This window comes from Thermomonospora echinospora (assembly GCF_900108175.1).
GTDB lineage: Bacteria > Actinomycetota > Actinomycetes > Streptosporangiales > Streptosporangiaceae > Thermomonospora > Thermomonospora echinospora.
The window spans coordinates 1,051-740,376 of the sequence record NZ_FNVO01000002.1 but is presented as its reverse complement, the minus strand read 5'-3'; the positions used below and the strand labels follow the sequence as shown (position 1 = coordinate 740,376).

The 739,326-nt window shown below is 72.4% G+C and carries 685 protein-coding genes, 6 tRNA genes, 1 other RNA gene, 5 pseudogenes, 1 CRISPR repeat array and 2 riboswitches; of the genes and pseudogenes, 404 read left to right on the top strand and 293 right to left on the bottom strand.

All coding sequences use genetic code 11. The features are described from left to right. The 3 genes from C4U03_RS07635 to C4U03_RS07625 form a co-directional block, all read right to left on the bottom strand. On the bottom strand, positions 1-349 hold a 349-nt coding region (locus C4U03_RS07635; protein WP_160146922.1), incomplete at its 3' end, for a cytidylyltransferase domain-containing protein. Between the two features lie 111 nt (positions 350-460). After that, on the bottom strand, positions 461-1,585 hold the full coding sequence (locus tag C4U03_RS07630; RefSeq protein ID WP_103936912.1) for an acyltransferase family protein: 1,125 nt from the start codon (positions 1,583-1,585) through the stop codon (positions 461-463). Positions 1,586-1,603: 18 nt separating this feature from the next. After that, complete coding sequence (locus tag C4U03_RS07625; RefSeq protein ID WP_103936911.1) at positions 1,604-2,002, bottom strand: phosphomannose isomerase type II C-terminal cupin domain; 399 nt, start codon at positions 2,000-2,002, stop codon at positions 1,604-1,606. A 363-nt stretch (positions 2,003-2,365) separates the two neighbouring features. Here C4U03_RS07625 and C4U03_RS07620 point away from each other — a divergent pair, with 363 nt between their 5' ends. Next, complete coding sequence (locus C4U03_RS07620; protein WP_146087280.1) at positions 2,366-4,048, top strand: hypothetical protein; 1,683 nt, start codon at positions 2,366-2,368, stop codon at positions 4,046-4,048. A gap of 356 nt (positions 4,049-4,404) precedes the next feature. On the opposite strand, the gene C4U03_RS07610 is transcribed toward C4U03_RS07620, so the two are convergent. The 5 genes from C4U03_RS07610 to C4U03_RS07590 all read right to left on the bottom strand — a co-directional run bounded on the left by C4U03_RS07610 (position 4,405) and on the right by C4U03_RS07590 (position 12,769). Continuing rightward, positions 4,405-5,385, bottom strand: coding sequence for a CDP-alcohol phosphatidyltransferase family protein (locus tag C4U03_RS07610; protein ID WP_103936909.1), 981 nt, complete (start codon positions 5,383-5,385; stop codon positions 4,405-4,407). A gap of 188 nt (positions 5,386-5,573) precedes the next feature. Continuing rightward, positions 5,574-9,002, bottom strand: coding sequence for a bifunctional glycosyltransferase/CDP-glycerol:glycerophosphate glycerophosphotransferase (locus C4U03_RS07605; RefSeq protein WP_235017704.1), 3,429 nt, complete (start codon positions 9,000-9,002; stop codon positions 5,574-5,576). A gap of 187 nt (positions 9,003-9,189) precedes the next feature. Continuing rightward, positions 9,190-10,314 (bottom strand): acyltransferase family protein, encoded by a 1,125-nt coding sequence (locus C4U03_RS07600; RefSeq protein ID WP_103936907.1) that lies wholly within the window; start codon positions 10,312-10,314, stop codon positions 9,190-9,192. Between the two features lie 99 nt (positions 10,315-10,413). Further along, positions 10,414-11,826, bottom strand: a complete 1,413-nt coding sequence (locus tag C4U03_RS07595) for an LCP family protein (protein WP_103936906.1) — start codon at positions 11,824-11,826, stop codon at positions 10,414-10,416. 58 nt (positions 11,827-11,884) lie between these two features. After that, a complete protein-coding gene (locus tag C4U03_RS07590) occupies positions 11,885-12,769 on the bottom strand; it encodes a TIGR03089 family protein (protein ID WP_103936905.1) in 885 nt (294 codons plus the stop codon). Positions 12,770-12,825: 56 nt separating this feature from the next. Between C4U03_RS07590 and C4U03_RS07585 the strand changes: the two genes are divergently transcribed. From C4U03_RS07585 to C4U03_RS07575, 3 genes are read left to right on the top strand one after another with little or no spacing between them, the layout of a single operon-like run. Then, positions 12,826-15,003, top strand: coding sequence for a hypothetical protein (locus C4U03_RS07585; protein ID WP_235017691.1), 2,178 nt, complete (start codon positions 12,826-12,828; stop codon positions 15,001-15,003). 47 nt (positions 15,004-15,050) lie between these two features. Further along, complete coding sequence (locus tag C4U03_RS07580; RefSeq protein ID WP_200827092.1) at positions 15,051-15,968, top strand: glycosyltransferase family 2 protein; 918 nt, start codon at positions 15,051-15,053, stop codon at positions 15,966-15,968. Then, positions 15,965-17,041, top strand: coding sequence for a glycosyltransferase family 4 protein (locus C4U03_RS07575; RefSeq protein WP_103936902.1), 1,077 nt, complete (start codon positions 15,965-15,967; stop codon positions 17,039-17,041). The genes C4U03_RS07580 and C4U03_RS07575 overlap by 4 nt, the downstream gene beginning before the upstream one ends. Before the next feature lie 138 nt (positions 17,042-17,179). Here C4U03_RS07575 and C4U03_RS07570 read toward each other — a convergent pair whose 3' ends face one another. From C4U03_RS07570 to C4U03_RS07545, 6 genes are all read right to left on the bottom strand, one after another. Further along, entirely contained in the window at positions 17,180-17,974 is a 795-nt protein-coding gene (locus tag C4U03_RS07570) for an alpha/beta fold hydrolase (protein WP_200827091.1), read from the bottom strand. A gap of 410 nt (positions 17,975-18,384) precedes the next feature. Continuing rightward, positions 18,385-19,590: an RCC1-like domain-containing protein gene (locus C4U03_RS07565; protein ID WP_235017703.1), complete on the bottom strand. Its 1,206-nt coding sequence runs from the start codon at positions 19,588-19,590 to the stop codon at positions 18,385-18,387. A gap of 166 nt (positions 19,591-19,756) precedes the next feature. After that, positions 19,757-20,173, bottom strand: coding sequence for a hypothetical protein (locus tag C4U03_RS07560; RefSeq protein WP_103936899.1), 417 nt, complete (start codon positions 20,171-20,173; stop codon positions 19,757-19,759). A gap of 277 nt (positions 20,174-20,450) precedes the next feature. Beyond that, the gene (locus C4U03_RS07555) at positions 20,451-20,873 is read right to left on the bottom strand and encodes a hypothetical protein (RefSeq protein WP_103936898.1); all 423 of its coding nucleotides are present in this window, start codon (positions 20,871-20,873) and stop codon (positions 20,451-20,453) included. Positions 20,874-21,258: 385 nt separating this feature from the next. Then, positions 21,259-21,582, bottom strand: a complete 324-nt coding sequence (gene trxA, locus C4U03_RS07550; RefSeq protein ID WP_103936897.1) for a thioredoxin — start codon at positions 21,580-21,582, stop codon at positions 21,259-21,261. Positions 21,583-21,592: 10 nt separating this feature from the next. After that, on the bottom strand, positions 21,593-22,522 hold the full coding sequence (locus C4U03_RS07545) for a lysylphosphatidylglycerol synthase domain-containing protein (RefSeq protein ID WP_103936896.1): 930 nt from the start codon (positions 22,520-22,522) through the stop codon (positions 21,593-21,595). A gap of 244 nt (positions 22,523-22,766) precedes the next feature. Here C4U03_RS07545 and C4U03_RS07540 point away from each other — a divergent pair, with 244 nt between their 5' ends. From C4U03_RS07540 to C4U03_RS07510, 7 genes are all read left to right on the top strand, one after another. Continuing rightward, a complete protein-coding gene (locus tag C4U03_RS07540) occupies positions 22,767-23,474 on the top strand; it encodes a class I SAM-dependent methyltransferase (protein WP_103936895.1) in 708 nt (235 codons plus the stop codon). Positions 23,475-23,583: 109 nt separating this feature from the next. Further along, on the top strand, positions 23,584-24,726 hold the full coding sequence (locus tag C4U03_RS07535) for a glycosyltransferase family 4 protein (RefSeq protein ID WP_103936894.1): 1,143 nt from the start codon (positions 23,584-23,586) through the stop codon (positions 24,724-24,726). 107 nt (positions 24,727-24,833) lie between these two features. Then, positions 24,834-25,904 (top strand): mannose-1-phosphate guanylyltransferase, encoded by a 1,071-nt coding sequence (gene manB, locus C4U03_RS07530; RefSeq protein WP_103936893.1) that lies wholly within the window; start codon positions 24,834-24,836, stop codon positions 25,902-25,904. A 57-nt stretch (positions 25,905-25,961) separates the two neighbouring features. After that, positions 25,962-26,858 (top strand): DNA-3-methyladenine glycosylase family protein, encoded by an 897-nt coding sequence (locus C4U03_RS07525; RefSeq protein WP_103936892.1) that lies wholly within the window; start codon positions 25,962-25,964, stop codon positions 26,856-26,858. Between the two features lie 323 nt (positions 26,859-27,181). After that, positions 27,182-28,165 carry a LysR family transcriptional regulator gene (locus C4U03_RS07520; RefSeq protein ID WP_103936891.1) on the top strand — a complete coding sequence of 328 codons (984 nt, stop codon included), beginning with the start codon at positions 27,182-27,184 and terminating at the stop codon, positions 28,163-28,165. A gap of 81 nt (positions 28,166-28,246) precedes the next feature. Next, positions 28,247-30,832 (top strand): bifunctional FO biosynthesis protein CofGH, encoded by a 2,586-nt coding sequence (locus C4U03_RS07515; RefSeq protein ID WP_103936890.1) that lies wholly within the window; start codon positions 28,247-28,249, stop codon positions 30,830-30,832. Positions 30,833-30,997: 165 nt separating this feature from the next. Beyond that, positions 30,998-32,035, top strand: coding sequence for a substrate-binding domain-containing protein (locus C4U03_RS07510; protein WP_103936889.1), 1,038 nt, complete (start codon positions 30,998-31,000; stop codon positions 32,033-32,035). Between the two features lie 9 nt (positions 32,036-32,044). On the opposite strand, the gene C4U03_RS07505 is transcribed toward C4U03_RS07510, so the two are convergent. Both C4U03_RS07505 and cofD read right to left on the bottom strand, forming a co-directional pair. Further along, on the bottom strand, positions 32,045-33,340 hold the full coding sequence (locus C4U03_RS07505) for a coenzyme F420-0:L-glutamate ligase (RefSeq protein ID WP_103936888.1): 1,296 nt from the start codon (positions 33,338-33,340) through the stop codon (positions 32,045-32,047). A 70-nt stretch (positions 33,341-33,410) separates the two neighbouring features. After that, positions 33,411-34,355, bottom strand: a complete 945-nt coding sequence (cofD, locus tag C4U03_RS07500; protein WP_103936887.1) for a 2-phospho-L-lactate transferase — start codon at positions 34,353-34,355, stop codon at positions 33,411-33,413. A 140-nt stretch (positions 34,356-34,495) separates the two neighbouring features. Here cofD and C4U03_RS41665 point away from each other — a divergent pair, with 140 nt between their 5' ends. From C4U03_RS41665 to C4U03_RS07480, 4 genes are all read left to right on the top strand, one after another. Beyond that, the gene (locus C4U03_RS41665) at positions 34,496-35,407 is read left to right on the top strand and encodes a hypothetical protein (RefSeq protein ID WP_103936886.1); all 912 of its coding nucleotides are present in this window, start codon (positions 34,496-34,498) and stop codon (positions 35,405-35,407) included. Positions 35,408-35,588: 181 nt separating this feature from the next. Next, complete coding sequence (locus C4U03_RS07490) at positions 35,589-35,852, top strand: WhiB family transcriptional regulator (protein WP_103936885.1); 264 nt, start codon at positions 35,589-35,591, stop codon at positions 35,850-35,852. A gap of 234 nt (positions 35,853-36,086) precedes the next feature. After that, positions 36,087-39,341 (top strand): glycosyltransferase family 2 protein, encoded by a 3,255-nt coding sequence (locus C4U03_RS42405; RefSeq protein ID WP_103936884.1) that lies wholly within the window; start codon positions 36,087-36,089, stop codon positions 39,339-39,341. Beyond that, positions 39,338-41,227, top strand: a complete 1,890-nt coding sequence (locus C4U03_RS07480) for a DUF5719 family protein (protein ID WP_103936883.1) — start codon at positions 39,338-39,340, stop codon at positions 41,225-41,227. The genes C4U03_RS42405 and C4U03_RS07480 overlap by 4 nt, the downstream gene beginning before the upstream one ends. Positions 41,228-41,242: 15 nt before the next feature. On the opposite strand, the gene C4U03_RS07475 is transcribed toward C4U03_RS07480, so the two are convergent. Next, on the bottom strand, positions 41,243-41,719 hold the full coding sequence (locus C4U03_RS07475; RefSeq protein ID WP_103936882.1) for a metallopeptidase family protein: 477 nt from the start codon (positions 41,717-41,719) through the stop codon (positions 41,243-41,245). Positions 41,720-41,930: 211 nt separating this feature from the next. On the opposite strand from C4U03_RS07475, the gene C4U03_RS07470 reads away from it, so the two are divergent. From C4U03_RS07470 to C4U03_RS07440, 7 genes are all read left to right on the top strand, one after another. Further along, positions 41,931-42,317, top strand: a complete 387-nt coding sequence (locus tag C4U03_RS07470) for a DUF3499 domain-containing protein (protein ID WP_103936881.1) — start codon at positions 41,931-41,933, stop codon at positions 42,315-42,317. 94 nt (positions 42,318-42,411) lie between these two features. Further along, positions 42,412-43,797, top strand: coding sequence for a phosphomannomutase/phosphoglucomutase (locus C4U03_RS07465; RefSeq protein ID WP_103936880.1), 1,386 nt, complete (start codon positions 42,412-42,414; stop codon positions 43,795-43,797). Continuing rightward, on the top strand, positions 43,797-43,973 hold the full coding sequence (locus C4U03_RS07460; protein ID WP_103936879.1) for a Trm112 family protein: 177 nt from the start codon (positions 43,797-43,799) through the stop codon (positions 43,971-43,973). Before C4U03_RS07465 ends, C4U03_RS07460 begins: the two co-directional genes overlap by 1 nt. Next, complete coding sequence (locus C4U03_RS07455; RefSeq protein WP_200827090.1) at positions 43,970-45,109, top strand: bifunctional phosphoglucose/phosphomannose isomerase; 1,140 nt, start codon at positions 43,970-43,972, stop codon at positions 45,107-45,109. Before C4U03_RS07460 ends, C4U03_RS07455 begins: the two co-directional genes overlap by 4 nt. Next, on the top strand, positions 45,110-46,066 hold the full coding sequence (locus C4U03_RS07450) for a cation diffusion facilitator family transporter (RefSeq protein WP_103936878.1): 957 nt from the start codon (positions 45,110-45,112) through the stop codon (positions 46,064-46,066). 474 nt (positions 46,067-46,540) lie between these two features. After that, entirely contained in the window at positions 46,541-48,115 is a 1,575-nt protein-coding gene (locus tag C4U03_RS07445; protein ID WP_103936877.1) for a sensor histidine kinase, read from the top strand. A 15-nt stretch (positions 48,116-48,130) separates the two neighbouring features. Next, positions 48,131-48,805 carry a response regulator gene (locus tag C4U03_RS07440; RefSeq protein ID WP_103936876.1) on the top strand — a complete coding sequence of 225 codons (675 nt, stop codon included), beginning with the start codon at positions 48,131-48,133 and terminating at the stop codon, positions 48,803-48,805. Between the two features lie 52 nt (positions 48,806-48,857). Here C4U03_RS07440 and C4U03_RS07435 read toward each other — a convergent pair whose 3' ends face one another. Continuing rightward, positions 48,858-49,220: a MerR family transcriptional regulator gene (locus C4U03_RS07435; protein ID WP_103936875.1), complete on the bottom strand. Its 363-nt coding sequence runs from the start codon at positions 49,218-49,220 to the stop codon at positions 48,858-48,860. A gap of 109 nt (positions 49,221-49,329) precedes the next feature. Between C4U03_RS07435 and ahcY (C4U03_RS07430) the strand changes: the two genes are divergently transcribed. The 3 genes from ahcY (C4U03_RS07430) (at position 49,330) to C4U03_RS07420 (ending at position 52,728) form a co-directional block, all read left to right on the top strand. After that, complete coding sequence (gene ahcY, locus C4U03_RS07430) at positions 49,330-50,760, top strand: adenosylhomocysteinase (protein ID WP_103936874.1); 1,431 nt, start codon at positions 49,330-49,332, stop codon at positions 50,758-50,760. A gap of 100 nt (positions 50,761-50,860) precedes the next feature. Then, a complete protein-coding gene (gene ahcY / locus C4U03_RS07425; protein ID WP_103936873.1) occupies positions 50,861-52,123 on the top strand; it encodes an adenosylhomocysteinase in 1,263 nt (420 codons plus the stop codon). A gap of 8 nt (positions 52,124-52,131) precedes the next feature. Further along, positions 52,132-52,728 carry a hypothetical protein gene (locus C4U03_RS07420; RefSeq protein WP_103936872.1) on the top strand — a complete coding sequence of 199 codons (597 nt, stop codon included), beginning with the start codon at positions 52,132-52,134 and terminating at the stop codon, positions 52,726-52,728. A 16-nt stretch (positions 52,729-52,744) separates the two neighbouring features. Here C4U03_RS07420 and C4U03_RS07415 read toward each other — a convergent pair whose 3' ends face one another. Further along, positions 52,745-53,356, bottom strand: a complete 612-nt coding sequence (locus tag C4U03_RS07415) for a TetR/AcrR family transcriptional regulator (protein WP_103936871.1) — start codon at positions 53,354-53,356, stop codon at positions 52,745-52,747. Positions 53,357-53,441: 85 nt separating this feature from the next. On the opposite strand from C4U03_RS07415, the gene C4U03_RS07410 reads away from it, so the two are divergent. Continuing rightward, entirely contained in the window at positions 53,442-54,500 is a 1,059-nt protein-coding gene (locus C4U03_RS07410; protein ID WP_103936870.1) for an aldo/keto reductase, read from the top strand. A 31-nt stretch (positions 54,501-54,531) separates the two neighbouring features. On the opposite strand, the gene C4U03_RS07405 is transcribed toward C4U03_RS07410, so the two are convergent. The 3 genes from C4U03_RS07405 to C4U03_RS42400 are packed head-to-tail and all read right to left on the bottom strand — an operon-like array spanning position 54,532 to position 56,559. Beyond that, positions 54,532-54,891, bottom strand: a complete 360-nt coding sequence (locus tag C4U03_RS07405) for a hypothetical protein (protein WP_103936869.1) — start codon at positions 54,889-54,891, stop codon at positions 54,532-54,534. A gap of 15 nt (positions 54,892-54,906) precedes the next feature. Further along, on the bottom strand, positions 54,907-55,482 hold the full coding sequence (locus C4U03_RS07400; protein ID WP_103936868.1) for a TetR/AcrR family transcriptional regulator: 576 nt from the start codon (positions 55,480-55,482) through the stop codon (positions 54,907-54,909). Between the two features lie 33 nt (positions 55,483-55,515). Beyond that, a complete protein-coding gene (locus C4U03_RS42400) occupies positions 55,516-56,559 on the bottom strand; it encodes an RDD family protein (protein WP_103936867.1) in 1,044 nt (347 codons plus the stop codon). Positions 56,560-56,694: 135 nt separating this feature from the next. Here C4U03_RS42400 and C4U03_RS07390 point away from each other — a divergent pair, with 135 nt between their 5' ends. Then, a complete protein-coding gene (locus C4U03_RS07390) occupies positions 56,695-57,690 on the top strand; it encodes a stage II sporulation protein M (protein WP_103936866.1) in 996 nt (331 codons plus the stop codon). A gap of 55 nt (positions 57,691-57,745) precedes the next feature. Here the strand turns inward: C4U03_RS07390 and C4U03_RS07385 are convergent, their stop codons facing one another. From C4U03_RS07385 to C4U03_RS07365, 5 genes are all read right to left on the bottom strand, one after another. Next, the gene (locus C4U03_RS07385) at positions 57,746-59,038 is read right to left on the bottom strand and encodes a DUF58 domain-containing protein (RefSeq protein WP_103936865.1); all 1,293 of its coding nucleotides are present in this window, start codon (positions 59,036-59,038) and stop codon (positions 57,746-57,748) included. A gap of 85 nt (positions 59,039-59,123) precedes the next feature. Further along, the gene (locus C4U03_RS07380) at positions 59,124-60,089 is read right to left on the bottom strand and encodes an AAA family ATPase (protein WP_200827119.1); all 966 of its coding nucleotides are present in this window, start codon (positions 60,087-60,089) and stop codon (positions 59,124-59,126) included. A gap of 47 nt (positions 60,090-60,136) precedes the next feature. Further along, complete coding sequence (locus C4U03_RS07375) at positions 60,137-61,336, bottom strand: DUF4350 domain-containing protein (RefSeq protein WP_200827088.1); 1,200 nt, start codon at positions 61,334-61,336, stop codon at positions 60,137-60,139. Beyond that, positions 61,333-61,986, bottom strand: coding sequence for a DUF4129 domain-containing protein (locus C4U03_RS07370; RefSeq protein ID WP_103936863.1), 654 nt, complete (start codon positions 61,984-61,986; stop codon positions 61,333-61,335). Before C4U03_RS07370 ends, C4U03_RS07375 begins: the two co-directional genes overlap by 4 nt. A 36-nt stretch (positions 61,987-62,022) precedes the next feature. After that, positions 62,023-63,492, bottom strand: a complete 1,470-nt coding sequence (locus C4U03_RS07365) for a glycerophosphoryl diester phosphodiesterase membrane domain-containing protein (protein ID WP_103936862.1) — start codon at positions 63,490-63,492, stop codon at positions 62,023-62,025. A 702-nt stretch (positions 63,493-64,194) separates the two neighbouring features. Between C4U03_RS07365 and mtrA the strand changes: the two genes are divergently transcribed. The 7 genes from mtrA to C4U03_RS07330 all read left to right on the top strand — a co-directional run bounded on the left by mtrA (position 64,195) and on the right by C4U03_RS07330 (position 73,541). Next, positions 64,195-64,872: an MtrAB system response regulator MtrA gene (gene mtrA / locus C4U03_RS07360; RefSeq protein WP_103936861.1), complete on the top strand. Its 678-nt coding sequence runs from the start codon at positions 64,195-64,197 to the stop codon at positions 64,870-64,872. A 258-nt stretch (positions 64,873-65,130) separates the two neighbouring features. After that, entirely contained in the window at positions 65,131-66,918 is a 1,788-nt protein-coding gene (gene mtrB, locus C4U03_RS07355) for an MtrAB system histidine kinase MtrB (protein ID WP_235017702.1), read from the top strand. Continuing rightward, complete coding sequence (locus C4U03_RS07350; protein WP_103936860.1) at positions 66,915-68,711, top strand: LpqB family beta-propeller domain-containing protein; 1,797 nt, start codon at positions 66,915-66,917, stop codon at positions 68,709-68,711. The genes mtrB and C4U03_RS07350 overlap by 4 nt, the downstream gene beginning before the upstream one ends. A 734-nt stretch (positions 68,712-69,445) precedes the next feature. Beyond that, on the top strand, positions 69,446-69,820 hold the full coding sequence (locus tag C4U03_RS41050; protein WP_200827087.1) for a phosphoribosyltransferase family protein: 375 nt from the start codon (positions 69,446-69,448) through the stop codon (positions 69,818-69,820). Positions 69,821-70,631: 811 nt separating this feature from the next. Further along, the gene (hpf, locus tag C4U03_RS07340; RefSeq protein WP_103936859.1) at positions 70,632-71,291 is read left to right on the top strand and encodes a ribosome hibernation-promoting factor, HPF/YfiA family; all 660 of its coding nucleotides are present in this window, start codon (positions 70,632-70,634) and stop codon (positions 71,289-71,291) included. Between the two features lie 210 nt (positions 71,292-71,501). After that, positions 71,502-72,266: a response regulator gene (locus tag C4U03_RS07335; protein ID WP_103936858.1), complete on the top strand. Its 765-nt coding sequence runs from the start codon at positions 71,502-71,504 to the stop codon at positions 72,264-72,266. A gap of 72 nt (positions 72,267-72,338) precedes the next feature. Further along, positions 72,339-73,541 carry a winged helix-turn-helix domain-containing protein gene (locus C4U03_RS07330; protein WP_103936857.1) on the top strand — a complete coding sequence of 401 codons (1,203 nt, stop codon included), beginning with the start codon at positions 72,339-72,341 and terminating at the stop codon, positions 73,539-73,541. A 197-nt stretch (positions 73,542-73,738) separates the two neighbouring features. Here the strand turns inward: C4U03_RS07330 and C4U03_RS07325 are convergent, their stop codons facing one another. Continuing rightward, positions 73,739-74,065, bottom strand: a complete 327-nt coding sequence (locus C4U03_RS07325) for an HGxxPAAW family protein (protein ID WP_103936856.1) — start codon at positions 74,063-74,065, stop codon at positions 73,739-73,741. A 292-nt stretch (positions 74,066-74,357) separates the two neighbouring features. Here C4U03_RS07325 and secA point away from each other — a divergent pair, with 292 nt between their 5' ends. Beyond that, on the top strand, positions 74,358-77,198 hold the full coding sequence (secA, locus tag C4U03_RS07320; RefSeq protein ID WP_103936855.1) for a preprotein translocase subunit SecA: 2,841 nt from the start codon (positions 74,358-74,360) through the stop codon (positions 77,196-77,198). Between the two features lie 216 nt (positions 77,199-77,414). On the opposite strand, the gene C4U03_RS07315 is transcribed toward secA, so the two are convergent. From C4U03_RS07315 to C4U03_RS07305, 3 genes are all read right to left on the bottom strand, one after another. Further along, positions 77,415-77,759, bottom strand: a complete 345-nt coding sequence (locus C4U03_RS07315) for an Rv3235 family protein (protein ID WP_103936854.1) — start codon at positions 77,757-77,759, stop codon at positions 77,415-77,417. Positions 77,760-78,317: 558 nt separating this feature from the next. After that, entirely contained in the window at positions 78,318-79,736 is a 1,419-nt protein-coding gene (locus tag C4U03_RS07310) for a PTS transporter subunit EIIC (protein WP_103936853.1), read from the bottom strand. A 34-nt stretch (positions 79,737-79,770) separates the two neighbouring features. Then, positions 79,771-80,511, bottom strand: a complete 741-nt coding sequence (locus C4U03_RS07305; RefSeq protein ID WP_200827086.1) for a GntR family transcriptional regulator — start codon at positions 80,509-80,511, stop codon at positions 79,771-79,773. A 306-nt stretch (positions 80,512-80,817) separates the two neighbouring features. Between C4U03_RS07305 and nagA the strand changes: the two genes are divergently transcribed. The 8 genes from nagA to C4U03_RS07265 all read left to right on the top strand — a co-directional run bounded on the left by nagA (position 80,818) and on the right by C4U03_RS07265 (position 88,758). Then, complete coding sequence (nagA, locus tag C4U03_RS07300; RefSeq protein WP_235017690.1) at positions 80,818-82,179, top strand: N-acetylglucosamine-6-phosphate deacetylase; 1,362 nt, start codon at positions 80,818-80,820, stop codon at positions 82,177-82,179. Next, positions 82,176-83,231 (top strand): SIS domain-containing protein, encoded by a 1,056-nt coding sequence (locus tag C4U03_RS07295; protein ID WP_407701409.1) that lies wholly within the window; start codon positions 82,176-82,178, stop codon positions 83,229-83,231. The genes nagA and C4U03_RS07295 overlap by 4 nt, the downstream gene beginning before the upstream one ends. Positions 83,232-83,258: 27 nt before the next feature. Further along, complete coding sequence (locus C4U03_RS07290) at positions 83,259-83,492, top strand: glucose PTS transporter subunit EIIB (RefSeq protein WP_103936851.1); 234 nt, start codon at positions 83,259-83,261, stop codon at positions 83,490-83,492. A gap of 25 nt (positions 83,493-83,517) precedes the next feature. Further along, positions 83,518-83,967, top strand: coding sequence for a PTS sugar transporter subunit IIA (locus C4U03_RS07285; RefSeq protein WP_103936850.1), 450 nt, complete (start codon positions 83,518-83,520; stop codon positions 83,965-83,967). After that, positions 83,958-84,611 (top strand): HAD family hydrolase, encoded by a 654-nt coding sequence (locus C4U03_RS07280; RefSeq protein WP_103936849.1) that lies wholly within the window; start codon positions 83,958-83,960, stop codon positions 84,609-84,611. Before C4U03_RS07285 ends, C4U03_RS07280 begins: the two co-directional genes overlap by 10 nt. A gap of 47 nt (positions 84,612-84,658) precedes the next feature. Continuing rightward, the gene (locus C4U03_RS07275) at positions 84,659-84,928 is read left to right on the top strand and encodes an HPr family phosphocarrier protein (protein WP_103936848.1); all 270 of its coding nucleotides are present in this window, start codon (positions 84,659-84,661) and stop codon (positions 84,926-84,928) included. Next, on the top strand, positions 84,921-86,684 hold the full coding sequence (ptsP, locus tag C4U03_RS07270) for a phosphoenolpyruvate--protein phosphotransferase (RefSeq protein ID WP_103936847.1): 1,764 nt from the start codon (positions 84,921-84,923) through the stop codon (positions 86,682-86,684). Before C4U03_RS07275 ends, ptsP begins: the two co-directional genes overlap by 8 nt. A gap of 526 nt (positions 86,685-87,210) precedes the next feature. Then, complete coding sequence (locus tag C4U03_RS07265; protein WP_235017689.1) at positions 87,211-88,758, top strand: glycoside hydrolase family 3 protein; 1,548 nt, start codon at positions 87,211-87,213, stop codon at positions 88,756-88,758. Between the two features lie 252 nt (positions 88,759-89,010). Here the strand turns inward: C4U03_RS07265 and C4U03_RS07260 are convergent, their stop codons facing one another. Then, positions 89,011-90,216, bottom strand: a complete 1,206-nt coding sequence (locus C4U03_RS07260; protein WP_235017688.1) for an N-acetylglucosamine kinase — start codon at positions 90,214-90,216, stop codon at positions 89,011-89,013. 61 nt (positions 90,217-90,277) lie between these two features. On the opposite strand from C4U03_RS07260, the gene C4U03_RS07255 reads away from it, so the two are divergent. Together C4U03_RS07255 and C4U03_RS07250 are read left to right on the top strand one after the other, a co-directional pair. Continuing rightward, on the top strand, positions 90,278-91,240 hold the full coding sequence (locus C4U03_RS07255) for a MurR/RpiR family transcriptional regulator (RefSeq protein WP_103936844.1): 963 nt from the start codon (positions 90,278-90,280) through the stop codon (positions 91,238-91,240). Next, on the top strand, positions 91,237-92,133 hold the full coding sequence (locus C4U03_RS07250) for an N-acetylmuramic acid 6-phosphate etherase (protein ID WP_103936843.1): 897 nt from the start codon (positions 91,237-91,239) through the stop codon (positions 92,131-92,133). The genes C4U03_RS07255 and C4U03_RS07250 overlap by 4 nt, the downstream gene beginning before the upstream one ends. Positions 92,134-92,189: 56 nt before the next feature. Here the strand turns inward: C4U03_RS07250 and C4U03_RS07245 are convergent, their stop codons facing one another. Next, positions 92,190-93,398, bottom strand: a complete 1,209-nt coding sequence (locus C4U03_RS07245; RefSeq protein ID WP_103936842.1) for an acyl-CoA dehydrogenase family protein — start codon at positions 93,396-93,398, stop codon at positions 92,190-92,192. Between the two features lie 61 nt (positions 93,399-93,459). Here C4U03_RS07245 and C4U03_RS07240 point away from each other — a divergent pair, with 61 nt between their 5' ends. Both C4U03_RS07240 and C4U03_RS07235 read left to right on the top strand, forming a co-directional pair. Beyond that, positions 93,460-94,113: an HAD family hydrolase gene (locus tag C4U03_RS07240; protein WP_235017687.1), complete on the top strand. Its 654-nt coding sequence runs from the start codon at positions 93,460-93,462 to the stop codon at positions 94,111-94,113. A 5-nt stretch (positions 94,114-94,118) separates the two neighbouring features. Next, positions 94,119-94,619, top strand: coding sequence for a DUF6912 family protein (locus C4U03_RS07235; RefSeq protein WP_103936840.1), 501 nt, complete (start codon positions 94,119-94,121; stop codon positions 94,617-94,619). 51 nt (positions 94,620-94,670) lie between these two features. Here C4U03_RS07235 and C4U03_RS41045 read toward each other — a convergent pair whose 3' ends face one another. Beyond that, positions 94,671-94,820, bottom strand: coding sequence for a hypothetical protein (locus C4U03_RS41045; RefSeq protein WP_200827084.1), 150 nt, complete (start codon positions 94,818-94,820; stop codon positions 94,671-94,673). Positions 94,821-94,982: 162 nt separating this feature from the next. Between C4U03_RS41045 and pruA the strand changes: the two genes are divergently transcribed. The 3 genes from pruA (at position 94,983) to C4U03_RS07220 (ending at position 99,750) form a co-directional block, all read left to right on the top strand. Beyond that, a complete protein-coding gene (gene pruA / locus C4U03_RS07230; RefSeq protein WP_103936839.1) occupies positions 94,983-96,614 on the top strand; it encodes an L-glutamate gamma-semialdehyde dehydrogenase in 1,632 nt (543 codons plus the stop codon). Positions 96,615-96,764: 150 nt separating this feature from the next. Further along, positions 96,765-97,514 (top strand): HAD family hydrolase, encoded by a 750-nt coding sequence (locus tag C4U03_RS07225; protein ID WP_103936838.1) that lies wholly within the window; start codon positions 96,765-96,767, stop codon positions 97,512-97,514. A gap of 241 nt (positions 97,515-97,755) precedes the next feature. Next, positions 97,756-99,750, top strand: coding sequence for an acetoacetate--CoA ligase (locus tag C4U03_RS07220; protein WP_103936837.1), 1,995 nt, complete (start codon positions 97,756-97,758; stop codon positions 99,748-99,750). Positions 99,751-99,816: 66 nt separating this feature from the next. Here C4U03_RS07220 and C4U03_RS07215 read toward each other — a convergent pair whose 3' ends face one another. Then, positions 99,817-100,308, bottom strand: a complete 492-nt coding sequence (locus C4U03_RS07215) for a C40 family peptidase (protein ID WP_235017686.1) — start codon at positions 100,306-100,308, stop codon at positions 99,817-99,819. A 486-nt stretch (positions 100,309-100,794) separates the two neighbouring features. Here C4U03_RS07215 and C4U03_RS07210 point away from each other — a divergent pair, with 486 nt between their 5' ends. Beyond that, positions 100,795-102,408, top strand: coding sequence for a serine/threonine-protein kinase (locus C4U03_RS07210; RefSeq protein ID WP_327372392.1), 1,614 nt, complete (start codon positions 100,795-100,797; stop codon positions 102,406-102,408). Positions 102,409-102,647: 239 nt separating this feature from the next. After that, a complete protein-coding gene (locus C4U03_RS07205) occupies positions 102,648-107,510 on the top strand; it encodes an NAD-glutamate dehydrogenase (RefSeq protein ID WP_103936834.1) in 4,863 nt (1,620 codons plus the stop codon). A 56-nt stretch (positions 107,511-107,566) separates the two neighbouring features. Here the strand turns inward: C4U03_RS07205 and C4U03_RS07200 are convergent, their stop codons facing one another. Continuing rightward, positions 107,567-108,505, bottom strand: a complete 939-nt coding sequence (locus C4U03_RS07200; protein WP_103936833.1) for a hypothetical protein — start codon at positions 108,503-108,505, stop codon at positions 107,567-107,569. A 231-nt stretch (positions 108,506-108,736) separates the two neighbouring features. After that, a complete protein-coding gene (prfB, locus tag C4U03_RS07195) occupies positions 108,737-109,852 on the bottom strand; it encodes a peptide chain release factor 2 (protein ID WP_103936832.1) in 1,116 nt (371 codons plus the stop codon). 164 nt (positions 109,853-110,016) lie between these two features. Between prfB and C4U03_RS07190 the strand changes: the two genes are divergently transcribed. Further along, positions 110,017-111,081 (top strand): hypothetical protein, encoded by a 1,065-nt coding sequence (locus tag C4U03_RS07190; RefSeq protein ID WP_103936831.1) that lies wholly within the window; start codon positions 110,017-110,019, stop codon positions 111,079-111,081. Positions 111,082-111,326: 245 nt separating this feature from the next. On the opposite strand, the gene C4U03_RS07185 is transcribed toward C4U03_RS07190, so the two are convergent. Continuing rightward, complete coding sequence (locus C4U03_RS07185) at positions 111,327-111,509, bottom strand: hypothetical protein (protein ID WP_103936830.1); 183 nt, start codon at positions 111,507-111,509, stop codon at positions 111,327-111,329. Positions 111,510-111,768: 259 nt separating this feature from the next. Here C4U03_RS07185 and ftsE point away from each other — a divergent pair, with 259 nt between their 5' ends. The 6 genes from ftsE (at position 111,769) to ssrA (ending at position 118,010) form a co-directional block, all read left to right on the top strand. Then, positions 111,769-112,458 (top strand): cell division ATP-binding protein FtsE, encoded by a 690-nt coding sequence (ftsE, locus tag C4U03_RS07180; protein ID WP_103936829.1) that lies wholly within the window; start codon positions 111,769-111,771, stop codon positions 112,456-112,458. 63 nt (positions 112,459-112,521) lie between these two features. Then, positions 112,522-113,427, top strand: a complete 906-nt coding sequence (gene ftsX, locus C4U03_RS07175) for a permease-like cell division protein FtsX (RefSeq protein WP_103936828.1) — start codon at positions 112,522-112,524, stop codon at positions 113,425-113,427. 27 nt (positions 113,428-113,454) lie between these two features. Then, positions 113,455-114,666, top strand: coding sequence for a S41 family peptidase (locus tag C4U03_RS07170; RefSeq protein ID WP_103936827.1), 1,212 nt, complete (start codon positions 113,455-113,457; stop codon positions 114,664-114,666). A gap of 36 nt (positions 114,667-114,702) precedes the next feature. After that, complete coding sequence (gene smpB, locus C4U03_RS07165; protein ID WP_103936826.1) at positions 114,703-115,191, top strand: SsrA-binding protein SmpB; 489 nt, start codon at positions 114,703-114,705, stop codon at positions 115,189-115,191. Between the two features lie 2 nt (positions 115,192-115,193). After that, positions 115,194-117,110, top strand: a complete 1,917-nt coding sequence (locus C4U03_RS07160; protein WP_103936825.1) for a penicillin-binding transpeptidase domain-containing protein — start codon at positions 115,194-115,196, stop codon at positions 117,108-117,110. 528 nt (positions 117,111-117,638) lie between these two features. Further along, positions 117,639-118,010: a transfer-messenger RNA gene (gene ssrA, locus C4U03_RS07155) on the top strand. Between the two features lie 58 nt (positions 118,011-118,068). On the opposite strand, the gene C4U03_RS07150 is transcribed toward ssrA, so the two are convergent. Both C4U03_RS07150 and C4U03_RS07140 read right to left on the bottom strand, forming a co-directional pair. Beyond that, positions 118,069-118,530, bottom strand: a complete 462-nt coding sequence (locus C4U03_RS07150; protein WP_103936824.1) for an alpha/beta fold hydrolase — start codon at positions 118,528-118,530, stop codon at positions 118,069-118,071. Positions 118,531-118,724: 194 nt separating this feature from the next. Further along, positions 118,725-119,234 (bottom strand): S26 family signal peptidase, encoded by a 510-nt coding sequence (locus C4U03_RS07140; RefSeq protein ID WP_103936822.1) that lies wholly within the window; start codon positions 119,232-119,234, stop codon positions 118,725-118,727. A 475-nt stretch (positions 119,235-119,709) separates the two neighbouring features. Here C4U03_RS07140 and C4U03_RS07135 point away from each other — a divergent pair, with 475 nt between their 5' ends. The 5 genes from C4U03_RS07135 (at position 119,710) to C4U03_RS07115 (ending at position 125,259) form a co-directional block, all read left to right on the top strand. Further along, positions 119,710-120,213, top strand: a complete 504-nt coding sequence (locus C4U03_RS07135) for a MauE/DoxX family redox-associated membrane protein (RefSeq protein ID WP_160146920.1) — start codon at positions 119,710-119,712, stop codon at positions 120,211-120,213. Positions 120,214-120,240: 27 nt separating this feature from the next. Next, the gene (locus tag C4U03_RS07130) at positions 120,241-120,789 is read left to right on the top strand and encodes a TlpA family protein disulfide reductase (protein ID WP_103936820.1); all 549 of its coding nucleotides are present in this window, start codon (positions 120,241-120,243) and stop codon (positions 120,787-120,789) included. Positions 120,790-120,827: 38 nt separating this feature from the next. Continuing rightward, on the top strand, positions 120,828-122,639 hold the full coding sequence (locus tag C4U03_RS07125; RefSeq protein WP_235017685.1) for an ABC transporter ATP-binding protein: 1,812 nt from the start codon (positions 120,828-120,830) through the stop codon (positions 122,637-122,639). Between the two features lie 136 nt (positions 122,640-122,775). Further along, a complete protein-coding gene (locus C4U03_RS07120; RefSeq protein ID WP_200827083.1) occupies positions 122,776-123,582 on the top strand; it encodes an EI24 domain-containing protein in 807 nt (268 codons plus the stop codon). Between the two features lie 75 nt (positions 123,583-123,657). Further along, entirely contained in the window at positions 123,658-125,259 is a 1,602-nt protein-coding gene (locus C4U03_RS07115; RefSeq protein ID WP_103936818.1) for a hypothetical protein, read from the top strand. 171 nt (positions 125,260-125,430) lie between these two features. Here the strand turns inward: C4U03_RS07115 and C4U03_RS07110 are convergent, their stop codons facing one another. After that, entirely contained in the window at positions 125,431-126,402 is a 972-nt protein-coding gene (locus C4U03_RS07110; RefSeq protein WP_160146919.1) for an alpha/beta hydrolase, read from the bottom strand. Positions 126,403-126,571: 169 nt separating this feature from the next. Here C4U03_RS07110 and C4U03_RS07105 point away from each other — a divergent pair, with 169 nt between their 5' ends. From C4U03_RS07105 to C4U03_RS07090, 5 genes are all read left to right on the top strand, one after another. After that, a complete protein-coding gene (locus tag C4U03_RS07105) occupies positions 126,572-128,317 on the top strand; it encodes a hypothetical protein (protein ID WP_103936816.1) in 1,746 nt (581 codons plus the stop codon). Next, complete coding sequence (locus C4U03_RS42395) at positions 128,314-128,448, top strand: hypothetical protein (RefSeq protein ID WP_268817493.1); 135 nt, start codon at positions 128,314-128,316, stop codon at positions 128,446-128,448. Before C4U03_RS07105 ends, C4U03_RS42395 begins: the two co-directional genes overlap by 4 nt. Before the next feature lie 13 nt (positions 128,449-128,461). Then, positions 128,462-129,265: a glycosyltransferase gene (locus tag C4U03_RS07100; protein ID WP_103936815.1), complete on the top strand. Its 804-nt coding sequence runs from the start codon at positions 128,462-128,464 to the stop codon at positions 129,263-129,265. Continuing rightward, entirely contained in the window at positions 129,262-130,443 is a 1,182-nt protein-coding gene (locus C4U03_RS07095) for a glycosyltransferase family 4 protein (RefSeq protein WP_103936814.1), read from the top strand. Before C4U03_RS07100 ends, C4U03_RS07095 begins: the two co-directional genes overlap by 4 nt. A 164-nt stretch (positions 130,444-130,607) precedes the next feature. After that, the gene (locus tag C4U03_RS07090; RefSeq protein ID WP_103936813.1) at positions 130,608-134,876 is read left to right on the top strand and encodes an alpha-(1->3)-arabinofuranosyltransferase domain-containing protein; all 4,269 of its coding nucleotides are present in this window, start codon (positions 130,608-130,610) and stop codon (positions 134,874-134,876) included. Between the two features lie 36 nt (positions 134,877-134,912). Here the strand turns inward: C4U03_RS07090 and C4U03_RS07085 are convergent, their stop codons facing one another. After that, the gene (locus tag C4U03_RS07085) at positions 134,913-136,136 is read right to left on the bottom strand and encodes an acyltransferase family protein (protein WP_160146918.1); all 1,224 of its coding nucleotides are present in this window, start codon (positions 136,134-136,136) and stop codon (positions 134,913-134,915) included. Further along, a complete protein-coding gene (locus tag C4U03_RS07080; protein ID WP_103936811.1) occupies positions 136,133-136,879 on the bottom strand; it encodes a class I SAM-dependent methyltransferase in 747 nt (248 codons plus the stop codon). The genes C4U03_RS07085 and C4U03_RS07080 overlap by 4 nt, the downstream gene beginning before the upstream one ends. A gap of 217 nt (positions 136,880-137,096) precedes the next feature. Between C4U03_RS07080 and C4U03_RS07075 the strand changes: the two genes are divergently transcribed. Both C4U03_RS07075 and C4U03_RS07070 read left to right on the top strand, forming a co-directional pair. Further along, positions 137,097-138,275, top strand: coding sequence for a DUF3068 domain-containing protein (locus tag C4U03_RS07075; protein WP_103936810.1), 1,179 nt, complete (start codon positions 137,097-137,099; stop codon positions 138,273-138,275). 187 nt (positions 138,276-138,462) lie between these two features. After that, positions 138,463-139,572 (top strand): NAD(P)H-dependent flavin oxidoreductase, encoded by a 1,110-nt coding sequence (locus C4U03_RS07070; RefSeq protein WP_103936809.1) that lies wholly within the window; start codon positions 138,463-138,465, stop codon positions 139,570-139,572. Between the two features lie 174 nt (positions 139,573-139,746). On the opposite strand, the gene C4U03_RS07065 is transcribed toward C4U03_RS07070, so the two are convergent. From C4U03_RS07065 to C4U03_RS07055, 3 genes are all read right to left on the bottom strand, one after another. Continuing rightward, entirely contained in the window at positions 139,747-140,577 is an 831-nt protein-coding gene (locus C4U03_RS07065) for an NmrA family NAD(P)-binding protein (RefSeq protein ID WP_103936808.1), read from the bottom strand. Positions 140,578-140,729: 152 nt separating this feature from the next. Next, positions 140,730-141,650 (bottom strand): hypothetical protein, encoded by a 921-nt coding sequence (locus C4U03_RS07060; protein WP_103936807.1) that lies wholly within the window; start codon positions 141,648-141,650, stop codon positions 140,730-140,732. Beyond that, positions 141,647-142,159: a SigE family RNA polymerase sigma factor gene (locus C4U03_RS07055; protein ID WP_103936806.1), complete on the bottom strand. Its 513-nt coding sequence runs from the start codon at positions 142,157-142,159 to the stop codon at positions 141,647-141,649. Before C4U03_RS07055 ends, C4U03_RS07060 begins: the two co-directional genes overlap by 4 nt. Before the next feature lie 171 nt (positions 142,160-142,330). Here C4U03_RS07055 and C4U03_RS07050 point away from each other — a divergent pair, with 171 nt between their 5' ends. After that, positions 142,331-142,570 (top strand): hypothetical protein, encoded by a 240-nt coding sequence (locus tag C4U03_RS07050; protein ID WP_146087277.1) that lies wholly within the window; start codon positions 142,331-142,333, stop codon positions 142,568-142,570. A gap of 170 nt (positions 142,571-142,740) precedes the next feature. On the opposite strand, the gene C4U03_RS07045 is transcribed toward C4U03_RS07050, so the two are convergent. Continuing rightward, positions 142,741-143,196 carry a hypothetical protein gene (locus C4U03_RS07045; protein ID WP_103936804.1) on the bottom strand — a complete coding sequence of 152 codons (456 nt, stop codon included), beginning with the start codon at positions 143,194-143,196 and terminating at the stop codon, positions 142,741-142,743. Positions 143,197-143,392: 196 nt separating this feature from the next. Beyond that, positions 143,393-144,202: a crotonase/enoyl-CoA hydratase family protein gene (locus C4U03_RS07040; RefSeq protein WP_103936803.1), complete on the bottom strand. Its 810-nt coding sequence runs from the start codon at positions 144,200-144,202 to the stop codon at positions 143,393-143,395. 133 nt (positions 144,203-144,335) lie between these two features. Between C4U03_RS07040 and C4U03_RS07035 the strand changes: the two genes are divergently transcribed. From C4U03_RS07035 to C4U03_RS40295, 7 genes are all read left to right on the top strand, one after another. Then, positions 144,336-145,901, top strand: coding sequence for an acyl-CoA synthetase (locus tag C4U03_RS07035; protein WP_103936802.1), 1,566 nt, complete (start codon positions 144,336-144,338; stop codon positions 145,899-145,901). Continuing rightward, the gene (locus C4U03_RS07030) at positions 145,891-146,820 is read left to right on the top strand and encodes a Zn-ribbon domain-containing OB-fold protein (protein ID WP_103936801.1); all 930 of its coding nucleotides are present in this window, start codon (positions 145,891-145,893) and stop codon (positions 146,818-146,820) included. The genes C4U03_RS07035 and C4U03_RS07030 overlap by 11 nt, the downstream gene beginning before the upstream one ends. Further along, complete coding sequence (locus C4U03_RS07025) at positions 146,817-147,860, top strand: thiolase domain-containing protein (protein ID WP_103936800.1); 1,044 nt, start codon at positions 146,817-146,819, stop codon at positions 147,858-147,860. Before C4U03_RS07030 ends, C4U03_RS07025 begins: the two co-directional genes overlap by 4 nt. Then, a complete protein-coding gene (locus tag C4U03_RS07020) occupies positions 147,853-149,010 on the top strand; it encodes a thiolase domain-containing protein (RefSeq protein WP_103936799.1) in 1,158 nt (385 codons plus the stop codon). Before C4U03_RS07025 ends, C4U03_RS07020 begins: the two co-directional genes overlap by 8 nt. A 55-nt stretch (positions 149,011-149,065) precedes the next feature. Then, positions 149,066-150,640 carry an acyl-CoA synthetase gene (locus tag C4U03_RS07015; RefSeq protein WP_103936798.1) on the top strand — a complete coding sequence of 525 codons (1,575 nt, stop codon included), beginning with the start codon at positions 149,066-149,068 and terminating at the stop codon, positions 150,638-150,640. Positions 150,641-150,736: 96 nt separating this feature from the next. After that, positions 150,737-151,231 (top strand): MarR family winged helix-turn-helix transcriptional regulator, encoded by a 495-nt coding sequence (locus C4U03_RS07010; RefSeq protein ID WP_200827082.1) that lies wholly within the window; start codon positions 150,737-150,739, stop codon positions 151,229-151,231. Positions 151,232-151,289: 58 nt separating this feature from the next. Next, the gene (locus C4U03_RS40295; protein WP_160146917.1) at positions 151,290-151,454 is read left to right on the top strand and encodes a hypothetical protein; all 165 of its coding nucleotides are present in this window, start codon (positions 151,290-151,292) and stop codon (positions 151,452-151,454) included. Between the two features lie 38 nt (positions 151,455-151,492). On the opposite strand, the gene C4U03_RS07005 is transcribed toward C4U03_RS40295, so the two are convergent. From C4U03_RS07005 to C4U03_RS41040, 3 genes and pseudogenes are all read right to left on the bottom strand, one after another. After that, entirely contained in the window at positions 151,493-152,206 is a 714-nt protein-coding gene (locus C4U03_RS07005) for a TetR/AcrR family transcriptional regulator (RefSeq protein WP_103936797.1), read from the bottom strand. A 90-nt stretch (positions 152,207-152,296) separates the two neighbouring features. Next, positions 152,297-153,454: a lipid-transfer protein gene (locus C4U03_RS07000; RefSeq protein ID WP_200827116.1), complete on the bottom strand. Its 1,158-nt coding sequence runs from the start codon at positions 153,452-153,454 to the stop codon at positions 152,297-152,299. A gap of 246 nt (positions 153,455-153,700) precedes the next feature. Beyond that, positions 153,701-154,066, bottom strand: a pseudogene (locus tag C4U03_RS41040) (Zn-ribbon domain-containing OB-fold protein); the annotation flags it as partial. Positions 154,067-154,205: 139 nt separating this feature from the next. On the opposite strand from C4U03_RS41040, the gene C4U03_RS06995 reads away from it, so the two are divergent. From C4U03_RS06995 to C4U03_RS06985, 3 genes are all read left to right on the top strand, one after another. Continuing rightward, on the top strand, positions 154,206-154,973 hold the full coding sequence (locus tag C4U03_RS06995; RefSeq protein ID WP_103936795.1) for an SDR family oxidoreductase: 768 nt from the start codon (positions 154,206-154,208) through the stop codon (positions 154,971-154,973). 13 nt (positions 154,974-154,986) lie between these two features. Continuing rightward, on the top strand, positions 154,987-155,943 hold the full coding sequence (locus C4U03_RS06990) for an LLM class F420-dependent oxidoreductase (RefSeq protein ID WP_103936794.1): 957 nt from the start codon (positions 154,987-154,989) through the stop codon (positions 155,941-155,943). Between the two features lie 405 nt (positions 155,944-156,348). Further along, complete coding sequence (locus C4U03_RS06985; protein WP_103936793.1) at positions 156,349-156,645, top strand: Fe-S cluster assembly protein HesB; 297 nt, start codon at positions 156,349-156,351, stop codon at positions 156,643-156,645. Between the two features lie 89 nt (positions 156,646-156,734). Here C4U03_RS06985 and C4U03_RS41035 read toward each other — a convergent pair whose 3' ends face one another. The 4 genes and pseudogenes from C4U03_RS41035 to C4U03_RS06970 all read right to left on the bottom strand — a co-directional run bounded on the left by C4U03_RS41035 (position 156,735) and on the right by C4U03_RS06970 (position 160,253). After that, the gene (locus C4U03_RS41035) at positions 156,735-157,043 is read right to left on the bottom strand and encodes an amidase family protein (protein ID WP_200827115.1); all 309 of its coding nucleotides are present in this window, start codon (positions 157,041-157,043) and stop codon (positions 156,735-156,737) included. Between the two features lie 172 nt (positions 157,044-157,215). Then, a pseudogene (locus C4U03_RS41645) lies at positions 157,216-158,073 on the bottom strand (amidase); the annotation flags it as partial. Positions 158,074-158,118: 45 nt separating this feature from the next. After that, the gene (locus tag C4U03_RS06975) at positions 158,119-159,204 is read right to left on the bottom strand and encodes a hypothetical protein (protein ID WP_200827081.1); all 1,086 of its coding nucleotides are present in this window, start codon (positions 159,202-159,204) and stop codon (positions 158,119-158,121) included. Next, on the bottom strand, positions 159,201-160,253 hold the full coding sequence (locus C4U03_RS06970) for a phosphotransferase family protein (RefSeq protein WP_103936792.1): 1,053 nt from the start codon (positions 160,251-160,253) through the stop codon (positions 159,201-159,203). The genes C4U03_RS06975 and C4U03_RS06970 overlap by 4 nt, the downstream gene beginning before the upstream one ends. A 138-nt stretch (positions 160,254-160,391) precedes the next feature. Here C4U03_RS06970 and C4U03_RS06965 point away from each other — a divergent pair, with 138 nt between their 5' ends. From C4U03_RS06965 to C4U03_RS06950, 4 genes are all read left to right on the top strand, one after another. Next, positions 160,392-161,036 carry an MBL fold metallo-hydrolase gene (locus C4U03_RS06965; protein WP_103936791.1) on the top strand — a complete coding sequence of 215 codons (645 nt, stop codon included), beginning with the start codon at positions 160,392-160,394 and terminating at the stop codon, positions 161,034-161,036. After that, positions 161,033-161,737: an HAD family hydrolase gene (locus C4U03_RS06960; protein WP_103936790.1), complete on the top strand. Its 705-nt coding sequence runs from the start codon at positions 161,033-161,035 to the stop codon at positions 161,735-161,737. Before C4U03_RS06965 ends, C4U03_RS06960 begins: the two co-directional genes overlap by 4 nt. 124 nt (positions 161,738-161,861) lie before the next feature. Next, positions 161,862-162,068, top strand: a complete 207-nt coding sequence (locus C4U03_RS06955; RefSeq protein ID WP_103936789.1) for a PspC domain-containing protein — start codon at positions 161,862-161,864, stop codon at positions 162,066-162,068. A gap of 23 nt (positions 162,069-162,091) precedes the next feature. After that, positions 162,092-162,445, top strand: a complete 354-nt coding sequence (locus C4U03_RS06950) for a VOC family protein (RefSeq protein ID WP_103936788.1) — start codon at positions 162,092-162,094, stop codon at positions 162,443-162,445. 15 nt (positions 162,446-162,460) lie between these two features. Here C4U03_RS06950 and lysX read toward each other — a convergent pair whose 3' ends face one another. Then, on the bottom strand, positions 162,461-165,790 hold the full coding sequence (gene lysX, locus C4U03_RS06945; RefSeq protein WP_103936787.1) for a bifunctional lysylphosphatidylglycerol synthetase/lysine--tRNA ligase LysX: 3,330 nt from the start codon (positions 165,788-165,790) through the stop codon (positions 162,461-162,463). 181 nt (positions 165,791-165,971) lie between these two features. On the opposite strand from lysX, the gene C4U03_RS06940 reads away from it, so the two are divergent. The 9 genes from C4U03_RS06940 (at position 165,972) to C4U03_RS06905 (ending at position 178,455) form a co-directional block, all read left to right on the top strand. Further along, complete coding sequence (locus C4U03_RS06940) at positions 165,972-167,834, top strand: serine/threonine-protein kinase (RefSeq protein WP_235017684.1); 1,863 nt, start codon at positions 165,972-165,974, stop codon at positions 167,832-167,834. Between the two features lie 42 nt (positions 167,835-167,876). Then, complete coding sequence (locus tag C4U03_RS06935; RefSeq protein ID WP_103936785.1) at positions 167,877-169,532, top strand: serine/threonine-protein kinase; 1,656 nt, start codon at positions 167,877-167,879, stop codon at positions 169,530-169,532. 57 nt (positions 169,533-169,589) lie between these two features. Further along, complete coding sequence (locus C4U03_RS06930) at positions 169,590-170,999, top strand: serine/threonine-protein kinase (protein ID WP_103936784.1); 1,410 nt, start codon at positions 169,590-169,592, stop codon at positions 170,997-170,999. Positions 171,000-171,362: 363 nt separating this feature from the next. Beyond that, entirely contained in the window at positions 171,363-173,153 is a 1,791-nt protein-coding gene (locus C4U03_RS06925; protein ID WP_103936783.1) for a thiamine pyrophosphate-requiring protein, read from the top strand. Between the two features lie 107 nt (positions 173,154-173,260). Further along, entirely contained in the window at positions 173,261-173,884 is a 624-nt protein-coding gene (locus C4U03_RS06920) for a TetR/AcrR family transcriptional regulator (RefSeq protein WP_103936782.1), read from the top strand. Between the two features lie 261 nt (positions 173,885-174,145). Then, entirely contained in the window at positions 174,146-175,429 is a 1,284-nt protein-coding gene (locus tag C4U03_RS06915; RefSeq protein WP_103936781.1) for a helix-turn-helix domain-containing protein, read from the top strand. Positions 175,430-175,485: 56 nt separating this feature from the next. Continuing rightward, entirely contained in the window at positions 175,486-175,629 is a 144-nt protein-coding gene (locus C4U03_RS40290; protein ID WP_160146916.1) for a hypothetical protein, read from the top strand. Then, entirely contained in the window at positions 175,626-177,011 is a 1,386-nt protein-coding gene (locus C4U03_RS06910; protein ID WP_235017683.1) for an MFS transporter, read from the top strand. Before C4U03_RS40290 ends, C4U03_RS06910 begins: the two co-directional genes overlap by 4 nt. Further along, positions 177,001-178,455, top strand: coding sequence for a pyridoxal phosphate-dependent decarboxylase family protein (locus tag C4U03_RS06905; RefSeq protein ID WP_103936780.1), 1,455 nt, complete (start codon positions 177,001-177,003; stop codon positions 178,453-178,455). The genes C4U03_RS06910 and C4U03_RS06905 overlap by 11 nt, the downstream gene beginning before the upstream one ends. Here C4U03_RS06905 and C4U03_RS42390 read toward each other — a convergent pair. Both C4U03_RS42390 and C4U03_RS06890 read right to left on the bottom strand, forming a co-directional pair. Next, complete coding sequence (locus C4U03_RS42390; protein ID WP_268817492.1) at positions 178,430-181,570, bottom strand: D-alanyl-D-alanine carboxypeptidase; 3,141 nt, start codon at positions 181,568-181,570, stop codon at positions 178,430-178,432. The genes C4U03_RS06905 and C4U03_RS42390 overlap by 26 nt on opposite strands. 270 nt (positions 181,571-181,840) lie before the next feature. After that, complete coding sequence (locus tag C4U03_RS06890; RefSeq protein WP_103936778.1) at positions 181,841-182,041, bottom strand: FitA-like ribbon-helix-helix domain-containing protein; 201 nt, start codon at positions 182,039-182,041, stop codon at positions 181,841-181,843. A gap of 17 nt (positions 182,042-182,058) precedes the next feature. Between C4U03_RS06890 and C4U03_RS06885 the strand changes: the two are divergent. Continuing rightward, positions 182,059-182,970: pseudogene (locus C4U03_RS06885) on the top strand (RNA-guided endonuclease InsQ/TnpB family protein); the annotation flags it as partial. A gap of 421 nt (positions 182,971-183,391) precedes the next feature. On the opposite strand, the gene C4U03_RS06880 reads toward C4U03_RS06885, so the two are convergent. Then, positions 183,392-184,735 (bottom strand): cytochrome P450, encoded by a 1,344-nt coding sequence (locus tag C4U03_RS06880; protein ID WP_235017682.1) that lies wholly within the window; start codon positions 184,733-184,735, stop codon positions 183,392-183,394. Between the two features lie 208 nt (positions 184,736-184,943). On the opposite strand from C4U03_RS06880, the gene C4U03_RS06875 reads away from it, so the two are divergent. Both C4U03_RS06875 and C4U03_RS06870 read left to right on the top strand, forming a co-directional pair. Further along, positions 184,944-185,699 carry a Mut7-C RNAse domain-containing protein gene (locus C4U03_RS06875; protein WP_268817491.1) on the top strand — a complete coding sequence of 252 codons (756 nt, stop codon included), beginning with the start codon at positions 184,944-184,946 and terminating at the stop codon, positions 185,697-185,699. 170 nt (positions 185,700-185,869) lie between these two features. Beyond that, positions 185,870-186,316 (top strand): nitroreductase/quinone reductase family protein, encoded by a 447-nt coding sequence (locus tag C4U03_RS06870; protein ID WP_103936775.1) that lies wholly within the window; start codon positions 185,870-185,872, stop codon positions 186,314-186,316. 94 nt (positions 186,317-186,410) lie between these two features. On the opposite strand, the gene argS is transcribed toward C4U03_RS06870, so the two are convergent. Then, positions 186,411-188,135, bottom strand: coding sequence for an arginine--tRNA ligase (argS, locus tag C4U03_RS06865; RefSeq protein WP_103936774.1), 1,725 nt, complete (start codon positions 188,133-188,135; stop codon positions 186,411-186,413). 1,006 nt (positions 188,136-189,141) lie between these two features. Here argS and C4U03_RS40285 point away from each other — a divergent pair. Beyond that, positions 189,142-189,318: a hypothetical protein gene (locus C4U03_RS40285; protein ID WP_160146915.1), complete on the top strand. Its 177-nt coding sequence runs from the start codon at positions 189,142-189,144 to the stop codon at positions 189,316-189,318. Between the two features lie 710 nt (positions 189,319-190,028). Here the strand turns inward: C4U03_RS40285 and C4U03_RS06860 are convergent. From C4U03_RS06860 to C4U03_RS06850, 3 genes are all read right to left on the bottom strand, one after another. Next, entirely contained in the window at positions 190,029-190,739 is a 711-nt protein-coding gene (locus C4U03_RS06860) for a histidine phosphatase family protein (RefSeq protein WP_103936773.1), read from the bottom strand. Between the two features lie 144 nt (positions 190,740-190,883). Further along, positions 190,884-191,660, bottom strand: a complete 777-nt coding sequence (gene aroD / locus C4U03_RS06855) for a type I 3-dehydroquinate dehydratase (protein ID WP_103936772.1) — start codon at positions 191,658-191,660, stop codon at positions 190,884-190,886. Positions 191,661-191,800: 140 nt separating this feature from the next. Beyond that, positions 191,801-192,208: a YchJ family protein gene (locus C4U03_RS06850; RefSeq protein ID WP_103936771.1), complete on the bottom strand. Its 408-nt coding sequence runs from the start codon at positions 192,206-192,208 to the stop codon at positions 191,801-191,803. A 176-nt stretch (positions 192,209-192,384) separates the two neighbouring features. On the opposite strand from C4U03_RS06850, the gene C4U03_RS06845 reads away from it, so the two are divergent. From C4U03_RS06845 to C4U03_RS06835, 3 genes are all read left to right on the top strand, one after another. After that, a complete protein-coding gene (locus C4U03_RS06845; RefSeq protein WP_103936770.1) occupies positions 192,385-192,723 on the top strand; it encodes a DUF6191 domain-containing protein in 339 nt (112 codons plus the stop codon). A gap of 347 nt (positions 192,724-193,070) precedes the next feature. Beyond that, complete coding sequence (locus C4U03_RS06840; RefSeq protein WP_146087275.1) at positions 193,071-193,271, top strand: hypothetical protein; 201 nt, start codon at positions 193,071-193,073, stop codon at positions 193,269-193,271. Positions 193,272-193,277: 6 nt separating this feature from the next. Next, positions 193,278-193,679 (top strand): type II toxin-antitoxin system VapC family toxin, encoded by a 402-nt coding sequence (locus C4U03_RS06835; protein ID WP_103936768.1) that lies wholly within the window; start codon positions 193,278-193,280, stop codon positions 193,677-193,679. A 382-nt stretch (positions 193,680-194,061) separates the two neighbouring features. On the opposite strand, the gene C4U03_RS42930 is transcribed toward C4U03_RS06835, so the two are convergent. After that, positions 194,062-194,442, bottom strand: coding sequence for a GIY-YIG nuclease family protein (locus tag C4U03_RS42930; RefSeq protein WP_407701415.1), 381 nt, complete (start codon positions 194,440-194,442; stop codon positions 194,062-194,064). Between the two features lie 121 nt (positions 194,443-194,563). Between C4U03_RS42930 and C4U03_RS39795 the strand changes: the two genes are divergently transcribed. The 3 genes from C4U03_RS39795 to C4U03_RS06825 all read left to right on the top strand — a co-directional run bounded on the left by C4U03_RS39795 (position 194,564) and on the right by C4U03_RS06825 (position 197,213). Continuing rightward, positions 194,564-195,367 carry a hypothetical protein gene (locus tag C4U03_RS39795; RefSeq protein WP_146087274.1) on the top strand — a complete coding sequence of 268 codons (804 nt, stop codon included), beginning with the start codon at positions 194,564-194,566 and terminating at the stop codon, positions 195,365-195,367. A gap of 32 nt (positions 195,368-195,399) precedes the next feature. Then, complete coding sequence (locus C4U03_RS39790) at positions 195,400-196,020, top strand: hypothetical protein (RefSeq protein ID WP_146087273.1); 621 nt, start codon at positions 195,400-195,402, stop codon at positions 196,018-196,020. A gap of 533 nt (positions 196,021-196,553) precedes the next feature. Further along, complete coding sequence (locus tag C4U03_RS06825) at positions 196,554-197,213, top strand: HAD family hydrolase (RefSeq protein WP_103936767.1); 660 nt, start codon at positions 196,554-196,556, stop codon at positions 197,211-197,213. Here the strand turns inward: C4U03_RS06825 and C4U03_RS06820 are convergent. Beyond that, positions 197,194-198,462, bottom strand: a complete 1,269-nt coding sequence (locus C4U03_RS06820) for a serine/threonine-protein kinase (protein WP_103936766.1) — start codon at positions 198,460-198,462, stop codon at positions 197,194-197,196. The two genes, C4U03_RS06825 and C4U03_RS06820, sit on opposite strands and share 20 nt — an antisense overlap. 505 nt (positions 198,463-198,967) lie before the next feature. On the opposite strand from C4U03_RS06820, the gene C4U03_RS06815 reads away from it, so the two are divergent. From C4U03_RS06815 to C4U03_RS06770, 11 genes are all read left to right on the top strand, one after another. Then, on the top strand, positions 198,968-199,294 hold the full coding sequence (locus tag C4U03_RS06815; RefSeq protein WP_103936765.1) for a hypothetical protein: 327 nt from the start codon (positions 198,968-198,970) through the stop codon (positions 199,292-199,294). Between the two features lie 26 nt (positions 199,295-199,320). Next, positions 199,321-199,500, top strand: a complete 180-nt coding sequence (locus C4U03_RS06810; protein WP_146087272.1) for a hypothetical protein — start codon at positions 199,321-199,323, stop codon at positions 199,498-199,500. A 50-nt stretch (positions 199,501-199,550) separates the two neighbouring features. After that, positions 199,551-199,925, top strand: coding sequence for a hypothetical protein (locus C4U03_RS06805; RefSeq protein WP_146087271.1), 375 nt, complete (start codon positions 199,551-199,553; stop codon positions 199,923-199,925). Between the two features lie 95 nt (positions 199,926-200,020). Further along, positions 200,021-200,749 carry a GntR family transcriptional regulator gene (locus tag C4U03_RS06800; RefSeq protein ID WP_103936762.1) on the top strand — a complete coding sequence of 243 codons (729 nt, stop codon included), beginning with the start codon at positions 200,021-200,023 and terminating at the stop codon, positions 200,747-200,749. A 106-nt stretch (positions 200,750-200,855) separates the two neighbouring features. Further along, on the top strand, positions 200,856-201,203 hold the full coding sequence (locus C4U03_RS06795; RefSeq protein ID WP_327372391.1) for a hypothetical protein: 348 nt from the start codon (positions 200,856-200,858) through the stop codon (positions 201,201-201,203). Further along, positions 201,154-201,303 (top strand): hypothetical protein, encoded by a 150-nt coding sequence (locus C4U03_RS42785; protein WP_327372389.1) that lies wholly within the window; start codon positions 201,154-201,156, stop codon positions 201,301-201,303. The genes C4U03_RS06795 and C4U03_RS42785 overlap by 50 nt, the downstream gene beginning before the upstream one ends. Next, positions 201,303-201,620, top strand: coding sequence for a hypothetical protein (locus tag C4U03_RS06790; protein ID WP_103936761.1), 318 nt, complete (start codon positions 201,303-201,305; stop codon positions 201,618-201,620). The genes C4U03_RS42785 and C4U03_RS06790 overlap by 1 nt, the downstream gene beginning before the upstream one ends. A gap of 87 nt (positions 201,621-201,707) precedes the next feature. Next, positions 201,708-203,174: an FtsK/SpoIIIE domain-containing protein gene (locus tag C4U03_RS06785; protein ID WP_235017680.1), complete on the top strand. Its 1,467-nt coding sequence runs from the start codon at positions 201,708-201,710 to the stop codon at positions 203,172-203,174. Continuing rightward, a complete protein-coding gene (locus tag C4U03_RS06780; protein ID WP_103936760.1) occupies positions 203,171-204,835 on the top strand; it encodes a replication initiator in 1,665 nt (554 codons plus the stop codon). Before C4U03_RS06785 ends, C4U03_RS06780 begins: the two co-directional genes overlap by 4 nt. Then, the gene (locus tag C4U03_RS06775) at positions 204,832-205,029 is read left to right on the top strand and encodes a helix-turn-helix transcriptional regulator (RefSeq protein WP_235017679.1); all 198 of its coding nucleotides are present in this window, start codon (positions 204,832-204,834) and stop codon (positions 205,027-205,029) included. The genes C4U03_RS06780 and C4U03_RS06775 overlap by 4 nt, the downstream gene beginning before the upstream one ends. Beyond that, positions 205,026-206,405 carry a tyrosine-type recombinase/integrase gene (locus tag C4U03_RS06770; protein ID WP_200827080.1) on the top strand — a complete coding sequence of 460 codons (1,380 nt, stop codon included), beginning with the start codon at positions 205,026-205,028 and terminating at the stop codon, positions 206,403-206,405. The genes C4U03_RS06775 and C4U03_RS06770 overlap by 4 nt, the downstream gene beginning before the upstream one ends. Positions 206,406-206,598: 193 nt before the next feature. On the opposite strand, the gene C4U03_RS06765 is transcribed toward C4U03_RS06770, so the two are convergent. Further along, positions 206,599-206,670, bottom strand: a tRNA-Arg gene (locus tag C4U03_RS06765). A gap of 162 nt (positions 206,671-206,832) precedes the next feature. Here C4U03_RS06765 and C4U03_RS06760 point away from each other — a divergent pair. The 27 genes from C4U03_RS06760 to C4U03_RS06630 all read left to right on the top strand — a co-directional run bounded on the left by C4U03_RS06760 (position 206,833) and on the right by C4U03_RS06630 (position 234,424). Continuing rightward, positions 206,833-207,204 carry a response regulator transcription factor gene (locus tag C4U03_RS06760; RefSeq protein WP_103936979.1) on the top strand — a complete coding sequence of 124 codons (372 nt, stop codon included), beginning with the start codon at positions 206,833-206,835 and terminating at the stop codon, positions 207,202-207,204. A gap of 21 nt (positions 207,205-207,225) precedes the next feature. After that, entirely contained in the window at positions 207,226-207,981 is a 756-nt protein-coding gene (locus C4U03_RS06755) for a DALR anticodon-binding domain-containing protein (RefSeq protein WP_103936758.1), read from the top strand. A gap of 22 nt (positions 207,982-208,003) precedes the next feature. Beyond that, positions 208,004-209,389 (top strand): diaminopimelate decarboxylase, encoded by a 1,386-nt coding sequence (lysA, locus tag C4U03_RS06750; RefSeq protein WP_103936757.1) that lies wholly within the window; start codon positions 208,004-208,006, stop codon positions 209,387-209,389. Between the two features lie 3 nt (positions 209,390-209,392). Continuing rightward, complete coding sequence (locus C4U03_RS06745; RefSeq protein ID WP_103936756.1) at positions 209,393-210,703, top strand: homoserine dehydrogenase; 1,311 nt, start codon at positions 209,393-209,395, stop codon at positions 210,701-210,703. Between the two features lie 73 nt (positions 210,704-210,776). After that, positions 210,777-211,835: a threonine synthase gene (thrC, locus tag C4U03_RS06740; RefSeq protein ID WP_103936755.1), complete on the top strand. Its 1,059-nt coding sequence runs from the start codon at positions 210,777-210,779 to the stop codon at positions 211,833-211,835. Positions 211,836-211,948: 113 nt separating this feature from the next. Continuing rightward, complete coding sequence (gene thrB, locus C4U03_RS06735) at positions 211,949-212,878, top strand: homoserine kinase (RefSeq protein ID WP_103936754.1); 930 nt, start codon at positions 211,949-211,951, stop codon at positions 212,876-212,878. 379 nt (positions 212,879-213,257) lie between these two features. Beyond that, complete coding sequence (rho, locus tag C4U03_RS06730) at positions 213,258-215,345, top strand: transcription termination factor Rho (protein ID WP_103936753.1); 2,088 nt, start codon at positions 213,258-213,260, stop codon at positions 215,343-215,345. A 198-nt stretch (positions 215,346-215,543) separates the two neighbouring features. Then, positions 215,544-216,875: a sensor histidine kinase gene (locus tag C4U03_RS06725; RefSeq protein WP_235017678.1), complete on the top strand. Its 1,332-nt coding sequence runs from the start codon at positions 215,544-215,546 to the stop codon at positions 216,873-216,875. 91 nt (positions 216,876-216,966) lie between these two features. Beyond that, the gene (locus C4U03_RS06720) at positions 216,967-217,614 is read left to right on the top strand and encodes a response regulator transcription factor (RefSeq protein ID WP_103936752.1); all 648 of its coding nucleotides are present in this window, start codon (positions 216,967-216,969) and stop codon (positions 217,612-217,614) included. Positions 217,615-217,785: 171 nt separating this feature from the next. Beyond that, positions 217,786-218,007: a 50S ribosomal protein L31 gene (gene rpmE, locus C4U03_RS06715; RefSeq protein WP_103936751.1), complete on the top strand. Its 222-nt coding sequence runs from the start codon at positions 217,786-217,788 to the stop codon at positions 218,005-218,007. Positions 218,008-218,115: 108 nt separating this feature from the next. Then, complete coding sequence (gene prfA / locus C4U03_RS06710) at positions 218,116-219,186, top strand: peptide chain release factor 1 (protein ID WP_103936750.1); 1,071 nt, start codon at positions 218,116-218,118, stop codon at positions 219,184-219,186. Then, the gene (gene prmC / locus C4U03_RS06705) at positions 219,183-220,043 is read left to right on the top strand and encodes a peptide chain release factor N(5)-glutamine methyltransferase (protein WP_103936749.1); all 861 of its coding nucleotides are present in this window, start codon (positions 219,183-219,185) and stop codon (positions 220,041-220,043) included. Before prfA ends, prmC begins: the two co-directional genes overlap by 4 nt. A 69-nt stretch (positions 220,044-220,112) precedes the next feature. Beyond that, complete coding sequence (locus C4U03_RS06700; protein ID WP_103936977.1) at positions 220,113-221,048, top strand: L-threonylcarbamoyladenylate synthase; 936 nt, start codon at positions 220,113-220,115, stop codon at positions 221,046-221,048. A 192-nt stretch (positions 221,049-221,240) separates the two neighbouring features. Continuing rightward, on the top strand, positions 221,241-222,449 hold the full coding sequence (locus C4U03_RS06695) for a DUF2207 domain-containing protein (RefSeq protein ID WP_103936748.1): 1,209 nt from the start codon (positions 221,241-221,243) through the stop codon (positions 222,447-222,449). A 157-nt stretch (positions 222,450-222,606) separates the two neighbouring features. Beyond that, positions 222,607-223,755, top strand: a complete 1,149-nt coding sequence (locus tag C4U03_RS06690) for an MraY family glycosyltransferase (protein ID WP_103936747.1) — start codon at positions 222,607-222,609, stop codon at positions 223,753-223,755. A gap of 464 nt (positions 223,756-224,219) precedes the next feature. Continuing rightward, positions 224,220-224,678: a hypothetical protein gene (locus tag C4U03_RS06685; protein WP_103936746.1), complete on the top strand. Its 459-nt coding sequence runs from the start codon at positions 224,220-224,222 to the stop codon at positions 224,676-224,678. A gap of 96 nt (positions 224,679-224,774) precedes the next feature. Beyond that, positions 224,775-225,017 (top strand): AtpZ/AtpI family protein, encoded by a 243-nt coding sequence (locus C4U03_RS06680; protein ID WP_235017677.1) that lies wholly within the window; start codon positions 224,775-224,777, stop codon positions 225,015-225,017. A 106-nt stretch (positions 225,018-225,123) separates the two neighbouring features. Beyond that, entirely contained in the window at positions 225,124-225,927 is an 804-nt protein-coding gene (gene atpB / locus C4U03_RS06675) for a F0F1 ATP synthase subunit A (RefSeq protein WP_103936744.1), read from the top strand. Positions 225,928-225,999: 72 nt separating this feature from the next. After that, positions 226,000-226,221: an ATP synthase F0 subunit C gene (atpE, locus tag C4U03_RS06670; RefSeq protein ID WP_103936743.1), complete on the top strand. Its 222-nt coding sequence runs from the start codon at positions 226,000-226,002 to the stop codon at positions 226,219-226,221. A gap of 48 nt (positions 226,222-226,269) precedes the next feature. Then, on the top strand, positions 226,270-226,806 hold the full coding sequence (locus C4U03_RS06665) for a F0F1 ATP synthase subunit B (RefSeq protein ID WP_407701414.1): 537 nt from the start codon (positions 226,270-226,272) through the stop codon (positions 226,804-226,806). Continuing rightward, positions 226,803-227,630 carry a F0F1 ATP synthase subunit delta gene (locus C4U03_RS06660; RefSeq protein WP_103936741.1) on the top strand — a complete coding sequence of 276 codons (828 nt, stop codon included), beginning with the start codon at positions 226,803-226,805 and terminating at the stop codon, positions 227,628-227,630. The genes C4U03_RS06665 and C4U03_RS06660 overlap by 4 nt, the downstream gene beginning before the upstream one ends. Before the next feature lie 183 nt (positions 227,631-227,813). Next, the gene (gene atpA / locus C4U03_RS06655) at positions 227,814-229,454 is read left to right on the top strand and encodes a F0F1 ATP synthase subunit alpha (protein ID WP_103936740.1); all 1,641 of its coding nucleotides are present in this window, start codon (positions 227,814-227,816) and stop codon (positions 229,452-229,454) included. A gap of 6 nt (positions 229,455-229,460) precedes the next feature. After that, the gene (locus C4U03_RS06650) at positions 229,461-230,363 is read left to right on the top strand and encodes a F0F1 ATP synthase subunit gamma (protein ID WP_103936739.1); all 903 of its coding nucleotides are present in this window, start codon (positions 229,461-229,463) and stop codon (positions 230,361-230,363) included. Further along, the gene (atpD, locus tag C4U03_RS06645; RefSeq protein WP_103936738.1) at positions 230,363-231,793 is read left to right on the top strand and encodes a F0F1 ATP synthase subunit beta; all 1,431 of its coding nucleotides are present in this window, start codon (positions 230,363-230,365) and stop codon (positions 231,791-231,793) included. The genes C4U03_RS06650 and atpD overlap by 1 nt, the downstream gene beginning before the upstream one ends. 74 nt (positions 231,794-231,867) lie before the next feature. Then, positions 231,868-232,263 (top strand): F0F1 ATP synthase subunit epsilon, encoded by a 396-nt coding sequence (locus C4U03_RS06640; RefSeq protein WP_103936737.1) that lies wholly within the window; start codon positions 231,868-231,870, stop codon positions 232,261-232,263. A 27-nt stretch (positions 232,264-232,290) separates the two neighbouring features. After that, the gene (locus C4U03_RS06635) at positions 232,291-232,743 is read left to right on the top strand and encodes a DUF2550 domain-containing protein (protein ID WP_103936736.1); all 453 of its coding nucleotides are present in this window, start codon (positions 232,291-232,293) and stop codon (positions 232,741-232,743) included. Positions 232,744-232,894: 151 nt separating this feature from the next. Next, the gene (locus C4U03_RS06630; RefSeq protein WP_103936976.1) at positions 232,895-234,424 is read left to right on the top strand and encodes a M28 family peptidase; all 1,530 of its coding nucleotides are present in this window, start codon (positions 232,895-232,897) and stop codon (positions 234,422-234,424) included. A 193-nt stretch (positions 234,425-234,617) separates the two neighbouring features. Here the strand turns inward: C4U03_RS06630 and C4U03_RS06625 are convergent, their stop codons facing one another. The 12 genes from C4U03_RS06625 to nucS form a co-directional block, all read right to left on the bottom strand. Then, positions 234,618-235,484, bottom strand: coding sequence for a DUF4097 family beta strand repeat-containing protein (locus tag C4U03_RS06625; RefSeq protein WP_103936735.1), 867 nt, complete (start codon positions 235,482-235,484; stop codon positions 234,618-234,620). Between the two features lie 138 nt (positions 235,485-235,622). Beyond that, entirely contained in the window at positions 235,623-236,234 is a 612-nt protein-coding gene (locus C4U03_RS06620) for a cob(I)yrinic acid a,c-diamide adenosyltransferase (RefSeq protein WP_103936734.1), read from the bottom strand. Positions 236,235-236,786: 552 nt separating this feature from the next. Next, positions 236,787-238,283 (bottom strand): aldehyde dehydrogenase family protein, encoded by a 1,497-nt coding sequence (locus tag C4U03_RS06615; RefSeq protein ID WP_103936733.1) that lies wholly within the window; start codon positions 238,281-238,283, stop codon positions 236,787-236,789. A 61-nt stretch (positions 238,284-238,344) separates the two neighbouring features. Beyond that, positions 238,345-238,974 (bottom strand): response regulator, encoded by a 630-nt coding sequence (locus tag C4U03_RS06610; protein WP_103936975.1) that lies wholly within the window; start codon positions 238,972-238,974, stop codon positions 238,345-238,347. Positions 238,975-239,008: 34 nt separating this feature from the next. Continuing rightward, the gene (locus C4U03_RS06605; RefSeq protein ID WP_200827079.1) at positions 239,009-240,205 is read right to left on the bottom strand and encodes a sensor histidine kinase; all 1,197 of its coding nucleotides are present in this window, start codon (positions 240,203-240,205) and stop codon (positions 239,009-239,011) included. Then, a complete protein-coding gene (locus C4U03_RS06600; RefSeq protein ID WP_103936732.1) occupies positions 240,202-241,020 on the bottom strand; it encodes an ABC transporter permease in 819 nt (272 codons plus the stop codon). The genes C4U03_RS06605 and C4U03_RS06600 overlap by 4 nt, the downstream gene beginning before the upstream one ends. Further along, complete coding sequence (locus tag C4U03_RS06595; protein WP_103936731.1) at positions 241,017-241,862, bottom strand: ABC transporter ATP-binding protein; 846 nt, start codon at positions 241,860-241,862, stop codon at positions 241,017-241,019. The genes C4U03_RS06600 and C4U03_RS06595 overlap by 4 nt, the downstream gene beginning before the upstream one ends. 175 nt (positions 241,863-242,037) lie before the next feature. Beyond that, positions 242,038-242,994 (bottom strand): peptidoglycan recognition protein family protein, encoded by a 957-nt coding sequence (locus C4U03_RS06590; protein WP_103936730.1) that lies wholly within the window; start codon positions 242,992-242,994, stop codon positions 242,038-242,040. A gap of 354 nt (positions 242,995-243,348) precedes the next feature. Continuing rightward, positions 243,349-244,125, bottom strand: a complete 777-nt coding sequence (locus C4U03_RS06585; protein ID WP_235017676.1) for a site-2 protease family protein — start codon at positions 244,123-244,125, stop codon at positions 243,349-243,351. Positions 244,126-244,195: 70 nt separating this feature from the next. Next, the gene (locus C4U03_RS06580) at positions 244,196-244,780 is read right to left on the bottom strand and encodes a TetR/AcrR family transcriptional regulator (protein ID WP_103936728.1); all 585 of its coding nucleotides are present in this window, start codon (positions 244,778-244,780) and stop codon (positions 244,196-244,198) included. 124 nt (positions 244,781-244,904) lie between these two features. Then, the gene (locus tag C4U03_RS06575; protein WP_235017675.1) at positions 244,905-245,303 is read right to left on the bottom strand and encodes a DUF3224 domain-containing protein; all 399 of its coding nucleotides are present in this window, start codon (positions 245,301-245,303) and stop codon (positions 244,905-244,907) included. A gap of 57 nt (positions 245,304-245,360) precedes the next feature. Next, entirely contained in the window at positions 245,361-246,050 is a 690-nt protein-coding gene (gene nucS, locus C4U03_RS06570; protein WP_103936727.1) for an endonuclease NucS, read from the bottom strand. 144 nt (positions 246,051-246,194) lie between these two features. On the opposite strand from nucS, the gene C4U03_RS06565 reads away from it, so the two are divergent. Further along, entirely contained in the window at positions 246,195-246,680 is a 486-nt protein-coding gene (locus C4U03_RS06565) for a GNAT family N-acetyltransferase (RefSeq protein ID WP_103936726.1), read from the top strand. Positions 246,681-246,739: 59 nt separating this feature from the next. On the opposite strand, the gene C4U03_RS06560 is transcribed toward C4U03_RS06565, so the two are convergent. Together C4U03_RS06560 and C4U03_RS06555 are read right to left on the bottom strand one after the other, a co-directional pair. Continuing rightward, positions 246,740-247,144, bottom strand: a complete 405-nt coding sequence (locus C4U03_RS06560; RefSeq protein WP_103936725.1) for a RidA family protein — start codon at positions 247,142-247,144, stop codon at positions 246,740-246,742. A gap of 279 nt (positions 247,145-247,423) precedes the next feature. After that, the gene (locus C4U03_RS06555; RefSeq protein ID WP_103936724.1) at positions 247,424-248,647 is read right to left on the bottom strand and encodes a HEAT repeat domain-containing protein; all 1,224 of its coding nucleotides are present in this window, start codon (positions 248,645-248,647) and stop codon (positions 247,424-247,426) included. Positions 248,648-248,823: 176 nt separating this feature from the next. Between C4U03_RS06555 and C4U03_RS06550 the strand changes: the two genes are divergently transcribed. Continuing rightward, complete coding sequence (locus C4U03_RS06550; RefSeq protein WP_103936723.1) at positions 248,824-249,210, top strand: SCO5389 family protein; 387 nt, start codon at positions 248,824-248,826, stop codon at positions 249,208-249,210. A 175-nt stretch (positions 249,211-249,385) separates the two neighbouring features. Here the strand turns inward: C4U03_RS06550 and C4U03_RS06545 are convergent, their stop codons facing one another. Beyond that, complete coding sequence (locus C4U03_RS06545; protein ID WP_103936722.1) at positions 249,386-250,372, bottom strand: LLM class flavin-dependent oxidoreductase; 987 nt, start codon at positions 250,370-250,372, stop codon at positions 249,386-249,388. A 55-nt stretch (positions 250,373-250,427) separates the two neighbouring features. Between C4U03_RS06545 and C4U03_RS06540 the strand changes: the two genes are divergently transcribed. The 3 genes from C4U03_RS06540 to C4U03_RS06530 all read left to right on the top strand — a co-directional run bounded on the left by C4U03_RS06540 (position 250,428) and on the right by C4U03_RS06530 (position 253,860). Beyond that, positions 250,428-252,110, top strand: a complete 1,683-nt coding sequence (locus C4U03_RS06540; protein ID WP_103936721.1) for a 3-hydroxyacyl-CoA dehydrogenase family protein — start codon at positions 250,428-250,430, stop codon at positions 252,108-252,110. Between the two features lie 187 nt (positions 252,111-252,297). Further along, positions 252,298-253,143 carry a hypothetical protein gene (locus C4U03_RS06535; protein WP_103936720.1) on the top strand — a complete coding sequence of 282 codons (846 nt, stop codon included), beginning with the start codon at positions 252,298-252,300 and terminating at the stop codon, positions 253,141-253,143. Between the two features lie 393 nt (positions 253,144-253,536). After that, the gene (locus C4U03_RS06530) at positions 253,537-253,860 is read left to right on the top strand and encodes an ATP/GTP-binding protein (RefSeq protein WP_103936972.1); all 324 of its coding nucleotides are present in this window, start codon (positions 253,537-253,539) and stop codon (positions 253,858-253,860) included. A 98-nt stretch (positions 253,861-253,958) separates the two neighbouring features. On the opposite strand, the gene C4U03_RS06525 is transcribed toward C4U03_RS06530, so the two are convergent. Beyond that, on the bottom strand, positions 253,959-254,447 hold the full coding sequence (locus C4U03_RS06525; RefSeq protein WP_200827078.1) for a GNAT family N-acetyltransferase: 489 nt from the start codon (positions 254,445-254,447) through the stop codon (positions 253,959-253,961). A gap of 397 nt (positions 254,448-254,844) precedes the next feature. On the opposite strand from C4U03_RS06525, the gene C4U03_RS06520 reads away from it, so the two are divergent. Together C4U03_RS06520 and C4U03_RS06515 are read left to right on the top strand one after the other, a co-directional pair. Further along, positions 254,845-255,561 (top strand): alpha/beta hydrolase, encoded by a 717-nt coding sequence (locus C4U03_RS06520; protein WP_103936719.1) that lies wholly within the window; start codon positions 254,845-254,847, stop codon positions 255,559-255,561. A 151-nt stretch (positions 255,562-255,712) separates the two neighbouring features. Next, positions 255,713-256,504 carry an alpha/beta fold hydrolase gene (locus tag C4U03_RS06515; protein ID WP_103936718.1) on the top strand — a complete coding sequence of 264 codons (792 nt, stop codon included), beginning with the start codon at positions 255,713-255,715 and terminating at the stop codon, positions 256,502-256,504. Between the two features lie 60 nt (positions 256,505-256,564). Here the strand turns inward: C4U03_RS06515 and C4U03_RS06510 are convergent, their stop codons facing one another. Continuing rightward, entirely contained in the window at positions 256,565-258,103 is a 1,539-nt protein-coding gene (locus tag C4U03_RS06510; protein WP_235017674.1) for an AI-2E family transporter, read from the bottom strand. A gap of 154 nt (positions 258,104-258,257) precedes the next feature. Beyond that, positions 258,258-259,559 (bottom strand): DivIVA domain-containing protein, encoded by a 1,302-nt coding sequence (locus C4U03_RS06505; RefSeq protein ID WP_103936717.1) that lies wholly within the window; start codon positions 259,557-259,559, stop codon positions 258,258-258,260. Positions 259,560-259,978: 419 nt separating this feature from the next. Between C4U03_RS06505 and C4U03_RS06500 the strand changes: the two genes are divergently transcribed. Both C4U03_RS06500 and C4U03_RS06495 read left to right on the top strand, forming a co-directional pair. Next, positions 259,979-260,521, top strand: coding sequence for a hypothetical protein (locus tag C4U03_RS06500; RefSeq protein ID WP_103936716.1), 543 nt, complete (start codon positions 259,979-259,981; stop codon positions 260,519-260,521). Then, the gene (locus tag C4U03_RS06495; RefSeq protein WP_103936715.1) at positions 260,521-261,609 is read left to right on the top strand and encodes an OmpA family protein; all 1,089 of its coding nucleotides are present in this window, start codon (positions 260,521-260,523) and stop codon (positions 261,607-261,609) included. The genes C4U03_RS06500 and C4U03_RS06495 overlap by 1 nt, the downstream gene beginning before the upstream one ends. Before the next feature lie 154 nt (positions 261,610-261,763). Here C4U03_RS06495 and mce read toward each other — a convergent pair whose 3' ends face one another. Next, the gene (mce, locus tag C4U03_RS06490; RefSeq protein WP_103936714.1) at positions 261,764-262,201 is read right to left on the bottom strand and encodes a methylmalonyl-CoA epimerase; all 438 of its coding nucleotides are present in this window, start codon (positions 262,199-262,201) and stop codon (positions 261,764-261,766) included. A 123-nt stretch (positions 262,202-262,324) separates the two neighbouring features. Between mce and C4U03_RS06485 the strand changes: the two genes are divergently transcribed. Beyond that, a complete protein-coding gene (locus C4U03_RS06485; RefSeq protein WP_200827077.1) occupies positions 262,325-263,515 on the top strand; it encodes an acetyl-CoA C-acetyltransferase in 1,191 nt (396 codons plus the stop codon). 3 nt (positions 263,516-263,518) lie between these two features. Further along, on the top strand, positions 263,519-263,926 hold the full coding sequence (locus C4U03_RS06480; protein WP_103936713.1) for a hypothetical protein: 408 nt from the start codon (positions 263,519-263,521) through the stop codon (positions 263,924-263,926). A gap of 223 nt (positions 263,927-264,149) precedes the next feature. Here the strand turns inward: C4U03_RS06480 and C4U03_RS06475 are convergent, their stop codons facing one another. Beyond that, positions 264,150-264,869 (bottom strand): DUF4230 domain-containing protein, encoded by a 720-nt coding sequence (locus C4U03_RS06475; protein ID WP_103936712.1) that lies wholly within the window; start codon positions 264,867-264,869, stop codon positions 264,150-264,152. Positions 264,870-265,029: 160 nt separating this feature from the next. On the opposite strand from C4U03_RS06475, the gene C4U03_RS06470 reads away from it, so the two are divergent. Next, complete coding sequence (locus C4U03_RS06470; protein WP_235017673.1) at positions 265,030-265,329, top strand: DUF3817 domain-containing protein; 300 nt, start codon at positions 265,030-265,032, stop codon at positions 265,327-265,329. 22 nt (positions 265,330-265,351) lie between these two features. Here the strand turns inward: C4U03_RS06470 and C4U03_RS06465 are convergent, their stop codons facing one another. Next, positions 265,352-266,680 (bottom strand): hypothetical protein, encoded by a 1,329-nt coding sequence (locus C4U03_RS06465; RefSeq protein WP_103936710.1) that lies wholly within the window; start codon positions 266,678-266,680, stop codon positions 265,352-265,354. Then, entirely contained in the window at positions 266,673-267,458 is a 786-nt protein-coding gene (locus C4U03_RS06460) for an ATP-binding cassette domain-containing protein (protein WP_103936709.1), read from the bottom strand. Before C4U03_RS06460 ends, C4U03_RS06465 begins: the two co-directional genes overlap by 8 nt. A gap of 518 nt (positions 267,459-267,976) precedes the next feature. Here C4U03_RS06460 and C4U03_RS06455 point away from each other — a divergent pair. The 3 genes from C4U03_RS06455 (at position 267,977) to C4U03_RS06445 (ending at position 271,410) form a co-directional block, all read left to right on the top strand. Continuing rightward, positions 267,977-268,936: a tetratricopeptide repeat protein gene (locus C4U03_RS06455; protein ID WP_103936708.1), complete on the top strand. Its 960-nt coding sequence runs from the start codon at positions 267,977-267,979 to the stop codon at positions 268,934-268,936. Positions 268,937-268,990: 54 nt separating this feature from the next. Then, a complete protein-coding gene (locus tag C4U03_RS06450; RefSeq protein WP_103936707.1) occupies positions 268,991-269,662 on the top strand; it encodes a cytidylate kinase-like family protein in 672 nt (223 codons plus the stop codon). 344 nt (positions 269,663-270,006) lie between these two features. Next, positions 270,007-271,410 (top strand): NAD-dependent malic enzyme, encoded by a 1,404-nt coding sequence (locus tag C4U03_RS06445; protein ID WP_103936706.1) that lies wholly within the window; start codon positions 270,007-270,009, stop codon positions 271,408-271,410. A 289-nt stretch (positions 271,411-271,699) separates the two neighbouring features. On the opposite strand, the gene C4U03_RS06440 is transcribed toward C4U03_RS06445, so the two are convergent. Next, positions 271,700-272,083 carry a hypothetical protein gene (locus C4U03_RS06440; RefSeq protein ID WP_103936705.1) on the bottom strand — a complete coding sequence of 128 codons (384 nt, stop codon included), beginning with the start codon at positions 272,081-272,083 and terminating at the stop codon, positions 271,700-271,702. Between C4U03_RS06440 and C4U03_RS06435 the strand changes: the two genes are divergently transcribed. The 5 genes from C4U03_RS06435 (at position 272,067) to C4U03_RS06415 (ending at position 276,463) form a co-directional block, all read left to right on the top strand. After that, a complete protein-coding gene (locus tag C4U03_RS06435; protein ID WP_146087270.1) occupies positions 272,067-272,465 on the top strand; it encodes a hypothetical protein in 399 nt (132 codons plus the stop codon). The genes C4U03_RS06440 and C4U03_RS06435 overlap by 17 nt on opposite strands. 113 nt (positions 272,466-272,578) lie before the next feature. Then, entirely contained in the window at positions 272,579-273,154 is a 576-nt protein-coding gene (locus C4U03_RS06430) for a YqgE/AlgH family protein (protein ID WP_103936703.1), read from the top strand. A 10-nt stretch (positions 273,155-273,164) separates the two neighbouring features. Continuing rightward, complete coding sequence (locus C4U03_RS06425) at positions 273,165-273,416, top strand: DUF3039 domain-containing protein (RefSeq protein ID WP_103936702.1); 252 nt, start codon at positions 273,165-273,167, stop codon at positions 273,414-273,416. Positions 273,417-273,599: 183 nt separating this feature from the next. Beyond that, positions 273,600-274,628 (top strand): zinc metalloprotease, encoded by a 1,029-nt coding sequence (locus C4U03_RS06420; RefSeq protein ID WP_103936701.1) that lies wholly within the window; start codon positions 273,600-273,602, stop codon positions 274,626-274,628. Between the two features lie 83 nt (positions 274,629-274,711). Further along, complete coding sequence (locus C4U03_RS06415; protein WP_103936700.1) at positions 274,712-276,463, top strand: DEAD/DEAH box helicase; 1,752 nt, start codon at positions 274,712-274,714, stop codon at positions 276,461-276,463. 201 nt (positions 276,464-276,664) lie between these two features. Here the strand turns inward: C4U03_RS06415 and C4U03_RS06410 are convergent, their stop codons facing one another. From C4U03_RS06410 to C4U03_RS06400, 3 genes are all read right to left on the bottom strand, one after another. Next, on the bottom strand, positions 276,665-277,192 hold the full coding sequence (locus C4U03_RS06410; RefSeq protein ID WP_103936699.1) for a gluconokinase: 528 nt from the start codon (positions 277,190-277,192) through the stop codon (positions 276,665-276,667). Between the two features lie 7 nt (positions 277,193-277,199). Next, complete coding sequence (locus C4U03_RS06405) at positions 277,200-277,778, bottom strand: isochorismatase family protein (RefSeq protein WP_103936698.1); 579 nt, start codon at positions 277,776-277,778, stop codon at positions 277,200-277,202. A gap of 80 nt (positions 277,779-277,858) precedes the next feature. Continuing rightward, positions 277,859-279,232, bottom strand: a complete 1,374-nt coding sequence (locus C4U03_RS06400) for a nicotinate phosphoribosyltransferase (RefSeq protein WP_103936697.1) — start codon at positions 279,230-279,232, stop codon at positions 277,859-277,861. Between the two features lie 71 nt (positions 279,233-279,303). Between C4U03_RS06400 and clpS the strand changes: the two genes are divergently transcribed. From clpS to C4U03_RS06355, 8 genes are all read left to right on the top strand, one after another. Beyond that, the gene (gene clpS, locus C4U03_RS06395) at positions 279,304-279,597 is read left to right on the top strand and encodes an ATP-dependent Clp protease adapter ClpS (protein ID WP_103936696.1); all 294 of its coding nucleotides are present in this window, start codon (positions 279,304-279,306) and stop codon (positions 279,595-279,597) included. Positions 279,598-279,630: 33 nt separating this feature from the next. Further along, positions 279,631-280,167, top strand: a complete 537-nt coding sequence (locus tag C4U03_RS06390; RefSeq protein WP_103936695.1) for a DUF2017 domain-containing protein — start codon at positions 279,631-279,633, stop codon at positions 280,165-280,167. Positions 280,168-280,260: 93 nt separating this feature from the next. Then, complete coding sequence (locus C4U03_RS06380; protein WP_160146914.1) at positions 280,261-281,358, top strand: MEDS domain-containing protein; 1,098 nt, start codon at positions 280,261-280,263, stop codon at positions 281,356-281,358. Continuing rightward, positions 281,355-282,320 (top strand): sensor histidine kinase, encoded by a 966-nt coding sequence (locus C4U03_RS06375; RefSeq protein ID WP_103936692.1) that lies wholly within the window; start codon positions 281,355-281,357, stop codon positions 282,318-282,320. The genes C4U03_RS06380 and C4U03_RS06375 overlap by 4 nt, the downstream gene beginning before the upstream one ends. A 45-nt stretch (positions 282,321-282,365) precedes the next feature. Continuing rightward, positions 282,366-282,770 (top strand): Mov34/MPN/PAD-1 family protein, encoded by a 405-nt coding sequence (locus C4U03_RS06370; protein ID WP_103936691.1) that lies wholly within the window; start codon positions 282,366-282,368, stop codon positions 282,768-282,770. Between the two features lie 216 nt (positions 282,771-282,986). Continuing rightward, complete coding sequence (locus C4U03_RS06365; RefSeq protein WP_103936690.1) at positions 282,987-283,286, top strand: MoaD/ThiS family protein; 300 nt, start codon at positions 282,987-282,989, stop codon at positions 283,284-283,286. Then, on the top strand, positions 283,286-284,233 hold the full coding sequence (locus C4U03_RS06360; protein WP_103936689.1) for a PLP-dependent cysteine synthase family protein: 948 nt from the start codon (positions 283,286-283,288) through the stop codon (positions 284,231-284,233). The genes C4U03_RS06365 and C4U03_RS06360 overlap by 1 nt, the downstream gene beginning before the upstream one ends. A gap of 107 nt (positions 284,234-284,340) precedes the next feature. Beyond that, positions 284,341-285,027, top strand: coding sequence for a nucleotidyl transferase AbiEii/AbiGii toxin family protein (locus C4U03_RS06355; protein WP_103936688.1), 687 nt, complete (start codon positions 284,341-284,343; stop codon positions 285,025-285,027). Between the two features lie 13 nt (positions 285,028-285,040). Here the strand turns inward: C4U03_RS06355 and C4U03_RS06350 are convergent, their stop codons facing one another. Beyond that, a complete protein-coding gene (locus tag C4U03_RS06350; protein ID WP_103936687.1) occupies positions 285,041-286,444 on the bottom strand; it encodes a DUF3825 domain-containing protein in 1,404 nt (467 codons plus the stop codon). A gap of 134 nt (positions 286,445-286,578) precedes the next feature. On the opposite strand from C4U03_RS06350, the gene C4U03_RS06345 reads away from it, so the two are divergent. From C4U03_RS06345 to C4U03_RS06320, 6 genes are all read left to right on the top strand, one after another. Then, on the top strand, positions 286,579-287,379 hold the full coding sequence (locus C4U03_RS06345) for a thioesterase family protein (protein ID WP_103936686.1): 801 nt from the start codon (positions 286,579-286,581) through the stop codon (positions 287,377-287,379). 85 nt (positions 287,380-287,464) lie between these two features. After that, complete coding sequence (gene murI, locus C4U03_RS06340; RefSeq protein WP_103936685.1) at positions 287,465-288,277, top strand: glutamate racemase; 813 nt, start codon at positions 287,465-287,467, stop codon at positions 288,275-288,277. A 29-nt stretch (positions 288,278-288,306) separates the two neighbouring features. Further along, on the top strand, positions 288,307-289,056 hold the full coding sequence (locus C4U03_RS06335) for an MBL fold metallo-hydrolase (RefSeq protein ID WP_103936684.1): 750 nt from the start codon (positions 288,307-288,309) through the stop codon (positions 289,054-289,056). A gap of 63 nt (positions 289,057-289,119) precedes the next feature. Next, positions 289,120-289,839, top strand: coding sequence for a ribonuclease PH (gene rph / locus C4U03_RS06330; protein ID WP_103936683.1), 720 nt, complete (start codon positions 289,120-289,122; stop codon positions 289,837-289,839). Continuing rightward, a complete protein-coding gene (rdgB, locus tag C4U03_RS06325) occupies positions 289,836-290,453 on the top strand; it encodes an RdgB/HAM1 family non-canonical purine NTP pyrophosphatase (protein ID WP_103936682.1) in 618 nt (205 codons plus the stop codon). The genes rph and rdgB overlap by 4 nt, the downstream gene beginning before the upstream one ends. Before the next feature lie 49 nt (positions 290,454-290,502). Continuing rightward, positions 290,503-290,946, top strand: coding sequence for a ribosomal protein L7/L12 (locus C4U03_RS06320; RefSeq protein WP_103936968.1), 444 nt, complete (start codon positions 290,503-290,505; stop codon positions 290,944-290,946). Between the two features lie 8 nt (positions 290,947-290,954). Here C4U03_RS06320 and C4U03_RS06315 read toward each other — a convergent pair whose 3' ends face one another. The 3 genes from C4U03_RS06315 to C4U03_RS06305 form a co-directional block, all read right to left on the bottom strand. Next, complete coding sequence (locus tag C4U03_RS06315; protein ID WP_235017672.1) at positions 290,955-291,794, bottom strand: MEDS domain-containing protein; 840 nt, start codon at positions 291,792-291,794, stop codon at positions 290,955-290,957. A gap of 131 nt (positions 291,795-291,925) precedes the next feature. Next, positions 291,926-292,855, bottom strand: coding sequence for a sensor histidine kinase (locus C4U03_RS06310; protein WP_103936680.1), 930 nt, complete (start codon positions 292,853-292,855; stop codon positions 291,926-291,928). Then, on the bottom strand, positions 292,852-293,700 hold the full coding sequence (locus tag C4U03_RS06305; protein ID WP_235017671.1) for an MEDS domain-containing protein: 849 nt from the start codon (positions 293,698-293,700) through the stop codon (positions 292,852-292,854). The genes C4U03_RS06310 and C4U03_RS06305 overlap by 4 nt, the downstream gene beginning before the upstream one ends. A gap of 327 nt (positions 293,701-294,027) precedes the next feature. Here C4U03_RS06305 and C4U03_RS06300 point away from each other — a divergent pair. Further along, positions 294,028-294,111, top strand: a tRNA-Leu gene (locus C4U03_RS06300). Between the two features lie 105 nt (positions 294,112-294,216). Here C4U03_RS06300 and bcp read toward each other — a convergent pair. After that, positions 294,217-294,684: a thioredoxin-dependent thiol peroxidase gene (gene bcp / locus C4U03_RS06295; protein ID WP_103936678.1), complete on the bottom strand. Its 468-nt coding sequence runs from the start codon at positions 294,682-294,684 to the stop codon at positions 294,217-294,219. Between the two features lie 223 nt (positions 294,685-294,907). Between bcp and C4U03_RS06290 the strand changes: the two genes are divergently transcribed. Further along, entirely contained in the window at positions 294,908-295,210 is a 303-nt protein-coding gene (locus C4U03_RS06290) for a DUF3618 domain-containing protein (RefSeq protein WP_103936677.1), read from the top strand. A gap of 52 nt (positions 295,211-295,262) precedes the next feature. On the opposite strand, the gene C4U03_RS06285 is transcribed toward C4U03_RS06290, so the two are convergent. The 7 genes from C4U03_RS06285 to C4U03_RS06255 form a co-directional block, all read right to left on the bottom strand. Beyond that, positions 295,263-295,919, bottom strand: a complete 657-nt coding sequence (locus C4U03_RS06285; protein ID WP_103936676.1) for an anti-sigma factor — start codon at positions 295,917-295,919, stop codon at positions 295,263-295,265. Beyond that, the gene (locus tag C4U03_RS06280; RefSeq protein WP_200827076.1) at positions 295,916-296,422 is read right to left on the bottom strand and encodes a sigma factor; all 507 of its coding nucleotides are present in this window, start codon (positions 296,420-296,422) and stop codon (positions 295,916-295,918) included. The genes C4U03_RS06285 and C4U03_RS06280 overlap by 4 nt, the downstream gene beginning before the upstream one ends. A 214-nt stretch (positions 296,423-296,636) precedes the next feature. Next, the gene (locus C4U03_RS06275; RefSeq protein ID WP_235017670.1) at positions 296,637-297,920 is read right to left on the bottom strand and encodes a family 4 glycosyl hydrolase; all 1,284 of its coding nucleotides are present in this window, start codon (positions 297,918-297,920) and stop codon (positions 296,637-296,639) included. Positions 297,921-298,122: 202 nt separating this feature from the next. Further along, positions 298,123-299,256, bottom strand: coding sequence for a carbohydrate kinase family protein (locus C4U03_RS06270; protein WP_103936966.1), 1,134 nt, complete (start codon positions 299,254-299,256; stop codon positions 298,123-298,125). A 192-nt stretch (positions 299,257-299,448) separates the two neighbouring features. Then, the gene (locus C4U03_RS06265; RefSeq protein ID WP_103936674.1) at positions 299,449-300,114 is read right to left on the bottom strand and encodes an SIMPL domain-containing protein; all 666 of its coding nucleotides are present in this window, start codon (positions 300,112-300,114) and stop codon (positions 299,449-299,451) included. A 69-nt stretch (positions 300,115-300,183) separates the two neighbouring features. Next, the gene (locus C4U03_RS06260) at positions 300,184-301,380 is read right to left on the bottom strand and encodes an amino acid deaminase/aldolase (protein ID WP_103936673.1); all 1,197 of its coding nucleotides are present in this window, start codon (positions 301,378-301,380) and stop codon (positions 300,184-300,186) included. Positions 301,381-301,421: 41 nt separating this feature from the next. Next, on the bottom strand, positions 301,422-302,357 hold the full coding sequence (locus C4U03_RS06255; RefSeq protein WP_103936672.1) for an alpha/beta hydrolase family esterase: 936 nt from the start codon (positions 302,355-302,357) through the stop codon (positions 301,422-301,424). A gap of 170 nt (positions 302,358-302,527) precedes the next feature. Between C4U03_RS06255 and purU the strand changes: the two genes are divergently transcribed. The 12 genes from purU to C4U03_RS06190 all read left to right on the top strand — a co-directional run bounded on the left by purU (position 302,528) and on the right by C4U03_RS06190 (position 309,061). After that, entirely contained in the window at positions 302,528-303,379 is an 852-nt protein-coding gene (gene purU / locus C4U03_RS06250; protein ID WP_103936965.1) for a formyltetrahydrofolate deformylase, read from the top strand. Between the two features lie 102 nt (positions 303,380-303,481). Next, positions 303,482-303,835, top strand: coding sequence for a hypothetical protein (locus C4U03_RS06245; protein ID WP_103936671.1), 354 nt, complete (start codon positions 303,482-303,484; stop codon positions 303,833-303,835). Positions 303,836-303,897: 62 nt separating this feature from the next. After that, positions 303,898-304,095: a hypothetical protein gene (locus C4U03_RS06240; RefSeq protein ID WP_103936670.1), complete on the top strand. Its 198-nt coding sequence runs from the start codon at positions 303,898-303,900 to the stop codon at positions 304,093-304,095. A gap of 172 nt (positions 304,096-304,267) precedes the next feature. Beyond that, entirely contained in the window at positions 304,268-304,840 is a 573-nt protein-coding gene (locus C4U03_RS06235; RefSeq protein ID WP_103936669.1) for an Asp23/Gls24 family envelope stress response protein, read from the top strand. 212 nt (positions 304,841-305,052) lie between these two features. Then, a complete protein-coding gene (locus C4U03_RS06225) occupies positions 305,053-305,370 on the top strand; it encodes a hypothetical protein (protein WP_103936667.1) in 318 nt (105 codons plus the stop codon). Then, a complete protein-coding gene (locus C4U03_RS06220; protein ID WP_103936666.1) occupies positions 305,367-305,612 on the top strand; it encodes a hypothetical protein in 246 nt (81 codons plus the stop codon). Before C4U03_RS06225 ends, C4U03_RS06220 begins: the two co-directional genes overlap by 4 nt. Before the next feature lie 14 nt (positions 305,613-305,626). Beyond that, positions 305,627-305,836, top strand: coding sequence for a hypothetical protein (locus C4U03_RS06215; protein ID WP_407701408.1), 210 nt, complete (start codon positions 305,627-305,629; stop codon positions 305,834-305,836). Next, the gene (locus C4U03_RS06210; protein WP_103936665.1) at positions 305,833-306,201 is read left to right on the top strand and encodes an Asp23/Gls24 family envelope stress response protein; all 369 of its coding nucleotides are present in this window, start codon (positions 305,833-305,835) and stop codon (positions 306,199-306,201) included. Before C4U03_RS06215 ends, C4U03_RS06210 begins: the two co-directional genes overlap by 4 nt. Next, entirely contained in the window at positions 306,198-306,824 is a 627-nt protein-coding gene (locus tag C4U03_RS06205) for a DUF6286 domain-containing protein (RefSeq protein WP_103936664.1), read from the top strand. Before C4U03_RS06210 ends, C4U03_RS06205 begins: the two co-directional genes overlap by 4 nt. A 4-nt stretch (positions 306,825-306,828) precedes the next feature. Then, positions 306,829-307,416, top strand: a complete 588-nt coding sequence (locus tag C4U03_RS06200) for an alkaline shock response membrane anchor protein AmaP (protein ID WP_103936663.1) — start codon at positions 306,829-306,831, stop codon at positions 307,414-307,416. Positions 307,417-307,501: 85 nt separating this feature from the next. Next, on the top strand, positions 307,502-308,218 hold the full coding sequence (gene pgeF, locus C4U03_RS06195) for a peptidoglycan editing factor PgeF (protein ID WP_103936662.1): 717 nt from the start codon (positions 307,502-307,504) through the stop codon (positions 308,216-308,218). Positions 308,219-308,257: 39 nt separating this feature from the next. Further along, entirely contained in the window at positions 308,258-309,061 is an 804-nt protein-coding gene (locus C4U03_RS06190) for a maleylpyruvate isomerase family mycothiol-dependent enzyme (protein WP_103936661.1), read from the top strand. An 87-nt stretch (positions 309,062-309,148) separates the two neighbouring features. Here the strand turns inward: C4U03_RS06190 and C4U03_RS06185 are convergent, their stop codons facing one another. The 5 genes from C4U03_RS06185 to C4U03_RS06165 all read right to left on the bottom strand — a co-directional run bounded on the left by C4U03_RS06185 (position 309,149) and on the right by C4U03_RS06165 (position 314,332). After that, on the bottom strand, positions 309,149-310,522 hold the full coding sequence (locus tag C4U03_RS06185; RefSeq protein WP_103936660.1) for an L-serine ammonia-lyase: 1,374 nt from the start codon (positions 310,520-310,522) through the stop codon (positions 309,149-309,151). Positions 310,523-310,746: 224 nt separating this feature from the next. Beyond that, positions 310,747-312,009, bottom strand: coding sequence for a serine hydroxymethyltransferase (locus C4U03_RS06180; RefSeq protein ID WP_103936659.1), 1,263 nt, complete (start codon positions 312,007-312,009; stop codon positions 310,747-310,749). Continuing rightward, complete coding sequence (gcvH, locus tag C4U03_RS06175; protein WP_103936658.1) at positions 312,009-312,398, bottom strand: glycine cleavage system protein GcvH; 390 nt, start codon at positions 312,396-312,398, stop codon at positions 312,009-312,011. Before gcvH ends, C4U03_RS06180 begins: the two co-directional genes overlap by 1 nt. A 38-nt stretch (positions 312,399-312,436) precedes the next feature. Beyond that, entirely contained in the window at positions 312,437-313,537 is a 1,101-nt protein-coding gene (gcvT, locus tag C4U03_RS06170; RefSeq protein WP_103936657.1) for a glycine cleavage system aminomethyltransferase GcvT, read from the bottom strand. A 69-nt stretch (positions 313,538-313,606) separates the two neighbouring features. Next, positions 313,607-313,696, bottom strand: a riboswitch (glycine riboswitch). A 4-nt stretch (positions 313,697-313,700) separates the two neighbouring features. Then, a riboswitch (glycine riboswitch) is annotated at positions 313,701-313,797 on the bottom strand. A gap of 16 nt (positions 313,798-313,813) precedes the next feature. Then, a complete protein-coding gene (locus C4U03_RS06165; RefSeq protein WP_103936963.1) occupies positions 313,814-314,332 on the bottom strand; it encodes a TIGR00725 family protein in 519 nt (172 codons plus the stop codon). A gap of 119 nt (positions 314,333-314,451) precedes the next feature. On the opposite strand from C4U03_RS06165, the gene C4U03_RS06160 reads away from it, so the two are divergent. The 3 genes from C4U03_RS06160 to C4U03_RS06150 all read left to right on the top strand — a co-directional run bounded on the left by C4U03_RS06160 (position 314,452) and on the right by C4U03_RS06150 (position 317,339). Beyond that, on the top strand, positions 314,452-315,216 hold the full coding sequence (locus tag C4U03_RS06160; RefSeq protein WP_103936656.1) for a FadR/GntR family transcriptional regulator: 765 nt from the start codon (positions 314,452-314,454) through the stop codon (positions 315,214-315,216). 119 nt (positions 315,217-315,335) lie between these two features. Next, positions 315,336-316,655 (top strand): M50 family metallopeptidase, encoded by a 1,320-nt coding sequence (locus tag C4U03_RS06155; RefSeq protein WP_103936655.1) that lies wholly within the window; start codon positions 315,336-315,338, stop codon positions 316,653-316,655. A gap of 126 nt (positions 316,656-316,781) precedes the next feature. Beyond that, a complete protein-coding gene (locus C4U03_RS06150; RefSeq protein WP_160146913.1) occupies positions 316,782-317,339 on the top strand; it encodes a Uma2 family endonuclease in 558 nt (185 codons plus the stop codon). A gap of 9 nt (positions 317,340-317,348) precedes the next feature. On the opposite strand, the gene C4U03_RS06145 is transcribed toward C4U03_RS06150, so the two are convergent. Then, positions 317,349-318,893, bottom strand: coding sequence for an ATP-dependent DNA ligase (locus tag C4U03_RS06145; protein ID WP_103936653.1), 1,545 nt, complete (start codon positions 318,891-318,893; stop codon positions 317,349-317,351). Positions 318,894-319,004: 111 nt separating this feature from the next. Between C4U03_RS06145 and C4U03_RS06140 the strand changes: the two genes are divergently transcribed. Beyond that, on the top strand, positions 319,005-319,760 hold the full coding sequence (locus C4U03_RS06140; RefSeq protein ID WP_103936652.1) for a hypothetical protein: 756 nt from the start codon (positions 319,005-319,007) through the stop codon (positions 319,758-319,760). Between the two features lie 414 nt (positions 319,761-320,174). On the opposite strand, the gene C4U03_RS06135 is transcribed toward C4U03_RS06140, so the two are convergent. Next, positions 320,175-321,701, bottom strand: a complete 1,527-nt coding sequence (locus C4U03_RS06135) for an AMP-binding protein (RefSeq protein WP_103936651.1) — start codon at positions 321,699-321,701, stop codon at positions 320,175-320,177. A gap of 121 nt (positions 321,702-321,822) precedes the next feature. Here C4U03_RS06135 and C4U03_RS06130 point away from each other — a divergent pair, with 121 nt between their 5' ends. Then, positions 321,823-322,515: a 4'-phosphopantetheinyl transferase family protein gene (locus C4U03_RS06130; RefSeq protein ID WP_235017669.1), complete on the top strand. Its 693-nt coding sequence runs from the start codon at positions 321,823-321,825 to the stop codon at positions 322,513-322,515. On the opposite strand, the gene C4U03_RS06125 is transcribed toward C4U03_RS06130, so the two are convergent. Both C4U03_RS06125 and C4U03_RS06120 read right to left on the bottom strand, forming a co-directional pair. Beyond that, positions 322,508-323,374 carry an SDR family NAD(P)-dependent oxidoreductase gene (locus tag C4U03_RS06125; protein WP_103936649.1) on the bottom strand — a complete coding sequence of 289 codons (867 nt, stop codon included), beginning with the start codon at positions 323,372-323,374 and terminating at the stop codon, positions 322,508-322,510. The two genes, C4U03_RS06130 and C4U03_RS06125, sit on opposite strands and share 8 nt — an antisense overlap. Further along, entirely contained in the window at positions 323,374-324,072 is a 699-nt protein-coding gene (locus C4U03_RS06120) for a TetR/AcrR family transcriptional regulator (protein ID WP_235017668.1), read from the bottom strand. Before C4U03_RS06120 ends, C4U03_RS06125 begins: the two co-directional genes overlap by 1 nt. 85 nt (positions 324,073-324,157) lie before the next feature. Between C4U03_RS06120 and C4U03_RS06115 the strand changes: the two genes are divergently transcribed. After that, entirely contained in the window at positions 324,158-325,615 is a 1,458-nt protein-coding gene (locus tag C4U03_RS06115; RefSeq protein WP_103936647.1) for a flavin-containing monooxygenase, read from the top strand. 17 nt (positions 325,616-325,632) lie between these two features. On the opposite strand, the gene C4U03_RS06110 is transcribed toward C4U03_RS06115, so the two are convergent. From C4U03_RS06110 to C4U03_RS06090, 5 genes are all read right to left on the bottom strand, one after another. Next, entirely contained in the window at positions 325,633-326,283 is a 651-nt protein-coding gene (locus C4U03_RS06110) for a TetR/AcrR family transcriptional regulator (protein ID WP_103936646.1), read from the bottom strand. 91 nt (positions 326,284-326,374) lie between these two features. Continuing rightward, the gene (locus tag C4U03_RS06105; RefSeq protein WP_103936645.1) at positions 326,375-327,784 is read right to left on the bottom strand and encodes an MFS transporter; all 1,410 of its coding nucleotides are present in this window, start codon (positions 327,782-327,784) and stop codon (positions 326,375-326,377) included. 126 nt (positions 327,785-327,910) lie between these two features. Beyond that, positions 327,911-328,549: a TetR/AcrR family transcriptional regulator gene (locus tag C4U03_RS06100; RefSeq protein WP_235017667.1), complete on the bottom strand. Its 639-nt coding sequence runs from the start codon at positions 328,547-328,549 to the stop codon at positions 327,911-327,913. Between the two features lie 10 nt (positions 328,550-328,559). Beyond that, entirely contained in the window at positions 328,560-329,195 is a 636-nt protein-coding gene (locus tag C4U03_RS06095; protein ID WP_103936643.1) for an aggregation-promoting factor C-terminal-like domain-containing protein, read from the bottom strand. Between the two features lie 342 nt (positions 329,196-329,537). After that, complete coding sequence (locus tag C4U03_RS06090; protein ID WP_235017666.1) at positions 329,538-330,059, bottom strand: MarR family winged helix-turn-helix transcriptional regulator; 522 nt, start codon at positions 330,057-330,059, stop codon at positions 329,538-329,540. Positions 330,060-330,328: 269 nt separating this feature from the next. On the opposite strand from C4U03_RS06090, the gene C4U03_RS06085 reads away from it, so the two are divergent. The 10 genes from C4U03_RS06085 to C4U03_RS06040 all read left to right on the top strand — a co-directional run bounded on the left by C4U03_RS06085 (position 330,329) and on the right by C4U03_RS06040 (position 340,935). Then, on the top strand, positions 330,329-331,132 hold the full coding sequence (locus tag C4U03_RS06085; protein WP_103936641.1) for an MlaE family ABC transporter permease: 804 nt from the start codon (positions 330,329-330,331) through the stop codon (positions 331,130-331,132). Further along, positions 331,133-331,999, top strand: a complete 867-nt coding sequence (locus tag C4U03_RS06080; RefSeq protein WP_103936640.1) for an MlaE family ABC transporter permease — start codon at positions 331,133-331,135, stop codon at positions 331,997-331,999. Continuing rightward, positions 331,996-333,054, top strand: a complete 1,059-nt coding sequence (locus C4U03_RS06075; protein ID WP_103936639.1) for an MCE family protein — start codon at positions 331,996-331,998, stop codon at positions 333,052-333,054. Before C4U03_RS06080 ends, C4U03_RS06075 begins: the two co-directional genes overlap by 4 nt. Beyond that, on the top strand, positions 333,051-334,127 hold the full coding sequence (locus tag C4U03_RS06070; protein WP_103936638.1) for an MCE family protein: 1,077 nt from the start codon (positions 333,051-333,053) through the stop codon (positions 334,125-334,127). The genes C4U03_RS06075 and C4U03_RS06070 overlap by 4 nt, the downstream gene beginning before the upstream one ends. Continuing rightward, the gene (locus C4U03_RS06065; protein WP_103936637.1) at positions 334,127-335,152 is read left to right on the top strand and encodes an MlaD family protein; all 1,026 of its coding nucleotides are present in this window, start codon (positions 334,127-334,129) and stop codon (positions 335,150-335,152) included. Before C4U03_RS06070 ends, C4U03_RS06065 begins: the two co-directional genes overlap by 1 nt. Next, positions 335,152-336,174, top strand: a complete 1,023-nt coding sequence (locus C4U03_RS06060; protein ID WP_103936636.1) for an MCE family protein — start codon at positions 335,152-335,154, stop codon at positions 336,172-336,174. Before C4U03_RS06065 ends, C4U03_RS06060 begins: the two co-directional genes overlap by 1 nt. Further along, a complete protein-coding gene (locus C4U03_RS06055) occupies positions 336,174-337,250 on the top strand; it encodes an MlaD family protein (RefSeq protein ID WP_103936635.1) in 1,077 nt (358 codons plus the stop codon). The genes C4U03_RS06060 and C4U03_RS06055 overlap by 1 nt, the downstream gene beginning before the upstream one ends. Continuing rightward, positions 337,247-338,539 carry an MCE family protein gene (locus C4U03_RS06050; RefSeq protein WP_103936634.1) on the top strand — a complete coding sequence of 431 codons (1,293 nt, stop codon included), beginning with the start codon at positions 337,247-337,249 and terminating at the stop codon, positions 338,537-338,539. Before C4U03_RS06055 ends, C4U03_RS06050 begins: the two co-directional genes overlap by 4 nt. A 22-nt stretch (positions 338,540-338,561) precedes the next feature. Further along, positions 338,562-339,602, top strand: a complete 1,041-nt coding sequence (locus C4U03_RS06045) for a hypothetical protein (RefSeq protein WP_103936633.1) — start codon at positions 338,562-338,564, stop codon at positions 339,600-339,602. 556 nt (positions 339,603-340,158) lie between these two features. Further along, positions 340,159-340,935: a hypothetical protein gene (locus C4U03_RS06040; protein ID WP_103936632.1), complete on the top strand. Its 777-nt coding sequence runs from the start codon at positions 340,159-340,161 to the stop codon at positions 340,933-340,935. Between the two features lie 146 nt (positions 340,936-341,081). Here C4U03_RS06040 and C4U03_RS06035 read toward each other — a convergent pair whose 3' ends face one another. The 4 genes from C4U03_RS06035 to C4U03_RS06020 form a co-directional block, all read right to left on the bottom strand. Then, positions 341,082-342,302, bottom strand: a complete 1,221-nt coding sequence (locus tag C4U03_RS06035) for a trans-sulfuration enzyme family protein (protein WP_103936631.1) — start codon at positions 342,300-342,302, stop codon at positions 341,082-341,084. A 205-nt stretch (positions 342,303-342,507) separates the two neighbouring features. Then, on the bottom strand, positions 342,508-343,665 hold the full coding sequence (locus C4U03_RS06030) for a DUF5925 domain-containing protein (protein ID WP_327372385.1): 1,158 nt from the start codon (positions 343,663-343,665) through the stop codon (positions 342,508-342,510). A 67-nt stretch (positions 343,666-343,732) separates the two neighbouring features. Next, a complete protein-coding gene (locus C4U03_RS06025) occupies positions 343,733-344,482 on the bottom strand; it encodes a lysophospholipid acyltransferase family protein (RefSeq protein ID WP_103936630.1) in 750 nt (249 codons plus the stop codon). A gap of 64 nt (positions 344,483-344,546) precedes the next feature. Beyond that, positions 344,547-345,224 carry a uracil-DNA glycosylase gene (locus tag C4U03_RS06020; RefSeq protein WP_103936629.1) on the bottom strand — a complete coding sequence of 226 codons (678 nt, stop codon included), beginning with the start codon at positions 345,222-345,224 and terminating at the stop codon, positions 344,547-344,549. Between the two features lie 238 nt (positions 345,225-345,462). Here C4U03_RS06020 and C4U03_RS06015 point away from each other — a divergent pair, with 238 nt between their 5' ends. Further along, positions 345,463-346,911 (top strand): WS/DGAT/MGAT family O-acyltransferase, encoded by a 1,449-nt coding sequence (locus C4U03_RS06015; RefSeq protein ID WP_103936628.1) that lies wholly within the window; start codon positions 345,463-345,465, stop codon positions 346,909-346,911. A gap of 40 nt (positions 346,912-346,951) precedes the next feature. Here the strand turns inward: C4U03_RS06015 and C4U03_RS06010 are convergent, their stop codons facing one another. The 4 genes from C4U03_RS06010 to ddaH all read right to left on the bottom strand — a co-directional run bounded on the left by C4U03_RS06010 (position 346,952) and on the right by ddaH (position 352,719). After that, entirely contained in the window at positions 346,952-348,010 is a 1,059-nt protein-coding gene (locus C4U03_RS06010) for a transcriptional regulator (protein ID WP_103936627.1), read from the bottom strand. Between the two features lie 15 nt (positions 348,011-348,025). Continuing rightward, a complete protein-coding gene (locus C4U03_RS06005; RefSeq protein ID WP_146087267.1) occupies positions 348,026-350,218 on the bottom strand; it encodes a cytochrome c oxidase assembly protein in 2,193 nt (730 codons plus the stop codon). Between the two features lie 118 nt (positions 350,219-350,336). Then, entirely contained in the window at positions 350,337-351,743 is a 1,407-nt protein-coding gene (gene lpdA, locus C4U03_RS06000) for a dihydrolipoyl dehydrogenase (protein WP_103936625.1), read from the bottom strand. Between the two features lie 67 nt (positions 351,744-351,810). Further along, positions 351,811-352,719, bottom strand: a complete 909-nt coding sequence (gene ddaH / locus C4U03_RS05995; protein ID WP_407701407.1) for a dimethylargininase — start codon at positions 352,717-352,719, stop codon at positions 351,811-351,813. A gap of 325 nt (positions 352,720-353,044) precedes the next feature. Between ddaH and C4U03_RS05990 the strand changes: the two genes are divergently transcribed. Then, positions 353,045-353,413, top strand: coding sequence for a hypothetical protein (locus C4U03_RS05990; protein ID WP_103936624.1), 369 nt, complete (start codon positions 353,045-353,047; stop codon positions 353,411-353,413). Between the two features lie 117 nt (positions 353,414-353,530). Further along, entirely contained in the window at positions 353,531-353,971 is a 441-nt protein-coding gene (locus tag C4U03_RS05985; RefSeq protein WP_103936623.1) for a universal stress protein, read from the top strand. A gap of 28 nt (positions 353,972-353,999) precedes the next feature. On the opposite strand, the gene C4U03_RS05980 is transcribed toward C4U03_RS05985, so the two are convergent. The 5 genes from C4U03_RS05980 to C4U03_RS05960 all read right to left on the bottom strand — a co-directional run bounded on the left by C4U03_RS05980 (position 354,000) and on the right by C4U03_RS05960 (position 357,739). Then, positions 354,000-354,560 carry a GTP-binding protein gene (locus tag C4U03_RS05980; RefSeq protein ID WP_103936960.1) on the bottom strand — a complete coding sequence of 187 codons (561 nt, stop codon included), beginning with the start codon at positions 354,558-354,560 and terminating at the stop codon, positions 354,000-354,002. 13 nt (positions 354,561-354,573) lie between these two features. Next, complete coding sequence (locus C4U03_RS05975; RefSeq protein WP_103936622.1) at positions 354,574-354,960, bottom strand: DUF742 domain-containing protein; 387 nt, start codon at positions 354,958-354,960, stop codon at positions 354,574-354,576. After that, positions 354,957-355,370 (bottom strand): roadblock/LC7 domain-containing protein, encoded by a 414-nt coding sequence (locus tag C4U03_RS05970; protein ID WP_200827075.1) that lies wholly within the window; start codon positions 355,368-355,370, stop codon positions 354,957-354,959. The genes C4U03_RS05975 and C4U03_RS05970 overlap by 4 nt, the downstream gene beginning before the upstream one ends. Before the next feature lie 55 nt (positions 355,371-355,425). Next, complete coding sequence (locus C4U03_RS05965; protein ID WP_103936620.1) at positions 355,426-355,692, bottom strand: hypothetical protein; 267 nt, start codon at positions 355,690-355,692, stop codon at positions 355,426-355,428. Between the two features lie 385 nt (positions 355,693-356,077). Next, positions 356,078-357,739 carry a prenyltransferase/squalene oxidase repeat-containing protein gene (locus tag C4U03_RS05960; protein ID WP_200827074.1) on the bottom strand — a complete coding sequence of 554 codons (1,662 nt, stop codon included), beginning with the start codon at positions 357,737-357,739 and terminating at the stop codon, positions 356,078-356,080. A gap of 356 nt (positions 357,740-358,095) precedes the next feature. On the opposite strand from C4U03_RS05960, the gene C4U03_RS05955 reads away from it, so the two are divergent. From C4U03_RS05955 to C4U03_RS05930, 6 genes are all read left to right on the top strand, one after another. Beyond that, positions 358,096-359,478: a cytochrome P450 gene (locus tag C4U03_RS05955; protein ID WP_103936619.1), complete on the top strand. Its 1,383-nt coding sequence runs from the start codon at positions 358,096-358,098 to the stop codon at positions 359,476-359,478. Beyond that, positions 359,475-360,425 carry a terpene synthase family protein gene (locus C4U03_RS05950; RefSeq protein WP_103936618.1) on the top strand — a complete coding sequence of 317 codons (951 nt, stop codon included), beginning with the start codon at positions 359,475-359,477 and terminating at the stop codon, positions 360,423-360,425. Before C4U03_RS05955 ends, C4U03_RS05950 begins: the two co-directional genes overlap by 4 nt. Before the next feature lie 254 nt (positions 360,426-360,679). Next, on the top strand, positions 360,680-363,241 hold the full coding sequence (locus C4U03_RS05945; protein WP_103936617.1) for a sensor histidine kinase: 2,562 nt from the start codon (positions 360,680-360,682) through the stop codon (positions 363,239-363,241). A 48-nt stretch (positions 363,242-363,289) separates the two neighbouring features. After that, positions 363,290-363,718, top strand: coding sequence for a roadblock/LC7 domain-containing protein (locus C4U03_RS05940; protein WP_103936616.1), 429 nt, complete (start codon positions 363,290-363,292; stop codon positions 363,716-363,718). Continuing rightward, complete coding sequence (locus C4U03_RS05935; RefSeq protein ID WP_103936615.1) at positions 363,715-364,128, top strand: DUF742 domain-containing protein; 414 nt, start codon at positions 363,715-363,717, stop codon at positions 364,126-364,128. Before C4U03_RS05940 ends, C4U03_RS05935 begins: the two co-directional genes overlap by 4 nt. Further along, on the top strand, positions 364,109-364,711 hold the full coding sequence (locus C4U03_RS05930) for a GTP-binding protein (protein ID WP_103936614.1): 603 nt from the start codon (positions 364,109-364,111) through the stop codon (positions 364,709-364,711). Before C4U03_RS05935 ends, C4U03_RS05930 begins: the two co-directional genes overlap by 20 nt. 100 nt (positions 364,712-364,811) lie before the next feature. On the opposite strand, the gene C4U03_RS05925 is transcribed toward C4U03_RS05930, so the two are convergent. Then, a complete protein-coding gene (locus tag C4U03_RS05925) occupies positions 364,812-365,687 on the bottom strand; it encodes a hypothetical protein (protein WP_103936613.1) in 876 nt (291 codons plus the stop codon). A gap of 390 nt (positions 365,688-366,077) precedes the next feature. On the opposite strand from C4U03_RS05925, the gene C4U03_RS05920 reads away from it, so the two are divergent. The 3 genes from C4U03_RS05920 to C4U03_RS05910 all read left to right on the top strand — a co-directional run bounded on the left by C4U03_RS05920 (position 366,078) and on the right by C4U03_RS05910 (position 369,139). Further along, entirely contained in the window at positions 366,078-367,478 is a 1,401-nt protein-coding gene (locus C4U03_RS05920) for an SPFH domain-containing protein (RefSeq protein WP_103936612.1), read from the top strand. A 104-nt stretch (positions 367,479-367,582) separates the two neighbouring features. Beyond that, positions 367,583-368,413 carry an SAM-dependent methyltransferase gene (locus tag C4U03_RS05915; protein WP_235017665.1) on the top strand — a complete coding sequence of 277 codons (831 nt, stop codon included), beginning with the start codon at positions 367,583-367,585 and terminating at the stop codon, positions 368,411-368,413. 81 nt (positions 368,414-368,494) lie between these two features. Further along, the gene (locus C4U03_RS05910; protein WP_235017664.1) at positions 368,495-369,139 is read left to right on the top strand and encodes a maleylpyruvate isomerase N-terminal domain-containing protein; all 645 of its coding nucleotides are present in this window, start codon (positions 368,495-368,497) and stop codon (positions 369,137-369,139) included. A gap of 277 nt (positions 369,140-369,416) precedes the next feature. Here the strand turns inward: C4U03_RS05910 and C4U03_RS05905 are convergent, their stop codons facing one another. Then, the gene (locus tag C4U03_RS05905) at positions 369,417-369,992 is read right to left on the bottom strand and encodes a TerD family protein (RefSeq protein WP_103936611.1); all 576 of its coding nucleotides are present in this window, start codon (positions 369,990-369,992) and stop codon (positions 369,417-369,419) included. 68 nt (positions 369,993-370,060) lie between these two features. Beyond that, the gene (locus tag C4U03_RS05900) at positions 370,061-370,885 is read right to left on the bottom strand and encodes a DUF4253 domain-containing protein (protein WP_103936610.1); all 825 of its coding nucleotides are present in this window, start codon (positions 370,883-370,885) and stop codon (positions 370,061-370,063) included. Between the two features lie 213 nt (positions 370,886-371,098). Here C4U03_RS05900 and C4U03_RS05895 point away from each other — a divergent pair, with 213 nt between their 5' ends. From C4U03_RS05895 to C4U03_RS05880, 4 genes are all read left to right on the top strand, one after another. Then, positions 371,099-371,656 (top strand): ArsR/SmtB family transcription factor, encoded by a 558-nt coding sequence (locus tag C4U03_RS05895; RefSeq protein ID WP_103936609.1) that lies wholly within the window; start codon positions 371,099-371,101, stop codon positions 371,654-371,656. Continuing rightward, complete coding sequence (locus tag C4U03_RS05890; protein WP_103936608.1) at positions 371,649-372,503, top strand: SRPBCC family protein; 855 nt, start codon at positions 371,649-371,651, stop codon at positions 372,501-372,503. The genes C4U03_RS05895 and C4U03_RS05890 overlap by 8 nt, the downstream gene beginning before the upstream one ends. Positions 372,504-372,654: 151 nt before the next feature. Then, positions 372,655-373,062 (top strand): DUF4259 domain-containing protein, encoded by a 408-nt coding sequence (locus C4U03_RS05885; RefSeq protein ID WP_103936607.1) that lies wholly within the window; start codon positions 372,655-372,657, stop codon positions 373,060-373,062. A gap of 63 nt (positions 373,063-373,125) precedes the next feature. Next, complete coding sequence (locus C4U03_RS05880; protein ID WP_103936606.1) at positions 373,126-374,037, top strand: LLM class flavin-dependent oxidoreductase; 912 nt, start codon at positions 373,126-373,128, stop codon at positions 374,035-374,037. Here C4U03_RS05880 and C4U03_RS05875 read toward each other — a convergent pair. The 4 genes from C4U03_RS05875 to C4U03_RS05860 all read right to left on the bottom strand — a co-directional run bounded on the left by C4U03_RS05875 (position 374,024) and on the right by C4U03_RS05860 (position 378,081). After that, positions 374,024-374,728, bottom strand: coding sequence for a CPBP family intramembrane glutamic endopeptidase (locus tag C4U03_RS05875; protein WP_103936605.1), 705 nt, complete (start codon positions 374,726-374,728; stop codon positions 374,024-374,026). The genes C4U03_RS05880 and C4U03_RS05875 overlap by 14 nt on opposite strands. 181 nt (positions 374,729-374,909) lie before the next feature. Then, positions 374,910-376,172, bottom strand: coding sequence for an RNA polymerase sigma factor (locus C4U03_RS05870; protein ID WP_103936604.1), 1,263 nt, complete (start codon positions 376,170-376,172; stop codon positions 374,910-374,912). A 5-nt stretch (positions 376,173-376,177) separates the two neighbouring features. Then, a complete protein-coding gene (locus C4U03_RS05865) occupies positions 376,178-376,519 on the bottom strand; it encodes a YciI family protein (protein WP_235017696.1) in 342 nt (113 codons plus the stop codon). Positions 376,520-377,064: 545 nt separating this feature from the next. Then, positions 377,065-378,081 (bottom strand): hypothetical protein, encoded by a 1,017-nt coding sequence (locus C4U03_RS05860; RefSeq protein WP_146087266.1) that lies wholly within the window; start codon positions 378,079-378,081, stop codon positions 377,065-377,067. A gap of 512 nt (positions 378,082-378,593) precedes the next feature. On the opposite strand from C4U03_RS05860, the gene C4U03_RS05855 reads away from it, so the two are divergent. Next, a complete protein-coding gene (locus tag C4U03_RS05855) occupies positions 378,594-380,069 on the top strand; it encodes a phytoene desaturase family protein (protein WP_103936601.1) in 1,476 nt (491 codons plus the stop codon). Between the two features lie 217 nt (positions 380,070-380,286). Here C4U03_RS05855 and C4U03_RS05850 read toward each other — a convergent pair whose 3' ends face one another. Further along, a complete protein-coding gene (locus C4U03_RS05850) occupies positions 380,287-381,498 on the bottom strand; it encodes a helix-turn-helix domain-containing protein (RefSeq protein WP_103936600.1) in 1,212 nt (403 codons plus the stop codon). A 280-nt stretch (positions 381,499-381,778) separates the two neighbouring features. Here C4U03_RS05850 and C4U03_RS05845 point away from each other — a divergent pair, with 280 nt between their 5' ends. Next, a complete protein-coding gene (locus C4U03_RS05845; RefSeq protein WP_103936599.1) occupies positions 381,779-382,222 on the top strand; it encodes a helix-hairpin-helix domain-containing protein in 444 nt (147 codons plus the stop codon). Between the two features lie 93 nt (positions 382,223-382,315). On the opposite strand, the gene atpB (C4U03_RS05840) is transcribed toward C4U03_RS05845, so the two are convergent. Continuing rightward, positions 382,316-383,116, bottom strand: coding sequence for a F0F1 ATP synthase subunit A (gene atpB / locus C4U03_RS05840; RefSeq protein ID WP_103936598.1), 801 nt, complete (start codon positions 383,114-383,116; stop codon positions 382,316-382,318). 10 nt (positions 383,117-383,126) lie between these two features. Next, a complete protein-coding gene (locus C4U03_RS05835; RefSeq protein WP_103936597.1) occupies positions 383,127-383,879 on the bottom strand; it encodes a maleylpyruvate isomerase family mycothiol-dependent enzyme in 753 nt (250 codons plus the stop codon). A 65-nt stretch (positions 383,880-383,944) separates the two neighbouring features. Here C4U03_RS05835 and C4U03_RS05830 point away from each other — a divergent pair, with 65 nt between their 5' ends. From C4U03_RS05830 to C4U03_RS05820, 3 genes are all read left to right on the top strand, one after another. Further along, positions 383,945-384,868, top strand: a complete 924-nt coding sequence (locus C4U03_RS05830) for a MerR family transcriptional regulator (protein ID WP_200827073.1) — start codon at positions 383,945-383,947, stop codon at positions 384,866-384,868. A gap of 248 nt (positions 384,869-385,116) precedes the next feature. Continuing rightward, positions 385,117-386,115: a sigma-70 family RNA polymerase sigma factor gene (locus tag C4U03_RS05825; protein WP_200827072.1), complete on the top strand. Its 999-nt coding sequence runs from the start codon at positions 385,117-385,119 to the stop codon at positions 386,113-386,115. Continuing rightward, the gene (locus C4U03_RS05820) at positions 386,112-386,681 is read left to right on the top strand and encodes a TIGR03086 family metal-binding protein (RefSeq protein WP_103936596.1); all 570 of its coding nucleotides are present in this window, start codon (positions 386,112-386,114) and stop codon (positions 386,679-386,681) included. The genes C4U03_RS05825 and C4U03_RS05820 overlap by 4 nt, the downstream gene beginning before the upstream one ends. A gap of 87 nt (positions 386,682-386,768) precedes the next feature. Here C4U03_RS05820 and nrfD read toward each other — a convergent pair whose 3' ends face one another. From nrfD to fdh, 3 genes are read right to left on the bottom strand one after another with little or no spacing between them, the layout of a single operon-like run. Then, on the bottom strand, positions 386,769-387,788 hold the full coding sequence (gene nrfD / locus C4U03_RS05815) for an NrfD/PsrC family molybdoenzyme membrane anchor subunit (RefSeq protein WP_103936595.1): 1,020 nt from the start codon (positions 387,786-387,788) through the stop codon (positions 386,769-386,771). Then, positions 387,785-388,657, bottom strand: a complete 873-nt coding sequence (locus C4U03_RS05810; RefSeq protein WP_103936954.1) for a 4Fe-4S dicluster domain-containing protein — start codon at positions 388,655-388,657, stop codon at positions 387,785-387,787. Before C4U03_RS05810 ends, nrfD begins: the two co-directional genes overlap by 4 nt. 44 nt (positions 388,658-388,701) lie before the next feature. Beyond that, positions 388,702-392,028 carry a formate dehydrogenase gene (gene fdh, locus C4U03_RS05805; RefSeq protein WP_235017663.1) on the bottom strand — a complete coding sequence of 1,109 codons (3,327 nt, stop codon included), beginning with the start codon at positions 392,026-392,028 and terminating at the stop codon, positions 388,702-388,704. A gap of 280 nt (positions 392,029-392,308) precedes the next feature. Here fdh and C4U03_RS05795 point away from each other — a divergent pair, with 280 nt between their 5' ends. Together C4U03_RS05795 and C4U03_RS05790 are read left to right on the top strand one after the other, a co-directional pair. Continuing rightward, entirely contained in the window at positions 392,309-392,728 is a 420-nt protein-coding gene (locus C4U03_RS05795) for a CBS domain-containing protein (protein ID WP_103936592.1), read from the top strand. A gap of 81 nt (positions 392,729-392,809) precedes the next feature. Next, positions 392,810-394,525, top strand: a complete 1,716-nt coding sequence (locus tag C4U03_RS05790; protein ID WP_103936591.1) for a proline--tRNA ligase — start codon at positions 392,810-392,812, stop codon at positions 394,523-394,525. A gap of 93 nt (positions 394,526-394,618) precedes the next feature. Here the strand turns inward: C4U03_RS05790 and C4U03_RS05785 are convergent, their stop codons facing one another. Both C4U03_RS05785 and C4U03_RS05780 read right to left on the bottom strand, forming a co-directional pair. Next, positions 394,619-394,936, bottom strand: a complete 318-nt coding sequence (locus C4U03_RS05785) for a hypothetical protein (protein WP_103936590.1) — start codon at positions 394,934-394,936, stop codon at positions 394,619-394,621. Continuing rightward, the gene (locus C4U03_RS05780) at positions 394,926-395,363 is read right to left on the bottom strand and encodes an ATP-binding protein (protein WP_103936589.1); all 438 of its coding nucleotides are present in this window, start codon (positions 395,361-395,363) and stop codon (positions 394,926-394,928) included. The genes C4U03_RS05785 and C4U03_RS05780 overlap by 11 nt, the downstream gene beginning before the upstream one ends. A 134-nt stretch (positions 395,364-395,497) precedes the next feature. Here C4U03_RS05780 and C4U03_RS05775 point away from each other — a divergent pair, with 134 nt between their 5' ends. From C4U03_RS05775 to C4U03_RS05765, 3 genes are all read left to right on the top strand, one after another. Then, positions 395,498-396,313, top strand: a complete 816-nt coding sequence (locus C4U03_RS05775; RefSeq protein WP_103936588.1) for a helix-turn-helix domain-containing protein — start codon at positions 395,498-395,500, stop codon at positions 396,311-396,313. Continuing rightward, positions 396,310-396,510: a DUF397 domain-containing protein gene (locus C4U03_RS05770; protein WP_103936587.1), complete on the top strand. Its 201-nt coding sequence runs from the start codon at positions 396,310-396,312 to the stop codon at positions 396,508-396,510. Before C4U03_RS05775 ends, C4U03_RS05770 begins: the two co-directional genes overlap by 4 nt. A 164-nt stretch (positions 396,511-396,674) precedes the next feature. After that, complete coding sequence (locus C4U03_RS05765; RefSeq protein WP_103936586.1) at positions 396,675-397,037, top strand: DUF397 domain-containing protein; 363 nt, start codon at positions 396,675-396,677, stop codon at positions 397,035-397,037. A gap of 48 nt (positions 397,038-397,085) precedes the next feature. Here the strand turns inward: C4U03_RS05765 and C4U03_RS39785 are convergent, their stop codons facing one another. From C4U03_RS39785 to C4U03_RS05755, 3 genes are all read right to left on the bottom strand, one after another. Continuing rightward, positions 397,086-397,289: a hypothetical protein gene (locus C4U03_RS39785; RefSeq protein WP_160146912.1), complete on the bottom strand. Its 204-nt coding sequence runs from the start codon at positions 397,287-397,289 to the stop codon at positions 397,086-397,088. A gap of 684 nt (positions 397,290-397,973) precedes the next feature. Continuing rightward, entirely contained in the window at positions 397,974-398,231 is a 258-nt protein-coding gene (locus tag C4U03_RS05760; RefSeq protein ID WP_103936585.1) for a DUF397 domain-containing protein, read from the bottom strand. 99 nt (positions 398,232-398,330) lie between these two features. Then, a complete protein-coding gene (locus tag C4U03_RS05755) occupies positions 398,331-400,478 on the bottom strand; it encodes an MMPL family transporter (RefSeq protein WP_103936584.1) in 2,148 nt (715 codons plus the stop codon). Positions 400,479-400,640: 162 nt separating this feature from the next. Between C4U03_RS05755 and C4U03_RS05750 the strand changes: the two genes are divergently transcribed. Further along, positions 400,641-401,435, top strand: a complete 795-nt coding sequence (locus tag C4U03_RS05750) for a TetR/AcrR family transcriptional regulator (RefSeq protein ID WP_103936583.1) — start codon at positions 400,641-400,643, stop codon at positions 401,433-401,435. Here C4U03_RS05750 and C4U03_RS05745 read toward each other — a convergent pair. Further along, positions 401,426-402,979 (bottom strand): ArnT family glycosyltransferase, encoded by a 1,554-nt coding sequence (locus tag C4U03_RS05745; RefSeq protein ID WP_146087264.1) that lies wholly within the window; start codon positions 402,977-402,979, stop codon positions 401,426-401,428. The two genes, C4U03_RS05750 and C4U03_RS05745, sit on opposite strands and share 10 nt — an antisense overlap. A 184-nt stretch (positions 402,980-403,163) precedes the next feature. Here C4U03_RS05745 and C4U03_RS05740 point away from each other — a divergent pair, with 184 nt between their 5' ends. Both C4U03_RS05740 and C4U03_RS05735 read left to right on the top strand, forming a co-directional pair. Next, on the top strand, positions 403,164-403,916 hold the full coding sequence (locus C4U03_RS05740; protein ID WP_103936581.1) for a polyprenol monophosphomannose synthase: 753 nt from the start codon (positions 403,164-403,166) through the stop codon (positions 403,914-403,916). Beyond that, on the top strand, positions 403,913-404,392 hold the full coding sequence (locus C4U03_RS05735) for a GtrA family protein (RefSeq protein WP_103936580.1): 480 nt from the start codon (positions 403,913-403,915) through the stop codon (positions 404,390-404,392). Before C4U03_RS05740 ends, C4U03_RS05735 begins: the two co-directional genes overlap by 4 nt. A gap of 59 nt (positions 404,393-404,451) precedes the next feature. Here the strand turns inward: C4U03_RS05735 and C4U03_RS41030 are convergent, their stop codons facing one another. From C4U03_RS41030 to C4U03_RS05670, 14 genes are all read right to left on the bottom strand, one after another. Beyond that, entirely contained in the window at positions 404,452-405,069 is a 618-nt protein-coding gene (locus C4U03_RS41030) for a helix-turn-helix transcriptional regulator (RefSeq protein ID WP_200827071.1), read from the bottom strand. Beyond that, positions 405,060-405,185 carry a hypothetical protein gene (locus C4U03_RS42385; RefSeq protein ID WP_268817489.1) on the bottom strand — a complete coding sequence of 42 codons (126 nt, stop codon included), beginning with the start codon at positions 405,183-405,185 and terminating at the stop codon, positions 405,060-405,062. The genes C4U03_RS41030 and C4U03_RS42385 overlap by 10 nt, the downstream gene beginning before the upstream one ends. Further along, positions 405,182-405,820, bottom strand: coding sequence for a 2-hydroxychromene-2-carboxylate isomerase (locus tag C4U03_RS05725; protein WP_103936579.1), 639 nt, complete (start codon positions 405,818-405,820; stop codon positions 405,182-405,184). The genes C4U03_RS42385 and C4U03_RS05725 overlap by 4 nt, the downstream gene beginning before the upstream one ends. Beyond that, positions 405,817-407,010 carry a beta-ketoacyl synthase N-terminal-like domain-containing protein gene (locus tag C4U03_RS05720; RefSeq protein ID WP_103936578.1) on the bottom strand — a complete coding sequence of 398 codons (1,194 nt, stop codon included), beginning with the start codon at positions 407,008-407,010 and terminating at the stop codon, positions 405,817-405,819. The genes C4U03_RS05725 and C4U03_RS05720 overlap by 4 nt, the downstream gene beginning before the upstream one ends. Further along, positions 407,007-408,227 (bottom strand): beta-ketoacyl-[acyl-carrier-protein] synthase family protein, encoded by a 1,221-nt coding sequence (locus tag C4U03_RS05715; protein ID WP_103936577.1) that lies wholly within the window; start codon positions 408,225-408,227, stop codon positions 407,007-407,009. Before C4U03_RS05715 ends, C4U03_RS05720 begins: the two co-directional genes overlap by 4 nt. 2 nt (positions 408,228-408,229) lie before the next feature. Next, on the bottom strand, positions 408,230-408,487 hold the full coding sequence (locus C4U03_RS05710; protein WP_200827070.1) for an acyl carrier protein: 258 nt from the start codon (positions 408,485-408,487) through the stop codon (positions 408,230-408,232). A gap of 29 nt (positions 408,488-408,516) precedes the next feature. Further along, positions 408,517-409,257: a 3-oxoacyl-[acyl-carrier-protein] reductase gene (gene fabG / locus C4U03_RS05705; protein WP_103936576.1), complete on the bottom strand. Its 741-nt coding sequence runs from the start codon at positions 409,255-409,257 to the stop codon at positions 408,517-408,519. 100 nt (positions 409,258-409,357) lie between these two features. Next, positions 409,358-410,797 (bottom strand): MFS transporter, encoded by a 1,440-nt coding sequence (locus C4U03_RS05700; protein ID WP_200827069.1) that lies wholly within the window; start codon positions 410,795-410,797, stop codon positions 409,358-409,360. Further along, the gene (locus C4U03_RS05695) at positions 410,794-411,591 is read right to left on the bottom strand and encodes a thioesterase II family protein (protein ID WP_160146911.1); all 798 of its coding nucleotides are present in this window, start codon (positions 411,589-411,591) and stop codon (positions 410,794-410,796) included. The genes C4U03_RS05700 and C4U03_RS05695 overlap by 4 nt, the downstream gene beginning before the upstream one ends. Before the next feature lie 5 nt (positions 411,592-411,596). After that, the gene (locus C4U03_RS05690; protein ID WP_103936574.1) at positions 411,597-412,052 is read right to left on the bottom strand and encodes a MaoC/PaaZ C-terminal domain-containing protein; all 456 of its coding nucleotides are present in this window, start codon (positions 412,050-412,052) and stop codon (positions 411,597-411,599) included. Continuing rightward, positions 412,049-412,513 carry a MaoC family dehydratase N-terminal domain-containing protein gene (locus tag C4U03_RS05685; protein ID WP_103936573.1) on the bottom strand — a complete coding sequence of 155 codons (465 nt, stop codon included), beginning with the start codon at positions 412,511-412,513 and terminating at the stop codon, positions 412,049-412,051. Before C4U03_RS05685 ends, C4U03_RS05690 begins: the two co-directional genes overlap by 4 nt. Continuing rightward, positions 412,510-413,631, bottom strand: a complete 1,122-nt coding sequence (locus C4U03_RS05680; RefSeq protein WP_103936572.1) for a beta-ketoacyl synthase N-terminal-like domain-containing protein — start codon at positions 413,629-413,631, stop codon at positions 412,510-412,512. The genes C4U03_RS05685 and C4U03_RS05680 overlap by 4 nt, the downstream gene beginning before the upstream one ends. After that, a complete protein-coding gene (locus C4U03_RS05675; protein WP_103936571.1) occupies positions 413,628-414,848 on the bottom strand; it encodes a beta-ketoacyl-[acyl-carrier-protein] synthase family protein in 1,221 nt (406 codons plus the stop codon). The genes C4U03_RS05680 and C4U03_RS05675 overlap by 4 nt, the downstream gene beginning before the upstream one ends. Continuing rightward, entirely contained in the window at positions 414,841-415,131 is a 291-nt protein-coding gene (locus C4U03_RS05670) for an acyl carrier protein (protein ID WP_200827068.1), read from the bottom strand. Before C4U03_RS05670 ends, C4U03_RS05675 begins: the two co-directional genes overlap by 8 nt. Positions 415,132-415,363: 232 nt before the next feature. Between C4U03_RS05670 and C4U03_RS05665 the strand changes: the two genes are divergently transcribed. From C4U03_RS05665 to C4U03_RS05640, 6 genes are read left to right on the top strand one after another with little or no spacing between them, the layout of a single operon-like run. Next, entirely contained in the window at positions 415,364-416,419 is a 1,056-nt protein-coding gene (locus C4U03_RS05665; RefSeq protein WP_103936570.1) for an AfsA-related hotdog domain-containing protein, read from the top strand. Further along, entirely contained in the window at positions 416,416-417,072 is a 657-nt protein-coding gene (locus C4U03_RS05660; RefSeq protein ID WP_235017662.1) for an HAD family hydrolase, read from the top strand. The genes C4U03_RS05665 and C4U03_RS05660 overlap by 4 nt, the downstream gene beginning before the upstream one ends. A 26-nt stretch (positions 417,073-417,098) precedes the next feature. Further along, the gene (locus C4U03_RS05655; RefSeq protein ID WP_235017661.1) at positions 417,099-417,560 is read left to right on the top strand and encodes an ester cyclase; all 462 of its coding nucleotides are present in this window, start codon (positions 417,099-417,101) and stop codon (positions 417,558-417,560) included. Between the two features lie 9 nt (positions 417,561-417,569). Continuing rightward, positions 417,570-418,547, top strand: a complete 978-nt coding sequence (locus C4U03_RS05650; protein WP_103936569.1) for an ACP S-malonyltransferase — start codon at positions 417,570-417,572, stop codon at positions 418,545-418,547. A gap of 19 nt (positions 418,548-418,566) precedes the next feature. Beyond that, positions 418,567-419,619: a hypothetical protein gene (locus C4U03_RS05645; protein WP_103936568.1), complete on the top strand. Its 1,053-nt coding sequence runs from the start codon at positions 418,567-418,569 to the stop codon at positions 419,617-419,619. A 19-nt stretch (positions 419,620-419,638) separates the two neighbouring features. Beyond that, positions 419,639-420,832: a lactonase family protein gene (locus tag C4U03_RS05640; protein WP_103936567.1), complete on the top strand. Its 1,194-nt coding sequence runs from the start codon at positions 419,639-419,641 to the stop codon at positions 420,830-420,832. Positions 420,833-420,913: 81 nt separating this feature from the next. Here the strand turns inward: C4U03_RS05640 and C4U03_RS05635 are convergent, their stop codons facing one another. The 4 genes from C4U03_RS05635 to C4U03_RS05620 form a co-directional block, all read right to left on the bottom strand. After that, positions 420,914-421,555 (bottom strand): MerR family transcriptional regulator, encoded by a 642-nt coding sequence (locus C4U03_RS05635; RefSeq protein WP_103936566.1) that lies wholly within the window; start codon positions 421,553-421,555, stop codon positions 420,914-420,916. A gap of 4 nt (positions 421,556-421,559) precedes the next feature. Continuing rightward, on the bottom strand, positions 421,560-422,231 hold the full coding sequence (locus tag C4U03_RS05630) for a 4'-phosphopantetheinyl transferase family protein (protein WP_103936565.1): 672 nt from the start codon (positions 422,229-422,231) through the stop codon (positions 421,560-421,562). 153 nt (positions 422,232-422,384) lie between these two features. After that, complete coding sequence (locus tag C4U03_RS05625) at positions 422,385-423,008, bottom strand: TetR/AcrR family transcriptional regulator (protein WP_103936564.1); 624 nt, start codon at positions 423,006-423,008, stop codon at positions 422,385-422,387. A 52-nt stretch (positions 423,009-423,060) separates the two neighbouring features. Further along, positions 423,061-424,575, bottom strand: coding sequence for an MFS transporter (locus tag C4U03_RS05620; RefSeq protein WP_200827067.1), 1,515 nt, complete (start codon positions 424,573-424,575; stop codon positions 423,061-423,063). Positions 424,576-424,658: 83 nt separating this feature from the next. Here C4U03_RS05620 and C4U03_RS05615 point away from each other — a divergent pair, with 83 nt between their 5' ends. Continuing rightward, the gene (locus C4U03_RS05615; protein ID WP_103936563.1) at positions 424,659-425,111 is read left to right on the top strand and encodes a hypothetical protein; all 453 of its coding nucleotides are present in this window, start codon (positions 424,659-424,661) and stop codon (positions 425,109-425,111) included. A gap of 28 nt (positions 425,112-425,139) precedes the next feature. Here C4U03_RS05615 and C4U03_RS39780 read toward each other — a convergent pair whose 3' ends face one another. From C4U03_RS39780 to C4U03_RS05575, 9 genes are read right to left on the bottom strand one after another with little or no spacing between them, the layout of a single operon-like run. After that, positions 425,140-425,841: an SDR family NAD(P)-dependent oxidoreductase gene (locus C4U03_RS39780; protein ID WP_235017660.1), complete on the bottom strand. Its 702-nt coding sequence runs from the start codon at positions 425,839-425,841 to the stop codon at positions 425,140-425,142. Next, on the bottom strand, positions 425,819-427,408 hold the full coding sequence (locus C4U03_RS05610) for an FAD-dependent monooxygenase (RefSeq protein WP_235017659.1): 1,590 nt from the start codon (positions 427,406-427,408) through the stop codon (positions 425,819-425,821). The genes C4U03_RS39780 and C4U03_RS05610 overlap by 23 nt, the downstream gene beginning before the upstream one ends. Next, positions 427,401-428,345: an aromatase/cyclase gene (locus C4U03_RS05605; protein WP_103936562.1), complete on the bottom strand. Its 945-nt coding sequence runs from the start codon at positions 428,343-428,345 to the stop codon at positions 427,401-427,403. Before C4U03_RS05605 ends, C4U03_RS05610 begins: the two co-directional genes overlap by 8 nt. Before the next feature lie 29 nt (positions 428,346-428,374). Beyond that, complete coding sequence (gene fabG, locus C4U03_RS05600; RefSeq protein ID WP_103936561.1) at positions 428,375-429,157, bottom strand: 3-oxoacyl-ACP reductase FabG; 783 nt, start codon at positions 429,155-429,157, stop codon at positions 428,375-428,377. Positions 429,158-429,177: 20 nt separating this feature from the next. Then, entirely contained in the window at positions 429,178-429,450 is a 273-nt protein-coding gene (locus tag C4U03_RS05595) for an acyl carrier protein (RefSeq protein ID WP_103936560.1), read from the bottom strand. 21 nt (positions 429,451-429,471) lie between these two features. Next, on the bottom strand, positions 429,472-430,689 hold the full coding sequence (locus C4U03_RS05590; protein WP_103936559.1) for a ketosynthase chain-length factor: 1,218 nt from the start codon (positions 430,687-430,689) through the stop codon (positions 429,472-429,474). Then, positions 430,686-431,957 carry a beta-ketoacyl-[acyl-carrier-protein] synthase family protein gene (locus C4U03_RS05585; protein ID WP_407701413.1) on the bottom strand — a complete coding sequence of 424 codons (1,272 nt, stop codon included), beginning with the start codon at positions 431,955-431,957 and terminating at the stop codon, positions 430,686-430,688. The genes C4U03_RS05590 and C4U03_RS05585 overlap by 4 nt, the downstream gene beginning before the upstream one ends. Next, complete coding sequence (locus C4U03_RS05580) at positions 431,957-432,283, bottom strand: TcmI family type II polyketide cyclase (RefSeq protein WP_103936557.1); 327 nt, start codon at positions 432,281-432,283, stop codon at positions 431,957-431,959. Before C4U03_RS05580 ends, C4U03_RS05585 begins: the two co-directional genes overlap by 1 nt. A gap of 32 nt (positions 432,284-432,315) precedes the next feature. Further along, complete coding sequence (locus tag C4U03_RS05575) at positions 432,316-433,776, bottom strand: FAD-dependent monooxygenase (protein ID WP_103936556.1); 1,461 nt, start codon at positions 433,774-433,776, stop codon at positions 432,316-432,318. A gap of 146 nt (positions 433,777-433,922) precedes the next feature. On the opposite strand from C4U03_RS05575, the gene C4U03_RS05570 reads away from it, so the two are divergent. The 3 genes from C4U03_RS05570 (at position 433,923) to C4U03_RS05560 (ending at position 437,808) form a co-directional block, all read left to right on the top strand. Further along, the gene (locus tag C4U03_RS05570; protein ID WP_103936555.1) at positions 433,923-435,542 is read left to right on the top strand and encodes an acyl-CoA carboxylase subunit beta; all 1,620 of its coding nucleotides are present in this window, start codon (positions 433,923-433,925) and stop codon (positions 435,540-435,542) included. Then, positions 435,542-435,817: an acyl-CoA carboxylase epsilon subunit gene (locus C4U03_RS05565; protein WP_103936554.1), complete on the top strand. Its 276-nt coding sequence runs from the start codon at positions 435,542-435,544 to the stop codon at positions 435,815-435,817. The genes C4U03_RS05570 and C4U03_RS05565 overlap by 1 nt, the downstream gene beginning before the upstream one ends. 188 nt (positions 435,818-436,005) lie before the next feature. Further along, positions 436,006-437,808 (top strand): acetyl/propionyl/methylcrotonyl-CoA carboxylase subunit alpha, encoded by a 1,803-nt coding sequence (locus C4U03_RS05560; RefSeq protein ID WP_103936946.1) that lies wholly within the window; start codon positions 436,006-436,008, stop codon positions 437,806-437,808. On the opposite strand, the gene C4U03_RS05555 is transcribed toward C4U03_RS05560, so the two are convergent. Then, positions 437,765-438,574 carry an AfsR/SARP family transcriptional regulator gene (locus tag C4U03_RS05555; RefSeq protein WP_103936945.1) on the bottom strand — a complete coding sequence of 270 codons (810 nt, stop codon included), beginning with the start codon at positions 438,572-438,574 and terminating at the stop codon, positions 437,765-437,767. The genes C4U03_RS05560 and C4U03_RS05555 overlap by 44 nt on opposite strands. A gap of 510 nt (positions 438,575-439,084) precedes the next feature. On the opposite strand from C4U03_RS05555, the gene C4U03_RS05550 reads away from it, so the two are divergent. Both C4U03_RS05550 and C4U03_RS05545 read left to right on the top strand, forming a co-directional pair. Next, a complete protein-coding gene (locus tag C4U03_RS05550) occupies positions 439,085-440,242 on the top strand; it encodes a sensor histidine kinase (protein WP_103936553.1) in 1,158 nt (385 codons plus the stop codon). A 9-nt stretch (positions 440,243-440,251) separates the two neighbouring features. Further along, positions 440,252-440,992 carry a response regulator gene (locus C4U03_RS05545; protein WP_103936552.1) on the top strand — a complete coding sequence of 247 codons (741 nt, stop codon included), beginning with the start codon at positions 440,252-440,254 and terminating at the stop codon, positions 440,990-440,992. Here C4U03_RS05545 and C4U03_RS05540 read toward each other — a convergent pair. Genes C4U03_RS05540 through C4U03_RS05530 form a run of 3 tightly spaced genes read right to left on the bottom strand, consistent with a single transcriptional unit; the run spans position 440,965 to position 444,103 of the window. Further along, positions 440,965-441,420 carry a hypothetical protein gene (locus C4U03_RS05540; protein WP_103936551.1) on the bottom strand — a complete coding sequence of 152 codons (456 nt, stop codon included), beginning with the start codon at positions 441,418-441,420 and terminating at the stop codon, positions 440,965-440,967. The two genes, C4U03_RS05545 and C4U03_RS05540, sit on opposite strands and share 28 nt — an antisense overlap. Then, positions 441,417-443,645, bottom strand: coding sequence for an MMPL family transporter (locus tag C4U03_RS05535; protein WP_103936550.1), 2,229 nt, complete (start codon positions 443,643-443,645; stop codon positions 441,417-441,419). The genes C4U03_RS05540 and C4U03_RS05535 overlap by 4 nt, the downstream gene beginning before the upstream one ends. Positions 443,646-443,692: 47 nt before the next feature. Continuing rightward, on the bottom strand, positions 443,693-444,103 hold the full coding sequence (locus tag C4U03_RS05530; RefSeq protein WP_103936549.1) for a hypothetical protein: 411 nt from the start codon (positions 444,101-444,103) through the stop codon (positions 443,693-443,695). A gap of 157 nt (positions 444,104-444,260) precedes the next feature. Here C4U03_RS05530 and C4U03_RS05525 point away from each other — a divergent pair, with 157 nt between their 5' ends. Continuing rightward, a complete protein-coding gene (locus C4U03_RS05525; RefSeq protein ID WP_200827064.1) occupies positions 444,261-445,601 on the top strand; it encodes a sensor histidine kinase in 1,341 nt (446 codons plus the stop codon). Continuing rightward, positions 445,598-446,254 (top strand): response regulator transcription factor, encoded by a 657-nt coding sequence (locus C4U03_RS05520; protein WP_103936548.1) that lies wholly within the window; start codon positions 445,598-445,600, stop codon positions 446,252-446,254. The genes C4U03_RS05525 and C4U03_RS05520 overlap by 4 nt, the downstream gene beginning before the upstream one ends. Before the next feature lie 91 nt (positions 446,255-446,345). On the opposite strand, the gene moeZ is transcribed toward C4U03_RS05520, so the two are convergent. Beyond that, on the bottom strand, positions 446,346-447,527 hold the full coding sequence (gene moeZ / locus C4U03_RS05515) for an adenylyltransferase/sulfurtransferase MoeZ (protein WP_103936547.1): 1,182 nt from the start codon (positions 447,525-447,527) through the stop codon (positions 446,346-446,348). Positions 447,528-447,696: 169 nt separating this feature from the next. Between moeZ and C4U03_RS05510 the strand changes: the two genes are divergently transcribed. From C4U03_RS05510 to C4U03_RS05495, 4 genes are all read left to right on the top strand, one after another. Next, positions 447,697-447,879, top strand: coding sequence for a hypothetical protein (locus C4U03_RS05510; protein ID WP_103936546.1), 183 nt, complete (start codon positions 447,697-447,699; stop codon positions 447,877-447,879). 49 nt (positions 447,880-447,928) lie between these two features. Next, positions 447,929-448,123 (top strand): CsbD family protein, encoded by a 195-nt coding sequence (locus C4U03_RS05505; protein ID WP_103936545.1) that lies wholly within the window; start codon positions 447,929-447,931, stop codon positions 448,121-448,123. A gap of 101 nt (positions 448,124-448,224) precedes the next feature. Continuing rightward, a complete protein-coding gene (locus C4U03_RS05500) occupies positions 448,225-449,010 on the top strand; it encodes a sensor domain-containing protein (RefSeq protein WP_146087262.1) in 786 nt (261 codons plus the stop codon). Between the two features lie 20 nt (positions 449,011-449,030). Then, positions 449,031-450,797 carry a S8 family serine peptidase gene (locus C4U03_RS05495; protein WP_200827063.1) on the top strand — a complete coding sequence of 589 codons (1,767 nt, stop codon included), beginning with the start codon at positions 449,031-449,033 and terminating at the stop codon, positions 450,795-450,797. Between the two features lie 202 nt (positions 450,798-450,999). On the opposite strand, the gene C4U03_RS05490 is transcribed toward C4U03_RS05495, so the two are convergent. After that, positions 451,000-451,929 carry an ROK family protein gene (locus tag C4U03_RS05490; RefSeq protein WP_103936543.1) on the bottom strand — a complete coding sequence of 310 codons (930 nt, stop codon included), beginning with the start codon at positions 451,927-451,929 and terminating at the stop codon, positions 451,000-451,002. A 138-nt stretch (positions 451,930-452,067) separates the two neighbouring features. Between C4U03_RS05490 and C4U03_RS05485 the strand changes: the two genes are divergently transcribed. The 3 genes from C4U03_RS05485 to C4U03_RS05475 all read left to right on the top strand — a co-directional run bounded on the left by C4U03_RS05485 (position 452,068) and on the right by C4U03_RS05475 (position 459,238). Then, positions 452,068-452,388 (top strand): MGMT family protein, encoded by a 321-nt coding sequence (locus C4U03_RS05485; protein ID WP_235017658.1) that lies wholly within the window; start codon positions 452,068-452,070, stop codon positions 452,386-452,388. A gap of 323 nt (positions 452,389-452,711) precedes the next feature. Next, entirely contained in the window at positions 452,712-455,894 is a 3,183-nt protein-coding gene (locus C4U03_RS05480) for an ATP-dependent helicase (RefSeq protein ID WP_103936542.1), read from the top strand. After that, the gene (locus tag C4U03_RS05475) at positions 455,891-459,238 is read left to right on the top strand and encodes an ATP-dependent DNA helicase (protein ID WP_103936541.1); all 3,348 of its coding nucleotides are present in this window, start codon (positions 455,891-455,893) and stop codon (positions 459,236-459,238) included. Before C4U03_RS05480 ends, C4U03_RS05475 begins: the two co-directional genes overlap by 4 nt. A 62-nt stretch (positions 459,239-459,300) precedes the next feature. On the opposite strand, the gene C4U03_RS05470 is transcribed toward C4U03_RS05475, so the two are convergent. Next, a complete protein-coding gene (locus C4U03_RS05470; RefSeq protein ID WP_146087261.1) occupies positions 459,301-460,065 on the bottom strand; it encodes a hypothetical protein in 765 nt (254 codons plus the stop codon). Positions 460,066-460,490: 425 nt separating this feature from the next. On the opposite strand from C4U03_RS05470, the gene C4U03_RS05465 reads away from it, so the two are divergent. Next, complete coding sequence (locus tag C4U03_RS05465) at positions 460,491-461,270, top strand: class I SAM-dependent methyltransferase (protein WP_103936942.1); 780 nt, start codon at positions 460,491-460,493, stop codon at positions 461,268-461,270. Positions 461,271-461,395: 125 nt separating this feature from the next. Next, positions 461,396-461,707, top strand: coding sequence for a hypothetical protein (locus C4U03_RS05460; RefSeq protein ID WP_103936941.1), 312 nt, complete (start codon positions 461,396-461,398; stop codon positions 461,705-461,707). Between the two features lie 13 nt (positions 461,708-461,720). Here C4U03_RS05460 and C4U03_RS05455 read toward each other — a convergent pair whose 3' ends face one another. The 4 genes from C4U03_RS05455 to C4U03_RS05440 all read right to left on the bottom strand — a co-directional run bounded on the left by C4U03_RS05455 (position 461,721) and on the right by C4U03_RS05440 (position 468,127). After that, positions 461,721-463,307, bottom strand: coding sequence for an AMP-binding protein (locus C4U03_RS05455; RefSeq protein ID WP_103936539.1), 1,587 nt, complete (start codon positions 463,305-463,307; stop codon positions 461,721-461,723). Between the two features lie 63 nt (positions 463,308-463,370). After that, the gene (locus tag C4U03_RS05450) at positions 463,371-465,161 is read right to left on the bottom strand and encodes an IucA/IucC family protein (protein WP_103936538.1); all 1,791 of its coding nucleotides are present in this window, start codon (positions 465,159-465,161) and stop codon (positions 463,371-463,373) included. Between the two features lie 3 nt (positions 465,162-465,164). Then, positions 465,165-466,967, bottom strand: coding sequence for an IucA/IucC family protein (locus C4U03_RS05445; RefSeq protein ID WP_235017657.1), 1,803 nt, complete (start codon positions 466,965-466,967; stop codon positions 465,165-465,167). After that, a complete protein-coding gene (locus C4U03_RS05440) occupies positions 466,964-468,127 on the bottom strand; it encodes an ATP-grasp domain-containing protein (protein ID WP_103936537.1) in 1,164 nt (387 codons plus the stop codon). The genes C4U03_RS05445 and C4U03_RS05440 overlap by 4 nt, the downstream gene beginning before the upstream one ends. 339 nt (positions 468,128-468,466) lie before the next feature. On the opposite strand from C4U03_RS05440, the gene C4U03_RS05435 reads away from it, so the two are divergent. Then, positions 468,467-469,108, top strand: a complete 642-nt coding sequence (locus C4U03_RS05435; RefSeq protein ID WP_103936536.1) for an HD domain-containing protein — start codon at positions 468,467-468,469, stop codon at positions 469,106-469,108. A gap of 34 nt (positions 469,109-469,142) precedes the next feature. Here the strand turns inward: C4U03_RS05435 and C4U03_RS05430 are convergent, their stop codons facing one another. Continuing rightward, entirely contained in the window at positions 469,143-469,448 is a 306-nt protein-coding gene (locus tag C4U03_RS05430) for a DUF4031 domain-containing protein (protein WP_103936535.1), read from the bottom strand. Between the two features lie 71 nt (positions 469,449-469,519). Between C4U03_RS05430 and C4U03_RS05425 the strand changes: the two genes are divergently transcribed. Continuing rightward, positions 469,520-470,902, top strand: coding sequence for a dipeptidase (locus C4U03_RS05425; protein WP_103936534.1), 1,383 nt, complete (start codon positions 469,520-469,522; stop codon positions 470,900-470,902). Between the two features lie 29 nt (positions 470,903-470,931). Next, positions 470,932-471,849, top strand: a complete 918-nt coding sequence (gene nudC, locus C4U03_RS05420) for an NAD(+) diphosphatase (RefSeq protein WP_103936533.1) — start codon at positions 470,932-470,934, stop codon at positions 471,847-471,849. A gap of 72 nt (positions 471,850-471,921) precedes the next feature. Here nudC and C4U03_RS05415 read toward each other — a convergent pair whose 3' ends face one another. After that, a complete protein-coding gene (locus C4U03_RS05415; protein WP_103936532.1) occupies positions 471,922-472,203 on the bottom strand; it encodes a mycoredoxin in 282 nt (93 codons plus the stop codon). 168 nt (positions 472,204-472,371) lie between these two features. Here C4U03_RS05415 and C4U03_RS05410 point away from each other — a divergent pair, with 168 nt between their 5' ends. The 5 genes from C4U03_RS05410 to C4U03_RS05390 all read left to right on the top strand — a co-directional run bounded on the left by C4U03_RS05410 (position 472,372) and on the right by C4U03_RS05390 (position 476,779). Then, positions 472,372-474,480, top strand: coding sequence for an ATP-dependent DNA helicase UvrD2 (locus tag C4U03_RS05410; protein WP_103936531.1), 2,109 nt, complete (start codon positions 472,372-472,374; stop codon positions 474,478-474,480). Positions 474,481-474,485: 5 nt separating this feature from the next. Then, on the top strand, positions 474,486-475,370 hold the full coding sequence (gene tesB / locus C4U03_RS05405; RefSeq protein WP_103936530.1) for an acyl-CoA thioesterase II: 885 nt from the start codon (positions 474,486-474,488) through the stop codon (positions 475,368-475,370). Between the two features lie 136 nt (positions 475,371-475,506). Continuing rightward, complete coding sequence (locus C4U03_RS05400) at positions 475,507-475,845, top strand: hypothetical protein (RefSeq protein WP_103936529.1); 339 nt, start codon at positions 475,507-475,509, stop codon at positions 475,843-475,845. 120 nt (positions 475,846-475,965) lie between these two features. Continuing rightward, a complete protein-coding gene (locus C4U03_RS05395) occupies positions 475,966-476,235 on the top strand; it encodes a WhiB family transcriptional regulator (RefSeq protein ID WP_200827101.1) in 270 nt (89 codons plus the stop codon). Positions 476,236-476,590: 355 nt separating this feature from the next. Next, the gene (locus C4U03_RS05390; RefSeq protein ID WP_103936527.1) at positions 476,591-476,779 is read left to right on the top strand and encodes a hypothetical protein; all 189 of its coding nucleotides are present in this window, start codon (positions 476,591-476,593) and stop codon (positions 476,777-476,779) included. Between the two features lie 204 nt (positions 476,780-476,983). Here the strand turns inward: C4U03_RS05390 and C4U03_RS05385 are convergent, their stop codons facing one another. Both C4U03_RS05385 and C4U03_RS05380 read right to left on the bottom strand, forming a co-directional pair. Then, positions 476,984-478,354, bottom strand: a complete 1,371-nt coding sequence (locus C4U03_RS05385) for an ABC1 kinase family protein (protein ID WP_103936526.1) — start codon at positions 478,352-478,354, stop codon at positions 476,984-476,986. 207 nt (positions 478,355-478,561) lie between these two features. Continuing rightward, entirely contained in the window at positions 478,562-478,933 is a 372-nt protein-coding gene (locus C4U03_RS05380) for a hypothetical protein (RefSeq protein ID WP_103936525.1), read from the bottom strand. 381 nt (positions 478,934-479,314) lie between these two features. On the opposite strand from C4U03_RS05380, the gene C4U03_RS05375 reads away from it, so the two are divergent. Both C4U03_RS05375 and C4U03_RS05370 read left to right on the top strand, forming a co-directional pair. Continuing rightward, a complete protein-coding gene (locus C4U03_RS05375) occupies positions 479,315-479,848 on the top strand; it encodes a M48 metallopeptidase family protein (protein ID WP_200827061.1) in 534 nt (177 codons plus the stop codon). Continuing rightward, a complete protein-coding gene (locus C4U03_RS05370; RefSeq protein WP_235017656.1) occupies positions 479,845-480,483 on the top strand; it encodes a glycosyltransferase family protein in 639 nt (212 codons plus the stop codon). The genes C4U03_RS05375 and C4U03_RS05370 overlap by 4 nt, the downstream gene beginning before the upstream one ends. A gap of 184 nt (positions 480,484-480,667) precedes the next feature. Here C4U03_RS05370 and C4U03_RS05365 read toward each other — a convergent pair whose 3' ends face one another. Genes C4U03_RS05365 through C4U03_RS05355 form a run of 3 tightly spaced genes read right to left on the bottom strand, consistent with a single transcriptional unit; the run spans position 480,668 to position 482,897 of the window. Further along, a complete protein-coding gene (locus C4U03_RS05365) occupies positions 480,668-481,222 on the bottom strand; it encodes an NUDIX hydrolase (protein ID WP_103936523.1) in 555 nt (184 codons plus the stop codon). Next, on the bottom strand, positions 481,219-481,497 hold the full coding sequence (locus tag C4U03_RS05360; protein WP_103936522.1) for a hypothetical protein: 279 nt from the start codon (positions 481,495-481,497) through the stop codon (positions 481,219-481,221). Before C4U03_RS05360 ends, C4U03_RS05365 begins: the two co-directional genes overlap by 4 nt. After that, positions 481,494-482,897 carry a zinc-dependent metalloprotease gene (locus C4U03_RS05355; RefSeq protein WP_103936521.1) on the bottom strand — a complete coding sequence of 468 codons (1,404 nt, stop codon included), beginning with the start codon at positions 482,895-482,897 and terminating at the stop codon, positions 481,494-481,496. Before C4U03_RS05355 ends, C4U03_RS05360 begins: the two co-directional genes overlap by 4 nt. 88 nt (positions 482,898-482,985) lie before the next feature. On the opposite strand from C4U03_RS05355, the gene C4U03_RS05350 reads away from it, so the two are divergent. After that, the gene (locus C4U03_RS05350) at positions 482,986-484,122 is read left to right on the top strand and encodes an NAD-dependent epimerase/dehydratase family protein (RefSeq protein ID WP_103936520.1); all 1,137 of its coding nucleotides are present in this window, start codon (positions 482,986-482,988) and stop codon (positions 484,120-484,122) included. A 251-nt stretch (positions 484,123-484,373) separates the two neighbouring features. Here the strand turns inward: C4U03_RS05350 and C4U03_RS05345 are convergent, their stop codons facing one another. Continuing rightward, positions 484,374-487,298 carry a UPF0182 family membrane protein gene (locus C4U03_RS05345; RefSeq protein ID WP_103936519.1) on the bottom strand — a complete coding sequence of 975 codons (2,925 nt, stop codon included), beginning with the start codon at positions 487,296-487,298 and terminating at the stop codon, positions 484,374-484,376. Positions 487,299-487,427: 129 nt separating this feature from the next. Between C4U03_RS05345 and C4U03_RS05340 the strand changes: the two genes are divergently transcribed. The 4 genes from C4U03_RS05340 to C4U03_RS05325 all read left to right on the top strand — a co-directional run bounded on the left by C4U03_RS05340 (position 487,428) and on the right by C4U03_RS05325 (position 489,657). Next, positions 487,428-487,982 carry a PPA1309 family protein gene (locus C4U03_RS05340; protein WP_103936518.1) on the top strand — a complete coding sequence of 185 codons (555 nt, stop codon included), beginning with the start codon at positions 487,428-487,430 and terminating at the stop codon, positions 487,980-487,982. Positions 487,983-487,992: 10 nt separating this feature from the next. Further along, the gene (locus C4U03_RS05335; RefSeq protein ID WP_103936517.1) at positions 487,993-488,415 is read left to right on the top strand and encodes a molybdenum cofactor biosynthesis protein MoaE; all 423 of its coding nucleotides are present in this window, start codon (positions 487,993-487,995) and stop codon (positions 488,413-488,415) included. Between the two features lie 61 nt (positions 488,416-488,476). Then, the gene (locus tag C4U03_RS05330; RefSeq protein ID WP_103936516.1) at positions 488,477-489,529 is read left to right on the top strand and encodes a YlbL family protein; all 1,053 of its coding nucleotides are present in this window, start codon (positions 488,477-488,479) and stop codon (positions 489,527-489,529) included. A 51-nt stretch (positions 489,530-489,580) separates the two neighbouring features. Continuing rightward, a tRNA-Met gene (locus C4U03_RS05325) sits at positions 489,581-489,657 on the top strand. Positions 489,658-489,845: 188 nt separating this feature from the next. On the opposite strand, the gene C4U03_RS05320 is transcribed toward C4U03_RS05325, so the two are convergent. Both C4U03_RS05320 and C4U03_RS41635 read right to left on the bottom strand, forming a co-directional pair. Further along, positions 489,846-490,154: a YajG family lipoprotein gene (locus C4U03_RS05320; protein WP_146087260.1), complete on the bottom strand. Its 309-nt coding sequence runs from the start codon at positions 490,152-490,154 to the stop codon at positions 489,846-489,848. Positions 490,155-490,261: 107 nt separating this feature from the next. Beyond that, complete coding sequence (locus C4U03_RS41635; protein ID WP_103936514.1) at positions 490,262-491,182, bottom strand: GNAT family N-acetyltransferase; 921 nt, start codon at positions 491,180-491,182, stop codon at positions 490,262-490,264. Between the two features lie 268 nt (positions 491,183-491,450). On the opposite strand from C4U03_RS41635, the gene C4U03_RS05310 reads away from it, so the two are divergent. The 6 genes from C4U03_RS05310 (at position 491,451) to C4U03_RS05285 (ending at position 497,198) form a co-directional block, all read left to right on the top strand. Beyond that, positions 491,451-491,527: transfer RNA gene (locus tag C4U03_RS05310), tRNA-Met, on the top strand. Positions 491,528-491,640: 113 nt separating this feature from the next. Then, positions 491,641-492,042: a DUF3054 domain-containing protein gene (locus C4U03_RS05305; RefSeq protein WP_103936513.1), complete on the top strand. Its 402-nt coding sequence runs from the start codon at positions 491,641-491,643 to the stop codon at positions 492,040-492,042. Between the two features lie 464 nt (positions 492,043-492,506). Further along, positions 492,507-494,156: an AMP-binding protein gene (locus C4U03_RS05300; RefSeq protein WP_103936512.1), complete on the top strand. Its 1,650-nt coding sequence runs from the start codon at positions 492,507-492,509 to the stop codon at positions 494,154-494,156. Positions 494,157-494,345: 189 nt separating this feature from the next. Further along, positions 494,346-495,695: a cytochrome P450 gene (locus tag C4U03_RS05295; RefSeq protein WP_103936511.1), complete on the top strand. Its 1,350-nt coding sequence runs from the start codon at positions 494,346-494,348 to the stop codon at positions 495,693-495,695. 100 nt (positions 495,696-495,795) lie between these two features. Next, positions 495,796-496,599 (top strand): SDR family oxidoreductase, encoded by an 804-nt coding sequence (locus C4U03_RS05290; protein ID WP_103936510.1) that lies wholly within the window; start codon positions 495,796-495,798, stop codon positions 496,597-496,599. After that, the gene (locus tag C4U03_RS05285; protein WP_103936509.1) at positions 496,599-497,198 is read left to right on the top strand and encodes a TetR/AcrR family transcriptional regulator; all 600 of its coding nucleotides are present in this window, start codon (positions 496,599-496,601) and stop codon (positions 497,196-497,198) included. Before C4U03_RS05290 ends, C4U03_RS05285 begins: the two co-directional genes overlap by 1 nt. An 85-nt stretch (positions 497,199-497,283) precedes the next feature. Here C4U03_RS05285 and lhgO read toward each other — a convergent pair whose 3' ends face one another. The 3 genes from lhgO to hisN form a co-directional block, all read right to left on the bottom strand. Beyond that, positions 497,284-498,468: an L-2-hydroxyglutarate oxidase gene (gene lhgO / locus C4U03_RS05280; protein WP_407701412.1), complete on the bottom strand. Its 1,185-nt coding sequence runs from the start codon at positions 498,466-498,468 to the stop codon at positions 497,284-497,286. 33 nt (positions 498,469-498,501) lie between these two features. After that, complete coding sequence (locus tag C4U03_RS05275; RefSeq protein WP_103936508.1) at positions 498,502-498,693, bottom strand: hypothetical protein; 192 nt, start codon at positions 498,691-498,693, stop codon at positions 498,502-498,504. A 127-nt stretch (positions 498,694-498,820) separates the two neighbouring features. Further along, positions 498,821-499,624 (bottom strand): histidinol-phosphatase, encoded by an 804-nt coding sequence (hisN, locus tag C4U03_RS05270; RefSeq protein WP_103936937.1) that lies wholly within the window; start codon positions 499,622-499,624, stop codon positions 498,821-498,823. A gap of 144 nt (positions 499,625-499,768) precedes the next feature. On the opposite strand from hisN, the gene C4U03_RS05265 reads away from it, so the two are divergent. The 4 genes from C4U03_RS05265 (at position 499,769) to C4U03_RS05250 (ending at position 503,314) form a co-directional block, all read left to right on the top strand. After that, positions 499,769-500,932 (top strand): thiolase family protein, encoded by a 1,164-nt coding sequence (locus tag C4U03_RS05265; protein WP_103936507.1) that lies wholly within the window; start codon positions 499,769-499,771, stop codon positions 500,930-500,932. 18 nt (positions 500,933-500,950) lie between these two features. After that, positions 500,951-501,391 (top strand): winged helix-turn-helix transcriptional regulator, encoded by a 441-nt coding sequence (locus C4U03_RS05260; protein WP_103936936.1) that lies wholly within the window; start codon positions 500,951-500,953, stop codon positions 501,389-501,391. Between the two features lie 57 nt (positions 501,392-501,448). Further along, positions 501,449-502,321: a hypothetical protein gene (locus C4U03_RS05255; RefSeq protein WP_146087259.1), complete on the top strand. Its 873-nt coding sequence runs from the start codon at positions 501,449-501,451 to the stop codon at positions 502,319-502,321. A gap of 99 nt (positions 502,322-502,420) precedes the next feature. After that, on the top strand, positions 502,421-503,314 hold the full coding sequence (locus C4U03_RS05250; RefSeq protein WP_103936505.1) for a phenylalanine 4-monooxygenase: 894 nt from the start codon (positions 502,421-502,423) through the stop codon (positions 503,312-503,314). Here C4U03_RS05250 and C4U03_RS05245 read toward each other — a convergent pair. From C4U03_RS05245 to C4U03_RS05225, 5 genes are all read right to left on the bottom strand, one after another. Beyond that, positions 503,289-504,797, bottom strand: a complete 1,509-nt coding sequence (locus tag C4U03_RS05245; RefSeq protein WP_103936504.1) for an FAD-binding oxidoreductase — start codon at positions 504,795-504,797, stop codon at positions 503,289-503,291. The genes C4U03_RS05250 and C4U03_RS05245 overlap by 26 nt on opposite strands. 26 nt (positions 504,798-504,823) lie before the next feature. Next, positions 504,824-505,819: a ribosome small subunit-dependent GTPase A gene (rsgA, locus tag C4U03_RS05240; protein WP_235017655.1), complete on the bottom strand. Its 996-nt coding sequence runs from the start codon at positions 505,817-505,819 to the stop codon at positions 504,824-504,826. Then, on the bottom strand, positions 505,816-507,093 hold the full coding sequence (gene aroA / locus C4U03_RS05235; RefSeq protein ID WP_103936503.1) for a 3-phosphoshikimate 1-carboxyvinyltransferase: 1,278 nt from the start codon (positions 507,091-507,093) through the stop codon (positions 505,816-505,818). Before aroA ends, rsgA begins: the two co-directional genes overlap by 4 nt. A 9-nt stretch (positions 507,094-507,102) precedes the next feature. Next, complete coding sequence (locus tag C4U03_RS05230) at positions 507,103-507,303, bottom strand: zf-HC2 domain-containing protein (RefSeq protein ID WP_103936934.1); 201 nt, start codon at positions 507,301-507,303, stop codon at positions 507,103-507,105. A 67-nt stretch (positions 507,304-507,370) separates the two neighbouring features. Continuing rightward, positions 507,371-507,976 (bottom strand): DoxX family membrane protein, encoded by a 606-nt coding sequence (locus C4U03_RS05225; RefSeq protein WP_103936502.1) that lies wholly within the window; start codon positions 507,974-507,976, stop codon positions 507,371-507,373. A gap of 104 nt (positions 507,977-508,080) precedes the next feature. Between C4U03_RS05225 and C4U03_RS05220 the strand changes: the two genes are divergently transcribed. Together C4U03_RS05220 and C4U03_RS05215 are read left to right on the top strand one after the other, a co-directional pair. Continuing rightward, the gene (locus C4U03_RS05220; protein ID WP_103936501.1) at positions 508,081-508,866 is read left to right on the top strand and encodes an SOS response-associated peptidase; all 786 of its coding nucleotides are present in this window, start codon (positions 508,081-508,083) and stop codon (positions 508,864-508,866) included. A 65-nt stretch (positions 508,867-508,931) separates the two neighbouring features. Then, positions 508,932-509,297: a TraR/DksA family transcriptional regulator gene (locus tag C4U03_RS05215; protein WP_103936500.1), complete on the top strand. Its 366-nt coding sequence runs from the start codon at positions 508,932-508,934 to the stop codon at positions 509,295-509,297. Between the two features lie 11 nt (positions 509,298-509,308). On the opposite strand, the gene C4U03_RS05210 is transcribed toward C4U03_RS05215, so the two are convergent. Continuing rightward, positions 509,309-510,157 (bottom strand): class I SAM-dependent methyltransferase, encoded by an 849-nt coding sequence (locus C4U03_RS05210; RefSeq protein ID WP_103936499.1) that lies wholly within the window; start codon positions 510,155-510,157, stop codon positions 509,309-509,311. Positions 510,158-510,400: 243 nt separating this feature from the next. Here C4U03_RS05210 and C4U03_RS05205 point away from each other — a divergent pair, with 243 nt between their 5' ends. The 8 genes from C4U03_RS05205 to bsaP all read left to right on the top strand — a co-directional run bounded on the left by C4U03_RS05205 (position 510,401) and on the right by bsaP (position 517,392). After that, positions 510,401-511,111 (top strand): sigma-70 family RNA polymerase sigma factor, encoded by a 711-nt coding sequence (locus C4U03_RS05205; protein ID WP_407701406.1) that lies wholly within the window; start codon positions 510,401-510,403, stop codon positions 511,109-511,111. Between the two features lie 67 nt (positions 511,112-511,178). Further along, the gene (rsrA, locus tag C4U03_RS05200; protein ID WP_103936497.1) at positions 511,179-511,484 is read left to right on the top strand and encodes a mycothiol system anti-sigma-R factor; all 306 of its coding nucleotides are present in this window, start codon (positions 511,179-511,181) and stop codon (positions 511,482-511,484) included. Between the two features lie 105 nt (positions 511,485-511,589). Beyond that, entirely contained in the window at positions 511,590-512,501 is a 912-nt protein-coding gene (locus C4U03_RS05195; protein ID WP_103936496.1) for an NAD-dependent epimerase/dehydratase family protein, read from the top strand. A gap of 273 nt (positions 512,502-512,774) precedes the next feature. Next, positions 512,775-514,109: an HD-GYP domain-containing protein gene (locus C4U03_RS05190; RefSeq protein WP_103936495.1), complete on the top strand. Its 1,335-nt coding sequence runs from the start codon at positions 512,775-512,777 to the stop codon at positions 514,107-514,109. Continuing rightward, positions 514,106-515,428 (top strand): HD-GYP domain-containing protein, encoded by a 1,323-nt coding sequence (locus C4U03_RS05185; RefSeq protein ID WP_103936494.1) that lies wholly within the window; start codon positions 514,106-514,108, stop codon positions 515,426-515,428. The genes C4U03_RS05190 and C4U03_RS05185 overlap by 4 nt, the downstream gene beginning before the upstream one ends. 135 nt (positions 515,429-515,563) lie before the next feature. Continuing rightward, on the top strand, positions 515,564-516,898 hold the full coding sequence (locus tag C4U03_RS05180; protein ID WP_103936493.1) for an acetyl-CoA carboxylase biotin carboxylase subunit: 1,335 nt from the start codon (positions 515,564-515,566) through the stop codon (positions 516,896-516,898). Positions 516,899-516,951: 53 nt separating this feature from the next. Further along, entirely contained in the window at positions 516,952-517,164 is a 213-nt protein-coding gene (locus tag C4U03_RS05175) for a biotin/lipoyl-binding carrier protein (RefSeq protein ID WP_103936492.1), read from the top strand. Between the two features lie 36 nt (positions 517,165-517,200). Next, positions 517,201-517,392 carry a biotin synthase auxiliary protein BsaP gene (bsaP, locus tag C4U03_RS05170; RefSeq protein ID WP_103936491.1) on the top strand — a complete coding sequence of 64 codons (192 nt, stop codon included), beginning with the start codon at positions 517,201-517,203 and terminating at the stop codon, positions 517,390-517,392. A gap of 49 nt (positions 517,393-517,441) precedes the next feature. Here the strand turns inward: bsaP and C4U03_RS05165 are convergent, their stop codons facing one another. Continuing rightward, a complete protein-coding gene (locus C4U03_RS05165; RefSeq protein ID WP_103936490.1) occupies positions 517,442-518,260 on the bottom strand; it encodes a hypothetical protein in 819 nt (272 codons plus the stop codon). A gap of 150 nt (positions 518,261-518,410) precedes the next feature. On the opposite strand from C4U03_RS05165, the gene bioD reads away from it, so the two are divergent. Then, a complete protein-coding gene (bioD, locus tag C4U03_RS05160; protein ID WP_235017654.1) occupies positions 518,411-519,130 on the top strand; it encodes a dethiobiotin synthase in 720 nt (239 codons plus the stop codon). A gap of 10 nt (positions 519,131-519,140) precedes the next feature. Beyond that, positions 519,141-520,136 (top strand): biotin synthase BioB, encoded by a 996-nt coding sequence (gene bioB, locus C4U03_RS05155; protein ID WP_200827060.1) that lies wholly within the window; start codon positions 519,141-519,143, stop codon positions 520,134-520,136. Positions 520,137-520,170: 34 nt separating this feature from the next. Here the strand turns inward: bioB and C4U03_RS05150 are convergent, their stop codons facing one another. Together C4U03_RS05150 and C4U03_RS05145 are read right to left on the bottom strand one after the other, a co-directional pair. Further along, entirely contained in the window at positions 520,171-520,926 is a 756-nt protein-coding gene (locus C4U03_RS05150; RefSeq protein WP_103936487.1) for a GntR family transcriptional regulator, read from the bottom strand. A 98-nt stretch (positions 520,927-521,024) separates the two neighbouring features. After that, complete coding sequence (locus tag C4U03_RS05145; protein ID WP_103936486.1) at positions 521,025-522,185, bottom strand: 8-amino-7-oxononanoate synthase; 1,161 nt, start codon at positions 522,183-522,185, stop codon at positions 521,025-521,027. Positions 522,186-522,271: 86 nt separating this feature from the next. On the opposite strand from C4U03_RS05145, the gene C4U03_RS05140 reads away from it, so the two are divergent. Next, positions 522,272-523,783: a PAS domain-containing sensor histidine kinase gene (locus C4U03_RS05140; protein WP_103936485.1), complete on the top strand. Its 1,512-nt coding sequence runs from the start codon at positions 522,272-522,274 to the stop codon at positions 523,781-523,783. Between the two features lie 311 nt (positions 523,784-524,094). On the opposite strand, the gene C4U03_RS05135 is transcribed toward C4U03_RS05140, so the two are convergent. Next, positions 524,095-524,346 (bottom strand): WhiB family transcriptional regulator, encoded by a 252-nt coding sequence (locus C4U03_RS05135; RefSeq protein ID WP_103936484.1) that lies wholly within the window; start codon positions 524,344-524,346, stop codon positions 524,095-524,097. A gap of 291 nt (positions 524,347-524,637) precedes the next feature. Beyond that, entirely contained in the window at positions 524,638-525,555 is a 918-nt protein-coding gene (locus C4U03_RS05130; protein ID WP_327372393.1) for a diacylglycerol/lipid kinase family protein, read from the bottom strand. A gap of 116 nt (positions 525,556-525,671) precedes the next feature. On the opposite strand from C4U03_RS05130, the gene C4U03_RS05125 reads away from it, so the two are divergent. After that, a complete protein-coding gene (locus C4U03_RS05125; RefSeq protein WP_200827058.1) occupies positions 525,672-526,154 on the top strand; it encodes a hypothetical protein in 483 nt (160 codons plus the stop codon). Positions 526,155-526,171: 17 nt separating this feature from the next. On the opposite strand, the gene C4U03_RS05120 is transcribed toward C4U03_RS05125, so the two are convergent. The 5 genes from C4U03_RS05120 to sodN all read right to left on the bottom strand — a co-directional run bounded on the left by C4U03_RS05120 (position 526,172) and on the right by sodN (position 529,197). After that, positions 526,172-526,966: an RNA polymerase sigma factor SigF gene (locus C4U03_RS05120; RefSeq protein ID WP_103936932.1), complete on the bottom strand. Its 795-nt coding sequence runs from the start codon at positions 526,964-526,966 to the stop codon at positions 526,172-526,174. A gap of 97 nt (positions 526,967-527,063) precedes the next feature. Then, entirely contained in the window at positions 527,064-527,504 is a 441-nt protein-coding gene (locus C4U03_RS05115; protein ID WP_407701405.1) for an ATP-binding protein, read from the bottom strand. A 194-nt stretch (positions 527,505-527,698) separates the two neighbouring features. Beyond that, positions 527,699-528,169, bottom strand: a complete 471-nt coding sequence (locus C4U03_RS05110; protein ID WP_103936482.1) for a GNAT family N-acetyltransferase — start codon at positions 528,167-528,169, stop codon at positions 527,699-527,701. Positions 528,170-528,243: 74 nt separating this feature from the next. After that, positions 528,244-528,534 (bottom strand): hypothetical protein, encoded by a 291-nt coding sequence (locus C4U03_RS05105; RefSeq protein ID WP_103936481.1) that lies wholly within the window; start codon positions 528,532-528,534, stop codon positions 528,244-528,246. Positions 528,535-528,795: 261 nt separating this feature from the next. Then, the gene (sodN, locus tag C4U03_RS05100; RefSeq protein WP_200827099.1) at positions 528,796-529,197 is read right to left on the bottom strand and encodes a superoxide dismutase, Ni; all 402 of its coding nucleotides are present in this window, start codon (positions 529,195-529,197) and stop codon (positions 528,796-528,798) included. Positions 529,198-529,308: 111 nt separating this feature from the next. Here sodN and sodX point away from each other — a divergent pair, with 111 nt between their 5' ends. Next, a complete protein-coding gene (sodX, locus tag C4U03_RS05095; RefSeq protein ID WP_103936479.1) occupies positions 529,309-529,647 on the top strand; it encodes a nickel-type superoxide dismutase maturation protease in 339 nt (112 codons plus the stop codon). Here sodX and C4U03_RS05090 read toward each other — a convergent pair. Together C4U03_RS05090 and C4U03_RS05085 are read right to left on the bottom strand one after the other, a co-directional pair. Then, on the bottom strand, positions 529,590-530,153 hold the full coding sequence (locus tag C4U03_RS05090; protein ID WP_103936478.1) for a CGNR zinc finger domain-containing protein: 564 nt from the start codon (positions 530,151-530,153) through the stop codon (positions 529,590-529,592). The two genes, sodX and C4U03_RS05090, sit on opposite strands and share 58 nt — an antisense overlap. A gap of 236 nt (positions 530,154-530,389) precedes the next feature. Continuing rightward, positions 530,390-531,589, bottom strand: a complete 1,200-nt coding sequence (locus tag C4U03_RS05085; protein ID WP_103936477.1) for an NAD(P)-dependent malic enzyme — start codon at positions 531,587-531,589, stop codon at positions 530,390-530,392. A gap of 416 nt (positions 531,590-532,005) precedes the next feature. Here C4U03_RS05085 and C4U03_RS05080 point away from each other — a divergent pair, with 416 nt between their 5' ends. The 4 genes from C4U03_RS05080 to C4U03_RS05065 all read left to right on the top strand — a co-directional run bounded on the left by C4U03_RS05080 (position 532,006) and on the right by C4U03_RS05065 (position 535,507). Beyond that, a complete protein-coding gene (locus C4U03_RS05080) occupies positions 532,006-532,857 on the top strand; it encodes an ABC transporter substrate-binding protein (RefSeq protein ID WP_200827057.1) in 852 nt (283 codons plus the stop codon). Between the two features lie 13 nt (positions 532,858-532,870). Beyond that, positions 532,871-533,719, top strand: a complete 849-nt coding sequence (locus tag C4U03_RS05075) for an amino acid ABC transporter permease (RefSeq protein WP_103936476.1) — start codon at positions 532,871-532,873, stop codon at positions 533,717-533,719. Positions 533,720-533,723: 4 nt separating this feature from the next. Beyond that, positions 533,724-534,470, top strand: coding sequence for an amino acid ABC transporter ATP-binding protein (locus tag C4U03_RS05070; RefSeq protein ID WP_103936475.1), 747 nt, complete (start codon positions 533,724-533,726; stop codon positions 534,468-534,470). 68 nt (positions 534,471-534,538) lie between these two features. After that, positions 534,539-535,507, top strand: coding sequence for a zinc-binding dehydrogenase (locus C4U03_RS05065; RefSeq protein WP_103936474.1), 969 nt, complete (start codon positions 534,539-534,541; stop codon positions 535,505-535,507). Positions 535,508-535,626: 119 nt separating this feature from the next. Here C4U03_RS05065 and C4U03_RS05060 read toward each other — a convergent pair whose 3' ends face one another. The 7 genes from C4U03_RS05060 to C4U03_RS05025 all read right to left on the bottom strand — a co-directional run bounded on the left by C4U03_RS05060 (position 535,627) and on the right by C4U03_RS05025 (position 544,531). Then, complete coding sequence (locus C4U03_RS05060) at positions 535,627-536,355, bottom strand: PadR family transcriptional regulator (protein ID WP_103936473.1); 729 nt, start codon at positions 536,353-536,355, stop codon at positions 535,627-535,629. Then, complete coding sequence (locus C4U03_RS05055; RefSeq protein ID WP_103936472.1) at positions 536,352-537,179, bottom strand: DUF4097 family beta strand repeat-containing protein; 828 nt, start codon at positions 537,177-537,179, stop codon at positions 536,352-536,354. The genes C4U03_RS05060 and C4U03_RS05055 overlap by 4 nt, the downstream gene beginning before the upstream one ends. Before the next feature lie 129 nt (positions 537,180-537,308). Then, entirely contained in the window at positions 537,309-537,488 is a 180-nt protein-coding gene (locus tag C4U03_RS05050) for a DUF6104 family protein (protein WP_103936471.1), read from the bottom strand. 148 nt (positions 537,489-537,636) lie between these two features. Further along, entirely contained in the window at positions 537,637-541,371 is a 3,735-nt protein-coding gene (locus C4U03_RS05045) for a multifunctional oxoglutarate decarboxylase/oxoglutarate dehydrogenase thiamine pyrophosphate-binding subunit/dihydrolipoyllysine-residue succinyltransferase subunit (protein WP_103936470.1), read from the bottom strand. A 376-nt stretch (positions 541,372-541,747) separates the two neighbouring features. Continuing rightward, positions 541,748-542,416 carry an AIM24 family protein gene (locus C4U03_RS05035; RefSeq protein WP_103936468.1) on the bottom strand — a complete coding sequence of 223 codons (669 nt, stop codon included), beginning with the start codon at positions 542,414-542,416 and terminating at the stop codon, positions 541,748-541,750. An 85-nt stretch (positions 542,417-542,501) separates the two neighbouring features. Continuing rightward, positions 542,502-543,410, bottom strand: a complete 909-nt coding sequence (locus tag C4U03_RS05030; RefSeq protein WP_103936930.1) for a glutathione S-transferase family protein — start codon at positions 543,408-543,410, stop codon at positions 542,502-542,504. Between the two features lie 68 nt (positions 543,411-543,478). Then, positions 543,479-544,531, bottom strand: coding sequence for an NAD(P)H-dependent amine dehydrogenase family protein (locus tag C4U03_RS05025; RefSeq protein WP_103936467.1), 1,053 nt, complete (start codon positions 544,529-544,531; stop codon positions 543,479-543,481). A 281-nt stretch (positions 544,532-544,812) separates the two neighbouring features. Here C4U03_RS05025 and C4U03_RS05020 point away from each other — a divergent pair, with 281 nt between their 5' ends. From C4U03_RS05020 to C4U03_RS04990, 8 genes are all read left to right on the top strand, one after another. Continuing rightward, positions 544,813-545,712, top strand: a complete 900-nt coding sequence (locus C4U03_RS05020; protein WP_103936466.1) for an SDR family oxidoreductase — start codon at positions 544,813-544,815, stop codon at positions 545,710-545,712. Positions 545,713-545,717: 5 nt separating this feature from the next. Continuing rightward, positions 545,718-546,530, top strand: coding sequence for an enoyl-CoA hydratase/isomerase family protein (locus C4U03_RS05015; protein ID WP_103936465.1), 813 nt, complete (start codon positions 545,718-545,720; stop codon positions 546,528-546,530). 85 nt (positions 546,531-546,615) lie between these two features. After that, positions 546,616-547,341 (top strand): tyrosine-protein phosphatase, encoded by a 726-nt coding sequence (locus C4U03_RS05010; protein WP_160146910.1) that lies wholly within the window; start codon positions 546,616-546,618, stop codon positions 547,339-547,341. A 179-nt stretch (positions 547,342-547,520) separates the two neighbouring features. After that, positions 547,521-548,708 carry an ROK family transcriptional regulator gene (locus C4U03_RS05005; protein WP_200827056.1) on the top strand — a complete coding sequence of 396 codons (1,188 nt, stop codon included), beginning with the start codon at positions 547,521-547,523 and terminating at the stop codon, positions 548,706-548,708. 64 nt (positions 548,709-548,772) lie between these two features. After that, positions 548,773-548,919 carry a hypothetical protein gene (locus tag C4U03_RS40280; RefSeq protein WP_160146909.1) on the top strand — a complete coding sequence of 49 codons (147 nt, stop codon included), beginning with the start codon at positions 548,773-548,775 and terminating at the stop codon, positions 548,917-548,919. Then, positions 548,916-549,953 carry an ABC transporter permease gene (locus tag C4U03_RS05000; RefSeq protein WP_235017653.1) on the top strand — a complete coding sequence of 346 codons (1,038 nt, stop codon included), beginning with the start codon at positions 548,916-548,918 and terminating at the stop codon, positions 549,951-549,953. Before C4U03_RS40280 ends, C4U03_RS05000 begins: the two co-directional genes overlap by 4 nt. Before the next feature lie 91 nt (positions 549,954-550,044). Beyond that, entirely contained in the window at positions 550,045-551,091 is a 1,047-nt protein-coding gene (locus C4U03_RS04995) for an ABC transporter substrate-binding protein (RefSeq protein WP_103936463.1), read from the top strand. After that, positions 551,088-552,287, top strand: a complete 1,200-nt coding sequence (locus tag C4U03_RS04990) for a Gfo/Idh/MocA family protein (protein ID WP_235017652.1) — start codon at positions 551,088-551,090, stop codon at positions 552,285-552,287. Before C4U03_RS04995 ends, C4U03_RS04990 begins: the two co-directional genes overlap by 4 nt. A 317-nt stretch (positions 552,288-552,604) precedes the next feature. On the opposite strand, the gene C4U03_RS39775 is transcribed toward C4U03_RS04990, so the two are convergent. Next, positions 552,605-553,561 carry a sirohydrochlorin chelatase gene (locus C4U03_RS39775; protein WP_235017651.1) on the bottom strand — a complete coding sequence of 319 codons (957 nt, stop codon included), beginning with the start codon at positions 553,559-553,561 and terminating at the stop codon, positions 552,605-552,607. 325 nt (positions 553,562-553,886) lie between these two features. Between C4U03_RS39775 and C4U03_RS04985 the strand changes: the two genes are divergently transcribed. From C4U03_RS04985 to C4U03_RS04970, 4 genes are read left to right on the top strand one after another with little or no spacing between them, the layout of a single operon-like run. Next, positions 553,887-556,313 (top strand): sensor histidine kinase, encoded by a 2,427-nt coding sequence (locus C4U03_RS04985; RefSeq protein WP_160146908.1) that lies wholly within the window; start codon positions 553,887-553,889, stop codon positions 556,311-556,313. Beyond that, entirely contained in the window at positions 556,310-556,729 is a 420-nt protein-coding gene (locus C4U03_RS04980; RefSeq protein WP_103936460.1) for a roadblock/LC7 domain-containing protein, read from the top strand. The genes C4U03_RS04985 and C4U03_RS04980 overlap by 4 nt, the downstream gene beginning before the upstream one ends. A 43-nt stretch (positions 556,730-556,772) precedes the next feature. Beyond that, a complete protein-coding gene (locus C4U03_RS04975; protein WP_235017650.1) occupies positions 556,773-557,159 on the top strand; it encodes a DUF742 domain-containing protein in 387 nt (128 codons plus the stop codon). Beyond that, positions 557,140-557,757, top strand: a complete 618-nt coding sequence (locus C4U03_RS04970; RefSeq protein WP_235017649.1) for a GTP-binding protein — start codon at positions 557,140-557,142, stop codon at positions 557,755-557,757. Before C4U03_RS04975 ends, C4U03_RS04970 begins: the two co-directional genes overlap by 20 nt. A gap of 18 nt (positions 557,758-557,775) precedes the next feature. Here C4U03_RS04970 and C4U03_RS04965 read toward each other — a convergent pair whose 3' ends face one another. Next, positions 557,776-558,477, bottom strand: a complete 702-nt coding sequence (locus C4U03_RS04965) for a cupin domain-containing protein (protein ID WP_327372380.1) — start codon at positions 558,475-558,477, stop codon at positions 557,776-557,778. A gap of 164 nt (positions 558,478-558,641) precedes the next feature. Between C4U03_RS04965 and C4U03_RS04960 the strand changes: the two genes are divergently transcribed. Both C4U03_RS04960 and C4U03_RS04955 read left to right on the top strand, forming a co-directional pair. Then, a complete protein-coding gene (locus C4U03_RS04960; RefSeq protein WP_146087256.1) occupies positions 558,642-561,413 on the top strand; it encodes a hypothetical protein in 2,772 nt (923 codons plus the stop codon). 11 nt (positions 561,414-561,424) lie between these two features. After that, positions 561,425-562,480: a D-cysteine desulfhydrase family protein gene (locus tag C4U03_RS04955; RefSeq protein WP_103936457.1), complete on the top strand. Its 1,056-nt coding sequence runs from the start codon at positions 561,425-561,427 to the stop codon at positions 562,478-562,480. Between the two features lie 361 nt (positions 562,481-562,841). Here the strand turns inward: C4U03_RS04955 and C4U03_RS04950 are convergent, their stop codons facing one another. The 4 genes from C4U03_RS04950 to C4U03_RS04935 all read right to left on the bottom strand — a co-directional run bounded on the left by C4U03_RS04950 (position 562,842) and on the right by C4U03_RS04935 (position 565,796). Further along, a complete protein-coding gene (locus C4U03_RS04950) occupies positions 562,842-563,030 on the bottom strand; it encodes a hypothetical protein (RefSeq protein WP_103936456.1) in 189 nt (62 codons plus the stop codon). 122 nt (positions 563,031-563,152) lie between these two features. Next, positions 563,153-564,991 carry an endonuclease/exonuclease/phosphatase gene (locus C4U03_RS04945; RefSeq protein WP_235017648.1) on the bottom strand — a complete coding sequence of 613 codons (1,839 nt, stop codon included), beginning with the start codon at positions 564,989-564,991 and terminating at the stop codon, positions 563,153-563,155. Positions 564,992-565,150: 159 nt separating this feature from the next. Further along, positions 565,151-565,342, bottom strand: a complete 192-nt coding sequence (locus tag C4U03_RS04940; RefSeq protein ID WP_103936455.1) for a ferredoxin — start codon at positions 565,340-565,342, stop codon at positions 565,151-565,153. 19 nt (positions 565,343-565,361) lie between these two features. Continuing rightward, a complete protein-coding gene (locus C4U03_RS04935; RefSeq protein ID WP_103936454.1) occupies positions 565,362-565,796 on the bottom strand; it encodes a pyridoxamine 5'-phosphate oxidase family protein in 435 nt (144 codons plus the stop codon). Between the two features lie 228 nt (positions 565,797-566,024). Here C4U03_RS04935 and C4U03_RS04930 point away from each other — a divergent pair, with 228 nt between their 5' ends. Continuing rightward, positions 566,025-566,714: a class I SAM-dependent methyltransferase gene (locus tag C4U03_RS04930; protein ID WP_103936453.1), complete on the top strand. Its 690-nt coding sequence runs from the start codon at positions 566,025-566,027 to the stop codon at positions 566,712-566,714. 319 nt (positions 566,715-567,033) lie between these two features. Here C4U03_RS04930 and C4U03_RS04925 read toward each other — a convergent pair whose 3' ends face one another. The 9 genes from C4U03_RS04925 to C4U03_RS04885 form a co-directional block, all read right to left on the bottom strand. Further along, positions 567,034-568,179, bottom strand: a complete 1,146-nt coding sequence (locus tag C4U03_RS04925; RefSeq protein WP_103936452.1) for a prenyltransferase/squalene oxidase repeat-containing protein — start codon at positions 568,177-568,179, stop codon at positions 567,034-567,036. After that, on the bottom strand, positions 568,169-568,873 hold the full coding sequence (locus C4U03_RS04920) for a class I SAM-dependent methyltransferase (protein WP_235017647.1): 705 nt from the start codon (positions 568,871-568,873) through the stop codon (positions 568,169-568,171). Before C4U03_RS04920 ends, C4U03_RS04925 begins: the two co-directional genes overlap by 11 nt. 43 nt (positions 568,874-568,916) lie before the next feature. Beyond that, positions 568,917-570,290, bottom strand: a complete 1,374-nt coding sequence (locus C4U03_RS04915) for a glycosyltransferase family 4 protein (protein WP_235017646.1) — start codon at positions 570,288-570,290, stop codon at positions 568,917-568,919. A 47-nt stretch (positions 570,291-570,337) separates the two neighbouring features. Beyond that, positions 570,338-571,600: a cytochrome P450 gene (locus C4U03_RS04910; protein WP_103936449.1), complete on the bottom strand. Its 1,263-nt coding sequence runs from the start codon at positions 571,598-571,600 to the stop codon at positions 570,338-570,340. A 118-nt stretch (positions 571,601-571,718) separates the two neighbouring features. Beyond that, positions 571,719-572,966, bottom strand: coding sequence for a cytochrome P450 (locus C4U03_RS04905; RefSeq protein ID WP_103936448.1), 1,248 nt, complete (start codon positions 572,964-572,966; stop codon positions 571,719-571,721). Positions 572,967-573,273: 307 nt separating this feature from the next. Then, the gene (locus C4U03_RS04900) at positions 573,274-574,275 is read right to left on the bottom strand and encodes an MBL fold metallo-hydrolase (protein WP_103936447.1); all 1,002 of its coding nucleotides are present in this window, start codon (positions 574,273-574,275) and stop codon (positions 573,274-573,276) included. A 37-nt stretch (positions 574,276-574,312) separates the two neighbouring features. After that, complete coding sequence (locus tag C4U03_RS04895; RefSeq protein ID WP_103936446.1) at positions 574,313-575,473, bottom strand: steroid 3-ketoacyl-CoA thiolase; 1,161 nt, start codon at positions 575,471-575,473, stop codon at positions 574,313-574,315. 168 nt (positions 575,474-575,641) lie between these two features. Further along, positions 575,642-577,207, bottom strand: a complete 1,566-nt coding sequence (locus C4U03_RS42780; protein ID WP_103936445.1) for a sensor histidine kinase — start codon at positions 577,205-577,207, stop codon at positions 575,642-575,644. A gap of 1 nt (position 577,208) precedes the next feature. Further along, positions 577,209-577,892 carry a response regulator transcription factor gene (locus C4U03_RS04885; RefSeq protein WP_103936444.1) on the bottom strand — a complete coding sequence of 228 codons (684 nt, stop codon included), beginning with the start codon at positions 577,890-577,892 and terminating at the stop codon, positions 577,209-577,211. 114 nt (positions 577,893-578,006) lie between these two features. On the opposite strand from C4U03_RS04885, the gene C4U03_RS04880 reads away from it, so the two are divergent. Further along, positions 578,007-578,426 (top strand): PepSY domain-containing protein, encoded by a 420-nt coding sequence (locus tag C4U03_RS04880; protein WP_160146907.1) that lies wholly within the window; start codon positions 578,007-578,009, stop codon positions 578,424-578,426. 50 nt (positions 578,427-578,476) lie between these two features. On the opposite strand, the gene C4U03_RS04875 is transcribed toward C4U03_RS04880, so the two are convergent. Continuing rightward, positions 578,477-579,655 (bottom strand): cytochrome P450, encoded by a 1,179-nt coding sequence (locus tag C4U03_RS04875; protein WP_235017693.1) that lies wholly within the window; start codon positions 579,653-579,655, stop codon positions 578,477-578,479. Positions 579,656-579,791: 136 nt separating this feature from the next. Here C4U03_RS04875 and C4U03_RS04870 point away from each other — a divergent pair, with 136 nt between their 5' ends. From C4U03_RS04870 to C4U03_RS04840, 7 genes are all read left to right on the top strand, one after another. Next, entirely contained in the window at positions 579,792-580,544 is a 753-nt protein-coding gene (locus C4U03_RS04870) for a glycosyltransferase family 2 protein (RefSeq protein WP_200827054.1), read from the top strand. After that, positions 580,541-581,713 (top strand): cytochrome P450, encoded by a 1,173-nt coding sequence (locus tag C4U03_RS04865; protein ID WP_103936440.1) that lies wholly within the window; start codon positions 580,541-580,543, stop codon positions 581,711-581,713. Before C4U03_RS04870 ends, C4U03_RS04865 begins: the two co-directional genes overlap by 4 nt. Continuing rightward, positions 581,710-582,657, top strand: a complete 948-nt coding sequence (locus tag C4U03_RS04860; RefSeq protein ID WP_235017645.1) for an NAD-dependent epimerase/dehydratase family protein — start codon at positions 581,710-581,712, stop codon at positions 582,655-582,657. The genes C4U03_RS04865 and C4U03_RS04860 overlap by 4 nt, the downstream gene beginning before the upstream one ends. Before the next feature lie 138 nt (positions 582,658-582,795). Next, entirely contained in the window at positions 582,796-583,671 is an 876-nt protein-coding gene (locus C4U03_RS04855) for an FAD binding domain-containing protein (protein ID WP_103936438.1), read from the top strand. Further along, entirely contained in the window at positions 583,671-584,144 is a 474-nt protein-coding gene (locus C4U03_RS04850; RefSeq protein WP_103936437.1) for a (2Fe-2S)-binding protein, read from the top strand. Before C4U03_RS04855 ends, C4U03_RS04850 begins: the two co-directional genes overlap by 1 nt. Next, on the top strand, positions 584,141-585,505 hold the full coding sequence (locus C4U03_RS04845) for an 8-oxoguanine deaminase (protein ID WP_103936436.1): 1,365 nt from the start codon (positions 584,141-584,143) through the stop codon (positions 585,503-585,505). The genes C4U03_RS04850 and C4U03_RS04845 overlap by 4 nt, the downstream gene beginning before the upstream one ends. Before the next feature lie 67 nt (positions 585,506-585,572). Further along, complete coding sequence (locus C4U03_RS04840; protein WP_103936924.1) at positions 585,573-586,538, top strand: helix-turn-helix transcriptional regulator; 966 nt, start codon at positions 585,573-585,575, stop codon at positions 586,536-586,538. Between the two features lie 50 nt (positions 586,539-586,588). Here C4U03_RS04840 and C4U03_RS04835 read toward each other — a convergent pair whose 3' ends face one another. Next, entirely contained in the window at positions 586,589-587,503 is a 915-nt protein-coding gene (locus tag C4U03_RS04835) for an SDR family oxidoreductase (RefSeq protein WP_103936435.1), read from the bottom strand. 148 nt (positions 587,504-587,651) lie between these two features. On the opposite strand from C4U03_RS04835, the gene alc reads away from it, so the two are divergent. Further along, positions 587,652-588,674, top strand: a complete 1,023-nt coding sequence (gene alc, locus C4U03_RS04830; RefSeq protein ID WP_235017644.1) for an allantoicase — start codon at positions 587,652-587,654, stop codon at positions 588,672-588,674. A 12-nt stretch (positions 588,675-588,686) separates the two neighbouring features. Here the strand turns inward: alc and C4U03_RS04825 are convergent, their stop codons facing one another. Further along, positions 588,687-589,271: a TetR family transcriptional regulator gene (locus C4U03_RS04825; protein WP_200827053.1), complete on the bottom strand. Its 585-nt coding sequence runs from the start codon at positions 589,269-589,271 to the stop codon at positions 588,687-588,689. Between the two features lie 291 nt (positions 589,272-589,562). Here C4U03_RS04825 and C4U03_RS04820 point away from each other — a divergent pair, with 291 nt between their 5' ends. Both C4U03_RS04820 and C4U03_RS04815 read left to right on the top strand, forming a co-directional pair. After that, positions 589,563-590,669, top strand: coding sequence for an acyl-CoA dehydrogenase family protein (locus tag C4U03_RS04820; protein WP_103936432.1), 1,107 nt, complete (start codon positions 589,563-589,565; stop codon positions 590,667-590,669). A gap of 10 nt (positions 590,670-590,679) precedes the next feature. Next, positions 590,680-591,852: an acyl-CoA dehydrogenase family protein gene (locus C4U03_RS04815; protein ID WP_103936431.1), complete on the top strand. Its 1,173-nt coding sequence runs from the start codon at positions 590,680-590,682 to the stop codon at positions 591,850-591,852. A 37-nt stretch (positions 591,853-591,889) separates the two neighbouring features. On the opposite strand, the gene C4U03_RS04810 is transcribed toward C4U03_RS04815, so the two are convergent. Continuing rightward, entirely contained in the window at positions 591,890-593,110 is a 1,221-nt protein-coding gene (locus C4U03_RS04810; protein WP_103936430.1) for an RNA polymerase sigma factor, read from the bottom strand. 226 nt (positions 593,111-593,336) lie between these two features. On the opposite strand from C4U03_RS04810, the gene egtA reads away from it, so the two are divergent. From egtA to egtD, 4 genes are read left to right on the top strand one after another with little or no spacing between them, the layout of a single operon-like run. Next, positions 593,337-594,590, top strand: coding sequence for an ergothioneine biosynthesis glutamate--cysteine ligase EgtA (gene egtA / locus C4U03_RS04805; protein WP_103936429.1), 1,254 nt, complete (start codon positions 593,337-593,339; stop codon positions 594,588-594,590). Further along, the gene (gene egtB / locus C4U03_RS04800; RefSeq protein ID WP_103936428.1) at positions 594,559-595,902 is read left to right on the top strand and encodes an ergothioneine biosynthesis protein EgtB; all 1,344 of its coding nucleotides are present in this window, start codon (positions 594,559-594,561) and stop codon (positions 595,900-595,902) included. The genes egtA and egtB overlap by 32 nt, the downstream gene beginning before the upstream one ends. After that, a complete protein-coding gene (egtC, locus tag C4U03_RS04795) occupies positions 595,902-596,633 on the top strand; it encodes an ergothioneine biosynthesis protein EgtC (RefSeq protein WP_103936427.1) in 732 nt (243 codons plus the stop codon). The genes egtB and egtC overlap by 1 nt, the downstream gene beginning before the upstream one ends. A gap of 48 nt (positions 596,634-596,681) precedes the next feature. After that, positions 596,682-597,638, top strand: a complete 957-nt coding sequence (gene egtD, locus C4U03_RS04790; protein WP_103936426.1) for an L-histidine N(alpha)-methyltransferase — start codon at positions 596,682-596,684, stop codon at positions 597,636-597,638. A 75-nt stretch (positions 597,639-597,713) separates the two neighbouring features. Here egtD and C4U03_RS04785 read toward each other — a convergent pair whose 3' ends face one another. Next, entirely contained in the window at positions 597,714-598,211 is a 498-nt protein-coding gene (locus tag C4U03_RS04785; protein WP_103936425.1) for a cysteine dioxygenase, read from the bottom strand. Beyond that, complete coding sequence (locus C4U03_RS04780; RefSeq protein WP_103936424.1) at positions 598,189-599,109, bottom strand: amidohydrolase family protein; 921 nt, start codon at positions 599,107-599,109, stop codon at positions 598,189-598,191. Before C4U03_RS04780 ends, C4U03_RS04785 begins: the two co-directional genes overlap by 23 nt. 130 nt (positions 599,110-599,239) lie before the next feature. Here C4U03_RS04780 and C4U03_RS04775 point away from each other — a divergent pair, with 130 nt between their 5' ends. Next, the gene (locus C4U03_RS04775) at positions 599,240-600,247 is read left to right on the top strand and encodes a LacI family DNA-binding transcriptional regulator (RefSeq protein WP_103936423.1); all 1,008 of its coding nucleotides are present in this window, start codon (positions 599,240-599,242) and stop codon (positions 600,245-600,247) included. An 82-nt stretch (positions 600,248-600,329) separates the two neighbouring features. On the opposite strand, the gene C4U03_RS04770 is transcribed toward C4U03_RS04775, so the two are convergent. Beyond that, positions 600,330-601,811, bottom strand: a complete 1,482-nt coding sequence (locus C4U03_RS04770; RefSeq protein WP_103936422.1) for an aromatic amino acid ammonia-lyase — start codon at positions 601,809-601,811, stop codon at positions 600,330-600,332. Positions 601,812-602,114: 303 nt separating this feature from the next. On the opposite strand from C4U03_RS04770, the pseudogene C4U03_RS04765 reads away from it, so the two are divergent. The 4 genes and pseudogenes from C4U03_RS04765 to C4U03_RS04750 form a co-directional block, all read left to right on the top strand. Then, a pseudogene (locus C4U03_RS04765) lies at positions 602,115-602,861 on the top strand (ABC transporter ATP-binding protein); the annotation flags it as partial. 71 nt (positions 602,862-602,932) lie between these two features. Continuing rightward, complete coding sequence (locus C4U03_RS04760) at positions 602,933-603,667, top strand: ABC transporter permease (protein WP_103936923.1); 735 nt, start codon at positions 602,933-602,935, stop codon at positions 603,665-603,667. Next, positions 603,664-604,353 carry an ABC transporter permease gene (locus C4U03_RS04755; protein WP_103936420.1) on the top strand — a complete coding sequence of 230 codons (690 nt, stop codon included), beginning with the start codon at positions 603,664-603,666 and terminating at the stop codon, positions 604,351-604,353. Before C4U03_RS04760 ends, C4U03_RS04755 begins: the two co-directional genes overlap by 4 nt. 83 nt (positions 604,354-604,436) lie before the next feature. Then, the gene (locus C4U03_RS04750; RefSeq protein ID WP_103936419.1) at positions 604,437-605,357 is read left to right on the top strand and encodes an ABC transporter substrate-binding protein; all 921 of its coding nucleotides are present in this window, start codon (positions 604,437-604,439) and stop codon (positions 605,355-605,357) included. A 98-nt stretch (positions 605,358-605,455) separates the two neighbouring features. Here the strand turns inward: C4U03_RS04750 and C4U03_RS04745 are convergent, their stop codons facing one another. Further along, complete coding sequence (locus tag C4U03_RS04745; protein WP_103936418.1) at positions 605,456-606,223, bottom strand: IclR family transcriptional regulator; 768 nt, start codon at positions 606,221-606,223, stop codon at positions 605,456-605,458. A 92-nt stretch (positions 606,224-606,315) separates the two neighbouring features. Here C4U03_RS04745 and hutH point away from each other — a divergent pair, with 92 nt between their 5' ends. The 7 genes and pseudogenes from hutH to C4U03_RS04710 all read left to right on the top strand — a co-directional run. Next, on the top strand, positions 606,316-607,860 hold the full coding sequence (hutH, locus tag C4U03_RS04740) for a histidine ammonia-lyase (protein WP_103936417.1): 1,545 nt from the start codon (positions 606,316-606,318) through the stop codon (positions 607,858-607,860). 28 nt (positions 607,861-607,888) lie between these two features. Beyond that, positions 607,889-609,544, top strand: coding sequence for a urocanate hydratase (gene hutU / locus C4U03_RS04735; RefSeq protein WP_103936416.1), 1,656 nt, complete (start codon positions 607,889-607,891; stop codon positions 609,542-609,544). Further along, the gene (locus C4U03_RS04730; protein ID WP_200827052.1) at positions 609,541-610,752 is read left to right on the top strand and encodes an allantoate amidohydrolase; all 1,212 of its coding nucleotides are present in this window, start codon (positions 609,541-609,543) and stop codon (positions 610,750-610,752) included. Before hutU ends, C4U03_RS04730 begins: the two co-directional genes overlap by 4 nt. A 10-nt stretch (positions 610,753-610,762) precedes the next feature. Then, a complete protein-coding gene (locus tag C4U03_RS04725; protein WP_103936414.1) occupies positions 610,763-612,121 on the top strand; it encodes a formimidoylglutamate deiminase in 1,359 nt (452 codons plus the stop codon). A 121-nt stretch (positions 612,122-612,242) separates the two neighbouring features. Then, positions 612,243-613,424, top strand: a complete 1,182-nt coding sequence (gene hutI / locus C4U03_RS04720; protein WP_103936413.1) for an imidazolonepropionase — start codon at positions 612,243-612,245, stop codon at positions 613,422-613,424. A gap of 35 nt (positions 613,425-613,459) precedes the next feature. Next, entirely contained in the window at positions 613,460-614,011 is a 552-nt protein-coding gene (locus tag C4U03_RS04715) for a ferritin-like domain-containing protein (RefSeq protein ID WP_103936412.1), read from the top strand. 346 nt (positions 614,012-614,357) lie between these two features. Then, positions 614,358-614,882 (top strand): annotated as a pseudogene (locus C4U03_RS04710) (response regulator transcription factor); the annotation flags it as partial. Here C4U03_RS04710 and C4U03_RS04705 read toward each other — a convergent pair. The 9 genes from C4U03_RS04705 to C4U03_RS04665 form a co-directional block, all read right to left on the bottom strand. Then, positions 614,802-617,024, bottom strand: a complete 2,223-nt coding sequence (locus tag C4U03_RS04705; protein ID WP_235017643.1) for an ATP-binding cassette domain-containing protein — start codon at positions 617,022-617,024, stop codon at positions 614,802-614,804. The pseudogene C4U03_RS04710 and the gene C4U03_RS04705 sit on opposite strands and share 81 nt — an antisense overlap. 233 nt (positions 617,025-617,257) lie before the next feature. Beyond that, on the bottom strand, positions 617,258-618,931 hold the full coding sequence (locus C4U03_RS04700) for an ATP-binding cassette domain-containing protein (RefSeq protein ID WP_103936410.1): 1,674 nt from the start codon (positions 618,929-618,931) through the stop codon (positions 617,258-617,260). Positions 618,932-619,027: 96 nt separating this feature from the next. Further along, positions 619,028-619,144 (bottom strand): SapB/AmfS family lanthipeptide, encoded by a 117-nt coding sequence (locus C4U03_RS04695; RefSeq protein WP_103936409.1) that lies wholly within the window; start codon positions 619,142-619,144, stop codon positions 619,028-619,030. Positions 619,145-619,149: 5 nt separating this feature from the next. Continuing rightward, the gene (gene lanKC, locus C4U03_RS04690; RefSeq protein WP_103936408.1) at positions 619,150-621,747 is read right to left on the bottom strand and encodes a class III lanthionine synthetase LanKC; all 2,598 of its coding nucleotides are present in this window, start codon (positions 621,745-621,747) and stop codon (positions 619,150-619,152) included. A gap of 126 nt (positions 621,748-621,873) precedes the next feature. Further along, positions 621,874-622,386 carry a flavin reductase family protein gene (locus tag C4U03_RS04685; RefSeq protein ID WP_235017642.1) on the bottom strand — a complete coding sequence of 171 codons (513 nt, stop codon included), beginning with the start codon at positions 622,384-622,386 and terminating at the stop codon, positions 621,874-621,876. Beyond that, positions 622,371-624,086 (bottom strand): signal peptide peptidase SppA, encoded by a 1,716-nt coding sequence (sppA, locus tag C4U03_RS04680; RefSeq protein ID WP_103936407.1) that lies wholly within the window; start codon positions 624,084-624,086, stop codon positions 622,371-622,373. The genes C4U03_RS04685 and sppA overlap by 16 nt, the downstream gene beginning before the upstream one ends. Before the next feature lie 48 nt (positions 624,087-624,134). Next, a complete protein-coding gene (locus tag C4U03_RS04675) occupies positions 624,135-624,602 on the bottom strand; it encodes a PaaI family thioesterase (protein WP_103936920.1) in 468 nt (155 codons plus the stop codon). A 159-nt stretch (positions 624,603-624,761) separates the two neighbouring features. Further along, on the bottom strand, positions 624,762-626,333 hold the full coding sequence (locus tag C4U03_RS04670; RefSeq protein WP_103936406.1) for a serine/threonine-protein kinase: 1,572 nt from the start codon (positions 626,331-626,333) through the stop codon (positions 624,762-624,764). A gap of 98 nt (positions 626,334-626,431) precedes the next feature. Beyond that, on the bottom strand, positions 626,432-627,910 hold the full coding sequence (locus C4U03_RS04665) for a serine/threonine protein kinase (protein ID WP_103936405.1): 1,479 nt from the start codon (positions 627,908-627,910) through the stop codon (positions 626,432-626,434). 84 nt (positions 627,911-627,994) lie between these two features. Between C4U03_RS04665 and C4U03_RS04660 the strand changes: the two genes are divergently transcribed. Next, complete coding sequence (locus C4U03_RS04660) at positions 627,995-628,864, top strand: NUDIX hydrolase (RefSeq protein WP_103936404.1); 870 nt, start codon at positions 627,995-627,997, stop codon at positions 628,862-628,864. Here the strand turns inward: C4U03_RS04660 and glgB are convergent. The 5 genes from glgB to C4U03_RS04635 form a co-directional block, all read right to left on the bottom strand. Next, the gene (gene glgB, locus C4U03_RS04655) at positions 628,861-631,047 is read right to left on the bottom strand and encodes a 1,4-alpha-glucan branching protein GlgB (protein ID WP_103936403.1); all 2,187 of its coding nucleotides are present in this window, start codon (positions 631,045-631,047) and stop codon (positions 628,861-628,863) included. The genes C4U03_RS04660 and glgB overlap by 4 nt on opposite strands. 129 nt (positions 631,048-631,176) lie before the next feature. Beyond that, positions 631,177-632,280, bottom strand: a complete 1,104-nt coding sequence (locus C4U03_RS04650) for a GNAT family N-acetyltransferase (protein WP_103936402.1) — start codon at positions 632,278-632,280, stop codon at positions 631,177-631,179. Positions 632,281-632,290: 10 nt separating this feature from the next. Next, the gene (locus C4U03_RS04645; protein WP_103936401.1) at positions 632,291-633,673 is read right to left on the bottom strand and encodes a GH39 family glycosyl hydrolase; all 1,383 of its coding nucleotides are present in this window, start codon (positions 633,671-633,673) and stop codon (positions 632,291-632,293) included. A gap of 8 nt (positions 633,674-633,681) precedes the next feature. Beyond that, positions 633,682-634,908, bottom strand: coding sequence for a cytochrome P450 (locus C4U03_RS04640; protein WP_407701411.1), 1,227 nt, complete (start codon positions 634,906-634,908; stop codon positions 633,682-633,684). Between the two features lie 419 nt (positions 634,909-635,327). Beyond that, entirely contained in the window at positions 635,328-635,546 is a 219-nt protein-coding gene (locus C4U03_RS04635; RefSeq protein ID WP_103936399.1) for a hypothetical protein, read from the bottom strand. A gap of 125 nt (positions 635,547-635,671) precedes the next feature. Here C4U03_RS04635 and C4U03_RS04630 point away from each other — a divergent pair, with 125 nt between their 5' ends. The 3 genes from C4U03_RS04630 to C4U03_RS04620 all read left to right on the top strand — a co-directional run bounded on the left by C4U03_RS04630 (position 635,672) and on the right by C4U03_RS04620 (position 637,289). After that, on the top strand, positions 635,672-636,427 hold the full coding sequence (locus tag C4U03_RS04630; protein ID WP_103936398.1) for a GntR family transcriptional regulator: 756 nt from the start codon (positions 635,672-635,674) through the stop codon (positions 636,425-636,427). A gap of 129 nt (positions 636,428-636,556) precedes the next feature. Further along, on the top strand, positions 636,557-636,826 hold the full coding sequence (locus C4U03_RS04625) for a type II toxin-antitoxin system Phd/YefM family antitoxin (RefSeq protein WP_103936397.1): 270 nt from the start codon (positions 636,557-636,559) through the stop codon (positions 636,824-636,826). Further along, a complete protein-coding gene (locus C4U03_RS04620; RefSeq protein ID WP_103936396.1) occupies positions 636,816-637,289 on the top strand; it encodes a type II toxin-antitoxin system VapC family toxin in 474 nt (157 codons plus the stop codon). The genes C4U03_RS04625 and C4U03_RS04620 overlap by 11 nt, the downstream gene beginning before the upstream one ends. 11 nt (positions 637,290-637,300) lie before the next feature. Here C4U03_RS04620 and C4U03_RS04615 read toward each other — a convergent pair whose 3' ends face one another. The 10 genes from C4U03_RS04615 to C4U03_RS04570 all read right to left on the bottom strand — a co-directional run bounded on the left by C4U03_RS04615 (position 637,301) and on the right by C4U03_RS04570 (position 650,363). After that, positions 637,301-637,690, bottom strand: a complete 390-nt coding sequence (locus tag C4U03_RS04615; protein ID WP_103936395.1) for a hypothetical protein — start codon at positions 637,688-637,690, stop codon at positions 637,301-637,303. Further along, entirely contained in the window at positions 637,690-639,798 is a 2,109-nt protein-coding gene (locus C4U03_RS04610) for a hypothetical protein (RefSeq protein WP_103936394.1), read from the bottom strand. The genes C4U03_RS04615 and C4U03_RS04610 overlap by 1 nt, the downstream gene beginning before the upstream one ends. Then, positions 639,798-641,102 carry a polysaccharide biosynthesis protein gene (locus tag C4U03_RS04605; RefSeq protein ID WP_146087255.1) on the bottom strand — a complete coding sequence of 435 codons (1,305 nt, stop codon included), beginning with the start codon at positions 641,100-641,102 and terminating at the stop codon, positions 639,798-639,800. The genes C4U03_RS04610 and C4U03_RS04605 overlap by 1 nt, the downstream gene beginning before the upstream one ends. Positions 641,103-641,152: 50 nt before the next feature. Beyond that, entirely contained in the window at positions 641,153-641,938 is a 786-nt protein-coding gene (locus C4U03_RS04600; protein ID WP_103936392.1) for a polysaccharide deacetylase family protein, read from the bottom strand. Further along, positions 641,935-642,954, bottom strand: a complete 1,020-nt coding sequence (locus C4U03_RS04595) for a glycosyltransferase family 2 protein (protein WP_103936391.1) — start codon at positions 642,952-642,954, stop codon at positions 641,935-641,937. Before C4U03_RS04595 ends, C4U03_RS04600 begins: the two co-directional genes overlap by 4 nt. After that, on the bottom strand, positions 642,951-644,042 hold the full coding sequence (locus tag C4U03_RS04590; protein WP_103936390.1) for a GNAT family N-acetyltransferase: 1,092 nt from the start codon (positions 644,040-644,042) through the stop codon (positions 642,951-642,953). The genes C4U03_RS04595 and C4U03_RS04590 overlap by 4 nt, the downstream gene beginning before the upstream one ends. Positions 644,043-644,053: 11 nt before the next feature. Further along, positions 644,054-644,767: a glycosyltransferase family 2 protein gene (locus C4U03_RS04585; RefSeq protein ID WP_235017640.1), complete on the bottom strand. Its 714-nt coding sequence runs from the start codon at positions 644,765-644,767 to the stop codon at positions 644,054-644,056. A 293-nt stretch (positions 644,768-645,060) separates the two neighbouring features. Next, a complete protein-coding gene (locus C4U03_RS04580; protein ID WP_103936388.1) occupies positions 645,061-646,479 on the bottom strand; it encodes a maltokinase N-terminal cap-like domain-containing protein in 1,419 nt (472 codons plus the stop codon). Positions 646,480-646,482: 3 nt separating this feature from the next. Further along, positions 646,483-648,369 carry a maltose alpha-D-glucosyltransferase gene (gene treS / locus C4U03_RS04575; RefSeq protein ID WP_407701410.1) on the bottom strand — a complete coding sequence of 629 codons (1,887 nt, stop codon included), beginning with the start codon at positions 648,367-648,369 and terminating at the stop codon, positions 646,483-646,485. A gap of 23 nt (positions 648,370-648,392) precedes the next feature. Continuing rightward, positions 648,393-650,363 (bottom strand): alpha-1,4-glucan--maltose-1-phosphate maltosyltransferase, encoded by a 1,971-nt coding sequence (locus tag C4U03_RS04570; protein ID WP_200827094.1) that lies wholly within the window; start codon positions 650,361-650,363, stop codon positions 648,393-648,395. Between the two features lie 439 nt (positions 650,364-650,802). On the opposite strand from C4U03_RS04570, the gene glgP reads away from it, so the two are divergent. Further along, positions 650,803-653,403 (top strand): alpha-glucan family phosphorylase, encoded by a 2,601-nt coding sequence (gene glgP, locus C4U03_RS04565; protein ID WP_103936387.1) that lies wholly within the window; start codon positions 650,803-650,805, stop codon positions 653,401-653,403. 260 nt (positions 653,404-653,663) lie between these two features. Here the strand turns inward: glgP and C4U03_RS04560 are convergent, their stop codons facing one another. The 4 genes from C4U03_RS04560 to C4U03_RS04545 all read right to left on the bottom strand — a co-directional run bounded on the left by C4U03_RS04560 (position 653,664) and on the right by C4U03_RS04545 (position 658,571). After that, positions 653,664-654,200: a hypothetical protein gene (locus tag C4U03_RS04560; protein ID WP_103936386.1), complete on the bottom strand. Its 537-nt coding sequence runs from the start codon at positions 654,198-654,200 to the stop codon at positions 653,664-653,666. A gap of 1 nt (position 654,201) precedes the next feature. Beyond that, positions 654,202-654,702, bottom strand: coding sequence for a SigE family RNA polymerase sigma factor (locus C4U03_RS04555; RefSeq protein ID WP_103936385.1), 501 nt, complete (start codon positions 654,700-654,702; stop codon positions 654,202-654,204). An 81-nt stretch (positions 654,703-654,783) separates the two neighbouring features. Then, a complete protein-coding gene (locus C4U03_RS04550; protein ID WP_103936384.1) occupies positions 654,784-655,587 on the bottom strand; it encodes an SWIM zinc finger family protein in 804 nt (267 codons plus the stop codon). Continuing rightward, positions 655,587-658,571, bottom strand: a complete 2,985-nt coding sequence (locus C4U03_RS04545) for a DEAD/DEAH box helicase (protein WP_103936383.1) — start codon at positions 658,569-658,571, stop codon at positions 655,587-655,589. Before C4U03_RS04545 ends, C4U03_RS04550 begins: the two co-directional genes overlap by 1 nt. 85 nt (positions 658,572-658,656) lie before the next feature. Between C4U03_RS04545 and C4U03_RS04540 the strand changes: the two genes are divergently transcribed. The 9 genes from C4U03_RS04540 to C4U03_RS04500 all read left to right on the top strand — a co-directional run bounded on the left by C4U03_RS04540 (position 658,657) and on the right by C4U03_RS04500 (position 670,731). Next, positions 658,657-659,433, top strand: a complete 777-nt coding sequence (locus C4U03_RS04540; RefSeq protein WP_103936382.1) for an SDR family NAD(P)-dependent oxidoreductase — start codon at positions 658,657-658,659, stop codon at positions 659,431-659,433. A gap of 100 nt (positions 659,434-659,533) precedes the next feature. Further along, complete coding sequence (locus tag C4U03_RS04535; protein ID WP_103936381.1) at positions 659,534-660,484, top strand: acyl-ACP desaturase; 951 nt, start codon at positions 659,534-659,536, stop codon at positions 660,482-660,484. Between the two features lie 235 nt (positions 660,485-660,719). After that, positions 660,720-662,672, top strand: a complete 1,953-nt coding sequence (locus C4U03_RS04530) for a serine/threonine-protein kinase (protein ID WP_103936380.1) — start codon at positions 660,720-660,722, stop codon at positions 662,670-662,672. Positions 662,673-662,777: 105 nt separating this feature from the next. Beyond that, positions 662,778-664,313 carry a serine/threonine-protein kinase gene (locus C4U03_RS04525; RefSeq protein ID WP_103936379.1) on the top strand — a complete coding sequence of 512 codons (1,536 nt, stop codon included), beginning with the start codon at positions 662,778-662,780 and terminating at the stop codon, positions 664,311-664,313. Between the two features lie 289 nt (positions 664,314-664,602). Further along, positions 664,603-665,382, top strand: coding sequence for an electron transfer flavoprotein subunit beta/FixA family protein (locus C4U03_RS04520; protein WP_103936378.1), 780 nt, complete (start codon positions 664,603-664,605; stop codon positions 665,380-665,382). A gap of 23 nt (positions 665,383-665,405) precedes the next feature. Further along, on the top strand, positions 665,406-666,356 hold the full coding sequence (locus C4U03_RS04515; RefSeq protein WP_103936377.1) for an electron transfer flavoprotein subunit alpha/FixB family protein: 951 nt from the start codon (positions 665,406-665,408) through the stop codon (positions 666,354-666,356). A gap of 209 nt (positions 666,357-666,565) precedes the next feature. Continuing rightward, positions 666,566-667,594 carry an AAA family ATPase gene (locus C4U03_RS04510; RefSeq protein WP_103936376.1) on the top strand — a complete coding sequence of 343 codons (1,029 nt, stop codon included), beginning with the start codon at positions 666,566-666,568 and terminating at the stop codon, positions 667,592-667,594. A gap of 19 nt (positions 667,595-667,613) precedes the next feature. Next, positions 667,614-668,558, top strand: coding sequence for a DUF58 domain-containing protein (locus tag C4U03_RS04505; RefSeq protein ID WP_103936375.1), 945 nt, complete (start codon positions 667,614-667,616; stop codon positions 668,556-668,558). Positions 668,559-668,664: 106 nt separating this feature from the next. After that, on the top strand, positions 668,665-670,731 hold the full coding sequence (locus C4U03_RS04500) for a transglutaminase-like domain-containing protein (protein WP_146087254.1): 2,067 nt from the start codon (positions 668,665-668,667) through the stop codon (positions 670,729-670,731). Positions 670,732-670,869: 138 nt separating this feature from the next. Here the strand turns inward: C4U03_RS04500 and C4U03_RS04495 are convergent, their stop codons facing one another. Together C4U03_RS04495 and C4U03_RS04490 are read right to left on the bottom strand one after the other, a co-directional pair. Then, positions 670,870-672,087 carry an MFS transporter gene (locus C4U03_RS04495; protein WP_103936373.1) on the bottom strand — a complete coding sequence of 406 codons (1,218 nt, stop codon included), beginning with the start codon at positions 672,085-672,087 and terminating at the stop codon, positions 670,870-670,872. A gap of 170 nt (positions 672,088-672,257) precedes the next feature. Continuing rightward, the gene (locus C4U03_RS04490) at positions 672,258-672,785 is read right to left on the bottom strand and encodes a TetR/AcrR family transcriptional regulator (protein WP_103936372.1); all 528 of its coding nucleotides are present in this window, start codon (positions 672,783-672,785) and stop codon (positions 672,258-672,260) included. A gap of 85 nt (positions 672,786-672,870) precedes the next feature. Here C4U03_RS04490 and C4U03_RS04485 point away from each other — a divergent pair, with 85 nt between their 5' ends. After that, entirely contained in the window at positions 672,871-674,037 is a 1,167-nt protein-coding gene (locus C4U03_RS04485) for a cysteine desulfurase family protein (RefSeq protein WP_103936918.1), read from the top strand. 82 nt (positions 674,038-674,119) lie between these two features. Further along, on the top strand, positions 674,120-674,971 hold the full coding sequence (locus C4U03_RS04480; RefSeq protein WP_103936371.1) for a DUF1206 domain-containing protein: 852 nt from the start codon (positions 674,120-674,122) through the stop codon (positions 674,969-674,971). Positions 674,972-674,978: 7 nt separating this feature from the next. Here the strand turns inward: C4U03_RS04480 and C4U03_RS04475 are convergent, their stop codons facing one another. Then, entirely contained in the window at positions 674,979-676,016 is a 1,038-nt protein-coding gene (locus tag C4U03_RS04475; protein WP_103936370.1) for a DUF695 domain-containing protein, read from the bottom strand. A gap of 112 nt (positions 676,017-676,128) precedes the next feature. Between C4U03_RS04475 and mnmA the strand changes: the two genes are divergently transcribed. The 5 genes from mnmA (at position 676,129) to C4U03_RS04450 (ending at position 683,528) form a co-directional block, all read left to right on the top strand. Beyond that, positions 676,129-677,205: a tRNA 2-thiouridine(34) synthase MnmA gene (gene mnmA / locus C4U03_RS04470; protein WP_103936369.1), complete on the top strand. Its 1,077-nt coding sequence runs from the start codon at positions 676,129-676,131 to the stop codon at positions 677,203-677,205. Between the two features lie 22 nt (positions 677,206-677,227). Then, complete coding sequence (locus C4U03_RS04465; protein WP_103936368.1) at positions 677,228-678,052, top strand: LLM class F420-dependent oxidoreductase; 825 nt, start codon at positions 677,228-677,230, stop codon at positions 678,050-678,052. Between the two features lie 11 nt (positions 678,053-678,063). Beyond that, positions 678,064-679,074 (top strand): methionine synthase, encoded by a 1,011-nt coding sequence (locus C4U03_RS04460; RefSeq protein ID WP_103936367.1) that lies wholly within the window; start codon positions 678,064-678,066, stop codon positions 679,072-679,074. Positions 679,075-679,124: 50 nt separating this feature from the next. Next, the gene (gene ligA / locus C4U03_RS04455; protein WP_103936366.1) at positions 679,125-681,293 is read left to right on the top strand and encodes an NAD-dependent DNA ligase LigA; all 2,169 of its coding nucleotides are present in this window, start codon (positions 679,125-679,127) and stop codon (positions 681,291-681,293) included. 186 nt (positions 681,294-681,479) lie between these two features. Then, the gene (locus tag C4U03_RS04450; RefSeq protein WP_103936365.1) at positions 681,480-683,528 is read left to right on the top strand and encodes a putative bifunctional diguanylate cyclase/phosphodiesterase; all 2,049 of its coding nucleotides are present in this window, start codon (positions 681,480-681,482) and stop codon (positions 683,526-683,528) included. A 189-nt stretch (positions 683,529-683,717) separates the two neighbouring features. Here the strand turns inward: C4U03_RS04450 and C4U03_RS04445 are convergent, their stop codons facing one another. Then, positions 683,718-683,981 (bottom strand): DUF6458 family protein, encoded by a 264-nt coding sequence (locus C4U03_RS04445; protein ID WP_103936364.1) that lies wholly within the window; start codon positions 683,979-683,981, stop codon positions 683,718-683,720. Between the two features lie 191 nt (positions 683,982-684,172). Between C4U03_RS04445 and gatC the strand changes: the two genes are divergently transcribed. From gatC to gatB, 3 genes are read left to right on the top strand one after another with little or no spacing between them, the layout of a single operon-like run. Further along, a complete protein-coding gene (gatC, locus tag C4U03_RS04440; RefSeq protein WP_103936363.1) occupies positions 684,173-684,523 on the top strand; it encodes an Asp-tRNA(Asn)/Glu-tRNA(Gln) amidotransferase subunit GatC in 351 nt (116 codons plus the stop codon). Positions 684,524-684,525: 2 nt separating this feature from the next. After that, positions 684,526-686,034: an Asp-tRNA(Asn)/Glu-tRNA(Gln) amidotransferase subunit GatA gene (gatA, locus tag C4U03_RS04435; protein ID WP_103936362.1), complete on the top strand. Its 1,509-nt coding sequence runs from the start codon at positions 684,526-684,528 to the stop codon at positions 686,032-686,034. Beyond that, positions 686,031-687,536 (top strand): Asp-tRNA(Asn)/Glu-tRNA(Gln) amidotransferase subunit GatB, encoded by a 1,506-nt coding sequence (gene gatB / locus C4U03_RS04430; protein WP_200827051.1) that lies wholly within the window; start codon positions 686,031-686,033, stop codon positions 687,534-687,536. Before gatA ends, gatB begins: the two co-directional genes overlap by 4 nt. A gap of 201 nt (positions 687,537-687,737) precedes the next feature. Here gatB and C4U03_RS04425 read toward each other — a convergent pair whose 3' ends face one another. Beyond that, on the bottom strand, positions 687,738-688,862 hold the full coding sequence (locus tag C4U03_RS04425; protein ID WP_103936361.1) for a PQQ-dependent sugar dehydrogenase: 1,125 nt from the start codon (positions 688,860-688,862) through the stop codon (positions 687,738-687,740). An 82-nt stretch (positions 688,863-688,944) separates the two neighbouring features. Between C4U03_RS04425 and C4U03_RS04420 the strand changes: the two genes are divergently transcribed. From C4U03_RS04420 to ilvC, 5 genes are all read left to right on the top strand, one after another. Further along, positions 688,945-689,850, top strand: coding sequence for a 2-hydroxyacid dehydrogenase (locus tag C4U03_RS04420; protein WP_200827050.1), 906 nt, complete (start codon positions 688,945-688,947; stop codon positions 689,848-689,850). Between the two features lie 410 nt (positions 689,851-690,260). Beyond that, on the top strand, positions 690,261-693,305 hold the full coding sequence (locus C4U03_RS04415; protein ID WP_235017639.1) for a putative bifunctional diguanylate cyclase/phosphodiesterase: 3,045 nt from the start codon (positions 690,261-690,263) through the stop codon (positions 693,303-693,305). A gap of 214 nt (positions 693,306-693,519) precedes the next feature. Next, positions 693,520-695,265 carry an acetolactate synthase large subunit gene (locus C4U03_RS04410; protein WP_103936360.1) on the top strand — a complete coding sequence of 582 codons (1,746 nt, stop codon included), beginning with the start codon at positions 693,520-693,522 and terminating at the stop codon, positions 695,263-695,265. 51 nt (positions 695,266-695,316) lie between these two features. Then, positions 695,317-695,841 carry an acetolactate synthase small subunit gene (gene ilvN / locus C4U03_RS04405; RefSeq protein ID WP_103936359.1) on the top strand — a complete coding sequence of 175 codons (525 nt, stop codon included), beginning with the start codon at positions 695,317-695,319 and terminating at the stop codon, positions 695,839-695,841. A gap of 123 nt (positions 695,842-695,964) precedes the next feature. After that, positions 695,965-696,948, top strand: coding sequence for a ketol-acid reductoisomerase (gene ilvC / locus C4U03_RS04400; protein ID WP_103936915.1), 984 nt, complete (start codon positions 695,965-695,967; stop codon positions 696,946-696,948). A gap of 77 nt (positions 696,949-697,025) precedes the next feature. Here ilvC and C4U03_RS04395 read toward each other — a convergent pair whose 3' ends face one another. Next, positions 697,026-697,814 (bottom strand): hypothetical protein, encoded by a 789-nt coding sequence (locus tag C4U03_RS04395; protein ID WP_235017638.1) that lies wholly within the window; start codon positions 697,812-697,814, stop codon positions 697,026-697,028. Positions 697,815-698,276: 462 nt separating this feature from the next. Here C4U03_RS04395 and C4U03_RS04390 point away from each other — a divergent pair, with 462 nt between their 5' ends. From C4U03_RS04390 to C4U03_RS04360, 7 genes are all read left to right on the top strand, one after another. After that, a complete protein-coding gene (locus tag C4U03_RS04390; protein ID WP_103936357.1) occupies positions 698,277-699,746 on the top strand; it encodes a glycosyltransferase family protein in 1,470 nt (489 codons plus the stop codon). A gap of 182 nt (positions 699,747-699,928) precedes the next feature. Further along, a complete protein-coding gene (serA, locus tag C4U03_RS04385; RefSeq protein ID WP_103936356.1) occupies positions 699,929-701,518 on the top strand; it encodes a phosphoglycerate dehydrogenase in 1,590 nt (529 codons plus the stop codon). Between the two features lie 492 nt (positions 701,519-702,010). Then, on the top strand, positions 702,011-702,601 hold the full coding sequence (locus C4U03_RS04380) for a GNAT family N-acetyltransferase (RefSeq protein ID WP_103936355.1): 591 nt from the start codon (positions 702,011-702,013) through the stop codon (positions 702,599-702,601). A gap of 60 nt (positions 702,602-702,661) precedes the next feature. Further along, entirely contained in the window at positions 702,662-703,723 is a 1,062-nt protein-coding gene (locus tag C4U03_RS04375) for a 3-isopropylmalate dehydrogenase (protein WP_103936354.1), read from the top strand. A 167-nt stretch (positions 703,724-703,890) separates the two neighbouring features. Next, entirely contained in the window at positions 703,891-704,994 is a 1,104-nt protein-coding gene (locus tag C4U03_RS04370; protein ID WP_103936353.1) for a branched-chain amino acid aminotransferase, read from the top strand. Between the two features lie 283 nt (positions 704,995-705,277). Next, complete coding sequence (cimA, locus tag C4U03_RS04365; protein WP_103936352.1) at positions 705,278-706,864, top strand: citramalate synthase; 1,587 nt, start codon at positions 705,278-705,280, stop codon at positions 706,862-706,864. Between the two features lie 28 nt (positions 706,865-706,892). After that, positions 706,893-707,177 carry a GNAT family N-acetyltransferase gene (locus C4U03_RS04360; RefSeq protein WP_103936351.1) on the top strand — a complete coding sequence of 95 codons (285 nt, stop codon included), beginning with the start codon at positions 706,893-706,895 and terminating at the stop codon, positions 707,175-707,177. 76 nt (positions 707,178-707,253) lie between these two features. Here the strand turns inward: C4U03_RS04360 and C4U03_RS04355 are convergent, their stop codons facing one another. Then, positions 707,254-707,616, bottom strand: coding sequence for an antibiotic biosynthesis monooxygenase family protein (locus C4U03_RS04355; RefSeq protein WP_103936914.1), 363 nt, complete (start codon positions 707,614-707,616; stop codon positions 707,254-707,256). Positions 707,617-708,028: 412 nt separating this feature from the next. Between C4U03_RS04355 and C4U03_RS04350 the strand changes: the two genes are divergently transcribed. The 6 genes from C4U03_RS04350 (at position 708,029) to C4U03_RS04325 (ending at position 711,976) form a co-directional block, all read left to right on the top strand. Next, positions 708,029-708,493 (top strand): hypothetical protein, encoded by a 465-nt coding sequence (locus C4U03_RS04350; protein WP_103936350.1) that lies wholly within the window; start codon positions 708,029-708,031, stop codon positions 708,491-708,493. A gap of 101 nt (positions 708,494-708,594) precedes the next feature. Then, on the top strand, positions 708,595-709,956 hold the full coding sequence (locus C4U03_RS04345) for a cellulose binding domain-containing protein (RefSeq protein ID WP_103936349.1): 1,362 nt from the start codon (positions 708,595-708,597) through the stop codon (positions 709,954-709,956). Between the two features lie 160 nt (positions 709,957-710,116). Next, the gene (locus C4U03_RS04340; protein ID WP_103936348.1) at positions 710,117-710,881 is read left to right on the top strand and encodes a fumarylacetoacetate hydrolase family protein; all 765 of its coding nucleotides are present in this window, start codon (positions 710,117-710,119) and stop codon (positions 710,879-710,881) included. Between the two features lie 74 nt (positions 710,882-710,955). Continuing rightward, on the top strand, positions 710,956-711,594 hold the full coding sequence (locus C4U03_RS04335; RefSeq protein ID WP_103936347.1) for a DUF2461 domain-containing protein: 639 nt from the start codon (positions 710,956-710,958) through the stop codon (positions 711,592-711,594). A 95-nt stretch (positions 711,595-711,689) separates the two neighbouring features. After that, positions 711,690-711,761: transfer RNA gene (locus C4U03_RS04330), tRNA-Gln, on the top strand. 142 nt (positions 711,762-711,903) lie between these two features. Beyond that, positions 711,904-711,976 (top strand) — tRNA-Glu (locus tag C4U03_RS04325). 368 nt (positions 711,977-712,344) lie between these two features. On the opposite strand, the gene C4U03_RS04320 is transcribed toward C4U03_RS04325, so the two are convergent. The 3 genes from C4U03_RS04320 to C4U03_RS04310 all read right to left on the bottom strand — a co-directional run bounded on the left by C4U03_RS04320 (position 712,345) and on the right by C4U03_RS04310 (position 714,596). Further along, the gene (locus tag C4U03_RS04320) at positions 712,345-712,572 is read right to left on the bottom strand and encodes a helix-turn-helix transcriptional regulator (RefSeq protein WP_103936346.1); all 228 of its coding nucleotides are present in this window, start codon (positions 712,570-712,572) and stop codon (positions 712,345-712,347) included. 290 nt (positions 712,573-712,862) lie between these two features. Next, positions 712,863-713,837 (bottom strand): C40 family peptidase, encoded by a 975-nt coding sequence (locus C4U03_RS41620; protein WP_103936345.1) that lies wholly within the window; start codon positions 713,835-713,837, stop codon positions 712,863-712,865. A gap of 408 nt (positions 713,838-714,245) precedes the next feature. Next, the gene (locus C4U03_RS04310) at positions 714,246-714,596 is read right to left on the bottom strand and encodes a helix-turn-helix domain-containing protein (protein WP_160146906.1); all 351 of its coding nucleotides are present in this window, start codon (positions 714,594-714,596) and stop codon (positions 714,246-714,248) included. Between the two features lie 179 nt (positions 714,597-714,775). On the opposite strand from C4U03_RS04310, the gene C4U03_RS04305 reads away from it, so the two are divergent. From C4U03_RS04305 to C4U03_RS04255, 11 genes are all read left to right on the top strand, one after another. Then, on the top strand, positions 714,776-715,285 hold the full coding sequence (locus C4U03_RS04305) for a hypothetical protein (protein ID WP_146087253.1): 510 nt from the start codon (positions 714,776-714,778) through the stop codon (positions 715,283-715,285). Between the two features lie 138 nt (positions 715,286-715,423). Beyond that, complete coding sequence (locus C4U03_RS04300; RefSeq protein WP_200827049.1) at positions 715,424-715,780, top strand: hypothetical protein; 357 nt, start codon at positions 715,424-715,426, stop codon at positions 715,778-715,780. Positions 715,781-716,466: 686 nt separating this feature from the next. Further along, complete coding sequence (locus C4U03_RS04295) at positions 716,467-717,738, top strand: hypothetical protein (protein ID WP_103936342.1); 1,272 nt, start codon at positions 716,467-716,469, stop codon at positions 717,736-717,738. A gap of 413 nt (positions 717,739-718,151) precedes the next feature. Further along, on the top strand, positions 718,152-719,627 hold the full coding sequence (locus C4U03_RS04290; protein ID WP_235017637.1) for an SCO6880 family protein: 1,476 nt from the start codon (positions 718,152-718,154) through the stop codon (positions 719,625-719,627). A gap of 243 nt (positions 719,628-719,870) precedes the next feature. Continuing rightward, positions 719,871-721,334, top strand: a complete 1,464-nt coding sequence (locus tag C4U03_RS04285; RefSeq protein WP_103936340.1) for a hypothetical protein — start codon at positions 719,871-719,873, stop codon at positions 721,332-721,334. Continuing rightward, the gene (locus C4U03_RS04280; protein WP_103936339.1) at positions 721,331-723,163 is read left to right on the top strand and encodes a type IV secretory system conjugative DNA transfer family protein; all 1,833 of its coding nucleotides are present in this window, start codon (positions 721,331-721,333) and stop codon (positions 723,161-723,163) included. The genes C4U03_RS04285 and C4U03_RS04280 overlap by 4 nt, the downstream gene beginning before the upstream one ends. Positions 723,164-723,481: 318 nt before the next feature. Next, the gene (locus C4U03_RS04275) at positions 723,482-723,880 is read left to right on the top strand and encodes a DUF4913 domain-containing protein (RefSeq protein WP_200827048.1); all 399 of its coding nucleotides are present in this window, start codon (positions 723,482-723,484) and stop codon (positions 723,878-723,880) included. 183 nt (positions 723,881-724,063) lie between these two features. After that, positions 724,064-724,834, top strand: a complete 771-nt coding sequence (locus tag C4U03_RS04270) for a hypothetical protein (RefSeq protein ID WP_103936337.1) — start codon at positions 724,064-724,066, stop codon at positions 724,832-724,834. Between the two features lie 605 nt (positions 724,835-725,439). Then, positions 725,440-725,904 carry a hypothetical protein gene (locus C4U03_RS04265; RefSeq protein ID WP_103936336.1) on the top strand — a complete coding sequence of 155 codons (465 nt, stop codon included), beginning with the start codon at positions 725,440-725,442 and terminating at the stop codon, positions 725,902-725,904. Between the two features lie 50 nt (positions 725,905-725,954). Then, on the top strand, positions 725,955-726,335 hold the full coding sequence (locus C4U03_RS04260) for a hypothetical protein (RefSeq protein WP_103936335.1): 381 nt from the start codon (positions 725,955-725,957) through the stop codon (positions 726,333-726,335). Positions 726,336-726,341: 6 nt separating this feature from the next. Further along, the gene (locus C4U03_RS04255; protein ID WP_103936334.1) at positions 726,342-727,856 is read left to right on the top strand and encodes a hypothetical protein; all 1,515 of its coding nucleotides are present in this window, start codon (positions 726,342-726,344) and stop codon (positions 727,854-727,856) included. 126 nt (positions 727,857-727,982) lie between these two features. Here the strand turns inward: C4U03_RS04255 and C4U03_RS04250 are convergent, their stop codons facing one another. Next, on the bottom strand, positions 727,983-728,462 hold the full coding sequence (locus tag C4U03_RS04250; RefSeq protein WP_103936333.1) for a transcriptional regulator: 480 nt from the start codon (positions 728,460-728,462) through the stop codon (positions 727,983-727,985). 153 nt (positions 728,463-728,615) lie between these two features. Here C4U03_RS04250 and C4U03_RS04245 point away from each other — a divergent pair, with 153 nt between their 5' ends. From C4U03_RS04245 to C4U03_RS39765, 5 genes are read left to right on the top strand one after another with little or no spacing between them, the layout of a single operon-like run. Next, positions 728,616-728,903, top strand: a complete 288-nt coding sequence (locus C4U03_RS04245; RefSeq protein WP_146087252.1) for a hypothetical protein — start codon at positions 728,616-728,618, stop codon at positions 728,901-728,903. Next, positions 728,900-729,922, top strand: coding sequence for a DUF2637 domain-containing protein (locus C4U03_RS04240; protein ID WP_160146905.1), 1,023 nt, complete (start codon positions 728,900-728,902; stop codon positions 729,920-729,922). The genes C4U03_RS04245 and C4U03_RS04240 overlap by 4 nt, the downstream gene beginning before the upstream one ends. Positions 729,923-729,980: 58 nt before the next feature. After that, entirely contained in the window at positions 729,981-732,023 is a 2,043-nt protein-coding gene (locus tag C4U03_RS04235; protein WP_103936330.1) for a toprim domain-containing protein, read from the top strand. A gap of 13 nt (positions 732,024-732,036) precedes the next feature. Next, positions 732,037-733,005: a hypothetical protein gene (locus tag C4U03_RS39770; protein ID WP_146087251.1), complete on the top strand. Its 969-nt coding sequence runs from the start codon at positions 732,037-732,039 to the stop codon at positions 733,003-733,005. 14 nt (positions 733,006-733,019) lie between these two features. After that, entirely contained in the window at positions 733,020-733,271 is a 252-nt protein-coding gene (locus tag C4U03_RS39765) for a superinfection immunity protein (protein WP_146087250.1), read from the top strand. A gap of 230 nt (positions 733,272-733,501) precedes the next feature. Then, a CRISPR array of direct repeats spans positions 733,502-733,955; the repeat unit is 28 nt; unit sequence GGACCATCCCCGCGTGCGCGGGGAGCAG. Positions 733,956-734,003: 48 nt separating this feature from the next. Here the strand turns inward: C4U03_RS39765 and C4U03_RS41010 are convergent. The 3 genes from C4U03_RS41010 to C4U03_RS04220 form a co-directional block, all read right to left on the bottom strand. Continuing rightward, on the bottom strand, positions 734,004-735,074 hold the full coding sequence (locus C4U03_RS41010) for a transposase (protein ID WP_268817494.1): 1,071 nt from the start codon (positions 735,072-735,074) through the stop codon (positions 734,004-734,006). A 43-nt stretch (positions 735,075-735,117) separates the two neighbouring features. Then, a protein-coding gene (locus tag C4U03_RS04225) for an IS3 family transposase (protein ID WP_103936329.1) occupies positions 735,118-736,331 on the bottom strand; the annotation gives its coding sequence in 2 pieces (ribosomal slippage) (positions 735,118-736,019 and positions 736,019-736,331; 1,215 coding nt in all). A gap of 54 nt (positions 736,332-736,385) precedes the next feature. Next, positions 736,386-736,763 carry a hypothetical protein gene (locus C4U03_RS04220; protein ID WP_103936328.1) on the bottom strand — a complete coding sequence of 126 codons (378 nt, stop codon included), beginning with the start codon at positions 736,761-736,763 and terminating at the stop codon, positions 736,386-736,388. Positions 736,764-736,918: 155 nt separating this feature from the next. On the opposite strand from C4U03_RS04220, the gene C4U03_RS42375 reads away from it, so the two are divergent. Next, positions 736,919-737,053, top strand: coding sequence for a hypothetical protein (locus C4U03_RS42375; RefSeq protein ID WP_268817487.1), 135 nt, complete (start codon positions 736,919-736,921; stop codon positions 737,051-737,053). Between the two features lie 24 nt (positions 737,054-737,077). Here C4U03_RS42375 and istB read toward each other — a convergent pair whose 3' ends face one another. Next, positions 737,078-737,869, bottom strand: coding sequence for an IS21-like element helper ATPase IstB (istB, locus tag C4U03_RS04215; RefSeq protein ID WP_103936327.1), 792 nt, complete (start codon positions 737,867-737,869; stop codon positions 737,078-737,080). After that, positions 737,869-739,113, bottom strand: coding sequence for an IS21 family transposase (gene istA / locus C4U03_RS04210; protein ID WP_103936326.1), 1,245 nt, complete (start codon positions 739,111-739,113; stop codon positions 737,869-737,871). The genes istB and istA overlap by 1 nt, the downstream gene beginning before the upstream one ends. Positions 739,114-739,326 lie beyond the last annotated feature (213 nt).

Genomic DNA, 739,326 nt, shown 5'->3' with positions numbered 1-739,326 from the left:
TGGTGCACTGCACCATCACCGTCACCTCAGGCCCACCGCCAAGCCCGCCACCAAGCTCGCCACCAAGCCCACCGCCGAGCTCATCCAGCGCATGCAACAACGCCGACTCCGACGAGGCGGTATCACCGCTGAGATCCGCCGGACGGGTCACGATCCGCGCGCCCGCAGCCGCCGCCACCCCGGCGATCTCCGCATCATCGGTGCTCACCACCACCACGTCCACGTGCGGCGCCGCCACAGCGGCATCCACCGCCCGCACCACCAACGGACGACCACCGACCGGAGCAAGATTCTTACGAGGAATACCTTTGGAACCGCCCCTGGCTGGAATGACGCAGACGACGCGCACGTGCCTCCTGACCTGGAATTCGAAGGGGGGATAAACCGCAGAGGAAACCGACGGTAGGGACCGATATGTCCGTGGCAGTGACCCGAGAGTTAACGGAGGCTGTCCGAAGCTCTAATGTTCGGTTCCCGCCCGCGGCCGCATCGCAGGCCCGTGCCCCGCCGAAGGCGGCGGAAAGATCCAGGGAATGCGCGGCTCGACCAGCCAACGGGTCGCCCGGACGACGGGCCCGCTGCACAGCAACGTGCCGGCGACGGCCGCCCCGGCCGCGAGCACGACCGCGCCGGGCACGGTGTGCAGCCACTCGACGTCGTACACGCCCAGGGCCTTGAGCCCCTGCACGCCGAAGCCGTGCAGCAGATAGGCGTACAGGGTCGCCGAGCCGAGCGCGGTGAACCAGGTGCGCCGGGCGGGCACCACGGCCAGGAAGGCCGCCACCAGCACCATCGCGGCCACCAGCATCGCCGCCCGCATCAGCGTGCCGGACACGTTGTCCAGGCCGAGCGCCTCATGACCGTGGTTCCAGTAGACCCACTTGTGCGGCAGGTCTCGCCCGACCGTGGCCGCTCCCGCGAACGCGACCAGCAGCGTGACCGCGCCCAGCACCCGCGCGCGGGGCCGCTTCAGCGGTGCGAAGTGCTCCGGCCGCAACATCAGGCCCAGCACGTAGAAGGGCAGCAGCCCCAGCGTCCGCTGCAGGGTCAGCTCCGGCGGCAGCTCCGTCATGAACGACAGCAGCGAGATGCCCACGGCGAAGCCCAGCGGCCAGCGGATCTGCTGCCACAGCGGGGTTGACAGGCGCCACAGGAACAGCGCCATGAGGAACCACATCAGATAGGACGACCGCAGCAGGCTGATGTCCAGCGGCTTGCCGCCCGACCGCGACCAGAAGTAGACCGAGTAGCCGATCTCGAAGATCACGTACGGCACCACCAGGGTGGTGACCAGCTTGCGGGTGCGTCCCGGCGAGAACGTGAACCGTTGGGACAGGTAGCCGGTGAGCACGATGAACACCGGCATGTGGAACATGTAGACGAACACGTAGGCCGCCCGGACGGCGGGCACGTCGCGCAGCCCCTCGACGGCGTGGAACACCACCACCAGGACGATCGCCAGGAACTTGGCGTTGTCGAAGAACGGGTCCCGGGCGGGCCGGGCGGCCGTCTTCGCCGGGGCGCGGGCGGGCTCGGCCGTGGACTCGGCCGCGTGCTCGGTTGCGTGCTCGGTTGCGATGGCCATCGCAGGACCGGGGGCGGGTCAGGCGCGTCCGTAGGCGTCTTCGAGGCGCTCGATGTCGTCCTCGTCGAAGTCGCCGAACGCGATCTCCAGCACCCGCACCGCCGGGCCCGCGCTGCCGAGCCGGTGCGTGTCCCCGGCCCGGACCAGCACCCGCTGGCCCACCTCGGGCTCGATCCGGCGGCCGGCCACCTCGAAGACCGCGCCGGGGTCGAGCGCCACCCACAGCTCGTCGCGGTGCCGGTGCCGCTGCAGGCTGAGCCGCTGCCCGGGCGCCACATGGATGATCTTGACCGTGGACGGCTCGTTCCAGGTGAACCGTTCGAAGCCGCCCCAGGGCCGCTGCTCGGTCAGGATCTCCCGCTCCCGGGCGGCGGGGCCGGTCGAGGTGGACGACGGGGTGGACGACAGGGGGGACAAGGCTCATCTCCATGGGGACGCCGGACGATCCGACGATGCAAGCGCGGCTGGCTGAACTCCGTCCGCCGGCAGCCTGACCGGAAGCTGAACGTCCCGCGTCATCGGTGCGGGCCGGGGGCGCGGCGGTGTTTGCGCCGGGCGGGCGTCTGCCGAGATGATCTACATCCTGAGGTGGGCGACCGCGGCTCCGGCGCGGGCGGTGCCCGCGCGGCCGTCCCGGCGTGCCCGCGGACACGGGCCCGCCCCTGTACACCGGCCGCGCTCCCCACCCGTCAGCTGAGGGGCCGGTCGGCGGCCGGGCACCGTTCCGGACTGCGCGACGAGTCATGCTGTGGGCTGGAAAGGGCCGACGTGGGGAACGTGGTGGACACTGCGCGGCCGGGCGGACCGGCCTTGCGGGCGGCCGGCCGGGCGATCCGTTCGGCCGTGGCGGGACTGGGCCGGCTCGTCGTGGCGCACGGCCTGTTCGCGCTGGTCCTGGCCGTGGCGGTGGCGTTGCGGTGGATCGCCGTGCTGGGTTACCCGACGGCGCTGTGGTTCGGCGACTCGCACACCTATCTGGAGTCGACGCTGCGGTTCGAGCCGTCCGACCTGCGGCCCAGCGGCTACTCGCTGTTCCTGTGGATGCTGCAGCCCCGGCACAGCCTGCTGTGGGTCGTCGGCGTACAGCACGCGCTGGGCGTGGCGATCGGGATGCTGGTCTACGCGCTGGTGTGGCGGGCGGCGCGGGCCGCCTGGCCGCGCCAGCGGTGGCTGCCCGGCCTGGTGGCGGTCCCGTTCAGCGCGCCGGTGCTGCTGGACGCCTTCCAGATCCAGCTCGAACACCTGCTGATGTCGGACCTGCTGTTCACCTTCCTGCTGACGGCGGCGGTGACGGTGGCGGTGTGGCGGGCGCGGCCCCCATGGTGGGCCGGCGCCCTGGCCGGGCTGCTGATGGCGTGCGCCGCGCTGACCCGCTCGGTCGGACTGCCGCTGCTGCTGGTGCTGGTGGTGTGCATGCTGGTCCGCCGCGCCGGGTGGCGGGCGATCGCGGCGGCGCTGGTCGCCTGCGCGATCCCGATGCTGGGCTACATGTCCTGGTACGACTCGGTGCACGGCAGGTTCGCGCTCAGCAACTCCGACCAGATCTGGCTGTACGGGCGCACCGTGGACTTCGCCGACTGCTCGGTGATCAAGCCCCGGCCGGAGGTGGCGATCCTGTGCCGTGAGGGCGTGCCGCGCAACCCGCGGATCGCGCCGGCCTTCGCGGCGATGTGGGAGCCCGGCTCCGGGTTCGACAAGCTGCCCGGCGGCATCCGCGACCCGAAGGCCAACGAACTGGCCGGGGAGTTCGCCTGGGCGGCCATCAAGAAGCAGCCCGGCGACTACGCCGCGGTCGTCCTCCGGGACACCCTGCGGGCCTTCGAGTGGGAACGTGAGGCCTACCCGACGCCCTGGACGGAGGGCAAGTACCACTTCCGGGAAGGGGCGATCCTCAGCGAACGGGACGCCGCCTACGGGTACGCCTACGGCGGTGACACGGCGCGGGCGCGGGTCGTGGAGCCCTATGGCAAGTGGATCCGCGACTACCAGTCCTGGGCGTACGTGCGCGGCCCCTTCCTCGGCGCGTTCCTGCTGGTGGGGCTCGTCGGCATGCTGGTCCGGATCCGGCGCCTCGGCGGGCGGGTGTTGCTGCCCTGGTCGGTGTCCCTGGCCCTGCTGGTGGTGCCCGCCGCGACCGCGGACTTCGACTACCGCTACGTGCTGCCGGCCATCCCGTTCGCGCTCCTGTCCGTCGCTTTCGCGCTGATCCCAGAGTCACGCCGGACGCCCCCCGAACCCGCTGACGTCGAGCCCGCGAACGCCGCGTCCGCTGACGTCGAGCCCGCAAACGTCGAGCCCGCTGACGTCGAGCCTGCGGATGTCGAGCCCGTCGAGGCGATGGCACAGGAACCCACGGACGCGGTGCGTGCCGAGTCGGAGCCCGTGACCGCGGTCGAGTCCGGGCCGCGGCTCGCGGACGCGGCGGTACCTGAGCCCGCGGACACGACGCGCGCCGAGCCGTAGCCAGCGGACGCGGTGGGTTGTGGGTCGCAACCTGATGCAAGTGAGGCCTGGCCGTGGCCGGTGAACGCGGCGGAGACCGACCGGCCTTCTCGCCGCCGTGCTGGCGAAGAGGCGAAACGCCTATGGAGACGGTGTAAGACCCCAAAGGGAGTCCTCCCGGACGGGGCGACCGGCGGTGAAGCAGGAAACCCAGCGGGCGACCGCTGGAATCCCCGGCCTTGAGGCGGGGGAGGAAGCCAAAACGACGACCGGCCGCAGGCCGCCGAAGTGGCGGAACCTGCGGCCGGCGGTGAAGACCAAGGCTGGTGGCCGGGCCGGTGGTGCCCCACCGTGGCCCGGCCATGGGATCTGAAAGGTCAGGCGGTGTGGCCCACGGCGGGTCGGATGGGCTGTTCGGCCTGCTCGGGCTCGGGGGGCAGCAGCGCCTCGTACTCGGTGATCTTGGCCTCCAGCTCAGTGGAGATCCGCGCGAAGTCCCGGCTGGACAGGTAGAACTTGTAGATGATCACCAGCTCGAAGAACAGCAGGCCCGCCCCGGCCAGCGCGGTGGTCCAGATGATGGCGTGCGAGGTCAGCACGGCCAGCAGTGGGGCCACGATGAACACCGCCATCTGGAACTCGATGCCGCTGATCAGGTGCGGGCGGATCCGGCCGCGCATCAGCCCGTTGCGCACCCGGGCGTACCAGGGGAACCGCTGGTTGAAGCCCTGCTGCATCAGCACGTGCGGCTGGACCGACTCCTCGACCACCTTGCCGGTGGCGCTCTCCAGCATGGAGTCGACCTCGTCGGGCACCGTGCGGGTGGCCAGTTCCAACTCCGCGACCCGCTGCTGCGTCTTGACCAGCCGCGAGCGCATCTGCGAACGGACCTTGTAGATCTCCAGCGCGTCCAGGTAGCGCAGCATGTCCAGGAAGACCACGGCCAGGGCGGTCCACACGAAGGCGACGTTGCCGGTGGCCGCGTACTGGCCGCCCATCAGCGCGATCGCGCAGGCCAGCACCCGCACCCGGTCGAAGATGTAGTCCAGCCAGGCGCCGAACACCGAGCCGGTGCCCTTCAGCCGGGCGACCTTGCCGTCCATGCAGTCGAGCACGAACGAGAAGTGGTACAGCAGTGCGCCGACCAGCAGCCAGGTGGTCTCGGCGGTGGCGAAGCAGGCCGCCGCGCCCAGTCCCAGGAACAACGCCCCGGTGGTGAGCTGGTTGGGCGTCACCCCGGTCCGGTTCGCGGTGAACTTCACCAGCCGGGAGGCCAGCGGGTCGACGAGCAGCACCGTCCACCATGCGTCACGCGCCTTGTACGTCCTCGAACGAACGTCCTCGAGCGTGAATGCCATCGAGCACATTCCTTTCATAGGGGGGTCCCGGAGGCCGCCGTCGGGGAAAACGGCGCGCAGGCCTCGGGCTCTGGGGGGGAACGACCGGTGTACCGGGCCGTGGGCGGCTGGCTCGGGGCCGGAAGACACCAGGCTACCCGTATGACGCTTTTCGGTCTGGAAAAGTTGGTTGGTTCGCAATCACCCGTTCAACCCAGCAGGCGGTCGAGCACCCGCGCCGCGGCATGGCCGTCGTCGTGCGGGCAGTACCGCGCCGCGAACGCCGCGTACGCGTCGGCGTAGGTGGCCGGGAGCCGGTCCAGGTCCCGCAGCGCGTCGATGACCTCGTCGGACGTGCGCAGCAGGGGACCGGGGGCCTCGGCCTCGAAGTCGAAGTAGAAGCCCCGGACGTGGTCGCGGTAGCGCTCCAGGTCATAGGTGAAGAAGACCATCGGCCGGCCGGTGACCGCGAAGTCGAACATGGCCGAGGAGTAGTCGGTCACCAGCACGTCGGTGATCAGGTACAGCTCGGCGATGTCGGGATAGTTGGCCACGTCCACCACGAAACCGCCGGTCTTGGACTTGGGCCGGTCGGTCACCAGGTAGTGGGTGCGCAGCAGCAGCACGTGGTCCTCGCCGAGCGCCGCCTCCGCCGCGGCCATGTCCAGCTTGAGCTGGAACGCGTGGGCGCCCAGGTCCACGTTCAGGTCGTCGCGCCAGGTGGGCGCGTACATGATGACCCGCTTGCCCTCCGGGATGCCCAGCCGGCGGCGCACCCGCGCGGCGAGCTCCTCCTGGCCGGGGCGGCGCAGCAGGTCGTTACGGGGATAGCCGCTCTCGAACACCTCGCCCTCGTAGCGGAACGCGCGGCGGAACAGCGGCACCGAGAAGGCGTTCTGCGACAGCAGCAAGTCCCACTGGGGGACGTCGTGCTCCATCCAGATCAGGCCCTGGTTGCGCTTGTACGGCATGTCGTGCACGTCGTAGCCGAGCTTCTTCAGCGGCGTCCCGTGCCAGCACTGCACGTACGTTTGCCCGGGGCGCTTCTCGTACCAGGGGCGCAGCGACCAGTTGGCGAAGACGAACCGGGCGCGGGCCATCGCCTCGTAGTGCTCACGGCTGTCGGTCAGCACGGTGCGGGCGCCCTCGGGCGGCGTGAACTGGCCGTCCCGGCTGACCCATACGCACTCGATGCCGGTGTCGCGGCGGCGCAGTTCTTCGAAGATGCCGCGCGGGTTGCACGAGTACTGCCGGGCCCGGTAGGCGTCGAACACCGCCAGCTCCCGCACCGGCTCCCGCCGCTGGCGCGGGTAGAAGTCGTTGCGCAGCCGCGCCTGGGCGTACGGGCCCTGGGCATCCTCGCCCAGCGGGACCCGGACCTGCAGGCGCAGCGCGTCGGTGGCGTAGGTGAGCACGTTGATCTCGTGCACCCCGACCAGGTGCGGGTCGGGCAGGGTGCGCAACTTAGCCCGTTCCACCAGCACCGGCCGGTCGCCGTCCACGGACGGCGCCAGCAGGTCCCAGCGGCCCTTGCCGAGCGGGCGCTCCAGGCCGAGCGAGGGCATCCGGGTGGGCCGGAACGAGGCGGTGAAGCGGTCACCGTCCCAGGTGAGCGGCAGCGGGTGGGTGTCGGAGAAGCGCTGGTGGTGCAGCAGCAGCCGGTCGGGCCGGTCGGAGCCGGCATAGGTGCCCGACACGGTCAGCTCGTCGCCGGACCAGCCGATCCGGGTGACCACCGGGGTCGGCGTCCGCAGCATGGCGCGCAGGTTGCCGAAGCGGCTGCGCAGCAGGGCCAGCTCCAGTGGGGTCTCCCCATCCCGGACCAGGTACCGGGCCTCCGCCGGGTCCTCGCCGAACAGCACCTTGTGCTCGTCGCCGAGGGAGATGTCCCAGCCGCCCTTGTCCAGGTCGGCCAGGAGCTCGGCCAGCGGCAGCCGGGCGCGGAAGGCGGAGCGGCCGTCCGACCCGGGCTCCAGCGCGACCTTGGCCCGGATCCGGCGCCCGCTCTGCTCAGCGGTGGCGACCAGCTCTTTCGGGGCGGCGGCCGTCGTCCAGCCCCGCAGTTCGAGCGCGTCGTCGTCCACGCGGTGGCCGGTGAGCTGCGCGGTGACCTGCCTGACCCGCATCGCCGTGCTGCGTCCCACCTCCAGGACCTGCACGTGCACGCCCGGGGCGACCTCCATGTCCTGGGGCCACCGCCGGTTGGCCGCGGTCGGCGCGCCCAGGGTCCGGCGGCGGCGCAGCCCCTGGCAGGCGACCTCCACGCCCAGCTTCCAGTCGCCGGTCCGCCACTTGCCGAGCACCTTGAACGAGGAGGGGTCGATCTCGGCGACGAACCCGGCCCCGTCGTGGGAGACGACGGACTGGCCGCTGGCCGCGGTCACGTCGGGGCGGTGCACCCGCCGCTGCACCGACAGCGGGATCCGCATCAGCCGGTGCGGGCCGCGCAGCCAGAGCCGGATGCGCGCCTCGTCGGGGGTGGCCGCCTCCAGCCGCGGGATGTAGGCGTGCCCCTCGACGCGCAGCCGGCCGTCGACCCAGGTGGCCCGGTCGAGCCGGGCGACCGGCAGCAGTTCGTCGGTGACGTCGTAGACATCGAGGGGGATCTGCTGCCCGGGGTCCTCGAAGTAGGGGTAGGCGGCGTACCAGGTGCGCTTGCGGCCCCGGCGGACCACGGGGGTCTCCTTCAGCCCGCCGACGGTGACGAACCGCAGCACCTCCAGCAGCTCGGGGAGCTTGCGGCGGCCCAGCAGGTGCAGTTGCAGCCGGGTGATGGCCGCGGTCGCCCGCAGGGTCTGCGCGGCGAGGGGCTCGGCCAGCTCGGCGCCGAGCGCGGTCAGCATCTCCTGGTGGGTGTCCGCGACCCGCGGCAGGGCCGTCAGCAGTGCCTGCAGCTCGATGCCGACCAGCACCTCGGCGTCGTAGGCCGCGAGCAGCTGCGGCGCGTAGCCGGCCAGCTCGCCGCGCACGTCGCGGGCGGCCCGCAGCCGCTCGGCCAGGGCCGGGCCGTCGATGTGCTCGCCGATAACCGCGTCGGTGCCGCGCCACAGGTAGACGGTGTCCTTGAGCAGGTCGATCGACGAGGCCAGCGCGTAGGCCTTGACGGTGACCGGGGCGCTCTCGTGCGGGCCGGACGGGAACCGCAGCCGGTGCCGGTCCCAGAACTCGCGGCGGTAGACCTTGTTCCCGCAGGCCCGGTCGCGCAGCAGCTCGGGACGCTGGGCCACCTTCAGGCCCTCGGCCGCCTTGCCGAACAGGCCCCGGTGCGTCTCGGACTGCGCGGTCTCGGTGCCGTTCAGCCGGTGCACGTTGCCGCACGCCAGGTCCGAGCCGGTGCTCTCCAGCGAGCCGACCAGCCGCTTGTAGGCGTGCCGCGGCACCACGTCGTCGCCGTCGGCGAAGGCCAGGTACTTACCCGTGGCATGGCCGACGCCCAGGTCGCGGGCCGTCCCCACTCCCTGGTTCTCCTGCTGGAGCAGCCGGAACCGCGGATCCCGCTCGGCGAACTCCTTGGCGACGGCGGCGCCGCCGTCGGCGGAGCCGTCGTCGACCATGAGCACCTCAAGGTCGCGCAGGCTCTGGCGCTCTAGTGACTCAAGGCATGCGTGCAGAAACGGTTCGGCGTTGTAAAACGGCACAACGACGCTGAGCAGCGGGGACACAATCCTCCCGGGTCGCGGCGGCGCGGGGGTGCAGGCGCGCGGTTGCAAAACCCATCACCGGGGCGGCGGCTTCGGGTGAATGCCTGGTATGGGGAAGGTTAACGGACTCGGCGGGATGTGGTGCGGTCGGTGAGGATCGTCGCACCGGCCCGTTCCGGTGTGTTCAGCGGCGTGCGCCCCGGTCCGGCCGGGCCGGCTGGGGCCGGCGCAGCCCGGTGAACGCCCAGCCGATCTTCGGCTCCAGCAGCCACTTCATGGACTTCACCACCGGCGGGGTGCACAGCAGGGTGCCCACGACGACCGCGACCGCGGCCATGGTCAGCACGCCCGGCACGGTGTGCCAGAACTCCAGGTCGTCGAAGGAGGTGAACTTCATCAACCGGGTGAGGAACCCGTGCAGCAGGTAGGCGTACAGCGTCATGGCGCCCAGGTTGGTGAACCAGGTGCGGCGGCGCGGCACCAGGGACAGGAACGCGGCGATGAGGACCACCGCGGCGAGCATCATGGCCAGCCGCATCGCGGTGCCGGTCAGGTTGTCCACGCCGAGTTTGTCGTGGCCGTGCTTCCAGTACACCCAGTCGATGTTCATGCGCCCGGCGGCCACGAACGCCACCGCCAGGGCGCCCCCCAGCGTCACCAGCCCGAAGATCCGCGCGGCGGGCTTCTTGACGATCTCGAAGTGCTCGGGCCGCAGCAGCAGGCCCAGCACGTAGAACGGCAGCAGCCCGAGGGTGCGGTGCAGTTCCAGGTCGCCGCCCAGGTCGTCCATGTACGACAGCAGCGAGATGCCCACCGCGATGGCCAGCGGCCAGCGGATCTGCTGCCAGACCGGGGTGGACAGTCGCCACAGGAACAGCGCCATCAGGAACCACGTCAGGTAGTACGGGTCCAGCAGCGTGATCTCCAGGTCGTTGCGGCCGACCTGCCAGTCGTAGATCGAGTAGGCGAACTCGAACACCAGGTAGGGCACGCCGAGCTGGACGATCAGCTTGCGGGCCTTGCCGGACCCGAAGGTGAAGTTCCGCGACAGATAGCCGGTGACCACGATGAACAGCGGCATGTGGAACATGTAGATCGCCAGGTACGCCGCCTTGGCCAGCGGTACGTCCCGCAGTCCCACGATGGAGTGCCCGACCACCACCAGCAGGATGGCCAGGAACTTGGCGTTGTCGAAGAACGGGTCGCGTTCCTTGCGCGGTGCGGGCGCGGGGGCGGCCTGCGGGGCGCTCGCGGCGGCGCCGCCGGTGCCGTCGGACCGGTGGGAACGGGGCGGGAGGATCTGAGTCATGGGTCCAGACGTGCGTGGTGGGGAGTCGTTCGCCGTCCGACGGTACCCGAGGCCGGAAGATCGGAACGGGCAAACCGGACGACCGGGCCGAGGGGTCCGTCAGGTCTTGCAGACGTCGTCGGTCGCCCGGACCTCGTCCTGCTGGCGGGGGATGCCGGTCTTGCGGGGCTTGAGGGCGGTCCAGTCCGGGCCCACCACCAGGTCCACGATGCCGGGGCTGCCGTTGGCGCGGGCGGCGGGCCGGTCGGCGCCGGAGACCACCTCGGCCAGCGCCTGGGCCTGGTGCTCGGCGCCCGGCCCGTACAGCACCCGGGTGTTGCGCCGGCTGCTCAGGTTGCCCACCCCGGCGACCTGGTAGCCCTGCTCCTCAAGCTGGTCGGCGACCCGGCGGGCCTGGCCGTCGATGCCGCTGGCGTTGTAGACCCGCACCCGCACCTGCCTGGGCGAGATCTTGGACGACGAGCCGGCGGCGGGCCGCTCCTCGGCGATGCCGGTGTCGCTGCGGATCGCGGAGAAGAACCGGTCGGCGTCGGGCTGGCGCAGCGCCACCCGGTTGGGGTCGGGCGCGTAGGCCCCCCACGGCACGGTGACGAAGCGCAGCTTGCCGGCGGTCAACCCCTGCATCCCGCGGGCGATCTTGGTCATCGCCCCGATGTTCAGCTCCTCGTCGGTGGTCAGCGACTTGGTGGACGCGCTGAGCAGGGCGTTCAGCTTGACCGGGTTGCTGAGCACCCCGGCGCTCATCGCCTTGTTGGCCAGCGAGGCCAGGAACTGCTGCTGGCGCTTGATGCGGTCGGTGTCGGAGCCGTTGCCCAGCCCCTTGCGCACCCGCACGTAGGCCAGCGCGGTCTCGCCCTCGATGGTGTGCCGGCCCTTGCTGAGCCGCAGCCTGGCCTGCGGGTCGTTGACGTCCTTGGGCAGGCAGACCTCCACGCCGCCGACGGCGGAGGTGATGCTCTTGAAGCCCACGAAGTCGACCTGGAGGAAGTGGTCGATCTTGATGTTGGTCAGGTGCTCGATGGTCTTGACCGTGCAGGCGGCCCCGCCCCGGGTGAACGACTCGTTGATCATCGCGAGGCTGGAGGCGGGCACCGTGCCGCCCTCGCGGCTGCGGCAGGAGGGGATCGGCACCATCAGGTCGCGGGGGAAGCTGATGCCGATGGCCTGCTCGCCGCCCGGCGACAGGTGCAGCAGGATCATCGTGTCCGACCGCGGCGGGTCGTTCTTCATGCTCTTGCCGTACTTGGCGTTGGCGCCGGTACGGGTGTCGGAGCCGAGCACCAGGATGTTGAGGGCGTCGTTGAGCTTCTCCGGCCGGGGCCCGTAGTTGATGTTCTCCCGGGCGATGTTGCCGTTCAGCTTCCGGTAGTAGCCGTAGACGCCGAGGCTGGAGCTGACCAGCGTGACCGACAGTCCGATGGCGACCCAGCCGAGGACGCGCCAGCCGCGGCGTCTTTCGGGCGCCGGGTCTGCGTCGTCGACGTACTCCATGTACATCGGGTTGCTGTTCATGGGCTCCTGCAGTCGGGCACGGGCCCCCGGCTCGGGGGTCGGTCGGACTCGGTCGCGGCTAGGTCGTCAGCCGGCGGACGGACCCGGACGCATCGTCCCATCCATGCACACCGGCCACCGCTGTCACATGCTCCAGAGAGATTCGTCGATTGAGGACGGCTTCGTCGAGATTTCGTTGAATTATGACGGACGACCCCGCGGCGAGGGGGGCCACCAGCCCGACGAGCAGTCCGCCGAGGGTGGTGAACGGCAGGTCGGTCAGCACCCGGCTGCGGGCGTCCAGCCCCCAGTCATGGGCGGCGGCGGCGGATCGGGAGGTCAGTTCGCCGGCGGTCAGTGTGGCAAATGTCACGTTTGTCGCTGGTGTCTCCTCCGCCACGCGGAGCACGGGAGCCGTCACATCCACCGGAGCGTAGGACACGAACCGGTCGCCGTACCCCCGAACCTCCACCGCGTAGTCCAGTATCTCCGCAGGGTGATCGCCCAGCGGGCCGCCGAGCGCATGCAGCGACAGGCCGACGACCTCCTCGGCGTCGGCGGCGTGCGCGTCGTACCAGCCGGGCAACGACAGCACCTCCTCGGCGGCCACCAGGAGGTACGGGCCGCGACCGCCGTCCGGTTCGACCCCGTCCACGACCCCGTTCACGAGTTCGCCCACCCGGTCCGGCTCGACCGGCTCGGCGACCAGCCCGGCCGACCAGCAGGCCATCAGCCACACCGCGGTCTGCCAGTGCGGCGGCAACACCAGCACCGCCCGGTCGCCCGGCTGCGCACCCAGCCCGTCCACCAGCAGGTTGGCGGTCTTGGCCACCCAGTTGGCGAACGTCCTGCCCGACAGCTCGACGCGCTCGCCGGTGGCGTCGTCGTAGAAGGTCACCAGGGGGCGCGACGGGTCCTCGGCCAGCCGCCCAGCCAGTAGTTCCGCAAGTCCGTTGTCAGCCATGTCGCCGAGCGTACGGCTCCACCCGGCGGCGGGCGGCCCGCTACCCTGCGCTTGCAGTGGACGAATCACAGCAGCTGAGCGCACAGCGGTCGGCGGAACCGGGCGAGCGCGCACCCTCCGGACGTAGGGCCGCGCGGCTGCGGCTGCCGATGCCGTTCTCCAACGGCCCGGACGTGCGGGGCAACTCCACCCGCGCCGGACGGGTGCTGACCCGCCTCACCGTGGCGCCCGCGCTGCTGATCGTGGCCTGGTTGGCGGTGTCGCTGCCGTTGTTCATGGCGGGCTGGTACCGCCTGGGCCCGGCGCTTGCGCTGTTCGTACCGGTGGCGTTCCTGGTCCTGAAGGCGGGCTTCTGGGACCGTACGCGCCTGGAGCTGACCGCCGGGCTGCGCGGGCCGGTCTCGTGGTGGGTGACCGGCGGGGTGGTGGCCGTGGCCGTCGCTTTCTTCGCCCTGGAACTGGCCATGTCCGCCGAGCAGGTCGTGGTGCGCCGCGACCCGGCCTCCTACGTACAGTTCGCGACCTGGCTGAACGACCACGGCGCACTGCCGATCGACCCGATGCGCTGGGCGTTCGGCGGCGGCGACCCGGTGCTGCGCTACGACAGCCCGGCCTTCTACGAGCTCGGCGATGGCCAGGTCGTCCCGCAGTTCATGGCCGGGCTGCCGCTGGTGCTGGCGCTGGGCGGCTGGCTCGGCGGCACGGACGCGATGCTGGCGATGGCGCCGCTGCTGGGCGCCTGCGCGGTGCTGTCGTTCGGCGGGCTGACCGCGCGGCTGGTCGGCCCCCGCTGGGCTCCGGTGGGGGCGTTGGCGTTGGCGCTGACGCTGCCCATGCAGTGGCTGGCGCGCTCGACTTACAGCGAGCTGCCCGCGCTGGTGCTGCTGCTGGGCGGGCTGAGCCTGCTGCAGGACGTGCGGGAGCTGGAGTCGGGGGCGGCGCGGGTCCGCGCGTTTCTGGGCGGGCTGGCACTGGGGCTGATCGTGCTGGTACGCATCGACGGCATCCGCGACCTGCTGCCGGTCGTGGTGTTCGCCGGGCTGATGGCCGCCCGCCGCCGTCCGACCTGGCCGCCGCTGGTCGCCGGGCTGGCCCTGGGCGCCGGCGCCGGGCTGCTGGAGGGGTACGTCGAGTCCCGGCCCTACCTGGACTACCTGAGCGACTCGCTGCGCCCGGCGCTGCTGCTGGCCGCCGGTGTGATCGCCGGCACGGTGCTGATGGTGGCGGCGCTGCGGTGGCCGCCGACCGGCGTCCGGCTGCGCCGGCTCGGCGTGGCCGCCTCCGCCGGGCGGCTGCCCGATGTGGCGGCGGTCTGCGTGCTGCTGGTGGTCGCCGGCTTCGCGGTCCGGCCCTACGTGCAGACGGTCCGGCGCGCCCCGCGCACCGAGGACGACCGGATCAACGTCGAGTTCCTCGAAGAGGTCCAGCGGATCAACCACGTGGCGGTGGACGGGTGGCGGCAGTACAGCGAGCTGTCGCTGCACTGGGTGGCGTGGTACGTCGGGGTGCCGGTGCTGCTGCTGGCGGCCCTGGGCGCGCCACTGCTGGCCCGGCGGCTGCTGCGGCGGTCCAACGGCGAGTGGGTGCTGCCGTTCATGATGATCGCCTGGACCGCGGTGACCACCCTGTACCGGCCCGGCATCACCCCCGACCATCCCTGGGCCTCCCGCCGCCTGATCTCCCTCGTCATCCCGGGGTTCCTGTTGCTGGCGCTGTGGGGGCTGGCGTGGTGCGTCCGGTACGTCCGGCGGACCGGGCGGTGGCGGTGGGCCGTCATGCCGGTCGCGCTGGCGGGCGTGGCAGCTGTGCTCGTGCCGATCGCGGTCACGTCCCGGCCGCTGATGCTCACCCCCACCGAGCAGGGCGAGGTCGCGCAGGTGCGGGCGATGTGCCGGGAGATCGGCCCCGGCCGCTCGGTCGTCATCGTGGAACCCGTCACCGCCGACCGCTTCGTCCAGGTCATCCGCGGCATGTGCGGCATCCCGGCGGCCCGGCTGGCGCCCGGCGCGGGCCGCGGCGACGTGCAGCGCGTCATCGACGGCATCCGGGACGCCGGGCGGCGCCCGGCCGTGCTGGGCGCCGACCCGGCCCAGGTGTCCGGGTACGGCGCCGCCGAGCAGATCTTCCGGCTGCGCACCAGGCAGGACGAACGTTCCCTGGTGAAGCCGCCTGATGGCACCTGGCCGCTGGCCATCGATGTGTGGATGGCCGAGCCGCCCCCTGACGGGCTTTGACACGAAGATTGGGCAGGTACTCAGTAGCGTCGGTATTCTCGGCCCGCGTGAGCACCGACCCCGAGACCCCGGCCGACCCTGTCCACGTGACGATCGTCCTGCCCTGCTACAACGAGCAGGACCATGTCATCGATGAGGTCGAGCGCATCTGCAAGGCGATGGACGCCGCCGGCAAGACCTACGAACTGCTGGCCGTCGACGACTGCTCCACCGACGCCACCCTGGAGCGGCTGCGGGAGGCGGCGCCCCGCTTCCCCAACATGCGGATCATGGCGTTCCAGCACAACAGCGGCTCGGGGACGGTCCGGCGGATCGGCACCCAGCAGGCGCGCGGCGACATCGTGGTGTGGACCGACGCCGACATGACCTACCCCAACGAGCGGATCCCCGAACTGGTGGAGATCCTGGACACCGACCCGGCGGTGGACCAGGTGGTGGGCGCCCGGCTGACCGAGGCCGGCACCCACAAGGTGCTGCGGGTGCCCGCCAAGTGGTTTATCCGCAAGGTCGCCGAGCGGCTCACCAACACCAAGATCCCGGACCTGAACTCCGGGCTGCGCGCGTTCCGCCGCGAGGTGTCGCTGCCCTACCTGCGGCTGCTGCCGCCCGGGTTCTCCTGCGTCACCACGATCACCATCGCGTTCCTGTCCAACCAGCACCCGGTGCACTACCTGCCGATCGACTACTACAAGCGGGCCGGCACGTCGAAGTTCCACTTCACCAAGGACGCCTACCGCTACATCCTGCAGGTGCTGCGGATGGTGATGTACTTCAACCCGCTCAAGGTGCTGATGCCGCCGGCGCTGTGGCTGCTGGGCATCGGCATCGCCAAGGGCGTGTTCGACATGGTGGTGCACTTCGGCTACTTCGCCAACAACACCGTGATGATCTTCATCACCGGGTTGCTGATCGCCTCGCTGGCGCTGCTGGCCGACCTGATCGTGCGCTCGCGGGGTGACACATGAGGATCGGGATCGTCGGCCCGGCGTTCCCCTACAAGGGCGGCGGCGCGCACCACACCACCGAACTGGCGCACCGCCTGGCGGCGGCCGGCCACGATGTGGTGATCGAGTCGTGGAAGGCCCAGTACCCGGGCTTCCTGTACCCGGGGCAGCAGACGATTGACGCACCCGAGGGCGAGCCGTTCCCCGGCACCCGCCGCGAGCTGGCGTGGTACCGGCCGGACGGCTGGCTGCGCACCGGCCGCGCGCTGCGCTCGGCCGACCTGGTGGTCGTGGCGGTGCTCACCCCGATCCAGGTCCCGTCCTACCTGGGCATCCTGCGGGGCCTGCGCGGCCGGGCGAGGACGGTGGCGCTGTGCCACAACGTGCTGCCGCACGAGCGCAAGCCCTACGACGTGCCGCTGATGAAGGCGCTGCTGCGCCGAGTCGACGGCGTCCTGGTCCACTCCGAGCAGCAGGCGGAGCTGGCCCGCACGCTGACGAGCCGCCCGGTGACCGTCGCCGAGATGCCCCCGCACCTGCCGGCGCGTCCTTCCGGGAGCCTCTCCGGTGAGGGCGTCCGCAACCGGCTGCTGTTCTTCGGCATCGTCCGCCCCTACAAGGGCCTGGACGTGCTGCTGCGCGCTCTGGCCGCGGGACCGCCCGAGGTGAACCTGACCGTGGCGGGCGAGTTCTGGGGCGGAGTGGACGAGACCCGCGCGCTCATCGCCTCCCTTGGCCTGACCGAGCGGGTCGAACTGCGCTCCGGCTACGTTCCCGCCGCCGACGTCCCCGGCCTGTTCGCCGACGCCGACGCCCTGGTCCTGCCCTACCGCTCCGCGACGGCCTCCCAGAACGTCTGGATGGCCTTCGAACACGGAGTCCCGGTCATCGCCACCCGCGTCGGCGGCTTCCCCGACCAGATCCGCGACGGCGTGGACGGCCTGATCTGCGAGCCGGACGACGAGGGTTCGCTCACCGACGCCCTCAAGCGCTTCTACGCCCCCGGCGAGCCGGAACGCCTGCGCGCCTCCGTCCGCCCCGTCGACGACGCCCCGCTGTGGTCCGCCTACCTGGACCGACTGCTGTCCGGCTGACCGCTCTGGAGGACGTGGTCGCGTACGTGTGCGTCAGACGGCGAGGGGCGTTGCGGACAAGCGGCTGCACACTATCGACCCCCAAGGACACCGGCGGTGGCCTGCCATGGGCGGCCGTCTGGGCCGTGGGCGGCCCGGTCACAGTGGGGTGAGGAAGTCCCGTACCGCCGAGGCGAAACCGGGCAGGTCGTCATCGTGTACCCAGTGCCCGCAGCCGGGGAACTCCCGCAGCGTGGTCCCGGGGCGCCGTTGCGCCATCTCCCGCGCCATCGAGGTCGGCAGCACGAAGCTGTCCAGGCCGTGGATCAGCAGGGCCGGGCAGGTGGAGGCCAGCCAGTCCGGCCACCAGTCGCCGATCAGCGCCTCCTGCGACCGCATCATGTCGTCGTAGTCGAACAGGAATCCCCAGCCGTCCGGCCGTTCGACGGCGCTCTCCAGGAAGTAGCCCGCGTCCGGGATCCCCTCTTCCTCGACCCGGCGCTTCAGCTCGCCCAGCGTCGGGGCGCGTTGTGGCCAGTCCCGTACGTCCAGCACCGGGTGGGGGATCTCGGGTCGCCGGTTGCAGGCGCCGCCCTCCTCGACGACCAGTGCCCGGACCAGTTCGGGGTGCCGCGCCGCCAGCCGGAACGCCACCACCCCGCCCATCGAGTGGCCGAGCACCACGAGCGGTCCCAGATCCAGAGAGCGCGCGAAGGCGGCGGCGTCGGCCACGTAGGCGTCCGGTGAGAAGTCGCCGTCACGCTCGCTGTGCCCGTGCCCCCGCTGCTCCAGCGCGATCAGGCGGTACTCCGGCGCCAGCGCGGCGGCCGCCCCGGCGAACGACCGGGCCCGCCCGAAGTGCCCGTGCAGTGCCAACACGGGCACCCCCGCACCACCGAAGTCCACGAAGGACAGCCGCATCCCCCGGACGGTCGTCGTCCTCGCGGTGGTCATCGTCATTCCCTCCGATGTCGAAGAGGGGTTGCCCGGCGCATGAATCGTTCGCTCCCGGAGTACCTGTCCCGGCCGCTTCCCGGACAGATGGAGGGCGCCCGTCACCGCCGCGCATGATCTCCGGGGAGCCGACAGGCCACTCTAGGGCGTTCTGGTTCACGATCGCAGCCCGTGATCCTGCATCCGGCATCCTCTGCGGCCCCGACGACACCGCCTCCCTCACCGAAGCCCTCATACGCTTCTACGCCCCGGGTGAGCCCGAACGCCTGCGCGCCGCCTGGACGACCGGAGGATGCGGTTCCAGCGACGTGGTGTTGGACGCTCTGCGGGGCCAGGTCGCCGACCGGCGCTGGAACAGTCGCCTCGCTGCCAGGGGACGGTTCGTGTTCGTCGGCGAGCGAGTGTCCGTGTCAGGGGCCGGTCCACCAGGGAGTGACCTGGATCGCCAAGGCGTGCCTGGACGACGACCCGGCGAAGACCCCTGCCACGCGGAGCGGAGGCTCATCTCTCGTACGGTGAACCAGCTCTGGTTGTGCGTTGACGGACGCGGTGCTGCCGGTGCCGAGCTGGCCGATGTGGTTGCGGCCCCAGGCGTAGATGGAGTACCTGGGGAAGGCCGGATCAGGAGGCGTCTGGGCCAGGCTGAAGTCCACGCCCGCCGATACGTTGTGGATGGCGCTGAGCGACGGGATCAAGGTAGGGGTGGTGCGATTGACCAGGTCACCGAACCCGAGTTGCCCGTAGGAGTTGTCGCCGAAGGCGTAGATCTGATAACTCGTCGTCAACGCCAGGCTGTGATGGCCGCCCGCCGCGACGTTCTGCACCCGTGCCGGGATGGGCACCTGCACCGGCGTCAGCTGGTCCTGATAGGACGAGCCGGTGCCGAGTTGGCCACTGGCGTTGCGGCCCCAGGCGAACAGCTTGTCGTCGTTGCGCACCGCCAGGTTGTGGTGGATGCCGGCGGCCACCGCACGCACATTGTTCAGCCCGTACACCGGTACCGGAGCGGGTCGCGGTGACGCGGTCCCGTCACCGGCCTCCCCGTCGTCGTTGAGCCCCCAGGCGTAGACCAGCCCGTCCCAGGTGAGCGCCAGCGCGTGGTCATAGCCGGCGGTGATCTGGATGATCCCCTCCAGCCCGGGGACCAGGGCCGGGGAGCGTATCGGCCCGCTGGTCGTGCCCAGGCCGAGCTGCCCCTTGTCGTTGCAGCCCCACGCGTAGACCCGGCCCGTGCCCGTCAACGCCAAACTGAAATCACGGCCGGCGGCGACCCCGTACATGTTCGACGGTGCTCCACGGACCGGCTCCGGAACGTTCCGCGAACCCCCGGCGGTGCCCAGTTGACCGCAGGAGTTGCTTCCCCACGACTGCAGGACCCGGTTCGGCCCGATGCCCAGGCTGTGCGTCTCGCCGGTGGCGACCTGGCTGTACCTGGACTGCGGCCACCCGGCGACCTCCACCGGCGTTCTGTGCTGTGCCTGGACGATCCCACTGCCGGCCTGGCCGTACGCGTTCGAACCCCAGCCCACCGTCCGGTTGATCGGCGTTCCTGTACCGTCGTCGGCCGCGGCTGTACCCGACGGTGCGATGACCGTGGCGATGACCACCGCGGCCATCGTCACCGTCCTTCTCCTCAGCGTTTCTCTCATGCTCATGACCTCGCTTCATCAGGATGGGGAGTGCACGCCTCGGCGCTCGCGAGGCTGCGATCGTCTGCCGGCGGAGGGCGGCCCGCAGCATCCCGGCCGCCGCCTGCCGGCCTTCCCGGAGAACTCGGGGATGTCAGGTCGGGACGAACTCCTTGCGGACTTCGTTCGACTTGACGATGTAGTAGGTGCCGTTCGTCCGCACGAACCGGTTCTCCGTGTAGACCTCATCGCGGCTGATCGAGTCCTCGTTCAGGGAAACCCGGTGCACGGTGAACGTGTCCCAGAGCGAGGGGTAGCGGCGGTCGAGCAGATAGTCGTCGTTGTCCGGCCAGTCGGCCCCCCAGTAGATGGTCTGCGTGATCTTGTCGGTGCTCCGCTCGGGGACGCACCTGTTCGAGACGTGCAGGTAGGAGATGTTGCCCCGCACCGGGGTGATGGAGAGGACGCAGCCTGCGGCGGCCGCCTGTGCGGGGCCCGTGACGGACACCGCCCCGACGGTCGCCAGCGCCGCCGCCGCGAGCGCCCCCGCGGCCTTCTTGTGGATCCTCATGTTCGCCGTTCCGTTCCTGTCGTCCGGTGCGCGCCGGTGCGCCGCACCTGTTCGCCGCAGTTGATGAGCACGGCCGCGGCCTGGTTCGCCGCACCGGTTGCCGCCCGGTTGCCGCCCTGCTCACCGCTCGGCAAGCGGGTCTGTGCGGCGCTCGACGTCTGACGCCCCGTCCGATGGCAGAAGGTCGGCCCATGCGGGCCGGGATCACTGCCGTCTGAAGGAACGTGCGACGGGCGCCCTTCCCCGCGGAGGGGAGAGGCGCCCGGAGGAGGCGAGGTCAGCTCCACCAGCCGTGGACGGTGTTGGAACGGACGGAGTAGAGCCCGCCGGTGGACTTCTGGAAGCGAACCTTGACGTAGATGTCGTCCTTGTCGCCATAGTCCTCGTTGAGGACGGAGCCATGGACGTAAAGGCTCGCGGGATAGTAGTTCGGCGGGTACACCGTCGCGAGGTAGTCGTCGCTCCAGGTGTCCTCTCCCCAGATCTGGACGTCGTAGATGAAGTCCGGCGGGGAGATCGAGCCCTCCTTGCAGGTGACGTTGACGTACTTGTAGCCGGCGGTGGAGGCGTTGGTGACGGAGTCGATGGTGCACGTGACGCTGGCCGCGGAGGCCGCCGGCGCGGTCACCACGCCGACGCCTCCGGCCACCACCGCGGTGGCGACGGCCAGTTGCGCGAGACGATTGTTCGTCCTGCCCATGTGAGCGGATCCTTTCTGACGCTGTTCCCACGGTCCGGACGTGAGCACGAGGCGAGTTCCGGGCTGCTTCACCCGGCCTCGCCGTGCCGTTCCGGGGATGTGCTCTCCGGTCTCAGGGTCCAGCGCGGCTGTTGCCGCTCGGTTGTCGTGGAACACGACGGGCCCTCGCCCGGCGGTGAGGGCCGTTTCTCGGCCGCGGCCCGTGGCCCGGCCGGCGTTCCCAGCCGGCGGATCACCTTGGCCGGGGGAGCGGCCCGTAGGGCGCACCGGCAGGATGCGCGACCTCGCCGGGAACCGCGGCGTGATACGCGTCAGGGGCGCACCGCGGTGTCGCGGGCGCCCCTGACGGAGTGTCGTACCGGCTTACCGGCTTACCGGCCCTGGCTCACAGGTGCGGGTCGATGGCGGCCAGCAGGGCGCGCTTGGGCTTGGCGCCCACGATCTGCTGGACGACCTCGCCGCCCACGTAGAGGTTGAGGGTCGGCAGGCCCATCACGCCGGCCTTGGCCTGGGTGGCCGGGTTCTCGTCGGCGTTGAGCTTGGCGATCGTGAGCCGGCCGTCGTACTCGGCGGCGATCTCGTCCAGGATCGGCGCGATCATCCGGCACGGCCCGCACCACTCGGCCCAGAAGTCCACCAGCACGGGCTTGTCGCTCTTGAGCACCAGCTCGTCGAACGTCTCGTCGGTCACCTTGATCGGTGCGCTCACGATCTCTCCTTCATCGACTGCCTATCGGTGTCAAGTCTGTCGGCGGCCGGTTCATTCCCGCCCTGCGGCCCATCGCGAAGGCCGCCGCCGCGCAGGTCAGATCGGCCAGGGACAGCAGCACCCGGGACACCAGCGCCACCACCAGCGGGGCGCCGGCCGGCAGCACCGGCGACAGCGTGATGACGATCACCGCCTCCCGGGCGCCGAGCCCGTTGGGCGCGATGAAGACCAGAAAACCGGCCGTGAACGCCAGCGCGTACGCGCCGGTCGCCAGGAACGGCAGGCCCCGGCCGTCCCCGCCGGCCGCGTTGGCGATCAGCCAGGTGTGCACGCCGAACAGCGCCCAGCCCACCACCGTCCACGCCACCGCCCGCAGCGTCACCGCCAGGCTCACCGGATGCTCCAGCGGGGGCCGCCGCACCAGCCGGAGCAGCAGGTCGATGCCCCAGGTGACGATGCGGGGATGCAGGCAGGCCATCAGCACCGGCGCCAGCAGGAACAGCCACCAGTAGTCCTCGGTGGCCGCGGGCGAGGTCAGCGGCAGCGTCACCGCCGCCACCGCCAGCCCGGACGCCGTCGTCGACGCGATCGCCAGCAGCGAGGAGCTGACGTTGCGGATGCGGGGGATGTCGTACTGGCGGCCCAGCTCCATCTGGGTGACCAGCGCCCACACCTTGCCCGGCACGTACTTGCCGAGCCCGGAGATGAACGACAGCCGTGAGGCGGCGGTCAGCGGCAGCGGCGAGCCCAGCCCGGCCAGGAAGACCCGCCAGCCCAGCATCCACGCGACCAGCCCGCCGACCCCGGCCAGGAAGGCGCCGACGATGGCCGCCCACGACATCCGCGCGAACGCCTCGCGGGTCTCCTCCCACTGAGACACCAGGCTGTAGGCGCAGAAGGCCACGGCGAGCAGCACCAACAGGGCCCGCGCCGCGCTCATGACCCGCTGCTTGGAAAACACCCGCCATAGCCTAGGCGAGCCGCCCGGCACCCCGCCCCGGACCGTACGACACCGTACGACACGGATCGGGAGAGCGGCCGCCGGCGCGCCATCCCCGGAACAGCCCTGAGACGGCCGGGCGCCTCCGGGACAGCCCTGAGACGGCCGGGCGCCTCCGGAACAGCCCCGCGGATGGCCGGATGGGGACCGCCGGAGGCGGTGAGGCAATAGGCTGGCCTGCGCTATGAAGCTTGCTGATGCGGTCGCCTTCGTCGGCCACCAGGTGCACATTTGTCGGTTCCGCGAGGCCGGGACGCTGCTGCGATGGATGGGCGGCGACCTGCGCGGCAAAAAGGTGCTCGACGTCGCGGGCGGCGACGGGTACTGGGCCGGGCAGGCCCGCAGGCGCGGAGCGCACGCGGTGTCGATCGACATCGCCCGCGGCAAGATGGAGTACGGCAAGACCCTGGCGCACTCCCCGGCGCTGATCGAGGGTGACGCCCTGGCGCTGCCGTTCGCCGACGGTGCCTTCGACGCCGTCCTGTCGGTCTGCGCGATCGAGCACTTCGACGACGGCGGGCGGTCGCTGGCGGAGATGGCGCGGGTGCTGCGTCCCGGCGGGGAGATCTTCATGTCCGCCGACGTGCTGAGCCGCGCCGACGCCTGGCCCAAGCTGCGCGACGCCCACAAGGCCAAGTACCACGTCCAGCACACCTACACCCACGAGTCGCTGGGCGGGCTGATGGACGAGCACGGCCTGGACGTCGTGGGGTACTCCTACCAGTTCCGCACCGCGGCGGCCGAGCGGCTGTACCTGTCGCTGTCGGCCTACGGCGGCAGGGTGGGCTTCAACGCCGCCGCCCCGCTGGCCCCGCTGGTGGCGCTGGCCGACCGGCGCGCCCCCAACGACCGGGGCAGCATCGTGCTCGTCCGGGCGCGCAAACGGGCCTGAACCGCCGCCTCCAGGGACGACCCTGGACGGATACCCGCCAGGACCCACGGGATCGGCGTACCCTCTCAAACGGGACGTGATCCCCGACACGACGATCCTAGGGAGGACCGTGGCGCCTCGGATTCTCGTCGACGCCACCGCCGTACCCGCCGACCGTGGTGCGCTGGGCCGATATGTGGACGGACTGCTGGGCGCCCTGCACGAGCTGGGCGCGGACCTGGTGGTCGCCTGCCAGCGCTCCGACGAGGCCCGGTACGGCGCACTGGCCCCCCGGGCACGGATCGTGGCGGGACCGGTGACGCTGGTCCACCGGTCCGCGCGGCTGGCGTGGGAGCAGAACGGGCTGCCGCTGGTCGCCAGGCAGACCGGCGCGGATGTCATCCACCAGCCGTACTACATGGTGCCGTTGCAGGCCGGCTGCCCGACCGTGGTGACCGTGCACGACGTGACGCACTTCAGCGAGCCGGAGGAGCACGACCCGGTCCGCTCCGGCTACCTGCGCTCGGCCACCCGCACGGCGGCCCGCCGCGCCACCCGGCTGATCGTGCCGTCCAACGCGACCCGGGACGAGCTGGTGCGGCTGCTGGCCGCGGACCCGGCCCGGATCGACGTGGCCTACCACGGCGTCGACCACCGGGTCTTCCGCCCGCCCGCCGCCGACGAGGTCAAGCGGGTGTCCGACCGGCTCGGCCTGCACGGCCATCCCTACATCGCGTACCTGGGCGCGCTGGAGCCCCGTAAGAACGTGCCCAACCTGATCCGCGGCTGGGTGCGGGCCGTCGCCGAGATGCACGAGCCGCCCGCCCTGGTGCTGGCCGGCGGCCCCGGGGGCTGGGACGACGAGGTGGACGCCGCGCTGGCGACCGTGCCGGTGCACCTGCGGGTAATCCGGCCTGGCTATCTGAGCCAGGCGTCGCTGCCGGGCCTGCTCGGCGGCGCGCTGGCGGTGACGCTGCCGAGCCGGGGCGAGGGCTTCGGCCTGCCGGTGCTGGAGGCGATGGCCTGCGGCGCCCCGGTGCTGACCACCCGCCGCTCATCCCTGCCCGAGGTCGGCGGGGACGCGGTCGCCTACACCGAGCCGGACGCCGACGCCATCGCCGCCGCGCTGCGCGAGCTGATCAGCGACCCGGGCCGGCGGACCGCGCTGGCCGAGGCCGCGGTCCGCCGGTCCGAGCGGTTCAGCTGGACCGTCTCGGCCGAGGCGCACCTGAGGTCCTACCGGCACGCGGCGGGCCTGCTCGCGGGCCAGTGAACCTTTCCGGCCCGCGTACCGTTCCGGGAGTCGGGCGCGGCGATCATGAGGGGAAAGTTGACTAGGCTCGGTGCCCCGAGGGTCGCGTCGATGTCGAAGGGGAGCGCGTGGAGGCAATTCTTCTGGTGGGCGGGCAGGGCACCCGGCTGCGGCCGCTGACGCTTTCCACCCCCAAGCCGCTGCTTCCCATGGCCGGCGTCCCGCTGCTGGAGCACCAGCTCACCCGGGCCCGGGAGGCGGGGGTGCGGCGCATCGTGTTCGCCACCTCCTACCGCGCCTCGATGTTCGGCGAGGCGTTCGGGGACGGCTCCCGGCTGGGCCTGGAGATCGTGTACGTCACCGAGGACGAGCCGCTGGGCACCGCGGGCGCCATCCGCAACGCTTCGGAGGCGCTGACCGGCGGCTCCGCCGACCCGGTGGTGGTGCTCAACGGCGACATCCTGTCCAGCCATGATCTGAGCGCCCAGCTCGCCGCGCACCGCAAGGCCGACGCGGCGGTCACCCTCCACCTGACGCTGGTGGAGGACGCGCGGCGGTACGGGGCGGTGCCGACCTCCCCGGACGGCCGGGTGCTGGCGTTCGTGGAGAAGTCCCCCAACCCGCCGACCAACCAGGTCAACGCGGGCTGCTACATCTTCCGCCGGTCGGTGATCGACGAGATCCCGCCGGGCCGGGTGGTGTCGGCCGAGTACGAGGTCTTCCCCGGTCTGCTGGCCGGCGGCGCGGCGATCATCGGCTATGTGGAGGCGGCGTACTGGCTGGACGTGGGCACTCCGGCGGCGTTTGTGCGCGGCGCGTCCGACCTGGTCACGGGGGCGATGACCTCGCCGGTGGTGTCGGGCGCCGAGCACGGCGTGCTGAGCCTGGACGGCGCGTTCATCGCGCCCAGCGCCCAGGTCGGCGGTGGCACCACGGTCGGTGAGGGCGCCCGGGTGGGGCCGAAGGCGCGGGTCGAGTCCAGCGTGCTGTTCGACGGCGCGGTGGTGGAGTCGGCCGCCCGGGTGGTGCGCTCGGTGATCGGCCGGGGCGCCCGGATCTGCACCGGCGCGGTGCTGGAGGACGTGGTGATCGGGGACGGGGCGTGCGTCGGCCCCGGCAACGAGCTGTTGAACGGGCTGCGGGTGTGGCCGGGCGTCGAGCTGCCCCCGATGGCCGTCCGGTTCTCCCACGACGCCTGACATCAAGAGGAACATCCCGTTCCTCACGAGGCCGAGGCGGTCGTCTACCCTGCCGGCATGACCGTGGTGTGCCGTACCCGGACGTGGCGGCCGCCGTGGCCGCTGGACGTGGCCGGGACGCTGGAGCCGCACTGCCGTGGCCGCCACGACCCGGCGTACCGGGTGACGGCCGACGGGGCGGTCTGGCGCGCCTCGTTCACTCCCGACGGGCCCGGCACGCTGCGCGTCCGGGAACGGGCCGACCTTGGCGTGGTGGAGGCGTCCGCGTGGGGGCCTGGGGCGGGCTGGTTGCTGGACGGGCTGCCGGAACTGCTGGGCGCCGAGGACGAGCCGGGGTCGCTGGAGCCGGTGCACGCGGTGGTCAAGGAGGGGCTGGCCCGGTGGCGGGGGCTACGCGTCGGCCGGAGCAATCGGGTCTTCGAGGCGCTGGTGCCGGCCGTGCTGGAGCAGAAGGTGGTCACCACCGAGGCTTGGCGGGCCTGGGGGTACCTGTTGCGGCGGTTCGGGGAGCCGGCCCCCGGCGCCCCGGAGATGCGGGTGCCCCCGCCGCCCGCCGTGTGGGCGCGCATTCCCTCATGGGAGTGGCACCGGGCGGGTGCGGAGGCGGTCCGGGCGCGCACCATCGTGAACGCCGCCCGGGCGGCGTCCCGGCTGGAGGAGGACGCCGCCGAGCGGCGGCTGCGGTCGCTGCCCGGGATCGGGGTGTGGACGGCCGCCGAGATCCGGCAGCGCGCGGTCGGGGATCCCGACGCCGTCTCGGTGGGCGACTACCATCTGCCCGCCCTGGTGGGCTGGGCGCTGGCGGGCCGCAGGGTCGACGACGCCGGGATGCTGGAACTGCTGGAGCCCTATGCGGGGCATCGGTACCGGGTCACCCGGCTGCTGGAGCGGTCCGGCCCCCGTCCCGCACGGCGCGGGCCGCGGATGCCTGTGCGCGACTATCGGTCCTGGTGAACCTCGGCCGGCCGTGCGAACGGCGGCCACGGCCGTCCGACCTGCGGCGCAGCCAGAAGTTGCCGGGGGCCCAGTCGAGGCCGTCACGGGTGTCGGCGCCGAACAGGGGGCCGAGGACGGCCAGGGTGATGAGCATGCCGATGACGAAGTACATGGGGGTCTTCCTTCGATGCAGAGCCCGGAAGGGCGTGAACGGTGGGCTCCCGCGCGGGTCGCGATCGGCCGGCGGGGTCGCCGTCCGCCGTCGCCCCTCCAGTCTGACCCCGGCGATTGTTCAGGTCCAGCGACGATTTCTGTACGAAGCATGTAAGAATCACTGAACTATGCTGGATCTGACCCGGGTGCGGATTCTGCGCGAACTCAAGCTGCGCGGCACGGTCGGCGCGGTGGCCCAGGCCCTGGGCTACAGCCCCTCGGCGGTCTCCCAGCAGCTCGCGCAACTCCAGCGAGAGGTGGGCGTCCCGCTGGTGGAGCGCGCGGGACGGCGCCTGCGGCTCACCGAGGCCGGCGAGGTGCTGGCCGGTCACGCCGAGGCGCTGCTGGCCCGCGCGCAGCAGGCCGAGGAGGAGACCGTGGCCGCCTCCGGCCGGGTGGTGGGGGCGGTGCGCGTGGTGGGGTACCAGACCGCGCTGATCAACCTGCTGGCCCCGGTGCTGCCCGGGCTGGCCGAGCGGCATCCGGAGCTGACCGTCGAGGTGATCGACGAGGAGTTCGCCCGGGTGCTGCAGGCGCTGGTGCTGCAGGAGGTGGACATCGTGATCACCGACGAGTACTCGGCGCTGCCCCGGCCCCGCCGCCCGGAACTGACGGCCCAGCACCTGATCACCGAGCCGATGCGGCTGGCGCTGCCGCGCGACCATCCGGCGGCGGCCGGCGACGGCCCGGTGCGGCTGGCGGACCTGGCCGGCGACGCCTGGGTGACCGGTCACCCAGGCACCAACCACGCCGAACTGCTGGAGCGGGCCTGCGTGGACCTGGCCGGGTACCGCCCGCACATCCGGCACCGCACCAACGACGTCCACGTGATGATGGCGCTGGTCGGGCAGGCGTCGGCGTCCTGCCTGTTCCCGGACGTGGGGCAGGCCGAGCGGTTCCCCGGCGTCGTGGTGCGCGACCTGGCCGACGCCGAACTGCGCCGCCACATCGTGGTCTGGACGCGGATCGGCGCCGAGGTGCGGCCGTCGGTGCGAGTGGTTCTGGAGGCGCTGCGGGCCTCCGCCGCCGACCTGACCGGGCGCTTCCCCAGCCTGACCCTGATGCGGCCCCGAGGGGAACGCGACGCCGGAACGGGCCGAGAACGGGAATAGACCCGGTCCGCACCTTGCTGACCGGTTTGCGAGCAGGGTCGGTCGGTGGCCGAATATGACGATTGGCATAGAGTGCGGGGCATGGACGCTGCCAGCACGGTGACCGAGTCGGCACTACGGCGGGCGCTGGCCCGCGCACGCGACGGCAAGACCCTCGACCATGCCGAGGCCACCACCCTGCTCCACGCCCGCGGCCCGCACCTCGACCGGCTGCTGGAGTACGCCTCCCGGACCCGTGACGCGGGCCTGGAGGCGGCCGGCCGGCCCGGGGTCGTCACCTACAGCCGCAAGGTGTTCATCCCACTCACCCGGCTGTGCCGGGACCGCTGCGGATACTGCACGTTCGCGACCGTCCCGCACCGGCTCGACGCCCCCTACCTCAGCCCCGACGAGGTACTGGAGATCGCCCGGCAGGGCGCGGCGCTGGGCTGCAAGGAGGCCCTGTTCACGCTGGGCGACCGGCCCGAGGACCGCTGGCGCCAGGCCCGCGAGTGGCTCGACGCGCACGGCTACGACGACACCCTCTCCTACGTGCGCGCCATGGCGGTGCGGGTGCTGGAGGAGACCGGGCTGCTGCCGCACCTCAACCCCGGCGTGCTGACCTGGCGCGACTTCCAGCGGCTCAAGCCCGTCGCCCCCTCGATGGGGATGATGCTGGAGACCACCGCGACCCGGCTGTTCAGCGAGCGCGGCGGCCCGCACTTCGGCTCCCCCGACAAGGACCCGGCGGTGCGGCTGCGGGTGCTGGAGGACGCCGGCCGCACCAACGTCCCGTTCACCACCGGCATCCTCATCGGCATCGGCGAGACCGTCGCCGAGCGCGCCGACGCCCTCTTCGCCATCCGCCGGACCATGCGCGAGTACGGCGCGATCCAAGAGGTCATCGTCCAGAACTTCCGCGCCAAGCCCGACACCAAGATGCGCGACACCCCCGACGCCGAACTGGCCGAACTGGCCGCCACCATCGCGGTGGCCCGGCTGGTGCTCGGCCCCAGGGCGCGGATCCAGGCCCCGCCCAACCTGGTGGACGACCAGTACGCGCTGATGCTGCGGGCGGGCATCGACGACTGGGGCGGCGTCTCGCCGCTGACCCCCGACCACGTCAACCCCGAACGGCCCTGGCCGCAGCTCGACGAGCTGGCCGCCAGGACCGCCGAGCAGGGCTTCACGCTGCGCGAACGGCTGACCATCTACCCCGAGTACGTCATGCGCGGCGAGCCCTGGCTGGACCCGCGGCTGTCGGCGCACGTCGCCGCGCTGGCCGACCCCGCCACCGGCCTGGCCCGCGAGGACGCCGTGCTCCAGGGACGCCCCTGGCAGGAGCCCGACGGCGGGTTCCCGCAGTCCGCCGGCCGTACCGACCTCCATGTCGAGATCGACACCACCGGCCGCACCACGGACCGCCGCGACGACTTCGACGAGGTCTACGGCGACTGGGACGCCCTACGCGACCGCGTACGGGGACCGCGCCGCTTCGACGCCGACGTCAAGGCCGCCCTCGCCCACGCCGAACGCGACCCCGCCGGCCTGTCCGACGACGAGGCCCTCGCCCTGCTGCACGCCGACGGCCCCGAGCTGGAGGCCCTGGCCCGGCTCGCCGACGACCTGCGCAGGGAGACGGCCGGCGACGACGTGACCTACGTCGTCACCCGCAACATCAACTTCACCAACGTCTGCTACACCGGCTGCCGGTTCTGTGCGTTCGCCCAGCGCCGCACCGACGCCGACGCCTACACGCTGTCGCTCGCGCAGGTCGGCGACCGGGTGGACCAGGCGTGGCAGGCCGGGGCCACCGAGATCTGCATGCAGGGCGGCATCCACCCGGACCTGCCCGGCACCGCCTACTTCGACCTGGCCCGCGAGGTCAAGCGCCGCGCCCCGGGCATCCACCTGCACTCCTACAGCCCGATGGAGGTCGTCAACGGCGCCAGCCGCACCGACATGTCCATCCGGGACTGGCTGCAGGCCGCCAAGGAGGCCGGGGTCGACTCGCTGCCGGGCACCGCCGCCGAGATCCTCGACGACGACGTGCGGTGGGTGCTCACCAAGGGCAAGCTGCCCGCCTCCGCCTGGGTCGAGGTGGTCACCACCGCGCACGAGCTGGGCATCCCGACGACGTCCACGATGATGTACGGGCACGTCGACACCCCGGCGCACTGGGTGGCGCACCTGCGGCTGCTGCGCTCCATCCAGGAGCGGACCGGCGGCTTCACCGAGTTCGTGCTGCTGCCGTTCGTCCACCACAACTCACCGATCTACCTGGCCGGGCTCGCCCGCCCCGGGCCCACCGCGCGCGAGAACCGGGCCGTGCACGCGCTCGCCCGGATCCTGCTGCACGGGGCGATCGACAACATCCAGTGCTCGTGGGTCAAGCTGGGCGACGAGCTGTGCGCCCAGGTGCTGCGGGGCGGGGTCAACGACCTCGGCGGCACGCTGATGGAGGAGACCATCAGCCGGATGGCCGGCTCCGACAACGGCTCGTTCAAGACGATCACCTCGCTGGAGGAGATCGCCACCCGCGCTGGCCGCCGCGCCGTCCAGCGCACCACCCTGTATGAGACGCCCTCGCAGGAACGGCAGGAGGCCGCCCGCCGCACCGACGGGGTGGGCCACTTCGCCCTTGGCGCCCCCGGGCGTGGCAGACTCGACCTCCCCCTGGTCACCTGATCCGCCCTCGCGGGGACCCCGCGGCGCCGGCCGGTCGGCCCTCGCTACGCTGCGGTCGCCTGACACGCCGTCCCGGGAGACGACCCCCCGGACCCCCGAGGCGCCGGTCGGGCGACCCCTGCTCCGCCGGCGCCCCGCCGCGGTCGCCCCACTGGAGGAACGCGCGTGGACGAAAGCCCCCCGCCGTCGAAGCCGGCGCCGTGGAAGCGGCCACGGGTGCTCGCGGCGGCCGTCGTCCTGCTACTGGCCGGACTGGGCGGCGGCGCCTGGGCGTACGGGACGCTGACCGAGCCGTGCACCGGGGCGCCGCTGCCGGTCACCGTCGTGGCGCAACCGGAGATCGCCCCGGCGCTGCGCGACATCGCCGACCGGTTCGGCACCCAGCGGCACCGCGTGGCCGGCCGGTGCGTCGAGGTGCAGATCACCGCCGAGAACTCCGCCAGGATCGCCGCCGACCTGGGCGGCGGCCGGGCGACCGCCGACGCCTGGGTGGCCGAGTCGGCGGTCTGGTTCACCGTGGCCCGCCAGGCGGGGGCCGACGAGTCGGTGATCCCGCCGCTGGCCGCGCCGCTGGCCGGGTCCCCGGTGGTGCTGGCCACCACCCGGCCGGCCGGCGAGGAGCTGAAGGCCGCCGGGGTCGAGCCGAGCTGGCGGCTGCTGCGCTCGGCCGACGCCGAGGGGGTCGGGCTGGCCCGCCGCATGCTGGACCCGGCCGACCACACCACCGGCACCTTCGCCATGATCGCCCTGGACCAGGTGGCCGGCGCCCGCGGCCGCTTCCTGGACGACCTGAAGCGCGCCGCCCCCAAGAGCATGCCGTCGCTGCTGGACGACCTGACCGCGCTCGAACGCTTCGACCGCCCCCTGGTGGTGACCAGCGAGCAGGCCGTGGTCGCCTACAACGAGACGCACCGGCCCAACCCCGCCGTCGTGCTGACACCGCGCGAGGGCACGCTGATGCTCGACTACCCGTTCGCGAACATCGCCAAGGACCCGCAGCGACGTGAGGCCGTCGAGGCGTTCGCCTCCGCCCTGCGGTCCCGGTCGACCCGCGAGACGCTGCAACGTTTCGGCTTCCGCGCCCCGGACGGCACCCTCAACGGCACCTACGCCCGCCGCCACGGCCTGGACGGCGATCCGCCCAGGCCGCTGAAGCTGCCGACCCCACGCCAGCTCGACCGCGCCTTCCGCGCCTGGAAATAGGGGCAGTGGTCAGCGGGTCTCGATGAAGGCGTCGGGCACCCTGGGCGGCCGTTCCCGGGGCGGCGCGGCGGCGTGACCGACGCCCACGGCGCCCATCGGGTCCCAGTCCCCGGGCAGGTCCAGCACCTCGCGGACGACGTCCCGGCAGAACATCGTGCTGGACACCCAGCACGACCCGAGCCCCTCCACGGCCAGCCCCACCAGCAGGTTCTGCACGCCCGCGCCCATCGCCACCAGGAACATCTCCCGCTCGGCCCGCGACCGGCGCGGGTCGGGATAGTCGTGCGAGCCGTCCATCACCAGGCACGGCACGATCAGGTAAGGGGCACGGCGCAGCACTTCGCCGCGCCGCAGCCGCTTGGCGATCGACTCCTCGGTGAAGCCGTCCCCGCGCAGGTCGGCCTCCCAGGCGTCGCGCATCGCGTCCAGCAGCCGGGTCCGTGCGTCCGCTGACTCCAGCAGCACGAACCGCCACGGCGTGGTGTGGTGGGGGGCCGGCGCGGTGATCGCCGCCGCCACCGCCCGCCGCACCGCCGCCGGATCGACCGGCTCCGCGGTGAACTCCCGGACGGTGCGCCGCGCGTACAGCACCTCCGCGGACCCGTACCGGAACATGTCCTCGGCGGCCGGGCGGATCAGGGCGCGCGCCCCCGGCCCGTCGGCGTCGGTGACCAGGCGGCCCAGCCCGCGCACCACCGCGACCGGCACCCCCGACAGCTTGCCCTTGACCAGTTCGGCGGCCGAGGCGATCTCGTCGGCCACGGCTGTCACGGTGGCGTCCAGCCGGTTGCCGTAGGAGTCGCTGCGGCCCCGCAGGTCCGCGAGCGGCGCCAGCCCGGCCGCCCCGATCGCCGCGTCCACCAGCCCCGTCCGCCAGGGCCGGCCCAGGGTGTCGGTGACCAGCACGGCGACGTTCGCCCCGGTCCGCTCGCGCAGCCCGGCGCGGATCCGGCGGGCCGAAGCGTCGGGGTCCTCCGGCAGTAGCAGCACGGTGCCGGGCGCGGTGTTGGAGGCGTCCACCCCGGCCGCGGCCAGCACCAGCCCCTGCCGGGTCTCCACGATCCGGGTCTCGCCGCCCGGATGCGCCCGCCGCGCCACCACCCGCACGGTCTCGGCGTCGATCGCCTTGCTCCGGTCGGTGGCGGCCAGCACCCGGCCCTCCGCCTTGCTGACGATCTTGGACGTCACCACCAGCACGTCCCCGTCGGCGGGCGCGCACGCCCCGGCGATCAGGGCGGCCAGGTCGTCGCCCTCGCGTACCTCGGGCAGCCCGGGCACCCCGAAGATCTCGATCGCGCCGCTCATCGCACCCCCTCCAGCGCCGCGCGGGCGCCGGTCGTCGGCGACGGGCGGGTCCGTACCGCGACGAAGCCGCTCATCGCACCTCCTCGGCCAGGTCCAGCGCCGCACGGGCGATGCCGGCGGCGGCGTCGACGTCGGTCATCAGCAGCGGGCGGGCCCGTACCGCGATGCCCTCGACGCCCTCCTCGGCCACCGCGGCGTCGGCGTCGTCGACCAGCCAGCCGTCCAGCAGGCCCGGCCCGTAGTGCTCGGCGACCGCGCGGGCCGTGGTCTCCACCCCGATCGCGGTCAGGCAGGCGTCGGCCATGCCCCGCACCGGCGCCCCGCCGATGATGGGGGAGACGCCCACCACCGTCCGGGCCGCCACCGCCTCGCGGATGCCCGGCACCGCCAGGATGGTGCCCACGCTGACCACCGGATTGGACGGCGGCAGCAGCACCACGTCGGCGCGCTCGATCGCGTCCAGCACCCCCGGCGCCGGCTTGGCCTCGTCGGCGCCGATCGGCGTGATCGCCTCGGCCGGCACCGAGGCCCGCAGCCGTACCCACCACTCCTGGAAGTGGATCGCCCGCCGGCCCTGCTCGTCGCTGATCACCACATGGGTCTCGACCCGGTCGTCGGTCATCGGGATCAGCCGCACCCCCGGCCGCCAGCGGTGGCACAGCGCCTCGGTGACGGCCGACAGCGGGTACCCCGCGTCCAGCATCTGGGTGCGCACGATGTGGGTGGCGAAGTCACGGTCGCCCAGGCCGAACCAGGTCGGCTCCACCTCGTAGGCGGCCAGCTCCTCCTTGACGTGGAACGTCTCGTCGGCGCGCCCCCAGCCCTGCTCCTCGTTGATTCCGCCGCCGAGGGTGTACATCACCGTGTCCAGATCGGGGCATACCTTCAGTCCGAACAGGAAGATGTCGTCGCCGGTGTTGCCGATGACGGTGATCTCGGCGTCGGGCGCGGTCTTCCTGAGCCCGCGCAGGAAGCGGGCGCCACCGATCCCGCCCGCGAGCACCACGATCCTCATGGCCGTCAAGCCTATGGGGGGCCGCGAGCGGCCTGGCGGGCGCGGTGGGCGGATGATCGCCTACCGGACGGCGGGGCACGCGGTGTGCAAAGCTTTGCTGGTCGGTCATAGCCGTTATCGGAACCAATCTGGAGACTGTCGTGAACAAGGAAGCGGTCCAGCGGCTGCGCGAGCCGGCCGCCTGGGTGCTGTCCATAGCGGCCGCCCTGCACGTGCTGGCCGGCCTGGTCATGTTGTTCATGGGCAAGCTGGTGGGCGGTGAGAAGTTCACCGGCCGGGCCATGAGCGAGACACTCCAGTGGGGGATGGTCTCGGGCATCACCGTGCCCGCGCTGCTGGTCGTCGCGGTGCTGCTGGTCACCTGGGGCGGCACGCCCACCCGGCAGGCGCGCACCATCGTGATGACGGCGCTGGGCGTGTCCGGGGCGGCCCTGCTGTTCGGGGTGATCGCCTGGCTGGCCGGCCTGGTCGCCGACACCGGCGGTGCGGAGGGCGCCGCGGCCGTCAAGCTCGCGGCCTTCCTCTTCGGCGCGGCCAAGCTCGCCGTCCTGGGCGTCGGCGCGTGGTTCACCTTCACCGTCTTCCAGTCGCTGCAGCCCGCCCGTCCCGCCCAGCCGATGCAGCAGGGCTACCCCGACTACGGCTACCAGCAGGGTCAGCAGCCCTACCAGGGCGGCTACCAGCAGCCGGTCGAGGGCCAGCACTCCCAGCAGCAGTACCAGCAGCCCCAGTACGACCCGCAGCAGTACCAGCAGTCCTCCCAGGGCGGCTACCAGCAGCCTCAGCAGAGCGGCGGTTACCAGCAGCCTCAGCAGGGTGGCTACCAGCAGCCCCAGCAGGGTGGTTACCAGCAACCCCAGCAGCCCCAGCAGCCCCAGCAGCAGGGTGGCCAGTCGCTGGAGGAGGAGAGCGCCGGCGAGTGGACCCGCGCGTACGGCGGCGGCGGACAGCAGGAGCAGCAGGGGTACGGGCAGCAGGGACACGGCCGGCCGGAGCAGCCGGGGCCCGAAAACGGTGGCGAGTGGTACCGCGATAGTCGCCCCTCGCAGTAATAACCAGGCCAACGCGGAGGTGCTTCGCGCCGAAACAACCGCTATGTGCTCGCCCGAACTCGTTCCGCTTGACGGAGCAGGCGCTACACACGTGTAATTTCGTAGGTGTAGTTCTTCTTCTCGGGGGGACAGAGGCTCGAGGGAAGGCGTGATCGGGGGCTCCACGGGCTAGGAGGTGCGCGTGAGCGAGGTCGTGATCCCGCTGGCGCACGGCACATTCGGTGAAGAGTTGGGCTGGCAGGAGCGTGCCTTGTGCGCGCAGACGGATCCGGAGGCGTTCTTTCCGGAGAAGGGCGGCTCGACCCGCGAGGCGAAGAAAGTGTGCCGGGCTTGCGAAGTACGGGCCGAGTGCCTGGAGTACGCGCTACAGCACGACGAACGTTTCGGTATCTGGGGCGGGCTGTCGGAGCGCGAGCGCCGCAAGCTCAAGCGGCAGGCGGTCTGAGCGGACGGGTGGGCCGGACGGGTCCGAAAGGGCCCGTCACGGTGTGTTTCCGGGGGATACCCGGCGCGAGCCGTACGCCTGCGCGTATGGTGAGTGCGCCGTGTCCGCCTCGCGGCCGTCCCCCGGGTCGGCCGGGGTCGGCGCGGCCGGCCCGGCCCGCCCCGCGGGCGGCCGACCCGTCCCCCCACCGCGGGGGACGGGCGGAACAACCGTCGACTCAGATCGAGGGGACCCTTGCCGCCCGCTCTCGATCGCCACGTCGTCACGGCCGTCCTGGTCGCCCATGAAGGGGCGCGCTGGCTGCCGGAGACGCTGAAGGCGCTGCTGACGCAGACCCGTCCGGTGCAACGCTTCGTCGCCGTGGACACCGGCAGCACCGACCGCGGCCCCGCCGTGCTCACCGAGGTCGTCGGCGAGGGCAACCTGCTGCGGCTGCCGTCCGCCACCGGCTACGGCGAGGCCGTGGCGCGGGCGCTGCGGCACCGCGCCGCCTCGCTGCCGGTGCCCGACGACGGTCCCGGCCGTCCCCGCAGCGAGTGGATCTGGCTGCTGCACGACGACTCCGCCCCGGCCGCCGACGCGCTGGAACGGCTGCTGCGGGCCGCCGACGCGGACCCGGGCGCCGCCGTCCTGGGGCCCAAGCTGCGCGACTGGGAGGACCGGCGGCTGCTGCTGGAACTCGGCGTGACCATCGACGGGGCCGGGCGCCGGGAGACCGGCGTGGAGCGCCTGGAGTTCGACCAGGGGCAGCACGACGGCGTCCGCGCCGTCCTGGCCGTCAGCACCGCCGGGATGCTGGTGCGCCGCGACGTGTGGGAGCGGCTCGGCGGGCTCGACGCCGCCTTCGGGCTCTTCCGCGACGATGTCGACTTCGGCTGGCGGGCGCACGCCGCCGGACACCGGGTGCTCGCGGTCGGCGACGCGGTGGTCTACCACGCCGAGGCGTCCGCGCGGGGACTGCGTGAGAGCGGCCTGCCCGCCGTTTCCCCGCGCCGCCGCGACCGCCGCAACGCGCTGTACGTCCTGCTGGCCAACCTGCCTCTTGGGCCGGCGGTGCGGGCGCTGGCCCGCAATCTGCTGGGCACCGCACTGCGCACCCTCTACCTGCTGGCCGTCAAACGGCAGACGGCGGCACGCGACGAGCTGGCCGCGTTCGGTGACGTGCTGCGCGCCCCGGGCAGGCTCCGCCGCGCCAGGGCGGCGCGGGCCGAGGGCAGGCGCGGGAGCGGCCGCCAGGTCCACCGCACCGTCCGGCGGTTCCAGCCGCGCCGGGTCGCGCTGCGCCGCCTGGTCGAACGGACCGCCGCGGCGCTCTCTGCCGAGGGCCGTCACCGCGGCGAACGTGACGACGCCCCGCCGGAGGGCCCCGGGCTGCTGCGGCGCGTGCTCGGCCACCCCAGCGCGGTCGTTGCGCTGAGCCTGGGCGTGGTCACGCTCGCCGCCGAGCGGACGGTGATCGCCGCGGGCAGCAGGCTCGGCGGCGGCGCGCTGGTGCCCGCCTGGGGCGGGGCGAGCGACCTGTGGGAGCAGTACGCGGCGGGCTGGCATCCGGTCGGCCTGGGCTCGGCCGAGCAGGCGCCACCGTCCGTCGGCGTGCTGGCCGCGCTGTCCACCCTGGCGTTCGGCAAACCCTGGCTGGCGGTGTCGGTCCTGCTGCTGGGCAGCGTCCCGCTCGCCGGGCTCACCGCCTACGCCGCCGCCCGCGCCCTGGTGGCGGAGCCGCCCAGGACCGGCCGCCGAGCGCTGCGGCAGGGCACCGGGCGCCGCATCCCGCTGCCGGCCGTGCGGGTCTGGATCGCGGTGACGTACGCGCTGCTGCCGGTGGCCACCGGCGCCATCGCGGGCGGCCGGCTCGGCACCGCCGTGGTGCTGGTGCTGCTGCCGCTGATCGTCTGGCAGGCCGCCCGGATGTACGCGCTGCCCCGCTGGCGGCCGGTACCGCGCAAACAGCGGCGCCGGGCCGCCTGGGCGGTGGCGCTGCTGCTGTCGGTCGCGATGGCGTTCGTCCCGCTGGTCTGGCTGCTGGCGCTGCCGGCCGGCGTGCTGCTGTGGGCGGCCTTCGGCTCCTCCCGGACCCGGCGCGTGGACCGCAAGCTGCTGGTCGCGCTGGGGGTCCCGCCGCTGTTGCTGCTGCCGTGGACGCTGGGGCTGCTGCGGCATCCCGCCCGGCTGCTGCTGGAGACGGGGCTGCACCCGGCCACCGGTCCGGCGCCCGGCGCGGTGTCGCTGCTGGCCCTCAACCCGGGCGGCCCGGGCACCCCGCCGCCGTGGGTGTTGTACGGGCTGCTGCTGATCGCGGTGCTGGCGCTGCCGCTGCGTAGCCGCCGCCCGGTGGTGCTCATCGGCTGGATGCTCGCGCTGTCCGGCCTGCTGGCGGCCGTCGGCGTCAGTGCCGTCACGGTGACCAAGGGCGCCGAGCGGGCTGCCGGCTGGCCGGGGGTGGCGCTGCTGGTGGCGGCGGCCGGGATCCTGCTGGCGGCCACCGCCGCCGTGCTGCGCTCCGTGGACACCCTCGCCGGCCGGGACTTGCCGTACCGGCTGGGCGGCGGGCTGGTGGTGCTGGCCGCGCTGACCGCGCCCGTGCTGGCCGGGCTGGCCTGGATCGCCGGGGGTGCCCGCGACCCACTCCGGGAGGTACCGGCCGGGGCCGTCCCCGGCTTTGTCGGTGGCCCCGCCGGGCCTCGCACCCTCGTGCTGAGCCGCGGCGACCGGGGCCGGGTCTCCTACACCGTGCTGCGGGGCGCCGAGCCGAGGTTGGGCGACACCGAGACACCGGCCGCCGAACCGGCGCGCCGCCGCATGGACGCTCTCGTCGCGGCGCTGGCCGCCGGGCACGGCGACGGCCCGGCGCTCACCCGGATGGGCGTGCAGTACGTGCTGGTGCCCCGGCCCGCCCAGGACCCGACGACGGCCGTGCTGGACGCCTCGCCGGCGCTGACCCGACTCAGCCGCACCGACGAGTTCGGCATCTGGCGGCTGCCGGCTCCCTCCGGCCGCCTGCTGCTGGTCCAGGGCACCACCGTCACCCCGCTGCCCGCAGGCCGGGTGGCGGCCTCGGTACGCATCCCGCCGGGCACCGGCACCCGCACCCTCCTGCTCGCCGAGCCCGCCGACGGCGGCTGGCGGGCCACACTGGACGGCACTCAGATCCCCGGACGCCGCGTGGACGACTGGGCCCAGGCGTACGACGTCCCCGCGGGCGGCGGCCACTTCGAGTTGCACCGAAGCATGCGCCTGCGCCACATCTGGGTCACCGTCCAGGGCGCGGCGTTCCTGGTCGTCGCGGTCCTGGCGCTGCCGGGGGCGCGGGCGGGCGCCATCACCGTCCCGGGCCGCACCCGTCGCCGCCCGGGCGCCCGCCGCGCCCGCCGCGCCGCCAAGCCCTCCGAGCCCCGCCGCGACCCCTCCGCCTCCCAGCCCACCCCGACCGCCGAACCGCCCGCCACCCGCGAGCGAGAATCCCCGGTCACCGCCGGAGAACATCCATGACCAAGCCCCCCGATCCCCCCACCCCCGACAACGACCCGACCGAGCCCCGCGAAACCCCCGAAGAACACGAACCCCGCCCCCGAGAAGAAGCCCAGCCCCCAGCCGAGACCACCCCGCGGCCCGAGACCACCCCGCAGGCCGAGACCACCCCGCGGGGTGAAGCCGTTCCACGGCGCGAGGCCGATCTGCGGGATGAGGCCGGTTCGCGGGGCGAGGCCGGTTCGCGGGGCGAGGCCGGTCTGCGGGGCGAGGCCGGTTCGCGGGGCGAGGCCGGTCTGCGGGGCGAGGCCGGTTCGCGGGGCGAGGCCGGTCTGCGGGATGAGGCCGGTCTGCGGGGCGAGGCCGAGCCGGGGAGTGAGTCGAAGGCGGAAGAGGAAGAGGAGGCCGGGGCGGCCGGGGGCGGGGTGGCGGATCGGTCGCTGAGGGAACGGGCGGAGGTGTGGGGGCGGCGGCTGGTGGCCCTGGCCGTGCGCGTGCTCCGGTACCGATATCTCACGGCGGCGCTTTTTCTGCTGGCGGCGCTGGCCCTGTACGGGGTGGCGGCGCTGTCCCGCCCGTCGGGGGAGCCGGCCGTTGCCGGGACGCGGGTCCCCGTCACCACGGCCGTGCTGGCCTGCCCCGCGCCCGGGGACGGCAGGGTCAGCGTCCTCACCCCGCCCGGATCGGCAGGAGGTGGCCGGGCCGAGGTCTCCGCCATGGCGGACGGTGCGGCCGTCGCGTCCATCACCAGACCTGGAACGCCCTGGAGCCAGGACCTGGAGAAGGGCCCCGGCGCCTACGCGGTCAGGGGGCAGGGGGCCCTTGCCGCGGGCCTACAGGCCGAGCGGACCACCTACGACGGCAAGGGCGATGACCGCGGCCTGGCGGCCACCCGCTGTGCCGCGCCCGGCACGGACCTGTGGCTCGTGGGCCCCGGGCCACTGGACGCCGAGCGGATCGACCTTCACCTGACCAACGTCGACGCCCAGCCTGCCACGGTCGACCTGACCGCGCTGTCCGGGGAAGGGCCGCTGGACACCGCCGACGGCCGCGGCACCCCGGTCGACCCGAACACCACCAAGGTCGTCCGGCTCGGGGACGGCCCCGAGGGACTCGGCGAGATCGTGAAAACCGCGCAGGTGGTGGCCCTGCGCGTGCGGGCCACCACCGGACGGGTCGCCGCGGCGGTACGCGTCCGGATGGCCGACGGGAAGGGGGAGGACTGGCTCCCCGTGGCGGGCGCGCCGGCCACATCGCTGGCGGTGCCCGGAGTCCCCGGCGGGCCGGGCGGCCGCCGCCTGCTGGTCGCGGTGCCGGGCCAGGACGACGCCCGCATCAAAGTGCAGGTGCTCACCGCCGCCGGGGCGTTCGCCCCCGAAGGCCAGGACACCCTGGACGCCCCCGCCGGAACCGTCACCCCGCTGGTCCTGGAACGCGCGCTGTCCGGCAAGGCCGCGGCGGTGCGGCTGGTCTCCACCAGGCCGATCGTCGCCGGGTTCACGGCCGAACGCGGCGACGACGTCGGCTACGGCGCGGCCACCCCGCCGCTGGCGGACGCGGGCGGGGTCGTCGCCGACAACAGGTTCGAGTCCTCGGTGCTGCTGACCGCGCCGGAAGGGGCCGCGGCCGTACGCGTCACCACGGTCGGCGGACGGGGTGCGGCCGGCAGCCCGCGGCAGGTGCGGATCGCCGCGGGCCGGACCGTCGAGGTCGAGCCCGCCGCGGCCGGCGACGAGGGCTTCGGCGTACTGATCGTTCCGCTGCCCGGCTCCGGGCCGGTGCACGCCGCCCGGGTGATGGAGACCGGACGGGACGGGAGGCTGTTCACGGTGCTGCCGGTCGTGCCCGCCGTCACCACGCTGCTGCTGCCGCCGGTGGCCGACTCCCAGCGCGCCCTCATCCCCTGAGCCGGGGGCGGGGGCTCAGTCGTCGGGGGAGTCGTAGCTGGGGTCGACCGACTCCGGGGACAGCCCCAGCAGGTCGGCGACCTCCTCCACCAGCACGTCGCGGACCAGCCTGGTCAGTTCGCGCTCGTCGATCCCGGAGCCGCCGGTGTCGGCCAGCCCGGCCCGCGCCTCCAGCGGCCGCCGGAACACCACGATGCGGGGCGGGCGGCCGTTGGCGGCAGGATGGGTCTGGCTGAGCGGCACCGGGTCGCCGACGTCCAGCACACCGGCCAGGGGCTCGATCCGGGGAACGTCCTCGACCGCGAACTCCACCTGGGCCAGCTCGCGGCCCCAGCGCCGGCCGAGCCGGTTCACCTCGTCGCGCACCAGCCCGTCGAACCGTTCCGCCCGGGTCAGCGCGAACGGCGCCTCGGGCGGCATCAGCGGGCCGCGCACCCCGCGGCCGTGCCGGTCGCGGCGCCGGATCCGCGCGCCGGGGGCCTTCTCGCTCATCGGCCGTCAGGCTCTTGTCCGGGGACCGAGACCTCGGTCAGGGATCGCACACTACGAGCTTAACCTCCCGCACCCGCCGCCCGCGATGTCCCCGATCCGAGCCTGCGGCACGGTGGGTGTTGGGGTGGTTACCACTGAATTGGGGTGGTAATGGCGACACGGCCGCGGTGGTGGTGGCGTATCCGCCGGTTCGGGGGTACGGTCGGCCATCGTGAGCCCCGCCCGAATCTGCTCCCGCACCGCGTGCAAGGAGCCAGCAGTCTTCACGCTCACGTACGTCTACCGCGACTCCACCGCGGTCCTGGGCCCGCTCGCCACGTACGCCGAGCCGCACTGCTATGACCTGTGCGCGGAGCACTCCGAGCGGCTGACCGCTCCGATGGGCTGGGAACTGGTGCGGCTGCCGGTCGAGGACGGCCGGCCCAGCGTCGATGACCTGGAGGCCCTCGCCGACGCGGTGCGCGAGGCCGCCAAGCCCCCCGCCGCCGGCCAGGAGCCTGTCGGCCAGGGGGTCGAGGTCGGCCGCCGCGGCCATCTGCGGGTGCTCCGCTCGGGCACCAACCCGCCCCCCGCCTCGGCCGAGCAGGGCTCGGACTGAGCGCGTCGTCGATACCGGTCACCGCTCCGCCTCCCGGTAGGCTCGTGCTGCCGTACGCCAACCGGCGGCGTACGACGACCGACAGGGAGCGGCATTGGGCGACGTCGCCAAGATCTTCAAGGCGTACGACATCCGCGGTGTGGTGCCGGAGGAGTTCGACGAGGGCATCGCCGAGGCGGTGGGCGCGGCGTTCGTCCGGGTGACCGGGGCGGCGCGGGTGGTGACCGCGCACGACATGCGCCCGTCCTCGGAGCCGCTGGCGGCGGCGTTCGCCCGGGGCGCCACCGGCCAGGGCGCCGACGTGGTCGAGGCCGGGCTGGGCTCCACCGACCTGCTCTACTACGCCAGCGGCAGCCTGGACCTGCCCGGCGTGATGTTCACCGCCAGCCACAACCCGGCCCGCTACAACGGCATGAAGATGTGCCGGGCGGGCGCCCGCCCCATCGGCCGTGACACCGGCCTCACCGAGATCCGCGAGCTGGTCGAGGCGGGCGTGCCCGCCTACGACGGCCCCCGGGGGACGGTGACGCGCCGTGACGTGCTGGCCGGCTACGCCGAGCACCTGCACCGCCTGGTCGACCTGCGCGGCATCCGCCCGCTCAAGGTCGCGGTGGACGCCGGGAACGGCATGGCCGGGCACACCGTTCCGGCGGTGTTCGACCGGCGCCCCGGCTCCGCTCAGGACGACGGCCCGCCGATCGAGCTGGTCCCGCTGTACTTCGAGCTGGACGGCACCTTCCCCAACCACGAGGCCAACCCGATCGAGCCGGAGAACCTGCGCGACCTGCAGGCCGCGGTGCGTGACAGCGGAGCCGACCTCGGGCTGGCCTTCGACGGCGACGCCGACCGCTGCTTCGTGGTGGACGAGCGGGGCGAGATCGTCTCCCCGTCGGCGATCACCGCGCTGGTGGCCGCCCGGGAGCTGGCCAAGTACCCCGGGGCCGCCGTCGTGCACAACCTGATCACCTCGCGGGCCGTCCCGGAGATCATTGCCGAGCACGGCGGCACCCCGGTGCGCACCCGGGTCGGCCACTCGTTCATCAAGCAGACGATGGCCGAGACCGGCGCGGTGTTCGGCGGCGAGCACTCGGCGCACTTCTACTTCCGCGACTTCTGGTTCGCCGACTCCGGGATGCTGGCCGCGCTGCACGTGCTGGCCGCGCTCGGCGAGCAGGACGAGCCGCTGTCGAAGCTGCTGCGCGACTACGACCGCTACCCCGCCTCCGGCGAGATCAACAGCGAGCTGGCCGACGCCGCGGAGCAGGCCGCCGCGACCGAACGGGTCCGCGCGGCGTTCGCCGACCGGCCGGGCGTTACCATCGACGGGCTCGACGGGCTGACGGTCGGCACCGCCGACTGGTGGTTCAACCTGCGCCCGTCCAACACCGAGCCGCTGCTGCGCCTCAACGCGGAGGCCACCGACGAGGAGACGATGGCCGCCGTCCGTGACGAGGTTCTGGCCATCGTGAGGGAGAAGTGATGAAGCTCGACTCCTGGCTGCTGGAGATCCTGGCCTGCCCGAACTGCCAGGGCGCGCTGCGGGCCGACGAGAGCGCCGACGAGCTGGTGTGCACGGGCGAGTGCGGCTACGCCTACCCGGTGCGCGACGACATCCCGGTCCTGCTGGTCGACGAGGCCCGGACGCCGGCGCAGTGAGCGAGGTCGCCGAGTCCTGGCGGCTGGACGACCCGCGGGCGCTGACCGCCGCCGACCCCGGCGACATGCTGCGCCAGGTGGCCTCCTCGGCGGCGCAGATCCGGCAGGCCCGGCTGGCGGCCGAGGAGGCGGGGCTGGCTCGGCTGGCCGAGGACGGCCGGCCCCGGGCGATCGTGGTCACCGGGATGGGCGGCTCGGGGATCTCCGGCGAGGTGCTGGCCGCGGTCTGCGGCGTCGGCTGCCCCGTCCCCGTGCTGACCGTCCGCGGCTACCGGCTGCCGGGCTGGGTGGGCGCCGCCGACCTGGTGATCGCGGTGTCGTGCTCGGGCACCACGGAGGAGACGCTGGCGGTGGCGGCCGAGGCGGTGCGGCGCGGCTGCCGGATGCTGCTGGTGGGCGGCGCCGGCTCGCCGCTGGCCGACCTGGCCGCCCAGGCGCGGGCGCCGTTCGTGCCGGTGCACTCGGCCGGGATGCCGCGCTCCACCCTGTGGGGCCTGTCGATCCCGCTGGTGCTGGCCGCCCGCGCTCTCGGGCTGGCCAACGCCCCCGACGAGGTGCTGGAGGCCACCGCCCGGCGGCTGGAGGACCTGGCGCACCGCTGCCGTCCCTCCAGCGAGTCGTTCGTCAACCCGGCCAAGCGGATCGCCCTGGACCTGGCCGGTGAGCTGCCGATGGTGTGGGGCTCGTCGGACCTGGCCGCCACCGCCGCCTACCGGATGTGCTGCCAGCTCAACGAGAACGCCAAGTACCCGGGGGTGTACGGCGGGCTGCCGGAGACCGACCACAACCAGGTGGTGACCTTCGACGGGTTCTTCGCCGGCGCGGCGCCGGTGGACGCCGACGACTTCTTCCGCGACCGGGTGGACGACCCGGAGGGCACCCGGCTGCGCCTGGTCGTGCTGCGCGACACCGACGAGCATCCGCAGGTGCGCAAGCGCCGAGAGGTCTCCGTGGAGCTGGCCCAGGCCAGGGGCGTCGCGGTGACCGAGATCACGGCCGAGGGCGAGCACCCGCTGGAACGGATCGCCAGTTTGATCGCGATGAGCGACTACGTCACGGTTTACTTGGCTATCGCACTGGGCGTCGACCCCACGCCCGTGTCTGCCATTCAAGAGCTCAAAGCGAGGATTGCGTAGATGAGTGCTGAGGGCGGGACCAAGGCGATCGTCGCCGCGCTGGCCGCCAACCTCGGGATCGCGGTCTCGAAGTTCGTGGCGTTCGTGTTCACCGGCTCGTCGTCGATGCTGGCCGAGTCCATCCACTCGGTGGCCGACTCCGGCAACCAGGGGCTGCTGCTGCTGGGCCGTAAGCGCTCCCAGCGCGCCCGCACTCCGCAGCATCCGTTCGGGTACGGCCGAGAGCGCTACTTCTACGCCTTCGTCGTGGCGGTGGTGCTGTTCACGGTGGGCGCCGCCTTCTCCCTCTACGAGGGCATCCACAAGATCGCCGACCCGCACAAGGTGGAGTCCCCGGCCTGGGCCTTCGGCGTGCTGATCGCGGCGATCATCATGGAGACGTTCTCGTTCCGCACCGCGATCGTGGAGTCCAACCACGTCCGCGGCGACAAGTCCTGGGTGCAGTTCGTCCGCCGGGCCAAGGCCCCCGAACTGCCGGTGGTGCTGCTGGAGGACCTCGGCGCGCTGGTCGGCCTGATCCTGGCGCTGTTCGGCGTCACCATGGCCGTCGTCACCGGCGACGGCGTGTGGGACGGCGTCGGCACGGTGTGCATCGGCGTGCTGCTGGCCGTCATCGCGATCATCCTGGCCATCGAGACCAAGAGCCTGCTGATCGGCGAGGGCGCGGGCCCGGAGGTCGAGCAGCAGATCATCGACGCGCTGGAGTCGGTGGCGGAGGTGGACCGCGTCATCCACCTCCGCACCCAGTACGTCGGCCCGGAGGAGATGCTGGTCGCCGCCAAGATCGCCGTGCACCACGACGACACCGCCGCCCAGATCGCCCAGGGCATCGACGCCGCCGAGGCCAAGGTGCGCGCCCAGATCCCCGACGCCCGCCTGATCTACCTGGAGCCGGCCATCTACGAGATCTCCGCCAAGGGGGACCAGGAGTCCACCTCCGAGCCCGCCACCCCCTGACCCTGCTCCGGGGGGCCGGACCCGTCCCCGGACGGGACGTCTCGCGAAGAGGCCCTGCGGATCGCGAACCGGTGGCTTGACCACCCGCTTCGTCCGCAGGGCCTCGTGCACTCCGAGCCGGGGCTTCAGACAGGCAGGTCCTCGCCGGCCGGCCGAAACCGGTCGTCCAACCCCAGCCCAGGCGAGACCGGCCGTCTCTCCGCAGAGACACGCGCTCGGCCAGGCCGGCGAGGATGCCTTCCAGGCGCGCCCGGACCCCTGACCGGGCGGTCTGTGGTGTGACCGCGGCGGCTCCGGAACCCCCTGTGTCCGGAAGTGCGCCACCTGGTCACAGTAGAAAGACTAGGTCCGGGGGCGGCGTTTTCTCGTCCGCCGCAAGGATGGAACCGGGGTCGTCCTGTAGGGGGAGCCGACCCCCGCAGGTAGCACCGCGCGGTGAGGCGAATTCGGCCGCCCAGCGGTCAAGATGGACGGGTGACCAGCGACAATTCGGACTCGCGCCCCCCGTTCGGCCAGGAGATCGCCCAGTACGCCTGGCGGCTGTCGGGCCGCCTGGTCGCCGGGCTCGGCCAGTTGCTGCTGTGGATCATCACCGGGCTCGGGCGGCTGCTCAGACCGCTGGTGCTGCGGGCCGGTGCCGGGCTGTTCGGCATGTTCCGGCGCGGCACCGGGCGGCAGGCCCCGGCGCCCGGCCACCCCGGCATGCCGTATCCGGGGCCGGGCAGTGACGGCCGCACCAGGATCGTCCCTGGCGGACCTGCCGCCATGGCGCAGACTGCCCCCATGCCCCGCTGGGTCGGCTTCTGGCGGGAGTTCGCCGGGTCCTGGTACTACGCGCCGCTGACCGGGGCGGCCCTGGTCGTTGCGGCACTGGCGGAGCTGGCGCCGCAGGGCGTCCCGCCGGTCAGCGTGGCGGGCGGGTTCGCGGTGGCGGCCACGCTGCCGCTGGTGTGGCGGCGGGAGTTCCTGCGCCCGGTCGCCGCCGTGGTGCTCAGCGCGTTCGCCGCCGGGCTGCTGTCCGGGCAGCCGTTGCTGTTCACCACCGCCTTTGCGGCCCTGTACACGCTGTACGAGCTGGGCCGCCACCTGCCCCGGCAGAGCGCGGGCGCGCTGGCCGTGGGCGCCTCGGCCACCGTCGGCGTGGTCTACCTGGCCGCCGAGACCCTGGACGACATACCGTGGCCGGCCGCGCTGGTGGCGGTGCTGGCCGCGATCGGGCTCGGCGACGCCCGCCGGGTGGTGGAGAGCGCCGAGCGCACCGAGGCCGAGGCCGCCGAACGCACCAGCGAGACCCTCACCCGGCTCACCGCCGTACAGCGGGAGCAGGCGGTGATGCGCGAGCGCGCCCGGATCGCCCGGGAGCTGCACGACGTGGTCGCCCACTCCGTCTCCATGATCGCGGTCCAGGCCGAGACCGCCCCCTACACTATGGACGACCTGTCCCCGCAGGCCCGCGAGGGCTACCTGGAGATCGCCCGGACCGCCCGCGAGGCGCTGGTGGAGATGCGGCGGCTGCTGGGGGTGCTGCGCGCGGACGCCGGGACCGGGCCGCCGGAGTCGGCTCCGCAGCCCCGGCTGGACCGGCTGCCGGAGCTGATCGAGCAGCACCGCGGCGCGGGCGGCCAGGCCGAGCTGCAGGTCCGGGGCGATCCCCGGGCGCTGTCGACGACCGTGGAGCTGTCGGCGTACCGCATCGTCCAGGAGGCGCTGACGAACGCGCGGCGGCACGCGCCGGGCGCCGAGGTCCAGGTGGAGCTGGCCTATCTGAACGACCGGCTGGCGGTCCGGGTGCGCGACACCGGCGCCAACGCCCCCACGATGGTGCTGGACCCGTCCGAGGCCGGCGGACACGGTCTCGTCGGCATGCGGGAGCGTGCGACGATGCTGGGCGGACGGTTCTCCGCCGGGCCGGCGAGCGAGGGCGGCTTCATGGTGGAGGCCGAGTTGCCGTTCGCGAGGGAGGAGACGCCGCGCAGTGACGCCCATCCCGCCCATCCCGCCCGGTCCGCCCGGTCCGCCCGGTCCCCGGGCCGTCACGACCGCCGCTGACCGAGGGGCGACCCGGTGATCAAGGTGCTGATCGTCGACGACCAGACGATCGTGCGCGCCGGGTTCGCCGCGCTGCTGAACGCCCAGCCCGACATCACCGTGGTGGGGGAGGCCGGGGACGGCCGCGAGGCGGTGCGGCTGGCCGAGCGCGCCCACCCGGACGTGGTGGTGATGGACATCCGGATGCCCGGCATGGACGGCATCGAGGCGACCCGGCGGATCCTGGGCCGGCCCGGCCACGACGGCCTGCGGGTGCTCGTGCTGACCACCTTCGACGTGGACGAGTACGTCTACGACGCGTTGTCGGTGGGCGCCAGCGGCTTCCTGCTCAAGGACGCCACCGCCGAGGAGCTGGTCTCGGCCGTCCGGGTGGTGGCCCGCGGCGACTCCCTGCTGGCTCCCCAGGTCACCGGCCGCCTGATCCGCGAGTTCACCCGGCAGCGCCGCAACCGTCCGCAGGCCCCCGCCGAGCTGTCCACCCTCACCGCCCGCGAGCGGGAGGTGCTGATCCTGATCGCCGGCGGCCTGTCCAACGGGGAGATCGCCGAACACCTGGTTCTCAGCGAGCACACCGTCAAGACCCATGTCGCCCGCGTCTTCACCAAGCTCAGCCTGCGCGACCGCGCCCAGGCGGTGATGCTCGCCTACGAGTCCGGCCTGGTCACTCCGGGAGGCGACCGGGAGGACTGAGCCCGGCGATGACGCCGGGCACCTGGCGGGACCGGTTTCCCGGGCCCGCCGCCTAGCGCCGGTTCACGGGTGACGGCGGCGGCTGGCGGCGCAGCAGGCGCAGCGCCTTCTCCTTCTCGAAGTCCAGGGCGCGGGCGGGCGGGGCCGACAGCCGGCCGATGCGCTCGCCGAGTTCGCGCACCCTGGCCTGGACCTCCGGCTCGGCCAGCACCCGCAGGCCGAAGGCCAGCTCGGCCGGGCTGATGTCGTACCGCTTCTCCAGGGCGAGCGCGTACGCGACGGCCCGCAGCTCCGCCTCGCCGAACCGGCGGTGGCCGCTGCGCTCGCGGGTGGGGGGAAGCAGGCCCAGCGCCTCGCGGTAGCGGAGCATTCTGGGCGAGGTGCCGAGCCGCCGGGCGGCCTCCGTGATACGCATAACGCCAATTCTGACAAATGAGTGTCAGGAAGTCGCGTCCGGCCGTGCCTTGCGGTCGCCGGCGGGCCTAGACTCGCAGCCGTACGCGACGCTGAGGAGCTTTCGAACCATGGACTACAAGGTCGCCGACCTTTCGCTGGCCGAGTTCGGCCGCAAGGAGATCAGGCTCGCCGAGCACGAGATGCCCGGCCTGATGGCGGTACGGCGCGAGTACGCCGACGCGCAGCCGCTGCGCGGGGCCAAGATCATGGGCTCGCTGCACATGACGATCCAGACCGCCGTCCTCATCGAGACGCTGGTCGCCCTCGGCGCCGACGTCCGCTGGGTGAGCTGCAACATCTTCTCCACCCAGGACCACGCCGCCGCCGCGGTCGTGGTGGGCCCCGAGGGCACCGTCGAGGACCCCAAGGGCGTGCCGGTGTTCGCCTGGAAGGGCGAGACGCTGGAGGAGTACTGGTGGTGCACCGACCAGGCGCTGTCCTGGCCCGACGGCACCCCGCCGAACATGATCCTCGACGATGGCGGCGACGCCACCCTGCTGGTCCACAAGGGCGCCGAGTACGAGGCGGCGGGCGCGGTGCCGACCGCCGGTGAGGGCGACCCGGAGGAGTGGGGGATCATCCTGGAGACCCTGCGCCGCACCATCGCCGAGCGTCCGGGCCGCTGGACCGAGACCGCCGCCGCGATCAAGGGCGTCACCGAGGAGACCACCACCGGCGTCCACCGGCTGTACGAGATGGCCAAGAACGGCACGCTGAAGTTCCCGGCCATCAACGTCAACGACTCGGTCACCAAGTCCAAGTTCGACAACAAGTACGGCTGCCGGCACTCGGTCATCGACGGCCTCAACCGCGCCACCGACGTGCTGATCGGCGGCAAGGTCGCGGTGGTGTGCGGCTACGGCGACGTGGGCAAGGGCTGCGCCGACGCGCTGCGCGGCCAGGGCGCCCGGGTCATCGTCACCGAGATCGACCCGATCTGCGCGCTGCAGGCGGCCATGGACGGCTTCCAGGTCACCACGCTGGAGGACGTCGTCGACATCGCCGACATCTTCGTCACCACCACCGGCAACTTCAACATCATCACCGCCGAGCACATGGGGCGGATGAAGCACCAGGCGATCGTGTCCAACATCGGCCACTTCGACAACGAGATCGACATGGCCGGCCTGGCGCGCATCCCGGGCATCGAGAAGATCGAGATCAAGCCGCAGGTGCACGAGTGGCGCTTCCCCGACGGGCACTCCATCATCGTGCTCGCCGAGGGCCGGCTGATGAACCTGGGCTGCGCCACCGGCCACCCCTCGTTCGTGATGTCCAACTCCTTCACCAACCAGGTGATCGCGCAGATCGAGCTGTTCACCAAGACCGACCAGTACCCGGTCGGCGTCTACGTGCTGCCCAAGCACCTGGACGAGAAGGTGGCCCGCCTGCACCTGGACGCGCTGGGCGTCAAGCTCACCAAGCTGACCAAGGAGCAGGCCGCGTACATCGGCGTCGACGTCGAGGGCCCCTACAAGCCCGACCACTACCGCTACTGAGCCTCCGCAAGGACAGGAACGGTAGACCTCCGTGGCCGTGGGGATCTCAGGACCCCCACGGCCACGGCCCTGAAGACCACCCGCGAGCGGAGCGAGCGCCATAAACGAGCACGACATCGCGGACCCGACGCTGGCGTACGGCGGGGTGAAGCGGATCGAGTGGGCCGACCGGTCCATGCCGGTGCTGCGGCAGATCCGGGAGCGGTTCACCGCCGAGCGCCCGCTGGCGGGGCTGCGGATCGCGGCCTGCATGCACGTCACCACCGAGACCGCCAACCTGATCCGCACACTGCAGGCGGGCGGGGCGAGTGTGGCGCTGGCCGCCTCCAACCCGCTATCCACCCAGGACGACACCGCCGCCGCGCTGGTCGCCGAGTACGGGGCGCAGGTCTTCGCCCGCGCGGGGATCGACCGCGAGGGCTACTACCGGCACATCCACCAGGCCCTCGACACCCGGCCCGACCTCGTTCTGGACGACGGCTGCGACCTGGTCAACATCCTGCACACCGAACGCACCGAACTGGCCGACGGCGTGCGGGGCGGCTGTGAGGAGACCACCACCGGGGTCATCCGGCTGCACCAGATGGCCCGCGAGGGGGTGCTGCGCTTCCCCATGGTGGCGGTCAACGACACCGCCACCAAGCACATGTTCGACAACCGGTACGGCACCGGCCAGTCCACGCTGGACGGCATCGTCCGGGCCACCAACACCCTGCTCGCCGGCAAGACCATCGTGGTCGCCGGGTTCGGCTACTGCGGCCGCGGGCTGGCCGAGCGCGCCCGGGGCCTGGGCGCCCGGGTGGTGGTCACCGAGATCGACGCGGTCAAGGCGCTGGACGCGGTGCTGCAGGGCTTCGCGGTCGCGCCGATGGCCGAGGCCGCCGCGGCCGGCGACGTCTTCATCACCGCCACCGGCAACCGCGACGTGATCGCCGCCGAGCACTTCGCCGTCATGAAGGACGGCGCGATCTTGGCCAACTCCGGTCACTTCGACGTGGAGGTCGATGTCCGCGCGCTGGCCGAGCTCGCCGTCGAGGTCCACCGGGGCGTACGCCCGCAGGCCGACGAGTACGTGCTGGCCGACGGCCGCCGGCTGGTGCTGCTGGCCGAGGGGCGGCTGGTCAACCTGGCCGCCGCCGAGGGGCATCCGGCCGCCGTGATGGACATGTCGTTCGCCGACCAGGCCCTCACCTGCGCGTGGCTGGCCGGGGAGCACGAGCGGCTGAGCCCGGCCGTCTACGAGGTGCCCGCCGACATCGACATGGAGGTGGCCCGCCTCAAACTGGACTCCATGTCGGTGCGGATCGACACCCTCACCCCCGACCAGCGGGACTACCTGAGCTCCTGGCAGCACGGCTCGTAGGCCCGCCGATGCCCCGCGGAACCTACCTCCACCTCGCCGAGGACGAGCCCGTCGAGGAGCGTTTCCAGTGCGCCCCCGGTCCGGGCGGCTGGCGCTACGTGGGCGAACGCTCCGACGGCGGCCGGGTGGACCTGACGGTGGACGGCCGCTGGCGGCAGATCCGGGTCGAGCTGACCACCGTGTCCTGGCTGATCCGGGGCGGCCTGGCAGGGCACGACCTGCTGTGGGTGCGTCATCCGGCCGGTCCCGCTCCGGCGGCCCCCGCCGAGCATGGGGTGCGCGCCGCCGGTTTCCTGGGGGACTCGGCGGGCTTCCTGGTGGCGGTCGCCCGCTGGCTGCGCCTGGAGCCGGGGGAGGACGCCCCGGTGCGCCTGGTCCGGGTCCAGGGGCCGTCCCTGGCCACCCTCACCGTCGATCAGCACTGGCGGCTGGCGGAGATCGAGACGTACGAGACCGAGACCGCCCCGCTGCCGGTCGAACGCTACGAGGTCACCGACCTGGCCACCGGCGAGGTCCACACCGTCCACCTGGCGGGCGACGTGGTCTTGCAGGCCCCGAACCTCGAACTGACCGACCTGCAGTCCCCACCGTCCCTGCCCTCCTGACCCGGTCCGGGGCCGTTCATCTGACGTAGACGCCCGCGCGTGCGGCGGCTGCGGCGGCCTGGGCGGCCCGGTCCGCAGCGGCTTCGTCGAGGGGGCCGCCACCGGCCAGCAGGCTGTAGTAGAGCGGGGCGGAAACCGCGCGGACGACCTCGTGGGCGTCGGTACCCCGGGGGAGTTCGCCCCGGTCGACGGCCTGCTGCACGCAGGGCGCCCATTCCCTGATGCGGGTGTCGTAGAAGCGGTGCAGGGCTTCGGCCGTCCTCGGGTCGCAGGTGGCGGCCGCGATGATCGCCTTGAACAGCGCTCCCTGGCGGGGGTCGCTCAGCGTGCGCTGGACGAGCCGGGCGTTGGCCTTCAGGTCGCCGAGCAGGGAGCCCGTCTCGGTGCGCGGCAGCGACTGCTCGGCCATGTCCACCAGGAGGTCGGCGACCAGGCCGGTCACCGTTCCCCAGCGGCGGTACACGGTGGTCTTACCGACGCCGGCGCGGTGGGCGACGTCGGCGAGATCCAGGTGGGCGAACCCCCGTTCGGCCAGGGTGTCCCCGGCCGCCCGCAGGACGGCCGTCCGGACTCGTGCGGTGCGCCCACCGGGCCGGACGGTTCCGGGTTCGGGGGCCTCAGGACTCATAACGGGACTCCTGTTCCGTTAGGGGTGCTCTCATGTTACGGTGATCCCACCTTAAAGGAACTGAGGAACCGTTAGTGAGGATGGCATGGAGTACAGACGACTGGGCGCATCCGGACTCGAGGTCCCCGCGCTGAGCTTCGGTGCCGGGACCTTCGGCGGGCGGGGACCCCTGTTCGGCGCCTGGGGTGACACGGACGCGCGGGAGGCGCGCCGGCTCGTGGACATCTGCCTGGAAGCGGGCGTCACCATGTTCGACACCGCCGACGTCTACTCCGACGGCGCGTCGGAGGAGGTGCTCGGTCAGGCGATCAGCGGCCGCCGTGACCAGGTGATCGTGTCCACCAAGACCGGCCTGCCGACGGGGGACGGCCCCGGTGCGGCGGGCACCTCCCGTGCGCGGCTGGTCAGGGCGTGCGAGGACGCGCTGCGCCGGCTCGGCACCGACCGCATCGACCTGCTGCAACTGCACGCCTTCGACGCCGGAACGCCGATCGAGGAGGTGCTGTCCGCGCTGGACGACCTGGTCCGGGCGGGCAAGGTCCGCTACGTCGGCGTCTCCAACTTCTCGGGCTGGCAACTGATGAAGTCGCTGGCGATCGCGGACCGGTACGGCCGCCCCCGATACGTCGCGCACCAGGTCTACTACTCACTGGCCGGCCGCGACTACGAGTGGGAACTGATGCCCCTCGGGGCCGACCAAGGCGTCGGCGCGCTGGTCTGGAGCCCGCTCGGCTGGGGCCGGCTCACCGGCAAGGTTCGCCGCGGCCGTCCGCTGCCCGTCCAAAGCCGGCTGCACCGGACCGCCGACTACGGACCCCCGGTGGACGACGAACTGCTCTTCCGGGTGGTCGACGCCCTCGACGAGATCGCGGAGGAGACCGGCCGGACCGTTCCGCAGATCGCCATCAACTGGCTGCTGCAACGGCCGACGGTCTGCTCGGTCATCATCGGTGCCCGCACCGAGGAGCAGCTTCGCCAGAACCTCGGTGCCGTCGGCTGGACGCTCGCCCCCGAGCACCTGGCCAAGCTCGACGCGGCCAGCACGGTGACCGCGCCCTATCCCTACTTCCCCTACCGCCGCCAGGAGGGCTTCGCCCGCCTCAACCCGCCTCTGGAGACCCGCATGTCGTCCCCGGCCGCATGAGACCGTCCGGGGTCTCGGTTGAAGTGCTCGGTCAGGCCGGCGGCTGCTTGGCGTGCTCGATCAGGTTGACGGTGGCGCGGGGGTCGTCCACCTGGAGGATCAGCCGGGCGTAGCGCTCGTCGGCCAGTTCGATCACCACGGCCTTGTTCGGGTCCCGGACGTCCCAGAACACCCGCTGCCCGTTGATGTGGAACGTTCCCGCCACCAGCACGCCGGGCAGGTGGGTGCCCGGAGCCCTGATCCCCTTGGGCTCCCTGACGATGCCGGGGTCGATGGTGGCGCCCCGCACGTTCTCCAGCGGGATCTCCAGCCGGCTCTTGAGCGCCCAGAGTTTGTCGAGCCCCTCCATCTCCACGACGAGGGTGCCGCCGTCGACGTTCACGCGTGCCATGTCTTCTCCTTCGTCTCAGTGCCGGTCGAGCCGGCCGGCCAGGGCGGCGACGGCCTCGGCGGCCGGTGCGCCGACCCTGCCGCGCAGGTGCAGGCCGAGCACCGTGGCGGTGAGCGCGGGGGCCAGGGCCTCGGCGGGCGGGGGCCGGTCGCCGGCCGGGGCCTGCGGCGAGGGCGGCGGGCTTCCGCCGGTCAGGGCCTGGGTGATCGCCTGGTCGAAGTCGGCCAGGGCCCGCTCCACCTCGGCGGCCACGTCGGGGTCCGACGGAGCCCGGTCGGCGACGGCCATGAGCAGCAGCCCGATGTCGGCCCCGGCGGCCTGTGCGTCCAGGGAGCGGTGCAGCGCGGTGGCCGCGTCGGGGGCCTGCCGGATGGCGTCGAGCAAGGGGGCCACCTGGTGCTCCAGGTGCCAGCGCAGGGCGCGCAGGTACAGCCCTCGCTTGCTGCCGAACGTCTTGTAGAGGCTGTTGCGGTGCACGCCGAGATGGCTCACCAGGTCGTCGACCGAAATGCCGTCATAGCCGCGGCGGGCGAACAGCGTCGCCGCGGACCGGACCGCCTCGGCCTCGTCGAATCCGCGTGGTCTGCCCATGCGGATCATCGTAGTTGATTTAGGAACGTTCAGTCAAGAACGATCGTTCCTCAATGGTGGCGCGCCGGATCCCGGAGCCCGCATGTCGGGCGCGTAGGGCTGCGGGCCGGTCGCGGGTGGTGCCAGGACCTGCGCGTAGGGGCCCGAGCCGTACTCCGTCGGCGGCAGGAAGGCCGGCCGGCCGGGGACCGGTGGGCTGAACGGCGGCGGCATCGGCGGTCCCTGCGGTCCGGCGGGGACGGGCGGGGGACCGGCGACATGCATCGCGGCGGGCGACGCGGGAACGGGCCGCCCGGGGCCCCACCACATCCGCATCCGGCGTTGCCGGCGCTGCTCCAGGCGCCACTCCTCGCGGTGCCGCCGCTCGGCGAAGACGGCCGACAGCAGGATCTCCGGGCGCACCCCGGGCGGCGGGGGCGGGCTGGTCACCGCCAGTACCTGGTCGGCGATGCGCTGGCCCATCGCGTCCCGCACCTCGGGCAGCAGCTCCCAGAAGCGGGCCAGGTACTGCCGGGCGGTCAGCGCCAGATCGTCGGGGATCTGCGACAGCTCCAGCGACCGGGCCCAGCCCGCGAGCTGCGGCGGCATCACCGCCACCGGGCCGAAGATGGCCGTGGCGGGCACCCGCTCCTGGATGACGACGGTGCCCGCGAACACGTCGCCGAGCCGCTTGCCGCGCCGGTTGAACAGTGAGGTGATCAGCGCGGGCGCCCCGGACAGCAGCCAGATCTCCACCACGCCGGCCAAGCCCCGCACGAACGCCTGCCGGAAGCGCACCGGCCCCCCGTCGTCGGCCACCACCCGCAGCCCCAGCGCCAGCTTGCCCAGCGTCCGACCGCGCGACAGCGTCTCGAACACGCAGGGATAGCCCACCAGCACACCGGCCGTCGCCACGATGCCCAGCCCGACGCCCCACGCGTCGTCGGCGATCGCCTCGGTCGCCGCGGCCAGGTAGAGCACGATGTTGAGCATCATGATCTGGAAGATCAGATCGAGCAGCAGGGCACAGGCCCGGCTGGCCAGGCGGGCCACCCGGATATCCAGCGCCACGGCCTCGCCGGTGACGAGTTCGGCCATCCAGCACGTCCCCTCGCGATCGGTGCGCGGCGCCTGTCGGAGCCCTCCGTCTAGTCTGCCGGTTCCGGGGCCGCGGCGCGTACCGCGTCAGCCGGCCCGCAGCGCAACGACGGCCCCACCGGCTAGTCTCCACGGGTGGACGTCGATGCCTATGTGGCCGCCCATCACGCCGAATGGTCCCGCCTGGAGTGGCTGATCAACCACAGCAGGCGGCTGGACGGCGCGCAGATCGACGAACTGGTGGAGCTGTACCAGCGGGCCGCCACCCACCTGTCGGTGGTGCGCTCCAGCTCGCCCGACCCGGTGCTGGTCGGCCGGCTGTCGTCGCTGGTCGCGCGGGGACGGGCGGCCGTGGCGGGCGCCCAGGCGCCGCTGTGGCGCGACACCACCCGCTTCCTGACCAGGTCGTTCCCTGCCGCCGCCTACCGGATGCGGTGGTGGTGGCTGGGCGTGGCCGTGCTGGGCAACCTGTTCTCGCTGGTGTACGCGGTGTGGCTGGTGCGCAATCCCGAGGTGCAGGCGACCCTGGCCACTCCGTACGAGGTTCGCCAGCTGGTGGAGCACGACTTCGCCAACTACTACACCGAGCACTCGGCCCAGTCGTTCGCCTTCATGGTGTGGGTCAACAACGCCTGGGTCTCCGCGACGGCGCTGATCTTCGGGATCCTGCTCGGCATCCCGACGCTGTACGTGCTGTTCGCCAACCAGCTCAACCTCGCCCAGGTCGGCGGGTTCATGTTCGCCCACGGCAAGGGCGACGTCTTCTTCGGGCTGATCCTGCCGCACGGGCTGCTGGAGCTGACCGCGGTCTACCTGGCCTGCGCGGCGGGCCTGAAACTGGGCTGGACGATCATCGACCCGGGACCGCGGACCCGGGGCCGGGCGCTGGCCGAGGAGGGCCGGGCCACGGTCGCCATCGCGCTCGGCCTGGTACTGGTGCTGCTGGTGTCGGGCCTGATCGAGGGCTTCGTGACCGGCTGGGTGCATCTCACCTGGCTGCGCATCGGCATCGGCGTCGTCGCCGAGCTGGCCTTCCTGGCCTACGTGGTCGCCCTGGGCCGCCCCGCCGCCCGGCAGGGCGAGACCGGCGACTCCGACCTGCGCCCCGACCTGGCCCCCACCACCGGCTGATCACCCCGGCACGGCCGGACCGCTCTCCACCGGAGGTGCCGAAGGAGGGGCGGCGTCACAGGCGGCCGGCGGCCTTCAGCGCGAGGTAGGCGTCGGCGAGGGCCGGGGCCAGGTCGTCGGGGGCGGCGTCCACGACCTCCACCCCGTACCGGCGCAGCTCGGCGGTGAGGCGTCTACGGTCGGCGCGGGCCCGTTCCGCGGCGGCGGCGTCGTAGACGGCCGCCAGGTCACCGCGGGCCCGCGCCATCTCGGCGACCCGCGGGTCGGCGACCGCGGCGACCATGACCAGGTGACGGGCGGTCAGCTGTGGCAGCAGCGGCAGCAGGCCCTCCTCGATCGCGGCCGGGTTGAGCTCGGTGAGCAGGACCACCAGGCAGCGCTGCCGCACCCGGGACATGATCGTGGAGACCATCCCGGCGGCGTCCGACTCGATCAGCTCCGGCTCCAGCGGCGCCATCGCCTGCACCATCGCCGACAGGATGCCGCGCCCGCCGACCCCCTCGACCCGGGCCCGCACCCGCCGATCGTAGGCCAGCAGGTCGACCCGGTCGCCGGCGCGCGAGGCCAGCGCGCCCAGCAGTAGCGCCGCGTCCATGGAGCAGTCCAGTCGGGGGATGTCGCCGACCCGCCCCGCCGACGTGCGCCCGGTGTCGAGCACCAGGTAGATCCGGCGGTCGCGCTCGGGCCGCCAGGTCCGCACCACCACGTCGGCGCGGCGGGCGGTGGCCCGCCAGTCGATGGAGCGCACGTCGTCGCCGTCCACGTACTCGCGCAGCGAGTCGAACTCGGTGCCCTGGCCGCGGATCAGCGCCACGTGCCGGCCGGTCAGCTCCCGCAGCTTGGCCAGCTTGCCCGGCAGATGGCGGCGGGACGGAAAGCCCGGCAGCACCCGCAGCGTCCACGGCGCGGGCCGGTTCAGCTGGCGGGCGGCCAGCCCCAGCGGCCCCACCGAACGGATCGTCACGGTGACCGCCCGGCGGTCGCCCCGCCGGGTCGGCGTCAGCGTCGTCACGACCCGCTGCCGCTCACCCGCGGCCACGTCGATCCGGGTGACGCGGGGCGCGGCGGCCGCACTGGGCGGCCAGGCGTCCCGCAGACGGGCCCGCACCCGGCGCCGGCCGAGGTTCTCCACGACGAGCGAGACCGTGGCGGTCTCGCCCAGCCGCACGTTGGTGTCGCCCGCCCGGTGCAGCGCGAGCCTGCGCACGTTCCCGGCCAGCGCGAGGTCGACCGCCACGCCGAGCAGCAGCACACCCCAGACCACCAGCAGCGTGCCCCAGCCCGGTAGCAGCAGCGGGACGAACGCGCCCAGCAGCGCCAGCAACCCCAGCCGCCCGGTCAGCGCCATGACCCGCCCCCATGAGCGCCCAGGGGCGCCTGGACGGCCGTACGGGAGGCCGGCTGCGCGAGGTCGTGGCGGTCCATCGGAACGATCAACGCGGCACCGGGACGGTGTTGAGGATGCCTTCGAGGACGCCGTCCGGGGTGGCCCCCTCCAGTTCGGCCTCCGGGCGCAACTGCACGCGGTGGCGCAGCGTCGGCCGGGCCAGCGCCTTGGCGTCGTCCGGGGTGACGTAGTCGCGTCCCGACAGCCATGCCCACGCCCGCGCCGTCGCCAGCAGCGCCGTCGCGCCCCGCGGCGACACCCCCAGGTGCAGCGACGGGGACTGCCGGGTGGCCCGGCACAGGTCGACCACGTACCCGGTGACCTTCGGATCCACATGGATCGCACGGACCGCCTGCCGCCCGGCCGCCAGATCCCCGGCCCCGGCCACCGCCCTCACCTGCGACAGGTCGCGCGGGTCGAAGCCCTCGGCGTGCCGTTGCAGCACCGCGATCTCGTCCTCGCGCGAGGGCACCGGCACGGTCAGCTTCAGCAGGAACCGGTCGAGCTGGGCCTCCGGCAGCGGATAGGTGCCCTCGTACTCGATGGGGTTCTGGGTCGCGCACACCACGAACGGGTCGGGCAGCGGACGCGGGACGCCCTCGACCGACACCTGCCGCTCCTCCATCGCCTCCAGCAGAGACGCCTGGGTCTTGGGCGGGGTCCGGTTGATTTCGTCGGCGAGCAGCAGGTTGGTGAACACCGGCCCCTCGCGGAACTCGAACTCGGCCGTCCGGTTGTCGTAGACCAGCGAGCCGGTCACGTCGCCGGGCATCAGGTCGGGGGTGAACTGCACCCGCTTGAAGTCCAGGTCCAGCGTCCGCGACAGGGTCCGTACCAGCAGCGTCTTGGCGGTCCCCGGCACGCCCTCCAGCAGCACGTGACCCCGGCACAGCAGCGCGATCACCAGCCCGGTGACCACCGCGTCCTGGCCGACGACGGCCTTGGCGACCTCGCCGCGCAGCGCCGTCAGCGCCTGCCGGGCGTCCCTGGCCTCCGCGGTGTCCGCCGGCAACGGGGCGGCGCCCCCCGGCTCCTCCTTGTGGAGCTCGACGGGATTGTTCACGACTGGCGTACCTGCCTTTCGAGGTCGTCGAGGAAGTCGGTCAGCCCGACGAGCTGGACGTCGTCCACGGGCTCAGGACCGTACAGGGCGCCGCCGATCACCCGCTCGTCCCACTGCGTCCGCCGCGCGACGGCGGACACGATCTCCTGCGCCATGGACGGATCCTGCGCGGCGCCGCGCGGCAGTCCCAGCAGCGGGACCAGGCGGTCGCGAGCCCCCGCGCGCAGCGCCTCGGCGGCGCTACCCCGCGCCCGGTGCGCCCGGTACAGCCGGGCACGTCCCTCCACGGTTTCCGCGGAGCGTACGACCACCGGCAGCGCCTCCGCCACCACGGGCCCCATTCGCCGCATCCGCCACAGCGCCACCAGCACCACCGCGACGGCCAGTTGCAGCACGAACAGCCACACCCCCAGGGGGACGAGGTCCTGCCATGAGCGGGCCCTCGTGCTGCCGGGCTCGGGCAGGTCGGGGATCAGCCACACCACCGAGGACCTCGCCCCCGCCAGGTTCATGGCCAGCGCGGCGTTGCCCTGCTCGTCCAGACGGTCGTTGGTGAGGGGGTTGCCGGAACCCAGGACGGTGACCGTACGGCCGCCGACCGGGAGCTGGACCAGCCGGGGCAGTCCCTCGGAGGGGTAGCACCGGGTGGCGCCGGGCGGGGTCAGGTAAAGCTGCGACAGCTCGAAGCGGACCTCTCCCGCCCGGACGGCGGCGTCCAGCGCGCAGTCCGGACCGGCGACCTCCTGGAAGCTGCCGGTGGCCGGCCGCACCCCGGGGGCGAGGGCCGCCAGGGCGGGCTGGGTCGGATCGACCAGCAGCAGGTCGCCGGGGGCGGCGCGCAGGGCGTTCAGCTCCTCGTCGGTCAGCCGCTCCGTCCGGACGATCACCAGTACGGTGTCGGGACGCGCGGCCGACAGCGCCTCGCGGGCGTCGCGCACCGTCCGCACCGGGACGCCCCGCTGGCCGAGGATCTGGGCCAGCGCCCGGGAACCGCCCTGGCTCGGCGACTCGGGGTCGAGGTAGCGCGGACCGACGGACGGCTGCATCGAGGCGAGGGCCACGGCGAGCACCACCAGCGCCAGCACGGTGAGCACGACGCCCCGGGACGCCCGCCAGCGCCGCCCGGCCACCTGCCCGGCGGTCGGCACGCCCGCGTCCGGCGTGCTGATGCTGGTGCTCGTGGCGGGGGCGGTCATGCGGAGACCCCGGCCGGCTCGCCGGACTCGATCGCCTTGGGCTTGGCGGCGCGCAGCCGCTCGTCGAGGGCCACCAGGGCCGCGTAACCCTCCCGGGTGCCGGGACGGTCCCCGTACCAGACGTCGTCGAAGATCCGTACCCCCGTCCGGAGACCCTCGGCGTGGTCCGGCAGCGCCGCGCCGGCCTCGGCCGCCAGCTCGTCGGCGGTACGGCCGGGCCTGGGGTCGAGGATCACCCGTTCCTCCAGGTCTCGGGCGATGGCGCGGAGCCGTTCCCGGATCGCCTCCGCCCACTGCCCGGCCTCGGCCAGCCGCTCGGCGGCGGACCGGTGGTCCTTGGCGGTGGACGGCTGGTCCGCCAGCAGGGACTCCCGGGCGGAGCGGACGTTGAACCGCCCGCGCATCAGCCAGCCCACCAGCGCCACGGTGGCGGCCAGCAGCACGAGGATGATCAACAGGGACAGCCAGCCGCCGCCGTTGCCCGGCGCGGTCGGCTCGGCGGCCCTGTTGAACAGTTCGTTCAGCCAGTCGTTGAAGTTGTTCCAGGCCCGTTCCAGCCAGGACGGCTCGTCGCGACGGTAGATCCCCTTCTCCAGCTCCCGCCGCGCCAGCTCCCGCGCCTCGTCGCGGCCGATCGGATCAATCCTCATCCGTATCCTCGATCCGGCTAGCTTCCGGCACGCGCCTCACCACGTTCGCCCGTCTCCGGCCGGCGGATGGGGCGGCTGCGGCATTCCGGGCCAGGCCGCGAAGCCTCCCGGCGCCGTCTGTCCCGGCGAAGCTGTCTGGCCTGGCGGAGCCGTCTGGCCTGGCGGCGCGGTCTGGCCCAGCGGTGTCGCCTGTCCCGATGACGCGGTCTGTCCTGGCGGAGCCGTCTGCGGCCAGGCGGGACGTCCCTGGGGCTGTGGCCCGTGGGCAGGCGGGGGAGGGACGGGCGGCGGGAAGGACGGTGGCGGAAATCCGCTGACCGGCGGGAACTCCACGGGCCGCCAGATGTCCAGCGGATGGTCGGGGTCCCCGCCCGGGGAGACGCCCGCGGCGCCCGGCCGGCCCCGGGTCTGCACGTCCAGGTCGAAGCCCTCGCGGCGCATCCGGCGGTCGACGTACAGCAGCGCGATGACGCCCGCGTCGAACGGGGTCATCAGTGACCAGCTCACGATGCGTCCCAGCGTGTCCATCGCCAGGGAGCCCAGCAGGGCGCCGCTGCCCCCCTCCCCGGAGAACAGCAGCAGTTGCAGGAACAGGAAGGGCAGCCGCAGCGCCAGGAACCCCATGAAGATGGTGATCAGCAGCGCCAGCAACAGCGTGCCGCAGGTGCGCCACCAGCCCCTGCGGGACAGCTGGTACGCCCGGCGCAGGGCGCCCGCGACCGTCCGCCGTTCCAGCACCACGGCCGGCAGGGCCAGCACCCACAGCACGTACAGCCAGACCATCAGCACCAGGGCCACCGGGAAGCCGAACAGGGCCGCCAGCACCCCGGCGGCCGGCGGCCCGTCCCCGGCCAGCAACAGGACGAACGGCAGCAGCGGCAGCACCGCGCCCAGCATCGACAGCACCAGGGCCACGGCGGCGGTGCCCAGCAGCCGGACGAACGCCGGACGGGTGTCCCGCCAGACCTGACGCAGGGACGCGGGCAGGCCGAACAGCGTCCGGCTCACCACGGGACCGAGCAGCCCGGCCAGCAGCAGCGTGCCGTAGGCCGACATCAGCAGGCTCATCAGCCCCAGCGTGAACTGCGCCCCGACAGAGCGCATGAGCGGCTCCGGGGTCAGCTCCTCCTGAGCCCGGTCACCGAGCAGCAGATAGCCGGCCACGGTGTTGAGCACCTGGACGATGCCGGTGATCAGCACCGACAGGCCCAGCACGGCCCGCGGGTTGCGGCGGATGCAGGCGATCGAGGCGTCGAGGATCTCCGCGACGCCCAGCGGCCGGAAGGGGATCTCGCCACCGAGCAGTTCGGCCCGGTCGGCGGCCGGCGTCCCGGACCCGCCGGGCGCCGGGGCCGTCCCCGGGCCGCCCTCCCCGGCGGCCGGGACGGCCCCGGACGCGCCGCCGGGCGATGTCCCGTGGTCCGGCGCCCCCACACCGGCCCGTTCGGACGACCCTCCGGAGGGCACGGCCGAGCCGGGCGCCGTCCAAGCCTGCGGACCCGACATCTCCAAGCTCCCCGTCACACGGGGCCCGCTCTGCCCGGACCCCCGCCGATGACCTCGTGGGGTCATCCTGTCACGGCCGGGCCGCCGGGTTTGCCCGCTCGATCCCCCGGTGCGCCGTCGTTACCTCATATCCATGAAATCCCCATCTCAGCCTCCCCCCTCACGATCCCCCCACTCCGACCGCCGAACCGACCCGCCGCCGACGCGGGGCCGGACCCCGGGACGAACTCGGCGAACATCGCATCATGCGCTCGAACTGCCACGCAGGGTACTCCCCGGGCGGCCCGCGTCGCCTCGCATTCGGCGGTATTAGGTCGAGCCGCCCGGCCGGTGCGCCCTCCCGGACGCGTCCCGGGCACGCCCCGGCCATCATGCCCCGGCTCGCCGTCGGCCAGTCTCGGCCATGAGGAGGCCGACGGCCAATGATCGGGCGGTGTGTTTCACGAAAGTCCGGTCAACCGTCGGCGCGGTCCAGGAGTCCTGTCTACGCGGTACCAGGCGCGTGCGGCCCCTCCGGCGGCGACAGGGATATATGCGGGAGGGGGCGTGCAGGAGGTGAACGCAGGTAGCCTAGCTGCCCAAGAACCGCCGAAACGCGGCCATCGGAGGACGGACGGGGGCACCGCCGGCCAGACGGGCCGGTTTTCCACAGATCGCGTTCGTCGGCGGATGACCTCCTGACTACATGTAACGATGAGGGCCATGAGAGGACGCGTACTGGTCGTCGACGACGATCTCGCTCTCGCCGAGATGCTCGGCATCGTCCTGCGGGGCGAGGGCTTCGAGCCGTCGTTCGTCCACGACGGCGACAAGGCGCTCGAGGCGTTCCGGGAAACCCGGCCCGATCTCGTGCTGCTCGACCTGATGCTGCCCGGGGCCGACGGCATCGACGTGTGCCGGCAGATCCGCGCCGAGTCGGGCGTCCCGATCGTCATGCTCACCGCCAAGAGCGACACCGTCGACGTGGTGCTGGGCCTGGAGTCGGGGGCCGACGACTACATCGTCAAGCCGTTCAAGCCCAAGGAGCTGGTCGCCCGGGTGCGCGCGCGGCTGCGCCGCACCGACGAGCCCGCGCCCGAGACGCTGCAGATCGGCGACATCACCATCGACGTGGCCGGGCACTCGGTGAAGCGGGCCGACAAGCACATCCCGCTGACCCCGCTGGAGTTCGACCTGCTGGTGGCGCTGGCCCGCAAGCCGCGCCAGGTGTTCACCCGCGAGGTCCTGCTCGAGCAGGTCTGGGGTTACCGGCACGCGGCCGACACCCGGCTGGTCAACGTGCACGTGCAGCGGCTCCGGGCCAAGATCGAGAGGGATCCGGAGCATCCGGAGATCGTGGTGACGGTCCGCGGCGTCGGGTACAAGGCCGGGCCCGCCTAGCCCGGCCGCAGCGTGGATCCCCCCGTGAGCGCGAAGACTGGCCGTGACGGTGCGGCCCCCCCGCCGGCCCGGGCGCCAGCCGCCCAGGGCCCGGTGACCCGCGCCCGCGGGCGCCTGCTGCCGTCCGGCAGTCGCCGGCCGGGGGCGCGCGTCGCCGGGCCGCGCGTCGCCGCGGGCCTTCGCGCGCACCGGCTGCACCGCGCCCGCCGGTTCACCCGGCGCGGGCTGGGCGCCGGCAAGCGGTTCGTCCGCCGGTGGGTGCTGCGGTTCTACACGCGGTGGCGGCGGTCCATCCAGGTGCGCATCGTCATTTGGACGCTGCTCATCTCCGGGGTCGTCGTGGCCATCCTGGGCGTTTTCCTCATGCAGCAGATCACCAACGCCCTGCTGGAGGGCAAGGAGAAGAGCGCGCTGCTGCAACTGGACGAGGGGCTGGGCGTCCTGCGGCGGGAGCTGGCGCCCGGCAGGGTCCCCGAGGTCACGCTCAAGGACGTGACCAACCAGCTCAAGGCGCGCAGCGGCCCCTCCGGGCTCTACGAGGTGTACGTCCGCGACACCCGTGAGCAGTTCTCCGGCGGCTTCACCACCAACGAGGTACGGCACCAGAGCGTCCCGGAACGGCTGCTCGAGCAGGTCAGAGACGACCGCATCGGCACCCGGCACAGCACCTACAGCGAGATCTCTTACGTGGGCCGCGAGCCGGTGCCGGGCCTGATCGTCGGTGCCGGAGACGGCCGCTACGAGCTGTACTACCTGTTCCCGCTGACCCAGGAGCAGCACACGCTGACCACCGTGGGCAACACCCTGGTGGGTGTCAGCGCCGTGCTGGTGGTGCTGCTGGCCGGCATCGCCTCGCTGGTCACCCGCCAGGTCGTCATCCCGGTCCGGCTGGCCGCGCAGGCCGCCGAGCGGCTGGCCGCCGGCCGGCTGGGGGAGCGGATGAAGGTACGTGGCGAGGACGACCTGGCCCGCCTGGCGACCTCGTTCAACGAGATGGCCGGCAACCTCCAGGACAAGATCGTCGAGCTGCAGGAGCTGTCCCAGGTGCAGCGGCAGTTCGTCTCGGACGTCTCGCATGAGCTGCGCACCCCGCTGACCACCATCCGCATCGCCGCCGACATGCTGTACGAGCACCGCGAGCACTTCGCCGACCCGCCGGTGGGCCGCTCGGCCGAGCTGCTGCAGAGCCAGCTGGAACGATTCGAGTCGCTGCTGGCCGACCTGCTGGAGATCAGCCGGCACGACGCGGGCGCGGCCACCCTGGACGCCGAGTCCGTCGACGTGCGCGACCTGGTGCTGCGCGCGGTGGGCGACACCGAGGGGCTCGCCGAGCGCAAGGGCAGCAAGCTCGTCCTCCAACTGCCCGGCGAGCCCTGCATGGCGGAGGTCGACCGCCGCCGGGTGGAACGGATCCTGCGCAACCTCCTGGTCAACGCCGTCGAGCACGGTGAGGGGCAGGACATCGTGGTGTCGGTCGGCGCCGACCGGGACGCGGTCGCCATGGCCGTCCGCGACCACGGGGTCGGCCTCAAGCCGGGGGAGGCCCAGCTGGTCTTCGACCGCTTCTGGCGGGCCGACCCGGCGCGCGCCCGCACCACCGGCGGCACCGGCCTGGGCCTGTCCATCGCCCGGGAGGACGCCCAGTTGCACGGCGGCTGGCTGCAGGCGTGGGGCGCACCGGGCAAGGGCTCGCAGTTCCGGCTGTCCCTGCCCCGGACCGCCGGCGCCGAGCTGCGCGGCTCGCCCCTGCCGCTCGTCCCCCCGGAGACCGAGCTGCCCCGGGCTCCCTTCACCGGAGGCCTGACGTCTCCGGACGGCCCTATCTCCCTTACCGTCCCGGAGCAGCCCGGCCCCGCTCCGGAGCCGCACCCGCCCCTGCCGGGTCCACAGCACGCCTCCCCCGACGTCCGTGCCGAGGCGGGCGTGGCCGCCCGCGACACCGAGGTCATCGGCGGGCCGGTCGCCGGCGGATCCGGTTCCGGGTTGCGGCCCAGGCCGGGGACGGCCGGGCTGCGGCCGGTGTCCGAACCGGAGGAGGGCCGGTGAGAACGATCGACAGGAGCCGGATCGGCGTGCCGGCCCTGGTGATGGCGCTGGTCTGCCTGGCCGGGTGCGCGAGCGTGCCCAGCGGAGGACGGGTGGTGTCCGGTCGGTCCGCCGAGCGCGCCGAGCCGATCGCCGAGCCCTACGTGCGGCTCGTGCCGGTCCGGCCGCGCCGCGACTGGGCGCCGGAGGACATCGTCAAAGGCTTCCTCATCGCCTCGGCGGCGTTCGACGACGACCACGAGGTGGCGCGCGAGTACCTGACCCCCGCGGCCAACGCCGCCTGGCGGCCCGGGCATCGCCCCCAGGTGATCGTCCTGCAGAGCGCGCCCAGCATCTCGCCGCCGCCCGCCGTGGGCGCCGAGGCGCTGGTGGAGGTGGCCGCCGCCAGGCTCGGCCGGATCGGGTCGGACGGCCAGTACACGGCCCAGCCCGACACCTACACCACGTCCTTCGGCCTGGCACGCGACTCGGCCGGCCAGTGGCGCATCGACCGGATGCCGACCGACCTCCAGGGCGGCCTGCTGCTGGACATGAGCGATGTGGACCGCGCCTTCCGGGTGCTGAACCTGTACTTCTTCGACCCGGACGGCAAGGTGCTGGTGCCCAACGGCATCTTCCTGCCGCTGGTCAACCGGCAGGACCTGGCCAGGCAGCTGGTCGCGGCCCTGCTGGCGGGGCCCACCGGCTGGCTGCGGCCGGCGGTGCGCAGTTACTTCCCGCCGGGCACCCGGCTGGAGGGCGCCGGGGTCGCCATCGCCGACGGCGTCGCCACCGTGAACCTCAGCGCCGCGGCATACCCGGCGGACCACGCGCGCATGGCCGCCCAGCTGAGCTGGACCCTGCAGCGGCTGCCCGAGGTCAGGCGCATCAAGCTGCAGATAGCCGGGGAGACCGTCGAGCCGGCCGGGCGGGGGCCGATCCAGTCGACCGAGGACTGGGAGCAGTACAACTCCGACACCTCCCGGGGCGGCACCGAGGAGATCGTCTACCTGCGCGGCCCCGACGGCCGCCCGCACCAGCTGCTCGTCAACGACGCGACCCCGGCAGGGACGACGGGCGAGGACCATCTGCACCGGCCCGCGCTGTCCCCCGACCAGCGCATCGCCGGGCTCGACGAGGCCGGTGACACGGTGCTGAGCGGCGACCTGATGGGCGGCACCCCGGTCCGTCCCGTGCTGGAGACCGAGCACTCCGACGGCCGGTTCACCGCGCCGTCCTGGGATCCTCGGGGCACGTTGTGGAGCGTCGAGTTGTTCCGCGGCGGATCGACGCTGTGGATGCGGCCCGGCAAGGGCCAGCAGCCGGTCCAGGTGCAGCAGTGGGAGTTGGCCTCGCACAAGGTGCTGGCGCTGCGGGTGGCCCGGGACGGGGTGCGCGTGGCGGCCATCGTGGAGACCGATGACGGCAGGCAGCTGCGCCTGGGCCGGATCGTCCGGGGCCCCGGCGGGGTGGTCGGCGTCGGCGAGTTCCTGCCGATCGGCTCGGATCTGGTGGACGTCACCGACCTGGCCTGGGGCGACTCCAACTCGCTGGCCGTGCTGGGCAAGACCAAGGCGACCGCGACGCAGGTGACGCCCTACTGGGTGCCGGTCAACGGGGGTGGCATCACCCCGGTGGGCAGCGGCAGCCTGGGCGAGGCCAAGTCGATCACCGCGGCCCCGGGCTCCCGCATCGTGATCGGGGCCGAGATCAACGGCAAGAACAGCATCTGCCGGCAGAGCGATCTGCGGGACTGGCGTTTCGGCGAGTGGAAGTGCGACCCGCTGGGGTCCGAGCCGACCTACTGGAGCTAGTTGTCCACAACCCGCTCGCCTTCTGGCGCCGCCTCGCCATGCGCTGACACGGTGGGCCCATGGCGGCCTTTCTGACGGACCTCCTCGTCCACCTCCTCGACCTGCTGCTTCCGCAGCACTGCGCGGGCTGTGCCTCCGCCACCGCGAGACGTCCGGCCTTATCCCCGCACGCCGCCTCCGGCTCTCCCCGGGGGCTGCTCTGCGACGCCTGCCTGGCACGCCTGACGGGTCCGCCCAGGTGCACCTGGCCCGTCCCGGCACCCGCTGCCCTGCCTCCGCCCTGGTCCGTCGCGGCGTACCAGGGCCCGGTACGGGCGATGCTCATCGCCTACAAGGAGTCAGGCCGCATCGCCCTTGCGAAGCCCCTGGGCGCCGCCTTGGCCCGCGCCGTCCGCACCGCCCTGTCCACCCATCACCCAGACCTCCCCACCGCCCGCGCTCTTCCTCTCAAAACCCTTGCCCCCCAGCCCAAAACCGCCGTCTCCTCTGCCCGCCTGCCCGAGGTCTCGGTCCTTTCGAGGCTCTGTGCTCCTCAGCCCCATGGGGGTGCCCCGGGACCGGGTACGCCCGAGAACCGACCGTCCGCCGACCCTGTTCGTGCCGAGTTGCTTCGGGGCGGGGCTGTCCGGGCCGGGGCTGTCCGGGCCGGGGTGCCTGCTGCTCGACTTCTCGGAGATGCTGTTCGTCGTGTGGGCCGTGCGTACCCGTGGTGCGGAGGGCGTACCCGGGCGGAGGTGCTGGTCGTTCCGGTGCCGTCGGCTGCACGGGCGGTGCGGCGGCGAGGGCATGATCCGGTGCGCGGGCTCGCCGAGGTGGCCGTCCGGCGGCTGCGCGCGGAGGGGTTTCCCGTCGCCTGCGCGACTGTGCTGCGGCAGGGCAGGCCGGTGGCCGACCAGGCGGGGCTCAGCGCGGCCGCACGAGCCGCCAACCTGGCCGGCGCCCTGCGGGTCACCGCCGCACGGCGCGTCCATGGCCGCCGGGTCGTCGTGGTGGACGACGTCATCACCTCGGGAGCGACCCTCACCGAGGCGACCCGGGCCATTGAGGCCGCCGGCGCCCAGGTCATGGCCGTAGCGACGGTCGCGGCCACCCCACGCAGACACCACTGAGGCGCCATGGCCGTTCAAGGTGGTGGAGGACCGATCCTCATGGCGGACAGTGATCAGGCGGGAGGGGAGCCGTGGGGCGGGAGGGAGGAGCGGTGGATGTGGCCGGCGTTGGCCGTGAGGTGGTACGCGGGGACACGGTGAGATTGTTCACGTGTGATGGTTGACCGAAATCGACTACGGGGAGTATTCAGCGGACGAGGGCGTGGTGGGGGCCGAGGGTGATCGGTGTCATGGACATGGTCATGGGCTGTCGTGATGAACGTTGGGGTTTCCCCAACCCCTTGTCTGGCCATACTCCTATGACCTGGGGCGGTACCCGAGAGGAGGAAGACTCGTGCGGTGGGATGCGCGGCTCCAGGAGCGGTTCCGGCAGTCCCGGGGTGGGGCCGGTCGATGACGGTCGGTGAGTTTTTCCTTGCTCCACCCCCCTGACATTCGAGGCGTAAGGGGTTAGCGTTCCTGACATGGCACCCGCCCGGGTCCGTGGTTGCGTCGGACCACGGTGCTCCACTGGAGCACCGCCGGTCCGGCAAGCCGATGCCAGGCGCAGGCGAAGCGGCCCACGTAAGGCGACTTCTCGTCGACCGATCACGGTGCGCCTTAGAGGTAAGTCCTGCCTCGCCGGAGGATCAGACATCCTCCGGTCTGGGAGAAGGGCAGTAGTGGCGAGAGCGCCGCGAGACCCTCAGCAGGCGGATGTGGGGACGAAGACCAGGTCGGCCGGGCGGGTGCATCCCACCGAGCTGTGGCGACCGCCGCGGGCCGCGCGCCCGGCGGCGATCGCAGATCGCAACCGGAAGGGGGGTCCCACGTGGACATCATCGTGAAGGGCCGGCACACCGACGTCAACGAGCGGTTCCGGCAGCACGTCGACTCCAAGCTGGCCAGGATCGAGCGCCTGGACCAGAAGGTCATCAGGGTGGACGTGGAGGTGTCGGAGGAGCGCAACCCGCGCCAGGCCGACCGGCGGGAACGGGTGGAGCTGACCATCCGCTCGCGCGGCCCGGCGGTCCGCGCCGAGGCGGCGGCCGAGGACCGTTACGGAGCCCTCGACCTGGCCATCGACAAGCTGGAGTCGCGGTTGCGCCGCAGTGCCGACCGACGCAAGATCCACTACGGCAGCGGAAATCGCGCCCCGGCCAAGCTGGCCAGGATGGAACCCCTGCCCGAGCTCGCCCCGATGCCATCGTCCGCCCCGGTCGGGACCGCCGAGCCCGAGACGCCCGAGCCGGCGTCGTCCGCCGAGGCGGAGGGCAACCTGATCCCGCTGCCGGCGGACGGCGACTGCCCCGTGGTGGTCCGCGAGAAGTTCCACCAGTCCGCCCCGATGACGATCGACCAGGCCCTTTACGAGATGGAGCTGGTGGGCCACGACTTCTTCCTGTTCCGTGACAAGGAGAGCGGCCAACCCAGTGTCGTCTACCGGCGGCGCGGCTGGGACTACGGGGTCATCCGGTTGATGGAGGAGTGACGGCGTGGTGATGTGCCGCATGCGCCATGTCACCGCCCCGGGCGTGTCATGATCTACATGGTGCCATCCGGCTCCGCCTGAGAGGCAGCGGGATTGGCGGCCCGGCGACATTGACCTATCGTCCGGGCCGCCGATCCGTGCGAGCCTCCCATAGACGTGAAACCCTCCGAAAGCACAGGGTCGCCGACATTCGAAGGGAGGGGCGGCGTTGTGAGCGAGTACCCCGAGACTCCTGGCGCCGCGCCCGGGGGCGCTTCCCGGCGGCGGGCCGGTGACCCGGCCGCGGCGGCGCCGGGCGAACAGGCCGCGACGGACCCGATCCGGGTGCTGATCGTCGATGACCACGCACTGTTCCGCCGGGGCCTGGAGATGGTGCTGGCCGACGAGGACGACATCGAGGTGGTCGGCGAGGGCGGCGACGGCAACGAGGCCGTCGAGATGGCCCGCGACCTGCTGCCGGACGTCCTGCTGATGGACATCCGGATGCCCCGCCGCAGCGGCATCGAGGCGTGCCTGGCCATCAAGGAGTCGGTGCCCAGCGCCAAGATCGTGATGCTCACCATCAGCGACGAGGACAAGGACCTGTTCGAGGCGATCAAGGCGGGCGCCAGCGGTTACCTGCTCAAGGAGATCTCCATCGACGAGGTCCCCCAGGCGGTGCGCGCGGTGCACGGCGGCCAGTCGCTGATCAGCCCCTCGATGGCGTCCAAGCTGATCACCGAGTTCGCCTCGCTGGCCAAGCGCAGCGAGGAGCGCCAGCAGCAGGTGCCCGCGCCCAAGCTGACCGACCGGGAGATGGAGGTGCTGCGCCTGGTGGCGCGGGGCCTGGGCAACCGGGAGATCGCCAAGGAGCTGTTCATCTCCGAGAACACGGTGAAGAACCACGTCCGCAACATCCTGGAGAAGCTCCAACTGCACTCCCGGATGGAGGCCGTCGTCTACGCCGTCCGCGAGAAGCTCCTGGAGATCACCTGACCGTCCACCGGGACACCGGTGTCCATGGTTTGCCGGTGTTGATTTGTCGGTGCCGGTGCGTACCATCGCGACGTGACCGAACTCGAGCTGACCGCGGACGAGGCCAGGCGCATCCAGCTGCGCGCCCAGGGGCTGTTGGGGGCACAGACCCGTCCCCGGGGTGTTGCGGGCGTGCTGGAGCAGCTGGGGGCCGTTCAGCTCGACACCATCTCCGTGCTGGCGCGCTCGCACGAGCTCGTGCCGTACGCGCGGCTGGGTGCGGTCGGCAGGGAGGCGGTCGAGAACGCCTACTGGGACACCTCGACCGGCACGGGCGCCGCGTTCGAGTACTGGGCGCACGCCGCGTGCGTGCTGCCGATGGACGAGTGGCCGCTGCTGGCGTTCCGGCGCAGGGCGTTCCGGCGGCGCGGATGGCGCTGGCACAAGATCTCCCAGGAGGCGTGCGAGGTCGTCCTTAAGAGGCTGCGCGCCGACGGCCCGCTCACCATGCGCGAGCTCGGCGGCGCCAAGGCGAGCGCGGACTGGTGGGACTGGAGCGAGCAGAAGATCGCCGTCGAGTGGCTGCTGGACATCGGCGAGGTGGTGTGCGCCCGGCGGACCGGCTGGCGGCGGGTCTACGACCTGCCCGAACGCGTGGTCCCGGCGGCGCTGCTGGACCGTGAGCCCGAGGACGCCGAGTGCCTGGCCCATCTGGTGGGGCGGGCGGGCCGGGCGCTGGGCGTGGCGACCCGGGCCGACCTGGCCGACTACTACCGGATCAAGGGCGAGCAGGTCGACGCGGTCATCGAGGCCGCCGGGCTGGTGCCCGTCCGGGTGGCGGGCTGGCGGCACCGGGCCTGGGCCGATCCGCGGGCGCTGGAGGCACCGCCGCGCGGGCGGCACGCCGTCACGCTGCTGTCGCCGTTCGACTCACTGGTGTGGGACCGAGCGCGCACCCTGCGGATGTTCGGGTTCGAGCACCGGCTGGAGGCCTACGTCCCGAAGGCCAAGCGGGTGCACGGCTACTTCACGATGCCCCTGCTGGCCGGCGGGCGGCTGATCGGCCGGGTCGATCCGGCGCGCGAGAAGGGCGTGCTGGTCGCCCGGCAGGTCTCGGTCGAGCCGTGGGCGACGAGCACGCCCGCACGGGCGCGGGAGGCGGTCGCCGCGCTGAGCACCGCCCTGTGGCGGGCCGCCGGCTGGGTGGGCTGCCGGGACGTACGGGTGGAGGTCATGGATCCCCCCGAGCTGACGGCCCTGGTGGAGCGGGCGCTGCGCGAGGGCCCGGCCGGCTGACTCCGCCTCCTGGGGCGAGTCCAGGTACCACTGGTCTGCTCCTCGCCCTGCTGGGGCTGACCCCGTCGCCCTGTGACGAGTCTCCTTCTTTCCCGGATGGGTGCCGGCACCGGTAAAGGAATGCGCCGGTGCCGGCACGTGTCGGTCTCGACACGGACAAGTCCCGGCGGGGAGCGTGTCGCGCCGGGCACGGCCGCTCAGCCGTGGGGCTTGGTCTCGGGATCGCTGGTCAGCGCATGGGAGGTCCGCTCGCCGTACGGGCCGCCGCGTCGCTCGTCGGTCTGCGCCCCGAACAGCGAGTAGTTCACCACCTCGGGGAGCACCCTGGGCTCGTCCAGGACCACGTCGGAGAAGATCCCGACCACCATCCCCAGCAGGCCGCTGGCCACCACGACCGCGCCGCCGATCCAGAACAGCAGCCAGTTGGGGCCCAGGCACAGGGCCACTCCACCGATGACGAACCCGATGAACGCCAGTGCGACGACCGCCCACGAGCTCGGCCGTCCGCCATGTGATCCGGCCATCGATCCTCCCTACCCCCAGGGCGCCGCACGGCGCCCGACGTCGGGCCGAAACGTCCCGTCCACGGCGTTTCACGGCTGAACGCCTGTTCGGCGCACCCTCCGTGCGGATCGTCCGGCCCGGTTGTCAACGTCATACAGATTTTCCTCGTCAGGAGGGGGTCAAACAGTAAAGGGCATGGATTGCGTCGCCGAGTGACCTAGACCATCCTTGGTCTCGCCTACGATGGCAACGTACGTGTGGTGTGCGTGCCGCTGGTCGCGGTGACCCACGATCTGCAAGGAGCCTCAGAGAGTGCCGCCAGTCATCGACAAGATCCTTCGTGCGGGCGAAGGCAAAACTCTGCGCAAGCTCAAGAAGCTCGCGGATCACGTCAACAGCATCGAGGAGGACTTCCTCGAGATGACCGACGCCGAGCTGCGCGAGCTGACCGACAAGTACCGGGAGCGCATCGAGGAGGGGGAGTCCCTCGACGAGCTGCTGCCGGAGGCGTTCGCGACCGCACGTGAGGCGGCCAGGCGGGTGCTGGGCCAGCGCCACTTCGACGTCCAGATCATGGGCGGGGCGGCGCTGCACCTGGGCAACATCGCCGAGATGCGCACCGGTGAGGGCAAGACCCTGACCTGTGTGCTGCCCGCCTACCTCAACGCGCTGTCCGGCAAGGGCGTGCACGTCATCACGGTCAACGACTACCTGGCCAAGCGCGACGCCGAGTGGATGGGCCGCGTGCACCAGTTCCTCGGCCTGGAGGTCGGCGTCATCCTCCCGCAGATGACGCCCGAGGAGCGCCGCAAGGCCTACAACGCCGACATCACCTACGGCACCAACAACGAGTTCGGCTTCGACTACCTGCGCGACAACATGGCCTGGAGCCTGGACGAGTGCGTGCAGCGCGGCCACAACTTCGCCATCGTGGACGAGGTCGACTCGATCCTCATCGACGAGGCCCGGACCCCGCTGATCATCTCCGGCCCGGCCGAGCAGAACTCCAAGTGGTACAACGAGTTCGCCAAGATCGTGCCGCGGCTCAAGCCGGCCAGCGGCAAGGAGGAGACCGACGGCGACTACCAGGTCGACGAGAAGAAGCGCACCGTCGGCATCCTGGAGACCGGGGTGGAGAAGGTCGAGGACTGGCTCGGCATCGACAACCTCTACGACGCGACCAACACCCCGCTGGTGAGCTTCCTGAACAACGCCCTGAAGGCCAAGGAGCTCTACAAGAAGGACAAGGACTACGTCGTGATGAACGGCGAGGTCCTGATCGTGGACGAGTTCACCGGCCGCATCCTGCACGGCCGCCGCTACAACGAGGGCATGCACCAGGCCATCGAGGCCAAGGAGGGCGTGCCCATCAAGGACGAGAACCAGACGCTCGCCACGATCACCCTGCAGAACTACTTCCGGCTCTACGGCAAGCTGTCGGGGATGACCGGTACCGCCCAGACCGAGGCGGCCGAGTTCAACAAGATCTACAAGCTCGGTGTGGTCTCCATCCCCACCAACAGGCCGATGGTCCGCAAGGACGTCCCGGACGTCGTCTACAAGACCGAGCAGGCCAAGTTCGAGGCCGTGGTGGACGACATCGCCGAGCGGCACGAGAAGGGCCAGCCGGTGCTGGTCGGCACCACCTCGGTGGAGAAGTCCGAGCGGCTGAGCAAGATGCTCAAGCGGCGCGGCATCCCGCACGAGGTGCTCAACGCCAAGCACCACGAGAAGGAGAGCGCCATCATCGCCGAGGCGGGCCGCAAGGGCGCCGTCACCGTGGCGACCAACATGGCCGGCCGCGGTACCGACATCATGCTCGGCGGCAACCCCGACTTCCGCGCCGACCTGGAGTTGCACCAGCGCGGGCTGTCCCCGCTGGAGACGCCCGAGGAGTACGAGGCGGCCTGGCCGGAGGCGCTGGAGAAGGCCAAGGACGCCGTCAAGGGCGAGCACGAGGAGGTCGTCGAGGCCGGCGGCCTGTACGTGCTGGGCACCGAGCGGCACGAGTCGCGGCGCATCGACAACCAGCTGCGCGGTCGTTCCGGCCGACAGGGCGACCCGGGCGAGTCGAAGTTCTACCTCTCGCTCGAGGACGACCTGATGCGGCTGTTCAACTCCGCGCGGGTCGAGGCGATCATGACGCGGCTGAACATCCCGGACGACGTGCCGATCGAGTCCAAGATCGTCTCCAACGCGATCCGGTCCGCGCAGACCCAGGTCGAGCAGCAGAACTTCGAGATCCGCAAGAACGTCCTGAAGTACGACGAGGTGCTCAACCGGCAGCGCCAGGTCATCTACGCCGAGCGCCGCAAGGTGCTGGAGGGCGCCGACCTGGAGGAGCAGGTCCGCCGGATGATCGACGAGGTCGTCGACGGCTACGTCGCCGGGGCCACCGGCGAGGGCTTCGCCGAGGAGTGGGACCTGGACAAGCTCTGGAAGGCGTTCCGGCAGCTGTACCCGATCACCGTCTCCGTTGAGGACCTGACCGAGGAGGTCGGCGGCGACATCTCCGGGCTGGACGCCGAGACCCTCGCCGAGCGGATCCGCAAGGACGCCCAGGAGGCCTACGACAAGCGTGAGGCCGAGCTGGGCTCGGAGGTCGCCCGGGAGCTGGAGCGCCGGGTCATCCTGTCGGTGCTGGACCGCAAGTGGCGCGAGCACCTGTACGAGATGGACTACCTGCAGGAGGGCATCGGCCTGCGGGCCATGGCGCAGCGCGACCCGCTGGTGGAGTACCAGCGCGAGGGCTTCGACATGTTCAACGCGATGATGGACGGCATCAAGGAGGAGTCGGTCGGCTACCTGTTCAACCTCGAGGTCGAGGTCGAGGAGCAGCCGCCCGCCCCCACCGTCGGCGCCAAGCCCGTCGCCGTCGCCTCGACCGCCAAGGACACCGTGCCGTCCGACACGGAGGAGGCCGCCGAGGAGGCGGCCGAGGAGGCCCCGGCGATCCACGCCAAGGGCCTGGAGGAGCCCAAGCGGCCCAAGAAGCTGGACTACTCCGCGCCCACCGTCGACGGCGAGGGCGGCGTCGAGCGGCACACCGAGGAGGTCGAGGACGAGTACGCGGGCGTCGGGCGCAACGACCCCTGCCCCTGCGGCTCGGGTAAGAAGTTCAAGCGCTGCCACGGCGGCCCGCGCAAGGGCTGACCGGCACCCGTCCTCGCGGCGGCCGCCGCCCGTACCAGCGGTGCGGGTGAGCCGGCCGCCCGCGAGGACCGGCCGGTGAGCATGACCGCAAGCAACGGCCTCCCGGAGTCTCCGGGAGGCCGTTGCGGCTTTTCGCCGATGATCGTTGAGGCCGCGTCGCGGTCCTCGCCGGAGTTCACGGCGGGAACGCCGTACCCGGGCGTCCCCGCCGCCTCGTCACACCGCCACCGCTCGCCGATGCGGCGCGGTGGTCTCCAGCACGGTGCAGCGCCAGCGTCCCCGGTGGTGCTCCAGCCGCAGCGCCAGGGCCTGCACCCGCCCGGCGAGGGCGATGACGGCTCCGGCCTCGGCCGTGCCCGGCGCGGGCTCCTGGACCCAGGAGGTCAGCACCCGTGGCGGGCGGACCGGGCCACCGGGCGGTACGGCGAACGCGGCCAACTCCTCGCAGACCTGCGGAGTCGCCCGCCTGGTCAGCTGCCGTGCCGGGCGGGTCCCCGCCAGTACCTCCGCCACGAGCCGCAGGGTCGCGGCGACCACCACCTGCAGAGCCTCGTCCGGCACCTGAGCTCCCACCGCCCGCAACACCGGCCCGCCCGAGGACACCGCCCGGCCTCGCCCACGGGACATCGACCTTTCGCCCGAGCCGGACTGCCGAGCGGCAGCCGCCCCTCTGTCCGGCGACGGGCTGCCGAACGGTGGCGTCTGCCCCGGCGCGGATCGTCGGGTGAGTGGCGGGCCTTCGTCCAGTGACGGCGAGCCGTTCGGTGGCGTCCGGCTGCCGGGGGCGGGACGTTCGCCCGGTGATAGTCGTTCCCTGGCGAGGGTCTCGCCCGGTCGCCGGGACGGTGTGCCGGGGATCTGGAGGCGGGGTGCGGCGGTGTAGGGGATGACTCGTACGGCGGCGGGGGTGCGGCGGGCGGTACGGCTGGGCATGTCGGCCTCCTCATGCGGATGTCGGGAAATCCGGCAGGTGAGAAGAGGCCGCGCGAGGGCCGGTTGATACAGAACGGCCGGGTCCGGCCAGAATCCGGTGGCGGTGTAACGAAGCGGCGGCGGGGGCGCCTGGGTGTGGCGCCGCCGCCGCGGGGTCTGGTCCGTGGTGGGGACCGTAGAGCGGCCTCAGCCGTCGGAGGACTCGCTCTTGGCCTTGGCGCCGGAGGACGGCGAGGCTCCGGCCTCGGTGGACGCCGACGCCGCCGCGACCTCCGGGGCGGCGGACGGGTCGGCGGCCACCGACTCCGTGCCCTCGGGCTCGCGTCCCGGGGTCGGGATGTTCATCGCCCTGATCAGGACGGAGAACAGGAAGTAGTAGACGACCGCGTAGATCAGCCCCAGGATGATCAGCCCGAGCAGGTTCTTGGTGTTGTCCTTGCTGGCGTTGAGCACCATGTCGATGGCGCCGGCGGAGAAGCTGAAGCCCAGCTTCATGTTGAGCGCGTCGGCGAGCGCCATGGACACGCCGGTGAGCACCGCGTGCACCCCGAACAGCACCGGGGCGACGAAGATGAACGCGAACTCGATCGGCTCGGTGATGCCGGTGACGAACGCGGTCAGCGCGGCGGAGAACATGATGCCGCCGACGGCCGCGCGGCGGTGCCGGGGCGCGGCGTGCCAGATCGCCAGCGCGGCGGCCGGCAGCGCGAACATCAGGACGGGGAAGTAGCCGGCCATCGACCAGCCGGCGCCGTCGGCCCCGTTCAGGTAGCAGTTGAGGTCACCGGTGTAGGTTTTGCCGCCGACGGTGCACTCGGGGATCTGGAACCAGACCACGTTGTTGGGGATGTGGTGCAGGCCCAGCGGCAGCAGCAGCCGGTTGACCACGCCGTAGACGCCCGCCCCGAGCGTGCTGTTGCGCTCCATCCACTCGCCGAAGTTGGTCAGCCAGCCGCCGAGCAGCGGCCAGATCAGACCGAACAGCAGCCCCAGCAGGGTCGCGGTGAACGCGGTGATGATCGGCACGAACCGGCGCCCGCCGAAGAACGCCAGCCAGGCCGGCAGCTTGATCCGGTAGTAGCGCTGGTAGAGCAGCGCGGCGGTGATGCCGATGACGATGCCGCCGAGCACCTGGGTCGGGTTGCCCGCCGCCAGGTCCAGCACCTCGTTGGGCTTACCGGGGTTGTCCGGGTCGAAGAGCGCCTTGACCACCCGCGGCCGCAGCTCGTCGGAGTGGAAGAACATGTTCATGCTGACGTAGTGGAAGACCAGGTAGCCCACCACGGCCGCCAGCGCGGTCGAGCCGTCGGACTTGCGGGCGAAGCCCACCGCCACGCCCACCGCGAACAGCAGCGGCAGCCAGTTGAACAGCGCACCGCCGGCGGCGGCGAAGACCTCCGCGACCCGGTCGGAGCCGGCGAAGCTGATCCAGGCGTCGTCGTTCTCGCCCAGCACGTCCGGCTGACCGAGCCGCAGCAGCAGACCGGCGGCGGGCAGCACGGCGATCGGCAGCATCAGGCTGCGGCCGATGCGCTGGAGGACGGCGAGGACGCTGGATCCTCGTTGGGGGGCGGCGGTGCCGCCGACTGCGGTGCTGGAACTCATCAGAGGGTCGCCTCCTGCTGATGCCACGGGCCTGTCAGGTCCGCGATGGTGGGTTTCCTAGAGCCGTGTGGATCTGGTAGCGGTCGGCCCGGTAGGTCGATACGCCCAGTTCGGCGCAGACGCCGCCCATATAGGAGCGGCGCTGCAGGAGCAGCACGGCACTGCCCCGGGGTATGTGGAGGCGCTTGGCCTCGGCCGCGTCGGCCAGCCCGGCGTCGATGGTCTGGTCACCGGCGTCGAAGACGATCCCGTACACCGCCTCCAGCACGCCGTACAGCGAGCGGTCGGCCAGCCGCCGGTCCAGCAGGTCGGGCGCCAGTGAGGCCAGGATATGCGCGCGTTCGAGGGCCATCGGCTCGCCGTCGGCGGTCCGCAGCCGTTCGATCACGTGGATCCGAGTGCCCTCGGGGACCTCGAACATCCGGGCCAGCCGGGCGTCGGCGGGGATGGTGCGCCGCGACAGGTCGATGGCGCCGGGCCGCAGCCCCCGCGACAGCATGTCCTCGGAGAAGGAGACCAGCCGCAGCGGCATCTCCAGCTTCGGGCGGGCCACGAAGGTGCCCTTGCCGGGCACCCGATACAGCCGGCCCTCCGAGACCAGTTGCTCGACCCCCTGGCGCACCGTCATCCGCGACAGCCCGAACCTGGAGCACAGCTCGCGCTCGGAGGGGATCGGCGCGTCGACGGGCAGCTCCGCCCGCTCGATCAGGTCGAGCAGGATGGCGCGGAGCTGGAAGTACTTCGGTACGGGGCTGGTCGGGTCGATGGTCACCACGGTCGTCCTCGGTTTCGAAGGTCACGGGAGATCCTGCTGATCAAGGATCCCGGAACCCGCCGCTGCCTCCGGTCCGGTTCGTACTGGTCTAGGCCGGACTAGACCACAGCCTGCGAAGACGTGTCAATGCCCGGGTCGATAACGTCCCGGTCACGGCCGGGGACGTTCTGGACGACGGCGGAAAGGGCGGCCGGACCCCTACGCTCCGGCCATCGGCTGGGATATGGTGCGTACTGGTCTAGTCCGGACTAGACCAGTACTCCCAGCATTGACAACCTGCTGATCGGCACGGAGAGTGCGCTGAAGATGACCTCACTTCTCATCGCCGCCCGAGCCCTGGTGGCCGCCCCGCCGGCCGCCTCGCTCCGGGGCCCCGCTCCGTCCGACGCCCCCGTGCCCACGCCATCGGCCCCGGCCGCCGCACCCGGCGAGCCGGGCACGCCCGCCGCCGCGGGAGGGATCTCCCCGGACGCCCCGGCGGATCCGCCGGGCGACGGCCACCAGGCGTCGCGGGTGCTCTCGCCCGGCTGGCTGCGCGTCGACGGCGGCGTGATCGCGGAGGTCGGCGAGGGGCCGCCCCCGGGCCCGCCGGACATCCGGCTACAGGCGGGGACGCTGGCGCCCGGATTGGTGGATCTACAGGTCAACGGGTTCTTCGGGTACGACATGGTGGACGCCGACGAGTCCGGCTGGCAGACCGTCGTCACCCGGCTGCCCGAGACCGGGGTCACCGCGTTCCTGCCCACGTTCATCACCGCGCCGGTCCGCGTCCAGGCCGCGGCGCTGCGGCGCACCGAGGGGCTGCTGCCCCGGCTGCCCGCCGGGGCCCGGGTGCTGGGCGTCCACCTGGAGGGGCCGTTCCTGTCGGAGAAGCGGCGCGGCGCGCACAACCCGGCCTGGCTGACCGACCCCACCCCGGACGCGCTGGCCCTCCTGCTGGAGACCGGGCTGGTCAAGCTGGTGACCCTGGCGCCCGAACGGGAGGGCGGCCTCGACGCCGTCCGCACCCTCACCGAAAGCGGCGTGCTGGTCAGCGTGGGCCACAGCGACGCCACCGCCGAGCAGGTGGCGCAGGCCGCCGACGCTGGGGCGCGCAAGGTCACCCACCTGTTCAACGCCCAGTCCGGCATCCACCACCGCGCCCCCGGCGTGGCCGCCCAGGCGCTGGCCGACCCCCGGCTGCACCCCGGCCTGATTCTGGACCTGCACCATGTCGCGCCGGTCGCCGCCCGGCTGGCGTTCAACGCCGCGCCCGGCCGGATCGTGCTGGTCACCGACGCGGCGTCCGCCGCCGGTATGCCGCCCGGCCGCTACGAACTGGGCGGCGAGCCGATCGACCTGCCCGCCGACGGGCCCCCGCTGCGCGCCGACGGCGCCATCGCGGGCTCGGCGCTGCGGCTGGACGCCGCGGTCGGCAATGCGATCGCCCTCGGTGTCGGGACGGCCGCCGCCGTGGACGCCGCGACCCGCGTCCCGGCCGACCTGATCGGCCGCCCGGACCTGGGCCGCCTCGCCCCCGGTGCCGCCGCCGACCTGACCTGGCTGGCCCCCGACGGCAGCGGGGCGCTGCGCGCCCGCCGAACTTGGGTCGCCGGAGCCGAGGTCTGGAACGCCGAAACCCGGGGATCTGGAGGATCGTCCCCCCGCGACGAGAGGACGACGCGATGACCGCCGCCATGACCACCAGCAGGATGCGGGCGGAGATCGGCGAGCAGCCGCAGGCGTTGCGGCGCACGATCGACGCGCTGCTGCCCAGGATGTCCGACGTGGGGCTGCTGGCGCGCGGCACCCGGCAGGTGCTGTTCATCGCGCGCGGCTCCTCCGACAACGCCGCCGTCTACGGCCGTTACCTGGTCGAGTCGCAGGTCGGACGGCTGGCCACCCCGGCCGCCCCGTCGATCGCGACCACCTACCGCCGCAGGCTCGACCTGACCGGCGTGCTGGCGGTGGCGATCAGCCAGTCCGGCCGGACCGAGGAGATCGTCGAGACGCTGGAGTGGGCGGCCGACTGCGGCGCCCGCACCATCGCGGTCACCAACGGGCCCGGCTCCCCGCTGGCCGAGACCGCCGAGGTCGCGTTGATCACCGAGGCCGGGGACGAGGTGGCGGTGCCGGCCACCAAGACCTACACCACCCAGCTGGCGGCGCTGTCGGTGCTGGCCCTGGGCCTGGGCGCGCCGGTCGACCAGACCGAGCTGCGCCGCGTCCCCGACGAGGTGGAACGGCTGATCGCGGCCACCGAGGCGTCCCCCGCGCTGGAGGCGGTGGTGGCCGGGCTGGCCGAGGTGCCCGGCGCGGTGGTCTCCGGCCGGGGCATCGCGTTCGGCACCGCGCTGGAGCTGGCACTGAAGATCAAGGAGGCGTGCTACCTGCACGCCATGGGCCTGTCGTACGCCGACCTGCTGCACGGGCCGATCGCCGTGGTGGACTCCGCCACCCCGGCGATCCTGGTCGCCGCCGACGAGGGGCCCACCCTGCCCGGCACCGTGGCGCTGGCCCGCCGGGTCACCGGGGCGGGCGCCCATGCCTACGGGATCGGCGGGGGCGACGGCCTCGCCCGGGCCTGTTCGCACGCGCTGCCCGGACCCCGCCTGCCAGAGTGGGTGGCGCCGCTGGGCCTCATCGTCCCCGGCCAGCTCGTGGTGGAGGCGCTGGCCCGCCGGCTGGGCCACGACCCCGACGTCCCCCGTGGCCTCAACAAGGTCACCCAGACCGACTGAGATCCCCCAAGACCGCAAGGAGCCGACATGGACAAGGCCGAGGCCATCGTCGCCGCGCTGGGCGGCGCGGCCAACATCGTCGAGATCGAACCGTGCGCGACCCGGCTGCGCACCGAGGTCACCGACCCCGACCGGGTGGACGAGGCCGGGCTGAAGGCGGCCGGCGCCTACGGCGTCATGCGCAGCGGCCGGGTCGTCCAGGTGGTGGTCGGACCCGAGGCCGACACCCTGGCCACCGACATCGAAGACCTTCTCGACTGACCGCCCGCGAGCGAAGGAGCCCCCAGTGACGCGAGTTCTGGCGCCCGTCAGCGGGCAGGTTGTCGGGTTGGCCGGGGTGCCGGACCCGGTGTTCGCCCAGGCCATGGTGGGTCCGGGTACGGCGGTCGACCCCGAGCGCGGCCGCGGCGAGGCCATCGCCCCGGTGAGCGGCAAGGTCGTCAAGATGCACCCGCACGCCTACGTGGTGGTGGACGGCGAAGGGCACGGGGTACTGGTGCACCTGGGGATCGACACCGTCCAGCTCAAGGGGCGGGGCTTCGAGCTGCTGGCCACCGAGGGCGAGGAGGTGGTCGCCGGTCAGCCGCTGGTCCGCTGGAACCCCGCCGAGATCGAGGCGGGCGGCCGCTCGCCGGTGACCGCGGTGGTGGCGCTGGACGCCGCCGCCGAGGCGCTGTCGGAGGTGCGGGAGAGCGGGCGGGTCGAGAAGGGGACCGGGCTGTTCTCATGGCACTGACACGACCGGCGGCGGCGATCTTCGACCTGGACGGGACGCTCATCCACACCGAGCCGCGCAACCGCGTGCTGTGGACCCGGCTGTTCGAGCGCCACGGGGTGGCCCACGACGAGGCGCTGATCGCCTCGTTCGCCGGGCGGCGGGGCCATGAGGTGCTGGCCGAGCTGCTGCACCTGTTCCCCGGCCGGACCGTCGAGGAGCTGTTCCGGCAGGCGATCGAGTACGAGGAGCACCCGGACTGGCCGGATGCCGAGCCGGTGCCGGGCGCCGTCGAGCTGGTGCACTCGCTGCACGCCGAGGGCGTGCCGCTGGGCCTGGTCACGTCGGGGATGCGGCCCTACGCGCACGGGCTGCTGGAGGAGCTGGGCATCACCAGGCTGCTGGACGTGATCGTCACCGCCGACGACGTGCGCAACGGCAAGCCGCATCCGGAGGGTTATCTGGCCGCCTGCGCGCACCTGGCGGTGTCTCCGGCGCGGGCGGTGGCCTTCGAGGACGCGCCCGCCGGAGTGGCGGCGGCGAAGGCCGCGGGTATGGCGGTCGTGGCGGTCGCCACCACGATGCCGGCCGCGCGGCTGTCGCAGGCGGACCGGATCGTGGCCGATCTCAGGGAAGTTCGATGGCCCCGGGTGTTCGGGGGCTGAACGGGGCCGGCACAGGTCCCGTTCCGGGAGGAAATCGAGGAGTGGTTGTGGCCCAGCGTCACGTGAAGATCCGGTCGAAGGTGGGGCTGCACGCCCGTCCCGCCGCACTGTTCGTGCAGGCCGCGGCCAGGGCGCCGATGGACGTCACGGTCGCCAAGCTCGGGGGAAATCCGGTCAACGCCAAGAGCATCCTGGCGGTGCTGGGCATGGACGCCCGGCACGGGGAGGAGATCGTCATCACCGCCGAGGGCGAGTCCGCCGACCAGGTGCTGGACGAACTGGAGGCGGCGGTGAACGTGGAGGCCGGCGATGCCTGACGGTCCGCCCTCCCCGGTCGCCGACGCGGGGGGAGCGGACGCGCCGGCCTCCGGATCCGCGGGGGTGCTGACCGGAGCCGGGGTGAGTCCCGGAGTCGGAGCCGGGCCGGTCGTACGGGTGGCCGGCTCGGTGCCGGAGCCGGCCGCCGCGACCCACGGCGGGACCCCCGAGGACGTACGGGCCGAGCAGGCCGCCGCCACCGCCGCGCTGGAGGCCGTCGCCGCCGACCTGGAGGCACGCGGCGACCGGGCCGCGGCGGCGGGTAACACCGAGGCCCGCGAGGTGCTGCGGGCCCAGGCGATGATGGCCCTCGACCCCGGCCTGGCCGACGGGATCGCCGTCAGGATCGGCGAGGGGACGACGGCCGCCCGCGCGGTGTTCGAGGCGTTCGCCGTCTACCGGGAGATGCTGGCCGGGGCAGGGGAGTACCTGGCCGCCCGGGTCACCGACCTCGACGACGTCCGCGACCGCGCCGTGGCCCGGCTGCTCGGCCTGCCGGTGCCCGGGGTGCCGCGGCGCGACGATCCGTTCGTGCTGGTCGCCCGGGACCTGGCGCCCGCCGACACGGCGGTGCTGGATCCCGCCCAGGTGGTCGCGTTCGTCACCGAGGAGGGCGGGCCGACCAGCCACACCGCGATCCTGGCCCGCACCATGGGCGTGCCCGCCGTGGTGGCCTGCCCCGGTGCCGCCGACCTGGCCGAGGGCACGCCGGTGCTGGTCGACGGGGCCGCTGGGACGGTGCGGATCGACCCGGCCGAGGCGGAGATCGAGGCGGCCCTGAGCACCTCGGCCGTCCGGGCCTCCCTGACGGCCGCCTCCACCGGGCCGGGCGCCACCAAGGACGGCCACGCGGTGCCGCTGCTGGCCAACATCGGCGGTCCCAAGGACGTGCGGGCCGCCCTGGAGGCCGGGGCCGAGGGCGTCGGGCTCTACCGCACCGAGTTCCTGTTCCTCGACCGCGCCACCCCGCCGTCTGACGCCGAGCAGGAGGCCGCCTACCGCACCGTCTTGGAGGCGTTCCCCCAGGGCAAGGTGGTCGTACGGGCCCTGGACGCGGGCGCCGACAAGCCGCTGGCGTTCCTGCCGCCGCCAGGGCAGGAGCCCAATCCGGCGCTCGGCGAGCGGGGGCTGCGGATGCTGATGCGCCACCCGGAGGTGCTGTCGGCCCAGCTCGGCGCGCTCGCCCGGGCCGCCGCCGGGCTGACTGTCCGGCTGGAGGTGATGGCGCCAATGGTGACCGACGTCGCGGAGGCCCGCGCCTTCGCCGCCGCCTGCGCCGAGGCGGGCATCGATCACCCCGGGATCATGATCGAGGTCCCGGCCGCCGCGCTGCGCGCCGGCGACCTGGCCCCCGAGGTGGAGTTCTTCAGCGTCGGCACCAACGACCTCACCCAGTACGCCTGCGCCGCCGACCGGCAGATCGGCGCCCTGGCCCGGCTGCAGGACGCCTGGCAGCCCGCCGTCCTGGACCTGGTGGCGCTGACGGCCGAGGCCGCCGCCGACACCGAACGCGGCTGCGGGGTGTGCGGCGAGGCCGCCGCCGATCCGATGCTGGCCTGTGTGCTGGTCGGCCTGGGCGTGACCTCGCTGTCGATGAGCGCTCCGTCCCTGCCTCTGGTCCGCGCCGTCCTGGCCCGCCACACCCTGGCCGAGTGCCGCCGCGCCGCCGTCGCCGCGCGTTCGGCCCGCTCGGCGGACGAGGCCCGCGCCGCCGCCCGTTCCGAACTCCCCGCCCTGGCCGACCTCGGCCTGTGACCGGCCGTCGCGGCTGCGCGCACTCGGGGGTGCGCACAGCCGCGACGACCGTTCCCGCACGACCGTTCCCGCACGACCGGACGCGTGCGGGACGACCGTGCCGGAGCGCCCGTGCTCGCGAGTGTGACGACCTCGGGGTCGTTCTCCCCGGCGTCCGTGACCCGCCCGGCGTTCGCGGCCTGCCGGGCGTCCGTGACCTGCCGTGTGTCGGCGGCCTGCCCTGTGTCCGTGACCTGCCCGGCGTTCGCGGCTGGGGTACGGTCGTGGCCGCATACGCTGGGGCGATCAGGACGGAATCCGGCGGTTATCCGAGGGGACGCGCGGCCGGGTCCAGTACCGGCCATCACACCGGGCACCCGTTCGGCGTGTTAGCGTCACCAAGGCGATGGCCAGGAATTTCACGGCGACCATGTTCGGGGGGACTGGTCCGGTGCGTTGTTCACGCTTGCTCGCGGTGTGCGCGGCGGCGGTGCTGATACTGCCGTCGACCGGATGCAACGGCGACGCCGCGCAGACGGGGAGGGGCATGCCGGACGGTGACGGCGTTCGGACGCCCACCGCCACCCCGTCCAGCGACCCGGGGGCCTGGATCCCCGGCTTCGTCAAGGAGATGAGCCTGGAGCAGAAGGTGGGGCAGCTGTTCGTGCCCACCTTCGCCGACCGGGCCGCCGCCGAGCAGCTGATCAAGCGGTACCACGTCGGCGGCCTGATCTACTTCCCCGGCAACGCCCGCGATCCCGAGCAGACGGCCAGGCTGTCCAACGCCCTGCAGCGTGCCTCCAGGATCCCGCTGCTGCTGAGCGTCGACGAGGAGCAGGGCCTGGTCACGCGCCTGTCGTACGTCACCCGCCTGCCCGGCAACATGGCGCTGGGCGCCACCGCCAAGCCGGAGCTGGCCCGCAAGGCCGCCGAGGTGACCGGCGCCGAGCTGCGGGCGGTCGGGATCAACCAGAACTACGCCCCGGTCGCCGATGTCAACGTCGACCCGGCCAACCCGGTGATCGGCGTCCGCTCGTTCGGCTCGGACCCGGCGCTGGTGTCGCGGATGCTCGGCGGCGCCATCCAGGGGTACAAGGACGCCGGGGTGGCCGCGACCGCCAAACACTTCCCCGGGCACGGCGACACCGGCACCGACAGCCACACCGGGCTGCCGGTGATCGACCACTCGCGCGCCGAGTGGGAACGGGTGGACGCGCCCCCGTTCCGGGCCGCCGTCCAGAACGGCGTGGACGCCATCATGACCGCGCACATCGTGGTGCCGGGGCTGGACGACTCCGGTGACCCCGCCACCATGTCGCGGACGGTGCTGACCGGGCTGCTCCGCGACCAGCTGGGCTATCGCGGCGTGGTGGTCACCGACTCGCTGAGCATGGCGGGCGCCCGCCAGAAGTACGGGGCGCCGCAGGCGGCGGTGCGGGCCGTCCGGGCGGGCGCCGACCAGCTGCTGATGCCGCCGAACCTGGCGCAGGCCCATGCGGCGGTGCTGGCGGCGGTGCGTCAGGGCACGATCTCCCGGCAACGCCTGGACGAGTCGGTGACCCGCATCCTGCGGATGAAGGCGCAGCGCGGGCTGTTCGGGGACGTCCAGGTGGACCCCGAGCGGGCCGGGCGGACCATCCGCTCGGACGCGCACCGGAAGGTGGCCCGTCAGGTCGCCGAGCGGTCGATCACGCTGGTGCGCAACAAGGGCGGTCTGCTGCCGCTGCGCGGCAAGCGGGTGCACGTCACCGGGCCGCACGCCGAGACGCTGGCCGCGGCGCTGCGTGAGCGGGGCGTCCAGGTCGCCGCATCCCCCGGTGCCGCCGACGTCGTCGTGGTGACCACGCTCAACGCCGGAGCGGCTACCGCGGCACAGATCGGGCGGGCGGGCGGCAGGCCCGTGGTGGTGGCGGCGCTGGGACTCCCCTACGACCTGGCGTACGCGGATGCGGCTCGGGCGGCGCTGGCCACCTACTCCTCCGGCAAGGCGTCCTTGAACGCGCTCGCCCGGGTGCTGACCGGCCAGGTGAAGCCCACCGGGCGGCTTCCGGTGAAGGTGCGCGGCCACAAGGTCGGTCACGGTCTGACCTACTGATCGGTATCGGAGCGCTGCGCACCGGATGCTCCGTAAGATCACGTACAGGTCGGCGTTCGGCCGTCCGGACGTGCTCGCCCCGGGACGATCCGTGCCCCGGTGCGGGTCAGGTGACCCTTGTCTCGCGGTGATCACCTGACCCGCGTACGGGCGTGCGGCGGCATCCCGTGAGGGGTGGGTTTCGGTGATTCCGGCCGGTTCCGTCCGGCCGGGGTGCGGCGCCCGGCGCCGCTGTGGGGCCTGCGCCCCGGATCAGTCCGGCGGCCGCAGGCCGAGCCGGCGCAGTGCCATCCCGGCGGCGCCGACGGCCCCGTCGCCCGCCTGCTGCGGCTCGACGGGGAAGCGCTCGCGCAGGCCGGCCCGGACGGCGTCGGCGACCGGCCCGTCGCCGAGCACCGAACCGGCCATTACCACCGGCGAGCACGGGTCGGTGAGCGCGGGGCGCACCGCGTCCACATCACGCAGCAGCCACTGGGCCGCCTCCTCGGTGATGTGTTGCGCCACCGGGTCGCCGGCGGTGGCGGCCGCGCAGACCACCGGGCCCAGCCGGCCGAGGGCCGCCGGCGGCCGCCCGTAGACCTCCTTGATGATCGCCTGGGCCAGCGCCGGGTCGGCGGGCGGCATCCGGTCCGGCCGGTCCAGGGTCGTGGTCGGGGCCCGGCCGTCCGGTGGCGGCTCATCGTCCACCGCCGCCGGACGAGCCGGGCCGTCCGAGCCCCGGGGCATCAGGGCTCCGGAGGCCCCCGCCGTCGCGGAGGCCAGGGCGAAGGCGCGTTCGGGCGGTGTCCGGGCGCGCATCGCGCGTCCCCCGGCCGGGCCCTCGGCTACCGGGGCGGTGGGGGCCCGGGCCGAGCCGTCGGCCAGCGAGTCCACCGCGGCCGGGCCGAGCAGCGCCCGGGGCACCGACTCGGCCAGCAGGGTGGGCTCGCCCCGGCCGTCCAGGGCGGCCAGTGTGGCCAGCACCGCCTCGCGGCCCAGCCAGACCGCCGAGCCCTGGTCGCCGACCAGCCAGCCGTAACCGTCGGCGCGCTGCACGATCTTCCCGTCGTTGATCACGGCGGCCCCGGCGCCGGTGCCGGAGAACACCACGATGCCCTCCGGGGCGCCGGTGCCCGCCGCGAACGCCACCGCGATGTCGGTGACCACGGCGGGCGAGCCGTGCAGGCCGACGGCGTGCCAGGCGCGCCGGGCGGCGGCCAGGGCGGCGGGCCGCCCGGCCGAACCGGCTCCGGCAATGCCGAATACACCGTTGAGGACAAGGGAACGGTCTAGATCGCCGAGTGCGGCGCCCAGAGCCGTGGTGAGCGCACCTGCGGTGTCGCCCCCGGAGTTGGGGTTGGCGCCTGGACCGGTTCCGGAACCGGCCAGGGCCCCCCCGAGCGTTAGTACGGCTACGCGGGTTCTTGTGCCACCCGCGTCCACGCCGATCACGTAAGGACCAGCCAAATGGGTCAACACATGGTGACCGTAGACCTTAGCTCCGTTGACGCTACTTCTCAGACGTAAGAAACTTACTGACATGAGGAAAACCAACGGCCGAGATTCAGGGGGCACGGGGGAGGCCACAGCGCCCCCGGCGGCCTCGCCCTCCACCAAGGACGCGCCGCTCAGCACCGTGGTCCGGGTGCGTTCACTGCTGCCTTCGCTTCCGCCCGCCGAGCGACGCGTCGCCCAGCGGGTCATCGACGACCCCGAGGGGGTCGCCAACTCCACCATCACCGAACTCGCGCACGCCTGCGGGACGTCGGAGACCACCGTGATCCGGTTCTGCCGGGCCATCGGCTTCACCGGCTACCCGGAGCTGCGGCTGACCCTGGCCACCGAGGCCGGGCGGGCGCAGAGCGCCGCCGGGGGCCGCGTCATCGGCAGCGACATCAGCCCCGACGACTCCCTGGAACAGATCGTCGAGAAGGTCACCTTCGCCGACGCCCGCGCGGTCGAGGAGACCGCCGCGCAACTGGACATCAAGGTGCTGGAACAGGTGGTCGACGCCGTGGTCGCCGCGTCCCGGGTGGACGTCTACGGCGTCGGCGCCAGCGCGTTCGTGGCCCTGGACTTCCAGCAGAAGCTGCACCGCATCGGTCGGCACTGCTCGGCCTGGTCGGACGCGCACATCATGTTGACCAGCGCCGCCGTCCTCAGCCCGGGGGACGTGGCGATGGGCATCTCGCACACCGGCGCCACCGTGGAGACCATCGACGCGCTCAGCGTGGCCAAGGGGAGGGGCGTCATCACGGTGGCGGTCACCAACTTCCCCAAGTCGCCGATCGCCGAGGTGGCCGACCTGGTGCTGACCACCGCCGCCCGGGAGACCACCTTCCGTTCGGGGGCCACCGCCAGCCGGCTGGCCCAGCTCACGGTGATCGACTGCGTGTTCGTGGGGGTCGCGCAGCGCACCTACGGGACCACTCGCAAGGCGCTGGAGGCCACCTTCGAGGCGGTCCGCAGCCGTACGGTACGACCCGACCGGAGGCGCCGGTGATCGACTGCGATGTGCCCACCGAGGGCCGCAACCCGCGCACCGTCGACGTGGACGTGCTACCCACCATCGAGGTGCTGCGGCTGATCAACGCCGAGGACACCACGGTGCCCGCCGTGGTGGCCGCCGTGCTGCCGCAGATTGCCGAGCTGGTGGACCTGGCGGTGGAGTCGCTGCGGGCCGGTGGCCGGGTGCACTACTTCGGCGCCGGTACCTCCGGCCGGCTGGCGGTGATCGATGCCGCCGAGCTGCCGCCCACCTTCGGCCTGTGGGGGCGGGTGGTGGCCCACCACGCGGGCGGGCTGGGCGCGCTGTCCCAGGCCATCGAGGACGTCGAGGACGACGCCGACCTCGGCGCCCGGGACGCCGCCGACGTGCATCCCGGCGACATCGCCATCGGGATCGCCGCCAGCGGCCGTACCCCCTACGTCGCGGGCGCGCTGCGCGCCGCCGTGCGGACCGGTGCCCGCACGGCGCTGATCAGCGCCAACCCGCGGGCCCCGCTCGGCGAGGAGGTGGACGTCCACATCGGGCTGGCCACCGGTCCGGAGGTGATCACCGGGTCCACCCGGATGAAGGCGGGCACCGCCACCAAGCTGGTGCTCAACGCCTTCTCCACCACCTTGATGATCAGGCTGGGCCGGACTTACTCCAACCTGATGGTCAGCGTCAACGCCCTCAACGACAAGCTCCGCGCCCGGCTGGTGCGCATCCTCACCGAGGCCACCGGCATGGACGCCGGGATCTGCGAGACCGCGCTGTCGGAGGCGGGTGGCGACACCAGGGTCGCCCTGGTCTCCCTGCTGGGGGAGGTGCCGGCCGCCCGCGCCACCCTGGCCCTGCAGGAGAGCCAGGGCGGCGTCAGGGAGGCACTGCAGCGCCTGCGTACCGGCTGACCAGGCCGGCGCCTTCCCCGGCCGGGGGCCGTCGGCCGGGGAAGGCGGTCGTCCCGTCAGCTGAGGTAGGACTTGAGCTCCTGGCGGGCGACGGTGCGGACGTGCACCTCGTCGGGGCCGTCGAAGATGCGCATGGCGCGGGCCCAGGCGTACATGGCCGCCAGCGGGGTGTCGCCGCTGACGCCGGCGCCGCCGTGTACCTGGATGGCGCGGTCGATGACCTCGCCGGCGACGCGGGGGGCGATGACCTTGATGGCGGCGATCTCGGTACGGGCGCCCTTGGCGCCGTGCCGGTCGATCAGCCAGGCGGTCTTGAGGGTCAGCAGCCGGGCCTGCTCGATGGCCATCCGGGACTCGGCGATCTGCTGCTGCACGACCCCTTGCTGCGCCAGCGGCTTGCCGAAGGCGACCCGGGAGGCGGCGCGGCGGCACATCAACTCCAGGGCGCGCTCGGCCATGCCGATGGCGCGCATGCAGTGGTGGATGCGGCCGGGGCCGAGCCGGGCCTGGGCGATGGCGAACCCGTCCCCTTCCTGGCCGATGAGGTTGCCGGCCGGCACCCGCACGTCCTCGAAGACCACCTCCGGGTGGCCGTGCTGGTCGGAGTAGCCGAAGATCGTCATGTCCCGGACGACCCGCACGCCCGGGGTGTCGCGCGGCACCAGGATCTGCGACTGCTGGCGGTGTGTGGGGCCGTCCGGGTCGGTCTTGCCCATCACGATGAAGATCTTGCAGCGCTCGTCGGCGGCGCCGCTGGAGAACCACTTGCGGCCGTTGATCACGTACTCGTCGCCGTCCCGGACGATCGAGGTGGTGATGTTGGTGGCGTCGGAGGAGGCGACGGCCGGTTCGGTCATCGCGAACGCGCTGCGGATCTCCCCGTCCAGCAGCGGGCGCAGCCACCGCTCTTGCTGCTCGGGAGTGCCGAACATGTGCAGGACTTCCATATTGCCGGTGTCCGGGGCGGCGCAGTTGACCGCCTCGGGGGCCAGGTCGAGGGAACGGCCGGTGATCTCCGCCAGGGTGGCGTAGTCGACGTTCGACAGCCCCGAGATGTCCGGCAGGAACAGGTTCCACAGCCCGCGCTTGCGGGCCTCGGTCTTGAGCTCGTCGATGATCGGCGGGTGCCGGTGCGGGGTGCCGGCGGCGATCAGCTCGGCGCGCTGGGCCGCGTAGATCGGCTCGGCCGGGTAGACGTGCTGGTCCATGAACTCCTGCAGCTTCGCGGAGTACGCCTGCGCCTTGGGGCTGAGTTCGAAGTCCATACCGTCAGTCTTCCAGAACGGCATTCGGTGTTCGGGGTGGGGCATCCCTTACCATCGGGCCGTGGAAGTCAAGGCTGTGATCACCGACTGGGGCGGGGTGCTGACCTCCCCGCTGAACGACGCCATCGCGCACTGGCTGACCGCCGACGGCATCGACGAGGCCCGCTACAAGGACGTCATGCGCGCCTGGGTCAGGCAGGCCTACGATCCGGTCGCCGGCACGGTCAACCCCATCCACGGCCTGGAGGACGGGACGCTGGCGCCGGCCGAGTTCGAGCGGCTGCTGGCCGCCGAGCTGTGCACGGTGGACGGCGGGCCGGTGGCGTGCGAGGGCCTGCTGGCGCGGATGTTCGCGGCCTTCCACCCGGTCGAGCCGATGTATGCGGCGCTGCGCGCGGCCCGCACCGCCGGCGCCCGGGTCGCCCTGCTGTCCAACTCCTGGGGCAACGACTACCCCCGCGAGCTGTGGAACGAGCTGTTCGACACGGTCGTCATCTCCGCCGAGGTGGGGATGCGCAAGCCGGACGAGCGGATCTTCCGGCACGCCGTCGAACTGCTGGGCCTGGCGCCGGCCGAGTGCGCCTTCGTCGACGACATCGAGCACAACGTGCGGGCCGCCGAGTCGGTCGGCTTGGTGGGCGTCCACCACACGGACGTGGGTGCCACCATCGGACGGCTGGGGGAACTCTTGGGAGTCCGTCTGGCAGACTTCTGATCATCATGCGCGTCTACCTGCCGTCCACGCTCGCGGGGCTCGCCCGCGTCCTGTCCACCGGTGAGATCGGTCCCGCGCCGGTGTCCGGATACGCGGTGACCCCCGCGCTGCGCGAGTGGTACGCCGAGGGCGACACCGAGGAACTGGAGTATGCGGCGATGACGGCGGCGGCCCGCGCCTCGCTGCGACTGCTGGCGGAGGAGATGGCCGCCGACCCCCAGACGCCGCCGCGCCGCGTGGTGCTGGCCGTGGAGGTCCCGGAGGGGACCGTGCAGCCCGGCGGGCGGGACGACGAACGCGCGCTGGTGCAGGTGACCGCGCCGGTGCTGGTACGCGACATCGCCGCCGGGCACGTCGACGACTCCGCTGCGGCCGACGACGTCCGGGCCGCCGTGCGGGCGCTGCCCGCCGCCGACGCGGGCGACGAGGACGCGCTGTTCACCGTTGAGGGCGCCGAGGGCCACGAGCTGATGTGGTACGCCACCCAGGAACTGGGCGACCTCTGACCTGAGCCGGGCGGCCTTCGGCCGGAGCCGGGTGGATCTGGGCGCCGGGCGTCAGCCCTTCCCGCGTCCGCCGGCCTTCCTTCCGCCCGCCGAGCCGGTGCCCTTGTTGTCCTTCTGGCGCAGGCGCTTGCGCTGCCTTCCGGTCAGCTCCTTGCGGCCGCTCTGGCGTAGGTAGATCGCGGTGCGCGTCTTGCCGTTCATTGACCGATGGTCGCGCCGTCCGCGCTCGCCGTCCAGACCCGCCGAGCCGGATCCCGGAGCGCGAACGCGGGGTCCGGCCGCGTGCGTCGCGGGCGGGCGATCTGGGTACATCTGTGGCGCGTGCTTGACGACAACGATGTCGGAGTTTTCGGGAGCGAACGCATGGACGCCGTCACCAACGTGCCGGTACCGGTCAACGAGCCGGTCAGCGGCTACGCGCCGGGCAGCGCCGAACGGGCCGCGCTGGAGGACCGGATCAAGGAGCTCGGCGCCCGGCCGGTCGAGCTGACCATGACGATCGGCGGGGAGCGGCGGCCGGGCGGCGGCGAGCCGGTCGAGGTGGTCCAGCCGCACCGGCACGCCCACGTCCTCGGGCAGTTCGGCAACGCCACCGCCGACGACGTGCGCGCCGCGGTCGACGCCGCCCGGCAGGCCGCCCCCGGCTGGCGGGCGCTGAGCTTCGACGACCGGGCGGCGATCTTCCTGCGGGCCGCCGACCTGCTGGCCGGCTCCTGGCGCGCCACCCTCAACGCCGCCACGATCCTCGGCCAGTCCAAGAGCCCGCTCCAGGCGGAGATCGACGCGGCCTGCGAGCTGATCGACTTCTGGCGCTACAACGTGCACTACGCGCGGCGGCTGCTGGCCGAGCAGCCCGAGTCGGGTCCCGGGGTGTGGAACCGGATGGAGTACCGGCCGCTGGAGGGCTTCGTCCTGGCGGTCACGCCGTTCAACTTCACCTCCATCGCTGCCAACCTGGCGACCGTGCCGGCGTTGATGGGGAATGTGGTGGTGTGGAAGCCGTCGCCCACTCAGCAGTTGTCGGCGCACTTCACCATGCGGTTGCTGGAGGAGGCGGGGTTGCCGCCCGGGGTGATCAACATGGTCACCGGGGACGGTCGGGCGGTTTCGGAGGTGGCGTTGACCCATCCGGATCTGGCCGGTGTTCACTTCACCGGGAGCACCGCCACGTTCCAGCATCTGTGGCGCACGGTCGGGGAGAACATCGCCGGCTACCGCTCCTATCCGCGGCTGGTCGGTGAGACCGGCGGCAAGGACTTCATCGTCGCGCACCCGTCCGCCGACCCGGCGGTGCTGCGGACGGCGCTGGTGCGCGGCGCGTTCGAATACCAGGGGCAAAAGTGCTCGGCCGCCTCCCGCGCGTACCTGCCGCGCTCGCTGTGGGAGGGGATGCGCGACGACTTCTGCGCCGAGGTCGAGTCGCTGACCATGGGGAACGTCGCCGAGGACCTGTCGCTGTTCATGGGCGCGGTGATCGACGAGCGGGCGTTCGCCAAGCACCGGGCGGCGCTGGAACGGGCCCGTGGGCTGGACTCCATCCGGGTGCTGGCAGGCGGGCAGGCCGACGACTCCGAGGGCTATTTCGTCCGCCCGACGGTGTTGGAGACCGCCGACCCGGAGGACGAGATCTTCACCAGGGAGTACTTCGGCCCGATCCTTGGCGTGCACGTCTACGACGATGGCGACTACGACACCATGCTGCGGCAGATGGAGCGGGCCTCCCCGTACGGGCTGACCGGCTCGATCGTCGCGCGGGACCGGGCCGCCATCGCCCACGCCACCGAGGTGCTGCGGTTCGCCGCCGGCAACTTCTACATCAACGACAAGCCCACCGGCGCAGTCGTCGGCCAGCAGCCGTTCGGCGGCGGGCGCGCCTCCGGCACCAACGACAAGGCCGGTTCGATCCTCAACCTGATCCGCTGGACCAGCGCCCGCACGATCAAGGAGACGTTCGTGCCGCCGACCGACTACCGCTACCCCCACATGGGGGACTGACAGACGGTCCGCACCCGCGGGGGCGGGCAGGCACGGCGCCCGAGCAAGGCTGTCCCGGTGCGGCCGGCGAGCCGTAGGCTAGGGAGGATCGCCGGTAACGCGCCGGGGGCACGCGCCTCCGGGCGCCGTGCACGCACATGTGGGAACAGGATGTCGACGACCTATCGTCTGGTGCTGTGGAACATCGACCACACGCTGGTCGACGTCGGAAGGGTCACCCGGGACGCCTACGCCGAGGCGTTCCAGCGGGTCACCGGACGCCCGCTGGTCCGGCTGGCGCCGGTGGCCGGCCGTACCGAGTCGGAGATCATCTTCGAGACCCTGGCGTTCAACGACATCGACGTGACCGACGACCACCTGCCGGCGTTCATGACCGAGCTGGCCCGGACGTTCGCCGCCCGGCGCGACCGGCTGCGCGCCGAGGGCCGGCTGCTGCCGGGCGCCAAGGAGGCGACGGCGGCCCTGGCCCGGCGGCGCGGCACCGTCCAGTCGGTGCTGACCGGCTCGATCCGGCCCAACGCCGTGCTCAAGCTCGCCGAGTTCGGCCTCGACTCCCACCTCGACACCGAGGTCGGCGGCTACGAGGACGGCGTCTACAGCAAGGCCGCCCTGCTGGAGCTGGCTCGGCGCAAGGCGTCGCAGAAGCACGGCATCGCCTTCGACGACTCCGCCGCCTGGCAGGAGGGCGACGCCAAGGGCGCCACCGTCTACGTTGCCGACTCCACCCGGGACGTGCAGGCCGCCAAGATCGCCCGTGCCGCCGTGCTGGCGGTGGCCACCGGCAGCGCCACCGAGGCCGAGCTGCGCGCCGCCGGGGCCGACGTCGTGCTGCCGACCCTGGCCGACACCGGCACCGTCGTCCGCGCCGTCGAGCACCTCACCGCGCCGGCCGGCGCCTGACCCGCCGCGCACGGCGGCACTCCCGGCGCCGCCGATGCGGGCGCTGGCGGGGGCGCCACCTCGTGCCGGGTATGACCCGCCGTGTTCCCTGCGGCCGATACCGTCATGGTTGTCCATGCTGTCGCGCGATCGACCGTACCGGCCGGTATATGCCCCGGCTGAGAGCCGGGCGGAGGCGATTGCGAGACTCTGGGCGAAGGTCCGATGCTGGGTGCAACCCGCACCATGGGAGGTCGTCGCGATGGGGCATGACGAGGCCGCCGTGACTCAGAAGGACACGGCCGCAGGTCACGTGCTCTGGGAACCGTCCGAGGAGGTGATCGACCGCGCCCGGGTCACCCGTTACCGGCGGTGGCTGGCCGAGCGCGGTCTCCTGGCCGGGGCGGACGGGTCTTACGAGGAGCTGTGGCGCTGGTCGGTGACCGAGGTTGACGCCTTCTGGGACTCGATCTGGTCCTACTTCGACGTGGTCGGCACCCGGGGGGACGGCCCGGTGCGCGAGGGCGGGCCGATGCCGGTGGACGGGCTGCGCTGGTTCCCCGGCGCCACCGTCAACTACGCCGCCAACGCGCTGCGCAGGGCCGAGGAGCACCCCGACGAGCTGGCGGTGGTCTTCCGGTCGGAGGCCGGCGGGCACCGCCGGATGAGCCGCCGGGAACTGGCGCTCCACGTGGCGCAGGTGCGGGCGGGGCTGGCGGAGCTGGGGGTCGGCCGGGGCGACCGGGTAGTGGCCTACCTGCCGAACATCCCCGAGGCGCTGGTCTGCTTCCTGGCCACCGCGTCGCTGGGCGCGATCTGGTCGTCGTGCTCACCGGACTTCGGCTCCTCCAGCGTGATCGACCGGTTTGCGCAGATCGAGCCGAAGGTGCTGGTCGCCGTTGACGGCTACGCCTACAACGGCAGGCGGTTCGACCGCCGCGAGGCGGTCGCCGAGATCGAGGCGGCGCTGCCGTCGCTGGCCGCCACGGTGCTGATCCCGTACCTTGACCCGGCCGGGGCCCCGGACGGGCTGCGCAAGGGCATGGCCTACGCCGACCTGCCCCGGCCCGGCCACGACCTGGCCTTCGAGGACGTGCCGTTCGACCATCCGCTGTGGGTGGTCTACTCGTCCGGGACGACCGGGCTGCCCAAGCCGATCGTGCACGGACACGGCGGCGTCGTGCTGGAGCACCTCAAGGCGCTGTCGTTCCACCAGGACCTCGGCCCCGGTGACGTGTTCTTCTGGTACACCACCACCGGCTGGATGATGTGGAACTACCTGATCGGCGGGCTGCTGGTCGGGGCCACGATCGTGATGTACGACGGCGCGCCCGGCGGGGACGTGCTGTGGCGGCTGGCGGCCGAGACCGGCGTCACCTACTTCGGCGTGGGCGCCCCCTACATCATGGCGTCCCGCAAGGCGGGGATGCGGCCCGGCGCCGAGCACGACCTGTCGCGGCTGCGCGGCATCGGGTCGACCGGGTCGCCGCTGCCGCCCGAGGGGTTCGATTGGGTCTACGAGGCCGTGCGCCCGGATCTGCCGCTGGGATCGTTCTCCGGCGGCACCGACGTGTGCACCGGGTTCGTCGGGCCGTGCGTGCTGCTGCCGCTGCGGGCCGGGGTGATCCAGTGCCGCGGGCTGGGCGCGAAGGTGGAGGCCTACGACGAGTCCGGCCGGCCGGTCGTCGACGAGGTGGGCGAGCTGGTGTTGACCGAGCCGATGCCGTCCATGCCGGTGTTCTTCTGGAACGACCCGGACGGCGAGCGTTACCGCGACTCCTACTTCGACGGCTTCCCCGGCGTCTGGCGGCACGGCGACTGGCTCAAGGTCCTGCCCGACGGGGGCTGCGTGATCTACGGCCGTTCCGACTCCACCCTGAACCGGGGCGGCGTGCGGATGGGCACGGCCGACTTCTACCGGGTGGTGGAAGCGTTCGAGGAGGTCGTCGACAGCCTGGTCATCGACACCGGCCGGCTCGGCCAGGAGGGGCGCCTGCTGCTGTACGTCCAGCTCGCCCCCGGCGCCGACCTGGACGAGGAGCTGACCGGGCGGATCAGGGGGGCGCTGCGGTCGGCGCTGTCACCCCGGCACGTCCCCGACGAGATTCGGCAGGTGCCGGGGGTGCCCCGCACCCTGTCGGGCAAGAAGCTGGAGATCCCGGTCCGCAAGATCCTGCTCGGCACGCCCGTGGAGCAGGCCGCCAACCCCGGCTCGATGGCCAACCCCGAGGTGCTGGACCACTATCGGCTCTCCTGAACGCGCATGAACACCGGACGCCCCGGGCATGTGGACCATGCCCGGGGCGCCCATCGACGCGCCTGGTCAGTACGTCGGGATCCTGGGCAGCCGAGGCCAGGCCGGACGGACCGCACCGACGTATCTGCGCCCGTAGTAGCCGCGCAGCGGTTGGGTCATGATCGGCCGGCCGGCCCTCGGCGCATGGACGAAGTGGTTCCTGCCCACGTACATGCCGACGTGCCGCAGCCCGTCGAACAGCACCAGGTCACCGGGTCTCAGGCGTCTTCGGGGCACCTTCTTGCGGATGCCCCGGTACTGGTCGTACGTCACCCGTGGGATGGCGACCCCGGCCCTGCGCCAGGCCCGCTGGACAAGGCCCGAACAGTCGTAACTGAACGGCCCCGTGGCACCCCACTGGTACGGCTTGCCCTGTTGCCGCAGGGCGTAACGGACCGCCCGGTCGGCGCGGCCCTGCCACTGTGCGATCAGCCTCATCCGCCGCTGCAGGGCCAGGCGCTGGCGTGCGGCCAGCGCGTACCCCGGCAGCAGCGCACCGTTCGCGCGGCCGTACAGCACCTGCCGGAAGGCCGGACCGTTCGGTGCACCCTGCTTCCCCTCAGGGCGACCGAACCGGTGCGGCATCGCGGCGGTACCGGCCTGTCCTTCTGCGGCCTCATCCGGCCGTTGCGGAACGGCACCTGTATGGGCGGCGACCCTGGCCTCCCCTATGCCCGGCACGAGGACCAAAGCCAGTGTCGCGGCACTACAGGCGGCCTTTAACGGAATTGACATTTGCGTCGTACCTCCTCTCGAAGATCGCCATCACCGTCACTACCCGTAGCCGTTCAATTGCATTCCGTCTTTTATCAATCACTGCCGTTCCCTCTCGCCCTGATGAAGGGCGAACCCGGCCGCTCCCTTCGGCATCACAGACGTTGTGGGACCGACCGGGAAAATCACCGGACCGCGGACCCGCCCATATTCGGAACGGAAGGATCGGCCATGGTGACCTCGGGCCCACAAGTGACGGCGGCGCCATTGCGCACGGGGGATCCGCGCCGGTTGGGCCGATATGAACTCACCGGCCGGCTGGGCTCGGGAGGCCAGGGCGCGGTATATCTCGGCCTCGCCCCGGACGGTCGTCATGTCGCGGTCAAGTTGCTGCATGCCGACCAGGCCGGGGACGACCTGGCCCGGGAGCGGTTCGTCCGCGAGGCGCGGGTCGCGATGCGGGTCGCCCGGTTCTGCACCGCCCAGGTGCTGGACGCCGACGTGGACGGCGACCAGCCCTACCTGGTCAGCGAGTACGTCCCGGGCCCGTCGCTGTCCCGGCTGGTGGCCGAGCGGGGGCCGGTCACCGGCGCCGCCCTGGACCGGCTGGCCATCGGCACCGTCACCGCGCTGGCGGCCATCCACCAGGCGTCGATCGTGCACCGCGACCTCAAGCCGGGCAACGTGCTGATCGGGCCGGACGGCCCGCGGGTCATCGACTTCGGGATCGCCAAGGACGGGCTGAGCGACACGATCTCCGGCCGGATCGCCGGCACTCCCTCCTACATGGCGCCCGAGCAGTTCCAGGGGCCGCCCTTCACCCCGGCCATGGACGTGTTCTCCTGGGGCGCCACGATGGTCTACGCGGCGACCGGCCAGTCCCCCTTCGGCCAAGACACGATCCCGCAGGTCATCTCCCGCATCTTGGGCGCCGAGCCCGACCTGGGCGACCTGCCCGACCCGATGCGCTCCCTGGTCGCCGACTGTCTGGCCAAGGACCCGGCGCTGCGCCCGACCGCACGGCAGATCCTGCTGCGGCTGCTCGGCCAGGAGACGGCCCCGGCGTCCTCGGCGTCCTCGGCGTCCTCGCCGGCCGCGCCGGTCGAGGAGGGGATGCTGGCCCGGGCCGCCACCATCGCCGCCAGTGGTGTCGCGGGCGCCGCCGGGATCGCGGGCGCGGCCGCCGTCCACGAGTCCCTTCCGTCCACGGGCACCGGCAACCCTCCGCTCCCGTCCGAGGGCATGCCCCAGGGCACGCCCCTGGGCACGGGCACCGAGGCGCTCCCGTCCGTGGGCGCGGCGGCCGGAACGCTCCCGTTCACCGACGCGCCGACAGGGCCGGTGCCGCCCGGCGCAGGAACGGCGCTGACGGATCCCGTTCTGCTCCCGTCCGGGACGCCCGCCGGGCGGCCGGCCCGGACGGCGCGCGGCTCCGGCGCGCGGCGGGCGATCGCCGCCTGCACGGGGGCGCTGGTGGCGGCCATGGCGATCGGCGTGCTGGTGCTGTCGGCCCTTGACGACAACGACAAGCCGGTCAAGCCCGTCTCCGGGACGTCCAGTGCGTCCACCCCCACTGGCCAGACCGGCCCCGGCACGGTCACCGGCGAGTACACCGGCGGCGAGGACCCCCAGGGGGAGACGGGCCCGGCCCATCCGGCCACGACGTCCCCGTCCACACAGCCGACCGAAACCCCGAGCACCGGGACGACCACCCACCCGCACAATCCCCACGAGACGCCCTACGGCAGCACCAGCCCCAGCGCGAAGCCGCCGACGTATCCCACCCCGACGCCGTCCCATCCGTCCCCGGAGCCGTCCCACCCCGACTCGGGCTCCGAAGAGACCGGAGACGACGACGGCGCCGCACCCGCCGAAGACGGGGAGGCGGCGCCCATCGAGCCGTAACGCGGCCCCTCCCGGGTCGCCGTCAGGCCGCCGCCCGCCGAACCGGAGCCCACACCGTCCGGCCCGGGACCAGCGAAGACGGAACCCGGGCCACCTGGGCAGCGGATACCAGGCGACGCCGTGACCGGGATACCGGTGGGTATACCGAGCTTGGTTCGGCACAAGGGGCTTTTGGTGACTACGCTGGCGGGCATGAGCGGCGCCACAACGGTGTGGCGAAGTTTCTAGGGGAGTGTTGCATGGGCGGCAAGCTCGATCTGGCCAAGGACGACCTGCTTCGACGAGCCGCGGAGGTCTGCGCGCAAGCCCCGGGCGGGCCGGTGGGCGACCTCGACGAGATGATCGCCTATCTACGCCTGTACTACCGGCACGTGGCGCCCGAGGATCTGCTCGAACGCGACCCGACCGACGTCGTCGGCCCGGCCCTGGCGCACCTGCGGCTCGGCCGCGAGCGCCCGCAGGGTCGCGCCAAGGTGCGGGTGTTCACGCCGGTCGCGGACGAGGACGGCTGGGATCCGGGACGCACGGTGGTGCAGGTGGTCACCGACGACATGCCGTTCCTGGTCGACTCGGTGACGATGGAGCTGGCCCGGCACGATCTGGCCACCCAGTTGATCGTGCACCCGCTGCTGGGCGTGGACCGGGACGTGGCCGGGGAACTGCACGGTTTCCGTGCCCACCGGGACACTCCGCACGACATCGACGAGTCGTGGATCCACATCGAGCTCGACCGCGTCGACGACCGCGCCCTGCTGGACCAGGTGCAGCAGGATCTGCTGCGGGTGCTGCAGGACGTGCGGGCGGCCTTCGAGGACGAGGCCAAGATGCGGTCGACGGCCGGTGCCATCGCCGCGGAGATCGCCGCCAGCCCGCCGCCGCTGCCCGACAAGGAGCAGGCCGAGGGCGTCGAACTGCTGGAGTGGCTGGCTGACGGGCGGCACTTCACATTCCTGGGCTACCGCGACTACCAACTGTCCGCCGACGGCACCACTCTGACCCCGGTCACCGGCACCGGGCTGGGCATTCTGCGAGGTGACAAGCGCGAGTCGGGTAGCTTCGCGTCGCTGCCGCCCCAGGTGCGGGCCAAGGCCCGCGAGAAGAGGCTGCTGGTCCTGACCAAGGCCAACTCGCGCTCCACCGTGCACCGGCCGCACTACCTGGACTACATCGGCGTCAAGAGGTTCGACGCCCGCGGCGAGGTGGTCGGCGAACGGCGGTTCCTGGGCCTGTTCACTCACGTTGCCTACAGCGAGTCCATCGCGCACATCCCGGTCCTCAAGCGCAAGCTGGACGAGGTGATCGACCGGGCCGGATTCACCCCCGACAGCCACGACGGGCAGGACCTGGCCGAGATCCTGGAGACCTACCCGCGCGACGAGCTGTTCCAGATCTCGGTGGACGACCTGGTGCCGATCGCGCTCGGCGTGCTGCGGCTGCGCGACCGCAAGCAGCTCAGGCTGTTCCTGCGCAAGGACGTTTACGGCCGCTACATGTCCTGCCTGATCTACCTGCCGCGCGACCGCTACACCACCCGGATCCGGCTGCGCATCCAGGAGATCCTGCGGCACGCGTTCAACGGCGTGGCGGTCGACTACAGCGCCATGGTGTCGGAGTCCACCCTGGCCCGGCTGCACGTGGTCGTGCGGGGCGAGCGCGGCAGACCGCTGCCCGAGGTCGACCCCGAGGAGCTGGAGGGCCGGCTGACCGCCGCCACCCGCTCGTGGGCCGACGACCTGGCCGACGCGATCGCCGAGCAGTGCGGCGGTGCGCGCTCCAGCAGGCTGGCCAGGATGTTCGGGGACGCCTTCCCCGAGGCCTACAAGGCCGACTTCGCCGCGCCCACCGCGGTCGCCGACCTGCTACGGCTGGACGCGCTGTCCGCCGACGGCGAGATCTCCATCAACTTGTACAAACCGCGGCGGGCGACGACCGGGGAACGGCGGCTGAAGATCTACCGGCTGGGCCCGTCGATCTCGCTGTCGCACGTGCTGCCGCTGCTGCAGAACATGGGCGTCGAGGTGGTCGACGAGCGGCCGTACGAGGTCGTCACCGCCGACTCCCGGCGCTACTGGATCTACGACCTGGGGCTGCGCTACGAGCCGACCGGCGCGGTGCCCGAGGGGCAGGTCAAGGAGCTGTTCCAGGACGCCTTCGAGGCGCTGTGGCGCGGCGACATCGAGAACGACGGGTTCAACGCGCTGGTACTGCACGTCGGCCTGACCTGGTCGCAGGCCATGGTGCTGCGGGCCTACGCGCTGTACCTGCGGCAGACCGGCACCAACTTCAGCAAGCGGTACATCGAGCAGGTGCTGCTGCGCAACGCCGCGATCACCCGGCTGCTGATCCGGTTGTGGGAGTCGCGCCTGGACCCGGCGCTGGTCGGCGGGGAGGCCGAGCGCAGCGCCGGCATCGCCGAGGAGCTCGCCGGCGCCCTCGACGAGGTGGCCAGCCTGGACGAGGACCGGATCCTGCGCTCCTACCTGGCGATGATCAACGCCACCCTGCGCACCAACCACTTCCAGCACAAACCGTACCTGTCGCTGAAGTTCGATCCCGAGCGCATCCCGGACCTGCCGCAGCCCCGCCCCAAGTTCGAGATCTTCGTCTACTCGCCCCGTGTCGAGGGCGTCCACCTGCGGTTCGGCTCGGTGGCCCGGGGCGGGCTGCGCTGGTCGGACCGCCGCGAGGACTTCCGCACCGAGATCCTCGGCCTGGTCAAGGCGCAGGCGGTCAAGAACACCGTGATCGTCCCGGCCGGGGCCAAGGGCGGCTTCGTCGGCAAGCAACTGCCCGACCCCACGAGTCCGTCCGGTCGGGACGCCTTCATGGCCGCCGGCGTGGCCTGCTACAAGGAGTTCATCAGCGGGCTGTTGGACATCACCGACAACCTGGTGGGCGGCGCCGTGGTGCCGCCGCCCGACGTGGTCCGCCACGACGGCGACGACCCGTACCTGGTGGTGGCCGCCGACAAGGGCACCGCCACGTTCTCCGACATCGCCAACGAGGTCGCCGCCTCCTACGGCTTCTGGCTCGGCGACGCGTTCGCCTCCGGCGGCTCGGTCGGCTACGACCACAAGGCGATGGGCATCACCGCGCGGGGCGCGTGGGAGTCGGTCAAGTACCACTTCCGCACCCTCGGCAAGGACGTGCAGAGCGAGGACTTCACCGTCGTCGGCATCGGCGACATGTCCGGCGACGTGTTTGGCAACGGGATGCTGCTGTCGGAGCACATCAAGCTGGTGGCGGCCTTCGACCACCGGCACGTCTTCATCGACCCCGACCCCGACCCGGCCCGCTCCCACGCCGAGCGCCGCCGGCTGTTCGAGTTGCCGCGCAGCTCGTGGGCCGACTACGACCCGGCCCTGATCTCGGCGGGCGGCGGGGTGTTCCCGCGCACCGCCAAGTCGATCCGGATCACCCCGCAGATGCGTCTGGCGCTGGGCATCGCCGAGGACGTGGCCGCGATGACCCCGTTCGAGCTGATCCACGCGGTGCTGTGCGCCCCGGTCGACCTGCTGTGGAACGGCGGCATCGGCACCTACGTCAAGGCGTCCGCGGAGAACCACGCCGACGTCGGCGACAAGGCCAACGACGCGCTGCGCGCCGACGCCACCGAGCTGCGCTGCAAGGTGATCGGCGAGGGCGGCAACCTGGGCCTGACCCAGCTGGCCCGGATCGAGTACGCGCTGCACGGCGGTCCGGACGGCCGCGGCGGGCTGGTGAACACCGACTTCATCGACAACTCCGCCGGGGTGGACACCTCCGACCACGAGGTCAACATCAAGATCCTGCTGGACCAGGCGGTGCGCGACGGCGAGCTGACCCGCGACCAGCGCGACGCCCTGCTGGACGCGATGACCGACGAGGTCGCCGAGCTGGTGCTGTGGGACAACTACGCGCAGAACGTGGTGCTGGCCGCGGCCCGCCGCCAGGCCCCCTCGATGCTGCACGTGCACGGCCGCCACCTGCGCAAGCTGGAGCGCGACGGCAGCCTCAAGCGGCGGCTGGAGTTCCTGCCCGACGACAAGGCGCTGGCCGAGCGGCGGCAGGCGGGCTACGGGCTGACCGGGCCGGAGTTCGCGGTGCTGCTGGCCTACGCCAAGCTCACCTTGGGCGACGAGCTGATCGCCTCCGACCTGCCCGACGACCCGTACCTGCGGTCCTGGCTGGTCGACTACTTCCCGACCCCGCTGCGCGAGCGGTTCCGCGCCCACATGGACCGGCATCCGCTGCGCCGCGAGATCATCGCCACCCGGGTGGTCAATGACCTGGTCAACAACAGCGGCACCACGTTCACCTTCCGGATCAACGAGGAGACCGGCGCGTCCAGCCCGGACATCGCCCGCGCCTACCTGGTGGCCCGCGAGGTGTTCGACATGCCGCGCTTCTGGCGGCAGGTGGAGTCACTGTCCTACCAGGTGGACGAGTCCACGCAGGTCAAGATGCTGCTGGAGGCCCGCAAGCTGACCGAGCGGGGCACCCGCTGGCTGCTGCGCAACCGCCGCCAGCCGTTCGGCATCACCGACAACATCGAGTTCTTCGCCGGCGGGGCCCGCGCCCTGACCGGTCAGCTGCCCAAGCTGCTGGCCGGCCTGGACCTGGCCGGGTTCGAGCAGCGCCGCAACGGCTTCGCCGAACGGGGCGTGCCGGACGAGCTGGCCGAGCAGGCGGCGATGATGGTGCCCGCCTACTCCACCTTCGACCTGGTGGAGATCGCCCACGACACCGGCCGGGAGGTGGACGAGGTCGCCGAGGTCTACTTCGACCTGGCCGAACGGCTCCAGCTGGCCCGGCTGCGCGAGCGGATCATCGCGCTGCCGCGCGTGGACCGGTGGAAGACGATGGCCCGGGCGGCGCTGCGCGACGACCTGTACGTGGCGCACGCGGCGCTCACCCGGGACGTGCTGGTCTCCACCGAGCAGGGACTGCGGCCCGAGGAGCGGCTGGTCGGCTGGGCCGACAAGAACCAGAACGCGGTGACGCGCGCCCAGCACACCCTCGGGGAGATCTGGGAGAGCGACAACTTCGACCTGGCCACCCTGTCGGTCGCCCTCGGCGCCATCCGCAACCTGGTCACCGCCTCGACCCTGCCGCGCCACTGACGGCGGAGGGCGGCAGCCCGGGTCCTCCACCTGACCGGGGGCGGCGACGCCCCCGGTCAGGTGCGCACGTCGGAAAGCCGGACGCTCTCGCCGAGGACGTTGGCGGTGCCCTGGGGCGGGACGTAACCGATGGCCAGCCAGGTCCAGGTGGCCTCGATCCTGGTGGCCGACAGCCGCTGCGCCTTGGTCAGGTGGGCGCGCACGTCCGCCGGGAGCGTGTCGGGCCGGCCGCTCCCGTTCGCCTTGAACGTCCGCCGCTGCTCGACGGCGTACCAGACCAGTGAGCCTCCGTCGTCGGTGCGCAGGCCGTGCACCGGATGGCGGTCCGGGCCGAACCGGGTGGTCACCGACCAGCCGGACGGCGCGTCCGAGCGCTTGGCCTTGTCGCGGGCCTGCCGGGTGAAGCGGTCCGGCCGGAACAGGGACTGGTCCCCGGTCGACAGGTAGGCCGCGTGGCCGCTCGGCAGTGACCCGTCCGCCGCCGGGATCGCATAACCGTGGCCGTCGTAGTCCAGCTTCGGAGGAGCGCCCCGGAACACCAGCCAGTGCGCGGCCCGCCACGGTTCCTTGGCCTTCTCCTGCCGGAACAACACGAGCACCTGCTGTGCGGCACCGCCCACGTCGTCCAGCGCGGCGGCGGCGAACCACTTGGGATGGCCGTCCAGCCGGGGCACGTACAGCGCGGGGTTGCGCAGGGAGATCCGCTCCGAGTCGGGCAGCCTGCCGTAGGTGCGGGCCCGCGCGGTCATCGGGCCGCGCAGCGCCCCGGTCGTCAGGTCCCGCCAGTCGTCCTCGTCGCCCGAGGCCACCGCCTTGTTGTAGCGCTCGGCCCAGTCCCGGAGGATCCGGTACGACTCCGCCACCGACACTGCGGGCGCTCGTCCCGCCTCGTCCGAGTCCGGCCCGATGTCCGAGCCTCCGCCGGTGCAGCCACCGGTCAGGACGGCCACCAGCACGAGCGGGCCGGCGACGCCGCCCGTCACGAGTCGGCGCATGCTCCCACCTCGGAATGGTCGACCAGGGCGCGGCCAGTGTAGTGACGTGGCCGGGCCGGTGGGGCGTCGGCGGGTACCGCCGGGCGCCGGCGTGACCCGCTACAGCGGTCAGGAAGCGCGGGCGGGGCCGGCACCCGGCGGTGCACATCGAACATCATCGCAGAGTGACCACCCGTTCACTCGGCGAATGCGGAAGGTTCGGCGGCCGATACCGGCCATGGGGCCGGCGGCTCAGGCCTTCTCGCTCTCCCGCTGCCGCATCCAGCGGATCTCGGCCTCGATGAAATCGTCGATCTCGCCGTCCAGCACCGAGGCCGGGTTACCGGCCTCCACCCCGGTGCGCAGGTCCTTGACGATCTGGTACGGGTGCAGCACGTAGTTGCGGATCTGGGTGCCCCAGCTGGTGGTGCCCTCACCGCGCAGGTCGGCCATCTTGGCGGCCTCCTCCTGGCGCTTGCGCTCCAGCAGCTTGGCCTGCAGCACCGCCATCGCCGAGGCCCGGTTCTGCAGCTGGGACCGCTCGTTCTGGCAGGACACCACGATCCCGGTGGGCAGATGGGTGATGCGCACCGCCGAGTCGGTGGTGTTGACGCCCTGGCCGCCCGGGCCGGAGGAGCGGTACACGTCGATCCGCAGGTCGCTCTCGTCGATCTCCACGTGGTCGCTCTGTTCCACCACCGGCACCACGTCCAGCCCTGCGAACGAGGTCTGCCGGCGCCCCTGGTTGTCGAACGGGGAGATCCGCACCAGCCGGTGGGTGCCGTGCTCGCCGCGCAGCGTGCCGTAGGCGTAGGGGGCCTTGACCGCGAACGTGGTCGACTTGATCCCCGCCTCCTCGGCGTAGGAGGTGTCGTAGATCTCGGTCGGGTAGCCGTGCCGCTCGGCCCAGCGCAGGTACATCCGCTGCAACTGCTGCGCCCAGTCGGCCGCGTCCACCCCGCCGGCCTGGGCGTTGATGGTGACCAACGCCTCGCGGGCGTCGTACTCGCCCGACATCAGGGTGCGGACCTCCAGCTGCTGGATGTCGCGCTGCAGCGTGGCCAGCTCGCCGTCGGCCTCGGCCCGGGTGTCGGCGTCGTCCATCTCCTCGGCCAGCTCGTACAGCGTGGTGACGTCCTCCAGCCGCTGCCGCAGTGAGGTGACCCGGGTGAACTCGCTCTCCAGGTGCGACAGCCGGCGGGTCACCTGCTGGGCGCGGTCCTGGTCGTTCCACAGGTCGGGGTCGGCCGACTCCTCGCGCAGCTTGGCGATGTCGGCGCGCATGCCGTCCAGGTCCAGCACGGCCTCGATACCGGTGAGGGTCGAGCCGAGCTCCTTGAGCTGTTCTACGGGATCGATGCCTGCCACACTGACGAGTTTATCGGCGGCCCGGCACCGGTCCGGTCCCTTCGCATCCGCCCGATCGCGTTCGCCTCGGCCGGGAACCGATCCCGGCCCGCATCCGTACGATTCTTGATGGCAGAATCTCTGCTCACCAGCACGGCAAGTCGGACGAGTCGGGGGGACAGGCGGTGAAGAGGACCTCACTGGCCGTACCGGCCGTCGCGGTGCTGCTGGTGGGCGGGATCTCCGGCTGCTCGGCCGAGGAACGGCGCGCCTCGACCACACCGGTGGCGGTGGCCTCCTCGCCGGAGCCGGAGCGGCTGACCCCGCAGTCGGCCGCTCACGAGTTCCAGCGCTTCGTCAGCAACGACGACGTGGCCCGCGCCAGCGGCGACGAGCGCCTGGCGTTGCACTGGGTGGCCGACGGCCAGATGGCGCTGACCGCCGCCGAGTACCGCCGTGCGGTCTTCCACGGCGAGGCGGTGCCGCGCTACGACTACAAAGCCCCGACCCTGTACGTGCCGAAGCTGTCGGAGTCGACCTATCCGCAGTGGTTCGTGGCGGTCGCCGAGCGCACCGCCAAGCCCGCTCCGGGTGCACGGACCGACCCCGACGAGGCCCGCACCGCCGTCATGGCCTTCATCCGCCGCAGCCCCGAGAGCCAGTGGAAGCTCAGTCTGTCCACGCTGCTGCGCGACAAGGCCGAGCTGCCCGAGATCGCGGTGGACTCCGAGGGCTACGCCGGCGCGGTGCTCACCGGCGAGACCGACCTGCTGATCCCGCCCAAGAGCGTGGCCGGCATCCAGGCCGCCATCGCCGAGGAGGGCCCCGACAGCGTCCCCGCCAAGCTGATGAAGCCGGGACCGGGCACCACCGGCTACTTCAACGAGACCCGGCAGATCAAGAAGCGGGCGGGCAAGGCGGGGCTGGCCTTCGACGTGGTGTTCCCCGCCACGCTGCACCCGGTCTTCCCGCTGCGCACCGCCGACGGCGGCGCCTTTGTGCTGTACGCGCTGGGCCGCGACACCGTGACGCTGGCCAAGGACACCGAGGACCGCCCGCCGATCCCCACCGACGCCGCCCACCTGCTCGACAGCCTGATCCTCGGCAACGAACTGCACGTCTCTCAGACCCTGCAGTTCGGCGCCTACGACCCCCCCAAGGCCAAGCCCAAGAAGCCCCAACCCAAGGCCGACGTCATCGCCATCGACGGCGCCGTCGTCCGCGCCGCCTCCCCCCAGAAGGTCAACTGACCGAAGCTCGCTCCGCCGCGGTCCGTGCGCTCGCGATCGTCGACCCCGCACCCGAAGGGCTACTCACCCAGAATCCCCGTGACCGCGACCTCGCACCCCAACGGCCCTGAAGGCCACCCGCGAGCGCGCCCGCGCGGTCTGGACTGAGGAGCGGTGAAGATCGTGAGGAACGAGCGATCTTCACCGCGACGAGGGAAGACCGCGCGCCCCAAGGCGCGCTCGCCGCGCGAGCGGAGCTCGCGCAATCAGTACGCGTGGTGCAGGGCCAGCGCCAGGGCGAACAGCAGGACCAGGGCGGCCAGGATCACCGCGGGCGGCACCACCGGCCCGTGGCGGTGGAACTCGTCGCGGGCCGCCCGGCAGCTGGGGCAGCGGCCCTCGCTGACCGGGTGCGAGCAGCGAGCACAGATCAGATGATCGCAGCTCATCTCGCGACCTCCCTGGGGTAAATGGCCTCTTTCGCCAACATCCAGCCTAACTGCCTTGTATGGTCGCCATAGCCGGTCCATGAGCATCGAAACCATGGAGACGCCGCGAGTGGACCGGGACGCTTGACTGTTCCCCCTAGACTGCTCCCAGGTCAACCGGGCTGCTATCCCGGAGTGCCCGCGTCCTGAAGCGCGGAACCCCTCGGGGGTGGCCAAGGAGCCGTTCCCAGCCTCTAGACTGACGAGCCGTGATGCAGCCGTGATCCACTTCGACAACGTCACCAAGGTCTACCCGAACCAGAACCGGCCGGCCCTCCAGCACGTGAACGTCGCCATCGAGAAGGGCGAGTTCCTGTTCCTGGTCGGTCCCTCGGGTTCGGGCAAGTCGACGTTCCTGCGCCTGGTCCTCAAGGAGGAGCGGCCGTCGCAGGGGCACGTCCATGTGGCCGGCAAGGACCTCAACCGGCTCACCAACTGGAAGGTGCCGCACCTTCGCCGCCGGATCGGCTGCGTCTTCCAGGACTTCCGGTTGCTGCCCAACAAGAACGTCTTCGAGAATGTCGCCTTCGCGCTGGAGGTGATCGGCAAGCCGCGGCGGTTCATCGCCAAGGTGGTGCCGGAGGTCATCGATCTCGTGGGCCTGGAGGGCAAGGCGCACCGGATGCCCGACGAACTGTCCGGCGGCGAGCAGCAGCGTGTCGCCATCGCCCGGGCCTTCGTCAACCGACCGATGATCCTGCTCGCCGACGAGCCCACCGGGAACATCGACCCGGCCACCTCGATCGGCATCATGAAGGTGCTGGACCGCATCAACCGGACCGGCACCACCGTCGTCATGGCCACCCATGACGCCGCGATCGTCGACGCCTTCCGTAAGCGCGTCGTCGAACTGGAGGACGGCCGGGTCGTCCGGGACCAGTCACGCGGCGTGTACGGCCAGGCGTACTGACACAGCCTGCACCGAGCCCGGCCCGGATCCCCGGCAGGCGAGGTCGACCAAGGACAGCGAGGCATGCGCGCACAGTTCGTTCTCCAGGAGATCTGGATCGGTCTCCGCCGGAACCTGACGATGACCATCTCCCTGGTCATCACCGTGGCGATCGCCATGGCGCTGTTGGGCACCGGCCTGCTCATCAAGCTCCAGGTCGACAGCTCCAAGAGCTACTGGCACGACCGCATCGAGGTCTCGATCTTCTTGTGCGCGAAGACGAGCTCCAACGCCAACTGCAACAAGACCGACGTCACCGAGCAGCAGAAGCAGGAGATCCAGAACGATCTCAAGGGCCTGTCGGTGGTGAAGGAGGTCAAGTACGAGAGCAAGGAAGAGGCGTTCGAGCGGTTCAAGGAGAGCTTCTCCAACAGCCCCGGCTTCGTGAACAGCACCAAGGTCGGCGACATCCCCGACTCCTTCCGCGTCCGGCTCAAGGACCCGGAGAAGTTCGAGGAGGTCACCAAGCTGCTGGCGAACCGGGCGGGCGTGGACCAGGTGGTCAACGAGAAGGAGATCCTGGACCGCTTCTTCAAGATCCTCAACGGCCTGCAGTGGGCGGCCATCATGATCGCGGTGATCCAGGTGGTCGCGGCGGTGCTGCTGGTGGCCAACACGGTCCGGCTGTCGGCGTTCAACCGCAGACGTGAAACCGGCATCATGCGGCTGGTCGGCGCCTCCAACCTGTACATCCAGCTGCCGTTCATCCTGGAGGGTGCGATCGCCGGGCTGATCGGCGGCGGCTTCGCGGCCATCCTGCTGGTCGGCAGCAAGGTCGTGCTGATCGACCAGCTGCAGGAGTCGCTGCAGTTCACCAGCCAGCTCGGCTGGGGCTCGGTGTTCGGCGTGATCGTGTTCTCGATCTGCGTCGGCGTGCTGCTGTGCGCCGCCGCCTCCTTCCTGAGCCTGCGCCGATACCTGCGGATCTGAGTCGGGACCCGCCCTACACTCGTTGCCATGCTCCGGCTCACCGGTCGTGTACCCCGAGGCCTGACCGCCGGCGGATTGACCCGTGGCGCGGCGCTGGTCCTCGTGGTCGTGTGCGCCTACGGTGCGGGGGTGGCGACCGGTGCCGGCGCCCCGCCGTCCGCCGAGCCGTCCCGGCCGGGGCCGCTGGACGAGGCGGCCGGGCGGATCGCCCGCGAGTCCGCGCTGCCGGTCGGCCGGGCCGACCTGCAACGCGCCGCGGTGGACGGCATGCTGCGCCGGCTCGGCGACCGCTGGGCCCGCTACTACACCGCCCAGGAGTACGACGACGAGCGGGGCCGCCTGAACGGCCGCTACAGCGGCGTCGGGCTGTGGCTCGGCGTCGAGGAGGACCCGGCCGGCGGCCCCGGGCCGGTCCGGGTGGCCAGCGTGCAGCCGGGGTCGGCCGCCGAACGGGCCGGGGTCCGGGTCGGTGACGTCGTCGCCCGGGTCGGTGACCGCCCGGTCGACGGCTGGACGGTGGGCAGGGTGGCGGCCGCGCTGCGCGGCGGTCCCGGCTCCGCCGTGACGCTGACCGTCCGCAGGGGGAGCGCCGAGCACCGGTTCCGGCTGGTACGTGCCACCGTGCGGACCGGCGACGTGACCGTGCAGCAGCGGCCCGGCGACGTTCAGCTGATCCGGGTCTCGGCGTTCACCCGGGGCGTGGGGCGGCAGGTGCGCGACGCCGTCGGCCGGCAGGCCGACCGACACCGCGGTGGCCTGATACTGGATCTGCGCGGCAATCCCGGCGGGCTGCTGGACGAGGCGGTCGAGACGTCTTCGGCGCTGCTGACCGACGGGACGGTCGTCACCTATGAGCGGCGTGGCGCGCCGCCCCGCGAGCTGCAGGTCACCGCGCCGGGGGACGGGCGCACCCCGCTGGTGGTGCTGGTGGACGCCGGTACGGCCAGCGCCGCCGAGGTGGTCGCCGGATCCCTGCGCGACCGGGACCGCGCGGTGATCATAGGATCGCGTACGTATGGGAAGGGATCGGTGCAGGAACCGGTCCGGCTGCGCGACGGCTCGGTGATCGAGCTGACCGTGGGGCGCTACCGCACGCCGAGCGGCCGCGACCTCGACGGGGCCGGGATCGACCCCGACGTGACGGTCTCGGCCGACCACCCGCCGGAGGAGGCCGTCAGACGCGCGGACACGGTGCTGCGCGGACTGGTGGCCGCCGCGCCGACCAAGGACCGAGGCTGACCCGTACCGCCCGCAAGAAGAACTGAGGCTGATTTCGTGCCACGTGAGACAGGTCGCAAGCTGGTCGCCCAGAACAAGCGGGCCCGCTACGACTACCACCTCGACGACACCTGGGAGGCCGGCCTGGTGCTGACCGGCACCGAGGTCAAGGCGCTGCGCGCCGGCCGGGCCTCGCTGGCCGACGGGTACGCGCGGGTCAAGGACGGCGAGGTCTGGCTGGAGGGCGTGCACATCCCCGAGTACCTGCAGGGCACCTGGACCAACCACGCGCCGCGGCGGCCGCGCAAGCTGCTGCTGCACCGGCGGGAGATCCAGAAGATCATCGTCAAGACCAAGGAGCCCGGGGTGACGATCGTCCCGCTGTCGCTGTACTTCAGGGACGGCAAGGCCAAGGTCGAGATAGCCCTGGCCCGTGGTAAGAAGAGCTACGACAAGCGTCAGGCGATCGCGAAACGGGAAGCCGGGCGGGAGATGGAAAGAGCGCGTTCGGCCCGGCTGCGGGCCCGGACCGGCGGCAGGGGCTGAGCATGGGGCTCGCACGCACGGGGTCCGGCGGCCGTGCCCGCCGGGTGATCTCGGTGGCGGCCTGTGGAGCCCTGGTCGCCGGCACCACCTCGGCCTGCTTCGCCGAGACGTCGGCGATGCCGGCCATGCGGGACTTCCTGGTCGCCTGGCAGGTGGGCAACTACGAGGCGGCCGCCCGCAAGACGGTGGGCGCCGACCAGAAGGTGGTGGCCACCGCGCTGGCCCAGGTCCGCGACCAGCTCGACGCCGCCTCCATGAGGCTGGCCCTGGGCCTGCCCACCGCGCCCGGCGAGGACAAGCCCAAGGCCATCGTGCGCAAGGGCGACCAGGCCGAGGCCCGCTTCTCGGTCAAGATCGACCTGGGGGAGAACGGCGAGCCGTTCAGCTATCCCGGTCAGATGCACCTCAAGCGGGTCGGCGGCAAGTGGAAGGTGGTCTGGAGCCCCTCGCTGATCCACCCGAACCTGCGCGCCGGCCAGCGGCTGGCGGTGGTGACCGAGACCCAGCCACGCGGTGACGTGCAGGACACCCGCGGCACGTCGCTGCTGAGCAAGGTCCCCGCCGACCTGGTCGGCGTCTATCCGGGGCAGTTGCGCGACCCGCAGCGCACCATCACCCAGCTGGTGGAGGCCACCGCCTCCAACGGCCGCCGGCTGGACGCCGAGCGACTGCTGGGCCGGGTGCGGTCGGCCCCGCCCACCACGTTCCTGCCGCTGGTCACGCTGAACCGCGCCGAGCACGCCGGGCTGGCGTTCCGGCTGCAGCGGATCCAGGGGCTGCAGGTCAAGACGGTCACCGCGCCGATCATGCCGACCTGGGCACCGGAGCTGGTCGGCAGCCTCGGCCCGGCCACCGACGATCGCCTCCAGCGGGTCGGCGCCCCCTACCAGCCGGGCGACACCATCGGCGTCAGCGGCATCCAGCTGCTGCACCAGCGCTGGCTGGCCGGAACCCCCACGGTCAAGGTGGTGGCCGTCGACCCGAACGGCCAGCACCGCGAGGTGCTGGCCGAATGGGGCGGCCAGGCGCCGCAGACGGTCAGCACCTCGCTGGACGTCCGGCAGCAGATCCGGGCCGAGCGGGCGCTGTCCGCGCTGCCGGTGCCGGCCTCGATGGCGGTCGTCCGCGCCAAGAACGGCGAGGTGCTGGCGGTGGCCAACCACCGCACCGCCGGCCAGAACCGGGCCATGGAGGGCCGCTACCCGCCCGGCTTCACCTTCGGGATCGTGTCGGCCGAGGCGCTGCTGCAGAGCGGCATGAGCGAGAAGGACAAGACCGAGTGCCCGGCCACCGCCACGGTCGGCGGCCGGCAGTTCACCAACCGCGGCGGGGCCCGCGCCGACAACACCTTCCAGTACCACTTCGGCTACACCTGCGCGACCACGCTGGCCTCGCTGAGCACCCGCATCGACGGCGCCACCCTGGTGCGGGAGGCCGCCAGGTTCGGGTTCGGCAAGGACTGGCAGCTGTCGGTGCCCGCCTTCTCCGGCAGCGTTCCGATGCCGGCCAACGACGGGGAGAAGGCCGAGGCCGTGATCGGGCGGGGCAAGGTGCTGGCCAGCCCGCTGGGCATGGCGCTGACGGCCGGGGCGGTCAGCAGTGGTCTGTGGCGCCCCCCGCTGCTGCTGCGCGCCCCGCAGGACCGCCAGACCGTGCAGCCCCAGCCGCTGGCCGCCGTCCCCGCCGGTGACCTGGGGCTCATGATGCAGCGCGGGGTCCACTCCGGGACCGCCCGGGAGGCCAAGGTGCCCGGCGCCGTGCCGGTGCACGGTGTGGTCGACACGGTCCAGTACCAGGAGGGCGGTAGGACCCGGACGGTCTCGTGGTTCGTCGGCTTCCGCGGCGACATCGCGTTCGCCATCGCCGTCGAGGGCAACGTCTCCGCGGCGCAGGTCGCGGCCAAGTTCCTCACCGGCTAGCGGACCCTGCCCCTGATCGTTACCGCTTTGTTATCTCTTTACCTGGGGGGCGCAACCGAACGTGCCCTCCCGCTCGTCTTCATAAGTGACTGAGACACCGCTTGGGGGGTTGCGGACTCAGTCGCCGTGATGAGACCAGAGCCTCGTCTCGGGGGAGGCTCTGCCGTCCGGACCGGCCCGACCCTGCCGGTCAGCCCCGGTGGGTGCGTCTAGCGCGCCCACCGGGGCGTTTTCATGGTCGCGGCTCCGCCGCGACGGCTCGCGGGCCTTTGGTCGCGCGGTCTTCCCTCGTCGCGGTGAAGATCGCTCGTTCCTCACGATCTTCACCGCTCCTCAGTCCAGACCGCGCGGGCCCGCTCGCGGGTGGTCTTGAGCGCCGGTCGTGTCGAAGTCTGAGAAGGTGCCGTCGGGGGAGGCCCTGAGGATCGGACCCTGGGATGGGAATGCCGTTGGCATCGGCGGTGTTGTGGAGGTACGGTTTGTCATGGACGCGCGTGAGCGGGTCCGGGGTTCTTGACAAGTGCACATGGGGGTGACCGGCTTCGACTTCGGTCGATCGAGCCAGGGGAAGCGGGCCGAGGGCCGCGGTTGCGACCTCGTTAATCCTGTGACCGCGAACAAATAACTGCCAATAAGCCGCAGTCCGAGTTCGCTCTCGCCGCCTGAGCGAGTAGCGACTCTGTCAGCCCGGGAGTGTCTCCGGCCCGGGATCTGGCATCGTAAGGAGACTCCACCTGCCCACCCGGTCGCGGGGTGAGCAGGAACAACTAACAGCGACTGAGCCCGTCGGTGACACGCCTGCGTGAGCACCGGGGCTGAGAAAACGACTAGCAGGCTGCGCCCGGAGAAGCCCTGACTCATTACCGAAGGACGCGGGTTCGATTCCCGCCACCTCCACGAGCGTCAGAAGTGACGGCCCGACCGGAGTACCGGTCGGGCCGTTCTGCGTCCCCGGTGCCTACCTTGCGTTGGGGGCGCCTTGGCGGGCGCGGGCGATGGGCATGTATGTCGGTGCGGCGTCCGTTGTCAGGAACGTCCGCACCATGGTCCGAGCCGTTTCGGCGTGCTCCATCAACAGCAGGTGGCTGGGGTTCGGCAGTACGGCCAGCTCGGCGTTGGGCAGGGCCCGGTAGAGCGCCACCGTACCGCCGGCGCTGTAGCCCACCAGCCGGGCCGGGCCGCCGACCACCCCCTCCAGGAACGCGACCGTGTCCCGCGCCATGAGGTCGATGGTGATGGGGCCGGGGACGTCGGGTGTACGGCCGTGGCCGCGCCGGTCGGGCAGGTAGATCGTGAACGTGCCGGCGAGGCCGTCGAGGTTGCCGGTGAAACAGCGGCCGTCGGTCAGCCCGCCGTGTAGGAGCACCACCGGGTCGCCCGCGCCGCGCTTGTCATGCCACATGGGAACGATGTCGGTCATGCAACTACATACGGGGCGGCGGCTCCGGAGTCATCGGCAGTCGGAACAACGAGAACAGGGACGGATCGAGGTAGGTCGTCGTGCTCGCGATCAGGCCGTCGCGGAGATCCATGACGACCAGGCCGAACGCCGTCCCGTCGCGGTATTGCGCGAAGGCCGGTGCCGTGCATGGAGGTGACGCACCCGGCTCCCGATCACGGTGAAGGGGCATCGCGCCGAATCGCCTCTCGTCCGCCGCCACGCTCGTCGAACATCCTGCGGACGGCGACGCCGAACAACCGCTCGAAGGGGATCGGCCCGAAGACGCGAGAGTCGAGCCCGCCGTTGTCGCTCAGTACGATCAGCGTCTTCGGAGCCACGACTTCGGGGACCCTGGTCACAGCGGGCAGCACATCCGGTCGCCGGTCGCCGGGAACGGCGACGACCCTTTTGACAAGCCATCGGCGGTCACGGGTCCAGCGCGTGGCGGGTGGCGTGGTCCAGGAGAGATCCCGGCCCGGCGACTCGATGACGACGATGTCCCCGACCGACACCTCCGCGGCCTCGCACGGACGGACCAGTAGCCGATCCCCGTGCCGAAGTGCCGGATACATGCTTTCGCCGCGCACCTGAATGATAATTCTGCGGCGGCGTAGAAGTAGCGCCGCTCCGATGGCGGCGGCTGAGCCGGCCCCGAATCCCGCGACAATGCCGATCGTGCTCATATTGCAGCTTACCGGTGACACATGAGCAGCCGACCCCTCACCCGAGTATCGACCTTGGCGTCAAGCGCAATAGGTGTTTATGTGTCTGCACGCCGAGTCGGCCTGGCAGAAGACCGGGATTCCATTGCATCCGCCATCGCACAATTTTTGATAGGCCTTTGAATTCCGGCAATAGCACGTCCTGTACCAGCAGCCGCAGATGGGAGGGTCGCACATGGCGGCCGACGCCTCGCCGCGCGGCATGAACTGGGCGAGTGCCCAGTCGGCTAGGCGATTTAGTGGGTTGCCCATGGCGACTCCTTCGATGCGCACCGCTGTCAAGTGGCTTTTGTTTCGACGGGAAGGATGAAGCGCATACCCGCCAACGATGTACCGTAGCATCAGTGATCACCCCGGGCCACCCCTCCCGGGGAGACGCTTTTGTTATCGAGGGAATCGAAGAAGCCGTTGAGGGAGTATGGCCCCATACCTCATAATGACGCTCCGTGCCACAGTGGCGGGAACCTTCCTGATCTCGATGGTCGGCAAACTTCGCGGGCGGGAAACCCTGGCCGGTTTCGTCATGACGGTGCGGCGGATCGGCCGGGTGCCGGACCGGTTCGCGGCGCCGGTGGCGGCCGGTGTCATCGTGACGGAGGCGGGCATCGTCGTCTTGTTGGCCGTTCCAGGCGGGCAGGTGGCCGGGTTCGCGATGGCGGCCGCGGTGCTGGCCGGGTTCGCGGTGGTGCTGATGGCCGCCCTGCGCCGCGGTCTCGCTGAGCCGTGCCGGTGTTTCGGTAAAGCCGAGGAGCCGATCGGCCGACGTCATGTGGTTCGTAACGGCGTGCTTTTTGTGGCCGCGGCTGCGGGGGCGGTGTTCGCCCCCGGCGTGGAAGGTGTCCCGCTGGAGCCGGCCGCGGTTCTGCTGTGCCTGCTGGCCGCGTCGGCCTTCGTCGCTTTCGTCGTGCTGCTGGACGACCTGTTGTTCTTGTTCCGTTGAATCCGTGATGATCGAGGAGAACGAAGCGTGACTATCGTGGTCGCTGCCGTCAGTGTCCTGACCTTGCTCGTCCTGATGAACCTCATACTGACGTTCGGGGTGGTCAGGAAGTTGCGAACCTACGAGGCGGAGCGGGTCGCTGCGCGCAGGGGTGCCGACGAAGCTCCCGGATTGCCGGTGGGCACGGAGATCCCGGCGTTCACCGCTACCACGACGGCGGGGGTGGAGGTCACTGCGGAAAGCCTGGACGGGAAGCTGACCCTGGTCGGGTTCTTCAGCACCGACTGTGGAGCCTGTCTGCAAAGAGTGCCCTCCTTCATCGAGGCGATCCGTGGCCGATCCGCTGAGGGCATGCGCTCGCTGGCCGTGGTGATCGTCGGAGACAAGGGGCCGGAACCGCTGCTGGAAGCGTTGCCGGACGACATCCATCTCGTCATGGAGAAGGGCGCCGGCGACGTGGAGGTCGCTTTCCAGGCAAGCGCCTTTCCCTGGTTCTACCTGGTGGGCCCCGACAGGACGATCAGAGGGGACGGTTACGAGGTCGAGCAGTGCCTGAACGAGCTCGCCCGGACGTGAAACGGCCCGCCGCCACGTTGGGATCACGGCTCAGATCGTTGCGGGTCATCCTGGCGCTGGTCTGGCGGGCCGGGCCCGTGCTGGTGCTGTTCCAGTTCGTCGGCGCCGTCGTTTCCGGCGTTTGGCCGGTGGCCATGGCCTGGCTCACCAAGCTGCTGATCGACCGGCTGGTCACGGGCTCCGGTCCGCCGGTGATGGTCCTGGCCGTCCTGCTCGCCGTCGGCGGGGCGGTGATGGCGCTGCTGCCCCAGCTCATGGCCTTCGCCAACCGTGAACAGCAGCGCCGGATCGTCCGCCACACCAGCGACGAGCTGTTCTCCGCGGTGTGCCGTATGCAAGGACTGGCGAGGCTGGAGAACCCGGAGTTCCACGACCGGCTCCAACTCGCCCAGCATTCCGGCCAAACCGTGCCGACCACCACCATCGATTCTGTTCTCTCCCTGGTGCGCGGGGCCGTGACCGTCACCGGATTCCTCGGCGTTCTCAGTACCATCAGCCCGCTGCTCACCGCTGTCGTCGCCGCCGCAGCCCTGCCCGAACTGGTCGTCCAGCTGCGCCTCAGCCGACGCCACGCATCCGTGATGTGGGAGATCGCACCCAGCGAACGCCGGCGGATCTTCTATCAGAGGCTGGCCACCGAACATCAGGCCGCCAAGGAGATCCGGCTATTTGGAATCGCCTCGTTCCTGCGCGGCCGGATGCTCGGGGAACTCTCCACCGCCCAGCGTTCGGAACGTCGGTTGGACTTCCTCTCCATCCGCTACAACACCACCCTGACCGCCCTCAGCGCGGTCGTCGCGGGCACCGCACTGATCATGGTGGTGTCCCGGATCGCCGCGGGCCAGGCCGGCGTCGGGGACCTGGCGGTCCTCACCGCCGCCGTGGGCGGGCTCCAGTCCGCGTTGTCGTCCATCGTGCTCCAGATCGCCGGTTTCAACGAGGCGCTGGTCCTCGCCGGTCACTATGTGCATGTCGTCACCGTCGAGCCCGATCTACCCGAACCCATCGAGGGTGGCGCCGTGCATCCGCTACGGCGCGGCCTGGAACTGCGGGACGTGTGGTTCCGTTACGACGACGACCATCCCTGGGTGCTGCGTGGGGTGAACCTGACCATCCCCTACGGGAAGAGCGTGGCTCTGATCGGGCTCAACGGCGCGGGCAAGAGCACGATCGTCAAACTACTGTGCCGTTTGTACGATCCACAGCGCGGCAGCGTCCATTGGGACGGCACCGATCTGCGCGAACTGCGGATCGAGGACCTGCGCCGCCGGATCAGTACGGTCTTCCAGGACTACATGGCCTATGACCTCACCGCCGCCGAGAACATCGCGATCGGCGACATCGACGCGCTGGACGAACCCGAGCGCCTCCGTGCCGCCGCCCGGTGGGCCGGTATCGATGACACGCTGGCCGGTCTGCCCCACGGCTATGACACCCTTCTGTCCCGGTTCTTCACGGTGGGCCCCGACGAAGACCCGGAGTACGGCGTGCTCTTGTCCGGGGGGCAGTGGCAGCGCCTCGCCCTCGCCCGCGCGATTCTCCGTACCGACACCTCGGACCTGCTCATCCTCGACGAACCGAGTTCTGGCCTGGATCCCGACGCCGAACACACCGTGCACGAGAAGTTGCGCGCGCATCGTCATGGACGCACCAGCCTGCTCATCTCGCACCGCCTGAACACCATCCGCGGCGCGGACCACATCATCGTGCTGGCCGAAGGGCGGGTGGTCGAGCAGGGCTCCCACGACCGGCTCATGAAGCTCGACGGCGAGTACGCCAGGCTTTTCACCCGCCAGGCGTCCGGTTTTCAGTTGGACAAGACCGACTCTGCTTGTACATGTGGTGCGTGACCCGCGCCGCAGTCGTTTCCATGCCGCGTACCGTGCCGGGACCCTCCGGGTCGCCGGGCTCCCGGAGTTCCTGGACCGGTACGGCCACCGCGCCGTCCCGAGGGTGGGAAGGCGCGGGAACGCTACAGTTTCTGCGGTGAGCGAGCAGCGCAAATCGGGTGTCGGGGATCTTTTCATCGGGGTGGGCTACCTCCTGCGGGGGTTTGGCTGGGTGGCGCGGAGGCCCGGGCAGTGGCTGTTCGGGCTGATTCCGGCGCTGGTCGTGCTGGTGCTCTACGTGGTGGCGCTGGTCTGGCTGGCCGGGCGGGCCGACGACCTGGCCGGGTGGGTGACGCCCTTCGCCGACGGGTGGTCGCAGGGGCCGCGCCGGGCGGTGCGGGCGATCGCGGCTGTGGCGATCTTCGGCGCCGCGGCGTTCCTGGCGGTCCTGACGTTCACCGCGCTGACGCTGCTGGTGGGCGGGCCGTTCTACGAGAAGATCGCCGAGCGGGTGGAGGAGTCGCAGGGCGGGGCGCCGCCCGAGCCGGAGGTGCCGCTGCTGACACAGGTGGGCCGGGCGATCCGGGACACGCTGGTGCTGGGGGCGGTCGCGGTCGGGTTCGCGGTGATGTTCTTCGCGCTGGGCTTCGTGCCCGTGGTGGGGCAGACCGTGGTGCCGGTGGCGGCGGCCTGTGTGTCGGGCTACTTCCTGGCGGGCGAGCTGACCGCGATCGCGCTGGAGCGGCGCGGGCTGCGGCGCCGGGAGCGGTTCGCGCTGCTGCGACGCAACCGGCTGCTGGTGGTGGGCTTCGGTGCCGCCACGGTGGTCACCTTCCTGATCCCGCTGGGTGCCGTGATCGGCATGCCCGGCGCGGTGGCCGGCGGTACGCTGCTGGCCCGCGAGCGGCTGGACGAGGGGCCGCCGGTGACCGCCGGTGACAAGAGTGTTCATGGTGAATATTGAGGCGATAGGAAGATGTGTCCGGAGCGTAATTACCGCTCCAGACACATATGGTGATCTTCGCGTAACGTGTGCCGCATGTCCGATCAGGGGGAGCGCGGAGCGCGCTGGACCGAGATGAACGACGACACCACGGTGACGGACGACCCGACGGGTCCCATGCAGCAGGTCAACGGCGCCGAACAGGACGAAGGGAAGGGCGCCGGGCCGCCCTCGCGGGCCGCCGGGTCCGCTCCGGCGGGCTTCGCCGAGCTGCCCGAGGTCGAGCTGCCCGCGCCCGAGGGCCGCACCGAGTTCTCCGAACCCCCGAAATTCGGACTGACCGAAAGTGGGTCCTCCTCCGGCTCGCCCGACGACGACTGGCGGCCGGCCGACCGGCCGGTCCGTGACGAGGACGACGGCCCGGTGACCGTGCCCGCCGCCCCCGAGTCCGAGCCCATGCCGGTGAGCTCCTGGTTCGAGCGGCCGGACACGCCGGCCGCGCCGCAGGAGGAGTGGGACGGCCCGCCCGCCGGACGGGACGAGCCCGGCACCGAGCGGGCGGGGGAGGGTTCCCCCGAGCCGCTCCGCGAGGTCGCCGCCGGTTCCCGGACCGAGGCGCCCGCCGGGCCGTCCGGCGGGGAGCCCGACGACGTGCGGGTGGCGCCGGTGGTCGCGGCTGGCCCGGCCGGCCCGGACGGCAGCGGCGGTGAGCGCTCCGGCTGGGAGGGCTCGCTGTTCGACGGTCCCGGCGAGGGGGACGGCGAGGGCGTCCCCGGGTACGCGCCGGTCGACATTTCGCGTTCGAGCACCCCACCCAAGCCCGGCAAGCCCAGCAGCGGCAACTGGCAGATGCCCGACTGGATCCACGAGGAGGAGCAGCGGGCCAGGCAGGGCGGCGGCACGCCGTCCGACGCCGGTTTCGAGGAGGGGGGCCGCTCCCGGGTCGCGCTCTTCGCGGGCGTGGGCGTGCTGGTCGTCGCGCTGGCAGCTGTCGGTGGCTTCTTCTACGTCAAGCGCGGCGGCGACTCCACGACGGCTCCGGACACGCCGTCCGCGCCGCCCGCCACGCAGGGGCTGCCCGCCGAGCGTGACACCCCGCCCAAGCCCCGGGTGAACCTGCCGCCGGACAAGGCCATGCCGCGCTTCGCCGGCACTCCGAGCCGGGCGGTCGGCATGGTCGCCGACCGGCGTTCGGGGCTGGCGTACCCCCGGTTCGCCGCGCCGTGGCAACTGCCCACCAAGAAGAACAGGCTGGGCACCGCCGGCTGGTCGGGCCAGCAGGTGGCGGTGACCGAGCGGAACGGCGCGCGGGTCTGGTACGGCCAGTTGCTGACCGGCGTGCTGCAGCCGTCGCTGGCCGGGGAGTTCAAGGGCCCGCGGAGCCTGAAGCGGGTCACGGTGATGGCGCGCGACGGGTTGGTCGAGCAGTACTACGCCTTCCCGCACAAGGAGCGGCCGCTGGCCTCCCAGCCACTGAACGTCGGCGGGCGCAAGGGTTGGCTGGTCAGCTCGTACCTGACCTACCAGCGGCCGGGGATCAAGGCGACCGGCGAGGTGGTGGCGGTGGCGGTGATCGACACCGGCCGGGACGTGCCCGCGGTGGTGTTCGCGAGCATGCCCAACACCCACCGCAAGCTGTGGCCGGACGTCAACGCGTTCATCAACCGGCTCAAGCCCGCCGCCAGCCCCGCCGAATGACGTCCTCCCAGGCCGCCTGACCGGCCGGGGAGAAGAGGCGGGCCCTAGCGGTTCGGCCGGTGGCGGCACCGGCACCGGCACCGGGACCGGCCGGAGCGCGAGCGACCCCACGGACCCGCGCCGCGACCCGGCGCCATCCCCTCCCGGCGAAGGGCCGCCGCGCGGCCGTTGCTAGGAGGTGTGCGGCTGCGGGGCGGGCCGGCTGAGCGTCCGGTCGAGGAAGTCGACGGTGGCGCGCAGCCGGGCCTTGGCGTACCGGGTGCCGAGGTGGTCCATGCCCTTGACCAGGGTGAGGGTGCTCGTCCCGCCGGCGCGGCGCAGCGCGCGGTGCAGCGCCTGCGACTGCGCGGGCGGCACGGTGCAGTCGGCCGTCCCGTGCAGCAGCAAGAACGGGGGTTTGGGGCGCTTCGGGACGTGGCTCAGTAGGTTCGCCGCGCGGGCCTTGCGGCCGCCCCGGCCGACGGGCTCGCCCAGCCACGCGGATTCGGCGGAGTCCGCGGCGCCGTGCGCTGGGACGGCGGGCGGGCAGCCGGCGGCCTCGGCCTGGCGGTCCAGCGACCCGAAGTCGACCGGGGCCGACCACAGCACGGCGGCCTGCACCGCGTCGGAGGTTCGCGGGGGGTCCGCCCGGGACGTATCGAAGATCGTCCCGCGGTCGCCGGTCAGGGCGACCGCGGCGGCCAGGTAGCCCCCGGACGAGGAACCGACGACGGCGAACCGGTGCGGGTCGAGGTGGTACTCGCCGGCGTTGGCCCGCAGCCACCGCACCGCGGCCTTGGCGTCCTGTACGGCGGCGGGCCACCTGGCCTCGGCGGTGAGCCGGTAGTTGACGGACGCGACCGCGTAACCCGCCTTGAGCAGTTCCCCGCGGACGTCGCGCTCGACCTCGCTCTTGTCGCCGTCGCGCCAGTGGCCGCCATGGAGGTAGACCACCAGTGGGGACGGGGCGGTGCCGGCGGGAACGTGCAGGTCGAGCCGCTGGGCGGGGGAGCCCGGCGCGTAGTCGAGGTCGAAGCGACGGTCCTCGGCGTGCGGCACCGGCGCGGTCTCGGGCAGTGGTTCGGGATCGACCAGTTCGGTCGGCGAGCACCCGGCGAGCACGACGGCCGCCGCCGCGACCCCGCAGATCGTCGGCATGCGCATGACGGAAACGATAAGGACCCGGCCATTGGCGGCCCAGTGAGAGAGGTAATAAGCCGCCTGTGGCATTTGTCATGGCAGGCCGGGTGATAAAGCGCGGAGCGGCATTTGTCGGCAGCCGGGGAAAAGCCCGGCGTCCGGTGGCGCCGGGTTCGGGTAGCCTCATGCCGCTGTGAGGGGGCGCACGCGGCACCTGCTGGCCGCCTTGACCGGGTTCGGGCTCGGGCTGTCGGCACTGGGGCCGGGGCTCGCGTCCGGTTTCGTCCTGTCGTACGACATGGTCTTCGTCCCGGAGCCGGGCTTCACCCGCATGGCGTTCGGGCTCACCGGGACGCTGCCGCGCCATGTGCCCAGCGACGTGTTCACGGCGGTGCTGGGGGTGGTGCTGCCGGGGGATCTGGCGCAGAAGTCGATCCTGCTGGCGATCTTCGTCATGGCGTGCGTGTCGGCGGCCGCGCTGGTGCCGTCCGAGCGCATGGTGCCCCGGCTGGCGGCGGGCGTCTGCTACGCCTGGAACCCGTTCGTCGCCGAGCGGCTGCTGCTGGGCCAGTGGGCGCTGCTGCTGGGGTACGCGGCACTGCCCTGGGTGGTGGCGCGGGCGGCCCGGGCCGGTGGGCGGGACGGGGTGCGGTGGCTGGTCCTAGCGCTGCTGCCCGCCGCGATCGGGGGTTTCGCCGCGCTGGCCGTCTCGGGGCTGACGGCCGCTGTCGTGGCGCTGGCGGCGGGCTGCGAACGCGTCCGGGCGCTGGCCCGCACCTGTGCCGTGGTCCTGGTGCTCTCCCTGCCGTGGCTGGTCACCGGGTGGCTGCGGCCTGCGGGCGTCCCGGCGGACGGGGCGGCGGTGGAGGCGTTCGCCGCCCGCGCCGACACCCCGTTCGGCGCGGTGGGCAGCCTGCTGCTGCTCGGCGGCGTGTGGAACGGGGAGACGGTGCCGACCGGCTACGGGCATCCGGTCACCGCGACCGCCTGGCTACTGGTGGTGCTCGGCGCCCTCGCCGCGTACGGGCTGTGGTGGCGCGCGAGCCGTGACCGGCTGTACGCGGGGCTCGCCGCGGCGGCCCTGGCCGGGTTCGTCGTGGCGTCGCTGGGGGTGGTGGTGCCGGGGCTGCTGCGCGGGCTGGTGGAGCTGTGGCCGGGGTTCGCGGTGCTGCGGGACGGGCAGCAGTACGTCGCGCCGCTGGCCGTGCTGGTCGCGGTAGGGCTGGGGCTGGCGGCGGAGTGGACGCTGCCCCGGCTGCCGGTGTTCGTCGCCGTCTGCGTGGCGCTCGTACCGGTGGCGCTGCTGCCCTCGCTGGCCTGGGGCGCGGCCGGGCGGCTGCGGGCGGTGGAGTATCCGGGCTCCTGGGCCCGGGCTCGGCAGATCATCGCGGCCGACGCGACCCGGGGCGACGTGCTGGTACTGCCGTGGGCGGCCTACCGGAGCTATCCGTGGAACGGCCGGCGCCGGGTGCTCGACCCGCTGCCCCGCTACCTGCCCCGCCGGGTGATCTTCAACGACGCGGTACGCGTCGACGACACCACCATTCCCACCGAGGACCCCCGGGCCCGCCGGCTCGGCTCCGCGATCGAGTCGGGCGGGCCGCTCACCGACGTGCTGCGCGCCGAGGGCGTCCGTTACGTGGCCGTCGACGCCGAGACCGAAGCCTGGGAGGCGGCAGCCGACCCGCCGGGAAGCGCCGGGGCCGGGGTGCGGAACGCCGGGCGGCTGGCCGGGGCGGAGCTCCTGGTGCACGACCGGGACCTGCTGCTGTTCCAGATTCCGCGGCCGGGCAGGGCCGAGGACGCCGGGGCGCCCGCCGCCGCGGCAGGTGTCGCCTGGATCGTCACGATTGGGGTGGTTGTCTGGTCATCGTCGGCGGCAGCCACTACTCTGATCCCCCGTTCGATCTTCCCGCCCCGCCGCAGAAAGGCCCCGTGATGCGGATCGCGATCGCCGCCCTTGTCGGAGTCCTCCTGGCCAGCGGCGCCTCCTTCGGTGTCGTGCAGATGGCGAACGCCTCGCAGCAGGACCCGGTCATCGAGCCGCTGTACAACTACGGCACGAAGTGAAACCCCTCGTGTGATGGGCCGATTCCCGGACGAGGCCGGCACCGACGGTCCTGCCCGTCTGGAGATCGTCGTGCCCGCCCGCAACGAGGCCCGGCGGTTGCCGCTCGGGCTGACGCTGCTGAGCGAGCGGCTGCGGGCGCTGCCGGTCGCCGCCGAGGTGATCGTGGTCGACAACGCCAGCACCGACGGCACCGCCGAGATCGTCCGGGCCTGGCACGGCCCCGTCCCGGTCCGGCTGCTGCACTGCGCGCGGCCGGGCAAGGGCGCGGCGGTACGAGCCGGGCTGCTGGCCACCGGCGCGCCCTACGTCGGGTTCTGCGACGCCGACATGGCCACCGACCTGGCGGCGCTGGACCGGGCGCTGAACCTGCTGGCCGCCGGGCATCCGGTGGTGGTCGGCTCGCGCCGGCACCCGGGCTCGGTCGTCGAGGGCTACGGGCAGCCACTGCGCCGGCTCGGCGCGATCGCGTTCAACCTGGCGATCCGCGACCTGGCGGGCTGGATCGCCGACACCCAGTGCGGGTTCAAGTTCTTCGCCGGGCCGCTGGCCCGTGAGGTGGCCGCCGAGCTGCGCACCACCGGTTTCGCCTTCGACGTCGAACTGCTCATGCACTGCGTCCGGCGCGGCGCCCCCATCACCGACATCCCGGTGATCTGGCGGGACGTGCCCGGCAGCACGTTCTCGCTGAGCCGCCACTCCCTGGACGTGTTCGGCGAGCTGGTGCGGATCCGCCGGCTGGGCGCCGCGCCCCGGGCCGCGGCCGCCGCCCCGGTCGCGCTGGCGCTGCCCGAGACCTCGGGGTCCGGGTCCGGATGACGCGAGGCCCTGCGCACCGGGGCCGCGGGCTGCGATCGGCGATCGTCAACTGGCGGGACCCCTGGCACCCCGCCGCGGGTGGGGCCGAGCGGTACGCCTGGGAACTGGCCCGCCGCCTGGCCGCCGGTGGCGCGGACGTGCGGTACGTGACCGCGCGCGCCCCTGGGCAGCGGCGGCGCGAACGGGTGGAGGGCGTGGAACTGGTCCGGCTCGGTGGCCGGTTCACCGTCTACCCGCTGGTCCTGCTGTGGATGCTGGTGCGGCGCCGCCGCTTCGACGCGGTGGTCGACTGCCAGAACGGCATCCCCTTCTTCACCCCGTGGGTGCTGCCCCGGCGGGTGCGGGTGTTCTGCGTCGTCCACCACGTGCACTCCGAGCAGTTCGGGCTGTACTTCCCGTCCTGGCTGGCCTGGGTGGGCAGGCTGCTGGAGGGGCCGGTGGCCCGCTGGACCTACCGGCGGCACGCCTGCGTGGCCGTCTCGCCGTCCACGCGGCGGGCCATGCGGGAACGGCTGCGTTGGAAGGGCCCGATCCACCTGGTCCCCAACGGGCTGACGCTGCCGTCCGAGCCGGTGCCCCCCGCCCGCGGGATCGGGGACCCGGCGCTGGTGTGCGTGAGCCGACTCGTCCCGCACAAGCGGGTCGAGCGCCTCCTCGACCTGGCCGAACGGCTCCGCGGCCAGTGGCCCGGCCTGCGCGTCCACATCGTGGGGGACGGGCCGGAGGCCGGCGCGCTGGCCGCCGGGATCGCCGGGCGCGGCCTCGGCGCCGTGGTCACCGTGCACGGCTTCGTCTCCGAGGAGGACAAGGCCGCCCTGGTCGCGGGCGCCGTCCTGCATCTGAGCACCTCGCGCGGCGAGGGCTGGGGGCTGTCGGTGATCGAGGCGGCGGCGCTGGGCGTCCCCACCGTCGCCTACGACGTGGAGGGGCTGCGGGACGCGGTGCGCGACGGCGTCACCGGCTGGCTCGTCCGCGACGGCGAGGACCTGTCCGACGTGGTGGAACGGGCCCTCAAGGAACTGGACGACCCGCTGCGGCGGATCGAGGTGTCGGCCGCCTGCCGCGGCTGGGCGGCCGAGTTCGACTGGGCCCGCACCGCCGACCGCATGGCCGCCCTCCTGACCGCCGAAGAGGAGCGGATCGCCGGCCGCCCACCCCTGCCGGAGGGATGGTCGTGAGCGTGTACGGTGACTCGAACCTCCCGGATGGCCGAGACACCGGCCGGTGACCTCGCGCCCGGTCGTGGCCGCGCCCTCCGCGCAACGGTCGCCGGCCCGCCTGCCGTCGGGGACGGTCCACCGTTGGGGCACGGAGGGGACACGGAGGGGAGACGAGCGCGGCCGTGGCACTAGGGCAGGCCATCAGGACCGGCGTCGACGCGCTCGCCGTGCGGCTGGCCGACGCCGACCGCGAGCCCGCCGGGCCCGGCCCGAACGGTCACCGGCCCGCCGGGGGAGCCGAGGAGATCGACACCCGGCTGCGGGACCGGCTGCGGCTGCTGGCCTGCTGCCTGGCGCTGACGGTGCTGGCCACCTCCACCCGGCCGGGCCGGATCCTGGCCGACACCAAGATCGACATGGCGGTGAACCCGCTGGGGTTCCTCGGCCGCGCCCTGCACCTGTGGGACCCCGAGCAGTTCGGGCAGTTGCAGAACCAGGCCATCGGCTACTGGTTCCCGATGGGGCCGTTCTTCGCGCTCGGCGACCTGGTGGGGATGCCCGCCTGGATCACCCAGCGGCTGTGGCTGTCGCTGCTGCTGTGCCTGGCGTTCCTGGGCACCGAACGGCTGGCCCGCCGGCTGGGGATCGGCGGCCCGCTCACCCGGCTGGTGGCGGGCCTGGTGTACGCGCTGGCCCCGGGCGGGCTGGCCGTGCTGGGGCAGATCTCCTCGGAGTACCTGCCGCTGGCGATGCTGCCGTGGATCGTGCTGCCCCTGGTCACCGCCGTCGAGGGCGGCGGCCGGATCCGGGCGGCGGCCCGCTCCGGGTTCGCGGTGGCCTGCTGCGGTGGCATCAACGCCGCCGCCACCGCCGCCGTGCTGGTCGTCCCGTTCCTGTACCTGCTCACCCGGCCGCGCGGTACGCCCCGGATCCGGCTGACGGCCTGGTGGTCGGCGGCGGTCGCCATGGCCACCGCCTGGTGGCTGGTGCCGCTGCTGCTGACCGGCACCTACGGGTTCTCCTGGCTGACCTACACCGAGAAGGCCGAGACCACCACCGGCCCGACCGGGCTGGTCAACGTGCTGCGCGGCGCCGAACGCTGGGTCAACTACCTGATCATCGACGGCCAGGTCTGGTGGCCGGTCGGGCACGCGCTGTCGCTGGACACGCTGCCCGTGCTGTGCACCGGGCTGGTCGCCGCCCTCGGCCTGGCCGGGTTGCTGCGCTCCCGGCTGCCGGAGCGGACGTTTCTGCTGCTCACCCTGCTGGCCGGGCTCACGATCATGACGGCCGGGCATCTCAGCGCGCTGGAGGGCCCGCTGGCCGCGCCGCTGCGCGACCTGCTGGACGGTCCGCTGGCGCCGATCCGCAACCTGCACAAGTTCGACGGGGCGGTGCGGCTGCCGCTGGCCCTCGGCGTGGCCCACGTGCTGGCGTCGATCCCGCGCGCCCGGCACCGGCTGCGCGCCGTCGCCGTGACGTACGCGGCGCTGGCGGGCGTCGCGGTGACCGCGCTGAGCAGCGGCCTGTCCGGGCCCGGCGACTTCCGGCAGGTGCCCGGGTACTGGCGGGACGCGGCGGCCTGGCTGAACGGGCGGGCCGGGGAGCAGGCGGTGCTGGCCCTGCCGGGGGCGCCGTTCGGCCAGTACCTGTGGGGCCGGCCGATGGACGACATCATGCAGCCGCTGCTGTCGGCGCGCTGGGGCGTCCGTCAGCTCGTCCCGGCCGGGTCGCCCGGCTACACCCGCGCGCTGGACGCCATCGACCAGCGGGTGATCTCCGGCCGGGGGTCGCCGGGGCTGGCGGAGTTCCTCGGCCGGATGGGCGTGCGCTTCGTGCTCGTCCGCAACGACCTGCAGCGGGAGGGACTGCGCGGCGGCTGGCCCGCCCGGCTGCACCAGGCGCTGGACGGCTCGCCGGGACTGCGCAGGGTCGCCCAGTTCGGCCCCGCGGTCGGGCAGCCGACCTCGGACGCGATCGGCTCGACGGACCAGCGCTACCCGGCGCTGGAGGTCTATGAGGTCGACGACGCCGACGACGTGGTGAGCGTGACCGACACCGCCGACGCCATCCGGCTGTACGGCTCGCCCGAGGCGCTGCTGACCTTGGCCGACAATGGGGCGCTGCGCGGCAGGCCGGTGCTGCTCAACGACGACGCCGCCGACGTCGACGGCGCACCCGTCGTCGCCGACTCCCTGCGGCTGACCCGGCGCAACTTCGGCGAGCTGCACCAGATCTCGCCGACGCTGACCCCGGGCGAGCGCGGCCGGGCCACCGACATCCTCGACGACGGCTGGGACCGCTACGCCACCACCGCCTCCTATCGGGGCATCAGGTCGGTCACCTCCTCGGCGTCGGCGGCCGACTCCGGCACGATCCCGCAGCAGCACGATCTCGGCCGCGGCCCCTACTCGGCGCTGGACGGCGACCCCAGCACGTTCTGGCAGACCGGAGGCTGGGACGGGCCGCTCGGCCAGTGGCTGCGGGTCGACTTCACTCGGCCCACCGAGCCCGGCCGGGTCACCGCCACCTTCGTGCAGAACGCCGACCTGCTCGGCCCGTCGCCCAGCAGGATCGCGGTGGAGACCGAGACGGGCACGATCGCCCAGCCGGTGCGCGCGGTCTCCGGGCCGCAGGCCCTGCGGGTGCCGCCGGGGGCGACGCGCTGGCTGCGCGTGCGCGTCCTGGAACTGGCCGAGCCCGTGCCCGTCCCGGTGTTCGCCCGCGTCGGCATCGCCGAGCTGACCGTGCCGGGGGTGAAGCCCGAGCGGACGCTCCGCCTGCCCGCCCCGGACGCCTCCAAGACCTCCTACGCGCTGTCGCGCGGGCCCGGCCGCGCCGCCGAGTGCATGAAGGGCTCGGCCAACTGGGTGTGCTCGCCCTCGCTGGAACGGGCGGACGAGGAGGGCAACGGCTTCGACCGCACGTTCACCGCGCGGGCCTCCGCCGGCGGGGTGATCACCGGCACCGCGACCCTCATCGACAACCAGTCCATCGGCCGCTACACCACCTTCGACCCCGGTGTGCAGGTCACCGCCAGCTCCAGCCGCCCCCATCCGGCGGCCCTGGCCCGCTCGGCCTTCGACGGCGACGTCTCCACGGTGTGGATCGCCGCGGAGGACGACACCACGCCCGTCTACAAGGTGAGCTGGGGACGCCGGGTCACCCTCGACCGGATCACCGTGGCCCGCCCGCCCGGCGCCCGTGGCCCGCTGCGGGTCACGCTGCTGGCCGACGGCGGGCAGACCCGCGAGGGTCTGGTGGACGAGCGGGGCGGGCTGAGCTTCGCGCCGCTGCGGACCGGCTCGCTGACCCTGACGTTCAACGCCTCGGTGCAGCCGGCCCTGCAGATCACCGACATCACGATCCCCGGGGTGCGACCGCTGCCGCCGGTGACCTGGACGCCGCTGAACCTGCGCTGCGGCTGGGGTCCGCAGGTGCGGGTGAACGGGGTCGAGATCCCCACGAAGGTCACCGGGGCGATGGGCGACCTGCTGGAAGGGCGGCCGGTCCGGTTCGAGGCCTGCCGCAGGGCGCCGATCGCCGCCGGCGGCAACCGGCTGGCCGGCGTCCCCCTCAGCCCCTACCGGATCGAGTCGGCGGTGGTCGACACCGGTGCGCTGAAGGACCGGGGCCGGACCTCGGCGGTGACCGTCGAGCGGTGGACCGCCGAGACCCGGGTCGTCGAGGTCGACACCGCCGAGGAGTCGTTCCTGACGGTCAACGAGAACTTCAACCCCGGCTGGCGGGCCGAGGCCGACGGCACCACCCTCAGAGCGGTCCGGCTGGACGGCTGGAAGCAGGGCTGGATCGTCCCCGCAGGCACCAGCGGCCCGGTGACCCTCACCTACGTGCCCGACCGCGCCCACAAGCTTGCCGTCCTCAACGGCCTCAGCTTGATGGCCGTCCTCGCCCTGGTCGCCGCGCTGCCCGCCACCCGCCGCCGCGTGCCCGCTGGGGCACCGGACGGACTGGGGCGTTTCAGCGCCCGCGCCGCCCCGGCGGGCGACGACGGCGGCGCACGCGACAAGGCCGCACGCAAGGCCGCGCGCACGGGTGTCGTCACCGTGCTGGGCGCGTTGTGCGCGGCGGGGCTGGGCTTCTGGGCCGCCGGTTTCGTGGGTACGGCGGTCTGCGCGGCCATGGCCGTGGCGTTCGCCTGGGCTCAGGGGAGACGGGCCCGCGCCGCGCGGATCCTGTCTTCCCCGTGGCTGGTCGCGGGCCTCATGGTGGCGGGCGCCCTCTCCTGGGCGCTGGGCGACAGGCTGCGGACCACCGGCAACCCGGCGGCCCCCACCGACCTGCTGGGCGACGCGATCCCTCAGGTGCTGGGCCTGGTCATCGTGGCCCGGCTGGTCATCGGGCTGTGGCGTCCCGACCCCGGCCCGGCGGCGGGGACGGACGGCCCCCCGCGCCGCGACGACCTGCGATGGCGCCCTCCCACCGGTTGACCGGCCAGAGCGTGCCGCCGCTCCGGAGGCCGGCCCTCACCGAGGGGCGGGCGCCGTACGGCCGCCGCCGATCCGACCCAGCCGCTGCGCCGGATGCTCGACCGCGTAGTAGCTGACCGCCCCGGCCAGCACCGAGACCGCCACCAGCAGCGGCAGGTCGGTCAGCAGGCTGCCGCGGAACAGCCGGCCGGTCGCCTCGTACCAGGCCAGGATGACCGCCATCTGCCACAGGAAGACCCCGTAGGAGATCCGCCCCAGCCAGCGCATCAGCGGGTTGCCCAGCACCGCGTCCATCACCGGATGCCCGGCCGGGGCCAGCGCCACCGGGGCGACGAAGAACGCCGCGCACAGCCCGTACACCGCAATGTGCAGCAGCGACGTCCACAGGGTGGAGGCGGTGCCCAGGTCCAGCGGGCCGGTGATGGGGGAGGCGGAGATCACCAGCAGGCTGAGCGCCGCCAGCCAGCACGCCCCCCACGAGGCGGCGACGGTCCGGCAGAACCGGGCGCCGGCGCCCCACGGCTCCTCCTTCGCCCACACCGTCAGCACCGCCAGCGCCATGCCGATCGCGAACCAGGCCGTGTACCGCGGCGGCCAGATCCCCAGCGACGGGCGGTGCTCGGGCACGAACATCACGACCGTGAAGGCGAACGAGACCAGCGCGTACCCGCCCAGGGCGATCAGCAGCCGGCGCGCCCGGCCGGCGACGTCCGCGCCGCGCCGGGTGAACCGGGCCAGCAGCGCCGCCGTCGGCGGCAGCGCCACGTACCAGGCGGCCTCGACGGCCAGGCTCCACGCCTGCCCCATCTCGCGCGGGCCCAGCGGGCTGTTCCACCAGTCCTGGGGGTCGTAGATGTGCGTCAGCGTGAGCAGCCCGAGCCAGGACCGCGCGTCCCCGAGGTGCTCCCGGTAGACCACCAGCATCACGACGACCACCAGCAGCCAGTACGCGGGCAGGACCCGCAGCGCCCGCCTGAACAGGTAGCGGCCCGCGCCCGGAGCCGTCCGCCCGCCGAGCGCGGCGTGTGCCCAGGGCCGGTACAGCAGCAACCCCGACAGCGCGAAGAAGATCGCCACCCCGGCCTGGCCGCCGTTGAACACCCAGCCCGCCGTGACCTGCCGGGCGATCACTCCGGCGTTCAGCGCCACATGGAAGACCAGCACCAACAGGGCGGCGACCGCCCGGACCCCGTCCAGGCCGTCCTGGTGCCCAGAGATCTGCGGCGTGGCGGCGGCGCGTCCGGAGGCGATCCGGGTCACGGGGCGGTCTTCCGCAGCACCAGCACCAGGTTCCACGTCACGACCTCGCGGAGGCCGGGGATCCGGACCACGCCCTTGGCCCACGAGGGGTGGTAGCGCGGCAGCGCGTCCAGCACCCGCACGTCCGCGCGCCGCCTCGCCCAGGCCAGGGTGTCGCCGATCGACACCGGGTGCAGGCTCGTGCCGTAGCGGTTCTTGGGCGGGCGGCCATGCCGCCGCTCGTACCGCCGGGCGGCCCGGTGCCCGCCCAGGTAGTGCCAGGGGGACGTTTCGTGCCCGCCCCACGGCGACAGCCAGTTGGTGAACGACAGGTACACCACGCCGCCCGGCCTGGTCACCCGCACCATCTCGTCGGCCATCTGCCACGGGTCGGGAACGTGTTCCAGCACGTTGGAGGAGAAACAGACGTCGGCCGTCCCGGTGCCGAACGGCAGCCGCAGCGCGCTGCCGACCACGCAGTCGCCGCGCGGCGGGCCGTACGCGGTGATCTCCCCGGCATCCACGTCCACCCCGGCGCAGCGCGCCCCCGCCCTGGTCAGCTCCCTGGTGAAGAAGCCCGACCCGGCGCCCACGTCGATGACGGTCGCGCCGTCCAGCCCGGTGTAGGCGGCGAGCTGGGCGACCGTGTCACGCGCCATCAGCCCGTAGAAGGACTCCGGGTCGGCCTGTTCCCGGCGGAACGCGCCGAGCAGCCGGAACGAGCGGCCCAGGGTCGCCCGGTACGCGGCCTGCGGCTGCCCCATGTCGGTCCTCCCTCGCATTTCGTAACGCCGGAGCCTACCTTTCCGGCGGGCTCCGATCGCAGGCCGGACCGGGACGGGATAAGCGAACGGTTGCAATTCGGGTAGGGTTACGCGGGAGTAGAGGGCCCGCCGAACCCCCGGTATCTGCGGCCTTCCCTCACTCGTCCGGGCCCGCCGAATTCCCGTGGCCCCACCCTCGGCAGCCCAGGAGGTACAGATGCGGCGACCGCTCGGTCTGGTGCTGGTCGGCCTGGGATCGTTCCTTCTCGCGCTCGCCCCGCTGGTGCGCTTTTACGTCACCGGCCAGGTGGTGCGCGCGCCGCTGAACTTCTACCAGGCCACCGAACTGGAGGCGCGCGACGCCCAGTACTACGACCTGCTGGCGCGCAAGGTCCGCACGGGCGTGACGCTGGCGGCCGCCAACACGGTGCGCGGCGACACCCGCGCCAACCGGGGCGACGACGGCATCGCCGTCTGGGACTCCATCACCGAGATCTACGACAAGGACCGCCGCAAGCAGGTCGAGTTCCAGACCTACCGGATCGCCTTCGACCGCCGTACCTCCGAGCTGGTCAACTGCTGTGGCTCCCATGTCGGCGGGGACACCCGGGTGCGGATGTCGGGGTACGGGCTGCTGTTCCCGCTGGGCAACGTGCAGCGGCGGGACTACCCGGTGTTCGACATGTCCACCCGACGCTCGCTGCCGATGAGGTTCGACGGCGAGGAGCGGATCCACGGGCTGAACGCCTACCGGTTCGTCCAGCAGGTGCCCAACTACCGGACCGCCAAGATCGACCTGCGGCCCACCGGGGAGATGCTCGGCCTGCGCGGGGCCGCGGACCGGCGGCGGACCTTCAAGGTGGACCGTTACTTCTCGGCCACCATCACCGTCTGGGTGGATCCGCGCACCGGGATCCCGATCAAGCACGACCAGAACATCCGCAGCACCGTGGAGACCGAGGACGGCCGGGGCAAGATGGTCGTCGCCGCGGCCCGGCTGGTCACGGTCGACCGCGACCAGCGGCGCAACGTCGACACGTCCAACGGCTACGCCTTCCAGCGCAGGCTGGTCGAGTCGGTGCTGCCGATCGGCGGGCTGGCCGGCGGCCTGGTGCTGCTCGCGCTGGGGGCGTTCATCTCGATGCGCGCCCCCAAGGACGGCGGGACGCCCCGCGGCGGGGTCACCCGCAAGCCGGACGGCAGGTTCGGCGCGTCCGGCGGGCCCTCCGGCGGCCCGGCGGCCGGCGGCGGCTCATCCGGTGGCGGCTCATCCGGTGGCGGTCCGTCCGGTGGTGGTCCGGCCGGCGGTCCGGCCGCAGGAGGTCCCGCGCGGTCTTGGCGGACCCCGGCCCCGCGCCCTTCCGGTGCGGGCGCCCGGCGGTCCGGGCGTTCTTGAACCGGGCTTGATTCCGGCCCTGATCCGGGGCCGGCCTCGTCGTGATCTGGCGGCCCTGCGGGTACCCACCCGCGGGGCCGCCGACGTTCTGGTACACGTTCTATGTCATCCCTCCTGCACTCTGCTCTCCAGGAATCAGTAACTAGAACCTGTTGCAGTTAGCGGGTCCGGAGCTTAGAGTCGGGGCGTGCGGACACGAGTAACCGAACTCTTCGGCATCGAGTACCCGATCTTCGCGTTCAGCCACTGCCGCGACGTGGTCGCGGCAGTCAGCCGCGCCGGCGGCATGGGGGTCCTCGGCGCGCTCCACTTCACCCCCGAGGAGCTCGAACTCGAGCTCAAGTGGATCGACGAGCACGTCGGCGGCCGGCCCTACGGCGTGGACGTGGTGATGCCCGCCCAGTACGAGGGCGCCGACCTCGGCGACGCCGAGGAACTGGTGGCCAGACTGCAGGGCATGATCCCGGACCGGCATCGGCAGTTCGTGGAGAACCTGCTGGCCGAGCACGGCGTCGAGCCGTCCACCGAGGGCGCCGACAAGATCCTGCTCGGCTGGACCGACGCCACCGCCCGGCCCCAGGTCGAGGTCGCCCTGCGGCACCCCATCGCGCTGCTGGCCAACGCCCTCGGCCCGCCGCCCGCCGACGTGGTGGAGGAGGCCCACCGGCACGGGGTCAAGGTCGCCGGCCTGGCCAGCAACGCCCGGCACGCCCGCAAGCAGGTCGCCGTCGGCGTCGACATCATCGTCGCCCAGGGCACCGAGGCCGGCGGCCACACCGGTGACGTGTCCACCATGGTCCTCATCCCCGAGGTAGTGGACGCCGTCGGCAAGGACACCATGGTCCTGGCCGCCGGCGGCATCGGCCGGGGCCGCCAGATGGCTGCCGGCATGGCCCTGGGCGCCGACGGCGTGTGGACCGGCTCCATCTGGCTCACCGTGGACGAGGCCGACACCCCCGAGGTCGCCCGCGGCAAGCTGCTGGACGCCACCTCGCGCGACACCGTCCGCTCCCGTTCCTGGACCGGCAAGCCCGCCCGCCTGCTGCGGACCCCCTGGACCGAGGCCTGGGAGAGCGAGGAGTCGCCGGGCACCCTGCCGATGCCGATGCAGTTCATGCTGATCGCTGACGCGCTGCGCCGGATGCACCGCTCTGGCGACGGCGAGCTGGTCACCTTCCCGGTCGGCCAGATCGTCGGCTCCATGAACCAGGTCAAGCCGGCCGCCCAGGTCGTCTACGACCTCATCGAGGAGTACGTCGACGCCGTCGAGCGCCTCAACAAGCTCACCGAAGCCTGACCACGTCGCGAACGGGCCCGGCCCCGGGGCGCTTTCTGGCGGTTGTCGCAACACATCGATCTGTTGCCGGCGGTGGCCGGCCTGGCGAGGGCATGGGTTTCCGCGTCACCTCATGGTGGGGGGACGCGGAAACCCAGAGCCCGGAACCAGGGAGATCGGCCGGCGTAGGCGCGTTCAGCCGGTAGAGATCATTCCCGGCTTGAAACGGTCTGCGTGCTCCTCCGCCCACTGTGTGAACGTACGTGCCGGACGACCGATCACCCGTTCCACCGTGTCGTCCACGGTCGTGGCGGCATCATCGGGCTTGGCATACCAGCCGACGACATACTCGGCGTCCGCCCGGGACACACCGGTGGCCATCAGCCTGTCGACCGCCTGTTCGTGCGTGATCGGCTCGAAGGCGATGTCGCGGCCGATCACCCGGGACAGGATCGCGATGCGGTCACTTGGGGTCAGCAGTTCGGGCCCGGTGAGGTTGTAGGACCGCCCTGCGTGGCCGTCCTCGAGCAGTGCGACGGCTGCCACGGCCCCGATGTCGGCCTCGTGTACCAGCGCGTTGGGCAAGTCGTACGGTTCTCGGACCACTCCCTCGGCTCGGATCGATTCGGCCCAGGTCAACGTGTTGGACATGAACTCCTGTGCTTCCAGCCGTGTCCATTCCACGCCCGAGTCCGCCACCGCCTGCTCGACCGGGCCCACCCAACCGCCCCACAGCACAGTGAAGCGTTGAACGCCCGCGGCAACCGCCCGCTGGACCAACTCGGGCCCGACCTCGGCCAGTCCCGCCGTCACCGTGATATGCAGCCGGCTGACACCCTGAAGTGCGGTGTCCAGCGTTTCCGGTGTGTTGTGCGTGCCGGCCACCAGCTCCACTTCGGCCGGAAACCTTCCCGCATTTGCCGCCGGGTTTCGCGTCAGGGCCCGAACCCGCTCTCCTCGGCGAACCAGCTCTGCCACAACGTGCTGGCCGGTGTTCCCGGTGGCACCTGTCACCAAAGTCGTCACAGTCGAGTTCCTTAGGTCATCTCGTCCGGAAGGGGTCGTTGGCGAGCCTAGAAACTCAACCGACCTTGAGGTCAAGGTCCATCGCATCCCCTCAACCGGGGTGTTGCGACGATCACTAGAAGAGAAGCAGGGGGTCGGGCCCGTCGGTCTTGTCAGGACCGCTTCGGCAGCCCCACGCAGAGGGCATTCACGGGCCCCTTCGTGCCCTTCGGACAGTCCGTAGAGGAGAACCTCCGGACGCCCGCGCCGTCTCCGGTGTGGAACAGGAACACATCGTTCCCCTGCTTGTCGAACGCCCGCACCGACCGGACCCGGTCGTCTCCCGGCTCCCGCAGTTCACGGAGATCGCCGAATCCCCGGTCCTCCAGTTCGCGCCGATCGGTGATCTTCACGGCCATGCCGTCGATCCGGGCCAGGAAGAACCCGTTCCGCACCGCCGCGTCGACCTGCCGCCCCCCGTCCCAGGTCACGACCACCCTGGCGACATCCTCCTTGACCCGGCCCACGACCACATGACGGAACTCACGCGGAACCGGATCACCCCCGGTCCTGGCCATGTACTGGATGGCATCGATCCGGGCGGCGCCTTCGAACGACCAGAGCCCCCCCGCCGTATCGCCCATCCAAGCGCCCGGCAAGGGGACTTCGGTGTGACCGCCCGCCTGCGACAGGCACAGCATGAAATGGTGCCGGGTACCCACCAGGGCAACGGTTTCGCCCTCGGCTCGCACACTTGTCAGCAGACGGTAGTCGTCGGGCTTGCCGTAATAGGGTTCAGGCCGATTCGGAACCGTCCCACCGGTCGCGCACTCTCGCGCGAGCGCGCGTTCGGACGGGGTGTTGACGGGGAATCCCAGGCTCCCACGGTCATTCGCCGGGTCGGTGGCGGGCTGGCCGCCGAACAGCACGAACGGCGCGGCCACCGCGCCGGCCACCGCCACCGCCGCCGCGGCCGACAGGCGCGAGGCCCGCCTGCGGGAGGCTCGCCCCATCGCCTTCTCCGCCAGCCCCTGCACCGGCTGGGCCCGGTCGGCGATCCGCTGGAACGCCTCCTTCAACAACTGGTCGGTCATCGCGCGCCCTCCACAGTCTCCAGTCGCACGGCCAGTTCCGGCACGATCTCGCGCAGCCGCGCGATCGCCTTGTGCGACTGGCTGCGCACCGTTCCCACCGAACAACCGAGGATCTCCGCCACCTGCCCCTCGGGCAGATCCTCGAAGTAACGCAGCACCAGCACCGCCCGTTTGCGCGGCGGCAGCACCAGCAGCGCCCGGTCCAGCGCCAGCCGCAGATCGACCTCGTCGCTGCGGTCGCCGACGCTCGTCTCCGGCGGCACGGCCACCGCCGACTCGCGCCGCCGCCGTCGCCAGCGGTTGACCTGCTCGTTGTACATCGCCCTACGGACGTACGCCTCCGGGTTCTCCTGGACGTGCCGCCACCGCGCCGCCGTGCGGGCCAGCGCCGACTGCAACAGGTCCTCGGCTCCGTGCTGGTCGCCCGCCAGTACGTACGCCAGCCGCATCAGACTGTTCGACCGCTCTGCCACGAACCGTGCAAAGCTCTCCCGCGCTTCGGCATTCACTAAGCCTCCTTACGCCATCACCTCCTAGACCCGCCAAGCCCCCGCCGCTATGCCGCCCTGGAGGCCCTCATCACCGCGATCCGCGACCTGCCCGGGGAGCACGGCGCTCGTTACGCTGAGTTCGTTCGCGCCGCTCTTCCCGCGGAGGTCTGGAACGAGATGGAGAAGAACATGAAGACCGAGACCCGCGAGTTCCTGAGCGACTACACCCGCACCCAGGTCGAACAGGGTCGTGCGGAGGGCAAGGTAGAGGGCATAGCGGAGGCGATCCTCAGGCTGTTGGCCAAGCGGGGGATTGAGGTGTCCGCCGAGGTACGGGACACCGTCTCCGGCTGTACCGACATGGACCAACTGGACGCCTGGCTGCTCGCGGCCGCGAAGGTTGACCGCGCCGAGGACCTGCTGAGCTGACCGTCGCGAGGGGACGCAGTGAGGGCGTCCCCTCGTTCGCGCCGAAGGTCCGAAGGTCCGAAGATCATGACGAAGAAGTCACGAACCTGAACGCTGCCGGAGGGGCGCCGTGTGGTGGGCGTCCCTCCGGTTCGTGGGGGCCGGTGCCGGGCGGGTGGTGGGGTCCGGGGTCAGAAGCGGACGATGTGGGACAGGGTGCGGCCCAGCAGGAAGTAGACGAAGGCGGCCAGGCCCCAGTTCAGGTAGCGGTGGCGTTCGGGGTCGGGGTTGGGGAAGACGTCGTCGAAGGGGGTCGCCAGCCAGCCGGCGGTGTCGAGGGTGTGGCTCACGAAGGCGTTGGCGGGGTTGGCGCCGGTTGCGGTCAGCAGCATGCCCAGCAGCAGGATGAGGACGGCGGCCCAGGCCGTGCCCATGATCGCGTTGCTGACCGGGGTGCGGCGGCCGCGCAGGTAGCGGCCGGGCTGGGGGCGGTCGACCACGGTGGTGGTGGCGGAAGCGCCGGGCGCGGTGCCGCGCCGCGGCCAGAATCGTCGCCGTGGCCCGGTGTCCCGTTCGGGCACCTCGGCGGTGGCGGTGTCGTGCCGGTTCCGGTTCCGGTTCCGGTTCCGCAGGATGCTCACGACCATTGCCTGTTTCTCCTCCAGATGGGGCGTTCGTCCTGTCAAGACGTCCCACCGGAGCGGCGGAGAAAACGAAGGCCGGTTTTCGGCGCGGTCCCGCACCGATTAACCAGCAGGTCGATACGGCCGGGCACCCGGGTGTTCGGCCGTCACCCGGAGACGGCGGCCGGCGTACGCCAGCCGCCGTGGGGGATCCGGGCGACTACTCGCCTCGGAAGACGGCGGGGCGCTTCTCACGGAAGGCGCGGGTGCCCTCCTTGGCGTCCTCGGAGCCGAGCACCGGCCAGCCGATCTCGTCGGACACCTTGAGCGCCTCCTCCTCGGGCAGGTGGGCGGTCTCCCGGTAGACGCGCAGGATGGCCTGGACGGCCAGCGGTCCGCAGGCGGCGATCTGGTCGGCCAGTTCGCGGGCGGCGGCCAGCGCCTGCCCGTCCGGGACGATCTTGTTGATCAGCCCCATCGCCAGCGCCTCCTGCGGGGTGACCGAGCGGGCGGTCAGCAGGATGTCCATCGCGGCGGCGTACCCGATCTGGCGGGGCAGCCGGATCGCCGAGCCGCCCATGGGGAACAGCCCGCGCTTGGCCTCGAACAGCCCCAGGGTGGCGCTCTCGGCGACCACCCGCAGGTCGGTGCCCGTCAGGAGTTCGGTGCCGCCGGCCACCGCGTAGCCCTCGATGGCGCAGATGATCGGCTTGGTGGGCACGTCCTCACGCAGCAGCCCCTTCCAGTGGAAGTTGGGGATCTCGGCCATCCGCCGCCGGGTGTCCTCGTCCTCGGGCGGGGCGCCCATCGCCTTGAGGTCGGCGCCGGCGCAGAACTGCCCGCCGGCCCCGGTCAGGATGCCGACCCGCACCTCGGGGGTGGCGGAGATGTAGGCGAACGCCGAGGCCATCCCGACGAGCATGGACGAGCTGAGCGCGTTGCGGGCCTCCGGCCGGTCCATGGTCACGATCACCACGGGGCCGTCCTGCTCGACCGTGCAGTGCGCGGTGCTGATCGGCAGCCGCTGCATCCTCACGACCTCCTTGGAAGAGACAAAATAAGAACAGATTCTATGGATGATCGCTGCCAGCTACCAGGTCTTGCCGAGCAAAACGAGAACGTGATCTACTTTCCCTCCGGGACCTCGAAGCATGGAGAATCCGATGGGATCGTTGGGTTTCTGGCGGCTGGCACAGGCCGATCCCGAGTGGATCGCGGCCGTCGATCCGGACGGCACCGAGTACTCCGCCGGTGAACTGCTCGCCCGCGCCAACCGGCTCGTCCACGGGCTGCGCGCGCTGGGGCTGGAGCAGGGTGACGGCATCTGCGGGCTGGTGCCCAACGGAGTGGACGGGCTGGTGCTGTACCTGGCCGCGCTGCAGGCCGGCTGGTACTACACGCCGATCAACTGGCACCTGACCGGGCCGGAGATCGGCTACATCGTGGCCGACGCCGAGGCCAAGGCGTTCTTCGTGCACGAACGCCATGCCGCGGACGGCCTGCTCGGCGCCGAGGAAGCCAAGCTCGACCCGCACCGGCGGTTCGCGTTCGGTGAGGTCGAGGGCTTTCGTCCGGTGGCCGAACTGGTGGACGGGCAGCCCGACACCCTGCCCGGCGACCGCACCGCCGGCGCCACCATGCACTACACCTCCGGCACCACCGGCCGGCCCAAGGGCGTCCGGCGGCCGCTGAGCGGGTTCGACCCCGACGACAGCGGCGAGCTGATGACGTTCCTACTGGCCATGTTCGGCATGCCGCCGGGCCGCCCGGCCGGCCAGGAGCCGCAGGCGCACCTGATCACCTCGCCCTGCTACCACACGGCCGTCACCCAGTTCGGCGGTACGGCGCTGCAGATGGGCCACACCCTCGTCTACATAGACAAGTGGGACGCCGAGGAGACGCTGCGGCTGATCGAGAGGTACCGCATCACCAACACCCACATGGTGCCGACCCACTTCAAACGGCTGCTGTCGCTGCCGGAGGAGGTGCGCGGGCGCTATGACGTGTCGTCGATGAAGTGGGCGATCCACGCCGCCGCGCCCTGCCCCGTCCCCATCAAGCAGCAGATGCTCGACTGGTGGGGCGACTGCATCTGGGAGTACTACGCCGCCACTGAGGGCGGCGGCACCATCGCCAGTCCCCAGGACTGGCGCGCGCACCCGGGCACGGTCGGCAAGGCATGGCCGATCAGCGAGCTGCTCATCGTGGACGAGGAGGGCAACGAGGTGCCCACCGGCGCGCCCGGCACGATCTACATGAAGATGGCCGGCGTCCAGTTCGAGTACAAGGGCGACAAGGACAAGACCGAGCAGAACCGGTTGCGCGACTTCTTCACCGTCGGCGACATCGGCCACCTCACCGAGGACGGCTTCCTGTTCCTGTCCGACCGCAAGACCGACATGATCATTTCCGGCGGGGCCAACATCTACCCGGCCGAGATCGAGAACGAGATCATCCTGCACCCCAAGGTCGCCGACGTGGCGGTGTTCGGCATCCCGGACGAGGAGTGGGGCGAGCAGATCAAGGCCGTGGTCGAGCCCGCCGAGGGCGTGCCGCCCGGCCCGGAGCTGGCCGCCGAGATCCTCGCCTCCCTGGAGGGCCGGCTGGCCCGGATGAAGTGGCCGAGGTCGATCGACTTCATCGAGACGATGCCGCGCGAGCCCAACGGCAAGCTCCTCAAACGCAAGCTGCGGGACCCGTACTGGAAGGACCGCGAAGTTGCCATCTAGTCCCAACCACGTCCTGGAGTTCCCCGGCGGCTACACGCGTTCGGTCGGCCCGGTCATCGGCCGGTTCCTCAGCGAACTGCGCGACGGCCGGCTGGTGGGCGTGCGCACCGCCGGGGGGCGGGTGCTCGTCCCGCCCACCGAGTACGACCCCGACACCGGCGCGGCCGTCACCGACGAGTGGGTCGAGGTCGGCCCCGCGGGCACCGTCCAGAGCTGGTCGTGGGTGCCGAACCCGCGCCCGGACCACCCGCTGGACCGCCCCTTCGCCTGGGCCCTGATCAAGCCGGACGGCGCCGACACCGCCCTGCTGCACGCCCTGGACATGGGCGAGTTCGAGGCGGGCGCCGAACCGCCCCGCTTCCTCAAGACGGGCCTGCGGGTACGGCCGAAGTGGCGGGCCGAGCGCGGCGGCGGCATCGGCGACATCGAGTGCTTCCGCCCCGAGGTCACGATGATCAACGCGCCGACCCGGCTGGAGTACACGCTGGACCCCGGCCGCGCCCTGAGCCGCTTCCTGGAGAGCATCTCCCAGGGCCGGATCCTCGGCCACCGCTGCCCGGTGTGCGACAGCGTGATCGTCCCGATGAAGGGGATGTGCTCGCGCGACGGCGTGCCGACCACCGAGGAGGTGGAGGTCGCCGACACCGGCACCGTCACCACGTTCGCGGTCAACAACATCCCGGACCCGCGCGCCCCCGAGGTGCCATTCGTGTCGGCCTACATCCTGCTGGACGGCGCCGACCTGACCATGCTCGCCCTGGTCGCCGGCATCCCCGCCGACCAGGTCCGCATCGGCATGCGGGTCAAGGCCGCCTGGCGGCCCCGCGAGGAGTGGGGGCCGACGATGAACAACATCAGGTGGTTCGAGCCGCTCGACGAGCCCGACGTCCCGTTCGAACGCATCAAGGACTACGTGTGAACAGAGAAATCGCGGTCGTCGCGTTCGTGCAGACCCGGCATGCCGCCGACAGCGGCGGGCTGTCGGAGGTCGAGATGCTGGCGCCCGTCATCACCGAGATCAAGGAACGGACCGGCGTCCACAGGTTCGGGTTCACCTGCTCGGGCTCGTGCGACTACCTGGAGGGCAAGCCGTTCGCGTTCGTGACGGCGCTGGACGCGGTGGGCGCCTGGCCGCCGATCTCCGAGAGCCATGTGGAGATGGACGCCGCCTGGGCGCTGTACGAGGCGTACGTCAGGCTGCTGCACGGCGACGTGGACACCGCGCTGGTCTACGGCTTCGGCAAGTCGTCGCAGGCGGACGTGCGCAAGGTCATGACAGCCCAGCTCGACCCGTACTACCTGGCGCCGCTCGGCCCCGACCAGGTATCGCTGGCCGCCCTGCAGGCCCGCGCCTACCTGGAGCGGGCCGGGGCCAAGGAGGACGACCTACGCGCCGTCGCCGCCAGGTCGCGCGCCGCCGGCCGCGACAACCCGTACGCGTTGCACCTGGAGGACCCGGACGGCTCGCAGGGCTACGACGTCGCGCCGCTGCGGCCCTACGACATCGCGCCCGACACCGACGGGGCGGCGGCGATCGTGCTGGCCGCCGGGGACAAGGCCCGGGAGCTGTGCGAACGCCCGGCCTGGATCACCGGGATCGACCACCGCGCCGACGCCCACGGCCTGGGCGTGCGGGACCTGAGCCGCAGCGAGTCCGCCCGGATCGCCGGGGAACGGGCGGGCGCGGCCGGGGTCGAGGTGGCCGAGCTGCACGCCCAGTTCAGCCATGAGGAGCTGATCCTGCGCGAGGCCCTGGGGCTGGGCGATGACGTGCTGGTCAACCCGTCCGGCGGGGCGCTGTCGGCCAACCCGATCATGGCCGCCGGGCTGATCCGGATCGGCGAGGCCGCCGCCCGCGTCCAGGACGGCACGGCCGCCAAGGCGCTGGGCCACGCCTCGTCCGGGCCGTGCCTGCAGCAGAACCTCGTCTGCGTGCTGGAAGGAGAGCCACGTGGGTAACCCCTGTGCGGTCATCGGCGTCGGCCAGACGGCGTACAAGACCAAGCGGCTGGACGTGTCGATGGCCGGGCTGCTGCGGGAGGCGGCGCAGCGGGCGCTGGAGGACGCCGGGCTCGACTGGGCCGACATCGACGCGGTCGTCATCGGCAAGGCCCCCGACCTGTTCGAGGGCATGATGATGCCCGAGGCGTACCTGGCCGACGCGCTGGGCGCACGGGGCAAGCCGATGATGCGGGTGCACACCGCCGGGTCGGTCGGCGGCTCCACCGCGATCGTGGCGGCCGGGCTGATCCAGAGCGGCGTGCACGACCGGGTCCTCACCGTGGCCTGGGAGAAGCAGTCGGAGTCCAACGCCACCTGGGCGTTGACGGTCGACTCGCCGCACAGCACGTCCCTGGTGGTCGGGGCGGGCGGCTACTTCGCCCCGCACATCCGCGCCTACATGCGGCGGTCGGGAGCCCCCGACCACATCGGCACGCTGGTGGCGGTCAAGGACCGGCAGAACGCGCTGAAGAACCCCTACGCCCATCTGAAGATCCCCGGCATCTCGCGCGAGATGGTCGAGTCGACGCCCATGCTGTGGGAGCCGATCCGCTACCTGGAGACCTGCCCGTCCTCCGACGGGGCCTGTGCGATGGTGCTGGCCTCCGAGAGCGCGGCGCGCAGCGCCCCCAACCCGCCCGCGTGGGTGCAGGGCACCTCGATGCGCTCGGAGCCGATCTTCTTCGCCGGCCGGGACAACGTGCTGCCGCAGGGCGGCCGGGACGCGGCGGCCGACGTGTACCGCCAGGCCGGCATCACCGACCCGCGCCGTGAGCTCGACTGCGCCGAGGTGTACGTCCCGTTCTCCTGGTACGAGCCGATGTGGCTGGAGAACCTGGGCTTCTGCGGCGAGGGCGAGGGCTGGAAGCTCACCGAGGCCGGCGCCACCGCGCTGGACGGCGACATCCCGTGGAACCCGTCCGGCGGCGTGCTGTCGTCCAACCCGATCGGCGCGTCCGGGATGATCCGCTTCGCCGAGGCCGCGCTCCAGGTGCGCGGGATGGCGGGGGAGCACCAGGTGGACGGCGCCCGCCGGGCGCTCGGCCACGCCTATGGCGGCGGCGCCCAGTTCTTCGCCCTGTGGATCGTGGGCTCCGACAAGCCGTGACAGGGACCTGACCCTCCGAATCCACCCCTGATCCCACCCACCGGAGGTCGCCGGTATGGAGTTCAACTACGCGGATCTGTTCGAGGGAGTCGCGGACGCGGTCGGGGAGCGCGTCGCGGCCGTGTGCGGTGACCGAAGGTTCACCTACGCGGAGCTGGACGCGCAGGCCAACAGGCTGGCGCACCACCTGCGGTCGGCAGGGGTGGGGCCGGGGCAGCACGTGGCCATCCAGCTCTACAACGGGCTGGAGTACGTCACCGGGCTGCTGGCCGCGCTGAAGATCCGGGCCGTGCCGATCAACGTCAACTACCGGTACGTGGAGGGGGAGCTGGTCTACCTCTACCAGGACTCCGACAGCGTCGCGCTGATCTACGACGTGGAGTTCGACGACCGGGTGGCCGCCGCTGCGGCGCAGGCCCCGAAGCTGGGGCACTTCATCGCGGTCGGCGGTGACTCGGCCATCCCCGGCGCGGTGCGCTACGAGGACGCGCTGCGCGACCAGCCGGAGACCCGCGACTTCCCGCCCCGTTCCGGTGATGACCTCTACATCGTCTACACCGGCGGCACCACCGGCATGCCCAAGGGCGTGATGTGGCAGATGCGGCAGATGCTCCACGCGTTCTGGAACCCGACCATGCCCCGCCCGCAACGGCCTGAAGACATCATCGAGCAGGCCCGCAACGCCGGGCCGCTGGTGATGATGCCGGTCGCCCCGCTGATGCACGGCGCCGCCCAGATGGCCACCTGGATCTCCTGGTGGATAGGCGCCACGCTGGTGTACGTCCGCAAGTTCGACGCCGCCGAGGTGTGGCGGGCCGTCGAGCGGGAGAAGGTCAACTCCATCACGATCACCGGGGACGCGATCGCGATCCCGATGGCCGAGGAACTGGCCCGCGGCTCCTACGACGTGTCATCGCTGTACGCCTACGTGTCGACGGGCGCGATCCTGACCGGCACCGTGCGCGAGCGGCTGGCCGCGCTGCTGCCGAACGTGATGATCCTGGACCGGTTCGGCTCCACCGAGTCGGGCTCCACGGCCGAGGCCACCGCGGGCTCCAGCCCGGAGAAGGGCCTGCGGTTCGCGCCCGACACCGACAACGTCGTCGTTCTGGACGAGTCGCTGCGGCCCGTCGAGCCGGGCTCGGGAGTGCTCGGCCAGGTCGCCAGGACGGGTTACATCGCCAGCGGCTACTACAACGACCCGGTCAAGACGGCCAGGACGTTCCCCGAGGTGGACGGCCGGCGGTGGCTGCTGACCGGCGACATCGCCACCGTGGAGACCGACGGCTCCATCGCGGTGTACGGGCGCGGCTCGCAGGCCATCAACACCGGCGGCGAGAAGGTCTTCCCCGAGGAGGTCGAGGCCGTCCTGAAGGGGCATCCGGCCGTCTACGACGCGGTCGTCACCGGCGTCCCGGACGAGCGCTGGGGCAGCCGGGTCGCGGCGGTGGTGCAGCCGTCCGGCGAGACCCCGCCGGTGGAGGAGCTGGACGCCCACTGCCGCAAGCACCTGTCCGGCTACAAGGTGCCCCGGACCTACGCCTTCGTCGCGGAGATGCGACGCTCGCCCGCCGGTAAGGCCGACTACCGCTGGGCCAAGGAGGTCGCTCAGCGGGCGGCCACCGGCTGACCGCACGGTCCCGGCGCCCCGGCGGGCTTTTCGACCGTCTGCGGAAGGGCAATAGCATTCGGTGACGGAGTCACCCTTGAACAGGGACTCTCGACGTTGGAAGTCGCCGGGAAGAGGGTCCTGGACGTGCCGGATCGGGCCGAGCTGATCGAGGGACTGCGGCTGGCCATGCAGCGCAGCACCATGTGGACGGTTCTGCTGCACCATGCCACCGCGAGCAGGGCGGGCATCAACATGACCGACGCCCAGTGCATCAACCTGCTCGTCCTGGACGGGCCGCAGACCCCTGGCCGGCTCGCCCAGACCATGGGCATCACCACCGGTGGGGCGATCACCGCCGTCATCGACCGGCTGGAGCGGGCCGGCTACGTCAAGCGCACCCGCGACCCGCAGGACCGGCGGCGCGTCATCGTCGAGCCGGTCCCCGAGACCGTGGCCCGCCTGTCGTCCTACTTCGAGCCGGTCGCCCGGGCCGCCGGCGACCGGCTCGCCGCACTCGACGACGAGCAACTGCAGGTCCTGGCCGACTGGTTCCAGAACTGGAACGCGATGATGCCCGCCGTGATAGAGGACATCCAGCACCTCCCCTGACCGGGCCACTCCGGGCTCCGGGCCGGGCCGGGCACGGTCACCGGGCGCCCACCGCGACATGCCACCGGCCGGGTCGTGGCGTCCGCCCGCCGTACCGGCCGGGCCGCGCGTCCGGCTGCGGGCGCTCGCCCGGCGCGTCCGGCGCTGGTACGGCTGCCGTGAAGTGTCGGCCGGGCCGCGCGTCTGGCTGCGGGTGCTCGCCCGGCGCGGCGGGCTGGCGTGAAGTGTCGGTTGGGCCGTGCGTCCGGTCGTGCCGGGTGGTCAGTCGAGTGGGGCGGTGCCGGGGGCTTCGGGTTCGCGGGCGTACGGGGCGGTGGCGTCCGGGCCCCAGCGTTCGGGGTCGGGGATGGCGAAGACGTTGAGCAGGGCGGGCAGCAGGGCGGGCAGTTCGGCGATCTCGTCGCGGCGGATGCGCGTGTGGACGACCTCGTGGATCCCGCCGACGATGGTCTCGGCGGTCAGGCCCGGCTCGGGGTAGGCGGGGAAGAGCTCGCGGATGTTGTCGGCCACGAGCTGGACGAACGCCTGCTTGGCCTCGTCGCGCCTGGCCGCCGCCCGCGGGCCGGCGGCCAGGCTCTCCACGATGCAGGTGCGCGCCGCCAGCGGCTCGGCGGCCAGGAACTCCAGGAACGCCGACAGCCCGGCGCGCAGCCGGCCCAGGGCGTCCTCCTCCTGCTTGTAAGCGTCGGTGACCGAGTCCATCAGGCGGGCGGCCATCGTGTCGTAGGCCCGCAGGAAGGCGTCGTCCTTGTTGCGGAAGTGCTCGTAGAAGGTGCTGCGCGACACCCCGGCGCGGCCGATGACGGCCTCCACGGTCAGCTGCGCGTACCCGGTGGTGCCGGTCACCTCGATAACCGCCGCCAGGATCCGGGTGACCTGGTGGTTGACGACGTAATCGCGGGAGAGCCGATGCCGTCCGGAGGGCAGCTTGCCGATCGGTTCCGGTTCGGTGTGCACGGTCTCGTGTTCCCTCATGTCCGCCCGGTCGCCGCATGGCGTCCGCCAGTCCCGTAGGGCGATCGTCTCATGCCCGGCGGGATGGGGCGTAGCGGACGGTACGCGGAGTCAGCGGAGCGCGATGACGGCGGACCCGTGGCCGAACAGTCCCTGGTTGACGGCGATGCCGGCGCGGGCGCCCGCGACCTGGCGCCCCTCGGCCTGCCCGCGCAGCTGCCAGGTCAGCTCGCACAGCTGCGCGATGGCCTGGGCGGGGATCGCCTCCCCGAAGGACGCCAGCCCCCCGCTCGGGTTGACGGGGATGTCGCCGCCCAGCGCCGTCCGCCCGGACCGCAGCAGGGCCTCGGCCCCGCCGGCCTCGCACAGGCCGATGTCCTCGTACCAGTCGAGCTCCAGGGCGGTGGACAGGTCGTACACCTCGGCCAGCGACAGGTCGCCGGGCCCGATCCCGGCCTCCTCGTAGGCCGCGTGCGCGATGGCCGAGCGGAACGGGCGGTCCGGCTCGGCGACCGTCATGGCCGAGTCGGTGGCGAAGTCCGGCAGGTCGAGCACGGTCTTGGGGAACGTCGGCGTCACCGTGCTCACCGCCGCCACCCGTACCGGGTCGGCGATGCCCCGCGACCGGGCGAAGTCCATCGACGTCAGCACCACCGCCGCGCCGCCGTCGCTGGTCGCGCAGATGTCCAGCAGCCGCAGCGGGTCGGCCACCATCGCCGACTCCCGCACGTCCTCGACGCTGACCTCCTTGCGGTAGCGGGCGTAGGGGTTGGCCAGGCCGTGCCGCGCGTTCTTCACCTTGACCGCGGCGAAGTCGTCCGGCGTCGCCCCGTACAGCGCCATCCGGCGGCGGGCGTACAGGGCGAAGTAGCCGGGGTTGGTCGCGCCCAGCAGCCGGAAGCGCAGCCAGTCGGGGTCGTCCGGGCGGTCTCCGCCGACCGGTTTGAAGAAGCCCTTGGGTGCCGCGTCCGCCCCCACCACCAGGGCGACGTCGCACAGGCCGGCCAGGATCCGGGCGCGTGCGAGGTCGATGGCCTGGGCGCCGGAGGCGCAGGCGGCGTAGCAGCTGGAGACCCGCGCCCCCGACCAGCCGAGCGCCTGGGCGAACGTGGCTCCGGCGATGAAGCCCGGATAGCCGTTGCGGATGGTGTCCGCCCCGGCGACGTACTGGACGTCCTGCCAGGACAGCCCGGCGTCCGCCAGTGCGGCCCGGGCCGCCGCCAGCCCGTACTCCACGAAGTTGCGGCCCCACTTGCCCCAGGGATGCATGCCGACCCCGAGCACGGCGATCGGCTCGGTGGTCCGGCCGCCCGCGCCCACGGCGCTCGTCCCGCGCGCCGTCGTTCCGGCGGCGGGTGTCGGGTCGCCCGTGTCACCGCTTCGCGTCGCGGCTCCTCGCGCGGCCGTGTCCGCCTCGGCTCGGGGAGTCGCGGGGGCGGGCGCCACGGGCTTCCAGAGCCAGGTGAGGTATTCGGTGTCGTCGTCCTCGTAGAGGATGCCCGTGGTCAGCTCGACCTCGGCGCCGACCTGCAGATCGTCCGGGGTCAGGCCGGGGACCGTCCGGCCCAGGACGACCATGCGCTCCTCGGGCAGCTCCACGGCGGCCAGGGTGAACGGCCGGAACGGGTCGGACGGCACGTAGGGCGGGGGAGGCTGGTAGCGGGCGTCGGTGAACGACCAGATCCGGCCACGGCCGGACAGCGCGTACTCCTCCAGCTCCGAGCCGTCCTTGGGGCCGGTGCAGCCGGGGTTGCGGCAGGCGAGCGCGTTGCGCGGGAAGTACGGCGTGCCGCAGGCGGTGCAGCGGGTGCCCAGCAGCCGGGTCCGGCCGTCCTCGGTGATGAACCAGCCTTCGATGGCGGGGCGGCGCTCCTTGGCCACGCGGCGACCTCCTTAACCAAGCGGTTGCTCAAATCTATACCGGGCGAACGGCCGCCGGAAGGGGAGGGGCCGCCACATACCGACTGGTCGGTCACTGGCTACCCTGAATGCCATTCGGGCGCGAGATCGAGGAGTGCGCATGCGGACCGGACTGCAGGGCAAGACGGCGCTGATCACCGGCGCCTCGCGCGGGATCGGCAAGGCCAGCGCCATGGCGCTGGCCGCCGAGGGCGCCAACGTGGTGCTGTCGTCGCGCAAGCAGGAATCGCTGGACGAGGTGGCCGCCGAGATCCGGGCGGCCCACCCGGAGGTCGGAGTGCTGGCCAAGGCCGCGCACGTCGGCGACGCCGAGCAGGCGGCCGCCTGCGTGGACGCGGCGGTGGCCGAGTTCGGCGGGATCGACGTGCTGGTCAACAACGCCGGCACCAACCCCTACTACGGGCCGATGGTGGACCTCGACGCCGCCCGCGCGGCCAAGACCGTCGAGGTCAACCAGTTCGCCATCGTGCAGTGGACCTCGCTGGCGTGGAAGCGGTCGATGGCCGAGCGGGGCGGCGCGATCGTCAACATGGCCAGCGTCGGCGGCATGGTCACCGAGGGCGGGATCGGGTACTACAACGCCACCAAGGCCGCCGTCATCCACCTGACCCGCCAGTTCGCGGTGGAGCTGGCCCCGGCCGTACGGGTCAACGCCATCGCCCCCGGCCTGGTCAAGACCCACCTGGCCCGCGCGCTGTGGGAGCCCAACCAGGAGCGGATCAGCAAGGCGCTGCCGCTGGGCCGGCTCGGCGAGCCCGAGGACATCGCCAACGCGGTGGTCTTCCTGGCCGGCGACGCCGCCTCGTGGATGACCGGACAGACCCTGGTGGTGGACGGCGGTTCCATCGTCCGCCCCTCGATCGCCTGAAGGAGGCACCACCATGACCGCTCGCTGGGGCCTGACCATCCCGATGACCGGGGTGCCGCTCGCCGAGCACCGGGAGATCGTCGCCGGGCTCACCGACCTCGGCTACACCGACGCCTGGTCGGCGGAGACCAACGGCGCCGACGCGTTCACCCCGCTCGCCCTCGCCTCCCAGTGGGACCCCGGGCTGCGGCTCGGGACGGCGATCGTGCCCGTCTACACCCGCGGCCCGGCGCTGCTCGCCCAGCAGGCCGCCACGCTGGCCGGGCTGGCGCCCGGACGCTTCGTGCTGGGCGTCGGCACCTCCTCGGAGACCATCGTGCAGCGCTGGAACGGCATCCCGTTCACCGAGCCGTACCAGCGGGTCCGGGACACGCTGCGGTTCCTGCGCAAGGCGCTGGCCGGTGAGAAGGTGACCGACGAGGCGGTGGGCGTCAAGGGCTTCAAGCTGGACGGCGCTCCGGACGAGCCGCCGTCGATCGTGCTGGCCGCGCTGCGTCCCGGGATGCTCCGGCTGGCCGCCCGCGAGGCCGACGGCGCGATCACCAACTGGCTGTCCCCGGACGACGTCCGCACCGTCCGCGGCGTCCTCGGGGACGGGCCCGAACTGCTGGCCCGGCTGTTCGTGTGCCCCACCGACGACGCCGAGGAGGCGCGTCGCATCGGCCGCTGGATGATCGCCGCCTACATGACCGTCCCGGTCTACGCGGCGTTCCACGAGTGGCTCGGCCGCGGCGACGCCCTCAAGCCGATGAACGACGCCTGGGCGGCCGGCGACCGCAAGGGCGCCCTGGCGGCCATCCCGGACGAGGTGGTCGACGACCTCATCGTGCACGGCTCCCCGGCCGCCTGCCGCGACCGCATCCGCCAGTACGTCGACGCCGGCCTGACCACCCCGATCGTCGCGGTGGTCCCCGGCGGCGGCCTGTCCCCGGCCGAGGCGGTCCGCGCCCTGGCCCCCTCGGCGGACTGACCCGCCCGCCCCCGCCCGCCGGTGCCCACCCGGGCACCGGCGGGTACCGCGTTCACCGGCCTGGAGGACGTTCCGCGGACCTGTGGGAGCCGGTCGGTGGCCTGGCTTGTTCGCGGTTGTGGCGAGGTGGCCTCGCCGTCTGGCGGACATCGTGTTCATCGGCCCGCGGACCTGTGGGAGCCGGTCGGTGGCCTGGTTCGTTCGCGGTTGTGGCGAGGTGGCTCGCTATCTGGCGGACATCGCGTTCATCGCTCCGCGGACCTGTGGGACCCGGTCGGGGACCGGGATGTCCGCGCCGGTCGTCGGGGCGATCGTGCCGGCTCGGACGGCCGGTCCTGGGGGTTTACGCGGTGGGGGCCTGGGCAGGGCAGAGCGGGTCCGGAAACCGAATGTGAGGAGCTGATCGTGCTCACGCTGACCAGCGGTGCCGTTCAGGTGATCCGTACCGTGACCGCCAACCCGGAACTGCCGCCTGAGACCGGTATCCGCATCGCGTCGGGCGTCAACGGCTCGCAGACTCTCAGCCTGTCCGTGGCGCCCGCTCCAGAGGCGGGGGACGAGATCGTCGAGGAAGAGGGCGCCCGCGTGTACCTGGAGCCTGGGGCGGCGGAGCTACTGCAGGACAAGACCCTGGACGCCCAGGTCGACCCGCAGGGGGACGTGGCCTTCACCATTGGTGACAGCCCCGGCACCCCCGCCTGACATCTGACCGAAGACCACCCACCGGGGTGCCCGCCGCAGGTGGCGGGCACCCCGGTGCCGTTTCCACGGCCGGGGCCGGCCCCGGCCGGTCACCGTCCGGTGGCCGCGGCGAGGCGGGACGGGTTGTAGGCCGGGGCATGGCGGGACCAGGGGTGGGCGGCCTCCAGCTGGGCGGCCAGGCCCAGGAGCAGGGCCTCGTTGCCGGGGGCGGCCACGAGCTGGACGCCGATCGGCAGGCCCGCGGAGCTGACGCCCATCGGGACCGAGGCGGCCGGATAGCCCGCCAGGTTCCAGGCGCCGGTCAGCGGCGCGTAGGTCAGGGACGTGACGACGCTGCGCAGCCAGGAGCGCTCGCCGCCCGCGCGGGCGGCCGGCGCCTGGCGGGCCAGGGTCGGCATCACCAGCACGTCGCGGCGCTCGAACAGGGGCGCGACCGCGGCCCACGCGGCCCGCGCGGGCGTGCCTGCGGGTGCGGGTCTCCAGGTCGGGGTGGGCCAGGTAGGGCTCGGCGTCGGCGGCCGGGTAGGCGAGCCAGCGGCTGATCACGGCGGGACCAGCCCACAGGGGATAGTCCGGGTCGTCCCGCCGCACGTCGTGGCCGAGGCCGACCAGCTCCCGGCCTGCCGTGCGGATCGCCGCCCGCAGCTCCCGCTGGATCGTCACCCCGGGGGCCGGCGGCTTGACCGACAGGGCGATGCGCAGGCCCTCCGGGACGGGCGGGGCGGCCAGGGCGGGGTCATCGGCCATCACCGACAGGGCCAGGGCGGCGTCGGACACAGTGGTGGCCAGCGGGCCGTTCTCCGACATCCCGCCCCAGCTGTCGGAGCCGATCTCGGCGGGCACCACGCCGGGGCCGGGCTTGATGCCGAACAGTCCGCAGTTGGCCGAGGGGATGCGGATGGAGCCCGCACCATCGTTGCCATGCGCGATGGGGACCATGCCCGCGGCCACCGCCACCGCCGCGCCGCCCGATGAGCCGCCGGGGGTGCGGCGGGTGTCCCACGGGTTGCGGGCGACGCCGAACGCGTTGTCGGTGAACGGGTAGATGGCCAGCTCGGGCAGGTTGGTCAGGCCGACGACGACCGCCCCGGCGGCGCGCAGCCGGGCCACCACCGGGTGGTCGGCCCGCTGCGGGGCGGCCGGGGTGGCCAGCGAGCCGTTGCGCATCGGCTCCCCGGCGACCGGGATGTTGTCCTTGATCGCCACCGGGACCCCGGCCAGCGGCAGCCCGGCCCGGTCGGCGCGGGCGTCGACCTCGTCCGCCTCGGCCAGCGCCCGTTCACCCCGGACGCGGACGAAAGCGCCCAGCTCGCTGTCGATGGCCCGGATCCGGTCCAGATGCCGCTGCACGACCTCGCGCGCCGTGACCTGCCCTGTCTGCACCGCCGCCGCGATCTCCGTCGCGGTCCTGCCCACCCACTCGCTCATGGGTCGAGTCTGCCACCCGCCGGCCGCCGCGCAGCGGCCCGGCGCCTACTGTGGAAAACTCGGATGCGGCCCCAGCGCCCAGTATTCGAACAGGCCGTGCCCCACGTTCCCGTCGTACTCGAAGCGGCCCACGGCGTCGACCATGCCCCACATGCGGGCGGCGTCCTCCTCCTTGCGAGTGTCATAGGAGACGCCCTGCACCTTGAGGTCCGGCCCCTGGTACATGCCGTGCTTCCAGTCCGGCTCCAGCCCGTACCCGGTGCCGACCATCAGGTGGACGGGCAGCACCGGTGTGGCTTGCACGTCGAACGGCTCGCCGCCCGGAGGGGCGAACGAGATCGTCGCGGTCTCCACCTCGCGGGTGCCCTCCCGGTAGACGGGCCGGTACTCGGGGCGGCCCAGATACTCCGGCTCCCGCTCCGGGTCGGGCCAGACGCGGACCGCCTCCTCCAGCACCCGCCGCCCCTTCTCGTCCTCCTGGAGGATGCACAGGATCGAGTGGGTCTGAAACTGCATCGGCGCGTACAGCCAGTAGAAGGTCCCGGCGTTCTTGACCTGGATGCCGGGCGGCTCGGGCTCGCCGACCGGGCGGATGCCCCAGGAGCGGTCCCGGCAGCCCCACCACAGGTCGGGGGTGACCTCCAGCACCTCGCCGTCCACGGTGATCGAGCCGGTCCACTGGCCGGTCTGCGCCAGCCGCCGGGAGTCGAAGACGACCCGTTCCTGCCAGCGCACGAAGTGCGGCGGCTCCAGCTGGGCGGGGACGGCGGCATCCCAGGTCAGGTCGAACGCCAGCCCGTGCTCGTTGTCCTCCAGCACGACCCGCAGCCGCCGCAGCCCCTCGACCACCTCGACGCGCAACGGGCCGATCCGGGTGTCCATCCGGTCGGCGCCCAGCTCCCGCGACGCCCGTACGACCCGGTGCAGCGGTCCACGGCGCAGCAGCGCGAACGCGTCGGTGACACCGAGGTTGGGGTACTGGCCCAGCCCCACGATCAGCATCGCCTCGCCGGAGGTCGGAAAGCAGTTGAAGTAGTACCGGTCGTAGAAGTTGCGGTCGGAGGTGCCGGTGTGCCGCATCACCTCCGGCACCTGGTGGATCGGGTAGTCGTCGAGCGGGGAGAGCGTCACGCCAGCTCCTTGAGGACCGTGTCCAGCAGTCGGGTGGAGGTGTTGTCGTGCGGGAACGGGTCGTCGGGTGTGATCCAGCCGAAGTCGAGCATCGCCTGCCCGATCCGGGCCATGATGACGGCGAACTTGAAGCCGGACAGCACCTCGTAATAGGTCATGTCGCGCAGCGGCCGGCCGAGCAGCTCGGCATAGCGGGCGACGGTCTCCTCCGGGGAGGGGAAGCCCTCCAGCCGTGGCACGCCGACGCCCTCACAGTGGTGGCGGTCCAGGAACAGGTACCAGGCGAGGTCCTCCTCGGGCGCCCCGAGCATCGCGGTCTCCCAGTCCAGCACCGCCTGTGGAACCCCCGCGCGGTAGATGACGTTCCCGATCCGCGCGTCGCCCCACAGGACCACGGGCGGGTCAGGCTCCTCGGGAATGTTGGCCTTGAGCCATCGCAGAGCCCGTAGCGCCACCTCCTGCGGCCCCTGGTACGCCCAGCCCAGGTAGTGCTCGTAATAGCCGAGCCGCTGCCGGACCCCCGTCGGCCCCCAGTGGGGCTGGTCGAGGAACTCCAGGCCCAGCTCCGCCACGTCCAGCCGATGCAGCCTGGCGAGGATCTCCAGGGCGGACCACCACATGGCGGACCGTTCCCGCGGCGGCGCCTGCGTCACCCAGCCGTCCATGTGGTACGGCGGCATGTCGGTGGGCACGTCCCCGTCCACCCGCGCCATCACGAAGAACGGCGCGCCCAGCGGCTCGGTGGACGGCTCGTACCAGCGGATGGCCGGGACGGGGATGTCGGTGCGCTCGTCGAGGATCCGCATCAGGCGGTACTGCTCGGCGAACCGGGGCTCGGGAAAGATCTGGTAGGCCAGCGGCGCCACCCGGGCCACCAGGGACTCCCGGCGCCCGTCGCACTCCATCTCGAACATCAGGGTCTCGCTGGAGAAGCCGGTGGTCCGGGGGGTCTCCAGATGGAGGACCCGGGCGCCGGGCAGGCGCCGCGCCAGCCATCCGGCCAGCAGCCGCCGGGTCGTGTCGGGATCGCGCTGGTCGGGAACGGGCATGGCCGCCTCCTCGCACCGGTCGCGCACGGACCGTTGAGTAGAACGTGTTCTACCTAACGGCCCCGGTGCCCGTCAACGCTCCCCGGCCGTCCGGGGGCGCGCCGGCACGTGAAAGCATCGGAGCCGGAAGGAGGACCGATGAAGCTGACCAAGCTGGGACACGCCTGCGTCCGGCTGACCAAGGACGACCGCACCCTCGTCATCGACCCCGGGGGCCTGACCCCCGAGCAGGACGCGCTGGAGGGCGCCGACGCCGTGCTCATCACCCACGAGCACTTCGACCACTTCGACGAGAACCGGCTCCGCCAGGCGATGGCCGCCAACCCGCGCCTGGAGCTGTACGCCTCCCACGTGGTGGCCGACAAGCTCGCCGACCTGGGCGGGCGGGTCAGGGCCGCCGGCCACGGCGACGCCCTCACCATCGCCGGGTTCGACGTCCACGTGTACGGCGAGGACCACGAGATCCTGGACCCGGACGTACCGCCCATCCCCAACACCGGATTCCTGGTGGACGGCGAGGTCTTCCACCCGGGCGACGCCCTGACCGTGCCGTCGGAGCCGGTGCCGACCCTGTGCCTGCCCGGCACCGCGCCGTGGATGAAGGTCTCCGAGATGTACTCCTACGTCAAGGAGGTCGCCCCCGAGCGGGCGTACGTCATCCACGACGGCATCCTCAACGAGGTCGGCATCTCCGTGATGGAGACCCACGTGGGCAACGCCGCCGCCAAGGCCGGCAAGGAGTACCGGCGGCTGAAGCCGGGAGAGTCGGTGTCGCTGCCTTGACGACGACGGGCGAGGCGACCGGCGACGCGACCGGCGGGGCGGACCGGGCGCCGATCAGGGCCGTGTTCTTCGACATCGGCGAGACCCTGATCAACGAGGGCGAGATCTACGGCCGGTGGGCCGACTGGCTGGGGGTGCCCCGGCACACGTTCCTCACCAAACTGGGCGCGCTGCTGGCGACCGGCGGCACCCACCTGGACCTGCTGGAGTACTTCCGCCCCGGGTTCGACCTGGACAAGGAGGAGCGGCGCCGCGCCGAGGCCGGGGTGCCCAACGGCTTCGGCGCCGAGGACCTGTACTTCGACGCCCGCCGGTGCCTGGCCGGGCTGCGGGCGCAGGGCCTGTACGTGGGGGTCGCCGGCAACCAGCCGGTGCAGGCCGCCGAGCAGTTCGCCGCGCTCGGGCTGGAGGCGGACGTGGTGGGGATCTCCGACGTGTGGGGGGTCAGCAAGCCGTCGCCGGAGTTCTTCGCCCGCTGCGCCGCCGAGTGCGGCCTGCCGCCCGGCGACATCCTGTACGTGGGGGACCGCATCGACAACGACGTCCGCCCGGCCCTGGCGTTCGGGATGCGGGCGGCCTTCCTGCGGCGCGGGCCGTGGGGCCACATCCAGCACGACGAGCGGGCGCTGCGCCGCTGCACCTTCGTCCTGGACGACCTGGTCGACCTCCCCGCCCTGGTGGAGCGTCACAACGCCCCTTAAGGGTTGTCCCCTAATTCCTGGGTAGGGGACGCGGACCAACCCTTCGAACGATTCGGGCCCGACTGCCGGGTTTCTAACGTGGAACACGTAAGACCAGGCACAACGGCTTGAAGGAGTGGTCACCATGACCGGTCTCTACCGTCCCCGCCAGGGCAGGGTCATCGCGGGAGTGTGCGCGGCCCTGGCCCGTCGTTCCGGGCTCACGCCCTGGACGGTGCGCGCGCTCGCGCTGCTGTCCTGCCTGCTGCCCGGCCCGCAGTTCGTGGTCTACCTGGTGCTGTGGGTCATGCTGCCGAACGAGGAGAAGTACCTTGTCCACAGTGATCGCTGAGACCGAGGAGGTAGCGGCCCGGCATGGGTAGCGACTGGAGCTGGCTCGTCATCGACTGCGCCAATCCCCGGAGTCTGGCCGAGTTCTGGAGCCGGGTGCTGGACTTCAAGATCCTGGAGGAGGACGCCGAGAGCGTCGCGCTCGGCCTGGACGAGGCCGTCTCCCCCAAGATCCTCTTCCTGCGGGTGCCCGAGCCCAAGGCCGGCAAGAACCGGCTGCACCTGGACCTGACCCCCGACGACCAGGTCGCCGAGGTCGAGCGGATCCTGGCCCTCGGCGCCCGCCGCGTCGACATCGGCCAGGGCGGGCGGAGTTGGGTGGTCCTGGCCGACCCCGAGGGCAACGAGTTCTGCGTGCTGCGCGGCGAGGGCGGCTGACCCGGCCCCCGGCGGTCAGCGGGGGCGGGCCAGCGGGAAGGGGATCGTCTCGCGGATGCTCCGGCCGGTCAGGGTGATCAGCAGCCGGTCGATGCCCATCCCCATGCCCCCGGCGGGCGGCATGGCGTACTCCAGGGCCCGCAGGAAGTCCTCGTCCAGCTCCATCGCCTCAGGGTCGCCGCCGGCCGCCAGCAGCGACTGCTCGGTGAGCCGCTCGCGCTGCAGGATGGGGTCGATCAGCTCGCTGTAGGCGGTGCCCAGCTCCAGGCCGAACACGATCAGGTCCCACTTCTCGGCCAGCCGGGGGTCGGCGCGGTGCGGCCGGGTCAGCGGGGAGGTCTCGGCCGGGTAGTCGCGCACGAACGTCGGGGCCTTCAGCTCCTCCTCGACCAGGACCTCGAACAGCTCCTGCACCAGCTTGCCCTGGCCCCAGTCGACGTCGAAGCCCAGCCCGACCCGGTCGGCGTGCTTGCGCACCACCGACACCGGCGTGTCCGGGGTGATCTCCTCGCCGAGGGCCTGCGACACCGACCCGTACACGGTGACCTCCCGCCACGGCTCGGCCAGGTCGTACTCGACGCCGTCGCGGGCCACCACCGTCGTGCCGAGCGCGGCGCGGGCGGCCTCCAGCACCAGGTCGCGGGTGAGGGCGGCCATCGTGTCGTAGTCCCCGTAGGGCTCGTAGGCCTCCAGCATCGTGAACTCGGGGTTGTGCTTGGGGGAGACGCCCTCGTTGCGGAAGTTGCGGTTGAGCTCGAAGACCTTGCCGACCCCGCCCACCAGCAGCCGCTTGAGGTACAGCTCCGGCGCGATCCGCAGGTACAGCTGCATGTTGTAGGCGTTGATGCGGGTGGTGAACGGGCGGGCGGTGGCGCCGCCGTGGATGGGCTGCAGCATGGGGGTCTCGACCTCCAGGTAGCCCCGTTCGCGCAGCCGGTCGCGGACCGCCGCCACCGCGTCCCCGCGCATCCGCAGCATCCGGCGGGCCTCGTCGTTGACGATGAACTCCACGTACCGCTGCCGCACCCGGGCCTCCGGGTCCGACAGCCCGCTGCGCTTGTTGGGCAGCGGACGCAGGCACTTGGCCGTCAGCGTCCACCGCGAGGCCAGCACCGACAGCTCGCCGCGCCGGGAGGTGACCACCTCGCCCTCGACGCCGACCTGGTCGCCGAGGTCGATCATCCGCTTCCAGGCGGCCAGCGACCCCGGGCCGTCCCCGTCCGCCACCAGCTCGCCGGCCGACAGCATCACCTGGATGTCACCGGACTCGTCGCGCAACGTGACGAACACCAGCCGGCCGTGCTCGCGGGCCAGCACCACCCGCCCGGCGACCGAGACCCGCTCGCCGGTACGGGTGTCGGCGGGCAGGCCGGGGAAGCGGGCGCGGATGCCGGCGGCGTGGTCGGTGCGGTCGAACCCCAGCGGGTAGGGGTCGAGCCCGGCGGCGCGGATCTGGTCGAGCTTGGCGTGCCGTACCCGCTCCTGCTCCGACAGCCGCCGCCGGGGGGCGCGGGCGGCCTCCGCCTCGTCCTCGATGTCCCGGATCCTGCGGACGAGGTCGGGGGAGGGGGTGAGTCGGGCGGCCCGGTCGAGCTTCGGCCGGTTGATCGTCGGCAGGAACCCCTCGGCCCGTGCGAAGGCCAGGCTCAGCCGCACCAGGTCGCGGGACTGCTGGTAGCAGACGAAACGCGGCGCCCAGATCGGGTTGTACTTGGCGTTGGCCAGGTACAGCGACTCCAGCTGCCAGAACTTGGAGGCCAGCGACAGGAACCGGTACCACCCCCGGGCGACCGGGCCGGCGCCGAGCTGGGAGCCGCGCTCGAACGCCGCGCGCAGCATCGCGAAGTTCAGCGACATCCGCTGCGCGCCGATCAGCGCCGCCTGCTCGGCCACCTTCGCGACCATGTACTCGTTGAGGCCGTTCTCGGCGGTGCGGTCGCGGCGCATCAGGTCCAGCGACAGCCCGTGCCGCCCCCACGGCACGAAGCTGAGCAGCCCGCGCAGCTCCCCGCGGGCGTCGAACGCCTCGACCATCACGCAGCGGCCGTCGGTGGGGTCGCCGAGCCGGCCCAGCGCCATCGAGAACCCGCGCTCGGTCGCCCCCTCCCGCCACCGGTCGGCGCTGGCGATCAGCCGGCTCATCTCCTCGGCCGGGATCTGGGCGTGCCGGCGGATCCGCACCCGGTAGCCGGCCCGCTCGACCCGCCGGACCGCCTGGCGGACCTGGCGCATCTCGCGGCCCTCCAGCGAGAAGTCGGTCAGCTCCAGGATGGCCTCGTCGCCGAGCTCCAGCGCGTCGAACCCGTGCCGCCGGTACACGTGCGCCGCGCGCTCGCCCGCGCTGACCACGCCGGGGATCCAGGCGTGCGCGCGGCACTCGGCCAGCCACAGCTCGATCGCCTGGTCCCAGGACTCCGGGTCGCCGAGGGGGTCGCCGCTGGCCAGCGAGACCGCGCCCTCGACCCGGTAGGAGATGGCGGCCTTGCCGTTGGGGGCGACGATGACGTCCTTGTCGCGGCGCAGCGCGAAGTAGCCCAGCGAGTCCTGCTCGCCGTACTCGGCCAGCAGCCGGCGGGCCGCCAGCTCCTCGCCGGGGCTGAGCACCGCGTCGCGGCGGCCCGGCCGGAACAGCGCCCAGAAGGTGATGATCAGCAGGCCGGTGCCGAGCACGCCCAGCAGCAGGTTGACCCGGGTGGGCACGTCCACGTCGATGGGCTCGCCGGTCACCCCCGGGCCGCCGACCGTCTGCAGCGCCGCGTACAGCGCGTCGGTGACGAAGTCGCCCTGGGGGTCGCGGTTGGTCAGGGTGACCAGCCCGGTGCCCAGCAGCCCGCTGACCGCCAGCACCCCGGAGAACACCGCCAGCGCCAGCCTCCGGTTGGCACGGTCCGGCAGCGCGTTGAACTCCGACCGGGCCGCCGCCAGCAGGGTCAGCACCGCCGCGTAGGCGGCCAGCGTGAACAGCTCGCCCAGCGCGACCGACCGGTCCGGCTCCAGCGCCAGCTTGCCGACCACCAGCAGCGCGAACCCGAAGTAGACGCCGAACAGCAGCATCAGGATCCGCCAGGCGGCCTTCTTGCGCCGCCGCACCCCCATCGACAGCAGGATGAGCAGCACCCCGTAGGGCAGGCTGGCGGTGAAGCCGAGGTAGTAGATCCAGCGCAGCGCCCAGATTCCGCCCAGCCGCTGGATCAGGTCCGAGGAGACGAACGCCAGGATCGACAGTACGCCCGACAGCCGGGTGTACCAGAAGAAGACGTCCGGGGCCGACCGGGCGAGACGACCCCAGGTATCGCGCAGACCGGCGCCGGTCGCCCGGTCCGGAACCTTGCTGTCAGCCCTCATCAGGCCCCCGTGGTGGCTTGACGGTGTCTTCTCTGTTCTACCGGGTCTCACTGGCTCACACTTTTCAAGCTCGGGCGTCGCGTCGGCGAACCTCGGCGGTGCCGGCGTCGTCGTAGATACCGGGGGACGCGTTCGCGCGTCCCCTCCGAGGTTGTCAGCAATTGTCGATATGGTCGCGCATATGCCGAACGAGACCGCCGGAGAGAAGTTGCTCGCCCGGCGTTACCGCCTGGTGGCCCCGGTCGGCCATGGCGGCATGGGGACGGTCTGGCAGGCTCACGATGAGGTCCTCGGTCGTGACGTGGCGGTGAAAGAGGTCATCCTGCCGCACGGTCTCACCGACGAGGAACGCTCCGTTCAGTACAAGCGGACGTTCCGTGAGGCCCGCACCGCGGCGCGGCTCGGTCACCCGGGCGTGGTCACCGTATACGACGTCGTCGAAGAGGACGGCCGACCCTGGATCATCATGGAGCTGATCCGGGCCCGCTCGCTGGACCAGGTGATCAAACGGGAGGGCCCGCTGCCGGTGCGGCGGGCCGCCGAGATCGGCCGCCAGATGCTGGCCGCCCTGCACGCCGCGCACGAGGCCGGGGTGCTGCACCGCGACGTCAAGCCCAGCAACGTGCTGCTGGGCGACGGCGACCGGGCCGTGCTGACCGACTTCGGCATCGCCGTGGCCACCGGGGACGCCACCCTCACCCAGACCGGCCTGGTGATGGGCTCGCCCGCCTACATCGCCCCCGAGCGGGCGCGCGGCAAGACCGCCGGGCCCGCCTCCGACCTGTGGTCGCTGGGCGTCACGCTGTACGCCATGGTGGACGGCCGGTCCCCGTTCGAGCGGCCCGAGCCGATGGCCTCGCTGGTGGCGATCATCTCCGACGACCCGCCGCCGGCGCCGCACGCCGGGGCGCTGGCCCCGGTGATCGAGGGCCTGCTGCGCAAGGACCCCGACGAGCGGATGAGCGCCCCTGAAGCCGGGATGCTGCTGGACGAGATCGTCCGGGAGGAGTCGGTCGACGCCCAGTACACCCGCCCGGTGCCGCCGCCCCCCGAGGCCGGCTCGCAGGCGCCGCCCGAGGCCGACGAGCTGGACCGCTCGCATCCGGCGCAGCGCGCCCAGGAGATCGCCGCGATCGGCGACGGCGGGTCCGGCGACCCGCTGGAGACCGCGACCGACCCCGAGGAGCCCGCCGACGCCGCGCCCACCCGGGCCACCTCGCAGTCGCCGGAGCCCGCGGCCACCGTGCTGGACGAGGCCGGCCTGCGGGCCGGGCCGCCCGGCGGCGACACCCTGCCGGCCGGTGCGTCCCCCGGCACCCGTTCCAGCACCGGGGCCGGCGGCGGACGTCGCGGGCCGGGCGCGCGTGTGCTGATCGGGGTCGTCGTCGTGGTGCTGCTCCTGGCCATCAGCGTGGTGGCGGTGATGATGAACCGCGACAACGAACCCGACCGCAAGCCCGGCGGCGCGCTGAGCGTGCGGGTGACCTCCGGCCCGCCGACCGGCGGTTCGTCGGGGAGCCCGACCACGGCCCGTACGGCCAGCGCGTCGGCGTCGCCGTCGGAGGAGTCCGGCGACGACCCTCCCGAGGGCTTCCGCCGCCACCGGGACCGCACCGGTTTCTCCATCGTGGTCCCCGAGGACTGGAACGGCCCGGAGCGCGAGGGCACCAGCGTGTTCTTCCGCTCTTCCGACCGCGGCTCCTACGTGCAGGTCGACCAGACCTCCGACCCGAGCTCCAGCGCTCTGCGGGACTGGGAGGAGTTGGAGGCCGCCACCAGGGGCTCGCGGTTCCCCGGCTACGACCGCATCAAGCTCGGGCCGACCGGTGACCAGCCGCCCGTCCCCGACACCGGGGACGGCGACAAGTCGGCCGACTGGGAGTTCACCTGGCAGGGCAGCTCCGGCCGGATGCACGGGCTGAACCGGGGCTTCGTGGCCGGCGGCAACGGATACGCGATCTTCCTCGTGGCGCCCGACAGCCAGTGGGAGGAGACCCGTTCGGAGCTGGAGCCGGTCTTTCGCCACTTCGAGCCGGCCGACTGAGCCGGCATTCCCCCCTTTCCCACGTCGATAGGGCAACAGACCATGGCGGGTACGCAGCCGCAGACCGCGCAGCCAGGGCACCGGGTCGCCGGCCGCTACCGGCTGGAGGCGATGCTCGGCCGGGGCGGCATGGGCACCGTCTGGCGGGCGCGCGACGAGATGCTCGACCGCGAGGTGGCGGTCAAGGAGGTGCTGGTCCGTCAGGAGCCGGGCGAGGCCGAGCGGGCGGCGATGCGCGAACGGACGCTGCGCGAGGCGCGGGCCACCGCCCGGCTCAGCCATCCCGGCATCGTCACCGTGCACGACGTGGTGGACGAGGACGACCGGCCCTGGATCGTGATGGAGCTGGTCCGCTCCCGCTCCCTGCAGGACCTGATCGACGCGGACGGGCCGCTGCCGCCCGGCCGGGTCGCCGGCATCGGCCGGCAGATGCTCGCGGCCCTGCGCGCCGCCCACGCCGTCGGCATCCTGCACCGCGACATCAAGCCCGCCAACGTGCTGATCACCGATGAGGGACGGGCGGTGCTGACCGACTTCGGCATCGCCCGGGTGATGGGCGAGGCCACGATGACGCAGACCGGGCTGCTGGTGGGCTCGCCCGCGTACATGCCGCCCGAGCGGGCCAGGGGAGAGCCCGCCACCCCCGCCTCCGACCTGTGGGCGCTGGGCGCCACCTTGTACGCCGCCTGCGAGGGGCGCCCGCCGCACGAGCGCTCCGAGGTCATGGCGGTGCTGGCGGCGGTGCTGACGGAGGACCCGCCGCCGCCGCGCAACGCCGGCCCGCTGACCCCGGTGCTGGGCGGGCTGCTGCTGCGCGACCCGGCGCACCGGCTGACCGCGCCGCAGGCGGAGGAGATGCTGGCGCGGATCGCGGCCGACGCCCGGCCCGCCCCGGCCCCATCCACGACCGATACAGAACACATCCCTCACCCGACCGCCACACTGCCGCCGTACGTGCCGCAGGCGCCGGACGAACTCGCCACCGGCCCGGCCATTCCACCCGTTCCACCCGCCCCGCCCGCCCGCCGCTCCTCGACCAACCCGGGGATGCTGCTGCTGGTGGGCGTGCTCACCACCATCGCGCTCGTGCTGACCTTCGTCCTGGTCACGCGGCTGGGCTCCACGGGGAACGGCCGCGAGAACACGGCGGGCTCGTCCGGCTCGCCCAACCCGGCCAGCGGGCAGGCGGCCCCGCAGGTCCCGCAGACTCCGCAGGAGGACGACCCGTCACAGCCCTCCGCGCCCTCCAGCGCGTCCGTTCCCGACGTGCCCCCCGGGCTGCGGCTGGAGAACGGACCCGGCTACCGGATCGGGGTGCCGGAGGGCTGGCGCCGTTTCACGATGGGCAACAGCGTGTTCTGGCGTTCCCCGGACTCAAGCGCCTACGTCCAGGTAGACCGGACACAGTGGTCGGGCGACCCGCTCTCCCACTGGGAGCAGTGGGAGAGCGAGGTGGTCGCCGCCGGTAAGATGCGCGACTACCGGCGCATCGGCCTCGGCCGCCCGACGGGGGTCCCCTACGACGCCGCCGACCTGGAGTTCACCTGGACGAACGCGGACGGCGTGCCCATGCACGGCATCGACCGTGGGGTCGTCGTGGACGGGCGGCCGTATGCGGTGTTCATCGCGATCCCGCAAGAGCAGTGGGACGGAAACCGCGAAAAGGTGAACAATGTCCTCGACACGTTCCGGCCCTGAGCGGCCGGACGCACCACGGTAGGGACTCACGCGTCCCAGACGGGGGACCATTCAGTCATGGCGCAGGGTCAGCAGGGTCATCTGCTCGGCAACCGCTACCGTCTCGACACGGTGGTCGGCCGGGGCGGCATGGGCACCGTCTGGCAGGCCTACGACACCATGCTGGACCGCGAGGTGGCGGTCAAGGAGGTGCTGCTGCCCCCGGGGCTCAGCCCGGCCGACCGCGACGTGCTCTACGAGCGGACGTTCCGGGAGGCGCGGGCCTCGGCGCGGCTCAACCATTCCAGTGTGGTCACCGTCCACGACGTGCTGAACGAGGGCGGCCGGCCCTGGCTGGTGATGGAGTTCGTGCGGGCCCGCTCCCTGCAGGACCTGATCGACGAGGGGCCGGTGCCGCCGCGCCGGGCCGCCGAGATCGGCCGGCAGACCTTGGACGCGCTGCGCCACGCGCACGGCAAGGGCATCCTGCACCGCGACGTCAAGCCCAGCAACGTGCTGATCACCGATGAGGGGCGGGCGGTGCTGACCGACTTCGGCATCGCCCAGGTGGAGGGCGACGCCACGCTCACCCAGACCGGCCTGGTGATGGGGTCGCCCGCCTACATCCCGCCGGAGCGGGCGCAGGGCGAGCGGGCGGTGCCCGCCTCCGACCTGTGGGCGCTGGGCGCCACCCTGTACGCGGCGGTCGAGGGACGCTCCCCGTACGAGCGCTCCGACGCGATGGCGTCGCTGGCGGCCGTGCTCAGCGAGCCGGTGCCGCCGCCGCGCAACGCCGGGCCGCTGCGGGACGTGCTGATGGGGCTGCTGGCCCGCGAGCCGAGGTACCGGCTGACCGCCGACCAGGCACTGCCCCGGCTGGCTGAGGTGGCGGGCATGCCGGAGGCCCGTACCGGCACGCCCCCGCAGGTGCGCGAGTTCCGCACGGTGCTGGACGAGACCAAGCTGGACGAGCCGTTCGAGCGCCCGGCGGCCCGGCCGCTCGGCCGCTCCGCGCAGCGGCCTGCGGACCGACCGGCCGAGCGGCCGCCGAACCGACCCGCGCACCGTCCCTCGGTCGGGTACGGACCGCCGCCGCCGCTGCCTCCCCAGGCGGGGGAGACCGTGCTCGACTCCGCCGAGATGGAGACCACCACCCGGGACGACACCGGTCCGGAATCCCGCCCGCGGCACACGCCGCCGCAGCACGACGCCGAGGCGCGCACCGTCGTGCAGACGGACTGGACGCCGCCTCCGCCCTACAACCCGGCGCAGTGGCAGCAGCGGCCCCAGCAGCCCCAGCGGTCTCGGTCGCAGGACCGGTACGAGCGCGAGCGCACCAGGACCATCGTGATCGTCGCCGTCGCGGTGATCCTGGTCGTGATCGCGGTGCTGGCCGGGGCGCTCATTCTGCGCGAGCGGACCGGCGCCGCCGGACCGTCCGGCGGCGCGGGCACCGGCACCGCCGCCGTCACCGCCGGTCCGGCCTGACCAGGCCCCACCCGGAGCACCCCGGCCGGGCGCGGTCGCGGGCATCGAGCCTGACCACGGCCCGGCCGGCATGGGCCTTGGCGGCGGCCGGCTGCTCGGCCCGGACGGCAACGGCCCGATCCACACCGACCGGTCACGGGGACGCCGGTCGAGGCGCGGGAGGGGCCGGAACGGAGCGGTGCTGTTCGCCCTTGCACGGTCATCGGCGACCCGGCCGGACGGCGTCGGCCCGCGGACGCGCCCGCCGCTCCTCCCAGGGAGCACGTGCCGCCCCACGTTTCAACCGCGAGCCCGGGGAAGGGCGCAGGACGAAGCGGCCCGAAGAGGGGAGAACGGCGACGTTCCGAGCGGGAGGAGAAGCGAATGGCACGTACCGTTGGCGATTACGTGCTCGAAAGACTCCGCGAGTGGGATGTGGAGTACGTCTTCGGCTATCCGGGCGACGGCATCAACGGCATCATCGCCGCGTTCGGCCGGGCCGACGGCCCCAGGTTCGTACAGAGCCGGCACGAGGAGATGTCCGCGTTCGAGGCGGTCGGTTACGCCAAGTTCGGCGGCCGGCCGGGGGTCTGCATGGCGACCAGCGGGCCCGGCGCGATCCACCTGCTGAACGGCCTGTACGACGCCAAGCTCGACCACGTTCCGGTGGTGGCGATCGTGGGCCAGACGAACCGCAGCGCCCTGGGCGGCAACTACCAGCAGGAGGTGGACCTGCAGTCGCTGTACAAGGACGTGGCCAGTGCCTACGTGCAGATGGCCGTCGTTCCTGAGCAATTCCCCAACTTGATCGACCGGGCGATGCGGATCGCGCTGGCCGAGCGCGCCCCCACCTGCGTGATCATCCCGGCCGACCTGCAGGAGGAGGAGTACCGGCCGCCCGAGCACGCGTTCAAGCAGGTTCCCTCGTCGGCGCCCGGCTACGTCCGGCCGGTCACCCGCGCTCCCGCGGCGGAGGTGCAGCGCGCCGCCGAGGTCATCAACGCCGGCTCCAAGGTCGCGATCCTGGTCGGCCAGGGCGCCCGGGACGCCCGCGCGGAGGTCCTGGAGGTCGCCGAGATCACCGGTGCCGGGGTGGCCAAGGCGCTGCTGGGCAAGGACGTGCTGCCCGACGACCTGCCGTACGTGACCGGGGCGATCGGGCTGCTGGGCACCCGGCCCTCCTACGAGCTGATGCGCGACTGCGACACGCTGCTGATCGTCGGCTCGAACTTCCCCTACACCCAGTTCCTGCCGGAGTTCGGGTCGGCGCGGGCGGTGCAGATCGACGTGGACGGCCGGATGATCGGGATGCGGTACCCCACCGAGGTGAACCTGGTGGGCGACGCGGCCGAGACGCTGCGGGAGCTGATCCCCCGGCTGGAGCGCAAGCGCGACACCTCCTGGCGGCGGACCGTGCAGGACGGCGTGGCCCGCTGGTGGGAGGTCGCCAGACGGCAGGCGGAGGTCGAGGCCGACCCGATCAACCCGATGCGGCTGTTCTGGGAGCTGTCGACCCGGCTGCCCGACAACGCCGTCGTCACCGCCGACTCCGGCTCGGCCGCCAACTGGTACGCCCGCGACCTGCGGTTCCGCGGCGACGTGCGGGGCTCGCTGTCGGGCACGCTGGCCACCATGGGCCCGGGGGTGCCGTACGCCATCGGCGCCAAGTTCGCGCTGCCGGACCGCCCGGCGATCGCGCTGGTCGGGGACGGGGCGATGCAGATGAACGGGATGGCCGAGCTGATCACGATCCAGCGCTACCACACGCGCTGGGCCGATCCCCGGCTGATCGTGGCGGTGCTGCACAACAACGACCTCAACCAGGTGACCTGGGAGCTGCGGGCGATGGCCGGCGCCCCGAAGTTCGAGGAGTCGCAGACGCTGCCGGACGTGCCGTACGCGGCGTTCGCCCGCTCGATCGGGCTGGAGGGCATCGAGGTGGACAAGCCCGAGGCGATCGGGCCCGCCTGGGACCGGGCGCTGACCGCCGGCCGACCGGCGGTGCTGGACGTACGGGTGGATCCCGACATCCCGCCGATCCCGCCGCACGCGGAGTTCGCGCAGATCAAGGACGCGGCCGAGGCCATCATCAAGGGCGACCCCGACTCCTGGGGGGTGGTCCGCAAGGGGCTCAAGACCAAGGCGCAGGAGATGTTCACTCCCAAGGGCCCGTGACGGACGCCGCCGTGCCCGGCGGCCGGGTCCGCCCGGTCGCCGGGCACCGGCTGCAACCGGATGGTCTGGAATGCGCAAGAATGGGGGCGCATCTAGGGAGGCCCCACTTGCCCGGCGACGTGCGGATCACCGTCACCCGGAGTCTGAGCAAAGACCAGCAGGCTCGCCGGGCGCGGCTGATCGACGCCGCCCGGGAGCTGGCGCTGCAGGGCGGGTACGCCGCCGTCACCATGCACGACGTGGCCGACCGGGCCGGGGTGGCCAGGGCCACCGTGTACCGCTACTTCGCCACCAAGGACCACCTGCTCACCGAGGTCGCCGTCACCTGGGCGCACGTGGTCACCGACGGCACCGCCGCGCTGGCCGTCGGGGACACCCCGGCCGAGCGGCTGACCGGGCTGCTGGTGCGGATCGTCGAGGTGGCCGCCGCCGACCGCACCCTGACCTCGGCGGTCATCCAGGCCGTCACCTCCGACGACCCCAGCGTGGAGGACGCCCGCACCGCGCTGTTCCTGCTGGTCCGCGACCGGCTGGCGGCGGTGATCGGCGAACCGGTGCCCGACCTGGCCGACATCGAGATCGTGCTCGGCCACGTGCTGCTGGCCGCGCTGGTCTCACTGACCTCGCTGGGCCGCCCGCTGGAGGAGGTCCGCCAGATGGTCACCACCGCCGGCCGGCTCATCATGGCCGGGGTGCCGGCCCGCCGGGACGGACCGGCCGTGCCTCGCTGAGAGCCGGGCCGGAAATTGAACGGCGGTGACAGAAGACGCTGCGAGTTCATGTCGTACCGCATTGCCCGGATGCCGTGCCACCTGCCACGATGATGTCCCGGCGGTTGCGGGGGGCTGTTTCCGGTAGGGCTCTCGCGGCCGCCTTTTGTCATCCGGGTGACAATGCGGCGGGCCGAATGTGTCGCCGGCCCCGAAGTTTGCCGGATCACAGAGGAGATAACTTCCGGGAGACCGCGACTGCCGACCACGGAGGTACGACCGGTGACCACCCCCGAACAACGCACCGCCCTGCCGCCCTGGACGGGCGTCCCGTGCGAGATCGCGGACCTGTGCCGTCCCTACCTGGCGGACGTGGCCGAGGAGATGATCGAGGAGATCCAGCGCGGCGTGCCCGAGTACGCCCGTCCGCTGGACGAGGAGTACGTGCGGATGGTGCGGCTGGCGGTGGAGGGGGCACTGGGCCAGTTCGTCGATCTGATCGGAGACTCCGGGGCGTCCTGGGAGCCGGTCGCCGCCGTCTACCGGGAGATCGGCTGGGCCGAGGCCCGCGAGGGCCGCAGCCTGGACGCGCTGCAGACCGCGCTGCGGCTGGGCGCCCGGGTGGCCTGGCGGCGGCTGGCCGCCGAGGCCGAGAAGCTCAACGTCTCCCGGCGCACCCTGGGCCGGCTGGCCGAGGCGATCTTCGCCTTCCTGGACGAGATCGCCGCCGCCGCCACCCAGGGTTACCACAAGGCCCGCGCCCAGGTGGCCGGCGAACTCGAGCACCGCCGCCGGCGGCTGCTGGACCTGCTGCTGGCCGAGCCGCCCGCTGCCCCGCAGGCGATCGTCGACCTGGCCCGGGTGGCGCAGTGGCGGCTGCCGCAGACCGTCGCGGCGGTGGCGCTGGCCGAACGCGGCCCGGACCGCTACGCGCACCCCTCGCTGCCGCCGGACGTGCTGGCCGACGTCAACCGGCGCGAACCCTGCCTGGTCGTCCCCGACCCGGACGGCCCCGGCCGGCCCCGGATGCTGGAGAACGCCCTGCGCGACTGGGTGGCCGCGGTCGGCCCCACCGTCCGGGTGGAGGAGACGGCCAAGTCGCTGCGCTGGGCCCGGGAGGGGCTGGCGCTGGCCCGCCGGGGCGTGCTCCCCGCCGACCGGCCGGTGCGCTGCGTGGAGCACATGCCCACGCTGGTCATGTTCAAGGACGAGGACCTGATCCGGATCGTCGGCGAGCGGCGGCTGGCCCCGCTGCAGAAGGTGCGGGCCCGGCACCGCGAGCGGCTGGCGCGTACGCTGCTGGCCTGCCTGCAGAGCGGCTTCAACGCCACCGAGGTCGCCACCCGCCTGCACGTCCACCCGCAGACCGTGCGGTACCGGCTGCATCAGCTGGAGGAGCTGTTCGGCGACGAGCTCTACGACCCCGACATCCGGCTGGAGTTCGAGATGGTGCTGCACGTGTGGCTGTTCCAGGCGCAGGAGGCCGACGCCCCCGCCACGGTGATCTCCCTGGAGGGCGGCCGGCAGAGCGCGCTCGCCCCCACGGCCGCGGCCACCCGTTCCTGACCTGGCCCCCGAACAAGCGATTGACCAAGATGATCAGGGCGACCTAGGGTGACGGGATGCGCGCCGCCGACCGCCGTGACCACGTCCTGGCCACCGGAGACGTCCGGCGGCGTACCGGCGGCCGGCGAGCCCCGGCCCGTTCCCACACCCACCCGCACCGGTCGGACGGCGGCCTGCCGCTCCCGCGGGTCGTCCCGTGAGCGCCGGCCCGGCGCCCGGACGGGTGGACGGCGCGGTGCCGCCGCTCGGCCGCGGGCGGCTGCTGGGCTATGGCGTCGGATCGGTGGGCACCGGGGTGTTCTCCGCGGTGCCCGGGCTGCTGCTGCTCTACTACCTCACCGACGTGCTGGGCGTGTCGGCCGCGATCGCGGGCGTGGTCCTTGTCGTGCCCAAGGCGTGGGACGTGATCCTCAACCCCATCGTGGGCGCCGCCAGCGACCGTGAGGCGGTGCGAACCGGACGGCGGATCCGGCTGCTGCTGGCCGGGGCGCTCACCCTGCCGGTGCTGTTCGCGGCCATGTTCGCGGCGCCGGGCTCGTCCCCCGCCCCGGCGGCGGCGTGGGTGGCGGTCGCCTTCCTGCTGGCGGCCTCCGCGTTCGCCTGCTTCCAGGTGCCGTACGTGGCGCTGCCCGCCGAGATCTCCTCCCGGCCCGACCAGCGCAGCCGGGCGATGACCTGGCGGATCGTAGCCCTGACGCTCGGCATCCTGGTGGCCGGCGGCGCGGCTCCCGCGCTGGTGGAACTGGCCGGCGGCGGCCGGGCCGGCTACGCGCTGATGGGCGTGGTCATCGGGCTGGTGATCGCCGCGGCGCTGCTGACCTCGGTGGTCTCGACCCGGTGGATCGCCTCGCGGGCCGGGCCCCGGCCGCTGGGCCTGGTCGCCGCGCTGCGCACCGCCTGGGGCAACCGGCCGTTCTTCGTGCTGCTCGGCGCGGCCGTGATACAGACGCTGGCGGTCGCCGTCATGCTCGCCGGAGCCCCCTACGCGGCGACCTATTTGCTGGACGACTACGGCCTGACCTCGGCGATGTTCGTCTGTCTGGTCGGCCCCAGCATCCCGGCCGTCCCGCTGTGGAACCGGCTGGCCCGCCGCCACGGACCCATCCCCTGTTACGTCGTCGCGGTGGCGGTGTTCGCGGCGGGGACCGTCGCGCTGTACCCGGCGCTGGACGCGGGCGCGGCCCTGCCGGTGCTGGCGCTGTGCGGGCTGCTGGGGGTCTGCTACGCCGCGATCCAGTTGCTGTCGTTCTCGCTGCTGCCGGAGTCGGTGCACGCCGACAGCGGCCGGACGGGCCACGCCCAGGCCGGGGCGTTCACCGGGGTGTGGACGGCCGCCGAGACCGGGGCACTGGCGATCGGTCCCGGGGTGTTCGCGCTGGTGCTGGCGCTGACCTCGTACCGTGCCGCCGACTTCGACGAGCCCGTCGCCCAGCCGGGCAGCGCCCTCACCGGCCTGACGGCCGGCTTCACCCTGCTGCCCGCCGCCCTCCTCCTGCTCAGCATCCCGCTGCTGCTGTCCTATCGGAGGCTGGCCGCGCGCCAGTACGTCACGCACGACGCGGAAGGCGAACATGCTTCCTGAGAACGGCCGTCCGGCCGCCGACGTCCTGGCCGAGATCGACCGGCTGACGGAGGCGGACCTGCCCGTCCGCGGCGGCAAGGTGACCGCCTACGTGTACGACACCGGGCTGCCGGAGGTGCACGAGACGGCGGCGCGGGCCTACCTGCGGATGCTGGAGGTCAACGGCCTGGACCCCACCGCCTTCCCCAGCATTGTGGAACTGGAGCGCCAGGTGGTCGGGGCGGTGGCGCAGCGGCTCGGCGGCGACGCGGCCACCCCCGGCATCTTCACCAGCGGCGGCACCGAGTCCATCATGCTCGCGGTCAAGGCGGCCCGCGACGCCCGCCCGGTCGAGGGCGGGCGCCCGCAACTGGTCGTCCCCGTCACCGCGCATCCGGCCTTCCACAAGGCCGCGCACTACCTGGGCCTGGAGCCGGTCGCCGTCCCGGTCGACCCCGCCACCTTCCGGGCCGACCCCGCCGCCGCGGCCGCCGCGATCACTGACCGGACGGTGCTGGTCGTCGTCTCCGCCCCGTCCTACCCGCAGGGGGTGGTCGACCCGGTCGCCGAGATCGCCGCCGCCGCGGCCGCCCGCGGGGTGCCGTGCCATGTGGACGCCTGTGTCGGCGGCTGGCTGCTGCCCTGGATGCGGGAGGCGGGCGCCGCCGTCCCGCCGTTCGACCTGTCGGTGCCCGGCGTCACCTCGCTGTCCTGCGACCTGCACAAGTACGGGTACGCGCCGAAGGGCGCCTCGGTGCTGCTGTTCGCCGACGAGGCCATGCGCCGCCGCGCCTACTTCGCCTCGGCCGACTGGCCCGGCTACACCGTCATCAACGCGACCGTGCAGAGCAGCAAGGGCGCCGGGCCGCTGGGCGGGGCATGGGCCACCATGCAGGCGCTCGGGGCGTCCGGCTACCGGGCGCTGGCGGCCGACGCGCTGCGGGCGACCCGGCGGCTGATCGACGGGGTGGCGTCGATCCCGGGCCTGCGGGTGCTGGGCTCCCCGGACGCCGCGCTGGTGGCGGTGGCCGCCGAACCGCCGCTCGACGTGTTCGTGCTGTCGGACGAGGCGCGCCGGCGCGGCTGGTTCATCCAGCCCCAGCTTTCGTACGCGGGCATCCCGGCCAACGTCCACCTGACGTTGACCGGGGTGAGCCTCGCCGGGGTGGACGAACTGCTGAAGGTGCTCGCCGAGTCGGCCGGGGCCGCCCGCGCCGCCGGGGCGCCCCAGGTGCCGGACGGGCTGGTGGAGGCGCTGCTCGCCCTGGACCTCGACACCGTCGATGACGCCGGGTTCGCGGGGCTGCTCGCCTCCGTCGGGGTGTCGCTCAACGGCGGCGGCCAGCCCGACATGGCGGTGGTCAACACCGTCCTGGACGCGCTGCCGCCCCGCACCCGTGAGGCCCTGCTCGTGCGCTTCCTGTCCGTGCTCTACCGGCCTAGTTCAACCGGGTCAGCCGGGTGAGCAGGTCGGGCTCGGTCAGCGGCTGTGGCAGCCGCAGCGGGAACCGCACCTGACCCGACCCGTCGCCCACCGTGACCGCGCCGACCTCCTCGCCCTGTGCGGCCCGGCCCGGCGGCGTGCCGTCGATCCCCAGCCGTACGGTCAGTCCGGGCCAGCCGATCGCGGTGACCGGCCGGGCGGCGGCCACCGGGGTCCGCCCGCCCAGCCCGTCGTCGATCACGGCGGCGGGCTGCCCGGCCCGGGCGAGGGTGGCCATGGTCAGCGTGCTCTGCGCGGCGCCGACCAGCCGCTGGGCGGCCGACATCGCGGCGATCGCACTGGTGCCCCGCTGGCCCATCACCGCGCCGATCATCAGCGTGTCCACCCCGGACACCTGCTTGCGGGCCGCGAACACGAAGTTGCCGCCGGCCGCGTCGGTGTAGCCGGTCTTGCCGCCCACGATCCCGTACCGGCCGAGCAGGATGTTGCCCGCCGGCCGCACCGGCCCGCCGTCGTTGGGCACGTACGTGCGGTTGGCGACCACCTCGGCGAAGGCGGGCAGCTTCATCGCCGCGCGCAGCAGCTTCACCTGGTCGGCGGCGGTGCTCACGGTGCCGGAGTCATAGCCGCTGGGGTCGGTGTAGCGGGTGTTGGTCATGCCCAGCTCCTGGGCGGTGGCGTTCATCTTGGCGACGAACGCCGCCGGGTCGCCGGAGTCCCACCGGGCCAGCTCGTGCGCGATGTTGTTGGCCGACACGACCATCAGCGCCTCAAGGGCCTTGCGCTCGGTGAACGGCTGCCCGGCCCGCACGTCCACGTGCGACTCGCCGCGCTCCTTGCGGAATCTCAGCCGCGCCGCCTCCTGCGGGGAGATCGTGAAGGTGGGCCCGTCCTCCCCGGACTGCAGGGGATGACTCTTCAAGAAGACGTAGGCCGTCATCACCTTGGCCACGCTGGCCGTCGGGATCGGGGTCTCCGAACCCGCCGTGCCCATCGTGCCGACGCCCTCCACCCCGATCACGGCCTGACCCTGTACCGGCAACGGCAGCGACGGGGCGGTGCCCGGGAAGGTATGCGAGGCCGGCAGCGTCAGCAGCATCGTGGGCTCGGGCAGCGGCCTGACCAACTGGACGGCCACGATCGCCACCAGCAGCACCGCCAGCGTGGCGGCCACGATCAGCGTCCGGCGACGCCCCTTAGACCGCTTCGGCTTCTGGGAGGGCTGGTACGCGGTCTCGTCCTGGGTCGTGGGCGCCTCCCACGACGGGGCCTCCGGAGCCGCGGCCTCCCCGGCCCGCGACGCCTGGTCCTCGTACGCCTCCGGCCCATGCGTCTGAGGCGCGTATACCTGGCGCTCGTACGCCTGGCGCTCGTATGCCTGCGGCTCGTGCGTCCGGGGCTGCTCGTACCTCTCCGGAGCGTATGCCGACGGCTCACGCGTCTGAGGCTCGTACGGCGCGGGCTCGCGTGTTTGAGGCTCGTATGGCGCGGGCTCGCGTGTTTGAGGCTCGTATGGCGCGGGCTCGCGTGTTTGAGGCTCGTATGGCGCGGGCTCGCGCGTCTCCGGTGGGTACGCCCGCGATTCGTGCGTCCGGGGCTCGTGCGGCTCCGGCCGTTGCGTCTGGGGCCGGAGGGGGTGCCATTCCAGTGCCTGCGGATCAGGCGTTTGGGGAGGCGCGGGCCGAGGAGCGGGTGACGCCGGCCGGGGCGCCTGATGGGGGCGGAACTCCGGGGGCTTCCCCGTCTGCAGGGGATCCTCCGCGGGCGGCGGCACCGGCCGCGTCGGCAGTCGCCGCGGCCGCGTGGGCGGAGGCGACCAGACCTGCCCCGGCTGCTCGGCCGGGGCCTGCGGGGCCGGGTCCTCCCGGACGATCGGGTCTTCCCGGGTGACCCGTTCCTCTCGGGTGACCGAGGCTTGTGGCGCCGGCGGTGCCGGCGCCTCGGCCGCCGGGGCCGGCTCGGAAGGGGCCGGCTCGGAAGGGGCCGGCTCGGAAGGGGCCGGCTCGGAAGGGGCCGGCTCGGAAGGGGCCGGCTCGGAAGGAGCGGGTTCAGAAGGGGTGGGCTCGGCCGGACGCTCGACGGCGGGCGGCTCGGGCGCCACGACGTCCGCCGGTCGCTCCGGCGCGGGCGACGAGTCTGAGTCTGAGAGCTCGACGTACCACAGGCGGGCCGTGTCGGGCATGTGCCGTTCGCCCGCGGACACGGGCTCGCTTGTGTCCGGTTCGTCATGCTCGGGCTCGGCCTCGGGCTCCTCCGGCAGGCCGTGGGCGGGAGCCGGGCCGTCCTCTTCCGGCTCCTCCTCGCGCGCTTCGGGCCCCGGCACGTCCTCGGACGCCCGCGGCTCCTCCTCGGGCTCCTGCGGCTCCTCCTCGGGCTCCCGCAGTTCCTCCTCGGGCTCCTGCGGTTCCTGCTCGTCACCGGAGGGCTCGTCCTGGGCCGAGGCGACGGGCTCCTCCCCGGCGGCCTCCTCACCCGCCGGCTCCTCCCGGGCGGAATCCTCGGTGCCGACCGCTTCCTCCCGGCCGGTCCGCTCGTCCTCGGGCTCGGCGGACGGCGTCGCGTCGGCCTCCGGAACGTCCGGATCTGCCGTGCCGCCCGCTGGGGGAGCGTCTGGGGCCTCGTCGGCCTCCGAGGCCTTGTCGGCCTCCGAGGGCTCGCCGGCCTCCAAAGGCTCGCCGGCGTCCGAGGACTCGCCGGTCTGCTGCGCGTCCTGCGGCCGATCCGGCTCCTCACCCTCCTGCGCTCGGTCCTGCGGAGCCTCGTGCTCATGAGCTCCGTGAGCCTCGGCGGGCTCCCCAGGCTCTCCGGGGTCGGCAGCCTCCTCGACCTCGGCGGCCTCCTCGACCTCGGCGGGCTCGTCGGCGGACCCGGACGAGGGCTCGGGCTCCGACGGCGCCTCGGGCTCGGCGGCTTCGGTGGTTTCCGGCCGCTCTTCGGGTGCCTCGTCGTCCTGGGAGCCGTCTTCGGGGTCGTCCTGGGGCGGCGGTGCGGACCCGGACGGCTCGGGGAGCAGCGCACCGGGCTGGAACGCCTCGCGAGAGACCGTCCACCGCCCGGACACATGGGTGGGAGGAGCGGTGGGCTCGTCGTCCTCGGCGGGCCGCTCCCGTTCCGGCCGGGTAGAGGAATCCGACACGGCGTGACCTCCTGCTCGCAGACGGAGTCCTCGCCGACGGCCCCCGTGACCTTGAAGCGTGCGAAGTTTACCGATAGGACGGTCCTTCGGCGGGTCGGGTTGGCCTGCGGCGGATCACCGATGAATTACGACGTGGACGCCACGCCCTTCGGACCGGGAGGAAACGCGGCATCGCCTAGAGGATGCCAGTTTCCCAGGATTTCGCGGGCACGTCCGAACACGATGATCGGCGTGTCTCGTCACCGAAATCTCCGGAGGGTGCCCCGGCCTTCAGGCCGGGGAGGAATCGGGCTTCCCGCGTGGCGGGGCAGGAGAAGACGTATCGCCGCCGGGTGATTCGTCGTCGGTGGTGTTGAGGGCGGTCTCCAGCAGGTGCAGGATCTCTGAGTTCAGGGACCGCCGGTCGGCGTGCGCGCGGGCGACCAGCCGGGTGTGGAGATCGTCCGGAAGCCGCAGGGAAAGTCGGATCATGATGCCATAATGGCGTCATGACGACGCCAATAGAAGCCGAGGAAGCCGGCCACGCCCGGTACACCTACCGGCTCCGTGTGTCGTCGGCCGCGCTCGCCGCGCTCAAGTCCGAGTGGGACCGGTGCCGCTGGGTGTGGAACCAGTGCGTCGCCACCTCCCGCGCCGCGCACCAGGCCGGGGAGGAATGCGGTCCGGCCCGCCTGGACAAGATGCTGACCGGGTGGCGCGCCGAGCACGAGTGGCTGCGCGAGGGGGCGTCGGTGCCCCAGCAGCAGATCATCCGGGACTTCGCCGCCTCCCGCGCCAAGGCCCTCAAGGACATCAAGGCCCGCCTGCCGATGCGGCAGCGCGCGGGGATGCCCCGGTTCAAGAAGAAGGCCATGGCCGCTCCGACGCTCAACTACACGCGGCGCGGTTTCCGGCTCAGGGGCGGCCGCCTGCGCCTGGCCGGGGGGATCGTGCTGACGGTGGTGTGGTCGCGCGAACTGCCCGCCGAGCCCTCCTCGGTGCGGGTCTACCGCGACGGTCTCGGCCACTGGTACGCCTCCTTCGTCGTCTCCGCCCAGACCCGGCCGCTGCCCGAAACCGGGCGTGTGATCGGGATCGACTGGGGTGTGCAGGAGACCGCGACCACCACCAGCGACGACCACGACCTGCCCCACCCCGGACACGGCAGGACGTCGGCCGCGAGGCTGGCCCGCTACCAGCGGAGGATGGCCCGCCGCAGGCCGAAGTCGGGGCAGGCGGCGTCGAAGGGGTATCGCACGGCCCGGCGGCAGGCTGTGAGGCTGCACAAGAAGGTGGCCCGGCAGCGGACCGACACCGCCCGCAAGTGGGCCAAGAAGGTCGTGCGCGATCACGATGTGATCGCCGTGGAGGACTTCCGGCCGCGCTTCCTGGCCAAGACCACCATGGCCCGCAAGGCGGCCGACGCGGCGATCGCGGCCACCAAGCACGAGCTGATCCACATGGCGCGCAAGCACGGGGCGAGACATCCGCCTGGTGCATCCCGCGCACACCACCATGGACTGCGGACAGTGCGGAGCGAGAACCAAGCACGCACTGCCGCTGTCGGAACGTACCTACACCTGCACCGCGTGCGGAGCCGTCTCCCCCAGGGACAAGAACTCCGCCCGCGTGATGCTCGCCCGGGCTGGTCTGAACCCGGCTGGTGCCGATCGCGTAAGACCCGACCGTCCGCCGGACGGCCAGGCAGCGTGAGCCAGGAATCCCCCGGCCTCAGCCGTAGGAGCAGTCAAGGTTCGCAGTCGGCATCCGGCAGGCGGCATGGAACGCCGCCGAACGGCCCCGGGAACGCGGATCGTTCGCCGCGTTCCCGGGACGAGAACGTCAGGACCGCTGCCGGAGCAGCGCGCGCACGAGGCGGGACAGGGTGGACCGGGAGACGGTCCCCGCGGCCGGCCCCTCGGCCTCGGCCCTCGGCTCGTCACCCGTGGCGGGGACGGGGGCCTGTGGCGGAAACTCCCGGAGCCGGAACCGCACCGGCAGCGCGCGCAGCCCCCGCATGATCGGCGAGGCCCGCCAGGGCAGCTGGTCGGCGGGCAGCGCCAGTTCCAGCCCGGCCATCCGCTCGAACAGCCGCTCCACGGCGATCGTCACGAGCGTGGTGGCCAGCTCGTCGCCCGGACACTGGTGCGGGCCCGCGCCCCAGGCCAGATGGGCGCGGGAGCTGTGCACGGAGGAGGGATCGAGGGCCTGGGCGAAGCGGGGGTCGGCGTGCGCGGCGGCCACCGAGAGCATGACCGGGTCACCGGCCATGATGACGGTGCCGCCGAGGACGGTGTCGGCGGTCGCGAACCGCAGGGTCAGGTTGTTGTTCGCGGGATTGGCCATCGCCGCCCGGTTGACCGTCTCGCGGACCATGCCGCCGGCCAGGCTGGCCCGGGCCGCGGTGTTCCCGACGATCACCTCGACGATGGTGTTGCAGATCAGCGAGCCGGTCAGGTCGCCGACGACGCCCAGCAGCATGCCGATCTCGGCGGCGAGCTGCTCCACCGGCAGGTCGGCCCGGGCGGCCAGCATGGCGGAGGTCAGGTCGTCGCCGGGCTGCTGCCGCTTGGCGACGATGACCTCGGTGAGCATGGCGGCCAGCCGGGCCGTCGCCTCCGGGGCGTCGGGGCCGGCGTCCGTCACCCGCCACATGTCCATGAGCGCCTCTTCGGTGCCCACCCCGAAACCGATCAGCCGGTTGCACACCATGAGCATCAGCGGCCGGACGTACTGCGCCGACAGGTCGGCCCAGCCGCTCTGCCCGCTCTCGGCCAGCAGCGAGAGGAGCTCGTCGGCGTACCGGCGCACCTCCTCCTCCAGGAGGCGGGCCTGCGGCTGTGACCGGTCCTGGAACGGCCGCAGTGCCGCCGACCACATCTCACGGAATTCGGCGTGCTCCCTGCCCTCGGAGTAGGAGACGCCACGGCTCGCGTAGGTGGGCCGCAGCGGCCAGTCGGCCGGAACCTCCCCCTTGCCGAAGGCGGGCCAGTCGTCCGGATTCTTGCTCCATATCCCGCGGTCGTTGCGCAGTACCTCCAGCACCTCGGCGTAGCCGAGCACCAGCCAGACCGGTACGCCCAGCAGGTCCACCGGGGCCACCGCCCCGTACTTGCCGCGCAGCCGCTCGTACACCAGGGCGGGGCGGGAGTCGAAGTCACGGGTCAGCAGGGTTTCGGCCGTCATCGACGCGAGGGGACGGCTCGCGGGGGTGGACTCATGGGTGTGGATCTGGGGGTCCATGGCTTCTCTCGATCGTCGGCTGTCGCTCCACGGGCGGCCGGCGCGGGGGTGAGGCGGACGCGACCTGCCCGTGTCCGGAAACTGTAGAGACTCTGAACGCCGATATGTCCGAAAATGCTTTTCCTGTCTGGGACGTGGCAGGCTTACGGACGTGGAGACTCCGGATGTGACGCTGCGCCTCGACTCCCGGCTGAGCCTGTTCCTGCCCGCCGGGCGCCGCCGGGAGGCCCAGCGGGTGGCCCCCGACGGGACGTCCACGCTCGGGCATCTGGTGGAGTCGCTGGGCGTGCCGCTGCCGGAGGTCGGGCCGATGACGGTGGACGGCGCGCCGGTCGGGCCGTCCTACCAGCCCGCGGCCGGGGAGACGGTGGACGTGGCGGCCGTGCCGCGTCCGCAGCCGGTGCCGCTGGAGCCGGGGCAGCACGCGCCGCGGTTCCTGCTGGACGTGCATCTGGGCACGCTGGCCCGGCGGCTGCGGCTGCTCGGCCTGGACACCGCCTACCACAACGACATGGACGATCCGTCTCTGGTGGAGCAGGCCAACCGGGAGCGCCGCGTCCTGCTGACCCAGGACCGCGGCCTGCTGCGGCGCCGCGCGCTGTGGCTGGGCGCCTATGTGCGCGGCGCCCGGCCGGACGACCAGCTCCGCGACATCCTCGAACGCTTCGCGCCGCCGCTGCGCCCCTGGACCCGCTGCACCGCGTGCAACGGTGAGCTGGCCCCGGTCGACAAGGCCGACGTCGAGACCCTGCTGCAGGTCGGCACCCGGCGCAGCTACGACGTGTACGGCCGGTGCGTGGACTGCGGCCAGGTCTACTGGCGCGGCGCCCACGGCGACCATCTGGCGCGGATCGTCGACTCCGCCCTGGCCACGGTGACCGCCGCCCGCGGCGACTCCAGCGCCTGACGACACCCGCTGCGAGCACCCGCCGGTTTCCGTCTTCGGAGAGGGCCGGGACGCCCATGCTGGATCGCCGTTCCAAACAGAGAGCAGTGCTCTTGACGCCGCCCCCGGTCTGTTGTTCAATGCTCTCAAGAGAGAGCACTGCTCTCGCAACATCGAGCCCGGGAGTACTCATGACCGCCGGTTCCCGCTACGTCGAGGCGGGCAGGTCCGCCGCCGTCTTCAACAAGATCGCCGGCTGGCTGACCAAGCACGGGATCAGCCTGTTCGGCAGCCGCATGCTGTACGTGCGGGGCCGCAAGAGCGGGCAGTGGCGCGGCAACCCCGTCAACCCGCTCACCATGGACGATGCGCGCTACCTGGTCGCCCCGCGCGGCCACACCCACTGGGTGCGCAACCTGCGCGCCGCCGACGGCAAGGGCGAGCTGCGCCTTGGCCGCCGGGTCGAGCCCTTCACCGCCACCGAGGTCGCCGACGCCGACAAGCCCGCGATCCTGCGCGCCTACCTCAAGCGCTGGAAGTGGGAGGTCGGCGCCTTCTTCGAGGGCGTCGACGCCGACGCCTCCGACGAGGAACTGCTGCGCATCGCCCCCGGCTATCCCGTCTTCAGGCTCCGGTGACCCCGTTCCGGCAACGATGCCCTCACCAGGACATGCGACCGACCCCGGACGGGACGCGGACGGCCGGTGGTGTCCGGGGCCGCCCGCGTCGGGGTCACATCTGGTCGGGGCTCTCGATGCCGAGCAGGCCCAGGCCCAGCTCCAGCGTCCGGGCCGTCAGGTCGCACAGCACCAGCCGGCTGGTACGCACCTCGCCCTCGGCCTGCAGCACCGGGCACTTCTCGTAGAACGAGGTGAACGCGCTGGCCAGGCCGTACAGATACTGCGCCAGCCGGTGGAACTCCAGGTTCTGCGACACTTCGGCGATCAGGCCCTCGAAGCCCAGCAACTGCAGCGCCAGCGCCCGCTCGGCGGGCTCGGCGAGCACCGGCGCGCCGGCGTCCCGGGGCGGCTCGACGCCGCCCCTGCGGAAGATCGAGCAGATCCGGGCGCGGGCGTACTGCAGGTACGGCGCGGTGTTGCCGTCGAACGAGAGCATCCGGTCGTAGTCGAAGACGTAGTCCTTGACCCGGTCGGTGGACAGGTCGGCGTACTTGACCGCGCCGATGCCGACCGCCCGCGCGACGGCGGCCCGGGTGTCGGCGTCCAGGTCCGGGTTCTTCTCGGCGATGATCGCGCTGGCCCGGGACACCGCCTCGGCCAGCAGGTCGACCAGCTTCACCGAGGCGCCCGCCCGGGTCCGCAGGATCTTGCCGTCACTGCCCAGCACGGAGCCGAAGCCGATGTGCTCGGCCCGCGCCGGCGGGGCCAGCCAGCCCGCCTCCCGCGCCGTCTGGAACACCATGCCCAGGTGCATCTGCTGCGGCAGGCCCACCACGTACAGCAGCCGGGTGGCGTGCAGCTTGCGCAGCCGGTGCCGGATGGTGGCCAGGTCGGTGGCGGCGTAGCCGAAACCGCCGTCGGACTTACGGACGATCAGCGGCAGCGGGTCGCCCTCCCGGCCGGTGTACCCGGCCGGGAAGACGCACTTGGCGCCCTCGCTGTCGCGCAGCAGCCCGAGGTCGGCCAGCTCGTCGACGACCGACTCCAGCTGGTCGTTGTAGTGGCTCTCGCCGAAGAAGTCATCGGGGCCCAGCGTGGCGCCCAGCAGGTCGTAGACCGCCAGGAAGTACTTCTGCGACTCGTTGATCAGCATCTGCCACAGCCGCAGCGTGGCCTCGTCGCCGCTCTGCAGCAGCACCACCCGCCTGCGGGAGCGCTCCTGGAAGGACTCGTCGGCGTCGAACTTGCGCCGGGCGGCCTGGTAGAAGGCGTTCAGGTCGCCGACCGACAGCTCGTGGGCGGCCTCGGCCTCGCCGATGTCGAGCAGGTGCTCGACCAGCATGCCGAACGGGGTGCCCCAGTCACCCAGATGGTTCTGCCGGATCACGGTGTGACCCCGCCACTGCAGCAGACGCACCACGGCGTCGCCGATGATGGTCGAGCGCAGGTGCCCGACATGCATCTCCTTGGCGGCGTTGGGCGCGGAGTAGTCGACCGTGACGGTCTCGGCGGCCTCGACAGGGCGCACCCCGAGCCGTTCGTCGGCGGCGACCTCGGCCAACAGCCGGCCGAGCGCGTCGTCGGCGAGGGTCAGGTTGATGAACCCGGGGCCGGAGATCTCCACCTTGGCGCACAGGTCGTCCAGCTCGGCCCGCTCCACTACGCGGGCGGCGATGTCCCTGGGGTTGCCGCCGATCCGGCGGACGAGGGCCAGTGCCGCGTCGGACTGGTAGTCCGCATGCTGCGAGCGGCGGATCGCGGGATCCACCGGGTCGCCGGCCACCGCCTCGAACGCCGGCGCCAGCCGCCGGCGGAGCAACTCCTCTAGGTCTGCCACACTCGAAAACTACCGAGCGGTCCGGTCGGTGTCCAATCGGTTTGCCGGGTCTGACCAGCCAACTCGCCCGCCGGGACGGCCCCGGCGGAAGGGCCGCCGGGCGCCCGGCGGCCGGCGCGTCACCGGCGCCGGAATATCGCGTTCCCGGATCCACCGACGAACGGGTCCGATCGGGGCGCGAAAACGTGCCCGCGGGGACACCTCGGCCCCCGCCGGGACGCCCCCGCGACCTCGGTACGGCGCCGCCGGCCGGATTCTCCGAAAACCGGCGAGTAAAGGCCCGCTTCGTTTCCGCCATTGTGGAAAATCCGTCGCCCGCCGGCTCCGGAAGGCGATGTCCGCGCCGCGATGAGCCGGACGGGGGCCGCCGCCACTTCGCCGCCACGAGGGCGGGCCGTGTCCGCAGAACCCGGCCACACCGAGCAGATGCGGCGGGACGCCGCCTCGCGCCGCGTCCACGGCGGTCGATGTGTGCCGGTCATTCGCCGGGGCGCGCGGCGTACGGGTAAAGAAGCCGTTCGGGCGGCGTCACCATTTTTGCGATGTGGCGATACTGGCTACCGACTCCTCCGGGCATTGCGAGATATCCGTACAATCCGGAAGCTCCCAGGTGCCCGCCGAGCCCGGCGAGCGAGCCGCCTGCGAAGGTCACCGGCTTCGCCGACCGCCGTTATGAGCCGGCCGAGGTCACCCGGCTGCGGGAGGCGGTCCGGCTGAGCCGGGCCGAGCCAGATCCGGCGGGAGCGCGGGGCCGCCGCGCTGGTCGCCGAGGGACCGTCCGACCGCCGGATCGCCGAGCGGCTCACCAGCGCCAAGCGCACCGCCGACACCCACATCGAGCACCTCCCGGCCAAGCATGGGCCTGCCGTCGCGCTCGGATCGCCGCCTGGATCACCCGGCACCGTTCCGGGCGGGGGAGTGGGTCTCGTCGCCGCGGTTGCCCGCACCGGACCGGGACATTACTCTTCGTGTTCACAGTGTCGCTCATTGCAAGGGGGGTGCGGAGATGGAGGTCGCCGAACGGACCGGGCGGCCCGGCTGGGCCGGCAAGCCGCTGCGGCAGCTGAGCGTTGGGGAGCTCACCGAGGCGCTGGTCTACCTGGAGGAGTGCGAACCGGCCGACGACGCGCTCAGCCGCGCCCTGGCCGCCCAGCTCGCCGAGCGCACGGCCGCCGTGTGCTGACGGCCGTGCCGGTTGAGCTGGTGAGCCGGTTGGACCGGGAGGCGCCCACCGCCTGCGCGGCGGGTGCTTCGCGCAGGTCGGTGCCGGTTGATGCGTGCGGGTTGCGGACCGCGGTGACGTTTTCGGGACGCGTGACGCTGAGATAGGTGTTGGCGGGGCGCTCGCAGCGGCTCGGACCGAGCCGTTGCGAGGAGGGGAGTGGCGCCCCGCCAACCCTGCGGTCAGCGATGCGTCCATCACAGCCCGCATTGACAAGTTACTACTGCGGTTCACTTCACGGGAGCGGACCGGTGGTTTTGGTGCACCGACCACGCATATTGAACGTTGCAGTGATCCGCCCATATCGACCTGGCGCGCCCATTTCCCCTCCGGTCAACCATCGATCGGACCACGGTCAACCCGCACGGTCCGGCATCGGCGGGCAGGGGCGGCTTTTCAGCACCGGCACAAAGCCCGACCATCGGATAGGCGTGAAAGCGGTGGCCGACGTGTCCGAATGCACTGCCCGCGGCGCCGTGCGGGGGTCGCGGTTACGGCGTACCCGCACCGCGAAATGCCACCGGGGCCTGGCCATTACCGAGGAGACGGCCGATGCCGAAGCCCGCTTGCGAGATGGCCGGCGAATTCGCCGGCCATGAGCGGCGGGCGTGCCATTCGAGCCCGCCCGCCCACTCGGCCGGACGGCGGACGGCGGACGGCGGACGGCCCGGTCAGGTCAGCGGCGCCGCGGACGCTTCGAGCGCCCCGTCGATATGGGCGGTGTCGTTGTAACGCCGGACGGTCCACCGCCCGTCCAGCACGACCAGATGCGAGATCGAGGCGTTGTCGGCCCCCAGGAACGCGAACGGCCGGGACCGGGCGGCCAGCGCGAGCGCCTGGGCGATGAAGGCGCCGTGCGTGAACACCGCCAGCCGCTGCCCGGCGTGCGCCGCCGCCAGCCGGTCGATCACCTGCCGGACCCGGCGGGCGAACGCCTCGGCCTCCTCGGCCCCCGGGATGACGTCCCAGCGCTCCTCGGCGAACAGCCGCAGCGCCACCGGATCGTTCTCGGCGACCTTCACCCGGAACAGCCCGCCCTCCCAGGACCCGAGGTGCACCTCGCGCAGGTCGGGCTCGACGCGGGAGACCAGGCCGAGAGCCCGTGCCAGCGGCTCGGCGGTCTGCGAGGTACGGCGCAGCGAGCTGACGTAGACGGCGTCGATGTGCTCACCGGCCAGCCGCCGGCACACCTGGACGGCCTGCTCGCGCCCCTCCGGCGCGAGCTCCGGGTCCCCCTGCCCGTCTACCAGGGGGAACGGCTCGCCCGGCCGGAACGCCTGCGAGGCGCCGTGCCGAACGAGCAGCACCTCGGTGGCGCCGGGCGGTGGCGCGAACCGTGACTGGCGGTAGACGCGTTCTGCGGACTCGTCGGCGGGATTCACGGCTGGCAGCCTAACCACCCGCCGTCTCCGGCCGGCCCTGAGGTGCCGGTCCCCGCACAAGCCGGTCTCGCCATCCCGGCGCGACCGCTCCGTATCCACCCCGTGCCCGCCTTCTCCCAGAGCGACGACCCGGGGGAACAGGGCTCACCCCGCCTGTTCCAGCAGCCTCAGCGCGGTGTGCAGGTCGTCCACGTCGATCTGGCCCGGTGCGGAGGGCGTGCCGACCATGCCGAACGTCGCCGCCGAGCCGAAGACCCGTCCCGCCAGCCGGGACACCACGCCCAGGCCCCCCATGGACATGGTGATCAGCGGGCGGTCGGCGTGCTCCTCGTGCATGGTGCGGGTGGCGTCCAGGAGGGTCAGCACGTCGGCGGCCGAGTGCGGCATCACGGCGATCTTGCAGATATCGGCGCCCAGCCGCTGCATGGCCCGCAGCCGTCCGACGATCTCCTCCTTGGCCGGCGTCCCGGCGAAGTCGTGGTTGGAGGCGATGACGAACACCCCGCACGCATGGGCGGCGGAGAGGACCCGCTCCACCACGTCTCGCCGACGCTCGCATTCCACGTCGACCAGGCCCACCGTCCCGGACTCGGCGACGGCGATGTTGAGCTCCCCGTAGGCCTCGTCGTCGATCTCCGCCTCGCCGCCCTCGGTCGTGGTGCGGCAGGTGAACAGCAGCGGTTTCCCGCCCAGCCGCTCGGTGAGCATGCGCGCGGCGGCCACCACGGCGGCGGTGTCGGCGAGGGCCCCGAAGTGGTCGGCCCGCCACTCGACCACGTCGACGGGACGGCCGGTCAGGGCGTCCGCCTGCGCCCGCAGCCGCTCTGGCGTGTCACCGGTGATCGGCACCAGGATCTTGGGGCTGCCCTCCCCGATCACCACGCCGTCGACCACCACGGTCCTGATCGTCCTGTCGGCCATCGCGTCCTCTCCGCTCGGTGCCGTGGGACCAGCGCTCGCGCACGCGGCCGAGCGGCACGCCGTGGCCGGTGACCGGCCTGAACGAGGCGGCTCCCCGGTGATACATCATCGATGTCCCCACGGGGGCCAGGGCCCGCCGGTCAGCTCACCTCGCCGCCCAGGTAGACCCAGGCGCCCTGGTGCCTCACGAAGCGGCTGACCTCGTGCAGCTCCCCCCTGCGCCCATCCTGCGTGTAGTGGGCGCGGAACTCCACCGTCCCCTTGGTGCTGAGCGGCCCACCATCGCTGCTGTTCAGCACCTCCAGCCGTTCCCACCGAAGCCCCGGATCGAAGTCCACCCGGGCCGGCCGGGTCGCCGGATGCCAGCTCCTGATCAGGTAGCCGGCGTCCTGCACCGCGAAGGCACTGAACCGTGACCGCATGAGCTGCTCGGCGGTCGCAGCCTGCGCCTCACCCCGATGAAGCCGCCCACAACAGTCCTGGTAAGCCTCCGACGACCCACAGGGACAGGACTGCACGGACCGGGAACGAGCACGACGCTTGGCCATGACCCCATTGTGGGTCGCCCGCCCAAGGGCAGGGGCGCCGCTCCCTCATCGGTGCACTCCATCCCAAGATCATCAGGCCGTGGCCGGTGGCCGAGAGACGCCGGTGGCGTTCGGCAGAGCCCATCTGCCCGTCGCTCCGAGCGGAACGATCACTGGACCTGACATGTTGCGGAGACATGACCGTCCTCCTTGGGATCATGGGCGTCGTGTCCATACCGGGCGTGGTCCTGCTGTTGTTCGGGCTTGCCGTGATCGACCGGATCGGATCGGCGGCCAATCGGCGCCTGCGCCTGCCGTGGCGCAGATCAGAGGACGGACGGCCGTTGGCCGCTGCGGGGATCGACGAGTTGCACGCGCTCTACTACGCCGCCAAGCGCCACGAACTGGACCAGCGCCAGACCTCGTTGATGCTGCGCGAGGAGGAGGGCGACGGCGCGCCCCCCAGAAGCAAGGTCGATCTGGACACCGGCACCGCCGTTATCCGGATGCCGCCACCGGCACGTCATAACGGCTGACCACCACCGAAAACGAACAGGGCTCGGCCCAGCGCCCGGCTGTGTACACGTAAAACCCCGGTGCCAAGCGTTCCGCCTGGTCAACCGGGGTTCAGATTGATCTTGAAGGGTGCCCCCTGCAGGATTCGAACCTGCGCACACGGCTCCGGAGGGCGCTGACCCGTCCAGGGCCAGCTATAGGGCTGACCTGCATGATCTTGGCTCTGCTGATGGGAGCTCACCTCCGCTGTTCCGTACATGTTCCGGATCTTGCTATGTCCGTGTGATGGCATCGCTGGAGCGGCGATAATTGTCAGTGACGGGTCGTAGGGTGATCTCCTGACAAGCGCCAACCCATGGAGGTGACGGTGACGACGGGCAGCGCAGAGTATGCGGCCGAGCCTCCGCAGGGTGGTTCGGTGTCGCTCGATGAGCTGGCGCGTCGCAAGGGTGTGCGTCCGGTCCGGTCCGCTGATGATCTTGTGCAGGACGGTGTGTTCGACTCTGATGAGGAGTTGGACGCTTTCCTCGAACACGTCGCGGCGGAGCGCCGGGCGGATCTAGCCTGATCACTTATGGATCGGGTGGTCCTCGATACTGACGTAGCTTCGCTGAGCCTCAAGCGCCGCGTGCCCTCGCCGGTTATGACGCGCTTGATCGGCAAGCAGCCCTGCATCACGTTCATCACCCTCGGTGAGCTGACCCAGTGGGCCGAACTGCGCCAGTGGGGCCGCCGCAACCGTGAGGCTCTGGACCATTGGCTGAACGGCGTGATCGTCCTCCCGTACACCGATGACGTGGCGGTCACCTGGGGCCGTATCTCCGCCGCCGCGATCCGCCGTGGCCGCCCCCGACCGGCGAACGACTCCTGGATAGCCGCCTGCGCCCTCGCCTACGGCCTGCCGCTGGCAACCTTGAACGCCAAGGACTTCGAGGACTTTGCCGCACACGAGGGCCTGCACCTGATCACGTCCTGACCGCGCCACCGTGCACGCCCGGTCCAGAGTGCTTGGCCGCGCGAACGGCGAGACGTTGTGACAGGCAGGGCCGCGCGGCCGAGTGCTCTGGCGCGCAGGGGTCTGGGGACGGCGGAGTCCCCAGGGTCACGCTCGATGAGCCTGGCGACAATGTACGGCGTCAATGCTGCCTGCGGCCCGGCGGTTCGCCGCCCGGGGACCGGCGCCCACGCCGCACGCGCCGGGCGGCGTGGCCGGCGGGCCGCAGCGGCGGCGCGCAGCGCCGCCGCTCTTGATCCCAAAAAGCACAATTCGGCAGTAGGTCTATGGCTCCGTGAAGTAAAAGCCGCAAGCCCGCCCACCAGCACTTGGTCCAGGGCTCGGGGTACTCAATCCAGCACACCTAGGCGTTCTCTGCAATCCACGCGGTGAGAGTGGCCTCCCCGGCTTTGCCGAACGTCATTCGCTGCCCACTGCCGACACGCCGTAGCTCTAGTCCGAGCAGGCAGCCAAGGGTGAGCCGGAGTGTGGAGCCAGCAGCGTTGCCACGGAAGTGGTAGCGCACCCGCTTGCGGAGGTTCTGAGTGCTGGTCCTTGTTGCCATCCGCCGCGGAGCGATGCCGACGTACAGGAGTCGACTGGAGGACAAGCCCGCGAACGGTGCCGTCCGGAAGTGCCATCCGTACACCCCTGGCCCAGCAGGTACAGGCGAGGGGCGCACGATGACCTCCGTCGCTGACCAAAGCCGCTCCGGGCTGGTCAGCGCTGTAGCGAAGACATCCATGATCGGTTCCAGCTCGTATCGCTCGTCTGGCATGCCTGCACTGTAGGGCTTCCGGTGGTGGTCACCGCAAATTTCGTTTAAAGTGTCCTAGCTGCTGGAGTGTCCCCGGGCTGGAGCATCAATGAACCGCGCCGATTTGGCAATAGTGATATCACTTATAAGTACATCAATTACAGCAACTGGTGTTGCATGGCAACTAGTCCTGTATCGACTTTCGGGGGCTCGGCTCCAGGTTCGCCTCATTCCGGCAGCGATTGACATCCATGAGACGGTCGTCAGTGGTCCTGACAAGGGATGGTCCGACTTGCCGCTTCGGGGGCTTCAAAAATGGAAAGTTGATGTTTCCAAAATTCAAGTCACCAACATAGGAAGAACTGCGGTATCAGTCTCAGCGATGTCCCTTGACATTAAAGGGGTTTACCCTTTTCGCCGAGGGCGCTTCACTATAAGCGGACTTCCGGTTCCGGTTCGTGGTGGAAATAAGGATGAGGTGATTCGCCTGGAGGCGGGTGCTACTGCGAATATGTATTTTGATTTCTGGCCGCTCATTGAAGAGGCGAAAAAGCGTCAGGCTGACAATGGCAAATCGGGGGCTATTTATATTAGAGGTTCAGTGCTTCCTGCGGGCCGCCGGGCTTGTCGGTCCTCCTGGCGTAAGCGCTGGAAAATTCTACCCGAGCAGAGGGTATTGCGGCGTGACGAAACGGTCACAAGGGAGTTGAACGCATATCGAACTCTCTGGAGCCATCTACATCGAGACCCTGAGAAGTTCGGGCTAGTAGGTGCTGCATGGTATAGCCTGATTCCGGAACTTAAGGGAGAGATATCGCTTGCTAAAGTGAAAGAACACCTTGAGCCTTTGCTCGGGCCTACCCATCACATCATAGCTCATGATGTTTATAGCGCGCTGAGTGAACCGGAGTAAAATCGAGAGATGTAAAGTGAGGTGGGCATGAAGTGAGCGTACGACGGGAGTTGGGCGATGATCCCTATTCGAGCGTTTCAGGTGTCCAGTTTTTGGATCAGCAGCTTGATTCGCTAGATGGACGCCTAACTCGCATCAGTGCGCAGACCGACAAACTCTCATCACTACAAATTGCTGCTTGGGAGTTGATTCCTGCGTCGAGCAGTCTCGCTAAGAGTATTAGGCAGTTGATTGGGGAGGGTTATCTTCTATCTGCATCAGTGCTATTTCGGCCCCTAATTGAGCGGGTGGCCACTCTATCCTATCTAGCCCATAACCCTGCGGCATTGGTCCTTTGGAGATCCGGGTGGCCGCATGGCAAACGACCCAGCTTGCGCACGCGACTGGCAACCCTAATTCCGGGCGCGAATGACGATGTAATTAAAGAATTTGTCGCCGCGGTATCGAAATATAACAGCCTTGTTCATGGTGATCCACTCGCTGCACTGCAAAACGTCTTGAGTGTGTCAGAGGTTGGACGAGAATATGCAATCGATCGCGACTACTTGTCTCCCGGGAGGGCGCATTATATTGCCTTTGAGGCGGGACTTGCCATCGTGTTTCTGTCGGTGGAGATCGACTCCATATTTCCTGCGATTGGCGCTAAGGGTTGATTGGGGTGCAGGAAGTGTCAAGGCTGCCTTGTGCTCAAAGCTGGACGGTTTCGGACTTGCGCGGGGGCGGGGCCTCGTAGCTTGGTGTGGCGGACGGGCTGGCGCTGCCGCCTGCCCGCATTGGCCCGTCGCGAGGCTCCGCGCGGGGTCCTCACGCAAGGCGGGAGCCGGTCAGCGGCACCGACGCTCAACTCCAGGCGCTCAGCCACCCGGTGGCCGGAGCGTTACGTGCGGCTAAGAGTGGCCGGGACCGGTCTGGTCTGCGGGCGAGCCGACTGGTTTTTGCCCGGCGGCCGGTGTGCCCTCAGCTAAGCCGGTCGCCGTGGTGCCGAGTCGACCGCCCGTGCGGCCCGCTGGTCGGGCCGCCTTGAAGACGTACAAGACGTGCAGAAAGTCTGCACAACTCTGGTCCCGATTTCCGAGTGCAGTTCGAGGTCACTAAAGGGCACTCGGGCGGGTCGGCGGCAGCTCAGCCGGTGTTGACGAGTAGGGCCAGATGGTCGCTCCGGGGGCTGGCTCGTAGGCTGTCCTGCATGATCCGGGCTGTGGTGTTCGATGTGGGTGAGTGTCTGGTCAACGAGACCAGGGAGTATGGGACCTGGGCGGATTGGTTGGGGGTGCCTCGGCACACGTTCTCGGCGGTGTTCGGGGCGGTGATCGCTCGGGGGTTGGACTACCGGGAGACGTTCCAGGTGTTCGCGCCGGGGTTCGACCTGACGGAGCAGCGGGAGAAGCGGGCCGAGGTGGGGCAGGCCGAGTGGTTCGGTGAGGATGACCTGTACCCGGATGCGCGGCCGGCGCTGGCCGAGTTGCAAGAGGCCGGCCTGTGGGTGGGGATCGCGGGTAATCAGACGGTGCGGGCGGGTGGGATCCTGCGGGATCTGAAACTGCCGTGCGACATGTTGGCCACGTCCGATGACTGGGGGGTGGCCAAGCCTGATCCGGCGTTCTTCGGGGCGGTGGTCCGGGAGGCGCCGTGTGAGGCGGGCGAGATCCTGTATGTGGGGGATCGGCTGGACAACGACATCCGGCCCGCGGTGGCGGTGGGGTTGCAGACGGCGCTGATCCGCCGGGGTCCGTGGGGGATCATTCAGCAGGACGACCCGGAGGCGGACCGGTTGCCGACGATGCGGATCGATTCTCTCACGGAGCTGCCCGGCCGGATCGCGGAGTTCAACGCTTCAGAGCGCTGAGGGTGGTCTGCCACCCGTAGAGGCGGTCGTCCAGGTGGCGCACGCATTCGTGGTCGGCCCACGGTTGCAGGTCTCGCCGGACGTCGAGGATGCGGTCCATGCCGGTGGCGTACCAGGTGCGTGCCAACTGGTCGAGGGCCTCTTCCGCGCGGGCGCATGCGGCCTCGGGGTTGTTGGCTGCGACCTCGACGGCGGCCAGGTCGCCGAGGACGACGCTGCGCTGTTTGGCAGAGTCGGTGGGGAGTTCCTTTAGGACCTTGGTCAGGGTTTCGCGGGCCTGTGGGATGTGGCCGGCCTTGAGTTCGGTGTTGCCCTTGAACGCTGCGAGGCGGACGGGTGAGAACCAGTCGAACCAGTCCGGTGAGGTGTTCTCGTTGCCTGCGGTGATGACCTCTTCCCCGTGGGCGATCAGTCGCAGCGCCTCGCGGGTGTGGCCGCAACGGGTTTCGCACTCGGCCTCGACGGCGTCCAACCATGCGAGGAACTCGGCGGAGGCGGGGCCTCGGCGCACGTAGGTGCGGGCGGCGCGCATGCGTTCGGCGGCCTCTTCGCGGCGGCCCGCCCAGCCGGGGACGAACGCGGCGTGCGCGAGGATGGCGGCGCCTAGTAGTGCCTCGTCGGCTTCTCCGGCGGCCTGGAGCGCGCGGACGAACGTCTGATCGGCCTCCTCGGGCTGGCGGAGATCGAAGAACTCGATGCGTCCGGCCAGTAGCAGGGACTCGGCCAGAGCAGTGGCCAGTACCCGGCGGGCCACTCCGGTGGTCTCCGACAGCAGTTGCGTGCCCAACCGGGTGTGCTCCACCACGGCGGGGTGCATCTGTGCGGGCTGGACGCTCCAGTACAGACGCCGGTAGGCCACGGTGATGGTCGCGTAGTCGGCGCCTACCGTGTCGGGCTGGACGGCGACCGCGGCCTTGGGCAACGGTAGTGCGGCACCACTGCCGTACTGGGCCGGCTGGGGGCCTGTCGCCGGGGCTGCTCCCTGGGGCGGCATGTCCCACGGCGGGGTGAAACCAAGCTGCTCGATCGGCATTTGCAGCACGTGAACGATGAGCCGCTGGTGATCGGCTCGGGGCCACGGCGGGGAAGCCGACTCCCAGCGCCGGACCTGCCGGGCGCTGACCTCGATGTGGCCGAGTCCCAGCGTGGTCGCTGCTCGGGTGAGGGCATCGGCGAACGCCTGTTGCGAGGCGTACCCGGCGTGCTGCCGGGCGGCCTTGAGCCGCGCGTTCCCTGTCGGTCGAACCATCGGACATAACCTCCAGACGAGTAGTTAACGGCCACATCCTAACCATTGAGATGCCTCTCAGAGGACTCTCGGCTCAATCTTGCCGCATACTCGGCCTCTAAACGTCCTCTTTAAGTCCTATAAGCGGCCTTCAAGTGGCCCGGGATGGCCTCCAAGCTTGGTCCATCAACTCGGATGGGCTGACGGCACCTAGCGAGGTCGGATGAACGACAGGCAAGCCGCCACGGACTGTCCCGCCTGCCGCGGCCGTGGCTGGAAGTTGGTCTCTTCCAGTCGGGGCCTGCTGGTTCGGCGGGTGAAGGGCGATGACCCGGACCCGGGGTTCCGCCGGATGCCGTGTTCGTGGTGCGCGGGTCCGCAGCGGGCTGCGGCGGCCTGATTGGGCTGCGGGGCCGGCGGCGTGGTGGATGGTCGGCGCGGCAAGTGACTCCTTCGGTTAGCCGTACCTGGAGGGGAGGCCATCGGCTCACGTCGCCGGTCTCGCTTTGTTTGAGGGGAGTGGGCGGTGGGTTTTGATCGGGCGCGGTTGGAGGCGGCGGCCGTGCGGGCGGCGTTCGGGCCTCGCCGGTTGCATCTGGTGGCGTTGGACGGGGTGTTGTGCGGGCGGCGGGAGTTGGTGTGCGGGATCGCTGCGCGGGACGGCGGTCCGGTGCTGGATGTGGCCGTGGTGGGGGCGGCGCATCGGATGGCGGAGGTCGGTTGTGACTACCTGCGTGGGGCGTGGGTGTTCGTCTGGGCCGGCAGCTCGGAGGTGATCGGACCGGTCACCGATCTGGAGGCGGTGGCCGATCGGGTGACGGCGGTGCTGACCGGGAACGGGGCGGCCCGGTGAGTGGGCGGGACGGGGCCGGTCCGGCCGTGGGTGAGGTGGGCGTGCAGGTGCTGTATCTGCGGGCGGTGATCCGGGTGTACGGGCCGTGGACGACGTCCCAGACGATCAGTGCGGACGAGCGGGCGTTGGCGGTGCGGCGGGTGCGTTACGCCGGTGACCTGCTGGCGGACCTGGAGGCCCAACTACCGCGTAACGAGGTGAGGTGATGGGGCGGGCCAGCGCGGCACGTGATGTCCGGCGGCTGTTGGAGGCGGGTTTGCGCATCCCTTACGCCGGGCCCGAGGGCATCGGGCGCACCGAACAGGCGCTCTGGGAGGTGGAGCGGCTGGCCGCCAGGTTGTCCCGTCGGCACGGTCGATTGCGGTTCTTGGGAATGCTGGCGGTCACCGTGCAACGCGGGGTGGGGGAACTGGCGCGGTTGACCGGCCGATCACCGGAGGACATCGCCGCCGAGCACACCGGGTTCTGCCCTGATCGCGGGCTGCGGGAGTGGATGGCCGAGGTCATGTCTGCCCCGGCCGGTGCCGCATGGTCGCCGCCTCCGGCGGATGCGCCGATAGATCCGGCCATGGCGCTGGTGCATCTGCACGTGACGGTGTGCCTGGCCCTGTGCTGTGCGACGGATCGGTGATCCTTCCTGTAGGGCCTGGTTGAACGTCCTGGTCGTGGGTGTGGGCGGGTGGCTAGTGTGGGGTGGTCGTGTTGTCGAGTGGTCGGGTGGTTTCGATGGCGGCTGGTGGCGCGTTCGTGCCGAAGTATGTGCAGATCGTGGAGACGCTGCGCCGCCGGATCAAGGACGGTACCTACCCGATCGGTTCCCGGCTGCCCTCGGAGGCCGATCTGGTCCGTGAGTTCGGCGTCTCCCGCCCCACCGTGGTGCGGTCCTTGCAGGAGATGGCCCTGCTGGGTGAGATCGAACGCGAACACGGCCGCGGCTCCTTCGTCAGGGCGGTCGCCGAGAACCGCGAGGAACGGCGGCCCGCCCTGGCGGTACTGGACCGGCAGGAGACCGACGACTCGGTCAAGGTCGTCCAGGTCGGTCCGGAGGCGGCCCCGGCCCGGGTGGCGGCCCGGCTGGGGGTGGTCGAGGGGGCGCGGGTGCATCTGCGCCGCTCGGTCGGTTTCTTCGACGCGCAGATACCCAGTGAGGTGGTGTCGCTATGGGCGCCCCTCGACGTGGCACGCTCGGCGGGCCTGGAGCAGGCGGGACCGCTGACCGTACCGTTGCGGCGGCTGCTGACCGCCGGCACCGGCGAACGACTCGCCCGCGTGGTCGAGACGCTCACCGCTCGTCACCCGGTCGGCCCGGAGACAGAGCTACTCGGCATCGCCGCCGATGAGCCGGTCCTCGGCGTGCTGGCCTCGGTCGTGGATGCCACCGACCGCGTGGTCCTGGTGGTGGAGGTCGTGCTGCCCGGCTCCCTGCACGACCTCGAAGACACCTACCTACTGTGACCCAAGTCACATAAACGACATCTTTCGGCTCGGCGGATGCCGCGTACTCTAGAGGTCAACTCGACAATACGAGTAGTCGAGAAGCGATCGAGTGGAGGTGGTGCGGATGGCGATCCAGGGACGTATCCCGGTGGAGTTCGGTCAGGTGTTCCCGCACGGGGTGTTCGCGACCGACGCGGCTCAGCCGTTGGAGAACTACGACACCAAGCGGCAGGAGACCGACAAGGAGACCGGTCTGCCGGTGTGGGTGGTGAACGTCTACGACGCTGACCCGGCGGCCAAGCACAAGGCGTCGGCGATCCGGGTGCGGGTGCTGGCCAAGGTGTGCCCGGTGCTGCCGGAGCCGGTGATGGGGCCGTTCCGCCCCGTGGAGTTCACCGGTCCGCCCCGTGGAGTTCACCGGCATGACCGTCACCCCGTACGTGGAGCAGGCCGGCAAGAACCCCAAGGGTGAGCCGATCACCCGGGTGGCCTACTCCTACCGGGCCACCGGTGTGCAGGCTCCCGGCGGCGCGGGCCGGGCCGCTCGTCCGGCCGGTAAGGACGCGGCCTGATGGGACGCTCGCGCATCTCGGTGAACGTCGATCTTCCCGGCCGTGACCCCAATGCCTCGATCACGCTGCCCTTGGACGAGCGGGCCAACTGCCGGGCCTTCTGCGTGACCCATCCGGAGGGAGCGGAACCGGTGCTGGCCATCTCCCACGGCGGCGTCAACGTGATGCTCACCCCGGACAAGCCGGGTCGGGTGACCGCCGGGGACGTCGCGACGGCTCGGGCACTGCTGGAGGCGGTCACCTCCTACGTCACCGACGTCGAGCGCCTGCACGACCAGAACGCACCCTCCTCCGGCGCGGGCCGGTCGGCGGTCTGACGAGCAGGGTGGGGCGGCTGGAGCTGGCACCTCCAGCCGCCCCGGTCTCTCTCCCCAAACCACAGCTCGAAGAGAGGTGATCAGCGTATGTCGTGGGAGTTCCGCAAGGTCAAGCCGGGTGAGAACGTGGCGGTCGAGGCGCAACGCGACCCGTTCGCCGCGCCCAAGTGGGCGCCTCCGGTGTGGCGCATGCCCGAGGGCCTGGTCCTGCTCGTCGGCCTGCTGCGCCTCCTGGCCCGGCTGCTGGCCTTCTGCGTCCGGCACCCGATCGCGGTCGGGGCGGCGGCCGGGGCCGGCTGGCTGGGCGTCCGCTACGGCTGGCACGTCCCCGCCCTGCTGGCCGTCCTGGCCGGGCTCGGCCTGGCCTCGTGGGCGGTGGCGGATCGGCCGTCGTTCGTGCGCTGGGTGGTGCGTCCGGTCCGGTCGCGGTGGCGGGGCTGGTGGGTGTACCGGCGGCACTGGCAACCGGTGCTCGTCACCGCCGGGCTGACCAAGATGCACCGGGGCCGGGAGTACCTGCCGACGCTGCGTACGGTCGTGGCGGGGCCGACGTCGGACCGGGTGCTCGTGGTCATGCTCAAGGGGCAGGCTCCCGATGTCTGGGAGAGGGCGGCGGCGAACCTGGCGCACGGCTTCGGCGCCACCCTGGTGCGGGTCCGTGACGGCGATCGGCCGGGGCGGGTGTGGCTGGAGTTCGTCCGCATCGACGCCCTGGCCTCCCCGCTCCCGGCGCTGCCACTGCTGGACGCGGCGGCGGTGGATCTGCGGGCGGTGCCGGTCGGACGCCAGGAAGACGGGTCGCCGTGGCGGCTGCGGCTGCTGGGCACGCATGTCCTGATCGCGGGCGCGACCGGCTCCGGCAAGGGGTCGGTGCTGTGGTCGGCGGTGCGCGGGGTGCTGCCGCTGATGGTCGCGGGGCTGGTCGAGGTGTGGGCGATCGACCCCAAGCGGATGGAACTGTCCTACGGCCGTGTGTTGTTCGAGCGGTTCGGCCGGTACTCCTCCGACCCGTCCGGCGGCATGGTCAAGCTCTTGGAAGAGGCCGCATCGGACATGAACGCGCGGGCGGAGGAGTTCGCCGGGCTGACCCGGTCGTTCGTGCCCACGGTGGAGCATCCGTTCCGGCTGATCATTGTGGATGAGCTGGCGTTCCTGACCGCCTACAGCCCCGAACGCGACCTGCGTAAGCGGGCGGAGTCGGCGTTGGCGGTGCTGACCACGCAGGGCCGGTCGGTGGGCTACTGCGTGATCGGGGCGCAGCAGGACGCGCGCAAGGAGGTCAACAACCTGCGCAACCTGTTCCCCGACCGGATCGCGTTGCGGCTGGACGAGGACGAGCAGGTGGACATGGTCCTCGGCGACGGGGCGCGCGATCGGGGCGCGCTGGCCGATCAGATCTCCAGCGTTCCGGAGATCGGCGCGGGGGTCGGGTTCGTGCGGTTGGAGAGTTGCCCGGACCCGGTGCGGGTGCGCGCGGCGTATGTCTCCGATGCCGACATCCGCGCCATGGTCGCTTGGGCCACGGGCGGTGTGGACGCGCGGGAGGTCGCGTGACCACCCCCAACCCCGGGCCGGTGAAGGTGCGGCCCCCGCTGGCCCGGGAGGTCGTCAAGGCCGTCGCCATCGAACACGGCGTGTGCATCCGGCCGGTACCGATGCGCCGGGTCAACCTGCACACCGGCGAAACCGAACGCATCGACGTGCCCTGCGGGCACACCCTCGCCTCGGTGTGCCCGACCTGCGCCGAACGCAAGCGCAAGCTCCGCGCGGTGCAGTGCGCCCAGGGCTGGCACCTCGACAGTGAGCCGGTGATCGAGCGGGCCGACCCGGATGCCGAACAGCGCTACCTGATCGAGTTGCGCGCCAAGGCCCAGGCCCGGCGGGATCGGGTCGAGGTCCACGGGCCGGACGACGGCGGGGACCTGGCGTTCTGGGATGGCCTCCTGGTCGAACTCGATCGGGAGATCGAGCGGGCGGGGGTGGCCGGCACCCTGCGCACCGGTGACCGCTCCCCACGTCGGGTGCGCTCGACCCGGCGGCGTCAGGATGTACCCGACCTGCCCCGGCGGCCGGTGGAGAACCGCACCGTCGGCCGGACCTTCCTCGGCCGTGGCGGCAGGACGTTCCGGCCGTCGATCTTCCTGACCCTCACCCTCGACAGCTACGGCAAGGTCAAGAGCGACGGGACGCCGGTCGATCCGACGACGTACGACTATCGGCGGGCGGCGCGGGACGCTGTGCACTTCTCCAAGCTGGTGGACCGGTTCGTGCAGAACCTGCGCCGGTTCGTCGGCTTCGACGTGCAGTACTTCGCCACCGTCGAACCCCAACGCCGCCTCGCCCCCCACCTGCACATGGCGATCCGCGGCACCATCTCCCGCGCGGAACTGCGTCAGGTGGCGGCGGCCACCTACCACCAGGTGTGGTGGCCACCCACCGACCGCATCGTCCACCCCAACGGGCGACTCCCGGTCTGGGACCCGGCAGCCCGAACCGGCGAGACAGACGGCGTCGAGGAGATCGGCGGCTACATCGACCGTGATACCGGCGCGGTCCTGCCCACCTGGGACGAGGCGCTGGACGCGATCAGCCAGGACGACGCGGCCGAACCCCTGCACGTGGCCCGGTTCGGCGAACAGGTCCACGCGGAGGGCGTGCTTGCGGACACGCCCGATGCGCGGCGCTGCATCGGCTACCTGACCAAGTACCTGATCAAAAGCGTCGCCGACTGCCACACGGCCGAGACCGACGCGCAGCGGGCACACGTCGAGCGACTGGCCGACGCGCTCCGCTACGAACCGTGCTCCCCGACGTGCGCGAACTGGCTGCGCTACGGCGTCCAGCCCAAAAACCCCCGGCCCGGCCTGGTCCCCGGCTTCTGCAAGGGCAAAGCCCACCGCCGCGAACACCTCGGCTACGGAGGCCGGCGCGTCCTGGTCTCCCGCCGCTGGTCCGGCAAAACCCTCGCCGACCACAAAGCCGACCGCAAGGCGTGGGTCCTGGCCCGCCTCGCGGAGGCCGGGATTTCGGCAACCCGGCCCGAGGACCCGAACGGCGTCTACGCCTGGGAGCGCGCCGGACCCGGCGACCCCGACGTCAGACCCCTGGACGAACGGCTCCTCCACCTGATCGACGAACGCCTACAGCGACGCGCCCAACTCGACCAAGCAACCCAGACGATCACTGAACTTTCGGCAATCCCGGAGGCAGCGTGACCGCGGACGATGACGAGTACATGACCGTTACCGAGTTCTTGGCCAAGATCGGCGGTGTCTCTCGCCGGACCTTCTACCGCTGGCGCGAACTGGGCATAGCTCCGGTCTGTCATCAGCTCCCGAATCGCGAGTTGCTGATTCGCCGTGACGATTTCCGGACCTGGATGGAATCCCTTCGGGAGGATGCGGCGTGAAGTCGAACAGGATTCGGTTCTGGGAGATTCGGCCGAACTATACCGAGAAGAGCGGTAAGCGTGTCGTCCGCTCGTACACGGTGCGTTGGACGGTGGCGGGTCGCGAGAAGTCCGAAACGTTCACGCGGAAGTCTCAAGCAGATCGTTTCCGGGGCCGGCTGATGTCGGCGGCCGAGCGGGAGCCGTTCGACGTGGAGACCGGCCTGCCCGACTCGATGCGGCGTGAGCGGTCGTCCATGACCTGGTACAAGCTGGCCTGCGCGTTCATTGACGACAAGTGGCCTCGGCTGGCTGCCAAGGGTCGTGTCTCGGTCGTTGAGGGCCTGATGGCGGTGACGCCCGTCCTGGTCAAGAGCCAGCGGGGCGCACCCGACCCGAAGACCCTCCGGCTGGCGTTGCGCAATTGGGCGTTCAACCCTCCTCGGCGGGAATCCGACAAGCCGGAGGAAATCGCGGCTGCCCTGCGGTGGCTGGAAAAGGCGTCGGTGCCCGTGTCCGCGCTCGAAGAGGCAAGGACGGTCGCGAAGGCTCTGGACGCCTGCGCGATGAACCTCAACGGAAAGCCGTCGAAACCGCAGTACTACCGGCGGCGTCGGCGCGGCTTCTACGGCGCGCTGAAGTACGCCGTCCGAGAGAAGCAACTTTCGGCAAATCCGCTCGACACCCCCGACGAGGTGGATTGGAAGCCGCCGGAGGTCGTTCACGCGATCGACCGGCGAAGGGTGCCCAACCCCGACCAGGTGGCCGCGCTCCTGGAAGCCGTCCGTCAAGTCGGCAAGACCCAAGGGCCTCGACTCGTGGCGCTCTTCGGCTGCATGTATTACGCCATGCTGCGGCCGTCTGAGGCGATCAACCTCCGCAAGGACGACTGCACCTTGCCCGCTGAGGGGTGGGGCCTGCTGGAGCTGGAAGAGGTCAAGTCGGCGGCCGGTAGGCGGTGGACGGACAACGGGGAAGTTCATGAGACGCGCGGGCTCAAGGGCCGTCCCAAGGACACGGTCCGCCGCGTCCCGATCCCGCCGGAGCTGGTCGAGCTGCTCCGGGAGCACATCGACACGTACGGGGCCGGGCTTGACGGCAGGCTGTTCCGCACCTACCGGGGCGGCGTCTACCAACCTTCGACCCTGTGGCGGGTGCTGAACCTGGCCCGGCAGAAGGCGCTGACGCCGAAGCAGGTCAAGACGCCCCTTGCCGGCAAGCCGTACGACTTCCGTCACGCGGGCGTCTCGTGGCGGCTGAACGCCGGTGTCCCGGCCGTCTACGTCGCCGAGTGGGCCGGCCACAGCGTGGAGGTCCTCCAACGGATCTACGCGCATTGCCTCGACGGTGACGACGGGCGATGGTTCCAACGGATGGACGCGGCCCTTGGCCGCTAGCCTGAGAGCCCCGGTTCCGTGCCGGGGCTCTTGTCGTTGGGCTGACCTGGGTCGATGCCCTGGATCCCGTTCCGGAAATATTCCGGGAACCATGACAGATCATGGCATCCGGTGGCGCATGGCTGCACACACACGAAACCCCGGTGACCACTGTCTCAGCAGGTCAACCGGGGTTCGGGCTGATCATCTCGGGTGCCCCCTGCAGGATTCGAACCTGCGCACACGGCTCCGGAGGCCGTTGCTCTATCCCCTGAGCTAAGGGGGCGGCACGTGCACCGGCGGTGTTCGCCGGGTGCGGGAAAAGGCTACCAGGGTTGGCGGGGTGAAGCGCACCTGATTGATCCTGGTGCGCCCGGACGGGGAGTGGACTAGCCTCGCGGCCGTGAGCGAGGTGGAGGGGCGGGCCGGGGGGCGGCCGCTGGGCCGGGTGCTGGTGGTGGACGACGATGAGGTGATCAGGCAGCTCATCGCCGTGAACCTGCAACTGGAGGGGTTCGAGGTGGCCACCGCCGTGGACGGGCAGGACTGCCTGGACAAGGTGGCCGAGGTGGCGCCGGACGTGATCACGCTGGATGTGATGATGCCGCGGCTGGACGGGTGGGTGACCGCGGTCCGGCTGCGGGAGGATGTAGCGACCCGGGGGATCCGGGTGGTGATGATCACCGCGCGGGCCCAGGACCACGACATCCGCCGAGGCCACGACATCGGGGTGGACGCCTACATCACCAAGCCGTTCGACCCCGACGAGCTGATCCGGACCGTGCGGGAGCTCGTGGAATCCGGGCGATTGTCCACATAGTGGTCGGCTAGTCTCACGTAGGTGACTCCAGCCGATGTGAGCGGTGCCGTCGTGGCCGCGGTGCGGGACGCCGTGGACGCCGGTGAGCTCGCCGCCCCGGTGCCCGCCGAGGCCCCCCTGAGCGGCTTCGGCGTCGGGGAGTACGGCACGCCGGTGGCGCTGCGGCTGGCGGCGCGGGAACGGCGCCCGGCCGCCGAGGTGGCGAAGACGATCGCCGGGCGGCTGGTGGGACGGCCGGGGCTGCGGGACGTCCGGGTCACCGGGCCGGGGTTCCTGACCATCACCGTCGAGGAGCCGGGGGCGCTGGCCGCAGGCGTCATCGCCGCCGGAGCCTCCTACGGGCGGGTCGAGGGGACGGTTCTGGAAGGGGGCTGGCCCGACCGCCCCCGGACCTTCGACAACCCGGGATTCTCGGTGCGTTACGCCTACGCCAGGGCGGCGGCGGTCCAGCGGCGGGCCGAGGATCTGGGAATCCCCCTGGGCGATCCACGGTTCCTCCAAGAGCCGCGGGAGGGCGTGTTGCTGGCCCTGCTGGCGGAGCTGCCCAGCAGGGTGGAACAGGCGGTGCGGGAGCGGGACGCGGTGCCGCTGGAACGCCATCTGGAGCGCGTCGCCGACGCCTACCACCGGGTGTTCGAGCAGTGCTCGGCGCTGCCCGCCGGCGACGAGAAACCCGGGGCGGTGCACGCCGCCCGCCGCACGCTGGCGGAGGCGGTGCGCATCGCCTTGACCAACGCCCTGAACATGATCGGTGAGAGTCCTAGAGAGCGCATATGAGCATTCGACACGGAGCGGGCGGATGAGCCGGGTGCACCCGGCGGGGTCGCGGTACGCGGACGTACTGCCGGAGGACCACCCGCTGCCGCCGCCGGCGGATCCGAACCATCTGGACCCCCACGTCTGGCCCCGGTCGGCGCACCGCGAGGACGGCGCGCTGACGATCGGCGGGCTGGACGTGCGCGACCTGGCGGCCCGGTTCGGCACGCCGCTGTTCGTGTACGACGAGGAGGACGTGCGTCAGCGCGCCAGGGAGTACGCGGCGGCGTTCCACGACGGTGAGGTCCACTACGCGGGCAAGGCGTTCCTGTGCACCGCGCTGGCCAGGTGGCTGGACGAGGAGGGCCTGGGCCTGGACGTGTGCTCCGGCGGGGAGCTGGCGGTCGCGCTGGCCGCGGGGTTCCCCCCGGAGAAGATCACGATGCACGGCAGCAACAAGTCGATGGCCGAGCTCGCCAGGGGCCTGGAGGTCGGCGTGGGCCGGGTCGTGGTCGACTCCTTCGAGGAGATCGCCCGGCTGGGCTACCTGGCGCAGGAGAGGGGCGTGCGGCCCCGGGTCATGATCCGGGTGACCACCGGCGTGGAGGCGCACACCCACGAGTTCATCGCCACCGCGCACGACGACCAGAAGTTCGGCTTCTCCCGGACCAGCGGCGCGGCGCTGGAGGCCGTGCGGCGGGTGCTGGAGCTGGGGCAGCTGGAGCTGGTGGGGCTGCACTCGCACATCGGGTCGCAGATCTTCGACACCGACGGCTTCGAGGTGGCCGCGCACCGGCTGGCCGAGCTGCTGGTGGCCATCCGCGACGAGCACAGCCTGGAACTGCCCGAGCTGGACCTGGGCGGCGGCTACGGCATCGCCTACCTGCCGGGGGACGAGCCGCACGACCCGAAGGCGATCGCCGACTCGCTGCGCGCCATCGTGGCCCGCGAGTGCCGGGCCTACGGGCTGGCCATGCCACGGATCACGGTGGAGCCGGGCCGGGCGATCGTCGGGCCGGGCGGGGTTACCCTGTACGAGGTCGGCACCGTCAAGGACGTCGAGGGCCTGCGCACGTACGTCTCGGTGGACGGCGGGATGAGCGACAACCTGCGCACCGCGTTGTACGGCGCCGAGTACAGCTGCGTGCTGGCCAGCCGATCGTCGGCGGCCGAGCCCATGCTCAGCAGGCTGGTCGGCAAGCACTGTGAGAGCGGTGACATCGTCGTGCGCGACCTGTGGCTGCCGCGGGACGTGACGGCCGGTGACATCGTGGCGGTGGCGGCCACCGGTGCGTACTGTCGATCGATGGCCAGTAACTACAACTTCGTCCCGCGCCCCGCGGTGGTGGCGGTGCGGGACGGCGAGGCGCGGGTCCTGGTCCGGCGGGAGACCGAGGAAGACCTGCTCCGGCTGGATGCGGAGGTATAGAGGGTGAAACCCCTGCGGGTGGCCCTGCTGGGCTGCGGGACCGTCGGTTCCGAGGTGGTCAGGCTGCTGCGCGAGCAGGCCGCCGACCTCACGGCGCGGGTCGGCGCTCCGCTGGAGCTGGCCGGCGTCGCCGTGCGGCGGCCGGAGCGGGCGCGCGAGCACGTGGACCCCGGGCTGCTGACGACCGACGCCATGAGCCTGGTCACCCGCGACGACGTGGACATCGTGGTCGAGGTGATCGGCGGCATCGAGCCGGCCCGCTCGCTGCTGCTGGCGGCCATGAAGGCGGGCAAGTCGGTGGTCACCGCCAACAAGGCGCTGCTGGCCGAGGACGGGGAGACCGTCTTCGGGGCGGCCCGCGAGTACGGCGCCGACCTGTACTACGAGGCTGCGGTGGCCGGGGCGATCCCGCTGCTGCGCCCGCTGCGCGAGTCGCTGGTCGGCGACCATGTCAAGCGGGTGATCGGGATCGTCAACGGCACCACCAACTACATCCTCGACCAGATGGACACCTTCGGCGCCTCCTTCACCGACGCGCTGGAGGAGGCGCAGAGCCTCGGCTACGCGGAGGCCGACCCCACCGCCGACGTGGAGGGCTTCGACGCGGCGGCCAAGGCGGCGATCCTGGCCCAGCTGGCGTTCCACACCCCGGTGAGCGCCGCCGACGTGCACCGGGAGGGCATCACCGAGGTCACCGCCGCCGACGTGGCCGGGGCCAAGGCGATGAACAGCGTGGTCAAGCTGCTGGCGATCTGCGAGCGCGTGCCCGACCCGGACGGCAGCAACGGCGGGCGCGGGGTCTCGGTGCGCGTCTACCCGGCGATGATCCCGCGCTCGCACCCGCTGGCCAGCGTCCGCGAGGCCTACAACGCCGTGTTCGTGGAGGCCCAGTCGGCCGGGTCGCTGATGTTCTACGGGGCCGGCGCCGGCGGGGCGCCGACCGCCTCCGCCGTGCTCGGCGACCTGGTGGCGGTGGCCCGCAACCGGGTCGGCGGGACGCGGGGGCCAGTCGAGGTGACCTACGCCGAGCTGCCCGTGCTGCCGATGGGCGAGACCGTCACGCGCTACTACGTCCAGCTGGACGTGGCCGACCGTTCCGGCGTCCTGGCCCAGGTCGCCGAGCTGTTCGCGCGGCACGACGTGTCGATCCAGGCGGTCCGGCAGGAGGGGTACGGCAACGACGCGAAACTGGTCGTGGTCACGCACCGGGCACCGGACGCGGCGCTGGCCGCCACCGTGGAGGGGCTGCAGCGCATGGACATCGTCCGGGAGGTCGCCAGCGTGATGCGGGTCGAGGCCGACGAGGCGCCCTGACCCGTCCCGGCACATCCGGTTCGGCTCTACACTGCGGCACGACACAGCAGGTCAACACCTATGGGGAGATCTCATGAACAGGGCTTGGCGCGGCCTCATCACCGAGTACCGCGACCGGCTCCCGGTGACCGACGCGACGCCCGTCGTCACCCTGCTCGAAGGCGGCACCCCGTTGCTGCCCGCGTCACGGATCTCCCAGCTGACGGGCTGTGAGGTCTACCTGAAGGTGGAGGGCGCCAACCCCACCGGGTCGTTCAAGGACCGCGGCATGACCATGGCGATCAGCAAGGCCGCCGAGGAGGGCGCCAAGGCGGTGATCTGCGCGTCCACCGGCAACACCTCGGCGTCGGCCGCCGCCTACGCGGTCCGGGCCGGCATGACCTGCGCGGTGCTGGTGCCGCAGGGCAAGATCGCGATGGGCAAGCTGGCGCAGGCGCTGGTGCACGGGGCCCGGCTGCTGCAGGTGGACGGCAACTTCGACGACTGCCTGGAGCTGGCCCGTAAGCTGGCCGTCGACTACCCGGTCGCCCTGGTCAACTCGGTCAACAAGTACCGCCTCCAGGGGCAGAAGACCGCCGCGTTCGAGATCGTGGACGCCCTCGGCGATGCCCCGGACGTGCACTGCCTGCCCGTCGGCAACGCCGGCAACATCTCCGCCTACTGGATGGGGTACAGCGAGTACGCCGCCGACGGCGTGGCCACCAGGGCCCCGCGCATGTTGGGCTTCCAGGCCAGCGGCGCGGCCCCGTTCGTGCGGGGCGAGCCGGTCGCCAAGCCGCAGACGATCGCCACCGCGATCCGCATCGGCAACCCGGCGTCCTGGGACCTGGCCGTGGCCGCCCGCGACCGGTCCGGCGGCGCGATCGAGTCGGTCACCGACCGGCAGATCCTGGCCGCCTACCGGCTGCTGGCCCGCGAGGAGGGCGTGTTCGTCGAGCCCGCCTCCGCCGCCAGCGTCGCCGGGGTGCTGCAGGCCCGCGAGGAGGGGCTGCTGGAGGCCGGGCAGCGGGTGGTCTGCACGGTGACTGGAAACGGTCTCAAGGACCCCGACTGGGCGATCTCCGGGGCACCCGCCCCCACGACCGTCAAGGTCGACGCGCACGCCGCCGCGTCCGCGCTCGGCCTGGCGTGAGCGACCCGGAGAGCGTGCGCCCGCGGCGCGCCGGGAGCCGGTGATCGGGCGCGCGGAACGAGGAACGAGGAACGTATGTGCCACCAAGCGCCGACGGTGAGCGGGGAGCGCGTGTGAACGCCGGCTGGAACCGGCTCGCGCGGGTCCGGGTTCCCGCCACCAGCGCCAATCTCGGCCCCGGCTTCGACTCGCTGGGCCTGGCGCTCACCCTGTACGACGACGTCACGGTCGAGGTCACCAAGGGTGGGCTGTCCATCGAGGTGGACGGCGAGGGCGCCGAGGTGGCCGGCCGGGGCGAACGACACCTGATCGTCAAGGTGCTGCGCCGGACCTTCGAACTGCTCGACGAGCTGGCCGGATCCGGCCTCGGCCGGCCCCCCGGCCTCCGGCTGCACTGCGTCAACCGCATCCCGCACAGCCGCGGGCTGGGCTCGTCCTCGGCGGCGATCATCGCCGGGATCACCGCGGCCCGGGCGCTGCATCCGCACGGCGGCCTGCTGGACGACGCGGCGGCGCTGGCGCTGGCCACCGAGATCGAGGGGCACCCCGACAACGTTGCGCCGTGCCTGTACGGCGGGCTTACCATCGCCTGGAGCGGGCCGGACGGGCCGCGCACGGTACGGCTGGACCTGGCCCGCCGGGTCACCGTGTTCGTCCCTGACCGCACGCTCGCCACCGAACGGGCCCGCGGGCTGTTGCCGCAGACCGTGCCCCACGAGGACGCGGCCGCCAACGCCGGACGGGCGGCGCTGCTGATCGCCGCGCTGACCGGTGGTCTGGACGAGGGCGTGCTGCTGGCGGCCACCGAGGACCGGCTGCACCAGGGATACCGGGCTCCGGCGATGCCGGAGTCGGCGGCGCTGGTCGACCGGCTGCGGGCGGCGGGCGTGCCGGCGGTGATCTCCGGCGCCGGGCCGACTGTCCTGGCGTTCACAACCGCCTCACGGGTTGATTCGATCGGCCTGGAAGTGGGTACCGGATGGCACAAACACTCGCTGAACGTCGACCCCCATGGCGCATGCGTTCAGCCGCCCGGTCCGTGACACGCGAATGACATCGAACGCTGGGGAATAGCAGTGTGCTCGGGTGATGTTAGGCTGATTACCGCACCAGATGCCCCGCTCGGGGCCGGGTGCTCGTCAGCCACGCACCGTCAGGTCGGCCCTCGTGCCACACCTGCCCCGCGCATGTGGCTCCCCGACACCGTGACTTCCCGCTGTCCGGCATCCCGGCGAAGCTTCAGGCGTCGCGGAATCGGGGATGGCGCGAGAACCGTCCCGACCATCATCTGGCTGTGTCCAGACATCGCCGATGGCGACCCCATCGTGATCGGCAGAGCTCGATCTGGCGCCCCCGCCGGATCGCATCATCGGGTTGCCTGGCCGACGAGGGCCAACACCCGCTCCCTGGGAAGGACCCTTAGTGAGCGAATCCAGCGAACTCCTTACGGACGCTACTAGCCCCGCAGCGGCGGACACGGCGAGCCGGCCGGAGCAGGCCGCGCCCCGGCGCCGGCGCTCCGGCACCGGCCTGTCGGCCCTGGTGCTGCCCGAACTCAAGGCGCTGGCGTCCCAGCTCGGCATCACCGGCACCACCGGCATGCGCAAGAGCCAGCTCATCGCCGCCATCGAGGCCAAGCAGGGCGGCCCCGTCACGGCCGCGCCGAGCACCGCCAAGGCGGAGCCGAAGGCCGAGCGGAAGGCCGCCAAGGCCGAGGAGGCCGCTCCCCGCTCCGAGGAGCACAACGAGGTCGCCGCCACGGCCGAGAGCCGCCCCGCGCGCACCCGCCGCACCCGCGCCGTCAAGCGCGAGGAGGGCGAGCAGCTCACCGTCGCCGACGGCGTCCGGCCGGCCGACAAGTCCGACAAGGACAGGCTCGACAAGGCCGACAAGGCTGACAAGCTCGACAGGGCCGACAAGCCCGAGCGCGCCGAGAGCGCCGACAAGGGCGAGCGTGCCGACCGGAGCGAGCGCGCCGACCGTACCGACCGCGGTGAGCGCGGTGAGCGCGGTGAGCGCGGTGAGCGCGGTGAGCGCAACCGGGCCGCCTCCGCCGGCGAGGACGGTGAGAGCGGCGGCCGCGAGGGCCGCCAGCGCGGCCGCAACGGCCGTGACCGCGGCGAGCGTGGTGAGCGCAGCGACCGCGGTGACCGCAGCGACCGCGGTGACCGCAGCGACCGCGGTGACCGCAGCGACCGCGGTGATCGCGGTGACCGCGGCGAGCAGGGCGGTCAGCGCCGCAACCAGGGCGGTGGCGGCCAGCACGACGACGAGGGCGAGGGCGGCCGGGGCCGCCGGGGCCGCCGTTTCCGCGAGCGCAACCGGGGCCGGGGCGGCCGTGGCGAGCGCTACGAGGAGCCGGTGATCAACGAGGACGACGTCCTGATCCCGGTGGCCGGCATCCTGGACATCCTCGACAACTACGCGTTCGTGCGCACCACCGGCTACCTGCCCGGCCCCAACGACGTGTACGTCTCCCTGGCCCAGGTCCGCAAGAACGGCCTGCGCAAGGGCGACGTGGTCACCGGCGCCGTGCGCCAGCCGCGCGAGGGCGAGCGCCGGGAGAAGTTCAACGCGCTGGTCCGCCTGGACACCATCAACGGGATGGAGCCCGAGCAGGCCCGCGGCCGGGTGGAGTTCTCCAAGCTCACCCCGCTGTACCCGCAGGAGCGGCTGCGCCTGGAGACCGACCCCGGCGTGCTGACCACCCGGATCATCGACCTGGTCTCGCCGATCGGCAAGGGCCAGCGCGGCCTGATCGTCTCGCCGCCCAAGGCGGGCAAGACCATGGTGCTGCAGGCGATCGCCAACGCGATCACCAAGAACAACCCCGAGTGCCACCTGATGGTCGTGCTGGTGGACGAGCGGCCCGAAGAGGTCACCGACATGCAGCGGTCGGTCAAGGGCGAGGTCATCCACTCGACCTTCGACCGGCCGGCCGAGGACCACACCACGGTTGCCGAGCTGGCCATCGAGCGGGCCAAGCGGCTGGTGGAGCTGGGCCACGACGTCGTCGTGCTGCTGGACTCCATCACCCGGCTGGGCCGCGCCTACAACCTGGCGGCCCCGGCGTCCGGGCGGATCCTGTCCGGTGGTGTCGACTCCACCGCGCTGTACCCGCCCAAGCGGTTCTTCGGCGCCGCCCGCAACATCGAGAACGGCGGCTCGCTGACCATCCTCGCCACCGCCCTGGTGGAGACCGGATCTCGGATGGACGAGGTCATCTTCGAGGAGTTCAAGGGCACCGGCAACATGGAGCTCAAGCTCAACCGCCAGCTCGCCGACAAGCGGATCTTCCCCGCCGTGGACGTGGACGCCTCCGGCACCCGCAAGGAGGAGATCCTGATGGCTCCCGAGGAGCTGCGGGTCGTCTGGCAGCTGCGCCGCGTCCTGCACGCCCTGGAGACCCAGCAGGCTTTGGAACTCCTGCTGGAGAAGATGAAGGAGACCAAGTCCAACGCGGAGTTCCTGCTCCAGGTGCAGAAGACCACGGTCGCCGACCGCGACTGACCGGCACCGCACCGCCCGCGACGCCCCGGAAGGCCCCGCCTCCCGGGGCGTCGCCCGTTTCCCCCCGTTTCCGGCGGGCGGATCCGGCGGGCGGGTAGGGGTAGCCCCACCCCGGGGAGGGCGGTCCGCCGCATGGTGCGGCCGCGCCGTGTCCAGCAGGCTTGGGCCGTACCGTGAAGGCGGCATGGAGGGCGGGACGTGAGCGAGTTGACCGGCGTGGCCGCGCCCGGCGGGGCGAGGCGGATCGTGATGGCGTCATGGCGCCCGTCGGCGATGGTGCGCTCGTCGCTGACCTGGCGGGCCGCGGTGTATCTGGCGACGAGCCTGGGCTTCGGGCTCGCCTGGTTCGTGTTCCTGGTGGTGGGCCTGGCGCTGTCGGCCGGACTGCTGGTCATCTGGGTCGGGGTGCCGCTGCTGGCGGCGGTGATGCTGATCTGGCGGGGCGGGGCGATGCTGGAGCGGCGGCTGCTGCGGGCGGGGTTCGGGGTCACCGTGCCCGACCCGTACCGGCCCATGCCCCCGTCGTCCGGGCTGTTGCGCAGGTGGCGGGCGATGGCGACCGACCCGGCCACCTGGAAGGACCTGGCCTACCTGGGGCTGCGGTTCCCGATCGGGATCGCCGAGTTCGTGGTGTCGGTGGCCGTGTGGGGGATGGCGGGGAGTTTCCTGTTTCTGCCGGCGATCGTGGTGGTCAAGGACCGCGCGGTGATCAACTTCGGGGACTGGCTGTTCTACACGGCCGACGATCCGCTGACCGCCCTGCCGATGAGCGCGGTCGGCGTCGTCCTGCTGCTGGTGGCGATGTACGTGACCCGCGGCATGGCCGTGCTGCACGCCCTGTACGGGGTGTTCCTGCTGGGGGCGGGCCGGGACCAGGCCGAGCGGGTGCGGCTGCAGGCGCGCGCCGAGCACCTGCAGGCCAGCCGGGCGCGCGGGGTGGACGCCGCCGAGGCCGAGCGGCGCCGGATCGAGCGGGACCTGCACGATGGCGCCCAGCAGCGGCTGCTGGCGGTGGCGATGGACATCGGCCGGGCCCGCGCCAAGCTCGACGACGATCCCGAGGGCGCCCGAGCGCTCATCGAGCAGGCCCACGCGGGCACCAAGGAGGCCATCGCCGAGCTGCGCGACTTGGCCCGTGGGATCTACCCGGCGATCCTGACCGACCGCGGCCTGGACCCGGCGATCTCCGGCCTGGCCGCCCGCGCCCCGGTGCCGGTGCTGGTCGAGGTGGACCTGCCCGAACGGCCCCCGGCCGCGGTGGAGAGCATCGCCTACTTCATCGTCGCCGAGTCGCTGGCCAACATCGCCAAGTACGCCCGCGCCACCCGGGCGTCGGTCCGGATCACCCGCGAGACGCACTGGGTGGTCGTCGAGGTGACCGACAACGGCGTGGGCGGCGCGACGTCCACCCCCGGCGGCGGCCTGGCCGGCCTGGCCGACCGCGCCGCCACCATCGATGGCATCCTCACCGTCGACAGCCCTCCCGGCGGACCCACCGTGATCCGCGCCGACCTGCCCTGCACGTGGTGAGCGGCCGCCGCACGGCGCCCTCGCGCGGGCGGCGCCCGGCGCCGGTCGGCGGCTGAGCCGGCCGGCCGGGGCGCGGCCTAAGGTGAGGGGCATGCGGGTGGTGATCGCGGAAGACTCGGTGTTGTTGCGGGAAGGGCTGGTGCGGCTGCTGGCCGACGCCGGCATCGAGACGGTGGCCGTGGTCGGCGACGGGCCGGGGCTGCTGGAGACGGTGCAGGAGCACCGGCCGGATCTGGCGATCGTGGACGTGCGGATGCCGCCCTCGTTCACCGACGAGGGGCTGCGGGCGGCACTGCGGGTGCGGCAGAGCCGCCCCAGGCAGCCGATCCTGGTGCTGTCGCAGTACGTGGAGGAGCGCTACGCCACGGACCTGCTCGGGGGCGGCGCCCAGGGGGTCGGGTACCTGCTCAAGGAGCGGGTGTCCGACGTCGGGGAGTTCATCGACGCGGTACGGCGGATCGCGGCCGGGGGCACGATGATCGACCCGGAGGTGATCGGCCAGTTGCTGGGCCGGCGGCGCGACGGGGACCGGCTGGAGGCGCTGACGCCCCGCGAGCGGGAGGTGCTGGGGCTGATGGCCGAGGGCCGCTCGAACGCGGCCATCGCCCGGGAACTGGTGGTCACCGAGGGGGCCGTGGAAAAGCACATCTCCAACATCTTCCTCAAGCTGGACCTGCCGCCCACCCAGCACGACCACCGTCGGGTGATGGCGGTGCTGGCCTTCCTCGGGGCCGCCTGACCGGGCCGTACTCGGGGCCCGTGCCGGGGAATGCCCGGTGACCTCGGCACGTTGTCGCATCTGGCACACTTGGAGTGCAACCGCTGCGGTACCGGTTCACGCTGCCCGGCCCCGTGTCACGCGCGTGCGGCCGAGAGGCGACCCGGCGACCGCCCTATGCGAGGAGAGACCTTGAAGTCTGGCATCCACCCCGACTACGTCGTCACCACCGTGACGTGCACGTGCGGTAACACCTTCGAGACCCGCAGCACCGCCGCCAACGGCGTGATCCACGCCGACGTGTGCTCCAACTGCCACCCGTTCTACACGGGCAAGCAGAAGATCCTGGACACCGGCGGCCGGGTGGCGCGCTTCGAGAAGCGCTTCGGCAAGCGGGCCGGCGACAAGAAGTAACACCCCGACCCCAGACCTCCAGGCAATGGCACGAGCGGCCCGGGGACCGTGCGTCCCCGGGCCGCTCGGGGTCCGCCCCAGGGCGGACCTTTCTACGGGACCGACACCGTGAACCTCGACGAGCTGATCGGCGAGTACGCCGACATCGAAGGCAGGCTGGCCGACCCGGCCGTGCACGCCGACCAGAACACGGCGCGCCGGCTGGGCAAGCGCTATGCCCAGCTGCGGCCCATCGTCGAGACGGTCCGGCAGGTGCGCACCGTCACCGACGACCTGGCCACCGCGCGCGAGCTGGCGACCGAGGACGCCACGTTCGCCGCGGAGGCCACCGAGCTGGAGGGCCGCCGGGCCGAGCTGGAGGAGCGGCTGCGCAAGCTGCTCGTCCCGCGCGATCCCAACGACGACAAGGACGTCATCCTGGAGATCAAGGCGGGCGAGGGCGGCGAGGAGTCGGCGTTGTTCGCCGGCGACCTGCTGCGCATGTACCTGCGCTACGCCGAGCGCATCGGCTGGAAGACCGAGATCATCGCCTCCCAGCCGTCCGACCTGGGCGGCTACAAGGACGTCACCGTCGCGGTGAAGGCCCGTCCCGGGGCCGACGACGAGGGCGGCGCCTGGGCGCGGCTGAAGTTCGAGGGCGGCGTGCACCGGGTGCAGCGGGTGCCGGTCACCGAGTCGCAGGGCCGCATCCACACCAGCGCCGCCGGGGTGCTCGTCACCCCCGAGGCCGAGGAGGTGGACGTCCAGATCGACCCGAACGACCTGCGCATCGACGTCTACCGTTCGTCCGGGCCCGGCGGGCAGAGCGTCAACACCACCGACTCGGCGGTGCGTATCACCCACCTGCCGACCGGCGTGGTCGTCTCCTGCCAGAACGAGAAGAGCCAGCTGCAGAACAAGGAGCAGGCACTGCGCATCCTGCGCTCCCGGCTGCTGGCGATGGCGCAGGAGGAGGCCGACGCGGCCGCCGCGGCCGAGCGCAAGAGCCAGGTCCGCACGGTCGACCGCTCCGAGCGGGTGCGCACCTACAACTTCCCGGAGAACCGGATCTCCGACCACCGGGTCGGCTACAAGGCCTACAACCTCGATCAGGTGCTCGACGGCGACCTGCACAACGTGATCCAGGCGCTGGTCGACGCCGACACCGAGCGCAGACTGGCCGAAGCCCAGGGAACATGAACCTGCTGCTCGACGAGGTGGCCCGGGCGACGGCGCGGCTGGCCGACGCCGGGGTCGCCTCGCCCCGCGCCGACGCCGAGGAGCTGGCCGCCGCCGTGCACGGGGTCAAGCGGTCCGAACTGCACACCGTCCCGGACTCGGCGTTCGACGCCCGGTTCTGGGAGGGCGTGGCCCGCCGCGAGGCGGGGGAGCCGCTGCAGCACATCACCGGCCGCGCCTTCTTCCGCTTCCTGGAGCTGAAGGTGGGGCCCGGGGTGTTCGTCCCGCGTCCGGAGACCGAGGTAATGGTCGGCTGGGCGCTGGACACCCTGCGCGACATGGACGTACAGGACCCGCTGGTCGTCGACCTGGGCACCGGGTCGGGGGCCATCGCGCTGAGCATCGCCCAGGAGGCCCCCAGGGCGCGCGTGCACGCGGTGGAGAAGGACCCCAAGGCGTTCGTTCACGCCACCCGCAACGTCGAGGCACTGGACGAACGAGGGCGCGTGCGACTGCATCTGGCCGACTTCGCCGACGCCCTCGGCGAGCTGGACGGCACCGTCGACCTGGTGGTCAGCAACCCCCCGTACATCCCGATGAGCGAGTGGGAGTACGTGCCGCCGGACGTGCGCGACCACGACCCGGCGGCGGCGCTGTGGGGCGGTGGCGACGACGGGCTGGACGCCATCCGGGTGGTGGAGCGCACCGCCCGCCGGCTGCTGCGCCCCGGCGGCCATGTCGCGGTCGAGCACAGCGACCTGCAGGGCAACGCCGTCTACTGGGTGTTCGCCGAGGAGCACGGTTGGCGGGACGTCCGCAACCGCCGCGATCTGACCGACCGGGACCGCTTCGTCACCGCCCGGCTGAGCCGGGACTGAGCAGGGACTGAGCCGTCTCGGGGACCGCGATGGCGCGAGCGTCCTCCCACGAGTGCGAGAATGGCCGCCGTGAGCCGACGTTATGACTGCTCGGAGCCGATGGAGCGGACGCGCGGGATCGCCGAGACCGTCTCGGCGGTACGGCGCGGCGAGCTGATCGTGATGCCCACCGACACCGTCTACGGGATCGGCTGTGACGCCTTCACGCCGGTCGCCGTCCAGGCGCTGCTGGACGCCAAGGGCCGGGGCCGTCAGATGCCCCCGCCGGTGCTGGTCGGTTCGGTACGGGCCGCCACCGCGCTGGTGGAGGACCTGGGGACCTACGGCCAGGACCTCATCGACGAGTTCTGGCCGGGGGCGCTGACGCTGGTGTGCCGGGCCAACCGCAACCTGTCGTGGGACCTGGGCGACACCAAGGGGACGGTGGCGGTGCGGATGCCGCTGCACGACCTGGCCCTGGAACTGCTCAAGGAGACCGGGCCGCTGGCGGTCAGCAGCGCCAACCTGTCGGGCCGCCCGGCCGCCCGCGACGCCCGGGAGGCCGAGGAGCAGCTCGGCGAGTCGGTCTCGATCTACCTGGACGCCGGGCCGGCGGGCCAGGGCGAGGCGTCCACCATCGTGGACCTCACCGGGCCGGTGCCGCGGCTGCTGCGGGCGGGCGCCGTCCCCGAGGAGAAGATCCGCGCCGTCGTCGGCGTCCTGCTGACGGACGAGGACGAGCCGCGGGACGAGTCCGGGGACCAGGCACAGCCGATCTCCCTCGCCAAGGACGACCTGAACGAGAGTGCCCCGGACAAGAGCGGTCCGGACGAGAGCACCCCGAACGAGGGCAGCCCGGACAAGGGCGCCTCGGACAAGGGCGCCTCGGACAAGGGCGCCTCGGACAGGGACGGCCTTGCCGAGGGCGGCCTGGACAAGGGCGACAAGGACGCTGAGGGCGACAAGGGCGGGGACGGCTCGCAGGTCTCCTTCGACAAGGGGGCTGATCCCGGACGGGCCGGGTAGACCGGGCCGAGCGGACTTGAGCGGGGCCCGGCGGGTGACCGCCGGGCCCTCGCGCGTCGCGGACCCGCCCCCGCGGTCCGTCGGCGCGGCGCCGGTCCGGGCGTTACCGTGGGATCGGTCCACGGTGACCTCGGGGACGCGTTTCGTAACGCCGGGCCGGTCGGCGGCCGGTCGATGGGAAGAGTGCGCGGTATGCGTGACATGCTCTGGGCAATGGTGGTCGCGATCGGGGCTCCCCCGGCGGCCGCCTTCCTCGGGCCGCCCGCCTCGCTTGCCTCACCCGCCTCGGCCGCTGTGACCGCTTCGGCGACGGCGATCCCCCCGACGGCCCCGAGGATCGCCCGGGTCCCCGCCGCCCCGCAGGTCACGACGTTCCCGGCGGCCGCCGCCGGACGGGAGTCGGCCGAGGAAAGGCTGCCGGGGGAGAGCATCCCGACCTACGACGTCGTGCTCACCATCCGCCCCGACGGCGTGCTGCACGTTCGGGAGACGATCACCTACGACTTTCGGGGACGCGAGCACGGCATCGTGCGCCGCGTCCCGTACCGGGTCGACAACCGGCTGTACGACATCCGCGACGTGCGCGCCAGCAGTTCCACCGGTGCGCCGGCCCGGGTCAAGGCCACCAAGATGCTGCACGAGGTGCGGATCAGCGTGGGCGGCGGGCACCGCACGGTCAGCGGCCGCCAGGCGTACGTCATCGAGTACGACGTGACGGGCGTGCTGACGTCCCTCCCCGACGGCCACGCGGAGCTGCACTGGGACGCCATCGGGACGGGCTGGGACGTGCCGATCGGCGAGGTGTCGGTACGAGTCGAGACGCCGGTGCGTCCGCTCGGCGTCAGCTGCCGGGCGGGGGAGAAGCGGCGCGCGGGCCTGAGCGGGGACGACGCCGGGCTCACCCGTTGCGGATGGGACCGCGACGGTCTGCACGCCGTGGACTTCACCCAGGGCGGCCTGCGGCCTCACGAGAGTGTGCTGATCAAGGCCCGGTTGCCGGAGGGTGCGGTGCAGGTCCCACCCCCACGGTATGCGCGGCCTCATTTCGCGGCCTCCTGGCCCGGCTACGTGGCGCTGGGCCTGGGCCTCGCCGCCGCTCTGACGCTGTGGCTGCCACGTTCTGGGCGGCGTGCGGCGGCCCTTCTGCGATGGCGTCCCGGTGCTCGGAGTCCCCGGTGGCGGCCCGGCCGGCGAACGGGGACCGCGCTGGTGGCGGCCGGGACCGCCCTGGTGGCCCTGGACCTTGCCGACGACGTGGTGGCGCACGGTGTCTGGGCGGCCTCGATGGGCGATCCGGCCCTCGTGGGGCTGGGCCTGCTGACCCCCGGCATGATCCTTTTCTTGGCCGGACGGCGAGGCGGTGCCGCCGAACGGGAGGCATCGCAGGATCAGCGGGCATAGAGTTGGTCACACTGTCCCGCGCCCGGCGAACCGGTCGGCCGCGGGCGGCGTCTTTACACAGCGGAACGGCACGGCCCCGGGTGCGGCGTGACCGGTGGCCCGAGAGGCCGCCGGGTGGTCGGCGGGACCGAGAAGGCGGGAAGGGGGGACACCGGCCATGCGCGAGTACCTGCTCGTCATGCTCGTCGCCGCGGTGATCACCTACCTGACCACTCCCGTCGTGCGGGCCTTCTCGGTGCGGTTCGGGGCGATGACCGCCGTCCGCGACCGTGACGTGCACGCCATCCCCACCCCCCGGATGGGCGGGCTGGCGATGTTCTTCGGCATGGTCGGCGGGCTGGTGACGGCCAGCGGGCTGCCGGTGATGCGCCGGGTCTTCGAGGACAGCGACATCGACCGCGGGCTGCTGCTGGCCGCCACGTTGATCGTGCTGCTGGGCATCGCCGATGACCGGTGGGAGATCGACGCACTGACCAAGTTCGCCGGTCAGGTGGCCGCCGCTGGGCTGTTCATCATGAACGGCATCCAGCTTTTCGTGATTCCGCTGCCCAATGGCCAGCCGCTGGTGCTGCCGCCCGAATACGGGGTGCCGCTGACCGTTTTCCTGGTGGTCGCCACCATCAACGCGGTGAACTTCGTGGACGGGCTCGACGGGCTGGCCGCCGGGGTGGTCGGCATCGCCGCGATGGCGCTGTTCTCCTATGCCTCGCTGCTGTCGTTCGCCGAGCGGCTGACCCGTATCACCCCGGCCACGCTGACCGCCGCGGTGCTCGTCGGGATGTGCCTGGGATTCCTGCCGCACAATTTCAACCCGGCCCGGATCTTCATGGGCGACACCGGCTCGATGCTGATCGGGCTGCTGCTCAGCGGGGCGACGATCCTGCTGACCGGGCAGTTCGACAGCGCCGTCATCGGCCCGGTGACGCAGATCCCGGTCTTCCTGCCGGTGCTTTTGGTGGTGCTGGTGATGGCGGTTCCCTACATCGACATGCTGCTGGCGGTATGGCGCCGGACCAACCAGGGCAAGTCCCCGTTCGCGCCCGACAAACTGCACCTGCACCACCGCCTTCTGGAGCTCGGGCATTCGCACCGCAGGGCCGTTCTGGTGATGTACTTCTGGGTCGGCCTGCTGGCCTCCTGCGTGGTCGGGCTGTCCTTTATCCCGTCCGTTCTGCTGGTGCTCTCGGTGGCCGGTCTGGTGGCCGTCGCGGGAACGGTGGTCCTGATCGCCGAGCCCTGGCGGCGGCGCCGCCCCAAGGCCGCCACCGGCGCCGTCTCCCCGGCGCGCCCGCACGAGCACGTCTGACCGGACGCCTCCGACCGGGACCGCCCGGTGCGCGGGCGAGCAGCCCACGAGCCGTCCGCGAGTCATCCGCAAGCCGCCCGCGAGTCGTCCGCACGTCGCTCAGCGAGCTGATCGACCGGCCGTGAGCAGGGTGAACGCCCGGAACAGGGCGGACGTCCGCGGCCGGGCGGGCCCACCCCGGCGGGGTCCCGTCGACGCGACTCTCGCGACCCGCGCCGGTCGGATGAACAACCGGTGAACACGCGCTGAAGGCCAGGTGAACCCGCGGTGTTGGCCCCCGGAACGCGACAGGGTGCCGCAGGGGATCGGGCCCAAACCTTGAACCGGTTCGGGCGAACCTGTGACACTTGTGGCCCTTGGTGACGCTGTGCCATTACGTGATGGGTCATTGTGGGCAATCGCAACGCTTGTGATACCTTTCACGAGCAAGAGCCGAACACAGACCGTGACCAGCCGGAGTCCACATGCACTCTTCCGACGCCCGGGTCCTCCGTGGCGCCGCGATCCCGACTGGCCTGGCCGGTGCCGCCGCGATCGCGGTGGGCCTGCTGGTAGCCGGGGCTCAGGGAGCGTTCGGCGCCGCGCTCGGGACCCTCGTGGCCCTCGCCTTCTTCAGCGTCAGCGTGGTCGCGGTCAGCTATGCCTCCAAGATCTCGCCGCAGGCGATGTTCGCCGCCGCGGTGTTCAGCTACATCACCAAGATCTTCGTGATGTTCGGGCTGATCGCGGTGTTCCGGGACGCCACGGCCTGGGAGCCCAAGGTCTTCGCCTACACGGTCATCGTGCTGACGATCGTCTGGGTCGTCGCCGAGATCCGCACCACCACCCGGACCAGGACCCCCTACGTGGACGCCCCCGAAGAGCCCGCCGGGCGGGCCAGCGCCGAGGCCATGTCGGGTCCGGCGATCGACCGGAGCCCATGATGAACCGGTGCACGGCTATCCCTGTGCCGGGTCATGGGCCCAGGGACTACTTCGATATGACCATGGGGGGAGTGGCCTGCTATGGTCCGTCCTGCGATGAGCGGGGAGGGGCGTCAGCCCGACCGGCAGCCCGACGACTGGGATCACCAGACCGACCACCAGGGTTTCACCAATGCGGCCTGGTCGATCCCGAGCTACCTCCTGTCCGGAATGGCGGTGTACGGAGGGATCGGCTGGCTGCTGGATCGCTGGCTGGGCACCTCGGCTTTGCTCCCGATCGGGATCCTGGTCGGCCTCGGTCTCGCGCTCTACCTGGTCTACCACCGCTACGGCCGCTGACCCCACCGGCAGCGTCACGGCGGCGGACCACCCGATGCCCGGCACTCGCCGAGCCCTCCGGGCACGCACCTGAGCACCGCACTAGCTACGACGAAGGGACTGCCGCGTGAGCGCGCCGCACATCCTCGCCTCTCCCGGCGGTGGAGGAGAGTTTCAGGCCCCCGGGCTGGAGATCTTCCAGTTCTCGCCGCTGTGGCACGGCGCCCCGAGCTGGCTGACCAAGCCCGTGCTCATCTCCGCGCTGACCGTGATCATCGTCTGTGCGTTCTTCTGGGCCGCCTACAACAAGCCCAAGCTGGTGCCCCGGGGCGTGCAGAACGTCGGCGAGGTCGGCTACCTGTTCGTGCGCGACCAGATCGCCCGGCCGATGATCGGCAAGGACGGCGACCGGTGGATGCCGTTCCTGGTCTCCACCTTCTTCTTCATCCTGATCATGAACTGGATGGGCGTCATCCCCATCCTGTATCTGCCGATCGCCTCGCACATCGCGTTCCCGATCGTGCTCGCCGCGGTGGTCTACGTGATGATGATCTTCCTGAGCATCAAGCACCAGGGCCTGGTGGGCTACTTCAAGAACATGATGTTCCCGCCGGGACTGCCCAAGCCGCTGTACATCATCCTGGCCCCGATCGAGCTGCTGTCGAACATCATCCTGCGGCCGTTCACCCACTCGGTGCGACTGTTCGCCAACATGTTCGCCGGCCACCTGCTGCTGGCCTTCTTCGCCACGGTGGCCTACTGGTTCCTGATCGAGAAGCTGACCGGCCTCGGCGCCGGAGTCGGCGTGGTCGGGTTCCTGATGACGATCGTGATGACCGCGTTCGAGATGTTCGTCCAGGCGCTGCAGGCGTTCATCTTCACCCTGCTGGCGGCCTCCTACATCGGCGGCGCGCTGCACCCCGAACACTGACCTGAGCAACCTCCCACCAACCCGAGCTCCGGTGGGTGAATCTCCACCGGCCGACCGAGAAGGAAAAAGCGAATGTTTCTCGCCGAAGTCTCCGGCAACGTTGGTTCCATCGCCTACGGCCTGGCCGCCATCGGCCCCGGCATCGGCGTGGGCATCATCTTCGGCCAGGGCGTGCAGGCCATCGCCCGCCAGCCGGAGCTGACCAACGTCATCCGCCAGAACATGCTGCTGGGCTTCGCGCTCACCGAGGCGCTGGCGCTGATCGGTTTCGTTGTGCCCTTCGTGCACAGCTGATCCGCTGACCTTCCCACCATCTGACCGGAAGGCGGAACCCCAATGTTCATCCTGGCCGCGGAGACCGAGCACAACCCGCTGATCCCGGCCCCGGCCGAACTGATCTTCGGCACGATCTCGTTCGCGATCGTGCTGCTGCTGGTCGGCTGGAAGCTCGTTCCGCAGATCCAGAAGACGCTCGCCGAGCGGACCGACGCGATCGAGGGCGGGCTCAAGCGGGCCGAGGAGGCCCAGCGCGAGGCCCAGGCCACGCTGGCCAACTACCAGGCCCAGCTGGCCGAGGCCCGTACCGAGGCCGCCCGCCTGCGGGAGAAGGCCCGCGAGGAGGGCGCGCAGATCGTCGCCGAGATGCGCGAGCAAGCGCAGGCCGAGGCCCGGCGCATCGTGGAGGCCGCCCAGGCCACCATCGAGGCCGAGCGTCAGCAGGCGCTGCAGCAGCTGCGCACCGAGGTCGGCGCGCTGTCGGTCGAGCTGGCCGGCCGGGTGGTCGGTGAGGCGCTGACCGACCAGGCCACGCAGAGCCGGGTGGTCGACCGGTTCCTGGCCGAGCTGGAGGACCGGACCCGCGCGCAGGAGCCCGCATGAGCGCTGCCGTGATCGGAGCGGTCGCCCGCGCCTCGCTGGCCGAGGCGCGGGAGCGGCTGGAGGCCGTGCTGGCCACGGCCGACCTGGAGGTGCTCGGCGGGGAACTGTTCGCGGTGCTCCACCTGGTGGACCGCGAGCACGGGCTGCGCCGGGCGGTCTCCGACCCGTCCGCCGACCCGCAGGCCAAGGCCGCCCTGGTGGCCGGACTGCTGGACGGCAAGATCTCCGCGCCGGCCCTGTCGGTCGTGCAGGAGGTGGCACGGCTGCGCTGGACCCGTCCCGCCGAGCTGGCGGACGCGCTGGAGACCCTGGCGGTGACCGCCGAGGCGGCCCGCGCGGAGTCCGCCGGCGTGCTCGACGACCTGGAGGACGAGCTGTTCCGGTTCTCCCGGATCGTGGAGGGCGAGCCGCAGCTGCGCGCGGCGCTGACCGACCCGGGGCTGCCCGCGGACCGCAAGCAGGGTCTGCTGGCGGCACTGCTGGAGGACAGGGCCACGCCCTCGACCCAGCGGCTGGTCGCGGAACTCGTCGTGCACCCGCGAGGACGTAGCCTGGAAGGCGGGCTGGCGCACCACAGCCGGATCGTCGCACAGCGGCGCGAGCGCCTGGTGGCGCTGGTCCGCTCCGCCGTGGACCTGACCGAGCGGCAGCGCAGCCGGCTGGCGGCCGTGCTCGCCGCGGCCTACGGCCACGACGTACACCTGAACATCGAACTCGACCCCACCGTGCTGGGCGGAATCTCCATCCAGATCGGGGACGAGGTCATCGACGGCACGATCGCCGGACGGCTGGACGAGGTCCGGCGGCGGCTCGCCGGGGGCTGAGACGTGGGCGGAGCGGCCGGCGGGCAGACGAGCCGCCCGCGACGCCGGCGGACAGCCCCGTGGCGGGAGGCGCGGTTCGTGCCCGGCGACGAGTGACGAGCTGACGAGCGCGTGGCCGAGACGAGTCGGCGCGGGCTGATTGATACAGACTGAGCTGACCCTTAAGGGAGCAAGAGAGGAATCATGGCGGAGCTGACGATCCGTCCGGACGAGATCCGGAACGCGCTGGAGCGCTTCGTCCAGTCGTACGAGCCGGAGGCGGCCGCGCGCGAAGAGGTCGGCACCGTTGTCGATTCCGGCGACGGTATCGCCCACATCGAGGGACTGCCCTCGGCCATGGCGAACGAGCTCCTCGAGTTCGAGGACGGGACCCGTGGCCTGGCTCTGAACCTGGACGTCCGTGAGATCGGTGCCGTTGTCCTGGGTGACTTCAGCAAGATCGAGGAAGGCCAGAAGGTCCGCCGCACCGGCGAGGTGCTGTCGGTCCCGGTGGGCGATGCCTACCTGGGCCGCGTGGTGGACGCCCTGGGCAACCCGCTGGACGGCAAGGGCCCCCTGGAGCTGACCGAGCGCCGTGCACTGGAGCTGCAGGCGCCGACCGTCGTGCAGCGGCAGTCGGTGAGCGAGCCGCTGCAGACCGGCATCAAGGCCATCGACGCGATGACGCCGATCGGCCGCGGCCAGCGGCAGCTGATCATCGGTGACCGGCAGACCGGCAAGACCACGGTCTGCATCGACACCATCATCAACCAGAAGGAGAACTGGCTCTCGGGCGACGAGACCAAGCAGGTCCGCTGCATCTACGTCGCCATCGGCCAGAAGGGCTCGACGATCGCCAACGTGCGCCGCACCCTCGAAGAGGCCGGTGCCATGGAGTACACCACGATCGTGGCGGCGCCCGCCTCCGAGCCGTCCGGCTACAAGTACATCGCCCCCTACACCGGCTCGGCGATCGGCCAGCACTGGATGTACCAGGGCAAGCACGTGCTGATCGTCTTCGACGACCTGTCCAAGCAGGCCGAGGCCTACCGGGCCATCTCGCTGCTGCTGCGCCGTCCGCCGGGCCGTGAGGCCTACCCGGGCGACGTGTTCTACCTGCACTCGCGGCTGCTGGAGCGGTGCGCCAAGCTGTCGGACGAGCTGGGCGGCGGCTCGCTGACCGGTCTGCCGATCATCGAGACCAAGGGCAACGACGTGTCGGCGTTCATCCCGACCAACGTCATCTCCATCACCGACGGCCAGTGCTTCCTGGAGACCGACCTGTTCAACCAGGGCGTGCGGCCGGCCATCAACGTCGGTATCTCGGTCTCCCGGGTCGGCGGCTCGGCGCAGATCAAGGCGATGCGCAAGGTCGCCGGTACGCTGCGGCTGTCGCTGTCGCAGTTCCGTGACCTGGAGGCGTTCGCCGCCTTCGCCTCCGACCTGGACGCGGCCTCCCGCGCCCAGCTGGAGCGTGGCGCCCGCCTGGTCGAGCTGCTCAAGCAGCCCCAGTACAGCCCGATCCCGGCCGAGAAGCAGGTCGTGTCGGTGTGGGCCGGTACCAGCGGTGAGCTCGATGACGTGCCGGTGGAGGACATCCGCCGCTTCGAGGCCGAGTTCCTGGACCACGTCGAGCGCAACTACGGCGGCGTGCTGACCGACATCCGCGACAGCGGCCAGCTCTCCGACGACGCCCTGACCACGCTCAAGGCGGCCATCGGCGAGTTCAAGAAGGAGTTCCAGACCAGCGAGGGGACCCTGCTGGCCGCCGACGAGCCGGTCGAGCCGCTCGAGGACGAGGCCGTCGGCCAGGAGAAGGTCCAGCGCGTCGTCAAGAAGGCCTGATCCGTCATGGGTGCACAGCTTCGGCAACTGCGACGGCAGATCAGGTCGGTCAAGTCGACCGCCAAGATCACCCGTGCGCAGGAGATGATCGCCACCTCGCGGATCGTCAAGGCGCAACAGGCGGTGGAGGCGTCCAAGCCGTACGCCGACCAGATCACCCGGGCGCTGACCGCGCTGGTCAGTCACCATGTGGGGATCGACCATCCGCTGCTGAAGGAGCAGCCGGAGGACCGCCGGTCCGCGGTGCTGGTCATCACCAGTGACCGCGGCTTCTGCGGCGCCTACAACGCCAACGTGATCCGTGAGGCCGAGGCCCTGATGGCGCTGCTGCGCGAGCAGGGCCGCGAGCCGGTCCCGTACGTGATCGGCAACAAGGGCATCACCTGGTACAAGTTCCGCAACCGGGAACTGGCCGCCGAGTGGCAGGGCCTGTCGGACCGTCCCGACTTCGCCAGCGCGGAGCGGGTCGGCCGGCGGCTGACCGAGGACTTCATCAAGACGGACGCCGAGGGCGGCGTGGGCGAGATCCACGTGGTCTACACCGAGTTCGTCTCGATGCTGACCCAGCAGGTGCAGGTGCGCCGGCTGCTGCCGCTGGAGATCGAGGAGGCCACCTCCGACGTCGTGCTGCCGGCGTACGAGTTCGAGCCCTCCGCGCAGGCGGCGCTGGACCTGCTGCTGCCGAACTACGTCGAGAGCCGCATCTTCCACATGCTGCTGCAGTCGGCGGCCTCGTTCCACGCCTCGGTGCGCCGTGCCATGAAGTCCGCGACGGACAACGCGAACGAATTGATCGGGGTCTACTCGCGCATGGCCAACCAGGCGCGGCAGGCCGAGATCACCCAGGAAATCAGCGAGATCGTCGGTGGCGCCGATGCGCTCGCCGAGTCGAGCGCGGGGAGTGAATAGTGACCGCACAGGTAGAAACGGCGACGGCGGCCGGGCGCGTCGCCCGAGTCATCGGCCCGGTCGTCGACGTGGAGTTCCCCGCCGACGCCATGCCGGAGATTTACAACGCCCTCAACGTCGAGGTCACCCTCGGCGAGGAGACCAAGACCCTGACCCTGGAGGTCGCCCAGCACCTCGGCGACAACATGGTCCGGGCCATCTCGATGCAGCCCACCGACGGCATGGTGCGCGGCGCGCAGGTCACCGACTCCGGTGAGCCGATCTCGGTGCCGGTCGGCGAGGTGACCAAGGGCCACGTGTGGAACGCCCTGGGCGAGACCCTGGACGTGCCCACCGCGTCGCTGAAGGTCACCGAGCGGTGGGGCATCCACCGCAAGGCCCCGGCCTTCGACCAGCTGGAGTCCAAGACCGAGATGCTGGTCACCGGCATCAAGGTCATCGACCTGCTCACCCCGTACGTCAAGGGCGGCAAGATCGGCCTGTTCGGCGGCGCGGGCGTGGGCAAGACCGTGCTGATCCAGGAGATGATCCGCCGGGTCGCCAAGAACTTCGGTGGCACCTCCTGCTTCGCCGGCGTGGGCGAGCGCACCCGCGAGGGCAACGACCTGTGGGTGGAGATGGAGGAGGCGGACGTCCTCAAGGACACCGCCCTGGTCTTCGGCCAGATGGACGAGCCGCCGGGCACCCGGCTGCGGGTGGCGCTGTCGGCGCTGACCATGGCCGAGTACTTCCGGGACGTCGAGAAGCAGGACGTGCTGCTGTTCATCGACAACATCTTCCGGTTCACCCAGGCCGGCTCGGAGGTGTCCACCCTGCTCGGCCGGATGCCGTCCGCGGTGGGTTACCAGCCGACCCTGGCCGACGAGATGGGTGTGCTGCAGGAGCGGATCACCTCGACGCGCGGTCACTCGATCACCTCGATGCAGGCGATCTACGTGCCCGCCGACGACATCACCGACCCGGCGCCGCACACCACGTTCGCCCACCTGGACGCCACCACGGTGCTCTCGCGGGCCATCACCGAGAAGGGCATCTACCCGGCGGTGGACCCGCTGGACTCCACCTCCCGGATCGTGGACCCGCAGGTGATCGGGCGGGAGCACTACGAGGTGTCCCAGGAGGTCAAGCGGATCCTGCAGAAGTACAAGGAGCTGCAGGACATCATCGCCATCCTCGGTATCGACGAGCTGTCGGAAGAGGACAAGGTCACCGTGCAGCGGGCGCGGCGCATCGAGCGCTTCCTGTCGCACCCGATGTTCGTGGCCGAGGCGTTCACCGGCCAGCCCGGCGTGTTCGTGGAGCTGGACGAGACCATCGCCTCGTTCAAGGCGATCGCCGAGGGCAAGTACGACCACATTCCCGAGCAGGCGTTCTTCATGTGCGGTGGCATCGACGATGTCGAGAAGAAGGCCAAGGAGCTGGCGCAGTAGTCCGCGTCCGCGGGGCGTCCGCACGGGCGTCCCGCGGTACGGGCTGACGGCTCCCCGACGCACAAGGAGTGCAAGTGGCAACCCTTAGGGTGGGGCTGGTCTCACCGGAGCGGGAGATCTGGTCCGGCGAGGCCACCATGGTGGTCGCGCAGACCATCGACGGCCAGCTCGGCATCCTGCCCGGCCACGCCCCGGTGCTGGGCGTGCTGCTGGACGGCAGTGTGGTGAAGGTGCACCCGGCCGACGGTTCGCCGGAGATTGTGGCGATGGTCGGCAGCGGCTTCTTCTCGGTCGCCTCCGACGAGGTGTCGGTGCTGGCCGAGCAGGCCGAGCTGGGCGGCGAGGTGGACGTCGAGGCGGCCCAGCAGGCACTGCAGCAGGCGCTGGCCGGGGACGGCGGCGACGAGCAACCCTCGGTGGCCGAGCGGCGTGCCCGCGCCAGGCTGCGCGCCGCCGGGCTCGAGGCTTAGCGAAGCAGGACCGGGATCGGGGGGCAGTTGGCAGAGCACCTGGCATGGGATGTGGGCGGGGTGCTCGCCGTGGCGGTCCTGGCCGCCCTGCTGCTGCTCGCCGCGGTCCTGCTACGCCGCTGGATCTTCCAGCGGCGGGGCGGCACCGTTGAGTGCAGCCTGCGGACGCTGCCGCAGGACGGCGCTCCCGGGCCGTGGCGGCTGGGTCTGGCTCGCTACAAGGGCGACGAGCTGCACTGGCACCGGGTTTTCGGTCTTCGTATCAGGCCCCGGCAGGTGATTCACCGCCGGGGCCTCGTCGTGTCCAACCGGCGGGCGCCGGCCGCCGAGGAGGCCCCGGGGCTGGCCCCGGACGCCGGCATCGTCGAGGTCCGCAACGGTGAGCTGCGGGTGGAGCTGGCGATGGGCGCGGCGGCGCTGACCGGTTTCCTGGCCTGGCTGGAGGCGGCCCCGCCGGGGTTCCCGGTCGACATCTCCTGATCCTTTTCTTGGTCCTTTGCTTGTGGCGGGTCCGAAACAGTGGCCTTATTGGATCCGCTATGCAATCTTCATCCCCGGCCCTTGTGGTCATTGTGGGCGGGGTGTCAGCATCTGGCGCATTCGACTCCGTAGGAAACCCAGGGGAGTGAACGTGCGGAAGCGACATCTGGGCATCGCCCTCGCCCTCGCGGGCCTGGCCTCCGGTGTGGTGACGGCCGTCCCGGCGCAGGCCACGGTGGGGCATCCCGAGCTGGCCAAGCTGGTCAAGGTCAAGGACATCCGGGGTCACCTGGCCGCGCTGGAGAAGATCGCCAAGGCCAACGGCGGCAACCGGGCGTCCGGGCAGCCGGGTTATGACGCCTCCGTCGACTACGTCGTGAAGGTCCTCAAGAGGGCCGGGTACCGGCCGCAGGTCCTGCCGTTCGAGTTCGACTACTACGAGCAGCAGGCCCCCACCGTCTTCGAGCAGACCGCTCCCGACCCGGCGACCTACGCTGAGGACGCCGAGGGCGACTTCCTGACCCTGGAGTACTCCGCTGAGGGCGACGTGACCGCCCCGGCGGCCCCCGTGGACACCGACCAGCCCGACGGGCTGGGCAGCGGCTGCGAGGCCGACGACTTCGCCGGCTTCCCGGCCGGGTCCATCGCGCTCATCCAGCGCGGCGGCTGCAACTTCTCGGTCAAGGTGGCCAACGCCGAGGACGCCGGGGCGGTGGGCGCGGTGATCTACCAGCGTCCCGACGTCGCGGGCCCGGTGGCGGGCACGCTGAGCGGGCCGGTCGGCATCCCGGTCGTCGGCCCCACCTACGAACTGGGCATCGGGCTGGTCGGCAAGGCCAAGGCCGGCGGGGTGAGCCTGCGCATCAAGACCGACGTCTTCCACGAGCGGCGCTCGTCCAAGAACGTCATCGCCGACACCAGGCTCGGCAACCCCGGCAAGAAGGTCGTGGTCGGGGCGCACCTGGACAGCGTGGTCGAGGGGCCCGGCATCAACGACAACGGCAGCGGGACCGCCACCCTGCTGGCCATGGCCCAGCAGATCGGCAAGCTGGGCAAGAAGGGCCTGCGCAACCAGGTGCGGTTCGCCTGGTGGGGGGCCGAGGAGGGCGGCCTGATCGGGTCGAACGCCTACGTCGCCGCGCTGAGCGAGGCGGAGCTGTCCACGATCGCGCTCAACCTGAACTTCGACATGCTGGGCTCGCCCAACTTCGCCCGGTTCGTCTACGACGGTGACAACTCGCTGGGCACCCCGACCGTCCCGCCGCCCGGCTCCGCCGAGATCGAGAAGGCGTTCACCGACTACTTCGGCAAGCGCGGGCTGGCCACCGAGCCGACCGCCTTCGACGGCCGGTCGGACTACTTCGCCTTCATCAACGCGGGCATCCCGGCCGGTGGCTTGTTCAGCGGCGCCGAGGGCGTCAAGACCGCCGAGCAGGTCCCGCTCTACGGCGGCACCGCCGGTGAGGCGTACGACAAGTGCTACCACTCCGCCTGTGACGGCCTGAGCAACATCAACTGGACGGGCCTGGACCAGCTGGCCGACGGCGCGGCGCATGTCACCCAGCGCTTCGCCCGGTCCGTCGAGGAGGTGACCGGCGCCGGGTCCGCGCGGACGATGACCCTGAAGAAGGCGTCGGCCGCCGACACGGCCGACTGGCGGGGCGGCGCGCTGATCCGCTGACCCCGATCGCCGATCCCCGTGGCCGGACCAGTCCGGTCACGGGGATCGGCATGATCGTGGGGAGGTCCCTTCCCCATGGATCGAAGGGGGTCATGCCGTCACCTTCACCGGCCGCTGCCGGTGTGCCGGGGCGCTGGGCTCCCCCGGCCGGTGGCTCCCCCGGCCGTGCCGGCCGACATGGCCGGACACCGCGCTAGACGGGGGAGACGGTGACGGTGCCGGAGTCGGCGGAGACGAAGACCTTGCGGGGGGAGGCCGGGTCGATCGTCAGGTCCCCGGCGGCCGGCCGGCCCGCCGCCGGCGCCCCGGAGCCCCACCGTGGAGACCCTTCGGCGTGCTGGGTGAGGGCGTAGGAGAACCCGCCGGGCAGTCTGACGATCACGTTGCCGGAGTCGGCCCGGGCCTGCACGAGGGTCGGCGGCCGGTCCTTGACGAAGGCGATGACGACGTTGCCGGAGTCGGCGGTGGCGACGGCCCGCTCGCCGCGCAGGTCCAGCAGCTCGACATTGCCGGAGTCGGCCCGCGCCTGGACCGAGCCGGCGCCGCTGACCAGGATGTTCCCGGTGTCGGCGGTGACGTTCACCGTGGCGCCGCGCAGGTCGGTGGCCACAATGTCGCCGGTGTCGGCGTCGGCCTGGACGGCGCCCGCCAGGCCGCGGATCCGGATGCGGCCGGTGTCGGAGTGCAGCTTCACCGCCATCGCGCGGGGCACCTGGATCCGGTAGTCCACTTCACAGTTCTGGAAGCCGATGCTGAAGACGTCCGGGCACTGGTACCGCAGTCGCAGGGTGTCGCCCTCCCGCCGGTGCTCGGTCGTCGGCTTGAGCCGCTTGGACCACGACAGCCGCTCGTGGACGCTGATCCGGTCGGTGTCGGTGCCGACGATCTCCACGTCGGCGGTGTCCAGCCGCAGGTCCAGCCCCTTGAGCCCACCGGAGACCTCGTACCTGCGATCCTCGTGGTAGGTGGTGGCGCCGAGGGGGCCGCACCCGCTGAGCGCCACGGTCAGCCCGGTCAGCCCGGTGGCCAGTGCCGCCACGCCTGTGAGCCTGTTCGCCATCGTCTCCCGCCTCCGCCGCCCCGTCTGCGCTGTGACGCGTCTCGGCGCGTCCCTATTCAGCTTCGTGCCCGGACCGGCCGCGCGACAGGTGGCACGCCTGTCTGTTGGGGGTGGGGCTAACCCCACCCCGGCCACGGCTCAGCGCTCGCCGCCCGGCTTCCACAGCACGTCCCCGTGTCCGGCGTTGGCCACCCGGCACAGGATGAACAGCAGGTCCGACAGACGGTTGAGGTAGCGGGCGGTGAGCGGGTTGACGGTGCCGGACGGGGCGGCGCCGTGCTGCTCGATCGCCGTCCAGACGGAGCGTTCGGCCCGGCGGGTGACCGTACGGGCCACGTGCAGCAGCGCGGCGCCCGGCGTCCCGCCGGGCAGGATGAAGCTGCGCAGCGGCTGCAGGTCGGCGTTGTGGCGGTCGCACGCCTCCTCCAGCCAGGTCACGTACGACTCCTGGACCCGCAGCGGCGGGTACTCGGCGGCCGCGTCGTCGGTGACCGGGTTGCACAGGTCGGCGCCGACGTCGAACAGGTCGTTCTGGACGCGCACCAGCAGCGTCCGCAGGTCCTCGGGGAGTTCGCCGAGCGCGAGGGCGGCCCCGATGGCGGCGTTGGCCTCCTCGACGTCGGCGTAGGCGGCCAGGCGGGGGTCGGACTTGCGGGTCCGCGACATGTCGCCCAGGGCGGTGGTGCCGTCGTCCCCGGTCCGGGTGTAGATCCGGGACAGGACGACAGGGGTCTGCTCGTTCTTCGGCATACCGTCACCTTAGAGCCGGTCGCGTGGGCTGTTCCCGGCCGGTGACACCACCGGCCGCGCCGCCCGCGTGCGCCGGCGTCTCCGTCCGAGGCCCGTCTAAGACCCCGTCTAAGGCGTACGGCCGGGAACGCGAAGACCCCCTCACCTTCGGGGAAGATGAGGGGGTCTTGGTCCCGGAGCGGCAGCCGGGCAGCGGTGGAGGCGGCGGCTCCGTGCGGATCACCGGTTGCGGCCCTTCGCCTTGGCGGCCTTGGCGGCGGCCTTGGCCTCCTCCCGCATCCGGCGTACCCGGTCCTGCATGATGGCCCTGGAGATGTCGGGGTGCTGCATCTGCGCCTCTTCTCTGCGGCGGGCCGGCCTTCCCGGCCCGACACTTAGAGGTTCGCGCTAAGACAGCACCCCCCACATCGGGACGACGCCCTATCTGCGGGGCCTGGGAACGTCTTAGGCCGCACTGGGAGGCTTAGGACCGGACCCCTCGTCTCAGACGCCGCCGGACCCTGAAACGCCGGGCCGGGCGATCCGCTGCAGCCGCCCGGCCCGACGTCCGGATCATCGCTTGTAGTTCTTGCCGTGGAGCATGGTGACCAGTTTCAGGATCCGGGCCATGTCCTTGTCGGTGCGTGAGAAGGAGGTCAGGTTGGTCGGCAGGGCGAAGCGCTGGCGGGTGATGGCCTTGGGGCGGGCGAACTCGCGCAGCCCGTCGGCCCCGTGGATGCGGCCGAAGCCCGACTCGCCCACCCCGCCGAACGGCAGCGCCGGCACGGAGGCGAACGCGATGACCGCGTTGATCGAGGTCATTCCGGAGCGCATCCGGCGGGCCAGGTCCATCGCCCGGGACGCGCTGCCGGAGAAGATCGTCCCGGCCAGCCCGTAGGAGGTCTGGTTGGCCCTCTCCAGCGCCTCCTCGGCGTCCTTGACCCGGTGCACGGTGATGGTCGGCCCGAAGGTCTCCTCGCACACCGCCGAGGAGTCGTCGGGCACGTCGGTGAGCACCACCGGCTCCACGTACGGCTTACGCACCGACTCGGTGCCGCCGACCACCGCCCGGCCGCCCCGCTCCAGCGCGTCCTTGATGTGCCGTTCGATGACGTCGAGCTGGCCGGGCATGGTCACCGGCCCGTAGTGGGCCTCGTCGCCGAACCCGGGCCGCAGCCCCTTGGCCTTCTCGGTCAGCTTGCCGAGGAACTCCTCGTAGACGCCGTCGACCACGTAGATCCGCTCGACGCCCACACAGGTCTGCCCGGAGTTGGACATCGCGCCCCACACCGCCGCGTCCGCCGCCGCCTCCAGGTCGGCGTCGGCGTCCACGATGAAGGCGTCCTTGCCGCCGCACTCGGCGACGATCGGGGTGAGGTTCTCCGCGCAGGCCGCCATCACCTTCTTGGCGGTCGGGCCCGACCCGGTGAAGGCGATCTTGTCCACCCCGGAGCGCGCCAGCGCCGCCCCGGTGGGGCCGAGGCCGGTGACGACCTGCAGGAGCGGCTGCTCGGGCACCGCCTCGGCCAGCAGTTCGGCCAGCAGCACGCCGACCCCGGGGGTGAACTCCGAGGGCTTGAACACCACCGCGTTACCGGCGGCCAGCGCGTAGCCGATCGAGCCCATCGGGGTGAAGATCGGGTAGTTCCACGGCCCGATCACGCCCACCACCCCGAGCGGCTGGTACTCCAGAGTGCACTTGTGGTTGACGGCGGTCATCCCGGGGAACACGGTGCGCGGCCCCAGCACCTTGCGGGCGTTCCGAGCGGCCCAGTCCAGATGGGTGATCGACAGGACCACCTCCAGCTGGGCGTCCGGCAGCGGCTTGCCGGTCTCGTCGTGGATCAGCTGCGCCATCCGGTCCAGGTTGCGGGTCAGCGCGCCCTTGAAGTTCAGCAGCCGCAGCCGCCGTTCCTTCCAGTCCAGGTCCCCCCACCACCGGGCGGCCCGGCGGGCCCGTGCGACGGTCTCGGCGACCGCCGCCTCGTCGTAGATCGGATGCTCGCCGACGACCTCGCCGGTGGCCGGGTTCAGTGATGCGAAGGTGGTGCGCTCCGTCGCCACGGACATGAGACCTCCCGGGGGAGCTCGGTAAGCGGGCACTTTCAGACGTGTCGTCCAGTAAAGCACCTCAGCGGCGGTCCGGGGGAGCGAGGATCCCCCGTTCCATGGCAACGGTGACGGCCGCGGTCCGGTCGCCCACGCCCAGCTTGCCGAAGGCCCGCAGCAGATGGGTCTTGACGGTCGCCTCGCTGATGAACAGCTCCCGGCCGATCTCGGCGTTGGTGTGCCCCCGAGCCACCAGTGCCAGCACCTCGATCTCGCGCGGCGACAGGTCCACCGGCGCGCGCATCCGCGACACCAGCTTGGCCGCCACCGACGGGGCCAGCACGGTCTCGCCACGCGCCGCCGCCCGCACCGCCTGCGCCAGATCCTGCCGGGTGGCGTCCTTGAGCAGGTAGCCCGCGGCGCCCGCCTCCACCGCCCGCAGGATGTCGGCGTCGGTCTCGTACGTGGTCAGCACGACGACCCGGGTCGCCGGCCGGCGCGCCAGCACCCGGGCGGTGGCCTCCACCCCGTCCCCGCCGGGCATCCGCAGGTCCATCAGCACCACGTCCGGCTCGTGCAGGCCCACCGCCGCCACCGCCTCGGCCGCCCCGCCCGCCTCGCCGACCACCTCCAGGCCGGGCTCGGCGGTCAGCATCCCGCGCAGCCCCTCGCGCACCACCGGATGGTCGTCGACCAGCAGCACCTTGATCACGGACTTGATCACGGAATCGTCGTTCACCATGGCCTCACGAGCATGTCAGGCGGACCGCCACCGTGGTGCCGGCGCCGGGCGCACTGGCGATGTCCACCGTCCCGCCGATCTGCTCGACCCGCTGCCGCAGACCCGCCAGCCCGAACCCGCCGTCCGGCCCGGTGGTCACCGCGGCCGGATCGAACCCCCGGCCGTCGTCGCACACCGTCAACCGCACCTCGTCCCCTCCGTACGACAGCCGCAGCGCCACCGACCGCGCGGCGGCGTGCTTGCGGACGTTGGCCAGCGCCTCCTGCGCCGCGCGCAGCAGCACCACGTCCAGGCTTGGCGCCAGGGCGCGCGGCGGCCCCTCGACCTCGAACGAGGACGCGCCGCCGACCTCGCCGAACCGCTCGGCGAGCCGGCGCAGCGCCTCGGTCAGCGGCGCCTCCTCCAGCGGGGCCGGGGGCAGCGCCGCCACCAGCGCCCTGGCCTCGGCCAGGTTCTCCCGGGCGGTACGGGCCGCCAGCCCGACCGGCCGGCGGGCCGGATGCTCGGGCTCCAGCAGGGCCTCGGCGCCCTGCAACAGCATCAGGATGCTGGTGAAGCCCTGGGCGAGGGTGTCGTGGATCTCCCCGGTCAGCCGCTCCCGCTCGGCCGCCACCCCCGCCTCCCGCGACAGCCGGGCCACCTCCGCCCGGCTGGCGGTGAGCTGCTCGATCAGCTCGGCCCGCTCCCGGCTCTGCTGGATGATCCGGTCGATCCACAGCCCGAACACGGCGGAGAACGTCGTGATCATCACGGTGCCCGCCAGCAGCCCGGCGACGTCGCGTCCCCGGTCCTCGTCGCCGAGGAGCGTGGGAACCCCGGGGCCGAGGTTGAGCGCCGCCACCGCGCAGACGGCCCAGCGCGTCGGCAGCAGCATGTAGCAGTGCGGGATCAGGGTGAACGCGACACCCCAGCTCGCCGGCGCCAGCCAGGTCGCGACGCTGAACAGCGTGACCGCCGTCACGACGTACCCGACCGCGCGCCGGCCGCCCTGGGGCCCGCACCGGACCACCGGGCGGACCAGCACCACGTACAGCGGCAGGACCGTCAGCAGGAGCGAGACCGCCGCCAGCCGCCGGGCGTACGGGGCGTCGCCGAACCAGATGACGCCCATCGTGGCCAGCACGGTGACCAGGGTCAGCGCGTCCCAGATCCGCAGGCTGCGCTCCCAGGCATGGTGGGCCGGAGGAAAGGCCGTGCTCACCCGTCCTGCCGGCCCTTCCAGCGGAAGGTCAGGACGCACAGCACCAGCCCCGCCGCACACCATCCCCCCAGTATCAGGGCGATGCGCCCGTGTTCCCAGGCCCCGGCGGGCTCCATCGCCAGCATGGTGTCCGGCAGCAGCGCCGACCGCAGTCCCTGGCACATCCACTTCAGCGGGAAGATCGCCGCCACCTGCTGAAGCCATCCGGGCAGGCTGTCGAAGAGGACGAACACCCCCGAGGTGAACTGCAGCGCCAGGAACGGCAGGTTCAGCACGGCCGGCGCGCTGCGGCCCGTCCTGGGCAGGCTGCTCATCGCGATCCCCAGCAGCGAGCAGGCCGCCACGCCGAGCACGAACACCCAGCCGAGGGTGAACCAGCGGCCCGGGTCGGCCGGCGGCTCCACCCCGTACAGCGTGGCCCCGATCGCGAACAGGACCGCCGTCTCCAGCAGCGACAGCGTCAGCGCCAGCAGCGTCTTGCCGATGAAGTACGACGAGCGCGGCATCGGCGTGCCGTACAGCCGCTTGAGCGTGCCGTCGTCGCGCTCGGTGGCGATGGCCACGCCGAGGCCGACGAAGGTCACCGACATCATCCCGCTGGCGATCATCCCGGCGGTGAAGTACTGCCGGTAGTCCACCCCGGTGTCGCCCAGCTCGCCCTGGAAGATCGCCCCGAAGATCGACAGCAGCATCACCGGCATCAGGAACGTGAAGACCACCGCCTCCCGCTCCCGGAAGTACAGCCGCAACTCCAGCAGCCCCCGGCGCAGCCCGATCCGCACCGCCCCCGGCGGCCGCGACATGACGGCGGTCATTGCGTCTCTCCGATCATCCGCAGGTAGACGTCCTCCAGGGTCGGCCGCGCGACGGTCAGCCCGGGGACCTCTCCGCCGAACCGCTCGGCCAGCTCCGCCACCACCTGCGTCGGCGACGCCGCACGCAGCGTCCGGCGCCCCTCCGCGGGCTCCAGCCAGCTCACCTCGGCGACCTCAGTGGCCCGCCCGCCCAGCTCGCGCGGGGTGTCGACGGCCAGGATCCGGCCGCCTGCGATCACCGCGACCCGGTCGGCCAGGACCTCGGCCTCCTCCATGTAGTGCGTCGTCAGCACGATGGTGGTGCCGTCGTGCGCCAGCCCCCGGATCAGCTCCCAGAACGCCCGCCGCGCCTCCGGGTCGAAACCGGTCGTCGGCTCGTCCAGGAACAGCAGCTCCGGATCGCCCACGATCCCCAGCGCCACGTCCACCCGCCGCCGCTGCCCGCCCGACAGCCCCGCCAGGCGCGTGCGGGTCTTGTCCGTGAGCCCCACCGCCTCGATGACCTCGTCCGGGTCGCGCGGCCGCGGGTAGTAGCCCGCGAAGTGCCGCACCATCTCCCGGACGGTCAGCTCCGGCGCCTCCCTGGTGGTCTGCGCCACGATCCCCAGCCGCGCCCGCCACTGGCGGGTGGCCCGGCCCGGGTCGTGCCCCAGCACCTCGACCCGCCCGGCGTCCCGCCGCCGGTGCCCCTCCAGGATCTCCACCGTCGTGGACTTGCCCGCCCCGTTGGGCCCGAGGAGCGCGAAGACCTCGCCCCGCTCGATCTCCAGGTCGATTCCGTCGACCGCCCGGACCTCCCCGTACCGCTTGGCCAGCCCGCTGACCCGCACCGCACTGCTCATGTCTTCGAGCGTCTCGTGCGCGGGACCGCCGGACGATCGACCTGTCGGTCATCGCCGTGTCCACCGATCGGTGGACACGGCTTCGCGTCGTGCCGGCGACCAGGACGAGGGGCGGGCGGAAAGGAGGCGGCGCGGAGGAGCCGTGCCTCCGCGCCGCCTCCCGTGGGGCCGTCCGTCAGGCCCTGTCCTGGCGGATGGTCCAGCGGCCGGACACCGCCCGGGGGACCGGCCGCCCGTTCGCCACCCCGTCGGCGGGGAAGACCGCGATGGAGACGTAGGCGTGCTGGCCCCGCTTGAGCGACTTGGCGCAGGAGCCGGTGACGAACTGAACGCCCCTGGTGGCCGGATGGTCGGCGTGGATCTCCGTCCACGGGTCGCCGGCCGACCTGCCGTCCTTCCAGTTGTGCACCTCATAGCGCAACTGGTACTCGTCACCGGGCAGCAGGCCCTCCACCCGCACACTGGCGTGGAAGTCCGCCCAGCTCCCCTCCGGGGCCACATATCCCGGATGGTCGCCTCCGGCGTGGGCCCCCTCCGGGTCGGAGTGCTCGGTGTCCCAGGTGATGACGGTCCACTCACCCCAGGCGAGGGGCTGGGGCTTGCTCTTGCCGAGGCTGGTGCGGATCGGCACGTCGTCGTCCTCCTTCGGTGCGCCGGTGAGGCTGCCGTTCTTGACCATCGCGTACAACCTGTCGCCGGGACAGGACGTGGAGATGAAGTCCCGATGCCCGCGGATCCCCGTCCCCAGCCCGCTGCCCCGCAGCCAGGCCCGCAGCTCCTTGAACGCGTTGACCTGCGCGGTGGTCGGCGACTCCCTGGGCCCGCTCATGAACGTCACGGACGTCCACGTGGTGTTCCCCCCGGGCTGCGCCGCCTGCACCCGCCGCCACCCACGCCCCTCCAGCACGATCCCGTGCGGACAGACGGCAAAGGCATATCCGATATCAGCCCATCCGTTGGTGTTCATGTGGAATCGTCGGGTTTGTGTCCAATAGGTGCGGCACGCGGAATGCGGCTTGCCGGCCAGGCCCTGGTCGGAGCCGTCGTAGTGGACGACGAGGCCGTTATCGCAGGGAGCGTATCCGGCGGCCGTCGCGGGCCAGCCGAACACCGCGCGTTTCTCCAGTTCCATACGCCTCCTTCGGGGGGTCGCGGCGATGGCGTCGCGTACGGCGGGGAGTGTGCGGGAGCCTGCCGTCGCCGCTGCGCTGAGGCGGTTCCGCGCATGGACCGCCCGTCCGGCCGGGTTCCGCGGGCCGGTTCGGTTGTACGGCCGACGGCATGCCCGATGCGGATCAGAATAAGCCGGACACTTTATGTGATGTGGGGATATCGGCGACCATTCCGGGGGGTGACATGCGCGGACGCCGGCTCGCGTCGAGGGCGGTCGGACTTTCGCGACGGCCGCGGCGACGGCCCGCGGTGACGGCCAGTGGTGACGGCCAGTGGTGACGGCCCGCGGCGGCGGGCCGGGAGGCGGCCGGGGTCAGTCGCGCCAGAACTGGAAGAGGGCGTGGCCCAGGGCGATGGGGAACTGCTCGACGGACATCGCGTCGGTGACGTTGTAGACCAGGTCGAAGAAGGCCCGGTTGATCGGAGGGATCCACAGCAGGGCGATCAGGGCGAAGAAGGCGTAGCCGCCGACCTCGTTGGCCTTGCGGACCCAGCGGCGCGGCAGGTAGGGCTCGATGATGCCGAAGCCGTCCAGGCCCGGGATCGGCAGCAGGTTGAGCAGCGCGGCCGTGACCTGAAGGAAGATCAGGAACGCCAGGGCCGACCAGAACAGCCCGTGCTGGTCGTCCAGGAACTGCGTGTACACCACCGCCAGCACCGCCGCGAACGCCAGGTTGGACAGCGGGCCGGCCGCCGACACCAGGCTGTGCCGCAGCCTGCCGGGGATGGCGCCCCGGTCGATCCAGACCGCGCCGCCCGGCAGGCCGATCCCGCCCAGCAGGATGAACAGCACCGGGATGGCGAAGCTCAGCGTGACGTCGGCGTACTTGGCCGGGTTGAGCGTCAGGTACCCGGAGGTGGCGACGCTGTGGTCGCCCGAGCGGTACGCCAGGTAGGCGTGGCCGAACTCGTGCAGGCACAGCGACACCACCCAGGCCGCGATCACGAACCCGAAGATGGCCAGCCGTTCGGGCGTGGCCGGGTTCAGCGTGACCGGCCCGTACCGCCAGACGATCAGCCCGCACAGCACGGTCGCCCCCAGGATGGCGAGGAACACCGGGCTCGGCCTGACCGCCGAGCGTCCCCTCATGGGCCGAACGTTCCCCATCAATCCCTCCAAGCGATGAGCCCGGCTCCGGCGCCGGGTGCCGCGGGCCGCCTCATGGGCCCACGATGACCGGGACGACGTAGGAGCGCAGGAAGTTCCTGGTGGCGTCGGTGTCACGGCCCCGGTCCATGACGATCAGCGAGGCAATGATCCGGAACAGGAACTCGGTCGTGCCCTCCACCTCGATGCCGGCGCGGATCCGGCCGGCGCGCTGCGCCGCCTCGAAGTGGGGGCGGACGTGGTCGCAGCACAGGTCGAGGATCCGCTCGGCGGCGCCGGTCACCACGGCCTGAGTGTGACCGGCCGCCTCCGGCACCATGAAGTGCGCCATGTGGGGCCGGTCGCGGACGTAGGAGACCGCGTCCAGGACGCCCTCGACCACCGCGTCCGGCACCGAGTCCTCCCGGCTCAGCCGGGCCGCCAGCCGGTCCAGGAACCGGGTCAGCTCGCGCAGCATCACCGCCAGGATCAGCTCGTCGCGCCCTCCGGTGACGCTGCGGTAGACGGTGGCCCGCGACATCCCGGCCGCCGCCGCGATGTCCTCCACGGTGGTCTTGGCGACCCCGTAGCGCGCGAAGCACTCCTCGGCGGCGTCGATGATCCGCTCCCGGGTGCTGTCCGTGGTCGCCGACGCCATGCACCGAAGATTACCGTTCGTCCCTGCTGGGGCGGGATCCGCCGGACGAGCCCCCGTTCCGCCGGGATCCTCCGGCGGGCCCGTCCGGCGGGGCGTCCGCCACCTGCGGTGACGGCGTTCGAGGTCAGGGCAGGTCGTAGGCGAGGGAGTAGGAGTGGCCTCCGTTCTCGTCCACGACGATGTCGCCTCCGCCGCGCAGGCCCGCCAGCTCACCGGTGCCCGAGGTGGGCACGATCAGCCACTTGAGCCACTGGCCCTCGGCGTCACTGCCCGCGCTGTGCTGCAGGACGAAGGTGCCCTTGCGGCCGTGCAGGGCGCCCTCGAAGCGCTCGATCCCCACGTAGGCGGAGGGGCCGGAGTCCGTGGTCACGGTCTGGATCTCGGTGACGCTGGTGCCGGTGAGGTCGCCGTGGAAGGCCTTGGTCACCCGGACCCGGGCGACCACGACGCCGTCGGGCCCGGCGTCCTTGGCGTACTCGTCCCAGCCGGTGATGTCGAAAGTGCCGCTTGCGTTCTGGGTCATGACGGCCATCGTCGCGACGATGGCTGCCATCTTCTGTCAGCTACCCGCGGGCGGTCTTCAGAACAGGGTGCCCTCGTGCTCGATGCCGCGCAGGGCGTCGTAGTCAAGGGTCACGCAGTCGATGCCGCGGTCGGCGGCCAGCACCCTGGCCTGCGGCTTGATCTCCTGGGCGGCGAAGATCCCGCGGACCGGCGCCAGCAGCGGGTCGCGGTTGAGCAGCTCCAGGTAGCGGGTGAGCTGCTCGACGCCGTCGATCTCGCCGCGCCGTTTGATCTCGACCGCGACGGTGGCGTTGTCGGCGTCCCGGCACAGGATGTCCACCGGCCCGATCGCGGTCGGGTACTCCCGGCGGACCAGCGTCCAGCCGTCGCCGAGCGTGGTGATGTGCTCGGCCAGCAACTCCTGCAGGTGGGCCTCCACCCCGTCCTTGCGCAGTCCCGGGTCGATGCCGAGTTCGTGGCTGGAGTCGTGCAGGAACTCGGTGACGGTCAGGATCAGCCGCTCCCCGGACTTGCCGTGCGTGACGGTCCACCTGGCGACGGCGCCGTCCTCCTGCGGCTCCGCGAAGCGCTCCTCGCGCAGCGAGCAGGGCGGGTTCATCCAGTTCAGCGGCTTGTAGGCGCGGTCGTCGGCGTGTACGGACACCGAGCCGTCCGCCTTGACCATGATGAGCCGCGGGGCCGGCGGTAGATGGGCGGTGAGCCGTCCGACGTAGTCGACGCTGCAGTGGGCGATAACGAGACGCACGGTGCCCCAGCCTAGTGAGCCGCCGGCGGCTTCGCGCAGGTACGCGACAGTCCGACGGGCCGGCGCGCAGGTCGGTGGCCTCCGTACCGCCGTTCCCCCTACGGTGGGGTTGTTCCGGCGGTGCGGGCGGGGAACGGGGGAGCGATGGACGTCGAGATCCGGGATGCGGTGTGGGCCGACGCGGCCATGGTCGCCGAACTGGACCGGCGTACCTGGTCGCCGGACTCCGCGGTGATGCCCAGGCCGGGCCCGGACGACATGTCGTTCGACGCCGCCCATCCTCCCGAGGACTACATGGTGGCCGTCCTGGAGGACCGCATCGTGGGCTACGTCCGGCTCGTACAGCCGGTGCGGTTGCCCAGCGGAGCCCATGTACGGCAGATCCAGGGCCTTGCCGTCGATCCCGCCGAGCAGGGCCGGGGTCTGGGGCGGGTGCTGTTGGACGCCGCCTGCGAACGGGCCCGTCAGCAGGGCGCCCGCCGCATCACCCTCCGCGTGCTGTCCACCAACCCCCGTGCCATCCGGCTGTACGAACGTGCGGGCTTCACCGTGGAGGGCGTCCTGCCCGGTGAGTTCCACATCGAGGACCGCTATGTCGACGACGTCCTGATGGGGCGTTCGCTCCTGTAGTAGTCGCCGGGTCTCCGCAGGGCCGTTTGATCGGCCCTGCGGAGATCGGGTGCCGCGGGTCAGGACGAGGCGACCGCGGCGACCGCCTCGATCTCGATCAGGACGTCCGGCCGGAACAGGCCCGCCACCTGGACGAGCGAACTGGTGGGCGGCCGCTCGGTGTTGACGAACTCGTCCCGCACGGCCCGGATCGTGGCCAGCGCCGAGGTGCCGACGACGAAGAACGTGAGCTTGAAGACGTCGTCCCAGGTCGCGCCGCCCGCCTCCAGCGCGATCCCGATGTTGCGCATGGCCAGCCGGGTCTGCGCGGCCCAGTCGCCGGCGGGCGCGACCGTCCCGTCGGCGTCGATCGGCACCTGTCCCGACGTCCACACCAGCCGGCTGCCCGGCGCCACGCTCGCCACATGGCTGTAACCGGCGGTCGGCGGCAGCGCCGCCGGAGCGCTGAGATCGATGTGGGCCATGACCGCCTCCCCCTCACGTCGGGCTGGACCCCCGACCATCCCGGAACTATGCCACGCCCCGAACACCCCGACATCCGGCGGCCACGACCGGCTCACGGATGACCCTGGCTTCGGTCACCCCAGTCGCGCCAGTGCGAGCGCCGCCGCGCAGCGCAGGGCGGGGCCCTGCCCGGTGAGTTCCCCATCGAGGACCGCTATGTCGACGACGTCCTGACGGGCCGCTCCCTGCTGCCCTGACCTCGCCGCAGTGGGCGGTAACGAAACGTACGGTGCCCCGGCCTAGTGAGCCGCCGGCAGTTCCGCGTAGGTGCGCAGTTCCTCGTGGACGGCCGGCAGCCCCCACCGGCCGAGGATCTCCATGAAGTTGATCCACTGCCAGGTCTGCGGGTCCAGTTCCGCCAGGACGCGCACAGCCCGCCGCTGCGGCTCGTCCAGCTTCCCGAACGGGGGCAGCGGCTGCGGCGCCCGCTCCCCGAACACCAGCCGCAGGGCGGCGGCGGTCGGGGCGAACGAGCCCGTCTCCGAGGTCTGCGCCAGCCCGTCGAGCACGGCATCGACCGCCTCCGCGCCCACCTGCCCGTCGAGGCCGGCCAGCGTGGCCGAGGCGTATCCCCGCAGGTCGCCTTCGAAGAACACGAGCCAGTGGTCGTCCGGCGGGTTCGCGGCGGCCACGGCCAGCTCGCCGATGACCTCGGCTTCGGTCACCCCCAGCCGCGCCAGCGCGAGCGCCGCCGCGCAGCGCAAGGCGGGGTCCTGCCCGCGCAGGAACGGGCGCAGCGGGGCGACGTGGGAGGCGTCGCCGACCAGGCCCACGGCGATGACCGCGTTCGGCTCGGCCGCGGCGGCCCGCAGGAGGGCGGGCAGGCTGGTGCCGGCCTCCTCCGGAAACCAGCCGAGCACATAGGCGGCACCGGCCCGTACTCCGGGATCGGAATCCTCCAACAGCCCGCACAGCGCCGGCACGGCCGCCCGGACGGCGTCGTAGGCGGCCAGTTCCGAGACGGCCTGCCGCAGTTCGTACTCGAACGAGTGCCAGGTGCGCCAGAACTCACGGGAGCGGCGCTCGTTCTCGTCGGGCGCCTCCTCGACCCAGGCGTCCATCTTCCGCTGGGCCTCCTCGGGGCTGGTCGCCTTCGTCTCGGCGACATGGGTGCGCCACCGGACGATGTCCACGGCCTGGGGAAGCCAGCTCTCGTCATGGCCGATGGCGATCGCGCCCAGCAGCCACAGGAGGAGGTCGCGGTCCGGGGTGTCGGGGGCGACGGCCATGCCCACCAGGAAGGGCACCGCATATGACGTCGCCTCGTACCGGCTGCCCTGGTGGAAGATGTTGCCGTACAGCTTGCCGAAGGCGGTCCTGCGCGCCTCCTCGTCCGGCGAGCGCAGCGCCCGCAACTGGCCGGGCACGTCCTCGGCAGAGCCGTACGCGTGGGTGAGCTCGGCCCAGTCGATGGCGTCGAGCCCGGCGAGCGGGTCGCTCGCCCCTATCTCGTTGATCCCCATGAGGGGGGATTATCCCAGCGGCGCGGGCCGTTGCCGCATCCTCGACGTCACGGGCTCACACGGCCATTCCGGTCTTGTGTCAAGGCTGGAATTCTCCCGGATCGCTGGTTAGCGTCGCATGGGCGCGGAACTCCTCGCCTGAAGTGCTCATCAGGCTTACTGAAGGGAACCCGACCATGTCCCTCGACGTGACCCCGGAACTCCTCGAGAAGGCACGGCATGGAGAGATCGACGACGCGGCGTTCGTGGAGTGCGTCCGCACCTCGCTGCCGTACGCCTGGGAGATGATCAGCGGACTGGTGGCCCGTTACCAAGTGGATGGCGGCGACTTCGCCGACAACCAGGTCCCGCCGCCGGACGAGCAGGCCCGCGGGCAGCTCCTGCGGGTGCTCGCCAGCGACGCCATGCGGGGCGCGCTGGAACGCTACTTCGGCGTTAAGCTGGCCTTCCAGAATTGCCACCGGGTGGCGGTTTTCCCCAGCGCCGGCACCGAGGCGTACCGGCGTTTCATCACCGCCCGCGAGCAGATCCTCAACCAGTCGCCGGAACTGCGCGACTGCTGATGGCTAACCCCCGGGTGACAATTCGCGTACCACAGGAGCCTGAATTGTCACCCGGCGCGCCGGTGCGGCCTGCCGGTGGCAGGCGCTCACCGACCCGACCCGACCCGACCCGACCCGACCCGACCCGACCCGACCCGACCCGACCCGACCCGGCCCGGGACTCGGACACGGCGCGTCAGGCGGGGCAGGCCGCCCGGGCTTTGGGGAGCACCTCCTCGCCCAGCCGGGCGATGTTCTCCAGCGTCCGTTCCCGGGAGCCGGCGGCCTCGACCATGAGGACGATGTGCCGGATGCCGGTGCGCTCCACGGTGGTGACCAGCGACTCCACGCAGTCGTCGGGTGAGCCCACCGGATGCAGGTCGCACAGCCTCCGGGTGTACTCGTGGGGATCGCGGCGCTGCCGGGGCCGATTATCCACGGGCACGTAGCCGTCCAGGCCGGGCCCGAGCCAGCGCGGCATCTCCCGGGTCACCAGCCGTACCGCCTCCCGCCTGCTGTCGGCGACCTGGGCCAGGCCCGTGGAGATGTGCGCGGCCGGCGCGCCGTAACGCGCCACCGCCGCGGCCTTCTCCTCGTCGCCGACGTGCATGCCGAGCAGCATCGGCAACCCGTGCGCGGCGGCGAGCGCCTCGGTGGCGGGGGAGGTGCAGGCCACCGCGACGGGAGGCGGCTCCGCGACGCGCGGCACGACCGGCACCTCACGGAACGCGAACCGCTCGCCCGACCAGCCGACCCGTTCCGAACGCAGCCAGGTCAGCAACAGGTCCAGCGACTCGGCGAAGCCGTGCTCGTAGCGGTCCAGGCCCGTTCCGAACACCTCCAGGTCGCGCCACGGCCCGCCGCGCCCGACCCCGAGCCGGAAACGTCCTCCCGACACCGCCGCCAGCATCGCCGCCTGCTCGGCCAGGGCGACCGGATGCTGGTTGGACAGCACGCTCACCGCCGTCCCCACATGGATGCGCGAGGTGGCGCCGAGCAGGTACCCGGCGAGCGTGGCCGCCGACGGGCAGACCCCGTACGACATGAAGTGATGCTCGGCCACCCACACGTCGTCGAACCCCGCGCGCTCGGCCGCGACGGCCGCCTCGGCGGTGCGGACGAGCGCGTCGGCGTCACTGCCGCCGGGGAAGCGGGTGGCGAGCAGGAAGACTCCGAAGCGCACCCCTCAGTCCTACCCGAAGGCGGGCTCCCGGCGGCGCTCTGGGAGACTGCCGAGCATGAGTGGTGGTTCGTTCAGCAAGGTAGGGGTCGTCGGGCTGGGCACCATGGGTGCGGGCATCGCCGAGGTGCTCGCCCGGGGTGGCCTGGCCGTCGTCGGCATCGAGATCAACGACGAGGCGCTGGCCCGGGGCCGCGGCCATCTGGACGACTCCACCGGCCGCGCGGTCAAGCGCGGCAAGCTCACCGAGGAGGGGCGGCGGGAGATCCTCGACCGGATCACCCTGTCCACCGCGTTCGCCGACCTGGCCGACTGCGACCTGGTCATCGAGGCCGTGCCGGAACGGCTGGAGCTCAAGCGGCGGGTGTTCGCCGAGCTCGACAAGGTGTGCCGCGCCGACGCGGTGCTGGCCACCAACACCTCCTCGCTGTCGGTCACCGACATCGCCATCACCACCGGCCGCCCGGCCCAGGTCGTCGGCGTCCATTTCTTCAACCCCGCCCCGGTGATGCGGCTGGTCGAGGTGATCGGCACCGTCGTCACCGAGCCCGGCGCCGTCACCCGGGTCGCCGACCTGGTGCGCGGCCTCGGCAAGACCCCGGTCGTCGTCGGCGACCGCGCGGGCTTCGTCGCCAACCGGCTGTTGTTCGGCTACCTCAACCAGGCCGCCGCCATGTACGGCTCCGGGCACGCCACCCTGGAGGACATCGACACCGCCATGAAGGTGGGCGCGGGCCTGCCGATGGGCCCCTTCACCCTCATGGACCTGATCGGCCTGGACACCTGTCTGGAGGTGCTGGAGGCCATCTACCGCGAGACGCGGGACCGCCGCCACGCCCCCGCACCCGTCCTGCGAGAGCTGGTCACCGCGGGGCTGCTCGGCCGCAAGACCGGCCGCGGCTTCCACCCGTACGGCTCCGCCGCCGAGCCCGCCGCCGCTCCGTCGGCGGAGACCGCGCAGCCGCTGGTCGGTGTGGTCGGCTCCGGTCCCCTGGCCGTCGCCGTCGTCGCCCGCTGTGCCCGCGCCGGCTCGCAGGTCCGGTACGTCGCGGGGGACGCGGAGAAGGCCGAGTCCGCCGGGGCGGCGCTGGAGGAGGCCCTCACCGCCGAGGAACTGGCCCGCGTCACCGGAGGCTCGGAGCTGGACGGCCTGGCCGACTGCGACCTGGTCATCGAGGCGGTCGCCGAGGACGTCTCGATGAAGCGCTCGGTGCTGGCTGCCGTCGACGATGTGGCGCGGCCGGGCGCGGTGCTGGCCACCACCGCCTCCACCGTCCCGGTCATCGAGCTGGCGATGGCCACCGACCGCCCCGCTGATGTGGTGGGCCTGCACTTCCCCGAGGCGGACGGTCCGCTGGTCGAGGTTGTCCCCACCGTCGTCACCGATCCGCAGACTGCCGACCGGGCCACCGCCCTGGCCGCCGGGCTCGGCCTTACCGCCGTCCGCTGCCGCGACCGTGCGGGCTTCATCGTGGACGCCCTGCGCTTCCCCTACCTGAACGATGCCGTCCGGATGCTGGAGGCGGGGTACGCCGACGCCGACTCCATCGACGCCGCCATGACCCTCGGCTGCGGCTACCCGACGGGCCCGATCGCCGACCTGGACCGTCTCGGCCTGGACCGCGCCGTGGCCGTCCTGCACGCCCTCTACACCGAGAGCCGGGAGGCCGCCCTGGCTCCCGCCCCGCTCCTGGAGGAGTACGTGACCGCCGGCCACTCCTTCCGCACCCAGACCACCTGACGGAGAAGTCCCCGCTGCGGCGGACTCGAACCGGTCGCAACGCCGGCGCCCGCCAAGCCGCCCCAGCCCACGACCGGCGCCGAGGACGAGTGCGAACGGCCGGCGGCCAACCGGCTGTTGCTGTGCGTGTTTCCACAGAATCGCGTTCCACTGTTGACGGGGCCGGCCTGGGCGGAGGCTGGACGGCATGGAACGACCGTCACCTTCCGACGTCCTGACCGCCCGGGTCCGGTCCCTGGCTTCGGTCCTGCCCGCGCACGCCGTGTTCGCCGAACGCACCGCCGCCTGGCTGTGGGGCGTCGACGCGTCGTCGATGGGCGTCGGCCGGGCCGACCGCCCCATCGAGCTGGCCGTTCCGGCCGGTCGTGCGTCGCCCGATATCCCCGGCTGCCGGACGCGCGGAGGGCACCTGCCCGCCGAGGACGTCACCTACCTGGACGGCGTACGCGTCACCACACGCGAACGCACCGCGCTGGACTGTGCCCGCTGGCTTCCGCGTCTGGAGGCGATAGCCGCACTCGACCAGTTCTTACGCGCCGGCACCGATGCCGCTCTGCTCCGCAGGCGCATGCGCCTGCTGACCGGTGAGACCCACGCGCGGCGCCTGCGTGAGGTCCTCACCCTGGCCGACGCTGGAGCGATGCTCCCCGGTGAGACCTACACCAGGATCCGCGTCATGGACGCCGGGCTGCCCCGCCCCCGCACCCAGATCCCCGTGCCCTCGTCCGGCCGCCCCAGGTTCTTCCTCGACATGGGTTATGAGGACCACCTCACCGCAGTGGAGTACGACGGTGAGGAATTCCACACCGCCCGTGCCCACTGCCGCCGCGACGCCGCCCGCCGCACCTGGATCCGCGAGCACCACGGCTGGGAGATCATCGTCGTCACCAAGGAGGACGTCCTGTTCAACCCGGCACCCTTCCTGGAGACTCTGACCACCATCCTCATGCACCGAGGCTGGAGCCCCGCCCCCGCCCGGCTGGACCGCATCGCCGCCAAACTCACCCGCCTCCGCCGCCACCGGCCCCCCTGACCCCACCCGCCCACGGCAGAGCCTCCACGGGCGGGCTTATTGTGAGTGCCGATTCTCCGCGCCGGGCAGCGCTCGCCAGAGCTTCTGTGAAGGCCGGTTTGAGAGTCTGGCTCACTGAGCACGGGGAGGGCTTCCGTGGCGCCGGTTTGTGTGCGCCGGCCAGTACCCGGCAGGGCCTTCCGTGAGCATCGGTCCTGTGGGGCTCTGCGGGCCGATCGGCGTCCGGACAGGGATTCCGCGCGTCGGTTCGGTGTTGGCAATCCGGGGCGCCGGCGTGACGGACGGGTGTCGGGGCGGCCGTAGGCCGATCGGCATGAGCCCGCGCAGGTCGGTGTGTCGATCCGGGGCGCTGGCGTGACGGACGGGTGTCCGGGCGGCCGTAGGCTGATCGGCATGAGCCCGCGCAGGAACAGGCGCCCCCCAAGGCAGGACGGAAGGTCATACGGTGGCGGCGCTTGGTCGTCCGGGCTGGAGGATCGGGAGGAGGGGCCGGACGGTGAATGGATCGTCCGGACGATCGCCCCGGCGAACGCCATCAAGCCGTACCGCTGCCCGGGGTGCGACCACGAGATCGCGCCGGGCATCGGCCATGTGGTGGCCTGGCCCGCCGACCGAGGCGGCCCGGACGACCGCCGCCACTGGCACAAGCCGTGCTGGCGCGCCCGCTTCCAGCGCGGACCCAGGGTCCAGAGATCGCGCAACGCCCCCCGGTACTGAGCCTTAACGGCCCCTGCCGCTGAGCCGCATGAGAGCCGGCGGGTCTGCCACCCGGCAGGCGGAGAGCATCCGGAAACCGGTGGGACTCGCGGCGAAGGTCAGAGCCGCCGGTACATGATGTGCAGGCCGACATGGCCGTGGACCGGGTGATGGAAGCCCTCGGGGATGGTGGCCAGCACCTCGAAGCCGAGCGACCTCCACAGCGACACCGCCCGGGTGTTGGTCTCGACGACGGCGTTGAACTGCATTGCCCGGAAACCGTCCCGGCGGGCCTGTTCCAGGACGTGCTCGCCGAGCCTCCTGCCCACGCCCCGGCCGGAGTACACCGGATCGACCATGAAACTGGCGCTGGAGATGTGCGAGGCCCCGCCACGGTGGTTGCGGACGCTGTTGGCGGTACCGAGGACGGTCCCGTCCGCGTCCACGGCGACGAACGTACGACCCGGCGGGTCCGGGAACCACATCTGCCGGGCCTGGGACTCGGTGGTGTCCCGGTCCCAGGAGAACGTCTCGCCCGCCCGCACGATGCCCTCCATGAACGACCACATCGCAGGCCAGTCGTCCGCAGTCGCCGCTCTCACCAACATGACCGCCAGCATGGTCATCGCCGACACGGGCCGCAAACACTTTCACCCGACCGAGCGCCACCCGTTCGGGACGCCTGTCGTCCGTCGTACGGCTCTATCACAGGCGTGTAGCCCCTGGACGAGAGACGGACGGCTGCTCCTCACGCAGGTCCGTCCGCCGGAGGGTGCCCGACCAGTAGTGGGGCCGACCTGCCTGCTGAAACGTTCGTCGAGGTGAACCTGTGCCGCTTGGCTCCGGCCACCGAAGCCCCCACCGGTTGTCGGACATGCCCTCCGCCGAGCTTGCGTCGATGCGGCAGGCACCGTGCGCTCAGCCGGGCCGGATGGTGGTGGAGCGGGTGGGTACTCGGTGGGGGTCGATTGGGGCGTTACGGTGGGGTTCGGCTTGAGGAGGGTGATGGGGGAGATCAGGGCGAGTACGGTGCTGCCCGCGGCGCGGACGGACATCACGCTGCACACCGCGGACGGGCTGGAACTGGTCGGAGAGCTGGCGGTGCCGGTGGACCGGGACCCGGTGGCCACGCTGGTGTGCCTGCATCCGCTGCCGACGCACGGCGGGATGATGGACAGCCATGTGATCCGCAAGGCGTCGTACCGGCTGCCCGCGCTGGCGGGGCTGGCGGTGTTGCGCTTCAACACGCGGGGCACCGAGTCCGAGCGCGGGGTCAGCCAGGGCTCGTTCGGCGGCGGCGAGACGGAGAAGTACGACGTCGCCGCCGCGTTGGAGTACGCCGAGTACCACGATCTGCCCCGCCCCTGGCTGCTCGGCTGGTCGTTCGGCACGGAGCTGGCGCTCAAGTGGGGCCGGGACCCGCTGGTGCAGGGTCTGCTGCTGCTCAGCCCGCCACTGCACCGGGCGACGGACGCCGACCTGGACGCGTGGGGTGCCGACGGGCGGCCGGTGGTCGCGCTGGTGCCCGAGCACGACGACTACCTGCGTCCCCCGGAGGCGCGTGAGCGGTTCAAGCGGATCCCGCAGGCTGAGGTGGTCGGGGTCGACGGGGCCAAGCACCTGTGGGTGGGCGAGCCGTACGTGCGGATCGTGCTGAACGAGGTCGTCAAACGGGTGGCGCCCCAGGCGCATCCCCTGCCGGAGGAGTGGCCCGCGGGCTAAACTCCCGCGTCCGATCGCGGCCACCGCCTCCACCACCGGCCGATTCGGGGTGACGATTACCTAACTGTCGCGCATGTGACGGCTGCCCGGATCGCCGAGAGAGGAGGCGCACCGTGATGGACCAGTGGGTGCGCCGGACGGGAGAGGCCCGATGACCGTCCAGCTGTACGCCAGGGATGTCGGCGGGGGAACACCGCTCGTGCTGCTGCACGCGTTTCCGCTGTCGTCGGCGATGTGGCTGGCGCAGCGGGAGGGGCTCGGTGGCCGCTTCCGCGTGATCACACCCGACCTGCGCGGCTTCGGCGGCTCGGTGCTGGGCGAGGACGAGCCGTCGGTGGACGTGATGGCCGACGACGTGGCCCGGATGCTGCGCGTCAAGGGCATCGACCGCGCGGTGATCGGCGGGCTGTCCATGGGCGGCTACGTGGCGATGGCCCTGTGCCGGCGGCATCCGGACCGGGTGCTGGGGCTGGTGCTGGCCGGCACGAAGGCGAGCGCGGACACCGAGCAGGCCAGAGACGTCCGGCTGCGGCAGGCCGAGCGGCTGGAGCACGAGGGCGGCACCCGCGTGCTGGTGGACGAGGTGCTCCCGTTCCTGGTGGGTCCCACCACGATGCGGCAGCGGGCGCTGGTGTACGGGCGGGTGCGCGGGCTGGTCCAGGCGGCGCCGGCGCTCGCGGCGGCCTGGGCACAGCGGGCCATGGCCGCACGCGGGGACTCGTTCGAGACGCTGCGCGGCACGCGGGCGCCCGCTCTCGTCATGGTCGGCGACGAGGACGAGCTGTCGACGCGGACCGACGCCCGCGCCATGGCCGAGGCGCTGCCCAACGCCGAGCTGCAGGTGATCCCCCGTGCCGGCCACCTGTCCGCGGTCGAACAGCCCGACCTGTTCAACCAGGCCGTCGCCGAGTTCGTGGCCGCCCTGGCCCGTACATCGCGGTAACGGACGACCTCGGCGGGCCGGGCCGTTCTCAGGCGGGCCGGTGCGGGCGGGCCGGGAGGGTCACAGGGTGTCCTGGCGGGGGACGACGACCTCGCGGATGATCAGGGCCAGCGCGGCGGCGGCCGGGATGGCCAGCAGGGCGCCCACGATGCCGAGCAGGGTGCCGCCGATCAGGGCGGCGATGATGGTGACGGCCGGCTGCACGTCCACCGCCCGCTTCATCACCCGCGGATGGATGAGGTAGTTCTCGACCTGCTGGTAGACCAGGAAGAAGATCACGCAGGCGATGCCGGTGAACATCCCGTCGAAGAAGGCCACGGTGCAGGCCAACAGAGCGCCGATCGTCGCGCCCACCAGCGGGATCAGCGCGGTGAGGCCGACGAACAGCGCCAGCGGCAGCGCGAACGGGACGTCCATGATCGACAGGAAGACGTAGGCCATGGTGCCGGCGATGAACGCCACGGTGGCGGTGCCGGCCACGTAGCCGCCGATGCGCAGCAGGATCTCGTCGCCCAGCAGCGCCACCCGGGCGCGCCGGGACCGCGGCGCCAGCCGGTAGAAGAACGTCTTGATCGTGGGCAGCGAGCTCAGGAAGTACAGGGTGAGGATGAGCACCGTCAGGGTGTTGAGGATCCCGCCGAGCAGGACGCGGCCGACGCCCACCACGCCGTCGAGGGCGGACTGGCCGAAGTTGGGGTTGGTGACGGCCTCCTGCGCCTTCTGTAGGACCTGGTAGTCGCGGTCCAGTTCCTGGATGCGCTGGTTCTCCCCGAGCTGCTGGATGTAGGCGGGCAGATGGTCGATGAAGTTGGTGATCTGCTCGGTGAGGGGGGGTATCACCGCGAACCCGACCCCGACGAACGCCAGCACCAGACCGAAGAAGACCACCGCGACCGCCCCGCTGCGGGGCAGCCTGGCCCGCTGCAGGCGTTCCACCGCCGGGTTCAGGCCCACAGCCAGGAACATCGAGACCACGATCAGCACGATCACCTGGCGCGCGCTGATGACCGCCTGGACCAGCAGCCAGGCGCAGATCACCCCCAGCGCGGCGGTGAACCCGAACACGAACGGATGCGTCTTGCCCAGGGGCTGCCCGGGCCTGCCGAAGGGGGACAGCTTGTCGGCCCCGGCCTCCCGCTTGCGCTGCTCCATGTCGAGCAGCGGGTCGGGGGTCGGGTCGCCGCCGCCTTCCTCCAGCGCGCGCACGTGCTCGGGGACACGGGGCTCGGGACGCCGTACCGCCGCCACCGCGTCGGTGTGCGCCGTGATCGGATCGTCCCGCCCGGCCCGCGCACTCACAGCGCCCGGCCCGTCCCCGCCCGCACTGGCGCCATCCCCGCCGGACGGGTCGTGTGCGTCTTCGCCGGAGTCATCGGGCGGAGCGTGTTCGGTTGCGGGACCGCCGTGCTTCCCGCCGGGTGAGGCGTCGTCGTTTGGGGCGTCGACGACCTGGGAGGCGCCGGCAGGAGGCCGGTCGTTGGCGGAGGGCCGGTCGTCGGGAGAGGGGGTGGGGACGGGAACGCGTTCCTCGTCCTGGGGAGCGGTGGGAGAGGGAGGGGAGGTGACCGAGCGGTTCTTGCGGGGGGTGTCGTCAGGCACGCCTTCTCCTCGTCCTACCTGCTCGCGACGGTGTGCGCGGCACTCGGGGAGAGCACGCGCACACCGCCCATCATCCTCTTAGACGCCGAGAAGCCTAGAGGGGATCACCCCTCCAGGCTTCTCGGCTGCGGATGGCCGGATCAGCGTGACCGGGTCACTCCTGCCACCAGTCCTCGTCGTCGTCCTGCTTCTTGGCGGTGGCCGCCTTGGCGGGCTGCTTGGCCGCGGCGGGCTTGGGCTCGGGCGCGGACAGGGCCGGCTTCTCCGGAGCGGCGGAGACCTCCTCGGTACCGCCGAGCGGCGGCATCATCGGGGCGCCCGCCCCCCCGCCCAGCAGCTGGCGCAGCTGGTTGAGGTGGCTGGTGATGCTGTCGCGCTGACGGGTGAGCTCGTCGACCTGGCGCTGCGCGGCGGTGCGAATCCGCTCGGCCTCGGCCTTGGTCTCGGCCAGCAGCTGCTCGGCCTGCGACTTGGCCTCGGCGATGACCTGGTCGGAGTTCTTGCGGGCGTTGGCCATGAGCTGCTTGGCGTGCGAGTCGGCCTCACGCCGGGTCTGCTCGGCCTGCTGGGTGGCCTTGGCCGCCCGCTGCTCGGCAGAGGCGGCGCGCTGCTCGGCCTCGGCGACCAGCTTCTGGGTGGCGGCCTGCGCGGCGGCGTGCCGCTCGGCGTCCTGCCGGTCGGCCTCCTCCCGGCGAGCGGCCAGCTGGATCTCGAACTCGGCCTCGGCCTGGGCCCGCTGGGCCTCGCTCTCCTCCAGGATGCGCTGCGCCTGGGCGCGCATCTCGTCGGCCTGGCGCTTGGCCGTGGTGAGGATCTCGTCGCGCTCGCGCTTGGTGGACGCCCGCAGCTGGGCGACCTCCCGCTCGGTGGTGGTGCGGAGCTTGGCGATCTCCCGTTCGGCGGCGGCGCGCTTCTCGGCGACCTCGTGGTCGGCGGTGGCGCGCAGCTTGGCGACCTCGCGCTCGGTGGTGGAGGTCAGCTCGTCGGCCTCGCGGCGGGCCGAGGTGCGCACCTCCTCGGCCTCGCGCTCGGCCGCGTTGCGCATGTCGTCGCCCTCGCGCTGGGCGAGGGCACGCAGCTCGGCGGCCTCGTTCTCGGCGGTGGCGCGCAGCTCTGCGGCGTCCACCTTGGCGGCGGCCTTGATCTCGTTGGCCTCCGAGCGGGCCGCCTGGACCAGCTCGGTGGCCTGCTCCTCGGCCAGCCGCAGCAGCTGCTCGATGCGGGCGCCGAGGCCGGAGTAGGTCGGTCGCTCCTGTTCCTGGAGCTGGCGGTGGGCGTCGGACAGCTCGCGCTGCAGCGCCTGGGTCTGCTCGCGGGCCTGCCGCACCTCGTTGTCGAGCTGCTTGATGTGCTCGTCGACTTGGTGCCGGTCGTAGCCGCGGAGCACCACGTCGAACTCGCGTGGGGGCGTGTCTTCGAAGAAGTTGCTGAGCTGGGCGTCGATGTCGGACTGCATGTGGCTCAATCCTGGCTGTGACGGGGCTACGGGGTTCCGGGACCGGTTGATCGCCTGGACTTGCGGTTTCGCTTAGCGGCCCCAGACCTCTTCCGGCGAAAGGCAGCGTACTCCCGCCACTGCCGTGTTGGGGGCTCATCTGAACGCGCTGCGTGGAATGTCCGGTTTGTAACGGTGCTGGGACCGTTCCGGGAGTGCCCTCAACACGGGGGCAAAAACCTCACAGGCACCCGAACCGCCACACTGTGACCGATCACAACCACACAGTGACCCCTGTGATTCCGATCACGTCACGATTGGGTCATCGTCCGGAATCGGTCGAACCGTCGTCACATCCCAGTGATCATCGGCACACTGCCGACAGCTCCCACGGGTCCGGCATCGCCGCATCCGTTCTCCCACACTTCGGAGGTGACTCCATGCGTCGCGTTCTCGGAGCCGGCGTCCTGGCCCTCGCAGGGCTCACGGCGACCGGTTGCTCCCTCCTCGGAAGCGACGACGGCCCGTCCGCCGCGCAGGTGCCGAAGGCTGAGATCGGCACCGATTCCCACGTCAAGGGCGCCATCGCCAAGGCCGTCCAGCCCTATGCGGGCAAGGACGTCTACGTCGACATCCTGTCGCTCAAGCGCTACGACAAGGTGCTGCGGCTGGTGTACGCGGTCACTCCGCGCGCCCGAGGCAACAGCGACAAGCTGCCCAAGCAGACCTTCGGCGGCAGCTGGTCCGGCGGCGACGCGGGCCGTCCCTACCTCCTCGACACCAAGAACCTGCGGGTGTACGAGCACCTGAGCATCGGCAGCGGCGACAAGGCCTCGTGCGCGTGCTCGGTCGGCATCGAGGAGTACCCGCTCGACCAGCCCACCGTCCTCTACTCCGACTATCCGTCGCCGGACGAGTCGGTGAAGGAGTTGACCGTCGTCATGCCGGTGGTCGGCCCCATGCCGGGGGTGAAGGTCTCTTGATGCGCACCGGTACCGTCCTGACCGGGGCCGCCCTCACCGCGCTGCTGGCCGTGCCGCTCACCGGCGTGGCCGGTGCCGACCCCACACCGTCCCCGACGGCCTGGCCCCGGCCGGGCACGAACGAGAACGGCGCCAGGGCCGGGGAGAGCGAACCCAGAACGATCACCGTTCCGAACCCCGGGACGCTCCAGCAGAACCGCAAGCCCTACGCGCCGATCGAGGAGACGACGGAGAGCGGACGCAGGTCGTTCACTCTCCAGGCCGACGTGCTGTTCAAGAGCGGCAGCGCCGATCTGTCGGACGCGGCCCACAAGTACCTCACCGAGGTCGTCGCCAAGCTGAAGGACGCGGACGCCACCGGAAAGGTGCAGGTGGTCGGGCACACCGACGACGTCGGCGAGCCGCCCGACAACCTCACGCTGTCCGAGCAGCGGGCGGAGGCGGTGACCCAGGCGATGCAGCCCCAGCTCGCCAACACCGGCATCACGCTGGTCGCCGAGGGCAAGGGGGAGACCCAGCCGCGCGACAAGGGCACCTCACCGGAGGCCCGCCAGCGCAACCGGCGGGTGTCGATCCTGTACGGCGACGCATCGGACGCCCCCGCCGAACGGGACTCCCGTTACGTCACCGTGCCGGTCACCGAGACCGCCCCCAACCCGGGCCTGCGCCCGTTTCCGGGAGAGCCGGCCCCGATCGCATCCACCCAGCGGACCATCAACGACACCTGGACGGTCCGGCTGGATGTGACGGAGCTGCGCCGCCACGGCCCGTTCCTGCGGATCGGCTACCGGGTACGGCTGGTCCACCAGGAGGGGACCTCCGAGCTGCGCTACCAGACGTTGTTCGACGGCGACACGCTGCTGCCCGACGGCCACGACGTGGCGCTGATCGACAAGACGCACGCGGAGCAACTGGGTCCGGTGATCACCGGCCAGGGCTGGGTGCTGCGCGACTGGAGCGACAACGGCGAGCGCATCGGTGAGCCCAGGTACGGCTGGACGCTGTTCCCGCAGCCCAGCCAGAAGACCGACCGGCTGTCGTTCTACATCCCGGCCTTCGGCACCATCGACGACATCCCGATCAAGTAACCCGGCCGTCCACGATGTGCGAAACGCACGGGACGCCCCACCGCCAAGGCAGGGCGTCCCGTGGCCGGCGGCGCGGTGCCGTACCCCGCGAGGTCTCAGGGACCCATGCGGAGCCGTGGCCACGGTCACCGGGCCACAGGCCGTGCGGACAGGCTCAGTGCTCGGTGGTCTCGGCGGCCTGGACGAGTTCGGTCAGGACGCCGCCGCAGTCCTTGGGGTGCAGGAACGTGATGCGCGAGCCCATCGAGCCGCGGCGGGGCGCGTCGTACAGGACCCGGACGCCGTGGGAGGCGATCCCGTCGGCCTCCTCCTGGACGTCCCCGTCCGTGCCGAACGCGATGTGGTGCACGCCCTCGCCGTTCTTGGCGAGGAACTTGGCGATGGGCGAGTCGTCGCGGATCGGCTCCAGCAGCTGCAGGTAGGTCGCGCCGCCGTCACCGGCGTCGTTGATCTTGAGCATCGCCTCCCGGACGCCCTGCTCCTCATTGACCTCGGTGTGAATGTCGGTGAACCCGTAGGTGCGGCGGTAGAACTCCACGGTGGCGTCCAGGTCGCGGCAGGCGATGCCGATGTGGTCGATCCGGGTGAGCATGGGCGGTCCTCCTCGTCAGGGGCCGGTGCGGCGGTCGCCGTGGGCCGGGGCGGCCGGAACCGATCCGGCGGCTGTAGGTATCGTGACAAAGTCGCCGCCTGACCTGTTGTGGAGGCCCCCATCATGCCTGCGAACTCCGTGATCGTCGCCGGAGCCCGGACCCCGATCGGCCGCCTGCTCGGCTCGCTCAAGGACTTCACCGCCGCCGACCTAGGCGGCATCGCGATCAAGGCGGCCCTGGAGCGCGCGGGCATCACCGGCGACCAGGTGCAGTACGTGATCCTGGGGCAGGTGCTGCAGGCCGGCGCCGGGCAGATCCCGTCCCGGCAGGCGGCGGTCAAGGCCGGCATCCCGATGAACGTCCCCTCGATCACCATCAACAAGGTCTGCCTGTCCGGGCTGGACGCCATCGCGCTGGCCGACCAGCTCATCCGGGCCGGCGAGTTCGACATCGTGGTGGCCGGCGGCATGGAGTCGATGACCAACGCGCCGCACCTGCTGCCCAAGTCCCGGCAGGGCTTCAAGTACGGCTCGGTCGAGGTGCTCGACCACCTCGCCCACGACGGGCTCACCGACGTCTTCGACGACTGCTCGATGGGCGAGTCGACCGAACGGTTCAACGCCAAGCTCGGGCTGACCCGCGCCGAGCAGGACGAGTTCTCCGCCCGCTCGCACCAGCGCGCCGCCGCCGCGGTCAAGAACGGGGTGTTCGACGAGGAGATCGTGCCGGTGCCGGTGCCGCAGCGCCGGGGCGAGCCGGTGATGTTCACCACCGACGAGGGCGTGCGCGGCGACACCACCGTGGAGACCCTCGGCCGGCTGCGCCCGGCGTTCACCAAGGACGGCACCATCACCGCCGGCTCCTCCTCCCAGATCTCCGACGGCGCCTGCGCGGTCGTGGTGATGTCGGCCGCCAAGGCCGCCGAGCTCGGGCTGACCCCGCTGGCGGAGATCGGTGCGCACGGCAACGTGGCCGGCCCGGACAACTCGCTGCAGTCCCAGCCGTCCAACGCCATCAAGCACGCCCTCGCCAAGGAGGGCCTGGCGGTGGACGCGCTGGACCTGATCGAGATCAACGAGGCGTTCGCCTCGGTCGCCGTGCAGTCGATGCGTGACCTGGGCGTTGACGCCGACAAGGTCAACGTCAACGGCGGGGCCATCGCGCTCGGCCACCCGATCGGCATGTCCGGCGCCCGCATCGTGCTGCACCTGGCCCACGAGCTCAGGCGGCGCGGCGGCGGGGTCGGCGCGGCGGCGCTGTGCGGCGGCGGCGGCCAGGGCGACGCGCTCATCCTGCGCGTCCCGGGAGCCTGACCGTTGGTCACCCCGGTCGCGGTCCTCTTCCACGCCGAAGAGGTCCACGTGCCGCCCGCCGACGACGATGACGAGATCTACGTGGTGGCGTTCGGGGTGTCGCCGCAGACCGCGCCGCCGGAAGGCCTGTGCCTGCAGATCCAGCGGGACGAGGACGAGGAGGTCCGGGACGGGCCGCAGACGCTCACCGGCCCGTGCCTGGTCCTCGACCCCGGCCAGCGCTGCCACTACCAGGGCGTGACCGACGTGCGGGTCGGCCCGGGCAGTGTGCTGATCGGGTTGACCGCCGAGGCGGCGCGCACCCTGGAGGTGCCCGACGACTTCGCGATCACCTACGACCCGCGGACCGTCGACGAGGAGACGCTCAGGGCCGGCCTCGCCCGCGCCCTGGCCCCCCTCCCGATCGGCTGACGGCCCTCCCCGCTCCCGCGAGCTGTCCTTCCCGGCCGGACGGCGACACCGCCGTCCGGCCGACGGACGCACGCCGGACCGCAGCGATCTGTCCGATCACTGTGCCGCCCGCGTCCCGGCGGCGGACAGCCGCTGCCGCTGACCGGCCACCGGGCGTGGGGAGGCCCGGTGGCCCGGCCGGCCGGATCGTCGGCCGGGCCGTGGTGACGGGCGTCGGCCCGGGTCACTGGGTGTTGACGGTGGTCACGGTGACGGTCTTGAAGCCGAGGGATTTGAGCAGGCTCTCCAGCATGAGCCGGGTGTTCTGGTCGGCGCGTTCGCGCAGGCCGCTCTCGTTGGCGGCGGCCTGGATCCGCTGCGACGCCAGCACGTAAAGCTGCTGCTGGTCGCTGGGGTTGGCGCTGAACACGCTGCCGACCCGGTCGATCAGGCCGCGCTGGGTGGCGAACACGTAGCTGCGCTTGGGGTCGAGACTGGCCTGCTCCAGCTGGGCGCGCGGCAGCCGTATCGTGGCGGTGGTGCGGTCCTCGTTGACCGTGACCGCGCCCGACGCCAGCTTGGAGAAGTCCACGTAGGCGTCGACCGACCCGTTGCCGACAAACAGGGTGCGCTGCCCACGTACCGCGCTGGGCAGGAACTTGGCGTCCTTCTCCAGGTCCACGATGACCTGGAAGTTGCCGCTGGCCGCCTCGTAGCGGGAAAGGTCGCGGATCGACTTGAGCACCGCCGGTCCGGTCCGGTCCTTGGTCTGCGTGCCGAAGGGGTTGAGCCAGCCGGGGGTCAGGTCCAGCGCGCCCGCAGCCAGCACCGCCGCGACGGCCACGACCGCCACCAGCACCAGGTTGCGCAGGCCGCGCGGATCACGTCGGGGGGCGGTCTTCGCCTCGGCCGTCGGCGGCTCGGGCGCGCTCCCCTCGTCGCCGTCCGTTTTCGAGCGTGTCATGGCAAAGGCATTCCCCGCGTATGGGACACCTCACATCACGCCGAGGTCACACCTGTCGGGCGTTTACCGGTACCCCTGCACGGACCCTGCCGGTCCTGCCCATAACCTGGGACGAGAGCCAGAACCTCCCAGGAGAAAGCGCTGGATTCCCGTGGACGTCGTGCGTGCCTTCCGTGTCGTTTCGCTGCTGGAAGCGACCTCTTTCCTGCTGCTGCTCGTGGCCAGTGTGCTCAAGCGCACCGCCGACTTCCCGGAGGGCGTGACGGTGCTCGGCCCCATCCACGGGGCGCTGTTCGTGGCCTACGTGGCGGTGGCGTTCATGTCGCGTTCGCAGACCGGCTGGAGCAACGGCCGGATGGCGCTGGCCCTGGGAGCCTCGGTCCTGCCGGTGGCGCCCTTCTTCGTGGAGCGCAAGTGGCTGCGCCCGATCGAGAAGACCCCCGCCGCCCGCGGCGCCTGACCTTCCGGCCGGGCGACGCCGCTCAGCGGAAGTGCCGGGGGGCGAGACTGCAGGAGCGGTACTCCTCGTAGTGGGCGGCCAGCCAGGCTCGCCGGCGGTTCTCGTCCCATCCGGCGAAGCGCTGGGAGGCCAGTGCAAAGCCCCTGACCGCGGGCGCGCGGATGCTGGCGGCGACCGACGCCCGTTCGAGGTTGCCGGTGGCCGGTTTGGGAGAGGACGACGGGGCGGCGGGCGGGGCCTCCTCGCCGCGCAGCCACACGTCCACCATCGTCCGGTACGCCCGGCCGGAGGGATGCCGCGGGCGGGCGCACGAGCGCGGGTCCGCCACGGTCGCCTGGATCTGCCGGACGACCTGCCCCTCGAAGCCCGGAGTCAGCGAGGTGAGGTGCACGAACGCCACCCCGCCCCGGATACCGGCCGGCTCGCTGTCCGGCCGCTGCATCACCCTGGTGAAGGCGGCGGGGGTGGTGCTGAGCCGGGCGGCCAGCGGGGTGAGCGCGGTCTCCAGCACGGGCAGCGCGGCGTCCAGCGCGGGATGCACGCAGATCATCAGCGGCCACTGCCGGCACACGTGGCCGACCTGGGCCGGGACGGCGGCCCCCTGCTGCGCCGACAGGCGGTGCGTGCCGAGCGAGGTCAGGGCCAGCGCGCACACCAGCGGCACCAGCAGCGGCCGGTGCCTGGTCAGTACCAGGACATAGCCGGTGACCAGTGCCGTCGTCAGGCTCGCCGCCCACAGCAACTGGTCGGCCGGCAGCCCGGGACGCAGCGTGGTGAACGGTTCCAGCCGGTCGACCGTCGCCGGGGGCACCAGGTTCAGCCACGATCCGCCCGGCCCCCGCAGCGCCGCCCACAGCCCGGTCACCACGCCCGCCGCCGCGACGGTCAGCGTGTGCGGGGCCAGGCGCCCGGCCAGGTATCCCACCACCACGTGCAACGTCAGGGTGACCGCGCCGGCCAGTAGCCCCAGCGGATGCGCGGTGCCCGGCCGCTGGGTCAGCACCGTCTCGCCGATGACCACCATGGCCGCCATCCCGTAGGCCAGCAGCGCCGCGTGGGTGAGCAGCAGCAGGTCCAGCAGCGGCCCGGTGGCGGGCGAACGGGCGGTGAGGCCGCGCAAATAGCCGAGCCGGTGCTCGCGGACCGCCAGCCAGGCCGCCAGCGCCGCCGCCAGCGGGCCCATCCACCGCACCGACGCCATCAGCGCCACCACCGCGTTGTCCCAGCCGTCCACCCCGGGCATCATCGTCCGCCAGGCGGCGGCCACCCCCGCCACGGCCAGCGCGGGCACCGCCACCAGCGGCGCGGCGCGGCGGGCGTCCAGGCGGAGCACCCGCCCCAGCTCAGACACAGGCGCCGGTGCCCACGGCCAGCCGCGCGGACCGCTCCGTCCCGTCCGCGCCGGCCCGCGCCGGGGGCGTGACGGGGCCGGGAACGGACGGGACGGGGCCGGTGGCGAGGGGGGAGGCGACGGGCGGGGGCGCGGCGGCGGCTTCGATGAGCCGGCCGCGGCCGAGCGCGAACAGCCGGTCGCACCAGCCGGTCAGCTCCTCGATGGCGCGGGCGGTGACCACCACCGTGGGCGCCAGCGCGCCGATCAGCGTGATCAGCGCGTTCGCCTCCGGCTCGGCCAGCCCGGTGAGCGGCTCGTCCAGCAGCACCAGGTCGGGCTCGTGCACGCAGGTGGCGGCCAGCCCGGCACGCAGCCGCATGTCCGGCGGCAGCAACGCCAGCTCGGTGGCCGCGACCTCGCCGAGTTCCAGCCGTTCCAGCATCGCCGCCGCGGTGCCGGCCGGCACCCGTTTGTAATAGGCGGAATAGGCGATGAACTCCGCCACGGTGAATCCCTGGGCCCAGGAGAAACGGTCCGGAAGATAACCGATCCGAGCCCGTACGGCACGCACGCTGTGCGCATTGCCGATGTCATGTCCAAGAATTCCCAGTGCGCCGACATGGGGTCGGCGCAGCGTCGCGAACGTGGCCAGCAGGGTGGACTTCCCGGTGCCCGGCGGGCCGGCTACGCCGACTACCCCTCCGGTGACGTCGAAGTCCGCCGGGCGCAGCAGCCACCGCCCCCCGCGGCGGACGCCCATCCTACGGGCCACGATCGCGGAGTCGTCCGCGATCATTGAACCCCCCATAACGTCATGCGCTCGCGCTGGCCGCGGCCGCCCCGTACCGATTTCCACCGGTGCGGGCAAGTGGCGGACCATGGACCCTTTGCCGTCGCAACACGCATCGACCGCAGCACTATAACCGCGCTTGGTGAGCGCTGTCAGCTTCCTTTTTGGAACTGCCCGCGACCGTGTTCGTTCTTTACCTCATGGTAAATACGCGAATTCACGCGATGGGCGGATTGTTCGGGGCGCGCCGGGACACGCCGGAACGCGTCGGGACGGACCTGGCCGCCGGGTCGTCCCGGCGCGTCCCGGCCTGCCGGGCATCACCGTGGTCATCGGGCATCGGGCATCGGGCGTCGCCGTGGTCCGCCCGGCACCGTCCCGGTCCGTTCGGTGTCGCTCCGGCCCGCCCGGGGCGTTCCGGATCCGCCGCCGCGGATCCGTCCGTGGTCGGGGCGCCGGCGGGGAACGATCGCCATGGGCGGACAGGCGCACGGCGGGCCGCTCCGATGGGGCAGGATGGACCTATGGCTTCTCGGGACTTTTCGTTGCACGGGGCCGTCGACCTCGGTGCCCGCCAGGCCGCCGCCAAGCGGCAGCAGGAGCGCAGGGCGCAGGCCGGCGGGGGTGGAGCCGCCGGGGGCGGGGCCGGGGCGGCCGGGGGCGTCCATGTCGTGGACGTCACCGACCAGACCTTCAACACCGAGGTCGTCGAGCGGTCCCGGTCGGTCCCGGTGCTGGTGGACTTCTGGGCCGAGTGGTGCGGGCCCTGTAAGCAGCTCGGCCCGATCCTGGAACGGCTCGCCGAGGAGGCGGCCGGCCAGTGGGTCCTGGCCAAGGTGGACATCGACGCCAACCCGCAGCTGGCCGCCTACATGCAGCAGATGGGCGTGCGCGGGATCCCGTTCGTCGCCGTGGTGGTGGCCGGGCAGCTCATGCCGTTCCTGAACGGCGCCGCTCCCGAGCCGCAGGTGCGCCAGGCCATCGGCCAGCTCTTCGAGGCGCTGCGGCAGGAGGGCATCCTTCCTGAGGACGGCCAGGCCCCCGCCGAGGGCCCCGGCGTGATGCCCGAGGTCGACCCGGCGTACGCCGAGGCGGAGGCGGCGCTGCAGCGCGGTGACATGGACGCCGCCAAGGACGCCTTCCAGCGGATCCTCGACTCCTCGCCCCAGGACACCGAGGCCAAGCGCGGGCTGGCGCTGGTCGAGCTGAGCCGGCGGGTCGGCGGGATCGACGCCGGGCAGGCGCTGCGCGAGGCCGACGAGCAGCCCGGCGACGTGGCCCGGCAGACCCGGGCGGCCGACGTCGAGCTGCTGTCCGGCCGGATCGAGGACGCCTTCGAACGGCTGGTCGCCACCGTCCGCCGCACCTCCGGCGACGACCGCGACACCGCCCGCAAGCACCTGCTGTCGCTGTTCGAGGTGCTGCCGTCCGACGACCCCCGGGTGACCCAGGCCCGTCGGCGCCTGCAGTCGGCCCTGTTCTGACCGGGGTCCCCGGCGGGCGGGCGCCCGGCCCGTTCCGGCGGGCATGATGGTGGTGTGCCCGCCCGCGTGGTGACGCTCTCCGCCACGTTCGGCGCCGGGGGCAGCGTGATCGGACCCGCCGTCGCCGAGCGGCTCGGTGTGCCGTTCGTGGACCGGGCGGTGCCGGCGACCGTCGCGGCCGAGATCGGCTGCACCCTGGAGGAGGCGCTGGCGCACGACGACCGGGCCGAGCACGGCCTGGGCCGCATCCTGGCCGGCGCCGCCCGGGTGCCGGTCGTGGCGCTCGGCGGCATGGACGTCCACCTGTCCGACCGCGCCCTGGTCCCCGCGGAGGAGTTCGTCGCCCGTACCGAACAGGTGATCAGGCAGATCGCCGACGGCGGCGGGGTCATCCTGGGCCGGGCGGCCGCGGTGGTGCTCGGCGACCGCCTCGGCGTCCTGCACGTCCGGCTGGACGGGCCCGTCGACCGCCGTCTGGAGCGGGCGCTGCGCGACTTCGCGGACGAGCCCGGACCCGGGCCGGGCCGGGAGCGGACCGAGGCGGAGCGCAGGCGGTCCGTCCGGCGCGCCCTGGACGACAACGACCGCGCCCGCACCGCCTACGTCAGGCACTTCTACCGGGTCGATCCCGCCTCGCCCCGGCTGTACCACCTGGTGATCGACAGCACCAGACTGCCGGTGGACGCGGTGACCGAGCTGATCGTCTCGGCGGCGGACGCGGTCTGACCCGATCCGCACTGTGCCGCACCGGACCGCCGTGCCGTGCCGCGTTGCCGTGCCGGACCGTGCCACGCCGCGCCGCGCTGGACCGCACCGGACCGCCGTGGCGTGCCGTGCCCTGCCGCCCGATCGCTGTGCCGCGCTGCGCCGGACCGTGCCGTGCCGGACCGTGTCGTGGTCGGTGGTCGGGTCGATCGTGGTGGCGGTCTGGTCCAATCGGGGGCAAAGGGCCCGACTGACATGCGACGATGAGTGCGGGACAACGTCGTTCCCCTCCTGGCGCGGCGCCGGGGGCGCCGGGGGGCTCCGCCTGCCCGGCTGATGTGTGAACGCGTAAGGGAGCAGTCGTCGTGGCCACCGTGCCGAGTGTGTCGTACTCGATCACCGTCCGGCTGGAGGTGCCCGCCGGGGGCCGGGCCGTCAGCCAGATCACCCATGTCGTGGAGAACGCGGGGGGCATCGTCACCGCGCTGGACGTCAACACCGCGGCGCACGAGTCGCTGCGCATCGACGTGACCATCGCCACCCGTGACACCGAACACGCCGAGGCGATCGTGGCGGCGATCGAGGTGATCGAGGGAGTGCGGATCCACAAGGTCAGCGACCGGACCTTCCTGATGCACCTCGGCGGCAAGATCGAGATGCGCTCCAAGGTGCCGCTGCGCACCCGTGACGAGCTGTCCATGGCCTACACGCCGGGGGTGGCGCGGGTCAGCCTGGCCATCGCCCGCAACCCCGAGGACGTGCGGCGGCTGACGGTCAAGCGCAACAGCGTCGCCGTGGTCACCGACGGCTCGGCGGTGCTCGGGCTGGGCAACATCGGCCCGCAGGCGGCGCTGCCGGTCATGGAGGGCAAGGCGGCGCTGTTCAAGCGGTTCGCCGACATCGACGCCTGGCCGATCTGCCTGGACACCCAGGACACCGACGAGATCGTGCGGACCGTGCAGATCCTCGCGCCCGCGTTCGGCGGCATCAACCTGGAGGACATCTCCGCGCCGCGCTGCTTCGAGGTCGAGGCCCGGCTGCGCGAGCTGCTGGACATCCCGGTCTTCCACGACGACCAGCACGGCACCGCGATCTGCGTGCTGGCCGCGCTGACCAACGCGCTGCGGGTGGTGGGCAAGGACCTGTCGGCGGTCCGCATCGCGATGGCGGGCGCGGGCGCGGCCGGCACCGCCATCCTGCGGCTGCTGATGCACGCCGGGGCCCGCAACGTGGTCGTGTGCGACTACCACGGCGCCGTCCACCGGGGCCGCGACGACCTCGACGACTCGCTGCGCTGGATCGCCGACCACACCAACGCCGAGGGGTACGACGGCGACCTGCGCGGGGCGGTCAAGGGCGCCGACGTGTTCATCGGGGTCTCCGCGCCGGGCATCCTGACCGGCGATGACATCGCGACCATGAACGACGACGCGATCGTGTTCGCGCTGGCCAACCCCGAGCCGGAGGTCTCCCCGGACGACGCCCGCGAGCACGCCGCCGTGGTGGCCACCGGGCGCAGCGACTACCCCAACCAGATCAACAACGTGCTGGCCTTCCCGGGGGTGTTCCGCGGGCTGCTGGACGCCCAGGCCGACGAGGTCTCCCAGGGCATGCTGCTGGCCGCCGCGCAGGCGCTGGCCGCGGTGGTGACCGACGACGAGCTCGGCCCCAACTACATCGTGCCGAGCGTCTTCCACCCGGACGTCACCCACGCGGTGGCCGCCTCCGTCCGCGAGGCCGCCGGAGGCCGCCCCCGCACCGAGGCCTGATACCCGTTCCCGGGGGCCGCCTGCCGCGGCCACCCGGCCGGGAACCCCATGCTCACTTCCGGCGACCCGCCGTCATACGCCGGCAGGCCACGCAGGCAGGCCGGAATCAGGTGCTCGGTCCCTCGACGGGACGGTTGCCGAGTGCCGTATGGGCCGGGCTGGTGTGTGCGTTCTCGGTGGCCTGCGGTCACGCGTCGGCTGGCCGGGGTCCGGTGCTTGGGCTCTCGGCGGGGTGGCAGCCCTGTGCCGCTCGGCGGCTCGTTGCCGTGGGGCCGGTGGCCGGCGTGGGTCAGGAGGCGTCCTTCTTGGCGAAGACCTGCTCGCGGCGGCGCGGCCAGATCCCGCCGTACCAGAAGACGATGACGCCGGTAATCAGGGCGGCGATGCCGGTGATGGCGCGGGCCCACAGCACGCCGGAGTCCGCCCCGGTGTGCGGCAGTTCCTCGTCGGTCGGGGCGCCGACGGGGGACCGGCGGCAGTCGGCCGTACGGGTCGCCTGCTCCACCGGCTCGTTCCGCCAGGTGACGGTCACCCTGGTGCGCCGGTCCTCGCGCAGGGTGAGCTGCGTGGTGCGGGTCTGCCCGGCCGCGATGCGGTCGCCCTTGGGCGCGGTGCCGTCATTGGTCTCGACCGTGTAGTCCTGGGTGGTGGTGCCGGTGTTGCGGACCGTCACCTCGACCGTGCGGCCGGGGCAGTCGACCCGGCCGACCGCCACCCGCAGCGGCTGGGACGGGGCGCTGGGCGAGGCCGTGACGGTCGGCGCGGCGGGCGGCCTGGTGGGGGTCGGGGTCCTGGTGGGGGAGGGCGACCTGGTCGGCGTCCGGGTGGGCGACGCCGAGCGGCTCGGGCTGCCGCTGGGACTCTCGGTGGTGAGCGCCGTGGGGCCGTTGCCGGGCGACGGGGTCTCCGACGCGCTCGAACTGGACGACGAGTCGCGCAGCAGCATCGGCACCACGAGCATCAGCCCGATGACGAAGAACACCGCCGCGATGATGACCCTTGGCAACTGCATCGCGCTCTCCCGCCCGCGTAAAGTCCGCGCCCGCTGGTGCTAGATCATTCCCTGTCCGGTCAATATTCTCCCGATACCCCGATCGACGGGAATTCATAACGGCCCAACTCGGTGGGGTGTGTGCGGGGGCCGGTCGGCGCCGAGCATCATGGAGGCATGGACGACGGCATCGCGGTGGGGCGCCTGCTCGTGGCGACCCCCCAGCTCGAGGACCCCAACTTCCGGCGCAGCGTCGTCCTGGTGGTCGAGCACGACGAGGTGGAGGGCACCTTGGGCGTCGTTCTCAACCGGCCGACGGAGGTTCCCGTCGACCACGTGCTGCCGCCGTGGGCCGAGCTGGCCACCGGGCCCAGCGTGGTCTTCCAGGGCGGCCCGGTGGCGCTGGACAGCGCGCTGGCCCTGGCCCGCGTCCCCGGCGAGGACGAGCCGCTGGGCTGGCGGGCGCTGGACGGCGACACCGACGTGGGACGGGTGGGGCTGGTCGATCTGGACGCGCCGCCCGGGCTGATCGCGGCCGAGGTGATCCAGTTGCGGGTGTTCGCCGGCTACGCGGGCTGGGGCGCCGGGCAGTTGCAGTCGGAGATCGAAGAGGGCGCCTGGTACGTGGTGCCGGGCGAGGCGGGCGACGTGTTCGCCGGCGACCCGGAGCGGCTGTGGCAGGCGGTGCTGCGCCGGCAGTCCGGCGACCTGGCCTTCGTCGCCACGTTCCCGGACGATCCCAGCCTCAACTAGGCTGGTCAGGGTGAGTACCAAGATCCTTCCCGACAGTGACGTCCGGCCCGACCTGTCCCACGGCGACGGCGATCACGAGCGCTTCGCGCACTACGTGCAGAAGGCCAAGATCACCGAGAGTGCGGTGACCGGCACCCCCGTCATCGCGCTGTGCGGCAAGGTCTGGGTGCCCAACCGGGACCCCAAGAAGTACCCGGTCTGCCCGGAGTGCAAGGAGATCTACGACGGGCTCAAGCCCGGCGGCGGCGACGGCGGGGAGTGACCCGTCTCGGCCGGCGCCCTCCGACCCGGCCGGCCACCTGATGCCCGATGCTGCGGCAACATCCCCGCTGACCATGGGATAGTGCAATCCGTAGCCATGCGGTAGCGACGGGTCGGGGGATTCATGGGCCGGTGTGGCGCACAGATCGGAATCTGCGCGTTGTTGGTCACGGGGAGTGCCGTCATGGGCACCAGCGGTACGCGTGTCGTGCCGCCTCCCGAGGAACGCCCGGTGGCCGCCTCCCTGCCGGCCGTCCCGGTGCGCGCCGCCGCCGACCGGCACTGCGCACCATGGGCGCACGCTCCACGGTGGTCCGCGGCGCGTCGCACGACGGCCTTCACACCCGGGACGGGGCTGTTCCGGGAGGACCCGTACGGGCTCGTGCCGTGGCCGTTCGGCCGCGACCGTGCCACGCCGGACGGCGAACAGGTGACCGAGATGCTCACCGCGCTGCGCCAGGGACTGATCAGGCGGTACGGCACCGCGGACGAGGCCGCGATCGAGCGGGCCGCCCGGCTGACCGGGCGGATCAACGTCCCCGTCAGCTTCCACGTGCTCACCGACGGGCGGCGGGGCCGGATGTCCCGGGAGGCGGTCAGGCGGCAGATCGCGGTCCTCAACGCCGCCTACTCGGGCCGGGGGCGGGGATCGGCGGACACGGGCGTGCGGTTCCGCCTGGTGAGCTATGACGTCACCGTCAACGCCGCCTGGTTCAGGCGCCCGCACCGGTACGAGCGGCCCATGAAGTCGGCCCTGCGCCGGGGCGGCGCGGAGACCCTCAACCTCTACTCGGCGGGGGTGGGGGCCAGGATCATCGGGCTGTCCACCTACCCGCACAACTACCGGGCCCGGCCCATCGAGGACGGTGTGGTGGTCGACTACCGCAGCTTCCCGGGCGGCGTGTACCGCAACTACTCCCGCGGCTACACCGCGGTCCACGAGGTCGGGCACTGGCTGGGGCTGTTCCACACGTTCGAGAACGGCTGCAACAGCCCCGGCGACGGGGTGGACGACACCCCCTACCAGGCGGTGCCGACCGATGGCTGCCCGGAGTCGAAGGACACGTGCCCGGAAGAGCCCGGCGCCGATCCCGTCCACAACTTCATGGACTACACCTGGGACACCTGCATGCACCAATTCACCCCAGGTCAGGGCCGCCGGATCCGGGCCTCGTGGCTGGTGTTCCGCACGTCGGCAGCCGACGCGAGGTAGGGGCGTCCGCCGCGTGCCCCATGCCCGCCGTCGGTGAGGCTCGGTACCCTGTCACTACCGTGAGCACCTTCGCTGCCTCGAGCATGCCTCCCGCCTTCCCCGAGCGAGCAGCATGGGGGACCGCGTCGTCATTGCGCGCCTGGCAGCAGCAGGCGCTGGAGACCTACTTCAGCCCGGCGCATGACAGCGGCCCGCGCGACTTCCTCACCGTCGCCACTCCCGGAGCCGGTAAGACCACCTTCGCGCTCCGCCTCGCCAAGGAACTGATCGACCGCAGGATCGTGCACGCCATCACCGTGGTGTGCCCCACCGAGCACCTCAAGCGGCAGTGGGCCGAGTCCGCGGCCCGGGTCGGCATCAAGATCGACCCGGAGTTCACCAACTCCCAGGGCAAGCTGGGCAAGGAGTTCCAGGGCGTCGCGGTCACCTACGCCACGGTCGCCGCCCGGCCGGCGCTGCACCGCAACCGCACCGAGATGCAGAAGACCCTGGTGATCATGGACGAGGTCCATCACGCCGGGGACGGCCTGTCGTGGGGCGACGCGATCCGCGAGGCGTTCGAGCCGGCGGCGCGGCGGCTGGGCCTGTCGGGCACCCCCTTCCGCACCGACATCAATCCCATCCCGTTCGTCCAGTACGAGGAGGGCCCGGACGGCATCCGGCGCAGCCGGGCCGACTACACCTACGGCTACGGGCCGGCGCTGGCCGACGGGGTCGTCCGCCCGGTGATCTTCCTGGCGTACGCCGGGGAGATGCGCTGGCGCACCCGGGCCGGCGACGAGCTGACCGCCGCGCTCGGCGAGCCGCTCACCCAGGACCAGACCGCCCAGGCGTGGCGGGCCGCGCTCGACCCCAAGGGCGACTGGATCAGGCAGGTGATCGCGGCGGCCGACCGGCGGCTCACCGAGGTCCGCCGCGGGGTGCCGGACGCCGGCGGGCTGGTGATCGCCACCGACCACGAGGCGGCCCGGGCGTACGCCAAGATGATCCGGTCGGTCTGCGGCCAGGGCGCCACCGTGGTGCTGTCGGACGACCCCACCGCCAGTAAGAAGATCAAGCAGTTCAGCGAGTCGCAGGACCGCTGGATGGTGGCCGTGCGGATGGTCTCCGAAGGGGTGGACATCCCCCGCCTGGCCGTCGGCGTGTACGCCACCTCCACCGCGACCCCGCTGTTCTTCGCCCAGGCCGTCGGCCGGTTCGTCCGCTCGCGCCGGCGGGGCGAGACGGCCTCGGTGTTCCTGCCGTCCGTGCCGGTCCTGATGGGGCACGCGGCGGAGATGGAGGCCGAGCGCGACCACGTGCTCGACCGTCCGCAGCGCGAGGGCGACGGCCTCGACGACGACCTGCTCAAGGAGGCCAACCGGCAGCAGGACACCCCGGACGTCGGCGAGGAGCTGCCGTTCGAGACCGTCGAGGCGTCCGCGACGTTCGACCGGGTGCTGTACGACGGCGGCGAGTTCGGCACCCAGGCCGCCCCCGGCTCGGTCGAGGAGGAGGAGTACCTGGGCATCCCCGGCCTGCTGGAGCCCGAGCAGGTGACCGCGCTGCTGCGGCGCCGCCAGGCCGAGCAGCTGGCCGCCCAGCGCCGCCGCAAGACCGGTGACCCCGTCGAGGACCGCAGGGCCGACCGCACCGCCGCCGAGGACCTGCACGAGCTGCGCGGGCAGCTCAACGGCCTGGTCGGCGCCTGGAGCCACCGCACCGGCAAGCCGCACGGTGTCATCCACAACGAGCTGCGCAACGCCTGCGGGGGCCCGCGGGTGGCGCAGGCGACCGCCGAGGACCTCACCCGGCGCATCGCCAAGATCCGCGAGTGGGCCGCCAAGCGCCGCTGAACGTACCGCCAAGCGCTGCTGAACGTACCGCCGGGCGCGGCGAGGGAACGCCGCCGGGCGCGGCGCCGAGATCTGCGAGTGGGCCGTCGAGCGCCGTTGCGTGCCGCCGGGGCCGGGAACGGGCCGTCCGTCCCGGATGTCGCAGGGTGGGCCGCCCGGCTTCGGACGCCGCTGAACGCCGGGGCGGTGGGCGGAGGCGGGTCAGGAGGCGGGGCGAGGGAGGTCGAGTGTCGTGAGGATGTGGCGGACGGCGTCCTGGGGCGAGCCGTCGATCGGGACGTTGACGGGGTGCTCGTCGGAGCCCGGCGGTTCCAGGTCGCGGAACTGGCTGCCGAGCAGGTGGGACTTGAAGAAGTGGCCCACCCTGGACAGCATCCGGCGTTCGATGAGCTCGCGGTCGCCGTCCAGGTAGACCAGCCGTACCGGGCCGGGCCTGCGGATCAGCCGGCGGCGGTAGGAGCGTTTGAGCGCCGAGCAGGCCACCACCGCGGGGGCGCCGGACTCCACCCGGGCGTCGATCCAGGCGGCGACGTCGCGCAGCCAGGGCTCGCGGTCGGCGTCGGTGAGCGGGACGCCTTCGGCCATCTTGTCCACGTTGGCCGGGGGGTGGAAGTCGTCGCCGTCGGCGAACTCCCAGCCCAGCTCCTCGGCCAGCAGCCGGCCGACGGTGGACTTGCCGGAGCCGGAGACACCGGTCACCACGATGACGGTGGGGGGCGATCCGTTCATGGGGCGATCATGCACGCACGACCGGGGTGCCGGCCAGCTCCACGCCCTCGTCGCGCAGCTGGGCGAGAGCCCGTTCGGTGGTGGGCGCCGCGACCCCCGCGGTCAGGTCGAGCAGGACCCTGGTGCGCAGGCCGGCGCGGGCGGCGTCCACCGCCGTGGCCCGCACGCAGTGGTCGGTGGCGATGCCCACCAGGTCCACCTCCTCGACCCCGTGCTCGCGTAGCCAGTCGCCCAGCGAGGCGCCGGCGTCGCAGACCCCCTCGAAACCGCTGTAGGCCGCCTTGCTGCGGCCCTTGCTGAACACCGCCTCGATCGGGGCCAGCGTCAGATTCGGGTGGAAGTCGGCGCCCGGCGTCCCGATCACACAGTGCGGCGGCCAGGTGTTGACGTAGTCGGGCTCGTCGGAGAAGTGCGCGCCGGGGTCCAGATGGAAGTCCCGGGTCGCCACGACGTGGTCGTACTCGCCGCGGTGTTCGGCCAGGTGCCGGGAGATGGCCGACGCCACGTCGGCGCCGCCGCCGACCGCCAGCGACCCGCCCTCGCAGAAGTCGTTCTGCACGTCAACGATGACCAGTGCCCTGCCCATGACCGCTCCTCGCGTTCGATCACCCCGACTATCAGGGACGCTACCCGACAGGGCCCGCCGGAACTCCTCCGTGGGCCATCTCACGGCATGGCGGCGGACGGACCTCCGTTGACGAACTCGGTGGGGATCGCCGGATCGCCGGCCGACAGCTGTAGCGCCGTGGCCGGCAGCTCCCGCACCGCCGCCGCGTGCCGTTCCCGGGCCGCCTCCAGCGGTTCGCCGCCGACCACCACGCCGCCCTTGACCAGCGGGACCAGCAGCGGCCGGTCACGCGGGCCCGAGGACGCCCGGTCGATGGGCGGGCCGGTCGAGACGACCTCCGCGCACGCCACTCCGTGACCGTCCAGCCGCCGCACCGCCGACTTGCGTCCGCCCCGGCTCGGCTTGCCCACTGACCGCTTGGCGACCGGCCGCATCGGCGCCCGCGGATCCTCGGAGTCGGCCCGCGCCACCAGCTTGTAGACCAGTGACGCGGTGGGCGCCCCCGACCCGGTCACCAGTGAGGTGCCCACCCCGTAGGCGTCGGCGGGGGCGGCGGCCAGCGCCGCGATGCCGTACTCGTCCAGGTCGCCGGTGACCACGATCCGGGTGTCGTGGGCGTCCAGGGAGTCCAGCAGGGCCCGTACTCGGCGCGCCATGGCGGCCAGGTCCCCGCTGTCGATCCGCACCGCGCCCAGCGAGGGACCGGCCAGCTCCACGGCGGTGCGCACCGCCCGTTCCACGTCGTAGGTGTCCACCAGCAGCGTGGTGCCCTTGCCCAGCGCGGTCAGCTGCGCCTTGAAGGCGTGCCGCTCGCTGTCGTGCAGCAGCGTGAACGCGTGCGCGCTCGTCCCCGCCGTGGGTACCCCGTACCGCAGGCCCGCCGCGAGGTTGGAGGTGTTGGCGAAGCCCGCCAGGTAGGCCGCGCGGGCGGCGGCGATCGCGGCGGCCTCGTGGGTGCGCCGCGAGCCCATCTCGATCATCGGCCGCCCGCCGGCGGCGTTGACCATCCGGGACGCGGCCGAGGCGATGGCGCTGTCGTGGTTCAGCACCGACAGCACCAGCGTCTCCAGCAGCACCGCCTCGCCGAACGTGGCCTCCACCACCATGATCGGAGATCCCGGGAAGTAGCACTCGCCCTCCGGGTAGCCCCAGATGTCGCCGGAGAAGCGGTAGTCGGCCAGCCATGCGGCGGTGGGCTCGTCCACGATGCCGCGGGAGGTGAGGAACCGCAGTTCGCGCTCGCCGAACCGGAACTCCCCGAGCGCCTCCAGCAGCCGGCCCACGCCCGCGACCACGCCGTAACGGCGCCCGGTCGGCAGGCGCCGGGCGAAAACCTCGAACGCCGCGCGCCGTCCGGCCGTACCGCTGCGCAGAGCGGCCTGCAGCATCGTCAATTCGTATTGATCGGTCAGCAGCGCCGTACTGTAGCCAAGGTCCACGAGTGGAAGACTACGGACCGGTGTGTGCACCATGGATGGGCAGGCCGTCGTATGGGGGAGGGGGCACTCGCGATGAGCGCGGCGACGAGCACGCGGACGAACCGATGACCGCGCCCGCGCCGGTGGAACTGGACCGGCCGAGGTCACAGGAGGATCAGCGGCCCGATCTGCCGTGGCTGGCGATCGTTTGGAACGACCCGATCAACCTGATGTCGTACGTGACGTACGTGTTCCAGACGGTGTTCGGCTACCCGAAGACCAAGGCCGAGAAGCTGATGCTCGACGTCCACCACAAGGGGCGGGCCGTGGTCGCCAGCGGCACCCGCGAGGAGATGGAGCGGGACGTGGAGATCCTGCACTCCTACGGCCTGTGGGCCACCGTCAAGCGCGATGACTGACCCGGTGTCCGGAAGGTCTGCGGAAAGAGGGGCATGAGCGAGGTCAAGCGGGTTCGGCGGGGGATCCGGCTGCGGTTGGACCCCGAGGAGGCCGCGCTGGTCCGGATGATGGCCGAGCAGTTGCTCGCGCTGCTCGGCGAGCCCGACGAGCCCGACAGGAGCGCCGATCCACTGGCCGCGGCCCTCGGCATCTCCGAGCACGCCGAAAAGCCCGACGATCCGGTGCTGGCCAGGCTGTTCCCCGACGCCTACGCCGAGGACGCCGGAGCGGCCCGGGAGTTCCGCCGCTACACCGAGATGGGGCTGCGCGACGGCAAGCGCGAGGCCGCCGGGATCGTGCTGGCCACCGTGCGCTCCGGCGAGGACGTCATGCTCGACAAGGAGCAGGCGCAGGCGTGGCTGCGGGCCCTCAACGACGTGCGGCTGGCCCTCGGCACCCGGCTGGACATCACCGAGGAGTGGTACGAGGAGGTCGCCGAGCTGGACCGGGACGACCCGCGCTTCGCCATGTACGCCGCCTACGACTGGCTGACGATGCTCCAGGAGCAGCTCGTCCAGGCGCTGTTCTGAGCACGGCGGGCGATTACGGAAAGTCCGGGACACATTGCGGCGCGTACCGGATACTGGGGGGCAGGCTCGACGACCTTCCGTGAGGGAGCCCGTATGTCCTCCATCCCGAGGGGGGACGACCCCCCGCGCCGCGGCCGCCTGCTGCGCCTGCTGCGCAGGCCCGCCGGACCGCAGGACGGCCCGTCCCACCGGCTCGCCGGGCCGGCCGCCGATCTACCCGCCGGTTTGTCCGCCGATCCTCCTGCGGGGCTGGACGGCGGCGGGCCGCGCCCGCCGGGGGACCTGTCCGACGAGGCCGACCGGATCCCGCACAAGCCGGTGGGCGCGATGGTGTTCGGCGACCACCTGAGCCTGTCCTACAACAGCGACGAGGAACGGCGGGCCGTCCTGACCGACTACGTGCGGGACGGCCTGCGCGCCGACCACAAGATCATCTACATGTCGGACGACCGTCCCGCGCCGGCCGTGCTGGCCTGGCTGCGCGACGCCCCCGGCGCCGCCGGCCTGGACCTGGCCGGCGCCATGGCCGGCGGCCGGTTCGTGGTACGTACCGCCGAGGAGGCCTACATGGCCACCGGCCGGTTCGACCCCGACGAGATCATCTCGCTGGTGGCCACCGAGATCGAGCTGGCCCTGACACAGGGCTACCGGGGGGTGCGGGTCACCGGCGAGGAGACCTTCTGCCTGCGCGGCTGGCCCGGCACCGAGCGGTTCGCCGAGTTCGAGCGCAAGATCGACCAGGTGTTCCGCACCTCCCGGGTCAACGCCATGGCCATCTGCCAGTACGACCGGCGCTGGTTCGACGGGCCCCGGCTGCGCCGGCTGGAGTCCCACCACATGGGCCGGGTGCGGGTCAACGACTGCTTCGACGACGGCACGCTGCGCATCACGCCGACCTTCACCCCGCCCGGCCTGCGGCTGGCCGGGGCGATCGACGAGTCCACCTTCCCCGCGGTGCAGGAGGCGCTGCGGGCCGCCGGCGGGACGGCCGGGCACCTGTGCCTGGACCTGTCCCGGCTGGAGTTCTGCGACATGGCCGGGCTGCGCGCCCTGGTCGGCGCGCGGCGGTCCGGCAACGGCATGGACCGGCAGGTGATCCTGCGGGAGGTGCCCGACCATCTGGCCCTGATGTTGCGGATTGCCGGCTGGGACTCGCTACCCGGCGTGTACGTGGAGGAGGGGACCCGATGAGGACGAGGCCCGTCGCGCCGTCCGTCAGCGGCCGGGACGTGCTGGTGCACCGGGCGCTGACGTACGGCTCCGACGCCGAACTGGCCGACGGCGCCGTCCCGTACCTGCGCGACGGCCTGCGCCGGGGCGACGCCGTCGTGGTGATCACCGGCCCCGGCAACGCCGCGCTGCTGCGCGAGCGGCTCGGCGCCGCGGCCGGGCCGGTGGAGTTCGTCGACTCGGCGGCCTGGTTCCAGGCGCCGGTGCAGACGCTGGCCGCCTACCACGAGCACGCCCGCCGGGACTGGTGGCCGCGCGGGCGGCTGCGGCTGCTGACCGAGCCGGTCTGGGCCGGGCGCACGCCGCTGGAGATCCGCGAGTGGAAACGCCACGAGGCCATCCTCAACGTGGCCTTCGCCGGCACCCCCAGCATGATCTGCTGCGCCTACGACACCCGCGAGCTGCCCGCCGACGTCATCGAGGACGCCGCCCGCACCCATCCCGAGCTGGTGGTGCGGGGCGCCGCCCGGCCCAGCCCCGGCTATGTGGACCCGGCCGACTTCTACGACGAGTGCAACGCGGTGCCGCTGCCGCCGCCCCCGCGGGAGGGGGTCGCCGAGCGGTCCTTCGCCGGCGGCGGGCTGCCCGGCCTGCGCGACTTCACGGCCGCCGAGGCCGGCCGCCGCGGTCTGCCGCAGGAGCGGATCCTGCCGCTGGTGCTGGCGGTCAACGAGGTGGCCACCAACATCATCCGGCACGGCGGCGGCCGCGGCCGGGTGCGGCTGTGGGCCGACGGAGACGAGCTGGTGTGCGACGTGATCGACCCGGCCCGGGCGCTGCGCGACCGGTTCCTGGGATACCAGCCGCCGCAGCCGAGCCGGCCGGGCGCCGGCATGTGGGCGGTCCGCCGGCTGTGCCACATCGTGCAGATCCGTTCCGGCGACCGGGGCACCGTGGTCCGGCTGCACACGCGGCTGCACTGACGGCCGCCGACCGGCCGGTCACCGGGGGCGGGTAGCCTTCGGGTCATGCTGACGATCGAGCGGGCCCTGTATGACAAGATCGTTGCGCATGCGCGCGCGGACCACCCTGACGAGGCGTGCGGGATCGTGGCCGGCCCGGTCGGCTCGGACCAGCCGACCAGGTTCATCGCGATGACGAACGCCGAGCGCTCCCCGACCTTCTACCGCTTCGACTCCATGGAGCAGCTGCGGGTATGGCGGGAGATGGACGACAACGACGAGGAGCCGGTCGTCATCTACCACTCCCACACCGCCACCGAGGCCTACCCCTCCCGCACCGACATCTCCTACGCGTCCGAGCCGAACGCCCACTACGTGCTGGTATCCACCCGGGACCCGGAGGCCGAGGAGTTCCGCTCGTTCCGGATCGTGGACGGCGAGGTGACCGAGGAGGAGGTCAGGGTCGTCTGAGGTCACCGGGCCTCCCGCTGGCCTGCGGCGCGACCCTCGGTAAACTCGGCGTCATGTCTGTCCCGCCTGTGCAGAGCTTCCTGTTCGGGCACTGCCGTGCCGAGGTCGTCTACGACTGTTCCTGAGCCGCCCGCCGCAGCCCTGGAATCGCCCGGCGCGCCCCCGTGTTGACACCCACGGGCGCTGGGCCCGTATGACGCTAAGGAGATCATCGCGATGGCGATCGAGGTCCGGATCCCGACGATCCTGCGCAACCTCACCGACGGTGCCAAGGCCGTCGAAGGCAAGGGCGGCTCGCTCGACGAGCTGATCACCGATCTGGACTCCCGCCACCCCGGGCTGCGCGACCGGCTGGTCGACGCCAAGGGGCTGCGGAAGTTCGTCAACGTCTACCTCAACGACGAGGACGTCCGCTTCCTCGGTGGCCTGGACACCGAGGTCTCCGACGGCGACACGGTCACCGTGCTGCCCGCGGTCGCGGGGGGCGCGGCGGACCTGCCCGGTGGCCGGCGGTAATGCGCTTCGACTCGCTGCTTGACTCCCTCGGCCGTACCCCGCTGGTGGGGCTGCCCCGGCTGTCCCCGTCGGCGGAGGTACGGCTGTGGGCCAAGCTCGAGGACCGCAACCCCACCGGCTCGGTGAAGGACCGCCCGGCGTTCTGGATGATCGCCAAGGCGGAGAAGGAGGGGCTGCTCACCCCCGGCTGTACGATCCTGGAGCCGACGTCGGGCAACACCGGCATCTCGCTGGCCATGGTGGCGCGGCTGCGCGGCTACCGGATGGTCTGCGTGATGCCGGAGAACACCTCCGCCGAGCGCCGGCAGCTGCTGCGGATGTGGGGAGCGGAGATCATCTCCTCGCCCGCCGCCGGCGGCTCCAACGAGGCGGTGCGGGTGGCCAAGCGGCTGGCCGCCGAGCATCCCGACTGGGTGATGCTCTACCAGTACGGCAACGAGGCCAACGCGCTGGCGCACTACGAGACCACCGGCCCGGAGATCCTGGCGGACCTGCCGGGCATCACCCACTTCGTGGCCGGGCTCGGCACCACCGGCACGCTGATGGGCGTGGGCCGCTACCTGCGCGAGCAGGTTCCGGACGTCAAGATCGTGGCGGCCGAGCCCCGGTACGGCGAGCTGGTGTACGGGCTGCGCAACATCGACGAGGGCTTCATCCCCGAGCTGTACGACGACTCGGTGCTGACCACCCGCTTCTCGGTGGGCTCCAAGGACGCGCTGCGCCGCACCCGCGAGCTGCTGGAGCAGGAGGGCATCTTCGCGGGCATCTCCACCGGAGGCGCGCTGCACGCCGCGCTCGGCATGGCCCGCAAGGCCGTCAAGGCCGGGGAACGCGCCGACATCGCGTTCATCGTCGCCGACGGCGGCTGGAAGTACCTGTCCACCGGCGCCTACGAGGGCACCCTGGAAGAGGCCGAGGACCGTCTCGAAGGGCAGCTCTGGGCCTAGCCGCCCCCGCCGGCCGGTCCGCCTCCTCGGGCGGTCGTGGTCTGCCGCCCGAGGCGGCCCGCCGTCGGTGACACTGGGACTATGACGACCGCTCAGGAGTCCGTCCCGTGAACGACGCCCTGCAGCGCAGGCTGATCGAGGCCGGCGCCGCCGTGTGTGCCGAGTTCTGCCTGGCGCTGGCCGGCGGGCACGCGCTGCGGGCGCACGGGCTGATCGAACGGGCCAGTGAGAACATCGACCTCGCCGTCACCGAGCCGCTGCCGTTGCCCGAGGTCGCCGAGGCGGTGGCCGCCGCGTACCGCGGTCACGGGTTCGAGGCGCGGGTCGGGGAGCCGGACGGCGACGCCTACGCGGGCCTGACCGTCGGCGATCCGGCGACCGGCGAGGTCTGTGACGTCAATCTGCTCAAGGTGCCGTTGCGGATGCGGCCCGTGCGGGTCGGCCGCTGCCCGGTCGTCGCCTACGAGGACGCCATCGGGCTGAAGGTCGGCGCCCTGGCCGGGCGGCTGGTCGCCCGCGACCTCGTCGACGTGGCGTCGGTGGCCGGCGACTACGGCTACGAACGGCTCGAATGGCTGGGCGGCTGCAACGCCCCCGACTTCTGCCTGGAACGGCTCGCCGACCGGCTCACCTGCCACGAGCTGATGCCCGAGGCCGAGTTCGAACGGTACGGGCTGGACGAGGCGGCGATCCGGCGGGTCAAGCGGTTCGCCGCCGAGTGGGCGCACGACATCAACATGCGGCTGTACGAGGACGCCGCGTTCGAGAAGGACGGCACCGACCTGGACCTGTGAGGCCCAGGGGACGTCAGGAACCGGCGGGCGGGGTGAGCCAGTCGCGGGGACGGGACAGCTGGCGGGCCCGGGCGTAGGCGGTGCCGAGGTCCAGCAGCATGTGGCCGCGGTAGGCGTCGTGTGCGTCGTCACGGGTGATCAGCAGGGCCGTGTCCACCGACTCGGGGGTGGTCAGCGACAGCGGCAGCAGCAGTTGCACCCGCTCGGCCGCCGGGTCCCAGCAGGGGACCGCCGCCCGGTAGTCCTGATGGACGCGGGCCTCCGCCCGGCGTACCGCGCCCTCCAGCACCAGGCCCGCCTGGTAGGGGTTGGAGTTCAGCGGCGCGGGCAGCGCCGCCAGGTTCTCGGCCGACTCCAGCAGTTGCCTGGGGTGGACGATCAGCTCGCGGCGCCAGTCGTACACCAGGTCGGCGGGCTCCTCGGCGTAGCCGGCGGGCCGGGGCAGCTCGGCGAAGCGGTCCTGCAGCTCCCGCTCGGACTCCGGATACCAGCCCTGCAGCCGCCACGGCGCCCCGTCAGGGTCGCGGCTGGGGACGAACAGGCCGTAGATCGCCTCCTGCTGGGCGGTGACCAGGCCGGTGTTGAAGACGCTGTGCGTCCCGTCGTCGGCGGTGACGATCCGGCGCTGCCGGTGCAGCCGCTCGAAGGCCCACTCGACGTACTCGCGCAGCACCCAGGTGTCGTCGGCGCGGGCCGCCCGGCCCGGACCGCCGCTCCAGTCCTCCGGCTCGGCGAGCCTGGCCAGCAGGTCGAAGAAGTCCTCGCCGGAGGTCGCCGCCGGATCGCTGTCGGCCCGCAGTGGCCCGAGCGCGGCGTGCTTGTAGAGGGCGCGCTGGGGGCGCCGCGCGGACGAGCCGGCGGCGACCGGTGCCTGAGGGACCGCGGCCGACGTCTCGTCCAGGTAGGCGCGGTGCGTCCCGGACCCACCCGACACTGAGGTCCCCGAGCCGGTCGGGGCCGTCGCGCCGGCGCCGTCGTAGGGGGACGCCAGCCCCGTGGCGGCGATGAGGGGATGCACCGAGCCGACCGTGCCCAGCGGCGCTCCGGACTGCACGCCGTTGCCGCTGAGGGCCGTCGAGGCGTCCGAGGCCGTCACGGCTCCGGAGCCGTTCGAGCCCGCGGCGACCGCGGATCCGGAGTCATAGCCGGTCTCGTAGCCGGTCTCGTAGCCGGTGGCCCCGGAGCCGGTGTCGTAGGCAGTGGGTTCGGAGCCGGTGTCATAGGCGGTGGGAATCGCGCCGGAATCGTAGGAGACCGAGCCGGGGTCGTAGTCGTAGTCGGCCGGGTGCGGGCCGGAGGCGCCCGGGGCGGACGCGGCGGCGGAGTACGAGGACGCGCCAGAACCGCCGAACGGGTGCGGACCGCCGGTGCGGCCGGGGTCGTGGTAGGCGGTGGACTTCGATTCGTGCAGCGTCACAGATCTACTCCGGCGTCGATGAGGCCACCAGGGTAGTTGGTGCCGTCCGGGTCCCTTTCACGGTGGTCGCAAGGGCCTCGTAAAACCACAGGAGGTAGGGTGCGACTCGAACGTGATTCTAGAAGGGTGCGGAGATGAGCGGGTTCGCAGAGGCCACCGCGGTCAGCAAGGTCGCCGAGGGACGCTACACCGCGGAACTCGACGGGGGATACCGGATCGGCGAGGCGCTCAACGGGGGCTACCTGATGGCCGTCCTGCTGCGGGCGGCGGTGGACGCGTCCCCGCACGCCCACCCGGTGGCCACCAACACCGCCTTCCTGCGGGTGGGCAGGCCCGGCCCCGCCGAGATCAGCGTGCAGACCCGCAAGACCGGCCGTACCGCCGCCACCGCCTGGGTCACCCTGTCACAGGGGGACGTCCCGATCGTGGATGCGCAGGTCACCACCGGCACCCTCGACCCCGACGCCGAGCCGTCCTGGGCCGGGCAGGCCCCGCCCGCGCTGCCGCCGCTGGAGGAGTGCGTCGGCGGCGCCCCCTCCCTCGCCAAAGACCGGGGCTTTGCCGACAGGGTGGACATGCGTTTCGACCCGGCCACCATGGGCTGGCTCGACGGACAGCCCTCCGGGCGGCTGGAGATGAGCGGCCACTTCCGGCTGCGCGACGACGACTACGCCCCCGACGCCTACCTGCTGGCCCTGGCCGTGGACGCGCTGCCGCCCGTGGTGCTCAACACCGGCTCCCCCGGCTGGGCGCCCACCGTCGAGCTGACCTGGCACATGCGCGCCGTGCCCGCCCCCGGCGCGCTGACCCTGTACGGCGGCGGGCGGATGGTGCGCGACGGCTGGTTCGACGAGGAGGTGGAGGTGTGGGATTCGGCTGGACGGCTGGTCGCCCAGAGCCGCCAGCTCGCCAGGGTCGGCCGCCAGACGACGTGACCGCCCCAGGTGACGGTCACGTGAACATGTGATGTGCGACGCAACATGCGCTGTACACGGGCCGGGTCGCCTAGCCTAATGGACCATGTCCAACGCGCCGATCGGGGTATTCGACAGTGGCTACGGGGGTCTGACCGTGGCCCGCGCCATTCTCGATCAGCTGCCGGACGAGCCGATCCTCTACCTGGGGGACTCGGCACGTCAGCCGTACGGGCCCCGGCCGATCGCCGAGGTCCGCGCGTTCGCCCTGGAGATGCTGGACCGGCTGGTCGCCGAGGGCGTCAAGATGCTGGTGATCGCGTGCAACAGCGCCAGCGCGGCCATGCTGCGCGACGCGCGCGAGCGCTACGACGTGCCGATCGTGGAGGTCATCAAGCCGGCCACCCGGCGCGCGGCGCGCGCCACCGCCGTCGGCCGGGTGGGGCTGATCGCCACCCACGCCACCGTCACCAGCCGCGCCTACGAGGACGCCTTCGCCGCCGCACCGCACATCGAGCTCACCAGCGTCGCCTGTCCCCGCTTCGTGGAGTTCGTGGAGGCCGGTATCACCAAGGGGCCGGAACTGCTCGCGGCGGCCCGCGCCTACCTCCAGCCGATCATGGAGGCGGGCTGCGACGCCCTCATCCTCGGGTGCACCCACTACCCGTTGCTTACCGGCGTCATCTCGTACGTTGTGGGGGACGGGGTCACACTGGTCTCAAGTGCCGACGAGACCGCCAAGGACGTATACCGAGTGCTTCAAGACCAGGGCCTGGCCCGTACCGAGGCCGCCTCCCCACCCGTGCACCGGTTCCATGTCACCGGTGATCCGGAGGTCTTCGCGAGGCTGGGGCGCCGGTTCCTGGGCCCGGAGATCGGCCGGGTCGAGGCCGCCGCGGGGCCCGCCCTGACCTCTTGATTTCCTCGGGCTTAGAGGAGGAGTTGAGCGTGCGGGTCACTGTGATCGGCTGTTCCGGCAGCTTCCCCGGACCGGAGAGCCCGGCGTCCAGCTATCTGGTCGAGGCGGACGGCTTCTCGCTGCTGCTCGACCTGGGAAACGGCGCGCTCGGCTCCCTGCAACGCTTCCACGACGTGCTCGACATCGACGCGATCTGTTTCTCCCACCTGCATCCCGACCACTGCCTGGACCTGACGGTGTACTGGATCGCCCGCGTCTACTGCCCGTTCGGGCGGGCGCCGCTGATCCCGGTGTACGGCCCGACGGGCACGGCCGACCACATGGCCAAGGCCTACGAACCCGAGCCCAACCCCGACATGGGGGTGGCGTTCGAGTTCCACGGCTTCCCCGCCGGGCCGTTCGACCTGGGGCCCTTCCGGGTGACCGCCGCACTGATGAACCATCCGGTCGAGGCGTACGGCCTGCGGATCGAGCATGGCGGCAGCGTGCTGGCGTACTCGGGTGACACCGGGCGGTGCGACGCCCTGGTCGACCTGGCCCGCGACGCCGACCTGTTCATCTGCGAGGCGGCGTTCGTCGAGGGCCGCAACAACCCCCCGGACATGCATCTGACCGGCCGTGAGGCCGGCGACCACGCGGCCCGGGCGGGCGTCGACCGGCTGGTGCTGACCCACCTGCTGCCCTGGAACGACCCTGCGGTCACCCTGGCCGAGGCCAAGATGAGCGACTACGCCGGCATGATCGAGCTCGCCCAGGTCGGCACCGTCTACGACCTTTGACGCGCCGGAGGGAACGCTCCGGGGCGGCGGAACGGGTGGCGGCCGGGTACTAGGGTGAGGCGTATGGCTCGTCCTGACGATCGTGCACCCGACCAGCTCCGGCCCGTCCGCATCCAGCGCGGCTGGCTCGACCACGCCGAGGGCTCCGTGCTCGTCGAGTTCGGCGGCACCCGCGTGCTGTGCGCGGCCTCGGTCCAGGACTCGGTGCCCCGCTGGCGCCGCGAGAGCGGCCTCGGCTGGGTGACCGCCGAGTACGCCATGCTGCCCAGGGCCACCAACACCCGCAACGACCGCGAGTCGGTCAAGGGCCGGCTCGGCGGGCGCACCCAGGAGATCTCCCGGCTGATCGGCCGGTCCGTCCGGGCCTGCCTGGACTTCAAGGCGCTCGGCGAGAACACCGTGGTGCTCGACTGCGACGTGCTGCAGGCCGACGGCGGCACCCGCACCGCCGCGATCACCGGCGCGTACGTGGCGCTGGCCGACGCGGTGGCGTGGATGCGTGCCCGCAAGATGACCAAGGGCGACCCGCTGATCACCTCGGTGGCGGCGGTCAGCGTCGGCCTGATCGACGGCGAGCCCAGGCTGGACCTGTGCTACGCCGAGGACGTCAAGGCCGGCACCGACATGAACGTGGTGGCCACCGGCGACGGGCGGCTCATCGAGGTGCAGGGCACCGCCGAGGGCCGGCCCTTCGACCGCGCCGAGCTGGACGCCCTGCTGGACCTGGCGCTGGGCGGCTGCGCCGAGCTGACCCGGCTGCAGCGCGAGGCCCTGGCCCGATGACGCGGATCGTGCTCGCCACCCGCAACGCCGGGAAGATCGCCGAACTGCGCCGCATCCTGGACGGCGTCGAGGTCGTCGGGCTGGAGGAGTTCCCGCAGGCTCCCGACGTCCCCGAGACCGAGTCCACCTTCGCCGGCAACGCGCTGCTGAAGGCGCGCGCCATCGCCGCGCACACCGGGCTGCCGGCGGTCGCCGACGACTCCGGCCTGTGCGTGGACGCGCTGAACGGGATGCCCGGGGTGCTGTCGGCGCGCTGGTCGGGACGGCTGGGCTCGGCCACCGGCGACAAGGACCGCGCCAACCTGGAGCTGGTGCTCGACCAGATCGCCGACGTGGCCCCCGGGTTGCGCGGCGCCCACTTCGCCTGCGCGGCGGCGCTGGTGCTGCCGGACGGCACCGAACGGGTCGTCGAGGGCCGGATGACCGGGCAGCTGATCGACGCGCCCCGGGGCACCGGCGGCTTCGGTTATGACCCGATCTTCGTCCCGGACGGTGAGAGCCGTACCTCGGCGGAGCTGTCGCCGGAGGAGAAGGACGCGATCAGCCATCGGGGCAAGGCGTTCCGGGTCCTCGCCGAGATCCTCCCCGAGGTGTTGGCCACCGGCTCGGTCTGACCGGCGACGGCCGCCACCGACAGGGGCACGGCCCTCTACAGTGGCGGTCATGTCCTCGACCACCATCCTCATCCTGGTCGGCCTTCCCGTCGGCGCGATGATGCTGGGCTTCATCGCGATCACCTTCGCGGCGGGACACGCCGCCAGGTCGTCGGTCCGGCCCGTCAAGGGCGCCCCCGGCGGGCCGCCGTCGCCGGAGGCGTTCACCAGAGCTCAGGCGCTCCTCGATCGTGGCAAGAAGATCGAGGCCATCAAGCTGATCCGTGACGACACCGGAATGGGCCTGAAGGAGGCCAAGGACTACGCCGAGGCGATGCAGGACGGCCGGATCCCGGGGCCGCCGGCGGCATCGCCGCACGGCGCCGGGCTGCTGTCCGAACGCGTCCGCGCCTTCCGGGACGCCGGTGACCGCGACTCGGCGGTCGCGCTCGTCCAGGCCGAGACCGGGATGAACCGCGAGGAGGCCGTCCGCTTCGTGGACGCCCTGGACTGACCCGGCCCTCAGTTGCCCGGATGCGGGGCGCCCAGCCGCAGACCGGGCAGCATGTCCCAGCCGACCGCCTCGACGACCGAACGCAGCCGGGCCGACATCCGGTCCAGCACCAGCGGCCCGTGCCCGGGACGGCGGGTGGCCGCCCCGGCCAGCATGCTCAGCGCCCCCAGGTCGATGAACTCCAGCTCGGCCAGGTCCAGATGCACCGGATCGCCGTCGGCGCGGGCCAGCACGCTCGACAGCGCCTGGCTGAACACCGCGTGCCGGGAGGCGTCCAGCTCCCCGCCCAGTGCCAGCCCCGCCGGATGGAACGTGCGGTCGATGCGCAGCACCGAGTCCGCGAAGTCGGGATCGGCGGTGACCGCCACCGCGTGCGCCTCCTCCAGCGCGGCCAGCTCCCCGGGTGCACAGGCCCGGCGGTCCAGCTGGCAGATCGCGATGGCCGAGGTGCTCGGCCCGATCACCCGCTCGATGTGCCGTTCGCAGTCCAGCGCCAGCTCCAGCCCGCCGGGGCGGCGCAGCACCCAGGTCAGGTCGGTGACGATCCGCACGGCCCGGCAGCCCGACCGGTCCGCCTCGGAGATCTCCGACGCCAGCGCCCGCGCCAGCACCCGCGGGTCCACGGCCCCGGAATCGCCCAGGCCGACCACGGCCACCTGGTCACCGCCGGCCATCTCGGCACCCTGCGGCCCGCCCAGCAGGACGACCCTGTCCCCCTCGGCCAGGCCCGTACGGACGAACGCGCCCACCACATGGCGGTGTTCGTCCTCACCACCGAAGGCCAGCCAGGCATGGTCGCCCGGCCGCAGCTCACCGACCGGCCTTCGGACAGACCAGAGGGAGTCCATCGCACCCTTCACCGCCATCCCGCCGAAGCGCCTCCAGCGTACGCCCGGGCCCCACACCCTCAGTAGCGGACCTGTGACCAGGTTTTATGGCTATCTGAGACGCACGTGCACGCGGCATGCGGACCGGCGGGTCAGGGACGCACCACCATGCGGACGAACGTGCCGTCCCGGCCCGCGTACAGCCACACCCTGTCCATCAGCAGCCGCACCGTCCACAGGCCGAACCCGCTGTCCAGGGCGGACCCGGGCGGCACCAGGCCGGCCGGCGCGCCCGGCCGCCAGCGGCCGTGATCGCCGACCTCGCAGACGAACTCGCCCGGCCGCGTCCACACCCGTACCCCCATCGGGGGAGCGCCGTGCTTGAGCGCGTTGGTCGCCACCTCGGTGACGGCCGTCTCCAGTGCCACGACCCGGCGGCCGTCCAGCCCGTGTCCGCTCGCTCGCGCGGCCACGAACCTGCGCACCTGGTACAACTCCTGCTCGGAGCCGAACGGCAGGTACTGCGCGTCCGACGGCGGCGGGGTGCGCGGCACCCGGTCGCTGTCCGTGCCGAGCCCGGCCGGTTCGGCGTACTCGCCGCTGGCGTACTCGGCGCGGCCGTCGATCAGCCACGGATGGGTGCGCCGCGCATGCCCGATGATCTCCGCGTCCACCGCGGTACGGTCGTAGGCACAGATCACTTGGGCGCCCGAGGCGGCGAACACCGCGTTCACCAGCGACTCGTAGCGCACCCACTCCATCGTCTCCGTCCGGTCGCCAGGCCAGATGTTCTCGCCCACCACCCGCAACCGGCGCGGCGCGTGCGCGCGCATGACCCGGTCGTACTCGTGCAGCGCCCGGACCGGATGCTGGTAGAACACCTCGGCGTCGATGAACGTCACGTCCCGCCCGTCCCGGCCCAGGGTTTCGCGCAACGCCTGCGACCGGGGCCTGGGCACCACCGCGAACACCGCGTCCCCGGCCTCCAGACCGGCCCGCAGATACGGCGCCGTCACGGCGAGATACTCGCCGACGTCCCCGTACAGCAGCGCGTTGTGCCGCAGGGACGTCCCGGGCGTCATCGCGCGCCGTCCCGGCCCCGCGCCAGCCCCGGCAGCCGGTGCCAGCCCACCGTCTCGATCACGCCGGCCACCTCCGCCGGCAGCCGGTCCAGCACCAGCAGGCCACCGTGCGGCAGCCGGGCCGCCTGGGCCACCAGCAGGTTCAGCCCCGCCAGGTCGAGGAAGCGCAGCCGCGAGCAGTCCAGGTGCACCCGCCGCCGGCCCCGCGCGGCCAGCGACAGCCGCTCGGCGAACACCATGTGCCGCGCCGCGTCCAGCTCCCCCTCCACCCGCAGCCCGTGCGGGTCGAAGGTCCGCACCACGCGCAGCACCCCGTCGTCGAACTCCGGATCCACTTCGACCAGCACCTCGTGGGCGTCGCGCAGCGCGGCCAGCCGGCCGGCCGGCACCCGGCGCCGGTCGAGCTGGCAGATCGCCATCGCCATCGTGCTGGGCGAGACCGCCGCGCCGAACCGGTGCTCGCAGCCCAGCACCGGCTCCGCCGCCTCCCGCACCGCCCAGCTGAGGTCGGTGGTGATGCGCACCGCCCGGAAACCCTGGTCGAACGCCTGCGACACCTCCTCGTCCAGGACGTCCAGCATCCGCTCCGGATCGAAGCGCCCGCCGGTCAGGCAGGCGGCCTCCCGGGACAGCACCCGCAGCTGGCCGCTCCTGACGAAGTCCTGCGGGTCCGCTCCTGTCGGCCAGCGCACGCCCGGCAGGTTCGCCGGATCGGTGTCGGTGACGTAGACGACCTTCTCCTCGGTGGCGAGCCCGTCGGTCACGAACGTGCCCACGATCCGCTCCCGCTCCTCGCCGCCGCCGAACGCCAGCCAGGCGTGATCCCCCGGACGGAGCTGCCCCACCGGCCGCACGGTGAAGAAGCCGTCCCCGCGAGGTCCACCACCGTGGCCGCAGACCCGTTCAGCGTACGCCCCGTCCGGCGTTCCGGCAGGCCGATGCATCAACCGTCACCCCGCAAAGGTGGGCATCCGTCGTCCTCGGGCCGCCGGCCTGGATCCGCGCCGCCGGGCACGGCGACCGCGCCGCCCGTGCAGGCCAGCGTAATCCCGTCGGGCTGTCGCGAACGTCCCGATTTTTCACATCGCCATAACCCGCCCGCCCCCAGCCTCGTCCCCCTGCGCCGGCATCGCCGGGCGGCTAAGCTGTGCACGCGGCTTCAGCGCCATCAAGCGGGCGTGGCGAAATAGGCATACGCGGCAGACTTAGGATTTGCTGGTGGTAACACTGTGGGGGTTCGAGTCCCCCCGCCCGCACGGCTGAGGGTGCGCGGTCCCCGGGGACGGGGCGAGCGCACCAAGCGACCGGCACCCCACGCGGCGGCGTGCCCCGACCCGGACCAGGGCACGCCCGGAACGCCCCTACAGGCCGAGGTCCTTGCGGAGGCGGTCCACGTGGCCGGTGGCCTTCACGTTGTAGTAGGCCTTTTCGACCTTGCCTTCGGGATCGATGACGAAGGTGGAGCGGATGACGCCGACGACGACCTTGCCGTAGAGCTTCTTTTCGCCGTAGGCGCCGTAGGCCCGCAGGACCTCGGTGTCGGGGTCGGACAGCAGGGGGAAGGTCAGGGCGTCGCGGTCGCGGAACTTGGCCAGCTTGGCGGGGGTGTCGGGGGAGACGCCGATGACGGTGGCGCCCGCGGCCTGCAGTTCGGGCAGGCTGTCGCGGAAGTCCACCGACTCCTTGGTGCAGCCGGGGGTCATGGCCGCCGGGTAGAAGTAGAGGATCACGCGCTTTCCGCGCAGCGACGCCAGGGACACCGGGTTGCCGTCGGCGTCGGGAAGCTCGAACTCGGGGGCGACGTCGCCGGGCTGCAGCCGCTCGGACACCAGTTCCGCCTTTCGCTCGGACGGTCAGGGAGCGCCCGCGGAGCGGGGACCGCCTGACCCGCACTTCGGAGGTCTGGGGGACGCCCCCAGGGCACTCTGGTCAGATCACCACCGTACCGGTGGCGCGGGGCGGGTTCGGCGGGGTGGCGGGGCGCCGCCGGCCCGTACCTGCCACACTGATCGGATCATCTGCCGCAGGACGCTCGGACGATAAGGACACGGCATGGCTGACAAGGCCCCCGATCCGGAGGCGCTGGAGAAGGAGATCGAGCGGACCCGGGAAGAGTTGGCGCGCACCATCGACGCGCTCGCCGACCGGGTCAACCCGCGGAACGTGGCGCAGCGGGGCGTGGCCCGGCTGAAGCAGGAGGCCGGGCAGGTCGCCTCCACGGTGGGCGCGATGGTGGCGCCGGCCCACGGTGAGGACGGCGAGCCGGGGCAGGTCGACCGCCGGGTGGTCGCGGTGGGCGTCGGCGCCGTGGTCTTCGTGACGGTGTTCGTGCTTTGGCGCCGGGGCCGCCGGTAACGCTGGGCCGCGGGTGCGGTGGGCGCCGGTCCCGGAGGGGGCCGGCGCTTCTTCATGGGCGGGGGATGGGGGCGCGCAGGATGGGCGGGCCGCCACCGGAGACGCTCAGCCCGAGGGCGGTGGCGTTGTGCGGCTTCATGCCGGACGACAGGTCCATGACGAGCCGTGTGGAGCCCTGGGCGGTGAAGCTGCCGGCCGGTGTCCGGCGCCCGTCGGGGCGTTCCAGCCACACCGTGTAGTTCTGGCCGGGGGTCAGGCCGCTGACCGACAGGTGCAGGGCGGTGCCCCAGGGGCGCGGGGTGAGGGTGGCGGAGGCGCGGACGCCGCCCGCGGAGTAGGCGACGGTGGGGGTGTCCGGCCCGTCCGGGGCGGCCGGCGCACCGAGGAGGAAGAACGCGGTGACCGCGGCGGCCGCCGCGGTCAGGCCGGCCAGGCCGAGGGCGGCGGCCCGGCGGCGAGTGCGGCGGCGGGCGCCGTCGATGCGGTCGAAGACGCTTTTGCGCAGCCAGGGCGGTGGCTCCGGGCGGTACTCGACCCGTTCGGGATCGGCATGGACCAGGGCCTCGGCGACCCCGCGCAGCTCGGCGGCCTCGATGCGGCACAGCGGGCAGCCGTCCAGGTGGGCCTGCAGCGCCGTCATCTCCCGTTCGGTCAGCCGCCCGAGGGCGTACATGCCGAGCAGGGGCTGGATGTCGCGGCAGCCGTTCATGCCTCCCACCCCATCTCCTCCAGGGCCAGGCGCAGCGCCCTGAGCGCGTAGTAGGTCCGGTTGCGGACCGTGCCGGCGGGGATGCGCAGCTCGGCGGCCACCGCGGCGGGCGGCCGGGCGAGGACGTGCAGCTCCACCAGTACGGCGCGGTGGTCGGGGGACAGCCGCCGCAGCGCCTCCTCGACCTGGAGACCGGTCAGCAGCCGTTCCAGAGCGGTGCCGTCGGCGACGCGGGCGGTGCGGCGGGAACAGGCGTGCTCGATGACGACGTTGCGGCAGATGGCCAGCAGCCAGGTGCGCAGGACCGCCTCCCCGGCGTCCAGGCGCGCGGCGCTGCGCCAGGCCCGCAGGAACGTCTCCCGGACGGCCTCCTCGGCCAGGGCGCGCTCGCCCAGCGAGCGTTCGGCGAACGCGAACAGCTCCCCGGCGTGCTCGTCGTAGGCGGCCCGCAGCGAGACCTCGTCGTCGAGGCGCGTCCGCTCGGCGGATCGTCGCAGCCGCACGCCCACTCCTCCCGCTCACCGAGCCCCACCCGGCCACCCTGCCCGCCCGTCCCGCCGGGACTTCCCGCCCGGCCGTCCCGCCATGGAACGCCCTGTGACGAGCCGTCCTGCCTGGCCGTCCCGCCGGGACTTCCCGTTCGGGGTTCCGTCCGGGTATACGGAGGTGGCCGCGGGCGCGTTCAACCCGCGCAGGTGGAGCGGGGCGGGGCGGGGGTCAGCGGGTGAACTGGGGGAGGTGCTCGCGGTGGGCGGCCAGCCCTTCGTCGAGGATGCGCTCGGCGGTGTGCTTGCTGCGGATGAACGGGTGGGCCATCAGCGCCTGCAGCGCCGTGCGCCGGTCGCCTGTCACGGCGGCGTCGGCGGCGAGCCGCTCGTACTCGTGGATGGCCCGGGTGAGGCCGCGTACCGGGCCGGGCAGCGGACCCATGGTGAGCGGGACGGGGCCGCTGCGGCCGACGACGGCGGGGACCTCGACGACGGCGTCGTCCTCCAGTGAGGAGATGGCGCCGCCGTTGCGGGTGTTGACGATGATGCGGCGTCCCTCGTCGCGGTGCAGCGCGCAGATGACGTCGACGGCGAACTCGCCGTGCTCGCCGCCGCCCCGTTCGCGGCTGGGATCGGGGTCGGGCTTGGCGGCCTCGGCGGCGATGGAGGCGTAGTAGCCGGGGAGCATGGCCAGGATGTCCTGGGCCCGGGTGGTGCCCTTGGCGCGCAGCTCCGCCACGACCTCGTCGTGGAAGAAGTAGTACTTGGCGTAGGAGTTGGGCAGGAAGCCCAGGGCTTGGGCCAGCTCCGCCATGCGGGACGGGTCGCGCCAGGGGGTGGCGCCGCCCCCGGGGATCTCCAGGGAGGCCAGCCGGGCGGGCAGGTCGATGGGCTCACCGTGCAGGCGGACCCGCTCGGCCCAGGTGGCGTGGTTGAGGCCGATCCAGTCGGCCTCCAGCCCGTCGGCGGGCAGACCCAGCAACCCGGCCCACATCTCGGTGTCGCCGACGTGCTGGTCGCACAGCCCGATGACGCGGGTGCCCGGCCGGTGCCGCAGCACCGCGTCGGTGACGACGTTGGTGGGGTTGGTGTAGTTGATGATCCAGGCGCCGGGGTCGGCGACGTCGGCGATCTCCAGCAGGACGGGGACGGACCGGCAGGCCATCAGGAACCCGCCGGGACCGGCCGTCTCCTGCCCCACCACGCCGTGCCTGAGCGGGATCGACTCGTCCAGGTGACGTGCGGCCATCCCGCCGGGCCGGAAGGTGGTGAACACGTAGGAGGCGCCGGCCAGCGCGGGTTTGAGCTCGGTGTGCGCCACGACGGTGAGGTCCGCGCCGCGGGCGGCGAACATGGCGGTCGCCAGCCGGGTCATCAGCGCCAGGTGCTCGGCGTCCGGGTCGTAGAAGGCCAGCTCGGCCCCTGCCAGGTCGGCGGCCCGGTGCAGCAGGCCGCGGATGACCCCCGGCATGTAGCCGCTGCCCGCCCCCACAACGGCGATCTTCACGCTCACCGATACCGCTCCTGTCTGCTGGTGGGCCGTGTTCGGAGGGTTGGGTGGGGGCCGCTGCCCGCTCCTGCGCGGACGGCGATCTTCACGCTCACCGATACCGCTCCTGTCTGCTGGTGGGCCGTGTCTGGAGGGTCGGGCGGGGGCCGCTGCCCGCTCCTGCGCGGACGGCGATCTTCACGCTCACGGGTGTCCTCCTTCGGGGCTACTTGAGGGTGGGCTGGGCCCGGGTGACCGAGTCGGGGCCGCTGCCCAGCTCGGCCTCGGGGATGTAGGGCACCACGAACTCGTAGTCGGCCAGGATCTCGGGGGCGACCTCGGTGGTCTCGCCGAAAGCGGCGATCTCACCCCAGCAGGGGGCGCCGAGCGAGCCGCTGTAGTGGCGTACCGACAGGCCGGCGCACAGGTTGGCGAAGCGGAGCCGTTGCAGCAGGGGCCAGCCGGCGAGGGTGCCGAACACGAACCCGGCCGCGAAAACGTCCCCGGCGCCGGTGGTGTCCAGCGCCTCGACCGGCAGCGCGGCGGCCTCGGCGCGCTCGCCCGTGGTGGAGTCGATCGCGATGGCGCCCCGCGCGCCCTGCTTGACCACCACCGTCGGCACCCGCAGGGCCAACGCCTCCAGGGCGTCGGCGGGGTGACGGGTGCGGGTGTAGGCCATCGCCTCGACGGCGTTGGGCAGGAACACGTCGACCGCGGCGAGCCGGTCCAGCACGTCGGTGGACCAGGTCTCGGTGGGGTCCCAGCCGACGTCGGCGAAGACCAGCGAGCCCTGCCGCCGCATCGCCAGCGCCCAGGCGGGGACCGGCCGGTCGATGTCGATGAAGCAGGTCGAGGCGTGCGGCGGAACGGTGACCGGCTCGTCGGCCGACGGCGGCAGGGGCCGGGCGTAGGTGACCATGCTGCGGTCAGAGTCGTAGGCCATGGAGACGGTGACCGGGGTCGGCCAGCCGCCGGCGCGCCGCGACCAGGTCAGGTCGACCCCCTCCTGCTCCGACAGCGTCCGCCACAGGTAGGCGCCGAACATGTCATCACCGACCGTGGTGGCCAGCCCGGTGCGCAGCCCGAGCCGGCTCATCGCCACCGCGATGTTGGCGATGCCGCCGGGCGCCGAGCCGAGGCCGTCGGTGACCAGTTCGGTGCCGGGCGGCGGTAGCCCGGGCAGCCCGGTGAAGATCATGTCCATGAACACCCGCCCGGCCAGGAACACGTCCAGGCCGCCGGCGTCATCGCCCGGCGCCGGTCCGCCGGCCGTGCGCGGCCGCGGCCCGGCCCGCTCGCGGTCGGCGCAGGGGTCGTCGAAGGGCAGCTCCGGCGGAGCCCCCAAGCCCGGTGCGGCCATCGGCACCTCCCCGTCGAGGCACTTCACCCGTCGGCTCTCTCGCACGCCCGGTCCGGACGTCCGTGGGCACCATCCTGACCGATGGCACCGACATTACCCGGCGGTTTCCGGACGGCGGGGCGGGGCGGAGGGCCGCCCCCCGGCAAGGCGGGTGGTCAGCCTGGCTTGAGCCACCCCCGACCAGGCGGGCGGTCAGGCCAACTCGGGCTGGGTGGTGGTGAAGCGCGCCTCCACCGCCGCCCGGACGGTCTGGATGCTCGGTTCCAGGGAGATGGCCTCGGGCTCCTCGGGGGTGTTCATGGCGCCGGCGTAGGCCACCGGCATCGCCGCCAGCGGCTCCACGCCGTCGTGCCCGAGCCCCTCGTCGGACAGTTCGACCATGCCGGTGAGCCGGCAGCCGAGGGCGTCGGCGTAGCTGCGGGCCCGTTCGACCGCCTGCCGGACGGCCTGCCTGGCGGCCTCGGCGTAGACCGGGCTGTCGCGCCGCAGCGCCCACTCGGGGCCGTCCACCCGGGTGCGTTCGAGGTTGCCGAGCCGGGTGACCAGCTCGCCGAGCACGGTCAGGTCGGCCACGGTGACCTTGATCCAGGCGGTGCCCTGGTAGTGGGCGATGTCACCCTCCCGGCGCCGGTACTTCAGCACCGGGGTGATGGTGAGCGCGCCCGTCTCCACCCTCTCGACGGCCTCGCCGTACGACCTGACGAGGTCGAGGCACTGCTGATTGCGCCGTACGAGCTGGTCGAGGGCGGTGCGCCGGTCGTCCTCCTTGGACTGGACGTACACCGACAGCCGGGCGATCTCGGGGTCGGCCTCAAGGACGGCCTCACCTCGCACGCTGATGACGGGAGCGTCGCTCATACGCCCAATCTACGGGTGTCCGCCACCGAGATGCGGGCCGGTGCTCCGGCCTTCAGGCCGGAGAACGCGTCAAAGGAAGGTCTGCCCTTCGCCCCGATAGGTCGGCACCGTGTCCACCAGCGTGTCGCCCTCGACCAGGTGGAGGGCGTCGAACCGTTCGCACAGCTCGCCCGCCTTGGTGTGCCGGAACCAGACGCGGTCGCCGAGGGTGAGGCGGTCGGCGGCGGTGCCGAGGAGCGGGGTCTGCACCTCGCCCGCGCCCTCGTTGGCGTCGTACGACAGCCCCTCCGGCAGGTAGGGCTGGGGCAGCCGGAGCCGGTCGGCCGGGCCCGAGGCCAGGTATCCGCCGCCCAGGCAGGTCACCACGCCGGGGCCCGGCCTGCGGACGACCGGCAGCGCGAACAGCGCGGCGGGGCGGCCCCGGAAGTTGGTGTAGTAGTCGAACAGGTGCGGCTGGTAGAGGCCGGAGCCGGCGGCGACCTCGGTGACCGCGCGTTCGGCCGTGGTCTTCTCCACGCTGCCGGTACCGCCGCCGTTGACGAACTCCAGGTCGGGCCGTACCCGCCGGACGGCCTGAACGATGGCGGCGCGGCGGCGGGCCAGCTCGATCCGGGAGCGGGACTGCATCGCCCGGATCACCCGGCCCCGGGCGGGGTTGCCGGGCGGGTCGTCCCCGACCCCGGCGATCTGCGACTCGTAGGCCATCAGCCCCACTAGCCGCAGCCTGGGGGTGCGGTCGATCAGCGTGGCCAGCCCGGCGGCCTGGCCGGGGTCGTGGACCGGCGAGCGGCGGGCGCCGATCCGTATCCGGCCGCCGAGGGCGCGGTAGCCGGCGTCGATGTCGAGGCACACCCGCACCGGCGCCCCGGCCCCGTCCCGGGCGGCCCGGCCGATGAGGTCCAGGTGCTCGGGGGAGTCGACCATCAGGGTGACGGTGGCCAGCGCGTGCTCGTCGGCGGCGAGCCGGGCGATGGCGGTCAGGTCGGCGGTGGGGTAGGCCACCAGGATGTCGTCGCTGATCCGGTGCTCGGCGAGCCAGAGGGCCTCGGGCAGGGTGAAGGCCATGACCCCGGCGAAGCCGTCCAGGGACAGCACCTCCTCCAGCAGCGCCCGGCAGCGCACCGACTTGCTGGCCACCCGGATCGGCTTGCCGGCGGCGCGGCGGACCAGGTCGGCGGCGTTGGCGCGGAACGCGTCGAGGTCGACGATCGCGAGGGGGGCTTCGAGCGCGGCCGTGGCGGTGTCGTACCGCTTGCGCAGATCCATACGGGTCCCAGGGACGAAATAACGTGAGAAGTATTCACATCCTAGCCGCGGCGGGGGTGTGCCGCGAAGAACGCCCACAGCGTGTTCTCTGCGCCGTCCGGCCAGCGGTGGGCGCCGCCCTCGATCCGGCACAGCGCCACTTCGGTGCCGGCCCCGCCGCGGCCCGTCGTCCGGCAGTCCGGCCCGTCGCCGACCGTCAGGGTGCGCCGCGGCGGCGGCAGGCCGTTGACCTTGCGCCAGTAGTCCACCGCGTGCGAGACGGGCGGGAACGGGCGCGCGTCGTTGAAGTCGCGGCGCCCGCCGCCGTCGTAGGGCACGTTGCGGTCGGCCGTGCCGTGCATGACCAGCACGGAGGTCGGCCGGGGGTCGCACCGCCGCATCGCCATGGCCGCCGAGACCGCCCCGACCGCGGCGAACGTGCCCGGGGCCTCGCAGGCCAGCCGGTACGCCATGCCCGCCCCGTTGGAGAAGCCCGTCGCGTACACCCGGTCCGGGTCGGCCAGCCCCGCACGGGTCAGTTTGCGGACGAGCTTGGTGAGGAACCCGACGTCATCGGTATCGGCCAGCTTGGCGGGGCCGCAGCAAAAGCCCGCGTTCCAGCTCAGCAGGAAGCCCTCGGGATAGGCCACCAGGAGGCCCTCCCGGTCGGCCACCCGGTCGAAGCCGCTCAGCCGTTCCATCTGCGCGGCGTTGGCGGCGCCGCCGTGCATGGCCAGCACCAGCGGCAGCGCCTTGGCGGGCTCGCCGTCCCGCCACCTGCCCTCGGCCAGCCGGGGCGGTACGCGCAGGCGGTACTCCCGAGGCGCCGGACCGCCGACGTCCAGCTTCAGGCGGTGGGTGCCCGCCCTGGTGGGGATGCCGTCCACCTTCGCCGGCGGCTTGGTGCCCCCGCCCTCCCGGCGTTGCGTGCCGGTCTCCGGCTCGCAGGCGGTCAGCGGGAGGACGGCCGCCATGATGAGGACCCAGGCCCGTCGCATGTCCGCGAACCTAACCGCGGGCGGAGCCGGGCAAACCCGGCATCAAGGGATTCCCAGGTCAGCGTGGCCGGAACGGCGGGATCGCGGGGGACGCTTCCCGTCCCGGTCTCGATATCGTGAGTGCGGCGCTGCGCAACGGCGGCGCGACCACCATTCCAGAAAGCCACGACGTGAGTTCCGACTACATCCTGACGCTGTCGTGCCCCGACCGGCCCGGCATCGTGGCCGCGGTCTCCGGCCTGCTGGCCGAGCACGGGTGCAACATCCTGGAGAGCCAGCAGTACGGCGACACCGCCACCGGCCGCTTCTTCATGCGGGTCCAGTTCACCGCGCCCGGGGACGTCACCGAGGACGGGCTGCGCGCCGGGCTCGCCGCGCTGGCCCCCGAGTTCGCCCTCGACTGGCGGCTGCACGACGCGGCCACCCGCACCCGGGTGCTCATCCTGGTGTCCAAGGCCGGCCACTGCCTCAACGACCTGCTGTACCGCCAGCGGTCGGGGCTGCTCGACATCGACATCGTGGCGGTCGCCTCCAACCATCCGGACCTGCGCCCGCTCACCCAGTCGTACGGGATCGACTACCACCACCTGCCGATCGGGCCGGGCGGCAAGCCCGCCCAGGAGGCCGAGATCCTCACGCTGGTGGAGCACTACAGGGCGGACCTGGTGGTGCTGGCCCGCTACATGCAGGTGCTGTCGGACGACCTGTGCGGCAAGCTGCCCGGCCGGATCATCAACATCCACCACTCGTTCCTGCCGAGCTTCAAGGGGGCGCGGCCCTACCACCAGGCGCACGCCCGGGGGGTCAAGCTGATCGGCGCCACCGCCCACTACGTCACCGCCGACCTCGACGAGGGGCCGATCATCGAGCAGGAGGTCGCGCGGGTCGACCACACCCACGGGCCGGGCGACCTGATGGCGGTGGGGCGCGACATGGAGTGCCTGGCGCTGGCCCGGGCCGTCCGCTGGCACGGCGAGCACCGGGTCCTGCTGAACGGGGACAAGACCGTCGTGTTCCGCTGATCGGGCGGGCGCCGGGGGTGTTTTTGCCTGCCCTTGGGTGATGACAAGAGTATGGGAGTCATCGCGTTCCGGGGGCCGCGGAGTGCCGCTCCGCGAAGGATCATGATACGTACGCTGGTCCGGCGGGTCGCCAGGGCCGGGACGGGCGACGGCGACGGCGGCCGGGGCGCCGCCGTGCCGCTGGCCATGGCGGCGCGGGAGCTGGCGGAGGGCGCGCGCCGGCTGCCCGGAGTGCAGGGCGTCCGGGTACGCCCGGCCGGGACCGCCGCCCGCCCCCGGCTGGCGATGACCGTCGTCTGCGCCGAGGAGGCCGATCTCGCGGCGCTGTACACGGCGCTGGAAAAAGGCCCGGCCGATCGCTGCCGCAGTATGACAAAAATGTCGGATCTGCCGGTTACAGTTCGGTTTAAGGTGGTTTACCGGCAGTCCCCGACTTTTCCGCAGACCGGCGCATGATTGCAGTTCGGCGGGTATATAAGGTGCGCAAGGCCACGTCGCACTCAATGGGGGGAATTGTCGTGGCGAACACCAGCAGGACGCACCAGCCGAACTCGCGGGACAGAGACGACGACCAGGCTGGCGAGCCCATGCGGCCCGACCGGGCCGACCGCGCTGACCGCGCCGACCAAGCGCCGGACCAGGACGACGACGCCGCGGGCAACGCCCGCAACAAGGGCCGGCAGCCCCGGGACAAGGGCCGCGGCAAGATGAGGTAACCGGGTAGGACACCGGCTGTCTCCGGGGGCCGGCGGTGCGCGCGGCGCGCCGCTGGCCCTTCGTCTCAGGCAAAGAACGCTTTGCCTCCCTGTTAGGCAAATTTGCTGGTTTAGTAGCGTGCGGAATGAGCATCAACGGCTCGCCAGGGCAGCTCGTTCGGGGGGGAGCATCGTGAGCCAGGACAGCGGGAAGACGACGGCAAAGGAACGTTCTGGCCCGTCCCGCCAGGAATCGCCCGGATCGACCGCGACCGCTCCGACCGGCCCCCAGGCCACCACCGGGGCCGGCCGCCGCACCGAGCTGAGCCCGCACGGCAAGGGCGAGCTGATCACCCCTACCGGCCGCACCACCATCGTCGACGGAGTCGTCTCCAAGGTCGCCGGCATCGCCGCCCGCGAGATCGGCGGCGTGCACGCCATGGGCAGCGGCATGGGCCGCACGCTCGGCTCGGTGAAGGAGCGCCTGCCCGGCATGGGCCGCAACGTCGCCCGGGGCGTGTCCGTCGAGGTGGGCGAGCGGCAGGCCGCCGTGGACATCGACCTGGTGGTCGACTACGGGGTGTCCATCCCGGACCTGGCCGGCGCCGTCCGGGAGAACGTCATCAGGTCCGTCGAGCACATGTGCGGCCTGGAGGTCGTCGAGGTCAACGTGACCGTGGACGACATCCACCTGCCGGGCGAGGACGAGGGCGAAGAGCAAGGCGGTGAGCGGCGCGGCGAACGCGCCGAGCCGCGCGTCCGATGACCGCGAAGCCTGCCATGTCGTCCTACACGCCGTCCTCCATGCCGTCCCGCAGGCCGTCCCGCGGCCCGTCGCCCGGCACGTCCCGAGGCTCGTCGCGGGGGGCCGCGCCGGGGACGTCCCGCGGGGCTTCGCCCGGCCCGTCGCGTGAGACGTCGCGTCAGGCGGAGCCTGATCCGAACGCCGGCCGCGGCGAGGCCGCGCCGGCCGCGCCGATGACGACGGCGGAGTTCGCGACGCGGATCGCCGAGCGGGTGCGCGCCTGTCCCGGGGTGGCGGATCTGACCGCCGGGCCCTGGGGCCATGTGGTGACCTACCGCCCCGGACCGCCGTTGCAGGGGGTGGCGGTCTACGACGACGAGGTGCGGGTTTCGCTGGTCGCGCTGGCGGACCGTCCCCTCACCGAGACCGCCGAGGCGGTCGGGGCGGCGGTCGCGCCGCTGGCGGGCGGGCGCCGGGTGCACGTCATCGTCGCCGACGTCGTCGCCGACGTCGCGGCCGGGGGCCGGAAACCCGGGAACGGGGGCGGGTGATCGACGAGCGCGAGCGGCGCGCCGCGTTCCGGGCCTGGGTCCGCGCGCACCATCCGGATGTGGGCGGAGATCCGGAGACCTTCGCCGCCGAGCTGCGGCGGCGCCGGGCCGGGGGCGGGCGCCGCGACGCGCGGGAGCGCCGGTACGGCCCGGTGGTCGTGGTCCGGCGGCGACCCGGTCTGGGGCTGCTGGAGCGGTGGCTGGAGCGCCGCCGCCGACGCGGCGCCCGGGACCTGAAGTGAATGGGGGAAGGGACATGGGAACCAGCACGATCTGGCCGATCGCCGGTCTGGCGTACGGGACCGCGCTCGGCATCGCCACCGCCTTCGGCGGCTGGCCGGGGTTCGTCGCCGTCCTGGTGTTCGGCGTCATCGGCTTCCTGATCGGCCGCGTCCTGGCCGGTGATCTGGACCTCGGCGAGGTCTTCGGCGCCGGGCGGACCCGCGGCAGGGGCCCGTCGTCATGAGCACGGGCCTGCTGAGGTCCGACCACGGCACCACGGTGATCACCGACCGGGTGGTGACCAAGATCGCCTCCCGCGCCGTCGCCGAGATGGAGCAGGCGCACGGGACCGGGCGCAGCATCCTGGGCGTCCGGCTGGGCCGGGCCCGGCGGGCGCGCGTCCGGGCGACGCTGGACGGGTCCATGGCCGTCGCCCGCGTGGAGATCTCGGTGGAGTACCCGACGTCCATCCTGGCGGTGACCCGGCAGGCCCGCGAACGGATCCGAGACCAGATCCAGTCCTTGACCGGCCTGACCGTGCGGCACGTCGACATCGACGTCACCGCCCTGGAGCCCCCCGAGCCCCGGAGGGTGGCGAGGGTGCGATGACCACGCATGCGGGACAGCGGCGGCCCGCGCGGACCAGCCCGGCCCAGGCTCCCACCGTCGACCGCACCGCCAGGCGGGCCGCCCGCCGGGCCTTCCGGCCCCGCCGGAGACTGCCGGCGCTGCTGGTGTCGTCCCTGCTGATCGCGGCGGGCGTGATCGTGGCCGCGGAGGTGATCTCCACACTGGTCGGCTCGCCCCTCAGGCTGGTGGACTACGGGCGGGCCGTGTCCTGGCTCACCGGCACCTCCTGGAACGACCCGGCCACCCGGGCGGCCGCGGCCGTGATCTCCCTGCTCGGTCTGGCTTGCCTGCTGGCCGGCCTCAGACCGGGCCACACCTCCCTGATACCGCTGCGCAGCGACGACCCCCACCTGGTCATGGGGGTGACCGAGCGAGGGCTGCGGCGGGCGGTGGCCGCGGCCGCCGCCGACGTCGAGATGATCACCTCCGTACGGCGGGTGAAGGTGCGCCGGCACCGGGTCATCGTCGAGGCGGAGACCGCGCTGCGCGATCCCGGCGGGCTGACCCGGCAGGTGGGCGCCGCGGTCACCCGGCGCCTGGAGGAACTCGGCCCGCGGCCCCGCCGGGCGGTGTCCGTGCGCGTCCGCTCGACGGAGGGATGAGACCGTGGACCGCAGCGGAGCCGGGCTGAACCGGTTCGGGCTCACTCTCGTCGGGCTCCTGCTGCTGGCCGGCGGTGGGCTCGCGCTGGCCCGCTCGCTGGGAGCCTGGGGGACCAGGGCGGCAGACCGGCCGCTGCTGAGCGCCGGGCTGCGCGGCTTTCCCGACGGGCACCCGTGGTTCTGGCCGGCCGTCGCCGCGGGCGCGGTGACTGTCACGCTGCTGGGGCTGACGTGGCTGTTTGCCCAGGGCCGTTCGGAGAAGCTGACCGGCCTGTCCCTGGAGCAGGACGGGTCCGGCGTCACCAAGGTGTCGGCCGCCGCCCTCACCTCCGCCATCGAGAAGGAGGTCGAGGGGCTCCCCGGTGTGGAGAAGACGCGCGCCAGGCTGCTGGGCAGCAGGAAGCATCCCCGGCTCGCGATGACCGTCTCCTACGCGGCCGGGGCCGACCTGCAGGCGCTGCGGAGCCATATCGCCGGCTTCGCGCTGGTCGGGCTGCGCACGGCGGTGGACCGCGACTCGCTGCCCGCCGTCGTGAAGCTGCGCCTGGTCGACTCGTCCGATCGGCTCCCCGAGCCCCGGACGCCGGAGTGACGGGCCGTCCGGGACGACCTCGGTCCGCCCGTCCGGGATAACCTCGGTCCGCAAAGCCGGTGCGCACGGACGGAGGACTCGCGGGATGCGACTGGGCGGGCGGGTGCAGGCGGCCATCACGGACCGTTCGGGCGGGGTGAGCGCCGCACCGTTCGACGGCCGTAACCTCGGCGGCGCCGTCGGCGACGACTCGGAGGCGGTCCGCCGCAACCGCGAGTCGACCGCGCGTGAACTCGGTCTCGACCCGTCCCGCGTGGTCTACATGCGGCAGGTCCACGGCGCCGAGGTGGGCTACGTCACCGAGCCGTTCGGGGACGACCCGCCGGGGCTCGACGCGGTCTTCACCGACCGGGCGGGCCTGGGCCTGGCCGTCCTGGTGGCCGATTGCGTGCCCGTCCTGCTCGCCGATCCCGCCGCCGGGCTGGTCGGCGCGGCCCACTCCGGCCGGGCGGGCACCACCCTCGGCGTCGTCCCCGCGCTGGTGGCGGCGATGGCCGGCCGCGGCGCGGACCCGTCCCGGATGTCGGCGCTGGTCGGCCCGGCCGCCTGCGGCCGGTGCTACGAGGTCCCCGCCGGGCTGCGCGAGGAGGTCGCCGCGCTGGTCCCGCAGACCCGCGCCACGACCCGGCGGGGCACGCCCGCCCTGGACCTGCGGGCCGGAGTGGAGGCCCAGCTCAAGGGGGCCGGGGTCGCCGACGTCCGGCACGACGCGCGCTGCACCCTGGAGTCGCCGGAGCTGTTCTCCTACCGCCGGGACGCGCGCACCGGCCGCTTCGCCGGCTACATCTGGCTGGAGACCTGAAGGGTTGCGTGAAACAACCGGCCGTGGGAGTCTCACCGCATGAGAGACGACATGGCCCGGAACGCGGCGGCGTGGGAGCAGACCCTGCGCTCGACGATCGCGCTGGCAGGGGACTTCGACGCGTCCCACTACGACCTGTCCACCGACTGCCCGGGCTGGACGGTCAAGGACGTCCTCTCTCACCTGATCAGTGTGGAGCGCATGCTGCTCGGCGAGGCGCTGCCCGAGCACCCGCTGCCCGACGACCTGCCGCACGTGCGCAACGACTTCGGCCGCCTGCTGGAGATCGGCGTGGATGTACGCCGTCCGGTGCCGGGCGAGCAGGTCCTCGCCGAACTCGCCGAGGTGCTCGACCTGCGGCTGGCCGCGCTGCCCGGCATCGACCCCGAACAGCCCACCACGCTGCCGACCGGCGCGACGGGCACCTACGCGCTGTTCATGGAGTTCCGCGCCTTCGACTGCTACGTCCACGAACAGGACATCCGCCGCGCCGTGAACCGGCCGGGCAACCTCGACGCCCCCGCCGCCCAGTGCGCCCGCGCCAGGCTCGCCCCCGGCCTGCCGTACGTCTTCGCCAAGAGGGCCGGCGCCCGACCCGGCCAGTCCTTGCGCCTGGAGGTCACCGGTCCCGCCGCGTTCACCGCATACATCGCCGTCGCCGAGGACGGCAAGGCCCGCGAGACCGAGCCTGTCCCCGACCCGACCGTCACCCTGCGCATGGACTGGGAGTCCTACCTCAAGCTCGCGAGCGGCCGCTGCACCCCCGAGTCGGTCGCCGTCACGACCACCGGCGACACCACCCTGGCCACCCGGATCCTGACCAACATGGCCGTCACCCCCTGAGCCGTCCGCCTCCCGGGAAAACCATGGGGAAACAGGTCGGCGGGGGTCGGTCCGCCGGTGCTGTCACAACAACCCTGGTCGCAGGGGTCAGCACTCGATGACGTTGACGGCCAGGCCGCCGCGGCTGGTCTCCTTGTACTTGTCGAGCATGTCGCGGCCGGTGTCGCGCATCGTCTTGATGGCCTTGTCGAGGGAGACGAAGTGGTGGCCGTCGCCGCGCAGCGCGATGCGGGCGGCGGTGATGGCCTTGACGGCGCCGACCGCGTTGCGCTCGATGCACGGGACCTGGACCAGGCCGCCGACCGGGTCGCAGGTCAGGCCCAGGTTGTGCTCGATGCCGATCTCGGCGGCGTTCTCCACCTGCTCGGGGGTGCCACCCAGCACCTCGGCCAGCCCGGCGGCCGCCATCGAGCAGGCCGAGCCGACCTCGCCCTGGCAGCCGACCTCGGCGCCGGAGATGGAGGCGTTCTGCTTGAACAGCACGCCGATGGCGCCCGCGGTGAGCAGGAAGCGGACCGCGCCGGAGTCGTCGGCGCCGGGCACGAACCGCTCGTAGTAGTGCAGGACGGCCGGGATGATGCCCGCTGCGCCGTTGGTGGGGGCGGTGACGATCCGGCCGCCCGCCGCGTTCTCCTCGTTGACGGCCAGGGCGAACAGAGTGACCCAGTCCATGGCGTGCAGCGGGTCGGACGGAGGCTCGCCGACCAGGCGGCGGTGCAGCCGGGGGGCGCGGCGGCGGACCTTCAGGCCGCCCGGCAGCAGGCCCTCGGTGGTGCAGCCGCGCCGCACGCAGGCGCGCATCACCTGCCACAACTCGACCAGACCGGCGTTGATCTCGGCCTCCGAGCGGCCGAAAGCCTTCTCGTTCTCCAGCATGAGCGCCGAGATCGACAGGCCGGTCTCGGCGCAGCGGGCCAGCAACTCGGCGCCCGAGTCGAAGGGGTACGGCAGTACGGTGTCGTCGGCCTTGATGCGGTCCGCGCCGGTGGCGCTCTCGTCCACCACGAAGCCGCCGCCGACCGAGTAGTAGACCCGCGAGCGCAGCTCCTCGCCGTTGGCGTCGAACGCGGTGAAGCGCATCCCGTTGGGGTGGCCCGGCAGCGACTCCCGGCGCTCGAAGACCAGGTGCTCGCCGACCGTGAAGGGCACCTCCACCCGGCCGAACAGCCGCAGGACGCCGCGCTCGCGGACGGCGGCCAGGCGGTCGGGGACGGTGTCGACGTCGACGAGCTCGGGCTTGTCGCCCTCCAGGCCGAGGATGACGGCCTTGTCGCTGCCGTGCCCCTTGCCGGTCAGGCCGAGGGAGCCGTACAGGACCGCCCGCACCGAGCCGGTCTTGTCCAGCAGCCCGTCCCGGTGCAGGCCGCGGGCGAAGCGGTGGGCGGCGGCCATCGGCCCGCCGGTGTGCGAGCTGGACGGGCCGATGCCGATCTTGAATAGGTCGAAGACGCTGATGGCCATGGCTACCTCGGCTACCTCGTTGTGGCCGGGGCCCCACGGCATCGGCCGCGAGGCGGGACGTCGTGGGGACATGGGGGCATCGTCGGAACCACGGTCCCCGCGAAGTGGCCCGCGAAACGCAGACGTCCAGGGGGAGGGCTTCGGAACGGAGACGCCTGTGGACAAGGCCCGGCCGCCGCGGCGGCCGGGCCCGGGCCGTGATCCCGCGGGATCACGGCGGCCGATCACAGGTCCGGGTACAGCGGGTGCCTGTCGGCCAGGGCGCGCACCCTGGCCGCCAGCGCGGTGGTGTCCGGCTCCGGCTGCAGGGCCAGCGCGATGACGTCGGCGACCTCGGCGAAGTCCTCGGCGGTGAAGCCCCGGGTGGCCAGCGCGGGCGTGCCCACTCGCAGCCCCGAGGTGACCATCGGCGGGCGCGGGTCGTTGGGCACCGCGTTGCGGTTGACCGTGATGCCGATGGAGTGCAGCAGGTCCTCGGCGTCCCGGCCGGTCAGCTCCGAATCGACCAGGTCGACCAGCACCAGGTGCACGTCGGTGCCGCCGGTCAGCACCCTGACGCCGGCCTTGGCGCAGTCCTCACCGGTCAGCCGCTCGGCCAGCAGCCGGGCGCCCTCCACGGTACGGGCCTGCCGCTCGCGGAACTCCTCGGACGCGGCGATCTTCAGCGCGACCGCCTTGGCGGCGATCACGTGCTCCAGCGGGCCGCCCTGCATGCCCGGGAACACCGCCGAGTTGATCTTCTTGGCGTACTCCTGACGGCACAGGATCATCCCGCCGCGCGGCCCGCCCAGCGTCTTGTGGGTGGTGGTGGTGACGATGTCGGCGTGCGGCACCGGCGAGGGGTGCAGCCCCGCCGCCACCAGCCCGGCGAAGTGCGCCATGTCCACCATCAGCAGCGCGTCCACCGAGTCGGCGATCCGCCGGAACTCGGCGAAGTCCAGCTGCCGGGGGTAGGCCGACCAGCCCGCCACGATCATCTTCGGCCGGTGCTCGACCGCCAGCGCCGCGACCTCGTCCATGTCGACGCGGCCGTCGGTGGCGCGCACGTGGTAGGGAACGAAGTTGAGCGTCTTGCCCGAGTAGTTGATGCGCATCCCGTGCGTCAGGTGACCGCCGTGCGCCAGGTCCAGGCCCAGGACGGTGTCGCCGTGCTCCAGCAGCGCGAAGTACACCGCGGTGTTGGCCTGCGCGCCCGAATGCGGCTGGACGTTGGCGTGCTCGGCGCCGAACAGCTCCCTGGCCCGGTCGATCGCCAGCTGCTCGGCGACGTCCACGTACTCGCAGCCGCCGTAGTAGCGCCGCCCGGGATAGCCCTCGGCGTACTTGTTGGTCAGCACCGAGCCCTGCGCCTCGAGCACCGACACCGGGGCGAAGTTCTCCGAGGCGATCATCTCCAGGGTGGACTGCTGGCGGCGCAGCTCGGACCGGACGGCCTCGGCCACCTCCGGGTCGACCGCCGACAGCGGGTCGTACAGGCCGAAGCTCATCAGGACTCCTCGATCAGCTTGCCGTAGGACTCGGCGTCCAGCAGGTCGCCGGGCTCGGTCTCCACCCGCACCTTGAGGATCCAGCCCTCGCCGTACGGGTCGTCGTTGATCACTTTGGGCTCGTCGATCACCGCCTGGTTGACCGCGGTGATCTCACCGGAGACCGGCGCGTAGATGTCGCTGACCGACTTGGTCGACTCGATCTCGCCGCAGGGCTCGCCGGCCTCCACCGTCTCGCCCTCGCCACGGTGCAGCTCCAGGTAGACGATCTCACCCAGCGCGTCCGCGGCGTGCGCGGTGATCCCGATGGTCACCACGCCGTCCTCGTTGCCGAGGCCCGCCACCCACTCGTGCTCTTCGCTGTAACGGAGCTGCTCTGGAACGCTCACGATTGCTCTCTTTCCCGGATACGCGCGTCTTAGGAACGTCAGGAACGCTTATAGAAGGGCAGGTCCACCACGTCGACCGGCTCGTGTCGGCCGCGGACGTCGACGGCCAGACCGGCCTCGGCGGCCCCGCTGTCGACGTAGGCCATCGCGATCGGCTTGCCCAGCGTGGGCGACGGGGCGCCGCTGGTCACGACACCGCACACGGTGCCGTCGGCCCGCACCACCTCGTACCCCTTGCGGGGCGCCCGGCGCCCCCGCGCCACCAGCCCCACGAGCGTACGGCCCGGCGGAGTGTCGGCGTAGGCGGCCAGCGCTTTCCTACCCACGAAGTCGCCCGGCTTGCCCAGCTTGACCACCCGGCCCAGCCCGGCCTCGTACGGGGTCGTCTCGGCCGTCAGCTCGTTGCCGTACAGCGGCATCCCCGCCTCCAGCCGCAGCGTGTCACGGGCCGCCAGCCCGGCCGGCAGCACACCCTCCACCAGGGCCAGCTCGTTCCACAGCCGGACGGCGTCGGCGGCGGCCACGAACAGCTCGAAGCCGTCCTCACCGGTGTAGCCGGTGCGCGCGATCAGCGCGTCCACGCCGGCGACCCGGCCGCTCAGCCACGCGTAGTACCGCAGCCCGTCCAGCGGGGCGTCGGTGAACTGGGACAGGATCGCCTGCGACTGCGGGCCCTGCAGCGCGATCAGGGCGTACTCGTCGGAGCGGTCGGCCACCTCCGCCTGGAAACCGGACGCGACACGCTCGGCCAGCGCCCGGTGCACCGTCGCGATGTTGGCGGCGTTGGCGACCACCAGGAACCGCTCCTCGGCCAGCCGGTAGACGATCAGGTCGTCCAGCACCCCGCCGTCCGGGGCGCAGATCATGGTGTAGCGGGCCCTGCCGATCGGCACCGCCGACGGCTCGCCGACCAGCGCGTAGTCCAGGCCCTGGGCGGCCTGCGGACCCTCGACGAAGATCTCGCCCATGTGGGACAGGTCGAACAGCCCGGCGCCGGTGCGGACCGCGCGGTGCTCGGCGGTCTCACTGGCGTAGCGCAGCGGCATCAGGTATCCGGCGAAGTCGACGAGGTTGGCGCCGAGCTCCCGGTGGACGTCGTACAGCGGCGTCTTCTTGGCGGTGGTGTTGTCGGCAGGCACGGGTCGGCTCCTTGTCACGGTGCGCTGGTCTCATGTTCCCACTCGCACCAGGCGTTGACGGTGCCTCCCCCTCTGTCATCGGCGCCTGAGAGTTTCACGCCCCGGGGCCGGGACGCTTTCACCTTCGGCGGGGGACGCGCGGCCCCCTCTTTCCAGAGGTCGCCTGTCCCACGCGGTCCTTGGGCCTGAGAGGTTCCGGGGAGGAGTTGCTCCTTCGGCGTCCCTCGCCGGCTGCGAGGGCGCTCTCCCGCACGGGGTCGACGGCGTGGCCTCAGGCTAGCAGTCCGCCGCGTCCCGGAAAGCGTCGTCCGTCCCGGAATCCGCATCCGGCGGAAACGCCAGCCGGACCGCCTCCGCCGGGGTGGCGGCGTGCCGGACGCCCGGTGGCTCACGGCCGTCCCGGTCGAGCACCCGCCAGCCGCCGAGCGCGACGACCGGGACCCCGCCGCGCCGCATGGCGTGGGCCACCTCCGACAGCGTCCCCCAGGAGCCGCCCACCACGATCACCGCGTCGGCGGAGTTGACGATCAGGACGTTGCGGGCCTGGCCGAGCCCGGTGGGGATGACCACCGTCAGGTCCGGGCAGGCGCCCGCGCGGTCGGCGGCCGGCAGCAGGCCCACCACCGTCCCGCCGGCGGCCCGCGCCCCGGCGGCCACCGCCGCCATGACGCCCCCCTGGCCGCCGCAGACGACCACCGCGCCGCGTCCGGCCAGCAGCCGTCCCACCTCGCGGGCCCACCGCTCCTCCTGCGGCGAGCAGTCCGCCGGCCCGCACACCGCGACCTGTACCGTCACCCGGTCCACGGTAGTTGCCCTCGCCCCAGAACCGGGTAGGGCGATGCCGGAGGTCGCGGCTGACGGGCGAGCGGTCGTAACGTTGCCCCGACGACCTCAACCAGCACCGAAGGGCGGCAATGCTGAGCGAGATCGACGACCAGGTGCAGGGCCCGCCGGAGGAAGCTGCCGGCGACCCGCTCGCCGCCGTGCTCCGCCCAGTCCGGGCCGGCAACGCGTTCGAGGAGACCGTGGAACGGCTCCTGCAGATCATCAAGCTCGGGGCGGTGGCGCACGGCGAACGGCTGCCCCCCGAACGGGAGCTGGCCCCCCGCCTCGGCGTCAGCCGCGTCACCCTGCGGGAGGCGATCCGCGCGCTCCAGCAGGAGGGGTACGTGGAGTCCCGGCGGGGCCGTTCCGGCGGCACCTTCGTGACCTACCGGACGCCCCGGCCCCGCAGCGGCGACCTGGCCCGCGTTGCCGAGGGGCAGGTCGAGCAGCTCACCGACGCGCTGACCTACCGGATGGCCGTGGAGACCGGCGCCGCCCAGCAACTGGCCTCCGCGGGGCTGACCGAGGCGCAGTCCGCCCGGCTGCGGCGGGCGCTGGCCGAGGCCAACTCCGCCGGCGAGACCGACTACCGGCGGCTGGACGCCCGGTTCCACCTGACGATCGCCGAGCTGACCGGCTCCGCCCTGCTGTCCGCCGCGTGCGCCGACGCCCGGATGCGGGTCACCGACCTGCTCAACGCCATCCCGGTGCTGCAGCGCAACATCGAGCACTCGGCCGTGCAGCACGAGGCCATCGTGGCGGCGATCCTGGTCGGCGATCCGGAGGCGGCCCGGCGCGCGGTGGTCGAGCACCTGGAGGGCACCGCCGCCCTGCTGCGCGGCTTCCTCGGCTGAGACCGTTGCCCGGAACGTTTCCGGGCCCGCCGGCGATGGACCGGACGAAACTTTCGGGGAGTCCCGCCCGGAGGACATGACATACGCTGGTGCGGATTGCGGAGATCTCCGGAGGGCCCATGGAATCGCTGATCGTGCTGGGCGGCGCGCTGCTGTTCTTCCTGCTGCTCATGCTCTCGATCGCGCTGCACGAGCTGGGGCATTTCAGCTTCGCCAAGCTGTTCGGCGTCCGGACCACCCAGTTCATGGTCGGCTTCGGGCCCACGATGTGGTCCAGGCACAAGGGCGAGACCGAGTACGGGATCAAGTGGCTGCCGTTCGGCGGCTACATCCGGATGATCGGCATGCTGCCGCCGCGCAAGGGCGACCTGCCCGGCCCGGACGGCGTGCCGATGGCCCGCACCATGCGCACCGGCCCGTTCCAGGGGCTGATCGACTCCGCCCGCGGCGCGGCGCTGGAGGAGGTCGGCCCGGGCGACGGGGACCGGGTCTTCTACGCCAAGAAGTGGTGGCAGAAGCTGCTGATCATGTTCGCCGGCCCGGCCATGAACATCATGCTGGCGGTGCTGTTCTTCGCCATCCTGATCATGGGCTTCGGGGTGGACCGCCCGCAGCCGGTGATCAGCACGGTGTCCAAGTGCACCATTCCCGCCGCCGAGGCCGGCCGCGACTGCCGGGCCGGCGAGCCGCTGACCCCCGCCGCGCAGGTGGGCCTGCGCCCCGGCGACCGCTTCGTGTCCTACGACGGCCGGCGGATCTCCGACTACGAGCAGTTGCAGAAGCTGATCCGCGGCTCCGGCGGGCGCACCGTGCCGATCGTCGTGGAGGGCGCGGACGGCGCCCGGCGCACCCTCGACGTGGCCGTCACCACCAACAAGCTGCGCGCCCTCGACGACCCCGACCGGGTCGAGACGGTCGGCTTCCTGGGCATCTCGCCGCTGGTGGAGCGGGAGCAGTTGGGGCTGGGCGCGGTCGCCGAGCACATGGGCGAGATGACCGAGCGCACCGTGGTCGCGCTGGCCCAGCTGCCGCAGCGGATGGTCGGGGTCTGGCACGCGGCGTTCGGCGGCGAGGAGCGCGACCCCGAGGGGCCGATCGGGGTGGTGGGCGCCAGCCGGATCGGCGGCGAGATCATCGCCTCCGAGCACGAGACCACCGACAAGATCGCCTGGTTCATCTCGGTGCTGGCCGCGGTCAACTTCGGCGTCGGCATGTTCAACCTGATCCCGCTGCTGCCCCTGGACGGCGGCCACATCGCCGGCGCCCTGTGGGAGGCCGTCAAGCGCGCCTTCGCCAAGCTCTTCCGCCGCCCCGACCCCGGCTACGTGGACGTCGCCAAGGCTCTGCCGATCACCTATGTGATGGCCTGCGTCATGCTCTTCATGGGCGCCCTGCTCATCTACGCCGACCTGGTCAACCCCATCCACTTCTCCGGCTGACCGCGCTCTTTCGCGATCGAGGCTCTTACCGGCGGGTATCCCGGCACAATGCCCGTGACCACCGGCCGCCGTACCCTGGATGGCGAGCGTCTTGCGAAGCCGGCGGTCCGGCGGGGAGGAGTGGGCGTGACACTGCAGATCGACCTGCCGAGCGACGGTGTCATCACGCGCGCCACGTTCGAGGGTTTGCCGGCCACGCCACGCGGATGGGCCTGGGAGCTCCGCGACGGGAGATTGGAGCTCGTCCACATGCCGGTCACGTTCTGGTACTGGCAGGTGATCATGACAGTGCTCCAGCACTGGCGGCGGCTCGGGCACGAGGTCGCCGGTGAGCAGTACGTGGCCGACAGCGGTTTCGCGCGGGGCCGGTCGGGGCGAAACAACTTCGTCGCCGACGGAGTCGTCTTCGTCGCCGGACATCGGCCCGAACCACGTGAGACGACTCACGACGCCTCGGTGATCCACCTGGTCGTCGAGGCCGTGTCGGAGCGCAGCGAGGAGAACGACGCCGTCGACAAGTTCGACGTCTACGCCAAGCTCGGCATCGAGCACTACTGGATCGTCCGCGGCGGCGCCGACATGGGAGACTCGACCGAGATCGACGGCATGGTGGCCATGCACCAGCTCAAGGACGGCGCCTACGAGGTCGTGGCCCATCGCATGCTGTCCCGTCTCGACGGCTGACCCGGCGGGTCAGTCGGGGAGGGCGGCCAGAGTGCGGACGGTGTCGATGGTGTCGGCTTCGGCGGGGGTCTTGTCGGGGCGGTAGCGCAGCACGCGGGCGAAGCGCAGGGCCAGGCCGGCCGGGTAGCGAGGGCTGCGCTGCAGGCCGTCGAAAGCGATCTCGACCACCAGCGCGGGGCGCAGGTGGACCGTCCAGGAGTCCTCGCGGACGGCCAGTTCGCGGAAGCGCTCGGTCTGCCAGGCCAGCAGCTCGTCGGTCAGGCCCTTGAAGGTCTTGCCGAGCATGACGAAGCCGCCGGTGGCCGGGTCACGGGCGCCCAGGTGCAGGTTGGACAGGTAGCCCCGGCGGCGGCCGTGGCCCCACTCGGCGGCCAGCACCACCAGGTCGAGGGTGTGGCGGGGCTTGACCTTGACCCAGCCGGCGCCGCGGCGGCCGGCGGTGTAGGGGGTGTCCAGCGACTTGACCACCACGCCCTCGTGGCCGCGCTCGACGGCGCCGGAAAAGAAGGCGGCGGCCTCCTCGGCGGAGCCGGTGACCAGACGGGGCATGCGCAGGCCGGCGGGGACGGCCTCGTCCAGGGCCTGGTAGCGCTCGGCGGCGGGACGGTCGAGCAGGTCCCGTCCGTCCAGATGGAGGGCGTCGAACAGGAAGACCGACAGCGGCACCGACTCGGGGGCGGCGGTGCCGGTGCGGGTGGCGGTGCGGGCGCCGGTGACCTGGAACGGGTGGGGGCGGCCGTCCGGGCGCAGCGCGATCAGCTCGCCGTCGAGCACCGCGTCGCGGACCGGCAGCGCGCGCAGGGCCGCCACGACCTCGGGCAGCCGGGCGGTGATGTCGTCGAGGGTACGGGTGAAGACGCCGATCCGGTCCCCGGCGATGTGGATCTGGGCGCGGACGCCGTCCAGCTTCCACTCCACGGCCACCCGCTTGCCGCCGGGTCTGCTGTCGAGTTTGGCCAGCGCCTCTGCCACGGACGGGGCGCTGGCGGCCAGCATCGGCTTGACGGGGCGGCCCACCTGGAGGGTGAACGCCTCCAACGCCTGCGCACCGCCGTCGAGGGCGGCGGTGGCCACCGGGCCGAGCGCGCCGCGCAGCATCACCGCGCGCCGGACCCGTGCGGCGGGCACCCCGGCCGCCTGGGCGACGGCGTCGGCCATGACCCCCTCCAGCGCACCCTGGCGCAACTCGCCGGCCAGCAGCCGGACCAGGAAGTCCTGCTCCCGGCGGGTGGCGCGGGCCAGCAGCGCGCCGAGCAGCGCGCGGCGTCGTGCCACCGAGCCCTTGCCCGCCACCGCGCCGATCTCGGTGAACGCCGCGTCGACCTCGGCCACGGTGAGGGAGGGCTCGGCGGCCGGGGACGGCAGGTCGCGTAGGGCGGCGTGGCCCACCCCGATCTGCCGCTGCGGAAGCTCGCCGGACAGGTAGGCCACCGCCACGGCGGCGTCGGACGGACCGGCCCGGCGCAGGCAGTCGGCCAGCAACGCGATCTTGCCCCGCCGGGCCGAGGTGTCGGCCACCGCAGCGGAGGTACGAGTGATCTCGGCGAGCAGCATCACCTCATTGTCGCCGTGAGGACCGACAGTCCGGGGCCGGGCGGCCTTGGCCGGGGTCCCCGGCTTTGCCTAGCCTTTCGGTTGGGTGCAGCCGGGAGGAGGGAGCGGGGAGTGGGCCTGCCACGGCCTCCAGGGGACTTCGACCGGATCTACTCGCCACCGGAGCCGCCGGAGACGGCACGCCGGCCGAGGCTGGTGAGGCTGCTGCTGCCGGTCATGGGCGCCGTCGCGGTGGCGGTGGCGGCGGTCTTCCTGCTGCTGCCGTCCGGCGAGGAGGAGCGCGGTGCCCCGGCGCCCCGGGCGTCCAGGGGAGGGACGCCGGCATCGGCGAACTCCTCGTCGCCGGCCCCGTCGTCGGCGGGCCCGATCTACACCGCGCTGCCGCCGGCCTGCCGGAGCGTGTCGGCGGAGACCGTCCGGCGGCTGGTGCCACGGGCGGAGCGGACCTCCAGCGGCAACACGACGTTCGGCTACTGCGGATTCGGCTCGCCCCCCTCGGCCGAGGCGAAGGACCGCTGGCTGCAGATCGACAGCCGGCTCTACCCGGCGGCGGGCGCGGTCACGCCGGTCGACAGCGCCCGGCGGCACTTCGACATCAAGTGGGCGCTGGCCGGCAAGGCCACCGAGGAGCGGACGGTGACGCTGGAGCGGCAGAGCGGGCTGGGGGAGCAGGCCTACCGCTGGTTCAAGGTCGACCGGCAGCGGCCGCTGGCGATCGGGGAGGTCGCGGTGCGCAGCCGCAACGTGGTGATAACGGTGAGTTACAGCGAACGGACGGTCGGTGCGGAGCCCTCGGCGGCGCAGCGGCAGCGGTGCCTGACAGAGGCCACCGCGGTGGCCCGAGAAGTGCTGGAGAGCCTCCCTTAAGGCATTTGCCCCCTGGACCCGGCCGAATCCGGTATGTGACCGGTGATTCACCCTTAGAGTACTGCGGTAAATGCGGGTGTAAGCCGATTCCCGGGGGGTATCGGTCCGGCGTCGGGCATGGGCACAGGGGAGGTTCATGCCCAGGAGGAGGAGGCGCACGACGTGGCCGCGCGACCGGGTGGGGTGTCCTGGGTCTAGACCCTGCGATCACCTCGGCAGAGGAATGCACAGCACACCATGATGAGTCCGCCGGGCGGGGGTCGCCCGGCGGACTTGTCGTCACTGCACCCTCACCTTTTCGCCGCCCGGCCGCGGGAATGACCGAACCGGCATCGGGGCACCGCCCGGAATGGTGTCAACCCGCATATCGGTCAAGCTTTCTCGGCGGAACCGGTCGCCGCGCGGGACCGGGGGTCAGATGCGCCGTCCGGTGCCCGCCCAGTACGGCTCGCGCAGCCTGCGCTTGAACAGCTTGCCGGAGTCCTCCCGGGGCAGCGACCGCTCGAAGACCACCACCTTGGGCACCTTGTAGCCGGCCAGTTCCGCCCGGACGTGGTCACGGACCGTGTCGGCGGTCAGCCCGGCCGCCGGGTCGGCCGCCACGTGCGCGGCCAGCGCCTCGCCCATCTCGTCGTCGGGAACGCCGAACACCGCCACGTCCTCGACCCCGTCCAGGCCCAGCAGGCACGCCTCGATCTCGGCCGGGTAGACGTTGACCCCGCCGGAGATCACCATGTCGCCGGCCCGGTCGCACAGGAACAGGTAGCCGTCCTCGGTCAGGTATCCCACGTCGCCGACCGTCAGATAGCCGTCGCGTTCGATGCCGCGCCGCTTGGCGTCGTCACCGAGGTAGGTGAAGTCGGTCCAGAACGACGGCGGCCGCAGATAGACCTCGCCGGGCTCGCCGGGAGGCAGCCGCCTGCCCTCGGAGTCCAGGATTCGCACGTCGCAGTCCCACATCGCGCGGCCCACGGTGCCGGGATGGGCCAGCCACTCGGCCGAGTCGCAGGCGGTGACGATGCCGGTCTCCGAGCCGCCGTAGTACTCGCGCAGGATCGGCCCCCACCAGTCGATCATGGCCTGCTTGACGTCCACCGGGCACGGCGCGGCGGCGTGCACCACGGCCTTGAGCGAGGACAGGTCGTACCTGGTACGCACCTTCTCGGGCAGCCGCAGCAGCCGCACGAACATGGTCGGCACCATCTGGATGTGCTCGATCCGGTTGCGCTCGACGGTGCGTAGCAGGTCCTCGGGGTCGAACTTCGGCATGATCGTCAGGTCGATGCCCGCCCGGGCGGCCAGCAGCGCGTGGGTGTTCGGGGCGGTGTGGTACAGCGGCGCCGGGATCAGCGTGCGCATCCCGGGATCCAGCCCGAAGACCTCCAGGATCCCCAGGGCCATCCGGAGCCCGGCCTCCGGGGTGGTGGTCCCGCGCCGGATCCCCTTGGGCTTGCCGGTGGTGCCGGAGGTGTAGATGACGCTCGCCGGGGCCTGTCCCGCCGCCTCCCGCCACGGCTCGTTGCCCTCGATCAGCTCCTCCAGCGTCGGATGGCGGCGGGTCACCCCGTTGGGGGGCAGCCCGTAGGCGGCGGTCAGCTCGCCCGGCACCCGCACCTCGACCAGCGGGACACCGGCCGGCAGCGACTGTTCCACCCTCGGCACCAGGTCGGTGTGCGCGAACACCGCCCGGGCGCCGCTGTCGGTGAGCAGATGGTCCAGCTCGCCGCCCCGCCAGTGCCAGTTGACCGGGACGGGCAGCGCCCCCAGCAGTTGCGCCGCCTCGGTGGCCTCCAGGAAGGCCGGCTCGTTGCGGAGCACGAGGGCGACCCGGTCACCGGGCCCTACGCCGAGCGCGTCCAGCCCGGCGGCGATGCGCGTCGCCCGCGCGTGCAGCTCGTCGTAGGTCCGCTTCCGGTCACCGAAACGCACGCCTGTCGCCATGCCAGCGATCCTCCGCCGTGGGTGTTGTCCGCGCCGGCCTGCCGGCGCCCGGATTTCAACGTCACGGCTGCCGGACGCGCAGTCAAGGGCCTTCCCGGTCGCACGCGTGTACGTTGGCCCCGTGCTGGAGTGTCAGGTTTGGTGGGCGACGCCCGCGGATGTGCGGTCCCGGCATGTGGAACTGCTGGACGAGGTCGAACGGGCCCGCCGTGAACGTTACGTGCGGCCGGCCGACCGGGACCGGTTCACCGTGGGGGTGGCCGTGACCCGGCTGGCGGCCGGGGCGCTGCTCGGCGTCGCGCCCGAGCGGGTGCCGCTGGACCGTACCTGCGCGGGCTGCGGCGCCCCGCACGGCCGGCCGGTGATCGACGGCGGGCCGCACCTGTCGGTGTCGCACTCGGGCGAACGGGTGGTGGTCGCGCTCACCGGCGGCCCGGTCGGCGTGGACGTGGAGGAGGACGCGGGCCGGCTGACCGAGGGCGTCGCCGGTCAGTTGCTGGGCCCGGACGAGGCCGCCGACCTGCGTGATCTGGGTCCGGCCGCCCGCCGCCGGGGCCTGCTGGAGTACTGGACCCGCAAGGAGGCGGTGCTGAAGGCCACCGGAGACGGCCTGCGCGTCCCGCTGACCGACCTGCGGATGTCCGCGCCCGACGAGCCGCCCCGCCTGCTGGCCTGGGAGGACCGTCCCGGCCTGGCCGGCCGGCTCACCCTGCGCACCCTCACCCCCGGCCCCGGCTACGCCGCCTGCCTGGCCCTCATCGACCAGCCGGACGCCCGGATCCGTGAGGAGAGCGCGGGCCCGCTGCTCACCTGACCCCGGGTGCGGGCACCCGGGCCAGCAGGCGCATCGCGCCGGGGGACAGGCGGGACAGACCGCGCAGCAGGTGGCCCTCGAAGGTGACCGGGACCACCGCCTTGTTCTTGACGATGGCCTCCACGATGCGCTCGGCGACCTTCTCCGGCGGGTAGCGACGCAGCCGCATGCCGCGTTGGACCAGCTCGCGCAGCCGTTCGGCGCGCCGCTCGTCCATGCCGACGAACGTGGTGTTGCGGAGGATTCCGGTCTCGGAGAAGCCAGGGCAGACCGCGGTGACCCCGATCCGGGCGCCGGCCAGCTCGGCACGCAGGCACTCGCTGAGCATCAGCACCGCCGCCTTGGTGGTGCAGTACGCCGGCAGTTGGCGGCTGGGCGAGTACGCGGCGGCCGAAGCGATGTTGACGATGTGGCCGCCCTTGTTGGGCGGGTCGGGCCTGGTGGGCAGCGCCCGGGAGCGTTCGAGCATCTGCGCCCCGAACAGCCGGGAGCCGTGGATGACGCCCCACAGGTTGACCCCGAGGATCCGCTCCCAGTCGGCCACGCCGGTGTCCAGGAACGGGCCGCTGATCGCGATCCCGGCGTTGTTGACGACGATGTCGGGCACCCGGTGGCCCCCGCGTACATCGGCGGCGAACTTCTCCATCGCCGCCGCGTCCGACACGTCCACCTGGTAGGCGGTGGCGGTGGGGCCCAGCGTCCCGGCCAGCGCGGCGGTGCGCTCGGCGGACGCGCCGTCGATGTCGGCGGCGATCACGGTGGCGCCGCGCTCGGCCAGGGCCAGCGCGGTGGCCCGGCCGAAGCCGCCACCGGCGCCGGTGACGACGGCCAGCGCGCCGTCGAACGGGGCTACGGGCATCACGACCTCCGATGGGGGGGACCGGTCAGATCGTCCGGAGAGCCCTCCGATCCTGGCACGTCCGGGGCGGGTGCGGGACCGGAAACCGGGGCCTGGAGATGGTGCCGCATGGCGTTCCAGGTGAAGTCGGTCATGTACCGGGCGGCGTCGTGGGCGGTCACCTCCGGATGGCGTAGCCGCCACACCGCCAGCCGCTCGCAGGCGCCGATGATGATCTCGGTGTAGGCCTCCACCGCGGGGCGCGGCATCTCCGGCGCCAGCGCGGCGATGATCGGCGCGATCAGCCCGCTCTGCTGCCGCCGGGTCTGCTCGATGGCCTCCCCGGTGGCGGGCGTGGCGACCAGCGGCTCCTGCAGCAGCATTGCGAACGACCTGCTGTGCGCGTCCATGAACTCGAAGTAGGCGAGCATGCCGCGCCAGACCACGTCCTGCGGGGTGGTCGCCCGGTCCATCGCGGCCCGGGTCGCCTCGTACAACTCGGCCTTGGACCGGTCGATCGCCGCGGTCAGCAGCCCGTCCTTGGAGCCGAAGTACTCGTACAGCATCGGCTTGGACACGCCGCAGCGCTCGGCGATCTCCTCCATGGAGGCGGCGCGGTAGCCGCGCTCGGCGAAGACCTCCTCGGCCATGTCGAGCATCTGGCGCTCGCGGTCGGCGCGCGACATCCGCCGTCGTGTCTTGGGTGTGGCACCGCTCACAGGCAAACCCTACCTATTGGACCTACCGCCAGTAATCTACTGGTGGTAACTTACTCAGAGTAGGTTACTGGTGAAGTGAGGGATCATGAGCACACGTCCCGCCATCGTCATCATCGGCACCGGGTTCGGCGGCCTGGGCATGGCGATCCAACTGATCAGGTCCGGCTTCCACGACTTCCTCGTGCTGGAGAAGAGCGGCGACCTCGGCGGCACCTGGCGGGAGAACACCTACCCCGGATGCGCCTGCGACGTCCCCTCGCACATGTACTCCTTCTCGTTCGAGCTGAACCCCGGCTGGACGCGGATGTTCGCCCCGCAGCGGGAGATCCAGGAGTACCTGCACCGCACCGCCGACAAGTACGGCGTCAAGCGCTACATCCGCTACAACAGCAAGGTCGAGCGGATGGAGTACGACGACGCGGCGCAGCGCTGGGAGGTGACGCTGGCCGACGGGACCCGCTACCGCCCGAAGGCGGTCGTCTCCGGCATCGGCGCCCTGCACATCCCGTCCTATCCGGACCTGCCGGGGCTCGACACCTTCAAGGGCACGACCTTCCACTCCGCCGAGTGGGACCACACCTACGACCTGACCGGCAAGCGGGTGGCGGTGATCGGCACCGGCGCCTCGGCGATCCAGTTCGTCCCCAAGGTCGCCGAGCAGGCCGCGCAACTGCACGTCTTCCAGCGCACCGCGCCGTGGATCCAGCCCAAGCCCGACAAGGAGTTCGGCACGGGGGTCCGGGCGTTCCTCAAGACCGTCCCCGGCGCCGCGCGGACGCTGCGTTACGGCATCTACTGGGCGCTTGAGGCGCGCGCCGTCGGGTTCACCGTCGACCCCCGGCTGTCGGGACCGATGGACAAGCTCGCCCGCCGGCACATCCGGCGGCAGATCGCCGACCCCGAACTGCGCCGCAAGGTCACCCCCGACTACACCATCGGCTGCAAGCGGGTGCTGCTGTCCAACGACTACTATCCGGCGCTCACCCGGCCGAACGTCGACCTGATCACCGAGGGCGTCGCCGAGGTGCGCGAGCACTCGATCGTCACCGGCGACGGCCGGGAGCTGGAGGTCGACTGCATCATCTACGGCACCGGCTTCAAGGTCGTCGACGCCCTCGCCGAGCAGCAGATCGTCGGCCGCGGCGGCGTCAAGCTCCAGGAACTGTGGGCGGAGGGCGCCGAGGCCCACCACGGCGTCACCCTGCCCGGCTTCCCCAACTTCTTCATGCTGCTGGGCCCCAACACCGGACTGGGCCACAACTCGGTCGTCTTCATGATCGAGGTGCAGATCCAGCACATCCTCAGCTGCCTGCGACTGCTGGCCGAGCAGCGGGCCGACACCATCGAGCCCCGGCCGGAGGCGGTCCGGCGGTTCAACGACCGGATGCACCGGCGGCTGCGCCGGGCGGTCTGGAACGAGGGCGGCTGCACCAGCTGGTACCTGGACGCCAACGGCGTCAACCGCACCCTGTGGCCGGGGTTCACCTTCGAGTACTGGCTGTCCAGCCGCAGGGCCAGGCCCGCCGACTACGTGATCGGCTGACCCGTCCCCCGGGACCGCTACTTCTCCGGCGGGGCGAACAGCGGCTTGATGCCGGCGATGATCTGGCGGATCACCGGGCGCTGGGCCTCCGGCGTCCGGCCGCGCAGGTCCAGCACCGGGTCCAGGCCGTCGTAGTAGGGGGACAGCGCCAGGAACGGCAGCGTCATCAGCATCAGCGTCGCCAGGATCTGCAGGTCGGCGTCCGGGCGGATGTCACCGCGCTCCTGCCACAGCGTCAGCACCGGGTGGATGACCTGGAGGTAGTGCTGGTTGGCGGTGTCGCGGACCACCGCCCGCACGTTGTTGTCGAGCTCGAAGTTGGTGGCCGCGGTGACCCCCCGCTCCAGCGGATGGTCGGCCATGTACTCGGTCCACTCGCAGAACACGTCGAACAGCCAGCCGTCGAAGGGCTGGTCCAGGTCGATCCCGGCGATCCGGTGCTCCATGTCCTCGCGGACCCGCCGGGACGTCTCGTCGCAGACGTAGGCGAAGAACTCCAGCTTGTCGGTGAAGTACTGGAAGAGGGAGCCCTTGGCGATGCCGGCCTCGCGGGCGATGGTGTTCAGACTGCCGGTCGAGTAGCCGTGCTCCCCGAATTCCCGCATCGCCACTTCGAGCACCCGCTCGCGCTTGGCGACGTTCAGCCGGAACCACGTGGAGGTAGGCATCGGCAGTCCACTTTCCGTCAGTACGTTGTGACCCGACGGTTAGGCTAGCGGTTCACCATGACCATGGGGGAGGAGTCCGTCGCCGTCCGGCTCAGGAAGGGGCACGGCGCGTGGCGACCAGTCCGGCCACCGCCGCGGCCATGCTCAGCAGCGCCATCACCAGCATCACCGCCATCGCCCGCTGGTATCCGGCCACGGTGCCCTCAGGAGCCGCCCCGGTGAACAGCGCCGGGCGGTCGGCCCGGTCCACCGCACTGGCGATCAGGCTGAGGGCCATCGCCACCCCCAGGGTGTTGCCCACGTTCTGCAGGGTCAGCCGCATCCCGTTCACCACGCCGAGCCGGTCGCGTGGCACCCGGGCCATGATCGCGGTGGTGTTTCCGGTCAGGAACACCCCGGACCCGGCGCCCATCAGCGCCAGCCCGGCGGCCACCACCGGGTACGGGGTGCCGGCGTCCAGGGTGAGCAGCAGCGTCGCCAGTCCGGCGGCCGTCATCGCGGGCCCGGCCACCGCCACCGTCCGCGGCCCCACCCACCGGGCCAGCGTCCCGGCCAGCGGCGAGGCCACCATCATCGCGATCGGCACCGGCAGCACCGCCAGCCCGGCGGTGGCCGCGTCGACCCCCCGGACCCCCTGGAAGAACAGCGCGGCCACCAGCACGATCCCGAACCGGGCCAGGGTGTGCAGGAAGGCGGCAGCGTTGGCCAGGCTGAACCCCGGGTCCGCGAACAGGCCCAGGTCGATCAGCGGATGGGCGGTGCGCCGCTGCGCCCACCAGAACAGCGGCAGCCCCAGCGCGAACGCCAGCACTCCGGCCAGCACCAGCGGGCTGCCCCAGCCCAGCGCGCCCGCCTCCGACAGGGCCAGCAGCAGCCCGCCCAGCCAGCACAGCAACAGCAGGGCGCCGCGCACGTCCACCGGCTCGCGGTCGCCGCGCGGCACCTTCCGCAGCGTCACCGCGCCCCAGCAGATCGCGGCGATCCCGAACGGGACGTTGAACCAGAACACCCACCGCCAGCCCGCCGCGTCCGCCAGGAACCCGCCCACCGACGGGCCGAGCACCTGGGAGACCGAGATGGTGGAGATGTACAGGCCGATGCCCTGGCTGAGCAGGTGCGGCGGGAAGGAGTGGGTGATGATGGCGGTCGCGTTGGCCAGGATCATGGCGAACCCGGCGGCCTGCACCATCCGCAGCGCGATCAGCGCCCCGACGCCCGGCGCCAGGCCCAGCAGCAGGCTCGCGACGGTGAAGACCCCGTAGCCGAGCATGTAGGTCTCGCGCCGCCCGAACACGTCCGCCAGTCGTCCGCACAGCACCAGCAGGACGGTGTTGGTCAGCATGAACGACAGCAGCACCCAGTGCGCGGCCAGCGCCCCGGCCTCGAAGTGCCGCACCACCACCGGCAGCGCCACGTTCAGCGTGCTGGCGTTCACCCCGGTCATCAGCGAGCCCAGGGTGACCACCGACAGCACGCGCCAGTGGTACGGAACCCTCGCCATCGCCCGCCCCCGCCGCCCGGCCCGCTCTCCCCGTCGTCTCCATGATCACGGTATCGGCGGCCGGTGCGTCCGGCGGAGCCGGGGCCGCCCGCGGGCCGGCCGGCCGGTCAGTGGGTTGGCGGCCGGTCAGTCGGCCAGCCGGATCAGGATCCGGCAGACCTCCTCGATGATCTCGTCGGCGGCCTGCTCGCTCTCGGCGCCGGCGATCTCGCGGCCCGCTTCGCCGATCACGTTGGTGAGCACCAGGCTGAGCACCTCCCGGCGGCGGCCGCCCGCGCCGTCCGGGCCGCCGTTCAGGCCGCGCAGCAGCTTGGTGTTCTGCGCGATCCACTGGCGGGCCCGGCCGCGGCGCATCAGCGAGAAACCCGAGGGGCCCTCGCCCTCGTGGAACAGCCGCGCCACGTCCCGCTGCTCCCAGCACACCCGTAGGTAGGCGCGGGCCCCGGCGATGAAGAGCGCTATCGGGTCCCGCTCGCCGCTCTTGCGGGCGGCCGAGACCGCCTGGGTGGCGCCCTCCTCCTGCGCGCGGGTGTAGTCCTCCCACAGCGCCAGGTACAGGCCCGCCTTGCCGCCGTAGTGGTGGTAGAGGCTGCCGACGCTGATCCCGGACCGTTCGACGATCTCGGCGATCCCTGCGTCGCTGTAGCCACGGTCGGCGAAGACCTCCTGGGCCGCCTGGAGCAGTGCCTGACGGGTGGCGTCAGCCCGCGCCCACTGCCGTCCACCGCCCCCCTCGCCATGGCCGTTGATGCCCATGGCCTTCATCGTTCCACGTTCAGTACCAGTGGTTGGCCTGCCAGAAGCCCCATGCCTTGCAGGGGTCGCCGTAGCGGGCCTTGATGTAGCCGAGGCCCCAGGCGATCTGGGTGGGGGAGCTGGTGCGCCAGTCCGAGCCGGCCGAGGAGAGCTTGGTGGCGGGCAGCGCCTGCGGGATGCCGTAGGCGCCGCTGGAGGGGTTCTCGGCCCGCTCGTTCCAGCTGCTCTCGTGCTCCCAGAGAGTCTCCAGCGACGGCCAGCACCTCGACCAGCCCTTGAGCGCGTTCATCTGCTTGCCGTACGCCTTGTTCTGCGCGGCGCTGGGGTTGATGGTGCGCAGTGCCTCGGCGGTCCTGGACGCCTCGATCTTGTCGCGGTTCTCGGCGAGCCACTCGGCGCGTTCCCTGGCCTTGCGCTCCTCTTCGAGCTGCCGTTCGTGGGCGCGGCGCTTGGCCTGGGCGACGGCGTCCGCCGCGACCGCGTCCATGTCGGAGGTCTTCAGCAGCCGCAGCATGTCGTTGGTGGACAGGTCGGCCGCCAGCGCCGGTGGCTCGGCCTTGGCGAAGTCGAACGAGCCGATGTTGAGCACGACCGCCGTCAGCGCGGCGACCGCCGCCAGCGTGATGGTGACGTTGCTGGTGAGGACGCGCCACACCAGCCTGCGCCGGGCGCCGGGCGCGCGCCGCCGGGAGGACCGCCGTGCCGGTGGTCGCGGTGGCTGCGAGGGACGCGGGTGCTGCGAGGGACGTGAGTGCTGCGAGGGACGTGAGGGCTGTGAGGGACGCGTGGGCTGTGCGGGATGCGGCGCCGGTCGGTGGGGTACCCGCCGCCGGGACCGCCGTGCTGGTTCGGGCGTTTCGCCCCGCCTGTGCCGCATGGAGGTGGATTGCCCTGCCTTGACCGGTGAACTGCTCGCCGCCTAACGATACGCATGGTGATACATGGTCGGTTCGGAACGGCGAAACGTCACTCTGCGTAGCGCTATGTGGGCTTGGCGTCAGAACTCGGTGTCGCCCGTCGCCAGTCGGAGGTCCCGGAGCGCGTCGAACAGCTCCTCATGCCGCCCGGCCAGCCCGCCCAGCGGCCCCTCGTCGGCGTTCTCCAGCGCCGCGTTGGCCGCCCGTGCCCGCTCCGCCCCCAGTTCGGTGATCCGCACCACGGTGGCCCGGCGGTCGTGGGGGTGTCGCTGGCGGGTCACCAGGCCCGCCCGTTCCAGTTGGTCGACGGTGAGCTTGACGGTGGTGGGGTGGATCATCATCAGCCGGCCGAGGGTGCTCAGCAGGGCCCGCCCGCCGTTCATCAGCGCCAGGGTGGTCAGCACGAAATAGCCGGTCCGGCTGAGCTCCAGGGACTTCAGCCGGTCCTCCAGGGCGCGGGCCAGGATCTGGTGCAGCCGACTGAGCGAGCACATGGCCAGGAACGGCCAGGGCCCGCCGGCCATGCCCTCCTCGGCCCACCGGGTGTGTACCACGGTGAGCGGGTCGGCGGGTTCGGCACGTCTTTCCGCAGGCGTTCGCACCGGCAGATCCTAGCCGCCGGAAGTCGTGGACGTAAGTACTCGCTTTTTAGACATTCCTCCAATAGAGTGCTCCAGATCACAGTCAGGGCCCGGAGTGACAGGTGTGATCTCCGTCCCTGTCGTGATCCGACCTCGGTTGGTTCCACCGCAGGAGCCGTCCCGCCAGGGCGGCCGCCGGCCGGTGTTTCGGATGGGCGCCGACGTCCGAGAACAAAAGGAGGCTGGTATGACCCTTGACCCCGCCCCCCACGGCAAGGGCGCCGGCTGAGATGGCCCTGAGCCTGCAGAAGGCACCCGGCCACGCGCTGCGGCGCGCGGGCCGAGCGGCCGACGAGACCGGCCTGCTGTTCGTGACCCTGCTGGAGGGGCTGCGCCGCACCTGGGACATCCGCACCTGGTGGGGCGAGTTCATCGAGCAGTGCTGGTTCATCGCCCGCGTCACCAGCGTCCCCGTGCTCCTCATCGCCATCCCGCTGGGCGCCACCATCTCGCTGCAGGCCGGCGACATCGCCCGCCAGCTCGGCGCGCAGTCCGGCACCGGCGCGTTGGTGGTGGCCAACATGATCACCCAGGTCGCCCCGCTGGCCTCGGCGCTGCTGATCTCCGGCGCCGGCGGCTCGGCCATCACCTCCGACATGGGCGCCCGGCACATCCGCGACGAACTGGCAGCCATGGAGGTGATGGGCATCAACCCAGTGCACCGGCTGGTCACCCCGCGACTGTGGGCGGCCAGCACGGTGGCACTGCTGCTGTGCTCGGTGGTGATCCTGTCGGGCACCGCCGGCGGCTTCTACTTCAACGTCATCCAGCAGGGCGTCAGCCCGGGCGCCTACTTCGACGGCGCCACCTCGCTGCTGCAGATCTCGGACCTGATGATCACTTTGTTCAAGGCGTGGGTCTTCGGTTTCATCGCCGCCGCAGTGGCCTGCTACGCAGGCATGAACTGCGACTACGGACCGGTCGGCGTGGGCCGTGCGGTCAACAAGGCGGTGGTGATGACCTCGATCCTGGTCTTCTCCGCGAACTACGTGATCACCATGCTGTACCAGGTCCTCGTCCCCCCGAGGTTCTGAATGGTCGCCACCTCTCCCGTGCTCTCCCCGGTGCGCCGGTTCGGCCGCGCGCTGCGCGAGCGCGCCGCCGGCCTGGGCGCCGCCGCCGACATGCCCGTCTTCCTCGGCCGGGTGCTCTATCACGTGCTGTTCGACCTGGTGCTGCGGCGCAAGTACGGCAAGATGCTGCTGCGCCAGATCAGCGACATCACCGTCGGCGCCGGCGCGCTGGTGATCGGCGGCGGCATGATCTTCGTGATCACCACCATGTCGCTGGCCACCGGCGCCATGGTCGGTATGCAGGGCTACCCGTCGCTGGAACGGATCGGCGCCGAGGCCTTCAGCGGCGTGATGGCCAGCTTCGCCAACGTCCGCGAGGGCACCCCGATCATCGCCGGGGTGGCGCTGATCGCCCAGGTCGGCTCGGCCTTCACCGCCGAGATCGGGGCCATGCGGATCTCCGAGGAGATCGACGCCATGGAAGTGATGGGCATCAACTCGCTGACGTTCCTGGTGTGCACCCGGGTCGCGGCGGGGGTCATCGCCCTGGTCCCGCTCTACCTGCTGTCGCTGTTCGCCAGCTTCTTCGCCACCCGGTTCATCACCGTCCAGTACTTCGGGCTGTCGCCGGGGATCTACGACTACTACTTCAACCTGTACCTGCCACCGATCGACGTGCTCTACAGCGCGATCAAGGTGGCGGTGTTCGCCTTCGTGATCATGTTCATCCACTGCTACCGCGGCTACTACGCGGCCGGCGGCCCGGTGGGGGTGGGCGTCGCGGCGGGCCGGGCGATCCGGGAGTCCAGCGTCGCGATCATCGTGATCAACCTGCTTCTGTCCTACATCTTCTGGGGCCACGGCAGCACCGTGAGGTTGACCGGATGAGCGAAGAGAACCTGTCCCTGCGGTCGCGTCTGCTGTACGGCGCGATCGGCACCGCGGTCCTGGTGAGCGGTGCGGCGGTCGCCCTGGTGGGCAGCCAGCCCGACCACTCGGGCGCGACCTACTACACCGCCTCGTTCGGCCGGGCCGGACAGGGCCTGGACCACCGGTCGGACGTGAAGGTGCGCGGCATCACCGTCGGCGGTATCGACTCGGTCAGCCTGGAGCCGGGTGGCCGGGTCAAGGTCCGCATCCGCATCGACGAGGACCTGCGGATCACCCGCGATGCGCTGGCCGCCATCGAGCCGGTTTCGGTGTTCGGTCCCAAGGACCTGACCATCGACATGGGCGGGGGCGACGTTCAGGGGCCCTACCTGCCGGAGGGCGGCACGATCACCCGTACCAAGGACCCCGAGGAGTTGTCCGACGTCGCCTGGCCCGCCTACCGGCTGACCGGGGCGCTGGACCCGCAGGACATCGCCACCCTGCTGCACACTTTCTCGCAGGGCCTGAACGGGCAGGGCCCCGCGCTGCGCCGCAGCATCGACAACGGCACCAAGCTGTTGGACGTCGCCTACGACCGGCGGGCGGAGATCCAGCGGCTGATCGACGACATCGCCGCGCTGTCGGGCACCCTCGGCGGCCGCGGCGACACCATCACCGGCCTGGCCCGCGACTTCAACGCCCTGTCCCCGGCCCTCAACGACCGGCCCGACAAGGTCGCCGAACTGCTGGACCAGGCCGGGCGGCTGTCGGACCAGGTGTCGGGCACGCTGCAGCGGCACGGCGGCGACATCGCCGAGATCATCGACGGTGGAGGCCGCGCCGTGCAGGTGCTGTACCAGGAGCGGGACGACATCCCCACCCTGGTCACGGGGCTGACCGGCTTCTTCACGCTGCTGTCGGACATCATCCGGATCAAGGGTCCGGAGAACTCGTTGCTCGCCCAGGCCGTCGACTTCCTCCCGCTGGACGTCTGCAAGATCATCATCGATGTCTGCCGGGCCGACCCCTCGATGGCCGGCTCCTACCTGAAGCTCACCGGAGGTGGGCGATGAGCCGGTTCGGCAGGAAGGGACGGGGACCCAGCAGCCGCTCGCTGCTGTCGTTCACCGTGTTCGCCGCGCTGACCACCGCGCTGACCGTCTTCATCGGCCAGCAGATCCTGGCCACCGGCTTCAACGACCGCTACGCGCTGACCGCCACGTTCGACGACGTGACCGGGCTGCTCACCGGCGACCAGGTCAAGATCTCCGGGGTTCCGGTGGGCCGGGTCAATGAGATCGAGATCCGGCAGGGCAAGGCCGTGGTGGTGATGGAGGTGGACCGCGAGGTCCGCGTGCCCGACGACTCCACCGCCGCGGTGCAGTGGCGCAACACGATGGGCCAGCGGGTGGTCTACCTCAAGCCCGGCACCAGCGGCCGGATGCTGGCCGACGGCGGCCGGGTGCCGCACACCCAGTCGGTGGTGGACCTCGGTGAGATCGTCAACGCGCTCGGGCCGCTGACCGGCAGCCTGGACCCGGACATGCTCAACAAGCTGCTGCAGGGCTTCGCGCAGACGCTGGACGGCAACGAGGACAACATCAACACGATGATCCAGAACGTGGACCTGCTGCTGGCCGCGTTCGGCCGGCGGGCCCAGACCGTCCAGCAGATGATCGACAACTACCGGACGGTGGCCGAGGCGGTGCGCACCCGGGACCGGCAGATCGCCGCGAGCATCGACAATCTCGAACGGCTGACCGAGGTGTTCGCGGGCAACCGGCAACTGCTGGAGGGCGCGGTGGTGGAGGTGTCGAACGTGACCTCCGCGCTCAACGAGGTGCTGGGCGGCAACGAGGAACAGCTGTCGCGGATCATCGGGAACCTCACCTCCTTCACCCAGACCGCCCGCTGGAAGATCGACAACCTGGAGAAGATGGTCCAGCAGCTCCCGCTGGCCCTGCGGCAGCTGTTCGCCGCCACCAACGGCGGCCACTTCCTGCGCAGCAACGCCCTGTGCCTGAACATCGTGCAGGGACCCTGTCCGTTCCCCATGAGGTTCCCCGGCAGCGGCCAGAAACCCTCCCAGCAGGAGCTGGCCAAGCTCAGGCAGATGCTCACCTCCGCGGGGACGGGAGGCCGCTGATGGCGCTCAAGTCGCTGCGCGACGTCAACCACCGGGTGGTCGCCCTGGTCTCGGTGACCGTGATCGGCGCCGCCTGTGTGTTCGCGTTCGCGGTCGGCCAGTTGCACCTGCTGGAACGCGGCTACGAGATGAGCGGGGTGTTCACCGACACCGGCGGGCTCAAGGACGGCGACGACGTCCGGGTGGCCGGGGTCAAGGCCGGCCGGGTGCTGAAGGTCGAGCCGGACTTCGGACGGGGCCAGGTCATCATCACCTGGCGGGTGAACGCGGGCGTCGAGCTGGGCCTGGACACCCGTGCCGACGTGCAGACCACCACCCTGCTCGGCGGCCGCTACCTGAAGCTGTCCGGACCGGTCCCCGCCGACGGCCCGTACGCCGACGACGTGCCGGAGAGCAAACGGCGGATCCCGCTGGGGCGCACCACCGTCCCGTACACCGTGACCGACGCGGTGGAGGGCGCCACCGACCTCACCCGCCGGCTCGACGAGAAGGCCATCGACCAGTTGCTGGACTCGGTCGCCAAGATCGAGTCGCCCAGCGCCGCCAAGCTGCGCGAGATGCTGGAGAACTTCCGTCGGCTGTCGGCCGCGCTGAACGAGTCCTATCCGCAGATCGAGAGGCTGATCGGGGCCAGCCGGGACATCACCGGCACGCTGGCCGCCAAGGACACCCAGCTCAAGGAGATCATCACGCAGAGCCGGACGCTGCTGCGCATGCTGGTCGAGCGGCGCCGGGAACTGGCCGCCACCATCGGCGAGGGCGGCCGCACGGTGCGCACGCTGTCCAACGTGGTCGCCAGCCACCAGCGTGAGCTGAACACCCTGCTGGACAACCTGCACCTGCTGACCACCCGGATCGCCCCGAACATGGACGCGCTCAACACCAGCTTCGCGTTGCTGGGCCCCACCTTCACCCAGGTCTCCCACGTCAAGGGCAACGGCAACTGGGTCGAGGGCCTGATGACCGGCCTCGGCCCGATCCAGCCGCCGGGCCCGATCTCCACACCCAAGGGGGGAGGCAACTGATGAGACGGTTGCTCGTCCTGGCCACGACGGCGGCGATGGCCGTCTCCCTGGGCGGATGCTCGCTGCTCGGCGGCGACGGCGGCCGGCGGGAGATGACGGTGGAGTTCGCCAAGGCCCGCTCGTTCTATCCCGGCTCCAAGGTCAAGATCATGGGCACGGACGTCGGATCGGTCGACAGCGTGGAGAATCTGGGCGACCGCATCAGGGTCCGCTTCCACCTGCGTTCCGACATCCCGCTGCCGGCCGGGGTGCACGCCTCCATCGTGCCGCTGAACCTGGTCGGCGAGCGCAACCTGGTGCTGCACCCGCCGTGGAAGCCCGGCCTGCCCAAGGAGACCGGCGACCAGATCCCGATGCAACGCACCAGCGTGCCGGTCGAGGTGGACGACGCGCTCGACTCGTTCACCAAGCTGAGCAACGCCCTGGACCCCACCCAGGTCAACAAGGCCCTCGGGGGCGCGGCCGAGTCGTTCAAGGGCAACGGGCAGTCGTTCAACGCCACGCTGGAGCAGGCCGGCCGGCTGGTGGAGAACATCGCCGGGCAGGACGAGGAACTGTTGGAGGTGGCGCGCAACCTGGACCGACTGGCCGGGGTGGTGCGCGGCCGCGAGCAGGTGCTCGGCCAGATGATCAGTGACTTCGGCGAGGCCACCCGGGTGCTGGCGGCCGAGCGCGGCGAACTGCAGGACCTGGTACGCGGGGTGCTGGAGCTGACCGAGCAGGGCGACAAGCTGCTGAAGAAGTACAAGGGACAGCTGCCCTACGACCTGGCGGTGCTCACCCGGTTCGCACTGTCGCTGCAGGGCCAGAGCAAGCGGGTGGCGCAACTGCTCGACGCGCTGCCCGAGGTGAGCAACGCCCTGATCGGCGGTTACAACCCGAAGGCCAAGGCGCTGAACCTCCGCTTCGCCACGGACGTGTTCCTGCGCACCTGGCTGACCGGCCTGATGGGCACCGACGACGTGCCCTGCCCGTTGCCCGAGCCCAACTCCAACTGCCCCTGGCAGCAGGGAGGCAACTGATGAGGCGGACGCTCGCTCTCGGGCTGGTGGCCGGCGTGCTGGCCTCCGGCTGCTCGGTGCGCACGCTGGGGGCGCCCAAGGGGGACCTCACCCTGGTCGCCACGTTCGACGACACCCAGCAACTGGTCACCGGGCACAGCGTGCAGATGTCGGACGTGAAGGTGGGCTCGGTCACCGGCGTCAGGCTGGTGGCGGGCTACAAGGCCGAGGTCACCATGTCCATCCGCGACGAGTACCGGATCCCGCAGGGCACCTCGGCGGAGATCAAGGTGACCTCGCTGCTGGGCGAGAACTTCGTGGATCTGCGGCTGCCGCCCGGCCAGAACATGTCCACCGGCCCGTTCCTGCGCAGCGGGGACCGGATCGCCAAGACCAGCACCCAGCCATCCTTCGAGCAGGTGGTCGGGCGGGCCGGGCCGCTGGTGAACGCGCTGGCCGGGGACGACCTGTCCAAGATCGTCAACGCCGGGGCGAGTGCGCTGGGCGGCAACGGGCCCAAGCTCAACGCCGCGGTCGCCAAGTCCGCCGAGCTGCTGGAGATGTTCGCCGGCCAGCGGGCGCAGCTGACCACGGCGGTCGACGAGTTCGCCCGGCTCGGCCGTTCGCTGGCCCGGGGATCGGCCGACCTCGGCAGGGCGCCCGCCGAGCTGGAGCGCACCACCCGGATGCTGAACCAGAACGCCGAGGAGATCCTGGCCACCGTCGAGAAGCTGACGCGGACGGCCCGGCTGCTGGGCGACAGGGTGCTCGAAGGCCGGGTGCTGACGCTGAAGAGGCTGATCCAGCAGGTCGATCCGGTGCTGGAGATGCTGGCCGGCGACCGTCAGCGGCTCGGCAACCTGGTGGACGGGATCGAGGTGTTCACCCGCGAGCTGCCCCGCGCCACCTACGACGGCCAGCTGCTGCTGTATCCGCTGCTGCGGTTCGTCCTGGACGACGGGACGATCCTGCCCAGGCCGACCGACGGCAGCCCCACCACCTTGGGCGGCAGGCGGAACCAGGCGAGCGATCCGGTCCCCGGCAAGGTCCGGGACGCCATGCCGAACCTCGACGACATCCTGGAGCGGCCCCGATGAACAGCCGGATCCTGATCAACGTCGCGGTCTTCGCGGCCCTGGGCGCGCTCCTGGTGGTCTGGGCCTTCAGCAGCGTCGTGCGGTTCGACTTCATCGACCGGCCCTACCGGATCACCGCCGAGTTCGAGTCCTCGCCCGGGCTGCATCCCAACTTCGAGGTGGACTACCTGGGCACCCGGATCGGCAAGATCGACTCCGTCCGGCTGCGCCCGGACCGAGTGGTGGTGCGGCTGGACATCGACCGGGGGGTGCGGATCCCCCGCGGGGTGACCGCGGCGGCGGCCCGCAAGTCGGCGGTCGGCGAGCCGGTGGTGGAGCTGACCCCCAAGCCCGGCCAGGCCGACGGGCCCCGGATGCCCACCGACGGCTCGGCGATGATCCCGGTCGCCGACACCTCGATCCCGCCCAAGTACGGGGACCTGTTCGGCGCGGTCAACAAGACCCTGGAGGCGATCGACCCCGACTCGGCCGGGACCCTGCTGCACGAGATGGCGGTGGGCTGGGCCGGACGGGAGAACTCGCTGCGCCAGATCATCACCGGCACCGACCAGCTGACCACCACGTTCGCCCGGGACACCGAGCTGATCGACGGGCTGACCAGCGACCTGGGCCGGATCGCCGATGTGCTGGCCGCCAACCGCGGGCAGTTGGGCGCGGGAGTCGACAACCTGGCCGCGCTCACCGCCGGGCTGCGCGGGGTGCGCACCGAGCTGGCCGAGTTGCGCGACCGCGGTCCCGAACTGCTGGAGACCGTGAACGGGCTGCTGGCCGACAGCGGCCCGGACGTGGAGTGCATGCTGGGCGCGCTCGGCGGTCTGGACCTCAGCGAGCACAACCCGGGCGTCTACGAGGACCTGCGGTCCACTCTCACCCTGGCCGGGCCGATGGTGCACGTGCTCACCAACATCATCGGCGAGGACCAGGGCAAGAAGGTCCTCAACATCGTCTTCATGCTCACCGTCAAGAAGCAGGCGACGCTGGAGTACAAGAAGCCGCTGCCGCAGCCGTCGGTCGCCGCGATCCCCACCTGCGCGGACGGCCGGGAGCCCGGCAAGAGCAAGCAGAAGAGCTTCCCCGGCAAGGATCCGGGCGACACGCTGCCGCCGCATGACGCGACCCCGCAGCGGGCTCCCGAACGGGCCCGCACTGCGGCGGACTCCACGCCGGACAGCGCCGGCGGCCCGCCGATGTGGCTGGTGTACGTTCCGCCGCTCATCGCGCTGCTGGTGCTGATCAAGGTCATGGCAGGTTCGGTCCCCGTGCTGTCCCGCCTGCGCCGACGCAAGTGACCACCCCCAAGGAGTGCTTGAAGTGACAGCCAAGACCGGTAAGGACGTCACCGAGGACGCCGAGACCACCGAGGTCGCCGAGGCCGCCGTGGAAGAGTCCGAGGCTCCCCGCGCCGAGTCCCGTCCGGCGCGCAAGAAGGTCCGCCGGGTACGGGTCATCGAGGTCATCGACGACGGCGAGGACGACGACGACCTGAGCGATGTGCTGGAGGCGCTCGACCAGGAGGAGCCCGACCCGCCGGCCCCGGGCAAGGGAGGGCCGGCCAAGAGGGTGTCGGCCGAGGCGGCTTCGGCCAAGGCTGCGCCCGAGCCCGGACCGGCGGAGGCCGAGGCCGAGACCGAGGAGGCGGCGGGGGAGATCCAGGAGACGGCAGAGGAGGAGGCCGAGGCCGAAGCGGCCGAGCCCAAACCGGCCAAGGCGAAGCCCAAGCCGGCCAAGGCGAAGCCCAAGCCGAGGCGGGTGAAGGCCGCTTCCGCCCCGGTGCCCCTGCGCGACGGTTCTCTCATCCTCAAGGTCGTCGCGGTGGTGCTCGTCGCTGGGCTGGCCACGAGCACCCTTCTGCTGTGGAAGTCCTGGCGAACGCTGGCGCAGAAGGAGGACGCCCGGCGTGAGGTGACCAAGATGGTCACCGACTACGGCAACGTGGTGCTCAGCTACGACCGCACCGACTTGCAGGGCTCGGTGGCGCGCGCACAGTCGTACCTGACCGGCGACGCCCTCACCAAGTCCAAGCAGACCAACGTCGCCCAGTTGCAGAAGAGCATGGACGAGGGCGAGTTCACCCTGGTCTCCAAGACCAGCCAGGTCTACGTGGCCAGTGCCGACGGCAGGTTCGCCAGCGCCGTCCTGGTCTTCGACATCAGTGTGAAGAGCCCGACCGGCACCCAGGACGTCACCCGCAACTACCTGAGCCTGAGCCTGGTCCGCCAGGACGGCACGTGGAAGATCAGCCAGCAGAAGCCCGCCGGCCGCGAGTCCGACGACAACGCCGGCGCCGTTCCCGACCTGAACGGCCAGCAGACCCCCAAGACCCCCGAGAAGTCCGCCAAGCCCAAGGACTGACCGCCTCCCGAGGTACGCCCCGCCCGGCGGTAAGGCCGTGGAGCGAGGCTCTCCGTTCCGGGAGCCCTGTCAACTCCTTCAACACAATGTGAACTTGTGCCCCCTATTCGGGATATGCGCCGACCATCAGGTGTGATGCCGGACAGGGCGGGCACGAGGATCATGCCGCGCCAGTCGTGGTCTCTCAGTAGAGGCACAGGGCACTGCAAGGCGGCCGTCGGGAAGCGCACATCGCCCGGCGGCCGCACCCGTCACTCGGCCCCGCCGTCTTGGCGAAGGCGTGGGCGAGCCGGGCCTCGCGCGGGTCGTGCCGGGCGCGCAGCCGCTGCTTCTCGCGCGGCCGTACCTTAATCGCCGGACTCCTTCTTACGCCCGTGGCCGTGTACGCCGGGCGGGTACGGCCGTTCTCGGAGTACTCGACGCTCTGGGGTCAGCGGGATGCCGGGCGCCGGGAGAGCTTGATCTCGGGTCGGGTGCTGTTCATGACCCTCCTCACGCGACTAAGGTAAGCCTTACTTAGGTGAGCCTAACTTAACTTGCGTTCGAGGGAGATCCGGTGAGACGAGCGACCGCGGCAGAACGGGCACGCACGCTGGCGTACGGGATCGCGGGCGGCGTGATCGTACCGGCCGGGCAGGAGCAGGACACGGCCGTCGGCCCACCGGCGCCCGTGGCGGCCCATGTCACCGGCCCGGCCGGACGTCCGCTGCTGCTGGTGCCGGCCGCCTCACCGGTCGCGGCGGCCCTGCGAGACGAGCCCGACCTGCCCGCCACCCTGCGGATCTGCGACGTCGCCCCGGTCCCGCTGGCCGACCGGCTGCGCGGGCGGGCCTGGCTGCACGGCCGGCTCACCGCCCTGGACGACCGGGAGGAGGCCGAGGACGCCGCGCTGCGGCTGTGGCATCTGCACTCCCGCCCCGAGGCGCTGGAGATCCGCGACGCCCGTGGCGGGGCGTGGACGGTGCTCGCGCTGGAGGTCGCCGAGGTCGAGGTCTCCGATGCTTGGGGGCACGCGGTGGTGGAGCCGGAGGAGTACCGGGCGGCCCTCCCAGACCCCTTCGTGGTCATCGAGCACGGCATGCTGACCCATCTGGACCGCTGCCACCGGGCCGAACTGGCCTGGCTGTTCCAGGAACGGTTCGGCCCCATCGACGGCGAGCCGGTCGTCCGCCCGCTGGCGCTGGACCGCCACGGGCTGTGGCTGCGCTGTCTCCTGCGCGACGCGGACGGCTTCGAGAGCTTCGACCTGTACGTGGAGTTCCCGGCCCCGGTCAGGGATCTCCACGGTCTGCGCCGTGTCTGCCGCCGCCTGCTGGCCCCCGCCGCTCAGTAGCGTCCGTAATGCCCCGGATGTTCTCCCTGTCGGTGCCGGGTGATGCTTGAGCCTGGTCGAGGCCGCGTGGCGGGGAACGCAGCCCCAGGACCAGGGCCGGCGGCCCGGCGTCGCCACGACGGGGGATGCGCACCGGGCCGCCCGGCTCACTCGCGGTGGTCCGCCGCCAGGGCCTGCTCCAGGTCGTTCCAGAGATCGTCGGGATGCTCGATGCCAACGGCCAGCCGGACGGTGCCCTCGCCGATCCCGGCGGCCGCCAGCGCCTGCGCGTCCAGCCCCCGGTGCGAGGTGCTGGCCGGATGCAGCACCAGCGTCTTGGTCCCGCCCAGCGACGCGGCCATCGCCACCAGCCGCAGGCTCTCGGTGAACCGGCGCCCGGCCTCGCGCCCGCCGACCAGGTCGATCGACAGCACCCCGCCGAAACCGCCGTCCAGCAGCCGCCGCGCGATCGCGTGCTGCGGGTGCGACGGCAGCCCCGGGTAGTACACCCGCTCCACCGCCGGGTGCTCGGCCAGCCGCCGGGCCAGGAACAGTGCGTTCTCGCACTGCCGGGCCACCCGCAGCGGCAGGGTGGCCAGGCCCCGCACCGCCAGTGAGGCGGTCGTCGGATCGGTGCTGCCCCCCAGCTCGGTGGCGTGCGACCAGATCCGGTGGTGCACGGCGGGATCGGCGCAGACCACCACCCCGGCCAGCAGGTCGGAGTGCCCGCCGATGTACTTGGTGGCCGAGTGGAGCACGATGTCGACGCCGTGCTCCAGCGGTCGGCACAGCATCGGGGTCGCGAACGTGTTGTCCACCACCGTCAGCACCCCCGCCTCCCGGGCCACTGAGGCCAGCGCGGGCAGGTCCACGACCTGCGTGGTGGGGTTGGTGATGGTCTCCAGGTACAGCAGCCGGGTGTTGGGGCGCAGCGCGGCGCGCACCTCGTCCGGGTCGTCACCGGACACGTGGGTCAACTCGACGCCCCACCGCTCGGCCAGGTCGTGCAGCAGCACGTAGGTGCCGCCGTACAGCGAGCGCTGCGCGATGACGTGGTCGCCGGACCGCAGCAGCGTCATGAGCACGGTGTTGACCGCCCCCATGCCCGACCCGGTGGCCAGCGCGTCGGCGCCGCCCTCCAGATCGCTGACGGCCTTCTCGAAGGAGCGGACCGTCGGGTTGCCCTGCCGGCTGTAGAAGAACGCGCTGTGCCCGTCCCCGCCGTCGACCGTCCGGGCGGGGCCCTCGAAGGCCGCCGCCATCGTCTTGGCATCCTCGAACGAGAACAGATGCCCCTGGTAGATGGGGGTCGTCAGCGGTGTGCTGTCCACCGGCCGGATCACGGGCGGATGCACAGCACGGGTCTGGGGATGCAGGTTGTCGTCCATACCCCCCAGGTTGCGGGCATCGCCCCGCCCGTGACAGGTCCAATCACCGCCATTGGCCTGTTCCCATCGTCGGCGCCGCGGGGAACGGCCGGATCCCGGACGTGAGAATGGACACACCACCGGCCTGTGGGCGGCCGGGGCCGCCGGGCCCCGATGAGGGACCCGGCGGCCTCGGCAACGGCTCCGTGCTGCCGGTCTAGCCGGTCTACAGGTAGAAGCCGGTTGCGGAGCCGGCGCTCTCGTCGATGGCGGTGGCCGGGCTCTCGCCCTTGCGCAGGGCCACCAGCTCGGCCAGCGTCGCCCCGTCCGGCCCGACGGCGCCCGGGTCGGCGTCCTCGCCCAGCCACCGCACCGCCTCGGCGTGCGACAGCGGCCCGACCTCGATCTGCGCCAGGCAGCGGCCCGGCCGGATCACCGCTGGGTGCAGCCGGGCCAGGTCCTCGTTGGTGGTGATGGCCACCAGCACGTCCCGGCCCTGGCCGAGCATCCCGTCGGTCAGATTGAGCAGCCGCGACAGGCCCTGGCCGGTGGACTGCTTGGCCTCGCCGCGGATCAACTCGTCGCAGTCCTCCAGGATGAGCAGCCGCCAGCGCCGCCCGGCCTCGTCGTCGTCATCGGTGCCGACCGCCACCTGCATCAGATAGCCGGGGTCGCCGAACAGCACCTCCGGGTCCAGCACGCAGTCGGCCTGGCACCAGCCCGCCCAACTGCGGGCCAGCGCCCGCAGCGCGGTGGTCTTGCCGGTGCCGGGCGGGCCGTGCAGCAGCAGGAGCCGTCCGGACACCCGGTCGCGGTCCAGCGTCATGACCCGGTCCAGGGCCTCGGCGACGGGCGCGGTGTAGTTGCCGCGGATGTCCGCCCAGGTGTCGGCGGAGATGATCCGCTCGCGGCGGCTCGGGCCGTGCCTGGCCATGTGCCAGAAGCCCATCTCCACCTGGGTCTCGTCGGCGACCGGCGGCTCGGTGGCCTCCCGCACCGCCTCGGCCAGCACCTCCTCGGCCAGTTCCCGGCTGGTGGCCGACACCGCCACGTAGGCGTTGCCGCCCTCCCATCGGTTGGCCAGCAGCGTCCAGCCGTCGCCCTCGGCCAGCACCGAGTGCTTGCCGTCCTCGTCGGCCGTCCGCAGCACCCGGCAGTCGGCCGGGCGCAGCGGGGCGTCGGCCCTGACGTGCTCCAGCCGGGTCGACCTCGACCAGGGCTGCTCGCCGTTGGCGAACGGCCGCAGCGACAGCACGTCCATCACGTCGGCCGGGGAGTTGTTGTCGTTCAGGTTGAGAACGACCGACATCGCCAGATCGGGCTCGGTGGCGGGAACCTCAACGAGGTGCAGTATCTCCTTTGGCCTCTCCTGCGACATCGACATGCCTCCGATGATCAGGCGTCCGCCGCCGGGACGTCCAGCCAATTACGCCCCGTGCGCCTCATCGGGGTCACCGGGCCGCGCGGTCCTCCGCCTCGGCCTTGTCCATCGCGGCCGCCTCCTCGGGGGTCGGCGCGGTGCCGCCCAGATAGGCCGGCTGCCACCACTCCTCACCGGGCCTGGGCAGCTCCGGGTACTCGCGCTGGGCGCGTTCGACCAGCCGCGACATGCGGGTGTGCAGCTCGTCCACCACGGGGGTGAAGTCGCGCACGCGGGTGGGGTGCATGGGCTCGCCGACCAGGATGGTGATCGGTACGTGCCGCTGCCTGAGGTTGCGCGGCCGGCCCTTGGTCCACAGCCGCTGGGTGCCCCACAGCGCCATCGGGATCATCGGCACCTTGGCGGAGGCGGCCATCCGCACCGCGCCGCCCTTGATGTCCTTGACGGTGAAGGAACGGCTGATGGTCGCCTCGGCGAACACCCCGAGCACCTCGCCGCCCTTGAGCGCGTTGAGGGCGTCCCGGTAGGCGGCGGCGCCCGCCTGCCGGTCCACCGGGATGTGCTTCATGCCGCGCATCAGCGGGCCGGAGATCCGGTGGTCGAAGACCTCCTTCTTGGCCATGAAGCGCACCAGCCGCCGGGCCGGCTGCGCGGCCAGCCCGGCGAAGATGAAGTCCAGGTAGCTGATGTGGTTGCTGACGAGAACCGCGCCTCCGGTGCGCGGGATGTTGTGCGCTCCCTCGACTGTGCAACGCAGGTCCAGGGCTCGGAACATGGCCTTCGCCGCCGCGATGACCGGGGGATACACGATCTCCGTCATACGAGAAACCTATGGGGTCGGTGACCACTCACAAAACGTGCGCGCGGTCACAGCCGTCTTTCGCTCAGGGAAGCTTCCAGTCGATGGGCTGTCCGCCCTGCCGCTCCAGGAGCTGGTTGGCGCGGCTGAACGGGCGGGAGCCGAAGAACCCGCGGTCGGCCGACATCGGGCTGGGATGCGCCGACTCGATGCACGGGACACCGCCCAGCAGCGGCTTGAGGTTGCGGGCGTCACGGCCCCACAGGATCGCCACCAGCGGCCCGCCGCGCGCCGCCAGCGCCCGGATCGCCTGTTCGGTGACCTCCTCCCAGCCCTTGCCGCGGTGCGCGGCGGGCCTGCCCGGTGCCACGGTCAGCGCCCTGTTCAGCAGCAGCACGCCCTGCTCGGTCCACGGGGTCAGGTCACCGCTGCTCGGCTCGGGATGGCCGAGGTCGGCGCGGTACTCCCGGAAGATGTTGAGCAGGCTGCCCGGTTGTGGGCGCACGTCCGGCGCCACCGAGAAGCTCAGCCCGACCGGATGCCCCGGGGTGGGGTAGGGGTCCTGCCCCACGATCAGCGCCCGCACGTCGGCGAACGGCTGCTTGAAGGCCCGCAGGATGTGCTCGCCGGCGGGCAGGTAGCGCCGCCCGGCGGCCACCTCGGCCCGCAGGAAGTCCCCCATCGCCGCGATGCGTCCGGCCACCGGTTCCAGCGCGCTCGCCCACCCGGGGTCGACGATCTCCGAGAGCGGTCGTCCCGTCATGTCCGGTAACCCTAATGCCGCGATCATGCCCCCGCAGCCCGATCGGCCGGACCGCCCCTGGCAGGCCGGGCGGGGCGGCCCGGGGCGACGCGATTATCGTGTGACGTTCGATCACGCTAGGTATTCGTACAGGTACGTTAAGCCCGAGTTACTTCCTGTCCGTCTCCGTTGACCTACCGTCCGGTACCACGTAGCCCAGAGAGATAGCGCCTGGCACCGAGGACTGTGGGGATCTACGATGCGCCAGTTGACAGCGGTGGACGCCGCCTTCCTGAACGTCGAGACCAGCACCATGCACACCCATATCGCGGGACTGGGGATCCTCGATCCGGCCACCTGCCCGGGCGGCCGCCTCACCGCCGAGGACATCGCCGAGCTGGTCCGCGAGCGCGCCCACCTGGCCACCCGTCCGCTGCGGATGCGGCTGGCCGCGGTGCCGCTGGGCATCGACCGGCCGTACTGGGAGGACGACCCGGACTTCGATCCGTCCCGGCACGTGTTCGAGGTCGGCCTGCCCGCCCCCGGCAACGCCGCCCAGCTCGCCGACGTCGTCGCGATGCTGCACGAGCGGCCGTTGGACCGTTCCCGCCCGCTGTGGGAGGTGGTGGTCATCCAGGGCTTGGAGGGCGGCCGCACCGGGGTCTACCTCAAGGTCCACCACGCGGCGATCGACGGCGTGCTGGCCACCGAGACCCTCGCCGCCCTGCTCGACCTGTCCCCGGAGCCGCGCGAGCTGCCGCCGGACGACACCGAGCCGCAACTGGCGCCCGCCATGGCCGAGCGGCTGCGGACCGGGCTGCTGCGGGCGGCCACCCATCCGGTCCGCAGCGCCCGCATGCTGGCGCGCACCGCCCCCTACCTGGACGAGATCCCCGGGGTGGGGCAGCTGCCGGGGATGCAGTCGGTGGCCCGGGCGATCCAGGGCGCGCTGGGCCGGGAGAACGCCGCCCCGCTGCCCCGCGCCGTCGCCCCGGCCACCCCGTTCAACGGGACGATCAGCGCCCGCCGGGCGGTGGCGTTCGGCGAGCTGCCGCTGGAGGAGGTCAAGCGCGTACGGCGGGCGCTGGGCGGCAGCGTCAACGACGTGGTGATGGCGCTGGTCGCCGCGGCGCTGCACCGCTGGCTGGACAAGCGCGGCGAGCTGCCCGAGCAGCCGCTGGTGGCGGCCGTGCCGGTATCGCTGCGCAGGGGCCCGGCCGGTGGGGCGGAAGGCGGCAACCAGGTGTCGGTGATGGTGGCGCCGATCGCCACCCACCTGGACGACCCGGCCGAACGCTTCGCGGCCATCCGCAGCGACCTGGCGGCGGCCAAACGCCGGTTCGCCCGGTCGTCGGGCGGCTGGCTGGAGGGCATCAGCGAGTTGCTCCCGACCCCGCTGGTCGGCCCGCTGCTGCGGCTGGCCCTGCAGGCCAGACCGGGCGAGTACCTGCGCGCGGTCAACCTGATGGTCTCCAACGTGCCCGGCCCGGACTTCCCGCTCTACCTGCGCGGCGCCCGGGTGCTCGGCTACTTCCCGATCTCGGTCGTCGGCGACCTGACCGGCGGGCTGAACGTGACCGTCCTGTCCTACGACGGCAAGCTCGACATCGGCATCGTCACCTGCCGCGCCATGATCCCTGACCCCTGGGAGCTCATCGACTATCTCGACGACGCCCTCGACGAGCTCAAGGGCCTGACCGAGGACTGAACGACACTCCCACCGGGCGGCACGTTCGCCGGGCTGGGCGTCAGTCGAGTAGCGCGTTCCGGTGTCGCCAAGCCAGTTCCAGTGCGGCGGCGCCGGCCGGCTGCATGGGCCGCGGTGTCCGTCCGTCGAACGGGGCCATCGTCACCCGGCCCTCCGTGTTGACCCGTACCAGCCCGCCGAACAGGTCCTCGAACACCTCGTCGTCGATGACGACGGCCGTCAGCACGTCCACCGCCAGCGTCAGCGGATCGGTGCCGAGCCCCAGGCAGTGGACCCGTACCGTCCCGGCCCGGCGCGCCGCCTCCAGCCGCCGGAAGAACGGCCAGTCCTCGTACGAGAACCCGGGGCCGTACTCCTCGCCGGTCCCCAGGAACTCCTCGCTGAACTCCCGCGCCATGCAGCGCCACAGATTCAGGTCGTCCGCGTGATCGCCGGTGACCGGCTGGAACACCCCGACCGGCATCACCTGGTGGAGTCCTCCCGCGTGGACGACCTTCGCCGGGTCCCGCCAGTGCAGCACGAAGTCACGCGCCCGGCGCCGGATGGTCACGGTGGTGATGGCGGGCAGCGCCGCCCGCCGTGCCAGCTCGCACGGGTCCCCGACCAGCGTCCGCAGCGGCAGCCCCTCGGCCTCCGCCGCGAGTTCGTGCGCGACCGCCTCCCCGACGTCCACGCCCTCGAAGTAGCACGCCCCCGCCAACCTCAGCATCGGCCCGCCCGCTCGAAGGTCACCGTGGCTGTCGCGGGCCGTGCCGTGACCGGTGAGGTCGGCCGCCAGCAGCCGGTAGCTGGGACGGTTCTCGAACACGGCCGGGGCCGCCAGCGCGCCCATGGCCTCGCTGTAGGTGCGGTAGCCGTCGGGCAGCACCGCCTCGGCGCCCGTCACCGCCGGGGGTGTCGGGTCCTCGTCCCAGAGCAGCCGTACCGACTCCAGGGGAAGGGGGTCGGCGGGGATCCACTCCGGTCGGCACAACAACGCAGTGGAGCCGACCCTGGGCGCTCCCGGGTAGAGCTTGTCGGCCGCGTCCCCTAGTTCAGCCCGCCGCCGGTTGAGCCGCGTCCGCTCTTGGCGCCACCGCCGCTCCTCAGCCGTCACCATCCACCTGGCCCTTTCTCAACGCCGCCGCCGAACCTCACCGTCCACGTCGGTCCTCTGCGCGGTAAAGGTTCTCATCCCGGATCCCTGAGGAAGCGGAGCCCTCCGGGCGAGGAACGGGAGCGTCACGGTGGCCAGACCACCGATCACCCATATGAGCAGGCCGGCGGTCCGCTGGTCCTGCTCGGGCAGGGGTCCCCAGGTGCGGGCGAGGGCCTCGTACCAGTCCCCGGCGATCACACTTGCGGCCGTCATGAACGCGTACCCGAAGACCAAATGGAAGGGGGCCAGGGCGAGCGGCAGCCACCGTGCGCCACCGTGGACGGCCCGCATGAAGAGCATCCCGGTCGCCAGGAACACCACCATGGCGAGCGAGTGCAGCGGATAGTTGCGCAGCGACGCCTCGAACAGCGGCGACGCGTAGAAGCCGTACAGGACGAGGACCGCCGCCGTCAGCGCCGCCACCGGGTGCGCGGACAGCCGTGCCGCACGGCTCTCCAGCACGGAGACCAGCAGGTCCCGGGGCGTCCGGCCCACCGCTTCGGACCCGGAGCCGGGATGCAGCGACCGCAGGGCGAGGTCGGCCGGAGCCGCCAGCAGCAGCGGGACGGGAGCGACCAGCGTCAGCACCAGATGCTGCACCACATGGTTGCTGAACAGCACCATGCTGTAGCGGGCGAGCCCGCCACAGGTCGCCACCAGCACGATCAGCAACCCGCCGTACCAGGCCAGCGTCCGCCGGACAGGCCAGCGGACGCCGGCCCGGCGCAACCGGAGCACCCCGGCCAGGTACAGCCCGGCCCCCGCCGCGACCAGCGTGCAGAACAGCGGGTCGAGCAGCCGGCCGAACGCGTACGCCGCCACACCGGCCGGCCCGGGGGCCTCGAAGCCCAGCAGGACCCCGGCCGGATCGGTCGGCCCGGTGTCCTCGGCGGGCGGCGGCGTCCGCGACAGCGCCGTGGCCAGCGCCATCGCGGCGGCCATCACGACCACCTCGGCCGCCGCGAGCCGGACGAAGACCCGCCCGCGCCCACGCGTCCGCAACGCGGGCAGACTCGCCCGCCGGTGCCGCCACCCCAGCAGGCCCAGGCAGCCCAGCGCCGCCACCTTGGCCAGCACCAGCAGCCCGTACCGGCTGCCGAGCACCGCGCCGGCCCCGCCGAGCTGGAGCCAGGCGTTCACCAGCCCGCTGGCGGCCACGGCGGCGAAGCAGACCCCGGCCAGCGCGCTGTAACGCGGAACGATCACCGCGAGCAGCGGTCCGGCGGGCCGGGCCAGCGCCGTCAGCACCAGCAGCCCGCCGACCCACACCGCGGCCGCCGTCACGTGCACGGCGAGGCTGAACACCGCGAGCCAATGGTCGTCCGAGGACGCCGAGTGCCCCGTGACCACCTGCGGCAGCAGCCCGGCCAGCGCGACCAGCAGCAGCCCCCCGGCCCCGCCCGCACTGCGGGGCCGGGACGCGCACACCGCCGGCACCCCGGCCAGCACCACGATCACCACCAGCGCCCGGCCCCGGGTCAGGTCCGTGAGATAGCTCAGCAGATCCGCGTCGGTGACCTGCGACACCGGCTTGCCCAGCAGGTACGACACCGACAGCACGGTGGTGACCAGCGTTGCGGCCACCCAGATCCCCGCGCTCACCCGCACCGAACGCAGACAGCGCCGGGCGAGCGGCGGCAGGCCGCCGTCCGGTCCGGCCAGCAGCACCGCCCCCGCCAGCAGCAGGCCCACGGTGACCGTCCCCGCCGCGGTCATCACCAGCTCGGAGACCGGTAGCCCGCCCCGGGTCAGCCCGCCCGACCCGTCCAGCCAGGGGACGGACGACGTCAGCGCGCCGCCGAAGTACAGGGCGGCGGCCAGCGCGCACAGCGCCACCGCACCCGAGAGCACCCCCAGATACAGCAGCCCCCGCGCCCCGTCCCAGGGCGCGGGGGCCTCCGCCGGAGCGGCACCGGCCTCCGCACGGCCGGCGCCGTCACCCTCGGCACAGCCCGCCGCGGGACCACCCACGACGCTCCTGGCTACCGCACGGCCGCCCGTCGTACCACCGGCCGTCGTGTCCTCGGCGGTCGTGCGGCCGGCGTTCGTGCCGGTGGCCGCCGGGCGGCGGATCGTCGCGGGGCCGGCCATCGCATGGCCGGGCGGCGCGCCGTCGCCCGGTGTGGCGCCGTCGGGCGTTGTGCCGTCGGGCATGAGTGGGTCCTGCACGCTCGTGCACCTCCCGGCTCAGCGATCGCACACTCGTCCGCAGGTGGTACGGGTGCGATCCGCGCCGGGGTTCGAAGCACGGGCGTGCGGGGACGGACGCCGCGGGGGACGCGCCGGACTAGAAGTTGATCATGTGGCCGGCCAGGCCGTGGACCGCCTCCTTGACCGCCTCGCTCAGGGTCGGGTGGGCGTGCACGTTGCGGGCCACCTCGTGCACGGTCAGGTCCCACTGCTGGGCCAGCGTCAGCTCCGGCAGCAGCTCGGTGACGTCCGGGCCGATCATGTGGGCGCCCAGCAGCTCGCCGTACCGGGCGTCGCTGATGATCTTGACGAAGCCGTTGGGGTCGCCCAGGCCGTGCGCCTTGCCGTTGGCGGTGAACGGGAACTTGGCCACCTTGACGTCGAAGCCCTCCTCGCGGGCCTGCGCCTCGGTGTAGCCGAAGCTGGCGACCTGCGGCTGGCAGTACGTGGCCCGGGGGATCATCACGTAGTCCAGTTCCATCGTCTCGGCGTCGGCGATGGTCTCGGCCGCGATGATGCCCATCGCCTCGGCGGCGTGCGCCAGCATCAGCTTGGCGGTCACGTCGCCGATCGCGAAGATGTGCGGCACGCTGGTGCGGCAGCGGCCGTCCACGTCGATGGCGCCGCGCTCGGTCAGCGCGACCCCGGTCTTCTCCAGGCCGTAGCCCTCGACGTTCGGCGCGAACCCGATGGCCTGCAGGACCTTGTCGGCCTCCAGCGTCTGCTGCGAGCCGTCCTTGCCGGTCACGGTGACCTTGACCTTCTCGCCGGAGTCGTCGATGGTCTCCACCCGCGTGGAGGTGAGCACGTCGATGCCCATCTTGCGGTAGCGGCGGGCCAGTTCCTTGGACACCTCGGCGTCCTCCAGCGGCACCATCCGGTCCAGGAACTCCACGATGGTGACCTTGACGCCGTAGTTGTGCAGCACGTAGGCGAACTCGACGCCGATCGCCCCGGCCCCGGCGATGACGATGCTCTCCGGCAGCTTCTCGTCGAGGATCTGCTCCTCGTAGGTCACCACCCGTTCCGACAGGGAGGTGCCGGGCAGCAGCCGGGGGTGCGCGCCGGCGGCGATGATGCAGTGGTCGAAGGTGACGGTCTGGGTCTGGCCGCCGTCTGACGGCTGCACCTGCAGGGTGTTCGGGTCGGTGAACGTGCCCCGCCCGGTGAACTCAGTGATGCCGTTCTTCTTCATCAGGTAGTGGACGCCCTTGACCCGGCCGTCGGCCACCTGCCGGCTGCGCTGGAAGGCCGCGCCGAAGTCGAAGCGGACCTCGCCGTCGACCTCGATGCCGAACAGCTTGCGCTCGTTGGTGAAGATGTGCGCCAACTCGGCGTTGCGCAGCAGGGCCTTGGACGGGATGCAGCCCACGTTCAGGCAGACCCCACCCCAGTAACGCTCCTCGATGATCGCCGTCTTGAGCCCGAGCTGTGCCGACCGGATCGCGGCGACATATCCACCCGGGCCCGCGCCCAGGACCACGACGTCAAAGTGTGTGCTCATTCCTTGGACGATATTCGGCCTGGACGAAGCACGCATCCCGGTGGTCCGTCCAGGCCGGTCTGATGGGTCACATCCGGATCTCCAGGGTGCAGCACTTGGGGCCGCCGCCGGCCTTGCGCAGCTCCGACAGGTCCACCGGGACCGGCTCGTAGCCGCGGCGGCGCAGCGCCCCGATCAGCCCGGCGGCCTCCGCGTTGATCACCACGTGGCGGCCGTCGCAGACCGCGTTGAGGCCCAGCACGGCCGCGTCCGCCTCGTCCGCGAGGACCGCGTCCGGGAACAGCCGCTCCAGCACCGCCCGACTGCCGGGCGAGAAGGCGCCCGGGTAGTAGGCGACGTTGTGCCCGCCGAGGGGGAACAGCGCCGTGTCCAGGTGGTAGAAGCGCGGGTCCACCAGCCGCAGCGTGACCACCGGCCGGCCGAGGTGTTCCTGCGCCTCCTGGTGGGCGGCGATCTCGGTACGGAAGCCGGTGCCCGCCAGGATCACCTCCTCCAGGGTCAGGAAGTCGCCCTCGCCCTCGTTGACGTGCGCCGGCTCCAGGATCTCGGTGAAGCCGTTGCGCCGGAACCACTCGGCGTAGGCGGGGCCCTCGGCCCGCCGCTCGGGGTGGTGGAACCTCGCCCCGTACACCCGGCCGCCCACCACGAGCGCGCCGTTGGCGGCGAAGACCATGTCGGGCAGGCCCTCGATCGGCTCGATCAGCTCCACCCGGTGACCGAGCGACAGGTAGGCGGCGCGCAGAGCCTCCCACTGGGCCAACGCCAGGTCCCGGTCCGCGCCCGCCACCGGGTCCATCCAGGGATTGATGGCGTAGGTGACGGCGAAGTGCTCGGGACGGCACATGAGGAAGCGGCGGGGAAGGGCGACCCGCTCCCGTGCGGCGGTGGCGTCCGGGCCGGTCGCAACGGCCGGAGAGCCGGTCTGGGAGGACGGGCTCGTCGAGGTCGTCGGCTCCATCGCCGGCGATACGGTCATGCGGGCTCCTGATCTCGGGCCTGGTGGTTCTGCAACCGATCCCGGGCCCGGCGGCTGGGAAACCGGTCGGGCACCTGGTGGTTTCGAAACGCAAGCCTAAGAAGCCGTCCTGCCCATGCCCAAGACGTCGTTCTTGCGCGATGATGGATGTTCATTGCGTGTTGGCACAGGTGAATGAACGATTCGTTGCGCGGCGGCGGGCGATGGGGCGTTCGTCACGTCCGGCGTGTTCGCGCTGGTCCGGGGCATGCGGGAGCCGGGACTGCCACGGTCATGACATACGGTCGACAGCGAACGGTGCGGATCTGTCGAGGAGGGGGCGGGAGTGAGGATTCCCAAGCGCGTCAACGCCGCCTGGGACTGGGCGGAGAGCCATGGCCGTGTGATGGCGCTGGTCTTCCTGCTGCCGATCCTGGCGGTCGGCGCGCTGTGGTCGCCCGTCCTCGCCGCGTTCGCCCTGGGCGCCGCCGGGGGCGGCATGGTCACCTACACCCGGCTGAGCAAGCGGATCACCCGGCTGCGCGGTGAGGTGGACGACCTGCTGCGCGAGTGCGGCCGGCTCCGGCACCGCAACAACATGCTGGCCAGCGGAATCGTCCAGAACGACGTCATGGTCACCCAGAAGCTGCTGAGCATCCCCGAACTGCGGGAGTACGAGGCCGAGGACCTCGGCGACGAGCGCCGTTCCGCCTGACCACGGCGGTGCTGCGCCGTCGGCACGCTGCGGCCGTCGGCACACCGCGGCCGTGTTCCGCCGGAGCACGGCCGGGTATCGCGCCGGTGTGGGCCAAAACGATCAAGGAGGCGGCAGATGAACGCGGGACGCATCGTGGTCGGTGTGGACGGTTCGCAGCAGTCCAGGGAGGCGCTGCGCTGGGCGGCGCGGCAGGCCCGGCTGACCGGCGCGCGGCTGGAGCTGATCACCGCCTGGGACATGCCGGTCACCTTCGGCGCGCCGGTATACGAGGGTGACTACGACCTGTCGGCCGTGGCGGGGCAGACCCTCACCGAGACCACGGCGGAGGTGCTCGGCCCCGAGCCGGACGTCCCGATCACCCCGACGGTGGTCCGCGGGCATCCGGCCCAGGTGCTGGTCGAGGCGTCCAAGGGCGCCGAACTGCTGGTGATGGGCAGCCGGGGGCACGGCGGGATCGTCGGCGTGCTGCTCGGCTCCACCAGCCGCTACTGCGTCCAGCGCGCCAAGTGCCCGGTCGTGGTCCTGCCCGGGGTCGAGGCCGAGGCCGAGGAGTAACGCTCGGCCCGGCCCCGTACCGGCCGGGTCAGGAGGTGACGGCGGGGCCCACCCGCTGGTGCATGGCGTGCTGGGCCAGCTTGATCAGGACCTCCTTGGCGGAGGACCGGTCGCGGGCGTCGCACATCGTGACCGGCACCGACGGGCCCAGGCTGAGCGCTATCCGGACCTCGTCCAGGTCGTAGCGCCGCGCGCCGTCGAAGCAGTTGACCGCCACGATGAACGGGGTGCCGCGCCGCTCGAAGTAGTCCACCGAGGGGAAGCAGTCGGTGAGCCGGCGGGTGTCGGCCAGCACCACCGCGCCCAGGGCGCCCAGCGTGACGTCGTCCCACATGAACCAGAAGCGCTCCTGGCCGGGCGTGCCGAACAGGTAGAGCACCAGGTCCCGCCGGATGGTGATGCGGCCGAAGTCCATCGCCACCGTGGTGGTGCTCTTGTTCTCCACCCCCGCCAGGTCATCGACGCCCACGCCCCGGCCGGTGAGGGTCTCCTCGGTGCGCAGCGGGACGGTCTCCGAGACCGAGCTCACCATGGTGGTCTTGCCCGCCCCGAAGCCCCCGGCAATCACGATCTTGACGGCGGTGGGCATCCGCCGGACCTGCTCAGAGCGCGCGGAGTCCACTGATCACCGCCTCGTAGATCCCGATGTCGGTGACGTCGGCCTCTGGTGTCGGTTCCTGCACCGCCACATGCCCCCGTTCCAGCAGGTCGCCCAGCAGCACCCGGACGGTGACGCCGGGCAGGTTCAGATGGCCGGCGATCTCGGCCACCGACATCACCACGTCCTGGCACAGCCGCAGGATGGACAGGTGCTCGGGCCCCAGCCCGCTGTCCGGCGGTGGCGTCGGGCCGACCGTCACCACCTGGGTGATCAGGTCGAACCGGCCGTGGGCCGGGGAGATCCGGCCGCTGGTCAGTACGTACGGGCGTACGAACTGTTCGTCGTCTGCGGGGCTCCGCTCCCAGGGCGGCTGTGTCGGCGGGTTCATGAGCCCTGGGCCGCCGCCGAGCGCGCCGGGGAACTGAGGTGCTGGCCGACGCTGGCGACCAGCATGGCCATCTCGTAGGCGATCAGGCCCACGTCGGCGTCCTCGGTGGCCAGCACCGCCAGGCAGGCGCCCTTGCCGGCCACCGACACCAGCAGGAAGCCGGACTTCATCTCGATGATGGTCTGCCGCACCGAGCCGCCGCCGAAGCGCTCGCCGGCGCCGCGGGCCAGGCTCTGGATCCCGGCCGCCACCGCCGACAGGTGCTCGGCGTCGTCCTTGGGCATGTCCCGCGAGGCCGCCATCAGCAGGCCGTCGGCCGACAGCACCACCGCGTGCCGTGTATCCGTCACCCGTCTGACCAGGTCGTCCAGCAACCATGCCAGGTCAGCGGAGGAACCCGTCTTCTGCACCACTAGCCGTCCTTCTCGTTGCTCGCCGCCGGCGCGGACCCATCGGTGACCCGGATCATCGAGGTGGCTCCTGACCGGCGTCCGGACCGTGCTCGCCGAGGGCCCTGGCCGCGTCGGAGCGCCCGCGCAAGGTGCCCGACCGGTAGGCCCCGATGATCTTACGGACCTCCTCGGGGGAGCGCCCGCCGGCCGCCGTGTCCCCGGCCTCGGCGCCCGGCTTGCCCGTGCGCAGTTGCGGGACCAGGTTCGCCTGCGGTACCCGCAGCGGCAGCCCGCCGGGGGTGTGCCCGGGGACGGGCGCGGGCGGCGGATTCTCGGGCATCGGCTCTCCCGGGGGTCGGCGGTGCTCGGCTGCTGTTCCGCAGGTCACGCCGGTCGCGTTGGACCGTGCCACCGGCGCAGACGACAGGGGCCTTTCGGGCGCGGGCGTGCGTTGTGGGAGCACATTACACCGCCTCGAAACAGGTGGAGGTACCCACCGAGGGCCTTGCCGGTCATAACGGGATGTGCCTGATACGCCGGATGTACGGGACCACCGTGCGGCGATCCCGTCCATGCTCCCGGGACACTATCAACACGGCGAAACCCCGCTCAAGACGCGTTCCGGTCGAAGGGATGATCATCCCGTTTTAAGGCATTTTAAGGTGTATCTCCAATGTGTCGTAATTCACCTGATGTAAACGCGGCCGTTCCGGTCACCGGGTAAGTCACCAGGTAAATGGCACGGGCCCGCCGGGCCGGGTGAGATGCAGCGCCGCCAGGACGGCTGCCTGCACGATGGTGAGGGGGGTGTAGAGGTCCTTGTCGTGCCACAGCGGCGGGAAGGACATCATCGTGCCGTCGGCCCGGGTGACGGCCCGCAGGTAGGCGCCGCCCCGCCGGGCGGCCTCGACGGCCCGCGCGTCCGATGCCCGCGACAGCAGCAGGATCCGCACCGCGTACGCGGTCTCCTCGGCGGTGCCCTCCCACAGTCCCCACGACCCGTCCGGACGCTGGGTGGCCAGGACCCATGCGACGGCCCGGTCCACGGCGGCGGCCGACTCGGGGCCGCCGAATTCGGCGAGCGCGGGGGCGGCGCAGGCGGTGCCGTAGTAAGGGGAGGCGTGCCACCGGTCGCTCCAGCTTCCGTCGGCCTGCTGCTGTTCGCACAGCCATGCCGAGATCTTTCGGATGGTCGCCGCATAGCGTCCGACCTGCTCGGCCGTGGCGGAGCGGTGAACGCCGGTACCGGAGGCCTCAAGGCCGTGCAGATAAGAGCCGAAGGCCTCCAGAGCGTGCGAGTTGGTGCCGACCGACAGGCCGTTCTCGCCCTGCCAGGTGCAGAAATGCGTGTCGGTCTCGTACTGCCACAGGAAGTCGGGCGGATGCGGGATGCCGAGCAGGGAAAGCGCGTACAGCACCCCGGAGGAGGTGTCGGCGTCCGAGGGCAGCCCCGAGCCCCCGCCGGTGCCGGCGGGCCCCAGCGACGCCCGCAGGAAGGCCGCCAGTTCGGGCGGCGGGTGCAGCGGGACGCCGGAGCGGGCCAGCCAGCTCACCGTCCAGGCCCGTTCGAAGACCGTGATCGGGACGACCGAGGGCACCGGCCCCCGGTGCCGCGCGGTCACCGACTCCAGGAAGCGACGGGCCCGGCCGCCCGGCCCCGGATCCCGGTCGCCGAGCCATGCGGCGACGGACGCGGGGGAGGCCCCGATCGAGCCGGTCGGCTCCGGCGTCACCGAGGCGGCCGCGCGCGCGGCGGGGCCGGCCAGTTCCAGCGCGTGCAGCATCTTGCCGGGCAGCGGCTCGCCCCGCCGCAGCATGTCCCGTACGACGGCGGCGGTCCCGGTCGACATCTGCGGGGACGGACGCAGCCGGGGGCCGTCCCGCCAGGGCTCCAGTACGTCCAGATGGCCGTTGACCAGCTCGATCAGCGCGGGGGACAGGTGCTCGATCGCCGGCATATCGGGCAGCGGGAAGGACCGCTCGCCGTCCAGCAGCGGCAGCAGCGCCCGCAGCCCGCGGTCGGCGGCGCCGGCCACCTGGTCGCGGGTGACGCCGGGAGGCCATGGGCCGGGCGCGCGCAGCAGGCCCAGCAGCGCCTCGGTGGCGCTGAGCGTGGGGGCGACCGTGTAGCCGGGGACCGCCGACACCCAGTGGCCGTCCGCGCGCTGAGCGGCCAGCAGATGGAACACGCGCCCGGAGTGCCCGGTCAGCCAGGGGGCGAGCGTCACCAGCCTGGCGGTCTCGTACACCGAGGGGGAGATCCGCCCCAGCGGGTCGGCGGTCAGTCCGGCGACCAGCCGCCGGGCGGTCGTCGCGGGGTCTGCGGGATGATCGGTGGAGTGGTCGGTGAGACGGGTTCTGCGTTCGGCCGTTCCGTCGATGGTCACCTGCTGCCCTCACAACCCGGCTGGACGGAACCGCCGGATCGCAGGTCTTGCTGACCGATGCCTAACGGATTGTCGGCTTGTTCCGCCTGTCGCCATAAATATGGTGGTCCGTGATGGTTCCGTGGAAGTATCACATGATCAACTTCGCTCGGGCAAGATGTTCACATCGCCTTTCCCATCGGGCCTGCGGGCCGATGGGGCGCTCCTGCGGTCGCGGGCTGTGTGTTCTGGGTCACGGAACAGGATTGTCCCGTTCCAGGGATCTTGTTGGCCTCTGCGACTGATGTGATACTTCGTAACGTTTTGCCTGGTGTTTCTGGTCATCCCCGCCCAAGGACCCTCGCGAAGGAACGCTCATGTCGACAGCCATCGGTGCCGAGTCGGGTACGCCGGACGCTTCGTTGGAGAGGGTGTCGCCGCGGCGGCTGGTCTCGCTGTACCGGCAGGGCGGCCCGCTGCACGCGCTGGAGTCGATCGGGCGCGCCGCGGAGGGCGCGGTCGCCCGGATCGACCTGGGACCGTTCCGCCCCTACCTGGTCACCGACCCCGCCCACGTCCAGCACGTGCTGCGCGACCGGGCCGACAACTACGAGCGCGGCGCGGTGATGTGGAAGCCGGTCAGCCGCCTGGTCGGCAACGGCATCTCCAGCGAGGGCACTCCCTGGAGGTCCAGCCGTGAGGTGCTGGCCAAGGTCTTCTCCGGCCAGTACATCGGCCGCTTCACCGAGCGGATGGCCGAGGCCATCAACGCGGCGGCCGACGACCTGTTGGCCCGCGCCACCCGCGAGCCGGTGGACGTCCGCCGGGAGATGAACCGGCTCATGCACCGCGCGATCAGCCTGGTGTTCTTCGACGACCGCCTCCCGGTCGAGGACATCGACCGGCTGGGCACGGCGGTCTCGGCCGCCTCCGGGTCGTTCATGTCGCGGATGGCCATGCCGTTCATGCCCAACGCGGTGCCGATGCCCGGCGACCTGACGTTCCGCCGCGCCACCCGCACGGTGGACGAGATCTTGGGGCCGCTGGTCGCCGAGGGGCGCAGGCGCCCGCCCGGCGGCCACGACGTGGTGTCGAAGCTGATCGAGGCCCGCGAGGCGGACGGCACCCCGTTCTCCGACCAGCGGGTCCGCGACGACGTGGTCGGCCTGTTCGTGGCCGGCACCGAGTCCACCGCCGACGGGCTGACCTGGCTGTGGGTGGCGCTGGACGAGCACCCCGAGCACGCCGCCCGGGTCTACGCGGAGATCGAGCGGGAGGTGGGCGACGGCCGGGCCGGGCCCGAGCACGTCAGGCGGCTGCCCTACACCCAGATGTTCCTGCAGGAGGTGCTGCGCCTGCACTCGGTCGGGTGGGCGGTGCCGCGGATGGCCGTGGCCGACGACGTCATCGGCGGGGTCCCGATCAAGGCGGGCTCCACCGTGGTGCTCAGCCCCTACCTCACCCACCGCGACCGGCGGGTCTGGGAACGGCCGGAGGAGTTCGACCCGGAGCGGTTCACCCCGGAACGCGTCAAGGAGCGGGTCCAGCGGTACGGCCGGTTCGCCTACTTCCCCTTCGGGGCGGGCGAGCACGTCTGCCTCGGGGAGCAGTTGTTCAAGATCGAGACGACGCTGATCATGGCGTCCCTGCTCGGCCGGGCCCGGCCGGTGCTGCACCGCAGCGAGCCCATCGAGCCCAAGCTCACCCTGACCGTGCGGCCCAGCCGCCCGGTCGAGCTCATGCTGGCGGCCCGCTCGTGACGGCGACCGAGGCGGAACGGACGCTGTTCACCGGCGCCGGCCCGCAGGTGGACGCGGTGGCGGCGGGACGGCTGGCCGCGCTGGTCGTCGACCTGGACCGGGACCTGGCCGACTGCGCCGCCGCCTACGCCGACCTGTATCCCGACCCGCCGTTCGAGCCCTCGCTGTTCACCAAGGTGGCCCAGGCGATCGGCGGGCAGGGGCCCTGGCACAGCGCCGCGCAGCTGCGGATCTCCAACCGGACCTCGGCGTGGATCTTCGCGCTGGACTGGATCATGGACCACGCCGCCGGCTCCCTGGCGGAGATCCACGACACGGTGGCGCGCTGCCTGGCGGTCGGCGACGGCGACGACCCGGCTCCCGGGGACCGGCTCGGGCAGTTCCTGGCCGAGCTGCGCGACGTGCTGGCCGCCACCCCGGCCTGGTCCCGGTTCGGCCCGGTATGGCGCGAGGAACTGCGCCTGATGCTGGAGGGGATGGCCCGCGAGTGGGAGTGGAAGGACGCCCACGCGCGTGGCGAGGCCGGGCTGCCCACCTACGAGCGCTACCTGGACAACGCCGACAACTTCGGCTCGGTCTGGGGGAACGTCGCGCACTGGATGCACGTCGGCGCCCCGGCCACCCTCGACCACATGGAGCCGCTGCGCGAGGTCAGCCGGCAGGCCCAGAAGGTGCTGCGGCTGCTCAACGACCTGGCCACCTGGCACCGCGACCGCGCCTGGGGCGACCTGAACGCGCTGATGCTCGGCGTCGACCCGCAGTTCGTGATCGCCCACATCACCGCGCTGACCGAGCACTGCCACCGGATGCTGGAGCCGCTGCGCGACCGCTGCCCGCAAGGTGCCGTCTTCGTCGCCCGCCAGCTCGGCTACAGCACCGGCTACTACGGCAGCGGCGCCGACTACTGGGGCGCGCTCGGCGCCGAGCGCCCGCGGTCCGACCAGTGAGCGAAAACCGGCTCCGCACCCCTGCCATCAGGTGTCCTGCAGGGATACCATGACCGCCCGGTCATCTTACGGATCGGTGTGATCGGGGATACTCTCCGCTGATGTAGCAAACCCACGATCTAGACCGATCCGTCGTTGCTAGGGTGCTACGCGTGCGGTGGGCGGGTTCGTCTCGTATCGCACTGTCAACGGACACCGGGGCGGCCCGTGGCGGACGGCCGCGGAACCCCACGAACACGCCGCTATAGGAAATCATGCTGCGACGACTTGCCCGCTGGAGCCTGAGATCCAAGATCATCGCGCTGCTGGGCTCTCTGGTGATGCTGTGGGTGTTCGCCGCCTGGGTGACCGCCCGCGAAGGGCTGAACCTGCTGGCCGTCAGCCAGGTGGACCGCGCGCTCGGCCGGCCGGCGGCCACCCTCATCACCGAACTGCAGGAGGAACGCCGGCTGTCGCTGATCCGGCTGGGTCAGGCCGACGGCGCCAACCTGCGGCGGCTGGAGGACCAGCGCCGCGAGTCCGACAAGGCCATCGCCGAGTTCCGCGAGTCCGCCGGTAAGGGCGGCTGGGCCGTCAGTGACGACCAGCGCGGCCACATCGCCGAGATCACCAGGCTGCTGGACGCGCTGCCAAAGGGACGCCAGAGCGTCGACCAGGGCAGCACCCCGCGGATCGCGGCGGCCCGCCCTTACGACGCCGTGATCGACGTCACTCTCAAGCTGACCGCCGCCAACTCCGACGCCGTCGACGACAAGCGCATCGCCGGCGAGGGCCTGGCCCTGGTGTCGCTGCTGCGGGCCCGCGAGATCCTGGCCCGCGAGGACGCGCTGCTGTCGGGCGTGCTGGCCGCGGGGCGTTTCGCCAACGCCGAGCACGCCACGTTCACCGGCCTGGTCAACACCCAGCGCTACCTGTTCGTCCAGGCCGTCGACGGAATGCCGGACGGGGCCCGGGCCGCCTACCAGCGGCTGACGAGCGGCGCGGGCAGCACCCGGCTGACCGCGCTGGAGGACCAGATCATCCAGCGCGCCCGCACCGGCACCCGGCTGAACGTCACCCCCGCGCAGTGGCAGGCGGCCGTGCACCCGATGCTCGAACAGGTCGACCGGATCGTCCAGGACGGCGGTGACGAGGTCGTCGAGCACTCCCAGCCGATGGCCATCGGCGTCATCGCCCGGCTGATCGCCGCCGGAGGGCTGGGCCTGCTGGCGGTCATCGCCTCGGTGGTGATGTCGATCACCACCGCCCGGGACCTGGTGCGCCAGTTGGAACGGCTGCGCGAGGCCGCCTGGGACCTGGCCAACAACCGGCTGCCCAGCGTGGTGGAACGGCTGGGCCACGGCGAGAAGGTGGACGTGGCCGCCGAGGCGCCGCCGCTGCGGTTCGGCGACGACCAGATCGGCCAGGTGGGCCGGGCGTTCAACGCGGTGCAGGAGACCGCCATCGCCACCGCCGTCCAGCAGGCCGAGCTGCGGACCGGTTTCCGCAAGATCCTGCTGGCGCTGGCCCGCCGCAACCAGGCGCTGGTCACCCGGCAGCTGCGGCTGATCGACGGTATCGAGCGCCGCCGCGACCTGGAGGGCGAGGAGCTGCAGGAGATCTTCCGGCTGGACCACCTGGCCACCCGGATGCGCCGCAACGCCGAGAACCTGGTGCTGATGGCCGGGGAGAACCCGGCCCGGTCCTGGAAGAACCCGGTGCCGGTCTTCGACGTCGTGCGCGCCGCGGTCGGTGAGGTGGAGGACTACGAGCGGGTCACCTTCCAGCGCTTCGACACCGCCCGGCTGGCCGGCCGGGCGGTGGTGGACGTCACCCGGCTGCTGGCCGAGCTGATCGAGAACGGGCTGAACTTCTCCAGCCCCGGCACCGAGGTGGTCATCAGCGGGCAGACCGCCACCAACGGCTACGCCATCGAGATCGAGGACAAGGGCCTGGGCATGCGGCGTGAGCAGCTGGAGGAGGCCAACCAGATGCTCATGGACCCGCCCGAGTTCGACCTGGCGCCCGACGAGCGCCTGGGCCTGTTCGTGGTCGGCCGGCTGGCCCGCCGCTACCGGGTCACCGTCAGCCTCAAGCGCTCCCCGTACGGCGGCGTCACCGCGGTCGTGCTGATCCCCAACGACCTCATCGGCGACCAGCCCCCCGAGGACACCCGGCAGTCCGCGGTCACCACCGGGCCGACGGCGGTGTCGGCGGGCGGCGACGGGCCGGCCGACCTCGGCCACCGGGCCGCCGTCGCGGTGCTGCCCGCCCCGTCCGACCCGCACGCGGAGGCCAGGCCGGGCCCCCAGCCGCCGCTGGCGCCGGTGCCCGGCACGCCCTCCGGATCGGCGCCCCGCCCCGCGGGGCAGCCCGGCGACCGGCCCTCGCCCGCGTCGCCGTCCGGGACCCACTCTGGACCTCCATCAGGGACCCACTCCGGACCCCAGCCCCTTCCCCTTCCCCACTCCCCGGGCGGGGAGCCCGGCCGGCCGATGTCGCTGGCGCCCCCGCCCGCGGCGTCCCCCGTTCCCGAGACCGCCGGCGACACCCCTCGGCCGGCAGAAACGGCGGTGGCCCAGCCCATGCCTCTGCCCACCACGCCCGGCGGCCTGCCGATCCGGCAGCCGCAGGAACATCTGGTCGAGCAACTGCGCACCGACGCCCCGCTCGTCTCCCCCGCCGAACCCGAGGAGGAGGACGACGACCGGGGGCGCAGCCCGGAGGAGATCCGCAAGCTCGTGGGGTCCTTCCAGCAGGGCACCCTCCGCGGCCGGGCCGCGGCCCAGCGGCGGCCGTCCAAGCACGCACCCGACGACGACGCGACCCCGGCCTGAACCGAGTCCCCACCGCACCAGGGCAAAAAAGACCGATAAGGAACCGTAGTGCCCCAGAGTGGTTCGACAGATCTGACCTTCCTGCTGGACGATCTGGTCGCCAGAGTGGCCGGTGCCCGGCACGCGATCGTGCTGTCCGCCGACGGTCTGCTGATGGCCTCCGACGGCCGGTTCGCCAAGGACGACGGCGAGCATCTGGCCGCGGTGGCGGCCGGTGTGCAGAGCCTGGCCCGCGGGGCCGGGGAGCGCTTCGGCCACGGCCAGGTCCGGCAGAGCATCATCGAGATGCAGACGGCCTTTCTGCTGGTCACCATGGCCGGTCCGGGCGCCTGTCTGGCGGTGCTGGCCGACCACGGGCCCGACCGCGACACCGATGTGGGCCTGATCGCCTACGAGATGGCGCTGCTGGTCAGCAAGGTCACCGACTTCCTGTCCTCCCCGCCCCGGTCCGCCGTGGAAGGAGAGGGCACCCGATGAGGCAACCGTTCGATCCCGCCGAGCCGATGGTGCGCCCCTACGTGCTCACCCGCGGGCGCGTCCAGCCCGGCCGGGGCAGCTTCGACGTGATCACCCAGGTGGTCGCGGTGTCCGAGCCGCCGTCCGGCGACCACCGGGAGCTGTCCCCGGAGCACCTGGAGATCCTGCGGCTGTGTCAGGAGCCCAGGTCGGTCGCGGAGCTGGCCGCCCAGTTCGGCCGGGTGGCCGAGGAGGAGCCCGAACCGGCCGCGCCGGCGCCGCCGTCCGGCGGCCTGCCGATCAGCGTGGTCCGCGTGCTGCTCGGCGACCTGCTGGAGCACGGCCACATCGAGATCCAGGAACCAGAGGCGGACAACCTGCGCCGTATCGATCTGTACAAGGAGATCATCGTTGGCCTCCGAGCTCTCTGAGCGGGCGGCACGCCCCACCCCCAAGCTGCCCACCGCGGTCAAGATCGTCATCGCTGGAGGCTTCGGCGTCGGCAAGACCACCATGGTCGGCACGGTCTCGGAGACCACGCCGCTGCGCACCGAGGAGATCCTCACCGACCGCAGCGTCGGGGTCGACGACACCTCCGGGGTGGAGGCCAAGGCGTCCACGACGGTGGCGATGGACTTCGGCCGCATCACCGTCCGCAGCGACCTGGTGCTGTACCTGTTCGGCACGCCCGGCCAGGAACGCTTCTGGTTCATGTGGGACGAGTTGTCGCTGGGGGCGCTGGGCGCGGTGGTGCTGGCCGACACCCGCAGGCTGGCCGACTGCTTCCCCTCAGTGGACTACTTCGAGCGGCGCGGCACCCCGTTCATCGTGGCGGTCAACTGCTTCGACGGCGCCCGCCAGTACGAGCTGGAGGAGGTGCAGCTCGCGCTGAACCTCGGCCCGCAGGTGCCGGTGATGCTGTGCGACGCCCGCAAGCTGCCCTCCTGCAAGGAGGTCCTGATCACCCTCGTCCAGCACGCCCAGCAGGCGCGCATCTCCGTCCCCGCCTCCTGACCCGGCGGCCCGTACCGCCTGCGCCGGCCGTGTCGCCCCGTACCGACCGTGTCGGTCGTGTCGGCGGGGCCGCCGGGCACGGCCTGGGGACGCGCTGGGGTCAGTGGTCGGTCGTGCCGAAGAATCCGGCGTAGAAGTCCATGTGGCGTTCCAGGTGGTCGGCCTGCTCGGGGTGGCGGACGCGGGCGGCGGCGATCAGCCGTCTGGCCTGGCCGGTGAGCTCGGCGAGCCGCAGCTCCAGCGCGGGGCGGGGCAGGCCGAGGGTGAGTGCGTTCGGCTCGCCCGGGTCCACCCTGCGCGCGGCTGCGCCGAGGTCGCCGGACAGCCGAACGGCGCGCTGCACCGCCCGCGCGGCGTCTGTCGGCTCCTCGCCGGGGCCGGTGTCCCCGATGGCGATGCGGTGGGCGGTGAACGTGAGGGCCAGGCCGAGGCAGTCGGCGTTGTCGAGATACTCCTCGAAGGTGGGCCGCCGGCCGAGGGCCGCCCGGTTGCGGGACAGCGCCTGCAGCGTCCGGCGTAGTTCGTCGCGCCAGACCTCGTGCAGGACGGGGTAGGTGGGCAGTTCCGACAGTTCGTCGCGGATCGCGGCGAGGAAGCGGGCCAGGTCATCGCCGGGTGCGGGAGCGGCGCCGTCGGCCACGGCCGCGCAGTGCTCGGCGATCCGCCGTACCTCGGACTCGGACGCCGCCCGCGCGGCGCACCGGGCCAGGCCCAGCGTCCACAGGCGCACGCGGCCCGCGGGCTGGAGTTCATCCACGGTGCGCCGCGGCTCGCTGAAGGCGGCGGCCAGCGCGAGCATGCTGTACAGCCCGGGGTCGAACGAGTCGGGGTCGTAGGGGGCGGGAAATTCCGCGGCCCACAACCGCATGCGGCGCTGCAGTTTTCCGGCCACCGTGCAGATCCGGGCGGCGGCCTCGGCGGCCGGGCCCGCCATCGACAGGCTGAGCGGAGAGGGCTCGGCCGCTCGTACTGCCATTTCGCTCTCCTTTTTCGAAAGAGTCCGTGTCGCACGGGTGGCGGTCGGCGGGCCGTTGTCGGCGGTGCCGGGATCGTGTGTCTGGCCGGCTCCTTTGCCTCGCAGTATCACACGGCCCACTTTGGTGATCAAGGCTCGGGCCGCGGCGGCACCGGCGGGCCCATGGGTGACGTGCGTCACGCGGGCGGAACGGGGCGGGCCGCGGCGCGTCATCCGGTGATTTCCGCTCCGCTGGCCGGTCGTCGTTTTCTCCGGCCGTTCATTTGTCGTGCGGAATTTCCGTGGAAGCAAATTCGGAACCCGGTTGCGGGTGTTAGTCGCGGTACGTCAGAATCGCTGCCATCGCCGTCCCGGGGAAACCCCGGGTGACACAGTAGTCCGGGAGGCGCGATGTCCGCCGAGAAAGGCAACAGCTACCTCGAGCAAGTGGTCGCGCAGCAGGCCGTACTGGAGGACGACCTGCGGTCCCGGCGGCCGGGCGCACCGCCCGCACCGGCCTGGGCGGGTGCGCCGGCGTCGGCGCCGGCGCCGGGACCGCTGGCCAAGCGGGAGCGGGCGCTGGGCGGGGCCCGCGCGGAGCAGGCCGCCAACGCAGCGATCGACGTGCGGATCAGCGGCTTCTGGCGCTGGAAGACGGTGATCGTGCCGCCCAACGCGTTCGTCGTGCACACCCGGCGGGGGCGCGCCGAGCCGCTGCACCTGGGCCTGGGGGTCTCCTTCCGCTACAACCCGGCCACCGACTCCTACCTGGTGGTGCCGGGCGCCACCCAGACGATCCTGATCAACGCCTACTGCATCTGCCGGGAACTGCAGGGCGTACTGGTGCAGGGCTATGTCCAGTGGATCATCCAGGACTTCGCGACCGCCTACCGCAAGCTGGACTTCAGCGACCACGAGGACCCGATGCGGCTGGTCAACCTGCAGTTGCGGGAGCAGGCCGAGGCCGCCATCAAGGACAAGGTCGCCACGATGAGCGTGCACGACGTGCTCAGCGACAAGCAGCCCATCATCGAGGAGCTGACCGCCCGGCTGCGCGCGGTGGCCGAGGGCCAGAACAACAGCGACCAGGGCCTGGGCCTGCGCATCGTCACCGTGCAGATCAAGGAGGCCGTGGTCAGCTCGTCCCGGCTGTGGGAGAACCTGCAAAAGCCGTTCCGCAGCGAGCAGGGCAAGCTGGCCCGGCTGGCCGAGCTGCAGGCCGAGGAGGTCATCTCCGAGCGGGAGATGTCCGCCGAGCGGCTGCGCGAGACCCGGCGCATCGAGCACGCCCGCGAGCTGGAGATGCTGCGCGCCCGCAACGACGCCGAGCGCTTCGACACCGAGTCGGCCGAACGGCTGCGCCGCACCCATCGCGAGCACGACGACCGCCGGCAGGTGGAGGATCTGGAGCTGGAGACCGCGATCCACTCGCTGGAGCTGGTCCGCCGGCGGCAGGCCGAGCAGACCGAGACCGACCGGCTGCGGATCGAGCAGGAGCAGCGGCTCAAGCGGCTGGAACAGGACGGCGAGCTGGCGCTGGAGGCCTCCCGGGCCGAGGCCGCCCACCAGCGGGCGCTGCTGGAGTTGGAGGCCACCCGGCTGCGCGCGGCGATCGACAACGAGCGCACCCCGGCCGCCATCCAGGCCGACCTGGTCTCCGCGCTGCCGGAGATCGTCCAGCGGTTGCCCAGGCCGAACGAGATGCGCAACGTCACCATCGGCGGCGCCGACACCAGCCGGCTGGGCGGGCTGCTGGCCGAGCTGATGGGCGTCCTCGGCGCCCTGCGGGAGGACGGCGGCCGCTCCGGCTGAGTCCCGGCGCCGCCCGGGACGGACGGCGCAGGCTCGGCGAACACCGGGCCGGGCGACTACTCTCTTCGCAACCGGTGCGACGCGCGATACGGGTGGTACCAGACATGAGCATCATGATGAGCAGCCCCAGTGGGCCCGGCGAGTCCAGCCTCGACAGGCCGCACTCGGCCCGGATCTGGAACTACTGGCTGGGCGGCAGAGACTACTATCCGGCCGACAAGGAGGCCGGGGACGCCATGGCCCGCATCATCCCCGGCGTCGTGGATTCGGCCCGCGCCGACCGCGCCTTCCTGGGCCGCTGCGTACGGCATCTGGTCGTCGAACGGGGCGTCCGCCAGTTCCTCGACATCGGCGCGGGACTGCCCACCGCGGGCAACACCCATGAGATCGCCCAGCGCCTGGCCCCCGAGTCCCGGGTCGTCTACATGGACAACGACCCGCTGGTGCTCGCGCACGCCCAGTCCCTGCTGATCGGCACCCCGCAGGGCGCCGCCCGCTACGTCGAGGCCGACCTGCGCCACCCCGACGGCGTCCTGGAACGGGCCGCCGAGACCCTCGACCTGACCCGGCCGGTGGCGCTGATGCTGCTGGGCGTCCTCAACCACATCACCGACGACGCCGAGGCCGGCCGGCTCGTACGGCACCTGGTGGAGGCCGTCCCGCGGGGCAGCTACCTGGCGATCGCGCACCCCACCGACGAGGTCCGCGGCGACGTCGTGCACGAGGCGATGTGGCGGTACATGAAGCGGGGTGGCACTCCGACCGTGGCCCGTGACCGCACCCGGCTGGCCCGCTTCTTCGAGGGGCTGGAACTGCTGGAACCCGGCGTGGTGCCGTGCGCCCACTGGCGTCCCGACCCGTCCGCCCCCTCGGCCTCTCCCGAGTTCGCCACAGTGTGCGCCGTGGCCCGCAAGCCCGCCAGAACCCGGCGATGATCTCCGGGCCGTCCGGCCGGGAGCGCCGGGCGTAGGGTGGTACGCCGGATCACGGACGCATCGCCGATCGGAGGCCGGATCGTGCCTGAGCAGCCCATGTCGCAGACGTATCTGGAAGTCGCGGCGTCGGCCCTGACGCTGCTGAGCGATCCTGCGGTGGCCGGCGCGTGGCGGGCGCCGAGCGCGCTGGCGGGCTTCACCGTCGGCGGCCTGGCCGAGCACCTGGCCACCCAGATCTTCAGCGTGCGGGCCGGGCTGGCCGCGCCCTGGCCGGACCATGAGGTCATCGGGCTGCTCGACCACTACTCCCGGGTGAGCTGGCTGGGCGCCGACCTCGACGCCGAGGCCAACGTCGCGATCCGCGAGGGCGGTGAGCAGTCGGCGGCCGAGGGCCCGCAGGCCCTGGTGGGACGGGCCGACGCCGCGCTGGCCGAGCTGCGTGACCTGCTGCCCGCGCTGCCCGCCGACCGGCCGCTGAGCATCAACCGGTACGCGTGGGCGCTACGGCTGGAGGACGTGCTGGTCACCCGCGTGATGGAGCTGGCGGTGCACTCCGACGACCTGGCGGTGAGCGTCGGCGTCCCGACCCCGTCCCTGCCCCCGCAGGCCGTCGAGCGCGTCACCGACCTGCTCACCCGGCTGGCCGTCCAGCGCCACGGCCCGACCGCCGTCCTGCGCGCCCTCAGCCGAGCCGAACGCGCCCCCACCAGCATCTCCGCCTTCTGACCCGGCCACACGACACCCGCACCCCGCGAACGCGTGGGGATGAGCATGATCTGGGTGACCGGGCTGCGGCCGAAGGACGCGCAGCATCCGTGTCCCGCGAACGCCTGCGGGTGGAGTGCTTCCAGGTGGCCGGGTTGCGGCCGAGGGGGCGCGGCACTCCTGTTCCGCAAATGCCTACGGGCGGTCCGTGGGGCGCGCTCGTGGCGGAAACGGCTGAGGCCGTGCGCGCCGGGTCGGTACGCACGGCCTCGATGGGTCCGGGTGGACGTTCGGGCGATCAGACGTTGACGCCGAAGTCCTTGGCGACGCCGGCCAGGCCGGAGGCGTAGCCCTGGCCGATGGCGCGGAACTTCCACTCGCTGCCGTGGCGGTAGAGCTCACCGAAGACCATGGCGGTCTCGGTGGAGGCGTCCTCGGTCAGGTCGTAGCGGGCCAGCTCGGAGTTGTCGGCCTGGTTGACCACGCGGATGAAGGCGTTGCGGACCTGCCCGAAGGACTGGCCCCGGCTGTCGGCATCGTGGATGGAGACCGGGAAGACGATCTTGGCGGCCTCGGCCGGGACGGCGCTCAGGTTGACCTTGATCTGCTCGTCGTCGCCCTCGCCCTCACCGGTGAGGTTGTCGCCGGTGTGCTCGACCGAGCCGTCGGGGCTGCGCAGGTTGTTGAAGAACACGAAGTGCTGGTCCGACAGCACCCGGCCGGACTCGTCCACCAGCAGCGCGCTGGCGTCCAGGTCGAAGTCGGCGCCGGTGGTGGACCGCACGTCCCAGCCCAGGCCGACCGTGACAGCCGTCAGGCCCGGAGCCTCCTTGGTCAGCGACACGTTGCCGCCCTTGGCAAGACTGACACCCATGGGGTTCTCCTCGTATTGTCGGGTACTGCGTCAACGGGCCGCCCGGCGCGACGGTTCCCCGCGGCATGTCAGTCCCACCAGAAGGACCAATTGCCCGCGCCGATCAGCCGCCCAGCGTACTCGGTGAAGCCGTCGCTGTTCTGCCAGACGTTGTCGGGACAGAACGCGTGGTGCTCGGCGGCGACCCCCAGGGCCTGGTCGGCCGTCGCCGGGGGAGCGGCGACGGACAGGTCGAGGGTGGCGAAGCCGACCGCCACCACCCGCGCCCCGAACCGGTCCTCCCAGGAGCGGACCACGGCCGAGATCTCCTGGACGTCACCGGTGTGGTTGGCGGGCCCCTGCCAGCCCGTCCGGGCGAGGGTGTCCGCGCCCCGCGCGGCGGGCACCAGCCCCAGCAGCAGCTTCTCCCCGGTGTAGCGGGCCTGGACGTACTCCCGCGCCACCGCGTCCGGGTCGCGGCCCGGCTCCCCCGGCGGGGCCAGGCCGGGCCACGGGCCACGGGGGACGCCGGAGTCGTCGACCTGCTCGTCCTCGCCGGCGTCCCCGGGCAGCTCCTCCGTCACCGACTCCCAGAACCGGCGCAGCACCCCCACCGCGGTCAGCACGTCGATGCTGCCGACCGGAGCGGGGACGTCGAGCTCGCCGTCGTGCCAGGGCCGGGTGGGCTCCCCCTTCAGGGTCTCCAGCAGCAGCGGGTACAGGCCGGTCTTGTCCCGGATCTCGAACAGCCGCAGCCAGTGCCGGGCGGCGTCCGGCGTCGGCTCGTCCGACACCCACAGAACGGCCCCGCCCGTCCATTCCCCGTCGGTGAAGTCGTCATCCGGGACGACCAGGCGTCCCGGCGGCAGACCGGACGGCAGCGCGTCGAACGGATCGGCATGCAGATCAGGCATAGCGCGCAATCTAACGAGGGGGTACGACAGTCCGGCGCGAATCCGCCCGATCCGTCCCGAGGGCGCGCAGAGCCGTACCCGATCCCGTCGGCGGCAGACCCGCCCCACCGATCCGTTCCGGGGGCGCGGGGAGCCGGCCGTGCCGGCGCCTGCCGTGCGGCTCCGCATCGCCCATTGACAAAATCGATTTTTACGTTCAAAGTTTCTTTTGCGATGAGAGACGTGCTGTACCTGGACCGGATCGAGCAGGCCGAGGCGCTGCTCAAGCCGCAGCGCATCGAGGTGCTGCGGCAGTTGGCCGAGCCCCGCACCTGCACCGAGGTCGGTGAGCGGCTGGAACAGACCCCGCAGCGGGTCTACTACCACGTCAAACGGCTGGTGGAGGCGGGCCTGGTGACCAAGGTGGCCGAGCGCAGGGTGCGCGGGGTCAGCGAGGGCATCTACCAGGCGACGGCCCGTTCCTACTGGATGTCTCCCGGGCTGGTCGGCCGGCTCGGTCCCCGCAGGGCGCGCGACGAGCTGACGCTGGGCTACCTGCTGGACCTGATGGAGGAGGTCCAGGCCGACATCGCCGCGCTCGACCGGACCGCGCCCGAGCTGCCGTCGATCGGGGTCTCCGGTCACATCCACGTCCCGCCCGAGCGGCGCGGCGAGTTCCTCAACGACATGCAGACCGTCCTGCAGGACCTGTTCACCCGCTACGGCGGAGAGGAAGGCGACGCCTTCAAGCTCGTCGTGGCCTGTTACCCCAAGGGAGAAGCCGATGAGTGAGCCGATGATCCTGCGTGCCCGCGCCGCCGCACCGCTCAAGGAGGTCCACCAGGCCCTGACCGACCCCGCGCGGCTGCGGATCTGGCTGGCCGAGCACGCCGAGGTCGACCTGCCCCACCGGTACGAGTTCTGGGGCCGCTACACGCCCGAGGGCGATGCCCCCCACCAGCGGCTGCTGCACATCGATGAGCGCACCCTGCGGTTCGCCTGGCTGCTGGACGGCGAGGAGACCACCACCGAGATCGCCCTGGCCCCCGAGGGCGACGACGCCACGACCATCACGCTGTCGCAGACCCACTTCGACTTCCAGGACGTGGTGACCGGGGCCAGCATCCGCGGCGTGCTGCAGACCTACTGGTGCCTGTCGATCGCGAACCTGGTCGACCACCTGGAGGGCCGCCCGCTCACCCCCAAGACCGACTTCACCTCGCCGCGGCTTGGAGCGCAGATCATCGTCGACGCGCCGGTCGAGGTGCTCTACGACGCGCTGACCGACTCGCACAAGGCCAGCGAGTGGTTCGGCTACCCCATCGGCATCGAGCCCTACAAGGGCGGGCGCTTCGCCATGGGCGGCTTCGACAACCCCGACCCGGCCAAGATCCTCGACGTCGAGCCCGGCCGCGGGATGTCCATCGACTGGGGCGCCGTCGGCGTCACCACCTGGGAGCTGGCCGAGTCCGGCGGCAAGACCCGCCTCACCTTCGTGCAGAGCGGCTTCGACGAGCAGAACCCGCCGTACCCCGCCTGGGCCGGCTGGCTCAGCGGCCTGGCCGAGCTGCGCCGCTACACCGAACTGGCCGACTGGCGCCCGATCTGGATCCCCGCCGAAGTCCCGTCCGCCGGCTGAGCCCCCGGCAGAGCGGCCCTTCCAGCGGGCCGCACGCCTGCGGTCCCCGAAGGCGGCCAAGACCTACCGGCGGTTGGAGAGATCCCGGAATGTCGGCGGTTCCTGCCAGCATGCGGGCTGGACCTCACAATGGCACGGACAGGAGCCGGACATGGGCACATGGGACGTCGGACCGTTCGACAACGACACGGCCGCCGACTTCGCCGGGCGGTTGGACGACCTTCCCGAGCAGGAGCGGCCGGCGGCGATCCGGGCGGTGCTGACGGCCGTCCTCGCGGAGCAGGACTATCTCGACAGCGACTACGCCGTGGAGGCGGTCGCCGCGGCCGCCCTGATCGCCGCGCAGTGCCCGGGCGGGCGGCCGGTCGACTCCGCCTACGGGCCGGACAAGCCCGTTCCGGAGCTGCCCGCGGACCTGCGCCCGCTGGCGGTCCAGGCCATCGACCGCATCCTCGGCGAGGACTCCGAGCTTCAGCAGCTCTGGGACGACGGCGGTGTCAACCGGGCCTGGCATGACGAGATGGACGGGCTGCGGGCCGTTCTCGCCAAGGCGTCCTGAGCCCCGGCCGGATCGCCGGTCAAAGCCGTTGCCCGCCCAGCGGCAGACCGATAGGAAGATCACATGACTGCTCTCGGTGTCGTGTTCCGGCCCCAGTTTCCCCCCGAGCGGCTGCGTGAGGTGGCCCGCGCGGCCGACGAGGCGGGCCTGGAAGAGCTGTGGCTGTGGGAGGACTGCTTCCTCGAAAGCGGCATCGCCAGCGCGGCGGCGGCCCTGGCCTGGACGCAGCGGCTGCGCGTCGGGGTCGGCCTGCTCCCGGTGCCGCTGCGGAACGTCGCGCTGACCGCGATGGAGGCCGCCACGCTGCACCGGATGTTCCCAGGGCGCTTCGTTTTGGGCGTCGGCCACGGCGTCCAGGACTGGATGGCGCAGGTCGGCGCGCGGGCTGACTCGCCCATGACGCTGCTGCGCGAGCATCTGGCGGCGCTGCGGGCGCTGCTGCGGGGCGAACGGGTCACCACGGACGGCCGTTACGTCAAGCTCGACGGCGTCGCCCTCGACTGGCCGCCCGCCGAAGCGCCCCCGGTGCTGGCCGGGGCGTCCGGGCCACGCTCACTGCGGCTGAGCGGCGAGGCCGCCGACGGCACCATCCTCGACGCGAGCGTCACTCCCGACGGAGTACGGCGGGCCCGCCGGCTCATCGACGAGGGACGCCGGGAGGGCGGACGCACCGGCCACCACACGGTGGTCGGCTACCTTCACGCGGCGACCGGGCCGGATGCGGTCGCCCGCCTCAAGGCCGAACTCGAACGCTGGGACGACGCCTCGACACTGGAACTGCGGGCCGCCGGGAACGCAGACGCGATCGCCGAGGCCGTCCAGCGGCTGGCCGACGCCGGGGCCGACACCGTCGTCCTCCAGCCCACCGCCGACGAACCGGACCTTGAGGGCTTCGTCCGCTTCATCGCCGAAGAGGTCCGTCCGCTCGTTCCGCAGGATGCCTCATCCGGCCGGGGCGAGGTCAGCGGGAGTTGACGACCAGGTAGGCCGTGACAAACCCGAGGCCGTTGGTCGCCCAGTGCAGCGCCGCGGGTGCGAGCAGGCTGCCGCTGCGGCGTTGGAGCTCGCACAGGATCACGCCGGCCAGAGCCATGGCGACCACCGCCGCCGTCACGGCTATCACCGTGCCGAGCGAGCCCACGCCGAAGATCCGGGTGAAGAGGGGATTGACCGTGTTGACGCCGGAGGCGGGCAGGACGTGCCAGAGCCCGAAGAGACCCGAGGACACCACGGTCGCCCACACCGCCCCGTGCTCGGATCTGACCAGGGCGTACAGCACCCCGCGGAAGGCCACCTCCTCCAGCAGGACGGTGCCCACGGGTATGCGCACCAGGACCTCGAAGGCCAGCCTGCCGGGCCCGGCGTTTTCCACCCGCCGGTCGAGGAAGAGGTCTCGCGTCACCGGAAGCAGCGCACCCATCAGATAGCAGGCCGCCACCGCGACGATGAGGAGCAGCCCCCAGGTGAGCCCGCGGCGCACCGAGTCGCGGCCGAGCCCCGCACAGGCCCAGCCGACGCCGGCCGACCGGAGCAGGAACAGCAGTACCACGGTCGTGACGATCGAGGTGAGCACGTAGGCGGACGGCATCAGGCGGTTGTTGAGCACGTTGGCCAGCGTCAGTACGACGACAACCGCCGCCAACGCGACGTGCGATGCGACGGGCATGGCCGGCTCCGAGATCGTTGGCCGCGCTCGCCGAACGGTGCGAACGCCGGGACACCTGCGCCGCGAGCCGCCCGGCCCGGGACGCCGCCGGCATCCCTACCCACGATGCCCATGGCTCCGACCAGGGGCGCGGACTATCGTCCCCAGGGGCCTTGCCGGGCGCGGCCGATGCCGGCGGCCGTCATGCGCCGGCCTCCTCGATCGCGTTCAGCCTGCGCCGCAGGTGTGCCCGTTCGGGTTCGGTGCCGGCGAGGTCGAGCGCCTCCCGGTAGGCCGCCGCGGCCTCGTGGAACCGGCCGAGCCGGTGCAGCAGGTCTGCCCGGGCGGCCGGGTAGGGGTGATGGCCGCGCAGCCGCGGCTCGCCGGCCAGTTCGTCGAGCAGCGCCAAGCCCGCCTCCGGACCGTCGCGCATCGCCACCGCCGCGGCCCGGTTCAGCGCCACGACCGGGGACGGCGTGAGAGCGAGCAGCACGTCGTAGAGCGCCACGATCTGCGGCCAGTCGGTGGTCGCCACGTCCGCGGCCTCGTCGTGCAGGGCGGCGATCGCGGCCTGCACCCCGTACGGGCCGGGCGGGCCGCCGGTCAGTGCGGCGAGCACCAGCCCGCGACCCTCCTCGATCATCGCGCGGTCCCACCGGCCGCGGTCCTGGTCCTCCAGCAGCACGAGCCCGCCGTCCGGCCCGGTCCGGGCGTCGCGTCGCGCATGGACCAGCAGCATCAGCCCGAGCAACCCGGCGACCTCCCGCTCGGCGGGCAGCAGCCGGCGCAGTATCCGCGCCAGCCGGGCGGCCTCCTCGGCGAGGCCCGGCCGCTGCAGGTCCGGACCCGAGCTGGCCGCGTACCCCTCGGTGAAGATCGAGTAGAGGACCTGGAGCACCCCTGGCAGCCGTTGTGGCAACTCGTCCGCGCCGGGCACGCGGAACGGGATGCGGGCTTGGCGGATCTTCCGCTTGGCCCGCACGATCCGCTGGGCCATCGTCGCGGACGGGACGAGAAAGGCCCGCGCGACCTCGGCTGTCGTCAGCCCGGCGAGGCAGCGCAGGGTCAGCGCCGCGCGGTCCTCGGCGGGAAGGGCCGGGTGGGCGCAGGTGAAGAACAGCTGCAGCCGCTCGTCGGGCAGGTCGCCGTCGGCGTCCGCGGGCGGGGCGGGCCCGGCCCGGTCCACCTCCACCTGCAGGACGGCGAGCCGGGCGGCGTAGGTCCGGTCCCGCCGCAGCCGGTCGACGGCCTTGCGCCGGGCCGTGGTCAGCAGCCAGGCGCCGGGGCTGGCCGGGACGCCGTCGACCGGCCAGTGCACCAGCGCCGCCTCGATCGCCTCGGAGGCGACCTCCTCGGCCAGGTCCAGGTCGCCGAAGCGCCGGACGAGGGAGGCCAGCAGCCGGCCGCGCTCCTCGCGGAACATCGCCTCCACGGACGTCATGGTCTCGGCGACCCGCCCGTCCATCGCGGTCAGGCCCCGAAGTCGGCGATCGGCCGCACCACGACCGACCCGCCGTCGCGCGCACCGGGGCAGCGGGCGGCCCAGTCCAGCGCGACGTCGAGGTCCGGCACGTCGATGACGTAGTAGCCGCCGAGGACCTCGCGGGTCTCGGCGAACGGCCCGTCCGTGGTGATGGCCCGCTCACCGGACGGATCGACCCGGACGGTGGTGGCGGTGGTCAGGTCCGCCAGCGAGTGCGCGTCCACCAGGATCCCCGCCTCCTTCACGGCCTTGTCGTAGACCTGCCAGTCCTCGAAGGAGGACTCGCAGGCCGCCGCCTGGTCCGTGGCGGCACTGTGGATCAGCAGCATGTACTTCACGGTCTGGCTCCTGTGTCGTGTCCTTGTGCGGCGGGGTCGCCGTACGCCATGAAGACGAACGGGACAGGGCCGCATCGACACGCCCCTGCGGATTTTCTTCGGAACGCCTCGCCCCGTTGCCGGAGAACCCGGCGTGCCGCGGGAAGCGGCGCAGGGCCATGGCGACTGCGGGATCGCCCGTCAGCCGATGGTACGGGCCGCCCTGCGACGGGTTCAGGACCGGAATGGACGCAAGGCCGGTGAAGCCTGGAGCCACCCGGACGGACACAGGCGCCAGACCTCGTCGTCTGTTCGGTGTTCGGTACGTACCGAACACCGAACACCCTGCGCGGGGCTGGGCCACGGATCCTGGTGGGCTTGGTGAGCGGCAGGTCTTGGCGTCGCGCTTACATGTGAGAGCCGTGCCTGTCGTCGGCGACTGCGGGCGGCTGAGGCGAGGGATCCGGGTAAGGTGCCCGGCCGTTCGCCGGGTCGGTCAGAGGTCGTACGCGGACGGGCGGAAGGCCCGGCCATGGCGGGCCGGGCCTTCCCCTCTGCTAGCGGCCGTCGGTGGACCAGTGGTTCTTGTCTCGGACGGGTGGGCGGAAGTGGATGACGTCGTAGGTGGCCCCGACCGCGATTAGGCGGGCGTTCAGGGCGGTGTGCGGAGTGGTGTTGATGGTGACCGCGCGCCCGGCGGCGTTGCGGATGGTGATGCTGCGGGCGCTCCAGGTGGTGCTCATGTCGATCGCCTGGCGGGTGGTGTGCCGGCTGGTGAGCGCGGGTGCGACCGTGAGTTCGGGGTCGATGCCGAACGCGTTGACCATGCTCTGGGCGGCGGCGACGGAGGCTGCCAGGTCCGTCTTGCCGTCCTTGACGCGGACCCAGCAGATGTCCACGGACTGCTGCCGGCCGGTGGGCTTGAAGGCCGGGACGTTCTCGGGGTTGATCCGCCGCTTGGCGATCAGCCAGCTGTAGTGCATCAGGTAGGCGCGCTGCGGCGGGCGGTACGTGGCGTGGACGGTGACCTTGATCCCTGCTTGCCGCATGGCGCGGATGAACGCGGTCGCGTCGCTTTCGAAGGCGTTGCCCAGGTCGGCCACCGCGCGGCTGGTGGGGAACCGTGAGGTCCAGGCCGGTCCGCTCTGCTGGGTGGGGCCGCAGTCCAGGGTGAACTGGAAGGTCCCCGAACTGGAGTAGCAGCCGGCGCCGCTGTCCACGACCGCGTTCCAGGTGCCGTGGTAGACGCCCGGAACCCTGTAATGGTGCGTTCTGGAAATCAGGACCTTGCCGTTCGGCCCTCCGGAGACGTTGTAATTCGTGCTCGTCCCGTCACCCCAGTTGAAGGTGCCGTGGAAGGTGCAGCCGGAGGTGTCGCCGTTGCTGTGCAGCCGCAGGGTCACGTCGGGATTCGTGCTGTGGCATACCGTGCCGCCCGAAAAGCACGGCTCCGACGCCTTTTGGGCCTGTCCGGCCCCGGGGGCGACGAGCGTGAGGCTCGGCGGCCCGTCCGCCGACGGAGCGGCCGCCGCTCCGGTGGCCATGGCCGTGGACACCCCCGCGACGACGGCCATCACGGCGATGATCAGGAGTGAGATTTTCCCCCGGTGCTGTTTCGCGGCCATCTGGGCACGCGCTGTCCTTCTCTGCATCATGATCCTTTGGTTGATCGGCCCCGTTGCGGCATTTCTGGACAGCCGCGCACAAAACCCCGTGTCGGCCGACAGAGTACAGCCGCAAAAACCCTGGAATCGGGTAAATGGCCGTACTCATAAAAAGATCATGAAAGTGCGAATTTTTGGATTCTTATCGAAGCTTGTGCCGTGCAAGGGTGCGTTGGGGGATTTCGCCCGTGCGGTCCCGTGCGTCGGCGGGCTTTGATCGCCGTGGCCGGCGCGGACCGGCAACCGTTGATCATTCCGGCGAACGAGGTGCCCCGAGGGGGCGGGACGGCGACCCGGGAACGGCGAGCCGGTGCCGTACGCCAGGTGCGCCGATGGGGAGGCGAACGAGGTGCCGGCCGTTCAGCGCGGGCGGTCATGGGGTGCGGCGGACGCCGTCGCCCCGCCTGCGTGAGGATGGGGAGATGGTCGATGCGGTGGTGGTGGGCTCAGGACCCAACGGATTGTCGGCGGCGCTGGTGCTGGCGGCGGCGGGGCTCAAGGTGGAGGTGTACGAGGCGGCCCGGCGTCCCGGGGGCGGGGCGCGCACCGAGCAGCTCACGCTTCCGGAGTTCTGGCATGACGTGTGCTCGGCGGTCCACCCGATGGCGTTGGCGTCCCCGTTCTTCCGCGCGTTCGACCTGGGGCGGCACGGCGTCGAGCTGCTGCAGCCGCAGGTCGCCTACGCGCACCCGCTGGACGGCGGCCGGGCCGGGCTGGCGTGGGCCGACCTGGACAAGACGGCCGAGGGGCTGGGTGCGGACGGGGCGGCGTGGCGTTCGCTGTTCGGTCCGCTGGTGGAGCGGTGGCAGGGGATCGTCACCACCGCCATGTCCGACTACCGGCACCCGCCGCGTGACCCGATCGGTGTGGTGCGGCTGGGGCTGCGGCTGCTGGAGCAGTCGTCGCCGCTGTGGCGGGCCCGGTTCCGCGGCGACGTCGCGCCCGCGATGATGGCGGGGACGAGCGCCCACGCCATCGCGCCTGTGCATCGTCCCGCCGCGACGGGCGCCGGGCTGCTGCTGGGGACGCTGGCGCACGCGGTCGGCTGGCCCATCCCGCGCGGCGGCAGCGTGGCGATCGTGAACGCCATGACCCGGGCGCTGGAGGACCGCGGCGGCCGGATCATCACCAGGCACCAGGTCGAGTCGCTGGCGGAGCTGCCCCGGGCCCGCGCCTACCTGCTCGACACCGCCCCTGCCGGGCTGCTGCGGCTAGCCGGCGACCACCTGCCGGACGGGTACGCACGCGTCCTGCGGCGCTTCCGGTACGGTGGCGCGGTCTGCAAGGTGGACTTCGCGCTGGCGGGCCCGGTGCCGTGGGCCGCACCGGGCTGCGAATTGGCGGGCACCCTGCACCTGGTGGGCAGTGAACGGGAGGCGGCCATCGCCGAGCGCGAGGTCACCGCCGGACGGCACGCGTCCCGCCCCTACGTGCTCGCCTCCCAGCCCGGCGTGGTGGACGACAGCCGCGCGCCCCGGGACCACCACGTGCTGTGGACGTACGCGCACGTGCCCAACGGCTCGACACGGGACGTCTCGGACGCGGTGATCGCCCAGGTGGAGCGGTTCGCGCCGGGCTTTCGCGAGCTGATCCTGGCGAAGCGGGTGGTGACGGCCGCCGAACAGCCCGCCCACAACGCCAACTACGTCGGCGGCGACATCTCCGGCGGGGCCACCACGGCGTGGCAGATGCTCATGCGGCCCGTCCCGCGCTGGGACCCCTACCGGACACCGCTGCCGGGGGTGTACCTGTGCTCGTCGTCCACCCCGCCGGGACAGGGCGTACACGGCATGGCCGGACTGCACGCGGCGACACGGGTGCTACGGCAGCGCTTCGACATACGGGCCGACCCGCTGGAACTGGTGCGTTCACTGGACCACCGGGCACCGGCTCACTGATCGCCCTCAGCGCTCCGGCGTACGGGCCGGTCCGCCGGAGCTGGTGCGCTCACTGGGTGGGCGGCGGCTTACTGAGTGTCCGCAGCGTTTCAGTGCGCGGGCCGGTCCGCTGGATTGGTGTGTTCGCTGGACGGGTGGCGGCTTACTGAGTGTCCGCAGCGGTTCGACGTATGGACCCGCTGGGACTGGTGCGTTCGCCGGGTGGGTGGGCGGTGGCTCACTCGTCTTCGGCGGTTGTGCCGCCGAAGCGGACCCAGGTGTGCAGCAGGAGCAGCATCTCGATGCGGCGGTCGGGGTCGGACAGTGCGTCGCCGAACATCTCCTCCAGCCGGCGGATCCGGTAGCGGACGGTCTGCTCGTGGACGAGCAGCCGCTCGGCCGCGGCGACCGCGTTGTCGCGGTTCTCCATGTAGGTCAGCAGGGTGAGGGCCAGCGGCTCGCGGCGGTGCGGCGCCAGCTCCATCAGGGGGGCCAGCCGTTCGCCCAGGGCCACGTTGATGAGCTCCTCGCTCATGGCGGTGACCAGGGTGGGGATGTGGTCCAGGCAGCGGACCGGCGCCTTCTCGCAGATGACGCCGCGCTCCACCAGGCCGAGCGCGTGCCGCGCCCAGCGCAGCGACAGCGCGCCCCTGGTCAGCGGGACGGTCGGGCCGACGGCGGCGGCGCAGTCGCGGACCAGCGAGGCGATGACGCGGTCCTGGCCCGGCCCGTCGGGGTCGGGCACCACCAGGTACGGGGCGGGGCCGTGCCAGTCGGCCAGAATCGATGGCGGCATGACCGGTGGGGGATGCCCCAGCGGCGGGCGCACCGCCACCACGCCGATGGTGCGGGGCGGCTCCCAGCGGGCCGAGCGGGCCAGTTCGGCGACGGCCTCTCGGCTGGCGGGCGGGTCGACCACCAGCAGGTCGCGCAGTCGCCAGCGGGAACGCTCCCGCTCGGTGACCACCTGCTCCTGGGCGTCGGCGTAGCCCTGGGCGGCGGCCCCGGCGAGCTTCTCCAGGAACACGAACAGCGACTCGGTGATCTGCCCCAGCAGGTCCAGCGGCCAGTCCAGCCGCCGGGCGTCCTTGATGAAGCGGCGGCAGGCGACCTGCCCGCTCACCCGGATCGCCGTCTGCAGCCGGTCCAGGCTGCGCCCGTTGCCGGCCTCGTGGGCACCGATTCCGGCATAGATGCCGGTCAGTTCCGACCAGTCGAAATCGGCGGCGCCCATGGCGTCGACGAAATGGCGGACGGTCTCCTGTACGGCCCACTTCATCCGCCGGCCGTACCGGCTGTCCAGGGGCCGGGAGTACTCGGGCACCAGGGCTTGGATCTCCCGGACCATCTCCTCGGCCGCGGCCTCCAGGTGGGGGCGCAGCGGCGCGGCCAGCTCGGCGGGGATCCGCGCGAGCGGCCAATCGCCTGGTCCGGGGGCGGAGACACCCATGAGAACCTCCCAGGGCATGAGCCGCACGTGATGCGGATTGCGGGCCGCGTCCCAGAGTCCACACAACGGCCGACTCGAAAGTAAGCCCCTTCGGTGAGTCAGTCCATAAGGTTTTTGTGGGTTCTTACACAAGAAGTCGAGGCGGTCAATGTCGGATGTGGGCGCGCTCGCCCCGGGATTTCAAGGAGCGGAAATCGCTGCGGAGGCCATCGCCCGCGGTGGGCCGGCACGCGCCGTCGCGGCCGGTCGGCCGTCGTATGCGGCCGATAGATTGACCGCCATGGGCCAGACCAATGACGACGTGGCGGCGCTGCTGCTGGAGTACGCCGACCTGTTCGCGATGAACGGCGGGGACGGCATCCGGGTGCGCAGCTACAAGAAGGCCGCCGACTCGATCGCCGCCTACCGTGGCGACCTCACCGCGATCGACGTCCGTACCCTCCCGGACGTGGGGGAGGCCATCGCCAAGAAGGTCGAGGAGGCCCTCGACCGGGGCACCTTCCGCCAGTTGGAGGACCTGCGCGCGAAGATCCCCGGCGGGGCGCGCAGCCTGCTGGCGATCCCCGGCCTCGGCCCCAAACGCGCGCTGCACCTGCACACCGAGCTGGGCGTCGACTCCCCGCGGGCGCTCGCCGCGGCGATCGAGCAGGGCCGCCTCGACGGCCTGCGCGGCTACGGCCCCAAGACCAGGCAGGCCCTCCTGGACGGCATCGCCGCGCTGTGATCCGCGGAGCCCTCCCGCGCCCGGGCGCCCCGGCCGCGGGAGGAAGCGCTCAGCCACCGGACCGGTCACCGGTCCCGGCGGCGCCCGTCGGCCTCAGTGGTCGGGATGCAGTGCGGTGCCGATGTAGGAGGCGGCCAGCAGCGTGAAGATGTACGCCTGAAGGACCTGCACGAACATCTCGAACGCCGTCAGCACCACGGTCATCACCGCCCCGGCCAGGCCCACCCCGAGACCGGCCGCGCTCGGCCGCTCCAGCAGGAACCACCACGCCACGGTGGCGAAGAAGGCGATCAGCAGGTGCCCGGCGAACATGTTGGCGAACAACCGGATGGAGTGGGTCGCCGGGCGCAGCACCAGATGCTGCAGCAGTTCGATCGGGGCCAGCAGCAGGTACACCCACCAGGGCTGCCCCGGCGGGAACATCACGTTCTTGAAGTAGCCGAAGAAGCCCTGGTGCCGGACGCTCAGGGACAGGTAGAGCACGTACACCACGACGGCCAGCACCAGCGGCACCGCGAAGTGCGAGGTGACCGGGAACTGCAGGACCGGCACCACGCCCATCACGTTCATGACCAGGACGAAGGAGAACACCGACATCAGGAAGGGCATCCACCGCTCGGCGTCCTGCCGGCCGAGCATCGGCCGGGCGATCTGCTCGCGGACGAAGATGTAGACCAGTTCGCCCACGTTCTGCATCCCGCGCGGCACCAGCACCGGCCGGCGGAACGCCGCCCAGAAGAACCCGCAGACCAGACCCGCCGACAGCGCGATGATCAGCACCGGCTTGGTCAGCCACTCCAGCCAGCCGGGGCCGCCGGGCAGCAGCGGCCCCCACTCGAAGATCTCGGTCCCCGGCGCGGGCATCCTGCCGGGGGCGGCGAGGTGGACGTCCATCGTCGTCCTCTCAGAAGGCCGTGCGGGCCAGCCAGTGGTCCAGCAGTGCCGTATCGCCGGTGATCTCGACGTCGGCCTTCTCGGGGGGAAGCCGGCGGGAGAACACCAGCAGCAGTTCGGTCACGGTACCGCCGAGCGTGACGTCGGCCGGGCCGTCGCCGCGTTCCCAGCGCACCCCCTCGGGGGCACGGGTGATCATCCAGCCCGGCCGGACGGCCGGCTCGGCCGGGCGCAGCAGCAGCCGCTCACCCCGTCCCCGCAGCTCAGCAAGGGTGGGCCGGGCCTGTGCGGAGGTCGGGGCCGACAACAGTTCGAGCCCTTCGCTGATCGTGTCGGCGGCCAGTTCCGGCCGATACCCGACCTTCCGCCCGACGGCCGCCGTGGCGTCGGCCCGGTGCACCAGGGTGTCGTGCAGCATCCGCCGCACCCAGAAGGCCGCCGGTCGCGGCCCCAGGAACGTCCACACGACGGTACCGGCCCCGGTCCGGCGCACCGCGTCCACCAGCAACCCGGCGCCCTCCCGCAGCCAGTCCGGCCCCTGCGGTCTCTGCGTCTCCGGCGGCGGGGGCTCGGCGGAGCGGCGCTCCACCAGCGTGGCCCCCCAGCGGTGCGCGTTGCCGACGTGCTCGACCAGATCCCGCAGGCTCCACCCCGGACAGGTGGGCACCGGCAGATCGGGGTCGGCGTCCCGTACCGTCTCGGCGAGCGCCCCGGTCTCCTCCAGCAGCCCCGCCATGAGCTGTTCCACATCGAGCGAACCCATGGATATCGCCTCCCTTCGGACGCCCGTAACGTAAGAGCTCCACCCGGGTGGAGGTTCAAGTGGATGTGACCGACCGCACAACGCTCGGCATCGGGGAGCTGTCCCGGCTGACCGGGGTTCCGGTACGTACCATCCGCTTCTACTGCGACGAGGGCGTCCTGGAGGCCGAACGCAGCCATGGCGGGCACCGCCGCTTCGCCCCGGACGCGGTCGACCGGCTGCGGACCGTGCGCCGCCTGCGCGGGCTCGGCCTCGGCCTGTCCGCCATCGCGCTCGTTCTGACGGGGGAGCGGTCACTGGACGAGGCGGTCGCCGCCGAACGGGCCGCGCTGGACGTGGAACTGGCCGACCTCGCCTGGCGGCGCGCGTCGCTGCGGGCGGTGGAGGAGGCGGGTCCGGCCGAACGCGCGCTGCGGCTCGAACTGCTGTCGGCCGCGCAGCGCCCGGCCGCTCGCGACGCCCTGGTCGCCTTCTGGCGCGGAGTGGCGGTCGCGCCGCTGCCGTCCAGGCTGCGGGACGCCTTCGTTGACGTCTCCGTCCCGGAGCCGCCCGCCGATCCCACACCCGCCCAGGTGGTCGCCTACGCGCAGATGGTCGCCATCGCCGGGGACCGGTCGCTGACCCGGCGGCTCAGGAGGCGGGGACGGCAGAACGCCGAGGAGATCTCCGACGAGGGCGCGCTGATGATCGGGGTCGGCGAGGCGTGGCAGATGGCCGGCCCGGCCGTCGCCGCCGGCCACGACCCGGCACCCGGGCCGGCCCTGGAGCACTTCGTCCGGAGCCACGCCGTGGTGCGCGGCGCCAGGGACACCCCCGAGTTCCGGCGGCGGCTGCTGCGCGGCCTCCAGGAGGACCAGGACCCCAGGGTCGACCACTACTGGCGGCTGTACGGCGAGGTCACCGGGGACCGGGCGGCGCTCGGCACCGCCCATTCCTGGTTGCTTGAGGCGCTTCGAAGATTCCTGGCCGCTCAAAGCTCTCGCAGGTAGCGCCGCAGCGTCCGCTCGGTCTCGGCAGGGCGTCGGGGCGGCCCAGAGGGTCGGTCGCGCTCGGACGCCCAGGGCTCCCCTTCGGAGCGCTGGGTGCAGCGGGGCGGACGTTTCGTGTCGGCCGAGGGATCACCCACCACGGGAAATCGCCCGGCACGATGCCGCGGCGATGAGTTTCCGTTCCCCGCCCGGTCTGTACCGGTGATGACGGACGCCGTCTACAGTCGCGGGGAAAGGACAGGAAGGTCATGGCGATGGCACAGGCGCAGCCGGACACCGAGGACTTCGAGCGTCTCGCCGACCCGTTCCGGCGGGAGCTGATGGCGCACTGCTACCGGATGCTCGGCTCCGTCCACGACGCCGAGGACCTGGTGCAGGAGACCTACCTGCGCGCCTGGCGGGCCTACGACCGCTTCGAGGGCCGTTCCTCACTGCGTACCTGGCTGTACCGCATCGCCACCAGCGCCTGCCTGAGTGCGCTGGAGAGCAAGTCCAGGCGGCCGATGCCGACCGGGCTGGGCGCCCCCAGCGCCGACCCCGGCGACGACCTGGTGGAGCAGTCCGAGGTGCCCTGGCTGGAGCCCGTCCCGGACGCGCTGGTGGGGGCTGAGGGTACGGACCCGGCCGCCGTCGTCACCTCGAAGGAGAGCATCCGGCTGGCGTTCGTGGCCGCCCTGCAGCATCTGCCGCCCCGGCAGCGCGCCGTGCTGATCCTGCGGGACGTGCTCAAATGGCGGGCCGCCGAGGTCGCCGAGGCGGTCGGCACCAGCACCGCCGCCGTCAACAGCATCCTGCAGCGGGCCCGTGCCCAGTTGGAGCGGGCCAGGCCCAGCGAGGACGACGTGGCCGGGCCGCTGACGGCCGAGCAGCGCGCACTGCTCGACCGCTACGTCGAGGCGTTCGAGGCCAAGGACGTGCCCGCCATCGTGGCGCTGTTCACCGACGACGCGGTGTGGGAGATGCCGCCGTTCCCCGCCTGGTACCGCGGGCCCGCCGACATCGGCCGGCACCTGGCCGAGCGGTGCCCGGCCGGACCCGGCGACCTGCGGATCCTCCCGCTGGCCGCCAACGGGCAGCCCGCGCTGGCCAAGTACCTGCGCGACCCCGCCGACGGCATGTACCGGCCATTCAACCTCCAGGTGCTCACCCTCGCGGGCGACGGCATCAGCCATGCCGCGACCTTCCTCGACACCGGCCTGTTCCCCGTCTTCGGCCTGCCCGAGGCGCTGCCCGCGCGGTCGCGATGACCGGCGGCCTGGCCCTGCTCGAACGGGCGGTCAACTACACCCTGGGAAGCCTGCTCGCCGTCACGCCCCAGGCCATGTCGCGGCCCACCCCCTGCCGGGACTGGGACCTGCGGGCGCTGCTGGCGCACATGAACGACTCGCTGCTGGCCCTGTACGAGGCCGCCGACCTCGGCCGGGTGGACCTCGAAGCGCCCGCCGACCCCGGCGGCGACCCGGTGGCGGCGCTGCGCGCGAGTGCCTGCCGGCTGCTGGGCGCGTGGACGGGCACGGCGGGCGGCGGCAGTGTCGCCGTCGCCGACCTGCCGTTGGCCGCCGAGGTCGTGACGGCCGCCGGAGCCCTGGAGATCGCCGTGCACGGCTGGGACGTGGCCCGCGCCTGCGGGCTGGACCGGCCCATCCCGGACGCCCTGGCCGAGGAACTGCTGCCGTTGTCGGCCCTGCTGGTGACCGAGGTCGACCGGCCCGCCCGGTTCGCGGCGCCGGTCCCCGCCTCCCCTTCGGCCGCACCCGGCGACCGCCTGGTCGCCCGCCTCGGCCGCACCCCCGGCCCCATCGCCGTCCGGTGAAGGCACCGGAGATCAACCAGTAGTCGCCTGGTCGCCCGCCTTGGCCGCACCCCGGGCCTCGCCGCCGTTCGGTGAAGGCGCCAGAGGTCAGCCGGTGACCGCCCTGCTGCCTTCCCCGGCCCGTAGACGTTCGCGCTGCGGCAGGGAGGTGTACTTGGGGTCGCGGGCCGAGTCCATGCCCGCCTCGAAGACCCCGAAGCGGGTGGCGGCCGACGCGGTCAGCAGCGCCGTGCCCGCCAGGGCCGACAGCGCCCGGCTGCGATGGCCCAGGACGGCGGTGGCGATGCCCGCGACGGTCAGGGTCTCGGCGATCCGCATCAGGCGGCCGCCCCTGCCGGTGCGGTAGGGCTCGGCGACCATGCCGAGCCGCCGGTTCATGAGCCTGCTCGCGGTCAGCTCCGTGACGGCCCCGGCGCACGCCAGGAAACGGGCGGGCCAGGTCTCCCGCAGCGGTGCGGTGGCCAGGCCGAGACCCCCGGCGGCGACGGCGGCCGACCCGACGAACAGGAACGGCAGTTCCCGGTGGCCGTCGTGCCAGGCGGGCACGGCCGTGTCGGCGAACAGTACGGCCGTGTAGCCGGCCACCGCCGGGCCCGTCACCGCCGCGCCCAGGCCCGCCAGCAGTCCCAGCCGGGGAAGCCGGCCGGTGACGGTCGAGACCGCCGCCCCGCCCGCCAGCGGCCCGTAGACCGACAGCAGCCACGAGCCGACGCTCATCGGTGAGGAGGGCTTGGCGACGCGGAGCATGTTGACGAAGCGCGCGGGACGTCCCAGGTCGTGGACCAGCGCCACCACCGACAGGCCGATCGCGCCCACCGCCGCCACCTGGGCGTTGCGCGCCAGTGTGGGACGGCCGGTCAGCCCGGCCCCGGCGGCCAGCGCCGACGACGCTCCTGCCAGCCCGCCGAGGAAGAGGTAACCGGCGATGTCCAGGGGCTTCCACACCGGCGGTTTGATCACCGGCCTGCCGTAGTAGGAGGTGAACTCGGCCTTGGGGACCATGGGCTGCTCCCCGCGCCGCTCCCGGCGCCGCCTGCGGCCGGCGGCCACCCCGGTCAGAGCCTCCCGGTCACGCGGGTCCGAGTCGCGCGGGTCCGGGGCGGTCATCGCCGGCGTCCCGTCAGGCAGGCGAGGACGGCCGCGCCGAGCAGGCCCGCCGCCGCGGCGGCGGCATGACGCCACATCGAGGGAAGGTCCCGGGTCGTCACTATCGGGTCCGGCGGCAGCCCGTACACCTCCGGATCGTCCAGCAACAGGAAGAACGCGCCCGCACCGCCGACGCCGTCGGCCGGGTCGTGGCCGTAGAGGCGGGCGTCGGTGACACCGGCCTCGTGCAGGCGCTCCACCCGGCCGGCGGCGCGCTCACGAAGCTCGTCCAGCGGGCCGTACTGGATGGAGTCGGTGGGGCACGCCTTGGCGCAGGCGGGCTCCAGCCCGTCGCCGATCCGGTCGTAGCACAGCGTGCACTTCCAGGCCCTGCCGTCGCCCTTGCGCTGGTCGATCACCCCGTACGGGCAGGCGGGGATGCAGTAGCCGCAGCCGTTGCAGATGTCCTCCTGGACGACGACGGTGCCGAACTCGGTACGGAACAGCGACCCGGTGGGGCACACGTCCAGGCAGGCGGCGTGCGTGCAGTGCTTGCACACGTCGCTGGCCATCAGCCAGCGCAGGTCGCCCTCCTGGCCCGGGGCCGTCGGCGTCATCAGCGCCTGCTCTGGTGGCGTGGACGAACCCAGCGGGGCCATCTCCAGCACGTCCACGTCCGGATGCATGACGCCCGGATCCTGGAGCGCCAGGGGCTTGCGCTGCTCGATGAAGGCGACATGGCGCCAGGTGGAGGCGTTCAGGCTCCCGGTGTTGTCGTACGACATGCCGGTCAGGAGCAGGCCGTCCTCGGGGACCGCGTTCCACTCCTTGCACGCCACCTCGCACGCCTTGCAGCCGATGCACACCGAGGTGTCGGTGAAGAACCCCATGCGCGGCGGCGGATCCTCGTAGCCGGAGACTGCGGCGGGATCGGTCACATCTGTCTCCCGGTCTCCTCAGTGATCCCGGCGCGGCGCCGGTACTCGTTCACCAGCTCGCGCAGGGCCGGGCCGCGGGGGCGGCGGCCCGGACGGATGTCGCAGGTCAGCACCTTGGACTCCTGGATGTGGACGTTGGGGTCCAGGGCGATGTGGAGCAGCTCGTTGGCCGCGTCGCCGGTGCTGTAACCGTTGGGACCCCAGTGGTACGGCAGCCCGATCTGGTGGACGCGGCGGCCCTGCACGTCGAGCGGGGTCATCCGTTCCGTCACCAGCACCCGGGCCTCGATGGCGCTGCGGGCGCTGACGATGGTCGCCCAGCCCAGGTGCTCCAGGCCGCGCTCGCGGGCCAGCTCGGGGGAGACCTCACAGAAGAACTCCGGCTGAAGCTCCGACAGGTAGGGCAGCCACCGCGACATCCCGCCCGCCGTGTGGTGCTCGGTCAGCCGGTAGGTCGTGGCGAGGTAGGGGAACACCTCGGCGCCGGGCTCACCGTCGCTCGGGTGGAAGAAGTCCCCGCCCGGCTTCGGCATGTTGCGGACGGGATTGCGCTGCTGCCCGTACAGCGGGTTGGTGAACGGCGACTCCTGCGGCTCGTAGTGCGTCGGCAGCGGCCCGTCCACCAGGCCGACCGGGGCGTACAGCCACGCCTTGCCGTCGGACTGCATGACGAACGGGTCCTTGCCGGACAGCCCCTCCGGGCCGGTGGCGTCGGGATGGGGCTCGTAGTCGGGCGGCATGTGCTCGTCGAAGTCGGGCACGTCCGGGCCGACCCACTTGCGCCGCTCCGGATCCCACTCCAGGTACGCCTTGCGCTCGCTCCAGGGACGCCCCTCGGGGTCGGCGGACGCCCGGTTGTAGAGGATGCGGCGGTTGAGCGGCCACGCCCAGGCCCACTCGGCGGCCACCCAGTCCTGCTCGGTGTAGGGCTTGCGGCGGTCGGCCTGGTTGACGCCGTCGGCGTAGACCCCGCAGTAGATCCAGCAGCCGCAGGACGTGGAGCCGTCGTCCTTGAGCTGGGTGTAGCCCGACAGCGGATGCCCGTGGGCGTCGAAGCCGTTGATCTCGGCCAGCACCGCCTCGGCGTCGGGGTCGTCGTACCCGCCCTCGGTCGGGTAGTCCCAGGTGAGGTCCAGGACCGGACGGTCGCGTTCGATGCCGCGCCCGTCGGCGTCCAGCCCCATCCGGGCGCGGTGGGCGGGATCGGAGAGCTTGTCGCGGATCAGCCGGCCCAGATAGTAGGCGAACCACAGGTCGCTGCGGGTGTCCCCGCGCGGCTCGACCGCCTGCCGGTGCCACTGCAGCAGCCGCTGGGTGTTGGTGAAGCTGCCGGACTTCTCGGTGTGGGCGGCGGCGGGCAGGAAGAACACCTCGGTGCGGATGTCCTCGGTGCGCAGCTCGCCGGTCTCGATCTCCGGGCCGTCCTTCCACCAGGTGGCGGACTCGATCAGCGAGAAGTCCCGCACCACCAGCCAGTCGAGGTTGGCCATGCCGAACCTTTGCAGCCGGGCGTTGGCGGAACCGACCGCCGGGTTCTCGCCCAGCAGGAAGTAGCCCTTGCAGGTGCCCTCCACCTGGGCCTGCGCCGTCTGGTAGGTGCCGTGGTCGCCGGTCAGCCGGGGCAGGTAGTCGAAGCAGAAGTCGTTGTCGGCGGTCGCCGCGTCGCCCCACCACGCCTTCAGCAGGCTCACCACGTAGGCGCGCATGTTGCCCCAGTAGCCCTTGCGGGCGCCCTCGGCCTCGACGAAGGCGTCGAGGTCCTCGTTCTGGTGGGCGTGCGGCATGGGGATGTAGCCGGGCAGCAGGTTGTACAGGGTGGGGATGTCGGTCGAGCCCTGGATCGAGGCGTGGCCGCGCAGCGCCAGGATGCCGCCGCCGGGACGGCCGATGTTGCCCAGCAGGGCCTGCAGAATCGAGGCGGTGCGGATGTACTGCGCCCCCACCGTGTGCTGCGTCCACCCCACCGCGTAGGCGAACGAGGTGGTGCGGTCACGGCCGGAGTTCTCGGTGATCAGCTCGCACACCCGCAGGAACGTGTCGCGCGGGATGCCGCAGATCTCCTCGACCGTCTCCGGGGTGTAGCGGGCGAAGTGGCGCTTGAGGATCTGGAACACGCAACGGGGATGCTGCAGCGTCTCGTCGGTCTGGAGGCGCGCGCCCTCGGCGAGCGCCTCCGCCCCGCCGGAGCCGTGGACCTCGGGCCGTGCCGCCTCCTGGGCCTCGGCGTGGTCGACCTCTTGGGCCTCGGCGTGGTCGACCCTTTCCTCGTACTCCTGGTCCTGCTCGCCGGCCGCCGCGGGCACGTCGCCGCCCTCGTACCGCCAGTTGCTGAAGTCGTAGGCGCGGGCCTGCGGGTCCAGCCCGGAGAACACCCCGTCGAGGTCCTCGGTGTCCTTGAAGTTCTCGCAGATGATGGTGGACGCGTTGGTGTAGGCCAGCACGTACTCGCGGAAGTACTTCTCGTGGGTCAGGACGTAGTTGACGATGCCGCCGAGGAAGGCGATGTCGGTGCCCACCCGGATCGGCACGTGGACGTCGGCCAGCGCGCTGGTACGAGTGAAGCGCGGGTCGACGTGGATGACCGCCGCGCCCCGTGCCTTCGCGGCCATGACCCACTGGAACCCGACCGGATGGCACTCGGCCATGTTCGAGCCCTCAATGACGATGCAGTCGGAGTTCTGCAGGTCCTGCTGGAAGGTGGTGGCGCCGCCGCGCCCGAAGCTGGCCCCCAGACCGGGGACGGTGGAGGAGTGTCAAATACGCGCCTGGTTCTCGATCTGGATGGCGCCCAGCGCGGTGAACAGCTTCTTGAAGAGGTAGTTCTCCTCGTTGTCCAGGGTGGCCCCGCCGAGGCTGGCGAACCCCATGGTGCGGCGCAGCGGCCGGCCCTGGTCGTCCTCCCACTCCCAGCCGGTCAGCCGGGCGGCGATCACCCGGTCGGCGATCATGTCCATGGCGGTGTCGAGGTCGAGGTGCTCCCACTCGGTGCCGTGCGGACGGCGGTACAGCACCGTGTCCAGCCGGTTCGGTCCGGTGGTGAGCTGGAGGGTGGCCGAGCCCTTGGGACACAGCCGGCCCCGCGAGATCGGCGAGTCGGGGTCACCCTCGACCTGGGTGACCTTGCCGTCCCGGACGTACACGTTCTGGCCGCAGCCGACCGCGCAGTACGGGCAGATGGACTTGACGACCTTGTCGGCGTCGGCGACCCGGGGACGCAGCCGCTCGGTGCGTGCGCTACGGGCCGCGGCGCCCCGCCCGGTGCGGTCGGCGCCGGTGAGCTGCCGGTACACCGGCCACGAGCTCACCCAATCGCCGATTCCCACGCCGTCCCCCCTGGGCTGCCGGACATGATGTGCACCGCCCTACCCAGGCCGGCGAGACCTATGCACCCAACGCGCCGAACCCGACTTCCGCATCGGATGCGGGGACATGTCCGGAGGCATGGAACGGGCGGGACATGTCCGGAGACGTCGAACGGACGGGACGTGTCCGGAGACGTCGGATGGACGGGACATGTCCGGAGATGTCGAGCGGATGGGACATATCTCGGTCCTCCCCGGGTACGCGGGCCGCGACATCCCGATACGTGAGGAGGATCGACCGATGGCACGGAAGGTGAGCGAGGTCATGACCCCCGCCCCGGTCGCCGTACCTCCGCAGTGCTCGCTGGTGCAGGCCGCCGAGCAGATGCGCCGGCACGGGATCGGCGACGTGCTGGTGGCCGAGGACGACCGGCTGTGCGGGCTGGTGACCGACCGCGACATCGTGGTCCGCGCGGTGGCCGCCGGACGCGACATGGCCGCCACCCCGGTCTCCGAGGTGTGCAGCCCTGAACTGGTCACCCTCACCCCGGCCGACGACGCCGAGACGGCGGTGCGGCTGATGCGCGAGCACGCCGTCCGCCGGATCCCGGTGGTCGACGGCGACCGGCCGGTGGGCATGGTCTCCCTCGGGGACCTGGCCCTGGAACGCAACGAGCACTCCGTCCTGGCCGATATCAGCGCCCAGCCTCCGACGACCTGAGCCGGCCCGCGCGGCGACGGTGCCCGGACGCCTAGACTGCCGTCTTCCACCCGTCGTCGATCGAGGTTCAGGACGTCTGCAATGCGCTGGTCTCAGCTCTACGCGCCGACACTGCGGCAGGATCCGGCCGATGCCGAGGCGGCCAGCCACCGCCTGCTGGTGCGCGCCGGGTTCGTCCGGCAGCTCATGGCGGGGCACTACTCGCTGCTGCCGCTGGCCGTACGAGTGCGTACGAAGGTCATCGAGGTGATCCGGGAGGAGATGGCCCGGATCGGGGCTCAGGAGTTCGTCCTGCCGGCGATGCACCCGGCGGACCTGTGGCGGCGGTCGGGCCGGTGGGAGGCCATGGGCGAGGAGATGTTCCGCCTGGCCGACCGCAGGGGCGCGGACGTGGCGCTGGGCATGACGCACGAGGAGGTCATCGCCTCGGTGGCGGCCGAGCTCGGCTCCTACCGGCAGCTGCCCCAGCTGTGGTACCAGTTCCAGACCAAGTTCCGCGACGAGCCGCGGCCCCGGTCGGGGCTGATCAGGGTCCGCGAGTTCACCATGAAGGACTCCTACAGCCTGGACCTGGACGAGGCCGGGCTGGACCGCTCGTTCGACCTGCACCACGGGGCCTACCGGCGGATCTTCGAGCGGCTCGGCATCCCCGCCATCGCCGTGGAGGCCTCCAGCGGCAACATGGGCGGCAGCGACTCGGTGGAGTTCATGTGCCCGTCCGAGGCGGGCGAGGACCTGGTGGTGCGCTGCCCCGCCGGCGACTACGCCGCCAACGTGGAGAAGGCCGTCTCCCGGCTCGCTCCCGTGGCGGACGGGCCTGGCCCGGATGAGCCGGAACGGTTCGACACCCCGCACGCCCGCACGATCGAGGAGCTGACCGTCCAGCACGGCGTGCCCGCGGATCGGCAGATCAAGACGCTGGTCTACGTGCTCGACGGTCGGCTCACGCTGGTGCTGATGCGCGGCGACCACGCCCTGGTGGAACAGAAGCTGGCCGACGCGACCGGGGCGGTCGCCGTCCGCCCGGCGCACCCGGAGGAGATCGTGGACGCACTGGGCGCCCACCCAGGCAGCCTGGGCGCGGTCACCGCCACCCTGCCGGCCGGCCACGACCTGCCGGTGCTGGCGGACGAGGCGTTGCGCGGCCGCCGCGACATGACGACCGGCGCCAACACCGACGGCGTCCACGTGCGCGGTGTGGACATCGCCCGGGACATCGCCGTGGAACGGTGGGCCGACCTGCGGGAGGTACGGGCCGGGGAGCCGTGCCCCCGGTGCGGCCACGCGCTGGAGGTGGTCTCCGCCATCGAGGTCGGGCACATCTTCAAGCTGGGCCGCCGCTACACCGAGGCTCTCGGGGTGCGGGTGCTGGGACCGGACGGCTCCAAGATCACCCCGATCATGGGCTCCTACGGGATCGGGGTCGAACGGGCGATCGCCGCGATCGTCGAGTCCCACCACGACGAGGCCGGGATCGTCTGGCCCGTCGGCGTCGGCCCGTTCGACGTGGCGGTGGTGCTGCTCAACCCCGGCGACGAGGCGACCCGTTCGGCGGCCGAGGAGATCTACCGGACGCTCGGCGCCGCCGGGGCGGAGGTGATCCTCGACGACCGGGACGAGCGGCCGGGAGCCAAGTTCAAGGACGTTGAGCTGATCGGCATCCCCTACCGCGTCACCGTCGGCAAACGCGGCGTGGACGCCGGGACGGTGGAGATCAGGACGCGCGCCACCGGCGAGGACGCCACCGTCCCCATCGCCGAGGCGGCCGGACACGTGGCGGAACTGCTGAAGGGCTGACAATGCGCCGGGGGCGCAGACCCGGCGGTGAGGACTGCCGAGCCCTTTCACCGCCCGATGCCCCGGGCATCGGGCGGGAGGGGCCGAAACGGCTCATCGACGGCCGTTCCCCTGGCTTTGCGTGCCGTCATGGGGGGACGCCCTGCGAGCCGTGGTGTCCGGTCGTTGCGGCGTCCAGGTGCCGTCCGGATCATGCCGGGTGCCGGGACGGTCCTGGGCGGTGTTCCGGTGGGGGAGAACGGCGGACTCGACGAGGGCCATGCGGTGTTCGAGTTCGGCGACAGTGGAGGCCGACACGACGCCCGGCCCGTTCAGGTGCAGGGCGACGAGCTGCATCGTGTAGCGGCCGAAGAGGATGGCCCAGCCGTCGGTCCGCGCGTCGAGTTCGGCCGCGATCCGCTCAGGATGCATCGCCGTCCCCGGGAACGCGCAGGCTCGCCCACACGGTCTTGCCCGGCCCGCCCCCGGGATCAGGCTCGACCCCCCACGCGGTGGTCAGCGCCTCCACCAGATGCAGCCCCCGTCCGCTCTCGGCGACGAAGTCGGGCTCCCGCCTGACCGGAACGCCGGGCGCGTCGTCCCAGACCGCCACGTCCACGAGTCCCCGGTCCTGACACGGCTCCAGGAGAACGAGCAGGTCGCCCGCGCCTGCCTGCCACGCGTTCGTGACCAGTTCCGTGAGCACGGTGTTGAGGTCGTCGGCCAGGGCGGGAAGTCCCCAGCGGGCCAATGTCTCCTTGGCCCATTCCCGCACCTTTCCGGGTGCGCGGTCATCGGCGGCCGGCCGGATGAGGGCGACGGTCTGCTCGTGCTCGGAGGCGAATGTCATTCGGGTCATCTGGGGTCCTTGGAGTGGCGGAAGATTCGATCACTTTGGGTGTCGAAACGCCCCCACAGCGTCACCCGGGCGGCGTAACCTCGTAAGCACTTTTCGTGGTCACGCCGGTACGGCAAAAACGAAAGGGGCCCAAGATGGGCAGACCCCCCAACCCCATCGACCCGAACGGCTCGTTCGCCGAGCACTACGGCTGGAAGATCCGCACCCTCCGCGAGGAACGCGGCTGGTCCCTGGAGGAACTGGCCACCAAACTGGTCTGCAGCGTCAGCCACCTCAGCAGGCTCGAACGCGCCCTCAAGGCTCCCGACAAACAGATCGCCCGCCTCCTGGACGCCGCCCTCGACACGACGTACTTCACCGAGCACTGGCTCCTTGCTGTACGAGACCGTCTTTCATCCTCCGCAAGGTCTTTGGCCGAGCACGAGGCTGAGGCGCGCGTCGTCAGGGCGTACATGCCGACCCTTGTGGTGGGGCCGTTCCAGACGGAGGACTATGCGCGCGCCATCGTCAAGGCAGGCGCCTATCGCGCCAACGTCGATGTCATCGTGGCCGAACGTATGCGGCGGCAGGCCGTGCTCGGTCGCGAGAACGGTCCCCGCATCCAGGCGGTCATGGACGAGACGGCTCTCCGCCGTCGTATCGGCGGCCCGGACGTGCTCCGGGCGCAGCTCGAACGCCTGCTGGAGGAGATGATTCGACCTAACGTCACGATTCAAGTCGTCCCTGCCGACGTCGGGGAATATCCCGGGCTGCCGGGAGGCTTCGAACTGCTGAGCCCGGCCGAAGGGTCTGACGTCGCATACGTTGAAGGCACCACCGGAATGGGTCGCATGGTGCAAGAACCTGCTGCCATTTCCGCCATGCATGAGACGTATGACCTGATCAGAGCTGTGGCGCTGCCTGTTAACATCACAGCTCAGGTGATCAAAGAGATTCGGGACACGCTATGAGCGACGCGACGAAGATCGAGTGGCGCAAGAGCAGCTACAGCGATGCTGGTAGCGGCGACTGCGTCGAGTTGGCCACCCTGCCGGGCGTTGTCGGCATCAGGGACAGCAAGAACCCCGCCGCCGGGCACCTCCAGGTTGGCAGACGGCACCTCGCCGCCCTGTTCACCGAGGTCAAGACGGGCCGCCACGACCTCTGACCCGGCCGAGGTGTCGTAGGAGAGTGGCCGCCCTGCCGAACACGGCAGGCCACTACAGCCGTCCCCGGGCTACACCCGGCCCCGGACCGCATCCGACCATGTGAGGACCGGACCCCAGTCCGGTCCTCACTCACGAGGCCCGCCACTCACCCGAGCGGAGCGCCATGAACAACGCCCCAACCCTGCGTTGGCGCAAGAGCAGCCACAGCGGCGGGGACCACGGCAACTGCGTCGAGCTGGCGGCCCTTCCGGGTGCGGCCGCCGCAGCCTGGCGCAAGAGCAGCCACAGCGGCGGCGAGCACGGCAGTTGTGTCGAGCTGGCCGTCCTGCCGAACGTGGCCGCCGCAGCCTGGCGCAAGAGCGCCCACAGCGGCGGCGAGCACGGAGGCTGCGTCGAACTGGCCGCCGTGCGCGACGTTCTTGCGATCCGGGACAGCAAGCACCCGGCCGGCCCGGTCCTGCTCCTGAGCCGTCACGAGCTGTCTGCCCTCCTGACCTCGGTTAGGTCCGGCGAGCACGACCTGTAGCCGCCGCCCAAGGGCTCCGCAGGACACCGGCCGGAACGCCCACGAGCGTCAGCGACGAGCCGGGCGACCGGCAGGACCCGCCGGTCGTGGCTCCTGCCAGGTCTGTTCCAGCAGGAGCCGCACGCGCTTGGCCTGGACGTCGATCGGCTGAGTGCCCTCAAGGATCAGGTCGGCGAGTCGGCATGCGATGGCGGTCTTGCCGGATCCAGCGCCCCCGGCAACGGCCAGGAGCGGCGATATCGGCTCCACCACGCGCATCCTCCTCGGCGATCCAATGGTGGATTCAGAGACCGCGAGCGCAGTCAATCTGGCGTCCCTACATGTCGCAGCAGTAGTTCCGACCCCTCGTAGGGGTGATGAGGACACGCGACCATCACCGGCCCGTCCGGGTGGATCGTCGCGTTGCGATCCCTCGTAGGGGTGATGAGGACGGGTGGGTGGACCTGGCCAACCCGCTGGAGAAGATGGGCGTTGCGATCCCTCGTAGGGGTGATGAGGACCTGCGCCGATGCCGTGTTTCCGCAGGTCACAGCCTGTTGCGATCCCTCGTAGGGGTGATGAGGACCCCAGGGTAAAGCCGCAGGCCGGGAGAGGGAAAGCCGCGCGGTTGGGGCCGTGTTTTGCAGCAGACCTTCGGTTGTGCATCCGGGCCGGGAGGTTCGCTGAAAACCCCGGCCGTGGGCTCCTCCCTCACCGTAGTGGGCCGCATGGCCCAGGACCGAGCAGACGACAGCGCCGCAGCCTGAGGAAGGCTGAGGGCTTGTGCGTTGGCTGCGTCGGCCGAGGGCTGGTCCGGGTGGCCGGGTCCGTCCGTTGGGCGGGGACCCCTCGCGCGGGCCGCACCATCGGCCGGCACACTGTCCGGGCCGCTGGGCGGCCGGGCGCGTACGGAGGGCCGGGCCGGGGCGGTCCCGCCCCGCTGCGGCGGGCGCCGGGTCAGCCCTGGGGGTCGTCCTGTGGGGGGAGGTCCTCCAGCAGGTCGTCGAACTCGCCGTCCTTGACCCCGGCGACGAACGCCTCCCACTCCGCTTCGGTGAAGTAGAGGGTGGGGCCGTCCGGCTCGGCGGCGCTGCGCATGGTGATCGCCTGGGTGCCGGGGGCGAAGATCTTGTTGTCCTTGCGGTGCTCGTCCGGGACGTCGGCGGCGTCGATGAACTCGATGATGACGCCGTCCGGGCCTTCCTGCTCGCTCATGCGTGTTCCCTTCCTCACGAACGGTGGGCCACGCCATGGTAGGTGCGCGGTGACCGGGGGCGGGGCCGCGAGCGGACATCTCCCGGATTCGTCGCGTTGTCACCCGATCGCGGCCGGTTCGCGTTGCCGCGCCTCCTCCCGTTCGCGAATGCCGTAGCGGCGGTGGAGCCGGGCCAGCGGGCCGGGCGCCCACCAGACGGCGCGGCCCAGCAGCCGCATGGCGGCGGGCACCAGCACCAGCCGGACGATGGTGGCGTCCAGCACGATGGCGATCGCCATGCCGACGCCGATCAGCTTGATGAAGGCGACGCCGGAGGTGGCCAGCGCCCCGATCACCACGACCATCAGCAGCGCGGCGCTGGTGATGATGCCGCCGGTGCGCTGCAGCCCGGCGGCGATCGCGGCGGTGGTGTCGCCGGACCGGGCGTGGTGCTCGCGGATGCGCGACAGCAGGAACACCTCGTAGTCCATGGACACCCCGAACAGCAGCAACAGCATCAGGATCGGCATGGCGGGGGCGATCGCGCCGGTGGCGGTGAAGCCCAGCACCCCGGACAGGTGACCGTCCTGGAAGATCCACACCACCGCGCCGAACGCGGCGGCCAGCGACAGCAGGTTCGCCACAATCGCCTTGACCGGCAGCACCACCGAGCCGAACGCCAGGAACAGCAGTGTGAAGATGGCCAGGCCGACCGTCAGCGCCGCCCATGGCAGCCGCGCGCCCAGGCTGGCGAGCTGGTCGACGGTGGCGGCGGTGGTTCCGCCGACGTGGACCTCGGTGCCGGGCGGGGCGGGCACGTCGCGGACCTGCCGGACCAGTTCGCGGGCGGCGTCGGACTGCGGGTCGCCGTCGTGGGTCAGTGAGATGCGGGAGGCGCCCGGGGCGCTGCCGGTGATGGTCGCGCCGGTCACCCCGGGCACCTGCCGCAGCCGCCGGGCGAACGCGGCCGGGTCGGTACGGCCGTCGACCACCACGTCGATGGGGCTGGTGGCACCACGCGGGAACTCGCGCTCCAGGACCTCGGTGACGACCCGGGACTCGGCGCCCTCCGGCAGCACCCGGGCGTCGACCCCGCCCCAGTTGATGCGCAGGAAGGGCGCGCCGACGGCCAGCAGCACGACGGTGGCGGCCACCGCGTACAGGGCGGGGCGCCGCATCACGCCCTGCGCGATCCGGTGCCAGCCGCCCGGACCGGCCGGCGCGGCGGCCTTGGCCCGGCGGCGGACGGACAGCGCGTTGATCCGCGGCCCCAGCACGGCCAGCAGGGCGGGCAGCACGGTCAGCGCGGCCACCATGTCGACCAGCACGGTCGCCACCCCGCCGTAGCCCATCGACTTGAGGAAGATCTGCGGGAACAGGATCAGGCCGCCCATCGAGACGGCCACCGTGACGCCGGAGACCAGCACGGTGCGCCCGGCGGTGGCCATGGTGGCGGCCAGCGCGTCCTCGACCGTGTCGGCGTGCCGCAGTTCCTCGCGGAACCGGGCGACCAGGAACAGCCCGTAGTCGATGGCCAGGCCCATCCCCAGGAACGTGGTGACGTTCACCGCGAAGATCGACACATCGGTGACCAGCGCGACGGCGTGCAGCGCGGTGAACGAGCCGAGGATGGCGACCATCCCGGTCAGCAGCGGCAGCGAGGCGGCCACCAGCCCGCCGAACATGACCACCAGGAGCACCAGCAGGACCGGCGCCGACATCAGCTCGGCTCGGGCGATGTCGCCCGAGACCCGCTCGTTGATGGCGACCGTGACGGGGACGGTGCCGCCGACCTGGACGGTCAGCCCGTCGGCGCGGGTCAGGGTCTCCTTGATCGCCTGGTAGGAGTCCTCCCGCTGCGCGGTGTCCCGCCCGGCCAGCCGCAGGACGGCGTAGGTGCTGGTGCGGTCGGCGCTGACGAACTGGGGCGATCCCGTCGAGTAGAAGGTCAGCGACGAGGCGACTCGTTCCTTTGGCAGCGCGGACACCGCCCGGGTGACCGCTGCGCGCACGGCCGGGTCGTCGACCCGGCGGCCGGCGCGGTCCTGGTAGACGACCACCACGTCGGCCTCGCCCCGGGGCAGCGCCCGCTCGGCCACCTCCACCGCCCGGGCGCTCTGGCTGCCGGGGGTGGCGAACCCGTCGGCCGAGGTCATCGCGCCGAACACCCCGGTGCCCCAGACCCCCGCGAAGATCATCGCGGCCAGCGCCACCGCCAGCACGGGCCACCGCCGCCGGTATGTCAGGCGGCCCCACCGTTCCAACATGCCTGCCTCCCCCGCCCGGTGCCCCGGCACGCCTGTTACTGGGTGTCACTCTACTGAACGCCGTTAACTGTTACTGCTGTAAACTTCGCATACGCTGTTAACTTCCGTCAACGGTGCCGGTGCGGAATCATGCGAGGGCGGCGAGCGGAGGGAGCGGACACCATGGTCGAGACCCGGCGCGACCGGCTGCGCGCGGTGACCGCCCAGGAGATCGTCCGGACCGCTCGCCGGCTGCTGGTCGAGCGGGGCCAGGACGCGGTGACGCTGCGGGCGATCGCCCGCGAGATGGGCATGACCGCGCCGGCCCTCTACCGCTACTTCGACAGCCGCGGGGAACTGTTCGCCCACGTCATCGGGGACCTGTTCAACGACCTCACCGACGCGGTACGGGACGCGATCGGGGCGGTCCCGCCCGGCGACCTGTCCGGCCGCTTCCTGGCCGCCGCCCGCGCGTTCCGCGGCTGGGCGCTGGCCCACGAGCGCGAGTACGCCCTGCTGTTCGGCAACCCGTTCCCGGGGCTGGACATCACCCCCGGCGACCCGGACGACTTCGCCGCCGTGTGCGGGCGTCGGTTCGGCCAGACGTTCATGGCGCTGTTCCTGGAGCTGTGGCACCGCAGCCCGTTCCCGGTGCGGGCCGACGAGGAGATCGACCCCGGGCTGCGCCGCCAGCTGGAGCGCTACGGCACCTGGCTAGAGACCTCGCTGCCACCGGGGGCCGTGCTCACCTTCGTCCAGTGCTGGACGCGGTTGCAAGGCGGCGTCAGCCTGGAGGTCCTGGGCCACCTGGGATTCGCCCTCGACGACGCCGCCCCGCTGTTCGAGCTGATGCTCGAAGACCTGGGCGCCCAACTGGGCCTGTCGTACCGCCCGCCGGATCGGCCAGGGCCGGATCGGCCGGATCGGCCGGACCAGCCGGACCAGCCGGATCGGCCGGGTCAGCCGGGTCAGCCGTAGGAGTGCGCGTGCCAGAACCGGGGCCACAGCTGCGCCCAGGAGCCGCGCAGCCCCCGGCAGACCAGGAGGGAACGCCCCTCCTCCCGGTTATCGATGGAGACGCCGCTGTCCAACGTCCCCGCCACCGCACAGCGCTCGAACGCCGCGCGCAGCACCTCCGGCCGTAGCCCCACCGCCACCACCACGTCCGCGCTGGCCGGGGGCGGGCCCTGCCGGTGCAGTTCGTGATGGCCGCTGTAGGCGGTGGGCAGGCCGTGGTCGGGCCCGTAGCGGTCCAGTGCTCCGGCCTCGCCGTAGTTGCTGACCACGATGGCGGCGCGGGCGCGTTCCTCGGCGGGCAGCCCCTGGTACACGTCGGCGATCTGCCGGACGTAGGCGGGCCATCCAACCGAGTCCCGCAGCAGCGCATTGATCGCCGGTAGCGGGGTGCGGGCCACCACGTCCACCGGCAGCGGAGACAGCGCGCCGACCACCGCGACCACCGCCCCCACCGCGCCGGCGACCGCCACCAGGGCGACCCGCGCGCGGGCCCGTGCCATCCAGCGCGCGGTGGCCACGGACCCGGCGGCGTAGCACACCAGCAGCAGGCCGAAGACGTAGTCGGCCCGGCCGCCACCGGCCAGCACCAGCAGCCCCGCCACCGGATAGGCGACCGCGAACGCGCGTACGCCCGGGGTGCGGGCCAGGAGGACCAGCCCGGCGGCGGCGACCACCGCCCCGGCGGGGCCGATCAGCAGGAACTGCAGCGGCACGAACATGGCCCGGTTGGTCCCGCCGAAATCCGCCGACAGCGTCCGGGCCATCTCCAGCTGGGGCCACCCGTGCGTCGCCTGGTAGGCCAGGCCCGGCACGGCGAGCAGCAGGGCCAGTGCCGCACCCGCCCACAGCCACCGGTCGGCCACCACCCGTCTCGGCCCAACCATCGTCAGCCCGGCCGCCAGCCCCACCACCAGGAACGCGATCAGATGCTTGTTGTAGGTGGCCAGGCCGACCACCGCCCCCGCGGCCACCCACCAGCGGCCGTCGCCGCGGCGCAGTGCGCGCAGCGCGCACAGCGCGGCGCCGAGCCAGAACGGCAGGTCAACGATGTTGGTGATCAGCGCGTTGCCCGCCGCCAGCGGATACGGGGCCAGGGTCACCCCGGCCATCGAGATCAGCTGGGCGCCGCGCCCACCGCCCAGCTCCCGGGCCAGCAACGCCATCAGAACCACCGCGACCACCAGGCACAGCGCCCCCGGCAGCCGCAGCGCCCGGTGCCCGTCCCCGAAGACCTCCATGCTCAGGCGGCCCAACGCCGGGGTCAGCGGCGGCTGGTCGAAGTAGCCCCACCGCAGGTGCCGGCCGATCATCCGGAAGTACAGCTCGTCGCGGTGATAGCCGTACCGGCCCCCGAACACCGTCAGCGTCACCAGCAGCAGCCCCGCCCAGCCGGCGATCCACCGCCAGGCCGGCGGTGGCAGGGCGGGGGAGGGGACGGGGCCGGACCGCTGTGGTCGGGCGGGCGGATCGGCGGGCCGCATTACGGCCGAATCAAGCTGCGGCAAGGTGACTCCCGAAACTGGGTGATCCGGTGGCCGCACCGTACCGAAACGCGATGAAAGGAAGATCAAAAAACCCGGGGGGTATCCGAAAGGACCCCCTCCATCGAGGTCTTGCCGGTCCGCTCCCGGCCCCTAGCCTCGATAGCGGAATTGCTTTTCCGGACATGCGAGAAAGGCGCCGCCCGACATGAGCGTGCCACCGGAGACAGGCAGGGTCCTGGTCATCATCCCTACCTACAACGAGCGGGAGAACATCGAGCGGATCGTCGGCCGGGTCCTGGCGTCGGCGCCCGCCGATGTGCTGGTGGTCGACGACGCCAGCCCCGACGGCACCGGCCTGCTGGCCGACGCGATGGCCGCCCGCGACCGGCGCGTCCAGGTGCTGCACCGGGCCGGCAAGGATGGTCTCGGCTCGGCCTACCTGGCCGGGTTCGGCCGGGGCATCCAGCAGGGCTATGACGTGCTGGTGGAGATGGACGCCGACGGCTCGCACCGGCCCGAGGAACTGCCCCGGCTGCTGACCGCGCTGACAGGGGCCGACCTGGTCATCGGCTCCCGCTGGGTGCGCGGCGGCCGGGTGCCGGACTGGCCGCTGCGCCGCCGGCTGCTGTCGCGCGGCGGCAACCTGTACACCCGGCTGCTGCTCGGCTTGCCCGTCCAGGACGCGACCGGCGGCTACCGCGCCTACCGGGCGACGGCCCTGGAGAAGATCGGCTTGGACGACGTGCAGTCCCAGGGCTACTGCTTCCAGGTGGACCTGACCCTGCGGACCGTGCGCGCCGGGCTGCAGGTGACGGAGGTGCCGATCGAGTTCGCCGACCGGGTCCGGGGCGAGAGCAAGATGAGCCGGGCCATCGTGCTGGAGGCGCTGGGCCGGGTGACGCGCTGGGGGATCTCCCACCGGCTCGGCCGGCTCGGCTGGCGCGGGGAGCCGCGTTGAGCGCGCGGCGCCGGGTTCCCATCCGGGTTCCCGTCCGGGTGCGCGAGGGGGTCGGGTTCGGCGGTGTCGGCGCGGTGGCGTTCGTCATCACCGCGGGGACGGGCAACGCGCTGCACGCGGGGCTGGGCCTGGGCCCGCTGACCTCCACCGGCCTGGCCACGGTCGTGGCCACCACGTTCGCCTACGCGGCCAACCGGGCCTGGACGTTCCGGCACCGGGCCCGGTCCGGGCTGCGCCGCGAGTACGTGCTGTTCTGCTGGCTCAACGCGGTCGGCCTGGCGATCACCGAGCTGGTCGTCGGGGTGGTCCACTACACGCTGCACCTGCGGGGCGCGGTGGCCTACAACGCCGCGCTGGTCCTCGGTGTCGGCATCGCCACGGTGTTCCGCTTCTGGTCCTACCGCAGATGGGTGTTCCTGGAGCGCTCCGCCGGGTCCGCCGAGCCGGCCCGCGAACGCGAGCCGGCCGTACGGTGACGTCCCGCAGATGAAGCGGACGAACGGGTCAGGTGAGCAGGCGGAGGCGAGCAGGCGGGTCAGGTGAGCAGGCCGTCGTTCAGGGCGCGGACGGCCGCGATCGTGCGGTTCGGGCAGTCCAGCTTGGTCAGCAGGCTGGCCACGTGCTTCTTGACGCCGTGCTCGGAGACGGCCAGGCGGCGGGCGATCTGCTTGTTGCTCAAGCCCTGCGCGACCAGGCCCAGCACCTGGCGTTCCCGGGGCGTCAGAGCCCGGCGCGGCCGGTCCGCCCGAGTGGCCGGGCGGGTGTGCGGCGTCCCGGTCAGCGCGTCCCGCAGCGTCTCCAGCGTCAGGTCGCGGTACGGGACGACGCCGTCCACGTAGGCGTCCAGGACGTCGCCGGCGGTCTCGTCCACCAGGCCGAGCACCCTGATCCGTCGCCGGGCCGCCCGGTCGGCGAGCGCGGCGGTGTCGGCGCCGGGCGACAGCACCACCACGTCCACGTGCCGCCCGTCCAGCCGGCCGTCCTCCACGACCTCGCCCACCAGCGGCGCCAGCTCCCGCAGCATCGCGGCGACGCCGTAGCGCAGCAGCTCGCCGCGCACCGCCACCAGCGCCACCAGGCCGTACGAACGCACCGGTCCCGGTGGCTCGGCCACCGGGACCGGTGCGGCCACGGGCTCGCGGGTCAGCCGCATCCGCCCGCGGTGTCGGCGTCGTAGCAGCCCACCTGCTCGATCACGGCCTGCGGGATGCCCTCCAGCGGGTCTTCCAGCTCCCAGTCGTCGTCGACCAGCAGCACGTCCTCGCTCACGGCGTCACTCCCCTGATCTCCTGGCGGGCCGCGTTCAGCGCGGCGACGAAGTCCTCCAGCCGGTCCACTCCCCAGAAGCGGTGCCGGCCCAGCTTGAAGTAGGGGACGCCGAAGACGTCGTCCTCGTAGTGCGCGACGAGCTTGTCCAGCCCCTCGGCGCGGATCGCGGGGTCCTCGGCGGCGGCGACCAGCTCGTCCCCGTCCAGCCCGATCGACGCCGCCAGCCTATGGATCACCGCGGGGTCGCAGATGTTCTCGGCGCGCTCCCAGCGGGCCTCGGTGACCACCCGGTAGAACTCCCGCTCCAGCCCGTGGTGCGACGCCTTGATCCAGGCCAGGTGCGGCAGTTCCCACCACGGGTCGATGTCCACCGGCCACGCCATGGAATAGCCGAACCGCTTCGCCAGCCGTTTGGTGTCGGCCAGGATGTAAAGGTGCTTGGCCTTGCTCATCTGCGCGTAGTGGAATTCGGCGCCGCGCGCGTTGAGCGCCGCCATCATCGGCTCGTCGGGCTCCCAGTAGGGGTAGTAGTCGATGAGCTCCGGCGCCTCCGGCAGCAGTTCCTCCAGACGGCGCAGCGCCATCCAGCTGAACGGACTGCGGAAGCAGAAGTACAGCCGCGGTTTCCTTTTCACGCCTCGGCTCCGTTCTGGGGGGAGTGCGGCCGGCTCCAGCCGCGGACCACCGCCGCGCCGACCGCGCCGTCCGCCGACACCGAGGTCACCAGCGACGCCCGGCCGTCCAGCGCGGGGTCGTGGCGGTGGTGCGCCAGTAGGGCGGCCAGTTGCAGCCCACCAGAGGCGCTGTGGCACTCGCCGACCAGCGACTTGACCCGCAGCGACCGGACGGCCCGGCCGCCCAATGCGGTCTGCACGCCGCGCCGCTCGACCTGGTCGAGCCGGGCGACGCCCCGTTCCCCGGTGGAGACCGCCCACAGCTCGCCGGGCTCCACCTCGGCCTGTCGCAGCGCCCGGCCGATGCACTCGGCCAGTCCGAGTCCCGGATCGGGGGCCTCGCCGGGCGGGGCGTAGGTGCCGAACGCCATGCCGAGCACCTCGGCGTCCGGGCGGATCCCGGCCTCCCGGGTCCGGCGGGCGTCCCGTACCGCGAACACCACCGCGGCCTCGCCTACCGGCACCCGCTCGGGCCCGTCGCCGTACAGGTGCCGGGCGGCCCAGGCCATCTGCGGGCTGAACTCCTCGACCGCCCCGGCCAGCAGGGCGTCGGCGTGCCCGCGGCCCAGGACCATCCGGCCGTACCGCAGCACCTGCAGCCCCGACAGTTGGCCGCCGGCGATCGTGGCGTTCACCCCGCCCAGCTTGTGCCAGATCGCGCACCGCCCGGCCGAGCCGTTGATCGTGGCGCTGGGGAACATGATCGGATCGACCAGGTAGGGCTTGTCCTGGACGAAGGTGTCGCGGCTGTAGTCGCTGGTGGTCTTGACGCTGCCGGCGGTGGTGCCCAGCACGATCCCGACCATGCCGGGATCGTCCTCGATCGCCGGGCGCGCGTCGGCCAGCGCCAGGTCCGTGCCGACCAGGGCGAGCTTGGTGGCCCGGTCGAGGTGGCGGGTGCCCTTGCCCTTGAGGTGGTCCTTGACGTTGAAGCCGGGCATCGCGCACGCCCGCTCGTCCGGCAGCGGCTCGGGGAACATGTCCCCGACGTCGGCCAGCCCGGAACGCCCCGCCACGATCGCCTCGGCGAAGGCGTCCGCGCCGATGCCGCTGGAGGAGACCACCCCCCAGCCGAGGACGGCCAGCGGAACGGCCGCGGGGGCGGGCCGTGCGGCGGCCACCGGCAGCGCGCCCGTGGTCGTCGCGGTCATGTGAGCCTCCCGAAGATGGTGATGGCGTTGTTGCCGCCGAACGCGAACCCGTTGTTCTGCACGATCCGCGGCTCGGCGGGGCGGGCCCGGTTCGGCACCGGGTCCAGCCCCTCCAGCAGCGGGTCGGGGTTGGCGTGGTTGACGGTCGGCGGCAGGAAGCCCTCGGTCATCCCGACCAGGGCGGCCATCGCGCCGAACCCGCTGGCCGCGCCCATGGTGTGGCCGAGCATCGACTTGACCGAGGAGATCGGCGGGGTACGGTCGCCGAACACCTCGGTCACCGCCTGCCACTCGGCGACGTCGTTGGCCGGGGTGCCGGTGCCGTGCGCGCAGATGTAGTCCACGTCGGCAGGGGAGATCCCGGCGTTGCGGTGGGCCCGCCGCATGCACTCGGCGATGCCCGGCGGGTGCGGCGCCACCATGTGGTTGGCGTCGCAGTTCAGGCCGTAGCCGAGGACCTCCCCGTAGATGCGGGCGCCCCGCGCGCGGGCGCTGTCGAGCGACTCCAGGAACAGCGCCGCCCCGCCCTCGCCGGTGATGATGCCGCCCCGGTCGCGGTCGAACGGGGCGCACCGCTCCGCAGCGATCGCGCCGAGCCGGAAGAACCCGGCGTGCGACCAGCGGGCGATGGTGTCCGCCCCGCCGGCGATCATGTACTCCTGCTCGCCGCTCTGGATCAGGTCGTAGGCGTAGCCGATGGCGTAGTTGCTCGCCGAGCAGGCCGTCGAGAAGGTCAGCGCCTCCCCGGTCAGCCCCAGCTCCCGGTTGACCGCGTAGGCCAGCCGGGACGCCGGGATGTGGCCGACCGTGTCGGGGGTGATGCCGCCCCAGCCGGTGGTGATGGCCTCCTCGGTGAGCAGCTCGGTCACCTTGGACTCGCCGCCGGTGGTACCCATCGCCGACCCGGCCGGGGCGGCCTCCAGCACCTCCGGGGCGATCCCCGCGTCCTGGACGGCCAGCCGGGCCGCGCAGGCCGCCAGCACGCCGGCCGGCCCCCAGTCGTCGACGGTCAGCCGCCGCAGGATCCGCTTGGGCTCGAAGCCCTGCACCTCGCCGGCCATGAAGTGCGGGAACCCGGTGGAGTCGAAGCCGCTGATGGGGGAGATGCCGCTGCGGCCGGCGCGGATCCCGGCGGCGAAGTCGGCGATCCCGATGCCGATGCTGGAGACCGGCCCGAGGCCGGTCACCACCACCCGTCGTGTCGAGGCCCGGGTCACGGTCAGTCCCGCCAGCCGGCGTACGAGGCGACGACCTTGTACACGTCCTGCAGGGTGTTCATGTTGGGCAGCTCGGACTGCGGGATGTCGACCTTGTAGGTCTTCTCGATCCGCGCCAGCACGTCGATCGCCTGCAGCGAGTCGGCGTCGTGGTCCTCGGTGAACAGCCCGTCGTCGGTGATCTCCTCCGGCTCCACCTCCAGCACGTCGGCGACGATCTCGCGCAGCTCGCCCATCCGGTCGGTCATGGTCTGGCTCATCTGACTCTCCCTGTCGCTTTGTCGTGGTGTTAAAGGACGATCCCGCCGTCCACCTGAATGACCTGGCCGGTGATGTAGGACGCCTTGTCGGAGGCCAGGAAGGCGACCGTCTCGGCGACGTCCTCGGCCCGCCCGAAACGGCGCATTCCGACCTTCTGCAGGGCCGCCTTGCGCAGTTTCTCGGGCAGTTCATTGGTCATGTCGGTCTCGATGAATCCGGGGGCGACGACATTGACCCGGATGCCGTGCCGGGCCACTTCCTTGGCCAGCGCCCGGCTCATCCCGTTGATGCCGGCCTTGGCCGCCGAGTAGTTCACCTGGCCCGGGTTCCCGTAGATCCCGGTGACCGAGGAGAGGTTGACGATGACGCCGCTGCGGCGCTTCATGAAGTCGAAGACCACGGCCCGGCAGAAGTTGAAGGTGCCCGACAGGTTGGTGTCGATGACCGCGTCCCAGTCGTCGCGGGTCATCAGCACCAGCGCGTTGTCGCGCAGGATGCCGGCCGAGTTGACCAGCACGTCGGGCTTGCCGAGCCGCTCGCTCACCGACTCGGTGAACGCCTCGACGGCGGCGGCGTCGGCCACGTCGCAGGGGGCGTGGTGGCAGCGCACGCCGTAGCCGCGGACGTCCTCGGCGGTCTTCTCCGCCGCCGGGGACGCCGACCGGTAGCAGAAGGCCACGTCGTAGCCCTCCCGTGCCATGTGCAGCGCCACGGCCCGGCCGATGCCGCGTGATCCGCCGGTGACGATGACGATTTTATTCTCCGACATGAAGCTCTCCTGGAATTCCTCGTCGCGGGCATTCGGGCGGGTCGCCCACCGGCGGTGGCAATTCATGCTAGGCGGCGCCGGCGACCCGCCGACATATCACTTAGGGGGTAGCGGAATCGACCGGAACCGGGGACTCGGAAATAGCGGGACGCTGTTTGCCGGAGCCCGCCGGGCGAATGATGAACAACGCGAGCACGGCGCCGCCCAGCACCACCACGGCGCCGGTCAGCACGGCCGCGCGCAGCGCCCCGGTGAACTCCTCGGCGGCCGGTGTCCCGGGATGGGCGGCCTGCCAGACCATGAAGACCGCGGTGAGCACCGCGATGCCCAGCCCGCCGCCGAACTCGCGGACGGTGTTGTTCACCCCGGAGGCCTTGCCGTGCTGGTCCTCCGGCACCGCGGCGATCACCGTCGCCGGGTTGGCGGCGAACATGATCCCCATCCCGGCCCCGGCGACCACCAGGGCGGGCACCATGCCGCGGTAGGAGGTGCCCGGCTCGGCGATGAGCGCGATCCACAGCAGCGCCCCGCCCTGCAGGGCGCAGCCCGCCGCCTGGAGCACGCCGCCGCCGATCCGCTCCACCAGCAGGCTGGTGACCGGGACCACGACCATCGGCGCCAGCGTCCACGGCAGCGTCCGGATCCCCGCCTCCAGCGGGTCGTACCCCATCGGCCACTGCAGGTACTGGGCCAGGAAGAAGATCGAGCCGAAGACCCCGAAGTACATCAGCAGCGCCACCGCGTTGCTCAGCGCGAACGCCCGGTTGCGCACCAGGCCCGGCGGCACCAGCGGCGCCGGCGCCCGCCGTTCCCAGCGTACGAACGCCACCAGCAGCGCTACCGCCGCCACCAGCGTGACCAGCGGCTCGGCCGGCGGGACGGCCCGGTCCCCGGCCCGCACGATGGTCCACACGCCGAGCGTCACCGCCGCGGTGACCAGCACCGTGCCGCGCACGTCCACCGGATCGGGCCGGCCGTGGCCCTCCCGCACCGTCCGGCGCACCAGCGGCAGCGCCGCCAGCCCCACCGGAACGTTGATCCAGAAGATCCACTGCCAGTCCAGCCCGGCCATCACCAGTCCGCCGACCAGCGGGCCGAGCGCGATCCCCAGGCCGTTGATCCCGCCCCACAGGCCGACCGCCAGCGGCCGCAGCCGTTCCGGCACCGCCGCCACCGCCAGGGTCAGCGACAGCGGCAGGATCGCCGCCGCCCCGGCGCCCTGCAGGACCCGCGCCGCGACCAGCACCTCGACCGCCCCGGCCAGCGCGCAGGCCGCCGACGCGGCCGTGAACAGCGCCACCCCGCCGAGGAACACCCGCCGCCGCCCGTACCGGTCGCCCAGCGCGGTCGCCGCCAGCAGCAGCCCGGCGAACGCCAGCACATAGCCGTTGACCACCCACTGCAGCTCCGGCTGGGCGACCCCGTAGTCCTCGCGGATCGGCACCAGCGCGTTGACCACCACCAGGTTGTCCAGCGCCACCATGAACATCGGGACGGCGGTCGCCACGATCGCGGGGACCCCGCCCCGCCCGCCGCTCACGTCCGCTCCCCGTTCGCCCGCGGCTCGCGCACGTGCCCCGGCAGCTGCGCGGCCACGTCCGCGACGATCCCGCCGATCACCGGTACGGGCCGTTCCCTCAGGTGGAAGTGGCCGCCCTCGAAGTACCGCACGCCCAGGAACCGGCTGCTGCGCGCCGCCCACCCGGCGATCCGGGCCGGCCCGGCCACCGCGTCCGACAGTCCGGCGAACGCCGTCATCGGCACCGGCAGCGGCGCCGCCGCCGGGTCGGGCTCCCAGGTCTGGCACAGCTCCAGGTCGGCCCGCATCAGCGGTTCGAACAGCCGCCAGTAGCGGGGCTCGTCGAGGATCTGCCGCGGCACCCCGCCGAGCGCCCCCATCAGCTCCCGGAACCGCTCGTCCGGCAGCAGGTAGGTCCGCTCGTACTCCGGGGACCGGTCGTACGGATGCCCGGACACCCCCAGCCATACCGGCAGCGGCCCGCCCCGCGCGTGCAGGGCGCGCACCAGCTCATACCCGACCAGCCCGCCCATGCTGTGCCCGAACACCGCGAACGGCCGGTCCAGCCACGGGTCCACGTCGGCCAGCAGATGCCCGACCAGATCGGCCATCCGCCGCTTGGCCGGCACGCCCGCCAGCCGGCCCCGGCCCGGCGTCTCGATCAGGCACGCCTCGTAGCCGGCCGGCAGGTGCCGCACCCACCGGCGGAACGCGGTGTGCGATCCGCCGGCGTGATGCAGCAGGAACAATCGGACCTCGGGGCCGTCGATCGGACGGGGCCGGATCACTCCGCTCAACGTCTCCACCGCGTTCACGGCCGTCAGCCCTCCAGTGCGACCACGGCGCGGGTACGGCCGAGGACCTTGTCGGCACCGACCCGCACGTCCAGGTCAACCCGCACTCGCGGCTCCGGCAGCACCGCGGCGACCCGGCCGGAGACGGTGGCCTCGACGCCCAGGTCGTCGTCCGGCACCACCACCGGGCGCAGGAACCGGGTGCCGTACTCCACCACCGCGCCCGGGTCGCCCGCCCAGTCGGTCACCGCCCGGATCGCCAGGCCCATGGTGAGCATCCCGTGCCCGATCACGTCCGGCAGGCCCACCGCCCTGGCGATCCGCTCGTTCCAGTGGATCGGGTTGAAGTCGCCGGAGGCCGCCGCGTACCGCACCAGGTCGGCCCGGGTGACGGTGAACGTCCGGGCGGGCAGCGCGAGCCCGGCCGTCACCTCGGCGTGCCGTGGCCCGGGGCGGGCGGGCCGCGTCGTCGCGGACGTCATGGCGTCTCCGTCTCGTCGCCGGGAGCCCGGGAGACCAGGCTGGTGGTCGTGGTGCAGACCAGCTCGCCGCCGGTGGTGCGGATCTCACTGTCGAACTCGACGAGGTCGTTGCCGCCGACGGTGTCGGCCCGCGTGATCGTGACGGTGACCGTCAGCCGGTCGCCGGCCCGCACCGGACGGGCGTAGGCGAACCGCTGCTCGCGGTGCACCACCCGGGAGAAGTCGAACCCCAGCCGGGGGTCCAACACCGCCGCGGACTCGGCCCGCATGGATAGCACGATCGGGAAGGTGGGCGGGGCGATCACATCCGGCCGGCCCAGCGCCTGCGCGGCGGCCGGATCGGTGAACGCCGGGTGCGGGTCGCCGACCGCCTCGGCGAACTCACGGATCTTCTCCCGGCCCACCTCGTAGTACCGCTCGTCCCGGTAGACCCGGCCGACGAACGTCCGGTCCAGCGTCATCGGCCTGCCTCCCGGCCGCGGATCAGCAGCGCGCCGGCGTTGCCGTCGTGCCCGACCGAGGTGACCAGCGCGACGCGCGGCCGGTCCGCGGGCGTCCGGGCCCACACCGCCAGCACCCCGGCGACCTGCATGGCCCCGCCCGCGCTGTAGGTCTCGCCGACCGTGTCGGCCACCCGCAGCCGCTCGGGCACACGGCCGAGCGCGTACCGGATGCCGCGCTCCTCGATCCGCTCCAGCCCGACATGGTGGGTGGCGCCCAGCACGACCAGGTCGACGTCGCCGGGCTCGACCCCGGCCCGCTGCAGCGCCCGGGTGATGCACCGCGCCAGGCCGTCGGCCCGGCTCTGCAGTTTCCGGCGCAGTCCGTAGTAGCCGGTCTCGCAGGCCAGGACGTCGGCCAGCACGGTCTTGCCGGCGGCCCGCCCGGCGTCCTCGACGGTGAACATCGCGCAGCCCTCGCCGAGCGGGGCGTGCTCGGGCAGCACCCCGGTGCCGTGCCAGCCCCAGGCCAGGGTGGCGCTGAGCTCCTCGCCGCCGCCGACCACCAGCCGTTCGGCCCGGCCCTGCCCCAGCGCGACCAGTGCGTGCCGGAAGGCGTACAGGCTGGACAGCTGGCCGGCGGCCAGGGTGGCGTTCATCCCGCGCAGCCGGTTCCAGATGGCGATCTGCCCGGCACAGGAGTTGATCACCGTGTTCGGGAACCGGGACGGGTTGACCAGGTAGGGCCGGTCCTGCAGCAGCGCGTCCTGGGCGACCTCGGCGATGCTGCCGATGCTGCCGGTGTTGGTGGCCAGCACCACCCCGGTGCCGGCCCGGTCCGGGGCGTCGGCGGCCACGCCCGCGTCCGCCAGCGCCTGCCGGGTCGCCACGATGCCGAATCCGGTCAGCCGGTCCAGGTTGCGGATCTTCTTGCGCCCGATGTGGTCGGCCAGCCGGAATCCCGGCACCGACCGGACCGCGCGCGGCGGGTAGTCGGAGGAGTCCTCGCCGACCGGCTCGGCGTGCCCGGGACGTCCCCCGGCCAGCAACTCGCCCAGCGGCGCCAGGCCGAGCCCGGCCGCCGACACCACGCCGGCCGAGGTGATCGCCAGCGGCCGGGGCGCGACGGCGGCGGTCATGAGACCCTCCCGAAGACGGTGATGACGTTGTTGCCGCCGAACGCGAACCCGTGGTTCTGCACGATCCGCGGCCGGGCCGGCCGCCCCTGGCCGGGCACCACGTCCAGCGGCCCGAACGCCTCGTCCAGCTCGCGCAGGTTGGCGGTGGGCGGCAGGAAGCCGTCGTGGATCGCCTTGCAGCAGATCACCGCGCCGAACCCGCTGGCCGCGCCCATGGTGTGGCCGATCATCGACTTGATCGAGCTGATCGGCGGGGTCCGGTCGCCGAACACCTCCCGGACGGCCATCACCTCGGTGGCGTCGTTGGTGGGGGTGCCGGTGCCGTGCGCGCAGATGTAGTCCACCTGGTCCGGGGTGATGCCGGCGGAGCGGTGGGCGCTGCGCATGCACTCGGCGATGCTGGCGGCGTCCGGATGGACCATGTGCCGGGCGTCGCAGTTGACGCCGTAGCCCAGCACCTCGGCGTAGATGCGGGCGCCCCGGGCCAGCGCGTGCTCCAGCGGCTCCAGCAGCAGCGCGGCGCCGCCCTCACCGGTCAGGATGCCCGGCCGCCGCGCGTCGAACGGGCGGCACACGTCCTCGGCCAGCGCGCCGAGCGCGAAGAACCCGGCGTGCGTGAACCGGTTGACCGCGTCCGCGCCGCCGGCGAACATCAGGTCCGCCTCGCCGGTGCGTACCAGGTCGTAGGCGTAGCCCAGGGCGTAGTTGCTGGCCGAGCAGGCGGTGGCGACGGTCTGCGAGTCGCCGGTCAGCAGCAGCTCGTTGCTCACCGCGTTGGCGATCTGCGCGGCCGGGGCCTGCCCGACCAGCCGCGGGTCCAGCCGCTTGATCTCGCTGTGCACCCACTGCTCGGCCAGCCGGCTGGCCACCGTGGACTCGCCGCTGGTGGTGCCCATGATCGCGCCGACGTGCCGGGACGCCAGCAGCTCGGGGTCGATGCCGGAGTCCGTGGTGGCCAGCCGGGCGGCGCAGGCGGCCAGCAGCCCGCTGCGCCCCCACTCGCCGGGGTCGAGGTTGTGCAGCAGCGGCGCGGGGTCGAAGTCGCGGACCTCGCCGGCCACCTTGTAGGGGAAGCCGGAGACGTCGAAGCCGGTGATGGGCCGGGTCCCGGTGACCCCGGCGCGGATGGCGGCGGCGAACTCCGCGGCCCCGGTGCCGACCGGGCTGACCGCACCGAGCCCGGTGATCACCACCCGGCGGGGGCCGCGCTCAGCCATCGGACGGCCCCTGACCGGCGTGCGCCAGCACCGCGGCCGACAGCGCGGCCAGGGTGGTCAGCTCCGGCAGCTCGGACTTGGGGATCTCCACCGACAGCTCCCGGTCGATCCGGGCCACCACGGTGATCAGGGCGAGCGAGTCGCCGTCGAAGTCCTCCACGAAATGGCCGTGATCGGTCAGCTCGCCGGGCTCCAGTTCCAGCTCCTCGGCCACGATCTCGCGCACCCGCTCCAGATATCGCGCGGAGGGGACGTGCTCCACGACATCCGGCCTGCTCATCATTAATCGCCTCCGTTGAAGTGCCGCCGTGCCCCCGTCGTGGACGGGTGTCGGAATTCGCTGCCGACGGTACGGAGGGAAAAGCGCCGACGGCAAGGCGGCGGCCTCGGAAGTCGTAGCGCCTCCCTCGAAAGTGGTAGTCTCCGCGGCTGCTTTTATCCGGCATTGACCGGACTTTGAATGGGCGCTGCGAGACTGCCGGTGAAATCAGCGGAAAAGGAGCGAGGAACCCGGTATGGCAGCAGGCCAGGAGGTGGCGGCGCCGCCCGCCGACTTCGGCTACACCCGCACCGTGGACCGCACGCTGGTGCACCGTGCGGCGGTGTCGGAGGTGTTCGTCACCGACATCCGCACCGTGGCCGAACTCGACGAGGCCGGGCTCAGCGGCGGGCGGGCCTGGGTGGCCGCCCAGTTGCCGCTGTCGCACGCCTACTACAGCGACCACATCCAGGAGCCGGCGCTGTTCGACCCGCTGCTGCTGCTGGAGGCCTGCCGACAGGCGGCCATCTGCGGCACCCACGCGCACGCCGGCATCCCCGTCGGCACCAGCATCGTGGTCGGCACGTTCACCCTGGAACTGGACGACCTGCCGGGGCTGGCGGTGGGGGAGCGGCCCGGCGAGCTTGCGGTGGACACCGAGTTCGTCGGCAAGCCGACCCGCCGGGGACGGCTGCGCAACGTCGGCGTCGAGCAGCGGCTGTACCTGGGCGGCGCGCCGGTGGGCCGGCACTCCATGCAGGTGATGATGCTGACCGCGCGCCAGTACGAGGTGCTGCGCGAGGCGGGCCGCGACACGCCCGCGCCCTGGACCACCGACTATGTGGGCAAGCCGCGCACCGGCCTGGTGGAGCCCCGGCGGGTCGGCCGGGTCCACCCGGGCAACGTGGTGCTGGCCGACCCGGTCCGGGAGGGCGGCGCCGTGTCCGCCCGGCTGGCCCCCGACTTCGCCAACCGGGGCCTGTTCGACCACGACTACGACCATCTGCCGGCGATGATCCTGGCCGAGGCCGCACGCCAGTTGGCGCTGCTGGCGCTGGACGGCGGCGGCACCGGCCGGCAGGTGGCCGCGCTGACCGCGCGCTTCGGCCGGTTCGCCGAGCTGGACGCGCCGCTGACCGCCACTGCGGTCGTGGACCCGCCGGACGGACCGGCCGGTCCGTCCGAACCGAGCGGGCCGGACGGCGGCCGGGTGCGGCTGCGGGTGGACTTCACCCAGAACTCGACGGAAGTGGCGGCGTTTTCCCTCACCCTTGCCGACCTGTCGCGGGCGGCGGAACGGAACGAGCGGTGAATTCCTCGCGAAAACCGGCCGTCAAGGCCGTGTGGACCGACTTCGGCGGAGTCGTCACACCGCCGATCAGCCACACCATGGAAAGCTTCTGCACCCGTAAGGACATCGACCGCGACGCGCTTTTCATGGCCATTATCAAAGTGACCGAAAGTTACGGCACCGACGACTACATGGAGCCGATAGACACCCCGCTGGTGACCGAGCGGGAATGGCTCCGGCAGATCGGCGACATCCTGGTCGCCGAGCACGGCCTGCAGGGGGAGTACCCGACCACCTTGGCCGACGACTGGTTCGACGGCCGGGAGACCAACCACGCGTGGGTGGAGGTGCTGCGCGGGCTGCGCGCCCGGGGGCTGTTCGTCGGGATGCTCTCCAACATGGTCCCCACCTGGGACGCGCACTGGCGCCGCATGGTGGACGCCGGCGAACTGTTCGACGACGTCGTGCTGTCGTTCGAGGTCGGTCACCGCAAGCCGCAGCGCGGCATGTACGACCTGGCGGCCAAGCGCGCCGGGGTGCGCCCGGAGGAATGCCTGCTGGTGGACGACACCGCCCGCAACGTCGAGGGCGCGCGGGCCGCGTCCTGGCAGGCCGTCCACTTCATCGACGCCGAGTCGGCCGGGGCCGAACTCGCGCGCCTGCTCGACCCGTGAACCCGATCCGACAGGGAGGACCCGTCATGGCCCAGGACCCGCTGGAGATCGCCTACCACATGAGCGCGGTGTTCAACGACTGCGACGAGGAGGCGGCCTACACCTACGTCGCCGACGACTTCGTCGACCACGAGGCTCCCCCCGGGACGCCCGGCGGACCCGGCGGCTACCTGGCCACCGCCCGCTTCATGAACGAGGTGTTCGCCGACGCCACGTGGGAGCACCTGCACAGTTTCTCCAGCGGGGACCTGGCGCTCATCCACGTCCGCTTCACCGGCCGGCACGTCGGCGACTTCCTGGGCGTGGCGCCGACCGGCCGTGAGGTGTCGATCGAGCACATGCACATGTACCGGGTCGCCGACGGCAAGGTGGTCGAGCACTGGGGCTGCCGCCAGGACCTGTTCCTGATGCTGCAACTGGGCATGGTGGAGCTGGAACTGCGGCCGTTCGTCCCGGAGGCGCAGCTCGCCGAGCTGCGGCAGGGCTGACCGCCGGCCATGAGAGCGGGTCTGATGTTCCCCGGCCAGGGCTCCCACCGGCCCGGCATGGGCCGCCCCTGGGCGGGCCGGCCGGGCTGGGACCTGGTCGGCCGGGCGGCGGAGATCACCGGCCGTGACGTCGCGGCACTGCTGCTGGACGCCGACGAGCCGACGCTGCGCCGGACGGAGAACACGCAACTGGCCACGTTCGTCCTGGAACTGGTGATCCTGGCGGAGCTGACCGGGCTCGGCACGGACACCGGTACCGGCCCGGTCACCCCCGTCGCGTGCGCAGGGCACAGCCTCGGGGAGTTCACCGCGCTGGTGGCGGCGGGCGTGCTGTCCATCGACGACGGGATACGGCTGGTGCACGCCAGAGGCACCGCCATGCGCGAGGCCGCCGCCGCCGAGCCGGGCGCGATGAGCGCCGTCCTCGGCCTCGACCAGGACGAGGTCGAGGACGTGGCGGCCGGGCTGCGGGCCGACGGCGCGCGGGTGTGGGCGGCCAACCTGAACGCACCCGGCAACGTGGTGGTCTCCGGCACCCCGGACGGCGTCGCCCGCTGCGGTGAGGAGGCGGTCCGCCGGGGAGCGCTCCGGGTCGTGGGGCTTCCGGTCGGCGGCGCCTTCCACACTCCGCTGATGGCCCCGGCGCTCGGCCCACTGGAGGCCGTGCTGGAGACGGCCGTGTTCGCCGACGGCCACGCTCCGGTGGTGGCCAACGTGGACGCCGAGCCGCACGGCGGCGGCCCGGACTGGCGCGGCCGGCTGCTGCGGCAGCTCACCGGGCCGGTGCAGTGGAGCCGGACGGTACCCGTCCTCACCGAGCGGCTCGGCTGTGACCTGCTGCTGGAGGTCGGCCCCGGCCGGACGCTCACCGGGCTGGCCAAGCGGCTGGCTCCGCGGGCCGTACGCGCCGACATCGGTGAGCCGGACCGGATCGCCGACGTGGTACTGCGAGCAGACCTCGTGGCCGGCCGGGCTCCGGCCCGCTGACCGGCCGGGCAGGAGACCGATGGACATCGCCCACGCCCCCGCCCGCACGGCCCGGCGCATCCCCCGGGCCGTGCCGTCCGCGGACGCGCCCCGCCGGGTGGCACTGGCCACCGCCGTGCTGACCTCTCTGGTCACGGCGCTGTTCGCGGACTGGGGCACCTACACCGGACCGCTGGCCCCGATCGCCCCCCGGCTGCCGGCGGTGTCCCTGCCGGGGAGACCGGCTCCGGCCTCCCCGGCCCTGCTCGTCGGCGTGGCCCTGCTGCTGGCGGTCCCCCTGCTGTACGCCAAGGCGGTGGACTGGCGGTGGGGGGAACGGTGGTGGCGGGTCCTGCTGGTCGGCTGGGCCTCGCTCGCGCTGGCCTGGCTCGGCGCGGGGGCGATCACCGAACTGCTGCGTACGGCCGTCGCGGACTTCGGGGACGGGCGGCCGCCGCCGCCCGTGACGGAGATCGCGTGGTCGGCCTTCGCGCAGGGCGCCTACGGGGGGCTGCACGGGCTGCTGCTCGGCTGGCCGGTCGCCGCCGCGCTGATCCCGCTGGTGCCGCGCGGCGACGGACCGCCCGCCGGGGCCAGATCGTCCGCCGGGGCCGGGTCACCTGCCGAGGAGGGACCCCCCGTCAGGGTCGGACCGTCCGTCAGGGTCGGATCGCCCGTCGGGGTCGGGCCGTCCGTCGAGGGTGGACCGTCCGCTGAGGCCGGGTCACCTGCCGAGGATGGACCGTCCGCCGAGGACGGACCGGAGCCCTCGCGCGGCCCGTACCTGTGGATCAGCGCCGGGATGCTGGCGGTGCCGGTGGCGATGGCCGTCGGCTGGCCGCTGCTGGCGCCGGACCGGGCACCGGCCGAGTGCGGGCCGACCGCCTGCATGACCGGCCAGGCCGGGGCGCTGTTCTTCAGCGAGATCATGCTGCGGCTGATGCTGCCGGTCTGGGCGGCCGCCATCGCGGCGCTGGCCGGGCTGCGCCGGGTGCCGTGGTTCCGCCGGCGGCGCCCGGCCCTCCAGACGCTGGTCGGGACGGGCTTCGGCGGGCTGGCCTTTCTGCTGTCGGGCATGGTGGGCGGCGGCTGACCGCCGGAAGGGAGTCACGATGGGCCGCACGCCGATCGACCGCCGGCACTTCCTGGGCACGACCGGGCTGGCGCTGGGCGCCGGCGGGCTGACCTGGGCGGTCGCCGGCACCGCGCTGGGCCGGGTGGGCCGGCCGGGTGGGCCGGTCGCCCGCCGGGCCTACATCGGAGGGTTCACCGAGGGCGAGTTCGGGCTGCCGGACCTGCCCGGCATCGGGCTGGCCACCGTCGACGGACGCACCGGCGCGCTGTCCCTGGACGGGTACTTCCGCGGCATCGACAACCCCACCTACCTGGCGCTGTCGCCGCGCCGGGACGTGCTGTACGCGGTCGGCCAGACCGCGCGGGGGACGGTGCACGCGCTGTCGATCGACCGCCGGGGCCGGCTCTCCCCGATCAACCAGCGGCCCACGGAGGGCAGCACCCCGGTCCACCTGGCCATCGACCCCACCGGCCGCTACCTGGTGACGGTCAACTACGACTCCGGAGGGGTCGCCGTCCATCCCCTCCGAGGAGACGGCGGACTGGGACCGCTGGCGGACCTGGCCGAGCAGACCGGATCGGGTCCGCACCCGGTGGAGCAACGCGGGCCGCACCCGCACATGGTCGCGTTCGGGACGTCCGGGGACGTGCTGGTGCCCGACAAGGGCGACGACCACGTGTACGTCTATGGCCTCGACCCGGCGACCGGAAGGCTCACCCTGCGCGCCCGGAGCTTCATCGGCCGGGGGGTCGGGCCGCGCCATCTGGCCTTCCACCCGTCCGGCCGGATCGTCTACGTGGTCAACGAGCTGGGGCACACGGTGGCGATCTGCGGCTATGACCCGCGGACGGCCAGACTGGCCGTGCTCGGCTGGGCCTCGGTGGTGCCGCCGGGCGTGGACCCGCGCAACGCCCCGTCCGGGGTGCGGATCTCCCCCGACGGCCGGCTGCTGTTCGCGGCCGACCGGGGGCTGGACACCGTCACCGTCTACCGGGTGCGGGACGCCGGCCGGACGCTGCGGGTGGTGGAGTCGCAGCCGGTGACGGCCAAGGCGCCCGGGAGCCGGTGGCCCCGCGACATCGTGCTGGACCGCTCGGGCGAGTTCCTGTACGCCGCCAGCGAGAAGGGCCAGTCGGTCACCGCGCTGCGCGTCGCCCCCGGCACCGGCCGACTGGACCCGGTCGGCGCCCCGCTGCGGATCGCCAGCCCCTCCTGCGTGGTGCTGCGCTGACCGCCGCCGGTCAACCCGGCCAACCCGGTCAGCCCGGCAACCCGGCCAGCTCGGCCAGCTCGGCCAGCCCGGTCAGCCCGGTCAGCCCTCCTGGTCGGCCGCGAACAGGCGGGCCGAGGCGTCCTCCAGCGCCATCCGGCGGATCGCGGCGATCAGCATCTCGCCGAGGACCGTCCACACCAGGGCGCCCTCCACCACCGAGTCGCGCTCGGCGCGTGCGGCGACCAGGGTGAGATCGGTCGCGGCCATCTGCTCGGCGGTGTGCGCGTAGTCGGCCAGCCGGGTCAGCAGGTCGTCCTGCCCCAGCCAGCGGCAGACCACGATGGTCTGCGCCAGCAGCCGCCAGGCGGGGCTGCCCGGCCCGACCCGCCAGTGGCGGCCGGTGACCAGCCGGGCGACCTCCTGGTCGGCGTCCTGCCAGGGCTGGTCCCCGCCGTCGGCGGCCGGCGGGACGCAGCCGCCGGTGACCATGCCGAGGATGGTGTGCATCGACCGGTCGCCCGCGTCCAGGTGGCGCAGCACCGCGTGCGCCTCGTCGATCGACAGCCCGCCGACCTCCAGCATGGCGCGCACCAGCCGCAGCCGGTCGACGTGGGCGGCGCCGTACCGGGCCGGCGCCGCCCCGCAATCCGGTTCGCCGGGCGGCAGCAGCCCGTGGCGTAGGTACTTCTCAATCGTCGGGATGGGGACTCCGGTGACCGCGCTGAGCTCGGCGAGTGTCATGGTTTCAGCCGCTCCAGGTGAACATCCGTACCGTCGCGTCGGGCAGTCCGGTGGCGACCGCGCCGACGTGGCCGGGCGGGCAGCCGAGGTCGTGGGCGTACCACGGCTCGGGGGAGCCGTCGACCAGGAACCGCCGGCCGGCCGGGTGGGTGCCGCCGTCCGGGGCGCCCGGCCAGGGCCGGGCCCGGCCGGCCAGGCCGACCCCGGCGGCCTTGAGCACCGCTTCGGTCCTGGTCCACTCCTGGAAGCCGGCGAGCCGTGGGAGCGACCGCAGCGCGGAGATCGCGGCCCAGTCGACGCCGGGCCGAATCCGCTCGATATCGACTCCCACCCGGCCGGGAGAACGGCACACCGCGATCAGGAAGCGCTCTCCGGAATGGGAGAGGCTGGCGTCCAGCGCCGGGTCGGCGGCCGGTTTCCCGTGCCCGGGGTCGCCGCAGTGCGCACACCGGCGGTCGAAGCGCAGGGTGTCCGCGGCGCGGCCCAGATAACCTCCCAGAATGGTGCGGAAAGCCAGATGGGAGGCCAGGTAGCGGCTGCGGCCAGGCTCGCCGCGGCGGTCCGCGCGGGCCAGTTCGCCCGGGTCGAGCACCTGCCGGGCGTGCCCGAGATCGGTGTCGCGGCGGTCGGCGGACCAAATGTGGATCTCACCGTCCGGCAGTGGGGGAATGCTCACCAGTGCACCTCACGGAACTGGTCAGGTGGGGTCGGCGGCCAGTTTACCGCGATATCGGTATATGGTCAGGGAATCTCAATGTGGTGGAAATAATGCTAACCATCGGGGATGGCACGGGCAATACGCCCAACCGGATCAAAAGGGGTATCCCGGCTATTTCGACGGAGAGATCAGCTGCCGGATGAGCGGGGCGGCCACGCGCAGCACGTCGTCCAGCTCGGCCTCGGCCAGGTCCGGCATCCGCAGTAGGTACCGCTGGGAGGCGATGCCCATCATCAGCGCGGCGAAGACCGCCGCGCGCAGCCGCGCGTCCGGGGCCGGGTCGGCGGCCGCCACCAGGTCCACCACCTCGGCGGTCACCCGGGCGCGCAGCACTTCGGCGGCCTCCTCGCTGGTCATGCTGGTGCGCAGCAGCACCGCCATGGGGCTGTCCGGATCGGCCGCCCAGGTCGTCAGCAGCCCGCGCAGGTAGTTCTCCGCGGTACGGCCGGGGTCGTCGGTGGTCAGCCGGTCGAGCGGGATGCGGAAGTGCACGGCCTGCCGGAACAGCTCCTGCTTGGTGCCGAAGTACTTCATCACCGACGCCTTGTCGACCTCGGCATCTGCGGCGATCCGCCGGATGGTGGCCCGTTCGTAGCCGACCCGGGCGAACTGGCGGCGGGCCGCCTCCAGGATCCGCTGCCGGGTCCGCTCGCCCTTGCGCTCGGGCCGGACCGGCTCGGTCAGCTCCCAGGGACGCTCCTGCCCGGCCGCCGCTCGTCCGTTCCCCTCCGACATCGCCCCGATGCTACCGTCCCGCGCCCGCCGGACCCGTCGCCCGGGGAGGCTGTCAGCCGAGGTGGGCGACCTTCCCGGCGTCCTCCTGCCGTCCGGCGTTGACGGCGGTCAGCGTGATCACCAGCGCCACGGCGAAGCAGGCCCCGGCGGCCCACAGCGCCCGGGTGTAGCCGTGGGTCAGGGCGTCCGCGGCCCGTGCCACCAACGCGAAGTCGTGCTGGGCCAGGCCCTGGAAGAAGCGCTCGGTGGCGTGCGGCAGCCGGTCGTCGGCGGCGGTGGTGGAGATGGTGGACAGCGCCGCCAGCCCCAGCGCGCCGCCGACCTGCTGGGCGCTGTTGAGCAGCGCGGACGCGATGCCCGTCTCGTGCTCGGCGACCCTGCTGACCGCGCCGAGCGTCATCGGCACGAAGCTCATGCCCAGGCCGACCGCGGTGACGAACATCGCCGGCATCAGCGCGGTGGTGTAGGAGGAGTCCGGGGTCAGCGTGCCCAGCCAGCCCATGCCCGCGGCGGCGACCACCAGCCCCGGCGCGGCCAGCGTCCGTGGCGCGACCCGCGAGGCGAGCTGGGAGCCCACACCTGCCGACACGCCCATGCCCAGGCTGAACGGCAGGTACGCCAGCCCGGTCTCCACCGCGCCGTACTGGAGCACCAGTTGCATGTAGAGGGTCAGGAAGTAGAACGTCGCGAACATCCCGGCCCCGATGAACAGCATCGCCGAGTACGAGCCCGCCCGGTTGCGGTCGCGCAGCAGCCGCAGCGGCAGCATGGGGTTGCGGCCGCGGGCCTGCAGGGCCAGGAACGCCGCCAGCAGGACGGCCGCGCAGGCGAAGCCGGCCAGGGTGATCCGGTCGCCCCAGCCGTGCTCGCCGCCCCGGGTGATGGCGTAGACCAGCGCGATCATGCCGGTGGTGCCGGTGAGCGCGCCGGGCACGTCCAGGCGGCCGTGCCCGCGCTCGCCCTCGCCGAGGGAGCCGGTCCCGGCCAGCACCGCCAGCCCGATCGGCACGTTGACGAACAGCACCCAGCGCCAGTCGAGGTACTCGGTGAGCGTGCCGCCGAGCAGTAGGCCCAGCGTGGCGCCGAGGCCGGACATGGCCGCGTAGACGCCCATCGCCCGGTTGCGCGGTCTGCCCTCGGGGAACGTGGTGGCGATCAGGGACAGCGCGGTGGGCGCCGCGACGGCCGCTCCCACCCCCTGCAGGACCCGGGCCGCGATCAGCATGGCCTCGCCGTTGGCGAAGCCGCCGAGCAGCGAGGCGGCGGTGAACACCGCGACGCCGAGCCGGAAGACCCGGCGCCGCCCGTACAGGTCGCCGGCCTTGCCGCCGAGCAGCATCAGCCCGCCGAAGGCCAGCGCGTAGGCGTTGACGATCCAGGCGAGGTTGGCCTCGGAGACGCCCAGGTCGGTCTGGATGCTGGGCAGCGCGATGTTGGTGATCGTGCCGTCCAGCACGACCATCAGCTGCGCCATGGCGATGACCAGCAGCGCGATGCCCTGCCGGCCCCCCGCCGGGGGTGCCTTGGGCGGGGCGTGGCGGCCGGTGCGGATCCCGGGTGAGGTCACGGCTGCTCCTTTGGGCTCAGCGGCGTTCTCCAAAAGTATACAAGCGTTGCGTTTTTTGTCGGGGCCGACCTACCGTCGGGGCCATGCAGACGAAGATCCTCGCCGCCCTCGCCGCGGCCGCCCTGACCCCGGTCGCCGCCCTGGCCACCACCGGCACCGCCCACGCCGCCCCCCGCACCCAGCCGGTCGGCGCCTGGGACGTCACGGTGACCATCGACGGCCAGAGCCACCCCTCCCGGGTGTCGTTCACCTCCGCCGGCAAGGTCTGCCTGGCCACCCAGGTCAGCAGCGGGCGCGGGCACTGGTGGCGGACCGGCGCCCGGACGTTCCGCTACGTGATCAAGGAGGAGTTCCAGCCGATCCCGGGCCTGCCCGGCCACGTCCTGATCGACCAGCAGGCCGTCCAGCCGGGCGAGACCTACACCAGCACCGGCACCTCGCGGGTCTACGACACCGCGGGCAACCTGATCTCCAGTCCGGTCGCCGACATCACCGCGACCCGGGCCGCCGCCGTCCCCGACCCGGGCTGCGCCTGACGGACGCCCGCCGCGCGTCACCGGTGGCTCACCCGAGCAGGGAGCCGCCGGTGACGTCGACGAACGCCCCGGTGATCCAGCGGGCCTCGGCGGAGGCCAGGAACGCCACCACGTCGGCGACGTCCCCCGGCTCGGCGATCCGCCCGAACGCCGTCTCGTCCGCCAGCGTCCGGCGCACCTGGGGGATCCGCAGGAACTCGGCCCCGGTGTCGGTGACCCCCGGGGCCACCGTGTTGACGGTGATCTGACGCGGCCCCAGATGCCGGGCCAGATGCAGTGTGATCATCTCCACCGCCGCCTTGCTCATCGCGTAGACGGTCTCCCGGGGATTGGCCAGCCGGGTCAGCCCGGAGGAGACATTGACGATCCGGCCCCCGTCGCGCAGCAGCGGCAGCGCCCGCTGCGTCACGAAGAACGGGGCCCTGGCGTTGACCGCCATCATCCGGTCGAACAGCTCCGGGGTGACCTTCTCGGGCTCGGCGTCCCCGGTGAAGATGCCCGCGTTGTTGACCAGGATGTCCAGCTCGGCCGCCCCGCTGTGCTCCGTCAGCCCCGCCTGAAGGCCCTCGAAGAGGGCATCCACGTCCCCGGGGGTGCCGAACTCGGCCCGGACCGGGAACGCCCGGCCGCCGGCCGCCGCGATCGACTCCACGGCCTGCCGGGCCGCCGCCTCGTCGTGGGCGTAGTGCACGGCGACCAGCGCGCCCTCACCGGCCAGCCGTTCGGCCACCGCCCGTCCGATGCCCCTGCTCGACCCTGTGACCAGGGCTGTCCTGCCTGTGAACCTGTGCACTGCCGTTGTCCTTTCGATGCGGCCGGTCCGGTGCGGGCGCCCCGTACCAGCGGTGGAGGGCGGCCCGCAGCCCCGCGGGATCCGCCGTGCCGGAGCCGGTCCACACCACGTGGCCGTCCGGCCGTGCCAGCAGGCCGCCGAGCCCGGCGAGCGGGCCGGTCCGGTCGGCCAGCGCGATCACGTAGGGGACCCGGCCGGCCCAGTCCGCCGCGGCCGCCCGGAACGCGCCGCGCCCCGACAGGTCCAGCAGCAGGCCCCGGGCCGGGCGCAGCAGGGCCGCGGTGCTCACCGCGCCCTGGTCGGTGATGACCGGGCAGTGCGGCAACCGGGCTCCCGTCAGGGGGCCGTCGCCGACGGGGTACCGGACGTCCAGGCCGCTGATGGTCTCGGCCAGCCGCCGCCGCGCGTCGCCGTGGGCGAGCAACTCGCCCAGCACGGCCCGCAGCGGGTCGGTCTCGCCGTCACCGAGCAGCAGCAGCGCCTGGGCCTGGACGTTGGTCAGCACCCGGGCGCCCACCGCGTGCCGTTCCTCGTGGTAGCCGTCGAGCAGTTCGTCGCCGCCGTCGCCGCGGACCCGGGCGGCCAGCCGCCAGCCCAGGTTCCAGGCGTCCTGCAGGCCCAGGTTCAGCGCCTGGCCGCCGGCCGGGAGCTGCCGGTGCGCCGCGTCCCCGGCCAGCAGCACCCGCCCCCGCCGGTAGGACGACACCTGGCGGCAGGCGTCGTCGAAGGCGTTCACCCAGACCGGCGTGCCGCCGCCGATGTCCTCCCCGGTCACCCGCGCCCACACCGCCGCCACCTCGGCGAACGAGGGGGCGCCGGCACGGGGGACGGGCGGGCGGCCGAACTCGTGGGCCATGACCCGGGTCAGCCCGTCGCGGGTGGCGGCGACGGCCATCCCGGCCGACGTCCGCTCGAACCGCCGATCCCGTACCCGTACGCCCCGCACGTCCGCCCGCAGCAGCTCACGGGCCGCCGCCCGGCCGGGGAAGGCGAACCCGGCCAGCTCCCGCACGGTGCTGTCCTCGCCGTCGCAGCCGACCAGGTACGACGCACGCACGCACACCCGGCCGGACGGGCCCCGCGCGTACGCCTCGACGCCGTCGTTGCTCTCCGCCAGGCCGGTCAGCTCATGGTCCTGCCACAGGTCGGCGCCGAGCCCGGTGGCCCAGGAGCGCAGCAGCGCCTCGGTCCGGGGCTGCGGCACCTTCCACTGCCCGGGGAAGGGGCTCGGCAGCCCGCCGAAGTCCAGGGGCAGCCCACCGAAGTGCCCCCTCGGCTCGTTCGGCGGGGTCCCCAGCACGCCCAGCAGGCCGCGCTCGTCAAGGATCTCCATGGTGCGGGCGTGCAACGTGGAGGCCCGGGACTCGGCGGACGGCGCCGCCCGCCGCTCCAGCACCACCACCCGCGCGCCGCCGAGCCGCAGCTCACCGGCCAGCATGAGGCCGACCGGCCCGGCCCCGACGACGACCACGTCGGTGGCCGGGCCCGCGGCCGGATCAGGCACGGCTCTCGGCGTACGCGCGGGCGTGGCCGAGTGTGGCCAGGCTGTTGCCGCTCAGCGCGGTGCGCACGAACTCCCGGGCCTCGGCGACGCCGGCGCCCTCACCGAGCACCTTCGTGATGGTGTCCGGGTTGATCATCACGGTGTGCCGCGAGGTCACCGTGACGCCGTCGCCGGTGTCGGTGAACAGCCAGGCGCCGGTGTGCAGCGTCATCAGGGCCGGCGTCACGATCTGCTTGTAGACGATCCGCTGGTGCGGGAAGCAGACCCGGACCGACCTGGTGGTGTGCGTGGACCCGTCCTTGGTGCGGGTGTCCATCTCCAGTGTCTGCAGGCCCGGCGTCTCCTCGGTGAGCGAGACCCGCGCGACGTGGGGGAGCCGTTCCCGCCACAGGTGGGCGTCGTTGACGAAGTCGTAGGCGTCCTTGGCCGAACCGGCGATCCGCACCGTGTCCTCGAACGACAGCAGCAGGTCGGCCGAGTCCACGGCCCGCTCCATGTTCACCTTGAGCGCGGCCAGCTCCGCGCGGCTGTTGTGGTCCACCGCCCGGTCGATCCACGCCAGATCGTCCGGGTCGTCGCCGACCGCGCGGTAGTCGTGCAGCAGCCGGATCCGCGACTCGTCCTCGCCGACCGGCTCGATCACCCAGGCGCCGCCCATCGACGCCACCGGGGGAGCCGACACCTCCTGCCGGAACTCGATGCGCAGCCCGCCGGGATCCAGCACCCGCCGGGACGTCCAGGTCTTGGCCTCGCCCTCGGCGGTCGCCCAGATCCGGATGCGCTCGTGGCCGGGGGCCCGCTCCAGATGGTCCACATGGACGGTCGGCGGGAAGATCCGCGGCCACTCGGCCACCTCGGCGATGAGCCGGTAGGCGGTGGCGGCGGGGGCGCGGACGGTGATCTCGTGTTCCACCTCGCGCCGGCCCGGTCCTGTCATCGGTCCCACTTCCTTCCTGGTAGCCGCGTTCAGAAGTTGCCGAGCCCGCCGCACACGTTGATCGCCTGCGCGGTGACCGGCGCCGCCGCGTCCGAGACCAGGTAGCCGACCATCCCGGCCACCTCCTCGGGGGTGGCGTAGCGGCCCAGCGGGATCTTGGCCTGGAACCGCTCCAGCACCGCCTCCTCGGTGGTGCTCCACACCTCGGCGTAGCCCTGCCGGACCCGCTGCGCCATCGGGGTCTCGACGTATCCGGGACAGACCGCGTTGACGGTGATGCCGGTCGGGGCCAACTCGTTGCCCAGGGCCTTGGTGAAGCCGACGACGCCGTGCTTGGAGGCCGAGTACGGCGCGCCCAGCACCACGCCCTGCTTGCCGGCGGTGGAGGCGATGTTGACGATCCGGCCGCGGTCCTTGTGCCGCATGCCGCCGGCGTTCAGCACCGCCCGCGTCATCAGGAAGACGCTGTGCAGGTTGGTGGCCACCACGTCGAACCACAGCTCGTCGGACAGGTCGGCGGTGACCCCGCCGCCGCTGCGGCCGGCGTTGTTGACCAGCACGTCGATCGTGCCGTACCGGTCCACGGCCGCCCGTACGAACTCCTCGATCCGCGCCGGCTCCCGCACGTCGCACGGCGTGCCGTCGACCTCCAGGCCCTCGGCGCGCAGCGTCTTGACGGTGCCGGCGACGTCCTCGGCGGTCCGCGCGCAGACGAACACCCGCTGGCCGAGCCCGGCCAGGGTGCGGGTGACGGCCAGGCCGATTCCGCTGGTGGCCCCCGTGACGACGGCGACCCGGTGATCTGGTGACATGTTCGCTCCCGGACCGGCCCTCAGGCCGCGTCGATGTCGGTGAAGGTGAGGTTGACGACGGTCAGCAGCGCGCGGGGGGTCCGCGCCGAGGTGATGGCGTCGTCCTCCAGACGCACGCCGTACTCGCGTTCGATGCGGGCGCCGGTCTCCAGCAGCGCCAGCGAGTCGTAACCGAGGTCCTCGAAGTCCAGGTCGAGGATCTCGCCGTCCAGGTCGGTGCCCTCGTTGACCCCGGCGGCCTCCCGCAGGATGCGCCGCAGGTCGGGGAGGGTGAGTTCTTCGTGGTCGCCCATGCTCGGCGTCCTCCTTCCATGTCAGCCGGCGGCCCGCACCACCAGCGCCGAGTTGAATCCGCCGTGCCCGCGGGCGAGCACCAGCGCCGTCTTCAGCGGGGCGGGCCGGGGCACCCCGGTCACCAGGTCCAGTCCGAGAGCGGGGTCCGGGACGACGTTGACGGTCGGCGGGATCAGCCCGTCCCGCAGCGCCAGCAGCGCGGCGGCCACGTCCAGCGGCGCGCCGCCGGAGTACAGCCGGCCGGTCATCGTCTTCGGCACCGTCACCGGGACCCCGCCGGGCCCGAACACGGCGGCCAGCGCCGCCGCCTCGGCCCGGTCCGGCCCGGCCAGCCCGGCGGCGTCGGCGAACACCACGTCGATGCCGGCCGCGGCCGTCCCGGCGTCGGCCAGCGCGATCTCGATCGCCCGGCGCAGCCCCGGCTCCCGTCCGGAGCCCGGCGGCGGATCGAAGGTGGCGCCGTAGCCGGCCACCTCGCCGTACCGGACGGGCGCGTCCCGGCGGGCCGCGCTCTCGGCGTCCTCCAGGACGAGGACGGCGCCGCCCTCACCGGGCACGTAACCGGCCGCCCGGCGGTCGAACGGCAGGTAAGCGGTGGCCGGGTCGTCGCCGGTGCTGAGCGCGCCGGTGGACAGTTGGGCCGCCCAGCCCCACGGGCACAGCGACCCGTCCACCCCACCCGACACGATCACCCGGGCGCCCCGCCGGATCTGCCGCCGGGCCTGCGCCAGCGCGTCCAGCCCGCCAGCCTGGTCGGCGACCACCACCCCGCTGGGGCCGCGCATCCCGTTGCGGATGGAGATCTGACCGGTGTTGACCGCGTAGAACCAGGCGAACGACTGGTAGGCGCTGACATGCCGGCCGCCCTTGCTCCACAGGTTCTGCAGCTCCCGCTGGCCGAACTCGAAACCACCGGACGAGGCGGCCGTCACCACGCCCATCTCGTACTCGCCGTACGGGCCGCCGCCGGCCAGCCCCGCCTCCGCCAGCGCCCAGTCGGCGGCGACCAGCGCCAGCCGGGTCATGTGGTCGGTCTGCGGGATCAGCCGCCCCGGCAGGTGCCGCCGCGCGTCGAACCCCGGCACCTCCCCGGCCAGCTGCGCCGGGTACCGCGCCGGATCGAACCGGGTGATCCGGCCCAGCCCGGAACGACCGGCCAGGGTGGCCGCCCAGTAGTCATCGGTGCCCAGGCCGTTGGGCGCGGTGACGCCCAGCCCGGTGACCCAGATCCGGGTCATGCCGCCGCCCGCGCGCCGGGACGGGTCAGCACCATCGCGCTCTGGAAGCCGCCGAAGCCGCTGCCGACCGTCAGCACCGTGTCGGTGCGCCGCTCGCGGGCCGTCAGCGGAACGTAGTCCAGGTCGCACTCGGGATCCGGCTCGTGCAGGTTGGCGGTCGGCGGGATCACGTCGTGCCGCATCGCCAGCGCGCAGGCGGCGATCTCCAGCGAGCCGATCGCGCCCAGCGAATGCCCGATCATCGACTTGATCGAGCTGACCGGGACGCGGCGGGCGTGCTCGCCCAGGCTGCGCTTGAACGCCGCCGTCTCATGCCGGTCGTTCTGCCGGGTGCCCGAGCCGTGCGCGTTGACGTAGTCGAGGTCGCCGGGATCCACCCGGGCCTCGGCCAGCGCGGCGCCGATGGCCTCGGCCATCTCCCGGCCGTCGGGCCGCAGCCCGGTCATGTGGAAGGCGTTGCAGCGGGAGGCGAATCCGGCTAGTTCCGCGTACACCGTCGCGCCGCGCCGCCGCGCCGACTCCAGCTCCTCCAGCACGAACATCGCCGAGCCCTCGCCCAGCACGAACCCGTTGCGGGTGTTGTCGAACGGCCGGGAGGCGTGCGCGGCGTCATCGTTGCGCGGCGTGGTGGCCTTGATGGCGTCGAAGCAGGCCACGGTGATCGGCGAGATGGGGGCGTCGGTGGCCCCGGCGACCAGCACGTCCGCCGAGCCCTCGGCGATCAGCTCCCGGGCGTACCCGACCGAGTCCAGCCCGGACGTGCAGCCCGTGGAGATCACCGAGACGGGGCCCTCGGCGCCCACCTGCCAGGCCACCTCGGCGGCCATCGAGCTGGGCACGAAGTGCCGGTACAGGTGCGGCACCGCGTAGGAGTGGTCCACCAGCCAGTCGCGACCGTCGTCGCTGACCACCCGGTACTCCTCCTCCAGGCCCATGGTGCAGCCGACCGCGCTGCCGACCGCCACCCCCGTGCGGGCCGGGTCGAGGCCGGCGAAGTCCAGCCCGCTGTCGGCCACCGCCTCCCGGGCGGCCACCACGGCGAGCCGGGTGGCCCGGTCCATCCGGCGGATCTCCCGGGGGGTCAGCCCGTGCGCCTCGGCGTCGAAGTCGACCTCGGCGGCCACCCGGGAGCGGAACGGGGAGGCGTCGAACAGCGAGATCGGCCGGGTCGCGGTACGGCCTTCGCTGAGCAGGCTCCAGAACTCCTTGACGCCGTCACCGCCCGGCGCCTGCACGCCGATCCCGGTGATCACGACGCGGCGGCCGATCATGCCGGCCGTGCCCAGTGGTAGAAGCGGTCGGCCGTCGCGTCGGCCGGGGACCGCCAGGTCTGCGGGTCGTACGGCGCGATGAACGGCTTGAGGTCCTCGCTGATCCGCACGAACAGCGGATGGCTGCGCGCCCGGTCGATCGAGGCGGCGCCGTCGCCGTCGAAGTCCTGGAGGTGGAAGTACAGGCCGTGGTAGGAGAACAGCTGCCGGCGCCGGGTGCCCATCAGGGCGGGCATCTCGGTCCGGTCGAACTCGCCGAACAGCCGGGCGACGTCGCCGGCCGAGCCGGGCGCCATCCGGGCGACGATCAGGGTGCTGTGCATACGGGTTCCTCGGGTGTGTCGGACGCGATGGATCAGGGGCGGGGGTCGCCGAACCAGCGGCGCAGCGCGGGGCCGGGCTCACCGCAGCCCGGTGCGGCCCAGACGACGTGGCCGTCGGGGCGGATCAGCAGGGCGTCGGTGCCCTCCAGCGGACCGGGCGAGGCGGTGACGACGTCCACCCGGTCGGCCCAGCCGGCTGCCGCCCGGCGCAGCCGGGGGTCGTCGGCCAGGTCGAGCAGGAGGCCTCGGGCCGGGTACAGCAGCCGGGCGATGGAGACGGCCCCGTCCGCGGTCTTCAGCTCGTGGTGGGGCATCCGCAGCCCCAGCAGTCGGTGGTCGCCGGGCCCGACGTCGTAGCGGACGTCCAGCCCGGTGACCATGCCGGCCAGATGTCGGGCGACGTCCTCGAACGCCACCAGCTCGGTCAGCACGTCGCGCAGCGGTTGCATCTCCTCCCCGCCCAGCACCAGCAACCCCTGCGCCCTGGTGTTGAGCAGTAGGCGCGTCCCGACCGGATGCCGCTCGTCGTGGTAGCTGTCCAGCAGTCCGGGCGGCGCCCAGCCGCGCACCTGCGCCGCCAGCTTCCAGCCGAGGTTGGCCGAGTCCTGGATGCTGACGTTGAGGCCCTGACCGCCGGTCGGCAGGTGGATGTGCGCCGCGTCTCCGGCCAGCAGCACCCGTCCCCGGCGATACTCGGTGACCTGGCGGGTGGCGTTGGTGGCGGCGGTGACCCAGACGGGCTCGCCATGGCCGATGTCCTCGCCGGTCAGCCGCTTCCACACGGCGGCCAGTTCGGCGAAGGTGACGGGGGCGGTGCGGTCGCGGGGGACGGCGCCCCGCTCGCACAGGATGACCCGGGTGATGCCGTCGCCGATCGGCGCGGCGATGACCATGCCGCCGGGCGTCCAGGTGCCGGGCGGACGCGGTGCGACATCGACGCCGCGCACGTCCGCCTGCAGGGTCTCCACGGTGCCGGGGGTGCCGGGAAAATCGAATCCGGCGAGCCGGCGCACGGTGCTGCGGCCGCCGTCGCAGCCCACCAGATATGCGGCGCGCAGATGTTCTGGTGAACCGTTCTCTCCGGTCCGGTGAATGGTCGCCTCGACGTTTTCGCCATTGTTTGACAAACTGATGAGTTCGTGGCCGCGCAGGATGCGCACGCCCAATCCGGTGGCCCATTCGGTGAGTACCGCCTCGGTCCGCGACTGGGGCACTCCCAGCACCGCGAAGTGCGCGGCGTCCAGCACCCCGATGTCCAGCGGCACCCCGCCGAAGTGGCCGAACGGCGTGGTGGCGGGCTTGCCGAACAGCGGCAGGATGCCGCGCTGGGCGAACACCTCCATGGTGCGGGCGGTGAAGCCGAGCGCCCGGGACTCCGGCGCCGGGCGCGGCGAACGCTCCACCACGACGACGTCCACTCCGCCCAGCCGCAATTCCCCGGCGAGCATCAGCCCGGCCGGCCCGGCTCCCGCGATGATCACTTCCGCGTCCATGGGACCAGGGTGACCGCGGCCCGTCCAAGATCGGTGAAAACCCGATAAAACCGGACCGGAGTGGTTTTCAGAATTTCTCCATCGGGGTTTTATCGCCGGGTGGCACGCTGGCCGTTGGCCGGACACCGACCAGCGGGAGTGAACCCATGACGATCCTTGAGGAGCGATCCGCCGGGGGCCGCGGCGCCGCGCCGGCCCCGCCCGGGGCGGCGCCGGCGATGGCCGACCGTGTGGCGGAACTGGAGCGGGTCCGCGCCGTGGCCCGCTCCGAGCCCGGCGGTCCCGGCGGCACGCAGCGCCAGCACGCGCGGGGCAAGCTGACCGTCCGCGAGCGGATCGACCTGCTGCTCGACCCGGGCACCTTCACCGAGATCGAGCCGCTGCGCCGGCACCGGGCCGGCGGCTTCGGGCTGGAGCGCAACCGCCCCTACGGCGACGGCGTGGTGACCGGCTGGGGCGAGGTCGACGGGCGCACCGTGTTCGTCGTCGCGCACGACTTCCGGGTCTTCGGCGGCGCGCTGGGCGAGGCGCACGCCGCCAAGATCCACAAGACCATGGACCTGGCCGAGACGACCGGCGCCCCGCTGGTCACGCTGTGCGACGGGGCCGGCGCGCGCATCCAGGAGGGGGTGACCGCGCTGGCCGGCTACGGCGGCATCTTCCGCCGCAACGTCCGGGCCTCCGGGGTGATCCCGCAGATCAGCGTGGTGCTGGGGCCGTGCGCCGGGGGCGCGGCCTACTCGCCGGCGCTGACCGACTTCGTGTTCATGGTGCGCGAGACCGCGCAGCTGTTCATCACCGGGCCGGACGTCGTGCAGGCGGTGAACGGGGAGGTCGTCACGCACAACGAGCTGGGCGGCGCGGACGTGCACGCCACCCGCTCGGGGGTGGCCGGGTTCGCCTACGACGACGAGGAGACCTGCCTGGCCGACGTGCGGTACCTGCTGTCGCTGCTGCCGTCCAACAACCGGGAGTTGCCACCCGCCGTCGCGCCCGCCGACCCGGTGGACCGGCCCACCGACGGGCTGCTGAAGCTGATTCCCGCCGACCCCAACCGGGCCTACGACATCCGGCCGGTGATCGAGGAGATCGTCGACGACGGCGAGTTCTTCGAGGTGCACGAGGGCTGGGCGGGCAACGTCGTGTGCGCGCTGGCCCGGCTGGGCGGCCAGGTGGTGGGCATCATCGCCAACCAGCCGATCGCGATGGCCGGGGTGCTGGACATCAGCGCCGCCGAGAAGGCGGCCGGCTTCGTGCAGACCTGCGACTCCTTCAACATCCCGCTGGTCACACTGCTGGACGTGCCGGGTTTCCTGCCCGGGGTGGACCAGGAGCACGGCGGGATCATCCGGCACGGCGCCAAGCTGCTGTACGCCTACTGCAACGCCACCGTGCCGCGGATCCAGGTGATCCTGCGCAAGGCCTACGGCGGCGCGTACATCGTGATGGACTCCCGGTCGATCGGCGCGGACCTGTCGTTCGCGCTGCCGATCAACGAGATCGCGGTGATGGGGCCGCAGGGCGCGGCCAACGTGATCTTCCGCCGGGAGATCGCGGCGGCGGCCGACCCGGAGGAAGTCCGGCGGCGGCGCATGGAGGAGTACCGCGCCGAGCTGGTCCACCCCTACTATGCCGCCGAACGCGGCCTGGTGGACGACGTTCTGGACCCGCGCGAGACGCGGCACACACTGATCCGCTCGCTGGACATGCTGCGCGGCAAGCACGCCGAGCTGCCGTCCCGCAAGCACGGCAACCCGCCGATGTGATGGACGAACCCGTCACCGAACCCCTCGTCGTGCGCGTGCTGCGAGGCTCCCCGTCCGACGAAGAACTCGCCGCGCTGCTGGCCGTCCTGGCCGCCCTCCCACCGGCCCGGCCGGCGGCCCGCCCCACCGCGCGGCGGGCCGGGTGGGACCGGGACCGCCCCCGCTTCCGGGCGGCCCACTCCTGGAGGCACGACACGTCCGGGTCCCACTCCTGGAGGCACGGCACGGCCGGGTCCCACTCCTGGAGGCACGGCACGTCCGGGTCCCGTTCCTGAGGTACGGCACGTCGGGTCCCGTGCCTGAGGTACGGCACGTCGGGTCCCGTGCCTGGAGGCACCACAGCTCCGAGTCCCATTCCTGAGGCGTGACAGGTCCGGGTCCCGTTCCCACAGGTACGACGCCTCCGCCCGTCCGGGCCGGCCGCCGGCCCCTGAAACCGAGCACCGAGGAGAGTGTGGTCACCGTGCGCAGAGTGCTGATCGCCAACCGGGGAGAGATCGCCGTCCGCATCGCGCGGGCGTGCCGGGACGCGGGGCTGACCGCGGTGGCCGTCTACGCCGACCCGGACCGCGACGCCCCGCACGTCCGGATCGCCGACGAGGCGTTCGCGCTCGGCGGCGACACCCCGGCCGACAGCTACCTCGACCGGGCCCGGCTGCTGCGGGCCGCCCGCGACGGCCGCGCGGACGCGGTGCATCCGGGGTACGGGTTCCTGTCGGAGGACGCCGGCTTCGCCCAGGCCGTGCTAGACGCCGGGCTGCGCTGGATCGGCCCGCCGCCGGAGGCGATCCGGGCGCTCGGCGACAAGGTGGCGGCCCGCGACATCGCCCGGCGGGTCGGCGCGCCGCTGGCCGCCGGCACCCCCGCCCCGGTGATCGGCCGGGAGGAGGTGGCGGCCTTCGCCGCCGAGCACGGGCTGCCGGTGGCGATCAAGGCCGTGTACGGCGGCGGGGGCCGCGGCATGAAGGTCGCCCGCACCCTGGAGGAGGTCCCCGAGCTGTACGAGTCGGCGGTACGGGAGGCCCGCGCGGCGTTCGGCCGCGGCGAGTGCTTCGTCGAGCGCTACCTGGACCGGCCCCGGCACGTGGAGACCCAGTGCCTGGCCGACCAGCACGGCAACGTGGTGGTGGTGTCCACCCGCGACTGCTCGCTGCAGCGCCGCCACCAGAAGCTGGTCGAGGAGGCCCCCGCCCCGTTCCTGACCGACGAGCAGGAGGCCGAGCTGCGCCGGGCCTCGATGGCGATCATGGCGGAGGCGGGCTACGTCGGCGCGGGCACCTGCGAGTTCCTCATCGGCCGGGACGGGACGATCTCGTTCCTGGAGGTCAACACCCGGCTGCAGGTCGAGCACCCGGTGACCGAGGAGGTCACCGGGATCGACCTGGTCCGCGAGATGTTCCGCATCGCGGACGGCGAGGAGCTGGGGTACGCCGACCCGCCCCGGCGGGGACACTCCATCGAGTTCCGGATCAACGCCGAGGATCCGGGTCGGGGCTTCCTGCCCGCGCCCGGCACCATCACCCGGTGGCGTCCGCCGTCCGGGCCCGGGATCCGGGTGGACGCCGGGGTGACGGAGGGCTCGGTGATCGGCCCGGCCTGGGACTCCATGCTCGCCAAGCTGGTCGTCACCGGCCGGGACCGTGCCCAGGCGCTGGAGCGGGCCCGGCGGGCGCTGGCGGAGTTCGAAGTCGAGGGCGTGCCGACCGTGCTGCCCTTCCACCGCAGGGTGGTGGACGACCCCGTGTTCGCCGCGGCCGACGGCCCGGCGTTCACCGTGCACACCCGGTGGATCGAGACCGACTTCGCCGGCGGGATCCCCCCGGCCGGCGGCCCGGCCCCGGACGCCGGCGGCGCGCAGGCCGGAGCGGGGTGGCGGACGGTGGTCGTGGAGGTCGACCGGCGGCGGGTGGAGGTCGCGCTGCCCGCTGCGCTGGGCGGGCCCGCGGATCCGTCGGCGGGGGGCGGCAGGCCCGCCGCGCGCTCCCGGGGCGCCCGGCGCCCGGCCCCGGCGGCCGGTGGCGACGCGCTCACCAGCCCCATGCAGGGCACCGTCGTCAAGGTCATGGTGGACGACGGGCAGCAGGTGCAGGAGGGCAGCCCGATCGTGGTCATCGAGGCGATGAAGATGGAGCAGCCGCTGGTGGCGCATCGGGCCGGCACGATCGACGGGCTGGCCGTCGAGGTGGGACAGACCGTCCCGGCCGATGCGGTCATCTGCGCGATCAGGGACGAGCGGCCCGCCGAGGCGGTCCGGCCGGCGCGCTGACCGGGACCGCCTCCGCGCCGATCAGGATGTCGCGCTGTAGCCTGCGCAGCTCGTCGGAGGGCTCCAGCCCGAGTTCCTCGCCCAGCACGTCGCGCAGGTCGTGGAAGGCGCGCAGCGCCTCGCCCCGGCGGCCCGCCTTGTTGAGCGCGACGATGAGACGGGCGTGGAACCACTCGTTGAGCGGGTGGGCGGCGACCAGGTCGCGCAGGTCGGGGACCAGCTCGCGGTGCCTGCCCAGCCGCATCGCGGCGTCGATGCGCAGCTCCAGGCAACGGGTGCGCAGCTCGGTCAGCCGCGCCGCCTGGCCGCTCAGCCGCCGGCCCTTGGCCACGTCGGCCAGCACCTGGCCGCGCCACAGGCCGAGGGCCTGGTCGAGCCGGTCCATGGCGTCCTGCGCGCGCCCCTCGCCGAGCAGCGTCTGCCCCTCCCGGTGCAGCCGGGCGAACCGGTCGGCGTCCAACTGGTCCTCGCGCAGCCGCAGCAGGTAGCCCGGGGGGCGGGTGAGCAGCATGGACTCCGCCTCGTGCGGGCCCAGCACCTGCTCCAGCCGGCGGCGCAGGTGGTAGACGTGCGTGCGCACCGTGCTGACCGCGGTGACCGGTGGCTCGGCGTCCCACAGCTCCTCGATCAGGGTGTCGATATCCACGACCTGGTTGGCGTGCACCAGCAGCAGGGCTAGCACCTTGCCGATCTTCGGGCCGCGCAGCGGGTGCACCGCGCCGGCCGCATTGAGTTCCAGCGAGCCGAGAATCCGAAATTCCGTCATGTTTTGCACCGTCCACTTCCGGGCCGTGTTCGCGGTGCCCGGGGTGCCGGGCTCCCGCCGGAGCGGCGCCGATATGCGCCGCATGCCAGGTCAAGCTACGGAGGGCGGGGACGGGCTCGCAATAACGGTTACCGGAAGGGTGGAGCGTGATGTCCCGAAGGAGGTACCCGGCTTCCCCGGCCACCACTGCCCGTATTTCTTGAATCACGATCCGCGTCGTCTGGTTCCCGGATTATATCCGCTGTCCGGAGCCCTCATTGGTGAACACCGAGGAGGGTGACAGTTGTCGCATAGGCCGGTTCCGGCCATAAGCCGTTGAATGATCAAATTTCTTTTGGGTGTCCGACCCCTAACCTGTTGACAGGTTTAGTGTTCCGGTGTGAATATGTGTGATATTGCGCTGGCGTCCGAAGACGGGGATGTTCCGGGAATGCGGATCGGTGACGGAGCAGTGGCGAGTGATGTGCACGTCGGAGTGCCCGCCGTGCCGGAAACGCCGAGCGTCCGGTGATGACCGGCGGCGGTGCCCGAACGGATGATCCGGCCTCCCCGGTGTGCCGGCGGATCGACGCGATCCTGGAGCGGTACAGGGGCCGGCTGGCCGAGCTCGGCAACCCGCTGGCGGCCGACGACGTGCTGTGGGAACGGCACGCCCGGTGGAGCCGCCGGGTGATCGAGGAGTCCCTCCGGCCGGAGGATCCGGCCGGCGCGCCGGCCGGGCGGCAGAGCGTCTGCGGCGGTGCCCGGGGCGGGCCACGGGCCGCCGTCGGCGCGCCCGGCCTGGCCGAGGCGGGCCACACCCTGTTCGCGGTGGTCATGCGGTCTTTGGAGGAAAGCGCACGTCAGGGGGCCATCGAGGGCGAGACGGTGGCCAGGGTCGCGGTCGCGCTGCACGGGCGGATCACCTCCTGGCTGGCCTCGCACGGCGGCCGTCACCAGATCCTCGGCCGCCCCGCCGAGCCGTTCGGCCGTGCCGAGCGGGCCGGCCGCATCGAGCGGACCGGCCGCGTCGAGCGGGCCGATCTCACCGAGCCGATCGAGACGCGGGTGCGGCGCGAGGTGGCCCGTGAGGTGCACGACCGGATCGGAGGCTCGCTCTACCTGGCGATGCGGCAGTTGGAGCTGCTGCAACTGCTGGCCGGCGGCCGTCCGGAACGTCCGGAAGCGGCCACCGCCCGGCTGGAGGCGGTGCGGTCGGCGCTGCTGCAGCTCAACGCCGACACCCGCGACCTGGTGGCCGGGCTCCGCCGGCCCCACTCGGCCGGGTCGCTGGAGGCGGCGCTGCGCTCGTTCGTCGACGCGCTCGCCCACCCTCGCACCACCGTTCACCTGCAGGTCAGCGAGGAACTGGACGCGCTGCCGGCCCGGCTGCGCGACGAGCTCTTCCTGGTCGTCCGCGAGTGCCTGCGCAACTGCCTGGCTCATGCCGCGGCGCCGAACGTCTGGGCCCGGATCGACGTCGACCCCGCCGAGGTCGCCGTCCGGGTGGTGGACGACGGAGTCGGTTTCGACCTGGCGGAGGTGGCCGCCCGGGGGACGACCAACGGACTGTCCGGCCTCGGGGAACGGGTCGCCGCGCTGCACGGCGAGCACCTCGTCGAAAGCCGGCCGGGACACGGCACCCGCATCACCATCTCCATTCCGATACGCGCACCGGAAGCGAGCTGAGAACGGGCGATGATCCGTATCATTGCAGTAGACGATCACACGCTATTGCGTGAGGCACTGTGCGAGACCCTGCGCGCCGAGGACGACTTCGATGTCGTCGCCCAGGCCGGCGGCGCGGACGGGATCGTCGAACTGGTCGCCGCGCACCGGCCGGATGTCGTACTGCTCGACATGGAAATGCCGGGACATGCCCCGGAAGAAACGATCCGGACGCTGACCCGGAGTTTTCCCGGTATTAAGGTGCTGGTCCTGTCGATGCACGATGACATTTCCCTGATCCGGCATATGCTGCTGACCGGGGCCTGCGGCTATCTGCACAAGAGCATTCCCCGCGAGCATCTGCTTTCGGCCATCCGGCGGGTGGTGCGCGGTGAGGACGGCCTGGCCCTGGTGTTGTCGGCGACCGGGCTCACCAGGCCGGCCGCCACGGCCGACGGGCTGTTGTCGGCCCGGGAGCGGCAGATCCTGGCGCATGTCGCCGAGGCGCTCAGCAACCGGCAGATCGCCACCCGGCTCGGCATCACCGAGGGCACCGTCAAACGGCACCTGCGCAACGTCTACGGCAAGCTCGGCGCGGTGTCGCGGATCGACGCCGTCAACCGGGCGGTGGCCGCCGGCCTCATCGACGCCCCGGCTGGCGCCCGGCTCGGCCGTGCAGCGGCCGACGCGCCCGCCGACACGCAGACCCGCGCCCTGCCGAGCCCCCGCCCCCACGACCGCCATCACGCCCACCGCCCCGGGATCCGGTAGAGCCGGGCAGTCACCGTCCGGACGCCGGCCGCCCGGACGGTGACCGAGCGGCTGGGCCCGGACGCCTCCGAGACCCAGAACGCACCGGCCACCACGACGGTGTCCCCCGGCCGGTCCCCGCACGCAGAGCGGAAGCGCACGACCGGTACGTCCCGCCCGTACGGCAGATGCCCCCAGGCCACCGCCCACGACTCGGCGGACCGGCGGCCCGCCCTGCCCCGCACGCCGCCGCGCAGCGCCGCCGCCCCGAGCGAGTCGGCGACCATCACGTCGATGAGCGCGCCGCCGGGACCGTACACCTCCAGGGCCGGGCGGCCCTCGGACCCGGTGCCGAGCCGGACCGCGCAGCCGCTGACCGGAAGCCGGTCCGGCGCGCCGTCCCGGGACGGCACCGGATCAGCCGGGCGGGGCGGGGCGAGGCGGGTCATCGCACGCTCTCCACCGGCTCGGTGCCGTCGTGGGGCCGTGCCGGGACGGCCGGCCCCGGTGGCCCGGCCGTCGAGGGAGGAGCGGAGAGCTCGCGCAATCCGTGGCGCTCCCACCAGCGGGCCAGCGGGCCGGGCGCCCACCACGCCCAGCGGCCCAGCAGCCGCATGGTCGCCGGCACCAGCAGCCCCCGCACGATGGTGGCGTCCACCAGGATCGCGATCACCAGCCCAACGCCGATCATCTTCATCAGCACGACCTGACCGAGCGCGAACCCGCCGACCACCACCAGCAGCAGCGCCGCCGCGCTGGTGATCACCCGGGACGAGCGCTGGGCACCGGCCGCCACCGACTCCAGGGTGTCGTGGGTGCGGTCCCACTCCTCCCGGATCCGGGAGACCAGGAACACCTCGTAGTCCAGCGCCAGCCCGAAGGCCATCACCAGGATGATCACCGGGAACACCACGTCAAGCCACCCGGCCGGGGTGAACCCCAGCACCCCCGACAGCCAGCCGTGCTGGAACACCAGCGTGATCGCGCCGAACGAGGCGCCCAGCGACAGCACGCTGAACACGATCGCCTTCAGCGGCAGCAGTACCGAGCCGAACGCCCAGAACAGCAGCACGAAGCACACTGCTGCCACGAACAGCGCCACCAGCGGCATCCGGTCGCCGATCGCCTCGCGCACGTCCAGCAGCGTGGCCGGCCGTCCGGTGATCAGCGCCTCGGCTCCCCGCGGCGGCTCCACCGCGCGCAGCCCGCGCGCCATCCGGGCGGCCTCGTCGCTGGTCGGGGCGTACTCGTAGCGCATGGTCAGCCGGACGACACGGCCGTTCTCACCGGTCACCGCGACCCTCTCGACCCCGGCCACCTGGTCGAGCCGGCCGGCGTACTCCAGCACCTGCGGGCGCAGCGAGGCGGCGTCGCCGGGCAGGGTGACGGCGGCGGTCATGGTCCGGCCCGGGTCGTTGCCGAAGTCGTCGGCCAGTTGCCGGGCCACCGTCTTGCTGCCGGCCGAGTCCGGCAGCAGCGCCGGGTCCGGGATCCCCCACCGTACGCCCAGGAACGGCAGACCCAGCGAGACCAGCAGCGCCGTGATGGCCACCACGGTCGCCACCGGGCGGCGCATCGCCGCATGTGCCAGCCGGTACCACAGGCCGCCCGCCTCGGCCGGAGCGCGCCGGCGCGGCCGGGGCAGCGGCACCCGCAGCGAGTTCACCCGCCGCCCGGCGATGGCCAGCAGCGCAGGCAGCACCGTCAGCGTGGCCGCCACCGCGAACAGCACCACGGCCGCGCCCGCGTAGCCGATCGACCGGTAGATGAGCTGGGGGAAGATCAGCAGGCCGAGGAAGCAGGCGGCCAGCGTCAGCCCGGAGAACACCACCGCCCGGCCCGCGGTGGCCATCGTGCGGGCCACCGCCCGCTCCACGTCCGCCCCGCCGTCCAGCTCCTCCCGGAACCGGGTGACCAGGAACAGCGCGTAGTCGATGGCCAGCCCCAGGCCCAACATGGTGACGATCTGGAAGGCGTAGGTCGACACGTCCGCGAACGCCGTCACCACCCGCAGCACGGTCAGCGAGCCGAACATGGTCAGCAGGCCGATCGCCAGCGGCAGGCAGGCCGCGATCGCACTGCGGAACACCAGCACCAACAGCACCAGCAGGATCGGCATGGTGATCACCTCGGCGCGCACGATGTCGCCCAGGCTCAGCCGATTGATCTCCTGCGGGAAGACCAACCCGCCGCCGACCGTGGCGGTCAGCCCCGGCGGCGCGGTCTCCAGCCGGTCCTTGATCTCGTCGTAGTTGTCCGCACGCTCCTCATCGGTGGCGCCGGCCATGGTCAGCGCGACATAGGTGGCGCGCCGGTCGGTGGAGACGAAGTCCGGCGACCGCGTCGACCAGTGGGTCCGCCCGGCGGCCACCGTGCCCGACGGCAGGGACGCCACCACGTCCCGCACCGAGCGGGCGAACCCCGGATCGTCCACGGTCCGCCCGTCGGTGCTGCGGTAGACGACGACCACGTCCGCGCCGTCGTGCCGGAAGTTGTCCTTGAGCAGCTCGTCGGCCCGGTTGCTCTCGCTGCGCGGGTCCACGAACCCCGCGCCACCGGTGAACAGCGCCATCGCGCCGCCGCCGAGCGCACTGCCCAGCACGGCCACCACCAGCGCGGCCACCACGATCGGCCACCGCCGGCGGACCGCGAGGCGGCCGAGTGCAGCGAACATGTTCCCCTCCGTTCGTCCTGTGGGCGGGCCGGCTGTGGGCGGGCCGGTCACGTCCACGCCACGGCGACCGCGACGTTGGCGATGGTCAGCAGCCCGGCCGCGTAGAACAGCCCGACGGCGGAGGAGCGGGCCCCGGCCGGGGGCGAGACGGGGACAGCGCCCCCGGCCGGGACGGGGGCGGCCACCGCCGTGGCGGTGCGCCGGCGGCCGACCAGCGCACAGCCGAGCACCGCGGCGGCGATGGCGAGCTTGACGCCGATCTTCGGCCCGTTGACGGACAGGTCGTCGGCCGCGCGTACGGCCACCAGCAGCAGCCCGGTGCCCAGCAGCGCTCCGGCGGCCCCCACCATCGCGGCGCCGAACACGCGGCCGGCGGCCAGCTGGCCGACGAACGCGCCCAGCAGCACCGCCAGGGCCGCGAAGTGGCCGATCAACAGGACTATGCGCAGGACCTCCATCTCGGGTCCCTCCAATCGCGTGGCAACGACTCACACCCTTCCGCCAGGACCGGTGGCCGGGCTTCCGCCCGCGGGCCCGTCCGGCGGCCACCTGGAGGAGGGCTCCTCCTCCAGGTGGAGGAGCCGCCGGGACGGGCCGCCGACCTACCATCGGGATGTGCTGACCCGGTGGATGGAACGGATCTTCGACGACCAGCTGGCCCCCGCCCGCTTCGTCGTGCTGTCCGTCCTGGCACTGGGCGACCTGCGGCTGCTGCACCGGCCCGAGGACCCCTGGGACTGGGCGCTGGCGCTCGGCGCGCTGGCGGTCTGCCTGGCCGGCTGCCGGGCCCCGCTGGCCGCGGCGGTCACCCTGTCGGCGCTGCTGGTGAGCGGCGACCTGCTCGGCGCCCATGTCGGGGTGCCGCTGAAGGCGATGATCGCGGTGTCGCTGTTCGAGCTGGCGCTGCGCACCTCGGGCCGGCGGCTGGCGGCCGGGATCGGCGTCACCACCGTGCTGCTGACCCTGCACGCGCTGAACGCCGCCTCGGCGCAGGTGCTGCCGACCCTGTACCGGCTGAGCATCCTGGCCGGGCTGCCGCTGCTGTTCGGCGCCTACGTCCGGCTGATGCGCGAGAACGCCCGGCAGGCCCGCGAGCGCGTCTGCGAGGAGGAGCGGCGGCGCCGGTCGGAGACCCTGGCGGCCCGTGCCGCCGAGCGCACCGCCATCGCCCGGGAGCTGCACGACCTGGTGGCGCACCACGTGTCGTCGATGGTGCTGCGGGTCGGGGTGGCCCGGCACGTGCTGACCGACGTCGATCCACGGATGACCGAGGTGCTGGACGACCTGCACGGGTCCGGGGCGGCGGCGCTGGCCGACCTGCGCCGGCTGGTGGCGCTGCTGCGCGACCCGGCCCAGGTGCACGACGACCCGGCGGTGTCGCTGGTGGAGCCGGCCGGGCTGGTGGAGGCGCTGGAGGCGGCGCTGGAGCGCGGCCGGCAGACCGGGCTGACCGTGTCGGCCGACGTCGACCCGGCGATCGGCGGGCTGGACGCAGTGCGCGGGCTGACCATCCTGCGGCTGACCCAGGAGGGCATGGCGAACGTGGCCCGGCACGCCGGCCCGGCCGCATCCGCCCGCTTCTCGGTACGGCTGGACGGCGATACGGTGCGGCTGGAGATCGTCGATGACGGCGGCCGGCCGGATCCGGCCGCGGCGGGGGTGGGCGCGACGGTGCGATCCGGGGGGCACGGCTTGATCGGCATGACCGAGCGGGCGCAGCTGCTGGGCGGGCGGCTGGCGGCGGGCCCGGTGCCGGGTGGGCGGGGCTGGCGGCTACTGGCCGAGCTGCCATCGGGCACCGCGCCGTCCGACGGGCCGGTGGCCGCTCCCGGGACGGACGCCGTGGCGGGCCCGGCGCCGCAGGCCCCGGCGCTGGCCACGTTCTCCGCGCCGCCGCCCGAGCGGCCGCTGGGCACGCTGGACCGGGGCGGGCCGCTGGGAGGGCCCGGCCGGTGATCCGGATCCTGCTCGTCGACGACCAGCACCTGGTCCGGATGGGGCTGCGGATGCTCTGCGAGTCGGCCCCCGACCTGGAGGTGGTCGGCGAGGCCGCCGACGGCCGGGACGTGCAGCGGCTGGTGACCGAGCTGCAGCCGGACGTTGTCCTGATGGACCTGCGGATGCCCGGCGTGGACGGCATCACCGCCACTCGCCGGATCATGCAGGCCCGCCCGGCCAGCCGAGTCGTGGCGCTGACCACGTTCGGCGACGACGACCACCTGTATCCCGCGCTGGCGGCCGGGGCGTTCGGCTTCCTGGTCAAGGACTCCCCGCCGGAGGAACTGCTGGCCGCCATCCGCAAGGCCGCCGCCGGCGAGCAGCCCTTCAGCCAGGCCGTGCTGGGCCGGCTGGTCGACCAGGCGGTGCGGGCGCGCAGCCCGCAGGAGGCCGCCGTCCCGGCGCACGAGGTGCCGGAGCTGACCGGCCGCGAGCGCGAGGTGCTGGCGATGGTCGGCGCCGGGCTGTCCAACGGTGAGATCGCCGACCGGCTGCACCTGGGCGTCACCACGGTCAAGACCCACGTGGCCAGCCTGATGCGCAAGACCGGCTGCCCCAACCGCATCCGCCTGGCCGTCCTGGCGGTGCAGACCGGCGTCACCCCGCAGTAAGCCGCCCCGGTGAACGGACCGGTGGACGGGCCGGTGGACGCGCGACGGCCCCGGACCGGGGTGGGGTCCGGGGCCGTCGCGGCGGGTCGGGTCAGTAGGAGGGCAGGCTGGGGTCGATCTGGTTGACCCAGGCCAGCACGCCGCCGCCGACGTGCACGGCGTCGGTGAAGCCGGCGTTCTTGACCACGGCCAGCGCCTCGGCCGAGCGGACGCCCGACTTGCAGTGCAGCACGATCTTCTTGTCCTGGGGCAGCCGCTCCAGGGCCGAGCCGTTGAGGAACTCGCCCTTGGGGATCAGCGTGGCGCCCGGGATGGAGACGATCTCGTACTCGTTGGGCTCGCGGACGTCCACCAGGAAGACGTCCTCGCCGCGGTCCTGCATCGCCTTGAGCTCGTGGACGGAGATGGTGGAGTCCTTGGCGGCCTCGCTGGCCTCCTCGGACACCGTGCCGCAGAACGCCTCGTAGTCGGGCATCAGCTCGGTGATGGTGGGGTTCTTACCGCACAGTGCGCACTCGGGGTCCTTGCGGACCTTGACGGTGCGGTAGCTCATCTCCAGGGCGTCGTAGATCATCAGCCGGCCGACCAGCGGCTCGCCGATGCCGGCCAGCAGCTTGATGGCCTCGTTGACCTGGATGGAGCCGATGGAGGCGCACAGCACGCCGAGCACCCCGCCCTCGGCGCACGAGGGCACCATGCCGGGCGGCGGCGGCTCGGGGTACAGGCAGCGGTAGCAGGGGCCGTGCTCGGCCCAGAACACGCTGGCCTGGCCGTCGAACCGGTAGATCGAGCCCCACACGTACGGCTTGCCGAGCAGCACCGCCGCGTCGTTGACCATGTAGCGGGTGGCGAAGTTGTCGGTGCCGTCCAGGATCAGGTCGTAGCCGGAGAAGATCTCCAGCACGTTGTCGCGGTCGAGCGCGACGTTGTGCACCACCACGTCGATCAGCGGGTTGATCTCGCGGACCGTGGCCGCGGCCGACTCGGCCTTGGGCATGCCCAGCGACGACTGCCGGTGGATCACCTGGCGCTGCAGGTTGGACTCGTCCACGACGTCGAAGTCGATGATCCCGAGCGTTCCCACGCCGGCGGCGGCGAGGTACATCAGCGCCGGCGAGCCGAGGCCTCCGGCGCCCACGCACAGGACCTTGGCGTTCTTGAGCCGTTTCTGGCCCGCCATCCCGACGTCGGGAATGATCAGGTGCCGCGAGTAGCGGTTGACCTCTTCACGGGTGAGCTCCGCAGCGGGCTCGACCAGAGGGGGCAACGACACGGTGATGCTCCTGTGCTCAGCCGGTAAGGGCGGTGGGACGCCGCCCGGCGGCGATCCCGTCTCTGCACAACCTTGCCATGCCGCAGCTCATTCCCGAACCCGGCCCGTTCCCGGCATGAAACGGGTGATAGCGGGCATCGGTAGGCGACACGAGCGAAGGAGTGACCAGATGCGGTTCTTCAGGCGGACCACCGGGCGCCGGGCCCCTCAGGAACGGCGGCGGGCGCCGAGTTTCCGGGAACTGCGTGCCCGGCTGCGCACCGAGAAGGCCGAGGCGCGACTGTTGGACACCGAGGTCCGCATCCACCAGGAGGCGGCGCGGATCCGCAACCAGATCCGCACGTCCGCCTGACCGGCGGCCGATCCGCCGGTGAGCAGGAAAAGACCCGAAAGGCAGGAAGATGAGTCTTCTGGACAAGCTCAAGAACAAGGCGCAGCAGGTCAAGGGTCGCGGCAAGGAAGAGACGGGCCGCCGGACCGGCGATCCTTACCTGGAGAGCGAGGGACGCGGGGACCGGGCCGCCGGCGGGATGAAGCAGGCCGGGGAGCGCGTCAAGGACGCGGCCAAGGACGTCCGGCGCGGTTTCGGCCGGTGAGCCGGTCCGGTGCGCGCTGACGCCGCGTGGGTGAAGCCTTCCGATTCGGGAGGCTTCACTCGTATGCGCGGATAGCGCCGACGGGCATTATGTTGTGAGACGTGGCCCTCCAGCCGTTTCGTCCTCCGCCGGAGCCCTCACCTGCGCGGGCTCCGCAGGACGCGCGCAGGATCCTCGGCCTGCGCGGACGCCACTGGGTGTGGGTGGCGCTGGCGGTCGCGGTCGGCTACCTGGTGCTGAGCGTGGTCTCCGTCACCGGCGCCGTACGGATCCTGACCCGTGACCCGACCGCCGCCGAGCTGCGCCGGGCGGCCGACGCCGAGGTGGCCCGCCGCTGGCGGGCCTGGCCCGCCGGGCGGATCTTCCCCGAGCGGCTGACCTACCTGCCCGGCACCGAGGAGGTCGAGTACGCCACCCGGGCCGGAATCGCGCCCGAGACCGACTGCGCCGGCTCGGTGGACGCCGCCACCGCCACCGTCCTGCAGCGCCACGGCTGCCGCGCCGTGCTGCGCGCCACGTACGCCGATCAGCTCGAAGGGGTGGTGGTGACGGTGGGCGTGGTCGTCTTCCCCGACCAGCAGGCCGCCTACCAGGCCCGCCAGGAGATCCCCGGCTCGCCCACGGCGCTGCGCGCGGCGGCCTTCCCCGGCACCGTGGCCGCCAGGTTCGACGACGCCGCCCGCCAGTCCGGGACGGCCGAGCGCGGCGGCCCCTACCTGGTGCTGACCACCGCCGGGCAGTCGGACGGCCGGCCGGCCACGGCGGTCGCCGGCAAGCAGCGGCCCGACGACCTGTTCGGCCTCGTCCCCCAGCTCGGGCACACGATCGCCCAGACCCTGTCCACCCGGGCGCTGCCCGACTGCACCAGCGCCGACTGGCAGTGCTGAGCCGGAAGGGAAGGCGGCCGATGAGAGCGTTGGCGGCACGGGCGGGAACGGTGCTGGCGGCCGCCGCGCTCGTCCTGGCACCCACGTTCGCCACCGCCCCCGCACACGCCGACGAGATCCGCGACCGGCAGCGGCCGATCCTGCGGATCCTCGGCGCGGAGGAGGCGTGGAAGATCACTCGGGGCGCCGGGGTGACCGTCGCGGTCGTCGACTCCGGGGTCGATCCGGACCAGCCCGACCTGCGCGGCTCGGTGACGGTGGGCCCCAACATGCTGGCCGGCATCGACGGCCGGCGGGTCCCCAAGGGACGGCACGGCACCGGCATGGCCTCGCTGATCGCTGGCCACGGCCACGGCCCGGGCGGCCGGGACGGGGTGATCGGGATCGCCCCCGAGGCGAGGATCCTGGCGCTGCGGGTGCTCGCCGAGCCCGGCGACCCGAGCTATGCCGCCTACCGTGCCGACAGGGGGGCCAGGGAGGCGGTGGCCAAGGGCATCCGCTACGCCGTCGACCACGGCGCCGACGTGATCAACCTCTCGCTCGGCAACACCCGGCCCACCTCCGAGGACCGCGAGGCCGTCGCGTACGCGATCACCAAGGGCGTGGTCGTGGTCTCCGCGGTGGGCAACGACGGCGGCAAGCGCGATCTGCTCGACGACGACGGTTTCGCGCCCTACTCCTACCCGGCGTCCTATCCGGGCGTCATCGCGGTGGCCGCCACCGACACCGCCCACAAGCGGGCGCCGTTCTCCAGCCGCAACCACTCGGTGGTGCTGTCCGCCCCGGGGGTGGCCATCCCAGTGGCCGGGCCCGGCGACGGCTACTTCCTGACCGAGGGCACCAGCGACTCCAGCGCCCTGGTCTCCGGGATCGCCGCGCTGATCCGCTCCCGCCATCCCGACATGAAGCCGTCGCTGGTCAGGCAGGCGCTGCTGGACGGCACCCGGTTCCGCCCGTCCGGCAAGTACGACGCGTCCACGGGGTTCGGCGTGGTCAACGCGGTGGACGCGCTGCGCGCGGCGGACGCGGTGGCCAGGACGCCGCGCGGGGCCGGCGCCCTGCCCAGCGGGCAGCGGTTCGGTGGCGCGGCCCCGGGCCCGGTGAAGGTGATCCACCGGGCCCCCTGGACCGAGCCGGTGGCGGTCGCCGTCATCGTGCTGACCGTCGCCGGCATGGCGGTGGCCGTGGCCATCGCCGTCATGCTGTACCGCCGCACCAGGCCGTCGCCCTGGCGGCTCCAGCCGGCGATGGCCGCAGTCCCGCCGCCGCCTCCGGTGCCGCCGCCGCTGGTGTTCCACCCCGGCGCGCCGCCCGCGCCGGCCCCGTCCACCCCGGTGTTCGAACGCCCGGACGCGCCCTCGGCCGTCGAGACGAGCCCGCCGCAACGGCCCGCGCCGGCCGTTCCGTCCTTCACGGCGGGGACGGGCGCCCGGCCCGCGGCACCGTCGTTCGAGGCGCCCGACCCGCCGCCCGGCCCCCGCCCGCCGACCGCGCCGCCGCGCCCCGCCGAGCCGCTACTCGGACGGTGGCGTCCCCCGCCCGGCGCGGGCAGGCCCCTGTTCGAGCCTCCGGCGACGCCCACGGGAACGGCCGGCCACTTCGGACCTCCACACCCCCCTCCGGGCCACGGCGGCCACTTCGGACCTCCGCAACCACCACAACCGTCTCCAGCGGCGGGCGGAGTCTCGTTCGAGCGGCCGCAGCCACCTCCGGCAGTGGACGGGCCACGGTCCGGTCCGCCGCAGCCGCCACCAGCGGCGAATGAGGCTCCGCCCGAGCAGCCGTGACCGCCTTCGGGTGCGGGCGGGGTGTCGTTCGAGCCGCCGCAGTCGTCTCCGGCAGTGGACGGGCCGCGGTCCGGTCCGCCGCAGCCGTCACCAGCAGCGAGTGAGGCTTCGTTCGAGTCGCCCTGGCCTTCTCTAAGGGCGACGCGGCTTTGGGCTGTCGCGGCCGCCTTCGGGTGCGGGTGGGCGGCTGGAGGTGTCTTGCCTAGTGGCTGTGGTCCTCGGCGGCGCGCCAGGCCAGCAGGGCGGCGCCGAGTAGACCCGCGCGGTCGCCGAGGGCGGCCCGGACGATCCGCGGGACCCGCTGGAAGGTCAGCCGGGCCGCCAGCGCCTCCCGCAGCGGGGCCAGCAGCAGTTCGCCGCTCTCCGACAGCCCGCCGCCCACCACGACCAGCCGGGGCGCGCAGATCGTCACGTACGTGTGCAGCGCGGTGGCCAGCGCCTCCACCGCGTCCTGCCAGATCGCCACCGCTTGTGGCTCCCCGGCGGCGACCCGCTCGGCCACCTCGGCCGCCGACACCCGCTCGCCCCCGCCGTGCAGTTCGCTGTAGCGGCGGCCGATGGACGAGGCCGCCGCGTACGACTCCAGGCAGCCGGCGCCGCCGCAGGGGCAGGGCGGCCCGTCCGGGTCCACCCGGGTGTGACCGATCTCACCGGCGTAGCCGCCGCCCGCGTACGGCCGGCCGTCCATGATCATCGCTCCTGCGATCCCGGTGCCGATCGGCAGGAACAGCAGGTCGCGCTGGTCCCGGCCGGCGCCCAGCACCGACTCGGCCAGCCCGCCGGCCCGCACGTCGTGCCCGACCGCGGCGGGCAGCCCGGTCCGCTCGGCCAGCTGCCCGGCCAGCGGAAGGTCACGCCAGCCGATGTTGGCGGAGAACACCACCCGCCCCGCCGCCTCGTCCACGATCCCCGGCAGCACCACGCCCGCCGCCACCGGCGTCAGGCCCTGGTCACGGGCCTGGCCGGCGAGCTCGTCCAGCACGTCCAGCACCCGCTCGACGACCGCCTCCGGGCCGTCCTGGCGGCCGGTGTCGTGCACCTGGTCGGCCAGGACCCGATGCTCGACGTCCACCAGGCCCGCCTTGATGCGGGTTCCGCCGACGTCGAGCGCGACGACACAGGTACGGGGCATGCGGGGATCTCCTTCGGCCGGGGACGCGCTGGCATGATGCCGCGCCGCACCGGTGATCCGCTACGCCGCGCCGTGATCCGCGCCGAGCCGCAGCCGGGGCGGTGGCGGGGGAGGAGGCGGAGCCGTCAGAATCGGGTGGTGCAGCGGGAGCCTGATGAGTTCGCCGAGCTGGTGTTGGACGTGGTGGAGCGCATCCCGCCCGGCCGGGTGATGTCCTACGGGGACGTGGCCGAGCTGCTGGAGCGCGGCGGGCCCAGGCAGGTCGGTCGGGTCATGGCGCTGTGGGGCGGCGGGGTGCCCTGGTGGCGGGTGATCCGTGCCGATGGGAGTCCGCCGGCCGGCCACGAACGGCGGGCGCTGGAGGAGTACCGCGTCGAGGGGACCCCGTTGCGCCCGGACGGTGCCCGGGTGGACATGCGCAGTGCTCGCTGGGACGGGCGGCCGGCCCGCGGGTCCTGACGACGGGGCCACCGGCCGTTCGCCGCACGTGGACGTTCGGTTCCACGCGGCAGGGCTTTCGATGCGATCGTCCGACGCGGCCGTGTGCTCCGCGGGCCGCGGGGGTCGTTGCGTGCTGTCGTCGGCGCCGTCGGCCCGGCGGTGGGCGGCCACCCGCAGGAGGACGGGTCGTACGGCTTCGTGGATGGGGCGATGTCCTGGTGTCCCGGTAGGATCTCCAGGCCCGTAGATCCCGGCCACCCCATGAGTCCTTTTGCGTCACATTTGCGACATATGGGCGTTCTGGTCAGGCAAGCCCCGATGATCTGCTGGAATCATCTGTCGTGCCATCAGCGTCCTACCGTCTCGTTCGCCGCTCCGGCCACGTCCGGACGGCCCCGCCCGCGCTCGACGAGCAGCAGCGGCGGGTCGTGGAGCATGCGCACGGGCCGATGCTGGTGCTGGCCGGTCCGGGCACGGGCAAGACGACCACCATCGTCGAGGCGGTGGTCGACCGCATCGAGCGCCGCGGCGTCGCCCCCGAACGGGTGCTGGTCCTGACCTTCAGCCGCAAGGCCGCCGAGGAGCTGCGGCACCGCATCACCGGCCGGCTGCGGCGCACCACCCGCTCCCCGCTGGCACTGACCTTCCACGGCTACGCGTACGCGCTGCTGCGCCGCGACGCCGTCGCGAACGGGGAGGAGCCGCCGCGCCTGCTGTCCAGCCCGGAGCAACTGCTGGAGATCCGGCGGCTGCTGGAGGGCGAGGTGGCCGACGGCGCGCGGGACTGGCCGCACCGGCTCCACGAGACGCTCACCACCCGGGGGTTCGCCGAGGAGCTGCGGGACTTCATGCTGCGCGCCGCCGAACGCGGCTACGGGCCGCAGGAACTGGTGGACCTCGGCCGCACCCGGGGCCGCGACGACTGGCCCGCCATCGGCCGGTTCATGGACCGCTACGCACAGCGGTTCGCGGTCGACCCCGTGCTGACCTACGACTACACCGACCTGATCCGGGAAGCGGCGCTGCTGCTGGCCGAGGACGAGGTGCGCATCCGCGAGCGCGCGGCCTACGACGCGGTGTTCGTCGACGAGTACCAGGACACCGACCCCGCTCAGGAGGACCTGCTGCGGGAGCTGGCGGGGGAGGGCCGCGACCTGGTCGTGGTAGGCGACCCCGACCAGTCCATCTACGGTTTCCGGGGCGCCGACGTGCGCGGCATCCTGGACTTCCCGCAGCGCTTCCCAACGGTCGAGGGAGACCCGGCGACGGTCGTGGCGCTGCGCGAGTGCCGCCGGATGGGCCCGGTGATCCTGGAGGCGTCCCGTCGCGTGGCCCGCAGGCTGCCTGCCGGGCCGCTGGCCGCCGAGCACCGGGCGCTGCGTTCCCAGGAGGGGGCCGAGGACGGCGAGGTGCACGTCGTCATCGCCGACAGCGCCAGCCAGGAGTCCGCGCTGGTCGCCGACGAGCTGCGCCGCGCCCATCTGCTGGACGGGGTGCCGTGGTCGCGGATGGCGGTGCTGGTGCGCAGCGCCGTCCGCCAAGTCCCGGTGCTGCGCCGCGCCCTCGCCCAAGCCGGGGTGCCGGTGGTGGTGGCCGGGGACGAGGTGCCGCTGATGGGCGAGCCCGCCGTGCGGCCCTTCCTGATCCTGCTGCGCGCCGCGCTGAAGAAGGGGTACCTGACCGACGAGGTCGCCGAGGAACTGCTGACCGGCCCGCTCGGCGGCGCCGACGCGCTGGCCATGCGGCGGCTCAAGCGGGCGCTGCGCGATGTGGAGACGCTGTCGGGCGGTGACCGCCCGCTCGGCGAGCTGCTGGTGGCGGCCCTGCAGGACCCCCGTGAGCTGCTGCTCGTCCACGAGAAGGTGCGGGCCCCGGCCGAACGCGTCGCCCGCCTGATCGAGACGGCCCGCCAGGGCGGCACCGCCGAGGAGGTGCTGTGGGCGGTCTGGCAGGCCAGCGGCCTGGCCGACGTCCTGCTGGAGCAGAGCGCCAAGGGCGGCACCCGGGGCGCCGCCGCCGACCGTGACCTGGACGCCGTGGTCGTGCTGTTCGAGCAGGCCGCCCGCTTCGTGGACCGGATGCCGCAGGCCGGGCCCGAGCTGTTCGTCGACGACATCGCCGGGCAGGAGATCGCCGGGGACACCCTCGCCGAGCAGGCTCCCGAGGGCGAGGCGGTACGGATCCTGACCGCCCACCGCGCCAAGGGCCTGGAGTGGGACGTCGTGATCGTCGCCGGGGTCCAGGAGGGGCTATGGCCCGACCTGCGGATGCGCGGCTCCCTGCTGGGCGTGGAGGAGCTGGTCGAGCACCACGCGGGCAACGACCTCGACGAGGTGGGTCCGGGCGGTGTCATGGGCAGGGCCGCCGCGGGCGCCTCGGTGGCGGCCAAGCTGCTGGACGAGGAGCGGCGGCTGTTCTACGTCGCCGTCACCCGCGCCCGCCGACGGCTGGTGGTCACCGCCGTCGGCGGCGACGACACCGAGGAACGCCCCTCCCGCTTCCTCAACGAGCTGGCGCCCGGCGCGTTCGAGCAGTCCGAGCTGGACGAGAAGACCCGCTGGCTGTCGCTGTCGGCCCTGGTCGCCGACCTGCGCTCGGTCGTCACCGACCCGTCCCGCCCCGAGCCGCTGCGCCGCGCCGCCGCCGGCCACCTGGCCCGGCTGGCCCGCGCCGGGGTGCGCGGCGCCCGCCCCGACAACTGGTACGCCATCACCGCGATGTCCGACCCGCGCCCGGCGTTCACCGAGGACGAGAAGATCACCATCTCGCCGTCGCAGGTCGAGACGTTCACCACCTGCGGGCTGCGCTGGCTGCTGACCTCGGCGGTCGGCGCCCGGGAGGGCGGGCCCGACGAGTTCAGCACCATGGGCAAGGTCATCCACGCCGTGGCCGAGATGGCCGGCACCGACGAGGCGCTCACCGACGCCGACGTCGCCCGGCGGCTGGACCAGATCTGGCACGACCTGGACTTTCGCAGCACCTGGTACTCCGGCAAACAGCGCGAGCAGGCCGCCCGGATGGTCGACAGGTTCCTGGCCTGGCACCGCGACAACCCCAACGAGATCGTCGCGCTGGAGGAGGGCTTCCAGGTCGACCTCGGCCGGGTCGTCATCAAGGGCCGCATCGACCGGGCCGAGCGCGACGAGCACGGCCGCGCGGTGATCGTCGACATCAAGACCTCCGGCAGCCCCGTTCCCAAGGACGAGCTGGCCCGCCATCCGCAGCTGGGCGTCTACCAGTACGCGGTGATGCTGGGCGCCTTCGAGCGGCACGGGCTGATCGAGCCGGGCGGCGCCAAGCTGGTGCAGGTCGGCAAGGGCGCGCTGACGTCCAGGGCCCGGGAGCAGGAGCAGCCGCCGCCCGTCGAGGACCCCGACCCCGAGTGGCCCAAGCGGCTGATCGAGCTGGTCGCCACCGGCATGGGCAGCGAGGTGTTCCAGGCCCGCGTCAACGACAAGTGCCGCACCTGCCCGGTCAAGTCCTGCTGCCCGGTGCACGACGAGGGCGGGCAGGTGGGCTCTTGATCACTCCCGCCGAGCTGGCCCGGCTGCTGGAGATCCCGGAACCGACCGCCGAGCAGGCCCGGGTGATCGCGGCGCCGCTGGCCCCGATGGCGGTGGTGGCCGGGGCCGGCTCCGGCAAGAGCGAGACGATGGCGGCCCGGGTGGTGTGGCTGGTCGCCAACGGGTTCGTCCGGCCCGAGCGCGTCCTCGGCCTGACCTTCACCCGCAAGGCCGCCGCCGAGCTGGCCGCCCGCGTGCGCCGCCGGCTCGACCAGCTCCGCGAGCGGCTGCCGGCCGACGAGCTGGAACGCCTCGGCGGTGAGGCGCTGTTCGACGGTGAGCCGGTCGTGTCGACCTACCACTCCTACGCCGCCCGGCTGTTCGGCGACCACGCCCTGCGCGAGGCCCTGGAACCCACCATGCGGCTGATCGGCCCCGCCGTCGCCTGGCAGCTGGCCTCCCGGGTGGTGGACGCCTACGACGGCCCGATGGACAGCGTCGACTGGCAGCCGGACACGGTGGTGCGGGCGGTGCTGGACCTGGCCGGCGACCTGGCGGAGCACCTGCGCACCCCCGAGCACGTCCGCGAGGTCGGCCGGTGGCTGGAGGAGCGGTTCGCCGCCCTGCCCAAGCCGCTCAAGGAGCAGCGGGACATCCTCGCCAGGCACGCCGTCCGTGAGCAACTGCTGCCACTGGTCGAGGCGTACGGGCGGGCCAAGGCCGAGCGGGAGGTCGTCGACCACGGCGACCAGATGGCGCTGGCCGCCCGCATCGCCTACCGGCACCCCGAGGTCGGGATGATCGAGCGTTCCCGCTACTCGGTCGTCCTGCTGGACGAGTACCAGGACACCAGCCACGCCCAGCTCGTCCTGCTCAAGTCCCTGTTCGGCGGCGGCCACCCGGTCACGGCGGTGGGCGACCCGTGCCAGTCCATCTACGGCTGGCGCGGCGCCAGCGCGGGCAACCTGCTCCGCTTCGCCCACGATTTCCCCCTGCACGCCCCGATTGCCGACCGCCCCCCGCCGCCCGCGCCCATCGCCCAACTGTCGGTGAGCTGGCGCAACGGCGAACGCATCCTGGACGCCGCCGCCCGCGTCCAGCAGGACCTGCGCGCCGACGCCAAGGTTGTTCCCCGGCTGTACTCGGGGGAGAGCCGCCGCGAACGCGGACGGGTCGAGTGCGCCCTGTTCGGCACCGTTGAGGAGGAGGCCGAACGCATCGCCGCCCGGGTCCGCCTCCTGCTGGCGGCCGACCCCGAGACCGCCCCCGACGGCAGGCCCTGGGACGAGGGGCCGCTGAAGTACTCCGACATCGCCGTCCTGGCCCGCAAACGCGCGCAGCTTCCCCCGATCCGCAGGGAACTGGAGGCGCTGGGCATCCCCGTCGAGGTGGTCGGCCTGGGCGGGCTGCTCACCGTTCCCGAGGTGCAGGACGTGGTGGCCACCCTGCGCGTCATGCACGACCCCACCGCCGGGGCCTCCCTGGCGCGGCTGCTGACCGGCCCGCGCTGGCGGATCGGCCCGCACGACCTCGTCGCGCTCGGCCGCCGCGCCCGCGAACTGGCCCGCGAGGCGTCCCGCGACGTCACCCCGCCGGAGGGCGCCGCCGAGCCCGACCCCGCACCCGCGTCCGACCGGTCCGCCTCCTCCGATGCCGACGACCCGCTCCGCCAGGTCGTCACCGAGCTCAACCAGGAGACCGGCAGCCTCGTCGACGCCCTCGACGACCTCGGCGCCCCCGACGCGTACTCCCCGGAGGGGCTGTCTCGGCTGCGCCGCTTGGCCGCCGAGCTGCGCTCGCTGCGCTCCCAGGTCGGCCTGTCGCTGCCCGACCTGGTCACCGAGGTGGAACGGACGCTGGGCCTGGACATCGAGGTGGCCGCCCGCTCCGGGCTCGACCCGGTCGCCGCTCGTGCCGACCTGGACGCCTTCATCGACGCCGCCTCCTCCTTCGTGGAGACCGCCGAGGACCCCACCCTGGGCGCGTTCCTGGCCTACCTCAAGGCCGCCGAGACCGAGGAGTTCGGCCTGCAGGCGGGCAGGGTCGGCGAGGGGGACAGCGTCAAGCTGCTCACCGTGCACGCCGCCAAGGGCCTGGAGTGGCCGGTGGTGATCGTCCCCGGCCTCTCCTTCACCCCGACCAAGGGCGGCGGCCCCGCCAAGGGCTCGATCTTCCCGTCCCCGCCCCGCAGTCCCACCCGCTGGACCGCCAACCCCCGGCTGCTGCCCTTCCGGCTGCGCGGGGACCACCGCGACCTGCCCACATTGCGCGGCCTGACCAAGGAGGACCTCGCCGAGTTCAACGAGGCCTGCGCCGAACGCGACTTCCTCGAAGAGCGCCGCCTGGCCTACGTCGCCGTCACCCGGGCCTCCCATCTGCTGATCGCTACCGGCTACTGGTGGGGGAGCTCCAGCCGCCCGCTGGGCCCGTCTCCGTTCCTGGAGGAGATCCGCGAGGTCTGCATGTCAGGCGCGGGCTCGGTCGTCGTGTGGACCGACCCCCCGGAACCGGACGCCGCCAACCCCCTGCTGGCCGACTCCGCCGAGGCCGTGTGGCCCACCACCGCCGAAGGACGGCGCCACGAGGCCGTCGTCGAGGGCGCCGCCATGGTCCAGGACGCCATGATCGGCCGCCCCACGCCCTGGGCGGGCGACGCCGGCCTCACCGACGCCGACCGGAGCCGCATGACCGCCTGGGCCCGTGACGTCGAACTCCTGCTGGCCGAACGCGACCGGGGCCGCGGCGGGGACGGCCTGCTGGTCGAACTGCCCGCCCAGCTCACCGTCTCCACCCTGGTCTCGCTGTCCCGCGACCCCGAGGCCCTGGCCCGCTCGATCCGCCGCCCCATGCCGCGCCCGCCCGCCCCCTACGCCCGGCGCGGCACTGCCTTCCACCGCTGGCTGGAGTCCCGCTGGGGCCAGCAGCGCCTGCTGGGCTTCGACGAGCTGCCCGGCGCCGCCGACGAGGACGCCGCCGACGACTCGATGCTCGCCCAGCTCCAGCGGCGCTTCGAGGAGTCCGAATGGGCCGCCCGCACCCCCATCGACATCGAGGTGACCTTCGAGACCATCCTCGGCGACCGCGTCGTCCGGGGCCGCATGGACGCCGTCTTCCGTGCCGCCGACGGCGGCTACGAAATCGTCGACTGGAAGACGGGCCGGCTCCCCTCCGACGAGGAGTTCGAGCACGCCGCCGTCCAACTGGCCGCCTACCGCCTGGCCTGGTCCGACCTGATGAACGTCCCCCTGGACAAGGTCAGCGCAGCCTTCCACTACGTCAGCGCCGACCGCACCATCCGGCCCGCCGACCTCCTCGACGCCACCGGCCTGACCGCCCTCCTGGAAACCGTCCGCTCCGTCGACTGAGACCGGCCCCGGCCGCCCGGAGGCGGAGCGCTCAGTTCTGACAGACCCGGTTGGTGCGGGTTTCAGTGGCGGGGGGTCGTCACGGGGGCTTTGAACGGGAAGACGAAGATGGGGCCCGTCACCAGCACTCCCTTGCTGTCCGGGCCGTAGGGGAGGTCGGCGGTCTGCCGGCAGGTGCCGCGGTCTTCGATCCGGTAGGTGGCGTTCTCGCCGTTCGGGCCGGAGTTGAAGCGGCCGACGAGCGAGATGTGGTCCCTGATCCGTCCCCGCCCGTCGATGAACAGGCCGTGGATGGGGGCGGTGGCGGAGAAGCCGTCCTCGGTCAGGACCTCCTGCGCCAGGTCCGAGATGAGGAAGTTCAGGGTCTCGCCCTCCGCGTTGGTCACGGTCCCCTTGATCACCCCGACGAACGGGGTGAGGATGCCGGGGAAGCCGGCGGCGAACTCGGGCGGGTAGGGAAGCGGCCGCGGATCGGTGCTGGAGAACCGGAAGGTGCGCTCGAAGGTCCCCGTCTTGACCGTGTACGTGCCGTTCTCGCATTCGAAGGGCCGGGCCGGGCGCCCGGTGAGGTCGAGCGTCTGCCGCTGGATCGGATAACCGGAGTCCGGGTCGCCGAACCTGTCCTCGTTGATGCGCACGTCGAGCCCGTGCTTGGAGAGTTTCACCACGAAGCCGGGCCCGGTCACCTTGACTCGGGTGCCGTGTTCCTTGACCCTCATCCCGGGCGCGCCGTCCTGCGCGACGGCGGCGGGCGCGGAGGCCAGGCCGAAGGCCATTACCACGGTCGTGGCGGCGGCGAAACGAGTGACCAGCGTGCGAGGCTTCACAAATCCTCCGTTTGCTCGGCGCGGAACGGGAAAAATATGAAGATCCCGTTCCGTTCCGCCAGATTAACGACACGCGTGACGCCTGAGAAGCCGCCCGGCCCGATCAGTGGAGTGTCCGGATCCGGCCAAGGCCGTGACGGTTCGGAGGGGCGGCTCACGTCGAGCCGCCCCTCCGAACCGCGGATGACGGGCCCGCCGGCGGTGCGGCGCGGCCGGTGGGGTCGTCGGCCGGGCGAGGCCGATTCGATTCCCGGATCAGGGCCGAAAAGCCTGGGCGATCGGGGCGGACGAGTTCGTGTATGCCCCCTTTGGGGAAGAGACGGTCGAGCGGACCGCGCTGCCTTCTGGCGCCGATGTGAGAGACCCCCTATGGCCAGGAGGTGAAGTTCCGGGAGATGATCCCGGCATCGAGCGAGGAGGTCGGTGTGACGGTGACGCGCGAGGGCAAGATCACCCAGGGGATCGGCGGGCGGCCGGGTCGGGGCGGGGACCAGAGGCTGATCACGGCCTTCGGTGCGGAGCTGGCGAGGCTGGTCGAGTTCATCGAACCAGAGCTCGATCTGGAGGACGTGGTGCTGGAGGTGTGCTCCGGCACCGGGCGGGTATCCCGGGCGATCGCGCGGCGGGTACGCCACGTCACCGCGCTCGACCGGTCGCCGGAGGCGATCAGGGAGGGCAAGCGCGAGGCCGACCAGGACGCCCTCATGAACGTCACCTTCGCGCGCGGCGACGCCACCGACCTGCCGTACGCGGACCGGTCGTTCACGCTGCTGCTCACCCGGTCCGCGCTGCACCGAGTGGAGGACCCCGCGGCGGTGCTGCGGGAGCTGGTGCGCGTCAGCCGTCCCGGCGCCGGCCTGGTCGTGGCGGACGTGGTACGACCCGAAGGGGTGGACGGTGACCCCGACGAGCCGGCGAAGTTGCGCGACCCGGCGCACCGTGAGCTGCTCACCGCCGAGCGGATCGCCGAGCTGATCGGCGAGGCCGGGGCCGACGTGCGGCGCCGCGACCTGTTCGACGTGGTGCGGCCGGTGGACGCCTGGCTGGCGGAGGTGGGTACGCCCGCCGAGGCGGCCGGGGAGATCCGGGCGCGGCTGAAGGCCGAACTGGACGGTGGGCCCGCCACGGGGCTGCGGCCGGTGCTGGCCGAGGACGAGCTGTGCGTCACGCTGGCGACCGCCTACCTCGGCGCGACCGCCCCGTAGCGCCTGTCGTCGAGATGCCCGGGTAACGCCGGCCGACTGAACTGAGGCCGGGTGGGTGGCGACACGATCCGGGATTTCGATCGACTGTTCGACGTCGTTCGCGGGAGCGCCCTATGCTCTCGAACATGAGTTCAGCCAGGAGCGCCCTCCCTGTGGAGCGTGAGCCCGCGGCGCTGGCGATGCGGATCGGTGTGGTCGCGGCCCAGGCCGCGCTGGCCTCGTTCGCCCGCAACCTCGACCTCGACGAGGTGGCCGAGGGCGGCGTGGACTTCCGGGGCGCCATCGGCCCGGCCGAGTGGCCGGTGTTCTCGCTGGTGGTGGACACGCTCGCGGCCGCCGACCCGGCCGATGACCGCCCGCTGGACGAGCGACGCGTGGACGCGCTGAACGACCTGGCCCGCATCTGCCTGGCCGCCAAGCAGGCCGGAGCGGTCTGAGGCGGGCGCCGCCTCAGACGTCCCGGTGCGCCAGGTCCCGTTTGCGGACCTTGCCGGTGATGGTGCGGGGCAGTTCGGCGACGAGGTGGACGTCGCGGGGCACCTTGTAGCGGGCGAGGTTCCGCCTGACGTGGTCCCGCACGTCGTCGGCGGTGAGGCCGGAGCCCTTGCCGGGCACGACGTAGGCGGCCAGACGCTGCCCGAACTCGGGGTCGTCCACCCCGGTGACCGCGGCCTCGGCGACGTCCGGATGGCCGGTCAGCACGTCCTCCACCTCGCCGGGGAAGACGTTCTCGCCACCTGAGACGATCATGTCGTCGGCGCGGCCGTCCACGAACAGACGGCCGGCGGCGTCGAGATGGCCGAGGTCGCCGGTGCCGATCAGGCCACCGCGGCGGGGCCGGTCGCCGCCGCCGGTGTAGCCGGTGAAGTGGACGCCGCCGCTGGTGTAGATCTCCCCGGTCCGGCCCGGCGGCAGCGCCGCCGCGCCGTCGGGATCGAGGATCGCGACCTTCAGCCCGGCGACGGGCCGTCCCACGGTGCCGGGGGCCTCGCGCAGGTCGGCCGGGGTGGCGATGGCCGCCCACATGGTCTCGGTCGCCCCGTAGATGTTCACCAGCACGTCCCCGAAGCGGTCCATGAACGCCTCGGCGACCCGCGGCAGGAGCGCGGAGCCGCCGCTGACCACCACGCGCAGGGAGCCGGTGTCGTGGCGGGTGCGGGAGGCGGCCTCGGTGAGCCGCTGCAGCATGATGGGAACGGCCACCAGCGCCTGTACCCGGTGCCGTTCGACGGCGGCCAGCACCTCGTCGGGGTCGAAGCGGCGGGTCGGCACGACCGGCATGCCCAGGCTCATCGCCAGCGACAGGTAGCCCAGCCCCAGCACGTGGAACAGCGGCGGCGCCACGATGATCGGCTCGCCGGAACGCAGCGGCACCCGCATCAGATGGCTGAACGAGGAGCGCAGCAGCAGCGGCAGCGACGGCTCGGTCCGCGCGCCCTTGGGGGTGCCGGTGGTGCCCGAGGTCAGCACGATCACCCGGCAGCGGCCGTGGGGAGGCGGCGGTGCGGCGGCGCTGACCGGGCCGGCGATCCCGTCGGCGAGCACCCGGGCGCCGGTGAACGAGGAGCCGCCGACCACCTCGTCGAACTCCGCGTCGTGGACCAGCAGGCCGACGTGCTCACGGTCCAGCACGTCACCGAGTTGGCGGGCGGAGAAGTCGGTGTTCAGCAGCACCACGTCGGCGCCGAGCCGGGACGCCGCCAGCAGGGCCTGGACGAAACCCCGGTGGTTGCGGCACAGGACGCCGATCGCCGAGCCCGGGGGCCGCCGCTCGTGCAGCGCCGTGGCCAGCGCGGCGGCCTGCCGGTCCAGCTCGGCGTACGTGATCTCGCCGCGCTCGTCGATCAGGGCGGTGCGGTCCGGCCAGCGCAGCGCGGCGATGGCGCCCAGCGTGGCGGGAGTGGGACCGAACCGCCGGTACCGCAGGGGCATCCGCACCGCCAGGTCGGGACGGACGGGTGTCAGCATTCCGGCGCCGTGGACGGCGCGCGCCGCCTCCCTCGCCGTCCCCGCCCATGCGCGTACACGGTCCAGCATGGCGTCGTCTCCTCTTGCCGGGGGCACTTGCGGCATACCCGGCTTCTAGTACGCCATGTGCTTCTAGTGCGCCATGTGGGGTGATGCCGGACCTTCGCGCAGCGGGTTGGGAACAGGCACGTAGGCGGCGGCACGATCGGCCGCCCGCCCCCAGCGTGCCCGCAGGTTGGCCTTGGCGGGCAGCGGCACCCCGGCCAGCAGCGCCCGCAACCGCGCGCCGCCGTCATGGGAGCGCGCGTACGCCGCCACGCATTCGCGCAGAACCCGCCACAGGTCGTGCTCCAGCGCCGGGTGCAGGTCGGCGACGGCGGCGGCGATCTCGGCCAGATGGTTGACCAGCAGGCAGTACACGACACGGTTCCAGCCCCGGTCGGCGTCGTAGGTCAGCGCCTCGCGGACGCGTACGGGCAGCCCCGCGAGCCCGGCGTCCCAGCGGCCGGCGACCAGCTTGGTGCCCTCCAGGTCCCGGAAGACGGCCTGCACCGGCATCCCGTCGCCGTCCACCGCGACCAGCACGTTCTGCAGGTGGGGCTCCAGCACCACCCCGTACGAGAGGTAGGCGTCCAGGACGGGCGGGGCGACCAGGCGGACATAGCGGGCCCACCAGGTCAGCGCGCCCTCGGAGGAGGTCATGCACGGCAGCCCGGCGACGGAGGCCGGGCCGGTGCCGTAGGGGTCGGCCAGGGCGGCGGCCAGCAGCGGCGTCCCGGGCAGGTCCGCCACGCCCGCGCGCAGGATCACCCCCAGCCCTTCGTGCAGCCGCCGGTCGGCCAGATGGACGCTGCGGTACGCAGGCTCGGGCAGCAGCCGGCAGCCGCCGAACCGGCCGGCCAGCTCGGCGAACACCGGGCGCAGCAGCCGGTCGAGGACGACCGCCCCGGCCAGTTCGTACCAGGAGTTCTTGCGGACGCAGTTGGTGATGCGCATGTCGAGGCTGAACTTGCAGAACAGGTCGGCGCCGGGCACGTAGACGGTGCGCACCGAGGACGTCGGCACCGCCTCGGGACCGGCCGCGCCCAGGTCGGCGACGAGGCCGGACGCCAGCGCGCCGCGCAGGACGGGCCGGCCGGCCAGCAGCGAAAGCTGCCACGGATGGGCCGGCAGCACCCGGTACCCGGGCGGGGGAGTGGGGCCGAGCGACTCCAGCGCGGCGAACTCCGCCGCGTCACCGCCCTCGGCGATCAGGTCGTCCCGTACAGCCAGCCAGCGCAACGGAAAGCGCGCCCCGGCCTCGGGCGCGTACGGCAGCCACTCCGCGGGCGCCCCCTGCCGCGCCTTGGGGGACGGGTGGAACCGATGCCCGGCCACCAGCGACTGCTCCGACTCCAGGTAGACGTCCGTACTCCGCTGTGCCCCAGCGGAGAGACGCCGGTGGCCGGTGGCTAGTGGGTGCTCCAGGTCGGGGGAGCGTTCGTCCTTGCGTGCCATGGAGGGGGAGGGGAGTCGATGGTCGGTGAAGCCACCGGCGGTACGGGCGTCCAGCAGGGCTTTCAAGGCGGTGTGGCTGGCCGTGACCTGGTCCAGGAACTCGGGGTTGGCCTGGCCGGTGGCCAACTCCAGCTCCCCGGCGACCAGGTCGGCGAGGCGGCGCCAGCCCACCGCGATCCACGCGTCCCCGCCCGGCCGCCGCTCCTCGTAGGGGGCGGCCAGCCGGTAGGTGAACGCGACCGGCGGGCGGGCCAGCCGGGCGCGCAGCAGCACGCCGACCCTGGGCAGCCGGATCAGCAGATGCGTGCCCTCGGTCCACACCTGGTGCTCGGGAGCGCAGACCTCCCGGACGAGGCAGTTGAGCAGGGCAGTGGCCGTCGCGTCGTCGGCGGACAGGACGCGGCCGGCGGGGCCGGTCAAGAGCACGTGTCAGTCCCGGAAGTAGTCGAGGTAGTTGGGCCCGTCCGGGCCGTAGTGCTTGTTGATGTCGCGGGCGCCGGTGCGCGCCTTGTCGACGAGCGTCCCGGCGGTGAGCATCGCCTTGGCGGGCAGACGACCGGCGTCGAGGGTGCGCGAGCGCAGGAGGCGGTCGGCCGGGGACGACCCGAGCGCCTCGTCCAGCCGTTCCCTGACCAGCGCCAGGCCGGTGCGCAGCGGCAGCAGCCCCCGTTCGGCCAGCCCGAAGGCGAGCGCCCCGGCGCACAGGTGCAGGGTGATGGTGACGAAGACCTTCGCCAGCGCCTCCGGATCGCCGGTGACCATCCGCCGGTCCTCGAACGCGTCGAAGCCCGGGCCGATCCCGGCGGCCAGCCATCGCCGGTGGACGAGCATCCCGTCGTTGTCCTTGACCAGCAGCCTGAGCGGGCCGTCGCCGAGGACGAGGGACACGTTCTGCTGGTGGGCCTCCAGCGCGATCCCGTACCGGAACAGCGTCACGTTGACGGCGAACAGCGCGGCCAGATAGTCGCCGAAGAGACTCGCCACGTCCCAGCGCTCGATGACCGACCCGCCGCCGGGATGCTCGGCCGTCAGCGCCGCCACCGGGACCACGTGGGCGTTCGCGGTCCGTTCCGGGAAACGCCGCACCAGGTAGCCCAGCAGTGGGTCGCCCGCGTGCCCGTAGGTCTGCTCGTCGGCGAGCAGGGCCGGCAGACGCGGCTCGCGGGCGAGCACCTGCCGCAGGATCCGCTCGGCCAGCGCGCCGTCGTGCAGCGTCCGGGGCACGATCGTGCGCCGGTTGCGCAGCCCCAGCGTGCTGGTCGGCAGCGGGACCTTCAGGTGCGTGTGCCCGTCCACGGCCACCGTCCGCATCGACAGCGTGGGGCGGACGTCCAGATAGGGCAACGGGGCCACCTCATGACCGCCGGTGAGCGGATGCACGGGCAGCAGCTCGTGCGTTCCGGCCAGGCTCTGGGGCAGCCCGACATCGGCTGGACGCGGCCACCAGGCGGGACGCTCGCCGGCCAGGGTGACCCGCTCACGTGGCACCGCCGTCCAGCGCATCGCGAACACCGGGCCGAACTCCGGCGCGTACCGGCGCAGGTCGTCCTCGCCCAGGCCGACACGGCAACGGCCGGTCGGGTAGACGGGATGGTCGGTGTAGGCGGCGAGCGTCTCGTAGAACGTGCCGGGGCCGGTCGCCGGATCCCCTCGCAGCCGGTCAAGCACCTGCGGGCGGGCGGCCTCGTGCAGCAGCAGCGTGGCCAAGCACTCCCGGCACTCCCGTTCGAACGCCGCCACATCGTCCCGGGGATCGGCCACCCGCCGCACCACCGCGAACACGTCCGCCAACCCCAGCCCGGCAGCGGGATCGACACACCACTCGGCCAAGAATCCCGGTAGCGGCCCGGCCGGCCATGCGGTCGGCTCCTGAGGCGGTCGTGGCCAGGGGACGCGTTCGCCGTGCTGCCCGGTCAGGTCGTCCGGACGCGCTCTGAGCAGCCGTACGGCCGGGCCGCCGGGAAGTCCGAGCTCGTGACCGGCCACGAAACGGCGCAGCCCGGCGTAGTCCTCTCGTACCAGGGTGTCCAGGATCCGAGCCGCCAGTGTGGACTCGATGACCCGCGCGTCCGGGCCGGTGCCGGGAGCCGAGGCGGGCGGGCGCCGTGCCAGAGCATCGTGGTCCGGCAGGTCGGCGACGCGGGGGCCGGAGGCACGATCCGCCGCCGTGCCCGCCGTGCCCGCCGTGCCTGCCGTGCTGCTGTCGGCGGCGGGTCGGGCGGGGCCGGTCACGCGATCTCCCAGGTGCAGGCGGCCCGGAAGCGGGCGAGTGCGGCGTCGACCGTCGCCGCGTCGGGGCCGATGGCCTGGACGGTGCCCAGGTAGTCGCGGTTGGTGCCGGTCAGCGTGACGGTGTCGCCCGCTCGCCGGACGGGACGGTAGGTCAGGCGCACGCCGCCGTCCGTCCGCTCCGTGAACTCCGGGGCGGCCCGCAGCACCCCCGCCCGGTCGGCGATGACCGAGTCGATCACCGCGTGACCGGCGGCGGGCGGTGGCGGCGGGCCCAGCGGCTCGCCCAGATGGACGCGCAGCACCTGCTCGAACACCGGAACCCCCAGCAGGTCGGCGAGCAGGAAGTCGCCGTGGTCCCCGATGATCCGGTAGTTGACCTCGATGATCCGGGCGCGGCCGGCGTGCACCACGAACTCGGTGTGGCAGGCCCCGAACCCCACCCCCAGCGCGGCCAGTTGCGCCAGGACCTGCCCGCTCTCCGGCGGGGGCGGCGCCCAGTCCAGGCGTTCCTCCACGAAGCGCGGCGGCGACACCGTCGTCCGGAACGAGCCGAGGACGTGCAGCCGCTCGCCGTCACCGAGGGTCTCCAGGGTGTGCAGCCGCCCCGGCAGGTACTCCTCGGCCACCAGCGGGTCGGCCCGCCGCTCCCGGATCTCCGCGTAGCGGGCGGCCAGTTCCTCAGGGCCGTCCACCAGGAACACGTCCTCGCTGGCCACGCCCTCCCGGGGCTTGAGCACCAGCGGGTACGGCCCCTCCGGCACGCCGTCCTCGGTGACCTGTGCGCTGAACACCGGGTCGATCGACGCCAGATGCCACCGCAACAGCGCCTTGTTCTTGGTACGGGTGGCCGCGCGCCAGTCTTTGCCCGGCAGCCCGAAGTAGGCGGCGGCGAGCGCGGCCGGTGCCTGCAGGAAGTCGCTGTTGGAGAAGATCGCGGCGGGCGGTTCCCCGAGCCGGCAGACCGCGTCCACGACGGCCCGGTAGTCGGTCACCTCGCAGCCGGTGACCGCCACGCCGGCGTACCGGCCCAGATGGTCGCCGGGACGGTCGGTGAGCACGGTGACGCGCAGGCCGAGCCGGGCGGCGGCGGGCAGGAAGCCGTGGGTCACCGAGTCGGTCGCCTTGCCGGCGAGGAGCACGAGAGGGAGCCGGGCGTCCAAGGCCCTGCCTTTCTAGTGAGGTAAGCCTTGCCTAACTCACCGTTACCCTAGTGGCTGCCGCCCCGCCCGCGCGGCAAAACCTCCACGTGTCCCGCATCGGCGATGAGGCCGGCTGAGCCGCCCGGACCGTGGATCCTTCTCGCCCGGCTCGGGGGCGCCCGCCGGGGACCCGCACCGCCCGCCGGCCCTACCGGTGGGCGGTGCGCCCGGCGTGGGCGTGCGGATGATGTAATCCCTGCTTGGCCGTCGCACCGCCGCCCGTCCACCGCGATCAGATCTGTGTCCGGTCACCGGGGCGGGTCACCGCGCCGGGGCGCAACGAGAAAGGGGCCGTCGATCATGTCCGAGCGGGATTCCAGGGAGCTTGTCGAGCGCTGGGTGGCGCTGGCCGGGGAGGAGACCCGCGGCATCGGGGCCGACCTGGTCGCCCGTTACGGGGAACCGCACCGCCGCTACCACACCCGCGACCACCTCACCGCCGTCCTGGACCTGGTGGACGAGCTGGCCGCGTACGCCGACGACCCGGACGCGGTCCGCCTGGCCGTCTGGTTCCACGACGCCGTCTACGACCCCGAACGCGGCGACAACGAGGAACGCAGCGCCGTCAAGGCCGAACGGGTACTGGCCGACACCGACCTGCCCCCCGCCACCATCGCCGAGGTCGCCCGGCTCGTCCGCCTGACCGCCGCCCACGACCCCGGACCCGGCGACCGCAACGGCCAGGTCCTCTGCGACGCCGACCTGGCGATCCTGGCCGCCGACCCGGAGAAGTACGCCGCCTACACCGCGGCGGTCCGCGAGGAGTACGCGTTCGTCCCCGACGAGTACTTCACCACCGCCCGCGCCGATATCCTGCGCTCCCTGCTCGCCCTGCCGGCCCTGTTCCACACCCCACCGGCCCGCGAACGCTTCGAACAGCAGGCCCGCCACAACCTGCAGACCGAACTCATGCTCCTGGAGGCCGGCTCACCGCGACCATGACCACGCCGCCCACCGCGCCCCCGCCCGGCCGGACTCAGGTACCTGGGACGGGGTTCATGGCGGCCGTACCGGGCGGCCGGGTGGGGCGGCGCTTGGGGCGGCGCAGGCCCGCGCGGGTCAGCCGGGACAGCAGCTCCTGGCAGCCCACCGGGGAGGCGCCCAGGTCGATCGCCCGCTGATACAGCTCCGAGGGCACGTCATAGTGGTCGCGGTCGAAGGCGCGCGGCGGCACCCCCAGCCGCGCGGCGAAGACGTGCAACTCCTCGTAGGAGGAGTCGCTGACCATGTGCGACCACACGCGTCCACGGAACGGCCACAACGGGGGATCGATCAGGATCAAGGCGACTCCAGACGGGGGAACGGCATCCTCTAGAGTGCCACGGGAACGGGTGCGCAAAGGGGGGCATCACCATGGACGTACGCGCATATATCGAGGCCAACGCGGCCGGCTTCCTCGCGGATCTGAAGGAGTGGCTGGCGATCCCCTCCATCTCCGGGAACCCCGCCCACGACGCCGACGTGCGCCGCTCGGCCGCCTGGCTGGCCGGGCACCTCAACGAGATCGGCTTCCCCACGGTGGAGGTCTGGGAGACCCCCGGCCCGCCCGCGGTGTTCGCCGAGTGGCCCGCCGCCGACCCCGCCGCCCCGGCCGTCCTGGTCTACGGCCACCACGACGTCCAGCCGGTCGAGCCGATCGAGGAGTGGGACACCGACCCGTTCGCCCCCGTCGAGCGCGGCGACCGGCTCATCGGCCGCGGCGCCTCCGACGACAAGGGTCAGGTGCTGTTCCACTCCCTCGGCCTGCGCGCCGCCCTGGCCGCCTCCGGCGCCACCGCCCCGCCGCTCACCGTCAAGCTGCTCATCGAGGGCGAGGAGGAGTCCGGCTCGCCTGGCCTGCCCGACCTGCTGCGCCACAACGCCGACAGACTGGCCTGCGACGTCATCGTGATCAGCGACACCACCATGTGGGCGGCCGACGTCCCGTCCATGTGCACCGGAATGCGCGGCCTCACCGAGGTGGAGCTGTCGCTGTACGGGCCCGACACCGACCTGCACTCCGGCTCGTTCGGCGGCGCGGTGCCCAACCCGCTGCACGCCATGGCCTCCATGCTGGCGGGCCTGCACGACGACGCCGGCCGGGTCACCCTCCCCGGGTTCTACGACGACGTCGTCCCGCTGACCGAGGAGGAGCGGCGGCTGTTCGCCAAGCTGCCGTTCGACGAGGAGGAGTGGCTGCGCACCGCCGGCAACAGCCGCGCCGCCTACGGCGAGCAGGGCTTCAGCACCCTGGAACGGGTGTGGGCGCGGCCGACCGCCGAGGTCAACGGCATGTGGGGTGGGCACACCGGGCCGGGCGGCAAGACCATCGTGCCCGCCGCGGCGCACGCCAAGATCTCCTTCCGGCTGGTCGCCGGACAGGACCCCGCCAAGGTGCAGCGCTCCTTCCAGGATTACGTCGACGCCAACACCCCGCCGGGTATCCGCGCCGAGGTGACCCTCGGCGCGGGCGGCTTCCGCGCCTGCTTCTCGCCGATCGGCTCGCCGGCCGTGCGGGCGGCGCGGCGGGCGATGGAACGGGCGTTCGGCACCGAGGTCCTGTTCACCCGGGAGGGCGGCAGCGGGCCGGAGGCCGACCTGGCCGAGATCCTGGACGCGCCGCTGGTCTTCGTGGCAGTCGGCCTGGACTCCGACCGCATCCACGCCCCGAACGAGAAGGTCGAGGTGCCGCTGCTGCTCAAGGGCGCCGAGTCCGCCGCCTACCTGTGGGAAGAACTCGCCACGGCGCTCCGCTGAGCCGGCGGCCGGGGAAAGGACCTGTTGCCATGCAGACCCCGCTGGAATGGCTGGCGCTGGCCCGGGGTGGCCTCGACCGGGTCACCGACCGGCGCGGCGACGACGCCTGGATCGCCGAGCGGTGGGCCGACCCCGCCACCCGCGTCCTGGTCGTCGAACGCGGGCAGGCCCTCATCCGTACCCTCACCAGCGACGGCGGCGCCCCTGAGCTGATCCTCCTGCCGCCGGGCGAGGCGCCCGAGGGTGACCGCTACCTGCTCGGCGTCGACGACGGGACCGCGTACTTCGCGGTGTCCGCCGCGCTCCCGGCCATCGAGGGCACCGACACCACCGACCTGCGCAGGATCGGCGCGGTGCTCGGCGACCTGGACTCGGCGCTGCTCACCCAGGCGGTCGCGCTGCAGAACTGGCACGCCGCGCACACCCACTGCCCGCGCTGCGGGGTGCCCACCGACCCGGCCAAGGCCGGGCACACCCGGATCTGCCCCGCCGACGGGGCCGAGCAGTTCCCGCGCCTGGACCCCGCCGTGATCATGCTTGTCCAGGACGGCCGGGACCGGGTGCTGCTGGGCCGCGCGCCGGTCTGGCCGCAGCCGATGATGTCGGTGCTGGCCGGCTTCGTGGAGCCGGGGGAGTCGTTGGAGCAGGCCGTCGCCCGCGAGGTCCACGAGGAGGTCGGGCTGGTGGTCGGCGACATCGCCTACCTGGGCAGCCAGCCGTGGCCGCTGCCGCAGAGCCTGATGCTCGGCTTCTTCTGCCGCGCCGCCGGCGACCAGGACCTGCGCCTGGACCGCGAGGAGATCGCCGAGGCCCGCTGGTTCACCCGCGCGGAGCTGGTCGAGGCAGCCGAACGCCGGGACGTCCTGCTGCCCGGCCGGGTCTCCATCGCCCGCCAGCTCATCGAACGCTGGTACGGCGGTCGCCTCCCGGGGTCCTGGAGCAGGTAGCACCTCGTTCCCGCACTCCGCGGGGATCGGCGGTGGCTCGCGGCCGGTAGCCGGCCGCGAGCCCACCGGTGCTCACTCGGAGGCCGCCTCCAGCGACTCCAGGTGCTTCTTGACCGTCTTGGCCGAGGGGTTGGTCATCACGGTGCCGTCCGAGAACCGCAGAGTCGGAACCGTCATGTTCCCGCCGTTGACGCTCATCACGTACTCGGCGGCGGCCGTGTCGCGCTCGATGTCGACCTCGGTCATGTAGATGCCGTCACGGGCGAGCTGGGTCTTGAGCCGCCTGCAAAAACCGCACCATGACGTGGTGTACATGGTGACCTTGCCGGTCGGCGTGCCCTCGGTGGTCGCCATCGGAGTCCGGTCCCCCCTCTGCTGTTGTCGCAACCTGTCCAGGCATTATCAACCGCTGACCTGCCGATGACATTCCGGGTGGCGCCGTCCGCCGGTGGTGCGAGGATGGAGTTCTGTGACGAAAGCGGCCTCGTTCGACGGAGGTGAGGGGCGGGTGAGCAGATGAGCATGGGAGCCGACGCGGTCCTGGAGGGCCTGGACCCCGAACAGCGCGCCGTCGCCGAGGCGGTCCGCGGACCGGTGTGCGTGCTAGCGGGCGCCGGCACCGGCAAGACCCGCGCCATCACCCACCGGATCGCCTACGCCACCCTGACCGGGGTGGTGGCGCCGCAGCGGGTGCTGGCCGTGACGTTCACCACCCGGGCGGCCGGGGAGCTGCGCGGGCGGCTGCGCCGGCTCGGCGCGCCCGGTGTGCAGGCCCGCACCTTCCACGCCGCCGCGTTGCGCCAGCTCACCTACTTCTGGCCGAAGGTGATCGGCGGCGAGCCGCCCCGGATCATCGACTCCAAGATCGGGCTGGTCGCGGACGCCGCACGGGCCTGCCGGCTCTCCTACGGCCGTACCGAGCTGCGCGACGTCGCCGCCGAGATCGAGTGGGCCAAGGTCACCCAGCACCGCCCCGAGGACTACGCCGCCGGGGTCGCGCGGGCCGGGCGCCGGCCCCCGGCCGACGTGATCGACGTGGCCCGCGTCTACGCGATGTACGAGCAGCTGCGCCGCGAGCGCAACCTGCTGGACTTCGAGGGCATCCTGGAGCTGACCGCCGCGGTGCTCACCGAGTTCCCCGAGGTCGCCCGGGAGGTGCGCGACCAGTACCGCTACTTCGTGGTGGACGAGTACCAGGACGTCAACCCGCTGCAGAAACTGCTGCTGGACGCCTGGCTCGGCGACCGCCGGGAGCTGTGCGTGGTCGGCGACCCCAACCAGACCATCTACTCCTTCACCGGTGCGACCCCCGAGTACCTGCTGGATTTCACCCGCACCTACACCGACGCCCAGGTCGTCAAGCTGGTGCGCGACTACCGTTCCACGCCCCAGGTGGTCCGCCTGGCCAACGGGGTCATCGGCCAGGCGCGGGGACAGGCCGCGCGGCGGCACCGGCTGGAGCTGGTGGCGCAGCGCCCCGACGGGCCCGAGCCGGTGTTCGTCGAGTACGACGACGAGGTCGCCGAGGCCGACGACATCGCCCGCCGCGCCCGCAAGCTGATCGACGAGGGCGTGCCCGCCAGCCAGATCGCCGTGCTGTACCGCATCAACGCCCAGTCGGAGAACTTCGAGGCGGCGTTCGCGGCGGCCGGGGTGCCGGTGGTGCTGCGCGGCGCCGAGCGTTTCTTCGAACGGCCCGAGGTCCGCGACGCGGTCGTCCGGCTGCGCGGCGCCGCCCGCGCCGGGGCCGACGCCGAGACCGACGGCATGGGGCTGATCGCCGCCGTCCGGCACGTGCTGGCCGGCGCCGGCTTCACCGAGCAGCCGCCGGAGGGGGTCGGCGCTGCCCGGGCCAGGTGGGAGTCGCTGTCGGCGCTGGCCCAGCTCGCCGAGGACGTCGCCATCGCCGACCCGGGCGCCGGGCTGCCGCAGTTCGTGGCGGAGCTGGAGGAACGGGCCGCCCTCCAGCACGCCCCCACGATGGAGGGCGTCACGCTGGTCAGCGTGCACGCCGCCAAGGGCCTGGAGTGGGACGCGGTGTTCTTGGCCGGGCTGACCGAGGGCACGCTGCCGATCATCTACGCCGAGACGCCGGAGCAGATCGAGGAGGAGCGGCGGCTGCTGTACGTGGGCGTCACCCGGGCCCGTGAGCATCTGACGCTGTCGTGGGCGCTGTCACGCGCCCCCGGCGGGCGCAAGAACCGGCGCCCGTCCCGCTTCCTGGACGGCCTGACGCCCAGGACGTCCACTCCGTCGCCGGCTCCCGTCGACCGGAGCCGGCGCCGCGCGAGCAAGGGGCCGCAGCCGTGCCGAGTGTGCGGCCGTCCCCTCACCGCCGCGCTGGAACGTAAGCTCGGCCGCTGCGAGGACTGCCCGTCGGCCGTCAACGAGGAACTGCTCATCGCGCTGAAGCAGTGGCGGGCGGAGGTCTCGGCGGCGCAGAAGGTCCCCGCGTACGTGGTGTTCACCGACGCCACCCTGCAAGCCATCGCCGAACGCGGCCCCGAGACCCTGGAGGAGCTGGCGCAGATCCCCGGCGTTGGCGCCGCCAAGCTGAACCGCCACGGCCAGGCGGTCCTGGCGTTGTGCCGGGGTGAGACCCTTACCACAGCGTCCGGCCTGCAAGACTGACCGGCGTGAAAGAGGCGTTGAAGGAACTGCTGGATCTGCTCGACCTTGAGCAGATCGAGAACGACATCTTCCGCGGGCGCAGCCCGCAGGACCGCCGGCAGCGGGTGTTCGGCGGACAGGTGGCCGGTCAGGCGCTGGTCGCCGCGGGCCGGACGGTGCCGGTCAACCGGGTGGTGCACTCCCTGCACGCCTACTTCATCCGCCCCGGCGACCCGCTGGTGCCGATCGTCTACACCGTCGACCGGGTCCGCGACGGCCGCTCGTTCACCACCCGCCGGGTGACGGCCATCCAGCACGGCAAGGCGATCTTCACGCTGTCGGCCTCCTTCCAGGTCCCCGAGGAGGGGCCGGCCCATCTGGCGCCCATGCCCGAGGTGCCCCGCCCGGAGACCCTGCCCACCGGCCGGGATCGGATGGCGGCGCTGCTCGGCGAGCAACTGGCCGAGGAGTTCGCCGGGCGCAGTCCCTTCGACCTGCGGCACATCACCCCGACGACCTGGGAGGCCGCCGGGAACCCGAGCCTGACCGGCGCCGAGTCCACGGTGTGGCTGCGGGTGGAGGGCGGACTGCCCGACGACCCGATGCTGCACCTGTGCCTGATGACCTACGCCTCGGACCTGACGCTGCTCGACACCGTTCTGCTCAATCACGGCCTGACCTGGACCGACAACCGGACCATGGGGGCCAGCCTGGACCACGCCATGTGGTTCCACGGGCCGTTCCGCATCGACGAGTGGCTGCTGTACGCGCAGGAGACCCCGTTCGCCGGCGGTGCCCGGGGACTGGCCCGCGGCCAGGTCTTCACCGCGGACGGCCGGCTGGTGGTGTCGGTGATGCAGGAGGGACTGATCCGGGCGAAGGACGCCGGCCCGGCCTCCAAGGTTGGGTGAAGTCCCCCACAAATTCGCAGGTCAAAAATGCCTTGATTGATTTCGTGCGGCGAACGTAGTCTTCTACCCGAACATTCGAACGCCTCGAGCGCCCGTGCGCGAGGCCCGACGAGCCAGGAAGGTGGTGTGCAGTCCGGTGATCAGCATGATGCGCAAATCGCAGCAGCCCTGGACCGCGCCGTGCTTCGGCCCGTCGGCCTTCGTGCCCGAGTCCTCCGTGCTGACGCTCCCGTCGCCGTACTCCTTCACCGGAGACGGCGGCAACGGCGGCGATCACCCGTTCGCCATGGTGCGGCAGATGTACGGCGGCGTCGCGCGACTGCGTGACGGGCGACAGCTGCAGCAGGTCCAGGACGAGCGACAGGGGTGGAGTGTCTTCTGCGAAGGCACCACCGAACTGATCGCCCTCACGGCCCACGAGGGCGCCGCCAACGGCGGCGTGTCGGGTCCGTATCCCTGGAGGCAACCGGTCTAACCACCGGCAAGGCCCCCAGGCCGCGGATCCAGACACCGGATCCGCGGCCTCTTTGTTTTGGCCGCAAGTCCCGTCGAAACGACCCGTTGAGAACCAACGAGAGGAACAAGGGTGACTGCGATGCAGGGGGCTCTCGCCATGAGCGACGAGGACCTCACGTTGCCGTGCCGGACCGACCCGGAGCTGTTCTTCGCCGAGGCTCCCGCCGATGTCGAGCTGGCCAAGGCGCTGTGCCTGGACTGCCCGATCCGCAAGGAGTGCCTGGCCGGCGCCCTGGAGCGCCAGGAGCCCTGGGGGGTCTGGGGCGGTGAGCTGTTCGTCAAGGGGGAGATCGTGGCCCGCAAGCGCCCGCGTGGCCGCCCCCGCAAGAACGCCGAAGTGGCCGCCTGAGCATCCGGGAGGCCGTCCGCCGGATCCCGGGACCGGCCGGTGCGATCACCAGAACGCCCGGCCGGCCCCGGAACCGCCGAAGTTGACCATCTGAACGCCCGGTAGGTCCCGAGACCGCCGAAGTTGACCATCTGAATGTCCGCACGGACGTCTCGGTGGATCCGATACCGCCGAGACGGCCGCCCGAGCGCCCGGATGACCGTCCCGGTGCGTCCCGAGATCGCCGATGACAGGCCGAGGCGTGGCCGCCCGACGGTCGTCGAGATCGCCGGGGCGGCCGGCGCCGCCGGATTCGGCACGAAGGGGGACGCGGCTTCGCGACGAGGCCGCGGTCCGTTCCGACGAGGAGCACACCATGACGTTGCTCGACCAGGCACCGGCCCGGGAGTGGGCGCCGGCCTGGGAGTGGGCCGGCGAGCGGCCCGCTCTTGGGCGGATGCCGCTGGAGCCCCAGGCGGCGGCCCGCGTGCGCGCCCTGCGGCGTGCCCGCCGGAACGCGCAGGTCCGCGCGATCCGCGTCCGCCGCATCCTGCTCACCCGGTAGAGGCCGCGACCCTCCCGCGCTTGGGATGGTTTCGCGGGAGGGGCCTCCCGGTGAGCCCGGCGCGGGCCCGGTGCCCTACCTCACCGGGTCCGCGCGAACAGCGGGGCCCCGCCCACCATCACTGGGCGGGGCCCCGCTTAGCACGTTCGCGTTTGCGGTGGACCCGTGGCCGCCGTCGGGGGCCGGCCGCGGGTCCGCCCGCCGTCAGGCAGTGAGCTCGCCGTCCTCGTCCTGAACGCCCTGGACGTCCTCGTCGTTCTCGCCGTCCTCGTCCTCGGCGAAGCCGGGGATCCACTTGAGCGACTCGGCACGGGCCGGGATCTCGCACTCCAGCTGGCACAGCACCCCGGTGCCGGCCGACAGCACCCGGTGGATGATCACGTACTCCGGAGGCAGGTTGAGCTGGCGCACCACGTTGGTGGGCCGCAGGTCGGTGACCCTGGCGGCCATCATCCGCAGCCACTCGCGGCTGAAGGCGAAGGTCTCGGTGACGAACGGCTCGGTGATCGGGGCCAGGAACGCCTGCAGCGACTCCGGATCGATCTCCACGCCGTCGCGGATGAAGTCCTCCTCCCGCAGCGTCTGCATGACCTCGTCGATCTCGGCCATGGTGCCGATCCGCAGCAGCAGGCCCAGCCGGCGCTGGAAGCCTCCGGGGATCCGGTCGACCGCGCCGAAGTCCAGCACACCGAGCCGGCCGTCCTCCAGGATGCGGAAGTTGCCCGGGTGCGGGTCGCCGTGCAGCATCCCCGACCGCTTGGGCCCCGACAGCAGGAAACGGCAGTACAGCAGGGCCGCGTGGTTGCGTTCGTCCTGGTCGCCGTCGCTGATCACCTTGGACAGCGGGGTGCCGTCGATCCACTCGGTGACCAGCACGTTGCCGGACTGGGCCACCACCTCGGGGATACGGAAGTCCGGGTCGTCGGCGTAGGCCTTGGCGAAGGCGCTCTGCGACTCGGCCTCGATCGTGTAGTCGAGCTCCTCGGCCACCCGCTCCTTGAGCTCGGCCAGCATTGGCTTGATCTCCAGACCGGGCATCAGCACCGCGAACAGCTTGCCCAGCCGGGCCAGCTGGTTGAAGTCGCTGATCAGGGCCTTGCCCGCGCCCGGGTACTGCACCTTGACGGCGACCTTGCGGCCGTCCTGCCACACCGCCCGGTGCACCTGGCCGATGGAGGCGGCCGCGGCAGGTCTGTCGTCGAACGACTCGAACAGCTCCCGCCAGTCCGCGCCGAGCCCCTCGGCCAGGACCTTGTGGACGGCGGCGGCCGGCAGCGGCGGCGCCGCCTCCTGCAGCTTGGTGAGGGTGGCGCGGTAGGGGCCGGCGATCTCGGCGGGCAGTGCGGCCTCGAAGATCGACAGCATCTGGCCCAGCTTCATCGCGCCGCCCTTGAGCTCGCCGAGCACCTTGAACAGCTGCTCGGCGGTGCGCTGCTGGATTTCGGCCGCGACCAGCTCGGCGGGCTTGCCCAGGGTCCGCTTCCCGACGCCGAGCGCGGCGCGGCCGGCGAATCCGAGGGGCAGCGACGCCAGCTTGGCGGACCGCGTCACCGCGCGGCGGGGGAGATCACTCACCTGCCCATTGTCAGGGATCGGTGTCGATCCTGCCACAGTGACCTGGTAGTAATACCAGTCCAGACCCCCAGAACATGCCCCTACCAGCACAAACGGGGTAAGTGTGCGCTTTCTCACCCTGGTCGCCCCGAATGTCCGCCGGTCTGACGGGCCGTCCCGGACCCCCAGCGACCGGGTGGCCGGCCCCGGCCGCCGGGCGTCCGGCCGTCAGTTCTTGGACGCGGTCGACGGGGGATGCTGGGGGATCAGGCGGCTGCGGCCGGAGCCGCGCACCCGGGCGGTGCGCGTCCGCAGGATGCGGGCCCGGTGTGGGCGGTTCCGTGCGGCGCCGCGCGCGGCCAACTGGCCGGCCGCCATGGACGCCACCACCGGTGCGGTGATCTCGACGACCCGGATCATCGACTCGGCCGACACGCCCAGCCGGCGCGAGATCTGGCGGGCGGCCGGGCGCAGGGCTCGGCCGGCCAGTCCCCCGGCCAGGGCGCCGAGGGCGCCGCTGGCGATCCGGACGGTCAGTGACCGCCGGCCTGGGGCGGTACGCGCGCTGGTGCGCCTGTTCTTCCTGCTCTTCTGGCTCACTGGAGTCCCCCCGAAACTAGACTGTCACTGTAAGTACCCGCATGAACACGCAAGGAAGCAGCGGCGGGCGAGACCGGCTCCCCGCCCCTCCTGGGGCGGCCGCCCGGCGGTGGGGGACACCGGGCCACGAAGGCGGAGGAAACCCGCCGGAACGCCGGCCGACCCCGGCGACCGGTTGTGGATAACCTGTGGACAATGCCCCCCGAGCTTGTGGACAGCGCGCCGCCCACCTGTGGAAATGATTGGGGACGTGTAAATTCCGCGGTGCTGACCAGGGGAAACGGCCTGGACCCCCTGTGGAGAAAGCAAAAACTTGGATACCGTCTAGGTGTGCCTCCCCCCAACGTCGAGGTCCGTCGTAGCGCCCGTCGTAGGCGAACCGTGTCCGCCTACCGAGACGGCGACAAGACCGTGGTGCTGCTGCCGTCCCGGCTGTCCAAGGCCGAGGAGGAACGGTGGGTCGCGACCATCCTGGAGCGCCTCGCCGAACGGGAGCGCCGCCGCCGCCCCAGTGACGCCGCGCTGCTCACCCGGGCACAGGAACTGTCCCGGCGCTATCTGGACGGGACGGCCCAGCCGGTGAGCGTGCGGTGGGTGGACAACCAGCGCACCCGCTGGGGCTCGTGCACCCCCGATGACGGCACCATCCGGCTCTCCACCCGGCTGCGTGGAATGCCCCCCTGGGTGGTCGACTACGTGCTCGTCCACGAACTGGCGCATCTGCTCGTCCCCGGCCACAACGCCCGTTTCTGGGAACTGGTCGCCAATTATCCCAAGGCCGAACGGGCCCGCGGCTATCTGGAGGGTGTGGCCGCGGCGGCGCACCTGCCCCTGACCGAGGACCATATGGCCGAGGACCATTCCGACGACGGGCGGGTGCCGCAGGGCGGGATCGCCCGCGAGGCGGCCGGGTGACCACCCGGTTCACCGCCGTCCTGGCCATGCCCCCGCCCGGCCGGGCCGCCCCGCCGGGCGTTGATCCCGACGAACTGCGCCTGGCGATGCTGGAGGACGTCTACGAGGTCGTCGCCGGACTCGAACTGGTCACCCCGGCCCTGGTGCTGCATCCGCCGCACCAGCCGGACGCCGAGGCGGTCACCTGGCCGGGCACCCCGATCCTGCGGGAGCCGGACCCGGCCGCCGCGCTGCAGGCCATGGCCGACCTGGGCGCCGAGGAGGCCGCGCTGGTCGTCCCCGACGCACCCGACCTGCCCCCGCTCCTGATCGGCAAGCTCTTCCGCGCCCTCGGCAGCGCTCCGGCCGCCGCCTGCCCCGCCACCGGCGGCGGGCTGGTCGCACTGGCCGTGCGCCTGCCCGTCCCCGGCTGGCTCGCCGAGGCGCTGCCCGCGCTCGGCGCCGCACTGGACGCCCCCGACGCCCTCGCCCGCCTCAGGACGGCGGCCCCCGGCGCCGGCCTCGTCCGCAAGACCCCCGGCTGGCACCGCCTGCGCGACCCCGCCGACCTGGGCCTGCTGGACCCGGGCCTGGAAGGCTGGGAGAACACCCGCGCCCTGCTCGCCAGCCACCCCCTGCCCGCGCCTCCCCACTGACCCCGCCGCTCACCACATCCCGTGGCCCCAGCCCACGCCGCACCCTCGCGGTGATCTGCGGCACGCCGTCCCCGTTCCCGGACCGGCCGGAGCATGGGGCGGGGTGGTGCTTGACCGGCCGCTGTGCTCTTGCGATCGCCGTGTGAGGGGAGCAGATCGTTCCGTTCCCCGGGCGGTCGCCGGGTCACAGTGCGGCGGTGGCGCGGGCGACCAGGCGTCGGACGACGTCGTCGGTGGGCTCGGGGATGGCGTCCACGGGAAACCAGCGAAGGTCGTCGGACTCCCCGCTGATCCGGTGCCGCGCCTGAGGTGGGGCGATCGCCACGTACTGCACGTCCAGATGGTAGGAGCCCTGGGGATGGCAGGGGACCCGGTGCCGGTCTATCTGCACCGGGTCGGGCAGCAGCCGCAGGTCCGCAATCCCGGACTCCTCGACGGCCTCCCGCAGCGCGGCCTCCGCCAGCGTTGTGTCACCCGGCTCGCAGTGCCCGCCGAGCTGCAGCCACGCCTTGAGCTTGCCGTGCAGGGTCAGCAGCACCCGTGACCCGGAGTCGTCCATCACCGCCGTGCTGGCGGTGATGTGCCCGGCGGCGCACTCGCGCCAGACCCCGTCGGGATGGTCCGCCAGGTGCCGCAGGAACTCCCCGCGCAGCTGCTCCTGCGCCGGGTCGGGGGGCCGCCAGTCCCGCAGTACCCGGACGGCGTCCGCGTGCAGGCCGCCGGGACGCGGCGCCGTCATGCGCCGCCGATCAGCCGGCGGCGGCGCCGTTCCTGGTCGTGCGGGCGCTCCCAGCGGACGGCCCCGGCCGCCGGGACCGCGATCGGGGCGTGCTCGGGCCGGCCGGACCCCTCGCCGTGCGAGGACGCGGCCCTGCCGGTGCCGGGCAGGGACGTTCCCCTGGTTCCCGGGAAAGGGCCCGGGCATCCGTTGCCGGGCCGGAGCGGGTGGCGCCGCTGGGGTCCGTGGGCGTCGGATCGGCGGCCGAGCGCGCAGTGCGCGCTCCAGACGCTCAAGACCCCTCCGACGGGCGCTCGGTGCCCGGATCGTCGTCGTCGGGTTTACCGGAGGTGCCCGTTCCCTCGTCTCTCTCGTCCAGGCCGTCGGTGAGCTTGGACAAGTCCAGGTCGGACAGCTCGGACTCCGGGCGGCCGTGCACGAAGCCGTCCGGGTCGTCCAGGTCGGCGGCGGTGGGCATCAGGTCGGGGTGGCCCCAGACCGCGTCCCGCCCCTCGACCCCGCGCGCCTGCGTCAGCGCCCGCCACAGCACGCCCGCCTCGCGCAGCCGCCGGGGCCGCAGCTCCAGCCCGACCAGCGTGGCGAACGTCCGCTCGGCCGGACCGCCGGTGGCGCGCCGGCGGCGGACCGCCTCGGCCAGCTTGACCGCGCCGGGCAGCCGGCCCTCGGCGGCCTCGTTGACGACCGTGTCCACCCAGCCCTCCACCAAGGCCAGCGCGGTCTCCAGCCGGACCAGGGCCGCCTTCTGCTGCGGGGTCTCCTCCGGCTGGAGCGAGATCTCCCCGCCCAGCGCCCGCTGCAGCGCCTCGGGGTCGGACAGGTCCAGGCCTGCCACGGCCTGCTCGATGCCCGACAGGTCGACGGTGATGCCGCGCGCGTAGTCCTCGACCGCGCCCAGCACGTACGCGCGCAGCCATGGGACGTGCGCGAACAGCCGCTGATGGGCGGCCTCGCGCAGCGCCAGATACAGCCGGACCTCCTCGGTGGACAGCTCCAGGCCCTCGCCGAAGGCCGCCACCCCGGTCGGCAGCAGCGCGCCCACCCCGTCCGGGGCCAGCGGCAGCCCGATGTCGCTGGAGCCGACCACCTCGCGGGCCAGCGCGCCCAGCGCCTGCCCGGCCTGGCCGCCGACCATCGCGCCGGCCATCTGCTTGACCATGCCGATCAGCGGACCGGCCATGGCCTGCATCTCGTCGGGGATGGGGCCGCCGAGGCCGCCGCCCAGGGCGCCGCCCATCGACTCCACCATCCGGGTGGCGATCGGATCGCAGATCTGCGACCACACCGGCAGCGTCCGCTCGATCCACTCCGAGCGGCTCCACGCCTGCGGGGTGCGGATCCCGGCGGGCAGCGTGGTGCGCTCGTCCAGCCACAGATCGGCCAGCCGCAGCGCCTCGGTCACCTGTCTGCGTTCGGCGTCCACGACGGACGGGTCGCCCTGCTCGGCCACCGTGTGCCGGGCGATGTTCCGGGCCAGATCCCAGTTCAGCGGACCGCTGGAACCGGCGGGGCCGGCACCGGGACCGCTGCTTTGGATCATGTCGGCGAAGCTGCGCAACATGTCGGCGAACTGGCGCATGTCCCCGCCCATGGCGGAGAAGGGATCCTGTGGCCTGCCGGACGAGGAGTCGTCGCCCTCGTCGCCCGGCCGGTTGAAGCCGAAGGGCAGATCGCTCATCGGGTTGCCCCCAAGCGGCATGATGGGACCATACGGCCACGTTAGTCGGTCCTGGCAATGACGCGTACTCAGGAAGGGGGCGCTGGCCTTGGCAACCGGGAAGGTTCGCCCTCGGCGTAGCACGGCCCCGGTCGTCGCGGTCACCGGCGCGGCCTCGGGGGCGGGACGGCTGCTGGCACGTCGGCTCGCCGTCAGCGACGAGGTGCGCAAGGTGGTGGCGATCGACGGCCATCGGGGGGATGCGCCGGGCGTGCTGTGGCGGGTGGCGAACGTGCGGGACCCGATGCTGTCCAACCGGCTGGCGGACGTGGACGTCCTGGTCCACGTCGACGTCGACCGTTCGCCCGACACCGACCCGCGCGAGCGCCGCACCTACAACGTGCGGGGCGCGCAGACCGTGGTGACCGCCTGCGCCGCCGCCCGGGTTCGGCACGTGGTGCTGGTGACCAGCGCGATGGTGTACGGGGCGGCGACGGACAACCCGGTGCCGCTGGCCGAGGACGCCCCGCTGAACGCCGAGGCCAACGCCAGCATCGTCGGCGACTACCTGGAGATGGAGGAGGTGGCCGCCCAGGCGCCGCTCACCCATCCCGGGCTCACGGTCACGGTGGTCCGCCCGGCGGCGCTGGTCGGGCCCGGGGTGGACACGGTGATGACCCGGCACTTCGAGGCGCCGCGCCTGCTGGCCGTCAAGGGCCGCTCGCCGTGCTGGCAGTTCTGCCACATCGAGGATCTGGCCGCCGCCCTGGAGCAGATCGCCACGGGCGCGCTGACGGCGGGTCCGGGGTCCGGCGCCGCGCCGGGGAACGCGGGGGACCGGACCCCCACGGCGATAGGGGTGGGCTGCGACGGCTGGCTGGAGCTGGAGGAGGTCGAGGAGATCACCGGCAAGCGGCGCTTCGAACTGCCCGCCGCGCTGACCTTCGGCACCGCCCAGCGCCTGCACCGGCTGGGCCTGACCCCGGCGCCCGCCACCGACCTGCACTACGTCGCCTACCCCTGGGTGGTGGACTGCGCCACGCTTCGTTCCGCCGGCTGGAAGCCCGCCTACGACAACGCCTCGGCGCTGCGGGTGCTGCTGGAGGAGACCGCGGGCCGGCACGCCGTCGTCGGTCGCCGGGTCGGCGGCAAGGAGGCCACCATGGCCACCGCCGCCGGCGCCACGGTCGCCGTGATCGGCGCCGCCGCGGCCGTCCGCCGCGCCCGCAAACGCCGCCGCGGCTGACCGCCCCGCCGCCGCCGGAGTCGGCGGCTCCAAGGGTGCGGCTCCGGGTGCGTTCGGGGTGCCGCAGGTCTCGGTACGAACTCGCAGGGCCGGGAATGCGAGGTCCGGGCGGAGGACGTGAGCCGTGCCGCGACCAGAGCGGGCGGTGAGAAGCCCAGGATCGGATGGACGTAGGCCGGACGGGGTGAAACGAGACGGTACGGCCCCGGTCCGCTGAGCGGGCCGGGGCCGTACCGTCTGCGTCCGGTGGGTCAGCCTCCTGTGGGCGTCGGGGTCGGGGTCGGGCTTGGGGAGCCGGTCGCCGTCGGGCTCGGGTTGGCCGTGGGCCGTTCGGCGGACGCCTGCTGGGCCTGGGCCAGCCGGTTCAGCGCGTCCTGCAGGTTCTTCTGCGCCTCGCCGTAGGCCGTCCAGTCCGGCGGCGACTTGCTCAGCGCGTCCTGGCCCGCCTTGAAGTAGCGCTGGGCGTCCGCCAGGGCCCGCTGGGCGTCATCGCTCAGCCCCTCGCCGTCGCCCGGCGGCGGGGGAGTGTCGGTGTTGCTCGGCGGAGCCGCCCCGCCGCCCTTGAACAGCTGCTCCAGCGCCTTGTCCAAGGTGTCCCCGGCGGCGACCTTGTCACCGAACGCCACCAGCACCTGGCGCAGCACCGGATACGGTTCCTGCTCCGACCCGCCGGCCGCCTGGGCGTACATCGGCTCGACGTACAGCAGGCCACCGGCGAACGGCAGCGTCAGCAGGTTGCCGGGCACCGTCCTGGTGCCGCCCTGCCGCAGCTTGAACAGCACGTCCTTGACGGAGGTGTCGGCCTCAAAGGCGTTCTGGATCTGCCCGGGGCCCTGGATCGGCGAGTTGCGCGGCAACTCCAGGACCCGGATGCGCCCGTAGTTGGGACCCGGGGTGGAGTCCACCGCCATGAACGCGGCCAGGTTGGGGCGGCCACGCGGGTTGAACACGGTGGTCAGCGAGAACTGCGGTGTCGTGTCACCCGGCAGCTTCAGGCTCAGGTAGTACGGCGGCTGCTTCTTGCCCTGCACCGTCGGGTCCTGCGGCACCTGCCAGAAGCCCTGCGCGCCGTAGAACGCGTCGGCCTGGGTCACGTGGTAGTTCGCCAGGATCCCCCGCTGCACCTTGAACATGTCCTGCGGGTAGCGGAAGTGGCTCAGCAGGTCCGGGGGGATGGAGCTCTTGGGCTGGACGGTGTTGCGGAAGACCTTCATCCAAGTCTTGGCCACCGGGTCGGACTCGTCCCACTGGTACAGCCGGACCGTCCCGTCGTAGGCGTCCACCGTGGCCTTGATCGAGTTGCGCATGTAGTTGATGTGGTCGTTGGCCTGCCGCGCCACCGCCGACCGGGTGTCGGTGACGGTGTCGCGGGTGGCGTCACCCAGGCTCACCCGCTCCGCGTACGGGTAGCCGTTGGACGTGGTGTAGCCGTCCAGGACCCACAGGATCCGGCCGCTCGCGACCACCGGGTAGGGGTCGCCGTCCAGGGTCAGCCAGGGCGCCACCCGCTGCACCATCTCGCGCGGCGTCCGGTTGTAGAGGATCTTGGCGTTCTCGTTGATCGCGCCCGACAGCAGGATGTTGCGGTCCTGGAACTTGGTGGCGAACAGCAGCCGGTTGAAGAACGAGTCGACCGCGACCCCGCCCCGGCCGTCGTAGGTGGTGTTCTTCTGCCCGGCGGGGCTGTCGTCGGGGTAGTCCAGCTCCTGTTGGCCCTGGCCGCCGACGATCGAGTAGCTGTTGGACCGCTCACCGAAGTAGATCTGCGGCTTGTCGACCTTCAGCTGCCCGGTGGGCGGCATGTCCTTGGTGAGCCACTCCGGGGTGCCGTTGGCGGCCAGCCGCTCGCCGAACCCGGACACGAACCCGTACCCGTGGGTGTAGACCAGCCGGTCCTTGATCCAGCTCTGCTGCCCGGCGGGCGCGCCCGACAACTCGCGGACGGCCACCACGACGTCCCTGGTCTGGCCGTCGATCTGGTAGCGGTCGACGTCCAGCGCGTCGGGGAAGCGGTAGAAGTTGCGGCCCTGCTGCAGCTGCTGGAACGTCTCGCCGACCACGTTCGGGTCCAGCAGCCGCACCCCGGTCAGCTGCTCGGCCTCGGCGCTCAGCTTGTCCTGCGCGGTCTGCGGCTGGGCGCCGTAGGAGGTCACCTCCGCCCCGGCCACCCCGTACGCCTTGCGGGTGGCGTCGATGTTGCGCTGGATGTACTGCAGCTCCTTGGCCAGCTCGTCCGGCTTGACCTGGAACTGCTGGATCAGCAGCGGGTAGACGCCGCCGATCAGGATCGCCGCCACCACCATCAGGGTCAGCCCGACGCCCGGCAGCATCATCCCGCGCCGCCAGATGTTGACGAAGAACAGCGCGGCGCAGATCACCGCGATGACCGCCAGGATCGACTTGGCCGGCAGTACCGCGTTGATGTCGGTGTAGCCGGGGCCGCTGACCACCCCGCGTTCGGAGTTGGCCAGCCCGTACCGGTCGAACCAGTACGCCACCGCCTTCAGCAGCACGAACAGCCCCACCAGCACCGACAGGTGGGCACGCGCCGGCGGGCTGGCCTTGTCGCCGGGGCCCTGCAGCCGCAGCCCCCCGTACAGGTAGTGCACGACCAGCGCCACCAGCAGCGACAGGATCACCGCGGCGAACAGGAAGCCCAGCACCAGCCGTACGAACGGGTAGGTGAAGACGTAGAACGAGATGTCCTTGCCGAACTGCGGGTCGGTCTCGCCGAACTTGGTGCGGTTCAGGAAGGCCAGCCACACCGGCCACTGGCCGGAGATCGACGAGCCGGTCAGCAGCGCCAGCACGGTCACGACGCCGATGCCGACCAGGCGCCGGTGCGGGTCGACCGCGACCCGGTAGCGCTCCAGGCCCTGCTGCTCCACCGACAGCGGCCGGTAGGCGGGCCGCAGCCGGTAGGCGATCACCATGTTGGCGCCGACGATCAGCGCCAGCAACAGGCCCGACCCGACGAACAGGCCGGTCCGGGCCCACAGTTGCGTGGTGAAGACCGAGGAGAAGCGGACCGACCGGTACCACAGCAGGTCGGTCCAGATGACGGTGAACACCAGGTAGGCCACGACCAGTGCGGCCAACGCCACCAGTACGGGCACCAGCAGTCGGGTCCGGCCGGTACCCAGCCGCCGGCTGAATCCGGGAGTCCGGAAGGTCACGGGTCCCTCCGCTTCTTCGCTCGGCCGGCGGCTCCGCGTGGGGCGCGCTTGTCAACCACCGGTGTTTCTATGCAACTTATCGAGGAAGAGCAGGGTTCCCGTTCCAGTCCATGCGCCGATACGGGAAAGATGGGCTCTGTGACTCTGTTGGAAGAAGTCGTCCTCGATCTGGAGCGCCACGCGGTCGATACCGGATGGGACGCCCCGCCACGACTGTATGCCCTGGTGGAGAGTGCCGAGCTGCGCAGACGGGAGCCGGCGCTGGCCGACCGGCTCCAACTCGCCGAGGACGCGGACACCATCGCCGCCCTGGAGCAGGGCGAACTGCCCGAGGCCGACTCCATCGAGGAGACGCTGGCCCGCATCGCCTGGCCGCCGTCGGTGGCCGGCTGCGCCCTGGTGATCGAGCGGGTCGTGCTGCCGCCCGGCACCGAGGAGGACATGCCCGAGGACGAGGCCGCCGCCGCGCAGTGGGCCGCCTCCCACCCGCAGCGCGAGGACGTGCGCATGGTGGTGGGCGTCCTGCGCGACGGCGAGCGGCACTCGGCGCTGCGGCTGCGCCGCCACGACGCCGACGACGAGGTGCTGTCCGGCCCGGACCTGGTCCCCGCCCTCGCCGACGCGCTGGCCGCCACCCTGGAGCCCGACCTGCCGGAGGAACCGGACGAGGCGGGGCACGGGTAACCTTCCGGTCGTGGACGTCATCCGCCTCATCGGGATCCGTGACACCCCCCTGTCCGTGGACGAGGTGTTCGCCGCCGTCGGGGACGCGTCCGCCGGCGGCACCGCCCTGTTCGTCGGCACGGTCCGCGACCACGATCACGAACGTCCCGTCACCCGCCTGTCCTACAGCGCCCACCCCACCGCCGAACGGGAACTGCGCGCGGTGATGGAGAAGATCGCCGCCGACTTCCCGGTACGGGCCATGGCCGCCGTCCACCGGGTGGGCGACCTGGCGGTCGGCGACCTGGCGGTGGTGGTGGCGGTGTCCTGCCCGCACCGCGCGGAGGCGTTCACCGCCTGCCGCCGCCTGATCGACGACCTGAAGTCCCAGGTCCCCATCTGGAAGCACCAGCTCTTCGCCGACGGCGGCGAGGAGTGGGTGGGAGCGTGCTGAAGGGTGATCAAGCGGTTTCAGCCGGGCATGGCGTCATCTACCGCCAGATAGCCTTGAGCGCATGTCTCGCCGTGCCGCCACACTGGTCGTCGCCAGCGCGCTGATCCTGGTGCTCGGAATCGTCGGGTTGCTGCTGCCGGTGCCGTACGTGGCGCTGGAGCCCGGCCCGACCTACAACACGCTCGACAAGACCGACCAGGGCAGGCCCCTGATCAGCATCGAGGGCCGGCAGGTCTACGACGACGGCGGCCACCTCAACTTCACCACCGTCGCCTACAGCGGCGGCCCGGACAACCGGATCGACCTGCTCACCGCGCTGCGCGGCTGGCTGAACGACGAGACCGCGATCGTTCCAGAGGAGACCATCTTCCCCAAGAACGAGTCGGTGAAGGAGGTCGAGCAGGAGAACACCCGCCAGATGGCGGACTCCCAGAACAGCGCCGTCGCCGCCGCCCTCGGACAGCTCAAGGTCCCGGTCGGCGCCCGGGTGCTGGTCGACTCCGTCCAGAAGGGCATGCCCGCCGACGGCGTGCTGCGCCCCGGCGACGAGATCGTCGCCGTGGACGGCAAGAAGGTCTCCGGCGTCGAGGCCGTCACCCAGGAGATGGGATCCCGCAAGCCCGGCGACAAGGTCGCCCTCACCGTCCTGCGCGGCGGAAAGCAGCAGGACGTCACCGTCACCACCGTCGCCTCCCCGGACGGCAAGCGGGCGCTCGTCGGCGTGATCCTGGGCCAGGACTACCGGTTCCCCTTCAAGGTCACCATCAACGTCGGCGACGTCGGCGGCCCCAGCGCCGGCCTGATGTTCTCGCTGGCCATCGTGGACAAGCTCACCCCGGGCTCGATGACCGGCGGCAAGTTCATCGCCGGCACCGGCACCATCACCCCCGAGGGCGAGGTCGGCCCGATCGGCGGCATCCAGCAGAAGATGATCGCCGCCCGCGAGGCCGGCGCGACCGTCTTCCTCACCCCCGCCGACAACTGCGCCGACGCGACCGCCGCCGCCCCCAAGGGTCTGCGGCTGGTCCGCGCCGACACCCTGAACGGCGCCATCACGGCCCTGGACGCCCTGCGCACCGGCCGCGGCGAGGTGCCCGCCTGCCCCAAGGGCTGAAAACGATTTGGTGCAAGCCCCCGGGTGGCCGTAGAGTGAACACGCACTCGACGCGGGGTGGAGCAGCTCGGTAGCTCGCTGGGCTCATAACCCAGAGGTCGCAGGTTCAAATCCTGCCCCCGCTACCAAGTCCGGAGGCCGGATCCCCAGGGATCCGGCCTCCGGCGTTTGTGGTACCCACACCCGGTTCGGCCGCCGTCATGCCGGAAGCGGCGGGGGAGGACGGTCTCCCGACGCAGGGCCGGTCCGTCCATCCGACATGGGAGGACCCACGTCCTCGCCGGATCCCTCGACGCGTTCCTCGCCGAAGCCGGGGTCAGTTCACGTCGAACTTGACGCTGTCGTCGCCGACCGAGGTCACCTTGATCGTGATGGGGCCGAGGCGCTCGCGCGCCCCCACCTTCAAGGTCGCGGTGGCCCCGCCCTCGGCCTGCATCCGCACCGAGTCGGCGCCGATGCTGATGATGCGCAGGTCGTAGTCGTTGACCTCGATGGTCTGGCCCGCGCCGTTGACCGTGACATGGCAGGTGCCGTTGCGGCAGCTCTGGGTGTGGCTCTGGCAGCCGGTGAGGCTGAGCACGGCGGCCAGGCAGGCGGTCACGGCAAGGGGAGCGGTGCGTTTCATGGCAGGGAGGTTAGGAGCCCGCCGGTCCCGCCGGCCACGGGCTCGCGTCCCGTTCCGCCTGGGAAATCCCGACGGCCGGCGTGGGCGATGCGGCCTGCGGGCACCGGTCAGTGCCCGTCTCCGTGGAAGTCTTCCGGGGGAAGGCTCGTCTCCGTGGAAGTCTCCGGGGAAGGCCCGTCTCGGTGGAAGGACAGCTCCAGCCGGTCGATCACCGGGCGGTAGCCGATGCGCCGGTAGATGGCGTTGCTGGTGGGATTGGCCAGGTCGGTGAACAGGACGACGTCGCGCGCACCGGCGTCCAGGGTCCACCGGGTGAGCGCGGCGGTGACGGCGGCGCCATAGCCGCGGCGCCGGTGCTCGGACGGGGTGTAGACGGGGGCCACCCGGGCCATGCCGGACACGAGGGGGGTGCGGGCGGCCATCGACACCGGCACGCCGTCGGCCTCCCACAGCGCGACGCCGCCGTAGGCGATCTTGTCTTCGATCAGCCTGGCGGGAATCCTCGCCCCGCCCTCGTGGGCCTCCGCGCCGAACGCCCGGTGCCAGGCGGTCACGAGATCGAGGTCGGCCGGGCCGGCGATCCGGGCCGCACCCGGAGGCGGCGGGCTCGGCATGTCCAGTCGTTCCAGGCGGTAGAGCCGCTGGCGCCGCGTCTCCTTGGCGGTCGTTCCGGTGCGGCGCCGCCAGGTCCGGGCGAAGCCGTGGGCCACGGGCCGCTCGGCGACCACTCCGGCCAGGGTCCGCCGCTGGTCGGCCAGGATCTCGGCGAGATCCCCGGCCGCGGCCGGGGGCACACCGCTGAGGAGCGCCGGATAGGGACGGGTGCGCAGCAGGGCGCCGCTGACCGGGCCGGTGCCCGCCCGCCACCAGCCGAACAGCGCGGGCTCACCCCCGTAGAGGTCCGTACCGTGGACGCGCAGGGCCTCGATCACGCCGAGTTCGACCGTGTGCAGGGTCGGATCGGCCCACAGGAAGTCCCCTGCCGCCGCCAGGTACTCGTCGAGGTCCTCGGTGATGTGCCAACCCATGCTTCATCGTCACCGCGAAACTCCGGGTCCGCATCTCCTTTTCCACGGCCCGGCGGCACCGTCGCGTTCCTGGAGGGACGTGAACGCCTGGCCTTCAACCCCCCGGCATCCGGATCCGCCTTCCACAGGCCGCCGGAGGCCCGCACGGCGAGGCCGTGGATACGGCAGGCCACGGTGGTGGCGCCGACGTTCCGCGGCACGGTGCCGTCGCCCTCACGTACCGCTGGTTTGCGCAAGGGGGACGAGCCCCATACAGTTAAGGCGTCGCCGCGGGGTGGAGCAGTTCGGTAGCTCGCTGGGCTCATAACCCAGAGGTCGCAGGTTCAAATCCTGCCCCCGCTACCAGAGCGAAGGCCGATCACGAAAGTGGTCGGCCTTTCGCGTTCTCCGGGCCCGCGTTCTCCGGGCCTCTCCCGCCCCGGTGAGGGGGCTGCCGTCATGGCCGATAACCTCGGGGTATGCGTGCTTGGACCGCCGGTGGGCTGGACATCGTCAGCGTGCTCGTGTTCGTGGCGATCGGGCGGGCCAACCACGAGGAGTCCGGCGGGGTGGCCGGGTTCGCCGGGACGGCCTGGCCGTTCCTGGTGTCACTGGCGATCGGCTGGCTGGCGCTGCGCGCCTGGCGCCGGCCCGCGGCGCTGGTCCCGGCCGGGGTGGGGATCTGGCTGGTCACCGTGGCGGGCGGCATGGCACTGCGGGCGGTGTCGGGGCAGGGCACGGCACTGGCCTTTGTGATCGTCGCCACCGCGTTCCTGGCCATGGAGCTGCTCGGCTGGCGGCTGGCGGCCCGGCTGGCGGCCCGCTCCGGTGGACGTTCCGGTGAACGCTCCGCAACGCCCGGCCGCCGAGAGCACGTCTGATCGAGGTTCGACGGTCTCGTACGCATCGGCCGCGTCACTTTCGAGGCCGATCGCTCCCTGGCCGGTGGCCTCCGCCGGTGGGCGCCGACGACTCCGGCCGCGAACCTGATCGTCCCACCTCAGCGAGGGGCCCGACGTGCGCAGCGGCCGATGGCCGAGAACGCACCTGAGACACGTTCTTCGGTGTGACGCGCCTCACTTCGGGTGCGATGCCCACCGAGGGGTGGCCGGAGCCGTCTGGATTCCCGGTAACAAACCGCCGTGCGTGTTTGTCACCGCGTTCACAAAAACGGTGGTGTGACGCCGGGAGGGGCGCTCGTACCCGCCGCACGGTAAGGGGCCTGTGGCGGGCAGGTCCGGGAGGTGCTCCGGTTGACGGGAACGCTCAGCCGCTGGTGAAGTTACCCCCGAGTCACGTAGGTGATCGTGAACACCCGTGACGGGCTTTGCGAAGGGGATGGGCGATGACCTCAGCGCTGCGCGACTGGCTGGACAAGCCGCAGGCCGATCGCGGTGTCCGGCTGGCGGCCGACGACGGCGGGTGGGAGTACCGCGACTACCCGTCGCTGGCCGCCGCGGCGCGGCGCACCGCGGCGGCGCTGATCGAGGAGGGGGTGCGGCCCGGCGACGTGGTGTGCGTCGTGCTGCCCACCGACTTCACCTGTGTGGAGACCTACTTCGGCGGATGGGCGGCGGGGGCGACGGTCTGCCTGATCACGCCGCCGCTGTTCCAGGACGGCGACGACTACGTGGCCCATGTGGCGGCCATCCTGCGGCAGGCCCGGCCGCGGCTGACCATCGCCTCCGACGGCCTGGCCGAGCTGATCGGCCGGGCGATGCGGGACGCCGGGCTGGCGGGCGAGCCGTGGCGGCCCCGGCAGGCCGCCGCCGAGGCGGACGTGCAGGAGGCGGGGGAACTGGCGCTGCTGCAGTTCACCTCCGGCTCCAGCGGCGAACCCCGCGGTGTCATGGTCACCTGGGACAACCTGGAGGCCAACTGCGAGCTGATCGCCCGCACGGCCGGGTTCCAGGAGGGCCACGAGGTCGCCTCCTGGCTGCCGCTCTACCACGACATGGGGCTGATCGGCTGTTTCCTCACCCCGATCTCCCGGCAGGCCGACCTGTCGCTGATGCGCCCGGACCAGTTCATCCGTGACCCGGCCCGCTGGATCCGCTGCTTCGCCACCGCCAAGCACACCGCGGCCCCGCCGTTCGCGTACGCCTACGCCGCGCGCCGGATCAAGCCGGAACAGCTGGAGGGGCTGGACCTGTCGGGCTGGGAGATGGCGCTGATCGGGGCCGAGCCGATCGACCCGCACACGCTGGAGACCTTCGCCCGGCTGGTGGAGCCGTACGGGTTCTCCCGGCAGGTCTTCCGGCCCGCCTACGGGATGGCCGAGACCACCCTGCTGGTCACCATGGACAACGCCCGCCGGGACCCGCTGGCGGTACGGCCGGACCCCGACTCGCTGGCGTTCGGGGAGCCGGTGCGGATCCTGGACCAGCACAGCCTCGGGCCCGAGTCACTCGGCGCCAAGTCCGGCTGGGTGGTCGGCACCGGAACGCCCGAGGAGGACGTGCCGGTCACGATCGTCGACGACGACGGCCGGGAACTGCCGCCGGGGCATCTCGGGGAGATCGTGGTCGGCGGCGCGTCGGCCTGCCCGGGCTACTACGCCGGCGCCCAGGCCAAGTCGACCCGGTTCATCGACGGGAAGGTCTACACCGGCGATGCCGGGTTCTTCCACGACGGGCAGTTGTTCGTGCTGGGACGGATGGGCGACAGCATCAAGGTCCGCGGGCGCAGCGTCTACGTCGAGGACCTGGAGGCCAGGCTCGCCGAGCTCACCGGGCTGGGCAAGGGCCGAATCGTGATGGCCAGCGTGCCGGGCGCCGGCACCAAGGGCGTGGCGCTGTTCGCCGAGACGAACGCGGCCGACTGGGAGCCGCGGGTCCGCGAGTTCCTGCGGCGCCGCCTGGGCGGGGACGTGACGGTGACGATCGTGATCGGCTCGGGGCTGATCCAGCGGACCTCCAGCGGTAAGCCGCGCCGCCGCTACATGTGGGAGCGCCTGCAGTCCGGCCGGCTGGAGGGCGCGCAGATCATCGGCTGACCGGGTCCTGCGGGACGCCTGCGCCGCCCCACGGCATCCGATGCCGTGGGGCGGCTTCGTCGTACCGGCCCCGGCCGGTTTTACTCAACTGTCATAAGTAAGTCCTTGCCTACCCCTGGACGTCGTTTTCCGGGCGCGATACAACGAAGCTACAGAAATCGCCCTTCTGTTCCTCACTGGGGAGCCCCCATGTCCTCGATCCTCGCGCCACCGCCCCCGGGCAGCGACCTCAAGCCGGTGCTCGGCGCCCCAGGCGTCCCGCTCATCGGCAACACCATCCAGACCATGCGCGACCCGTTCACGATGGCCCGCAAGCGGTACCTGCGGTTCGGCCCCGTCACCTGGGGATGGCTGCTGGGACAGCGCACGGTGACCGTGCAGGGGCCGGAGGCGGCCGAGACCGTCCTGGTCAACAAGGACAAGGCGTTCGCCAACGGGCCCGCCTGGACCTACTACATCGGCCCGTTCTTCACCCGCGGCATCATGCTGCTGGACTTCGAGGAGCACCTGCACCACCGGCGCATCATGCAGCAGGCGTTCACCAAGCCCAAGCTGCGCACCTACCTGGAGACGATGGCGCCGGGCATCGAGCGGGGCGTCGGGGCGTGGCGCCCCGGCACCGGCTTCACGTTCTACGACCACATCAAGCAGCTCACCCTCGACCTGGCCACCGACGTCTTCATGGGCGTCGAGTTGGACCCGCGCGAGGCCGACCGGATCAACGGCGCCTTCATCGACGCCGTCCGCGCCGGCACCGCCTACGTCCGCTTCCCGGTGCCCGGCCTGCGCTGGCACCGGGGGCTGCGGGCCCGCAAGGTGCTGGAGGAGTTCTTCCGCCGCCACCTGCCGGCCAAGCGGCGCGACGGCGGCGACGACCTGTTCGCGGCGCTGTGCCAGGCCGAGACCGACGACGGGCACCGCTTCACCGACGACGACGTGGTCAACCACATGATCTTCGCGCTGATGGCGGCGCACGACACCTCCACCATCACCATGACCACCATGGCCTACTACCTGGCCAGGCACCCCGAGTGGCAGGAGCGGGTGCGCGAGGAGTCGCGGGCGCTGGGCAAGGCGGTGCCGGAGTTCGACGACCTCGACAGGCTGGTCTCGCTCGATCTGGTGATGAAGGAGGCCATGCGGCTGGTCTCGCCGGTGCCCGCGCTGCCCCGCCGGACCGTCAAGGACACCTCCGTCCTCGGCTACCACATCCCCAAGGGCACGACCGTGGTGGTGCCGACCCTCACCAACCACCACATGCCGGAGGTTTGGAAGGACCCCGAGCGGTTCGACCCGGAACGGTTCGCCGAGGGCCGCCGCGAGGACAAGTCGCACAAGTACGCCTGGGCGCCGTTCGGCGGCGGGGCGCACAAGTGCATCGGCCTGCACTTCGCCGGGCTGCAGATCAAGTCCGTCTTCCACCAGGTGCTGTTGAACTTCCGCTGGAGCGTCCCGGACGGCTACCAGTGGCCGCTGGACACCACCTCACTGCCGTCCCCCAAGGACGGCCTGCCCGTCCGGCTGGAACGCCTGACATGAGCCGGAGCGGCCCGGCACGGGCCGGAGTGAGGCACCCGCGGACCGGGGAACGACAAGGGAGCCGGCCGCCAAGCGCTCCGAAGACGACGGGAGAACACGCATGAGCAAGGTCATCGCCATCACCGGAGGCGCCCGCGGCATCGGCCTGGCCACCGCCCGGGCACTGGCCGCCAGGGGCGCCCGGGTGGCCGTGGGCGACATCGACGAGACCGCCGTCAAGGAGGCCGGTGAGCGGATCGGCGCCCTCGCGCTGCGGGTGGACGTGACCGACCGCGCGTCGTTCGCCGCGTTCCTGGACGCTGTGGAACGCGAGCTGGGGCCGCTGGACGTGCTGGTCAACAACGCCGGCATCATGCCGATCGGCCCGGTCACCGGGGAGAGCGACGCCGACGCCCGCCGCTGCCTGGACGTCAACGTGCACGGGGTGATGACCGGCACCAAGCTGGCGCTGGAGCGGATGCTGCCGCGCGGCGCCGGCCAGATCGTCAACATCGCCTCGGTGGCCGGGGTACTGCCCACCCCGGGCCTGGCCCTCTACAACGCCAGCAAGGCCGCGGTCGTCGCGTTCACCGAGGCCACCCGGCTGGAGGTGCGGGACCGGGGGGTCAGGGTCGGGGCGGTGCTGCCCAGCTTCACCAACACCGAGCTGATCGCCGGCACCCGCAGCCCCAGAGGGCAGCGCAACTGTGAGCCGGAGGACATCGCCGCCGCCGTGCTCTCGATGATCGCCAAGCCCAGGCCACAGGTCGTCGTGCCCGGCCGGCTCGGTGCCCAGATCCGCCTCATGGGGCTCATCCCGGACGGGGTCAAGCGCGCCATGGCCCGCCGGTACGGGCTGGACACGCTCTTCCTGGACTTCGACCGCACGGCCCGCCAGGGCTACGACGCCCGTATCCGCGGCTGATGGAGGGGCTGCTGAGCCGCCGGGCCGGGCCCGAGCACGACGCGCTGGACGTGCGGATCCTGGACGCCGCGCTGGCGGAGTTCGAGACCTACGGGCTGCGCCGGGTCAGCGTGGAGGACGTGGCCCGTCGGGCCCGGGTGGCGCGCACCACCATCTACCGGCGGTTCAGCAACAAGGAGCAACTGCTGCAGGCGGTGATCCTGCGGGAGTGCCGGCGGTTCCTGTCGGGGATCGCCGCCGCCACCGAGGGACTGCCGGCGCGGGAGGCGCTGGTCGAGGGGTTCGTGGCCGGGCTGCGGGAGGCCCGGTCCAACCCACTGCTGACCCGGGTCGTACAGAGCGAGCCGGAGGCGTTCCTGCCCCAGCTCAGCATGAACGGCGGCGCGGTCATGCTGGCCGCCCGCGACATCCTGGCCGAACGGCTGGGACGCGACCGTCCCCAGGGCGGGGAGGACCTGGCGGCGGTCTGCGAGATCCTGCTGCGGGTGGCGCTGTCGCTGCTGCTGGTCCCCGGCGGCGGCCTGGCGGTGAACGACGACGAGGCCGCCCGCGCCCTGGCCCGCCGCCATCTGATCCGGCTGCTGCCGCCCGCGGACTGACCGCCGCCGCAGCCCACCACCGCGCCGGCTGGACGTCCACCGGGTGTCGCGCCGGCTGGGCGTCCACCGGGTGCGGGCGTCCGGCTCAGACCTCCAGCACCTGTGCCGCGACGTGCTCGGCGATCGCCAGCGAGGAGGTGGCGGCGGGGGACGGCGCGTTGCGGACGGTGACGACCGGTCCGCGGCGGCCGATGCGGAAGTCGTCGACCAGCGAGCCGTCCGGGTCGACCGCCTGAGCCCGTACCCCGGCCGGTGCCGGCACCAGGTCGGCGGCGGCCAGTTCCGGGACGAACGAGCGGGCCTCGGCGGCGAAGGCGTGCTTGAACGCCGACCCGTACATCTCCCGGAGCCCGGTCCGCCAGTGCCGCCGCGCCAGCCGGCGGAACCCGGGCCAGCGCAGCGTCTCCCACAGGTCGGCGGGGCGCAGGTCACGGCGCCGGTAGCCCTCCCGGGCCAGCGCCGGCACGGCGTTGGGTCCCACGTCCACGCCGCCGTCCACGCGCCGCGTGAAGTGCACGCCCAGGAACGGATAGCGGGGGTCGGGCACCGGATAGATCAGGCCCCGCACCAGGTCGGTGCGCGAGGGCACCAGCCGGTAGTACTCGCCGCGGAACGGCACGATCGCCGGGGCGGGGGAGTCGCCCGCCAGCCTCGCCACCCGGTCGGACTGCAGGCCCGCGCAGACGACGAGCCGGTCGAAGACCAGTTCCTCGTTGACCACCACCTCGCCACCCATGGCCCGGATGCGGGTCACCTCGAAACCGAGCCGCACGGTGCCGCCCGCCTTGGTCACGTCCTCGGCGAAGGCCCGCGTCACGGCGGGGAAGTCCACGATCGCGGTGTACGGGGAGCGCAGCGCGGCGACCCCCGAGGCGTGCGGCTCCACCTCGTGCAGCCCGGCGGCGTCCAGCCACCGCAGGCCGGGCACGCCGTTCTCGGTGGCCCGGCGTTCGATCTCACGCAGCCGGGGTACCTCGCCCTGGTCGCGGGCGACCACCACCTTGCCGCACTCGACGTACGGCAGGCCGCGCTCGGCGCAGTACTCCTTGAGCATCCCGATCCCGCGCCGGCACAGCGTCGCCTTGAGGGAGCCGGGCGCGTAGTACAGCCCGGCGTGCGCGACGCCGCTGTTGTGCCCGGTCTGGTGCGCGGCGACCCGCCCCTCCTTGTCTAGGACGGTCACCTCCGCCCCGGCCGCGGCCAGGCGCCGCGCCGTCGCGAGCCCGAGTATCCCGGCGCCCACCACCCCGATATGAGTCACGGGGCCGATCCTCGCACAGGCCCGTTCCGGGGCCGGCGGAGGTCAGGCTCCCAGGCGCTTACGGCCCTGGGCGCGTACCCGCCGCCGCTGCGAGGGGTCCAGCAGCAGGTAGGCCGCCACTGGCACCGCGATGACGCCCAGCACAACCAGGGTGAGGATCCAGCCCGGGATGAGCCAGAGGGCGATCAGCCCGAGGGCGACCCCTCCGAGGACGACTTTGGTCTTCGAGGACATCCGACCACCTCCGAGGTCACTTACCCGGAAAACGGCCGTGCCCGGTCTGTGGTTCCGTATCCGGCCGCACAACCACGATATGTCGTGTCCGCGGCCTGGGCCAGGTGCGCCGGACGCGCTAGACGTGCTAGACGTGCACCGAGACCGGGCCGCCGCCCAGTGCCTGCAGCACCTCGGCGTGCAGCAGGCCGTTGGTGCACACCACGCTGCCGCCGTCCGGGCCGGGCGCCCCGGACAGGTCGGTGAACACGCCGCCGGCCTCCTCGACGATGACCTGCAGTGCGGCCAGGTCCCACAGCGAGACCTCCGGCTCGGCGGAGATGTCCACCGCACCCTCGGCCACCATCATGTGCGACCAGAAGTCCCCGTACGCCCGGGTCCGCCACACCGAGCGGGTCAGGTCCAGGAAGCCGTCCAGGCGGCCTCGCTCCTCCCAGCCGCTGAGGCTGGAGAACGACAGGGAGGCGTCGGCCAGCTTGGCCACCGACGACACCTGCAGCCGGGTGGCCTGCGACAGGCTGCGGCCCGTCCAGGCGCCGCCGCCGCGCGCCGCCCACCAGCGGCGGTTGAGCGCCGGGGCGGACACCAGACCGACCACGACCTCGTCACGCTCCATCAACGCGATGAGCGTGGCCCACACCGGGACGCCGCGCACGAAGTTCTTGGTGCCGTCGACGGGGTCGATGATCCAGCAGCGCGCCCCGTGCCCGCTGCGGCCGTACTCCTCGCCGAGCACGGCGTCGCGCGGCCGGGCCCGCTTGAGCGTGCCGCGTACCTGTTCCTCGACCGACCGGTCGGCGTCGCTGACCGGGGTGAGGTCGGGTTTGGTGTCGATCCGCAGGTCCAGCGCCCGGAATCGCCTGGTCGTGATGTCGTCGGCCGCGTCCGCCAGCACGTGCGCCAGACGCAGGTCATCGGAATAGCCCGCCACGGCATGCCACGCTACCGTGATCACGGCTCGCACCGGCACGGTCACACCCTCGTGTGATCAGACCTTGACTCGATCCCGGCAGTGGGTTGCTTTTTCCAACCTACTGGGCGACCCTGAGTTGGAAAACACAACTGAGGAGGTTCCATGCGGGACGCGGTGATCGTGGAAGCGGTGCGCACCCCCATCGGCAAGGGCCGCCCCGGCGGGGCGCTGCACGCCGAGCACCCGGCCGACCTGCTGGCGCGCACCCTGGCGGCACTGGTCGAACGGGCCGGGATCGACCCGGTCCAGGTGGACGACGTGATCGGCGGCACCGTCACCCAGGTGGGCGACCAGGCGTGCAACATCACCCGCGCGGCCGTCCTGGCGGCGGGATTCCCCGAGAGCGTGCCCGCCACCACCGTCGACCGCCAGTGCGGGTCGTCCCAGCAGGCCGCGCACTTCGCGGCACAGGGCGTGCTCAGCGGCGCCTACGACATCGCCATCGCCTGCGGCGTGGAGTCGATGTCCCGGGTCCCCATGGGCTCGGCCGTGCTGCCGGGCTCCGACCCGTTCGGCCCGCGGATGGCCGCCCGCTACCCCGAGGGGCTGGTCTCACAGGGCATCAGCGCCGAGCTGATCGCGGCGCGCTGGAAGATCTCCCGGCAGGAGCTGGACGCCTTCTCCCTGGAGTCGCACCGGCGGGCGGCGGCGGCCTGGGAGCGCGGCGAGTTCGACCGCGAACTGGCCTGGACGGGGTGGCGCGACCAGAGCGTCCGTCCGGACACCTCGATGGCGGCGCTGGCCGGGCTGCGGCCCGCCTACCACCGCCCGGACCTGGCCGAGCGCTTCCCGGAGATCGGCTGGAACGTCACCGCCGGCAACGCCTCGCCGATCAACGACGGCGCGGCGGCCCTGCTGATCATGGGCTCGGACGTGGCCGCCCGGCTGGGACTGCGCCCGCGGGCCCGGTTCCGGTCGTTCGCGGTGGCCGGGGACGACCCGCTGCTGATGCTCACCGCGATCGTCCCGGCCACCGCGAAGGTGCTGGCCCGGTCCGGGCTGGCGCCGGCGGACATCGACCTGTTCGAAGTCAACGAGGCGTTCGCCTCGGTGGTGCTGGCCTGGCAGCACGAGACCGGGGCCGACCTGGACCGGGTCAACGTGCGCGGCGGCGCCATCGCCCTGGGCCACCCGCTCGGCACCAGCGGCGCCCGCCTCATGACCACCCTGCTGCACGCGATGGAGGACCGGGGCGCCCGGCTCGGCCTGCAGACCATGTGCGAGGCGGGCGGGCTGGCCAACGCCACCATCCTCGAACTGCTCTAGCCCGCCTAAAGTGTGGTCATGCCCAAGGACGTGCAACCACGCCCGTGCTCCATCGCCGACACCCTGGAGGTGGTGGGAGAACGCTGGTCGCTGCTGGCCGTCCGCGAACTGTTTCACGGCGTGCACCGTTTCGACGGCATCGCCCGCAACACCGGGGCCTCACGCGACATCCTGGCCGCGCGCCTGCGCAAGCTGGAGGCGGCGGGCGTCATCCGGCGGAAGCTGTACTCCGAGCACCCGCCGCGCTACGAGTACCACCTCACCCAGGCCGGCCGGGAGCTCGGCGACGTGCTGCTCGCGCTGGCCAAGTGGGGGGACCGGCACCTCAACGCCGACGATCCGCCGGTGCGCTGGCACCACTCGTGCGGGGAACTGCTGGATCCCGTCGTGGTCTGCGCCACCTGCGGACGCCCGGCGCGGGAGGGCGCGCACTCGCCGGTCGGCCGCGGCGCGCGGTGACCGCCGGCCCGGACGTCGCGGCCCCGGTACGGCACGGGAAGTGGGAGCATGAGGCGCATGCCGCATGACCTCCCCGCTTGGGTGGCGGAGCTGACCGACCCGCGCCGCGCCCGGACCCTCGACGAGCTGGCCGACCGGCTGGTGCCGCTGGCCGAGCACGCCATCGACGTGTCCCGCCGGTTGCAGGGGCTGCTGAACGAGCTGAACGAGCCGTTCCAGCGGGAGGCTCTGCACGAGCGGGTGGAGCGCCTCAAGGCGCGCACCGGCGAGGCGTTCGGCGAGGTCTCCGAGGAGATCGCCGCCTCCGGCCGGGAGCGGGTGGCGCGGATCCACGCCGCCTGCGAGGAGCGCGCCGCCGGGCCGGTCGCCCAGCAGGCCGCCCGCCGGGCCGCCGAGCTGCGCGACCGGCTGGAGGAGGAGGTCGGCCCGCTGATCGTCCGGCAGCAGCGGGCGGCGGCCGGGCAGGTCAGACAGCGGGCGGGGACGGCGCTGGACGAGGCCGTCCGGCAGCTGCTGGGCCGGGTCGAGGAGCTGGCCGAGGCGGTCACCGACCTGATCCACGAGGTGCTGCCGCTGGCCCGGGAGGGGCTGGAACTGGCCGGACGGATCTCCGGGCTGTCCGGGCGGGCGCGCTCGGCCGGGCACGGCCCGATCCCCGCCGAGCTGGCCGCCGAGGCGGCCGAGACCGCCGCCGCCTTCGACGAGGCGGTCGGACGGCTGGAGCTGGAGTGGTCGGCCCTGGGCGCCCGCGGCGCGACCGTCCGGGCGGCGCTGCGGGCGGCCGAGGAGACCGCCTTCAGCCAGATCACCGCCGAGATGACTCGCTGCGTGGCGGAGCTGGCCCCCGGCCACGCCCGTGCGCTGGGCGAGGCCGAGGCCCGGGCGATGACCTTGCTCGGGGAGCTGACCGGCGGATCCTCCTCCGCCTGAGCGCACGCCCGGACCGGGCGAACGGGACGCGCTTGCCATTGTGGGGGCGAACCTGGTCTTCTCGGAAGCGTCCCCATCGCTTCGACGAGGAGGCGACACATGATGGAGGAAGCGCAGTACTTCGCGCCCGTCAACCAGGACGAGCACGGTGAGGTCACCGTGGAACTGGCCAAAAGCCACCCTGGTTTCGCGGACCCCGTCTATCGCAGCAGGCGCAACGCCCTCGCGCGGCTGGCGCTGGACCACCGGCGTGGCGACCCCATTCCGGTGGCCGAGTACACCGCCGAGGAGCACGAGGTCTGGCGCCTGGTCAGCAGGGAGCTGGCGGCCAAGCACGAACGGTACGCGATACGGGAGTTCCTGGAGGCCAAGGAGAGGCTGGGACTGCCCCGAGACCGGATCCCCCAGTTGCAGGAGATCTCCGAGATGCTCCAGCCGCTGACCGGGTTCCGCTACCTGCCGGCCGCCGGGCTGGTGCCGCTCAGGGAGTTCTACGGCTCGCTGGCCGACTCCTACTTCCACTCCACCCAGTACATCCGGCACCACTCCGTCCCGTTCTACACACCGGAACCGGACGTGATCCACGAGGTCATCGGGCACGGCAACACTCTGGCCTCGGACCGGTTCGCCGCGCTGTACCGGGCTGCGGGCCGGGCGGCCCGCCGGGTAGAGAGCCAGGAGGCGCTGGAGTTCGTCTCCAAGGTCTTCTGGTTCACCCTGGAGTTCGGCGTCATGGCCGAGGGCAGCGAGCTGAGGGCGTACGGCGCCGGGATCCTGTCGTCCTACGGGGAGATCGAGGAGTTCCGGAGCATGAACATCCGGCCGCTCGACCTCGCCACCATGGGAACCACCCAGTACGACATCACCAAGTACCAGGACGTGCTGTTCCGCGCCGAATCGATGGACCACCTCGAGGACGTGGCGGGCGCGTTCTGGGAGGAGTGCGACGACGACTCCATCGACCGGCTCAGCCGATCGACTGTGGGAAGGTGAACAGCCCGTCCGGGTCGTAGGCGTTCTTGACCCGGACGAGGCGTTCGTAGTTGCCCCCGTAATAGGCGCGCTGCCAGCCGCGCAACTCCGGGTCGACGTAGTTGACGTACGCGGCGCCACCGAGATGACGCTCCATGGCGCCGTGTACGTCGCGCAGCCACCCCCGGTCGCCGGTGCCGGCGAGGTACTGCACCGTGAACAGCGCGTTCCGGTGCGGGAAGGCGGTGTCGCCGGGCCGGACGCGCCCCACCGCGCCGCCCAGCGCGTCCAGCAGCACGCTGCGGCCGGCCACGCCGTTGCCCCCGGTGAACCGGCCGGTCAGCGCCTCGATGGCGGAGCCGGTCAGCGGCCGGGTCGCCACATGCGACTTGGCGGTGTACTCGGTGCGCGGATACCGCCCGTCGGGGCGGCCGCCGGGCAGCGTGCCCGCCCGATGGCACGCGGCGATCCCGCCGTCCGCGCAGCCGCCCACCCGCCGCATGGCCTCCAGATAGGAGTGGGTGTCCACGCTGCGGAAGGCCGGGTCGGCGCCCACCGCGGCGGTGAGCCGGTCCAGATGCGCGTCCGGGTCGCCGAACGCCGCCCCGGTCACGTCGACGGTGGGCGTCCCGGCGGACGGATCGGTGTTGATCTGCAGACCCGACCACAGCTCGTCGGGCGCGTACGGCGCCCACGACTGCCAGCCGCCGACCACCTGCGCCGCCCGCGGCCAGGGCCAGCGCAGCGAGAACAGGGTGACCTCGGCGGCCGGATGGGTGCGGAAGACGAACTGCACCGCGACGCCGAAGTTGCCGCCGCCGCCACCCCGGCACGCCCAGTACAGGTCGGCGTCGCGCCGGGCGTCGCAGTCGCGCACCCTGCCGTCGGCGGTCACCACCCGGACGGCCTCCAGCACGTCGCAGGTCAGGCCGTGGCGGCGGGAGACCACCCCGATGCCGCCGCCCAGCGCCAGCCCGGCGATGCCCACCGTGGGGCACGTTCCCGCCGGTACCGCCACGCCCCGGTCGGTCAGCCCCTTGTACACATCGATGAGCCGGGCCCCGGCGCCCACCGTGGCCCGCCCGCCCCCGGCCTGCACCGCGTTCATCGGGGACACGTCGATGACCAGGCCGCCGCCGGTGGACCAGCCGGCGTAGTTGTGCCCGCCGCAGCGCACCGCGACGGACAGCCGCTGCCGCCGGGCGAAGGCGACGCACTCGCTCACGTCCTCCGGCCCGGCGCAGTAGGCGACCCCGGCGGGCCGGACGCGGTCGAAGCGGGGGATGTAGAGCTTGCGGGCCTCGTCGTAGGCGTCGTCACCCGGCCGCACCAGCCGGCCCGCCAGCCCCCTGCCGAGCGCCTCCCAGTCGGCCGGGCCGGTGGGAGTGACGGCCCCGCCCGTCGCTTCGACCGTCGGTGAGGGGACGGAGGCGGGGGACTCGTCGGTGCAGCCGGCGGCCAGGCCCGCCAGCCCGGCCACGGTGAGGAAACGGCGCCGTTCCATGTGCGGTCGATCCCTTCCCAGGGGCGTCAGTCGGGCTCGGTGCCCTCCCGGCTGGCCAGCAGCCGGCGCAGCGAGTCCAACCGGGCTTGGTCGGCGTGCCCTTCGGCGACCCAGCCGTCCAGCGCGCAGTCGGGTTGCAGGTGGTTGCAGTGGGACGGGCAGTGCTCGGCGCCCTCGGCCAGGTCGGGGAAGGACGCCACCACCTTCGACGGCTCGACGTGGGCCAGCCCGAAGCTGCGCACCCCCGGGGTGTCGATGATCCAGCCGCCCTCCGGCAGCTCGAACGCGATCGCCGAGGAGGAGGTGTGCCGCCCCCGGCCGGTCACCACGTTGACATGGCTGACCGCCCGCCGCGCCTCCGGGACCAGCGCGTTGACCAGCGTCGACTTGCCCACCCCGGAGTGCCCCACCAGCACGCTGACCCGGTCGCCCAGCCGGCCGCGCAGCTCGCCCAGCTCGGCGGCGTGATGCGTCACCACGTACGGCACGCCCAGCGGCGCGTAGCTGCCCACCAGCTCGTCGGGGGAGGCCAGGTCGGACTTGGTCAGGCACAGCAGCGGGTCCAGCCCGGCGTCGTAGGCCGCCACCAGGCAGCGGTCGATCATCCGGGGCCGGGGCTCCGGATCGGCCAGCGCGGTCACGATCACCAGTTGGTCGGCGTTGGCCACGATGATCCGCTCGAACGGGTCGGTGTCGTCGGCGGTGCGGCGCAGCGCCGAGCGGCGCGGCTCCACCCGCACGATCCGGGCCAGCGCGTCGGGCTCCCCGGACACGTCCCCGACCAGCGCCACCCGGTCGCCCACCACCACGCCCTTGCGGCCCAGCTCACGGGCGCGCATCGCGGTCACCACCCGCTCGTCCACCAGGCAGCGGTAACGGCCCCGGTCGACCGCCGTCACGAAACCGGTGACCGCGTCCTCGTGCGCGGGCCGGCGGCGGGTGCGCGGGCGTGAGCCGCGGCGCCCGGGCCGGACCCGGACGTCGTCCTCGTCGAAGTCCCTCAGTCGGCGTGGCAGCGTCAAACCCCCAGCATGCGGGTCCACAGATCGGTGAAGTCGGGCAGGGTCTTGCCCACCGTGGCGACGTTCTCCACCTCGACCCCCTCGACGGCCAGGCCCAGCACGGCCGCGGCCATCACCATCCGGTGGTCGTCGTAGGTGTGGAACAGCCCGCCGTGCAGCGGGCGCGGCCGGATCTCCAGCCCGTCCGGCAGCTCCCGGGCGTCCCCGCCCAGCGCGTTGATCTCCCGTGCCAGGGCCGCCAGCCGGTCGGTCTCGTGCCCGCGCAGATGGGCGATGCCGGTGAGCCGGGACGGGGAGCCGGCCAGCGCCGCCAGCGCCGCGATCACCGGGGTCAGCTCCCCGACATCGCGCAGGTCGGCGTCCAGGCCGTGCAGCGTCCCGCTGCCTTGCACGGTCAGCCCGTCCGGGCCGGCGGACACCTGCCCGCCCATCGCGGCCAGCAGCCCGCGCAGCGCGTCACCCGGCTGGGTGGTGTCGGCCGGCCAGCCCGGGACGGTCACCCGCCCCCCGGTGACCAGCGCCGCCCCCAGGAACTGCGCGGCGTTGGACAGGTCCGGCTCGATCACCGACTCGCCGCCGCGCAGTGCGCCCGGGGCGACCCGCCACAGGTCGCCGGCGGTCTCCACGGCCGCTCCCGCGTCCCGCAGCATCTGCACGGTCATCGCCAGGTGCGGGGCGGACGGAACGGGCGGGCCCTCGTGCCGCACCTCCACGCCCTTGGCGAACCGGGGCGCCGCCAGCAGCAGCCCGGACACCAGCTGAGAGGAGCCGGACGCGTCGATGGTGACGGCGCCGCCGGCCAGCGCTCCCCGGCCGTGCACGGTGAACGGCAGGCAGCCCCGGCCGCCGTCGTCGATCTCGGCGCCCAGGGCGCGCAGCGCGTCGATGATCGGGCGCATCGGGCGTTCCCGGGCGCGCGGATCGCCGTCGATGGTCACCCGGCCGTCGGCCAGCGCGGCCACCGGGGGCAGGAACCGCATCACCGTGCCCGCCAGCCCCACGTCCACCCGGACCGGCGCGGCCAGCGGGGCGCGCTCACCCGGAGCGATCAGCCAGTCGTCGCCCTCCTCCGCGACTCGGACGCCGAGGTCGCGCAGCGCCTGCGCCATCAGCAGGGTGTCGCGGCTGCGCAGCGGGCGGACGACGCGCGTCGGCTCGTCCGCCAGCGCGGCCAGGATCAGGGCCCGGTTGGTCATCGACTTGGAGCCGGGCAGCGCGACCGTCGCGTCGACCGGGCCGGAGGCCATGGGCGCGGACCAGTTCTGGGTGGGCATGACGCAAGGTTAGCGACCGGGGCCGGTCCGCTCGTCCCGGACGTCCCGCAGGGCGTCCGCCACGCCCGCCAGCCCCGCAAGCTCGGCCCGGCAGGCGGCGCACCCGGCCAGGTGCGCCTCGAACGCCCGGCGGTCGTCCTCTTCGAGCAGGCCGAGCGCGTAGGCGCCGACATCGGTGTGGACATCGGTGTGCTCGTCCTGCTCGTCCATGCCGGCCCCCTCTCCCCGCCGCCGGTGGTCGATCACGATACGGCGGGCGGCCGCACCCGGCCAACGATCAACGCCGCACCTTGCGGACGGCCTCCCGCCGCGCCTGGCGGACCTGGCGGGCGGCCTCCCTGCGGGCCTGGCCCACCTGGTGGGCGGCCTCACGGCGGGTGTGCCGGAGCTCGGACTTGGCCTGCTTGCGCAGTGCCTTGGACTGGACGGCGGCCACGGTCCGGGCGTCGTGCGCCTGCCGCCGCAGCGCCGCCAGCCGCTGCCCGCGGCGGGGCTCGGTGGCCACCATGAGCAGCGCGCCCAGCAGCCCGCCCTTCAGCAGCAGCAGGGAACGCTGGGTCTCGCGCCGCTCCGGGTCGTCCTCGGTCCAGTACTGGTGCTCGGTCAGCACCGCGGGCACCAGCGAGGCCGCCAGCAGCAGCGTGGACAGCCGCTTGAACTTGCCCAGCGCCAGCAGCGTCCCGGCGCCGACGCCGATCGCGCCCTGGATCCGCACCAGCGTCTCGGGGTCCTTGCTGGGCAGCCAGTCCAGCCGGTCGGCGATCGACTTGAGGGAGGGGGCCATCTGCTCGGCGCGCGGTCGGGGGTCGCGCAGCGTCTCCAGCCCGGAGACGATGAAGTGGGTGGCCACGAGTGGTCTGGCCACGATTCTGATCGGTTGCATGCCGCCTACATGCCCACCATGACGCCGATCTCACGCGTGCCTGTTTACGGTCGTGCCTCTCCGGTCCGCGGGTCTGTGTCATAGGGGCGGGGCAGGATGAGGGCATGTGCGGTAGATATGCCACGACCCGGGCCCGGCAGGAGCTGATCGAGGAGTTCCAGGTCCAGTTGGACGCCACCGGGGACGAACTCAGGCCCGACTACAACGTCGCGCCCACCAGGATGGTGCCCGCGGTGCTGACCCGGCCGCCGCAGGACGGGGCGGAGACCGCCGAGGCCGCCGTCCCGGCCGGGGACGAGCCGGTCCGGCAGTTGCGGGCGCTGCGGTGGGGGCTGGTGCCGTCCTGGGCCAAGGACGTCAAGATCGGCAATCGGATGATCAACGCCCGGGCCGAGACGGTGCACGAGAAGCCCTCCTACCGCCGGGCCTTCGCCAAGCGCCGCTGCCTGCTGCCCGCCGACGGCTTCTACGAGTGGTACACCTCCGAGCGGGAGGGACAGAAGCCGGTTAAGCAGCCGTTCTTCATCCGGCCGCGGGACGGCGCGGTGATGGCGATGGCCGGACTGTACGAGCTGTGGCACTCGCCGCAGGACGAGTGGCTGTGGACGTGCACGGTGATCACCACCCAGGCGACCGACGACGTGGGGCGCATCCACGACCGGATGCCCATGGTGGTGCCGCCCGGCAACTGGGACGCCTGGCTGGACCCGGGCCTGACGGCCGTCGAGGAGGTGCGCGGCCTGCTGGTGCCCGCGATGAGCGGGACGATGGAGGCCTATCCGGTGTCCAAGGCCGTGAACAACGTCAAAAACAACGGCCCGGAACTCTTGCAGCCCCTGGCGGATGGGCATATTCCGGGTGAACACTCCGGTTCCGGCACCCTGTTCTGACGGCCGTCGCCCGTAGCGGCCGCCGCCGCGGGGTGCTGCCGGGCACGGCTACGGGGGGCTGATCGATGGGAGTTCGGACCACCGTGGACACCGCCGTCGCGCACCACCGCCTCGAAGCGATGCTCGTCGATCTGGATCGCTCCATCGCACTGCTGAAGGGCGAGAACCCCGGGCCCGGTGAGCCCGGGTTCGACAAGCACCCGGCCGACGCGGGCGCCGACCTGTCGGACGCCGACCGGGTCGAGGCGGTCCTGGAGGCCCTGCGGCGGCAGCGCAACGCCGTGCTGGCGGCCCTGCAGCGGGTCGCCGCCGGCACCTACGGCCGCTGCGTGACCTGCGGCAAGCCGGTCGCCGAGGGCCGGCTGGAGGCCCGCCCTGAGGCCGCCCGCTGCGTCGCCTGCCAGGCCAGGTACGACCGCGCCCGCCGCTGAGCGGGGGCGGGTCAGCGGCGGGTCGCGCTGGCCAGCAGATGGATGCCCACGGACTCGTCGGTGACCAGGGCGGTCAGCTCGGTGCGCACCAGCCGGCCCAGCGCGTGCGCGTCCGCGGTCAGGACGTGCTCGACGGTGGACGGCGACAGCACGGTGCGCGGCCGGATCCACTCCACCTCGAAGCCCGCCTCGGTCAGCAGCTCGCGCAGCTGGTCCGACCAGAAGCAGCGGGTGATCGTGCCGTCCGGCCAGGGCACCAGCAGCACCTCGGCGCGCGGCACGTCCGACAGGTGCGCCCAGAAGTTCTGCTCGGCCAGGATGGCCATGCCGAGCATCAGCGAGTCCACGCTGAGCAGCATCCGGCCCCCGGGGCGCAGCACCCGGGCGAGCTCCCCGATGATCGTCTCGGTCACCAGATGACGCGACAGCACCCGATCCTCGGCGATCACCGCGTCCACCGACCCGTCGGCCAGGAAGCCCAGCGACGCCACATCGGCGACCACCCGGTGCCTGCGGCCCGCCGTGCCTTGGGCGCGGCCGCGGGCGGATCGCGCCGCCTCCCGCCCGTCCGGCGGGCCGGACGGCGCCCGGGGGTCTGGGTGCGGGGCCTCGGCGGCCGGCGGTGCGGCGAGCACCTCGACCACCGTGTGGCCCGCCGCCGCGGCCCGCGCGGCCGTGAGGGTGCGCCCGCCGGAGATGTCCAGTACCCGCGACGGCTGTTCGGGCAGCCAGCGCTGTAGCTGGGCGGCGGCCACGGCCCAGTAGAAGGTCCAGTAGAGCCCGAGGTCGTCGCCATCGCCCGGATCGTCGCGCAGGCTGCTGATCGAGCGCTCGGGGGGCGTGGCCGGCAGCGGCAGCAAGGTTGCTCCTGTTCTCGCCATATAGGTGACTTGTTCCCCCTCGATGCCCGGCATCACCCTCCGTGCAGATCGCGATGAATCGCGGGGGCCTACCCGCCGTCCTCGCGCTCGTCCGTGTCGCCCGGTCAGGGAATGGTACGGCCCCCCGGCGTGTTGCACACGCTTGCAACCGTCTGCAACGCCGTGTGGCGGGGGGATCTCCCCCGGTCGAGGACGGGAGATTGGACTCAAGAGGTGGCGTCGATGCCCAGTGCCGTTGCCGAACCCGCGGGGGTCGCTGTCGTACCACGCCAGCGCGGCCCTATATCTTCTGAGGCGTACGGCGGCGAGGGCGTCGCCGGCACCGAGGGGGTGGGTCAGGTCCCGGGCACCACGGAGAGTGTGGAGCAGCGTCAGGAGCGTTTCCAGCGCGACGTGCTCCCGTTCTTGGACCAGCTCTACTCGGCCGCGCTGCGCATGACGCGCAACCCGGCCGACGCGGAGGATCTCGTACAGGAGACCTTCGCCAGGGCCTTCGCGTCCTTCCACCAGTTCAAGGAAGGCACGAACCTCAAGGCGTGGCTGTACCGGATCCTGACGAACACCTTCATCAACAGCTACCGCAAGAAGCAGCGGCAGCCGCAGCAGTCGGCGACCGAGGAGATCGAGGACTGGCAGCTGGCCAGGGCCGAGTCGCACACCTCCAGCGGGCTGAAGTCGGCCGAGGCCGAGGCGCTGGAGCACCTGCCGGACTCCGACGTCAAGACCGCGCTGCAGGAGCTGCCGGAGGAGTTCCGCATCGCGGTGTACCTCGCCGACGTCGAGGGCTTCCCCTACAAGGAGATCGCCGAGATCATGGGCACCCCGATCGGTACCGTGATGTCACGGCTGCACCGCGGACGGCGACAGCTCCGATCCATGTTGGAGGACTACGCCCGCGAGCGCGGCCTTACCCGTACCGGGGACGGGTCGTGAGCGGCGGACGGGCGCGCGGCGGCGCGCACGGCACGACGGGCCTTCGGCATGACGAGGTGAGTGAGCGATGAGCTGCGGAAAACCCCACGAGACTCCGTGCACCGAGGTGCTGGCCCGCGTCTATTCGTACCTCGACGGGGAACTGGACGACAGCAACTGCGACAAGGTGCGCGAGCACCTCGACGAGTGCGGCCCCTGCCTGCGCGAGTACGGCCTGGAGGAGGCGGTCAAGAGGCTGGTGGGCAAGTCGTGCGGGTGCGAGCCGGCGCCCGAGGAACTGCGCAGCAAGGTGATGGGCCGCATCGAGCGGCTGTGCGCCGAGGCCGGCGGCCCGCAGGCGTCCGCCGAGGCCCTCGACACCGAGCCCGCCTGACGCCCCCGGCCGGCCCCGTTCGCCGGGTGCCTCCCAGACCCGCCCGGACCCGCCCGGTCTCTCTCACCCGAGCCGGTGACCTGGCCTGAGGGATATCGTGCTCGGGTGCTCGTTCTCGTCACCGGCGCGGCCGGCTTCATAGGATCCCATCTGGTCGACCGGCTGCTGGCCGACGGCCACGAGGTGATCGGGGTCGACGACCTGTCCTCCGGGCGCAACCTGCGCGAGGACATCGAGTTCCACCGGATGGACGTGTGCGATCCGGCGCTGGCCGAGCTGACCGCCCGGCGGCGGCCGGAGCTGGTCTGCCATCTGGCCGCGCAGGTCAGCGTGCGCTCCAGTGTCGAGGACCCGCGCCACGACGCGCGCGTCAACGTGTTCGGCACCGTCAACGTGCTGGAGGCCGCCCGGGCCGCCGGCTCCCGCAAGGTCCTGTTCGCCTCCAGCTGCGCGGTGTACGGGGTGCCGGACGAACTGCCCGTGCCCCCCGACGCCGAGCTGCGTCCCGCCTCCCCGTACGCCGCCTCCAAGGTGGCCGGAGAGATCTACGCCCAGACCTACCGGGCCCTGCACGGACTGGACTTCACCACGCTGACCCTCGCCAACGTCTACGGGCCGCGGCAGGCACCGGAGGGCGAGGCCGGGGTGGTCTCAATCTTCACCGACGGCCTGCTGAACGGCACGCCCACCCAGGTCTACGGCGACGGCGGCAACACCCGCGACTACGTCTACGTCCTCGACGTCGTGGAGGCGTTCGCGCTGGCGGGCGGGGAGCGGGCGGGCGGCCGCCGGCTGAACGTCGGGACGGGCGTGCAGACCACCGACCGGGAGCTGCACACGCTGGTCGCCGAGGCGGCCGGCGCCGTGGACAAGCCGGACACGGCCCCGCCCCGGCTGGGCGACCTGCGGGCCATGGCCGTCGACCCCGGCCCCACCCGGGAGGCCCTCGGCTGGCGGCCCCGCACCGGCCTGCGCGAGGGCCTGGCCGCCACCGTCAAGTGGGCGCGCGACCGGTGATCGGCTGATCGGCGGGTTCCGTTCGCGCGGGAGAGCGGCGACATCAGTCGCCTAAGGTGACGTTTTGTTCACGCTTTGCTTTCGATTCTTCGCATGCCTGTGGGGCCCAGGTCACGGGGGTTAGGCTTGGGGCCGTTGGCGGCGGGGAGCCTGTCAATCCGCGGGACCACCCGGATCACCGGGTGCCGGTCGTGACCGGGCACGGGTGCCCGGCGCGATGACCGGCCGATCCGGCGGCGCCCCCGCCCACCGTCGACTCCCGAGGGGGCGGCAATGCGGGGACTACCTCCCGCGGCCTGGGCGTATGTCAGCGGAGTCGTCGCGCTGGCGGCTGTGGCCATCGCGACCACGCCGCTGGCCGACCTGGATCCGCAGACGCTGGCCGTGCTGGCCGCGCTGTTCCTGATCTGCGACTCCGCGCCCGCCAAGCTCAACGTCGAGCGCGCCCGCGTCTCGCTCAGCTACGCCGCCAGCCTGGCGTCGGTGGTGCTGCTCGGCCCGGACGGCGCCGCGCTGGTCGGCGTCACCGCCATCGTCACCGGGCAGCGGATCTTCGCCCCGGTCAAACGGCTGTTCAACGGGGCGCAGTTCGCGCTGAGCGGCTACGCGGCCGGGATGGTGTTCGGTGCCCTCGGCGGGGACCGCTACCGGCCCGGCCAGGCCGAGTGGGTCGAGCACGTCATCGGCCCGTTCCTGGGCGCGCTGGTCGCCTTCGTCACCGTCAACCTGCTGCTGATGGCCGGGATCCTGCTGATCAGCCGACAGGCGGCCTGGCAGGAACTGCTGCGTGAGAGCGGCGAGCTGGTCTTCGGCTGCCTCGGCTACGGCATGTTCGGGCTGCTGATCGCCGGGCTGTGGGACGCGGTCGGGCCGTTCGCGGCGGTGCTGGTGCTGCTGCCGCTGTTCATCGCCCGCTGGGCGCTGGCCCAGACGCACGCCCAGCAGCAGGCGCACACCGCCACGCTGGCCGCGCTGTGCCAGGCGGTGGAGACCAAGGACTATTACACCCGCGGGCACAGCGAGCGGGTCTCCCGGGGCTCGGTGATGATCGCCCAGGAGATCGGCATGCGCGCCGACCGGGTGGCGGCGATCCGGTACGCGGGGATGCTGCACGACGTCGGCAAGCTGGGCGTGCCCACCAAGGTGCTGCAGAAGACCGGGCCGCTGACCGAGGAGGAGTTCGCCGCCATCCAGCTGCACCCGATGCGCGGGCTGGAGATCGTCCGGGAGATCGGCTTCCTGGACGAGGCGCTGGCCGGGATCATGCACCACCACGAGCGGATGAACGGCCGGGGCTATCCGATGGGGCTGGCCGGGGACGAGATCCCCGAGTTCGCCCGGGTGATCTCGGTGGCCGACGCGTTCGACTCGATGACCTCCACCCGTTCCTACCGGGCGGCCCGCACCAAGGAGGAGGCGATCGAGGAGCTGCGCCGGGGCGCCGGCGACCACTTCGACCCGGTGATGGTGGAGGCGTTCCTGCGGGCGCTGGAGCGTGAGGGGTGGGAGCCGCCGCAGCCGGTGGTGCTGCCCGACGACGACGTCGTGGAGACCACCCAGCAGGACCACGACGACCCCAGCGTGCCGATCCGGATCGCCAAGGCATGAGCACGTCCGCACAGGCCGGGCCGAGCAGGCGGCACGGCTGGCAGCGCTTCGACTCCGGCCCGCTCGCGGTGGTCGCCGTCGCCGGGACGCTGGTGGTGGTCGCCGTCGCCACGGTCACCGCCGGCGGGCTGGTGCAGCCGCAGGTAGCGGTGATCTTCGGGGTACTGGTGGCGATCGGCGAGCTGTTCCGCATGGTGATGTCCGGCAACCGGGAGGTGGCGCCGATCGCCAGCGCCGGCGCCCTCGGCTACGCCCTGCTGACCACGGTCGGCCCGGAACGGGCCGGGCATCCGGCGCTGCAGGTGGTGGCGGTCGCCGCCGCCGGGATGTTCGTGGGCTCGCTGCCGCACGTGGCGGTGGGCCGCTCGCCCCGGCTGGACGCGATGGCCCGCAGGCTATTGACCATCGCCGTTGTGGCGCTGGTGTTCCGCCCGCTGGCCTCCCTGAAGCTGGAGTGGGAGGTGCTGCTGTGCCTGATGGCGGTGACGTTGGTGGCCTCCTGCTTCCTGGAGGTGTGCATCGCGGCGCTGATCCGGGCCGAGGCGGTCCGGGCCAGGTTCGGCATCGCGCTGCGCGACGAGATGAACGCCAAGATGGCGCTGTGCGCGGCGGTCGGGGCGACCGCCATGCTGATCGTGGTATCCACCTCGGTGATGGGCCGGGCGGCGCTGCTGGTGTTCACCGCGCCGATCCTGGTCACCCAGTTCGCGTTCCGGCGGTACGCCGGCATCCGCGCCACCTACCTGCAGACCGTACGGGCCCTGTCGCGGGTCACCGAGGTCGGCGGCTACGTGGAGGCCGGGCACTCGCACCGGGTCTCCCGGCTGGCCGTGGCGATGGGCCGCGAGCTGGGGATGGCCGAGGAGGAGCTGCTGGAGCTGGAGTACGCGGCGCTGATGCACGACATCGGCCAGCTCTCGCTGGGGGATCCGATCCCCGGCGGCGCCACCGTGCTGGCGTCCCCGAACGAGCAGCGCCGCATCGCCGAGCTGGGCGCCGAGGTGATCAAAGAGACCGGTGTGCTGGACCGGGTCGCCTACATCGTCCGCCGCCAGTCGGACCCGTACCGCGCGACCCCGGCGGGCGCCGGGACGCCGGACGGGAACGGCGCGGCCGTCCCCTCGCCGCAGCCCCCGCCGCCGCTGGCCAGCCGGATCATCAAGGCCGCCAACGCCTATGACGACCTGGTCGGCGAGTCCTCCGACCGGGACCGGGGCGCGGCCGTGCTGGAGCGGCTGCGGCTGGACTCGGCCGTCGAGTACGACCCGACGGTGGTGGAGGCCCTCGCCCGGGTCGTGGGGCGCCGCCGGCACGGCTGACCGGCGCCAGGGAGTCCAGCGGGACCAGGTCCAAAGCGGTGCCGTCCAGATTTGTCGCCGACACGACCGCTTCCCGCCCCCGTCCCGCACTATCGTCACCCGAGTCGGGATGTCGGGACGCGAGAGGGGGCAGCGGTGTTCGAGTCGGTACTGGTGGCCAACCGCGGCGAGATCGCCAGCCGGGTCATCCACACGGTGCGCGCGATGGGGCTCAAGGCCATCGCCGTGTACTCCGAGGCCGACGCCGGCCTGCCCTTCGTGGCCGAGGCCGACGAGGCGATCCTGATCGGCCCCCCGCAGCCCGCCAGGAGCTATCTGGACGCCGACCGGGTGCTGGAGGCCGCCCGGCGCACCAACGCGCAGGCGATCCACCCCGGCTACGGCTTCCTCTCCGAGGACGCCGGGTTCGCCGAGCGGGTCATCGACCGGGGGCTGGTGTGGGTGGGGCCGCCGCCGCTGGCCATCGCCCGGATGGGCGACAAGATCAACGCCCGCAACCTGATGATGGAGGCGGGCGTGCCGGTCTCCCCGGGGGTGTGGGAGCCGGTGCCCGACGCCGCCACCGCCGTGGCCGAGGCCGAGCGGATCGGCTATCCGGTGATGGTCAAGGCCGCCGGCGGGGGCGGCGGCATCGGCATGGGCGCCGCCCGCGACGAGGCCGAACTGCTGCTGGCGTACGAGACGGCGCGCAACCGCGCCGCGCGGTTCTTCAGCAACTCCGACATCCTGCTGGAGCGCTACGTTGAGGGCGCCCGGCACGTGGAGGTGCAGATTCTCGGGCTGGCCGACGGCACCGTGGTCGCGCTGGGGGAGCGGGACTGCTCGGTGCAGCGGCGGCACCAGAAGATCGTCGAGGAGACCCCGTCCCCAGGGGTGTCCCCGCAGTTGCGGGCCCGGATGCTGGACGCCGGAGTGCGGGCCGGGGAGACGGTCGGCTACCGGGGCGCGGGGACGGTGGAGTTCCTGGTGGACCCGGCCGCGCAGGACTTCGTGTTCCTGGAGATGAACACCCGGCTGCAGGTCGAGCACCCGATCACCGAGCTGGTCACCGGCATCGACCTGGTGGAGCAGCAGTTGTTGATCGCGGCCGGCGAGCAGGTCACCTTCACCTCCGTCGAGCCGCACGGGCACGCCGTCGAGTTCCGGGTGTACGCCGAGGACCCAGTGCGCTTCCTGCCCCGCCCGGGGGACATCAAGATCTGGGAGGAGCCGGTCGGCGAGGGCATCCGCATCGACGCCGGATACGCCGAGGGCAACGCCGTCACCCCGTTCTACGACCCGCTGCTGGCCAAGCTGTGCGTGCACGGCGCCGACCGGGCGGCGGCGCTGCGGCGGGCCGAGCAGGCGGTCGGGGCCTTCCAGATCGAGGGCCTGCAGACCAACCTGCCGTTCTTCACCGAACTGCTCGGCGACCCCGACTTCGTCGCCGGCACGTACGACACCGGGCTGGTGGACCGGATGCGCCGCTAGCCGGCCCGTCTGGACGCCGCCCGCCGACAATCGCAAGGGGAAAGGAGCCCGGGGTGCCCGAGGTTCGTGCCGAGATGGTCGCTAACGTGTGGAAGGTGGTCGTCGGCGAGGGCGACCAGGTGCAGGACGGTGACACGCTGGTGATCCTGGAGTCCATGAAGATGGAGATCCCGGTGCTGGCCGAGGACGACGGGGTGATCTCCCGGCTCAAGGTGGCCGAGGGGGACGTCGTCCAGGAGGGCGACCTGATCGCCGTCATCGAGTAGTCGGGGACAGGCAGGGAGAGGAGCGCGGGTCCGGCCGTGGAGACCTACTGTGACCGTTGCGGAGGGCCGTCCCCGGACGGCGGGACCGGGCATGAGGGCTGCCGGGCCGCCCGGCAGCTGGAGCCGCCGCGCTACTGCACCCGCTGTGCCCGCCGGATGGTCGTGCAGGTGACGCCGCGGGGCTGGACGGCCCGCTGCGTCGAGCACGGCACCCTCACCTCGGCCTGACGCCGAGGACGTCCGGAACGGGGCGTCCGGTCCCCGGGATGTCGCGGGCCTAGCCCGCGGCCATGTCCCGGCAGGTGGACTCGTCCGGGAGCAGCGGACGCCAGCGGACCGAGTAGACCTTGCCCTCGCTGCGCCACAGGGTGCCGGCGGGCGCCGCCTTTCCGAGGCGGGTAGCGGTGGCGGCGTCGTCGCCGTCCAGCACCGTGCACAGGCCGCCGCCGGCCTGCTCGCCACGGCCCAACGGGGACAACGGCCATCGCCGCACCGGCCCGCCGGTGCCGCCGGTCACCTCACCGGCGAGCACCGCCAGGCGGGTGTAGCGGTGCGGACGCGGCGGGACGGCCTGGTCCTGCCGCGGCCATCCCCGCGGGTCCAGGCGCTTCCAGAACCGGACGGCCGGGTCGCCGTCCTCCTCGGGATGCTCGATTCGGGTCCGGGCCGAGCCGAACCGGATCACCAGCGTGAACGCGTCGGCGATCCGGGGCCGTTCCACCGTCCGGCCGCGGTCGAGCCCGGCGGTGCGGGCGCCGTCCAGCAGCCGGCGCAGCGCGTCACCGGTCAGCCGGTACTCGCGCACCTCCAGCGGTGAGCCGCCGGCCGGCACCAGTGCCCGACCGTCTCCGTACAGCGAGAAGTCCGGCAGGGCGCCCGGCCCGCCGACCCCCGCGATCCCGCCGGTGAGCCGCCAGCGCAGCACCAGGCCGCCGGGCGCGGAGGGCCCTGGTGAGACAGTGGGGACCGGTGGGGCGGAAGTGCCGGGTGGGGCGGTGGGGATCGGAGCCGGTGGCGGTGCCGGGTCGCCGCCCGTCGCGCAGGCGGTCACGGCGCCGGCGCCGAGCAGCAGCGCCGCCAGGCCACGCGGGAACATGCTCCCTGATCGTAGGCATGGGCCTGCCATTTTCCTTGGACGTGGAGGCCCGGCGGCGGGTTCCCGTCGCGATCGGTACAAACCTCCCGTGCAGAACCCTGTGGGATTCCGCGAAAGTCCTGCTCGCGGGTGCGCGCTAACCTGCCGGTCGTGAGCGTTCTCATGGTGACCGGGACGTGTACCGGGGTCGGCAAGACGATCGTCACCGCCGCGCTGGCGACGGTAGCCCGGGCGCGGGGCGCCTCGGTCGCGGTGGTCAAGCCCGGTCAGACCGGGGTGGGCCCGGACGAGCCCGGCGATCTGGACGACGTACGGCGGCTGGCGGGGGTCGAGGACCTGCACGAGTTCGCCCGCTTCCCCGACCCGCTGTCGCCCGCGGCGGCGGCCCGGCGCGCCGGGGTGCCCCCGCTGCGGCTGGCCGACGCCGCCAAGCGCGTCCGCGAGCTGGCCGACGGCCGGCGGCTGGTGCTGGTCGAGGGCGCCGGCGGCCTGCTGGTGCGCTACGACGACGACGGCACCACCGTCGCCGACCTGGCCCGTTGGCTCAACGCCGCGGTGGTCGTGGTCACCCGGCCCGACCTGGGCACCCTCAACCACACCGCGCTGACGCTGGAGGCCATGGCGCACCGCGGGGTGCAGCTGGCCGGAGTGGTGATCGGGGAGTGGCCGCAAGAGCCCGACCTGGCCATGCGCAGCAACATCACCGATCTGGAGACGATCTCGGCCCGGCCGCTGGCCGGTGCGCTGCCGGCCGGGGCGGGTGGGCTCGACCCGGCAGAGTTCCTGCTGGCGGCGCGTGCGGGGCTGGCCCCGGCGCTGGGCGGCACTTTCGACGCTGCTACGTTCCGTAACACCTATGCGCTCGACTGAAGGAGACGATGTGACCGACATCCTCGAGGTGGCCCGCCGCCAGGTGCTCCAGGAGGGCAAGGGGCTGAACGCCGAGCAGGCCCTGCAGTGTCTGACTCTGCCCGACGACCGGCTGGAGGACCTGCTGGAGCTGGCCCACGAGGTACGTATGCGCTGGTGCGGCCCGGAGGTCGAGGTCGAGGGCATCGTGTCGCTGAAGACCGGCGGATGCCCGGAGGACTGCCACTTCTGCTCGCAGTCCGGCCAGTTCACCTCCCCGGTGCGCGCGGTGTGGCTGAACATCCCCGAACTGGTCGAGGCCGCCAAGGAGACCGCCAAGACCGGCGCCACCGAGTTCTGCATCGTGGCGGCGGTGCGCGGCCCGGACGAGCGGTTGATGTCGCAGGTCCGCGAGGGCATCAAGGCCATCAACGACGCCGTTGAGATCAACATCGCCTGCTCGCTCGGCATGCTCACCCAGGAGCAGACCGACGAGCTGGTGGCGATGGGCGTGCACCGCTACAACCACAACCTGGAGACCGCCCGCTCGCACTTCTCCAACGTGGTCACCACGCACTCCTGGCAGGAGCGCTGGGACACCTGCCTGATGGTCAAGGAGGCGGGGATGGAGCTGTGCTGCGGCGGCATCATCGGCATGGGCGAGACGGTCGAGCAGCGCGCCGAGTTCGCCGGCCAGCTCGCCGAACTGGAGCCCGACGAGGTCCCGCTGAACTTCCTGACCCCCCGTCCCGGCACCCCGTTCGAGCGGTTCGGGCTGGTGGAGGGCGCCGAGGCCCTCAAAACCATCGGCACGTTCCGGCTGGCGCTGCCGCGCACCATCCTGCGCTACGCCGGTGGCCGCGAGCTGACCCTGGGCGACCTGGGCACCCGCTCGGGCATGCTCGGCGGGATCAACGCCATCATCGTCGGCAACTACCTGACCACCCTGGGCCGCCCGGCCGAGCAGGACCTGGACCTGCTCTCCGAGCTCCAGATGCCGATCAAGGCCCTCTCCCAGACGCTGTGACGGCGGCGGGCCCCGCCGCGGCGGGGCCGCCCGCTCAGCTTCTGCGCAGGCGGGTCAGGAACTTGTAGCGGTCGCCCCGGTACAGGGACTGGGCCCACTCGACCGGGTGGCCGGCGGTGTCGAAGGCGTGCCGGGACAGCAGCAGCATGGGCAGGCCCACGTCCACCCCGAGCAGCTGGGCGTCGTGCGGGGTGGCCAGGACGGTCTCTATGGTCTCCTCGGCCTCGGCCAGGTGCACGTCGTAGGCGGTGCCGAGCGTCTCGTACAGGGACCGGTGCCGGGGCAGCTCGCGGCGCAGGCCAGGGAAGCGACGGGCCGGCAGGTGCGAGGTGTCGATCGACATCGGCTCCCCGTCGGCCAGCCGCAGCCGGTGAATGCGCAGCACCCGCCCGCCCGGCCGGATCCCCAGCAGCCGGGCCAGCCGCTCGTCGGCGCTGGCGTAGCCGATGTCGAGGATCTTGGTCTCCGGGTGCAGACCGTGGTGCTTCATGTCCTCGGTGTAGCTGGTCAGCTGCAGCTCCTGGGCCACCTTGGGCTTGGCCACGAAGGTGCCCTTGCCCTGGATGCGCTGCAGCCGCCCCTCCACGACCAGCTCGGCCAGCGCCTGCCGCACGGTGGTGCGGGAGGTCTCGTAGCGCTCGGCCAGCGTCCGCTCCGGCGGCAGCGGGCTGCCGGCCGGTAGCGACTGGGTCAGCTCGACCAGCAGTTCCTTGAGCTTGTAGTACTTGGGGATGCGGGGCGCGCCGACGGACGGCCCGAGGCCGCGCAAGGGGACCCGTTCAATGCTCATGCGCCTCGCTCCGCTCGCAGGGCGGCACACACGGGCCGCACACCGTCACGCGTCTCCTCAGGTTCACCGTCGGTTGGCCCCGATGTTACGCGTGCAGACTACGGGCCGGTCTCCGCCCTCACCTTCTGCAGCGCCCCCTCCAGGACTGTGAGTTCCGCCTCGGTGAGGGAGGCGCGAGCGGTCAGCCGCAGGCAGGCGCGTCCGGGGGGCACCGACGGCGGCCGGAAGCAGCCGACCCTGGCGCCGTGCTCGGCGCAGATCTCCGCGGCCCGTACGGCGGCGTGCGGATCGCCCAGCACCACCGGGACCACCGCGGCGGCCGGGCCCTGCGGCCCGGTCGTCTCGAAGCCCAGCCCCTCGGCCAGCAGCCGGATCCGCTGCGCCCGGTCCCGGGCCCGGGCCGGCAGCTCCGGCTCGGCGGCCAGCACGTCCAGGGCGGCCAGCGCGGCGCCCACGGCGGCCGGCGCCAGCCCGGTGTCGAAGATGAACGAGCGGCCGGTGTCCACCAGCGTCTCGATCACCTCGGGGGCGCCCAGCACCGCGCCGCCCTGCGAGGCCAGCGACTTCGACAGCGTCAGCGTCAGCACCACGTCCGGTTCGGCGGCCAGCCCGGCCTCGTGCGCGGCGCCCCGCCCGTGCGGGCCGACGACGCCGAGCGCGTGCGCCTCGTCGATCACCAGCAGCGCCCCGTGCCGCCGGGCCACCTGGTGCAGCTCGCGCAGCGGGGCCAGGTCGCCGTCGACGGAGAACACCGCGTCGGTGACCACCAGCGCCCGTTCCTCGTCCCGGTCGGCCAGCGCCCGCTGCACCGCCGCCACGTCCCGGTGCGGCGCGATCACCACCCGGGACCGCGACAGCCGGCAGGCGTCCACGATCGAGGCGTGGTTGACCTGGTCGGACACCACCAGCGCGCCCGGCCCCGACAGCGCGGTGACCGCGCCCAGGTTGGCCAGGAAGCCCGAGGAGAACACCAGCCCGGCGGGCGTCCCGGTGAAGGCCGCCAGCCGCTGGTCCAGCTCCCGGTGCAGCCGCGTGGTGCCGGTGACCAGCCGGGACCCGGTGGACCCGGTGCCCCACTCGCGGACCGCCCGGACCGCCCCCTCGACCAGCCGGGGGTCGCGCGACAGCCCCAGATAGTCGTTGGAGGCCAAGTCGATGAGCCCGTCGTGGTCCTCGCTGCGGGGCCGCAACCTGCGCCGCAGCCCGGCCGTGTCCCGCCGTTCCGTGGCCTCGCGCAGCCGCGCCAGCGGATCCCTCACGTGTTCTCCCTTCGCCCGCAGGCCGTGCCGCCCGTCACCTCTGCCGGGGCGTTCTCCCAGTACACACGGCCTGCAATGATGGTCGGGTGCCTTCTTTGTCTGATCTAGTGCGGACCCGGACAGATCTGGACACCGCCGATTTGGAGTGGCTGCACGCGCTGGTCTCGGACTGGCAGCTACTGGCGGACCTGTCGTTCGCCGATCTGGTGCTGTGGGTCCCCGAGCGCGGCGCGGTCCCCGGCGCCCAGGTGCCGGGTTGGATCTGCCTGGCCCAGATGCGGCCCACCACCGGCCCGACCGCCTACCCCGAGGACCTGGTCGGCATGGTGGTGCGGACGGGCCGGCGCGGGCTGATCGACGTGGCCTGGCGTGAGCGCCGCATCGTCCGGGAGGGCGACCCCGAGTGGGGCAGCGGCATCCCGGTGCGCGAGGAGTCCATTCCGATCCGCCGCGGCGACAAGATCCTCGGGGTGATCCAGCGCAGCACCAACCTCAGCTCCGCGCGCACCCCCAGCCGGCTGGAGCTGACCTATCTGCAGAGCGCCAGCGATCTGGCCCAGATGATCGCCGAGGGCCGGTTCCCCGACCCCGGTGGGGAGCCCAACCTGCTGCGCTCGCCCCGCGTCGGGGACGGGCTGCTGCGCCTGGACAAGGCGGGCCGGGTCACCTACGCCAGCCCGAACGCCCAGTCCGCCTTCCGCCGCCTGGGCATGGCCGCCGACCTGGCCGGTGAGCCGCTGGGCGAGGTGACGCAGCGGCTGGTGGACACCGGCGAGCCGATGGAGGAGTCGCTGACCCGGGTGCTGAGCGGCGCCACGGCCCGCGAGGCGGAGATCGAGGCGCACGGGTCGGTGGTGCAGCTGCGCACCATCCCGCTGGTGGTCTCCGGCACCCGCATCGGGGCCGTCGTGCTGGTCCGCGACGTCACCGAGCTGCGCTGGCGCGACCGCGAGCTGATGACCAAGGACGCCACCATCCGGGAGATCCACCACCGGGTCAAGAACAACCTGCAGACCGTGGCCGCCCTGCTGCGCTTGCAGGCCCGGCGGCTGCGGGTCCCCGAGGGGCGGGCGGCGCTGGATGAGGCGGTGCGCCGGGTCGGCTCCATCGCCATCGTCCACGAGACCCTGTCGCACACCCCGGACGAGCTGATCGACTTCGACGACATCGCCGACCGCGTCATCACCATGGCCGGCGAGGTCTCCGCCCCCGAGACCCAGGTCGTCCCCAAGCGCACCGGCGCCTTCGGCGTGCTGCCCGCCCAGATCGCCACCCCGCTGGCGATGGTCCTCACTGAACTGCTGCAGAACGCCCTGCAGCACGGCCTTCCGCACCGCTACGGCGAACTGGAGGTCCGGGCCACCCGGGAGGAGATCGGTCCCGCGCACCTGGAGGTGGTCGTCTCCGACGACGGTGTGGGCCTGCCCCCCGACTTCGACCTGGAGGACACCACCAGCCTGGGCCTGCAGATCGTCCGCACCCTGATCGTCGGCGAGCTGGGCGGCCATCTGGAGTTCCGCGCCCGCCCGGGCGGCGGCACCGAGGTCGTCGTCAACATCCCGCTGACCGCCCCGCAGCGCCCCGCCGACCACGGCTAGCCCCCGCACCGGGGGACGGGGAAAGCGAAGAGGCCGCACGAGCGAGCTCGTGCGGCCTCGATCTCCGCCTGGTTCATGCGGCGAGGTCTCCTATGCCATCACTCCCACGGGCCTCTGGTGCGCTGGGATCCGGACCTGGGTGCTCAGGTCACCCGGCGGATCCGGGCGAAAGGGCCGAAGGCGTCGCGAGCGGGCCCGCGCGGTCCGGCCCGGGGAGGCTTTCAAGGTCGCGAGAAACGGACGAGCCGGAGAACGGCGGGAAGACCGCGCGTTTGCCGGACCCGGTCGCCGTCGCGGCGGAGCCGCGACGGTCAGTACGCGCGGGCCCGGGCGCGGGCGTTGCGGCGCTTGAGGGCGCGGCGTTCGTCCTCGCTCATGCCGCCCCACACGCCGGCCTCCTGGCCGGACTCCAGCGCCCAGCGCAGGCATGCCTGGGTGACCTCGCAGCGGCGGCAGACCTGCTTGGCCTCCTCGATCTGCAGCAGGGCCGGGCCGGTGTTCCCGATCGGGAAGAACAGCTCGGGGTCCACGTCACGGCAGGCGGCGATGTGGCGCCAGTCCATGCGGTCCACTCCTTCGTCAGTGTGGAGGGTGACTCCACTTGTGAACTGTTTCACATGTCGCGAACGACCCGGGCCGGGGTCGTGGTCCCGGGGAGGTTTGTGTCACGCGCTTTCGATCATGAGGCTGGCTGAGCTGGCCCGATGTCGGCTGGCGCACTTTGAGCGTGTCAGGGGGTCGCCGGAGCACGCAAGACCTTTGAGAAACGTTTCTCAAAGTATGGGCTGTCGTATGTGTCACATCGACGGGTCAGACGTGTGACTTTCCCGTTAACACGGCTTACCGGAGTGACCTCAGATAACGATGCGTATCGCCCTCGGCACGGACCGGAACGTGACCTGACGGCGTTCTCCGAGGTAGTCGCCGTCCAGCTGAAAGGCCATGGGACGGTCCGCGCGCAACGTGATCTCGCTCGCATCATGGACGTTCACCACGTGCGGGCCGGTCACCGGACGGCCGTTGGGCAGCAGCATCCCGGCCACCGCCGCCAGCACCGGTGCGACGCCGAGAGAGCGGATCCCGAACAGATCGAGCCCGGCGCCGAAGTGCGCGCGGGGACTCGGATTCACCGGATGGCCGGCGATATAAGTCCACGGCGCGGTATTCAGCACGAAGGAAAGGAACACCCCTTCGATCGGCGGATGTCCCGGCCGTTCCACGGTGAGCGCCGGACTGCGTCTGTCGGTGCCGGCGAAGAACCGGTGCAACGCCGTCCGCACGTACAGCAGCGGATTGGACCTGGCGCCGGCGTCGCGCCGCTCCTCCACTTCGCGGATCACCTCGGCGTCCAGCCCCACCCCCGCGCAGAAGGTGAAGTAGCGGTCGTCGGCGAGCCCGAGGCCGACCCAGCGGTGCCGTCCGGCGCGCAGGGCGTCCAGCACCAGCCGGGTCGCGCCGATCGGCTCGCCCGGCAGTCCCAGCGCGCGGGCGAACACGTTGGTGCTGCCGATCGGCAGCACCGCCAGCGCGGGCAGCGTGGGCGCGGGACCGCCGGCCAGCAGCCCGTTGATCGCCTCGTTGACCGTCCCGTCGCCGCCGAGCGCGAGGACCACGTCGTACTTGTCCTCGGCGGCCCGGCGCGCCAGCTCGGTGGCGTGGCCGCGGTGCGCGGTCTCGGCGAGTTCCAGGTCCAGATCGCCGGAGAAGGCGCGGACGAGGAGGTCGCGGACCCGGCGGGAGGTGGAGGTCGCCTTGGGGTTGGCGATCAGCATGGCTCGCACGGCGCCAAGGTTACCCACCGTAGGGACGGTTTCCGGACAAAGGTGATCGCCCGGGTGTGGCCCGGTACCGGACGTGACGGACGTGCGGGGCGAGTAGGGTTCCGAGTGTGTCAGAACGTCGTCGTCCCTTCACCGTGACCGCCGCCGCCGTCCTGGAAGGCGCCGAGGGGCTGGCCGCGCTCGGCTTCGGCGCGTTCGTCGCCTGGGAGACCCTGGTCGGCAAGCCGCTGGACCCGGTGACCGCCTGGGCGGTGACCGGAATGGCGCTGCTGGGCGGCTGCTGCATGCTGGCGGTCGCCCGCGGGCTGCTGACCGCCGAGCGCTGGAGCCGGGCCCCGGTGGTGCTGACCCAGCTGTTCGCGCTGCCGGTGTCTTGGTCGCTGCTACAGAGCGAGCAGTACGCCTACGGGGTGCCGCTGATCACCGCGGCGGTGCTCACCCTGGTGCTGGTGCTCAGCAATCCCAGCACCGAGTTCCTGCTGCGCGCCGAGGAGAACGACGGCCAGGAGGACAACGGCCAGGGGAACGGTGACAGCACGGCCGCCGGGAACGGGACCGAGGCCGCGGGCGGGCCCCGGCACCAGTCCTGATCACCTGATCGCCCTCATCACTCGTCGGCGGTCAGCCCTTCGCGCAGTTGGGCCAGGGTCCGGGCCAGCAGCCGGGACACGTGCATCTGGGAGATGCCCAGCTCGGCGGCGATCTGCGACTGCGTCATGTTGCCGAAGAACCGCAGCAGCAGGATCCGCTTCTCCCGGGCGGGCAGCTTCTCCAACAGCGGCTTGAGCGACTCGCGGTACTCCACGCCCTCCAGCGAGTCGTCGACCATCCCGAGCGAGTCGGCCACCGCGGGGGCGTCCTCGTCGCCGGAGTCGGGAGCGTCCAGCGAGACCGTGGAGTAGGCGTTGGCGGACTCCAGGCCCTCCAGCACCTCCTCCTCGCTCATCTGCAGGTGCTCGGCCAGCTCGCTGACGGTGGGCGCGCGGCCCTCCCGCTGCGCCAGATCGCTGATCGCCTTGGTCAGCGACAGCTTCAGCTCCTGGAGCCGGCGGGGCACCCGCACCGCCCAGCCCTTGTCGCGGAAGTGCCGCTTGATCTCGCCCACGATGGTGGGGGTGGCGTAGGTGGAGAACTCCACCCCGCGCTCCAGGTCGAACCGGTCGATGGACTTGATCAGTCCGATGGTGGCCACCTGGATCAGGTCGTCCAGCCACTCACCGCGGTTGCGGAACCGGCGGGCGAGGTACTCCACCAGCGGCAGGTGCAGTTCCACCAGTTGGTCGCGGACGCGCTGCCGCTCGGGATCGCCCTCGGGCAGCTCGTGCAGCCGCTCGAACAGCGCCCGCGCACGGGCGCGGTCGGGTACCCCGGTGTCGGGCCGCTCGTCGGCCGGGCCCGGCATGCCGCCGCCGTCCGGCAGCGTGGTCTTCTCGGTCATGGCGCCACCTTGCTGCGCAACCCATGCCCCACCGGCTGACTCACCGGCCGCGCTGCTGTCGTCACTGTGCCCCCGCCGCCCCGCGCCGCTTGCGCAGCATCACGGTCACCCGGTCGTCGGCGCCCACCGTGGAGTCCACGTCACCGGCCAGCGAGGACAGCACCGTCCAGGCGAACGTGTCGCGGCTGGGCTCCACGCCGTCCACGGTCAGCACGGACACCGCGATGCGCATCGCGTCCCCGGTCAGCTCGAACTGGCACTCCAGGTCGGTGCCGGGTACGGCCTGGGCGAGCAGCATCGCGCACGCCTCGTCCACCGCGATGCGCAGATCCTCGATCTCGTCCAGGGTGAAGTCCAGCCGTGCCGCCAGCCCCGCGGTGGCGGTGCGCAGCACGGACAGGTACGCGCTGTCGGCGGGCAGCTTGACGGTCACCATGTCACGGACCGCCGCCTTCGTGTCGGCCGGCATCTCAGCTGGCATGGCAGTGGTTTCCTCGGTCACATTTCTCCCTTGGCTGGGCGCGCCTTCTTCGAAACTACCGCCTGTCATGGGTGCCGTGATGCTTCGCCGCGCGTGGGTTTCCTACTTGTGGAGCCACTGACACGGTGCTTCGCATCTCGAACCTCCGGGCGTGGCGGCGAACATCACATCGGCGGTGCCGGCGCGCTCGGCACGACGCGGTCCCGGCCGCCCGATCAGCCGCGGCCGAGATCCCGCAGGGCCTGGCCGGTCAGCCGGTAGACCGTCCACTCGTCCTGCGGGGTGGCCCCCAGGGCCTTGTAGAACCCGATGGCGGGCTCGTTCCAGTCGAGCACCGACCACTCGACCCGCCGGTACCCGCGCTCGACCGCGATCCGGGCCAGCTCCGTCAGCAGCGCCCGCCCGTGCCCGCCACCGCGGGCCTCGGGCCGCACGTACAGGTCCTCCAGGTAGATCCCGTGCGTCCCCATCCAGGTGGAGAACGTCAGGAACCACAGCGCGAACCCGACGACCTCCCCGTCCTGCTCGGCCACGTGGGCGAACACCCGAGGCTCCGGCCCGAACAGGCTCGCCCGCAGATCCTCCTCCGTGGCCCGCACCTCGTGCAGGGCCTTCTCGTAGTCGGCCAGCTCGCGGATCAACCGCAGGATTGTCGGCACGTCACCGGGAACAGCAGCTCGAATCACGGACAGAGGTTACCGCCCCTTTCACTCCTGACGCTCACGTGTCCGGGCCGGCCGCCGCCTGCGGCGATCGGCCGTCAGGCGCGCTCGGGGGTGGGGCGGGGGGCCTCGATGCGGGCCCGGACCAGGCGGGGGTGGAAGTAGCTGATCCCGACGCGTTCCTGGTCGGTGACACAGAAGATCTGGTAGCCGTTACGGCCGTCCTCGTCCGGACGGGCGAACTCCAGCGGGTCGAACATGCCCAGATGGGTCATCTCCGAGAACCACTCCATCAGAGCGAACTCGTTGGGGAAGGACTCCAGGGAGCGCCCGCGCCTGCCGAGGGAGTACCGCACCTCGTACCGGCAGCCCTCGGGGGGGTAGCTCATATCTTCCCCTTCCCCCGGCAGATGGTGCACTGCCGGCCCGTCGCGGTGCTCGTCCCGGTGCCCTCACATCCTGGGCACCTGCGTGTCGCCGGTTTGGAATGCTTCCCCACCGTATCGTCCCCGTCGCCGGACTTGTCGTCGTCCCGTTCGGCCCAACATGGCCCATCGACAGGGTAAAGGGTGAGGCGGCAGGGACAAGGGGAATCAAGAGCAAGACATGAGGCCCGCCCCGGACGGGACGGGCCTCACGTAGGGGCCGGGTCAGGCCTGCTTGGTCTCCCAGAAGATCTCACTGATCTCATTGATCTTGGCCAGCAGGTCCTCGGCCACCTTGACGTCCATGCTCTGCTTGGTGCCGGCGGCGCCGGCCAGCTTGGTGGCCTCGTTGAACAGCTGGTGCAGCTGCGGGTACTTCTCGAAGTGCGGCGGCTTGAAGTAGTCGGTCCACAGCACCCACAGGTGCTCCTTGACCAGGTTGGAACGCTGCTCCTTGATGATCAGCGCCCGGGTGCGGAAGACCGGGTCCTCGTTGGCGTGGTACTTCTCGATGATGGCCTTGACCGATTCGGCCTCGATGCGCGCCTGCGCCGGGTCGTAGACGCCGCACGGCAGGTCGCAGTGCGCGGAGACAGTGGTCTTCGGACGCAGTAGCTTCGCCAGCACCTGCATCGTCCCTTCTCGTAGCGGATCATGCTCAGGTCAACGACATTACTCTGGTGAGTCCCCGCGTGTGCGGGTAGGGCAGTGGTATCCGCAGGAGGGCGGGCTAATCCGGTGTGGCGGGCGGTGGCGGTGACCGGGGAGTCGATGTCGCCCACGCTGCGGGAGGGCGATCTGCTGCTGGTGCGGCGCGGGGGGCGGCCCGTCGCGGCCGGGGACGTGGTGGTGGCCCGGCATCCGACCGAGGCGGAGCGTCTGATCGTCAAGCGGGCGGTGCACCGCGCCGACGACGGCTGGTGGCTGGAGAGCGACAACCAGCGGGCCGCGGGCCGCCAGGACAGCTGGGACTTCGGCGCGGTGCCCGACGGGCTGGTGGTGGGCCGGGTGGTGGCGCGCTACTGGCCGCCGTCCCGGATGTCGGTGTCGGCGTTCTCCCGGATGCGGGCCCGGTAGGCAGCCACGTTGGAGCGGCTGGCGCACCGGTCCGAGCAGTAGCGGCGGGACCGGTTGGTGGTGGTGTCGAAGAAGACGTTGGAACAGCCGTCGGCCCGGCAGATGCCCAGCCGGTCGATGCCCTGGTCGCTGATCTTGACGGCCAGCCCCATGGCGGCGCCGGCGGCGTACCGGTCGGGCACCGAGCCGCTCTCGGTCAGGTGCAGATGCCAGCACTGCCCGTCGTGGCCGGACAGCTGCGGATGGACCGGATGCTGGATCAGCAGCGAGTTCAGCCGTTCGACCGCCTCCTCGGCGTCGCCGCGGGTGGCGGCGACGAAGATGGCGCGCAGTTCGGCGCGCAGTTCGCGCATCGCGTCGAGGTCGCGGCGGGTGACCCGGCCGCCCAGATGCGGCCGGATCTGCAGCAGCCGTTGCAGGGAGTCCAGGTCGCGCAGCGAGTCCTCGGCGGGCTCGGAGGTGTTGACCAGCTCGATCACCAGGTCTGCGTAAGAGGCGAGGTCCACCGGCACTCCTTACGTGCCGGCCCCGGACGGCCGGCGGCGTAATGGTCCGTCCCTGGCATTGAGTATTACACGGCCCGCCCGGGGATGCTGCGGCTCGGAAACCCGAGAATATGAAATATTGTGCGCTATGTGCAGAACGTCGCGCCATTATCGGCCGTGTGCTCGCTCGCACGACGAAGAATCGGCGCCACCGCCCGCCCGTGGGCCCGGGGCCGCGCGGCCCCGGGCGGAGCGGGTCAGATGCGGTTGACACCCTCCCGGCGGGCCTGCTCGGCGACCGCGGTGGTGACGGCCGGGGCGACGCGCTCGTCGAACGGGCTGGGGATCACGTAGTCGGCGCTCAGCTCGTCGCCCACCACGGCGGCCAGCGCCTCGGCGGCGGCCAGCTTCATGCCCTCGGTGATCGTGTGGGCGCGCACGTCCAGCGCACCGCGGAAGATCCCCGGGAAGGCCAGCACGTTGTTGATCTGGTTCGGGAAGTCGCTGCGCCCGGTGGCCACCACCCTGGCGTGCCGCCGCGCCGCCTCCGGGTGGACCTCCGGGGTGGGGTTGGACAGCGCGAACACGATCGCGTCGTCCGACATGGTGGCGATGCACTCCTCGCGGACGGTGCTGCCGGACAGGCCGATGAACACGTCGGCGCCGTTGAGGGCTTCTTCGGTGGAGCCCTTGAGGCCGGCGGAGTTGGTGTCGCGGGCCAGCGCCTGCTTGATCGGGTTGAGCCCGTCCCGGCCCTGGTAGATCAGGCCCTTGCTGTCGGAGACGGCGATGTCGCCGATGCCGGCGTTCAGCAGGATCCGGGTGACCGCGACGCCGGAGGCGCCCGCCCCGGCCACCACCGCGCGCAGCCGGGACAGCGGCTTGCCGACCAGCCGGGCCGCGTTGCGCAGCGCGGCCAGCGCCACGATGGCGGTGCCGTGCTGGTCGTCGTGGAAGACCGGGATGTCCAGGGCGGCGCGCAGCCGGTCCTCGATCTCGAAGCAGCGGGGCGCGCTGATGTCCTCCAGGTTGATGCCGCCGAAGCTGGGTGCGAGCCGGATCACGGTCTCGATGATCTCTTCGGTGTCGGTGCAGTTCAGCGCGATGGGCACGGAGTCGACGTCGGCGAACTGCTTGAACAGCAGCGCCTTGCCCTCCATGACCGGCATGGACGCGGCCGGGCCGATGTCGCCCAGCCCCAGCACCGCGGTGCCGTCGGTGACGACGGCCACCACCTTGGACGTCCAGGTGTAGTCGTAGGCCAGTTCCGGATGGTCGGCGATGGCGGTGCAGACCCGCGCCACGCCGGGCGTGTAGGCGAGGGAGAGGTCATCGGCGTCGCGCACCGGGACGGTGGACCGGACCTCCAGCTTGCCGCCCTGGTGCAGGATGAACGCCGGATCGTTGTCGTAGTCGTAGGTGGAATCAGACTCAGCAGCCACAGCGACCCCTGTCATGATGAATGGCTCCCAGCGGAGCTTTCGGGCAGATGCCACCCCTGCTGTGCGGTCTAGGTGGCCGATCCTGGGTGGTCATCTCTCGACGTACGGGGGTCACCCGTTGTCTGATTGTGCCACACCCCCTCCCGGCGACCACCCTGCGGGAGGGGGTGGTCTGCGCCACGCTCCCGCCCCCGCGATGGGCCGAAATGTGCCCGGTTCCTGCCCGTTCATCCGTTTCCTGGGATACTCTGCGTTGCGCTGGAACGTTCCGGAAGGTCCCGTTCCTGTGCTATGCCCGTCCGGTGGGGTTCCGATGACCTGTTGTGCGATCGTGTCGTGGCCTTAATCGAGATCGCGTCCGGTCTGGGCCAAGATGTCCTGCACTACCTTTCGATCGGCGAAGGGTCGACGAACCAACTGGAGGGGGACCTGTGATCACCGGTTCTCTGCGCCGCCGCGTCATCGCGGTAGGCGCTCTCGTGCTGGCGGGCGCCCTCGCCCTGTCGGCCTGCGGCGACGATTCCGACGGCGGCGATTCCGGCGGGGCGCCCAAGGTCGCCGGGGTCAAGCTGGTCAAGGACGGCAAGCTGACGGTGTGCACCAGCCTGCCCTACCCGCCGTTCCAGTACCCCGAAGGCGGCAAGACCGTCGGGTTCGACGTCGACATGATCGACCTGGTGGCCAAGAAGCTGGGCGTCACCCAGGAGATCGTGGACGTCAAGTTCGACGTCATCAAGAGCGGCGCCGCGCTGAACTCCGGCCGGTGCGACGTGGCCGCCGCCGGCATGACGATCACCGACGAGCGCAAGCAGAACCTGGACTTCTCGGCGCCGTACTTCCCCGAGTCCATCGCGCTGCTGACCAAGAAGGGCGCCGGGGTCACCAGCCTGGACCAGGTCAAGGCGCAGAACCTGCGGTTGGGCGTGCAGACCGGCACCACCAGCCTGGACGAGGCCAAGAAGAAGGGCCTGTCGCCCAAGGAGTACGACGACGCGGGCAAGCAGCTGCTGGCGCTGCAGTCCGGGCAGATCGACGTGATCCTGCAGGACCTGCCGGTGGTCAACGACTGGCTGAAGAAGCCGGAGGTCTCCGGTAAGTACGAGCGCAGCGCGCAGTTCCCCACCGGGATGCAGTACGGCTTCGCGGTGCGCAAGGGCAACAACCCCGAGCTGCTGAAGACCATCGACGAGACCATCAAGACCGCGGTCCAGGACGGCACCTGGAAGAAGATCTACGTGCAGTGGATCGGCTCCGAACCGGAGTCGACCCCGGCCGCCCAGTGAGCCGCCCGACACCATGACCACCTCCGCAACCACCGAGCCGTCCGGTCCTGCCCGCAAGACGCCGGGCAGGACCGGGCTCTCGCCCCGGCAACGCCGCCGGATCAGCCTCGGAGTGCAGTCCACGGTGCTCGCCGCCGGGCTGCTCCTGGTGGTGCTGCTGGTCGACTGGCCGCTGGTCCGGGAGACGTTCCTGGACTTCGGCGCGACCCGGGAGATGTATCCCGACCTGTTCACGATCGCGCTGAAGAACACCGTCATCTACACGCTCAGCGCCTATGCGGTGGGCTTCAGCCTCGGCCTGGTGGTCGCGCTGATGCGGCTGTCGTCGCTGGCCGTCTACCGCTGGCTGGCGCTGGTCTTCGTGGAGATCTTCCGCGGGCTGCCGGCCCTGCTGACCCTGATGATCGTCGGGTACGGGCTGCCGATCGCGCTCGGCGGGCCGGTGCCCGGCGGCACCGTCGGAGCCGTCGCGGTGGGTCTGGGCCTGGTGGCCGCCGCCTACATGGCCGAGACGTTCCGGGCGGGCATCCAGGCGGTCCCCAAGGGCCAGCTGGAGGCCGCCCGCTCGCTGGGCATGTCGCACACCCGGGCGATGTTCTCCATCGTGATCCCGCAGGCGCTGCGGATCGTCATCCCGCCGCTCACCAACGAGCTGGTGCTGCTGTTCAAGGACTCCTCGCTGGTCTCCGCGCTGGGCATCGCGGCCGCCGGGGTCGAGCTGACCAAGATGGGCTCGGACTTCGCCATCAACACCGCCGACTCCACCCCGTTCGTGGTGGCCGGCGCGTGTTACCTGATCATCACGGTGCCGTTGGGCATCCTGGTGCGGCGGCTGGAAGCCCGACAGGCGAAGGCACGGTGATCCGATGACGCACATGGTGGAGATCCGGGACCTGCACAAGTCCTTCGGGGCACTGGAGGTCCTCCGCGGCATCGACTTCACCGTCGATCAGGGCCAGGTCATCTGCATCATCGGCCCGTCCGGCTCCGGCAAGTCGACGCTGCTGCGCTGCGTCAACCTGCTGGAGACGCCGACCAGGGGCCAGGTCTTCGTGGAGGGCGAGGAGCTCACCCACCCCGACGTGGACATCGACGCCGCGCGGCGCCGGGTCGGCATGGTCTTCCAGCAGTTCAACCTGTTCCCGCACCTGAAGGTGCTGGAGAACGTGACCATCGCCCAGCGCCGGGTCCTCAAGCGCGGCAAGGCCGAGGCCGAGAAGGTCGCCCGGGACAACCTGGCCAAGGTCGGGCTGGCCGACAAGGCCGGCAGCTACCCGGCGCAGCTGTCCGGCGGGCAGCAGCAGCGGGTGGCGATCGCCCGGGCGCTGGCCATGAACCCGGACCTGATGCTGTTCGACGAGCCCACCTCCGCGCTGGACCCGGAGCTGGTGGGCGACGTGCTCGCGGTGATGCGGCAGCTCGCCGAGGAGGGGATGACCATGCTGGTGGTCACCCACGAGATGGGCTTCGCCCGCGAGGTCGCCGACCGGGTCGTGTTCATGGACGGCGGCGTCATCGTCGAGGAGGGCCCGCCCGAGCAGGTCATCGGCGATCCTCAGGAGGACCGCACCCGTACGTTCCTGCGCCGCGTCCTGGACCCCACGAGTTCCTGAACGGCGGCCGTGCCCCGGCCCGTACCCCCACGCCGGGGTACGGGCCGGCGGCGTTCTAGGGTGAGCGCATGTTTGCTGTCAGCGCTGTGCGTTTCGATGCCGATGACCCCCTGAACGGACTGGAGCTCGGGGAGCGGCCCGAGCCCGAGGTGCCGGAGGGCTGGACGACCGTTACGGTGAAGGCCGCCGCCCTCAACCATCACGACCTGTGGTCGCTGCGCGGGGTGGGGCTGCGCGAGGAGCAGCTGCCGATGATCCTGGGCTGTGACGCGGCCGGGGTGGACGAAGACGGCAACGAGGTCATCGTGCACGCGGTGATCGGCGACCCGGACCGGGGCGGCGGTGACGAGACCCTGGACCCCAAGCGCTCGCTGCTGTCGGAGCGTTATGACGGCACGTTCGCCGAGAAGGTGGCGGTGCCGCGCCGCAACCTGGTGCCCAAGCCGCAGGAGCTGTCGTTCGAGGAGGCGGCCTGCCTGCCGACCGCCTGGCTGACGGCCTACCGGATGCTGTTCGACAAGTCCGGCGTGCAGCCCGGCTCGACCATCCTGGTGCAGGGCGCCGGGGGCGGGGTGGCGACGGCGCTGCTGGCGCTCGGCTCGGCCGCCGGTTACCGGATGTGGGCCACCAGCCGCAGCGAGGCCAAGCGCGAGCGGGCGCTGGAGCTGGGCGCGCAGGCCGCCTTCGACAGCGGCGCCCGGCTGCCGGAGCGGGTGGACGCGGTGATGGAGACCGTGGGCCAGGCCACCTGGGCGCACTCGGTGAAGTCGCTGCGGCCCGGCGGGCGCATCGTGACCTGCGGCGCCACCACCGGGCAGATGCCCGGCGCCGAGCTGAACCGGGTGTTCTTCCTGCAGCTGTCGGTGGTCGGTTCCACGATGGGCACCCGGGACCAGCTGGTCCGGCTGGCCCGCTTCCTGGCCGTCACCGGCACCCGGCCGCGGATCGACCGGACCCTGCCGCTGACCGAGGCCCGCGAGGGCTTCGCCGCGATGGCCGAGGGCGACCTCTTCGGCAAGGTCGTCTTCACCTGCTGACCCGTATCCCCGCCGATCTTGACGTTACTGCACTCTGAACCGCGTTCAGACGACCATAACGTCAAGATCGGCGCGGATGGTGCGGTCACGAGGCCTGGCGAAGGCGTGTGGCCAGCGGGTCAGCGGCGGTGGTCGCGGTCGAGGATCTCGGCGTGGATGCGGGTGGCGGTCTCGTCCAGCAGTGACTGGACCGCCGCCAGGTCCGCCTCGGTTAGCCCGGCGTGCTGGGCGGTCTTGCGGACGTTCTCCACGAACTTGCGCAGCGCGCGCTCCAGCTTGACGCGGGCGATGTCCTCGGAAGTGCCGGTGGCGGTGCGCCAGGCGTCGTCCCAGTTCTGCCGCCACTCCTCCTTCCATGCCTGCCGCTGCTCGCGCCAGTACTCCTTCTGGCGGCGCCATTCGTCCTTCTGCCGCTCCTTGGTCCCCTTCCAGGCATCCTTGGAGGCGGAGCGGCCCTGCTCGCGCATCTCGCGGGCCGCCTGGGTCAGCTCCTCGCGCAGCGACCGTACGGTCTGCCGGACGTCCTGCTGGACCTCGCGGGCGAACTGCTGGGCGGAGGCGGAGATCTCCTCCTCCAACTCGGCCAGCTCGTCCATCCGGCGCTCCAGCTCGGCCCGGCCCTTGTCGGTGAGCGAGTAGACCTTCTTGCCCTTGACCACCTCGTGGGTGACCAGGCCCTCGGCCTCCAGCCGGGCCAGCCGCGGGTAGATGGTGCCGGGGGAGGGGGAGTAGACGCCGAGGAAGCGGTCCTGCAACAGCCGGATCACCTCGTAGCCGTGCCGCGGACTCTCCTCCAGCAGCTTGAGCAGGTAGAGACGCAGGCGGCCGTGGCCGAAGACGGGACTCACTTATCCTCCACTCCCGGGCGGGCGTCGGTCAGGTCGTCATCGGGCCTGCTGAGCAGGGTGACGCTGCCCGACACGGTGTTGACGGTCAGGTGCCCGGTGCCGGTTCCCAGCGTGCCGGTCATGTTCCTGGCCACGGCGCGGTCCTGGCGCCGCAGGCCGGGGAACGAGGTGTCGATCCGGCCGGCCGCCGAGCTGAGCTGGACCTCGGCCGAGGTGGACTCCGGCAGCCGCAGCGCCACCTCGCCCGACACTGTGGTGACGGTCAGGGCACGGTCGCCGACCAGCGCCACGTCGGCGGCGATCCGGCCGCTCACGGTACGGGCGCCCAGCCGGTCCAGGGAGCCGCCGGCCAGCGCCAGGTCGCCGGAGACGGAGGTGAACTCCACCGCGCCGTCCAGGCCCTGCGCCTCGATCTGGCCGGAGACGGTGTTGGCGTCGATGTGGCCGGTCACGCCGTCCAGGGTGACGTCGCCCGCCGCGCTCTTGATGGAGGTGCGGGCCGACAGCCCGGCGACGACCGCGTCCGCGGAGACCAGGTTGAGCTGGACGGGGCAGTCGGGCGGGACGGTCACCGTGACGGTGGCGCGGGCCTGCTGGTTGCGCAGCCAGCCGAGCACCCCCTCCAGGAGCCGCTCGTGGGTCACGGTGAGCATGCCCGCCTCATGGCTGACCAGCAGGGGCGGGCCGGAGACCTCCCCGATCAGCACCGACGGCTTGTCCGTGGAGGCCAGCACGCTGATGCTGCCAGCGACCAGGGTGGCCTTGAGCGCCACCACGCCGTCGAACTCCAGGCTCGCCGTTCCGTCGATCGTCCAACGCGACATCGGGTGCTGCCTTTCGTGCGGGCGTCGTACCGGGATGACGACCTGCCGTGATTAACACGATATGTCGCGTTCGGGAAAAGTCAAGACATGTCGTATCTGGATGTCCGGGCTGTCCCGGGGCCGGCGGGCTCAGTCCTCCTCGTCGTCGTCCAGCCGGGCCAGCCAGGTGGCCAGCCGCTCGACCGGCGTCTCGAATTCCGGGTTCAGGTCCACGAACTCGCGCAGCCGCTCGGCCACCCAGTGCAGGCTGACCTCCTCCGCGCCGCGCCGTTCCGCGAGCTCCTCGATCCCACGGTCGGTGAAGTACACGTGCGCCTCTCCTCCAGTCTGCCGGTGAACGTCCACCGGCAACACGGGCGAGGGCCCCGGAGGGTTGTCTCCGGGGCCCTCGCCACAACGGTCCGTCCGGCGGGCTTTCGGGGGGCGGGCTCGTCCGGGGCGTCCCCGGACGAGCGGGTCACTCCCCGAAGAGCTGCGTCAGCAGGGCCTCCTGCTCGACGGCGTGCTTCTTGGCCGAGCCCACCGCCGGCGAGGAGCTGGCCGGGCGGGAGGCCCGGCCCAGCGCGCGGCCGTCCAGCAGCCCCGGCAGCGTGATCGCCAGGTAGGGCCAGGCGCCCTGGTTGGCCGGCTCGTCCTGCACCACCACCAGCTCGGCGTCGGCCGGGTACTTGGCCAGCTCCGCCTTCAGCTCGTCGATCGGCAGCGGGTACAGGCGCTCCAGCCGGATCACCGCGGTGTCGGTGGCGCCCTTGGCGTCCCGAGCGGCCACCACGTCGTAGTAGATCTTGCCGGTGGTGATCAGGACCCGCCGGACACCGGACGGCTCGATCGCGCCCTGCTCGGCGATGACCGGGCGGAAGGCGCCGGAGGTGATCTCCTCGACCGGGGAGGCCGCGCCCTTGTGCCGCAGCAGCGACTTGGGGGTGAACACGACCAGCGGCTTGCGGCGGTCCGACAGCACCTGCCAGCGCAGCAGGTGGAAGTAGTTGGCCGCGGTGGTCGGGTAGACCACCGTCATGTTGTCCTGGGCGCACAGCTGCAGGAACCGCTCGATGCGGGCCGAGGAGTGGTCCGGGCCCTGGCCCTCGTAGCCGTGCGGCAGCAGCAGCGTCACCGACGAGCGCTGGCCCCACTTCTGCTCACCGGAGGAGATGAACTCGTCGATGATCGACTGGGCGCCGTTGACGAAGTCGCCGAACTGGGCCTCCCAGCACACCAGCGCGTCCGGGCGGGTCAGCGAGTAGCCGTACTCGAAGCCCATCGCGGCGAACTCGCTGAGCAGCGAGTCGTGCACGTAGAACTTCGACACGCCCTGGCCGAACTGCTTGAGCGGGGTGTGCTCCTCGCCGGTCCGGCGGTCCACCAGCACCGCGTGCCGCTGGCCGAACGTGCCGCGCCGGGAGTCCTGGCCGACCAGCCGCACCGGGTGCCCGTCGACCAGCAGCGAGCCGAACGCCAGCAACTCGCCGGTGGCCCAGTCGACCGCGTCGTCGGTGATCATCTGGGCGCGGCGCTGCAGGATCGGCTGCAGCCGCGGGTGCACGGTGAAGCCCTCGGGCAGGCTGACCTGGGTCTCGATGATCCGCTTGACGGTCTCGACGGGGATCGCCGTACCGGCCGAGCCGTGGTCGATCGGGATGCGGTCCTGGTCGCCGGGCTTGACCACCGAGCCCGGCTCGGCCGGGCGGGCCAGCGCCTCGCGGGTCTCGGTGAAGGCCCGCTCGAGCTGCTCCTGGTAGTCGCGCAGCGCCGACTCGGCCTCCTCCACCGTGATGTCGCCCCGGCCGATCAGCGCCTCGGTGTACAGCTTGCGCACCGAGCGCTTGGCGTCGATCAGGTCGTACATCAGCGGCTGGGTGAACGAGGGGTTGTCGGACTCGTTGTGCCCCCGCCGCCGGTAGCAGATCATGTCGATGACGACGTCCTTCTTGAACGCCTGCCGGTACTCGAACGCGAACCGGGCCACCCGGGCGCAGGCCTCGGGGTCGTCGCCGTTGACATGGAAGATCGGGGCCTGGATCATCCGGGCCACGTCGGTGGCGTAGACGCTGGAGCGCGAGTACTCCGGCGCGGTGGTGAAGCCCACCTGGTTGTTGACCACGATGTGCACGGTGCCGCCGGTGCGGTAGCCGCGCAGCTGCGACAGGTTCAGCGTCTCGGCGACCACGCCCTGCCCGGCGAACGCGGCGTCGCCGTGGATCAGCACCGGCAGCACGGTGAAGCCCGCCTCACCGACGTCCAGGATGTCCTGCTTGGCGCGGACCACGCCCTCCAGTACCGGGTTGACCGCCTCCAGGTGGGAGGGGTTGGCCACCAGCGAGGTACGGATCTTGGAGCCGTCGGCGGCCACGAAGTCACCCTCGGCGCCGAGGTGGTACTTGACGTCACCGGAGCCCTGGGCGCTGCGCGGGTCGAGGTTGCCCTCGAACTCGCCGAAGATCTGTGCGTACGACTTGCCGACGATGTTGGCCAGCACATTGAGCCGGCCGCGGTGCGCCATCCCGATGACGACCTCGTCCAGGTGCGAGCCGGCCGCCGCGCTGATCACCGAGTCCAGCAGCGGGATCAGCGACTCGCCGCCCTCCAGCGAGAACCGCTTCTGCCCGACGAACTTGGTCTGCAGGAACGTCTCGAACGCCTCGGCGCTGTTGAGCCGCCGCAGGATGTGCAGCTGCTCGGAGCGGGTGGGCTTGTCGTGCGGGACCTCGACGCGCTCCTGGATCCAGGCGCGCTCCTCGGGGTCCTGGATGTGCATGTACTCGATGCCGACGGTGCGGCAGTACGAGCCGCGCAGCACGCCCAGGATGTCGCGCAGCTTCATCTTGGGCTGGCCGCCGAAGCCGCCGGTGGCGAACTCGCGCTCCAGGTCCCACAGGGTCAGGCCGTGCTTGAGGATGTCCAGGTCGGGGTGGCGGCGCTGGCGGTACTCCAGCGGGTCGGTGTCGGCCATCAGATGGCCGCGGACCCGGTAGGCGTGGATCAGCTCGTGCACCCGGGCGATCTTGGCGACGTCCTCGTCGTGGCTGGCGGAGATGTCCTGCACCCAGCGCACCGGCTCGTACGGGATGCGCAGCGCCTCGAAGATCTCGTCGTAGAAGCCGTCCTCGCCCAGCAGTAGCTGGTGGATGCGGCGCAGGAAGTCGCCGGACTGGGCGCCCTGGATGATGCGGTGGTCGTAGGTGGAGGTCAGCGTCATCACCTTGCTGATCCCCATCCGCGACAGCGTCTCGGCCGAGGCCCCGGCGAACTCGGCCGGGTACTCCATCGCGCCGGCGCCGATGATCGTGCCCTGCCCCGGCATCAGCCGCGGCACCGAGTGGACGGTGCCGATGGTGCCCGGGTTGGTCAGGCTGATCGTGGTGCCCTGGAAGTCCTCCAGGGTCAGCTTGTTGCCGCGGGCCTTGCGGACGATCTCCTCGTAGGCCGCCCAGAACTGGCGGAAGTCGAGGGTCTCGGCGGCCTTGATGGAGGGCACCACCAGCTGGCGCTGGCCGTCGTCTTTCTTGAGGTCGATGGCCAGGCCCAGGTTGACGTGCTCAGGCTTGACCAGCGCCGGCTTGCCGTCGACCTCGGCGTAGCTGTAGTTCATCTCCGGCATCGCCCGCAGCGCCCGCACGATGGCGAAGCCCAGCAGGTGGGTGAACGACACCTTGCCGCCGCGGCCGCGCTTGAGGTGGTTGTTGATGACGATGCGGTTGTCGATCAACAGCTTGGCCGGCACCGCGCGGACGCTGGTGGCGGTGGGCACCTCCAGGCTGGCCTCCATGTTGGCGACCGTGCGCGCGGCCACCCCCCTCAGCCTGACCTCCTCGGCGCCGGCCGGGACCGCCGGGCCGGCCGGCTTGGCCTTGACGGCGGGCTTCTCGGCCTTGGCGGCCTTCTCGGGCTTGGGGGCCTTCGCGGGCGCCGGGGCCGGGGGGGCGGCGGCCTGGCCGTCACCGGCCGGGGGTGCGGCGGGGGTCACGACGGCACCGTTGGCGCCCGGCCCGCCCGCCGGGGCGGCCGTCTCGGCGCCCTGTGGCGCGGACGGCCGGGAACCCGGCTGGTAGTCGGCGAAGAAGTTCCACCAGGCCTGGTCAACGGAGTTGGGGTCTTCGAGGTACTTGTGGTACAGCTCGTCGACCAGCCACTCGTTGGCACCGAAGTCTGTGGTCCTTGGGTCGGCACTGGTACGCGACGACTCTGTCGACACGGCGGGGATCGCCCCTCTTCCGCAGCTCGCAAGTTGTATCTGAATCGAGACAAGGCTACTCGTCCCAGGCCCGCAGGGCGGCAGTCAGGGCCGCCATCGGCCGCTGCCGCCCGATTATGGGCGATGCCGTCCGGCCGGACCGGGCTTTCAACAAGATCATCAACATCGGCGGGGCGGTGGATATTCCGCCCACCCCGCCGAACTGACCGTTCACCGGCCCCGCCCCACCGTCCGGCACCGGCCCGGCGGCTGCGCCTCCACGGGCGCGGGCTCGGTGGAAGTGACGTCGGTGGGTGCGAGGTCAGTAAGTGTGAGGTCAGTGGGTGTGGTTCCAGTAAGTGTGAGGTCAGTGGGTATGGTTCCAATAAGTGCGAGGTCAGTGGGTATGGGTGGGGACGGTCGGGCCCTCGCTGGCCTGCACCAGCACGAAGCCCTGGCCCTGGAAGGCCAGCTGCATCGCCTCGCCGCTGCCGCGCCCGATCAGCGCGCCCGCCTTGATCGTACGGTTGACGCCGACGTGCAGCCCGGCACTCCAGCAGATCGCCGACTGGCCGTCCACGAACGTCGGGGCGCGGCCGGTGTCCAGCATGACCGGAGTGCCGTGCGCGGTGATCGCGACCCAGCCGGTGCCCGACAGGGTGGTGTTGAACAGCCCGCCGGCCGCGATGCCGGCACCCTGCACCCGCTGGATGTCGGACTGCAGGTGCGCGTCCCAGGCCAGGATGTTGGCGCCGTTGACGGTGAGGGTCTCGTTCTCCAGGTAGAACAGGTGGATGTCGTCGGCGTCGTGGGCCAGGAACAGCAGGCCCTGCCCCTTGACCCGCATGGTCGGCACGCCCTCGCCGGTCAGCGCCTTCTTCAGGAAGCGCCCGACGCCGCCGGACCCCTCGTAGTCGAAGTCCATCTGGCCCTGGAAGGCCACCATCGACCCCTGCCGGGCCAGCACGTCCCCGTTGAGGTGGACGCGGAGCATCTTGGAGTTCTGCAGGGCGAAGTGCCCGGGGAGCTGGGCCTGCTCCATGTTGCCGAAGAACGGGCTGCGCATGTGGTCGGGAGCCTCTCGTGTGGTCTGTGCGGTTCGTTCCTAGGTGAGAGGCGCCAGCATAGCCACGGGTTCCGGCGGGATCCGGTCAGTCGAGGCGATCGCGGCCGTGCGGGGCGGTCCAGTCCAGCAGCGGTCCCTTGGGGACGATCCGGCTGGGGTTGATGTGCGGATGCGTCATGTAGTAGTGGCGCTTGATGTGGTCGAAGTCGGTGGTCTCGTGGAAGGCCGGCCGCGAGTACAGGTCGCGGGTGTAGGCCCACAGGTGCGGGTAGTCGACCAGCCGCCTCAGGTTGCACTTGAAGTGGCCGTGGTAGACCGAGTCGAACCGCACCAGGGTCGGGTAGAGCCGGATGTCGGCCTCGGTGAGCTGCCCGCCGACCAGGTAGCGCTGCCGGGACAGCCGGTCCTCCAGCGTGTCCAGCGTGGCGAACAACTGGTCGAAGGCCTCCTCGTAGGGGCCCTGCTCGCGGGCGAACCCGGCCTTGTAGACGCCGTTGTTGACGGTGTCGTAGACCAGCGCGTTGATCTCGTCGATCTCCGGCCGCAGCTCGGCCGGGTACAGGTCGGGCGCGCCCGCGCGGTGGAAGGCGGTGAACTCGGTCTCCATCATCGTGGTGATGGCCGGGAAGTCGTTGGTGACCAGCCGCCGGGTGACGGTGTCCCAGATGCACGGCACCGTGTAGCGGCCCTCGAAGGACGGGTCGGTGGCCAGGTACAGCTCCGACAGGTAGGTGGCCCCGGTGACCGGGTCGCCGCCGGGGATCCGCCAGCCCGCCTCGTCGCGGACGGGGTCGACCACGGCGACGTCGATGACGTCCTGCAGGCCCAGCAGGTGCCGGACGATCAGCGTCCGGTGCGCCCAGGGGCAGGCGTAGGAGACGAACAGCCGGTAGCGGCCGGGCTCGGCGGGCAGCCCCTCGGCGCCGTCCGCGGTGATCTTCTCGGTGAAGCGGTTGGCCTGGCGGACGAACCGCCCCGCGACCGGGTTCAGCATGTCCACGGTGGTCTCCTCCCGTCGGCGCGGCACCCGCCGCCAGCCTATGCGGCCCGGTACGGCGGGGCTCAGCCCGGACGGTACGGCGTCGCGGCCCGGCCGGCGATCATCGGCAGGTCCAGGTAGGTGCGGATGCCGGGCTCGGCCTCGCAGACCGCCGGCACCGCGTTGACGGCGTGCGCGGCGGCGGCCGAGATGCCGTTGGAGACCCAGTCCACGTCGGTGGCCAGCGTGATCGAGGGCCGTCCCTGCACCCGTACCGCGTAGCCGGGGTCGCCCCAGTCGGGGGCGCGGGTGGCATCGGCCTTGTAGATGGCCTCGGCCGTCACGAACGGGCGGCCGCCGACCAGCCCGTTGAAGGTCCAGCGGGCGGCGGCGACCGTGCCCTTGGGGATGTGCCCGGCGGCGATGTCGAAGCCTTCGGACGCCATGCGGTGGGCGACGTCGCAGTCGATCTCGTCCAGCGTGACCCCGAGCGCGGCGGCGACCATGTGCATGCTCTCGGTGAACGTCGCCCGCATATAGACCCGGGCGTCCCGCAGGCCGGCCAGGTACTCCTCCTCGGTCTTGCCGAAGCCCACCATCCGGTGCACCAGCCGCCATGAGGGGTGACCGGAGAAGTCCGAGCACTCCCGCGAGTAGACGCTGCTGATCTGCCGGGACAGCCGCGACAGCAGCATCGGCATCAGGTCGGCCATGAAGCCGGGGTTGACCCCGGTACCGTGCACCGAGGAGTGGCCGGCCTTGCACGCCCGGTCCAGTTCGGCGACCAGGTCGGGGCCGTGCGCCTGCGGGTAGACCAGGCCGGACATGCAGATCACGTTCTTGCCCGAGGCCAGCAGTTGGCAGACGGTCTCCACCCCGTCGCGCCGGGAGAACACCCCGGCCGCCGGGGCGTAGATCACGCAGTCGGCGTCCAGCGCCAGGATCTCGGCGGGGTCCGCGGTGGCGGGCACGCCGATCGGCGGCCGGCCGGCCAGCTCGGCGGCGTCGACGCCGGCCTTGCCCGTGTCGTACACCCGCGCGCCGACCAGCATCATGTCGGGACGCTCTAGGACGGCCCGGATGGCGCTGCGGCCGAGCGCACCCGTTGCCCACTGCACGACGCGGTAGGGCTCCATACGACCTCCGTGGGGTGGGACGGAGAGAAAGCAGGAGGTTGGAGACTACCTGCAGCACACCGGAGAAATCGTCGGATTGACATATCCACGCCCATGCCCGGGCGCCGGGCGGGCCGGCCATTGCCCGGGGGGTGAATCCGAGCGAGATTCGGTTGGGTGGTACCACTGGGTAACCCCCGGATGGTTATCTAGGGGAGCGGGCGACGGAGCGAGGGTCGTCCGTCCCCGTCCAGGGGCGCCCCCCGGGCGAACGGGACAGTCGGCTGACGTGAGGAGACAGGATGTCGGAACTGCGCTTCGATGGGCGGGTCGCGGTCGTCACCGGTGCGGGGCACGGCCTCGGCCGCCGGCACGCGCTGGAACTGGCCGCGCGCGGCGCCAAGGTCGTGGTCAACGACCTGGGCGGGGACCGGTCCGGGAGCGGGGTGTCCAGCGGCCCGGCCCAGCAGGTCGTCGACGAGATCGTCAAGAACGGCGGCGAGGCGGTGGCCAGCCCCGACAACGTGGCCACCCCCGAGGGCGCCCAGGCGATCGTGCAGGCCGCGCTGGAGACGTTCGGCAAGCTCGACATCGTCGTCAACAACGCGGGCATCCTGCGGGACAAGTCGTTCAAGAACATGACCGTCGAGGAGTGGGACACGGTCATCGCCGTGCACCTGCGCGGCTCGTTCCTGGTCTCCAACGCGGCCTGGCCGCACCTGCGCGAGCAGGGCTACGGCCGGATCGTCAACACCTCCTCCCCGGCGGGCCTGTTCGGCAACTTCGGCCAGGCCAACTACTCCACCGCCAAGATGGGCCTGGTCGGCTTCACCAAGACGCTGGCCCACGAGGGCGCCAAGTACGACATCAAGGCCAACGCCATCGCCCCGGTCGCCTGGACCCGGATGACCGAGGACCTGCTGCCGGCCGAGTCCGCCGAGGTGCTCAGCGTGGACAAGGTCACCCCGCTGGTGGCCTACCTGGTGCACGAGGACAACCCGTCCAGCGGCGAGGTCTACACCGTCGGTGGCGGCCGGATCGCCCGGATCATCGTCGCCGAGGGGCCGGGCTGGACCAAGAAGGACGGCCTGACCGTCGAGGACGTGGCGGCCAACTGGGAGCAGATCAACGCCGAGGAGCCGTTCATCGTCCCTCGGAATCCGATGGAGCAGATGGCCCCGCTGATGCAGGCCCTGCAGTAGCCGTCATGGCCGAGGGAGGGCACCTGCTGCTGGACCGGCGGGACGGGGTGCTGGTGATCACCCTGAACCGGCCGGAGCGGCTGAACGCGGTCAGCGCCGCGGTCAGCGAGGAAATGGTGGACGTCCTGAACGGGCTGATGCGGGATCCGCGGACCCATGTGGTGGTACTCACCGGCGCGGGCCGCGGATTCTGCTCCGGGATGGACATCCGGGACGACGGGCCCGGCACGGCCGAGCCGGACGCCGAGGGCCGGGCACAGCGGCTCTACCGGGGCATCGCCGGGGGCGGCGAGGTGACCGCGCGGCTGCGGGAGATCCCGCAGCCGGTGATCGCCGCGCTGCACGGGCCGGTCGCGGGCATGGGCGTGTCCTGGGCGCTGGCCTGCGACCTGCGGGTCGCCGACCCCACCACCCGGTTCGTGCTGCCGTTCACCGACCTGGGCCTGTCCGGCGGGGACTGCGGGCTGTCCTGGCTGCTGCCCCGGCTGGTGGGCCCGGCGAAGGCGGCCGACCTGCTCTACCGGGCCAGGCGGCTGCGGGCCGAGGAGGCCCGTGAGCTCGGCCTGATCACCGAGATGGCCGAGGAGGGCGGGGACCTGGCGGCGGCGCTGGCGCTGGCCGGGGAGCTGCTGCGGCGCTCCCCCTACGGCCTGCGGCGCACCAAGGAACTGCTGAACGCCTCCCTGGACGCGCCGGGGCTGCGGCAGCAGCTGGTCGCCGAGACCGGGATCCAGACGCTGGCCTTCTTCACCGAGGACCTTGCCGAGGGCATGACCGCCACGCTGGCCGGACGGCCGCCGGAGTTCCGGAACCGATGAGCGGGGCGCCGGTCCGTCACGGGCCGGCGCTACCGTTCGGTGGTCGAACCGTTCGATGGCCGAACCGGCCGGGGAGAGGAGCGCCGTGGAGCGGGAGATCGTGCTGGAAGGCTGTGTCAACTTCCGGGACGTCGGGGGGTACCGGGCCGAGGGCGGTCATGTGCGCTGGCGCACGCTCTTCCGTAGCGACGCCCTGCACGAGCTGACCCCGGAGGACGCGGCGCGCCTGGCCGACCTCGGCGTGACCACCGTGATCGACCTGCGCTCGGAGTACGAGCGCGAGCACGACGGCGAGGGGGCGCACCCGCTCGCCGGCGCGGTCTCCTTCGTACGGGCCCCCATCATCAACCAGGGAAACCTGACCGTCATGGCGGACACCTCGCTGTCCCTGGCCGGGAGGTACGCCCGGATCCTGGAGACCTGCGGCACCGCGCTGGCCGACGCGGTGACCGCGATCGCGCACGCCCCCGGCGCAGTGGTCTTCCACTGCGCGGCGGGCAAGGACCGTACCGGCATGCTGAGCGCCGCCGTGCTGGGGGCGCTGGGCGTGGATGACGAGGACATCATCGCCGACTATGCGATGACCGGCCGCAACCTCCAGCGCATCGGCACGCGGCTGCGGCGGCACCCGGCCTACGAGAACAGCTACGCCTACGTGCCCCGGGACGCGATGACCGCGCAGGGCGACACGATGCGGGAACTGCTCGGCGACCTGCGTTCCCGGCACGGCGACCTGCGCGGGCTGCTGGGCGCCGTGGGCGTCGGCGAGGACGTGCTCGACCGGCTGCGTGCCTCCCTCGTCACCTCCTGAGCCCGCTCCCTTGTCGCTGGCCGAGCAGCCGGGCACGGCTTGTGTCCGGCTTTGTTCTGTGAGTGGGGAAAGTCCGAACGGTCCAAAGAAAAGGCCTTCTCAAGCCGGGCGAAAGTAGGTACGTTCACGCCAACCGACCTCAGAATCGGCGCGAGCCGGTCCAGGAAGGGAACGGCGTGATGCGGATGACGGCGCGGCCCGAGAACCTGCACCAGTCACGCCTGCTGCACCTGCTGCGCGACGAGGGCCCCCGGTCCCGGGCCGAACTGGGCGAGATGGTGCGGCTGTCGCGCTCCAAGCTCGCCCTCGAACTCGACCGGCTGGTGGAGCTGGGCCTCGTCGAGCCCGCCGGGCTGGCCGCCTCGCGGGGCGGCCGCCGCTCCGCCGTGGTACGGCTCTCGCCACGGCTGCGCTTCGTGGCGTTCGACATCGGGGCGACCTCGATCGACGTGGCCGTCACCAACGGCCGGCTGGAGGTGCTCGGACACGTGTCCGAGCCCTGCGACGTGCGGCTGGGCGCCCCCGCCGTGCTGGAACGGGCGCTGGAACTGCTCGGCAAGCTGCGCGACGACGGGTTGCTGCCGCAGGTGCACGGGGCGGGCATCGGGGTGCCGGGGCCGGTCAGCTTCCGCGAGGGCATCCCGGTGGCGCCGCCGATCATGCCGGGCTGGGACCGGTTCCCCGTCCGCGAGGCCATCGGCCGGGAACTGGGCTGCCCGGTGCTGGTGGACAACGACGTCAACATCATGGCGCTGGGCGAGCTGCACGGCGGGATGGCCCGCTCGGTGGACGACTTCCTGCTGGTCAAGATCGGCACCGGGATCGGCTGCGGGATCGTGGTGGGCGGCGGCATCTACCGCGGGGTCTCCGGCGGCGCCGGCGACATCGGGCACATCCGGGTCGACGACGACGGCCCGCTGTGCGCCTGCGGCAACACCGGCTGTCTGGAGGCCTACTTCGGCGGCGCCGCGCTGGCCCGCGACGCGCTGGCGGTGGCGCGCGCCGGGCACTCGGCCCTCCTGGCCGAGCGGCTGGCGGCCACCGGGGACGTCACCGCCGCCGACGTGGCCGCCGCGGCGGCCGCCGGCGACCCGGCCGCGGTGCGGCTGATCCGCGAGGGCGGCCACCGGGTCGGCCAGGTGCTGGCCGGCCTGGTCAGCTTCTTCAACCCGGGGCTGGTGATCATCGCTGGCGGGGTGGCCAGGCTCGGCCACGCGCTGCTGGCGGAGGTCCGCAGCGTCGTCTACCGCCGCTCGCCGCCGCTGGCGACCGGCAACCTGCCCATCGTGCTGTCCGAACTCGGGGACACCGCCGGGGTCGTCGGGGCGACCCGGCTCATCAGCGACCACGTCTTCTCACCCGCCTGACCTCCGCACCGTACTCCTCCAGCGCTCCTCCCCCCGGCCGACGGGCGGCACCCCAGGAGGCACCATGAGTCCACCCGGCCCGTCCCCGCCGCCGATGCGCGGGATCGCCAAGCGGCTCCCCGGCGTCCGCGCGCTCACCCACGACGCCCGGGCGATCGTGATGGGCGAGCCCGGCATGATCAAGCCGATCATGGAAGGGGGCCTGCGGTGAAGGACGTGAGCGAGCGGCCGCCGGTGGACGATCCCCCCGGCGGCCGGGCCGCCGGAGGCCGGTGGCCGTGGCCGGCGCCGGGCCTGGCGGGCGCGGGGGCGGCGGGCGTCCGGCACGCCGGGCTGGTGGCGGCGCTGCTGCTGCTGGTGCTGGTCGGCGTGATCACCAAGCCGGACAACTTCGCCACCACCGGCAATCTGGTCTCCATCCTGGCGCTGGCGGCCACCATCGGGGTGATCACGGTCGGCATGACCTTTGTGATCATCGGTGGCGGCATCGACCTGTCGGTGGGCGCGATCATGGCGCTGGCCTCGGTGTGGGCGACCACGGTGGCCACCCAGTCCTATGGGCCGGTGGTGATGGCGCTGTGCGCGATCCTGGTCGGCGCCGGGGCCGGGCTGGTCAACGGGCTGCTGATCTCCTACGGCCGGATGGTGCCGTTCATCGCCACGCTGGCCATGCTGGTCGCCGCGCGCGGGTTGGCGCAGCGGATGTCGGACCGCCGGACCCAGCTGGTCCGCCCCGAGAACGACGCGATCATGGCGCTGTCCACCACGAAGGTGCTGGGCCTGCCCCTGCTCGTCTACATCTTCGCCGCGGTCGTGGCGGCCGGCTGGGTGCTGCTCAACCGCACCACGTTCGGCCGCCGCACCTTCGCGGTCGGCGGCAACCCCGAAGCCGCCCGGCTGGCCGGCATCGACGTACGGCGGCACACCCTGCTGCTGTACACGCTGTCCGGGCTGTGCTGCGGGATCGCCGCGATCATCATCATGGCCCGCACCACCACCGGCTCCTCCACCCACGGGGACCTGTACGAGCTCGACGCCATCGCCGCGGTGATCATCGGTGGCACCCTGCTGACCGGCGGGCGGGGCACCATCATCGGCTCCATCCTCGGTCTGCTGATCTTCACCGTGATCACCAACCTGTTCATCCTCAACGGCCTGGACACCAGCGACCAGCTCATCGCCAAGGGAGTGATCATCGTGATCGCCGTGCTGCTGCAGCGGCGCGGCCTGCGAACCCCCACCTGACCTGTCCTCCTACCCCCAGGGAACGGCGCGCCGCGCCGCTTCTCGTCCCGACCACGCCCGCAAACCCCACCCCGACACACTGGAGAGCGCCATGACCGACACCAGCAGGCGAGGATTCCTGTTCGCCGGATCGATCGCCGGAGCCGGGATGCTCGCGGCGGCCTGCACGAGCAACTCCGAGGAGACCGGCAACACCAACCAGCAGAGCGTCTCCACTGGTGGGGACAATGACAAGCCCGGTACGAAGGTCACCATTGGTTTTTCGGCTCCGGCCGCCGACCATGGTTGGATCGCGGCGATCGCCAAGAATGCCGAGGCGCAGGCCAAGCAGTACTCGGATGTGGATTTCAAGCCGGTGGAGCCGACCAATGACATCAACCAGCAGATCTCGGCGGTGGAGTCGCTGATCGCGCAGAAGGTCGGTGCGTTGGTGATCCTGCCCAATGATGGTGAGCAGCTCAACCAGGTGGCGCGTAAGGCGATGGATGCCGGTATTCCGGTGGTCAACCTGGACCGGGTGTTCCCCGACAAGCTGTCGTACCGGACGTGGGTGGGCGGCGACAACTACGGCATGGGGGTGGCCGCCGGGCACTACATCGGCAAGAAGCTCAAGGACAAGGGTGTCGCCAAGCCGGTGATCTTGGAGATCCAGGGGATCGCGACGCTGCCGTTGACCCAGGACCGCAGCAAGGGCTTCGCCGACGCGCTGAAGACCTACGGCTTCTCCGTCACTGCCAAGCAGGACGCCAAGTTCACCGTCGAGTCCGGCAACCAGGTGGCGGGCAACCTGCTGCAGGCGCACAAGAAGATCGACGCGTTGTGGAACCACGATGATGACCAGGGTGTGGGTGTGCTGGCGGCGATCAAGCAGGCCAACCGCAACGAGTTCTTCATGGTCGGCGGTGCCGGGTCGGCCAACGCCATGCGCGAGATCAAGAACGGCGGGGTGCTGGAGGCCACCGTCACCTACAGCCCGTCCATGGCCTCCTCGGCCATCAAGCTGGCTCGGTTGATCGCGCAGGGCAAGGGCATGGCCGACCTGGTGGAAAAGCAGGTTCCGCAGTCCATCACCCTGGCCTCGGAGACCATCACCAAGGACAACGTGGACCGCTACCTGCCGCTGGGGTTCGAGTCTTGAGCGGCGGCGACGCGCCCGCTCTGGGGATCGGCATGGTCGGCCACGCCTTCATGGGCCGGGCGCACTCGCAGGCGTGGCGCAGCGTGCGCGCGTTCTTCGACGTGCCCTGCGTCCCGGTCATGGCGGCGCTGGCGGGCCGGGACGCTGAGCGGGTGCGCCGGGCCGCCGACCGGCTCGGCTGGGCCTCGGCCGAGACCGACTGGAGGGCGCTGCTGCGCCGCGACGACGTCCAATTGATCGACATCTGTGCGCCCGGCGACACCCATGCCGAGATCGCCCTCGCGGCGCTCGGCGCCGGCAAGCACGTGCTGTGCGAGAAGCCGCTGGCCAACACGGTCGCCGAGGCGGAGGCGATGGCGGCGGCGGCCGAGCGGGCGGCGGCGCGGGGCGTGCGCGCCATGGTCGCCTTCAACTACCGGCGCGTCCCGGCCGTCGCGCTGGCCCGCCGCCTGGTGGCCGACGGCAGGCTGGGCACGGTCCGGCACATCCGCGCCCAGTACTTGCAGGACTGGCTGGCCGACCCCGAGGCCCCGCTGAGCTGGCGGCTGGACCGGGAACGGGCCGGGTCGGGTGCGCTCGGCGACATCGGCGCGCACCTCGTCGACACCGCCCAGTTCATCACCGGTGACCGGCTCATCGGGGTGTCCGCGCTGCTGGAGACGTTCGTGACCGAACGCCCGCTGGCCACTGCCTCGGCCGGGCTGACGGCGTCCGCGGGCACCGAGCGGGGGCCGGTGACGGTGGACGACGCGGCGCTGTTCCTCGGGCGCACCGCCGGCGGCGCCGTCGCCTTGTTCGAGGCCACCCGGTTCGCCACCGGCCGCAAGAATGCGCTGCGCATCGAGGTCAACGGCTCACGCGGCAGCCTCGTCTTCGACTTCGAGGCGATGAACGAGCTGTGGTTCCACGACCACACGCTCGACGGGGGCGAGGCCGGATTCCGCCGGATCCTGGTGACCGAGCCCTCCCACCGCTACGCCGCCGCCTGGTGGCCGCCCGGCCACCTGCTCGGCTACGAGCACACCTTCACCCACGAGATCGCCGACCTGCTGTCGGCGATCGCCGCGGGCACCGACCCGTCCCCCTCGTTCGCCGACGGCCTGCAGGTCCAGCGGGTGCTGGCCGCCGTCGAGGACAGTGCCGCGGGCGGCGGCGGGTGGACGCCCGTCCCGTTCGAGGACGCCCCTGGACCGTGAAGGGTCGGGTGGGCGCCGGGTGGGCGCCGGGTGGGCTACGACTACCTGCGCACCGTGGGGTTCGGCCGCCGGTAGCCGCTCTTCCGGGGGCGGGCCGCCCCGCCCCGGGCCCGCACGCAGCGTCCTCTGAGGGTCGCGCGCTGCACCGGCCACCGGCCGGTCACCGCACAGGCGACGAGGAGCGACATTGCGCGACCGATCACCCCGTTCACCGGCCAGCGGGCTGATCTGGCGTTCGAGGGCGCGTCAGGCGGCCTCGCGGTGCTGCGGTCGCCCGGCCCCCGCCCGGAGCCGCCGGTGGGACGGCTCCCGGCGCTTTAGTGGAGCTGGCCCTCGCGCAGCGCCTTCTCCAGGGCCTCCACGTAGCGCAGCGCGATGAGGTGGGCCAGGACCGGGTGGTCGCCCAGCGGTGCCGCCAGCCCCGCGCCGGTGTCGGCGGCCAGCTTGGACAGCATCGCCAGCCGGGCCGGGGCGACCTCCGGCCCGATCACGTACGGCGCGAACGCCACATGGGTGGCTCCGGCGGCGCGCAGCCTGGCCGCGGCCTCGGCGGGGGAGATCGCGTCCGGCCCGTCCTCCAGCGAGGCGGCGGTGGCGGGCACCGCCAGCCGGGAGGCCAGCAGCACCGCGCTGACCTCGGCGTCGCGCACCGCGGCCGGGCCGCCGGGGACGGCGATCACCACTCCGCCGGCCACGGTGACCGTGGTCATCATCCTGATCCGGTCGGCGCGGGCCAGCCCCGCCTCGGCCAGCCGCTCGTGCAGCGCCTGCGCGATCAGCGGGTGCGGCCCCAGCGGCTCGGCGATCACGGCCGGCACCCCGGAGGCGACGACCGTCTCCCGCAGCGCCCGGTCGATCACCGGGTCGGGGCCGGCCAGCAGCGGCACCACCACCGCGGGCGGCATGTCCGGCGCCCGGCCGGCCGCCGCGGCGGCGGCCAGTGCTGCGCCGAGGGAAGCCGCCGATCCCGCCAGGTGCCCGAGCACGACCGGGCGGCCGGTGTGCGCGTGCTCGGTCAGCAGGGCCAGCGCGCCCGCCACCCCGGCCACCACGGGCCGCCCGGACGGCTCCGGCGCTCCGGGCCGGCCCGGCGGCACGGGCGGGACGGAGGCGTCGAGGGCACCGGGGACCGCGAGGATGAGCGGGGGCGAGTCCGGCGGCAGCGCGAAGGACTCGGCGCCGCGGTGCCGGCCACCGGGCCGCGGCCGTCGCCGGCGGGCCGGAAGAACCTCGGGGCCCATGTTGTCGAGAGGCACTTCGCTGTCAGGGGTCACGGCGGGCATCGTAACGGGGGCTGGATGCCTCATTCCTTGCATGTGGGGGTTATGTGCCGAATATTCCGATTTTGCGCTCTTTGTGGGCGGGGGGAATTCCGCTGCGCACGGTGACGACGGTAACACCCTGGCAACATTGCTGCACGCTGCTGCCAGGATGATCGGTTTCTTCGGGCGAGGACGTAGTAAGCTCCCGGAACCCCCGTACCGACACCAATCGGGAGGGTCCCCCCGTCATGATGGGCTACGAGGCGTGATGGCCTCCCGTACACCCGCACCGCCGACCAGAACCCAGTCGATCCGAACCAAGATCGTTATCCTGCTGGTGATCCCGCTCGCCTCACTGGTGGGTTTGTGGGTCTTCGTCACGATGATCACCTTCGGTGAGGCCCGGGAGCTGCGCGACGCCCGCCGGTTCGAGAACCGGCTGGTGCGGCCGTCGATGGCGCTGCTGGACTCGCTGCAGCACGAGCGCCGCATGTCGATGGCCTACCTGGGCAGCCGCACCCTGGACCGGTCCGGGCTCGACGCCCAGCGCGTCAAGACCGATCAGGCCCGGCGCTCGTTCGCCGCCGCGGTGGCCGACCCTGGCATCCGCGCCGACGTCGACGCCGAGGTGCGGCGGCGGTCGGCGACGGTGACCACCGCGCTGGGCGAGCTCGACACGCTGCGCACGACCGTCGACCAGCGCCAGGCCCGGCGCGAACGGGTGCTGACCGCCTACTCGACGATCGTCGACGGGATCCACGACTCCCTGCAGGCGATGACCGTCAGCAACGGGCGGCTCGCCAGGGACCTGGAGAACCTGCAGCGGCTCGGCCGCGCCCGCGAACTGCTCACCCGCGAGGACGCTCTGGTCACCGGACTGCTGGCGGCGGGCCGCTGGGAGGAGCAGGAGCTCGACGAGTTCGAGCGGATCAACGGGGCCAAGAACTTCATGATCGCCGAGACCGTGCCCGGCCTGCCCGCCGGGGAGCGCGGAGACTACGAGCGGTTCCTGGCGGGCCCGGACTACACCCGGCTCCTGAGGCTGGAGGAGCAGCTGCTGCTGGCCGACGAGACCGTCCGGCGGCCGTCGTTCGACCAGGGCACCTGGCACACCGCGGCCGAGACCGTGATCGGCCGGATGGCGGAGCTGGAGCTGCGCGTGGTCTCCGACAGCAGCGAGCGCTCCAACGACGCGGCGCTGCAGACCTACGGGCGGCTGGCCGCCGCCGCCGGCCTGGGCCTGCTGGCCATCATCGCCTCCACCACCGTGGCCTGGCGGATCTCCCGCCGGCTGATCGGCGAGAGCCGCCGGGTGTCGCGGGCGGTGAGCCAGTTCACCCAGGAGTACCTGCCCGAGCTGGCCGAGCAGGTGCGCGAGGGGCGGATCCTCGAACCCGAGGAAGCGCTGCCCCGCCAGGAGCTGCGGGTCACCGAGATCGCCCGGATCAGCGACGCGTTCACCGAGGCCGGCCGGACCGTGATCGAGGCCGCCGCCCGGGAGAGCCGCACCCGGCGCGGGATCAACGAGGTCTTCGTCACGCTGGCCCGGCGCAACCAGGCCCTGGTGCACCGCCAGCTGTCCCTGCTGGACACGATGGAGCGGCGCACCGAGGACCCCGCCGAGCTCGACGACCTGTTCCGGCTGGACCACCTGGCCACCCGCATGCGCCGGCACGCCGAGGGCCTGGTCATCCTGGCCGGCCGCACCGCCGGCCGCACCTGGCGCAACCCGGTCCCGCTGGTGGACGTGGTGCGCGGCGCGGTCGCCGAGGTCGAGGACTACACCCGGGTCGGCGTGCTGTCGATGCCGGCCGCCGCGCTGGCCGGCAACGCGGTGGCCGACACCATCCACCTGCTGGCCGAGCTGATCGAGAACGCCACGCTGTTCTCCCCGCCGGCCTCGCCGGTGCGCATCACCGGCCAGCTGGTGCCCAACGGGTTCGTGGTGGAGATCGAGGACCGCGGGCTCGGCCTCAAGACCGAGACGCTGGAGGAGATCAACCGCAGGCTGGCCGACCCGCCCGAGTTCGACCTGTCGGACCTGGGCCGGCTGGGCCTGTTCGTGGTCGCCCGGCTCGCCGAGCGGCACCACATCAAGGTGTCGCTGCGGTCCTCGCCCTACGGCGGGACCACCGCCATCGTGCTGGTCCCGGCCGATCTGATCGTGGAGTCACCGTCGGGGGCGCTGCCGCCGGCCGAGCTGCGGGCGCAGCTGCCCGGGCACGCCCCGGCCCGCGTCGTCCCGCAGGCCGAGCCGGCGCCCGCCGCGCGGGCCGTGGCGGCCCCGCCGCGTCCCGTGCCGGAGGTGGGCCCGGCGCGGCTGGAGAAGACCAGGCCGCAGGCCGCCGGCGGCGACGCCGGCAAGGCCCCCACCGAGCTGCCGCGCCGGCGCCGCCGCACCACCGACAAGACCACCGGCCCGATGGTCGCGGTGGTCCCGCCGGAGACCGGCCCGCCGGACGGCCCGGTGAACGGCTCGTCGAACGGCGCCGTGAACGGGACGGCGGCCCCGGTGGAGATGACCCCGGACGGGTTGCCCCGGCGGCGCAGGCAGGAGAACCTGGCGGCCCGGCTCCGCGAGGACACCGGGCCCCAGCAGGCCTCCGGGGTCGTGGGCGCACAACCGGGCGAGGACGGGCGTGCGGCCGACCCCGACGGGCAACTCGAGGTCGTACGCACCAAGATGGCCGCCATGCAGCGTGGTTGGCAGCGTGGCAGAGCCGAGGCCGAAGAGGGCCAGGGGACACAGGAGGATGGTCAATGACGGATGTCGCCAACACCGGCGGAGAGCTCAACTGGCTGCTGGACCACTTGGTCGACAGCGTCGCCCATGTCCGCAACGCGGTGGTGCTCTCCAACGACGGGTTGCGGATCGCCTCCTCACGCGGGCTGGAGCGGGAGGACGCTGAGCGGCTGGCGGCGGTGGCCGCCAGCTTCCAGAGCCTGTCCCGGGGCGCCGGTCAGGAGTTCGGCGGCGGCCAGCCCCGCCAGACCATCGTGGAGATGGAGTCGGCCTTCCTGTTCGTGACCGCCGCCGGGCAGGGCGCCGGGCTGGCCGTGCTGGCCGACGCGGAGGCCGACGTCGGCGTCATCGCCTACGAGATGGCCATGCTGGTGGTCCGGGTCGGCCGGCACCTGGCGGCCAACCCGCGTTCGGCCCTGGCCGAGCACAATGCATGACGGCCAGGATCCGGTCCGCCACCGCGGCGGGACCGGTCGTCACGTGGAGTGGACCGAGCCCGGGCCCGTGGTCCGGCCGTACGCGCTGACCGGTGGCCGCACCAGGCCCGCGGGCGGCGACTTCGACCTGATCGCGATCATCGAGACCGCCGCCGGCTCCGGCGGTGACGCCGACGGCCCACCCGGGACCGCCGGCATCGAGCGCCTTCCGCGCTCACCCGAACACCGGACCATCCTGGAGCTGTGCCGGTCCCCCCTGTCGGTGGCCGAGGTGGCCTCCGAGCTGGATCTCGCCCTCGGTGTGGTGCGGGTCCTGCTCGGTGACCTGCTGGATCACGGCCTGATCCGGGTGCGCCGTCCGGCTCCGGTCGCTCAGTTCCCCAACGAGCGCGTACTCAAGGAAGTGATCGATGGACTCCATGCGCTCTGATCCCGCCCACCCCTCTCCGGGGGGCCCGGCGGAGGATCCGCGCGAGTCGTCCCTGGCGGTCAAGATCCTGGTCGCCGGGGGTTTCGGCGTCGGGAAGACCACCCTGGTGGGCGCGGTCAGCGAGATCCGGCCGCTGCGCACCGAGGCGATGCTGACCGAGAAGAGCATCGGCGTCGACGACACGGCGATGGTGGCCGGCAAGACCACCACCACCGTGGCCATGGACTTCGGCCGCATCACCCTGCCCACCGGCCTGGTGCTGTACCTGTTCGGCACCCCCGGCCAGGACCGGTTCTGGTTCATGTGGGACGAGCTGGCGCAGGGCGCGCTGGGCGCGGTGGTGCTGGTCGACACCCGCCGGCTGGCCGACTGCTTCGCCTCGGTGGACTACTTCGAGCGGCGCGGGCTGCCGTTCATCGTGGCGGTCAACCACTTCGAGGGCGCCAAGCGGTACGCCCCCGAGCAGATCCGCGCCGCGCTGGACCTCGACGAGGACATCCCGGTGATCATGAGCGACGTGCGGACCCGGGAGTCGGCCAAGCAGGTGCTGATCACCCTGGTCGAGCACGTGCTGATGGCCACCGCCCGCCGGGGCTGAAGGCGGCGGGGCCGCCCGTCAGGCGCGGAAGTCGGCGAAGTCGAAGCCGGGGGAGACCACGCAGCTCACCAGCGTCCCCTCGGCGCCGTCCGGACGGGCGGCCTGCCAGGTGGCGGCGGGCACCAGCACCTGTGGCCGCTGGCCCCGCGCCACCTGTGGCCCGAGCACGACCGGCTCGGGCCGGCCGGGCCGCTCGCCGGTGCCGCCGAGCTCCAGCACCAGCGGGTCGCCGAGGTGGTAGGCCCACAGCTCGTCCGAGCGCACCTGGTGCCACATCGACTCCTCGCCGGGTGGCAGGAAGAAGTAGATCCCGGTGGCGCTGGCCCGCTCCCCCGGATAGCCCGGCGGCTGGAAGGCCACTGGCGTCCGCCAGGTCTCGCGGAACCAGCCGCCCTCGGGATGGGGGAGCAGGTCGAGCTCCTCGGCGATCTCGGGCCGGGACAGTAGCCCGGTGTACCGCCCGTCGGGGCCGCGGCGCGCGTACCTGATCTCCGCGACGTGGCTCGGGTCGGCGGCGCGCAGCAGGCGCACGTCGGACGGTTCCGGGTCGAGGGTGAGCGCGACCACCTGGGCGTCGCCGAAGACGTCGGGAGCGCCGTCGAGGACGGCGAGCGCGTCGCCGAGGTCGCCGCCGGGCACCCAGGCCATCCGGCCGTCGGACAGGTCCAGGCGGTCGGCGGTCCGCGAGGTCCAGGCGTGCAGCGTCGTCAGCAGGATCACAGGCCGAGCCTAGCCCGGCCGAGGAAGATCATCTTTTGCCGGGTCGGTGGCGCCGCGGGCGCCGCTGCGAGACGATTGGTTGTTGATCACATAGATGTCCATGCGACGGCGGTTGCCGCGCGGTTTCATGGTGCCGGCGGGTTTTCCGCATGGAGGGAGCTAAGGTGACGGCGACGACTCCAGGGCCCGACAGCGCCGAGATGCTCGCCACCGCTCCGGACGCCCCGGATGCCTCGGACGAGCACCCGACGGAGCCGTTCCAGCGGATCGAGGTCGCCGCGGCGCAGGACGCCGGGGCCACGCCGGCGCACTCCGGCGAACCCGCGGCGGACGAGGCGGCCGGTACGCGGACCGGGCGGTCCCCGGGCCGCAAGCGGGTGCGGGGGATGCCCAGCGCCTCGCCGTGGCAGCGTTCGCACGCCGTCTGGCACCGGGCCGGTGTCGACTGGGTGCACGCCGCCGCGACCATCCCGGCGGCCGACGGCCCTGCCCCGCAGGCCGAGGAGTTCGAGCCGGAGCCGGCCGAGCCCCGGCAGGACCCGGCCCCCGCCGCCTCCCGGACGCCGACCCCGGCCCCGGCTCCGGTCTCCGAGGTGCCGGTGACGCCCGCCGTCCCCGTCGCCCGCCCGGCCAGGACCGGCGCGCTGCCGCCGTCCAGGAGAACGTCCGGCGGCTCGCGCCGCCCGCTGCTGGCCGCGGCCGTGGCCGCCGTGCTGGTGGCCGGGGCGGGCGGCTACCTGGTGCTCGGTGGGGAGGAGGACGCGCCCCGGCGAACAGTGCGGCAGCCCGGGGCCGTCCTGGCCGACCCCTGGTTCGCCGTCGACCCGGCGGCCAAGACCGACGGGCTCGTCCAACAGCTGACCGGGGTGGCTGGGGAGGGCGCCACGCTGATCGCGGTCGGCGGCGAGACCGGCGGCCCGGACCGGGCCCGCTTCCTGGTCTCCGCGGACGGCGGCCGGAGCTGGCGGACGGCCCGGGTCCGCGCCGCCGACGGGGGTGAGCCGCCGCCGGCGGAGATGCCGCGCCGGGTAACCGGCGGAGCCGGCCGATGGGTCGCGCTCGGCGGCCCGGCCGTGCAGGCGGAGGACGCCGCGGGCCCGACCGTGGTGTGGACCAGCAAGGACGGCCTGACCTGGACCCGGCAGCCCGCCGTGGCCGCCTTCGGCCCGCAGGACCGGGTGATGAGCCTGGCCCGCACGTCCACCGGGTTCATGGCGGTGGGCACCACCGACGCCGGGGACGGCACCCGGGGCGTGCTGTGGACCTCCGCCGACGGAAGCGCCTGGCAGCGCGTCGACCGGACGTCCATCGGCGACGTGGTCACCCTGGACCGGGTCGCCGCGTCCGGCGGCACCGTGGTGGTACGCGGCACCGTCCGCAAGAAGGTCACCAAGGTCGAGCGCAAGGGCGGCAAGAAGCGCAAGGTCACCCGGACCGTCGAGGAGTCGGGGCGCTGGCGCTCGGCCGACGGCGGCCGCACCTGGAGCCAGGTCGACGTGTCGCAGGCGCAGGGCTCCTACGGCGCGCTCACCGGGCTGGTCGGCGGGCCCGGCGGCTTCTTCGCCACCCGTGAGGCCAAGCAGACGACCGGAAGCAAGAAACGCCGCAAGACCGTCCGCTACTCGGTGGTCTGGTCCTCGCCGGACGGCGCCCGGTGGACACCGGCCGGGAGGATCCAGCCCGGTGGGTACGCACGGCTGGAGCGGCTGGCGGGCTCGCCCGCCGGGCTGGCCGCGTTGGCCGACGTCGGCGACGGCAAGAAGGCGGTACTGCGCAGCGGCGACGGAAGGACCTGGCAGCGCGCCGGTGAGGTGTCCGGCCCCGACATCGGCGGGATGGCCGCGCTGGGCGGCACCGTCGCCCTGGCCGGGAGCAAGGGCGGCGACGGGTACCTGGCGCTGCCCGGCACCGGGGAGGTGAACCTGGCGACGGTGCCCGGCGCCGTCCGTACCGAGCGAGCGATCACCGCGCTGGTCCCCGACGGCGCCCGGCTGGTTGCGGTCGGCAGCACCAACGGCGAGCCGGCCGCCTGGGTGGGCCCGAGCACCCGCGCATGGCAGCGGGCCTCGGGGCTGAACGGTGACCCCGACCCGCAGACACGGCGGTGGCTGTCGGACGCCGTGCGCGGTGACGACGGCTGGCTGGCGGTCGGCCGGCACGGCGACAGCCCCCTGCTGTTCACCTCCACCGACGCCGCCACCTGGGAGAAGGGCCGGTCACTGCCGGGCAAGGGCTTCGCCGAGTCGGCCGCCTTCGGGCCGGGCGGCTATGTCGCCGCCGGGCAGTACGGCCGCTGGGCCGCCGTCTGGCACTCCGCCGACCTGAAGAAGTGGACGCGCGGCAGCGGCGCCGGCGAGGGCCGGATGCGCGACGTGACGGCCGTGCCCGGTGGCTATGTCGCCGTCGGCGCCCGTCCCGGCCCCAAGGGGGACCGGCCCGCGGCATGGACCTCCACGGACGGCAGGAAGTGGACCGCCGTGCGGATGCCGGCACCGCCGCCGGGGGCCGCCTCGGGCATGCTCACCCGTGTGGCCGCCCGCGGCGACGTCCTCGTCGCGATCGGCTCCGGCAAGACCGGCGCGCCCGAGCAGCCGTACCCGTTCACGGCGGTCTCCGCCGACGGCGGCAAGACCTGGCAGGTCCAGACCCTGCCGGGCGGTGCCGCGGGCGGGACGGTCACCGCCGTGACGGCCACCCCCACGGGCCATGTCGTCGCCGGAACGACCGGGAACCCGGGCGGTAAGGACGTCGCCGTGTGGAGCTCGGCGGACGGGCGTACCTGGAAGGCCGTGCTGGCCCACGGCACCGGCCTGGACGGACCGGGCGACCAGCGGCTCACCGCGCTGGCCGTGGTCGGCGGCGAACTGGTGGCGGTGGGCATGACGGGCGACCACCGCGGCGACACCCCCACCTTCTGGCGCACCCGGCTGCCGTGAGAGGAGAGCCTGTGACGACACCCGATCTCACGGCGTTCCCCCGCGTCCGGCTGGGGCACTGGCCGACTCCGCTGGAGCGCTGCGACCGCCTGTCCGCGGAGCTCGGCGGCCCGCGGATCTGGATCAAGCGCGACGACTGCACCGGCCTGGCCGCCGGTGGCAACAAGACCCGCAAGCTGGAGTACCTGCTGGGGCGGGCCCTCGCCGAGGGACACCACACGGTGGTCACCTTCGGGGCGGTGCAGTCCAACCACGCCCGGCAGACCGCCGCCGCCTGCGCCCGCCTGGGGCTGCGCTGCGAGCTGCTGCTGACCCGCTCGGTGCCACGCTCGGACGAGCTGTACGAGACCTCCGGCAACGTTCTGCTCGACGGGCTGCTGGGGGCGCGGGTTCGCATCGTCGACGACGCCGACGACATCGCCGCTGCGCTGGAGGAGATCGGCCCGGCGTACGTGATCCCCCCGGGCGGCTCCAACGCGGTCGGGGCCCTGGGCTACGTCGGCGCGGCCCTGGAACTGCTCACCCAGATCCAGCCGCCCCCGGAAACCGCCCGACCGGACCAGGGAGCCGGTCCGCAGGAGCAGGAGGCCACCCGGCTGGAATCGAAGGTCGGTCCGGCGGGTGCCGTGGACCGTGTCGTGGTCGCCACGAGCACGGCGGGGACGGCCGCCGGGCTGGCCGTGGGGCTGGCGGAAGCGGGGTCGGCGGCCCAGGTCGAGGCCGTCGCCGTCTACCGGCCCGCCGAGGAGACCAGGGCCGTGGTGGAGGAGCTGACCGCCGAGACCGCGCGCCTGCTCGGTGTGCCCGTGCCCGAGGACCGCGTCACCGTGCACGGCGACTGGCTGGGGCCCGGCTACGGTGTGGTCACCCCGGAGATGTCCGAGGCGGTGCGGCTCTTCGCGCGGACCGAGGGCGTGCTGCTGGACCCGGTGTACTCGGGCAAGGCCGCCGCCGCTCTCGTCGGGCTGGTCCGCGCCGGCCGGATCGGCGCGGACGAGACGGTCGTGTTCTGGCACACCGGGGGCCTGCCGGGCCTGTTCGTCTATCCGGACGCCTTCGTCGGCTGACCCCCGGGACCGTCACAGGGATCTGAGGATGCCCCTGGCGACGGCGAAGGCCGTCCTGATGACGGCCAGCAGGCCGGCGTCGGCGGTGCAGCCGCAGTTGTCGGGGCAGTCGGGGGTGCCGATCCACATGCTGGTGACCCCTTTCGGTGGTAGTTCCGGTACGGACGGTATGTCTGGGCAACTTCCCTGCCTATTGGCTCCACCGGGACTTGCCACTATCGCCGGGGTCATCAAGTCGTCGAACAAAGTTGAGTAAAGATGCCCCGCCCTTCGGCCGGGGGGGATGTGGCCGTCAGGGCGGGGCATCGGAGGCCCGGCCCAGGCGGGGGTTGGGCAGGGCCGGTCCGTGGTGAGCGCGGGGTCAGTCGGCGTCGATGTGCAGGTCCACGCCGAGCAGCACCAGGAACCACAGGAAGATCGCTAGCAGGGCGCTGCCCACACGACGGAGCAGGTCCAGGTCGATGTAGTCCCGGTCCCAGGCGACGAACACGCCGATGATCAGATAGATGAGCCCGATGAGGCTGATGCCCGGACCTCGCCGGTACGCCATGGGCGTCTCCTCCCAAGCCTGGTCGATGAACGCCCGACCGATGCCCGAGGCGGAGCAGGTCAAACTTTGACCCTTCTTTTACCTGTTCAAAACCCGTCGGGGGACGGTCCGAATCCCGGCGATCAGCCGGCGCGTACCCGCAGGACCATCGGGTCGTGGTCGCTCACCTGACGGGTGAACTCGGCGTTGAGGTGGACGATCTCAAACTCGTGCGGGCGGGCGGCCAGCGCCGGGCTCACCAGGATGTGATCGGGAGCCTGCGCGTTCCCGGCCGAGATCACCGTGTAGCGCTCGGACTCGGGCAGTTCCGTCACCAGGTCGCGCAGCCCGGTGCCGCGGGTCAGCACGTCCATCGCGGGGGAGCGGCCGAAGGAGTTCAGGTCGCCGGCCACGATCACCGCGGCGTTCGGATGGACGGCCCGCAGCGACCGGACGAAGCCGGCCAGCACCCGGGCCTGCGCGGCATGGGAGGTCTCGCTGGGCCGGCGCGGGGGCTGGAAGCGCGCGTAGAGGGAGTCGTCGCCGCCCCGGGCCGTCCAGTGGTTGGCGATGACGACCAGCCGCCGCCCCCGCCACACGAACTCGCCCGCCAGCGGCTTGCGCGCAGCGTTCCAGGCCGCGTCGCCCGGGGCCACCCGGCCGGGACTCACCGACAGCCCGGCCTCGCGGGAGCCGCCCGCGGCGGCGACCGGGACCGCGGCGACCGGGAGGGTGGCGGTGCCGCCGGGACGGTCGACGAAGCTCAGCCCCCGGTCGGTGCGGAACAGGAACCCGACCCGGACGTTGCCGCCCGGCTCGCCGCCGTCCGCCCCGTCCAGCGGGTCGATCGAGCGCCAGTCGTAGGCCGGCCCCCCGGCCGCCGAGATCGCCGCGACCAGTTGCGCCACCGTCTGGTCGGCGGCCACCGTGCCGTCGTCCTCGGGGCCGCTGTTGTCCTGCAGCCCGGTCACCGTCACCAGGTCGGGGGCCGCCAGGTCGGTCACCAACTGGCGGGCGATCGCCGCGAACCGCTGTGGCGGGTCGCCCGGGTCCAGGTCCCGCAGCGCGTACGTGGCCACCGCGAGCTCGTCGGATTGCTGCGGGCGGGTCCGCGCGGGGACCAGGCCGCCGTCCCGGACCCGCGGCGCCGAGGTGACCAGGAGCCGGTAGTCGCCGTAGTTGTAGTCGAGCACGCCGAGCGTGCGGCCAGGGAGCCGGTCGCCCACGTTCATCGGCGGCAGGGGCAGCAGGATGTCGTCGAGGAGGACCCGCTCGGGGTTGGCGTCCTTGGCGCGCAGCACGATGCCGCCGCGCCCGGTGCGCAGGCCGGCGCCCGCCCCGTCCGCGGGCAGGACGGGGATCTCGCCGAACTCCGAGCGGGGCCCGGCGGCCACCGCGTCGTCGACGGCGATGCGCATGCCCTCCAGCGACTCGTAGAAGTCCAGCCCGTCCTCGCCGGGCTGGTACCTGCCGGAGGTCTCGGCGTCGCCCCGGACGTCGTCGTCGATCACCGAGCCGGGCGCGCGGCGCCCGTCCGGGCCGAGCACCTCGGGGGGCGGCAGCGGGACCCCGCGCCGCTCCACGACGGTCGCGGTGGCCTCGATCTCGGTACGGGACAGGTTGGCCGAGGCCGGGCCGCCGGGGCGGAACTCGTTCACCCGGCCGTCCACCCGCACCGCGTCCCCGATGGCGGCCGCAGGCCGGGTGCGGGTGAACACGAACAGGCCCTCGGAGGTGGCCGGGTCGCGGTCGGGCCTTTCGGACTGCATCCAGAAGCCGTTCTCGGTGACGGCGGTCACCACGCCGGGGATGCCGGTGACCGTGGCGCCGACGAAGGGCGAGACGTGCGCGGCGCCCTGGACGTCGTGGATGTGGCGGGCGACCTTCGGCGCGGATACCGCCGCCACGGCGGGCGTTGCGACGGCACCGGCCACCAGTACGGCGGTGAGCTTGACCCCCGCCAGAACACGTAGGAACGTCAACGGCACCCCATGACCGAGATCACGAGCCACTTCACACGAAGAATGGTGACATGCCGGAGGGGCGTGGCGGTACCGGTCGCGGTGAAGACCGGTACCGCGGCACGTGCCATGGGTTTCCTCCGCGGACAGGGCGCGGACGCGCGGTGGGGCGGGTGGGGACTACTCGTCCACGGAGAGGGCGGCCTTGGGGCAGGACCGTACGGCGTGCCTGACCCGGTCGACCTGATCGGCGGGCGGGACCGGCTGCAGGATGTGCAGCTGGTCGTCGTCGTCGAGGTCGAAGACCTCGGGGGCCAGGCCGACGCACACGCCGTTGGCCTCGCAGACCAGGGGGTCGACTCGTACTTCCATCGCGGGCTCGCTCCTCGCTTCAGTTCCCGGTCAGCTTGCGGTGGTCCCAGGAGACCACACGGTCCGGCGTGACCAGATAGGCGTACCGTTTGGCCGCCGTGGCGTCCACGAAGGGCTCGACGGCGGACTCGTGGTCCGGCCCCAGCATGCGCCGGACGACCTGCCGGCCAACATACCGAACATCATTCGGCTCGGTCAGCGTCTCGGCCCGTCCGTACACCAGCGCGCCGACCAGCTCGAAGTAGTCCTCGCCCGCCTCCACCAGGCAGGTGACCCGGGGGTCGCGGGCGATGTTGCGGGCCTTCTGCGAGGCCCGGTACGTCCAGAACGCCAGCCGGCCATCGACCACCGCGTGGAACATGGTGACCATGTGCGGGGTGCCGTCCGGGTTGATGGTGCCCAGGTGCAGCTTGGTCTGGGCGTCCAGGAAGGAGGTCGTCTCGTCCTCGCTCATCGCCACACGGGTACGCTCATTCACGCGAGAAAGTAGAACACGTTTCAGTAAACAGGGACAAGATGGGTCCCGGTCAGCGGCGTCCGGCCGATGTGATCTACCCGACACCTGCCGTCCGGAGTGCGTCCGGCGGCGGCGGTGAACGTCTGAGTCGGGTGAGCGCAACACCGGCCGGGGCGCAGAAACCCGGCGGGACGGATCGGGCTACAGTGCCCGGCGGAGGACATCATGACTGAGACAGCGACGGCCGCCCCCGGTAATCCGGCCGGGCGTCCCCCCATGCCCGCGGACCTGCTGCGCGCCGCCCAGGCGGCCAAGGGCTTCATGCCGCCCGCCGAGGGCCGGGCGCTGTACGAGACCGCACTCGCCTACGGGGGGCGCGGACCGATGCTGGAGATCGGCTCCTACTGCGGCAAGTCGGCGATCTACTTCGGCGCCGCCGCCCGCGAGGTCGGCACGGTGCTGGTGACCGTCGACCACCACCACGGCTCGGAGGAGAACCAGGCCGGCTGGGAGCACCACGACCCCTCACTGGTGGACCCGCTGACCGGCCGGATGGACACGCTGCCGACCTTCCGCAGGACCATTGGCGCCGCCGGCCTGGAGGACCAGGTGATCGCGATCGTCGGCACCTCCCGCGCCGTCGCCGCCCTGTGGCACACCCCGCTGTCGCTGCTGTTCATCGACGGCGGTCACGCCGAGGACCTCGCCCAGGCCGACTACGAGGACTGGGCCCGCTGGGTGATGGTGGGTGGCGCGCTGGTCATCCACGACGTCTTCCCCGACCCCGCCGACGGCGGCCAGGCCCCCTACCACGTCCACCAGCGCGCCCTGGCCAGCGGCGTCTTCACCGAGCGCCGCGTCGAGGGCTCCCTACGCGTCCTGGAGCGCGTCAACGACCGCGACCCCGTCGGCTAAACGAAGGAGCGGATCGGGGAGCCTCTCACGCCTCCCCGATCCGCTCAGAGCCTCCCCCCGATCCGCTCAGAGCCTCCCCGACGGCACCTCCCCAGACTGCGAGACGGCGGCGCTCAAGACCACCCGCGAGCGGGCCCGCGCGGTCTGGACTGAGGAGGCTTTCAAGATCGCGAGGAACGAGCGATCTTGAAAACGACGAGGGAAGACCGCGCGTCCCCAGGCCCGCTCGCCGTCGCGGCGAAGCCGCGACCATAAGCACGTCCGCGAGCCGTCGCGCCGGAGGCGCGACCATAAGCACGCCCGCGACCATAGGCACGCTTCAGATTCGCGTGCGGACCGGGTTGGCCAGCGGGGCCTGTGTCGCCGGCACGCAGCCGCAGGCGGCCGGGTCGGCGGGCTCGGACGGTCCCAGCGGCCGGCCGGCGATCTCCTTGAACAGGGCGGCGCCCGGGGTGCCGCCGCACAGGGCGTCGGCCGCCAGGATCACCGCGGCGGCGGTGTAGGTGGAGCGGTCCCCCGGGAAGTGCCGCCGGTTCTCGAACTGCCAGCCGGTCCAGTACGAGCCGTCCTCGTGCCGCAGGTGCTGGATGGTCGCGAACAGCTCCAGGGCCCGGTCGCGGTCGCCGGCGGCGTCCAGGGCCAGCACCAGCTCGCAGCTTTCGGCCGCCGTCACCCAGGGCTGGTCGCTCACGCAGCGGCAGCCCAGGCCCTCGACCACGAAGGTGTCCCAGCCCTCGGCCAGCCGCCGGGCCGCGTCCGCGCCCCGTACCGGGCCGGCCAGCACCGGGTAGTACCAGTCCATCGACCAGCGGCTCTTGTCGGCGAACGCCTCCGGATGCCGGGCCACCACATGGCCGAGCTGGTCGGCGGCCAGCTCCCAGTCCGGCTGGGGCCGCTGCAGGTGCTCGGCCAGCGCGACCGCGCAGCGCAGCGACTGGTAGATCGACGAGCAGCCGGTCAGCAGCGCGTGGTCGGCGGGTGTGCCGTCGGGGTGGCGGATCCACAGGATCTCACCGCGGTGGGTCTGCAGGTCGATGGTGAAGTCGACGGCCCGGCGCACCGTGGGCCACATTCGCCGGGCGAACTCCTCGTCCCCGGTCATCAGCAGCTCGTGCCAGACGCCCACCGCGACGTAGGCGGCGTGGTTGGACTCGCCGCCGGCCTCGGTGACCTCGCCCAGCACCCACTTGGCGGGCCAGGACCCGTCGGGCCGCTGCACCGAGCGCAGCCACTCGTAGGCCCGCCGGGCCGGCTCGCGCAGCCCGGCGGTGGTCAGCGCCATCGCGGCCTCCACGTGGTTCCAGGCGTCCACGTGGCCGGGCACCCCGGCGGTGGGCGAGAACCACGGGATGGCCCCGGACGGCTCCTGTTGGGCGACGATGCTGTGCGCGGTGGCCAGCATGTCCTCGGCGGTCACGATCCCCGGCACCGACGGAGGCCGGTGCGCCGTGGACTCAGGCCGCATCCACCTTCTCCTTGCCGCCGGCGTCCGGGACACCGGGCGTGGACGGCTTGGTGGTGTAGACCACCACGCTCTTGCCCAGCACCGGGTTCAGCACCTGCTCGGCCAGCCGGGTGACCAGCGGGCGCTTCATGATGTCCCACACCAGCAGCTGGTGGTAGGCCTTGGCCAGCGGGTTGCCGGCGTTGTCCACCCCGACCGCGCACTTGATCCACCAGTACGGGGTGTGCAGGCCGTGCGCGTGGTGGTGGCCGTCCACCCGCAGGCCCAGCGACTTGAGCTTGGCCTCCAGCTCGGCCCGGGTGTAGATGCGGATGTGCCCGCCGGGGGCGGTGTGGTACGCCTCCGACAGCGCCCAGCAGATCCGCTCGGGCAGCCAGCTCGGCACCGTCACGGCCAGCCGGCCGCCGGGCTTGAGCACCCGCAGCAGCTCGCCCATCGCGGTCATGTCGTCGCCGATGTGCTCCAGCACCTCGGAGGCGATGATCTTGTCGAAGCTGTTGTCGGGGAACGGCAGGTCGCGGGCGTCGCCCTGCACGGTGCGGGCGGTGGCCCCTTCGGGCGCCTCACCCTCCAGCCGCATGGCCCCGAACATCTTCTCCACCCCGGCCAGCTCGTCGGCGTCCAGGTCGAACGCCACGACGTGCGCTCCCCGCCGGTACAGCTCGAAGGCGTGCCGTCCGGCGCCGCAGCCCATGTCCAGGACATGGTCTCCGGGCGTGATGGGGAACCGCTGGAAGTCAACGGTCAGCAGAGCGCTGCTCCTTCCGTGCGGGACGCCCGAGGAGGGCGCCCCTCCTGCGTGCCACGGCCTTGGGCGAGCGGAGGTCCGCGCCTGCCCGGGCCGCTCCTGCGGCGAGCCGCAGGTAGTTCTGGCGGGCGATGGCCGCCCGGTAGTGCTCGACCGTGGCCCGCGCCACGGCCGGCCAGGCGAACCGCTCCAGCACGCGGGCCAGCCCCGCCTCGCCCAGCCGGGCCCGCTCCTGAGGGGAGTCGTGCAGGCGGCGCAGCGTGGCGGCCAGCTCCTCCACGTCGCCGGGCTCGACCAGCGCGGCGGCGTCCCCGACCACCTCGGGCAGCGCGCCGGCCCGGCTGGCGACCAGCGGGGTGCCGGAGGCCATGTGCTCCACGGCCGGCAGTGAGAAGCCCTCGTAGCGGGACGGTACGACCGCGATCTCGGCGGAGGCCAGCAGCTCGCCCAGCTCCTCGTCGGAGATCCCGGACACGAACCGCACCTGCTCGCCCAGCGCCAGCTCGCGCACCAGCCGCTCGGTCGGCCCGTCCTTGCGCGGCCGGCTGACCACGATCACGTGCACGTCCCGTTCGGTGGCCAGCTTGGCGACCGCGCGCAGCAGCACGTCCACGCCCTTGAGCGGGGAGTCGGCGCTGGCCATCGCGACGATCCGGCCCGGTGTCCGCGCGCCGCGCGGGTGGAAGATCCGGGTGTCGACGCCCAGCGGCAGGATCTCGATGTCGCGCGGGTCGACCTTGAAGTCCTTGACGATGTCGATCTTGGAGGACTCCGAGACCGTCAGGATCGGCCCGATCCGCCGGGCCACCTGCGACTGCATGGTCACGAACCCGTACCAGCGGTGCTTGCCGAGCCGCTGCTTGAGGCCCTTGGCGGCCTCCAGTTCGATCCGCCGGTCCACGCTGATGGGGTGGTGGATGCTGGTCACCAGCGGCAGCCCCAGCCGTTCGATGCCCAGATTGCCCAGCCCGAGCACCTGGTTGTCGTGCGCCACGTCGAAGTCGCGGCGGCGGCGCCGCAGCTCGCGCAGCACCCGCAGGCTGAAGGTCAGCGGCTCGGGGAACCCGCCCGTCCGCATGTGGGCGAACTCCAGCACGTCGATCCAGTCGCGGTACTCGGCCAGGGCCGGGGTGCGGAACGGGTCCGCATCCCGGTACAGGTCCAGGCTGGGGATCTTGGTGAGTACGATGTCGTCCGAGTCCAGCTCCGGATAGGGCTGGCCGGACAGCACCTCCACCCGGTGGCCGAGGGCGGCCAGTTCCCGGCTCAGATGCCGCAGGTAGACGCCCTGGCCGCCACAGTGCGGCTTGCTCCGGTACGAGAGCAGGGCCACGCGCAAAGGCTCGTCCACAACCCCGCTCACGCACCACCCCTGTCTGTTCTCGGCCCGGACGGGCCGCGAGGCGCCGGTCAGGCGCGCGGCGCGACCCGGACCGGCATCTCCTTGACGCCGTTGATGAAGTACGACCTTAGCCTGCGAACGTTACCGGTGAGTTCCATGTTAGGCATGGTGTCCAAAAGTGTCTCGAAGAGCACACGAAGCTCAAGTCGGGCGAGATGGACACCCAGGCAGTAATGCGGCCCTCCGCCGCCGAACCCCAGATGGGGATTGGGGTCGCGGCCGACGTCGAAGGTGAACGGGTCGTCGAACACCCGCTCGTCCCGGTTGGCCGAGGCGTAGAAGACGACGACCTTGTCGCCCTCGCGGATCCGCTCGCCGCCCAGCTCGGTGTCGCGGGTGGCGGTGCGGCGGAACAGGTTGACCGGCGTCACCCAGCGTACGATCTCGTCGGCGGTGGTGCGGACCAGCCCGGGGTCGGCCTTCAGCCGCTCCCACTGGCCGGGGTGCTCCAGCAGGGCCCGCATCCCGCCGGAGGCGGCGTTGCGGGTGGTCTCGTTGCCGGCCACCATCAGCAGCAGTACGAACAGCTCGAACTCGTCGCCGTCCAGCACCTCCCCGTCCGGGCCCGGCTGCAGCAGCTTGGTGACGATGTCGTCGCGCGGCTCGGCGCGGCGCCGGGCGGCCAGCTCGTTGGCGTAGGCGTAGATGGCCATCGCCGCCTTGCGGCCCTCCTCGGCGACCGTCTCCGGATCGACCCCCGCGCCCTTGCGGAAGTCGGGGTCGTCTCCACCGATCATCGTGTTGGACCACTCGAAGATCTTGTCGCGGTCCTCGACCGGGGCGCCCAGCAGCTCGCAGATCACCTGCAGCGGCAGCGGGGCGGCCAGGTCCCGCACGAAGTCGGCCTCCGGGCCGCGTTCGGCCACCTCCGCGACCAGCCTGCGGCAGATGTCGCGGATGTGACCGGTCAGGGCCTCGATCGCCCGCGGGGTGAAGCCGCGGTTGACGATGCCCCGCCGGCGGGTGTGGTCCGGCGGGTCCTGGTTGAGCATCATGAGCTGGTTGAGCGCCAGCTCCTCGTCCGGCAACTCGTCGAACAGCGCCAGCCGGGTGAACGAGGAGAACAGCTCCGGATGCCGGGAGACGTGGACGATGTCCGCGTGCCGGGTGACGGCCCAGAACGCGGGCCAGCCGCGTTCGGGGTCGCCCTCGTGCCGGAAGACGGGGGCGTGCTCGCGCAGCCAGGTCAGCTGTGCGTGCGGGATGCCGTCCCGCTCGTAGGAGTCGGGGTCGACCAGGTTGATCTCGGGTGCGCCGGTCAGGTGGGCCATCGCCGAACCTCCTCGTTCGGACGGGTGGGACGGGGCGGTGAGCCGACTTGCGGGCGGGGGCGGGCAAGGACCCGCGGGGGTCTCGCCCGGGACCGCCTCCTCGACAGAGTGCCCGCTCTCAGACGGACCGGCTAGGCGACGGGGTGAACTCCACGCGGAGCTCCTTGATCCCGTTGACGAAGTTGGAGCGCAGCCGGCGGGGCGGGCCGGCCGGGCGGATGTCGGGCATCCGGTCCAGGATGGTCTCGAACAGCACGGCCAGCTCCAGGCGGGCCAGGTGGGTGCCCAGGCAGAAGTGCGGTCCGCCGCCGCCGAACCCCACGTGCGGGTTGGGGTCGCGGCCGATGTCGAAGGTGAACGGGTCCTCGATCACCCGCTCGTCCCGGTTGGCCGACCCGTAGAACATCACCACCTTGTCGCCCTTCTTGATCTGCTTGCCGCCCAGCTCGGTGTCCCGGGTGGCGGTGCGGCGGAACAGGTTGAGCGGGCTGGTCCAGCGGACGATCTCGTCGGGGGCGGTGCGCAGCAGGCTTCGGTCGGCCTTGAGCCGCTCCCACTGCTCGGGATGGTCGAAGAACGCCTGGATGCCGTTGACCGAGCCGGTGCGGGTGGTCTCGTGCCCGGCGATCACCAGCATCAGCACGAACAGCTGGAACTCCTCGTCGCTGAGCACGTTGCCGTGCTCGTCGGGCTGCAGCAGCTTGGTGGCGATGTCGTCGCGCGGCTCGGCGCGGCGCTGGGCGGCCAGCTCGGAGGCGTAGGCCATCAGCTCGGCCGACAGGGCGGCGGCCTCCTCCTTGGCCCCGGCCATCTCCGGGTCGCTGAACCCGATGATCTTGTTGGACCAGTCGCAGATCTGCTCCCGGTCCTCCTGCGGGGCGCCCAGCAGCTCGCAGATGATGTACGCCGGCAGCGGGGCGGCGATGTCCTCGGCGAAGTCGGCCTGCCCCAGCGGCGACACCCGGTCGATCAGCTCGTTGCAGATGTCGCGGATGTGCCCCTCCAGCTGCTTGATCATCCGGGGTGTGAAGCCCCGGTTGACCTTCAGCCGGTTGCGGGTGTGGTCCGGCGGGTCCTGGAACAGCATCATCAGGCCGAACAGCGCGAGGTCGTCCTCGCTGAACTCCTCGTACAGCGAGCTGCGCACGTGGCTGGAGAACAGCTCCGGGTTCCGGGAGACGTGCACCACGTCCGCGTGCCGGGTGACGGCCCAAAAGCCCGGCACGCCCTCGTTGAGGTCGTGGTGCCAGAACACCGGGTCGTTGTCGCGGATCCACCGGAACTGCTCGTGCGGGATGCCCCCGCGCTCGTACACGCCGGGGTCGATGATGTCGATGTCGGGGCGGACGTCGATCTGAGGACGCATCGGCGGTCCTTCCGTGCGGTGCCGGCAGGTGGGGGCGGTCGACTGAACGCTTGCTCGGTCGGCCGGGACTAGAACTCGTTCTAACATGAGACTCCAGTCTCAACAAGGGTCTAGCCCGGTGATCAATCTGTGGCGTGATTCACCCGGGAACCGTCGGAAAGGTCAGGCGTCCGGCCCGTGGCCGAGGGGAAGGACCGCCGGAAAGCCGGAAGGCCCGGCCCCCGGGTCCGGTACGACCCCTCACGACGAGGTGTCGCGTCGTACCGTGAACCCAGGAGACCGGGCCTGCCGAAGTCGTGCGGCGCGCTCAGGCGAGGGCGAACAGCATGACGTCCTCCGGCCCGCCGAGCCGGCGGATCCGGCCGCGGCGCTCCAGGACGCGCAGATGGGCGGCGGCCTCCCCGGCGGCCATCTGGCGGGAGGACAGCGGCATGGACTCCCACGGGTACCGCCAGTCCAGGCCCGCCGTCACCTGCCACAGCGTGGCCGGCTCGTCCGACAGCAGGGCGACCACCTCGGTCAGGCGCTCCTCGTGGTGGTCGATGATGGCGCGGGCCCGCTCGCCGAGATCGGAGAAGCGGTACTGGTGGGCCGGCAGCACCTCGCCGACCGTCATTGCCGCGACCCGTTCCAGGGAGCCCAGAAAGTCGCCCAGCGGGTCCACGTCCGGCAGGTCGTAGGGGTAGAGCCCGATGTGCGGGGTGATGCGCGGCAGGACGTGGTCGCCGGTGAAGATCCGGTCGCCGTCCTCCAGGTGCAGGCAGATGTGGCCGGGGGAGTGCCCCGGCGTCCAGACGGTGCGCAGCTTGCGGCCGGGCAGGTCCACCAGCTCCCCGTCGGCCAGCTCGCGGTCGGGTAGGGCGGGTGGGTCCACGCGCTGCCTGTCGTGCTGCGCGGCCAGCTCACCCTCGGCGGCCCCGGCCCGGCGCAGGACGCCCAGTTCCCAGGTGCGGTCGGCGTCCTCGGCGACCAGCTCCCGGAACCGCCGGATGATCTCGACGTCCGCGTGGTGCATGGCGATCCAGGCGCCGGAGGCCTCACGGACCCGGCCGGCCAGCCCGGCATGGTCGGGGTGGTGGTGGGTGACCACCACCCCGTAGACGTCGCCGACGGACAGGCCGAGCGAGCCGAGCCCGTCGCTGAGTGCGGTCCAGGCGTCCGGGTGGTTCCAGCCGGCGTCGACGAGCACCGGCCCGCGCTCGCTCTCCAGCGCGTACACCAGCGTGTATGCCAGGGGATTGTTGGGGATCGGGACGGGAACGGTCCAAACGCCCCCTCCGAGATTCTCCGGTTCAGGTGTGACGGCCACGCGTTCTCTTCTCTGGGATCCCCGTGCGGGGGGCTTTTCAGCAGCGTTCGAGGATGGTGGCGGTGGACAGGGCACCGCCGGCGCACATGGTAACCAGGGCGCTGGAGCCGTCCCGACGCTCCATCTCGTGCAGCGCGGTGGTGATCAGCCGTGCTCCGGTGGCGCCGACCGGATGGCCGAGGGCGATGGCGCCGCCGTTGACGTTGACCTTGTCCAGGTCGGGCTCGTGCACCCGGGCCCACGACAGCACGATCGACGCGAACGCCTCATTGATCTCGAACAGGTCGGGGTCGGCGATCGTCATGCCGGCCTGGGCCAGCACCCGCTCGGTCGCCTGGACCGGGCCGTCGAGGTGGTAGTACGGCTCCCCGCCGACCAGCGCCTGCGCACGGATCCGGGCGCGCGGGCGCAGCCCGAGGGCCTCGGCCTTAGCGCGCGACATCAGCAGCACCGCGGCGGCGCCGTCGGAGATCTGCGAGGAGGTGCCCGCGGTGTGCAGCGCGCCCTCGCCCATGACCGGCCGGAGCTTGGCCAGGCCCTCCGCGGTGGTCTCGCGCAGCCCCTGGTCGCGGTCGACGGTCCGGACCTCGCCGGTGGGCGCGCCCTCGGCGTCCAGTACCGGCGCCTCGATGGGGGCGACCTCGCGGTCGAAGCGGCCGTCCGCCCACGCCTTGGCGGCCAGCGCCTGCGAGCGCACCCCGAAGGCGTCCAGTTCCGCACGGGTCAGCCCGCGCCGGGCGGCGATGCGCTCGGCGGCCTGGAACTGGTCGGGCAGGTCGATCGACCAGTCGTCGGGCCGGGGGTTGGCCGGCAGCACGTTGCTGCCCAGCGGCGCCCGGCTCATCACCTCCACGCCGCAGCCGACCGCCACGTCCACCACCCCGGCGGCGATCATCGCGGCGGCCAGGTGGACGCTCTGCTGGCTGGAGCCGCACTGCGCGTCGATCGTGGTGACCCCGGTCTGCCAGGGCAGGCCCGCGTACAGCCAGGAGTGCCGCCCGAGATGGCCGCCCTGCTCGCCGGCCTGGGTGACGCAGCCGGCGAAGACCTGCCCGACCTCGGCGGGGTCGATGCCGGAGCGCTGCACCAGCGCGTCCAGGGCGTGCGCCAGCACCGCCATGGGCTTGAGCCCGGCGAGCCACCCGCCGCGCCTGCCCTGCGGCGTCCGGACGGCTTCGACGATCACCGGCTCGGCCATGCGGCCCTCCTTACTAGAATGAAGTTCACTTTCCTGACTGTAACCTGTTCTAGCTTCGGTGTGGAAGCCCGGGGTACCGTGCGGCCGGACGGCGCGACCCGGCGGACCCGACCCCGTCCCCTGCCCCGGCCCTTCGCCGCCGAGGTCGCCGGCCGGGGCCGTTCGCGGTCAGGGGCGCCCGCCGAGCGGCAGCAGCACCTCGAACAGCGCGCCGCCCGCCGGGGCGTCCCGGACGGTGAGCGTTCCGCCGTGCGCCCGGACGATGTCGCGGGCGATGGCCAGGCCCAGCCCGGCCCCGCCCTCGTCTCTGGCCCGGGCGTCGTCCAGCCGGACGAACCGCTCGAAGATCCGTTCCCGTTCCGCCGACGGGACCCCGGGGCCGTCGTCGGCCACCTGGAGCACCGCCCGCCCGTCCCGGGTGCCGAGCGTGACGGTCACCGCGCCCGCCGCGTGCCGCTGTGCGTTGTCCAGCAGGTTGCCCAGCACCTGCCCGAGCCGTCCCCGGCTTCCCCGCACCCACGGACCCGCACCCCGGCCGGCCTCACGGGAGGGGCCGCCCGCCGGGCCGCCTGCCGGGCCGTCCGCATCGGCGGGCCCGGCTTCGGGGCGTGCCGCCAGGCCGCCGTCCGCGGCCGGCCGACCGGTGTCACCCGGCGGCTCAAGGACGGCCCGGACCGGGACGCGGTCGGTGGCGGCGCGTTGCCGCAGCACCTCGCGGACGAGGCCGGCCAGGTCCACCGGCTGCGGGCGGGGGCGCTCGCCGGCGTCCAGGCGGGCCAGCAGGAGCAGGTCGGCGGCCAGGTGCTGGAGGCGGACGATGTCCTCCAGCAGGTCACCGGTGTTCAGCAGTCCCGGATGGGCGTCGGCCACCTCCACCTGGGTGCGCAGCGAGGCGATCGGGCTGCGCAGCTCGTGCGAGGCGTCGGCGACGAACCGGCGCTGCCGCTCGATCGAGCGCTCCAGGGCGGCCAGGGTCTGGTTGGTGGTCACGGCCAGGTCGGCCACCTCGTCGCGGGAGTCGGGCACCGGCACCCGGCGGGTCAGGTCGCCGGCGACGGTGATCTCCGCCATCTCGGCGCGGATCGCCTCCACCGGGGCCAGGGCCCGCCGGGTGACCAGCCAGGTCACCGCCACCACCACCAGCAGCAGCAACGGCAGGCCGACCAGCATCGCCCGGCTGACGGTGCCCACCACGTCGGTCTCCGGCCGGGTGCCCGCCACGACGGTGACGACCTGGCCCTGGGGCGGGGCCGCCTCCACCAGGGCGAAACGGTAGGCGGTGCGCTCGCCCTCGACCGTCGCGGTGCCGTCGCGGTGGTGCACCTCGGTGGACACCTGGCCGTGCCCCGGCTCGTCCTCGTCGCGGTGGTCATCGAAGTCGTCGTCGCGGGAGTCGTCGCCGTTGTCGCGCACCCCGGGCGACGGGGCCGGAAGGTCCAGGCCGTGGACCTGCCCGAGGTCGGGCTGGGAGGTCAGCACCCGGCCGTCCCGCCCGATCACCTGCACCGGGTGGTCGTCGGCGTCCGGCAGCCTCAGCCCGGAGACGGGCGTGCCCACGGCGATCTGCGCGGCCACCTCCCGCGCGGTCACCTCCGACTGCAGGTCGGCCTCCCTGACCAGGCTGGCCCGCAGCGTCAGCAGCACCGCCAGCCCGGCCGCCACCAGCGCGACCAGCACGACGGCGCCCGCCGACAGCGCGGCGCGGGCCCGTACCGAGGCCGGCAGCAGGCGCATCTCAGCCGCCCCCGCCGTCGCGGACCAGCCGGTAGCCGGCGCCGCGCACGGTGGTGATCGAGCGGCGGCCGAACGGGGCGTCCAGCTTGCGGCGCAGCGCGCTCACGTAGACCTCGACGATGTTGGGATCGCCGTCGTAGGCGAAGTCCCAGACATGTTCGATGATCTGCGTCTTCGACACCACCCGGCCGGCGTTCACCGCCAGTTGCTCCAGCACGGCGAACTCCTTGGCGGTCAGCTCCACCTCGACGTCCCCGCGCCGCACCCGCCGGGTGCCCGGATCGACGACGAGGTCGCCGACCGCGATGACCGGCGCGCCGCCCCGGGTACGGCGGCGCAGCAGGGCACGGATCCGGGCCACCAGCACCACGTAGGAGAACGGCTTGGTCAGATAGTCGTCCGCGCCGGTGTCCAGCCCGTCGGCCTCGTCGTACTCGCCGTCCTTGGCGGTGAGCATCAGGATCGGGGTGTCGTTCCCGGCCGAGCGCAGCGCCGCGCAGACCCGGTAGCCGTTCATGCCGGGCAACATGATGTCCAGGACGATCAGGTCGTAGTCGTCCTCGGTCGCCCGGTGCAGGCCCTCGGCGCCGTCGTGCACCACGTCCACCGCGAACCCCTCGGCCGTCAGCCCGGCCGCCAGCGAGTTCGCCAGGCGCCTTTCGTCCTCCACGATCAGCAACCGCATGTCTCCAGGCTGCCATCCGTACCTGAAGAAGGCTTCAGGTCGCTTCAGCGTGGCTTCAGGATCGTCCGGGCACTGTCGGTCATGTCAGAAACCGTACGACTGAGGGGAAATGCCATGAAACGTGCATTGCCGACCGGCCGCCGCCTGCTGCTGACCGGGGTCGCCGCCGCCGCGCTGGTGGCCGGAGGAGGCGCCGCCCTCGCCGCCACGGCCGACGACGACCCGGCCCCCAAGCCCGCCACCGGTGCGACGAGCGCGCCGGACGTCCGCGTCAAGATCGAGCAGGCCGTGACCGCCGCGCTCCAGGCCGCCCCGGGCACCGTCGTGGAGGCGGACCTCGACGAAGAGAACGGCAAGCCCGTCTGGCAGGTCGAGGTCCAGGGCCAGGACGGCACCAAGCGCGAACTGGTGGTGGACGCCACCAGCGGCAAGGTCGTCCAGAACGAGGTCGAGAACAACGACAACGACGATAACGACAACGACGATAACGACGACGACGACAACGGCAACAAGGGCAACAACGACGACGACTGATCGTGATGGCCGGCCCGGGGGCCGGCGGCCCGTGCCGTCGGCCCCCGGGCTCAGGCCGCCCGGACCCGCAGACTCGCGTAGGTGGGCACCAGGACGCGGCGGGCCGGACGGCGCGCAACGATCTGGTACGGCCCCGCCGCGGTCAGCGTCTCCAGCATCCGGGCGACCTGCGTACGGGCCACCGCCGCCCCCAGACACAGGTGCCGTCCCGCCCCGAACCACAACTGGCGGGTCTGTGACACGTACTCCCGCCGGATGTCGAACGGGCCCGCGCCGTTGTCGGCCAGATAGGTCAGCAGCAGCACCCGCTCGCCCGCCCGCAGCCGCCGCCCCCCGACGACCGCGTCCCTGGTCACGCTGCGCCCGATGACCGGCGCGGGGGTGGCGACCCGCAGGCCCTCGCGGACCGTGTTGGCCATCAGCCCCGGATCGGCCAGCAGCGCCGCCTGCTGCCCGGTGTCGTGCAGCAGCGCCACCGTGCGGGAGGTCCCGGAGGCGCCGGTCTCGGTGCCCGCGATGGCCAGCAGCGTCGCCAGCCCCCGGGTCATGGGCAGGCCGAGCCCCATCTGGCGGCAGCGGCCCAGGATCGTGTCCGGACCGGCCGTCCGGTAGCCCTCCTCGACACCGCGCGTGATGTCGGTCACGATGGCGCGGGCCTGCCGCAGTACCCCGGCGGGCAGCACGGTCGAGGCGGTGGTACCCATCGCCAGGGCGGCCAGCCGTTCCCCGGCGGCGAAGATCTCCCGGTAGGCGTCGTCGGAGGGCGTGTCGAGCCGTAGCCCGAGCAGGTCGGCGACCGTCCGCCCGGCCAGCACCCGGGTGGCGTCCGCCACGTCCACGGTGCCGCCCGCCGCCAGCCGCTCGGCCAGCGCCTGGTGGTACGCGCCCTGGCAGCGTTCCACCAGGGTGCGGGCGCCCTCCTCGGTGAACAGGTCGCGGGCGCGGGTGCGCACCTCGGTGTGCCGGGCGCCGCCGAAGAACTGGGCCATCTCCTCCCCGAAGAGCTGGGACCACAGATGGCCCACCCCGCCCTCACCGGCCATGCCGAAGTGCGCGGAGTCGTTCAGCACCCGGCGGGCCAGCAACGGATCGGTCACCACCCAGCCCAGTTTGGGAAACCGCTGGATCGGCGCGGTGTGCCTGGCCGCCTGGAGCAGGGCGTACAGACCCGGGTTCCCCGACCACAGCAGCCGTGCCTCGTACCGTGCCGCGTGCCTTACGCCGTTCACCAACACAAACCTCCTCCAACAGGGCATCCGTGCGAACCTGCCACCGGGCGACGCGGTGCGACAGGGCGATTCGACTCAATGCGACCGAGTACGGGCACTCATGTCGAACCGGGACCGATTCTGTACCTTCTCCCAGGTGAACCTATGGGTGGCCGTGCCGGCCTACAACGAGGAGCGCTCCATCGGCGCGACGCTGCGCCGCCTGGCCGAGCAGACCGACCGGGACTTCTCGTTGGTCGTGGTGGACAACGGCAGCACCGACGCCACCGCCGCAGTCGTCCGGGACTTCGCCGCCGGGCATCCCGGCCTCGACCTGCGCCTGGCCACCGAGCCGCAGAAGGGCACGGGCGCCGCCGCCGACACCGGCGTCCGGTACGCCATCGAGCGGGGCGCCACGCACGTCGCCCGCACCGACGCCGACTGCCTGCCGCACCCCGGCTGGACCGCGGCCGTCAGGCGGGCCTTCGCGGACGGGCTGGAGATGGTCAGCGGCCCGCTCCGCCCCCGTACCGACGAGTTCCCCCTCAAGCTGTGGGAACGCCACCTGCTGCCCGCCGTGCTGAACGTGGCCGCGCTCGCCGGGCGCTACCGGCGCGGCAACGCCGGCCCCGGCTACCTGGGGCCGTACCTGATGATGCCCGGCTGCAACGTCGCGATCAGCGCCGCCCTGTACGAGCAGGCCGGAGGCTTCCCGCGCGCCCGCATCGAGGACGTCCACGAGGACCGCGCCCTGCACAACCGCGTACGCAGGCTCACCAGCGCCTACGGGCTGCGCAAGGACATGGTCGTGTACGGCTCGGTGCGGCGGCTGCGGGCCTACGGGCTGCTCGGCACCATCGGCTGGTACGCCGACCACCGCTACACGCCCGACGTCGTGGACATCCGATGAGGATCGCCCCGGCCGACCGGTGGGAACGGCGTCTCTACCTGGCCGCGCACCCGTTCGCCTATCCGCTGCTGCGCGGGCTGGCCCGGCGCGGGCCCGCCGTACGGGTGCCGGGCGTGGGCGTCGTCGTCAACGACGCGGCGCTCGCCCGTGAGGTGCTGCTGGACGGGGAGACCTTCCGTAAGGACGGCCCCGGCTCACCCGGTGACCTGTGGACCCCCGTACTCGGCCCGTCCGTGCTGCTCAACATGGAGGGCGAGGCCCACCGCGCGCTGCGCCGCAAGCTGACGGACCTCTTCACCCCCGCCTACACCGAACGCCTCTGCGCGCGGGTGCTCGCCGAGCCCCTGGCGCGCCTGGCCGGGCGGCTGGAGCAGGGCCGCGAGGTTGATCTGGTGGACGCCATGCGGGTGATGGCCGGGACGGTGATCGGCCACGTCATCGGCCTCCAGGCCCGGGACGCGGACGGCTACCGGCACCTGTTCGAGCAGGGTGAGCGGATCGTGGCGATGGTGAGCCTGCGCACCCGCCGCCTCTCCCCGTCCCAGGTGGCGCGCGCCCGCCGGGTGCTCGACCCCCTCGGCGACATCGCCGCCGAGTCCTACACCTCCGGCGACGAGGGCACGGTCATGGGGCGGATGCGGGGCCTCGGCCTGTCGGAGGAGGAAGCCAGGGGCGCCGCCGGCGCGTTCTTCCTGACCGGCACCGAGACGGTGGCCACGCTGGTGCCGCGCCTGATCGCCCTGCTGCACGACTCCGGCGAACTGGAACGAGTGGCCGCCGACCCATCCCTGCTGGATCCGGCGCTGGAGGAGGCCATGCGGGTCGTCACCCCGACCCCGGTGATGCTCCGCAGCGTCCACGTCCCGGCGGCCGTGGGCGGCGTGCCGGTCCGTCCCGGAGACCGCGTGCTGATCGCCACGCACAACTGCTGCCGCGCCTACGGCCCGTTCGATCTCGACCTCGTCCATCCGCCGGAACTGCGCCGCCTCTGGTTCGGCGCGGGCCCCCACTTCTGCCTCGGCTATCCGCTGGCGATGGCCGAGGTCCGTGCGGTCGCCCGGACGGTGCTGGACGCCGCACCCCTCACCGTCACCCACCGCCGAGCCGCGCGGGGTGTGCTCATCCCGACCTACCGCCGCTTCGTCATCCGCCGGAAGGCCCGGTCATGAGGGCCATGAGGATCGCCGTCACCGGAGCCTCGGGTTTCGTCGGCGGGGCCGTCTGCCGTGCCCTGGCCGGACGGGGCGTCGAGACGTTCGCCTACGGCCGCCGCGCACACACGCCCTCCGAACACGTCGGGGGCGCTCCGTACCGCTCGTGGGACATCACCACCGGCCTGCTCTCGGACGCACCGGAGGTGGACGCGGTCGTCCATTGCGCGGGCAGCGTCACCGACTGGGGCCCGATCGAGGACTTCTTCCGCACCAATCTGGACGGCACGAAGAACGTCCTGGCTTCCTTTCCCACCTCGCGTTTCGTGCACGTCAGCACGGCGAGCGTCTACGACCCCTACCGCCCCACGGTCCGGGCCCGCGAGCCGGAGGCGCCGGTCACCCGCTACCTGAACGGCTATGGCGCGTCCAAAGCCGCCGCCGAACGCGCCGTGCTGGCCGCCATGCGCGAGCGGCCCGCCATCATCCTGCGCCCGCACGCCGTCTACGGCCCCGGCGACACCACCCTGCTGCCGCGCGTCCTGTCGGCGGTGCGCGGCCCGCTGCTGCCCGCCGTGGGGAACGGGCGGCAGCGCATCAGCCTCACCTCGATCGGCAACCTGGTCCAGGCGTGCCTGCTGGCCGCCACGGGCCCGGTCGGCACGGGAGTCTTCAACATCACCGACGCCGCCCCCGTCGTCCTCGACGACGCGCTCCGGCAGATCCTGGCCGAGCGGGGGATCAGGGCCCGCCCCGTCTACCTCCCGCTCAAGGCGCTGTGGCCGCTCGCCTCCGCCGTCGAAGGCGCCTTCCTGGCCGCCCGCCGTCCCCGGCCACCCCGCCTCACCCGCTACGCCCTCAGCCACCTGGCCGTGGAACGCACCCTCGACATCACCGCCGCCCGCGAGATCCTCGGCTACGCCCCCGCCCCCACCTCTCTCACGGGCGCCGCCACCTGGTGAGCCACACCGATGCCACAGAAATCCGGACTGTTCGGCAGTGGCTTCGGGGCGATGAATCGTGAAATGTGCCCATTTTCGAGCGTGTGATTTGGAGATTGGAGGGTCGACCTGGGCGGGCCGGCGGACGACCCTGGAGGGATGGAGTTCCTACGTCCGCTGAGCTGGGAGGAGGCGCTCGCGCTGAGGGCGGGGCGCCCGGACGCGGTGCCGATCCAGGGGGGCACCGACGTGATGGTGGAGATCAACTTCGAGGTGCGCCGGCCGGGGGCGTTGCTGGATCTGAATCCGGTGCGGGAACTGGCGGAGTGGGAAATGGCGGAGGGGCGGCTGCGGATCGGCGCGGGGCTGCCGTACACCCGGCTGATCGAGGAGGTGGGCGACCGGGTGCCGGGGCTGGCGCAGGCCGCCCGGACGGTCGGGTCGCCGCAGATCCGCAACCGGGGCACGGTCGGCGGCAACCTGGGCGCGGCCTCCCCGGCGGGGGACTGCCATCCGCCGCTGCTGGCGGCGGGCGCGCAGGTAGAGGTGGAGTCGGCGGCCGGGGGAGTCAGGATGATCCCCGCCGAGGAGTTCTACCTGGGCGTCAAGCGCACCGCGCTGCGCGACGACGAGCTGATCCGGGCCGTGTGGCTGCGGCCGGCCGAGGGCCCCCAGCACTTCTCCAAGGTCGGGACGCGGAACGCGATGGTGATCGCGGTGTGCTCGTTCGCGATCGCCCTGCATCCCGCCGAGCGCCGGGTGGGCACCGGGATCGGGTCGGCGGCGCCGACGCCACTGCGGGCGGCCGAGGCCGAGGAGTTCCTGGCCGGCGAGTTGGCCGGTGAGCCGGCCTGGGGGCGTTCGCTGCCGGACGGGCTCGCCGAGCGGTTCGGGGAGCTGGTCGGGCGGGCCGCCGCCCCGATCGACGACGTGCGCGGGACGGCCGCCTACCGGCGGCACGCGCTGGCGGTGATGGCCCGCCGGACGCTGACCTGGGCATGGCAGGACCGGTTGGCCGGAACAGGGAGGTCGTGATGCGGGTGACCTTCACCGTCAACGGCTCGCGGGAGTCGGTGGACGATGTGTGGGAGGGCGAGAGCCTGCTGTACGTGCTGCGTGAACGGATGGGCCTGCCGGGCGCCAAGAACGCCTGCGAGCAGGGGGAGTGCGGCTCGTGCACCGTCTATTTGGACGGTGCGCCGGTGTGCGCCTGCCTGGTGGCGGCCGGGCAGGTGGAGGGGCGCGAGGTCCGCACCGTCGAGGGGCTGGCCGACGGTGGGCGGCTCGACCCCGTCCAGGAGGCGTTCGTGGAATGCGGGGCCGTCCAGTGCGGGTTCTGCACGCCCGGCCTGATCGTCCAGACGCACGCCCTGCTGGCCCGCCGGCCCGACCCGTCCGACGCGGAGATCCGGGAGGCGCTGGCCGGCAACCTGTGCCGCTGCACCGGCTACGAGAAGATCCTGGATGCCGTGCGGTTGGCCGCGTCCCGGAAGACGGGCGCGGAATGAGGCGCGGGGTGAGGATCGCCATCGAGAACGCCTACGTGGTGACCGTCGCCGGGCAGGAGTACGACGGCGGGCACATCCTCGTCGAGGACGACCGGATCGCGGCCGTGGGCCCGGGCCCGGCGCCCGGCGACGGCGCCGACGAGCGGATCGACGCGGCCGGATGCCTGGCCACCCCCGGCCTGGTCAACACCCATCACCACCTCTACCAGTGGGCGAGCCAGGGGCTGGCCGAGGACAGCACGCTCTTCGAGTGGCTGGTGACGCTCTACCGACCCTGGTCGAAGATGGACGCCGAGGTCGTCCACGGTGCCGCCGCGGCCGGGTTGGGATGGCTGGCCAAGTCGGGGTGCACGACCAGCACCGACCACCACTACATCTTCCCCAGGGGGCGCGGCGACCTGTTCGCCGCCGAGGTCGAGGCCGCCGCCGAGCTGCACGTCCGCTTCCACCCGTGCCGGGGCTCGATGGACAGGGGGAGGTCCCAGGGCGGGCTGCCCCCGGATGAGGTGGTCGAGGATCTCGACACGATCCTTGCCGAGACCGAGGCCGCCATCGACCGCTACCACGATCCCTCGTCCGGCTCGATGCTGCGCGTCGCCGTCGCGCCGTGCTCGCCGTTCTCGGTCAGCAAGGAGCTGCTCGTCCAGTCGGCCGAGCTGGCGCGCCGCCGGGGCGTCCGCCTGCACACCCACCTGAGCGAGACGCTGGACGAGGAGGAGTACTGCCGGGACCGGTTCGGCATGACCCCGGTCGAGTACATGGAGACGCTGGGCTGGCTCGGCCCCGACGTCTGGTACGCCCACGCCGTCCACCTGCACGATCCCGACATCCGCACGATGGCCGGCACCGGCACCGGGATGGCGCACTGCCCCAGCTCCAACGCCCGCCTCGGCGCGGGCATCGCGCGGGTCGCCGACGCGCTGGCGGCGGGCGTCCCGGTCGGCTTGGGCGTGGACGGCGCCGCCTCGGCCGAGATGGTGCCGCTGGCGGGGGAGATCCGCCAGGCCATGTACATGCAGCGCGCCCGGTACGGCCCGGCCGCCCTCACCGCGCGGCAGGCGCTGGAGATGGCCACCCTCGGCGGCGCCCGCTGCCTGGGCAGGCAGGACGAGATCGGCACGCTGGAGCCCGGCAAGCTCGCCGATATCGCCCTGTGGCGCGTCGACGGCTTCCATGCTGCGCTGGACGACCCGGTGGTGGCGCTCGCCTACGGCCAGACCCCGCCGCTGGCCCGGCTGCTGGTGGGCGGCCGGACGGTGGTCGCCGACGACACCCTGGTCACCGTCTCCCAGGACGAGGTGGCCCGCCGCGGTGCCGACGCCCACCGCCGGTTGATGCGTCTGGCGGAGGACGTGCTGTAGCGGCGCGAGACAGTGGTCACCGACGCCCCCTCGCCGTAGGAGGGCCATGGGCCGCGAGAATGGGCGGGTGCGCGCGTCCAGGCTGGTGTCGTTGGTACTGCTGCTCCAGGCGCGGGGGACGATGACGGCCGCCGAGCTGGCGCAGGAGCTGGAGGTCTCCGAGCGGACCGTCTACCGGGACGTGCTGGCGCTGTCGGGCGCGGGCATCCCGGTGTACGCCGAGCAGGGGCGGCGGGGCGGATACCGGCTGGTGGACGGGTACCGGACGCGGCTGACCGGACTCAGCAGGGCGGAGGCCGAGGCATTGTTCCTATCGGGACTGCCCGGCCCGGCCGAGGACATGGGGCTGGCCGACGCGGTGGCGACCGCGCGGCTGAAGGTGCTGGCGGCGCTGCCGCCCTCGTTGCAGGACGCCCCGGCGCGTACGGGCCAGCGGTTCCACCTGGACGTCGGCGGGTGGTTCGGCGACGCTGAGCCGCCGCCGCTGCTGGCCGCGCTGGCGCGGGCGGTCTGGCAGGACGAGACCGTCGTCCTGCGCTACCGGCGCGACCGGGAGGTGACGCGGACGGCCGACCCGTACGGGCTCGTTCTCAAGGGCGGCATCTGGTACCTGGTGGCCCTGGTCGGCGGCGACTACCGCACGTACCGGGTGGGCCGGGTGACGGCGGTGGAGCCCACCGGGGTCTCGTTCGAGCGCGACGAGACGTTCGACCTGAGGGGGTTCTGGGCGGAGCGGGCGGCGCAGTTCGTGGAGTCGCTGCTGACCGACGCCGTCACGATCCGGCTCAGCCCAGCGGGGGCACGGGCGCTGCGGTACTCCGTCGAGCCGCCGGCGGCTCGGTGGGCGCTGGAGGCGGCCGGGGAACCCGACGAGCGGGGATGGGTGGTGACCCGCCTGCCCGTCGAATCCGTGGACGTGGCCTACACCCAGCTGCTGAGGCTGGGCCCCGAGGTGGAGGTGCTCGACCCTGCGGAGCTGCGGGAGCGCATGGCCGAGGCCGCCCGGCGGATGGGCCTGCTCTATCGGCGGTGAGCGGGCCGCCCGGCCGCCTGCGGCGTGCGCCGGGCGGCCGGCCGCGCCGGTCAGCGGTAGCCGGTCACGTCGGCGGGCTTGCCGGCGTCCTGCACCTCCACGACGTAGCGCCAGGCGTCGGGGCGACTGCCGTCCACGTCGGTGAAGCCGTAGACCTGGGCGAGCCGGCCGCTGGACAGCGACTGCCCGTTCCAGCGCGCCACCTGGGGGTCGGCCGCCAGCGCCGCCACGGCGCGCCCCACGAAGGCCGGGGTCTCGGAGATGGCGAAGTGGGGCTGCTTGGCCAGTGCGTCCCGCCAGTTGGCCTCGGTGACGCCGTAGTGGTCGAGCATGAGCTCCGAGCGCAGCCAGCCCGGCGTCAGCGCCACCGCCGTCGCGCCGTGCGGGGCCAGCTCCCTGGCCAGTGAGAACGCCATGCGGTTCACCGAGACCTTGGCCAGGTCGTAGAAGAATGAGACCCGGTAGTGGCCGTCGTTGTACTCGGTGGTGCCGTCGCCGACCTCCACGACCAGCCCGCCGGGGTGCTTGAGCAGCAGTGGCAGGGCGTGGTGGCTGGTGATGACGTGGGTGTCGACGGACAGCCGCAGCAGCCGCAGGCCGTCGTCGAGGGAGTGCTCCCACAGCTTGGCGTTCCAGTCCGCCAGGTGGTCACCGCCGAAGATGTCGTTGACCAGCACGTCGAGGCGGCCCTGCTCGCGGTCGATGCGCTCGACCAGGGTGCGGACCTGGTCATGGTCCAGGTGGTCGCACGGCACCGCGATGCCCTGGCCGCCGGCGGCGGTGACGAGCTCGGCGGTCTCCTCGATGGTCTCCGGCCGGTTCATCTCCGAGCGCCGTTCACGGGTGGTGCGCCCGGTCACGTAGACGGTGGCCCCGGCGGCGCCGAGCTGGGTCGCGATGCCCCGGCCCGCGCCCCGTGTCGCGCCCGCGACCAGCGCGATCTTTCCCTTCAGCGTGTCGTTCATGCCGCTGAGACTGCCAGCGAAACCTGACAGCCGATGTCCGGCTTTCCGGCCGGTTTTCGGCGGGGCCGCCACCGCGGCCGTTGAGGGCTGCTCGGGGCCGGTCACCCGCCCCCCGGAGCCGGCGCCCGGCCGTGCGACACTGCGGAGGGTGATCGAGAACGGGTTCACCGCGCTGCCGGATCTGGCGGTGCGTTCGCTGGGCGGGTCGGTGGTGGCCGCCAGCGACGAGGCGTTCGCGGTGAAGGAGAACCTGGTCAACCCGTGGGCGCCGACGTTCAGCCCCGGCACGTTCGGGCCCAGGGGGCAGGAGTACGACGGGTGGGAGACCCGGCGGCGCCGTCCCGACGCCCGTGGCGAGCTGGGGCACGACTGGGCGGTGGTCCGGCTCGGCCTGCCGGGCGTGATCCGGGGCGTGGTGATCGACACGGCCTGGTTCCGGGGCAACTTCCCGCCGCTGGCCTCGGTCGAGGCGTGCGCGGCGGAGGGATACCCGGCGCCGGACGAGCTGGCCGGCTGGGTGGAGATCGTGCCTCGCAGCCCGCTGGAGGGCGACCGGGCCCACTTCTTCCCCGTCGAGGTGGAGCGGCGGTTCACCCATGTGCGGCTCAACGTGTTCCCCGACGGCGGCGTCGCCCGGCTGCGGGTGCACGGCGAGGTGGTGCCCGATCCGAGACCGCTGGCCGGGCTGACGGTGGACCTGGCGGCGCTGGAGAACGGCGCCCGGGTGACCGGTTGCTCCGACGAGTTCTACTCCTCGCCGGGCAACATGCTCTTCCCCGGCCTCGCCCGTACCCAGGCCGAGGGCTGGGAGACCGCCCGCCGCCGCGGCGCGGGCAACGACTGGGCGGTGGTCCGGCTGGCCGCCGCCGGGGTGGTCCGGCTGGCCGAGCTCGACACCGGCAACCTGCGGTTCAACGCGCCCGGCTGGGCGTCGCTGTCCGGGATGGACGAGCGGGCCGACCCCGGCCGCTGGTTCCCGCTGCTGGAGCGCACCCGGCTGCAGCCCGACCTGCGGCACCGGTTCCGGATCGAGGACGCCCCCGAGACCACGCACGTGCGGCTGGACGTCCACCCGGACGGCGGCATGGCCCGGCTGCGGCTGCTGGGGGACCTGTCACCGTCCGGGGCGCGGGCGCTGCGGGAGCGCTGGGCCCGGCTCGGCGGCGGCTGAGCGCCGGCCCGTCTAGAAGTCGATCAGCCGGTGGGCGGCGATCTCCAGCCGGGCGTGGATCTGGTCCACCTCCGAGCGGCCGCGCAGCAGCTCGATCATCTCCATGATCCAGGCGCTGGACAGCGCCCTGGCCTTCGCCCAGCGCGGATCGTCGACCGCGATCGGCTCGTCCTGCCCGGTTGCGGCGTGCAGCAGCAGGGTGGTCATCCGGTCGCCGAAGGCGACCGGCAGGTCCGTCAGCATCAGTGCGCGGATCAGCGCCTCGGTCAGCTCGGGCTCGCGGATCAGCCCGCGGGTGGCCCGGGTCAGCACGTCCAGCGCCCGTTCGGCGGGGGTGCTGCTGCGCGGCGGGCGCTTGGCGATGCTGCCCTCCAGCAGGTCGAGCTCCTCATCGACCACCGCGACGACCAGGTCCATCTTGGAGGGGAAGTAGCGGTAGAGGGTGCCCAGCGCGACCCCGGCCCGCTCGGCCACGGTGCGCATCTGCATCGCCTCGACACCGCCCCGGGAGGCCAGCGCCGCCGCCGACTTTATGATCTTCTTGCGGCGTTCCTGCTGGCTGCGGGAGCGTGCCGGCTGTCGCCGTCCGTCCGTCATCGGCTCTGCGGTCACTGTCGCGGGCCTTCCTGCCTGGTGTCCTCCGCTGGGTGGGTGGTGGAACATGGAGGAACGTGCTTCTCACTGCCGGGGTCAAGCCTACAGGGCTCACGAGAACGCGTTATCTGCCGGTGTCCCTGCCGGGAGCGGGCAAGGGGCGTCCGGGATGTCGGTCTTCCCTGACACGCGCGGTGAACCCGGACCGGCCGGGCGCCGGTACGGCCTCTGGACAGGAACTAGAATCTGTTCTAGTTTTCCGCCCGAGGGCCGTTCGCCGGAGGGAGTGCCTGCGTGGATTTCAATCTCGACGAGGCCCAGCGGGAGTTGCGGGGGCTGGCCGCCGACCTGCTGGCACGTGAGGCGACCCCCGAGCGGCTGGACGCCCACGACGCCGGTGACGCCCCGTTCGAGGCGGGCGTCTGGAAGGCGCTGGGCCAGGCCGGGCTGCTGGGGGCCTGCCTGCCGGAGGAGGCCGGCGGGGCCGGGCTGGGGCCCGTCGAGCTGGCGGTGATCCTACGGGAGATCGGCGCCCATGCCGCCCCCGTCCCCGCGTACGCCTCGCTGGCCCTGGCCGCCGTGCCGATCGCCGCGCACGGCACGCCCGGCCAGCGCGCGCTGCTGGCGGGACTGGTGGACGGCGGGACGGTGCTGACCGGCGCCTGCCGCGAGCAGGGCCTGACCGCGCAGGTGGGTACCACAGCCCGCCGCGACGGCGACGGCTACGTGCTGGACGGGGTCAAGACCTTCGTCCCCTACGCCGAGCAGGCCGCCCGCATCCTGGTGCCCGCCCGGGTGGACGGCGCCGGGGTCGGCGTCTTCCTGGTCGAGCCCGCGGCGGCCGAGTTGGGCCCGCACCTGGCGGCCACCGGCGAGCCGATGTCGCGGGTCGCGCTCACGGGCGTCCGGGTGGACGAGGACGCGCTGCTCGGCGGACAGGCCGACGGCCGGGCCTGGCGGACGCTGCGCCGTTCGGCCGTCGCCGGGGCGGTGGCGCTGTCGTCCGGGGTCATCGAGGGCGCGCTCAAGCTCACCACCGAGTACGTCAAGACCCGTGAGCAGTTCGATCGCCCGCTGGCCGCCTTCCAGGCGGTCACCATGCAGATCGGTGACGTCTACATCGCCAAGCGGGCGCTGGACGTGGCGCTGTGGGCGGGCGTGTGGCGGCTGGCCGAGGGCGCCCCGGACACCGACGAGGTCCTGGCCGTCGCCGCCTACAACGCCTGCGGTCCGGTGGTGCAGGCCCTCTACACCTGCCAGCACCTGCACGGCGGCATCGGCCTGGACGTCACCTATCCGCTGCACAGGTACTTCGCGTGGGGCAAGCACTACGGGCACCTCCTCGGCGGCGCCGAGGCACAGCTCGACGCTATCGGCGACGCGATCGCCGCGACCGACTAGGAGCCGCCGGGTGTTCATCGACCTGACCGAGGAGCAGCAGCGGCTGCGCGCCGAGCTGCGCGAGTACTTCCAGGGCTGCCTGACCGACGAGGAGCGCGCCGAGATCTCCGCCGACCCGTTCGGGCCCGCCTACATGGCGCACTGCCGGCGGCTCGGCGCCGCCGGGATGCTCGGCGTGGCCTGGCCCAAGGAGTACGGCGGGCGCGGCTACGGCCCCATGGAACAGCAGATCTTCGCCAACGAGATTGCCCGCGCCGAGGTCCCCTACCCCCTCATCACGCTCAACTCGGTGGCGCCGACGATCCTGCAGCATGGCACCGAGGAGCAGAAGGCGTTCTTCCTGCCGCGGATCCTGCGGGGCGAGTGCCACTTCGCCGTCGGCTACAGCGAGCCGGGCGCCGGCACCGACCTGGCGGCGCTGCGCACCACCGCCGTCCGCGACGGCGACCACTACGTGGTGAACGGGCAGAAGATCTTCACCTCGGGGGCGCACCACGCCGACTACGTCTGGCTGGCCGCGCGCACCGATCCGCACGCCAAGAAGCACAAGGGCATCTCGATGCTCATCGTGGACTGCCGCGACCCGGGCTACTCCTGGACGCCGATCATCACCATGGACGGCCGCCACCACACCAACTCCACCTACTACCAGGACGTGAAGGTGCCGGTGGACCGGCTGATCGGCGCGGAGAACCGGGGCTGGGACCTGATCGTCGACCAGCTCAACCACGAACGGGTCACGCTTGGCCCGGCGGGCAACCTCGGCCGCGCCTACGACCAGTTCGCGGGGTGGGCGCGCACCACCGCCGGCCGCGACGGCAGGCCGCTGATCGAGGAGCCCGAGGTGCGCCGCGCCGTCGCCAGGGTGTACTCCTATCTGCGCGTCAACGAGTTCCTGAACTGGCAGGTGGCCGCGAACCAGGATCTGGGCTGGCTGGGCGCCCCGGACGCCTCGGCCACCAAGATCTACGGCTCGGAGCGGATGCAGGAGATCGGCCGGATCATCGGCGACGTGCTGGCCCGGTACGGCGACCCCGGCGACCCGGCCACGGCCGAGTTCGTCGAGCGGCTCGACCGCCTGGCCAAGGGCGCGCTGGTGCTCACCTTCGGCGGCGGGGTCAACGAGATCCAGCGGGAGCTGATCGCCATGCTCGGCCTCGGGCTGCCCCGGGCGCCGCGCTGACCGGACGCACCGGCGGCCGGCGCCGCCGGGCGGGCGGCTACGGCCGTGGAGAGGGGTTGGCGGTCGGGGCGGGCATCGGCCCGGGGGCCTGCGAGGACGTCCCTGAGGGGAGGGGCAGCGTCGGTATCGGCAGCCGCAGCGGCCCGCCCTCGTCCTTGTCCTTGTCGTCCTCGCCCTCGCCCTCGTCCGGGGCCGGTGAGGTCGGATCGTCGGGCTCCGGGCTCGGCGGGGGCGTCGGGGTCCGTGGGTCCGGCGTCGGCAGGGGGGACGACGGGTCCGGTGTCGGCGACGCCTCGTCCGGGTCCGGCGCCGGCGTGCCGGGGTCCGCGGGCTGGACGCCTGGGACCGGCGGCGTCAGGCCGTACGGGCTGGAGGCGGAGGTCTTCGGGTCGGCGCCGGCCGGCCCGGTGCCGGCCGTGCCGGCGGGGTCCGACGAGGCCAGGTCCGGCGAGGTCACCGGCCCGGCCGTGGCCGACTCCGAGCCGTAGCCGGCGGACGGGTTCAGCGCGGTGAGCCGCTCCCCGCCGTCCTTGGCGCCCGCCCACGCGGCGATCAGGCCGACCGCGGCGGCGGCCGAGGCGGCCAGCCCGGCCACCGTGCCCAGGCCCCTGGACCGCCGCCGGGAGGCGGCCGGCCGGGTGGTGGCCGGGCCGATCGCCACCAGCGGGGAGGGGAACGCCAGGGTGGACAGCGGCTGCTCGATCTCGGCGGCGCAGGCGGCCAGCACCTGCTCGCGCAGCGCCGCCGGCGGCCGGTCCGGCGCCCGGCGGGCCAGCAGCCGGGGCAGCGTGCCCTTCTCGAACGCGGTGATGATCTCCGAGTGGTACGGGGAGCCGGGCTCACGCATCAGCCGGTCCAGCACCGCCCGCTCCAGCCGGGTCCGGGCGGCCTGCAGCAACTGCCGGGCCGTGTCGGTCGCGACGCCCAGCACGAGGGCGATGTCGGGCTCGTCCAGCCATTCGCCGGCCGACAGCACCAGCACTTCACGGTGGTCGGCCCGCAGCCCCGCCGCCGCGCGCAGCAGCGGGTCCGGGTGCGTCCCGGGGACGAAGGGGCGGTCCGGCGCACCGCGGTCCAGGCAGGCCGAGCGGGCGAGCGCGTACAGCCACAGCACCGCGTCACCGCGCGGCGGATGCCGCATCGCCGCGACGAACGTGTCGCGGACGGCCGCGTCGGCGTCCTCTCCCACCAGCGACCAGCAGTAGGCGTGGAGACGGGCGGCGTGCGCGTCGTACAGGGCCTCCGGGGTCCCCGGCATGTGACCTCCGATTCTGCGGGGGAGAACGGCGCGAACGCGACGAAGGGGCACTACAGAGCGTACCGGTGGAGTCCGGACCTTAGCGCACCCCGTCACGTCTGCAAAGCCTTGGGACCGATCCGCGCAAGGCGTGTCGTGTTCACGGAGATTTCGGGCGATATGCGGATTATTGATCCGGTTCAGCAGGGAACTTCCGTGACCGTTACCCGAAGGGGGATGGCACGAGATGAGCCGGCTGACCGTCGCGGAAGTCTACGAGCACGTACGAGGGGTCTGCTTCAAGAACGGCCCGCCCGGCAAGGTCGGGGCGGAGACCGAGTGGCTCGTGGTGGATCGGCGCGATCCCCGCGCGCATGTCGCCGTCGACCGGGTGCGCGCGGTGGTGGACGGGGCCGGGCCATTGCCGGGCCGCAGCACCGTCACCTATGAGCCGGGCGGCCAGCTCGAACTCAGCACGCCGCCGTTCAGCGGCCTGATGGACCTGCACGCCGCGCTGTCGCGGGACCTGGCGTGCGTGCGGGAGCGGCTCGCCGCCGACGGCCTGGAACTGGCGGGCCGGGGGGTGGATCCGGTGCGCAGCCCCCGTTTCCAGGCCGACCACCCCCGCTACGGCTGTATGCGCGACTACTTCAGGCACGGCGGCTTCGAGTCCGCGGGACTGGCGATGATGTGCAGCACCGCCTCTGTCCAGGTCTGCCTGGACATCGGCGCCGATCCCGCCGACACGCTGCGCAGGTGGCGGCTGGCGCACGCGCTCGGCCCGGTGCTGGTCGCCGCGTTCGCCAACTCGCCGCTGCGGGCCGGGCGCCGCACCGGCCTGCGCTCCACCCGGCAGGCGATCTGGAACGCGCTCGATCCCTGCCGCACTCTGCCCGTCCTCGACGAGGGCGAGGAGACGGCCGACCCCAGGGACGCCTGGGCGCGGTACGCCCTCGACGCGCCCGTCATGCTGATGCGCCCCCGGCCCGGCTCCGCGGACGGCTGGACCGGGGCGCCCGGGATGACCTTTCGCCAGTGGCTCGACAAGGGTGAGCCCGACCTCGAAGACCTCACCTACCACCTGTCCACGCTGTTCCCGCCGGTACGGCCGCGCGGCTGGCTGGAGCTGCGCATGATCGACGCGCTGCCCGTCCCGTACTGGCCGGTGCCCGTCGCCGTCGCCACCGCTCTGCTGGAGGACCCGCAGGCGACGCGCACCGCCGAGGACGCCGCCCGCCCGGTGGCCGGACGCTGGGCCGCGGCCGCCCGCGACGCGCTGGCCGACCCGGCCCTGGCGCTGGCCGCCCGCCGCTGCTTCGCGGCGGCGCTGGAGGCACTGCCCCGGCTGGGCGCCGCCGATCTCGTTCCGCTGGTGGCCGGCTATGCCCGCCGCTACGTCGACCGGGGCCGCTGCCCGGCCGACGACCTCGACCCCTCGACCCCCGTCCTGACGCCTAGGAGGAACCGACGTGGCGCCGCTGACCACCACCGACGGGCTTGACGAGCACGGCCTGAAGGAGCTGATCGCCGCCGAGCTGGACGCCGTCCGCGACCGCAGTCTGGGGCTGACCACCGAGGTGCTGGACGCCGCCGAGCTGACCGCCCAGGTCTCCCCGCTGATGTCCCCGCTGGTGTGGGACCTGGCCCATATCGGCAACTACGAGGAGCTGTGGCTGCTGCGGGCCGCGGCGGGCGTCGAGCCGATGCGCCCGGAGATCGACAGCCTGTACGACGCGTTCGAGCATCCGCGGGCCGAGCGCCCGTCGCTGCCCCTGCTACCTCCCGAGGAGGCCCGCGCCTACGTCGCGACGGTGCGCGCCAGGGTGCTGGACTCACTACCGAAGGTGCGCCTGCGCGAGGACGACCCGCTGACCGCCGGCGGGTTCGTCTACGGAATGGTCGTCCAGCACGAACACCAGCACGACGAGACCATGCTGGCCACCCACCAGCTCCGTAAGGGCGCGCCGGCCCTGCTGGAGCCGGACGGGCCGGTGCCGCCCGTCCGCGACCCGGCGATACCCCCGGAGGTGCTCATCGAGGCGGGGCCGTTCGAGATGGGGACCTCCGACGACCCGTGGGCGTACGACAACGAACGCTCGGCGCACATCGTGGACCTGCCCGCCTACTACATCGACACGACGCCGGTCACCAACCACGCCTACATCGCCTTCATCGAGGCGGGCGGCTACGACGACGCCCGTTGGTGGCATCCCCAGGGATGGGAGTGGCGTTCCGCCAAGGGGCGGCGGGCACCGGGCTTCTGGACCCGCGAGGACGGTCAGTGGCTCAGACGTCGCTTCGGCCGCGTCGAGCCCGTGCCGCCGGACGAGCCGGTGCAGCACGTCAGTTGGTACGAGGCCGACGCGTACGCCCGATGGGCGGGCAAGAGGCTGCCCACCGAGGCCGAGTGGGAGAAGGCCGCCCGATGGGACCCCGACGCCCAGCGCTCCCGCCGTTTCCCCTGGGGGGACTTCTATGAGGAGGGCCGGGCCAACCTGGGGCAGCGGCGGCTGCGTCCGGCTCCGGTGGGCTCCTTCCCCCGAGGGGTCTCCGCCTACGGCGTGCACCAGATGCTCGGCGACGTGTGGGAGTGGACCTCCTCCGACTTCGCCGCCTACCCCGGTTTCCGCGCGTTCCCCTATCGGGAGTACTCCGAGGTCTTCTTCGGCCCCGAGTACAAGGTGCTGCGCGGTGGCTCCTGGGCGACCCACCCGCTGGCCGTACGGGGGACGTTCCGCAACTGGGACTACCCGATCCGCAGGCAGATCTTCACCGGCCTGCGGTGCGCCCGCGACGCGACGGAGGCCCGCTGATGTGCCGCCACCTGGGCTACCTCGGCCCGCCCCGGACGCTGGAGTCCCTGATCTTCGACGGCCCGCACTCGCTGGAGGTCCAGTCGTACGCGCCGCGGATGACCCGGGGCAACCTGCTGAACGCCGACGGGTTCGGCGTCGGCTGGTTCCACCAGGAGCGGGCGGTGCGGTTCCGGCGGGCCCAGCCGATCTGGACCGACCACTCGTTCCGGGAGATCGCCGGGGCGGTGACCGCCTCCTGCGCGGTCGCCGCGATCCGCTCGGCCACCACCCGTTTCCCGGTGGAGGAGTCCTGCGCCCAGCCGTTCCGGGCGGGCGCGCGGCTGTTCAGCCACAACGGCAGGGTCGAGGACTTTGACGGCGTCGAGGGCAAGCTACGGGAACTGGCCGGGGACCTGGCCGCCGTCCCGGACGCCCGCGCCCCGGTCGACTCGGCGCTGGTCTTCGCGCTGGCCGCGCGGCGCTGGCGCGAGGGCGCCCCGCTCGCCGAGGGGCTGGCCGCCGCCGTCACCACCGTGGCCGGGCTGTCGGCGGGCAGCTACAACCTGCTGGCCGCCGATGGCACCGCGCTGGCCGCCACCACCTGGGGCGACTCGCTGTTCGTACGCGCCGACCCCGGCCGGGTGCTGGTCTCCTCCGAACCGCTGGACGACGACCCCGGCTGGAAGAAGGTGCCGGACCGTTCCGTTGTCCTGGCCGACCGCACCGACGTCCGGGTCACCTCACTGTGACGCCCGCCCGCGTCGCACCGACCGGCCCCACACCCTGAGGAGGAAACGGTGGATCGCTTCCTGACCACTGACGATCTCGAGAAGGCGCTGCGCCAGGACGTCCGGGACGGGCTCACCGCCTCCCCGAAGACGCTGCCGCCCAAGTGGTTCTACGACGAACGGGGCAGTGCGCTGTTCGAGGAGATCACCGGACTGGAGGAGTACTACCCCACCCGCCGGGAGCGGCAGATCCTGCGCGCCCGCGCGGCGGAGGTCGCCGCGGCCACCGGCGCCGAGACGCTGCTGGAACTCGGCGCCGGCTCGGGGGAGAAGACCCGGCTGCTGCTGGACGCCCTGACGGCGGCGGGCACGCTGCGCGCCTACGTGCCGGTGGACGTCAGCGGCGACTTCCTGGCCGCCGCGGCCGCCCGGATCGCCCGCGACTATCCGGGGCTGGCGGTCCGCTCGGTGGTGGCCGACTACGAGCAGCACCTGCACTTGCTGCCGTCCGGGCCGCGCCGCCTGCTGGTCTTCCTGGGCGGCACGATCGGCAACTTCGCCCCGGCCGAGCGGCTGTCCTTCCTGTCCGGCGTACGGGCCACCATGGACGACGGCGACGCCCTGCTGCTGGGCGCCGACCTGGTCAAGGACCCCGGGCGGCTGGTGCGCGCCTACGACGACGCGCGCGGCGTCACCGCCGAGTTCAACCGCAACGTGCTGCACGTCGTCAACCGGCGGCTCGACGCCGACTTCGAGCCCGGGGCGTTCGAGCACGTCGCGCTGTGGGACCCGGACAACGAGTGGATCGAGATGCGGCTGCGTTCGTCGGCCCGGCAGACCGTGCGGGTCCGCGGGCTCGACCTGACCGTCGAGTTCGGCGAGGGGGAGGAGATGCGTACCGAGATCTCCGCCAAGTTCCGCCCGGAACGCCTGGCCTCCGAGCTGGCCGCGGCCGGTCTCGTCCTCGACACGCTGTGGACGGACGAGTCCGGCGACTTCTCCCTGTCGTTGGCCCGCCCGGCCTGACCCCGGCCCGGCCAGGCCGGGTGACCCGTGTCGAGCGCGGGTCACCCGGCCCCGGGCACGCGATGTACGAGCGGATCAGGCGACCTCGTCCAGGGGGCGCAACTCGTCGGCATAGCTGACCGAGACCCGGCGCATCACGCCGTTCCGGTCGATGGAGTACTGGCCCAGCCGCCACAGCGGCGGCGAGTACGCGTGGATGGACACGCTCGCGTCCGCCGCGCCGACCAGCCGGTGGATGTGGTCGGGTCCGAAGCTGAACGACGACCCTTCCGGGACCACGGTCTCCAGATGGGCGCCGCCGATCCGGGGGTTGCACTCCTTAAGGGCCCCCGACACCACTCGCACGGCACCCGAGGAGACGTCGTGGTCGTGCCAGCCGGTGTCGTTGTCGGGCGTCCAGCACAGCAGCCACACGTCCACGTACTCGTCGCGGTGCAGTGACGCGTAGTGCCGCCGGTCGCTGGAGTAGGCGACCTGGTCGCGCCACAGCTCGGGCCGCTCGGCCAGCCCGTCGACCAGCTTCTGCAGCTCGCGCCTGTCGAGGTTGCGTTCAGGAAGGCCGTCGAGGGCCATCGGTGTGCTCCTTTCCGGTCAGCAGACGGCGGGGGTTGGCGGTGCGGAAGGCGTGCCGGGCGGCATCGCCCAGGTCGGGCTCGCGGGGGCTGGCGTAGGGCCGGTCGGAGCCGTGCACGATGACATCTACGCCCAGCGCCCGCACCGTCGCGTCCACCGCGCGCGGGCCGTAGGAGGACGTCTCGACGAACGTGTCCGGGTCGACCTCGCCGCGTCCGCCGCCCCGGGCGGCCAGCCGTTCACCGTGCAGCGGCGCCAGCCCGGCGAGCATCGCGAAGCAGACCCGCAGCCGGGGGTGCCGGGGCCGTCCGAACGCCCGGAAGGCGAACCAGGCGGCGTGCATCTGCTGCGCGTACGGCACCATCGCCGCCCACCAGCCGGGCCCTTCGCGACCGTCCTGGCCCGCCGGGCCGGGGTGGACGAAGAGGGGGAGGCCGCGGGCCTCCAGCAGGTCCAGCAGCGGGGCGCAGCGGCGGTATCCGGCGGCGTCGGCCAGGGCGTCGGCGGGCAGTTGCAGGCCGGCGAAGCCCCGGTCGAGGACCCGGCCCAGCGCTTCGGGGTCGATCTCGCGGACGCAGGCGGCGGCCCACGCGCCGAACGGCTCGGGCAGCGCCACCGCGTCCTCGTGGTAGGCGGCCAGCAGCGGCTCGGCCTCGTCCGGCGGGAGCCACTCGACGCCGAGCGGGGACGACAGTGAGATCAGCGCCCGGTCGAGCCCGTCGTCGCGCACCAGCCGGGCGCGGCGCGCCGGATCATGGTCGGCCGGTCGCACCGGGTACGGCGGCTCACCATGCAGATACAAAGTCCAGTCCCGCAGGAACGGCGGTTCGCGGCGGCGCCGTAGTGCCTTGACCAGTCCGGGGCCCCAGCCGTGCTGGTGAACGTCCACGCTGGTCATCGCTGCCGAACCTGCCTTCACCGGAATCCTGAACCGCATCAGTTAACCGATTCAGTGAATCGTTTCACAAGAGGATCGGTCAAATCGGGGGCAAAGGCCGCTGTCGGTGGCACCCCGTAGGGTGTGACTCGTGCCTCAGAAGCGGAAGCGGGCAACGATCCGTGAGGTGGCGCAGGCGACCGGGCTGTCTCCTGCGGCCGTGTCGTATGCGCTGCGCGGCATCCAGACCTCGGAGGAGACCCAAGAGCGGGTGCGCGCGGCGGCCGAGGAGCTGGGCTACGAGGCCCATCCGATCGCCCGCGCGCTGGCCAGCGGCCGCAGCGGCATGGTCGGCCTGCTGTGCGGCTCGCTGGAGGACTACTGGCAGCAGTCGCTGGCGGTCGGCATCGGGCGGGCGCTGGTCGGCCGCGACCGCTACGCGCTGATCCTGGACGCGGCCGGCGACCCGGCCCGCGAGCTGGTCCTGGCCCGGCGGCTGGGCGACCAGCGGGTGGACGGGCTGATCGTGCAGCCGCTGGACCCGTCCGCCCCGCTGTGGGCCGAGCTGGCCGAGACGCTGCCGGTGGTCTCCATCGGCGACGCGCTGCACGGCGGGCGGTCGCAGGGCGAGGTGGTCTTCGACAACCGGGCCGGCGTCACGCTGGCCCTGGAGCACCTGCGCGAGCTCGGCCACCGCCGGATCGCCGTGCTGACCTCCACCCGGGCCAGCACCCCCGACCGCCCGGCCGACGTGTACGTCAACGCCGAGGCCGAACGGCTGGGCGTCGAGGTCACGCTCGTCACCGCCCCGCAGTCGTGGGCCGAGGCCACCGAGGTGGCGCTGGGCGTGCTGGCCGCCCCCGGCCGGCCGACCGCGGTCTTCTGCTTCTCCGACTCCATCGCCTACGGGGTGTACGCGGCCACCCGTGAGCTCGGCCTAAGCGTCCCCGGCGACGTGTCGGTCTGCGGCTACGACAACCATCCGATGTCGGAGCTGCTCACCCCGCCGCTGACCACCGTTGACTGGGACATCGACGGCATCGTGCACTCGGCCGTCCAGGTCATGGTGGAGGCCGTCGACGGCACCCCCCGGCGCCGCCGTATCGTCCGTATGCCCACCCTGTGCGTCCGCCGCTCCACCGGCCCCGCCCTGTCCTGACGGACCCGCCGGCGGGCCAGGCGGGTCAGGCGGGTCGGACAGGCCAGGCGGGGAGCAGGTCGGTCGGGCGGTGGCAGGCGGGTCAGGCGGGCAGCAGACGGGCCAGGCGGGGGAGCAGGTCGGCGGCGGTGGCGATGTCGGCGTCCAGCGGGCGGTCCTCGACCCTGGCGTCCAGCGTGCCGGCGGCCAGGTCGTAGGCCTCGCGCAGCGGGCCGCCGGACGGCGGGCGGCCCTGCATGCGCAGCGCGCGGACGGCGGCGACCAACTCGCAACCCAGGGCGATGCGGTAGCCGGCGACGGCCTCGGTGGTGGCGCGGGCGGACTGGGTGGAGAACCCCGCGTGCTCCTCGACCCCCCGCGACAGCACCGCGCTGCCCAGCGCCGCCGGGCCACCGAGCCGGCGGATGTCGCCGATCGCCGAGTGCGCCACGTACTCCAGGATCATGATCCCGGAGCTGACGTCGGTGGCCGCCTGGAATGGGTACAGGCCGGTGAAGGACGGCTCCACCAGGGTGCCCAGCCGGGCCGCCGACAGCGCGGCGGTCTGGAACAGGGCGGCGCGGGCGGCGTCCAGCGCCAGCCCCACATAGGCGGTGTGGAAGTTGCCGTTGTGCCAGACCGTGCGCGCCACCACGTCGACCAGGGGGTTCTCGGCAGCGGCGTTGATCTCCAGGGAGACGGTCCGCTCGGCGTGGGCCGCCGCGTCCACCGCCGGGCCGTGCACCTGTGGGAACGCCCGGTAGCCGTAGGGGTCCTGGATCCGGACGGGGACCGGCCGCTCCCAGGCCAGCAGCGCCCGCATCGCGGCGGCGACCTGCTGCTGCCCGGGGTGCGGGCACGCCTCGTGGACGGCCGGCGCGTAGGGCTCGACCGACCCGCGGACCGCGTGCAGGGACAGGGCGGCGACCACCGTCGAGGCCGACAGCAGGGTGTGCAGATCGGTCACGGCCAGCGCGGCCTCGCCCAGCGTGGCGGCGTTGGAGCTGATGAACGCCAGCGCGTCGGAGGACCTGAGCGCGAATCCCGGCCCGCGTCGTACCCCCTCGTCCCCGGTGGCCAGCCAGGAACGCTCGCCCAGCAGGCACAGCGCGGTCGAGGCCAGGGCGGTCAGGTCCCCGGTGCCGATCGCCCCGTACACCGGGACGGGCGGCACCAGCCCCAGGTTGAGCGCGTCGGCCAGCGCGCCGAGCACCCCCGGGTCGACCCCGGAGCCGCCGGCCGCGATCTGGTTGAGCCGCACGGCCAGCATCGCCCGCGCCGACTCCGGGGCGATGAGCGGGCCGGCCCCGGCCGCGTGGCTGCGCAGCAGCCGCAGCCCGTGCGTGTCGGCCCCCTCGGCCTCCTCCGGCTCCCACTCGACGTTCACCAGGCGGTTGGCGCCGACCCCCGTGGTGCGCCCGTACACCGGCTGCGCGGCGGTGACCTCCCGGGCCACGTGCCAGGCCGTCCTGGCACGTTCCACGCCGGCGCGGCCGGCCACCACCGTGACTTCCTCGCGCGCCACCCGGGCGACCTGGGCGCACGTCAGCCCGGCGCCGTCGATGACGATCCGGCTGCCGCTCACCCGTCCGCGCTCCCTCCCCGGTGTCCGTCCGCGACCCGGCGGACGACATACCGGACATTGTGATATCGGACATTGTGCCGCGCGGCCGGCGGGCGCGTGCCGATAACGATTCGGTCGTCAGCGGGCGGAGTGCGGTGGTTTCCACACAAAAAAGGTCGCTATGGTGGATTTAGTGTGCCCGACACCACCACCGTCCAGTGTGGCACGGTGGTCTGGTTGGGTAGAACACATGTCCGAACGACCGATCCGACCCCGAGCACGCAGCGACCGGCGTTTCCCGACGCCCCGAGGACGTGAGAGCGTTTGATCACCTTTGCGGGCGTGACCAAGCGGTATCCCGACGGGACCGTGGCCGTCGACCGTCTGGACCTGCAGATCCCCACCGGACAGATCACCGTGCTGGTCGGCCCCTCGGGGTGCGGCAAGACCACCACGCTGCGCATGATCAACCGGATGGTGGACCCCACCGAGGGGACGGTCGCCATCGACGGCCGTGACGTGCGCGACATCGACCCGCCGACGCTGCGCCGCGGCATCGGGTACGTGATCCAGCAGGCCGGGCTGTTCCCGCACCGCACCATCGTGGACAACATCGCCACCGTGCCGTTCCTGCTGGGCCACGACAAGAGGAAGGCCCGTGAGCGGGCCCGCGAGCTGATGGACCGGGTGGGCCTGGACCGCTCGCTGGCCGACCGCTACCCCGCCCAGCTGTCCGGCGGACAGCAGCAGCGGGTCGGGGTGGCCCGGGCGCTGGCCGCCGACCCGCCGATCATGCTGATGGACGAGCCGTTCAGCGCGGTGGACCCGATCGTGCGGGCCGGCCTGCAGGAGGAGTTCCTGCGGCTGCAGGCCGAGCTGGAGAAGACCATCGTCTTCGTCACCCACGACATCGACGAGGCGGTCCGGCTCGGCCACCGCATCGCCGTCTTCGCCGTCGGCGGCACGCTGGCCCAGTACGCCACCCCCGACGAACTGCTGAGCGAGCCCGCCGACGACTTCGTACGGGACTTCCTGGGCGGGTCGCGCGGCATCAGGCGGCTGCGCTTCTTCCAGGAGCTGGACGCCGAGGAGGCCGGCGCCGGCACCGACGAGGCGACCGTGGCGGCGGATCGGTGAGCCCGCTGACCGCGGTGCTCGCCTCCGAGGCGGAGCCGCTGATCCGGTGGGACTGGATCGAGCGCAACCTCGGCGACGACATCGCCGAGGCGCTGCGCGAGCACCTGATCCTGTCGTTCACCCCGGTCCTGCTGGGACTGGTGGTCGCGCTGCCGCTGGGCATCGCCTGCGCCCGCTGGCGCCGCGTCTACCCGGCCGTGCTCGCCGCCACCAGCGTGCTGTACGCGGTCCCGGCCATCGCGCTGTTCGTGGTGCTGGTCGCCTTCACCGGCCTGACGTACTCGACGGTGATCATCCCGCTGGCCGCCTACACGCTGTCGGTGCTGGTGCCCAGCGTGGTGGATGGGCTGCACTCGGTGCCCGCCCATGTCCGGCAGGCGGCGGTGGCCATGGGGTTCGGCCCGCTGCGCCGGTTGGTGCGGGTGGAGCTGCCGCTGGCGATCCCGGTGGTGATGGCCGGGCTGCGGGTGGCCACCGTCTCCAACATCAGCCTGGTCAGTGTGGGCTCGCTGATCGGCATCGGCGGGCTCGGCGAGCTGTTCACCACCGGACTCAAACGCGACTTCCCGACCCCCATCGTCGTCGGCATCGTGGCGATCATCGCGCTGGCGCTGGTGTCGGACATGCTGCTGCTGCTCATCCAGCGCCTGCTCACCCCGTGGGAGCGCGCCGGAAGCGGCGGCCGCAAGGCCCGCAGGGCACAGGAGAAGACGCTCGTCACCGCCGGGGGCGAGCGGTGAACGCCATCCTCGGCGCGCTGGAGTGGTTCACCCGCGCGCAGCAGTGGAGCGGTCCCGACGGCATCCCCGCCCGGCTGCTGGAGCACGTCTGGTACTCCCTGCTGGGCTTTGCCATCACCGTGCTGATCGCGCTGCCCGCCGGCCTGGTGCTGGGGCATGTGCGGCGGGGGCGGCTGGCGGGCCTGACCGGCTTCCTGGTCACCTCCTCGGCCAACGCCGCGCGGGCGCTGCCGACGCTGGGCCTGCTGATCCTGGCGGTCATCCTCACCTCCGCCGGCGACCTGGTCCCCATCCTGATCCCGCTGGTCGTGCTGGCCGTTCCGGCCGTCCTGGTGAACACCTACGCCGGGGTGCGGCAGGTCGAGCCGGGGCTGCGGGACGCCGCCGAGGGGATGGGCATGCGCGGCCCGCAGGTGCTGCTGCGGGTGGAGCTGCCGGTGGCGATGCCGCTGATCCTGCTGGGCATGCGCACCGCGATGATTCAGATCATCTCCACCGCCACCATCGCCGCCTACGTCGGGCTCGGCGGGCTGGGCCGCTACATCGTCGACGGCTACGCCCGGCAGGACTACGACAGCATGGCCGGCGGCGCGATCCTGGTGATCGTGCTGGCGGTGGCCACCCAGTTCGTGTTCGCGGGGGTGTCCCGGCTGACCGTCTCGCCCGGCGTACGGGCCCGGGGATGAGTCGCCCGCGGACGCACCCGAGGCAATCTCCGACGCAATCCCTGACGCAATCCCCGAGGCAATCCCCGAGGAAGGAACCGACAATGATCCGGATCATACGGGGCGCGGCGCTCACCCTGGCCGCCGCGCTGGCACTCAGCGCCTGCGGCGGCGGTGGCGACGACGACCCCCTCGGCGGCGGCGGCGCGGGCGGCGGCGGGTCGCAGACCCTCGTGGTCGGGTCGGCGGACTTCCCCGAGAGCGAGCTGCTCGGCGAGATCTACGCGCAGGCGCTGGAGGCCAAGGACATCAAGGTCGAGCGCAAGTTCAAGATCGGCGCCCGTGAGGTCTACTACGGCCAGGTGGCCGGCGGCTCCATCCAGGTGTTCCCCGAGTACAACGGGGCCCTGCTGGAGCGGGTCGACCAGGGCAACAAGGCCTCCACCACCCAAGAGGTGGACGCCGCCCTCAAGGAGAAGCTGCCGCCCGAGCTGGAGATCCTTAACGCCTCGCAGGCCGAGGACAAGGACGCCCTCGTGGTGACCGGCGACACTGCCCGCAAGCACAGCCTCAAGACCATCGCCGACCTCAAGGACGTGGCCGGGGACATGGTCGTTGGCGGGCCGCCGGAGTTCAAGACCCGCCGGCAGGGCATGGTCGGCCTGCAGGAGGTCTACGGCCTGAAGTTCAAGCAGTTCAAGTCGCTGGACACCGCCGGGCCGATCACCGTGTCCAACCTGAGCAAGGGCCAGGTGCAGGCCGCCAACCTGTTCACCACCGACCCGGCCATCGCCAAGAACGGCTTCGTGGCGCTGGAAGACCCCGAGAACGTCTTCGGCGCCCAGAACGTGGTGCCGCTGGTCTACAAGTCCAAGGTGAACGAGACCGCCCGCGCCGCCCTCAATGCCGTGTCGGCCAAGCTCACCACCGCGGACCTGCTGGCCATGAACGGCCAGATGGCCGAGCAGAAGCTCGACCCCGAGGACGTCGCCCAGGAGTGGCTCAAGAAGCAGGGCCTCATCTAGGGTCTCCCGCTCCAGCGCCCCGCCGTGACGCCCTCACGGCGGGGCTTTTCCCTGTCCGGGCCGGGCTTCGCGCCCCGGAGCGCCGGGGCGGCGCGCGGTCATGGGCGTGCGGGGTCTCTGCCGCCGAGGCGGCGAGTGATCTCGGCGGCGGTGGCGCGTACCAGGGCGGCCAGGTCCGGCCAGGTGTCCTCCGGGCGTCCGGCGCGGCGGAACGTCACGGTGACCGCCGCCGTGGGATGGCCGACATGGTCGAACACGCACGCGGCGATGCTGGCGAAGCCCTCGGTGACCAGGCCGTCCTCCACCGACCAGCCGCGCCGGGCGTCCTCGCCGAGGACCCGGCGCAGCTCCCGCAGCGAGGCCGGGCCCCGGCCGGTGCGGTTGACCAGCGGCCCCGGGAACAGCGCCCGGACCTGGGCGGCGGGCAGGTACGCCAGGATCGACCGGCCGCTGGCGGTCAGCGGGGCGGGCATCCGCACGCCCACGTCGGTGACCAGGGTGTCATGGCGGGGCGGCTGCTCCTTGAGCAGGTAGAGGGTCTCGGCCCCGTGCAGCACCCCGAGCTGGGCGATCTCGCCCGTCCGGTCGACCAGGCGGCGCAGCGGCGGCCGGCCCAGCCGTTCCAGCGGACCCTGCCGCAGGTAGGCCGAGCCGATCTCGAAGGCGGCCACGCCCAGCCCCCACAGCCGTTCCTCCGGCAGGTAGACCACGAAGCCGTCGGCGGCCATCTCGCGCAGCAGGTGGTAGGCAGACGAGCGCGGCAGCCCCAGCTCCCGGGCGATCGCCGGGGCCGGCATCGGCCCGGCCGAGGACGCCAGCAGCCGCAGCACCGCCAGCGTCCGCCGCGCGGCCGGGACCTGACTCATCCCCCCATTGTCTCGGATCCGAGACACAACGGCCACGCAGGCCCTGTGGGCGGGGCGCCCGGCCGGTTCCAATGGTGGGTATGAGCATCAGCATGGGGGACAAGGACGTCCAGGTCGGGCCCGATCCGTTGACGTTCGACCAGGTCGTGGCAGTGGCGCGGGAGGACGCGCCGGTCACGCTCACCGACGGGGCCCTCGACGCCATGGCCGCCGCCAGGGCGCACATCGAGGAGCTGGCCGCCCGGCCGACCCCCGTCTACGGGGTGTCCACCGGGTTCGGCGCGCTGGCGACCCGGCACATCCCCGCGGAGCTGCGGGCCCGGCTCCAGCTCAACATCGTCCGTTCGCACGCCGCCGGCTCGGGACCGGAGGTCGAGCGGGAGGTGGTGCGGGCCATGATGCTGCTGCGGCTGCGCACCCTGGCCAGCGGCCGGACCGGCGTCCGGCCCGCCACCGCGCGGACGCTGGCCGCCCTGCTCAACACGGGCATCACCCCGGTCGTCCACGAGTACGGCAGCCTGGGCTGCTCCGGCGACCTGGCCCCGCTGTCGCACGTGGCGCTGGCCCTGCTCGGCGAGGGCCCGGTCCGGGACGCCGCCGGGGAGCTCAAGCCCGCCGCCCAGGCGCTGGCGGAGGCGGGCGTCGAGCCGGTCACGCTCGGCGCCAAGGAGGGGCTGGCCCTGATCAACGGCACCGACGGGATGCTCGGCATGCTCGTGCTGGCGCTGCGCGACCTGCGGAGGCTGCTCAAGCACGCCGACCTCGCCGCCGCGATGAGCGTGGAGGCGCTGCTGGGCACCGACCGGGTCTTCGCCGCCGACCTGCAGGACCTGCGCCCGCATCCCGGCCAGGCGGCGTCCGCGGCCAACCTGCGGGCCCTGCTCGCCGGCTCGCAGATCATGGAGTCGCACCGCGGCCCGGACTGCACCCGCGTTCAAGACGCCTACTCGCTGCGCTGCTCCCCGCAGGTCAACGGCGCCGCCCGCGACACCCTGGCGCACGCCGAGCTGGTGGCCTCCCGGGAGTTGGCCGCGGCAGTGGACAACCCGGTGGTGCTACCGGACGGGCGGGTGGAGTCCAACGGCAACTTCCACGGCGCCCCGATCGCCTACGTGCTGGACTTCCTGGCGATCCCGGCGGCCGACGTGGCGTCCATGTCCGAGCGGCGCACCGACCGGATGCTGGACCGGGCCCGCTCGCACGGCCTGCCGGCATTCCTGGCCGACGACCCCGGGGTGGACTCCGGCCACATGATCGCCCAGTACACCCAGGCCGGGATCGTCTCCGAGCTCAAGCGGCTGGCGACGCCCGCCTCGGTGGACTCCATCCCCAGCTCGGCCATGCAGGAGGACCACGTCTCGCTGGGCTGGAACGCCGCCCGCAAGCTGCGCCGCTCCCTCGACGGCCTGCACCGGGTGCTCGCCGTCGAGATCCTCACCGCCGCCCGCGCACTGCAACTGCGCGCCCCGCTGCGCCCCGGCCCGGCCACCGCCGCCGTGGTCGCCGCGCTGCGCGAGCACGTCCCGCCGCCCGGCCCCGACCGCCATCTGGCCCCCGAGATCGAAAGCGCCGTCCGGCTCGTCCAGGACGGCGCGCTACTGGCCGCCGCCGAGACCGTCACCGGCCCGCTCGCCTAGACCGTCGCGCAGACCCGAGGAGAAGCACATGTCCGGACCCCGTCCCGTACGCGCTCCGCGCGGCACCTCGCTCAGCGCCAAGGGGTGGCCCCAGGAGGCCGCGCTGCGGATGCTGATGAACAACCTGGACCCAGAGGTCGCCGAGCACCCCGACGAGCTGGTGGTCTACGGCGGCACCGGGCGCGCCGCCCGCAACTGGGCCTCCTTCGACGCCCTCGTCCGTTCGCTGCGGGAGTTGGAGGGCGACGAGACGCTGCTCGTCCAGTCCGGCAAGCCGGTCGGGATCTTCCGCACCCACGAGTGGGCGCCGCGCGTACTGATCGCCAACTCCAACCTGGTGCCGCAGTGGGGCACCTGGGAGGAGTTCCGCCGCCTGGAGGCCGCCGGGCTGACCATGTACGGGCAGATGACCGCCGGCTCGTGGATCTACATCGGCACCCAGGGCATCCTGCAGGGCACCTACGAGACGTTCGCCGCCGTGGCCGCCAAGCGGTTCGGCGGCTCGCTGGCCGGGACCATCACGCTGACCGCCGGGCTCGGCGGCATGGGCGGCGCCCAGCCGCTGGCCGTCACCATGAACGGCGGCGTGGCGATCTGCGTCGAGTGCGACCCGTCCCGCATCGACCGTCGGGTCGAGCACCGCTACTGCGACGTACGGGCCGACGACCTGGATGAGGCGCTGCGCATGGCCGAGCAGGCCAGGGCCGAGCGGCGGCCGCTGTCGATCGGGGTGCTGGGCAACGCCGCCGACGTGGTGCCGGAACTGCTGCGCCGGGGCGCCCCGATCGACATCGTCACCGACCAGACCTCCGCCCACGACCCGCTGGCCTACCTGCCGCTCGGCATCGCCTTCGCGGACATGGCCGCCGAGCGCGACAAGGACCGCGAGGGCTTCGTCCGCCGGGCCCGCGAGTCGATGGCCGCGCACGTGGAGGCCATGGTCGGCTTCGCCGACGCCGGGGCGGAGGTCTTCGACTACGGCAACTCGATCCGCGGTGAGGCCCGGCTGGCCGGCTACGCGCGGGCCTTCGACTTCCCCGGCTTCGTGCCCGCCTACATCCGGCCGCTGTTCTGCGAGGGCAAGGGCCCGTTCCGCTGGGCGGCGCTGTCGGGCGACCCCAAGGACATCGCCCGCACCGACCGGGCGATCTGCGAGCTGTTCCCCGACAACGAGCCGCTGACCCGGTGGATCAGGATGGCCGGGGAGAAGGTGCACTACCAGGGCCTGCCCGCGCGGATCTGCTGGCTCGGCTACGGGGAGCGCGACAGGGCCGGGGCGGTGTTCAACGACCTGGTGGCGCGCGGGGAGGTCAGCGCGCCGATCGTGCTGGGCCGTGACCACCTCGACGCGGGCAGCGTGGCCAGCCCCTACCGGGAGACCGAGGCGATGGCCGACGGGTCCGACGCGATCGCCGACTGGCCGCTGCTGAACGCGATGCTCAACACCGCCTCCGGCGCGTCCTGGGTGTCGATCCACCACGGTGGAGGCGTCGGCATCGGCCGCTCCATCCACGCCGGCCAGGTCTGCGTGGCCGACGGCACCCCACTGGCCGCCGAGAAGCTGGCCCGGGTGCTGACCAACGACCCTGGCACCGGTGTGATGCGGCACGTGGACGCCGGTTACGACCGCGCCGCCGAGGTCGCCGCCGAGCGCGGCGTCCGCGTCCCGATGGCGGGCGAGTGAGCTTTGAGGAGATGTGGGCGGCGCTGCTGCCCGTCGGACGCGACGCCTGGACCGGCGGCTACCACCGGTTCGCCTGGACGCCGCCGGAGCTGGACTGCCGGGCCTGGTTCACCGACGAGGCCCGGCGGCGCGGCCTGCGGATCGAGCACGATCCCAACGGCAACCTGTTCGCCTGGTGGGACGCCGGCTCGGGCCCGGCCGTGCTGACCGGCTCGCACCTGGACTCCGTCCCGGGCGGCGGCGCCTTCGACGGCCCGCTGGGCGTGGTGTCGGCGCTGGCGGCGATCGACCGCCTGCGCGCCGCGGGTTTCACGCCGCGGCGGCCGATCGGCGTGGCGGTCTTCGCCGAGGAGGAGGGCGCCCGCTTCGGTGTCGCCTGCCTGGGTTCGCGCCTGCTGACCGGCGCCATCGACCCGTCCCGGGCGCGGGGCCTGCGCGACGGCGACGGCCGTACGTTCGGCGAGGTCATCGCCGAGCACGGGCTCGACCCGGCGGCGATCGGCCCGGACGAGGGACTGCTCGGCCGGATCGGCTGCTTCGTCGAACTCCACGTCGAGCAGGGCCGGGCGCTGCGGGAGCCGGTGGGGGTGGCCAGCGCGATCATCCCGCACGGACGCTGGCGGCTGGACTTCACCGGCGAGGGCAACCACGCCGGCACCACCCTGCTCGCCGACCGGCGCGACCCGATGCTCCCGTTCGCCCACACGGTGCTGGCCGCCCGGCGCAGCGCCGCCGGCAACGACAGCGTCGCCACGGTCGGCAAGGTCACCGTCGTGCCGGGCGGCGTCAACGCCATCCCGTCGTCGGTCACCGCCTGGCTGGACGCGCGCGGCCCGACCGACGACGCCGTACGGCGCACCGTCGAGGAGATCGCCGAGGCCGCGCGGCGGGCCGCGGCCGAGCACGGCGTCACCGTCGACCTCGCCGAGGAGTCCTACACCGAGATCGTCGGCTTCGACCACGCCCTGCGCGACCGGCTCGCGCTCGTCGTGGGCGGGCAGGCCCGCTCGGCGGAGCCGGCCCCGGTGCTGCCCACCGGGGCCGGGCACGACGCGGGAGTGCTGTCCGCCCGTGTCCCCACCGCCATGCTGTTCGTGCGCAACCCGACCGGGGTGTCCCACGCCCCCGCCGAGCACGCCGAGACCGGCGACTGCCTGGCGGGCGTGACGGCGCTGGCGGCTGTGCTCAAAGACCTGACCGGCGGGTAAAGGAATCGATATGCGATGGCATGCCGAGCTCGCCTGGCTCGGGGACGAGGTGGCCGCCGATGTGCTCATCGAGGCCGACGGGGAGCGGTTCGCCACGGTCCGCCCCGGCGTCCCGGCCCCGCCGGACGCCGAACGCCTGCCCGGCCTGACGCTGCCGGGCCTGGCCAACGCCCACTCCCATGCCTTCCACCGGGCGCTGCGGGGCCGTTCGCACGCCGAACGCGGCGACTTCTGGACTTGGCGCGAGCAGATGTACGCGGTCGCCGGCCGGCTCGACCCCGGCTCGTACCGGGCGCTGGCCAGGGCCGTCTACGCGGAGATGGCGCTGGCCGGGATCAGCGTCGTCGGCGAGTTCCACTACCTGCACCACCGGCCGGGCGGCGCCCCCTACGACGATCCCAACGCGATGGGCGAGGCGCTGATCGCCGCCGCCGCCGATGCGGGCATCCGGATCACCCTGCTGGACGCCTGCTACCTCACCGGCGGCATCGGACGTCCCCTGCAGGGCCCCCAGCTCCGCTTCGGCGACGGGTCGGCGGGCAACTGGCAGCGCCGCGTCGACGCCCTGCACGGCGCCGTCGGCAAGAACGGCCGCTCGCACGCGCGGATCGGCGCCGCCGTCCACTCCGTCCGGGCGGTGCCGCGCGAGCAGATCCACGCGGTCGCCGCCTGGGCCAGGGACCGCCGCGCCCCCCTCCACGTCCACCTGTCCGAGCAGCCCGCCGAGAACGAGGCGTGCCGGCAGGCGTACGGCACGAGCCCCACCCGGCTGCTGGCCGACGCCGGCGCGCTGGGCCCGCTCACCGTCGCCGTCCACGCCACCCACCTCGACGACGAGGACATCAGGGTGCTGGGCACCACCATGACCGGCGTGTGCATGTGCCCCACCACCGAACGGGACCTGGCCGACGGCATAGGCCCGGCCCGCGACCTGGTGAACGCCGGCGCCGAGCTGAGCCTGGGCTCCGACCAGCACGCCATCATCGACCTGTTCGAGGAGGCCCGCGCCGTCGAGCTGGACGAGCGGCTGCGCACCCACCGGCGCGGCCACTGGTCGGCGGGCGCGCTGCTGGCGGCGGCGACCTGGAACGGCCACTCCGCGCTGGGCTGGCCAGAGGCGGGCCGGCTGGAGCCGGGCGCCTACGCCGACCTGGTGACCGTCGCCCTCGACTCGGTGCGCACCGCCGGCACCACCGCGGAGTTCGCCGCCGAGTCGGTGGTCTTCGCCGCCACCGCCGCCGACGTCCGCCACGTCGTCGTCTCCGGCCGTCCCATCGTCCGTGACGGCCGCCACCTGCTCGTCCCGGACGTCCCTGCGGCCCTGCACACCGCCATCACCGAACTGACCACGGCGGGACCCGGGGAATGAGGCCCGCTCCGCGTGCCTCAGGGCAGCAGGGCCGGGAACTCCTCGACCGTCAGGCCGGCGTCGCGGACGACCGAACGCGGCGTGCCGCGCGGGCCATCGACTGGAATGAGGTGCTGAACACGTGAGCACGCTGATCGACGACATCGGGGAACTGGTCACCAACGAGCCGGAGCTCGGGGACGGCCCGCTCGGGATCGTCCGAGACGCCGCGCTGGTCCTGGACGAGGGGAAGGTGGCCTGGGTGGGGCCTGCCGGGCGGGCGCCGGCGGCCGACGAGGTGTACGACGCCGCCGGGCGGGCGGTGCTGCCTGGGTTCGTGGACTCCCACGCGCATCTGGTGTTCGCGGGGGAGCGGGCCGAGGAGTTCGCCGCGCGGATGAGCGGGCGGCCGTACTCGGCGGGCGGGATCCGCACGACCGTCGCCAGGACGCGGGCCGCCACCGACGACGAGCTGCGCGCCAACCTGCGGCGGCTGGTCGACGAGATGGCCCGGCAGGGGACCACCACGGTGGAGTGCAAGTCCGGGTACGGCCTGACCGTCGCCGACGAGGCGCGGGCGGTGCGGCTGGCCGCGGAGGTCGCCGACGAGGTCACGTTCCTGGGGGCGCACGTGGTGCCGCCGGAGTACGCCGACGACTCCGGCGGGTACGTGCGGCTGGTGTCGTCGGAGATGCTGGCGGCCTGCGCGCCCCACGCCCGGTGGATCGACGTGTTCTGCGAGCGGGGGGCGTTCGACGAGGAGCAGACCCGGACGGTGCTGGAGGCGGGCGTCAAGGCCGGGCTCACCCCCCGGCTGCACGCCAACCAACTCGGGTACGGCCCCGGGGTGGCGCTGGCGGTGGAGTACGGGGCGGCGTCGGCCGACCACTGCACGTTCCTGACCGACGAGGACGTGGCGGCGCTGGCGGGCTCCGGCACGGTGGCCACGCTGCTGCCCGGGGTGGAGTTCTCCACCCGGCAGCCGTATCCGGACGCGCGGCGGCTCGTCGACGCGGGCGTGACGGTGGCGCTGGCCACCGACTGCAACCCCGGGTCCTGCTACACCTCCAGCATGCCGTTCTGCATCGCGGTCGCGGTCCGGGACATGCGCATGACGCCCGAGGAGGCGGTGTGGTCGGCGACGGCCGGCGGCGCGCGGGCGCTGCGCCGCACCGACGTGGGCCGGCTCGGCGTCGGCGCGCGGGCGGACGTGCTGGTGCTCGACGCGCCCTCGTACCTCCACCTGGCCTACCGACCAGGCGTTCCGCAGGTTACGGATGTCTGGAAAACGGGGGTGCGCGTTAGATCTCCGCAGCCCGGGTAAGTGGCCTCTGCTTCCCAACTACGGAGGGTAACGACATGGCGGAGTTCCTGACCGACGTCAAGACACTGCGGGAGCGGGCCCGGCAGGAGATCGACAAGGGCCCGATCACCGTGGCCTACGGGGCCGACCTGCCGCGCGTGATCCAGGTCTGCAACGAGGCCCTGGCCACCGAGATCGTCTGCACTCTGCGTTACAAGCGGCACTACTACACCGCCACCGGCATCCACGCCGAATCGGTGGCCGCCGAGTTCCTCGAGCACGCCCAGGAGGAGCAGCAGCACGCCGACTGGCTGGCCGAACGGATCGTGCAGCTCGGCGGCGAGCCCGACTACAACCCCGACACCCTGGCCACCCGGGCGCATGCGGAGTACGACCAGAGCACGGACCTGGTCGAGATGATCAAGGAGGATCTGGTGGCCGAGCGGGTGGCCATCGCCTCCTACACCGAGATCGCGCAGTGGCTGGGCGACGGCGACCCCACCACCAGGCGGCTGTTCGAGCGGATCCTGGCGCAGGAGGAGGAGCACGCCGACGATCTGCGCAGTCTGCTGGAACGGCTGCCGGCGGACTTGAACCGGGGCGGGTGAGCACAAATTACGGCCAGGCTCGGCGCCCGGTTTCGGCTGTGGCGCCGAGTTTTACCCGGCCCGGTAGTGAAACATTCCCTGCGCCTCACTTGACGCATCGATAGTATTCACTCACGCTATGTGGTGATTGTTTGACGGCGTTGTCAGGGTGCGTATGGATCGTGATCGGGGGGTGGCGGATGACGGCTGCTCCGACCATGGTGTCGATCCTCACAATCGGTGCATCCCCGTCATTAATTCGCCGAGACAAATGTCGTGACCGCCTTGTCGCCCAAGTGAGTGTTCCCTATCCCGCCGCGCGCTCACTCCGGGCTGACGATCTCATCGTGATCAGGGAAGGGCGACCATGATTCGGGTCCTGATCGTGGAAGAACTGTCGTTGTTGCGCGGCGGGCTCGTCGCACTTTTGGAGGACCACAACGACTTCGCGGTCGTGGGTGCCGTCGACGAGGCCGAGAAGCTGGTCCCGACGGCCTGCGAGGTCCATCCGGACATCGCCCTGATCGGGGTGGAGGGCGCCCAGGCCGACGCGTTCACCCTGGTCCGCAGGCTGCGCGACCAGTTGCCGGACTGCGCGGCGGTGCTGATGGCCGACCGCGGCAGGCCCGGCGACCTGCGCCGGGCCGCCGCGGCGGGCGCCGCCGGGTTCGTGCTCAAGGGCACCTCGCCGGACACCCTGACCGGGGGGCTGCGCCGGGTGGCGGCGGGCGAACGGGTCATCGACGCCGACCTGGCGTTCGCCGAACTGGCCGCCGCCGACAGCCCGCTGACCCCGCGCGAGCTGGAGGTGCTACGGCTGGCGGGGGAGGGGGCTTCGGCCGCGCAGATCGCCGACACACTGGTGCTCACCATCGGGACCGTCCGCAACCATCTGTCCCGCATCAACCGCAAGATCGGCGCCCGCAACCGGGTGCACGCCATCCGGATTGCCGAGTCCGCCGGCTGGCTGTGACCGCCAGTGCCCGAACAGGTCCCGGTAGCGGGCCGACCGCTCCAGCAACTCGGCATGCCCGCCCTGCCAGGCGCGGGCGCCGTCCAGCAGCAGGACCCGGGGAGCCCGCAGCGCCGAGGTCATCCGGTGCGCGATCACGATTAGGGTGCCGGGACGCCGGGCGAAGGCCCGCTCGGCCCGCGCCTCGGCGGCCGGATCGAGATGGCAGGTCGCCTCGTCCAAGATGGTCAGCGGCGCCGCCGCCAGATAGGCCCGGGCCAGCGCGATGAGCTGGCGTTCGCCCGCCGACAGCGCGGCCGGGTCGACCCGGCCGCCATACCCGCCGATCCGCTGGGCGAGGACCGACAGCCCGATCTCGTCCACCGCCCGCACCACCGCCGCGTCACCGGCCTGTGGGGCCAGGTAGGTCAGGTTGTCGTGGAGCGTCCCGTCGAACACGTACGCCTCCTGCGGGATCAGCACCCGCGTCCGCGGATCGCCCGGCGGTCGCCCCCCGACCAGGACCGTCCCCGCACCGGGCACCAGCATCCCGGCGACGAGCGCGGCCAGCGTCGACTTGCCGGTCCCGCTCGGCCCCACCACCGCCAGATGCCCACCGGCGGGCACCACCAGATCCAGCCCCTCGATCACCGGCTCGGCCCGCTCCCCGTAGGCGAAGCCCACCCCCGCCAGCCGCACCTCGACCCCCGCCCCGGACCGCGGCGGACCACCCGCCCCCGGAACGCGAGCGGCAGCCGTGACGACCGTCGGCCGCCCCCAGGCCCCCGGACCGCCACCCGCCACCGAGGCCGACCCGGCCTCCGGCAGCCCGGCATGAGCCGGGGCGACCGCCGGCCGGGTCTCCCCGTCCTTGGCACCGGCCGTTGAGCCGTTTCGGGTCACCGGGATCGGACCGGCTCCCGGCAGCTCGGCATGGGTCGGGGTGGCCGCCGGTCGGGTCTCCCTGTTCTCGGCACCGGCCGTTGAGCCGTTCTGAGCTGCCGGGATCGGACCGGTTTTGGGTGGCTCGGCATGGGCCGGGGCAGCCGCCGGCCGGGTCCGTTTGTCCTCATGGGGTGGTGTCGCGCCGTCCTGGGACGTTGCGGGCGGGGCGGTCCGCATCTGCCCGGCAGGGGCGGTGACGGGTGCCGGGTGGGTGCGCTCGGCGGTCTCCAGGATGCGGGTCAGGGTGACCGCTAGGCGCAGGCCGCTGCCGCCCACTCCCTGGACCAGGCTGTTCAACGCCGGTTGCAGGCCCTGCAGCACGTAGGTGACCGCGCCGACGACCGTGCCGGCGGTGGCGCCGTGCCGGGTCAGCCAGGGCCCGGCCGCCAGGATCAGCAGCACCGGCAGCCAGCCGCCCACCGCCAGCGCGGCCATGCGTACCCCGGCCAATCGGGCCACCGCGCGGGTCGCCGCCGCCTGGGCGTCGACGGCCCGGCCCGCCTGGGCGGCGATCCGGTCCTCGGCACCGCAGGCCACCACGTCGCGCAGCCCCTCGGTCAGCGCGGTGGTCAGCTCGGCGATCCGCTCCTCGCCGAGGATCAGCTCGCGTTGCCGCGCCGCCGCCGCCGGGACGATCGCGCCGAACAGCAGCAGCCCGAGCAGCAGCGGCGGCACCACCAGCCCGAGCACGGCCGGGGCCAGCGTCAGCAGCCCCACCAGCGCCGCCGCCACGCTGAACACGAACCCGCGCACCACCATCAACACCCCGGCGAAGGTGTCGCGGACGATCTCCACCTGGTGGGTCAGCCGGGCCACCGCCCCGGTGTCGGGCCGCCCGGACGGCGACCGCAGCGCCCCGTCCACCACCGTGCGGACCAGCTCGTCGCGGAACGGCTCGACGACCGCCGCGAGCGCCGCGTACAGCCGCCGGTAGCCCAGCGCCCCCACCGGCCCGGCCGCTGCCAGCCCGCCCAGCCAGGCCAGCGCATGCCCGGTGCGGCCCGCCTGGAACGCGTCCACCGCGTGGGCGACGACCAGGCCCAGCAGCATGGTCGGCACGACCTCGACCAGCGACCAGGCGGCCAGCCGCAGCGTCGCGCGGGGCCGCCGCCGGGTGGTCTGGACGAGCGTGCGCACCAGGATCCGGGGCACCTGCCGCCGCGCGTTCGTCCGCGCTCCCCGGTTCGGGGTGCGCCCCCGCCTTCTCTCCCGCTCCCTCCCGCCGGACCGCTCTGCCGCGCTCAGTGGTCCGCGGGCGGTTCGGCGGGCGGCCTCACGCCGGCGTGTGTTCCCCCGTCGGCGCGCGCTCCTCCGCCCGAACCGTCCGCGCCCGCCCGCCGGTGCCCGGCTCGTGTGCTCTTCCGGCCCGCTCATGAGTGCTCTCCGAAGACGGCTCGATAGTGCGGGTCACGCCACAGCCCGGCATGCGTGCCCACGGCGCGGACGCCGCCGCCGTCCAGCCACACCACCAGGTCGGCGCGTGCCGCCGTGGCGGCGCGGTGCGCGGTGATCAGACGGGTGCGGCCGGCCAGCGCGCCGAACAGGGCACGGCCGATCTCCAGTTCGGTGGCGGTGTCCAGGCTGGAGGTGGCGTCGTCGAGGATGAGCAGCCGCCCGCCGTGCGCGAACGCGCGGGCCAGGCCCAGCCGCTGCGCCTCCCCGCCCGACAGCGGGGCGTCGGGCATTGCGGTGGCGTAGCCGGACGGCAGCCGGCGGACGAACGAGTCGGCGCAGGCGGTGACCGCCGCGTGCCGCAGGAACCCCTCCGGCGCCCCGGGCGCACCGAAGCCCACGGCCTCCAGCACGGTCTCGCCGAACAGGTGCGGCCGGGCGAACGCGTACCCGACCGCGTCGCGCAGTGCCGTCCGGCTCAGCCGGTGCAGCGGCACGCCGTCCAGCAGCACCTCGCCGGTGTCCGGATCGGCCAGCCGCCCGGCCAGCGCCGCCAGCAGCGACTTGCCCGACCCGGACCGCCCGACCACCGCGACGGCCGTTCCGCCCGCGACGAGCAGGTCCACCTCGCGGAGCACCCCGCCCGCGCCCACCCGGCGGAACTCCAACGTGCCCGGGCCCGGCGGCAGCTCCCGGTCGCCGTGGACGGGGGCGGGACGCCCCAGGATCTCGGCGGCCCGCGCGGCGGCCCCGCGCGCCCGACCGATCCGGCCCAGATGTGTGGCGATGGGTCCCAGCCCCGCGGCCAGCGCCGCGTACCGTCCGGCGGCGACCAGCTCGCCCGCGGTGATCCGCTGCGCCGCCAGCTCCAGCCCGGCCACCGCCAGCACCACCACCTGCAGCAGCAGCACCACCACCAGGCCGCGCGCCCCGATGGCGCCCTGTACCCGCCAGATGTCCTCGCCCTCGCGTCGCAGCTCGGGAAGGGGGGCCAGGACGCGGCGGGCCTCGCGCTCCGCGGTGCCCGCGGCGGCGATCGTCCGCAGCCCGCGCAGCGCCTCCGCCAGCCGGGCCGCCATCGCCCCCTGAACGTCCAGATAGCGCCGTACGGAGCCGGTGACGTCCCGTACGAACGTGCGCAGCACCAGCACCGGCAGCGGCAGCGCCACCGCGAGCGCCACCGCGATCCGCCAGTCGATCAGCATCAGGGCCACCACCGCCCCCACCGGCGGCAGCACCGCGACGGCGGCGCGGACCACGGCCACCGGGGCGATCCCGGCCTCGGCGGCGCCGCCCACCACCCGGCTGGTCACATCGCCGGGGTCCAGCCGATGCGCGGGGCCCATGGCCAGCACGTGGCGGACGAACGTGTGCCGCAGCCAGGCCGTCGCGCGGGCGGTGCCGGCCCCGGTCGCCGGCTCCATCACGATGTCGGTGGCCGCCGAGACCAGGACCAGCCCGGCGCACAGCCAGACGGCGCGGCCAGGCGGCCCGGGGGTCAGCACGTCGTCCACCGCCAGGCCCAGCGCGGCGGGCAGCAGCACGGTGGCCGCCGCGTCCGCCAGCGCGGCGACCGCGAGCACCACGACCCAGCCGCCGCCGCGCCGGGTGGTGCGCAGCAGCAGGCGGTCGGCGGTGTCGGTCCGGGGCATGAAGTCCTCCCAATGGCCGAGTGGCCGCGGGGGCCGGCCCGCCGCCCGTAGGCGGAGGCGTGGCTCCCGCGGCCACCGGCCGTCCGGGCTAGCCGGTCAGAGGCAGAGGATGGTGCTGTGCGAGCTGTGCTTGTCGCACAGCAGCAGGCTCACGCTGCTGTCGTCGCCTCCGCCGTTCTCGACCGTCATTCCCTGAAGGTCCAGAAGCGCCATGTCTGTCACCCCCTTTCGGGCTGGATAGAGGTGGGCCCCGTGGCGGTCCGCACGGGGAGTCGGTCGGCCGTGCCCGGGATCGGCGGGAGAGCCCGCGCCCGCAGGAACGGCAGATCCACCGGGGTGTCGGCCAGGGCGGCGCCAAGCGCCAGGAGCACCCCGGCGGTGCCGGTGGACAGGTCACAGGACAGCCGGTAGAGCTGGTCGCCGGGGAAGGCCAGCCCCTGCCGGTAGGGGATGGCGTGCCAGGCGAGGCTCTCGACATGGCGGGCCACGACCGGGTCGGCCGGGTCCTGCCGGCTCAGATGGAGCACCATCCCGGCGCGGCCCCGCAGCAGGCTCGGCTGCGCGTAGTACAGGGCTCTGGCTGCGAGCCGGATGCCCTCGCGCGCCTCGACGAACTCGGCGGCGGCCTCGTCGTCCGGGCCGAGCGCCAGGTACTCGTCGATGACCAGGCCGATGCCGACGCTGCCCTTGTCGATGTAGGGCAGCAGCTTGGACCCGTCGTCCACCTGGAGGGCGTCGTTGCGGTCGCGCCGGCAGGACGCCAGGTCGTGGCGGAGCGCCGTCGCGGCGTGGGCCAGCAGGGACGCCTCGCCCGTCCGCTCGTACAGCCGCAGGAACATCAGGGCGATGCCGGCGCCGCCGTACAGGAACCCGGGCCGGGTCCTGCCCAGGTCGCCCATCCGGGAGATCACCAGCTCGGCCGCCCGCCATCCGGTCTGGCGCAGCGACCGCTCGCTGGTGACGTCCGCGAGGTGGTCGAGCACCAGCGCGAAGCCGGGCAGGCCCCCGTACAGGTCCAGGCCGAGGCGTTCCCACTTCTCCTTCAGGCTGTGCGACACCGCGGTGAGCGCGGCGTCGATGTGCCCGAACGAGGCCAGCGTGTAGGCGGCGCCCAGCAGCCCGTCGTAGAAGCCGAGGCCGGTGCCCTGCGGCGGGTCGGCGGCCTTGCGGGCAAGCCACTCCTCATGCGCGGCGTCGCGCCCGGCCCCGACCGCGTCGAGCGCGTACAGGACGCCGGCGGCGCCGTGCGCCATGCCCAGCGAGGCGCCGGCGAACTGGGCGATGTCGCCGGGGAACAGCCGGTCGGGACGCTCGGGCGTGGCGGCGGCGCGGATGGCGTCACCGAGCGCGGTGCGGGCGGCCTCCCAGCCGGGCCGGTCCGGGGTGAACCGCGGGCGGGTCCACCGCGGCTCCAGGTCCCGGGTGATCTCCGCGACCGCCTTGTCCAGGAAGCCCTGCGGCACCGGGAAGTGCTCGGCGATCACCTCGGCGAGCTGCCGGGCCTTGTGCCGGTCCTGGGTGAACAGCGTGGTCATCGGCAGGAACAGGGCCAGCCGCAGGCAGGCCAGGCTGTAGCGGTCCACCTCGACGCCGCGCCGGTCGGGCGGGGCCTGGTAGGCCGGGTTGGCCAGGGTCTGCCGGGAGCGCGCGACGGCCGGCGCGGCCACCTCGAAGTCGATCAGCGCCACCGAGTCGTCCGGCCGCACCATGATGTTGAACATGTGCAGGTCGTTGTAGACGACGCCGCGGGCGTGGACGGCGTCGATCAGTCGCTCGACGCCCTCGTGGATGCGCAGTGCCCAGGAGGTGTAGCCCGCCACCTTGCCGGGGTCCAGTTCGGGATCGAGCAGCGGGTGGCGCTCGGCGAAGAACGTGTTGAGGGTGCGTCCCTCGATGCGTTCCTGCACCAGGAAGTGGTGCTCGCCCAGGGTGAAGTAGTCGAGCACGGCCGGCACCCCGTCGATGCCCGCCAGCCGCTCCAGCATGTCCCGTTCGTGCTGCAGCCGGGCCACGGCGTCGGCGCCGTCGGCGGCCAGCCCCGCGTGGGGCCGCGCCTCCTTGAGGATGACCTCTTTTCCGGTGCGGGTGTCGGTGCCCGCGTACACGCCTCCGCCGTTGGAGAAATGCAGGGCCTTTTCGATCCGGTAGGGCAGCTCCGTGGTGGTGGTGGCGCTCCGGGCGGCCAGGTGCGGCAGCAGGCAGCGGGGCGGCGTCACCCAGTCGGGAACGGTGAACACCGGGCCGCGCCGGTCGGGCACCAGCTCGCCGTCCCCGTTCTCCATCGCCGGGACCAGCTCGCCCCGCTCGTCGGTGCACCGCCGCCGGGCGAACCCGCCGTACCGCACGTACAGGGGGCCGTCGCCGATGCGCAGGTCGCTGAGGATGTAGGGGCCGGGCAGGCCGGCCACCAGCGGGCCCAGCCCGTCGAGGACCCGCGCCAGCTCGTCCTCGTCCGCCGGATAGATCGTGACCAGCTTGCCGCTGGCGCCCCGCGGCGCGTATTTGGCGTTGCGCATGCGCAGCGTGCCCGGGCCGCGCAGATGTTTGAACGCGATTCCGCGTGGCACGCAGTAGTCCCAGGTGTGTTCCAGAATGGTGTCGGCGCTTTCGGCGCAGCCGGACACGTGCACCTTCCAGCCCTGCGGCGGAATGCGGGTGACCGGCGGCTCGTAATTCATCCACTCGTCGCCGGGAACCTGGGTCCAGCCGTCGGGAAGAGACCGGCACGCGATCGCGAACTCGGTAGCCTTGGTGACCTTCGGTGCGTCATAGAAGAACCGATCGGTAAGGCAGTAGAGCTCGTATCGCTGGTCCACCGGAAAACCTCTCGTACGGTCGCGAAAGCGTTCCGAGGAAGAGGTTCGCAGAGTAAAGGACGATCTACCAGTACCGGAGATAATGATTACGTTGTGAATGCCTAACGGGACGTCCGTGATGTCCGATCACAGATAACGGCGACCCACTCTGATCAATGGGCTGCGGCCACCGTGTACGTAGTCCACCGCCAGCACCTCGGCCACCACGAGCAGATGGTCGCCGGCCGTGACGCGCCGCCGGGTCTCGCACTCCAGCGCCGCCATCCCCTCCTCGGGGACCAGCGCGTCCGACAAGGGGCCGCGATGATGCGGCCGGCTCGCCAGCAGCAGGCGCGCGCTCGGCCGGCCCGCCGCCGCGAACCGGCCCGCCAGCGCCCGCTGGGCGGCGCTCAGCACGGTGACGGCCCAGCGGTCCCGCCGCCCCAGCACCTCGGCCAGGTAGGACGCCGACGCCACGCCCACCAGCACCATCGGCGGCTCCAGCGACACCGACACGAACGAGGTGATGGTGGTGCCCAGGTCGTCGCGTCCGTCCCGTACGGTCAGCACCACCACGCCGGTGGCGAACCCGGCGACCGCGTCGACGAACTCTCCGGCGACCGGACCGGGCGTGGGCCCGCCGCTCAGCGGATCTCCCACGTGCCCGGCAGGGTCAGCGGCCCGGCGGCCGGCAGCCCCAGGCGCGCGGCCAGCCCGCCCAGCGAGCCCCAGCCGTCGAAGCGGGCCGCCGCCGCCGTGCGGTCCTCGCTGGACTCGGCCGGGCGCAGCCGCTCCAACGGGGTGACGTGCGGGTAGCCGCGGACCGGGGCGTCGGCGGGCAGCCCGGCCCGCTTGCGGGCCAGGTCCAGCGCCAGGTCCAGCCCGCCCAGCTCGTCGACCAGCCCGTTGGCACGGGCGTCGGCGCCGGTCCACACCCGTCCCCGGGCCAGCTCGTCCACCTGCTCGCGGCTCAGCCCGCGGCCCTCGGCGACCTTGGCGGTGAAGTCCTCGTAGATCCGGTCCAGGGAGGCGTTGACGCGCTCCCACTCCGACTCGCTGAAGTCCTTGGTGGCGCTGAACATGCGGGCGTGCTCGCCGTCGGCCACGCTGCCCATCGCGATGCCGACCCGCTCCAGCAGCTCGTTGATCACCGCCTTGCCGACCACCACGCCGATCGAGCCGGTGACCGTCCCGGGCTGGGCCACGATGGTGTCGGCCGCCATCGCGACGTAGTAACCCCCGGAGGCCGCCACGTTCCCCATCGACACGACCACCGGCTTGCCGGCCCGGCCCGCCAGCACCACCTCCCGCCAGATGGCGTCGGAGGCGACCGCCGAGCCGCCGGGGCTGTTGACCCGGAACACGATGGCCCGCACCCGCTCGTCGCGGACCGCCGCCCGGAACGCCGCCCCGATGGTGTCCGAGCCCATCGCCGGGCCCTGTGAGGGCAGCGGCCCGCCGCGCCCGCTGCGGCCCAGCCGGATCGGCCCCTGCCCGTTGATCAGCGCCACCACGGCCTGGCCGCGGCCCGGCTGAGGCAGGCGCCCGGCGAGCCCGTGCGTGCGGTTGTAACGGGCGACGTAGCGCAACTGCACCTTGCCGTCCGGGGCGCCCACCTCCCGGCGGACGTCGGCGTACACCTCGTCGCGGTAGGCCAGCCGGTCCACCAGCCCGGCCTCCAGGGCCTCGGCGGCCAGCAGCGGCCCCCGGTCGACCAGCTCCCGGACCCGGTCGGCGGCCAGCCCGCGCGCCTCGGCGATGCCCTCGACCAGCTGCTCGCCGATCGAGTCGACCATGCGCTGGGAGGACTCACGGTGCTCGGGGGTGTAGCCCCGCTGCACGAACATGTTGGGCATGGTCTTGTACTCGTGGCGGGCGGCGAAGCGCGGCTCGATCCCGGCCTTGTCGAGGGCGCCGCGCACGAACGGCTCCTCCAGCGCCACGCCGGTCAGCCCGACCTCGCCGGTCGGCTGCAGGTAGACCCGGTCGAACGCGGACGCCAGGTAGTAGGGGACGGTCCCGTGCCCGCCCTCGCCGAACGTCTCGCTCCAGGCCACGGTGAGCTTGCCGGCCTCGCGCAGCGCGGCGACCGCGCCGCGCAGCTCCTGGGCCATGGCCAGCCCGATCGAGCCGGTGACCTTGACGACCAGCGCGCGGACCCGTGCGTCGCCCCGGGCCCGGCGCAGCCCGTCCAGCACGTCGCGTAGATGGGGGCGGCGCATCGACAGCAGCGCCGACAGCGGGTCGGCCGGGGCCGTCTCCACGATCCCGTCGGTCAGGTCGAGCTCCAGGACCAGCGGGGCCGTCCGCCGGTCGCGTGCCTCGGTGATGATGCTGACGACTTTGCCGGGTTCCACCATGCCGGTAAGCCTATGCGCTTTCCGGGGTCCGGCCCGGCCGGCGATCGATCAGCGGGCGAACGCCTGGTTGGGGGTGACGCTGGCGGTGGCCTGGGCGATGAGCCTGCCGCCGGCGTCGGTGATCGTGGCGGTGGACAGCATCCGGGTCCGGCCGGGATGCACGCACACGCCCTCCACGTCGTAGGGGCGGCCGGCCTGCACCGGGCGCACGTAGTCCACGTTCAGGCTCAGCGTCAGCATCGGCATGAAGTGCTCGCCGGTGCTGGAGGCGGCCAGGCAGACGGCGTTGTCGAGGATCATCGCGATGTAGCCGCCGTGCACGATGCCGCCCGGGTTGCACAGCTTGTCCTCGGGGCTCCAGGCGAGCCGCACCCGGCCGTGCTCGACTTCGGAGACCACCTGCCCGATGTGCTCGTTGATGGGGGTGAACTGCGGGAAACGGCCCTCTCCCATGGCTTTGATCAACTCGGCCCCGGACAGGGTGTTCCACAGGTCCAGTTCGGATTCCACGCTCACCAGGCACTCCCGCTCGGTCGTGGTGGGGAAGGACCCCCATGCCCCGGACCGGTCCCCGTGCCCGGCCATGGACGCATCGGGGCCGTCCGGAATTGTCGTACCGAAGGGTAAACGGCCGTGTGCCGGCGGGCACTGTGCCCTTGGTCACTGACCCGGTGGTCAGGTCGCGGACCTGCCGAGCGTGCCGTGCCCGGTGGCCGAGCCGCCGCCGCGCAGGTCGTAGTCCAGGCGGTCGCCGTCCAAGGTCGCCACCACCGTCCCGTTCACGCAGGACCCGCTGGTGAACTCCAGCGTGATCCGGTCCTGCCCGAGCGCGCTCAGCGCCACCTGCCCAGCGCACAGACCGCCCGCCAGGGCCCCCGTCCGCCCGCCCTCGGGCAGTGACAGCGTCACCGTGGCCGGGCGGTTGCGGTAGCCGTCGCTCTCGGCCACCTGTCCCTGCCAGGTGCCCGCGAACCGCTCGGGGATCCGGGTCTCGGCCTCCCCGCCCCTGCCCAGCAGCAGCCAGCCGCCGGCACCCGCCACGACCAGAGCGAGTACCGCCGCCACGGGCCACCACCGCCTCACCGGCCGTCCGGGCCCACCCTGCTGAGACGTGGAGGACCCGTGCCCGGTGGTCGGGTCGGGCTCGTTCACGGGCCGTCCGGGCTCGTTCGCGGCGGGGACGTGCCCACGCTCGGTGAGCGGAGCGGGCTCGTGCCCGATCGGAGGGACCGGGTCGCCCTCGGCGGGCGGGACGGTGTCGGGCTCGGCCGGCGGAACGGTCCGCACCCCCACCGGCGGCGGGCCGGGCGGGGGCAGCCGGATCGGCGGGCCACTCGGGCCGCTCGGGGCGACCCGGTCGAGCAGCCGGAACGCGTCCGCGGTGAACGGGTCGGCCGGGACCGGGGTCGGCGTGCGCGGGGCCGGGCGCTTGAGCAGCCACTCCAGGATGCTCCACGCCACCGGCCGGTTCGCGGGGTCCTTGTCCAGGCACAGCCGCAGCAGCGGCAGCACCCGTTCCGGAACGCCCCCCAGGTCGGGCTCGTCCTCCAGGATGCGCCGGAACAGCGCGGGCATCTCGTGGTCGTAGTCGGCGTACCCGAACGGCGCCCGCCCGGTCGCCGCGAACACCATCGTGCCCGCCCAGGCGAAGACGTCGGAGGCCGTGGTGGCCGGCCGGCCCTCCAGTTGCTCGGGGGAGAAGTAGGAGGGGGTGCCGATGAGCCTGCCCGTGCGCGTGCGGGCCTCGGCCAGGCGGGCGATGCCGAAGTCCACCACCCGCGCCCCGTCCGGGCCCATCAGCAGGTTGGACGGCTTGAGGTCGCGGTGCACGATCCCGGCGTCGTGGATGGCGGTCAGCCCGCTCACGCTCTGGATGATCAGCCGGATGAGCGCGTCCTCGTGCAGCGGCCCCTGCTCGTCCACCCGCTCGAACAGCGAGGGCCCCGGCACGTACTCGCCCACCACGTAGGGGAGCGGCCCCTCCACTGAGAAGTCCAGCACCCTGGCGGTGCAGAACGGCTCGACGCGCATGGCCGCCTCGACCTCCTTGGCCAGCCGTCGCCTGGCCTCGGCGTCGGCGCCGGGGGGCAGGCCGTCGAGCTTGAGGGTCTTGACCGCGACCTGCCGACCGTCGGGCGCCTCCCCCAGGTAGACCACGCCCTGCCCGCCCTCGCCGAGCCGGCCCAGCAGGCGGTAAGGGCCGACCTCACGGGGGTCGTGGCCTTCATCGAGGGGCAGTACGGGCATGGCGGCCTCCTTGCGCGTCAACCGACGCCGTCATGGCCTTCGACGGTGTGCATCCGCCCGATGGCCGCCCCCGCCGACGACTTTTTCCAACGTAATGGTCAACCCCTGCTCAGGGTCCCGGTTGTGACGCCGTTGCCGAGGATGTTGGGCGACTCGTAGCGCAGCCGGTCGCCTTCCAGCGTCAGCTTGACCCTGCCGCCAGTGCAGATGCCGTTGTTGCTGGGATCGTCCTTGACCACGGTCTCGTTGAACTCCACCGTGGAGCCGGCGGTGTTCGACAGTTCGAGCCGGTTGGTGCACCCCCAGCCGGGATAGTCGGCCTGGCCCTGCGAGCCGCCCGCCGACAGGGTGATGGTCACGTCCGTGCTGCTCTCGCCGCCCAGCACCGAGGGCTGCGCGACCCTGCCCTTCCAGGTGCCACCGAACGCCGCAGGGATCCCGCCGCCGTTCTGGCCCGCCGGTGGCGAGGCGGTCGCACCGGAGTCGGACGGCGCGGTGGAGCCGGGTGACGTGGCGGAGCCGGGCGGTGTGGTGGTTCCGTTCCGGCCGGGATCCTCGCCCTGCCCCCGACCGTTCAACAGCAGGAGCACCGCCGCCAGCACGGTCACGGCGGTCACGACCACGGTGCCTGCGACCAGCGCCAGGGTGCGTCCCCGGCCCCTGGCGGGCCGCCCGGTCACCGTGTCCTGCCCAGCCGGGCCGTGCTGCCACACGGGCTGGGTGAACGGCCCGGGGACGGCCGGGCCGACCGGATGCCCCGCGGTGGGCGGGGCCTGGTTGCCCGCAGACGGGTCCGCCAGCCGCACCAGCAGGGTCCGCGCCGTGGGACGCCGCGCCGGGTCCTTGTCCAGGCATTCGGCCAGCAGCCCCCGCACCCGGTCGGGCACCCCGGACAGGTCCGGCGGCTCCGTGGCGATCCGGTGCATCAGGGCGGGGATGTTGGCGCCGCCGCCGAACGGGGGACGGCCGGTGGCGGCGAACACCATCGTCCCGGCCCAGGCGAACACGTCCGAGGCGGGAGTCGGCGACTCGCCCCGCAGCCACTCGGGCGCGAAGTAGGCGGGCGTGCCGACCATCTGCGTGTGGGTCTCGGCGTCCACCGCGCGGGCGATCCCGAAGTCCACCACCCGGGGCCCGTCCGGGCCGAGCAGCACGTTGGCGGGCTTGAGGTCGCGGTGCACGATCCCGGCGCCGTGGATGGCGGTCAGCGCGCTGGCGGTGTTGACCATCAGCCGGTCCAGGTCGCCGCCGTGCAGCGGCCCACGCTCCCGCACCCGCTGTAGCAGGGACGGCCCCTCGACGAACTCGCTGACCACGTACGGGCGACGTCCGGTGGCCGAGGACTCCAGTACGGCCGCCGTACAGAACGGGGCCACCCGCTGGGCCGCCTCCATCTCCCGCGCGAACCGCGCCCGCGCCGCCTCGGAGGTTGCCTTCAGCACTTTGACCGCGACCCGCTGGCCGTCGGGCGCCTCCCCGAGGTAGACCACGCCCTGCCCGCCCTCGCCGAGCCGTCCGGTCAGCCGGTAACGCCCTATCTCACGCGGATCGTCGGCCTCCAGCGGAAGGCTGGGCATGTGATCGTCCTCCAGGAAACAGGCGGATCCCCTTGTACGACGCGCCTACGCTATCGGCCGGTTCGAACCTTTAAGGTCACCCTCATGGGAGACGGTGACGGCTGGGCACGCTGTGCCAAGGGGCACCAGCACTGGGGGCGTAACGGCGCCGCCGGGATGCTGATCTTCCACCGTCATCCCGAGGAGGGCACCCACGTCCTCCTCCAGCAGCGGGCCTGGTGGTGCAGCGGGGCCCTCACCTGGTGCCTGTTCGGCGGCGGTAGGCACGGCGGCGAGGACGCGGTCAGCGCGGCGCTGCGCGAGACCACCGAGGAGTGCACGCTCGACACCGCCTCCCTGCGCCTGCACGGCATGACCGTCGACGACCACGGCGGCTGGAGCTACACCACGGTGATCGCCTCGGCCGCCCAGATGCCCGAAGTGCTGCCGGCCTCCTCCGAGACCCGCCGGGCCCTGTGGCTCCCCCTGGAGAAGGTCGATGGCCTGCGGCTGTTCCAGCCGTTCGCGCTCGCGTGGCCTATGCTCGCCACCATGATGTCCAGGCTGGTCCTGGTGGTGGACGCTGCCAACGTGGTGGGCTCGCGCGCCGACGGCTGGTGGCGCGACCGGGCGGGTGCCGCCGCCAGGCTCCGCGACGAACTGGCGAGCCTGGCCGCCAGAGGCGTCACCGGCCTGCCGGAAGACGTCGTCGGGCATGACACCTCGTTCCCCGAGATCGTCATGGTGGTCGAGGGTGCTGCCCGTTCCGTCGCCGGCACCCAGGTCCCCGGCGTCCGGATGGTGGCCGCCCCCGGCAGCGGCGACGACGCCATCGTGGACCTCGTCGGCGCCCCCGAGCCCGACACCGTGTATCTGGTCGTCACCGCGGACCGGGGCCTGCGTGAGCGCGTCACCGCCGCCGGCGCCCGGACTGTCGGCCCGGGCTGGCTGCTGTCCCGGCTTGCCGCGGGCTAGTCCTCCTCGGGGACGAGCCAGACGGCGCCGAGCGGGGGAACGCGCATCGTCGCCGAGGCGGGCTGGGCGTGGCAGGGCTCGTCGATCGCCTCGATGTGGCCCATGTTGCCGACGCCGCTGCCGCCGTACTCGAAGGCGTCGGTGTTGAGGACCTCGCGCCAGCGGCCAGCGCGGGGCAGACCGATCCGGTAGTTCTCGTGGGGCTGCCCAGCGAAGTTGACCACGCAGGCCATCACGGAGCCGTCCGAGCCATAACGCAGGAAGGACAGGGTGTTGCCGCCGGCGTCGCTGGCGTCGATCCAGTGGAAGCCGCCGGGCTCGTTGTCGATGGTGTGCAGCGCGGGCGACTCTTGGTAGACGCGGTTGAGGTCGCGGACGAGCTTCTGGACCCCGATGTGGCCGGAGCCCTCGCCCGCGTCGTCCAGCAGCCACCAGTCCAGGGGACGCTCCTCGGCCCACTCGCCGCCCTGGCCGAACTCACCGCCCATGAACAGCAACTGCTTGCCGGGATGCGCCCACATGTAGGCGAACAGGGTGCGCAGGCCGGCGAACTTCTTCCAGGTGTCGCCGGGCATCTTCCCCAGCAGCGAGCCCTTGAGGTGGACGACCTCGTCATGGGAGAGCGGCAGCACGTAGTTCTCGGAGAACGCGTAGATGAGCGAGAACGTGATCTCGTTGTGGTGGTAGTGCCGGAACACCGGGTCGTGCTGGAGGTAGGCGAGGGTGTCGTGCATCCAGCCCATGTTCCACTTGAATCCGAAGCCCAGGCCGCCCAGATGGGTGGGGCGGGTGACGCCGGGCCACGCGGTGGACTCCTCGGCGACCATGATGACGCCGGGGTAGCGCTTGTAGACGGTGGCGTTGGTCTCTTGCAGGAAGGAGATGGCCTCCAGGTTCTCCCGGCCGCCGTAGATGTTGGGAGACCACTCGCCCTCCTTGCGCGAGTAGTCCAGGTAGAGCATCGAGGCGACGGCGTCCACGCGCAGGCCGTCGACGTGGAACTCCTCCAGCCAGTAGCACGCGTTGGCCACCAGGAAGTTGCGCACCTCGGCACGGCCGTAGTTGAACACCAGCGTCCCCCAGTCGGGGTGCTCGCCGCGGATCGGGTCGGCGTGCTCGTACAGGGCGGTGCCGTCGAAGCGGGCCAGCGCCCACTCGTCCTTGGGGAAGTGCGCGGGCACCCAGTCGACCAGCACGCCGATGCCCGCCTGGTGCAGTTTGTCGATCAGGTGACGGAAGTCGTCCGGGGAGCCGAAGCGTGAGCTGGGCGCGTAGTAGGACGTGACCTGGTAGCCCCAGGAGGGGCCGTAGGGGTGCTCGGCGACGGGCAGGAACTCGACATGGGTGAATCCCATGTCCTTCACGTAGGCGGTGAGCTCCTCGGCCAGCTCCCGGTAGCCGAGCCCCTTGCGCCACGAGCCGAGGTGGACCTCGTAAATGCTCATCGGCTCGTGCAGCCAGTCACGGCCCTTGCGGCGGTCCATCCACTCGCCGTCGGCCCACTCGTAGGAGGAGGCGAAGATGCGGGACGCGGTGGCCGGCGGCTGCTCGGTCCACTGCGCCATCGGGTCGGCCTTGCCCCGCCACTGCCCGTCCGTGCCGAGGATCTCGTACTTGTAGGTGGCGCCGTTGCCCAGCCCGGGGACGAACAGCTCCCAGATGCCGCTGGAGCCCAGCGACCGCATCGGATACGCCCGCCCGTCCCAGTGGTTGAAGTCGCCGATGAGCCGCACCCCGCGCGCATTCGGCGCCCACACCGAGAACGCCGTGCCATCGACCGGGCCGAACCGTGAGTGGTAGGTGCGCGCCCGCGCGCCCAGCGCCTTCCACAGCTCCTCGTGGCGTCCCTCGGCGAACAGGTGCAGGTCCAGCTCGCCCACCGTGGGCAGATACCGGTAAGCGTCGTCCTGGATCAGCTCGGGGCCGTCGGCGTACCGCACCGCCAGCCGGTAGTCCGGCACGTCCGGGCCGCCCGGCAGCGTGCCCTCGAACACCCCGTGGTGGACATGCCGCAACGGATGCCGTGTCTTGTCCGGGAGGACCACCTCGACCCGCTCGGCCAGCGGTCGCAGCGCCCGGACGGTGATCCCGTCGCGTTCGGGATGCGCGCCGAGGATGGAGTGCGGATCGTGGTGGTACCCGCCGACAAGCCGGTCGAGCTCCTCGTGCGTCACCCGTGCCATGGCGATCTGGGCCTCCCTGTGCTCCGCGTGGCTGGCTCCAGGGCTATGCCTGCCCCGTGAGGGCGTCGTCTCACCTCGACACAAGGATTGGCAAAACCTTTTCGGCCGGGTATCCGGCGGATCAGGTCGTCATCTGGACCGGGTGCGGTAGGAGCCGTACCGGCGCATGGCGCGGTCGGCCAGCCCGTACAGGCGCTTGTTCTCCAGGACGACGCGGCGTGCGCGGGCGACGGGGGCGTGCCGGGCCCAGTGCGCGGCGGCGCTGAGGGAGGGGCGGCGCACCACGCCCTCGCCCACCAGGATCTCGTGGCTCCTGAGCTCGCGCTTGTAGGGCCAGCCGGCGCTGGGCCCCAGGTCCAGCTCCTGGATGCCCGCCTTGGCGGCCTCCTCGGCCATGTGCAGATGCAGGATGATCCCGGGGGAGTACCTGGCGTACTCCGGGTCGTACACCGGGAACCAGGCGGACAGCGTGTGCCTGCTGCGCAGGCCGAAGTGCCCGGCCACCGGTTTGCCGCCCACGTACAGCATGGACAGGCAGCCGCCGAAGTCGTCCTCGTGCACCCCGTGCAGCAGGTCGGTCAGCTCCACCACCCAGGGGCGGGCGAAGCGGTCGGCGCGGCCCATGGCCTGGTACTGCTGGGACTTCCACTGCCGCACCAGGTCGAGCGCCGCGGTGCCGCGCACGTCGAAGTCGAACGTCACCTCGCCGACCTCACGGCCCAGCTTGCGCTCCTTGGTGCGGGTCTTGGCGAGCAGCTTGGAGCCCCGCTCCTTGAGCGTCTTGCCGTAGCCGTCGAAGCCGCCGCTCAAGTCCATGATCACCGTGCTGAGGGTCTTGGTGGTGCAGGGCTCGAACCACGGCTGGCCCTCGACCAGCGTCCCGTACTCCCACACGCCCAGCCCGCAGCCGCGCAGCAACTCGCGGGCGTCCAGCCGGTCCAGGTCGGGCGCGTGCACGATCCCCTGGCCCAGCGACAGCCAGCCGCCGATGGCCATGCCGGTCCCGCGCCCGGTCAGCTCGAACGGGAAGAAGCCCACCAGGTCGGGGCCGTCCTCCAGGACCGCGACCCGGGCGCCCCGCCGCGCTCCGCCGCCGAGCACCCGGTCGACGGCCAGCGCCCAGCCGGGGGACATGAACGGGTTGGCCAGCCGCGGCCGGGCGGCCTGCATCGCGCGCCAGGCGGCCAGTTCGGTGTTCCCCAGCTCGTGGGGACGGATAACGGTGATGTGCATCGGATCTGCCTCAGCGTGAGTTCCGGTCCAGCCAGCGGACCTCGTACGGAGCAAGGGTGATCTCGGTGTCGCCGACGTGGGTGTGCACCTGATGGCCGGAGGTGTTGACCGCCACGATCTTGCGCGGCTGGGCGAGCACCCGGACCCGGCGGGAGGAGGCCCGCACGTCGATCATCGGCGTCCCGGCCGGGAACCACTGGGCGAACGACTGGAGCACGCCCAGCATCCGGCCCGGGGTGCCGCCGTCCCGCACCGACGTGGTGACCCACAGACAGCCCTTGCAGGTGCGGTCGCCGTCCAGGGGGATCCGGTTCCAGTACAGCACCGTGGACACGCCCGCCCGGGCATAGTCGATCAGCGCGGCCGCGTGCATGGCGGCCCGTTTGTCCTCCGACCACGGGTCGCCGTGGGGCTCGATGTAGTACTCGTTCCACCAAATCGGCAGGTCGGTCCTGGCCCGCAGCCACTTGTTGATCGCCACGAACTTGTCCAGCGCGGTGACCTCGTCGGGGTGGACGTCCCTGTCGTCGCTGGCGGTCGGCCCGTCCACGGTGACGAAGTCCGCGCCGCGCTTGTGGGCCAGCCAGTACTCCACCGCGTCCAGCGCGATCTGGTCCACGCTGCCCCACTCGCCGCGCAGCGCCGACCCCGTGCCGCCCACATGGCTGTACATGGGGACGTACGGCCCGCCGACGTGGATGGCGGGGTTGACCGCCTTGAGGGCGTCGTAGACCTGGTTGTAGAGCTGGGTGTAGCCCTCGTGGTTCCAGCGGCCGTTCCTGCGGTCGTAGAAGCCCTTGAGCTCGTTCCAGACCGCGAAGTGCCGCACGTACGGGTAGCGGCGCGCCACGGTGGCGGCCAGCCGGGCGAAGTCGTCGTAGTGCTGCGGCAGCGGGGCGACCTCCAGCTTGCGCCAGTCGGTGTCGCCGGGCCGGCCGCCCTTCATCCAGTCGGGCGCGCAGCACAGCGTGATGACGGGGGTGCCGCCGGTCCGCCGGATGTAGTCCATCCGGCGATCCAGGGCGGTGAAGTCGTAGCGCCCCGGCACCGGCTCGGGGTTGTAGGCGCCCCAGCCCATGATGTGCTGGTTCTGGATCATCGGCCGGTCGTCCAGGGCCCGGGCCACCCGGGCGCTGGCGGGGCCGACGTCGGCGCTGCGGTCGGTGTGGGTGAAGCCCCAGACCGTCCAGGGCGCGCCGTAGGGGGCGCCGATCTTGCCGATCTCCTTGGGCGGCACCCGCACCGGCCTGTCCTCGCGCAGCAGCACGTAGGCGACCGTCCCGGCCAGGGCGAGGAGCGCGAGGAAGGCGACGGCGGCGAGCCACCGCCTCGGCCGGAGCCGGCCGGGCGGCGGCGGGGCGGGGGCGGGCCTGTGGTGTCCGACGGGGTTCATGGAGATCCTCAGCTCGGGAGCGAGAACGTGAAGGGCTGGCTCTTGACGCCGTTGTCGAAACTGGACCGCAGCGGAACGGGCTCGCCGACCGTGCGCAGCCCCGGCAGCCGGTCGAACAGCTCCCGGAACATGATCCGCAGCTCCATCCGCGCCAGGTTCGCCCCCAGGCACAGGTGGGGGCCGGGCCCGCCGAACCCCACGTGCGGGTTGGGGCTGCGGGTGATGTCGAAGGCGTCCGGGTCGGCGAAGGCCTCGGGATCGTGGTTGGCCGCCAGGTAGAACAGCACCACCTTGTCGCCGGCCTGGAACGGGTGTCCGTTGAGCACGTGGTCCCTGGTGAGGGTGCGGCGGAACTGGATGATGGGCGAGACATAGCGGACGATCTCCTCGATCGCCCCGCCGATCCGGCCGTCGAAGTCGGCCAGCAGCAGCTCGCGCTGGCCCGGGTTCTCGGTCAGCAGCCGCAGCCCGTGCGCCAGGGCGTTGCGGGTGGTCTCGTTGCCGGCCACCAGCAGCAGGTCGAAGAAGGACCCCAGCTCCCGCACCGTCAGCCGCTCACCGTCGACGTTCGCGTTCACCAGCGCGGACACCAGGTCGCCGGTGGGCCGCTCGCGGCGGGCCCGGCCGAGCCTGGCCACCAGCCGGTGCAGGTCCGCGATCGCCCGCAGGTTGCCGGCCAGCAGCCGCAGCGTCCGCGGGCTGGTCAGCGAGCCGCGCACCCCGGCGTACTCGGTCATGGCGTCGATCCGCCGCAGCACGTACGGGCGGGTCCGCTCGGGGATGCCCATCATCGCGCAGATGACGTTGATGGGCAGCCGCGCGGCCACCTGCCCGACGAAGTCGCGGGGGCCCTCGGCGAGCACCTCGTCGACGATGCGGGTGGCGGTGGCCTGGACGTCGGCCTCGATCCTGGCCAGCATCCGGGGGCTGAACGCCCGCGAGACGATCCGGCGCAGCCGCACGTGCCGCGGATCGTCCATGTTGATCATCGGGGTGCCCAACAGCACCGCCAGCCAGGGCGGCGGCTCGGGCGAGGTCGCCGCCGGCTCGCTGCTGAAGGTCCCGGCGTCCCGGCTGGCGGCCACCACGTCGGCGTGCCGGACCAGCGCGTGGAAACCCTGGCCGCCGCGCACGAAAGGGATGCGGGGCTCGGGAAAGAACACCGGGGCGCCCATCTCCCGGAGCCGGGCGAAATCGGCGAGACGCTCTTTTTCCGGGCGGTCCCAGAAGGACATGCTCACCAGGTCGATATCGGCGACGGCGGGATGCAGGGCCACGCTTTCTCCAACGGGTCGCAGGTCAGGGACGGCCGAACCTGCGGTCACGTTAGTCCCCGCCATGGCGCCCGGCGGGGATCGCGCGCGGGGCTATACCGGTTGGAACGCCCTTCATGGAGAAGGTGCTCGGACCGTTTCCCCGGCATAACTCCACCGTGAGAAAATCCTTACCGAGCAATGGAACGTGACCGCACGGACCGCGGTGAGGGGTCGCGCCGACGCGGGTCCGTGCGGCCACGGCTCAGGTCACCCGGATTGCCGCAGCCGTACTCCTGCATAACCCTGGTGAAACCGGTATCTATCGTCCCGGTGGCACCGGTGGCACCGGTGGCCCGATCCGCCCCCACGCCCGGATCGGACCGGCCGGGCCCGGCCGGTCAGCCCTCCTCCAGGCTCCGGCGGGCCTGCTCCACCAGCAGTTCCCGCAGCCCGGACGAGTCGTCGGCCGCCACCGTCATCGCGTATCCCGCCTGGAGCTGGGCGTCGGTGAGGTCGCCGCTCCGGGTCGCGTACCAGCGGCCCGCGTCGCTGCGCCAGACGAGCCACCCGGGGAACTCCTCCTCAATCGCAGCCTTGAGGTCCTCGAAGTCCCCCATCCAGGACGTCCTTCCGCAAAGAATCATTTCTGTATACAAATGTGAGGGGACGGCATGCAGGCGTCAAGCTGTCCGTAAGAGGACCGTCCCCAGGGGGATAGCGCCGGATCGGAGGTGGAGCCCTGGTGCAGGACCGCCCGGCCTACCTCCGGATAGCCGGTGAACTGCGCGAACAGATCCGCCGGGGCGACTACCCGCCCGGCTCGCGGCTGCCCACCCTCGCCCGGCTCTGTCAGACCCACGGCGTCTCGGAGATCGTCGTCCGCCAGGCCGTCGCCCTGCTGCGCGGCGAGGGACTGGTGGAGACCCGGCGCGGCGGCGGGACCGTCGTGCGGGTCCGCCCCGCCGCCCGCCGCCTCGCCATGTCCCGCTACCGCAACGACCCCCCGGCGGCCGCCCCCGCCACCTCGTTCACCCGCGACCAGCGCATCGGCTGGAACGAGTACCGCCTCGACAAGACCTTCACCCGCGTCCGCGCCGACCCCCACCTGGCGTCGCTGTTCGAACTGCCCGCAGGCACCGAGCTGCTGCGCCGCCGCTTCGTCTTCCACTCCCGCGGCGAGCCCCAGCAGATCTCCGTCAGCTACCTGCCCTGGTCCCTGGTCGAGGGCACCCCGGTCGCCGACCCCGCCCGCGAGCCCTGGCCCGGCGGCACCCCCGCCCAGCTCGCCTCCCTGGGCCGCCCCGTCACCCGCGTCGAGGAGTCCGTCCAGGCCCGCATGCCCACCCCCGAGGAGGTCGAGACCCTGCGCATCACCGCCGGCGTCCCCGTCCTGACCATCACCCGCCGCATGTTCTCCGGCGACCGCCCCTACGAGGTCTGCCGCGACATCGTCATCCCCGCCGACCGCGTCACCCTCGACTACTCCATCGACCTGTGACCCGGCCCCGGCGCCGGACCGTCACGCCATGATCATCCGCCCTGGCCGCAACCGTGGCCGGGACCGGTCACCTCGCCCGGGATGGCACGATGTGCCACTCCGTAGCACGCTGGAGGGGATACTGGGAACATGGCCGCGCGACCAGAGATCACTCAGCGCGATCTCCGTAACAGGTCCAAGGAGATCATGGACGCCGTCGAGAATGGACAGGCGTTCACCGTCACCCGCGACGGGCATCAGATCGCGGAGCTGGTTCCGCTGCGTCGGCGGCGCCGGTTCGTTCCGCGCGAGGAGTTCGCCGCCATGTCCCGTAACGCGCCGACGATCGACCTGGACGCCTTCCGTGCCGACCAGGAGGCCACGGCCGACTACGAGACGGCGGATCCCTATGAGCGCTGACCGTCATGCTCAGGGATTGCTCGACACCAACATCGTGATCTTGCGTCGGTGGATCGATCCCGCGGAACTCCCCGATGAGATGGCGATCAGCGCCATCACGCTCGCCGAGCTGTCGGCCGGGCCGCACGAGGTCCGCCGCAACGACGAACAGGCCGACTATGAGGAGCACGCCGAGCGGGCGCGGCGGCTCGACGTGCTCCAGCGGGCCGAGAACGAGTTCGATCCGATCCCCTTCGGCGCCGAGGCGGCCAGGATCTATGGCAGTGTGACGGCGGGAGTGATCGCCGCCGGCCGCAAGCCGCGTCGTAGAGCCGTCGATCTGATGATCGCTTCGGTGGCCATCGCCGAGGGACTGCCGTTGTTCACCACCAATCCGGACGACTACCGCGGGTTGGAGGAACTGGCGACCATCGTCCCCGTCACCCGTCCGCAGGTGCTGCACGGGGGTTCCGGCCGTCCCTGACAAAGGCCGGGTCAGGGCTGGAAGAGCCAGTCGTCCTCCTCGGCGGGTGGGGTGGGGCGGCCGGTGGCGCGGTGGGTGAGGGCGACGTCCAGGGCGACCAGGAGGAGGCAGATCGCCAGGACGGCGGCGACGCCGCCGCGGGGTGACCACAGGTCCAGGGACAGCATCACCTGGGCCACCGTGGTGTTGACGACGAACGTCATTGTGCCGGACACGATCGCGCGGGCCGCCGGAGTGAGCCGGGCCAGTAGCGGCCAGGTGGCCAGGGCGGGGCCGGTGAGCAGGAAGAACAGCGTCAGCAGGCCCGCGGGCGAGGAGGCGGCGCCGAGGACGGTGAGGACGGCTCCGGCCAGGCCCGCGGCCGCGGCCGCGCCGACGAGGAGCATGCGGGTGGACGGCATCAGCCCGATCCCAACGTGTGGAAGCGTTCGAGGACGACGAAGACGCTCAGGGCGAACAGGGGCCAGACGACGTAGCCGAAGCCGCGCGGCACCGGAAGGCGGTCCCGGCCGTGCAGGCGGGCGATCTCCCGGGTGGCCAGCAGCGCGACGAGCAGGACGGTGGCCAGGACCCCCACCGGGGTCCAGGGCGTCTTGCCCACGGTGAACGGCAGGGGCCGGGTCACCTTCGGCGGAGTGCCGGCCGTCGGCTTGCGCAGGGTGAAGACGGCCGCGTCCTCGTGCAACAGGACGGGCTTCAGCTCGGGCGCGGCGCGCAGCGCCCTGACCAGGCGAGGCCCGTGGTCCGCCGGGAGGCCCAGCACATAGTGGTTGAGGGCCTCGTTGCTCCGGGTGGTGAGGAAGTAGCTGCCCGGCCGGACCTTGAGGGCGTCCACGATCGGCTTGATGTTCTCCGGCTCGCGGGTGGCCTCCAGCTCGACGTAGTCCCAGCGTTCCTGGGCGGCCATCCCCCACGGCGCCTGCGGGAACGAGCCCATGGGGCCCTTTCGGCCGATCTGCCACACCAGGCTGATGCGGCCTTCGGGGGACAGCCGCAGCATCTCCCGGAAGGCCTGCACCTCGCCGGGGCGGACCCGTTCGTAGGTCTCGTTGCCGAACCGGACGAACAAGAACGATCCGGCGACCAGCAGGCCGCACACGGCGGCGGCCGCCACGGCGCGGAACGGGCGGGCGACGGTGAACGCGCGCGGGAAGAACAGGTAGGCGGCGAGCAGGCAGGCGCCCGGCAGGATGAACAGGTAGACCCGCAGGGTGATCTCACCGCCGTAGTTCTGCAGCCCGATGGACAGGAACGGCACGCACAGCAGCACTACCGCCACCCGGTCGTCGAACCGCTGGCGCCACCGTCGGCACAGGCCCAGGACGGCCAGCAGCACGACCGCCACGGCGATCAGGATGCGGGTCTGCTGGACCAGCGCCAGTTGCGCGCTGCTCTCGGTGATCCGCCCGCTGACGCTCGACCCCAAGGTCTCGAAGAGGTTGCCGATGCCCGAGAACAGGCTGTCACCCTGGCCCTCCCAGTACGCCTTGGTCATGTAGCTCATCCAGGCGGCGGTCAGCACGACCATCAGGAGCGGCAGCCACCGCAGGGTGCAGCGCCCCACTAGCACCAGGGCGGTGGCGGTGAACAGCATGATGAACGGGGTGAGCTGGTGGGCGGCCAGCGTGACCGCCACGATGCCCAGCAGGATCGCGAACACCGCCGTCCGCTCGCCCGGCCCTGGCTGCCCCATCAGCAGCCGTTCGCCCGGCGTCAGGCCCGCCAGGCGCGGTGGCCACAGGCGCAGCAGGGGATTGCGGGTCTCCTCATCGCGGGCGGGCATGAACCAGTTGAGCAGGATGCCCAGGAACACCAGATACAGCAGGTATCCGAAGCCCTGCGGCGCGAAGTAGTCCTGTCCCACCCAGTCGGCGGCCACCAGCAGCCAGGCGGCCGTCCACTTGGCCCGCCAGTGGGCCCACATCGCCCGCAGGATCAGGTAGTAGGCCCCCAGGTAGAGCAGCTCCAGCCCCACCGGAGACCAGTGCATGAACGGTTCGATGTCCTCGATGCCGGCGGCCCGGGTGATGAAGCCGACCGCGGCGAAGAACGCCGGCCAGCTGTAGCGGGCATCCAGCATGACGTGGGGCTCGCCGGTACGGGTGATGTACTCGACGATCCCCAGGTGCTGCCAGGCCGTCGGCGGACGGGCCATCGCCTCCAGCGCCGGAGCGAGCCCGTGCAGGGCGAGCACCAGCGCCACGAGCTGTAAGCCGAGCAGCGTCCGCCGCGGCCTGCCGAGCGCCAGGGTGCCGAAGAACGTCAGCACCAGGGTGGCGGCGCCGACGAAAGTGGCCACGGGGAGCACGGAGATGAGCCCGTAACCGCTCATCGCGTCCAGGTTCACCCCGCGCAGCGGCACCCAGTACAGGGCCAGACCTGCCGTGAAGCAGATCGCCAGGACCAGTTCGGCCCGGCGGGCGGGAGCGGACGGCCGAGGGGCGGGGAACGTCTCGGCCCCCTGCTCCTCGGTGCCCGGGCCCGCGGTCTTCTCGCGCAGGACCGTCATCACGTACCGCCCCCCGCCATCACCGGTGCGCCGGACGCGCCCGGGGCGCAGGCACGGCGCAGGGCCGGCAGGATCGCGACGGCGACCATCAAGTTCACTCCGAGCACGACCATCCCGATCGTCGTCAGACGGGTTCCGTGGAACAGCAACGGCACCAGCGCGAGCACCCCCAGGAGCCGGACGCCCTGGACGGTCGCGATCAGCCGGGTCTGCGACCGCACCCGCAGCACGCCCACGTACAGTTCGATCACCGCCTTGGGCAGGACGGCGATGGCCAGCAACTGCAGCAGCGGTGCCCCCTGCGCGGCGTACCCGGGCCCCAGCAGCTTCAGCGCGACCGGGCAGGCCACCACGGCCAGCACCACCGCAGGAAGCATGAGCATGAACGTGCGCCGCAGCGCGGCCCGGGTGGAGGCGGCCAGCGCCGACGGGTCGAACGCCCCCTCCACGGTCAGCGACAGCGACAGGGTCATCGCCAGCAGTTCGAGCATCATGCCCAACGCCCAGGCCATTTGGAAGTAAGCGTTGAGCGCGTCGTCGTGCAGGCGCGACGTCACCACCACCGGAATCAGGCTGATCGAGGCGTACTGGAAGATGCCGCCGAGGTAGCCGCCGCCGAAGTAGCGCACGATCTCCCGGCAGGTGGTCCGGTCGCCGCGGCCGTGGCCGCGCTCGCGGTGCCGGGGGATCAGCCGCCCGAACAGGAACGCGTTGACCGGCACCAGCGCCACCAGCATCGGGACGAACCACGACAGCACGATCCCGTTCTGGGGATGCAGCGTCAGCGCCAGCAGCGCCAGCAGCGCCAGCTTGGCCACCCCGAACGTCAGGTTGACCACCGGCACCCAGGTGGCGTGCCGCAGCCCGGTGAACACCGCCTCCTGCTGGTTGAACAGATTCCACCCCACCGCCAGCAGCAGGAACCACGTGCCCGCGGTCCAGCCGTCCAGATGCCCGTACACGGGCGCTCGTGACGGCACCACCAGCAGGAAGGCCAGCGCCAGCAGCAGGGCGGCCGCCGCGCCAATCCCGTAGCAGGCCAGCACCAGCCGCCCGGTCCCGCCGGCGGTCTGCGGGACGAACCTGATCAGCAGGAAGTTGAGCATGGTCACGCCACCGACGAACATGATCGCCTGGATGGTGGCCCAGTTGCGGCCGACGGCCGCGGGATCGTCGTGGTAGAGCAGCGCGCCCAGCGTCCAGTAGGCCAGCCCCAGCATTCCGGTGAACGCCCCGTTGGCGACCAGCGCGTAGGCGTTGCGGAACAGCGGGTCGGCCATGTCGCCGCGGACTCCGCTGATCACGGCCTGGACGGGGTTCCGCCCGCCTTTCAGGCCGGCCCGTGCCACCGCCCTCATGACCCCGCCTGCCGGACCGCGTACCGCAGCCTGCGCACGACCGCGTACCCCTTGGTCAGCACGCGGTCGAACGCGTAGGTGCGCAGCACCCCATCGCCTTCGACCAGTCTCGCGAAGGTCCCGAGATCCATGCCCTGGCGCACGGTCAGCCGGGGCAGGGCGAGCACGTGCTCGTCACGGGGCAGCCGGTTGGCGACCGCGCACGCGGAGGTGTAACCCGCGCGGGCGGCGGCGCGCCGCACCCGGGCGCTGGAGTAGCCGTAGGGGTAGGCCATCGTGGTGACCGGACGGTCCAGCCGGTCCTCTAACAGGCCCTTGTTCCTGGTCAGCTCGTCGTCCAGGGCCGCGTCGGGAAGCTGGTCGAGCTGCGGGTGACTGTGGCTGTGGCCACCGATCTCGATCCCGTGCGCGGCCGCCTCCCGGACCTGCGGCCACGACAGCATCCGGTCCAGCGGCGCACCGGCCGCCTGTGTCCCGGCGTCGGCCAGCCAGCCGGTCGTGACGAAGACCGTCGCGGCGAAACCCAGCCCATCCAGCACCGGCAGCGCCCGCTCATGAAAGTCGGCGTACCCGTCGTCGAAGGTGATCACTACCGGCCTGGCGGGCAGCCGCCCGGGACGGTCGGCCAGCGTCGAGACGGGAACGGGCGTGAAGCCGCGGTCCGCCAGCAGCGCCATCTGGTCGGCGAAGGCGCCCGGATCCACCGCCAGCCGCCTGGTGGCCCGCAGCGGACGCGCGTTGACCGAGTGGTACATCAGCACCGGCACCCGAGGACGGCTCACCGCTGTGCCCCCACCATGGCCGGCTCCTCGGAACGGCGCACGCCGGACGCCGACCCGACCCCGTAGCCCCAGACGGTCCAGGCCAGCCCGACCGTGATGGCGGCGGCCCGCCCGAGCCCGGCGGCGTCGCCGCGCACCGCCGCCCGCAGTCCCCGGGCGACCCCGCGCGGCAGGGTCCGCAGCGCATGGGCGCGTTCGCTGGCCAGCCCGTCCCCGGTGCCGACGCTCCGGGTGACCAGGGCCTTCGACAGCCCCTCGGCGTAGCAGCGCTCCCGGAAGTAGGCGAAGCGGGCCCGCTCGGCCGGGACCCGGTGCCAGATCACGGCCTCCTCGTCGTACACCAGTTCCGAGCGCGGGCTGCGCTGCCGTAACCGGATGCAGAACTCGGTCTCCTCGCAGCCCAGCGGCCGCCGGTGGTGACTGCGGCCGATGCCGTCGGCGAACCCGCCGGCCACCGCGAACACCTCCCGCCGGAACGAGGCGTTGCCGCCCATCAGGTTGCGGATCGGCCCCGGGACCATCCCCCGGTAGGTGCAGCCGACCGTCCAGTCGAACTCCTCGGGGAACCAGGCGGGCCGCCGCCCGGCCTCGGCGGGCTCGCCGCCCTCCAGCAGTCGGTGCCCGTACCGCAGTTCGGCGGAGGAGGGCGAGCCCGGCCACAGCGCCAGGGTGCGGCCCCCGACCCCGGCGACGGCCGGATCGTCGTAGTGCTTGGCGAACGCGGCCAGCCAGCCGGGCGCGGCCACCGCGTCGTCGTCCAGGAACGCCACCACGTCCCCGCGGGCCACCGCGACGCCGGTGTTCTTGCCGCCCGACAGCCCGCGCCGCTCGGCGTTGGCCACCACGGTCACCTCGGGCAGCGAGGCGGCCAGCCGTTGCAGCAGGTCCGGGTTGTGGTCGACGACCAGGATGATCTCGTACGGCCGGTGCCGCTGGGCGCGCACCGATGCCACCGCGGCGTGCACATCGTCCCACCGCCGCTCGGTGTAGGCGCAGATGACGACCGAGATGTTCACATTCGCCCCGTCCGGGCCGGGCGCAGCCGGGCGTAGGTCCGCAACGCCCGGTCCGCGAGGTCGTACAGCCTGCGGTTGCCGAGGGCGGCGGTGCGCGCCCGGTTCAGCGGGGCGGTGCGCACCCAGTGCAGCGCGGCACCCCCGCCGTGGCGTGACAGCGGCAGAGCCACCCGCCCCTCGGCGATCGGGATCTCGCGGCCCTTGAGCCCCTCCTTGAACTCCTTGCCGCCGCGGCCCATCGCGATCTCGGTGATGCCGGCCTCGGCGCAGCCCTGCGCCAGCCGCAGATGCCCGATCATGCCGGGCGAGTACTTGGCGAACCGGGTGTCGTAGGCGGGGAACCAGCCCGCCATCACCGCCCCGTCGCGCAGCCCGAAGTGCGCCGACACCGGCCGCTGCCCCGCGTACAGGATGCTGAGCACGCCGAAGCCGGTCCGGTGGAAGTGCCGCACCAGTTCCACGATCCACGGCCGGGCGAACCGGTCGGTGCGGCCGGTCCGGTTGTACTGGTCGGACTTCCAGGCCATCAGCCGGGTCAGCTCGGCCTCGTCCCGGCAGTCGAAGACGTAGCCGATCTCGCCGACCTCGCGGGCGAGCTTGCGCTCCTTGTAGCGGACGGTCTTGTGGGTCTTGGGCGCGGCGTTGCGCGCCTCGGTGATGAACGCCTCGAAGCCGTCCCTCAGGTCCATGACCGGCTCCACCCGGCGCACCGTGTGGAACGGGGCGAAGGCGGACTGGTGGGCCAGCAGGTGGTTGAAGTCCCAGACGCCGAGCCGGCACTCCTTCAGCAGCCGCCGGGCGTCCAGCTCCAGGTCGGGCGGGGCGATGATGCCCTGCAGGTCGGTCAGCCCGAACCCCACCGGATGGCCGATCCCCGCGCGGCCCCGCTCGTAGGGGAAGAACGCGGTGACCTTGTCGCCCTCCTCGACGACCGCCACCCGCACCCGCGGGCGGAACCGGGCGACGCCTAAGGTGAACTCCGGGGCCAGGAACGGATTGCCGAGCTCGGGGTCGGTCTGCTGGATCTCCCGCCAGCGGGCGATCTCGGACGCGCCGAGCTCGGCCGGGCGGATCACGGTGATCTTCAACGGTCCGGCCCTCACTCCGCGGTGCTCAGCGCCGGCAGCGGCTCGGCGGGGGCGGGCTCGGCGGGGCGTTCCAGCGGCCCCCCGAAACGCAGCCGGACCATCGTGCGCAGCACCCGCCAGCCGTCCCGGAAGGTGTTGAGGTTGGACTCGCCGAACCGGCGCTCGGTCTCGTGGCTGGGCACCTCGGCGATCCGCAGTCCGGCGCGGACCGCGTTCACGCACATCTCGGTCTCGATCTCGAACCCGGTCGACTCCAGGCACAGCCGCGGCACGGCGGCGCGCCGCAGCGCGACATAGCCGTAGCACAGGTCCGACCAGTTCTGGCCGTACAACACGTTGGCCAGGCGGGTGAGCACCCGGTTGCCGACGCTGCGCAGCCCGGTCAGATCGTCCGAGCCGCCCCCGCAGCCGTACCGGGTGCCCTTGACGAAGTCGAACCCCCGGCACAGCAGGGCCAGGAACGAGTCGAACTCGGCCGGGTCCATGCTGCCGTCGGCGTCCAGCATGATGAGCAGGTCGCCGGTCGCCGCGGCCATCCCGGCGCGCATCGCCGCGCCCTTGCCGGCCGGCGGCTCAACGATGATCTTCGCGTCCGGCCGGACGGCCAGCACCACCTCGACGGTGCCGTCGGTGGACTGGCCGTCCACGATGACGACCTCGTCCACCGCGGTCAGCCGCGGCATGAGCCAGCGCAGGTTGTCGGCCTCGTTGAGGGTCGGGATCACGGCGGTGACCGTGGGCCACTGAACGCGCCGGCCGGTCAGCTCCAACGGGTGGCGCTGACCGGGCGCGGGAGCGCTCCGGGGGCCGGCGGGGTGGCCCACCACGGGGTGGTGGGCCTCGGGACTCCCCGGAGCCTGGGGGAGGCTTGTCCCGTTGGACGGCTGCTGCGGCGATGTTTCGGTGGTGCGCACTGAACACTCCCTTATGTGAGGCAGGGCTGGATACGTGCCTGGTGCCGGTCACCAGGCAAGGGTTGGAACAACACTGCAAAGGGGGGGTTCAGAAAAGCCGTGGATCAGGTGGTCAGATAAGGCAGCGACCCCAGCGGAACGTGCAGCCACGTCGGCCGGTTATGGGCTTCGTAACGCACCTCGTACACCGCCTTGTCGAGTTCGAACGCGCGCAACAGCACGCGGTGGGCGTCCGGATCGGGACCGCCGCCCTCCGCGTACCCGCGGCAGAAGGCGCCGCGGTTGTGGTCGGCCCACTCGCGGGCCCGGGACTCCAGCAGCCCGGTCGTCCCGGCGTCCTCGCCCCGCGCGGCGGCCGGCTCATGGTGCCCGGCGAGCAGGAAGCGCGCCGCGTACTCGAAGGAGCGCAACATTCCCGCCACATCCCGCAGGGGATGTGCCGGGGCCTGCCGCTCGGCCAGCGTGCGGGCCGGTTCGCCCTCGAAGTCCAGCAACACCCACCCCCGATCGGTGCGCATCACCTGGCCCAGGTGATAGTCGCCGTGAATCCGCTGCACCGGGACGGGCCGTCCCAGCTCGGCCAGGTCCTTGTAGACCGACCTGATCGACTCGGCGTACGCCGCCAGCTCCGGGACCTCGGCGCAGGCCGTGTCCAGTTGCTCGGTCATCCTGGCGGCGACGGCCCGCAGCGCCTGCGCCGGGACCTCGCGGACCCCGAACGCCTCGGCCAGGTCGCGGTGCACCGAGGCGGTCGCCGTGCCGAGCCGCTCGGCCTCGGCCGCGAAGTCGCCCCCCGCCTGGTCGGCGGGCAGGTCCGAGTCGCTGCCGTACAGGTCCCGGACACTGGTGGTGGCCAACTGCCAGCCGTCGGAGGCGGTGCGCAGGAACTCCGAGAGCATCCCCACCGTGGCCCGCTGCTCGCCGCCCTCGCCCTCGCCGGGGACGGTCATCTCCGCCCAGCCGTACAGCCGGGGGATGTGCCGGCAGCCCCGCTCCGACAGCGCCAGGTTCAGCTCCAGGTCCGGGTTCACGCCGGGCGTGATCCGGCGGAACATCTTGTAGATGTAGGCGTCGCCGAACACCAGCGAGGTGTTGCTCTGCTCGGCGGTGCCCGCCAGCGAGACCAGTCCGGTCTCGATCACCGCCCCCGGCGCCCGGCGGAAGCTCAGCGGTCCCAGATCCATCTGCTCGGCCAGGCACTCCAGCAGCACTGCGGTCAACTGCGGGTCGTGCGCGGCGTCGTAGACGTGCATCCCGTCCAGCGCCAGGATCTCGGCGTACCGCAGCCGGTCCGGCAGCCGGGCGCGGAACCCCAGCAGCAGCTGGTAAAGGTCGCGCACCCCATCCTGCCGTACCTCGACGAGGGCATGCCGCAACTGCGGACCGTCCTCGGCCGGCCCCGTCATGTCGGTGCCGGTGACGATCTCGACCCCGGTGATCGCTCTGCCCTTCCCCGCGAACCAGCGCTGCCGGGGAAGCCAGCCGATCAGGGCCTGTTCGATCGAGCGGTCGGGCGGCCGCACGGATCACCTCACCTCGTCTCCTTCATGGGGGGTCGTCGGGGGGTCGGGCCGCTCGCGGACAGGGTGCGCCGGGACCTCCGGCTCGACGGCCTGCTCGCCCGGCGGCGTCACCGGGGGCGGCAGGACGAACCAGTAGAAGCCGTGACCCGGCAGGGTGAGCAGGTAGGGCAGCTCGCCGATCGCCGGGAACTGCACCCCGCCCATGCACTCCACCGGAGTGGAGCCCTCGAAGCGGCGCAGGTCCAGCTCCACGGGCTGCGGGAAACGGGACAGGTTGTTGACGCACAGCACCCGGTCGTCGCCGTACTCGCGTACGAACGCCAGGACGCTGGGGTTGGAGGCGGGCAGCTCCACGTAGGTGCCCAGCCCGAACACCGGATGCCGCTTGCGGATCTCGATCATCTTCCGCGTCCAGTGCAGCAGCGAGCCGGAGTTCTTCTGCTGGGCCTCCACGTTGACCGCCTGGTACCCGTAGATCGGGTCCATGATCAGCGGCAGGTAGAGCCGGGCCGGGTCGCACCGGGAGAAGCCGGCGTTGCGGTCCGGGGTCCACTGCATCGGGGTGCGCACCCCGTCGCGGTCGCCCAGCCAGATGTTGTCGCCCATGCCGATCTCGTCGCCGTAGTAGATCACCGGGGAGCCCGGCAGCGACAGCAGCAGCGCGGTGAACAGCTCCAGCTGGTTGCGGTCGTTGTCCAGCAGCGGGGCCAGCCGGCGGCGGATCCCGATGTTGGCCTTCATCCGGGGATCCTTGGCGTACTCGGTGTACATGTAGTCGCGCTCTTCGTCGGTGACCATCTCGAGCGTCAGCTCGTCGTGGTTGCGCAGGAAGATGCCCCACTGGCAGTGCTCGGGAATCTTGGGGGTCTGCGCCATGATCTCCGAGATGGGGTAGCGCTGCTCGCGCCGCACCGCCATGAAGATCCGCGGCATCACCGGGAAGTGGAACGCCATGTGGCACTCGTCGCCGCCGGTGGCCGGGTCGCCGAAGTACTCCACCACGTCGGCGGGCCACTGGTTGGCCTCGGCCAGCAGCACCCGGTCGGGGTAGAGCCGGTCGACCTCGGCCCGCACCCGCTTGAGGTAGGCGTGGGTCTCGGGCAGGTTCTCGCAGTTGGTGCCCTCACGGGCGTACAGGTACGGCACCGCGTCCAGCCGGAACCCGTCGATGCCCAGGTCCAGCCAGAACCGCAGCACCTCCAGCATCGCCTCCTGCACCGCCGGGTTGTCGTAGTTCAGGTCCGGCTGGTGGGAGAAGAAGCGGTGCCAGTAGTACTGGCCGCGCACCGGGTCGTAGGTCCAGTTGGAGGCCTCGGTGTCGACGAAGATGATCCGCGCGTCGGAGTACTTGTCGTCGGTGTCGGACCACATGTAGAAGTCGCCGTACGGCCCCTCCGGGTCGGACCGCGACGCCTGGAACCAGGGATGCTGGTCGCTGGTGTGGTTCATCACCAGGTCGGCGATGACCCGGATGCCCCGCCGGTGCGCCTCGTCGATCAGTTCCACGAAGTCGCCCAGGTCGCCGAACTCCGGCAGGATCCGGGTGTAGTCGCTGATGTCGTAGCCGCCGTCGCGCAGCGGCGAGGCGTAGATCGGCAGCAGCCAGATGCAGTCGATGCCCAGCCACTGCAGGTAGTCCAGCCGCTGGATCAGGCCGCGCAGGTCGCCGGTGCCGTCCTCGTTGGAGTCGGTGAACCCCCGGATCAGCACCTCGTAGAAGACGGCGTGCTTGTACCAGTACGGGTCGCGGGGCTTGTCGTGGGTGAAGGTGTCGGGGATCGGCTCCCCGGCCAACTGCACCGCGTCGGACGGCACGTCGCCGAAGGTCTCGGCGGCGTGCGCTGTACTGTCCTGGATCTGCTCGTCCAGGTCGCTGCGCTCCTCCGGCATCACTCCGGAGGACGGGGTCTCGGTCAACTCTTACTGCTCCGGAGCGTGAAGATGTGGGCGGGCCGGACATGCGGGTCGAGGCGCACGTAGTTGGACTGGCGCCACTCGTAGGTCTCACCGGACAGTTCGTCGGTGACGGCGAACTGGTCCGGCCAGTCCAGGCCGAGGGCCGGCATGTCGAGGTAGACGGTGGCCTCGCGGACCTGGTGGGGATTGAGGTTGACGACGACCAGCACCACGTCGTCGCCCAGCCGTTTGGAGAAGCAGATCAGCTCGTGCTGGTCCACGTCGTGGAAGCGCAGGTTGCGTAGCCGGTGCAGGGCGGGATGCTCGCGGCGGAAGGCGTTCAGCCGGGTGATCAGCGGGGCGATGCTGCGGCCCTCCCGCTCGGCCGCGGCCCAGTCCCGGGGCCGGTACTGGTACTTCTCCGAGTCGCGGTACTCCTCGCTGCCCGGCCGGACGGGGGTGCTCTCGATCAGCTCGTACCCCGAGTAGACACCCCAGGTGGGCGAGAGCGTCGCGGCCAGGACCGCGCGGATCTCGAAGGCGGGCCGCCCCCCGTGCACCAGGTACTCGTTGAGGATGTCCGGGGTGTTGACGAACACGTTGGGCCGCATGTGGACCGCCGCGTCCCCGGCCAGCTCGCGAAAGTACTCCTCCAGCTCGTGCCGGGAGTTCTTCCAGGTGAAGTAGGTGTAGGACTGGTGGAAGCCGGCCTTGGCCAGGGTGTGCATCATGGCCGGTCGGGTGAACGCCTCGGCCAGGAACAGCACGTCCGGATCGGTCCTGGCGAAGTCGGCCAGCAGCCGTTCCCAGAACGGCACCGGCTTGGTGTGCGGGTTGTCCACCCGGAAGATCCGCACCCCGTGCGCCATCCAGTGCCGCACCACCCGTTTGACCTCCTGGTAGAGGCCCTCCGGGTCGTTGTCGAAGTTCAGCGGATAGATGTCCTGGTACTTCTTCGGCGGGTTCTCGGCGTAGGCGATGGTGCCGTCGGCGCGGTGGGTGAACCACTCCGGATGTTCGGTGACCCACGGGTGGTCGGGCGAGCACTGCAGCGCCAGGTCGAGCGCGACCTCCAGGCCCAGGTCGCCGGCGCAGGAGACGAACGCGTCAAAGTCCTCGATGGTGCCCAGCTCGGGGTGCACGGCGTCGTGTCCGCCGTCGGGCGAGCCGATCGCCCACGGCGAGCCGGGATCGTACGGGCCGGCGTCCAGGGTGTTGTTGGGGCCCTTGCGGAAGGTGCGCCCGATGGGGTGGATCGGTGGCAGGTACACCACGTCGAAGCCCATGTCCGCGATGGCCGGCAGGCGTTTCATGGCGGTCCGGAACGTTCCGGACGTGGGCCCGCGGCGCCCCATCGGGTCGAACGTCGCCCCCTCCGAGCGCGGGAAGAACTCGTACCAGGAGCCGTACAGGGCACGCTCGCGGTGCACCGCCAGGGGGAGCCACTCGGTGACGGTGACCAGCTCGCGCAGCGGATAGCGGGCCAGCAGGTCGGTGATGTCGGGCGCCAGCGCCGCCTCCAGGCGCTCGCGGCGGGGGATGGTCGGGTCGGCCAGGTCGCGGGCCAGCCGGGCCGCCGGCGGGCGCTCGTGCGAGGGCATCTGCTCGGCGGCCCGCGCGAACAGCCGGGCGCCCTCGGTGAACATCAGCTCCACGTCCTGGCCGCGCGGGATCTTGATCTGCGCGTCGTGCCGCCAGTGCGCGACGGGATCGCCCCAGGCCTCGATCCGGAAGCTCCAGGCGCCCGGCTCGGTCGGGGTGACCTCGGCGGCCATCCGGTCGGTGCCCGGCTCGACCTCGTGCATGGGCATCGGGGGGGAGACCGCGCCCAGCGGATCGCGCAGCACCACCCCGGCCCCGAGCTTCTCGTGGCCCTCCCGGAACACCGTGGCGCTGACCTCGAAGGTCTCCCCGACCACCGCCTTGGCGGGCCAGCGGCCGCAGGCCACCAGCGGCCGGACGTCCACGATCGGGATCCGGCCGATCACGGTGGCGGGCGCCGGGGACTGCCTTCGGGAGGTCGGATGGTCCTGGGGCAAGTTCTGATCCCTCGCTGTCTGCTCGTCGACCCGCATACCTCACCACTTACCTGTTCTTTGCCGCCAAAACGGAACAATCGCCCTGGCGGACGTCATCCAGAGGTGACATGCCCGCGTACGGGCCTGTACCGCTCTGCCGGTTCCGTTAACTTTCGGCAACGTCTTGCGCGCGTGTCGCCAAGGTAAGGAGTGCCTGGCCCCAGGAGGCGGTATCCGCGCGGTGAAGCCCGTGGCACGCCAGGCGGGGACGCCGCGGGCCGGATCGCCCGCTGCCACGGGGCGCGGCCGCCCATGAACGATCTACGACGGCAGTGTTCGGTAACCTCCGGGACCCTCCGGCCGGGTCAGGGTCGCGGGTTGCCGCTCACAGCACATACGGTGACTAGGCGTGAAGGCAATCCGACGACTCACCGTCCGCACCGTCCTGCCGGAACCGTTGCGCGGCCTGGAGGAGCTGGTCCTCAACCTGCGCTGGTCCTGGCACGAAGAAACGCTGGACCTGTTCCGTTCGGTGGACCCCGGGCTGTGGGAGTCGGCCCGGCAGGACCCGGTCCGGCTGCTCGGCGAGGTGTCCGCGGCCCGGCTGGCGGCGCTGGCCGACGACCGCCGTTTCCTGCGCCGGCTCGACGCCGCCCTCGACGACCTGCGGGACTACCTGACCGCGCCGCGCTGGTACCAGTCCCAGGACGCCGCCGGCGGACCGCAATCCATCGCCTACTTCTCACCCGAGTACGGCCTGACCGCCGCGCTGCCGCAGTACTCCGGCGGCCTGGGCATCCTGGCCGGCGACCACCTCAAGACCGCCAGCGACCTTGGCGTGCCGATCATCGGGGTGGGGCTGCTGTACCGGCACGGCTACTTCTCCCAGTCGCTGTCGCCGGACGGCTGGCAACTGGAGCACTACCCGGCTGTCGACCCCAACGGGCTGCCGCTCACCCTGCTGCGCGATCCCGGCGCCGATGGCGACCCGGTACGGGTCGCCATCGGGCTGCCCGAGGGCCGTACCCTCACCGCCCAGGTCTGGGTGGCCCAGGTCGGGCGGGTGCCGCTGCTGCTGCTGGACTCCGACGTGGAGGAGAACGACCAGGCCGCGCGGGACGTCACCGACCGGCTCTACGGCGGCGGCACCGACCACCGGCTGCTGCAGGAGATGCTGCTGGGCATCGGCGGCGTGCGGGCCATCCGCGCCTACTGCCGGATCAGCGGGCAGCCCGAGCCCGAGGTCTTCCACACCAACGAGGGCCACGCGGGCTTTCTCGGCCTGGAGCGCATCCGCGAACTCGTCGACGAGCACGGCCTGTCGTTCGACGAGGCGCTGGAGGCGGTCCGCGCCGGAACCGTGTTCACCACGCACACGCCCGTCCCGGCCGGCATCGACCGCTTCCCCCGGGAACTGATCCACAAGCACTTCGGCGGCTCGGCCGGCACCTCCAGCGTGCCCGTCGACCGGGTGCTGGCCCTCGGCGAGGAGAACTACGAGGACGGCGACCGCACCGTGTTCAACATGGCCGTCATGGGCATGCGGCTCGGCCAGCGGGTCAACGGGGTCTCCCGGCTGCACGGCGTGGTCAGCCGGGAGATGTTCGGCGGCCTGTGGGGCGGCTTCGACCTCGACGAGGTGCCCATCGGCTCGATCACCAACGGGGTGCACGCCGAGACCTGGGTGGCCCGCGAGGTGCTGGACCTGGTGGCGCGGGAGACCCCCGCGGCCATGCCGGGGCACGGCTGGGAGAGCGCGCTGGACGTCCCCGAGCACGAGATCTGGCGGGCGCGCCGGACGCTGCGCGAACGGCTCGTCCTGGACGCCCGCCGCAGGCTGCGCGAGTCCTGGCGGCAGCGGGGCGCCTCCGAGGCCGAGATGTCGTGGATCGCCGACGCCCTCGACCCCGACGTGCTGACCATCGGCTTCGCCCGCCGGGTGCCGTCCTACAAGCGGCTGACCCTGATGATGCGCGACCCGGAGCGGTTGCGCGCGCTGCTGCTGGACCCCGAGCGGCCGGTGCAGATCGTCATCGCCGGCAAGGCGCATCCCGCCGACGAGGGCGGCAAGCGGCTGATCCAGGACATCGTCCGGTTCGCCGACTCCGAGGACGTGCGGCACCGCATCGTCTTCCTGCCCGACTACGACATAGCACTCGGCCAGATGATGGTGGCCGGCTGCGACGTGTGGATGAACAACCCGCTGCGCCCGCTGGAGGCGTGCGGCACCTCTGGGATGAAGGCGGCCCTCAACGGCGGGCTCAACCTGTCCATCCGGGATGGCTGGTGGGACGAGTGGTACGACGGCCAGAACGGCTGGGCGATCCCGTCCGCCGACGGCCTGTCCGACCCCGACCGCCGCGACCAGCTCGAAGCGGCCGCGCTGTACGAGCTGATCGCCGAACACGTCTCGGTCATGTTCTACGACCGTGACGGCGCCGGGCTGCCCCGCCGCTGGCTGGAGATGGTCAAGCACACCCTGGCCACCCTCGGCCCCAAGGTGGTATCCACCCGCATGCTGCGCGACTACGTCCGGCAGCTGTACACCCCGGCCGCGCGCTCGGCCCGCGCCATGGCGGCCGACGACTACGCCGGGGCGCGCCAGCTGGCCGCCTGGAAGCAGCGGGTGGTCAAGGCCTGGCCGGGCGTCGCGGTCGACCACGTCGAGTCGGCCGGCGAGGAGAGCCCGCACGTCGGCCAGGAACTGGTGGTCCGCGCGGTGGTCAACCTGGGCGAGCTGAACCCCGCCGACGTGGCGGTGGAGGCCGTCTACGGGCGGGTGGACGAGTCCGACGCGATCGTCTCCCCGTCCTACCGGGAGCTGCCCGCCGGCGAGGCCGAGAACAGTCGGGTCCGCTATGTCGGCGAGGTCCCTCTCGACCGCACCGGCCCGTTCGGCTACAGCGTCCGCGTGGTGCCCCAGCACCCGCTGCTGGCCAGCCGTACCGAGCTGGGACTGGTCGCGCTGCCGCCCGCCCCCATGGGGATGACCAACGGCGACCTGCGCTGAGACCTGCCGGGCGGGAGGGCCGGTTTTCCCGCCCCTCCCGCCCGGCGACGGCCGGAGCCTCCCCGCAGCCTGGACGCGGTCCCTGGTCATGTCGCCCGGTCATGTCGCCCGGTCGTGTCGACCGGCTGTGCATCCCGGTCGTGTCGGCCGGTCGTGCAGCCCGGTCGTGTCACCCGGGCGGGGTGAGCGGCACGGCGCGGTTCTGTGATCGATCGGCCGCCGTCGCGCGGCCGGCCGGTCCCGCTTCCGTTCGCCCCCGGTCAGCGGGGCGGTGCCGGCGGCTTCGCCACGCCCAGGGCCTTGAGTGCGCAGTTCACCAGGTCGGCCCCGGTGACCTGGACGTCGCCCGCTTCGCTGGTGTGCAGGCCGTCCTTCGCCTGTGGGCACTGCTGAATGATCTTCGCCTTGAGCCGGGCCGCCTCCTGCTGCGAGCAGTTCGACAGGACGAGCCTGGCGACGCGCCCGTTCTCGGTCCTGATCGCGGCCTTCGCGCAGAGGCGACCGTCGGGGGGCGCCTGGCCGCCGCGGGAGACGGTGACGGCCGGCGCGGGCGGGGCGGTGCTCGGCGCGGAGGCGACCTGGCCGGCGTGCTCGGCGGGCTGGGGCGCCACCCAGGCGGTGCCGACGGCGACCGCCGCGGTGACCGAGGCCGCCGCCAGGGCGGCGCCGCCCGCCCGCCGCCTGCGCCGGATGCGGCGCCCGCGCCGCTCGGCGCGCTCGGCCAGACCGGACGGGACCGGCCGGTCCACACTGTGCTCGTCCAGCACCTCGCGCAGCCGCTCTTCGATCGGTGTCAAGTCAGGTCCTTTCTCGTACGGGCGCGACCGCGAGGTCGGCGCGGAGTTTGGCCAGAGCCCGGCTGATGTGGCCGCGCACCGTCCCCGGCGAGCAGCCGAGGATCTCGGCGATGGCGGTGTGCTCCAGGTCGGCGAAGTAGCGCAGCACCACCGCCGCCCGCTCCCGCCTGCCCAGCCGGCCGAGGGCGTCCCACAGCAGGTCACGGTCCTCGACCTGGCTGGTGAGGGGGCCTGGTGGCACGGACGGTTCGGGCAGCCGCTCGGTCGGCACCTCACCGCGCCAGCGCCGCCGCCACCACGAGACATGGGTGTTGGTCAGGATCCGGTAGACGTACGGGTCGGGGTCGTCGCCGACCCGGTCCCAGGCCAGCCACGCCTTGGTCAGCACCGTCTGCACCAGGTCCTCGGCCGTCGCCCAGTCACGGCACAACAGGTAGGCGGTGCGCAGCAACCGCTCCGACCTGGCCGCCACGTACTGCCCGAACTCGGCTCTGTCCGCCATCCCACATCCTTCGGCCACCGGTCTCTCGCCGGTACTACGACCGAGCCCCCGCACAACGCTGTGCGATGACGGCCGGAAATCTCAGGCCTGCGGCATCGCCTCGTAGGCCGGGCCGAGCATGTCGATCAGGGGACGGCGGCGGACCTTGACCGCGGGCGGGTCCAGCAGCCGCAGCAGCAGGTCGGGCGGGGCCGGAGCGGCGGGCGGGCGGTCCCGCAGGGCGGCCAGGCCGGGCCCGGCCGTCCAGAACCCGGCGGCGGTCAGCGGCTCGTCGCCGACGTCGAAGGGGTCTGGCGCCCCCTCGGCGGGCAGCCGCCGCAGCCCCTGCAGCAGCAGGTCCCTCGACCGGCCCTTCCAGGCCAGCAGCAGGAACGGGTCACGGTCGAACGCCTCGGCCAGCAGGTAGAGCACGGCCGCCGCGTGCTTGCACGGGTCGCCGTAGTCGGGGCAGTCGCACATCAGGTGCAGATCGTGCGCGGACGCCGGGAACAGCGGCACGCCCAGCTCGGCGAACACCCACTCGATCTCCGGCGGCAGCTCCCCGGCCAGCAGCCGGGCCCGGAACACCGCGCGCGAGGCCAGCTCCGCCTCGACCACCCGCCAGGTCTCCTCGCCGATGGCGTCGATCCCGATCGCCACCTCGTACGGCTCGGGCCGCGATCCCTGCACGCGGGCGCGCACCTCGTACGGGCGCACCTTCAGGTCGATCACCTGGCCCTTGCGGGCGTACGCCCGCCCCCGGTGCAGCCGGTTGCGGTCGGCGAACGACTCCAGCACGTCGACGAAACGCCGCGACCACCACTCCCGCCCGATCGATCCGCGCTCGCTGAGCGATCTGATCCCGTCGGTCACGGGGAGGGGCTCGCGGCGCTCGGAGAAGTCCATCAGTCGCTCACCGCCTCCGGCGAGAGCCGCAGCACGTCGCGCAGCTCGGCCACCGACAGCTCCGTCAGCCAGTCCTCGCCGGTGCCGACCACGCTCTCGGCCAGGGCCTTCTTGCGCTCGATCATCTCGTCGACGCGCTCCTCCAGGGTGCCCACGCAGATGAACTTGCGGACCTGCACGTTCCTGGTCTGGCCGATGCGGAACGCCCGGTCGGTGGCCTGGTCCTCCACGGCCGGGTTCCACCAGCGGTCGATGTGGACCACGTGGTTGGCCGCCGTCAGTGTCAGGCCCGTCCCGGCCGCCTTCAGCGACAGCAGGAACACCGCCGGCTCGGCGTCCTCCTGGAACCGCTGGACCAGCTCGTCGCGCCTGGCCTTGGGCGTCCCGCCGTGCAGCCACAGCACCGGCCTGCCCAGGCGCGCGGCCAGGTACGGCTGCAGCATCGAGCCGAACTCGGCGTACTGGGTGAACGCCAGTGCCTTCTCACCCTGTCCGAGGATCTCGGCGCAGATCTCCTCCAGCCGTTCCAGCTTCCCGGAGCGGCCAGGCAGCCGTGAGCCGTCCTTGAGCAGGTGCGCCGGATGGTTGCACACCTGCTTGAGCCGGGCCATCGTCGCCAGCACCAGCCCGCGCCGCCCCGCCTCGTCCGCGGCCTCGGCGATCCGCGCCAGCATGTCGTCCACCGTCGCCTGGTAGAGCGAGGCCTGCTCGGCGGTCAGGTTGCAGTAGACCTTGATCTCCTGCTTGTCCGGCAGGTCGGAGATGATCGACCGGTCGGTCTTCAGCCGCCGCAGCACGAACGGCCCGGTGACCCGCCGCAGTGCGGCCGCCGCCGCCTCGTCCCCGCGCTCCTCGATCGGCGCGGCGAACCGTTCCCGGAACGCCGACCGCGGCCCCAGCAGGCCCGGATTGACGAACTCCATGATCGACCACAGCTCGGTGAGGTGGTTCTCCACCGGAGTGCCGGTCAGCGCCAGGCGGCTGCGCGCCGGGATGCCCCGCACCGCCCGCGCCTGCCGCGTCCCGCTGTTCTTGAGGGCCTGCGCCTCGTCGCAGACCACCCGGCCCCACTCGATCTCCGCCAGCATCCGGGCGTCCCGCGCGGCCGTGCCATAGGTGGTCAGCACCAGATCGGCCTGCGCGACGGCCTCGGCCAGCTCCGCCCCCCGGTGCCGCGCGCCGCCGTGATGGACGTACACCCGCAGCTTGGGGGTGAACTTGGCCGCCTCCCGCTGCCAGTTGCCCACCAGCGACATCGGCCCCACCAGCAGCGTCGGCGCGACCCTGCGGCCCCCGGCCCGCTCCAGCGCCAGCAGTGCCAGCGTCTGCGCCGTCTTGCCCAGGCCCATCGAGTCCGCGAGGATGCCGCCCAGGCCCAGGTCGTCGAGGAACTTCAGCCAGGACAGGCCGCGCTCCTGGAAGGGGCGGAGCTCCCCGTTGAAGCCCTCCGGGGTCGTGGTGGGGGACAGGCGGTGGTCGGCCTCGCCGGACAGCAGGTCGCCCAGGGGGCCGTCGGCGTCGACCTCCAGGAGGGGCAGTGCGTCGTCGCCCGCGTGGACGGCGGCCCGCACGGCCTGGGCGGCGGACATGGTGCCGGTGCGGGGCCGGCGCAGGAAGTCCAGGGCGGCTTCGAGCTGCGCCTCGTCCAGCTCTACCCATCGGCCGCGCAGCCGCACCAGGGGCGCCTTGAGCCGGGCCAGCTCGGCCAGCTCCTCCTCGGTGAGGGGCTCGTCGCCGACGGCCAGGTCCCAGCGGAAGTCCACCAGGCTGCCCAGGCCGAACCCGGAGGAGGTGACGGCGCCCGCCTCGGCCTGGGTACGGGTGGTGAGCCGCATGCCCAGCCTGGTCCTGCCCGCCCACTGGGGGAGCAGCACGCCGAAACCGGCGGCGGCCAGCAGCGGCGCCGCCTGCCGCAGGAACCGGAAGGCGCCGGCGACGCCCGTGCGCAGCTCGGCGGGGGCGGGACCGCTCAGCGCCTGCGACAGGTCGGGGAACAGGCGCAGCGCCCGGCCCAGACCGGCCAGCAGGGTCTCTTCGGCGTCGGCGATGGAGGCGGCGCCGCCGGCCCAGATCGTTGCGGCGGGCACGTAGAGGCTCGGGTCCTCGGTGCTCTGCAGGGCGAACTCGATCCGCCAGGCGTCGGCGGCGTCGGTCGGCTCGGGCTCGGCGAGCCGGAAGCAGGTGCGCAGCGGCCCGGCCGGGCGGCCGGCGGCGGCTGCCCAGGCGTCCAGCTCGGCGGCCAGCCCGTCGAGGTCGTCCCCCGGCTCCCTGGACAACCACGGATCCGGGCCGGTGAGGGCGTTCGCCCAGCGTTCGGTGAGGGGCAGCGGGTCGGGCGCCTTACCCCGGCGCGGCGGCAGCAGGGGGTGCGGGACGGTGCCTCGTACCACCGTGTCGGCCAGGCCGCCGAGCGCCTCGCGGAGCACCTCGCCCGCGGGCCGGCCGCCGCCCGCCGAGCGGCAGGCGGGGGGCATCGCCTCGGTGAGCGCGCGCACGCGCCCGGCGTCGGGAACGGGCCGCCAGCGGGCGGCCGGCGCGCCGTCCTCGCGCACCAGGGCGGGCAGCACCCGGCCGCGCCGCACCAGGTCGCAGGCGGTGTCGGCGACGAGACCGAGGTAACGCAGGTCGGTGCCGGGGATGACGTCGGCGGCCTCCTCGGCGTGCCGCAGCAGCGCCATCGCGGCGAACGGGTCGAGCGCCAGGGCGGGCACCCGCCAGGGGCGCAGTTCCGGCTCGCCGGTCTCGGGGACGGTCGCGGGAACGGTGGCCAACTCCGGCGAGGGGAGGGGGAGACCGCCGGTGGTCGGCAGCAGCAGGTCCAGGGTGATCCGCGGGGCGTGCGCGGTGAACGGCTCGTAGGAGGTGCCGGTGAGGTCGGCGGTGGCGTGGGGGTGCCGCCCGGAGCCGTCCGGGGTGTGGGGGCCGGGCCGTTCGGCCCACAGGCACAGGGCGCCGCCGTGCCAGACGGCGTGGGCGACGAGCATCAGGTGAAACCCCAGTCGAGAGCGGTGCGGGCAGCCTCAGAAGGTACCAGCGCCCTCTGACACCCCGGCGGTAACATCCCTGATCATGCGGCAGGAGTTCCGGACGGCCCTGGTGACGGGCGCGTCCAGTGGTATCGGCGAGGCCTTCGCGGCGCTGCTGGCAGCGCGCGGCACCGATCTGGTGCTGGTGGCCCGGCGGGACGATCTGCTCGACCGGCTGGCCGAGACGCTGGCGCGGCGGCACCGGGTCGCGGTGCGGGTGCTGGCCGCCGACCTCACCGACCCCGACGGGCTGGCCCGGGTGGCGGAGGCGCTGCGGCGGGAGCCGGTGGACCTGCTGGTCAACAACGCCGGTTACGGGGCGTTTGGAGCGTTCGCCGAGATTCCGCTCGAGGACCAGTTCAGGCAGATCGACCTCAACGTGCGGGCGGTGGTGCGGCTGGCCCACGCGGCGCTGCCGGGGATGCTCGAACGCGGGCGCGGCGGTGTGCTCAACGTGGCCTCCATGTCGGCGTTCACCCCGTCCCCCGGGAGCGCGACGTATGCGGCGACCAAGGCGTACGTGACGTCGTTCTCCGAGAGCCTGCACGCCGAGGTGCAGGGCAAGGGGGTGCACGTGACGGCGCTGTGCCCGGGTTTCACCCGCACCGACGAGACCGCGGGGCCCAACCTGATCTGGCTGCGGCGCGCGGACGTGGCCAGGGCAGGGTTGGAGGCGGTCGCCGCCGGGCGCGCCCTGTGCGTGCCGGGGAACCAGTACAAAATGGTGCTGCCCGCGTTGCGCCTGGCCCCCAGATCGCTGCTGCGCGTGGCGGTCAACCGGGCCTGGCAACAGGCCGCCGATACAAAAATCGGCGACTGAACTGCGCACATCCGTGCATTGTCAGTGCCCGTGCGGATCCCTTACGTTGAGTGAATCCACTGTCGGCCCGTCCGTTTCCGCATGCCCAGAAAGGTGATACATGTCCTCCCTGTCCGTTGAGAAGTCTCAGCTCGAACTGCTGATGGAACTCGAGCCGGTGGTGGAGAAGGAGCTCGACCGGCACCTGTCCATGGCCGACGAGTGGTTCCCGCACCAGTACGTGCCCTGGAGCCAGGGGCGCGACTTCGACGGTCCGCTCGGCGGCGAGGGGTGGACCCCCGAAGACTCCAAGGTCAGCCCGCAGTCGCGGGAGGCGCTGCTGGTCAACCTGCTCACCGAGGACAACCTGCCCGGCTACCACTACGCCATCGCCCGGGTCTTCGGCCGGGAGGGCGCCTGGGGCACCTGGGTCGAGCGGTGGACCGCCGAGGAGAACCGGCACGGCATCGTGATCCGCGACTACCTGACGGTGACGCGGGCCGTCGACCCGGTCGAGCTGGAGCGGGCGCGGATGAAGCACATGGAGGGCGGCTACCAGGCCACGCACGGCGAGGACCTGCTGCGCGGCGTCGCCTACGTGTCGTTCCAGGAGCTGGCGACCCGGGTGTCGCACCGTAACACCGGCAAGGCCTCGGGCGACCCGCTGTGCGAGCAGATGATGGCGCGGGTGGCCAAGGACGAGAACCTGCACATGATCTTCTACCGGAACCTGCTGGCCGCCGCGTTCGAGGTGGACCCCAGCCAGACGATGCGGGCCGTCACCGACGTGGTCAAGGCGTTCGAGATGCCCGGCCACACCATCGACGGCTTCCTGCGCAAGTCGGTCGCCATCGCCAACGCCGGCATCTACGACCTGCGGCTGCACCACGACGACGTGCTGATGCCGGTGCTGCGCAAGTGGAAGGTCTTCGAGCTCGGCGGGCTGACCGCCGAGGGCGAGCGGGCCCGCGAGGAGCTCGGCGAGTTCCTCGAGCAGCTCGACGCGGCCGCCACCAAGTTCGAGACGCGGCGGGCCGAGCGCCGCGCCCGGCAGGCCGCCCGGGGGCAGTGAGCGTGCCGTCGCCCACCGTCACCGGGAGCTGAGCGGGGAACCCGGACCGGTCCGCGGGCGTCCAACCGTGCGTGAGGACGCATCCGGCGAGGACGGCGGGGCCGTGCCCCGGTGACCGGCCGATGCCGCCCGCCGGCGGTAGGGCCGCGGCCTCGGCACGGGCCGTCACCGCCGGTGGACGCGGTGTGCCGGCACCCTCTCCCGCCCGGCGGGCGGGGATAAGGTGGCGGCAGCGATGAAGGGGGTTGTCACGTCCGGGGACCGCATCGGCCACTACCGCCTGCTCCGCACGCTGGGCGAGGGCGGCATGGGAGTCGTGCACCTGGCGGCCGATCCGGAGGGCCGCAAGGTGGCGATCAAGGTGCTGCGGCCCGGGGTGGCCGGAGACGCCACCGCGTTGCGCCGGCTGGCCCGTGAGGTCGACTCGATGCGCCGCGTGCACAGCCCGCACGTCGCGGAGATCCTGGATGCCGACGTCACCGCCCGGCAGCCCTACATCGTCACCCAGTACGTCCCGGGCCGGACCCTGGAGGAGATCGTCGAGGACTCCGAGGGTGGTCCGCTGTACGGTCCGGCGCTGCAGCGGCTGGCGGTGGGGCTGGCCTCGGCGCTGTCGGCGATCCACGGCGCCGGGATCATCCACCGCGACCTCAAGCCCGGCAACGTGATGCTGCTGGACGGCGAGCCCATCGTGATCGACTTCGGGATCGCGCAGGGCGCCGACGCCACCCGGCTGACCGCCACCGGCATGGTGATCGGCACCCCCGGCTACCTGGCTCCGGAGATCATCGAGGGCGAGGACGCCGGGGCGCCTTCCGATGTGCACGCCTGGGCCGGCACGGTGGCGTTCGCGGCCACCGGCCGCCCGCCGTTCGGCGCCGGCTCGTTCGAGTCGATCTTCTACCGGATCATGCAGGGGCAGCCGGACCTGGACGGGGTGCCCGAGGCGCTGCTGCCGCTGGTACGGGCGGCGATGGCGCGCAACCCGGCCGAGCGGCCCACCGCGGTCAAGCTGGTGCAGCTGGCCCGGCGGATCCACCTCGAGGCCACCATCACCGACCAGACCCGGGTGGACTCGTTCCGGCGGCCGTCCGCGCCCATCCCGCCGGCCGAACCGGCCACGGTCACCGACCCGGCCGCCACGGCGGTGGAGCCGCCCGCCCCGGAGCGGCTCGACCAGGCCGGCCAGTTCTACATGCCGGCGCCGCCGCCACCGCACCAGGGCACGTCGCACCGGCCCGCTCCGCTGTCGGCGACGCCGCCGCCGAGCCCGCCGCCGAGTCCCGCACCGAGCCCCGCGCCGCCGCTCGCGCAGCCCGAGGACTTCAAGGGCCTGCTGCCCCCGGCGGCGCCGCCACCGGCCCCGCCGCCCGCACCCGGCCCGTACGACCAGCCCTACGAGCAGGGGCCCTACGGTCCGTACAACCGGCCCCAGCAGCCCACTGAGCCGCGCCGCGGCCGCCGGGATCCGCAGCAGCGCGGCCTGGCCCCGCCTCCCTATGACCCGTACGCGCCCCCGGCGCAACGGCCCACCGCCGAGCGCCGTCCGGCGGTCCCGGACGCTCCGGCGACCAGCACGGACCGGCCGCCCAAGCCGTACGGCTGGTACCGCTTCCTCAGCTTCACGGTGCTGGCCGCGCTGCTGGGCTTCGCCTACACGGCGCCGGTGCTGGCGGTGCTGGTCGCGGTGGGCGGCGTGCTGCTGCTGCGGATGGGCGACCGGGCGGCCAAGGGCATGGAGTCCCGGCGCACCCGGCGCGGTCCCCGGTCCGGTGACGTGATGGGCGCGGTGGTGCGGGCGCCGCTGGGCCTGCCGGGGGCGGTGATGGTGACCGCCCTGCTGTCCTCGATCGCGCTCTTCACCGGCTTCGTGCTGCTCGTGGTGCTCATGGTGGCCATGCCGGAGCTGTCGGCCGCGCGGGCCGTCGCCTACTCGGTGATGGCTGTCATCGGGCTGCTGTGCCTGGCGCCGGGTAGCGGCGCGCCCCGCCGCCAACTGGTGCGGATCTGGGGCGCGGTGGTGCCCCGCCGCGAGGCCGCCGTGCCGGTCGCGCTGGCGCTGGGACTGTTCGCCGCGGTGCTGATCGGGCTGTCCTCCGGCGGCATCCCGGACACCTACCCGGTCGAGGGGCTGGGCGTGCGGCTGGAGAACCTGCGCGACGACATCCGCGGCCTGTGGCCGTGGTAGCGCCGCGCTAGCCCGCCTTTGCCCGATTCGGGGCTGAACGAGGGGCACCGGCTGCTCTTGGCCCGCTAGGGTCGAGGACCGTCGGAAACCACGTTCGGAAGGCAGATGAACCAGCAATCTGGAGAACTCGCCCAAGAGGGACGGATCGGCCCGTACCGCTCGCTGGCCAGGCTCGGCGAGGACGGCACGGGCACGCTCTACCGGGGCACCGACCCGCTCGGCCGGGACGTCGCCATCAAGGTGCTGCGGCCGGAGGTCGCCGGTGACCCGGCCGCGCGGCGGCGGCTGGACCGCGAGATCGAGATGCTGCGCCGGGTGCTCAGCCCGCACGTGGTCGACGTGCTGGACGGCGACGCGACCGGTGACCGCCCGTACGTGGTGACCCGCTTTGTCCCCGGGCGCTCGCTGGACCGGCTGGTGGCCGAGCGGGGGCCGCTGCGCGGCGGCGCGCTGCGGCGGCTGGCCCTCGGGCTGGCCAAGGCGCTGACCGCCGTCCACGAGGCCGGGGTGGTGCACCGCGACTTGCGGCCGGGCACCGTGCTGATGGTCGGCGGCGAGCCGGTCGTCATCGATTTCGGCGTCTCGGATCGGCCGGTCGGGGCGGACGGCACCCGGACAGTCCCGGGACCGGCCGGTGCGGACGGCCGTCTCGTCCTGGAGCCTGGCTCCGGGCTCGCCCCCGAGCTCCTCGACTCCGGGCCTGCCACGCCCGCCTCTGACGTGTACGCCTGGGCGACGACCGTGGCGTTCGCCGCGACCGGCCGCACCCCGTCGGGGCAGGCCGCGTTCGGTGACGCCCGTGACGGGTGGGTACGGCCGGATGGGATGCCCGAGCCGCTGCTGCCCCTGCTGCGTGCGGCGCTGGAGCACGACCCGGCCGCCCGCCCGACGGCGGCCGAGCTGGTGACCGCGGTGACCGCGCTGGATCTGGGCCCAGAGGATCTGTCCGTGGCGGTGCCCGGCCCCGTTCCGGCAGATTCGTTCGGCCAGGAGGCGGACACCGCGACCGGGCCGTCGCCCGCGCGGCCGCGGCCCGTCCAGGTGGGGCCTCGTCCCCGGCTGGCGGTGGGGACGGCCTGGTCACGGCTGCTGGCCGTGCTGACCGTGGTGCTCGTGGCCGGGGTCACGATCATGATGCCGGTGGCCGGGCTCGTGGCGGCCGTGCTGGGAGCGCTCGCCCTGCGGGTGTGGGACTCGGCCGCGGCCCGTGCATCCGGCGGGACGGGGACGGGCCGGGTCTCGCCGGCCCCGGCGGACGTGGCGCGTGCGGTGCTGCGGACCGCGCTGACGCTGCCGTATGCCGCCGTAGTGACGGTGGTGGTCACCGTGGTGCTGGCCTCGCTGGTCGTGCTGGAGGTACGGACCACGGCCCTGGAGGCCGCCGCCTGGGGGGCGGGCGCGGGGGCCGCCGTCCTGTGGACCGGTCCCGGTGTGCGGGCTCCGCGGCGGCAGTTGGAGCGGCTGTTCGAGGCGCTGGCGCCCGAGCCGGGAAGGATCGTTCTCCTGGGCGCGGTGCTGGGCGCGCTGGCCTTCGTCTCGGTGATCGGCGCGGTGTCGCTGACGCCGAGTTTCGCCCCGATGTACGGGCTGCAGAACTCGGTGGCCTCGGCCCTGGACCGGCTGCAGAACGTACTGACCTGAGCTTCCCCGCAAGGGGGTGGCATGTGACATACACCACCCGTCCTACGGTGTGCCGGGTGGGTGATCTGTGGCCGTCGAGGGGGATGTGGTCCTCGGGTGACCGAGGGATTTGCCGTCAGGCTACTCATCGGTAACATTTAGGTGCACGGTCCAAAAACAAGGCCCCGGGGCCGAAGTCGGTTCGGGTGTTTGGCAGTCTGTTGGCATCAGCTCGCGTCGACCCGGTAGGGCGGCGCCCCCCGGCCCGCTCAAGGCGGCCATCTGAGTGCAGGGAGGTCGGTCGACGGCCATGAACATCGTCGTCTGCGTGAAGCAGGTTCCCGACACGGAGAGCCCGCGCAAGTTGAAGTCCGATGACAACACCCTCGACCGCGCCGCGGCCGACGGTGTCATCAACGAGCTCGACGAGTACGCCATCGAGGAGGCGCTGCTCCTCAAGGAGGCGCACGGCGGGGAGGTGACCGTCCTGACCATGGGTCCGGACAAGGCCACCGACTCCATCCGCAAGGCACTGGCGATGGGCGCCGACAAGGCCGTCCACCTCGTCGACGACGCCCTGGCCGGCAGCGACGCGCTGGGCACCTCCTACGCGATCCAGCAGGTCCTCGGCCGCACCGGCTTCGACCTGGTGATCCTGGGCGCGGAGTCGACCGACGCGCGCACCGGGATGCTGGCCGCGATGCTGGCCGAGCGGCTGGGCGTGCCGCAGCTGTCGCTGGCCAACAAGGTCGAGATCGACGGTTCGTCCATCACGGTGCAGCGGATCACCGACTACGGCTACGACAAGGTCGAGGCGAGCCTGCCGGCGGTCGTCAGCGTGGTCGAGAAGATCAACGAGCCGCGCTACCCGTCGTTCAAGGGGATCATGGCGGCCAAGAAGAAGCCGGTGGAGAAGCTGGGCGTCGCCGACGCCGGCATCGACGCCGACAAGGTCGGCCTGGCCGGCGCGGCCACCGAGGTGGTCGACTTCGCCGACGCGCCGCCGCGCGAGAAGGGCCAGATCGTCACCGACGAGGGCGACGGCGGCGCGAAGATCGCCGAGTTCCTCGCGTCGAAGAAGTTCGTCTGAGCGGGGAAGGGGAGCAAACGAACATGGCAGAGGTTCTCGTCCTCGTCGACCACGTCGACGGCGAGGTCAAAAAGGTCACCCTGGAACTGCTGACGGCGGCCCGCCGGCTCGGCGAGCCGGCCGCGGTGTGGGTGGGCCCCGGCGTCGAGGGCGCCAAGGACAAGCTGGCCGAGTACGGTGCGGCCAAGGTGTACGTGGCCGCCGACGAGGAGCTGACCTCCTACGTGGTGGCGCCGAAGGTCGAGCTGCTGGCCCAGCTGGTGGCCGACAAGTCCGCGGCCGGCGTACTGGTGGCGGCCACCGGTGAGGGCAAGGAGATCGCCGGTCGGCTGGCGGTCAGGCTCGACTCCGGCGTGCTGACCGACGTGGTGGACCTGGCCGACGGCTTCGTCGGCGAGCACTCGATCTTCGGTGGCGCCGTGATCGCGCACGCCAAGGTTAAGCGCGGCACCCCGATCGTGGCGGTACGGCCCAACTCCGTCGCGCCCGAGGCCGCCCCGGCCGCCGCGGCCGAGGAGCAGGTGTCGGTGACCCTGTCGGACGCCGCCAAGGCCGCCAGGGTCGTGGAGAAGGTCGTGCAGGAGAAGGGCGAGCGCCCGGACCTCACCGAGGCCGCGGTCGTGGTCTCCGGCGGCCGCGGGGTCGGCGGCGCGGACAACTTCAAGGTCATCGAGGATCTGGCCGACTCGCTCGGCGCGGCGGTGGGCGCCTCCCGCGCCGCCACCGACGCCGGCTGGTACCCGCACCAGTTCCAGGTCGGGCAGACCGGCAAGACGGTGTCCCCGCAGCTGTACATCGCGGTCGGCATCTCCGGCGCCATCCAGCACCGGGCCGGCATGCAGACCTCCAAGACGATCGTCGCGATCAACAAGGACCCCGAGGCGCCGATCTTCGAGCTGGTCGACTTCGGTGTGGTGGGCGACCTGTTCCAGGTGGCTCCGCAGCTCACCGAGGAGATCACCAAGCGCAAGTAGGCGGCCCGCGGGCTGAGGGGCGCCAGAGGGCGGCCGGGGCGGAGCGATCCGCCCCGGCCGCCCTCCGCCTTTCCGGTCACCCCTGTGCGGACCGGCGGAGCAGTCCGTTATGCCGCCGAGATCTTTTCGGGACGGTTCTGGAACAGTCGGACATCGCGGCCACGTTGTGTCGCTTAGGGGGTGTACGCCCTTCGGACCCGAGGGAGCTCATGAGCGCGATAGCCGATCGAAACGGACGGGCCCGATCACTGCCGGCGGACCGGCCGGCCACCGTCTCCCTGCCCCGTCCGGCTCCGCCCGACGGGGAGCCCCCGCTCACCGCCGAGGAGGTCGCCGAGCTCGGCGACCGGCTGCGGGCCAACATCTCGGCCGCCGTGCGGACGCCCGCCCGGGTGCTGGAGGTGGTGCTGGCGACCGTGCTGGCCGGCGGGCACCTGCTGGTGGAGGACCATCCCGGGGTCGGCAAGACCCAGCTCGCCCGGACCCTGGCGCGCAGCCTCGACGGCCGCTTCTCCCGCGTGCAGGCCACCGTCGACCTGCTGCCGGCCGACATCATCGGCGCCAACGTCTGGCAGGCCGACAGCGGCGCCTTCGAGTTCCGGCCCGGCCCGGTGTTCGCCAACGTGCTGCTGGTGGACGAGATCAACCGTGCCACCCCCAAGACCCAGTCCGGCCTGCTGGAGGCGATGCAGGAGCGCCAGGTCACCGTGGACGGCGACAGCCGGCCGATCCCGCCGCCGTTCGTGGTGATCGCCACCCAGAACCCCAGCGCCGGCTACGACGGCACCTACCCGCTGCCGCCCGCCCAGCTCGACCGCTTCCTGTCGGTGGTGTCGCTCGGCTACCCCACCCCCGAGCAGGAGATGTCGCTGCTGCGCGCCGGCCCCGAACCGGCGGTGACCGCGGTCACCGACCCGGCCCGGCTGCTGGCCGCCCAGCGGGCCGTCGCGGCGGTGCACGCCTCCGACGCGCTGCTGCGCTACGTCGTCGAGCTGCTGACCGCCACCCGCGACCATCCGCTGGCGGCCGTGGGCGCCAGCCCCCGCTCCGGCCTGCTGCTGCTGGCCGCCGCCCGGGCGGTCGCCGCGCTGGACGGGCGGGCGTTCGCGCTGCCCGACGACGTGCAGGCGATGGCCCGGCCGGTGCTCACCCACCGGATCCAGCCGGCCGGGGTGGGCTCGGCGGACGTGCAGGCCGAGGTCGTGGAGGACGTCCTGGGCCGGGTCCGGGCCCGGTGAGACCGTCGCGGAACGCCCGGTGAGGGCGCTGGCCTGGCTGGTGTGCGCCGCCGCGCTGGCGTTCGCGGCCGGGGCGCTGCCCTCCCTGGCGCTGTTCGCGCTGGCGGTGGGGATCGTGATCATGGTGGCGGGCGCCGCCGTCACGGTGCTGGTGGCACGGGCCCGGATGACGGCCGGCCGCGTCGTCATGGAGCGGGAGATCCCCGAGGACCGGCCGCTGCGGCTGCGCTTCGACGTCCGGCTGCCCGCCCGGCTGCCGGCCTGCGTCCACGTGCGGGTCGGCCGGCGCGCCTGGGTGCGGCTGGGGGAGGGCGGCGGCGTCGTCGAGGTGCCCATCGACCGGCGCGGCGCCTACCGCGTCGAGGCGTCGCGGCTGCGGGTCGGCGACGAGCTGGGCATCTTCCGCGTCACCGTCCGGGTCGGCGAGCCCGAGCGGGTCCTGGTACTGCCCGTCCCGGACGGCGGCGCGCCCGCCGCGCCCGCCCGCGGCCCGTCCGCCGAGCACATCGAGCCGGACGGGCTGCGGCCGTACGTGCCGGGCACCCCGGTCAGCCGGATCCACTGGCTGTCGCTGGCGCGCGGCATGGGCCTGCACGAGCGGCGGATGGGCCCGCCGCCGACCGGGCTGCCGCTGGTGGTCGTCGACACCTCCGCCGACCCCGACCCGCGGGCGGTGGACTGGGTGGCCCGCACCGCCGCCGGGCTGGTGCGCCGGCTGTCCCGGGACGGCGGCTGCGCGGTGCTGCTGCCCGGGGACGCCACCGCGACCACGGTGAACGACGAGAAGTCCTGGCGGGCGCTGCACCGGCGCCTGGCCGTGCTGGACGCCGGGGACGGGCCGGTCCAACAGCCGGCGGGCGTCGCGGGCGTCGTCCGGTTCCCGCCGGGGCACGACCTGGGCCCGCCACCGCCACCGCTTCCGCCGGGCGTGGTCCCGGCAAATCCCGGACGGGAGGAGCCGTGATCCGCGCCTCTGGGCCGCCGGTCATCGTCCGGCCCTCCGGAGGACCGGACCCGGGGTCATCGCCGGCGGGAGTGTTCCCTGCGGCCTGCGGAGGTGAGGCTGAGTGGTGATCCGGGCCGTTGGGCTACTGGTGGCCGCCGCGGCGGCGATGGGCGCGTGGTCGGCGCTGCTGGGCGGGGCGGTGCTGTGGGCGTGTGCGGCCGCCGTCTCCGCCGCCGTCGTGGTGGCCTGGGGGCGCACCGCCACCCGGCTGGTGGGCGTGCTGCTGTTGGCCTGGCCCCCGGCCGCGGTGCTCGCCGCCGGCGTCCCGCCGGGCGCTTTGTGGCCCTCGCGCTGGTCGGAGCTGGTGCTGTCACTGGCGGACGGGCTGGACCGGCTGGCGACCCTGGGGCCCGGCCGGGCCGGCGGCGATCCGTGGCCGGCGGCGGTGTGGCTGCTGCTGGCCGGGATGCTCTGGCTGGCGGCGGCGGGGCTGTCGGCCGCAGCGCCGCGCTCGCCGGTCCGGCAGACGGCGGCGCTGGCCCTGGCGCTGCTGCCATGGGTGATCGCGGTGTCGGTGCGGCAGACCGACGAGGTCTCCTGGCAGGGCGCGGCGGTCCTGCTGGCCGTGCCGCTGTGGTTCGCGCCCCGCCGGGCCGCCGCAGCCCGCCCGGTCATCGCGCTCGGACTGGTCGCCGCGCTGGCGGCGGCGGGGCTGGCGCACACGCTCGGGCCGCGCGCCCAGTGGTTCGCCATCGACGACCTGGTCGACCGGGAGCCGCAGTTCAGCACGCTGGACACCACCCAGACCTACGGCCCGCTGTACGGCCGCCGGACCGGCGCGACCATGCTGGAGATCTCCGCGCCGCGGCCGGCGTTGTGGCGGATGCAGGTGCTGGAGCGCTTCGGCTGGCGCGGCTGGGAGGTCGGCAGCGGTTTCAGCCGCGAGGAGCTGCCCGAGCCGGCCGCCCGGACCCTCGACATCGAGGTGCTGGTCCGCGGCCTGCGCAACGACATGGTGGTCTCGCCCGGCCAGATCGTCTCCCTGCAGGCGAACGGGCGGGTCACCCCGGGCTCGGGGGAGGCGTGGCGAGTCGCCCCCGTGCCGAGGGCCGGCGACACGTACCGGGTGCAGGCCACCATGGTCGACGCCGACGAGGAGACCCTGCGCAACGCGCCCCCGCCGGGCTCCGATCCCCGCCTGGAGCGCTACACCCGCATCGGGGACCGCTGGGGCGGGGACTGGATGAGGACCCGGCCGGGCGCGTTCGGTTCCCCGCCGGGGTCGCCGGAGGGGCTGCGCGGCTTCGTGCGGTACGGCTGGTACGGCGAGGCGGCCGATCTGGCGGAGTCGCTGTCGGCCGGGGCCCGCAGCCAGTTCGAGGTCGTCGAACGGGTCCAGCGCTATCTGACCGAGGGCGGCCGTTTCCGGTACGACACCAAGGTGGAGCGCACCTCCCGCGTCCCGCTGCTGGACTTCCTGCTGCGCACCCGCACCGGCTACTGCCAGCACTTCGCCGGGGCCGCGGCCCTGCTGCTGCGGCTGTCAGGGGTGCCGACCCGGGTGGTCGCCGGGTTCGCGACGGGCCTGGAACAGGGCGGCCGGTACGTGGTGCGCGACGCGGACGCCCATGCGTGGATCGAGGTGTACTTCTCCGGCGTGGGCTGGGTGCCGTTCAACCCGACTCCGGCCGCCGCCGACGCCGTGGTGGATCCCAGCCTGGACCCGTTCGCCCCGGCGGTCACGGACGACGCCGACCGTGGCTCGGCGGTGCTCCCGGGCGTGGCGCTGGCCCTGGTGTTGTCCGCTGTGCTGTTCGTCACCGTCCGCCGGGGCGCCCCCGGGAGGTCCCGGTCCGGGCGCGAACGGACCGACCGGCTGCTGGAGCGGATCGCCCGCCGGGACGGCGGCCCCGTCGAGCCCGGCACCACCCTGGGCGAGCTGCGCACCCGGCTGGCGCGTCTTGGGCCGAACATCGCCGAGGTGGCGGCCGAGTCGGAGCGCCGGAAGTACGCCCCGGACCCGCAGCCGCCGCCCGGCCGTCCGACCCTGCGGATCGTCCGGGCGCTGGCCGCCGATCTCGGCCCGGTACGGGCGGCCCGGCTACTGCTGGGACTCCCCGCCCGTACCGGACCGCCCCGGCGGGAAGACCCGCCAAGCCCCGGCTCCGAAGGTCTCGGCGCCGCCCGCTAGCGCTGGGATCACTTGGGTGGCCACAGCGCCCGTAGAGCCGGATTGCGCGTGCCGTCCCGGCCATGGCAACGGTCTCGGCCGTACCCGCCCCGGCGAACGTCGGCGGTCACCGTAGTAGCGGACCCGTGGGAGGGCGGGTCAGGCGGCCGAGGAGAGGGCGGGCTTGTGCTCGGCCTGTGCGCGGGCCTCGGCCAGGGCGTACTCGGCGGCCAGGTCGGCGTCGGCCGCGATGGGCAGCAGCCGGGCCCCGACGGCGATCAGCAGCGCCAGCACCACGATCATCCCCAGCCCGACGCGCAGCGAGGTCGCCTCCGCCAGGAACCCGATGATCACCGGGCCCAGCAGCAGCCCGCCGTAGCCCATCGCGCCGACCTGGGCGACCGCGGCCGACGACCGGCCGGGGGCCGTGGTGCCGGCCAGCGAGATCATCGTCGGCACGATCGTGCAGACCATCAGCCCGGTCAGGAAGAACCCGGCCAGCGCCATCGGCACCGCCGGGGCGCAGACCACCACGGTGGCCCCGGCGGCGGTGCCCGCGCCCGCCGTCACCAGCAGCCGGCGGGTGCCCAGCCGGGTCCGCAGCCGGTCGCCGACCAGCCGCCCGGCCAGCATGGCCGACTCGAACAGCGGGTAGCCCAGCGCCGCCACCCACTCGGCGGCGTGCAGCTCGTCGTGCAGCATCAGCCCGCTCCAGTCCGCCACCGCGCCCTCGGCCATGAAGGCGATGAACGCCAGCGCGCCGATCAGGTAGACGGCCAGCGGCAGCCGCCCGCGCTCCCCGGCCTGCGGGCCCGCGGCGGCGGCGGGGGCGTCGGCGAGGTAGGTCCGGCCGAGCGCCAGCGCGGCCGGCAGTGCGGCCAGCGCCGCCCCCAGCAGCGTCTGGGTGAACGACAGCCCCGCGAACGCGGTGAGCGCCCCGATCAGCCCGCCGGTCATCGCGCCCACGCACCAGCCGGCGTGCATTCCGCTCATCAGCGGCCTGCGGTGGGCCCGTTCCACCACGCTGGCCTGCGCGTTCATCGCCACGTCCATGACCCCGAAGGCCATGCCGAACACCGCGATGGCCGCCAGCAGCAGCGGGTAGGACGGGGCCAGTGCGACCAGCGCGGCGGTGGCCGCCGCCAGCGGCGCGGCGATCCGCAGCACCGCGCGGCTCCCGACGCGGGCGATCACCCCGCGCAGCCCCTGCATGGCCGCCAGCGCGGCCACGCCCCACACCAGCAGCACCATCCCGGCGGCACCCGGGCCGATCCCGAACTTGTCGGTCAGCGCGGGCATACGGGCGACCCACACCCCGCAGAGCAGACCGCCGAGGGCGAAGGTCAGGAAGGTTCCCAGGCGGGCCCGGAACAGCATGATTCACTCCTTTCACAAACGTTCGGTGGGGCGGCGGCCCTCGGGCGAGGGCGCGGTCGCCCGGTGGGATCGCACGTGATGGCCGGACGCCGCACGGCGGCGTGGACGGCGGGACGCCGCCCGCGGTGCGGTGCCCGCGGGCGATCAGGGTCCGGGACGACCCGGAGGGGCTAGGGGCTCACCATCTCCAGCAGGCGCCGTTTGAGCGCCGCCAGTTGCCCGGCGCCGAACGCGTCCGGCGCGTGGCTGATCACTTCCCACAGCCCCTCGGCGGCCAGCCGGATCACCGCCGAGGCGACCGGGTCGGGCTCGCGGCCGGGGTCGATCCGGTGCCAGCGGGCCATCGCCTCGCGCAGCGGCGCGATCAGCTCCGGATCGGCGGCCGCGGCGGTGATCGCCGACCATCGTCGCCGGGTCCGGGTGGCCTCCTGGCCGGCCATCACCTCGAAGGTGGCCTCGACGTAGGCCCGGGTATAGGACCCCGGGGACCCGTCGTCGTACCGGGCCACCAGGTCGTCGAACTCCTCGATGACCCGGGTGACCATGGCCTTGATCAGGGCTTCCTTGGTGGGGAAGTGGTAGAGCAGCCCGCCTTTGCTGACCCCGGCGCGCTCGGCGACGGCGGCCAGCGTCAGCGCCTGGGTGCCGTGCTCGAACAGCACGCACTCGGCGGCGTCCAGGAGGGCCTCACGTTTCATGGTGCGGCTACTGTACCGTCCGGACGGTACAGTAGCAAGGTCGCGGGCGGCGAACCCAGGCCGCGCGGCTAGTGTGGACGGCGTGGTGACCTACCTCGACCATGCCGCGACCACCCCCATGCTGCCGGAGGCCGTCGAGGCGATGACCGCCGAGCTGGGCAGGCTCGGCAACCCCTCCTCCCTGCACGCCGTGGGCCGGCGCGCCCGCCGGATCGTGGAGGAGTCCCGCGAGATCATCGCCGGGGCCTTCGACGCCCGCCCCAGCGAGGTGATCTTCACCGGTGGCGGCACCGAGGCCGACAACCTGGCCGTCAAGGGCATCTTCTGGGCTCGCCGCGCCGCCGATCCGGCCCGAGTCCGGGTGCTGGCCGGCGCCGTCGAGCACCATGCCGTGCTGGACGCGGTGCAGTGGCTGGCCGACCACGAGGGCGCGCAGGTGGAGTGGATCCCGGTGGACGGGCTCGGCCGCGTCGACCCCGCCGCCGTGCGCGAGATGATCGGCCCCGGCGGCGGTGACGACATCGCCCTCATCACCGTCATGTGGGCCAACAACGAGGTGGGCACCGTGCAGCCGGTCGCCGAGCTGGCGGCGCTGGCCCGCGAGCACGGCATCCCGTTCCACACCGACGCGGTCCAGGCCGCGGCCCAGCTTCCGGTCGCCTTCGCCGGCTCCGGCGCGCACGCCCTCACCCTGTCCGGGCACAAGCTCGGCGGGCCGCTGGGAGTGGGCGTGCTGCTGCTGGCCAAGGGCACCGACCCGGTCCCGGTGCTGCACGGCGGCGGCCAGGAGCGCGACGTGCGCTCCGGCACCCTGGACACCCCCGCCATCGCCGGGCTCGCCGCGGCCGTCGAGATCACCGCCTCCCGGTGGGAGGAGCAGGCCCGGAGCCTGTCCGCGCTGCGCGACGAGCTGATCGCCCGTGTCATGGCGGCGGTCCCCGACGCCGTCCTCAACGGGGACCCCGTGCACCGGCTGCCAGGCAACGCGCACCTGTCGTTCCCCGGCTGCGAGGGCGACGCGCTGCTGATGCTGCTGGACGCCCGGGGCATCGAGTGCTCGACCGGCTCGGCCTGCTCGGCCGGGGTGGCGCAGCCCAGCCATGTGCTGCTGGCGATGGGCGCCGGTCCCGAACGCGCCCGCGGCTCGCTGCGCTTCAGCCTCGGCCACACTTCCACCGAGGCCGACGTGGCCGCGCTCGCCGAGGCCATCGGCCCCGTAGTGGAGCGCGCCCGCCGGGCCGGCCTCAGCTGATCCACCCCCTGCCACGTGGCATTTGTTTGACCCTTTCTTGACCGGGCACCCGCTTGCCGTTCTTCGCAAGGAGGTAACCGGGATGGCAGTGGGCATGGCGGGAAACGACGTCAGACGGGCCGGACGGCAGGCGGCGGGACATCCGCTGTTCCACCGGCTCTCCCGGGCCGGGCTGGCGGCCAAGGGCGTGATCTACCTGTTGATCGGGCTGCTGGCGGTGCAGATCGGCCTGGGTGACACCGGGGAGGAGGCCGACAAGAGCGGCGCGCTGCAGACCGTCGCCGACAAGCCCGGCGGCACCGTCGTGCTGTGGCTGCTGGTGATCGGGTTCGCGGGGCTGGCCCTGTGGCGGTACGCCGAAAGCGCCTATGGGCAGCCTGGCCCGGACGGCCGCAAGGCCACCAAGCGGCTGGCCTCGCTCGCCCGGGCCGTCTTCTACACGGTGAGCTGCCTGGCGATCCTGGCGTTCGTGCTCGGCCAGGGCACCTCCTCCAGCGATGACCAGTCCAAGGAGTTCACCGCCAAGGCGATGGCCGAGCCGGGCGGCCGGTGGCTGGTGCTGGCCGTGGGCCTGGGCTTCGTCGGCTGGGGCGTCGGCAACATCGTCAACGCCGCCCGCCGCAAGTTCCTCGACAAGCTCAACACCGGGCAGATGAGCTCGCGCACCCGCAAGACCGTCAAGGTGCTCGGCATCGTCGGCCGCAGCGCCCGCGGCCTGGTCTTCGGGGCGGTGGGCGTCTTCCTGGCGCACTCGGCGATCACCTTCGACCCCGACAAGGCCAAGGGCGTGGACGGCACGCTGCGCGAGTTCGCCGACACCCCGGCCGGGCCGTGGGCACTGGTGGCCGTCGCCCTGGGCCTGGTCACCTACGGGCTCTACACGTTCTGCGAGGCCCGCTGGCGCAAGATCGAGGTCGTCCGCTCCGGCCGGTAGGCGGGGGCTACGGCTGGTACGGGGCCAGGGCCCGCCAGCCCGGGTCGGGGGTCGAGGCCACCTTGGCCTTGCCCTCCGGCCAGCCCGCCGCCAGCTGGTCCAGCCGGGCCAGCACACCGGAGTCCGGGTCGGCGTACAGGTGGAACACCCGCAGGCCGTCCCCGGTCTCCCGGACCGCCAGCACCGCGCCCGGACCCAGATCGTCCAGCTTCTTCTCCAGGTCGCGCAACGCCGAGGCGGACGGCTCCACCGGCAGCCGGTCGGGATTGCTGTGCGCGTACGGCACCGACAGCGCCACGTGCAGGTCGCACAGCGGATGGTCCTGGCGGTGCAGCGGGAATCGCGCGCCCAGCCGCGCCGGATGGCCGCGCGGTGTGCGGCCCTCGCCCGACAGCCAGGTCGGCTCCCGGAACGGCTCGGACACCTGGCCCACCACCGCCGGCAGCATGCCGGGTGGCAGCGAGTCCATCGGCGGCTCGGCGACCGCCGTCACCTCGCCGACCCAGCGGGCCACGTCGTCCTCGCCCAGCGCCCAGTCCAGCACGTGCAGGGCCACCTGCACCCGTGCCTCCTCGGGCACGAACAGGAAGTCCGGATGGTAGGCGGCGACATGGATGCGGGCCCGCGCGTTGTCCACCCGCATGCCCATCCGCACGTACTCCAGGTCGAACTCGTGGTCGCCCAGCACCAGCCGCTGCCCCAGCATCTCCGGGTCGGGCTGCCGGGCGGCGTGCAGCGACCAGCCGGCGGTGTCGGCGGGCGCGGCTCGCAGCCAGCGCTCGGCCAGCCCGCGCAGCTCCGCCGAGCCGCCGCCGCTGACGGTCAGCGCCGGGGCGCCGTCGTCGGGCCGGCCGAGCTCCCACTGCAGCTCCGGATGGATCCGGTGGATCCGCAGCGACAGCTCCTCGACCAGGTCGGCCGACAGCCCCTCGCCCAGCGCGGCCTCGATCCGCGGCCGGGCCTGGGCCCACCAATCCCAGAACTCGGTGATCGCGGGCAGTGGCGTCGAGCGGGACGCGTCCCGTGGGCGACGGAAGATTCCCATAGCGGATCAATCGTATTGCGCCGCGGACCTGGGCGGCGGGCCGCCCGGCGATGTGTTGCGCGTCTCTTCGGGCGAGCGGCGCCCGCCGGGCACCGCGTAGCCTTGGGAGGTCATGACTTTGCGCGTACTGGCCGCCATGTCGGGCGGCGTCGACTCAGCGGTGGCCGCCGCCCGCGCGGCCGAGGCCGGACACGAGGTCACCGGCGTCCACATGGCCCTGTCGAGCAACCCCCAGTCCTACCGGACGGGGGCGCGGGGCTGCTGCACACTGGAGGACTCGCGGGACGCCCGCCGGGCCGCCGACGTGATCGGCATCCCGTTCTACGTGTGGGACCTGGCCGAGCGGTTCGACCGCGACGTGGTGGCCGACTTCGTGGCGGAGTACGCCGCCGGCCGCACCCCCAACCCCTGCCTGCGCTGCAACGAGAAGATCAAGTTCGCCGCGCTGCTGGACCGGGCGCTGGCGCTGGGCTTCGACGCGGTCTGCACCGGCCACTACGCCCGCCTGGAGGACGGCGTGCTGCGCCGCGGGGTGGACGAGGGCAAGGACCAGTCGTACGTGCTGGCCGTGTGCACCCCCGAGCAGCTGGCGCACGCCATGTTCCCACTCGGCGACACCACCAAGGCCGACATCCGCCGCGAGGCCGAGCGCCGCGGGCTGCGGGTCGCCGACAAGCCCGACAGCCACGACATCTGCTTCATCTCCGACGGCGACACCCGGGCGTTCCTGGCCGAGCGGCTCGGCACCGCCCCCGGCCCGATCGTGGACACCTCCGGCGAGGTCGTCGGCGAGCACCAGGGTGCGTACGCCTACACCGTCGGCCAGCGCAAGGGCCTGCGGATCGGCCACCCCGCCCCCGACGGCAGGCCCCGCTATGTGCTCGACATCTCCCCGGTGGACAACACCGTGACCGTGGGCCCCCGCGAGGCCCTGGACGTGGACGAGATCGTGGGGGAGCGGCCCGTGTGGCTCGCGCCGCCCCTGACCGGGCCGCGGGACTGCCACGTGCAGTTGCGCGCGCACGGTGAGGTGTACGAGTGCACCGCCGAGCCGGACGGCGACCGGGTGCGCATCAGGCTGCGCAGGCCGGCGCGCGGCGTGGCCAAGGGGCAGGCCGCCGTCCTGTACGACGGGGACCGGGTCATCGGGTCGGCCACCATCGCCCTCACCACGCGCGTGCCCGCCTGAGACTCCGGGGTACGGTCCCGTCATGGAATTCGGAATCTCCACCTTCGTCACCGACGAGGGCATCGGCCCGGCGGCGCTCGGCCGCGCCCTGGAGGAGCGCGGTTTCGCGTCGCTGTTCGTGGCGGAGCACACCCACATCCCCGTCGACCGGCAGACGCCCTATCCGGGCGGCGGGGAGCTGCCGCGCTGGTACTACCGCACGTTCGACCCGTTCGTGACGCTGACCGCCGCCGCGACGGTCACCGAGCGGCTGCGGGTCGGCACCGGCATCGCCCTGGTGATCCAGCGGGACCCGTTCCTGCTCGCCAAGGAGGTCGCCTCGCTGGACCGGATCTCCGGCGGCCGGGCGATCATGGGCGTCGGCGGGGGCTGGCTCCGCGAGGAGATCCGCAACCACGGCACCGACCCCAGGACCCGGATGGCGCTGCTGCGCGAACGGGTGCTGGCGGTCAAGGAGTTGTGGACCGAGGACGAGGCCGAGTTCCACGGCGAGTTCGTGAACTTCGACCCCGTGCGCTCCTACCCCAAGCCGGTGCAGCGGCCGCATCCGCCGGTGCTGATCGGCGGCTCGGGTCCCACCACCTTCGACCGGGTGGTCGAGTTCGGCGACGGCTGGATGCCGATCTACGGCCGCAACACCGCGAACCTGGCCACCCAGATCGCCGAGTTGCGCGAGCGCGCCGGGCGCCGGCTGCCGGTGTACGTCTTCGGGGTGCCGCCCAAGCAGGAGGCCGTGGCGGAGCTGAGCGCCGCCGGGGTGGACCAGGTGCTGTTCAACCTGCCCACCGAGCCGGAGGAGCCCACCCTGACCCGCCTCGACAAGATCGCGAAGCTGATCTCCCCCTAGAGTGGGGGAATGTGGCGCAGACAGTGAACTTCCCATGGTCGCCGGGCACCGCGACCGGCATCGGCTCCTATCCCGGGCAGGACCCCGCGGAGACGCTGCGTGTGGTGCTCGGCGAGCTGCCCGGGCTGCCGCACCTGCCCGAGCTGCCCGGCCGGGGCCCCGGGGCCGATCTGACGGGCCGTACCGCCGGGCTGCTGGTGGAGCTGCCGGTGGAGCTGCAGCCGTCCGGGTGGCGGTTCGCCGACCGGCCCGGCCGCGACCTGCGCCGCGCCCACGACCACAGGTCCCGTGACCTGGACGCGCTGGAGGAGCTGGCGGGCTCCCACGAGGGGCCGCTGAAGATCCAGGTGTGCGGCCCGTGGACGCTCGCCGCCTCCATCGAGCTGCCGCACGGCGACCGCGTGCTGAAGGACCCGGGCGCGGTGCGCGACCTCATCGCCTCGCTGTCGGAGGGCGTCGCCCAGCACGTCGCCGAGGTCCGCCGGCGGGTGCCGGGGGCGCAGATCCTGCTCCAGCTGGATGAGCCCGGCCTGCCCGCCGTGCTGGCCGGGACCGTTCCCACTGCCAGCGGTTTCGCCAGGCTGCGGGCCGTCGAGGAGCCGTCGGCCCAGGACGGGCTGCGCCGGGTCATCGAGGCCGCCGACGCCTGGCCGCTGGTGCACTGCTGCGCGCGCCGGGTGCCGTACGCGCTGCTGCGCGGGGCCGGCGCCAAGGGACTGTCCGTCGACCTGAGCCTGGTCCCGGGCCGCGACGACGACCCGATCGGGGAGGCCATCGACGCCGGGATCGCCCTGTTCCTGGGCGTCCTGCCCGGCACCGACACCGCGCTGCCGCCGCTGCAGGCCACCGCCGCACCGGTCCGGGAGCTGTGGCGGCGTCTGGGCTTCCCCGAGTCCCGGCTCGGCCGGCAGGTCGTGATCACTCCCTCCTGCGGCCTGGCGGGCGCCTCCCCGCGCTACGTCCGCGCCGCCCTGACCCGCTGCCGTGAGGTGGCCCGCACCCTGCACGAGGCCCCCGAATAGCCCGGCGCCCGTGCCGCGGCGATGTCCGTGGCGGGCGCAAGAATAGGGCCATGAGCTTGAGCGAGGGCACCTCCACCGAGGCGGCGCAGCGGCACGCGGAGTTGAGCGAGCTGGTCAACGAGGCCAACTACCGCTACTACGTGCTGGACCGGCCGACGCTGAGCGACGCCGACTACGACCGGATGATGCGCGAGCTGCGTGACATCGAGGAGCGGCACCCGGAGCTGGTCACCCCCGACTCGCCGACCCAGCGGGTCGGGGCGCCGATCATCACCGAGTTCGAGACGGTCGAGCATCTGGAGCCGATGCTCAGCCTCGACAACGCGATGAACGCCGAGGAGCTGGCGGCCTGGGGCGAGCGGGTGCTCAGGGAGGTCGGCGAGGACGCCTCCTACCTGTGCGAGCTCAAGATCGACGGACTGGCGATCGCGCTGGTGTACCGCGACGGCAGACTGGTGCGCGGGGCCACCCGGGGCGACGGGCGCACCGGTGAGGACGTCACCAACAACATCCGCACCATCGACGCCGTCCCGGCCCGGCTGGCGGGCGAGGGCTGGCCGCGGGTGCTGGAGGTGCGCGGCGAGGTGTTCCTGCCGGTCGAGGTGTTCGAGCGGATCAACGCCACGATGGTGGAGCAGGGCCGCGAGCCGTTCGCCAACCCGCGCAACGCCGCCGCCGGCTCGCTGCGGCAGAAGGACCCGCGGGTCACCGCGCAGCGCCCGCTCAGCATGCTGGTGCACGGTTTCGGCGCCTGGGAGGGCCGTGAGCAGCCGCGCAGCCAGGCCGAGGCGTACGAGCTGATGCGCGGTTGGGGCCTGCCGGTCAGCGATCTGTACCAGGTCTTCGGCGATCTGGGGCGGGTGCGCGAGTACATCGAGCACTACGGCGAGCACCGGCACGAGCCCGCCTACGAGATCGACGGCGTGGTGGTCAAGGTCGACCAGCTCGCGCTGCAGCGCCGGCTGGGCTCCACCACGCGGGCGCCGCGCTGGGCGATCGCCTACAAGTACCCGCCCGAGGAGGTCAACACCAAGCTGCTCGACATCAAGGTGGGCGTCGGGCGCACCGGGCGGATCACCCCCTACGGGGTGATGGAGCCGGTCCAGGTGGCCGGGTCCACGGTGGCGTATGCGACGCTGCACAACGCCAGCGAGGTCAAGCGCAAGGGCGTGCTGATCGGCGACACGGTGGTGCTGCGCAAGGCCGGCGACGTGATCCCGGAGATCGTCGCCCCGGTGACCGCGCTGCGGGACGGCTCGGAGCGCGAGTTCCAGATGCCCGCCGAGTGCCCCGAGTGCGGCACCACGCTGGCCTACGAGAAGGAGGGCGACGTGGACATCCGTTGCCCCAACGCCCGGTACTGCCCCGGCCAGCTGCGCGAGCGGCTGTTCTTCGTGGCCGGCCGCAACGCCCTGGACATCGAGGCGCTGGGCTACGTCGCGGCGACCGCGCTGACCCAGCCGCTGGAGCCGGCCGACCCGCCGGTGCGCAACGAGGGCGATCTGTTCCACCTCACGGTCGACCGGCTGCTGCCGATCAGGACGGTGGTCCGCGAGCAGCGCACCGGACTGCCCAAGATCGACGAGAGGACCGGCGAGCAGAAGGTGGTGACCTTCTTCGCCAACAAGGAGGGCGAGCCCAAGAAGACCGTCGAGATCCTGTTCGCCGAGCTGGAGAAGGCCAAGACCCAGCCGCTGTGGCGGGTGCTGGTGGCGCTGTCGATCCGCCATGTCGGGCCCAAGGCGGCGCGCAGCCTGGCCCGCGACTTCGGCTCGATGGACGCGATCATGAACGCCTCCGAGGAGGAACTGGCCGCGGTCGACGGGGTCGGCCCGACCATCGCCGCCTCGATCAAGCGCTGGTTCGCCGAGGACTGGCACCGCGAGATCATCGACAAGTGGCGGGCCGCCGGGGTGCGGATGGCCGACGAGGGGGCCGGCGGGCCGCGCCCGCTGGAGGGTGTCACCGTGGTGATCACCGGCTCGCTGGAGCGGCACAGCCGGGACTCGGCCACCGAGGCGGTGCTGGCGCTGGGCGGCAAGGTCACCGGTGCGGTGTCGAAGAAGACGGGCTTCGTCGTGGTGGGCGACAATCCGGGATCGAAGTACGACAAGGCGGTCAAGCTGGGCGTTCCCGTGCTGGACGAGGGCGGGTTCGAGGTGCTGCTGAAGCAGGGGCCGGAAGCGGCCAAGGCCGTAACCGTGGCGGAGGACGGGTAGCGCGCCGTGACGACGCGCGGACGAACAGCAGGTTGTCACCCAGAGCCGCGGGGTAACTACCCAATGGTGATGATGGGGTAGGATTCGACGAGTTCGCCCATAACGGAACGTACGCAATCGGTTTCGCGAAGTTGAGCAAAGGCCGTACCCTCATCATCTCCACCTGTCTCCCTTCCTGAGGCCGTGATGAAGGACCCGAACAACACGCGGAACACGACGCCGCGGCGCGGATCCCCGCTGTGGATCTACTTCGCCGTCGTCATCGGCGTCGGGGCCGCCGCCTTCGCCGTGGCGCTGTGCGGGATGACCCGCGCCGATCTGGACGCACTGGCCGGCAACCCGGTGTTCTGGATACTGGGCTGCTTCATCGTCTTCGGCGAACTGCGGCCGATCGTCACGACCGGCTCGGCCGAGCACAACAACGGCACCGCCACCTCCGCCACGTTCTCCTTCGCCGCCCTGCTGTACGCCGGGCTGCCGGTGGCGGCCCTGCTGCAGGCCCTGGCCGTGGTCGCCTGCGGGGTCTTCCACCGGCACGCGGCGCACCGCACCGCCTTCAACATCGCCCAGTTCACGTTGAGCCTGACCGCCGCGGCGCTGGTGCTGCGGCTGTTCGGCATCGACGCCGCGCCCGCCCCCGGCCGGCTGTGGGTGCCCGAGGGCGCCGACCTGCTGCCCATCGCGCTGGCCGGCGCCGCCTACTTCGTCTGCAACGACACGTTCGTGTGCGCGGCGGTGGCGCTGCACGAGCGGGTCTCGCTGCTGCGGGCGCTGCGCTGGGACCTGGGCTACCAGGTGCTGGTGCACGTGGCGCTGCTGGCGCTGGCCCCGCTGGTGGTGATCACCATGGACCGCTCGGCGGCGTTCGTTCCGCTCATCGCGCTGCCGTTCGTCGCGGTCTACCTGAACGCCTCGGTGTCGGTGCGCCGTGAGCACCAGGCCCGGCACGACGGGCTGACCGGCCTGCCCAACCGCAAGCTGCTGACCGTGCGCACCCAGGAGGCCCTGGCCGCGGCGGGCGGCGCCCGGACCGGGCTGTTCCTGCTGGACCTGGACCGCTTCAAGGAGGTCAACGACACCCTCGGTCACGCCACCGGCGACCGGCTGCTGCGGATCGTCGCGCACCGGCTGACCCACAGCGTGCGGCCCGGCGACCTGGTGGCCAGGCTGGGCGGCGACGAGTTCGCGGTGCTGCTGCCCACCGTCCGCGACGAGCAGGCCGCCCGCGAGGTCGCCGCCCGGCTGCGGGCCGCGCTCAGCGAGCCGGTACGGCTGGAGGGCCTGTCGTTCGACCTGGAGGCCAGCGTCGGCATCGCCCTGCACCCCGACCACGCCACCGACTTCGAGTCGCTGCTGCAGCGCGCGGACGTGGCCATGTACGTGGCCAAGGAGAGCCGCGGCGGCGTGGAGGTCTACTCGCCGGCCAAGGACCGCAACTCCCCGGCCCGGCTCGGCATGCTCGGCGACCTGCGCCGCGCGATCGACCGGGGCGAGCTGGAGCTGCACTTCCAGCCCAAAGTCTCGCTGACCGACGGCCGGCCGGTGGGCCTGGAGGCGTTGCTGCGCTGGCGCCATCCCGAGCGGGGGCTGCTGCACCCGGGCCGCTTCCTGCCCATCGCCGAGCAGACCTACCTGATGCGCTCGATCAGCCAGCACGTGATGGAGACCGCCCTCGCCCAGGCCGCCGCCTGGTGGCGGGACGGGCTGACCGTGCAGATCGGGGTGAACGCCTCCGGCCGCGACCTGCTGGACATCGGGCTGGCCGAGGCCGTCCGCGAGGGCCTGGCCCGGCACGGCCTGCCGCCGCATGCCCTGCAGCTGGAGATCACCGAGCGGGTGCTCACCCACGAGCCCGCCTACGCCGCCGAGACCCTGGGCGCGCTGGCCGAGCTGGGCGTGCCGCTCAGCCTGGACGACTTCGGCACCGGCTACTCCTCGCTGGTGCGGCTCAAGCGGCTGCCGGTGGAGGAGGTCAAGATCGACTCCTCGTTCGTGTCCCAGCTGGCCCACGGTGCCGACGACGCGGTCATCGTCCGCTCCATCATCGAGCTCACCCGCACCCTGGGCCTGCGTTCGGTGGCCGAGGGCGTGGAGGACGCCAAGACCGCTCAGTTGCTGCGCGAGCTGGGCTGCGAGGCGGCCCAGGGCTGGCTGTACGGCCGTCCGATGGACGCCGCGACGGCCACCGACTGGCTGCGCCGCCACATGGAACGCGCCCCCGAACCCGCCGCCTGACCCCTGACACCGTCCCCGATCCGAGGGACACCGCGCCGGTGAACGAGCAGGGCCGCCGCCCGGCTTGTCGAGCGGGGCGGCCGGATCACGCGATGTGCCCGGTGCCGTCCCCTGCGCTGGGGCGGCACCGGGCACCTCGGGTTTCTCGGTCGACCGGCTCCGCCGGTGTCATGGGAGGGTCCGCCGCACTCAGTAGCCGTGACGGCGGGCGGGGTCGTCGTAGGCCGACGGCTCCTGGTAGTAGCGCTCCTCGCGTACCGCGGCGCCGGGCGGGGGTGCGGTACGGCGCCGTGCCGTGGCCAGCCGGACCAGGCCGATGATCAGCCCGACCAGACCGCCGATCATCAGGATCACGCCGACGACCCTGATGTCCAGGCCGCTGAGGTCGAAGTCGACGGCGTAGGCCAGGATGGCGCCGATGATGATGAGGGCGAGGCTGCCTCCGATGGTCACGGGGCTCTCCTCTCTTCCTTCGGGGGTTCGGCACAAGCGTTCCCGCTGGGCGCGTCTCAAACGGCCGCATGCGGTGACCTGGACGTGCGCCACGCGTGATCTCGGGCAAAGCATTCGGAGGCGGCAGGTGCGGGCCCATAGGATGGCGGCGAACCCAATCGATCCGACCGATCGCAGAAACGGCTTCCGACATGTCTAATGAGCGCGCCGCCGGCGGAGCCGCCCCAGGCGCAGCCTCCACCGGGTCCGCCATCACCCGGGACGAGGTGGCCCACCTCGCCCGGCTGTCCAGGCTGGCGCTGGGCGAGGACGAGCTCGGCCACTTCGCCGCCCAGCTGGACGAGATCATCTCCGCGGTCGCGCGGGTGCAGCAGGTCGCGGCGCAGGACATCCCGCCGACCTCGCACGCGCTGCCGATCACGAACGTCTTCCGGCCCGACGAGGTCCGCCCGTCGCTCGCCCCCGAGCAGGCGCTGGCCGAGGCCCCGGCCGCCGAGGAGCAGCGTTTCCGCGTACCGCGGATCCTGGGAGAGGAGGCGTGAGCATGAGCGGTGAGCTGACCCGCAGGAGCGCCGCCGAACTGGCGGAGCTGATCGCCTCCGGGCAGGTGTCGGCAGTGGACGTCGCGCAGGCCCATCTGGACCGGATCGCCGCGGTGGACGGCGAGGTCAGGGCGTTCCTGCACGTCGACGCCGAGACCACGCTGGCGCAGGCGCGGGCGGTGGACGAGCGCCGGGCGGCCGGCGAGCGGCTCGGCCCGCTGGCCGGGGTGCCGATCGCGCACAAGGACGTGTTCACCACCGCCGACATGCCCACCACCGCCGGGTCGAGGATCCTGCAGGGCTGGCGGCCCCCGTACGACGCCACGATCACCGCGCGGCTGCGCGCGGCCGGGCTGGTGATCATCGGTAAGACCAACATGGACGAGTTCGCGATGGGCTCCTCCACCGAGAACAGCGCCTACGGCCCTACCCGCAACCCGTGGGACACCTCGCGCATCCCCGGCGGCTCGTCCGGCGGCTCGTCGGCCGCGGTCGCCGCCTACGAGGCGCCGCTGGCCACCGGCACCGACACCGGCGGCTCCATCCGGCAGCCGGCCGCCGTGACCGGCATCGTCGGCGTCAAGCCCACCTACGGCGGCTCCTCGCGGTACGGGCTGATCGCGTTCGCGTCCTCGCTGGACACCCCGGGCCCGTTCGCCCGCAACGTGCTGGACGCCGCGCTGCTGCACGAGGCGTTCTCCGGCCACGACCCGATGGACTCCACCTCGATCGACCGACCGGTGCCGCCGGTGGTGGAGGCCGCCCGCCGCGGCGACGTGGCCGGGCTGCGGGTCGGCGTGGTCCGGGAGCTGGGCGGCGAGGGCTACCAGCCGGGCGTGCTGGCCCGCTTCAACGACTCGGTGGAGCTGCTGGAGTCGCTGGGCGCCAAGGTCGTCGAGGTCTCCTGCCCGCACTTCGGCTACGCGCTGCCCGCCTACTACCTGATCGCCCCATCGGAGTGCTCGTCCAACCTGGCCCGCTTCGACGCGATGCGCTACGGGCTGCGGGTCGGCGACGACGGCACCCGCAGCGCCGAGGAGGTCATGGCGCTCACCCGGGCGGAGGGCTTCGGCCCTGAGGTCAAGCGGCGCATCATGCTGGGCACCTACGCGCTGTCGTCGGGCTACTACGACGCCTACTACGGCAAGGCCCAGCAGGTCCGCACGCTGATCACCCGCGACTTCGACGCGGCCTTCGAGCAGGTGGACGTGCTGGTGTCACCGACCACCCCCACCACGGCGTTCCCGATCGGCGACCGGGTGGACGACCCGATGGCGATGTACCTGGCCGACCTGGCCACCATCCCGGCCAACCTGGCCGGCAACGCGGCGATCTCGGTCCCGTGCGGCCTGTCGGACGACGGCCTGCCGGTCGGCCTGCAGATCATGGCCCCGACCCTGGCCGACGACCGCGTCTACCGGGTCGGCGCCGCCGTCGAGCGCGCCCTGGAAGACCGCTGGGGCGGCCCCCTGCTGGCCAAGGCCCCCGAACTCGCGGAGGCGGACCGATGACCACGACCCCGTCGCTGGTGCCCTACGAGGAGGCGCTGGCGAGGTACGAGCCGGTGCTGGGTGTGGAGACCCACATCGAGCTGGGGACGGCCTCGAAGATGTTCTGCGGCTGCGCAACCACGTTCGGCGCGCCGCCCAACACGCAGGTGTGCCCGGTGTGCCTGGGGCTGCCAGGCTCGCTGCCGGTGACCAACCGGGCGGCGATCGAGGGCATCATCAAGATCGGCCTGGCGCTGAACTGCCGGATCGTGGAGTGGTGCCGGTTCGCGCGCAAGAACTACTTCTATCCGGACATGCCGAAGAACTACCAGATCTCCCAGTACGACGAGCCGCTGTGCGTCGACGGGTACCTGGAGGTCGAGGTGGACGGTGAGACGTACCGGGTGGAGATCGAGCGCGTCCACATGGAGGAGGACACCGGCAAGTCGCTGCACGTCGGCGGCGCCACCGGCCGCATCCACGGGGCCGACCATTCGCTGGTGGACTACAACCGGGCCGGCATTCCGCTGGTGGAGATCGTCACCAAGCCGATCACGGCGACCGGTGACAGGGCGCCGCTGGTGGCCCGCGCCTACGCCACCGAGCTGCGCGAGCTGGTGCGCGCCCTGGGGGTCTCGGACGTGCGCATGGAGGAGGGCTCCATGCGCTGCGACATCAACGTGTCGCTGATGCCGCGCGGCGCCGCCGAGTGGGGCACCCGCACCGAGACCAAGAACGTCAACTCGCTGCGCTCGGTCGAGCGGGCCGTCCGCCACGAGATCGAGCGGCAGGCGGGCGTGCTGGACGCCGGCGGCAGGATCGTCCAGGAGACCCGGCACTTCCACGAGGACACCGGCACCACCACCAGCGGGCGCAGCAAGGAGGAGGCGCAGGACTACCGCTACTTCCCCGAGCCCGACCTGGTGCCGATGGCGCCGTCCCGGGAGTGGGTGGAGGAGCTGCGCGCCACCTTGCCGGAGCTGCCGGCCGCCCGCCGCCGCCGGGTGCAGGCCGAGTGGGGTCTGTCGGACCTGGAGCTGCGGGACGTGGTCAACGCCGGGGCGCTCGACCTCATCGAGGACACCGTCAAGGCCGGGGCCGCTCCCGGCCCGGCCCGCAAGTGGTGGATGAACGAGCTGTCGCGGCGGGCCACCGAGCAGGGCGTGGAGCTGTCCGCGCTGCCCATCACCCCCGAGCAGGTGGCCCGGATCCAGGCGCTGATCGACGAGGGCTCCCTCAACGACAAGCTGGCCCGCCAGGTCTTCGAGGGCGTGCTGGCCGGTGAGGGCGGCCCCGACGAGGTGGTGGCCGCCCGGGGCCTGAAGGTGGTCAGCGACGAGGGCGAGCTGGCGGCCATCGTGGACCAGGTGATCGCCGACAACGCCGCCGCGGCCGACAAGGTCCGGGCCGGCAAGGTCGCCGCCGCCGGCGCCCTGGTCGGCGCGGTCATGAAGGCCACCCGCGGGCAGGCCGACGCCGCCCGCGCCCGCGAGCTGATCCTGGAACGGCTCGGCGCGTCCTGACCGTACCGCCGCGTCAGACGACCGCGACGGGTCGCCTGACACCGCTCTGCGGGGCCTCCCGCAGAGCGGTGTCAGGTCGGCCGCGCCGATCCGGGGTGTTCCGTGGAGCGGCGTCCGGTCGCCTGCGGTGATCCGGGGTTTTCTGCGGGGCGGCGTCAGGTCGGCCACGGCGGTCCGTGGTCGCCGCTCGGGGCGCCGCGTTCAGCGCAGGGGGATGACCAGGATGCGGTCGTCCCCCCGCGCGGGGTCGCCGCGCCCGTCCTTGTTGCTGGTGGTGACCCACAGTGAGCCGTCCGGCGCCCGTACGACCGCGCGCAGCCGCCCGTACCGACCCTCGTAGTGCGCGATGGGGCGGCCGACCCGGCCGTCGGCGTCCACCGGCACCTGCCACAGCCGCCGCCCGCGCAGTCCCGCCGCCCACAGCGACCCGCTCGCGTACGCCAGGCCGGATGGGGACGCCTCGCCGGTCGACCAGGTCAGCAGCGGGTCGGTGTACCGGGTGTTGCGCCGTCCCTGCTGGACGCCCTCCACGTCGGGCCAGCCGTAGTTGTGGCCCCGCTCGATCAGGTTGATCTCGTCGAAGCGGTCCTGCCCGAACTCGGTGGCGTACATCCGTCCCTTGTCGTCCCAGGCCAGGCCCTGCACGTTGCGGTGCCCGTAGGTCCAGACGCGGGAGGAGAACGGGTTGCCGGGGGCGGGGCCGCCGTCCGGGGTCACCCGCAGGATCTTGCCGCCCAGCGAGCCGCGGTCCTGGGCGAGTTCACGCTGGTAGATCTCGCCGGTGCCGATGTAGAGCATCTTGTCGGGCCCGAACGCGATCCGGCCGCCGTTGTGGTTCGCGCCCTTGGGGATCCCGGTGACGATCGGCCGCGGCGCGGCCAGCCGCCCGTCGTAGCGGAACCGGACGACCCGGTTGTCGTCGGCCGCGGTGAAGTACAGGTAGACGAACCGGTCCCGGTCGTAGGACGGCGAGACCGCCACCCCCATCAGGCCGCCCTCGCCGCCGGGCACCACGCCCGGCACCTTGCCGACCTCGGTGACACTCCCCCGCGGGGTGACCCGCAGCAGCCGGGCGCTGTCACGTTCGGTGACCAGCGCGTCCCCGCCGGGCAGGAACGCGATCGCCCAGGGGACGCTCAGCCCCGTCACCAGATCGCGGGGCTCGCCGGGAGCGGCGACCCGCGTGGTGGCCGGGGAGCCGCCGCCGGTCGTGGCGGCCGGCAGCGGGGGCGGCGTCCGTGAGCCCCCTTCGGAAGCGGACGTGCACCCGGCCAGCACGGTGGTGGCCGCGCCGAGCGCGATGATCCTGCGAATGCCGATGGGCATGGGATCTCCCCTCTCCGTCACTGTGACATACGGATGTGCGGGCCAGGTGGTTCCTCGCAGGCCACCTCGTACGATCCAGATCATGACGAGGTTGTGGGTGGCGAGACGGGACATCGCCGACGCGGTGGCCGATCTGCCCGGCGCTGAGATCGAGGTGTGGGACGCGGGCGCCGTGCCGTCCTCGGTGGCGGAGGTCGAGTTCTACGTTCCCGCGCTATTGCCGTCACCGGCGAGCCTGGAGGTCATGGCGCTGATGCCACGGTTGCGGGTGGTGCAGTTGCAGACCGCGGGGTTCGACCACGTGCTGCCCCACCTCCCCGACGGGGTGACGTTGTGTAACGCCAGGGGCGCGCACGACGCCGGGACCGCGGAGTGGGTGGTGGGCGCGATCATCGCGAGCCAGTGGGATTTCCCCGGGTTCGCCGCCGCCCAGCGAGAGGGCCGCTGGGACTACCGCCACCCCGGGGTGCTCACCGACTCCCGGGTGCTGATCGTCGGGTACGGGTCGATCGGGCAGGCCGTCGAGCGCAGGCTGACGCCGTTCGAGGTGGAGATCACCCGGGTGGCCTCGCGGCCCCGCCAGGGCGTGCACGGGCCGGACGACCTGCCCGAACTGGTGGCGCGGGCGGACGTGGTGGTGGTGCTGGTCCCGGCCGGCCCGCGGACCCGGGGACTGTTCGACGCCGGCCTGCTGGCCCGGATGCCGGACGGCGCGCTGCTGGTCAACGCCGCCCGGGGCGCCGTGGTGGACACCGATGCGCTGGTCGCCGAGACGTTGGCCGGGCGGCTGCGCGCGGCGCTGGACGTCACCGATCCCGAGCCGCTGCCCCCCGGCCACCCCCTCTGGCGGGCTCCGGGGGTGTTCCTCACCCCGCACGTCGGGGGCTCCACGGCGGCCTCCGCGCGCCGGGTCGCCCGGCTGGTCCGCGCGCAGGCCCGCCGCCATCTGGCTGGTGAGCCGCTGGCCAACGTGATCAGCGGGCGGTGACCGGACGATCCCGGATCCGGTCACGGAGAGTAAAAAACAGTATCGGGCAGATCCCCGGCAACCGGCGCCGAACCGAGCCGAACCGGCTACGGGACGTGTCGGGTTGTCGCCGGGTGGACGCTGAGCCTCAATCGCTCCGTGACCTACGGAACGTACATTGAGCGACACGGTGATCCCGTAGTGAGACCAACGACCGAGACCATGTCGCCGGCTCCGGCCGGTGCCCGGTGGCTCCAATGAGGGGGCGGCGCTCGTCAGGGTGCCCGTCGGGGACGGTAACCCCCGGCTTTCGCTGACACCGACGGCGCGGCAGGGCACGATCTTGCGCACGAGTTGCGTTATGTCGGTGACGGTCGATGCGCGTGGGTTCCCTGGAGCCGACGGCCCGGACAGCAGAGAGTGAGCGGCGGATGAGCGGCGAGAGCGCCAGGCGGTTTCCGCCTCGTGTGGTGCCGATCGGTGCCGTCGCGCTGATGGCCGTGCTCGTCACCGTCGGCTCGCTGCTCGGCGGCGCTCCGGCGATCCCGGTCTGGGTGGAGGCGGTGGCCGCCGCCGCGGTGGCCGGGTCGCTGCTGGCCGCGATCCGCCCGCTACCGTTCCGGGCGCGACGGGGCGGTCCCGAGGACGACGAGCCCGGCGCGGCGGGCGGGGGCGGGCCACCGCCGGGGGGCCGCCGCGACCCGCGCCGCGACTCCTGGAACTGGTTCGCCATTGCCGCCGGGTGCTGGCTCGCCGGCGCCGTGGTCAGCCTGGCTTCCCCGGACCTGCTCAGCAGCGCCGAGGCGCTGTCGCTGGCGGACCTGTTCTACCTGGCCGCCATCGCCGCGCTGACCGTCGGTTTCATCGTCCCGGTACGGCTACCGCGGGAGGCCGGCCCCTGGGTGCGCTACGTCGCCGACACCTACGTGTGCGTGGCGGCGCTGTTCGTGCTCGGCTGGGTGGCGGAGTTCGGCAGGCTCTACCACCTGTCGGGGGAGTCGCCCGCCGAGTTCGTGCCGGAGCTGCTTTACCCGCTGGTCGGCACCATGCTGGTGTGCGGGGCGCTGCCGTTCGTGCTGGGCGCCGCCCGCGCCTACCGGCCCGGCGCCTGGACGGCCTACCTGGCGCTGGTCGCGTTCGTGGTGGCCGACATCGTGTCCATGGTCGCCCGGCTGCGCGGGGGCGTCCCGTCCGGTGACCCGGGGGACACGGCGCGCGTGGTGGGGCTGCTGTTGCTCGGCCTGGCCCCCTGGGCCTCGCCCGCCCCCGATCGGCCCGCGCCCGCCTCCGATCGGCCCGCGCCGGCGGACGACGGCACCGCCCCGGCCGCGCCCGACGACCTGGAGGCCGCCGACCCCGCCGAGGACGGCCCGCCGCGGGGACGGATGATCGGGCCCGGGCTGGTCACCGCCGCGGTGGCGGCGGCCGCCGCGCTGTTCGTGGCAGGGCACTCGCTGACCGGCTCGCGTGGCCTGGAACCGGTCGTCTCCCTGGTGGCCGGATCGGCCGTGCTGGTGATGCTGGCCCGGCTGGCCGGGCTCATGCGCGAGAACGAGGGGCTGCGGTACGCGGCCAACGCGGGCGAGGAGCACTTCCGGGCGCTCGCCGAGAGCATCAACGACGTGGTGCTGATCTGCGACTTGGCCGGGGTGGTGCAGTACGTCTCCGACGGGGCGCACCGCACCTACGAGCACGTCCCGGGCGACCTGCTGGGCCGTTCGGTGACCGAGTTCGTCCACCCTGAGGACCTGCCGCACGTGGAGGAGGTCTACCTGGAGTTCCTGGCGGCCGACCGGGCGGCGCTGCGGATCGCCTGCCGGGTGCGCGCCGCCGACGGCACCTGGCTGCCCACCGAGTCGACCGTCTCCCGCTACACCGCCTCCCGGGTGCTGATCACCACCCGGGACCTGTCGGAGCAGGCCGCGCTGCAGCGCCAGGTCACCCATCTGACCTTCCACGACGGGCTGACCGGGCTGCCCAACCGGGCCTACTTCGAGGAACGGGTCCGCGAGGTGGTGGGCCGGGAGGCCGGGCCGGGCCGAGTGGCCGTGGTCTTCGCCGACCTGGACGGGTTCACCGCCGTCAACGACTCGGCCGGGCACGCCGCCGGGGACCAGGTGCTGGCCCAGGCCGCCCGCAGGCTGCGCGCCGCCGTGCAGGCCGACGACACCGTGGCCCGCTGGGGCGGCGACGAGTTCGCGGTGCTGGTGGAGAACGCCGATGGGGCGCGCACCGTCGTGGAGCTGGCCGAGCGGCTGCTGCGGGTGCTGAACGGCGAGCCGTACCGGGCCGGTGAGCGAGAGGTGGTGCTGAGCGCCAGCGTCGGCATCGCCTTCGCCGACAGCGACACCGACACCGACACCGAGGCCGACACCGGCAGCGACACCGATACCGAGGCCGACACCGGCAGCGACACCGATACCGAGGCCGACACCGGCGCCGGTACCGGCGGTGACGCCGACGGCGCCCCGACCGACGCCGCCGTCTCCCGTGAACCGGGGCCGCGCAGCGGGCCGGAGCTGATCCGCAACGGCGACCTGGCCATGGCCCGCGCCAAGGAGCTGGGCGGCGGGCGCGTGGAGGTGTTCGCCGCGCACATGCACGCCGACGTCGTCCGGCGGCTGGAACTCGGCGCCGAACTGCAGCGGGCGCTGGCCGAGGAGCAGTTCGCGGTGGAGTTCCAGCCCGTGGTCGAGCTGGCCACATCCCGGGTGCGGGGAGTGGAGGCACTGGTGCGGTGGTGGCGCGGCAGCGAGTCGGTGCCGCCGCAGGACTTCATCCGCCCGGCCGAGGAGTCCGGGCTGATGATCCCGCTGGGCGACTGGGTGCTGCGGGAGGCGTGTCGGCAGGTGGCCCGCTGGCGTGCCGGGTCATGGGACGTCGGCCTGTCGGTCAACTTCACCGCCCGCCAGATCGCCGCCCCCCGGTTCGTGGAGTCGGTGGCGGCGGCGCTGGCGGAGACCGGGCTGCCGCCGCAGGCCCTCACCCTGGAGGTCAGGGAGGAGGTCCTGGTCGAGGACGTCGGGCAGAACGTCGAGCGGCTGTCGGCCCTGCGCGACCTGGGGGTACGGCTGGCCATCGACGACTTCGGCACCGGCTACGCCTCGCTGGCCTATCTGGGCCAGCTCCCGGTGGACGTGATCAAGATCGATCCGTCGTTCGTGGCCGGGCTGGGCCGCGACGAGACGCTGACCCTGCTGACCCGCACCATTGTGCGGCTGGGGCACGATCTGGGGCTGACCGTGGTGGCCGAGGGCATCGAGCGTCCCGAGCAGCTGGAGCTGCTGCGGGAGATGGGATGCCCGCGCGGGCAGGGCTTCCTGGTGGCCCGGCCGATGGCCGCGGGCCGGGCGGAGTCGCTGCTGCGCACCAATCTGACCGCCGCCGCGGACATGCCGCCGAACAAGCCGGGCGGGCCGGGCGGCTCTGAGGGGCCGGGCGTCCCGGTGCACGGGCCGGCCCTGTCCCCGGGCTGACGTCTCACATGGTGGGATAAAGCGTCCACGGATTTGACCCCGGGGCGGAGGTTCGGCGAAGGTGTATCCGTGCAGAGCATTTCCGTGATTCTCGTAGTACTTGGTCGGCGCGCAGGCTGACCGAGTCGCCTCGCCTGCGCGCTCCCCTCGACCGCCGTTGTGGCGCGAGGGGTTTTTTGTTGGCCAGGATCACCTCCCATCCCAAGGAATAGGCATGACGACCGAGCAGATGACGGGAGCTCAGGCGCTCATCCGGGCGCTGGAGAACGTCGGGGTCGACACCGTGTTCGGCATCCCCGGGGGCGCGATCCTCCCGGCCTACGACCCCCTCTTCGACTCCCAGAAGGTGCGCCACATCCTGGTCCGGCACGAGCAGGGCGCCGGGCACGCCGCGCAGGGCTACGCGATGGCCACCGGCAAGGTGGGGGTGTGCATGGCCACCAGCGGGCCGGGCGCCACCAACCTGGTGACCCCGATCTCCGACGCGTACATGGACTCGGTGCCGATCGTGGCGATCACCGGCCAGGTCTCCAGTGCGGCGATCGGCACGGACGCCTTCCAGGAGGCCGACATCGTCGGCATCACGATGCCGATCACCAAGCACAACTTCCTGGTCACGGACGCCCGGGACATCGGCCGCACCATCGCCGAGGCGTTCCACATCGCCGCCACCGGCCGTCCGGGCCCCGTCCTGGTGGACATCGCCAAGGACGCCCTGCAGGCCACCTTCGAGTTCTCCTGGCCCGAGCCGATGCAGCTGCCCGGCTACCGCCCGGTGACCCGCCCGCACTCCAAGCAGGTCCGCGAGGCGGCCCGGCTGCTGTCGCAGGCCAGGCGGCCGGTGCTGTACGTCGGCGGCGGCGTGATCAAGGCCGGCGCGGCGGCCGAGCTGAAGGTGCTGGCCGAGCTGACCGGCGCCCCGGTGGTCACCACCCTGATGGCCAAGGGCGCGCTGCCCGACAGCCACCCGCTGCACATGGGCATGCCCGGCATGCACGGCAACGTCGGCGCGGTCGGCGCTCTGCAGCGCTCGGACCTGCTGGTGGCGCTGGGCGCCCGCTTCGACGACCGGGTGACCGGCCGGCTGGACAGCTTCGCCCCGGACGCCAAGGTCGTGCACGCCGACATCGATCCGGCCGAGATCTCCAAGAACCGGCACGCCGACGTGCCGATCGTCGGCGACGCCCGCGAGGTCATCGCCGACCTGATCGTGGCGGTGCAGGCCGAGCACGAGGCCGGCCGGCGCGGCGACTACGCGGCCTGGTGGAAGCAGCTCAACGCCTGGCGCGAGACCTACCCGCTCGGCTACGACCGGCCGGCCGACGGCTCGCTGTCCCCGCAGTACGTGATCGAGCAGATCGGCCGGATGGCCGGGCCGGACGCCTACTACGTGGCGGGCGTCGGCCAGCACCAGATGTGGGCCGCCCAGTTCATCAAGTACGAGCGGCCGGGTGCGTTCCTCAACTCCGGCGGCGCGGGCACCATGGGCTACGCGGTGCCGGCGGCGATGGGCGCCAAGGTGGGCGCGCCGGACGCCCAGGTCTGGGCGATCGACGGCGACGGCTGCTTCCAGATGACCAACCAGGAGCTGGCCACCTGCGCGATCGAGGGCATCCCGGTCAAGATCGCCGTCATCAACAACGGCAACCTCGGCATGGTCCGGCAGTGGCAGACGCTGTTCTACAACGAGCGCTACTCCAACACCAACCTGCACTCCACCCGGATCCCCGACTTCGTCAAGCTGGCCGAGGCCTACGGCTGCGTGGGGCTGCGCTGCGAGCGCGCCGAGGACGTCGAGGAGACCATCCGCAAGGCGATGGAGATCAACGACGCCCCGGTGGTCATCGACTTCGTCGTCCACCAGGACGCCATGGTGTGGCCCATGGTCGCCGCCGGGACCAGCAACGACGACATCAAGATCGCGCGCGATCTGGCGCCCGACTGGGAGCACGGTGACTGACGCCATGCCGCCCCGACCGACCCCGCCCAAGACAGAGGAGACCGACCCGCGATGAGCCGTCACACGCTCTCGGTGCTGGTGGAGAACAAGCCGGGCATCCTGGCCCGGGTCGCGGCGCTGTTCTCCCGGCGCGGCTTCAACATCGACTCGCTGGCGGTGGGTACCACCGAGCACCCGGAGATCTCCCGGATGACCATCGTGGTCAACGTGGAGGAGCTGCCGCTGGAGCAGGTCACCAAGCAGCTCAACAAGCTGGTCAACGTGCTGAAGATCGTCGAGCTGGACACCTCGTCCTCGGTGCAGCGCGAGCTGGTGCTGATCAAGGTGCGCGCCGACGCCGAGACCCGCTCCCAGGTGCTGGAGACCGTCCAGCTCTTCCGCGCCAAGGTCGTCGACGTGGCCCCCGACGCGGTCACCGTCGAGGCCACCGGCAACCGCGACAAGCTGGAGGCCCTGATCCGCATGCTGGAGCCGTTCGGTATCAAGGAACTGGTGCAGTCGGGCATGGTGGCCATCGGCCGGGGTGCCCGCTCCATCACCGACCGGTCCCTGCGCGCGCTGGACCGCAGCGCCTGACCCCGCACGCCCGGGGCGACCTTCCGGGCTCCGCGGCGCCGGGCCGGGCGGCCACCCGCCGCCAGGTCCCGCTGCGGGCGCCCGGGCCCTTCACCCATAGAGAGGCATACGCAAGTGGCTGAAATGTTCTACGACAACGATGCCGACCTGAGCATCATCCAGGGCCGGCACGTGGCCGTGATCGGTTACGGCAGCCAGGGCCACGCGCACGCGCTGTCGCTGCGCGACTCGGGCGTGGACGTGCGGGTCGGGCTCAAGGAGGGCTCGGCGAGCCGCGAGAAGGCCGAGGCCGACGGGCTGCGGGTGGTCACCCCCGCGGAGGCGGCCGAGGAGGCCGACCTGATCATGATCCTGGCGCCCGACCACGTCCAGCGCGACCTGTACAACAACGAGATCAGGCCCGCGCTGGTCGAGGGCGACGCGCTGTTCTTCGGCCACGGCCTCAACATCCGCTACGGCCTCATCGAGGCCCCGCAGGGCGTGGACGTCGCCATGGTGGCGCCCAAGGGCCCGGGCCACCTGGTCCGCCGCCAGTTCACCGCCGGCCGCGGCGTGCCGGTGCTGGTCGCCGTCGAGAACGACGCCAGCGGCAACGCCTGGCCGCTGGTGCTGTCGTACGCCAAGGGCATCGGCGGCCTGCGGGCCGGCGGCATCAAGACCACCTTCACCGAGGAGACCGAGACCGACCTGTTCGGCGAGCAGGCCGTGCTGTGCGGCGGCGTCTCCGAGCTGATCAAGGCCGGGTTCGAGACCCTGATCGAGGCCGGCTACCAGCCGGAGGTGGCCTACTTCGAGTGCCTGCACGAGATGAAGCTGATCGTCGACCTCATGTACGAGGGCGGCATCCAGAAGATGTACTGGTCGGTGTCGGACACCGCCGAGTACGGCGGCTACACCCGCGGCCCGCGCGTGATCACCGCCGAGACCAAGGCCGCGATGAAGCAGATCCTGGCCGAGGTCCAGTCCGGCGAGTTCGCCCGGGAGTTGGTGGCCGAGTTCGACGGCGGCCAGGTCAACCACCTCAAGTACCGCGAGGAGCTCGGCAACCACCCGATCGAGCAGACCGGCGCCAAGCTCCGCCCGATGATGAGCTGGCTGAACGACTGAGGGACCCGCGGTTCGTGGGGATCTCCCCACGGTGACCCGCGAGGGGTGTGGGGGTCGGCCCCCACACCCCTTCCCCGTCAGCGGGTGAGCCGGCGCAGGATCCTGGTGCGCAGCGGAACGGGCCGCCGTACGCCGCCGACCTTGACCGCCAGGTGGCCGCCCTTGGTGAAGTACGCGGTGGCGCCGACGGTCCCCTCCGGCACGCGGATCCGGCGCGGCATGGGCTCAGTCGGCAGCAGCGGGTCGCGGACCCTGCCGAAGCGCGCCCGCCGCCGTACCCCGTGCACGGTCACCGCCACGTAGGCGTCCCAGCGGCCCGCCCCGACCCCGGCGAACTCGATCATCGCCTCGAACCCCGACTCCCAGGGTGTGGTGGGAAAGCGGTGCTCGGTCCCGGCGGTCCGCTCCCGCAGGATCAGCTCGGTCACCACCTCGCGGGCCTCGACCCGCTCCAGCGCCGCCCAGCCGCGCACGCGCAGCCGCTCGCCCTGCCACAGCACCCCGTCCAGCCGGTGCCCGGCCTGCACCTCGCCGGTGATGTCGGCGTCCTTGCGCGGCACCCCGCGCAGGTAGGGGTAGATGGCGTACACCCGGCCGCCGACGACCACGGCGCCGCTCCGCCTGCCCTCGGTCTCGTCGCGGATCAGCCGTTCCAGTTCGTCGTCCAGCCCGTGCTGGATGCAGAACGCGCGCATCCGGTACGCCGACGGCAGCGCGGCGCGCACCTCGTCGCTCAGCCCGTCGCCGAGGACGTGCCGGGTGCCCTGCACCAGCCGGCTGCGCTGCCGGCCGTCGAGGCCGAGGAACCGGTGGTCGTACACGCGCAGGACATCGTGCAGCACGCTCGCTTCCGGTTCCGCAGTCAAGAGGTCTCCTGAATTCCGTATGAATGAGGCCAGGGTCACGGTAGGGGCTCCGGGGCCCCGCAGACCGGAGAACCGGGATCGTGTCGAGAGGGCCGGCAGCACCCACCACCATGGGGTTCCATGATCCACGAGAGCGCGCCCGGCCGTCCACGCCGATCCGGACCGCGCCTTTGCGACACGTCACGTTCCGGCCTGGGATGGACCGCAATCGGCCCGCCCGGCGGCGGAAGCCAATATCATTCGGGCAAGTGCCGGCGGAGCCGGGCAGGCGGCACGGATCACCGGCTCCTCAGCCGACGATCGCGCGCACACCCCCGCGGATCGGTGTGAACATCTCGCGCGGATTCGGAGTCTCAGTTCTTCGGACAGGCAGGAGGCGGCATGCGAGCGTTGCCCGCACAGGGGCACGGCGAGATCGCCGAGGGGCGCGCGGCCGTGCTCTTCCGGCGCGGGTGAGCGCGCGTGGACATCGGAGCCCTCCGGCCGCGGGGACTGCGCGGCACGCTGGTCGAGCACCGCGTCTTCCTGCCGCTGCTGCTGGTCGCGGCGGCGCTGCGCGTGGTGGCCATGCTCGGCTACCAGTCGGTGATGTGGTTCCCCGACTCCTACGACTACGTCTCGGCGGCGGTACGGGTGGAGCCGGGGCTGATCCGGCCGAGCGGCTACCCGCTGCTGCTGTGGCTGCTGAAGGATCTGCACAACTTCGCGCTGATCGCCGCCCTGCAGCACCTCATGGGCCTGGGCGTCGCCGTCATCATCTACGGGGTGCTGCGCCGCCGGTTCGGCGCTCCGGGCTGGGTCGCCGCGGTGGCCACGGTGCCGGTGCTGTTCGACGCCTTCCAGATCCAGCTGGAGCACATGGTCCTGTCGGACACGCTGTTCGTGTTCCTGGTGATGGCCGCGGTGGCCGTGCTGCTGGGGGAGCCGACCACCCGTAACGGTGCGCTGGCCGGCTCGCTGCTGGGCCTGGCCGCGCTCACCCGGTCGGTCGGGATCCCGCTGCTGGTGATCGGCGTCGTGTACCTGGCCGTCCGCCGCGCCGGCTGGCGCCCGATCGCCGTGCTGGTGGCCACCTGCACCTTCCCGATCGTCTGCTACCTGCAGTGGTACAACTCCCACCACGGCGGGCTGGAGCTGACCCGCAGCTCCGGGATCTTCCTGTACAGCCGTTCGATGGCGTTCGCGGACTGCGAGAAGATGCACCCGCCCGCCGAGGAGATGCCGCTGTGCGTGGCGGCCGACCCCTCCGAGCGCAAGGCGGCCGGCTCGTACGTGTGGGGGCCGTTCGCCCCGGTGCGCCGCATCCCGGGCGGCGCCTTCAACGAGGAGCAGAACCGCCTCGCCGGGTCGTTCGCCAAGCGGGCGATGCTGGCCCAGCCCGGCGACTATCTGATGACGGTTGTCACCGACGTGGCCCGCACCTTCCAGTGGGGGCACCCGGTGTACCCCGAGGAGTTCACCTACAACCACTACCTGTTCCGCGAGAAGGCGGTGCGCCCGCCCGAGCACATGCTGCCCGTGCTGCAGGAGTACCAGCCGGGCGGCCGGGTCACCACCAAGGTCGTGGAGCCGTACTCCGGCTTCCTGCAGGCCTACCAGCGGCACGTCTACCTGCGGGGCACCGTGCTGGGCGTCATCCTGGCGGCGGGGCTGGCCTGGGCGGTGGCCGGGCGGCGCCGCGGCGGCGGCCTGGCCCTGCTGCCGTGGTCGCTGTCGGGCGTGCTGATCGTCGTCCCGCCGGCGACCGCCCAGTTCGACTACCGGTACGCGCTGGCCGCCGTGCCGCTGGCCTGCCTGGCCGCCGGCGCCGCGTTCAGCCTGGGCGGCCGCCGTTCCCCGGCCGGCACCCTGCCGCCCGCCGTCCCGCCGGACGCCGCGGTGGAGGAGGACGCCGACGTCCGTGAGCGGGCCCCGGCCGTCGCCGTGCCCTGAGCGTCCGCGAGCCGTCCGCCGTCCGATCGGCGCATTCGGCGCGTTCGGGTGCGTTCGGGAATGTGTGCGTGGCCGGGTCCGGTGGCGGTCTCCACGGCTACTAGACTCGTCGTACGGGGCGAGGCACACGAGGGGGTGGGCTCGCTGACCTCAGCTGCAAATCCACATCCAAAGGACTTTCCTTGAGCAAGCCTGTCGTCCTCGTGGCCGAAGAACTCTCACCGGCCGGGATCGAACTGCTGTCGGCCGATTTCGACGTCCGTCACGCCGACGGCGCCGACCGGGCCGCCCTGCTGCCCGCCGTCGCCGACGTCGACGCGCTGATCGTGCGCAGCGCCACCAAGGTCAACGCCGAGGTGTTCGAGCACGCCAAGAAGCTGCGCGTGGTCGCGCGCGCCGGGGTCGGGCTGGACAACGTCGACGTGGAGGCGGCGACCAAGGCGGGGGTCATGGTCGTCAACGCCCCCACCTCCAACATCGTCACCGCCGCCGAGCACGCCATCGCGCTGCTGCTGGCCACCGCCCGGAACGTGCCACAGGGCCACGCCGCCCTCAAGCAGGGCGAGTGGAAGCGCTCCAAGTACACCGGTGTCGAGCTGCAGGGCAAGACCGTCGGCGTGCTGGGCCTGGGCCGGATCGGCGTCCTGGTGGCGCAGCGGCTGGCCGCCTTCGACATGCAGGTCATCGCCTACGACCCCTACGTGCAGGCCGCCCGCGCCGCCCAGCTGGGCGTCCAGCTGGTCACCCTGGACGAGCTGCTGCGCGCCAGCGACTTCATCACCGTGCACCTGCCCAAGACGCCCGAGACGCTCGGGCTGATCGGCGACAAGGAGCTGCGCGAGGTCAAGCCGTCGGTGCGCATCGTCAACGCCGCGCGCGGCGGGATCGTCGACGAGAACGCCCTGGACCTGGCCCTCAAGGAGGGCCGGGTGGCCGCCGCCGGGCTGGACGTGTTCTCCAGCGAGCCGTGCACCGACAGCCCGCTGTTCCACCACGACAACGTGGTGGTCACCCCCCACCTGGGCGCCAGCACCCACGAGGCGCAGGAGAAGGCCGGCACCCAGGTCGCCCGCTCGGTCAGGCTGGCGCTGTCCGGCGAGTTCGTGCCGGACGCGGTCAACGTGCAGGGCGGCGCGGTCGCCGAGGACGTCAAGCCCGGCCTGCCGCTGGCCGAGAAGCTGGGCCGCATCTTCACCGCGCTGGCCGGCGGCGTGCCGGTCCGCCTGGAGGTGGTGGTGCGCGGCGAGATCACCCGCCACGACGTCAAGGTGCTGGAGCTGGCCGCGCTCAAGGGCGTCTTCCTGGACGTGGTGGAGGAGGCGGTGACGTTCGTCAACGCCCCGCTGCTGGCCCGCGACCGCGGTGTCGAGGTCACCCTGACCACCAGCGAGGACAGCCCGGACTGGCGCAACGTGGTCCAGGTGCGGGGCACCATGGCCGACGGCTCGGTGGTCTCGGTCTCCGGCACCCTCACCGGGCCCAAGCACATCGAGCGGATCGTCGAGATCAACGGCTACGACATGGAGCTGGTGCCCGCCGAGCACATGGCGTTCTTCTCCTACACCGACCGGCCGGGGATCGTCGGGGTGGTCGGCGGGCTGCTCGGCGACACCCAGATCAACATCGCGAGCATGCAGGTGGGCCGGAGCGCCAAGGGCGGCAAGGCGCTGATCGCGCTGACCGTCGACTCGGCCATCACCCCGGACCTGCTGGAGGCCATCCGCGACGAGATCGGCGCCGACATGGGCCGCCGCGTGGACCTCGACGCCTGATCCATCGCCCGAACGCCCCGGCCCGGGTACCGGACGGGCCGGGGCGTCGGCCTGTCCGGCGTCTCATCATGTGGGACGGTATGCCGCAGGATGGGACAAGATGGATTACGGGAAGGTAACATCGCAGGTGAGATCGGCGGTACCGGGTGGAGACCCTGCCAGGCCGCCGCGGCCGGCACCCAGGGCCCGGACCGGGACCGCTCCGCGTGCCACGGCCGCGTGCCATCGAGCAGCCGACCAGGGAGGGTTTCCCATGGAGATCACGCACGCCCAGGAGTCCCAGGACGACGCGCGGCAGGAGGCCGCCAAGGCGCTGCAGGACGCGCTGGATCGCCGCGACAACGGGGGCCGCACCCCGAGGTGAGACGGGGCTGCACCTCAGCTGACGAACGGGCCTGACCTGGCATCGCCGATGCCGGGTCAGGCCCGTTCGGCCGCCCGGTAGTGTCCGGAGCCGATCAACGACGATCAGCGCACAGGGAGGATCGAGCGATGTCCGCTTCCGCCGCTCCGGTACGCCCCGCCACCCCCGCGGACGCCGGCCCCGCCGTAGAGACCCTGGTCCGGGCGTTCGCCGACTACGCGTTCACCCGCCATGTGATCGCGGCCGATGGATACACCGAACGGCTTCGCACGTTCCAGGGGATGTTCCTGGAACGCGTCGGACTCGTCCACGGCCGGGTGTGGGTGTCCGACGACCTGCGTGCGGTGGCCGTGTGGACCACCCCGGACGCCGATCCCACGCCCGCCTTCGAGGAACTGGCCCCTCGGGTGGGCGAGATCGCCGGAAACCGGGCGGCGGCGTACCAGGCGGCCGAGGAGGCGCTGGCGCCGTACCGGCCGGCCGGGCCCGCCTGGTTCCTGGCCACGGTGGGCGTCGACCCGGACGCCCAGGGGCGGGGGCTGGGCGGCGCCGTGGTGCGCCCGGGCCTGGAGGAGGCCGAGCGGGCCGGTGTCCCCGCCTACCTGGAGACCTCCGCCGAACGGAACGTGCGGTTCTACGAGCGGCTCGGCTTCGAGGTCGAGGCCGAGGCCGAACTGCCCGGCGGAGGTCCGCGCACCTGGTGCATGTGGCGGCGCTGACCTGGTCCGGCATGTGAGATCAGTGCTCAATCATTGAGATCCATGCATTAGGGTACGCCCATGGCTTCCAGCAGTACCCGCACCATCCGACTGGCCGTCATCCCCGGTGACGGGATCGGTCCCGAGGTCGTCGCCGAGGGGCTCAAGGTCCTCGACGCCGTCGCCCCGGACCACGGCCTGGCCTTCGACCGCACCCCCTACGACCTGGGGGCGGAGCGCTGGCACCGCACCGGTGAGGTGCTGCCGGACTCGGTGCTGGAGGAGCTGCGCGGCCAGGACGTCATCCTGCTCGGCGCGGTCGGCCACCCCAGCGTGCCCAGCGGCGTGCTGGAGCGCGGGCTGCTGCTGCGGACCCGCTTCGAGCTGGACCACTACGTCAACCTGCGCCCGGTGAAGCTGTTCCCGGGCGTGGCGACGCCGCTGGCCGGGGCCACCGCCGAGGACATCGACATGGTCGTGGTCCGGGAGGGCACTGAGGGCCCGTACACCGGGGTCGGCGGCGTGCTGCGCAAGGGCACCGGGCACGAGGTGGCCACCCAGGAGAGCGTCAACACCGCCCACGGGGTGGAGCGGGTCGTCCGCTACGCGTTCGAGCAGGCCGCCGCCCGCCCGCGCCGCAAGCTCACGCTCGTCCACAAGGACAACGTGCTGACCTTCGCCGGTGACCTCTACCAGCGCACCCTCCAGCGGGTCGCGGCCGAGTACCCGCAGGTCACCACCGACTACTGCCACGTCGACGCGGCGACGATGTTCTTCGTCACCGACCCGGGGCGATTCGACGTGATCGTCACCGACAACCTGTTCGGCGACATCATCACCGACCTCGGCGCCGCCATCGCCGGCGGGATCGGGCTGGCCGCCTCCGGCAACATCAACCCCGACCGGACCGCCCCCTCGATGTTCGAGCCGGTGCACGGCAGCGCCCCCGACATCGCCGGGCGGGCCAAGGCGGACCCCACCGCCACCATCCTGTCGGTGGCCATGCTGCTGGACCACGTCGGCGCGCCCGAGGCCGCCCGCCGGGTCGAGCGGGCCGTCTCGGCGGACCTGGCCGAGCGCGGCGACGCGGTCCGCGCCACCCACGAGATCGGCGACGCCATCACCAAGCGAGTAGCCGGCTAGCGGCACGCCTTTTCCGCTGGTTCGCAGAAGAATCTCCGGGCGTGCCCCACGGGCCGCCCGGTTTTTCGTGCGCGCCCGTGATCCCAGGAGAGCCGGACGAAGTATCACAATGGGGAGTGCCCGCGCGGCGACGGTGCCCGCCGGCGACTCCGGGAGAGGACCCAGACATGAGCAGCACCCTGGATTTTGAGATCACGCTCTCGCAGCAGCCCACCCCGCATGCGGAGCGCGAGCGCATCCTGGCCGATCCCGGATGGGGCCAGCACTTCACCGATCACATGATCACCATCCGGTACGCGGCCGGGCGCGGCTGGTACGACGCCAGACTCGAGCCGTACGGGCCGATCTCGCTCGACCCGGCCACCCAGGTCTTCCACTACGCGCAGGAGATCTTCGAGGGCACCAAGGCCTACGCCCAGCCGGACGGCTCGGTGGTCACCTTCCGGCCGGAGGCCAACGCCGCGCGGTTCAACCGGTCGGCGCGCCGGATGGCCATGCCCGAGATCCCCGAGGAGCTGTTCGTGCGCTCCCTGGAACTGCTGGTCGGCACCGACCGGGACTGGGTGCCGCGGACCGAGGGCTACAGCCTCTACCTGCGGCCGTTCATGATCGCCACGACCCGGGCGCTGGGCGTGCAGCAGCCCTCGCAGGAGTACCTGTTCATGGTGATCGCCTCGCCGTCCGGCCTGTACTACCCCCGGGGCGTCAGGCCGGTCACGGTGTGGGCCTCCCAGGAGTACACCCGCGCGGCGCCCGGCGGCACCGGTGAGGCCAAGTGCGGCGGCAACTACGCCGCCTCCTTCCTCGCCCAGGCCGAGGCCCTGCGCAACGGCTGCGACCAGGTGGTCTGGCTGGACGCCACCGAGCACCGCTGGGTGGAGGAGGTGGGCTCGATGAACCTGATGTTCGTCTACGGGTCCGGCCCCGACGCCCGGCTGCTCACCCCGGCGCTGACCGGCACCCTGCTGCCCGGCGTGACCCGCGACTCGCTGCTCAAGCTCGCCCCCGACCTGGGCATCCCGGTGGAGGAGGGGCGGATCGGCATCGACCAGTGGCAGGCCGCCTGCGCCTCCGGGGAGATCACCGAGGTGTTCGGCTGCGGCACCGCGGCGATCATCAGCCCGGTGGGCGGGGTCAAGGGCCCCGGCCGGGAGTGGACGATCGGCGACGGGGAGCCCGGCCCGGTCTCCATGCGGCTGCGCGAGGAGCTGATCGGCATCCAGTACGGCACCCGTCCCGACCCCTACGGCTGGGTCCACAAGATCGTCTGATCGCCGTTCGTCCGTCCGTCCGGCCGGGCCGCCCGCGCGGCCCGGCCGGTGGCCGTATCCCGGCGCGTCCCGCGGCGTCCCGCAGCATCTCGACAGGTGAGACCGATATGACGGTCGAGTCAGGGCTGTGGTAGACAGGTGCCATCATGCGCCACAGCCTGATCATTATCGGCTGGCGCGTCGGCATCTAACGGGACACCGCCGGCGCGCAGACCTCTCACGTCCGTGAGGGGTCTTTTGCTTTTCCGGCACCGGCACGCCCATCCCCTGGAGGGATCGCACCATGCACGGCGATGGATTCCACGTCTACGACACCACGCTGCGGGACGGCTCGCAGCAGGAGGGGCTCAACCTCTCCGTGCCCGACAAGCTGGCCATCGCGCGCCACCTCGACGACCTGGGGATCGGTTTCATCGAGGGCGGCTGGCCGGGCGCCAACCCCAAGGACACCGAGTTCTTCCGGCGCGCTCGCACCGAGCTGCACCTGAAGCATGCGCAGCTGACCGCGTTCGGCGCGACCCGCCGGGCCGGGATGAAGGCCGCCGACGACCCGCTGGTGGCCGCCCTGCGCGACTCGGGCGCGCCGGTGGTGACCCTGGTCGCCAAGAGTCACGACCGGCACGTCGAACTGGCCCTCCGCACGACCCTGGAGGAGAACCTCGCGATGATCCGCGACACGGTCTCCCACCTGCGTGCGGAGGGCCAGCGGGTGTTCGTGGACGCCGAGCACTTCTTCGACGGCTTCCAGGCCAACCGGGCCTACGCAATGGAGGTCGTGCTGACGGCCGCCGAGGCGGGCGCGGACGTGATCGCGCTGTGCGACACCAACGGCGGGATGCTGCCCGACGAGCTGGCCGACGTGGTGCATGAGGTGGTCGGCGCCGGGGCCCGGGTGGGCATCCACTGCCACGACGACTCCGGCTGCGCGGTGGCCAACACCCTGGCCGCCGTCAAGGCCGGCGCCACCCACGTCCAGGGCTGCGCCAACGGCTACGGCGAGCGCAGCGGCAACGCCAACCTGTTCACGGTCGTCGGCAACCTGCAGCTCAAGCGGGGGATGCGGCTGGTGAACGACGATCAGCTGGCCGAGATGACCCGGATCGCGCACGCCGTCTCCGAGGTGACCAACGTGGCCCCCAGTCCGCAGCAGCCGTACGTGGGCGTGTCGGCGTTCGCGCACAAGGCCGGGCTGCACGCCTCGGCCGTCAAGGTCGACCCCGATCTCTACCAGCACATCGACCCGGCCAGGGTCGGCAACGACATGCGGATGCTGGTCTCCAGTATGGCCGGCCGCGCCTCCGTCGAGCTCAAGGGGCGCGAGCTGGGCTATGACCTGTCCGGCGAGAAGGCCCGTCAGGTCGTCGACCGGGTCAAGGAGCTGGAGGCCCAGGGCTACACCTTCGAGGCCGCCGACGCCTCCTTCGAGCTGCTGCTGACGGAGGAGCTGAACGGCGAGCGCACCCGGCACTTCGACGTGGAGTCCTGGCGGGTGATCGTGGAGCGCCGCCCGGACGGCGAGGTGGTCAGCGAGGCCACCGTCAAGCTGCACGCCAAGGGCGAGCGCATCGTGTGCACCGGCGAGGGCAACGGCCCGGTGAACGCGCTGGACCGGGCGCTGCGCACCGCCCTGGAGCAGCTGTTCCCCGAGCTGGCCCGGATGGAGCTGACCGACTACAAGGTCCGCATCCTGGAGCTGGGCCGCATGGGCACCGGGGCGGTGACCCGGGTGCTGCAGGAGACCAGCGACGGCGAGAGCTCCTGGAGCACGGTCGGCGTGGACCAGAACGTCATCGCGGCGTCCTGGCAGGCGATGGAGGACGCGGTGACCTACGGGCTGCTGCGGGCCGGTTACGACGCCGGACGGGAATGACCGGCCGTCCGCGGGCACTGATACCGGCATGAGCAAAGAGATCAGCGACAACACCGGGCAGAGCCGCTACGAGATCCGGGTGGACGGCCGGCTCGCGGGCTTCGCCCAGTACCGGCAGCGCAACGGCGCGGTCGTCTTCACGCACACCGAGGTGGACGACGAGTACGAGGGCCAGGGCGTCGGCAGCGCCCTGGTCCGCGGCGCCCTGGACGACGTCCGGTCCCGGGGCGCCCAGGTGGTGCCGCTGTGCCCGTTCGTCAAGTCCTACATCGAGCGGCACCCCGAGTACCAGGACCTGGTGGCCGCCCGCTGAGCCGGCTTCCGGCGCGGGCCGGGCGATCCTCCGAAGCTCTGTGACGATCTCCCGGCCCGCGCCCGGCGTGCCCGGCTCAGCCCTCCTTGGGCTTGGGCTCGGCGCTCTGGGCGACCTCGAAGCTCCACAGCTCGGCGGCCATGGCGGCGGGCCCGCCGTGCCCATGCCCGTGCCCGTGGCCGGAGCGGGCGGCGTCCTGGGCGGCCTCGGCGTGCCCGCGCTGGAACGCCTGACTCTGGGTCCACTTCTGGAAGTCCTCGTCGCTGCGCCAGCGCGTGTAGACCAGGTACCGGTCGGTGCCCTCCACCGGGCGCAGCAGTTCGAAGTGCTCGAAGCCGTCGGCGGACTCCACCAGCCCCGCCCGGCCCCCGAACCGGCGTTCCAGCTCCTCCCGCATCTCCTCGCTGACGGTCAGCACGTTGATCTTCACGACCGAAATGACAATCGCCTCCTCAGCAGAACTCGACCGCGAGCCGATCTCTGATCGGTTCACCACGCACGGTACGCGGCACGGCGAACGATCACCTGCCCGACCACCGCCTTGAGCGCGCGGCTCCGAGCGACACGCCGCTCGGGCCGTCAGAACGCCGATCTTCACGACGGGCGGGGCGGCGGCCTCCTCGGGGGGATCCGTTCCCGGCAGGTCCTTGATCGGCTCACCACGCTACGCGGCGCCCCGTTCGCCCACCGTGGCCCGGCCCGCCACGCCGCGGCTTTGGCCGTCTTTGCCGTTGAGGACGTGTGACCTGGGACGACGGTGGGAATTCGGCTGTCGTCCGCCGGGAACCGTGGCGGGCACTGGGAGCCGACCCGCGCCGCCGGAGCCGGGCGGGACCGCGGGGAGGCAGCCCATGACCGGGTGGAGAGACGTCCTGTCCCATGCCGTCGTGGCGCTGGCTCTCACCGGCGGTGCGGCGGCCTGCGGCGAGAACGAGCCGTCCGCCCGGCCGCCGTCCTTCACATCGCCGCCCCAGGCCCAGGCGACGGCGCCGACGGCCACCCCCGAAGCCGTGACGACGCCGGTGAGCCCCGGGAGCACCCGGGCGGTCCCGGAGGGCGTCCCGATCTACCGGCCGTCCACGGTCGTCAGCCGGGTGTCCGGGGCCACCGTGCTGACCACGCCCGATCCGGTGGAGAAGGTCGGCGCCTTCTACTCCGACGCCATCGAGCGGGGCGGCTGGCAGTCGATCTCCAAGAACGCCACCGACACCAGCGTCAACTTCACCGTCGAGAGGCCCGGCAAGGGGGCGACGATCTCCATCTCGTCGACCGGGTCGGGCACCCTCATCTCCCTGAGCGGCCATTCCGTTCCCTAAACCGTGCCCGGCCCCGGGCGGATCGGCCGCGGGGCCGAACCTGTCGGACGCCGCCGTCGTCGGAACACACAGACATCCAGGGCTGTGTGGAAGGTGACGAGTTGAGCGCCGACGAGCCGGGCTACGTCCCGCCCGACCACAAGACGACCGCGGAGTTCCGCGTTCCCGGCGGGCCGTCCGCCGCGGACGCCACGGAGCCGGAGGCCACGCTGGTGGACCGGCCGCTCCCCGACGACCGTGACGAGCTGGACGAGACCGTCACGGATCCGGTGCGCCAGACGGCCGCCCCCGCCACCGCGACGGACCTGACCATGGACGATCCCGAGGACGTCCGGGCGCTCGCGGCCGACGACATCCCCGGGGGCCTGCCGGCCGACGACGTTCCGCCGAGCCCACCGGCCGCCACCGCGCCGCAGAGCCCCTCGGCCGAGGACCCAGCGGACGGCCCGGAGGGCCGGGCCGCCGCCGTGGCCGGTGGCGCCGCCGGCCACCAGGCCGAGGGGCCGGGGGAGTGGACCGAGCAGTTCGGACGGGAGGAGTCCCGCAGGCACGCGCCCACCGCGCCGCATCCCGGGCTCGCCGCCGCCGCGGCCGGCCCCTTGGCCGCGGCCGCCGTGCCGCCCGGCGCCAAGCCCGCGCGACCGGACGTTCCGCAGGAGAGCCCGCAGCCGGGACCGCCGCCCGGCGGCCCCCAGGGCGGCCCGTCGCAGGACGCCGCGACCCCACCGGTCGGCACGCCCGCCGGCCCGGTCCCGCCGCCTGGACAGCTTGGGCAGTTTGGACAGTCTGGACAGCCCGCCGGTCTCCCCGGCCCGCCGTCCGCCGGACGCGCCCGGCGTGGGCCGCGGACGGCGCTGCTCGTGGCGGCCGCCGTGCTGCTGGTCACCGGTGTGCTCGGCGCCGCGTTGCTGCTGGCCCTGATGCCGGACGACGACGACAGGGCCGTCGGGTCCACGGCCCCCAATCCCACCGCCTCCGGTGGCGCACCCGCCTCGCCCGGCCCCGGTGGTTCCGGCGTTCCCACGCCGGGGCCGAGCGGTCCGGGTACGACCCCGGCGCCCAGCGGCCCGCCGCAGCAGGGCACCGGGCAACCGCCGGGACAGGGTGTGCCGAGCCCCGCCCCGCCGCCCCGCGAGCCCATCGGCCCGGTGGTGGAGGGCGACGGCCTGACCTACCAGCTCGTCCAGCGGGACCCGGGCTACTACGAGGGACTGCTGATCATCACCAACCGCGGGAACAGGCCCATGAAGGAGTGGAAGCTCACCTTCCGGACCCACGGGGCCAACGTGAAGAACGTCTGGGGCGGCGAGCTGGTGCGCGGCGGTGAGCGCGTCGAGATCCGCAACCTCGACGGGGCCCCCGCGATCCCGCCGGGCGCCACCTGGGAGGTCCGGTTCGGCGCGGAGGGCGCCCCGGCCGCGCCCAAGGGCTGCCGCCTCAACGACCGCGGGTGCGGCCTGTAGTGAGCCTGGAGCGGGCCTCGGGTGGGATCCGGCCGGGGGACGTCCCGGCCGGCGCTCCCGTCTCAACCTGTGGTCCGGTGATACCGCACGGAGTCCCGTCAGAGCCGATGGCTAGGCTTCGAAGTGTTGGTATCCCACTTCTGGACTACGGGGCGACAGGTTGCGTATCGCGAGGTTCTCCACCGGTGACGAGATGTCCTTCGGCGTGGTCGAGGGCGACACCGTCGCCGCCATCGCCGCTCACCCGTTCGGGGAGCTGCAGCTGACCGGTGCTCGGTTCGCGCTTGAGGACGTACGGCTGCTGGCGCCGATCCTGCCCAGCAAGGTGGTGGCGATCGGCAAGAACTACGCCGAGCACGCCCGCGAGATGGGCGGTGAGCCGCCCGCCGAGCCGGTGATCTTTGCCAAGCCGTCCACCGCGGTGATCGGCCCGGGGGAGGCCGTGGCGTACCCGCAGAAGCTGACGCAGCGGGTGGACTACGAGGGCGAGCTGGCGGTGGTGATCGGCCGGATGTGCCGGGAGGTGCCGGCCGCCCGGGCGGCGGAGGTGGTCCTCGGCTACACCTGCGCCAACGACGTCACCGCCCGGGATCTGCAGCAGCGCGACGGGCAGTGGACGCGGGCCAAGGGCTTCGACACCTTCTGCCCGCTGGGCCCCTGGATCGAGACCGCCGCCGACCCGGCCGACCTGGCCATCACCACCACGGTGAACGGGGAGGTCCGCCAGTCGGCGCGCACCTCGCAGCTGCTGCACGACATCCCCGCGCTGATCGAGTACGTCAGCCAGGTGATGACCCTGCTGCCCGGCGACATCATCCTGACCGGCACCCCGGCCGGGGTGGGGCCGCTGGAGATCGGGGACGAGGTGTCGGTGACCGTCGAGTCGGTCGGCACCCTCACCAACCGGGTCGTCGCGCGGGACTGATCCCGCCGCGTTCTGTCGTACGGCGCCCGTATCGTGACCCGGGTGGGGCGCCGTACGAGAGGGAGGTGCCGGTCATGGCGTTCGCCGGTTTCACCGACGAGACGTTCGAGTTCTACGCGGGACTGGAGGCCGACAACTCCAAGTCCTACTGGAGCGCGCACCGGGAGGTCTACGACCGTGCCGTGCGCGAGCCGATGGCCGCGCTGCTCGCCGAGCTGGAGGAGGAGTTCGGCCCGGGCAGGATGTTCCGCCCGTTCCGCGACGTCCGCTTCAGCAAGGACAAGTCGCCCTACAAGACCCAGCAGGGCGGCCACGCGGGCGGCGGGTTCTACTGCCAGATCGACGCCGACGGCCTGATGGTCGCCGGCGGCATGTACGCGCCCAGCCCCGACCAGCTCAAGCGCTACCGTGCGGCCGTGGACGACGACCGCGCCGGCAAGGAGCTGGAGTCCATCGTCGGCCGGCTGCGCACGGACGGCTTCGAGATCGCCGGTGACCGCCTGCGGACCCGCCCGCGCGGCACTCCGCCCGACCATCCCCGCCTGGAGCTGCTGCGCCACCGCTCGCTGTACGCCCATCGCGGCTGGCCCGCCGACGAGCCCTGGCTGGCCACCCCCGAGGCCGTCGGCCGGGTCCGCAAGTCCTGGCGCCGGCTCCGCCCGCTGGTCGAGTGGGGCGCCGAGCACCTCGGCGGCGACGCCCTCCCGGGATGATCCGGCCGCACCGGGGAATCGTTTTGGTAGCCGCCCTCCTGGTCCGGTAAGCTCATCGAGGCGCGAGCGGGGCTCCAGGAGCCCCGATACGCCACTGGGGTATGGTGTAATCGGCAGCACGACTGATTCTGGTTCAGTTAGTCTAGGTTCGAGTCCTGGTACCCCAGCTGGGTCAGCCGGTTCCGATCGGCCCGACCCGCCGCTCCGACCTCTGAGCGGCTCTCCGGAGCCGATTCGGGGAAAGAGCAAAGGTCCGGTAAGCTGGGCCAGGCCCAAGCGGGAAACCGCAAAGGCCGAAAAGCAAGGCAGGCCCCCGTCGTCTAGTGGCCTAGGACGCCGCCCTCTCAAGGCGGTAACGGCGGTTCGAATCCGCTCGGGGGTACAGCAGAAACCGCAGGTCAGGGCTATGATCCCGGCCTGCGGTTCGTGTTTTCGAGATCGTTTGTCCGTGCTTCGTCCGTGGGACCAGACGTGATCTTGGCGGACCGTCCGGCCTCCAGGCGGCCTCTGGAAGGTCGCCGACGGCCATGGACGCCGATAGATGATCATGGTTCAGCTCGCTCGAAGCGTTGCCCAGCCAGTTGAGCACCGGACGGCTTTCGGCCCCCCACGTGGTCGTTGACCGCGCTCGGGCGGCTGAAATGGCTCGTCTCTGCCTGGGATGGTCATTGGCATCCGGCAAGACGTCTGGACCGTCCCGGCGGTCGTCGGGGCCGACACCAGCAGGCGCCGACCCCGACGAGGGTCTGCTCAGTCTTTCCTTGCAGGACCGGTGGGCGTCGCGAGCCCGAGAAGGTCCAGCAGGGGGGCCGTCGGGACCCGGTAGCCGGTGCCGATTCTGATGACCTTGCAGGGGAACTCGCCGCGCTTGGCGAGCTCGTAGGCGTAGGTGCGGGACAGGCCCAGCGCGCGGGCGGCGGTCACGATGTCGACCACGGATGGTAGTTCGGTCACTTCGGTGAGCTTCAGGGATTCCATGTGAATGCCTCCACTTTGGTTCGGCGTTGCTGCGGGCGAGACGACCGGCGGCGGCCATCTGGGTGAGGCTTCCTTCCTGACGGATCGGGCATCGCCCTGGGGCGCCGGCTCTGCAGGGCGTGGCGAGTCGATGACGCGGGGACAGAAGTCCTGGCCTGGACTGCGATGAGCCCCGGAATGCGCAGTTGGCGGGCCACGGCAAACGGTTGGGTGACGCATTGGTCGCGACTGCGGGGCGGACGGTGCGGTTGGGATGCCGCCTCGTTGTAGAAGAGCCCTTTCCTTACCGGTTAGCGGTCGGTCGTGTGGCGTGAGGCTGGGCGGGTGGCGCCGGCGTATTGGCGTTGGCGGTAGGGGTCGCCTGCGAAGGGGGCGATGCGGACGACGTCGCCGGTGTGGGGTGCGTGGATCATGCGGCCTTGGCCGAGGTAGAGGGCGACGTGGTGGATGGTGGCGGGGTTGGCGGGGTTGTGGGCGAAGAACAGCAGGTCGCCGGGTTGGAGTTGGTGGCGGGGGATGTGGGGTCCGTCGTCGTACTGGTCTGCGGCCACTCGGTCGATGGGGACTCCGGCTTGAGCCCAGGCGTACTGCGTGAGGCCGGAGCAGTCGAAGCCCTTGATGCGGGCGCCGTGGGCGATGCCGTAGCTGGGGCCGCGAGTTCCGCCACCTCCCCAGGAGTACGGGGTGCCGAGCCAGCGGAGCGCGGCCTTGACCGCGAGGACGCCATGCCCGCTGGCGGCGGACTGGGCGTACGCGGCGGCCTGGGCCAGGACCCGGCGGACGTAGACCTCGGAGTGGTTGTAGTGCCAGATCGCCCGTTCCAGGCGCTTGCCGCCCTTGCCCGCGCGGTGGGCGCACAGGTAGCGGGCGGCGCCGTGGATGGCGTCGGCCGGGTGGTAGCGGTCGGCGCGGCCGTCGTCGTTGGCGTCGACGCCGTAGGCGTTCCAGGTGGCGGCGAGGAACTGCATAGGGCCGCCGGCCCCGGCGTGGTTTTCGCCGGAGCGGACCCCGGGCAGGGTGGAGCGGCCGTGGTCGGACTCGGTCTTGCCGATGGCGGCCAGGACGCTCCACGACAGGCCGGGGCAGGTGCGGGCGGCGGCCAGGTACCAGCGCAGGTAGTCGGGTGGGATGTCCCGCCGGGCTGACGCGGTGGGTGTCTCGGCGAGGCCGTCTGCGGCCGGGGCGTCGGGGCCGGCGGCCACGAGCACGATGAGCAGAAACGGCGCCGCGACCAGGGCGGCGGCGCCGCACACAGCGGCCCTCACCGATCCGACCGCAGATGAAGCGGCGCTTCAGTGGGTGGAGTGGGCAGAGCGCGGAGACGCCGGCGTGCCGGAGACCGGACCGCGCCATGTCTTCTGTCCCTGGGCGCGGTAGTGGCCGACGCCGGGGTGCGGAGGTGGCGCCCCGGCCCTCCCGTAGCCCTGAGCACGAGGGCGATCGCGCTCCACCCTGATGGAGCTTGCGGCGGTCTCGCCCTGCCGACCGGTGCGTGGACGGTCCGTGGCCGGGCAGGGGCCAAGCGGCGAGCCGTGGACGCATGCGGGCACGCCCCTTTGGCCCTGGGCGGGGTGTCGGGCCTAGCCCGTTCGCCTCCGAGAGGTGAGGCCGCCGCGGTGTCCTGGCTGGGAGTGGGTGGCGGGGGAGCGGGCTTGGGAGGGGCGGGGTTGGGTTCAGTCGGCGTGCTGGGCGCCGGCGCGGGCTTGGCGCTGGGCGCGGTAGCCGGCACCCGTGGGCGGTGTGGTCGTACGGACGGGATCTTGGTCAGGGTTCTGGTCATTGGCGGTGGCCCCCGGTTGTGGGTGGGGCTGCCGCAGCACGTCCAGGACCGCGCTCCAGGAGTAGCGGAAGTTCTTGCCCGCCTTCAACGCCGGGATCTGCCCGGCCGCGGCCATCCGGCGGACGGTCTGCGGGGACAGGCCCAGCTTGGTGGCCAGTTCCTCGGTGGTGAGGATGTCCGGATCCCGGCCGACCTTGGACCGCTCGGGTGGTGTCGGCGTGGCGTCTTTTCCTGAAGTGGTCATGGTTCTCCCTCTTCCCATCGCGTGTTCTGGCGTTCGTGGTGGTGCTGCGGTAGCCGCTGTTCGGCTCAGTGAATGCGGGTCGAAGTGCGTTGGCACTACTTGCGCTCCGCCATAATGACACGTACGGTAACCAACGCGCCACTCACCGAACGCATGTGGCGTGGAATCGGGGGATTCATATGCGCTCACCACTCCACGACCGAGCAGCCGACCACCTGCCCACAGGCGGTCGGCGTCACCACCCGTCCCGGGAGCTGATGGTGGCCGGCGCCCACGGCGGGGCCGGTACCTCCACCATCGCGAGGCTGATGTATCCGGCTTGGGACATGGGCTCCCTGGAGCACCTGCTCGGCCCCGGCCACCCGCCGCTGCGAGATCGGAGACGGCCGCTGGCGGTGGTCACCCGTAACACCGTGGCCGCCGCCCGGCACGCCACCAACGCCGTCACCGCCTTGCACCAGGCGGCCACCCCCATCGCCGCCCTGGTCATCGTCGCCGACGGAGCCGGCTCCGAACCCCGCGACGCCACCGCACGGTTCTCCCTGCTGCAGGGCAGGGTGGGCGGCATCGTACGGATGCCGTTCATCTCGGACCTGCGATTGGTCGACGACGCCACCACCATCGACCTGCCCAAGCGGGCACGTGACGCCCTTGGCGCCATTCGAGCACTGGCCTACGGCCACCCTTAAGCCCGTGCGCCCGACCCGGGACAGCGTGGGGACCAGAGCCTGGGCCGACTCAAACGGACACACCAATCTTGCACGCAGTGGATGCCACCGCCGTATGTGCAGGTCACCCGACTCATCCGGCCGAAAATGGAGGCTTTCATGCCGCTGACCCTCAACGACACCGTCCTGTACTTACTGACCGCGTCCCATCTACCGCTCACGCCCTGGGCACCTGGCCCGGACGGCGACCGAGGAGGGGGAGTGGAGATCCCCGACCCACGACCGAGCGCACCTCCGGAACTGAGCGAACCGGTGAACGTGATCATCAGCTGGGGCAAGTGGGGCGTGCTGGTGTGCGGGGTCGCCGGGCTGCTGATCTGCGCCGGGCAGATGGCCATCGGCCGTAAGAACCGCAGCAGTTTCGCCGCCGACGGGGCCACCGGTGTTCCCTGGGTGCTCGGCGGGCTCAGCCTGGTGGCCACCGCAGCGTCCATCGTCGACATGTTCGTCGGATGAGGACGCCGATGGGACACCCGACACCCCTCAGGACCGGAGGGCGGCTCTCTCTGCTCATGCCGGCCGGCGCCGGAATCGGCCTGGCCGCCTACGCGGTCGCCAGATCCGGTTCCGATCTGCTGCAGGCGGAGTCTGGACAGGGCCTCGGCCTGGTACAAGGCCAGACGGCCGGGACCGACATCGAACTCTTCCCGACTTGTCGCCCTGGCCGGTCAACGGGCCGCCGGACGTGCCCAAGCCGACACCGTGGCCTGCGGATCCGGCCGCTTCCACGACCGGACCGGGTGTCCCGGCGACGGCGATGCAGGGCTCACGAGCCAGGTTGGAACGGGCTCATTGGTCGGACCGTCTTCCGGCAGAGCCACTTCCCGCTCCCTATGCCGATCTCGCCGAACCGTATCCCGCACGGCGATATGCCGGCCGATCCAAAAGAGCTCACAGTGCGGTGCGCGTGTCGGCTCGGGTGCACTCCCGGAGGCAGGACGGCGGCCGATGCGAGGCGGCCCCCCAAGCGGAGGCCAGAGGGAAAGGTGCTCCGCCTCTCTCTCGCGGACGGCCATGTGACGTTCCGGGGAAGGAGGTGAAGCCTCATGCCTACGCCGGAACCATGCTCCAATCCCACCGATCCTGGCTGCGTTCAGCAGAGTCCGGAGAGTGAGGACACCGGAGGGGGATCTCCGTTCGGAGTGCCCGGCCCCGAGGACATAGGCGCGGGTGCGCTGGACGGGATCGCCGATGCCATGCGCGCCGGGCTGCGGTGGTTCCTGGAGAACACGATGACCTGGTGGGTCAAGCTCGACTCACCCGACCTGCAGCAAGAACCCGCGGTAGGACAGTTGCAGCAGTTCATGCTGCCGATCACCGGCGCCGTGGCCGTACTCGCGATGCTGGCGGCGGCAGGGAAGATGGCTTTGACCCACAAGGCCAACCCGCTGCTCAACGTCGGCGGCGGGCTGGCACTGATCGCGGTCACCGGCGCGATCGGGGTGGCGCTGCCCAACCAACTGCTGAAGTTCGGGGACGCCTGGTCCGACTGGGTGATCCGCTCCGCCGCAGGTGAGGACTTCGAAAAGCGTATGCCCACCCTGCTGGGCCTGGAGGGGCTGCCGGCCGCGCTGGTGATCGTCTTCGGGCTGGTGGCGATGGTGGTCGCCGCCATCCAGGCGATCTTGATGATGTTCCGTCACGGCGCCCTGCTCATCCTGGCCGGGGTGCTGCCGCTGGCGGCGGCCGGGACACTGACCGGGGTGACCAGGCCGTGGTTCAAGAAGGTCACCGGCTGGATGCTCGCCCTGATCTTCTACAAGCCCGCAGCCGCAGCCGTTTATGCAGCCATGTTCACGCTGATCGGTAAGGGCAACGACATCCGAGCCGTCCTCATGGGCTTTGCGATGATGCTGGTCTCACTGGTGGCCTTCCCGGTGCTGCTGAAGTTCTTCACCTGGACCACCGGCACCCTCGAGGCCGGTTCCGGCGGTGCCTTCATGGGCGCGCTGATCGGTGGCGCCACGGCGGTCGGCGCGCTGCGCGGCCCCCTGTCAGGCTCCGCCAGCGATCATGCGAGCTTTCTGAACCAGCAGCTCGGCCCCTCAGGTGCCGACACGGATTCACCCGAGGGCGCTCGCCCGCAACATGGCCGGTCGGAAACCACATCTGCAGACGGACACTCCGCCACGTCGGCGCCCGGCCCTGGTCAGGGACGACCGCCAGGACCTGGGCCGGGGCAGAGCCATCCGCTGGACTTCCAGGACACGCCGTCCAACACCGGCCAGTCGACCAGCGGTGTCGATCCGGACGAGCCGGTGGGGCCGGTCGTCTGGCAGACCGCCCGCAACGAGGAACGACGAGGCCGCGACACGCTCCGCTGGCTCAACCACCCGACCGGATCCGGTCCCAGCGGCGCGGCCGACAGCGGCCCCGAAGGAGGAGACGGAGGGAGCGGCGGCAGTGGTGGATGATCTGCTTCGCCCAGAGCAGCGGCTGTCGAGCGTCCGGCTCGACCATGATCCAGGCTCATTGACGGCCTCGCCTACGAGGAGCTCAGACCGGCACGGGACCTGGTGTCGGATGGTCCACCGCTCAGTGGGTTCTCGCCGGGCTGTGTTCCCCACGGCCACACCGGGCCAAGGCGCGAGGTTGCACGTCATGGCCTGGGTCGGCGGCTGGTGCCCCGCCGGGGCAGCCATGGATCTTCGCGGACGTCACGGACGGCCGACCCGACCCACGGCGAAAAGACTCAGGACGTCACCGTTCGGCGGACAGCGTTGGACCGGGCCTCGGGCGAATCGCGCAGGACCGAACAGCGCAAGGTCGCAGCGGGTCTCGGCAGGAACCGATGCGCATACGGGACGGCCGAAAGGAGACAGCAGCAGTGGCAGGTGAGATCCGTACGTACGGGGGCTGGCGACGTCGGCGTGGGATCGGATTGCTCGGCCTGGACACGACGGCGACGTTCGTCACGTTAGGGGTCGCCTTGGCGGCCGTCGTGCTGGGAACGGTGCGGCCGGGACTGCTGCTCTACCTGGGTCCGCCGATCGTGATCACAGGCGTCCTCGGGCTGGTCCGCGTCGGTGGGACTCCCGTGGCGATGCTGGCGCTGGTACGGGTGCGCTGGTGGTGGGGCTCATGGCGGGGCCATGCCCGGTACCGGGCCGGAGTCGTCATTGACCATCCTCGGGCGTTCCAACTGCCCGGGGTGCTCGCTCCGCTGACGTTGCTGTCGGCCGAGGACGGTTACGGCGGCCGGTACGGCGTGGTGTGGGATCGGCGCGCGGGCCTGCTCACCGCAACACTTCGGGTCGTTCCTGCCTCCACCTGGCTGGCCGATCGCACCGACACTGACACCTGGGTGGCGTGTTGGGGGAACTGGCTGGCCTCGCTCGGCCATCAGCGGGCCGTCCGTCATGTCACGGTGACCGTGGACACCGCTCCCGAGCCCGGCTCCACCCTCGCCGATGCCGTGTCCGCCATGATCGATCCGCGCGCTCCCGCTCCGGCTCGGCTAATCATCGGCGAAGTCGTCAATACGGCGCCGGCTGCGGCGGCCGATGTGGACACCCGGATGTCGGTGACCTTCGACCCGAAGGCCTCGCCTACCGCCCCCAAGGACCTGCTGGACGCGGTCGCCGAACTGGGCCGCACGCTAGAGGGCTTGGAATCTCGGCTCGGCCTGTGCGGGGTCACCGTGGTGGGACGGGCAACCGCCGCCGAGATCGCTGGGACGATCCGTACGGCGTTCGACCCGGACGCCCGCGGCGAGGTCAACCGTCTGCTGTCGCGGCCGAGCTCTCAGGAAGTCCTGTCGTGGGCGGATGCGGGGCCGGTTCACGCCGTCGAGTACACCGATCGGTACGTCCATGACAGCGGGATCAGCGTGTCGTGGGCCTGGCACGAGGCACCCCGGCAGGCCGTCCACTCCAATGTCCTGGCTCGCCTGGTCGCGCCGGGTCCTTACCCCAAGCGGGTCAGCCTGCAGTACCGGGTGCTGCCGGCCGCACAGGCCACCAAGGTGCTGGAGTCGGAGGTCAACGCCGCTGCCTTCCGCAGTGCCTTCCGTCGCAAGACCGGACGGGACGAGACCGCTCGCGATGCCCATGACGCCGCTCGTGCTCGGCAGGCCGCCGCCGAGGAGGCGATGGGTGCCGGGGTGTGCCTGGTGTCGATGTACGTCACCGTCACGGTCACCGACGAAGGCGAGTTGCGCCGCGCCGTCGCGCACACCGAGTCCGCCGCCGAGTCGTCCAAGATCCGGCTACGCCGCCTATGGGGAAGCCAGGCCGCCGGGTTCGCCACCACCCTCCCGTGCGGCATCTGCCCACCCGACCTGACCAGCCGCTGGCGCCACTGAGCCCCTTCCAACTCGCCGTCCTGGCCGGCCCAAAGGCTGCCGACCGTATTCGGACCGACGTCATGGCCTACGGGCCTGGCCGCCTCTGCAGCCGGACCGGATAGCACCCACCAGCCGGCACCAAGCCCCGCTGGACTCACGAGCCGGACTGGAAAGCCTCACTGCTGATTCGGAGGTATCACCTTGTTCCAACGACACCGTTCTGTCCCATCGACGCCGCCCAGTAGTATCGAGACGGCGGCCATGGCCGAATCGCTTGCCCCGGCCTGGGGTTGGCGGCTGCCCGACGGCGGCCGCGCCGTCCATGTCGAGCCCGCGCCCGAGTACCAGGCGACGACGATGCAGGTGTGCGGGTTGTTTCCGTTCATGGCCGGCTCCGGCTCGCCCACCATGGGCACACCCATCGGCCGGCACCAGCTCCACGGCGACGTCGTCTGCCTGGATCCGCTCGCGTGGCTGCGGGGCGGGCTGGTGACCAACCCGGGGATGTTCGTGCTCGGCCAGCCCGGCACCGGCAAGTCGACGCTGGTCAAGCGGCTGATCACCGGCGCTGTCGCCGCCGGGCAGACGGCGATCGTCCTCGGCGACACCAAGCCCGACTACACGATGCTGGTGGAGCATCTGGGCGGCCAGGTGATCCGGGTCAGCCGCGGCGCCGACCGGATCAACCCGCTGGACGCCGGTCCGCTGGCCGCTGCGATGCGGCATCTGGCCGGGGCCGAGGCCGAGGCACTGCGGTGGGAGGTACGGTCGCGCCGCCTGACCCTCCTCCTGGCGTTGTGCACCTTGGTGCGCGAGGCCCGGATCACCAACGCCGAAGAGGTCATCCTCGGCCGCGCCATCGACCTCCTCGACGAACGCCTCGACCGCGAACCCACCGTCCCCGACGTTCTGCGCGTGCTGGAGGAAGGGCCGGACGAGCTGCGGGCGGCCGCCCGCGCCGACACCTTCGACCGCTACCGCGAGCGGGTCGGCGAGCTGGTGTTCACCCTGGCGCTGCTGTGCACCGGTTCGCTGGCCGGGGTCTTCGACGCCCCCACCACCCGCTCGATCGACCTGAACGCGCCGGCGGTGAGCGTGGACATCTCCCGGGTGCGGGCGGCCGGGGACAAGCTGCTGACCGCGGCGATGCTGTGCACCTGGGCGTACGCGTTCGCCATGGTGGACGCCGCCGCCACCCTCGCCGACCTGCGCCTGGCTCCGCGGCGCTCCTACCTGGGGGTGATGGACGAGCTGTGGCGGGCGCTGCGCGGCGCCCCGGGCCTGGTCGAGCACGCCGATGCCTTAACCCGGCTGAACCGGGCCAAGGGCATGGCCTCCATCATGATCACCCACTCCCTCGCCGACCTCGACGCCCTGACCACCGAGGAGGACCGCGCCAAGGCCCGCGGATTCGCCGAACGCTCGGCCATCACCGTCCTGGCCGGCCTACCGCCCCGCGAACTGACCCGCATCCACGAGATCACCCCGCTCACCGGGCCCGAACACCAGCTGGTGGCCTCCTGGTCGGCACCCGACTCCTGGCAACCCGGAGCCCGCCACCCCGGACGCGGCAAGTACCTGATCAAAACCGGCGAACGCCTCGGCATCCCGGTCGAACTGTCCCTGGTCGGAGCGGAGAAGGACCTCTACGACACCGACCAGGCCATCCGCCCGGGCCAGAGCAGCGGTGCGGGTCACCTGCAGCGTTCGGAGTTCGGCTCGTGAGCCGGGCGCTGGGTCCCAAGCCGTCGATGTGGCACCCCAGCGCCGCCGGCGGCTGGCTGGTGCTGGCGGTGTGCTGGGGGCCGGTCGGCTGCCTGGCCATGGTGTGGGGTGCCGCCCACGTGGCGGCGTGGCTGTCCGGTGGCCGGGTGATGGGCTTCGGCAGCGACTTCGCGCTGGCCGTCCTGCACGGCCGCTTCGAGCGGGCCTGGCCGGACACCCCCACCTCGCTGGTGACCGCAGTGCTCATCGCGGGCGGCCTCGGCCTCGCCGTAGCCGGCCACCACCTGTGGCGCAGGATCGAGCAACACCGCACCTGGCCCGGCGACCCCATCGCCGCGTTGGCCCGCAGCACCCGGCTCGTCTCCCTGCAACGGCCGCAGGTCGCGGCCAAGGCCGTCCAGCTGCGCCGCTCCCTGCGCGGCAGGCGGCCAGAGCGCCTGGCGCCGGAGGAGATCGGCCTGCTGCTCGGCCACCTCCAGCAGCGGGCCCGCCGCACCGGCCCGGCGGTGTACGCCTCCTGGGAGGACACCCTGGTGGCGTTCATGGCCCCCCGCTCCGGCAAGACCACCGCCCTGTCGATCCCGTACGTGCTGTCGGCCCCGGGCGCGGTGATCGCCACCAGCAACAAGGCCGACCTGTGGGCCGCCACCGCCGAGCTGCGCCGCGAGACCGGCGGCCGGGTGTGGCTGTTCGACCCCCAGCACATCACCTACCAACCCCAGGGCTGGTGGTGGAACCCGCTGGCCGGCCTGTTCACCGTCGAAGACGCCCACCGGCTGGCCGGGCACTTCGTGCTGACCGTCGACGACCCGAACAAAAAGGACCTGTGGGGACCGGCCGCCCAGGACCTGCTGTGCGCGCTGTTCCTGGCGGCTGCGACCTCGGGGCGCTCCCTGCATGAGGTCGCCGGGTGGCTGGACGAGCCGGCCATCCCCACCCCCATCGAGTTGCTGCAGACCGCTGGATTTCCGCTGATGGCCTCCTCGCTGAGGGGAACCCAGAACGGGGCGGTGGAGACCCGCGACGGCATCTACCAGACCGCCCGCACCGCGGCCAAATGCCTGCGCGATCAGGAGATCCTCGCCTGGGTCACCCCGCAGGATGGGCTTCCGGCGTTCGACCCGGCCACGTTCGTCCACCCCGGTGCAGGACAGAGCGGGACGTTGTACCTGCTGTCGAAGTCCCGGTCGGCCGCCGCCCCGCTCATCGCGGCGCTCACCGACACGGTGATGCGAGCCGCCGAGCACCAGGCCGAACAAGCCGGCGGACGCCTCGACCCGCCGCTGGTCGTGGTCCTGGACGAGGCGGCCAACATCTGCCGCATCGCCGACCTGCCCGAGCTGTACTCCCACCTCGGCTCCCGCGGCATCATCCCGGTGACGATCCTGCAGTCCTACGAACAGGGCGTCACCGTCTGGGGCGAGCCGGGGATGGCCGCCCTGTGGGGCGCGGCCACCCGCAAACTCATCGGCGCCGGCACCGACTCCCCCCGCCTGGCCCGCGACCTGGCCACCCTCACCGGCCAGCACGACGTCCCCATCCGCTCCCTGACCTACACCGACGGCCGCGCCTCCGAACAGCTCTCCCTACGCCGCCAGGACATTCTCGAACCCGCCGCCATCCGCGCCCTGCCACCCGGCACCGCCCTCCTGCTGGCCACCGGCGGCACACCCGCACTCCTCACCCTCCGCCCCTGGTACACCACCCCCCACGCCGACCAGATCACCCAAGCCATCACCACGGCGGAGAACGCCATCACCAAAGCAGCCCGCACCCACTTCGGAAACAACAAGGTCATCGACTTCACGAAGGATTTCCCAGACCTCTGACTCACCCCGCAGCTCCGCCGGGACGGTCAGGGACCGCGGCCATCCAACCGCCCCGCCCATGAGGCGTCACGAGCTTGACCGCCTGGACGTGGCGGATCAGCGGGGCACCGGGCGGCTTGGCTCTCCGGGCCGATGCACTGGAGACCTGCCCCTACGGCCACAAGACGTAAACGCACCGAACCGCCCCAGCACCTTGATGACTCAAGCCTGGCCGGCAACTCACATCTGCATTTCACGACTCCGGCAGGGCTCACGCCTGCCGAAATCCGGACACCGGTCAGAAACCCCGCCACTACCAACGACTTCAAGGAGGTCATCATGACCTTGGACGACACGTCGATCGAGACCGCCGAGGAACTCCCCGAGCCGTTCTTCCCCGACGTCATCACCTGGGTGACCCACCACTTCGTCCCGGTGTACCGACGCACCCTCGGCGGCGAGTTCCGCTGGTGCGCCCAGTGGTGGCGCCACGCCGAGGCGATCTCCCGCCTCACCGCTCTGTGGCACTCCTGGGAGACGATGCGCCTCCAGCCCGGCATCGGCATCAGCCTGTGGTACCGCGACCACCTCGACCACCAGCTCCCGGTGCTGCTCGGTCCGCGCGGCCCCTTCTACCAGTGCAACGAAACCGAGCACCTCGAACCGCATCAGGCCGCTGTTGTCCCGGTCCCGATGGAGTTCTGGGAGTACGGCGTGCTCTCCACCGAAGAGCCATAAGGCCGCACCAGAACCGGCCATCCCACTATCCGCCCCTACCTGTTTCCGACCGCCGTGTGCCGATCCACGTCGATCAGCTCGCCATCACCGAGCGGCGCCCACGGCGGCCGGACAGGCACCCGATCCGCCAGCCGCCGGAAGACCACAGCGCATCACCCGCACCCGTCCCGTGGGAGTAACTGCATGCCCGACTCCACGAACGCCGACCGCATCGACGCCACTGCGGCCGCCCTGTCCGCCTACCGATCCCGCGCCCACCCCGACACCCGGCCGGGCGACGACACCGGCCTCGGCCAGGCCGTGCTGCTGCGCGACCTGCTGGTCGACCTGATGCACCACGCCGAAGCGATGGCCACCGACTTCGGCCTGCTGGTCGAAAGCGCCGACCGCACCCATCGCCGCCAAACCCACCGAGACCTGCCCGACCAGACCGACGAGGCAGCCCAAGTCGCCGGCACCGGCTCGGAGGTCATCGACCTGCTCACCAACGACATCACCGACGCCGTCCGCGGCCTGACCACATCCATCGCCCGTACCGGCCTCACCGACATCCAGTCCGCCTGCCGTCTCCTGGACGGCCTCACCCAAGCCGCCCGCGACCTCGCGCACGCTTTTCCCCAGATCAGCAGTTACCTGCAACGTGAGCACGCCGCAGGCAAACTGGCTGACATCCATCACGACCCGAAGCAGGCCATCGACCTGGCCACCCTCTACCTCAAAGTCGCCGAAGGCGTGACCGGCTCACTGGCCGGCTCCCTCACCCGTACCCGGCAGGCCATCACCGGCATGCACCCCGCTCCCGACCAACCACACCACCAGCCCCGCCCCAGCGAACTGGCCCGCCAGGACTTCCCCGCCTCGGCTCCGGACCTGACCACACCGCCCGCCCTCCAGCAAGAACCCGCTTCTCCCAGCAACCCGCACACCAGCAGACGGAACATCCCACCGACATAGCACGCGACACGCGCGGCACCTGAGCTTGCACAGTGGCCGTCAACGTCCTTCCGGGACGGCGGCCATGCGACAGGGGCAGCAGGCCAGGGAGTGTCCAGCCGGTGGGGGACCTACCTGCTGGCGGAGCGTTCGTCCCGGTGAACCGCCACCGGCGCGGGGAAACCGCCGGGATCACCGTCTGCTGGACACTCCCAGGCCGCACCCGCAAGGGGCATTCCCATCAACACAGAGCTCTTTCGACCTGCCGTCCAGCCTGACCAACGGACCGATGATTTGCCCCCAGACCGGCGCTGCAGTCCGGCGAACCCGACCGGTTCCACGGCAAGGCCGTTGGCCCGGCATCGGTTTTGTGGGGCTCACAAGCCAGGTGGAAGGGCTCGCGGATTGATATTGGAGATGACGTCAGCACACGACACCCAGGAAAAGCGAACTCTCTCACCTTTTATTACGCCTAGTCGAAACGATGATCCAGGCCTCGCTGCCCTGGAACGGATATGTGTCCCGGGCTACCCAGCGCCTGGGGCCAGTGCCGCTCCTCGCCGCCGCTCCTAGAGCCACGAGTTGAAGAGGACTCAGCGTTCGGAGCAAACAGATCGGACAGAAGAATGACCAGTCAGCACATACAGCAAGTCATCGATGATCTGAGCTACCAGCAGTCATTACCGCAACGACTCATCTCCGCCTACCGGGGCCTGGAGGTGATTGAATATGCCGCCCGGAAGCTGGTGTTCCTCGGCCTCCTGCATCGCTCCTCCACTTGGCGGGACGTCCAACGCCAGGCGGTGCGGGCACGCGGAGACCTCACATGGGCGCCCGCGTTCCCCTGGCCCATCGATGCGCCACCACCAGCCTTCGCGCTGGCCCTGGCCGACGAGCAGGCCGTGGTCGAGCAACTGACGGTCCTCGCTGAGGGCGTCGTGCTGACGCTGGTTGAAGCGTCCGCACTGGCCACCGAGGTAGCCGACCACAGAGCTTGCACGGTCGCGGCGATCCGCACCTGCCTCCTCCAGCGAGGAATCCCAAGCACGGCGGAAGCCGCCTCCGAGGCCGTACGCCCTCGTCCGCACTGACCCGCCGAGCCGACAAACGGCCAGTCCATACCGAAGAAGGCAGGACATACATGACCGCCCACACCACATCCCCGGAGCCGGAGTTCACCGACCTGCTGCGCGACCTGTACGGCCGGCTCGTCCAGATCGAGCAGACCATCGGCACGCTGGCGGACAGCACCCCGGACGGGTTCATCATGTGGGGCTTCCCGCAGGCCGAGGCCGCCGAAGCCCGTGACGCCCTGGGATCGGCGCCCTCGTTGGCCGGCTTCATGCCGCCACCGGCCGAGCTCACGGACACCCATGCCACCGCCGAGTCCCTCGCAGACCTCACCACAGAGATCCACCGCACGCTCATCACCGCATCCGCGAAGGCCACCGACTCGGCGGACAGGCACGCCTGTCTGAGCGCCGCCATGTTCGCCGGACGTCTCCACGAGAGCCTGAGGTGACCGCCGATGGCAACTTTCGGAGAACTGCTTTCGGCAGCGGACGGCCACCTCGCCCAGGCGGCCAGCACACTCAACCGCCCCGACATCGACGTGCAGGCCCAGCACCCCGGCACGATCATCGAACTCGCCCGCCTCACCGCCGTGCTCGCCCGCTACGGCGACAACATCGCCGACGGCTTCGGCCTGCAGCCCAACGGCGATGAGGCCGTACGAGAGGCCGCCCGCCGGTTCAGCCGCAACATCCACCAAGCCCGCAACGTCCTCGGCACCCCAGGACGGGCCGACCCCAGCGGCCCGGACCTCGCATGGACCTTACGAGCCGCCTCCGACACGCTCGGCTGCGGCCTCGACCTCCTCAACTCCCACTTCACGAGAACGTCCGGCGGCGGGCTGCATTCTCCGAGCGCCAACGCCATGACGATCACTGCCGGTGACGTACTGGGCTCTCTGCTGCACAAACTGGGCAGGTACGCCGAAGCGGCAGGCCACCTCACCCGGCGCAGCACCCCAGAGGCGGCAAAGGCCGCGGATCCGCTGATCCGAGCGGCCGACTCCGGGCCTACGCCCGCATCGGGAAGGGCGTCGCCGGTGGAAGCGGTCACGCTACGGCGGGCCATGGAACGCATCCCGCCCGTCCCAGGAGAGAGCACCGCCCGGCTCCTGGAGGGGATCAGCACCAGTGCCCAGAGGCTGCGGAACATGGACCCCCAGGGGAGCATCGCGACCTGGCGTTACCTGGCGACCGCCGCGGCCATCGCCTGCCAGATCGGGAGCCGGATAACCAGCGTCATGGCGTATCGGTTCCGCGAAACCGGAGAGGAGGAACTGGCCGCCCCGCTTCTGGAGGCGGCCCGCCGTACGAGGCTCATCGGGATGAGATGGCAGACCCTCGCCCAGAACTGGCGGTCGCTCACGGGCATGCCCAGCAACCCGGCGACCGTTCCGGCCGCGGTCGACGCCAGCGACCTGCTCATCCGCCTCGGTCGCCTCATCTACGCCGATCCCGCCTGGACACCCGGACCACGTGGGACCACGCAGGTCGTCCCGCCGGAACAACTCGCCCCGGACGCCGGACACGCCGCTCGCATCGGCCTGGCCGTGCTCAATTCGATCGAGGCATGCAATGTCATGGCCGCAGCGCACAACGCCGCTGTGAACGACGTCGCGAGGATCACCCTCACGCGCCGGGGGCTGGCGGCGCCCGACGGGCGTCGGCGTCCACCTGCCGTGGCACGGCAGTTCCTCACCAGATATGAGGGCGTCCTCCAGCACGGGAAGGAAGCCGTGATCCACCTCGGGAACACCGTGCTGGAACTCACTCCGAAAGGATCCGAAACCGCTGCTGAGGCGGCCCTCATCATCCGCCGTGCCAACGCACCCAACAGCCACGAGTCACCGGCGGCTCTCGCCGCGCAGTCCTTCCCGAGCCTGACCACGCAGGCCCTGCACACGCTCGCTCAACAGGCCGCCTCGCCCTCGTCGCCGGTGGCGCGGCCGAAAAGCAACAGCCGAGCCAGGTGAGACACGCAGCCGCTGACATGGGGAGTGGTTGACCGGCAACGGGACGCGGCTCTTCGGGGAGCGGCAGCCGGCGGAGAAAACGCAGCAGCGATGACGGCCGTCGTGCCGGACCAGGCACGCGGCGCGTCACTGGCTACGGGGCGCCGCCTGCCGCTCCTTGCTACGGGCGGCGTCCGCAGCAGAAACGATCATCTCGTCCACGAGCCAGCGGATGTCGGCGGGCAGATCGATGAAGGCGCGCAGGACCTCAGGACGGATGGTGCCGTCGTCCAGTTTGCGGCGAAGGGCCTTGAAGGACAGATCGTCCTCCATGGGACGGCTTTCGGCCGCGAAGCCGAAGTAGCCGAGCGGAACGGAGAAGAAGGTGGCCAGGGCGGTCAGGGTCCGAAGCTGCGGGTTGTCCTGGCGGCCGGTGCGCAGCTTCCACACGGTGGTGGAGGAGATGTCCTCGCCGGTGGCGGCGGCGATGGCCGCGGCGGTCTCCACATTGTTCCGGGGCGGCGGGGCGTCGGCCGGCCACATGTTGGCGATCAGCCACTCGACCTTGGTGGCCAGGCTCGCCGAGGGCGCTATGTCACGAATGGCATGGGTCTGCTCCTGCGACACGGCCTCTCCTGAGCTGTTTACTTCAGTCAAGTTGCCAACACTCCATAGCTCTAGGTTGACAGACGCCAATAGATGACTCACCTTCGCTCTGAAGACTTTAGTTGACAGGCGGGGGTCCGTCAGCTGACGACACGGGGGATGACGATGCGGCCGTTGAACGCACGTATACGAACTGAGCTGGAAGAACGTCAGATCTGCCTACTGCGGCTGCACTGGGAGCTGACCCGGCTGGGGATCCGGGTCCGCGTCCGCAAGTCGCGCAACGGTCGCTGGAAGCTCAAGCTCCGCACCACGACCGGCTGGTCGGAGACGGTGCTGTGCGCCGGGGCCGAAGGCGCCTACGCCTACGTGACCGCCCACGGCCGGCTGCTCGGCCGTACCGAAGACGCACGGCAGGTGGCCCGGCTCCTGCTGTGGATGCTCGAACGGAGATGCCGGTGAACCGAAGCGACAACCCTGGCCCGCCCACCGCCGAAGGCGGGCAGGTGATCTTAGGACGGTTCGCCTCTCGCACCACCAGGACGGCGCACGGACCGGCCATAAAAATCGTGGTCGCCGTCCTCACACCGTTGATTCTGGCGTTGGCGGTGCTGGGCGGGGTCGGCTCGTTCACCACGGTGCGGGACATGGCCGAGCCGTGGTTCGGGGGGCTGGCGTGGATCGTGCCGGTCGGCATGGACGTGGGCATCTTCATCCTGCTGGCCTGGGACCTGCTGATGGAGTACCTGGCGCTGCCCTGGCCGGTGCTGCGCTGGGTCGCCTGGACGTTCATCGCCGGCACCGTGACGGTCAACGTCCTGGCCGCGGGCGGGGACACCGCCGGGGTCGTCATGCACGCGGCGATGCCGGTCCTGTTCGTCACGGTCGTCGAAGGCGTACGGCACCTGATCCGCCAGTGGGTGGGACTGACCACCGGCACCCGCATCGAACGCATCCCGACCGCGCGCTGGTTGCTGGCACCGCTGTCCACCGGGCTGCTGTGGCGGCGAATGGTCCTGTGGAACATCACCGCCTACCACCAGGCCCTCGACCTGGAATACCAGCACCAACTCGCCATCTCCCGGCTCCAGCAGCAGCACGGGCGATGGGCATGGCGATGGCGGGCACCGCTCGCGGCCCGTATCGCGCTGCGCCGACTGCCCGCGGAACCAACCTGCCGTGCCGTTCTCGGGCCCTCTCTGCATGAACCATCCGGTGACACCCCGGCAGACCCTGAACCGGCGCAGGACGAGCAGACGGACGAACGAACCGGCGGCTTCGACGAGGAACTGCTCGCAGTCACTCGCCGGCTCATCGCCGAGGCGAACCGCCAAGGCGTACGGCCAAGCCGCGCCAACCTCGGACGCCGGCTACGAGCCCTCGGCTTCACCATCTCCAACGAGCGGCTCATAGAGCTTCGTGCCGCCGCCGGAGGCGAAGCCGGAACGCACCCAGAAGACCGTGAGGACCGGACACCATGACCGCTTCAAGCGACCCCCGAGCCCGGCGGCCTCGTCCCGCCACTGGTGAGGGCTGAGCATGCCCGAAACATCATCTCCCCAGGAAGAAGCGCGCCGCGCTCAGGAACGCGAGCGCCAGCTGACCGTGTTACACGGCATTGCTCAGCAGGAGACCACCCGCCTGTACTCGGGCCGATCACCCTGGACATGGTGGCTGGAGCTGGCGGCCCGGCACGGACGCCACGGCTTCACCAACACTCTCTTGATCAACGCCCAGATGCCGACCGCCACCGACGCCCGCTCCTATCGGCAGTGGCAGGCCCAAGGAAGGCAGGTCAAGCAGGGCGCGACCGGCATCCGGATCATCTCCCCGCGCGGCACCCCACGTTCGGTATTCGACGCCTCCCAGACCACCGGCCCGCCGCCAACCGGTACGCGGACGTTCTCACCTGCCGAGGCATGGGACCGCCTCCACCGACTCGCCGCCGACCAAGGCTTCCAGATCGACCGAGCCGGACGGTGGACCTACACCGGCCCACCCGGCCGCCTGATCCAAATCGCACCTGCACCGAACGAGCAGGACGCGGTGACCGCGCTCGCCCACCAACTCGGGCACGTCTACCTCCACGCTGGACGCATCGACCAAGCGGGCGACGAACGCTGGAGCTGCCACGGCGCCCAGCGCGTCGAGGCCGACTCCATCGCCTACCTCCTCCTCGTCCGCCTCGGCATGAACCCGATGGGTCTGACTTTCCCCGCGGTCACACGCTGGGCAGGCACCGACCCGCGGGCCAACCCGCTGGCCGCCGTCCGAGCGCTCGCAGACCGGGTGCTGCGCGCCGATGCCCGACTTCAAAGGCACCTCAGCGCCCTACCACCGCCCGCCGCCCAGCAGGACGACAACGACCCGAAGGCCGACGCATTACCGCTGCCCCACGCCCCTCAGCCTCAACCGCCGAGGACGGCCGATCAGCGCAAGCCCACCAGGGGACTCGTACCGGCCATCCCTGCCAGCCTGGACGAACTCGAGGAAATCCACCGCGCCGCACACCATCTGTTCACGTCCCTGCGAAGCAACAGCTGGGTCCCCACCTACCTGAACGATCGCGGCTTCGATGAAGACACCCAGCAGCAGTGGGGGATCGGCCACGCCCCCAAGGCTTGGCGGGTCCTGACCGACCACCTACGCCACCTCAGCCACACCGACGAGGCCATCCTGACCTCCGGCTTGGCCCGCCGCGCACGCAGCGGACGGCTCTACGACACCTTCCGCGATCGCGCCATGTTGCCGATCCGCCGACCGGACGGAACCATCGCCGGCTTCATCGGCCGACTACCGGACGGTGCCGAGGGACCGAAGTACCTCAACAGCCCCGAAAGCCCGATCTTCCGCAAAGGCGAGCTGCTCTTCGGCCTGCACGAGATCCGCAACCGCATGGTCACAGGCGCCCGACCCGTCCTGGTCGAAGGCCCCCTGGACGCCATGGCCGTCAACACCGCCGCCCCCCAGCACTACGCCGCCGTAGCACCCTCAGGAACCGCGCTCACCACCGCTCAGCTCCACGCCCTCGACCGCATCGCCGACCTGAGCAACTCCGGCCTGATCATCGCCCTCGACGGCGACCCCGCCGGACGAGCCGCCACCGAACGGGCCTGGAGCGTGCTCTCCCAGGTCACCGGTCCCGTCGAGGCCGCCATCCTCCCCGGCGGTCAAGACCCCGCCGACATCCTCCGCCACCAGGGACCAGCCGCCCTCCACGAAGCCCTGCAACGCACCACCCCGCTGGCGGACATCGCCATCGACGCCGCTGTGAGACGAGCAGGCCACTCCTTACAAGCCCACGAAGACCGGATCGCGGCCATACGAGCCGCCGCACCCCTCGTTGCCCAGCTGCCACCCCGCCAAGTCGCCCACCAGGTGGTGCGCATGGCCCGCGCCCTCGGCACCGACCCCGCCATCGTCACCGAAGCACTCACCGAGACCGTCGCCCCTGCCGACGCCCGCCACCTGGCCGCCGACGACTTCCCGTTATCCCCGCTGGCCCCCACACGGCCAGCCACCCAGGGCAACACCACCAGCCGTCCAAACCGGCCACCGACCAAACACCCCAAGCACCTTTGACACGGAGCAGCAGATGACCACCGAACAGCAGCACCCCGACCCCATCACCGAAGGACTCACCCACAGCGGCCAGCGCCTCGTCCAGTTCATCGCCATAAGCGCTGTCGTCAGGCAGGTCCAGGCCAGGTACCAGCTACGCCTGCAACGAGCACGCCAGATACGAGCACTGGAGGCCGAACGACGCGCCGGCATGGCCATGAGAACGGCATTCGAGCAGGCCAGATCGCGATGGGCGCCCGCTCACGACCGCGAATGGCTCCGGCAGGCCGACCTGCTCCGCGTAGCCGAAGCCTGGAGCGCCGCCCTGCCCTACGCCGCCGACCACAGGGCAGCCGCCTCCGCCGCACGCAAGTGCGAAGAACGCCTCCGCAAGCTCCACCCACACGCCATGCAGCACTACGACCGCTTCCGCGACGCCGGGCTATCCCCTGAGGAGGCCATGCGGGATGCAGTCCCCTTCTTCACCCGCACCCCCAACGTCCGCACCGGCGACCCGGCTTCCGAAAGACAAGCCCTACCCGAAGCCGGTGGAATCCGCCGGACCGTCGACGAACACGGCCCCGCCGAACGCGAGGAAGCCGAACACCGCCAGCAACAATATGCCGTGAAGCTCATCAACGAACTCAAAGCGCACCATCAAGGACCTGAAGACCTCCGCCCCGAAGACCTGCGCACAGCTCTGGAGGTCGCCACAAATCTACCCGAACGAGTAATTACTGGAGCACTCGAACAAGTTGCCAATGCTCCAAGCAGGGGTACCACTTCTGCTACAGATGTAACTCCTCAACGAGACCTGAACGCAGCGATCGGCACCCCCACCCTTGAATCGCCCACACGAACTCCAGCGCAAGTCGCAAAAGACGACTTCCCCTACAACATCCGCGAGGCGGTACACCTCGCCTCCCAGCAACCCGCCGAACAGCCAAGCCCCGCCAGACCCCGCCACCACGGCCCCAGCCAGCACCGCCGGCCAAGCCGCTGACCAAGGGAGCGCCCATGAACTCCTACGAATCCAGCCCCTGGTTCTGGCTGCTCATCATCGGCGGCCTCGCCACTCTCGCCGTCCTCCCAACGCTCGTAGCGATGCTCCGCCGAGTCGACAGCCTCACCACCATCATCCTCTTCAACACCATCGGCTGCGCAACCTTCGTAGGCTGGCCGGCTGCGCTGGTACTGGCCTTCGCCATGCCACGGCGAACACAAAAAACCGGGCTGCCGTTTTCGACACGGCAATTCCCGCCGACTTGATTAGTCAACGCCATCATCTTCGGTCGCAGTAGAGAGGGTCCAGTGGGCCTGTCTAGTTACACCTTTATCTGGGCAGGCCTTTGAAATTGATATGATGATTGCCGAGCGTTTGGTTCGGCTTGCATGTCTAGATGTCTTATTTCCCTTGCGGGATCGAGTGTTATGCAAAGTGATCAACGGATTGCTTTGATGGCGCCGATTGCTTCTGAGTTTCTTTCCAGTCAAGGGCGGAACCATCCCCGCGTGCGCGGGGAGCAGTCCGGCCGCCGCGTCGCCACCCTGCCGGCGGGGGGACCATCCCCGCGTGCGCGGGGAGCAGGCGGAGGGGCTGACCGCCCTCGAAGAGGAACCGGACCATCCCCGCGTGCGCGGGGAGCAGCACACCGGCCAGGAACAGCCCGACGAACACCAGGGACCATCCCCGCGTGCGCGGGGAGCAGGGCGGCCGCACGTCCGGCGGGGCGTGCAAGAAGGGACCATCCCCGCGTGCGCGGGGAGCAGACGATCCCCCGGCCCTCGTGCCAGCGGCGGTGAGGACCATCCCCGCGTGCGCGGGGAGCAGGGACGCAAGGGGTTCCTCCCAGGGAGGGGAGCGGGACCATCCCCGCGTGCGCGGGGAGCAGACCAGGGACGGCCCGGTCGGCAGGAACCCGCCGGGACCATCCCCGCGTGCGCGGGGAGCAGTGTCAACGGCGCGCGAATCTGGGCTCAGGCACACATTCCGTGATCGGATCAGTCAGCGAGCAGAATGCGTTTGCGGAGCAGGTCGGGATTGGCCCGGCCATACATCTGCCTCTTGATCGTTTTGATGCGGTTCACGTGACCCTCGACCGGTCCGGAGCTGTAGTTCAGCGTCAGGCCGGCTCGGGCGGCGTCGAAGTCGCGGCGCAGGCCGGTGACGAAGGAGTGGAGTTCGGGCAGGTCATCGGCCTGGACGGCGTTCATCCAGGTTTCCAGGCGGTGGCCTTGGCGGTTGAGCATCATCACTGCGAACGCCGCGACGTGCCGGCGGAGGGCGGCCAACGTCGGGCTTGCCTGGGTGAGGGCGTCGAGCTGGCGTTGCTCGTCCGTGGTGAGATGGGCCGGGTCGCGCAGCAACCAGCCGGCGGCTTTGCGGACCGTGGGCCCGACGGGCTGCGGCGGTGTGGCCGGGACGGTCGAGCGCCAGGCGCGGACGTAGTCGCGGACCGCTCGGCTGTGGACCTGGTAACCGCGTTCGCGCAGTTCCCGACACAGCTGCGCAGCGTTGGTGCAGCCCTCGTTCCAGCGTCGGATGAGGTAGGAGGCATGGTCGTCAAGGAGTTTGGGGCGGCGGCCGGTCCCGGTGTTGACCAGGAGCTCTTCGGGTGTAGCGGCGCGGGCGAACCTGCGGACGGTGTTGCGGGCCAGGCCGAGGGCCCGTGCGATAGCCCGCAGGTCCTGGCCTTGCGCGAGGAGTTCGTGGATGGCGGCGTGGCGCTGCCGGATGCGGTCGGCGAACGGTCCGGTCCGCAGTCCAGCGTGCGGCCCGGGATGTGGGGCCGCCGGGACGGCGGACCCCGCCGGGGTGTCCCGTGGCCGCTGGTCGCGCAGAAGGTCACGGTGCCGGGCGATGACGCGTTCGACGGCCTCGCCGAGGTTGCGCCACATGTGCCAGCGGTCAGCGACCTGGATCGCATCGGGAGCGCCGCGGGTGGCACCCTCGGCGTAGCCGCCGGCGCGATCCCGGCAGATGATCTCGACACCGGGATGGGTCTTCAGCCATGCGGCCAGGCAGTCAGCCGTCCGATCGGGCAGCACGTCGATCGGGCGGCCAGTGGTGATGTCGATGAGGACGGGGCTTCCCCCCGAAATGTGGACACCGGTTTCAGGTGGCAGCGGTCAGGCTGCCGGTGGCTTTCTCGTAGTTGATCGGTGAGAGTTGCCCCAGGCGGGAGTGCCTGCGGCGGGTGTTGTAGCGGGTGGCCCAGCGGAAGACGGCCTGGCGTGCGGCGTGGGCGGTGGGCCAGTGCCGGGCGCCTTGCAGGGTTTCGCGTTTGAGGGTGGCGTTGAGGGATTCGGCGGCGGCGTTGTCGGCGCTGGTGCCGACCGCGCCGCGGGACCGGGTGAGGCCCAGCCGGTTGCAGGCGGCGGTGAAGTCGGCCGCGCAGTACTGGGCGCCGTTGTCGCTGTGGAAGATCGCTCCGTCCAAGGTGCCGCCACGGGTGGCCGCCGCAGCGTGCAGGGCGTCGATCACCAGGCTGGTGCGCATGTGGTCGGCGATGGACCAGCCCACCAGCCGCCGTGATCGCAGGTCCAGCACGGTTGCCAGATACAGGAAGGTGCCGTCGGCGATCGGCAGGTAGGTGATGTCGCCGACATACCGGCGGCCTGGGGCCGGTGCGGTGAAGTCGCGTCGGAGCAGATCCGGGACCGGGGCTGCGTCCGGGGCGGGCACGGTGGTGCGCACCTTGCGGCGCAGGCGCAGCCCGGCGATGCCGTGCCGGCGCATGACCCGCTCGACGCGCTTGTGGTTGACCTGCACGCCCTGGTCTCTCAGTTCTGCGGTGATGCGCGGGGAGCCGTAGGTGCCGTCCTCCTCGGCGTGGATCTTGCGGATCCGCATCGCGAGCTCGGCGTCGGCCCGTCGGCGGGCCTGCCTGGCAGGGGCGGCGGCCAGCCACCGGTAAAAACTCGAGCGCGCGATCTGCAGCACCCGGCACAACCGCTTGGCCCCGTAGGTGGCCTGGTGGTCGGCGACGAACTGGAAGCGGTTCACCAGCGCGTCTCCCCGGCGAAATACTTGGCCGCCTTCCGCAGGATGTCGCGTTCCAGCTCCAGCTCACGGATCCGCGCCTTGAGCTGCTGATTCTCCTGTTCATGCACGTCAGGCGACGATAGGTCCTGCTGCGTCGACGGCTGAGCGGGGGCGGGCCGGACCGGTGCCGTCCCGTGCCGCTGGGCCTCCAGCACCCAGTTGCGCAGCGTGCCCCGGCTGATCCCCAGATCGGCAGCGATCCGCCTGTAGGTGTTGGACGGGTCCGACAAGAACAACGCCACCGCGTCGGCCTTGAACTCCTCTGGATAGTGCTTCAGCGCCATCAAAGACACCTCCTTCCCCTGGACCCATGATCCAGGCTTCAAGGTGTCCACACCTCAGGGGGAAGGCCCGACTGTGCCGTAGGTGTGACCGCGCCGCAACGCGAAGTCGTCCACGCCCAACACGCGTGGTCCGGTGGCCAGGGCCGGGTCGGGAAGGCTGCGGATCAGCCGGATCAGCGTCATCCGGTTCACCGCGGCGGCGAGTTGCCCGGTCAGCCTGGCGCCCGCTCGGCCGCCCAGTGCCAGCGCCACTTCACGCAGCACGGCGCCAAGCCCCACGCTGTGACGGCCGTAGCGGCTGGTCAGCCCCGGCACCTGCTCGGCGAACGTCTTCTTCGGGCATGCTCCATCAAGACACAGGAACCGCCGGACCTGCAGATGGATGATGGTCTCCTGGCCGCCGGTCGCGGCGAGTGCACAGCCGCCGCTCATACCGACTGTGCACTCGCCGGGACGCCCGCCCGCAGGCCGGGCAGTCAGCCTGGACAGTGCCCGTCCTTGCCCGGATCCGCACTGACCGACCCGACCTGAAGACCTTCTCCACCCCCAGCCCTGCCAGATGAGGAAACAGAACTCCCACCAGCTCCTTGATCGACACGATCGAGATGGTCGCGACCAACCCGCCGCCTACCGACGAGAACACCCAAACCGTGACCTACCCGAACAACCCGATCACGGAATGTGCGCCTGAGCCCGAATCTGGACCCGTCTGCGGCGGCTGAAAGTGGACCCGTCCTGGTTGTTCGTCAGTCGTTGGTCTTGGCCGCGGGGACGCGGCCTAGGTCGCGGTCTTTGAGTCGGTAGCTGTCTCCTTTCAGGCTGATGACCTCGGCGTGGTGGACGAGGCGGTCGATCATGGCGGCGGCGACCACGTCGTCGCCGAACACCTCGCCCCAGCGTCCGAAGGGCTTGTTACTGGTCACGATCAGCGAGGCGCGTTCGTAGCGGGAGGAGACCAGCTGGAAGAACAGGTTGGCCGCCTCGGATTCGAAGGGGATGTAGCCGACCTCGTCGATGATCAAAAGAGGGATCCGGCCGAGCCGGACGAGTTCGTCTTCCAGGCGGCCGGCGTGGTGGGCATCGGCCAGGCGGCCGACCCATTCGGCGGCGGTGGCGAAGCGCACCCGGTGCCCGGCCTGGCAGGCTCGGATGCCCAGGCCGATGGACAGGTGGGTCTTGCCGGTGCCGGGCGGGCCGAGGAACACCACGTTCTCCTTGGCCACCACGAAGTCCAGGGTGCCCAGGTGGGCGATGGTGTCGCGTTTGAGGGAGCGCTGGTGGTCGAAGTCGAACTCCTCGATCGACTTGCGGGAGGGAAAGCGGGCCTGGCGGATGCGTCCTTCGCCGCCGTGGGCTTCGCGGGCGGCGACCTCGCGTTGCAGGCAGGCGAGCAGGAACTCCTCGTGCGACCAGTTCTCAGCGCGGGCGCGTTCGGCCAGCCGCTCGACCGAGGCCGCCAGCGACGGCGCCTTGAGCGCACGGGTGAGATAGGCCAACTCAGAGGTGATGTTGCGGCCGGTCTTGGCTTTGGTGGGCATCAGACCGCCACCTCCCCGCCAGTGGGCTCGTCGGTGAGCCCGAAGAGGCGGTCGTAGTCGGACAGCTTGCGCTGCTGCACCGGCGTCGCGGTTGCCGGCGTTGCGGGCACCAGATGCCGGCGGCGAAAGTCTCCAGCGGCCTTGTCGTGCTCGGGGGCGGTGATGGTCTGATGGGATGCCCAGCAACGCTGATGCGCCGCGACGGTGCGGCCGCCGCAGGTCGCGGTGACCTGATCCAGGTCGGCGGTCACCTCGATGCGGCGGCCGATCGCCGCGGGGTGGACCGAGTAGTCGTTGCCGTCGAGCCGGACGTAGTGGTCGCGGGGCAGCCGCATCGACAACCGCCAGCCGGTCTGTGGCGGGACCGGCGGCAGTTCGACCATCGCGTTCAGGTCCGCGGGCAGCCGGTCGACCGGGCGGCACTCGATCCGGCGGTGATGCCGACGGTTGGCCTTGTCCAACCAGTCGGCGAGTTGGGCGTTGAAGTCACTCGGCGAGGTGAACGCGCGGCCGGGCAGGAACGAGGTCTCCAGATAGCCGTTGGCCCGCTCCACCAAGCCCTTGGCCTCCGGGTCGCCTGGGCGGCACTGGATCACCTTGATGCCCAGGGATCCGCGGAAGGCGTTCATCGCCTCGGTCAGCTGAGGGCGGCCGCCCCGCCACCGCCCGACCGCGGACTCGTTGTCCCACACCAGCGACTTGGGCACCGCACCCAACTGCGCCAGCAGCACCCAGTGCCCGGCCAGCAGATCCGGCGCCTGGCGGGACGGGATCATCCGGGCGCTGATCCAGCGCGAGTAACCACTGACGATGACCAGCACCGGCGGTCGACCACTCTGCCCCGACCCCAGCGGGATGTCGACCGGTGGGAACCACAGGTCACACTGCGCCAGCTCACCCGGCCGATACTGCGTCCGCGACACCGGATCCGGTGGTGCGAACAGCGGCCGCAACTCCCGGACACGATCCTTGAGCACGGTCATCGACCGTTCCCAGCCGATCCGCTCAGCGATCACCGTGGCCGGCATGTCCGGCCAGGACGACAGCAGCTCACGGATCTGCGGCTCGACCACGTCCACGATCGAGCCCTTGCGCTTGCGCACATACTTGGGCGGCGCATCAGAGGCCAACGCCCGACGCACCGTGTTCCGCCCAACGCCCATCTTGCGGACGATCGCCCGGATCGGCATCCCCTCCGACCGGTGCAACCTACGGATCTCCGCCCAGTCCTCCACGCTCAACACTCCTCACGCTCTCACCCACACGGGCTCAAGACGGGTCCGTTTTCACGCGTCGTCACAGGGTCAGCTTTGCGGCGTCGTCGTCAAGCAGTGCAGCACCGAGACGGACGGCACCGTCACCCAGGGACCATCCCCGCGTGCGCGGGGAGCAGAACCCGAGCAATGTGGTCTTCCAGTACGAGAAGGGACCATCCCCGCGTGCGCGGGGAGCAGGCG

Coding starts and splice junctions, on each gene's coding strand:
- C4U03_RS07630 (WP_103936912.1), bottom strand. CDS start 1,585: ATGGCCATCGCAACCGAGCACGCAACCGAGCACGCGGCCGAGTCCACG.
- C4U03_RS07610 (WP_103936909.1), bottom strand. CDS start 5,385: ATGGCATTCACGCTCGAGGACGTTCGTTCGAGGACGTACAAGGCGCGT.
- C4U03_RS07600 (WP_103936907.1), bottom strand. CDS start 10,314: ATGACTCAGATCCTCCCGCCCCGTTCCCACCGGTCCGACGGCACCGGC.
- C4U03_RS07595 (WP_103936906.1), bottom strand. CDS start 11,826: ATGAACAGCAACCCGATGTACATGGAGTACGTCGACGACGCAGACCCG.
- C4U03_RS07590 (WP_103936905.1), bottom strand. CDS start 12,769: ATGGCTGACAACGGACTTGCGGAACTACTGGCTGGGCGGCTGGCCGAG.
- C4U03_RS07575 (WP_103936902.1), top strand. CDS start 15,965: ATGAGGATCGGGATCGTCGGCCCGGCGTTCCCCTACAAGGGCGGCGGC.
- C4U03_RS07570 (WP_200827091.1), bottom strand. CDS start 17,974: ATGACCACCGCGAGGACGACGACCGTCCGGGGGATGCGGCTGTCCTTC.
- C4U03_RS07565 (WP_235017703.1), bottom strand. CDS start 19,590: ATGGCCGCGGTGGTCATCGCCACGGTCATCGCACCGTCGGGTACAGCC.
- C4U03_RS07560 (WP_103936899.1), bottom strand. CDS start 20,173: ATGAGGATCCACAAGAAGGCCGCGGGGGCGCTCGCGGCGGCGGCGCTG.
- C4U03_RS07555 (WP_103936898.1), bottom strand. CDS start 20,873: ATGGGCAGGACGAACAATCGTCTCGCGCAACTGGCCGTCGCCACCGCG.
- C4U03_RS07545 (WP_103936896.1), bottom strand. CDS start 22,522: ATGAGCGCGGCGCGGGCCCTGTTGGTGCTGCTCGCCGTGGCCTTCTGC.
- C4U03_RS07540 (WP_103936895.1), top strand. CDS start 22,767: ATGAAGCTTGCTGATGCGGTCGCCTTCGTCGGCCACCAGGTGCACATT.
- C4U03_RS07525 (WP_103936892.1), top strand. CDS start 25,962: ATGACCGTGGTGTGCCGTACCCGGACGTGGCGGCCGCCGTGGCCGCTG.
- C4U03_RS07520 (WP_103936891.1), top strand. CDS start 27,182: ATGCTGGATCTGACCCGGGTGCGGATTCTGCGCGAACTCAAGCTGCGC.
- C4U03_RS07515 (WP_103936890.1), top strand. CDS start 28,247: ATGGACGCTGCCAGCACGGTGACCGAGTCGGCACTACGGCGGGCGCTG.
- C4U03_RS07505 (WP_103936888.1), bottom strand. CDS start 33,340: ATGAGCGGCGCGATCGAGATCTTCGGGGTGCCCGGGCTGCCCGAGGTA.
- cofD (WP_103936887.1), bottom strand. CDS start 34,355: ATGAGGATCGTGGTGCTCGCGGGCGGGATCGGTGGCGCCCGCTTCCTG.
- C4U03_RS07480 (WP_103936883.1), top strand. CDS start 39,338: ATGACCAAGCCCCCCGATCCCCCCACCCCCGACAACGACCCGACCGAG.
- C4U03_RS07475 (WP_103936882.1), bottom strand. CDS start 41,719: ATGAGCGAGAAGGCCCCCGGCGCGCGGATCCGGCGCCGCGACCGGCAC.
- C4U03_RS07460 (WP_103936879.1), top strand. CDS start 43,797: ATGAAGCTCGACTCCTGGCTGCTGGAGATCCTGGCCTGCCCGAACTGC.
- C4U03_RS07450 (WP_103936878.1), top strand. CDS start 45,110: ATGAGTGCTGAGGGCGGGACCAAGGCGATCGTCGCCGCGCTGGCCGCC.
- C4U03_RS07435 (WP_103936875.1), bottom strand. CDS start 49,220: ATGCGTATCACGGAGGCCGCCCGGCGGCTCGGCACCTCGCCCAGAATG.
- ahcY (WP_103936874.1), top strand. CDS start 49,330: ATGGACTACAAGGTCGCCGACCTTTCGCTGGCCGAGTTCGGCCGCAAG.
- C4U03_RS07420 (WP_103936872.1), top strand. CDS start 52,132: ATGCCCCGCGGAACCTACCTCCACCTCGCCGAGGACGAGCCCGTCGAG.
- C4U03_RS07415 (WP_103936871.1), bottom strand. CDS start 53,356: ATGAGTCCTGAGGCCCCCGAACCCGGAACCGTCCGGCCCGGTGGGCGC.
- C4U03_RS07410 (WP_103936870.1), top strand. CDS start 53,442: ATGGAGTACAGACGACTGGGCGCATCCGGACTCGAGGTCCCCGCGCTG.
- C4U03_RS07405 (WP_103936869.1), bottom strand. CDS start 54,891: ATGGCACGCGTGAACGTCGACGGCGGCACCCTCGTCGTGGAGATGGAG.
- C4U03_RS07400 (WP_103936868.1), bottom strand. CDS start 55,482: ATGGGCAGACCACGCGGATTCGACGAGGCCGAGGCGGTCCGGTCCGCG.
- C4U03_RS42400 (WP_103936867.1), bottom strand. CDS start 56,559: ATGGCCGAACTCGTCACCGGCGAGGCCGTGGCGCTGGATATCCGGGTG.
- C4U03_RS07385 (WP_103936865.1), bottom strand. CDS start 59,038: ATGGCGCTGACCGGGCGGCTGGGGTTGCTGGCGCTGCTGGGCGCGTTC.
- C4U03_RS07375 (WP_200827088.1), bottom strand. CDS start 61,336: ATGACCGCCCCCGCCACGAGCACCAGCATCAGCACGCCGGACGCGGGC.
- C4U03_RS07370 (WP_103936863.1), bottom strand. CDS start 61,986: ATGAGGATTGATCCGATCGGCCGCGACGAGGCGCGGGAGCTGGCGCGG.
- C4U03_RS07365 (WP_103936862.1), bottom strand. CDS start 63,492: ATGTCGGGTCCGCAGGCTTGGACGGCGCCCGGCTCGGCCGTGCCCTCC.
- mtrA (WP_103936861.1), top strand. CDS start 64,195: ATGAGAGGACGCGTACTGGTCGTCGACGACGATCTCGCTCTCGCCGAG.
- C4U03_RS07325 (WP_103936856.1), bottom strand. CDS start 74,065: ATGGCCGGATCACATGGCGGACGGCCGAGCTCGTGGGCGGTCGTCGCA.
- C4U03_RS07310 (WP_103936853.1), bottom strand. CDS start 79,736: ATGAGTTCCAGCACCGCAGTCGGCGGCACCGCCGCCCCCCAACGAGGA.
- nagA (WP_235017690.1), top strand. CDS start 80,818: ATGACCTCACTTCTCATCGCCGCCCGAGCCCTGGTGGCCGCCCCGCCG.
- C4U03_RS07295 (WP_407701409.1), top strand. CDS start 82,176: ATGACCGCCGCCATGACCACCAGCAGGATGCGGGCGGAGATCGGCGAG.
- C4U03_RS07290 (WP_103936851.1), top strand. CDS start 83,259: ATGGACAAGGCCGAGGCCATCGTCGCCGCGCTGGGCGGCGCGGCCAAC.
- C4U03_RS07280 (WP_103936849.1), top strand. CDS start 83,958: ATGGCACTGACACGACCGGCGGCGGCGATCTTCGACCTGGACGGGACG.
- ptsP (WP_103936847.1), top strand. CDS start 84,921: ATGCCTGACGGTCCGCCCTCCCCGGTCGCCGACGCGGGGGGAGCGGAC.
- C4U03_RS07265 (WP_235017689.1), top strand. CDS start 87,211: ATGCCGGACGGTGACGGCGTTCGGACGCCCACCGCCACCCCGTCCAGC.
- C4U03_RS07255 (WP_103936844.1), top strand. CDS start 90,278: ATGAGGAAAACCAACGGCCGAGATTCAGGGGGCACGGGGGAGGCCACA.
- C4U03_RS07245 (WP_103936842.1), bottom strand. CDS start 93,398: ATGGACTTCGAACTCAGCCCCAAGGCGCAGGCGTACTCCGCGAAGCTG.
- C4U03_RS07235 (WP_103936840.1), top strand. CDS start 94,119: ATGCGCGTCTACCTGCCGTCCACGCTCGCGGGGCTCGCCCGCGTCCTG.
- C4U03_RS41045 (WP_200827084.1), bottom strand. CDS start 94,820: ATGAACGGCAAGACGCGCACCGCGATCTACCTACGCCAGAGCGGCCGC.
- pruA (WP_103936839.1), top strand. CDS start 94,983: ATGGACGCCGTCACCAACGTGCCGGTACCGGTCAACGAGCCGGTCAGC.
- C4U03_RS07225 (WP_103936838.1), top strand. CDS start 96,765: ATGTCGACGACCTATCGTCTGGTGCTGTGGAACATCGACCACACGCTG.
- C4U03_RS07220 (WP_103936837.1), top strand. CDS start 97,756: ATGGGGCATGACGAGGCCGCCGTGACTCAGAAGGACACGGCCGCAGGT.
- C4U03_RS07205 (WP_103936834.1), top strand. CDS start 102,648: ATGGGCGGCAAGCTCGATCTGGCCAAGGACGACCTGCTTCGACGAGCC.
- C4U03_RS07200 (WP_103936833.1), bottom strand. CDS start 108,505: ATGCGCCGACTCGTGACGGGCGGCGTCGCCGGCCCGCTCGTGCTGGTG.
- C4U03_RS07185 (WP_103936830.1), bottom strand. CDS start 111,509: ATGAGCTGCGATCATCTGATCTGTGCTCGCTGCTCGCACCCGGTCAGC.
- ftsX (WP_103936828.1), top strand. CDS start 112,522: ATGCGCGCACAGTTCGTTCTCCAGGAGATCTGGATCGGTCTCCGCCGG.
- C4U03_RS07170 (WP_103936827.1), top strand. CDS start 113,455: ATGCTCCGGCTCACCGGTCGTGTACCCCGAGGCCTGACCGCCGGCGGA.
- C4U03_RS07160 (WP_103936825.1), top strand. CDS start 115,194: ATGGGGCTCGCACGCACGGGGTCCGGCGGCCGTGCCCGCCGGGTGATC.
- C4U03_RS07150 (WP_103936824.1), bottom strand. CDS start 118,530: ATGACCGACATCGTTCCCATGTGGCATGACAAGCGCGGCGCGGGCGAC.
- C4U03_RS07140 (WP_103936822.1), bottom strand. CDS start 119,234: ATGAGCACGATCGGCATTGTCGCGGGATTCGGGGCCGGCTCAGCCGCC.
- C4U03_RS07135 (WP_160146920.1), top strand. CDS start 119,710: ATGACGCTCCGTGCCACAGTGGCGGGAACCTTCCTGATCTCGATGGTC.
- C4U03_RS07115 (WP_103936818.1), top strand. CDS start 123,658: ATGTCCGATCAGGGGGAGCGCGGAGCGCGCTGGACCGAGATGAACGAC.
- C4U03_RS07110 (WP_160146919.1), bottom strand. CDS start 126,402: ATGCGCATGCCGACGATCTGCGGGGTCGCGGCGGCGGCCGTCGTGCTC.
- C4U03_RS07100 (WP_103936815.1), top strand. CDS start 128,462: ATGGGCCGATTCCCGGACGAGGCCGGCACCGACGGTCCTGCCCGTCTG.
- C4U03_RS07095 (WP_103936814.1), top strand. CDS start 129,262: ATGACGCGAGGCCCTGCGCACCGGGGCCGCGGGCTGCGATCGGCGATC.
- C4U03_RS07080 (WP_103936811.1), bottom strand. CDS start 136,879: ATGGGGCAGCCGCAGGCCGCGTACCGGGCGACCCTGGGCCGCTCGTTC.
- C4U03_RS07075 (WP_103936810.1), top strand. CDS start 137,097: ATGCGGCGACCGCTCGGTCTGGTGCTGGTCGGCCTGGGATCGTTCCTT.
- C4U03_RS07060 (WP_103936807.1), bottom strand. CDS start 141,650: ATGACCGACCAGTTGTTGAAGGAGGCGTTCCAGCGGATCGCCGACCGG.
- C4U03_RS07050 (WP_146087277.1), top strand. CDS start 142,331: ATGAAGACCGAGACCCGCGAGTTCCTGAGCGACTACACCCGCACCCAG.
- C4U03_RS07045 (WP_103936804.1), bottom strand. CDS start 143,196: ATGGTCGTGAGCATCCTGCGGAACCGGAACCGGAACCGGAACCGGCAC.
- C4U03_RS07040 (WP_103936803.1), bottom strand. CDS start 144,202: ATGCAGCGGCTGCCGATCAGCACCGCGCACTGCACGGTCGAGCAGGAC.
- C4U03_RS07035 (WP_103936802.1), top strand. CDS start 144,336: ATGGGATCGTTGGGTTTCTGGCGGCTGGCACAGGCCGATCCCGAGTGG.
- C4U03_RS07015 (WP_103936798.1), top strand. CDS start 149,066: ATGGAGTTCAACTACGCGGATCTGTTCGAGGGAGTCGCGGACGCGGTC.
- C4U03_RS40295 (WP_160146917.1), top strand. CDS start 151,290: ATGCCACCGGCCGGGTCGTGGCGTCCGCCCGCCGTACCGGCCGGGCCG.
- C4U03_RS07005 (WP_103936797.1), bottom strand. CDS start 152,206: ATGAGGGAACACGAGACCGTGCACACCGAACCGGAACCGATCGGCAAG.
- C4U03_RS07000 (WP_200827116.1), bottom strand. CDS start 153,454: ATGCATCCCTGGGGCAAGTGGGGCCGCAACTTCGTGGAGTACGGGCTG.
- C4U03_RS06995 (WP_103936795.1), top strand. CDS start 154,206: ATGCGGACCGGACTGCAGGGCAAGACGGCGCTGATCACCGGCGCCTCG.
- C4U03_RS06990 (WP_103936794.1), top strand. CDS start 154,987: ATGACCGCTCGCTGGGGCCTGACCATCCCGATGACCGGGGTGCCGCTC.
- C4U03_RS41035 (WP_200827115.1), bottom strand. CDS start 157,043: ATGCCGACCCTGGCCCGCCAGGCGCCGGCCGCCCGCGCGGGCGGCGAG.
- C4U03_RS06970 (WP_103936792.1), bottom strand. CDS start 160,253: ATGCCCGTTCCCGACCAGCGCGATCCCGACACGACCCGGCGGCTGCTG.
- C4U03_RS06965 (WP_103936791.1), top strand. CDS start 160,392: ATGAAGCTGACCAAGCTGGGACACGCCTGCGTCCGGCTGACCAAGGAC.
- C4U03_RS06955 (WP_103936789.1), top strand. CDS start 161,862: ATGACCGGTCTCTACCGTCCCCGCCAGGGCAGGGTCATCGCGGGAGTG.
- C4U03_RS06950 (WP_103936788.1), top strand. CDS start 162,092: ATGGGTAGCGACTGGAGCTGGCTCGTCATCGACTGCGCCAATCCCCGG.
- lysX (WP_103936787.1), bottom strand. CDS start 165,790: ATGAGGGCTGACAGCAAGGTTCCGGACCGGGCGACCGGCGCCGGTCTG.
- C4U03_RS06940 (WP_235017684.1), top strand. CDS start 165,972: ATGCCGAACGAGACCGCCGGAGAGAAGTTGCTCGCCCGGCGTTACCGC.
- C4U03_RS06935 (WP_103936785.1), top strand. CDS start 167,877: ATGGCGGGTACGCAGCCGCAGACCGCGCAGCCAGGGCACCGGGTCGCC.
- C4U03_RS06930 (WP_103936784.1), top strand. CDS start 169,590: ATGGCGCAGGGTCAGCAGGGTCATCTGCTCGGCAACCGCTACCGTCTC.
- C4U03_RS06925 (WP_103936783.1), top strand. CDS start 171,363: ATGGCACGTACCGTTGGCGATTACGTGCTCGAAAGACTCCGCGAGTGG.
- C4U03_RS40290 (WP_160146916.1), top strand. CDS start 175,486: ATGCGCGCCGCCGACCGCCGTGACCACGTCCTGGCCACCGGAGACGTC.
- C4U03_RS06905 (WP_103936780.1), top strand. CDS start 177,001: ATGCTTCCTGAGAACGGCCGTCCGGCCGCCGACGTCCTGGCCGAGATC.
- C4U03_RS06890 (WP_103936778.1), bottom strand. CDS start 182,041: ATGATCCGACTTTCCCTGCGGCTTCCGGACGATCTCCACACCCGGCTG.
- C4U03_RS06880 (WP_235017682.1), bottom strand. CDS start 184,735: ATGACGGCCGAAACCCTGCTGACCCGTGACTTCGACTCCCGCCCCGCC.
- C4U03_RS06870 (WP_103936775.1), top strand. CDS start 185,870: ATGACCGCCGGTTCCCGCTACGTCGAGGCGGGCAGGTCCGCCGCCGTC.
- C4U03_RS40285 (WP_160146915.1), top strand. CDS start 189,142: ATGGAGGTCGCCGAACGGACCGGGCGGCCCGGCTGGGCCGGCAAGCCG.
- aroD (WP_103936772.1), bottom strand. CDS start 191,660: ATGGCCGACAGGACGATCAGGACCGTGGTGGTCGACGGCGTGGTGATC.
- C4U03_RS06850 (WP_103936771.1), bottom strand. CDS start 192,208: ATGGCCAAGCGTCGTGCTCGTTCCCGGTCCGTGCAGTCCTGTCCCTGT.
- C4U03_RS06845 (WP_103936770.1), top strand. CDS start 192,385: ATGACCGTCCTCCTTGGGATCATGGGCGTCGTGTCCATACCGGGCGTG.
- C4U03_RS06835 (WP_103936768.1), top strand. CDS start 193,278: ATGGATCGGGTGGTCCTCGATACTGACGTAGCTTCGCTGAGCCTCAAG.
- C4U03_RS42930 (WP_407701415.1), bottom strand. CDS start 194,442: ATGGATGTCTTCGCTACAGCGCTGACCAGCCCGGAGCGGCTTTGGTCA.
- C4U03_RS39795 (WP_146087274.1), top strand. CDS start 194,564: ATGAACCGCGCCGATTTGGCAATAGTGATATCACTTATAAGTACATCA.
- C4U03_RS06825 (WP_103936767.1), top strand. CDS start 196,554: ATGATCCGGGCTGTGGTGTTCGATGTGGGTGAGTGTCTGGTCAACGAG.
- C4U03_RS06820 (WP_103936766.1), bottom strand. CDS start 198,462: ATGGTTCGACCGACAGGGAACGCGCGGCTCAAGGCCGCCCGGCAGCAC.
- C4U03_RS06800 (WP_103936762.1), top strand. CDS start 200,021: ATGGCGGCTGGTGGCGCGTTCGTGCCGAAGTATGTGCAGATCGTGGAG.
- C4U03_RS06795 (WP_327372391.1), top strand. CDS start 200,856: ATGGCGATCCAGGGACGTATCCCGGTGGAGTTCGGTCAGGTGTTCCCG.
- C4U03_RS42785 (WP_327372389.1), top strand. CDS start 201,154: ATGACCGTCACCCCGTACGTGGAGCAGGCCGGCAAGAACCCCAAGGGT.
- C4U03_RS06790 (WP_103936761.1), top strand. CDS start 201,303: ATGGGACGCTCGCGCATCTCGGTGAACGTCGATCTTCCCGGCCGTGAC.
- C4U03_RS06785 (WP_235017680.1), top strand. CDS start 201,708: ATGTCGTGGGAGTTCCGCAAGGTCAAGCCGGGTGAGAACGTGGCGGTC.
- lysA (WP_103936757.1), top strand. CDS start 208,004: ATGAGCCGGGTGCACCCGGCGGGGTCGCGGTACGCGGACGTACTGCCG.
- thrC (WP_103936755.1), top strand. CDS start 210,777: ATGAACAGGGCTTGGCGCGGCCTCATCACCGAGTACCGCGACCGGCTC.
- C4U03_RS06720 (WP_103936752.1), top strand. CDS start 216,967: ATGCGGGTGGTGATCGCGGAAGACTCGGTGTTGTTGCGGGAAGGGCTG.
- prmC (WP_103936749.1), top strand. CDS start 219,183: ATGAACCTGCTGCTCGACGAGGTGGCCCGGGCGACGGCGCGGCTGGCC.
- C4U03_RS06695 (WP_103936748.1), top strand. CDS start 221,241: ATGCGTGACATGCTCTGGGCAATGGTGGTCGCGATCGGGGCTCCCCCG.
- C4U03_RS06690 (WP_103936747.1), top strand. CDS start 222,607: ATGCGCGAGTACCTGCTCGTCATGCTCGTCGCCGCGGTGATCACCTAC.
- C4U03_RS06685 (WP_103936746.1), top strand. CDS start 224,220: ATGCACTCTTCCGACGCCCGGGTCCTCCGTGGCGCCGCGATCCCGACT.
- C4U03_RS06680 (WP_235017677.1), top strand. CDS start 224,775: ATGAGCGGGGAGGGGCGTCAGCCCGACCGGCAGCCCGACGACTGGGAT.
- atpE (WP_103936743.1), top strand. CDS start 226,000: ATGTTTCTCGCCGAAGTCTCCGGCAACGTTGGTTCCATCGCCTACGGC.
- C4U03_RS06660 (WP_103936741.1), top strand. CDS start 226,803: ATGAGCGCTGCCGTGATCGGAGCGGTCGCCCGCGCCTCGCTGGCCGAG.
- atpA (WP_103936740.1), top strand. CDS start 227,814: ATGGCGGAGCTGACGATCCGTCCGGACGAGATCCGGAACGCGCTGGAG.
- C4U03_RS06650 (WP_103936739.1), top strand. CDS start 229,461: ATGGGTGCACAGCTTCGGCAACTGCGACGGCAGATCAGGTCGGTCAAG.
- C4U03_RS06625 (WP_103936735.1), bottom strand. CDS start 235,484: ATGGCGAACAGGCTCACAGGCGTGGCGGCACTGGCCACCGGGCTGACC.
- C4U03_RS06620 (WP_103936734.1), bottom strand. CDS start 236,234: ATGCCGAAGAACGAGCAGACCCCTGTCGTCCTGTCCCGGATCTACACC.
- C4U03_RS06615 (WP_103936733.1), bottom strand. CDS start 238,283: ATGTCCGTGGCGACGGAGCGCACCACCTTCGCATCACTGAACCCGGCC.
- C4U03_RS06600 (WP_103936732.1), bottom strand. CDS start 241,020: ATGACCGCCGTCATGTCGCGGCCGCCGGGGGCGGTGCGGATCGGGCTG.
- C4U03_RS06595 (WP_103936731.1), bottom strand. CDS start 241,862: ATGAGCAGTGCGGTGCGGGTCAGCGGGCTGGCCAAGCGGTACGGGGAG.
- C4U03_RS06590 (WP_103936730.1), bottom strand. CDS start 242,994: ATGGAACTGGAGAAACGCGCGGTGTTCGGCTGGCCCGCGACGGCCGCC.
- C4U03_RS06585 (WP_235017676.1), bottom strand. CDS start 244,125: ATGAGGGGACGCTCGGCGGTCAGGCCGAGCCCGGTGTTCCTCGCCATC.
- C4U03_RS06580 (WP_103936728.1), bottom strand. CDS start 244,780: ATGGCGTCGGCGACCACGGACAGCACCCGGGAGCGGATCATCGACGCC.
- C4U03_RS06575 (WP_235017675.1), bottom strand. CDS start 245,303: ATGACCCAGAACGCAAGCGGCACTTTCGACATCACCGGCTGGGACGAG.
- C4U03_RS06565 (WP_103936726.1), top strand. CDS start 246,195: ATGGACGTCGAGATCCGGGATGCGGTGTGGGCCGACGCGGCCATGGTC.
- C4U03_RS06560 (WP_103936725.1), bottom strand. CDS start 247,144: ATGGCCCACATCGATCTCAGCGCTCCGGCGGCGCTGCCGCCGACCGCC.
- C4U03_RS06555 (WP_103936724.1), bottom strand. CDS start 248,647: ATGGGGATCAACGAGATAGGGGCGAGCGACCCGCTCGCCGGGCTCGAC.
- C4U03_RS06550 (WP_103936723.1), top strand. CDS start 248,824: ATGTCCCTCGACGTGACCCCGGAACTCCTCGAGAAGGCACGGCATGGA.
- C4U03_RS06540 (WP_103936721.1), top strand. CDS start 250,428: ATGAGTGGTGGTTCGTTCAGCAAGGTAGGGGTCGTCGGGCTGGGCACC.
- C4U03_RS06535 (WP_103936720.1), top strand. CDS start 252,298: ATGGAACGACCGTCACCTTCCGACGTCCTGACCGCCCGGGTCCGGTCC.
- C4U03_RS06530 (WP_103936972.1), top strand. CDS start 253,537: ATGAGCCCGCGCAGGAACAGGCGCCCCCCAAGGCAGGACGGAAGGTCA.
- C4U03_RS06525 (WP_200827078.1), bottom strand. CDS start 254,447: ATGTTGGTGAGAGCGGCGACTGCGGACGACTGGCCTGCGATGTGGTCG.
- C4U03_RS06520 (WP_103936719.1), top strand. CDS start 254,845: ATGGGGGAGATCAGGGCGAGTACGGTGCTGCCCGCGGCGCGGACGGAC.
- C4U03_RS06515 (WP_103936718.1), top strand. CDS start 255,713: ATGACCGTCCAGCTGTACGCCAGGGATGTCGGCGGGGGAACACCGCTC.
- C4U03_RS06505 (WP_103936717.1), bottom strand. CDS start 259,559: ATGCAGTCCGACATCGACGCCCAGCTCAGCAACTTCTTCGAAGACACG.
- C4U03_RS06500 (WP_103936716.1), top strand. CDS start 259,979: ATGCGTCGCGTTCTCGGAGCCGGCGTCCTGGCCCTCGCAGGGCTCACG.
- C4U03_RS06495 (WP_103936715.1), top strand. CDS start 260,521: ATGCGCACCGGTACCGTCCTGACCGGGGCCGCCCTCACCGCGCTGCTG.
- mce (WP_103936714.1), bottom strand. CDS start 262,201: ATGCTCACCCGGATCGACCACATCGGCATCGCCTGCCGCGACCTGGAC.
- C4U03_RS06485 (WP_200827077.1), top strand. CDS start 262,325: ATGCCTGCGAACTCCGTGATCGTCGCCGGAGCCCGGACCCCGATCGGC.
- C4U03_RS06475 (WP_103936712.1), bottom strand. CDS start 264,869: ATGACACGCTCGAAAACGGACGGCGACGAGGGGAGCGCGCCCGAGCCG.
- C4U03_RS06460 (WP_103936709.1), bottom strand. CDS start 267,458: ATGATCGCGGACGACTCCGCGATCGTGGCCCGTAGGATGGGCGTCCGC.
- C4U03_RS06455 (WP_103936708.1), top strand. CDS start 267,977: ATGGCTTCTCGGGACTTTTCGTTGCACGGGGCCGTCGACCTCGGTGCC.
- C4U03_RS06430 (WP_103936703.1), top strand. CDS start 272,579: ATGGACGACGGCATCGCGGTGGGGCGCCTGCTCGTGGCGACCCCCCAG.
- C4U03_RS06420 (WP_103936701.1), top strand. CDS start 273,600: ATGGGCACCAGCGGTACGCGTGTCGTGCCGCCTCCCGAGGAACGCCCG.
- C4U03_RS06415 (WP_103936700.1), top strand. CDS start 274,712: ATGCCTCCCGCCTTCCCCGAGCGAGCAGCATGGGGGACCGCGTCGTCA.
- C4U03_RS06410 (WP_103936699.1), bottom strand. CDS start 277,192: ATGAACGGATCGCCCCCCACCGTCATCGTGGTGACCGGTGTCTCCGGC.
- C4U03_RS06405 (WP_103936698.1), bottom strand. CDS start 277,778: ATGGGCAGGGCACTGGTCATCGTTGACGTGCAGAACGACTTCTGCGAG.
- C4U03_RS06400 (WP_103936697.1), bottom strand. CDS start 279,232: ATGGTGCACACACCGGTCCGTAGTCTTCCACTCGTGGACCTTGGCTAC.
- clpS (WP_103936696.1), top strand. CDS start 279,304: ATGACCGCGCCCGCGCCGGTGGAACTGGACCGGCCGAGGTCACAGGAG.
- C4U03_RS06390 (WP_103936695.1), top strand. CDS start 279,631: ATGAGCGAGGTCAAGCGGGTTCGGCGGGGGATCCGGCTGCGGTTGGAC.
- C4U03_RS06380 (WP_160146914.1), top strand. CDS start 280,261: ATGTCCTCCATCCCGAGGGGGGACGACCCCCCGCGCCGCGGCCGCCTG.
- C4U03_RS06375 (WP_103936692.1), top strand. CDS start 281,355: ATGAGGACGAGGCCCGTCGCGCCGTCCGTCAGCGGCCGGGACGTGCTG.
- C4U03_RS06370 (WP_103936691.1), top strand. CDS start 282,366: ATGCTGACGATCGAGCGGGCCCTGTATGACAAGATCGTTGCGCATGCG.
- C4U03_RS06365 (WP_103936690.1), top strand. CDS start 282,987: ATGGCGATCGAGGTCCGGATCCCGACGATCCTGCGCAACCTCACCGAC.
- C4U03_RS06360 (WP_103936689.1), top strand. CDS start 283,286: ATGCGCTTCGACTCGCTGCTTGACTCCCTCGGCCGTACCCCGCTGGTG.
- C4U03_RS06345 (WP_103936686.1), top strand. CDS start 286,579: ATGAGCGGGTTCGCAGAGGCCACCGCGGTCAGCAAGGTCGCCGAGGGA.
- murI (WP_103936685.1), top strand. CDS start 287,465: ATGTCCAACGCGCCGATCGGGGTATTCGACAGTGGCTACGGGGGTCTG.
- rph (WP_103936683.1), top strand. CDS start 289,120: ATGGCTCGTCCTGACGATCGTGCACCCGACCAGCTCCGGCCCGTCCGC.
- rdgB (WP_103936682.1), top strand. CDS start 289,836: ATGACGCGGATCGTGCTCGCCACCCGCAACGCCGGGAAGATCGCCGAA.
- C4U03_RS06320 (WP_103936968.1), top strand. CDS start 290,503: ATGTCCTCGACCACCATCCTCATCCTGGTCGGCCTTCCCGTCGGCGCG.
- C4U03_RS06315 (WP_235017672.1), bottom strand. CDS start 291,794: ATGGACTCCCTCTGGTCTGTCCGAAGGCCGGTCGGTGAGCTGCGGCCG.
- C4U03_RS06310 (WP_103936680.1), bottom strand. CDS start 292,855: ATGACGCCCGGGACGTCCCTGCGGCACAACGCGCTGCTGTACGGGGAC.
- C4U03_RS06290 (WP_103936677.1), top strand. CDS start 294,908: ATGGCTGACAAGGCCCCCGATCCGGAGGCGCTGGAGAAGGAGATCGAG.
- C4U03_RS06285 (WP_103936676.1), bottom strand. CDS start 295,919: ATGAACGGCTGCCGCGACATCCAGCCCCTGCTCGGCATGTACGCCCTC.
- C4U03_RS06270 (WP_103936966.1), bottom strand. CDS start 299,256: ATGGCCGCACCGGGCTTGGGGGCTCCGCCGGAGCTGCCCTTCGACGAC.
- C4U03_RS06265 (WP_103936674.1), bottom strand. CDS start 300,114: ATGAGCGACGCTCCCGTCATCAGCGTGCGAGGTGAGGCCGTCCTTGAG.
- C4U03_RS06260 (WP_103936673.1), bottom strand. CDS start 301,380: ATGGATCTGCGCAAGCGGTACGACACCGCCACGGCCGCGCTCGAAGCC.
- C4U03_RS06255 (WP_103936672.1), bottom strand. CDS start 302,357: ATGCGACGGGCCTGGGTCCTCATCATGGCGGCCGTCCTCCCGCTGACC.
- C4U03_RS06245 (WP_103936671.1), top strand. CDS start 303,482: ATGATACGTACGCTGGTCCGGCGGGTCGCCAGGGCCGGGACGGGCGAC.
- C4U03_RS06225 (WP_103936667.1), top strand. CDS start 305,053: ATGACGACGGCGGAGTTCGCGACGCGGATCGCCGAGCGGGTGCGCGCC.
- C4U03_RS06215 (WP_407701408.1), top strand. CDS start 305,627: ATGGGAACCAGCACGATCTGGCCGATCGCCGGTCTGGCGTACGGGACC.
- C4U03_RS06210 (WP_103936665.1), top strand. CDS start 305,833: ATGAGCACGGGCCTGCTGAGGTCCGACCACGGCACCACGGTGATCACC.
- C4U03_RS06205 (WP_103936664.1), top strand. CDS start 306,198: ATGACCACGCATGCGGGACAGCGGCGGCCCGCGCGGACCAGCCCGGCC.
- pgeF (WP_103936662.1), top strand. CDS start 307,502: ATGCGACTGGGCGGGCGGGTGCAGGCGGCCATCACGGACCGTTCGGGC.
- C4U03_RS06190 (WP_103936661.1), top strand. CDS start 308,258: ATGAGAGACGACATGGCCCGGAACGCGGCGGCGTGGGAGCAGACCCTG.
- C4U03_RS06185 (WP_103936660.1), bottom strand. CDS start 310,522: ATGGCCATCAGCGTCTTCGACCTATTCAAGATCGGCATCGGCCCGTCC.
- C4U03_RS06180 (WP_103936659.1), bottom strand. CDS start 312,009: ATGAGCTTCGGCCTGTACGACCCGCTGTCGGCGGTCGACCCGGAGGTG.
- C4U03_RS06160 (WP_103936656.1), top strand. CDS start 314,452: ATGCTGAGCGAGATCGACGACCAGGTGCAGGGCCCGCCGGAGGAAGCT.
- C4U03_RS06155 (WP_103936655.1), top strand. CDS start 315,336: ATGGAATCGCTGATCGTGCTGGGCGGCGCGCTGCTGTTCTTCCTGCTG.
- C4U03_RS06145 (WP_103936653.1), bottom strand. CDS start 318,893: ATGCTGCTCGCCGAGATCACTCGTACCTCCGCTGCGGTGGCCGACACC.
- C4U03_RS06135 (WP_103936651.1), bottom strand. CDS start 321,701: ATGGCGACAGGCGTGCGTTTCGGTGACCGGAAGCGGACCTACGACGAG.
- C4U03_RS06125 (WP_103936649.1), bottom strand. CDS start 323,374: ATGCCCGTAGCCCCGTTCGACGGCGCGCTGGCCGTCGTCACCGGCGCC.
- C4U03_RS06115 (WP_103936647.1), top strand. CDS start 324,158: ATGAGCACACGTCCCGCCATCGTCATCATCGGCACCGGGTTCGGCGGC.
- C4U03_RS06110 (WP_103936646.1), bottom strand. CDS start 326,283: ATGCCTACCTCCACGTGGTTCCGGCTGAACGTCGCCAAGCGCGAGCGG.
- C4U03_RS06105 (WP_103936645.1), bottom strand. CDS start 327,784: ATGGCGAGGGTTCCGTACCACTGGCGCGTGCTGTCGGTGGTCACCCTG.
- C4U03_RS06100 (WP_235017667.1), bottom strand. CDS start 328,549: ATGAAGGCCATGGGCATCAACGGCCATGGCGAGGGGGGCGGTGGACGG.
- C4U03_RS06085 (WP_103936641.1), top strand. CDS start 330,329: ATGGCCCTGAGCCTGCAGAAGGCACCCGGCCACGCGCTGCGGCGCGCG.
- C4U03_RS06080 (WP_103936640.1), top strand. CDS start 331,133: ATGGTCGCCACCTCTCCCGTGCTCTCCCCGGTGCGCCGGTTCGGCCGC.
- C4U03_RS06075 (WP_103936639.1), top strand. CDS start 331,996: ATGAGCGAAGAGAACCTGTCCCTGCGGTCGCGTCTGCTGTACGGCGCG.
- C4U03_RS06070 (WP_103936638.1), top strand. CDS start 333,051: ATGAGCCGGTTCGGCAGGAAGGGACGGGGACCCAGCAGCCGCTCGCTG.
- C4U03_RS06065 (WP_103936637.1), top strand. CDS start 334,127: ATGGCGCTCAAGTCGCTGCGCGACGTCAACCACCGGGTGGTCGCCCTG.
- C4U03_RS06060 (WP_103936636.1), top strand. CDS start 335,152: ATGAGACGGTTGCTCGTCCTGGCCACGACGGCGGCGATGGCCGTCTCC.
- C4U03_RS06055 (WP_103936635.1), top strand. CDS start 336,174: ATGAGGCGGACGCTCGCTCTCGGGCTGGTGGCCGGCGTGCTGGCCTCC.
- C4U03_RS06050 (WP_103936634.1), top strand. CDS start 337,247: ATGAACAGCCGGATCCTGATCAACGTCGCGGTCTTCGCGGCCCTGGGC.
- C4U03_RS06035 (WP_103936631.1), bottom strand. CDS start 342,302: ATGGACGACAACCTGCATCCCCAGACCCGTGCTGTGCATCCGCCCGTG.
- C4U03_RS06030 (WP_327372385.1), bottom strand. CDS start 343,665: ATGTCGATGTCGCAGGAGAGGCCAAAGGAGATACTGCACCTCGTTGAG.
- C4U03_RS06025 (WP_103936630.1), bottom strand. CDS start 344,482: ATGACGGAGATCGTGTATCCCCCGGTCATCGCGGCGGCGAAGGCCATG.
- C4U03_RS06020 (WP_103936629.1), bottom strand. CDS start 345,224: ATGACGGGACGACCGCTCTCGGAGATCGTCGACCCCGGGTGGGCGAGC.
- C4U03_RS06015 (WP_103936628.1), top strand. CDS start 345,463: ATGCGCCAGTTGACAGCGGTGGACGCCGCCTTCCTGAACGTCGAGACC.
- C4U03_RS06010 (WP_103936627.1), bottom strand. CDS start 348,010: ATGGTGACGGCTGAGGAGCGGCGGTGGCGCCAAGAGCGGACGCGGCTC.
- lpdA (WP_103936625.1), bottom strand. CDS start 351,743: ATGAGCACACACTTTGACGTCGTGGTCCTGGGCGCGGGCCCGGGTGGA.
- ddaH (WP_407701407.1), bottom strand. CDS start 352,719: ATGACCGTATCGCCGGCGATGGAGCCGACGACCTCGACGAGCCCGTCC.
- C4U03_RS05985 (WP_103936623.1), top strand. CDS start 353,531: ATGAACGCGGGACGCATCGTGGTCGGTGTGGACGGTTCGCAGCAGTCC.
- C4U03_RS05980 (WP_103936960.1), bottom strand. CDS start 354,560: ATGCCCACCGCCGTCAAGATCGTGATTGCCGGGGGCTTCGGGGCGGGC.
- C4U03_RS05975 (WP_103936622.1), bottom strand. CDS start 354,960: ATGAACCCGCCGACACAGCCGCCCTGGGAGCGGAGCCCCGCAGACGAC.
- C4U03_RS05965 (WP_103936620.1), bottom strand. CDS start 355,692: ATGCCCGAGAATCCGCCGCCCGCGCCCGTCCCCGGGCACACCCCCGGC.
- C4U03_RS05955 (WP_103936619.1), top strand. CDS start 358,096: ATGTCGACAGCCATCGGTGCCGAGTCGGGTACGCCGGACGCTTCGTTG.
- C4U03_RS05945 (WP_103936617.1), top strand. CDS start 360,680: ATGCTGCGACGACTTGCCCGCTGGAGCCTGAGATCCAAGATCATCGCG.
- C4U03_RS05935 (WP_103936615.1), top strand. CDS start 363,715: ATGAGGCAACCGTTCGATCCCGCCGAGCCGATGGTGCGCCCCTACGTG.
- C4U03_RS05925 (WP_103936613.1), bottom strand. CDS start 365,687: ATGGCAGTACGAGCGGCCGAGCCCTCTCCGCTCAGCCTGTCGATGGCG.
- C4U03_RS05920 (WP_103936612.1), top strand. CDS start 366,078: ATGTCCGCCGAGAAAGGCAACAGCTACCTCGAGCAAGTGGTCGCGCAG.
- C4U03_RS05915 (WP_235017665.1), top strand. CDS start 367,583: ATGAGCATCATGATGAGCAGCCCCAGTGGGCCCGGCGAGTCCAGCCTC.
- C4U03_RS05905 (WP_103936611.1), bottom strand. CDS start 369,992: ATGGGTGTCAGTCTTGCCAAGGGCGGCAACGTGTCGCTGACCAAGGAG.
- C4U03_RS05900 (WP_103936610.1), bottom strand. CDS start 370,885: ATGCCTGATCTGCATGCCGATCCGTTCGACGCGCTGCCGTCCGGTCTG.
- C4U03_RS05895 (WP_103936609.1), top strand. CDS start 371,099: ATGAGAGACGTGCTGTACCTGGACCGGATCGAGCAGGCCGAGGCGCTG.
- C4U03_RS05890 (WP_103936608.1), top strand. CDS start 371,649: ATGAGTGAGCCGATGATCCTGCGTGCCCGCGCCGCCGCACCGCTCAAG.
- C4U03_RS05885 (WP_103936607.1), top strand. CDS start 372,655: ATGGGCACATGGGACGTCGGACCGTTCGACAACGACACGGCCGCCGAC.
- C4U03_RS05880 (WP_103936606.1), top strand. CDS start 373,126: ATGACTGCTCTCGGTGTCGTGTTCCGGCCCCAGTTTCCCCCCGAGCGG.
- C4U03_RS05875 (WP_103936605.1), bottom strand. CDS start 374,728: ATGCCCGTCGCATCGCACGTCGCGTTGGCGGCGGTTGTCGTCGTACTG.
- C4U03_RS05870 (WP_103936604.1), bottom strand. CDS start 376,172: ATGGACGGGCGGGTCGCCGAGACCATGACGTCCGTGGAGGCGATGTTC.
- C4U03_RS05865 (WP_235017696.1), bottom strand. CDS start 376,519: ATGCTGCTGATCCACAGTGCCGCCACGGACCAGGCGGCGGCCTGCGAG.
- C4U03_RS05860 (WP_146087266.1), bottom strand. CDS start 378,081: ATGGCCGTCGTCGCGGGGGTGTCCACGGCCATGGCCACCGGAGCGGCG.
- C4U03_RS05855 (WP_103936601.1), top strand. CDS start 378,594: ATGGTCGATGCGGTGGTGGTGGGCTCAGGACCCAACGGATTGTCGGCG.
- C4U03_RS05850 (WP_103936600.1), bottom strand. CDS start 381,498: ATGGGTGTCTCCGCCCCCGGACCAGGCGATTGGCCGCTCGCGCGGATC.
- C4U03_RS05845 (WP_103936599.1), top strand. CDS start 381,779: ATGGGCCAGACCAATGACGACGTGGCGGCGCTGCTGCTGGAGTACGCC.
- atpB (WP_103936598.1), bottom strand. CDS start 383,116: ATGGACGTCCACCTCGCCGCCCCCGGCAGGATGCCCGCGCCGGGGACC.
- C4U03_RS05835 (WP_103936597.1), bottom strand. CDS start 383,879: ATGGGTTCGCTCGATGTGGAACAGCTCATGGCGGGGCTGCTGGAGGAG.
- C4U03_RS05825 (WP_200827072.1), top strand. CDS start 385,117: ATGGCGATGGCACAGGCGCAGCCGGACACCGAGGACTTCGAGCGTCTC.
- C4U03_RS05820 (WP_103936596.1), top strand. CDS start 386,112: ATGACCGGCGGCCTGGCCCTGCTCGAACGGGCGGTCAACTACACCCTG.
- nrfD (WP_103936595.1), bottom strand. CDS start 387,788: ATGACCGCCCCGGACCCGCGCGACTCGGACCCGCGTGACCGGGAGGCT.
- C4U03_RS05810 (WP_103936954.1), bottom strand. CDS start 388,657: ATGGGGTTCTTCACCGACACCTCGGTGTGCATCGGCTGCAAGGCGTGC.
- C4U03_RS05795 (WP_103936592.1), top strand. CDS start 392,309: ATGGCACGGAAGGTGAGCGAGGTCATGACCCCCGCCCCGGTCGCCGTA.
- C4U03_RS05790 (WP_103936591.1), top strand. CDS start 392,810: ATGCGCTGGTCTCAGCTCTACGCGCCGACACTGCGGCAGGATCCGGCC.
- C4U03_RS05785 (WP_103936590.1), bottom strand. CDS start 394,936: ATGCATCCTGAGCGGATCGCGGCCGAACTCGACGCGCGGACCGACGGC.
- C4U03_RS05780 (WP_103936589.1), bottom strand. CDS start 395,363: ATGACCCGAATGACATTCGCCTCCGAGCACGAGCAGACCGTCGCCCTC.
- C4U03_RS05775 (WP_103936588.1), top strand. CDS start 395,498: ATGGGCAGACCCCCCAACCCCATCGACCCGAACGGCTCGTTCGCCGAG.
- C4U03_RS05770 (WP_103936587.1), top strand. CDS start 396,310: ATGAGCGACGCGACGAAGATCGAGTGGCGCAAGAGCAGCTACAGCGAT.
- C4U03_RS05765 (WP_103936586.1), top strand. CDS start 396,675: ATGAACAACGCCCCAACCCTGCGTTGGCGCAAGAGCAGCCACAGCGGC.
- C4U03_RS05760 (WP_103936585.1), bottom strand. CDS start 398,231: ATGAGCGAGCAGGAAGGCCCGGACGGCGTCATCATCGAGTTCATCGAC.
- C4U03_RS05755 (WP_103936584.1), bottom strand. CDS start 400,478: ATGTTGGAACGGTGGGGCCGCCTGACATACCGGCGGCGGTGGCCCGTG.
- C4U03_RS05750 (WP_103936583.1), top strand. CDS start 400,641: ATGGTCGAGACCCGGCGCGACCGGCTGCGCGCGGTGACCGCCCAGGAG.
- C4U03_RS05740 (WP_103936581.1), top strand. CDS start 403,164: ATGAGCGTGCCACCGGAGACAGGCAGGGTCCTGGTCATCATCCCTACC.
- C4U03_RS41030 (WP_200827071.1), bottom strand. CDS start 405,069: ATGCGGCTGACCCGCGAGCCCGTGGCCGCACCGGTCCCGGTGGCCGAG.
- C4U03_RS05720 (WP_103936578.1), bottom strand. CDS start 407,010: ATGACCGCGACGACCACGGGCGCGCTGCCGGTGGCCGCCGCACGGCCC.
- C4U03_RS05710 (WP_200827070.1), bottom strand. CDS start 408,487: ATGAGCCAGACCATGACCGACCGGATGGGCGAGCTGCGCGAGATCGTC.
- fabG (WP_103936576.1), bottom strand. CDS start 409,257: ATGTCGGAGAATAAAATCGTCATCGTCACCGGCGGATCACGCGGCATC.
- C4U03_RS05690 (WP_103936574.1), bottom strand. CDS start 412,052: ATGACGTCCGCGACGACGCGGCCCGCCCGCCCCGGGCCACGGCACGCC.
- C4U03_RS05685 (WP_103936573.1), bottom strand. CDS start 412,513: ATGACGCTGGACCGGACGTTCGTCGGCCGGGTCTACCGGGACGAGCGG.
- C4U03_RS05680 (WP_103936572.1), bottom strand. CDS start 413,631: ATGACCGCCGCCGTCGCGCCCCGGCCGCTGGCGATCACCTCGGCCGGC.
- C4U03_RS05675 (WP_103936571.1), bottom strand. CDS start 414,848: ATGGCTGAGCGCGGCCCCCGCCGGGTGGTGATCACCGGGCTCGGTGCG.
- C4U03_RS05670 (WP_200827068.1), bottom strand. CDS start 415,131: ATGATGAGCAGGCCGGATGTCGTGGAGCACGTCCCCTCCGCGCGATAT.
- C4U03_RS05665 (WP_103936570.1), top strand. CDS start 415,364: ATGGCAGCAGGCCAGGAGGTGGCGGCGCCGCCCGCCGACTTCGGCTAC.
- C4U03_RS05655 (WP_235017661.1), top strand. CDS start 417,099: ATGGCCCAGGACCCGCTGGAGATCGCCTACCACATGAGCGCGGTGTTC.
- C4U03_RS05650 (WP_103936569.1), top strand. CDS start 417,570: ATGAGAGCGGGTCTGATGTTCCCCGGCCAGGGCTCCCACCGGCCCGGC.
- C4U03_RS05645 (WP_103936568.1), top strand. CDS start 418,567: ATGGACATCGCCCACGCCCCCGCCCGCACGGCCCGGCGCATCCCCCGG.
- C4U03_RS05640 (WP_103936567.1), top strand. CDS start 419,639: ATGGGCCGCACGCCGATCGACCGCCGGCACTTCCTGGGCACGACCGGG.
- C4U03_RS05635 (WP_103936566.1), bottom strand. CDS start 421,555: ATGACACTCGCCGAGCTCAGCGCGGTCACCGGAGTCCCCATCCCGACG.
- C4U03_RS05625 (WP_103936564.1), bottom strand. CDS start 423,008: ATGTCGGAGGGGAACGGACGAGCGGCGGCCGGGCAGGAGCGTCCCTGG.
- C4U03_RS05615 (WP_103936563.1), top strand. CDS start 424,659: ATGCAGACGAAGATCCTCGCCGCCCTCGCCGCGGCCGCCCTGACCCCG.
- C4U03_RS05605 (WP_103936562.1), bottom strand. CDS start 428,345: ATGACAGGACCGGGCCGGCGCGAGGTGGAACACGAGATCACCGTCCGC.
- fabG (WP_103936561.1), bottom strand. CDS start 429,157: ATGTCACCAGATCACCGGGTCGCCGTCGTCACGGGGGCCACCAGCGGA.
- C4U03_RS05595 (WP_103936560.1), bottom strand. CDS start 429,450: ATGGGCGACCACGAAGAACTCACCCTCCCCGACCTGCGGCGCATCCTG.
- C4U03_RS05590 (WP_103936559.1), bottom strand. CDS start 430,689: ATGACCCGGATCTGGGTCACCGGGCTGGGCGTCACCGCGCCCAACGGC.
- C4U03_RS05580 (WP_103936557.1), bottom strand. CDS start 432,283: ATGCACAGCACCCTGATCGTCGCCCGGATGGCGCCCGGCTCGGCCGGC.
- C4U03_RS05575 (WP_103936556.1), bottom strand. CDS start 433,776: ATGGACGCGGAAGTGATCATCGCGGGAGCCGGGCCGGCCGGGCTGATG.
- C4U03_RS05570 (WP_103936555.1), top strand. CDS start 433,923: ATGACGATCCTTGAGGAGCGATCCGCCGGGGGCCGCGGCGCCGCGCCG.
- C4U03_RS05565 (WP_103936554.1), top strand. CDS start 435,542: ATGGACGAACCCGTCACCGAACCCCTCGTCGTGCGCGTGCTGCGAGGC.
- C4U03_RS05555 (WP_103936945.1), bottom strand. CDS start 438,574: ATGACGGAATTTCGGATTCTCGGCTCGCTGGAACTCAATGCGGCCGGC.
- C4U03_RS05550 (WP_103936553.1), top strand. CDS start 439,085: ATGACCGGCGGCGGTGCCCGAACGGATGATCCGGCCTCCCCGGTGTGC.
- C4U03_RS05545 (WP_103936552.1), top strand. CDS start 440,252: ATGATCCGTATCATTGCAGTAGACGATCACACGCTATTGCGTGAGGCA.
- C4U03_RS05540 (WP_103936551.1), bottom strand. CDS start 441,420: ATGACCCGCCTCGCCCCGCCCCGCCCGGCTGATCCGGTGCCGTCCCGG.
- C4U03_RS05535 (WP_103936550.1), bottom strand. CDS start 443,645: ATGTTCGCTGCACTCGGCCGCCTCGCGGTCCGCCGGCGGTGGCCGATC.
- C4U03_RS05530 (WP_103936549.1), bottom strand. CDS start 444,103: ATGGAGGTCCTGCGCATAGTCCTGTTGATCGGCCACTTCGCGGCCCTG.
- C4U03_RS05510 (WP_103936546.1), top strand. CDS start 447,697: ATGCGGTTCTTCAGGCGGACCACCGGGCGCCGGGCCCCTCAGGAACGG.
- C4U03_RS05505 (WP_103936545.1), top strand. CDS start 447,929: ATGAGTCTTCTGGACAAGCTCAAGAACAAGGCGCAGCAGGTCAAGGGT.
- C4U03_RS05495 (WP_200827063.1), top strand. CDS start 449,031: ATGAGAGCGTTGGCGGCACGGGCGGGAACGGTGCTGGCGGCCGCCGCG.
- C4U03_RS05490 (WP_103936543.1), bottom strand. CDS start 451,929: ATGCCCCGTACCTGTGTCGTCGCGCTCGACGTCGGCGGAACCCGCATC.
- C4U03_RS05460 (WP_103936941.1), top strand. CDS start 461,396: ATGAGTTCAGCCAGGAGCGCCCTCCCTGTGGAGCGTGAGCCCGCGGCG.
- C4U03_RS05455 (WP_103936539.1), bottom strand. CDS start 463,307: ATGCTGGACCGTGTACGCGCATGGGCGGGGACGGCGAGGGAGGCGGCG.
- C4U03_RS05435 (WP_103936536.1), top strand. CDS start 468,467: ATGTCCGAGCGGGATTCCAGGGAGCTTGTCGAGCGCTGGGTGGCGCTG.
- C4U03_RS05425 (WP_103936534.1), top strand. CDS start 469,520: ATGGACGTACGCGCATATATCGAGGCCAACGCGGCCGGCTTCCTCGCG.
- nudC (WP_103936533.1), top strand. CDS start 470,932: ATGCAGACCCCGCTGGAATGGCTGGCGCTGGCCCGGGGTGGCCTCGAC.
- C4U03_RS05415 (WP_103936532.1), bottom strand. CDS start 472,203: ATGGCGACCACCGAGGGCACGCCGACCGGCAAGGTCACCATGTACACC.
- C4U03_RS05410 (WP_103936531.1), top strand. CDS start 472,372: ATGGGAGCCGACGCGGTCCTGGAGGGCCTGGACCCCGAACAGCGCGCC.
- C4U03_RS05395 (WP_200827101.1), top strand. CDS start 475,966: ATGCAGGGGGCTCTCGCCATGAGCGACGAGGACCTCACGTTGCCGTGC.
- C4U03_RS05390 (WP_103936527.1), top strand. CDS start 476,591: ATGACGTTGCTCGACCAGGCACCGGCCCGGGAGTGGGCGCCGGCCTGG.
- C4U03_RS05365 (WP_103936523.1), bottom strand. CDS start 481,222: ATGACGGCGCCGCGTCCCGGCGGCCTGCACGCGGACGCCGTCCGGGTA.
- C4U03_RS05355 (WP_103936521.1), bottom strand. CDS start 482,897: ATGAGCGATCTGCCCTTCGGCTTCAACCGGCCGGGCGACGAGGGCGAC.
- C4U03_RS05340 (WP_103936518.1), top strand. CDS start 487,428: ATGGGCTCTGTGACTCTGTTGGAAGAAGTCGTCCTCGATCTGGAGCGC.
- C4U03_RS05330 (WP_103936516.1), top strand. CDS start 488,477: ATGTCTCGCCGTGCCGCCACACTGGTCGTCGCCAGCGCGCTGATCCTG.
- C4U03_RS05320 (WP_146087260.1), bottom strand. CDS start 490,154: ATGAAACGCACCGCTCCCCTTGCCGTGACCGCCTGCCTGGCCGCCGTG.
- C4U03_RS41635 (WP_103936514.1), bottom strand. CDS start 491,182: ATGGGTTGGCACATCACCGAGGACCTCGACGAGTACCTGGCGGCGGCA.
- C4U03_RS05305 (WP_103936513.1), top strand. CDS start 491,641: ATGCGTGCTTGGACCGCCGGTGGGCTGGACATCGTCAGCGTGCTCGTG.
- C4U03_RS05300 (WP_103936512.1), top strand. CDS start 492,507: ATGACCTCAGCGCTGCGCGACTGGCTGGACAAGCCGCAGGCCGATCGC.
- C4U03_RS05295 (WP_103936511.1), top strand. CDS start 494,346: ATGTCCTCGATCCTCGCGCCACCGCCCCCGGGCAGCGACCTCAAGCCG.
- C4U03_RS05290 (WP_103936510.1), top strand. CDS start 495,796: ATGAGCAAGGTCATCGCCATCACCGGAGGCGCCCGCGGCATCGGCCTG.
- C4U03_RS05285 (WP_103936509.1), top strand. CDS start 496,599: ATGGAGGGGCTGCTGAGCCGCCGGGCCGGGCCCGAGCACGACGCGCTG.
- C4U03_RS05275 (WP_103936508.1), bottom strand. CDS start 498,693: ATGTCCTCGAAGACCAAAGTCGTCCTCGGAGGGGTCGCCCTCGGGCTG.
- C4U03_RS05265 (WP_103936507.1), top strand. CDS start 499,769: ATGCGGGACGCGGTGATCGTGGAAGCGGTGCGCACCCCCATCGGCAAG.
- C4U03_RS05260 (WP_103936936.1), top strand. CDS start 500,951: ATGCCCAAGGACGTGCAACCACGCCCGTGCTCCATCGCCGACACCCTG.
- C4U03_RS05255 (WP_146087259.1), top strand. CDS start 501,449: ATGCCGCATGACCTCCCCGCTTGGGTGGCGGAGCTGACCGACCCGCGC.
- C4U03_RS05250 (WP_103936505.1), top strand. CDS start 502,421: ATGATGGAGGAAGCGCAGTACTTCGCGCCCGTCAACCAGGACGAGCAC.
- C4U03_RS05245 (WP_103936504.1), bottom strand. CDS start 504,797: ATGGAACGGCGCCGTTTCCTCACCGTGGCCGGGCTGGCGGGCCTGGCC.
- aroA (WP_103936503.1), bottom strand. CDS start 507,093: ATGCCCACCCAGAACTGGTCCGCGCCCATGGCCTCCGGCCCGGTCGAC.
- C4U03_RS05230 (WP_103936934.1), bottom strand. CDS start 507,303: ATGGACGAGCAGGACGAGCACACCGATGTCCACACCGATGTCGGCGCC.
- C4U03_RS05225 (WP_103936502.1), bottom strand. CDS start 507,976: ATGCAACCGATCAGAATCGTGGCCAGACCACTCGTGGCCACCCACTTC.
- C4U03_RS05220 (WP_103936501.1), top strand. CDS start 508,081: ATGTGCGGTAGATATGCCACGACCCGGGCCCGGCAGGAGCTGATCGAG.
- C4U03_RS05215 (WP_103936500.1), top strand. CDS start 508,932: ATGGGAGTTCGGACCACCGTGGACACCGCCGTCGCGCACCACCGCCTC.
- C4U03_RS05205 (WP_407701406.1), top strand. CDS start 510,401: ATGCCCAGTGCCGTTGCCGAACCCGCGGGGGTCGCTGTCGTACCACGC.
- rsrA (WP_103936497.1), top strand. CDS start 511,179: ATGAGCTGCGGAAAACCCCACGAGACTCCGTGCACCGAGGTGCTGGCC.
- C4U03_RS05190 (WP_103936495.1), top strand. CDS start 512,775: ATGCGGGGACTACCTCCCGCGGCCTGGGCGTATGTCAGCGGAGTCGTC.
- C4U03_RS05185 (WP_103936494.1), top strand. CDS start 514,106: ATGAGCACGTCCGCACAGGCCGGGCCGAGCAGGCGGCACGGCTGGCAG.
- C4U03_RS05165 (WP_103936490.1), bottom strand. CDS start 518,260: ATGTTCCCGCGTGGCCTGGCGGCGCTGCTGCTCGGCGCCGGCGCCGTG.
- C4U03_RS05150 (WP_103936487.1), bottom strand. CDS start 520,926: ATGAGCATTGAACGGGTCCCCTTGCGCGGCCTCGGGCCGTCCGTCGGC.
- C4U03_RS05135 (WP_103936484.1), bottom strand. CDS start 524,346: ATGGACTGGCGCCACATCGCCGCCTGCCGTGACGTGGACCCCGAGCTG.
- C4U03_RS05130 (WP_327372393.1), bottom strand. CDS start 525,555: ATGCTGATCGCCAACCCCAAGGCGACCTCCACCTCCCGCCGGGTCCGC.
- C4U03_RS05120 (WP_103936932.1), bottom strand. CDS start 526,966: ATGCCGGGCCCGGCCGACGAGCGGCCCGACACCGGGGTACCCGACCGC.
- C4U03_RS05105 (WP_103936481.1), bottom strand. CDS start 528,534: ATGAGCTACCCCCCCGAGGGCTGCCGGTACGAGGTGCGGTACTCCCTC.
- C4U03_RS05085 (WP_103936477.1), bottom strand. CDS start 531,589: ATGACAGGGGTCGCTGTGGCTGCTGAGTCTGATTCCACCTACGACTAC.
- C4U03_RS05075 (WP_103936476.1), top strand. CDS start 532,871: ATGACCACCTCCGCAACCACCGAGCCGTCCGGTCCTGCCCGCAAGACG.
- C4U03_RS05070 (WP_103936475.1), top strand. CDS start 533,724: ATGACGCACATGGTGGAGATCCGGGACCTGCACAAGTCCTTCGGGGCA.
- C4U03_RS05065 (WP_103936474.1), top strand. CDS start 534,539: ATGTTTGCTGTCAGCGCTGTGCGTTTCGATGCCGATGACCCCCTGAAC.
- C4U03_RS05055 (WP_103936472.1), bottom strand. CDS start 537,179: ATGTCGCGTTGGACGATCGACGGAACGGCGAGCCTGGAGTTCGACGGC.
- C4U03_RS05035 (WP_103936468.1), bottom strand. CDS start 542,416: ATGCGCAGCCCGTTCTTCGGCAACATGGAGCAGGCCCAGCTCCCCGGG.
- C4U03_RS05030 (WP_103936930.1), bottom strand. CDS start 543,410: ATGCTGAACCCGGTCGCGGGGCGGTTCGTCCGCCAGGCCAACCGCTTC.
- C4U03_RS05025 (WP_103936467.1), bottom strand. CDS start 544,531: ATGGAGCCCTACCGCGTCGTGCAGTGGGCAACGGGTGCGCTCGGCCGC.
- C4U03_RS05020 (WP_103936466.1), top strand. CDS start 544,813: ATGTCGGAACTGCGCTTCGATGGGCGGGTCGCGGTCGTCACCGGTGCG.
- C4U03_RS05015 (WP_103936465.1), top strand. CDS start 545,718: ATGGCCGAGGGAGGGCACCTGCTGCTGGACCGGCGGGACGGGGTGCTG.
- C4U03_RS05005 (WP_200827056.1), top strand. CDS start 547,521: ATGCGGATGACGGCGCGGCCCGAGAACCTGCACCAGTCACGCCTGCTG.
- C4U03_RS40280 (WP_160146909.1), top strand. CDS start 548,773: ATGAGTCCACCCGGCCCGTCCCCGCCGCCGATGCGCGGGATCGCCAAG.
- C4U03_RS04995 (WP_103936463.1), top strand. CDS start 550,045: ATGACCGACACCAGCAGGCGAGGATTCCTGTTCGCCGGATCGATCGCC.
- C4U03_RS04980 (WP_103936460.1), top strand. CDS start 556,310: ATGACGGATGTCGCCAACACCGGCGGAGAGCTCAACTGGCTGCTGGAC.
- C4U03_RS04970 (WP_235017649.1), top strand. CDS start 557,140: ATGGACTCCATGCGCTCTGATCCCGCCCACCCCTCTCCGGGGGGCCCG.
- C4U03_RS04950 (WP_103936456.1), bottom strand. CDS start 563,030: ATGGCGTACCGGCGAGGTCCGGGCATCAGCCTCATCGGGCTCATCTAT.
- C4U03_RS04940 (WP_103936455.1), bottom strand. CDS start 565,342: ATGGAAGTACGAGTCGACCCCCTGGTCTGCGAGGCCAACGGCGTGTGC.
- C4U03_RS04935 (WP_103936454.1), bottom strand. CDS start 565,796: ATGAGCGAGGACGAGACGACCTCCTTCCTGGACGCCCAGACCAAGCTG.
- C4U03_RS04930 (WP_103936453.1), top strand. CDS start 566,025: ATGACTGAGACAGCGACGGCCGCCCCCGGTAATCCGGCCGGGCGTCCC.
- C4U03_RS04925 (WP_103936452.1), bottom strand. CDS start 568,179: ATGCGGCCTGAGTCCACGGCGCACCGGCCTCCGTCGGTGCCGGGGATC.
- C4U03_RS04920 (WP_235017647.1), bottom strand. CDS start 568,873: ATGGGCTGCGGCGCCGGACGGCACGCCTTCGAGCTGTACCGGCGGGGA.
- C4U03_RS04910 (WP_103936449.1), bottom strand. CDS start 571,600: ATGGCCCACCTGACCGGCGCACCCGAGATCAACCTGGTCGACCCCGAC.
- C4U03_RS04905 (WP_103936448.1), bottom strand. CDS start 572,966: ATGCGTCCTCAGATCGACGTCCGCCCCGACATCGACATCATCGACCCC.
- C4U03_RS04895 (WP_103936446.1), bottom strand. CDS start 575,473: ATGGCCGAGCCGGTGATCGTCGAAGCCGTCCGGACGCCGCAGGGCAGG.
- C4U03_RS42780 (WP_103936445.1), bottom strand. CDS start 577,207: ATGCGCCTGCTGCCGGCCTCGGTACGGGCCCGCGCCGCGCTGTCGGCG.
- C4U03_RS04885 (WP_103936444.1), bottom strand. CDS start 577,892: ATGCGGTTGCTGATCGTGGAGGACGAAAGGCGCCTGGCGAACTCGCTG.
- C4U03_RS04880 (WP_160146907.1), top strand. CDS start 578,007: ATGAAACGTGCATTGCCGACCGGCCGCCGCCTGCTGCTGACCGGGGTC.
- C4U03_RS04865 (WP_103936440.1), top strand. CDS start 580,541: ATGAGGATCGCCCCGGCCGACCGGTGGGAACGGCGTCTCTACCTGGCC.
- C4U03_RS04860 (WP_235017645.1), top strand. CDS start 581,710: ATGAGGGCCATGAGGATCGCCGTCACCGGAGCCTCGGGTTTCGTCGGC.
- C4U03_RS04855 (WP_103936438.1), top strand. CDS start 582,796: ATGGAGTTCCTACGTCCGCTGAGCTGGGAGGAGGCGCTCGCGCTGAGG.
- C4U03_RS04850 (WP_103936437.1), top strand. CDS start 583,671: ATGCGGGTGACCTTCACCGTCAACGGCTCGCGGGAGTCGGTGGACGAT.
- C4U03_RS04845 (WP_103936436.1), top strand. CDS start 584,141: ATGAGGCGCGGGGTGAGGATCGCCATCGAGAACGCCTACGTGGTGACC.
- C4U03_RS04835 (WP_103936435.1), bottom strand. CDS start 587,503: ATGAACGACACGCTGAAGGGAAAGATCGCGCTGGTCGCGGGCGCGACA.
- C4U03_RS04825 (WP_200827053.1), bottom strand. CDS start 589,271: ATGACGGACGGACGGCGACAGCCGGCACGCTCCCGCAGCCAGCAGGAA.
- C4U03_RS04810 (WP_103936430.1), bottom strand. CDS start 593,110: ATGCCGGGGACCCCGGAGGCCCTGTACGACGCGCACGCCGCCCGTCTC.
- egtA (WP_103936429.1), top strand. CDS start 593,337: ATGAGCCGGCTGACCGTCGCGGAAGTCTACGAGCACGTACGAGGGGTC.
- egtC (WP_103936427.1), top strand. CDS start 595,902: ATGTGCCGCCACCTGGGCTACCTCGGCCCGCCCCGGACGCTGGAGTCC.
- C4U03_RS04785 (WP_103936425.1), bottom strand. CDS start 598,211: ATGGCCCTCGACGGCCTTCCTGAACGCAACCTCGACAGGCGCGAGCTG.
- C4U03_RS04780 (WP_103936424.1), bottom strand. CDS start 599,109: ATGACCAGCGTGGACGTTCACCAGCACGGCTGGGGCCCCGGACTGGTC.
- C4U03_RS04750 (WP_103936419.1), top strand. CDS start 604,437: ATGATCCGGATCATACGGGGCGCGGCGCTCACCCTGGCCGCCGCGCTG.
- C4U03_RS04745 (WP_103936418.1), bottom strand. CDS start 606,223: ATGAGTCAGGTCCCGGCCGCGCGGCGGACGCTGGCGGTGCTGCGGCTG.
- hutH (WP_103936417.1), top strand. CDS start 606,316: ATGGGGGACAAGGACGTCCAGGTCGGGCCCGATCCGTTGACGTTCGAC.
- hutU (WP_103936416.1), top strand. CDS start 607,889: ATGTCCGGACCCCGTCCCGTACGCGCTCCGCGCGGCACCTCGCTCAGC.
- C4U03_RS04725 (WP_103936414.1), top strand. CDS start 610,763: ATGCGATGGCATGCCGAGCTCGCCTGGCTCGGGGACGAGGTGGCCGCC.
- C4U03_RS04715 (WP_103936412.1), top strand. CDS start 613,460: ATGGCGGAGTTCCTGACCGACGTCAAGACACTGCGGGAGCGGGCCCGG.
- C4U03_RS04700 (WP_103936410.1), bottom strand. CDS start 618,931: ATGCCCCGGACCGACACCGCCGACCGCCTGCTGCTGCGCACCACCCGG.
- C4U03_RS04695 (WP_103936409.1), bottom strand. CDS start 619,144: ATGGCGCTTCTGGACCTTCAGGGAATGACGGTCGAGAACGGCGGAGGC.
- sppA (WP_103936407.1), bottom strand. CDS start 624,086: ATGGTGGAACCCGGCAAAGTCGTCAGCATCATCACCGAGGCACGCGAC.
- C4U03_RS04670 (WP_103936406.1), bottom strand. CDS start 626,333: ATGCCCGTACTGCCCCTCGATGAAGGCCACGACCCCCGTGAGGTCGGC.
- C4U03_RS04665 (WP_103936405.1), bottom strand. CDS start 627,910: ATGCCCAGCCTTCCGCTGGAGGCCGACGATCCGCGTGAGATAGGGCGT.
- C4U03_RS04660 (WP_103936404.1), top strand. CDS start 627,995: ATGGGAGACGGTGACGGCTGGGCACGCTGTGCCAAGGGGCACCAGCAC.
- glgB (WP_103936403.1), bottom strand. CDS start 631,047: ATGGCACGGGTGACGCACGAGGAGCTCGACCGGCTTGTCGGCGGGTAC.
- C4U03_RS04650 (WP_103936402.1), bottom strand. CDS start 632,280: ATGCACATCACCGTTATCCGTCCCCACGAGCTGGGGAACACCGAACTG.
- C4U03_RS04645 (WP_103936401.1), bottom strand. CDS start 633,673: ATGAACCCCGTCGGACACCACAGGCCCGCCCCCGCCCCGCCGCCGCCC.
- C4U03_RS04640 (WP_407701411.1), bottom strand. CDS start 634,908: ATGTCCTTCTGGGACCGCCCGGAAAAAGAGCGTCTCGCCGATTTCGCC.
- C4U03_RS04635 (WP_103936399.1), bottom strand. CDS start 635,546: ATGGGGGACTTCGAGGACCTCAAGGCTGCGATTGAGGAGGAGTTCCCC.
- C4U03_RS04625 (WP_103936397.1), top strand. CDS start 636,557: ATGGCCGCGCGACCAGAGATCACTCAGCGCGATCTCCGTAACAGGTCC.
- C4U03_RS04620 (WP_103936396.1), top strand. CDS start 636,816: ATGAGCGCTGACCGTCATGCTCAGGGATTGCTCGACACCAACATCGTG.
- C4U03_RS04615 (WP_103936395.1), bottom strand. CDS start 637,690: ATGCCGTCCACCCGCATGCTCCTCGTCGGCGCGGCCGCGGCCGCGGGC.
- C4U03_RS04610 (WP_103936394.1), bottom strand. CDS start 639,798: ATGACGGTCCTGCGCGAGAAGACCGCGGGCCCGGGCACCGAGGAGCAG.
- treS (WP_407701410.1), bottom strand. CDS start 648,369: ATGCCGGAGGAGCGCAGCGACCTGGACGAGCAGATCCAGGACAGTACA.
- C4U03_RS04555 (WP_103936385.1), bottom strand. CDS start 654,702: ATGGCGGACAGAGCCGAGTTCGGGCAGTACGTGGCGGCCAGGTCGGAG.
- C4U03_RS04550 (WP_103936384.1), bottom strand. CDS start 655,587: ATGGACTTCTCCGAGCGCCGCGAGCCCCTCCCCGTGACCGACGGGATC.
- C4U03_RS04545 (WP_103936383.1), bottom strand. CDS start 658,571: ATGCTCGTCGCCCACGCCGTCTGGCACGGCGGCGCCCTGTGCCTGTGG.
- C4U03_RS04540 (WP_103936382.1), top strand. CDS start 658,657: ATGCGGCAGGAGTTCCGGACGGCCCTGGTGACGGGCGCGTCCAGTGGT.
- C4U03_RS04535 (WP_103936381.1), top strand. CDS start 659,534: ATGTCCTCCCTGTCCGTTGAGAAGTCTCAGCTCGAACTGCTGATGGAA.
- C4U03_RS04530 (WP_103936380.1), top strand. CDS start 660,720: ATGAAGGGGGTTGTCACGTCCGGGGACCGCATCGGCCACTACCGCCTG.
- C4U03_RS04525 (WP_103936379.1), top strand. CDS start 662,778: ATGAACCAGCAATCTGGAGAACTCGCCCAAGAGGGACGGATCGGCCCG.
- C4U03_RS04520 (WP_103936378.1), top strand. CDS start 664,603: ATGAACATCGTCGTCTGCGTGAAGCAGGTTCCCGACACGGAGAGCCCG.
- C4U03_RS04515 (WP_103936377.1), top strand. CDS start 665,406: ATGGCAGAGGTTCTCGTCCTCGTCGACCACGTCGACGGCGAGGTCAAA.
- C4U03_RS04510 (WP_103936376.1), top strand. CDS start 666,566: ATGAGCGCGATAGCCGATCGAAACGGACGGGCCCGATCACTGCCGGCG.
- C4U03_RS04495 (WP_103936373.1), bottom strand. CDS start 672,087: ATGCTGTTCCGGGCCCGCCTGGGAACCTTCCTGACCTTCGCCCTCGGC.
- C4U03_RS04490 (WP_103936372.1), bottom strand. CDS start 672,785: ATGAAACGTGAGGCCCTCCTGGACGCCGCCGAGTGCGTGCTGTTCGAG.
- C4U03_RS04480 (WP_103936371.1), top strand. CDS start 674,120: ATGGCAGTGGGCATGGCGGGAAACGACGTCAGACGGGCCGGACGGCAG.
- C4U03_RS04475 (WP_103936370.1), bottom strand. CDS start 676,016: ATGGGAATCTTCCGTCGCCCACGGGACGCGTCCCGCTCGACGCCACTG.
- mnmA (WP_103936369.1), top strand. CDS start 676,129: ATGACTTTGCGCGTACTGGCCGCCATGTCGGGCGGCGTCGACTCAGCG.
- C4U03_RS04465 (WP_103936368.1), top strand. CDS start 677,228: ATGGAATTCGGAATCTCCACCTTCGTCACCGACGAGGGCATCGGCCCG.
- ligA (WP_103936366.1), top strand. CDS start 679,125: ATGAGCTTGAGCGAGGGCACCTCCACCGAGGCGGCGCAGCGGCACGCG.
- C4U03_RS04450 (WP_103936365.1), top strand. CDS start 681,480: ATGAAGGACCCGAACAACACGCGGAACACGACGCCGCGGCGCGGATCC.
- gatC (WP_103936363.1), top strand. CDS start 684,173: ATGTCTAATGAGCGCGCCGCCGGCGGAGCCGCCCCAGGCGCAGCCTCC.
- gatA (WP_103936362.1), top strand. CDS start 684,526: ATGAGCGGTGAGCTGACCCGCAGGAGCGCCGCCGAACTGGCGGAGCTG.
- gatB (WP_200827051.1), top strand. CDS start 686,031: ATGACCACGACCCCGTCGCTGGTGCCCTACGAGGAGGCGCTGGCGAGG.
- C4U03_RS04425 (WP_103936361.1), bottom strand. CDS start 688,862: ATGCCCATCGGCATTCGCAGGATCATCGCGCTCGGCGCGGCCACCACC.
- C4U03_RS04420 (WP_200827050.1), top strand. CDS start 688,945: ATGACGAGGTTGTGGGTGGCGAGACGGGACATCGCCGACGCGGTGGCC.
- C4U03_RS04415 (WP_235017639.1), top strand. CDS start 690,261: ATGAGCGGCGAGAGCGCCAGGCGGTTTCCGCCTCGTGTGGTGCCGATC.
- C4U03_RS04410 (WP_103936360.1), top strand. CDS start 693,520: ATGACGACCGAGCAGATGACGGGAGCTCAGGCGCTCATCCGGGCGCTG.
- ilvN (WP_103936359.1), top strand. CDS start 695,317: ATGAGCCGTCACACGCTCTCGGTGCTGGTGGAGAACAAGCCGGGCATC.
- ilvC (WP_103936915.1), top strand. CDS start 695,965: ATGTTCTACGACAACGATGCCGACCTGAGCATCATCCAGGGCCGGCAC.
- C4U03_RS04380 (WP_103936355.1), top strand. CDS start 702,011: ATGTCCGCTTCCGCCGCTCCGGTACGCCCCGCCACCCCCGCGGACGCC.
- C4U03_RS04375 (WP_103936354.1), top strand. CDS start 702,662: ATGGCTTCCAGCAGTACCCGCACCATCCGACTGGCCGTCATCCCCGGT.
- C4U03_RS04370 (WP_103936353.1), top strand. CDS start 703,891: ATGAGCAGCACCCTGGATTTTGAGATCACGCTCTCGCAGCAGCCCACC.
- cimA (WP_103936352.1), top strand. CDS start 705,278: ATGCACGGCGATGGATTCCACGTCTACGACACCACGCTGCGGGACGGC.
- C4U03_RS04360 (WP_103936351.1), top strand. CDS start 706,893: ATGAGCAAAGAGATCAGCGACAACACCGGGCAGAGCCGCTACGAGATC.
- C4U03_RS04350 (WP_103936350.1), top strand. CDS start 708,029: ATGACCGGGTGGAGAGACGTCCTGTCCCATGCCGTCGTGGCGCTGGCT.
- C4U03_RS04335 (WP_103936347.1), top strand. CDS start 710,956: ATGGCGTTCGCCGGTTTCACCGACGAGACGTTCGAGTTCTACGCGGGA.
- C4U03_RS04320 (WP_103936346.1), bottom strand. CDS start 712,572: ATGGAATCCCTGAAGCTCACCGAAGTGACCGAACTACCATCCGTGGTC.
- C4U03_RS04310 (WP_160146906.1), bottom strand. CDS start 714,596: ATGACCACTTCAGGAAAAGACGCCACGCCGACACCACCCGAGCGGTCC.
- C4U03_RS04305 (WP_146087253.1), top strand. CDS start 714,776: ATGCGCTCACCACTCCACGACCGAGCAGCCGACCACCTGCCCACAGGC.
- C4U03_RS04300 (WP_200827049.1), top strand. CDS start 715,424: ATGCCGCTGACCCTCAACGACACCGTCCTGTACTTACTGACCGCGTCC.
- C4U03_RS04285 (WP_103936340.1), top strand. CDS start 719,871: ATGGCCGAATCGCTTGCCCCGGCCTGGGGTTGGCGGCTGCCCGACGGC.
- C4U03_RS04275 (WP_200827048.1), top strand. CDS start 723,482: ATGACCTTGGACGACACGTCGATCGAGACCGCCGAGGAACTCCCCGAG.
- C4U03_RS04270 (WP_103936337.1), top strand. CDS start 724,064: ATGCCCGACTCCACGAACGCCGACCGCATCGACGCCACTGCGGCCGCC.
- C4U03_RS04265 (WP_103936336.1), top strand. CDS start 725,440: ATGACCAGTCAGCACATACAGCAAGTCATCGATGATCTGAGCTACCAG.
- C4U03_RS04260 (WP_103936335.1), top strand. CDS start 725,955: ATGACCGCCCACACCACATCCCCGGAGCCGGAGTTCACCGACCTGCTG.
- C4U03_RS04255 (WP_103936334.1), top strand. CDS start 726,342: ATGGCAACTTTCGGAGAACTGCTTTCGGCAGCGGACGGCCACCTCGCC.
- C4U03_RS04235 (WP_103936330.1), top strand. CDS start 729,981: ATGCCCGAAACATCATCTCCCCAGGAAGAAGCGCGCCGCGCTCAGGAA.
- C4U03_RS39770 (WP_146087251.1), top strand. CDS start 732,037: ATGACCACCGAACAGCAGCACCCCGACCCCATCACCGAAGGACTCACC.
- C4U03_RS39765 (WP_146087250.1), top strand. CDS start 733,020: ATGAACTCCTACGAATCCAGCCCCTGGTTCTGGCTGCTCATCATCGGC.
- C4U03_RS04220 (WP_103936328.1), bottom strand. CDS start 736,763: ATGAGCGGCGGCTGTGCACTCGCCGCGACCGGCGGCCAGGAGACCATC.
- istB (WP_103936327.1), bottom strand. CDS start 737,869: ATGCCCACCAAAGCCAAGACCGGCCGCAACATCACCTCTGAGTTGGCC.